The 876,342-nt window shown below is 67.2% G+C and carries 875 protein-coding genes, 13 tRNA genes, 3 rRNA genes and 13 pseudogenes (2 of these 904 cut by a window edge); 440 read left to right on the top strand and 464 right to left on the bottom strand.

Going from position 1 to position 876,342, the window contains the following annotated elements; genetic code table 11:
• Positions 1 to 139, top strand: partial view of a molybdopterin adenylyltransferase gene (mog, locus tag ACSQ9A_RS09715; protein WP_436290640.1) — the final stretch only. 458 nt of this gene lie to the left of the window's left edge; the window shows 139 of its 597 coding nt (coding positions 459-597); its start codon lies off the left edge, out of view; its stop codon occupies positions 137 to 139.
• Positions 140 to 250: 111 nt separating this feature from the next.
• Here the strand turns inward: mog and cysE are convergent, their stop codons facing one another.
• The gene (gene cysE, locus ACSQ9A_RS09710; RefSeq protein WP_093102382.1) at positions 251 to 1,024 is read right to left on the bottom strand and encodes a serine O-acetyltransferase; all 774 of its coding nucleotides are present in this window, start codon (positions 1,022 to 1,024) and stop codon (positions 251 to 253) included.
• Positions 1,025 to 1,059: 35 nt separating this feature from the next.
• Entirely contained in the window at positions 1,060 to 1,812 is a 753-nt protein-coding gene (locus ACSQ9A_RS09705) for an RNA methyltransferase (RefSeq protein WP_093102380.1), read from the bottom strand.
• A gap of 88 nt (positions 1,813 to 1,900) precedes the next feature.
• Between ACSQ9A_RS09705 and ACSQ9A_RS09700 the strand changes: the two genes are divergently transcribed.
• From ACSQ9A_RS09700 to ACSQ9A_RS09690, 3 genes are read left to right on the top strand one after another with little or no spacing between them, the layout of a single operon-like run.
• A complete protein-coding gene (locus ACSQ9A_RS09700) occupies positions 1,901 to 2,926 on the top strand; it encodes an inositol monophosphatase family protein (protein ID WP_093102379.1) in 1,026 nt (341 codons plus the stop codon).
• Positions 2,926 to 5,160 (top strand): FUSC family membrane protein, encoded by a 2,235-nt coding sequence (locus tag ACSQ9A_RS09695; RefSeq protein ID WP_436303503.1) that lies wholly within the window; start codon positions 2,926 to 2,928, stop codon positions 5,158 to 5,160. The genes ACSQ9A_RS09700 and ACSQ9A_RS09695 overlap by 1 nt, the downstream gene beginning before the upstream one ends.
• Positions 5,160 to 6,224, top strand: a complete 1,065-nt coding sequence (locus ACSQ9A_RS09690) for a mechanosensitive ion channel family protein (protein ID WP_093102376.1) — start codon at positions 5,160 to 5,162, stop codon at positions 6,222 to 6,224. The genes ACSQ9A_RS09695 and ACSQ9A_RS09690 overlap by 1 nt, the downstream gene beginning before the upstream one ends.
• Here the strand turns inward: ACSQ9A_RS09690 and ACSQ9A_RS09685 are convergent.
• Positions 6,221 to 6,712, bottom strand: a complete 492-nt coding sequence (locus ACSQ9A_RS09685; protein WP_093102374.1) for a MarR family winged helix-turn-helix transcriptional regulator — start codon at positions 6,710 to 6,712, stop codon at positions 6,221 to 6,223. The genes ACSQ9A_RS09690 and ACSQ9A_RS09685 overlap by 4 nt on opposite strands.
• Positions 6,713 to 6,803: 91 nt before the next feature.
• Between ACSQ9A_RS09685 and ACSQ9A_RS09680 the strand changes: the two genes are divergently transcribed.
• From ACSQ9A_RS09680 to ACSQ9A_RS09670, 3 genes are read left to right on the top strand one after another with little or no spacing between them, the layout of a single operon-like run.
• Positions 6,804 to 7,790, top strand: a complete 987-nt coding sequence (locus tag ACSQ9A_RS09680) for a Bug family tripartite tricarboxylate transporter substrate binding protein (RefSeq protein WP_436303502.1) — start codon at positions 6,804 to 6,806, stop codon at positions 7,788 to 7,790.
• Between the two features lie 15 nt (positions 7,791 to 7,805).
• Positions 7,806 to 8,771 (top strand): Bug family tripartite tricarboxylate transporter substrate binding protein, encoded by a 966-nt coding sequence (locus ACSQ9A_RS09675; protein ID WP_093102371.1) that lies wholly within the window; start codon positions 7,806 to 7,808, stop codon positions 8,769 to 8,771.
• A gap of 8 nt (positions 8,772 to 8,779) precedes the next feature.
• Positions 8,780 to 10,099 carry a sulfatase family protein gene (locus tag ACSQ9A_RS09670; RefSeq protein WP_436303501.1) on the top strand — a complete coding sequence of 440 codons (1,320 nt, stop codon included), beginning with the start codon at positions 8,780 to 8,782 and terminating at the stop codon, positions 10,097 to 10,099.
• On the opposite strand, the gene ACSQ9A_RS09665 is transcribed toward ACSQ9A_RS09670, so the two are convergent.
• Positions 10,100 to 11,059 (bottom strand): AraC family transcriptional regulator, encoded by a 960-nt coding sequence (locus ACSQ9A_RS09665; RefSeq protein ID WP_436303500.1) that lies wholly within the window; start codon positions 11,057 to 11,059, stop codon positions 10,100 to 10,102.
• 75 nt (positions 11,060 to 11,134) lie between these two features.
• Here ACSQ9A_RS09665 and ACSQ9A_RS09660 point away from each other — a divergent pair, with 75 nt between their 5' ends.
• From ACSQ9A_RS09660 to ACSQ9A_RS09620, 9 genes are all read left to right on the top strand, one after another.
• Entirely contained in the window at positions 11,135 to 11,689 is a 555-nt protein-coding gene (locus ACSQ9A_RS09660) for a PadR family transcriptional regulator (RefSeq protein WP_093102367.1), read from the top strand.
• A gap of 140 nt (positions 11,690 to 11,829) precedes the next feature.
• The gene (locus ACSQ9A_RS09655) at positions 11,830 to 12,669 is read left to right on the top strand and encodes a siderophore-interacting protein (RefSeq protein WP_436303499.1); all 840 of its coding nucleotides are present in this window, start codon (positions 11,830 to 11,832) and stop codon (positions 12,667 to 12,669) included.
• 113 nt (positions 12,670 to 12,782) lie between these two features.
• On the top strand, positions 12,783 to 13,298 hold the full coding sequence (locus ACSQ9A_RS09650; RefSeq protein ID WP_436303498.1) for a hypothetical protein: 516 nt from the start codon (positions 12,783 to 12,785) through the stop codon (positions 13,296 to 13,298).
• Between the two features lie 118 nt (positions 13,299 to 13,416).
• Entirely contained in the window at positions 13,417 to 13,629 is a 213-nt protein-coding gene (locus ACSQ9A_RS09645; protein WP_093102362.1) for an AbrB/MazE/SpoVT family DNA-binding domain-containing protein, read from the top strand.
• 17 nt (positions 13,630 to 13,646) lie between these two features.
• On the top strand, positions 13,647 to 14,024 hold the full coding sequence (locus ACSQ9A_RS09640) for a type II toxin-antitoxin system VapC family toxin (RefSeq protein WP_436303497.1): 378 nt from the start codon (positions 13,647 to 13,649) through the stop codon (positions 14,022 to 14,024).
• Positions 14,021 to 16,654 (top strand): DNA mismatch repair protein MutS, encoded by a 2,634-nt coding sequence (gene mutS / locus ACSQ9A_RS09635; protein WP_436303495.1) that lies wholly within the window; start codon positions 14,021 to 14,023, stop codon positions 16,652 to 16,654. The genes ACSQ9A_RS09640 and mutS overlap by 4 nt, the downstream gene beginning before the upstream one ends.
• 24 nt (positions 16,655 to 16,678) lie before the next feature.
• Positions 16,679 to 17,506 carry a proteasome-type protease gene (locus ACSQ9A_RS09630; protein WP_093102358.1) on the top strand — a complete coding sequence of 276 codons (828 nt, stop codon included), beginning with the start codon at positions 16,679 to 16,681 and terminating at the stop codon, positions 17,504 to 17,506.
• A gap of 5 nt (positions 17,507 to 17,511) precedes the next feature.
• Positions 17,512 to 18,315, top strand: a complete 804-nt coding sequence (locus tag ACSQ9A_RS09625; protein WP_093102356.1) for an alpha/beta fold hydrolase — start codon at positions 17,512 to 17,514, stop codon at positions 18,313 to 18,315.
• 156 nt (positions 18,316 to 18,471) lie between these two features.
• Positions 18,472 to 18,903, top strand: a complete 432-nt coding sequence (locus tag ACSQ9A_RS09620) for a hypothetical protein (RefSeq protein WP_436303494.1) — start codon at positions 18,472 to 18,474, stop codon at positions 18,901 to 18,903.
• A 16-nt stretch (positions 18,904 to 18,919) separates the two neighbouring features.
• Here ACSQ9A_RS09620 and ACSQ9A_RS09615 read toward each other — a convergent pair whose 3' ends face one another.
• The 4 genes from ACSQ9A_RS09615 to ACSQ9A_RS09600 are packed head-to-tail and all read right to left on the bottom strand — an operon-like array spanning position 18,920 to position 22,712.
• Positions 18,920 to 19,744 carry an undecaprenyl-diphosphate phosphatase gene (locus tag ACSQ9A_RS09615; protein ID WP_436303493.1) on the bottom strand — a complete coding sequence of 275 codons (825 nt, stop codon included), beginning with the start codon at positions 19,742 to 19,744 and terminating at the stop codon, positions 18,920 to 18,922.
• Between the two features lie 53 nt (positions 19,745 to 19,797).
• The gene (locus ACSQ9A_RS09610) at positions 19,798 to 20,439 is read right to left on the bottom strand and encodes an aspartate/glutamate racemase family protein (RefSeq protein WP_436303492.1); all 642 of its coding nucleotides are present in this window, start codon (positions 20,437 to 20,439) and stop codon (positions 19,798 to 19,800) included.
• A gap of 9 nt (positions 20,440 to 20,448) precedes the next feature.
• Entirely contained in the window at positions 20,449 to 21,354 is a 906-nt protein-coding gene (locus ACSQ9A_RS09605) for a transporter substrate-binding domain-containing protein (RefSeq protein WP_436303491.1), read from the bottom strand.
• A gap of 29 nt (positions 21,355 to 21,383) precedes the next feature.
• Positions 21,384 to 22,712 carry an aspartate aminotransferase family protein gene (locus ACSQ9A_RS09600; RefSeq protein WP_436303490.1) on the bottom strand — a complete coding sequence of 443 codons (1,329 nt, stop codon included), beginning with the start codon at positions 22,710 to 22,712 and terminating at the stop codon, positions 21,384 to 21,386.
• A 124-nt stretch (positions 22,713 to 22,836) separates the two neighbouring features.
• On the opposite strand from ACSQ9A_RS09600, the gene ACSQ9A_RS09595 reads away from it, so the two are divergent.
• The gene (locus ACSQ9A_RS09595; RefSeq protein WP_436303489.1) at positions 22,837 to 23,706 is read left to right on the top strand and encodes a MurR/RpiR family transcriptional regulator; all 870 of its coding nucleotides are present in this window, start codon (positions 22,837 to 22,839) and stop codon (positions 23,704 to 23,706) included.
• A 23-nt stretch (positions 23,707 to 23,729) separates the two neighbouring features.
• On the opposite strand, the gene ACSQ9A_RS09590 is transcribed toward ACSQ9A_RS09595, so the two are convergent.
• From ACSQ9A_RS09590 to ACSQ9A_RS09565, 6 genes are all read right to left on the bottom strand, one after another.
• Positions 23,730 to 24,923 carry a hypothetical protein gene (locus ACSQ9A_RS09590; RefSeq protein ID WP_436303488.1) on the bottom strand — a complete coding sequence of 398 codons (1,194 nt, stop codon included), beginning with the start codon at positions 24,921 to 24,923 and terminating at the stop codon, positions 23,730 to 23,732.
• Between the two features lie 8 nt (positions 24,924 to 24,931).
• Entirely contained in the window at positions 24,932 to 25,405 is a 474-nt protein-coding gene (locus ACSQ9A_RS09585) for a hypothetical protein (RefSeq protein ID WP_436303487.1), read from the bottom strand.
• A 236-nt stretch (positions 25,406 to 25,641) separates the two neighbouring features.
• Positions 25,642 to 27,072 carry an efflux transporter outer membrane subunit gene (locus ACSQ9A_RS09580; protein WP_436303486.1) on the bottom strand — a complete coding sequence of 477 codons (1,431 nt, stop codon included), beginning with the start codon at positions 27,070 to 27,072 and terminating at the stop codon, positions 25,642 to 25,644.
• 7 nt (positions 27,073 to 27,079) lie between these two features.
• A complete protein-coding gene (locus ACSQ9A_RS09575) occupies positions 27,080 to 30,337 on the bottom strand; it encodes an efflux RND transporter permease subunit (protein WP_436303485.1) in 3,258 nt (1,085 codons plus the stop codon).
• Between the two features lie 49 nt (positions 30,338 to 30,386).
• Positions 30,387 to 33,512, bottom strand: a complete 3,126-nt coding sequence (locus tag ACSQ9A_RS09570; protein WP_436303483.1) for an efflux RND transporter permease subunit — start codon at positions 33,510 to 33,512, stop codon at positions 30,387 to 30,389.
• Positions 33,513 to 33,526: 14 nt separating this feature from the next.
• Entirely contained in the window at positions 33,527 to 34,810 is a 1,284-nt protein-coding gene (locus tag ACSQ9A_RS09565; RefSeq protein ID WP_436303482.1) for an efflux RND transporter periplasmic adaptor subunit, read from the bottom strand.
• A 243-nt stretch (positions 34,811 to 35,053) separates the two neighbouring features.
• Between ACSQ9A_RS09565 and ACSQ9A_RS09560 the strand changes: the two genes are divergently transcribed.
• The 4 genes from ACSQ9A_RS09560 to ACSQ9A_RS09545 are packed head-to-tail and all read left to right on the top strand — an operon-like array spanning position 35,054 to position 37,803.
• Positions 35,054 to 35,581, top strand: coding sequence for a DUF6622 family protein (locus tag ACSQ9A_RS09560; protein WP_093102678.1), 528 nt, complete (start codon positions 35,054 to 35,056; stop codon positions 35,579 to 35,581).
• A 40-nt stretch (positions 35,582 to 35,621) separates the two neighbouring features.
• Entirely contained in the window at positions 35,622 to 35,912 is a 291-nt protein-coding gene (locus tag ACSQ9A_RS09555; RefSeq protein WP_093102335.1) for a 2TM domain-containing protein, read from the top strand.
• Positions 35,912 to 36,973, top strand: coding sequence for a sensor histidine kinase (locus tag ACSQ9A_RS09550; protein WP_436306277.1), 1,062 nt, complete (start codon positions 35,912 to 35,914; stop codon positions 36,971 to 36,973). Before ACSQ9A_RS09555 ends, ACSQ9A_RS09550 begins: the two co-directional genes overlap by 1 nt.
• The gene (locus tag ACSQ9A_RS09545) at positions 36,970 to 37,803 is read left to right on the top strand and encodes a LytR/AlgR family response regulator transcription factor (RefSeq protein WP_093102334.1); all 834 of its coding nucleotides are present in this window, start codon (positions 36,970 to 36,972) and stop codon (positions 37,801 to 37,803) included. Before ACSQ9A_RS09550 ends, ACSQ9A_RS09545 begins: the two co-directional genes overlap by 4 nt.
• A 77-nt stretch (positions 37,804 to 37,880) precedes the next feature.
• On the opposite strand, the gene ACSQ9A_RS09540 is transcribed toward ACSQ9A_RS09545, so the two are convergent.
• Positions 37,881 to 38,243 carry a hypothetical protein gene (locus ACSQ9A_RS09540; RefSeq protein ID WP_436303481.1) on the bottom strand — a complete coding sequence of 121 codons (363 nt, stop codon included), beginning with the start codon at positions 38,241 to 38,243 and terminating at the stop codon, positions 37,881 to 37,883.
• Positions 38,244 to 38,380: 137 nt separating this feature from the next.
• Between ACSQ9A_RS09540 and ACSQ9A_RS09535 the strand changes: the two genes are divergently transcribed.
• Positions 38,381 to 40,174 carry a glutamine--tRNA ligase/YqeY domain fusion protein gene (locus ACSQ9A_RS09535; protein WP_436303480.1) on the top strand — a complete coding sequence of 598 codons (1,794 nt, stop codon included), beginning with the start codon at positions 38,381 to 38,383 and terminating at the stop codon, positions 40,172 to 40,174.
• Between the two features lie 14 nt (positions 40,175 to 40,188).
• Here the strand turns inward: ACSQ9A_RS09535 and ACSQ9A_RS09530 are convergent, their stop codons facing one another.
• A complete protein-coding gene (locus ACSQ9A_RS09530; protein ID WP_093102329.1) occupies positions 40,189 to 41,127 on the bottom strand; it encodes a succinylglutamate desuccinylase/aspartoacylase domain-containing protein in 939 nt (312 codons plus the stop codon).
• Between the two features lie 130 nt (positions 41,128 to 41,257).
• On the opposite strand from ACSQ9A_RS09530, the gene ACSQ9A_RS09525 reads away from it, so the two are divergent.
• Both ACSQ9A_RS09525 and ACSQ9A_RS09520 read left to right on the top strand, forming a co-directional pair.
• On the top strand, positions 41,258 to 42,925 hold the full coding sequence (locus tag ACSQ9A_RS09525) for an HsdM family class I SAM-dependent methyltransferase (RefSeq protein ID WP_436303479.1): 1,668 nt from the start codon (positions 41,258 to 41,260) through the stop codon (positions 42,923 to 42,925).
• Complete coding sequence (locus tag ACSQ9A_RS09520; protein WP_436303477.1) at positions 42,922 to 44,130, top strand: restriction endonuclease subunit S; 1,209 nt, start codon at positions 42,922 to 42,924, stop codon at positions 44,128 to 44,130. Before ACSQ9A_RS09525 ends, ACSQ9A_RS09520 begins: the two co-directional genes overlap by 4 nt.
• On the opposite strand, the gene ACSQ9A_RS09515 is transcribed toward ACSQ9A_RS09520, so the two are convergent.
• Positions 44,127 to 44,414: a putative quinol monooxygenase gene (locus ACSQ9A_RS09515; RefSeq protein WP_093102325.1), complete on the bottom strand. Its 288-nt coding sequence runs from the start codon at positions 44,412 to 44,414 to the stop codon at positions 44,127 to 44,129. The genes ACSQ9A_RS09520 and ACSQ9A_RS09515 overlap by 4 nt on opposite strands.
• Before the next feature lie 123 nt (positions 44,415 to 44,537).
• A complete protein-coding gene (locus ACSQ9A_RS09510; protein ID WP_436303476.1) occupies positions 44,538 to 45,698 on the bottom strand; it encodes a DUF4172 domain-containing protein in 1,161 nt (386 codons plus the stop codon).
• Positions 45,699 to 45,791: 93 nt separating this feature from the next.
• Between ACSQ9A_RS09510 and ACSQ9A_RS09505 the strand changes: the two genes are divergently transcribed.
• The 3 genes from ACSQ9A_RS09505 to ACSQ9A_RS09495 are packed head-to-tail and all read left to right on the top strand — an operon-like array spanning position 45,792 to position 48,413.
• Positions 45,792 to 47,210: an MFS transporter gene (locus tag ACSQ9A_RS09505; protein WP_436303475.1), complete on the top strand. Its 1,419-nt coding sequence runs from the start codon at positions 45,792 to 45,794 to the stop codon at positions 47,208 to 47,210.
• Positions 47,207 to 47,512 (top strand): hypothetical protein, encoded by a 306-nt coding sequence (locus ACSQ9A_RS09500; RefSeq protein ID WP_139191611.1) that lies wholly within the window; start codon positions 47,207 to 47,209, stop codon positions 47,510 to 47,512. Before ACSQ9A_RS09505 ends, ACSQ9A_RS09500 begins: the two co-directional genes overlap by 4 nt.
• Positions 47,493 to 48,413, top strand: a complete 921-nt coding sequence (locus tag ACSQ9A_RS09495) for an RNA polymerase sigma factor (protein ID WP_436303474.1) — start codon at positions 47,493 to 47,495, stop codon at positions 48,411 to 48,413. Before ACSQ9A_RS09500 ends, ACSQ9A_RS09495 begins: the two co-directional genes overlap by 20 nt.
• On the opposite strand, the gene ylqF is transcribed toward ACSQ9A_RS09495, so the two are convergent.
• Both ylqF and ACSQ9A_RS09485 read right to left on the bottom strand, forming a co-directional pair.
• Positions 48,410 to 49,360, bottom strand: a complete 951-nt coding sequence (gene ylqF / locus ACSQ9A_RS09490) for a ribosome biogenesis GTPase YlqF (protein ID WP_093102317.1) — start codon at positions 49,358 to 49,360, stop codon at positions 48,410 to 48,412. The two genes, ACSQ9A_RS09495 and ylqF, sit on opposite strands and share 4 nt — an antisense overlap.
• Before the next feature lie 59 nt (positions 49,361 to 49,419).
• A complete protein-coding gene (locus ACSQ9A_RS09485) occupies positions 49,420 to 50,289 on the bottom strand; it encodes a LytTR family DNA-binding domain-containing protein (protein WP_436303473.1) in 870 nt (289 codons plus the stop codon).
• Positions 50,290 to 50,442: 153 nt separating this feature from the next.
• On the opposite strand from ACSQ9A_RS09485, the gene ACSQ9A_RS09480 reads away from it, so the two are divergent.
• Both ACSQ9A_RS09480 and bamE read left to right on the top strand, forming a co-directional pair.
• A complete protein-coding gene (locus ACSQ9A_RS09480; protein ID WP_436303472.1) occupies positions 50,443 to 51,618 on the top strand; it encodes an acyltransferase family protein in 1,176 nt (391 codons plus the stop codon).
• 83 nt (positions 51,619 to 51,701) lie between these two features.
• Entirely contained in the window at positions 51,702 to 52,292 is a 591-nt protein-coding gene (bamE, locus tag ACSQ9A_RS09475) for an outer membrane protein assembly factor BamE domain-containing protein (RefSeq protein ID WP_436303471.1), read from the top strand.
• A 1-nt stretch (position 52,293) separates the two neighbouring features.
• Here the strand turns inward: bamE and ACSQ9A_RS09470 are convergent, their stop codons facing one another.
• A complete protein-coding gene (locus ACSQ9A_RS09470; RefSeq protein ID WP_436303470.1) occupies positions 52,294 to 53,202 on the bottom strand; it encodes an aminotransferase class IV in 909 nt (302 codons plus the stop codon).
• A 108-nt stretch (positions 53,203 to 53,310) separates the two neighbouring features.
• Here ACSQ9A_RS09470 and ACSQ9A_RS09465 point away from each other — a divergent pair, with 108 nt between their 5' ends.
• Complete coding sequence (locus ACSQ9A_RS09465) at positions 53,311 to 53,667, top strand: HPF/RaiA family ribosome-associated protein (protein WP_093102310.1); 357 nt, start codon at positions 53,311 to 53,313, stop codon at positions 53,665 to 53,667.
• 9 nt (positions 53,668 to 53,676) lie between these two features.
• Here ACSQ9A_RS09465 and ACSQ9A_RS09460 read toward each other — a convergent pair whose 3' ends face one another.
• The 3 genes from ACSQ9A_RS09460 to ACSQ9A_RS09450 form a co-directional block, all read right to left on the bottom strand.
• Positions 53,677 to 54,132, bottom strand: a complete 456-nt coding sequence (locus ACSQ9A_RS09460) for a MerR family transcriptional regulator (protein ID WP_093102308.1) — start codon at positions 54,130 to 54,132, stop codon at positions 53,677 to 53,679.
• Positions 54,122 to 54,535: a nuclear transport factor 2 family protein gene (locus ACSQ9A_RS09455; RefSeq protein WP_436303469.1), complete on the bottom strand. Its 414-nt coding sequence runs from the start codon at positions 54,533 to 54,535 to the stop codon at positions 54,122 to 54,124. Before ACSQ9A_RS09455 ends, ACSQ9A_RS09460 begins: the two co-directional genes overlap by 11 nt.
• 103 nt (positions 54,536 to 54,638) lie before the next feature.
• The gene (locus ACSQ9A_RS09450; protein ID WP_093102305.1) at positions 54,639 to 55,019 is read right to left on the bottom strand and encodes a response regulator; all 381 of its coding nucleotides are present in this window, start codon (positions 55,017 to 55,019) and stop codon (positions 54,639 to 54,641) included.
• A gap of 128 nt (positions 55,020 to 55,147) precedes the next feature.
• Between ACSQ9A_RS09450 and ACSQ9A_RS09445 the strand changes: the two genes are divergently transcribed.
• A complete protein-coding gene (locus ACSQ9A_RS09445) occupies positions 55,148 to 56,179 on the top strand; it encodes an ornithine cyclodeaminase (RefSeq protein ID WP_093102304.1) in 1,032 nt (343 codons plus the stop codon).
• Here the strand turns inward: ACSQ9A_RS09445 and gshA are convergent.
• Positions 56,157 to 57,737, bottom strand: a complete 1,581-nt coding sequence (gshA, locus tag ACSQ9A_RS09440) for a glutamate--cysteine ligase (RefSeq protein ID WP_436303468.1) — start codon at positions 57,735 to 57,737, stop codon at positions 56,157 to 56,159. The two genes, ACSQ9A_RS09445 and gshA, sit on opposite strands and share 23 nt — an antisense overlap.
• 144 nt (positions 57,738 to 57,881) lie before the next feature.
• Here gshA and ACSQ9A_RS09435 point away from each other — a divergent pair, with 144 nt between their 5' ends.
• On the top strand, positions 57,882 to 59,102 hold the full coding sequence (locus ACSQ9A_RS09435; RefSeq protein WP_436303467.1) for a DUF2252 domain-containing protein: 1,221 nt from the start codon (positions 57,882 to 57,884) through the stop codon (positions 59,100 to 59,102).
• Positions 59,103 to 59,105: 3 nt separating this feature from the next.
• On the opposite strand, the gene ACSQ9A_RS09430 is transcribed toward ACSQ9A_RS09435, so the two are convergent.
• Positions 59,106 to 59,768, bottom strand: a complete 663-nt coding sequence (locus ACSQ9A_RS09430; protein WP_093102299.1) for an alpha/beta hydrolase — start codon at positions 59,766 to 59,768, stop codon at positions 59,106 to 59,108.
• Between the two features lie 111 nt (positions 59,769 to 59,879).
• On the opposite strand from ACSQ9A_RS09430, the gene ACSQ9A_RS09425 reads away from it, so the two are divergent.
• Entirely contained in the window at positions 59,880 to 61,220 is a 1,341-nt protein-coding gene (locus ACSQ9A_RS09425) for an MFS transporter (protein WP_244503702.1), read from the top strand.
• Complete coding sequence (locus tag ACSQ9A_RS09420) at positions 61,186 to 62,304, top strand: M14 family metallopeptidase (protein ID WP_436303466.1); 1,119 nt, start codon at positions 61,186 to 61,188, stop codon at positions 62,302 to 62,304. Before ACSQ9A_RS09425 ends, ACSQ9A_RS09420 begins: the two co-directional genes overlap by 35 nt.
• Here ACSQ9A_RS09420 and ACSQ9A_RS09415 read toward each other — a convergent pair.
• The 3 genes from ACSQ9A_RS09415 to ACSQ9A_RS09405 form a co-directional block, all read right to left on the bottom strand.
• The gene (locus ACSQ9A_RS09415; protein ID WP_436303465.1) at positions 62,301 to 63,098 is read right to left on the bottom strand and encodes an enoyl-CoA hydratase/isomerase family protein; all 798 of its coding nucleotides are present in this window, start codon (positions 63,096 to 63,098) and stop codon (positions 62,301 to 62,303) included. The two genes, ACSQ9A_RS09420 and ACSQ9A_RS09415, sit on opposite strands and share 4 nt — an antisense overlap.
• 15 nt (positions 63,099 to 63,113) lie before the next feature.
• Positions 63,114 to 63,533, bottom strand: coding sequence for a hypothetical protein (locus ACSQ9A_RS09410; RefSeq protein WP_093102295.1), 420 nt, complete (start codon positions 63,531 to 63,533; stop codon positions 63,114 to 63,116).
• 81 nt (positions 63,534 to 63,614) lie between these two features.
• Entirely contained in the window at positions 63,615 to 66,563 is a 2,949-nt protein-coding gene (locus ACSQ9A_RS09405) for an autotransporter outer membrane beta-barrel domain-containing protein (RefSeq protein WP_436303464.1), read from the bottom strand.
• 130 nt (positions 66,564 to 66,693) lie between these two features.
• Here ACSQ9A_RS09405 and ACSQ9A_RS09400 point away from each other — a divergent pair, with 130 nt between their 5' ends.
• Together ACSQ9A_RS09400 and mnmH are read left to right on the top strand one after the other, a co-directional pair.
• The gene (locus ACSQ9A_RS09400) at positions 66,694 to 66,915 is read left to right on the top strand and encodes a hypothetical protein (RefSeq protein WP_093102292.1); all 222 of its coding nucleotides are present in this window, start codon (positions 66,694 to 66,696) and stop codon (positions 66,913 to 66,915) included.
• Complete coding sequence (gene mnmH / locus ACSQ9A_RS09395; protein WP_436303463.1) at positions 66,915 to 67,976, top strand: tRNA 2-selenouridine(34) synthase MnmH; 1,062 nt, start codon at positions 66,915 to 66,917, stop codon at positions 67,974 to 67,976. Before ACSQ9A_RS09400 ends, mnmH begins: the two co-directional genes overlap by 1 nt.
• Here the strand turns inward: mnmH and ACSQ9A_RS09390 are convergent.
• Entirely contained in the window at positions 67,963 to 68,868 is a 906-nt protein-coding gene (locus ACSQ9A_RS09390; RefSeq protein ID WP_436303462.1) for a DUF808 domain-containing protein, read from the bottom strand. The genes mnmH and ACSQ9A_RS09390 overlap by 14 nt on opposite strands.
• A gap of 12 nt (positions 68,869 to 68,880) precedes the next feature.
• Positions 68,881 to 69,396, bottom strand: coding sequence for a GNAT family N-acetyltransferase (locus ACSQ9A_RS09385; protein ID WP_093102287.1), 516 nt, complete (start codon positions 69,394 to 69,396; stop codon positions 68,881 to 68,883).
• Positions 69,397 to 69,490: 94 nt separating this feature from the next.
• On the opposite strand from ACSQ9A_RS09385, the gene ACSQ9A_RS09380 reads away from it, so the two are divergent.
• The 3 genes from ACSQ9A_RS09380 to ACSQ9A_RS09370 are packed head-to-tail and all read left to right on the top strand — an operon-like array spanning position 69,491 to position 70,172.
• Complete coding sequence (locus ACSQ9A_RS09380) at positions 69,491 to 69,637, top strand: hypothetical protein (protein WP_170855465.1); 147 nt, start codon at positions 69,491 to 69,493, stop codon at positions 69,635 to 69,637.
• Positions 69,634 to 69,894 carry a VF530 family DNA-binding protein gene (locus tag ACSQ9A_RS09375; RefSeq protein ID WP_093102286.1) on the top strand — a complete coding sequence of 87 codons (261 nt, stop codon included), beginning with the start codon at positions 69,634 to 69,636 and terminating at the stop codon, positions 69,892 to 69,894. Before ACSQ9A_RS09380 ends, ACSQ9A_RS09375 begins: the two co-directional genes overlap by 4 nt.
• Entirely contained in the window at positions 69,891 to 70,172 is a 282-nt protein-coding gene (locus ACSQ9A_RS09370) for a 2Fe-2S iron-sulfur cluster-binding protein (protein WP_436290680.1), read from the top strand. Before ACSQ9A_RS09375 ends, ACSQ9A_RS09370 begins: the two co-directional genes overlap by 4 nt.
• Here ACSQ9A_RS09370 and ACSQ9A_RS09365 read toward each other — a convergent pair.
• Positions 70,161 to 71,399, bottom strand: a complete 1,239-nt coding sequence (locus ACSQ9A_RS09365; RefSeq protein ID WP_436290681.1) for an MFS transporter — start codon at positions 71,397 to 71,399, stop codon at positions 70,161 to 70,163. The genes ACSQ9A_RS09370 and ACSQ9A_RS09365 overlap by 12 nt on opposite strands.
• 48 nt (positions 71,400 to 71,447) lie before the next feature.
• On the opposite strand from ACSQ9A_RS09365, the gene ACSQ9A_RS09360 reads away from it, so the two are divergent.
• Positions 71,448 to 72,089 carry an RluA family pseudouridine synthase gene (locus ACSQ9A_RS09360; RefSeq protein ID WP_436290682.1) on the top strand — a complete coding sequence of 214 codons (642 nt, stop codon included), beginning with the start codon at positions 71,448 to 71,450 and terminating at the stop codon, positions 72,087 to 72,089.
• A 22-nt stretch (positions 72,090 to 72,111) separates the two neighbouring features.
• Here the strand turns inward: ACSQ9A_RS09360 and ACSQ9A_RS09355 are convergent, their stop codons facing one another.
• The 5 genes from ACSQ9A_RS09355 to egtB all read right to left on the bottom strand — a co-directional run bounded on the left by ACSQ9A_RS09355 (position 72,112) and on the right by egtB (position 75,949).
• On the bottom strand, positions 72,112 to 72,549 hold the full coding sequence (locus ACSQ9A_RS09355) for a universal stress protein (protein ID WP_093102281.1): 438 nt from the start codon (positions 72,547 to 72,549) through the stop codon (positions 72,112 to 72,114).
• Positions 72,550 to 72,653: 104 nt separating this feature from the next.
• Entirely contained in the window at positions 72,654 to 73,397 is a 744-nt protein-coding gene (locus ACSQ9A_RS09350) for a 2OG-Fe dioxygenase family protein (protein ID WP_436303461.1), read from the bottom strand.
• The gene (locus tag ACSQ9A_RS09345; RefSeq protein ID WP_093102278.1) at positions 73,394 to 73,675 is read right to left on the bottom strand and encodes a DUF427 domain-containing protein; all 282 of its coding nucleotides are present in this window, start codon (positions 73,673 to 73,675) and stop codon (positions 73,394 to 73,396) included. The genes ACSQ9A_RS09350 and ACSQ9A_RS09345 overlap by 4 nt, the downstream gene beginning before the upstream one ends.
• Before the next feature lie 37 nt (positions 73,676 to 73,712).
• On the bottom strand, positions 73,713 to 74,699 hold the full coding sequence (egtD, locus tag ACSQ9A_RS09340; protein ID WP_436303460.1) for an L-histidine N(alpha)-methyltransferase: 987 nt from the start codon (positions 74,697 to 74,699) through the stop codon (positions 73,713 to 73,715).
• Entirely contained in the window at positions 74,699 to 75,949 is a 1,251-nt protein-coding gene (egtB, locus tag ACSQ9A_RS09335) for an ergothioneine biosynthesis protein EgtB (RefSeq protein ID WP_436303459.1), read from the bottom strand. Before egtB ends, egtD begins: the two co-directional genes overlap by 1 nt.
• Before the next feature lie 137 nt (positions 75,950 to 76,086).
• On the opposite strand from egtB, the gene ACSQ9A_RS09330 reads away from it, so the two are divergent.
• Genes ACSQ9A_RS09330 through ACSQ9A_RS09295 form a run of 8 tightly spaced genes read left to right on the top strand, consistent with a single transcriptional unit; the run spans position 76,087 to position 80,811 of the window.
• Positions 76,087 to 77,433, top strand: coding sequence for an NAD(P)/FAD-dependent oxidoreductase (locus ACSQ9A_RS09330; protein ID WP_436303458.1), 1,347 nt, complete (start codon positions 76,087 to 76,089; stop codon positions 77,431 to 77,433).
• Between the two features lie 22 nt (positions 77,434 to 77,455).
• Positions 77,456 to 77,938: an NUDIX hydrolase gene (locus ACSQ9A_RS09325; RefSeq protein ID WP_436290687.1), complete on the top strand. Its 483-nt coding sequence runs from the start codon at positions 77,456 to 77,458 to the stop codon at positions 77,936 to 77,938.
• The gene (locus ACSQ9A_RS09320; protein WP_436303457.1) at positions 77,919 to 78,428 is read left to right on the top strand and encodes a GNAT family N-acetyltransferase; all 510 of its coding nucleotides are present in this window, start codon (positions 77,919 to 77,921) and stop codon (positions 78,426 to 78,428) included. The genes ACSQ9A_RS09325 and ACSQ9A_RS09320 overlap by 20 nt, the downstream gene beginning before the upstream one ends.
• Before the next feature lie 46 nt (positions 78,429 to 78,474).
• Complete coding sequence (locus ACSQ9A_RS09315) at positions 78,475 to 78,882, top strand: VOC family protein (protein WP_093102268.1); 408 nt, start codon at positions 78,475 to 78,477, stop codon at positions 78,880 to 78,882.
• Positions 78,883 to 78,909: 27 nt separating this feature from the next.
• Positions 78,910 to 79,329, top strand: a complete 420-nt coding sequence (locus ACSQ9A_RS09310) for a PaaI family thioesterase (RefSeq protein WP_436290689.1) — start codon at positions 78,910 to 78,912, stop codon at positions 79,327 to 79,329.
• Positions 79,290 to 79,910, top strand: a complete 621-nt coding sequence (locus tag ACSQ9A_RS09305) for a GNAT family N-acetyltransferase (protein ID WP_436303456.1) — start codon at positions 79,290 to 79,292, stop codon at positions 79,908 to 79,910. The genes ACSQ9A_RS09310 and ACSQ9A_RS09305 overlap by 40 nt, the downstream gene beginning before the upstream one ends.
• The gene (locus ACSQ9A_RS09300; RefSeq protein ID WP_436303455.1) at positions 79,907 to 80,329 is read left to right on the top strand and encodes a GNAT family acetyltransferase; all 423 of its coding nucleotides are present in this window, start codon (positions 79,907 to 79,909) and stop codon (positions 80,327 to 80,329) included. Before ACSQ9A_RS09305 ends, ACSQ9A_RS09300 begins: the two co-directional genes overlap by 4 nt.
• Positions 80,326 to 80,811 carry a RidA family protein gene (locus ACSQ9A_RS09295; RefSeq protein ID WP_436303454.1) on the top strand — a complete coding sequence of 162 codons (486 nt, stop codon included), beginning with the start codon at positions 80,326 to 80,328 and terminating at the stop codon, positions 80,809 to 80,811. Before ACSQ9A_RS09300 ends, ACSQ9A_RS09295 begins: the two co-directional genes overlap by 4 nt.
• Here the strand turns inward: ACSQ9A_RS09295 and ACSQ9A_RS09290 are convergent.
• Positions 80,808 to 82,508 (bottom strand): long-chain fatty acid--CoA ligase, encoded by a 1,701-nt coding sequence (locus ACSQ9A_RS09290; RefSeq protein WP_436303453.1) that lies wholly within the window; start codon positions 82,506 to 82,508, stop codon positions 80,808 to 80,810. The genes ACSQ9A_RS09295 and ACSQ9A_RS09290 overlap by 4 nt on opposite strands.
• A 150-nt stretch (positions 82,509 to 82,658) precedes the next feature.
• Here ACSQ9A_RS09290 and ACSQ9A_RS09285 point away from each other — a divergent pair, with 150 nt between their 5' ends.
• From ACSQ9A_RS09285 to ACSQ9A_RS09260, 6 genes are all read left to right on the top strand, one after another.
• Positions 82,659 to 83,099 carry an OsmC family protein gene (locus tag ACSQ9A_RS09285; RefSeq protein ID WP_436303452.1) on the top strand — a complete coding sequence of 147 codons (441 nt, stop codon included), beginning with the start codon at positions 82,659 to 82,661 and terminating at the stop codon, positions 83,097 to 83,099.
• A 55-nt stretch (positions 83,100 to 83,154) separates the two neighbouring features.
• On the top strand, positions 83,155 to 84,120 hold the full coding sequence (locus ACSQ9A_RS09280; protein WP_436303451.1) for a Bug family tripartite tricarboxylate transporter substrate binding protein: 966 nt from the start codon (positions 83,155 to 83,157) through the stop codon (positions 84,118 to 84,120).
• Between the two features lie 212 nt (positions 84,121 to 84,332).
• Entirely contained in the window at positions 84,333 to 84,728 is a 396-nt protein-coding gene (locus ACSQ9A_RS09275; protein ID WP_436303450.1) for a response regulator transcription factor, read from the top strand.
• Positions 84,725 to 85,483 (top strand): YaiO family outer membrane beta-barrel protein, encoded by a 759-nt coding sequence (locus ACSQ9A_RS09270; RefSeq protein ID WP_436303449.1) that lies wholly within the window; start codon positions 84,725 to 84,727, stop codon positions 85,481 to 85,483. Before ACSQ9A_RS09275 ends, ACSQ9A_RS09270 begins: the two co-directional genes overlap by 4 nt.
• Complete coding sequence (locus ACSQ9A_RS09265; protein WP_436303448.1) at positions 85,464 to 86,528, top strand: HEAT repeat domain-containing protein; 1,065 nt, start codon at positions 85,464 to 85,466, stop codon at positions 86,526 to 86,528. The genes ACSQ9A_RS09270 and ACSQ9A_RS09265 overlap by 20 nt, the downstream gene beginning before the upstream one ends.
• 125 nt (positions 86,529 to 86,653) lie before the next feature.
• Complete coding sequence (locus ACSQ9A_RS09260; RefSeq protein ID WP_436303447.1) at positions 86,654 to 87,919, top strand: glycosyltransferase family 2 protein; 1,266 nt, start codon at positions 86,654 to 86,656, stop codon at positions 87,917 to 87,919.
• 10 nt (positions 87,920 to 87,929) lie between these two features.
• Here the strand turns inward: ACSQ9A_RS09260 and ACSQ9A_RS09255 are convergent, their stop codons facing one another.
• Entirely contained in the window at positions 87,930 to 90,431 is a 2,502-nt protein-coding gene (locus ACSQ9A_RS09255; RefSeq protein ID WP_436303446.1) for a CHASE domain-containing protein, read from the bottom strand.
• Positions 90,432 to 90,585: 154 nt separating this feature from the next.
• Between ACSQ9A_RS09255 and ACSQ9A_RS09250 the strand changes: the two genes are divergently transcribed.
• The 7 genes from ACSQ9A_RS09250 (at position 90,586) to ACSQ9A_RS09220 (ending at position 95,846) form a co-directional block, all read left to right on the top strand.
• Positions 90,586 to 91,335 carry a GntR family transcriptional regulator gene (locus ACSQ9A_RS09250; protein ID WP_436303445.1) on the top strand — a complete coding sequence of 250 codons (750 nt, stop codon included), beginning with the start codon at positions 90,586 to 90,588 and terminating at the stop codon, positions 91,333 to 91,335.
• Positions 91,332 to 92,123, top strand: a complete 792-nt coding sequence (locus ACSQ9A_RS09245; RefSeq protein ID WP_436290698.1) for a transporter substrate-binding domain-containing protein — start codon at positions 91,332 to 91,334, stop codon at positions 92,121 to 92,123. The genes ACSQ9A_RS09250 and ACSQ9A_RS09245 overlap by 4 nt, the downstream gene beginning before the upstream one ends.
• Before the next feature lie 12 nt (positions 92,124 to 92,135).
• On the top strand, positions 92,136 to 92,798 hold the full coding sequence (locus ACSQ9A_RS09240; RefSeq protein ID WP_093102243.1) for an amino acid ABC transporter permease: 663 nt from the start codon (positions 92,136 to 92,138) through the stop codon (positions 92,796 to 92,798).
• Positions 92,799 to 92,800: 2 nt separating this feature from the next.
• Complete coding sequence (locus ACSQ9A_RS09235; protein ID WP_093102241.1) at positions 92,801 to 93,454, top strand: amino acid ABC transporter permease; 654 nt, start codon at positions 92,801 to 92,803, stop codon at positions 93,452 to 93,454.
• Positions 93,438 to 94,205 carry an amino acid ABC transporter ATP-binding protein gene (locus ACSQ9A_RS09230; protein ID WP_436303444.1) on the top strand — a complete coding sequence of 256 codons (768 nt, stop codon included), beginning with the start codon at positions 93,438 to 93,440 and terminating at the stop codon, positions 94,203 to 94,205. Before ACSQ9A_RS09235 ends, ACSQ9A_RS09230 begins: the two co-directional genes overlap by 17 nt.
• A gap of 106 nt (positions 94,206 to 94,311) precedes the next feature.
• Positions 94,312 to 94,851: a DUF1439 domain-containing protein gene (locus ACSQ9A_RS09225; RefSeq protein WP_436303442.1), complete on the top strand. Its 540-nt coding sequence runs from the start codon at positions 94,312 to 94,314 to the stop codon at positions 94,849 to 94,851.
• Positions 94,848 to 95,846 (top strand): glycerophosphodiester phosphodiesterase, encoded by a 999-nt coding sequence (locus ACSQ9A_RS09220; RefSeq protein ID WP_436303441.1) that lies wholly within the window; start codon positions 94,848 to 94,850, stop codon positions 95,844 to 95,846. Before ACSQ9A_RS09225 ends, ACSQ9A_RS09220 begins: the two co-directional genes overlap by 4 nt.
• A gap of 54 nt (positions 95,847 to 95,900) precedes the next feature.
• Here ACSQ9A_RS09220 and ACSQ9A_RS09215 read toward each other — a convergent pair whose 3' ends face one another.
• Positions 95,901 to 96,374: a Cd(II)/Pb(II)-responsive transcriptional regulator gene (locus ACSQ9A_RS09215; protein WP_436303440.1), complete on the bottom strand. Its 474-nt coding sequence runs from the start codon at positions 96,372 to 96,374 to the stop codon at positions 95,901 to 95,903.
• 55 nt (positions 96,375 to 96,429) lie between these two features.
• Here ACSQ9A_RS09215 and ACSQ9A_RS09210 point away from each other — a divergent pair, with 55 nt between their 5' ends.
• From ACSQ9A_RS09210 to ACSQ9A_RS09200, 3 genes are all read left to right on the top strand, one after another.
• Entirely contained in the window at positions 96,430 to 97,077 is a 648-nt protein-coding gene (locus tag ACSQ9A_RS09210) for a cation transporter (protein WP_093102232.1), read from the top strand.
• The gene (locus tag ACSQ9A_RS09205; RefSeq protein WP_093102231.1) at positions 97,070 to 98,089 is read left to right on the top strand and encodes a P1 family peptidase; all 1,020 of its coding nucleotides are present in this window, start codon (positions 97,070 to 97,072) and stop codon (positions 98,087 to 98,089) included. The genes ACSQ9A_RS09210 and ACSQ9A_RS09205 overlap by 8 nt, the downstream gene beginning before the upstream one ends.
• A gap of 104 nt (positions 98,090 to 98,193) precedes the next feature.
• Positions 98,194 to 99,555: a TAXI family TRAP transporter solute-binding subunit gene (locus tag ACSQ9A_RS09200; RefSeq protein ID WP_436303439.1), complete on the top strand. Its 1,362-nt coding sequence runs from the start codon at positions 98,194 to 98,196 to the stop codon at positions 99,553 to 99,555.
• Here the strand turns inward: ACSQ9A_RS09200 and ACSQ9A_RS09195 are convergent.
• Positions 99,552 to 100,826 (bottom strand): PQQ-dependent sugar dehydrogenase, encoded by a 1,275-nt coding sequence (locus tag ACSQ9A_RS09195; protein ID WP_436303438.1) that lies wholly within the window; start codon positions 100,824 to 100,826, stop codon positions 99,552 to 99,554. The genes ACSQ9A_RS09200 and ACSQ9A_RS09195 overlap by 4 nt on opposite strands.
• Positions 100,827 to 100,901: 75 nt before the next feature.
• Positions 100,902 to 102,563 (bottom strand): energy-dependent translational throttle protein EttA, encoded by a 1,662-nt coding sequence (gene ettA, locus ACSQ9A_RS09190; protein ID WP_093102226.1) that lies wholly within the window; start codon positions 102,561 to 102,563, stop codon positions 100,902 to 100,904.
• Positions 102,564 to 102,776: 213 nt separating this feature from the next.
• On the opposite strand from ettA, the gene ACSQ9A_RS09185 reads away from it, so the two are divergent.
• The 3 genes and pseudogenes from ACSQ9A_RS09185 to ACSQ9A_RS09175 form a co-directional block, all read left to right on the top strand.
• Complete coding sequence (locus ACSQ9A_RS09185) at positions 102,777 to 104,027, top strand: methyltransferase domain-containing protein (protein ID WP_436303437.1); 1,251 nt, start codon at positions 102,777 to 102,779, stop codon at positions 104,025 to 104,027.
• A 178-nt stretch (positions 104,028 to 104,205) separates the two neighbouring features.
• The gene (locus ACSQ9A_RS09180) at positions 104,206 to 106,002 is read left to right on the top strand and encodes a DEAD/DEAH box helicase (protein WP_436303436.1); all 1,797 of its coding nucleotides are present in this window, start codon (positions 104,206 to 104,208) and stop codon (positions 106,000 to 106,002) included.
• 50 nt (positions 106,003 to 106,052) lie between these two features.
• Positions 106,053 to 106,223 (top strand): annotated as a pseudogene (locus ACSQ9A_RS09175) (5'-nucleotidase C-terminal domain-containing protein); the annotation flags it as partial.
• A gap of 176 nt (positions 106,224 to 106,399) precedes the next feature.
• On the opposite strand, the pseudogene ACSQ9A_RS09170 reads toward ACSQ9A_RS09175, so the two are convergent.
• From ACSQ9A_RS09170 to ACSQ9A_RS09140, 7 genes and pseudogenes are all read right to left on the bottom strand, one after another.
• Positions 106,400 to 106,977, bottom strand: a pseudogene (locus ACSQ9A_RS09170) (DUF3501 family protein).
• Between the two features lie 39 nt (positions 106,978 to 107,016).
• A complete protein-coding gene (locus ACSQ9A_RS09165) occupies positions 107,017 to 108,087 on the bottom strand; it encodes an ABC transporter ATP-binding protein (RefSeq protein ID WP_436303435.1) in 1,071 nt (356 codons plus the stop codon).
• Between the two features lie 12 nt (positions 108,088 to 108,099).
• A complete protein-coding gene (locus tag ACSQ9A_RS09160; protein ID WP_093102220.1) occupies positions 108,100 to 108,951 on the bottom strand; it encodes a carbohydrate ABC transporter permease in 852 nt (283 codons plus the stop codon).
• Complete coding sequence (locus ACSQ9A_RS09155) at positions 108,948 to 109,817, bottom strand: carbohydrate ABC transporter permease (protein ID WP_436290709.1); 870 nt, start codon at positions 109,815 to 109,817, stop codon at positions 108,948 to 108,950. The genes ACSQ9A_RS09160 and ACSQ9A_RS09155 overlap by 4 nt, the downstream gene beginning before the upstream one ends.
• A gap of 92 nt (positions 109,818 to 109,909) precedes the next feature.
• Positions 109,910 to 111,286 (bottom strand): ABC transporter substrate-binding protein, encoded by a 1,377-nt coding sequence (locus ACSQ9A_RS09150; protein WP_436303434.1) that lies wholly within the window; start codon positions 111,284 to 111,286, stop codon positions 109,910 to 109,912.
• Positions 111,287 to 111,357: 71 nt separating this feature from the next.
• Positions 111,358 to 112,101, bottom strand: coding sequence for a FadR/GntR family transcriptional regulator (locus ACSQ9A_RS09145; protein ID WP_436303433.1), 744 nt, complete (start codon positions 112,099 to 112,101; stop codon positions 111,358 to 111,360).
• Between the two features lie 17 nt (positions 112,102 to 112,118).
• Complete coding sequence (locus ACSQ9A_RS09140) at positions 112,119 to 113,066, bottom strand: 2-hydroxyacid dehydrogenase (RefSeq protein ID WP_436303432.1); 948 nt, start codon at positions 113,064 to 113,066, stop codon at positions 112,119 to 112,121.
• A gap of 259 nt (positions 113,067 to 113,325) precedes the next feature.
• On the opposite strand from ACSQ9A_RS09140, the gene ACSQ9A_RS09135 reads away from it, so the two are divergent.
• Genes ACSQ9A_RS09135 through ACSQ9A_RS09120 form a run of 4 tightly spaced genes read left to right on the top strand, consistent with a single transcriptional unit; the run spans position 113,326 to position 117,370 of the window.
• A complete protein-coding gene (locus tag ACSQ9A_RS09135; RefSeq protein WP_436303431.1) occupies positions 113,326 to 115,062 on the top strand; it encodes an IlvD/Edd family dehydratase in 1,737 nt (578 codons plus the stop codon).
• Entirely contained in the window at positions 115,063 to 115,959 is an 897-nt protein-coding gene (locus tag ACSQ9A_RS09130; RefSeq protein WP_093102212.1) for a 2-dehydro-3-deoxygalactonokinase, read from the top strand.
• Entirely contained in the window at positions 115,956 to 116,597 is a 642-nt protein-coding gene (locus ACSQ9A_RS09125) for a 2-dehydro-3-deoxy-6-phosphogalactonate aldolase (RefSeq protein WP_093102211.1), read from the top strand. The genes ACSQ9A_RS09130 and ACSQ9A_RS09125 overlap by 4 nt, the downstream gene beginning before the upstream one ends.
• Before the next feature lie 8 nt (positions 116,598 to 116,605).
• Positions 116,606 to 117,370 carry an aldolase gene (locus ACSQ9A_RS09120; RefSeq protein ID WP_436303430.1) on the top strand — a complete coding sequence of 255 codons (765 nt, stop codon included), beginning with the start codon at positions 116,606 to 116,608 and terminating at the stop codon, positions 117,368 to 117,370.
• On the opposite strand, the gene ACSQ9A_RS09115 is transcribed toward ACSQ9A_RS09120, so the two are convergent.
• The 4 genes from ACSQ9A_RS09115 to ACSQ9A_RS09100 are packed head-to-tail and all read right to left on the bottom strand — an operon-like array spanning position 117,352 to position 121,195.
• Complete coding sequence (locus ACSQ9A_RS09115) at positions 117,352 to 118,053, bottom strand: SDR family oxidoreductase (protein WP_436303429.1); 702 nt, start codon at positions 118,051 to 118,053, stop codon at positions 117,352 to 117,354. The two genes, ACSQ9A_RS09120 and ACSQ9A_RS09115, sit on opposite strands and share 19 nt — an antisense overlap.
• Positions 118,054 to 118,081: 28 nt before the next feature.
• Positions 118,082 to 119,485, bottom strand: a complete 1,404-nt coding sequence (locus ACSQ9A_RS09110) for an MATE family efflux transporter (protein ID WP_436303427.1) — start codon at positions 119,483 to 119,485, stop codon at positions 118,082 to 118,084.
• Complete coding sequence (locus tag ACSQ9A_RS09105) at positions 119,482 to 120,738, bottom strand: MFS transporter (RefSeq protein ID WP_436303426.1); 1,257 nt, start codon at positions 120,736 to 120,738, stop codon at positions 119,482 to 119,484. The genes ACSQ9A_RS09110 and ACSQ9A_RS09105 overlap by 4 nt, the downstream gene beginning before the upstream one ends.
• Positions 120,731 to 121,195 carry a MarR family winged helix-turn-helix transcriptional regulator gene (locus ACSQ9A_RS09100; RefSeq protein WP_436303425.1) on the bottom strand — a complete coding sequence of 155 codons (465 nt, stop codon included), beginning with the start codon at positions 121,193 to 121,195 and terminating at the stop codon, positions 120,731 to 120,733. The genes ACSQ9A_RS09105 and ACSQ9A_RS09100 overlap by 8 nt, the downstream gene beginning before the upstream one ends.
• A gap of 52 nt (positions 121,196 to 121,247) precedes the next feature.
• Here ACSQ9A_RS09100 and ACSQ9A_RS09095 point away from each other — a divergent pair, with 52 nt between their 5' ends.
• The 6 genes from ACSQ9A_RS09095 (at position 121,248) to gloA (ending at position 126,575) form a co-directional block, all read left to right on the top strand.
• On the top strand, positions 121,248 to 121,796 hold the full coding sequence (locus tag ACSQ9A_RS09095) for a PaaI family thioesterase (protein ID WP_436303424.1): 549 nt from the start codon (positions 121,248 to 121,250) through the stop codon (positions 121,794 to 121,796).
• Positions 121,797 to 121,917: 121 nt separating this feature from the next.
• Positions 121,918 to 122,952: a Fe(3+) ABC transporter substrate-binding protein gene (locus tag ACSQ9A_RS09090; protein WP_436303423.1), complete on the top strand. Its 1,035-nt coding sequence runs from the start codon at positions 121,918 to 121,920 to the stop codon at positions 122,950 to 122,952.
• Between the two features lie 76 nt (positions 122,953 to 123,028).
• A complete protein-coding gene (locus ACSQ9A_RS09085; RefSeq protein WP_436303422.1) occupies positions 123,029 to 124,669 on the top strand; it encodes an ABC transporter permease in 1,641 nt (546 codons plus the stop codon).
• Complete coding sequence (locus ACSQ9A_RS09080; protein ID WP_436303421.1) at positions 124,666 to 125,352, top strand: ABC transporter ATP-binding protein; 687 nt, start codon at positions 124,666 to 124,668, stop codon at positions 125,350 to 125,352. The genes ACSQ9A_RS09085 and ACSQ9A_RS09080 overlap by 4 nt, the downstream gene beginning before the upstream one ends.
• A gap of 82 nt (positions 125,353 to 125,434) precedes the next feature.
• Entirely contained in the window at positions 125,435 to 126,121 is a 687-nt protein-coding gene (locus ACSQ9A_RS09075; protein WP_436303420.1) for a glutathione S-transferase family protein, read from the top strand.
• 43 nt (positions 126,122 to 126,164) lie between these two features.
• On the top strand, positions 126,165 to 126,575 hold the full coding sequence (gene gloA / locus ACSQ9A_RS09070; protein WP_436303419.1) for a lactoylglutathione lyase: 411 nt from the start codon (positions 126,165 to 126,167) through the stop codon (positions 126,573 to 126,575).
• Here the strand turns inward: gloA and ACSQ9A_RS09065 are convergent.
• From ACSQ9A_RS09065 to ACSQ9A_RS09050, 4 genes are all read right to left on the bottom strand, one after another.
• Positions 126,572 to 127,297 carry a haloacid dehalogenase type II gene (locus ACSQ9A_RS09065; RefSeq protein WP_093102193.1) on the bottom strand — a complete coding sequence of 242 codons (726 nt, stop codon included), beginning with the start codon at positions 127,295 to 127,297 and terminating at the stop codon, positions 126,572 to 126,574. The two genes, gloA and ACSQ9A_RS09065, sit on opposite strands and share 4 nt — an antisense overlap.
• Entirely contained in the window at positions 127,294 to 127,935 is a 642-nt protein-coding gene (gene eda / locus ACSQ9A_RS09060) for a bifunctional 4-hydroxy-2-oxoglutarate aldolase/2-dehydro-3-deoxy-phosphogluconate aldolase (RefSeq protein ID WP_093102191.1), read from the bottom strand. The genes ACSQ9A_RS09065 and eda overlap by 4 nt, the downstream gene beginning before the upstream one ends.
• Complete coding sequence (gene edd / locus ACSQ9A_RS09055) at positions 127,926 to 129,764, bottom strand: phosphogluconate dehydratase (RefSeq protein WP_436303417.1); 1,839 nt, start codon at positions 129,762 to 129,764, stop codon at positions 127,926 to 127,928. The genes eda and edd overlap by 10 nt, the downstream gene beginning before the upstream one ends.
• A gap of 86 nt (positions 129,765 to 129,850) precedes the next feature.
• Complete coding sequence (locus tag ACSQ9A_RS09050; protein WP_436290724.1) at positions 129,851 to 130,732, bottom strand: LysR substrate-binding domain-containing protein; 882 nt, start codon at positions 130,730 to 130,732, stop codon at positions 129,851 to 129,853.
• A 116-nt stretch (positions 130,733 to 130,848) separates the two neighbouring features.
• Here ACSQ9A_RS09050 and ACSQ9A_RS09045 point away from each other — a divergent pair, with 116 nt between their 5' ends.
• Positions 130,849 to 131,235 carry a cupin domain-containing protein gene (locus ACSQ9A_RS09045; protein WP_093102187.1) on the top strand — a complete coding sequence of 129 codons (387 nt, stop codon included), beginning with the start codon at positions 130,849 to 130,851 and terminating at the stop codon, positions 131,233 to 131,235.
• Positions 131,236 to 131,245: 10 nt separating this feature from the next.
• Here ACSQ9A_RS09045 and ACSQ9A_RS09040 read toward each other — a convergent pair whose 3' ends face one another.
• Positions 131,246 to 131,755, bottom strand: a complete 510-nt coding sequence (locus ACSQ9A_RS09040; RefSeq protein WP_436290827.1) for an OmpA family protein — start codon at positions 131,753 to 131,755, stop codon at positions 131,246 to 131,248.
• A gap of 108 nt (positions 131,756 to 131,863) precedes the next feature.
• On the opposite strand from ACSQ9A_RS09040, the gene ACSQ9A_RS09035 reads away from it, so the two are divergent.
• Positions 131,864 to 132,538, top strand: a complete 675-nt coding sequence (locus tag ACSQ9A_RS09035; protein ID WP_170855461.1) for a gamma-glutamylcyclotransferase — start codon at positions 131,864 to 131,866, stop codon at positions 132,536 to 132,538.
• 2 nt (positions 132,539 to 132,540) lie between these two features.
• Positions 132,541 to 133,080, top strand: a complete 540-nt coding sequence (locus ACSQ9A_RS09030; protein WP_436303416.1) for a superoxide dismutase family protein — start codon at positions 132,541 to 132,543, stop codon at positions 133,078 to 133,080.
• Here ACSQ9A_RS09030 and ACSQ9A_RS09025 read toward each other — a convergent pair.
• A complete protein-coding gene (locus ACSQ9A_RS09025) occupies positions 133,067 to 133,630 on the bottom strand; it encodes a nucleotidyltransferase family protein (RefSeq protein WP_436303414.1) in 564 nt (187 codons plus the stop codon). The two genes, ACSQ9A_RS09030 and ACSQ9A_RS09025, sit on opposite strands and share 14 nt — an antisense overlap.
• Before the next feature lie 40 nt (positions 133,631 to 133,670).
• Between ACSQ9A_RS09025 and pdxH the strand changes: the two genes are divergently transcribed.
• On the top strand, positions 133,671 to 134,318 hold the full coding sequence (gene pdxH / locus ACSQ9A_RS09020) for a pyridoxamine 5'-phosphate oxidase (protein WP_436303413.1): 648 nt from the start codon (positions 133,671 to 133,673) through the stop codon (positions 134,316 to 134,318).
• A 12-nt stretch (positions 134,319 to 134,330) separates the two neighbouring features.
• On the opposite strand, the gene ACSQ9A_RS09015 is transcribed toward pdxH, so the two are convergent.
• The 4 genes from ACSQ9A_RS09015 to msrA form a co-directional block, all read right to left on the bottom strand.
• Positions 134,331 to 135,278, bottom strand: coding sequence for an AEC family transporter (locus ACSQ9A_RS09015; RefSeq protein ID WP_436303412.1), 948 nt, complete (start codon positions 135,276 to 135,278; stop codon positions 134,331 to 134,333).
• A 22-nt stretch (positions 135,279 to 135,300) separates the two neighbouring features.
• Entirely contained in the window at positions 135,301 to 137,403 is a 2,103-nt protein-coding gene (locus tag ACSQ9A_RS09010; RefSeq protein WP_436303411.1) for a TonB-dependent receptor, read from the bottom strand.
• Between the two features lie 81 nt (positions 137,404 to 137,484).
• Entirely contained in the window at positions 137,485 to 137,862 is a 378-nt protein-coding gene (locus ACSQ9A_RS09005; RefSeq protein ID WP_436303410.1) for a hypothetical protein, read from the bottom strand.
• Between the two features lie 14 nt (positions 137,863 to 137,876).
• Positions 137,877 to 138,431 carry a peptide-methionine (S)-S-oxide reductase MsrA gene (gene msrA / locus ACSQ9A_RS09000; protein ID WP_093102176.1) on the bottom strand — a complete coding sequence of 185 codons (555 nt, stop codon included), beginning with the start codon at positions 138,429 to 138,431 and terminating at the stop codon, positions 137,877 to 137,879.
• Between the two features lie 100 nt (positions 138,432 to 138,531).
• On the opposite strand from msrA, the gene ACSQ9A_RS08995 reads away from it, so the two are divergent.
• The 6 genes from ACSQ9A_RS08995 to ACSQ9A_RS08970 are packed head-to-tail and all read left to right on the top strand — an operon-like array spanning position 138,532 to position 146,215.
• Entirely contained in the window at positions 138,532 to 139,212 is a 681-nt protein-coding gene (locus tag ACSQ9A_RS08995) for a TetR/AcrR family transcriptional regulator (protein WP_436303409.1), read from the top strand.
• Positions 139,209 to 140,369, top strand: a complete 1,161-nt coding sequence (locus ACSQ9A_RS08990) for an efflux RND transporter periplasmic adaptor subunit (protein ID WP_436303407.1) — start codon at positions 139,209 to 139,211, stop codon at positions 140,367 to 140,369. Before ACSQ9A_RS08995 ends, ACSQ9A_RS08990 begins: the two co-directional genes overlap by 4 nt.
• Positions 140,370 to 140,381: 12 nt before the next feature.
• Positions 140,382 to 143,612 (top strand): efflux RND transporter permease subunit, encoded by a 3,231-nt coding sequence (locus ACSQ9A_RS08985; RefSeq protein WP_436303406.1) that lies wholly within the window; start codon positions 140,382 to 140,384, stop codon positions 143,610 to 143,612.
• Between the two features lie 29 nt (positions 143,613 to 143,641).
• Positions 143,642 to 144,325, top strand: a complete 684-nt coding sequence (locus ACSQ9A_RS08980) for a protein-L-isoaspartate O-methyltransferase family protein (RefSeq protein ID WP_436303404.1) — start codon at positions 143,642 to 143,644, stop codon at positions 144,323 to 144,325.
• A gap of 11 nt (positions 144,326 to 144,336) precedes the next feature.
• Entirely contained in the window at positions 144,337 to 144,675 is a 339-nt protein-coding gene (locus ACSQ9A_RS08975) for a rhodanese-like domain-containing protein (RefSeq protein ID WP_436303402.1), read from the top strand.
• Positions 144,676 to 144,697: 22 nt separating this feature from the next.
• Positions 144,698 to 146,215, top strand: a complete 1,518-nt coding sequence (locus ACSQ9A_RS08970; RefSeq protein WP_436303401.1) for a TolC family outer membrane protein — start codon at positions 144,698 to 144,700, stop codon at positions 146,213 to 146,215.
• A gap of 6 nt (positions 146,216 to 146,221) precedes the next feature.
• Here ACSQ9A_RS08970 and ACSQ9A_RS08965 read toward each other — a convergent pair whose 3' ends face one another.
• Together ACSQ9A_RS08965 and ACSQ9A_RS08960 are read right to left on the bottom strand one after the other, a co-directional pair.
• Positions 146,222 to 147,577, bottom strand: a complete 1,356-nt coding sequence (locus tag ACSQ9A_RS08965) for a 3-deoxy-D-manno-octulosonic acid transferase (protein WP_436303400.1) — start codon at positions 147,575 to 147,577, stop codon at positions 146,222 to 146,224.
• Between the two features lie 11 nt (positions 147,578 to 147,588).
• A complete protein-coding gene (locus tag ACSQ9A_RS08960; protein ID WP_436303399.1) occupies positions 147,589 to 148,971 on the bottom strand; it encodes a phosphomannomutase/phosphoglucomutase in 1,383 nt (460 codons plus the stop codon).
• 109 nt (positions 148,972 to 149,080) lie between these two features.
• Here ACSQ9A_RS08960 and ACSQ9A_RS08955 point away from each other — a divergent pair, with 109 nt between their 5' ends.
• The 3 genes from ACSQ9A_RS08955 to ACSQ9A_RS08945 are packed head-to-tail and all read left to right on the top strand — an operon-like array spanning position 149,081 to position 152,063.
• Positions 149,081 to 150,616 (top strand): DNA-3-methyladenine glycosylase 2 family protein, encoded by a 1,536-nt coding sequence (locus tag ACSQ9A_RS08955; protein WP_436303398.1) that lies wholly within the window; start codon positions 149,081 to 149,083, stop codon positions 150,614 to 150,616.
• Positions 150,613 to 151,110, top strand: coding sequence for a methylated-DNA--[protein]-cysteine S-methyltransferase (locus ACSQ9A_RS08950; RefSeq protein ID WP_436303397.1), 498 nt, complete (start codon positions 150,613 to 150,615; stop codon positions 151,108 to 151,110). The genes ACSQ9A_RS08955 and ACSQ9A_RS08950 overlap by 4 nt, the downstream gene beginning before the upstream one ends.
• Entirely contained in the window at positions 151,107 to 152,063 is a 957-nt protein-coding gene (locus ACSQ9A_RS08945) for a DMT family transporter (RefSeq protein ID WP_436303396.1), read from the top strand. The genes ACSQ9A_RS08950 and ACSQ9A_RS08945 overlap by 4 nt, the downstream gene beginning before the upstream one ends.
• Here the strand turns inward: ACSQ9A_RS08945 and ACSQ9A_RS08940 are convergent.
• Positions 152,060 to 152,710 carry a DUF1345 domain-containing protein gene (locus ACSQ9A_RS08940; RefSeq protein WP_093102159.1) on the bottom strand — a complete coding sequence of 217 codons (651 nt, stop codon included), beginning with the start codon at positions 152,708 to 152,710 and terminating at the stop codon, positions 152,060 to 152,062. The genes ACSQ9A_RS08945 and ACSQ9A_RS08940 overlap by 4 nt on opposite strands.
• Positions 152,711 to 152,812: 102 nt before the next feature.
• Here ACSQ9A_RS08940 and ACSQ9A_RS08935 point away from each other — a divergent pair, with 102 nt between their 5' ends.
• Both ACSQ9A_RS08935 and ACSQ9A_RS08930 read left to right on the top strand, forming a co-directional pair.
• The gene (locus ACSQ9A_RS08935; protein ID WP_436303395.1) at positions 152,813 to 153,529 is read left to right on the top strand and encodes a c-type cytochrome; all 717 of its coding nucleotides are present in this window, start codon (positions 152,813 to 152,815) and stop codon (positions 153,527 to 153,529) included.
• Between the two features lie 2 nt (positions 153,530 to 153,531).
• Positions 153,532 to 154,794 (top strand): c-type cytochrome, encoded by a 1,263-nt coding sequence (locus ACSQ9A_RS08930; protein ID WP_436303393.1) that lies wholly within the window; start codon positions 153,532 to 153,534, stop codon positions 154,792 to 154,794.
• Between the two features lie 75 nt (positions 154,795 to 154,869).
• Here ACSQ9A_RS08930 and ACSQ9A_RS08925 read toward each other — a convergent pair whose 3' ends face one another.
• Entirely contained in the window at positions 154,870 to 155,784 is a 915-nt protein-coding gene (locus ACSQ9A_RS08925) for a JmjC domain-containing protein (RefSeq protein WP_436303391.1), read from the bottom strand.
• 254 nt (positions 155,785 to 156,038) lie between these two features.
• Here ACSQ9A_RS08925 and ACSQ9A_RS08920 point away from each other — a divergent pair, with 254 nt between their 5' ends.
• The 8 genes and pseudogenes from ACSQ9A_RS08920 to ACSQ9A_RS08885 all read left to right on the top strand — a co-directional run bounded on the left by ACSQ9A_RS08920 (position 156,039) and on the right by ACSQ9A_RS08885 (position 162,212).
• Positions 156,039 to 158,273: a heavy metal translocating P-type ATPase gene (locus tag ACSQ9A_RS08920; RefSeq protein WP_436303390.1), complete on the top strand. Its 2,235-nt coding sequence runs from the start codon at positions 156,039 to 156,041 to the stop codon at positions 158,271 to 158,273.
• Positions 158,273 to 158,752, top strand: a complete 480-nt coding sequence (gene cueR, locus ACSQ9A_RS08915) for a Cu(I)-responsive transcriptional regulator (protein WP_436303389.1) — start codon at positions 158,273 to 158,275, stop codon at positions 158,750 to 158,752. The genes ACSQ9A_RS08920 and cueR (ACSQ9A_RS08915) overlap by 1 nt, the downstream gene beginning before the upstream one ends.
• Before the next feature lie 88 nt (positions 158,753 to 158,840).
• Positions 158,841 to 159,761, top strand: a complete 921-nt coding sequence (locus ACSQ9A_RS08910) for a F510_1955 family glycosylhydrolase (RefSeq protein ID WP_436303388.1) — start codon at positions 158,841 to 158,843, stop codon at positions 159,759 to 159,761.
• Between the two features lie 232 nt (positions 159,762 to 159,993).
• On the top strand, positions 159,994 to 160,458 hold the full coding sequence (gene cueR / locus ACSQ9A_RS08905; RefSeq protein WP_436303386.1) for a Cu(I)-responsive transcriptional regulator: 465 nt from the start codon (positions 159,994 to 159,996) through the stop codon (positions 160,456 to 160,458).
• 35 nt (positions 160,459 to 160,493) lie between these two features.
• A pseudogene (locus ACSQ9A_RS08900) lies at positions 160,494 to 160,769 on the top strand (heavy metal-binding domain-containing protein); the annotation flags it as partial.
• Positions 160,770 to 160,772: 3 nt separating this feature from the next.
• A pseudogene (locus tag ACSQ9A_RS08895) lies at positions 160,773 to 161,333 on the top strand (HAD-IC family P-type ATPase); the annotation flags it as partial.
• 40 nt (positions 161,334 to 161,373) lie between these two features.
• Complete coding sequence (locus ACSQ9A_RS08890) at positions 161,374 to 161,844, top strand: DUF411 domain-containing protein (protein WP_436303385.1); 471 nt, start codon at positions 161,374 to 161,376, stop codon at positions 161,842 to 161,844.
• Positions 161,841 to 162,212, top strand: coding sequence for a copper-binding protein (locus ACSQ9A_RS08885; protein ID WP_436303384.1), 372 nt, complete (start codon positions 161,841 to 161,843; stop codon positions 162,210 to 162,212). The genes ACSQ9A_RS08890 and ACSQ9A_RS08885 overlap by 4 nt, the downstream gene beginning before the upstream one ends.
• A gap of 52 nt (positions 162,213 to 162,264) precedes the next feature.
• On the opposite strand, the gene ACSQ9A_RS08880 is transcribed toward ACSQ9A_RS08885, so the two are convergent.
• On the bottom strand, positions 162,265 to 162,552 hold the full coding sequence (locus ACSQ9A_RS08880) for a hypothetical protein (protein ID WP_436303383.1): 288 nt from the start codon (positions 162,550 to 162,552) through the stop codon (positions 162,265 to 162,267).
• A 284-nt stretch (positions 162,553 to 162,836) separates the two neighbouring features.
• Here ACSQ9A_RS08880 and ACSQ9A_RS08875 point away from each other — a divergent pair, with 284 nt between their 5' ends.
• The 9 genes from ACSQ9A_RS08875 to ACSQ9A_RS08835 all read left to right on the top strand — a co-directional run bounded on the left by ACSQ9A_RS08875 (position 162,837) and on the right by ACSQ9A_RS08835 (position 169,848).
• Positions 162,837 to 163,121 (top strand): hypothetical protein, encoded by a 285-nt coding sequence (locus ACSQ9A_RS08875; protein WP_436303382.1) that lies wholly within the window; start codon positions 162,837 to 162,839, stop codon positions 163,119 to 163,121.
• Complete coding sequence (locus ACSQ9A_RS08870) at positions 163,118 to 164,539, top strand: TolC family protein (protein ID WP_436303381.1); 1,422 nt, start codon at positions 163,118 to 163,120, stop codon at positions 164,537 to 164,539. The genes ACSQ9A_RS08875 and ACSQ9A_RS08870 overlap by 4 nt, the downstream gene beginning before the upstream one ends.
• A gap of 24 nt (positions 164,540 to 164,563) precedes the next feature.
• Positions 164,564 to 165,976, top strand: a complete 1,413-nt coding sequence (locus tag ACSQ9A_RS08865; protein ID WP_093102142.1) for a multicopper oxidase family protein — start codon at positions 164,564 to 164,566, stop codon at positions 165,974 to 165,976.
• Between the two features lie 33 nt (positions 165,977 to 166,009).
• Positions 166,010 to 166,495, top strand: a complete 486-nt coding sequence (locus ACSQ9A_RS08860; RefSeq protein WP_436303380.1) for a cupredoxin domain-containing protein — start codon at positions 166,010 to 166,012, stop codon at positions 166,493 to 166,495.
• Between the two features lie 35 nt (positions 166,496 to 166,530).
• Positions 166,531 to 166,881: a copper-binding protein gene (locus ACSQ9A_RS08855; protein WP_436303379.1), complete on the top strand. Its 351-nt coding sequence runs from the start codon at positions 166,531 to 166,533 to the stop codon at positions 166,879 to 166,881.
• 51 nt (positions 166,882 to 166,932) lie between these two features.
• Complete coding sequence (locus ACSQ9A_RS08850; protein ID WP_093102137.1) at positions 166,933 to 167,757, top strand: methyltransferase, TIGR04325 family; 825 nt, start codon at positions 166,933 to 166,935, stop codon at positions 167,755 to 167,757.
• 130 nt (positions 167,758 to 167,887) lie between these two features.
• Positions 167,888 to 169,033, top strand: a complete 1,146-nt coding sequence (locus ACSQ9A_RS08845; RefSeq protein WP_170855460.1) for a glycosyltransferase family 4 protein — start codon at positions 167,888 to 167,890, stop codon at positions 169,031 to 169,033.
• Positions 169,034 to 169,109: 76 nt separating this feature from the next.
• Positions 169,110 to 169,400, top strand: coding sequence for a hypothetical protein (locus ACSQ9A_RS08840; protein ID WP_436303378.1), 291 nt, complete (start codon positions 169,110 to 169,112; stop codon positions 169,398 to 169,400).
• A complete protein-coding gene (locus ACSQ9A_RS08835) occupies positions 169,387 to 169,848 on the top strand; it encodes a methyltransferase family protein (RefSeq protein ID WP_436303377.1) in 462 nt (153 codons plus the stop codon). The genes ACSQ9A_RS08840 and ACSQ9A_RS08835 overlap by 14 nt, the downstream gene beginning before the upstream one ends.
• Before the next feature lie 41 nt (positions 169,849 to 169,889).
• On the opposite strand, the gene ACSQ9A_RS08830 is transcribed toward ACSQ9A_RS08835, so the two are convergent.
• A complete protein-coding gene (locus tag ACSQ9A_RS08830) occupies positions 169,890 to 170,165 on the bottom strand; it encodes a GDCCVxC domain-containing (seleno)protein (protein WP_436303376.1) in 276 nt (91 codons plus the stop codon).
• Positions 170,162 to 170,584 carry an organomercurial transporter MerC gene (merC, locus tag ACSQ9A_RS08825; protein ID WP_093102129.1) on the bottom strand — a complete coding sequence of 141 codons (423 nt, stop codon included), beginning with the start codon at positions 170,582 to 170,584 and terminating at the stop codon, positions 170,162 to 170,164. Before merC ends, ACSQ9A_RS08830 begins: the two co-directional genes overlap by 4 nt.
• A 66-nt stretch (positions 170,585 to 170,650) precedes the next feature.
• On the opposite strand from merC, the gene merR reads away from it, so the two are divergent.
• A complete protein-coding gene (gene merR, locus ACSQ9A_RS08820) occupies positions 170,651 to 171,055 on the top strand; it encodes an Hg(II)-responsive transcriptional regulator (RefSeq protein WP_436303375.1) in 405 nt (134 codons plus the stop codon).
• 8 nt (positions 171,056 to 171,063) lie between these two features.
• On the opposite strand, the gene ACSQ9A_RS08815 is transcribed toward merR, so the two are convergent.
• The 5 genes from ACSQ9A_RS08815 to ACSQ9A_RS08795 all read right to left on the bottom strand — a co-directional run bounded on the left by ACSQ9A_RS08815 (position 171,064) and on the right by ACSQ9A_RS08795 (position 175,645).
• The gene (locus ACSQ9A_RS08815; protein WP_436303374.1) at positions 171,064 to 171,735 is read right to left on the bottom strand and encodes an IS630 family transposase; all 672 of its coding nucleotides are present in this window, start codon (positions 171,733 to 171,735) and stop codon (positions 171,064 to 171,066) included.
• Positions 171,735 to 172,178: a helix-turn-helix domain-containing protein gene (locus tag ACSQ9A_RS08810; RefSeq protein WP_436303373.1), complete on the bottom strand. Its 444-nt coding sequence runs from the start codon at positions 172,176 to 172,178 to the stop codon at positions 171,735 to 171,737. The genes ACSQ9A_RS08815 and ACSQ9A_RS08810 overlap by 1 nt, the downstream gene beginning before the upstream one ends.
• 101 nt (positions 172,179 to 172,279) lie before the next feature.
• Positions 172,280 to 173,914, bottom strand: coding sequence for a hypothetical protein (locus ACSQ9A_RS08805; RefSeq protein WP_436303372.1), 1,635 nt, complete (start codon positions 173,912 to 173,914; stop codon positions 172,280 to 172,282).
• 163 nt (positions 173,915 to 174,077) lie between these two features.
• The gene (locus ACSQ9A_RS08800; protein WP_436303371.1) at positions 174,078 to 174,866 is read right to left on the bottom strand and encodes a CHAP domain-containing protein; all 789 of its coding nucleotides are present in this window, start codon (positions 174,864 to 174,866) and stop codon (positions 174,078 to 174,080) included.
• 218 nt (positions 174,867 to 175,084) lie between these two features.
• Entirely contained in the window at positions 175,085 to 175,645 is a 561-nt protein-coding gene (locus ACSQ9A_RS08795) for a hypothetical protein (protein ID WP_436303370.1), read from the bottom strand.
• 184 nt (positions 175,646 to 175,829) lie between these two features.
• Between ACSQ9A_RS08795 and ACSQ9A_RS08790 the strand changes: the two genes are divergently transcribed.
• The 4 genes from ACSQ9A_RS08790 to ACSQ9A_RS08775 all read left to right on the top strand — a co-directional run bounded on the left by ACSQ9A_RS08790 (position 175,830) and on the right by ACSQ9A_RS08775 (position 178,026).
• Positions 175,830 to 176,447 (top strand): DUF1294 domain-containing protein, encoded by a 618-nt coding sequence (locus ACSQ9A_RS08790; RefSeq protein WP_436303369.1) that lies wholly within the window; start codon positions 175,830 to 175,832, stop codon positions 176,445 to 176,447.
• A 63-nt stretch (positions 176,448 to 176,510) separates the two neighbouring features.
• The gene (locus ACSQ9A_RS08785; protein ID WP_436303368.1) at positions 176,511 to 176,960 is read left to right on the top strand and encodes a hypothetical protein; all 450 of its coding nucleotides are present in this window, start codon (positions 176,511 to 176,513) and stop codon (positions 176,958 to 176,960) included.
• Complete coding sequence (locus ACSQ9A_RS08780) at positions 176,957 to 177,550, top strand: DUF4272 domain-containing protein (protein ID WP_436303367.1); 594 nt, start codon at positions 176,957 to 176,959, stop codon at positions 177,548 to 177,550. The genes ACSQ9A_RS08785 and ACSQ9A_RS08780 overlap by 4 nt, the downstream gene beginning before the upstream one ends.
• A gap of 26 nt (positions 177,551 to 177,576) precedes the next feature.
• Entirely contained in the window at positions 177,577 to 178,026 is a 450-nt protein-coding gene (locus ACSQ9A_RS08775; protein ID WP_436303366.1) for a hypothetical protein, read from the top strand.
• A gap of 70 nt (positions 178,027 to 178,096) precedes the next feature.
• On the opposite strand, the gene ACSQ9A_RS08770 is transcribed toward ACSQ9A_RS08775, so the two are convergent.
• The 9 genes from ACSQ9A_RS08770 to folC all read right to left on the bottom strand — a co-directional run bounded on the left by ACSQ9A_RS08770 (position 178,097) and on the right by folC (position 185,330).
• Positions 178,097 to 178,173 (bottom strand) — tRNA-Asp (locus ACSQ9A_RS08770).
• A 71-nt stretch (positions 178,174 to 178,244) separates the two neighbouring features.
• Positions 178,245 to 178,320 (bottom strand) — tRNA-Glu (locus ACSQ9A_RS08765).
• 50 nt (positions 178,321 to 178,370) lie between these two features.
• A tRNA-Ala gene (locus ACSQ9A_RS08760) sits at positions 178,371 to 178,446 on the bottom strand.
• A 34-nt stretch (positions 178,447 to 178,480) separates the two neighbouring features.
• Positions 178,481 to 179,869 (bottom strand): glutamate--tRNA ligase, encoded by a 1,389-nt coding sequence (gene gltX / locus ACSQ9A_RS08755; RefSeq protein ID WP_436303365.1) that lies wholly within the window; start codon positions 179,867 to 179,869, stop codon positions 178,481 to 178,483.
• Positions 179,866 to 181,080: an O-succinylhomoserine sulfhydrylase gene (locus tag ACSQ9A_RS08750; protein WP_436303364.1), complete on the bottom strand. Its 1,215-nt coding sequence runs from the start codon at positions 181,078 to 181,080 to the stop codon at positions 179,866 to 179,868. The genes gltX and ACSQ9A_RS08750 overlap by 4 nt, the downstream gene beginning before the upstream one ends.
• A gap of 15 nt (positions 181,081 to 181,095) precedes the next feature.
• Positions 181,096 to 182,616: an amidophosphoribosyltransferase gene (purF, locus tag ACSQ9A_RS08745; RefSeq protein WP_093102112.1), complete on the bottom strand. Its 1,521-nt coding sequence runs from the start codon at positions 182,614 to 182,616 to the stop codon at positions 181,096 to 181,098.
• Between the two features lie 12 nt (positions 182,617 to 182,628).
• On the bottom strand, positions 182,629 to 183,114 hold the full coding sequence (locus ACSQ9A_RS08740; protein ID WP_093102111.1) for a CvpA family protein: 486 nt from the start codon (positions 183,112 to 183,114) through the stop codon (positions 182,629 to 182,631).
• Positions 183,115 to 183,121: 7 nt separating this feature from the next.
• Positions 183,122 to 183,973, bottom strand: a complete 852-nt coding sequence (locus ACSQ9A_RS08735) for an SPOR domain-containing protein (protein WP_436303363.1) — start codon at positions 183,971 to 183,973, stop codon at positions 183,122 to 183,124.
• Between the two features lie 61 nt (positions 183,974 to 184,034).
• Positions 184,035 to 185,330, bottom strand: coding sequence for a bifunctional tetrahydrofolate synthase/dihydrofolate synthase (gene folC, locus ACSQ9A_RS08730; RefSeq protein WP_436303362.1), 1,296 nt, complete (start codon positions 185,328 to 185,330; stop codon positions 184,035 to 184,037).
• A gap of 46 nt (positions 185,331 to 185,376) precedes the next feature.
• Here folC and ACSQ9A_RS08725 point away from each other — a divergent pair, with 46 nt between their 5' ends.
• The 4 genes from ACSQ9A_RS08725 (at position 185,377) to argG (ending at position 188,125) form a co-directional block, all read left to right on the top strand.
• On the top strand, positions 185,377 to 185,733 hold the full coding sequence (locus ACSQ9A_RS08725; RefSeq protein WP_093102662.1) for an ArsC family reductase: 357 nt from the start codon (positions 185,377 to 185,379) through the stop codon (positions 185,731 to 185,733).
• A gap of 77 nt (positions 185,734 to 185,810) precedes the next feature.
• Positions 185,811 to 186,377, top strand: a complete 567-nt coding sequence (locus tag ACSQ9A_RS08720) for a hypothetical protein (protein ID WP_093102106.1) — start codon at positions 185,811 to 185,813, stop codon at positions 186,375 to 186,377.
• A 72-nt stretch (positions 186,378 to 186,449) separates the two neighbouring features.
• Positions 186,450 to 186,773, top strand: coding sequence for a pyrimidine/purine nucleoside phosphorylase (locus ACSQ9A_RS08715; RefSeq protein WP_436290760.1), 324 nt, complete (start codon positions 186,450 to 186,452; stop codon positions 186,771 to 186,773).
• Positions 186,774 to 186,787: 14 nt separating this feature from the next.
• Positions 186,788 to 188,125 carry an argininosuccinate synthase gene (gene argG / locus ACSQ9A_RS08710; RefSeq protein WP_436290761.1) on the top strand — a complete coding sequence of 446 codons (1,338 nt, stop codon included), beginning with the start codon at positions 186,788 to 186,790 and terminating at the stop codon, positions 188,123 to 188,125.
• A 19-nt stretch (positions 188,126 to 188,144) separates the two neighbouring features.
• Here argG and ACSQ9A_RS08705 read toward each other — a convergent pair whose 3' ends face one another.
• Together ACSQ9A_RS08705 and murB are read right to left on the bottom strand one after the other, a co-directional pair.
• The gene (locus tag ACSQ9A_RS08705) at positions 188,145 to 188,945 is read right to left on the bottom strand and encodes a glycine-rich domain-containing protein (RefSeq protein ID WP_436303361.1); all 801 of its coding nucleotides are present in this window, start codon (positions 188,943 to 188,945) and stop codon (positions 188,145 to 188,147) included.
• Positions 188,942 to 189,994, bottom strand: coding sequence for a UDP-N-acetylmuramate dehydrogenase (murB, locus tag ACSQ9A_RS08700; RefSeq protein WP_436303360.1), 1,053 nt, complete (start codon positions 189,992 to 189,994; stop codon positions 188,942 to 188,944). The genes ACSQ9A_RS08705 and murB overlap by 4 nt, the downstream gene beginning before the upstream one ends.
• Positions 189,995 to 190,038: 44 nt before the next feature.
• Between murB and ACSQ9A_RS08695 the strand changes: the two genes are divergently transcribed.
• Positions 190,039 to 190,524 (top strand): YajQ family cyclic di-GMP-binding protein, encoded by a 486-nt coding sequence (locus ACSQ9A_RS08695; RefSeq protein WP_436303359.1) that lies wholly within the window; start codon positions 190,039 to 190,041, stop codon positions 190,522 to 190,524.
• 7 nt (positions 190,525 to 190,531) lie between these two features.
• Positions 190,532 to 191,173 carry a retropepsin-like aspartic protease family protein gene (locus ACSQ9A_RS08690; protein WP_093102097.1) on the top strand — a complete coding sequence of 214 codons (642 nt, stop codon included), beginning with the start codon at positions 190,532 to 190,534 and terminating at the stop codon, positions 191,171 to 191,173.
• Here ACSQ9A_RS08690 and ACSQ9A_RS08685 read toward each other — a convergent pair.
• The 4 genes and pseudogenes from ACSQ9A_RS08685 to ACSQ9A_RS08670 form a co-directional block, all read right to left on the bottom strand.
• Positions 191,167 to 191,520, bottom strand: a complete 354-nt coding sequence (locus ACSQ9A_RS08685) for a RidA family protein (RefSeq protein ID WP_093102096.1) — start codon at positions 191,518 to 191,520, stop codon at positions 191,167 to 191,169. The genes ACSQ9A_RS08690 and ACSQ9A_RS08685 overlap by 7 nt on opposite strands.
• Positions 191,521 to 191,526: 6 nt before the next feature.
• Positions 191,527 to 192,168 carry a glycerol-3-phosphate 1-O-acyltransferase PlsY gene (gene plsY / locus ACSQ9A_RS08680; protein ID WP_093102094.1) on the bottom strand — a complete coding sequence of 214 codons (642 nt, stop codon included), beginning with the start codon at positions 192,166 to 192,168 and terminating at the stop codon, positions 191,527 to 191,529.
• 19 nt (positions 192,169 to 192,187) lie between these two features.
• Positions 192,188 to 192,319 (bottom strand): annotated as a pseudogene (locus ACSQ9A_RS08675) (Cys-tRNA(Pro) deacylase); the annotation flags it as partial.
• Positions 192,320 to 192,352: 33 nt separating this feature from the next.
• Complete coding sequence (locus tag ACSQ9A_RS08670) at positions 192,353 to 193,414, bottom strand: aldo/keto reductase (RefSeq protein ID WP_436303357.1); 1,062 nt, start codon at positions 193,412 to 193,414, stop codon at positions 192,353 to 192,355.
• 74 nt (positions 193,415 to 193,488) lie between these two features.
• On the opposite strand from ACSQ9A_RS08670, the gene ACSQ9A_RS08665 reads away from it, so the two are divergent.
• The 6 genes from ACSQ9A_RS08665 (at position 193,489) to ACSQ9A_RS08640 (ending at position 200,068) form a co-directional block, all read left to right on the top strand.
• Positions 193,489 to 194,403: an alpha/beta fold hydrolase gene (locus ACSQ9A_RS08665; RefSeq protein WP_436303356.1), complete on the top strand. Its 915-nt coding sequence runs from the start codon at positions 193,489 to 193,491 to the stop codon at positions 194,401 to 194,403.
• Between the two features lie 63 nt (positions 194,404 to 194,466).
• Positions 194,467 to 195,571, top strand: a protein-coding gene (prfB, locus tag ACSQ9A_RS08660; RefSeq protein WP_139191607.1) for a peptide chain release factor 2 whose coding sequence is annotated in 2 segments (ribosomal slippage) — positions 194,467 to 194,547 and positions 194,549 to 195,571 — 1,104 coding nt in all. Because the reading frame shifts where the segments join, the coding sequence is not laid out codon by codon here.
• The gene (locus ACSQ9A_RS08655) at positions 195,571 to 196,257 is read left to right on the top strand and encodes an HAD family hydrolase (protein ID WP_436303355.1); all 687 of its coding nucleotides are present in this window, start codon (positions 195,571 to 195,573) and stop codon (positions 196,255 to 196,257) included. Before prfB ends, ACSQ9A_RS08655 begins: the two co-directional genes overlap by 1 nt.
• Positions 196,244 to 198,937, top strand: coding sequence for an aminopeptidase N (gene pepN / locus ACSQ9A_RS08650; protein WP_436303354.1), 2,694 nt, complete (start codon positions 196,244 to 196,246; stop codon positions 198,935 to 198,937). The genes ACSQ9A_RS08655 and pepN overlap by 14 nt, the downstream gene beginning before the upstream one ends.
• A 30-nt stretch (positions 198,938 to 198,967) precedes the next feature.
• Entirely contained in the window at positions 198,968 to 199,981 is a 1,014-nt protein-coding gene (locus ACSQ9A_RS08645) for a class 1 fructose-bisphosphatase (RefSeq protein ID WP_436303353.1), read from the top strand.
• 11 nt (positions 199,982 to 199,992) lie between these two features.
• Positions 199,993 to 200,068: transfer RNA gene (locus tag ACSQ9A_RS08640), tRNA-Thr, on the top strand.
• A 112-nt stretch (positions 200,069 to 200,180) separates the two neighbouring features.
• Here the strand turns inward: ACSQ9A_RS08640 and ACSQ9A_RS08635 are convergent.
• Positions 200,181 to 201,287, bottom strand: coding sequence for a hypothetical protein (locus ACSQ9A_RS08635; RefSeq protein WP_436303352.1), 1,107 nt, complete (start codon positions 201,285 to 201,287; stop codon positions 200,181 to 200,183).
• 558 nt (positions 201,288 to 201,845) lie between these two features.
• Between ACSQ9A_RS08635 and ACSQ9A_RS08630 the strand changes: the two genes are divergently transcribed.
• The 4 genes and pseudogenes from ACSQ9A_RS08630 (at position 201,846) to ACSQ9A_RS08615 (ending at position 204,027) form a co-directional block, all read left to right on the top strand.
• Positions 201,846 to 202,703 (top strand): SIR2 family NAD-dependent protein deacylase, encoded by an 858-nt coding sequence (locus ACSQ9A_RS08630; RefSeq protein ID WP_436303350.1) that lies wholly within the window; start codon positions 201,846 to 201,848, stop codon positions 202,701 to 202,703.
• A gap of 107 nt (positions 202,704 to 202,810) precedes the next feature.
• Positions 202,811 to 203,266, top strand: a pseudogene (locus tag ACSQ9A_RS08625) (NYN domain-containing protein); the annotation flags it as partial.
• An 84-nt stretch (positions 203,267 to 203,350) separates the two neighbouring features.
• A complete protein-coding gene (locus ACSQ9A_RS08620; protein ID WP_436306276.1) occupies positions 203,351 to 203,578 on the top strand; it encodes an OST-HTH/LOTUS domain-containing protein in 228 nt (75 codons plus the stop codon).
• 137 nt (positions 203,579 to 203,715) lie between these two features.
• A complete protein-coding gene (locus ACSQ9A_RS08615) occupies positions 203,716 to 204,027 on the top strand; it encodes a hypothetical protein (RefSeq protein ID WP_093102082.1) in 312 nt (103 codons plus the stop codon).
• A gap of 40 nt (positions 204,028 to 204,067) precedes the next feature.
• Here the strand turns inward: ACSQ9A_RS08615 and ACSQ9A_RS08610 are convergent, their stop codons facing one another.
• Complete coding sequence (locus ACSQ9A_RS08610; RefSeq protein ID WP_093102081.1) at positions 204,068 to 204,487, bottom strand: nuclear transport factor 2 family protein; 420 nt, start codon at positions 204,485 to 204,487, stop codon at positions 204,068 to 204,070.
• Positions 204,488 to 204,578: 91 nt separating this feature from the next.
• On the opposite strand from ACSQ9A_RS08610, the gene ACSQ9A_RS08605 reads away from it, so the two are divergent.
• The 3 genes from ACSQ9A_RS08605 to ACSQ9A_RS08595 are packed head-to-tail and all read left to right on the top strand — an operon-like array spanning position 204,579 to position 206,055.
• Positions 204,579 to 205,517, top strand: coding sequence for a LysR family transcriptional regulator (locus ACSQ9A_RS08605; protein ID WP_436303349.1), 939 nt, complete (start codon positions 204,579 to 204,581; stop codon positions 205,515 to 205,517).
• The gene (locus ACSQ9A_RS08600) at positions 205,514 to 205,768 is read left to right on the top strand and encodes a hypothetical protein (protein ID WP_436303348.1); all 255 of its coding nucleotides are present in this window, start codon (positions 205,514 to 205,516) and stop codon (positions 205,766 to 205,768) included. Before ACSQ9A_RS08605 ends, ACSQ9A_RS08600 begins: the two co-directional genes overlap by 4 nt.
• Positions 205,769 to 205,788: 20 nt before the next feature.
• On the top strand, positions 205,789 to 206,055 hold the full coding sequence (locus ACSQ9A_RS08595; RefSeq protein WP_436303347.1) for a glycine zipper domain-containing protein: 267 nt from the start codon (positions 205,789 to 205,791) through the stop codon (positions 206,053 to 206,055).
• A gap of 63 nt (positions 206,056 to 206,118) precedes the next feature.
• Here ACSQ9A_RS08595 and ACSQ9A_RS08590 read toward each other — a convergent pair whose 3' ends face one another.
• The 3 genes from ACSQ9A_RS08590 to ACSQ9A_RS08580 all read right to left on the bottom strand — a co-directional run bounded on the left by ACSQ9A_RS08590 (position 206,119) and on the right by ACSQ9A_RS08580 (position 208,251).
• A complete protein-coding gene (locus ACSQ9A_RS08590; protein WP_093102076.1) occupies positions 206,119 to 206,277 on the bottom strand; it encodes a DUF3309 family protein in 159 nt (52 codons plus the stop codon).
• A complete protein-coding gene (locus ACSQ9A_RS08585) occupies positions 206,274 to 207,473 on the bottom strand; it encodes a DesA family fatty acid desaturase (RefSeq protein ID WP_436303346.1) in 1,200 nt (399 codons plus the stop codon). Before ACSQ9A_RS08585 ends, ACSQ9A_RS08590 begins: the two co-directional genes overlap by 4 nt.
• A gap of 103 nt (positions 207,474 to 207,576) precedes the next feature.
• Positions 207,577 to 208,251, bottom strand: a complete 675-nt coding sequence (locus tag ACSQ9A_RS08580) for a Crp/Fnr family transcriptional regulator (RefSeq protein WP_436290774.1) — start codon at positions 208,249 to 208,251, stop codon at positions 207,577 to 207,579.
• Between the two features lie 216 nt (positions 208,252 to 208,467).
• Here ACSQ9A_RS08580 and ACSQ9A_RS08575 point away from each other — a divergent pair, with 216 nt between their 5' ends.
• The gene (locus tag ACSQ9A_RS08575; RefSeq protein ID WP_436303345.1) at positions 208,468 to 209,139 is read left to right on the top strand and encodes a protein-L-isoaspartate(D-aspartate) O-methyltransferase; all 672 of its coding nucleotides are present in this window, start codon (positions 208,468 to 208,470) and stop codon (positions 209,137 to 209,139) included.
• 5 nt (positions 209,140 to 209,144) lie between these two features.
• Here the strand turns inward: ACSQ9A_RS08575 and ACSQ9A_RS08570 are convergent, their stop codons facing one another.
• Positions 209,145 to 209,879, bottom strand: coding sequence for a DnaJ domain-containing protein (locus tag ACSQ9A_RS08570; RefSeq protein WP_436303344.1), 735 nt, complete (start codon positions 209,877 to 209,879; stop codon positions 209,145 to 209,147).
• Positions 209,880 to 210,055: 176 nt separating this feature from the next.
• Between ACSQ9A_RS08570 and ACSQ9A_RS08565 the strand changes: the two genes are divergently transcribed.
• The 5 genes from ACSQ9A_RS08565 to ACSQ9A_RS08545 all read left to right on the top strand — a co-directional run bounded on the left by ACSQ9A_RS08565 (position 210,056) and on the right by ACSQ9A_RS08545 (position 214,468).
• Positions 210,056 to 210,517, top strand: a complete 462-nt coding sequence (locus tag ACSQ9A_RS08565) for a (2Fe-2S)-binding protein (protein ID WP_436303343.1) — start codon at positions 210,056 to 210,058, stop codon at positions 210,515 to 210,517.
• Positions 210,518 to 210,520: 3 nt separating this feature from the next.
• On the top strand, positions 210,521 to 212,716 hold the full coding sequence (locus tag ACSQ9A_RS08560) for a molybdopterin cofactor-binding domain-containing protein (protein ID WP_436303342.1): 2,196 nt from the start codon (positions 210,521 to 210,523) through the stop codon (positions 212,714 to 212,716).
• Entirely contained in the window at positions 212,716 to 213,321 is a 606-nt protein-coding gene (locus ACSQ9A_RS08555; RefSeq protein WP_212733603.1) for an Isoquinoline 1-oxidoreductase subunit, read from the top strand. Before ACSQ9A_RS08560 ends, ACSQ9A_RS08555 begins: the two co-directional genes overlap by 1 nt.
• A gap of 201 nt (positions 213,322 to 213,522) precedes the next feature.
• The gene (locus ACSQ9A_RS08550) at positions 213,523 to 214,065 is read left to right on the top strand and encodes a hypothetical protein (protein WP_139191606.1); all 543 of its coding nucleotides are present in this window, start codon (positions 213,523 to 213,525) and stop codon (positions 214,063 to 214,065) included.
• A 31-nt stretch (positions 214,066 to 214,096) separates the two neighbouring features.
• Entirely contained in the window at positions 214,097 to 214,468 is a 372-nt protein-coding gene (locus ACSQ9A_RS08545) for a hypothetical protein (RefSeq protein WP_436303341.1), read from the top strand.
• A 33-nt stretch (positions 214,469 to 214,501) separates the two neighbouring features.
• Here the strand turns inward: ACSQ9A_RS08545 and ACSQ9A_RS08540 are convergent, their stop codons facing one another.
• Positions 214,502 to 216,175 (bottom strand): winged helix-turn-helix domain-containing protein, encoded by a 1,674-nt coding sequence (locus ACSQ9A_RS08540; protein ID WP_436303340.1) that lies wholly within the window; start codon positions 216,173 to 216,175, stop codon positions 214,502 to 214,504.
• A gap of 136 nt (positions 216,176 to 216,311) precedes the next feature.
• Between ACSQ9A_RS08540 and ACSQ9A_RS08535 the strand changes: the two genes are divergently transcribed.
• Complete coding sequence (locus ACSQ9A_RS08535; protein ID WP_436303339.1) at positions 216,312 to 216,698, top strand: hypothetical protein; 387 nt, start codon at positions 216,312 to 216,314, stop codon at positions 216,696 to 216,698.
• Between the two features lie 140 nt (positions 216,699 to 216,838).
• Positions 216,839 to 217,342, top strand: a complete 504-nt coding sequence (locus ACSQ9A_RS08530; protein ID WP_093102063.1) for a CDGSH iron-sulfur domain-containing protein — start codon at positions 216,839 to 216,841, stop codon at positions 217,340 to 217,342.
• Between the two features lie 39 nt (positions 217,343 to 217,381).
• On the opposite strand, the gene ACSQ9A_RS08525 is transcribed toward ACSQ9A_RS08530, so the two are convergent.
• From ACSQ9A_RS08525 to ACSQ9A_RS08510, 4 genes are all read right to left on the bottom strand, one after another.
• Positions 217,382 to 217,771 (bottom strand): hypothetical protein, encoded by a 390-nt coding sequence (locus tag ACSQ9A_RS08525; protein ID WP_436303338.1) that lies wholly within the window; start codon positions 217,769 to 217,771, stop codon positions 217,382 to 217,384.
• A gap of 161 nt (positions 217,772 to 217,932) precedes the next feature.
• Positions 217,933 to 218,361, bottom strand: coding sequence for an FHA domain-containing protein (locus tag ACSQ9A_RS08520; RefSeq protein WP_436303337.1), 429 nt, complete (start codon positions 218,359 to 218,361; stop codon positions 217,933 to 217,935).
• A gap of 119 nt (positions 218,362 to 218,480) precedes the next feature.
• Positions 218,481 to 219,275, bottom strand: coding sequence for an alpha/beta hydrolase family protein (locus ACSQ9A_RS08515; RefSeq protein ID WP_436303336.1), 795 nt, complete (start codon positions 219,273 to 219,275; stop codon positions 218,481 to 218,483).
• Positions 219,275 to 220,447 carry a DUF3182 family protein gene (locus tag ACSQ9A_RS08510; protein ID WP_436303334.1) on the bottom strand — a complete coding sequence of 391 codons (1,173 nt, stop codon included), beginning with the start codon at positions 220,445 to 220,447 and terminating at the stop codon, positions 219,275 to 219,277. Before ACSQ9A_RS08510 ends, ACSQ9A_RS08515 begins: the two co-directional genes overlap by 1 nt.
• A gap of 152 nt (positions 220,448 to 220,599) precedes the next feature.
• Between ACSQ9A_RS08510 and ACSQ9A_RS08505 the strand changes: the two genes are divergently transcribed.
• Positions 220,600 to 220,779, top strand: coding sequence for a hypothetical protein (locus ACSQ9A_RS08505; protein WP_093102057.1), 180 nt, complete (start codon positions 220,600 to 220,602; stop codon positions 220,777 to 220,779).
• Positions 220,780 to 220,782: 3 nt separating this feature from the next.
• On the opposite strand, the gene ACSQ9A_RS08500 is transcribed toward ACSQ9A_RS08505, so the two are convergent.
• From ACSQ9A_RS08500 to fliE, 24 genes are all read right to left on the bottom strand, one after another.
• Entirely contained in the window at positions 220,783 to 221,517 is a 735-nt protein-coding gene (locus ACSQ9A_RS08500; RefSeq protein ID WP_436303333.1) for an RNA polymerase sigma factor FliA, read from the bottom strand.
• Between the two features lie 34 nt (positions 221,518 to 221,551).
• Positions 221,552 to 222,379: a MinD/ParA family ATP-binding protein gene (locus ACSQ9A_RS08495; RefSeq protein WP_436303332.1), complete on the bottom strand. Its 828-nt coding sequence runs from the start codon at positions 222,377 to 222,379 to the stop codon at positions 221,552 to 221,554.
• Between the two features lie 8 nt (positions 222,380 to 222,387).
• A complete protein-coding gene (gene flhF, locus ACSQ9A_RS08490; RefSeq protein WP_436303331.1) occupies positions 222,388 to 224,790 on the bottom strand; it encodes a flagellar biosynthesis protein FlhF in 2,403 nt (800 codons plus the stop codon).
• Positions 224,787 to 226,883, bottom strand: a complete 2,097-nt coding sequence (flhA, locus tag ACSQ9A_RS08485; protein WP_436303330.1) for a flagellar biosynthesis protein FlhA — start codon at positions 226,881 to 226,883, stop codon at positions 224,787 to 224,789. The genes flhF and flhA overlap by 4 nt, the downstream gene beginning before the upstream one ends.
• Positions 226,880 to 228,022 (bottom strand): flagellar biosynthesis protein FlhB, encoded by a 1,143-nt coding sequence (gene flhB, locus ACSQ9A_RS08480; RefSeq protein WP_093102050.1) that lies wholly within the window; start codon positions 228,020 to 228,022, stop codon positions 226,880 to 226,882. Before flhB ends, flhA begins: the two co-directional genes overlap by 4 nt.
• Positions 228,023 to 228,133: 111 nt before the next feature.
• Positions 228,134 to 228,787 (bottom strand): protein phosphatase CheZ, encoded by a 654-nt coding sequence (cheZ, locus tag ACSQ9A_RS08475; protein ID WP_093102048.1) that lies wholly within the window; start codon positions 228,785 to 228,787, stop codon positions 228,134 to 228,136.
• Position 228,788: 1 nt separating this feature from the next.
• Entirely contained in the window at positions 228,789 to 229,184 is a 396-nt protein-coding gene (cheY, locus tag ACSQ9A_RS08470; RefSeq protein WP_170855469.1) for a chemotaxis response regulator CheY, read from the bottom strand.
• 31 nt (positions 229,185 to 229,215) lie between these two features.
• Positions 229,216 to 230,301: a protein-glutamate methylesterase/protein-glutamine glutaminase gene (locus ACSQ9A_RS08465; RefSeq protein ID WP_436303329.1), complete on the bottom strand. Its 1,086-nt coding sequence runs from the start codon at positions 230,299 to 230,301 to the stop codon at positions 229,216 to 229,218.
• Positions 230,298 to 230,906, bottom strand: coding sequence for a chemoreceptor glutamine deamidase CheD (gene cheD / locus ACSQ9A_RS08460; protein WP_436303328.1), 609 nt, complete (start codon positions 230,904 to 230,906; stop codon positions 230,298 to 230,300). The genes ACSQ9A_RS08465 and cheD overlap by 4 nt, the downstream gene beginning before the upstream one ends.
• Positions 230,903 to 231,724 (bottom strand): CheR family methyltransferase, encoded by an 822-nt coding sequence (locus ACSQ9A_RS08455; protein WP_093102041.1) that lies wholly within the window; start codon positions 231,722 to 231,724, stop codon positions 230,903 to 230,905. The genes cheD and ACSQ9A_RS08455 overlap by 4 nt, the downstream gene beginning before the upstream one ends.
• Before the next feature lie 99 nt (positions 231,725 to 231,823).
• Positions 231,824 to 233,152 (bottom strand): EAL and HDOD domain-containing protein, encoded by a 1,329-nt coding sequence (locus ACSQ9A_RS08450; protein ID WP_436303327.1) that lies wholly within the window; start codon positions 233,150 to 233,152, stop codon positions 231,824 to 231,826.
• Between the two features lie 25 nt (positions 233,153 to 233,177).
• On the bottom strand, positions 233,178 to 235,223 hold the full coding sequence (gene cheA / locus ACSQ9A_RS08445; protein ID WP_436303326.1) for a chemotaxis protein CheA: 2,046 nt from the start codon (positions 235,221 to 235,223) through the stop codon (positions 233,178 to 233,180).
• A 30-nt stretch (positions 235,224 to 235,253) separates the two neighbouring features.
• Positions 235,254 to 236,192 (bottom strand): flagellar motor protein MotB, encoded by a 939-nt coding sequence (gene motB, locus ACSQ9A_RS08440; protein ID WP_436303325.1) that lies wholly within the window; start codon positions 236,190 to 236,192, stop codon positions 235,254 to 235,256.
• Between the two features lie 19 nt (positions 236,193 to 236,211).
• Positions 236,212 to 237,072: a flagellar motor stator protein MotA gene (gene motA, locus ACSQ9A_RS08435; protein WP_093102034.1), complete on the bottom strand. Its 861-nt coding sequence runs from the start codon at positions 237,070 to 237,072 to the stop codon at positions 236,212 to 236,214.
• Between the two features lie 81 nt (positions 237,073 to 237,153).
• On the bottom strand, positions 237,154 to 237,744 hold the full coding sequence (gene flhC, locus ACSQ9A_RS08430; RefSeq protein ID WP_436306275.1) for a flagellar transcriptional regulator FlhC: 591 nt from the start codon (positions 237,742 to 237,744) through the stop codon (positions 237,154 to 237,156).
• 115 nt (positions 237,745 to 237,859) lie between these two features.
• The gene (flhD, locus tag ACSQ9A_RS08425; protein ID WP_093102030.1) at positions 237,860 to 238,213 is read right to left on the bottom strand and encodes a flagellar transcriptional regulator FlhD; all 354 of its coding nucleotides are present in this window, start codon (positions 238,211 to 238,213) and stop codon (positions 237,860 to 237,862) included.
• Positions 238,214 to 238,470: 257 nt separating this feature from the next.
• Positions 238,471 to 238,764: an EscU/YscU/HrcU family type III secretion system export apparatus switch protein gene (locus ACSQ9A_RS08420; RefSeq protein ID WP_436303324.1), complete on the bottom strand. Its 294-nt coding sequence runs from the start codon at positions 238,762 to 238,764 to the stop codon at positions 238,471 to 238,473.
• 58 nt (positions 238,765 to 238,822) lie between these two features.
• Positions 238,823 to 240,082: a flagellar hook-length control protein FliK gene (gene fliK / locus ACSQ9A_RS08415; RefSeq protein WP_436303323.1), complete on the bottom strand. Its 1,260-nt coding sequence runs from the start codon at positions 240,080 to 240,082 to the stop codon at positions 238,823 to 238,825.
• A 16-nt stretch (positions 240,083 to 240,098) separates the two neighbouring features.
• Positions 240,099 to 240,431, bottom strand: a complete 333-nt coding sequence (locus ACSQ9A_RS08410) for a flagellar protein FliT (RefSeq protein WP_436303322.1) — start codon at positions 240,429 to 240,431, stop codon at positions 240,099 to 240,101.
• Between the two features lie 24 nt (positions 240,432 to 240,455).
• On the bottom strand, positions 240,456 to 240,878 hold the full coding sequence (gene fliS / locus ACSQ9A_RS08405) for a flagellar export chaperone FliS (RefSeq protein WP_093102023.1): 423 nt from the start codon (positions 240,876 to 240,878) through the stop codon (positions 240,456 to 240,458).
• Between the two features lie 19 nt (positions 240,879 to 240,897).
• Positions 240,898 to 242,343 (bottom strand): flagellar filament capping protein FliD, encoded by a 1,446-nt coding sequence (fliD, locus tag ACSQ9A_RS08400; RefSeq protein WP_436303321.1) that lies wholly within the window; start codon positions 242,341 to 242,343, stop codon positions 240,898 to 240,900.
• Positions 242,344 to 242,531: 188 nt separating this feature from the next.
• A complete protein-coding gene (locus ACSQ9A_RS08395) occupies positions 242,532 to 242,891 on the bottom strand; it encodes a flagellar protein FlaG (protein WP_436303320.1) in 360 nt (119 codons plus the stop codon).
• Positions 242,892 to 243,012: 121 nt separating this feature from the next.
• Positions 243,013 to 244,302: a FliC/FljB family flagellin gene (locus ACSQ9A_RS08390; RefSeq protein WP_093102020.1), complete on the bottom strand. Its 1,290-nt coding sequence runs from the start codon at positions 244,300 to 244,302 to the stop codon at positions 243,013 to 243,015.
• Positions 244,303 to 244,474: 172 nt separating this feature from the next.
• Positions 244,475 to 244,792, bottom strand: coding sequence for a flagellar hook-basal body complex protein FliE (gene fliE / locus ACSQ9A_RS08385; RefSeq protein WP_436303319.1), 318 nt, complete (start codon positions 244,790 to 244,792; stop codon positions 244,475 to 244,477).
• A 284-nt stretch (positions 244,793 to 245,076) separates the two neighbouring features.
• Here fliE and fliF point away from each other — a divergent pair, with 284 nt between their 5' ends.
• The 13 genes from fliF to fliR all read left to right on the top strand — a co-directional run bounded on the left by fliF (position 245,077) and on the right by fliR (position 256,068).
• Positions 245,077 to 246,774, top strand: coding sequence for a flagellar basal-body MS-ring/collar protein FliF (gene fliF / locus ACSQ9A_RS08380; protein WP_436303318.1), 1,698 nt, complete (start codon positions 245,077 to 245,079; stop codon positions 246,772 to 246,774).
• On the top strand, positions 246,771 to 247,772 hold the full coding sequence (fliG, locus tag ACSQ9A_RS08375; protein WP_436303317.1) for a flagellar motor switch protein FliG: 1,002 nt from the start codon (positions 246,771 to 246,773) through the stop codon (positions 247,770 to 247,772). The genes fliF and fliG overlap by 4 nt, the downstream gene beginning before the upstream one ends.
• Positions 247,759 to 248,520, top strand: a complete 762-nt coding sequence (fliH, locus tag ACSQ9A_RS08370; protein WP_436303316.1) for a flagellar assembly protein FliH — start codon at positions 247,759 to 247,761, stop codon at positions 248,518 to 248,520. Before fliG ends, fliH begins: the two co-directional genes overlap by 14 nt.
• Positions 248,520 to 249,929, top strand: coding sequence for a flagellar protein export ATPase FliI (gene fliI / locus ACSQ9A_RS08365; RefSeq protein ID WP_093102013.1), 1,410 nt, complete (start codon positions 248,520 to 248,522; stop codon positions 249,927 to 249,929). Before fliH ends, fliI begins: the two co-directional genes overlap by 1 nt.
• Before the next feature lie 8 nt (positions 249,930 to 249,937).
• Entirely contained in the window at positions 249,938 to 250,393 is a 456-nt protein-coding gene (fliJ, locus tag ACSQ9A_RS08360; RefSeq protein WP_093102012.1) for a flagellar export protein FliJ, read from the top strand.
• A 21-nt stretch (positions 250,394 to 250,414) separates the two neighbouring features.
• Positions 250,415 to 251,722: a flagellar hook-length control protein FliK gene (locus tag ACSQ9A_RS08355; RefSeq protein ID WP_436303315.1), complete on the top strand. Its 1,308-nt coding sequence runs from the start codon at positions 250,415 to 250,417 to the stop codon at positions 251,720 to 251,722.
• Between the two features lie 99 nt (positions 251,723 to 251,821).
• A complete protein-coding gene (locus tag ACSQ9A_RS08350; RefSeq protein WP_436303314.1) occupies positions 251,822 to 252,304 on the top strand; it encodes a flagellar basal body-associated FliL family protein in 483 nt (160 codons plus the stop codon).
• A 12-nt stretch (positions 252,305 to 252,316) separates the two neighbouring features.
• Positions 252,317 to 253,318: a flagellar motor switch protein FliM gene (gene fliM, locus ACSQ9A_RS08345; RefSeq protein ID WP_093102008.1), complete on the top strand. Its 1,002-nt coding sequence runs from the start codon at positions 252,317 to 252,319 to the stop codon at positions 253,316 to 253,318.
• Entirely contained in the window at positions 253,311 to 253,754 is a 444-nt protein-coding gene (gene fliN, locus ACSQ9A_RS08340) for a flagellar motor switch protein FliN (RefSeq protein ID WP_093102006.1), read from the top strand. Before fliM ends, fliN begins: the two co-directional genes overlap by 8 nt.
• A complete protein-coding gene (fliO, locus tag ACSQ9A_RS08335) occupies positions 253,751 to 254,236 on the top strand; it encodes a flagellar biosynthetic protein FliO (RefSeq protein ID WP_436303313.1) in 486 nt (161 codons plus the stop codon). The genes fliN and fliO overlap by 4 nt, the downstream gene beginning before the upstream one ends.
• Positions 254,233 to 255,000, top strand: a complete 768-nt coding sequence (gene fliP / locus ACSQ9A_RS08330; RefSeq protein ID WP_436303312.1) for a flagellar type III secretion system pore protein FliP — start codon at positions 254,233 to 254,235, stop codon at positions 254,998 to 255,000. The genes fliO and fliP overlap by 4 nt, the downstream gene beginning before the upstream one ends.
• The gene (gene fliQ / locus ACSQ9A_RS08325) at positions 254,997 to 255,266 is read left to right on the top strand and encodes a flagellar biosynthesis protein FliQ (protein ID WP_093102001.1); all 270 of its coding nucleotides are present in this window, start codon (positions 254,997 to 254,999) and stop codon (positions 255,264 to 255,266) included. Before fliP ends, fliQ begins: the two co-directional genes overlap by 4 nt.
• Positions 255,267 to 255,273: 7 nt before the next feature.
• Positions 255,274 to 256,068 (top strand): flagellar biosynthetic protein FliR, encoded by a 795-nt coding sequence (fliR, locus tag ACSQ9A_RS08320; protein WP_093102000.1) that lies wholly within the window; start codon positions 255,274 to 255,276, stop codon positions 256,066 to 256,068.
• Between the two features lie 18 nt (positions 256,069 to 256,086).
• Here fliR and deoA read toward each other — a convergent pair whose 3' ends face one another.
• The 9 genes from deoA to ACSQ9A_RS08275 all read right to left on the bottom strand — a co-directional run bounded on the left by deoA (position 256,087) and on the right by ACSQ9A_RS08275 (position 265,893).
• On the bottom strand, positions 256,087 to 257,427 hold the full coding sequence (deoA, locus tag ACSQ9A_RS08315) for a thymidine phosphorylase (protein ID WP_436303311.1): 1,341 nt from the start codon (positions 257,425 to 257,427) through the stop codon (positions 256,087 to 256,089).
• On the bottom strand, positions 257,427 to 258,188 hold the full coding sequence (gene deoC / locus ACSQ9A_RS08310) for a deoxyribose-phosphate aldolase (RefSeq protein WP_436306274.1): 762 nt from the start codon (positions 258,186 to 258,188) through the stop codon (positions 257,427 to 257,429). Before deoC ends, deoA begins: the two co-directional genes overlap by 1 nt.
• Positions 258,189 to 258,201: 13 nt before the next feature.
• A complete protein-coding gene (ushA, locus tag ACSQ9A_RS08305; protein WP_436303309.1) occupies positions 258,202 to 259,812 on the bottom strand; it encodes a bifunctional UDP-sugar hydrolase/5'-nucleotidase UshA in 1,611 nt (536 codons plus the stop codon).
• 22 nt (positions 259,813 to 259,834) lie between these two features.
• The gene (locus ACSQ9A_RS08300) at positions 259,835 to 260,632 is read right to left on the bottom strand and encodes a purine-nucleoside phosphorylase (protein WP_436303308.1); all 798 of its coding nucleotides are present in this window, start codon (positions 260,630 to 260,632) and stop codon (positions 259,835 to 259,837) included.
• 82 nt (positions 260,633 to 260,714) lie between these two features.
• Complete coding sequence (locus tag ACSQ9A_RS08295; RefSeq protein ID WP_436303307.1) at positions 260,715 to 261,131, bottom strand: cytidine deaminase; 417 nt, start codon at positions 261,129 to 261,131, stop codon at positions 260,715 to 260,717.
• A complete protein-coding gene (locus tag ACSQ9A_RS08290; protein WP_436303306.1) occupies positions 261,131 to 262,099 on the bottom strand; it encodes an ABC transporter permease in 969 nt (322 codons plus the stop codon). Before ACSQ9A_RS08290 ends, ACSQ9A_RS08295 begins: the two co-directional genes overlap by 1 nt.
• A complete protein-coding gene (locus ACSQ9A_RS08285) occupies positions 262,092 to 263,231 on the bottom strand; it encodes an ABC transporter permease (RefSeq protein ID WP_436303305.1) in 1,140 nt (379 codons plus the stop codon). Before ACSQ9A_RS08285 ends, ACSQ9A_RS08290 begins: the two co-directional genes overlap by 8 nt.
• Positions 263,228 to 264,778 (bottom strand): ABC transporter ATP-binding protein, encoded by a 1,551-nt coding sequence (locus ACSQ9A_RS08280; RefSeq protein WP_436303304.1) that lies wholly within the window; start codon positions 264,776 to 264,778, stop codon positions 263,228 to 263,230. Before ACSQ9A_RS08280 ends, ACSQ9A_RS08285 begins: the two co-directional genes overlap by 4 nt.
• Before the next feature lie 143 nt (positions 264,779 to 264,921).
• Positions 264,922 to 265,893, bottom strand: a complete 972-nt coding sequence (locus ACSQ9A_RS08275; protein ID WP_093102651.1) for a BMP family lipoprotein — start codon at positions 265,891 to 265,893, stop codon at positions 264,922 to 264,924.
• Positions 265,894 to 266,030: 137 nt separating this feature from the next.
• Here ACSQ9A_RS08275 and ACSQ9A_RS08270 point away from each other — a divergent pair, with 137 nt between their 5' ends.
• The 4 genes from ACSQ9A_RS08270 to ACSQ9A_RS08255 are packed head-to-tail and all read left to right on the top strand — an operon-like array spanning position 266,031 to position 268,495.
• Positions 266,031 to 267,089: an adenosine deaminase family protein gene (locus tag ACSQ9A_RS08270; protein ID WP_436303303.1), complete on the top strand. Its 1,059-nt coding sequence runs from the start codon at positions 266,031 to 266,033 to the stop codon at positions 267,087 to 267,089.
• Between the two features lie 56 nt (positions 267,090 to 267,145).
• Complete coding sequence (locus ACSQ9A_RS08265) at positions 267,146 to 267,784, top strand: LysE family translocator (protein ID WP_436290810.1); 639 nt, start codon at positions 267,146 to 267,148, stop codon at positions 267,782 to 267,784.
• Between the two features lie 7 nt (positions 267,785 to 267,791).
• Positions 267,792 to 268,256, top strand: a complete 465-nt coding sequence (locus tag ACSQ9A_RS08260; protein WP_436303302.1) for an EVE domain-containing protein — start codon at positions 267,792 to 267,794, stop codon at positions 268,254 to 268,256.
• Between the two features lie 38 nt (positions 268,257 to 268,294).
• The gene (locus ACSQ9A_RS08255; protein WP_093101984.1) at positions 268,295 to 268,495 is read left to right on the top strand and encodes a hypothetical protein; all 201 of its coding nucleotides are present in this window, start codon (positions 268,295 to 268,297) and stop codon (positions 268,493 to 268,495) included.
• Positions 268,496 to 268,526: 31 nt separating this feature from the next.
• On the opposite strand, the gene ACSQ9A_RS08250 is transcribed toward ACSQ9A_RS08255, so the two are convergent.
• Positions 268,527 to 268,661 carry a hypothetical protein gene (locus tag ACSQ9A_RS08250; protein ID WP_436303301.1) on the bottom strand — a complete coding sequence of 45 codons (135 nt, stop codon included), beginning with the start codon at positions 268,659 to 268,661 and terminating at the stop codon, positions 268,527 to 268,529.
• Between the two features lie 56 nt (positions 268,662 to 268,717).
• Here ACSQ9A_RS08250 and ACSQ9A_RS08245 point away from each other — a divergent pair, with 56 nt between their 5' ends.
• A complete protein-coding gene (locus ACSQ9A_RS08245; protein WP_436303300.1) occupies positions 268,718 to 269,833 on the top strand; it encodes a cupin-like domain-containing protein in 1,116 nt (371 codons plus the stop codon).
• A gap of 92 nt (positions 269,834 to 269,925) precedes the next feature.
• Here ACSQ9A_RS08245 and ACSQ9A_RS08240 read toward each other — a convergent pair whose 3' ends face one another.
• A complete protein-coding gene (locus tag ACSQ9A_RS08240) occupies positions 269,926 to 273,237 on the bottom strand; it encodes a galactose oxidase-like domain-containing protein (protein ID WP_436303299.1) in 3,312 nt (1,103 codons plus the stop codon).
• 203 nt (positions 273,238 to 273,440) lie between these two features.
• On the opposite strand from ACSQ9A_RS08240, the gene ACSQ9A_RS08235 reads away from it, so the two are divergent.
• The 7 genes from ACSQ9A_RS08235 to ACSQ9A_RS08205 all read left to right on the top strand — a co-directional run bounded on the left by ACSQ9A_RS08235 (position 273,441) and on the right by ACSQ9A_RS08205 (position 280,263).
• Positions 273,441 to 274,184 (top strand): protein-L-isoaspartate(D-aspartate) O-methyltransferase, encoded by a 744-nt coding sequence (locus ACSQ9A_RS08235; protein ID WP_170855455.1) that lies wholly within the window; start codon positions 273,441 to 273,443, stop codon positions 274,182 to 274,184.
• Between the two features lie 7 nt (positions 274,185 to 274,191).
• The gene (locus ACSQ9A_RS08230) at positions 274,192 to 276,591 is read left to right on the top strand and encodes a spermidine synthase (protein WP_436303298.1); all 2,400 of its coding nucleotides are present in this window, start codon (positions 274,192 to 274,194) and stop codon (positions 276,589 to 276,591) included.
• Positions 276,592 to 276,603: 12 nt separating this feature from the next.
• Positions 276,604 to 277,545 carry an aldo/keto reductase gene (locus ACSQ9A_RS08225; protein WP_436303297.1) on the top strand — a complete coding sequence of 314 codons (942 nt, stop codon included), beginning with the start codon at positions 276,604 to 276,606 and terminating at the stop codon, positions 277,543 to 277,545.
• Between the two features lie 4 nt (positions 277,546 to 277,549).
• Complete coding sequence (locus ACSQ9A_RS08220; protein ID WP_436303296.1) at positions 277,550 to 278,197, top strand: DUF6064 family protein; 648 nt, start codon at positions 277,550 to 277,552, stop codon at positions 278,195 to 278,197.
• A 30-nt stretch (positions 278,198 to 278,227) separates the two neighbouring features.
• Positions 278,228 to 279,142, top strand: a complete 915-nt coding sequence (locus tag ACSQ9A_RS08215; protein WP_436303295.1) for a protein NO VEIN domain-containing protein — start codon at positions 278,228 to 278,230, stop codon at positions 279,140 to 279,142.
• 377 nt (positions 279,143 to 279,519) lie between these two features.
• A complete protein-coding gene (locus ACSQ9A_RS08210) occupies positions 279,520 to 279,729 on the top strand; it encodes a hypothetical protein (protein ID WP_139191603.1) in 210 nt (69 codons plus the stop codon).
• A 51-nt stretch (positions 279,730 to 279,780) separates the two neighbouring features.
• A complete protein-coding gene (locus ACSQ9A_RS08205) occupies positions 279,781 to 280,263 on the top strand; it encodes an adenosine-specific kinase (RefSeq protein WP_093101974.1) in 483 nt (160 codons plus the stop codon).
• Between the two features lie 23 nt (positions 280,264 to 280,286).
• Here the strand turns inward: ACSQ9A_RS08205 and ACSQ9A_RS08200 are convergent, their stop codons facing one another.
• Positions 280,287 to 281,075, bottom strand: a complete 789-nt coding sequence (locus tag ACSQ9A_RS08200; RefSeq protein WP_436303294.1) for a DUF899 domain-containing protein — start codon at positions 281,073 to 281,075, stop codon at positions 280,287 to 280,289.
• Between the two features lie 231 nt (positions 281,076 to 281,306).
• On the opposite strand from ACSQ9A_RS08200, the gene gcvA reads away from it, so the two are divergent.
• Positions 281,307 to 282,206, top strand: coding sequence for a transcriptional regulator GcvA (gcvA, locus tag ACSQ9A_RS08195; protein WP_436303293.1), 900 nt, complete (start codon positions 281,307 to 281,309; stop codon positions 282,204 to 282,206).
• Here the strand turns inward: gcvA and ACSQ9A_RS08190 are convergent.
• From ACSQ9A_RS08190 to ACSQ9A_RS08155, 8 genes are all read right to left on the bottom strand, one after another.
• Complete coding sequence (locus tag ACSQ9A_RS08190) at positions 282,203 to 283,405, bottom strand: CaiB/BaiF CoA transferase family protein (protein WP_436303292.1); 1,203 nt, start codon at positions 283,403 to 283,405, stop codon at positions 282,203 to 282,205. The genes gcvA and ACSQ9A_RS08190 overlap by 4 nt on opposite strands.
• A 20-nt stretch (positions 283,406 to 283,425) precedes the next feature.
• The gene (locus ACSQ9A_RS08185) at positions 283,426 to 283,827 is read right to left on the bottom strand and encodes a PaaI family thioesterase (protein ID WP_436303291.1); all 402 of its coding nucleotides are present in this window, start codon (positions 283,825 to 283,827) and stop codon (positions 283,426 to 283,428) included.
• Positions 283,824 to 284,819 carry a tripartite tricarboxylate transporter substrate binding protein gene (locus ACSQ9A_RS08180; protein WP_093101967.1) on the bottom strand — a complete coding sequence of 332 codons (996 nt, stop codon included), beginning with the start codon at positions 284,817 to 284,819 and terminating at the stop codon, positions 283,824 to 283,826. The genes ACSQ9A_RS08185 and ACSQ9A_RS08180 overlap by 4 nt, the downstream gene beginning before the upstream one ends.
• Positions 284,820 to 284,842: 23 nt before the next feature.
• Positions 284,843 to 285,649, bottom strand: a complete 807-nt coding sequence (locus tag ACSQ9A_RS08175) for an enoyl-CoA hydratase/isomerase family protein (protein WP_436303290.1) — start codon at positions 285,647 to 285,649, stop codon at positions 284,843 to 284,845.
• Positions 285,650 to 285,658: 9 nt separating this feature from the next.
• On the bottom strand, positions 285,659 to 286,423 hold the full coding sequence (locus tag ACSQ9A_RS08170; protein WP_436303289.1) for an SDR family NAD(P)-dependent oxidoreductase: 765 nt from the start codon (positions 286,421 to 286,423) through the stop codon (positions 285,659 to 285,661).
• A gap of 1 nt (position 286,424) precedes the next feature.
• Entirely contained in the window at positions 286,425 to 287,570 is a 1,146-nt protein-coding gene (locus ACSQ9A_RS08165; protein ID WP_436303288.1) for a thiolase family protein, read from the bottom strand.
• On the bottom strand, positions 287,567 to 287,929 hold the full coding sequence (locus ACSQ9A_RS08160) for a Zn-ribbon domain-containing OB-fold protein (RefSeq protein ID WP_436303287.1): 363 nt from the start codon (positions 287,927 to 287,929) through the stop codon (positions 287,567 to 287,569). The genes ACSQ9A_RS08165 and ACSQ9A_RS08160 overlap by 4 nt, the downstream gene beginning before the upstream one ends.
• A 140-nt stretch (positions 287,930 to 288,069) precedes the next feature.
• On the bottom strand, positions 288,070 to 288,870 hold the full coding sequence (locus ACSQ9A_RS08155) for an alpha/beta hydrolase (protein WP_436303286.1): 801 nt from the start codon (positions 288,868 to 288,870) through the stop codon (positions 288,070 to 288,072).
• Positions 288,871 to 289,034: 164 nt separating this feature from the next.
• On the opposite strand from ACSQ9A_RS08155, the gene ACSQ9A_RS08150 reads away from it, so the two are divergent.
• Both ACSQ9A_RS08150 and ACSQ9A_RS08145 read left to right on the top strand, forming a co-directional pair.
• A complete protein-coding gene (locus tag ACSQ9A_RS08150; protein WP_436303285.1) occupies positions 289,035 to 289,232 on the top strand; it encodes a hypothetical protein in 198 nt (65 codons plus the stop codon).
• 31 nt (positions 289,233 to 289,263) lie between these two features.
• Positions 289,264 to 291,465, top strand: coding sequence for a phosphocholine-specific phospholipase C (locus tag ACSQ9A_RS08145; protein ID WP_436303284.1), 2,202 nt, complete (start codon positions 289,264 to 289,266; stop codon positions 291,463 to 291,465).
• Positions 291,466 to 291,517: 52 nt separating this feature from the next.
• Here the strand turns inward: ACSQ9A_RS08145 and ACSQ9A_RS08140 are convergent, their stop codons facing one another.
• A complete protein-coding gene (locus ACSQ9A_RS08140; RefSeq protein WP_436303283.1) occupies positions 291,518 to 292,990 on the bottom strand; it encodes an MFS transporter in 1,473 nt (490 codons plus the stop codon).
• A 321-nt stretch (positions 292,991 to 293,311) separates the two neighbouring features.
• Here ACSQ9A_RS08140 and ACSQ9A_RS08135 point away from each other — a divergent pair, with 321 nt between their 5' ends.
• Both ACSQ9A_RS08135 and ACSQ9A_RS08130 read left to right on the top strand, forming a co-directional pair.
• Positions 293,312 to 293,698 carry a hypothetical protein gene (locus tag ACSQ9A_RS08135; RefSeq protein WP_436303282.1) on the top strand — a complete coding sequence of 129 codons (387 nt, stop codon included), beginning with the start codon at positions 293,312 to 293,314 and terminating at the stop codon, positions 293,696 to 293,698.
• A gap of 48 nt (positions 293,699 to 293,746) precedes the next feature.
• Complete coding sequence (locus tag ACSQ9A_RS08130; RefSeq protein WP_436303281.1) at positions 293,747 to 294,103, top strand: DUF1161 domain-containing protein; 357 nt, start codon at positions 293,747 to 293,749, stop codon at positions 294,101 to 294,103.
• 25 nt (positions 294,104 to 294,128) lie between these two features.
• Here ACSQ9A_RS08130 and ACSQ9A_RS08125 read toward each other — a convergent pair whose 3' ends face one another.
• Complete coding sequence (locus ACSQ9A_RS08125) at positions 294,129 to 295,538, bottom strand: serine hydrolase domain-containing protein (RefSeq protein WP_436303280.1); 1,410 nt, start codon at positions 295,536 to 295,538, stop codon at positions 294,129 to 294,131.
• A 204-nt stretch (positions 295,539 to 295,742) separates the two neighbouring features.
• Here ACSQ9A_RS08125 and ACSQ9A_RS08120 point away from each other — a divergent pair, with 204 nt between their 5' ends.
• The 3 genes from ACSQ9A_RS08120 (at position 295,743) to ACSQ9A_RS08110 (ending at position 297,477) form a co-directional block, all read left to right on the top strand.
• Positions 295,743 to 296,702, top strand: coding sequence for a LysR family transcriptional regulator (locus ACSQ9A_RS08120; protein ID WP_436303279.1), 960 nt, complete (start codon positions 295,743 to 295,745; stop codon positions 296,700 to 296,702).
• A 154-nt stretch (positions 296,703 to 296,856) separates the two neighbouring features.
• On the top strand, positions 296,857 to 296,982 hold the full coding sequence (locus ACSQ9A_RS08115; protein WP_436295798.1) for a hypothetical protein: 126 nt from the start codon (positions 296,857 to 296,859) through the stop codon (positions 296,980 to 296,982).
• 78 nt (positions 296,983 to 297,060) lie between these two features.
• Positions 297,061 to 297,477, top strand: a complete 417-nt coding sequence (locus ACSQ9A_RS08110) for a DUF6006 family protein (RefSeq protein ID WP_436303278.1) — start codon at positions 297,061 to 297,063, stop codon at positions 297,475 to 297,477.
• A gap of 36 nt (positions 297,478 to 297,513) precedes the next feature.
• Here the strand turns inward: ACSQ9A_RS08110 and flgL are convergent, their stop codons facing one another.
• The 17 genes from flgL to flgB all read right to left on the bottom strand — a co-directional run bounded on the left by flgL (position 297,514) and on the right by flgB (position 316,050).
• Positions 297,514 to 298,725 carry a flagellar hook-associated protein FlgL gene (flgL, locus tag ACSQ9A_RS08105; RefSeq protein ID WP_436303277.1) on the bottom strand — a complete coding sequence of 404 codons (1,212 nt, stop codon included), beginning with the start codon at positions 298,723 to 298,725 and terminating at the stop codon, positions 297,514 to 297,516.
• A gap of 17 nt (positions 298,726 to 298,742) precedes the next feature.
• Entirely contained in the window at positions 298,743 to 300,701 is a 1,959-nt protein-coding gene (gene flgK, locus ACSQ9A_RS08100; protein WP_436303276.1) for a flagellar hook-associated protein FlgK, read from the bottom strand.
• Between the two features lie 58 nt (positions 300,702 to 300,759).
• Entirely contained in the window at positions 300,760 to 302,337 is a 1,578-nt protein-coding gene (locus ACSQ9A_RS08095) for a methyl-accepting chemotaxis protein (RefSeq protein ID WP_436303275.1), read from the bottom strand.
• Positions 302,338 to 302,427: 90 nt separating this feature from the next.
• The gene (locus ACSQ9A_RS08090) at positions 302,428 to 304,164 is read right to left on the bottom strand and encodes a methyl-accepting chemotaxis protein (protein ID WP_436303274.1); all 1,737 of its coding nucleotides are present in this window, start codon (positions 304,162 to 304,164) and stop codon (positions 302,428 to 302,430) included.
• 3 nt (positions 304,165 to 304,167) lie between these two features.
• Positions 304,168 to 304,653: a chemotaxis protein CheW gene (locus ACSQ9A_RS08085; protein ID WP_436303273.1), complete on the bottom strand. Its 486-nt coding sequence runs from the start codon at positions 304,651 to 304,653 to the stop codon at positions 304,168 to 304,170.
• Between the two features lie 10 nt (positions 304,654 to 304,663).
• Entirely contained in the window at positions 304,664 to 306,268 is a 1,605-nt protein-coding gene (locus tag ACSQ9A_RS08080; RefSeq protein WP_436303272.1) for a methyl-accepting chemotaxis protein, read from the bottom strand.
• Positions 306,269 to 306,305: 37 nt separating this feature from the next.
• The gene (locus tag ACSQ9A_RS08075; protein ID WP_436303271.1) at positions 306,306 to 308,342 is read right to left on the bottom strand and encodes a methyl-accepting chemotaxis protein; all 2,037 of its coding nucleotides are present in this window, start codon (positions 308,340 to 308,342) and stop codon (positions 306,306 to 306,308) included.
• A gap of 15 nt (positions 308,343 to 308,357) precedes the next feature.
• Positions 308,358 to 308,867: a chemotaxis protein CheW gene (locus ACSQ9A_RS08070; protein WP_436303270.1), complete on the bottom strand. Its 510-nt coding sequence runs from the start codon at positions 308,865 to 308,867 to the stop codon at positions 308,358 to 308,360.
• Positions 308,868 to 308,878: 11 nt separating this feature from the next.
• A complete protein-coding gene (gene flgJ, locus ACSQ9A_RS08065; protein WP_436303268.1) occupies positions 308,879 to 309,847 on the bottom strand; it encodes a flagellar assembly peptidoglycan hydrolase FlgJ in 969 nt (322 codons plus the stop codon).
• Between the two features lies 1 nt (position 309,848).
• Complete coding sequence (locus ACSQ9A_RS08060) at positions 309,849 to 310,958, bottom strand: flagellar basal body P-ring protein FlgI (protein ID WP_436303267.1); 1,110 nt, start codon at positions 310,956 to 310,958, stop codon at positions 309,849 to 309,851.
• Between the two features lie 2 nt (positions 310,959 to 310,960).
• Positions 310,961 to 311,644: a flagellar basal body L-ring protein FlgH gene (locus tag ACSQ9A_RS08055; protein WP_436303266.1), complete on the bottom strand. Its 684-nt coding sequence runs from the start codon at positions 311,642 to 311,644 to the stop codon at positions 310,961 to 310,963.
• A complete protein-coding gene (flgG, locus tag ACSQ9A_RS08050; RefSeq protein WP_093106198.1) occupies positions 311,644 to 312,426 on the bottom strand; it encodes a flagellar basal-body rod protein FlgG in 783 nt (260 codons plus the stop codon). Before flgG ends, ACSQ9A_RS08055 begins: the two co-directional genes overlap by 1 nt.
• Positions 312,427 to 312,454: 28 nt before the next feature.
• Positions 312,455 to 313,198 (bottom strand): flagellar basal body rod protein FlgF, encoded by a 744-nt coding sequence (locus ACSQ9A_RS08045; protein WP_436303265.1) that lies wholly within the window; start codon positions 313,196 to 313,198, stop codon positions 312,455 to 312,457.
• 16 nt (positions 313,199 to 313,214) lie between these two features.
• Positions 313,215 to 314,429: a flagellar hook protein FlgE gene (gene flgE / locus ACSQ9A_RS08040; RefSeq protein ID WP_093106203.1), complete on the bottom strand. Its 1,215-nt coding sequence runs from the start codon at positions 314,427 to 314,429 to the stop codon at positions 313,215 to 313,217.
• 80 nt (positions 314,430 to 314,509) lie between these two features.
• Positions 314,510 to 315,196 (bottom strand): flagellar hook assembly protein FlgD, encoded by a 687-nt coding sequence (locus ACSQ9A_RS08035; protein WP_436303264.1) that lies wholly within the window; start codon positions 315,194 to 315,196, stop codon positions 314,510 to 314,512.
• A gap of 24 nt (positions 315,197 to 315,220) precedes the next feature.
• Positions 315,221 to 315,637: a flagellar basal body rod protein FlgC gene (flgC, locus tag ACSQ9A_RS08030; RefSeq protein WP_436303263.1), complete on the bottom strand. Its 417-nt coding sequence runs from the start codon at positions 315,635 to 315,637 to the stop codon at positions 315,221 to 315,223.
• An 8-nt stretch (positions 315,638 to 315,645) separates the two neighbouring features.
• On the bottom strand, positions 315,646 to 316,050 hold the full coding sequence (gene flgB, locus ACSQ9A_RS08025; RefSeq protein WP_436303262.1) for a flagellar basal body rod protein FlgB: 405 nt from the start codon (positions 316,048 to 316,050) through the stop codon (positions 315,646 to 315,648).
• A 162-nt stretch (positions 316,051 to 316,212) separates the two neighbouring features.
• Here flgB and flgA point away from each other — a divergent pair, with 162 nt between their 5' ends.
• The 5 genes from flgA to ACSQ9A_RS08000 are packed head-to-tail and all read left to right on the top strand — an operon-like array spanning position 316,213 to position 318,353.
• On the top strand, positions 316,213 to 316,905 hold the full coding sequence (gene flgA / locus ACSQ9A_RS08020) for a flagellar basal body P-ring formation chaperone FlgA (RefSeq protein ID WP_436303261.1): 693 nt from the start codon (positions 316,213 to 316,215) through the stop codon (positions 316,903 to 316,905).
• Between the two features lie 59 nt (positions 316,906 to 316,964).
• On the top strand, positions 316,965 to 317,261 hold the full coding sequence (gene flgM / locus ACSQ9A_RS08015) for a flagellar biosynthesis anti-sigma factor FlgM (protein WP_436295941.1): 297 nt from the start codon (positions 316,965 to 316,967) through the stop codon (positions 317,259 to 317,261).
• The gene (locus ACSQ9A_RS08010; protein ID WP_436303260.1) at positions 317,258 to 317,716 is read left to right on the top strand and encodes a flagella synthesis protein FlgN; all 459 of its coding nucleotides are present in this window, start codon (positions 317,258 to 317,260) and stop codon (positions 317,714 to 317,716) included. The genes flgM and ACSQ9A_RS08010 overlap by 4 nt, the downstream gene beginning before the upstream one ends.
• 59 nt (positions 317,717 to 317,775) lie before the next feature.
• Positions 317,776 to 318,027 carry a type II toxin-antitoxin system ParD family antitoxin gene (locus ACSQ9A_RS08005; RefSeq protein WP_436303259.1) on the top strand — a complete coding sequence of 84 codons (252 nt, stop codon included), beginning with the start codon at positions 317,776 to 317,778 and terminating at the stop codon, positions 318,025 to 318,027.
• Positions 318,024 to 318,353, top strand: coding sequence for a type II toxin-antitoxin system RelE/ParE family toxin (locus ACSQ9A_RS08000; protein ID WP_436303258.1), 330 nt, complete (start codon positions 318,024 to 318,026; stop codon positions 318,351 to 318,353). Before ACSQ9A_RS08005 ends, ACSQ9A_RS08000 begins: the two co-directional genes overlap by 4 nt.
• Before the next feature lie 68 nt (positions 318,354 to 318,421).
• Here ACSQ9A_RS08000 and ACSQ9A_RS07995 read toward each other — a convergent pair whose 3' ends face one another.
• Positions 318,422 to 319,564 carry a zinc-binding dehydrogenase gene (locus tag ACSQ9A_RS07995; RefSeq protein WP_436303257.1) on the bottom strand — a complete coding sequence of 381 codons (1,143 nt, stop codon included), beginning with the start codon at positions 319,562 to 319,564 and terminating at the stop codon, positions 318,422 to 318,424.
• A 226-nt stretch (positions 319,565 to 319,790) separates the two neighbouring features.
• Between ACSQ9A_RS07995 and ACSQ9A_RS07990 the strand changes: the two genes are divergently transcribed.
• On the top strand, positions 319,791 to 321,476 hold the full coding sequence (locus tag ACSQ9A_RS07990; protein WP_436303256.1) for a sensor histidine kinase: 1,686 nt from the start codon (positions 319,791 to 319,793) through the stop codon (positions 321,474 to 321,476).
• Positions 321,477 to 321,486: 10 nt separating this feature from the next.
• A complete protein-coding gene (locus ACSQ9A_RS07985) occupies positions 321,487 to 322,173 on the top strand; it encodes a response regulator (RefSeq protein WP_436303255.1) in 687 nt (228 codons plus the stop codon).
• A 16-nt stretch (positions 322,174 to 322,189) separates the two neighbouring features.
• Here the strand turns inward: ACSQ9A_RS07985 and ACSQ9A_RS07980 are convergent, their stop codons facing one another.
• The 20 genes from ACSQ9A_RS07980 to ACSQ9A_RS07885 all read right to left on the bottom strand — a co-directional run bounded on the left by ACSQ9A_RS07980 (position 322,190) and on the right by ACSQ9A_RS07885 (position 339,038).
• Complete coding sequence (locus ACSQ9A_RS07980) at positions 322,190 to 323,098, bottom strand: type II secretion system F family protein (protein WP_436303254.1); 909 nt, start codon at positions 323,096 to 323,098, stop codon at positions 322,190 to 322,192.
• A gap of 11 nt (positions 323,099 to 323,109) precedes the next feature.
• A complete protein-coding gene (locus ACSQ9A_RS07975) occupies positions 323,110 to 324,102 on the bottom strand; it encodes a type II secretion system F family protein (RefSeq protein WP_436303253.1) in 993 nt (330 codons plus the stop codon).
• Positions 324,103 to 324,113: 11 nt separating this feature from the next.
• Positions 324,114 to 325,487, bottom strand: coding sequence for a CpaF family protein (locus ACSQ9A_RS07970; RefSeq protein ID WP_436303252.1), 1,374 nt, complete (start codon positions 325,485 to 325,487; stop codon positions 324,114 to 324,116).
• A gap of 36 nt (positions 325,488 to 325,523) precedes the next feature.
• Positions 325,524 to 326,675 carry an AAA family ATPase gene (locus ACSQ9A_RS07965; RefSeq protein WP_436303251.1) on the bottom strand — a complete coding sequence of 384 codons (1,152 nt, stop codon included), beginning with the start codon at positions 326,673 to 326,675 and terminating at the stop codon, positions 325,524 to 325,526.
• A gap of 17 nt (positions 326,676 to 326,692) precedes the next feature.
• Entirely contained in the window at positions 326,693 to 327,127 is a 435-nt protein-coding gene (locus ACSQ9A_RS07960; protein ID WP_436303250.1) for a TadE/TadG family type IV pilus assembly protein, read from the bottom strand.
• Positions 327,124 to 327,573 carry a TadE/TadG family type IV pilus assembly protein gene (locus ACSQ9A_RS07955; protein WP_436303249.1) on the bottom strand — a complete coding sequence of 150 codons (450 nt, stop codon included), beginning with the start codon at positions 327,571 to 327,573 and terminating at the stop codon, positions 327,124 to 327,126. The genes ACSQ9A_RS07960 and ACSQ9A_RS07955 overlap by 4 nt, the downstream gene beginning before the upstream one ends.
• 9 nt (positions 327,574 to 327,582) lie before the next feature.
• Complete coding sequence (locus ACSQ9A_RS07950) at positions 327,583 to 328,878, bottom strand: pilus assembly protein TadG-related protein (protein WP_436303248.1); 1,296 nt, start codon at positions 328,876 to 328,878, stop codon at positions 327,583 to 327,585.
• A 36-nt stretch (positions 328,879 to 328,914) separates the two neighbouring features.
• The gene (locus tag ACSQ9A_RS07945; protein WP_436303247.1) at positions 328,915 to 329,091 is read right to left on the bottom strand and encodes a Flp family type IVb pilin; all 177 of its coding nucleotides are present in this window, start codon (positions 329,089 to 329,091) and stop codon (positions 328,915 to 328,917) included.
• Positions 329,092 to 329,238: 147 nt separating this feature from the next.
• Positions 329,239 to 329,442, bottom strand: a complete 204-nt coding sequence (locus ACSQ9A_RS07940; protein ID WP_436303246.1) for a Flp family type IVb pilin — start codon at positions 329,440 to 329,442, stop codon at positions 329,239 to 329,241.
• A 119-nt stretch (positions 329,443 to 329,561) separates the two neighbouring features.
• Positions 329,562 to 329,837 carry a hypothetical protein gene (locus ACSQ9A_RS07935; protein ID WP_436303245.1) on the bottom strand — a complete coding sequence of 92 codons (276 nt, stop codon included), beginning with the start codon at positions 329,835 to 329,837 and terminating at the stop codon, positions 329,562 to 329,564.
• 10 nt (positions 329,838 to 329,847) lie between these two features.
• Complete coding sequence (locus ACSQ9A_RS07930) at positions 329,848 to 331,347, bottom strand: type II and III secretion system protein family protein (protein ID WP_436306273.1); 1,500 nt, start codon at positions 331,345 to 331,347, stop codon at positions 329,848 to 329,850.
• 47 nt (positions 331,348 to 331,394) lie between these two features.
• Positions 331,395 to 332,246, bottom strand: coding sequence for a Flp pilus assembly protein CpaB (cpaB, locus tag ACSQ9A_RS07925; protein WP_436303244.1), 852 nt, complete (start codon positions 332,244 to 332,246; stop codon positions 331,395 to 331,397).
• Positions 332,247 to 332,284: 38 nt separating this feature from the next.
• Positions 332,285 to 332,869 carry an A24 family peptidase gene (locus ACSQ9A_RS07920; RefSeq protein ID WP_436303243.1) on the bottom strand — a complete coding sequence of 195 codons (585 nt, stop codon included), beginning with the start codon at positions 332,867 to 332,869 and terminating at the stop codon, positions 332,285 to 332,287.
• A 480-nt stretch (positions 332,870 to 333,349) separates the two neighbouring features.
• Positions 333,350 to 333,574: a hypothetical protein gene (locus ACSQ9A_RS07915; RefSeq protein ID WP_436303242.1), complete on the bottom strand. Its 225-nt coding sequence runs from the start codon at positions 333,572 to 333,574 to the stop codon at positions 333,350 to 333,352.
• Positions 333,575 to 333,759: 185 nt separating this feature from the next.
• The gene (locus ACSQ9A_RS07910; protein ID WP_436303241.1) at positions 333,760 to 335,445 is read right to left on the bottom strand and encodes an FxLYD domain-containing protein; all 1,686 of its coding nucleotides are present in this window, start codon (positions 335,443 to 335,445) and stop codon (positions 333,760 to 333,762) included.
• 197 nt (positions 335,446 to 335,642) lie between these two features.
• Positions 335,643 to 336,257, bottom strand: coding sequence for a PIN domain-containing protein (locus ACSQ9A_RS07905; RefSeq protein WP_436303240.1), 615 nt, complete (start codon positions 336,255 to 336,257; stop codon positions 335,643 to 335,645).
• Positions 336,254 to 336,787, bottom strand: coding sequence for an excisionase family DNA-binding protein (locus ACSQ9A_RS07900; RefSeq protein ID WP_436303239.1), 534 nt, complete (start codon positions 336,785 to 336,787; stop codon positions 336,254 to 336,256). The genes ACSQ9A_RS07905 and ACSQ9A_RS07900 overlap by 4 nt, the downstream gene beginning before the upstream one ends.
• A gap of 282 nt (positions 336,788 to 337,069) precedes the next feature.
• The gene (locus ACSQ9A_RS07895) at positions 337,070 to 337,273 is read right to left on the bottom strand and encodes a 4-oxalocrotonate tautomerase (RefSeq protein WP_436303238.1); all 204 of its coding nucleotides are present in this window, start codon (positions 337,271 to 337,273) and stop codon (positions 337,070 to 337,072) included.
• 30 nt (positions 337,274 to 337,303) lie between these two features.
• Positions 337,304 to 337,624: a class II aldolase/adducin family protein gene (locus tag ACSQ9A_RS07890; RefSeq protein WP_436303237.1), complete on the bottom strand. Its 321-nt coding sequence runs from the start codon at positions 337,622 to 337,624 to the stop codon at positions 337,304 to 337,306.
• 64 nt (positions 337,625 to 337,688) lie between these two features.
• Positions 337,689 to 339,038, bottom strand: coding sequence for a lanthionine synthetase C family protein (locus tag ACSQ9A_RS07885; protein ID WP_436303236.1), 1,350 nt, complete (start codon positions 339,036 to 339,038; stop codon positions 337,689 to 337,691).
• On the opposite strand from ACSQ9A_RS07885, the gene ACSQ9A_RS07880 reads away from it, so the two are divergent.
• The 3 genes from ACSQ9A_RS07880 (at position 338,949) to ACSQ9A_RS07870 (ending at position 341,360) form a co-directional block, all read left to right on the top strand.
• A complete protein-coding gene (locus ACSQ9A_RS07880) occupies positions 338,949 to 339,716 on the top strand; it encodes a class I SAM-dependent methyltransferase (RefSeq protein ID WP_436303235.1) in 768 nt (255 codons plus the stop codon). The two genes, ACSQ9A_RS07885 and ACSQ9A_RS07880, sit on opposite strands and share 90 nt — an antisense overlap.
• A gap of 19 nt (positions 339,717 to 339,735) precedes the next feature.
• Entirely contained in the window at positions 339,736 to 340,590 is an 855-nt protein-coding gene (locus ACSQ9A_RS07875) for a methylglyoxal synthase (RefSeq protein WP_436303234.1), read from the top strand.
• A gap of 65 nt (positions 340,591 to 340,655) precedes the next feature.
• Positions 340,656 to 341,360 (top strand): glutathione S-transferase N-terminal domain-containing protein, encoded by a 705-nt coding sequence (locus tag ACSQ9A_RS07870; protein ID WP_436303233.1) that lies wholly within the window; start codon positions 340,656 to 340,658, stop codon positions 341,358 to 341,360.
• Between the two features lie 6 nt (positions 341,361 to 341,366).
• Here ACSQ9A_RS07870 and ACSQ9A_RS07865 read toward each other — a convergent pair whose 3' ends face one another.
• Entirely contained in the window at positions 341,367 to 344,264 is a 2,898-nt protein-coding gene (locus ACSQ9A_RS07865) for an adenosylcobalamin-dependent ribonucleoside-diphosphate reductase (protein ID WP_436303232.1), read from the bottom strand.
• Between the two features lie 50 nt (positions 344,265 to 344,314).
• Positions 344,315 to 345,286: a DHHA1 domain-containing protein gene (locus tag ACSQ9A_RS07860; RefSeq protein ID WP_436303231.1), complete on the bottom strand. Its 972-nt coding sequence runs from the start codon at positions 345,284 to 345,286 to the stop codon at positions 344,315 to 344,317.
• A 132-nt stretch (positions 345,287 to 345,418) separates the two neighbouring features.
• On the opposite strand from ACSQ9A_RS07860, the gene ACSQ9A_RS07855 reads away from it, so the two are divergent.
• Complete coding sequence (locus ACSQ9A_RS07855; RefSeq protein ID WP_436303230.1) at positions 345,419 to 345,841, top strand: Hsp20/alpha crystallin family protein; 423 nt, start codon at positions 345,419 to 345,421, stop codon at positions 345,839 to 345,841.
• 36 nt (positions 345,842 to 345,877) lie between these two features.
• Here ACSQ9A_RS07855 and ACSQ9A_RS07850 read toward each other — a convergent pair whose 3' ends face one another.
• Positions 345,878 to 346,540, bottom strand: a complete 663-nt coding sequence (locus ACSQ9A_RS07850; protein WP_139191675.1) for a hypothetical protein — start codon at positions 346,538 to 346,540, stop codon at positions 345,878 to 345,880.
• A gap of 270 nt (positions 346,541 to 346,810) precedes the next feature.
• Between ACSQ9A_RS07850 and ACSQ9A_RS07845 the strand changes: the two genes are divergently transcribed.
• Positions 346,811 to 347,299: a thermonuclease family protein gene (locus tag ACSQ9A_RS07845; protein ID WP_436303229.1), complete on the top strand. Its 489-nt coding sequence runs from the start codon at positions 346,811 to 346,813 to the stop codon at positions 347,297 to 347,299.
• Between the two features lie 44 nt (positions 347,300 to 347,343).
• On the opposite strand, the gene ACSQ9A_RS07840 is transcribed toward ACSQ9A_RS07845, so the two are convergent.
• The gene (locus ACSQ9A_RS07840; RefSeq protein WP_436303228.1) at positions 347,344 to 348,657 is read right to left on the bottom strand and encodes a hemolysin family protein; all 1,314 of its coding nucleotides are present in this window, start codon (positions 348,655 to 348,657) and stop codon (positions 347,344 to 347,346) included.
• Positions 348,658 to 348,679: 22 nt separating this feature from the next.
• Between ACSQ9A_RS07840 and ACSQ9A_RS07835 the strand changes: the two genes are divergently transcribed.
• A complete protein-coding gene (locus ACSQ9A_RS07835) occupies positions 348,680 to 349,522 on the top strand; it encodes a symmetrical bis(5'-nucleosyl)-tetraphosphatase (protein WP_093106288.1) in 843 nt (280 codons plus the stop codon).
• Positions 349,523 to 349,526: 4 nt separating this feature from the next.
• Here the strand turns inward: ACSQ9A_RS07835 and ACSQ9A_RS07830 are convergent, their stop codons facing one another.
• The 5 genes from ACSQ9A_RS07830 to ACSQ9A_RS07810 all read right to left on the bottom strand — a co-directional run bounded on the left by ACSQ9A_RS07830 (position 349,527) and on the right by ACSQ9A_RS07810 (position 354,555).
• Positions 349,527 to 350,987 carry a DEAD/DEAH box helicase gene (locus ACSQ9A_RS07830; RefSeq protein ID WP_436303227.1) on the bottom strand — a complete coding sequence of 487 codons (1,461 nt, stop codon included), beginning with the start codon at positions 350,985 to 350,987 and terminating at the stop codon, positions 349,527 to 349,529.
• 119 nt (positions 350,988 to 351,106) lie between these two features.
• Positions 351,107 to 351,988 carry a KPN_02809 family neutral zinc metallopeptidase gene (gene ypfJ, locus ACSQ9A_RS07825; RefSeq protein WP_436303226.1) on the bottom strand — a complete coding sequence of 294 codons (882 nt, stop codon included), beginning with the start codon at positions 351,986 to 351,988 and terminating at the stop codon, positions 351,107 to 351,109.
• A gap of 13 nt (positions 351,989 to 352,001) precedes the next feature.
• Positions 352,002 to 352,568 carry a dCTP deaminase gene (gene dcd, locus ACSQ9A_RS07820; protein ID WP_093106295.1) on the bottom strand — a complete coding sequence of 189 codons (567 nt, stop codon included), beginning with the start codon at positions 352,566 to 352,568 and terminating at the stop codon, positions 352,002 to 352,004.
• A 7-nt stretch (positions 352,569 to 352,575) separates the two neighbouring features.
• Complete coding sequence (locus ACSQ9A_RS07815) at positions 352,576 to 353,232, bottom strand: TetR/AcrR family transcriptional regulator (RefSeq protein WP_093106297.1); 657 nt, start codon at positions 353,230 to 353,232, stop codon at positions 352,576 to 352,578.
• Positions 353,233 to 353,262: 30 nt separating this feature from the next.
• The gene (locus ACSQ9A_RS07810; protein ID WP_436303225.1) at positions 353,263 to 354,555 is read right to left on the bottom strand and encodes an SUMF1/EgtB/PvdO family nonheme iron enzyme; all 1,293 of its coding nucleotides are present in this window, start codon (positions 354,553 to 354,555) and stop codon (positions 353,263 to 353,265) included.
• A gap of 168 nt (positions 354,556 to 354,723) precedes the next feature.
• Between ACSQ9A_RS07810 and ACSQ9A_RS07805 the strand changes: the two genes are divergently transcribed.
• From ACSQ9A_RS07805 to ACSQ9A_RS07795, 3 genes are read left to right on the top strand one after another with little or no spacing between them, the layout of a single operon-like run.
• Positions 354,724 to 355,263, top strand: coding sequence for a TRAP transporter small permease subunit (locus tag ACSQ9A_RS07805; RefSeq protein WP_093106303.1), 540 nt, complete (start codon positions 354,724 to 354,726; stop codon positions 355,261 to 355,263).
• Positions 355,264 to 355,316: 53 nt separating this feature from the next.
• On the top strand, positions 355,317 to 356,858 hold the full coding sequence (locus tag ACSQ9A_RS07800) for a TRAP transporter large permease (RefSeq protein WP_436303224.1): 1,542 nt from the start codon (positions 355,317 to 355,319) through the stop codon (positions 356,856 to 356,858).
• Positions 356,855 to 357,316 (top strand): hypothetical protein, encoded by a 462-nt coding sequence (locus tag ACSQ9A_RS07795; RefSeq protein WP_436303223.1) that lies wholly within the window; start codon positions 356,855 to 356,857, stop codon positions 357,314 to 357,316. Before ACSQ9A_RS07800 ends, ACSQ9A_RS07795 begins: the two co-directional genes overlap by 4 nt.
• A 34-nt stretch (positions 357,317 to 357,350) precedes the next feature.
• On the opposite strand, the gene ACSQ9A_RS07790 is transcribed toward ACSQ9A_RS07795, so the two are convergent.
• The 4 genes from ACSQ9A_RS07790 to xseB form a co-directional block, all read right to left on the bottom strand.
• Positions 357,351 to 358,430 (bottom strand): TRAP transporter substrate-binding protein, encoded by a 1,080-nt coding sequence (locus ACSQ9A_RS07790; RefSeq protein WP_436292656.1) that lies wholly within the window; start codon positions 358,428 to 358,430, stop codon positions 357,351 to 357,353.
• Positions 358,431 to 358,519: 89 nt separating this feature from the next.
• A complete protein-coding gene (gene dxs, locus ACSQ9A_RS07785; RefSeq protein WP_436303222.1) occupies positions 358,520 to 360,403 on the bottom strand; it encodes a 1-deoxy-D-xylulose-5-phosphate synthase in 1,884 nt (627 codons plus the stop codon).
• A 15-nt stretch (positions 360,404 to 360,418) separates the two neighbouring features.
• The gene (locus tag ACSQ9A_RS07780) at positions 360,419 to 361,336 is read right to left on the bottom strand and encodes a polyprenyl synthetase family protein (RefSeq protein WP_093106315.1); all 918 of its coding nucleotides are present in this window, start codon (positions 361,334 to 361,336) and stop codon (positions 360,419 to 360,421) included.
• Entirely contained in the window at positions 361,333 to 361,599 is a 267-nt protein-coding gene (gene xseB, locus ACSQ9A_RS07775) for an exodeoxyribonuclease VII small subunit (protein ID WP_093106838.1), read from the bottom strand. The genes ACSQ9A_RS07780 and xseB overlap by 4 nt, the downstream gene beginning before the upstream one ends.
• A gap of 182 nt (positions 361,600 to 361,781) precedes the next feature.
• Between xseB and ACSQ9A_RS07770 the strand changes: the two genes are divergently transcribed.
• The 9 genes from ACSQ9A_RS07770 to ACSQ9A_RS07730 all read left to right on the top strand — a co-directional run bounded on the left by ACSQ9A_RS07770 (position 361,782) and on the right by ACSQ9A_RS07730 (position 368,826).
• Positions 361,782 to 362,918 carry an aromatic ring-hydroxylating oxygenase subunit alpha gene (locus ACSQ9A_RS07770; RefSeq protein WP_436292654.1) on the top strand — a complete coding sequence of 379 codons (1,137 nt, stop codon included), beginning with the start codon at positions 361,782 to 361,784 and terminating at the stop codon, positions 362,916 to 362,918.
• 9 nt (positions 362,919 to 362,927) lie between these two features.
• Positions 362,928 to 363,860, top strand: coding sequence for a DMT family transporter (locus ACSQ9A_RS07765; RefSeq protein ID WP_436303221.1), 933 nt, complete (start codon positions 362,928 to 362,930; stop codon positions 363,858 to 363,860).
• Between the two features lie 10 nt (positions 363,861 to 363,870).
• Entirely contained in the window at positions 363,871 to 364,782 is a 912-nt protein-coding gene (locus tag ACSQ9A_RS07760; RefSeq protein WP_436303220.1) for a sulfurtransferase, read from the top strand.
• A complete protein-coding gene (locus ACSQ9A_RS07755; RefSeq protein WP_436303219.1) occupies positions 364,779 to 365,333 on the top strand; it encodes a DUF2796 domain-containing protein in 555 nt (184 codons plus the stop codon). The genes ACSQ9A_RS07760 and ACSQ9A_RS07755 overlap by 4 nt, the downstream gene beginning before the upstream one ends.
• Positions 365,330 to 366,037, top strand: a complete 708-nt coding sequence (locus ACSQ9A_RS07750) for an ABC transporter ATP-binding protein (RefSeq protein WP_436303218.1) — start codon at positions 365,330 to 365,332, stop codon at positions 366,035 to 366,037. Before ACSQ9A_RS07755 ends, ACSQ9A_RS07750 begins: the two co-directional genes overlap by 4 nt.
• Complete coding sequence (locus ACSQ9A_RS07745; protein ID WP_436303217.1) at positions 366,034 to 367,296, top strand: ABC transporter permease; 1,263 nt, start codon at positions 366,034 to 366,036, stop codon at positions 367,294 to 367,296. Before ACSQ9A_RS07750 ends, ACSQ9A_RS07745 begins: the two co-directional genes overlap by 4 nt.
• Before the next feature lie 2 nt (positions 367,297 to 367,298).
• A complete protein-coding gene (locus ACSQ9A_RS07740) occupies positions 367,299 to 367,904 on the top strand; it encodes a DUF3299 domain-containing protein (protein ID WP_436292649.1) in 606 nt (201 codons plus the stop codon).
• A gap of 163 nt (positions 367,905 to 368,067) precedes the next feature.
• Positions 368,068 to 368,550, top strand: coding sequence for a hemerythrin domain-containing protein (locus tag ACSQ9A_RS07735; protein WP_093106333.1), 483 nt, complete (start codon positions 368,068 to 368,070; stop codon positions 368,548 to 368,550).
• A gap of 66 nt (positions 368,551 to 368,616) precedes the next feature.
• Positions 368,617 to 368,826, top strand: a complete 210-nt coding sequence (locus ACSQ9A_RS07730) for a dodecin (RefSeq protein ID WP_093106336.1) — start codon at positions 368,617 to 368,619, stop codon at positions 368,824 to 368,826.
• A 15-nt stretch (positions 368,827 to 368,841) separates the two neighbouring features.
• On the opposite strand, the gene ACSQ9A_RS07725 is transcribed toward ACSQ9A_RS07730, so the two are convergent.
• The 5 genes from ACSQ9A_RS07725 to ACSQ9A_RS07705 form a co-directional block, all read right to left on the bottom strand.
• On the bottom strand, positions 368,842 to 369,390 hold the full coding sequence (locus ACSQ9A_RS07725; protein WP_436303216.1) for a DUF421 domain-containing protein: 549 nt from the start codon (positions 369,388 to 369,390) through the stop codon (positions 368,842 to 368,844).
• Between the two features lie 22 nt (positions 369,391 to 369,412).
• Complete coding sequence (locus ACSQ9A_RS07720) at positions 369,413 to 369,649, bottom strand: hypothetical protein (protein ID WP_093106340.1); 237 nt, start codon at positions 369,647 to 369,649, stop codon at positions 369,413 to 369,415.
• A gap of 129 nt (positions 369,650 to 369,778) precedes the next feature.
• A complete protein-coding gene (locus tag ACSQ9A_RS07715; RefSeq protein WP_436303215.1) occupies positions 369,779 to 370,669 on the bottom strand; it encodes a ZIP family metal transporter in 891 nt (296 codons plus the stop codon).
• Between the two features lie 72 nt (positions 370,670 to 370,741).
• On the bottom strand, positions 370,742 to 371,650 hold the full coding sequence (locus tag ACSQ9A_RS07710; protein WP_436303214.1) for a dienelactone hydrolase family protein: 909 nt from the start codon (positions 371,648 to 371,650) through the stop codon (positions 370,742 to 370,744).
• A gap of 128 nt (positions 371,651 to 371,778) precedes the next feature.
• Positions 371,779 to 372,663, bottom strand: a complete 885-nt coding sequence (locus ACSQ9A_RS07705; RefSeq protein ID WP_436303213.1) for a transporter substrate-binding domain-containing protein — start codon at positions 372,661 to 372,663, stop codon at positions 371,779 to 371,781.
• 224 nt (positions 372,664 to 372,887) lie between these two features.
• On the opposite strand from ACSQ9A_RS07705, the gene ACSQ9A_RS07700 reads away from it, so the two are divergent.
• Positions 372,888 to 374,096, top strand: a complete 1,209-nt coding sequence (locus ACSQ9A_RS07700; RefSeq protein ID WP_436303212.1) for a D-amino acid dehydrogenase — start codon at positions 372,888 to 372,890, stop codon at positions 374,094 to 374,096.
• A gap of 5 nt (positions 374,097 to 374,101) precedes the next feature.
• Here the strand turns inward: ACSQ9A_RS07700 and ACSQ9A_RS07695 are convergent, their stop codons facing one another.
• From ACSQ9A_RS07695 to polA, 3 genes are read right to left on the bottom strand one after another with little or no spacing between them, the layout of a single operon-like run.
• On the bottom strand, positions 374,102 to 375,004 hold the full coding sequence (locus ACSQ9A_RS07695; RefSeq protein ID WP_093106353.1) for a LysR family transcriptional regulator: 903 nt from the start codon (positions 375,002 to 375,004) through the stop codon (positions 374,102 to 374,104).
• A gap of 23 nt (positions 375,005 to 375,027) precedes the next feature.
• The gene (locus tag ACSQ9A_RS07690; protein ID WP_436303211.1) at positions 375,028 to 376,314 is read right to left on the bottom strand and encodes a M20/M25/M40 family metallo-hydrolase; all 1,287 of its coding nucleotides are present in this window, start codon (positions 376,312 to 376,314) and stop codon (positions 375,028 to 375,030) included.
• A 25-nt stretch (positions 376,315 to 376,339) separates the two neighbouring features.
• Positions 376,340 to 379,132 carry a DNA polymerase I gene (gene polA, locus ACSQ9A_RS07685; protein ID WP_436303210.1) on the bottom strand — a complete coding sequence of 931 codons (2,793 nt, stop codon included), beginning with the start codon at positions 379,130 to 379,132 and terminating at the stop codon, positions 376,340 to 376,342.
• A gap of 97 nt (positions 379,133 to 379,229) precedes the next feature.
• Here polA and ACSQ9A_RS07680 point away from each other — a divergent pair, with 97 nt between their 5' ends.
• From ACSQ9A_RS07680 to ACSQ9A_RS07670, 3 genes are read left to right on the top strand one after another with little or no spacing between them, the layout of a single operon-like run.
• Positions 379,230 to 379,589 carry a hypothetical protein gene (locus tag ACSQ9A_RS07680; protein ID WP_093106361.1) on the top strand — a complete coding sequence of 120 codons (360 nt, stop codon included), beginning with the start codon at positions 379,230 to 379,232 and terminating at the stop codon, positions 379,587 to 379,589.
• A 9-nt stretch (positions 379,590 to 379,598) separates the two neighbouring features.
• Entirely contained in the window at positions 379,599 to 380,657 is a 1,059-nt protein-coding gene (locus tag ACSQ9A_RS07675) for a homoserine kinase (protein WP_436303209.1), read from the top strand.
• A 26-nt stretch (positions 380,658 to 380,683) separates the two neighbouring features.
• Entirely contained in the window at positions 380,684 to 381,487 is an 804-nt protein-coding gene (locus tag ACSQ9A_RS07670; protein ID WP_093106366.1) for a BPSS1780 family membrane protein, read from the top strand.
• 6 nt (positions 381,488 to 381,493) lie between these two features.
• Here ACSQ9A_RS07670 and ACSQ9A_RS07665 read toward each other — a convergent pair whose 3' ends face one another.
• Positions 381,494 to 383,863 (bottom strand): UvrD-helicase domain-containing protein, encoded by a 2,370-nt coding sequence (locus ACSQ9A_RS07665; protein WP_436303208.1) that lies wholly within the window; start codon positions 383,861 to 383,863, stop codon positions 381,494 to 381,496.
• Positions 383,864 to 384,121: 258 nt separating this feature from the next.
• Here ACSQ9A_RS07665 and ACSQ9A_RS07660 point away from each other — a divergent pair, with 258 nt between their 5' ends.
• Positions 384,122 to 385,099 carry a GMP reductase gene (locus ACSQ9A_RS07660; RefSeq protein WP_093106371.1) on the top strand — a complete coding sequence of 326 codons (978 nt, stop codon included), beginning with the start codon at positions 384,122 to 384,124 and terminating at the stop codon, positions 385,097 to 385,099.
• A 21-nt stretch (positions 385,100 to 385,120) separates the two neighbouring features.
• On the opposite strand, the gene ACSQ9A_RS07655 is transcribed toward ACSQ9A_RS07660, so the two are convergent.
• Positions 385,121 to 385,987 carry an alpha/beta hydrolase gene (locus ACSQ9A_RS07655; protein ID WP_436303206.1) on the bottom strand — a complete coding sequence of 289 codons (867 nt, stop codon included), beginning with the start codon at positions 385,985 to 385,987 and terminating at the stop codon, positions 385,121 to 385,123.
• A 58-nt stretch (positions 385,988 to 386,045) separates the two neighbouring features.
• On the opposite strand from ACSQ9A_RS07655, the gene ACSQ9A_RS07650 reads away from it, so the two are divergent.
• A tRNA-Ala gene (locus ACSQ9A_RS07650) sits at positions 386,046 to 386,121 on the top strand.
• A 44-nt stretch (positions 386,122 to 386,165) separates the two neighbouring features.
• Here ACSQ9A_RS07650 and ACSQ9A_RS07645 read toward each other — a convergent pair.
• A complete protein-coding gene (locus ACSQ9A_RS07645) occupies positions 386,166 to 386,873 on the bottom strand; it encodes an SDR family NAD(P)-dependent oxidoreductase (protein WP_436303204.1) in 708 nt (235 codons plus the stop codon).
• Positions 386,874 to 386,974: 101 nt separating this feature from the next.
• On the opposite strand from ACSQ9A_RS07645, the gene bktB reads away from it, so the two are divergent.
• The 3 genes from bktB (at position 386,975) to ACSQ9A_RS07630 (ending at position 389,510) form a co-directional block, all read left to right on the top strand.
• On the top strand, positions 386,975 to 388,156 hold the full coding sequence (gene bktB, locus ACSQ9A_RS07640) for a beta-ketothiolase BktB (protein WP_436303203.1): 1,182 nt from the start codon (positions 386,975 to 386,977) through the stop codon (positions 388,154 to 388,156).
• Positions 388,157 to 388,220: 64 nt separating this feature from the next.
• Positions 388,221 to 388,296 (top strand) — tRNA-Lys (locus tag ACSQ9A_RS07635).
• 164 nt (positions 388,297 to 388,460) lie between these two features.
• Entirely contained in the window at positions 388,461 to 389,510 is a 1,050-nt protein-coding gene (locus ACSQ9A_RS07630; protein ID WP_436303202.1) for an aldo/keto reductase, read from the top strand.
• A gap of 6 nt (positions 389,511 to 389,516) precedes the next feature.
• Here ACSQ9A_RS07630 and ACSQ9A_RS07625 read toward each other — a convergent pair whose 3' ends face one another.
• On the bottom strand, positions 389,517 to 390,962 hold the full coding sequence (locus tag ACSQ9A_RS07625) for an NAD-dependent succinate-semialdehyde dehydrogenase (RefSeq protein WP_093106382.1): 1,446 nt from the start codon (positions 390,960 to 390,962) through the stop codon (positions 389,517 to 389,519).
• Positions 390,963 to 391,062: 100 nt separating this feature from the next.
• Complete coding sequence (gene ilvB / locus ACSQ9A_RS07620) at positions 391,063 to 392,814, bottom strand: biosynthetic-type acetolactate synthase large subunit (RefSeq protein WP_436303200.1); 1,752 nt, start codon at positions 392,812 to 392,814, stop codon at positions 391,063 to 391,065.
• 64 nt (positions 392,815 to 392,878) lie between these two features.
• On the opposite strand from ilvB, the gene ACSQ9A_RS07615 reads away from it, so the two are divergent.
• Positions 392,879 to 393,373, top strand: coding sequence for an Lrp/AsnC family transcriptional regulator (locus tag ACSQ9A_RS07615; RefSeq protein WP_212733656.1), 495 nt, complete (start codon positions 392,879 to 392,881; stop codon positions 393,371 to 393,373).
• A gap of 58 nt (positions 393,374 to 393,431) precedes the next feature.
• On the opposite strand, the gene ACSQ9A_RS07610 is transcribed toward ACSQ9A_RS07615, so the two are convergent.
• Entirely contained in the window at positions 393,432 to 395,222 is a 1,791-nt protein-coding gene (locus ACSQ9A_RS07610) for a DEAD/DEAH box helicase (RefSeq protein WP_093106387.1), read from the bottom strand.
• Positions 395,223 to 395,434: 212 nt separating this feature from the next.
• Complete coding sequence (gene orn, locus ACSQ9A_RS07605) at positions 395,435 to 396,031, bottom strand: oligoribonuclease (RefSeq protein WP_436303199.1); 597 nt, start codon at positions 396,029 to 396,031, stop codon at positions 395,435 to 395,437.
• A 64-nt stretch (positions 396,032 to 396,095) separates the two neighbouring features.
• On the opposite strand from orn, the gene ACSQ9A_RS07600 reads away from it, so the two are divergent.
• Genes ACSQ9A_RS07600 through ACSQ9A_RS07585 form a run of 4 tightly spaced genes read left to right on the top strand, consistent with a single transcriptional unit; the run spans position 396,096 to position 399,792 of the window.
• Positions 396,096 to 397,355: a M48 family metallopeptidase gene (locus tag ACSQ9A_RS07600; protein ID WP_436292637.1), complete on the top strand. Its 1,260-nt coding sequence runs from the start codon at positions 396,096 to 396,098 to the stop codon at positions 397,353 to 397,355.
• Positions 397,356 to 397,372: 17 nt separating this feature from the next.
• Entirely contained in the window at positions 397,373 to 397,714 is a 342-nt protein-coding gene (locus ACSQ9A_RS07595; RefSeq protein WP_436303198.1) for a 4a-hydroxytetrahydrobiopterin dehydratase, read from the top strand.
• 18 nt (positions 397,715 to 397,732) lie between these two features.
• Positions 397,733 to 398,674 (top strand): ribosome small subunit-dependent GTPase A, encoded by a 942-nt coding sequence (gene rsgA, locus ACSQ9A_RS07590; protein ID WP_436292636.1) that lies wholly within the window; start codon positions 397,733 to 397,735, stop codon positions 398,672 to 398,674.
• Entirely contained in the window at positions 398,671 to 399,792 is a 1,122-nt protein-coding gene (locus ACSQ9A_RS07585; RefSeq protein WP_436303197.1) for a glycosyltransferase family 4 protein, read from the top strand. Before rsgA ends, ACSQ9A_RS07585 begins: the two co-directional genes overlap by 4 nt.
• A gap of 6 nt (positions 399,793 to 399,798) precedes the next feature.
• Here the strand turns inward: ACSQ9A_RS07585 and hisC are convergent, their stop codons facing one another.
• The 7 genes from hisC to rpsP all read right to left on the bottom strand — a co-directional run bounded on the left by hisC (position 399,799) and on the right by rpsP (position 404,916).
• The gene (gene hisC, locus ACSQ9A_RS07580; protein WP_436303196.1) at positions 399,799 to 400,878 is read right to left on the bottom strand and encodes a histidinol-phosphate transaminase; all 1,080 of its coding nucleotides are present in this window, start codon (positions 400,876 to 400,878) and stop codon (positions 399,799 to 399,801) included.
• 16 nt (positions 400,879 to 400,894) lie between these two features.
• Positions 400,895 to 401,896, bottom strand: coding sequence for a CobD/CbiB family protein (locus ACSQ9A_RS07575; protein ID WP_436303195.1), 1,002 nt, complete (start codon positions 401,894 to 401,896; stop codon positions 400,895 to 400,897).
• A gap of 52 nt (positions 401,897 to 401,948) precedes the next feature.
• A complete protein-coding gene (locus ACSQ9A_RS07570; RefSeq protein ID WP_436303194.1) occupies positions 401,949 to 402,665 on the bottom strand; it encodes a CoA pyrophosphatase in 717 nt (238 codons plus the stop codon).
• 168 nt (positions 402,666 to 402,833) lie between these two features.
• Positions 402,834 to 403,214, bottom strand: coding sequence for a 50S ribosomal protein L19 (gene rplS / locus ACSQ9A_RS07565; protein ID WP_093106411.1), 381 nt, complete (start codon positions 403,212 to 403,214; stop codon positions 402,834 to 402,836).
• A 99-nt stretch (positions 403,215 to 403,313) separates the two neighbouring features.
• Positions 403,314 to 404,060, bottom strand: a complete 747-nt coding sequence (trmD, locus tag ACSQ9A_RS07560; protein ID WP_436303193.1) for a tRNA (guanosine(37)-N1)-methyltransferase TrmD — start codon at positions 404,058 to 404,060, stop codon at positions 403,314 to 403,316.
• Between the two features lie 22 nt (positions 404,061 to 404,082).
• Positions 404,083 to 404,637, bottom strand: a complete 555-nt coding sequence (gene rimM / locus ACSQ9A_RS07555; protein ID WP_093106416.1) for a ribosome maturation factor RimM — start codon at positions 404,635 to 404,637, stop codon at positions 404,083 to 404,085.
• A 15-nt stretch (positions 404,638 to 404,652) separates the two neighbouring features.
• Positions 404,653 to 404,916, bottom strand: coding sequence for a 30S ribosomal protein S16 (rpsP, locus tag ACSQ9A_RS07550; protein ID WP_093106418.1), 264 nt, complete (start codon positions 404,914 to 404,916; stop codon positions 404,653 to 404,655).
• Positions 404,917 to 405,082: 166 nt separating this feature from the next.
• Between rpsP and ACSQ9A_RS07545 the strand changes: the two genes are divergently transcribed.
• Together ACSQ9A_RS07545 and ACSQ9A_RS07540 are read left to right on the top strand one after the other, a co-directional pair.
• Complete coding sequence (locus ACSQ9A_RS07545; RefSeq protein ID WP_093106421.1) at positions 405,083 to 405,604, top strand: GNAT family N-acetyltransferase; 522 nt, start codon at positions 405,083 to 405,085, stop codon at positions 405,602 to 405,604.
• Entirely contained in the window at positions 405,601 to 406,047 is a 447-nt protein-coding gene (locus ACSQ9A_RS07540; RefSeq protein ID WP_093106423.1) for a hypothetical protein, read from the top strand. The genes ACSQ9A_RS07545 and ACSQ9A_RS07540 overlap by 4 nt, the downstream gene beginning before the upstream one ends.
• 157 nt (positions 406,048 to 406,204) lie before the next feature.
• Here the strand turns inward: ACSQ9A_RS07540 and ACSQ9A_RS07535 are convergent, their stop codons facing one another.
• The 5 genes from ACSQ9A_RS07535 to hda all read right to left on the bottom strand — a co-directional run bounded on the left by ACSQ9A_RS07535 (position 406,205) and on the right by hda (position 410,690).
• Complete coding sequence (locus tag ACSQ9A_RS07535) at positions 406,205 to 407,215, bottom strand: anion permease (RefSeq protein ID WP_436303192.1); 1,011 nt, start codon at positions 407,213 to 407,215, stop codon at positions 406,205 to 406,207.
• A 13-nt stretch (positions 407,216 to 407,228) separates the two neighbouring features.
• Complete coding sequence (locus tag ACSQ9A_RS07530; RefSeq protein ID WP_093106846.1) at positions 407,229 to 407,873, bottom strand: DUF47 domain-containing protein; 645 nt, start codon at positions 407,871 to 407,873, stop codon at positions 407,229 to 407,231.
• Positions 407,874 to 407,961: 88 nt separating this feature from the next.
• Positions 407,962 to 408,423 carry a 2-amino-4-hydroxy-6-hydroxymethyldihydropteridine diphosphokinase gene (gene folK / locus ACSQ9A_RS07525; protein WP_436292631.1) on the bottom strand — a complete coding sequence of 154 codons (462 nt, stop codon included), beginning with the start codon at positions 408,421 to 408,423 and terminating at the stop codon, positions 407,962 to 407,964.
• Entirely contained in the window at positions 408,420 to 409,976 is a 1,557-nt protein-coding gene (pcnB, locus tag ACSQ9A_RS07520; protein WP_436303191.1) for a polynucleotide adenylyltransferase PcnB, read from the bottom strand. The genes folK and pcnB overlap by 4 nt, the downstream gene beginning before the upstream one ends.
• Before the next feature lie 27 nt (positions 409,977 to 410,003).
• Positions 410,004 to 410,690 carry a DnaA regulatory inactivator Hda gene (hda, locus tag ACSQ9A_RS07515; RefSeq protein WP_093106434.1) on the bottom strand — a complete coding sequence of 229 codons (687 nt, stop codon included), beginning with the start codon at positions 410,688 to 410,690 and terminating at the stop codon, positions 410,004 to 410,006.
• Between the two features lie 174 nt (positions 410,691 to 410,864).
• Here hda and purM point away from each other — a divergent pair, with 174 nt between their 5' ends.
• The 4 genes from purM to ACSQ9A_RS07495 all read left to right on the top strand — a co-directional run bounded on the left by purM (position 410,865) and on the right by ACSQ9A_RS07495 (position 414,686).
• Entirely contained in the window at positions 410,865 to 411,929 is a 1,065-nt protein-coding gene (purM, locus tag ACSQ9A_RS07510; RefSeq protein WP_093106437.1) for a phosphoribosylformylglycinamidine cyclo-ligase, read from the top strand.
• Between the two features lie 98 nt (positions 411,930 to 412,027).
• Positions 412,028 to 413,002, top strand: a complete 975-nt coding sequence (locus ACSQ9A_RS07505; RefSeq protein ID WP_436306272.1) for an AI-2E family transporter — start codon at positions 412,028 to 412,030, stop codon at positions 413,000 to 413,002.
• 108 nt (positions 413,003 to 413,110) lie between these two features.
• Positions 413,111 to 413,683: an isochorismatase family protein gene (locus ACSQ9A_RS07500; RefSeq protein ID WP_436303190.1), complete on the top strand. Its 573-nt coding sequence runs from the start codon at positions 413,111 to 413,113 to the stop codon at positions 413,681 to 413,683.
• A gap of 13 nt (positions 413,684 to 413,696) precedes the next feature.
• Positions 413,697 to 414,686 carry a GlxA family transcriptional regulator gene (locus ACSQ9A_RS07495; RefSeq protein ID WP_436303189.1) on the top strand — a complete coding sequence of 330 codons (990 nt, stop codon included), beginning with the start codon at positions 413,697 to 413,699 and terminating at the stop codon, positions 414,684 to 414,686.
• Here the strand turns inward: ACSQ9A_RS07495 and yccS are convergent.
• The 4 genes from yccS to murJ are packed head-to-tail and all read right to left on the bottom strand — an operon-like array spanning position 414,675 to position 419,861.
• Positions 414,675 to 416,927 carry a YccS family putative transporter gene (gene yccS, locus ACSQ9A_RS07490; RefSeq protein WP_436303188.1) on the bottom strand — a complete coding sequence of 751 codons (2,253 nt, stop codon included), beginning with the start codon at positions 416,925 to 416,927 and terminating at the stop codon, positions 414,675 to 414,677. The genes ACSQ9A_RS07495 and yccS overlap by 12 nt on opposite strands.
• Positions 416,928 to 416,966: 39 nt before the next feature.
• Entirely contained in the window at positions 416,967 to 417,389 is a 423-nt protein-coding gene (locus ACSQ9A_RS07485; RefSeq protein ID WP_093106447.1) for a bleomycin resistance protein, read from the bottom strand.
• Positions 417,389 to 418,240: a SirB1 family protein gene (locus tag ACSQ9A_RS07480; protein ID WP_093106450.1), complete on the bottom strand. Its 852-nt coding sequence runs from the start codon at positions 418,238 to 418,240 to the stop codon at positions 417,389 to 417,391. Before ACSQ9A_RS07480 ends, ACSQ9A_RS07485 begins: the two co-directional genes overlap by 1 nt.
• 55 nt (positions 418,241 to 418,295) lie before the next feature.
• Entirely contained in the window at positions 418,296 to 419,861 is a 1,566-nt protein-coding gene (gene murJ / locus ACSQ9A_RS07475; RefSeq protein ID WP_436303187.1) for a murein biosynthesis integral membrane protein MurJ, read from the bottom strand.
• 116 nt (positions 419,862 to 419,977) lie between these two features.
• On the opposite strand from murJ, the gene rpsT reads away from it, so the two are divergent.
• Positions 419,978 to 420,292 carry a 30S ribosomal protein S20 gene (rpsT, locus tag ACSQ9A_RS07470; RefSeq protein WP_093106455.1) on the top strand — a complete coding sequence of 105 codons (315 nt, stop codon included), beginning with the start codon at positions 419,978 to 419,980 and terminating at the stop codon, positions 420,290 to 420,292.
• A gap of 126 nt (positions 420,293 to 420,418) precedes the next feature.
• Here the strand turns inward: rpsT and ACSQ9A_RS07465 are convergent, their stop codons facing one another.
• Positions 420,419 to 420,742, bottom strand: a complete 324-nt coding sequence (locus tag ACSQ9A_RS07465) for a DUF3579 domain-containing protein (protein ID WP_093106458.1) — start codon at positions 420,740 to 420,742, stop codon at positions 420,419 to 420,421.
• 161 nt (positions 420,743 to 420,903) lie between these two features.
• Here ACSQ9A_RS07465 and ACSQ9A_RS07460 point away from each other — a divergent pair, with 161 nt between their 5' ends.
• From ACSQ9A_RS07460 to ACSQ9A_RS07435, 6 genes are all read left to right on the top strand, one after another.
• Positions 420,904 to 422,109, top strand: coding sequence for an aspartate aminotransferase family protein (locus ACSQ9A_RS07460; RefSeq protein ID WP_093106459.1), 1,206 nt, complete (start codon positions 420,904 to 420,906; stop codon positions 422,107 to 422,109).
• The gene (gene argF, locus ACSQ9A_RS07455; RefSeq protein ID WP_436303186.1) at positions 422,106 to 423,041 is read left to right on the top strand and encodes an ornithine carbamoyltransferase; all 936 of its coding nucleotides are present in this window, start codon (positions 422,106 to 422,108) and stop codon (positions 423,039 to 423,041) included. The genes ACSQ9A_RS07460 and argF overlap by 4 nt, the downstream gene beginning before the upstream one ends.
• Before the next feature lie 73 nt (positions 423,042 to 423,114).
• On the top strand, positions 423,115 to 423,759 hold the full coding sequence (gene kynB, locus ACSQ9A_RS07450) for an arylformamidase (protein WP_093106463.1): 645 nt from the start codon (positions 423,115 to 423,117) through the stop codon (positions 423,757 to 423,759).
• A complete protein-coding gene (gene kynU / locus ACSQ9A_RS07445) occupies positions 423,756 to 425,054 on the top strand; it encodes a kynureninase (protein WP_436292626.1) in 1,299 nt (432 codons plus the stop codon). The genes kynB and kynU overlap by 4 nt, the downstream gene beginning before the upstream one ends.
• Before the next feature lie 12 nt (positions 425,055 to 425,066).
• Positions 425,067 to 425,903, top strand: coding sequence for a tryptophan 2,3-dioxygenase (gene kynA, locus ACSQ9A_RS07440; protein ID WP_093106468.1), 837 nt, complete (start codon positions 425,067 to 425,069; stop codon positions 425,901 to 425,903).
• A gap of 38 nt (positions 425,904 to 425,941) precedes the next feature.
• Positions 425,942 to 427,192, top strand: a complete 1,251-nt coding sequence (locus tag ACSQ9A_RS07435; RefSeq protein WP_436303185.1) for an SMI1/KNR4 family protein — start codon at positions 425,942 to 425,944, stop codon at positions 427,190 to 427,192.
• Between the two features lies 1 nt (position 427,193).
• Here ACSQ9A_RS07435 and ACSQ9A_RS07430 read toward each other — a convergent pair whose 3' ends face one another.
• From ACSQ9A_RS07430 to ACSQ9A_RS07415, 4 genes are read right to left on the bottom strand one after another with little or no spacing between them, the layout of a single operon-like run.
• Complete coding sequence (locus ACSQ9A_RS07430) at positions 427,194 to 428,375, bottom strand: FAD-dependent monooxygenase (protein ID WP_436303184.1); 1,182 nt, start codon at positions 428,373 to 428,375, stop codon at positions 427,194 to 427,196.
• A 7-nt stretch (positions 428,376 to 428,382) separates the two neighbouring features.
• Positions 428,383 to 428,664 carry a DUF6587 family protein gene (locus tag ACSQ9A_RS07425; RefSeq protein WP_436303183.1) on the bottom strand — a complete coding sequence of 94 codons (282 nt, stop codon included), beginning with the start codon at positions 428,662 to 428,664 and terminating at the stop codon, positions 428,383 to 428,385.
• Position 428,665: 1 nt separating this feature from the next.
• Entirely contained in the window at positions 428,666 to 430,561 is a 1,896-nt protein-coding gene (gene feoB / locus ACSQ9A_RS07420) for a ferrous iron transporter B (protein WP_436303182.1), read from the bottom strand.
• Positions 430,554 to 430,844: a FeoA family protein gene (locus ACSQ9A_RS07415; protein ID WP_436292622.1), complete on the bottom strand. Its 291-nt coding sequence runs from the start codon at positions 430,842 to 430,844 to the stop codon at positions 430,554 to 430,556. The genes feoB and ACSQ9A_RS07415 overlap by 8 nt, the downstream gene beginning before the upstream one ends.
• Before the next feature lie 99 nt (positions 430,845 to 430,943).
• On the opposite strand from ACSQ9A_RS07415, the gene ACSQ9A_RS07410 reads away from it, so the two are divergent.
• Complete coding sequence (locus ACSQ9A_RS07410) at positions 430,944 to 432,347, top strand: C13 family peptidase (RefSeq protein WP_436303181.1); 1,404 nt, start codon at positions 430,944 to 430,946, stop codon at positions 432,345 to 432,347.
• A gap of 2 nt (positions 432,348 to 432,349) precedes the next feature.
• Here ACSQ9A_RS07410 and ACSQ9A_RS07405 read toward each other — a convergent pair whose 3' ends face one another.
• Both ACSQ9A_RS07405 and ACSQ9A_RS07400 read right to left on the bottom strand, forming a co-directional pair.
• Positions 432,350 to 435,217 carry an aconitate hydratase gene (locus tag ACSQ9A_RS07405; RefSeq protein WP_436303180.1) on the bottom strand — a complete coding sequence of 956 codons (2,868 nt, stop codon included), beginning with the start codon at positions 435,215 to 435,217 and terminating at the stop codon, positions 432,350 to 432,352.
• A gap of 94 nt (positions 435,218 to 435,311) precedes the next feature.
• A complete protein-coding gene (locus ACSQ9A_RS07400; protein WP_436303178.1) occupies positions 435,312 to 435,728 on the bottom strand; it encodes a hypothetical protein in 417 nt (138 codons plus the stop codon).
• A gap of 131 nt (positions 435,729 to 435,859) precedes the next feature.
• On the opposite strand from ACSQ9A_RS07400, the gene ACSQ9A_RS07395 reads away from it, so the two are divergent.
• Positions 435,860 to 436,693: a helix-turn-helix domain-containing protein gene (locus ACSQ9A_RS07395; protein ID WP_436292619.1), complete on the top strand. Its 834-nt coding sequence runs from the start codon at positions 435,860 to 435,862 to the stop codon at positions 436,691 to 436,693.
• 40 nt (positions 436,694 to 436,733) lie between these two features.
• Here ACSQ9A_RS07395 and ACSQ9A_RS07390 read toward each other — a convergent pair whose 3' ends face one another.
• From ACSQ9A_RS07390 to ACSQ9A_RS07370, 5 genes are all read right to left on the bottom strand, one after another.
• A complete protein-coding gene (locus ACSQ9A_RS07390) occupies positions 436,734 to 439,319 on the bottom strand; it encodes a bifunctional aconitate hydratase 2/2-methylisocitrate dehydratase (RefSeq protein ID WP_436292618.1) in 2,586 nt (861 codons plus the stop codon).
• Positions 439,320 to 439,382: 63 nt separating this feature from the next.
• Entirely contained in the window at positions 439,383 to 439,946 is a 564-nt protein-coding gene (locus ACSQ9A_RS07385) for a hypothetical protein (RefSeq protein WP_436303177.1), read from the bottom strand.
• A gap of 31 nt (positions 439,947 to 439,977) precedes the next feature.
• Complete coding sequence (locus ACSQ9A_RS07380) at positions 439,978 to 440,979, bottom strand: HpcH/HpaI aldolase/citrate lyase family protein (protein WP_436303176.1); 1,002 nt, start codon at positions 440,977 to 440,979, stop codon at positions 439,978 to 439,980.
• Positions 440,980 to 441,034: 55 nt separating this feature from the next.
• Positions 441,035 to 441,811, bottom strand: coding sequence for a trans-aconitate 2-methyltransferase (gene tam / locus ACSQ9A_RS07375; RefSeq protein WP_436303175.1), 777 nt, complete (start codon positions 441,809 to 441,811; stop codon positions 441,035 to 441,037).
• An 18-nt stretch (positions 441,812 to 441,829) separates the two neighbouring features.
• Positions 441,830 to 442,816: a malate dehydrogenase gene (locus ACSQ9A_RS07370; protein ID WP_436303174.1), complete on the bottom strand. Its 987-nt coding sequence runs from the start codon at positions 442,814 to 442,816 to the stop codon at positions 441,830 to 441,832.
• Positions 442,817 to 442,976: 160 nt separating this feature from the next.
• On the opposite strand from ACSQ9A_RS07370, the gene ACSQ9A_RS07365 reads away from it, so the two are divergent.
• The 19 genes from ACSQ9A_RS07365 (at position 442,977) to accD (ending at position 462,190) form a co-directional block, all read left to right on the top strand.
• Positions 442,977 to 443,735 (top strand): GntR family transcriptional regulator, encoded by a 759-nt coding sequence (locus ACSQ9A_RS07365; RefSeq protein WP_436292614.1) that lies wholly within the window; start codon positions 442,977 to 442,979, stop codon positions 443,733 to 443,735.
• Positions 443,736 to 443,895: 160 nt separating this feature from the next.
• Complete coding sequence (sdhC, locus tag ACSQ9A_RS07360) at positions 443,896 to 444,342, top strand: succinate dehydrogenase, cytochrome b556 subunit (RefSeq protein WP_436303173.1); 447 nt, start codon at positions 443,896 to 443,898, stop codon at positions 444,340 to 444,342.
• A gap of 13 nt (positions 444,343 to 444,355) precedes the next feature.
• A complete protein-coding gene (gene sdhD / locus ACSQ9A_RS07355) occupies positions 444,356 to 444,721 on the top strand; it encodes a succinate dehydrogenase, hydrophobic membrane anchor protein (RefSeq protein ID WP_436292613.1) in 366 nt (121 codons plus the stop codon).
• Positions 444,722 to 444,725: 4 nt separating this feature from the next.
• Positions 444,726 to 446,534 carry a succinate dehydrogenase flavoprotein subunit gene (sdhA, locus tag ACSQ9A_RS07350; RefSeq protein WP_093106506.1) on the top strand — a complete coding sequence of 603 codons (1,809 nt, stop codon included), beginning with the start codon at positions 444,726 to 444,728 and terminating at the stop codon, positions 446,532 to 446,534.
• 23 nt (positions 446,535 to 446,557) lie between these two features.
• Positions 446,558 to 447,259: a succinate dehydrogenase iron-sulfur subunit gene (locus ACSQ9A_RS07345; RefSeq protein ID WP_093106509.1), complete on the top strand. Its 702-nt coding sequence runs from the start codon at positions 446,558 to 446,560 to the stop codon at positions 447,257 to 447,259.
• 13 nt (positions 447,260 to 447,272) lie between these two features.
• On the top strand, positions 447,273 to 447,575 hold the full coding sequence (locus ACSQ9A_RS07340) for a succinate dehydrogenase assembly factor 2 (RefSeq protein WP_093106511.1): 303 nt from the start codon (positions 447,273 to 447,275) through the stop codon (positions 447,573 to 447,575).
• Positions 447,576 to 447,598: 23 nt separating this feature from the next.
• A complete protein-coding gene (gene gltA / locus ACSQ9A_RS07335) occupies positions 447,599 to 448,909 on the top strand; it encodes a citrate synthase (RefSeq protein ID WP_436303172.1) in 1,311 nt (436 codons plus the stop codon).
• A 121-nt stretch (positions 448,910 to 449,030) separates the two neighbouring features.
• A complete protein-coding gene (locus tag ACSQ9A_RS07330; RefSeq protein WP_093106516.1) occupies positions 449,031 to 449,171 on the top strand; it encodes an entericidin A/B family lipoprotein in 141 nt (46 codons plus the stop codon).
• 116 nt (positions 449,172 to 449,287) lie between these two features.
• Positions 449,288 to 450,232 carry a LysR substrate-binding domain-containing protein gene (locus ACSQ9A_RS07325; RefSeq protein ID WP_436303171.1) on the top strand — a complete coding sequence of 315 codons (945 nt, stop codon included), beginning with the start codon at positions 449,288 to 449,290 and terminating at the stop codon, positions 450,230 to 450,232.
• Positions 450,233 to 450,266: 34 nt separating this feature from the next.
• Positions 450,267 to 451,688 carry a 3-isopropylmalate dehydratase large subunit gene (gene leuC, locus ACSQ9A_RS07320; RefSeq protein WP_093106522.1) on the top strand — a complete coding sequence of 474 codons (1,422 nt, stop codon included), beginning with the start codon at positions 450,267 to 450,269 and terminating at the stop codon, positions 451,686 to 451,688.
• Between the two features lie 13 nt (positions 451,689 to 451,701).
• Positions 451,702 to 452,352, top strand: a complete 651-nt coding sequence (gene leuD / locus ACSQ9A_RS07315) for a 3-isopropylmalate dehydratase small subunit (RefSeq protein ID WP_436303170.1) — start codon at positions 451,702 to 451,704, stop codon at positions 452,350 to 452,352.
• A 27-nt stretch (positions 452,353 to 452,379) separates the two neighbouring features.
• Positions 452,380 to 453,468 carry a 3-isopropylmalate dehydrogenase gene (leuB, locus tag ACSQ9A_RS07310; RefSeq protein WP_436303169.1) on the top strand — a complete coding sequence of 363 codons (1,089 nt, stop codon included), beginning with the start codon at positions 452,380 to 452,382 and terminating at the stop codon, positions 453,466 to 453,468.
• 92 nt (positions 453,469 to 453,560) lie between these two features.
• Positions 453,561 to 454,703 (top strand): aspartate-semialdehyde dehydrogenase, encoded by a 1,143-nt coding sequence (gene asd, locus ACSQ9A_RS07305; protein ID WP_436292610.1) that lies wholly within the window; start codon positions 453,561 to 453,563, stop codon positions 454,701 to 454,703.
• 267 nt (positions 454,704 to 454,970) lie between these two features.
• A complete protein-coding gene (locus tag ACSQ9A_RS07300; RefSeq protein WP_436303168.1) occupies positions 454,971 to 457,601 on the top strand; it encodes a FimV/HubP family polar landmark protein in 2,631 nt (876 codons plus the stop codon).
• A gap of 26 nt (positions 457,602 to 457,627) precedes the next feature.
• Complete coding sequence (truA, locus tag ACSQ9A_RS07295; RefSeq protein WP_093106535.1) at positions 457,628 to 458,440, top strand: tRNA pseudouridine(38-40) synthase TruA; 813 nt, start codon at positions 457,628 to 457,630, stop codon at positions 458,438 to 458,440.
• Complete coding sequence (locus ACSQ9A_RS07290; RefSeq protein WP_093106538.1) at positions 458,437 to 459,123, top strand: phosphoribosylanthranilate isomerase; 687 nt, start codon at positions 458,437 to 458,439, stop codon at positions 459,121 to 459,123. Before truA ends, ACSQ9A_RS07290 begins: the two co-directional genes overlap by 4 nt.
• Positions 459,124 to 459,174: 51 nt before the next feature.
• Entirely contained in the window at positions 459,175 to 460,452 is a 1,278-nt protein-coding gene (gene trpB / locus ACSQ9A_RS07285; protein WP_093106540.1) for a tryptophan synthase subunit beta, read from the top strand.
• Entirely contained in the window at positions 460,449 to 461,294 is an 846-nt protein-coding gene (gene trpA / locus ACSQ9A_RS07280; RefSeq protein ID WP_093106543.1) for a tryptophan synthase subunit alpha, read from the top strand. The genes trpB and trpA overlap by 4 nt, the downstream gene beginning before the upstream one ends.
• Positions 461,295 to 461,317: 23 nt before the next feature.
• The gene (gene accD / locus ACSQ9A_RS07275) at positions 461,318 to 462,190 is read left to right on the top strand and encodes an acetyl-CoA carboxylase, carboxyltransferase subunit beta (protein ID WP_093106545.1); all 873 of its coding nucleotides are present in this window, start codon (positions 461,318 to 461,320) and stop codon (positions 462,188 to 462,190) included.
• Positions 462,191 to 462,201: 11 nt separating this feature from the next.
• Here accD and ACSQ9A_RS07270 read toward each other — a convergent pair whose 3' ends face one another.
• Positions 462,202 to 462,762: a YggT family protein gene (locus ACSQ9A_RS07270; RefSeq protein ID WP_436303166.1), complete on the bottom strand. Its 561-nt coding sequence runs from the start codon at positions 462,760 to 462,762 to the stop codon at positions 462,202 to 462,204.
• A gap of 49 nt (positions 462,763 to 462,811) precedes the next feature.
• On the opposite strand from ACSQ9A_RS07270, the gene ACSQ9A_RS07265 reads away from it, so the two are divergent.
• From ACSQ9A_RS07265 to ACSQ9A_RS07250, 4 genes are all read left to right on the top strand, one after another.
• A complete protein-coding gene (locus ACSQ9A_RS07265; protein WP_244503855.1) occupies positions 462,812 to 463,459 on the top strand; it encodes an LON peptidase substrate-binding domain-containing protein in 648 nt (215 codons plus the stop codon).
• A 91-nt stretch (positions 463,460 to 463,550) separates the two neighbouring features.
• Entirely contained in the window at positions 463,551 to 465,089 is a 1,539-nt protein-coding gene (gene lysS, locus ACSQ9A_RS07260) for a lysine--tRNA ligase (RefSeq protein ID WP_436303165.1), read from the top strand.
• Positions 465,083 to 466,339: an Hsp70 family protein gene (locus ACSQ9A_RS07255; RefSeq protein ID WP_436306271.1), complete on the top strand. Its 1,257-nt coding sequence runs from the start codon at positions 465,083 to 465,085 to the stop codon at positions 466,337 to 466,339. The genes lysS and ACSQ9A_RS07255 overlap by 7 nt, the downstream gene beginning before the upstream one ends.
• Positions 466,336 to 466,845, top strand: coding sequence for a M48 metallopeptidase family protein (locus ACSQ9A_RS07250; RefSeq protein WP_093106559.1), 510 nt, complete (start codon positions 466,336 to 466,338; stop codon positions 466,843 to 466,845). Before ACSQ9A_RS07255 ends, ACSQ9A_RS07250 begins: the two co-directional genes overlap by 4 nt.
• Here the strand turns inward: ACSQ9A_RS07250 and nagZ are convergent.
• The 22 genes from nagZ to ACSQ9A_RS07140 all read right to left on the bottom strand — a co-directional run bounded on the left by nagZ (position 466,842) and on the right by ACSQ9A_RS07140 (position 486,261).
• Positions 466,842 to 467,918, bottom strand: coding sequence for a beta-N-acetylhexosaminidase (nagZ, locus tag ACSQ9A_RS07245; protein ID WP_436303164.1), 1,077 nt, complete (start codon positions 467,916 to 467,918; stop codon positions 466,842 to 466,844). The genes ACSQ9A_RS07250 and nagZ overlap by 4 nt on opposite strands.
• Positions 467,915 to 468,310, bottom strand: a complete 396-nt coding sequence (acpS, locus tag ACSQ9A_RS07240; protein ID WP_436303163.1) for a holo-ACP synthase — start codon at positions 468,308 to 468,310, stop codon at positions 467,915 to 467,917. Before acpS ends, nagZ begins: the two co-directional genes overlap by 4 nt.
• Positions 468,311 to 468,396: 86 nt before the next feature.
• Positions 468,397 to 469,140: a pyridoxine 5'-phosphate synthase gene (locus ACSQ9A_RS07235; protein WP_093106566.1), complete on the bottom strand. Its 744-nt coding sequence runs from the start codon at positions 469,138 to 469,140 to the stop codon at positions 468,397 to 468,399.
• Positions 469,137 to 469,910: a DNA repair protein RecO gene (gene recO, locus ACSQ9A_RS07230; RefSeq protein WP_093106569.1), complete on the bottom strand. Its 774-nt coding sequence runs from the start codon at positions 469,908 to 469,910 to the stop codon at positions 469,137 to 469,139. Before recO ends, ACSQ9A_RS07235 begins: the two co-directional genes overlap by 4 nt.
• A 30-nt stretch (positions 469,911 to 469,940) precedes the next feature.
• Positions 469,941 to 470,912, bottom strand: coding sequence for a GTPase Era (gene era, locus ACSQ9A_RS07225; RefSeq protein WP_436303162.1), 972 nt, complete (start codon positions 470,910 to 470,912; stop codon positions 469,941 to 469,943).
• Entirely contained in the window at positions 470,909 to 471,610 is a 702-nt protein-coding gene (rnc, locus tag ACSQ9A_RS07220) for a ribonuclease III (protein ID WP_214701601.1), read from the bottom strand. The genes era and rnc overlap by 4 nt, the downstream gene beginning before the upstream one ends.
• Before the next feature lie 51 nt (positions 471,611 to 471,661).
• Positions 471,662 to 472,021: a DUF4845 domain-containing protein gene (locus ACSQ9A_RS07215; RefSeq protein WP_093106579.1), complete on the bottom strand. Its 360-nt coding sequence runs from the start codon at positions 472,019 to 472,021 to the stop codon at positions 471,662 to 471,664.
• A gap of 29 nt (positions 472,022 to 472,050) precedes the next feature.
• A complete protein-coding gene (gene lepB, locus ACSQ9A_RS07210) occupies positions 472,051 to 473,022 on the bottom strand; it encodes a signal peptidase I (RefSeq protein ID WP_093106582.1) in 972 nt (323 codons plus the stop codon).
• A 5-nt stretch (positions 473,023 to 473,027) separates the two neighbouring features.
• Positions 473,028 to 474,839: a translation elongation factor 4 gene (gene lepA / locus ACSQ9A_RS07205; protein WP_093106585.1), complete on the bottom strand. Its 1,812-nt coding sequence runs from the start codon at positions 474,837 to 474,839 to the stop codon at positions 473,028 to 473,030.
• Positions 474,840 to 475,361: 522 nt separating this feature from the next.
• Positions 475,362 to 476,843 (bottom strand): DegQ family serine endoprotease, encoded by a 1,482-nt coding sequence (locus ACSQ9A_RS07200; protein ID WP_436303161.1) that lies wholly within the window; start codon positions 476,841 to 476,843, stop codon positions 475,362 to 475,364.
• A gap of 51 nt (positions 476,844 to 476,894) precedes the next feature.
• Entirely contained in the window at positions 476,895 to 477,962 is a 1,068-nt protein-coding gene (locus ACSQ9A_RS07195) for a MucB/RseB C-terminal domain-containing protein (protein ID WP_436303160.1), read from the bottom strand.
• Between the two features lie 22 nt (positions 477,963 to 477,984).
• Complete coding sequence (locus ACSQ9A_RS07190) at positions 477,985 to 478,620, bottom strand: sigma-E factor negative regulatory protein (protein ID WP_093106592.1); 636 nt, start codon at positions 478,618 to 478,620, stop codon at positions 477,985 to 477,987.
• A 13-nt stretch (positions 478,621 to 478,633) separates the two neighbouring features.
• Positions 478,634 to 479,308 (bottom strand): RNA polymerase sigma factor RpoE, encoded by a 675-nt coding sequence (gene rpoE, locus ACSQ9A_RS07185; protein ID WP_093106594.1) that lies wholly within the window; start codon positions 479,306 to 479,308, stop codon positions 478,634 to 478,636.
• Positions 479,305 to 479,787 carry a hypothetical protein gene (locus tag ACSQ9A_RS07180; RefSeq protein WP_436303159.1) on the bottom strand — a complete coding sequence of 161 codons (483 nt, stop codon included), beginning with the start codon at positions 479,785 to 479,787 and terminating at the stop codon, positions 479,305 to 479,307. Before ACSQ9A_RS07180 ends, rpoE begins: the two co-directional genes overlap by 4 nt.
• A 13-nt stretch (positions 479,788 to 479,800) precedes the next feature.
• Positions 479,801 to 481,045, bottom strand: a complete 1,245-nt coding sequence (fabF, locus tag ACSQ9A_RS07175) for a beta-ketoacyl-ACP synthase II (protein ID WP_093106598.1) — start codon at positions 481,043 to 481,045, stop codon at positions 479,801 to 479,803.
• A 90-nt stretch (positions 481,046 to 481,135) separates the two neighbouring features.
• Positions 481,136 to 481,375, bottom strand: coding sequence for an acyl carrier protein (gene acpP / locus ACSQ9A_RS07170; protein ID WP_007830471.1), 240 nt, complete (start codon positions 481,373 to 481,375; stop codon positions 481,136 to 481,138).
• 100 nt (positions 481,376 to 481,475) lie between these two features.
• A complete protein-coding gene (gene fabG, locus ACSQ9A_RS07165; protein ID WP_093106600.1) occupies positions 481,476 to 482,219 on the bottom strand; it encodes a 3-oxoacyl-ACP reductase FabG in 744 nt (247 codons plus the stop codon).
• A 26-nt stretch (positions 482,220 to 482,245) separates the two neighbouring features.
• Positions 482,246 to 483,199 carry an ACP S-malonyltransferase gene (fabD, locus tag ACSQ9A_RS07160; protein WP_436303158.1) on the bottom strand — a complete coding sequence of 318 codons (954 nt, stop codon included), beginning with the start codon at positions 483,197 to 483,199 and terminating at the stop codon, positions 482,246 to 482,248.
• Positions 483,200 to 483,253: 54 nt separating this feature from the next.
• The gene (locus tag ACSQ9A_RS07155) at positions 483,254 to 484,231 is read right to left on the bottom strand and encodes a beta-ketoacyl-ACP synthase III (RefSeq protein WP_436303157.1); all 978 of its coding nucleotides are present in this window, start codon (positions 484,229 to 484,231) and stop codon (positions 483,254 to 483,256) included.
• Positions 484,231 to 485,319: a phosphate acyltransferase PlsX gene (plsX, locus tag ACSQ9A_RS07150; protein WP_436303156.1), complete on the bottom strand. Its 1,089-nt coding sequence runs from the start codon at positions 485,317 to 485,319 to the stop codon at positions 484,231 to 484,233. Before plsX ends, ACSQ9A_RS07155 begins: the two co-directional genes overlap by 1 nt.
• A gap of 61 nt (positions 485,320 to 485,380) precedes the next feature.
• The gene (rpmF, locus tag ACSQ9A_RS07145) at positions 485,381 to 485,563 is read right to left on the bottom strand and encodes a 50S ribosomal protein L32 (protein WP_028248601.1); all 183 of its coding nucleotides are present in this window, start codon (positions 485,561 to 485,563) and stop codon (positions 485,381 to 485,383) included.
• Positions 485,564 to 485,712: 149 nt separating this feature from the next.
• Positions 485,713 to 486,261: a YceD family protein gene (locus ACSQ9A_RS07140; protein ID WP_436306270.1), complete on the bottom strand. Its 549-nt coding sequence runs from the start codon at positions 486,259 to 486,261 to the stop codon at positions 485,713 to 485,715.
• 38 nt (positions 486,262 to 486,299) lie between these two features.
• Between ACSQ9A_RS07140 and ACSQ9A_RS07135 the strand changes: the two genes are divergently transcribed.
• The 3 genes from ACSQ9A_RS07135 to ACSQ9A_RS07125 are packed head-to-tail and all read left to right on the top strand — an operon-like array spanning position 486,300 to position 488,781.
• A complete protein-coding gene (locus ACSQ9A_RS07135; RefSeq protein ID WP_436303155.1) occupies positions 486,300 to 486,881 on the top strand; it encodes a Maf family protein in 582 nt (193 codons plus the stop codon).
• Positions 486,878 to 487,636, top strand: coding sequence for an SAM-dependent methyltransferase (locus ACSQ9A_RS07130; protein ID WP_093106615.1), 759 nt, complete (start codon positions 486,878 to 486,880; stop codon positions 487,634 to 487,636). Before ACSQ9A_RS07135 ends, ACSQ9A_RS07130 begins: the two co-directional genes overlap by 4 nt.
• A gap of 2 nt (positions 487,637 to 487,638) precedes the next feature.
• Positions 487,639 to 488,781 carry an MFS transporter gene (locus ACSQ9A_RS07125; RefSeq protein WP_436303154.1) on the top strand — a complete coding sequence of 381 codons (1,143 nt, stop codon included), beginning with the start codon at positions 487,639 to 487,641 and terminating at the stop codon, positions 488,779 to 488,781.
• 1 nt (position 488,782) lies between these two features.
• Here ACSQ9A_RS07125 and ACSQ9A_RS07120 read toward each other — a convergent pair whose 3' ends face one another.
• Genes ACSQ9A_RS07120 through ACSQ9A_RS07105 form a run of 4 tightly spaced genes read right to left on the bottom strand, consistent with a single transcriptional unit; the run spans position 488,783 to position 491,900 of the window.
• Entirely contained in the window at positions 488,783 to 489,805 is a 1,023-nt protein-coding gene (locus ACSQ9A_RS07120; protein WP_436303152.1) for a S49 family peptidase, read from the bottom strand.
• A gap of 1 nt (position 489,806) precedes the next feature.
• Positions 489,807 to 490,172 carry a Rieske (2Fe-2S) protein gene (locus tag ACSQ9A_RS07115; protein ID WP_436303151.1) on the bottom strand — a complete coding sequence of 122 codons (366 nt, stop codon included), beginning with the start codon at positions 490,170 to 490,172 and terminating at the stop codon, positions 489,807 to 489,809.
• A gap of 10 nt (positions 490,173 to 490,182) precedes the next feature.
• The gene (locus ACSQ9A_RS07110) at positions 490,183 to 490,851 is read right to left on the bottom strand and encodes an HAD-IA family hydrolase (protein WP_436303150.1); all 669 of its coding nucleotides are present in this window, start codon (positions 490,849 to 490,851) and stop codon (positions 490,183 to 490,185) included.
• Positions 490,848 to 491,900: an RluA family pseudouridine synthase gene (locus ACSQ9A_RS07105; RefSeq protein ID WP_093106629.1), complete on the bottom strand. Its 1,053-nt coding sequence runs from the start codon at positions 491,898 to 491,900 to the stop codon at positions 490,848 to 490,850. The genes ACSQ9A_RS07110 and ACSQ9A_RS07105 overlap by 4 nt, the downstream gene beginning before the upstream one ends.
• Positions 491,901 to 492,440: 540 nt before the next feature.
• Between ACSQ9A_RS07105 and ACSQ9A_RS07100 the strand changes: the two genes are divergently transcribed.
• The 8 genes from ACSQ9A_RS07100 to ACSQ9A_RS07065 all read left to right on the top strand — a co-directional run bounded on the left by ACSQ9A_RS07100 (position 492,441) and on the right by ACSQ9A_RS07065 (position 503,999).
• Positions 492,441 to 495,461, top strand: coding sequence for an Rne/Rng family ribonuclease (locus ACSQ9A_RS07100; protein WP_436303149.1), 3,021 nt, complete (start codon positions 492,441 to 492,443; stop codon positions 495,459 to 495,461).
• Positions 495,462 to 496,019: 558 nt separating this feature from the next.
• Positions 496,020 to 496,742: a sugar transferase gene (locus tag ACSQ9A_RS07095; protein WP_436303148.1), complete on the top strand. Its 723-nt coding sequence runs from the start codon at positions 496,020 to 496,022 to the stop codon at positions 496,740 to 496,742.
• Complete coding sequence (locus tag ACSQ9A_RS07090) at positions 496,739 to 498,175, top strand: mannose-1-phosphate guanylyltransferase/mannose-6-phosphate isomerase (RefSeq protein ID WP_436303147.1); 1,437 nt, start codon at positions 496,739 to 496,741, stop codon at positions 498,173 to 498,175. Before ACSQ9A_RS07095 ends, ACSQ9A_RS07090 begins: the two co-directional genes overlap by 4 nt.
• Before the next feature lie 58 nt (positions 498,176 to 498,233).
• Positions 498,234 to 499,202, top strand: coding sequence for a GDP-L-fucose synthase (gene fcl, locus ACSQ9A_RS07085; protein WP_093106640.1), 969 nt, complete (start codon positions 498,234 to 498,236; stop codon positions 499,200 to 499,202).
• Positions 499,203 to 499,232: 30 nt separating this feature from the next.
• Entirely contained in the window at positions 499,233 to 500,207 is a 975-nt protein-coding gene (locus ACSQ9A_RS07080; RefSeq protein WP_436292589.1) for a hypothetical protein, read from the top strand.
• A gap of 37 nt (positions 500,208 to 500,244) precedes the next feature.
• On the top strand, positions 500,245 to 501,591 hold the full coding sequence (locus ACSQ9A_RS07075) for a hypothetical protein (protein WP_093106646.1): 1,347 nt from the start codon (positions 500,245 to 500,247) through the stop codon (positions 501,589 to 501,591).
• Positions 501,588 to 502,751 (top strand): glycosyltransferase, encoded by a 1,164-nt coding sequence (locus ACSQ9A_RS07070; RefSeq protein ID WP_436303146.1) that lies wholly within the window; start codon positions 501,588 to 501,590, stop codon positions 502,749 to 502,751. The genes ACSQ9A_RS07075 and ACSQ9A_RS07070 overlap by 4 nt, the downstream gene beginning before the upstream one ends.
• A gap of 3 nt (positions 502,752 to 502,754) precedes the next feature.
• Entirely contained in the window at positions 502,755 to 503,999 is a 1,245-nt protein-coding gene (locus tag ACSQ9A_RS07065; protein WP_436303145.1) for a glycosyltransferase WbuB, read from the top strand.
• Positions 504,000 to 504,041: 42 nt separating this feature from the next.
• Here ACSQ9A_RS07065 and ACSQ9A_RS07060 read toward each other — a convergent pair whose 3' ends face one another.
• The 7 genes from ACSQ9A_RS07060 to hemC form a co-directional block, all read right to left on the bottom strand.
• Positions 504,042 to 506,297, bottom strand: a complete 2,256-nt coding sequence (locus ACSQ9A_RS07060) for a polysaccharide biosynthesis tyrosine autokinase (protein WP_436303144.1) — start codon at positions 506,295 to 506,297, stop codon at positions 504,042 to 504,044.
• Complete coding sequence (locus ACSQ9A_RS07055) at positions 506,297 to 506,740, bottom strand: low molecular weight protein-tyrosine-phosphatase (RefSeq protein WP_436303143.1); 444 nt, start codon at positions 506,738 to 506,740, stop codon at positions 506,297 to 506,299. The genes ACSQ9A_RS07060 and ACSQ9A_RS07055 overlap by 1 nt, the downstream gene beginning before the upstream one ends.
• A gap of 7 nt (positions 506,741 to 506,747) precedes the next feature.
• Positions 506,748 to 507,881 carry a polysaccharide biosynthesis/export family protein gene (locus tag ACSQ9A_RS07050; RefSeq protein ID WP_244503857.1) on the bottom strand — a complete coding sequence of 378 codons (1,134 nt, stop codon included), beginning with the start codon at positions 507,879 to 507,881 and terminating at the stop codon, positions 506,748 to 506,750.
• 253 nt (positions 507,882 to 508,134) lie between these two features.
• Positions 508,135 to 509,418 (bottom strand): heme biosynthesis protein HemY, encoded by a 1,284-nt coding sequence (locus tag ACSQ9A_RS07045; protein WP_436303142.1) that lies wholly within the window; start codon positions 509,416 to 509,418, stop codon positions 508,135 to 508,137.
• Positions 509,419 to 509,436: 18 nt separating this feature from the next.
• Positions 509,437 to 510,516 carry a uroporphyrinogen-III C-methyltransferase gene (locus ACSQ9A_RS07040; protein WP_436292584.1) on the bottom strand — a complete coding sequence of 360 codons (1,080 nt, stop codon included), beginning with the start codon at positions 510,514 to 510,516 and terminating at the stop codon, positions 509,437 to 509,439.
• Positions 510,513 to 511,286, bottom strand: a complete 774-nt coding sequence (locus ACSQ9A_RS07035; RefSeq protein ID WP_436303141.1) for a uroporphyrinogen-III synthase — start codon at positions 511,284 to 511,286, stop codon at positions 510,513 to 510,515. Before ACSQ9A_RS07035 ends, ACSQ9A_RS07040 begins: the two co-directional genes overlap by 4 nt.
• A gap of 4 nt (positions 511,287 to 511,290) precedes the next feature.
• The gene (gene hemC / locus ACSQ9A_RS07030; RefSeq protein ID WP_436303140.1) at positions 511,291 to 512,202 is read right to left on the bottom strand and encodes a hydroxymethylbilane synthase; all 912 of its coding nucleotides are present in this window, start codon (positions 512,200 to 512,202) and stop codon (positions 511,291 to 511,293) included.
• Between the two features lie 89 nt (positions 512,203 to 512,291).
• On the opposite strand from hemC, the gene ppc reads away from it, so the two are divergent.
• The 4 genes from ppc to ACSQ9A_RS07010 all read left to right on the top strand — a co-directional run bounded on the left by ppc (position 512,292) and on the right by ACSQ9A_RS07010 (position 524,623).
• A complete protein-coding gene (gene ppc / locus ACSQ9A_RS07025) occupies positions 512,292 to 515,126 on the top strand; it encodes a phosphoenolpyruvate carboxylase (RefSeq protein WP_436303139.1) in 2,835 nt (944 codons plus the stop codon).
• 171 nt (positions 515,127 to 515,297) lie between these two features.
• Positions 515,298 to 515,516, top strand: coding sequence for a hypothetical protein (locus ACSQ9A_RS07020; RefSeq protein ID WP_093106673.1), 219 nt, complete (start codon positions 515,298 to 515,300; stop codon positions 515,514 to 515,516).
• A complete protein-coding gene (locus ACSQ9A_RS07015) occupies positions 515,513 to 523,684 on the top strand; it encodes a GH36-type glycosyl hydrolase domain-containing protein (protein WP_436303138.1) in 8,172 nt (2,723 codons plus the stop codon). Before ACSQ9A_RS07020 ends, ACSQ9A_RS07015 begins: the two co-directional genes overlap by 4 nt.
• A 33-nt stretch (positions 523,685 to 523,717) precedes the next feature.
• Positions 523,718 to 524,623 carry a LysR family transcriptional regulator gene (locus ACSQ9A_RS07010; protein ID WP_436303137.1) on the top strand — a complete coding sequence of 302 codons (906 nt, stop codon included), beginning with the start codon at positions 523,718 to 523,720 and terminating at the stop codon, positions 524,621 to 524,623.
• Here the strand turns inward: ACSQ9A_RS07010 and ACSQ9A_RS07005 are convergent.
• From ACSQ9A_RS07005 to ACSQ9A_RS06995, 3 genes are read right to left on the bottom strand one after another with little or no spacing between them, the layout of a single operon-like run.
• Complete coding sequence (locus ACSQ9A_RS07005) at positions 524,620 to 525,810, bottom strand: AI-2E family transporter (protein WP_436292579.1); 1,191 nt, start codon at positions 525,808 to 525,810, stop codon at positions 524,620 to 524,622. The genes ACSQ9A_RS07010 and ACSQ9A_RS07005 overlap by 4 nt on opposite strands.
• On the bottom strand, positions 525,807 to 526,556 hold the full coding sequence (locus ACSQ9A_RS07000) for a LytR/AlgR family response regulator transcription factor (protein WP_436303136.1): 750 nt from the start codon (positions 526,554 to 526,556) through the stop codon (positions 525,807 to 525,809). Before ACSQ9A_RS07000 ends, ACSQ9A_RS07005 begins: the two co-directional genes overlap by 4 nt.
• 4 nt (positions 526,557 to 526,560) lie before the next feature.
• A complete protein-coding gene (locus tag ACSQ9A_RS06995; RefSeq protein ID WP_244503858.1) occupies positions 526,561 to 527,625 on the bottom strand; it encodes a sensor histidine kinase in 1,065 nt (354 codons plus the stop codon).
• A 57-nt stretch (positions 527,626 to 527,682) separates the two neighbouring features.
• On the opposite strand from ACSQ9A_RS06995, the gene argH reads away from it, so the two are divergent.
• From argH to ACSQ9A_RS06970, 5 genes are all read left to right on the top strand, one after another.
• Positions 527,683 to 529,080 (top strand): argininosuccinate lyase, encoded by a 1,398-nt coding sequence (gene argH, locus ACSQ9A_RS06990; protein WP_093106691.1) that lies wholly within the window; start codon positions 527,683 to 527,685, stop codon positions 529,078 to 529,080.
• Between the two features lie 147 nt (positions 529,081 to 529,227).
• Entirely contained in the window at positions 529,228 to 530,079 is an 852-nt protein-coding gene (locus ACSQ9A_RS06985) for a glycosyltransferase family 2 protein (protein ID WP_436303135.1), read from the top strand.
• Between the two features lie 26 nt (positions 530,080 to 530,105).
• A complete protein-coding gene (locus tag ACSQ9A_RS06980) occupies positions 530,106 to 531,077 on the top strand; it encodes a UDP-glucuronic acid decarboxylase family protein (RefSeq protein ID WP_093106697.1) in 972 nt (323 codons plus the stop codon).
• A 4-nt stretch (positions 531,078 to 531,081) separates the two neighbouring features.
• Entirely contained in the window at positions 531,082 to 532,455 is a 1,374-nt protein-coding gene (locus ACSQ9A_RS06975) for a UDP-glucose dehydrogenase family protein (RefSeq protein ID WP_093106700.1), read from the top strand.
• Positions 532,456 to 532,459: 4 nt separating this feature from the next.
• A complete protein-coding gene (locus tag ACSQ9A_RS06970; protein WP_436292577.1) occupies positions 532,460 to 533,926 on the top strand; it encodes a rhomboid family intramembrane serine protease in 1,467 nt (488 codons plus the stop codon).
• Positions 533,927 to 533,966: 40 nt separating this feature from the next.
• Here the strand turns inward: ACSQ9A_RS06970 and ACSQ9A_RS06965 are convergent, their stop codons facing one another.
• The gene (locus ACSQ9A_RS06965) at positions 533,967 to 535,265 is read right to left on the bottom strand and encodes a hypothetical protein (protein WP_436303134.1); all 1,299 of its coding nucleotides are present in this window, start codon (positions 535,263 to 535,265) and stop codon (positions 533,967 to 533,969) included.
• A gap of 53 nt (positions 535,266 to 535,318) precedes the next feature.
• Positions 535,319 to 535,867, bottom strand: a complete 549-nt coding sequence (locus tag ACSQ9A_RS06960; protein ID WP_436303133.1) for a DUF3455 domain-containing protein — start codon at positions 535,865 to 535,867, stop codon at positions 535,319 to 535,321.
• 150 nt (positions 535,868 to 536,017) lie between these two features.
• Between ACSQ9A_RS06960 and ACSQ9A_RS06955 the strand changes: the two genes are divergently transcribed.
• The 3 genes from ACSQ9A_RS06955 to ACSQ9A_RS06945 are packed head-to-tail and all read left to right on the top strand — an operon-like array spanning position 536,018 to position 538,123.
• The gene (locus ACSQ9A_RS06955) at positions 536,018 to 536,593 is read left to right on the top strand and encodes an RNA polymerase sigma factor (protein WP_436303132.1); all 576 of its coding nucleotides are present in this window, start codon (positions 536,018 to 536,020) and stop codon (positions 536,591 to 536,593) included.
• Positions 536,594 to 536,612: 19 nt separating this feature from the next.
• Positions 536,613 to 537,371, top strand: a complete 759-nt coding sequence (locus ACSQ9A_RS06950) for an anti-sigma factor (RefSeq protein WP_436303131.1) — start codon at positions 536,613 to 536,615, stop codon at positions 537,369 to 537,371.
• 2 nt (positions 537,372 to 537,373) lie between these two features.
• Positions 537,374 to 538,123, top strand: coding sequence for an SGNH/GDSL hydrolase family protein (locus tag ACSQ9A_RS06945; protein WP_436303130.1), 750 nt, complete (start codon positions 537,374 to 537,376; stop codon positions 538,121 to 538,123).
• Positions 538,124 to 538,357: 234 nt separating this feature from the next.
• On the opposite strand, the gene ACSQ9A_RS06940 is transcribed toward ACSQ9A_RS06945, so the two are convergent.
• From ACSQ9A_RS06940 to ACSQ9A_RS06920, 5 genes and pseudogenes are all read right to left on the bottom strand, one after another.
• Positions 538,358 to 538,819, bottom strand: coding sequence for a two-partner secretion domain-containing protein (locus ACSQ9A_RS06940; RefSeq protein ID WP_436303128.1), 462 nt, complete (start codon positions 538,817 to 538,819; stop codon positions 538,358 to 538,360).
• Positions 538,820 to 538,947: 128 nt separating this feature from the next.
• Positions 538,948 to 539,812 (bottom strand): annotated as a pseudogene (locus ACSQ9A_RS06935) (IS5 family transposase).
• A gap of 99 nt (positions 539,813 to 539,911) precedes the next feature.
• Complete coding sequence (locus ACSQ9A_RS06930; protein ID WP_093106725.1) at positions 539,912 to 540,421, bottom strand: nuclear transport factor 2 family protein; 510 nt, start codon at positions 540,419 to 540,421, stop codon at positions 539,912 to 539,914.
• 95 nt (positions 540,422 to 540,516) lie between these two features.
• Positions 540,517 to 541,668, bottom strand: coding sequence for an OpgC domain-containing protein (gene opgC / locus ACSQ9A_RS06925; protein ID WP_436303127.1), 1,152 nt, complete (start codon positions 541,666 to 541,668; stop codon positions 540,517 to 540,519).
• Positions 541,669 to 541,716: 48 nt separating this feature from the next.
• Positions 541,717 to 542,961 carry a glycosyltransferase family 4 protein gene (locus ACSQ9A_RS06920; RefSeq protein WP_436303126.1) on the bottom strand — a complete coding sequence of 415 codons (1,245 nt, stop codon included), beginning with the start codon at positions 542,959 to 542,961 and terminating at the stop codon, positions 541,717 to 541,719.
• Positions 542,962 to 543,047: 86 nt separating this feature from the next.
• Between ACSQ9A_RS06920 and ACSQ9A_RS06915 the strand changes: the two genes are divergently transcribed.
• The 24 genes from ACSQ9A_RS06915 (at position 543,048) to ACSQ9A_RS06800 (ending at position 559,667) form a co-directional block, all read left to right on the top strand.
• On the top strand, positions 543,048 to 549,014 hold the full coding sequence (locus ACSQ9A_RS06915) for an alpha-2-macroglobulin family protein (RefSeq protein WP_436303125.1): 5,967 nt from the start codon (positions 543,048 to 543,050) through the stop codon (positions 549,012 to 549,014).
• 229 nt (positions 549,015 to 549,243) lie between these two features.
• Positions 549,244 to 549,636, top strand: a complete 393-nt coding sequence (locus ACSQ9A_RS06910; RefSeq protein WP_436303124.1) for a GNAT family N-acetyltransferase — start codon at positions 549,244 to 549,246, stop codon at positions 549,634 to 549,636.
• Positions 549,637 to 549,729: 93 nt separating this feature from the next.
• Complete coding sequence (locus ACSQ9A_RS06905) at positions 549,730 to 550,035, top strand: DUF1330 domain-containing protein (RefSeq protein WP_093106734.1); 306 nt, start codon at positions 549,730 to 549,732, stop codon at positions 550,033 to 550,035.
• Positions 550,035 to 550,775: a phytanoyl-CoA dioxygenase family protein gene (locus ACSQ9A_RS06900; protein ID WP_436303123.1), complete on the top strand. Its 741-nt coding sequence runs from the start codon at positions 550,035 to 550,037 to the stop codon at positions 550,773 to 550,775. The genes ACSQ9A_RS06905 and ACSQ9A_RS06900 overlap by 1 nt, the downstream gene beginning before the upstream one ends.
• Before the next feature lie 72 nt (positions 550,776 to 550,847).
• Positions 550,848 to 551,243, top strand: coding sequence for a hypothetical protein (locus ACSQ9A_RS06895; protein WP_436303122.1), 396 nt, complete (start codon positions 550,848 to 550,850; stop codon positions 551,241 to 551,243).
• A gap of 69 nt (positions 551,244 to 551,312) precedes the next feature.
• Positions 551,313 to 551,747 carry a GFA family protein gene (locus tag ACSQ9A_RS06890; RefSeq protein WP_436303121.1) on the top strand — a complete coding sequence of 145 codons (435 nt, stop codon included), beginning with the start codon at positions 551,313 to 551,315 and terminating at the stop codon, positions 551,745 to 551,747.
• 63 nt (positions 551,748 to 551,810) lie between these two features.
• A complete protein-coding gene (locus ACSQ9A_RS06885; RefSeq protein ID WP_436303119.1) occupies positions 551,811 to 552,200 on the top strand; it encodes a RidA family protein in 390 nt (129 codons plus the stop codon).
• 29 nt (positions 552,201 to 552,229) lie between these two features.
• Positions 552,230 to 552,733 carry a DinB family protein gene (locus ACSQ9A_RS06880; RefSeq protein ID WP_436303118.1) on the top strand — a complete coding sequence of 168 codons (504 nt, stop codon included), beginning with the start codon at positions 552,230 to 552,232 and terminating at the stop codon, positions 552,731 to 552,733.
• 23 nt (positions 552,734 to 552,756) lie between these two features.
• The gene (locus ACSQ9A_RS06875; protein ID WP_436303117.1) at positions 552,757 to 553,128 is read left to right on the top strand and encodes a cupin domain-containing protein; all 372 of its coding nucleotides are present in this window, start codon (positions 552,757 to 552,759) and stop codon (positions 553,126 to 553,128) included.
• 10 nt (positions 553,129 to 553,138) lie between these two features.
• Complete coding sequence (locus ACSQ9A_RS06870) at positions 553,139 to 553,690, top strand: DUF2867 domain-containing protein (RefSeq protein WP_436303115.1); 552 nt, start codon at positions 553,139 to 553,141, stop codon at positions 553,688 to 553,690.
• 14 nt (positions 553,691 to 553,704) lie between these two features.
• Positions 553,705 to 554,487 (top strand): class I SAM-dependent methyltransferase, encoded by a 783-nt coding sequence (locus ACSQ9A_RS06865; RefSeq protein ID WP_436303114.1) that lies wholly within the window; start codon positions 553,705 to 553,707, stop codon positions 554,485 to 554,487.
• Positions 554,484 to 554,858, top strand: coding sequence for a DUF4406 domain-containing protein (locus tag ACSQ9A_RS06860; RefSeq protein WP_436303113.1), 375 nt, complete (start codon positions 554,484 to 554,486; stop codon positions 554,856 to 554,858). The genes ACSQ9A_RS06865 and ACSQ9A_RS06860 overlap by 4 nt, the downstream gene beginning before the upstream one ends.
• Positions 554,839 to 555,324, top strand: coding sequence for a DUF3592 domain-containing protein (locus ACSQ9A_RS06855; RefSeq protein ID WP_436303112.1), 486 nt, complete (start codon positions 554,839 to 554,841; stop codon positions 555,322 to 555,324). Before ACSQ9A_RS06860 ends, ACSQ9A_RS06855 begins: the two co-directional genes overlap by 20 nt.
• Positions 555,325 to 555,337: 13 nt before the next feature.
• Positions 555,338 to 555,751, top strand: coding sequence for a DUF3574 domain-containing protein (locus tag ACSQ9A_RS06850; protein WP_436303111.1), 414 nt, complete (start codon positions 555,338 to 555,340; stop codon positions 555,749 to 555,751).
• Positions 555,752 to 555,779: 28 nt separating this feature from the next.
• On the top strand, positions 555,780 to 556,079 hold the full coding sequence (locus tag ACSQ9A_RS06845) for a DUF2277 domain-containing protein (RefSeq protein WP_436303110.1): 300 nt from the start codon (positions 555,780 to 555,782) through the stop codon (positions 556,077 to 556,079).
• Positions 556,076 to 556,714 (top strand): DJ-1/PfpI family protein, encoded by a 639-nt coding sequence (locus ACSQ9A_RS06840; RefSeq protein ID WP_436303109.1) that lies wholly within the window; start codon positions 556,076 to 556,078, stop codon positions 556,712 to 556,714. Before ACSQ9A_RS06845 ends, ACSQ9A_RS06840 begins: the two co-directional genes overlap by 4 nt.
• Complete coding sequence (locus ACSQ9A_RS06835) at positions 556,711 to 557,130, top strand: PaaI family thioesterase (protein WP_436303108.1); 420 nt, start codon at positions 556,711 to 556,713, stop codon at positions 557,128 to 557,130. The genes ACSQ9A_RS06840 and ACSQ9A_RS06835 overlap by 4 nt, the downstream gene beginning before the upstream one ends.
• Before the next feature lie 12 nt (positions 557,131 to 557,142).
• Positions 557,143 to 557,592, top strand: coding sequence for a GNAT family N-acetyltransferase (locus tag ACSQ9A_RS06830; RefSeq protein WP_093106772.1), 450 nt, complete (start codon positions 557,143 to 557,145; stop codon positions 557,590 to 557,592).
• Positions 557,592 to 557,858 (top strand): hypothetical protein, encoded by a 267-nt coding sequence (locus tag ACSQ9A_RS06825; protein ID WP_436303107.1) that lies wholly within the window; start codon positions 557,592 to 557,594, stop codon positions 557,856 to 557,858. Before ACSQ9A_RS06830 ends, ACSQ9A_RS06825 begins: the two co-directional genes overlap by 1 nt.
• A 7-nt stretch (positions 557,859 to 557,865) precedes the next feature.
• On the top strand, positions 557,866 to 558,324 hold the full coding sequence (locus ACSQ9A_RS06820; protein ID WP_436303105.1) for a hypothetical protein: 459 nt from the start codon (positions 557,866 to 557,868) through the stop codon (positions 558,322 to 558,324).
• Between the two features lie 24 nt (positions 558,325 to 558,348).
• Positions 558,349 to 558,648, top strand: a complete 300-nt coding sequence (locus ACSQ9A_RS06815; protein ID WP_093106780.1) for an antibiotic biosynthesis monooxygenase family protein — start codon at positions 558,349 to 558,351, stop codon at positions 558,646 to 558,648.
• A gap of 10 nt (positions 558,649 to 558,658) precedes the next feature.
• Positions 558,659 to 558,928 carry a hypothetical protein gene (locus ACSQ9A_RS06810; RefSeq protein WP_436303104.1) on the top strand — a complete coding sequence of 90 codons (270 nt, stop codon included), beginning with the start codon at positions 558,659 to 558,661 and terminating at the stop codon, positions 558,926 to 558,928.
• A gap of 23 nt (positions 558,929 to 558,951) precedes the next feature.
• Positions 558,952 to 559,365, top strand: coding sequence for a GFA family protein (locus ACSQ9A_RS06805; RefSeq protein ID WP_436303103.1), 414 nt, complete (start codon positions 558,952 to 558,954; stop codon positions 559,363 to 559,365).
• 32 nt (positions 559,366 to 559,397) lie between these two features.
• Positions 559,398 to 559,667 carry a hypothetical protein gene (locus ACSQ9A_RS06800; protein WP_093106785.1) on the top strand — a complete coding sequence of 90 codons (270 nt, stop codon included), beginning with the start codon at positions 559,398 to 559,400 and terminating at the stop codon, positions 559,665 to 559,667.
• Positions 559,668 to 559,678: 11 nt separating this feature from the next.
• Here the strand turns inward: ACSQ9A_RS06800 and ACSQ9A_RS06795 are convergent, their stop codons facing one another.
• Positions 559,679 to 559,903, bottom strand: coding sequence for a hypothetical protein (locus ACSQ9A_RS06795; protein WP_436292566.1), 225 nt, complete (start codon positions 559,901 to 559,903; stop codon positions 559,679 to 559,681).
• A gap of 245 nt (positions 559,904 to 560,148) precedes the next feature.
• On the opposite strand from ACSQ9A_RS06795, the gene ACSQ9A_RS06790 reads away from it, so the two are divergent.
• From ACSQ9A_RS06790 to ACSQ9A_RS06780, 3 genes are all read left to right on the top strand, one after another.
• On the top strand, positions 560,149 to 561,054 hold the full coding sequence (locus ACSQ9A_RS06790) for a polysaccharide deacetylase family protein (RefSeq protein WP_436303102.1): 906 nt from the start codon (positions 560,149 to 560,151) through the stop codon (positions 561,052 to 561,054).
• A 35-nt stretch (positions 561,055 to 561,089) separates the two neighbouring features.
• Positions 561,090 to 563,273: a penicillin-binding protein 1C gene (gene pbpC / locus ACSQ9A_RS06785; protein ID WP_436303101.1), complete on the top strand. Its 2,184-nt coding sequence runs from the start codon at positions 561,090 to 561,092 to the stop codon at positions 563,271 to 563,273.
• Positions 563,274 to 563,347: 74 nt separating this feature from the next.
• The gene (locus ACSQ9A_RS06780) at positions 563,348 to 564,181 is read left to right on the top strand and encodes a MurR/RpiR family transcriptional regulator (protein WP_436306269.1); all 834 of its coding nucleotides are present in this window, start codon (positions 563,348 to 563,350) and stop codon (positions 564,179 to 564,181) included.
• Here ACSQ9A_RS06780 and ACSQ9A_RS06775 read toward each other — a convergent pair.
• On the bottom strand, positions 564,113 to 564,973 hold the full coding sequence (locus ACSQ9A_RS06775) for an HAD-IIA family hydrolase (protein ID WP_436303100.1): 861 nt from the start codon (positions 564,971 to 564,973) through the stop codon (positions 564,113 to 564,115). The genes ACSQ9A_RS06780 and ACSQ9A_RS06775 overlap by 69 nt on opposite strands.
• Positions 564,974 to 565,144: 171 nt before the next feature.
• Here ACSQ9A_RS06775 and ACSQ9A_RS06770 point away from each other — a divergent pair, with 171 nt between their 5' ends.
• The 4 genes and pseudogenes from ACSQ9A_RS06770 (at position 565,145) to ACSQ9A_RS06755 (ending at position 569,928) form a co-directional block, all read left to right on the top strand.
• A complete protein-coding gene (locus tag ACSQ9A_RS06770) occupies positions 565,145 to 565,345 on the top strand; it encodes a hypothetical protein (RefSeq protein WP_436303099.1) in 201 nt (66 codons plus the stop codon).
• A gap of 47 nt (positions 565,346 to 565,392) precedes the next feature.
• Positions 565,393 to 567,549 (top strand): phosphocholine-specific phospholipase C, encoded by a 2,157-nt coding sequence (locus ACSQ9A_RS06765; RefSeq protein WP_436306268.1) that lies wholly within the window; start codon positions 565,393 to 565,395, stop codon positions 567,547 to 567,549.
• Between the two features lie 130 nt (positions 567,550 to 567,679).
• Positions 567,680 to 567,745: pseudogene (locus tag ACSQ9A_RS06760) on the top strand (hypothetical protein); the annotation flags it as partial.
• Between the two features lie 248 nt (positions 567,746 to 567,993).
• Positions 567,994 to 569,928, top strand: coding sequence for a hybrid sensor histidine kinase/response regulator (locus ACSQ9A_RS06755; protein ID WP_436303098.1), 1,935 nt, complete (start codon positions 567,994 to 567,996; stop codon positions 569,926 to 569,928).
• 24 nt (positions 569,929 to 569,952) lie between these two features.
• On the opposite strand, the gene cynS is transcribed toward ACSQ9A_RS06755, so the two are convergent.
• From cynS to ACSQ9A_RS06725, 6 genes are all read right to left on the bottom strand, one after another.
• The gene (cynS, locus tag ACSQ9A_RS06750) at positions 569,953 to 570,396 is read right to left on the bottom strand and encodes a cyanase (protein WP_436303096.1); all 444 of its coding nucleotides are present in this window, start codon (positions 570,394 to 570,396) and stop codon (positions 569,953 to 569,955) included.
• Between the two features lie 32 nt (positions 570,397 to 570,428).
• A complete protein-coding gene (locus ACSQ9A_RS06745) occupies positions 570,429 to 571,253 on the bottom strand; it encodes an ABC transporter ATP-binding protein (RefSeq protein WP_436303095.1) in 825 nt (274 codons plus the stop codon).
• A 22-nt stretch (positions 571,254 to 571,275) separates the two neighbouring features.
• Complete coding sequence (gene ntrB, locus ACSQ9A_RS06740; protein WP_436303093.1) at positions 571,276 to 572,136, bottom strand: nitrate ABC transporter permease; 861 nt, start codon at positions 572,134 to 572,136, stop codon at positions 571,276 to 571,278.
• Between the two features lie 4 nt (positions 572,137 to 572,140).
• Positions 572,141 to 573,502, bottom strand: a complete 1,362-nt coding sequence (locus tag ACSQ9A_RS06735) for a CmpA/NrtA family ABC transporter substrate-binding protein (RefSeq protein WP_436303092.1) — start codon at positions 573,500 to 573,502, stop codon at positions 572,141 to 572,143.
• 125 nt (positions 573,503 to 573,627) lie between these two features.
• Positions 573,628 to 574,302: a response regulator gene (locus ACSQ9A_RS06730; protein ID WP_093106809.1), complete on the bottom strand. Its 675-nt coding sequence runs from the start codon at positions 574,300 to 574,302 to the stop codon at positions 573,628 to 573,630.
• On the bottom strand, positions 574,299 to 575,474 hold the full coding sequence (locus ACSQ9A_RS06725; RefSeq protein ID WP_436303091.1) for a PAS domain S-box protein: 1,176 nt from the start codon (positions 575,472 to 575,474) through the stop codon (positions 574,299 to 574,301). The genes ACSQ9A_RS06730 and ACSQ9A_RS06725 overlap by 4 nt, the downstream gene beginning before the upstream one ends.
• An 85-nt stretch (positions 575,475 to 575,559) precedes the next feature.
• On the opposite strand from ACSQ9A_RS06725, the gene ACSQ9A_RS06720 reads away from it, so the two are divergent.
• The gene (locus ACSQ9A_RS06720; RefSeq protein ID WP_436303090.1) at positions 575,560 to 576,717 is read left to right on the top strand and encodes an alpha-hydroxy acid oxidase; all 1,158 of its coding nucleotides are present in this window, start codon (positions 575,560 to 575,562) and stop codon (positions 576,715 to 576,717) included.
• A gap of 16 nt (positions 576,718 to 576,733) precedes the next feature.
• On the opposite strand, the gene ACSQ9A_RS06715 is transcribed toward ACSQ9A_RS06720, so the two are convergent.
• Positions 576,734 to 578,065, bottom strand: a complete 1,332-nt coding sequence (locus tag ACSQ9A_RS06715; RefSeq protein ID WP_436303089.1) for a hypothetical protein — start codon at positions 578,063 to 578,065, stop codon at positions 576,734 to 576,736.
• Complete coding sequence (locus ACSQ9A_RS06710) at positions 578,065 to 580,773, bottom strand: tannase/feruloyl esterase family alpha/beta hydrolase (RefSeq protein WP_436303088.1); 2,709 nt, start codon at positions 580,771 to 580,773, stop codon at positions 578,065 to 578,067. The genes ACSQ9A_RS06715 and ACSQ9A_RS06710 overlap by 1 nt, the downstream gene beginning before the upstream one ends.
• A 115-nt stretch (positions 580,774 to 580,888) precedes the next feature.
• Between ACSQ9A_RS06710 and ACSQ9A_RS06705 the strand changes: the two genes are divergently transcribed.
• Both ACSQ9A_RS06705 and ACSQ9A_RS06700 read left to right on the top strand, forming a co-directional pair.
• The gene (locus ACSQ9A_RS06705) at positions 580,889 to 581,794 is read left to right on the top strand and encodes a LysR family transcriptional regulator (protein WP_436303087.1); all 906 of its coding nucleotides are present in this window, start codon (positions 580,889 to 580,891) and stop codon (positions 581,792 to 581,794) included.
• Positions 581,791 to 582,774, top strand: coding sequence for a tripartite tricarboxylate transporter substrate binding protein (locus tag ACSQ9A_RS06700; RefSeq protein ID WP_093106825.1), 984 nt, complete (start codon positions 581,791 to 581,793; stop codon positions 582,772 to 582,774). The genes ACSQ9A_RS06705 and ACSQ9A_RS06700 overlap by 4 nt, the downstream gene beginning before the upstream one ends.
• A gap of 4 nt (positions 582,775 to 582,778) precedes the next feature.
• Here ACSQ9A_RS06700 and ACSQ9A_RS06695 read toward each other — a convergent pair whose 3' ends face one another.
• Entirely contained in the window at positions 582,779 to 583,345 is a 567-nt protein-coding gene (locus ACSQ9A_RS06695) for a putative glycolipid-binding domain-containing protein (RefSeq protein WP_436292556.1), read from the bottom strand.
• 101 nt (positions 583,346 to 583,446) lie between these two features.
• Between ACSQ9A_RS06695 and ACSQ9A_RS06690 the strand changes: the two genes are divergently transcribed.
• From ACSQ9A_RS06690 to ACSQ9A_RS06675, 4 genes and pseudogenes are all read left to right on the top strand, one after another.
• Positions 583,447 to 584,652, top strand: a complete 1,206-nt coding sequence (locus tag ACSQ9A_RS06690; RefSeq protein WP_093106828.1) for a Y-family DNA polymerase — start codon at positions 583,447 to 583,449, stop codon at positions 584,650 to 584,652.
• A gap of 58 nt (positions 584,653 to 584,710) precedes the next feature.
• Positions 584,711 to 585,049: a hypothetical protein gene (locus tag ACSQ9A_RS06685; RefSeq protein ID WP_436303086.1), complete on the top strand. Its 339-nt coding sequence runs from the start codon at positions 584,711 to 584,713 to the stop codon at positions 585,047 to 585,049.
• A pseudogene (locus ACSQ9A_RS06680) lies at positions 585,049 to 585,111 on the top strand (hypothetical protein); the annotation flags it as partial. The gene ACSQ9A_RS06685 and the pseudogene ACSQ9A_RS06680, both read left to right, overlap by 1 nt.
• Positions 585,110 to 585,625, top strand: a complete 516-nt coding sequence (locus ACSQ9A_RS06675; RefSeq protein WP_436306267.1) for a hypothetical protein — start codon at positions 585,110 to 585,112, stop codon at positions 585,623 to 585,625. The pseudogene ACSQ9A_RS06680 and the gene ACSQ9A_RS06675, both read left to right, overlap by 2 nt.
• A 185-nt stretch (positions 585,626 to 585,810) precedes the next feature.
• On the opposite strand, the gene rrf is transcribed toward ACSQ9A_RS06675, so the two are convergent.
• The 9 genes from rrf to yaaA form a co-directional block, all read right to left on the bottom strand.
• A 5S ribosomal RNA gene (gene rrf, locus ACSQ9A_RS06670) occupies positions 585,811 to 585,923 on the bottom strand.
• Positions 585,924 to 586,041: 118 nt separating this feature from the next.
• Positions 586,042 to 588,914: ribosomal RNA gene (locus ACSQ9A_RS06665) — 23S ribosomal RNA — on the bottom strand.
• Between the two features lie 321 nt (positions 588,915 to 589,235).
• Positions 589,236 to 589,311: transfer RNA gene (locus ACSQ9A_RS06660), tRNA-Ala, on the bottom strand.
• Positions 589,312 to 589,338: 27 nt separating this feature from the next.
• Positions 589,339 to 589,415 (bottom strand) — tRNA-Ile (locus ACSQ9A_RS06655).
• A gap of 69 nt (positions 589,416 to 589,484) precedes the next feature.
• Positions 589,485 to 591,019 (bottom strand): 16S ribosomal RNA (locus tag ACSQ9A_RS06650).
• The 16S, 23S and 5S rRNA genes sit together here with 2 tRNA genes alongside, the layout of an rRNA operon.
• 434 nt (positions 591,020 to 591,453) lie before the next feature.
• Complete coding sequence (gene queF, locus ACSQ9A_RS06645; RefSeq protein ID WP_436303085.1) at positions 591,454 to 592,311, bottom strand: NADPH-dependent 7-cyano-7-deazaguanine reductase QueF; 858 nt, start codon at positions 592,309 to 592,311, stop codon at positions 591,454 to 591,456.
• A complete protein-coding gene (locus ACSQ9A_RS06640; RefSeq protein WP_093108905.1) occupies positions 592,308 to 593,201 on the bottom strand; it encodes an alpha/beta fold hydrolase in 894 nt (297 codons plus the stop codon). The genes queF and ACSQ9A_RS06640 overlap by 4 nt, the downstream gene beginning before the upstream one ends.
• A gap of 43 nt (positions 593,202 to 593,244) precedes the next feature.
• On the bottom strand, positions 593,245 to 594,090 hold the full coding sequence (locus ACSQ9A_RS06635) for a 2OG-Fe(II) oxygenase (RefSeq protein WP_093108906.1): 846 nt from the start codon (positions 594,088 to 594,090) through the stop codon (positions 593,245 to 593,247).
• On the bottom strand, positions 594,087 to 594,872 hold the full coding sequence (yaaA, locus tag ACSQ9A_RS06630; RefSeq protein WP_436303084.1) for a peroxide stress protein YaaA: 786 nt from the start codon (positions 594,870 to 594,872) through the stop codon (positions 594,087 to 594,089). The genes ACSQ9A_RS06635 and yaaA overlap by 4 nt, the downstream gene beginning before the upstream one ends.
• Positions 594,873 to 594,958: 86 nt before the next feature.
• Between yaaA and ACSQ9A_RS06625 the strand changes: the two genes are divergently transcribed.
• The 3 genes from ACSQ9A_RS06625 (at position 594,959) to galU (ending at position 599,881) form a co-directional block, all read left to right on the top strand.
• Positions 594,959 to 595,936, top strand: a complete 978-nt coding sequence (locus ACSQ9A_RS06625; RefSeq protein WP_436303083.1) for an MBL fold metallo-hydrolase — start codon at positions 594,959 to 594,961, stop codon at positions 595,934 to 595,936.
• A gap of 90 nt (positions 595,937 to 596,026) precedes the next feature.
• The gene (locus tag ACSQ9A_RS06620) at positions 596,027 to 598,897 is read left to right on the top strand and encodes a valine--tRNA ligase (protein WP_436303082.1); all 2,871 of its coding nucleotides are present in this window, start codon (positions 596,027 to 596,029) and stop codon (positions 598,895 to 598,897) included.
• A 93-nt stretch (positions 598,898 to 598,990) separates the two neighbouring features.
• Positions 598,991 to 599,881, top strand: a complete 891-nt coding sequence (gene galU / locus ACSQ9A_RS06615) for a UTP--glucose-1-phosphate uridylyltransferase GalU (RefSeq protein WP_093108910.1) — start codon at positions 598,991 to 598,993, stop codon at positions 599,879 to 599,881.
• On the opposite strand, the gene ACSQ9A_RS06610 is transcribed toward galU, so the two are convergent.
• The 4 genes from ACSQ9A_RS06610 to cysM are packed head-to-tail and all read right to left on the bottom strand — an operon-like array spanning position 599,862 to position 602,709.
• Entirely contained in the window at positions 599,862 to 600,977 is a 1,116-nt protein-coding gene (locus ACSQ9A_RS06610) for an SGNH/GDSL hydrolase family protein (protein WP_436303081.1), read from the bottom strand. The genes galU and ACSQ9A_RS06610 overlap by 20 nt on opposite strands.
• Before the next feature lie 10 nt (positions 600,978 to 600,987).
• Positions 600,988 to 601,215: a sulfurtransferase TusA family protein gene (locus tag ACSQ9A_RS06605; protein ID WP_093108912.1), complete on the bottom strand. Its 228-nt coding sequence runs from the start codon at positions 601,213 to 601,215 to the stop codon at positions 600,988 to 600,990.
• A gap of 41 nt (positions 601,216 to 601,256) precedes the next feature.
• Positions 601,257 to 601,799, bottom strand: a complete 543-nt coding sequence (locus ACSQ9A_RS06600; RefSeq protein WP_436303080.1) for an NUDIX domain-containing protein — start codon at positions 601,797 to 601,799, stop codon at positions 601,257 to 601,259.
• A 7-nt stretch (positions 601,800 to 601,806) separates the two neighbouring features.
• Positions 601,807 to 602,709: a cysteine synthase CysM gene (gene cysM, locus ACSQ9A_RS06595; protein WP_093108914.1), complete on the bottom strand. Its 903-nt coding sequence runs from the start codon at positions 602,707 to 602,709 to the stop codon at positions 601,807 to 601,809.
• A 41-nt stretch (positions 602,710 to 602,750) separates the two neighbouring features.
• On the opposite strand from cysM, the gene ACSQ9A_RS06590 reads away from it, so the two are divergent.
• A tRNA-Leu gene (locus ACSQ9A_RS06590) sits at positions 602,751 to 602,835 on the top strand.
• A gap of 12 nt (positions 602,836 to 602,847) precedes the next feature.
• Complete coding sequence (locus tag ACSQ9A_RS06585) at positions 602,848 to 603,183, top strand: hypothetical protein (RefSeq protein ID WP_436303079.1); 336 nt, start codon at positions 602,848 to 602,850, stop codon at positions 603,181 to 603,183.
• A gap of 173 nt (positions 603,184 to 603,356) precedes the next feature.
• Here the strand turns inward: ACSQ9A_RS06585 and ACSQ9A_RS06580 are convergent, their stop codons facing one another.
• The 6 genes from ACSQ9A_RS06580 to ACSQ9A_RS06555 all read right to left on the bottom strand — a co-directional run bounded on the left by ACSQ9A_RS06580 (position 603,357) and on the right by ACSQ9A_RS06555 (position 607,870).
• Positions 603,357 to 603,722 carry a hypothetical protein gene (locus tag ACSQ9A_RS06580; protein ID WP_436293833.1) on the bottom strand — a complete coding sequence of 122 codons (366 nt, stop codon included), beginning with the start codon at positions 603,720 to 603,722 and terminating at the stop codon, positions 603,357 to 603,359.
• 122 nt (positions 603,723 to 603,844) lie between these two features.
• On the bottom strand, positions 603,845 to 604,315 hold the full coding sequence (locus ACSQ9A_RS06575; protein ID WP_436303078.1) for a group II truncated hemoglobin: 471 nt from the start codon (positions 604,313 to 604,315) through the stop codon (positions 603,845 to 603,847).
• Positions 604,316 to 604,334: 19 nt separating this feature from the next.
• Positions 604,335 to 604,700 (bottom strand): response regulator transcription factor, encoded by a 366-nt coding sequence (locus ACSQ9A_RS06570; protein ID WP_093108917.1) that lies wholly within the window; start codon positions 604,698 to 604,700, stop codon positions 604,335 to 604,337.
• Positions 604,701 to 604,714: 14 nt separating this feature from the next.
• Positions 604,715 to 605,599 (bottom strand): S1C family serine protease, encoded by an 885-nt coding sequence (locus tag ACSQ9A_RS06565; RefSeq protein WP_436303077.1) that lies wholly within the window; start codon positions 605,597 to 605,599, stop codon positions 604,715 to 604,717.
• A 74-nt stretch (positions 605,600 to 605,673) separates the two neighbouring features.
• Positions 605,674 to 606,927, bottom strand: coding sequence for a cation:proton antiporter (locus tag ACSQ9A_RS06560; RefSeq protein ID WP_093108918.1), 1,254 nt, complete (start codon positions 606,925 to 606,927; stop codon positions 605,674 to 605,676).
• A 19-nt stretch (positions 606,928 to 606,946) separates the two neighbouring features.
• A complete protein-coding gene (locus ACSQ9A_RS06555; RefSeq protein WP_436293836.1) occupies positions 606,947 to 607,870 on the bottom strand; it encodes an SDR family oxidoreductase in 924 nt (307 codons plus the stop codon).
• 39 nt (positions 607,871 to 607,909) lie between these two features.
• On the opposite strand from ACSQ9A_RS06555, the gene ACSQ9A_RS06550 reads away from it, so the two are divergent.
• Entirely contained in the window at positions 607,910 to 608,974 is a 1,065-nt protein-coding gene (locus tag ACSQ9A_RS06550; protein ID WP_093108920.1) for a CDP-6-deoxy-delta-3,4-glucoseen reductase, read from the top strand.
• An 11-nt stretch (positions 608,975 to 608,985) separates the two neighbouring features.
• Here ACSQ9A_RS06550 and ACSQ9A_RS06545 read toward each other — a convergent pair whose 3' ends face one another.
• The 7 genes from ACSQ9A_RS06545 to ACSQ9A_RS06515 all read right to left on the bottom strand — a co-directional run bounded on the left by ACSQ9A_RS06545 (position 608,986) and on the right by ACSQ9A_RS06515 (position 616,820).
• Complete coding sequence (locus tag ACSQ9A_RS06545) at positions 608,986 to 610,557, bottom strand: gamma-glutamyltransferase family protein (RefSeq protein WP_436306266.1); 1,572 nt, start codon at positions 610,555 to 610,557, stop codon at positions 608,986 to 608,988.
• 61 nt (positions 610,558 to 610,618) lie between these two features.
• Positions 610,619 to 611,590: an ABC transporter ATP-binding protein gene (locus tag ACSQ9A_RS06540; RefSeq protein ID WP_436303076.1), complete on the bottom strand. Its 972-nt coding sequence runs from the start codon at positions 611,588 to 611,590 to the stop codon at positions 610,619 to 610,621.
• Between the two features lie 14 nt (positions 611,591 to 611,604).
• Positions 611,605 to 612,546, bottom strand: a complete 942-nt coding sequence (locus ACSQ9A_RS06535) for an ABC transporter ATP-binding protein (protein ID WP_436303075.1) — start codon at positions 612,544 to 612,546, stop codon at positions 611,605 to 611,607.
• Positions 612,547 to 612,572: 26 nt separating this feature from the next.
• Positions 612,573 to 613,475 (bottom strand): ABC transporter permease, encoded by a 903-nt coding sequence (locus tag ACSQ9A_RS06530; protein ID WP_436303074.1) that lies wholly within the window; start codon positions 613,473 to 613,475, stop codon positions 612,573 to 612,575.
• On the bottom strand, positions 613,465 to 614,457 hold the full coding sequence (locus tag ACSQ9A_RS06525) for an ABC transporter permease (RefSeq protein WP_436293840.1): 993 nt from the start codon (positions 614,455 to 614,457) through the stop codon (positions 613,465 to 613,467). The genes ACSQ9A_RS06530 and ACSQ9A_RS06525 overlap by 11 nt, the downstream gene beginning before the upstream one ends.
• A gap of 7 nt (positions 614,458 to 614,464) precedes the next feature.
• Complete coding sequence (locus ACSQ9A_RS06520) at positions 614,465 to 616,090, bottom strand: ABC transporter substrate-binding protein (RefSeq protein ID WP_436303073.1); 1,626 nt, start codon at positions 616,088 to 616,090, stop codon at positions 614,465 to 614,467.
• Between the two features lie 55 nt (positions 616,091 to 616,145).
• Positions 616,146 to 616,820 (bottom strand): GntR family transcriptional regulator, encoded by a 675-nt coding sequence (locus tag ACSQ9A_RS06515; RefSeq protein ID WP_093109078.1) that lies wholly within the window; start codon positions 616,818 to 616,820, stop codon positions 616,146 to 616,148.
• A 188-nt stretch (positions 616,821 to 617,008) separates the two neighbouring features.
• On the opposite strand from ACSQ9A_RS06515, the gene ACSQ9A_RS06510 reads away from it, so the two are divergent.
• Positions 617,009 to 617,983 carry a Bug family tripartite tricarboxylate transporter substrate binding protein gene (locus ACSQ9A_RS06510; protein WP_436306265.1) on the top strand — a complete coding sequence of 325 codons (975 nt, stop codon included), beginning with the start codon at positions 617,009 to 617,011 and terminating at the stop codon, positions 617,981 to 617,983.
• A 2-nt stretch (positions 617,984 to 617,985) separates the two neighbouring features.
• On the opposite strand, the gene ACSQ9A_RS06505 is transcribed toward ACSQ9A_RS06510, so the two are convergent.
• The 8 genes from ACSQ9A_RS06505 to ACSQ9A_RS06470 all read right to left on the bottom strand — a co-directional run bounded on the left by ACSQ9A_RS06505 (position 617,986) and on the right by ACSQ9A_RS06470 (position 627,026).
• Positions 617,986 to 618,702, bottom strand: coding sequence for an ABC transporter ATP-binding protein (locus ACSQ9A_RS06505; protein WP_093108925.1), 717 nt, complete (start codon positions 618,700 to 618,702; stop codon positions 617,986 to 617,988).
• 1 nt (position 618,703) lies between these two features.
• Complete coding sequence (locus ACSQ9A_RS06500; protein ID WP_093108926.1) at positions 618,704 to 619,474, bottom strand: ABC transporter ATP-binding protein; 771 nt, start codon at positions 619,472 to 619,474, stop codon at positions 618,704 to 618,706.
• Positions 619,475 to 619,491: 17 nt separating this feature from the next.
• Positions 619,492 to 620,679 carry a branched-chain amino acid ABC transporter permease gene (locus ACSQ9A_RS06495; protein WP_436293842.1) on the bottom strand — a complete coding sequence of 396 codons (1,188 nt, stop codon included), beginning with the start codon at positions 620,677 to 620,679 and terminating at the stop codon, positions 619,492 to 619,494.
• 13 nt (positions 620,680 to 620,692) lie between these two features.
• Positions 620,693 to 621,622, bottom strand: a complete 930-nt coding sequence (locus ACSQ9A_RS06490) for a branched-chain amino acid ABC transporter permease (protein ID WP_093108928.1) — start codon at positions 621,620 to 621,622, stop codon at positions 620,693 to 620,695.
• Between the two features lie 246 nt (positions 621,623 to 621,868).
• Entirely contained in the window at positions 621,869 to 623,161 is a 1,293-nt protein-coding gene (locus ACSQ9A_RS06485) for a replication-associated recombination protein A (protein WP_436293843.1), read from the bottom strand.
• Positions 623,162 to 623,180: 19 nt separating this feature from the next.
• Positions 623,181 to 623,813 (bottom strand): outer membrane lipoprotein chaperone LolA, encoded by a 633-nt coding sequence (gene lolA / locus ACSQ9A_RS06480; protein ID WP_436303072.1) that lies wholly within the window; start codon positions 623,811 to 623,813, stop codon positions 623,181 to 623,183.
• Positions 623,814 to 623,833: 20 nt separating this feature from the next.
• Positions 623,834 to 626,221 carry a DNA translocase FtsK gene (locus tag ACSQ9A_RS06475; RefSeq protein WP_436303071.1) on the bottom strand — a complete coding sequence of 796 codons (2,388 nt, stop codon included), beginning with the start codon at positions 626,219 to 626,221 and terminating at the stop codon, positions 623,834 to 623,836.
• Positions 626,222 to 626,351: 130 nt separating this feature from the next.
• Positions 626,352 to 627,026 carry a Crp/Fnr family transcriptional regulator gene (locus ACSQ9A_RS06470; protein ID WP_093108931.1) on the bottom strand — a complete coding sequence of 225 codons (675 nt, stop codon included), beginning with the start codon at positions 627,024 to 627,026 and terminating at the stop codon, positions 626,352 to 626,354.
• Positions 627,027 to 627,190: 164 nt separating this feature from the next.
• Between ACSQ9A_RS06470 and trxB the strand changes: the two genes are divergently transcribed.
• From trxB to rpmG, 3 genes are all read left to right on the top strand, one after another.
• Complete coding sequence (gene trxB / locus ACSQ9A_RS06465; RefSeq protein WP_436303070.1) at positions 627,191 to 628,153, top strand: thioredoxin-disulfide reductase; 963 nt, start codon at positions 627,191 to 627,193, stop codon at positions 628,151 to 628,153.
• A gap of 180 nt (positions 628,154 to 628,333) precedes the next feature.
• Positions 628,334 to 628,567: a 50S ribosomal protein L28 gene (gene rpmB, locus ACSQ9A_RS06460; RefSeq protein ID WP_007830293.1), complete on the top strand. Its 234-nt coding sequence runs from the start codon at positions 628,334 to 628,336 to the stop codon at positions 628,565 to 628,567.
• Between the two features lie 11 nt (positions 628,568 to 628,578).
• Complete coding sequence (gene rpmG / locus ACSQ9A_RS06455) at positions 628,579 to 628,752, top strand: 50S ribosomal protein L33 (RefSeq protein WP_007830291.1); 174 nt, start codon at positions 628,579 to 628,581, stop codon at positions 628,750 to 628,752.
• Between the two features lie 107 nt (positions 628,753 to 628,859).
• On the opposite strand, the gene ACSQ9A_RS06450 is transcribed toward rpmG, so the two are convergent.
• The 3 genes from ACSQ9A_RS06450 to ACSQ9A_RS06440 all read right to left on the bottom strand — a co-directional run bounded on the left by ACSQ9A_RS06450 (position 628,860) and on the right by ACSQ9A_RS06440 (position 633,345).
• On the bottom strand, positions 628,860 to 630,074 hold the full coding sequence (locus tag ACSQ9A_RS06450; protein ID WP_093108933.1) for a DesA family fatty acid desaturase: 1,215 nt from the start codon (positions 630,072 to 630,074) through the stop codon (positions 628,860 to 628,862).
• A 131-nt stretch (positions 630,075 to 630,205) separates the two neighbouring features.
• Positions 630,206 to 631,477 (bottom strand): RsmB/NOP family class I SAM-dependent RNA methyltransferase, encoded by a 1,272-nt coding sequence (locus ACSQ9A_RS06445; protein ID WP_093108934.1) that lies wholly within the window; start codon positions 631,475 to 631,477, stop codon positions 630,206 to 630,208.
• 11 nt (positions 631,478 to 631,488) lie between these two features.
• On the bottom strand, positions 631,489 to 633,345 hold the full coding sequence (locus ACSQ9A_RS06440; RefSeq protein WP_436303069.1) for a M48 family metalloprotease: 1,857 nt from the start codon (positions 633,343 to 633,345) through the stop codon (positions 631,489 to 631,491).
• 35 nt (positions 633,346 to 633,380) lie between these two features.
• Here ACSQ9A_RS06440 and ACSQ9A_RS06435 point away from each other — a divergent pair, with 35 nt between their 5' ends.
• A complete protein-coding gene (locus tag ACSQ9A_RS06435; RefSeq protein ID WP_436303068.1) occupies positions 633,381 to 633,617 on the top strand; it encodes a DUF1653 domain-containing protein in 237 nt (78 codons plus the stop codon).
• 19 nt (positions 633,618 to 633,636) lie between these two features.
• Here ACSQ9A_RS06435 and ACSQ9A_RS06430 read toward each other — a convergent pair whose 3' ends face one another.
• Together ACSQ9A_RS06430 and purN are read right to left on the bottom strand one after the other, a co-directional pair.
• Positions 633,637 to 633,975, bottom strand: coding sequence for an I78 family peptidase inhibitor (locus ACSQ9A_RS06430; RefSeq protein WP_436303067.1), 339 nt, complete (start codon positions 633,973 to 633,975; stop codon positions 633,637 to 633,639).
• 34 nt (positions 633,976 to 634,009) lie between these two features.
• Positions 634,010 to 634,594, bottom strand: coding sequence for a phosphoribosylglycinamide formyltransferase (gene purN, locus ACSQ9A_RS06425; protein WP_436303066.1), 585 nt, complete (start codon positions 634,592 to 634,594; stop codon positions 634,010 to 634,012).
• A gap of 143 nt (positions 634,595 to 634,737) precedes the next feature.
• Between purN and ACSQ9A_RS06420 the strand changes: the two genes are divergently transcribed.
• From ACSQ9A_RS06420 to ACSQ9A_RS06410, 3 genes are all read left to right on the top strand, one after another.
• Positions 634,738 to 635,919 (top strand): acyl-CoA dehydrogenase family protein, encoded by a 1,182-nt coding sequence (locus ACSQ9A_RS06420; RefSeq protein WP_093108938.1) that lies wholly within the window; start codon positions 634,738 to 634,740, stop codon positions 635,917 to 635,919.
• 24 nt (positions 635,920 to 635,943) lie between these two features.
• Positions 635,944 to 637,059, top strand: a complete 1,116-nt coding sequence (locus ACSQ9A_RS06415; RefSeq protein ID WP_436303065.1) for an acyl-CoA dehydrogenase family protein — start codon at positions 635,944 to 635,946, stop codon at positions 637,057 to 637,059.
• A gap of 84 nt (positions 637,060 to 637,143) precedes the next feature.
• Positions 637,144 to 638,523 (top strand): alpha/beta fold hydrolase, encoded by a 1,380-nt coding sequence (locus ACSQ9A_RS06410; protein ID WP_436303064.1) that lies wholly within the window; start codon positions 637,144 to 637,146, stop codon positions 638,521 to 638,523.
• Between the two features lie 21 nt (positions 638,524 to 638,544).
• Here ACSQ9A_RS06410 and ACSQ9A_RS06405 read toward each other — a convergent pair whose 3' ends face one another.
• Positions 638,545 to 639,102: an HNH endonuclease gene (locus ACSQ9A_RS06405; RefSeq protein ID WP_436303063.1), complete on the bottom strand. Its 558-nt coding sequence runs from the start codon at positions 639,100 to 639,102 to the stop codon at positions 638,545 to 638,547.
• 165 nt (positions 639,103 to 639,267) lie between these two features.
• Here ACSQ9A_RS06405 and ACSQ9A_RS06400 point away from each other — a divergent pair, with 165 nt between their 5' ends.
• The 10 genes from ACSQ9A_RS06400 (at position 639,268) to ACSQ9A_RS06355 (ending at position 651,073) form a co-directional block, all read left to right on the top strand.
• On the top strand, positions 639,268 to 640,305 hold the full coding sequence (locus tag ACSQ9A_RS06400) for a bifunctional riboflavin kinase/FAD synthetase (protein ID WP_436303062.1): 1,038 nt from the start codon (positions 639,268 to 639,270) through the stop codon (positions 640,303 to 640,305).
• Between the two features lie 115 nt (positions 640,306 to 640,420).
• The gene (gene ileS, locus ACSQ9A_RS06395; RefSeq protein WP_436303060.1) at positions 640,421 to 643,258 is read left to right on the top strand and encodes an isoleucine--tRNA ligase; all 2,838 of its coding nucleotides are present in this window, start codon (positions 640,421 to 640,423) and stop codon (positions 643,256 to 643,258) included.
• A complete protein-coding gene (gene lspA / locus ACSQ9A_RS06390) occupies positions 643,258 to 643,758 on the top strand; it encodes a signal peptidase II (protein WP_170855667.1) in 501 nt (166 codons plus the stop codon). Before ileS ends, lspA begins: the two co-directional genes overlap by 1 nt.
• 106 nt (positions 643,759 to 643,864) lie before the next feature.
• The gene (locus tag ACSQ9A_RS06385; protein WP_093108945.1) at positions 643,865 to 644,860 is read left to right on the top strand and encodes a LacI family DNA-binding transcriptional regulator; all 996 of its coding nucleotides are present in this window, start codon (positions 643,865 to 643,867) and stop codon (positions 644,858 to 644,860) included.
• 32 nt (positions 644,861 to 644,892) lie between these two features.
• Complete coding sequence (locus ACSQ9A_RS06380) at positions 644,893 to 645,903, top strand: ABC transporter substrate-binding protein (protein WP_436303059.1); 1,011 nt, start codon at positions 644,893 to 644,895, stop codon at positions 645,901 to 645,903.
• Positions 645,900 to 646,706, top strand: coding sequence for an ABC transporter permease (locus tag ACSQ9A_RS06375; RefSeq protein WP_436306264.1), 807 nt, complete (start codon positions 645,900 to 645,902; stop codon positions 646,704 to 646,706). The genes ACSQ9A_RS06380 and ACSQ9A_RS06375 overlap by 4 nt, the downstream gene beginning before the upstream one ends.
• Positions 646,707 to 646,713: 7 nt before the next feature.
• Positions 646,714 to 647,511, top strand: coding sequence for an ABC transporter permease (locus ACSQ9A_RS06370; protein ID WP_093108947.1), 798 nt, complete (start codon positions 646,714 to 646,716; stop codon positions 647,509 to 647,511).
• Entirely contained in the window at positions 647,501 to 648,559 is a 1,059-nt protein-coding gene (locus tag ACSQ9A_RS06365) for an ABC transporter ATP-binding protein (protein ID WP_436303058.1), read from the top strand. The genes ACSQ9A_RS06370 and ACSQ9A_RS06365 overlap by 11 nt, the downstream gene beginning before the upstream one ends.
• Entirely contained in the window at positions 648,556 to 649,377 is an 822-nt protein-coding gene (locus tag ACSQ9A_RS06360; protein WP_436303057.1) for a phosphodiesterase, read from the top strand. Before ACSQ9A_RS06365 ends, ACSQ9A_RS06360 begins: the two co-directional genes overlap by 4 nt.
• Before the next feature lie 37 nt (positions 649,378 to 649,414).
• The gene (locus ACSQ9A_RS06355) at positions 649,415 to 651,073 is read left to right on the top strand and encodes a Na/Pi cotransporter family protein (RefSeq protein WP_436303056.1); all 1,659 of its coding nucleotides are present in this window, start codon (positions 649,415 to 649,417) and stop codon (positions 651,071 to 651,073) included.
• A 3-nt stretch (positions 651,074 to 651,076) separates the two neighbouring features.
• Here ACSQ9A_RS06355 and ACSQ9A_RS06350 read toward each other — a convergent pair whose 3' ends face one another.
• On the bottom strand, positions 651,077 to 652,060 hold the full coding sequence (locus ACSQ9A_RS06350; protein WP_436303055.1) for a quinone oxidoreductase family protein: 984 nt from the start codon (positions 652,058 to 652,060) through the stop codon (positions 651,077 to 651,079).
• 96 nt (positions 652,061 to 652,156) lie between these two features.
• On the opposite strand from ACSQ9A_RS06350, the gene lplT reads away from it, so the two are divergent.
• Positions 652,157 to 653,416, top strand: a complete 1,260-nt coding sequence (gene lplT / locus ACSQ9A_RS06345; protein WP_436303054.1) for a lysophospholipid transporter LplT — start codon at positions 652,157 to 652,159, stop codon at positions 653,414 to 653,416.
• A gap of 1 nt (position 653,417) precedes the next feature.
• On the opposite strand, the gene ACSQ9A_RS06340 is transcribed toward lplT, so the two are convergent.
• Entirely contained in the window at positions 653,418 to 654,689 is a 1,272-nt protein-coding gene (locus ACSQ9A_RS06340) for a glycosyltransferase family 4 protein (RefSeq protein WP_436303053.1), read from the bottom strand.
• A gap of 96 nt (positions 654,690 to 654,785) precedes the next feature.
• On the opposite strand from ACSQ9A_RS06340, the gene ACSQ9A_RS06335 reads away from it, so the two are divergent.
• Positions 654,786 to 655,379, top strand: coding sequence for a hypothetical protein (locus ACSQ9A_RS06335; protein ID WP_436293862.1), 594 nt, complete (start codon positions 654,786 to 654,788; stop codon positions 655,377 to 655,379).
• 23 nt (positions 655,380 to 655,402) lie between these two features.
• Here ACSQ9A_RS06335 and ACSQ9A_RS06330 read toward each other — a convergent pair whose 3' ends face one another.
• Positions 655,403 to 657,061, bottom strand: a complete 1,659-nt coding sequence (locus ACSQ9A_RS06330; protein WP_436303052.1) for an aminotransferase class III-fold pyridoxal phosphate-dependent enzyme — start codon at positions 657,059 to 657,061, stop codon at positions 655,403 to 655,405.
• 53 nt (positions 657,062 to 657,114) lie between these two features.
• On the opposite strand from ACSQ9A_RS06330, the gene asd (ACSQ9A_RS06325) reads away from it, so the two are divergent.
• Positions 657,115 to 657,981 (top strand): archaetidylserine decarboxylase, encoded by an 867-nt coding sequence (asd, locus tag ACSQ9A_RS06325; protein ID WP_436303051.1) that lies wholly within the window; start codon positions 657,115 to 657,117, stop codon positions 657,979 to 657,981.
• On the opposite strand, the gene ACSQ9A_RS06320 is transcribed toward asd (ACSQ9A_RS06325), so the two are convergent.
• Positions 657,973 to 658,917 carry a LysR family transcriptional regulator gene (locus ACSQ9A_RS06320; protein WP_436303050.1) on the bottom strand — a complete coding sequence of 315 codons (945 nt, stop codon included), beginning with the start codon at positions 658,915 to 658,917 and terminating at the stop codon, positions 657,973 to 657,975. The genes asd (ACSQ9A_RS06325) and ACSQ9A_RS06320 overlap by 9 nt on opposite strands.
• Positions 658,918 to 658,973: 56 nt before the next feature.
• Between ACSQ9A_RS06320 and ACSQ9A_RS06315 the strand changes: the two genes are divergently transcribed.
• The 3 genes from ACSQ9A_RS06315 to ACSQ9A_RS06305 are packed head-to-tail and all read left to right on the top strand — an operon-like array spanning position 658,974 to position 662,894.
• The gene (locus ACSQ9A_RS06315) at positions 658,974 to 660,386 is read left to right on the top strand and encodes an amidase (RefSeq protein ID WP_436303049.1); all 1,413 of its coding nucleotides are present in this window, start codon (positions 658,974 to 658,976) and stop codon (positions 660,384 to 660,386) included.
• A 59-nt stretch (positions 660,387 to 660,445) separates the two neighbouring features.
• Complete coding sequence (locus ACSQ9A_RS06310) at positions 660,446 to 661,429, top strand: tripartite tricarboxylate transporter substrate-binding protein (RefSeq protein WP_436303048.1); 984 nt, start codon at positions 660,446 to 660,448, stop codon at positions 661,427 to 661,429.
• Position 661,430: 1 nt separating this feature from the next.
• Positions 661,431 to 662,894 carry a DHA2 family efflux MFS transporter permease subunit gene (locus ACSQ9A_RS06305; RefSeq protein ID WP_436303047.1) on the top strand — a complete coding sequence of 488 codons (1,464 nt, stop codon included), beginning with the start codon at positions 661,431 to 661,433 and terminating at the stop codon, positions 662,892 to 662,894.
• Positions 662,895 to 662,916: 22 nt separating this feature from the next.
• Here the strand turns inward: ACSQ9A_RS06305 and ACSQ9A_RS06300 are convergent, their stop codons facing one another.
• From ACSQ9A_RS06300 to ACSQ9A_RS06250, 11 genes are all read right to left on the bottom strand, one after another.
• Positions 662,917 to 663,705, bottom strand: a complete 789-nt coding sequence (locus ACSQ9A_RS06300) for an SDR family oxidoreductase (protein WP_436303046.1) — start codon at positions 663,703 to 663,705, stop codon at positions 662,917 to 662,919.
• Positions 663,706 to 663,724: 19 nt separating this feature from the next.
• Complete coding sequence (locus ACSQ9A_RS06295) at positions 663,725 to 664,648, bottom strand: DMT family transporter (protein WP_436303045.1); 924 nt, start codon at positions 664,646 to 664,648, stop codon at positions 663,725 to 663,727.
• Positions 664,649 to 664,653: 5 nt separating this feature from the next.
• The gene (locus ACSQ9A_RS06290) at positions 664,654 to 666,267 is read right to left on the bottom strand and encodes a gamma-glutamyltransferase family protein (protein ID WP_436303044.1); all 1,614 of its coding nucleotides are present in this window, start codon (positions 666,265 to 666,267) and stop codon (positions 664,654 to 664,656) included.
• Between the two features lie 3 nt (positions 666,268 to 666,270).
• The gene (locus tag ACSQ9A_RS06285) at positions 666,271 to 667,242 is read right to left on the bottom strand and encodes a Bug family tripartite tricarboxylate transporter substrate binding protein (RefSeq protein ID WP_436303043.1); all 972 of its coding nucleotides are present in this window, start codon (positions 667,240 to 667,242) and stop codon (positions 666,271 to 666,273) included.
• 85 nt (positions 667,243 to 667,327) lie between these two features.
• Positions 667,328 to 668,842, bottom strand: coding sequence for a tripartite tricarboxylate transporter permease (locus tag ACSQ9A_RS06280; protein ID WP_436303042.1), 1,515 nt, complete (start codon positions 668,840 to 668,842; stop codon positions 667,328 to 667,330).
• A gap of 13 nt (positions 668,843 to 668,855) precedes the next feature.
• Entirely contained in the window at positions 668,856 to 669,344 is a 489-nt protein-coding gene (locus ACSQ9A_RS06275) for a tripartite tricarboxylate transporter TctB family protein (protein WP_436293871.1), read from the bottom strand.
• Positions 669,345 to 669,462: 118 nt separating this feature from the next.
• Positions 669,463 to 671,250 (bottom strand): GspE/PulE family protein, encoded by a 1,788-nt coding sequence (locus ACSQ9A_RS06270; RefSeq protein ID WP_093108963.1) that lies wholly within the window; start codon positions 671,248 to 671,250, stop codon positions 669,463 to 669,465.
• 2 nt (positions 671,251 to 671,252) lie between these two features.
• Positions 671,253 to 672,014: a spermidine synthase gene (locus ACSQ9A_RS06265; protein ID WP_093108964.1), complete on the bottom strand. Its 762-nt coding sequence runs from the start codon at positions 672,012 to 672,014 to the stop codon at positions 671,253 to 671,255.
• Positions 672,014 to 672,535, bottom strand: a complete 522-nt coding sequence (locus tag ACSQ9A_RS06260) for a DNA-deoxyinosine glycosylase (protein WP_436303041.1) — start codon at positions 672,533 to 672,535, stop codon at positions 672,014 to 672,016. The genes ACSQ9A_RS06265 and ACSQ9A_RS06260 overlap by 1 nt, the downstream gene beginning before the upstream one ends.
• Before the next feature lie 64 nt (positions 672,536 to 672,599).
• Positions 672,600 to 672,974, bottom strand: a complete 375-nt coding sequence (locus ACSQ9A_RS06255) for a hypothetical protein (RefSeq protein WP_093108966.1) — start codon at positions 672,972 to 672,974, stop codon at positions 672,600 to 672,602.
• A gap of 124 nt (positions 672,975 to 673,098) precedes the next feature.
• Positions 673,099 to 673,959, bottom strand: a complete 861-nt coding sequence (locus ACSQ9A_RS06250) for a TatD family hydrolase (protein WP_436303040.1) — start codon at positions 673,957 to 673,959, stop codon at positions 673,099 to 673,101.
• A 90-nt stretch (positions 673,960 to 674,049) separates the two neighbouring features.
• Here ACSQ9A_RS06250 and ACSQ9A_RS06245 point away from each other — a divergent pair, with 90 nt between their 5' ends.
• The 5 genes from ACSQ9A_RS06245 to ACSQ9A_RS06225 are packed head-to-tail and all read left to right on the top strand — an operon-like array spanning position 674,050 to position 678,868.
• On the top strand, positions 674,050 to 675,030 hold the full coding sequence (locus ACSQ9A_RS06245) for a S1C family serine protease (protein WP_436303039.1): 981 nt from the start codon (positions 674,050 to 674,052) through the stop codon (positions 675,028 to 675,030).
• Positions 675,031 to 675,064: 34 nt separating this feature from the next.
• The gene (locus ACSQ9A_RS06240) at positions 675,065 to 676,081 is read left to right on the top strand and encodes an AAA family ATPase (protein WP_093108969.1); all 1,017 of its coding nucleotides are present in this window, start codon (positions 675,065 to 675,067) and stop codon (positions 676,079 to 676,081) included.
• Entirely contained in the window at positions 676,062 to 677,057 is a 996-nt protein-coding gene (locus tag ACSQ9A_RS06235) for a DUF58 domain-containing protein (protein WP_093108970.1), read from the top strand. The genes ACSQ9A_RS06240 and ACSQ9A_RS06235 overlap by 20 nt, the downstream gene beginning before the upstream one ends.
• Positions 677,054 to 678,097 (top strand): VWA domain-containing protein, encoded by a 1,044-nt coding sequence (locus ACSQ9A_RS06230; protein ID WP_436303038.1) that lies wholly within the window; start codon positions 677,054 to 677,056, stop codon positions 678,095 to 678,097. Before ACSQ9A_RS06235 ends, ACSQ9A_RS06230 begins: the two co-directional genes overlap by 4 nt.
• Before the next feature lie 12 nt (positions 678,098 to 678,109).
• A complete protein-coding gene (locus ACSQ9A_RS06225) occupies positions 678,110 to 678,868 on the top strand; it encodes an SDR family NAD(P)-dependent oxidoreductase (RefSeq protein WP_436303037.1) in 759 nt (252 codons plus the stop codon).
• A gap of 27 nt (positions 678,869 to 678,895) precedes the next feature.
• Here ACSQ9A_RS06225 and ACSQ9A_RS06220 read toward each other — a convergent pair whose 3' ends face one another.
• Positions 678,896 to 679,864 (bottom strand): LysR family transcriptional regulator, encoded by a 969-nt coding sequence (locus ACSQ9A_RS06220; RefSeq protein WP_436303036.1) that lies wholly within the window; start codon positions 679,862 to 679,864, stop codon positions 678,896 to 678,898.
• A gap of 201 nt (positions 679,865 to 680,065) precedes the next feature.
• Between ACSQ9A_RS06220 and ACSQ9A_RS06215 the strand changes: the two genes are divergently transcribed.
• The 3 genes from ACSQ9A_RS06215 to ACSQ9A_RS06205 all read left to right on the top strand — a co-directional run bounded on the left by ACSQ9A_RS06215 (position 680,066) and on the right by ACSQ9A_RS06205 (position 682,545).
• Positions 680,066 to 680,896, top strand: a complete 831-nt coding sequence (locus ACSQ9A_RS06215; protein WP_436303035.1) for an alpha/beta fold hydrolase — start codon at positions 680,066 to 680,068, stop codon at positions 680,894 to 680,896.
• Between the two features lie 35 nt (positions 680,897 to 680,931).
• Positions 680,932 to 681,291 carry a hypothetical protein gene (locus tag ACSQ9A_RS06210; RefSeq protein ID WP_436293878.1) on the top strand — a complete coding sequence of 120 codons (360 nt, stop codon included), beginning with the start codon at positions 680,932 to 680,934 and terminating at the stop codon, positions 681,289 to 681,291.
• Between the two features lie 201 nt (positions 681,292 to 681,492).
• Complete coding sequence (locus tag ACSQ9A_RS06205) at positions 681,493 to 682,545, top strand: ABC transporter substrate-binding protein (RefSeq protein WP_244503940.1); 1,053 nt, start codon at positions 681,493 to 681,495, stop codon at positions 682,543 to 682,545.
• A gap of 25 nt (positions 682,546 to 682,570) precedes the next feature.
• Here the strand turns inward: ACSQ9A_RS06205 and ACSQ9A_RS06200 are convergent, their stop codons facing one another.
• The 8 genes from ACSQ9A_RS06200 to ACSQ9A_RS06165 all read right to left on the bottom strand — a co-directional run bounded on the left by ACSQ9A_RS06200 (position 682,571) and on the right by ACSQ9A_RS06165 (position 691,649).
• Positions 682,571 to 684,040: an N-acyl-D-amino-acid deacylase family protein gene (locus ACSQ9A_RS06200; protein WP_436303034.1), complete on the bottom strand. Its 1,470-nt coding sequence runs from the start codon at positions 684,038 to 684,040 to the stop codon at positions 682,571 to 682,573.
• Complete coding sequence (locus ACSQ9A_RS06195) at positions 684,033 to 684,932, bottom strand: MurR/RpiR family transcriptional regulator (RefSeq protein WP_093109083.1); 900 nt, start codon at positions 684,930 to 684,932, stop codon at positions 684,033 to 684,035. The genes ACSQ9A_RS06200 and ACSQ9A_RS06195 overlap by 8 nt, the downstream gene beginning before the upstream one ends.
• Positions 684,933 to 684,943: 11 nt before the next feature.
• Positions 684,944 to 686,242 (bottom strand): amino acid deaminase, encoded by a 1,299-nt coding sequence (locus ACSQ9A_RS06190; RefSeq protein WP_436303033.1) that lies wholly within the window; start codon positions 686,240 to 686,242, stop codon positions 684,944 to 684,946.
• Positions 686,239 to 687,201 (bottom strand): ABC transporter ATP-binding protein, encoded by a 963-nt coding sequence (locus ACSQ9A_RS06185; RefSeq protein WP_436303032.1) that lies wholly within the window; start codon positions 687,199 to 687,201, stop codon positions 686,239 to 686,241. Before ACSQ9A_RS06185 ends, ACSQ9A_RS06190 begins: the two co-directional genes overlap by 4 nt.
• Positions 687,198 to 688,232, bottom strand: a complete 1,035-nt coding sequence (locus ACSQ9A_RS06180) for an ABC transporter ATP-binding protein (protein ID WP_436303031.1) — start codon at positions 688,230 to 688,232, stop codon at positions 687,198 to 687,200. Before ACSQ9A_RS06180 ends, ACSQ9A_RS06185 begins: the two co-directional genes overlap by 4 nt.
• On the bottom strand, positions 688,232 to 689,071 hold the full coding sequence (locus ACSQ9A_RS06175; RefSeq protein ID WP_436303030.1) for an ABC transporter permease: 840 nt from the start codon (positions 689,069 to 689,071) through the stop codon (positions 688,232 to 688,234). Before ACSQ9A_RS06175 ends, ACSQ9A_RS06180 begins: the two co-directional genes overlap by 1 nt.
• A 3-nt stretch (positions 689,072 to 689,074) precedes the next feature.
• Positions 689,075 to 690,016 carry an ABC transporter permease gene (locus tag ACSQ9A_RS06170; RefSeq protein WP_093108981.1) on the bottom strand — a complete coding sequence of 314 codons (942 nt, stop codon included), beginning with the start codon at positions 690,014 to 690,016 and terminating at the stop codon, positions 689,075 to 689,077.
• Between the two features lie 88 nt (positions 690,017 to 690,104).
• Entirely contained in the window at positions 690,105 to 691,649 is a 1,545-nt protein-coding gene (locus ACSQ9A_RS06165) for an ABC transporter substrate-binding protein (protein WP_436303029.1), read from the bottom strand.
• A 154-nt stretch (positions 691,650 to 691,803) separates the two neighbouring features.
• Here ACSQ9A_RS06165 and ACSQ9A_RS06160 point away from each other — a divergent pair, with 154 nt between their 5' ends.
• Complete coding sequence (locus tag ACSQ9A_RS06160) at positions 691,804 to 692,190, top strand: RidA family protein (protein WP_093108983.1); 387 nt, start codon at positions 691,804 to 691,806, stop codon at positions 692,188 to 692,190.
• A gap of 16 nt (positions 692,191 to 692,206) precedes the next feature.
• Here the strand turns inward: ACSQ9A_RS06160 and ACSQ9A_RS06155 are convergent, their stop codons facing one another.
• From ACSQ9A_RS06155 to ACSQ9A_RS06145, 3 genes are all read right to left on the bottom strand, one after another.
• Positions 692,207 to 692,797: an ATP-dependent Clp protease proteolytic subunit gene (locus tag ACSQ9A_RS06155; protein WP_436303028.1), complete on the bottom strand. Its 591-nt coding sequence runs from the start codon at positions 692,795 to 692,797 to the stop codon at positions 692,207 to 692,209.
• A gap of 70 nt (positions 692,798 to 692,867) precedes the next feature.
• Entirely contained in the window at positions 692,868 to 693,629 is a 762-nt protein-coding gene (lolD, locus tag ACSQ9A_RS06150) for a lipoprotein-releasing ABC transporter ATP-binding protein LolD (RefSeq protein WP_436303027.1), read from the bottom strand.
• Positions 693,622 to 694,878, bottom strand: coding sequence for a lipoprotein-releasing ABC transporter permease subunit (locus ACSQ9A_RS06145; RefSeq protein WP_093108986.1), 1,257 nt, complete (start codon positions 694,876 to 694,878; stop codon positions 693,622 to 693,624). The genes lolD and ACSQ9A_RS06145 overlap by 8 nt, the downstream gene beginning before the upstream one ends.
• 122 nt (positions 694,879 to 695,000) lie before the next feature.
• On the opposite strand from ACSQ9A_RS06145, the gene ACSQ9A_RS06140 reads away from it, so the two are divergent.
• From ACSQ9A_RS06140 to ACSQ9A_RS06125, 4 genes are read left to right on the top strand one after another with little or no spacing between them, the layout of a single operon-like run.
• On the top strand, positions 695,001 to 695,963 hold the full coding sequence (locus tag ACSQ9A_RS06140) for a hypothetical protein (protein WP_436303026.1): 963 nt from the start codon (positions 695,001 to 695,003) through the stop codon (positions 695,961 to 695,963).
• Positions 695,963 to 697,672 (top strand): single-stranded-DNA-specific exonuclease RecJ, encoded by a 1,710-nt coding sequence (gene recJ / locus ACSQ9A_RS06135; protein ID WP_436303025.1) that lies wholly within the window; start codon positions 695,963 to 695,965, stop codon positions 697,670 to 697,672. The genes ACSQ9A_RS06140 and recJ overlap by 1 nt, the downstream gene beginning before the upstream one ends.
• A 2-nt stretch (positions 697,673 to 697,674) precedes the next feature.
• A complete protein-coding gene (locus ACSQ9A_RS06130; RefSeq protein ID WP_436303024.1) occupies positions 697,675 to 698,556 on the top strand; it encodes an NUDIX hydrolase in 882 nt (293 codons plus the stop codon).
• A gap of 10 nt (positions 698,557 to 698,566) precedes the next feature.
• Entirely contained in the window at positions 698,567 to 699,172 is a 606-nt protein-coding gene (locus ACSQ9A_RS06125; RefSeq protein WP_436303023.1) for a hypothetical protein, read from the top strand.
• Here ACSQ9A_RS06125 and ACSQ9A_RS06120 read toward each other — a convergent pair.
• The 4 genes from ACSQ9A_RS06120 to ACSQ9A_RS06105 all read right to left on the bottom strand — a co-directional run bounded on the left by ACSQ9A_RS06120 (position 699,148) and on the right by ACSQ9A_RS06105 (position 705,566).
• Entirely contained in the window at positions 699,148 to 700,179 is a 1,032-nt protein-coding gene (locus tag ACSQ9A_RS06120; protein ID WP_436303022.1) for a GSU2403 family nucleotidyltransferase fold protein, read from the bottom strand. The two genes, ACSQ9A_RS06125 and ACSQ9A_RS06120, sit on opposite strands and share 25 nt — an antisense overlap.
• Before the next feature lie 134 nt (positions 700,180 to 700,313).
• Entirely contained in the window at positions 700,314 to 700,982 is a 669-nt protein-coding gene (locus ACSQ9A_RS06115) for a hypothetical protein (protein ID WP_436303021.1), read from the bottom strand.
• Between the two features lie 40 nt (positions 700,983 to 701,022).
• Positions 701,023 to 702,036: a response regulator transcription factor gene (locus ACSQ9A_RS06110; RefSeq protein WP_093108992.1), complete on the bottom strand. Its 1,014-nt coding sequence runs from the start codon at positions 702,034 to 702,036 to the stop codon at positions 701,023 to 701,025.
• Entirely contained in the window at positions 702,033 to 705,566 is a 3,534-nt protein-coding gene (locus tag ACSQ9A_RS06105) for a hybrid sensor histidine kinase/response regulator (protein ID WP_436303020.1), read from the bottom strand. Before ACSQ9A_RS06105 ends, ACSQ9A_RS06110 begins: the two co-directional genes overlap by 4 nt.
• A 54-nt stretch (positions 705,567 to 705,620) precedes the next feature.
• Between ACSQ9A_RS06105 and ACSQ9A_RS06100 the strand changes: the two genes are divergently transcribed.
• The 4 genes from ACSQ9A_RS06100 to ureC all read left to right on the top strand — a co-directional run bounded on the left by ACSQ9A_RS06100 (position 705,621) and on the right by ureC (position 708,654).
• Positions 705,621 to 705,923 carry an urease subunit gamma gene (locus ACSQ9A_RS06100; protein ID WP_093108993.1) on the top strand — a complete coding sequence of 101 codons (303 nt, stop codon included), beginning with the start codon at positions 705,621 to 705,623 and terminating at the stop codon, positions 705,921 to 705,923.
• 19 nt (positions 705,924 to 705,942) lie between these two features.
• A complete protein-coding gene (locus ACSQ9A_RS06095; protein ID WP_436303019.1) occupies positions 705,943 to 706,539 on the top strand; it encodes a HupE/UreJ family protein in 597 nt (198 codons plus the stop codon).
• A gap of 88 nt (positions 706,540 to 706,627) precedes the next feature.
• Positions 706,628 to 706,933, top strand: coding sequence for an urease subunit beta (locus ACSQ9A_RS06090; protein WP_436303018.1), 306 nt, complete (start codon positions 706,628 to 706,630; stop codon positions 706,931 to 706,933).
• 2 nt (positions 706,934 to 706,935) lie between these two features.
• The gene (gene ureC, locus ACSQ9A_RS06085) at positions 706,936 to 708,654 is read left to right on the top strand and encodes an urease subunit alpha (protein WP_436303017.1); all 1,719 of its coding nucleotides are present in this window, start codon (positions 706,936 to 706,938) and stop codon (positions 708,652 to 708,654) included.
• A 6-nt stretch (positions 708,655 to 708,660) separates the two neighbouring features.
• Here the strand turns inward: ureC and ACSQ9A_RS06080 are convergent, their stop codons facing one another.
• Both ACSQ9A_RS06080 and ACSQ9A_RS06075 read right to left on the bottom strand, forming a co-directional pair.
• Complete coding sequence (locus tag ACSQ9A_RS06080; RefSeq protein WP_436303016.1) at positions 708,661 to 709,053, bottom strand: type II toxin-antitoxin system death-on-curing family toxin; 393 nt, start codon at positions 709,051 to 709,053, stop codon at positions 708,661 to 708,663.
• Entirely contained in the window at positions 709,050 to 709,274 is a 225-nt protein-coding gene (locus ACSQ9A_RS06075) for an AbrB/MazE/SpoVT family DNA-binding domain-containing protein (RefSeq protein ID WP_093108998.1), read from the bottom strand. The genes ACSQ9A_RS06080 and ACSQ9A_RS06075 overlap by 4 nt, the downstream gene beginning before the upstream one ends.
• Positions 709,275 to 709,349: 75 nt before the next feature.
• On the opposite strand from ACSQ9A_RS06075, the gene ureE reads away from it, so the two are divergent.
• From ureE to ACSQ9A_RS06050, 5 genes are all read left to right on the top strand, one after another.
• Complete coding sequence (gene ureE / locus ACSQ9A_RS06070; protein WP_093108999.1) at positions 709,350 to 709,928, top strand: urease accessory protein UreE; 579 nt, start codon at positions 709,350 to 709,352, stop codon at positions 709,926 to 709,928.
• The gene (locus ACSQ9A_RS06065) at positions 709,928 to 710,617 is read left to right on the top strand and encodes an urease accessory protein UreF (RefSeq protein ID WP_093109000.1); all 690 of its coding nucleotides are present in this window, start codon (positions 709,928 to 709,930) and stop codon (positions 710,615 to 710,617) included. The genes ureE and ACSQ9A_RS06065 overlap by 1 nt, the downstream gene beginning before the upstream one ends.
• A 6-nt stretch (positions 710,618 to 710,623) precedes the next feature.
• On the top strand, positions 710,624 to 711,274 hold the full coding sequence (gene ureG, locus ACSQ9A_RS06060) for an urease accessory protein UreG (protein ID WP_093109001.1): 651 nt from the start codon (positions 710,624 to 710,626) through the stop codon (positions 711,272 to 711,274).
• 151 nt (positions 711,275 to 711,425) lie between these two features.
• Positions 711,426 to 711,695 (top strand): hypothetical protein, encoded by a 270-nt coding sequence (locus tag ACSQ9A_RS06055; RefSeq protein ID WP_436303015.1) that lies wholly within the window; start codon positions 711,426 to 711,428, stop codon positions 711,693 to 711,695.
• A 41-nt stretch (positions 711,696 to 711,736) separates the two neighbouring features.
• Positions 711,737 to 712,429 carry an aspartate/glutamate racemase family protein gene (locus ACSQ9A_RS06050; RefSeq protein WP_436303014.1) on the top strand — a complete coding sequence of 231 codons (693 nt, stop codon included), beginning with the start codon at positions 711,737 to 711,739 and terminating at the stop codon, positions 712,427 to 712,429.
• Between the two features lies 1 nt (position 712,430).
• On the opposite strand, the gene ACSQ9A_RS06045 is transcribed toward ACSQ9A_RS06050, so the two are convergent.
• From ACSQ9A_RS06045 to ACSQ9A_RS06035, 3 genes are read right to left on the bottom strand one after another with little or no spacing between them, the layout of a single operon-like run.
• Complete coding sequence (locus tag ACSQ9A_RS06045) at positions 712,431 to 714,401, bottom strand: acetyl-CoA carboxylase biotin carboxylase subunit (protein ID WP_436303013.1); 1,971 nt, start codon at positions 714,399 to 714,401, stop codon at positions 712,431 to 712,433.
• 3 nt (positions 714,402 to 714,404) lie between these two features.
• Positions 714,405 to 716,024 (bottom strand): acyl-CoA carboxylase subunit beta, encoded by a 1,620-nt coding sequence (locus tag ACSQ9A_RS06040; RefSeq protein WP_436303012.1) that lies wholly within the window; start codon positions 716,022 to 716,024, stop codon positions 714,405 to 714,407.
• A 19-nt stretch (positions 716,025 to 716,043) separates the two neighbouring features.
• Positions 716,044 to 717,219, bottom strand: coding sequence for an acyl-CoA dehydrogenase family protein (locus ACSQ9A_RS06035; protein WP_436303011.1), 1,176 nt, complete (start codon positions 717,217 to 717,219; stop codon positions 716,044 to 716,046).
• A 130-nt stretch (positions 717,220 to 717,349) separates the two neighbouring features.
• Here ACSQ9A_RS06035 and ACSQ9A_RS06030 point away from each other — a divergent pair, with 130 nt between their 5' ends.
• The 3 genes from ACSQ9A_RS06030 to ACSQ9A_RS06020 are packed head-to-tail and all read left to right on the top strand — an operon-like array spanning position 717,350 to position 720,793.
• Positions 717,350 to 719,140, top strand: a complete 1,791-nt coding sequence (locus ACSQ9A_RS06030) for an acyclic terpene utilization AtuA family protein (protein WP_436303010.1) — start codon at positions 717,350 to 717,352, stop codon at positions 719,138 to 719,140.
• The gene (locus ACSQ9A_RS06025) at positions 719,141 to 719,980 is read left to right on the top strand and encodes a GNAT family N-acetyltransferase (protein WP_436303009.1); all 840 of its coding nucleotides are present in this window, start codon (positions 719,141 to 719,143) and stop codon (positions 719,978 to 719,980) included.
• Between the two features lie 33 nt (positions 719,981 to 720,013).
• Positions 720,014 to 720,793: a plasmid replication/partition related protein gene (locus ACSQ9A_RS06020; protein WP_436303008.1), complete on the top strand. Its 780-nt coding sequence runs from the start codon at positions 720,014 to 720,016 to the stop codon at positions 720,791 to 720,793.
• A gap of 65 nt (positions 720,794 to 720,858) precedes the next feature.
• Here ACSQ9A_RS06020 and ACSQ9A_RS06015 read toward each other — a convergent pair whose 3' ends face one another.
• Positions 720,859 to 722,688: a pectate lyase gene (locus ACSQ9A_RS06015; RefSeq protein ID WP_436303007.1), complete on the bottom strand. Its 1,830-nt coding sequence runs from the start codon at positions 722,686 to 722,688 to the stop codon at positions 720,859 to 720,861.
• 545 nt (positions 722,689 to 723,233) lie between these two features.
• Between ACSQ9A_RS06015 and ACSQ9A_RS06010 the strand changes: the two are divergent.
• Positions 723,234 to 724,148: pseudogene (locus tag ACSQ9A_RS06010) on the top strand (tannase/feruloyl esterase family alpha/beta hydrolase); the annotation flags it as partial.
• Between the two features lie 22 nt (positions 724,149 to 724,170).
• Here ACSQ9A_RS06010 and ACSQ9A_RS06005 read toward each other — a convergent pair.
• From ACSQ9A_RS06005 to ACSQ9A_RS05975, 7 genes are all read right to left on the bottom strand, one after another.
• A tRNA-Ser gene (locus ACSQ9A_RS06005) sits at positions 724,171 to 724,255 on the bottom strand.
• A gap of 39 nt (positions 724,256 to 724,294) precedes the next feature.
• Positions 724,295 to 724,855 carry a TetR/AcrR family transcriptional regulator gene (locus ACSQ9A_RS06000; protein WP_436303006.1) on the bottom strand — a complete coding sequence of 187 codons (561 nt, stop codon included), beginning with the start codon at positions 724,853 to 724,855 and terminating at the stop codon, positions 724,295 to 724,297.
• A gap of 112 nt (positions 724,856 to 724,967) precedes the next feature.
• Positions 724,968 to 726,146, bottom strand: coding sequence for a radical SAM family heme chaperone HemW (gene hemW / locus ACSQ9A_RS05995; RefSeq protein ID WP_436306263.1), 1,179 nt, complete (start codon positions 726,144 to 726,146; stop codon positions 724,968 to 724,970).
• Between the two features lie 77 nt (positions 726,147 to 726,223).
• Entirely contained in the window at positions 726,224 to 726,823 is a 600-nt protein-coding gene (gene rdgB / locus ACSQ9A_RS05990; protein ID WP_436303004.1) for an RdgB/HAM1 family non-canonical purine NTP pyrophosphatase, read from the bottom strand.
• Positions 726,820 to 727,551: a ribonuclease PH gene (gene rph, locus ACSQ9A_RS05985; protein WP_436303003.1), complete on the bottom strand. Its 732-nt coding sequence runs from the start codon at positions 727,549 to 727,551 to the stop codon at positions 726,820 to 726,822. The genes rdgB and rph overlap by 4 nt, the downstream gene beginning before the upstream one ends.
• 27 nt (positions 727,552 to 727,578) lie before the next feature.
• Positions 727,579 to 728,484, bottom strand: a complete 906-nt coding sequence (locus ACSQ9A_RS05980; RefSeq protein WP_093109013.1) for a PP2C family protein-serine/threonine phosphatase — start codon at positions 728,482 to 728,484, stop codon at positions 727,579 to 727,581.
• Positions 728,481 to 729,488 (bottom strand): serine/threonine protein kinase, encoded by a 1,008-nt coding sequence (locus ACSQ9A_RS05975; RefSeq protein WP_093109014.1) that lies wholly within the window; start codon positions 729,486 to 729,488, stop codon positions 728,481 to 728,483. The genes ACSQ9A_RS05980 and ACSQ9A_RS05975 overlap by 4 nt, the downstream gene beginning before the upstream one ends.
• Positions 729,489 to 729,579: 91 nt before the next feature.
• Here ACSQ9A_RS05975 and ACSQ9A_RS05970 point away from each other — a divergent pair, with 91 nt between their 5' ends.
• The 4 genes from ACSQ9A_RS05970 (at position 729,580) to ACSQ9A_RS05955 (ending at position 733,715) form a co-directional block, all read left to right on the top strand.
• Entirely contained in the window at positions 729,580 to 730,497 is a 918-nt protein-coding gene (locus ACSQ9A_RS05970) for a YicC/YloC family endoribonuclease (RefSeq protein WP_093109015.1), read from the top strand.
• Positions 730,498 to 730,512: 15 nt separating this feature from the next.
• Positions 730,513 to 731,133 carry a guanylate kinase gene (gmk, locus tag ACSQ9A_RS05965; RefSeq protein WP_093109016.1) on the top strand — a complete coding sequence of 207 codons (621 nt, stop codon included), beginning with the start codon at positions 730,513 to 730,515 and terminating at the stop codon, positions 731,131 to 731,133.
• Between the two features lie 30 nt (positions 731,134 to 731,163).
• Complete coding sequence (gene rpoZ / locus ACSQ9A_RS05960) at positions 731,164 to 731,367, top strand: DNA-directed RNA polymerase subunit omega (protein ID WP_093109017.1); 204 nt, start codon at positions 731,164 to 731,166, stop codon at positions 731,365 to 731,367.
• Between the two features lie 92 nt (positions 731,368 to 731,459).
• Positions 731,460 to 733,715: a RelA/SpoT family protein gene (locus tag ACSQ9A_RS05955; protein ID WP_436293905.1), complete on the top strand. Its 2,256-nt coding sequence runs from the start codon at positions 731,460 to 731,462 to the stop codon at positions 733,713 to 733,715.
• Here the strand turns inward: ACSQ9A_RS05955 and greB are convergent.
• Both greB and ACSQ9A_RS05945 read right to left on the bottom strand, forming a co-directional pair.
• Positions 733,712 to 734,281 carry a transcription elongation factor GreB gene (greB, locus tag ACSQ9A_RS05950; protein WP_436303002.1) on the bottom strand — a complete coding sequence of 190 codons (570 nt, stop codon included), beginning with the start codon at positions 734,279 to 734,281 and terminating at the stop codon, positions 733,712 to 733,714. The two genes, ACSQ9A_RS05955 and greB, sit on opposite strands and share 4 nt — an antisense overlap.
• Before the next feature lie 56 nt (positions 734,282 to 734,337).
• A tRNA-Arg gene (locus ACSQ9A_RS05945) sits at positions 734,338 to 734,414 on the bottom strand.
• 253 nt (positions 734,415 to 734,667) lie between these two features.
• Here ACSQ9A_RS05945 and ACSQ9A_RS05940 point away from each other — a divergent pair.
• Positions 734,668 to 734,946, top strand: coding sequence for a hypothetical protein (locus ACSQ9A_RS05940; protein WP_093109020.1), 279 nt, complete (start codon positions 734,668 to 734,670; stop codon positions 734,944 to 734,946).
• A 35-nt stretch (positions 734,947 to 734,981) separates the two neighbouring features.
• Here ACSQ9A_RS05940 and ACSQ9A_RS05935 read toward each other — a convergent pair.
• Both ACSQ9A_RS05935 and hrcA read right to left on the bottom strand, forming a co-directional pair.
• Positions 734,982 to 735,058, bottom strand: a tRNA-Ile gene (locus tag ACSQ9A_RS05935).
• Positions 735,059 to 735,092: 34 nt separating this feature from the next.
• Positions 735,093 to 736,097 carry a heat-inducible transcriptional repressor HrcA gene (hrcA, locus tag ACSQ9A_RS05930; RefSeq protein ID WP_093109021.1) on the bottom strand — a complete coding sequence of 335 codons (1,005 nt, stop codon included), beginning with the start codon at positions 736,095 to 736,097 and terminating at the stop codon, positions 735,093 to 735,095.
• A gap of 28 nt (positions 736,098 to 736,125) precedes the next feature.
• Between hrcA and ACSQ9A_RS05925 the strand changes: the two genes are divergently transcribed.
• Genes ACSQ9A_RS05925 through rapZ form a run of 3 tightly spaced genes read left to right on the top strand, consistent with a single transcriptional unit; the run spans position 736,126 to position 739,578 of the window.
• Positions 736,126 to 737,022, top strand: a complete 897-nt coding sequence (locus ACSQ9A_RS05925) for an NAD kinase (protein WP_093109022.1) — start codon at positions 736,126 to 736,128, stop codon at positions 737,020 to 737,022.
• A 1-nt stretch (position 737,023) separates the two neighbouring features.
• Positions 737,024 to 738,706 carry a DNA repair protein RecN gene (gene recN, locus ACSQ9A_RS05920; protein ID WP_093109023.1) on the top strand — a complete coding sequence of 561 codons (1,683 nt, stop codon included), beginning with the start codon at positions 737,024 to 737,026 and terminating at the stop codon, positions 738,704 to 738,706.
• Positions 738,703 to 739,578, top strand: a complete 876-nt coding sequence (rapZ, locus tag ACSQ9A_RS05915; protein WP_436303001.1) for an RNase adapter RapZ — start codon at positions 738,703 to 738,705, stop codon at positions 739,576 to 739,578. The genes recN and rapZ overlap by 4 nt, the downstream gene beginning before the upstream one ends.
• Before the next feature lie 14 nt (positions 739,579 to 739,592).
• Here the strand turns inward: rapZ and mutY are convergent, their stop codons facing one another.
• The 3 genes from mutY to mutM all read right to left on the bottom strand — a co-directional run bounded on the left by mutY (position 739,593) and on the right by mutM (position 743,498).
• On the bottom strand, positions 739,593 to 740,624 hold the full coding sequence (gene mutY / locus ACSQ9A_RS05910) for an A/G-specific adenine glycosylase (RefSeq protein WP_436306262.1): 1,032 nt from the start codon (positions 740,622 to 740,624) through the stop codon (positions 739,593 to 739,595).
• Between the two features lie 25 nt (positions 740,625 to 740,649).
• Complete coding sequence (locus tag ACSQ9A_RS05905) at positions 740,650 to 742,611, bottom strand: dynamin family protein (protein WP_436303000.1); 1,962 nt, start codon at positions 742,609 to 742,611, stop codon at positions 740,650 to 740,652.
• 71 nt (positions 742,612 to 742,682) lie between these two features.
• Positions 742,683 to 743,498, bottom strand: coding sequence for a bifunctional DNA-formamidopyrimidine glycosylase/DNA-(apurinic or apyrimidinic site) lyase (mutM, locus tag ACSQ9A_RS05900; RefSeq protein ID WP_093109027.1), 816 nt, complete (start codon positions 743,496 to 743,498; stop codon positions 742,683 to 742,685).
• A gap of 81 nt (positions 743,499 to 743,579) precedes the next feature.
• Between mutM and ACSQ9A_RS05895 the strand changes: the two genes are divergently transcribed.
• From ACSQ9A_RS05895 to ACSQ9A_RS05860, 8 genes are all read left to right on the top strand, one after another.
• The gene (locus ACSQ9A_RS05895; RefSeq protein WP_436302999.1) at positions 743,580 to 745,403 is read left to right on the top strand and encodes a tetratricopeptide repeat protein; all 1,824 of its coding nucleotides are present in this window, start codon (positions 743,580 to 743,582) and stop codon (positions 745,401 to 745,403) included.
• Positions 745,400 to 745,891, top strand: a complete 492-nt coding sequence (locus tag ACSQ9A_RS05890) for a lipoprotein insertase outer membrane protein LolB (RefSeq protein WP_436302998.1) — start codon at positions 745,400 to 745,402, stop codon at positions 745,889 to 745,891. The genes ACSQ9A_RS05895 and ACSQ9A_RS05890 overlap by 4 nt, the downstream gene beginning before the upstream one ends.
• Entirely contained in the window at positions 745,888 to 746,748 is an 861-nt protein-coding gene (gene ispE, locus ACSQ9A_RS05885) for a 4-(cytidine 5'-diphospho)-2-C-methyl-D-erythritol kinase (protein WP_436302997.1), read from the top strand. Before ACSQ9A_RS05890 ends, ispE begins: the two co-directional genes overlap by 4 nt.
• A 68-nt stretch (positions 746,749 to 746,816) precedes the next feature.
• Positions 746,817 to 746,893: transfer RNA gene (locus tag ACSQ9A_RS05880), tRNA-Gln, on the top strand.
• Positions 746,894 to 746,971: 78 nt separating this feature from the next.
• Positions 746,972 to 747,946, top strand: coding sequence for a ribose-phosphate pyrophosphokinase (locus ACSQ9A_RS05875; RefSeq protein WP_126838506.1), 975 nt, complete (start codon positions 746,972 to 746,974; stop codon positions 747,944 to 747,946).
• A 96-nt stretch (positions 747,947 to 748,042) separates the two neighbouring features.
• On the top strand, positions 748,043 to 748,705 hold the full coding sequence (locus ACSQ9A_RS05870; RefSeq protein WP_436302996.1) for a 50S ribosomal protein L25/general stress protein Ctc: 663 nt from the start codon (positions 748,043 to 748,045) through the stop codon (positions 748,703 to 748,705).
• Positions 748,706 to 748,783: 78 nt separating this feature from the next.
• Positions 748,784 to 749,416 carry an aminoacyl-tRNA hydrolase gene (gene pth / locus ACSQ9A_RS05865; RefSeq protein ID WP_436293910.1) on the top strand — a complete coding sequence of 211 codons (633 nt, stop codon included), beginning with the start codon at positions 748,784 to 748,786 and terminating at the stop codon, positions 749,414 to 749,416.
• Positions 749,417 to 749,447: 31 nt separating this feature from the next.
• A complete protein-coding gene (locus ACSQ9A_RS05860; RefSeq protein WP_093109033.1) occupies positions 749,448 to 749,708 on the top strand; it encodes a hypothetical protein in 261 nt (86 codons plus the stop codon).
• Positions 749,709 to 749,896: 188 nt separating this feature from the next.
• On the opposite strand, the gene ACSQ9A_RS05855 is transcribed toward ACSQ9A_RS05860, so the two are convergent.
• A complete protein-coding gene (locus tag ACSQ9A_RS05855; RefSeq protein WP_093109034.1) occupies positions 749,897 to 750,157 on the bottom strand; it encodes a YfhL family 4Fe-4S dicluster ferredoxin in 261 nt (86 codons plus the stop codon).
• 144 nt (positions 750,158 to 750,301) lie between these two features.
• Between ACSQ9A_RS05855 and ACSQ9A_RS05850 the strand changes: the two genes are divergently transcribed.
• The 6 genes from ACSQ9A_RS05850 (at position 750,302) to ACSQ9A_RS05825 (ending at position 756,973) form a co-directional block, all read left to right on the top strand.
• A complete protein-coding gene (locus ACSQ9A_RS05850; RefSeq protein ID WP_093109035.1) occupies positions 750,302 to 751,252 on the top strand; it encodes an ABC transporter permease in 951 nt (316 codons plus the stop codon).
• On the top strand, positions 751,249 to 752,130 hold the full coding sequence (locus ACSQ9A_RS05845; protein ID WP_093109036.1) for an ABC transporter permease: 882 nt from the start codon (positions 751,249 to 751,251) through the stop codon (positions 752,128 to 752,130). Before ACSQ9A_RS05850 ends, ACSQ9A_RS05845 begins: the two co-directional genes overlap by 4 nt.
• Positions 752,131 to 752,140: 10 nt before the next feature.
• Complete coding sequence (locus ACSQ9A_RS05840) at positions 752,141 to 753,127, top strand: ABC transporter ATP-binding protein (protein ID WP_436302994.1); 987 nt, start codon at positions 752,141 to 752,143, stop codon at positions 753,125 to 753,127.
• The gene (locus tag ACSQ9A_RS05835) at positions 753,124 to 753,936 is read left to right on the top strand and encodes an ATP-binding cassette domain-containing protein (protein WP_436302993.1); all 813 of its coding nucleotides are present in this window, start codon (positions 753,124 to 753,126) and stop codon (positions 753,934 to 753,936) included. The genes ACSQ9A_RS05840 and ACSQ9A_RS05835 overlap by 4 nt, the downstream gene beginning before the upstream one ends.
• Before the next feature lie 84 nt (positions 753,937 to 754,020).
• The gene (locus tag ACSQ9A_RS05830; RefSeq protein WP_436302991.1) at positions 754,021 to 755,511 is read left to right on the top strand and encodes an ABC transporter substrate-binding protein; all 1,491 of its coding nucleotides are present in this window, start codon (positions 754,021 to 754,023) and stop codon (positions 755,509 to 755,511) included.
• A 55-nt stretch (positions 755,512 to 755,566) separates the two neighbouring features.
• A complete protein-coding gene (locus tag ACSQ9A_RS05825) occupies positions 755,567 to 756,973 on the top strand; it encodes an amidase (RefSeq protein ID WP_436302990.1) in 1,407 nt (468 codons plus the stop codon).
• Between the two features lie 24 nt (positions 756,974 to 756,997).
• Here ACSQ9A_RS05825 and ACSQ9A_RS05820 read toward each other — a convergent pair whose 3' ends face one another.
• The gene (locus tag ACSQ9A_RS05820; RefSeq protein ID WP_436293916.1) at positions 756,998 to 757,864 is read right to left on the bottom strand and encodes a LysR family transcriptional regulator; all 867 of its coding nucleotides are present in this window, start codon (positions 757,862 to 757,864) and stop codon (positions 756,998 to 757,000) included.
• Between the two features lie 108 nt (positions 757,865 to 757,972).
• Between ACSQ9A_RS05820 and ACSQ9A_RS05815 the strand changes: the two genes are divergently transcribed.
• Both ACSQ9A_RS05815 and ACSQ9A_RS05810 read left to right on the top strand, forming a co-directional pair.
• The gene (locus ACSQ9A_RS05815) at positions 757,973 to 758,371 is read left to right on the top strand and encodes a tautomerase family protein (protein WP_436302989.1); all 399 of its coding nucleotides are present in this window, start codon (positions 757,973 to 757,975) and stop codon (positions 758,369 to 758,371) included.
• 104 nt (positions 758,372 to 758,475) lie between these two features.
• The gene (locus ACSQ9A_RS05810; protein WP_436302988.1) at positions 758,476 to 759,834 is read left to right on the top strand and encodes a tetratricopeptide repeat protein; all 1,359 of its coding nucleotides are present in this window, start codon (positions 758,476 to 758,478) and stop codon (positions 759,832 to 759,834) included.
• Positions 759,835 to 759,861: 27 nt separating this feature from the next.
• Here ACSQ9A_RS05810 and ACSQ9A_RS05805 read toward each other — a convergent pair whose 3' ends face one another.
• Positions 759,862 to 760,227 (bottom strand): SPW repeat protein, encoded by a 366-nt coding sequence (locus ACSQ9A_RS05805; protein WP_093109043.1) that lies wholly within the window; start codon positions 760,225 to 760,227, stop codon positions 759,862 to 759,864.
• A gap of 112 nt (positions 760,228 to 760,339) precedes the next feature.
• Between ACSQ9A_RS05805 and ACSQ9A_RS05800 the strand changes: the two genes are divergently transcribed.
• Positions 760,340 to 763,390 carry a transglycosylase domain-containing protein gene (locus tag ACSQ9A_RS05800; protein WP_436302987.1) on the top strand — a complete coding sequence of 1,017 codons (3,051 nt, stop codon included), beginning with the start codon at positions 760,340 to 760,342 and terminating at the stop codon, positions 763,388 to 763,390.
• On the opposite strand, the gene ACSQ9A_RS05795 is transcribed toward ACSQ9A_RS05800, so the two are convergent.
• Complete coding sequence (locus ACSQ9A_RS05795; RefSeq protein ID WP_436302986.1) at positions 763,385 to 764,056, bottom strand: histidine phosphatase family protein; 672 nt, start codon at positions 764,054 to 764,056, stop codon at positions 763,385 to 763,387. The two genes, ACSQ9A_RS05800 and ACSQ9A_RS05795, sit on opposite strands and share 6 nt — an antisense overlap.
• A 71-nt stretch (positions 764,057 to 764,127) precedes the next feature.
• Between ACSQ9A_RS05795 and ACSQ9A_RS05790 the strand changes: the two genes are divergently transcribed.
• Positions 764,128 to 764,841 (top strand): alpha/beta fold hydrolase, encoded by a 714-nt coding sequence (locus ACSQ9A_RS05790; RefSeq protein WP_436302985.1) that lies wholly within the window; start codon positions 764,128 to 764,130, stop codon positions 764,839 to 764,841.
• Here the strand turns inward: ACSQ9A_RS05790 and pcp are convergent.
• From pcp to ACSQ9A_RS05750, 8 genes are read right to left on the bottom strand one after another with little or no spacing between them, the layout of a single operon-like run.
• Positions 764,838 to 765,479, bottom strand: a complete 642-nt coding sequence (gene pcp, locus ACSQ9A_RS05785) for a pyroglutamyl-peptidase I (RefSeq protein ID WP_093109091.1) — start codon at positions 765,477 to 765,479, stop codon at positions 764,838 to 764,840. The two genes, ACSQ9A_RS05790 and pcp, sit on opposite strands and share 4 nt — an antisense overlap.
• 20 nt (positions 765,480 to 765,499) lie before the next feature.
• Complete coding sequence (gene pxpA / locus ACSQ9A_RS05780; protein ID WP_093109092.1) at positions 765,500 to 766,240, bottom strand: 5-oxoprolinase subunit PxpA; 741 nt, start codon at positions 766,238 to 766,240, stop codon at positions 765,500 to 765,502.
• Between the two features lie 24 nt (positions 766,241 to 766,264).
• Positions 766,265 to 767,332 carry a biotin-dependent carboxyltransferase family protein gene (locus ACSQ9A_RS05775; protein WP_436302984.1) on the bottom strand — a complete coding sequence of 356 codons (1,068 nt, stop codon included), beginning with the start codon at positions 767,330 to 767,332 and terminating at the stop codon, positions 766,265 to 766,267.
• Complete coding sequence (gene pxpB / locus ACSQ9A_RS05770) at positions 767,332 to 767,985, bottom strand: 5-oxoprolinase subunit PxpB (RefSeq protein ID WP_436302983.1); 654 nt, start codon at positions 767,983 to 767,985, stop codon at positions 767,332 to 767,334. The genes ACSQ9A_RS05775 and pxpB overlap by 1 nt, the downstream gene beginning before the upstream one ends.
• Entirely contained in the window at positions 767,982 to 768,485 is a 504-nt protein-coding gene (coaD, locus tag ACSQ9A_RS05765) for a pantetheine-phosphate adenylyltransferase (protein ID WP_093109048.1), read from the bottom strand. The genes pxpB and coaD overlap by 4 nt, the downstream gene beginning before the upstream one ends.
• Before the next feature lie 44 nt (positions 768,486 to 768,529).
• A complete protein-coding gene (locus tag ACSQ9A_RS05760) occupies positions 768,530 to 769,171 on the bottom strand; it encodes an RsmD family RNA methyltransferase (protein ID WP_436302982.1) in 642 nt (213 codons plus the stop codon).
• 40 nt (positions 769,172 to 769,211) lie between these two features.
• Positions 769,212 to 770,648: a M16 family metallopeptidase gene (locus tag ACSQ9A_RS05755; protein ID WP_436302981.1), complete on the bottom strand. Its 1,437-nt coding sequence runs from the start codon at positions 770,646 to 770,648 to the stop codon at positions 769,212 to 769,214.
• A 14-nt stretch (positions 770,649 to 770,662) separates the two neighbouring features.
• Positions 770,663 to 772,102, bottom strand: coding sequence for a M16 family metallopeptidase (locus ACSQ9A_RS05750; protein ID WP_436302980.1), 1,440 nt, complete (start codon positions 772,100 to 772,102; stop codon positions 770,663 to 770,665).
• 29 nt (positions 772,103 to 772,131) lie between these two features.
• Here ACSQ9A_RS05750 and ftsY point away from each other — a divergent pair, with 29 nt between their 5' ends.
• The 3 genes from ftsY to rpoH all read left to right on the top strand — a co-directional run bounded on the left by ftsY (position 772,132) and on the right by rpoH (position 774,883).
• Positions 772,132 to 773,250: a signal recognition particle-docking protein FtsY gene (gene ftsY, locus ACSQ9A_RS05745; protein WP_436302979.1), complete on the top strand. Its 1,119-nt coding sequence runs from the start codon at positions 772,132 to 772,134 to the stop codon at positions 773,248 to 773,250.
• Between the two features lie 61 nt (positions 773,251 to 773,311).
• Positions 773,312 to 773,773: a DUF962 domain-containing protein gene (locus tag ACSQ9A_RS05740; protein WP_436302978.1), complete on the top strand. Its 462-nt coding sequence runs from the start codon at positions 773,312 to 773,314 to the stop codon at positions 773,771 to 773,773.
• Between the two features lie 168 nt (positions 773,774 to 773,941).
• Positions 773,942 to 774,883: an RNA polymerase sigma factor RpoH gene (rpoH, locus tag ACSQ9A_RS05735; protein ID WP_436302977.1), complete on the top strand. Its 942-nt coding sequence runs from the start codon at positions 773,942 to 773,944 to the stop codon at positions 774,881 to 774,883.
• A gap of 66 nt (positions 774,884 to 774,949) precedes the next feature.
• Here the strand turns inward: rpoH and ACSQ9A_RS05730 are convergent, their stop codons facing one another.
• Genes ACSQ9A_RS05730 through ACSQ9A_RS05710 form a run of 5 tightly spaced genes read right to left on the bottom strand, consistent with a single transcriptional unit; the run spans position 774,950 to position 779,061 of the window.
• Positions 774,950 to 775,555 carry an SCO family protein gene (locus ACSQ9A_RS05730; RefSeq protein ID WP_436306261.1) on the bottom strand — a complete coding sequence of 202 codons (606 nt, stop codon included), beginning with the start codon at positions 775,553 to 775,555 and terminating at the stop codon, positions 774,950 to 774,952.
• Between the two features lie 8 nt (positions 775,556 to 775,563).
• The gene (gene cyoE / locus ACSQ9A_RS05725) at positions 775,564 to 776,469 is read right to left on the bottom strand and encodes a heme o synthase (protein WP_436302976.1); all 906 of its coding nucleotides are present in this window, start codon (positions 776,467 to 776,469) and stop codon (positions 775,564 to 775,566) included.
• Positions 776,466 to 777,656, bottom strand: coding sequence for a COX15/CtaA family protein (locus ACSQ9A_RS05720; RefSeq protein WP_436306260.1), 1,191 nt, complete (start codon positions 777,654 to 777,656; stop codon positions 776,466 to 776,468). The genes cyoE and ACSQ9A_RS05720 overlap by 4 nt, the downstream gene beginning before the upstream one ends.
• A gap of 6 nt (positions 777,657 to 777,662) precedes the next feature.
• Complete coding sequence (locus ACSQ9A_RS05715; RefSeq protein ID WP_436302975.1) at positions 777,663 to 778,388, bottom strand: SCO family protein; 726 nt, start codon at positions 778,386 to 778,388, stop codon at positions 777,663 to 777,665.
• On the bottom strand, positions 778,330 to 779,061 hold the full coding sequence (locus ACSQ9A_RS05710) for an SURF1 family protein (RefSeq protein WP_436302974.1): 732 nt from the start codon (positions 779,059 to 779,061) through the stop codon (positions 778,330 to 778,332). The genes ACSQ9A_RS05715 and ACSQ9A_RS05710 overlap by 59 nt, the downstream gene beginning before the upstream one ends.
• Positions 779,062 to 779,151: 90 nt before the next feature.
• On the opposite strand from ACSQ9A_RS05710, the gene ACSQ9A_RS05705 reads away from it, so the two are divergent.
• Positions 779,152 to 779,382: a twin transmembrane helix small protein gene (locus ACSQ9A_RS05705; protein ID WP_093109057.1), complete on the top strand. Its 231-nt coding sequence runs from the start codon at positions 779,152 to 779,154 to the stop codon at positions 779,380 to 779,382.
• 71 nt (positions 779,383 to 779,453) lie between these two features.
• Here the strand turns inward: ACSQ9A_RS05705 and ACSQ9A_RS05700 are convergent, their stop codons facing one another.
• The 8 genes from ACSQ9A_RS05700 to ACSQ9A_RS05665 all read right to left on the bottom strand — a co-directional run bounded on the left by ACSQ9A_RS05700 (position 779,454) and on the right by ACSQ9A_RS05665 (position 785,787).
• A complete protein-coding gene (locus ACSQ9A_RS05700) occupies positions 779,454 to 780,335 on the bottom strand; it encodes a cytochrome c oxidase subunit 3 (protein WP_093109058.1) in 882 nt (293 codons plus the stop codon).
• Between the two features lie 55 nt (positions 780,336 to 780,390).
• Complete coding sequence (locus ACSQ9A_RS05695) at positions 780,391 to 780,600, bottom strand: DUF2970 domain-containing protein (RefSeq protein ID WP_093109059.1); 210 nt, start codon at positions 780,598 to 780,600, stop codon at positions 780,391 to 780,393.
• Positions 780,597 to 781,223 carry a cytochrome c oxidase assembly protein gene (locus ACSQ9A_RS05690; protein ID WP_436302973.1) on the bottom strand — a complete coding sequence of 209 codons (627 nt, stop codon included), beginning with the start codon at positions 781,221 to 781,223 and terminating at the stop codon, positions 780,597 to 780,599. The genes ACSQ9A_RS05695 and ACSQ9A_RS05690 overlap by 4 nt, the downstream gene beginning before the upstream one ends.
• A 2-nt stretch (positions 781,224 to 781,225) precedes the next feature.
• On the bottom strand, positions 781,226 to 781,336 hold the full coding sequence (locus ACSQ9A_RS05685; RefSeq protein ID WP_212733682.1) for a cytochrome oxidase small assembly protein: 111 nt from the start codon (positions 781,334 to 781,336) through the stop codon (positions 781,226 to 781,228).
• Between the two features lie 13 nt (positions 781,337 to 781,349).
• Positions 781,350 to 782,981, bottom strand: a complete 1,632-nt coding sequence (ctaD, locus tag ACSQ9A_RS05680) for a cytochrome c oxidase subunit I (RefSeq protein ID WP_436302972.1) — start codon at positions 782,979 to 782,981, stop codon at positions 781,350 to 781,352.
• A gap of 49 nt (positions 782,982 to 783,030) precedes the next feature.
• Positions 783,031 to 784,209: a cytochrome c oxidase subunit II gene (gene coxB / locus ACSQ9A_RS05675; protein WP_436293930.1), complete on the bottom strand. Its 1,179-nt coding sequence runs from the start codon at positions 784,207 to 784,209 to the stop codon at positions 783,031 to 783,033.
• 63 nt (positions 784,210 to 784,272) lie between these two features.
• Entirely contained in the window at positions 784,273 to 784,749 is a 477-nt protein-coding gene (locus ACSQ9A_RS05670) for a DUF2244 domain-containing protein (protein ID WP_214698851.1), read from the bottom strand.
• Positions 784,750 to 784,872: 123 nt separating this feature from the next.
• Positions 784,873 to 785,787, bottom strand: coding sequence for a biotin synthase (locus ACSQ9A_RS05665; protein WP_093109063.1), 915 nt, complete (start codon positions 785,785 to 785,787; stop codon positions 784,873 to 784,875).
• 22 nt (positions 785,788 to 785,809) lie between these two features.
• On the opposite strand from ACSQ9A_RS05665, the pseudogene ACSQ9A_RS05660 reads away from it, so the two are divergent.
• Both ACSQ9A_RS05660 and trmL read left to right on the top strand, forming a co-directional pair.
• Positions 785,810 to 786,528 (top strand): annotated as a pseudogene (locus ACSQ9A_RS05660) (ComF family protein).
• 96 nt (positions 786,529 to 786,624) lie between these two features.
• Entirely contained in the window at positions 786,625 to 787,086 is a 462-nt protein-coding gene (gene trmL, locus ACSQ9A_RS05655; RefSeq protein ID WP_436302971.1) for a tRNA (uridine(34)/cytosine(34)/5-carboxymethylaminomethyluridine(34)-2'-O)-methyltransferase TrmL, read from the top strand.
• A 20-nt stretch (positions 787,087 to 787,106) separates the two neighbouring features.
• On the opposite strand, the gene ACSQ9A_RS05650 is transcribed toward trmL, so the two are convergent.
• The 3 genes from ACSQ9A_RS05650 to ACSQ9A_RS05640 form a co-directional block, all read right to left on the bottom strand.
• On the bottom strand, positions 787,107 to 788,003 hold the full coding sequence (locus tag ACSQ9A_RS05650; RefSeq protein ID WP_436302970.1) for a LysR family transcriptional regulator: 897 nt from the start codon (positions 788,001 to 788,003) through the stop codon (positions 787,107 to 787,109).
• Between the two features lie 58 nt (positions 788,004 to 788,061).
• On the bottom strand, positions 788,062 to 788,520 hold the full coding sequence (locus ACSQ9A_RS05645; protein WP_436302969.1) for a MaoC family dehydratase: 459 nt from the start codon (positions 788,518 to 788,520) through the stop codon (positions 788,062 to 788,064).
• A 159-nt stretch (positions 788,521 to 788,679) separates the two neighbouring features.
• Positions 788,680 to 789,300, bottom strand: coding sequence for a ParA family protein (locus ACSQ9A_RS05640; protein ID WP_436302968.1), 621 nt, complete (start codon positions 789,298 to 789,300; stop codon positions 788,680 to 788,682).
• A gap of 70 nt (positions 789,301 to 789,370) precedes the next feature.
• On the opposite strand from ACSQ9A_RS05640, the gene ACSQ9A_RS05635 reads away from it, so the two are divergent.
• Positions 789,371 to 790,012, top strand: a complete 642-nt coding sequence (locus ACSQ9A_RS05635) for an NAD(P)H-dependent oxidoreductase (RefSeq protein ID WP_436302967.1) — start codon at positions 789,371 to 789,373, stop codon at positions 790,010 to 790,012.
• Positions 790,013 to 790,014: 2 nt separating this feature from the next.
• Entirely contained in the window at positions 790,015 to 791,865 is a 1,851-nt protein-coding gene (gene kefC, locus ACSQ9A_RS05630) for a glutathione-regulated potassium-efflux system protein KefC (protein ID WP_436302966.1), read from the top strand.
• Positions 791,866 to 791,871: 6 nt separating this feature from the next.
• Here the strand turns inward: kefC and ACSQ9A_RS05625 are convergent, their stop codons facing one another.
• Positions 791,872 to 792,738 (bottom strand): amidohydrolase family protein, encoded by an 867-nt coding sequence (locus ACSQ9A_RS05625; protein ID WP_436293935.1) that lies wholly within the window; start codon positions 792,736 to 792,738, stop codon positions 791,872 to 791,874.
• A 103-nt stretch (positions 792,739 to 792,841) separates the two neighbouring features.
• On the opposite strand from ACSQ9A_RS05625, the gene ACSQ9A_RS05620 reads away from it, so the two are divergent.
• Genes ACSQ9A_RS05620 through ACSQ9A_RS05590 form a run of 7 tightly spaced genes read left to right on the top strand, consistent with a single transcriptional unit; the run spans position 792,842 to position 801,216 of the window.
• Complete coding sequence (locus ACSQ9A_RS05620; protein ID WP_093109071.1) at positions 792,842 to 793,618, top strand: crotonase/enoyl-CoA hydratase family protein; 777 nt, start codon at positions 792,842 to 792,844, stop codon at positions 793,616 to 793,618.
• The gene (locus ACSQ9A_RS05615; protein WP_436302965.1) at positions 793,615 to 795,480 is read left to right on the top strand and encodes a feruloyl-CoA synthase; all 1,866 of its coding nucleotides are present in this window, start codon (positions 793,615 to 793,617) and stop codon (positions 795,478 to 795,480) included. Before ACSQ9A_RS05620 ends, ACSQ9A_RS05615 begins: the two co-directional genes overlap by 4 nt.
• Positions 795,477 to 796,241: an SDR family NAD(P)-dependent oxidoreductase gene (locus tag ACSQ9A_RS05610; protein WP_436302964.1), complete on the top strand. Its 765-nt coding sequence runs from the start codon at positions 795,477 to 795,479 to the stop codon at positions 796,239 to 796,241. The genes ACSQ9A_RS05615 and ACSQ9A_RS05610 overlap by 4 nt, the downstream gene beginning before the upstream one ends.
• Positions 796,242 to 796,267: 26 nt before the next feature.
• Complete coding sequence (locus tag ACSQ9A_RS05605; RefSeq protein ID WP_436302963.1) at positions 796,268 to 797,260, top strand: Bug family tripartite tricarboxylate transporter substrate binding protein; 993 nt, start codon at positions 796,268 to 796,270, stop codon at positions 797,258 to 797,260.
• Between the two features lie 2 nt (positions 797,261 to 797,262).
• On the top strand, positions 797,263 to 798,963 hold the full coding sequence (locus ACSQ9A_RS05600) for a tannase/feruloyl esterase family alpha/beta hydrolase (RefSeq protein ID WP_436302962.1): 1,701 nt from the start codon (positions 797,263 to 797,265) through the stop codon (positions 798,961 to 798,963).
• Positions 798,963 to 800,684, top strand: coding sequence for an acyl-CoA dehydrogenase family protein (locus ACSQ9A_RS05595; RefSeq protein ID WP_436306259.1), 1,722 nt, complete (start codon positions 798,963 to 798,965; stop codon positions 800,682 to 800,684). Before ACSQ9A_RS05600 ends, ACSQ9A_RS05595 begins: the two co-directional genes overlap by 1 nt.
• Positions 800,685 to 800,733: 49 nt before the next feature.
• Complete coding sequence (locus ACSQ9A_RS05590) at positions 800,734 to 801,216, top strand: MarR family winged helix-turn-helix transcriptional regulator (protein WP_093111524.1); 483 nt, start codon at positions 800,734 to 800,736, stop codon at positions 801,214 to 801,216.
• Here the strand turns inward: ACSQ9A_RS05590 and ACSQ9A_RS05585 are convergent.
• The 3 genes from ACSQ9A_RS05585 to ACSQ9A_RS05575 form a co-directional block, all read right to left on the bottom strand.
• Positions 801,213 to 801,581: a hypothetical protein gene (locus tag ACSQ9A_RS05585; RefSeq protein WP_436302961.1), complete on the bottom strand. Its 369-nt coding sequence runs from the start codon at positions 801,579 to 801,581 to the stop codon at positions 801,213 to 801,215. The two genes, ACSQ9A_RS05590 and ACSQ9A_RS05585, sit on opposite strands and share 4 nt — an antisense overlap.
• Positions 801,582 to 801,608: 27 nt before the next feature.
• Positions 801,609 to 801,827: a hypothetical protein gene (locus ACSQ9A_RS05580; RefSeq protein ID WP_093111630.1), complete on the bottom strand. Its 219-nt coding sequence runs from the start codon at positions 801,825 to 801,827 to the stop codon at positions 801,609 to 801,611.
• 84 nt (positions 801,828 to 801,911) lie between these two features.
• Positions 801,912 to 802,670 (bottom strand): sulfite exporter TauE/SafE family protein, encoded by a 759-nt coding sequence (locus ACSQ9A_RS05575; RefSeq protein ID WP_093111528.1) that lies wholly within the window; start codon positions 802,668 to 802,670, stop codon positions 801,912 to 801,914.
• 164 nt (positions 802,671 to 802,834) lie between these two features.
• On the opposite strand from ACSQ9A_RS05575, the gene ACSQ9A_RS05570 reads away from it, so the two are divergent.
• Positions 802,835 to 803,281, top strand: a complete 447-nt coding sequence (locus ACSQ9A_RS05570) for a DoxX family protein (protein ID WP_436302960.1) — start codon at positions 802,835 to 802,837, stop codon at positions 803,279 to 803,281.
• Between the two features lie 9 nt (positions 803,282 to 803,290).
• Here the strand turns inward: ACSQ9A_RS05570 and ACSQ9A_RS05565 are convergent, their stop codons facing one another.
• A complete protein-coding gene (locus ACSQ9A_RS05565; protein ID WP_436302959.1) occupies positions 803,291 to 804,004 on the bottom strand; it encodes a Crp/Fnr family transcriptional regulator in 714 nt (237 codons plus the stop codon).
• 52 nt (positions 804,005 to 804,056) lie between these two features.
• Here ACSQ9A_RS05565 and ACSQ9A_RS05560 point away from each other — a divergent pair, with 52 nt between their 5' ends.
• Together ACSQ9A_RS05560 and ACSQ9A_RS05555 are read left to right on the top strand one after the other, a co-directional pair.
• Positions 804,057 to 805,697: an adenylate/guanylate cyclase domain-containing protein gene (locus ACSQ9A_RS05560; protein WP_436302958.1), complete on the top strand. Its 1,641-nt coding sequence runs from the start codon at positions 804,057 to 804,059 to the stop codon at positions 805,695 to 805,697.
• Between the two features lie 109 nt (positions 805,698 to 805,806).
• The gene (locus tag ACSQ9A_RS05555; protein WP_436302957.1) at positions 805,807 to 806,268 is read left to right on the top strand and encodes a hypothetical protein; all 462 of its coding nucleotides are present in this window, start codon (positions 805,807 to 805,809) and stop codon (positions 806,266 to 806,268) included.
• 7 nt (positions 806,269 to 806,275) lie between these two features.
• On the opposite strand, the gene ACSQ9A_RS05550 is transcribed toward ACSQ9A_RS05555, so the two are convergent.
• From ACSQ9A_RS05550 to ACSQ9A_RS05535, 4 genes and pseudogenes are all read right to left on the bottom strand, one after another.
• The gene (locus tag ACSQ9A_RS05550; protein ID WP_436302956.1) at positions 806,276 to 806,548 is read right to left on the bottom strand and encodes a hypothetical protein; all 273 of its coding nucleotides are present in this window, start codon (positions 806,546 to 806,548) and stop codon (positions 806,276 to 806,278) included.
• Between the two features lie 92 nt (positions 806,549 to 806,640).
• Positions 806,641 to 807,482: pseudogene (locus ACSQ9A_RS05545) on the bottom strand (FAD-dependent monooxygenase); the annotation flags it as partial.
• On the bottom strand, positions 807,479 to 808,450 hold the full coding sequence (locus tag ACSQ9A_RS05540) for an amidohydrolase family protein (RefSeq protein WP_436302955.1): 972 nt from the start codon (positions 808,448 to 808,450) through the stop codon (positions 807,479 to 807,481). The pseudogene ACSQ9A_RS05545 and the gene ACSQ9A_RS05540, both read right to left, overlap by 4 nt.
• A gap of 7 nt (positions 808,451 to 808,457) precedes the next feature.
• Positions 808,458 to 809,447, bottom strand: coding sequence for a Bug family tripartite tricarboxylate transporter substrate binding protein (locus tag ACSQ9A_RS05535; RefSeq protein ID WP_436302954.1), 990 nt, complete (start codon positions 809,445 to 809,447; stop codon positions 808,458 to 808,460).
• A 73-nt stretch (positions 809,448 to 809,520) separates the two neighbouring features.
• Between ACSQ9A_RS05535 and ACSQ9A_RS05530 the strand changes: the two genes are divergently transcribed.
• Positions 809,521 to 809,970: a MarR family winged helix-turn-helix transcriptional regulator gene (locus ACSQ9A_RS05530; RefSeq protein ID WP_436295691.1), complete on the top strand. Its 450-nt coding sequence runs from the start codon at positions 809,521 to 809,523 to the stop codon at positions 809,968 to 809,970.
• 10 nt (positions 809,971 to 809,980) lie between these two features.
• On the opposite strand, the gene rtcA is transcribed toward ACSQ9A_RS05530, so the two are convergent.
• Genes rtcA through ACSQ9A_RS05515 form a run of 3 tightly spaced genes read right to left on the bottom strand, consistent with a single transcriptional unit; the run spans position 809,981 to position 812,945 of the window.
• Positions 809,981 to 811,018 (bottom strand): RNA 3'-terminal phosphate cyclase, encoded by a 1,038-nt coding sequence (gene rtcA / locus ACSQ9A_RS05525; protein WP_436302953.1) that lies wholly within the window; start codon positions 811,016 to 811,018, stop codon positions 809,981 to 809,983.
• A gap of 42 nt (positions 811,019 to 811,060) precedes the next feature.
• Positions 811,061 to 811,702, bottom strand: a complete 642-nt coding sequence (locus ACSQ9A_RS05520; protein ID WP_436302952.1) for a zinc-ribbon domain containing protein — start codon at positions 811,700 to 811,702, stop codon at positions 811,061 to 811,063.
• A 19-nt stretch (positions 811,703 to 811,721) separates the two neighbouring features.
• Positions 811,722 to 812,945, bottom strand: coding sequence for an RtcB family protein (locus ACSQ9A_RS05515; RefSeq protein ID WP_436302951.1), 1,224 nt, complete (start codon positions 812,943 to 812,945; stop codon positions 811,722 to 811,724).
• Positions 812,946 to 813,161: 216 nt separating this feature from the next.
• Between ACSQ9A_RS05515 and rtcR the strand changes: the two genes are divergently transcribed.
• Positions 813,162 to 814,763: an RNA repair transcriptional activator RtcR gene (rtcR, locus tag ACSQ9A_RS05510; protein ID WP_436302950.1), complete on the top strand. Its 1,602-nt coding sequence runs from the start codon at positions 813,162 to 813,164 to the stop codon at positions 814,761 to 814,763.
• Positions 814,764 to 814,776: 13 nt separating this feature from the next.
• The gene (locus tag ACSQ9A_RS05505; RefSeq protein ID WP_436302949.1) at positions 814,777 to 815,718 is read left to right on the top strand and encodes an ornithine cyclodeaminase family protein; all 942 of its coding nucleotides are present in this window, start codon (positions 814,777 to 814,779) and stop codon (positions 815,716 to 815,718) included.
• Here ACSQ9A_RS05505 and ACSQ9A_RS05500 read toward each other — a convergent pair.
• From ACSQ9A_RS05500 to ACSQ9A_RS05485, 4 genes are all read right to left on the bottom strand, one after another.
• Positions 815,715 to 816,692, bottom strand: a complete 978-nt coding sequence (locus tag ACSQ9A_RS05500; protein WP_436302948.1) for a Bug family tripartite tricarboxylate transporter substrate binding protein — start codon at positions 816,690 to 816,692, stop codon at positions 815,715 to 815,717. The genes ACSQ9A_RS05505 and ACSQ9A_RS05500 overlap by 4 nt on opposite strands.
• A gap of 121 nt (positions 816,693 to 816,813) precedes the next feature.
• Positions 816,814 to 818,019, bottom strand: a complete 1,206-nt coding sequence (gene pcaF / locus ACSQ9A_RS05495; protein WP_436302947.1) for a 3-oxoadipyl-CoA thiolase — start codon at positions 818,017 to 818,019, stop codon at positions 816,814 to 816,816.
• 25 nt (positions 818,020 to 818,044) lie between these two features.
• Positions 818,045 to 818,689, bottom strand: a complete 645-nt coding sequence (locus ACSQ9A_RS05490; protein ID WP_093111553.1) for a 3-oxoacid CoA-transferase subunit B — start codon at positions 818,687 to 818,689, stop codon at positions 818,045 to 818,047.
• 2 nt (positions 818,690 to 818,691) lie between these two features.
• Entirely contained in the window at positions 818,692 to 819,393 is a 702-nt protein-coding gene (locus ACSQ9A_RS05485) for a 3-oxoacid CoA-transferase subunit A (protein WP_436302946.1), read from the bottom strand.
• 105 nt (positions 819,394 to 819,498) lie between these two features.
• On the opposite strand from ACSQ9A_RS05485, the gene ACSQ9A_RS05480 reads away from it, so the two are divergent.
• Together ACSQ9A_RS05480 and ACSQ9A_RS05475 are read left to right on the top strand one after the other, a co-directional pair.
• A complete protein-coding gene (locus ACSQ9A_RS05480; protein ID WP_436302945.1) occupies positions 819,499 to 820,284 on the top strand; it encodes an IclR family transcriptional regulator domain-containing protein in 786 nt (261 codons plus the stop codon).
• A gap of 174 nt (positions 820,285 to 820,458) precedes the next feature.
• Positions 820,459 to 821,508 carry a glycosyltransferase family 2 protein gene (locus ACSQ9A_RS05475; protein ID WP_436302944.1) on the top strand — a complete coding sequence of 350 codons (1,050 nt, stop codon included), beginning with the start codon at positions 820,459 to 820,461 and terminating at the stop codon, positions 821,506 to 821,508.
• Here ACSQ9A_RS05475 and ACSQ9A_RS05470 read toward each other — a convergent pair whose 3' ends face one another.
• Entirely contained in the window at positions 821,509 to 822,318 is an 810-nt protein-coding gene (locus ACSQ9A_RS05470) for a class I SAM-dependent methyltransferase (protein WP_436302943.1), read from the bottom strand.
• Between the two features lie 124 nt (positions 822,319 to 822,442).
• Here ACSQ9A_RS05470 and ACSQ9A_RS05465 point away from each other — a divergent pair, with 124 nt between their 5' ends.
• Positions 822,443 to 823,147: an RNA polymerase sigma factor gene (locus tag ACSQ9A_RS05465; RefSeq protein ID WP_436302942.1), complete on the top strand. Its 705-nt coding sequence runs from the start codon at positions 822,443 to 822,445 to the stop codon at positions 823,145 to 823,147.
• Positions 823,148 to 823,248: 101 nt separating this feature from the next.
• Positions 823,249 to 824,466, top strand: a complete 1,218-nt coding sequence (locus ACSQ9A_RS05460) for a c-type cytochrome (protein WP_436302941.1) — start codon at positions 823,249 to 823,251, stop codon at positions 824,464 to 824,466.
• A gap of 22 nt (positions 824,467 to 824,488) precedes the next feature.
• Here ACSQ9A_RS05460 and ACSQ9A_RS05455 read toward each other — a convergent pair whose 3' ends face one another.
• Complete coding sequence (locus ACSQ9A_RS05455; protein ID WP_436302940.1) at positions 824,489 to 825,505, bottom strand: LacI family DNA-binding transcriptional regulator; 1,017 nt, start codon at positions 825,503 to 825,505, stop codon at positions 824,489 to 824,491.
• A 297-nt stretch (positions 825,506 to 825,802) separates the two neighbouring features.
• Between ACSQ9A_RS05455 and ACSQ9A_RS05450 the strand changes: the two genes are divergently transcribed.
• The 14 genes from ACSQ9A_RS05450 to ACSQ9A_RS05385 all read left to right on the top strand — a co-directional run bounded on the left by ACSQ9A_RS05450 (position 825,803) and on the right by ACSQ9A_RS05385 (position 841,733).
• On the top strand, positions 825,803 to 827,113 hold the full coding sequence (locus ACSQ9A_RS05450; RefSeq protein WP_436293719.1) for an MFS transporter: 1,311 nt from the start codon (positions 825,803 to 825,805) through the stop codon (positions 827,111 to 827,113).
• Between the two features lie 10 nt (positions 827,114 to 827,123).
• Positions 827,124 to 828,014, top strand: coding sequence for an L-threonate dehydrogenase (ltnD, locus tag ACSQ9A_RS05445; RefSeq protein WP_436302939.1), 891 nt, complete (start codon positions 827,124 to 827,126; stop codon positions 828,012 to 828,014).
• Positions 828,011 to 829,324 (top strand): 3-oxo-tetronate kinase, encoded by a 1,314-nt coding sequence (otnK, locus tag ACSQ9A_RS05440; RefSeq protein ID WP_436302938.1) that lies wholly within the window; start codon positions 828,011 to 828,013, stop codon positions 829,322 to 829,324. Before ltnD ends, otnK begins: the two co-directional genes overlap by 4 nt.
• A complete protein-coding gene (locus tag ACSQ9A_RS05435) occupies positions 829,321 to 829,968 on the top strand; it encodes a class II aldolase/adducin family protein (RefSeq protein ID WP_436302937.1) in 648 nt (215 codons plus the stop codon). Before otnK ends, ACSQ9A_RS05435 begins: the two co-directional genes overlap by 4 nt.
• 20 nt (positions 829,969 to 829,988) lie before the next feature.
• On the top strand, positions 829,989 to 830,771 hold the full coding sequence (gene otnI / locus ACSQ9A_RS05430) for a 2-oxo-tetronate isomerase (RefSeq protein WP_436302936.1): 783 nt from the start codon (positions 829,989 to 829,991) through the stop codon (positions 830,769 to 830,771).
• A 47-nt stretch (positions 830,772 to 830,818) separates the two neighbouring features.
• Entirely contained in the window at positions 830,819 to 832,234 is a 1,416-nt protein-coding gene (gene pyk, locus ACSQ9A_RS05425; protein WP_436302935.1) for a pyruvate kinase, read from the top strand.
• A gap of 424 nt (positions 832,235 to 832,658) precedes the next feature.
• A complete protein-coding gene (locus ACSQ9A_RS05420) occupies positions 832,659 to 833,615 on the top strand; it encodes a MurR/RpiR family transcriptional regulator (protein WP_436293723.1) in 957 nt (318 codons plus the stop codon).
• Entirely contained in the window at positions 833,612 to 834,580 is a 969-nt protein-coding gene (locus ACSQ9A_RS05415) for an isoaspartyl peptidase/L-asparaginase family protein (RefSeq protein ID WP_436302934.1), read from the top strand. The genes ACSQ9A_RS05420 and ACSQ9A_RS05415 overlap by 4 nt, the downstream gene beginning before the upstream one ends.
• Positions 834,581 to 834,591: 11 nt before the next feature.
• Positions 834,592 to 836,487: a dipeptide ABC transporter ATP-binding protein gene (locus ACSQ9A_RS05410; RefSeq protein ID WP_436302933.1), complete on the top strand. Its 1,896-nt coding sequence runs from the start codon at positions 834,592 to 834,594 to the stop codon at positions 836,485 to 836,487.
• A 37-nt stretch (positions 836,488 to 836,524) separates the two neighbouring features.
• Positions 836,525 to 838,072, top strand: a complete 1,548-nt coding sequence (gsiB, locus tag ACSQ9A_RS05405) for a glutathione ABC transporter substrate-binding protein GsiB (RefSeq protein ID WP_093111584.1) — start codon at positions 836,525 to 836,527, stop codon at positions 838,070 to 838,072.
• Between the two features lie 19 nt (positions 838,073 to 838,091).
• Positions 838,092 to 839,012 carry a glutathione ABC transporter permease GsiC gene (gene gsiC / locus ACSQ9A_RS05400; protein WP_436302932.1) on the top strand — a complete coding sequence of 307 codons (921 nt, stop codon included), beginning with the start codon at positions 838,092 to 838,094 and terminating at the stop codon, positions 839,010 to 839,012.
• 13 nt (positions 839,013 to 839,025) lie between these two features.
• Positions 839,026 to 839,895, top strand: coding sequence for a glutathione ABC transporter permease GsiD (gene gsiD / locus ACSQ9A_RS05395; RefSeq protein ID WP_244504109.1), 870 nt, complete (start codon positions 839,026 to 839,028; stop codon positions 839,893 to 839,895).
• 3 nt (positions 839,896 to 839,898) lie between these two features.
• Complete coding sequence (locus ACSQ9A_RS05390) at positions 839,899 to 840,918, top strand: P1 family peptidase (protein WP_436302931.1); 1,020 nt, start codon at positions 839,899 to 839,901, stop codon at positions 840,916 to 840,918.
• Positions 840,915 to 841,733, top strand: a complete 819-nt coding sequence (locus tag ACSQ9A_RS05385; protein WP_436302930.1) for a M55 family metallopeptidase — start codon at positions 840,915 to 840,917, stop codon at positions 841,731 to 841,733. The genes ACSQ9A_RS05390 and ACSQ9A_RS05385 overlap by 4 nt, the downstream gene beginning before the upstream one ends.
• Here ACSQ9A_RS05385 and ACSQ9A_RS05380 read toward each other — a convergent pair.
• The 3 genes from ACSQ9A_RS05380 to ACSQ9A_RS05370 all read right to left on the bottom strand — a co-directional run bounded on the left by ACSQ9A_RS05380 (position 841,696) and on the right by ACSQ9A_RS05370 (position 842,545).
• Positions 841,696 to 841,968 carry a hypothetical protein gene (locus ACSQ9A_RS05380; protein ID WP_093111594.1) on the bottom strand — a complete coding sequence of 91 codons (273 nt, stop codon included), beginning with the start codon at positions 841,966 to 841,968 and terminating at the stop codon, positions 841,696 to 841,698. The two genes, ACSQ9A_RS05385 and ACSQ9A_RS05380, sit on opposite strands and share 38 nt — an antisense overlap.
• Positions 841,969 to 841,980: 12 nt before the next feature.
• Entirely contained in the window at positions 841,981 to 842,253 is a 273-nt protein-coding gene (locus tag ACSQ9A_RS05375; protein ID WP_139191794.1) for a hypothetical protein, read from the bottom strand.
• A gap of 70 nt (positions 842,254 to 842,323) precedes the next feature.
• On the bottom strand, positions 842,324 to 842,545 hold the full coding sequence (locus ACSQ9A_RS05370) for a hypothetical protein (RefSeq protein ID WP_436302928.1): 222 nt from the start codon (positions 842,543 to 842,545) through the stop codon (positions 842,324 to 842,326).
• A gap of 32 nt (positions 842,546 to 842,577) precedes the next feature.
• On the opposite strand from ACSQ9A_RS05370, the gene ACSQ9A_RS05365 reads away from it, so the two are divergent.
• The 3 genes and pseudogenes from ACSQ9A_RS05365 (at position 842,578) to ACSQ9A_RS05355 (ending at position 844,707) form a co-directional block, all read left to right on the top strand.
• Positions 842,578 to 842,997 carry a nuclear transport factor 2 family protein gene (locus tag ACSQ9A_RS05365; protein WP_436302927.1) on the top strand — a complete coding sequence of 140 codons (420 nt, stop codon included), beginning with the start codon at positions 842,578 to 842,580 and terminating at the stop codon, positions 842,995 to 842,997.
• 202 nt (positions 842,998 to 843,199) lie between these two features.
• Positions 843,200 to 843,418, top strand: a pseudogene (locus ACSQ9A_RS05360) (alpha/beta fold hydrolase); the annotation flags it as partial.
• A 101-nt stretch (positions 843,419 to 843,519) separates the two neighbouring features.
• Positions 843,520 to 844,707 (top strand): YncE family protein, encoded by a 1,188-nt coding sequence (locus ACSQ9A_RS05355; protein ID WP_436302926.1) that lies wholly within the window; start codon positions 843,520 to 843,522, stop codon positions 844,705 to 844,707.
• A 7-nt stretch (positions 844,708 to 844,714) separates the two neighbouring features.
• Here the strand turns inward: ACSQ9A_RS05355 and ACSQ9A_RS05350 are convergent, their stop codons facing one another.
• The 26 genes from ACSQ9A_RS05350 to ACSQ9A_RS05225 all read right to left on the bottom strand — a co-directional run bounded on the left by ACSQ9A_RS05350 (position 844,715) and on the right by ACSQ9A_RS05225 (position 872,965).
• The gene (locus ACSQ9A_RS05350) at positions 844,715 to 845,629 is read right to left on the bottom strand and encodes a LysR family transcriptional regulator (protein ID WP_093111602.1); all 915 of its coding nucleotides are present in this window, start codon (positions 845,627 to 845,629) and stop codon (positions 844,715 to 844,717) included.
• Between the two features lie 27 nt (positions 845,630 to 845,656).
• Positions 845,657 to 845,983 carry a ferredoxin gene (gene fdxA, locus ACSQ9A_RS05345; RefSeq protein WP_093111604.1) on the bottom strand — a complete coding sequence of 109 codons (327 nt, stop codon included), beginning with the start codon at positions 845,981 to 845,983 and terminating at the stop codon, positions 845,657 to 845,659.
• Between the two features lie 12 nt (positions 845,984 to 845,995).
• Positions 845,996 to 846,772: an enoyl-CoA hydratase-related protein gene (locus tag ACSQ9A_RS05340; protein ID WP_093111606.1), complete on the bottom strand. Its 777-nt coding sequence runs from the start codon at positions 846,770 to 846,772 to the stop codon at positions 845,996 to 845,998.
• Positions 846,769 to 847,932, bottom strand: coding sequence for a CaiB/BaiF CoA transferase family protein (locus ACSQ9A_RS05335; protein WP_093111608.1), 1,164 nt, complete (start codon positions 847,930 to 847,932; stop codon positions 846,769 to 846,771). The genes ACSQ9A_RS05340 and ACSQ9A_RS05335 overlap by 4 nt, the downstream gene beginning before the upstream one ends.
• On the bottom strand, positions 847,932 to 849,311 hold the full coding sequence (locus ACSQ9A_RS05330; RefSeq protein WP_093111610.1) for an FAD-dependent oxidoreductase: 1,380 nt from the start codon (positions 849,309 to 849,311) through the stop codon (positions 847,932 to 847,934). Before ACSQ9A_RS05330 ends, ACSQ9A_RS05335 begins: the two co-directional genes overlap by 1 nt.
• A 215-nt stretch (positions 849,312 to 849,526) precedes the next feature.
• Positions 849,527 to 850,375, bottom strand: coding sequence for an ABC transporter permease (locus tag ACSQ9A_RS05325; RefSeq protein ID WP_093111612.1), 849 nt, complete (start codon positions 850,373 to 850,375; stop codon positions 849,527 to 849,529).
• Between the two features lie 12 nt (positions 850,376 to 850,387).
• Positions 850,388 to 851,173 carry an ABC transporter ATP-binding protein gene (locus ACSQ9A_RS05320; RefSeq protein WP_436302925.1) on the bottom strand — a complete coding sequence of 262 codons (786 nt, stop codon included), beginning with the start codon at positions 851,171 to 851,173 and terminating at the stop codon, positions 850,388 to 850,390.
• A 4-nt stretch (positions 851,174 to 851,177) separates the two neighbouring features.
• Entirely contained in the window at positions 851,178 to 852,206 is a 1,029-nt protein-coding gene (locus ACSQ9A_RS05315; RefSeq protein WP_436302924.1) for an ABC transporter substrate-binding protein, read from the bottom strand.
• Positions 852,207 to 852,385: 179 nt separating this feature from the next.
• On the bottom strand, positions 852,386 to 853,759 hold the full coding sequence (gene yjjJ / locus ACSQ9A_RS05310) for a type II toxin-antitoxin system HipA family toxin YjjJ (RefSeq protein ID WP_436302923.1): 1,374 nt from the start codon (positions 853,757 to 853,759) through the stop codon (positions 852,386 to 852,388).
• 65 nt (positions 853,760 to 853,824) lie between these two features.
• Complete coding sequence (locus ACSQ9A_RS05305) at positions 853,825 to 854,856, bottom strand: branched-chain amino acid ABC transporter permease (protein ID WP_436302922.1); 1,032 nt, start codon at positions 854,854 to 854,856, stop codon at positions 853,825 to 853,827.
• Positions 854,857 to 854,878: 22 nt separating this feature from the next.
• Positions 854,879 to 855,739 (bottom strand): branched-chain amino acid ABC transporter permease, encoded by an 861-nt coding sequence (locus ACSQ9A_RS05300; protein WP_436302921.1) that lies wholly within the window; start codon positions 855,737 to 855,739, stop codon positions 854,879 to 854,881.
• Between the two features lie 3 nt (positions 855,740 to 855,742).
• Positions 855,743 to 856,444 (bottom strand): ABC transporter ATP-binding protein, encoded by a 702-nt coding sequence (locus ACSQ9A_RS05295; RefSeq protein ID WP_436302920.1) that lies wholly within the window; start codon positions 856,442 to 856,444, stop codon positions 855,743 to 855,745.
• Positions 856,441 to 857,160 carry an ABC transporter ATP-binding protein gene (locus tag ACSQ9A_RS05290; protein WP_093111624.1) on the bottom strand — a complete coding sequence of 240 codons (720 nt, stop codon included), beginning with the start codon at positions 857,158 to 857,160 and terminating at the stop codon, positions 856,441 to 856,443. The genes ACSQ9A_RS05295 and ACSQ9A_RS05290 overlap by 4 nt, the downstream gene beginning before the upstream one ends.
• Positions 857,157 to 858,410 carry an ABC transporter substrate-binding protein gene (locus ACSQ9A_RS05285; RefSeq protein WP_093111626.1) on the bottom strand — a complete coding sequence of 418 codons (1,254 nt, stop codon included), beginning with the start codon at positions 858,408 to 858,410 and terminating at the stop codon, positions 857,157 to 857,159. The genes ACSQ9A_RS05290 and ACSQ9A_RS05285 overlap by 4 nt, the downstream gene beginning before the upstream one ends.
• Before the next feature lie 40 nt (positions 858,411 to 858,450).
• Complete coding sequence (locus ACSQ9A_RS05280) at positions 858,451 to 859,506, bottom strand: maleylacetate reductase (protein ID WP_436306258.1); 1,056 nt, start codon at positions 859,504 to 859,506, stop codon at positions 858,451 to 858,453.
• A gap of 10 nt (positions 859,507 to 859,516) precedes the next feature.
• Positions 859,517 to 860,980 (bottom strand): aldehyde dehydrogenase family protein, encoded by a 1,464-nt coding sequence (locus tag ACSQ9A_RS05275; protein ID WP_436306257.1) that lies wholly within the window; start codon positions 860,978 to 860,980, stop codon positions 859,517 to 859,519.
• 41 nt (positions 860,981 to 861,021) lie between these two features.
• A complete protein-coding gene (locus ACSQ9A_RS05270; RefSeq protein ID WP_093109598.1) occupies positions 861,022 to 861,483 on the bottom strand; it encodes a nuclear transport factor 2 family protein in 462 nt (153 codons plus the stop codon).
• A 16-nt stretch (positions 861,484 to 861,499) separates the two neighbouring features.
• Positions 861,500 to 861,862, bottom strand: a complete 363-nt coding sequence (locus tag ACSQ9A_RS05265) for a c-type cytochrome (RefSeq protein WP_436302919.1) — start codon at positions 861,860 to 861,862, stop codon at positions 861,500 to 861,502.
• Entirely contained in the window at positions 861,859 to 863,601 is a 1,743-nt protein-coding gene (locus tag ACSQ9A_RS05260) for an FAD-dependent oxidoreductase (protein ID WP_436302918.1), read from the bottom strand. Before ACSQ9A_RS05260 ends, ACSQ9A_RS05265 begins: the two co-directional genes overlap by 4 nt.
• Before the next feature lie 51 nt (positions 863,602 to 863,652).
• Entirely contained in the window at positions 863,653 to 864,660 is a 1,008-nt protein-coding gene (locus ACSQ9A_RS05255) for a hydroxyquinol 1,2-dioxygenase (protein WP_093109595.1), read from the bottom strand.
• A 139-nt stretch (positions 864,661 to 864,799) separates the two neighbouring features.
• Positions 864,800 to 865,312, bottom strand: coding sequence for a hydroxyquinol 1,2-dioxygenase (locus tag ACSQ9A_RS05250; RefSeq protein ID WP_093109594.1), 513 nt, complete (start codon positions 865,310 to 865,312; stop codon positions 864,800 to 864,802).
• 192 nt (positions 865,313 to 865,504) lie between these two features.
• A complete protein-coding gene (locus tag ACSQ9A_RS05245; protein WP_436302917.1) occupies positions 865,505 to 866,494 on the bottom strand; it encodes a UbiA family prenyltransferase in 990 nt (329 codons plus the stop codon).
• 38 nt (positions 866,495 to 866,532) lie between these two features.
• Complete coding sequence (locus tag ACSQ9A_RS05240) at positions 866,533 to 868,143, bottom strand: hypothetical protein (RefSeq protein WP_436302916.1); 1,611 nt, start codon at positions 868,141 to 868,143, stop codon at positions 866,533 to 866,535.
• Positions 868,144 to 868,257: 114 nt separating this feature from the next.
• Complete coding sequence (locus ACSQ9A_RS05235) at positions 868,258 to 869,208, bottom strand: LysR family transcriptional regulator (protein WP_436302915.1); 951 nt, start codon at positions 869,206 to 869,208, stop codon at positions 868,258 to 868,260.
• A 48-nt stretch (positions 869,209 to 869,256) separates the two neighbouring features.
• A complete protein-coding gene (locus ACSQ9A_RS05230) occupies positions 869,257 to 869,907 on the bottom strand; it encodes a peroxiredoxin family protein (RefSeq protein ID WP_436302914.1) in 651 nt (216 codons plus the stop codon).
• 22 nt (positions 869,908 to 869,929) lie between these two features.
• A complete protein-coding gene (locus tag ACSQ9A_RS05225) occupies positions 869,930 to 872,965 on the bottom strand; it encodes an adenylate/guanylate cyclase domain-containing protein (protein WP_436302913.1) in 3,036 nt (1,011 codons plus the stop codon).
• A gap of 205 nt (positions 872,966 to 873,170) precedes the next feature.
• On the opposite strand from ACSQ9A_RS05225, the gene ACSQ9A_RS05220 reads away from it, so the two are divergent.
• Entirely contained in the window at positions 873,171 to 873,605 is a 435-nt protein-coding gene (locus tag ACSQ9A_RS05220; RefSeq protein ID WP_436302912.1) for a DUF1841 family protein, read from the top strand.
• Here ACSQ9A_RS05220 and ACSQ9A_RS05215 read toward each other — a convergent pair.
• Positions 873,581 to 874,540: a LysR substrate-binding domain-containing protein gene (locus ACSQ9A_RS05215; RefSeq protein ID WP_436302911.1), complete on the bottom strand. Its 960-nt coding sequence runs from the start codon at positions 874,538 to 874,540 to the stop codon at positions 873,581 to 873,583. The genes ACSQ9A_RS05220 and ACSQ9A_RS05215 overlap by 25 nt on opposite strands.
• Positions 874,541 to 874,641: 101 nt before the next feature.
• Between ACSQ9A_RS05215 and pcaH the strand changes: the two genes are divergently transcribed.
• Positions 874,642 to 875,343 carry a protocatechuate 3,4-dioxygenase subunit beta gene (gene pcaH, locus ACSQ9A_RS05210; protein WP_093109586.1) on the top strand — a complete coding sequence of 234 codons (702 nt, stop codon included), beginning with the start codon at positions 874,642 to 874,644 and terminating at the stop codon, positions 875,341 to 875,343.
• Between the two features lie 17 nt (positions 875,344 to 875,360).
• Positions 875,361 to 875,966 (top strand): protocatechuate 3,4-dioxygenase subunit alpha, encoded by a 606-nt coding sequence (pcaG, locus tag ACSQ9A_RS05205; protein ID WP_436302910.1) that lies wholly within the window; start codon positions 875,361 to 875,363, stop codon positions 875,964 to 875,966.
• Between the two features lie 89 nt (positions 875,967 to 876,055).
• Here pcaG and ACSQ9A_RS05200 read toward each other — a convergent pair whose 3' ends face one another.
• A protein-coding gene (locus ACSQ9A_RS05200; protein WP_436302909.1) for a c-type cytochrome crosses the window boundary here: on the bottom strand, positions 876,056 to 876,342 show its end. It continues 397 nt past the right edge of the window; only the last 287 of its 684 coding nucleotides appear in the window; the start codon falls outside the window, past its right edge; its stop codon occupies positions 876,056 to 876,058.

Raw genomic sequence — 876,342 nt, 5'->3', positions numbered from 1 at the left:
CGCCCAGGGCGCGCAGGTGGTGCCGGGCATCTTCGCCGCGGTGCCCTACTGCATCGACCTGATCGGCGGGCCTTATCTGGAAACCGACGAATCGGTGTGCAAGGCGTTCCGGCCGAAGTCGGCGATCCGGTCGCGTTGAATCACCTTTCGCCGGGGCGAACTCCCGGCTCCGGCCTCAACAAAGCATGCAACCGAAGGCCCAACGCCCCGCCCTCACCCCAACCCTCTCCCAGAGGGAGAGGGAGCAAGTTCACTTCCCCACCAGCTGCGTCAGGCGCTCCGCCTCGAAGCACTCTTCCCGCGCCGCATCGCCCGGCACGCAATCCTTCTTTCCGGGCTGCGCGGACAAGGCCTCGATCGCCTGCCACAGCAGCGCGATCTGGTGATCCTGGCCCGACGCGTTGTCGATCAGCCCCTTCATGGCCTGCGACAACGGGTCGTCTTCCATCGTGATCCCGTAGGCCGTGAACTTCCTGTCGGCGGTCGTGACGTCGGCACTGGTGCCCGCCTTCGACGGAATGATGCGCGCCGGAATGCCCACTGCCGTGGCGCCCGCAGGCACCGGCTTGATCACGACGGCGTTGCTTCCGATCTTGGCGCCGTCGCCGACCACGAAGCCGCCGAGCACCTTGGCCCCTGCACTGACCACCACGTCCTTGCCCAGCGTCGGATGCCGCTTGGCGCCCTTGTAGAGCGAGGTGCCGCCGAGCGTCACGCCCTGGTAGATCGTGCAGCCGTCGCCGATCTCGGCGGTCTCGCCGACCACCACGCCCATCGCATGATCGAAGAACACGCGGTCGCCGACGATCGCGCCCGGATGGATCTCGATGCCGGTGAACCATCGCGAGCATTGCGAGATGAAGCGCCCGATCCACTTCAGGCCATGGCCCCAGCACCAGTGCGCAAGGCGGTGCAGCACCACGGCATGCAGGCCCGGATAGAGGGTCAACACTTCCCAGCGCGTCCGGGCGGCCGGATCGCGGTCGAGGATGCACTGGATGTCGGAGCGCAGGCGCGAGAACATGGATGTTCTTGTTATGGCTATATGGGCCGCGCAGTCTAAGGGCTCGGGTCATCGCGCACGCGCGATGGGGTTTTCTGCGACGCATCCGCCATCGCCTTGGCGATGCCGCGCAGGATGTGAATCTCCTCCGGCGTCGGCTGCGCGCGGTTGAAGAGCTGCTGCAGCCGCGGCATCAGCTTCTTGGGCGCCTCGGGGTCCAGAAAGCCGATCTGCACCAGCGAGCGCTCCCAGTGTTCGAGCATGCCAGCCACGGCCTGAGCATCGGCCGCCTGGACCGGTGCGGTGGCATCCCGCACCGCGTAGCCGCCCAGCGCGAGCCGCCATTCGTAGGCAATCACCTGGATCGCCGCGCCGAGGTTCAGCGAGCCGAAGCTCGGATCGGTCGGAATGCTGAGCGCGACATGGCAGCGGTAGACATCCTCGTTGCGCATGCCGAAACGCTCCGAGCCGAACAGGAAGGCCACGTGCTGCCCCTCATCCTTGGCGAGCGGCTCCAGGTGCTCGCGCGGCGTGCGCGTGGGTGGGCCGAAGTCGCGCGGCACCATCGCGGTCGCGCACAGGTGGGTGACGCCGTCGAGCGCCTCGTCCAGCGTCTCGACGATGCGCGCATTGGCCAGCACGTCCAGCGCCCCGCTCGCGCGCTGGATGGTCTCCTCGCGCCGCAGCACATTGGCCCAGCGCGGCGCGACCAGCACGAGATCGCCGAAGCCCATGGTCTTCATGGCGCGCGCGGCAGCACCGACGTTGCCGGCGTGGCTGGTCTGGATCAGGATGAATCGGGTGCGCATGTAAAATCCCCCGATTCTCGCCGCCCGCATCGCCGGGCCGCATTCCAGGGCGCGTTCCGGCGCCGCCCGCCGTTCTTCCCACAATCCAATGTCGTCCCCCAACCTGCACCCCATGCTCAACGTGGCCGTCAAGGCCGCCCGCGCCGCCGGCGCCATCATCAACCGCGCCGCGCTCGATGTCGAAGCGGTGCGCATTTCGCAGAAGCAGGTCAACGACTTCGTCACCGAAGTCGACCACGCGAGCGAGCGAGCGATCATCGAGACGCTGCTCGGCGCCTACCCGGGGCACGGCATCCTGGCCGAGGAATCGGGCACCGAGCACGGCGCCAAGGATTCCGACTACGTCTGGATCATCGATCCGCTGGACGGCACCACGAACTTCATTCACGGCTTCCCGGTCTACTGCGTCTCGATCGCGCTCGCGATCAAGGGCAAGGTCGAGCAGGCCGTCATCTACGACCCCAGCCGCAACGACCTCTTCACGGCCACCAGGGGCCGCGGCGCCTTCATGAACGACCGCCGCCTGCGCGTGAGCAAGCGCACGCGGCTCAACGAGTGCCTGATCTCGACCGGCTTCCCCTTCCGCACCGGCGACAACTTCAAGCAGTACCTGGCCATCATGGCCGACCTGATGCCGCGCGCCGCCGGCCTGCGCCGCCCCGGCGCGGCCGCGCTCGACCTGGCCTACGTGGCGGCCGGCTTCACCGATGCCTTCTTCGAAACCGGCCTCAACATCTGGGACGTGGCGGCCGGCTCGCTGATCGTCACCGAAGCGGGCGGCCTGATCGGCAATTTCACCGGCGAGCCCGACTTCCTCGAGCAGCGCGAGTGCCTTGCCGGCGCCCCGCGGATCTATGGCCAGCTGGTGCCGATCCTGGGCAAGTACTCGAAGTTCGCCAGCGTCGACGACAAGCTGCGCGCCAGCGACCGCGTGCGCGCCGTCGATCCCTCGGCCCACCCGGGCGACGTCTACGCGCGCAGCACCGTCGTCGGTGCGCAGACCGATGCCGAGGCACCGGCCGACACGGCAGCCGCGCCGGCGCCGCGCAAGCTCACGCGCCTGCGCCGCGAGTCGCCTGTCGGGCCCGCCCTGGACGACGACGACGCCAAGTGATGCGGGCGCAGCGCGCCACCGCGGACCGGGGCCGCGCCGCGCTGCGCGTGGCGCTCTCGCATTACGTCGCGAACGGCCTGTCGGTCGCCTTCGGGCTGATGCTGATCTCCGGCGGCGTGCATCTGCTGCTGGGCGCCCTGGCCGCCTCGGCGGCCGCCGTCGGCGTGATCGTCACCGCCCCGCCCGACCTGCCCGGCCCGCGCCGCGGCAAGTTCTGGCAGATGCTGCCGTCGCCGCTGATCGGGCTGCCGCTGTTCTTTTTCGTGCAGCTGCTGCACTCGGCGCCGCTGCGCCTCGGCCTGCTGCTGGTGCCGGCGACCTTCCTGGCCTTCGTCGCCATGGCCTGGGGCAAGCGCGGCATTCCGATCGCGATTGCGGTCATGTTCTCGATGATCTTCTCGATGGCCACGCCCGCACCCACGGGCATGACCGAAGCGCTCGAACGCACGCTGCACTTCGGCATCGGGGCCGGCCTCTACGTGATCTACGCGGTGCTCGCCAACCATGCGCTCAACGGCCGCTACCGCGTGCAGGCGATGGCCGACGTGCTGCTTTCGCTGGCCGCGCTGATGCGCACCGAGGCCCGGCAGTTCACGCCCAGGGACGATTCCGGCGACGTGCGCGAAGTGCCGGCCTCGCTGCTCGGCCAGCTGCTGCGCGAGCAGGCCGCGCTGGCCGACCAACTGCAGGCGACGCGCGACATCGTGCTCGAATCGCCGCGCACGCCGCGCCGGCAGCGGCTGGCCGGCATGCTGGTGCTGGTGCTCGAGCTGCGCGACCTGCTGCTGGCCAGCGAACTTGACCTCGACGCGCTCAAGGCGCATCCCGGCCATGCCGCGGCGCTCTGCGAGATGCAGCGCGTGCTCGACGAGCTGGCCGACGAGACTGAAGCGCTGGCCGATACGCTGCTGCTGGGCCGCGAGCCTGCCCCGGTGCCCGATCGCCGTCCCGAGCTGGCGGCCATCCACCTCGACGACGAAGACGCGCCGCCGCCCGCCGGCCAGATCGGGCCGACGCCCGCGATGCTTGCGCGCGGCCTGGCCAGCCGCATCGGCCACATCAACGACGAAGTGCTGCGCCTGGTGGCCATGGCGCGCGGCGATGTCGAGCCCGACCTCACGGTGGTGCGGGCCAACTGGCAGATGTTCGTGAGTCCCACCGAGTGGTCGCTGCGCCCCTTTCTCACGCTGTGGCGCTGGGATGCGCCGCCGCTGCGCCATGCGATCCGCGCCGCGCTCGCCATTGCCACCGGCTACGCGATCGCGGTGATGCTGCCCTGGGGTTCGCACGACTACTGGATCCTCTTGACCATCGTGGTGGTGTTGCGCGGCAGCCTGTCGCAAACGCTGGAGCGGCGCAACAGCCGCGTGGCCGGCACGTTGCTGGGCTGCGTGCTCGCGGTGGCCTTGCTGTCCGCGCATCCCTCGCCGCTGGGCATGCTGGCCGCGGTGACGGTGGCGCAGGCGATTGCGCACGGCTTTGCGGTGCGGCGCTACCTGGTCACCTCCGTGGCCGCCACCGTGCTCGGCCTGCTCCAGGCCCACATGCTGAACGTCGGCATGAGCCCGACCTTCGCGCTCTTCGAGCGCGTGGCCGACACGCTGATCGGCGCCGCGCTGGCCTGGGCCTTCTGCTACGTGCTGCCCTCGTGGGAGCGCAGCCAGATTCCGGCGCTGGTGGCGCGAACGCTCACGGCGCAGGCGCGCCATGCCCGGCTGGCGCTGGGCCTCGGCCAGCTGCGCTCGGTGGTCACCAGCCCCGAACTCGAATGGCGGCTCGCGCGCCGCGAGGCCTACGACAGCCTCTCGGCGCTGGTGCAGGCCACGCAGCGCTCGCTGTCGGAACCGCGCGCGGTGCAGCCGCCGCTCGAGCCGCTCGAGCACCTGCAGGCGCACAGCTACCAGTTGCTGGCGCAGCTGAGTGCGGTCAAGTCGATGCTGGTGCTCAGGCGCGACCGGCTCACGCCAGCCGAGATCGAAGGGCCGCTCGCGCGCACCGCCGAGCGCATCGAGGCCGCCATCGGCAGCGCGCCCACGACCGGACCGGTGATGCCGGAGAGCGCCTCCGCCACCACGCTGGCCGGGCCGATCCCGCTGCCCGATCCCTTCGACAACGACGTCAGCCCCTGGCTGCTGCGCCGGCTCGACCTGGCGACTGGCATCGCCGCGCAGTTGCGCGACGATGCGGCACGCATCCTGCAACCCCTGGACGAGAACCTCCCCAAGGCTGCCTGATGAACAAGGAAATGCTGCTCGCCCATGCGTGGTTCGGCCCCTGCCTGGCCGCCCTGATCGTCGTGCCGCTCGCGCTGCTGGTCCACCGCCTCGGCGGCATCGTGCTCAAGCGCGTGACCCGTTCCACGCCCGCGCTGTTCGCGATGCTGATCGGCATCGAGAATGCCGCGCGCGTCGTGCTGCCGCTGGCGGCGCTCCAGATGGTGTGGCAGGCTGCGCCCGACGACCTGCGCTTCATCGGAAGCGTCCGGCACCTGAACGGGCTGCTGCTGATTGCCGCGGTCACCTGGCTCACCGTCAGGGCCGTCAACAGCTTCGCCGAGGGCGTGCTGGCCCAGCATCCCCATGACGTGACCGACAACCTGCAGGCGCGCCGCGTGCTCACGCAGACGCGCGTGCTCGCGCGCACCGCCAATTCGGTGCTGCTGGTGGCCGGCGGCGCGATGATGCTGATGACCATTCCGGGCGCACGCCAGGTCGGCGCCAGCCTGCTGGCCTCGGCGGGCGTGATCGGCATCGTGGCGGGCCTGGCCGCCAAGCCCGTGTTCAGCAACCTCATCGCGGGCCTGCAGATCGCGCTGGCGCAGCCGATCCGCATGGACGACGTGCTGGTGGTCGAAGGCGAATGGGGCCGCGTCGAGGAGATCACCGGCACCTTCGTCGTGCTCAGGATCTGGGACGACCGGCGCATGATCCTGCCGCTCAGCTACTTCATCGAGAAGCCGTTCCAGAACTGGACCCGCCACGACGCGCAGCTGCTCGGCTCGGTCTTCATCCATGCCGATTACGGCATGCCGCTCGCGCCGCTGCGCGAGGAGGCGGAGCGCATCGTGAAGGCAGCGCCCGAATGGGACGGCCGCTTCTTCAACCTGCGCGTGACCGATGCCACCGAGCGCAGCATGCAGATCCGCGTGCTCTGCACCGCGGCGTCTTCGTCGCTGGCCTTCGACTTGCGCTGCACGGTGCGCGAAGGGCTAATCGACTTCATGCAGCGCGAGTACCCGCAGTTCCTGCCCAGGCTGCGCATCGAGGACACGGCCCCGCCGCAAGCCGCGCCCGCCTAGGGACCGCGCCGCCCGCGGTCGGCCTTGGGCAGCACCGCGTCGGCGGCCATCGCTTCGGCCTGCGCCTGCAGACGCGACAGCGACGCGTCGAGCTGCGCGGCGGCGCGCTCGTCGAGCACCGACATGAGCTGCGCATTGATCGCCGACACGAGCGGAAAGAGTTCGGCATAGAGCACGCTGCCCTTGTCCGTGAGGCGCAGCAGCACATGACGCCGGTCGCCGCCCGGCTGGGTGCGCAAGACCAGCCCCTTCGCCACCAGCGAGCCCACTGCCTTCGAGGTGCGCGCACGGTCCAGCTGCGCATGCTCTGCGAGCTGCGAGGAGCCCAGCGCGCCGCGGCTGGCCAGCGTCGCGATCAGGCGCCACTCGCGCCGCGTGATGCCGAAGCGGCCTTCGCACAGGCGGATGACCATGCCGCCGGCCACCGACAGCAGGCGGCTGAGCCGGTACAGCAGCAGGTCGTCCAGCGGTCTGAGCGCTTCGGCCATCGGGTTTTTCCGCAGAACAGTTGATTTGATCAATCGATTGTCGAGCCTCTAGAGTCGTGCGGCGCCACGGCACACCCAGGAGACGATAACCATGCCCTTTGCTTCGATCGACCGCCGCCAGGCCCTTGCCGCGCTCGGCGGCCTCGCGCTCGCGCCGCTGGCCGGCGCCCAAGCTGCCTTCAGCCCCGGCCAGCCGATCAAGGTGCTGATCGGCGTGCCCGCCGGCGGCACGCAGGACGTGCTGACGCGGGCGATCGCGCACGAGGTGCGCGACTCGCTCGGGTCGCTGGTGGTCGACAACCGCTCCGGCGCGGCCGGCCGCATCGCGGTCGAGGCCGTGAAGACCGCGCCACCCGACGGCCGCACCCTGCTGCTCGGCACCGCCAGCATGATGACCATGTTCCCGAGCGCCTACCGCAATCTCTCCTACGACCCGATCAAGGACTTCGTGCCGATCATCAATGCAGCGCGCTTCGAGTTGGCGCTGGTGGTCCACAAGGAGGTGCCCGCCAACACGCTGCCGGAGTTCATCGCCTGGGCCAAGAGCCAGGGCGACAACCTGAGCTTCGCCTCCTACGGCGCCGGCACACCCTCGCACTTTCTCGGCGAGATGCTCAACCGCGCGGCCGGCCTGAAGATGGTCCACGTCGCCTACCGCGGCTCGACGCCGGCGCGTCAGGACGTGATGGGCGGCACCGTGCCGGTTTACTTCGACACCGTGGGCGGCGCGCTCCAGCTGCAGACCACCGGCCGCGTGAAGGTGCTGGCCACCAGCGGCGACAAGCGCTCGCCGCTGATGCCCAGCCTGCCGACCTTCGCCGAGGCCGGCTACAAGGACGTGGTCGCAGCTGCCTGGTTCGCCTACTACGCGCCGCGCAACACGCCGCAGCCCATCGTCGACAAGCTGCGGGCCGAATTCACCCGCGCCGTCAATGCGCGCGAAGTGCGCCAGCAGCTGCTGCAGAACGGCATGTACCCCGTGGGCGACGATGCCGTGGCCTTGCTGAAGACCATGCGCGAGGACACGGCGCGCTGGGGCGGCATCATGCGAGCCGTGAACTTCCAAGCCAACGACTGAACGGGAACCCTCTCCATGCTGAAACACATTCTTCGCCGGCTCACCGGCACCCTCGCCCTGGCCGCCATCGCCTGCGCCGCCGCGGCCCAGCCGCTGGACAGCCCGCTGCGCATCGTGGTGGGCTACGCGCCCGGCGGCGCGACCGACCGCGTGGCGCGCATCGTCGGTGACAAGCTGCAGGCCAAGCTCGGCGTGCCGGTCGTGGTCGACAACAAGCCCGGCGCGGGCGGCCGCCTCGCGGCCCAGCAGGTCAAGGCCACGCCCGCCGCGCAGAACGTGCTGATGCTGGCCAACCCGGCCGTGATGGTCGTGGCGCCGCTGGTCTTCAAGGACAACGGCTATGACGCCGAACGCGACTTCGTGCCGGTCTCGCACGTCAACGACTACGAATTCGCGCTGTCGGTGGCGACTGCCGTGCCGGTGCGCGAGTTGCCGCACCTGCTGGCCTGGATGCGGGCCAATCCCGAGAAGGCCAACGTCGGTGTGCCCGCCACCGGCAGCCTGCCGCACTTCTTCGGGCTCATGGTGGGCGAGAAGGCCAAGGTGCCGACGCAAGTGATCGGCTACCGCGGCTCCAGCCCGCTCTTGACCGACCTGATCGGCGGGCAGGTGCCGATCGCCGTCGACACGCTGGACGTGGTCATCCCGCAGCACCAGGCCGGCAAGATCCGCATCCTCGCGATGTCGGGCGCGAAGCGCTCGCCCTTCGCGCCCGAGGTGCCCACCTTCAAGGAGGCCGGGCTCGACCTGGTCGCCACCGGCTGGAACACCTTCTTCGCGCCCGCGACCATGCCGCGCGAGAAGGTCGCACGCCTGTCGCAGGCCATCCGCGAGGTCATGCAGGACCCGGACACCGTGCGCCGCTTCAAGGATTCGCTGATGACGCCGGTGGCCAGCACGCAGGAGCAGACGGCGGCCATGCTCAAGGCCTACCGCGCCCAGTGGGCGCCCGTGGTCCAGAAGTCCGGCTACCAACCCTGAACTTTTTCATGCAACGTCCCAACATCATCTTCATCGTCGCCGACGACCTCGGTTTTGCCGACCTCGGCTGCTACGGCGGCCGCGATGCCGACTTCGGGCCCGTGTCGCCGGTGCTCGACCGGCTGGCCGCGAACGGCATCCGCTTCACGCAGGGCTACGCGAACTCGCCGGTGTGCTCGCCCACGCGCTTCGCGCTGATGACGGCGCGCTACCAGTACCGCCTTCGCGGCGCGGCCGAGGAGCCGATCAACAGCAAGAGCCGCGGCAGCGCCACGCTGGGCCTGCCGCCGGAGCATCCCACCCTGCCCTCGCTGCTGCGCGAAGCGGGCTACCGCACGGCCCTCATCGGCAAATGGCACCTGGGCTTTGCGCCGGCCTTCGGTCCGCTGCGTTCGGGTTATGAAGAATTCTTCGGCTCGATGTCGGGCGGCGTCGACTACTTCACGCATTGCGATTCGAGCGGCCGGCACGACCTCTGGTCGGGCGAGGAAGATCAAAAGGAAGACGGCTACCTCACCGACCTGCTCTCGCGGCGCGCGGTCGACTACGTTGCGCGCATGGCGAACAAGGATGCACCCTTCTTCCTGAGCCTGCATTACACCGCGCCGCACTGGCCTTGGGAAACGCGCGAGGACGCGGCCAAGGCGCCCACAGTGAAGAACAACCTGTTCGACCTGGCCGGCGGCAACATCCACACCTACCGCCGCATGATCCACCACATGGACGAAGGCATCGGCTGGATCTTGGCGGCGCTCGAGAAACACGGCATCGCCAGCGACACGCTGGTCGTGTTCACCAGCGACAACGGCGGCGAACGCTTCTCCGACAACTGGCCGCTGGTCGGCGGCAAGATGGACCTGACCGAAGGCGGCATCCGGGTGCCGTGGATCGCGCATTGGCCCGCGCTCATACCTGCCGGCGGCGCCGAGAGCGCCCAGCATTGCATGACGATGGACTGGTCCACCACGATGCTCGACGCGGCAGGCGCCAAGGCCGACCCGAGCTACCCGCTCGACGGCGTGTCGCTCCTGCCCGTGCTGCGCAACGCGACGACGAGCTTCCGCCGCCCGCTGCACTGGCGCATGAACCACCGCAATCAGCGCGCCCTGCGCGACGGCGACTGGAAGTACCTGCAGGTCGACGGCAACGAGTACCTGTTCAACATCCCGGCCGACGAACGCGAACGCGCCAACCAGGCGCCGCGCGAGCCCGAACGGCTGGCCGCGATGCGCGAAGCCTGGCAGGCCTGGAACGCCGGCATGCCCCCCATCCCTCATGACGCGACCGTGAGCCTCGGCTACTCGGTCAAGGACATGCCGCAGCGCTAGTCAGAGCGGCCGCACCGGCATGCACAGCGTGCAGTTGAACGCCCCCGTCTTCTCGTCCATCTCGAAGTCGCGGCCGTAGATTTCGATCGGCGCGCCGTCGGCGGGCTGGTAACCGCTGTCCGGCAGCCAGTCGCACAGATTCATCCAGGCCGTATGGATCTCGGTCGACGGACCGGTGAATTCGGTGCAGGCATAGCGCCCGCCACCAACCGTCTGCACGCCGATCTCGCCCTCCGGCCGGAACCCCTCGCCGACCTCGATGCAGGCGTCGTAGCGGCACTTCGCCGGCGGCGTGACGTCGGGGTTGTCGTGGCTGACGCCGTACATCGTGCGCCGCGGTTCCATCAGGCCGTGCTCGCCGCACCAGGCGGCGAAGCGCTGCCAGGTGCGCGTGATCCCCGAGTCGCCGTACGGGCCGACGTGCCGCATGTAGGCCACGCGGACCTCCGGCAGGGTCTTGAGTTCGATCTTCATTTCGCTGTCTCCTGAACGAGGAACAGGCCCCTTGGGCCAGGAACGTTCATCGTGTCGGAAAGCCTCGGCCACGGCTTGATGCGCCTTGCGGTCGGCTTGATGAATCTTGCCGAGTTCGATGCGGCGGCGTTCGGCCCACGAACGGTAGGCGCCGCGCCGCCAGTCCGTGGGGGTGACGCCGAAGTGCGCATTGAAGGCCCGCGTGAACACCGCCGCCGAGCCGAAGCCGACGTCGAGCGCAATCGCCAGCACCGGCTCGGGCGGCAGGCCCAGCAGCCGGGCCGCCGCCACCTCCAGCCGGCGCCGCCGCACGCAATCGGCCAGCGTCTCGCCGGCCATGGCCTGGAATACGCGATGGAAATGCCAGGAAGAAAAGTGCGCGACGCCAGCCAGCGTCGCGAGATCGAGCGGGTCGGCCAGGTGCGCGTCGATGTGGTCGATCACGCGGTTGATGCGTGCGACATAGGTGTGGCGCGGGCTGGTCATCGGTCTCAAGCCTTGACTAAGATAATATTTAGATATATCTTTATTAAATCAGATAACGACATCGAGCCCATTCCAATGCGATCTTTCAAGCACTTTCTGCACGGCCATCCCCGCGGCGACCATGGCGACGGCTTGGCCGGCGGGCGTGGCGGCGGTGGCAGTGGCCGCATCTTCGGCCACGGCGGCCTGCGTTTCGTTCTGCTGCAGCTCATCGCCGACAAGCCCAGCCACGGCTACGAGTTGATCAAGTCCATCGAGGACCGCCTGGGCGGCCGCTACAGCCCCAGCCCCGGCATCGTCTACCCCACGCTCACCCTCCTCGAGGAAACGGGCTGCGTGAGCGTCGACCTCGCCGACGCCGGCGGCCGCAAGCGCTACAGCATCACCGAGGCCGGCCGCGAATTCCTTGCCGCCAACCGCGAGATCACCGACGAGATGATGGCGCGCATGAAAGGCGGCGTCGACGGCGCAGGCCCGCGCCACGGCCGGCCGCCGCAGGTGGTGCGCGCCATCGAGAACCTCAAGCTCGCGATGCGCATGCGCCTCGCGCGCGAACCCCTCACCGAACAACAAGCCCACGAATTCGCCGCGGTGCTCGACAGCGCCGCTCAACAACTTGAAAGGATTTGAGTTCACCCCCAGGCTTCGCGCACTTCGTGTCGCTACGCCAACCCCCTCGCCGGGCGCAACACCAGCGGCCCGGCGAAGCCGGTTCCGCGGTGTTCCCCGAACGGGCCTGGCTTCACCGGCCAACAACTGAAATCGACGACATGACTTATCTTTCCTCTCCCCCTTCTTCTCCTGGCCCCGACCGCCTGCCGCGCCGCGTGCGCCATGAACTTCGCTTTCGCAAGCTCGAGGTGCGCGCGGTGCAGCGCGTGGCGCCGCACTTGATCCGCATCACGCTCGGCGGTGAGGACCTGGCCGGCTTCACCAGCCTCGGCTTCGACGATCACGCCAAGATCTTTTTCCCCGATGCCGGGACCGGCGCGCTCACCGTGCCGACCGTCGGCCCCGACGGACCGGTCTGGCCCGAGGGCCCGAAGCCGACCATGCGCGACTACACGCCGCGCCGCCACGATGCCGCGGCCGGCACCCTCGAAGTCGACTTCGCGCTGCACGAGGCCGGTCCGGCCACGCAGTGGGCCGAACAGGCCAAGGTCGGCGACCTGCTGGGCGTGGGCGGGCCGCGCGGCTCCTTCATCGTTCCGACCAACTTCGACTGGCACCTTCTGATCGGCGACGACACCGCCCTGCCCGCCATCTGGCGCCGGCTGGCCGAGCTGCCGGCCGGCGCGCGCGCGGTGGTGCTGGCAGAGGTCGACAGCGAGGCCGACGAAATCCCCTTCGAGACCCGGGCCAGCCTGGACTTGCAATGGGTGCACCGCCGCGGCGCCGAACCGGGCACCGGCAGCGGCCTGCTCGATGCGCTGCGCAAGCTCACGTTGCCGGCCGGCGACTTCCATGCCTGGGTGGCCTGCGAATCGTCCGCCGCCAAGGCGCTGCGCACCCATCTGGTCGGTGAACGCGGCGCCCATCCCAAGTGGATGCGGGCCTCGGGTTACTGGCGCCGCGGCGCCGTGGCCACCCACGACACCCACGAGGACTGAGCCCGCGCGGCCGGCCGAACGCCCTATGCCTTGAAGGCGTTTGACACCCCATGCCCGCGCGTCCAGAATTTCCAGGTTGAATACTTAATGGCTATATCCCTGGGAGCCGACAGATGGACATCGGACTTGCGCAATGGCAGTTCCTGGTGGCGCTGTTGACGGGAGCGCTGCTCCTGTTCGTCATCATGTGGATCGCGTGGCACCGCGTCGCCGAGCGGCGCGAAACCGAACGCCGCATCGCGGCGGCCAGGGTGCGATCGGGTCACATACCGCTCGAGATCCCGACCGTGCGCGGCGGCCTGAGCGTGAGCGGCGATTCGCCGCCCGACACCCTGCCCGAGTGGTTCATCCAGGGCAAGGGCGAACATGCCATCGTCGACGAACAGCCGCGCATCCACGTGCGTTATTTAGACCCCCGCGGCCAGAAGGCGGAGTGCACGATGCAGGTCGATCACCTCGACGTGCAGAAGAGGATCCTCCACGGCCACAGCGAACTGCCGGGCGACCTGCGCCGCATTCCGCTGCACCAGATCACCGGCGCGCGGATCGCGGAGTCGGGCCAGCGCTTCAACATCGACACCTGGGTCGACGCCGTGCGCGTCGCGCGCCGGCGCCGCGGGCAGCTGTAGCCATCTCCTCGTTCTCCTTGTGACGGGCGCCCGCCGCGAGCGGGCGCCCGTTCGTCGGCGTGCCTCGGGAAGCGGGTATATTCTTACCGAATCCCCATCGATCAATTCGAGGTACGAAATGACCGCCACCGCGACGCTGTCCAGCAAGTTCCAGATCTCCATTCCCAAGGCTGTTCGTGAAGAACAGCACTGGGAGGCAGGCCAGGAGTTCGTTTTCGTTCCCAAGGGCAAAGGTGTGCTGGTCATGCCGGTGCCGGAACTGGACCAGTTGTCCGGCATCGCCAAGGGCGCAAGAAAAGACGGCTACCGCGACCGCAAGGACCGCTATTGATGGCCGCGTCAACGCGCGTGGTCGATACCTCGGCCTGGATCGAATGGCTCACCGGCAGCGCGCTCGGCAAGAAACTCGGCAAGGAATTCCCCGACAAAGCGCGCTGCATCGTTCCAACCATCGTCCAGCTCGAACTGTCGAAATGGCTGATGCGCGAGGTCGGCGAAGAACAAGCGGACCAGGTTATCGCCTATACGCAAAAATGCGTGGTCGTGCCGCTGGACACCTCCATCACACTGCTCGCGGCCGAATTGCACCGCGAGCACAAGCTGGCGACGGCGGATGCCATCGTCTACGCAACGGCGCGACACCAGGGCGCTGATCTGCTGACCTGCGATGCCCATTTCGAAGGCTTGCGCAACACGATGTACTTTCAGAAAACGGAGCGCTCATGAGCCGAGGCGACACACCCGAACTCGCCTCGCACACCCCGATGATGACCCAGTACCTCGGGCTCAAGGCGGACCATCCCGACACGCTGCTGTTCTACCGGATGGGCGATTTCTACGAACTGTTCTACGCCGATGCCGAGAAGGCCGCGCGCCTGCTCGACATCACGCTCACGCAGCGCGGGCAGTCGGCCGGCCAGCCGGTGGTGATGTGCGGCGTGCCCTTCCACTCGGTCGATACCTACCTCGCGCGGCTCATCAAGCTCGGCGAATCGGTGGCCATCTGCGAACAGGTGGGCGAGGTCGGCGCGGCCAAGGGCCCGGTGGAACGCAAGGTGGTGCGCGTGGTCACGCCGGGCACGCTGACCGACACCGAACTCCTCAACGACAAGAGCGATTCGCTGCTGCTCGCGGTGCACGCCGGCACGCGCAACTTCTGCGGCCTGGCCTGGCTCAGCGTCACCGGCGCCGAGCTGCGGCTGGCCGAATGCCCCGCCGATGCGCTGGAAGCCTGGATCGCGCGCATCGCGCCGAGCGAGCTGCTCTACAGCGCCGAGGTGACGCCCGGCTTCGAGCAGCGCCTGAAGGCCGCGCGCAACGGCGCGCCCTTCACGCTCTCGGTGCGGCCCGCCTGGCAGTTCGACGGCGGCCTCGGCGAGCGCAAGCTGTGCGAGCAGATGGGCAGCAACAGCCTGGCCGCCTGGAGCGCCGAATCGCTGGCCAGCGCGCATGCGGCCGCCGCGGCGCTGCTGGGCTATGCGGAGCACACGCAGGGCAGAACGCTTTCGCATGTGCAACGGCTTTCGGTCGATCGCGACGGTGAGCTGATCGAGCTGCCGCCGACCACGCGGCGCAATCTCGAACTGGTGCAGACGCTGCGCGGCGAAGACTCGCCCACGCTGTTCTCGCTGCTCGACACCTGCATGACGGGCATGGGCAGCCGCCTGCTCAAGCGCTGGCTGCTGGCGCCGCGGCGCGAGCGCGGCGATGCAGAGGCGCGGCTCGAAGCCATCGACGCGCTGCAGTCGACAGCGCCCGGCGCCACCGCGACGCCGTGGCGCACGCTGCGCGATCGGCTCAAGAACACCAGCGACGTGGAACGCATCGCCGCGCGCATTGCGCTTCGGCAGGTGCGTCCGCGCGAGCTGGTCGCGCTGCACATGGCACTCGCCAAGGCCGAAGAGCTGGCGCCCGCCCTGCCCGGCTCGGCCGCGCTGCTCGCGCGCATCGCCGAGCAGTTGGCGCCGCCGTCCGGTTGCGTCGAACTGCTGGTGGCCGCCATCGGCCCCGAGCCTTCCGCGCTGGTGCGCGACGGCGGCGTGATCGCCGACGGCCACGACGCCGAGCTCGACGAGCTGCGCGCCATCAGCGAGAACAGCGACGCCTACCTGCTGCAGCTCGAAGCGAGCGAACGCGAGCGCACCGGCATCTCGAACCTGCGCGTGCAGTTCAACCGCGTGCACGGCTTCTACATCGAAGTCACGCAGAGTGCGCTCACCAAGGTGCCGGACAACTACCGCCGCCGCCAGACGCTGAAGAACGCCGAACGCTTCATCACGCCCGAGCTCAAGGCCTTCGAGGACAAGGCGCTGTCGGCGCAGGACCGTGCCCTGGCGCGCGAGAAGTGGCTCTACGAGCAGCTGCTCGATGCGCTGCAGCCCTCGGTCGCGGCGCTCGGCCGGCTCGCCAACGCACTGGCCACGCTCGACGCGCTCTGCGCGCTGGCCGAGCGCTCGCACACGCTGCACTGGCGCGCACCGAGCTTTGTCGCCCACCCCTGCATCGAAATCGCAAAGGGCCGCCATCCGGTGGTGGAGGCCCGCCTCGCAGAAAAATCATCGGGCGCATTCATTGCAAACGACACCCGCATGGGTCCTCAACAACGCATGCAGGTGATCACCGGCCCCAACATGGGCGGTAAATCGACTTACATGCGGCAGGTCGCGATCATCGTGCTACTGGCTTCGATCGGCTCGCACGTGCCGGCCGAGGCCTGCCGGCTCGGGCCCATCGATGCCATCCACACGCGCATCGGCGCGGCCGACGATCTCGCCAATGCGCAGTCGACCTTCATGCTCGAGATGACCGAGGCGGCGCAGATCCTGCACGGCGCCACCGCCCATTCGCTGGTGCTGATGGACGAGATCGGCCGCGGAACGAGTACTTTCGATGGCCTCGCGCTCGCCGCCGGCATCGCGGCGCAGCTGCACGACCGCACGCGCGCCTTCACGCTCTTCGCCACCCACTACTTCGAGCTCACCGAGTTCCCGGCCACGCACCACGGCGCCGTCAACATGCACGTGAGCGCCACCGAGGCCGGCCGCGACATCGTGTTCCTGCACGAGATGCAGCCGGGCCCGGCCAGCAAGAGCTACGGCATCCAGGTCGCGCGGCTCGCCGGCATGCCGGCTGCCGTGGTCAATCATGCGCGCCAGGCCCTCGAAGCGCTGGAGGCCCAGCAGATCCAGACGCGCGCCCAGGTCGACCTGTTCGCGCCACCGCCGGCGGTGGAAGCACCGCCTGTGAGCGCCGTAGAATCCGCGCTGACTGTGCTCGACCCCGACACGATGAGCCCGCGCGAAGCGCTCGAAGCGCTCTACGCACTCAAGACACTCCACGCGCGCGAACAGGGCTAGGCCCGATTCGTGCGAGAAGACCTCATGACCTACTGCGTCGGCATCAAACTCAACGCCGGACTGGTGTTCCTCTCCGACTCCCGCACCAATGCGGGCGTCGACCACATCAGCACCTTCCGCAAGATGATCGTCTACGAGCAGCCGGGCGATCGCGTCATGGTGCTGCTGTCGGCCGGCAACCTGAGCATCTCGCAGTCGGTGCGCGAGATCCTGCAGATCGAGGAGCTGCGCGAGACCGAAGACAGCCCGCCGATCACGATCTGGAATGCCAAGAGCATGTTCGATGCCGTGCGCGTGCTCGGCTCGGCGGTGCGCCACGTGTACGACCGCGACGCCGAGGCGCTCAAGCACGCCGGGCTCGACTTCAACGTCTCCTTCATCTTCGGCGGCCAGGTCAAGGGCGAAGGCATGCGCCTGTTCCTGGTCTACGCGGCCGGCAACTTCATCGAAGCGACCAACGAGACGCCCTACTTCCAGGTTGGTGAATCCAAGTACGGCAAGCCGGTGCTCGACCGCGTGCTGACGCCCGACACCCCGCTGGACGAGGCCGCCAAGTGCGCGCTGGTCTCGATGGATTCGACGATGAAGTCGAACCTCTCCGTCGGCCTGCCGCTCGACCTCGTGGTCTATGAAGCCAACCGGCTCGAAACCGACAAGGTGGTCTGCATCGACGCCGACAACCCCTACTACCGGATGATGCACAACAGCTGGGGCCAGAAGCTGCGCGAAGTCTTCGACAGCATCGAGGACCCGGTCTGGGACGACGCTTACACCGAGCATCCGCTCAAGATGCCGGCGACCCGCCACAGCCCGCTGCGCAAGATCTCGACACCTGAAGAAAAGCTGATCTGAAGGGCATGCCTTCGATCGTCTTCTCGCACGGGAACAGCTTCCCGGCGAGCACGTACCGCGTGATGCTCGACAGCCTGCGCAACCGCGGCTTCGAGATCGACGCGATCGAGAAATTCGGCCACGATCCGAAGTACCCCGTCACCGACAACTGGCCGCACCTGGTGCAGCAGCTGGCCGACTTCGCGCGCACGCGGGCCGACGCGGCCGGCGGCCCGGTGTTCCTGGTCGGCCATTCGCTGGGTGGCTTTCTGAGCCTGATGTGCGCAGCGCTGCATCCCGCGCTCGCGCGCGGCGTGGTGCTGCTCGACTCGCCGCTCATCGGCGGCTGGCGGGCCAACACCTTGAGCCTCATGAAGCGCACGCCGTGGATGAAGAGCGTCTCGCCCGGCATGGTGAGCCGCAAGCGCCGCAACAGCTGGGAGCACCGCGAGGCGGTGTTCGAACACTTCCGCAGCAAGAAGGCTTTTGCGAAGTGGGACGAACGCGTGCTGCGCGACTACATCGAGCACGGCACCTTCGACATGGAGGACGCCCGCACCTTGAGCTTCGACCGCGACATCGAGACCGCGATCTACGACACCGTGCCCCACAACCTCGGCGCGCTGCTGCGCGCCCATCCGCTCAAGTGCAACGCGGCCTTCATCGGCGGGCGTCAATCGGTCGAGATGCGGCGCGTGGGCATGACGATGACGCAGCAGGTCACCAAGGGGCGGATCATGATGCTCGACGGCACGCATCTTTTTCCGATGGAGAAGCCGATCGCTACCGCCGCGGCAACGGAAGCATCGCTGCGCAACCTGATGGCCTGAACGGCCATTCGAGACGCCCGCGCGCTTGGCCCTCCGGTTGGCTCTTCAGGCCCTGTGCGCCGCCCCGAGAAAGAGCAACACTGCAAGCGGATTCCACGAGGTTCACAAGGGTTCAGCAGGTTCGCCATGGCACCCACGCCGATCGAAAACGAGCTCATGCATCGCACGCTGCAGGCCATCGAGCAGATGCTGTCCGAGGTCGAAGGTTCTGCGCGGCAGGCGCCGTGCTTTCCGTCCGGCGAGTTCGATCCGATGTTCTTCGACGCTCCGAACCATCGCAGTCAGACCGCGCAATCGGCCGTCTATTTCTGCCTGAACTCCGCCAGCGCGCTGCTGGAGGTGACGCGTTCGCTGCTGGTCCGCCTTGAAGAGCCTTCCGCTCCCTGCGGCCATCTACCAGGCTGGAGCGAACTGAGCGAGCTGTCCAAGGCCGCCGGGCAGTCGGCCTACCTGGCCGCGGTGATGCTGGCCGATCCCAGAAACCGGAACCTCGCACCTCTGCGCCGCGAGCATGCCCAGACCCGCACGCCGGTCGGCGCCCGCGTCAAGGCGAAACTGAAGACCTTGATCGGCGCGAAGCCGGCCTAGGGCCTGTTAACAGGCCCTAGTCAGCCCAGACCACCGCCCCGCTCCACGCCGTCGCCAGCACCACGATGCCGAAGGCGATGCGGTACCACGCAAAGGGAATGAAGTCGTGCGTGCTGATGTACTTCAGCAGCCAGCGCACGCAAAGCCAGGCGCTCGCGAACGAAAAAACCAGCCCGACGGCGAACAGCGGAATGTCGGCCGCAGACATCAGCGCCCGTTCCTTGTAGAGGCTGTAGGCGCCGGCGCCGATCAGCGTTGGAATCGCGAGGAAGAAGGAGAAATCGGTCGCCGCCTTGCGCGACAGGCCCAGGAGCATGCCGCCGATGATGGTGGCGCCGCTGCGGCTGGTGCCCGGGATCATCGCAAAGCACTGCACCAGCCCGACCTTGAGTGCGTCCCACGGCGTCATGTCGTCGACGTTCTCGATGTGCACCGAGCCCGGCGGCCGCTTCTCCGCCCACAGAATGATGAAGCCGCCGATGATGAAAGTGCTGGCCACGACCACCGGCGTGAACAGGTGCGCCTTGATCAGCTTGCCAAACAGGAGCCCCAGCACCACGGCGGGCAGGAAGCCGATCAGCACGTTGAGCGCGAAGCGCCGCGCTTTCGGCTGGCGCGGCAGCGCGACGACAGTCGAATGGATCTTCTGCCAGTAGACCAGGATGACCGCGAAGATCGCGCCGGTCTGGATCGCGATCTCGAAGACCTTGAACTTGTCGCCGTTCAATCCCAGCAGTGAACCGGCGAGGATCAGATGGCCGGTCGACGAGATCGGCAGGAACTCGGTCAGGCCTTCGACGATGCCCATGATCGCGGCCTTGACCAGCAAAACGATATCCACGCGCGCTCCTTGTAAGAGCGCCGATTATCGCGAGGCCGGGAGTCAGTTGGCGTTCAGCTCAGCCGCGCACGCAGCGCGCGCACTGCGCTGTCGACCGTGGTCAGCACCGGCAGCCCCGCTGCGCTTTCGCAGGCAACACGGGCACGCGCCATGCTGAACTGCGCCAGCGCGATGCGCGTGCAGCCCATGTCGCGCAGCGCGCTGGCCTGCTTCGCGATGAGCGCATCGTGTCGCGCCGCATCGCCCCCGTTCAGCGCATCGAGTGCGCCTTCGGCCAGCGCGAGCTCGAGTTCCACGCCGGCCGGAAACTCCGGCGGCATGGAGTCGAGCGTCGGCTGGAAGGTCGCGATGAGCCCCAGCTTGCCTGTGCCCGCCGCGGCCTCCGCGACCATCGCTTCGTTCGGCTTCAACACCGGCATGCCCGCTTGCCGCCGTGCGACCGCCTCGATGCACGGGCCGAAGGCCGAGCAGGTAAAGAGAATGCCCTTCGCACCCGTATCGACCGCGTACTGCGCGAGAAGCTGGAAGCGTTCATGCATCGCCTCATCGAGCCCTCGGCCGCCGCGCGCGAGATCGGCCGAGAGGCTGTCATCGAGCAGGTTCATCAATTGCGCTTCAGGCCAGTCGCGCGCGAAAGCGGCGTTGATCGGCGCCACCGAGTGGCTCAATGCATGGATCAGGGCGATGCGCGTCATGAACGAGGTTCAGATGCCCTTCGACGACGGGTTGGCAAAAGCCTCCTTCGTCTCGGCATTCATCGGATAGTTGATGTTGATGTTCTTGGGCGGGATCGGCGACATGAACCACTTGGCGTAGAGCTTCTCCATCTCGCCCGACTTCATCATGCCACCCACCACGCGGTCGACCAGCGCCTTGAATTCCGGGTCGTCCTTGCGAAACATCAGCGACTGGTTCTCGGTGCGCAGACTCTCGCCGGTGATGATGAAGTCCTTGGGATTGCGCGCGTTCGCGATCTGGCCGGCGAGCAGGATGTCGTCGAGCACGAAGGCCTGGGCGCGGCCGCTCTCCACCAGCAGGAAGGAGTCGGTGTGGTCCTTGCCGGCCAGGTTGGTCACCTCGAGGTTCTTGCCCTTGTCGGCTTCGCGCAGCAGGCGGAAGGAGGTGGTGCCGGTGGTGGTGACCACCGTCTTGCCCTGCAGGTCGGCAAGGCTCTTGACGCCCGAATCGGCCTTCACCAGCATGCGCACGTTGTAGCGGAAGATGTCGGGCGAAAAAGCCACCTGCTTCTGGCGCTCGACCAGGTTGGTGGTGCTGCCGCACTCGATGTCGACCGTGCCGTTGACCACCAGCGGAATGCGGTTGGCCGAGGTCACGGCCTGGTAGCGGATCTCGACGCTGGGCATCTTGAGCTCGGCCTTCATCGCCTCGACGATGCGGTTGCAGATCTCGATGCTGTAGCCCACCGGCTTCAGATTGCCGTCGAGGTACGAAAAGCCGAAGGAGGATTCGCGGTAGCCGAAGGTGATGGTGCCGCTCGCCTTGACCTTGGCGAGCGTGCCGCCGTCCTGCGCATGCACGGCGGCCAGGGGCATCAGGGTGAAGACGGCCACGAGCGCGGCGCCCAGGGTCGACAGGCGTGGGAAGGTCATGGGAAAGCTCCTCGGAAGGGTGGAAGAAATCAGATGGCGCGTACGACGGCGTCGATGGACGCCGCGAGCCGCGTCGCGATCTCGCGCAGGTCCTGCCGCGTCGCGATGAAAGGCGGTGCCAGCAGCACGTGGTCGCCGAGCTTGCCGTCGACCGTGCCGCCGAAGGGATAGCACAGGAGGCCCTGCGCCATGGCCTCCTTCTTGATGCGCACATGCAGGTTCAGCGCCGGCGCGAAAGGCGCCTTGCTCGCGCGCTCGGCCACCAGCTCCATGCCCCAGAAGAAGCCGCGGCCGCGGATGTCGCCCACGTTCGGATGGGCGCCCAGCGTCTCGCGCAGCATGGCGCCGAAGGCCTCGCCGTCCGCGCGCACCTTGGCGAGAAGCCCGTCGCGATGGATCACCTGCTGCACCGCCAGCGCCGCGGCGCAGGCCACCGGATGCCCGAGGTAGGTGTGGCCATGCTGGAAGAAGCCGCTGCCCTGCGACATCGCCTCCACGATCTTCCGCTGCGCCAGCACCGCACCGACCGGCTGGTAGCCGCCGCCCAGGCCCTTGGCAATGGTCACGAGGTCGGGCACCACGCCCTCCTGCTCGCTCGCGTAGAGCGTGCCGGTGCGGCCCATGCCGCACATCACTTCGTCGAGGATCAGCAGCACGCCGTAGCGGTCGCAGACCTCGCGCACCGCCTTGAAGTAGCCGGGCACCGGCGTCAGCACGCCGGCGGTCGCGCCGCCCACCGTTTCGGCGACGAAGGCGATCACGCTGTCGGGCCCCTGCCCGAGGATTGCCGCTTCGAGTTCATGAGCCAGGCGCTGCCCGTACTGCTCGGGCGTTTCGTCGGCGCGCTGCTCGCGGTAGGGATAGCAGGGCGAAACGTGGGTGGCCGGCACCAGGATCGGCGCGAAGGGCGCGCGCCGCCACGCATTGCCACCGACCGCGAGCGCGCCCAGCGTATTGCCGTGGTAGCTCTGGCGGCGCGCGATGAAATGCGTGCGCTGCGGCTGGCCGATCTCGACGAAGTACTGGCGGGCCATCTTGAGCGCCGACTCCACGGCCTCCGAGCCGCCGCTCACCAGGTAGACGTGGCTCATGCCCTCGGGCGCGGTGCGAATCAGCTCGTCGGCGAGCTGCTCGGCGACCTCGCTGGTGAAGAAGCTGGTGTGGGCGTAGGCGAGCTTGTCGATCTGCGCATGCATCGCGGCGATCACGTCCGGATGGCCGTGGCCCAGCGAGGAGACCGCCGCGCCGCCCGAGGCATCGAGGTACTCCCGGCCCTCGGCGTCGCGGATCGTCATGCCCTGGGCGGCGACGGCGACCTGCGGCGTGTGGCGCAGGTGGCGGTGGAAGACGTGCGTCATGCGGTTCGAGGCCTGGAACTAATGTATTGACTGAATTATTGTTTGGAACATTTGTTCCGTCAAGAAGTCCATGAAACACCGCTGTTCCATCCGGTACATTCGTTCCAACGACGAAAGACAAACCATGGGTGTCAAGGACGATCTCCGCCAGCGCTACGAGAGCCTGAGCCCTGCCCTGCAGCAGGTCGCCAAGTACGTGCTCGACCATCCGAACGACGTGGTGACAAGCTCGATGCGCAGCGTCGGCACGCGCGCCGGCAGCACGCCGGCCACGCTGGTGCGCTTTGCGCAGCTCCTGGGCTACGCGGGCTGGCCGCAGTTCAAGGACGCGGTGGCCGCCGAGATGGGCCTGGGCTCGTCCGACGCCTACGGCGCGCGCGCCAAGACCCTGATCGGCCGCGCCAAGGACCAGGGCCTGGCCGGCGAGATGTTCGAGGTGCAGCGGCGCAACCTGGAGAACACGCATCGCCAGAGCGAGGCGGCGCTGCAGAAGGCCTGCGCGGTGCTGGAGAAGGCCAACGCCGTGCACGCGGCGGGCTTTCGCGCCTGCTTTCCGATCGCCTTCTCCTTCGTCTACGTCTACCGGATGTTCCGTTCGAGCGTGCATCTGGTCGACGGCCAGGGCGGCTCGCTCGAGATGCAGCAGCGCGCCTTCGCCAAGGGCGACGCGCTGGTGGTCGCCAGCTTCGTGCCCTACTCGCGCGAAGCGCTGCAGGTCGCGCAGGCCGCCAAGGCGGTGGGCTGCCGCATCGTGGCCATCACGGACAGCATCGCCTCGCCGTTGTCGCTGCTGGCGGACGAGACTTTGCTGTTCGCGATCGACAGCCCGTCCTTCTTTCCCTCGGTCGCGGCGGGCGTGGCCGTCACCGAGGCGCTGGTGGAGATGCTGGCCAGCCGCGCCGGCAAGCCGGTGATCCGGAGCATCGACGAGGCCGAATCGCAGCTCTTCGAATCGGGTGCCTACCTGCAGGCGCCGCGGCCGCGTGGCGGGTGACTGGCGCCTCTCGCGGCGGCCTCCTATTTCTTCTTCGGCTTCTTGTCGACCTTTTTCTTCGGCAGCAGCGCGCTGCCGACGGCCGCGTGCAGCCTCTTGCCCATCATCGCCAGGTCCTTCTCGGCGTAGGCCAACCCTTCGCGCAGCCCGTTGTCGATGATTTTTTCCGCCGACTTGATCACGGCGTCGCCATCGCGGTAGTCGCTCTCGCGCGCCGCCAGCGCGAGTGACGCCATCGCGCCGCCCAGGGCCGTCATCGCGACGCGATCCAGCACCAGGGACTCCCATGGATCGGGCAGCTCGCCCGGGACAGGCGGCTCGATGCGCCTGCGCAGGAGAGGCAGATGGGGCGCAAGCAGCTCGAAGAGCCAGATGTCCACTTGGCACTGCGGCGCGATTCGACCGAGCGCATCGCGGGCCTCGATGCCGATCGGATAGAACATCTCCGGCCGCAAGTCACGAACCGTCAGCGTCCGCTCGATCATGTACGGCGTGAAGAGGCCGATGACATGGCCAGTCAGGCGCATGCGCTCCTGCCGCTCCCGCGGCGCCAGCCAGACGGCAACATTGCGGAAAAAGGCCAGGATGTCCTTGTAGGCCGTGGTGTGCGGCACGTTGTCGAGGCCGATCAGGTTGATGTTGAACCAGTGATGCCAGGTGGAGTCGACCAGCACCCGGCCCACGCCGGCTGCGGGCCGATGGCCGTCGTAAGCGCCCAGCAGCCCGAACTGTCGCGGGTCGGTGATCGTGTAGCCGCCCTTCGTTCTGCCAACGACGTTGCGGCCGCGAGCGATGACCTCCGGCGCCACGCCGCCCGGATAGTGAGCGGGATCGAGCGCCGCCGGCGCGATGCAATCGCCCTCGTGAGGATGATCGGGAAATACGGTGATCGCGCCACGCGGCCCGCACAGCACGGGGTGCGGATAGCGATAGCGCCGCCAGGGACGCCACCAGTTGTGGCCGTACCTGTAGCTGGGATAAATCGGCTGCGGCGTGGAATCGCTCTGGCCTCCGAAGCCCGGGTCGATGCCGGCGATCAATTGCACGGTGTCGTTGCGCGTGAGATCGGTCGAGTCGGGCGCCTTGAGTTCGCCCGGCGGCAGCGGCGCGTCGAACCACCACTTGCGCATGCTCTTGACGCGCGGCACGTTGCCGCACAGCCCGAGGCCCAGGTCTTCGTGGTCACCCATGGCGAGCACGCCGCCGCCGTTGTCCATGAATTTCGTCAGCGCGGCGAGCTCGGCCCCCTGCAGGTACGGCGCGGAGGCGCTGATCCCGAACAGCCAGACCTCGTGGAACGGCGCTTCGCGTCGCTGAAAGTGAAGGAATCGAAACCGGGCGTGGTGCCCGCGCCGTTCGAACGGTGCGCCAGCGTGAAGGCGAAGCGCGCGTACGCCGGGTGATCAGCCGGCAACGGCGTTCCACCGGGCATGCCGACATTGAAAGCGTCCCGCAGCATGACGCCAAGCCCGAAATCGGTCGCAACGTCGTATGCGCCGCCGCTGTCGATCACCACCAGGATGTTGACCTGCGCCGGGCCGTACTTGATCGGCCAGCGAATCTGTTCGAGTTCGCGCGGCGGGAAGAAGCGGTCGGGCGGCCAACGGGGCCCCGGTTCCGGAAACGGCGGCGGAAAGGGGAACGGATCCGGCGGCGCGAACGGAAACAGGCCTTCGGAACCCTCGAGATCGAACTGCATGGGCTGACTCCTCTCGTAGTGCGTTCGGCGAATGCTCGGAGGCAGTGTCGAGAGTCTCCTGGGGTGCGCCTATCGTGCACAAGGCCGGTCCGCTGCAGGCATTGGATGTAGCCGCGCGCCACCGCGCTGCCCCATTGACGCATGGGCGCATGGGCGCATGGGCGCAGGCATAGCCCTGCAGCCAATGGCCTACCCACGTCGAGGGGGACTCCCGGCGCGCGCCGGGCCGGGCAAGCTCAGCCGCCAGCCGGCGTCCGAGGCTGCGAATCGGCCCATTCCACCTGCCATCCCCCGCCCAGCGCCTGGATCAGGGCCACCGCCGCGCTCTGCCGATTGACCTGCAGTTGCAGCAACGTGCGCCGCGCGTTGAGCGCCGAGACCTGCGCCGTCACCACGTCGGTGTAGCTCACCTGGCCCTGTCGGTAGCGGTTGAGGAATTGCTGCTCGGTGAGGTCGGCCGCGGCCGAGGCCTCGCGGCGCAAGCCCTCCTGCTGCGCGAGGCTGGCGCCTGCGGTGAGCTGGTCTTCGACGTTCTGGAATGCAGTGAGCACGGTCTGGCGGTAGCTCGCCACGGCCGCCTGGTGCGCCGCCTTGGCCGCATCGACGCGCGCGCCGATGGCGCCGGCATCGAACACCGTCTGCGCGACCGACAGGCCCAGCGACCAGAGCATGTTCGAGGCATTGAACAGGTCGCCGACCCGGCTCGCGCTGCTGCTGAGCGCGGCGTTCAGGGTCAGGCTCGGAAAGTAGGCCGAGCGGGCGATGCCGATCTGCGCGTTGGCGGCCGCCACCGCGCGTTCGGCCGCGGCGATGTCGGGCCGGCGCTGCAGCAGGGTCGAGGGCACGCCGACGGGGATGCCGGGCACGACGGGCGTCCAGTCGGCCGGGCGCAGGACGAACTCGGCCGGCGCGGCGCCGACCAGCACCGCGATCGCATGCTCCAGCGTGTCGCGGGTGCGCTGCAGGGCGACACGCTCGGCCTGGGTGTTGACGTAGAGCGTCTGCGCCTGCAGCACGTCGGTCTGGGCCGCGATGCCGGCGTTGTAGCGGTTGCGCGCGATCCCCAGGCTGCGCTCGTAGCCTTCGAGCGTCCCGGCCAGCAGCTGCAGCTCGGCATCGGCTTCGCGCAGCGCGAAGTAGTTGGTCGCGAGTTCGCCCACGGCCGAAAGGCGTGCCGAGGCCAGGTCGGCCTCGCTGGCCTGGGCGCTGGCCTGCGCACCGCTGACCGCCTGGCGCAGCCGGCCCCAGACGTCGGGCGCCCAGTCGGCCTGCAGCGAGGCGCTGGTCGCGGTCGTGGGCGAGGTGTTGCGCGCGCCGGAGCGGCGGGCGCTGCCGTCCGCGGTGACGGTCGGGAACAGCGCCGCGCGCTGCTCGCGCACCAGCGCCTGAGCCTGCGCATAGTTGGCCACGGCGGCGGCGATGTTCTGGTTCGAAACCTGCACGCGCGCCGCGAGCTCGTCGAGGCCCGCGTCGCCGAACAGCTTCCACCACTCGCCGCGGTCCAGCGCGTCGGCCGGGGCGGCGGGCAGCCAGCCTTCGGCGGCGGCCGCCTCCTTCCATGCGGGGGGCTGGGACGTGGAGGGCTGCTCGTAGGCGGGGCCGATGGCGCAGCCCGAGAGCAGGGCCGCAAGCGCCAGGGCCAGATGGGTTCTTCTGTTCTTCGTCATCAGGTCTTCATGCCGAGCTCGCGGCACGGCTCAGGTATTTTTCGTTGGCCGGGCGCCGGCGCAGCTTGTCGAGCAGCACGTAGACGACTGGCGTGGTCAGAAGCGTCAGCAGCTGGCTCGCAATCAGGCCGCCGATGATCGCGACGCCCAACGGCTGGCGCAGCTCCGCGCCCTGGCCGAAGCCGATCGCGAGCGGCAGCGCGCCGAGCGCAGCCGCCAGCGTGGTCATCAGGATCGGGCGGAAGCGCAACAGGCAGGCCTCGCGCACCGCCTCGAGCGCGCTCAGGCCGCGCGCGCGCTCGGCCTCGAGCGCGAAGTCGATGATCAGGATCGCGTTCTTCTTGACGATGCCGATCAGGAGGAAGACGCCGATCAGCGCGATGATCGAGAACTCCATGCGGAACAGCAGCAGCGCCAGCACCGCGCCGACGCCGGCCGAAGGCAGCGTGGTCAGCACCGTGACCGGATGCACCAGGCTCTCATAGAGCACGCCGAGCACGATGTAGATCACGATCAGCGCCGCGAGGATCAGGAAGAGCTGCTGCGCCTGCGACTGCTGCGCCGCCAGCGCCGTGCCCTGGAAGCTGCCGCGCACGTTGACCGGCATCGCGATGTCGGCCTCGGCCTGGGCGACGATGCGCTTGGCCTGCGCCAGGCTCACGCCTTCGGCCAGGCTGAACGAGACGGTGCTCGCGAGCTCGGTGTCCTGGTGGTCGATCGAGGTCGGCACCGCCCGCTCGCTGAGCTTGGCGAAGGCCGAGAGCGGAACCATGTTGGTGGTGCTGGTCGCGATCTGCTGGCCGGCCGACGAGGTCCGCGACGCCGGGTTGGCCGAGGTGGAGGTCGATGTGCCGGTGGTCGCGTCGGTGGTGGCCTGCAGCGAACTGGTGCTGGTCGCGCCGCTCGCTGTGGTGGTGGTGTTCAGCGTCGAAGGCACGTACAGGTCCTTGAGCGCGATCGGCGCGCGCTGGAAGCGCGGCGCCCATTCCATGATCACCGAGTACTGGTTGAGCTCGTCGTAGATGGTGGCCACCGAGCGCTGGCCATAGGCGTTGTAGAGCGCGCTGTCGACCGCGCTCGAGGTCACGCCGAGCCGCGCCGCGGCATCGCGATCGACCTCGACGTAGGTCTCGACGCCGTTGTCGGCATCATCGCTGTCGATGTCGGTCAGCGTGGTCTCCTGGCGCAGGCGCTCGGCCAGCTTGGTCGACCAGGCGCGCAGGTCGTTCAGGTTGTCGCTCTTGAGCGTGTACTGGTAGCTCGAGTTGCTGGAGCGCCCGCCCATGCGCAGGTCCTGCACCGGGTTCAGGAACACGCGCAGGCCGGTGAGCTGGTTGAGCTGCGGGCGCAGGCGGTCGATCACCGCGGCCGTCTTCTCGGTGCGCTCGGACACCGGCTTGAGGTTCACGAACATAAAGCCGCCGCCCGCGCGGCCGCCGCCCGAGAAGCCCACCACGGTGTCGACCGCCGGGTCCTTGCGGATGATGTCCACGGCCTGGCGCAACTTGTCGGCGACCGCCGCGGACGAGATGCTCTGGTCGGCCCGCAAGCCCGCGTTGAGCTGCCCGTTGTCCTGCTGCGGGAAGTAGCCCTTGGGGATGGCGTTGAAGAGATAGACGTTGAGTGCGATCACCGCCAGCAGCACCACCATCACGACGCCTTTGCTCGCGAGCGCCCAGTCCAGGCTGTGGGCGTAGGTGCGCAGGGTCCACTGCCAGGCACGCTCGGCGCGGCTGCCGAGCCAGGCGCGCACGCGCCCGGGCTTCTTGGCCGGCCCCTCTTCCGCCTCGCTGCGCAGCAGCATGGCGCACATCATCGGCGTGGTGGTCAGCGAGATCACGAGCGAGATCAGTACCGACGCCGACAGCGTAACCGCGAACTCGCGAAACAGCCGGCCGACCTGGTCGCCCATGAACAGCAGCGGAATGAACACCGCCACCAGCGAGAGGCTGATCGACAGCACCGTGAAGCCGACTTCGCGCGCCCCGCGCAGCGCCGCCTCCATGCGGTTCATGCCGGCCTCGACGTGGCGCGCTGTGTTCTCCAGCACCACGATGGCATCGTCCACCACGAAGCCGGTGGCCACCGTGAGCGCCATCAGGCTCAGGTTGTTGAGGCTGTAGCCCAAGAGGTGCATCACGCCGAAAGTGCCCAGCAGCGAGACCACGGTCGCCACCGCCGGGATGATGGTGGCGCGCGCCTTGCGCAGGAACAGGCCCACCACCAGCACCACCAGCACGATCGAGACCATCAGCGTGAACTCGATCTCGCGCAGCGAGGCGCGGATCGAGTTGGTGCGGTCGGACGCGACCTGGATATCGATGTCCTGCGGCAGTTGCGTGCGCAGTTCGGGCAGCAGCTTGCGCACGCCATCCACGGTTTCGATGATGTTGGCGCCGGGCTCCTGCGTCAGCAGCACGACCACGGCAGGTGCACCGTTGAACAGGCCCAGCGTGCGCGTGTTCTCGACGCTGTCGATCACGCGCGCCACGTCGCCCAGGCGCACCGCGGCGTTGTTGCGCCAGGCGATCACCAGGTCGCGGTAATCGTCGGCGCGTCGCCCCGCCGCGGGCGTGTAGACCTGCAGCCGGCGGTCGCCGCTCTCGATCGCGCCCTTGGGCCGGTTCGCGTTGTTGGCCTGGATCGCGGCACGCACGTCCTCGGTGCTGATGCCCATGCGGTTGAGCGCGAAGGGCTCGAGCTCGACCCGCACCGCAGGCAGCGAACCGCCGCCGATCTCGACCTCCCCCACGCCCTCGACCTGCGACAGGCGCTGGCTCACGATGTTCGACACCGCCTCGTAGATCTGCCCCGGCGTGCGCGTCTTGGAAGTCAGCGCAAGGATCATGACCGGCGCCGCCGTCGGGTTGCGCTTGCGGTAGGTCGGGTTGCTGCGCAGCGTGGCCGGCAGATCGACGCGCGCCGCGTTGATGGCCGCCTGCACCTCGCGCGCGGCGCTGTCGATGTTGCGCTTGAGGTCGAACTGCAGCGTGATGCGCGCCGATCCGTTGGAGCTGGTCGAGGTCAGTTCATTGACGCCGGGAATGATGCCTAGCCGGCGCTCCAGCGGCGTGGCAACGCTCGATGCCATCGTGCTCGGGCTGGCACCGGCGAGGCTGGCTTGGACCGAGATGGTGGGGAAGTCGACCTGGGGCAGCGGCGAGACCGGCAGCACAAAGAAGGCCACCATGCCGGCCAGGGCGACGCCGATCGTCAGCAGGACCGTGGCGATCGGGCGTTCGACGAAGGGCTTGGAGAGGTTCATGCCTTACTCCCTCTCCCTCTGGGAGAGGGCGGGGGTGAGGGCACGGGGCTCAAGCGGAATGCGTTGCTTCACGCTTTCCTCCGAATCTCCGCCCCATCCGATCAAAGGCAAGATAGATCACCGGCGTCGTGAACAGCGTCAACACCTGGCTCACCACCAGCCCGCCGAAGATCGCCAAACCCAGAGGACGCCGCAATTCAGCCCCCTCACCCCACCCGAACATCAAGGGCAAGGCGGCAAACAAGGCCGCCAGCGTGGTCATCAGAATGGGCCGGAAGCGCAGCAGCGCCGCCTGGTGAATCGCCTCCTGCGGCGACTTGCCCTGATGGCGCTCCGCATCGATCGCGAAGTCGATCATCATGATCGCGTTCTTCTTCACGATGCCGATCAGCAGAATGATCCCGATGATGCCGATCACGCCGAGGTCGTTGCCGGTCACCATCAGCGCCAGCAACGCCCCGACACCGGCAGAAGGCAGCGTCGACAAAATCGTCAGCGGATGGATGTAGCTCTCGTAGAGCACGCCCAGCACGATGTACACGCACACCACGGCCGCGAGGATCAGCCACAGCTGGTTGGTCAGCGATTTCTCGTAGGCCCCTGCCGCGCCGAGGAAGGTCATGCCCACGCTGGCGGGCAACGCGATGTCCTTGGCCGCGGCGCGGATCGCCGCGACCGACTTGCCGAGCGACACGCCCGAGGCGGTGTCGAAGCCCACGGTCGCGGCCGGGTACTGCGCGATCCGCGTGACTTGCAGCGGCGCGAGCTGCTCGCGCACGGTCGCCAGCGAGGACAGCGGCGTCGGCGTGCCCGCGCCGGTGCGCAGTTGCAGGTTGCCCAGGCCCTGCGGCGAAGACAGCGCCTCGCGCTGGGCCTCGAGGATCACGCGGTACTGGTTGGTCTCGGTGAAGATGGTCGACACGATGCGCTGGCCGAAGGCGCTGTAGAGCGCATCGTCGACCGAGCTGGCGGTGACCGACAGCCGCGAAGCGGTGTTGCGGTCGATGTCCACGTAGGCGGCCATCCCCTGCGCGCCCGCATCGGTGGTCGGGTTGCGCACCTGCGGCACTGTGCGCAGGCGCTCCACCAGCTTCCTCGCCCATTCGTTCACGGTCGTGGTGTCCACGCCTTCGAGCGAGACGCGGAACTCGGTCGGGCCGGTCTCGGCATCGATGGTCAGGTCCTGCGTCGGCTGCAGGTAGAGCGCCACACCGGCCACCGCGCGCACGCGCTCGCGCAGGCGCTGCATGGTCTCTTCCTGGTTGCCGCGGTCGGCGCGCAGGTTCACCAGCATGCGGCCGGTGTTGAGCGCCGTGTTGTTGGCCGCGTCCACGCCCACCACCGAGCTCAGGCTGCGCACCTCCGGGTCGGCCAGGATCGCGTTGGCCGCGGCCTGCTGCAGCTCGGCCATGCGCACGAACGAAACGTCCTGCGCCGCCTCGATGCGCGCCTGCAGCTGCCCCGTGTCCTGGGTCGGGAACAGGCCCTTGGGAATGGCGATGTAGAGCAGCACGGTGAGCACCAGCGTGAGCAGCGCCACCACCAGCGTCAGCGGCTGATGGCGCAGCACCCATTGCAGCCAGCCGTCGTAGCGCGCGATCACGCGATCGATGAACTGCTGCACCCGCGCGCCGAAGCGCCCGCCCTCTTCCGCCTGCGGTTTGAGCCAACGCGCCGACATCATCGGCACCAGCGTCAGCGAAACCACGGCCGAGATGAGGATGGTGATCGCCAGCGTGACCGCGAACTCGCGGAACAGCCGGCCCACCACGTCGCCCATGAAGAGCAGCGGAATCAGCACCGCCACCAGCGACACCGTCAGTGAAATGATGGTGAAGCCGATCTGCGTCGCACCCTTGAGCGCAGCCTTGAAGGGCGGATCGCCCTCCTCCAGGTAGCGCGCGATGTTCTCGATCATGACGATCGCGTCGTCCACCACGAAGCCGGTCGCGATGGTCAGCGCCATCAGGCTCAGGTTGTTGAGGCTGTAGCCCAGCAGGTACATGAGCCCCAGCGTGCCGATGAGCGAGATCGGCACCGCGACGCTTGCGATCACGGTGGCGCGCAGGCTGTGCAGGAAGAAGAAAATCACCAGCACCACCAGCACCACCGCCAGCGCCAGCTCGAGCTGCACGTGGTGCACCGAGGCGCGGATGCCGGTGGTGCGGTCGCTCAGCACCTCGACCTTGAGCGAACCGGGCAGCGAGGCTTCGAGATCGGGCAGCTGCTTCTTGATCGCGTCGACCGTGCCGATCACGTTGGCGCCCGGCTGGCGCTGCACGTTGAGGATGATGGCGGGGTACAGCGCCGCCGTGCTGTTGTCGTCCTTCGCTTTCTCGCTGCGCTGCGCGGCCCACGCGCCGAGCTGCGTGTTCTCGGCGCCGTCGACCACGCGCGCGACGTCGCTCATGCGCACCGGCGCGCCGTTCTTCCAGGCGACGATCAGGTTCTTGTAATCGGCCGCCGCCACCAGCTGGTCGTTGGCGTTGATGGTGTAGGCGCGCTTCGGGCCGTCGAAGCTGCCCTTGGCACTGTTGGCATTGGCCGCCGCGATCGCGGTGCGCAGCGTGTCCAGCCCGATGCCGACCGAGGCCAGCGCATTGGTGTCGGCCTGGATGCGCACCGCGGGCCGCTGCCCGCCCGAGAGCGAGACCAGCCCGACGCCGCTCGCCTGGCTGATCTTCTGCGCCAGCCGCGTGTTCACGAGGTTCTGCACCTCGGTCAGCGGCATGGTTTCGGAGCTCACGGCCAGCGTGAGGATCGGCGCGTCGGCCGGGTTGACCTTGGCGTAGACCGGCGGCGCCGGCAGATCTGCCGGCAGCAGCGAGCCACCGGCGTTGATGGCGGCCTGCACCTGCTGCTCGGCGACGTCGAGCGTCTGGTCGAGCGCGAACTGCAGCGTGACGATGGACACGCCGGCCGAGCTGGTGGAGCTCATGCGATCGAGCCCCGCCATCTGGCCGAACTGGCGCTCCAGCGGCGCGGTGACGGTGCGGCTCATCACCTCGGAGCTGGCGCCCGGGTAGAGCGTCTGCACCTGGATGGTCGGGTAGTCGACCTGCGGCAGGGCTGCCAGCGGCAGGAAGCGGAAGCCCACCAGGCCCGCGAGCACGATCGCGACCATGAGGAGCGCGGTCGCCACCGGCCGCTCGATGAAAGGACGTGAAGGGCTCATTCAGAGCACCTCGTTCAGGGCGACGCGGGCCGCTGGCGCCTGCCTTCGCCGCGCGGGCCTCTAGGGCCGGAAGCGCCGGGGCGCGGGCCGGTCACCGGCTTGTCGCCCTGGAGCTGCACGCGGGCGCCGTCCTTGATGCGGTCGCCACCTTCGGTCACGACGTTCTCGCCGGCCTCGAGGCCTTCGGTGATCGCCACCACGTCGACCGTGGACTCGCCGCGCTTGACGGCGCGCATCGAAACCGTGCGGTCTTCGTTGATCACGTACACGTAGTTGCCGTTGGGCCCCGTGCGCACCGCCGTCACCGGCACCACGATCGCGTTCACGGTGCGCAGCGTCATCTGGATATTGACGAACTGGCTCGGGAACAGCGTGACGGCGGCATTGCCGAAGCGCGCCTTGCCCTTCACGGTGCCGGTGCTGGTGTCGACCACGTTGTCGAGCGTGGAGAAGGTGCCGGTGTCGAGCGTCGCGCTGCGCGTGCGGTCCAGCGCCTTGACCGTGAGCGGCACACCCTTGGCGAGCTGGGCCTGGATGTCTGGCAGGCGGTCCTGCGGCACCGCGAACTGCACGTCGATCGGGTTCATCTGCGTGATCACCGCGATGCCGGTGCTCGCATTGGCCGTGACCGTGTTGCCGAGGTCGACCGTGCGCAGGCCGATGCGCCCGGCCACCGGCGCGGTGATGCGCGTGTAGTCGAGGTTGAGCCTGGCGGCAGCCTCGGACGCGCGGTCGGTGGTCACGGTGCCTTCGAGTTGCTTGACCAGCGCGGCCTGGGTGTCGACGTCCTGCCGCGCGATCGAATCCTGGGTGAGCAGCGTGCGGTAGCGCGCCAGCGTCACGCGCGCGGCCTCGAGCTGCGCCTCGTCGCGCACGCGCGTGCCCTGGGCCTGCATCAGCGCCTGCTCGTAGGGGCGCGGATCGATGCGCGCCAGCAGCTGGCCCTTGGTGACGGTCTGGCCCTCGGTGTAGAGCACCTCGGTGAGCACGCCGCCGACTTGCGGCTTGAGGGTGATGGTCGCCAGCGGCGTCACCGTGCCCAGCGCCTCGATGGTCACCGGCAGTTCGGCCCGGCGCGCAGCCGCGTGGCCGACGGTAGAGCTCGCGCCGCCGAAGCCGCCACGGCCGGCGGCCGGTTCGTTCGAGCGCTTGATCAGATACCAGGCACCGCCGCCCAGGGCCAGGACCAGCACCAGTGCGGCCAGGCTGCCCAGCCAGAGCCGGCGGCGCGATGGCGGCCGGGGAACGGGTTGGCCGGCGGGGATGGCGTCAGGAGGCTCGGGGGTGGGGGAAGACATCGGACGAAAAAGGGGCAGTACGGAGGCAGCCCTGAGTGGAGCGCCGAATCGTAGCGCTCCGTCCTTACGAACCGTAAAGCCGCGGTAAAGCCGGCGTTGACCTATGCATCCGGCGACGACGGATTGCAACTCGCGCCGTCCGGATGCGCTTCGTCGCAAGGGCGTGGCGGGCGCCGCGGCCGGCCGGCACAGTCCGCTCCATCGACGACTTCCGACCCCACTTCCCGGAGAAACGACATGCTGATGCTCGCCCAGATCCTGGCCCATACCCCCCGCTGGGTGTTCGCGCTTTTCGCCATGCTCGTGTGGCTCGGCGCCAAGCAATTGTTCGCCGGTGGCGTGAGCCTGACCCGCATCGCCCTCATGCCGATCGCCATGACCGCTTTGTCGGTCTACGGCGTTCTTTCCGGCTTCGGCGATTCGCCGATGGCGCTCATGGCCTGGGCCGGGGCGGCGGCGCTGATGCTCTGGACCGTGCTGCAGAGGCCGCTGCCCGCCGGCACGCGCTACGACGCCGCGGCGCGCCGGTTCCAGGTCGCCGGCAGCGCGGTGCCGCTGGCGCTCATGATGGGCATCTTCTTCACCAAGTACGCGGTCGGCGTGCTGCTCGCGATGCATCCCGAACTCAAGCAGCAGGCGGCTTTCGCGCTCGGCATCAGCGCGCTCTATGGCGGCGGGAGCGGCATCTTCGCAGCCCGTGCGCTGCGGATGTGGACCCTGGCGCTTCGCAACGACCGCGCGCAGGCCGAACTGCCGGCGGCAGGCGCCTAGGATCGGCCAGAATCTTCTTGTCTTTCAAAGAGGCGACACCATGAACGACGACTCCTCCAACCATGATCCGCAGGAACGGCTCGCCCGCCGCCGTGCTGGCGCCAAGATGGGCTGGTACATCCATGCCACCGTCTACCTGCTGGTCAACCTGTTCCTCGTGCTCCTGGCCACCTCGCGCGGGCAGGACTGGGCCATGTACCCGCTGCTCGGCTGGGGCCTGGGCCTCCTGATCCACGGCGCGGTGGTGTTCTTCGTCGCCCCGGGCGGCAATCTCTACGACCGTTTGCTCGAACGCGAACGCAAGGCGCTGCGCGGCGGAGACCGCCGGTGATCGACGCGCTGACGCGCAGCTTCACACCGGGGAATCTCAAGGACCTGCTGCGGCACGGCGTAACCACCGCGGTGTTCTCCTGCGTCATCGCGGTGGTGCTGGCCATTTCGGGCCGCGGCGGATGGGTGTCGCAGCTCATCTATTCGTTCTCGATCGGGATGATCAGCTGGCTGGTGATCGACATCGGCCGCCTGCTGCTGGCCGGGCGCAGCGACAAGCCTTGGCCGCTCGGCCTGCCGGGCATCCTGCTGGTCCTCACGGGCGTCGTGATCGGCTTTCTGGGCGGCAACGCGATCGGCGATGCCTGGACCGGCAAGCCGATGCTGGAGTTCCGGACCTTCTCGCCGGACAGGCTGGTCTCGACGCTGATGATCACGCTGGTCGCGACCATCGCGATCTGCTACTACTACTACAGCCGCGGCAAGGCCAAGTACCTCCAGGGGCAGATCGCCCTCGCCGAACGCGACGCCACCGATGCGCGGCTCAAGCTGATCGAAACGCAGCTCGAGCCGCACATGCTCTTCAACACCTTGGCCAACCTGCGCGTGCTGATCACCACCGATCCGCCGCGCGCCGTGGCCATGCTCGACAGCCTCAACAGCTACCTGCGCGTGACGCTCAGCGGCTCGCGCGCGCTCGCGCATCCGCTGGCGGCCGAGTTCCAGCGCCTGCGCGACTACCTCGAACTGATGTCGGTGCGCATGGGCGCACGGCTCGCCTACAGGCTCGATCTGCCCGAGGACCTGCGCGAGGTGCCGGTGCCGCCGCTCTTGCTGCAGCCGCTGGTCGAGAACGCCATCCGGCACGGCCTCGAGCCCAAAGTGGGAGGCGGCGAGATCGCGGTCGGCGCGCGGCGCGAAGGCCGGAATCTCCTCATCGACGTGTGTGATACCGGCGTGGGCATCGACAACACCCGGCCGCCCTCCGAAGATGGCGGCTTCGGCCTCGCGCAGGTGCGCGAGCGGCTCGCCACCGTGTACGGCCCGCAAAGCTCGCTGGACCTGAGCGCGGGTCCAGCCGGCGGCAGCCGCGCCACCATCACCCTTCCCTTGCCTGCATGAAACCCACCGCCCTCATCGCCGAAGACGAACCGCTGCTGGCCCAGGCCCTGCGTGCCGAACTCGCCGCCGCCTGGCCCGAACTGCAGGTGCTCGCCACCGTGGGCGACGGCCAGAGCGCGGTACGTGAGGCGCTGCGCCTGCTGCCGCAGGTGCTGTTCTTCGACATCCGCATGCCGGGCCAGGACGGCCTGGCCGCCGCCGCCGAACTGGCCGATGCCTGGCCCGCCGACGAGGCACCGATGCCGCAGCTGGTGTTCGTGACCGCCTACGACGAGTACGCGGCCCGCGCCTTCGACGCCCAGGCCATCGACTACGTGCTGAAGCCGGTGCAGACCGAACGCCTGCAGCGCACCGTCGCGCGCCTGAAGGACGCGCTGGAACTTCGCAATTCCCCCGCGGTACCGGCCGACGACGCGCTGGCCAGCACCCTCTCGCAATGGCGCAAGCTGCTGGCGACGGCCGGCGGCGCGGCCGCGGTTCCGGCGGGCGCGATGCCCCTCAAGCTGATCGCCGCCAGCGAGGCTGGCACCTCCGGGAACACGGTGCGCATGGTCCCGATCGACGAGGTGCAGTACTTCGAGGCGGCCGACAAGTACGTGCGCGTGCTGACCGCCAGCCACGAATACCTGATCCGCACGCCGCTCAAGCAGTTGCTGCCGCAGCTCGACGCCGGCGCCTTCTGGCAGGTGCACCGCGCCATGGTGGTGCGCAGCGAAGCCATCGAATCGGTGCACCGCGACGAGGCCGGCAAACTGCATCTGGCCCTGCGTGGCCGCCGGGAAAAAATCCCGGTCAGCCGCCTCTATGCCCACCTGTTTCGCGCCATGTGAAAAGAAGGCACCCATGAAAAAACCGGCCCTGAGGCCGGTTTTTTCATGTGACAGCAGGCAATCGTATCTGTCTGCGCTCAGCGCCAGTGGCCGTGACCATGGCCATGGCCGTGGCCGTGGCCGCGATAGTAGTGATGACGGTAGTAGCCATACGGCTGACGGTAGTAAACCGGGGCCGGCGGGCCGTAGTACACGGGGGCCGGACGGTAGTAGACCGGCGGCGGCGGCGCGTAGTACACGGGAGCCGGACGGTAGTAGACCGGCGGCGGCGCGTAGTACACCGGCGGAGCCGCCACGCCGACTGCCACACCGGGTGCGCTGATGCCGACCGACCAGCTCACGTCGCCGCGAGCATTGGCCGAGGCCGCCATGAACAATGCGCCCGCTGCGACCGCACCGGCGGCAGCCCATTTGAAGAAAGTGGAACGAGTGAGGCTCATTTTGTGGGACTCCTTGTTGGGAGGGCGCAAATCGCCCATGCCTGTATTGAACGCGCCAACTGTGAACTCGGTTCACATTGCTGGGTGAAGAAAGTTGCAAAAGGTAACACCGCGAGGGGCCCACCTAGAATGAACGGATGACTTCCCCTGCCGACCACGATACCGCCAAACCGAGCAATTTCCTGCGTCACGTCATCGAAAACGACCTCGAACAGGGCCACTATGCCGGCCGCCAATGGGGCGGTTCTCCCGGCGATGCGGCGCACCATGCCCAGGGCATGCAGGACCCGGCCCGGGTGCGCCTGCGCTTCCCGCCCGAGCCCAACGGCTATCTGCACATCGGCCACGCCAAGAGCATCTGGCTCAACTTCGAGCTGGCCAGGGAATACGGCGGCGTGTGCCATCTGCGCTTCGACGACACCAACCCCGAGAAGGAAGAGCAGGAGTACGTCGACGCCATCCGCGACGCCGTGAAGTGGCTCGGATACGACACTGTGCTGGCCGACGATCCGGCCCGGCTCGGCGCGCCCAACGAGCACGTCTACTTCGCGAGCAACTACTTCGACTTCATGTACCGCGCGGCCGAGTACCTGATCGGCGCCGGCCTGGCCTACGTCGACGAGCAGAGCGCCGAGGAAATCCGCGCCACCCGCGGCGACTTCAACACCCCGGGCACCGACAGCCCCTTCCGCAGCCGCACGCCCGAGCAGAACCTCGAGCGCTTCCGCGGCATGCGCGACGGCCAGCTCGCCGACGGCGCCGCCGTGCTGCGCGCCAAGATCGACATGGGAAGCCCCAACATCAACATGCGCGACCCGGCGCTCTACCGCATCCGCCGCGCGACGCACCACAACACCGGCGACACCTGGTGCATCTACCCGATGTACACCTTCGCGCACCCGATCGAGGACGCGCTGGAGCAGATCACGCACAGCATCTGCACGCTGGAATTCGAAGATCAGCGCCCCTTCTACGACTGGCTGCTCGACCGCCTGGCCGAAGGCGGCCTGATCGCCACGCCGCACCCGCGCCAGTACGAGTTCGCGCGCCTCAACGTGACCCACGTGATCACCAGCAAGCGCAAGCTGCGCCAATTGGTGGAAGAAGGCCATGTCGACGGCTGGGACGACCCCCGCATGCCGACCCTGGCCGGCCTGCGCCGCCGCGGCTACACGCCCGAGGCACTCAAGCTTTTCTGCGAACGCTCGGGCGTCACCAAGTCCGGCGGCTGGATAGACTACGCCAGCCTCGAAGCCGCGCTGCGCGACACCCTCGACCCGATCGCCCCGCGCGCCATGGCCGTGCTCGACCCGGTCAAGCTGGTCATCACCAACTGGGACGAGCTGATGGGCGCCGGCTTTTTGGACGAATGCACGGCCCCCGTGCATCCGCACCACCCCGAGATGGGCAAGCGCAGCTTCAAGCTGGGCCGCGAGGTCTGGATCGAGCGCACCGACTACGAGGACGTGCAGCCCAAGGGCTTTTTCCGCCTGTTCCCGGGCAACAAGGTGCGGCTCAAGTACGGCCACGTCATCGAATGCACCGGCGGCACGCGGGACGCGGACGGCAAGCTCGTCGAAGTGCAGGCCAGGCTGGTGCCGGACACCAAGAGCGGAACGCCCGGCGCGGATGCGATCAAGGTGAAGGGAAACATCACCTGGGTGGCGGCGGCCGATGCGGTGCCGGCCGAGGTGCGGCTCTACGAACGCCTTTTCGCTGCGCCCCAGCCGGGCGGCGGCGAACTGGAGGAAGACCTCAACGCCACGAGCCTGATCACGGCCAGCGCTTATGTCGAGCCCGCGCTGGCCAAGCCCGCCGGCGGCGCTGCCTTCCAGTTCGAACGGCACGGCTACTTCGTGCTGGACACGCACCAGGGCAACGGGCTCGTGTTCAATCGCGCGGCCGGCATGAAGGACAGCTGGGGCAAGTAGCCGGTCGCCGGGGTCTAGAGCGGCCGCGTCAGGTACACCGCCTCCCGCCCCACGATCGGCACCCGCGCCGGCATGAGCACGGTGCAGTCCTCGCAGAGCGCCCGAATCTCCTCCGCCCCATCGGTCGCGATCAGCTCGCCCTTGGCGAACACCTCGAAGCCGAGCAGCGGGCGCACGAAGCGGAACTCCTCGGTCTTGACCATCCGCGTTTCCAGCAGCTCAAAGCGCTGCTGCGGTCCGGGCGCCGGCGTGGCCGGGTCGCGCTCGATCAGGCCGAAATGGGCCAGAAAATCCAGGCTCACTGCGGTGGCCAAGTCGGCCGTGGCCTGCAGGAAGTGCTGGCCGCACTCGACCACCATGGCTGCGCCGGCCGGGCTCTCCTCCTCGCCGTGGCGGCCATGCTGGATCAGCGGCGTGCCCGAGCCCAGGCCCTTGGGCATGAGCAGGTGGATCGCGGGGCGTCCGATCGCCAGCGCCACCGCGGTGTTGCGCGCGAAGGCCGGGTAGACCCAGAAGGGCGCCACGGGCTGGCTGGTCGAGTGGATGTCGAGGATGTGGTCGGCCGCGGCCACGACGGGCCGCAGTTCGCGGGCGCGGCGCAGCTCGGGGCTGTCCTCGGGGCCGTCCAGCCACTCGTCGGACCAGATGCGGTTCAGGTTGTGGACGAGCTGGCGGTTTTCGAAGGGCTGGTCCGGGTCGAAGGCGTTGTAGGCCTCCACGTGGGCGAAGCTCACCGTGAGCGTGCCGGTCTTCGGGCGCACGCCGCTGTCGAGCAGATGGGTGGCGGCCGCCATGCCGCAGATCTCGTTGCCGTGGGTCAGCGCGTTGATCAGCACATGCGGCCCGGGCTTGCCGGATTCGAAGCGGTGGACATAGTCGACGCCGGTGTTGCCTTGGCGGTAGGCGGAAAGATCGGGCTGGGTGACTTCGAGCTGGGGCGGGATGGGAGGCATGGCGGGGTGTTCTTGAGAGGTCCCTGAGTTTGCTACAGCCGCGCCGCCACGGTGGAGGCCGTCAACCCCCTCCCAATTGCCTCGTAGACTCGTGACCCACAAACACAAATTCTTCGAGCGCCTTGCCCTCATGCCCCTGACTGCCGACATGCGACGGTCCATCGACCAGATTCGCGATTACCTTTTTGGCGGTGGCTACCCGGACCCGGTCAACAACGCCGAGCAGCTGTCCTTCCTGTTCTTCTTCTATCTCGTCGAGGGCATCGACGCCGAGGCCAAGGCACGCGCCCGCATGCTGAAGACGCGCCCCATCAGCCTGTTTGATGGCGAGTGGGAGCTCCGAAATCCCTTGAATGCCTTCGTGCCGGCCGCGCGCGAAGGCAACCTGCCCGCCACCGTGCTGCACACCGGCGAGCCGACCGTTCCGCGCAACCGCTTTCGCTGGTCGCTCTGGTCGCGCGAGCTGTCGGGCGAGGCGCTGGTGCGCTTCGTGCGCGACGAGGTGTTTCCCTTCTTCGCCGAGATCGGCGAAGCCTCGGCCTACGATTTCATGCGCGGCGCGCGCCTGGGCATCGACGATCCCACGGTGCTGACGCAGGTCATCCGCCTGGTGGACGGCCTGCGGCTCGACCAGGCCGATGCCGACACCAAGGGCGATCTGTTCGAGCACGTGCTGCGCCAGATGAAGCAGGCCGGTGAGCTGGGCCAGTTCCGTACGCCGCGCCACATCATCCGAACCATCGTCGAGATGGTCGATCCGCAGGTCGGCGAGACGGTCTACGACCCCGCCGCCGGCACCGCGGGCTTTCTGGTGGTGGCCTACAACCAGATCCGGCTCGCGAACTCCTCGCCCGGCGGCATCGCGGAGGCCGAGCTCGACGGCAAGACGCACCTGCGCGGCCTGGGCGACAAGCTCTCGGCCGACCAGCTTTCCACGCTGCAGACCGCCACCTTCTTCGGCAACGACGTCGACCCGAAGATGGTGCGGCTGTCGACCATGAACCTCACGCTGCGCGGCCTGGCCCATGTGCACATCCTGCAGCGCAACGTGCTGACCACCTCGCTCGACGCCGGCTACAAGGCCGCACTGGGCCTGCCGGCCGAAGGCTTCCACGTGGTGCTGGCGAACCCGCCCTTCTCGGGCCGGGTCGACAAGGACCGCATCGTCGACGAGGTGAAGATCGGCAGCACCAGCGCCACCGAGCTGCTGTTCCTCAAGTACATGCTCGACAGCCTGCGCCCCGACGGCCGGGCCGCGGTGGTGGTGCCGGAGGGCGTGCTCTTCGGCTCCACGCTCGCACACCGCGAGCTGCGCCGCCAGCTGATCGAGCAGCATCGTGTCGAGGCCGTGCTGAGCCTGCCCAGCGGCGTGTTCCAGCCCTACTCGGGCGTCAAGACCTCGGTGCTGTTCTTCCGCCGCGGCGGGCGCACCGGGCGCGTGCAGTTCCTGCATGCCGACGACGACGGCTACCGGCTCGACGCCAACCACGACACGCCCATCGAAGCCGACGACCTGCCCGCGCTATCGCAGGCCTACGCGCGTCGCGATGCAGCCTGGGCGCGCTGGCAGGCGCGCGATGCGGACGCCGAGTGGACCGAGAAATGGTGGTTCGCCGATGCGGCCGCGCTGCGCGCCAACGACTTCAACCTGTCGGCCAGCCGCTACCGGCCGATGAGCCGGGCGCAGGTCGAGCACCAGGATCCGCGCGAGCTGCTCGGCGAACTGGCGGCGATCGAGGCCGAGATCGTGGAAGAGATCGAGGCGCTGCGCGCCGCGCTGGCGGAGCGCATTCCATGATGCCGGCGGCTCGCATCGCGCTGCTCGGCGAGGTCTGCGACATCAACCCGAGGTTGCCGAAGTCGCACGGCCTGCAGGAAGACAGTGAAGTCGGCTTCGTCCCGATGGCCGCGGTGAACGAGACTTCCGGCACCATCGAGCAGCGCCTGATGCGCCGCTTCGCCGAAGTGAAGAAGGGCTATACCCCCTTCGCCGAGGACGATGTGCTGTTCGCCAAGATCACGCCGTGCATGGAGAACGGCAAGGCCGCCATCGCGCGCGGCCTGGCCGGTGGACGCGGCTTCGGTTCCACCGAGTTCCACGTGCTGCGCGCGAAAGAATCCGTTCTGCCCGAGTGGCTCTACTACTTCGTGCGCCAGCAGCGCTTTCGGCACGAGGCGCGCAGAAGCTTCACCGGCACCGCCGGCCAGCAGCGCGTGCCCGCGGCCTTCATGGCGGGCGCTGCCATTCCGGTGCCCGCGCTGGCCGAGCAGCGCCGCATGGTCGACGTGCTGTCCTGCGCGGAAAGCATCGTCCGGCTTCGGCGCGAAGCGCGCAAGAAGACCGAGCAGCTGATCCTCGCCATCCACGCCGACATGTTCGGCGACGCCGCCGCCAATCCCAAGAGTTGGCCGGTGGCGACGCTGGGCGATGTGCTCGAGCGCATCGACAGCGGCAAGAGCCCGCGCTGCCACGACCGGCCGAAGGCGCCCGACGAATGGGGCGTGCTGCGCCTGAGCGCGCTGAAGCATGCCGCCTACAACGAGTCGGACCACAAGACCCTGCCCGACAAGGAAGTGCCCGATGCGCGCTGCGAGGTCCGGCGCGGCGATCTCCTGCTCAGCCGCAAGAACACGCTGGAGCTCGTGGGCACGCCGGCCTATGTCTGGGACACCCAGGGCCGCATCCTCCTGCCCGACCTGATCTTCCGCCTCTGCCTGCGGCCCGAATCGGGCGTGCATCCGCTCTACCTGTGGGCGCTGCTGACGGCGCCGGCCATCCGAAGACGGCTTCGATTGATGGCCAGCGGAACGGCCGCGTCGATGCTCAACATCTCGAAGGAAAGGCTCCGTACGCTGCCGATCATGGTTGCGCCGCTCGCGCATCAGCAGGCATTTGCCGAACATGCGACGGCCCTGCACTCGATCTCGCTCCAGCAGCAGGCCGCGCTGGCCAATGCCGAGGCAACCTTCGAGGCCCTGCTCGCCAGGACCTTCAGACCCTAGACCAACCTGCTGTAGGCCACGATCTCCGGCGCCGCCGCAAACAGCGGCCCCGCGGCCGCGATCGCCGCGCCCACGTGCACGGTCGCCATGTGCGCATCGGCATGCGCCTTGGCCTGCCACTGCTCGACAGTCTGGAACACGTGCGGCGCCTCGGCCTGCTGGTAGAGCTCATAGCCCATGCAACCCGGTTCCTGTCGCGACTTGGTCGCCAGGTCGACGAGGATGCCCTTGGCGAGTTCGACGACCTCAGGTTTGACGGTGATGCGCGCGAGGACGTAGTGCATGGGTAGGCTCCGGCTGGAGTGAAGGATGAGTTTGCATCTTGACTTGGCGGCATGGCGCCGCGCCCGGGATTTTCCCGCTGGCGACCGCCCTGTGCGCATGTTCCGAGGCCTGTGGACGTGAGACTAGGCGTCGCCGGGCACCAGTGCGTAGCGCGTGCCTCGCCCCTGCCCTGTTCGCGCAAGCAGCCCCCATTCGGCAAGCCGCGTGAGTTCGCGGTAGGCGGTGGCACGCGATACGCCGGTGATCGCGACGTACTTCTCCGTGCTCATGCCGCCCGCAAAGCCTGCGGGCTGGGTGTCGAAGAGCTTGTTCAGCACCTTGCGCTGGCTGGGCGTAAGTTCAGGGTGAGCCGCCTGGATGCCGAGCCGGAACGCGCTCTTGTCGGCTGCGATCTGCATCTGGCTCAGCGTGGCAAGACATGCCTGTTCGACGCGCCCCACGAACCACAGTACCCAGGATGTGACGTCCATCTGCGTTTGGCAGGACGCACTGTGAAGATGCGCGTAGTAGCCCTGGCGGTCGAGCCAGATCTGCTGGGAGAGGCTGAACAGGCGCTGGCTGCTGCGCGTGTCCTGCGCCAACGCCAGATCGCTCAGCGCCCGGCCGATGCGGCCGTTGCCGTCCTCGAAGGGATGGATGGTTTCGAACCAGAGATGCGCCAGCGCGGCACGCACGATGCCGTCCATGCCGGCGCGAAGCTCCGCATTGTTGAACCAGTCCACCAGCAGGCGCATCTGCGACGGCACATCGCGCGAGGCCGGCGCCTCGTAGTGCACCGTGTCCGGCTTGCCCAGCCTCGGCGTGACGATCTGCATGGGCTCGGGGTGCGTGCGGTAAGCACCCGTCACGATGCGCGTGATGCCGCTACGGCCGTTGGGGAACAGCGCAGCATGCCAATCGAAAAGGCTGGCCTCGGTCAGTGGCTGCTGCCATTGCGCGACCGCGGCCTCGATCGCATCCAGCGTGGCTTCGGCACGGGGTTCGCGCTGGGTCAGCCGCGCGCGACTGCTCTGCGTCAAGCCCAGACGGCGCGCGGCCGACGCGCGCACCGAATTGATCTGCAGCATTTCGCCCTCGATCTGCGCGGTGGCGACGGCTTCCTGCGCCCATTCGGTGAGCTGCAGTTCGCCCAGATCGACCAGTTGAAGGCCGCTCGCTACGCCGAGCATCCGTCCTTGCGCAACGCGAGCCGCGGCCAGCGCCGGCTGCAGCGCCTGCGCGTCGAACTTGAAATGAGGCCAATCGGCGGCCTGCCAGATCCACATGAAGCGCATCTTATCCATTTTCGCTTCAAATTTGAAGCGTAAAGAACGGCTTTGCGCTTCATTGGATTCCTCGCACCGCATCCTTTCCCGCGCCCCGTTCGTCCTCGTCGTATGACCTACGACCCGACATTTCACGTGGCCCCCTCCCCGCGCTGGGTTCTCGCGCTGGCCTCGCTGACCTCTTTCATGATCGCGCTCGACGCGCTGGTGGTCACGACCGCCCTGAACGCGATCGGCAAGGATTTCGGCGCACCGATCGAAGCGCTGGAATGGACCGTCAATGCCTACAACCTGAGCTTCGCCGTGCTGCTCATGAGCGGCGCGGCGCTCGGCGATCGCTTCGGGCGCCGGCGCATGCTGGTCGCGGGCCTCGCGATCTTCGTCCTCGCCTCGGTCGGCTGTGCGATGGCGGGCAGCGTCGCCTGGCTGATCGCCGCGCGCGCCCTGCAAGGGGTCGGCGCGGCACTGGCGATGCCGCTGGCGATGGCGCTCTTGAGCGCGGCCGTTCCCAAGGAGACGCGGGCCCGGGCGCTCGGCATCTTCAGCGGCGTCACCGGGCTGGCCCTGATCGTCGGGCCGGCCGCGGGCGGCGCGGTGGCCGAAGGCCTTGACTGGCGATGGATCTTCTGGATCAACGTTCCGATCGGGCTGGTCGTCGCTCCGCTCATGCTGCGCCGCATCCCGGAGAGCCGCGGGCCGGCCGCCGCGCTCGACCTTCCGGGCGTGCTGCTCGCCACCGGCGCGATCCTGGGCGCGGTGTGGGGACTGACGCGCGGGCACGAGGCCGCCTGGGCCAGCGTCGAAGTGGCCGGGGCGCTGGCGGCCGGCCTGCTGCTGGCGATCGGCTTCCTGGCCTGGGAGCGGCGCGCAGTTGCGCCGATGCTGCCGCTCTCGCTGTTCCGCTCGCGCGGCTTCTCATCCGCCATTGCGGCCAGCTTTCTTTTCTACGCGCCGATGTACGGCACGGTGTTCTTCCTGCCGCAGTTTCTGCAGTCGCAGGGCGCGGGCCCGCTCGGCGCGGGGCTGCGGCTCTTGCCATGGACGGCCACGCTGTTCGTGGTCGCGCCCCTGGCGGGCAGCCTGGTCAACCGCTTCGGCGAGCGGCCGCTGGTCGTCTGCGGCGTGCTGCTGCAGGCCATCGGCAGCGCCTGGATCGCGCTGATCGCGGCGCCCGATCTTCCCTATGCCCAGCTCGTCCTGCCGCTGATCGTCGGCGGTGCCGGCGTCTCGATGGCCATGCCCGCGGCCCAGAACGCAGTGCTGAGCGCGGTGGCGCCCGTGGAGATCGGCAAGGCCTCCGGCACCTTCAACATGTTTCGCTACCTGGGCGGAATGTTCGGCATCGCGCTCCTGGTCGAGGTGTTTGCGCGCGCCGGCAACCTGGCCTCGCCGCCGGCCTTCAGCCTGGGCTTCACGCAGGCGATGGGCGTTGCTGCCGCGCTTTCGCTGCTGGCCGCCTTCGCGGCCTGGCGGCTCCCGACAGAAAACAAGCTGTTCCGGCCCCTGCCGGAGAAAGGACTCCGATCATGAAACGCATGGTGCAATACAAGGTGAAGGCCGACCGGGTGGCCGAGAATGAAAGCTACGTCCGCGCGGTGTACGAAGCGCTCCATCAGGCCCGACCGCCTGGCCTGCACTACGCCACCTTCAAGCTGGCGGATGGCGTGAGCTTCGTCCACCTCGTTTCGCATGAGGCCGCGGACGGTGCCAATGCCTTGACGGCGCTTCCCGCCTTCAAGGCCTTCACGGCGGAGATCCGCGAGCGCTGCGAGACGCCGCCGGTCACGACGGAACTGGAGGAGATCGGGTCCTATGGCTTCTTCGGCAAGTGACACGCGCGACGCGATCCTCGGCACGCTGGAAGAGGCGCGCCGGCAGTTCCTGGCGCTCGTCGACGAGGTGCGGCCCGAGCTGCATCGCTACTGCACGCGCATGACCGGCTCGGTCGCCGACGGCGAAGACGTGGTCCAGGACACGCTGGCACGCGCCTACTACCAGCTGTCGGAACTGAAGGAGCTGCCACCGCTGCGCCCCTGGCTTTTTCGCATCGCCCACAACCGGGCGGTCGACCGCTGGCGGCACGATGCGTACCTGAAGACCGAGCCCCTCGACGCAGCATCCGAGATCGCGGACGACGAGGCGCGCGAGCCCGACCAGGCGCTGGCGCGGCATCAGGCCGTGCATGCCGCCCTCTCTCTCTTTCTTCAGCTCGCGCCGGCGCAGCGCGGCTGCGTGATCCTCAAGGACGTGCTGGACCATTCGTTGGAGGAGGTCGCGAGCGAGCTCGAACTGAGCGTTCCGGCCGTCAAGGCCGCGTTGCACCGCGGGCGCGTGCTGCTGCGCGAGCTGTCCGAAGTCGCGCCGCCGCCAACGCCGGCGCGCGCCTTCCAGCCGGCGCTGGTGCGCTATGCAAGCCTGTTCAACGCCCATGACTGGGACGGCGTGCGCGCCATGCTCGCCGACGAAGTGCGGCTCGACCTGGTGTCGCGGCGCAAGGCGGCAGGCCGGCGCGACGTGGCGCCCTACTTCGGCAACTACGCCAAGCTCCCCGACTGGCACCTGGTGCCGGGCTGGCTCGATGGCCGCGAGGTGCTGGCGGTTTTCTCCCCGCCGGGCGCGGCGCGGCCGAACTACTTCATCGAATTGAGCTGGCAGGACGATCGGGTGAGCGCAATCCGCGATTTCTACTACGTGCGCTACATCGCACAGGAAGCGCAGATCGAATTCGACTAGGGCCTCTCGGGCGGGCTGTCTTCCTGCTCGGGAGGGCGCTTCTTGCGCGAGCGCGCTTCCTTCTTCGCCCGGCGCTCCGCATCCAGCAACTGCCCCGCCGCGAGCCACCCGGCAAACTCCTGCGGCGTCTCCAGCGTGATGCGGCCCATGTTGCCGCTGCGGAATTCGTGCATCACGACCTCGGCCGCCTTCTGCAGGTTCACGCGGCCCCGGCCGAGCAGCGCGCCGCGCTTGCGGCCGATGGCTTCGAGCACCTGCTCGTCGCGGAAGCCCTCGATCGATTCGAGCTTGAAGCGCGCCTCGACCAGGCCCGCGTAGTCGCGCTTCAGGTAGTCGAGCAGTTCCAGCGCCACCTCTTCCTCGTCGAAGGCATTGCGGCCGATGGCGCCGCTGGCGGCCAGGTTGTAGCCGCTCTTGGCCACGATGATGCGCGGCCACAGCATGCCGGGCGTGTCCCAAAGATAGAAGTCGTCGGCCAGCACGATGCGCTGCTCGAGCTTGGTGATGCCGGCCTCGTCGCCGGTCTTGGCCTTGCGGCTGCCGGTCAGCGTGTTGATCAGCGTGGATTTGCCGACGTTGGGAATGCCGCAGATCAGCACGCGCATCGGCTTGGCCATGCCGCCGCGGTTCGGCGCGAGTTCGTGGCAGGCGTCGATCAGTTGCCGCGCCGGCGCGGTCTGGCTGGCATCGAGGCCGATCGCGCGCGTGGCCGGCTGCGCGTTGTAGTGGGCCAGCCAGAGCGCGGTGCGTTCGGGATCGGCCAGGTCCTGCTTGTTGAGCACCTTGAGGCCCGGCTTGTGGCCGGTGAGTTCGGCCAGCATCGGGTTGGCGCTGGAGCCCGGCAGGCGCGCATCGAGCAGCTCGATGACGACGTCGATGTCCTTGATCCGTTCGGCGATGGCCTTCTGGGTCAAGTGCATGTGACCGGGGAACCACTGGATGGCCATCGGGAATGTTCTTTCTCTTGCTGCGGGAAGGCCTGCGATTGTCGCCGCGGGCCCGAAGCTCAGGCCCGCAGCGCGTCGCGGTAGCGCCGGCTGCAGGGGATCTGCGTGCCGTCGCGCATGTGCAGCCGGGCGTCGCCGCCGTCGAGCGGCTCGATCTCGGCCACCCGGTCCAGGTTGGCCGCGTAGCTGCGGTGCACGCGCGCATAGCGGGCCGGATCGAGCTGGGCCAGGAAGTCGGTCAGCGTGGCGCGCAGCAGGTAGTCATGCCCGTTGACGCGCAGGCCGACGTAGTTGCCCTGGGCCTGCAGCCAGTCGATGTCGCTGGCCGCGATCAGGAACTCGCGCCTGAGCTTGCGCACCAAAAAGCGCTCGGGCCGCTGCGGCGCCGCCTCCGGCGCGGGCGGCGCGGGCTCGGCCGCACCCTCCGGCGCATCGAGCACGCGCGCCTCGCCCTGCAGCCGCAGCATGAAAAGCCGGTAGCCCAGCAAGGTCACGAGGAAGAGCGCGTAGGTGCGCACGTCCTTGAGGTACTCATAGAACCACTTCTCGGCCCAGGGGCCGAAGTCGTACTGGCTGCCGGCCAGCGCATAGACCGCATGGCGCAGCGCCACCATGCCGGCCACATGCACCAGGCTGAAGACCACGCTGCCGGCCAAGTGCCAGGCCCAGTTGCGGCCGAGCGTGGCCAGGTTGAGCGGGAAGCGGCGCTCGAAGGCGAACACCGCCGGCACCAGCGCGAGCAGCACAAGATGACTGGAAAGCTCCCAGGCCACCGGCTGCCACAGGGGCACCTCGCGTGCCAACTTGCCCGCGTCGACCACGGCGACGGCGGTGTTGAAGACCGCCTGCAGCACCATCACGATCACCCAGAAGGCGATCTCGGCCCGCCGCCGATAGGGCTGGTAGCGTTCGAACAGGTTCTTCGGCATGGCGGGATTCTCGTGAATCCGGATCGGGACGGCCGAATTTCGTCCCTCCGGAGCCGCCGCTCGTCACAAAGCGCCGGCGGATCGTCCCCTGGCCGCCCCTGCGCACCGAACCGCGCGCCACCATGGCCGCCTTGCCATCCAAGGAGCCGGACCATGAGCACCGACCGACGACACGACATCGATGCGCTGCGCGCGCTGGCCTTCCTGCTGCTGATCCTCTACCACGTGGCGATGTACTACGTGGCCGACTGGCCGTGGCACCTCAAGAGCCCGCATGCCGCCCACTGGCTGCAATGGCCGATGCAGGCCGTCAACATCTGGCGCATGGACTTGGTGTTCCTGGTGTCGGGCGTGGCGCTGGGTTTTCTGTTGCGCGGCCAGGAGCCGCTGCGCCTGGTCGGACAGCGTGCGCTGCGGCTGCTGCTGCCGCTGGCGATCGGCATGACGGTGGTGGTGCCCTACCAGGCCTACGCCGAAGCCGTGGCCAAGGGGCTGGTGGCGCCGGGATTCGGCGCCTTCATGGCACGCTACCTCGCGATGGGGCCCTGGCCCAAGGGCGCCTTCGCCGGCTCCGATTTCGGCATGACCTGGAACCACCTGTGGTACCTGCCCTACCTCTTCGCCTACACGGCGCTGGTGGCGCTGCTGCTGCCGGTGCTGCGATCAGCCGCTGGACAGAGGCTGCGCGTCGCCTTCACCGGTCTGCGGCGCTGGCGGCTGCTGGTGCTGCCGGCCCTGCCGCTCGTGCTCTTCACGCTGGTGCTCGGGCCGCGCTTCCCGGCCACCCACGACCTGATCCACGACTGGTACCTGCATGCCCTCTACTTCACGGTCTTTCTCTACGGCTACTGGATGGGCATCGATGCCGGCCTCTGGCGCGACCTGGCGCGGGTGCGCGGCTGGGCGCTGGCGCTGGCGGCGGCCCTCCTCGTCGCCTACTTCGCGCTGAAGCTGGCCGGCGCCGATATTCGGCTGTTGCGCGTGCTGCGCGCGCTCTACCTGTGGAGCGCGCTCGCGGCCATCCTGGGCTTCGCCCATCGTTACCTCGACCGCCCCTGGCCCTGGCTGGGCTGGGCCAACGAGTCGGTCTACCCCTGGTACATGCTGCACCAGACGCTGATCGTCGCCGGCGCCGTCGCGCTCGCGTCATGGCGGCTCGGCCCGGTGCTGGAGCCGGTCTTGCTGGTGGCACTGACGGTGCTCGGCTGCTGGGCGCTGAGCGACGGGCTGATCCGCCGCGTCGGCTGGCTGCGGCCGCTGTTCGGGCTCAAGCAGCGCGCCCCTGCGGCCGGCGATCGGCCACGATTTCGAGACTTTGTAGCACGCTGAGTTGTAACAACGCCTCTAGAATCCCTCGCGCTGCGCGCCACCCCGGCTCGCAGCGCCCAACAACATCCAACGAGGGAGTTCCGATGTTCCAGCGCTTCGCCCTGGCCGCCGTCCTGGCGGCCACCCTTCCCCTGTCCGCCGCTCACGCCCAGCGTCCTGCGCCGCCGCAGGGTCCGATGATCCAGGGCTACCTGTGCTGCAACATGCGCAGCTACGGCAAGCAGATCAGCGACATCAACTACGACGAGCAGGGCATGAGCATCGTGGCCGCGGGCACGCCCGCGCGCATCACCGGCTACGACTTCCGCTGGGTCGACCTGGACATCGGCGGCCGCCCGCAACGGCTCAAGAACGACTACAGCCGCGACATCCCGACCACCGCGTTCGGGCAGCGCTATGTCGTGACCGAGGACCCGAAGATCAAGCTGGTCGGCTACCCGGAGAAGACGCGCGCAGCCATCGCGGCGATGAAGGTGACGCCCGGCATGACGCGCGAGCAGGTGCTGATGGCGCTGGGCTACCCCGTCAGCAGCGAGAACCCGAAGCTGGACGCCCCCGTGTGGCGCTACTGGCTCGATACCTGGGCCGAATACCAGGTGATGTTCGAGTCGGGCGGCACGGTGAAGAGCATCGTGGGCGATCCGGCGACGCTGAACCGGGTCTCGCTGCCATGATTCACCGGCCGTAGTCGATGGGCCGGCTGTAGGCCGGGTCGCGGTGCCAGTCCCAGTAGATCTGGAGCAGGCGCTGCGTCACCGGGCCGGGCACGCCGTCGCCCAGCACCTGGTCGTCCACCCGCGTCACTGGCAGCACGCCACCACCGGAGGTGCTCAGAAAAGCTTCGTCGGCGCTGCGCAACTCCTCGGCCGGCAGGTCACGCAGCTCGACCCGCATGCCGAGCGTCTCTGCGATCTCGATCACGGTGCGCCGCGAGATGCCTTCGAGCACGCCGTCCTTCGGCGTGACGACGGTACTGCCGCGCACGCAGAAGACGTTGAAGCCCGGACCTTCGACCACGTTGCCGGCCGCATCGGTCAGCACCACGGTGTCGGCGCCCGCATCGAGCGCGCCCAGGAGGCCCATGGTGAGGTCGTTCCAGTGGTAGTTCTTGGCCTTTGGATCGACCGAGCTCGCCGGGATGCGCTGCACCTCGCTCACTTTCAGGTGCAGGCCGCGCTCGCGCTGCACCTCGTTGGCGATCCACACGAAGGGCACGGCGAAGGCGTAGAAGCGATTGACCGCCTGGCGCGGATCGCGCGAGCCCCAGGGCGGCTGGCCGCGCGTGACGATCATTTCGACATAGGAATTCCGCAGGCCGCTTCTGCGCACGCATTCGGTCAGCACCTCGGTGATCTGCGCCGTCGTGAGGCCGGGGTCGAGCCGGAAGCGCTCGCAGCTGCACATGAAGCGCTCCAGATGCGCATCGAGCCGGAAGAAGGCGCCTTCCCACACGGTGACCACGTCGTAGGTGGCGTCGGAGCGCAGAAAGCCCCAGTCGGTGATGGGGATGGCGGCCTCGGCGATGGGCACGTAGTTGCCGCGTACGAAGGCAACACCGCCGGAAAGGTCGGGCACGGAGGGCATGACTTGGAAACTCCTTCGGTCGCATGCTCCAAATGCTTACGCACGGAGTCTGGGTTGGGCGCAAAGTCGGTCTTGTTCATCAGCAGATGAGCGCGAAAGGTACCTGACATGCAGATACAAGTGAACACCAGCAACGGCGTCGAGAACAAGGATGCCCTGGAACGCTGGGCCAATGAGGAGATCAGGCATGCATTGAGCCGTTTCGCGGCCGACGTGACGCGGGTCGAAGTGCACCTGAGCGACCAGAACCATGATGCCAGCGGCGGCGGCGACAAGCGCTGCGCGATGGAGGCGCGCCTCGCGCGCCATCAGCCGGTGGCCGTGACGCAGCACGCGCCGAATCTCGACGAGGCTTTCCGCGGCGCGGCCGACAAGCTCAAGCGCGCACTGGACAGCGCGCTGGGCCGCCTCAGCAAGCACGGGCGCGAATCGATCCGCAAGGACGGCGGCGCGGTCGTCGAATGAGCGCCAGCTTCATCGCTTCCTGATCGCGGGCGCGGGCAGCGCCTTCTTGCGCACGGCGCGCGGCGTGTCGGCCGGGATCAGCGGCGGCCGCTGGCCGGTCTGCATCCAGGCATCGTAGAAGTCGATCTTCTTGTCGACCAGCGTCAGCGCGCGCCGCCATTCGGCGATGGTGGCGTTCACGCGCTCGCGGTGGCCGGCCAGCATGTCGCGGCGCTGGCGCAGCGTACGGCTGCCCTGCATCACCAGCGCGGTGTACTCGCGCATCTCGGCGATCGACATGCCGGTCGCGCGCAGCCGCTCCATCAGGTCGAGCCAACTCACGTGCAGCTCGCCGTAGACGCGCCGCCCGCCTTCGTCGCGCGCCACGCCGGGCACCAGGCCCTGCGCCTCGTACCAGCGGATGGCATGCACGCTGCGGCCGGTGCGCGTGGCCAGCTCGCCGATGCGAAAGGCGCTACCCGGCACGCGCCGGCGCCTCCAGCGCTTCGTCGACGAGCGCAGTGTCGAGGTACTCCGTGAGCTCGATCACCTTGCCGCCGGCCAGCCGGTAGATGAAGCAGTACTGGTTGTCGTAGCGCTTGCCGAGCTTGGTGGCGACCTCGCCGTTGCACTGCACGACCACGAAGTCGTCTTCGGCGATGAAGCGCTCGGCCGTGTTGAGGTAGCGGCCTTCGAATTGCGCGTACAGGGGCTTGAGCAGTTCGTTCTGCACGACCTGCTTGCCCTTGTAGGTGCGTGACCAGGACGTGCGCCCCTTCATGATCCAGCTGAAGTCCTCGGCGAGGCTGTCGACGAAAGGCTTGCCGTTGCCCTTGGCGAGCTCGGCGTGGATGCCCTGGATGAATCCCTTGTTCTCGATGGCGTTCATGGCGTATTTCCCGTGTTCACCGGACGACCCGGCGAAACCATTGGAAATGCTCCAGCGCACTCTAGGTCAAGAGCGATTTTTCCGCCAGGGCGGAAGCCGGGCCTCAGTCGTTGCGGCGACTCAGCTTCTCGCAGTAGTCGAGCAGCAGTTCGATTTCTGCCGACTTGTCGAAGAAGGCGTCGGCGCCCAGCGCCTTGGTGCGCGCCCGCATGTCGGGCGTCGCGTAGTTGCTCAGGACCACCACCTTCTGATGCCTGGCCCTCTCGCGGCAGGCACTGACGACACCAAGGCCGTTGCCCTGGTCCAGGAACAGGTCGACGATGGCCACGTCCCAGCTGTCGCGATGATTGCGCAGCCAGTCCACCGCCTCGGCCTCCCCGCTCGCATGGGCGACGACGGTGGCATCGGCAATGTCTTCGAGGAATCCGACGAGGTTCTCGCGAATCACGGCGTTGTCTTCGACCAGATAGGTCTTCGTTGTCATTGGGGGCACATGTGAATATGGATGCTTGATGTCATGATGAGCTGCGATTTCAGCGCCGCGGTGAGCCATCTCGGCCAATGCAGGTAGGCATAGACCTACCCGATTAGCACGGAAGTTCTTCAATAAGCATGGCAACAACACGCTTCGTAGATGTCCAGGCGCTTTCCGGCCTGGTTCAGGCACTCGGAACATCCCGCTTCCTGGAGGCGCTGGCCGACACCATCAGGGAAGATTTCCTGCGCTGGCCCGAGTTCGACAAGTCGGCCCGGCTGGCCAGCCATTCGGCGCTCGGCGTGATCGAGCTGATGCCGGTGTCGAACGGACAGCGCTACGCCTTCAAGTACGTCAACGGCCACCCCGGCAACACGGCCCATGGCCTGCCGACGGTGATGGCCTTCGGCGTGCTGGCCGAGGTGCAGACCGGCCTGCCTGTGCTGCTGTCGGAGCTCACGCTGACCACCGCGCTGCGCACCGCCGCCATGTCGGCCCTGGCCGCGCAGGCCGTGGCGCGGCCGGGATCGCGCCGCATGGCCCTCATCGGCAACGGCGCCCAGAGCGAGTTCCAGGCCCTGGCCTTCCACGCGCTGCTGGGCATCGACGAACTGCGGATCTACGACATCGACGCCCAGGCGATGGACAAGCTGGAGCGCAACCTGGCGGCCTGGCCGGCCCTGCGCGTGCGGCGTGCCGCGAGCGTCGCCGAAGCGGTGCGCGGCGCCGACATCGTCAGCACGCTGACGGCGCGCAAGGCGCGCGCCACCATCGTCACGCCCGAGATGCTCGAACCCGGCATGCACCTCAACGCGATCGGCGGCGACTGCCCGGGCAAGACCGAGCTGCATGCGGAAGTGCTGCGCGCCGCGCGCGTGTTCGTCGAGTACGAGCCGCAGACCCGGATCGAGGGCGAGATCCAGCAGATGGCGGCCGATTTTCCGGTGGTCGAGCTGTGGCGCGTGCTGGCCGGCGCCGAGGCCGGCCGGCAGAGCGAGGACCAGGTGACGGTGTTCGACTCGGTGGGCTTCGCGCTGGAGGACTACTCCGCGCTGCGCCTGATCCACGCGCTCGCGCTGCAGCATGGCGCAGGACAGGACATCGCGCTCGTGCCGTCCGCGGGCGACCCCAAGAACCTGTTCCGCCTCACCAGGCCGCGGGCTGGCTGACGGCGAGCGGCGGCATTTCCGCCCAGTGGTTCTTGAAGCCCAGGCGCGCCGGCGAGACGTACTGCTCGCGGTAGATCTCGAAGGGCATGCTGTCGTTCGCCTCGATCTCCTTCTGGGCATCGATCGAACTCTGCGTCATGCGTTCGAAGTTCGCGCGTTCTTCGGCGGAAAAGGGCAAGGCCAGCAGCTCGGTGCGCGTGCGTTCGGACTGCGCCCGCACGAAGCTGATGAAGGAGTTGTCGTGCGCGCGCGCCATCGCCTCGAGCACGCGCGCAGAAGGCAGGGTGGCCGGGTCGGCCAGGCCTTTCTCTGCCGCGCGCACCGCTTCGGCATGCCGGGTGCCACCGTGCGCGGCGTCGAGCGCGGCGGCGATCGGGCCGAACTGCTCCAGCAGCTCGGCGCCCCATTCGGTGAGCGCAACGTCGCGCCCGCCGCGCTGCAGCTTGAGGCCGGGCTCGCGGCCGCGTGCAGCCGTGAGGTGCTGGTTGTGGGCCAACTCGGCAATCTCCTCGCGCGTGTCGGGCGGGCTGTCGGCCAGCAGGCAATGCAGCAGGAACACGTCGAGAAAGCGCATGGTGGGCGCGGCGATGCCGATCGGCTCGAAGGGATCGAGGTCCATCAGGCGGACTTCCACATACTCGACACCGCGCTCGCGCAGCGCATGCAGCGGCCGCTCGCCGGGGTAGATCACGCGCTTGGGACGGATGGTGCCGTAGAACTCGTTCTCGATCTGCAGCAGGCTGGTGGCGAGCTGGTTGTAGTCGCCGCCGGGATTGCGGATGCCGATCGCCTCGTAGGCCGGCCAGGGCCGCGTGAGCGCGTCCTGCAGCGAGGCGCCGTAGCCGTCGAGGCTGTTGTAGCTCACCGCCAGCGAGGCCTGTGCCTCGCTCTGGTAGCCCAGCCGCCCCATGCGCAGCGAGGTGCCGTGCGGCATGTGCATGCTGCCTTCGCCCAGCGGCTGTAGCTCGTGCGGCCGCCCGGCCACGAAGCTCGAGCACAGCGCCGGCGAGGCGCCGAACAGGTAGAGCAGCAAAAAGGCGTGGCGGCGGAAGTTGCGGATCAGTGCGAAGTACTGCTCGCTCGACACCTCGGGCAGCGACCAGTTGTAGTGGATGCCCGAGATGGTCTGCATGCGCCGGCCGTAGCGGTGGCCCAGGCCCATGCGGTAGACGCTCTTGGCGCGCCCCACGTTGGAGGCGCCGTAGCGCCCGATCGGAATGGTCTCGTCGGCCGGCAGGCCGCAGGGCATGCTCGAGACCCAGAGCCGTTCGTCGCCGGCTTCATGAAGCACGCGGTAGGTGTACTGGTGCACCTGCGTGAGCTCGGCCAGGCAGGCCTCCACGTCGGTGTGCACGCCGGTGATGAGCTCGAGCTGCGACTCGCTGAAATCGGTGGTGATGTGCGGGTGGGTGAGCGCCGAACCGAGCGCCGCCGGATGCGGCGTCAGCGCCAGCGTGCCGTCGGGCTGGGCACGCAGGCTCTCCTTCTCGATGCCTCTACGGACTCCCTTCAGTCGCGCGGGTGTGAGCGCTCCCAGGCGCTCGTGCAGTTTGCTCATGTCGTTATGACCCGTGAATCTTTGTGGGGCGGAAGGTAGCACGGCCGCGAACGGCTTGCTGGCCTCGGTATTTGAAGCGAAAACGCCGTTTCTGCTATACCCCGCGACGGTGCCGGCCATCCCTCCGGCGACTCAGGGGAAACCATGATCGACGTCGTGCGCAGCGTACAGGCATTCAATGCGGGCCGCGATCCCGAGCGCCTGCAGATGAAGTACGAGGCCATGCGCAAGAGCCCCTTCGTGTTCCTGCGCGGCAGCTGCCACCGCTTCTACGAACGCCTCGCGCCCGGCGCCCTACCCGCCTCGCCGCTCGGCTGGGTGTGCGGCGATCTGCACCTCGAGAACTTCGGCAGCTTCAAGGGAGACAACGGCCTGGTGTATTTCGACATCAACGACTTCGACGAGTCCGCCCTCGCCCCGACCGCCTGGGACCTGGTGCGCTTCCTGGCCAGCGTGCGCGTCGGCGCCGCCACCCTCTCGCTGCGTCGCCAGGAAGCGCAGCAGCTGTGCCGCGCTTTCCTCGACGCCTACGCCGAGACGCTGGCGCAGGGCGAGGTGCGCTGGGTCGAGCGGGACACGGCCGACGGGCTGGTGGGTGCGCTGCTGCGCGGCCTGCGCGAGCGCAAGCGCGTGCCCTTCCTCGACGAACGCACCAAGCTCAAACGCACAGGAGGCAAGCGCAGCCGGTTCCGGCGCAAGCTGCGCACCGACGGCAAGAAAGCGCTGCCCGCGAGCCGCGAGCAGCGCGAGCGCGTCACCGAAGCCATCCGCAGCTTCGCCGAGAAGCAGCCGAACCCGGACTACTACCGGGTGCTCGATGTGGCGCGACGCATCGCCGGCACCGGCAGCCTGGGCGTGGAGCGCTATGTGATCCTCGTCAACGGCAAGGGCTCGCCCGGCGGCAACGGCCTGCTCGACCTGAAGCAGGTCAACGCCTCTTCGCTGCTGCCGCACCTGAAGACAACCCAGCCGGCATGGAAGAACGAAGCCCAGCGCGCGGTGGCGCTGCAGCAGCGCGTGCAGGCGGTGTCGGCCGGCCTGCTGCAGCCGCTGCACATGGGCCGCGCGCCCTTCGTGCTGCGCCACCTGCAGCCTTCGGAAGACCGCGTGACACTGGATCGCTCGGCGCAGAAGCTGAAGACGCTGGAGCAGGTGCTGCGCACCATGGGCCGTATGGTCGCGTGGGGCCAGCTGCGCAGCGCTGGGCGGCAAGGCTCGGCCATCGCCGACGAACTCGTCGCCCATGGCCACAGCCGCAAGTGGCGCCAGCCGCTGCTCGATGCGTCGCGGGACTGCGCCGCCGATGTCGCCGCCGACTGGAAGGCCTACGGCGAAGCCTTCGACGACGGCGCATTCACGCGCTGATCTTCAGCCCAGCACGCGCAGCAGGAAGCGGTTGAGATCGGCGATCTCTTCCATGCACACCGAGTGCTCCATCGGGTACTCGTGCCACTCGACCGCATGGCCGAGCGCGGCCAGCGCATCGCGCGAGGCCCGGGCGCGTTCGATCTGCACCACGCCGTCGCGCGTGCCGTGGCCCAGGAAGACCGGCGTGTCGTGGTTGGCCGCATGGCGCTCGGCGGCCGTGGTCGCGGCCAGCGGCAGGTAGCCCGACAGGCCGACGATGCCGGCCAGCCGCTCGGCATGGCGCAGCCCGGTCAGGAGCGCCATCGCGCAGCCCTGCGAAAAGCCGGCGACCACGATCCGGCCGGCCGCGATGCCGCGGGCCTTCTCGTTCGCGATCAGCGCCTCGATCGCGGCCTGCGAGCGGCGCAGTCCGGCTTCGTCCTCGCGCTTCACGAGATCGGCTGCAGCGATGTCGTACCAGGCCGGCATACGGTAGCCGCCGTTGATGGTGACCGGAATCACCGGCGCATTGGGGAACACGAAGCGCACCGGCCCGACGGCCGACAGGTCGAGCTCGTTGGCGATCGGCACGAAGTCGTTGCCGTCGGCGCCGAGGCCGTGCATGAGGAGCACGGTGGCGGTGGGGTGGGGGCCGGTTTCGATTTCGATGGGGGCAAGGGACATGATGAAGGGTCTGGCTTGGGATTGGATGACGCGAGTGTGCCTTGCCTGCGGCGCTTGTCGCCATCGGCTGCTAGCATCCGGCGCGACGCGCCAACAAGAACAGGAATTCTCGTGACCTCTCCCATCACGCCGATCAGCCGGCGCAGGACCATCGTCGCCACCACCATCGGCAACGCCCTCGAGTTCTTCGATTTCACCGTCTACGGCTTCCTGGCCCTGGTGATCGGCAAGCTCTTCTTCCCGACCTTCGACAGCTACGGCCAGCTGCTGCTGACGGTGGCGAGCTTCGGCGTCGGCTTCATCATGCGGCCGCTGGGCGGCATCGTGATCGGCGCCTATGCCGATCGCGCCGGGCGCAAGAAGGCGATGACGCTGACCATCTTCCTGATGGCGCTGGGCTGCGCAATGATCGCGGTGGCGCCCACCTATGCGCAGATCGGCGTCGCGGCGCCCGTGCTCATCGTGCTGGCGCGGCTGATCCAGGGCTTCTCGGCCGGCGGCGAGGTGGGCGCGTCCACCACCCTGCTGGTCGAGCACGCCACGCCGGCCAACCGCGGCTACCTGGCGAGCTGGCAGTTCGCGAGCCAGGGCCTGGGCATCCTGCTCGGCGCCGCGGTGGTGGGCGGGCTCTCGTTCGCGCTCGGGCCGCAGGGCATGGAGAGCTGGGGCTGGCGCGTGCCCTTCGTCATCGGCATGCTGATCGCGCCGGTGGGCATGTACATCCGCCGCCATCTCGAGGAATCGCTCGACGTCAAGGCCGAGCCGGCGGCCGGTGCGGCGCCGCGCAGGAGCAGCCTCGCTGAAGTGTGCGGCGAGCACGGGAAGACCGTGCTGTCGGCCATCCTCGCCATCACCGGCGGCACCGCGGCCGCCTATGTCGTGACCTTCTACATGCCCACCTATGCGGTGCGCCAACTGGGCCTGCCGCCGACGGTGGCGCTGTTCGGCGCCGCGCTCACGGGGCTCCTGTCCTTCGGGCTCGCGCCGCTGGTGGGCCTCCTGTCCGATCGCGCCGGCCGCAAGCGACTGATCGTCTGGGGCCGCATCGCGATGATGGTGCTGATCTATCCGGGCTTTCTGTGGCTCAACCTCTCGCCCACGCCGGCCGTGCTGTTCACCGTGGTGGGCTTGCTGAGCATCGCGCTGGTGGTGCAGACCGTGCCCGCCATCACGATGCTGCCCGAGATGTTTCCCAAGCACGTGCGCGCGAGCGGCATGTCGCTGGTCTACAGCGTGGGCGTTTCGATATTCGGCGGCTTCTCGCCCTTCGTCAGCACTTGGCTGGTCAACGCCACCGGCAGCAAGCTGGCGCCGGCCTGGTATCTGCTGGGAATGACGCTGGTGTCGTTCCTCGGCCTGCTCTGGCTCAAGGACTTCACCGGCAAGGACATCGACGACGCCTCGGCCCACCGGCCGGATGCCGAGCCCTCTTCAAGGACTGCCCGTGCATAGCAGCCCTGCCGCTCGATACTTCTCCGGCACCTACGCCGAAGCCCGCCGCAAGTTCCTCGATGCCGCCGCGGCGCGCGGCGCGGCCCTCGAATCCTTCGTGCTCGAAACCCATCGCGGCGCCCTGGGCGAAACGCTGGCGACCGACACGGCCTACCTCGGCACGCCCGGCGCGGCCAGGCTCTTGATCGTCAGCTCCGGGACACACGGACCCGAGGGCTTCTGCGGCTCGGGCTGCCAGATCGCGACGCTGCACGACGACGACCTGCTCTCGCGCCTCGAGCAGGCGGGCATCGGCCTGCTGCTGGTGCACGCGGTCAATCCGCACGGCTTCTCGCACCTGCACCGCACCAATGAAGACAACATCGACCTGAACCGCAACCACATCGACTTCGATGCGCCGCTGCCGGTCAATGCGGCCTATGCGGAGGTCGAGCCCTTCGTGCTGCCGGCGACCTGGCCGCCCAGCGCCGACGACGAGGCGGCGATGGCCGCCTACATCGACAAGCACGGCATGCGCGCCTGGCGCGCCGCCGTCACGACCGGCCAGTACGTCGCGCCCGACGGCGTGTTCTATGGCGGCAAGGCGCCGTCATGGAGCAACCGCACCATGCGCGGCATCCTGCGCAAGTTCGGCGCCGCCGCGACGCACATCGGCTGGATCGACATCCACACCGGGCTCGGTCCCTACGGCCACGGCGAGAAGATCTACCCGGGCCGCCCGGACGGCCTCGCCCAGGCGCGCGCCTGGTGGGGCGCCGACGTGTTCGCGCCCTTCGACGGCCAGTCGGCCTCGGCCGACGTGTCGGGGCCGGTGGTTTCGGCCGTCTACGACGAATGCCCGCAGGCCAGCGTGGCGCCGATGGGCCTGGAGTTCGGCACCCTGCCCGACCTCGAAGTGCTGAATCGCCTGCGTGCCGACACCTGGCTGCGCAGTCACGCGCAAGCGCCGGCCGAACAGCAGCGCGCCATTCGCCAGCAGCTGCGCGACGCCTTCTATTGCGACAACGACGAGTGGAAGGGCATGGTGCTGGGCCAGGCGCGCACGGCCTTGCTGCAGACGGTGCAGGGTCTCAAGACGGCCTAGGAAAAGCGCGGCGCCCTGCGCTCGCGCAGGGAAGCGATGCCCTCGCGCACGTCGGGCCCCGCAAAGCCCATGAACTCGAGCGCCAGCGAGGCGTCGAAGCTCGGGCCGGCCAGGCGCAGCCAGTTGTTGAGCGCGTACTTGGTGAAGCGGATCGCGCTCTGGCTGCCGGCGGCCAGCTTGTCGGCGACCTCGTAGGCGCGCGGCAGCAGCTCGGCCTCTTCCACCGCGAGCGAGACCAGGCCGATGCGCTCGGCCTCCTCGCCGCTCACCGGTTCGCACAGCAGCAGGTAGTACTTGGCCTTCGCCATGCCGCACAAGAGGGGCCAGACGATCGCCGCATGGTCGCCGGCCGCGACGCCCAGCCGCGTGTGGCCGTCGACGATCTTCGCGCTCTTGCTCGCGATCGAGATGTCGGCCAGCAGGCCCGCCACCAGGCCGGCGCCCACGGCCGGCCCGTGCATCGCGCTGACGATCGGCTTGTCGCAGTTGACGAGGTTGTAGACCAGGTCGCGCGCTTCCTTCCAGACGCGCACGCGCGTGGCGTCGTCGGTGCTCATCTGCTCGACCATCGCCAGGTCGCCGCCGCCCGAGAAGCCCATGCCCTCGCCGCGCAGCACGGCGCAGCGCACCGTGTCGTCGGCCGACACGTCGCGCCAGATCTCGGCCAGCTCGCGGTGGCCGTCATGGCCCGCAGTGGGCAGCTTGCCGTTCTGCGCGCGCATCTGGATGTCGAGCACCGCGCCGCCTTCGCCGCGGCGCGTGATCGCGAGGGTCTGGTAGCGGGCGTAGTCCATGGCGCAGCCTTTTCTTCAGTTGCGCGCGGCCAGCTCGCGGCAGCGCTGCAGGTTGGTGTTGAAGTTCGTGGTGAGCGTCGGCTGGCAGGTGTCGGCCGAGAGCTTGAAGCGGCACAGGCCCACGACGAGGAAATCCGTCACCGCCTCGGTGCACATCGGATAGCGCGCCAGCGCCGGGTTGGCGCGCGTCTTGAAGCCCCAGCTGTCGGAGAAGTCGAGCATGCGGCCCATCGCATCCTCGAAGTAGTCGCGGTCCTTGTTGGCGATGGCCGCATCCATCGCGGGAAGCTCGGTGCCGAGGAAGCCCATGGCGGCCGCGGGGAAGCGGTCCGCATCCTGCTGCTGAGCGGCTGCGCCCGTCGCGGCGACGGTCAGCAGAAAAGGGGCGATGGTTCGTGCGGAAGCGGCGAGGAGGCGATGGCGGATGGATCCCATGGTCGGCGGTATGGCGAGTGGTCGCGGAAGCGATATTTGAACCCAAACACCGCCACGCGCCGCCGGCGCGCGAAAACCCGCCTACCAGCGCAGCTTGACACCCACCGAACCCTGCACCGAGGACTTCACCCGGGCCTCGCCGCCGATGGCGAAGACGCGCCCCACTTCGCCGTAGACGCTGGTGGCCGGCGTCACGGCCAGCGTGAAGCCGCCCGCCACTTCGCCCGAGCTGTAGCCGACGCCGCTGGCGATGCGCGTCGTGGCCGCCGGGCCGATGAACTCGGCGACATCCGTGCCGCCGCTCGCGCGGTACAGGTTCGCGCGCGCATAGGGCTGCAGCCGCCCGGCGCCGGTGGCGAGTTCGCCCTTGATGCGCACGCCCAGGCGGCCGATCCAGCCGCCGTCGGCGTCCTGCCGCACAGTCGCGCCGCCGATCAGCACATCGTCGAAGCGGGCGCGCTGATAGATCAGCTGCGCCTGCGGCTCGATGCGCCAGCTTTCGGAAAGGGCGAAGGACTGGCCGGCTTCGATCGAGGCCGTCAGGCTCTCGGCCCTGCCCGATGCGTTCGGGTTGCCGTCGGGGCGCACGGTGGTTCGGTGGCGGCCGGCCTGCAGCACGGCGTCGGCATAGAGGCCGCTTGCGTCCATCCAGGTGGCGTAGCCGCCCAGGTAGCGCGATTGCAAGTCGGTGCTGCCGACGCGCCCGAGGGTGCCCCGCGCATTGCCGCTCACATCGGCGCCGCCGTCCAAGAAGCCGACGTAGAGGCCGGCGCGCCAGTTGCCGGCGGCGAGCAGATCGGTGCCGGCCTGCAGGCCGCTCACGTGGCCGCGGCTGTGCGCGCGACCGACGCTGTCCTGGCCGATATCGAGGTCGCCGTAGACGGCACGGGCCCAGGCGCGGCGCGGCGCGTCGCCGGCCGCCGGGGCCGCCTCGTCGCCGATACGGCGGTGCAGGTTGCCCAGCATGCCGAGGTCGGCCTGGCGCAGTTGCGCCGGCAGTGCCGCGAAGAGCGGGACTTCGGCGCGGTAGGTCGGCACGGTCACCAGCGGCAGGGCCAGCTTGACGGTCGTGTCCGCGGTCGTGGTGGTGGGCGCGTCCGGATTGACAGGCGCCACCGGGGACGCAAGGGTCGTCTCGGAACGCAGGTACCAGTTCTCGCCGGCGCCCTGGACATCGGCCGCGTACAGGCGGTACTCGAAGGCGCCGGCATCGACGTGGCCATTGGCCAGCGCGAAGGCGTCGCGCGTGCGCTGAGCGGTGGTGGTGGCGCCGTTGCGCGCGCTCACCACCTCGATGCCGTTGCCGGTGGTCTGCGCGCCGAGACCGCCGAGGTTGGTGATGCGAACCGTGGTCTTGCCGCTCGCACTGGCGCCCGGGCCGCTCAGCACCAGGCGATCGCTCAGGCTGTTGCTGCCGCCGAGCACCGTGCCGAGCTTCAGCACGCCGCCGTTGCCGATGTAGGCGCCGGTCACGGTGAGCGTGCTGCCGGCGGCGGCGCTCAGCAGGTTGACGGTGCCCGAATTGCTCAGCGAGGCGATGCGCTGGTTGAAGCCTGCGGTATCGAGCGTCGCGCCGGAGGCCACGGTGTGCGCGGAAGCAGCGCTGAAGGTGTTGGCCGCGGCCGCCTTCAAGGTGCCCGCCGCGACCGTGGTCGCGCCGCTGTAGCTGCTGGCGCCCGAGAGCACCGTGGTGCCGCTGCCCACTTGGCGCAGCGCGCCGCTGCCGCTGATGGCGCCGGCGAGGTTCAGCGTGTTCGAGCGGTTCGCGATCAGCGTCGCGTTGTTGACGATGTCGCCCACCACGCTGCCGCTCGTGCCACCGTTGCCCAATTCCAGCGTGCCGGCGCTGATGGTGGTGGTGCCCGTGATCGCCTGGTCGAGTGTGAGCGTGAGCCTGCCGGCACCGGTCTTCTCGATGCCGCCCGTGCCGGACAGCAGCCCGGTGTAGCTCGCATCATCGGGCTGCGCGAAGCGCACCAGGCCGTTGTCGGTGATGGCCAGCGGCGCGAACTGCGCGCTGGTCTGCAGGATCCCGGCCGCATCCACCGTCATGCTGCCGGTGTAGCTGCTGGCGTTGGCGCCGAGGATCAGCGTGCCGCCGGCGACCCGCGTGCTGGTGATGCCCGAACCGGGCAGCGCGTTGTTGAAGGTCCAGGTGCCGCTGTCGTTCTTCACCAGCGTCTGGAAGTTCGACAGCGTCTGGGCGAAGGTGTCGGTGCCGCTGCCGTTCAGGGTCAGCAGGTTGCTGCCGCCGCCGCCGTTGATGCTGCCGGTGATCGACGAGCCGGTGTAGACGTTCAACGTGTCGTTCGCATTGGCAAAGTTCAGCGATCCGACGAGCCGCCCCTGATTGGTGAAAGCGATCGCCATCGTGCCGGCGACGCCCATGATGTTGCCCGCGCCGCCCTGGTATTCGATGACGCCGGTTTCGCCATTGATCACCGTGTTCGCGCCGTTCGACGATTCGAACCAGATGGCGGCGCCGCCGGCCTGCGAACGGATTTCGCCGTGGTTGACGATCAGGTTGCCGCTGCCGTGCGCGTTGACGGCTTCCGCGTTGTAGGCGGTGCCGTTGGACAGCAGCTTGGCGCCCTGCTCGATCGTGAGCGTGTTGCCCGAACGGAACTCGATGGTGTTGGCGCCGGTGCCGTAGTGGCCGTTGGCGCTGCCCGCCGCGTGGTTCTGCACCGTGGCATTGCGCTGGATCATGATCGTGCCGTTGTCGCCCATGCTGATGGCGGGCAGGTCGACGGTACTGATCACCGCGTTCTGCTGCACGTCCACCGAGCCGCCGGGCGTGGCGTCGTAGCCGCCGATGACGACGAAGGTCTGCGGGGTGCCGGCGGTGCAGGTGATGGTGTTGCTGCCGCTGCTGGCGCAATCGGCGGCGGCAGTGCCGGCCAGGCCCAACAGAACCATGGCCAAGGCGGGCGCCTTCGTGCTCGACTTGCCAACGCCGCGCGCCAGTTCGGAGGCCACGGCCCAGATCCCTTGCGAGGGGCTCCAGACCACCCGGAAAACGCGGTTCATGCGCTTCTTTCTTATGAAAATGAATACTTAAGAATGTAGTTCTTAGGTTTACATGTCCTAAGGAAATAATTCACGGAATCAGCGTGGATCGCCCGAAGTTGGTGCGCAGTGCCGCCCCGTAAACTCGGGCATGGCTTCCAGATCCCCCAGAGCGCCGCGCATGCTCGAGCGCGGCCTCATGTGCATCCTCATCGGCGCGGCGGTGCTGCTCGCGCCGCACTTCCTGCAGTCGCCCGCCTGGCGCGAGACGATAGGCGGGGCTTACGTGGTCGGCTGGTTCGCGCTGGTGCTCGGCGTGGCGCTGGTCGCGGTTGACCTGTTCCAGCGCGCGAAAAAGTCTGGAGGCCGCTGATGCGCGACCCGGTGCGCGTGGGCGACCGCCAACGCTTCGACACGCTCATCGATGCGCGCTCGCCGGCCGAGTTCGCGATCGACCACATCCCCGGCGCGATCAACTGCCCGGTGCTGGACGACGAAGAGCGCCGCATAGTCGGCACGCTCTACAAGCAACAGGGCGCCTTCGAAGCGCGCCGGGTCGGCGGCGCCATGGTGGCCGCGAACATCGCCCGGCACCTGAAGGCGCAGTTCGCCGACCGGCCAGCCGACTGGAAGCCGCTCATCTATTGCTGGCGCGGCGGCCTGCGCAGCGGCTCGATGACGACCTGGCTGCGCCTCGTCGGCTGGGACGCGCAGCAGCTCGCCGGCGGCTACAAGAGCTGGCGCCGCCACGTGATCACGCAGATCGAAACCCTCTGCCCGCGGCTCGAGCTGCGCGTGCTGTGCGGCGCCACCGGCAGCGCCAAGACGCGTGTGCTGCAGGCCATGGCGGCGCAGGGCGAGCAGGTGCTCGACCTCGAAGGCTTCGCCGCCCACAAGGGCTCGCTGCTCGGCGCCCTGCCCGGCGTGCCGCAACCTTCGCAGACCGCCTTCGAGACGCGCGTCGCCGAGCTGCTGGACCGCATCGATCCGCAAAAGCCGCTCTACGTCGAGGGCGAGAGCCGCCGCATCGGCCGCCTCAACGTACCCACGGCGCTGGTGGAGCGCATGCGCGCGAGCCGCGTGATCGAGATCGACGCCAAGCCCGAAGCACGCCTGGCCTACCTGCTGCGCGACTACGCCTACCTCGGCGACGACCCGGAGGCGCTTTCGCGCCAGCTCGCCATGCTGAAGGAATTGCACGGCAAGGTCGTGATCGCGCGCTGGCAGCAATGGGCCGCCGAGCGCAACCTGCCCTCGCTGTTCGCGGAGCTGACCGCGTTGCATTACGACCCGGCCTACAAGCGATCGCAGGCCAGCCATTTCGCGCGCTGGGACGAACGGCAGGTCTTGCGCGTCGACGACCTTTCGGACGAAGGCGTCGAGGCGATCGCGCGCCGCGTGGCCGCGGCCGGCCAGGAACTCAGCGCTTCTTGAGCGCTTTTTTCACGAGCTCGACCACGCCCAGCACGATCGCGCCGGCCACGATGCCGACGCCCGCATTGGCGCCCATCGAACCGAGGCCGCCGACCAGGCTGCCTGCGTTCAGCGCCCAGGCCTCGACCGCATGGCCCAGGGCCGGCACGCCGTGCACCAGGATGCCGCCGCCGACCAGGAACATGGCGGCGGTGCCGGCGATGGAGAGCGCCTTCATGAGCCAGGGCGCCGTCGCGAGGATGCCGCGGCCGAGCGCTCGCGAGCCCGCGCCTTCGCGCTGGCTCAGATAGAGCCCGGCGTCGTCGAGCTTCACGATGCCCGCCACCAGGCCGTAGACACCGACGGTCATGACCAGCGCGATGCCGACCAGCACGCTCAACTGCGTCACGAAGGGCTGGCCCTGCACCGTCCCCAGCGTGATCGCGATGATCTCCGCCGACAGGATGAAGTCGGTGCGCACCGCGCCCTTGATCTTGTCCTTCTCGGCCGCGACCACGTCAACGCCGGGGTCGGCAACCGCATGCTCGTGGCGCGCCGTGTCGGCTGCGTGTTCGTCCTTGTGCAGGAACTTGTGCGCGAGCTTTTCGCAGCCCTCGAAACACAGGAAGGCGCCGCCGATCATCAGGAGCGGCGTCACCAGCCAGGGCAGCCAGGTGCCGATGGCCAGCGCCGCCGGCACCAGGATCGCCTTGTTGATGAAGGAGCCCTTGCACACCGCCCACACCACCGGCAGCTCGCGCTCGGCCTTGACGCCCGAGACCTGCTGCGCGTTGAGCGCCAGGTCGTCGCCCAGCACGCCGGCGGTCTTCTTGGCGGCAAGCTTGGTGAGGATGGAAACGTCGTCGAGAACGGTCGCAATGTCGTCGAGCAGAAGCAGCAGACTGGTCGCCATCGTGATTTATTTTTAGACGTTGCGTTTGAGGCGGATCTCTTCGATCTTGATACCACCGATCGAGGTGGTCTTGGCGGTCTTCATCTCGCGCTTGAAGCCGGCCAGTTCGTGGAAGCGCATCGCACGGTCGTTGCGCAGCGGCACCCAGATGGTGACCAGCGTGCAGCCCTCTTCCTCGAGGCCGTCGCGCGCGGCATCCCACAGCGCGACGCCGACGCCCTTGCCCCAGTGCTCCGGCTTGACGTAGATGGCCCAGATTTCGCCGGTGGTCGAAGGTGTCTTGGCATCGCGCGAACGGTCGAAGCCGACGAAGCCCACCACCTCCTCGCCCAGCACCGCCACATGCACCTGCGGCTCGCTGAACTCGATCGCCTCGCGCCATTTCGCTTCGCGCGTGGACGGCGCCAGCGCGCGCAGCTGGTCTTCGGGCAGGATGCCCGTGTAGGCGGCCCGGGCGGCGGCGGCGTGAACTTCGGCGATGGCTTTGGCATCGCGCATGGTGGCGGGGCGAACTTCGTAGTCGGACATGGATGCGGGGGAACAAGCGGTAAAGGGCCGTATTGTCGCCGCGCCGGCAGGCCCTAAACTTCCTGCTGCATTCGCATCTATCCGGAGAATCACCATGGCCAAGAGTCAACAGCGCAGCAACAAGGAAGCCAAGAAACCCAAGAAGGACAGCTCCCCGCCGAAACCGCCAGGCGCAGGCATCGAACCGGTGCGCACCATCACCACCGCGGTCATCCCGCGCGGCAAGCTCAAGAACAAGTGACGACGGCGCCGCAGCAGCCCCGCAACCCCTTGCACGGGCTCACGCTCGAGGCCATCGTGACGGCGCTGGCGGCGCACTATGGCTGGCAGGGCCTGGGCGAGCGCATCCCGCTGCGCTGCTTCACCAGCGACCCGAGCGTGGCCTCCAGCCTCAAGTTCCTGCGCAAGACGCCGTGGGCGCGCGAGAAGGTCGAAAGCCTCTACCTCTTCATGCTGCGCGAAGAGCGGCGACAGGCCTCGCGCGGCACGCCGCCATGAAGGCGCGCATCGAGCCCGGCGGGTTCGACTTCGACACCGAGCCCGGGCTCACGCTGCTGCAGTCCGCCGCTGCGGCCGGCATCGAGCTGCCGAGTTCCTGCCGCAACGGCACCTGCCGGACCTGCATCAGCAAGCTGAGGGCCGGCGAGGTGCGCTACCGCATCGAGTGGCCGGGCGTGAGCGCCGACGAGAAGGCCGAGGGCTGGATCCTGCCCTGCGTGGCCGAGCCGCTGGGCGATGTCACGCTCGACGTGCCATACGCGTTTTCACACTTCTGACCGAACGATCCGGTCGCGCTGCGCGAGCGAGGGAAAGAGCCGGAACCAGGCGAGCGCCACCAGCACCGTGCCGACGCCGCCCGTCACCACGGAGCCCACCGGCCCCAGCAGTGCCGCGGTGGCGCCCGACTCGAACTCGCCGAGCTGGTTGCTGGCGCCGATGAAGATCGAGTTGACGGCGCTCACGCGGCCGCGCATCGCGTCCGGCGTTTCGAGCTGCACCAGCGTCTGCCGGATCACGACGTTGACCATGTCGGCGCCGCCCGAGACCGCAAGCGCGATCAGCGAGACGAGGAAGCTGCGCGAGAGGCCGAACACCACCATGCAGACGCCGAAGGCACCCACCGCCATCAGCAGCGTGCGCCCCACGTGCCGCTCGATGGGCCGGCGCGTCAGCATGATCGACATCGCCAGCGCACCGACCGCCGGCGCGCTGCGCAACAGGCCCAGGCCCCAGGGCCCCGTGTGAAGGATGTCCTTGGCGAAGATCGGCAGCAGCGCGACCGCGCCGCCGAGCAGCACCGCGAACAGGTCGAGCGAGACGGCGCCGAGCACGGGCTTGCGCTTCCAGATGAAGTCCACGCCTGCCAGCACCGTCGCCAGCGTGACCGGCTCGCGCGGCGCCGGCATGTGGTCGTAGCGCAGCTGCATCAGCAGCAGGCTGCCGACGGCGAAGAACAGCAGGCTCGCGCCGTACACCACGCCCGTGCCCGCCGCGAACAGCAGACCGCCCAGCGCCGGCCCGCCGATGATCGCGCCCTGCATGCCGGCCGAGCTGAAGGCCATCGCGCGCGGCAGCATCAGCGGTGGCACGAGCAGCGGCGTCAGCGCCTGCTGCGCCGGCATCTGGAAGGCGCGCACCGCGCCCAGCACCAGCGACAGGCCGAGCAGCAATCCGCGCGAGTCCTGATGCGTGTAGACGGCGCCGAGGAGCAGCAGCGCGACCGCGCCCTGCACCGCGAGGCAGGCGGCGACGATGCGGCCGCGATGGTGGCGATCGACGATGTGGCCCGCCAGCAACGCCAGCAGCAGCGCCGGCACGAACTGGTAGAGCCCGACCAGGCCGAGATCCCAGGCGCTGCCGGTGAGCTCGTACATGTGCCAACCGATCGCGACCAGCAGCATCTGGGCGGCGGCCGAGCCGAAGAGCCGCGCGGTCCACAGCCGCATGAAGGGCCGCTCGCGCGTGAGATCGGAAAAATTCGGCGAGGCGGCGCGGGCGGACATTGCATCGAGGATAGCTGAGCATCAAAGGCTTCTAGACTTGCTAGGCCCATGACTTCGCTGCGCGTGATCCACGAAGACCCCCATCTGCTGGTGCTCGACAAGCCCGCCGGCCTGCTGTGCGTGCCCGGGCGCGGCGAGGACAAGCAGGACTGCCTCAGTGCGCGGGCGCTGCAGCGCTGGCCCGATGCGCTGGTGGTGCACCGGCTCGACATGGCCACCAGCGGCCTGGTGCTGATGGCACGCAGCCCCGCGATGCAGCGCGCGCTCGGCGATGCCTTCGCGCAGCGGCGAATGCGCAAGCGCTATGAAGCGATCGTCGACGGGCTGCTGCCGCTCACCGACGAATGGGCGCTGATCGATGCGCCGCTGGCAGCCGATTGGCCGCGAAGGCCGCTGCAGAAGATCGATCCCGAATCAGGCAAGCCGAGCCAGACGCGATGGCGCGTGAAGCGCCAGCTGCCCGAGCGCCATGCGAGCCACCTGTGGCTGGAGCCGCTGACCGGCCGCAGCCATCAGTTGCGGGTTCATCTGCTGTCGATCGGCCACCCGATCCTCGGCGATGCGCTCTATGGCAGCGAGGAAGTGCGGCAACGCGCGCCGAGGCTGCTGCTGCACGCGAGCGCGCTCGAGTTCATGCACCCTGCCGACGGGCGAGTACGGCGTTTCGAGAGTCCGCCGCCGTTTGCCTGAAAAAAGCCTTTGCCTCCGGCCCTCAGCCCTTGACCACCAGCACGGGGACTTTCGAATCCTGCAGCACCCGCTGCGTCACGCTGCCGAGCAGCAGTTTCTCGATGCCGGAGCGCCCGTGCGAGCCCATCACGATCAGGTCGGCCGCGATCGCCTCGGCGGTATCGACGATGCCTTCGTGCACCACGTGGCCGTCGATCACGCGCTGGTCGCTGTGCAGCCCTTCCGCCGCCAGCGCCGCGACACCGCGCGCCAGCGCCGCGTTGGCGCTGCTGGTGGCGGCTGCGAGGTATTCGTTCTGGCCGAGCGCATAGTCGGCGCCCACGCCGATGAAAGGATAGTTGTCCACCACGTGGATCAGGGTGATGCGGCTGCCGAATGCCAGCGCCAGTCCGCTGGCCTTGCTGACCGCAAGCATCGACGTTTCGGATCCATCGATCGGGACCAGGATGTGATTGAACATGGCAGACCTCTTTCGTTCGCAGGGCTCGCAGGGCGAGCCGGACCCCGAATTTACATCCAGGGAGAGGGCCGGACTGTAGGACGGCTACGGTCCGGCAAGTGGCGTCAATCGCCTTGAAATGCGTCGGCTCGGCAGGTCACGACCAGCGTGTCGCGCCAGCCCGGCTGGCCTTCGACCAGCGGCTGGATCGGCGTCGACTCGTGGATCATGCGCGCGTCGTCGAGCAGGAGCAGCGTCCAGGGCTCGGTCATCGTGAAGCGTTCGCCGCGACGGCCCGCGGCCTCGAACACGCGCGTTTCGCCGCCCTTGATGTTGTGGCGCCCGATCAGCGCGACCGCCACCAGGTCGACGCCGTCGCGGTGCGCGCCCTCCGGCGTCGGCCGGCCGATGCCATCGGCGGTGTCGATGCGGAACTGGTGCGCCTCCACGTACCAGCGCTGCGTGCCGCGCAGGCCGCTCGCCACGCCGCCCAGGCCGCGCAGCAGCCGCTGCCATGCGGGCTGCGCCAACGTTCCCGCTTCCATCGGCGCGAACCAGCGCTGCATGCCGCCATGCAGCGCGTTGTATTCCACCGGCTGCCAGTGTGCGCGGTGCGGCACCTGTTCGAGCGCCGCATCCTCGACCGTGAAGCAGGCATGGCGCCGCGTGCGATAGCGGCCGCCGTCCTTCAGGTATTCGTCGGGCGGCAGTTGGTCCCAGTCGCCGTGCAACGCGTCGAATTCGGTCAGCGAGGTACCCAGCCACTCGACCACGCCTTGCGGACTCAGGACGACGTAGCCGTCCTGGCGCAATGCGGCGACGAGTCGATCGGGCGGCGTGAACGGCGGATTGAAGAGGCCGCTGCTCACTCCGTCACCTTCACGTCCTTCCAGAAGGCGACGCGGTCCCGGACCATCTCCGCTTCGGGCTTGGGGTCGGCGTAATACCAGGCGGCATCGGTGTGGAGCTCGCCGTTGACCAGCAGCGAGTAGTAGCTTGCGCTGCCCTTCCAGGGGCAGGTGGTCTTGTGGTTGCTGAAGGTCACGTGCTCGCGCTTGAGCGAGCTCATGGGGAAGTAGTGGTTGCCTTCGACGAGCACGGTGTCGTCGCTCTCGGCGATGGTGACGCCGTTCCAGGTTGCTTTCATGACAAGGTCTCCATGCCCGCAGAACGCGGGCAGCACCTTATTGTGCCGCGGGCGATTGCAGCCAGTGGACGCTGAACAGGCGCTCGGGATCGGTCCACACCGCGGCCGGCCTGAAGCCCGCCTTCACCGCGAGCGCACGCAGGCCTTCGGCGGTGAACTTGTGCGAGTTTTCGGTGTGGATGGTTTCGCCCTCGTCGAAAGCGAAACGCTGGCCGTCGAGCGTGACGGTCTGCGCGCGGCGGCTCACCAGGTGCATCTCGATGCGCCGCAGCGGCGCGTTGTAGAAGGCCGCATGCGTGAAGCCGTCGAGGTCGAAATCGGTGTCGAGCTCGGCGTTGGCGCGGCGCAGCAGGTTGAGGTTGAAGGCCGCGGTCACGCCCTGCGCATCGTTGTAGGCCGCATGCAGCAGCGCCGGGTCCTTGACCAGGTCGACGCCGAGCAGCAAGCCGCCGCCGCGCAGCAGGCGCTGGGCCAGTTGCAGGAAGGCGAGCGCTTCATCGGGACTGAAGTTGCCCAGGGTCGAGCCGGGAAAGAAGCCAACGCGCTGGCCCATGCCCTCGCCGCGCGCGGGCAGCACCAGCGGCATGGTGTAGTCGGCCACCAGGGGCTGCACCACCAGCCGCGGATAGTCGTCGCGCAGGCGTTGTGCCGCCGCTTCGAGGTGCTCGCCGGAAATATCGATCGGCACATAGCGCTTCGGCGCATCGAGTGCGTCGAGCAAGAGCCGCACCTTGGTGAGCGAACCGGCGCCGAATTCGATGATCTCGGCCTTCGGGCCGATCTGGGCCGCGATCTCGGAGGCGCACTCGGTGAGGATGCGCAGCTCGGTGCGCGTCGGGTAGTACTCGGGCAGCTCGCAGATGCGGTCGAACAGCGCCGATCCCGCGACGTCGTAGAAGAACTTCGGCGGGATGCTGCGCGCGCCGCGGCTCAGGCCCGCGAACAGCTCGCGGCCGAAATTGGAAAGCGGCGCGGCCCGCTGCGCGGTGCGAAACGCGTGAAGGTTGAATGCAGGATTGCCCATCAGAGCTCCTTCGCGAGCCGCAGCCCCGAGAACTGCCAGCGCGCGGCCGGCGGGAAGAAGTTGCGGTAGCTGGGGCGCGTGTGCCCTTCGGGCGTGGCGACGCTGCCGCCGCGCAGCACCAGCTGGCCGACCATGAACTTGCCGTTGTATTCCGCCGCGATGCCCGCGAGCGGGCGAAAGCCCGGGTATGGGTCGTAGGAAGAACGCGTCCACTGCCACACATGGCCGCTCATCTGCATGATGCCGGGCGCGTCGTGTGCGGCCTCCCATTCGAACTCGGTCGGCAGCCGCGCGCCGGCCCATTCGGCGAACGCGGCCGCTTCGTAGAAGCTCAGCTGGGCCACCGGCGCCTCGGGCTCCAGCGGCCGCACGCCGTGCAGGCCGAAGACATGCCAGCCCGCCGTCGCACCTTGGTGGGCGAGCCGCGGATCGTCGGGCGCGAGCCAGTAGGCCGGGCAGCGCCAGCCCTGGGCCTGTACCGCGGCCCAGCCGTCGGACAGCCAGAGTTCGGGCCGCTGGTAGGCGCCGTCGGCAATGAACTGCGCATAGTCGCCGCAGTTCACGAGCCGATCGGCGATGGCATAGGGCCGCAGCAGCGCCGCGTGGCGCGGCGTCTCGTTGTCGAAGGCGAAGCCTGCGCCGCCATGGCCGACCTCGACCAGGCCGCCGGACTGCGGCAGCCATTGCATCGGCGGCGGTACCGAGGCCAGCCGAAGCGCCGGCCCTGCCGCGGCCCGGTACGCGGGCAGCAGCGGGTTGCAGGACAGGGCATGCAGGATGTCGGTGACGATGAGCTCGTGGTGCTGCTGTTCGTGATGCAGCCCGAGCGTGACGATCGCCGCGATCGCATCCCAGTCCCGGCCCTCGCCCGCCGTCTCGAGCAGCGCCTCCACCGCTTCGTCGACGTGGCGGCGGTAGGCATGCACCTCATCGAGCGAAGGCCGCGTCAGGAGCCCGCGCTGCGGCCGCGGATGGCGCGGGCCCAACGCCTCGTAGTAGGAGTTGAAGAGATAGTGAAAACGCGGATCGAAGACGCGGTAGCCCGTGGCATGCGGCTGCAGCAGCACGGTCTCGAAGAACCAGGTGGTATGGGCCAGGTGCCATTTGGTCGGGCTGGCATCGGGCATCGACTGGATGCACTGGTCTTCGGCCGAGAGGGGCGCCGCGAGAGCGAGGCTTTGCGCACGCACCGCCTGGAAACGATCGCGCAACTCGTCTGCAGCAGGCGCGGCCGGCCGGATGAGATTCATGGGGTCTCCAATTTTTGGATCGAAAGGTTTTAGCCCATGGAGACAGGCGGGTGCCGTAGGACAAGCCCGCGCAGTCGAACGCGACACTTTGGCACAAGACGCTGGTGCGTGCCAGAGCCCTGCGTATCATCCGGCGGATGAGTACGACTACCCCCTCCCAGCGCCCCCGTATCGTCATCGTCGGCTGCGGATTCGGGGGCCTGGAGGCGGCGCGAAAGCTGCAAGGCGCCGATGTGGACGTCACCATCGTCGACAAGACCAACCACCACCTGTTCCAGCCGCTGCTCTACCAGGTGGCGACTGCCGGGCTGGCGGCGCCCTCGATCGCAGCGCCGGTGCGCCTCCTGTTCCGCCGCCAGCCCAACATCACCACCCTGCTCGGCGAAGTCACGCAGATCGATCCGGTTGCGCGCGAGGTGCAGCTGGCCAGCGGCACCCGCCTCGGCTGGGATCACCTGATCGTGGCCGCCGGCGCCACCCACAGCTATTTCGGCAACGACGGCTGGGCGCGAATGGCACCGGGCCTGAAGACGCTGGCCGATGCCTTCGAGATCCGCCGCCGCGTGCTGATGAGCTTCGAGGCCGCCGAGATCGAGCCCGACCCGGCGCGGCGCCGCGCGTTGCTGACCTTCGCGGTGATCGGCGCCGGCCCCACCGGCGTCGAGATGGCCGGCACGCTGGCCGAGATCGCGCGCCACACGCTGGAAGGCGAGTTCCGTCGCATCGACCCGGGCAGCGCCGAGGTGCTGCTGATCGAGGGCGGCCCGCGCGTGCTGCAGGCCATGCCCGAAAGCCTGAGCCAGCGCGCGCTGGAGCAGTTGCAGAAACTCGGCGTGCAGGTGCGCCTCAACGCCAAGGTCACGGCCATCGACGAGACCGGGCTCACGGTCGAATCGCCCTTCAGCGACGGCGGCGCCGGCACCGGCAGCCACCGCATCGACTGCCACTGCGTGATCTGGGCTGCCGGAGTGGCCGCCTCGCCGCTGGGCCGCCTGCTGGCCGCCGCGACCGGGGCCGAGACCGACCGCGCCGGCCGCGTCAAGGTGCTGCCCGACCTCAACGTGCCGGGCCATCCGGACATCAGCGTGGTCGGCGACCTCGCGGCCGCCATGAGCCACCGGCCGGGCAAGGAGCCGAAGCCGGTGCCCGGCGTCTCGCCCGGCGCCAAGCAGATGGGCCGCGCCGCGGCGGTGAACATCCTGCGCCGCATCGCGGGCAAGGAAACGGTGCCCTTCCGCTACCGCGACTACGGCAACCTCGCGACCATCGGCCGCAACTCGGCCGTGGTCGACCTCGGCACGCCCTTCGGGCCGCTGCGCTTCTCGGGCCGGCTGGCCTGGCTGTTCTGGCTGTTCGCCCACGCTTATTTCCTGATCGGCTTCCGCAATCGCATCGTGGTGCTGATGGACTGGGCCAGCGCGTACTGGAGCTTCCAGCGGCATGCGCGGGTGGTGGCGGAGGTCAGGGGCAGGGGAGAGTCCTGAGCGGACGGTTCCGCCGGCGGCCATGATCTCTTTCGACGCCGACACGCATCGCTTCAACCTGCGAGCCGCAGCGGTCGTGCTGCACGAGGGCGCTGTGCTGCTGCACCGCATCGAGGGCGATCCGTTCTGGTCGGTGCCCGGCGGACGGGTCGAGCCCGGCGAAACCGCTGCCGCCGCAGTCGTGCGCGAGCTGCAGGAAGAACTGGCGGAGACCGTGCATTGCGAACGCATGCTGTGGGTGGTGGAGAACTTCTTCAACTACCGCGGGCGGGAGCACCACGAAATCGGCCTGTACTTCCTGGCGGAGCTCTCCCCGGGTTCGCGCCTGCTCGCAGGACCCGGGCCCTTCATGGGCAGCGAGGGCGAACTCGCGTTGACCTTCGAGTGGTTCGACTGCGCAAGGCTCGGCAAACTCGATATCCGGCCGTCGTTCCTGGCGCGCGCGCTGGCGTCGCCTGCGCTTCCGTTCGAACATGTGGTCCACCATGAGCGAGAAACCGCCTGAATCCCTGTCGTTCCGGCCGCTCGAGATGACGGACCTTCCGATGCTTCACGAATGGCTGTGCCGTCCGCACGTCAGCGAATGGTGGCAGCCCTCCCCCACGCGAGCCGAGGTCGAAGAGGAGTTCGCGCCGTTGACCGACGCCGGCCGCGACACGACGCACGGCTATATCGCCCTGCTCGGAGCTCGCCCCATCGGCTTCATCCAGTGCTGCGTAGTCATGGGTTCCGGCGACGGCTGGTGGGAGGAAGAAACCGACCCCTGTGCGCGCGGCATCGACCAGTTCCTTGCCAACGCGGAAGAGCTCGGAGCGGGCCTCGGCAGCGCGATGGTGCGCGCATTCGTCGACCGCCTGTTTCTGGACCCCGAGGTCAGCAAAGTGCAAACCGATCCTTCGCCGGACAACGGGCGCGCCATCCGTAGCTACGCGAAGGCCGGCTTCGTTGCGCACGGAGAAGTCATGACGCCCGACGGCCCTGCCCTGCCCTGCTGATGCTGCGCACGCGATCGACCGGCGACCCATCCACCTGGAGCACACAATGATCCACATCCGCGACATCGACCACCTCGTCCTGCGCGTCATCGATCTCGACCGGATGCTTCGCTTCTACTGCGAGGTGCTCGGCTGCACGATCGAGCGGCGGCAGGATGCCATCGGCCTCGTTCAGCTCCGCGCCGGGCGCTCGCTCGTCGACCTCGTTCCGGTGGACGGCGAACTCGGCCGCGCCGGCGGTGCTGCGCCGGGCAAGGAGGGGCGCAACCTCGATCACTTCTGCTTTCGCGTCGAGCCCTTCGACGAGGCCGCCATTCGCCGCCACCTCGAAGCCCACAAGGTCGAAGCCGGCCCGCTGGCGACCCGAAACGGCGCCGAGGGCGAGGGGCCTTCCATCTATATCACCGATCCGGAGGGCAACGTGATCGAACTCAAGGGACCGCCCGACAATTGATCCTTTCCATCGAATCGCGTTCATCCCATGTTGACTCCCGAACAACTCAACCAGCGCGGCGCAGAAAACCTGCCCGGCCATCTCGGCATCGTCATCACGCACGCGAGCCTCTCGGAAGTGCGTTCCGAACTGGCCGTGAAGACATCGCTCATGGCGCCCAACGGCTACCTCCATGCGGGGAGCGTGGTCACCTTGGCCGACACCTCCTGCGGCTACGGCTGCGTCGCCAACCTGCCCGAAGGCGCGACGGGCTTCACGACCCTCGAGCTCAAGTCCAACCATCTCGGCACCGCGCGCGACGGCACCATCGAATGCACGGCAACCGCGGCCCATCTCGGCAAGACGACGCAGGTATGGGATGCCGTGGTGAAGCACCGGGAGACGGGCAAGACCATCGCCCTCTTCCGTTGTACGCAGATGGTTCTGTACGCCAAGCAGAGCGGCTGAGCGCCGAAAGCCCCGTGGAAAAGCCGCTCGCCTTCCACGAGGTCTCCGCCGAGCGCTGGCCGGACTTCGAGCGCCTGTTCGAAGCCAAGGGAAGCCCCAAGTATTGCTGGTGCATGGCCTGGCGCGCATCGTCCGCGGAAGCCAAGGAAGCGGACGACGCCAGCCGCAAGGCGGCGATGAAAGAGCGCGTCTGCTCGGGCACACCGGTGGGCCTGCTGGCCTATGCCGGCGAGGAGCCCGTGGCGTGGTGTTCCATTGCGCCGCGCTCGACCTACCGGCGCCTGGTCGGCGACCAGAGCGCCGACGACGGCATCTGGTCGATCGCCTGCTTCTTCGTCGTCCGAAGACTGCGCGGCACGGGGATTTCGCGACAGCTCATCGCCGCCGCGGTGCGCCACGCGCGGTCGCATGGCGCGAAGATGATCGAGGCCTATCCCGTGGACGCCGACTCGCCAAGCTACCGTTTCATGGGCTTCGTGCCTGTGTTCGCGGAGGCAGGCTTCGCCGAGGTGGGGCGCGAAGGCAAACGCCGCCACGTGATGCGCCTCAAACTTTCATCACCACGCCGTTCGAATAAATGAAGATTCGCCCTTTCCAGCCCTCCGATGAAGGCAGCGTCGTCGCACTCTGGCACGCATGCGGCCTCACGCGCCCGTGGAACGATCCGCACCGCGACATCCAGCGCAAGCTGGGCGAACAGCCCGAGCTCTTTCTGGTCGCCACCGAGAACGACGCGCTGCTCGGCTCCGCGATGGTCGGCTTCGACGGCCACCGCGGCTGGGTCTACTACCTTGCGGTATCGCCGCAGCATCGCAGGCTGTCGATCGGCCGGGCGCTGATGCAGGAAGCGGAACAGTTGCTCATCGAACGCGGTTGCCCCAAGATCAACCTGCTGATCCGCTCGTCCAATGCCGAGGTCATCGCGTTCTACCGCAAGCTCGGGTACACGCGGGACGACGTGGTCAGCCTCGGACGACGGCTCATTCACGACACCCCATGACGCACATCGAAAACAAACTCAAATCCCTGGGCCTGGTTCTCCCGCCGCCGATTGCAATGCCCGCCGGCGCGGTGCTGCCCTTTCCCTGGGTGCGCATCGTCGGACAGCGGGCGCTGATCTCGGGCCACGGACCGCAGCATGCCGACGGCTCGCTCGCCGAGCCGCTCGGCAAGGTCGGGCGCGAGCTCACGCTCGAAGATGGTTACGAGGCGGCGCGCCTGACCGCGCTGGGCATGCTCGGCAGCCTGAAGCGCGCGCTCGGCGACCTGGACCGCATCACGGCCTGGGTCCGCGTGTTCGGCATGGTCAACGCGGCACCGGGCTTCGACCGCATGCCGTCCGTGATCAACGGCTTCTCCGACCTGATCCTCGAGCTCTACGGGCGCGAGGTCGGCGCGCACGCACGCAGCGCAGTCGGCATGGCCGAGCTGCCCTTCGACATTCCGGTGGAGATCGAAGCCGAGGTCGAAATCCGCGACTAGGACCCCGTTCCCCTGCTCTGCGCCTCCTGTAGCAGCCGCCACATCACCTTGCCGCTGCCGCTCTTGGGCAGCGCATCGACGAACTGCACCGCGCGCGGAATCTTGTAGACCGCCATGTTCTCGCGGCACCAGTCGATGATGTCCTTTTCGGTGGTGTTCTTGTGCGTGGCGCGCAGCACCACCACGGCCTTGACCGACTCGCCGCGGTAGTCGTCCTTCATGGAGATCACGCAGGCTTCCTGGATCGCCGGGTGGCGGAACATCAGCAGTTCGACCTCGGCCGGCCAGACCTTGAAGCCACTGGCGTTGATCATCCGCTTGAGTCGGTCGGTCATGAAGAAGTAGCCGTCCTCGTCCATGCGGCCCATGTCGCCGGAGCGGAAGAAGCGCTTGCCCTCAAAATCGACGAAGGCCGCGGCCGTGGCGTCGGGCCGCTTCCAGTAGCCCTTGAACACCTCGGGGCCGTGGATGATGATCTCGCCCGATTCGCCGATCGGCATCTCCTTCAAGGTGTCGGGGTCGACCACGCGCGCATCGGTGCTCAGGTAGGGGATGCCCAGGCACTGCTGCTTGGGGTTCTCGAAAGGGTTGGTGTGCGAGGGCGCCGCGGTCTCGGTGAGGCCGTAGCCCTCCTGGTACTTCAGCCCGTACTGCTCCAGCAGCCGCTGCGCCACCGCCTGCGGCATCGCCGCGCCGCCGCCGCCGATGTAGGTGAGGCTGCTGAGGTCGAAGTTCGCGAAGTTGGGGCTGGCCATCAGGTCGATGACCATGGTCGGGATGTTGGTCCAGCTCGTGACCTTGCGGCGCGAGATCAGGCGCCCCGCCACCTCGCGGTCCCAGCGCGGCATGATGACCAGCGTGCCTCCGACCAGGATCGTGGTGTGCATCATGCTCACCACGCCGGTGATGTGGAACATCGGCACCACAGCCAGCACCACCGCCTCGCACGAGCCCAGGCCCCAGAGCTGGCCCGCGAAGGCGTTGTGCATCGGGCTCGAATGGTTGTGGATGCAGCCCTTGGGCAGGCCCGTGGTGCCGCTGGTGTAGGGCAGGAGCGCCATGTCGTTGGCGCCGACCACGTGCTCGGGCGGCGCATGCCCGGAGTTCAGCGCATCGGTCCACGCCATGACGGCGCCGTCCGCCAGCGCGGGCAGCGGATGGCGCGCCAGCAGCCAGTCGCGCCACACCGGCGGCGGCGCCTCGTCGCCGCCGGTGTCGGCATCGAAGGCGTCGGTGAACTGGGTGACGATCATGTGCGCCAGCCGGTCCTTGGGCGCGAGCGCGTCGCTCGCCTTGGCGAGCTCGGGCGCCAGGTCACCGGTGGTGATGGCGACCCTGGCATCCGGATCGGTGATGTAGTGCTTCAGCTCCTCGGCGCGGTTCATCGGATTGACCGGCACCACCACCGCATTGGCGCGGAGGATCGCGAAATGCGCGATCACCAGCTGCGGGCAGTTCTGCATGTCGAGGATCACGCGGTCGCCGCGCTTCACGCCCAGCGCATGCAGCGTGCCGGCCAGGCGCTCGACCTGGTCGGCGAGCTCGCGGTAGCGGGTCTCGCGGCCGAAGAAGACCATGGCCGCCTTGTCCGGAAAGCGCGCCGCGGAAGTGGCGAGGTTGTGCCACAGCGAGGTGGCGGGAACGGTGATCGAACGAGGCAGGCGCTCTGGCCAGAACTTGTAGTGCGGGCGGTCCATACGGTGATCAGTCTCCAATCAGCGCCGAGCCTACGATGCCGGGCGCGCGCCTCGCATCGGGGAAGCCCCGACGGCGTCACCTGGGTGACTCCCGGCGCGTTCTGCCGTACAACGGCAGGTCGTTCCACCCCACCCACCAAAGGAGCTCACATGGCAGCAGACAAGCACGCAAGCGTTCACTGGGAAGGCGCCGGCAAGGCCGGCAAGGGCCAGATCAGCACCGAAACCGGCGCGCTGAAGGACTACCCCTACGGCTATACCAGCCGCTTCGAGGACGACAAGCGCGGCACCAACCCCGAAGAGATCCTGGCAGCGGCACACGCCGGCTGCCTCACGATGGCGCTGGCCTTCGCGCTCGAAGGCGCGGGCTTCACGGCCGACGCGATCGACACCAAGGCCGCGGTGCGCCTGGCCCGCGACGGCGCGGGCTTCAAGATCGACCGCATCCAGCTCGAGCTCGAAGCCACCATTCCCGGTATCGACGACGCCAAGTTCCAGGAACTGGCGGCCGGCGCCAAGGCCGGCTGCCCGCTCTCCAAGGCGCTCGCCAGCGTGCCCGAGATCACCCTGAAGGCGAAGCTGCGCAGCTGAAGCCTGCGGCGGCGGGCCGCTGTTTATGATCGTCCGCCACAACGAGGGGACGAACATGAACAGCAGCACCAGGACGCTCATCGCGGCCTTGTGGATGGCGGCGTCGGCCCACGCCACCGCCGCCTTTCCGGAAAAACCCATCAAGGTCGTGATCGGCTTTCCGGCCGGAGGTCCGCTGGACCAGCACGCGCGCCTGCTCACCGACAAGCTGCAGGCCGTGCTCGGCCAGCCGGTGCTGGTCGACTACAAGCCCGGCGCGGGCGGATCGGTGGGCGCCGACGCGGTGGCCAAGAGTCCGGCCGACGGCTACACGCTGATGCTGGCGAACACGGGCGTGGCGGTGATCAACGGGGCGCTCTACAGCAAGCTGCCCTACAACACGCTGAAGGACTTCACGCCGATCGCGCGCACCGCGATGCAGCCGCTGGCGCTGCTCGTCACGCCCAAGCTGCCGGTCAACAGCCTGCAGGAGTTCGTGCGCTATGCCAAGGCACGCCCGGGGCAGATCAACTACGGCTCGGCCGGCAACGGCGGCATCAGCCACCTGGTGCCGGAGATGTTCAAGACCGCCACCGGCCTCTTCATGGTCCACATCCCCTACCGCGGCAGCGCGCCGGCCTTCACCGACCTCATGGGCGGCCAGGTCCAGTTCATGGCCGAGTCGATCCCGCAGGCAGCCAACTATCACAAGCAGGGCAAGGTGCGCGCGCTCGCGGTCACCAGCGCCGCGCGCAATCCCGCCCTGCCCGATATCCCGACCGTGATCGAGAGCGGCATCAAGGGCTTCGAGGTGGTCGGCTTCTACGGTTTTCTTGCGCCGGCCGGCACGCCGAAGGACGTGGTGGCCAAGCTCAGCGACGCCTTCAAGCAGGTGCTAACCAGCCCCGAGGTGCGCGATCGCATGGTGAGTCAGGGCGCCGACCCAGCTTTCCTCGATAGCGAGGACTTCGCAAGGTTCCTCGCGGCTGAAACCCCGCGCTGGGAAAAGGCAGTCAAGGCCTCCGGTGCAAAGATGGACTAGGTGTTGAGTCGCAGATAGCGCATTAGTTTTCATTTGGACGTTACCCTGGAACTCGGTGTTCCACGTCGGCGGACTCGCAATGCGAGCCGCGACTCGCGCGCGCTTCGGACAGCGCGCGAGGGCGCTATTTGGCCGCACAATCTGCGGAGAATTTCCATCGCTGGAAGATCGACGTCCACTGCAAGCGCTGATCCAAACATCCGCCATCTCTTATGAACCTTCCGACTACGAAGCAGGCCTCGGTTCTCGTTGTTGAGGACGATGAGAATATTGCGTACCTGTTGAAGTTCATGCTGGAGCGGGAGCAGTACAAGGTTGCCCTGGCGCGGGACGGCCGCAAGGCCAAGGAGTTCATCGAAGCTCAATCGCCGCCGCACATCGCCTTGCTCGACGTCATGCTGCCCTTCGTGGACGGCTTCGAACTCATCCGGCTGATCCGCGGCAGCATCACCTGGCGGTCCGTCCCCATTTTGATGCTGAGTGCCAAGACGCAAGAGCAGGACGTGGTGCGGGCGCTGGATGCAGGTGCCAACGACTACGTCCAGAAGCCATTCGCTCCCAACGAACTGCTGGCGCGCGTTCGCCGGTACGCAAAGGCACCCTCGTGAGGCGTGGTGCGGTCGCCGGCATCCTGTTTGCCGGGCCACTCGTCGCCGCCTGGGCCGGACCCGTCGATCACGGGGATTCGATCGAAGTCGCGGCCGAGCACCAATCATTGAGCAAGGGATTCGCGGACTGGCGGGAAACGTCGCTGCGGCTCGCCCGCGCGTACGGCCCGCGCGAACTCCTCTCCATGAATGTCAGGCGGACAGACCGGTTCGGCCTTGACGACACCTCGGCCGGTCTGGCCTACACAGTGCCGCTCGACCCGCGCTTCGTCGCCTCGATGGAAGCAAGCTTCAGTCCCTCGCATCGCGTCTTGCCCAGGCATGAGCTGGGGGCGGCGATCCAGTACGAGTTCGCACCCGCGTGGCTGCTGCACGGGGGCTTCAAGACCACCGCGTATGACAACACCACGGTCCGCCAGGGCCTCGTGCGGCTGGAGCGCTACGTGTCGTCGTTCAGCTGGTCCGTCGCATGGCGGCCAACTCAAGCGCTGGGCACCTACGCGCAGGGGGTCGAGTTGCGGGGCAGCTACTACTACGGAGACAAGAATGTCGTGGGACTGATCCTCGCGGCCGGTCGGGAGGCGACTGCGATCGGCGAGCAGCGCGTGGTATTGGCGGACGTCCGCACCGTGGCTTTGACCGGTCGGCACTGGTTCGATCCAGCCTGGGCCCTGACGTACTCGCTGGAGCGAATTCGCCAGGGCACCTTCTACTCCCGAAGCGGAATTCGACTCGGTGTTCAATACAGCTTTTGAGCCGCTGGTGGCCTTCGGTCTCATCGCCGGAGTTGCCGTGTTGGGTCTTAACCTGGTGCTGGCCGGGCTGATCATTGCTCTGCGCGAACGACTGAAGCGGCAAGAGAGGGAGCAGAAGGAGTTCAAGGCGATTTGGCAGCCCGCGCTTTTGGGTGCCTTGTCAGGCCCTGCGCAGTACTTGCTGCCGCCGCTTAGATTGCAAGATCAGATGGCCTTTCTCAAATTGTGGAACTACATGCAGGAGTCCTTGCGTGGCGATGCCACAGTCCGTTTGAACGAGATCGCTCTTCAACTGCGCTGCGATGAGCTGGCCCGCCGCCTGCTCCGGGACGGGAATCCAACCGAGCGCCTGCTCGCCATGTTGACGCTGGGCCATCTGCGCGATAGCAGGGCCTGGGCCGCGCTGCAGATCGTTGTCCAAACTAAAGAAACCATTGCATCGCTGACCGCGGCCAGGGCGATGATTCAAATCGATCCCATCGCCGGAGCACACCACCTCATGCCGTCGGTGCTGAATCGCCCGGATTGGGAAATTCCCCGGCTGGCGCGGATGCTGGGCGAAGCGCGCGTCACATTCGAGTCGCTTCTTGTTCCAAGGGTCGCCGCGCTGCCGTCCGCCCAGAAGCTGCGCGGCCTCCAGTTGCTCGAAGTGCTGCGCACCCAACTGCCCGACGCTGCGCTGCTGGGCCTGCTCAACTCGGAGAAAGAGCCCACCATCATTGCGGCCGCGCTGCGCCTGGCGAATACCTTCGCTGTCCGGCCCGCCGTGCTCTCGCATCTGGCGCACACCGACTGGCGTGTCAGGGTGCGGGCTGTCCATGCCCTGGCTCACGTGGCCGTCCCGTCAGACGTTCCACAACTCGCTGCGATGCTCGGCGACAGCGAATGGTGGGTCCGCTACCGAGCAGCCCATGCGCTGGTGAGCCTGCCGTTCCTCGCACACGAAAGTCTCGACGGGCTCAAGCGCCTCAGCGACGATCGGTTGGGCCGACTGGCGCTCGATCATGTCTTTGCCGAACGAGGTCTCCTATCACACAGCAGCTGATCGTTGAACTCGCGACGTGGTTCATCTTTGGCTACTTCGTTCTGCTGAACGGCTCCTATCTCGCGCTCAATTTCCTGAGCCTCGTCAGGCTCCACCGGGACAACCAGGCCAAGCTGCTCGATGACTTGCCGCAAATCTACTCCGGACTGGAGCCGGCCATCAGCATCCTGATGCCGGCCTTCAACGAGCAGGCCAGCATCGCGGCGTCGGTGCGCTCCATGCTTCAGCTGACCTACTCGGAGTTCGAGGTGATCGTCATCAATGACGGTTCGAGCGATGCGACCCTGGAAATGCTGGTGCAGGAGTTTTCGCTCGTCCCGTTCCCCGAAAGTTATCGACTGCGCCTCCAGACCGCACCGATACGTACGGTCTATCGTTCCCCGCGCTTTCGCAACCTGCGCGTGGTAGACAAGGAAAACGGCGGAAAGGCGGATGCGCTCAACGCAGGCATCAACGCCGCACGCTATCCGTTGTTCTGCGGCGTCGATGCCGACTCCGTGCTCGAGCGAGACAGCCTGCAGCGGGTGGTCAAACCATTCCTGCGTGATCCCCGGATGGTGGCGAGCGGGGGAACGGTGCGGATATTGAACGGTTGCGAAGTGCAAGACGGCGTCTTGACACGCGTCGCGTTGCCGCGCAACTTCCTGGCACTCTGCCAAGTGGTCGAATACCTGCGCGCGTTCCTGTTCGGACGGCTCGGGTGGTCACAGTTGAACGCCATGCTGATCATCTCCGGCGCATTCGGGCTGTTTCGCACGAACACCGTGGTTGAAGTGGGTGGCTACCGAACGCGGACCATCGGCGAAGACATGGAACTGGTGGTGCGCATGCACCGCATCCTGCGCCAGCGCGGCCAGCCCTACCGGATGGAATTCGTCCCGGAGCCCGTTTGCTGGACCGAGGCCCCGGAAGACTTGGCCACCTTGCGAAACCAACGCATCCGATGGCAGCATGGCCTCTGCGAAAGCCTCACCAGCAACTGGGGCCTGATGTTCAGCTCGCGCGGCGGGGCACCCGGATGGCTTGCTTTTCCATTCATGGTCCTGTTTGAATGGCTGGGACCTTTGATCGAAGTCGCCGGCTGCGTCCTCCTGCTTTTTGCAGCCCTGCAGGGGCTGGTTTCTTGGGCCGCGTTCGGCGCATTCATGTTCCTGGCGCTGGGATTGGGCGTCCTGCTTTCAGCATCAGGCCTCTTGCTCGAGGAGATGTCTTTCCATCTGTACCCGAAGCTTCGGCAAGTGGCGCTGCTGGGCCTGGTCGCTCTTCTGGAAAACTTCGGCTATCGTCAGCTCAACACGACCTGGAGATTCATTGGGCTGGTTCGATGGGCCGTGCGGCACAAGGCCCGCTGGGGAACGATGAAGCGCAAGGCCCACTGGAAGGATCAATGAGACCGGCCGCTCAGGGGCCGGAAACCCCAGGCAGGTCGAAGAAGAACTCCGTGCCGACACCCACGGTGCTGATGTAGTCGATACGCCCGCCGTGGGCCTCGACGATGCTCTTGCAGATGTTCAGGCCAAGACCGGTTCCCCCTTGTGCTCGACGGTCCGACCCGTCGGCTTGAGCAAATCGATCGAAGATTCGCGGGCGGAACTCCGCCGGGATCCCGATACCCTGATCCGACACGCAGACACGGATTTGCCCGTCGACCATGGACATCCGAACGGATACCGGATGGTTGGGCTTGGAGAACTTGACCGCGTTGGAAATGAGGTTCACCAGGACTTGAACGATGCGGTCCGGGTCCACTTCGACGTACAGATTGTCGAGACGGCTTTCAAATTCGAGCGATACGTGGAACTGATCGGCATAGGCCCGCATGGCCCCAACGGCCTGGTCGACGAGCGGCGCCAGCGCTTGCCTTGATTTCGCGTAGTGCATAAGCCCCGCCTGGATACGCTCGACATCGAGGACATCACTGATCAGGCGCATCAATCGCTCACAGCTCTTGTGTGCGACGGCGACAAGCTCTTGGACATCGGGCGGCAGCGGACCCGCCGTTTCCGAACCCAGCAGGCTGAGCGAACCGTAGATCGCCGTCAGCGGCGTACGCAGTTCATGCGAGACGGTCGAGATGAACTCATGCTGCATCCGCTCGATCTTCTTTCGCTCCGAGATGTCCATGTAGGTCGTGACGAACCCGCCTCCAGGCATCGGTGCACTGCGCACTTCGAGCGGTTTGCCGTCGTGCCGCTCTCGCTCGAACACCATGCGCGTCGGATACTGCGCACGTTCGAGCATTCCAGCCACGATGTCCTCGACGGGTCCGGGGCCGTACTCGCCGCGCGCGGCGTTGTTGCGAACCACGTCCTCGAAGCGAACCGATCGCCCTGAAAAGAGTTCGTCCGGCAGATCGAGCAGCTCGCGAAACTGCTGATTGCTGGCGGCGAGATGCAGTTGGCCGTCAAACACACTCAGGCCACAAGGCAGGTTCTCCATGATGCTTTTCAGCATCGCGTGATTGCGGCGCAGCTGCTCTTCGGCGTGTTTTCGGGTGGTGACGTCAAGGCCGATTTCCATGAATCCCGTCAAGCGACCCTGGGCGTCGTGGCGGGGCTGCACCTCCAGTTCGATGGCGTGGTGCGTCCCGTCCTTCGATCGATTGACGACTTCGACGCGACAGCTCGTCTGCGCCTCGGCAGCGCGATTCATGACGGCGTAAGTCTCGGGATCGGTCCTGCCGCTGCCCAGAAGCTGAAGCGGTGTTTGACCGCGCGCATCTTCGAACGTATAGCCATAGAAGCTCGCGAACGCGTCATTGAACCACTGGATCTTGCAATCCCGATCGGTGATCACCACCAAATTGGAGGTGTGCCGCACGACAGCCGCCAGTCGCTCCAGATCGGTCGTCATAGCTTGTGCCAGTGCGTAGGCACGTGCGCGTCCTGTGGCAAGCAACCACATGGTGAGCGCCAACAAAAGGCTCACGAGCACGCCGCCCACGCGCAATGACGTCGGAATCCAGCGATCCAGGTCGTGCTCGAAGGCGGGCGTGGTGTTCACGCGAAGGGTCAGCTGCCTGCCACCGATCGGCAGCCGCGCAGTCATTTCTTGCACGGCCTTGCGCGAAGTGCTTTCGTCGGCGTGCAGGGTGCTCCCCCCGGGAGTGCCAGCAAGAGATTTGCTGGCGAAGAGAAGATTGCCAGGCTCCGCATCTCCGTCGTACAACGAAAAGTCGATCTGCCGATCCGAGCCGCCCGCGCTGCCAGCGAGCAGGTCTTCGGCCACGATGGGGGAAAACAGCAACCCGAGCAATTCGGCCTGACGCTGTTGCATGACGCCAGGATCCTTCCCGCTTCGATACACCGGCGTCATGTAGAGGAAGCCAGGGCGCTGTCTTTCGGATTGCAGGAAGATGCGACCGCTGAGCGTGGGGCTCCCTGTCGACACGGCACGCTCGATCGCTTGTCTGCGCGTGCTTTCGGACCCGATGTCGTACCCCAGAGCCGGTTGGCTGATCGCGACGGGTTCAAGGAATTTGATCACGTACAGATCGGGCGCATTGCCGACGGTCCGCACGGTGAAATGGGGAGCTTCGTCGCGTCGCTCGGCGGCGACGAAATCGGGCAAGTCGTCCCGGCTCACACGCTGAGCAAAGCCGAATCCACGGACACCAGGAAACTCCTCCTGCAGGTTGCGGGAGTTCACGTAGGCGCGAAAAGCGTTTCTGCTGACTGCCGGATTGACGGCAAAGATCCCGCGCGCTCCATTGAGTCCATGCACCGGCTGCCGGAACCGCCGCTCGATTTCTGCTTCAACGAGTTCCACCTGGCGCTCAAACTTTGCCCTGGTGGCTGCGTCGATGTTCTGCTGTTGCAAACGCGCCGCGGCAAAGGTCAAGAACAGCCCAAGCGCGAGCACCGCCCCGGTCAACAGCACTCGCACACGAAAAGGCCTGTTCACTCTGGACTCCACGACATCGACCGCATTCTGCCGGAGCGATGCACCCAAAACGGCCGTTTCCGACGGCCAGCCTGACCAAACCGGGGGCCAAGCACCCGATTTGGTGCACAAATCTTGCATACCAGTTGGCATGAAAACTGCTGATATGCAAGCCATGGCCATTTCCGCTCCCGAGATCAGTGCGCGCATCGTTGAAGCGGTGATGGCGCAGAAGCTCGCCCCCGGCTCGCGCCTGGGCGAGCAGCAACTCGCGATGCTGTTCGATTGCAGCCGCACCATCGTGCGGGAGGCGCTCACGCGGCTGGCGGCGCGCGGCATCGTGACCGTGAGCGCACGCCGCGGCTGGTTCGTGATCGAGCCCTCGCAGGCCGAGGCGCGCGAAGCCTTCGAGGCGCGCCGCGTGATCGAGTCGGGCCTGATCCGCAGCGCCGGCCCGATCGACAAGGAGGCCCTGCGCGCGCTCAAGGCACATCTGAAGCGCGAGAAGGCCGCCCTCAAGGACAGCGACATCGGCAACCGCAGCTACCTGCTGGGCGACTTCCACGTCTGCCTGGCCGAGTGTCTGGGCAATTCGCTTCTGGCCGACACGCTGCGCGACTTCACCGCGCGCACCACCTTGATCGCGATGCTCTACCAGTCCTCGCACGACGCGGCGCAGTCCTGCGAGGACCACGTGCGCATCGTCGCGGCGCTGGAGCGCGGCGACACCGCTGGCGCCGAGGCGCTGATGACCGAGCACATCGGCACGGTGCAGTCCGCGCTGCGCGTGCAGCACCCCACCGACCCGCTGGCCCAGTTGCGCGACGCGCTCGCACCGCTGCGCCACGCGCCTGCCGACGACAGGACCAAGGCACAGCTTTTGCGTGATCCCGATTCATCGACCTACCTAGGAGCCCTGTTATGAAATTTTCCAAACGCCAATTCGCGCTGGCCCTGGCATCGGCCGCGCTGCTCGCCTCCGGTGCCGCCCAGGCCCAGAGCGCGCTCGACAACGTGCTCAAGTCCAAGACCCTCAAGGTCGCGGTTCCCACCGACTACCCGCCCTACGGCTTCGTCGGCCCCGACATGGCGCCGCAGGGCCTGGATGTGGAGATGGCCAAGCTGATCGCCGCCAAGCTGGGCGTCAAGGTCGAGCTGGTGCCGGTCACCAGCGCCAACCGCATTCCCTATCTGCAGACCAAGAAGGCCGACCTCGTGATTTCCACGCTGGGCAAGAACGCCGAGCGCGAAAAGGTGATCGACTTCAGCGCCGCCTACGCGCCCTTCTTCCAGGCCGTGTACGCCGCCAAGAGCCTGAGCATCAAGAGCTTCGCCGACATGGGCGGCAAGTCGGTGGCCGTGACGCGCGGCGCCATGGAAGACCAGGAGCTCGCCAAGGTGGCGCCGGCCAACGTCGACTACAAGCGCTTCGAGGACAACAACGCGACCATCGCGGCCTTCGTCGCGGGCCAGACGCAAACCATCGCCACCAGCGCTGCGGTGGCCGGCAACATGATGCAGAAGAACCCGCAGCTCGGCGCCGAGTACAAGCTGCTGCTGAAAGACAGCCCCTGCTTCGTCGGCATCGCCAAGGGCGAGGACGCGCTGAAGGCCAAGGTCAACGAGATCATCGCGGCCGCCAAGAAAGACGGCACGCTCGACGCCCTGTCGAAGAAGTACCTCGGCAAAGAAGCCGGCGATCTGCCGCTCTGACACGGCACTGCCATGGGCATCGAGTTCGACTTCGGGGCCGTGCTCGGCCAATGGCCGCTGCTCGTCAAGGGCATCGTGTGGACGCTGGGCCTCACGCTCGTCGCCACGCTCATCGGCATGGTGGTCGGCATCGCCTGCGCCTGGGCCCGCGCGAGCGGGCCGGCCTGGCTGCGCTGGATCGTGGGCAGCTACGTCGAGCTGATCCGCAACACGCCCTTCATCGTGCAGCTGTTCTTCATCTTCTTCGGCCTGCCGGCGGCGGGATTCAAGCTCTCGCCCGAAGTCGCCTCGGTCATCGCAATGGTGATGAACCTCGGCGCCTATGCGACCGAGATCATTCGCGCCGGCATCGAGGCCACGCCGCGCGGGCAGATCGAAGCGGCGGTCAGCCTGGCGCTCAACAAGGTGCAGGTGTTCACCCGCGTGGTGCTCCCGCCCGCGCTGAAGAAGGTATGGCCCGCGATGGTGAGCCAGATCATCATCGTGATGCTGGGCTCGGCCGTATGCAGCCAGATTTCCACCGAAGAGCTGAGCTATGCGGCCAATCTGATCCAGAGCCGCAACTTCCGCGCTTTCGAGGCCTTCATCATCGCGACGGCGATCTACCTGGCGCTCTCGGTGGGCGCGCGTCGGCTGCTCAACTGGGCGGGGCCGAAGTTCTTCTTCGGAAAGTAGCCATGGTCGAGTTCTCCCTCTGGGACATCCTGCGCAACCTGCTCTTGGCCTTGCGCTGGACCGTGGTGCTGTCGCTGATCGCCTTCGTCGGCGGTGGCTTCGTGGGCGCCGTGCTGCTCTTCGTACGCTTGTCGGGCGGGCGCCTCGCCGAGCGGCTGATCGGTCTCTACGTGCAGCTGTTCCAGGGCACGCCGCTGCTGATGCAATTGTTCCTGGCCTACTTCGGCATCGCGCTCTTCGGCATCGAGGTGTCGGCCTGGACCGCCGCTGCGGTGGCGCTCACGCTCTACACCAGCGCCTTCCTCACCGAGATCTGGCGCGGCTGCGTGGCCTCCATTCCCAAGGGCCAATGGGAAGCCTCGGGCAGCCTCGCGCTGAGCTTCGGCGAGCAGATGCGCCACGTGATCCTGCCGCAGGCCACGCGCATCGCGGTCGCGCCTACGGTGGGCTTCCTGGTGCAGGTGATCAAGGGCACCGCCCTGGCCTCGGTGATCGGCTTCGTCGAACTCACCAAGGCCGGGAGCATGATCTCGAACGCAACCTTCAAGCCCTTCGTGGTGTTCAGCTGCGTCGCCCTGCTCTACTTCGTGCTGTGCTTCCCGGTGAGCCTGTACGCCAAGAACCTCGAAAGGAAGATCCATGGCGCTCGTCGCTGAAGCTCCTGCCCTCGCGGCGCCCATCGTGCGCATCACCGCGCTGCGCAAGTCCTACGGCAGCAACGAGGTGCTGAAAGGCATCGACCTCGACGTCAAGCGCGGCGAGGTGATCGCCATCATCGGCAAGAGCGGCTCGGGCAAGAGCACGCTGCTGCGCTGCATCAACGGCCTTGAGGTGTTCCAGGACGGCTCACTCACGGTGGACGGCAAGCCGCTGCTGCACGAGAGCGCGATGGCGATGCGCGAGCTGCGCCAGCACGTGGGCATGATCTTCCAGAGCTTCAACCTCTTTCCGCACCTGACGGTCGGCAAGAACGTGATGCTCGCGCCCACGCTGGTCAAGAAGCGCAGCGGCATGGAAGCCGCATCGCAGGCGCGCAAGCTGCTCGCGCGCGTCGGCCTGGCCGAGAAGTTCGACGCCATGCCCGACCAGCTCTCCGGCGGCCAGCAGCAGCGCGTGGCGATCGCGCGCGCGCTCGCGATGGAGCCGGCCGTGCTGCTGTGCGACGAGATCACTTCGGCGCTCGACCCCGAACTGGTGGGCGAGGTGCTGCGCGTGGTCGAATCGCTGGCCGACGAGGGCATGACCCTGCTCATGGTGACGCACGAGATGAGCTTCGCGCGCAAGGTCAGCGACCGCGTGATCTTCATGCACCAGGGGCGCGTGCACGAGATGGGGCCGCCGGCCGATCTGTTCGGCAATCCGCAGACGGCGGAATTGAAACAGTTCCTTTCCTCGCTGCACGACTAGGGCCTGTTAACAGGCCCTAGGCCGGGCGCGGAGGGAACCCTCCCGCCTGTGGCAAGCTCCGAGCGGTATGCGCAACCGCTCTTCACTCATTTCCCGCCGCCTTCTCTTGCGCGCCCTGCTGGGTGCCGCCGCAGTGCCGGCGCCTTTCGCGGTGCTCGCCGGCTTCAACTTCTTCACCAGCGAGTACACCGCGAGCCGCGAGGAGTTGCAGGCCCAGATCGCAAAGCGCTTTCCGGTGCAGCAGCGCTATGCCGAGATCTTCACCGTCGGCCTGCGCGACCCGCAGCTGGGCCTCGATGCGAGTGCCAATCGCGCGGCGATCACTGCCGTGCTCTCCATTGCAAGCCCGCTGTTGCGCCCGTCCACCGTCGAAGGCGTGGTTTCGGTCAGCAGTGCGCTCAAGTACGACGCACCGACGCGTGCGCTGCGGCTCGACCGGCCCAAGGCCGAACGGCTCGAACTGCAGGGCGTGACCGGGCGCGACGCCGAACGCCTGCAGCAGATCGGCGCGCTGGTCGCGCAGGAGCTGCTGCATGGCCAGCCACTGCGCACCTTCACCGCCGAGGAGCTGACCGTGGGCCGCAAGACCTACGAGATCGGTGACATCACCGTGCAACAGGACGGCATCAAGGTAGAACTCAAATGAAGTTCACCCCTCGCCTCGCGCCTTGGCTGATCGCGGCCTCGCTGCTCACGGCCTGCGTTTCGCCAGGCCCCGGCGCGAAGCGCGCCTTCGACCTGCAAGCCCATCGCGGCGGCCGCGCCCTCGCACCCGAGAACACGCTGGCCGCCTTCTCGAACGCGATGGACCTGGGCGTCGACACGCTCGAACTCGATATCGGGCTCACGGCCGACGGCGTGGTGGTGATCTCGCACGACACCGTGCTCAATCCGGACCACACGCGCGACGCGAGCGGCGCCTTTCTCACGGCCAAGGGGCCCGCGATCCGTTCGCTGACGCTGTCGCAACTGCAGGCCTACGACGTCGGCCGCATCGATCCCGCGAGCAGCTACGGCAAGCAGTTTGCGAAGCAGCTGGCGAGCGACGGCGAACGCATCCCGACGCTGGCTGCGCTGTTCGAGCGCGTGCGCGAGCGCGAGCGCGGCGCGACGCAGCTCCGCTTCAACATCGAGACCAAGCTGGACCCGACCCGCCCGGACGAAACCGCGCCGCCCGACGAGATGGTGCGCGCCCTGCTCGCCGAGATCGACAAATACGGCCTGGCGCCGCGCGTGACCGTGCAGAGCTTCGACTGGCGCACGCTCGCGCTGGTCGGCCAGTGGGCGCCGCAGATGCGGCGCGCCTACCTCACGAGCGGCCGCACGTTGAAGGACAGCCGCTGGACCTCGAGCCTGCGGCTCGAGGACTTCGGCTCGGCGCCGCGCCTGGTGAAGGCCGCCGCGGGCGAGAGCAAGGGCGCAGTGATCTGGTCGCCGTCCTTCAACGATCTCACGGCCGCGCAGGTGAAGGAAGCGCAATCGCTGGGCTTCCAGGTCGTGCCCTGGACCGTCAACCAGCGCGCCGACATGGCGAAGCTGATGGACTGGCAAGTCGATGGCCTCATCACCGACGATCCCGCGGTGCTGCGCGATGTGATGCGCGAACGCGGTCTGGCGCTGCCGCGCGGGCTCGCCCGCTGAGCCAGGGCCTGTTAGCGCTATTTGTGGGGTCGCGCAAATAGCGCTAACAGGCCCTCACACGTGGCGCGCAGCCCGCGTGCGCTGCGCGCCCGCCAGCGGCTGCCGATCGGCCCGCGCATGCAGCGCTTCGATGATGTGGCATTGCGCATCGGTGCCGTCGCAGCAGTCGCGCAGCGCGATCAGGTCCTTCTCGAGCGAACGCAGTTCGCGCAGGCGCTCGCGCACATGGCCCAGATGCGCATCGAGCGCGACGCAGGCGGCGGCGCAGTCGGCCTTGCTGCGCAGGTCGAGCCCGAGCAGGGTGCGCACCTCGTCGAGCGACATGTCCATGGCGCGGCACAGGCGGATGAAGCGCAGCCGGTGCACGTCGGCATCGGTGTAGAGCCGGTAGCTGTTGTCGCCGCGGGCCTGCGGCGCGATCAGCCCTTCCTTCTCGTAATAGCGGATGTTGGTGGCGCTCACGCCGCTCTGCGCGGCGGCATCGCCGATGCGGTAACCCTGCACGGTGGGCGGGTTTACGACTGCCATGGCTTGACCTTCCAGTGACTTCAACCTTTCCAATGGTGCCATCACTGGAGAAACCATGTCTGCGAACTGCTGCGATCACGATCACGACCACGAACATCTTTCGGCCTCCGACACGCCGCGCTACCGGCGCGTGCTGTGGGTGGCGCTGGCACTCAACGTGCTCATGTTCGCCGTGGAGATCGGTGCCGGCTTTCGTTCGGGCTCGGTCTCTCTGCTGGCCGATGCGATCGACTTCTTCGGCGATGCCGCCAACTACGGCGTGACCCTGGCCGTGCTGTCGGCGGGCCTCACGTGGCGCGCGCGCGCCGCAGTGCTCAAGGGCCTCAGCATGCTGGGCTTCGGCGTCTTCGTGGCCGCCAAGGCGCTGTGGTCGGCCACGCAGGGCGTGCCGCCCGAGGCGCTGACCATGGGCCTGGTCGGCGCGCTGGCGCTGGGCGTCAACGTGCTGGTCGCGCTGCTGCTCTACGCCTTCCGCGAAGGCGACGCCAACATGCGCAGCGTGTGGCTGTGCTCGCGCAACGACGCGATCGGCAATGTGGCCGTGATGCTCGCGGCGCTGGGCGTGTTCGGCACCGGCAGCGCCTGGCCCGACCTCGCGGTGGCCGCCGCGATGGCGGCGCTCGCGATCAGCGGCGGCTGGTCGGTGCTGCGGCAGGCACGCGGCGAACTGCGCCGCGGTCCCATAATCGCCGGCGATGTCTGATGAACATGCCTCCTCCCCGGCCCCGCATGCGGGCGCCATCACCGATGTCTCCGGCATCGAAGTCGGCCACTTCAGCGATACGCGCCGCCCCACCGGCTGCACCGTGATCCTCGCGCGCGAAGGCGCGGTCGCCGGCGTGGACGTGCGCGGCGCCGCGCCCGGCACGCGCGAGACCGACCTGCTCGCGCCGGGCAACTTCGTCCAGCAGGTGCATGCCGTGATGCTCGCGGGCGGCAGCGCCTGGGGCTTGGCGGCGGCCGATGGCGCGATGCAGTGGCTGGAAGAGCATGGCATCGGTTTCGACGTCCGCTTCGGCAGGTTGCCGATCGTGCCGGCCGCCGTGCTCTTCGACCTGCCGGTCGGCGATGCGCGCATCCGGCCCGATGCCGCCGCCGGCTATGCGGCCTGCGCGGCCGCATCGACAGCCGCTCCGGCCGAAGGCAATGTGGGCGCCGGCAGCGGCGCGCTGGTGGGCAAGCTGTTCGGCGTGCACCGCGCGATGAAGGGCGGCATCGGCACAGCCTCGATCACCGTCAACGGCGTGACAGTCGGCGCGCTGATCGCCTGCAATGCGCTCGGCGACGTGCTGGATCCCGACACGGCCCAGGTCGTGGCCGGCGCACGCACCGAAGATGGCCGCGCACTGCTGGACACGCGCCGCGCACTGCTGCGCGGCGACCTGCCCCAGCCGCTCTTGGCCGGAACCAACACCACGCTGGGCGTGATCGCGACCGACGCCGTGCTCAGCAAGGTGCAGGCCAACCGGCTCGCGGCCGTCGCCCACGACGGCCTGGCGCGCGCGATCAACCCGGTTCACACCATGAGCGACGGCGACACCCTGTTCGCGCTCGCCACCGGCCGCGTGCCGCTCGAAGGCGATGCGCCCGGAATGACGGTGCTGGGCACCATGGCCGCAGAGGTCGTGGCGCGGGCCACGCTGCAGGCGGTGCGGGCGGCGCGCACGGTGCGGATCGGGGAGAGCTACTTTCCTTGCGCTGCGGACCTGGGGTGAAGGGGCCGCTCGCACGCGCTTTGTAACCGCAGCGCTGTCCAAAGCCACTCAAAATGCCCGCTGCCGCGCCCGCGGCGACCCCGAGCACCGTTTCATCCCACCGCATGCCTCGCACCATCCGCCTCGTCCTGCTCTCCATCCGCGACCTCATCGCCTCGGCCGGCCCCGTGGTCTTCCTCGTCATCGGGCTGCTGATCGCCGCCTATTGGTGGCTGGAGCCGCAGCCGCCCAAGCACGTGAGGCTCGCGACCGGCCCGGCCGGCAGCGCATACGCCGAGTTCGGCAAGCGCTACGCCACGGCGCTCAAGGCCAACGGCATCGAGGTCGAGCTCAAGCCGACCGACGGCTCGCAGGACAACCTGCAGCTGCTGCGCAGCGGCGGCGCCGACGTGGGCTTCGTGCGCGGCGGCAGCGCCGACCCGGTGGCCGACGAGGAAGCGGGGCTCAGCTCGCTCGGCAGCCTGTTCTACGAGCCGCTGTGGTTCTTCTACCGCAGCGACGCGGCGCGCGCGGTCGACCGCAAGACCGGCCGGCTGACTTCGATCGCGCAGTTCCAGAAGCTGCGAGTCAACGTCGACAAGCCAGGCAGCGGCGTGCCGGAGATCATGGAGCGGATGTTCCGTGCCAATCACATGGATCCGGAGAAGCTGCAGCTGTCGAACCTTGAGCAGTCGCCCGCCACCGAAGCGCTGCAGGCCGGCCTGCTCGACGTGATCGTGCTGGCCTCGGCGCCGCAGTCGCCGCTGGTGCAGCGGCTGCTGCGCGCTCCGGACATCCAGTTGATGGAGTTCGGCCAGAGCGATGCCTATTCGCGGCGCTTCGCCTTCCTGCAGGACGTGACGCTGCCGCGCGGCGTTGTCGATCTCGCGGTCGACCTGCCGCCACAGGACCTGTCGATGCTGGCTGCCACCACTTCGCTGTTGGCACGCGAGAAAACCCATCCCGCCCTGCGCCAGCTGTTCGCGCAGAGCGCGCAAACGCTGCACAGCGGCGCCGGCTGGTTCAACCGCGCGCGCGATTTCCCGAACACCCGCACCAGCGAGCTGCCGGTCAGCCCCGAGGGCGACCGCGCCATCAACGGCACGCCGCCCTTCTGGCAGCGTTATCTGCCCTTCTGGGCCAGCAACCTGGTGGAGCGCATGTGGCTGGTACTCGGCGGCCTGCTGGTGCTGATGCTGCCGCTCAGCCGCGTGGTGCCGCCCCTCTATCAGTTCCGCGTGCGCCGGCGCGTGTTCCGCTGGTATGCGCGCCTGCGCGAGGTCGAGAACAAGCTCGAAGCCGGAACCGGCGAGCGCGAGGCGCTCATCAAGGAATTGGACGACCTCGATCGCGTGGTCAACAAGGTGGCCGTGCCGCTCTCCTACGCCGAAGAGCTCTACGCGCTGCGCAACAACATCTATGCGGTGCGCAAGCGGGTGCTGGCGCGCATGCCGGCCGTTGTTGTGCCCCAGACTGCAAAAGCCTAGCGCTGCAGCCGCAGCAGCTTGCCGTTGGCGCTGTCGGTCAGCAGGTAGATCCAGCCGTCCGGCCCCTGCCGGACATCGCGAATGCGCTCGCCGCGATCGGCCAGAAGACGTTCACGCCCGGTCACGGTGTTGCCGTTGAGCGTGAGCCGCCACAGCGCCGTGCCCGCCAGCGCGCCGACGAACAGGCTGCCCTTCCAGTCGGGCAGCGCATCGCCGGTGTAGAAGGCCATGCCGCTGGGCGCGATCGAGGACTTCGCCGTGCCCGGCGTCCACGCCGAGCCGTCGATCTTCTCCCAATAGGTCAGCGGCTGCTCCATGCCGGCCTTGGCCGTGCCGTCGCCGACCTGCGTGAGGGTGCCGTATTCCTGCCCGTAGCTGATGACGGGCCAGCCGTAGTTCCTGCCGGGCAGCGAGAGATTGACTTCATCGCCGCCCTGCGGCCCGTGCTCGTTGACCCACAGATCGCCGGTCGCCGGATGCAGCGCCGCACCCTGCACATTGCGATGGCCGTAGCTCCAGATATGGGGCTGCGCGCCGACCACGCCGAAGTCGGGATTGCCCGGCGCCGGCACGCCATCGGTGGTGATGCGCACCACCTTGCCGTGCCCGCGCGTCAGGTCCTGGGCAAAGCCGCGCTGGTCGGTGTTCATGCGCTCGCCCAGGGTCACGAAGAGATAGCCGTTGCGATCGAACACCAGGCGCGAGCCGAAGTGCGCATTGCTCTGCGCTCTGGGCAGCTGCCGATAGATGACGACGAAATTGCTCAGGCTGCGGCCGGCGACGTCGAGTTCGGCGCGCGCCACCGCGGTGCTGTTGAGGCTGGCGTTGCCCGTATCGCGTTCCGAGTAGCTGAAGTAGATGCGGCGGTTGCTCGCGAAAGCCGGATCGACCACCACATCGAGCAAGCCGCCCTGCCCGACCGCCTCCACCACCGGAACGCCGCTGACCTGATCGGCCCCGCCATTGACCGGCGTGCCGTCGCCATTGCGCAGCCGCATCTGCCCGCCGCGCTGCGTCACGAGCAGCTTGCCGTCGGGCAGGAAGGCCAGGCCCCAGGGGCTGTTGAGGCCGGAGGCCAGCTCCGTCACCTTGACCACCATCGGCGAGGCCGGCGGTGCCGGCGGCGGCGGATTGGCCGCCGGGGGCGGTGCGGGTGCCGCCGTCCCATTCACCCCGAAGGCGCTGATGGAGACGCTGCCCCCGCCACCCCCGCCCCCGCATCCCGCGAGAAGCACCATCGACGCCGCCACACACCGAATCGCCGCAGCCATGTCCGCTCCTAACGGCGCCCCGGGCGCCCATCTGGAAGCGGAAGTTTGCCTCGCTTGCGGCGGTTCAGCGCATTGTTACTTCAGCGCCTTGAAGCGCATCCGGTGCGGCTTGGCACCCTCTTCGCCCAGGCGCTTCTTCTTGTCGGCCTCGTACTCCTGGTAGTTGCCGTTGAAGAAGGTCCACTGGCTGTCGCCTTCGGCCGCGAGGATGTGGGTCGCGATGCGGTCGAGGAACCAGCGGTCGTGACTGATCACGAGCACCGAGCCCGCGAACTCGAGCAAGGCGTCTTCCAGCGCGCGCAGCGTTTCGACGTCCAGGTCGTTCGAGGGTTCGTCCAGCATCAGCACGTTGCCGCCGGCGATCAGGGTCTTGGCCAGGTGCAGGCGGCCGCGTTCACCGCCGGACAGCGTGCCGACCTTCTTCTGCTGGTCGGCGCCGTTGAAGTTGAAGCGCCCGGCATAGGCCCGGCTCGCCATCTGGAACTTGCCGACGTTGATGATGTCGAGGCCGTCCGAGATGTCCTGCCACACCGTCTTCTCGTTGGCGAGCGCATCGCGGTGCTGGTCGACGAAAGCCATCTTGACCGTCTGGCCGACCACCACCTCACCGCTGTCCGGCTTCTCCTTGCCGGCGATCAGCTTGAAGAGCGTGGACTTGCCGGCGCCGTTGGGGCCGATGATGCCGACGATGGCGCCGGCCGGGATCTCGAAGCTCAGGTTGTCGATCAGCAGGCGATCGCCGAAGGACTTGCTGACGTTCTTGAACTCGAACACCTGGTTGCCCAGGCGCTCCGCCACGGGGATGAAGATTTCCTGCGTTTCGTTGCGCTTCTGGTATTCGAAATCGCTCAGCTCCTCGAAGCGGGCCAGGCGCGACTTGCTCTTGGCCTGGCGCGCCTTCGGGTTCTGGCGCGACCATTCGAGTTCCTTCTTCAGCGCCTTGGCGTGGGCTTCTTCGCCCTTCTGCTCCTGCGCCAGGCGCTCGCCCTTCTGCTCGAGCCAGGTGCTGTAGTTGCCCTTCCACGGAATGCCGCGGCCGCGGTCGAGTTCGAGAATCCACTCGGCCGCGTTGTCGAGGAAGTAGCGATCGTGGGTGATGGCCACCACGGTGCCCGGAAAGCGCTGCAGGAACACTTCGAGCCACTCGACCGATTCGGCGTCCAGGTGGTTGGTCGGTTCGTCGAGCAGCAGCATGTCGGGCTTGCTGAGCAACAGGCGGCACAGCGCCACGCGGCGCTTCTCGCCGCCCGACAGCACGCCGATGTTGGCTTCCCACGGCGGCAGGCGCAGCGCGTCGGCCGCGATCTCGAGCTGGTGCTCGGAATCGGTGCCGGCGGTCGCGATGATGGCTTCGAGCTGGGCCTGCTCGGCCGCCAGCGCGTCGAAGTCGGCGTCTTCCGCGCCATAGGCCACGTAAACCTCTTCGAGGCGCGCCTTGGCCGCGTAGACCGCGCCCATCGCTTCCTCGACCGACTCGCGCACCGTGTGCGCGGCGTTCAGCTTGGGCTCTTGCTCGAGGTAGCCGATCGTGAGGCCGGGCATCGGCAGCGCCTCGCCTTCGATCTCCTTGTCGATGCCGGCCATGATCTTGAGCAGCGACGATTTGCCCGAGCCGTTCAGGCCGAGCACGCCGATCTTGGCGCCGGGGAAGAAGGAAAGCGAAATGTCCTTCAAGATCTGCCGCTTTGGCGGCACGGTCTTGCTGACCTTGTTCATGGTGTAGACGTACTGGGCCATGTCTATCTCTGTTCGGTGATGGGGACTGCTCGGGGTGGTCGGGAAACCCGGCAACGATCTTGTGCGAGGATCGATGGCGAATCTGCCTTGCATGGCAGGCGCTTGCTGCTGCAGCGCGTTTTCCGACCGGGGGTTTGCTGCCAAGTCTAACGCAGGGGCCTCGATTCCTTGAACGGGGGCCTGAAGCGCTGCTATTCTCAGGCGCACCCGCCTATGTGTGCCGCACCCGCCCACGATGCCTTCGACCAGGCCAAGCAGCTCTTCTTCGACGGGCTGAAGGCCTTCGAAACAGCCCGCTTCGACGCCGCCGAGCAGCTCTTCCTGGCTTCGCTCGCGCTGCTCCCGGGACGCGTCTCGACCCTGATCAATCTTGCCGCCACGCAGCTGAAACTGTCGCGCCCGCAAGAGGCCCTGGCGGTGGCCGAGCAGGTGCTCGCGGTGGAGGCCGACAACGCCGATGCCTGGTTTCACAAGGCCACTGCGCTCGGCCAGTTGAATCGCCACCGGGAAGCATTGGCCGGCTACGAGAAGGTGCTGCAGCTCGGCATCCTTCCCCCCGCCGAGCCATGGTTTCGCCACGGCCAGACCCTGCAGGCGCTGGATCGGCCCGAACAGGCGCTCGCCTCCTACGACCGCGCGCTGGGCGCGGACCCCGGCCTGGCCGAGGCCTGGAGCAATCGCGGCGGCATCCTGCGGGAGATGAAGCGCAACGAGGAAGCGGCCGACGCCTTCATGCAAGCCATGGCACACGGTGCCGATCCGGAACTGCATCGCTACTACCTGGCATCCGTCTCCGCGCAGGCTGTTCCGGCGACGGCGCCGGCCCACTACGTCGAGACCCTTTTCGACGACTACGCCGATCAGTTCGATGCGCATCTGGTGGGCCTGCTCGGCTATCGCGCGCACAGCACGCTGGCCAGGCATCTGGCCGCATTGGGCCGCGGCCCTTTCCGCTCGGCGCTCGACCTCGGCTGCGGAACAGGGCTCTGCGCGCCGTTGCTGAAACCGATGACCCAAAGACTCGTGGGCGTCGACCTGTCCAGCCAGATGATGGACAAGGCACAGGCCCTCGGCCTCTACGACCGCCTGGTGCATGCGGACATCGTGGACTACCTGCGAGGCACGGACGAACGCTACGACCTGATCACGGCCGCCGACGTCTTCATTTACGTCGGCGATCTGGAACCAGTGTTCGCGGCGCTGGAAAAAGCCATGGCGCCGAACGGAATCTTCTGCTTTTCGGCCGAATGCGCTGCCCATGAAGGCGTCGACTTCGAACTGCTGCCGAGCCTGCGCTACGCCCATTCGGGACGCTATCTTCGCGCTCTGGCCATGCAACACGGCTTCAATGTTGTCCAGCTGATTCGCGCACCGATACGCGAAGACCAGCGCGAGCCAATCCAGGGCATGTTCGTTTATCTGAGCCGCGCCGAGGGCGGCGAAACCCGACTCATGCGACAATAGCGCCTGTTGCCGGGTCCAGTTGCCCGCAACGCCGGCCCTCCGCCGGGGACGACGAAGGCCCATCTCAAGGCTTTCAGGCTCCCACCCCTGACCCTCATTCGCCTTTACTGGCTCGACGTCGCCAAGACGCCGTAGCGGGCGAATACCACTGCGCCGTGTAAGGCGCTTGTTGAACTCAATGAACTTTGATGAACTGAAGCTGGCCCCGGCCATCTTGAAAGCCGTGCACGAGCAGGGCTACGAAACCCCCACCCCGATCCAGGCCCAGGCCATTCCTGCGGTGCTCGAGGGGCATGACCTGCTCGGCGGCGCCCAGACCGGCACCGGCAAGACGGCCGCTTTCACGCTGCCGATGCTGCACAAGCTCACGATGAGCCGCAGCGCCACCAACAAGTTCGGCGGCACCGGCGTGCGCGCCCTGGTGCTGACCCCCACGCGCGAACTCGCGGCCCAGGTCGAAGAGTCGATCCGCACCTACGGCAAGTACCTCCAGCTGAGCTCGACCGTGATCTTCGGCGGCGTCGGCATGAACCCGCAGATCAGCAAGCTCAAGAGCGGCGTCGACATCCTGGTCGCCACGCCCGGCCGCCTGCTCGACCTGCAGCAGCAAGGCATGCTCGATCTGGCCCAGGTGCAGATGCTGGTGCTCGACGAAGCCGACCGCATGCTCGACATGGGCTTCATCCACGACGTGAAGAAGATCCTCGCGCTGGTGCCGAAGGAAAAGCAGAGCCTGCTCTTCTCCGCGACCTTCAGCGACGAAATCCGCGACCTCGCCGCCACGCTGCTGAAGAACCCGCAGAGCATCCAGGTCACGCCGCGCAACACCACGGTGCAGCGCATCACGCAGGTGGTCCACCCGGTGGGCCGCGGCAAGAAGAAGGCGCTGCTTGCGCACATCATCAACGAGCACAACTGGAGCCAGGTGCTGGTGTTCACCCGCACCAAGTTCGGCGCCAACAACGTGGCCGAATTCCTGACCAAGAACGGCATCGAAGCGATGGCGCTGCACGGCAACAAGAGCCAGAGCGCGCGCACCCAGGCGCTGGCCGGCTTCAAGAGCGGCGAGATCCGCGCGCTGGTGGCAACCGACATCGCCGCCCGCGGCATCGACATCGACGAGCTGCCGCACGTCGTGAACTACGAGATTCCCAACGTCAGCGAAGACTACGTGCACCGCATCGGCCGCACCGGCCGCGCGGGCGCGAGCGGAGAGGCGGTGAGCCTGGTCTGCCTCGACGAAGAAGGCTTCATGCAGGAGATCGAGCGCTTCACCAAGCAGCAGATCCCGGTCAAGCTGATCGACGGCTTCGGCCCCGAGGAAGGCGAGCGCGCCGAACCCATCGCGATGGGCCGCCAGACCATCTGGGGCGGCGCCGGCCGCCCGCCGAGCCGCGAAGTGATGCAAGCGGCGGCCAAGGCCGCGCGGCAGGAAATGATGCAGCGCATCCGCGACAACAAAGCGGGCCAGGGCGAGCAGCGCAGCAGCGGTGGCGGCAATGGCGGCGGCCAGCGTCGCGGCGGCGGTGCTGGCCAGGGCGCACCGGCCGGCCGCAACGGCGGCGGCCAGGGCCAGCGCGGCCAGGGCGGCGGGCGTGGACAAGGCCCGGCGCGCGGACCGCAGGGTCCGGCACGCACGCCGCACCATGCACCGCACCACGCGGTGCAAGGCCACCTGCCGCACGAGGAGCGCCAGCCGCGCCATCACGGCAACAGCCACAGCCCGACGCAGGCCGATGCGGTCGCGCACCTGCGCGCCGAAGCGGTGGCCGGCGCGGCGGGCCAGCCCGATCCCTTGCGCACCAGCGTCGACAGCCTGGGCGGCCGCGGCCGTCGCGGCGGCGGTGGCTACGGCGGCAACCGGTCCGGCGGCGGTGGCCGTTCGGGCGGTGGCGGCGGTCGTTCAGGCGGTGGCTACGGCGGTGGCGGTGGCGGCGGCGGCTACGGCGGCGGTGGCCGCTCCTTCGGTCGCTGAGAACACGACCACTGCACAAAGGGCGCTTCGGCGCCCTTTTTCATGGGCCTCCGGCCGTCAACGGCGACGTCAGCTACGGCCAGATCTTCAGCGTGCAGCCCTTCGGCAACAGCCTGGTCGTGAAGACGATGACGGGCGCGCAGATCAAGGCGATGCTCGAACAGCAGTTCAACAGCGGCACCAACACCGTGGCCGCATCGCGCGTGCTGCTGCCCTCGAGATTGAGGCACTGCCGAGCAACGCAGCGGCAGGCGGATCAGGGCTCGCGACTGCCTGAGCGAAGCGAGTTTGAGCGAGACCCCGCCTGACGCGAGCAGCGCAGGGAAGCCCGAAGGGCCAGTGACGTCGGCCGGCACAGGGCACACCGCCCGCCGCCGCGCCCCCAACGCTCTTGCGCCTAGCTCAAGTCGCCGGCCAGGCTCGCCAGCGTCTCCGGCGCGATGCTCGCGAGCGCCGGGTAGTTGCTGTGGTCGCAGCCCAGCCTGCCGTTCGCGCCCGCGCGCACGGCAGCGCGCGCGGCATCGCCGAACTCGAAACGCACGAAGTGGACTGCCGAGGTCTTCTCGTCGTTCTCGCGCTCCATGTCTTCGTCGGCGATCGCGTAGATGCGCCCGTGGCCTTCGACCTCGACGAACATGCGGTCCTCCACACCGATGAGCCGGGCCAGTTCGCGCTTGCGCTCGTGCGCGTCGGGGAACTCGATCAGAATGGTCGCCTTCCAGTTGCTGCCGTCGGGCACCAGGGCTGCGTAGGCATCGATCTCGCTCTGGATGCCCTCTTCGTCGAAGATCTTCTCGATGTGAGCATCTCCTGGATCTGGCGGCGGATCGTCGTCTCGTCTTCGAACTGGATGCTGACGTGCTCGCCCAGGCGCACCGTGCGCAGCCGGCGGTGCGCGATGAACTCCGGCGCGCTGCTCTTGCGGATCTTCGCGTACGCCTCCAGCGTCAACAGGTTGTCTCGGGTGATGCTCAATAGGGGCCATTGACGCAAGCAATGAGCAAGGCGCAGCGCTCAGTTCAGCCGGCGACTGCTCTGCCTGTCGAACAGGTGCGCGCTGTCGGCGCCGATCACGAGGCCGATGATGTCGTCCGGCGCGGCATCGACGCGACCGTGCATCACCACGATGAGCTTCGCCTCGCCCACCTGCACCAGCAACTCGGTCTCGTTGCCGGTCGGCTCGACGACGATCACCTTCGCGGCCACGCCGCTGCCCGCGTTCGCGAGTCTGATGTCGCCGGGACGGATGCCGTAGTGCACCGCCTGCCCGTCCGCCGCCGCGGTCGCGCCCGGCGCCGGCCAGCGCGCGCCGTGCGCCTCCACGCTGCAGCCCTCGCCGTCGCGCCGGAACACGCCTTCGATCACGTTCATCGCCGGCGAGCCGATGAACTGCGCGACGAACAGGTTGTCAGGCCGGTCGTAGAGTTCCAGCGGCGTGCCGATCTGCTCGACGAGACCGTCGTGCATGACCACGATGCGGTCGGCCATCGTCATGGCCTCGATCTGGTCGTGCGTGACGTACACCGTGGTGGTCTTGAGCCGCTGGTGCAGGGCCTTGATCTCGGCGCGCATCGCCACCCGCAGCTTGGCGTCGAGATTGGACAGCGGCTCGTCGAACAGGAAGACCTTGGGATCGCGCACGATGGCACGCCCCATCGCCACGCGCTGGCGCTGCCCGCCCGAAAGCTCGCGCGGATAGCGCCCGAGCAACGCATCGAGATTGAGGATCTTCGCGGCGTCGGCCACGCGCTGGTCGGTGACCGACTTGTCGGCATTGCGCAGGCGCAGGCTGAAACCCATGTTCTCGCCCACCGTCATGTGCGGATAGAGCGCGTAGCTCTGGAACACCATCGCAATGTCACGGTCCTTGGACTCGAGCTCGTTCACGACCCGGCCGTCGATCATGATCTCGCCGCCGGTGATGTCTTCCAGCCCGGCCAGCATGCGCAGCAGCGTGGACTTGCCGCAGCCCGAAGGGCCGACCAGCACGACGAATTCGCCGTCGGCGATGTCGAAGCCCAGTCCGTGCAGGATGTCGACCTTGCCGTAGGACTTCTTGACGTTGTTGAAGGAAACGGATGCCATGTTCTTGATCCCTTAGCTCTTGACGGCGCCGGCCGTCAGGCCGCCGACCATGTAGCGCTTGAACGCGTAGTAGATCGCCGCCGGCGGCAGCGCATAGATGAAACCGGTGGCCATCAGCAATTCCCATGGCGAATCGTCGGCCGCCAGGAAGTTGCCCAGCGCCACCCCGAGCGTGATGTCGGTTTCGTTGGACAGCAGCAGGAAGGCATAGAGGTATTCGTTCCAGGCCAGCAGCAGTGCATAGGTGCCCACTGCCACCATCGAGGGCACCATCAGCGGCAGATACACCAGACGAAACAGCTGCACCGGCGTGGCGCCGTCCATGCGCGCGGCCTCGTCGAGTTCGTAGGGCAGCTTGTCCGAGGCCTGCTTGAGCACCCAGATGCAGTAGGGCGAAGCGATGGTGACCATCGCAAAGATCAGCGACCACTGGTTGTTGAGCAGCCCGTAGTTGGCCATCGTCTTGTACATCGGCACCGCCAGGAATGCAGCAGGGATGAAGTAGGTGAACAGGGCCATGTTGAGCACCGTGCGCCCGCCCCGCACCCGCAGCCGGCTGATGGCGAAGGCGGCGGTGGTGGCCACCATCAAGGTGATCAGCCCGACCGCGATCGCAATGACAAGCGAGTTGCCGAGCTGCTGCCAGAAGTGCGACAGGTAGAAATGCTTCTGCTGGAACACGGTCTCGAAGTTCTGCAGCGTCGGGTTCTTGGGCCATAGCCGGCCCGAGGTAGCCGATTCGCGCTCTGATATCGCAAACAGGAACATGTGGTAGACCGGGATGATGGTCCACAGGAACACCGGGATGCCGATCAGCAACAGCTTGGCTTCGGCGGTGACGGAGCGCAGGGTCCATCGCTTCATTTGGACAGCCTCTTCATCATGAAATACACCAGCGGCAGTACCAGCGGCAGCGCCACCACGATCGAGGACATCGCCACATCCATCTGGTCCAGCCGCAGGTAGCGGATGCCCAGGGTGGCCAGCACGTGCGTCAGGTCGGCCGGCCCGCCGCCCGTGAGCAGGTAGACGCTGTTGAAATCGCCCAGCGTCCAGATCGCCGACAGGATGGTCGACGTGATGTAGAGCGTGCGCATCGCCGGCCAGGTGATGAAGCGGAACTTCTGCCAGTTGCTGGCGCCGTCGACCGAAGCGGCTTCGTACTGTTCGGCCGGAATCGACAGGCGCCCGGCCACCAGGATCAGCGTCCAGAACGGCAGCGACTTCCAGATATGCATCAGCATCGACAGAGACAGCGCCAGCGTCGGGTCATTGAGCCAGTTCGGTCCGTCGAGCCCCGTGAGGCGGAAGATCACCGAGTTGATGACGCCCCACTCCGGATTGAGCATGAAGCGCACCGACAGGATGGTCGGAATCGAGGGCACCGCCCAGGGCAGGATGAAGAGCACCGAGAGCGCCTTGATCCACCAGCGCGTCTTGATGAAGAAGCCCGACAGCACCAGCGCGGCGATCATCTTGAGATTGATCGCCACCACCAGGAACACGATGGTGTTGATGGCGCTGCGGAAGAAGATCGGATCGTCGAACAGCTTCGTGTAGCTGGACGGGTGCCGGGCCAGCCAGAGGCCGTAGCCCACCGGGTACAACACGAACACCGCGAACACGAGCAGGTAGGGAACGACGAACAGGCGCCCCCAGAATTCCCAGCGGGTCAGGCTACGGGACGCCGGCGCCGCGACGTGCGGCAATGTGCTAACAGCTTGAGTCATGGTTCAGTTCACCCCGATGTCGTTCAAGCGGAGAAGATGATGGACAGGCGGACGGCCGCGGCGCCGAGCCGCGGCCGGACCGATTCAGAGGGTCAGCCCGCAACCGCCTTGATGCGCGCGATCATCTCGTCCACGGCCTTGTCCACCGGCACCTTCTCGTTGAGGATCCGGTTCGCCGCCTTGGCCCACACGTTCTCGTTGTTGAGCACCGTGAACTTGTAGTTCTTGGTGAATTCGAATGGCGAGGTGCCGGCCATGAACTGGTTGTAGACGGCCGTACGGTGCGGGTCCTGCTTCCAGAAAGCACTTTGCTGCGCCGCCTTGGTCACCGGGAACCAGCGCCCGAGCGAGCCTTCGACGTAGGGCGTGAGATTGGCGTCGTCGAGCAGGAAGGCGACGAACTTCTTCGCGGCATCCTTGTTCTTGGCGTCCTTGAAGATCACGCCGGTCTTCACGGCCGCGCGGTACACCATCTTGGAGCCGTCGGGCTTGTTCGGGAAGCCTGCTGTCGCGATCTTCTCGGTGTAGTTCAACTTGGCGGCGTCGCGCTGCGCTTGCGTAAGCGATTGGTTGTTCGAGGCGTCGAGTTGCGTGGCGGCGATCGAGATCGTCGCGTTATGCGTCAGGACGGTCGTCTTGTTGGCAAAGGCGACGTTGTTGTCCGGATCCTTCCAGTTGGTAGCAGACGGCGGCGCGCAACCCTTCGAATACACCTGTGTGTAATCGGTCAGCGCGTTGATCAGGCCCTGGCGAACCGCCGGATCATCGACCAGCAGCTTGCCCGCGTCGTTGACCAGCTTGACGTTGTAGGCGTCCATGAAAGTCAGGAACGAGAAGAACGAGTCGCTCGAGTCCACGCCCAGCGGCTGGCCGATGCCGAAGCTGCGGGTACCGGACTTTTGACGATGGGCTGGTTGCACCTTGTCGCACCAGAAGCTCCAGTAGCTTTTCCAGTCGGTCGGGATGTCGCTCTCCTTGAAGCCCGCCTCGGCCAGCATGTCCTTCCAGTACTGGATGTGCATGGTCTGCTGCTTGATCGGGTAGGCGTAGTAGGCGCGGCTCTTGGTGGTGTCGTTGTAGAGGAAGGTGGTGGCCAGCGCCGCAGGCTCGAACTTGGCGCGCATCGGGTCGAGGATGCTGGTCACGTCTTCGAGCTTGCCGTCGTAGGCCCACTTGGCCGTGACCTGGAAGTCGTAGACGTCGCCATAGGCCACGTCGGGCGGATTGCCGGCGTCGAGCGCAGCCACCGACTTCGGAACCATTTCCTGCGGCGCATAGAGCGACAGCTCGACCTTGATCTTCGGGTTCTTGGCCTCGAATTTCTTGATGGCTGCGTACAGCGCGTCGTCCTCCGCCTTGTAGAAGCCCTTGCCCCACCAGACGGTGAGCTTCTCCTGCGCCGCGGCCTGGCCGGCGGCAGCGAGCCCCAGCGCGACCAGCGCGGGAATCATGAGTGCCTTGAATTTCATGCTGTGTCTCCTTTTTTTGACGATGGGTGCTCGATCCATGAGCGTTGCTGGGAAAGGGATGCGGGCGCGCCTCAAGCGGCCTTGAGCCGCGGCGGTGACCGACCGAGGCGCGGCAGGCGGCGGCGCGAGCCGACCACCTCTTCGATGTCCTCGCGCGCACCGTCGATGAGCTTGATGATCGCGCGCTCGGCGCGCGCCGGGTTGTGGGCGATGACCGCATCTAGCACCGCCCGATGCAGAGGCAGCGACAAGGTCGGTCCGTCCTTCTTGGCGGTCGAGAGCTCGAAGCTGGTGCGCAGCAGCGCGTTCAGCGCCTTGCTCATCTGGGCCAACATGCGGTTGCCGGCAGCGACCAGCAGTCCGTGGTGAAAGCGCAGGTCGCTGGTGACGTAGTCGCCGCCGTATTCCACTGCCTGCTTCATGCCGGCGTAGGCCTCTTCGATCTCCTCGATGTCGGCCGGGGTGGCGCGTTCGGCCGCTAGCCGAACGGCTGCCGGCTCGACCACGCGCCGCAGGTCCAGCAGGTCGCGCAGGAACTCGGGCGTGAGGCCGGCGCGAGCCTGCCAGGTGATCACATCGGGATCGAACCAGTTCCACCGGTCCTCCGGCAGCACGCGCGTGCCGACCTTCGGCCCCGTGACGATCAGGCCCTTGGCGACCAGCGATTTCACCGCTTCGCGCACCACCGTGCGGCTGACGCCGAACTCCTCGCACAAGAGCGGCTCCGCGGGCATCGGCGCGCCGATGGCATAGCGGCGCGACACGATCGCCTCGCCGAGCAGCTCGAGCGTGCGGCCGTGGGTGTTCTTGGTCATGGTGCCGCGTCGCGCCTTCAGGCATCCACCGGCGTCAGCAAGGGCGCCCCTGCGAAATGCGCGCGCAGGTTGTCGAAAGTCAGTTGCGCCATGGCCTCGCGCGTCTGCTTCGTGCCGCTGGCCATGTGCGGCGTGAGCACCACGTTCGGCATGGCGCGCAATTCGGCCGGCACCTGCGGCTCGTTGGCGTAGACGTCGAGCGCGGCACCGGCAATGACGCCCTTCGAGAGCGCGGCGATCAGCGCCGCTTCGTCGACCACGCTGCCGCGTGCCACATTGACCAGGTAGCCCTGCGGTCCGAGCGCCTCGAGCACGCGCGCATCGATCAGGCCGCGCGTCGCCGCGCCGCCCGGCGTGATGACGACCAGGAAGTCGACGGCAGCAGCGAGCGAGACCGCATCCGGGTGGTAGGCGTAGTCGACCTCTGAGCGCGGCGAACGCGCGGTGTACGCGATCTGCATGTCGAAGCCCCGCGCCCGGTGCGCAATGGCCTGTCCGATGCGGCCCATGCCGACCACGCCCAGGCGGGCGCCCGTGACCTTGCGGTTCAGCGGGAACGGGCCCTTCGGCCACTCGCCTTCGCGCACGAAGCGGTCGGCCTGGGGAATGCGCCGCGCGATCGAGAGCAAGAGGCCGATCGCCAGATCGGCCACGTCGTCGTTCAGCACCTGCGGCGTGTTGGTGACCGGCACGCCGCGCTCGTGCGCTGCGGCCACGTCGACACCGTCGTAGCCGACACCGAATACGGAGATCACTTCCAGCGCCGGCAGGCGGGCCATCAGCTCGCGCGGCACCTTGGCTTCGCCGTTCGCAACGACTGCGCGGATGCGCGGGGCAGCGGCCGAGAAGGCCTCGGGGTCGTTGACGTGCGTCCGATCGTGCACCGTGTACTCGCGGTGCAGCGCGTCCATCAGGAAGGGCATCAACGGCGCGACGACCAGCACCTCGGGGCGGGTGGCGCTCATTGAGCAACCTCCGCGCTGCGCGCTGCGGTATTCGCCTTGGGAGCGGCCCGGCGGCTCATGCTTCGATGCGTCATTTGCATCGGTTGCTTGCGCGTTGCGTTCAATGAATGGGGCATGTCTTGTCTCCTGCGAGGACCGAGATTTCCCTAGACCTCGATCCAATGTCGGCGCTTATCATATGATGATTGAAATACCGGTCCGGCAGGACAAACCCTGATTCGCCGAGGCCGCAGATTGGCCCACCGCGGAGACAAGACAGATGAGCGCCCCACCCCGGAAACCCGCGCACGAACTGCGCAGCCAGCAATGGTTCGGCCGCCACGACCGCGATGGCTTCATCTACCGCAGCTGGCTCAAGGGCAAGGGCGTTCCGCACGACCAGTTCGACGGCCGGCCGGTGATCGGCATCTGCAACACCTTCAGCGAGCTCACTCCCTGCAACTCGCACTTCCGCACGCTCGCCGAGCAGGTGAAGATCGGCGTCTACGAGGCCGGCGGCTTCCCGCTCGAGTTCCCGGTGATGTCGCTGGGCGAGACGCTGATGCGGCCGACCGCCATGCTCTATCGCAACCTCGCGAGCATGGACGTCGAAGAGAGCATCCGCGCCAACCCGCTGGATGGCGTGGTGCTGCTCATGGGCTGCGACAAGACCACGCCGGCGCTCATGATGGGCGCATCCAGCGTCGACCTGCCGACCATCGGCGTCTCGGGCGGCCCGATGCTCTCGGGCAAGTGGCGCGGGCAGGAGCTCGGCTCCGGCACCGGCGTCTGGCAGATGAGCGAGCAGGTGCGCGCCGGCACGCTGAAGCTGCAGGACTTCTTCGAGGCCGAGAGCTGCATGCACCGCAGCCACGGCCATTGCATGACCATGGGCACCGCCAGCACCATGGCCAGCATGGTCGAATCGCTCGGCATCGGCCTGCCCGGCAATGCGGCCTATCCGGCGGTCGACGGGCGGCGCAACGTGCTCGCGCGCGCGGCGGGCCGACGCATCGTCGAGATGGTGCACGAGGACCTCGTGATGTCGAAGATTCTCACCCGCCAGGCGATCGAGAACGCGATCAAGGTCAATGCCGCGATCGGCGGCTCCACCAACCTCGTGATCCACCTGCTCGCGATCGCGGGGCGCATCGGCGTCGAACTTACGCTCGACGACTTCGACGGCCTGGCCTCCGACCTGCCCTGCCTGGTCAACCTGCAGCCCTCGGGCCAGTACCTGATGGAGGACTTCTGCTACGCGGGCGGCCTGCCGGTGGTGATGAAGGAGATCGCGCAGCACCTGAACTTGGGACTCATCACCGCCAGCGGCCGGAGCGTCTGGGACAACATCAAGGACGCCGAGAACTACAACCCGCAGGTGATCCAGCCGCTCGCCAAGCCCTTCAAGGACAAGGCCGGCATCTGCGTGCTGCGAGGCAACCTCGCGCCCAACGGCGCGATCATCAAGCCGAGCGCGGCCACGCCCGAGCTGCTGGTGCACAAGGGCCGCGCGGTGGTGTTCGAAAGCGCCGACGACCTGCACAAGCGCATCGACGACGAGTCGCTCGACATCGACGAGCACTGCATCATGGTGCTCAAGAACTGCGGCCCCAAGGGCTACCCCGGCATGGCCGAGTCCGGCAACATGCCGCTGCCGCCCAAGGTACTCCGGAAGGGCATCACCGACATGGTCCGCATCAGCGATGCGCGCATGAGCGGCACCGCCTACGGCACGGTGGTGCTGCACATGGCGCCCGAGGCCGCGGCCGGCGGGCCGCTGGCGCTGGTGCAGGACGGCGACATCGTCGAACTCGACGTGCCGAATCGCAGGCTGCATCTGCACGTGAGTGACGAGGAGCTGGCGCGCCGGCGCGAGAAATGGACTGCCCCGAAGCCGCCCTTGGACTCCGGCTACTGGAAGCTCTACGTCGACAACGTGCTGCAGGCCGACCAGGGCGCCGACCTCGGATTCCTGCGCGGCAAGCGAGGCTCTTTCGTTCCAAGAGACAATCACTGAATGCACTTAATCGCCGTTGATTGGGGTACCAGCTCATTACGCGGCGCGCGGCTCGACGGCAAGGGCCACGTGCTCGAGGAGCGCGAGCATCCGCGCGGCATCCTCACGGTCCCGCCGGGTGGCTTCCCGGCCGTGTTCGAAGAATTGTTCGGCGACTGGATGCGCCCGACCGGCAGCTTCTGCCTGATCTCGGGCATGGCCGGCAGCAAGCAGGGCTGGGTCGAGGCGCCCTACTGCGCCTGCCCCTCAGGCCGGGTCGAAGTGGGCAACGCGATCGTCGAGATCGAGCCCGGCCGCATCGCGATCGTGCCCGGCCTCAGCGACCTGCACGACGGCGTGCCCGATGTGATGCGCGGCGAAGAAGTGCAGATCTTCGGCGCCATGGCGCTGACGGGCCTTGCCGACGGCGTTTTCGTGCTGCCCGGCACGCACAACAAGTGGGCCACGGTGAAGCGGGGCCGCGTGACGGGCTTCCGCACCTTCATGACCGGCGAGTTCTATGCGCTCCTGAGCCGGCACTCGATCCTGGCACGCACGCTCGATGCAGAGGCGCCGCTGGACGAAGTCGCCTTTCTCGAAGGCGTGACGCAGGCCGACAACGGCCAGGGCCTGCTGCACAACGCCTTCGGCGCGCGCACGCTGGCGCTATTCGAGCGCATGTCGGCCGGCGATCTCTCGAGCTACCTGTCGGGGCTTCTGATCGGCGAGGAGCTGCGCACCCAATCGATCCACGCCGCCGGCGACCTGGTGCTGATCGGCACGCCGGCGCTGACGCAGCGCTACCTGCTGGCGCTGCAGGCCTCGGGCAATACCGCGCGGACGCTGGGCGCCGAGGCTACCTGGGCCGGCCTGCACGCGCTGTCGGCATTCCTCAACGCAAACAGAACAAGGCCATGACTTCGCCTCTGGACAAATTCTCCGCCGCCATGCAGCAGTTGCCGCTGGTGGCGATCCTGCGCGGTCTGACGCCGGCCGAGGCGCCGGAGGTCGGCGATGCGATCGTCGAAGCCGGCTTCCGGCTGCTCGAAGTGCCGCTCAATTCGCCGCAGCCGCTCGAAAGCATCGCACTCCTGCGCCGGCGCTTTCCGGATGCGCTGGTCGGCGCCGGCACGGTGCTCGATGCGCAGCAGGTGCGCGAGGTGCATGCGGCCGGCGGCGAGTTGATCGTGGCGCCCAACTTCAACGCCGAGGTGCTGGCCGAAGCGGCGCGCCTCGGGCTCGTGAGCCTGCCCGGCGTGATGACGCCGACAGAGGCCTTCGGCGCGCTCGCGGCCGGCGCCAGCGGGCTCAAACTCTTCCCCGCCGAACTGGCCTCGCCCGCGGTGGTGAAGGCCTTGCTCGCGGTGCTGCCCAAGGGCACGCCGCTGATGCCCGTGGGCGGCATCACGCCCGGCAACATGGCTGCCTGGCGCGAAGCCGGCGCGGCCGGTTTCGGCATCGGCTCGGCGCTCTACAAGCCCGGCAAGAGCGCCGCCGCCGTACGCGAGGCCGCGCTGGATTTCGTCGCTGCCTTCAACGGCAGCCGGCGCACCTGAGGATCGCCATGTCTGCCGAATCCGACTACGCCAGCCCCGCCGTCCGCATCCTGCGCGACAACCTCGCGCTGGCGCTGCGCGCCGCCTCGCACCATGGCCTCTCCGAGGGCGTGTGCAACCATTTCAGCGTCGCGCTGCCCGGTGCGCAGGACCGCTACCTGATCAACCCGCGCGGCCTGCACTGGAGCGAGATCGGCCCCGATGACATCGTGCTGATCGACATGCACGGCGAGGTGCTGGCCGGCCGCCATCGCGTCGAGCCCACCGCCCTCTTCATCCACGGCGCGGTGCATCGCATTACCGGCCACGCGGTGGTCCTGCATTGCCACATGCCCTATGCGACCGCCCTGACGCTCACCGCCGATCGCGCGCTCGACCCGACGCTGAGCCAGAACGCGATGCGCTTCATGAACCGCATCGCCATCGATGCGCAGTACAACGGGCTGGCGCTCGACGACCGCGAGGGCGAACGCATCGCCCATGCGATGGCCGGCAAGGACGTAGCCTTCCTCGCCAACCACGGCGTGATCGTGGCCGGCGCGCACATCGCCCATGCCTACGACGACCTCTACTACCTCGAGCGCGCCTGCCTGCACCAGGTGATCGCGCAATCCACCGGCCGGCCGCTGGTGCCGGTCGACGCGGCGCTGGCCGCGCACGTGGCGGCGCAGATCCAGGGCGAGCGCGAGCAGTCCGACCTGTTCTTCGAGGCGCTTCGCCGGCTGCTGCCAGCGCCGCGTCCCGAACGCCCGCTTCAGCGCGCGGCCGCGTAGGCAGGCGGGTCCGCCACCAAGCCCTGCTTGACCTGGCGCGTCACCGCGTCGGCCAGCACTTCGGGCAGGCCGGCCTCGACGGCGGCGAAAGTCTGCTTCGCCACATCGTCGGGCGATGTCTTGTCGCCCGGCACATGGCTCGCCATGTCCGTATCCATGAACGCCACGTGCACGCTGACGACCTGCGTGCCCTGCTCGCGCAATTCGTTGCGCAGGCCGTTGCTGAGCGACCATGTGGCCGACTTCGAGGTGCTGTAGGTGGCCGCGCCCGGCAGGCTGATCCAGCTCAGCGCCGACAGCACGTTGACGATGGCGCCGCCGCCGTTCTTCGCCAGCACCGGCGCGAAGGCACGGCTCAAGGCCCAGGGGCCGAAGAAGTTGGTCTCGAACTCGGCCCGCGCGGTGTCCATGGCTTCCGGCGACAGCAGGCCCGAGCCGCGCGAGATGCCGGCGTTGTTGACGAGCAGGGTCACGTCGCCGCAGGCGCGAGCGGCCGCTTCGACCTGTTCGGGCTTGGTCACGTCGAGCGCGACGGCGTGCACGCCTTCGAGCGTGATGAATTTCGGGTCGCGCGCGGCCGCGTAGACCTTCTTCGCGCCGGCCGCGAGCGCTGCACGTGCGTAGGCGAGCCCGAGGCCGCGATTGGCGCCGGTGATGAAAACGACGGAGTCCTTGATCTTCATGGAAAGCTTTCGGCAATGGGTGGAGGATTCAGGTCTGCTGAACGCGCCGCAGCAGCCCGGCCGTGGTGCGCGGCCAGCCGACACGGCCGAACCAGGCGCCGCCGGCGATCGACGATGCGATGACGATGCCGTACACCACCAGCGCGGCGCCCTGCGCGACGAATACGTGACTCAGCTGGCCGCCCCAGCGCAACGCGAGCCAGCCGCCGATCCCGGCCACCGCCAGCCGCGCGATGTTGCCGAGCACCGGCCACAGAAGGCGGCCCGCGCCCTGCGAAGCGAAGTACAGCACCAGCCCGACGCCGAAGAAGCCGTAGAAGGGCCCGACCGCACGCAGGTACTGCGAGCCCGCTTCGAGCATCGCCGGATCGCTGCCGAAGAGCATCAGCCAGGGCCTCGGGAACAGCGCGGCCGCGAGGCCGATGGTCTCGGTGAGCACGAAGGCCATCGCCGCGCCCGCCCAGGTGGCGCGCAGGGCGCGTTCGCGCTGCCCCGCGCCGATGGCGGTGCCGACCATCGCGACCAGCGGCGCGCCGAGGCCGAACACCAGCGGGACCAGCAGGTATTCGAGCCGCGAGGCCGTGCCGTAGCCGGCGATCGCACCGGGGCCGAACTGGCCTGCCAGCGCGGTCGCGATGCCGATCGACAGGTTGGTGGCCACGGTCGAGACCGCGCCCACGAGGCCGACGCGCAGGATGTCGGCGAACAGCGGCCACCGGAAGCGCGCCTTCGCCCATGAGGGCTTGAGCAGGCTGCGGCTCCCGCGCAGGTAGGCCCACAGCGCGAGCGTGCCGGCCAGGTAGTAGAGCAAGAGCGCGATCGCGCCGCCGGCGATGCCCATGCCGGGAATCGGACCCCAGCCGAAGATCAGCAAGGGCGACAGCGGCACCAGCACCACCACGCCGGCGACCGTCACGTTGGCCGGCACCGACATGTTGCCTGTGCCGCGGATCACCGCCGCCAGCGAATTGAAGAGCCACACCAGCACCGCGCCGGCGAACACCCAGTTCGAATAGGTCAAGGCCGCGTCGAGCGAAGCGCCGGTGCCGCCCATCAGCGCATAGAGCCAGCGCCCGCCGAAGAGGAGCGCCAGCGTGAACACGAGGCCGAAGCCGAGCGCGATCAGGATCGCATGCAGCACCAGCGAATCGGCATCGTCGCGGCGCCGCGCACCGAGCGCGCGTGCAATCGCCGAGGCAATGCCGCCGCCCATCGCGCCGGCCGAGGTCATCTGCATCAGCATCACGATCGGGAACACCAGCGCCATGCCGGCCAGCGCATCGGTGCCGAGCTTGCCGACGAAGTAGGTCTCGATCAGGCCGACAGCGGCCTGCGCGACCATCACCAGGACGTTGGGCGCGGCCAGGCGCAGCAGCGTGGGGATGATCGGCGCCTCGAGCAGAAGGCGCGTGCGCGGGTCGACACTGCTCATGCTGCCGCCTTCGCCATCAGCGCCGGCCGAGGCTCGCGGATTGGCAGGTTGATCAGCGCTGCGCCGGCAGCCAACGCGATGTCGATGTACCAGACGATGTCGTAGCTGCCCGTCACCTGGAACACGTAGCCGCCGAGGAAGGCGCCCAGGAAGCCGCCGACCTGGTGCGCCAGCATCACGACGCCGAACAGCATCGCCATGTTGGCCGGGCCGAACATCTTGGCGACCAGGCCCGCGGTCGGCGGCACGGTCGAGAGGAAGGTGATGCCCATCACCGCCGCGAACACCATCATCACGGCCGGCGTTTTGGGCGCTAGCAGGAAGATCAGCACCGCGATGCCGCGCGTCGCATAGAGCAGCGCCAGCAGCGACTTCATGCGCCAGCGCCCGACAGCCCAGCCCATCGCCAGGCTGCCGACGATGTTGAAGAGGCCGATGACGCCCAACGCCCAGCCTCCGATCTCCGGCGGCAGGCCGCATGCCGCCACCACGCCCGGCAGGTGGGTGGCCAGGAAGGCGACGTGGAAGCCGCAGACCAGAAAGCCCAGGCTCAGGTAGCGGTAGCTCGGCGTGGCGAGCGCCTGGCCGATCGCCTGCCGTGCCGTGAGCGGTTTCGTGCCGCTCGCTGCTGCCGACTGGGCCGCGAGCAGATTGGAATTACCCTTCAGCACGAAGACCGCGGGCAAGGCCAGCAGGATCAGCACGCCGAGCCATTGCATCGCACTGGCCCAGCCGACGCCGGCCATCAGCGCGATCGCGATCGGCGCCATCGCGAACTGGCCGAAGGAACCGCCGGCATTCACCACGCCGGTGGCCAAGCCGCGCTTGGCCGGCGGCACCATGCGCGTGACGGCGGCCATCAGCACCGAAGGCCCGGCCATGCCGGCGCCGCCGGCGGCCAGCACGCCGATCGCGAAGATCAGGCCGGCCGTCGTCGTCATCAGCGGCGTGATGATGGTGCCCAGCGCCACCAGCAGCACGCCGATGAAGATTACGCGGCCGGTGCCGATCCGGTCGGCCACCGCGCCCGCGAAGGGCTGCGTGAGGCCCCACCAGAGCTGGCCGAAGGCGAAGGCCAAGCTGATGCTGCCGATGCCCAGGCCGGTGGACGTGTTGAGCGAGGAGAGGAAGAGCCCCATCGTCTGACGCACGCCCATGGTGAGCGCGAAGGTGCCGGCGGCGGCCAGCAGCACCAGCCACAGGGCGTAGCGCGCCACAGGCGTGGTGGGCGCGGCGGTCGTCTTGTCATTCATCCACATCTCCCTCTTCGGCAGCGCCCGCGAGTTGCAGCAGCGCGATGCTCTCGTCGATCAGCGCGTGCAGCGCGATGACCCGCTCGATGCCGAGCAGGGCGTTGAGTTTTTCCTGTGCCGTGCGCCAGTGGCGCTGCGCTTCGCTGCGCTTCTTGCGGCCGGCCTCGGTGATCGCGATCAGCCGGCTGCGTGCATCGGGCCCGTCGCCCTGCGTCAGCCAGCCCGCCGCGACCAGCGGCTTGAGATTGCGCGTCAGCGTCGACGCGTCGATGTTCATCGCATGCGCGAGATCGCTCGGGCGCAGCGGCCCGAGGTGCAAGACATGCGACAGCAGCGAGTACTGCGTGGTCTTGAGGCCGCTCTTCGTGACCTCGGTGTCGTAGTGGCGGGCGACCTGGCGCAGGAGGCGCCGCAGCCGGAAATTGGTACAGCCTTGCGGCTTTGCGATAGCATCCATGCCATCCATTGTAGCTACAATAATTGCATATGCAACCTTTAAAGGAATTCGAATGAACGCGACGGAGCAACTGGCGGCCTGGATCGCCGAGGAAGAAACGATTGCGGAGCGGCTGAATGCGGGCCCTGGCCCCGGCCTGGCGCGGCCCGAACAGCTCGCAGGCAAGACCGGCCTGGAGATGATGGAAGCCATGCTGCGCGCCGAAATCCCCTACGCCGCCATCGCGAAGACGCTGGATTTCTCGCTCATCTCGGTAGCCCCCGGCCGGGCGGTGTTCCAGGGCACGCCGCTCCCGCGGCACCTGAATCCGCTGGGCACCATCCATGGCGGCTGGTTCGCCACCCTGCTCGACTCGGCGCTGGGCTGCGCGGTCCACACCATGATGCCGGCCGGCCGCGCCTACACCACGGCCGAGCTCGGCGTGAACCTCGTGAAGGCGCTGACGCCCAAGGTCCCGCGCGTGCGCGCCGAGGGCAAGGTGATCCACTGCGGGCGCCAGCTCGCCACCGCCGAGGCGCGGCTGGTCGGCGCCGACGGCACGCTCTACGCGCATGCCACCACCACCTGCCTGGTTTTCGACATCCCGCCACGGCGCGAGTAGGCCCTGCGCCGGTAAGCACAAAGGCCGAAACCCGGCCCTCCAAGAGTGATAATGATTCGTATCGGCGTTCGCAAACGAACGGACGCCGGTGCTTTTTACAAATCGACTCTGGAGAAGCCCCATGACCGCACGCCTTTGCGCGCTGACCTGCATCGCCGCCGCCTGCCTGGCCGGCGCCTTGCCCGCCCACGCGGCCGAGGAACTCACGCTCTACACCACGCGCGAGCCCGGCCTCATCCAGCCCCTGATCACCGCCTTCAGCACGCAAAGCGGCGTCAAGGTCAACACGGTGTTCGTGAAGGACGGGCTGCTCGAGCGCGTCAAGGCCGAAGGCGCCCGCTCGCCGGCCGACGTGCTCATGACTGTGGACATCGGCAACCTGATGGACCTGGTCGACGGCGGTGTCACTCAGCCGGTGAAATCGGCGGCGCTGGAATCGGCCATTCCGGCCAACCTGCGCGGCGCCGACGGCCAATGGTTCTCGCTGTCGATGCGCGCGCGCGTGCTGTACGCCGACAAGAGCCTGCCGCTCACGTCCTTCCGCTATGAAGATCTCGCGAATCCCAAGTACAAGGGCAAGGTCTGCATCCGCGCCGGCCAACATCCCTACAACACGGCGCTGGTCGCATCGCTGATCGCGCACGACGGCGAGGCCAAGGCCGAACAGTGGCTGCGCGGCGTCAAGGCCAATCTGGCGCGCAAGGCCACCGGCGGCGACCGCGACGTGGCGCGCGATATCCTGGGCGGCATCTGCGACATCGGTCTCGCCAACTCCTACTACGTGGGCCAGATGAAGGGCTCGAAGGAAGGCAGCGACGCGCGCAAGTGGGGCGATGCCATCAAGGTGATCCGGCCGACCTTCGCCAATGCCAAGAGCGGCGGCACGCACGTCAACATCAGCGGCGCCGCGGTCGCGAAGAACGCGCCGAACCGCGCGAATGCGGTCAAGCTGCTCGAGTTCCTGGTGTCGGAGCCGGCGCAGGCCTTCTACGCCGAGACCAACTACGAATACCCGGTGCGCAAGGGCGTGGTGCTCGATTCGATCATCGCCTCCAGCATCGGTGAACTGAAGGTCGACCCGCTGCCCATCACCGAGATCGCCAAGTACCGCAAGCAGGCCAGCGCACTGGTGGACAAGGTCGGTTTCGATCAGTGACGCGCCGCCGGGCCGCCCCAAGGCGCGTCAGCCCCCTCGGGGGGCAGCGAGGACACGAAGTGCCGAGCGTGGGGGTATGAAAGCGGTTGGGCCCGTCTGGCGGGCCGCGTCGATCCTCATCGCGCTCGGCGTGCTCGCGCCGGTTCTCAGCCTGGCTTGGCTCGCGCTGGGTTCGGGCCTGCAGCATTGGGCACACCTCGCAGAGCACGTGCTGCCGCAGGCCGCGCTCAACACCGCGATGCTGCTGGCCGGCGTGGGCGTGCTGGTGCTGGTGATCGGCACCGGCTGCGCCTGGCTGGTCACGGCCTGCGACTTCCCGGGGCGACGCGTGCTGCACTGGGCCCTGCTGCTGCCGCTGGCCATGCCGACCTACATCGTCGCCTTCGCCTACCTCGACCTGCTGCACCCGATCGGACCGGTGCAGGGGGCTCTCCGCTGGGCGCTGGGCTTCGACAGCCCGCGCCAGTTCCGCCTGCCCGACTTGCGCTCGATGCCGGGCGCGATCTTCGTGCTCGGCTTCGTGCTCTACCCCTACGTCTACATGACCGCGCGCGCCATGTTCATGACCCAGCCTGCCCACCTGATGGAAGCGGCCCGCACGCTGGGCGAAAGCCGCGGCGGCGCCTTCTTCCGCGTCGCGCTGCCGCTCGCCCGGCCCGCGTTGGCCGTCGGCCTGAGCCTGGCGCTGCTCGAGGCGCTCAACGACATCGGCGCTTCGGAATTCCTCGGCATCCAGACGCTCACGGTCGCGGTCTACACGACCTGGATCACGCGCTCCGACCTGGCCGGGGCGGCACAGATCGCCTGCGCCATGCTCATCGTGGTGGTGGCGCTGGTGCTGCTCGAACGCAATGGCCGGCGCCATCAGCGTTTCGGCTCGGCGCAGCGCATGCGCGCGATCCAGCCGCGCCGCCTGCACGGCGCAGCGGCCTGGGCGGCGAGCGCCGCCGCCGCGCTGCCGGTCGCGATCGGTTTCGTCGTGCCGGCGCTCTACCTGGTCTGGGAAACGGCCAAGCGGCTGCGCCAGGGCGGCGGCATCTCCGACGGCTTGCTCGCGAGCCTGGGCAACACCCTCGCGCTGGCCGCCGGCGTGACGCTGGCCGCGGTCGCGGCCGGCCTGGTGGTGGCCTGGGCGGTGCGCAGCCAGGGCTCCACAGTCAACCGCGCGCGCTGGCAGGCGCGGGTCGCCACGCTCGGCTACGCGGTGCCGGGCACGGTGCTGGCCATCGGCCTGCTCACGCCGGCGCTGGCTTTCGACGCCGCGCTCGGCGCGCTCATGGGCCGCGAAGGACTGCCGCTGATGAGCGCCGGCATCGTGCTCGTCATCGCCTGCGCGATCCGCTTTCTGGCCATGCCCGTTGGCGGCATCGAGGCCGGGCTGGCGCGCATCCCGCCGGCGCTCGAACAGGCCTCGCGCCTGCTCGGCGAAACGGCCGGCGGCACGCTGCGACGCGTGCATCTGCCGCTTTTGCAGCCGGCCATCGCCGCGGGCGCGCTGCTGGTGTTCGTCGATGCCATGAAGGAGCTGCCGGCCACCCTGCTGCTGCGGCCCGCGAACTTCGACACGCTGGCGACCTGGCTCTACGCGGAGGCCGCGCGCGGCACCTACGAAGAAGGCGCCATCGCCGCGCTAGCGATCGTGCTCGCCGGGCTCTTGCCCGTGATCCTGCTGGCGCGCAACCAGTTGGGCACGCATCCGGAGACCCTGCGAGCATGAGCGCAACCCTCCAACTCGACGGCGTGCGCCTCGCCTATGACGGCGCACGCGGGCGGCACACCGTGGTCGACGGCTTCTCGCTCGCGCTCGACGCCGGCCGCATCGGCTGCCTGCTCGGCCCGTCCGGCTGCGGCAAGACCACGGTGCTGCGCGCGATCGCGGGCTTCGAACCGGTGCGCGCCGGGCAGATCCTGCTCGGCGACAAGCTGCTGTCCTCGCCCACCACCCACCTCCCGCCCGAACAGCGCCGCGTCGGCATGATGTTCCAGGAGTACGCGCTGTTCCCGCATCTCACGGCGGCGCAGAACGTGGGCTTCGGCCTGCGGCGGCTGGCGCGTGCGGAGCGCGATGCACGCGTGGCGGCGATGCTCTCGCTGGTGGGCCTGGCAGAGGCCGGCGAACGCTATCCGCACGAACTCTCGGGCGGACAGCAGCAGCGCATCGCATTGGCCCGCGCGCTCGCACCGGCACCCGCGCTGCTGCTGCTCGACGAGCCTTTCTCCAACCTCGATGCCGGCACGCGCGAGCGCCTGACGGCCGAGGTGCGCGAGATCCTCAAAACCGCCGGCCAGACCGCGATGCTGGTCACGCACAACGAGGCCGAGGCGCAGGCCATGGCCGACCATGTCGGCGTCATGCACAACGGCCGGCTGACGCGCTGGACCGGCGGAACTGCGGAATGACGCACATGGGCTTTTTCAGAAAAGGTCTTTGAGCCTCGCAAGAATCGCGCTTTCGATTCACTTGAACAACACGAAAGCACGCATGACCGCCCAACTCACTCTCGTCAGCCACCTGCTGTGCCCCTACGTCCAGCGCGCCGCGATCGCGCTGCTCGAAAAGGACGTAGCCTTCGAACGCGTCGTGATCGACCTCGCGCAGAAGCCGGACTGGTTCGTCAAAATCTCGCCGCTCGGCAAGGTGCCGCTGCTGCGGGTGCCGCAGGCCGACGGCAAGGAAGCCGTTCTGTTCGAAAGCAACGTGATCTGCGAATACCTCGAAGAAACCCAGCCCGGCCCGCGCCTGCATCCTGAAGACCCGCTCGCGCGCGCCGAGCACCGGGCATGGATGGAATTCGGCTCCGCGATCCTCGCGGACCTGTGGGGCTACGAGACCACGCGCGATGCCGAAGTGTTCGAGCAGAAGCGGCAGGCGCTCGTTGCCAAGTTCGCACGCGTCGAGGCCGCGCTGGGCGATGGGCCCTACTTCGCCGGCACGCGCTTCAGCCTGGTCGATGCGGTCTTCGCGCCGATCTTTCGCTACTTCGATGTCTTCGACCAGATCAGCGATTCGCACATCTTCGACGCGACGCCGAAAGTGCGCGCCTGGCGTAAGGCGCTCGCGGAACGCCCCAGCGTGCGCCATGCCGTGGTGCCCGAGTATCCGCAGCACCTGCGCGCCTTCCTGCAGAAGCACGAAGCGCATTTGCTGACACTCGCCGGCCGCGTCTGAACCGACAATCCCCGGCGACAACCACTCTGCACCACCCCACGAGATGCGACTTCTCCACACCATGCTGCGCGTTGGCAATCTCCAGCGCTCGATCGACTTCTATACGCAAGTGCTCGGCATGCAACTGCTGCGCACCTCGGAGAACCCCGAGTACAAGTACAGCCTGGCCTTCGTCGGCTACGAGGGCAACCCGGCCCAGGCCGAGATCGAGCTGACCTACAACTGGGGCACCGAAAGCTACGAACTCGGCACGGCCTACGGCCACATCGCACTCGGCGTGCCCGATGCCTATGCGGCCTGCGAGAAGATCAAGGCCGTGGGCGGCAACGTCACGCGCGAGGCCGGCCCCGTCAAGGGCGGCACCACGGTGATCGCCTTCGTGACGGATCCGGACGGCTACAAGATCGAGCTGATCCAGCGCCCGGAAGGCGCCGCCGGCGGCGGGCTTCGCTAGCAACCGAGCAGATCCGCCAGCGCGCCGATGTCGCGCGCATGCAGCGTGTTGTCCGCGCGCGGCGAAACATCCTTCGGGCGGTCGGGTCCGAACTCCTTCGGCCGCTCGATGTAGCCGGTGCGCAGGCCGCAGGTGCGCGCGGCGGCCAGGTCGTCGTGGTGCGCGGCCGCGAGCATCACCTGGCTGGGCGTGACGTCGAACACCGCGGCCACGCCGAGGTAGGTGCGCGGATCGGGCTTGTAGGCCTTGAAGACCTCGGCCGACAGTACGCAGTCCCAGGGCAGCCCGGCATTCTTGGCCATCTCGGTCAAGAGGCCGATATTGCCGTTGGACAGCGTGCAGATGATGTACTTGCGCTTGAGCCGCGCCAGACCCTCGAGCGCATCGGGCCAGGCCGGCAGCCGGTGCCAGGCCTTGTTGAGTTCGCGCTTGCGCGCCGAATCCAGATCGCCCAGGCCGAAGTCGCGCAGCACGCCTTCGAGAATGCCCATGTGCAGTTCGTCGAGCAGCGTGAAGCCGCCCTCGCCGGCCGCGAGGCGTTCCATCACGCTCTTCATCGCGGGCTGGTAGCCCGCGCGCCAGGCCAGCGCGAAGGCGCCGCCGTCGACGCCCGGCACGATGCGCTCGGCCTCGGCGGCGATGCCGCTGTACCAGTCGACGACCGTGCCGAAGACGTCGAAGGCGATGACCTTCAGATCGCCGGCATCGAAGTCTTCGCTCATCGCACCAGCTGGCTGGCTTCGCGCGCCAGCGCTTCGATGCGCGCCCAGTCGCCGGCCGCGATCGCCTCGGTCGGCACGATCCACGAACCGCCCACACAGGCCACGTTGGCGAGCGAGAGGAACTCGTGCGCATTGGCCGCCGTGACGCCGCCCGTGGGACAGAACTTCACTTCGCCGAAAGGTCCCTGCCAGGCCTTGAGCATGGCGACGCCGCCGGCCTGCACGGCCGGGAAGAACTTGAGTTCGGTAAAGCCGTCCTCCTGCGCCAGCATGATTTCGCTGCCGGTCGCCACGCCGGGCAGGAGCGGCAGGCCGAGGTCGTGGCAGGCCTTGCCCACGGCGCGCGTGTAGCCCGGGCTGACGCCGAACTTCGCGCCGGCCAGCGCCGAGGCCTGGGCATCGGCCGCGCTGCGGATGGTGCCGGCGCCGGGCACGGCCTCGGGCACCTCCTTGGCGATGATCTCGATGCATTCGAGCGCCTCGCGCGTGCGCAGCGTCACTTCGAGCATGCGGATGCCGCCGGCGACCAGCGCGCGCGCGAGCGGTACCGCGTCCTTGACGTCGTGCAGCACGATCACCGGGATCACGGGGGCGTCGCGCATCACGTCGATGGCGGACAGCGTGGGGTTCACAGCCATGTGCAGGCTCCTTCTTCGGCAGTCAATGCATTGCGGCGCATGCCGGCGAACAGGTCGCGGCCCAGGCCGTGACCGTTGGCGATGCGCAGTTCGTCGGGCAGGGTCGCGCTTTCTCTCTCGGCCCATTCGTCGGCCGGCAGCAGCACGGCCAGCGTGCCGGCCACCGCATCGAGCCGGATCAGGTCGCCATCGCGCACCTTGGCCAGCGGGCCGCCGGCGGCGGCTTCGGGCGAGACGTGGATCGCGGCCGGCACCTTGCCCGAGGCGCCGCTCATGCGGCCGTCGGTCACCAGTGCCACACGGAAGCCCTTGCCCTGCAGCACCGACAGCGGCGGCGTGAGCTTGTGTAGCTCGGGCATGCCGTTGGCCTGTGGACCCTGCCAGCGCACCACGCAGACCACATCGCGTTCGAGTTCGCCGGCGGTGAAGGCGTGCTGCAGCTCGGCCTGCGAATCGAAGACACGGGCCGGCGCCTCGATCACGTGCCGGTCGTCCGGCACCGAGGACACCTTGATCACACTGCGTCCGAGGTTGCCGCTCAAGAGTTTCAGGCCGCCGGTGGCGCTGAACGGCGCCGAGACCGGGCGCGCGACGGCTTCATTCTTCGAGGGTGCGGCGGCGCGCCACTTCAGCACGTGCTCGTCCGACGGCGCGCCGGCCAGCGTCGGGATGCCGGCGTATTCGCGCAGGCCGCCGGCGCGCACGGTCAGCACGTCGGCATGCATCAGGCCGGCGTCGAGCAGTTCACCGATCACGAAGCCCGGGCCGCCCGCGGCCTGGAATTCGTTGACGTCGGCGCTGCCGTTGGGATAGACCCGCGTGAGCAGCGGCACCACCTCCGAGAGCTCGGAGAAATCGTTCCAGTCGATCAGGATGCCGGCAGCGCGCGCCACCGCGACCCAGTGGATCAGGTGGTTGGTCGAGCCGCCGGTGGCGAGCAGCGCTGCCATGGCGTTGACGATGCTTCGCTCGTCGACCATCTCGCCGATCGGCGGCGTGGCATAAGGCTTTTTGGCGGCCACCCCCAGCACCGTGCGCACCGCCTCGCGCGTGAGCGCCTCGCGCATCGCATCGCCGGGCTGGATGAAAGCGGTGCCCGGCACGTGCAGGCCCATCGCCTCCAGCAGCATCTGGTTGCTGTTGGCGGTGCCGTAGAAGGTGCAGGTGCCCGGCGCGTGATAGGCGGCCATCTCGGCATCGAGCAGGCCCTGGCGGCCGACCAGCCCCTGGGCCGCCTGCTCGCGCACCTTGGACTTGGCGCTGTTCGACAGGCCCGAGGGCATCGGCCCGGCGGGCACGAAGACGGTGGGCAGGTGGCCGAAGTGCAGCGCGCCGATCAGGAGGCCCGGCACGATCTTGTCGCACACGCCCAGGAGCAGCGCGGCGTCGAACATGTCGTGCGTGAGCGCCACGGCGGTACCCATCGCGATCACGTCGCGACTGAACAGGCTCAGCTCCATGCCGGGCGTGCCCTGCGTGACGCCGTCGCACATCGCCGGCACGCCGCCTGCCACCTGCGCGGTGGCGCCGAGGCGGCGCGCCTCGTGCTTGACGATGTCGGGATAGCCCTGGTACGGCGCGTGGGCCGAGAGCATGTCGTTGTAGGCGCTGACGACGCCGATGTTGGGTGCGCGCTCGGTCACCACCTTGAACTTGTCGCTGGCCGGAATGCCGGCCACGGCGTGCGCCACGTTGGCGCAACCCATGCGGTCGGAGCCGCGGTCGCGGTTGCGGGTCTCGGTCAGCCGCTGGAGATAGGCGCTTCGAAGGTCCCGGCTGCGCGCACGAATGCGCTCGGTGACATCGCGTACGGTGGGATGTGTAGTCATGAGTGCTTCACTGTGCAGTGGGGCTGCGCGCGGCCCCTGCCACGCGCAGGTTGCGTGGCCCTGCATCCTACCAAGCCCGCAAGACCCTAGGGTGCCGTCAAGGCATCGAGCACGACCCGCACCCGCGGCGGCAACAGGCGCTGGGAAGGGTACACGGCGCTGATCGGCATGGCCGGCGGCCGCAGCGAAGGCAGGATCTCGACCAGGCGCCCATCGCCGAGCTCGTCTTCGACCATGTAGTCGGGCAGTTGCGCCAGGCCCTGGCCGAGCATCGCGGCCTGCACCATGGCTTCGCCGTCATTCAGGCGCAGCTGGCTCTGCGGATGCAGGGTGACGGCGTGGCCGCGCTGGAGGAACTGCCAGGGGCGGTCGCGACCGCTCGTCGGCATGCGGAAGACGATCGCGCGATGCTGTGCCAGCGCCCGCAGCGAGGCCGGATGGCCATGCTGCGCCAGGTAGGCAGGGCTGGCCACCAGCAGCAAGGTCTGGCTCGCAAAGCGGCGTGCCACCAGCGACGATTCCTGCAGTGCGCCGACCCGGATGGCGAGGTCGATGCCGTCCTTGACCAGATCGACGTAGCCGTCCTGCAAGCGCACGTCCATTTCAAGTCGCGGGTGCTGTTGCTGGAGCCGCGCGAGCAGCGGCAGGATCACGCGCCGGCCGAAGACGATCGGCATGTCGATGCGCAGCAGGCCCGTGGCCGTGGCCCGCGTGCCGGCAGCGTCGGCATGCAGGTCCTCGATCTCGGCGAGGACGCGCTGGCAGCGGTGGTACAGGCGCTCGCCGTCCGGCGTCAGGGTGACCTGCCGCGTGGTCCGATGGAACAGCTTGACGCCAAGCGAATCCTCCAGCCTCAGCACCGCCTTGGCCAGCGTGGAAGGCGCGGTGCCCGCTTCGCGCGCGGCGGCGGCGAAGCTGCCGTGCTTGACGGTCTCGGTGAAGGCGAGGAACTGCTGCAGGCCTTGCATGGCGCCCCCGATTGAGGAACGAATGTCCTCAATGTTAGGTCATTGCGCTGTCTTCACTCGCGCTTCTGGGTCCAGGACACTGCCTTCACCTTCACTCGATTGCACGGAGCCGCCTCATGACCGCCATTGCCCGCAACGTTATCTCCCACGCCACGCTGCCCCTGGCAGAGCTGCCCGGAATCACCCACCGCACCCTGGCGGGCCACGAGCATGGATTGACCCAGTTGTCGATCTGGAAGCAGACGCTGGCACCCGGCGCTTCCACGCCGCCGCACAGCCATGACACCGAGGAAGTCGTGTTGTGCCACGCGGGCCGCGGCGAGGTCCACCTCGACGGACAGGTGCACCGCTTCGGCCCCGCGAGCAGCGTGCTGCTGCCGCGCGACGTGCCGCATCAGATCTTCAATGTGGGCGACGAGCCGATGGAGATCACCGGCGTGTTTCCGGCTGCCCCGGTCGGGGTGTTCGACCTCGAAGCGAAGCCGATGCAGCTGCCGTGGTGAGCGCAGCGCGCTAGTCGACCAGCCGGACCTCGACGCGGCGCGCCTCGGCGTCGTTCCCCGAACCGGTGGTCACGGCGGGCTTCTTCAGTTCGATCTTGTCGGCCGGCACGCCCAGCCCGGTCAGCACGTTGCGCACCATCTCGGCACGCCTCTGCGCGAGCTGTTCGTTGAGGCCCCCATCGCCGGTGGTGTCATGGAAGCCCGAGACCACTGCCTTGCGCCCACCTTCCACGCCTTTGATCACCGTGGCCAGGGCCCCTGCCGCGCCGGGAGCCAGATCGGCGCTGCCGGTGGCGAAATAGAAGTTCACGACCCCGCCCTGCACTCGGATGCTCGCGCCGTCGGGGATCACGACTGCCACGGTTTCGGTCAGGATCTCCACCATGGACGCCGCGGGCTTCGCGCCCGCCTTGTGGCTCTGCGTGTAGAGCACGATCCCGATCACGAAGAAGATCACCAGTGCGATCAGCCCGAGCAGAAAGGCCAGAATGAAGTTCTGTTGGCTGTCGTCGTCGGCTATGCCTGCCATGGGTCGATCTCCGTAGGAAAGCGGTCGGTAAATAATGGTGCGGTGAACCATGACCGTGAAATTGTAGGTGGCGACCCCGGCCCGCCCGGTTTGGACCCCATGCTCAAACCGCTGCGCGACCCGAAGCCCATGCTCGACCGCGTGATCGCCGAATGGGGCGGCCACCAGGATCTCTGGGTGTTCGGCTACGGCTCGCTGATCTGGCGCCCCGAGTTCGGCTTCATCGAGCGGCACCCCGCGCGGGTGCACGGCTGGCATCGGGCGCTGAAGATGTGGAGCCGCATCAATCGCGGCACGGTCGAGAATCCGGGCCTGGTGTTCGGCCTGCTCTCGGGCGGCAGCTGCCGCGGCATGGTGTTCCGCGTGGCCGCGGCCGACGGGCTCGAAACCCTGGGCCGGCTCTGGCTGCGCGAGATGCCGACCGGCGTCTACGACCCCCGATGGCTCGATTGCGAGACCCCGCACGGATCGGTGCGCGCCCTGGCCTTCACCTTGTCGCGGCGCAGTCCCAACTTCACCGGCAACCTGGACGACGAGCGCTACCGCCACATCTTCGCCAGCGCGGTCGGCCGCTATGGCAGTTCGCTCGACTATGCGCATCAGACCCTGCTCGAACTGCAGCGCCATGCGATCCACGATGCAGCGCTGGCGCGCCTGATCAGGTTGGCCGAGGCCAAGCTGTCGGCGCAAGCCGATTGCGGCGAAGCGCCCGCTCCGGTATACCCTGCGGCCTCTTCTCTCGATTCTTCTTCCCGTTCTTCATCCAAGGAGTAGCCATGTCCTCTCGTCTGATCGTCCCCGCCCTTGCCGTCGTTGCGGCCAGCCTGCTTGCCGGCTGCGGCACCATGATGGGGTCCAAGGCGAGCGCCAGCGCCGCGCTGGCGCCGACCGCGGCGATCACGCCGAATCCGACCACGGGCAACGTGAGCTTCACGGCGCTCGACCATGGCGTGCGCGTGGCCGGCGAAGTGCGCGGCTTCGTGCCGGGCACGGAACATGGCTTCCACATCCACGAGAAGGGCGACTGCGGCGACAACGGCAATGCCTCGGGCGGCCACTTCAATCCGGCCGGCGGCACGCACGGCAAGTTCGGCGCGCCCGGCAGCCATGCGGGCGAGCTGCCGAGTCTGGTGGCCGATGCGAGCGGCGTGGCGCGCTTCAGTGTCGACCTGCATTCCATCTCGCTCACCGACGGCGCGGCCAACAACGTGGTCGGCCGGGCGCTGATCGTTCACCGCGATCGCGACGACTTCACCTCGCAGCCGGCCGGCAACTCCGGCCCGCGCATCGCCTGCGCGCTGATCACGAGGCGCTGAGCCGCGCCGCCAGCAGCGCCTCGGCGCGCGCGAGTTCGGCGGGCGTGTCGATGTCGGTCAGGATGCCGATGTCGTCCACTTCGATCTCCGCCACCGCATGGGCCTCCCGCAGCGCGCGCAGCACCGGCGCCGCGCCCAGATTGCCTGACAGCGCAGCGAGCTGCGGCCCGCAGACCGCGGCAAAGCCGACCGGATGGCCGCGCTCGCCGCGATGCCGCGGCTGAGCCGCCTGCACGGCGCCGGCCAGCGCCCGCGCCACCGCCTGCAGGGTTGAAGGCTGCACCAGCGGCAGGTCGCCAGGCAGGATCAGCCAGCCCGCGGCATCGGCCGTAGCCCGCACCGCAGCCGCGATCGAGTCGCCCATGCCGGGATGGCCCGCGTCCTCCAGATGCCATGGCAGGCCGCTGGCGTGCACGGCGGCGAGCGTGTGCTCGAGCACCGTCTTGCCCGCGAGCGGCGCCTCAAGCTTGGCGCCGTTGCCGCCGGCGGCGCGAAAGCGCTCACCGCGGCCCGAGGCGAGCACGATGACGGTGGGCGGTCGAGGATTCATGCGCCCAGTATCCCCTCTTCGCATGCGCAACAATGCGGCCATGAATTCCCCCAAAGAAGCGCTGGCCGCGCTGCGCAAGAGCTACGAGCGCGCCGAACTCGACGAAGCCCGCAGTGCGCAGGATCCCCTGCTCCAGTTCGAGCGCTGGCTCGCCGAGGCGATCGATGCGCAGCTGCCCGAGCCCAACGCGATGACGCTAGCCACCGTCGGCGGCGACCTGCGGCCATCGACGCGCATCGTGCTGATCAAGGGCTACGACGCGCGCGGCATCGTCTGGTACACCAACTACAAGAGCCGCAAGGGCCAGGAGCTCGCCAGCAATCCCTGGGCCGCGCTGCAGTTCCACTGGGTCGAGCTCGAGCGCGTGGTGCGCATCGAGGGCCGGGTCGAGAAGGTCGATGCGGCAGAGAGCGATGCCTACTTCGCGAGCCGCCCGCTCGACTCGCGCATCGGCGCCTGGGCCAGCCCGCAGAGCGAGGTGATCAGCGGCCGCGAGGTGCTGGTGAAGAACGCCGCCATCGAGGCCGCCCGGCACCTGCTCTCGCCGCCACGGCCGCCGCACTGGGGCGGCTACCGCCTGGTGCCCGACCGCTGGGAGTTCTGGCAAGGCCGCAAGAGCCGGCTGCACGATCGGCTGCGCTACCGGCGCGAGGACGGCGCGTGGGTGCGCGAGCGGCTGGCGCCCTGAGCCGATCCTCGCTCAGAGCCTGCCAGCCAACTGCATCACGATCGAAAGCGTGACGAGCGCCAGCGCGGTCGACACTGCCATGCTGGCGGTCACGAGATCTTCGGCCGTCTTGTAGCGCTGCGAAAACAGAAACACGTTGGCGCCGATCGGCAGCGCCGCGGCCACCACCATCACCTGCAGCGGCAGCCCGCGCAGGCCCAGCAGCCAGCCGAGCCCCGCCACCAGCAGCGGGTGCGCCACGTTCTTGACCAGCGCCTGCACCAGCGCGCCGCGCCAGTGGGTGCCGATGGGCGTGAACGCGAGCGTGATGCCGACCATGACCAGCGCGATCGGTCCGAAGGCCTGCCCGAGCAGCGCGATCGGCTTGTCGATCACTTCGGGCATCACCCAACCGGTCTGCGCGAACAGCAGGCCCGCGATGATCGGCAGCGGCACCGGATGGACGATCGCGTTGTAGAACGCGCGGCCCAGTGTGTGCAGGATCGGCTGGCGCAGCGTGCCGCTCAGACTGGCGTTCTCGTGGGCCACCGCAAGTTCGAGCACCAGCGTCGCGCTGGTCAGCAGCACCAGCGAATGCAGCGAGATCAGCGTCAGCAGCACAACCATGCCCTCGGGGCCGTAGGCCAGGCCGATCAGCGCGATGCCGATCATCACGGTGTTGCTGAAGGTGTTGGCAAGCGCGAGCACGGCCGCCGTGCGGTTGAAGCCGCGCCACAGCAAGGTGGCTGCGAAGATCAGGCCGGCCGCGAGAAAGTAGGCCGCGACAGGCTTGAGGCTCAGCTGCTCCAGGTGCACCGTGCTCATGGCACGGAACAGGAGCGCCGGCACGAGCAGCAGGAAGATCAGGTTCGACAGGTCCCGCACCGCGCCGCCGCCGACCCAGCCCCGCCGCCCTGCCACGAAGCCCGCAGCGATGAGCAGGACGACGGGCAGCAGCGACGAGAGGACCGATGAATTCATCGGCGGCGAGCATACAGGGGCGCTAGAACGTCGCGCGCAGGCCCACCTTCAAGGTCCGCCCCGGCAAGGGCGCATCCGGGAAGGCGGTCGTGGTCAGGATCGAGGTCGCGCTGTAGGCCAGCTTGTTCGTCAGGTTGTCGATGCGCGCATACCAGGTGAGGTTGGCGCGCTGCACCTTCATGCGGTAGGTGAGCGCCGCATTCCACAGCGTGAAGGCATCGGTCTCGCGGGCGCCGATGCTCGGCACCCTTCGCTGGGCAGCGTAGTGGTCGAAGCCCAGGCGCGCCGTCCATGGCCCGTTGCCGTAGGCCAGCGTGGTACCCACGCGCGCCGGCGAGATGCGCGGCAGCGGCTCGCCGGTATCGGTGTTCTTCGCGCGCACCAGGTCGGCACGCCATTCGAGGTCCAGCGTGGAGCCGTCGGCCGCGCGCGAGAAGCCGTCGGTGCCCAGGAGCCGCAGGTTGCCGTTGGCCTCGATGCCGGTGAAGCGGGCGCGCACGCCGCGATAGACGAACTCGTCCACCACGTCGGGGAACAGCAGGCCTTCGTCGGTTTCCACCGGGCCCGGGTTGATCTCGCCGTCCTCGCCGCGCACGTTGCCCGAGGCCGCGAGCCCGATGTAGTTGCGGAAGCGCGTGACGTAGGCATTCACGCGCGCGCTGTTGGCGCCGGACTTCCATTGGGCGCCGAGGTCGAAGCCGACCGACTTTTCCTTCTGCAGGTTCGGATCGCCGACCTCCCAGGCCGCGGTCGCGACGTGCGGGCCGTTGGCGAAGAGTTCGTAGTCCTTGGGCGCGCGCTCGGTGTAGGCGAGGTTCGAGGTCAGCTGCCATTGGGGCGCCAGGTTGACCAGCGCACCGAAGGCCGCGCTGTGCGGATTGAAGCTGCGCTCGCCGACGGCGAAGCGCGTGACCGACGGATCTTCCGGATAGCCGAAGGAACGCACCTTCACCTGCTCGGTGCGCGCGCCGAAGCTCAGGCGGCCCCACGACGTACCGAGCTCTTCGTGCAGGAACAAGGCGCGCGAGCGCGTGCGGCTGTGCGGCGCGAAGGCCTCGTCGCCGACGGCCGAGAAGTCGTTGCTTTCGTTGGTGAAGCCGATCAAGCCCTCCACGCCGCCGATCTTCTGATGGCGCGCCTCAATGCGCAGATCGTTGCTCTTGTTGGCAAACACCGTGCCGGTCTCCGAGCCCTCGAACTCGGTGTGGCGATAGTCGGTGCGGCTCAGCTTGCCGTGGATGCTGGTGAAGAAGCCGCCCGGCCGCCATTCGCCTTCGAGCGCATAGCGGTCGGATTTCATCTTGATGGTGACGTCGTCCTCCGCCACCGTGCCGTAGTCGCTGCGGTAGGTGCTGGCCGAAGCGCCGATCCAGCCCTGGTCGAAGAACAGGCTGCCGCCGATCGCGCCGCCGTGCGCCTGGTTGGCCGAGTTGCAGATCTTGCGCGCCAGGCCGGGCCGGCGCGGGTTCTCGCAGCCGAGTTTGATCGGCACCGAGGTATCGTCCGCGTCGCGGTTGAAGGCATCCACGTGCAGCGCATAGCGGTTGTTGCCGCCCTCCAGCACCACGCCGCCGCTCTTCTCGCGGTTGCCGGTCGCGTAGCCGAGGTCGGCGCGGCCGCCGAAACCGTCGATCGGCTCGCTCGGAATGCGGTTGTCGATCACGTTGACCACGCCGCCGACCGCGCTGCCGCCGTACTGCAGCGCCGAGGGCCCGCGCAGCACCTCGATGCGTTCGGTGACGAGGGCATCGACCGGCACCGCGTGGTCGTAGCTCAGCGAGGAGGCGTCCGGTGCCGCGCCGCCGTTCTGCAGGATGCGGATGCGGTCCCCGTCCTGGCCGCGGATCGAAGGCCGGCTCGCGTTGGGCCCGAAGTAGCTGCTGCTGACGCCCGGCAGGCCGTTGAGGGTCTCGCCGAGCGTGGATTGGGAACGCAAGAGCAGCCTGTCGCCGGAGAGGGTGGTGGTCGGTGCGATCAGGTCGGTGGCGCCCAACGGGTTGCCGGTGACGGTGACCTCGGGCAGCGAAGGCGCGGGCGCGCTCGCGTCGGCTTGCGCCCAGGCAGCGCAGGACAAAAGGGAAAGAACGGCAACGCCGATGGCGTTGTGCCGGAAATGGGATGACATGTTGGAACACTCGTTGAATCGATGAAAGACCGGCCGCAGCCCGCGAAAAGGCGGGTGCAGCTGTCGGTCGGCAAGGCGGATTCAGCGAGCGGAAGGCGGGCCGCGCGCGTCGAACAGCGCGACCCATCGGGCGATTGCTTCGCCCTGGAGATAGGCAAAGGTGGCCGCCGGCAGCATGACCGGCAGCAGGAGGGCCGGCACGCAGAGCGCGGCCGGGCCGTGGGACAACTGGTCATAGAGCCGGCAATCGGCATCGCTGTGCTCGCCGAAGAGCGCGACCAGGCCATGGGACCCATGGTCCGCCTCTCCCGCATGGGCGGACGCAGCCGCATGCGCATGCGCCGCAAGCGGGCTGTGGATCGTGCGGTGCACGAGCCCGAGCGTCGTCGCAAACCACAAGGCGAGCGCCAACACGCACAGCATGGCGCGGGCTCGGAGCGGGTGGCGTGCGAGGCGCATGAAAGAAGAAAGGCTCAGGCCTTCTTGAGCCGCGCCGCGAAGGTCTTCTGGAACTTCTCGACCTTGGGCCCGACCACGAAGGCGCAATAGCCCTGGTTCGGGTTGTTCAGGAAGTAGTCCTGGTGGTAGGCCTCGGCGGTCGAGTAGTTGGCCAGCGGCTTCACCTCGGTCACGATCGGCGAGCGGTAGGTCTTGCTGGCCTCGATCTCGCGGATCACCTCTTCGGCGACCTGCTTCTGCGCGTCGTTGGCGTAATAGATGCCGCTGCGGTACTGGGTCCCCGCGTCGTTGCCCTGCCGGTTGAGGGTCGTGGGATCGTGCACGACGAAGAAGATCTCCAGGATCTCACGCAGCGTGATCTGCTGCGGATCGAATTCCACCCGGACCACCTCGACATGGCCGGTGCGGCCGGTACAAACCTGTTCGTAGCTCGGATTGATCGTCTCGCCGTTGCTGTAGCCCGATTCGACATCCACCACGCCCTGCACGCGGTCGAAAACCGCCTCGGTGCACCAGAAGCAGCCGCCGCCCAGCGCGATGATCTCGGTTTGCGGTGATGGCGTGGACATGAAAACTCCAGGGTGGAAATTGGCGAACCTTGCATTGTCGCGGCTTGACGGGTCCAGGCACGCTCACTACATTACTAACCCGTGAGTCATTAATAAATCCATGCCCGCTCCCCGTTTCCTCAGCGACAAATTCTGCAGCACAGCGCGCGCCAAGCGCGAGCGCCGCAAGGAGGCGCGTCCCGGGGAACTGCTCGAGGCCGCACTGGACCTGTTCGTCGACAAGGGCTTCGCGGCCACCCGTGCCGAAGAGGTGGCGGCGCGCGCCGGCGTGTCCAAGGGCACCCTGTTCCTTTATTTTCCGAGCAAGGAAGAACTGTTCAAGGCGGTGGTGGTCGAGAACCTGTCCGGCCGCTTCACCGAGTGGAACAAGGAGTTCGAGGAGTTCGAGGGCAGCACCTCCGACATGCTGCGCTATTGCATGCGCATCTGGTGGGAGCGCGTGGGCTCGACCAAGGCCTCGGGCCTCACCAAGCTGATGCTGAGCGAGGGCCGCAATTTCCCGGAGCTGGCCGAGTTCTACCGCGAAGAGGTGGTGCGGCCCGGGCACACGCTGATGCGGCGCATCGTGCAGCGCGGCATCGACAGCGGGGAGTTCGCGCCGGTCGACGTCGGCCACGCGATCTACGCCATCATCGCGCCGATGCTCTTCCTGATGCTGTGGAAGCACTCGGCCGTCATCTGCGTCGACGCCGATTCGGATCTCGATCCCGAGAAGTACCTTGCGACCCAGGCCGAGACCGTGCTCCACGGGCTCAGCATGCCGCCGAAGGCGGGCGTATGAAGCGGTCGCTCGTCATCAAATGGGCGGTCGCGGCAGTGGTCGTCGCGCTGCTGGCCGGCGGCGTGCTGCGCGCCATCGAGGCGCGCCGCGCGCAGCAAGCCGCGGTCGCCGCCGCCGCGAAGCCGGCCGAAACGGTGGTGCAGCTCTCGCCGTCCGACGTGGTGCGCGCCACGCGGCGCGAACTCGCGCAGACGCTGGCGGTCTCGGGCACGCTCAAGGCGGTCGATTCGGCGCTGGTCAAGGCCCGCGTGGCCGGCGAGCTGATCGGCCTCACGCTGCGCGAGGGCGATGCGGTCACGGCCGGCCAGGTGGTCGCGCGCATCGACCCGGTCGAGTACCAGTCGCGCGTGCGCCAGGCTCAGGAGCAGGCGGACTCGGCCCGCGCGCAGGCCGAGGTGGCGCAACGCACTTACGACAACAACAAGGCGCTGGTCGACCAGGGCTTCATCTCCCGCACCGCGCTCGACACCTCGCAGTCGAATCTCAACGCCGCGCTCTCGACCCACCGCGCCGCGCTCGCCGCGGTGGAGATGGCGCACAAGTCGCTCGCCGACACCGTGCTCAAGAGCCCGCTCACCGGTCAGGTCGCACAGCGGCTGGCGCAGCCGGGCGAGCGCGTCGCTGTCGATGCGCGCGTGATCGAGGTGGTCGACCTGAGCCGCATCGAGGTCGAGGCCACGCTCGCAGCAGCCGACTCGGTCGCGGTGCGCGTGGGCCAGCGCGCGACGCTGCAGATCGAAGGCAGCAGCGCTGTAGACCCGGCGAGCACCAACCGCAAGGTGGGCGCCAGCGTGGTGCGCGTCAACCCGAGCGCACAGGCCGGCAGCCGCAGCGTGCTGGTCTACCTGCGGCTGGACCGCAGCGCCGGCTTCCGCCAGGGCCTGTTCGCGCAGGGCAGCATCGACGTGGGCCGCGTCGACGCGCTCGCCCTGCCCTTGTCCGCGGTGCGCATCGACAAGCCGGCGCCTTACGTGCAGATGGTGATCGAAGGACGCATCGCCCACCGCGCGGTCCAGACCGGCCAGCGCGGCCAGGTCGACGGCCAGACGCTGGTCGCGGTGCGCGGCGTCGAGGATGGCGCGGTGGTGGTGGCGGGCAGCGTCGGCTCGCTGCGCGAAGGCACGGCAGTGCGCCTCTCGCCGGTCGCCGCGCACTGAGCGCGCAATACCATGTGGTTCACGCGCGTCAGCCTGAAGAACCCGGTCTTCGCGACCATGCTGATGCTCGCGCTGGTGGTGCTCGGCATCTTCTCCTACCAGCGGCTGCAGGTCGACCAGTTCCCGAACATCGACTTCCCGGTGGTGGTGGTGATCACCGAGTACCCGGGCGCCTCGCCCGAGATCGTCGAGAGCGAGGTGACCAAGAAGGTCGAGGAAGGCGTCAACTCGATCGCCGGCATCAACGCCCTCACCTCGCGCAGCTACGAGGGCCAGTCGGTCGTCATCATCGAATTCCAGCTCTACGTCGACGGCCGCAAGGCGGCCGACGACGTGCGCGAAAAGGTCGCAGCGGTGCGGCCCCTGTTCCGCGACGAGGTGAAAGATCCGCGCGTGCTGCGCTTCGACCCGGCCTCGCGGCCCGTGTGGTCGGTGGCCGTGCTGCCCGATGGGCAGGAAGACAAACAACCGAGCGCGGTCGAGTTGACCAACTGGGCCGATCAGGTGCTGAAGAAGCGGCTGGAGAACGTGCGCGGCGTCGGCTCGGTGACGCTGGTGGGCGGCACCAAGCGCGAGATCAACATCTATCTCAATCCGCAGGCGATGGAAGCCTTCGGCGTCAGTGCGTCGCAGGTGGTCGAGGCGGTGCGCAACGAGAACCAGGCGCTGCCGGTGGGCGCCGTGCGCTCGCTCGAGCAGGAACGCGTGGTGCAGGTCGATGCGCGCATGGAGCGGCCGGAGGACTTCGGCAAGATCATCCTGATGCGCAGGGGCGGCGCGCCGATCCGCATCGACCAGGTGGCGACCGTGCGCGATGGCGCGCAGGAACTCGAGAGCCTCGCGCTCTACAACGGCCAGCGCACGCTGCTCCTGTCGGTGCAGAAGGCGCAGGACGAGAACACCATCGCGGTAGTCGACGGGCTCACGAAGGCCATCGCCGACATCCGGCCGCAGTTGCCGCCCGGCGTCAAGCTCGAACCCATCGCCGACGCTGCGCGGCCGATCCGCGTCGCGGTCAACAACGTGCGGGAGACACTGATCGAAGGCGCGCTGCTCACCGTGCTGATCGTGTTCCTGTTCCTGAATTCGTGGCGCTCGACCGTGATCACCGGGCTCACGCTGCCGATCGCGCTGATCGGCACCTTCTGGTTCATGGCCATGTTCGGCTTCACCATCAACATGGTGACGCTGATGGCGCTGTCGCTGTGCGTAGGCTTGCTGATCGACGACGCGATCGTGGTGCGCGAGAACATCGTGCGCCACGTGCAGATGGGCAAGGCGCCTTACAGCGCGGCGCTCGACGGCACGCAGGAGATCGGGCTCGCGGTGCTGGCGACCACGCTCTCGATCGTCGCGGTGTTCCTGCCGATCGGCTTCATGGAAGGCATCATCGGCAAGTTCTTCCACGAGTTCGGCATCACCATCGTGGCGGCAGTGCTGATCTCGATGTTCGTGAGCTTCACGCTGGATCCGATGCTCTCGAGCATCTGGCACGACCCTGCAATCGATACGCACGGCAAGCGCGGCCCGCCCGTGACCTTCTACGACAAGACCATCGGCCGCGTCACCGGCTGGTTCGACCGCGCGACCGACCGGCTCGCTGAAGCCTACCAGGCCATCCTGCGCTGGTCCCTCGTGCACAAGCTCGCCACGCTGGCCGCGGCGCTCGGCATCTTCGCCGCCAGCGTGGTGATGGTGCCGCTGCTGGGCACCGAGTTCGTGCCCAAGGCCGACTTCTCGGAAACCGCGATCAACTTCTACACGCCGGTCGGCTCCTCGCTCGAAGTGACCGAGGCCAAGGCCCGCCAGGTCGAGGGCATCCTGCGCGAAATGCCCGAGGTGCGCTACACGCTCAGCACCATCAACACCGGCGACGCGCAGGGCAAGATCTACGCAAGCATCTACGTGCGCCTGGTCGAGCGCAAGCTGCGCGAGCGCAGCGTCGACCAGATGTCGGGCGTGCTGCGCGAGAAGCTGCGCGCGATCCCGGGCATCACGGTCACGCACGTGGGCTTGCGCGACTCGGTGGGCGGCAACAAGGTCATCGAGTTCTCGCTGCAGGGCCCCGACCTGCAGGAGCTCGAACGGCTCACGCAGCGCGTGATGGAGGCGATCCGCCCGATTCCCGGGCTGGTCGATCTCGATTCGAGCCAGAAGCCCAACAAGCCGACCGTGAGCGTGGTGATGCGCCGCGATGCCGCCTCCGACCTCGGCCTCGGCGTGGCGCCGGTCGCGAACGCGCTGCGCACGCTGGTGGCCGGCACCACGGTGGGCAACTGGCGCGCGCCCGACGACCAGACCTACGACGTCAACGTGCGGTTGGCGCCCGAGGTGCGCAACTCGCCGGCCGACCTGGCGCGCCTGCCCTTCGTCAGCACCGCCATGGGCGCCAATGCCGACGGCTCCAGCCGCATCGTTCGCCTGCAGCAGGTGGCCGATGTGCGCGAAGCCACCGGGCCAAACCAGATCAACCGCCGCGCACTGGCGCGCGAGGTCAGCATCAATGCCAACGTGGCCAACCGCTCGGCCGGCGAAGTGTCGGCCGACATCCGCACGGCGCTGGCCGGCATCGCCTTCCCGCCGGGCTACGGCTGGCAGTTCAGCGGCTCGACCAAGAACATGCAGGAGTCCTTCGGCTATGCGGTGTCGGCGCTGGCGCTGGCGATCATCTTCATCTACATGATCCTGGCCAGCCAGTTCAAGAGCTTCCTGCAGCCGCTGGCGCTGATGACGGCGCTGCCGCTCACGCTGATCGGCGTGGTGCTGGCCTTGCTGATGTTCCGATCCACGCTCTCGATGTTCTCGATCATCGGCATCGTGATGCTGATGGGCCTGGTGACCAAGAACGCCATCCTGCTGGTCGATTTCGCGATCCGTTCGCGCGAGAGCGGCGTCGCGCCCGACGGCACGCCGGTGCCGGGCCTGCCGCGCGCCGAGGCCCTGCTGCTCGCGGCGCGCGTGCGGCTGCGCCCGATCCTGATGACCACGCTGGCGATGATCTTCGGCATGGTGCCGCTGGCCTTCGCGATCAGCGAAGGCTCGGAGCAGCGCGCGCCCATGGGCCAGGCCGTGATCGGCGGCGTGATCACCTCCTCGCTGCTGACGCTGGTGGTGGTGCCGGTGGTCTATTGCTACATGGACGACCTGGCGAACTGGGCCCGGCGCCGCTGGCACCGCCAGCAAGCGGTCACGCGCACGGCCGACACTGTGGAGCCGCCGCCTAAAATTGAAGGTTTGTCCTGATTGACCCGACCCGCACGAGGAAAAAGCACATGAACCCCATTCCCACCCTGGAGCGCTTGCGCTTCAACATGATCGAGCAGCAGATCCGTCCCTGGGACGTGCTCGATCTCGAAATCCTGGACCTGCTGGCCCACATCCGGCGCGAGGACTACGTGCCCAAGGCCCATCGCGGCCTGGCCTTCTTCGACATGGATATCCCGCTGGAGGGCGCCAAGACGAAGGAGCCCGGCCAGTGCATGCTCTCGCCCAAAGTCGAGGCGCGGATGCTGCAAGACCTGCATGTGCAGAAGCACGAATCCGTGCTCGAGATCGGCTCCGGCTCCGGCTTCATGGCCGCGCTGCTGGCGCACCGCGCGGCGCAAGTACTGACGCTCGAGATCGATCCTGGCCTGGCGGCCGTCGCCACCGAGAACCTGCGCCGCAACGGCGTGAACAACGTGGAAGTGCGCAACGCCGACGGCGCCGTGCCGCTGCCCAGCGGACCGACTTTCGACGTGATCGTGCTCAGCGGCTCGGTCGCGCGCCTGCCGCAGAGCCTGATGGGCTCGCTCAAGATGGGCGGCCGGCTGGCGGCGATCGTGGGCGACGAACCGATGATGCGCGCCCACTTCGTCACGCGCGTCGGCGAAGGCAAGTGGGACATCGTGCAGCCGTGGGACACGGTGGCGCCGCGCCTCTTGAACTTCCCTGCGCCTTCGCGCTTCAACTTCTGAGCGGAGCTCTCATGATCGACCAGGTCCGCCCGCCCGAACTCGCCGACTGGTTCGGCCGCGACGCGAGTGCGCAGCCGGTGCTGCTGGACGTGCGCGAGCCGTGGGAAGTGCAAACCGCGAGCGTGGTGCCGCAGGGCTTCACGCTGGTGGCGATCCCGATGAACGAGATTCCGGCCCGCATCTCGGAGCTCGACCCGGCGCAGCGCATCGCCTGCCTCTGCCACCACGGCGCGCGCAGCCAGCGCGTGGCCGCCTTCCTGATCCAGAACGGCTTTGCCGAGGTGGCGAACGTCGCCGGCGGCATCGATGCCTGGTCGACGCAGCACGACCCCTCTGTGCCGCGCTACTGATTTCTTTTCCCAAGGACGCTCAATGCCCGTGCTCCGGCTTCTTCCCCTCTCGGTGGCGCTCGCCGCCGCGTTCGCACTGCCGGCCCACGGCCAGAGCCTGATCGATCTCTACGAATCGGCGCGCAGCTACGACGCGACCTACCAGGCCGCGCGTTCGCAGTACGACGCCAGCCTGGCGCGCGCGGCCCAGGCCAAGGCCGGCATCCTGCCGGCGGTCGGGCTGTCGGCCGGTGCCTCGCACACCGAGCTCGACGTCGACACGCCCGTCGGCAACACCTCGCGCGGCTTCAACACGCAGAACGTCGGCGTCAACGCCACCCAGCCCCTCTACCGGCCCGCGAACTGGGCCACCTACGAACAGGGCAAGCGCCAGGTCGACATCGCGCAGGCGGTGCTGACCATCGCCGACCAGGACCTGGTGGTGCGCGTGAGCCAGGCCTACTTCGACGTGCTCTCGGCCCAGGACAGCCTGGCGCTGGTGCGGGCGCAGAAGATCGCGGTGGCCGAGCAGCTGGCATCGGCCAAGCGCAATTTCGAGGTCGGCACCTCGACCATCACCGACACGCGCGAAGCCCAGGCGCGCTACGACCTCGTGATCTCGCAGGAGATCGCGGCCGAGAACGACCTCCAGGTCAAGAAGATCGCGCTCGACCAGCTGGTCGGCCGCCCCGGCAGCGTGCCGGTTCCGCTGGCCGCGCCGGTGGTGCTGCCCGAGGTGATGCCGGCCGATATCAACGCCTGGGTCGCGCAGGCCGAGGACGTGCATCCCTCGATCCGGCAGGCGCGGCTCGGCCTTGACGTGGCCACGCTCGAAGTCCGGAAGGCCGAAGCCGGCCACAAGCCCACCCTTGACGCGAACCTGGGCTACAACGTCACCAACAACCCGCAGGGCACCAGCACCACCATGGGCCGCTCGCGCATCAATGCGGCGACCGTGGGCGTGGTGTTCAACCTGCCCTTGTTCGCGGGCTATGCGACCGAGAACCGCGTCAAGGAAACGCTGGCGCTCGAAGAGCAGTCGCGCTCGGTGCTCGAATCGACGCGCCGCAGCGTGACGCAAGCCACGCGCGCGGCCTACCTCGGACTGGTCTCGGGGGCCGGGCAGGTGAAGGCACTCGAAGCCGCCGAGGCCTCCAGCCAGGTCGCGCTCGATGCCAACCGGCTCGGCTACCAGGTGGGCGTGCGCATCAACATCGACGTGCTCAATTCGCAGAGCCAGCTGTTCCAGACCAAGCGCGACCTCGCGGTGTCGCGCTACAACGTGCTGCTGGGCAATCTCAAGCTGCGGCAGGCCAACGGCACGCTGACGGCCGACGACCTGCGCGCGATCAACAGCACCTTGGCCACCGACGGCCGCCCTGCCGTGGACAGCACCGCCACGCCGGCACAGCCGCCGGCCTCGCAGCAGGCCCCGGCGCCCGGCCGGCCCGCCACGCCGATCCCGGTCGTGCCGCCGGTGCCGGTGCCGCCTTTCAGCCCGCCGCCGCCGGTCATGCCTTCGCCGCCACCGCCGCCGGTGATCCTGCCGCCGACGCGCTAGAGCGTCCTACTCGAGACTGGGCTCGGCCCGCTCTTCGGTCTCGGCCGTCGCCGCCTCCGCAACCGCCAGCACCGCCGCCGCCGTGCGCTGCGCCGCGCCGCGGTTCGAGTTGGCGAAAGCCAGGGCGGCCTCGGCCATCGCTTCGCGCCGCTCAGGCTTCTCGACCAGCTTGAGCGCCGCCGTGACCGCCTGCTCCATGTTGTCCACGCGCTGCGAGGCGCCGGCCGCGAGCGAGAGTTCGGCCGCCTCGGCGAAGTTGAAGGTCGACGGCCCCATGATCACCGGGCAGCCGCAGGCCGCGGCCTCGATCAGGTTCTGGCCGCCCAGCGGTTCGAAGCTGCCGCCCAGCAGCGCCGCGTCGGCCAGGCCGTAGTAGAGCGCCATCTCGCCGAGCGAATCGCCGAGCCAGATCTCGCATTCGGCCGGCGCGCCGGCCGCGCTGCGCCGCGCCACCGCGAAGCCATGGGATTCGACCAGCGCCGCGACGTCGTCGAAACGCTGGGGATGACGCGGCACTATCATCCATTGCACCTCGTGCACCCGCTTGGCAATCGACTGCACCGCGTCCTGCGCCGGCGGCACGGGCGCCAGTGCGCCGAAGCGCTTGAGCACTTCGAGCAGCTGCACCTCCTCACCGTCGCGCGAGCTCGCAAACACCACCACCGGCCGCGGCAGCTGCTCGCGCAAGCGGGTCGCCGCCGCGAGCTGGCGCGCATCGGGCGTGGCGTCGAACTTGAGGTTGCCGAACACGCCCGCCACCTTGGCGCCGAGCGAAACCAGCCGGTGCGAATCGGCCTCGGTCTGCGCCCACACGGCGGCCAATGCCGAATAGGCGGGCCGCGCGAGCCAGCCCAGGCGCTCGGCCGAGGCCAGCGAGTTCTCGTTCAGCCGCGCGTTGGCCAGCACCAGCGGAATGCCGCGTTCAGCGCAGGCCGCCGACATCTCGGGCCAGACCTCGGTTTCCATCAGCACGCCGATGCGCGGCTGGAAGCGATCGAGAAAGCGCGCCACCGGCTCGGGCGCATCCCAGGGCTGCCAGACCTGCAGATCGCCGTCTTCCAGCAGCTTGGCGCCCTCTTCGCGCCCGGTGGCCGTGCCGTTGGTCAGCAGGATGGGGATGCCCGGGTACTGCCGCCGCAGCTCGGCGATCAGGATGCCGGCGGCGCGCGCCTCGCCGAGCGAGACCGCATGGATCCAGCACCAGCCGGTGCCGCTCGCAGCTTCGTCATAGTGGCCGAAGCGTTCTTCTACCGCATGCGCGTAGCCGGGCTCGGCCACGGCCCGGCGCCGCAGCTTGCGCCGCACCAGGGGTTCGGCCAGAGAAGTGAAGACGCCGTAGAGGCGCAGCAGCAACGAACGCACGCTTCGAAAATTCAGTGCGCGGCTTCCGCGAGGGTGGCGTCGGGCTTCGCGCTCTTCAGGAGCGCGAGCATCTCCTTCTGGATGCGGTCCAGCGCCGCCTGCGTCTGCCCTTCGAAGCGCAACACCAGCACCGGTGTGGTGTTGGAGGCGCGGATGAGCCCGAAGCCATCGGGCCAGTCGACGCGCACGCCGTCGATGGTCGAGACCTTGGCCGGGGCATCGAACTTCGCGGTCTTCACGAGCTGATCGACCACCGCGTGCGGTTCGCCTTCGGCGCACTTCACGTTGAGCTCGGGCGTCGAGAAGCTGGTCGGCAGTGCGTTGAGCGTGTCGCTCGAATTCGGCGTCTTGCTCAGGATCTCGAGCAGGCGGCAGCCCGCATAGGTGCCGTCGTCGAAACCGAACCAGCGCTCCTTGAAGAAGATGTGGCCGCTCATCTCGCCGCCCAGCGGCGATGCGATCTCCTTCATCTTGGCCTTGATCAGCGAGTGGCCGGTCTTGTAGATCAGCGGCTTGCCGCCGGCGGCCTCGATCGCGGGGCCCAGGCGCTGCGAGCACTTGACGTCGTAGATGATGGTCGCGCCCGGCACGCGCGAGAGCACGTCCTGCGCGAACAGCATCATCTGGCGGTCGGGATAGATGTTCTGCCCGTCCTTGGTGACGATGCCGAGGCGGTCGCCGTCGCCGTCGAAGGCCAGGCCCAGTTCGGCATCGCCGGCTTGCAGCGCGGCGATCAGGTCCTTGAGGTTCTCGGGCTTGCTCGGGTCCGGGTGGTGATTGGGAAAGTCGCCGTCGACCTCGCTGAAGAGCTCGGTCACCTCGCAGCCGATGGCGCGCAGGATGGCCGGGGCCGACGCGCCGGCGATGCCGTTGCCCGAATCGACCACGATCTTGAGCGGACGCGCCAGCTTGATGTCGCCGACGATGCGCTGCGTGTAGGCCTCGGTCACGTCGACCTTGCGCACGCTGCCGCCCGGGGCGAGCTTGGCGCTGCCGGCTTCCATCACCTTGTACAGGCCCTGGATCTCGTCGCCGTAGATCGCACGGCCGGCCAGTACCATTTTGAAACCGTTGTAATCCTTTGGGTTGTGGCTTCCTGTGACCTGAATGCCGCTGTTGGCCAGCGTGTTGGCCGCGAAATAGAGCATCGGGGTCGTGACGGCCCCGACATCGATCACTTCGATGCCGGTGGCCACCAGACCACGGATCAGGGCCTCGACCAGTGCGGGGCCCGACAGGCGCCCGTCTCGCCCCACCGCCACCGATTTCTCGCCGGCCGCGCGCGCCGCGCTGCCGAAGGCCTTGCCGAGCGCCTCGGCGACCTCGGCGTCGAGCGTGGTCGGCACGACGCCGCGAATGTCATAGGCCTTGAAGATCGATGCGCTGAGCTGCATGGGCTTCCTTTGAAAGTTCACAAACTGAGGACCATTGTAGGCATGGCCCTCGTGAGCCAAATGTCCGGAAATGGCTACTTCTGCGCGCACGGACACCTATCATTCCCCCATGTCTCCCGCCATCGCACCCACCGCCGGACTCGAGAGCGACGCCTGCTACCTGGCCATGAAGGCCCACGATGCACGCTTCGACGGCTCCTTCTTCACCGGCGTGACCTCCACCGGCGTCTACTGCCGCCCGGTCTGCCGCGTGAAGCTGCCGCGGCGCGAGAACTGCCGTTTCTTCCGCCATGCGGCACAGGCCGAGGCCGCGGGCTTCCGGCCCTGCCTGCGCTGCCGGCCCGAACTCGCGCCGCGGGCCGCGAGCTGGTCGACCGAGGACGCATCGCGCATCCTTGCCTTGCAAGCCGCGCGCCTGATCGACGAACCCGATGCCTGGGACGAAGACGGCCCCGGCGCCGCCCGCATCGCCGCGCGGCTGGGCGTGAGCGACCGCCACCTGCGCCGCATCTTCGAGACCCAGTTCGGCGTGTCGCCGCTGCAGTACCTGCAGACGCGCCGCCTGCTGGCCGCCAAGCAGCTGATCGCCGACACGCGGCTGCCGATGACGCAGGTCGCACTGGCCAGCGGCTTCGCGAGCGTGCGCCGCTTCAACGCGGCCTTCGTGACACACTACGGCCTCAATCCGAGCGCGCTGCGGCGCGCCGGCCCTGCGGGCGACGGTCGCGAAGGCGAGGCCATCGACGTGCGGCTGGGCTTTCGACCGCCCTATGACGGTGCGGCGATGCTGGGCTTCTTCGCGCGCCGGGCCCTCGGCGGCGTCGAGTCGATCACCGATGCCGGCGGCACGCCGCAGCTGGCGCGCACGCTGCGCGTCGTGCAGGGCGAACACGTGCATGCGGGCTGGCTCCAGCTTCGCTTCGACGCGCAGCGCGAGCAGTTGCTGCTGCGCGTCGGCGATTCGCTGGCCGCGGTGCTGCCGATCGTGATCAGCCGCGTGCGCGCCATGCTCGACCTGGATGCCGAGCCGATGGCGATCAACAGTGCGCTGCATGCGAGCTTTCCGCATGGCGACGGGCTGCGCGTGCCGGGCACGGTCGACGGTTTCGAGCTCGCGGCGCGCGCCGTGCTCGGCCAGCAGATCACGGTGGCCGCGGCGCGCACCATGGGCACGCGACTGGTGCAGGCCTTCGGCGAAGCGATCGCGACGCCGATCGCCGGGCTGGACCGCCTGTTCCCCACGCCCGCGGCCATCGCCGGCGCGAGCGGCGATGCGCTGGGCCAGCTCGGCATCGTGCGGCAACGACAGGCCGCGTTGAGCGCGCTCGCCCGCGAGGTGCAAGCCGGCCGGCTGGCCTTGCATGCCGGCGCCGACGTGCCCGCCACGCTCGCCGCCCTGCAGGCCCTGCCCGGCATCGGCGACTGGACCGCGCAGTACATCGCGATGCGCGCGCTGCGCTGGCCCGATGCCTTCCCGGCCGGCGACGTCGCGCTGCAGAAGGCGCTCGGCGTCTCCTCTGCACGCGCCGCAACCGAAGCCTCGCAAGCCTGGCGCCCCTGGCGCAGCTACGCGGTGCTGCGCGCCTGGCACAGTCCTCTACCCGCTGCCGATGCCACGGCAGCACTTCCTTCCGATCAGCCATGAAATTCAAGAACACCACCATCTACAGCACCCACATCGAGAGCCCGCTCGGCGGCATCACGCTGGCCGCCACCGACGAAGGCATGGCCGGCGTCTGGTTCGACCGGCAACGCCACTGGCCTGACACGAGCGGCTGGCAGCCAGATGCGGAGCACCCGGTGCTGCGCGAGGCGGCCGCGCAGCTCGCCGACTACTTCGCCGGCAAGCGCCAGCACTTCGACCTGCCGCTCGACCTCTCGCACGGCACCGGCTTCCAGCAGGCGGTGTGGCAAGCCCTGCTCGCCATTCCGGCGGGCCGCACCATCAGCTACGGCGCCTTGAGCGCCGGCATCGGCAAGCCGGCCGCCGTGCGCGCGGTGGGCGCCGCCGTGGGCCGCAATCCGATCAGCGTGATCGTCCCTTGCCACCGCGTGCTGGGCACCAACGGCTCGCTGACCGGCTATGCGGGCGGGCTCGAACGCAAGAGCGCGCTGCTCGAACTGGAAGGTGCGCTGTGAGCGAAGGCGAGTGCACGACGGCCGCTGCTCCGCTGCCAACCGCCGCACGCCCGGCCAACCGCCGCTGGCTGGTCGATCTGGTGCTCTTGGGCATGCTCTGGGGCGCTTCCTTCCTGTTCATGCGTGTAGGCGCCGCCGAATTCGGCGCGCTGCCGACGGCCGCGGTGCGCGTCGCGATCGCGATGTTGTTTCTGCTGCCGCTCCTGTTCATGCGCGGCCAATGGTCCAGCTTCAGGCAATACTGGAAGCCCGCGCTGGGCATCGGCGTGCTCAACTCCGGCCTGCCCTTCGCCTTCTTCTGCTTCGCGCTGCTCACCATCAACAGCGGCCTGGCCGCGGTGATCAATGCGACGGTGCCCATGTTCGGCGCGCTGGTGGCCTGGCGCTTCTTCGGCGAACGGCCCGATCGCTCGCGCAGCATCGGCCTCGTGATCGGCTTCGCCGGCGTCGCGATGCTGGCCGGCCGCAGCGCGGGCCTGCAATCGGGGGCCGATGAGGCCGCCGCACGCTGGGCCATCGGCGCCTGCCTCGCGGCCTGCATCTGCTATGCCTTCGCGGCCAGCCTGACGCGCAAGCACCTGAGCGGCGTGCCGGCGCTTGCAACGGCAACCGGAAGCCAGATCGGCGCCACGCTGGCGCTCGCGCTGCCGGCCCTCTGGCTCTGGCCGGCGACGATGCCAAGCCTGCAGGCCTGGCTCGCGCTCATCGTGCTGGGCACCGCCTGCACCGGGCTGGCCTACATCCTGTTCTTCCGCCTGATCGAGACCGCCGGGCCGGCGCGCGCGCTGACCGTGACTTTCCTGGTGCCGGTGTTCGCGCTGTTCTACGGCGCCGTGTTCCTCGGCGAGGAGATCACGCAGTGGATGCTGATCTGCGCGGTGGTGATCGTCTGCGGCGTGGCCTTGTCGACCGGGCTGGTCAAGCTGGGACGCCGGCAGCGCGCCCCCGCCTAGATCACGCCGGCCACCACGTTGATCGACAGCGCCAGCACCAGCATGTTGAAGGCGAAGGACAGCACGCTGTGTACGAGCGTGATGCGCCGCATCTCGCGCGAGCTGACCTGCACGTCGGACACCTGCGAGCACATGCCGACCACGAAGGCGTAGTAGAGGAAGTCGAAGTAGTCGGGGTCCAGCTTGCCGGGGAAATCCAGCCCCGGGTGTTTGCGCCCGCGTTCCACCTGGTAGTAGCGGTGCGCGTAATGAAAGCCGTAGATCGTGTGGATCATGAGCCAGGATCCCGCCAGCGCGACCAGCCCGAGCGCGATATGGCCGGCGCGCTCCACGCCGCCCATCTGCTTGACCTGCTGCAGCAGCATCGCGATCGCCACCACGCTGGCGCCGACCACGCTCAACATGCTCGCCAGGATCAGCGCGCTGGGCTGGTCCAGCGACTGCGCGCGCAGCCGCGTGCTCTCGGCATCCGAGATTTCGGCCAGCCACCAGGCCGACAGCAGGTACAAGGCAGCGCCGAAGCACCAGCCCAGCAGGCCGCGCGCAATGCCGTCCAGCGGCCAGGGCAGCAGGGCCGCCGCCAGGCCGATGACCGCGCAGCACAGCAGGCGCTGCCAGCCGACCATCCGCGAAAAAAGGATGCGCATGCAGGCACTGTAGCGCCCTGCGACTGCAAACTGATCCGGTCGCCGGAGCGCGCACTGAGCCTGTTCTCCCGGTGGCCATGCGGGGAGAATCGCGCGCAACCCATGAACATCCCACGCTACTGGCGCGCCTTGCTGTTCGCCGCCTGCAGTCTCGCGCCGCTGCCGCCTGCCGCCGCCGCGACACCCACCCGCGTCCCCGACACCATCGAGCAGCGCGTGGCAGCCTGCATTGCCTGCCACGGCCGCGAAGGCGCCAGCACCAACGCGGGCTACTTCCCGCGCCTGGCCGGCAAGCCCGAGGGCTACCTCTACAACCAGCTGCTGAGCTTTCGCGACGGCCGGCGCTTCAACAGCGACATGGTCCACATGGTGCGTCACCTCTCGGATGCCTACCTGCGCGAGATCGCAGGCTACTTCGCCGGGCTCGACCTGCCCTATCCACCCGTGCCGACCCGCTCCGACGCGTCGGAGCAAAGCCTGCAGCACGGCAAGACCCTCGCCCTCCAGGGCGATGCGCGGCGCGGCATTCCGGCCTGCGCGCAATGCCATGGCGAAGCGCTCACCGGTGTGGCGCCCGCCATTCCCTCGCTGCTCGGCCTGCCTCGCCTTTACCTCGCGTCGCAGCTCGGCGACTGGCTCAACAACGGCCGCCATGCGCTGCCGCCCGATTGCATGGCCAAGGTGGGACGCAAGCTGAACCCGGCCGACATCAACGCGGTGGCGAGCTGGCTGGCCCTGCAGCCGGTGCCGGCGAATCCCAAGCCCGCATCCGCGCTGCCGGGACCCCTGCCGATCCCTTGCAGCGCGATGGGGCCCTAGCCATGCGACGCCTCCTCTACGCGCTGCTTGGGGTACTCGCGCTGCTGGTGCTGGCCGCGCTTGCGATCGTCGCGTTCAACCTGCGCGGCGAAGACAAGCTGCCCGACGTCCCTGCAGCCTTCAGTGCCACGCCGGCCCAGGTCGAACGCGGCCGCTATCTCGCGCTGGCCGGGAACTGCGCCGGCTGCCACACGACGCGCGGCGGCGCGCCCTATGCCGGCGGGCTCGGCATCGACACGCCCTTCGGCACCGTGTACGCAAGCAACCTCACGCCCGACGAAAGCGCCGGCATCGGCAGCTGGAGCGCGGCGCATTTCTGGCGCGCCATGCACAACGGACGTTCGAAGGACGGACGCCTGCTGTACCCGGCCTTCCCCTATCCGAACTTCACGCGCGTGTCGCGCGAGGATTCGGACGCGATCTACGCCTACCTGCGGACCGTGCCGCCCGCGCCGGCGCCGAACACGCCGCACAAGCTGCGCTTTCCCTACGACACGCAAGCGGCACTCGCGGTGTGGCGCGCGCTCTTCTTCTCGCCCGGCGGCTTCGTTCCCGATCCGGCGAAGCCGGCCAAATGGAACCGCGGCGCCTACCTGGTCGACGGCCTCGGCCACTGCATCGCCTGCCACGGCACGCGCAACGTGCTGGGCGCCACCGAGGAGAAGCTGGGCCTCGCGGGCGGCCCGGTCGAGAACTGGTATGCGCCTTCGCTGAACTCGAAGCGCGAGGCCGGCGTGGCCGACTGGGACACGCAGCACGTGGTCGCCCTGCTCAAGAACGGCACTTCGCCGCGCGGCTCGGTCATGGGGCCGATGGCCGACGTGGTGTACCGCAGCACCCAGCACCTGAGCGAGGCCGATCTGCAGGCGATGGCGGTGTTCCTGAAGCAGTTGCCCGAACGCGCGCCGACTGCTGCAGCGACAGCACCCGCGCGCCGCGATGCCGGCGTGATGGCGCGCGGCGCCAAGATCTACGACCAGCAATGCGCCTACTGCCATGGCGACGCGGGCCAAGGCGCCGAGGGTGCCTACCCGGCTCTGGCGGGCAGCCGCACGGTCAAGATGGATTCAACGGTCAACCTGGTGCAGGCACTGCGCCACGGCGGTTTCCTGCCCTCCACCGCCGGCAATCCACGGCCCTACGGCATGCCGCCCTTCGGCCATGTGCTCGACGACGACGGCATCGCCGCCGTGCTGACCTACATCCGCGGCTCGTGGGGCAACAACGCGCCGCCGGTCACGCGGCGGGAAACGATGCGCCGCTGAGGCTTCGCGCTCAGTAGTTGTTCATCGGGCAGGCCCGACCCTGGCGCATGAAGCATGGGGGGCGGGTAGTGCTTCTTAGTAGGAGCCCGGCGGCGGCGCCGTCGACAGCTTGAAGCGCGCGGCCGGCCCGATCCTCTTGACGATCGAAGATCGCGCCGCACCGATCAGCCGGCCCACGGGCGCCTTGAGTGCGTCCGCCGCGGGCGACTCGCCGGGGTAGGCGGGCGAGAGGCCGCACCTGCGCAAGACCCGGTTCACTTGGTGGACGCGAGCGGTCATGCGCGTGACCGAGGTGTAGAAGGTCACGCCGACCGAGATCGACACGCGGTCACCCGGGGAGGTCCAGGCGGTATCGGAACTCGTCATGTGCGGCGAGGTGCTCGGGAAATAGACGCCGTCTCCCGGACGGGCGTTGAACTCGTGGCTGAGAGGCCTGAACTCCTCCTTGAAGCGCACCTTCCTGAGCGAATGGGTGACGATGAAATCCTCCACCGCCTCGGCCGGCACGATGCTGCGATCCGCATGGTCCCAGACGTACAGCGTCTTGCGCCCATGCAACTGCAGCCAGAAGTTGTTCTCGCGATCGATGTGGAAGGGCGTCACCGAGGGCGGCACCGTGATGAAGACGAAACCGTTCACCCGAAAGATGCCCGGCTGCTCGCGTTCGACATCCGCGCGCATGGTGCCGACGATGTCGAACAGCAAGGCCTGGTAGCGCGGAATGGCTTCGATGTTGTAGAGGGCGAGCCACGAATTCAGCTCTTCGATGCGCTCGAAACACTCGTCGATGCTGCGCCCGTCCGGATGCAGGCTGTCGTGCGCGATCTTGGAAGCCGGGGTGATGTCCGGCCGCATGAACCGGCACTGGCCGAACGGGACGAGCTCCTTGGCGAGCTTCGCGAGTTCGCGCATCTGAAACAGAGGATGCTCGTGCAGGTTGTGATGCAACGTAGCAATCCTGTAGGTCGAAAAACTTGCAGGGTCATCCATCCACAGCCTATGGGTTGCAGAGGACGGCATGGCAATCGCGGTGCAATCTCCCATCGCATCTCCCCGGCGCGCTTCGTCGCGTCTAATACTTTCGTTTACCTTTCCACAGCCAGATTAAACGGCAGCCGGCGAGAACGGACCACCCGTAGACCGCGCACGGAACAAGGTTGTCCCGTGAGATCATTTGACTCTCCCATCATGGGAAGGTTGAAGCTCCTTGCCAGCTGCAACACCGTCTGGAAATAGGAGAGTTCATGAACGACAGCCTGGCGCTACGGCCGCCCGCATCGAGCCACGACGCCGGCGAGCAGACGCTGAGTCTGCAGATCGAGGGCATGACCTGCGCATCCTGCGTCTCGCGCGTCGAGAAGGCGCTGGCCAAAGTGCCGGGCGTGGCTTCCGCGACGGTGAACCTGGCCACAGAGAAGGCAGAGGTCGCGTTCGCCGACCGCTCGCTCGACGTGCACAGCCTGATCGCCGCCGTTCAGAAGGCGGGCTATGCCGCGCACGAGGTCGAGGAGGAGGCGCCCGTTGCGCCGGCCACGGTCGCTCGCCGCTGGCCCGACTGGTGGCCGGTCGCGGTGGCGGCCCTGCTCGCGGCGCCGCTGATGCTGCCGATGTTGGGCCTCCTGTTCGGCAGCGCGTGGATGCTCGACGGCTGGCTGCAGCTCGCGCTGGCGACACCGGTGCAGTTCTGGCTCGGAGCGCGCTTCTACCGCGCCGGATGGAAAGCCCTGAAGGCTGGCGCCGGCAACATGGATCTGCTGGTGGCCCTCGGCACCACGGCCGGCTACGGGCTGAGCGTCTACCTGCTCTATACCCATGCGGGCCACGGCATGCCGCCGCATCTGTACTTCGAGGCCTCGGCGGTGGTGATCACGCTGGTGCTTCTGGGCAAGTGGCTGGAGACGCGGGCCAAGCGCCAGACCACCGAGGCGATCCGCGCCTTGAATGCATTGCGTCCGGAGCGCGCCCGCGTGCGCCGCAACGGCGTGGACCGGGACGTCGCGCTCGGGCAGGTCCAGGTCGGCGACCTGGTGGTCGTGCGGCCCGGCGAGCGCGTGCCGGTGGACGGCCTCGTGGCCGAGGGCGCGAGCGAGGTCGACGAGTCGCTGATCACCGGCGAAAGCCTGCCGGTCGCCAAACAGGTGGACGACGCGGTGACCGGCGGTGCCGTCAACGGCCAGGGCCTGCTCGTCGTCCGGACCACCGCGGTGGGCGCGGAATCGACGCTCGCGCGCATCGTGCGGCTGGTCGAATCCGCGCAAGCGAAGAAGGCGCCGATCCAGCGCCTGGTCGACCGGGTCAGCAGCGTCTTCGTGCCGATCGTCATCGGCATCGCGCTCGTGACCGTGCTCGGCTGGGGCTTGGGCACGGGCGACTGGGAAGCCGCGATCCTCAATGCGGTGGCCGTGCTCGTGATCGCCTGCCCCTGCGCGCTGGGTCTGGCGACGCCGACCGCGATCATGGCCGGCACCGGCGTGGCCGCGCGCCACGGGGTGCTGATCAAGGACGCCGAGGCGCTCGAAGTGGCGCACAGCGTGAAGATCGTTGCCTTCGACAAGACGGGCACGCTGACCGAAGGTCGGCCGGAACTGGCGGCCTTCGAAGCGGTGGACGGCGATGCAACCGCCCTGCTGCGCGCAAGCGCAGCCATCCAGGCGGGCAGCGAGCATCCGCTGGCGCGCGCGGTGCTCGCGCGAGCGCAGCAGATGGGCCTCGCGATCCCGCGCGCCGGCGAAGTGCGCGCCGCGGCCGGGCGCGGCATGGCGGCCACGGTCGAGGGCCGCGCGCTGCGTCTGGGCAGCACGCGTTTCATGCGCGAGCTCTCGGTGCCGCTGGGCAAGCTCGACGCGCGCGCCTCGCAGCTGCAGGCCGAAGGCCGCACCGTGTCCTGGCTGGCCGACGTCAGCGAAGGTCCGAAGCTGATCGGCCTCCTTGCCTTCGGCGATGCGCCGAAGGCGAATGCCGCGGCCGCCATCGAACAACTGCACGCGCAGGGCATCCGCACGGCGCTGGTCACCGGCGACAACCGCGGCAGCGCCGAGGCGGTGGCGAAGCTGCTGAAGATCGACACCGTGCGCGCCGAGGTGCTGCCCGAAGACAAGGCCGCCGTGGTCGCGCAGCTCAAGGCCGAGGGCCAGCGCGTTGCGATGGTGGGCGACGGCATCAACGATGCGCCGGCGCTGGCCGCGGCCGACGTCGGCATCGCGATGTCCACCGGCACCGACGTCGCGATGCATGCGGCCGGCATCACGCTGATGCGCGGCGACCCGGCGCTGGTGAGCGACGCGATCGACATCTCGCGCCGCACCTACGCCAAGATCCGGCAGAACCTGTTCTGGGCCTTCGTCTACAACGTGGTCGGCATCCCGCTCGCGGCCTTCGGCCTGCTGAGCCCGGTGATCGCCGGCGCGGCGATGGCCTTCAGCAGCGTGAGCGTGGTGAGCAATGCGCTGCTCCTGCGGCGCTGGAAAGGAGGTGCGTGATGAGCAGTACTTTTGCGGGGCCGTTCAACATCGGCGATGCAGCCACCCGCTCGGGGGTCAACGCCAAGATGATCCGGCACTACGAATCTCTCGGCCTGTTGCCCAAGATCAGCCGGACGGACTCGGGCTACCGCCAGTACACCGGGAACGATGTGCACACGCTGCGCTTCATCCGGCGAGGGCGCACGCTCGGCTTCAGCATGGCCGAGATTGCCGAGCTGCTGAAGCTGTGGCAGAACAAGCGCCGTGCAAGCGCTGACGTCAAGCGCATCGCGCTCGCACATGCGGAAGATCTCGGCCGGCGCATCGAAGAGATGGAAAGCATGAAGCGCACGCTGGAGCGGCTGGCGGATTGCTGTCAGGGAAACGAGCGGCCAGACTGTCCGATCATTGACGAGCTCGCCGCCCTCACCGGATTTGCGGGCCGCCATCCTGTTGCTGCCAAGCGCCAAATCTTGCAGGCGGACTCGACAGTCTAGGTGCCGGATCAAGAAGCTGGTTTGCGTGGCGAGGAACTGTTCTACCTGCCGATACACAAATCATCATGACGAGGACCGGAGGCCTCAGATGATTCGTGCGAGCCTCGCCCAACGACAGACTCTCCACGCCTGGATGCTCGCATGCGCACTTGGCGTCCTCGCGGCGCCGCCGGTTCGCGCCGGCCAACCGGTGACCCTGACTCACGTCCACGGGCTGTCCTATAGCGCTGACGGAAAGCAGCTCCTGATCCCCAGCCACCATGGCCTTGCCGTGTACGCGGACGGGCATTGGTCCAAGGCGGAGGGGCCGGCGCACGACTACATGGGCTTCTCCGCCACGCGCGATGCGCTGTACAGCAGCGGGCACCCGGCGCCGGGTTCCGAGCTGACCGATCCCTTTGGCCTGATCAAGAGCAGCGACGGCGGCAAAACCTGGCAGCAGCTCGGGCTCACGGGCGAGTCGGACTTCCACATACTGGCAACCAGCTTCGCGACCAACGCCGTGTACGTGGCCAACAAAGAGGCAAACACCCGCATGAGCCAAGTCGGCATCTACCACACGCGGACCGACGGCCTCAGGTGGCGACGCGCCGCGGCCAAGGGACTGGGGCGCTGGCTCCATAGCCTGGCCGTGCATCCCACCAACGCTGCCGTCGTCGCCGCGGGCACGGACGAGGGACTCTATCTGTCCCGGAATTCGGCGGAGAGCTTCGAGCGGCTGGTCGGCGGCATGGTGACTGCCGAAAGCTTCGATCTGGATGGGCAGCACTTGTGGTTCAGTACCTATGCCGACAAGGCGGTGCTGGCGAGGATCGTATTGAAGGCCAGGGCCAAGGCCGAAGAGGTGCCGATCCCAGCGCCGACAGACGATGCTGTGGCGTACATCGCGCAGAACCCTGTTCGGCGCGAAGAGATCGCGATCGCCACCTTCAAGCGAAGCATGTTTCTCAGCAAGGACCAGGGTCGGACCTGGACGCAGATCGCGAAGGGCGGAACGACCCATGAGTGACTCACATGTGTCGGGGCATGTTGATGCATCTGCGGCAGCAAGCGGAAGCATCCTGAAATTGCCGCTCAAGTAGTCCCCAAGGCCTGCTTAACCCTGAAAAAAGGTGGGGTTCGTACATGTCGGATTGACCTTCCCATGATGGGAGAGTTGATATTTCCTGAATCGGAAATCTAAAGACAGGAGATGTCGATGAGCAACAGCATGCGTCGCGGCGCTGGAAAGGAGGTGCGTGATGTGCAGCACCTTTGATGGGCCGTTCAATATCAGTCAGGCATCCGCCCGTTGCGGGGTCAATGCCAAGATGATCCGTCACTACGAATCGCTTGGACTGTTGTCCAAGGTCGGCAGCACGGACTCGGGCTATCGCCAGTACACCGAGAAGGATGTGCACACGCTGCGGTTCATTCGGCGCGGACGCTCTTTCGACTTCAGCATGGCCGAGATTTCTGAGCTGTTGAAGCTGTGGCGGAACAAGCGCCGCGCAAGCTCCGACGTCAAACGCATTGCTCTGACGCATGCCGACGACCTCAGCCGGCGTATCGAAGAGATGGAAAGCATGAAGCGCACGCTGGAGCGGCTGGCGGACTGCTGCCAGGGAGACCAGCGGCCGGACTGCCCCATCATCGACGAACTCGCCGAGCTCAGCGGGTTCGCAGACTGCCATCACAGGTCCAAGGCTCAAGTCCTAGCGACCTAGCCTGCGGCCGATACCAGAAGCCTGTTGACCTTCCTATGGTTGGAGGGTCGAGACTGACAATACAAGAGGTCTCAATGAATCCACATTCCCGCCATCCGACCGCGCCCATCGCGACTCCCGAGGAAGCTTCGCACGGACAACACGATCATCGAGACCACGGTGCTGATGGCCGGGATGCCGGAGGTGGGTCTGGTGGTCACCGCGGCGCTGCGATAAAGACGGGCGGCGGTGCGAACGTCGAGTACACCTGCCCCATGCACCCACAGGTTCGTCAGATGGGGCCTGGAAGCTGCCCTATCTGTGGAATGGCGCTCGAGCCGGTCGTCGCGACCGAGGCGACCGCCATTGCGGCGCTGCGTGCGGAAGGCATACGGGTAGTCATGCTCACGGGTGACGGGCGAATCACTGCGCAAGCCGTCGCGCGCCAGCTCGGCATCGACGAGGTGATCGCAGACGTTCTCCCGCAGGACAAGTCGTCGGTCGTCCAGCGCTTGAAGACCGAAGGCCGCACCGTGGCCATGGCTGGCGATGGCGTCAACGACGCCCCTGCACTGGCCGCGGCGGACGTCGGCATCGCGATGGGAACCGGCACCGACGTGGCGATGGAGAGCTCAGGCGTGACGCTGCTACACGGCGACCTCATGGGCATCGCGCGGGCCCGTCGCCTGTCGCAGGCGACGATGAAGAACATCCGAACCAATCTCTTCTTCGCCTTCGTCTACAACGCGGCCGGCATACCGCTCGCGGCGGGCGTGCTCTACCCGTTCTTCGGCATACTCCTGTCGCCGGTGATTGCGGCGGCTGCGATGGCGCTGTCTTCTGTCAGCGTCATTGCCAACTCGCTGCGTCTGCGCACAAGCAGAGTGATCGACTAAACCGCTGGCGCCACCGAGCAAGCGCACTCGAAGGACTCACATGAAAAGACGTTCATTCCTCTTCACAATCGGAGCGACCCCCTTCCTGCAGCCAGGCCAGTCCCTTGCAGCTGCTCCGATCCAGGTCTACAAGAACCCGGAGTGCGGTTGCTGCAGCGCTTGGGTCGACCATTTGAAGGCCGCCGGTTTTTCCGTGCGGGTGACGGAAACTCCGGACATGTCCAGCATCCGCAGGCGCTTCGGAATGCCGGAGCGCTTGGCAGGTTGCCATACCGCGACGCTGGAGGGCTATGTCCTGGAAGGTCATGTGCCCGCGGCCGATATCAAGCGCCTGATGGCGACGAAGCCGCAAGCCGTCGGCCTCGCTGTACCTGGCATGCCCGTTGGTTCGCCTGGCATGGAGTACGGCAACCGCCGCGAGCCCTACAAGGTGCTGCTCATTGATCGCCGAGGCCGGGATAGCGTCTTTGCCAGTTACCCGGGCAGTTCAACCGTTGGAGGCGCAGGATGAGATTCGCTTCTTTCCTGGCTCTCGGCCTGGTGCTCACGGCCGCCGGCGCCCAGACGCAGACATCCCCGAATGCGATGTCAGTGACCAAGCAATCGGCCAAGCCCGGTCAGACTGCCTCGCTCCCGCTGACGGACGCCATTGTCGAACGCGTCCTTCGTGAATCCGGTGAAATCGTCTTGGAGCATGAGGATTTGCCCAATCTCGCGATGCCTGCGATGACCATGGCTTTCGACGTCGGAAACAAGAAGATGCTCGATGCGGTAAAGCCCGGCGACAAGGTGCGCTTTCAGGCGGAAATCGTGAAAGGTAGGCCAACCATCACACACATGGAACTTGCTAACAAACCCGCGCGTGCACGCGGTCGGTAGCCAGTATCTGGCTTAGGTGAATAGCCAAACCCCTGACAAGCCCACTACAATTTCAGCGATGGTCAGCTTTCGCGCAATCCTGCTGTGGCTCATGATGCTCGCAGTGCCCTTTCAGGGCTACGCGGCTGCGGCCATGGCGTTTTGCGCATCTGAGCCGGCGCAGATGAGTGCCGGCGTGGTGCACGATCACAGCCAGCGCGACCATGCCTCGCCGCAAGGCGTCGAGCATCATCACGTGAATGTGAGCGGCGACGATGGCGAGGACCATCACGTCGCTCAGAGCGCGCAGGACGACCAGTCCGATGCGTTCCACAAATGTGGCAACTGCGCGGCGTGTCATTCGGTCGCGATGATGCCGACGCTCGGGACATCCCTTCTTCACGGTCTCCCGCAGGCCGACCTTGCAGAGCCTTTTCACGCGATGGCGACTGTCTCGCCCAGCGTTCCTCACAAACCTCCTCGCGCGTAACCGCGTCCAGCGTCCGGCAGCTCGGCTGCCGGCGCGCGGACGCGCATGCATCGCTCGTGTCGTCACGCCCTTCGCGGGCTCGCTGACGACATGCCGTTCATGAACATCGCGAGGATCCCATGTTCACTTTCTTGCCGGCCCGATGGCTGGCTGCCTTGCCCGCCCTGGCTGCTCTTGCAGCGGGCGCTCAGACCAGCCCTGCGCCAAACACCGCGGCCGCCACCGAAGCCGCGGCACCGCTTTCTTTCCGCTCGGCCATGGAGGGCTACAAGCCTTTCGCCGAAGAAAAGCCCATTCCCTGGAAGGAGGCCAACGAGACCGTTTATCAACGCGGAGGCTGGCGCGCCTACGCCAAGGAGGGTGCCGGCGAAACCGATGACCCGCACGCCGGGCATTCGATGTCCACGCCGATGGCAGCACCCCCGAAGGAAAAGCCGTGAGGCGAACGCTGCAGATTGCCTCGATCGCACTCGCCGCTGCATTCCTCGCCGGCTGTGCTTCCGTTGGAATCGACGATGCGCTGAAGGAGACGAATTCCTCCGCCTCGCAGTTCACCGGGGGGAAACTCGAACTGAGTCGAACCAGGGAGCAGCGGGAGGCCCGCACGGCGCTTTCCGAGGAGTTGCTCGGCAAGCCGCTTTCTCAGGATGATGCAGTCCGCCTGGCACTTGCGAACAGTCCTGCAGTCCAGGCGCTCATCGCGCAAAGCTGGGCCGACATTGCTGCGGCCAACCAGACGAGCCGGCTGACCAACCCCGTGTTCAGCTTCGAGCGCATGCGCCTCGGCGACGAGCTCGAGATCGGGCGCTTGCTGTCTTTCGGACTGGTCGATCTCATCCTGCTGCCCCAGCGGCTTTCGATTTCCCGAAGCCAGGCCGCGCAAGCGCAAGTGCAGTTGAGCGGCACGGTGGTGGACCAGGTCACGCAGGTGCGGCAAGCCTGGGTGCGTGCCGTGGCGGCCCAGCAGTCGCTGCAGTATGCAGAGCAGGTCAAGGAGTCGGCCGAGGCCAGCGCCGAACTCGCACGGCGCATGCAGCTCGTCGGCAATTTCAGCAAGCTGCAGCGCGCACGCCAGCAGGTGTTCTATGCAGACGCCACGACGCAGCTTGCATCGGCGCGACACGCGGCTACGGCCGCGCGTGAAGAGCTGGTCCGCGCCCTTGGCCTGGACGATGCCCAGGCGGCCAAGCTGAAGCTGCCTGAGCGCCTGCCGGATCTGCCCAAGGCACCTCGCGAAGCACGCGACGTGGCTGCGACCGCCAGCGAGCAACGCCTGGATGTGCAGCAAGCCCGAGCGCAACTCGACGTCGCCGGGAAGTCGCAGGGCATCAACCTGCTGTCGACCTTCATCGACGTGGAGGCCGGCATCCGGCGGGACACGGTGTTCGACAACGCGGCGGGCACCCGAGGGACGCGGCGCGGTTTCGAGCTCGACATCCGGCTGCCGCTCTTCGACTGGGGATCCGCCCAGCGCAACGCGCTGAACGCCCAGGCGCTCGCTGCGGCCAACCGCTACGACGCCACCGTGCGCGGCGCGACCTCGCAGCTGCGCGAAGGCTATTCCGCCTATCGCACGGCCTACGACATCGCGCGCCACTACCGCGACGAGATCGTGCCGCTGCGCCAGGCCATGGCCGACGAGAACGTGCTTCGCTACAACGGGATGCTGATCGGCGTCTTCGAGCTGCTGGCCGAGGCCCGCGACCAGATCGCGAGCGTGAACAACGCCATCAACGCGCAGCAGCAGTTCTGGCTGGCGGACGCAGCGCTTGCGGCGTCCGTGATCGGCAAGCCCTCGGCCATGACGGCACCGACGGCCAGCGCAGGCGCACCGCCTGCGGCCGCTGCCGCTCACTGAGCGGCGCTCCTTCTACGGATCAACATGACAAACAGACGCAACTTTCTCAGCGGTGCAGGCGCCATCACGGGCGCCATCGCCGCCGCTTCGGTCGGCAAGGTGGCGATGGCTGCCTTGCCCGAGCCCGTGCTCCAGACGAAACCCGACACGATGCCGCCGCTGGCGCCATCCACCGGGCGGTCATACAACCCCGTCGTCACGCTCAATGGCTGGACGCTGCCCTGGCGCATGAACAGCGGCGTCAAGGAGTTCCACCTGGTGGCCGAGCCCGTGGTGCGCGAGATGGCGCCCGGCTTCAAGGCCCACCTGTGGGGCTACAACGGCCAGTCGCCGGGGCCCACCATCGAAGTGGTCGAGGGCGACCGCGTGCGCATCTTCGTCACCAACAAACTGCCCGAGCACACCAGCATCCACTGGCACGGCCAGCGCATTCCCAACGGCATGGATGGTGTGACCGGCCTGACGCAGCCGGCCATCCAGCCCGGCAAGACCTTCGTCTACGAGTTCGTCGCGCGCCGCCCTGGCACCTTCATGTACCACCCGCATGCGGACGAGATGACGCAGATGGCGATGGGGATGATGGGCTTCTGGGTCACGCATCCCAAGGCCAGGCACCCGCTGATCGACGAGGTCGACCGCGACTTCGTCTTCTTGCTCAATGCCTACGACATCGAGCCCGGCAGCGCGACGCCCAAGATCATGACCATGCTGGACTTCAACCTGTGGTCCTGGAACAGCCGCATTTTTCCGGGCATCGATTCGCTCAACGTGCGGCTGAACGACAAGGTGCGCATCCGCTTCGGCAACCTGACGATGACGAACCACCCGATGCATCTGCACGGCCACGAGTTCGTGGTCACGGGGACCGATGGCGGCCCGACACCGAAGAGCAGCCGCTGGCACGAAGTGACGACCGATGTGGCGGTCGGCCAGATGCGCCAGATCGAGTTCCTTGCGGACGAAGAGGGCGATTGGGCCTTCCATTGCCACAAGAGCCACCACACGATGAACGCGATGGGCCATGACGTGCCGACCATGATCGGCGTGGACCACCGTGACGTGGTCAAGAAGATCACCAAGCTGGTCCCGGACTACATGGTGATGGGCGAGCGCGGCATGGCCGACATGGGCGAGATGGAGATGCCGCTGCCCGACAACACCGCGCGAATGATGAGCGGCGAAGGCCCGTTCGGCTCCGTCGAGATGGGCGGCATGTTCAGCGTCGTCAAGGTGCGCAGGGGACAGAGGCCCGGCGACTACTCGAACCCAGGTTGGTTCAAGCATCCCAAAGGCCAGGTCGCGTACGAATTCAACGCGACGATGCCCGAGGCACCGCGCGCCAAGGGCGCCGGTTCAGCTGCCATGCCCGCGCAAAACATGCCCGCCAAAAACATCGAGGTCCAGGTCCGCAAGCCCAGCGGTCACTCGGGCCATTGATTTCTTCTTTAACCACCCTCTGAAAGGACTTTCATGAAAACCCTCCGCTACACCGCTTTGGCTGCGTTGAGCGCTTTGGCTACAACAGGCGTCCATGCCGCCGGCACGCATGCCGGCGGCCACCACTCCGAAGAGCGCATCGGCAAGCCCGGCGTCGTCGCCAAGGCGACCCGCACGGTCAAGGTCGACATGACCGACGGCATGCGCTTCAGCCCGGCCAGCATCGATGTGAAGCAAGGAGAGACCGTGCGCTTCGTGGTCACCAACTCCGGCAAGCTCAAGCACGAGCTGGTGCTTGGCACCGAGAAGGAGCTGAAGGAGCACTACGAAGTCATGAAGAAGAATCCGGAGATGGAACACGCCGATCCGAACATGGTGACGCTCGCCGCCGGCAAGGCGGGCGAGATCATCTGGCAGTTCACCAAGGCCGGGAAAGTCGACTTCGCGTGCCTGCAGCCGGGTCACTACGACGCCGGAATGAAAGGCGCCGTCAACGTAACCAAGGCCGCTCGCAAGTAGCGCCACCCTCGCCCCACTCCATCGAAGGAACTCACATGATCGACATTCGTACCGCTCTCGCCGCCACCATTACTGCGCTCGCCCTCCCAGGTTTGGCCTCCGCACAGACTGGCAGTGGCACCGCCGCACCGACTGCAGGTGCTGCGCCATCGTCCGCTGCCAGCGACCTCGCCGAGGGCGAGGTCCGCAAGGTGGACAAGGAAAGCAAGAAGCTCACGCTCAAGCATGGTCCTCTGAAGAGTCTCGACATGCCTGGCATGACGATGGTCTTCCAAGTGAAGGACGACGCTATGCTGGACAAGGTCCAGGCCGGGGACAAGATCCGTTTCCAGGCCGAGAAGATCGACGGCAAATTCACCATCACCAAGCTCGAAGCGGCGCGCTAGGCCTCAGAGTGCGCCGCTCGCAACGGCGCAACTTCCGGAAAGGAGGTTCCCATGACACACGCGAGTGCTGCGCAGATCATGCGCGAGCTACTGGAAGGACCGGTCGCTCGACCCGCGTTGCTGCGGTGGCGGCGGCAGCAATTCCTCGCCAAGGAAGGATTCGGCTTCTATTTTGGGGTGTTCGAGAGCTTTGCGGCCGCGCGCGAATGGCTGCCGCCGAATCCGGGATTCAATCACGACACATTGGCCACCGAGTATGTCGAGGTCCGGACCCGGCAGGTATTTACCTATGACTATCCGATGATGTGGTGGCTTGACCGAGCGTTTCGTCACGGCGCCGCGAGCGTGCTCGATATCGGCGGCTCGGTCGGCGTTCACTACCACGCGTATCGGTCATACATCGATATGCCATCGGCGCTGACATGGCGCATCGTCGAAGTTCCGGCAATGGTCGCCATCGGCCGCAGGCTGGCTGCAGAACGCGGGGCGATGGCACTGAGCTTCACCGACGATCTGGAAGAGGGCCTGACCAGCGCCGGCGCTGACATCTGGATCTCATCAGGTGCTCTTCATTACATGGAAGATGCGCGGCCGAGCGATCTGCTCAAGCGATGCCTTGAGGCGCCCATGCACATCCTTCTCAACAAGCTGCCGCTCTACGAAGGCGATGACTTCGTCACCACGCAGAACATCAGCGAAGGCTGTTTTGCACCCATGCATGTTTTCAACCGCGATCGATTGATACGCAGCATCGAAGCACTGGGCTACCACCTTCGGGATCGATGGGCAGTCCACGAGCGGTCGCTGTACCTGCCGGGCTACCCGGAACGCTCATTTCCGTCCTTCACAGGTCTGTATTTCGCGGCCGAGTCGTAATCAGCCGCCCCGCTCGCCGGAGTTTCGGCACATCCCAAGGAGATCGAGATGCCACATGAAAGATGCACCGAATGCATCGAGGCCTGCAGCGACTGCGCGGTCCGGTGGCATCGATGAGGGCCGCCAACCCATGAAGATCCTGCTGATAGGCAACTATGTGCCTGACAATCAGACCAGCATGCGAGCTTTCATGCGAGTCCTTGAGCGTGAGTTGTCGAACCAGGGTTGCGAGCTGCGCATCCTCACGCCTAAGCGGTGGCTGCAGCGCGTGCCACAAACGTCCCTCTTGTGGAAGTGGCTTGGCTACTTGGACAAGTTCGTCCTTTTCATCCCTACGCTTGCTACGCAGTCGCGTTGGGCGGACGTCGTTCACATTTGCGATCACTCCAACAGTATGTACGTGCGCTGGGTGAAAAGCAGCCCGACGGTCATCACCTGCCACGATGTCATCGCCGTGCAGGCCGCCAGAGGCATGGTGCAAGGGTGGAACGTCGGTTGGAGCGGACGCGTGTTCCAGCGGCTCATCGCGTCGGGACTTGCGAAGGCCGACCTGATCGCCTGCGTCTCGCACATGACGCGACGTGAGCTGCTGGGCTTGAAGTTCGCGGATGAGCGTAGGGTGACAACGGTGCTCAACGGCCTCAACGACAGCTTCTATCTTGTCCAGCCAGAGGAAGCCGACGCACTGATCGAGCGTTTCGGGTTGTGCGCAAACGACAAGTACCTGATCCATGTCGGCTCGGACTTGCCGCGCAAGAATCGCAAGGCGGTCGTCGAGACGTTCATTGCGCTGCAGCAGCGTGCTGCTGCATGCGGCGGCCCTCCTATCGTGCAGCACCTGGTTTTCGTGGGGCCGAGTTTGGAGACAGACCTGATCGACTTGGCATCCCACCATGGCGTTGCGGATCGGATAAGGACCTTGCAACACGTCTCCCATGAGGAACTGCGCGCGCTCTACGCCAGGGCCACGGCCTTGTTGTTCCCTTCCCTGCAGGAAGGGTTCGGCTGGCCGTTGATCGAGGCGCAGGCCTGCGGCTGCCCGGTCTTCACGTCCGACCTGGCGCCGATGAATGAGATCGGAGGCCCTGGCGTGTGCTACGTGGATCCACATAATCCCGAAGCCATGGCCCAGGCCATCGAGCAGGCGGCTGGGCGATTTGAGGAGATGCGCGCCTTGGGATTGGAGAACGCTCTGCAGTACTCGGCGGCACAGATGATGGCGAACTACCTCGCTGCATATCGCCGCGTGCTGGGAGCACGGCAGCGCCGCCAATAGGGCCGCGCGGGTCGCGACGGTGCGCTTCGATCGTCTCGTTCCACAGCTTCGGCATCACCCCAATATACGTGACGACATGACACCCCGCCTCCGCAAGTTCGCGCTCATCGTACATGTCGTCTCCTCGGTCGGCTTGCTCGGCGCGATCGCCAGCTTCCTGGCGCTCGCCATTGCCGGTGTGACCAGTCAAAACGCTCAAATGGCGCGCGCCGCCTATCTCGCGATGGAGTTGATCGCCGCCGTCGGCCTGCTGGTGTTGCTCGTGCCCGCCGTGCTGTCGGTGTACAAGCCGCGGGGCAGGACCCCGTACGGAGTGCGTAAAGAGCACGAGCAGCGTGCGTTGTTGCAGCCCCATGAACTCGCTTGAGCTGAAGGTCCCGCCTCCTGCAGTGGCGCTGCTTTTCGGCGTCCTCATGTGGCTCGTGTCCTCACTGGTCGCGCCGCTTGAAGTGCCGTCTGGCCCTCGCGTATCGGTTGCCCTTGTTCTTGCTTCAGTTGGCCTGGTTTTCGGCGTCTCGGGCATGGTCTCCTTCTGGCGAGCAAGAACCACGATGAATCCAATCAAGCCTATGGCTACATCGTCTCTGGTCACCAACGCTGCCTTTCGCTTCACACGCAATCCCATGTACCTCAGCCTTCTGCTCTACCTGCTTGCGTGGGCCGTGTACTTGTCAAACGTGTGGACCTTGCTCTTTGTGCCCGTGTTCGTGCTCTACATCAACGAATTCCAGATCAAGCCTGAGGAGCGCGCGTTGTCCTCGCTGTTTGGTCCAGAGTACGCCGCATACAAGGAAAGGGTTCGCCGGTGGCTGTGAGGCACAAACCCCTCCATCCAATGGCTACGTCGTGGCGGCGGTCAAGTAATCTGGGCACGATCTGCGGGGATGGCGCCCAGGCCCTCCCCGCAGCATTGCCTCCGCGCCTGGACCGGCGGGCACTTCACCGAGCCGAACGAGCAGAACACGCAGCAATCGCCGGGCTGCGGTCGCAGCAGGGTCTTGCAGCTCTCGCATTCATAGAAAAACTGGCAGGCGTCGACGGGCATGTCCTCGCGTTTCGAGTGGCCGCAGTGCGGGCATGTCAGCACCGAGTCGAGAACCAAGGCGCTGCGCGAGTTCTGTCCTCCCGTCATGGGCGCGCCTGCCCGGTCCCGCAGCCATCTGTGCTGCAGTGCTTGTTCGCGGGCGACAAAAGATCCCACAGCGAGACGCCGACCATGAAGGCCAGCCCCGTGTACAGCAGCCTGGCGGTCCACCACTGGCCGAAGAACAGCAGCATGGCCGCGAGCACGATCGCCGGGCCGATCATGCCCAGCAGGCTGCGATGCCACTGACGATGGCTGAACCAGCCGACGGCGTTGGCGACCAGCGCGACGGCCGCGAACAGTGGGAGCAGGGTGTTGAGGAACAGGCCCTCGTACGCGCTGAAGATGCCCAGGCCTGCGGCGGCGCCGAGGCCCGCCAGGGCCGGAAAGCAGGCCGGGCACGACGCTGCAGAGACAACGCTGCCCAAGGCACCGGCCTTGTCGGCCACACGCGTGATCCATTCCATTGATCGGGTCCTTGGCTGTTCGATAAGTTCACAATACTCCCGTACCCAAGTACGGAGTCAAGCGGCATGGAACAGGAGATTGACACCCTGAGGATCGGCGCCTTCGCTGAGAGGGCCGGCGTCAATGTGGAGACTATTCGGTTCTACCAGCGCAAGGGACTGCTGCCGGAACCGGGGAAGCCATACGGCAGCATCCGGCGCTACGGCAAGGCCGATGTGGCGCGGGTCCGATTCGTCAAGTCTGCCCAGCGCCTGGGCTTCAGCCTCGACGAGGTCGCCGGTTTGCTCACCCTGGACGATGGCGCGCATTGCGACGAGGCGCGCCAACTCGCGGAGCAAAAACTCGCCGATGTGCGTGCCAAGCTGGCGGACCTGCATCGCATCGAGTCGGTCCTGGCCAAGTTGGTGGACGACTGCTGCGCGAGCCGCGGCAGGGTGTCTTGCCCATTGATCGCCGCGCTGCAGGGCTAGCTAGTACATCAACACGCAAGTTTCGAAACGTAATGACGCCCGAGCTTGTGATCTGCATCCTGTCGAGTGAACTTCCACTCGATGGTTCGGCGCAGCGCGTTTCGATCTGTTTGCCAAGCATCGACTTCGCGTCGCAGAAGTTGCTGACTTGGGAGGCGGCGGTTCAGGCATTGGCGCGTGAGGATGCCGATCTCGATCTCTGCCATGTTGAGCCAACTTGCGTGCTTGGGCGTGTAGTGAAAGCACACCCGGCGCAGCAGCGTGCTGGCCGCGCGCGTTCCCAACACATCGTCGAAGCATTTCCTGAAGTGAATGTTCAGGTTGTCCAGCACGAGGTGAACGCGGCGCGCCGTCGCATAAGTGTCGGTGAGAAGTGCCTGGACGAAGCCGACGAAGTCCGTCTTGCCCCGGTGATCGGTGACCGAGACGACGCGCTGTCCCGCCTTGGGCTCGACCGCCACGAACAGATTGGTCGTGCCCTTGCGCACGTACTCGTAGTCCAGCTTGGCCGCTTCGCCCGGCGCCATGGGCAACGGTTCGCGGCTATGAGCAACGAGTTGCAGACTCTTCTCGTCGATGCAAATTACGGGCTCGTCGCCGCGCATCGGTTTGGCATACAGCTTGAGCAGGTTGTACATGCGGCAGCGGTACTCTTCGGTGAGCGTGCCGATGCACCACATCAGCCGTCGCCAGGGCTTGAGCTCGTTTTTTTGAGCATGCGCCGGACGGTTTCCCGACTGACGTTGCCAAGGCCCAATTCCTGGCGCGCGGCACGTTCGAGTTCGACGATCGTCCAGCGCTGGCGACCCTCGGGCGGAGCCGAGCATGCCAGTGCCGTCACTCGCGCCTCGGCATCGGTGTCGTACTGTCGCGGCCGACCCGAGCGTGCAACGTCGAACACGGCGAGATCGACGCCTCCTTGCAGGTATGCCGACCGGGTGCGCCACAGCGCGGTGCGTCCGATCCCCAGAACGTCCATGATCTGCGCCTCGGGAATCCCGCGATCCAGGCACGACAGCGCATGCGCCCGGTTCACTTCGCGCGAATGATGAATTCCCTTGCTTCGAATCTCCTCGATGACCGACCGATCCTTCTCGGTCAAATGCAGTTCGGTCTGGCGCATGAGAACTCCTTCGTAACCCCAACGGGGATAGACGGAGTGTATTCATGTTCCGTTATTTACGTGTCACTGTACTAGTGCGTTGAGAGGAGTATCTGCCGCAACTACCAGTTGACTGGCTTCAGGTCGGGCCCAACGATGTGATCAGGGTGGGCCGGGCCGGCATGGTTCACGTCATGCGTGAAATGCGCGCCATACCAGACCACGACATCGTGGTTCGATATGGCCTCGCCATTGACCCATCGATCGATGTCGGCCTCGTACGGCGGGCCAATCGCGACGGAACCGTCATCGATCTCGCTACCCCGGTAGCGCAGTATCCAGACGTCTCCGCGACCAAAGGGCGCATCTGGCTCGGCGCCGGCGACCCCGTCGCTCGCGTTCGGGATGATGTCGTAGCCCTCCCGGCTGACGGTGTTCTCCACGCGCCACTTGCGCTTGCGCGCAAAGTCGCGCGCCCTGCGGATCTCGAATGACTTGGTGTGCCACTTGCTCGATCCGACCAAGGGCGGATCATTGAACTCTCGCACTTGATTGTTGCCCGCGGTCCGAATATCGAAGTCCAGGCGCCAGTAGACATGGTGATGGTGCACGTTGCACACGCACTGGCTCTCGACGGCGGCAAAACCAAAGCGCGGTCGAATGGTGCCGTTGGTGCCAAGGCGCCACTCACTGACGTAGCGGTACCAGCCCGCTTCCATTTCACTCACGAGGACCACCTCGTTGCCGCGCACGTAGATGCCGACCCCGAGAAAATTCCCGGTGTCGGAGGCCGTGTCCATGATGGTCGAGGCGGGCGCCGAACAGAGACGGAAGCCCGGTGCCACGTCGATGCCTTGTGCCTGGATCATTCCTTCCTGGTATTGCCAGTCGCGATAGGGACCACAGGCGTCCGCGTCGTATTTGACGTTCAGGATCGGCACATGGGCTCGGTACAGAACGCGCTTGCCCTTGTAGTCGACGAAGCGCAGTTCGATGCCCGAGCCGTTAGTGCCACTTGACGCGGCCGGGCGTACGGCGAGGAAGCGCCACAGGGTCTGGCCGCCTTGAGTCACTGTCACCCAGACTTGGCCGGCCGTGCCCTTGGCGGCCGTGGCCTGATTGGCATCATGCGGCACGCCGCACAACCCGCCTCCGTGAGGACGCGCGTTGCCAGGCGCACGCCCCTCGAATCGAGTCACTGCGCGCGCCGCTAGATCGACAGCGACGATCTCGTGCTCCGCGTTGGGGCCCCGGGGGAGCAAGCCGACGGCGATACGGCGTTCGATGCTTCCGTCGGGCAACTCGGTCAGCGAAAGAGCCGGGATCGGCTGGTATGGCTCTGACTGGCCGCCAGCGAGAGCAGCACCCAAGGCTGCATCACGGCGCACGATCTTGACGGCAGCGGCGAATTCCGCATCCGACGGCGGCGGGGGAAGGGCCGATTCGGTCAGCGACAGTTTGCGCGGCGCGCTGAGCAGCCCTTCGGCCAAGATTGTGCGATGACGTTTGTCGTCATACAGGGTGGCACGGAACGCGCTCGGCGGTTTGGGCCTGCCGCCTTTGGCCGGATCGGCTTCCTCCAGCGCCTCGACGTACAGGAGCCGTGCCCTGGAATGCCCGACGTAGTCGAGCAGCGCGGGATTGAGCGACAAGCGCTCGCCGATCGACGCCAGTTCTTCGCTGGTGGGCCCGAAGGACTTGATGGCGATCTTGATCCCGTGGGCAGACGAATTCCCCGTTGCGCTGGGCTTGACCATGACATCCTCACTCTTCTTTGGTGGACATAAGCACACAGTGCTCTTCTTCGACCGGCCACTGATGGCAAAGGCGATCGAGAAATCCTACGCACGACAATCGGCGCGCGCATCCACCATTCGATGGGCGCCGAATGGCTAGCAAACATGCGACAACGGCCTCCTCTCAGCCGACCAGCGTGTAGTCGATGAAGCCCTTGTTGATCTCCCCTACCTTGCGGGTCAGCCGGTAGACGCCGCCGCCTTCGCGCGTCTTGCTCGCATCGGTATTGCCCTCGATGGTGTTCAGCATGCCGGCTTCGACCGCATCGACCAGGCCGGTGTGGCCGCGGCCCTTTCCGTGGTCCATGATGAAGATCATTCCGGGCTTCACCAACGTCGGGTCGTCCGTGGCCTCGGCCGCGCGGATGCGTGCCGCGCCTCTGGAAGGCGCCTTGTTCCAGTGATCGAGACAACCGGCGGTGCGCACCATGGGATTCTTCGGCCGGCCCAGCTTCTTCGACGCCTCGTCGAAGCAGTAGTAGACGAAGGCGCAGCACCACGGCAAGCCGGGTGACGCCCCTGTCCGCGCGAGGTACTTTTCGACGTCGGGGCCGCGATTCGAGTTCATCGGGATCTCGCGCACTTCCTTCGCCTCTTCGCCTGCCGCGACCGCCAGCACTTGCGCCAGCAGATCACTGCCCGCAACGTTGTCGGATGCGATGGTGTCCAGGCCGAACAGGGCGCCCCAGGTCAGCGAGCCGATCTCGCCGTCCTGCTTCAACGGACGGCCTGCCGGATCGACATGGCGGGCCTGGAAGAGCTTGACCACGCGCTTCATGTCGGCGTCGAATGCGGTGCCCTGCGGATCGAGATTGCTTTCGCCCGCCATCATTCGATCGAGCTGGCCGCGCACGGCCTGAACGACCGAGGCATCCACCTCCCCGAGCTTGACGACGCGTCCGGGATATTCCATGGGCTTCTCCTTGCTGGTGCGGACTCAGCTTAGGTTTGCCCTCACGGAAATTCATCTGGCAAACGGCGTATCCCGGAATGCCGCACCGATCTGCTCGCCGAGCGCCAGCAGCGGCGCACTCAGCTCGGGCGCCATTTCGGCATCGCCTTCGACCACATCAACCAGTTCGCCGAAGGAAGGTTGAAAGAAGCGCTCAATCCCTCGGTATTGCCGGCGGCCTAGGGCTTGTCTTCGGGGACCTGGCCGAAACGCTGAAACATGGCGGACCCGAGCCGTTTGATCTCCATCATCGCATCGGTCTTCGGGGCTTCTTCCCCGGCAAGAACGGCCGCCGCATGCGATGCGGAGGCGCTTGCCCTTCGCGCGCGGTTCGCGCACTTGGCGAGCTCCTGCTTGCGCTCGCTCAGCGTGAAGTAGGCGGCGTCCCTCAGCAAGGTCTCGGCAACCCGCAGCGCGGCCTCTGCGGCACTCAGGCTCATGTGGATGCCGGCACGTACGCGATTGCCGTAATCGTTCTCTTCCTTGAGCCGAAGTTCCGCCTCCTGCTGGGATGAAGGGAGGACGCCCAGATCGGTGGGAGCAAAGTAGGGCACGGCCTGCACCCCAAGACTTCGACCCGCAATCACCTCTTCGATGGCGGTTCTTGCTTTCTCGATCGTTTCCAGATCCAGATTTTCCATGGCAGCCTCTTTTTGCGACAGGCTCAAGTGTGGGGCGAGCAGCGCTGATGCGCACGTCTTCTGCACGGGAAACTCGGGCAACTCGTCAATTTTTGGCAACAGAGGATTCGCGCAGCCGCGACCGAAAAATGCTCGGCCGCACAAAGGTAGAACTTAACTACTGATTCGAGGATCTCTTCGAGCTGGACGCCAAGTTATCCTGTCATCCCGCCCGTCTCGCACGAGTACTTCCACGTCGCCCGCTCCTCACGCCAAGCGCTAGGCCCTCATCACGACTCCCGACATGCGCTTTGAAGGAACTCTCAAGACATGGAACGACGAACGCGGCTTCGGATTCATCGAGTCCAGTCAAGGCGGACAAGAGATCTTCGTCCACGTCAAGGCGTTCAAGGCCCGAACTGGCCGGCCGCAGATCAATCAGGTGTTCTCGTTCGAGATTGAACTCGGGCCTCAGGGCAAGAAGCGTGCAAAGAACGTTGCGCCCGTGCAGCCCGTCCGCAGGCGCCCCAATGCGCGTGGCGAACCTCCGGCACAGTGGGGAACCGCCTCGCTGTTCGCCATTCCTGTCTTCTTGATCCTGTTCGTCGCAGTCAGCTTGCTCTGGAGACCGCCTCTCTGGTTTGCCGCTGTCTACGTCGTGGGCAGTGCGCTGACGTTCCTGGCATACGCAGTCGACAAGTCGGCTGCACGCCGCCAAGCTTGGCGCACGTCGGAAAGCACTCTTCACCTTCTGGCCCTTGCTGGCGGATGGCCAGGCGCGCTCCTCGCGCAACAGCTCTTGCGTCACAAGTCCACCAAGGCTGAGTTCCGCAGCGTATTCTGGGCAACGGTCGTTCTCAATGCGCTTGGCTTCGTGGCTTTGTGCTCTCCGCTGGGTAGTTCATTGTGGGCGCGAGCCTGAGGTCGAATCCTGAACGTCGCCTATGCTCGGCCAGCCGCGCATGTCAAACATTGGGTTTCTCGCATGCCATCAACAAGTCTGGTGCTGTATATCTTTCTCATTTGGTCTGGCGTTCGCGCCGTGCTGCTTGCGGCTTCGCTGCTAGGAGGCAAACCCCTGCCCGCCCTACTCTTGGCCGTGGAGAAGGTCGAGCCATCGGTGCAAGGGGAAGAGAAGAGCGAAATGGCAAAGGGGTTCCTGTGGATCAGCGTGGTTTGGTTCGTTGCCGTCACAGCCGTCGCGGCATTTGCCTACAACTCAGCCTCAAGCGGCAGCACGTGGGGCCTGGCCATCTTCGTTGCCATAGGAGGTTGGTCGCTCTATGAAGCCGCATCGAGTCCCATTGTTCTCGGTCGCATGTACCCAGGCTCCATCGGATGGAAGGACTGGCTGGCCGCCGTCATGGGGTCGGCGATCTGGGTCCTTCTCTTCGTCGTACTGGTCGCTCGGCGGTTTGGCCCTTTGGTGTCATGACACAGCGGTCGATTGAGATCGGGGGTGAAGAAGGCGACGTACCGCGCTCGCTTGGCGAGGTGCTGGACCGCACACTTGCCTTGGGTGCTGCCGTAGCCGCGAGCTTTGGAGCACCGGCAGCCGAGCTTGTTGCATGGTTGCACGAGTCGAATCTCGAAACGGCGCTCACGCCGGAAGAGCGTTCCTTGCTTGGAATGGATGCCCGCAACGCCAAGCAAGTTGCCAACATGTCGTGGCAAAGCGAGCGGCTCCTCGTTCTCCTGTGGGCTCTCTGCAAGATTGAGGAGATACCGTCTCCTGCGGAGCAGTGCCGCCTCGGAACGCTGGAGGAACTGCTGCCGCCGTACGGAGATCAGTCGCTTGCCGTGTTTCGCGAATCCGCTCGCCTTCGATCGGAGGACGAACTGTTCGACGCAGCGGTCGACCTTCAAACGCTCCACGCACTCGCAAGGCAGAGGACGAAAGAGCCAAGCCACCGTGCAAGTGAGCCGGCGGTGGACATCGAGGTCGTACAGGAACGTCACCACGCGATCAATTGGCTCGTCGGGTACGAAGCTCAGTCCTGGAATGAGATCACAACTGACACCTGACAGACCTCTCCCTTGGAACGCAACGCATGCAAGCCACCATCGCCACACGCAAGCCGGTCGACGAACTCACGGCCTCGGACCTCGAGGCGTTCCCCGTGTGGGAGTTCGCCATGGACGAAGAGGAAGTCGACGAACAGGACGAAACCTGGGTGAAGCCCGTGCCAACCTCCGAAGTGCCGGCCGACGGCTTCTCACTCAGTGTGGCCGCTGTCCTCAAGCTGGCCAACGGGCGTGTCTATCCTGGCGTGATGTTCTGCGACACACATGCCGGCCTCGACATAGCGGCGGTTGCGCTTCTGACCACGGGAGGTCGCGTCCTGTTTTCGAAGAATGATTCGCCATCCGAAATCCGGCGCAGCCTGAAGCGGCTTGGGCTCGGCCGTCAGCATGTCTTCCCGCTGGACTTTTGCACTCGTGTGCCCTTGGCGCGCACAGGCATCCTGGAGCGCGGCACCTTCAACTCGTCGCATGCATAGTGCCAAGATTCCAAAAACAAAAATGGGTCACAGCGATGAAGCTGCAACCCATTGATCTCTTTGAGGAATCTGGCGGAGTGGACGGGACTCGAACCCGCGACCCCCGGCGTGACAGGCCGGTATTCTAACCAACTGAACTACCACTCCTGGTAGACAACGTTCGCTCCATATGGAGCCAAGTGCTGCGACTTGTGCCCGCTTCACCGAGCGGTGAAAACTGGCGACCCTACGGGGATTCGAACCCCGGTAGCCACCGTGAAAGGGTGGTGTCCTAGGCCTCTAGACGATAGGGTCAAAACCTTCGGAACCGCGCTGCGATCAGCGCTTGTTTCTCGACGCCCTGATGGTGGAGGTAAGCGGGATCGAACCGCTGACCTCTTGCATGCCATGCAAGCGCTCTCCCAGCTGAGCTATACCCCCTTGGGTGTCGAGCCTCAAATTATAGCCTGAAAAATCAGGCTGCTTTCAATCTCGTGACGACTGTTTCACGAGAAAAGAGCGAGAGCACCGCGTCGAGCGACGGCGTCTGTGGCGTTCCCATCACGAGCACGCGCACCGGCATCGCGAGCGCGGGCATCTTGAGGCCATGCGCGGCCAGCACTTCCTTGATGGCGGCTGCGATCGCGGCCTTGTCCCACGCGACGCTTGCGAGCTTGTCGGCCAGCGTGGCGATCGCGGGGCGCACGGCCTCGGTCACATGCTGCGCGCGATCGGCTTCGCTCGGCGCGACGTCGGCGTAGAAGGCCGCGGCCCAGTTCGCGAGCGCGACCGTGGTGTCGCAGCGGTCCTTGAAGAGGCCGCAGATCGCAGGCAGCCGATCGTCGGCAGCGATGCCGCGCTTCTGCAGTTGCGACGCGACCAGCGGCGCCAGCGCGTCGTCGGCCATCGCCTTCAGATGCTGCGCATTGACCCAGCGCAGCTTGGCCTCGTCGAACTGCGCCGCGCTGCGGCCCAGGTGGTCGAGGTTGAACCACTCGATGAACTGCGCGCGCGTGAAGATCTCGTCGTCGCCATGGCTCCAGCCGAGGCGCGCGAGGTAGTTGACCATCGCATCGGGCAGGAAGCCTTCGTCGCGGAACTGCGTGACGGGCTTGGCGCCGTTGCGCTTGCTCATCTTCTCGCCCTGCTCGTTGAGCACGGTCGGCAGGTGGGCATAGACCGGCGGCTCCTTGCCGAGCGCACGGAAGATGTTGATCTGGCGCGGCGTGTTGTTGACGTGGTCGTCGCCGCGGATCACGTGCGTGATGGCCATGTCGATGTCGTCGACCACCACGCAGAAGTTGTAGGTGGGCGTTCCGTCGGGGCGCGCGATCACGAGGTCGTCGAGCTCGTCGTTGCCGATCTCGATGCGGCCCTTGACCTTGTCGTCCCAGGCCACCACGCCGCCCTGCGGATTGCGAAAGCGCAGCACCGGCTGCACGCCTTCGGGCACTGGGGGCAGCGTCTTGCCGGGCTCGGGGCGCCAGGTGCCGTCGTAGCGCGGCTTCTGCTTGGCGGCCATCTGCTTCTCCCGCAGCGCGTCGAGCTCGGCCACGCTCATGTAGCAGGGATAGAGCTGGCCCGCGGCCTGCAGCTCGGCCAGCACCGCCTTGTAGCGGTCCATGCGCTGCATCTGGTAGTAGGGGCCCTCGTCATGATCGAGGCCCAGCCATTGCATGCCTTCGAGGATCACGTCGACGGCCGCCTGCGACGAACGCTCGACGTCGGTGTCCTCGATGCGCAGGACGAAGTCGCCGCCCGTGGAGCGCGCGAAGGCCCATGGGTAGAGGGCGGAGCGGATGTTGCCGAGGTGGATGAAGCCGGTCGGCGAGGGAGCGAAGCGGGTGCGGGTCTTTTGCGTCATGCGAGGGTGCTCAAGCCGCGCAGCAGGTCGGCCTTGATGTCGTCGATATGGTCCAGCCCGACCGCCACGCGGACCAGGCCCTGGCCGATGCCGGCCGCCTGGCGCTGCGCCTCGGTGAGGCGGCCGTGCGAGGTGGTGGCCGGATGGGTGATGGTGGTCTTGGTGTCGCCCAGGTTGGCGGTGATGCTCAGCACGCGCGTGCTGTCGATCACGTGAAAAGCGTTGGCGCGCGCCGCTGTGGGATCGCCGCCCTGCACGTCGAAGGACACCACCGCCCCGCCCTGCCCCGACTGCTGGCGCATCGCGAGCTCGTGCTGCGGATGCGAGGCCAGGCCCGGGTAGTAGACGCGCGTGATGCCCGGCTGCGTTTCGAGCCATTGCGCGAGCGCGAGCGCAGCGGCGCAATGCGCCTGCATGCGGATGCCCAGCGTTTCGAGCCCCTTGAGAACGACCCAGGCGTTGAAGGGCGACAGCGCCATGCCCGCGGTGCGCACCACCGGGCCGAATACGTCGTTGACGAGCTTCGCGGGGCCGCAGATGGCCCCGGCCAGCACGCGGCCCTGCCCTTCGAGGTACTTGGTGCCCGAATGGATCACGAGGTCGGCCCCGAGCTCGGTCGGCCGCTGCAGCGCCGGCGAGCAGAAGCAGTTGTCGACCGCGAGCAGCGCACCTGCATCGTGCGCGAGATCGGCCAGCGCGCGGATGTCGCACACGTCGGTCAGCGGGTTGGTCGGCGTCTCGGCGAAGAGCAGCTTGGTGCTCGGCCGCATGGCCGCCTTCCATTCGGCGACATCGGTCTGCGAGACGAAGGTGGTCTCGACGCCAAACTTGCCGAACTCGCGCCCGATCAGGTTGAGCGTGGAGCCGAACACCGAGCGCGAGCACACCACGTGGTCGCCGGCCTTGAGCAGCCCCATGCACATCATGAGGATCGCAGCCATGCCGCTGGACGCGCCGATCGCGGCTTCGGTGCCTTCGAGCGCGGCCAGGCGCTGCTCGAAACTCGCCACCGTCGGGTTCGAGGTGCGCGTATAGGTGAAGCCCTCCTCGGTGCCAGCGAAGCGGCGCGCCGAGGTCTCGGCATCGGGCTGCACGAAGCTGCTCGTGAGGAAGAGCGCCTCCGAGTTCTCGCCGTACTGGCTTCGTTCCAGCGCCGTGCGCACCGCGAGCGTGTCGCGGTGCAGGCCGGGGGGCAGGGATCGATCGGTCACGTCGTGGTTCTTCTTCTATTCGCTCAGATTGGGCAGCGCGAGGCGCGAGGAGTCTTCCTCGGTTTCCTCGATGCGGGGACGGTTGCCGTTCATGCGCGTGATGGCCTCGGTGTCGATGTCGCCGGTCACGTAGACGCCATCGAAGCACGAGGCATCGAAGCCGTCGAGCTTCAGCGTCCCCGCCGTGCCCGGCATGGCCTTCAGGATGGCGCGCTTCATGCCTTCGACGTCCTGGTAGATCAGCGCGTCGCAGCCGATCAGCTCGCGGATCTCTTCGATGGTGCGGTCGTGCGCAACCAGCTCGTCCTTGGTCGGCATGTCGATGCCGTAGACGTTGGGGTAGCGCACCGGCGGCGCCGCGCTGGCGAGATAGACCTTGCGTGCGCCGGCCTCGCGCGCCATCTGCACGATCTCGCGGCTGGTGGTGCCGCGCACGATCGAGTCGTCGACCAGAAGCACGTTGCGGCCCTTGAACTCGCTCGCGATCACGTTGAGCTTCTGGCGCACCGACTTCTTGCGCACGCCCTGCCCCGGCATGATGAAGGTACGGCCCACGTAGCGGTTCTTCACGAAGCCTTCGCGGTACGGAACGCCCAGCAGGTGCGCCAGCTGCGTCGCGCTCGGGCGGCTCGATTCGGGGATCGGGATGATCACGTCGATCTCGTTCGGCGGCACCGTCGAGACCACGCGCTTGGCCAGCGTTTCGCCCAGGTTCAGCCGCGCCTGGTAGACCGAGATGCCATCGAGCACCGAGTCGGGCCGCGCGAGGTAGACGAATTCGAAGATGCACGGGTTCAGAGTCGGCGCCTCGGCGCACTGCTCGGCGTGCACCTGGCCCTGCAGGTCGACGAACACGGCCTCGCCAGGCGCGATGTTGCGTTCGAACACATGGCCCGAGCCTTCGAGCGCCACCGACTCGCTGGCCACCATCACGGTGCCGTCGGCGTTGCGGCCCATCGCCAGCGGCCGGATGCCGTAAGGGTCGCGGAACGCGAGCAGACCGTGGCCTGAAATCAGCGCCACCACGGCATAGGAGCCGCGCAGCCGCCGGTGCACGTTGCGCACGGCGGCGAACAGCGTCTCGGAAGTGAGCATGCCGTCGCGCGTCGCGCGGTCGAGCTCGTGCGCCAGCACGTTGAGCAGCACTTCGGAATCGCTCTCGGTATTGGTGTGGCGATGGTCGGTCGAGAACAGCTCTGCGCGCAGCGCATGCGCATTGGTGAGGTTGCCGTTGTGCACCAGCACGATGCCGAAGGGGGCGTTCACGTAGAAGGGCTGCGCCTCTTCCTCGCTGTAGGCATTGCCGGCAGTCGGATAGCGCACCTGCCCCAGCCCGACGCTGCCCGGCAGCGCCCGCATGTTGCGCGTGCGGAACACGTCGCGCACCATGCCCTTGGCCTTGTGCATGAAGAACTTGCGTTCCAGCAGGGTGACGATGCCGGCCGCGTCCTGGCCGCGGTGCTGCAGCAGCAACAGCGCGTCATAGAGCAGCTGGTTGACGGGTGCGTTGCTGACAACGCCGACGATTCCACACATGAAGCGATCCTCTCAGGGCAGGTAGCTTGCCAACTTTTCAGGCAGCGCGGGTTTCAGGCCCTGCAATGCCGCATCGAGAACAATGGCGCTGCGCGATTCGTGCCACCAGACACTGTCGCCCAACGCCAGCAAATGAACCACGACTGCCATGGCCAGCAGGGCGACCGCCCCGCGCGCCACGCCGAAGGCCGCGCCCAGCACGCGATCCACCGGCCGCAGCCCCACGGCCGCGATGAGCTTGCGCGTGATCGCTGCGACCAGCCCCACGCCGAAAGCCACCGCCACGAACACCAGCACGAATCCGGCCGCATAGCGCCAGGTGGCCGCCGGGTCTCCGAAGGGCAGCCAGGCCCCCGCATCGTCCGCCAGCCACTGCGCGCAGAAGAAGGCCGCCACCCAGCCCGCCAGCGAAATCACCTCGAACACCAGGCCGCGCACCAGGCCGAACAGCATCGACACCACCAGCAACACGATGGCGATCCAGTCGAAGAGCGCCACGCCAGTTCTACAAGCTGAGGACGGAGGCCGACAAAGACAAGCCCTTGACGCGGCTCGCCGCCTTGTCCGCCTCGGCGCGTGTGCCGAAGGGGCCGACGCGCACACGCGTACGCTGCTCGCCATCGGCCGTCTTCGCGACGTTGGTGTAAGTCTTGAGCCCGGCCTTTTCCAGCTTCTGCCGCACCTCGCGCGCCTTGTCGGCATCGGCGAAGGCGCCGACCTGGACGACGAAGCGGCCGCTTTCGTCGGCTGCGACGGCGGGCTTGGCTGCTGCTGCTGCGGCGGCGGCTTTGCCTTCGAGCAAGGCACGGGCGCGATTGCCGTCGTCGGCCGGCTTGGCGGGCGGCTTGTCGGGCTTGGCCTCGGCCTTCGCTTCGGGTTTGGCCTCCGGCTTCGGCCTGGGCTCCGGCTTGGGTTCCGGTTTCGCTTCGGCAACCGGTGCGGCCGGCTTGGTGTCGGCGGGCGGCGCCGCGGGTGCCGGCCTGGACGGCGGGATCTCGGCGCCGTCCGCCGATTCGGTGATCATGCCGCCGCCGGAGGGCGCGGTGGCACCGGTGCTCGCGCCGGTCGACGGCGCGGTGGTCGATGTGGGCGCGGGCGTCGAAGGCGGGGCGAGCGGCTTGGTCTTGCTGCGATCCGGAATCTCGATCGGGATGTCGACCGACACGGGGCGAGGCTGGGTGTCGAACAACAAGGGGAAGCCGATCACGCCGACCAGCACCAGCACCGCGGCGCCCAGAAGCCGGTGCCGCGCGCGGCGGCGCATCGCCTCGATACTTTCCGCCGGCGCCGCTGCGACGCTGGCGTTTCGCCCTTCGTTGGCCTGCGGACCGCGGCTGCGGAACTTGAAGAACGCCATGTAATTCGTTTCCCTGATGGAGTGCAGCGTGAGTTGGAAAAGGCGCCGGAGATCAGGCCAATCAGGAGCCCGGCGACAAGTGCCTGGCCCCGAGACGAGGTGTTCCGTGCTCGAGCACACCACCCACTGTGAAGAACGATCCGAAGACGACGATTCTATCAGCGGGGCCCGCGCGATCGATGGCCGCCTGCAGTGCCTCCATCGGTGCGGCGTGCACGCTGGCGGAGGCATCGGCGCGCGTGTTCTGCGCCTGCCACCGGGCCAGCAGATCGGCCGCCTTGGCCGCGCGCGCGGTGGGCAGATCGGTGAAGTACCAGCGGTCGATCAAGGGCCCGATGCGGGCGAACATGGGCGCCAGGTCCTTGTCCGCCATCACGCCGAACACGCCATGGGTGGTCGGATAGAAGCCCATCGCGTCGAGGTTCTCCGTCAGCGCCGCGACCGCGTGCGGGTTGTGCGCCACGTCGAGCACCAGCGCCGGCTCGCCCGGAACGATCTGGAAGCGCCCCGGCAGCTCGACCATCGCGAGGCCGGTGCGCACGGCCTGTGCGGTGACAGGCAGCCGCTGCCGCAGCGATTCCAGCGCGGCCAGCACGCCGGCCGCGTTGACCAGCTGGTTGGCGCCGCGCAGTGCCGGGTAGGCCAGCCCGCTGTAGCGCCGGCCGCGCCCGCTCCAGCCCCACTGCTGCTTGTCGCCCGAGACGTTGAAGTCGCGGCCCACGCGCCAGAGGTCGGCGCCGATGGCTTCTGCATGATCGATCACGCTTTGCGGCGGCATCGGGTCGCTGACGATCGCAGGGCGGCCGGCGCGCATGATGCCGGCCTTCTCGAAGCCGATGCTTTCGCGATCCGGCCCGAGAAAATCCATGTGGTCCAGGTCGATGCTGGTGATCACGGCGCAGTCGGCGTCGACGATGTTGACCGCATCCAGCCGGCCGCCCAGGCCGACTTCGAGGATCGCGACGTCGGGCTTGCTCGCCGCCGTGCACAGCAGGATGGCCAGCGTCGTGAACTCGAAATACGTCAGCGCGACCTCGCCGCGGGCCTGCTCCACCGCCTCGAAATGCGCCGACAGCGCATTGCCGTCGACCGCCTCGCCCGAGAGCCGCAGCCGCTCCTCGAAGCGCACCAGGTGCGGCGAAGTGAACACCGCCGTGCGGTAGCCCGCATGGGTGAGGATCGACTCCAGCATCGCGCAGGTCGAGCCCTTGCCGTTGGTGCCGGCCACGGTGATCACCGGGCAGTCGAATGCGAGGCCGAGCTTCAGGGCGACCGCGCGCACGCGGTCGAGCCCGAGCTCGATGTTCTTGGGATGCAGGCGCTCGGCGTGCGGGAGCCAGTCGGCAAGGCTTTTCATGGAGCCCGGAATTGTCGCCGACCCGCCGCGCGGGCATCATCGCGGGATGACAACGCTCTATGGCATCACGAACTGCGACACCGTCAAACGCGCCCGCGCCTGGCTCGACGAGCACGGCGTGGCCTACCGATTCCACGATTTCAAGAAAGAAGGCGTGCCCGAGGACGAGCTCGACCAGTGGTTGCGCGCGCCCGGCTGGGAGGCCCTGGTCAACCGCCGCGGCACCACCTGGCGGCGGCTCGACGACGAAACGCGCGCGTCGGTGGTCGATGCCGCCTCGGCGCGTGCGGCGCTGCTCGCCAACCCCAGCCTGATCAAGCGCCCGGTGGTCAACTGGGGCCCGCAACACGGCGTTAGCACAGGGTTCGACGCCGCCCAATGGAAGAAAGACCACGCCGTGTAAACGGTTGAACCCTGGCCAGCGGCTTGCGTCCAACCGGCTTCAGCGGGGCCTGCGCCCCAACCCTCAGGAGTTCCGACATGCGCACGCAAAAAACCATTCGCAACCTCACGGCCCTTTCGCTCCTGGCAGCGCTGGCCGGCACCGCCAGCCTGGCCCAGGCGGAGCAGGTCTGGGCCCGCGTGATCTCGGCCACGCCCTCGCACGAAGCGACCGGCACCACCCGCTACAACGTCACCTACGAGTACGGCGGCCGGCACTACACCACGGTCACTGACACCCGCCCCGGCGCCAGCATCCCGATCGAGGTCGGCGGCTACGGCGTCGCCACCACCTCGCCCGTGGCGCCTCAGCCCCAGCTGGCGCCGAGCCCCGTCGACGGCGGCCAGCCCGACTGGAACAACGTGGTGCCTGAGCCGGGCGTGGTGGTCTCGGGCGGCGGCGCTCCGGCGCCGGTCTACAGCCAGCCGGTTCCGGTCTACACGCAGCCGGCGCCCGTCTACTATGCCCCAGCCCCGGTGTATGTGGCGCCCGCCTACTATCCGCAGCCCTACATCTATCCGCCGGTGGGCATTTCGCTCAACCTCGGCTACTCGCGCGGATGGGGCGGCGGCTATCGCGGCGGCTACCACGGCCGCTGGCGCTGAGCCCCGGGCCGGAGGGCCTGCCGGCACAGCCTAAAATCACGGGCTTTCCACCGGCGCCAGGCCTTCCTTCCCATGACGACAACCGAATCCCTTCACAGCGCCGCGGTAGCGACCAAGGCGAACGTGTATTTCGACGGCAAGTGCGTGAGCCATAGCCTCACGCTCGCCGACGGCAGCAAGAAATCGGTGGGCGTGATCCTTCCGTCCACCCTCACCTTCAACACCGGCGCGCCCGAAGTCATGGAAGGCACCGGCGGCCGCTGCGAATACCTGCTCTCCGGCAGCAGCGAATGGGCAAGCTCGGGCCCGGGCGAAAAATTCAGCGTGCCGGGCAACTCGAGCTTCCAGATCCGCGTGAGCGGCGAGCCCTACAGCTACATCTGCCATTTCGGCTGAACCGGGATTCCTGCATGTCGACCATTCTTCAGAACGTTCCCGCCGGCCAGAAGGTCGGCATTGCCTTTTCCGGCGGCCTCGACACCAGCGCGGCCCTGCACTGGATGCGCAACAAGGGCGCCATTCCCTACGCCTACACCGCCAACCTGGGCCAGCCGGACGAGCCCGACTACGACGAGATTCCGCGCAAGGCCATGCTCTACGGCGCCGAGAAGGCGCGGCTGGTCGACTGCCGCACGCAGCTCGCCGCCGAAGGCCTTGCCGCGCTGCAGGCCGGCGCCTTCCACGTGACCACCGCCGGCGTCACCTACTTCAACACCACGCCGCTGGGCCGCGCGGTCACCGGCACCATGCTGGTGTCGGCCATGAAGGAAGACGACGTCCACATCTGGGGCGACGGCAGCACCTACAAGGGCAACGACATCGAGCGCTTCTACCGCTACGGCCTGCTCACCAACCCGGCGCTGAAGATCTACAAGCCCTGGCTGGACCAGGTCTTCATCGACGAATTGGGCGGCCGCGCCGAGATGTCCGAATTCATGCAGAAGGCCGGCTTCGCCTACAAGATGTCGGCCGAGAAGGCCTACTCGACCGACTCCAACATGCTCGGCGCCACGCACGAGGCGAAAGACCTGGAACACCTGAACAGCGGCATGAAGATCGTGCAGCCGATCATGGGCGTGGCCTTCTGGAAGGACGAGGTCGAAGTCAAGCGCGAGGAGGTCACGGTGCGCTTCGTCGAAGGCCGCCCGGTGGCGATCAACGGCGTCGAATACCCGAGCCTGGTCGAGCTGCTGCTGGAAGCCAACCGCGTCGGCGGCCGCCATGGTCTGGGCATGAGCGACCAGATCGAGAACCGCATCATCGAGGCCAAGAGCCGCGGCATCTACGAGGCTCCGGGCCTGGCGCTGCTGTTCATCGCCTACGAGCGCCTGGTCACCGGCATCCACAACGAAGACACCATCGAGCAGTACCGCGACCACGGCCGCCGCCTGGGCCGCCTGCTCTACCAGGGCCGCTGGTTCGACCCGCAAGCCATCATGCTGCGCGAGACGGCGCAGCGCTGGGTGGCGCGCGCGGTCACGGGCGAAGTCACGGTCGAGCTGCGCCGCGGCAACGACTACTCGATCCTCAATACCGAGTCGCCCAACCTCACCTACAAGCCCGAGCGGCTGACGATGGAAAAAGGCGAATCGAGCTTCTCGCCGGCCGACCGCATCGGCCAGCTCACGATGCGCAACCTCGATATCGTCGACACGCGCGACAAGCTGGCGATCTATACGCAGGCCGGGCTGCTGTCTTCGGGCCAGGGCGCTTCGCTGCCCCAGCTGAAGAACGACGAACGCGAGTGAGCCTGAGCGGGGGCCGCGGTCAGTCGCCGCCTCCGCCGCAACCGCCGCCGCAGCCCGAACCGGAGTCGCCGCTGCCGCCATCCCCGCCGCTCGACGATTCGCTGCCGCCGAAGCCTCCCGCATCGCCGGAGCCGCCACCCGAATCGCTGAAGCTGGTGCCGCAATGGGCGTCGGAGCCCGCCTGCTGGTCTATCACCTTGCAGTTCGGCACATACTGGAATCCGCCTTCCACGCCGAACTTGGCATCGAGCGCGAAGAGCAGCGGCAGCCGCGTCGGCGTGCGTGGGTCGATGCTTTCCTCCTTGCAGGCCCAGAACCAGGTGCGGCGCAGGCCGTCGTTGCGGCGCGCATCCCGGCCCAGCACCTCGGCCGGCGTGTGATGCAGCAGCCCGCCGAAGGCGGCGGCGCACCAGCGCTGGTAGCCCTGGGTGTGCAGGATGAACTCGTGCCAGGCGGCATCGACCACCTTGGACGGCATCGCCACGAACTTGCGGTCGCTGCGCAGGTGGGCCATGAAGAACTGGCGCAAACCGCGCAGCACCAGATCGGTGTCGCGCTCCTGCAGCTGCGGGTAGGCGGCACGCAGCTTGGCGCCGAGAAAGCGCGGAAACGTCGCCTCGCGCACGAACTGGCGTCGCGCGCTCATTTCCCAGGCCTTGAGCGCACCGCCGAGCACCAGCCCGACCATGACGGAGGCGATCAGCGATGCGCCCGTGCGCCAATACACCACGACCACGATGCCCACCAGCCACAAGAGCCGGCGCCCCCACAGCAGCGCCTGGATGCGGCGCCGGAAGTTGAGCTGCAGCAGCTCCGTCACACGACCACCGGCTCCGGCTCCAGCCGGATGCCGAAGCGCTCGTAGACGCTGGTCTGGATCGCCTTGGCCAGCGTCATGACCTCGCCGCCGGTCACCGGGTGCGCCGCTCCACCGCGGTTGACCAGCACCAGCGCCTGCTTCTCGTAGACGCCGGCATTGCCGACCGACTTGCCCTTCCAGCCGCAGGCATCGATCAACCAGCCGGCCGCCAGCTTGATGCTGCCGTCGGCCATCGGGTAGTGCACGATCTTCGGGTCGCGCGCGATGATGTCGGCGCACTGTTCGGGCGTGACGGTCGGGTTCTTGAAGAAGCTGCCGGCATTGCCCAGCACGCGCCAGTCGGGCAGCTTGACCGTGCGGATGGCGCAGACCCAGTCGAAGATCTCGGTCGCGCTGGGCGTGAAGTTGCCGGTTTCAGCCATCTTGCGCTCCAGATCGAGATAGCCGAGCACCGGCTTCCATGGCTTGGGCAGCCGAAAGCGCACGCGCGTGATCAGCGCCCGCCCGGCCAAGCCGAAATCGTTCTCACCGCTGGCCGTGTGCTTGAACACCGAGTCGCGGTAGCCGAAGGCGCATTGCGCGGCGTCGAGGGTGAAGCTTCGGCCGGTTTCCAGGTCGATGGCATCGAGCGAATCGAAGCGGTCCTGCAGCTCGACGCCGTAGGCGCCGATGTTCTGCACCGGCGCGCCGCCCACCGTGCCGGGGATCAGCGCCAGGTTTTCGAGGCCGGGATGGCCCTGCTCCAGCGTCCAGCGCACGACCTCATGCCAGGTCTCGCCGGCGCCGGCCTCCACGATCCAGGCGCGCGGCGTCTCTTCCACGAGCCGGCGGCCCTTGATCTCGACCTTGAGCACCAGCGGCTTGACGTCGCCGGTCAGCACGATGTTGCTGCCGCCGCCGAGCACGAACTTGGGCGCGCCGCGCCACTCTGCATCCGCCAGGACCGCCGCCACGTCGGCCTCGCCCGCGACGCGCACCAGGTGCTGGGCGCGCGCGACGATGCCGAAGCTGTTGTGCTGCTGCAGCGGTACGTTGTGCTCCACGATCATGGGAGAATTGTCGCATTCACAAAGCGCGAGTCCGAGGAGAGTCCATGCCGTCTTTCGATACCGTCTGCGAGCCCAACCTGCCCGAGGTCAAGAATGCCGTCGAGAACACGGCCAAGGAAATCGCCACGCGTTTCGACTTCAAGGGCACTGCGGCCGCTGTCGAGCTCAAGGACAAGGAAATCACCCTGATCGGCGATGCCGAGTTCCAGCTGGTCCAGGTCGAGGACATCCTGCGCAGCAAGCTCACCAAACGCAGCGTCGACGTGCGCTTCCTCGACAAGGGCGACGTGCAGAAGATCGGCGGCGACAAGGTCAAGCAGGTGATCAAGGTCAAGAGCGGCATCGAAAGCGAAACCGCCAAGAAGATCCAGCGCCTCATCAAGGACAGCAAGCTCAAGGTGCAGGCCGCGATCCAGGGCGACGCGGTGCGCGTCACCGGCGCCAAGCGCGACGACCTGCAAGCCGCGATGGCGCTGATCAAGAAGGACGTGCCGGACATGCCGCTGTCCTTCAACAATTTCCGCGACTGAGCCGCCCATGAAGCCCATCCTTCCGGTGCTGCTGCTGGCCGCGGCATGCACCTTCGCGCACGCCCAGTCGGTGATGCTCACCGGCACCATCGGCAGCCGCGCCATCCTGATCGTGGACGGCGGCGCGCCGAAGACGGTGGCCGTGGGCGAGACCTTCCAAGGCGTCAAGCTGCTCTCGCTGGCGGGCGAGCAGGCCACCGTCGAGGCCGGCGGCAAGCGCGTGGCGCTGCGCATGGACACGCCGGTCAGCATCGGCGGTGCCGGTCCGGGCGGTGGCGGCGGCACCCGCATCGTGCTGCCGGTATCGAGCGGCGGGCACTTCATGACGCAGGGCGCCATCAACGGCCGTTCGGTCAACTTCATGCTCGACACCGGCGCCACCAGCATCGCCATGTCGGCCGCCGACGCGCAGCGCATCGGGCTCGATTTCAGCAAGGGGCAGCCGATCCGCATGGGCACGGCCAATGGCATTGCGCTGGGCTATCGCGTGCGCCTCAACTCCGTGCGCGTCGGCGACGTCGAGGTCTACGACGTCGAGGCGGTGGTCTCGCAGCAGCCGATGCCTTATGTGCTGCTGGGCAACAGCTTCATCAGCCGCTTTTCGATGCGGCGCGACGCCGACCAGATGGTTCTCGAAAAACGCTACTGAGCCGCTGCGGTCACGACAATCTCGATCTTGTAGGCCGCCTTGGCCATCGCCGCCTGTACCGTCGCGCGCGGCGGCGTGTGGCCGGCGGGGATCCATGCGTCCCACACCTCGTTCATCGCCGTGATGTCGGTGATGTCGGCCAGAAAGATCTGCGTCATCAGGATGCGCGACTTGTCGCCGCCGGCCTCGGCCAGCAGGCGGTCGACCATCGCGAGCACCTGCGAGGTCTGGCCGCGGATGTCCTGCGTGGTGTCGTCGGGCACCTGGCCCGCGAGGTAGATGGTGCCGTTGTGGACCGCCGTCTCGCTGAGGCGCGGGCCGACGTGAAAGCGCTGAATGGTGCCCATGGCCGTTTACTCCTGTGTCTTTGGTTTCGATCCGAGCCGGGACTCGGTGCCGGCCACGAGCCGGCGGATGTTTTCGCGATGCCGCCAGATCAGCAGCAGGCTGATCGCCACCAGCGCCAGCAGCACCGTGGGATGCAACGGCCAGGCGATGCCGCCGCCGATCAGGTAGTAGGCCGGCGCGAAGAAGGCCGCCACCAGCGAAGCCAGCGACGAATAGCGAAAGAAGACGGCGATGATCAGCCAGGTGGTGCCGGTCGCCAGCCCCAGCAGCCATTCGATGCCGACCAGCGCACCGGCGGCCGTCGCGACGCCTTTCCCGCCCTGGAAACCGAAGAACACCGGGTAGAGATGCCCCAGAAAGGCCGCCAGCCCGGCCAGCGCCGCCGTGCCAGGCCCCATGCCGAAATCGGCGCCGAGCCGATGGACCAGGAACACCGGCACCCAGCCCTTGAGCGCATCGAGCAGCAGCGTCGCGAGCGCGGCGCCCTTGTTGCCCGAGCGCAGCACGTTGGTGGCCCCCGGGTTCTTGCTGCCGTAGCTGCGGGGGTCGGCCATGCCGAGCGACTTGCTGACGATCACCGCGAAGGACAGCGATCCGAGCAGGTAGGACAGAACGATCGCGATGAGCGAGGGAAGATAAGAACTCACGGTGTCTCCAGGCGGCCGGCTATTCTGCCAGCGCGCACTGCACCGGTTTTGCGCCGAGCAGCCGGACGCAAACCTGCGGGTCGATGCCGACCAGGTAGCCCCGCCGTCCGCCATTGATCGCGATCTTCGGCAGATCGAGGATCGTCGCCTCCCACGGGTGTTTCGCTGACGTGGGTCTTCTTGCTCAAATGGCGGGGTCCCGCATTTCCCAGCGCAGCTTGTCGACTTCGCCCACCACCTCCGGCGTCAGCGTCGTGCCCCAGGCATCGATGTCCTCGTCCAGTTGCGCCACCGAAGTCACGCCGATGATGGTGCTCGCCACCAGCCACTTGGTGTAGCAGAAAGCCAGCGCAAACTGCGTCGGCGTCATGTCGAGCTCGCGCGCCAGCGCGTTGTAGCGGCGCGCCGCGTTCAGCGACTCGGGCCGGCCCCAGCGCTGCTTGCGCACCGATTCGTAGCGCGCGATGCGCGCCTCCTGGGGCGCATCAGGGCCGACGATGCCGCTCTTGTCGTACTTGCCGGTCAGGAGCCCGAAGGCGAGCGGCGAATACGCCAGGAAAGCAACGCCGAGCCGGTGCACGGTCTCGTCCAGCCCGTTCTCTGCCGCGCGGCTCACCAGGTTGTAGACGTTCTGCACCGAGGCCACGCGCGGCAAGCCATGCTCTTCGGCCAGCCGCACGAACTCGTGCACGCCGTAGGGCGTTTCGTTCGAAAGGCCGATGGAGCGCACCTTGCCGGCCTTCACCAGCCCCGCCAGCGCATCGAGCTGTTCGCGGATGGAGGTTTGCGAGCTCTCCTTGGCCGGGTCGTAGTAGATGTTGCCGAAGGCCGGCACATGCCGTTCGGGCCAGTGGATCTGGTAGAGGTCGATCACGTCGGTCTGCAGGCGCCGGAGGCTGCCCTCGCAGGAGGCGACGATGTCGGCCGCCGTCATGCCGCCGCCCTCGCGCACCCAGGGCATGCCGCGCGAGGGGCCGGCGACCTTGGTGGCGAGCACGGTTTTGGCGCGCGTGCCGGGATTCTTCGCAAACCAGTTGCCGATGATGGTTTCGGTCGCGCCGTAGGTTTCCTTGCGGGCCGGCACCGCGTACATCTCGGCGGTGTCGATGAAGTCGACGCCGCGTTCAAGCGAGCGGTGGAGGATGGCGTGGGCGGTGGGCTCGTCCACCTGTTCGCCGAAAGTCATGGTGCCGAGGCAGATCGGCGTGACGCGGAGGTCGCTCTGACCGAGTTGGATTTTTTGCATGCGCGAAATGCTACAGCGGGTGCGTGTCCTGCGCTGGACTGCGCGGCTTGCGTTGCCTCCCTATCATCGACCGGATGTACCAAGCCCTCCGCCCCTTCGTCAGCGAATTCATCCCCGTCCGCAACCTCCGCTACCACGTGCGCGTCTGGGGCCAGCCTTCAACCGAGCGCCCGCCGCTGGTCCTGCTCCACGGCTGGATGGACGTGGCCGCCTCCTGGCAGTTCGTGGTCGATGCGCTGGCCGAGGAACGCCACGTGATCGCACCCGACTGGCGCGGCTTCGGCCTCACCGAAGGCGGCGGGGTCGACAACTACTGGATGCCCGACTACCTGGCCGACCTGGACTGGTTGCTCGACCACTACGCGGGCGACGCGCCGGTCGACCTCGTCGGCCACAGCATGGGCGGCAACATCGCCATGCAGTACGGCGGCGTTCGGCCGCAGCGGGTGCGCCGCCTGGTCAACCTCGAGGGCTTCGGCATGCCGCTGCTGCAGCCGGACGAAGCGCCCCAGCGCTACGGCAAGTGGATCGACGAACTGAAGCGCCTACACCGCGGCGAGATGGCCCTGGCCAGCTACCCGGCGCCGGAGGGCGTCGCACGGCGCCTCATGAAGACCAACCCGCGCCTCACGCAGGACAAGGCCGACTGGCTGGCCGGCCAATGGTCCGCCGCCCGGCACCTGCCCGAGGGCGGCGAGCGCTGGGAGATCCTCGGCGACCCGGCGCACAAGATCATCAACGCCAACATCTTCCGCGTCGACGAGGCGCTGGCGCTCTATGCCGGCATCGCCGCGCCGGTGCTGGCGGTGGTGGCCTCCGACGACAGCCTCGGCAAGTGGTGGAAGGGCCGATACACCCTGGCCGACTTCCAGGAACGGCTGAAATCCGTGCCCGACGTGCGCCTGGCCCGCGTCGAGGATGCCGGCCACATGCTGCACCACGACCAGCCCGCGCGGGTGGCCGCGTTGATCCAAGACTTCCTGGCCTGACACCGGGGCTTGACGGGCATGAGAAAATGCCCGGTTTCCCCCCGAACACCGTCAGGACACCCCATGGATGCAGAGCAAATCAACCAAATCGGCGCAACCCTCGCGGACCTGAGCGCCCGGACGGTCGATCTACGGAGGTATCTTTGACTACGATGCCAAAGCCGAACGTCTGAGGACGGTCAACGCATCGCTCGAAGATCCCAACGTCTGGAACGACCCGAAGAAGGCCCAGGAGCTGGGCCGCGAGAAGAAGTCGCTCGACGACGTGGTCGTCACGCTCGACCGGCTCACCAGCGGCCTCTCGGACAACACCGAGCTCTTCGAAATGTCGAAGGAAGAAGGCGACATGGACGGCCTGCAGTCCATCGCCGATGACGCAGCCAAGCTCGAAGCCGACATCAAGCAGCTCGAGTTCCGCCGGATGTTCAACAACCCGGCCGACCCGCTGAACGCCTTCGTCGACATCCAGGCCGGCGCCGGCGGCACCGAGGCCTGCGACTGGGCCAGCATGCTGCTGCGCCAGTACCTGAAGTACGCCGAGCGCAAGGGCTTCAAGACCCAGATCGAGGACGAGACTCCCGGCGACACGGCCGGCATCAAGGGCGCCACCATCAAGGTCGAGGGCGACTACGCCTTCGGCTTGCTGCGCACCGAGACCGGCGTGCACCGCCTGGTGCGCAAGTCGCCCTTCGATTCCTCGGGCGGGCGCCACACCAGCTTTGCCAGCATCTTCGTCTACCCCGAGATCGACGACTCGATCGAGATCGAGATCAACCCGGCGGACGTGCGCACCGACACCTTCCGCGCCAGCGGCGCCGGCGGCCAGCACATCAACAAGACCGACTCGGCCGTGCGGCTCACGCACATCCCGACCGGCATCGTGGTGCAGTGCCAGGACGGCCGCAGCCAGCACAGCAACCGCGACGTGGCCTGGAAGCGCCTGCGCTCGCGCCTGTACGACCACGAGATGCGCAAGCGCCAGGAAGAGCAGCAGAAGCTGGAAGACAGCAAGACCGACGTCGGCTGGGGCCACCAGATCCGCAGCTATGTGCTGGACAACAGCCGCATCAAGGACCTGCGCACCAACGTCGAGATCAGCAACACGCAGAAGGTGCTGGACGGCGACCTGGATCCCTTCATCGAAGCCTCGTTGAAGCAAGGCGTCTGATGCAGGGCGCTTCGCACAAGGCGGAAGCCCTGATCTTCGACATGGACGGCACCATGGTCGACTCCATGCCCTGGCACGCCAAGGCATGGGTCGAGTACGGCCGCCGCAAGGGCCTGGCGATCGACATCCCGGACTTCATGCGCCGCACCACCGGCCGCACGGCCTTCGAATGCGCCTGCGAGCTCATGGGCCGCGAAGTGACCGAAGCCGAGAGCATCGAGATCACGCACGCCAAGGAGTCGATCTACCGCGAGCTCTTCGGGGCGGCATTTCGCGAAGTGACTGGCTTCAGCGACTTTGCCAAGGCTGCGGTAGCACGCGGCTTCAAGATCGCGGTCGGCACGGCGGGCGACAAGCACAACATCGCCTTCACCATGTCGCAGCTCAAGCTGGACCCGGCGCCGCTCGCCATCGTGGGCGGCGACGAGGGCCTGCCCGGCAAGCCGCAACCCGCGATCTTTCTCGAAGCCGCGCGCCGCATCGGCGTGCCGCCGGCGCGCTGCGTCGTGTTCGAGGACGCGCCCTTCGGCATCGAGGCCGCGCGTCGCGGCGGCATGCGCGCGGTGGCGGTCTGCAGCACCCACTCTGCCTCCGAACTCGCAGGGCCGCATGTGATTGCGGCCGTGCGCGACTACAACGAACTCGCAAAATCAAACTTTCTGGAGACGCTCGATGCACTTGCGTGATGCCCAAGGCGAACCCGTCGCGATCCGCCGCGAGGACTACCGCGCCCCCGCCTACTGGATCGACACCGTCGACCTGACCTTCGACCTCGACCCGGCCAAGACGCGCGTGCTCAACCGCATGCGCCTGCGCCGCAATCCCGACGTGCCGGCCGAGCCGCTGCGCCTGGACGGCGACGAGCTCAACCTGGCGCGCGTGCTGGTCGACGGCCAGGGCGCGTCCTTCCGCATGGAGGCCGAGCAGCTCGTCATCGACAACCTGCCCGATGCCTTCGAGCTCGAGCTCTTCACCACCTGCGCGCCCGCGAAGAACACCAAGCTCATGGGCCTGTTCGTGAGCGAGGACACCTTCTTCACGCAGTGCGAGGCCGAAGGCTTCCGCCGCATCACCTACTTCCTCGACCGCCCCGACGTGATGGCGAGCTACACGGTGACGATCCGCGCCGCCAAGGCCGCCTACCCGGTGCTGCTGTCGAACGGCAACCTGGTCGAACAGGGCGAGCTGCCCGAAGGCCGCCACTTCGCGAAGTGGGTCGACCCCTTCCGCAAGCCCTGCTATCTGTTCGCGCTGGTGGCCGGCAAGCTGGTGGCGCGCGAGCAGCGCATCAAGGCACGCAACGGCAAGGAACACCTGCTGCAGGTCTACGTGCGCGCCGGCGACCTCGACAAGACCGAGCACGCGATGAACTCGCTCATCAACTCGGTGACGTGGGACGAAGCCCGCTTCGGCCTGCCGCTGGACCTCGACCGCTTCATGATCGTCGCCACCAGCGACTTCAACATGGGCGCAATGGAGAACAAGGGCCTGAACATCTTCAACACGAAGTACGTTCTGGCCAACCAGGCCACCGCCACCGACGCCGACTACAGCAACATCGAGAGCGTGGTCGGCCACGAGTACTTCCACAACTGGAGCGGCGACCGCGTGACCTGCCGCGACTGGTTCCAGCTCTCGCTGAAGGAAGGCCTCACGGTGTTCCGCGACCAGGAGTTCAGCCAGGACCTGTGCGCCGACGCCTCGGCACGCGCCGTCAAGCGCATCGAGGACGTGCGCGTGCTGCGCACCGCCCAGTTCCCCGAGGACGCGGGTCCGATGGCGCACCCGGTGCGGCCCGACAGCTACATCGAGATCAGCAACTTCTACACCGTCACCATCTACGAGAAGGGTGCCGAGGTGGTGCGCATGATGCAGACGCTGGTCGGCCGCAAGGGCTTCGAGCGCGGCATCACGCTGTACTTCGAGCGCCACGACGGCCAGGCCGTGACCTGCGACGACTTCGCGCAGGCCATTGCCGACGCCAACCCCGACTCCGACCTCGCGCGCCTCTTGCCGCAGTTCAAGCGCTGGTACAGCCAGGCCGGCACGCCGCGCCTCGCGGCCCACGGCGTGTACGACGCCGCGACGCGCAGCTACACACTGAGCTTCTTGCAGAGCTGCGCGCCGACGCCGGGCCAGCCGGTCAAGGACCCCTTCGTGATCCCGGTGAACCTCGGCCTCCTCGGCGCCGACGGCCGCGAGCTGCCGCTGCAGCTGGCGGGCGAAGAGAACGCCACGCAGGGCACGCGCACCCTGGTGCTCACGCACCCGGGCGAGCAGTTCACCTTCATCAACATCGACGCCGAACCGGTGCCCTCGATCCTGCGCGGCTTCAGCGCGCCGGTGATCCTCGACCACGAGTACAGCGATGCCCAGTTGCTCACGCTGCTGGCCAACGACCCGGACCCCTTCAACCGCTGGGAAGCCGGCCAGCGCCTGGCGCTGCGCGCCGCGATCCACGCGATCGGCACGCCCGCCGTCAGTGCCAGCGAAGCGCCGCTGAACGAGGCGTATCTCGAAGCCATGCGCCGCGTGCTGCGCGACCCCAAGCTCGACGCCGCCTTCAAGGAACTGGTGCTCACCCTGCCCTCGGAAACCTACATCGCCGAGCAGCTGGAAGTGGTCGATCCGCAGCGCGTGCATGCCGTGCGCGAAGCCATGCGCACGCAGCTCGCCGCCGGCCTCTTCGCCGACTGGGAACAGGCCTACGAGCAGAACCGCGACACCGGCGGCTACCAGCCGGACCCCGTGTCCTCGGGCCGCCGCGCGCTGGCGGGCCTCGCCCTCACCTACCTGTGCCTCGCCACACGCGCCTCCGGCGACACCGTCTGGCCCGGCAAGACGCTGCAGCGCTTCAAGGACGCGGGCAACATGACCGACCGCTTCAACGCCCTCAACGCCCTGGTCTCCTCGGGCCATGCGCTGGCGGCGCCGGCGCTGGCGCGCTTCCACGCGATCTTCAAGGACGAGGCGCTGGTCATCGACAAGTGGTTCTCGCTGCAGGCCGGCGCGCCCGACCGCGGCGGCGACATCCTGCCGCTGGTCAAGCAGCTCATGAAGCACCCCGACTTCTCGCTCAAGAACCCGAACCGCGCGCGCAGCGTGATCTTCAGCTACTGCAGCGGCAACCCCGGCGCGCTGCACCGCCCCGATGCAGCCGGCTACGTGTTCTGGAGCGATCGCGTGATCGAGCTCGACGCCATCAACCCGCAGGTCGCGGCCCGCCTCGCGCGCGCGCTCGACCGCTGGAGCAAGCTGGCCGAGCCGTACCGCAGCGCGGCGCGCGAGGCCATCGTGCGCGTGGCCGCCAAGCCCGATCTCAGCAAGGACACGCATGAGGTCGTGACCCGTGCCCTCGCGAGCTAGCCAGCTAGTCAAGAAGAAAACACCGGAACCATGGCTCATCAACACAAGATCTCCCTCACCCGCTACCTGGTCGAACAACAGCGCGCCGATGGCCTGATCCCCGGCCAGCTGCGCCTCTTGCTCGAAGTGGTGGCGCGCGCCTGCAAGACCATCAGCCAGGCCGTCAACAAAGGCGCGCTCGGCGGCGTGCTCGGCACGGCCGAGAGCGAGAACGTGCAGGGCGAGATCCAGAAGAAGCTGGACATCATCGCCAACGAGGTGCTGATCGAGGCCAACGAATGGGGCGGCCACCTCGCCGCCATGGCCAGCGAGGAGATGGACAGCATCCACGTGGTGCCCAACCGCTATCCCCAGGGCGAGTACCTGCTGTTGTTCGACCCCCTCGACGGCTCGAGCAATATCGACGTCAACGTGAGCATCGGCACCATCTTCAGCGTGCTAAAGAAGCCCGACGACACCCCCGGCGTGCAGGAGGCTGACTTCCTGCAGGCCGGCAGCAGGCAGGTGGCCGCCGGCTACTGCATCTACGGCCCGCAGACCACGCTGGTGCTGACCGTGGGCAACGGCGTCGCGATATTCACGCTCGATCGCGAACAGGGCTCCTTCATGCTCACGCAGGAGGACATCCAGATCCCGGCCGACACCAAGGAATTTGCCGTCAACATGAGCAACATGCGCCACTGGGACGCCCCGGTGAAGCGCTACATCGACGAATGCCTCGCCGGCAAGGAAGGCCCGCGCGGCAAGGACTTCAACATGCGCTGGATTGCCAGCATGGTGGCCGACGTGCACCGCATCCTGATGCGCGGCGGCGTCTTCATGTACCCCTGGGACAAGCGCGAGCCCGAGAAGGCCGGCAAGCTGCGCCTCATGTACGAGGCCAACCCGATGAGCTGGCTGGTCGAACAGGCCGGCGGCGCCGCCACCAACGGCAAGAAGCGCATCCTCGACCTGGAGCCCACCAAGCTGCACGAGCGCGTGGCTGTTGTGTTGGGGTCAAAGAACGAGGTCGAGCGCCTGACCGGGTATCACGAACCGCTATAATCGCGGGCTTAGCCGGTGTAGCTCAGTCGGTAGAGCAGCTCATTCGTAATGAGAAGGTCGGGTGTTCGATTCATCTCTCCGGCACCAATACAGATAAGGCCTCGTTGCTATCAGCTCGATAGCAACGAGGCCTTTTCCGTGGGCGGCCGACCTAAGAGGATTTCGAGCGGCGGGGCTTGTACAAACCCTGGCTCGTAGATCAGTTGGAAAGCATCGCTTGGTACGCCGCCCAGGCCTTGAACCCCACAGGATTGGCGTCCTCCCATTCCTTCTTGTATCGAACGCGTGATTCGAACTTTTTCTGCAGGCTCACAAAGCCATGCGTGAGGCGCTCTACCTCGCCGACAAGACGCCTGAAGTCCTCCAAGGCGACCTTGACCGCAGGTTTCATCTTGGCGGGATCGCTCTCCCAAGACAGCTCCACGAACTCGATCTCGTCGGTGTTGATGCGCATGTAGCCCCATCGTCCATGCGCGTACTTGTTCCTTTGTCCCTGAACGCGCTCAACCTCTTTGAACCACGCCTTGAACTCGTCGACCACCTTGGGATCGCTGTGCCCCCAAGTCTGTATCGCAAGTTGTCGCAGGCACTTGAGCCGTCGAGCAAAGGCAACGTTCTTTCGGAGGAGCTTCGCCACCGGCTGGCCTCTGTACTCGCCGAGCCAATTAAGTTGGAGGCCGATGAAGTGATCGAGTCGGGCATAGGCGTGGATAAGCCTCCCCAACAGAAAGAAGGTGCATCGCATCCCTGGCGTCGTCATCACCCAGCTCGCGCCCAACTCCTGGTGCGTCATGGCGGGCGCCGACAGCGGGAAGCGCACCCATGCCCAGACAATTCCAGCTTCGTCGATGACAGGGCCCGAGTGCGTGGACTGCTCCTTGCCGATCACCCATACGCGCGCCGGGCGAAGGTCGGCCAGCACGCGCGCCAGCCGAACTTTCGCGACTTCGTATATCGCCTCGGTCGGCCGGTTCGAGCGGGTCGGTCCAACACTCGCGATGACGAAATTCGTAAAGGCGACGCCATGCCAAAACTCGGCACGCGACGGGCCGACCGCACCCGATAGCCGGGGATAGAGGACTTCCCGGATGCCCTTCGGTAGCGCCCCGGCCAGCCACGCGCGTATATAGCCGTCGTCGGTGGCGATGGTCTCCGGGAAGCTGCCGTACCAGGACTCGCCCAGCACGAGGGTTCGGTGCCCGTCCTCGTACCGCTCGCCGACCCACGGGCAGTCGGCGACAGGGGTGCCGGCTGAGTCGGTAGGCAAAGGCATGGCGGTGTAGGCGAGTGCAGAAGTGCCCAGCATTGTGCAGGCGACTTAGGGTGGCAGCTAAGTGCAACTGCTGATGCTCTGCTGGTATTCAGCACCCACCGTAGTTCTTCCGCCCACTCGCCGTGATCGTGTAAGTACCCCCGCGCGGACCGACGTAGCAGGTCGGTCCTTCGCTTGAGCGCGTCGTCGCACTGGTCGCGGGCGCATAGCGACTGGGGGCTGCGGGAGGCGGCACCGCATATGCCGGTTGCGACTTGTTGGACACACCGCCGTACGACCCGCCCGAGTCCGAGCGCACCCCGTTCGCCGCGCGCAAACATTCCAGGCGTTTGCTTGCCGGCTCCATCGCATTGCAGGCCTCGAGCAAGATGGCCGGCGTCTGAGCAATCGCAGGCCAGCAGAAGGCTGACAGCAACGCCGCCAGCAGCAGAAGTCTCTTCATGTCCCCGCTCCGATCGACCGCGAGCGTCAACGCTCATCTGTTGGTCTCCCCGTGGGATTGTGGAAGCTCAGGGTTGATAGGCCTCGTGACCATTTCACGCGCAGACCCGCTATCGTGTGCTGACCGCGGACATTCGCGTCATAACACCGATGACCCAGCCCTTCCCCAGCGAAACGCCAGCCGACCGCGCCGCCGCCTTGCTCGATCGAGCCGGCGCCCTCGTCATCGCAGCAGGCGCCGGCATGGGCGTCGACTCCGGCCTTCCCGACTTCCGCGGCACGGCCGGTTTCTGGAACGCCTACCCTGCGCTCGCCCGCGCACAGATCGACTTCCACCGCATTGCCTCACCCTCCGCGTTCGAGGCCCAGTCGACGCTGGCCTGGGGCTTCTACGGCCATCGCCTGAACCTGTACCGCCGCACCACGCCGCACGCCGGCTTCGCGCTGCTCAAGCATTGGGGCGAGAAGATGGCTCACGGCTACGCCGTCTTCACCAGCAATGTCGACGGGCAGTTCCAGAAGGCGGGCTTCGATGCGGCGCTGATCCACGAATGCCATGGGTCCATCCACCACCTGCAGTGCCTGGCTCCGTGCAGCGATGACATCTGGAGCGCGGACGGCTTCACGCCGGACGTGGACGAATACGCATGTCGGCTGCGCAATGCGCCGCCCGTGTGTCCTCGTTGCGGCGGCCTTGCGCGGCCGAACGTGCTGATGTTCGGCGACTACGGGTGGATCGAAGCGCGCGAGCAGGCGCAGGCTGAGCGCCTCGAACGGTGGCTCTCGTCGGTGAGCCGGCCGGTGGTGATCGAGATCGGCGCGGGCACGGCGATCCCTTCGGTGCGCTACTTCAGCCAGCGCGTCGTCCAGCAGTTCGGCGGTCGGCTGATTCGCATCAACCCCCGCGAGCCCGAAGTGCGGAGCTCGCACGACGTGGGGCTGGCCATCGGAGCCGTCGAAGGCTTGAACGCAATCGCCGACGTGCTTGGCGCCGACTGGCTGTTGTAGTCCAACGCCCGAAGTAGCATCCGCCTCGTACACACGACGCGGACGAACCAACCTCCAGGAGTTGCCGATGAAACGACAATGAAGAAAACAGCTCGGTCGCCCTCTATTGGGACTTCGAGAATCTGCACGCGAGCCTCTGCGAAGCGAAGTTCGGCGAGGGCAGCTACAGCAAACCGGACGCTCGCTTCAAGGTGCAGGAGCCGCTGATCGATGTCCAGGCCATCGTCGAACTGGCATCGTCGTTCGGCCCCATCGCGATCAACCGCGCGTACTGCAACTGGCAGTACTACGGCCGCTATCGTGATGCGCTGCTACAGAGTGCGGTCGAGTTGATCCAGCTCTTCCCGCCGGGCGCATCCGCCAAGAACGGCGCAGACATCAAGCTGTGCCTGGACGCCACGGAAGACATCGCCCGCTTCTCGCACCTCGGCACGATCATCATCGTCGGCGGCGACAGCGATTTCATGCCGGTCGCGCAGAAGATCAAGGCCGCGGGCCGGACGCTCATCGGCTTGGGCACGCGCAAGTCGACCAATCGCCACTGGGCCAAGAGCTGCCACGAGTTCCGCTACTACGAGAACCTGGCCGAAGAGCCTGCGTTACCTGAAGATCAACCCGATGAAGCGGCGCCGATCGAGGCACCGCCTGTGAATCCTGCCGCCGATGTCCTCAAACGCGCCATCAAACTCCTTGCCGAAACCAAGGGCGACCCGTGGGTCAACAAAGGCTCGATCTGGCACATGATCAAGCGGCTCGACCCGACCTTCGACACCAAGGAATACGGCCACCCCAACTTCCCCGCGATGGTGAAGGCGCTGGACGACTTCGTCGAGGTCAGGAAGGGTGATTCGGACCAGGTGGTGCGCCTGCGTTGAAGGGGCCCCTGCCCTCACCCTGGCCCTCTCCCGGAGGGAGAGGGGACAAGACCGGGCCCGTACCCACGGCCGCGGTAGGCAGACTGACAAGAGCAGCCGCCGCAGCCATACTGGGCTCTCCACAAACGGAGGTCACCATGGCCCAGCACGCAATCACCGCTGTTCACTACGGGGGCGGGAAGATCGATCTCGTCGCGCTTCACCCGGTTGTGGACAAGGAATTCGGTTCGACAGAACTGGCGCTCGGCGCGGCACGGCGCGTCAAGGTCGGCGAATGCGTCGATCTGCTTGCCGCCGGCGAGGAGGTCTGCATCGCGCGGCGCACCGAAGACCATGCCTGGGAGATCGTTTGCGACGTCAAGGCGCTGCCGGGCGGCAACGGCATCACCGGCGTCGACATCGTCGACCAGCCCAACGACGCTTTGCAGAACCTTCCAAAGTGGGACTAGTGCGGGGCGCTCATGCTGACCTTGCTGTCCGCCGCCCCGCTCAGCCGTTCAACACAGGGTTTGGCGCGTACTTGTCACCCACGCCCTCGCGCAGCGGATGCGTGTCGTAGACGATGTGCATGCTATCGATGCGGTCGCTGTCCGGGCGGAAGCCGAACACGTCCACGCAGGTGAAGTCGACCAGCCTTCCGTCGCTCAGCGTCCAGTCATAGCGGAAGTAGGCCGCCACGCGTACCGTGGCGTCTACAGGCTGTACGGACGCGAACAGATCGATCAGCGTGATCACACTCTGGCGCGATGCCTGCGCCAACCTGGGGAAGAAGTCGCGCGCCTTCATGGTGCCGAGAAACGGGGAATGCACGACGCCGTTGTTCTCGAAAGTGGAAATCAACCCCGCCGTATCGCTTGCGTGCAGGTATTGCAGGTAGCTGCGCACCGTATCCAGTTGGCTTTGACTCATGTGTGGGCTCCTTGTCGGTTAACGGCTGAATCGTTCCAGACACGGCGCTCGCCGACAAGTCAGAATGGCCGTCAATCCATAAGAGTCGTTTATGAATTTGCGCTACCTGCAGTACCTCAGGCTGGTGATCGAACATGGCAGCTTCGCTGCTGCGGCGCGGGCCGGTGGTGTGTCGCAGCCGGCGATCAGTTACGGCATGAGGCAGCTGCAGCGACAGTTCGACACACCGCTTTTCGTTGCGTCCGGGCGCAGGCTGCTGCCCACCGAGTCAGCGTTGCAAGCGGCGTTGAAGAGCACGGATCTCGCAGCGCGGATCGAAGCACTTGGAATGGCGAGTGCCACTCCGGCCCATCGCGACACGCTGCGCGTTGGGGTGACGCCATCCGCCGCGCTGGTCTGCGGCCCGGCCTTGCACTTCGGTTGGTGTCATGGCCACCCTCGCCGTCGCCTCGACATGTCGAGCGCCGACGAAGGCCACATGCTTGCGAAGTTGCAGGGCGGCGAACTTGACCTCGTGATTTCACCGCTGCCTCGTGGGTACCCTGCCGCCGGCCTGGCCTGTCAGCCGCTGTACCAGCTCACGCCGCTGGCCTACGCCTGCCGCGCGCACCCCTTGGCCAAGGCGCAATCACTGGAGGAACTGCAGGGGGCGTCATGGGCGATCGTCGGGCCCAGCGTGAGCGGGCCCGTAGACGTGCTGCATGAGGCATTTGCCGTCCGCCGGATGCGGGCGCCACGTGTGGTGGCGTCGTGCCCCGACTACGCCAGCCTTCTGCATCTGATGGCCGACAGCGACTTGCTGGGCGTGCTCCCTCACCCGGCGCTGCTGGAGAGTGCAGCGAAGGGCCAGGTTGTGCCGCTGCGTCTGCGTGAGGCCCTTCCGCGCTACGAGATGCATCTGTTCACGCCGACGCGATCGCGCCGACTGCTGGGGCCTGTCATCGCGAGTTTGCGGCAGCGTGCACACACACCACCTATGCGCGACGCCGTACAGACGGAGTACGCGCATCCGGTCACAGTGACCGGATGACCCCCTCCGAATTCACTGCCGACGCCATGGTTCGTGTCTACCTGCGTGGACGCACCTTGCCAGAAGTCTTGCACGCTGCGGTTGTGTGGGTGGCCGAAGCACGGCTGAGCAGCGGCAGGATGCCGGTGCTCGACCAGACCCTGCGCACAGACATCGACAACCAGGCCATCGCGCCGCCGACAGGCATCGGAGTCGCCGCGGCGGCTGAGCGGCCGGCCGTGTGTGCCTTGCTCCAACCAGCTCCTGCATAACTCACTGAAAGGTGGACATCATGAAAACAACATCCTGGATGACGGCAGCGGCCATCGGTTCGCTCCTGACTTTGGCCGGATGCGCGACCGGTCCCAACCAGCAGCTCGGTATCGCCGGTGGCGCCGTCGGCGGAGCGGTGCTTGGCAACGCGATCGGCGGCAACGCGGCTTCTACAGTGGGAGGGGCCGCCATCGGCGGCCTGATCGGCAACGAAGTGGGGCGGAACGCGGACCAGCGCAACTACAACAACCGTGGCTACTACCCCTACAACGGCCCCCGCTACTGAGCGCTCCCGCTTTCACAGACGTGCCATGAGGCACGTTTTTTTTGCCCCGTTCGAGGCAGCTCGCTATATCTTGCCGGCCAACAGCAGAACCACCAGGATCACCAGCACCAGCCCGATGCCACCGCTGGGACCGTAGCCCCATCCCCGACTGTGGGGCCAGCTTGGAATCGCGCCGATGAGCAGCAGGACCACGATGATCAACAGAATTGTTCCCAATGTCATGGCATGTCTCCTATCAGTGAGTCGTAGCGGCGCAGCGCTCGAGAAAACTCGCGCAGCGCACCAATCCCGCTTTCCTCGGCGCGCCGGCACCAGTCTTCCAGCTGTTTCACCAGCTGCTCCTTCGAGGCTGCGGATCGGCTCCATACGGCAGTGAGATCCTGCCGCATCGAGTAAATGGTGCTCAGCACCGTGCTGGAGTGCAGAGCCTGTTGCAGGACTGCGCGCTCCTTCTCCGGCAATTCCCTCGCATCCCTTTGCAGCAGGTAGTTGACCGGGTCCAGCGCCTTGGAGTCCCTCGAGCCCGGGATCGCGCCGGCCCGCAGGCTGAGGATCTCCGCCACGGCAGTCGGGCGCACGGACCTGGCGAACTTGGCCAGCACGTCGTAGCGGTGAGTGATGACAGCCTGCAGGGTCCCCACGTCGCAACGGGTCTTGGATGTGTTGTAGCGAATCCTGGGCGCAACCTTGCGCACCTTCGCCAGGTGAATCATTTCCAGGATGCGGATGTACATCCAGCCGATGTCGAATTCCCACCACTTGCTGGACAGCCTGGCAGAGGTGACATAGGCGTGATGGTTGTTGTGCAGCTCTTCGCCGCCGATCAGGATGCCCCACGGCACGACATTGCTGGAGCTGTCGTTCGGCGCGAAATTGCGGTAGCCCCAATAGTGGCCGACGCCGTTGATGACGCCCGCGGCGAAGAACGGAATCCACAGCATCTGAACCGCCCACATGCTGAGTCCGATCGGGCCGAACAGGACGATGTCGATGCCCAGCACGAGGCCGATGCCGAGTCGGGTGTGCCTCGCGTACAGCTTGCGCTCGATCCAGTCGTCAGGGGTGCCGTGGCCGTATTTTTTGAGCGTTGCGGCGTTTCTGGCTTCCATGCGATAGAGCTCGGTGCCTTCGAACAGCACTTTCCTGATGCCATGGATCTGCGGGCTGTGGGGGTCTTCGGAGCTTTCGCAGTTGGCGTGGTGCTTGCGGTGGATCGCCGTCCATTCCCTGGTCACCATTCCGGTGGTGAGCCACAACCAGAAACGGAATAAGTGGCTGGCGACGGGATGCAGTTCCAGCGCGCGATGCGCCTGATGCCGATGCAGAAAAATGGTGACCGCGGCGATGGTGACGTGGGTCGAGCCCAGCGTGACCAGCACAAGACCCCACCAGGGCAGATCGAGCAGGTTAAGTTGCATCACAAGGTCCGTTGCGGGGCTGCGCAATGCCCCCACTTGCAATGCTAGTCAAACGAAGGCGATCGTCTGTACGCTACCGCACGGTGAAACCGATGTCGCCGGATCAGGTCGCTGTTTCATGGGGCAGCAAACGATCGGTCTCGCGCTTCACCACTTCGTAGCATTCGCACACGTGCCGTTCGAGACCTGGACGGTCCAGCACCGTGATGTGACCCCGGGCATACTGGATCAGGTTCAGGCGCTGCAGCTTGCCGGCCGCCTCCGTCACGCCTTCGCGCCGCACGCCGAGCATGTTGGCGATCAGCTCCTGCGTCATCACCAGGTCGCTGCCCGGCAGCCTGTCGAGGCTCAGCAGGAGCCAGCGACACAGCTGTTGCTCGAGCGAATGGTGTCGATTGCATACGGCCGTCTGCGACATCTGCGTGATGAGCGCCTGGGTATAGCGCAGCAGGAGATGGAGCAACGGCCCTCCCTGCTCGACCAGTTGTTTGATATGGCTGGCGCCCAGCCGAAACGCATGCCCTGCGCTTTGCACCACCGCGCGGTTCGGCGTGCTGCCTCCGCCCATCAGGAGCGAGACGCCGACCATGCCCTCGAACCCGACGACCGCGATCTCGGCGGATTGCCCGTTCTCGAGCACATACAGCAGCGAAACGATGCAGTCGGTCGGGAAGTACACGTGCTCCTGAACTACCCCCGACTCGTAAAGAACATCGCCCAAGTTGAGCGTAACCAGTTCGAGAAGCGGCTCCAAGCCGACCCGCACATCCAGGGGCATCACCTCCAGGAGGTCGTTGTGCGCTGAAGCAGAGCGCGGTGAAGTCGCAGTCGATGCCATGACGAGCCGAAGTCCCGAAATTGAACACCACGTGCGGGGAATGTAGCGCCGTTTTTGCGCTGTTGCAGCGGTTTGTCAGCGGCTGATTCGGCTCCTGCTTTCATCCGGAAAGCGTAGGATGGTTGGCGTCTCAGTCCCCGCCTTCGAGCAGCCACCATGAGCGACCCGGACTTCACGGCCCTGCAGCAGCACATGCTCGCGGAAATCGCCGCGAAGACGATTTTCTCGACCTCGTACCTGGGCAAAGCTGCGCTCGATCCGCGGGTCATGGATGCCATGGCCAAGGTGCCGCGCCATGAGTTCGTGCCGCTCGAGCTGCGGCCGTTTGCCTACGTCGACACGCCCTTGCCCATCGGCTACGGCAAGACGATCTCACAGCCTTTCATCGTCGCCGTGATGACCGATCTGCTCGACGTGCAGCCGACCGACACGGTGCTGGAAATCGGCACCGGGCTGGGCTACCAGTCGGCGATCCTGGCGGAGCTCGCGCTGCGGGTCTTCAGCATCGAGCTGATCGAAGAGCTGGCCACGCGGGCGATGCACCGGCTGGCGCGGCAGGGCCATCTCAACGTCGACATCAAGATCGGCAACGGCTGCCATGGCTGGCCCGAATACGCGCCCTTCGACAAGGTGATCGTGACGGCGGCGCCGGAGCTGATTCCGCCGGCGCTCATCTACCAGTTGAAACCCGGCGGCAAGATGGTGATTCCCGCCGGCCTGCCCGAGTCGCAGCAGCTCATGCTGGCCGAGAAGGATCTCGACGGTTCGGTATCGACGAAGGACATCTTTCCGGTGCTGTTCTCTTCGCTCGAGGACGAGGAGTCCTAGCTAAGCTAGCAGTCATAGCGCCGATAGTTGATATAGCAAAGCTCGCGAATCCGCTGCCGATCCGCAGCCACCCGCCGCTGCCCTTCATTGGCGCGGCGCTGCTCATCCGCTCGACGCTCGTATTCCTTGCGTTGCTCTTCCCGCAGCGCCGCGGACTGTTGCTGGGCATCGAGTGCATTCTGGCGCGCCTGGTTGCTCTGCGCACGCGCGATCGCCGCGTCGCTTTCGCGGCGGAACGCGCGGTCCCGCGCTTGCTCCGCGGCTTCTCGGCGGGCGCTTTCGCGGACTTCCAATGCCAGCGTCTTTTGATTCTCGGCTTCGGCAATCGCCTGCTGGCGCGCCGTTTCCAGTGCCTTGGCCGCAAGCTCGGCCTGGGCGGCCTGGCGCTGGTGCTGAACGTAGAAACCGCCCGCAAACAACGCAGCCACCAACGCGCCGATGAACATCAGCACCTTGGGCATGCTCGACTCGCGCTCCATGACAGGTTGCGGGTCGATCCTGCTCCGCTGCACCTGTTGCACCCGGACTTGGCTCGCGAGCTTTCTGTCGTGCGCGGCGCGGGCTTCGGGATCGCGCAGCACCTTGTACGCGTCCATCACATCGGTCAACTGCTGCGCGACGCGCGAATCCTCGGCCATCCGTTCTGGCGTGTAGGTCGTGCGCGCCCGCTGAAAGGCATCCTCGATGTCGGCCGCCGTGGCGTTGCCCGGTATGCCCAGGATCACATACGCTGAATTCATACCGAAGAACCTTCTCCGCCGATTGTTAAATATTGTTGCGCGAGCGTAGCAGAAGGACTTACTGCCGACTGGCGGCAGGAAAGGAATGCCAGCCGCGTCCTCTATCTTCGTGAAGTAGTTCGCGCTAAATTGCCTGCGCACTCCGAGAGTCCATCCAGCCACCCCGAGGGGAAGCCATGATTTACCTCATCAAAGTGAACGGCAGGGAGCGACGCGTCGACGCTGACGAAGACACGCCTTTGCTGTGGGCGCTGCGCGATCAACTCAAGCTCACGGGCACCAAGTTCGGCTGCGGCATCGCGCAGTGCGGGGCCTGCACCGTCTACATGGAAGGCCAGCCACTGCGCTCCTGTTCGATCCCGATCGCCGCGGTCGGCAAGCGAGCCATCACGACCATCGAGGGCCTCACGGGCCGCGAGGCCAAGGCGGTGCAGGCGGCATGGGTGGCGCGCGACGTGCCGCAGTGCGGCTACTGCCAGTCGGGCCAGGTGATGAGCGCGGTGGCGCTGCTCAGGCAGAACAAGAAGCCGACCGACCGCGACATCGACCTCGCGATGAACGGCAACATCTGCCGCTGCGCGACCTACGACCGCATCCGCGCCGCCATCCACGACGCGGCGCGCACGCTGGGAGCCTGAGCCATGGCCCCCACAGACAGCACCACCCTGAAGCTCTCGCGCCGCACGGTGCTGAAGTGCACGTCCGGCCTTGTGGTCGCCGCCTACCTCGCCCCCTTCGCCGGCAGCGCGCTGGCGGCCACCAAGGCTAAGGCGGCCCAGAGCGTCTTCGCGCCCAACGCCTTCATTCGCGTGGGCACCGACAGCACGGTCACGGTGCTGGTCAAGCACATCGAGTTCGGCCAGGGGCCCTTCACCGGTCTCGCGACGATCGTGGCCGAGGAGATGGATGCCGACTGGGCGCAGATGCGCGCCGAGCACGCGCCGGCCGATGCCAAGCTCTACAACAACCTCGCTTTCGGTCCGGTGCAGGGCACGGGCGGCTCGACGGCGATTGCCAATTCCTACGACCAGCTGCGCCAGGCTGGCGCCACCGCGCGGGCGCTGCTGGTGCAGGCGGCGGCCAACAGCTGGCGCGTTCCGGCAAAGGACATCACGGTCGAACGCGGCGTGTTGCGGCATGCGGCGTCGGGCAAGCAGGGCCGCTTCGGCGAATTCGCGCTCGCCGCATCGCGATTGCCCGCACCCGCGCCCACCGAGGTGCGGCTGAAAGACCCCTCGGAGTTCCGCCTGATCGGGCGCGAAGGCGCGGTGCGCAAGCTCGACGTGCCGGCCAAGACCAACGGCACGGCGCAGTTCACCATCGACATCCACGAGCCGAACATGCTCACCGTGGTGGTCGCGCATCCGCCGCTCTTCGGCGCCAAGGTCGCTTCTTTCGACGCGATCGAGGCGCTGGCGGTCAAGGGCGTGGTGGAGGTGAAGCAGGTGCCGACCGGCGTGGCCGTCTACGCGGAGAGCACCTGGCCGGCCATCAAGGGGCGCGAGAAGCTGCGCATCACCTGGGACGAGTCGGCGGCCGAGAAGCGCGGCAGCGAACAGATCCTCGCCGAATACCGCGCCGCCGCCCGCTCGCCGGGTGCCGTTGCGGAGGCGCACGGCAATGTCGACACGAGCCTGGCCTCGGCCGAGCGGGTGATCGAAACCGAGTACGCCTTCCCCTACCTGGCCCATTCGCCGATGGAGCCGCTGGACGGCTTCCTGCGCTGGAACGACAAGGGCGCCACGGCGCGCTTCGGCTCGCAGATCCAGACCCTCGACCAAGCCGTCATCGCCGGCGTGCTGGGGCTCAAGCCCGAGCAGGTGGCGGTCGAGACCATGCTGGCCGGCGGCAGCTTCGGCCGCCGCGGCGAGATGGGCTCTGACTTCGCTGCCGAGCTGGCCCAGGTCGCCAAGGCCATTGGCTCCGCGCGCCCCGTCAAGCTGATGTGGACGCGCGACGACGACGTGCAGGGCGGGCGCTACCGGCCGCTCTTCGTGCACCGCATGCGCGGGGGCTTGCGCGGCGGCAAGGTCGTGGCCTGGTCCGACACCATCGTGGGCCAGTCCTTCATCCAGGGCACGATGTTCGAATCCATGCTGTTCAAGAACGGCATCGACGCCACCATGGTCGAAGGCGCGAACGAGATCCCCTACAAGATCGAGAACTTCCGCTGCGATCTGCACATCCAGAAGGTCGGCGTGCCCACGCTGTCGTGGCGCTCGGTGGGCTCCACGCACACCGGCTACGCGGTGGAGTGCTTCGTCGACCAGCTGCTGCAGACCGCGGGGCAGGACCCGGTCGAAGGCCGCATGGCCCTCTTCGGCGACGACCCGCGCTTCAAGACCACGCTGCGCGCCGTGGCCGATCTCGCGAAGTGGTCGGGGCCGGCCGCGGGCAGCGGGCGCGCACGCGGCGTCTCGATCGTCAAGGCCTTCGGCACCTATGTCGCGCACATCGCCGAGGTGTCGATGGGCGAGAACGGCGAGCCGCGCGTGCACAAGGTGTGGTGCGCGGTGGACTGCGGCCGCGTGGTCAACCCCGACATCGTGCGCGCGCAGATGGAAGGCGGCATCGGCTTCGGCCTGGGCCACATCCTCTACGGCGAGATCCGGCTCGAAGGCGGGCGCCGCGTGCAGCGCAACTTCGACACCTACCGTTCGCTGCGCATCCACGAGATGCCGGCGATCGAAGTGAAGATCGTCGACTCGACCGAGAAGCCCACGGGCGTCGGCGAACCGGGCGTGCCGCCGATCGGGCCGGCGGTGGCCAATGCGCTCGCGCGGCTCGCGGGCGGCGAACGGCCGCGGCAGTTGCCCATGGTCAGGGAGGCCGCGTGATGATGATGAATAAGAAGCTCTTTCTTGCCGCCCTGCTCGCCCTCGGTGGCATCGCGGCCGCGCAGCAGCAGGGCAGCAACAACACGCTCAAGCCCGTGTCCGAGTTCGACAAGATCGCCGACAAGCAGGAGCGCGCCATCGCCCTCTTCACCGAGGCCGGCAAGGTCATCAACAGCCCGCGCTGCCTCAACTGCCATCCGTCGGGCGACCGGCCGACGCAGAGCAATGCGCTGAATCCGCACCAGCCCTGGGTGGTGCGCGGCGCCGACGGCTTCGGCGCGGCGGCGATGCGCTGCGCCACCTGCCACCAGGCCGCCAACTACGACAACGCGCGCATGCCGGGCCATCCCAAGTGGCACCTGGCGCCGGCCTCGATGGCCTGGCAGGGCCGCACGCTGGGCCAGATCTGCGAGCAGATCAAGGACAAGTCGCGCAACGACAACATGGACATGGCCAAGCTGGTGCACCACATGGCCGAAGACTCGCTGGTCGGCTGGGCCTGGAACCCGGGCGCGTGGCGCACGCCGGCGCCGGGAACGCAGAAGGAGTTCGGCGCGCTGATCAAGGCCTGGGCCGAGGCTGGGGCTTTCTGCCCGCGCTCCTGAGTTGTTCGGCTGGGCTCTGGGTAGCCGACGGCGCGACGCGGCTCTCGCTCAGCAACGATAGGCCATTCGTTGTATGGAGAAAGGTCTCTTTGGGGCGTACAACAATTGCGCCCGATGGGCCTGTGCGTCCGTTTGTTCAACGTCCTGAAGTGAATGCTTTGGCCCTGGTATCACCGCCCGTGGCGGGGCAAAGGGAAGATCATGAACAGACCTTGCGGTAAAGCCGTGCTCTGCGGTGCCGCGGCAGCGGCGGCGATGATGGTTGGCTCGGCTTGGGCTCATGAACCCGGCCGGATGACCGGTGGCGGAAGCTTTTTCTGCAGCGAACTCGCTACCGGACAGCAGAGGGTGACGCACGGGTTCGAGTTGCACTGCGGACAGGGCACTCAATTCGAAGGATCCGACCCCGCGGAGCCGAACAATCTGGAAATCAATTTTTCCGGTGGCGACAATTTCCATCTGACCACTTTGTCAAAGGGCCTGTGCACCAACGACCCGAATATCGAACCACAACCTCCGACTGCGCCCTTCGACACCTTCGAGGGAGCGGGCACCGGCACCTTCAATGGTCAGCCTGCGTCGATAACATTCACGTTCACCGACGGCGGAGAGCCTGGCACCAAAGACACTGCCCTGGTCATCATCACCCTGGCGGGGTCGGCGACTCCCGCGCTCAAGTGCGATACGGCCACGCCGCTGACCTTCGGCAATCATCAGGCGCACAAGGCGACTGGCAGCAACTAGTAACGGCGGTTTCGGCAAACCGAAGTGCACCGTGTCGACAAAAAAACGTGGAATGTGCCGGGCGCTGGCAGGCTTTTGCCTGGCAGCGCTGTCGGCGCTCCCAGGTGAACTGCTGTTGGCAGCCGAAGCTGAAAAGGCCTCCTCCATCAAAGCTGGCGTAATCGAGCAATCAGCGGGTGTTGATGTTCAAGACGATGGATCTGGCCCGGAAAGCCTCGGCGGGGCGCTCTATAGCCCGTTCAGCACCGCTTTCGACACGGCTGCGGCGAAACCCTACGCCTACGCCACGCCGGCGCAGCAAAAAGAGGACGACGGAACGTCTGGCCTGGTGACGACGACCGTCGCAGCGTTCATCGCTGCGGGGTTCCTCGTCGTTCTTGTCCGCGTTCTCATTGCGGGTTAGAGGGGCCCACGAGCCGCCCCTAGGCGTGCAATGTCACGACTCGGGCAACCCGGCTTTCCTCAACCCCTCGTCGAACCGTTCCCTGCCAGCCTGAAGCCGGGGATGCACCGGCGCGGTCCCGATTCGCCACAAGTGGATGGTCCAGTACGGCCGCAGGCGAAGTACCTGTGCGGCATGTTGCCGAGCCTCTTGCCCCCGCCCGTGCAGCGCATCGAGCGAGGCCAGCCAGAGGAACGCGGCGTATTGCGCCGGATGCGGGCCGACCGCGGCTGACTGGCGCATGCGCTCGTAGGCCGCGTCCTCGCGGCCGAGGTAGTACTCGGCGGCGCCGGCATGGAAGTGGCTATAGCCGACCAGCGAAGTCTCGAACGGGCTCAGCCGCATCGCTGCGTCGGTATGGGCCGCAACCTCCTCGGCTCGGCCGAGGCGCAGCTTCATCGCGCCGATGCGTGCATGGCTCCATGCCTCGCTGGGATTGGCGGCCACGACTTTCTGGTACACCCGCAGCGCGCCTTCCGGGTCGCCTCGCTCGCGCAGCACGTGACCCGTGAGGCATTGCGCCGGCAAATAGTCCGGAGCCGCCGCCAGCGCCCGGGCGATCGCCTGTTCGGCGAGTGCGACCGACTGGACGCCGAGGCCCAGCCCGGCTTCCATTTCGCTCAGGTACGACTGCGCCAATCCGGTCAGTGCAATGGCGGAGTCGGGCTCGATGGCCAACGCATTCTCGAAATGCGCGCGGGCCCGCAGCAGATCGGCGCGGCCGACAAAATTGCGCAAAGCGTGCTGTCCCTGGAGCGTCGCATCGATCGCGTCGAGCCGCTTGCCGCTGTGCGCTGCCGACTGGCCTGCGGCTGCCGCCGTCATCCGCACGTCGAGCACGCGCGCGATGCGAGTGCCGATGTCGCGTTGCCATGCCCAGTCAGCGAGATCGGGATATTCGAAGCGCTCGGACCATAGCACTGCACCGTTGTCGCTCGAGGCGAACTGCACGTTGATCTGCACCGCGGCACCGTCGCGCCGCACGCTGCCATTGAGCACATGGCGCACGCGGAGCTCGCGCCCGATCCTCACGATGTCGGTCTCGCGCACAGCAACCGCGGCGGCGGAAGCCCGTGCCACCACCAGCGTGTCGGGCAGCTTGGCGAGGTCGGTGGTCAGATCTTCGGTGATCGCTTCGGCGAAATAGCCGCGGCCGTCGGCGCCGAGCTCGCTGAATGGCATCACCGCGATCGAGCGGCGCGCCTTGAGCGCCTGGTCGACGCCAACCGGAGGATCGGTCCGTTGCACGGCGAGCGTCAATCCGGCGAGCAGCACCGCGCCGGCAATCGCCCATCCTGCCCGGTGGCGGTCGTGCTGCGGCGAGGCGGCGTCTGCCACCGGTGGCGCTGGCGCCTCGACGGCCGTGTCGAACAGATAGCCGCGACGCGCGACGGTCCTGATCAGCTGCTGCCCCTCGTCGCCCAGCGCGGCGCGCAATTCGCGCACGCACTGCGACAGCGACTCTTCATTGACGACGACGCCGGGCCAGACCGCTGCCAGCAACTCGTCCTTGCCGACCACGCGGCCGGGATGTGCGGCCAAGTACGACAGCAGCGCAAAGGTCTTCGGACGCAAGGCCACGCGTGCGCCGCCACGGGTCAGCGCCGCTCGGCCCGCGTCCAGCGCGAACGGCCCAAACAGTGACACCGAACCGGGCTCGATGCCCACAGAGCTCGTCAACATCGCCTGCCCTCCTGCTCGGTGGGCTCTTGCGGCGAAGCTTCGACGAAGGTTCGGCCGAGTTTCGACGCGAGGCGCAGCGGGTCGCCTAGATTACTCCGGAACCCCTCACGGAGTCATCCCCATGAAATCGGAACATCGACGCAGTTCGACCGCCATGGCCTGCGCGCTGCTGTCCGCGGCGGCGCTTGGCCAGAACCTGCCCGGAGCGCCCGCGCCGGGTGATCGCGAACGCCTACTGGCGCATTTCGAGCGCGTCGCCGAGGCCGATCTCAAGGCGCTGTATCTGCTCTGCGCCCGCGTATCAAGCCGCCGCATGCTCGCTTTTGATGAAGCCGCCCATTGCTCGATCGCGGCCGACGTTCTGAAAGCGCGCAGTTTCGCCGGCGACTTTGACGCCCTGCTCGCATGGTGGCGGCTGCACCGCGATGACCGGCTCACCGATTCGAGGGATAGCTCGGTCCAGCGGGATCTCTTGCCTGCCGGTCGTGAGTCGTCGTCGCCTCGCTGACCAAGGCCCGCGCGCGGCGGCCGCCAGGCAGGCGAGCTTCGTCTTCAAGGGGCCGAAGCTTTTTCATCGCTCATCAGGTGTACGCTCGGCTGGCGTTCGCTCATATTTGCCGCAAGCGTTGGGCTCGAAGGAGTTGCAAGATGAAGCAGGAACCAGTCGCGCCGTTCTCGCATGCAGTCGTGGGTCAATCCCCTCCAGACAAGCAAAGACCTCGCATCAGGCTGTCGCGCAATGGCCCCTATCTGGTCACCGTCGATGATCTGACAAACTCAAAGGGCGAGCGGCTCCAGGGGTGGAACGGCGTCGCGTTGTGTCGCTGCGGCGCGTCGCACAGGAAGCCGTTTTGTGACAGCTCCCATATTCGAATCGGGTTTTCGGACGATCCGCGCCCGGACCGCACGCCTTGCGGGGTCGTGGACGATCGGGGCGCCGCCCAACCCGGATCCAGCGACCTGACTGCTCCGAGCATTCGCATCGCACGAAACGGCCCCTATGAGGTTCAGGGCTTCGATCTCGACACCGACAACTGGAGCGAAGGCGCCTCGCGCGAGCGCTATTCCCTCTGTCGGTGCGGCGGATCGAAGAACAAGCCGTTTTGCGATGGCACGCACCGGAGCATCAACTTTCAGGACGACAACAACTGAATCACAGGACGGGCGACACGCACGCGCGCAACACGTCCTTCAGTTGCAGTCGAAAAGTACTGGATCTCCCAGCGCCCTACTCATGCGCTGAACAATGTCTTTGGCGTCTTGCAGGCTCCTATCGCTCGTGGCAATGAACACGGCAGTCGCGCCGTCGGCATTGCAAGGTCCCGCACGCGGCAATCGCACGCATCGAATGGTGCCGCGGACCGAAGCCGTCGTCCCGCCGGCACCCTCCGCATCCTTGTTGGCCTCGCGCAATCCGACCTTCTTGACAGCCTCGAACGCCGCACCAGCACAATGCCCCATCGGGATGCGCAACTGCTTTCTGTCCAACCAAAGCGCCGGAAAGGCATTGGCGGTTTCAAACGGAACGGTCATGCCCGTTGCAATTCCTGCAACGGCGAGGACGATTGCCAGCTTGCTCATCGAATTGCTCCTTCGAGGTATTGCGTCATCGGTTTCTGCCGACCGAACAACTGTGTCCCCTTCGAGCAGGTAGCGCATCCTCAAACCCGACGAGATGCTGGAGGGTCATGGTCAACAGCCATGACTCCTCGCATCCCGTCGCGCACCCGCGAGTTCCACCCTCAGCGCAGCCTGGCCGACACGCTGCTTCCGCTGCGGCGGAAGAAGGCGGCCCAGTCGCTCTTCGCGCGCGCGGCGTCGATGTCGATCGGTTCGTCGGACTGCGTCACCAGGCGCAGCGCGTCTTCGCTCGGCAGCGCCTTCGAGGTGTAGAGAAAGCGCAGCTGGCACGCCCCTATCGTGATCGCGTCGCCGTTCTTCAGCGCATGTTCGAAGATGCGGTGCCGGTTGACGAAGGTGCCGTTGAAGCTCGCCATGTCGGTCAGCACGAAGCGGTCGCCCGTCCAGTGGATGGTGGCATGGCGCCGGCTGACGCCGATGCTGTCGATCTGCACCTCGCAAGCCTGGTCGCGGCCGATGGTCGTGATCGGCCCGGTGATGTTGAACTGCCTGACGCTGCCATGTCGGGCGAGAACGATGAGTCTGGACATTTTCTTTCTGCTCGCTGTTTGAATTGCACCTGCATGACATTTCGGCGTCCGGGTGCAATTTCTGAAGTCGCAAGCACTACACGTGCGGTAATTTTTTGCACTTCCGTCTACTAAGGTGACTAAGGTTCGACCCAAGACTCATAGCGCTTTGGATGCTGCGGTGGTAGGGCTTTTTCTTCGGTCTTCGCAGACCGCCTCACGTCGTTCATCCAGGCCAGGAGGATCTGCGTGTACTCCTGCCGCCAAGCCTTCTTCGAGAGCGCGTGGTCGGCGCCCATCTGCACGCGGTAGGTCATCGAGCGCACGTGCTTGAAGGCGGCCAGGTAGTTCTCGATGACCGGGTGCGGCACGATGGTGTCGTGCTCGGACTCGACGACCAGCACGTCGCCGATGAAGTCCTCGCAGGCGGCCAGCGCACGGTTCTTCTCGGGCTCGATCGCGGTCTGGCGGTAGAGCGTGAGGTCGTCGCCGTTGAGGCGCCGCTTCGGGTGCTCCCAGTTCTCGTCGCGGTAGATGGCCGGCACGCGCAGGGCCAGCCATCGCACGGGGCGCAGCGAGCTCAGCACCGCCGCCAGGTAGCCGCCGTAGCTGGCACCGACGACGGCGACCGCGCTCGGGTCCACGGCCGGATGGCCCACCAGCACGTCGTAGGCGGCCAGCACGTCGCGCAGGTTGTCTTCGCGCGTGACGGCCTCGCGCTGCGCCAGGTGCCGCGCATGGCCGCGCAGGTCGAAGGTCAGGCAGATGCAGCCCAGCGCCGCGAGCTCGTGGGCGCGCGCGATGTCCTGCTGCTGGCTGCCGTCCCAGCCGTGCACCAGCAGCACGCCCGGCACCACGGTCGATGGTGCGATGAGCGTTCCGGCGATGTGCACGCCGTCGACCGGGATGTCGATGAGGGCATGACGGGTGGGCATCAGGGCTCGGCCACGGTGTACTTCGTGAGCGGGCCGGCGATTGCATCGGCGCCGCTGAAATACACGGTGGCGTTCGGCGGCGGCACCACGTCCTCGCCGTAGACCTCGAAGCACGACGCATTGACCACGGCGCGCTCGGGCTGCTCTTCGAAGATTTCGAGCGCGGCGATCTCGGCGCCGCTCGCCCCGCCGACGCGCCACGACTGCTCGAGCACGCCCGAGCACCACCGGCCGGCGCTGTTGGGCCCCTGCGCCACGTCGTAGTTGATGCGCGAGGCGAAGAAGCCGGGGAACGAAGCCTCGACGGCGCGATGGAAAACACGCGCCTGCTCGACGGCCAGCCTGATCTCGGCGGGAAAGCTCAAGGCCAGCAGCGCATCGAAGCCGCCCTGCGCTACCGTGAGGTCCGAGCCGCCGTAGACCTGGTGGCCATGGTTGTCGGACGTGAGCCGCTGCCAGCCGTAGTAGCTGGCGATCATCCGGCCCACGTGCACCTGGCCGACGCTGATGGTGACCGGCTGCTGGAGGTTCTCCTCCAGCACCAGGCCATGGGCCGCGATCTCGGCGGCATCCATGTCGTCCAGGCAGCGCGCCAATGCGCGCTTGTCGCGCACGACCTGCTGGCCGCGGCCGCCGGTCGCACGCACCGGTTTGATGCGCACCGCGCCGTGCTCCAGCAGGCGCAGGCCGGCGCGATCGGCGTCGTCGCGCCGGAAGACCGAGAAGCCCTCCAGCACCGCACTGGCCACCCGACGGGCGAAACCGGGCTTCCAGCCCTCGGGCGCGGCGGCGCCGGTGTCGATCAGCGGATGGGTGATCACCTTGGTCAGCACGAAGGGATGCGACACAACCCCGCCGAACAGGCCGTGGTGGCTGGCGATGCCCAAGGCGCCGATCAGCTCGTCGCCGACCAGCGTGTCGCTCGGGACGAAATAGACCGGCGCGGCATAGCTGCGGGACTTGTCGTACTCGCCCTGGAAGCTGGACTTCTTGAGCCGCGCAAGCCGCCATGCGATCTGCGTGCGGGTCGCGCGCTCATGCTCGCTGCAGTAGGCGTGATGGTCCGCGGTCAGCGCGACCACGGTGCCCTCCAGCCCCGGCTCGACGAGCACGGCCTGGTCGCCGGGAAGCATCTCGGAAGTGCCTGGCAGCGCGCTGATGACCATGTCCATGGCTGGCAATGTGGGCGATTGCGCAGCGGAGATCAACCATTGCCACGATGCTCGCGACGTTTTCCTACACGCGGGGCCGGCACCGGTCCGGTGCAAGCGGAAATCGCCTGGGGCTACATGGGCTCATGTCCATGCAGAAGCAAGGAGCTGTCATGTCGAATTCGCAGAACGATCGCAAGGGCCACACCGAACACAACAAGGGCGGCCACCAGCCCGTGACGCAGAGGAACGAACCGAAGCGCACGCCCGAAAGCCGGCACGACCGCGAGAGCCAGGTCGGCGGCAGCAACCAGACACAGGTACGCAAGGGCGCGACACCCACGGGGCATTGAACGCTACAGAATCTCTTTCAGCGCCACCCGCAGCCGCGTGATCGCCTGGCTGTGGAGCTGGCACACGCGCGACTGGCTCACTTCGAGGATGGCGCCGATCTCGCGCAGGTTGAGTTCTTCCTCGTAATAGAGGTTGAGCAGCAGCTGGTCGCGCTCGGGCAGCGTGCCGATGGCATCCACCAGCTGGTGGCGAAAACCGCTCTCGAGCAGTTGCTCCAGCGGGTCGTCGCTGCCGCCGCGCTCGCTGCGCGCACCGCGCGCGTTCTGGTCGAGAAAGGGGCTGTCGCTTTCGCCCTGCGTGAAGTCCTCGACGTACAGCAGCTGGCAACCCTGGATCTCCTGCAGCTGGGCCTGGTAGGCGTCCAGGCTCATCTTCAGTTCCTTGGCGATCTCGCCTTCGGAAGGCGCGCGGCCCAGCCGGTGCTCGAGCGCCTGGATGGCCGCCTCCACCTTGCGCGCCGACTGGCGCAGCCCGCGCGAGCCCCAGTCGTTGGCGCGCAGCTCGTCGAGCATGGCGCCGCGGATGCGCTGGCTGGCAAAGGTCTCGAACTGCGCGCCGCGGTTGTCCTCGTAGCGGCTCGACGCGTCCAGGAGGCCGATCATGCCGGCCTGGATCAGGTCGTCGAGCTCGACGCTGGCGGGCAGCTTGGCGATCATCTGCAGCGCCATGCGGCGCACCATCGGCTGGTGCTGCTTCAGCAGATGGGACTTCTCGATGGTTCCCTGTGCGGTGTACACGGCCGTTCTTTTCCTTCTCCAAGTTACCGCGGCCTCAGGAGGCCGCGGCGATGTTCGAGCCCAGTGTCTCGCGCGCGGGCGGCACGGCGAGGCTGGCGCCCGGGCGCCAGGGCCACTGCCCCATGTCGGCCGCGATGCGCCGGAAATCCACCGCCGCCGGGCTGGCCGGAAAGGCCTCGACCACGGTGCGGCAGAGGCGCCTGGCGTCGCGCAGGTGCGGATCGGCACGCACCCATCCGGCCGGCTGCAGCGACACGGCCAGGTAGCGGCTGCCGGTCTGGACCAGGTTGGCCATGATCTGCTGCGCCGCCTCGGGATCGGCGACGCCGTTGACCAGCAAACGCAGCTGCTTCAGCGCATGCGCGTAGTGCAGCCGCTTGATGCCCGAGTAGGTGGAGGTGATGGACGCCGCATGGGGCTGCAGCACCAGCACCAGTTCGTCGGCCATCTGCGCCAGCTCCGACAGCCGGCCCTCCCCGTCGAACACGGCGTCGATCAGGATCACGTCGCCCTGCCACAGCCGGCGCGGGTCCGCGCTCGGGTCCTGCGCGCCGGGCAGTGCCGGCAGCACGCTGACGCCGCAGCTCGCGCGCGCAGCGGCGCCTTCGCAGGTCAGCCGCCGCAAGGCCACGTCGGCCAGCGTGCCGAGCGGATCGAGCGACCAGAGGGCGCAGGCGGAGTCCACCGCCATCCCGTGCTCGTCGAGCAGCAGCACGTCCTTGCCCTGCAGCACCAGGGCCGCCCCCAGGTTCATCGCCGTCGTGGTGGCGCCCAGTTCGCGCGCCATGCCGGCCACGGCGACGACGCGCGTCGGCGTGTGCGCCAGCAGGCGCCGCAGGCCGTCAGCTTGATCGGCAACCATCTTGTTGCTCACGTGCCCAGGGCTTCCAGCAGCAGGAACAGCTTGCCCACGCCGACGTAGAGCGCATTGCCCGAGGGCGCGCGGTCGGGCCGTGCCGGGCGGCCGGTCAATTGGTTCAGCAGCGCGCGCGTGCGCTCGGTCCAGTCGCCGCGCGCATGCAGCAGGCGCCAGACGGTGGTGGTCACCTGGCCTGCGACGAGGAGCCGCTTCATCATGTGCGGATCGCCGAGCTCGCCCATGCCGCCGACCAGCTGCAAACCCTGGCGGATCAGCCGGAAGCAGGGCTCGGCCTCGGCGGCCCAGGCCTGCCACTGCGCGAGCTGGCGCACCGTGACTTCGCTGCCGACGTTCGACAACGCATAGCTCTGCGCGAGGATCTTGCGCGTCTTCGCGTCGGTCACGCGCGTCGCGACGCAGCGCAGCGGCGGCAGTTCGGCGTCGCCGCGCAGCAGCACGTCGGCATGCGCCTCGGATTGCAGCGCCGCCTTGCCCTTGAAGCGCACGGGCCGCGTTTCGCCGAACACGAGCGCCAGTCGCGCCAGGGTGCCGGCCTTGCCGGAGCGTGGATCGCTCACCGCCGTGGAGCCCGGCGCGCGCGCCAGCCAGAGCTGGCCCTGCGCCATGAATTCGCTGCCGGGCAGGCGGGGCAGCACGTGCACCACCGTCTTGCCGAAATCCTGCTGGCGCAGCCACTGGGCCTGGCGCATGCCGGGCTTGCGCGCGGCATCGCCGGCGCCGCCAGCGCCTCGCAATGCCGCGGTCGAGAGCCACTGGTTCGGCGCCGCCAGCGGCAGGCCGCTCCTGTCGGACAAGAGCAGGCTGCCCTGGCATTCGTAAGCGTCGCCGCCTTCGTTCGACTTGAGGCCGACCTGGCCGCTGAGCGCGAGCACGTGGGTGTCGCAGCCGGCGGCGATCTCGCTCTTCGCATGCGTCATGAGCGACTGCAGCACCGCCTTGTGGAGCACGTCCTCGTCGGCGGCCTGGCGCCAGAGCTCGCGCGCATGTTCGAAGCCCAGCTCGGCGCCGGTGAGCGCCGTGGCGGCCGCAGCGACTTCCTGCGCATCGTGGGCCATGGCCTGGATCAGCCGCTGGTACTGCATGCGCAGCCGGTCGGTCTCGGCCTGCGCCTGCTCGACTTCCGCTCCGGCGGGCTTATGCTGCAGATCGCTTTCGCCGGGCACGAAGAGCGCGCTGTGGCTCCTGGCCTGGAACACGCTGTCCACCAGCTGGGCGCGCTCGGCCGGCATCAGGTTCTCCGGCACCTTCTGGCCGCTGGAGATGTAGTGCACCGGCAGCCGATGGCGGATCACGGTGTCGATCAGCGCGCCCGGATGGGTGGCCTCGTCGACCTTGGTGAAGATGCAGCCGGCCAGCTCGTTGCCGGCGCCGCCGTGGCGGTAGGCATGCACCACTTCGTTGAGGGTGTCGCCATGGCTGGCGGCGTTGAGCAGCAGCAGCCGCTTCACCGGCCGGTGGCTGTTGCACAGCATCGCGATCTGGTCGGACACCGCGCGGTCGCGCTGGCTCATGCCGACGGTGTCGATCAGCACCATGTGCTTGTCGCGCAGGTCTTCCAGCACCAGGTGCAGATCGGCCGCGTCCTTCACCGCATAGACCGGCACATTGAGGATCTGGCCGTAGATGCGCAGCTGCTCGTAGGCGCCGATCCGGTAGCTGTCGGTGGTCACCAGCGCCAGCTTGTCGGCGCCGAAGCGCATCACGCAGCGCGCCGCGAGCTTGGCGGTGGTGGTGGTCTTGCCGACGCCGGTCGGCCCCATCAGCGCATAGACGCCGCCCTGGGCCAAGAGCGCGTCTTCGTTCTCGAGAATGGGCAGCGTGCGCATCAGCTCGGAGCGCACGAAGGCCATGCCCTGCGCGTAGCTCTGGTTCGCGGGGAGATGCTCCAGCATCGCCTTCGAAAGCCGCGCGCTGAAGCCGGCGCCGAGCAGGGTGCGCAGGAGGCGGCCGCGCATCGGATCGCGGCGCTGCTTGTCGTTCCAGACCACGCTGGCGAGCTGCTCTTCGATCATGCCGCGCATCGAATGCAATTCGCTGAGCACGCTGTCGGTGGGGGCCGCTGGCGCGGGTGCCGGCTGGGGCGCGGGGGTGGGCACAGGCGCGGCGATCGGGGCCGCGGGCTGCTCGCGCATCGCGGGCATTTCAGGCGCGGGAGGCAAGGCCGGTGCAACCGGCGCAAGCGATGCGACAGGCGCCTCGGGCGCGGCCTGCTCCAGCACCTGCTCCACTTCGTCCGGCGCCATGGCGACGATCTCGACGCCGTCGGCCAGCACGCGGTTGGTCAGCACCATCGCCTCGCCGCCGAGGGCTTCGCGCGCCAGGCGCAGCGCTTCGCGGCTGGTGGTGGCAATGAACCTGCGTGCGGTGGTCCGCACGTCCGTGATGATGTTCAAACTCTTCCTCCAATGGTGGCGGTGATCTTGATGTGGCGGGAATCAGGAATCTCGGCGTGCGAGAGAACCTTGAGCTGCGGCAGGCTGCGCCGCAGGAAGCGCGAGAGCAGCACGCGCAATGCGTGCTGCACGACCAGTACCGGCGCCAGGCCCATCTGCTCCTGGCGCGCGATGGCGGCCTGGGCCTGCGTCAGCAGGCTGTCGGCCAGGCCCGGCTCGATGCCGCTGTTGCTGGTGAGGGCCTGCTGCAGCACGCCGTCGAGCGTGCCGTCGAGGCCGATCACCTGCATCTCCGTGTCCCCCGGGAACAGCTGCTGCACGATCGCGCGGCCCAGGGCCAGGCGCGTCAGCGTGGTCAGCTCGGTCGCGTCCTTGATGGTCGGCGCATGCTCGGCCATCACGTCGAGGATGGTGCGCATATCACGGATCGGCACCTCTTCCTCCAGCAGGTTCTGCAGCACCTTGTGCAGCGTGCTCAGCGTCAGCACCTTGGGCACCAGGCCCTCGGTCAGCTTGGGCGCGGTCTTGCCGACCTGGTCGAGCAGCTGCTGCACTTCCTGGCGGCCCAGCAGCTCGGCGGCGTGGGTCTGGATCAGGTGGTTGAGATGGGTGGCCATCACCGTGCAGGCATCGACCACCGTGTAGCCGAAGACCTGCGCCTGCTGGCGCTGGCTGGCGTCGATCCAGACCGCGGGCAGGCCGAAGGCCGGGTCCTGCGTCGGCGTGCCGGGCAGCGTCCCCGTCACCTGCCCCGGGTTGATCGCCATCCACTGGTTGGGGAAGGCTTCGCCGCGGCCGATCTCGACGCCCTTGAGGCTGATGATGTAGGTGTTGGGCTGGATCTCGAGGTTGTCGCGGATGTGCACCACCGGCACCAGGAAGCCGAGCTCCTGCGCGATCTTCTTGCGGATGCTCTTGATACGGCCCAAGAGCTCGCCGTTCTGCGACTGGTCCACCAGCGGAATCAGGCGGTAGCCCACTTCCATGCCCAGCGGGTCAACCAGCGCCACGTCGTCCCAGGTCGCTTCGGCCGATTCGGCCGCCGGCATCGCCGTCGCCTGCGCCGCCGCGGCGGCCTGTTCGGCGGCCTTCTGCGGTGCGCGCAGCAGCAGGCGCCGGCCGAGCCAGACCAGGCCGCCCGCGATCAGCAGGAAGGCCACGTTCGGCATGCCGGGGATCATCCCCATCAGGCCGATGATGGCCGCCGTCAGGAACAGCACCTGCGGGTTCGAGAACAGCTGGCCGGTCAGCTGGCGGCCGACGTCTTCCTCGGTGGTCACGCGCGAGACGATCACGCCGGCTGCGGTCGAGATCACGAGCGCCGGGATCTGCGCCACCAGGCCGTCGCCGATGGCCAGCAGCGTGTAGGTCTTGCCGGCGGTGGAGAAGTCCAGCCCGTGCTGCACCATGCCGACCACCAGGCCGCCGATGATGTTGATGACCATGATGAGCAGGCCGGCCACGGCGTCGCCGCGCACGAACTTGCTGGCGCCGTCCATCGAGCCGTAGAAGTCGGCTTCCTGCGCCACCTCGGTACGGCGCTTGCGCGCCACGTCCTCGCCGATCAGCCCGGCGTTGAGATCGGCGTCGATCGCCATCTGCTTGCCGGGCATGGCGTCGAGCATGAAGCGCGCGCCGACCTCGGCGATGCGGCCCGCGCCCTTGGTGATGACCATGAAGTTGATCAGCACCAGGATGATGAACACCATCACGCCGACCGCGAAGTTGCCGCCGACCAGGAAGTGACCGAAGGCCTCGATCACCTTGCCCGCCGCATCGGTCCCGGTGTGGCCCTGCATCAGCACCACACGCGTCGAGGCCACGTTGAGCGACAGGCGCAGCAGCGTGGAGAACAGCAGCACCGCCGGGAAGGCCGCGAAGTCCAGCGCCTTCATGGTGTACATGCTCACCAGCAGCACCATCACCGACATCGCGATGTTGAAGGTGAACAGCAGGTCCAGCAGGAAGGGCGGCAGCGGCAGCACCATCATGCTCAAAATCATGATGATGAGGATCGGGCCGGCCAGTCCCTTGAACTGGCTGCCGGAAAAGAGCTGCGCCGGTTGACGCATCAGGCTTGCGAGGGCGTTCATGCAGCTTTCACGTTGTATGCGAGGGCCTCGGGAACCGGCAGGTCGGCCGGCGTGCGCGGCGCTTCGCCGCCTTCGCTTTGCCAGCGCTTCAGCTGATAGACCCAGGCCAGCACCTCGGCCACGGCGGTGTAGAGGCCGGTGGGAATCTCGTCCCCCAGCCTGGTGTGCTTGTAGAGCGCGCGCGTGAGCGGCGGCGCCTCGAGGATCGCAACCTTGTTCTCGCGCGCGATCTCGCGGATGCGCTCGGCCACGGCGTCCACGCCCTTGGCCACCACGCGCGGCGCGCGCATGTCGTTGTCGACGTACTTGAGCGCGACGGCGAAGTGCGTCGGGTTGGTGACCACGATGTCGGCCTTGGGCACCTCGGACATCATGCGGCGGCGCGCCATCTGCTGCTGCTGCCGGCGGATCTGCGCCTTGATGTGCGGATCGCCTTCGCTTTCCTTGTGCTCCTGGCGCAGGTCCTCGCGCGACATGCGCAGCTTGCGGTAGTAGCTCCAGAGCTGGAAGGGCACGTCGACCAGCGCGATGAGCAGCAGCGCGGCCGTGATCAGCGCGCAGTTGCGCCCCACCAGCCGAATCGTCTGCGGCAGCGCGGCGCGCTCCGACTGCGCCATCAGCGCCGTGACCTCGTCCATGTTGTCCATGATCACCAGCCAGGCGACGCCGCCGATCAGGAGCGACTTGGCCAGCGCCTTCAGCAGCTCGGCCAGCGACTGCGCGGAGAACAGGCGCTTCACGCCGGCGATCGGATCGAGCTTGTCGAACTTGGGGCCGATGGCCTTGGCAGAGAACAGCCAGCCGCCGAGCATCAGCGGCGCGACCAGCGCGGCGAGCACGATCATGCCGGCGAGCGGCGCCAGCGCGATCAGCGACTGCATCGCCATCAGCCCGGTCTGGGCCAGCATGTAGGAGGGATCGAAGGCGGCCGTGCGATCGAAGTGCAGGCCGTGGCGCAGCGCGCCGCGCATGGTGTTGCCGACCGATTCCGCCGTGAGCCACAGGCCGGCGACGGCGGTGGCGAGCAGAACGAAAGTGACCAGTTCGCGCGAACGGGCCACATTGCCTTCTTCGCGCGCCTTCTCCAGGCGCCGCGGCGAGGCAGGTTCCGTTTTCTCGAGATCGCTTTCTTCAGCCATTCATGCTCCGAAAGAGCATCGGCGAAGACCTCAGCTCATGGCTGAATTATTGGATTCGGTGCCTTGGAACAATCGTTCGATCAAGGCCCGGATTGCCCTCCAACTCGGGCCTTAGAACCCCAGGCTTTCCAGCAAATCGTCGACTTGTGCCTGGTCGGTCACCGCCTCGGGATTGGCGGTGTTGATCTGCGGGCCGTTGAGCAGGTTGTTCTGCGCGCTCGGTGCCGGCTCGTGGCGCTTCTCCATCGGCGTGTTGTCGATCAGCACCTGCAACAGCTGCGTCTCGACGTCGTTGACCACTTCCATCATCTTCTTGATGACCTGGCCGGTCAGGTCCTGGAAATCCTGCGCCATCATGATTTCCATCAACTGCGTGTTGATGGCGCTCGCCTGCTGCGGCACGTGCTGCAGGTAGCCGCGCGTGTCCATCACGAGCTCGCGCGCATGGTCCAGTTCGATCGGGTTCTCGAACCACTGGTCCCAGCGCTTCGTGAGGCCCTTGGCCCGGTCGGCCAGTTCTTCCTGCAGCGGCTGCGCGAGCTCGATCGCGTTGAGCGCCCGGTGCGCCGCCCGCTCGGTCATGCTGGCGACGTAGTTGAGGCGGTCGCGCGCGTCGGGAATGGCTTGCGCGGCGCGGGCGACCTGCTTGTCCAGGCCCAGCTCGCGCAGGCCCTCGCGCAGCTGTCGCGTCAACTGCCCGATGCGTCCCAGCAGTTCCTCGTGAGTGTTGGTCTGCCCTCCGGCATCGGGCACGTTGTGCGTCATGTCATGCCCCTTCTTTCTGGAGCTTCTCGAAAATCTTGACGATCTTTTCCTCGAGCGTCGCGGCCGTGAAGGGCTTGACCACGTAGCCGTTGGCGCCGGCCTGTGCGGCGGCGATGATGTTTTCCTTCTTGGCTTCGGCGGTGACCATCAGCACCGGCAGCTTGGCCAGTTCCGGGTCGGCGCGGATGGTCTGCAGCATGGTCAGGCCGTCCATGTTGGGCATGTTCCAGTCCGAGACCACGAAGCCGAAGTTGCCGCCGCGCAGCTTCTCGATGCCGGCCGCGCCGTCCTCGGCCTCGTCGACGTTGAGGAACTCCAGCTCCTTCAACAGATTGCGCACGATGCGGCGCATGGTCGGGAAGTCGTCCACGACCAAAATTTTGATGCTCTTATCGATCACGATTTCTCCACTGACAGTTCAAAAAGGTTCAAACCCGGTTCGCGCGCTCGCCGAAGGTGCGCAGGTGCGCCAGCACGCGGCGGCTGATCTCGTTCAACGGCGACACCTCGTCCACCGCGCCCAGCGCGACCGCCTCGCGCGGCATGCCGTAGACCACGCAGCTCGCCTCGTCCTGCGCCAGGGTGTGGGCGCCGGCCCGCTTCATGCGCAGCAGGCCTTCGGCGCCGTCCTTGCCCATGCCGGTGAGGATCATTCCGATCGCGTTCTTGCCGGCGTGCTTGGCCGCCGAATCGAACAGCACGTCGATCGAGGGCCGATGCCGGTTCACCGGCGGCTCCTGGTCAAGATGCGCGACGTAGTTGGCACCGCTGCGGGCGAGCGACAGGTGGTAGCCGCCGGGCGCGATGTAGGCATAGCCCGGCAGCACGCGCTCGCCGTGCTCGGCCTCCTTCACGTGGATGCGGCACAGGCCGTCCAGCCGCTGGGCGAAGGAGCGCGTGAAGCCGGGCGGCATGTGCTGGGCGATCAGCACCGCCGGCGCGTCGGGCGGCAGCGGCTGCAGCACCTCGCGGATCGCTTCAGTCCCGCCGGTCGAGGCGCCGATGATGATGAGCTTCTCGGTGGAGAGCAGCGGGCTGCGCAGCAGCGGCTCCTGCGCATGATCCGCCGCGGGCCGCTGCGCGCTCGCATGCCGGCTCGGCAGCAGGCGCGCGCTGGCGGCGACGCGGATCTTGCCGGCGATGAGCTCGGTGTAGTTGAGCAGGCCGTCGCGCACGCCGAGCCGCGGCTTGGTGACGAAATCGATCGCGCCGAGCTCCAGCGCGCGCAGCGCGATCTCGGAGCCGCGCTCGGTCAGCGAGGACACCATGACCACCGGCATGGGCCGCAGGCGCATGAGCTTCTCGAGGAACTCCAGCCCGTCCATGCGCGGCATCTCGACGTCGAGCGTGAGCACGTCGGGGTTGGTCTGCTTGATGAGGTCGCGCGCCACCAGAGGGTCCGCCGCCGTGCCGACCACGCTCATGTCGCTCTGGCTGTTGATGATCTCGGTCATTACGCTGCGGATCAGCGCCGAATCGTCGACGCAGAGCACCTTGATCTTGTTGCCGCTCATGCCACCCAACTCCCTTTGTCATTGGCGACGGAGAGCCGGCGCAGCAGCTCGCCCTCCTCGCGCTGAATCGACTGGACGTCGATCCGCGTGCGCAGCTTGCGCACCACGGCCTTGCCGCTGCGCGGCAGCAGGCACACGCGGCGCGCATGCTGGCCGCGCAGGTCCTGCGCCGCGACGGCGATGCGCTCGGCCTTCAGGTAGCGCAGCACGAAGTCGGCATTGCGGTCGCCGATGTTGAGCGTGGTCATGTTGGCGAGCACCGCGGCGCCGCCGAAGACCTTGGCCTGCAGCCGATCGCGGCGCGCGCCGGCGCGCAGCATCTCGCCGATCAGCACCTCCATCGCATAGGCGCCGTAGCGCATCGACTCGACCTGGCCGCGCGTTCCGGGCTCGCCGTCTTCCGGCAGCATGAAGTGGTTCATGCCCGCGACGCCGGCGTCCAGGTCCACGATGCAGGCCGCCACGCAGGAGCCCAGCACCGTGGTCAGCGCGATGTCGGTGGTGGTGACGTAGTACTCGGAAGGCAGCAGCTTGACCGCCATGCAGTCGAGGTCGCGGTCGAAGTAGTGATGGCTGGCCACCGAGCCCGGCACCGCTGCGCTCATGACTTGCCCTTGCTGAGCTCGTACACGGTCTGACCCACGGCCTTGAAGCTCGGGCTGACCAGCGAGGCGTTCTCCGAATGGCCGGCGAACAGCAGGCCCTCGGGCTTGAGCAGCGGCGCGAAGCGGTCGAGCACCTTCTTCTGCGTCGGCTTGTCGAAATAGATCATCACGTTGCGGCAGAAGATCGCGTCCACCGGCTCCTTCACAGGCCAGGTCGGATCGAGCAGGTTGAGCCGCCCGAACTTGACCATTGCTGCGACTTCGGGACGCACGCGCACCTTGCCGGCGTTGCTGCCGGTGCCCTTGCTGAAGAAGCGCCGCAGCCGCTCGGTGGACAGCCGGTTGACCTGCTCCAGCGTGAAGACGCCGGCCGAGGCCTTGGCCAGCACCGCGGTGTCGATGTCGGTGGCGATCACGCGGGCCGTGCTCGCGCGCTCGCCGAGCGCCTCGATCAGGGTGATGGCGATCGAATAGGGTTCCTCGCCGGTGGATGCGGCCGCGCACCAGATCGTGACCGGCTGCTTGCTCTTGCGCACGTGCGCGGCGAGCACCGGGAAATGATGGGCCTCGCGGAAGAAGGACGTGAGGTTGGTGGTCAGCGAGTTGATGAAGGCCTGCCACTCCTCGCCGTCGCGGCTGGCTTCGAGCAGCTCCAGGTAGGTCGAGAACTCGGGCAGGCGCAGCTCGCGCAGGCGGCGCGAAAGCCGGCTGTAGACCATCTGGCGCTTCTGCTCGCCCAGGGCGATGCCGGCGCGGTGATGGATCAGCGTCCGGATCCTGGAAAAGTCGCTATCGGTAAAGAGGAATTCGGAGTTCAAAGTCAGCGCCGGTACATGACTTTCAATGTACACAGCGCTCACCTTTTCCAATGGCCCGATCAGGGGTGCAAAAGTCCTGCATCTCGGGCCACGCCTTCATCAGTACGTCGCTTCGGCGGGGCTCACGTCCTGCGCCCAGACGAGCGCGGAGAGATGCGCTGCATTGACTTGTTCGGTGCTCATGAACAGCGCCTCCGACAGCTGCGCGGCCCGGACACCGTCCTCGTCGCAGCTCTCCGCGAGCGCGAGGAAGGGGCCGTACATGCCCTCGCGCGCGAGGATGGCCTGCTGCACCGATTCGCTGAGCTGCACCTTGCCCAGCACCTCCTGCATGGTGACGCCCAGCAGCTGGTCGATCATCGAGAACATGCCGACCACGAACAAGTTGTCGGCCTCGCCGGACGGCAGCATCCCCTCGCCCATCAACTCGACGAAGCGGCCGCGGATGATCGCCTTCTTCATCAGGAATGGCGGGCTGGCCTTGGCGTTGCTGGTCGCCAGCAGCAGCGACAGCCAGCGGAACAGGGGCGAGTAGCCGAGCATCGTCACCGCGTGACGCAGCGAATGGATCTCCACCCCCACGCCGATGGCGGGCGAATTCATGTGGCGCAGGAGCCTGTAGGTCAGCGCGGCGTCGTGTTTGAGGGCCGCCTCGATCTCGCGCAGGTCCTCGTTGCGCTGGATCATCTGCATCAGCCGCACGATCAGCATCGACTCGGGCTGCAGGGTGCGGCCGGCCTCCTCCTTCTCCGGCTGCATGCCGGTCCCGTCGAGGAACACATCGACGCGGCGCGCCGCGCAGGCGTCGAAATCCTTCCAGGTGGCGATGCGCGTGGCGATGAGGTGCAGCGGCTCGCCCGGCGGCTCCTCGCGCCGCAGCTTGGCCACCAGGTCGAGATGGCCGGTGCCGACATCGAAGTGGGTGACGAGGCCGCGCAGCTCGGGATCTTCCGGCAGCGCCTCGGCGCCGCACAGCATGAAGCGAAAGCCCTGCTCGCGCAGGAACAGCAGGATGGGCCGCACGTCCGCATCCATGAGCGCATCCGGCCCCAGGCACAGCACCACGTTGTCCGGCGGCAGCCCCTGCAGCTCGCTGGCCGCCAGCGTCTCGGCCGTCACGTCGAAGAAGAGCACGGTATGGCCGAGCCGCCATCCGGTCTTGGGCGGATTGAGGTGCCTGGCCACGCAGCTCACGAAGGCCTTGAACAGCTCGGCCGCGCCCGCGGCGTTGTATTGCGCCGCCGGCTGCCATGCGAGCCTGTAGCCCGCAACGCGCTTCTGCGTGTCCAGCAGCAAGGCATAGGTCAGATAGCCGTCGGTGCTGCGCTCCTGCGCAGCCGGCAGTTGCGCGGCAGAGGCCTCTTCCGTCGCTGCGTCACCGACCGAAGCGTTGTCGGAATCGTGACGCCGGAAAAAATCGAAGCGCATGTTCTTGTCTCCGTCTGTGTCTCGCTCAGTGGGCGGTGGCGGCGGCGTCGATCCTGGAGGCACCGGCCAGCGCGGCGGCGCTTGCCGCCTGCGCACGCTGGATGCGCGGCATGGCGCCGACGTCGATGATGAAGGCCACGCTGCCGTCGCCCAGGATGGTCGCGGCCGAGATGCCTGGCACCTTGCGGTAGTTGGTCTCGAGGTTCTTGACCACGACCTGGTGCTGTCCGAGCAGCTCGTCGACCAGCAGCGCGAAGCGCGCATCGTCGGCCTGCACGATCACCAGGATGCCCTGCGTCGGTTGCGTCTGCGCACCGGCCACGTCGAAGACGCGGTGCAGTTCGATCAGCGGCAGGTACTCGCCGCGCACCTTGATGACGTGGCCGTCGGCGGTGATCGAATGCAGATGCTCCGGCAGCGGCTGCAGCGACTCGATCACATAGCTGAGCGGCAGGATGTAGGCCTCCTCGCCGACCTTGACCGACATGCCGTTCAGGATGGCCAGCGTCAGCGGCAGCACGATGCGCGTGGTGGTGCCGCGGCCTTCGCGCGAGCTGATCTCCACATGGCCGCCCATCTCCTGGATGTTGCGCTTGACCACGTCCATGCCCACGCCGCGCCCGGAGATGTCGGTGACCTGTTCCGCCGTCGAGAAGCCGGGCGCGAAGATCAGCTGCCACACCTCCTCGTCGGGCATCGCGTCGCTCACGGCCAGCCCTTGCTGCTGGGCCTTTGCGAGGATCTTCTCGCGGTTGAGACCGGCGCCGTCGTCGCTGACCTCGATCACGATGTTGCCGCCATGGTGCTGGGCCGACAGCAGCAGCTGGCCAGTGGCCTCCTTGCCCTTGGCGAGGCGCTGCTCGGGCGTCTCGATGCCGTGGTCCAGGCTGTTGCGCACCAGGTGCGTGAGCGGATCCACGATGCGTTCGATGAGCCCCTTGTCGAGCTCGGTTTCCTTGCCGTAGGTGTCGAGGCGAACCTGCTTGCCGAGCTTGGCGCTGACATCGCGGATCACGCGCGGGAAGCGGCTGAACACGTAGTCCATCGGCATCATGCGGATCGACATCACGGACTCCTGCAGATCGCGCGCATTGCGTTCGAGGTGGCCGAGGCCGCTCAGGAAGCGCTCGTAGGCCACCGGGTCGAGCATCGTCGCCGCCTGCGTCAGCATCGACTGCGTGATCACCAGCTCGCCCACCAGGTTGATGAGCTGGTCGACCTTCTCCACGTCGACGCGGATCGAGCTGGACTCCTTGGCGTTCGCGGCTGCAGCCACCGGTGCGGCGGATGCGCTCGCCGGCTTCGGCGCAGCGACGGCCGGGCTCGCTGCCGCCGGCGCCGCTTCCGGCGCGATCGCTGCTGCCGCCTCCTCGGGCTGCGCCGCCTCGCGCGTGATCTCGATCTGCGATTCGTCGATGACAAAGCAGCACACGGCGACGATGTCGTCGGGCGCGCAGGTGGTCTCGAGCATCACGGTCAACTGGTCATTGCTGCGCGTGCGCGAGAGCACGCGGCCGAGGTTGCCCAGTTCGTCGGCGAGCAGATCGCACTCGCTGTCGGAGAGACGCGCGAAGCGGATGCGCAGCGCGCCCTCCGCTGCTGGGGCGGCCGCCGCAACCGGCGCGGCAACCACCGGGGCGGGCGCGGGCGCAGCCGGCAGTGACGCCGGAGCGGCCTCGGCGGCGCCGTTTTCGCGCGCCAGCTGCTGCAGCACCGCACAGATGTGCGCGACCGTTTCGGTTTCAGGCTCTTTGCCCGCCTGATAGGCAGTGAGTTGTTCTTGCAAGGCGTCCTTCGTTTCCAAAAAGGCGTCGATCATCGGACCGCTCAGGCTCAGCTGGCCATGGCGTGCCCGGTCCAAAAGGGTCTCCAGCAGGTGCGTCGTATCCGTCAGCGCCGTGAAGCCGAAAGTGGCCGCGCCGCCCTTGATCGAATGCGCGGCGCGGAAGATGGCGTTGAGCTGCTCGCTGTCCGGCGACTCGACGTCGAGTTCGAGAAGCAGCTGCTCCATCTCCGCCAGAAGCTCGATGGCTTCGACGAAAAAGGCCTGGGTAAACTGACTGAGGTCCATCGTTGCTCCGAAACCGGATTTCTTTTTTCGCTAGGGGTGTGCAGGTGTTGGCGGCCTGTAGGCCGTCACCTTGACGTTGTCGACCGGGAGAATGCGCACCGGCGGCTTGCCGGCCCGCGTGGGCGCGGCACCGTCGCCGCTGTTCTCGCGCTCGATCTGCTGCTGCGTGCGGTGATTGAGCAGGATGATGCTGATGCGGCGGTTGATCGGGTTGCGCGGTTCGGCCTTGTCCAGGTGCATGCTGTCGGCCAGGCCGACGACGCGCAGCACCTTGTCTTCGGCCATGCCGCCCATCACCAGCTCGCGCCGCGAGGCGTTGGCCCGGTCGGCCGACAGCTCCCAGTTGCCGTAGGACTTGTCGCCGTTGGTGTAGACGATCGCATCGGTGTGGCCCGAGAGCGTGATCTTGTTCGGCAGCTCGTTGAGCGCCGGTCCGATCTCGCGCAGGATGGCGCGCATGTGCGGCACCAGCCGCGCGCTGGCCAGGTCGAACATGGGACGGTTCTCGTTGTCCACGATCTGCAGGCGCAGCCCCTCGGTCGTGATGTCGATCAGGATCTGCGAGCGGAACTGCTTGAAGACCGGGCTGTTCTCGATCAGCGCGTCGAGCCGCTTCTTCATGCTCTCCAGGCGGTTCGCATCGGCTTCGTCGTCGGCATCGGCGTTGACGCGCCGCATTTCGCCGTCGACGTTCGACGTCGGGTCGGTGCCGCCGCCCGGAATCACGCTGTCGCTGGTGCTGCTCTTCTCGCCGCCGTTGATGGCCACCTTCAGCGGCATGCGGAAGTGTTCCGCGATGCCTTCGCGCTGCTTCGGGCTCGCATTGGAGAGCAGCCACATCACGAGGAAGAAGGCCATCATGGCCGTCATGAAGTCGGCATAGGCGATCTTCCACCCGCCGCCGCCGTGCCCGCCGCCACCGGCCGCGGCAACGCGTCTGACGACGATCCGGCCCTTTTCTGCGCTCATGGTGCTGCTCTCGTCCGGATCACCGGGCCTTGACTTCGCGGACGTGGCTGTCCAGCTCGGTGAAGGAGGGCCGCTCCGTGGAGAACAAAACCTTGCGGCCGAACTCCACCGCCAGCTGCGGCGCATAGCCGTTGAGGCTGGCGAGCAGGGTCACCTTGGCGCACTGGTACAGTTTCATGCCGTCCGACACCTTCTGCTCGATCAGCGAGGCCAGCGGCGAGACGAAGCCGTAGGCCAGCAGCACGCCGAGGAAGGTGCCGACCATGGCGTGCGCGATCAGCGCCCCCATCTCGGAGGGCGGCAGGTCGGCCGAGCCGAGCGCATGGACCACGCCCATCACGGCCGCGACGATGCCCAGCGCGGGCAGCGCATCGCTGACCCGCGTCAGGCTGTGCACCGGCATCTCGGCCTCGTGCTTGATGGTCTCGATCTCGTGGTCCATCAGCGCCTCGATCTCGAAGGCGTCGGTGTTGCCGCTGATCACCAGCCGCAGGTAGTCGCAGAGGAACTCCATGACGCTGGCGTCGGCCAGGATGGTGGGATAGCGCGTGAAGATCTGGCTCTGGGCCGGGTCCTCGACGTCGGTCTCCAGCTTCATCATCCCTTCCTTGCGCGCCTTGGCCAGCAGCTCGTAGAGCAGCGCCAGCAGGTCCATGTAGAGCTGGCGGTTGTGCTTGGACGAGCGCAGCAGGAGCGGCAGCTCCTTGAGCGTGGCCTTGATGGTCTTGCCGTTGTTGCCCGCCACGAAGGCGCCCACCGCGGCGCCGCCGATCATCAACAGCTCCACCGGCTGGAACAGGACGCCGAAGTGCCCGCCCATCAGGGCGTAGCCGCCGAACACGGCCCCCAGGACCACCAGATAACCAACCAGAACGAGCACGCGCTTCCCCTAATGCCGCTTCCGGCGTCGAATCAAAAAACCTCGCCTCCCAAACCGAACGCCGGGGAATCAAGGACCCTTTCAGTGCAATCCGCCGGCCTCCAGCGTCGATTCCACGGCAAACCCAGCGTGTCCCACTGCGAGCGCCGCGCGCTTCGCGCCGCGCACCTTGCCCGCGCGCGAAGGCGGCCGGCACAGAACGCACACGTAGCCGTTCTTGCTGTCGTGCGCGTGCGCCACGAACTTGCCGCCGCACCGGCAACACGCACTCAACTGCAGCATGTCGCTGTCGAAAAATCGCACCATCGTGTAGGCGCGTGTGAAATCCAGCACAATTTCGCCGCCCTGCGATTCAATTTGCTCCAGATATAGCCGGTAGCTTTTGATCAGTGCCTGCAAACCGTTCTCGTTTGCGTGCGTCAACATGAATTGATACATGTTGTAAAACATCGACGAATGGATATTGGCCAGCCAGGTCATGTACCAGTCCGTCGAAAAGGGCAGCAAACCCTTGGGCGGCGAAACGCCCTTGAGCTCCTTGTAGAGACGGATCAGGCGCTCGCGGCTCAAGCTCACCTCGGCCTCGAGGAACTGGAGGCGTGCGCCGAGCCCAATCAGCTCGATCGCGAGCTGGACCTCGCGCACTTCTCCGAGGACGCTTTTAGTCGTCATTCGGCAACCTCCGCGCTGCGCGCTGCGGTATTCGCCTTGGGAACTGCCCTGCGGCAAATTGAGCAACCTCCGCGCTTGCGCGCTGCGGTATTCGCCTTGGGAACTGCCCTGCGGCTCATGCAGCCACGCCTTCAAGCATCGACAGCCGTCGCGCCGACATCAGGATCGACATGTGCGCCTGCTGCAGGGTCGTGTCCTTCCCCTCGCCGACCACGGCCGACATCGACGGATGGTCGTCGAGGCGGAAGCTGCACAGCAGGAAGTTCGATGCCGCCAGTTTGAGGATCTGGGCCAGCGACATGTTGGCGAGCATGTCCGCCAGTTCGCGGCTCACCCCGAGCCTGAACATGGCGGCCGCGCGGTCCTGTTTGACGAGCTTCTGGGCCAGCAGCATGTAGGCGAGGTTGAGGTCGCCGATTTCCTTGGAAATCTCGCCGCTCGCGGCGTTCTTCACGTTATCCGGTTCCACTTTTGCACTCCGTTCAATCAAGGCTTCAGTCTATCCAGAGTTATTTACAAATGTAACTTCTTCAGATTTATGTATCTGAAAGTGAGAAATAAATTACGCCTTGTCTCCGCCCTCCGTGCGATACCCGGTTTTGTGTGATTTATTTCGTAGACCAAATTCATTCACTTTAATAACGATCGACCTCGCTTAATTCGGAAGAAAAAAGTTCTAATTCACCAAGACAAAAATATGTCAATGAATATGAATAATAAAAAGTATTAATTTCCATGCCCTGAACCTCCGGACTCGGCCTCCTCCAGCCGGTGGATCCAGGCCATGACTTCGGCCACCGCCAGGTACAGCTGCGGCGGGATCTGCTGGTCGAGATCGACCTGCATCAGCAGCTTGTTCAGGGCCGGCGAGGCATGGACGTAGAGGCCGTTCACGCGCGCCTCGCGCATGATCGATTCCGCCGTCACGCCGTAGCCCTTGGCCACGACCACGGGGGCCCGGGTCTCGTCCAGATAGGACAGGGCCACCGCGCTCTGGCGTTCGTCGGTGCCGGGAGTCATTGAGCAACCTCCGCGCGATGCGCTGCGGTGCTATTCGACTTGGGAGCGGCCCGGCGTCTCATGACTTGTCCTTCGCGGCAATCTGCAGTTCCTGCAGCCGCAGGCCCGCGGCCTCGAAACGCTGCACCAGCCGGTTGCTGTCGGCGCGCAGGCGCGCTGCGGTGCTCGCCTCGCTGGCCGCCAACTGCGCCTGGACCTGGGAGCCGGTGAGGCTCAGGCGCAAGTCCACGGCGCCCAGCCGGGGCAAGCCCAGCGAGACCGTGGTGGTCCAGCTTCGCGCAGCGGGTTCATGAGGCGCATCGCCCTGCGGCTTTGCATCCTCTTCCTGGATCGACCACGTCATCGGGACCTCCGGCCACGCCTGACCGCTCCAGCGGAACACCGCCGTGGCCAGCAGGTCGAGCTGCTGGTGCACCACGGTCGCGGCTTGCGGGTGGATCACTTCGCCGGCAGGCAGCGCCTGAACCGGTGCCGCGGCGGCATGGCGCAGCGTCGCCTCTTCCGCACGCGGCACAGGCGGCGCCTCCGGTGGTGCGGCGGACGGTGCCGCCTCGCCCCGGCGATAGGCCGCCTGCACGCGCGCGGCATCGGCCGCAGGCGCGACGGTCTCGGCGTGAACCTGAGGCGCCGGTGCGCGCGGCGGCAGCGCACCATCGCTCGCGCCGGCCTCGGCGGGCGAGCGCGGCGCACCGGGCGCACCGGGCGCACCGGGCGCGCCGGCCGCCGGCAGCACCGGCTTCAGCGTCTCGGCCGCGATGGCTGTGGCGGTAGCAAGGGGTTGGGCGGCGGTCTCGGGCCCCGCGCTCCTTACAGGCGCCCAGCGCGCTTGCGGCTCCTGCGCCAGCTGCGCCAGCGTGCGGGTGCCGGCTGCGAACTCGCGCAAATGCGATTCGTAGAACAGGCCGCTCGCGTTCACGGTCTGCGCCAGCGTGCCGGCGAGCGCGGCGGCCGAAGGCTGCTGCTGCGAGGACGGCCACATCGGCGATGCCCCCCGCAGCGGGCCGGCGTCGGGAAACTCCGCCAGCAAGGCGCCGATGACGCGCGCCGCCACCGACAACCGCGCGGCGGCCGGCCCGGCCGCATCGGGCTGGCCTGGAGCGGACTGGCCTGGCGCTGCCGCTGCGCCCGCGGTCGGCGCGTGCCGGCCCAGGGCCATCTCGGGCGGCAGGCGAATGTCGTTGACGACCTCCCGCACCCCCACCACGGGCCCCGTGGCCGCATCCGTCCCGACCTGGCTCTGCTGCAGCGCGAGCAGTTCCAGCCGCGGCGCGAGCTTTGCGCTCAGCAGCGTATCGACCAGGCCGGAAAGTCTGTTCATGGCAGCGATATACCGTTCAGCGCGGCAGCCCGTAGGCCTTGTCAAGCTCGCCCTGCTTCTGCAGCCGGGCCATCGTGGCGACGAGGCGTTCGAGCTGCGGCTTGACCAGCCGACGCACTTCATCCTGGTCGGCGCGGATGTGCTCCATCAGGCGCTGCGCCTGGTCGAGCTGCGCGGGTTCCAGCGCTTCCGTGGGGCCGATCTGCTTCAATCGCTCGACCACCGTCGCGCACTGCTCTTCCAGGGCCGGAAGGCGGTCCCACTCCTTGGCCCGCGCCAGCGCCGCCATCAGCGACGTGGTCGAGGCGAGTTGCACGTAGCAATGGACGATTTCACTGCGGGCGGCCATGTCTCTTCTTTCTTCGATTCGTATTCAGTGGCCGGCGGCAACGCCATCGATCTCGCGCCATGCGGAGGCGATGTTCTCGAGCAGCGCCTCGGCTTCGTCGAGCGCTTGCGCATCGTTGTGCAGGTTGGCCTGCAGCAGGCGCCGGATGACGTAGTCGTAGAGCGCCGACAGATTGGCGACCAGGCCCTCGCCGGCCGCCCCGGCCGCCTTGGCGTCGAGGCTGGCCTTGAGGCCGTTGTCGACGATGCCGACCGCCTTGGAGATCGCGTTGCCCTTGGCCGCGACATCGCCGCTCGCCATGTGGTGCCGCGCCATGCCGATGGCCGTGACGGCGCCGTCGAACAGCATGCAGATGAGCTGGTGCGGCGACGCGCTCATCGCTTGCGTTTCCACGCCGAGGCGTGCATAGGCGTTGGCGCCGGTTCTGAAGGTGTGGGGTGTGTACATGCGCTGCTCCGCGTGGGGCTTAGTTGTCGCTGCTCATGCTCGCGAACTGCTGCGTGAGGTAGCTGCTGGTGCTGTTCATCTTGCTGACCAGCAGATCCAGTTGGGTGAACTGCGCGCGGTAGTACTCGACCTTGGCATCCACGCGCGCCTGCATGTCGGTGTACTGCTCGTCGAGCTGCTTGAGCGAGGTGTTGATGCCGTCGGTCGCCACCTTGAGCACGCCGCCGGTGGAAGTGGCCTTGGTCACCAGCGCGTCGAGCTGCTTGCCGTAGCCGGTGGTGCTGCCGGTCGCGCTCGAGAAGAGCTTGGAGACGCCGTCCAGGTTGGTGGCGAGCGCGCTCTTGAGCTTGTCCGAGTCGACGCTCATGGTGCCGTCCTTCTGGAAGCTCACGCCGATCTGCGACAGCATCGTCAGGTCGCCCGTACCGCCGGCCTGCGGCGAGGTGAGCGTGTTGCGGATGCTGGTCTGGAGATTGCGCAAGGTCGAATCGCCGACCAGCGCCGCGGCCGTCTTCTTGTCGGTGTCGAAGGTGGTCAGCGTGCTGGCCGTGCTCTGCAGGGCGTTGTAGGCCTTGACGAAATCGTTGATCGCCGTCTCGACCGAGGCCGTGTCGCGCGCCACGCTCAGCGTGCTGGTGCCGGTCTTCAGCACCGTCAGCGTCGTGCCCTGGATCGATTCCTTCACGGTGTTGCTCGCGCTCGTGACGGCGATGCCGTTGACCGTGAGCTCGGCGTTCTGCGCCTGCACCGTCTGCTGCAGGTTCTGCGTGCCTGCCGGATCATGGTTCAGCAGGTTCGCCAGCGCCGCGTCGCCGGCCACGGAGACGCGCATGCTCGAGGCCTTGCCGGTCTCGGTCGATGTCAGCACCAGCCGGTTGGGCGTGCCGCTGCCGTCGTTCACGATGCTCGCCGTCACGCCGGCCTTGGCCGCGTTGACCGCGTCGCGGATGCCCTCGAGCGTGTTGTGCGCCGCATCGATGGTGATCGGCACTGCCGTGCGGCTCGCGTCCGGCGTGAAGCCCGCGCCCGTGTACTTGCCGCTCACCGCGTCGTAGCTGCCGCCGGCGATGGTGCCGAAGTCGATCGTGATGGTGCCGGTGCCGATGGCCGTCTTGGCGCTCGCCTGCCCGGCCGCCACCACCGACTGCGCCTGCGCGAGCTGGGTGACGTTGATGTTGTAGATGCCGGCCGCTGCCGTGTTGCCGGCACTCGCGGACATCACGTCAGTGGCGCTGGAGGTGGCTTTCACGCCCAGGAAGAAGGCCGGGTCCGACAGCTTCTTGGCCGCCGTCTGCAGCGTGCCGAGCGCGCTCTGCAGCTGGCCGTAGGCCGACAGCTTGCTCGTGTAGCTGACCTGGCGCTGCTGCAGCAGCACCAGCGGCTGGCTCTCCGCCGTTTCGAGGTTGGTGAGCAGGCTGCTCAGGTCGAGGTTGGAGCCGATGCCGAGACTGCTGATCGATGCCATGAATGAATTCCTGTTTCTAATGAGTGCGACAAACGCATGCCTGTGGCCCACGATGGCCGAACCCGCGGCCAGCGAAGCCAGGCCCCTTCGGGGAACACCGCGGAACCGGCTTTGCCGGGCCGCTGGTGTTGCCCCCGGCGAGGGGGTTGGAGGCCACACGAAGTGGGCAAGCCTGGGGGTGGTTCATATCAAGCCGACTGGCTCACCAGCAGGCCGGGCGCCTTGCCCAGCACCTTGGCGATGCGCACCACTTCCTCGGTCGGGATCTGGCGAATGATTTCGCCGCTCGCCCGGTCGACCACCTTGACGATGACCTTGTCGGTATCCTGGTCCACCTCGAACTGCAGGCCGACCGAGCGGCTCTGCAGCGAGGCATTGACCTCGCGCACCGCCTGTTCGACCTGCGTCGGCGTCGCCGCCTCCACGGCATCGGCCGCGGTGGTCGCGCCCTCCGGCGATGCCGCTGCGCCCGCGCCGATCGGCCGGCCCGAGAGCATCTGCACCCACCACTGGCCGTTGTCTGCTGCCGGAGCTACGGGGATCGACATGGTCTTCACCTTTGGTTGCTTGCTTCGCTGTCGTCTGCGGCCTGGCCAGGACCAGGCCGCAGAGAACAGCGCAGGCGCTGTCGGGCTTTCGCCCGGACGCCTGCGATGGTTCCTTCTTCGATTAACGCAGGAGGGACAGCACGTTTTGCGTGGTCTGGTTGGCCTGGGCCAGCACCGAGGTACCGGCTTGCTGGAGGATCTGCGCGCGGGTCATGTTCGACACTTCGGTCGCGTAGTCGGCGTCTTCGATGCGCGAACGCGAAGAAGACAGGTTGGTCACCGTGGTGCCGAGGTTGGCAATCGTCGAGTCGAAACGGTTCTGCACCGCACCCAGCGAGCTGCGCAGGTCGTCGACCATCTTGAGCGCTGCGTCGAGCTTCTTCATCGGGTCGACCGAAGCCGCACCCGTGAATTCGGCCGTGGCGCCGGCGCCGCTCAGCACGATGTCGGTGGCGGTGTTGTCGAAGTCGGTCCCGCCTGCACCGCCGTTGGCCAGCGCGCCTGCGCCGACGCTGAAGTTCTTGCCTTGCACGGCCACGTAGGCGGTGGTGGCGCCGGTGGAATCGACACCGACCTTGACTAGCTGGTCGGCCAGCGTCACGGCAGCGGTCACGCCGTTGGACGGATCGGTGAAGTCGATGTCGGCGACGTTCAGCGTCACGGCACCGGTGGCGTCGGCGACCGAGGCGGCATAGAAGCTGTCACCCGACTTGACCACGAAGTTGGCCGTGGCGGCGCCGGTGGCGTCCTTCACGTTGTGCAGGCTCAACGAGCTCGCAGCGACGCCCAGGGACGTGGCAGCAGCGCTCAGATCGACAGCGGCAGGCGTGGCAGCCAGGTTGGTCTGCGTGATGGCCTCGCTCACGGGGAGAGCGTTGTTGCTCACCGAGAAGCCGCCGAGGCCGAGCGTCGTCGAGTCGATCTGCTTGAGGTCGATCTTGATGGTTTCGCCGTCGTTGGCACCGACTTGCACGGTCAGCGGCTTCGCGCCGGCCGACAGAACCTTCACGCCGTTGAAATCGGTCTGTGCCGAGACACGGTCGATTTCGCTCATGCGCTGGGTGATTTCGTCCTGGATCGACTTCAGGTCGCTGGCCGAGTTGCTGCCGTTGGCGGCTTGCACGGCGAGTTCGCGAACGCGCTGCAGGTTGTTGTTCACTTCCTTCAGTGCGCCTTCCGTCGTTTGCGCCAGCGAGATGCCGTCGTTGGCATTGCGCTGGGCTTGCGACAGGCCCTTGATGTTCGCCGTGAAGCGGTTGGCGATCGCCTGGCCGGCCGCGTCGTCCTTGGCACCGTTGATCCGCAGGCCCGAAGACAGGCGCTGGATCGCGGTGTTCAACGACGACTGCGACGCGTTGAGGTTGTTCTGCGTGAGCAGCGAGAGACTATTGGTGTTGATGACTTGCGCCATGTTCGACTCCTGTAGACAAAGGTTGTGGACTTCGGCCAATGGCCGCAACGCTGGACCCGCTTCCCACCGTGAGACTCAAGCCATCGTTGGATTAGTTATCGGCAGGGCTTTCCAAACATTTAGGCCGGTGCGCCAAAAAGATGCGCGCGGCCCTTTCCACAACCTTCAGGGCTCAAGCGGGCAGGTTCATCACTTCCTGATAGGCGGCCACAAGCCGGTTGCGCACCTGCAGCCCGGTCTGGAAAGCCACGTTGGCCTTCTGCAGGTCGACCATGACATCGTTGAGCGCCACGCCCGGACGCCCCAGCTCGAAGGCCTCGGCCTGGCCGTAAGCCTTGGTCTGCGCCGTGCTGATGTTGTCGAGCGAGCGCCGGAGTTCGGCTGCGAAGCCGCCCGGCTGGGCCGCCTCGGCGGCGGGCGGCGTGAAGCCGGACCGGAGCGCGGTGACCCGCATCTGCTGCAGGACGGACTCGATGGCGGCAATCGACATGAGCAAACCTTTTCTCTTCTAGAACTTCCGTATTGACAAAGGAAGCGCCAAGGCACTCCCGCGTGTTTTCAGCGTATCAGCCAAGGCTGCCGGCAGATGCGCCCAACTGACGGCAAAACCCGCGGTTGTTCGACCAATCGAATCCGCACCGGCTGCCGAGAATCGACTGCGAACAAGAAAGCCTGCTGACGACATCAACGGCCCTGCGGCATGACTCCTCCACATCGACGACTCTCTTTCCTCTCCATGAATCCGGCGCGGCCGGCCGCGCCGGAGGCGCGCACATGAGTGCGACGGCGCCCGCGGGCGCCGCGCCGACGGCGCCGGCCCTCCCGCCTCTCATGGAACGGATGCGCGCGCAGCCGAAGCTGCCGCTGATCGTCGGCGCCGCCGCGGTGGTCGCGGCCGCCGCGGCCTTCATGCTCTGGAGCCGCGCACCCGACTACAAGGTGCTCTACACCAACGTCTCGGACCGCGACGGCGGCGCGATCATCGCGTCGCTCACGCAGATGAACGTGCCCTACAAGTTCGCCGAAGGCGGCGGCGCGATCCTGATCGCCGGCGACAAGGTGCCCGAAGTGCGCCTGAAGCTCGCGGCCCAGGGCCTGCCCAAGGGCGGCGGGGTCGGCTTCGAGCTGATGGACAACCAGAAGTTCGGCACCAGCCAGTTCGCCGAACAGGTCAACTACCAGCGCGGGCTCGAAGGCGAGCTCGCGCGGTCCATCGAGTCGATAGCCACGGTCGAGTCGGCGCGCGTGCACCTGGCGCTGCCCAAGCCCTCGCTCTTCGTGCGCGACCAAAAGAAGCCTTCCGCCTCGGTGGTGCTGAGCCTGCACCGCGGCCGCAGCATCGACGAAGGCCAGGTCAGCGCCATCGTCCACATGATCTCCAGCAGCGTGCCCGAGCTCGACGCCAAGAGCGTGACGGTGGTCGACCAGCGCGGCAACCTGCTGTCGGCGGCCAATGCCGGCGCGCGCGGCCTGGACGTGAGCCAGCTCAAGTACGCGCAGGAGATCGAGCAGGGCTACATCCGCCGCATCGAGGCCATCCTGCAGCCCATCGTCGGCGCGAGCAATGTGCGGGCGCAGGTCGCGGCCGACATCGACTTCTCGGTGGTCGAACGCACCGACGAGAAATACAGCCCCAACCAGGATCCGCGCAATGCCGCGGTCCGCAGCCAGCAATCGAGCGAATCGAGCCAGCACGGCGCGACGCCCCCGGGCGGCGTGCCGGGCGCGCTGTCGAACCAGCCGCCGACCACGCCGAACGCGCCGATCACAGCGCCGCGGCCCGGCACCGCCGCGACGCCGCCCGCGGCCGCATCGACGACCACGACGGCCACCAGCACGGCGCCCGGCGCGCCCTCCAGCCTGCGCAAGGACACGACGACCAACTACGAGCTCGACCGCTCGATCCGCCATGTGCAGCAGGGCGCCGGTGCGGTCAAGCGCCTGTCGGTAGCGGTGGTGGTGAACAACCGCGAGGGCGCGGACGGCAAGGCCGGCGCGCGCGCGCTCGCGCCGGCAGAGATCGAGCAGATCCGCAACCTGGTCAAGGAAGCCATGGGCTACAGCCAGGAGCGCGGCGACTCGCTCAACGTGGTCAACAGCGCCTTCGCCCGCGAGGGCCACGATGAAGTGGCACGGGACGTGCCGAACTGGCGCGACCCCGACAACATCGAGCTTGCCAAGACCATCGGCCAGTACCTGCTGCTCGCCGCCCTCGCCCTCTTCGCCTGGTTCGCCGTGCTGCGGCCGCTGCTGCGCAAGCACCTGGCACCGCCGGCAGCGCCCGCTTCCGCCGAACCGGCACAGAAGGCCATGGCCCCCGGCGGCGATCCCGACGACGCCGGCTCCGCGCAGGAAAGCGCACGCCAGCGCGAAGCCGAGCGCCAGAAGGCCGACCTCGACTACGCCCACCAGACCGCCGACAGCGATCCGCGGCTGGTGGCCACGCTGATCAAGCATTGGATGAACCCATGAGCAATATCAACTTGGGAACCCGCAAGGCCGCGATCCTGCTGATGTCGCTGGGCGAGGACCGTGCCGCCGCCACGCTGCACCACCTGCCCACCACCGAGGTACAGGCGCTGGGCGTCGCGATGGCCAAGCTGAGCCAGGTGTCCAAGGAGGAGCTGGCGGCCGTGCTGTCCGAGTTCCGCATGGAGACCGAGCAGCTCTCGGCCCTGCACCTGGGTTCGGGCAGCTACATCCGCGCGGTGCTGCGCAAGGCGCTGGGCGACGACCGCGCCAGCAACCTGCTCGAAGACATCCTGCAGCCCGACGAGCCGCACGGCGGCATCGAGCGGCTCAACGATCTCGAGGCCGGCGAAGTGGTGGAACTGATCCGCGACGAGCATCCGCAGATCCTCGCCACGCTCTTGGTGCACCTGGACCGCAAGAAGGCTTCGGAAGTGCTGGAGAAGCTGCCCGTGCGCCTGCGCCACGACGTGATCATGCGCGTGGCCACCTTCGGTGGCGTGCAGCCGGCGGCGCTGGCCGAGCTGACCGACGTGCTGACCGAGATGCTCTCCGGCGAAGGCCTGAAGCGCAGCCGCCTGGGCGGTGTGCGGACCGCCGCCGAGATCGTCAACCTCATGAACAGCGCGCAGGAAGACGAGGCCATCGCCCACGTGCGCGAGCACGACGAGGCCCTCGCGCAGCGCATCCTCGAAGAGATGTTCGTGTTCGAGAACCTGCTCGATCTCGAGGACCGCTTCATCCAGCGCCTGCTCAAGGACATCGAATCCGATTCGCTCATCGTCGCGCTCAAGGGCTCGCCGCAGGAGCTGCGCGACAAGTTCCTGCGGAACATGTCGCAGCGCGCCGCCGAGACGCTGCGCGAGGACATCGAGCTGCGCGGCCCGGTGCGGGTCTCGCAGGTCGAAGCCGAGCAGAAGGCCATCCTGCAGGTGGTGCGCCGCCTTGCCGATTCGGGCGAGATCACAGTCGCTGCGCCGGGAACCGATGACTTCGTCTAGCCACTCCTCCTTCGGCGCCCGTGCACGGCTGTCCGCAGCCTATGCGCCAACGCGGCCGGCCACGCCGCCCAAGCCGGTGCTCTCCGCCTGGCAGCGCTGGGAAATGGGCACGCTGGATGAAGACATCGCGCCGCCGCAGCACGTTTTCGAAGCCGCCAACGCGCAGCGCATCGATCCCGCGGCGCTGGCGCGCGACGCCGAACTCGAACGCCTGCGCCTCGAAGCGCGCGCCGCGGGCGAAGCCGAAGGCCGCCGCGAAGGCTGGGCACAGGGCCATGCCGAGGGCCGCACCGCCGGCCTGGCCTCGGGCCTGGCCGCCGCCAGCGCGCATGCCGAGCAGCTGCGCGCGCTGGCCGCCACGCTGCCGGACGCACTGCGCCGCGCCGAGAGCGAACTGGCCGATGCCATTCTCACGCTCGCGCTCGACGTGGCCCGCCAGGTGGTGCACCGCACCTTGCGCGCCGAGCCCGAATGGGTGCTGCCGCTGGTGCAGGACCTGCTGCATGCCGAGCCTGCGCTGCAGGGCGAGCCGCGCCTGCTGCTGCATCCCGAGGACGTGGCGCTGGTCAAGAACAGCCTGGGCAACGAACTGCAGATCGCCGGCTGGCAGGTGCGCGCCGACGACACGCTGGCGCGCGGCGGCTGCCGCGTCCAGTCCGCCAGCGGCGAGATGGATGCCAGCCTCGAAACCCGCTGGAAGAGCGTGACTGCCGCATTGCACCGCGATGTGGATGCGCTGGACATCTGATGTCGACGCTCGCACCCAACCCCCATCTGCAATCCTGGCGCGGCATGCTCGCCCAGGCGCGCAGCGAGGTCAGCCACTGCACGACCACCACCCACTCGGGCCGACTGACCCGCGCGGTGGGCCTGGTGCTCGAAGCCGTGGGCCTGCAGCTGCCCGTGGGCAGCGACTGCCTGATCGAGCTGCCGCCCGGCTATCCGCAGCGCCATGCCGAAGCCGAGGTGGTGGGCTTCGCCGGCGATCGCCTGTTCCTGATGCCGCAGAGCGAAGTGGCGGGTCTCTTGCCCGGTGCGCGCGTCTTCGCGCGGCCCGGCACGGGCGGGCCCGGCGCCGGCGGCGATTCGCACACCAAGCGGCTGCCGGTCGGCGAAGGCATGCTCGGCCGCGTGGTCGATGCGGCCGGCCGCCCGCTCGACGGGCTCGGCCCGCTCGACATCGCCCGCAAGGTGCCGCTCTCCTCGCCGCCGGTCAATCCGCTCTCGCGCGCGCCCATCGACTCGGTGCTCGATGTCGGCGTGCGCGCCATCAACGCCATGCTCACCGTCGGCCGCGGCCAGCGCATGGGCCTGTTCGCGGGCTCCGGTGTGGGCAAGAGCGTGCTGCTCGGGATGATGGCGCGCTACACCAGCGCCGAGGTGATCGTGGTCGGCCTGATCGGCGAACGCGGCCGCGAGGTGAAGGACTTCATCGAGAACACGCTGGGCGAGGAAGGCCTGGCCCGCGCGGTGGTGGTCGCCGCGCCGGCCGACAACTCGCCGCTCTTGCGCCTGCAGGGCGCGGCCTATGCGACCTGCCTGGCCGAGTACTTCCGCGACCAGGGCAAGGACGTGCTCTTGATCATGGATTCGCTCACCCGCTACGCGATGGCGCAGCGCGAGATCGCGCTGGCCGTGGGCGAGCCGCCGGCCACCAAGGGCTACCCGCCTTCGGTGTTCGCGAAGCTGCCTGCGCTGGTGGAGCGTGCCGGCAACGGCGCGCGCGATGCACAAGGCCGCGGCGGATCCATCACCGCCTTCTACACCGTGCTGTCCGAAGGCGACGACCAGCAGGACCCGATCGCCGATTCGGCGCGCGCCATCCTCGACGGCCACGTGGTGCTCTCGCGCACGCTGGCCGAGGCCGGCCACTACCCGGCCATCGACATCGAGGCTTCCATCAGCCGCGCGATGACCGCGCTGATTCCGCCCTCGCAGTTCGAGACCGTGCGCCGCTTCAAGCAGATGCTCTCGCGCTACCAGCGCAACCGCGACCTGATCAGCGTCGGCGCCTATGCGGCCGGCCACGACCTGCAGCTGGACCAAGCGATCGCGATGTATCCCAAGATCGAAGCCTTCCTGCAGCAGGCGATGCACGAGCGCGCCGACTACGCGGGCTCGATCGCGCACATCACCGGTTTGTTCGAAAGCAAATAGGACCTGTTATGTCCAAGAAGCTCCCCCTCGACACCCTGACCGAACTGGCCCGCACGCAGAAGGAAGAGGCCGCGCGGCGCCTGGGTGCCTTGCAGAGCGCGCAGGTCAGCGCGCACCAGAAGCTGGACCTGCTGCTGCAATACCGCCAGGACTACAGCCACCAGCTTCAGCTGCTGATGGAGAGCGGCCTGCCCGCCTCGCAGTGGCGCAACTACCGCAACTTCCTCAGCACGCTCGACGGCGCCATCGAGCAGCAACGCGCCATCGCCGTCCAGACGAATGTCCGGCTCGACCATGGCCGTGGCGACTGGCAGCACCATGCGCGCCGCCTCAACTCCTTCGACACCCTGGCCGACCGCCTGCGTCGCCAGGAAGCGATGGTGCAGGCCAAGCGCGAACAGCGCGACAGCGACGAGCGCGCGGCGCGCAAGTTCATCGACCGCGCGGCGCATTCGAGCCCCTGATCTCATCTACCTGGAACCGCCATGTCCACCTTCATCGCTCCTTCTGCCGGCCCGGCCGCGCCCAGCCAGCCGCTCACATCCTCCGGCCCGCGCGGCCGCCCGGCCGACGAGCCGCAGGGACAGCGCTTCGGCGAGGTGCTCGAGCGCTCGCGCGCCGCCGGTGCGCGGAAGTCCGAGGCATCGCCGGACGCAGCGCCTGCCGAGGCCGCTGCGCTTCCGAAGCCGGAGCGCGGCGCGGACAAGAAGGACGAGGTCGTCTCCGATCTGCTGGCCTTCGCGCTGTTCGCGCCCGCGCCGGTCGCGGCTCAACCGACGGCCGTGGCGACGCCCGCCGCCGGCCTGCCGAGCGAAGCCAAGGCAGAGGTGTCGATGGCAACGGATGTTGCCCAAGACCCCTTGCTTGCGCAGACGCCGCCGGCGACCGCCCTGACCGAAGCCGGCACCGAAGCAGCAGCCAAGACCCTCCCCGCAACGCAAGACGCAGGCCCGGAGGCGAAAACGCTTCCTGCACAAGCAGCTGCGGCACAGGCCAACACCGCCAAGTCGGTGCCCGTGGCAGCGGATGCGAGCGTTGCCGACGCCGCCGCGCCGACAGCCGTCGCTGCAACACCGCCGCCGCCGGCCGCGAGCGCCCTCCCCTCGGCGAAAGCCCCGGCCGCCGGCACGGCCGCGCAACAGCAGGCCAAGGCATCGCCCGCGCTGCCCTCCGTCGACGAGACGAAGACGGTGCCGGCTGCCGCGACGAGCACCGAGCGTGCCGATGCAGCCGCAGCGCAGAGCCCGGCATCCCCGACTCTGGTCCCCACATCGACGTCTTTCATGCCGCAGGCGGTGGAGCGCGCCAGCGCACCCGCCAGCCCCACACCCGTGTTGACCGTCGCACCGCCGGTCGGCAGCGACGAATGGGGCCCGGCCATCGGCCAGCAGATGCTGCGCATGAGCACTGGCGGCCATCAGGTGGCCGAGCTCAACCTCAACCCGGCCGGCCTCGGCCCGCTCAAGGTCACGCTCAGTCTCGGCGACAACCAGGCGCAGGCCATGTTCGTGTCGGCCCATGAATCCGTTCGCAAGGCCGTCGAGGCCGCGCTGCCGCAATTGCGCAGCACGCTCGCCGAGCAGGGCATCAGCCTGGGCCAGACCTCGGTCGGAGCCGAGTCGCGGCCCTGGGCCGGACAAGGCGACGGCTTCGGCCAGCCGCAGCAGCAGCCCTCGTCCTCGCGGCAGGCGGCGTATCCCGGGCGCGCGGACACGGGCACCGATGCCGTTGCGCCTCGCATGCCTGTGGCCGCGCGCAGTACCGGCAGCGCCGGACTCGATACCTTCGCCTGAAACGCGAGATCTGAGGCCCTTTCCCCCGCTTGATCGGCGCTTCGCTTGCGCGTGCGCCGGCCAAGAATAGACCGAATCGTTTTGCAGCAGCTCCCACCCATGGCCACCAGTCCCTCACTCACCCAAGTCGCTCCCTCCGCGCCGCGCTCGTCGAAGCTGCTGATCGGGCTGCTGATCGCCGTCGGCCTGTGCGCCCTCGGCGGCGGCGGTTATGCCTTGAGCCGCAGCAACCTCTTCGCGCGCGAAGCCGCCGCGCCGGTGCCGCAGAAGCCCATCTTCGTCACGCTCGAACCGCTGACCGTCAACGTGCAGTCCGAAGGCCGCGGCCGCTTCCTGCACATCGGCATGGCGCTCAAGGTGCGCGACGAGCTGGCCAAGACGCAGATCGTCGAATCCATGCCCGAGCTGCGCAGCCGGCTGCTGCTGCTGCTGTCGAACCGCCAGCCCGAGTCGCTGCTGTCCACGCAGGACAAGGCCCGGCTGGCCGAGGAGATCCGCGCCGAGCTCAACAAGCCGCTCGGTCCCAACCTGCCCGCGCAGGACATCTCCAGCGTTTCCTTCAACACCTTCGTGGTGCAGTAAGGGTCTCCTGGCATGGCCTATGAACAGGTGCTCTCGCAGGACGAGGTCGATGCGCTGCTGCAAGGCGTCACCGGCGGAGCCGTCGACCAGACCCGCGCGCCCACGCCGGCCACCGACGGCCTGCCGGCCTACGACCTCGGTGCGCCCGACCGCGTGGTGCGCAGCCGCATGCACACGCTGGAGGTCATCAACGAGCGTTTCGCGCGCCATCTGCGCAGCTCCTTGCTGAACTTCATGCGGCGCAGCGCCGACATCTCGGTCGGGCCGGTGCAGATCCAGCAGTACGGCGAGTTCGTGCGCCACCTGCCGGTGCCGACCAACATCAACATGCTGCACTTCAAGCCGCTGCGCGGCACCGCCCTGATCGTGTTCGATCCGAAGCTGGTGTTCCTGGTGGTGGACAACCTGTTCGGCAGCGACGGCCGCTACCACGTGCGCGTGGAAGGGCGCGACTTCACGCGCACCGAGCAGCGCATCATCAAGCGCCTGCTGAACCTCACGCTGCAGTGCTACGGCGACGCCTGGCAGCCGGTGTTTCCGCTCGCCTTCGACTACGTGCGCGCCGAGATGCACGGCAAGCTGGCCAACATCGTCGCGCCCAACGAGGTGGTGATCACCACCACGCTGCAGGTCGAGTTCGGCCCGGTCGGCGGCTTCGTGCACGTGTGCATCCCCTACTCGATGATCGAGCCGATCCGCGACCTGCTGTCCAACCCGGTGCAGGACGAGATCGAGGTCGACAAGCGCTGGGTCAAGCAGATGTCGCAGCAGATGCAGAGCGCCGACGTCGAGCTCAGCGCCGACTTCGTGACCATCCCCTCGACCATCGGCGAGCTGATGAAGCTGCAGGTCGGCGACGTGCTGCCGATCGAGCTGCCGAGCTCCGTCGTCGCGCGCGTCGACGGCATTCCGGTGATGGAGTGCGGCTTCGGCGTCTCGAACGAACGCTATGCGCTGCGCGTGCAACAGATGATCTCCCACCAAGACAGCGATCTGAAGAACGACCATGACTGACAACACTCCTTCCAGCAGCGATGCGGACGACTGGGCCAGCGCGCTGGCCGAGCAGACCGCGGCCTCCGCGCCTGCGCCCCTGCAGGCCGCCGCACCCGCACCCGTGGCGGCGCCGGCCGGCGCACAGGTCTTCCAGCCGATCCAGAACGCGCCGACGGCCCACAGCTCGCCGGTGGACATCGAACGCATCCTCGATGTGCCGGTGCAGCTCACGGCCGAGATCGGCCGCACGCGCATCACCATCAAGAACCTGCTGCAGCTCTCGCAGGGTTCGGTGGTCGAGCTCGACGGCCTGGCCGGCCAGCCGCTGGACGTGCTGATCAACGGCTACCTGATCGCACAGGGCGAGGTGGTGGTGGTGAACGAGAAGTACGGCATCCGCCTGACCGACATCGTCACGCCCTCCGAGCGCATGCAGAAGCTCAGCCGCTCATGATTCCTTGCAGGCGACCGCTGCGGGCCGCGGCCTCTCTTCTTGCGTGGGCATGCACGCTGCCGGCGCGCGCGGCGCTGCCCACCGTGCCGACACCCGCCGCCGAGGCCGCGCCTGCAGTCGGCGCCTCCGGCCTGCTGCAGGCCGGCTTCGGCATGCTGGTGGTGCTCGCGCTGATTTTTGCGTGCGCATGGATGGCACGCCGCTTCGGCCTGCAGCGCTTCGGCGGCGGCAATCTCGTGAAGGTGGTGTCGAGCTCCATGGTCGGCCAGCGCGAGCGTGTGGTGGTGGTGGAAGTGGGTGCGACCTGGCTGGTGCTGGGCGTCACGGCCAGCCAGATCAACACCCTGCACACGCTGCCGGCGCAAGCCGTGGCCTCGGCGCCGGCGGCCACGCCGCTGGATGCGAGAACCTCCCAGGCGCTCGGCCTGTTCGCGCAGAAGCTGCGCGAATCGCTCGGCGTCAGGCCGCGGCCGGGCGAATGATGCAGGGCCACCGTCGTCGTTGCCTGCGTCGCGCGAGCCTGCTGCTGGCGCTCGTGCTGCCTGCACTGCCGATCGCCGCCTGGGCGCAGGGCCTGCCCGGCCTCGTGAGCACGCCCGGCCCGGGCGGCAGCCAGACCTGGTCGCTGAGCGTGCAGACGCTGGTGCTGCTGACCTCGCTGTCCTTCCTGCCGGCGCTCTTGCTGTGCATGACCAGCTTCACGCGCATCCTCATCGTGCTGGGCTTGCTGCGCACCGCCATCGGCACGCAATCGTCGCCGCCCAACCAGATCCTGGTGGGCCTGTCGCTCTTCCTGACCTTCTTCGTGATGTCGCCGGTCTTCGACAAGGTCTACAACGAGGCCTACAAGCCCTTCTCCGAAAACAAGATCAGCGCCGAGCGCGCGCTCGAACGCGGCATCGGCCCCTTCAAGACCTTCATGCTGAAGCAGACCCGCGAGAACGACCTCGCGCTCTTCGCGCGGCTGGCCAAGGTGCCGGCGATGGAAGGGCCTGAGGAAGTGCCGCTGCGCATCCTCTTGCCCTCCTTCGTGATCAGCGAGCTGAAGACCGCGTTCCAGATCGGCTTCACCATCTTCATCCCCTTCCTCATCATCGACCTCGTGGTGGCCAGCGTGCTGATGTCGATGGGCATGATGATGGTGCCACCCGCCTCCATCGCGCTGCCCTTCAAGCTGATGCTCTTCGTCATGGCCGACGGCTGGCAGTTGCTGATCGGTGCGCTGGCCGAGAGTTTCTATCTATGACGCCCGAATCCGTCATGGCCATCGGCAGCCAGGCGATCCATGTGTCGCTGCTGCTCGGCGCGCCCCTGCTGCTGGTGGCGCTGGTGGTCGGCCTGGTCATCAGCATCTTCCAGGCCGCCACGCAGATCAACGAAGCCACGCTGTCCTTCATCCCGAAGCTGCTGGCGGTGTTCGCTGTGCTGGTGATCGCCGGGCCCTGGATGCTGGGCCAGATCGTGGACTACATGCGGACGCTGTTCTCGAGCATTCCGCAGCTCGTGACCTAGAGGCGCAATGCCGCCGGTCTTTTCGGTCACCTCGGGGGAACTCAACGCCTGGATGGTGGCCTTCCTCTGGCCCTTCGTGCGCATGCTGGCGCTGGTCAGCACCGCGCCGATCTTCGGGGAGCCGGGCGTGCCGCGGCAGATCAAGGTCGCGATCGCGGCCCTGCTCGCGGTGGCCGTCGCGCCCACCATCGGGCCGATGCCGCCGGTGCCGGTGGTGTCCGCGGGCGGCGTCTGGATCCTGGTGCAGCAGGTGCTCATCGGCGGCGCCATCGGCTTCGCGATGCGGCTGGTGTTCGCCGCCGTGCTGGCGGCGGGCGAGTACATCGGCCTGCAGATGGGCCTGTCCTTCGCGTCCTTCTTCGATCCGATGAGCGGCGGCGCCACCATGGTGGTCGCGCGCCTGCTGCACATGCTGGCGATGCTGATCTTCCTCGCGCTCGACGGCCACCTGCTGCTGATCGCCGCGCTCGCCGAGAGCTTCCAGACCCTGCCGATCGCCGACGCGCCGCTGGCCGCGCGCGGCTGGATGTTCCTCGTCGCGGGCGCCGGCCAGATCTTCGCCAACGGCCTGATGCTGGCGCTGCCGCTGGTCACGGCGCTGCTCACGCTCAACCTGGCGATGGGCATCCTGAACCGCGCCTCGCCGCAGTTCAGCATCTTCGCGGTGGGCTTTCCGCTGACGCTGCTCGCGGGCATCGGCATGCTGCAACTGCTGATACCGCAGATGGGCGCCTTCCTCGCGCCGCGCATCGCGGCGGGCTTGTCGTCGGTGATGGAGTTGACGCAGGCTTTGCGGCCTTGAGTCCAGGCATGGGGCGCGCTACGGCGCCCGCGTGATCTCCGCGCAGATCACCGGGGCCGGCACATCAGGCGCTGCCGACCCTTGCGTGCCGTCTTCTTCGATGCGCATGGCCGCCTGCAGCGCCGCGATCGCCGCTTCGGCATCGGCCTGGCTGGCCGCATGCACGCGCGCCAGCGGCTCGCCCTTGCGTACCTTGCTGCCCAGCGGCAGCACCTGCGTGAGCCCGACGCGCGGATCGATGCGGTCTTCGGCGCGGCGCCGGCCGCCGCCCAGGGCAACGATGGCCAGGCCGATGGCGCGCACGTCCGCCGCCACCAGTACGCCGTCTTGCGGTGCCGGCAGATCGCATTGCACCGGCGCCTCCGGCAGTTGGCGCACTGCTTGCCCGAGGTCGCTCGCACCACCCAGGCCCGACACCATGCGCGCGAAACGCTCGGCGGCCGCGCCGCTGTCGAGCGCGCGCATGGCGTGGGCCCTGGCCTCGGGCAGGTCGGCCGCGAGGCCGCCCAGGCGCAGCAGCCGCGCCGCGAGCGCCAGGGTCACTTCGAGCAGCCGCGGCTCGCGTTCAGCGCCCATCAGGAAATCGATCGCTTCGCGCACTTCGAGCGCATTGCCCGCGCTGCGGCCCAGCACCTGGTTCATGTCGGTGATCAGCGCCTCCGCGCGCAAGCCGGCGCCGGCCGCCACGTCGACCAGGCTCTTGGCCAGCGCCCGCGCGCCGTCCAGGCGCGGCATGAAGGCGCCGTTGCCCACCTTCACGTCGAGCACCAGTCCCTCGAGCCCGGCCGCGAGCTTCTTGGAGAGGATGCTGGCGGTGATCAAGGGCAGCGATTCGACCGTGGCCGTCACGTCGCGAATCGCGTAGAGCCGCTTGTCGGCAGGTGCCAGCGTGGGGCCGGCGCCGACGATGGCGCAGCCGGCATCGCGCAGAACGGCGAGCAGCGCATCAAGCGACGGCTCGACGCGGTAGCCCGCCAGCGATTCGAGCTTGTCCAGCGTGCCGCCGGTGTGGCCCAGGCCGCGGCCGGAGATCATCGGCACCACGCCGCCGCAGGCCGCGACGATCGGCGCCAGCATGAGGCTCACCTTGTCGCCCACGCCGCCGGTGGAATGCTTGTCGAGCACCGGGCCCGGCACATCGGGCCATTGCAGCACTTCGCCGGAATGCGTCATGCCGCGGGTCAGTGCCACGCATTCGCCATCGTCCATGCCATTGAGCAGGATCGCCATCGCCAGCGCGGCGATCTGGCCTTCGCTCCAGCTGCCGTCGGTGAGGCCGCGCACGAAGGCTTCGATCTGCGCCGGCGAGAGCGCATGGCGATCGCGCTTGGCGCGGATGACCTCGGCCGGCAGCAGCATCAATAGTCTCCGGGAACGGATGGCTTGCCGGCGCCTTTCTGCAGCAACACCGACTCGATGTCGGCCAGCAGGCCGCTGGCGCCGAAGCGCAGCCGCTTCGGTCCGATGGCCGACTCGCCCAGCATCTCGCGCGCCAGCGCGATGTAGATCGCCGCATCGGCCACCGTGCGCACGCCGCCCGAGGCCTTGAAGCCGACCTCATCTTTTCGCGCGTGGCCGGCGATGGTCTCGAGCATCGCGCGCGCGGCATCGGGCGTCGCGCCCGTGGCCGTCTTGCCGGTGCTGGTCTTGAGGAAGTCAACGCCGGCATCGAGCCCGATGCGGCAGGCCTGGCGGATCAGTTCGGGCGTCTGAAGTTCGCCGGATTCGATGATGAGCTTGAGCGTCTTGCCCGCGCAGGCCGCGCGCACCTGCGCGACCAGGGCCGCCGCGCCGTCCGCATTGCCCGCGGCGAGAGCGCGCCAGGGCAGGACCAGGTCCACTTCGTCGCCGCCGGCCGCGAGGATGGCCTGCGTCTCGCGCAAGGCGCGTTCGCTGTCGAGCGCGCCGTCGGGGAAGTTAACCACGGCCGCGACGCGGATCGATGCCGGCAGCGCGGCCCTGGCCTGCGCCACGAAGCGCGGCCACACGCACAGCGCCGCCGGCGGGCCGGCCGGCCCTTGCGCCTTGGCGCACAAGGCATCGATGGCGGCCGCGTCGTCGCCGTCGTTGAGGCTGGTCAGGTCCAGGCAGGCCAGCGCAATGCGCGCGTCGCGTGTCATGTCGGTTTCCACATCATCTCCTTAGCACCTCGTCGCCCGGTGCGTAGTCGGCGGCCTTGAGCGGGCTGCGGCCGGCGATGTAGGCGCGCAGCACCTCGGCATCGACGAAGCCGGTGTTGAGGTAGCCCGGATGCGTCGCCAGCTTGGGATAGCCGTCGCCGCCGGTGGCAGTGAAGTTGTTGATCGCCAGCCGGTACGCGCGCCGCGGGTCGATGGGCTGGCCGTTGACCTTGGCATCCTTCAGCTGTCCGCCTTCGATCAGCATCTGCACGCCCGCCGTCTGCGGGAAGCCGCCCGAGCCCGGTGTCATCCTGGCCGCGGCTTCGAGGTAGCCGAGCAGCTCGGCGCCCGTGAGCTGTACCACGGTCACCTGATTGCCGAAAGGCTGGACCTTGAGCACGTCGCGGTAGGTGATGCGGCCGTCGGGCAGCGAATCGCGCACCCCGCCCGAATTCATGAGCGCGACATCGGCGCCCGTCTTGTCGCGCATGGCCTGGGCGATCAGCCGGCCGAGATTGGTGGCTTGCCTGCGCACCCGTTCGCGATCACCGTCGAACACGCCGGCCGCTTCGCCCACCGGCACCGTCAGCTGCGCCTGCCCGTTGTCCTGGAAGGGCTGTAGGAAGGCGCGCACGCCGGCGTCCTCGGGAATGGTCTCTTCATACGCGACCTTCTTGCCGTCCACAGTGCGCTTGAGGTTGACCGGAATCAGCTGGTACTTGATCAACTCGATCCGGCCCGGGCGCACCTCGAAGTCGGCCCGGCCCACGTATTTGCCCCATTCGTGCGCCTGCACGATCCAGGTGCCGTTCTGACGGTCGGGCGCGCAGGGCGTGCCGGGCACGTAGGCGTCGTTGCGCAGGTTTTCCTGCAGCATGCAGACCGGGTTCTGGCTGTGGCCACCGACGATCAGGTCGAGCCCGCGGGTGGCGCGCGCCATCTCCACATCGCCCGGCGCGTTGACGCCGCGCCGGCCGTCGGTGTAGTGGCCCATGTGGGTGGCGGCGATCACCATGTCGGCCTTGGCGCGCAGCTCGGGCAGCAGTTGGGCCGCCTCGTCGATGGGCTTGCGGAATTCGATGCCCGCGATGTTGGCGGGCATCACCATCCTGGCCGTGTCGTCGGTGGTCAGGCCCAGCACCGCGATCCGCAAGCCGCCGCGCTCGAACACGCGGTAGGGCTCGAACATGCGCTGGCCGTTCTTGTAGATGTTGGCCGAGAGCAGCGGAAAGCCGGCCCACTGGCGCTGCTTGTCCAGCACCGCGGGCGGCTTGTCGAACTCGTGGTTGCCGACCGCCGAGGCGTCGTAGCCGAGCAGCTTCATTCCCTTGAAGTCGGGCTCGGCGTCCTGCAGGTCGGACTCGGGCACGCCGGTGTTGATGTCGCCGCCGTCGAGCAGCAGCGTGTAGCCGCCGCTTGCCTGCACCTCGGCGCGCAGGCGGTCGATGAGCGTCTTGCGCGCGGCCATGCCGTATTCGCCGTCGGCATTGGTCCAGAAGCGGCCGTGGTGGTCGTTGGTGTGCAGCACGGTCAGCTTGATCGGCGCGCGCTCGCCCGGCGCCGTGGCGCAGCCGGCCAGCAGGGCCAGCGCGGCGGCGGCGGCGGCGATGAATGGCATGCGCATGGGTCGAATCCTCCAGAGCAGATCAGATCGCTGCAATGACCGCTGTGAGCAGGCGCGATGCGTCCTGGTCGGCGGCGCGCGCGTTGCGCAGGGTGTGGGCGTGGCTCAGGCTTTCATCGGAGAGCCCCGCAGCCATGTTGGTGAGCATCGAGAAGGCCAGCACCTTCAGGCCCGCATGCCGCGCCAGGATGACCTCGGGCACGGTGCTCATGCCCACGGCCTGCGCGCCCAGCAGGCGCAGCATGCGGATCTCGGCCGGGGTCTCGAACTGCGGGCCCAGCACCCAGGCATAGACGCCTTCGTGCAGCGCGATGCCCGCCTGCGCGGCCGCGGCGCGGGCCTGCGCGCGCAAGGCCGGATCGTAGGCATCGCTCATGTCGACGAAGCGGTCCGAGCCGGGCTCGTCGTGCAGCGGCGTGCGCTGGGCCATGTTGAGGTGATCGGCGATCAGCATCAGCGAGCCCGGGCCCATGTTCGCGTCCAGGCTGCCGGCGGCATTGGTCAGCACGAGGATGCGGCAGCCGGCGGCGGCCAGGCTGCGGATTGGGCCCTTCATGGCCGCCGCGTCGCCGCTTTCGTAGGCGTGCTTGCGGCCGCGCAAGAGCGCGACCGCGCGGCCGCCGATGCGGCCCAGCCGCAGGATGCCAGCATGGCCGTCGACGTTCAGCGCCGGGAAGGCGGGCAGCTCGGGATAAGGGATGTCCGTGGGCGCCTCGACCAGCTCGGCGGCGCGGTCCCAGCCGGAGCCGAGCACCACCGCCAGCTCGGGCACGGGACCGGCGACACGGATGCGCGCGGCGCTTGCTTCGATGGCGTTCATGGCGACCCCCACGCTCGGCACTTCGTGTCCTCGCTGCCCCCCGAGGGGGCGCGGGCTTGCTTGGGGCGGCCCGGCGCTGCGCTCATGGCGACGGCAGATGCGCCGGACCAAAGCTCGCCGGCAGCAGCTCGCCCATCGTGTAGCGGCCGCGCACCTCGCGCAGGTCGGCACACCACACCGGCGTGTCGTCGTCGGCGAACTCGCGCAGCTTCTGGCGACAGCCGCCGCACGGCGTGACGGGCGCCTTGGCCACGCCGACCACCACCGCCGCCAGCACCCGCGTGCCGCCGGCCAGCACCAGGTGCGCGAGCGCCGAGGCCTCGGCGCACTGGCCCTGCGGATAGGCGGCGTTCTCGATGTTGCAACCCGCATGGACCTGGCCGCGTTCGTCGAGCAGCGCGGCGCCGACTGCGAACTTCGAATAGGGTGCATAGGCGCGCTCGCGGGCGGCGCGGGCGGCATCGATCAACTGCGTCATCTGGGTCTGCGAAACGGCCATCATCGCTCCTTCACGTACGGGATGCCGAGCGCCTTGGGCGCACGCGCCTTGCCCACGAAGCCGGCCAACAGCACCACCGTCATCAGGTAGGGCAAGGCCTGGACCGCCTGCACCGGCACGGCGCCGATCAAGGGCAGCACCGTGCCCTGCAAGCGGATCGACACCGCGTCGAGAAAGCCGAACAACAGGCAGGCGAAAAAGGCGCCGACCGGATGCCACTTGCCGAAGATCATGGCGGCCAGGGCCATGTAGCCGCGGCCGGCCGTCATGTTCGGCATGAACGACGGATTCTGCGCCAGCACCAGGTAGCTGCCGGCCAGGGAGCACAGCACGCCGTTGAGCATGAGCGCCCGGTAGCGCAGCGCGGTGATGGAAACGCCCGCCGCATCCACCATGGCCGGGTTCTCGCCGGTGGCGCGCAGGCGCAGGCCAAAGCGGGTGCGAAACAGCAGCCACCAGACGGCCGGCACCAGCGCGATGGCGAGATACACCAGCGCGTTGTGGCCGAACAGGCCCAGCCCCAGCACCGTGCCTACCCAGGGCAGCGCGCGCAGCGCCTCGCCGGCGCCCGCCCCCCACGGCGCGAGGCGCACCGTGTCGGGCAGCGGGGGCGTCTGGCCGCCCTGCTGGAACCACGCGATGCCCAGCACCACCGTCAGCCCGGCGGCCGTCATGGTGATGGCCATGCCCATCACCACCTGGTCGCCGCGATGGGTCACGCAGCCGAAGCCCTGCAGCAGCGAGAGCGCGACGCCGACGATGAGCGACACCGCCAGGGCCAGGGCCAAGGAGCCGCTCAGCGCAGCGACGCTGCCGGCGGCGAAAGCGCAGGACAGCATCTTGCCTTCGAGGCCCAGATCGATCACGCCCGAGCGCTCGGCCAGCGCACCGGCCAGCGCGCACAGGATCAGCGGCGTCGCCACGCGCAGGGTCGAGGCCAGCAAGGTGCCGAGCGCGACTTCATCCATCGATCGCGCTCCCTGCCGCCACGGTGCGCGGCGCACGGCGCGTCGCGCGCCACAGCCGTGCCAGCGTCGGCGCCGCCACATGCGCCAGCGCGCCGGAGAACAGCACGATCAGGCCCTGCAGCGTGTACACCATGTCGCGGCTGAAACCGGGAATCTCGAAGGCCAGTTCGGAGCCGCCCTGGTACAGCGCGCCGAAAAGCAGCGCTGCCAGCACGATGCCCACCGGGTGGTTGCGCCCGATCAGCGAGACCGCGATGCCGGCGAAGCCGGCGCCCACCACATACTCGAGCAGCAAGCGCCCGTGCACGCCCGCGATCTCGTTGATGCCCACCAGCCCGGCCAGCGCGCCGGACAACGCCATCGACACCATGATCTGCACGCGCGGCCGCATGCCGCCGTAGTGCGCCGCCTCCGGCGCATGGCCGACCGCGCGGATGGCGTAGCCCGGCTGCGAGCGCCAAAGCAGCAGGTACACGGCCACGGCCGCGGCCAGCGCCAGCAGCACGCTCAGGTTGAGCGGCGAGGCCGGCCATTCGATGCCGAGGCCGGCGAGCGCTTCGTGCACGCCGGGCAGGTGCGCCGACGGCGCGAAGGCGCGGCTCTCCACCGTCATGTTGCCGGGCTCCTTGAGCACGTCGACCAGCAGATAGGCCAGGAGCGCCGAGGCGATGAAGTTGAACATGATGGTGGTGATCACCACATGGCTGCCGCGCCAGGCCTGCAGCGCCGCCGGCACCGCGGCCCAGCACATGCCGAACAGCATGGCGGCGCCGATCATCAGCGGCAGCATGGCCCAGCGCGGCAGGTGTTCGCCCAGCGCCAGGGCCGCCAGCGCGGTGCCCAGCCCGCCCATCATGGCCTGGCCTTCGCCGCCGATGTTGAACAGGCCCGCATGGAAAGCGACCGCCACCGCCAGGCCGGTGAAGACGAAGGTGGTGGCGTAGTACAGCGTGTAGCTCACGCCCATGCGGCTGCCGAAGGCACCCTGGATCAGCAGCGTGAGCACCTGCCAGGGGTTGTGGCCGACCACGGCGACGACGATGCCGCAGGCCAGGAGGGCCATCGCGAGGTTGACGAGCGGCAGGACCAAGAGGTCGATCCATCGCGGCAGATCGGTGCCTTGAGGATTCACGACTTCGCGACCTCGTCGCCCGCGCCGCACATCAGGCGGCCCAGCGTGGTCTCGTCGCACTGGGCGACCGGGCGCTCGCCGACGATGCGTCCGCCGGCCATCACGAGCACGCGGTCGGCCAGCGCCAGGATCTCGTCGAGCTCGGACGAGACGACGAGCACCGCACCGCCGCCGGCCGCCATCGCGCGCAGGCGACCGTGGATGAACTCGATGGCGCCGATATCGACCCCGCGCGTCGGCTGGCCCACCAGCAGCACCCGCGGCTTCGGCGCGGCTTCGCGCGCCAGCACCAGCTTCTGCTGGTTGCCGCCGGAGAACTTGGCGCTCGTCAGGCGCACATTGCGCGGCCTCACGTCGTACTCGTCCATCATCCGCGCGGTGTCGGCCTGCATGGCCGACTGCCTCATCCAGCCGTGCCGGCTGTAGCGCGGGCGCCGCTGATAGCCGAGCAGGGCCGATTCCCAGGCCGCGAAGGGCAGCACCAGGCCGCGCCGGTGCCGATCTTCCGGCACATGGGCGAGCCCTGCTTCGCGCGCGGCTTCAGGGTCGAGCCAATGCTCGCGCGTGAAGGAGCGCGAGCCCAGCGTGAGCGTGCCGGCCTGCGGCGCGAGCATGCCCGAGAGCACCTCCAGCAGCTCGCTCTGGCCGTTGCCCGAGACGCCCGCGATGCCGACGATCTCGCCCGCACGCAACTGCAGCGACACGTCGACCAGGCGCGGCGTGCCCTGCGCGTCGCACCAGTTCAGGCCGCGCGCTTCGAGCAGCGACGCGGCGCTCGCGGCGCGCGCGGCGCTGTCCACGCGCCCCATCTGCACGCGGCGTCCGACCATGGCCTGCGCGAGCGCGTCGACGCTGGTGTCGGCCGTGGCGCAGGCCAGCACCACGGCGCCCGCGCGCATCACCGTCACCGCGTCGCACAGCGCCATGATTTCCTTGAGCTTGTGCGTGATCAGCAGCACCGTGGTGCCGCGCGCGCGCAAGGCCCGCAGCGTGTCGAACAGCTGCTCGGTCTCCTGCGGCGTGAGCACCGCCGTCGGCTCGTCGAGGATCAGGATGCGCGCGCCGCGAAACAGCGCCTTGAGGATCTCCAAGCGCTGGCGTTCGCCAACCGGCAGCTGTTCGACCGGCAGGTCCAGCCGCACTTGCAGGCCGCTGTCGCGCATCAGCGCCTCGAGGCGCGTGCGCACCTGCGCGCGCGCGTTCGGCAGCCGCCAGTGCGGCTCGGCGCCGAGCAGGATGTTGTCGAGCGCGGAAAACGTCTCGACCAGCATGAAGTGCTGGTGCACCATGCCGATGCCCAGGGCAATGGCTTCGTGCGCGCCGCGAATCTGCGCAGCCTTGCCTTCGATCTCGATCTCGCCGCTGTCGGCCTGGTAGAAGCCGTACAGGATCGACATCAGCGTGCTCTTGCCGGCGCCGTTCTCGCCCACCACGCCATGCACCGTGCCGGCCGGCACCGTGAGCGTGACTTCGCGATTCGCGTGGACGGCGCCGAAGTGCTTGTCAATGCGCGTCATGCGCACCGCGGGCGCGGGGCTCTCGTTCATGGAATTTCAGCGCGCCCCACGCAAGGCGAATGCCCCCACGCGATACCAGGAACACCGCGGAACCGGCTTTGCCGGGCCGCTGGTGTTGCCCCCGGTGAGGGGGTTGGCGTAGCGACACGAAGTGCGCGAAGCCTGGGGGAGAGTCACAGTTTGCAGGCGTTGTCGGCCATGTAGTCGGCCACCTTGATCTTGCCCGCAATGATGTCGGCCTTGGCCGCGTCGACCTTCGCCTTCATGTCGGCGCTCACCAGCTTGGCGTTGTGCTCGTCCAGCGCGTAGTCGACCCCGCCTTCCTTCAGGCCCAGCGAGGTGACGCCGGGGGTCGGCTTCTTCGCGGCGTTGAGCACCGCCACGTCGACGCGCTTGACCATCGAGGTCAGCATGGTGCCCGGCTGCAGGTGGTTCTGGTTGCTGTCGACGCCGATGGCAAGCTTGCCCGCATCCTTGGCGGCCTGGTAGACGCCCGAGCCGGTGCCGCCGGCGGCGGCGAACACCACGTCGACACCCTTGGCGAACTGCGCCTTGGCGAGTTCGCTGCCGCGCGTCGGGTCGCTCCAGGCGGCGGGCGTGGTGCCGGTCATGACCGAGCTCACCTCGACCTTCGGGTTGGCGTACTTGGCGCCCTGCTCGTAGCCGCACTGGAACTTGCGGATCAACGGAATGTCCATGCCGCCGACGAAGCCGACCTTGCCGCTCTTGCTGGCCAGCGCCGCCATCATGCCGACCAGGAAGCTTCCCTCCTGCTCCTTGAACACGATCGATTCGACATTGGGCAGCTTGACCACCGAGTCGATGATCGCGAAGTTGAGCTTGGGGAATTCCTTGGCCACCTTCTCGATGCTGCTGCCCTGCGAGAAGCCGATGCCGATCACCGGGTTGGCGCCGCGCGCGGCCATGCGGCGCATGGCCTGCTCGCGCTGCGCCTCGTTGGCGATCTCGAAGTCGAGGTAGGGCTTGCCGCTTTCCTTCTTCCACATCTCTGCGCCGCGGTAGGCCGCTTCGTTGAAGGACTTGTCGAACTTGCCGCCCATGTCGTAGACGATGGCCGGCTCGGCACCTGCCACCAGCGTGGCGCCGGCGGCGAAAGCGAGGACGAGGGCCTTGTTGAGTTTCATGTGCGCATCCTTGGTATTGGCGATCCGGCTGTAAGACTTCTTGCTGCGTTGCAGGGCTCGCGAGAGCCTCGGGTCAGGATAGCAAGACTTGCGCCGCATCAACCCCGGGGCACCACTAGCTCCACTACCATGCCGCGATGGCCGCTCCGCTCTCTCCCGCGCTCGCGCGCCACCTGCAGGCGTTGCCGAAGGTGTTGCTGCACGAGCATCTCGACGGCGGCCTGCGACCGGCCACCCTGCTCGAACTGCTGCGCGCACGCGGCCTGGCCGCGCCGGCGCCGGACGCCGCAGCGCTGGCGGCCTGGTTCGACGCGCGCGCCCATGCCGGCAGCCTCGCCGAGTACCTGCGCGGCTTCGCCCTCACGGTCGCGGCCATGGCCAGCCCCGCCGCGCTCGCGCGTGTGGCCTTCGAGGCGGCCGAAGACGCGCGGCTCGACGGCTGCGTGCTGGCCGAGTTCCGCATCGCGCCGCTGCTGTTCGAGCCGATGGGCGTGCCGCCCGAGGCCGCGGTCGAGGCGCTCTTGGCCGGCTTGCGCCAGAGCCCGCTCCCGAGCGGGCTGATCCTGTGCGCCATGCGCGAGCAGCCCAGCGCGCACAGCGAGCGCGTGATGCGCCTGGCGCTGCGCTACCGCGCCGAGGGCGTGATCGGCTTCGACCTGGCGGGCGCCGAACGGGGCCATCCGCCGTCGCGCCATGCCGCCGCCTTCGCCATGGCGCGCGAGGCCGGCCTGCCGATCACCTGCCATGCCGGCGAGGCCGACGCGGCCGAGCGCGTGCTGGAAGCGGCGCGCCTGGGTGCGCGCCGCATCGGGCACGGCGTGCGGCTGGCCGATGCGCTGGACGCGGAGGCCGGCAGCGCGGCCCGCGCGATGCTCGACGAAGTGCGCGCCAGCGGCGTGCACCTGGAGCTGTGCCCCACCAGCAACGTCCACACCGGCGCTGCCGCATCGCTGGCGGCCCACCCGATCCGGCGACTCTGGCAGGCCGGCCTGAGCCTGTCCTTCCATACCGACAACCGGCTGATCTCGATGGTCAGCATGAGCGAAGAAGCGATGGGCCTGGTGCGCGACAACGGCCTGGGCCTGCGCGACCTCGCGGCGATGGGCCTGCAAGCGGCCGAGCATTCCTTCCTTCCCGCGCCAGCGCGCCTGCAGGCGCAGGCTGCGCTGCAAGCCTGGCAGGACCGCACCGGGTGAGTTGCAATCAGCGATGGTGCGGGGATACTTGCCGGTCTGAGAATTCTGGAGTTCACATGCTTCCCGACACGCCCCTCCTACTGGCTTTCGTGGCCGCAAGCCTGGTGCTTGCCCTCACGCCCGGCCCCGCCGTCGTCTACATCGTCGCCCGCACTCTGGCGCAGGGCCGCGCCTGCGGCCTGGCTTCCGTGCTGGGCGTGGCACTCGGCAACCTCGCCAACGCCGTGGGCGCCGCGCTCGGCCTGGCCGCCTTGTTCGCCGTGTCGTCGACCGCTTTCACCGTGGTCAAATGGGCCGGCGCCGCCTACCTCGTGTATCTCGGCATCCGGATGTGGCGGACGGCGCCGGCCATCGCAATCACCACGCCGCAGGCGCCGCGCAAGCCCTTGCGGCGCGTCTTCCGCGACGGCTTCGTGGTGGCGCTGCTGAACCCGAAGACCACCCTGTTCTTCGCCGCCTTCCTGCCGCAGTTCATGGACGCGCACGCCAGCCCGCTGATGCAGACCCTGGCGCTGGGCGGCGTCTTCATAGCCGTCGCCGGCTGCACCGACCTGGTCTATGTGCTGACGGCCAGTCTCGTCGCACCGCGCCTCGGCCGCGCGGCGCGGCATGCGGTCTGGGGCAACCGGCTCGCAGGCACCTCCTTCATCGGCCTGGGCGTGCTCACGGCCATGGGCACGCGGCCCACGCGCTGAGCCTGCGATGTCTCGCCACTGGCTGATGAAATCCGAGCCCGACGAGTGCTCGATCGACGACGCGTTGGCCGCGCCCGATGCGACCGTGCCATGGACCGGCGTGCGCGGTTGGCAGGCGCGCAACCTCATGCGCAGCGAGATGCAGATCGGCGACGGCGTGCTGTTCTACCACTCGAGCTGCCCCCAACCGGGCATCGTCGGCATCGCTCGCGTGGCTTCCGGCACACGGCCCGATCCGACGCAGTTCGATCCGAAGTCGCCCTACTACGACCCGGCCTCCAAGCCGGAACACCCGCGCTGGCTGCTGCTGGACGTGCAGGCGCTGCGCAAGACCCGGCTGCTGGGCCTGCCCGAGATGCGTGCGACGCCCGCGCTGGCCGACATGGTGGTGCTGCGCAAGGGCAATCGCCTGTCGATCACACCCGTCGATGCCACGCACTGGCACCTCATCGTCGACAAGATGCTGGCTTGAAAAAAACCGGTCCCTACAAGACCTCACACAAGAATCGAATGAACTTGCGCACCCTGCTCCCGCTCGTCCTGGCCATCGCCGGCTGCTCCACGCCCAACGAGGTCGTCCGCGTTCGCGAAGGCGTGCTGCGCGCCCCCACATCCGCCGACGCATCGAACTACTGCCGAGAAAAAGCCTCGACCGCGCGGATGCTCGGCAAGGCCCAGGCCGAAGCCGGCATTCTGTTTCGTTGCGAGTGACGGCTCAGGCCACCCTGCACGACTTCACCACCTACGGCGCCGGGTCGGTGCCGAAGTAGGCGTTGGTGCATTGGGCCGTGTCGGTGACGGTCTTTTCCACCCAGCGCGTATCGGCACCGTCCTTCACCAGGGTCGGGCTCGAGACGGTGAAGCTCTGTGCGGCCACTATCTCGGCCGGGTTCGGCACACAATGGACAGGCAGAGAACGCAGGAGATCGCCGCATGAATCCAGCTATGCCGCCTGCTCCGCCGCGGCCGCCTGAGAGTCAGGCCGAGAGCCAGGCCGAGAAGGCATCCCCGGCGCCAGCGGGCGGACCGCTGACCCCCGAGTGGGTGCGCTGGGTCACCGAGCAGTTGCTGCGCGGCTGCACGCCGGAATCGATGCTGGCGGTCATGACCGCTGCCGGCGTCGACGCGCGAGCCAGCGCGGAGCTGATCGAGCTGGTGTCCGTCAACGCGGTCTACATCGCGGCCGAGGGTCGGGCCCAGCAACTTCGCAAGCTCGAGTCGACGCTGGCCAACCTGCAGCTGCTCTGGGAGATCGACCCGATGTACGGCATCGTGGACAAGCGCGTGTCGGTCAGCGAGGACGAATTCATCGATCGCTACGTGCGGGGCTGCCGGCCCCTGGTGCTCACGGGCCATACGCGGGACTGGCCGGCGATGCGGCGGTGGTCGCCGGCCGACCTGAAGATGCGGTTCGGCCATGTCGATGTCGAGGTCCAGGCCGAACGCCAGGCGAATCCACGCTACGAAGAAGACAAGGCCTCGCATCGGCGGACTCTCCGCCTGGGCGATTTCGTCGACCAGGTGCTCGCCGGCGGCGAAAGCAACGACTACTACCTCACCGCCAACAACGAAGCGTTGCGGCGGCCCGACTTCGCGCCGTTGCTGGATGACATCGGCAGCCTGCCGCCGTGCTGCGATCGCGCGGAACTGGCCGGGCGTTCCTCGTTCTGGTTCGGGCCGGGAGGCACCGTCACCCCCTTGCACCACGACACGCTGATGCTGTTCCACACGCAGGTCGTCGGGCGCAAGCGCTGGCGCCTCGTCTCGCCGCTGCAGGGGCCGCGCCTGTACAACACGAACGGCGTCTTCAGCCCCATCGACCTGGATGCGGTCGACCTGAGACAGTTTCCCTTGTTCGAGGGCGTGCGCGTGCTCGAAGTCGTGGTCTGGCCGGGCGAGACCATGTTCCTGCCGCTGGGCTGGTGGCACCAGGTGCGCGCGCTGGACGTCAGCGTGTCTTTCTCGTACTCGAATCTGGCCTTGCCGATCCCGAACCAGTTCACCTACTTCGACCCGGTGCCGCGTGCCGTCCCGTCCGCGGATGTTTGATGAAGCACGCGCCCTGCCGTGTGCTCGGCGCTGTTCCGCCGCGCGCCCTGCGGCTGGCGCAGGGCGTGCGCTTCGACGTCTGAAGCCTCGGCTCAGGCGACGCGGCAGGACTTGACGACGAAGGGCGCCGGGTCGGTGCCGAAGAACGCGTTGGTGCAGGGCACCGTGCCGTTGACCGTCTTCTCCACCCAGCGCGTATCGGCGCCATACCTCACCACGGTCGGCGCCGACACGGTGAAGCTTTGTCCCTCGTTGGCCAGGAATGCGCCCGAGGGTGGCGGCGCTGGCGCTGGCGCTGGCGCTGGCGCTGGGGCTGGGGCTGGGGCTGGGGCTGGGGCCGGTGCAGGCGCAGGCGCAGGCGCAGGTGCAGGTGCAGGTGCAGGTGCAGGCGCAGGCGCAGGCGCAGGTGCAGGTGCAGGTGCAGGTGCAGGTGCAGGTGCAGGTGCAGGTGCAGGTGCAGGTGCAGGTGCAGGTGCGGGTGCGGGCGGTGGCGGCGGCGGCGGGGACGCGGTCACCAGCCTGCAGGACTTCACCACGAAGGGCGCCGGGTCGGTGCCGAAGAACTGGTTGGTGCAAGGCACCGTGCCGCTGACGGTCTTCTGCACCCAGCGCGTGTCGGCGCCATAGGCCACCAGCGTCGGGCTCGACACCGTGAAGGTGCCGCCCTCCATGGCCAGCGTCGCCCCGGACGGCGGCGGCGCAGGCGCAGGCGCAGGTGCAGGCGCGGGTGCAGGTGCAGGCGCAGGCGCAGGCGCAGGTGCAGGCGCAGGCGCGGGTGCAGGCGCAGGTGCAGGTGCAGGTGCAGGTGCAGGTGCAGGCGCAGGCGCAGGCGCAGGCGCAGGTGCAGGCGCAGGCGCAGGCGCAGGTGCAGGCGCAGGCGCAGGCGCAGGCGCAGGCGCAGGCGCAGGTGCAGGTGCAGGTGCAGGTGCAGGTGCAGGTGCAGGTGCGGGTGCGGGTGCAGGCGCAGGTGCGGGTGCGGGTGCGGGTGCAGGTGCAGGTGCAGGTGCAGGCGGCGGCGGGGCCGTGGCCGTCACGCAGGACTTCACCACGAAGGGCGCCGGGTCAGTGCCGAAGAACTCGTTGGTGCAGGGCACCGTGCCGTTGACCGTCTTCTCCACCCAACGCGTGTCGGCGCCATAGCGCACCAGGGTCGGGCTCGACACGGTGAAGGTGCCGCCTTCGGTGGCCAGCGTCGTCCCCGATGGCGGCGGCGCTGGTGGCGGCGGCGGCGGTGGCGGCGGCGGCGGTGGCGGCGGCGGCGGCGGGGGCGATCCCGTGACGCCCGAATCCGCCACGCAGGACTTCGCCACCGACGGCGCCGGGTCGCTGCCGAAGAAGGAGACTGTGCAGGTGGCGGCGCCGGTCACGACCTTGTGCACCCAGCGGTTGTCGGCGCCGTAGCTCACCAGCGTCGCGCTCGACATGTTGAAGCTGCCGCCTTGCGCGGCGACGGTGCGGTCGGTGGTCGTCTGCGTGCTGCCCAGGGTCACGCCGGAGGCCTTGGTCGTGAGCACGTGGCAGCTCTTCGTGACGGTGGGGGAAGGATTGATGCCGAAGAAATCGCTCTTGCAGCTGACGTTGCCGGTGACGGTCTTCGGGGTCCAGTTCCCGCCCACGCCGAACTGCACGACGGTGGGCGCAGGCAGGGTGAAGGTCTGGCCCTGGTCGGCGACCTTCGTCACGCTGCCATCCACCTTGAGGATCTTCCCGATCGAGGGCACGCCCGCGTCGTCGATCACGTACAGCAGGTAGTGCCCGATGGGCACGACGTTCGGGCTCTCGTTGAAGGTGATATCGACGTTCGCGCTTCCCGTGGCCTGGGTGAAGGGCAGCTCGAGGAAGCGCTGCCCGAAATCGGTGGAATGCGTGACCGCGCCGGTGCGAATCAGCGTGACGCGCCCGATCGGCCGCGAGGACGCGACGGTGACGCGGAAGTCGGTGCCGAGCGTCAGCTGGGCCGGTGTCTGGTCGATGATGGGGCGCGGCCGGCGCTGGCCGTTGCTGTCGAACAGGTAGGGCGGCGAGTAGATCTCGGCATTGAGGTTCACCACCGGCCCGGGCGAGCCGCCGCCGGCCGACAGCACCGTGCCGTCCGGCAGCAGCATCGCCGTCGAGTGGTAGAGGCGGGCCTTCGTCGCCGCCGCACCGGTGGTCCACTGCCCGTTCGCCGGGTTCCAGATCATCGCGGTGAAGGCGGTGTCGACCAGCTCGTTGTAGCTCGCCGAGCCGCCGGTGACCAGCACCTTGCCGTCCGCCATCACGGTCGCCGTGGCCCAGATGCGGTCGGCCCCGGGCCCCGGGATGGAGGTCACGCCGGGGGTGGCGCCATTGAAATCCACCACCATCGCGCTGCCGTCCTCGGCGATCAGCAGGACCTTGCCGCGGTCGAACATGGTCCAGGGCATGGCCCAGTTCGCCGTCTTGGGCAGCGTCCCGATCTGCATGATGAACGGGGCCTCGGTGTTCATGCTGAACAGGCGGTTGCCGCTGGTCACCAGCACGCGCCCGTTGGGCGCTAGCACGGCGCGTGGGTAGAACCAGTCGGCCGGCCAGTCCTGCATGTTGAGGGTCTGCCAGCCGAGCGTGGGCCGGTAGATCTCGGGCACCCCGGAGCCCGCACCCCCGCCGTCGATGCCGGCCAGGACGAGCTGGCGTCCGTCGGCCAGCGGCACCAGCGTGCCGTACCAGCGCGCATAGGCCATCGGCGGCCCCGGCGAGATGGTGGCCGCGGCCGGGTCGTACAGGTTGACGTCGCGCACGCCCCCGTTGACCTGATTCGGCGTCACCCCGCGCGTGTCGCCGCCGGCCAGCAGCACGAGCCCGGAGGGCAGCGTGGACTGGGCGGTGCAGAAGAGATCAGTGCGCGTGGTGTGCTGCAGCAGGCTGTGGGCGTTGGTGGCGGGCGTCCACACGTCGTAGTAGAGCTGGGCGCCCTGGGCGCCGCTCGGGTCGGTGCCGTAGCTCATGACCTTGCCGTCGGGCGTCAGCACGGCGTGGATGGCATTGATCGGCCAGGTGATCGGGGCGGCCCATTGACCGCCCGTGCTGGGCGCCACCGGGGCTGCTGCCGGTGCCGCAGCGGCGGCGGCGATGGTCTGGTCAGGCGCGCCCGGGCCACGGTCGATGGGCGCGGTGCGATCCCGCTCCAGCTGCCGCAGCCGGGCGATGTCGTCCAGCGATCTGACGGCCTTGCTGATGGGCGAGGGTGGAGACGGCGGCTTGGGCATCGCTCCAGCGGCCGGCGCTGGCGCTGGTGCCGGTGCATCGCCGGCACCGGTGGGCATGCCGGCGATGCCGGTGCCTGCACTGTCCCCGCCGCCACCGCAAGCGGTGATCACGAACGGGGCGCACAAGGCGATCCATGCGAAGCCCGAAGCACGCGGATCCGGCGAGGCAGTTGCCATATCCCCCCTCAGAAGTGAGAACTTTGCGGTTATACATCGGCCGTGCTCGGACCGCGTCCTCCAATCTGGGTAGAGCCAAAGACCTAAGGCAAAGCCCTAGGCCGGCACCGAAGAGGCGCCATGCAAGCCCAGCGGCAGGGCACGGGGCAGCACGGCCTGGAGGGGTGGACCGCGCTCCCGCGCGGGGCCATGATCGGCAAACGATGGCCGCACTCACCGTCCGCCTCGTTGTCGTTGCCGCCGCGCTCCTGTTGGCCGTGACAGGGGGCCGGTCCGCCGCGGCCGACGCGTTCGCGGCCGAGCGCCAGCGCATGGCGCAACAGATCGCGGCACACGCGCGCGAGACCCACGCCGACACCGGCAAGCGCGCCTTCGACGCGCGCGTGATGGAGGTCATGGCGAAGGTGCCGCGGCATGCCTTCGTTCCCGCCGACCAGCTTCCCTACGCCTACCTGAACCGGCCGCTGCCGATCGGCCACGGACAGACCATCTCGCAGCCCTACATCGTCGCCTTGATGACCGACCTGGCCCGCGCGGAGCCCGGCCACAAGGTGCTCGAGGTCGGCACCGGCTCCGGCTACCAGGCCGCGGTGATGGCGCAGCTGGCCGGCGCGGTCTACAGCATCGAGATCGTCGAGCCGCTCGGTCTGGCGGCCAGGGAGCGGCTGCAGGCGCTGGGCTATCGCAATGTCGAGGTGCGCCTGGGCGACGGCTACCACGGGTGGGAAGAGCATGCGCCCTACGACGCCATCCTCGTCACCGCCGCGGCCAGCCACATCCCGCCGCCGCTCATCCGCCAGCTCAGGGCCGGCGGCCGGATGGTGATTCCGGTGGGCGCGGCCTTCATGGTCCAGCAACTGATGCTGGTCGAGAAGAACGCGGACGGGACGGTCTCGACGCGGCAGATCCTGCCGGTGGCCTTCGTGCCGCTGACCGGCAAGCGTTGAGCCGGCGATGGCCGCGACACGCGCGCCGCTGATCGCCGTGGCGCTGATCTCGGCCGCCGCGCTGGCCTACGAGATCGTGCTGATGCGGCTGTTCTCGATCATGCTGTGGCATCACTTCGCCTACATGATCATCAGCCTCGCGCTGCTGGGCTGGGGCGCCAGCGGCGCCGTGCTGACGCTGGCGCAGCATGCGGTACAGCGGCACTTCGCGCCGCTGTTCTGCGCATCCGCCGCGGCTTTCGGGGCCGGCGCCGTCGGCTGCTTCCTGCTCGCGCAGCGCGTGCCCTTCAATCCGCTGGAACTGCTCTGGGATCCGCGCCAGCCCGCGAACCTGCTGGCGATCTACCTGCTGCTCCTGCTGCCCTTCCTGTGCGCCGGCGCCTGCGTGTGCATGGCCCTGTCGCGCTTTCGCGGCAAGCTGGCGCGCATCTACAGTTTCGACATCCTGGGTGCGGGGGCGGGCAGCCTGGGCATCGTGGCCTTGCTGTTCGTGCTCTCGCCGGCCGAGGCCTTGAAGCTGATCGGCGCGCTGGGATTCGCTGCCGCGGCGGTGGCATGGCTCGAATGCGGCCGTCCCAGGCGTTGGCCGGCGCTGCTGCCGATGCTGCCGGCTGCCTTGCTCCTGCTGCTGCCCGCAGTCTGGATCGCGCCCGCCATGTCGCCGTACAAGGAGCTGTCGCAGACCTTGCGCATTCCCGAAGCCCGCGTGATCGAGGAGCGATCGAGCCCCCTCGGGCTGGTCAGCGTGCTCGAGAGCCCGCGCATTCCGCTGCGGCACGCGCCGGGCTTGAGCCTCAACGCGACGGCGGAACCGCCGCCGCAGCTCGCGGTCTTCGTCGACGGCGAGGGACTCAACGCGCTGACCCGCTTCGACGGGCGGCGCGAGAGCCTGGCCCATCTGGACCAGATCAGCTCGGCACTGCCCTACCACCTGCTGCGCCGTCCGCACGTGCTGGTGCTGGGGGCCGGCGCCGGGGCCGACGTGCTGCAGGCCCACTACCACGGCGCGAGCCGGATCGACGCGGTGGAGCTCAATCCGCAAGTGGTCGAGCTGGTGCGGGACCGCTTCGCGGAGCATGCGGGCGGCCTCTACGGGCACATCGCGCGCGTGCATGTGGCCGAAGCGCGTGCCTTCGTCGCGGCCAGCGACGAACGCTACGACCTGATCCAGGTGGCGCTGCTCGATTCCTTCAGCGCTTCGTCGGCCGGCCTCTACGCGCTGGCCGAGAACCATCTCTACACGGTCGAAGCGCTGCAGGACCAGTTGCGGCACCTGCAGCCCGGCGGCCTGCTCGCGATCACGCGCTGGGTCACGCTGCCGCCGCGCGATGCGTTGAAGCTCTTCGCCGCCGCCGTGGCGGCGCTGGAGCGCTCGGGCGCCACCGATCCCGGATCGCAACTCGCGCTGGTGCGCAGCTGGAAGACCAGCACGCTGCTGGTGAAGAACGGCGTGTTCGGCAGCGAGGACATCGCGGCGATCAAGGCCTTCTGCGCCGCCCGCTCCTTCGACCTCGGCTTCTATCCCGGCATGCGCCCGGAGGAGGCGAACCGCTACAACGTGGTCGAAGGTCCCGACCTGTTCGATGGCGCGACGGCGCTGCTCGGTCCGGGCCGGGACGCGTTTCTCGAGGACTACAAGTTCCACATCGCGCCGGCAACCGACGACAGGCCGCACTTCTTCCACTTCTTCAAGTGGCGCTCGCTGCCCGAACTGCTGTCGCTCAAGGAGCAAGGCGGCCTGCCACTTCTGGAATGGGGCTACCCGGTGCTCGTGGCGACGCTCGCTCAAGCGGCGATCGCGAGCCTGCTTCTCATCGGCCTGCCGCTGGCCTGGGTCGGCATCCGGCAGAGCGCCAGGCGCATGCCGCCGCTCGCCGGATCGCGCGGCCGCGTGTTGGTCTACTTCATGGCGATCGGCTTCGGCTTCATGTTCATCGAGATCGCGTTCATCCAGAAGTTCGTTCTGTTCCTCGGCCATCCGCTCTATGCGGTGGCGGTGGTGCTGTTCGCCTTCCTGTTGTTCGCGGGCATCGGCAGCCGCGTCGCCGCGCGTGCCGTGCCGGTGGCGGCGGTGGCCGGCGCCATCGCGCTCGCGGCAGTGCTGTGCCTGCTGCTGCTTCCCTTGCTCTTCCGCCACGCGATGGGGTGGCCGGAGGCGGCGCGCATCCTGCTCTCTGTCGCGCTCATCGCGCCGCTGGCTTTCTTCATGGGCATGCCCTTCCCGCTCGGCCTGGCGCGCGTGGAGGCCGCGGATGTCCGGCTCGTTCCCTGGGCCTGGGGCATCAACGGCTGCGCGTCGGTCACCGGCGCGGTGCTGGCCACGCTGCTCGCGATCCATCTCGGGTTCACGGCCGTGGTGCTGGCCGCGCTGCTGCTCTACGGGCTTGCGGCTGCGGCGCGTCCTTGACACCATGCACGCATGCCCACCGGTCATTGCCACGCTTCAATGCGCCGCGAGCTCCTGAAGAAGGGGCTCGCGGTACTGGCGCCGGCCCTGCTGTGGCCGGCGCGCGGCCGCGCCCAGCCGACGGCCGCCCCCGCGACCCGGCCGATCCCTTCGACCGGCGAGCAGTTGCCCGTGGTGGGCCTGGGCAGTTGGATCACCTTCAACGTCGGCAACGACCGCGTCGCGCGCGATGCCTGCACCGAGGTCATGCGCGCCTTCTTCGAAGCCGGCGGACGCATGATCGATTCGTCGCCGATGTACGGCTCCTCGCAGGCCGTCATCGGCGAAGGCCTGGGCCGCATCGGCAGCGCGGCGCGCGTGTTCGCGGCCGACAAGGTCTGGATCGGCTCGCGCGCGCGCGGGCCGGGCCAGATCGAGGAATCGCGCCGCCTGTGGAGGCTTTCGCGCTTCGACCTGCTGCAGGTGCACAACCTGCTCGCCTGGGAAGAGCACCTGACTACGCTGTTCGCGATGAAGGCGGCCGGCCGGCTGCGCTACGTCGGCATCACCACCTCGGAAGGCCGGCGCCATCGCGAGATCGAATCGATCATGCGCAGCCAGGCTATCGACTTCGTGCAGATCAGCTACAACCTGCTCGACCGCGAGGTCGAGGAGCGCATCCTGCCGCTGGCGCGCGAGCGCGGCATCGCGGTGATCGCCAACCGGCCTTTCCGCGAAGGTGCGCTGCTGCGCGGGTTGCAGCGCCATCCGCTGCCGCCCTGGGCGGCCGAGATCGGCTGCGACGGCTGGGCGCAGTTCGCGCTCAAGTTCATCGTCTCGCATCCGGCCGTGACCTGCGCCATTCCCGCCACCAGCAGCGTGGCGCACGTGCGGCAGAACATGGGCGCGGCCCTCGGCCGCATGCCCGATGCCGCGATGCGCCGGCGCATGGTTGCGCACGTCGAGGCGTTGTAGCCGCATGTGGGAGTGGTGGAGCTACCGGCCGTCGGATTTCCTGCTGTTCTCGGCGCGCACCTACCATCGGCTCTTCGAGCTCTACAACGCCGAGCTCTGGCCGGCGCACCTCCTCGCCCTGGTGATCGGGTTGGCGGTGCTGTACACAGCGCTGCAAGGCGGGGTGCAGGCGGCGCGGGTGGCCTGCCTGCTGCTCGCGGCCTGCTGGCTGTGGGTGGCCTGGGCCTTCCATCTGCAGCGCTACGCCGCCATCAACTGGGCGGCGACGGGGTTCGCCGCGGCCTTCGCGATCGAGGGCCTGCTGCTGCTCCTGTTCGGCGTGTTCGGCGCACGCATTCACATCCGGACGCAGCGCGGCTGGAGCGGCAATCTCGGCCTCGGCCTGCTCGTCTTTGCGCTCGTCATCCAGCCCTGGCTCGGCATGCTGCTCTTCGGCAGGCCGTGGCGCGAGGCCGAGCTGTTCGGCATGGCGCCGGACCCGACCGCGCTCGCGACACTGGGCCTGCTGCTCCTCTTGCGGCCGCTCGCACCGTTGGCATGGATGCTGTGGCCGATCCCGCTGCTGTGGTGCCTGATCGGCGCGACGACCCAGTGCACGCTTGCGGGAGTCATGGCTATTTCCAGCATCGACTACGGTCCGCGGCATACTTGAACCGGTCACAACTCGCCTGAATCCTACCGAATGGACAAAGAAGTCGACCCCGCAGTGCTTGCGGTCATCAATGAAAAGCGCCTGTTAGGCGAGAAGCGCACCCCCGTCGACATCATCGCCAAGATGGGTGTGTTCGAAGCGAGGCAGAAAGCGTCCGACTACGCCTGGCTGGCGACGGGCGACAACGTCATCGCAACCATTTGGGCCGAGTTCGTGAGCATCGGAGCCGGCGGGCGGTGGTTCTATCTCGAGTCTCTGGATACGCAGCATCGGATTGGCGGCGGAGAGCGCACCGCTCTGCAAATTCAGCGCGCCGAAGACAGACTCAAATTGCTCAAGCGCTCGCTGGACGCAGCTCAGGGGTTCCGGGCCGTACTGCAGACGAACCGGGTACCCATCCTCGATCTGGAAAACGACAAAGCCGCCAAGGTTTCGATGCGGGTGGCGGATGACGAAGAATGGCACGTCGCCGCGTGGGATGCCGATCAAAGAGTTGCACTGCTGGTTCGCGGCCGACGTGGGTGGCTACCGACCGAGGAAGACTTGCAAGCTGCCCGGGCGCGGGGTGGCGTGCCGGCTGTGGCGCCGGAGGGCCCATCGGGCCAGGCATCTCGAGAAGAGGTCCAGGCAGCCGCGATTGCCTACCTGACGCGTCACTTCGCAGGCTACGGGTACAAGACCGAGAACGTGGCAGGCCAGAACCTTGGCTACGACATCGAGGTGTCGGACAAGAAGGGCGTCACTTTGCTCAAGCTCGCGGTGAAGGGCACCTCGGCTGGGATGGCCGGCTTCCAGCTCACGGGTGAGGAGCGCGCGTGCGCAAAGCGGGGGGATCCCTGGCGGCTTGCGGTGGTCACGGACGCGCTCGGCCCCACGGCGCAGCACAAACTCTACAAGCCCTCCGAGGTTGACAAAGCACCCGGCCTCGAACCGCTGCTTGAATAGCAAGCGTTGACGTCGCCCACGGAAGGCGTCGACGTGAGTGGAATCGCTCCGGACTTCAACCGCATGTTGGCGACTTACGAAGAAACCCGCCATCGGGGCGGGTTTCAGGGCGATGCGGGAGGAAGGGGCGAACCCCTTGGAGCAAAGCTCCCGTGGCGGGATGAGCCACTGAGTCCACCGTTGCATCACCAAGGTCTGATCGGCCCGTGCACAGGAAGTTCCGCGCCATTTCGCCGTCGGAGCGGCGTCGCGGGGAAACGCGCTGCGCAGGCGTACAGTCGCGTGTCGGCATGTCGTTTCTGTGCGCGTCTCGGCTACTGATGGAGACCTTACCCGCCTGTCGGGTATGTCACCAACCCTTTCATCGGAGGGTGCCCATGAGCGAAAGATCCCAAATCGACGAAGCACGCTTTGCGCAAGCCGTGCATCTCGTTGCCGCAGCCGTGTCCGCCAGTTCGCTGAGCAGCGATCGGAGCTTTGATGCGCAAACTCACCAAGACGTCCTTCGAGTGGCGCTGATTCGCGCCTACCAGACGCTTGGGGATGCGCGTGACGAGATTGAGGGTCATTTGCGAGGTCCGGATTGACCTGGTGGACCAGACCCTCCCGACAGGGGTCGCAATGCAAAGGAGACTGCCATGGAACTGACAACCGTCCCGATCGACAAGCCGACGGACCTCAACTTCATCCTCGGCCAGTCGCACTTCATCAAGACGATCGAGGACCTGCATGAGGCGATCGTGCAGACAGCGCCCCAGATGAAGTTCGGCATCGCGTTTTGCGAGTCAAGCGGGCCCGCCCTGGTGCGTCGGAGCGGGAATGACGCGGAACTCATCGAGTTGGCGCAAAAAAATGCCCTGGCGCTGAGTTGCGGACATTGCTTCATCGTCTTCATGACCGGCGGATTTCCGATCAATATCCTCAACACGATCAAAGCGGTACCGGAGGTTTGCGCCATCTACTGCGCGACGGCCAATCCGGTGGAGGTCATCGTGGCCGACACCGGGAACGGGCGAGGAATTCTCGGTGTTGTCGATGGCGCCACGAGCAAGGGAATCGAAACCGAGGCCGACGTCGAAGCGCGCAAGAAGATGCTGCGCCAGTTCGGCTACAAGCTCTGAGCGGCGAGCAGGCGCGGTCCAGCTCAGCTCGGGTGTTGGTTCCGGAACGCCGCCTCTCCGGCATCCGACACCTCGACCCACTTCTTGTCGGGCGCCGCGTCTGCGACGTAGTTGTCGTGCCAGTTCCACCACTTGTAGGTCGGAGTCTGAGGATAGCCCTCGGGGGGCGAGTCTTCCCAGACCTCCTGCCGGCCCAGCGGCGTGATGTCGAGGTAGTTCCAGGTGCTCCCCATCTGCTCGTCGCCGCGGTTGTTGATGAAGTAGGTGCGGAACACGCGGTCGCCGTCGCGGTAGAACACGTTCGTACCGTGCCACTCGTCCACGCCGAAGTCGGCGTCGAAGCTGTCGGTGAGGGTGAACCACGGCATCTCCCAGCCCATCCGCGCCTTCAGCCGCGCGATGTCCGGCTGAGGCGCGCGCGAGACGAAGACGAGGGTGGTGTCACGGGCGTTTAGGTGGGCGACGTGGGCGACCTGGTCGGCCACCATGGAGCAGCCCCGGCACGCGTGGTCGGGCCAGCCGAACACTCCCGGCTCGAAGAAGGCGCGGTAGACGATCAACTGGCGCCGACCCTCGAACAGGTCGAGCAGGCTGGCCTTGCCCGCAGGCCCCTCGAATGCATACGCCGTCTCCACGGCCATCCACGGCATTCGCCGGCGCTCGGCGGCCAGGGCGTCACGCGCGCGGGTCTGGGCCTTTTCCTTCAAGAGCAGCTGCTCGCGGGCCGCCTCCCACGCCTGCGGCGACACGACCGGTGGTGTGTGCATGGCAGGCTGGTCGCCTTTCCGTCCGTTCTCGGTTGGCGTAGTCATGGCAGAAATCTCCTGATTGGGCGAATTCCCGCGCCTCGTGGCTGAAGCGCGATTGCATTCGCTGCTCATCGCTCGTTGGTCGTGAGACAGTTTGGCACCGGAAATCGAACGCTGGGAGTAACAAGTGTGGCGGGATTCCGATGGAGTAGTTGGATGGCTCGGCGACCCACTCCGGTCTTCGACAGCCTGCTTCGTATTTGAGATTTTCGCAATCGAGGCTAGGCTGGCGGCATGGACCGCCTGCCCCCGCTGAATGCCTTGCGCGCCTTCGAGGCCGCGGCGCGGCACCTGAGCATCACCGTCGCTGCGGGCGAACTGCACGTCACGCCCGGCGCGGTGAGCCGCCAGATCAAGCTGCTGGAGGACACGCTGGGCCTGCAGCTGTTGCACCGCGGGCACCGGCAGATCTCGCTGACGCGGGCCGGCGCGGACTACTTCCGTGCCGTGACCAAGGCCGTCGATGCGTTGCGCGAGGCCACCCGGCGGCTCACGCGACGCACGCAGCGCAAGCAGCTCAAGGTGCGCTCGTACACGACCTTCGCGATGCGCTGGCTCATTCCGCGGCTTTCCGGATTCCACCAGGCCCATCCGGACATCGAGGTGCTCCTGACCGCCTCGCTGGACGAAGTCGACTTCCGCAAGGAGGATCTCGACGCGGCGATCCGCCTGGGCGACGGCAAGTGGCCCGGCGCGAACAGCCACATGCTGGTTGCCAACATCCTCGCGCCGGTGTGCAGCCCCGAACTCCTCAAAGGCCGCACCAAGCTGCGCAAGCCAGCAGATTTGCGCCACTTCACCTTGCTGCACTCGATCGCCCGGCCCGACGACTGGGGCTACTGGCTGGACGCCAACGGCGTGGCGCCGCAGGTCGACAGCGCTGCGGGCATGACCTACCAAAGCTCCGCGATGGCCTATGCTGCCGCCATCGAAGGACAAGGACTGGCCATGGCACAGCTTTTCCTGGTCGAGGACGACCTGCGCGAGGGCAAGCTGGTCATGCCCCTCAAGAAGACGCTCGACATGGGCAGCTATACCTACTATCTGCTGACGCCGGCCGGGCGGCCGGAGAGCGCATCCATGAAGCAGTTCCGGACCTGGATGCTCGCGCAGTTCGCGCTGGCAGAGGCCTAGGACGCCGGGCAGGACACGACGCGATGCGCGAGCAGTCGCTCGATGTGCATCGCGTCGTAACCCGCCGCCGCCAGGATCTCGCGCGTGTGCTGCCCTCGGCGCGGCGCCGGCGCGTGCGGCAGGCGGTTGGTCTCGGCGCTGTTGATCGGGAAACCCGGCGTCCGGACCGCGCCTGCGGCCGGATCGTCGAGCGTGGCGATCATCTGGTTGGCGGCCACCTGCGGATGCCGCTCGACATCGCCGTAGTTCGCGACGCGCGCACACAGGATGTCGGCGGCGTTGAGTTCGGCCAGCCAATGGTCGGTCGAGCGGGCGCGGAATGCCTCGGCCAGGGCGGCACGCATCACGCCGCGGTGGGCCACGCGCAGGGGCGAGCTGGCGAAGCGTTCGTCGCCGATCAGTTGCGGAAGTGCCAGCGCTTCGCACAGCCGGTCCCAGCGCCCGCCGTTGTACGCGGCCACCATGATCCAGCCGTCGGCGGTTTCGAAAGCCTCGTTGGGAGCCGAGTACGGCGCCGCGCTGCCCATGCGCTGCGGGAGCTCGCCATCCGAGAGATAGCTGGTGAACGAAGACTGCTGCAATGCAAGGGCCGCGTTCATCAGGTTCACGTCGAGATAGCCGCCCTGCCCGCTTTCCGTGCGCTGCTGCAGCTGGGCCAGCACGCCCACGCAGGCCACATAGCCCGTGACGACGTCGACCACCGGCGCCTGCACCTTGCCCGGCTCGGCGCCCGGCGATCCGATCAGGCTCATCAGGCCGCTGTCGGCCTGCAGGATGCCGTCGACGCCGGCGCGGTCGGCATACGGTCCGCTCTGTCCGTAGGCGGAGATGGAGCAGTACACCAGGCGCGGATGGTCGGCCGCGAGCTGCGTGTAGCCGAGGCCGAGCCGCTCCATGACGCCGGGCCGCATGCTTTCGATCACGACGTCGGCTTGCGCGATCAGCGTGCGAGCGACGGCCATGCCTTCGGGGGCCTTGAGGTCCAGGCACAGCCCGAGCTTGTTGCGGTTGAAGGCGTGGAACAGCGCGCTGTCGTCGCCGATCCACGGCGGGCCGAGCGTGCGTCCGAGTTCGCCCTCGGGCGCCTCGACCTTGATCACGCGGGCGCCCATGTCGGCCAGCAGCATCGAGCAGGTGGGCCCGGCGCCGATCTGCGTGAAGTCGATGACCTTCAGGCTCTCGAGTGCAGTGCGCAGCATGGCGATGTCTCCTTCATGGTTCAGTTCGGCTGGCGCCTGAAAGCCCCTTGGGCCGTGGCGATGACGGTGCCGTCGTCGGCGACCAGCTCGGCACTCGCGAAGTAGACGCGTCTGCCGCCGCCTGTCACGCGCCCGCGCGCCTGGACTTCGCCCCGGTTCGCACGGGCGAGATAGCTGATCGACAGCGTCAAGGTCAGCGCATTGACCGGCGCCGCTTCGCCGTGCGCCATGAGTCCGGCGTAGCCGCAGGCCGCATCGAGCAGCGTGGCGGTCACGCCGCCCTGAAGACTGGCCTGGCGGTTGAGATGCCGGTCCTCGAGCGCGAGCGCCAGGCTGCATCGGCCGGAACTCCATTCGACGAGCCGGATGCCCAGGTGCTCGAGCAGCGGGTTGTCGAGCTGCAACGCAGGACCGGCGCTCATTGCTCGATCTTCAGCTTGAGTTCGCTGACCAGGCGTGCCCAGCGAAGCAGGTCCTTGTCGAGCAGCTGCCTGGCCTCTGCGGGACTGGAAGAGCGGGTCTCGAAACCCTGCTTGGCCAGGCGCGCCTGGACCTCGGGGGTCTTGAGCGCTTCCACCACCGCGGCATTGAGCTTGTCGATGACCGGCTTCGGGGTCTGCGCCGGAGCGAGCAGGCTGTACCAGAGCGAGGCCTCGTAGTTCTTGAAACCGACCTCGCCGAAGGTCGGAAGCTGCGGCAACGCGGCCGATTTGGCCTGTCCCGCGATGCCGAGCGCGCGCAGCTTGCCGCTCTCGATGAAGGGGAGCACCGAGGCCATGGTGCCGAAAGCCAGCTGCACCTGCCCACCGATCACGTCGGCGATGGCAGGCGCGGTGCCGCGGTAAGGCACGTGAACCAGTTGCGTCTTCGCCATGTTGGCGAACACCTCGCCCGCCAGGTGCTGCGGCGTGCCGTTGCCGGGGCTGCTGTACGCCAGCTTGCCGCTGTGGGCCTTGGCGTACTGCACGAATTCGGCAAGCGTCCGGTAGGGCTCGGCCGGGTTGGCCACGAGCACGATCGGCACCGAGGCCAGCAGGCTGACCGGCGCGAAGTCTTTCTCCAGCTTGAACGGCGTCTTGACACCGATGGCGGGGTTGATGGTCACCTGGTTGGAAGCCAGCAGCAAGGTATACCCATCGGCCGGCGCACGCGCCACGATGTCGGTGCCGAGGTTGCCGCCCGCCCCCGGCCGGTTGTCGACCACCACGGCCTGACCGAGGATTTCCGTGAGGCGCGGAGCGATGGCGCGCGCCAGGATGTCGTTGCCGCCGCCGGGCGCGAACGGCACCACGAGCGTGATCGCCTTCGCCGGATACGGTGGCTGCTGCGCATGGCCGAGCGGCCAGGTGCAGAGCGCGGCGGCCGCGGCCGCGAGCGCCAGCAACGAACGGCGGTGTGTGGGATGGGTGTTCATGCGTGTCTCCTTGGAATCGATGTTCAGCGGCCCACATAGCGGGGCGGGCGTTTCTCGGTGAAGGCCCTGCGGCCCTCGATGCGGTCTTGCGTATCTCGCAGCACGCCCCAGTACAGCTCAGTGAGCTGCTGCGCGTCGGCTTCGCCGAGGTGTGCCGTCTGGCGCGACAGCTTCTTCACGGCCTGCACCGCCAGCGGCGCGTTGCCGGCGATGCGCCGCGCCAGCGCGAAGGCGCGGTCGAGCAGCGCGGCGGGCTCTTCCACCAGCTCCGACACCAGCCCGATGCGCTGCGCGGTGCTCGCATCGATGCGCTCCGCCGTCAGCACCATCTGCATCGCATGCGCCGACGGCACGGCCTTGAGCAGGCGGTGCAGGCCGGACACCGCCGGAATCGAGCCGACGGCCGTCTCCGGCAAGCCGAAGCTCGCGCGGGCCGAGGCAATGCGCAGGTCGCACTGGAGCGCCAGCTCCAGCCCGGCACCGAGGCAATGGCCGTTGACGGCCGCGATGATCGGCTTGAACACGCAGAGGTCGCTCAGGTCCATGAGCCGGATGTACAGGCCCATGTCGGCTGCCGGCGCGGACGCGCGGAACAATGCTTCGGCATACGGTGCAGGCGATATCTGCGTGCCCTTGAGATCGGCGCCGGCGCAGAAGGCCTTGCTCCCTGCGCCGGTGAGGATCGCGACGCGCAGATCGTCGCGATCGCGGACCTCGACCAGGCACCGGCGCAGGTCTCTCAGCGCAGCCAGGTCCAGCGCATTCAACGCTTCGGGCCGGTCCAGCGTGATCAGCGCGACCTGGTCTTTGACATCCAGACGAACGGTCATGAGGAGCTCCTAGACGCTGGGCGATGACAGGCTGCGGCCGCCGCAGACATAGAGGGTCTGCCCGGTCACGTAGGACGCCGCCGGATCGAGGAAGAACTCGACCGCCAGCGCGATGTCGTCCGCCGTGCCGATGCGGCGCACCGGCACCGAGTCCTTGAGCCGTGCCTGCACATCCGGGGCGAAGTTGCGAAACAGCGGGGTGTCGACGATGCCGGGCGCCACCGCGTTGACGGTCACGCCCTTGGCGGCGAACTCGATGGCCAGGCTCCGCGTCAGGCTCACCACGCCGCCCTTGGCCGCCGAATAGTTGGCCTGGCCGAAGCCGCCGAGCCAGGCGCGCGAGGAGAGGTTGACGATGCGGCCGAAGCCGCGCTCCACCATGCCCGGCAGCGCCGCGCGGCAGCAAACGAACTGCGACCGCAGGTTGGAGTCGATGACGATGTCCCAGTCCTCGTCGGTCATCTTCAGGAAGCGCGTATCGCGCACCGCACCCGCGTTGTTGACGAGAAAGTCGACGCGGCCTGCACTTGCAAGAACGCTGGCGAAGGCCGCATCGACGGCCTTGGAGTCGGTCAGGTCCACGGCAACGCCCATGGCCTTGTGCCCGTCTTGTTGCAAGGCGGCCACAGCAGCGTCGAGCGCCGCGCCATCGCGGTCGAGCAAGGCGACGGTAAGGTCCTGCGCAGCGAGCCGGCTCGCGATGCCGAGGCCAATGCCTCGGGCGGCGCCGGTGACCACCGCCACGTGTTCGGGGTTGAATCTACTTTCGCTCATCTCACACTCCCAGCAGGTGAACGGATGACGCGGCATGGTCGACGCCGGCAATGCCGCCGCCGGTGCATTGGGTCAGGCCGACCTTCGCGCCCTCGACCTGGCGTGCGCCGGCCCGGCCTTGCAGCTGCCACATCAGCTCGACCATCTGCGCGACGCCGGTGGCGCCGAGCGGATGCCCCTTGGCGAGCAAGCCGCCGCTGGGGTTCACCGGCACGCGGCCGCCCAATCGCGTGGCGCCGGATTGCAGCAAGGCAACAGCCTCTCCGCGCGGCGCGAGACCCAAGGCCTCGTAGTACAGCAGTTCGGCGATGGTGAAGGCGTCGTGCAGCTCCACCACGTCGAGGTCCTGCGGGCCGAGGCCGGCTTGTTCGTAGGCCTGGCGTGCCGCCCGTGCGGTGATCTCGGCATCCAGGATGTCGTCGTCGGCCTGTTCGCGAATGCCCGACACCACCACGGAAGACAGCAGCTTCACAGGCGTGCGCCCTGCCGGGCGGCGCGTGCGCAGCACCACGGCGGCCGCGCCATCGACCTGCGAAGGGCAGCACTGCAGCAGCGTCAGCGGATCGGCGATCATGCGCGAGGCCAGCACCTCCTCGACCGTGGTCTCGGCGCGCTGCTGGGCGTATTCGTTTAGAGAACCGTGGTGACGGTTCTTCACCGCGACGGCCGCCAGGTCGGCCGGCGTGGCAGATCGCTCATGCAGGAAGCGCGTGCCGCGCATCGCGTACACGGCCGGCAGCACCATGCCCGCCTTTGCATAGAGCTCGGTCTTGTGGTCGTTGCGCTGCAGCGGGATGGTGCCGCCGCCGAGCGCGGTGAGCTGCTCGATGCCGAACACCAGCGCCGTGTCGTACTGCTCGGCCAGCATCGCGTGCCGTGCCAAGTGGACCGCCGTGGCGCCGCTGGCGCAGGCGTTCTCGACGTTGTAGACCGGAATTCCGCCGAAGCCGAGATCGCGGACGATGAGCTGGCCCAGGATCATGCCGCCGAGCACGTTGGCGCAGTAGATGGCCTGGATGTCGCGCGCCTCGACGCCCGCGTCGTCCATTGCCTTCAGGATGGCGTGCTGCGCGAGCTCGGGAGCGAGCACGCCGCTGTGGCGGCCGAAGGGCGTCATGGCGCCGCCGGTGATGAAGATGTCCTTCATGCCGATGCTCCTTCGACCGCCTCGAACACGTAGCCGAACTGCTCGTCTGGCACTGCGCGATAGCGCTCGCCGATGGCCGGGCGCGCCTTGCCTTGCAGCCGGCCGAAGATGCGCACTGGGCCGGGCAGGTCCACATAGCCGAGCGCGTAAGGCGCCAGCCCGCTCTTGGCCGCCGGATGGATGACCGTGAAGCTGTAGACCTCGCCGATCGAGGGCAGTGCGACCGGCGCGTGCCGCGCGGCCAGCGGCGAAGCATCGGGAAAGGCGGGAAAAATCAGCTCGCCGGTATCGGCGGCGCGCGAGGCGAGCAGGCCGGCGTCGGGCTCAGGGCTCCACAGCGGGTAGGGTGCGACGTACATAGATCTCCTTGTGGCCGACACCGCGAAGATGGCATCGGATAGAGCTATGGTTGTCCTTCCGGCGCTCGCCGACAAACGACTTCTGTGGCTCTGTCGCTTGAGGAAATCTCAACTGAGCAAGCGCAAACACCGCTGCGCGCTCAGCGCGCAGTGGCGGCGTCGAGCACGAAGGACGTGGCCTTGCGCCACCATGCATCGTCGACGCGCCCCGGCCAGTCGTTGTGGCCGGCCGCCTCGATCACCACCAGCCGCCTGGGCTCGGGAAGCGCGTCGTAAAGCGCGCGGCCGAAGCGCGCCGGCACGATGTTGTCGCGCTCGGCGATGGCGACCAGAACCGGGCGGCCGAAGGAGGCGAGATGCGCGGCGCTGTCGTAGCGATCGCGCAGCAGCCAGCTCACTGGCAGCCATGGGTAGTGATGGCCCGCGACGTTCTCGAGCCGGTCCCACGGCGTGATCAGCAGCAGGCCCGCCACCTTGTCCCGCTGCCGTGCGGCCGCCGCGGCCGCGACGCCGGCGCCCAGCGATTCGCCGACCACGAGCAGCGGCGCGCCATGCGCTCGATGCGCCTGCACGATGCTTTGTTCGGCATCGTCGACCAGATGGCGTTCCCCCATCTCTCCGCCGCGCGGGCCGTAGCCAGGGTACTCGGCCAGGATCACGCGCAGCCCCAGGCCCGTGAGCGCACGGGCGTAGTACGCGCGATGCCCGGCATGCCCCGCGTTGCCGTGAAAGACGATGGCTGTGCCGCGCGCCACGCCCGCCGGCTCCGCGACCAGGCCGCGGAAGTCCTCCGCCGAAGGCCAGGCCTTCAGTCCGCCGGACACCATGTCCGCGACCGTGGCCTTGGCCGGGAAGTAGAGCAGGCGGTCCTGGAACATGGCGACTCCTGCCAGCCCGATCAGGCAGGCGATGGCGAGCTTCAAGAGCAGTTTCATCGGCATCGCGTTCACTCCGCGCCGCGCGCGAATGGCACAGGGTACCAGGGCGTCATGCGCACGTCGCACAAGCGTCATGGCCGGTTCATGGCGATGACACGGCCGCTGCCTAGTCTTGGCCGCGCCGCTTGCGAACCCGATCCCCGACAACGCCAAAAAAGGAACTCCCCATGCACACAGATGTTTACCTGGCGCGCCTCGCGTGCGCCCTGACCCTGGCCTGCGCGCTGGCCGCCTGCGGCGGCGGCAGCAGCGGCGGCGGCTTCAGCGGCACCGCCGCGGGCAGCACGGCCACCGGTAGCGAAAAGACCGAGACCCCGGTGCAGCCCGCGGCGAGCGACAACGCCGACGTGCGCTACGCGCCCTGAGCCACCTACAACAACATCCAGAGGACCCCACATGAACTCGCGCCGCAAGTTCCTCCAGGGCACCGCCACCACCGGCATCGCCGCCGCCACCCTCGCCGCCTTTCCGCCCAGCATCCGCAAAGCACTCGCGATTCCCGCGCACAACGAAACCGGCACGATCAAGGACGTCAAGCACGTCGTGATCCTGATGCAGGAGAACCGCTCCTTCGACCAGTACTTCGGCACGCTGCGCGGCGTGCGCGGCTTCGGCGACCGCTTCACCATTCCGCTGCCGCAAGGCCGCAACGTCTGGCAGCAGAACAACGCCGCCGGCCAGCCGGTGCTGCCCTACCACCTCGACTTCACCAAGGGCAATGCACAGCGCGTGAGCGGGACGCCGCACAGCTGGGTCGACGGCCAGGACGCCTGGGACGGCGGCCGCATCGAGCAATGGGTGCGCTACAAGACGCCCGCTTCGATGGGCTACTACAAGGAAGCCGAGTTGCCCTTCCAGTTCGCGCTGGCCAATGCCTTCACGCTGTGCGACGCCTACCACTGCTCGATGCACACCGGCACCAACTCGAACCGCATGTTCATGTGGACCGGCACCAACGGCCCCACCGCCGCCGGCGTGGCCTCGCTGAACAACGAGTGGGACTCCATCGACTCCTCCGCCCTCGGCTACGAATGGAAGACCTACCCCGAGCGGCTGCAGGAAGCCAAGGTGAGCTGGATGGTCTACCAGAACATGCCCGACAACTTCGGCGACAACCCGCTGGCGGGCTTCAAGCAGTACCGCAAGGCCAACGAGGCCTCGGGCAAGCCGGTGAGCAACGACGCCCTCTCGCCCGCCTACGACCCGGCCAGCGACGATGCCGGCAACCCGCTGTATAAGGGCATCGCCAACACCATGCCGGGCCCGCTCGGCGACGTGAACGCGTATTTCGAGACCTTCCGCCAGGACATCAAGAACGGCAAGCTGCCGCAGGTGTCTTTCGTCATCGCGCCGGCCACCTACTCCGAGCACCCCGGCCCATCGAGCCCGGTGCAGGGCGCCTGGTACATCCAGGAGACGTTGGACGCGCTCACCGCCGTGCCCGATGTGTGGAGCAAGACCGTGCTGCTGGTCAACTTCGACGAGAACGACGGCTACTTCGACCATGTGCCGTCGCCCTCGGCGCCCTCGCTCAACCCCGACGGCACGCCGGCCGGCAAGACCACGCTGCGCGAGTCCGAGGTCGCCTTCGAGCGCTTCACGCACCCGAACCCGCCCGGCACCACCAGCCAGCCGCAGCCCGACGGCCGGGTCTACGGCCCGGGCGTGCGCGTGCCCCTGTACGTGATCTCGCCCTGGAGCCGCGGCGGCTGGGTCAACTCGCAGGTGTTCGACCACACCTCGATCATCCGTTTCCTCGAGCAGCGCTTCGGCGTCAAGGAACCCAACATCAGCCGCTACCGCCGCGCCGTGTGCGGCGACCTGACGAGCGCCTTCAACTTCAAGAATCCCAACAACGAGCCGCTGCCCACGCTCACGGGTCGCAAGACGCTGGCCCAGGCCGATGCGCTGCGCGCCGCGCAGCAGCAACTGCCCCAGATCGCGCCGCCGGCCAACCCGCTGCTGCCGGTGCAGGCCACCGGCACGCGGCCCTCGCGCGCCCTGCCCTACGAGCTGCACGCGAGCGCACGCAGCAACGCGCTGCACGGCAAGGTCAAGCTCGTCTTCGCGAACAGCGGCGAGGCCGCGGCCGTGTTCCACGTCTACGACAAGCTGAACCTCGACCGGCTGCCGCGCCGCTACATGGTGGAGCCCAACGAGCGCCTCGACGACGAGTGGGCCGCGGCGACCGACAACGCCGGCCTCTACGACCTGTGGGTGCTCGGGCCCAACGGCTTCCACCGCCACTTCAAGGGCGACCTGAACCGCCTGCGCTCGCGCGGCGCACCCGACCCCGAGATCCGCGTGGGCTACAACGTGCGCCGCGGCGACCTACACCTGAAGCTGCGCAACGAGGGCGAGCGGGACTGCGTCTTCACCATCAAGGCCCTGGCCTACCGCAACGACGGCCCGTGGACCGTGCGCGTCAGGGGCGGCGACGATGTCGAGAAGCAGTGGGACCTCGAGGACAGCGGCAACTGGTACGACTTCGAAGTGAGCTGCGACGCCGACCCGGCCTACTTGCGCCGCATCGCCGGCCGCGTCGAGACCGGGCGGCATTCGGTGAGCGATCCGGCGATGGGCAAGCCCACGCTCTGAGGACGAGACGACAAGCGCGCTGCGCCGTGCCTTGCACGGTGCAGCGCGCCGATCAGTCGTCGTATTTGAGATCGCGGTCCTTGGTTTCCCTGAGGAAGATGGTGCCCACCACGAGCGAGATCACCGCAACGACGATCGGATACCAGAGCCCATAGTAAATATCCCCCGATGCCGCGACCATTGCCGTGGCCAGCAGCGGGAGCATGCCGCCGAACCACCCGTTGCCGATGTGATAAGGCAGCGACATCGAGGTGTAGCGGATGCGGGTGGGGAACAGCTCGACCAGGAAAGCGGCAATAGGTCCGTACACCATCGTGACGTAGATCAACATGATGAACAGGATCAGCAGCGTCATCGGGTAGTTGATCTTGCTCTTGTCGGCCGCGCCGGGATAGCCGGTCTTCTGCAACGCCTCCTTGTACTTGGCCTCGTCCCATCCGACCACTTCGACATCACCGATCTTCGTCACGACCTGGGCATCGGCCGCGGCCGGGACCGACTTGAACGAGAGCCCTTGCTTGGTGAGGAAGTCCTTCGCCTTGTCGCAGTCGGAGAACTTGCTCCAGGGGCCGACAAACATGTGGAAGTTGCAGTTGGCGGCGGAGACGGTGATCGGCGTCTTCTCCGAGTAGGCCTCCAGGGCCGGATTGACATAGTGGGTCAGGCCCTTGAACAGCGGGAAATAGGTCACTGCGGCAATCAGGCAGCCGAACAGGATGATCTTCAGCCGGCCGATCTTGTCGGAAAGCGCACCGAAGACAATGAAGAACGGCGTGCCCAGCAGCAAGGACGCGCCGATCAGCATGTAGGCCGTCAGATAGTCGAGCTTGAGCGTGATCGTCAGGAAGAACAGGGCATAGAACTGGCCCGTGTACCACACCACGCCCTGCCCGACGGTGGCGCCCAGCAGGGCCAGCAGCACGTACTTGTTGTTCGGGTACTTCCGGAAACTGTCTCTGAGCGGCGCCTTCGACCCTTTTCCTTCCTCCTTCATCTTCTTGAAGATCGGCGACTCGTTCAGGCGCAGCCGGATATAGATCGAGAACACCAGCAGGATCAGCGACACGAGGAAGGGAATTCTCCAACCCCATTCGGCAAACACCGCAGCATCCATCCACACGCGGCAAGCACCGACGACCGCGAGCGCCATGAAGAAGCCCAGCGTCGCGGCGGTCTGGATCCAGCTCGTGTCGTTGCCTCGCTTGCCCTGCGGCGCATGCTCGGCCACGTAGGTGGCAGCGCCGCCATATTCACCGCCGAGCGCCAGGCCTTGCAGCAATCGAAGGGTAACCAGCAGGATGGGCGCGAGCCAGCCGATGGCCGCGAATGTCGGCAACAGTCCCACTGCAAAGGTCGCGCTCCCCATCACGACGATGGTGACCAGGAAGGTGTATTTGCGCCCGACCAGATCGCCGATGCGACCGAACACGAGTGCCCCGAAGGGCCGTACCAGAAACCCCGCGGCATAGGTGGCGAATGCCGACAACAACGCCGCGGTGTCATTGCCCTTGTCAAGCAGAACCAAACGTCGGCATCCGGGGCAGGTCTCGCGCGCGAGGAAACCGGCGGGATGGATCGCGAGATACAAAACTTACGCGAAGCTGATGACGAGCATCGGTGACCGGCTGACGCCAACGTGAACTTTTGCTCGACTTGCCGTGTAGGACTACACCTACTAATCTTCGGCCATGGTTTCTCCCGGGTGGGCATCAAGGACCAACCCCTTCAGGCCCGCCTCGTGCGGGCCTTCTTTTGCGGACTGCGTCCGACAGGCATCGGGCATCCGTCCCACAGTCCGGCCGCCATCCTGCGGTCACATTGCAGGCTCCGTTCAAAGAGGAGCCCCATGAACACGAAACCAGCTCTGGTCAGTCTTTGGCTGATCGCACTGCTCGGCGCCAGCGCCGCGCTCGCCCAGTCGGCGCCGCCCGGCTCCGATGCCCGCACGGCGAGCGAACGCGCGGCCTGCGATGGCGTGCAGCAGGACAAGGCGGCGTGCCTTCGCGAAGCCGGTGCCGCGCGACAGGAGGCCCGGCGCAACGGCCTCACCGGCTCGAGCGCCACCGGCTACGACGCCAATGCGATGGCCCGATGCAAGCTGCAGCCCGCTGCCGACCAGGCGGACTGCGAGGCGCGCGTGCAAGGCGGCGCGGGCAGTTCTTCCGGAGGCAGCGTCATGGGCGGCGGCGTGATTCGCGAGACGGTGACTCCGGTGCCGGCGCCTTCGCGCTGATCGCTGGACGGGTCCGCCCGGGAAGACTCTCGTTGGAGGCAAGCACCGATGCCAAGACTATCTCTGGCTTTCATCGCACTGGTCTTCGCCGGTTCTGCGAGCGGCGCCAGCAACTGCGATGCCATCCTGTCCCAGATCGATACGAAGATCAGAGCCTCCGGCGTCTCTCGCTTCACGCTCACCACGGTAGACGCCGACGCAATCGTTACCGACAAGGTCGTGGGCACCTGCGATCTTGGAACGAAGAAGATCGTGTACGCGCAGGGCGATTTGCCGGCTTCGCCGCCGAATAGTGACGGATCGGCCTCCGGCGCGCGTCCCTCGCCGCCGCAGCCTCGCAGCGAGCCCATCCTGACCGAATGCAAGGACGGCTCCGTATCGGTCGGCGGGGACTGCAAGAAGTAAGCGGGACCCGGATCAACGCCCGACGCTATGCAGCCGCGGCATCGCCGGTGCGCCGACTCTTGCGGTAGCGCGGAGTGACTTCGGCCAGCATCGCCTCCTTGGACAGCAGTCTTGAGCCTCCAACCCAAAGCTCGGTCGGCGCGCCATTGGGATCGCGCACCCGGCGAATCGTCTCTCCGGGACTGTTGTAGGAAGAAGCTTTGCGGATCACCCCATGATCGTTGCCAGCGATCGCGAACTCGGTGTTCGTGCCATCGAAAGGTAGATTCATCGCCGGCGCGACTTGGCACACCACCTTGCCCATGGGGACAAGATCACTGGCACCCCACATGCTCCACCAGCGTCCCTTCCAGGCCGCCTCCCGTTTGGCTGGCGCACCATGGTGTTGAAACGCCGAAAGGATGCTCGCAATCCCATCGACCCACTGGTAGGACGGGCCATCCTGTGCGTTGCAAAGAACGGTGACCGTGAAACCCGAGGCGGTAAAACGCGCCGTTCTCGAAACGAAGCCTTGCAGGCTGCCGGTGTGGCCATACCACTCCTTGGGCCCGGGCCCGCTCATCATGGTGCCGTAGCCGTAGTACGACTCCTGGGTGCTGCAGTTGTCGCGCCAGCGGCGCTGCATCATGTGGCGGCGACTCGCTGCCGACAGGATGCTCCCTTTGCTTTCCGGCGCGAGTTGCGCAAAGAACCGAGCCACATCCGAAGCCGTCGAGACGAATCCGCCTGCCGGCGCGATCGCATGGCAGACGTTGTCGCCCGGTACGATCAGGCGCTGCCCGAAGGGGAACTCGGCACTGTGCCCATTGGCCATGGGTGCTTTCTTGCGCAGCTGCGGCATGTCGGGGACGGTCTCGTGCAATCCCGCGGCGTCGATCACGTGGCGGGTGATCCAGGCCGGATATTCGCTGCCGCTGACTTCCTCGATCATCAGCCCCAACAGGCCATAGCCATGGTTGGAATACTTGAGCTGAACGCCGGGTGCGAGCGGCTGCTTTCTGGACAACTCCGCCAGCAGCTCGGCGCGGGAAAGAAATGGGCGGCGGTCCGAGAACTGTCCGCTGTCGGCGCCATCGCGAACCACACCGGCACCATGTGACAACAATTCTCCGATCCGGGCGCCCGCGAGGCCCTTGTGCAGGCCGGTTACATAGCGGCCGATCGGATCGTCAAGGCCGATTTTTCCTTGTTCCCGCAGCAGCATGACACCACTCGCAGTGAAACTCTTGGAGTGCGACGCGACGCGAAAGCGATGCCTCGGGGTGAGGGATTCGCCGGTTTCCAGATCAGCGGCACCGAAGGCGAACTCCGCCACGATGTGAGGCCCCTGCGCTATGGCGACAGAGCACCCGGGCTGCCGATAGCGCTCGAGTTGAAAACTCAGCCAATCGGGCACGTAGTCCAGCGCGGCCTTGAGCCAGGCGTTCTTTCTCATGGGTGTCGCCGCTTCGTTGAAAAATGGGGCTGCGGAGTGTAGTCGCAATCCGCAATCGCATCGGAGAACGGTGACCCAATCCACGAATCGCCCGGCGAGTGCGCCCTCGGCATTTCCTGCGGCGATAGTCGCACTTGCCCTAATCTTCGGCGCTTGAAGGTGGTTCACCATCCTCTTCTCGATCTCGTGCGAGCGAGGGCGGCTATGCGCTTCAACAAGCTTGACCTGAATCTGCTGGTGGCACTGGACGCGCTTCTCACCGAGTGCAGCATCAGCCGGGCGGCCGCGCGCGTGCATCTGAGCCAGTCCGCCATGAGTAACGCGCTGGCTCGGCTGCGGGCCTATTTCGGCGACGAGTTGCTGGTGCAGGTGGGCCGCACGCTGGAACTCACGCCCCGGGCCCAGACGATGAAGGAACCCGTGCGCGACGTGCTGATGCGCGTCGACACCGCGATCGCCGCGCAGCCGCAGTTCGATCCCTCACGCTCGGACCGCACCTTCCAGCTGCTGGTCTCCGACTACACCACGGTCACCCTGATGCCGCACCTGCTTGCGCTGGCACGCCGGCAGTCGAGCACGGTGCGCTTCCTGCTCTCGCCGCTGCCGCAACTGGACCAGCCGCAGCGCGCGCTGGGGCGCGGCGAAGCGGACCTGCTGGTGATCCCGCGCAACTATTGCTCGCCCGACCATCCGATCGAAACGCTGTTCGAGGAAGAGTACGTGTGCATGGTGTGGAACAGCAGCCGCTTCGCGCGCGCCGGCACCCTCAGCTACGAGGAGTACGTGGCGGCAGACCACGTCGAGGTGCAGCCCGCCAGCATCGGCCAGCCCACGCTCGAGAGCTGGTTCATGCAGCGTCGCGGCATCGAGCGGCGCATCGAGGTCTGCACCTTCAGCTTCGTCGCGGCGCCCTTCCTGGTTCTGGGCACCGACCGGGTCGCCACAGTGCAGCGTCGCTTGGCGCGCATGGCGCAGCAATTCCTGCCGCTGACAGTGCTGCCGGTGCCCTTGCCGCTGCCTCTGATGGAGCAGTCCATGCAATGGCACAAGTACCGCACCCACGACCCGGCGCTGGTCTGGCTTCGCGGCCTTCTGCATGAGGCCGTCGTGCAGATGGAGGCGCAGCCGCAGGCGGCGGCGCCTGCTGGCGAGGCGCCTGAGTAGCCGTGCGGCCGCACCGGAGCCCGCAATCACTTCGGAGAATGGTGAACCAATCCACGAATCGCGCGGCGAGTATGGTCCATCGTTGCCAATTGGCCATGTGCAGCGCCGGCGCTCGCCCCTAGGATGACAGCGAGTCGTCCGAAAGGAGTTCGCCATGGATACAACGCACGCCAAGCTGCAACCCCGAGACCCGGTGGCAGCCCGGTTGGGGGTCTACATGACCCGGGTCGGCATCGTGATGGTCGCGGTCGTCATCGCGGTCTCGTTCCTGCGCGGGTAGCGCCTTCACGGGATTTCTCGTTCGACAGCGGCTCGGTACGCTGCCTCCAGCCTCATCGAGGCGACAAGGAGCAGCAGCATGACTTCGAACACGACGCGGCGGTCGCTCACGACCTTCTCCCGCGGCCTTGCCCTGTGCTTCGCCCTCTCCGGTCCGGCCCTCGCCAGCACGGTCGGTGGCTGGTGGGGTGGCGCCTGGAACTGCAGCATCGACGGCCGGCCGGCACGCATGACCTGGGTCCCGGTCAACGACACTCAAACCAGTTGCGACGGCGACACCTGCAGCAGCAGCGCGGGCGCGCGCTGGAAGGGAAAGTTCTCGGACAACAACTCGCGCTGGGTGGCGCTGACGCACCCCGAAAGCGACGGGCGCGGCCTGCGCTTCCGCCACGCCGACGGGAACCAGTGGTACCTGGCCAAGCCCTCGGGCAACAGGACCACAGGCTGGACGACCTGGAACCACCAGCGCTACCCGCTCTCGTGCTGGCGCAGCTGATCGGGCGCCGGCGCGAAGCCCGGCCGGCCGGCCGGCCTACAGGTAGTTGAACAGCGCGATGCTGTGCAGCCGCGCGAAAGTCTCCTGCGAGGCCTTCAGCGCGGTTTCGCGCTGCAGGTATTCGGAGATCGCGCTCGCCATGTCCAGGTCTTCCAGCTCCGACAGGTAACTCTTGTCGATCAGGCTGCGCGAGGAACCCGACGCGTTGAGCGCATCGAGTTCGTTCATGCGCGAGCCGACCGAGGAGCGGATGGTCAGCACGTTGTCGTGCGCGTTCGTGATCTTGACGTTGGCCGTGGAGAGCGCGTTCAGCAGTTCGGCCTGCGCGGCCGCACCGCCACCGGCGAGCGGCTTCTTCAGCGATGCCACGAGGTCGCCGATGGCGGCGAACACGTCGGTGCCGGCGTTTTTGGCGGTAAAGACCTGGAAGCTGTCGCCGTCGGCCGGCGTGCCGCTCATGCTGATCTGCACGCCGCCGAAGGAAATCGGCGTGTCCGCCACGAAGGGGCCGATGGCCGCGACCACCGGCGGCGTGTCGTTGGTGGTCACCGTGTAGTTGCCGCCCGCGAAGCTGATCGTGAAGTCGCGGCCGTAGTTGGGCGACGTGGCGTCGGTCACGCCGACCGCGCCGAACACGCCCGAGCCGGTGTTGGCGACATTCGCCGTGGTCACGTAGCCCGCGCCGCCCTGCACCGACTGGAACACGCTGCGTCCGTCGTCGGTGGCCGACATCTGGCGCGACACGTCGATCTGCATCAGACGCTGGCCCTGGTCGCCCATGTACTGCACGCCGCCCCCGGCCTGCGCCACGAAGGGCGGGTTGGCGCTCTTGAAGCCGGCGAACAGGAACTGGCCGTTGCCGTCGTCGGCGTTGGCCACGTTCACCAGCTGGTCGAGATTGCTCTGGATGGTGGTGGCGAGCGATTCGCGGTCGGCGTCCGACAGCGTGCCGTTGCCGGCCTGCACCGTGAGCGTCTTGATGTTCTGCAGGATGGTGGTGGCCGATTGCAGCGCGGCCTCTTCGTGCGAGAGCGAGAGCACCGCGCGGCTGCGGCTGGCGGCGTACTGCGAGCTCTCCGCGATCGACTGGGAGACGACCAGCGAACGCGCCGCGCCCACCGGATCGTCCGCCGGCGTCAGAAACTTGGATTCCGAAGACAGTTGCTGCTGGATCCGGAACAGCTGCTGCTGCTGCGAGCCGATGCCTTTCAGGCTCTGTGCGTAGAAGGTCTGGGTGCTGATGCGCATGACGATTCCCGATGTTCTTAGTTGCTGATGCCGAGGATCGAGTCGAACATCGTCGACGCGGTCTCGATCACCTTGGCGTTGGCCTGGTACATCTGCTGGAACATCAGCAGGTTGGCGGTTTCCTCGTCCTGGTTCACGCCGGAAATCGAATCCCGGGTGGCGCGGATCTGGTCCGTCACGCTGGTCTGCGTGGTCTCGGCCACACGAATCTCCATCGTGCGGTTGCCCACCGAGCTCACCAGCTGCGCGTAGGCGCTGTTGAAGGTCGAGCTGCCGCCGCCCATGGTGTTCTTCTTCTGCAGCGCCGTCAGCAGCAGCGCATTGCTGCCGTCCGACACGCCGCCCACGTTCTTCTTGATCGTGAAGGTATCGCCCTGGGCCGGCGCGCCGGTCATGCTGAGCTTGATGCCGTCGAAGCTGATCGAGGCACCTGCCGTGTAGGGCACGGGCGTGCCGGCCGCGTAGCTGGTCGAGGTGCCGTCGGCGAGCGTCACGGTGACGGCCGAGGTCGCCGGAAAGCCCGACAGCGTGTTGGTCCCGGCGTCGTAGGCGAGCGTGACCGTTGCCGCCAGCGGCGTGGCCAGGTAGCCGGCATCGACGGTGGCGGCGCTCAACGCGCCGCTGCCCTGGTTGCCGCTGGTGTTGCCGGTGACCAGCGGCGAGGCCGCGGCCACCTTGGCCGGGTCGAGCACCAGCACCTCGAGATCGCGCGCGCCGGTGCGCGTCGGCTGGACCAGGAAGGTGTCGCCCGCCTGGGCCGTGCCGCTGGCAGCGGTCAAGCTCACGCCGTCGAAGTCGATCGGGAAGGTGGTGAAGTCGCCGATGGGCTGCTTGTCCGAAAGGCGCACCACCGAATAGGTGAGCGTGCCCGCCACGTCCTTCACTTCCACCGAATAGTCGCTGGTCGTGAGCTGCGAGGTGTCGGTCACGCTGGCGTCGAGCACCATGGTGCCGGTGTTGCGCGCATTCGAGAACACGCCGGCCTGGGCCTCGGAGAAGAAGTCGGTGCCCAGCACGCCGTTCAGGTCGACGCCCAGCTTGTGCTGGTCGTTGAAGCTGCTGCCGAGCGCCATGGCGAGGCGGCCGATCGCGTTCTGCGTGGTGCTCAGCGTCTCGGCGCGGAAGGCCATCAGCCCGCCCAGCGTGCCGCCGGTGAAGATGTTGTCCTTGAGCTCGGACGCGGTGCCGTTCAGCCCGACCAGCGCCATCGCCTTGCGCGTGGGATCGGCCGCCGAGTCGACGGCCTTCATCGTTGCGGCCCGGTCGCCCAGCACCAGCGTCTGGCCGTTGCCGATGAAGACGTTGTACTTGCCGCCGTCCTGCTCCAGCACCTTCACGTCCACGATCTTGCCGAGCTCGGCCACCAGATGGTCACGCTGGTCCATCAGGTCGTTCGGCGGCTGGCCGCCGGCCATCGCCTGGAGCTGGCCGATCTGCTGGTTGAGGCTCGCGATCTGCGTCGCGTAGGTGTTGATCTGCTCGGCGCTGCCCACGATCTGGTCGTTGACGGAGGTGTTGAGGTCGGTGAGGTACTGGTCGGTGGCGCGGAACTTGTTGGCCAGGGCCTGCGCCGCGCTGATGAGCTGCTGGCGCGCGGCCGGGTCGGCCGGCGTGTTGGCCACGCCCTGCATGCCGGCGAAGAAGCTCTGCATCAGGGGCGTGAGGCCCGAGGTCTTGTCGGCGAGCAGCGAGTCGATGCGGCTGATCTGCGAGTTGTAGCTCGCGAGCGCCGCGCCCGTGGCCTCGGCGCCGTTGAGCTGGGCGGTGAGGTAGCGGTCGTAGCTGCGCGCCACGGTCGTGACGCGGGCGCCGGTGCCCATGAAGCCGGCGCCGGTCGAGATCGCGCCGTTGGTGGCGACGATCGAGGTCTGGCGGCTGTAGCCGGCGGTGTACACGTTGGCCGTGTTGTGCGCCGTGGTCATGAGCGCGCTGCGCGCCACGGCCAGGCCGCTCAGGCCCGTATGGAACATCGACATTTGGGATTACCTGTAGGTACGTTTGCTTGTTTGTTTATCGGCAGCGCGGGCGAAACATTCAGTCCGCGAGTCTGAACACGCTGACTGCTTCCACGAGGTTGCCGGCCTGCTCCTGCATCGATTGCGCCGCAGCCGCAGCCTCTTCCACCAGCGCCGCGTTCTGCTGCGTCACCTGGTCCATCTGCGTGATCGCCTGGTTGATCTGCTCGATGCCCTGCGTCTGCTCGTGGCTCGCTGCCGTGATCTCGCCGATGATGTCGGTCACCCGCTTCACGCTGCCCACGATCTCTTCCATGGTCCTGCCGGCTTCGCCGACCAGTTGGCTGCCGGCATCGACCTTGCCGACTGAATCGTCGATCAGGCCCTTGATTTCCTTGGCGGCGGCGGCCGAGCGCTGCGCGAGGTTGCGCACTTCGGCAGCCACGACTGCGAAGCCTCGGCCCTGCTCGCCGGCTCGCGCGGCTTCCACCGCTGCGTTCAACGCGAGGATGTTGGTCTGGAAGGCAATGCCGTCGATCACGCCGATGATGTCGACGATCTTCTTGGACGAGGCATTGATCGAGGCCATGGTGTGGACCACCTGGCTGACCACGTCGCCGCCCTTGACCGCCACTTCGGAGGCAGAGAGCGCCAGCTGATTCGCTTGACGCGCGTTGTCGGCGTTCTGCTTGACGGTGGAGGTCAGTTCCTCCATCGAGGCCGCGGTCTGCTCCAGCGAGCTGGCTTGCTCCTCGGTGCGCGACGACAAGTCCTGGTTGCCCGAAGCGATCTGGCCCGAAGCCGTGGCGATGGCGTCGGTCGACAGCTTGATCCTGCCGACCACATGGGTCAGCTGGTCCTGCATCTGCTTGATCGAATGCAGCACGCTACCGTCGTCGGCCGAGCGCGCCTCGACGCCCACCGTCAGGTCGCCGCCGGCGATGCGGCCGACCACGTCCGCCGCGTAGCCGGGTTCGCCACCCAGCTGGCGCGCCAGCAGGCGGGCCACCACCACGCCCAACCCCACGCTCGCGAGGATGCCGATCAGGGCCATCGCAAGCATCAGCAAGCGCGAGGTCTTGTAGGTCTGGCCGGCATGGTCCATGCTCGCCTTGGCCTGCATGTCGCTGTGCGCCACCATCTTCTCGAGCACTTCCTCGAGCGCACGCGATTCCTTCAGCAGCTGCGCGCTGTCCTCAGCCACGCGGCCGTCGAACTGCGAGCTGTCCAGCGATTGCGCGGAAAGCAGCGTGACGAAATCGCCCATGCGCTTCTTCAGCGTCGGCAGCAGGGCCTCGTACTGCTCGTTGAGCTTGCGCCCCTCTTCGCTTTCGAGCAGCACGGGCTTGATCTCGGTCATCCGCGCTTCGAGTCCGCTGCCGGCCTTCTTGAGCTCCGCGATACCGGAATTGCGCTCGCCCTTCGTGGAGGCCGACAGCAGGCCCATCTGGGCCCGGCTCGCATAGAGCAGGTGGATATTGGCGGCCTGCACCGCCTTCAGCGTCTGCAGCTCGTGGTTGTAGAGCCTCTCGGTCGAGGCGCTGATGCGCCCCATTTGAAAGATGCCGAGCGCACTGACGACGGCGCCGATGGCGGCGACGATCAGAAAGCTGAGGATCAGCTTGACGGTGACACGAAGCTCCTGGAACCACTGCATTCTTTTCTTCCTGCGAAGGCCGTCGATAGAGGCCCGGTTATGAGAGATATCGGCAGTTCGGCCCGAAACTTGAGAGCCGGGACTTCCTCTTCAGAACTCCGTCCACTCGCCCGAGGCCGTGTGGCCCACGGCAAGCTGCGGCGCGCGCCGGTGCGCCACCGCCTTGCGCGGGGCGGCGGTCGGCTTGGCCGGCGCCTTCAGCGCCGGCGCCACGCGCTTCGGCGGCAATGTCGGCCGGCTGCGGGCCTGGACCTGCGCGAGCACCACGGCCGCTTCTTCCTGGCTCAGCTTGAAGATACTGACGGTCTGCGAGAGGCTGCCGGCCTGCTCCTGCAGCGATTGCGCTGCAGCCGAAGCCTCTTCCACCAGCGCCGCGTTCTGCTGCGTCACCTGGTCCATCTGCGTGATCGCCTGGTTGATCTGCTCGATGCCCTGGGTCTGCTCGTGGCTCGCCGCCGTGATCTCGCCCATGATGTCGGTCACCCGCTTCACGCTGTCGACGATCTCGTCCATCGTGCGGCCCGCTTCGGCCACCTGCTTGCTGCCCTCCTCGACCTTCTCCACCGAGTCTCCGATCAGCGTCTTGATTTCCTTGGCGGCGGCGGCCGAGCGCTGCGCGAGGTTGCGCACTTCGGAAGCCACCACCGCAAAGCCACGGCCTTGCTCGCCGGCACGCGCGGCTTCGACCGCTGCGTTCAAGGCCAGGATGTTGGTCTGGAAGGCAATGCCGTCGATCACGCCGATGATGTCGACGATCTTCCTGGACGAGGCGTTGATCGAGCCCATGGTGTCGACCACCTGGCTGACGACGCTGCCGCCCTTCACGGCCACCGCGGAGGCCGAGACGGCCAGTTGATTTGCCTGCCGCGCGTTGTCCGCGTTCTGCTTCACCGTGCTGGTGAGCTCTTCCATCGAGGCGGCCGTCTGCTCCAGGGAGCTCGCCTGCTCCTCGGTGCGTGAGGACAAGTCGTGATTGCCCGCCGCGATCTGGCCCGAGGCCGTGGCAATGGTGTCGGTGCCGGAACGCACTTCGCCCACCACCTTGGCCAGGCTTTCGTTCATGTTCTTCAGCGCATGCATCAGCTGGCCCGTCTCGTCACGCGAGTCGACTTCGATGCGCGATGTGAGGTCGCCGCTGGCCACGGTCTCCGCCACCTGGACGGCACGGTCGATGGGCCGGGTGATGCTGCGGGCGATCAGGAAGGCGCAGACCCCGCCCAGCAACAGCGTGAGCGCAGTGAGCGCGATGCGGAGATTGAAGCTCTGCGCGTTCGCCTCGTCGATCGCGCGGCTCATGTCGTCGATCGCCTTGCGCTCCAGCGCCAGTAGTTCGAGCACGCGGCTTTCATAAGCCTTGGCGGCCGGCTGGAAGGTGTCCTTGAAGACGGTCTCCGTCTCCGCCGCGTTGCCGCCCGCCTTCGCCTTCTGCACCGCCTCCTTGGCCGCCTGGTACTTGGCTCGCAACTCGACAATGGACTTGAAGGTCGACTTCTCGAGATCGGTCACCAGCAGGGCCTCGACCTTGGTCATGGTTTCCCCGCCCTTCTTGACGCTGTCGGAGATGACATCGGCAAAAGTGACGGGAAGCGTTTCGTCGGTAGTCCTGGCGATCATCGCCGTGCGCGCGATGGCCGAGTAGGTCAGCACGTACCAATCCGAGATGAGCCGTTCCTTCGCGAGCGGACTCTGCATCATCTGGCGGGTGGCCTCGGCGTTGCTGCTGGCGCTCATCAGGGCAAAGACGGCCGAGGCCAGGGTCAGGGCCAGGACCAGGCCGAAGCCGATGGCCAGGCGCGTTCCGATGCGTACGTTGGAGAGGAAGTTCATGGTTCAGGCCGCCATCTTTTCAATGAGGCCCATCTCTTCGCTCGACATCAGCCGGTCGATGTCCACCAGGATCAGCATCCGCTCCTCCAGCGTCCCCAGCCCGATCAGGTAGTCCGTGTCCAGCACCGAGCCCATCTCCGGCGCAGGCTTGATCTGCTCTGGCGACAGCGTGATCACGTCCGACACGCTGTCCACCACCATCCCCACCACGCGCCCGCTGATGTTCAGCACGATCACCACCGTGAACTGGTCGTAGCTCGGCGTGCCCAGCTTGAACTTGATGCGCATGTCGATGATCGGAACGATGATCCCGCGCAGGTTCACCACCCCCTTGATGTACTCCGGTGCGTTCGCAATGCGCGTCACCGCGTCGTAGCCGCGCAGCTCCTGCACCTTCTGGATGTCGATGCCGTATTCCTCCTCGCCCAGCGTGAAGGAAAGGAATTCCAGCGGCTTCGCGGCCTGCTTCGATGTGTCTGTTGCGTTCATCTGCGTCTCTTCATGAGGTTTGAAACTTGGGGAGAGCGGGCCGGGTGCCGGCATCCAGCCTGAACACGCTGACTGCTTCCACGAGGTTGCCGGCCTGCTCCTGCATCGATTGCGCCGCAGCCGCAGCCTCTTCCACCAGCGCCGCGTTCTGCTGCGTCACCTGGTCCATCTGCGTGATCGCCTGGTTGATCTGCTCGATGCCCTGGGTCTGCTCATGGCTGGCCGCCGTGATCTCGCCGATGATGTCGGTCACCCGCTTCACGCTGCCCACGATCTCTTCCATGGTCCTGCCGGCTTCGCCGACCAGTTGGCTGCCCGCATCGACCTTGCCGACCGAATCGTCGATCAGGCCCTTGATTTCCTTGGCGGCGGCGGCCGAGCGTTGCGCGAGGCTGCGCACTTCGGCAGCCACGACTGCGAAGCCTCGGCCCTGCTCGCCGGCTCGCGCGGCTTCCACCGCTGCGTTCAACGCGAGGATGTTGGTCTGGAAGGCAATGCCGTCGATGACGCCGATGATGTCGACGATCTTCTTGGACGAAGCATTGATCGAGGCCATGGTGTTCACCACTTGAGACACCACGTCGCCGCCCTTGACCGCCACTTCGGAGGCCGAGAGCGCCAGCTGATTGGCCTGGCGCGCGTTGTCGGCGTTCTGCTTCACCGTGCTGGTGAGTTCTTCCATCGACGCCGCGGTCTGCTCCAGCGAACTCGCCTGCTCCTCGGTGCGCGACGAAAGATCCTGGTTGCCCGCCGCGATCTGGCCCGAGGCCGTGGCCATGGTGTCGGTGCCGGCACGCACTTCGCCCACCACGCGGGCCAGGCTGTCGCGCATGCCCTTGATCGAGTGAAGCAGGCTCGCGCTGTCGCCCTTCCTGAGATCGATCGGCACCGTCAGATCGCCCTGCGCGATGCGCAGCGTGATGCCGGCCGTCTGCGCCGGCTCGCCGCCCAGCTGCTTCAGCAGCCCACGCGAGATCACCCAGCCGATCGCCAGCAGGATGGCCGCCAGGACCAATGCGCAGATCGAGAAGCCGATCAGCCGGCTCATGATGGTCGTGTGGACCGTGTCCACGTACACGCCCGAACCGATGATCCAGCCCCAGGGCTTGAAGCCCTTGACGTAGGACACCTTAGGCACCGGCTTGTCGCTGCCCGGCTTGGCCCACTGGTAGGCAACGAATCCGGCTTCATGGGCCTTGACGGTGTTCACGAACTCGACGAAGAGCAGCTTGCCGGTCGGATCCTTGTTGGCCGACAGGTCCTTGTTGTCCAGCGCCGGGTTGATCGGATGCATGAGCATGCGCGGCTGCATGTCGTTGATCCAGAAATACTCGCTGCCGCTGTAGCGCAGGCTGCGGATCGCCTGCATGGCCTGCTGCTTCGCCTGCTCTTCGCTCAGCGTGCCGTTGGCCGCCAGCGCGTGGTAGTGCACCAGCAGGCCGTGCGCGCTTTCCACCACCTGGCGCACGCCGCTCTGCCGCTCGTCCATGATGAGCTTGCGCTCGGAAGCCAGGAACAAGGCCGTCAGCACGACCACGCCCGCAATGGCGCTGAAGGTGAGCAGGCCAAGCTTCTTGGCGATGCTCAGGGAGCGGAGGTTCAGGAAGTCGGGCATGGGCGTGTCTCCAAGGTCTGTGCTTGCGCGGTACTGCCTATGGCTTATCGGCAGCTTCCCGCCAGTCTTGAAGGCGCGACTCGAAATCGGATGAATGCAGCCTGCGGGCATCGGTGTCGAGCCTGAACACGTTGACCGCTTCCACGAGGTTGCCGGCCTGCTCCTGCATCGATTGCGCCGCAGCCGCGGCCTCTTCCACCAGCGCCGCATTCTGCTGCGTCACCTGGTCCATCTGCGTGATCGCCTGGTTGATCTGCTCGATGCCCTGCGTCTGCTCGTGGCTCGCTGCCGTGATCTCGCCGATGATGTCGGTCACCCGCTTCACGCTGCCCACGATCTCTTCCATGGTCCTGCCGGCTTCGCCGACCAGTTGGCTGCCGGCATCGACCTTGCCGACTGAATCGTCGATCAGGCCCTTGATTTCCTTGGCGGCGGCGGCCGAGCGTTGCGCGAGGCTGCGCACTTCGGCAGCCACGACTGCGAAGCCTCGGCCCTGCTCGCCGGCTCGCGCGGCTTCCACCGCTGCGTTCAACGCGAGGATGTTGGTCTGGAAGGCAATGCCGTCGATCACGCCGATGATGTCGACGATCTTCTTGGACGAGGCATTGATCGAGGCCATGGTGTGGACCACCTGGCTGACCACGTCGCCGCCCTTGACCGCCACCTCGGAGGCCGAGAGCGCCAGTTGATTGGCCTGGCGCGCGTTGTCCGCGTTCTGCTTGACGGTGGAGGTCAGTTCTTCCATCGAGGCCGCGGTCTGCTCCAGCGAGCTCGCCTGCTCTTCGGTGCGAGACGAGAGATTCTGATTGCCGGCAGAGATCTGGCTGGATGCCGTCGCGATCGCATCGGTGCCCTCGCGCACGCCGCTCACCACGCGCGCCAGGCCGTCCCGCATGGATTCGACGGACCGGGTGATGACGCCCATCTCGTCGCGGCGATCCGATGCCAGCTGCCGCGACAGGTCGCCTCCGCCGATGGCTTGCACATGTTCGCTCAGCAGGCTCAGGGGACGCACCGTGCGGCGAATGAAGACGACCAGGGTGATGCCCAGCAGCACGGCGGCCAGGGCAATGGCCCCGACGAGCCAGGCCATCTGGCGGTACAGCTCGGCCATCACCTCCGAGGCGGGAACCTCGGCCACCGCCAGCCAGCCGTTCGCTTCGCTCTTGGCCGCGGAGGCATAGCGCCGTCCTTCGATCGCCTGCCCCAGCACGGCAGGCGCGTTGTCGATCCATGTGCCGTCGCCGCTGCCCAGGCGCGCGAGCCAGTCCGCCGCGTCGCCGCCCGGAGGAAGAACTTCGGCCAGCTTCTTGCCGGCAGTCGTCGGGTGGAACACCAGCGTCGCCGCCGCGGGGCCGCCGCTCGGATTGACGACGTAGAGCCCGCCGCTTTCGAAGATGCGGGTCTTGTTCACCGCTTCGCCGAAGGACGCCTGCTGCCGCGAAATGTCCAGGCCGATGTAGAGCACGGCGACGACCTGGCCGGCAGCATCGCGCACCGGTTCATAGACCGTCATGTAGGGACGGCCGAACAGGATGACGCGCCCGACGAACTTCTTGCCGGCGCGCAGCACCGGATAGGCGCCGCTCTTGCGGTCGAGCAGGGTCCCGATGGCCCGCTCGCCGTTCTCCTTCTTGACCGAGGTGGTGATCCGCCGGAAGTCCTCGCCCTGCACCACGAACACGGTGGCGTTGGCGCCGGGAAAGTCGCGCGCGAAGGCATCCACTTCGGCGGTGGAGCTGCCGTCGAGCGCAACGCCGTGGTTCGTCAACCTGCCCTGCGCGGCGTCCTCGAGGACGAAGGTGGCCGCGAACTGGCGCCGGAACACGCCGTAGGCGTTCTCCGCGTTCAGCTGCATGGTCTGGTCGAAGATGTCCAGTGACCGGGCAATGGCTTCGGCCTTCGCATTCGCGTACTGCGCGGCGCTGCGCTGCTGCTGCGCAGAGGCCAGCGCATAGAAGACCGCCAGGATGAGCACCGTGAGTGCCAGCATGGCCACGCCGGCCCGGATGGTCAGGATGCGCGCCAGCGAAACAAAGGAAGGCGCTCGCCTCGACGGATTCGTTGCTTTCATGTGGGGGCCCTTGGCTCAAGCGGCCATTTTTTCGATCAAGCCCATCTCTTCGCTCGACATCAGCCGGTCGATGTCCACCAGGATCAGCATCCGCTCCTCCAGCGTCCCCAGCCCGATCAGGTAGTCCGTGTCCAGCACCGAGCCCATCTCCGGCGCAGGCTTGATCTGCTCTGGCGACAGCGTGATCACGTCCGACACGCTGTCCACCACCATCCCCACCACGCGCCCGCTGATGTTCAGCACGATCACCACCGTGAACTGGTCGTAGCTCGGCGTGCCCAGCTTGAACTTGATGCGCATGTCGATGATCGGAACGATGATCCCGCGCAGGTTCACCACCCCCTTGATGTACTCCGGTGCGTTCGCAATGCGCGTCACCGCGTCGTAGCCGCGCAGCTCCTGCACCTTCTGGATGTCGATGCCGTATTCCTCCTCGCCCAGCGTGAAGGTGACCACCTCGAGGCGTTTGGCGTTGGCGAGAACGGGGGCGCTCGCGTGCTGATGAAGGCTGGTGATCTCTGCCATGGTCGTGGGTCCTATGTGAATTTCTGCATGATCCGAACGAGCTTCTGCCCGTACTGCGGATCGGTCGCGTAGCCCGCCTTCTGCAGGCCGTGCGCGGCCTCGGCCGGGTCGTCGGTGGCCAGCACGTTGGCGTAGCGCGGATTGCGGGTGATGAACTTCGCGTAGTCGGTGAAGGCTTCGTCGTAGGAACCGTAGGCCCTGAACCTGGCGCGCACTTTCTGCGGCTCGCCGTCGACGTATTCGGTGGTGGTGGTTTCCACCACCGGGCCCTTCCAGCCACGGTCGGCCTTGATGCCGAACAGGTTGAAGCTCTGCGTGCCGTCGTCGGCGCGGATCTCGCGCTTGCCCCAGCCCGATTCGAGCGCGGCCTGCGCCAGGATCAGGGGCGCGGGCACGCCGCTGGCCTCGCTCGCGGCCTGGGCGGAGCCGCCCATGCTCTTCACGAAGCTGTCGACGTGGCCTTGCAGCGAAGCCACCGCGGCCGGCGAAGGACGCTCGCCGTTGTTCTGGTAGACGCTCAAGTCCACCGGCATCGAGCGCCGGGTGGCCGGTGCGCCCTCCGGCGGCGAGGAGCCGAGCGGAATGCCGGCCTGCGGCTTCAACGGGAAGCCCAACGGCCCGTCGAGCGACATGGCCCCGGCTTCGCCGTCGGCCGCGCCCGAGGCCGCGCTGCGGCTCAGCTGCGCGAGCATCGCTTCGGCCAGCCCCACGCCGCGCCCCGAGAGGTTCTGCGAGAGCTGCTGGTCGAGCATGGACATGTAGACCTTCTCGTTCCGGCTCTCGAGCAGGCCGCTGGACGGCGTGGCCTCGCGCATGCTCTTCAGCACCATGTTCATGAACAGGGCCTCGAACTGCCGCGATACCTGCTTCAAGCCCTCTTCGGGCGAGGTACGCACGGTGCGCCGCAGCGCATCGACGCCCTGCACGTCCAACGCAAAGCGCTGGTCCAGCGCGCCACTTCGGTTTTCCAGGATCGCCATGTCAGATGATCTCGAGCTCGGCGCGCAAGGCGCCGGCGGTCTTCATGGCCTGCAGGATTGACACCAGGTCCTGCGGATTCGCGCCCAGGCTGTTGAGTCCCTTGATCACATCCGAGAGCGATGCCCCGCTGCGCACCATCTGCAGCGCGCCGCCGCCCTGGGCGATCGAGATCTGCGAGGTCTGCGTGGCCACCGTGCTGCCGCCCGAGAAGGGACCGGGCTGGCTGATCACCGGCTCCGTGTTGATGACCACCGAGAGATTGCCGTGCGCCACCGCGCAGTCGTTGACGCGCACCGCCTGGTTCATGACCACCGAGCCGGTGCGCGCATTGATCACCACGCGCGCCACCGCCTGGGTGGGCGTGACTTCGAGCCCTTCGAGGCGCGCGAGGAAGCCGACGCGCTCCTGCGGCTCGGGGGCGCGCACGCGGATCACGCGCGCGTCCATCGCGTCGGCGGTGCCGGGGCCGAACTGGCGATTGATGGCCTCGACCGCACGCTGCGCGGTGCCGAAGTCGGAGCGGTTGAGCTCCAGCGTGAACATGCCTTCGCCGCCGACCGGCGCCTCGACGCTGCGCTCGACCAACGCGCCGCCGGGAATGCGGCCCGAGCCGAGCTGGTTGATCTGCACCTTGCTGCCGCTGGCCGAGGCGCCCGCGCCGCCCACCACCATGTTGCCCTGCGCGATGGCGTAGGTCGCGCCGTCGACGCCCTTGAGCGGCGTCATCAGCAAGGTGCCGCCGCGCAAGCTCTTGGCATTGCCCATCGAGGACACCGTCACGTCGATGTTCTGGCCGGGCCGCGCGAACGAAGGCAGCATGGCCGTGACCATCACGGCCGCCACGTTCTTGAGCTGCATGTTGACGCCGGCCGGAATGGTGATGCCGAGCTGCTGCAGCATGTTGTTCAGGCTCTGCGTGGTGAACGGCGTCTGCATGGTCTGGTCGCCGGTGCCGTCGAGGCCCACCATCAGGCCGTAGCCGATCAGCGGGTTGTCGCGCACGCCCTGGATGCTGGACAGTTCCTTGAGCCGCTCGGCCTGTGCCGGAGACGACAACGCGACGGCGCACAAGGCCGAGAAGATGCAGCGCCGGAGAAATTTGAAGTTCATGATCAGAACGGCATCACATTGAGGAAGAAGCGCTGCATCCAGCCCATGTGCTGGGCTTCGTCGATGTAGCCCTTGGCCGTGTATTCGATGCGCGCATCGGCCACCAGGGTCGAGGGCACGGTGTTGCTGCCGGAGACGGTGCGCGGGTTCACCACGCCCGAGAAGCGGATGTATTCGGTGCCCTGATTGATGCCCATCTGCTTCTCGCCGGAAACCAGCAGGTTGCCGTTGGGCATGACGTCGACCACGGTCACGGTGATCACGCCGTTGAAGGTGTTGTTGGCGTTGGCGCCGCCCTTGGCATTGAGGATGTTGTTGCCGGAGAGCTTCGCGTCCTGCTCGTCCAGCAGACCGCCCAGCAGCTTCGGGATGGTCGGGAAGGCAGCCGTCAGGCTGCCGCTGCGGCTGGCGTTGGCGCCCGAGTTCTTGCTGGCGTTGACCTTCTCGCTGATCACGATGGTCAGGATGTCGCCGACATTGCGCGGACGGCGGTCCTCGAACAGCGCATTGGCGCCGGGCCCGTCGCGGAAGATCGCGCCGTTGGCGCGCGGCGCCGGCAGCGCCGCGTAGGTGTTGGCGCGCGCCGTCATCGGCTGGTGCACCAGCGGCTCGCGCGGGATCTGCGCGCAGCCGGTGGCGAGCACCAGCGTGCAGACGGCAAGACGATGAAGACGCGCGCTCTGCATCACAGTTGCGCGAGGCGCTGCAGCATCTGGTCGGAGGTTTGCACGGCCTTGCTGTTGATTTCGTAAGCGCGCTGGGTCGCGATCATGTTGACCAACTCCTCCACCACGTTGACGTTCGATGCCTCGACGTAGCCCTGGCTCAGGATGCCGGCACCTTCGAGGCCCGGGTTCAGCTGGTTGGGCGCGCCCGAGGAATCGGTCTCCGCATAGAGGTTCTCGCCCATGCTCTGCAAGCCGGCCGGATTCAGGAAGGTGGCCAGCTGCAGTTGGCCGACCTGCACCGTGGCGGTGCTGCCGGCCTGCGTGACCGAGACCATGCCGTCGCGGCCGATGGTCATGCTGGTGGCGTTCTGCGGAATGGTGATGGCCGGCTGCACCGGGAAGCCGCTGGCCGTGACGAGCTGGCCGTCGCGGTCGGTCTGGAAGGAGCCGTCGCGCGTGTACGAGGTGGTGCCGTCGGGCATCAGCACCTGGAAGAAGCCGGCGCCGTTGATCGCGACATCCTTCGGGTTGTCGGTCTTGGTCATGTTGCCCTGCGCATGGATGCGCTCGGTGGCGACCACGTGCACGCCGGTGCCGACCTGCAGGCCCGAAGGCAGCCGCGTCTGGTCCGAGGTCTGGCCGCCGACCTGGCGCAGGTTCTGGTACATCAGGTCCTCGAACACGGCGCGACTGCGCTTGAAGCCGGTGGTGCCAACGTTGGCGAGGTTGTTCGACACCACGTCGAGCTGGGTTTGCTGGGCGTCGAGGCCGGTCTTGGCGATGTAGAGCGAGCGCATCATGGGAGAAATTCCTTCAGGGGTTGGTGGGCTAGCCGTACGCCAGCAACTTGTTGGCCGACTGCGCGTTGGTGTCCACGGTCTGCATCGACTTCATCTGCATCTCGAAGCTGCGGGCCTGGGCAATCATCGAAACCATGGCTTCGACCGCGTTGACGTTGCTGCCCTCGACCACGCCGCTGGCGACGGTCACGGCCGCGTCGGCCTCGGCCGGCGGCAGACCCTCGCGCATGCGAAAGAGCCCGTCGTCGCCGCGCACCAGGTCGGCGGTCGGCGGATTGACCAGCTTCAGGCGCCCCACTTCGGCCACGCCGACCAGCGCATCGCCGGCTCCGCGGGCCGTGACGGCGCCGTTGGGCGCGATATGCACCGTGGAGCCCGGCGGCACCACCAGCGCGCCGCCCTCGCCGACCACCGGGCGCGCGCCCATGGTCAGCAGCTGGCCGTCGGCGCCGACCTGCAGGTTGCCCACACGCGTGTAGGCCTCGCCGCCGTCGGGCGTCTGCACCACGAGCCAGCCATCGCCGTGCACCGCGACATCGAGGGCGCGGCCGGTCTCGGTCAGCGGACCGTGGCTGAAGTCGGCGCCCGGCGTGATGGCGGCGACGAAGGCGCGCGTTTGCGCTTCTTCGCCGACCACCGGCACCGCGCGAAAGCTGTTGACCTGCGCGCGAAAGCCCGGCGTCGAGACGTTCGCCATGTTGTTGGCGACCGAGGCCTGCTGCTCCATGGCCTGCTTGGCGCCGCTCATGGCGACATACAGCATGCGGTCCACTGGGTGCTCCTGCCGCTCAGCGGATGTTGATCAGCGTCTGGACGACCTGATCCTGCGTCTTCACCGTCTGCGCGTTGGCCTGGTAGCTGCGCTGGGCCACGATCAGGTTGACGAGCTCGGAAGTGAGGTCGACGTTGGAAGCCTCGAGCGCGCCCGAGGCGAGCGAGCCCTGCTTGGTGCCTGCGCCCGGCGTGCCGGTGAGCGCCTGACCCGAAGCCTGGGTCTCGGCCCAGACGTTGTTGCCCTTGGGCTCCAGGCCGTTGGGGTTGGCGAAGCTCGACAGCACCACCTGGCCCAGCAGCTGGGTCTGCTCGTTGGAGAACTTGCCGGTGATGGTGCCGTCGGGGTTGATCGAGTAGGCGGTCAGCGAGCCGGAGGTGTAGCCGTCCTGGTTGAGCTTGTTGATCGCGTTGGCATTGCCGAACTGCGTGGTGCCCGAGAGGTCGACCGTGACGTTCATCGCCGCCGAACCGTTGGGGAAGGTCATCGCCGGCAGCGTGATGGTGCCGCCGGCGGGCGTCAGCAGCTTGCCGTTGGCGTCGAAGGTCATGGTGGAGATCGGCGCGCCGGCGTTGAGCGCGGCACCGTCGGCCGCGCCGTAGACGCTCCAGGCATTGGCGCCGGTCTTCACGAAGAAGACGCCCAGCTCGTGCGGATTGCCCAGCGAGTCGTAGACCGGCCCGAGCGCGTTGGAGTAGTTGTAGGTGTCCGAGTCGGCCACGTTGAAGGGCGTCTTGGTGGGCGTCACGCTGCGCGAGTCGAGGTTGAACTCGGCCTGCACGCCGGTGGTGGCCTTCGGGTCCATGGCGGTGGTCGGGATGCGAATCGCCGAGGGCGTGCCGCCTTCGATGCCGCCGGTGGCCGACACGCCGAAGCCGGTCAGCCGCAGGCCGGCGGCGTTGACGATGTAGCCGTCCTGGTCCTTGGTGAACTGGCCGTTGCGCGAGTACATGATCTCGCCGCTCGGGCTGGAGAGGCGGAAGAAGCCGTCGCCGTTGAGGATGGCCACGTCCAGCGGGCGGCTGCTGGTCTGGGTCACGCCCTGTGTGAAGTTCTGCGTCACGCCGGCCACCGAGGCGCCGAGGCCGATGCGCGATCCGGCATACACGTCCTGGAAGGTCGCGGCGGCCGACTTGAAGCCCACGGTGCCCGAGTTGGCGATGTTGTTGCCGATGACGTCGAGGTTGGCGGCGGCGACAGACAGGCCGCTGATGCCCTGGGAAAAACTCATGATCGATCCTTGTTTCGAGGCGATGAAAAAACGGCTTGCAGCCGGGCGGCGGCCGCCGAGGGGAAAGGCATGCGAAGGACTCAGAGGAACATGCGAACGTCGGACAGGCCGATGCTGCGGCCCGAGGCCAGCTCGAGCGTGACGCCGCTCGTGCCCTGCTTGACGGCGGCCACCTGCGAGAAGGTGAGCGCGGTCGCCTCGACCGTGGTGCCGTTGTTGTCGGCGGCCACCGTGAAGGTGTAGCTGCCGGCCGGCGCGACGGTGCCGTCGTCGGCCTTGCCGTCCCAAGTGACGGCGTTGACGCCTTCGGGCAGCGAGCCGAGGTTGAGCGTGCGCACCGTGTTGCCCGCGGCGTCGCGGATCTTCACCTCGACGTCGCCGGCCGAGCCCGGCAGCTGCACCGCGAAGGGCACGACAGCCGGGTCCTTGCCCGCTTCCGGCGCCTTGGTGGCGATCTCGTTGCCGGGCGACAGCACGTTGTAGCCGATCAGCGATGCCGCCTGCAGCACCTGGTTGGCGCCGGTCTGGTTCACCAGGCCGGAGAGCGTGCCGTTGAGCTTCTCGATGCCGCTCACGGTGCTCATCTGCGCGAGCTGCGAGGTGAGCTCGGCGTTCTGCATCGGGTTGAGCGGATCCTGGTTGTTGAGCTGCGTCACCAGCAGCTTGAGAAAGCGCTGCTCGCTGTCGGCGCCGCTCACGCTGTTGTTGCTCTGCGCCGAGCTGGTGGTGTTCGTGCCGGTGATGGCGAGGGAGTCGTCGATGGCCATGGGTTCGCTTCTTGTGGTTGGGATTTACTGGCCGATCGTCAGCGTCTTGACCATCAGCGTCTTGGCGGTGTTGAGCACCTCGACGTTGGCCTGGTAGCTGCGTGAGGCGGAAATCATGTTGGTCATCTCTTCGACCACGTTGACGTTGGACATGGTCACGTAGCCCGCGGAATTGGCATGCGAGTTCTTCGGGTCGTAGACCATCTTCATGGGCGAGGGGTCTTCCACCACGCGCGCGACCTGGACGCCGCCGATGTCCTGCTGCCCCGAGGCCGCGACCTCGAAGACGACCTGCTTGGCGCGGTAAGGCTGGCCGTCCGGACCGGCCACGCTCTCGGCATTGGCCAGGTTGCTCGCGGTCACATTCATGCGCTGCGACTGCGCAGCCATGGCGGAGCCCGCCACATTGAAGATGTTCATGGAAGCGCTGGGCAAGGGCATGGTTGTTCCTACTGCACTGCCGACAGCAGCGACTTGATCTTGGCGCTGAGCACCGTGAGGTTGGCCTCGTAGCGCAGCGCGTTGTCGGCGAAGTTGATGCGCTCGGCATCCATCTCGACGGTGTTGCCGTCGATGCTGGATTGGCTTGGCACGCGGTAGAGCAGATCGGCATCGGGCATTGCCGATGCTTCGGCCTGCAGATGGCGCGCCGAGGTAGTGGAAAGCGTCACCGACTGCGCGGCGCGGCCCTGCTCCACGGCCTGCGAGAGCCGGCTCGCGAAATCGAAGTCACGCGCCTTGTAGTTGGGCGTGTCGGCATGGGCGATGTTGGCCGCCAGCACCTCCTGGCGCTGCGCCCGGAGATTGAGTGCTTCGCGGTTGAAGCGAAGCGCCGCATCCAGCTTGTCGATCATGTTGTTCCATCAGTTGGAGGTGTCGCGTCCCAGGTGGGCATGGCGACTGATGGAAAGCGAGTCTATGCACGGGTCGTGTTTGCAATGGGCCGAACAAAGGGGCATTTGGGGTGCACTTCGCACCTTCAGGCGGAGCCACGCATTCCTAGAATCGCTGGACCGATGATGGAAACAACCCGCTCCTTTCGCCGTCTCCTCCTGCTGCTGCTCGCGGCGCTGGCCGCAGCGCCGGCCGCGGCCGCGCCAGGGGATGCGCGCGCCGTCATCGAACAGTTTCTGCAAGCGCAGACCGCCGGCCTCCCGGGCAAGGTGCGCATCGACGTGAGCATGCCGGCCTCGGGCGCGCTGCCTCCCTGCGAATCGCTCCAGGCTTTCCTGCCCAGGGGCGCCGCGCCCTCGGGCCGGGTATCGGTGGGCCTGCGCTGCGCCGGCGACAAGCCCTGGACGCGTTTCGTGCAGGCGCGCGTCGCCATCGAGGGCCGCTATGTCGTGGCCGCGCGCGTCATCGAGGCCGGCCAGGCCCTGGGCGCCGGCGACCTGGCCGAACGCACCGGCGATCTCAGCGCGCTGCCGCGCTCGGTCGTGACCGATGCCGCCGAACTCAAGGGCGTGGTGGCCGTCAACCGCATCGCCGCCGGCGCGCTCGTGCGGCGCGAACTGGTGCGCGGCGTGGTCGTGATCCAGCAGGGCCAGACGGTGCAGGTGGTGGCCGTGGGGCCGGGCTTCACCGTCAGCACCGAGGCGCGGGCCATGACCCGCGCCGAGATCGGCGCGACCGTGCAGGCCAAGACGCGCAACGGCCGCCTGGTCAGCGGCGTGGCGGACGAAGGCGGCCAGATCCGACTCTCGCAATAGGTGACCCTAAAGTTCCGCCCTAAACTGCCGATAAACGGGTCAGCCCCTGAGGAACCATCTTGAAAATCGATCAATCCGCCCCGTCGGCCACACCGCTCTCCCGCACCGCCAAGGGCGGCAAGGCCCTGCCGGCCACCGGCGCCGATGCCGCCGAAGGCGCCAAGGAGTCGGTGCAGGTTTCAACGGGCCAGGTTCATTCGCTGCCCAGTTCGCCCAGCACCGACTTCGATGCCGCGCGCGTCGCCTCGATCCGCGAGGACATCCGCGCCGGCCGCTACGAAATCCATCCCGAGCGGATCGCCAAGGGCCTCCTGGCCAGCGTGCGCGACCTGCTCGGCGCCAAGAAAGACCTGTGAACGTGATCCTGCTGCCCCATTTGCTGGCCGAGAAGTCCTGCGTCGAAGAATTCCTTGCGGTTCTGGACCTGGAGGCGCAGGCCATGAAGAACAATCTCTTCGCCGACCTCGGCCCACTCACCGAACAGAAGGCCGCCCTGCTCGACCGCCTGGCCGCGCTCGACCAGGCGCGCGAATCGGCCCAGGTGGCGCTGGGCTTCGAACCCGGCCGTGCCGGTGCCGATGAAGCGGCCGCCGCCGCCGGCGAAGCATCGCAAGAGGCCTGGACGGCGCTGCTGGAACTTGCGGACCGCGCCAAGGCCGACAACCGCCAGATCGGATCGATGGTCTACGGCCATCTGGACTTCACCCAGAACGCGCTCGACTATCTGCAGGCGAGCAAGCAGCCCTTCTACGGGCCGGACGGGATCCGCAAGGCGGCGGGCGCTTCGGGGACGCGGCTGGCGCTGGGGTAGGTTCTGCCGCAAGGGGCCTGAACCTTGCCAAATTTTGCCATTCGATTTAGCCTTGGGCCATGAGCACGATGAACATCTCTCTGCCCGACACCCTCAAGGCATTCGTCGACAAGCAGGTCGATCAACGCGGCTACGGCACCAGCAGCGAATACGTACGAGAACTGATCCGCAAAGACCAGGAGCGTTTGCATCTGCGGGAGCTGTTAATGGCAGGCGCTGAGTCCGCACCCGGGGCGCCGGCTGATGCCGGCTATTTCGAGAGCCTGCGTAACCGGACGCGAAAGGCAGCCAGGACGGGTGCTCGCAGGTGAAGCTTAGGCGCGTTGTTCCGCGCGAACAGGCGAACCGGGACGTCGAAGATGCAATCTCGCATTGCCTGGCGGAAGACGCCGAACACGCCGCACTCGGATTCGTTGATGCCTTGGAGCAGGCCTATGCCCACATTGGCCGTCATCCGTCCACCGGTTCGCCACGCCACGCCCATGAGCTGAACCTGCCGGGCCTTCGTTCCTGGCCGCTGACGCGCTATCCCTATCTCGTGTTCTACATCGAGCATACCGATCACATCGATGTCTGGCGCGTGCTGCATGGCCAACGCGATATCCCGGCGTGGATGCAGGCGTCGGATTCAACCTGACGGACCTCTCAAGCCTCCCGGGTTGTTGCGCGCCAGCTTGCTTTTCTCTATCCAGTGGGTGCCGGCGCTCAACCCTTGCTTGGATTGAGCAAATACTTCTCCCCGGTCGCGTGCTTCGCATAGACCGCGATCTCTTCGGGCCTCAGTGCCTCTGACATCGACACCTCCTTGGTGTAGCGGCTCGCAAAGGTGGTCTTCAGTTCGGCCGCCACGCGCTCCTTGAGCTTCTTCGCGCCCTCCGGGCCGATCTTCTGCAGGAAGGGAAAGAGCAGCCAGCCGCCCATGCCCCAGGCCATGCCGAAATTGCGCACGAACTCGGTGGGGCCACGGTCGAGGCCGCCGTAGATGTAGACCTGCTTGTGGGTGGTGGAGCCGTAGCGGCTGTATTCGGTGGCGGTCTTGTTCAAGGCCGCTTCCATGCAGCTCAGGATCTGACCGGCCAGCATGCCGCCGCCGATGGCGTCGAAGGCCAGCGTGGCGCCGGTGGCGACCAGCGCGTCGGTCAGGTCCTGCATGAAGGTGGGCGCGCTCGCATTGCACACGTACCGGGCGCCGATCGCGCGCAGGATCTCTTCCTGCTCCTTCTTGCGCACGATGTTCACCAGGCCGATGCCGTCCTGGATGCAGATGCGGTTGAGCATCTGGCCGAGGTTGGAGGCCGCGGCCGTGTGCACCAGCGCCTTGTGGCCCTCGCGCCGCATGGTCTCGACCATGCCGAGCGCGGTGAGCGGATTGACGAAGGACGATGCGCCCTCGGCCGGCGTCGTGCCCTCGGGCAGCAGCATGCACTGGGCGACCGGGATGCAGCGGTACTGGGTGTACATCGCGCCGCCGATCAGCGCGACCGTCTTGCCCAGAAGCGCCTGCGCCGCGGGCGAGGAACCCGCCGCCACGACCACGCCCGCGCCTTCGTTGCCCACGGGCATCGACGCATCCAGGCGCGCGGCCATGCTCTTCATCGCGACCTCGGCGACGCTGGCCGTCACCACCGGTCGCGCCGGCGTGCCCGAGGCCTTGGCCGTGGCCATGTCGGCAGCGCCGAACAGGAGGCCGAGGTCCGAAGGGTTCATGGGCGCGGCCTCGACGCGCACGATGACTTCGTCGGGCTTGGGCTCGGGAACCGGTTCTTCGGCCAGCGAGAGTTCGAGCTCGCCGCTGCGCTTGATCAGGGAGCGGAGTTGCAGGGTGGTGCGGGGTATCTCGGCGGGCATGGCGTGTCTCCAGGCTGGGGCCGGCCAGTATAGGAAGGCTCGGCGCCGGTGCGCCTCCCCGGTGGCGCGTGACTTCTTGCGCAGAACGACTGACAAATCCTTTCAAAAGTCTTACTTCTGTTTACCTAAGTAGTAATATGTGACTTCTTCACATACGCATCTCTTGCGCGGAAATTGGCTAAACAAACCCACCGATGACCCCGTCCGTGGGAGGAGGAGACGCCCGATGCTGGTGCACAGGCTGGACAGGAAAAACGAGTTCGATGCGAGTCTTGCTGCCGACGCCGCCGATGCGCGGATGGTGGCCAGGATGCGGCTCGTGCTGTCCGTCTCCGCCCTGCTCGCGATTTTTGTCGATCCTGCGGGCTTGAGGGGCATCGGGGGCTTCACCTGGCTGCTGTTCTTCGGCTACATCCTGCACAGTTTGGCCGTTTACCTCTATACGCAGCTCGATGCGCCGTTCTCGCAGAGCAAGCTGATTCACTGGCTGGATGTCTTCTGGTATGGGCTGATCGTTCTTTTCACGGACGGCATCCACAGCTTCTTCTTCCTGTTCTTCTTCTTCGCCATCCTCACCTCGTCCTTCCGATGGGGCTTCAACGAGGGCGCGCGCGTCACCCTCGCTTCGGTCGGATTGTTCGCCGCCTGCGGACTGGGAACGACGACCGAGCAGGACCTCCCCCGCCTGCTGCTGCGCGCCACCTTCCTGCTTGCGTTCGGCTACATGAGCATCCATTGGGGCGGCTCGAAGGTCGAACTGAAACGGCGGCTCGCGCTGCTGCGCGACGTCAGCCGCGTATCAAATCCGCGCTTCGGCGTCGATCACACCGTCACCAGCATTCTGGAGAAGACACAGGTGTTCTTCCAGGGAAGCTGCTGCTTGCTGATCGTCCGGGACAAGGAGTCGGGCGCCTACTTCCTGCGCACCATCAGGGAGGGCGACGCGAAGCATTCGGTCAATGCCGAATGGATCGACGCCCAAGCGGCCGCGCCGCTCGTCGCGCTCCCGCAGAACCGCATCGTTGTCCATAACCGCGCGATCTGGCCGAAGCTGTCCCCGTTCGCCGGAGCCGCGGTGTACGACAGCACCGAGGGAAGATGGAACAAGCACGAGGAAGCGGCCTGCGAGAGCCTGGCCGAGCTTCTGGATGCCCGTTCGTTCATCAGCGCGCCGGTGTCGCTCCGAAGAAGCGAAGGCCGCATCTATGTGTTCTCGCACCAGGCCGGGTTCAGAAAGGCCGACGCGCTCTTCCTGAGCCATATCGCTGCCCAGGCCTTCCCCGTGATCGAGAACATCGAACTGCTGGACCGGATGGCCTCGGATGCGGCTTCGCAGGAACGCCAGAAGATCGCGCTGGATCTTCACGACACGGCCATCCAGCCCTACATCGGATTGAAGATGGGCCTCAGTGCTCTGCGCAACAAGGCGGCCGCCGACAACCCGCTGATCGAGGATCTCGACAAGCTGGCGGACATGGCCGCCAAGGTGATCGGCGATCTGCGCCGCTATGCCGGCACGGTCAAGAATGGCCTTGGCAAGACGGAACAAGTCTTCCTCATGGTCCTGCGCCAGCAGGCAGCGCAGGCCAGGGATTTCTACGGGATCGACATCTCGGTCTGCGTGCAGGGCGAGCTCAACGTGAGCGACCGCCTGACCGCGGAGATATTGCAGATCGTGCGCGAGGGCTTGAGCAACATCTGCAAGCACACCTTCGCGCACCACGGCGCCGTCAAGCTGGAATGCGTGGACGGCTTGCTCAGGATCCAGATCGAGAACGAATGCGACGGAACACAGTCGGTCGCATTCCAGCCGAGGTCGATCACGGAACGCGCGACCGCGCTCGGCGGCAACGCGCAAGTGGTGCGGGGAACGAGCGGCGGCACTTCCGTGCACGTCGAGATACCCATCTAGGAGGTGGAACATGCAGCCAGTTGAAAAACCCATCGGTGTCATGCTTGTCGATGATCACCAGACGATGCTTTGGGGATTGTCCAGATTGATCGATGGCGAGAAGCCGCGAATGCAGGTGGTCGGGACGGCGAGAAACTGCGAAGAAGCGCTCGAGCAGGTCGACCAGGTGATTCCCGACGTCATCCTGCTGGATCTCGACCTGGGAGGAAAAAGCGCCCTGGACATTCTTCCCGGCCTGCTGTCCAACTCGGTCTCCCGCGTAATGATCCTGACCGGCGAGCGTCAACAAAAAACCCTCGACCTGGCGGTCCTCGGCGGCGCCCGGGGTGTGTTGCGCAAGGACGCAGCCGCGGACCAGGTGCTCCAGGCAATCGAAAGAATGCACAAGGGCGAGCTGTGCGTGGACAACGAAACGATGGGCCGCGTGTTCGCGGAGTTCGTGGACTCGAAGCGGGTGCACAAGGTCGACCCCGAGGCGGAGAAGCAGGCGGCACTGACCTGCAAGGAACGCAAGATCATCCACACCGTGGTCGACGGAAACGGCGCGTCAAACAAGGCGCTGGCCGAACGGCTCTTCATCACCGAGCACACCCTGCGCAACCACCTGACTTCGATCTACCAGAAGCTGGGGGTGAGCAATCGGCTGGAGCTGTATGTCTACGCCGTGAAGCACCACCTGGACAAGCTGCCGTCCTGACGGCAGCGCCTTTCTGTCACCGTCCGCCGAACATGGGGACGAGGGTTCGGATGATCTGAATGGCGGCCGGGCCCAGGATCACCATTAGGATCGACGGAAATATGCACAGGACCAGCGGAATGAGCATCTTGGTCGGAATTTTGGCGGCCAGCTCCTCCGCACGCACTTGCCGTTTGTGCCGCAGATCATCGGAAAAAACCCGAAGAGACTCGCCGATGCTCGTTCCGAACTTGTCGGCCTGGGTCAGCATGGTGGCAAAGATGCCGATTTCCTCGACGCCCGTGCGCATTGCCAGATTGCGCAGCGATTTCTCTCGCGTCCCGCCTGCCCGCATCTCGAGATTCGTCCAGTGGAGTTCTTCCGCCAGGGCGACGCTTTTTATCCTGATTTCATCGGTGACCTTCACCAGCCCGGCATCGAGCCCCAGGCCTGCCTCCACGCAAACCAGCATCAAGTCGGCAGCATCAGGGAAGTTCTCGAAGATCTCCCGCTTTCTGTTCCTGGTCACGCAGAACAGGACGAAATTCGGCAGATAGCATCCGACCAATGCCGCCATGGCAAGGTACATCACCAGCGTCAAGCCTGTCGTTTGATTCGACGCTCTCAGGGCAACAAAGGCCAATCCTGCAAGAGCAAGAGGCAGCAGTGTCTTGGATCCGAAGAAGATCAGATGCGCGTCGGGGTGCCGGATACCTGCATTGAGAAACTTGACGCGCAGCGGCGATGCCTCACCATCGATCGGCGGCGCCGAAAGCTGAGCGAAGGGGCCGACGATCTTCACCACGGATTCCGTCCACTGCGACTTGCCTGTCGGATTGGACATGGCCTGCAGCCGCTGTTCTGTCTTGCTGGGGGTCAGCCAGAGGAAGACCCCGCCGAGTGTCAAGATCACGACGAAGAAGATGAGCACGGGAAATAACAGCATTTTCTTCTCCTCTATACCCGGATCTTGATTATTTTTCTGAGAATCAAGACGCCGAAAGCCATCAGGATGAGCATGTATTTGATGATGGAGATGCCCATCGGATCTTTCCACAAGGGAGACATGAAGGACGGATTCACCAGGTTCATCACGCCCGCCAGCGCAAATGGCATCGAACCCACAATCCAGGCCGACAGCCGCCCCTCCGACGACAAGACCCTGACCTTTCCATACAGCTTCAGGCGCTCGCGAACCAAACGGCTCAGATTGCCCAGCACCTCGGTGAGGTTGCCGCCAGAGTCACGCTGGACCAGTACCGCCACGACGAAATAGCGCAAGTCAGTGAGCGGGACTCTTTCGCTCAGGTTGGTCAGCGCCTGCTGCAGCGACACCCCGAAGTTGACTTCGTCGCTGACGATGCGGAATTCATTGGCAATGGGCTCCGCCATTTCTTCGCCGATCATTTGCAAACCGGACGAGAACGAATGTCCGGACCGCAGTGCCCGGGTCACCAGGTCGAGCGCGTCGGGCAGTTGCCGCTCCAGTTTGGCCAGCCGGCTGCTTCGCTTGTGCTGCAAGTACAGCAGCGGCACCGCCGCCAGCACTGCCCCCCCGGCGGCGCCCATCAGAAGGGGCTGATGAGCCACGCCGGTCATCAAGACGAGGCCGATCACCCCGAACCCTGCGCCCGAGAGCAGCAGCTTCGAGACCGTCCAGTCCAGACCAGCCTGGAGGATGAATTTGTCGAGGCTGTGCGCTCTCGGAAGACTGAACAAGAGCCGCTGGAAGGCCGGCACCTCGCTCAGCATGCGCTGCTTCAGCAACTGTGCCTGAGCGGTCGCGTCATGGGAGGCCGACAGCGCCTGCAGTCGCTTTTCGAGCTTCTTGGCCTCGGGCCCTTTGTACGACTTCCAGATCAGATACAAGGCTTCCAGAAGAAGAAGCACGGCCACGAATACCAGTACTGCAACCACCAGGAAGGCATTGCTGCCGACGTCTTTCCACATGATCGACTCCTTTACTCGTAGCGCTTGCTCGGATCGAACATGGCATCCGGCAGCAGGACGCCAAACGATCGCAGGCGCTCGGCGAATTTCGGCCGGACGCCGGTCGCGTGGAAGTACCCCTGCACCTCGCCCTCGGCTCCCACGCCGGTTTGCTTGAAAGCGAAGATCTCCTGCATGGTGACGACGTCGCCTTCCATGCCCGTGATCTCCTGAATGCTGGTGATCTTTCGCTTTCCGTCGATCAGTCTCAGCCCCTGGATCACGACGGTGATGGCCGAAGCGATCTGCTGGCGCGCCGCGTGGTGCGGCAGATTGAGATTGGCCATCCCGATCATGTTTTCCAGCCTGGACAAAGCGTCCCGCGGCGTATTGGCGTGGATCGTCGTCAGCGAGCCTTCATGGCCGGTGTTCATGGCCTGCAGCATGTCGACCGCCTCGGCGCCGCGCACCTCGCCGATCACGATGCGGTCGGGTCGCATGCGCAGCGCGTTGCGTACCAGGGCACGCTGCGTGATCTCACCCTTGCCCTCGATGTTCATGGGGCGCGTTTCCATGCGCACCACATGCGGCTGCTGCATCTGCAGCTCGGCCGCGTCCTCGATGGTGACGATGCGCTCCGATTCCGGGATATAGCCGGACAGGATGTTCAACAGCGTGGTCTTGCCCGCACCTGTTCCGCCGGAAATGATCATGTTGACCTTGGCCTTGCTCAAGCCTTCCAGCATGAAGGCCATTTGCGGCGTCAGGCTCTTCAGGTCGTTGACCAGGTTCTCCATCTTGAGAGGAATGTGAGCAAAGCGGCGAATGGACATCATCGGCCCGTCGAGCGCCACGGGTGGAATGACTGCGTTGACGCGGGAACCGTCGGGCAGCCGGGCGTCGACCATGGGGCTCGACTCGTCGATGCGCCGCCCCACCAGCGACACGATCTTGTCGATGATCCGCAGCAAGTGCTTTTCGTCGGTAAAGGTGACGTTGGTGAGTTCCAGCTTCCCCTTGCGCTCGACGTAGATCTGCTCGTGGGAGTTGACCAGGATGTCGGACACAGTGGGGTCGGCCATCAGCAATTCGATCGGACCGAAGCCCAGCATTTCATGCTGGATGTCTCGAATGAGGGTGCGTCGTTCGATCTCATTGAGGGCTTCCTGCTCTTCCAGCAGCAAGCGTCCGACCATGGCGGAAATCTCTTGCCGCAAGACCTCGGGCGCCAGAGTCTCCAGCGCCGCCAAGTCGAACTTCTCGAGCAGCTTCAGGTGCATCCTGCCCTTCAGCGATTTGTAGGAATCGGTGGCGACCGGATTTCTGAGGACATCGACAGTGGGCTGAACCTGCGGGCGCACGATGGGCTCCATCGCGACAGCGTCAAGTTTTTCTCGAAATGACATGGGGTACCTGCCTTGTGAATTACAGGGAGAAGACGGTTAGGCTTTCCGAAAGAGACGGGCGAAGAAACTGCTGTTCTGGTCTTGCCGCGGAGCCAACGACAGCGCCAGATCCGCCAGACTCTTGGCGACAGGATTGGTGCGGGAGATTTCCACCAGGGGGACACCGCGGTTGATCGAGTTGTTGACTTCCTTATAGGAGTCCGGGATCGTGAGCAGCGCGACGGAGCCCAGCGAACGCCGCATGTCGCTGACGCCGATCTCGCCCGTCTTCTCGAAGCGATTGACGATCAGCTCGGTCTTGGTTGCCGGATAGCCCAGCGACTTGAATACCGCCAACAACTTGCCTGCATTTCGAATGGATGGCAGCCCCGCCTGCAGCACGGGGTAGATCCGCTGGGCACGATCCAGCGCCCTGATTGCCAGCGTGTTCAGATTTCGATCGAGATCCAGCAGGACGAAGTCGTACAGAGTCACGGCCAGAGCGAGGATGGCGTCGACATGTTCCGCCTTGACCTCCATGGCTTTGGACATGTCCTCCGGGGCGGCCAGGATGCTGAAGTTGGGCGCGACCTTGACCGTGCTTGCCACCAGGAAGGAGGCGTCCAACCTGCTGATGTCGCGCGCGACATCTGCCACCGTGGAAGCGGGCTTGCCATCGCTGACGAAAGACAGGGCATCGCCGAACTGCAGATTCAGATCGATCAGCAGCACCGAACTGGTTTCGGCCAGCTGGTAGCCGAGATTGGTTGCCAGGAAAGTCGCGCCGCTGCCGCCTTTGCAGGGCATGAATGCCAGCACCTTGCCGGCCGTGGCGCCGTGAAGCCCCAGGAGCTTGGCCGCCATGCGGTTCACCGCGGCCTCCAGCGCAGCCGGCGTGGCCGGCGAAGGGAGCACCTCCCGCACACCGGCGCGCATGGAATTGATCAGGAATTCCGGCGTCTGGGTGGCACAAAGCAGAATCACGGCCACCTTCGGGTGGTGCGTGGTGACGTATTCGACCAGCGCCAGTTCATTGGGATCGCAGCACATGCCATCCACCACCATGAGGTCCGGTTGCTCCTGCTCGGCAACCTGGCGCATTTTGCTTTTTCCGCCGTCGAACAGGACCACGGTGTGCGAATGAGCCTCGAGCACCCGGCTCATTTCCTGGAGATGACTCTTGCTGGGAGAAATAAGGGCGATTTTCATTTTTCATCCATCCATGTTCATGATGCGCAGATCGCATCGCTATTCAGGTCTTGGTGCATGACTTCCCGGGGCAGGAAGGTGGAAAAGGTCGGCATCGGAATAGGCGCAAGCCGAGCTGCACCGGCAATAGGAGAAATCCATTGGTAGTTGAGACTGGTGATCGTCACCGTGACGCCTTCGCAGGTCGCTGCGTTACATCCCGATGGGTTCCATGCCACATCGATGGCGTTGATCTGCGGCAGCAGTGTTTGCATCTTTGCCAACACCTGCGCCTGTTGGAATGTGTCATCGCAAACCACCGCATACCGCGCTCCGGCCCTGGTCGCCTCGTTCGCGGCGCTCCAGGTGAAAAGCATGCGGGCGAAGTCCGTGATTCCGAACAGGAACATGAAAAATATGATCAGACCCAGCGCGAATTCCACGATGGTCGCACCGGTTTGCTTTCTTTTCATGTCGCACCTCTCATCGTTGCCGTGATGTCGCTAAAGACAATATCGCCATTGGCATCGCCGAAAACGACGCCGAAGACGCTGATAAAAAGCGAATGAAACGTGAAGCCACTGATCCGGACAGTCACGGTATTTATCACCGGATTGGTGCCCGCCGTCTGCCAAGTGCAGCAGCTTGCCGCCGGCACGTTGGCAAGGCTGAGTCCGCGCACCAACGGCGTTCCTGTGCCCGCAAGATTGCCGTAGACCATCAGATTCTGAGCTTCTGTAATGTGGGTGCCCGGCGTTTGAAATGAGAGATAGCGCACGGCGTCCCGCGTCGATTTCGTAACGGCGTTGTACTCATACATTGCGCGTCCGAACTCCGTGGTGATAAAGGTCAGCAGCAACAAAAGGGGAATGATCAAGGCCAGCTCGACCAATGCCACTCCGGATTGTTTGGCTTTCATATCGACTCCTCACCTCACCAGAACCGGTACAAGCGGTCCGATAACACCACCTGGAAGGCCGCTGGTCGTGCAGGGGCCGCCGTCCGCCGAGGCATTGCCCCTGAATTCCAATTGCACGTTCGTCATCGGGATCGACAGAGGCTGCAGCATGAGCATGCATGCGTAGTCGACGACTTGGCCGGCGCCATTGATCACCGGTACCGTGACGATGCGTCGACTGCGTCCATATTGCTTATGCCCACCCGGCGTGTTGCCTGGCGCAGCCAGCTTCTGGAAGCTGTTCAGCGACAAATGGGGGGCTGAGATCGACTCGCAGCTGTTGGCGCCCTTGACCTTGGTCCCGGTGTCGGCGCAGGAGGCGAATGCCTGGCGCTTGGTCAGGAAATTCTCCGCGGTCGGCGCGACGGCGCCAGGCGCTGGACCATCGTAGGCGCTCTGCTGGGCCGGCCAGTTGGTCGCGGTGTAGGCGTAGCCAGTGAAGTCCGGGTTGCTCACAGTCGCGGCCGGATCGGCGGTGTTCTTGTAGATCCCAAAACGGTAGTTCCAAGCATCGGCGACGGAAGCCTGCACACCGGGAGTTCCCAATGTGTCGCCCACTTTCGTTCCGCAATGACCGTTCAACTCGGCTTCCGTTTCGGCTGCGTTGTTGGACCCGTCCAGATTGGCCCAGCCGATCTCGCCGCCCTGAGCCGCGCCCTGCTCGTTGATCAGGGTGACCCATTCGCCCACAGCGAACCCGTAGTTCGGTGCGGTGCCGCCTGGCTTGGGTTTGAGCCCCACCGGAACGGGGCAGCTGGTCTGCGCGCTGGCCCGGGTGGCGACCGCCGTCGCCGCCACGTTGTGAGTTGCCGGGTTGCCAGCCCTGTCGCCCGAAAAGGCGCCCATGGCCGCCAACAGCCACATCTTCACGTTCGGCTGCGTATGCTGGCACTGTGCGTACTTGGCGACCGCGAAATCGCCGGTCGTCACATATGCGGAATCCTTGAAGGTGATGTCGGCGTCGACGATCTGGCCCTGGCCGCTCCAGTCGACAGACTGCATATTGACGCGGTTCAGGTTTCCGGCCGTCTTGCCGGCGCTTCTGGCGCGTTCGAGTGCAGAACTCTGCCCGTCCAATTCCCCCGCCGCCGCCAACGCGCAGCTGTCCATTGCGGTTTGCAACTCTGTTTTGACAACAAATAGCCGGCCAAAGTCCAGTGCAATTCCCATGAAGCCGAGCAGAAACAGCAAGGCGAGCGCTGTGGTAATGATCACTGCCCCGCGCTGACGGTGGCGAGGGCAACGGTGAATGGCAACGCTTGGCATGAGAGCTCCTCTGTTAATCGAAACTTCGCCAATGGATTACGGGCACGAAGCCGTGGTCAGACAGTTGGTAAGTTTTTGGAGCACGCCACCAATGCCGGCACCGAGGGTCAGAGGCTGGAGTGCGACGACCAATGCGAGTGATATCACCGCGATGATCAACGCGTATTCCACGATCTGAGCGCCTTCCTCGTCCTTGAAAAATGCAGTCGACATGAGAATTTCCTTTGTCTGATTCAAGGTCAAGCTGAAGCCGGGATGGCGAGCGAATGATGAATTAGCCATCGCTCTCGCGCCAGGCCAGCAGCAACGCCACCAGGAAAGGCGCGTCGCCACTGCCTGACTGCCATGCCGTTGCAGTTACTAGCAGGTTGCCCCGTCGGTCAGGCAAGTTCCGACCTTGGCGATGAAGGCAGCGAAGTCGCCACCATTCAAGTCCCTCAGCGCCACGATCAGCACGAGCGAAATGACGGCGATGATCAGTGCGTACTCGACGATCTGAGCGCCTTCTTCGTCTTGCACAAAAGAGCCGATGGAATTGCGAGCCGCGTTAAAAAATTTGTTCATTTGGATACCTTTGAATTGACAAAAAAATGATGAATTAATTTGGTTGGTAGAGGATTCTGATACTCGGTTGTTCCAACTCCTTTCCATGAAATTTTTAAGACTTGGGACATTTTTTTGAGTTACTTGCCACTGCCGGCAATGTTCCCACCAATATTGATTACATTAACCACCGGTGGCGGCGTCTTGTAGGTTCCTTGATAAAGAATGATCGTCTCCCGCGCCGCTTTTCCGTCCATTCCAACCACCGGATCGGGATTCTTGCCGGCGTCCGGATTGATGATCATTTTTTTCTTGGCATCCCGAACGGCGTCGCCGAAGCGCGCGTCGTAATGGGGAGTCACCGATGAACAGCCCGCTACCAGGCCGATAAGCAGTGCAATGGCAAGCTTGGTCATGACGTCCTCTTTATTTGGTTTCGGAAGCGGGAGGGAAAGGAGCCGGCTGGGAGCTCTCCAGGGCACCGTTCAAATAGACCTCGGCGCGGCTGGGTACGACGTGGTTGTCCGTGGGCAGCCTGGGCGTTTCGGACAGCGGCCTGACCAGGCGCGGCGTGATCACGAAGAGCAATTCCGTCTGATCGTTCTGGAATTCGGTGCTACGAGCGAGCGCACCCACTACCGGCACCTCACCAAGTCCCGGAAAGCGCTTGATCGTTTCGGTGACGTTGTTCTTGATCAGGCCGGCAATGACGAAGCTTTGTCCGTCGTTGAGCTGCACGGTGGTGTCGGCCCGGCGTACCGTGAGCGATGGCAGTACCGCAGTCACGCCGCCCACGGTGGTGAAGGGCGAGCCGGTCTGCGACAGATCCGAGACCTCGGACACCATCTTCAAATTGATCCGGCCGCCGTTCAGCACCGTGGGCGTGAATTTCACGCCGATGCCGAATTCCTTTTCTTCCAGCGTGATGGTGGGGATGCCGCCGCTCTGGGTCTGAGAGACCGGGATGTAAATCTTGCCGCCCGACAAGAAGCTGGCCTGCTGTCCGCTGATGGCCATGATGTTGGGCTCGGCCAGGACGCGCACCAGGCCATCGTCTTTCTGGCCGTCGAGCGAGATCGCCGTCTTGCCGACCCGCAGCGCCTCCGCAAATGCACCGCCTCCACTCAGAAAGCTGGAGATCAGCGTATAGGTGTTGGTGCCGCCGTTGGTGAATCTGCGCGCGGCGATGCTCGACCCCAGCCTGTCAAGCAAGGTCTTGCTGACTTCGGCAATCTTGACTTCGAGCATGACCTGCTGCGGCGACGTGATGCGAAGCAGGTTCACCACCTTCTTGCCGTCGCCGTAGGAGGTGGCCAGGCTCATCACGTCGTCGAGCTTCAGCGCATCGCTGATCTCGCCGGTAAGCACGATCGCTCTTTCGGCGCCGCGTACCTTGATGCGGTTTTCCTCAGGCATCAGTTCGGTCAGCTTCGCCTGCAGCGCGCCCGAATCGATCGTGACGATGATGTCCTTGATGAAGCAAGCGCCCTGCGCGTTTTGCAGGATCACGTTCATGGATCCCGCGACTTTTCCCCTGAAGAACAGGTCGGTCGGGCTGAGCAGCATGACTTCCATGTCGGCCACGCCGTCGTTTGCATTCGCTTGGGAGGCGGGGGCGGGGCGCGCAGGCGCCGGTGCGGGTGCCGCTCCAGGCGCGGCCGTCGCGGCGGCACTCGGTGCAGGGGCTCTGCTCGGCGGTTGGCCGCTCACGATGATGCGGGCGACCCGCACATCGAGCGGTATGACAGTCGATTTCCCGAGGGTCACGTAGGTCGGGCGGTCGTCGTGGACCACGGACGTGCAGCGCTTGGTGCCGCCGGAACTTGCGGGACTGGCAGGAGCTGCACTGGGGGCCGCCGAAGTGACGGGGGGGTCGTCGGCCGCAAAAGATGGGCCAGTCAACGCCAGCGCCGCGAGCAGCACCAGGGACTTGTGGTTGTTGTGCACTTGAACTTCTCCTCTATGTTCTTAGATCAGAAGCAATTGAGGGCTCGACCGGAGCTCTGAATGACTTCCACGCATTCCATGGGGGGCGCCATCACGGGCTTGCTGATGAAGGCCTTGGGCTTGGCCGTGGCAGGGGCCGGGGCAGCTGCCACCACCGATACGGGCAAGATTTCCTTGTCGCCAAAGAGCTGGCGCTTGGTGATTCCGTTGGTCGCGACCGTTGTCTTGTCCACCTGGTTGCGCAGCACCAGGGACAGCGTTCCGACGCTGCGGGCGAGATCGAGCTTTTCGGAATCCTCCGGCGACAACTCGAGCGTCACGGCGTTGACCACCTTGGGCTTGGTGTCGTCGCGGCTCGCTTCCTGTGCGATGGCCAGGACCAGCACGTGCTCCAGGACGGTCTTGCTGATCTGCTTTGCTTCTTCGCCCTTGGCCCTTTCCTGCTGCGCGTTCACCATGACGTCGACGTAGTTGCCGGGGAGCGCGAAGCCGGCGACGCCGACCACGTCGTTGACGCGCACCGTCATGGCCCGCTTGCCGGGGGCGATGACCGCGGAGAGGCCGCCTTTGGTTCCCACCGGTGCCAGCTTTCCTTCGAGGATCGCCTCGCCGCGCAGCACGCTGACTTTGGCGACGCGGTCCTGCACGTCCTTGAGGTCGTTGAAGGCCCCGACCGGGACAGACCCGCTCGGCCAATCGGTAGTCGACAGCATTTGCGCATTGATCTTGCTGCCGAGTTCGATATCGACCACGGCAACCACCACTTTGTTGGAAGCAATGTTTCCTTGCCGTGATACCCAGCCTGATGCATAGACAGCGGCAGCTAGGCCGATCATCAATGCCAGAATTAGAAGACCCATTGCCTTGATATTTCTCATTTAGTGCTCCACTAATTGATGTTTTCGATCTGCGCCGGCTATGCGTAGCCCAATTGCCGACCTAGTACGTAACCCATCGTCCCGATGCTGATGCAGATGCCATATGGGAGTTTTCCGATTGATTGGTTCGCCTCTATTCGGGCGTCGGGCCTGAAGCCTGCAAACGTCGATGCCACCATGCCAAAAACTGCGGCTTTTGCGTTGTGCAGCATGCGGCCCAGTTTTCCCTTGAGAAGTGCAAATCCGAGCGCGGCTATTCCGCCCACGATGAATGCGAATAGAACGGCCTGGAGCGTTTCGTGGACTCCAAGGAACGCACCGACCATCGCCATCAGCTTCACATCACCTGCACCCATGACACCTAGCGCATAGGCCGGCAGCATGATCAGAAAGCCGAGGAAGAGTCCCCCGAACGCCTGCAAAAAAGCCGTTGGCGGCGACACGGCAATGACGGTCTTGTAGACCAGCGCAAAAGCAGCGCCGCCGAATGTCAGCCAATTGGGAATTCTGTAGGTGCGGTAATCGCTGATGGAGGCGACGACGAGCAGCACGAACAACACCACGATGCGCGGGTCGGTTGCCAGCATGGCCAGAAGTTCGAGCAACGCGTGAAATTCTTGCATGTTCAATTTCCTTCAATTCTGTTTGTGCCAAGCGAGCAATAAAAGCATGCAAACGACCAGAATCAGCGAACCCACGAGTGCATATTCCATGAGCGAGGCGCCCGCTTCTTCTTTCAATAGATCGGCGAACGTATGCGACAGATGCCTCGCAAATCGCATGCATTTCTCCGCGTTGCTCTTTCGTTGGAGGACTTGATCGGAATTACCCGCCAAGCGTTTGGCTTGGATCTAATGTAGAGATGCAAACAAATGGATACATGAGCGTTGCGCCCCTATTTGGGCGGGACAGATCGCCTCTTTCGATCCGGGTCGGCGCATGACAAAACGCCTACCAAAGTACTCATCTCTGAGGCCGCCGGCAGGCCTCCAGGCGTGACTGCGCCGACCGGCGTCCGCTCAGGAATCCAGAGCGGCCGCGATCGGCGAGTTGCGGGGGTTTGTCGGAGAGGGTGAGAGGCGTCGCGCGGGGGAGCGCCTCTCTCAGCGAATGCTCGTCGGGCAGCAGCGCGATGCCGGCAACCGGCGCGACGAACGACCCGCGTGATCGCACTCCAGCGCCGCCAGCAGCGTCGTGGTTTCCCTGACCCGGTCGGTCATCCTCTTGTTCAACGGTTTCCAGCCGCGGTACATCGGCACCACCACCAGCCAGCCGATGCCGATCACGCCGCCCAAGGCGCCTATGTATTCCCAGTGCATCGGTTCCATCGCGTTCCCTCTATCGATTTGGAGTGGCTGTCCGAGAGACAAGGGCGCGAGTGTGCCGAGTGCCGCGTCGAAGCGGCTACGACTTTGGTCGAAGTCTGGGCCTTTCTACCTACAAAGCCGCGCATTTCGAGAAGCTTTGCACAGTGGGGCCTGACGGCGGCGAACCTGCCTCGACCCCGCCCCAGCTACTCGCTCTGGTACAGCGTCTCCACGCTCGCGAAGTCGCGGCCGAACTGATTCACCTTGGCCTGGAAGGGCACGCTCTCGCCGGGGGCGATGGCCGGCAGGTTGTCGAGCAGCGTGAAGCCGGCTAGCCTGCCTTCGCCGTCGCGCAGGCTCACCCACAGCCGCGACTTGCGAACGATGGCATGGCCCGGATTGGTCACCGTGCCGCTGACGTCGACGTACTTGTAGGTGTAGCGCCGGCTGAAGTTGACCAGCACGCTGCTCGTCGCCGCGCGGGTGTCTTCGACGCGCACCTGCAGTGGCATGCGAGGCCCCGGCATGGCGGCGCGGCGCATCGGCTTCCATTCCACGCGGGTGGCCGAGATGCGGTCGGTGTCGCGCGGCTCCAGCAGGACGGGAAAGCGCTCGCCCGGGTAGAGGTAGGCCGGGCCGGCGACGGCCGTGGTGCCGTCGAGCCGGTTGCCGTCGTAGCGCGAGATCACCGCGCCCGGCGCCAGGGCGATGGCCTCGCTGCTGCGGTTGACCACCTCGGCCAGGTAGACCGGCCGCTGCGTGATGTTGTGCGCGGGCACCAGCGGCAGCAACTCGATCTGCGCGAGATCGAAGCGCTCGGCCTCGTCGGCCAGCAGGTCCTCGCTGCCGAGGCGCAGCGATGGATGGAAGGCCGCCGGCGCCCCGGCCGTGCGGATCACGCGGTTGCTGCTCAGCACGCGCGTGCGGCCCTGCTGCTCCCCTTCGCTCAGGTTGTAGTCGATGCGGTAGTCCCATGCCGCGATCGGCACCTGGCGGCTGCCGAAGCGCTCGATGCGCAGCTCCGCCGCGCTGCGCTCGCCCGGCTTGATCTCGTTGGCCTGCGAGAAGCCGCGGCCGAAGCCGATAACCGCGCCGGCGTCGTCGTAGAGCGTGACCAGCACTTCCACGGCGGTCAGCGCCGCGGCATCCTTGCGCGCGTTGACGATGCGGCCGACCAGTCGCACCTCGCCCTCCTGCTGCACCAGGCGCACGCGCGTGAACTGCAGCCGCGGCCCCTCCACGGTCCGGTACGGTGCCGACAGCGAGGCCACCTGAAGCTCCTGGCGCGTGACGGTCTTGTCGCTCGGCAGGTCGATCAGGAGCGGCGCCGATTCGCCCGGCATCAGCGTGCCGATCGGCACCGATTCGCTGCGCTCGCCGATCCGGCTTTCGCCGTCGTAGAAGATGGCCTTGACGCTTGGCCGCTCGAGCGGCGTGCCGGTTTCATTGCGCGCCATCACCAGCAGCCTGGGCCGAGCCGAGGTGCCGGCGCCCACCAGCACCTGACGCGGCGAATCGAGCTTGAGCCCGTCGATCGGGATCGTGCGCGGCGCCATCGAGGCCACCACCGGCCTGCCCGCTCCGGACGGCTCCTTGCGGCCCACGATGAAGGCCGTGACCACGAAGACGCCGGTGATCAGCACCACGCCGGCCGCCGCGGCGATGGCCAACGACCGGCCGACCTGCCGGCCGCGCGCCGTTTGTTCCGCCGCCAGCCGGCGCGCGGCTTCGTCCTTGACCTGGTCGAGCACCCGGCTCAGCCGCTCGGACACGTCGTCTTCGACGATCGAGACCGAGCCGCAATGCGCGCAGGTGTACTGGTTGAGCCCGGAGCGCTCGAGCACGCCGCTGCCGCATTCCCCGCACTTGAGCGTTTGCAGGTTGATGGTCACTGGGGTTCCTTGTTGGGAGTGGCGGCGACGGTACGGCGCGATCTTAGCGAGGGACCGATCCGGAGCAGATGATTGCGCGGTTCGAGGCGGGGGAGGCGTTGGGGGAGATCACGAAGCGGCGTGGGTTGCGCGAGAACGAGACGCCGTGGAGCATGTTTGTGCCCTGACCACGCCGCGCACGCAGGCGGCCGTGCCTTTTAAAGTTTCACCACGCCAGCCCGGTGTGCCGCGAGTAGCGCCCGGGCTGTCTCCTCCTGACCATCCAGGCGCAATTTCTCGAGCAAGACCTCCGGCTGCGGCTTCGACACGAGGTCTCTCCGGAAGTGATTGAACGCGAAAGCAAAGTCCTGCGCTTGCATCGCAAAGAGCCTCTGGAGAAACGCATCCGGCTTACGCAACTCGATGCCGAGCCCTGCCAGAGCTCCTTTCTTGAAATCCTTCGTGTTGCGCGTCGTCAGCACAACAGCCTCAGAGGCTGGATAGGCATTCGCAGCTATCAGTGAGCGGGCGCATGCCGCAACATGGATGTCCTTGGGCGAATTGACGGCATGCGCTACATCCTTGAAGAGAGACTGGACGACCGCAGCGGCCACCGTTGCATTCGGAAGTGCGTCGCACATGCGTTTCTCATGCGCCTTCGCATCGGCCAATGAATGTTTGCGTCCGGCATCCACCAGCGCGCGACTCATTTCGTCGAGTATGAGCGGCGACCAGTGAAGTTTGATGACGCCGCGGTAGTCCAGGTAGATCAACAAGCCGCGCGTGGTGGCCGGAAACAGCGTGTCGGCATCGGCGACGACCGGAATGATCACGAGGAGAAGATTTCCCCGTCGAAATCCTCGGACACGCGCTTCAAGGCCTTGAGCTGACGCGAGCGCTCGTCGGCACGCCAGCGCAACACGGCGCTACGCAGAAGCCTGCGCTGATTGCCCACCCTCTGATGCAACTCCACCGCCCCGGAATCAATCAGCTTGACCATGAAGGGTCTGCTGACGCCGGCCAGTTGAGCCGCTTGCTCCGTCGTCAGAACCGGATCGGCCACGGCAGCCTCTGCAGCAGCCTGCTCGGCCGGGGTGACGCTCGAAGCGGTCAACACCACACCGCCATGGCCAAGGGCTTCGGTCAAGTCGATCTCGATCGCCTGTCGGGCTTTGTCATTGATCTTGACGTGTCGGCCGACGATGTCGATGAACGGCTCGACAGCGAACGACAGCCTGAACACCGGCTCAACGCGCGATGAACGCGGCGAAGCCTTCGCCTTCTGGGGGGCAGATCCGGCTTTGGCGGCACCCCTGGCGGTCGATGTCCTTCTGGAACGGGCGGGCGATTGCTTCGTGCTCATGGTGTGGTCGAGGCTATCACGAAATCGAAATATTCGAAATACTCGAAACAACAAGCAGCGCTCGGCGAATACGTGCCTGCTCGCCTCCAGACCGCGACCGCGGCTAGCGAGTTGAAGGCGAGCGCATCGCCTTGTTTCGCAAGACCAACATACCACGCAAGTGCAGCTTGCGCAGGCCCTGGGCGAGGGATCTGTTCGGCGCCGACATGGGAACCCGGGCATGAAGGGCGAGTGGGACACCTACGCGCCGCTACGGACGTGCCCCGCAGCAGCCGCTCGCGTTCACCCGGCCGGCGGCGGCGTGGGCTCGCTCCAGAGCTTGCCGCCGGTGGCCCAGTCGTGCTTCGCAATGTCGTAGAACAGGATGTCGACGGCGTCGGGGGAGCCGCCCAGTGTGCGCACGGTGGCTTCGGTCAGGGCCTGCGCGAGTGCGCGCTTCTGCTCGACGGTACGGCCATCGAACATCTCGACGCGGATGGTTGGCATGCTTGTTCTCCAGATGAATGGTTCAGTCAATCAATCACGATAGCCGGGCGAGGCGCGGTCGAGCCGCCGCAGCAGGGCCGGCCATTCCACGTCGCCGTCCCACCCGCTGCCGTCGCCGACCCATTCGCCGTGGGTGCGTGCAGCGAGTTCGTCGCTGACCACGCGCACCGCGCCGCCGGTGGCCGCCATGGCACGCAACTGCGCCTGCGCAGCGCGCTCGAGCAAGTGCATCAGCATCCAGGCCTCGGCCACGGTGCGACCCACGACCAGCGTGCCGTGGTTGTCGAGGATCAGGCCGTCGAGCGCACCGAGGTCCGAGACGAGCCGTTGCTGCTCATCGACACCCAGCATCGACCACCTCGCCGCGCACATTCACCTTGACCAGGCTCGATGCGGTGATCTCGGATGCGGCCACTCACGCGCCCGCGAAGAACACGTCCAAGGTGGGGAAGCGATCGGTCCCGTGGATGCAATCCCACAGGTAGATCGCGAAGCCCAAGTCTCCGGTCCAGAGCGAGTAGCGCAGGTCGCCGAACTTTGCGAGGTCGTCGTCGGTCTGCCGGATGCCGTGCATGGCGAATGCGCGTGCCCGCTCCAGCCACCGCGCATCGCCGAAGCGGCGATGGAGCTTGAGAAAGGCATAGCCGTTGCCGCCTGTTCCATGGCAAAGATTGGAGCCCTTGCGGAGCGGACCGGCGGCCCATGTCGTTTCGCCGCCGGCCAGGAGCAGGTCGTCCAACGAGGCATCGGGGAAGTCCGCGAGACAGATGACGAAGCCGGGCGCGCCGTGGCAGAACTGCACGAGCTTCGTGGCCAAGTCGCTGACCGGCGCAGAGTCCAGTTTCGGCCGCCAGTTGACATGCTGGCCGTCCCATTCCGCGGTCTGCCGAACGGTGTCGGCGATGCACTGCTGCCACGCGGCCCATTCGGCGCCGTCCAGCAGATGCCGCCCCCGGATGAGTACCGCCGCGGTCGCCACGAAGCCATGCACCGCATCCAGGAAGGTGTGTGTGTTCCCGTACAGGTCCTGAGTCCAGTAGCTGCAGGCAAACGCCGACGACCATTCGAGCTGCGACCAGAGCTTGCGTGCGGTCGCCTGATAAAGCCGGGCCCACCGCGGGTCGCCCGTCCGCTCCTGAAGAAAAAGAGCGGCGAGCAGCGTGCCCGGCGAACCCCACATGAGTTCGCGCGCGGGATGGTCCATCGTCGCCTCGATGAGCACGGCCAACTCGGCCGCCGTTTCTTCCGAAGGATCGTTCCAATGGCGCAGGAGCTGAATGCCGCTGTCGCCCATCAGGTAGCTGCCGAAGGCCGATGGGCCGCGGTGCCCCATCGCCTTCCGGTTCGGCTTCAGCAGTGAATGAACGAAGGGGGCGTAGTCGCCCCGCAGCCGGCACGCACCGCGCGCCTCCAGGTAGCAAAGCGCCCAGAACACGCCGCAGGCGCCCCAATAGAGCATGCAGGAAGGCGCGGGATCGGCGCTGTCGTTGGGATGCGTCGGCCACAGCAGCTCGGGAGAGAAGCGCGCTTCCGTCTGCCGCACGATCCGCTCGATCGTCTCGCGGGCAAGCGCTTCGTCCCAGGCGATCGGGCTCAGTGGTTCATGGCGGTCCGTCGAAAAGAGCATGGCGGTGTCGGCGAGGATGACGAGGTGGGGCTCACGATAATGGCTTCGATGCAGAAACCAAGCCCGTCCATCGCTCCCATCGAGGTTTTGCCGCCGCACGCACCGCTGCCGGCCTACTACGGCGACGAGGTCGAGCACGACCGGTTCCTGCGCCGCATCTTCGACGACACCGCGCCCGACTACGAGCGCATCGAGCGGCTGCTCGCGCTCGGCTCGGGGCCGCGCTACCGGCGCGCCGCGCTGCTGCGAGCGGGGCTCGCAGCCGGCGCGCAGGTGCTCGACGTCGGCATCGGCACCGGCTTGGTCGCGCGCGAGGCGCTCGCGCTGATCGGCCCGCACGGCCGGCTGGTGGGCATCGATCCCAGTCCGGGCATGATGCGCGAGGTGGCACTGCCTGGGGTCGAGCTGATCCGCGGCCGGGCCGAAGCGCTGCCGCTGCCGGAGGCCGGCAGCGACTTCCTCAGCATGGGCTATGCGCTGCGCCACATCGCCGACGTGAATGCGGCCTTTGCCGAATTCTTCCGGGTGCTGCGCCCGGGCGGCCGGCTGCTCGTGCTCGAGATCACCAAGCCTGCGGGACCGATCGGCACGGCCTTGCTGAAGACCTACATGCGCACTGTCGTGCCGGTGATCGCGCGGATCGTGGCGCGCCGGCGCGACACCGCCGAGCTTTGGCGCTACTACTGGGACACGATCGAGGCCTGCATTCCCCCGGAATCGGTGCTGGCCGCGCTGCGCGCCGCCGGCTTCGAGGACGCGCATCGCCATGTCGAACTCGGCATCTTCTCCGAGTACACGGCCGTCAAACCGGCTTGATCAAACAGGAGTGACGGCCATGCGTTTCGGACTGATCGCCAGCAGGCTGCATCGCCAGGACGCGAGCGGTGGGCTGGCCCACTGGGCCGCTGTTTGCGACGACGGCATCCGCGCGCTGCAACTCGAGCTTCACGCGGTCGGCGGCACCTACGATGCGCTGATGCGGCAAGGCCTGCTCGCGGGCTACGACCGCCTGGTGCGCTATCCCGACGGCCGGGACGGCGGCGTGATGCGGCTGGTGTCGCATATTGCCGGCGGCCTCGCCACCGCCAGCGAACTCGATGGCGTGATCTACCTGATTGATCCTGTGGATCCGTCCTCGCTGTATCCGGAAGCGCTGGCGCTCAAGCGCCAGTGCGTGGTCCACGGCAAGCCCTTCGTCTCCACGGTCGCAGGTGCCGCCGAATGGGTGGCGGTGGAACTCGCGCATGCGGGCCTGGCTTCGGAAGAGAAAACCCGGCTCTCGGCGATCGACTCGCAGACGGTCGCCCTGATCGCGCACGACGCCTTGAAGGACCGCATGGTCGAGTTCGCGGCGACCCACTTCGACCTGCTGTCGAGGTTCAAGGCGCGTGTCGGGACGGGCACGACGGGCGGCCGGCTCAACGACATGGCCTGGTCGCGCGGCTGGCCCAAGGACCAGCCCTGGGTCCAGCGCTATCTCAGCGGTCCGCTGGGCGGCGATGCGCAGATCGCCGAGCTGGTGCTCGACCGCCGCTGCCAGAAAGCCATCTTCTTCGAGGACCCGCATGTCGCGCGCCAGCACGAGGCCGACATCCAGCTGCTCGAACGCGCCGTATGCAGCACGACGCGGGACACCACCTGCTTCAACTCCCCGGCGATGGCCGAGCGCTGGGCTTCAACCTTCTCCTGAACCGCCGGCCGAAGGCAGAATCCCCGCCTTCAGCCGTTTCCGCGGCATCAAGGACACGCAACACCATGAACGACCTATCGGCTTTTCCGATCACCAAGAAATGGCCCGCCCGGCATCCCGATCGGCTGCAGCTCTATTCCCTGCCGACGCCCAACGGTGTCAAGGTCTCGATCATGCTCGAAGAGACCGGCCTGCCCTACGAGCCGCATCTGGTCAGCTTCTCGACGAACGACCAGATGTCGCCCGAGTTCCTCTCGCTCAATCCCAACAACAAGATCCCTGCCATCCTCGATCCCGACGGTCCGGGCGGCAAGCCGCTGGCCTTGTTCGAATCGGGCGCGATCCTTCTCTACCTCGCGGACAAAACTGGCCAGCTCATGCCGAAGGACGCGGCCGGCCGCTGGGAAACCATCCAGTGGCTGATGTTCCAGATGGGCGGCATCGGTCCGATGTTCGGCCAGCTCGGCTTCTTCAACAAGTTCGCCGGCAAGGACTACGAAGACAAGCGCCCGCGCGACCGCTACGTCGAGGAGGCCAAGCGCCTGCTCGGCGTGCTCGAAGGGCGGCTCGCGGGCCGCAGCTGGATCATGGGCGATGCCTACAGCATCGCCGACATCGCCACCTTTCCCTGGGTGCGCAATTTGATCGGTTTCTACGAAGCGGCGGACCTGGTCGAGATCCGGAACTTCCCGCAGGTCACGCGGGCGCTGGAGATGTTTCTCGCACGGCCGGCCGTCGCGCGAGGCCTGGGCATTCCCCAGCGGGACTGAACCCCGCTAGCCGCAACTGCCGATGTGTCCGCAGGCGGTGCAGAAGTCGCAGCCGTCCTTCTGGATCATCGTCGCGTTGCCGCACTCCGGGCAGCGCGCGCCGGCCATCGGCTCCGCCTGCATGGGCGTGGATGCCGGCAGCTGCAGGATGCCCATCTCCTGCAGCGGGTAGCCCTCTTCGTCCAGCACGCCGAGCATCGCGTAGCGGTGGATGATCAGGCGCGCCAGGTACGCCACCGTCGAGGGCCAGGTCTGCTGCCGCTGCTGGCCGTGCGGCAAGCCCGGCACGAAAGCCATGAAGTGACCGAGCGGCTCGGCGTAGTTCAAGAGCTTGCGCAGCTTCATGCCGATCCATGCCGGGTCGAGCACGCGCATGTCGAGCGAGAGCACGCGCGCGAGCCCGTCCATCGCGCGCGGGCAGTTGCCCGAAAGCCCCAGCGCGCAAGGCCGGGTGACCGTGCCGCCCTGCCCGTCCGGCACCAGCACCTCCTTGAGCGTCAGCGCGAAGGCCTCGTCGCTGGCCGGGTTGTGCACGTCCACCGACCAGGCGAGCGTTCCGTTCGGGCCGGTCTGCGGCTCCTCGCGGCTGAACATCGCGTCGATCACCGGCGTGGGCGCGGATTCGCCCTCCGCCCACAGCCCCAACTGCTCGCAGCGCCAGCGGATCACGGCGGCCGTGGCGGCCACCACACCGGGAAAACGGCGCATCTCCCCATGGGGCGGAAAGGGCATCTCGAACGCGCGCTCTTCCTGCACGGTGGCCAACGCATCGAGCTTCAGGCGCACCCAGGCCGCGTCCTTGGCGCGCAGGTCCATCGACAAGGTCTTGGCCAGCGCGCCGAGCCCGCGCGGCTGTTCGGCACCGTTGATCCAAACCTCGAAGGGCGCGGGCTTGCCGTCCTCGGGCAGCTCGCCGATGAAGAGCGCGAATTCGCCGAAGGGATGCCGCACCATGTAGGTCCAGGCCGCGTTGCCGCCGGGCAGCTCCGGGCGCCCGGGCCAGCGCAGCGAGGCCAGCACCGGCCGCGGCATGCGTTCGAGCGCGAGGCGCTGGTTCAGGTGCGGGGCGTCGAGCGTTGCCGGCGCCTGCGCCTTCGCCGCGGCGGCTGCATCGACGCTGAGCACCGCGCCGAGCACCGTGTTGGGCCGGTAGGTCGCGAGTCCCTTCAGGCCGGACTTCCATGCCCGCAGGTACAGATCCTGGAAATCCGCATACGGGTAGTCGGCCGGCACGTTGACGGTCTTCGAGATGCCGGTATCGACGTAAGGCGCCACCGCCGCGACCATCTCCTCGTGCGCCTGCGCGCTCATCTGCAGCGCGGTGACGAAGGCCTCGGTGAGCGGCGCCTGCTCGCCCTTCAGATGCCGGTACAGCCGCCAGGCATGGTCTTCGACCACGTGTTCTTCGAAAGTGCCCTCGGCGCTGCGCTTGCGGCGCGTGTAGGTCCACGAGAACGCCGGCTCGACGCCGTTGCTCGCGTTGTCGGCAAAGGCCAGGCTGATGGTGCCGGTCGGCGCGATGGAAAGCAGGTGCGAATTGCGCAGGCCTGCAGCGCGGATGCGCTCCTTCAACGGCGCTGGCAGGCGCGAGGCGAAGGTACCGCGGCGCAAGTAGAGGTCGGCGTTGAAGAGCGGGAAGGCGCCGCGCTCGGCCGCCAGGTCCGCGGACGCACCGTAGGCCGCATCGCGCAGCACTTCGGCAATACGGCGCGCCGCGGCGCGCGCGGCGGCGCTGTCGTAGCGCAGGTTCAGCATGACGAGCGCATCGCCCAGGCCGGTGAAGCCGAGGCCGATGCGGCGCTTGTTGCGCGCGTCTTCGCGCTGGCGCTCCAGCGGCCAGACGCTGATGTCGAGCACGTTGTCGAGCATGCGCACGGCCATGCGGGCCAGGCGCGCGAAGGCCTCCTCGTCGAAGCGCGCGGCCGGCTCGAAGGGATCGCGCACGAAGCGCGTCAGGTCGATCGAGCCGAGGCAGCAGCAACCGTAGGGCGGCAAAGGCTGCTCGCCGCAGGGGTTGGTGGCGGCGATGGTCTCGCAGTACGAGAGGTTGTTGTCGGCGTTGATGCGGTCGAGGAACAGCACGCCGGGCTCGGCATGGTCGTAGGTCGAACGCATGATCTGCTCCCACAGCGCGCGCGCCGGCAGCGTGCGATAGACCCACAGGCCGTCGTCGCGCTGGTAGGCGCCGCCGGCCTTCTGCCGCGGGCCCGGCGCCGCGCGGTGCACCAGATCGACCGGCCGGTCCTCCTGCACGGCCTGCATGAAGGCGTCGGTCAGTCCCACCGAGATGTTGAAGTTGGCCAGGTCGCCCCGGTCCTTGGCATGCACGAACTCGTCGATGTCCGGATGATCGCAGCGCAGCACGCCCATCTGCGCGCCGCGGCGCGCGCCGGCCGATTCGACCGTCTCGCAGGAGCGGTCGAACACCCGCATGTACGACACCGGCCCCGAGGCGCTCGACTGCGTGCTGCCGACCCAGGCGCCGCGCGGCCGGATGCGCGAGAAGTCGTAGCCCACGCCACCGCCGCGGCGCATGGTCTCGGCGGCCTCGGTGAGCGCGGTGTAGATGCCCGGATGGCCTTCTTCCTCCTGCGCGATCGAGTCGCCGACCGGCTGCACGAAGCAGTTGATCAGCGTGGCGGACAACGCCGTGCCGGCCGCCGAATTGATGCGCCCCGCGGGCAGGAAGCCGTCCTGCAAGGCCTGCAGGAAGCGCGCTTCCCACTGCGCACGTGCCTCGGGCGGCTCGGCCTGCGCCAATGCCCGCGCGACACGGCGGCGAACGTCGTCGATGCTGCGTTCATTGCCCTTGGCGTACTTCTCGAGCAGCACTTCCTCGCTGATCGGCTGCAGCGGCAGCGCGGGCGCACTGATCGAACTCGTCGAGTTGGCCTGAGGATCCATGGTTTCGCTCCTGATGCGTCCTGCATCTTCGTCGAGGCGACCGATGTGCGTCAGGGGCCGGGCGGCTCGCCCCAGCGTGCGTTCGCGAAGGCGCAGATAAAGCGCTCCAGCTCATCCTGCGCAAGCCCGTCGATGCCGGCGGCCCGAGCCCGCCCGCCGCCGCCGAAGCGGCTGCACAGCGCGTGGGCGCCCGACGGCGACGCCAGCGGCGCGCGCACGCTGACGGAATAGCCCTTGCCCTGCTGCTTGAGCACCGCATGGGCGCGCTGCGGCTCGGCGTTCGCGAGCTCGTTGGCGATGCAACCGAGCACGCGGCGGCTCCATGGCGCATCCGGCAGCACGCGCACGCTGGCGCCCGCATCCTGCCAGAGCGGGGCAACGGCAAGCGCCTGCTGCAGATCGCTGTGGCGCTGCGCATCGATCTCGTCGACCACGGGCTCGTAGGCCAGCATGTCGCGCGGGTCGCGGTAGCGCAGCATGATGGCGTGCAAGTCGCGCGGCGCGATGTGCACGTCGCGCTCCTCGTCGCCGTAGGCGTTGTAGTTGATCGCTTCCCCGAGCCGCCGCAGCAGCGCGCAGTCGCCGGCGTCGACGTTCGAATCGAGCGCCAGCCGGTCGGCGACCGCGGCCAGGTTGTCGCCGTAGATGCCCACCAGCGCCCAGGCGCGAAAGGTGCCGCCGAGATGGCGGTCGACGAGCAGGCTGGTGCAGACGTCAGTGGCGGTGTCGACGTGCGACTCGAGCAGCGGGTGCGCGGGCATGTCCTCCACCACGTGATGGTCGAAATAGCGCACGCGCACGCCGGCGTCGAGCAGGCGCTGCAAGGCCCCCCGGTTGGGCCGCATCGACAGGTCAAAGACATTGAGCTCGTCGCCGGCCTTCGCGGGCACGCGCCCGACGAGCGCGATCTCGCGCTTCAGGCCGGTCAGCAGCGCCGCGGGCGCGGGCTCGTGCAGCCGCCATTGCACGGCAGCGCACAGGCCGTCGGCATCGCCGTTGCAGACATCGAATCGTTGGGCCATCTCTCTTCCGCTAGCCGAATTCCGCGGGCACGCCAGGGGCTTGGCAAGGGTCGACCATATTCCTTGGGTGTCGCCGTTCATGAATCATGGAACGGAGCGACGTGTTGTTCAACCTACCTGGAGCCATTCACCATGAATGCCTTTACCCGTCTCGAGCGCATCGACAACCTGTTCCCCGAAATGATGCGCCGCTGGGCGCGGCCGCTGCAGATGCTGGATGAGGTGGACGTGCCGTCCGACATTCGCGTCGACATCAGCGAGAACGACAAGGAATACCTGGTCAGCGCGGAGATCCCGGGCGCGAAGAAGGAGGACATCCGCGTCTCGATCGACGGCAACTACGTCTCCATCGCCGCCGAGATCAAGAAGGAGCTGGAAGAAAAGCACGGCCGCACGCTGACGAAAGAAACCTATCACGGCAGCGTGTCGCGCGGCTTCACGCTCGGCAGCGACGTGGACGAAAAGACCGCCGTCGCCAAGCTGGAGGACGGCGTGCTGCGCCTCACGCTGCCCAAGCGGCAGGGGAGCTCCAGCCGTGTGCTGAAGATCGACTAGGGGGCCCGCTCTACAGGCGGTATTGGCTGCTGGCGACTAGCTGCGCAGCGCCGTCATCTGGCTCACCCGGCATTGACCGAACTCGCAGCGCACCGCCATGACCTGGCCGTTGGTGCAGGCCACGGTGTGGCGCTCGAAGCCCGGCCCCTTCTCCACCAGCGTCGCCTGCGGCGTGGCGTTGCAACGCTGCGCCTTGGCGAGCTGCTCCACGTTGTAGGTGTCCCGGCCCGTGGGCCGGATGCTTTCCACCGCCCGCAGTGCAGGCGGCACCCAGGTGACGCGCACGCTTGGGTCGGTGTTGATGTAGCCCTTTTGCGCCATGCAGTTGGCCATCACGGTTTCCTGCTTGGTCTTCCAGGCGCGCCGCTCGGGCGTGTAGACCCAGTGGTTGAAGCCGACCAGCCCGCCGATCACCACGCCGCCGACGAGCGTCGGCCATCCTTGCAGGATGCCGACGCCGATCACGCCCCCGTCGACCACGACCAGCGCGTCGTCGTGCTGGCTGGCGTTGAAAGGCACGTTCTTCGCGTTCGCGCGGCACTTGGCCACGTCCTGCTCGTAGACCGAGCTTTCGACCGCCGACGGCGCCACCATGGGCACGTAGTCCGCGCCGGAACCCGAACCGGGGCCCTCCTGGGGCCGGGTTGCGCATCCACAGACCAAGGCTGTCGCGCACACGATGCTCAGCAGTTTCTTCATGAAATCCCTCGACTGGTCCTCACTCCGGGGGTCGATTGAATCACACAAATAGTTACTTTCCAAAGCGACTTTTGAGGAATTCGCATGCAAACCTCGCCATTCGGGGCTTTGAAGCCACAGGCCGACCGGGGTGCAAGACTGATTCTCACAACCGGGACAAGCGCTTCGCCATTTCATCGATGCCCCGCCGAACTCCAGCGCGCATGCGAGGGCTGATCAGGGGGCTCTGGCGCCGGGAAGTCGCGCGTTAGCATCGCCCGGTTTGCCTCCATGCTTTCTGCTGCCCTCCTCTGCCTCGTCGTCGCCGTCAGCGACGGCGACACCCTCAAGCTTCGTTGCGGCGAGCCCGGCGCCTACCGCCGGCTCACCGTGCGGCTGCATGCCATCGATGCGCCCGAGTTCGGCCAACCCTACGGCCGCCGCGCCAAGCGCGCGCTTTCGGACATCGCCTACCGCAAGACCGCGCGGCTGGACTGCGGCCAGACCGACCGCTACGACCGTCGCGTCTGCGAAGTGTGGGTGGCGCCCGCGTCCTGCACCGACGCCCGCTGCCCGAAGACGCTCGATGTCGGTCTCGCCATGCTCACCGTCGGCATGGCCTGGTGGTCGCGCGCCCATGCCTCGGAGCAGAGCCCGACCGAGCGCGGCCAGTACGGCTTCGCCGAACGCGAGGCCAGGGCCAGGCGCGTGGGCTTGTGGGCCGAACGCGACCCCGTACCGCCCTGGAAATGGCGGCCGGCGCATCCGTACCCCCGGTGAAAATGAGGCTCGGCGGATAGGCTTTTGCTCGACGCCGCCGGCGATCAGCTCGCGGCGTGCGCGGCCACGCTGAGCGGACGCGCCAGCACGCGGTCGATGCGCCTGCCGTCGATCGCAGTGATCTCGAAGTTCCAGTCCTCGCAATCGATGCGCTCGCCGAGCTCGGGCAGATGGCCGGAGACGAAGATCAGCAAACCCGCCACGGTGTTGTAGCGCCCGCGCTCCTCCTCGGGCAGCTCGCGGATGCCGAGCCGCGCGCGCAGTTCGGACACCGGCATCAGGCCGTCGAGCTCCCACACGCCGTCGGGCCGTTCGTGGGCCCAGGCATCGCCCTGGGTGGCGGTCTGCAGCTCGCCGGTGATCGCTTCCAGCAAGTCGCGCGGCGTCATGAGGCCCTGCACCACGCCGTATTCGTCGACCACGAACACCAGCCGGCCGGCGCGCGTGCGGAACTGCTCCAGCAGCTCCATGCCGGTGAGCGTCTCGGGCACGAACACCGCGGGCTGCGCCACCGACTCGATGGTGCCCTCGTGCGTCGGGCTCAACGTCAACAGGTGCGCCACGCTGATCACGCCCACCACATCGTCCAGCGAGGTGCGGCACACCGGGTACCAGGAGTGGACCAGGTTGAGCGCGCTCGCAGCAGACACCTTCTGCAGGCTCTGCGCGACGGTGAAAGAGGCCTCCAGCCATTCGATATCGGCACGCGGCACCATCAGCGAGCTCAGCCGGCGATCATCGAGATGGAACACATTGCGCACCATCTGGTGCTCGTGCATTTCGATCACGCCGGCATCGACGCCTTCCTCGAGGCTGGCGGAAATCTCCTCCTCGGTCATCATGCGGGCCGCGCTCGAATCGATGCGCAGCAACTTGAGCATGGCGGCCGTGGCACCCGACAGCAAGAGCACGAAGGGCTTGGCGGCGGTGGCCAGCGCGCGCATCGGCCGCGCCACGTAGCGCGCCACCGGCTCGGGGTAGAGCTGGCCGATGCGCTTGGGCACCAGCTCGCCGAAGACGATCGTGAAGAAGGTGATGCAGGTCACCACGATGGCCGTCGACACGAAGCTCGCACCGCCCGCACCCAGACCCAGCCCTTCCATCCAGTACGCGAGCGGCGCCGCGAAGGCCGCCTCGCCGACGATGCCGCTCAACATGCCGATCGAGGTGATGCCGATCTGCACGCTGGAGAGAAACTGCGTCGGATCCTCCATCAGCTTGAGCGCAGCCTCCGCCCCCGTATCCCCCGCTTCGGCCAGCGCCGCGAGCCGCGCTCGACGACTGGTGGAAAGGGCCATTTCGGACATTGCGAACAACGCGTTGAGCGTGGTCAGCAAGGCCAGCAGAAAAACATCCATGTATGCGGGAGAGAATGGGGAGATGGCACTCTACCTGATCGGCGATGTGCAGGGCTGCGACGAGCCCCTGCAGCGCCTGCTCGACGACATCGCTTTCTCTCCCAGCCGCGACACCCTGGTGCTCCTGGGCGACCTGGTCAACCGCGGCCCCGCGTCGGCCGAGGTGCTGCGGCGCGTGCAGCGCTACGGCGGCGCGGCGAAGACCGTGCTCGGCAACCACGACTTGCACCTGCTCGGCGTCGCACAGGGCGCGCGCAAGCTCGGGCGCAAGGACACGCTGCACGGCGTGCTCGAAGCGCCCGACCGCGAGGCCCTGCTCGACTGGCTGCGCCAGCAGCCCATGGCGCTGCACCGCTCGGTGGGCGGCGGCGACCTGCTGATGGTGCATGCGGGCGTGCTGCCGCAGTGGAGCGTGGCCGATACGCTGGTCTACGCGGCCGAGGTCGAGTCGGTGCTGCGCGGTTCCGCATCCGGCGAATTCCTGCACGAGATGTACGGCAACGAGCCCGCGCAGTGGAGCGACACGCTCAGTGGCCATGCGCGGCTGCGCGCGATCGTCAATGCGCTCACGCGGCTGCGTTTCTGTACGACGGATGGCCTGATGGAATTCGAAACCAAGGACGGGACCGCGTCCGCGCCCGCGGGTTTCATGCCGTGGTTCGACGTGCCTGGCCGCAGGACGCAAGCCGCCACCATCGCCTGCGGGCACTGGTCGACGCTGGGCTGGCTCTCTCGGCCCGACCTGTTGTCCACCGATACCGGTTGCGTCTGGGGCGGCTGCCTGAGCGCGGTGCGCATGGGCGCGACGCTCGAGGAGCGCGAACTGATCCAGGCCCGCTGCCCGGCAGCGCAGAAGCCGGGCTGAGCCCCTAATTCGGCTGTGCTGCGGTCTTGAACAGCGCCGCGACCTTGCGCTTGCTCTTGATGTTGCTCGAGATGCCGCGCGAGGGCGTGGTCTTGGCGGCCGCTTCCCAGGCCGGCGCGGCTTCGCGCTCCGGCGTTTCGTAGGGCTGCTCGAAGAAGGGATCGCGCGGTGCCGCGGGTGCGCGGTGCGGCCGGCCACTGCGCACAGGACGGGCTTCGCTGCGTTCGCGCGGCTGGTCGAGCACGTCGCGCGCATCGCCGGCCTCGCCTTCGTCGCGCCAGTGGCGGCGGCCGTCGTTGATGCGGCCGCGCGGGCGGTCTTCCTCGAACTCGATCGGTTCCAGCTCGATCTTCTTCTTGATCAGCTTCTCGATGTCGGCCACCAGGCGCACGTCGTTGCCGCCGCTCGCGAAGCTCACCGCCAGGCCGGAGGCGCCGGCGCGGCCGGTGCGGCCGATGCGGTGCACGTAGTCTTCGGCGTTGAACGGAATGTCGAAGTTGAAGACCGCCGGCACGTCCTTGATGTCGAGGCCGCGCGCCGCGACGTCGGTGGCCACCAGCAGGTCGACCTCGCCGGCCTTGAAGGCCGCGAGCGCCTTCAGGCGCTCGTCCTGGCTCTTGTCGCCGTGCAGGGCGGTGGTATTCAAACCTTCGCGTTCGAGCGAACGCGCAAGCCGCGCGCAGCCCAGCTTGCTGTTGACAAAGACGAAGGCTTGCTTGAGGCCGCGCTGCTTCAGGATCTGCTTGAGCGCGCGGCGCTTGTCGTCGTCGCTCACGCTGTAGAAATGCTGTTCGACGGTGGAAGCGGTTTCGTTCGGTCGCGCCACCTCGATGGTGACCGGGTTCTGCAGGTAGCTGCCCGCGAGACGCTTGATCTCGGGCGAGAAGGTGGCCGAGAACAGCAAAGTGGTGCGCTGCTTGGGCAGGAACGAGAGGATGCGCTGCAGGTCGGGCAGGAAGCCGATGTCGAGCATGCGGTCGGCCTCGTCGAGCACCACGTATTCGACCTGGTTGAGCACCGCGTTCTTGGCTTCGATATGGTCCAGCAGCCGGCCCGGCGTGGCGACCAGCACCTCGACGCCCTTCTTGAGTTCCAGCGTCTGCGGCTTCATGTCGATGCCGCCGAACACCACCGCGCTGCGCAACTGGGTGTGCTTGGCGTAGAGCTTGACCTGCTGCGCCACCTGGTCCGCCAGCTCGCGCGTGGGCAGGAGCACCAGGGCACGCACCGGATGGCGCGCCGGCGAGGTCGAGCTGTTCTCGTGCTTGAGCATGCGCTGCAAAAGCGGCAGCGAGAAGGCAGCGGTTTTCCCGGTGCCGGTCTGCGCCGCGCCCATCACGTCCTGGCCCGCGAGGACCACCGGAATGGCCTGCTCCTGGATCGGCGTCATGGTTTCGTAGCCCATTTCGGCCACGGCGCGCGCCAGCGGTTCGGCCAGGGAAAGATTGGAGAAGGAGCTTGTCATGAAGCCGGGTATTGTCGCACTGCGGCAAAAGACGGCGATGACAGTGCGGTGACTTCGCGGCCAGCTATCTTTTCGATAGCAGGCATCGCAGTAAAAACGGGCCATCGAGCCCCTGCGCCTCAAAGATTGCGGGTATTGAAAGTGTCGCAGGCCTTCATCGAACCACTCTTCAGCCCGTTCGTGAACCAGCGCTGGCGCTGGGCGCTGGTGCCGTGGGTGAAGCTGTCGGGCACCACCGCCCGGCCGGCCGAACGCTGCAGCGCGTCGTCGCCGATCTTCGCGGCGGCGTTCATCGCCGACTCCACGTCGCCCTGCTCGAGGATCTGGCGCGCGTTCTGCGCCTTGTTGGCCCAGACGCCGGCGAAACAGTCGGCTTGCAGTTCGACGCGCACGCTCAGTGCATTGCTGTCGGCCTGGCTGATGCGGCCGCGCATCGAATCGACCTTGCCCGTGATGCCGAGCTGGTTCTGCACATGGTGGCCGACCTCATGCGCGATCACGTAGGCCTGCGCGAACTCGCCCGGGGCGCCGAGTTCGCGCTTCAGGGTGTCGAAGAAGCCGAGATCGATGTAGACCTTCTGGTCGCCCGGACAGTAGAAGGGACCCATGGCGCTCTGGCCGGTGCCGCAGGCCGTGGGCGTGGCGCCGCGGAACAACACCAGCCTGGGCTGGCGGTAGGTCGAACCGGCCTGCTGGAAGATCGGGGTCCAGACGTCCTCGGTGTCGGCCAGCACGACCGAGACGAAGCGTGCCGCCTCGTCGTTGGCCGGCGGCGCCGGAGCCCGCTGCTGCTGCTGGACGATCGGCGCTTCGCCGCCGCCGGCGAACATGCTGAGCAGCGTGAGCGGATTGATGCCGAAGATCCAGCCCGCAAGCAGTGCCACGACGATGGTGCCGATGCCGACACTCCGCCCGCCGATCGGCAAGCCGCCGAAGCCGCCGCCGCCTTCGTCCCGGCGGTCTTCCACGTTGTCGGATTCGCGGTTGCCTTCCCACTTCATGACGCTCTCCTGCTCAGGCCTTCGGCAGTGTCACACCCCGCTGGCCCTGGTACTTGCCGCCGCGGTCTTTGTAGCTCGTTTCGCAGACCTCGTCACTCTCGAAGAACAGCACCTGCGCGCAACCCTCGCCGGCATAGATCTTGGCCGGCAGCGGCGTGGTGTTGCTGAATTCCAGCGTCACGTAGCCTTCCCATTCGGGCTCGAAGGGCGTGACGTTGACGATGATGCCGCAGCGCGCATAGGTGCTCTTGCCCAGGCAGATGGTCAGCACGTTGCGCGGGATGCGGAAGTACTCCATCGTGCGTGCCAGCGCGAAGCTGTTGGGCGGGATGATGCAGCTGTCGCCATGGAAATCGACGAAGCTCTTCTCGTCGAAGTTCTTCGGATCGACCACCGTGCTGTGGATGTTGGTGAAGACCTTGAACTCGGGCGCGCAGCGGATGTCGTAGCCGTAGCTCGAGGTGCCGTAGCTGATGATGCGATGGCCGTCCTGCTCGCGGATCTGGCCTGGTTCGAAGGGCTCGATCATGCCGTTCTTCTCGGCCATGCGCCGGATCCATTTGTCGCTCTTGATGCTCATGTGAGGTCTACGCTGCGGGGGTGCCGCGGATTGTGGCATGCCGCTGATCGGCCGCGAGCGCCTCCGGAAGCGTCACGGCCCGAACGCCGCCGAAGAAGAGTTCGGACACCATCGCGCCGATCGCGTCGTGATCGAGTTCGCGCCCCGGCTTGAGCCAGGTGAACATCCAGTTGATCATGCCGAACAGCAGCATCGCCATCGGCTTGCCGAGCTTGCTTTGCGGATCCTCGCCGCGCACCTCGGCGATGGTGCGCGCGAAGGCCGCGACCACGCGCCGCTCCACGTTCAAGATGCGCTCCTGGTCCTCTTCGCGCAGGAAGCGCACGTCTTCGGTCAGCACGCGCTGGGCGTTCTGGGCAATCGCGTACTCCGCCACGAAGCGCCGGATGAGTTCGGCGAGCCGGGCCTCGGGCGCCTGGTGCTCGCGCAGCACCTCCTGCACCACCGACTCGAGCCTCTGCACGTGCTCCTCGGCGATGCGCACCGCCAGGTCGTGCTTGTCGCGCACGTAGTGATAGAGCGTGGCCTTCGACACGCCGCAGGCTGCGGCCACCTCGTTCATCGAAGTACCCGCAAAGCCGCGCTGCGCGAACAGCTGCGCCGCATTGGAAAGAATCATTTCTCGCTGGCCGTCGTAGCCGGCCGGGTCACGCACGCGAGCCATTCGGCAGCGCCCTTTCCGTTGATGTTGTTGTCAATATGCGCAAGTGCGGAACCCGAAGAAACCGTCGTCGCGCTGCGGCATCGCAAAGCCGCGGCGCTTCGGCGAGCGCAGGCGCGCGCGCGTGGCGAGCGATGCGCCGCGCAGCACGTGGGCCTGGCCGAAGACCGGCTGCGGATCGAACTCGGTGCCGCCGCTCCAGGGATCGGCACGGAAGCCCGGCCAGGGCTTCAGCGTGCCCGCGGTCCATTCATGGACGTCGGCCCAGCGGAAGCCGCGGCGCGCGGCGGTGTGGGCCGCGATTTCCCACTCCACCTCGGTCGCAAGACGGCGCCCGGCCCAGCGCGCCCAGGCATCGGCCTCCCACCAGGCCACGTGCACCGCGCTCTGGTTGCCCGCCGCGCGCACCGTCCGGCCGAAACGCTGCTGCAGCACGGAACCGCCGGCACCATGGCGCGCGGCGCCGATCTGGGCCACATGGCGCGGGCCGCGCCGCCCTTCGGCCTGCCGCTCGAGCCACAGGAGTCCTTCGGGATGCCACAAGTCCTCGCGGTCGTAGCCGCCGTCGTCGACGAATTCCACGTACTGGCTCCAGGTGACGGGCTGGGCGTCGATCTCGAACTCCGGCACTTCGACCTGGAGCACGCCTCGCTCCTGCGCGAACGCGAAGCCGGCGTCGGCCACGCCCAGCTCCCAGGCGGTGGCCGGCATGAGGAGCGGCTCGCGCTCGACCGCGGCCGGCTCCTGCTCGATGCCCAGCGGCAAACCCAGCGTCTGGGCCATCACCACCAGTTGCTCACCGCGCAAGTCTTCGTGGAACAGCGCGAGCCGGTAGAAGTAAAGACCGGTATCGGTCTCGACTGCATGTTCGAGCAGTTCGAGCGTGCTTTCCAGCGTGTCGAGCAGATAGGCCTTGGTCTGCGCGAGATCGGGCAGCTGGGGCGACCAGCGGTCCACCCAGGCGATCTGCGCCGGATTCCAGCACGCGTCGGCCTGCGGTTCGATCGCAGCCAGCCGCGTCGGACGCACCGGGCAGTCGACCCCGAAGGCGCGCTGGGTATTGCGCCCGATCCACCATTCCGCGAACCAGCCGATGTGGCCGGCCAACCACACCGGCGGCTCGACCCCGTCCTGGCGGGGAACGGCCAACGCAGCAGAACCCAGCGCCTGTTCGTAAAGCGAAAGCAGATGCAGCGTGTAATTGCGCGCATCGATCAGCGCCAGCGAGAGCAGTTCGCGGCCCGCACGACGCATGTCGGGCGAATCGATCGAAAAAGGCAGGCTGGGGGTGCCGAAGGGCGTGCTGGACGGCGGGCTCGAAGGCATGGGCCATTATGGCCACCTGCCTTGCGGCTCGCTACGGCCATGGAACTCCACGGGTAAACCCGTCGCTCGCGCCCTGTCGAGGCCTTGCAGCACGGCGTTACCATTGCGGGCTTTGCGCCGACCCCCCCCCCGACTGGCGCCAGAACTTTTCCCGCAGGGAGACAAGCCTTGTCCGCATTCCTCAAATTCGCGCTGGCCATGGACTGGATCAGTGCCCAGTTCGGCAAGGTGGCGGCGTGGGCCGTCCTCGCCGCCTCGGTGATCTCCGCCGGCAACGCCTTCGTGCGCTACGGCCTGGACTTCAGCTCCAATGCGTGGCTCGAGATCCAGTGGTACCTGTTCGCCGCCACCGTGATGCTCGGCGCGCCGCTCGTGCTCAAGCTCAACGAACACGTGCGCGTGGACATCATCTACGGCAAGCTCAGGCGCAATGGCCCGGTGTACGTCGACCTCTTCGGCCTGGTCTTCTTCCTGCTGCCGGTGATGGGCCTGCTCTTCTGGCTGACCCTCCCCTTCTTCCTCGGCATGCTCAGGAGCGGTGAGATGTCGGGCAACATCGGCGGCCTCATCCGCTGGCCCGCGGCCTTGATGATGCCGCTGGGCTTCGGCGCCATGTTCCTGCAGGGCGTGGCGGAAATCATCAAGCGCGTCGCCTACCTGCGCGGCCTGATCGAGATGGACACGCACTACGAGAAGCCGGTGCAGTGAGCACCGCCGCCACGAGTCCCCGCTGTCCCACGCACCGCTTCGCAGGATAAGAAATGCAGATGGAAAATTTCGCCCCGATCATGTTCGCGGGGCTGATCGTGATTATGCTGATCGGTTTTCCGGTCGCGTTTTCGCTCTCGGCGCTGGGCCTGCTCAGCGGCTTCATCGCGATCGAGATGGGCTGGTTCCCGGCCGGCTTCATGGCCAACCTGCCGCTCAACGTGTTCGGCATCCTGTCCAACGAGACGTTGCTGGCAATCCCCTTCTTCACGCTGATGGGCTCCGTGCTCGAGAAGTGCGGCCTGGCCGAGGACATGCTCGACTCGATGGGCCAGCTCTTCGGCCCGGTGCGCGGCGGCCTCGGCTACTCGGTGATCATCGTCGGCTTCATCCTCGGCGCCATCACCGGCACCGTGGCCGGCCAGGTGATCGCGATGGCGATGATCTCGCTGCCGGTGATGATGCGCTACGGCTACAACATGCGCTACTCCACCGGCGTGCTGGCGGCCTCGGGCACCATCACGCAGCTGGTGCCGCCTTCCCTCGTGCTGATCGTCATGGCCGACCAGCTCGGCACCGACGTCGGCCAGATGTACAAGGGCGCGTGGGGGCCCTCGATCCTGCAGGTGCTGATCTTCGCGCTCTACACCTTCCTGGTTTCGCGCATCCGCCCGAGCTACGTGCCCGGCGTGCCGGTCACCGCACGCACGCTCGTCGGCTGGGCGCTGTGGGGCAAGTGCCTGCGCGGCATCATCCCCTCGGCCATCCTGATCTTCGCCGTGCTCGGCTCGATGGGCGGCCTGCCCTTCATGGAGCATGCGATCGCGACGCCGACCGAGGCCGGCGCGATGGGCGCCGTCGGCTCGCTGCTGCTGGCCGCGCTCCACCGGCGGCTCAACTGGCCGATGCTCAAGGAAGCGATGAACGGCACCATGCGCCTCACCGCCATGGTGGTCTTCATCCTGATCGGCTCGCGCGTGTTCTCGCTCGTGTTCCAGGGCGTGGACGGCGCGAAGTGGATCGAGCACATGCTCTCGGGCCTGCCCGGCGGACAGATCGGCTTCCTGATCGTCGTCAACATCTTCGTCTTCTTCCTGGCCTTCTTCCTCGACTTCTTCGAGATCGCCTTCATCATCCTGCCGATGCTCGGGCCGGTCGCGGCCAAGCTCGGCATCGACATGGTGTGGTTCGGCGTGCTCTTGTGCGTGAACATGCAGACCTCCTTCATGCATCCGCCCTTCGGCTTCGCGCTGTTCTACCTGCGCGGCATCGCCGACACGCTGTTCAAGAACAACGCGCTGCCGCGCAAGATCGATTCGCGCGACATCTACCTGGGCGCGATCCCGTGGGTCGGGCTGCAGCTGCTGCTGGTGGCGATCGTGATCTTCTTCCCGCAGACCGTTACCGTGTTCCTCGACAAGAAGATCGAGGTCGACGTCGACAAGGTGCAGCTCGAGATGCCGGCCGACTCGCAGGGGCCGGGCAGCAGCATCAACATGGAAGATCCGTTCGGCACCCAGAAGCCGGCCGAGCCCGACGCCCTGCCGATGCCGGAGCCCGAGCCCCCGAGCCCTGGCGCCGACAAGAAGCAGTGAGCGACGCAGTCGACGCCCCTGTCGCGCTGGAGAGCCCGGCCTACCCGCCTTTCGTGCGAACGCTGGCGGTCGTTCTGGTGATCGACCTGATCGGCTTCGGCCTCTGGAGCCTGCCGTCGCTGCGGAGCGTCGACTGGTCCACGCCCAGCCTCCTGGTTTTTGGAGTGGCGGCCCTGTGCATCCTCTGGGTCGGCTACTGGATCGTCTACAGCCGCACGCGCCTCGAAGGCGATGTGCTCACGCAGACCTGGCTCTGGACCAAGCGCGAGCATGCGGCCGACGTGGCGCAACTCAAGCTCGTGCACTGGCGCTGGCTCGAGCGTGTCATTGCGCCGCGCCTGCTGGTGCGCCGCCGCAATGGCGCCGTCACCTGGTTCCATTCGGCCGACGCGCGGCTGCTCACGGGCTTTGCCGAACGCGTCGCCGAGCGCATCGCCATGAAAAAAGCCCCGCCGTAACCGGCGGGGCTTTTTGTCTTGAAGCGAAGCGCGCTCAGAGCTTCTGCTGCTGCATGAAGCGATCGTAGGTGCCTTCGGTGAAGCGGAACCAGGCATTCTGGTCGGCCAGGAACTTGGCGTAGTCGGTGTAGACCTTCTTCCACTCCGGGTTGCTGTTGTTCAGGTCCGCGTAGATCTGCTGGGCCGACTTGAAGGCCGCGTTCATCACGTCCTGCGTGAAGGGGCGCAGCTTGGTGCCGGAACCGACCAGCTGCTTGAGCGCGATCGGGTTCTTGGCATCGTACTTGGCCGTCATCGTGACGTGGGCATGCGCAGCGGCCACCTCGACCACCGCCTTGTATTCGGCCGGCAGGCCTTCCCATGCCTTGCTATTGATATAGAAGTCCAGCTGCGGGCCGCCTTCCCACCAGCCGGGGTAGTAGTAGAACGGCGCGACCTTGTTGAAGCCGAGCTTCTGATCGTCGTACGGGCCGACCCACTCGAGCGCGTCGATCGTGCCCTTCTCGAGCGCGGGATACAGGTCGGCGCCCGGGATCGATTGCGGGATCATGCCGAAGGGCTCGAGCACCTTGCCCGCGATCGGGTTGGTGCGGAACTTCAGGCCCTTCAGGTCGGCGACCGACTTGATTTCCTTGCGGAACCAGCCGCCCATCTGCGCGCCCGTATTGCCGCCCGGCAGACTGAAAACGTTGTACTTGGCGTAGAACTCGCGCATCAGCTTCAGGCCGTTGCCTTCGTACATCCATGCGTTCATCTGGCGCGTGTTCATGCCGAAGGGCACCGCACAGCCCAACGCGAAGGTCGGGTCCTTGCCGTAGAAGTAGTACGGCGCGGTGTGCGCCATCTCGACCGAAGCGTTCTGCACGCCGTCGAGCACACCCAAGGCCGGCATCAGCTCACCACTGGCATGCACCGAGATCTGGAACTTGCCGCCCGTAATGTCGCTCACCTTTTTCGAGAACGTCTCGGCCGTTCCGAAGATGGTGTCCAGCGACTTCGGGAAGCTGGATGCCAGACGCCAGCGAACCGCGGCCTGCGCATGGACTGCCGGCGCGATGCCGGCAGCGAGGACGCCGGCGATGCCTGCGTTTTTGATGAGGGAACGACGATCCATTGAATTCACTCCGAGTGCATTGAAAAACGAGAACGCGGCTTGTGGCCGCGTTGCTGACTTGTTGAGTCGAGCGCGATTGTAAAAAGTGCTTACACCGTGCCGGGGGGGGTTTTCCCTGCGGCAGACGCATCGCCGAAGCGCTGCCGGATCGATTGCTCGATGCCCGCCGCATCGAGGCCGATGCTGGCCAACAGCTTGCCCGGGTCGCCATGCTCGATGAAGCGATCGGGCAGGCCGAGTTGCAGCACGGGCTTGTCCACCTGCGCGGCCTGCAAGGCTTCCAGCACGGCACTGCCCGCGCCGCCCATGACGGCACCCTCCTCGATCGTCACGATGGCATCGTGCGTGCCGGCCACCTGCAGCAGCAGCTCGACGTCGAGCGGCTTGGCCCAGCGCATGTTGAGCACCGTGGCATCGAGCGCCTCTGCGGCCTTCAGCGCCGGATAGAGCAAGGTGCCGAAAGCGAGGATGGCGATGCGCTTGCCTTCGCGGCGGACTTCGCCCTTGCCGAAGGGCAGCGCGTCGAGCGTGAGACCGGGCGTGACGCCGGCGCCAGCGCCGCGCGGATAGCGCACCGCCACCGGATGGTTCTGCGCGAAGGCGCTGGAGAGCAGCTGCCGGCACTCGGCCTCGTCCGCCGGGCAGGCCAGGCTCATGTTGGGAATGCAGCGGATGAAGGCGATGTCGTAGGCGCCCGCATGCGTGGCGCCGTCGGCACCCACCAGGCCGGCGCGGTCGAGCGCGAACACCACCGGCAGGTTCTGGATCGCAACGTCGTGGATCAGCTGGTCGTAGGCGCGCTGCAGGAAGGTCGAATAGATCGCGACCACCGGCTTGAGCCCTTCGCAGGCCAGGCCGGCCGCGAAGGTGACCGCATGCTGCTCGGCGATGCCGACGTCGTAGTAGCGCTCGGGAAAGCGCTGCTCGAACTCGACCAGCCCCGAGCCCTCGCGCATCGCGGGCGTGATGCCGACCAGCCGGCCGTCCTGCGCGGCCATGTCGCACAGCCAGCTGCCGAAGACCTGCGTGAAGGTCTGCTTGGGCGCCGTGGCGGGCTTGACGAGGCCGACCGCCGGATCGAACTTGGAAGGCCCGTGGTAGGCCACCGGATCGGCCTCGGCCAGCTTGTAGCCCTGGCCCTTCTTGGTGACCACGTGCAGGAACTGCGGGCCTTCGAGATGCTTGAGATTCTCGAGCGTCGGCACCAGCGAATCGATGTCGTGGCCGTCGATCGGGCCGACGTAGTTGAAGCCGAATTGCTCGAACAGCGTGGCCGGCACCACCATGCCCTTGGCATGCTGCTCGAAGCGCTTGGCCAGCTCGAACAGCGGCGGCGCGGCGCGCAGCACGGTCTTGCCGACGTTCTTGGCCGCGGCGTAGAAGTTGCCGCTCATGAGCTGCGCGAGGTAGCGGTTGAGCGCGCCGACCGGCGGGCTGATCGACATGTCGTTGTCGTTCAGGATCACCAGCAGCTTGCAGTGGCAGACCCCCGCGTTGTTGAGCGCCTCGAAGGCCATGCCGGCGGTCAGCGCGCCGTCGCCGATGATCGCGACCGCGTGGCGGTCCTCGCCCTTCTGCTTGGCCGCCATCGCCATGCCGAGCGCGGCCGAGATGCTGGTCGACGAATGCGCGGTGCCGAAGGTGTCGTACTCGCTCTCGGTGCGTTGCGGAAAGCCGGAGATGCCGCCGATCTGGCGCAGCGTGGGCATGCGCTCGCGCCGGCCGGTCAGGATCTTGTGCGGATAGGTCTGGTGGCCCACGTCCCACACCAGCCGGTCGTGCGGCGTGTTGAACACATGGTGCAGCGCGACCGTGAGCTCGACCGTGCCGAGGTTGGAGCTCAGGTGCCCGCCGGTGCGCGACACGTTGTCGAGCACGCAGCTGCGCACTTCGTCGGCCAGCTGCTTGAGCTGCGCGCGGTCGAACTGCCGCAGGACGGAAGGATCGTGGATCGTGGGGAGCAACGGAGCCATGGGGAGACTTTTTTGTTATCGGTCGCGGTCCACGACCATGTGGGCCAGCGCGCGCAGCGCGCCGGTATCGGCCAGCGTGCTGCGATCGAGCGCGGCCAGCGCCTGGGCCAGCAGTTCGCGGGCCTGGGCCCGCGCGCCGTCGAGGCCGAGCAGGGACACGTAGGTGGGCTTGTCGCTCGCGGCGTCCTTGCCGGCGGTCTTGCCCAGGGTCTGCGAATCGGCGACGACGTCGAGGATGTCGTCCACCACCTGGAAGGCGAGGCCGATGGCCGCACCGTAGTCGCGCAGCGCCGCGAGCGCATCGGCCGCGATGGTGCCGCCGCAAGCCGCGCCCATCTCGACGCTGCCCTGCAGCAGGGCGCCGGTCTTGAGCCGATGCATCTCGCGCAGCTGCGCCTCGTCGAGCGCCACGCCGACGCTCGCGAGATCGATGGCTTGGCCGCCGGCCATGCCCTGGCTGCCGGCCGCACGGGCCAACAGGCGGCACAGGGTCGCCTGCACCACGGGCGCGATGCCGTCGCCATCGGGCGTGAGCAATTCGAAGGCCAGCGCCTGCAAGGCATCGCCGGCCAGGAGTGCATCGGCTTCGCCGAACTTCACGTGCACGGTCGGCTTGCCGCGGCGCAGCACGTCGTTGTCCATGCACGGCAGGTCGTCGTGCACCAGCGAATAGGCATGGATCAGCTCGACCGCGCAGGCAGCGCGCAGCGCGGCCTCGGCCTGGCCGCCGACGGCCTCGCTGGCCGCGAACACCAGCAAGGGACGCAGCCGCTTGCCGCCGTCGAGCACGGCATAGCGCATCGCGTCGCCGAGCAGCACCGGCGCGTCGATGCCGACCCATTGCGACAGCGCGGCCTCGACGCGCGCCAGCTGCGGATCGCTCCACGCGGCAAGGCGTCGGGCATCCCAGCGCAAGGCATCGGCGACCGTCATTCGCCGGTCCAGACCTTGAGGCCGCCCGCGTCGAGCACCTTGATCTGGTCTTCGACCGCCTGCAGCTTGTCGCGGCAGAACGCGAGCAGCACCGCGCCGCGCTGGTAGCTGCCGAGCAGCTGGTCGAGCGGCAACTGGCCCGATTCGAGTTCGGTCACCAGCTGTTCGAGTTCCTGGAGCCCGGCTTCGTAGCTTGCGGGCAGTGCACCGGTGTCGGGCGAGGCAGGCGGGGCCGGCGGAGAAATGGGAGGCACCTTGGGCATGCGGCGATCGGGGATGAAACCGGGCATTTTAGGGCGGGGGGCGTGAACCTATGCCCACGGGTACAATCCCCGGTCTCCCAAGCCGGCACCCGCCGGCATTTTTCACCGAGCCGTCGCACCCGTCTTCGACGGCAGCCTTCCGTTCTCTTTCTCTCCCTGTGGGGAGCTTGGTCAGGTCACCCATGTCTGATTTAAGTCTTCAACTGCAGCAGGCTTCGAGCCAACTCCCGGTTTCCGCGTACTTCGACGAGGCGCTCTATGCCCGCGAGCTGCAAACGCTTTTCGCCGCCGGCCCGCGCTACGTCGGCCACCGGCTCGCCGTGCCCGAGCCGGGCAACTACCACACCCTGCCGCAGGAGCAGCAGGGCCGCGCGCTGGTGCACACGCCCAAGGGCGTGGAGCTGGTTTCCAACGTGTGCCGCCACCGCCAGGCGCTGATTCTGCAGGGCCGCGGCGAGCTCGATGCCCAGACCGGCGGCAACATCGTCTGTCCGCTGCACCGCTGGACCTATGCGGCGGCCGACCCGCGCACCACCGGCCAGCTGATTGGCGCACCGCATTTCGAGCAGGACCCCTGCCTCAACCTGCACAACTACCCGCTGACCGAGTGGAACGGCCTCCTGTTCGAGAAGAACGCCACGGGCAGGAAGCGCGACATCGCGGCCGAACTCGCGAGCCTCGGCCCGCGCGCCGACCTCGACTTCGAGGGCTATGCGCTCGACCGCGTCGAGCTGCACGAGTGCAACTACAACTGGAAGACCTTCATCGAGGTCTACCTCGAGGACTACCATGTCGGCCCCTTTCATCCGGGCCTCGGCAGCTTTGTCACCTGCGACGACCTGCGCTGGGAATTCAATCGCTACTACTCGGTGCAGACGGTCGGCGTCGCCAACCGGCTCGGCCGCGCCGGCAGCCCGGTCTATCAGAAGTGGCAGGAGCAGCTGCTCAAGTACCGCGAGGGCAAGCCGCCCAAGTACGGCGCGATCTGGCTCACCTACTACCCGCACGTGATGATCGAGTGGTACCCGCACGTGCTCACGGTCTCGACCCTGCATCCGGTGGGCCCGCAGAAGACGCTCAACATGGTCGAGTTCTTCTATCCCGAGGAGATCGTCGCCTTCGAGCGCGAGTTCGTCGAGGCGCAGCAGGCCGCCTACATGGAGACCTGCGTGGAAGACGACGAGATCGCGGAGCGCATGGACGCCGGCCGCCGCGCGCTGATGCAGCGCGGCGACGACGAGAGCGGTCCCTACCAGAGCCCGATGGAAGACGGCATGCTGCAGTTCCATGAGTGGTACCGCCACGAGATGAAGGCTTAAGACCCCGCGATGCAGGCGCTCTGGATGGTGCTGGGCGCACTGATCTTCGCCACCATGGGCGTGTGCGTGAAGATCGCCTCGGCCTGGTTCACGAGCGCCGAGCTGGTGCTCTACCGCGGGCTGATCGGCATCGTCTTCCTCTGGGTGCTGGCGAGAAGCCGCGGCGTCACGCTGGCCACGCGCTACCCCGGCATGCACGCCTGGCGCAGTTTGATCGGCGTGTTCTCGCTCGGCGCCTGGTTCTACGCGATCGCGCACATGCCGCTCGCCACCGCGATGACGCTCAACTACATGAGCAGCGTGTGGATCGCCGCCTTCCTGGTCGGGGGCGCCCTGCTCGCCTGGGTGCCGGTGCCGGGCCGCGACGGACGCATACCGCGGCCGCCGCTGCAGGGCCCGCTGGTGCTCACCGTGCTCGCGGGCTTCGGCGGCGTGGTGCTGATGCTCAAGCCCGCGGTGGGCGACAACCAGGGTTTTGCGGGGCTCATAGGGCTCTTGTCCGGGCTGACCGCCGCCTTCGCCTACATGCAGGTGGTGGCGCTCTCGCGGGCCGGCGAGCCCGAGGCGCGCACGGTGTTCTACTTCGCGCTCGGCTCCGCGGTGGCGGGCGGGCTGGCCACCCTGCTGGGCGGCTTCACGCCCTGGGTCGAATGGACCTGGCGCCATGCGCTGTGGCTGGTGCCGGTGGGCGTGTTGGCGGCGCTGGGACAGCTTTGCATGACGCGCGCCTATTCCAGTGCCAAGACCGAAAGCGGTACGCTGGTGGTCGCGAACCTGCAGTATTCGGGCATCGTCTTCGCGGCGATCTACAGCGTGCTGCTGTTCGGCGACCGCATCGACGCGGCCGGCTGGGCCGGCATGGCATTGATTGTCGTGAGCGGCATCGCCGCCACCGTGTTGCGCCAGCGCTCGCTGCCCAAGGCGCCTGCGGAAGAGCATTGAAGGAGCTCATATGTACACGACCCTGATTTCCGTCGACCAGCTCATGGCGCTGCAGGACAGCGGCGCTCCGCTGATGGTGTTCGACTGCAGCTTCGACCTGATGAAGCCCGAAGCCGGCGGCGAGCAGTACCGCGCGACCCACATTCCCGGCGCGGTCTACGTCAATCTCGACACCGACCTGAGCGCGAAGCACGGCCTGCCCGGCGCGCGCGGCGAGGTGGTAATCGTGACGACGGACGAGGGCCCGCCGGCCTCGGGCGGGCGCCACCCGCTGCCCAGCCGCGAGAAGTTCGCGGCCTGGCTGTCCAGCGTCGGCTTTGGCAACAACATGCAGGCCGTGGTCTACGACCGCAACGGCGCCAACTACTGCGGCCGGCTCTGGTGGATGCTCAAGTGGATGGGGCACGAGGCCGTGGCCGTGCTCGACGGCGGGCTGCAGGCCTGGCAGGCGGCGGGCGGCGCAGTGACCGCCCGCGAAGAGCCCGCGCGCTTCCAGTCGAACTTCGTCGCCGGCACGCCCTTGCTCGCGCTCGCTGACACGCAGACCGTCGCCTCGCGGCTCGAGAAAGCTGACCAGACGCTGATCGATGCGCGCGCCGCAGCACGTTATCGCGGCGAGGTGGAACCTCTGGACCCGATCGCGGGTCACATCCCCGGGGCCCTGAACCGGCCCTTCACCGAAAACCTCGGTCCCGACGGCAAGTTCAAGCCGGCCGCCCAGTTGCGCGCCGAGTTCGAAGCGCTGCTGGCGGGCCGGGATCCCGCAACGGTCGTCCATCACTGCGGCAGCGGCGTGAGCGCCGTGCCCAACCTGCTCGCGATGCAGATCGCCGGGCTGGGGCCGACCGCGCTCTATGCCGGCAGCTGGAGCGAGTGGAGCAACACGCCGGGGCTGCCGACCCGGCAAGGTGCGAAAGCATGAATTTCCAACGCGCTTTTTCCGGTCTCGCGCTGGCGTCCCTGCTCGCGGCGGCGCCCTGGGCCACCATGGCGCAGGCACAGCAACGCGCGCATGTGCACGGCCAGGTCAAGCTCGACGTCGCGATAGACGGGCCGGCGATCGTGATTGCGATGGAGTCGCCGCTCGAGAATTTCGTCGGCTTCGAGCATGCGCCGAAGACCGATGCCGAGAAGAAGACCGCGGAGGCTGCGGTCGCCCAGTTGCGCGCGGCCGACCAACTGTTCAAGATCGATCCGGCAGCCAACTGCAAGCTCGGCCCGATCGCACTGCAATCGACGGCGCTGGGCCTGGGCAAGGCCGAGGCCGGCACCGGCGCCGCCGAAGGCCATGCCGACTTGGACGGCACCTTTGCCTTCAACTGCACCAATGCGGCAGCGGCGAAATTCATCGACATCGGCCTGTTCACCGCCTTCAAGGGCATGCGCCAGATCGATGCCCAGATCGTTTCGCGCGAAGGCCAGTTCAAGCGCACGCTGAAACGACCGAATTCACGGCTGGCCTGGGGCAAGTGACTCCGGTTCTCTGCGTCGAGTCGCTGCGCTTCGCCTGGCCCGGCGCCGGCGCACCCTGCATCGACATCGAGCGGCTCGAGATCGCGGCCGGCGAGGCCGTGTTCCTGCACGGTCCCAGCGGCTGCGGCAAGAGCACGTTGCTGTCGTTGCTGGCCGGCGTGCTGGTGGCCGGTGCAGGCCGCGTCACGCTGCTGGGCCACGACTGGGCCGCGCTCTCGGGCAGCGCGCGCGACCGCAACCGGGTTGCGCATGTGGGCTACATCTTCCAGCAGTTCAACCTGCTGCCCTACCTCAGCGTGCTCGACAACGTGCTCCTGCCTTGCCGCTTCTCGGCCCGCCGCATGGCGCAGGCCTCGCGCGCGGGTTCGGCGCGGGTGCAGGCACAGCAGCTTCTGGAACGGATGGGTCTGGACGCCAGCCTGTGGCAGCGCCAGGCCATGCTGCTCTCGGTGGGCCAGCAGCAGCGCGTGGCGGCGGCACGCGCGCTGATCGGCCAGCCGGAGGTCGTGATCGCCGACGAGCCGACCTCGGCGCTCGACGAAGACCGGCGCGAGGCTTTTCTCGACGTGCTGGTCGCGGCCTGCCAGGCCAGTCACAGCGCATTGGTGTTCGTGAGCCATGACCAGCGCATCGCGGCGCGCTTCGGCCGCCACATCCTCCTGCCCGATATCAATCGCGCCGCGGCCGTGGGAGCCGCTGCATGAAGGCCTTGTTCGGCATCGCCTGGAAGAGCGCCTGGAACCGCCGCTTCACGCTCGCGCTCACGGTGCTGTCGATCGCGCTGTCGACCTTCCTGCTGCTCGGCGTCGAACGCATCCGCACCGAGCTGCGCGAGAACTTCTCGTCCTCCGTCTCGGGCACCGACCTGATCGTGGGCGCGCGCACGGGCTCTTCGCAGCTCCTGCTCTACTCGGTGTTCCGCATCGGCGCCGCCACCAACAACATGCAGTGGAAGAGCGTGCAGGCGCTGGCCCAGCACCCGGGCGTGGACTGGGTCCTGCCGCTCTCACTCGGCGATTCGCACCGCGGCTTTGCGGTGCTCGCGACCACGCCCGAGTACTTCCAGCACTTCCGCTACGGCGAGCGCCAGCCGCTGCGGCTGCGCGAAGGCACGGCCCTAGCCGAGCTCTTCGATGCGGTCGTCGGCGCCGAGGTGGCCGACCGGCTGGGCTACCACGTGGGCCAGAAGATCACGCTCGCGCACGGCAGCGGCGAGCTCAACGTGGCCGAGCACGCGGACAAGCCCTTCACGGTGGTGGGCGTGCTGGCGCGCACCGGCACGCCGGTCGACCGCACGGTGCACATCGGCCTGCCGGCGATGGAAGCCATCCATCTCGAATGGGCCGGCGGCGCGCCGCTGCCGGGCGTTCGGATTCCGGCCGAGCAGGTGCGCAAGTTCGATCTCACGCCCAAGAACGTGACCGCAGTGCTGGTCGGCCTCAAGAACCGCGCGGCGGTGTTCGGCGTGCAGCGCTGGGTCTCGACCTACCCCGCCGAAGCGCTGATGGCCATCCTGCCGGGCGTGGCGCTCGACGAGCTCTGGAGCGTGGTCGGCATCGGCGAGAACGCACTCCTGCTGATGTCGGCGCTGGTCGCGCTGGTCAGCCTCGCCGGCCTGGTGTCGGTGGTGATGGCCGGCCTCAACGAACGCCGCCGCGAGCTCGCGGTGCTGCGCGCGGTAGGTGCCAGCCTGCGCCACGTGCTGGCGCTGCTGGCGCTCGAAGGCGCACTGGTCACGCTGCTGGGCGTGGCGATCGGCGTGGTCTTGGCGGTGCTCGGCATCGCCCTGCTCGCGCCATGGCTGCAGGCCCAGTTCGGCCTCGCGCTTCGCCTCAGCGAACCTACACTGAACGAATGGATACTGCTCGCCAGCCTGCTCGCAGCCGGTTGGCTGGCCAGCCTGCTGCCGGGCGTGCGCGCCTACAGACTCTCGCTGGCCGATGGACTCTCACCGAGGATTTGAAGATGAAGAAGACGATGCTGCGCCCCCTGCTCATGGCCCTGTGCACCGCCGCTGCAACCGCGGCCTTCGCGGCCGACCCCGCGCCGCAGGCGACCTCGCCGACCAATCCGATCGGCGGCAAGGCCGCTGCCGCCAAGCCCGCGGCGGGCCAGCCCCGGCTCATCTCGTGGGAAGAGCTGGTGCCCAAGGACTGGGACCCGATGAAGGAATTCAAGGGCATGGACCTGAGCAAGCTCGAAGACGGCGATCCGCGCGCCAACGACTTGCTGCTGAAGATGCAGGAGGTCTCGAACAACGCGCCGACCAATCCGGCGATGAACGGCGTCGAGGTGAAGATCCCGGGCTTCATCGTGCCGCTCGAGGAGAACAAGGGTGAGGTCACCGAGTTCCTGCTGGTGCCCTACTTCGGCGCCTGCATCCACACGCCGCCGCCGCCGGCCAATCAGATCCTGCACGTGCGCCCGCGCCAGGGTGCGAAGTTCCGCGCCATGGACACGGTTTGGGTCACCGGCAAGCTGCAGACCCTGCGCAACGACTCGATGATGGGCGTGAGCGGCTATCACGTCACGGCCGAGAGCGTGACCAAGTACACGGGCGGCGCCAAGTAGCTGCCAGCGCTGTCGCGCGGGGATCGCGTTCGTCCTACGCGCATGTCATGCAGACCCTCACAGGGTCGGCACGGTGCGATTTCTAGTGTGGCCCCTGGCGCAGGCACGCGGCTGCGCCGCCCACGAAATCCACCCACGACATCCCACCAAAGGAATCAGCATCATGAGCAAAGCACCTCCCAAGAAGAACGACGCCGTCGATCTACTGGACGCGGACCACATCGCCGTGAAAAAACTGTTCCAGGAATTCAGCAAGCTGGCCGAAGCCAAGGCGCCCGCCGATCAGCGCGAGGCCTTGGCCGACCAGATCTGCCGCGAGCTGAGCGTGCATGCGCAGATCGAGGAAGAGATCTTCTATCCGGCGGCGCGCGCCGCCATCCACGACGATGCGCTGCTCGACGAAGCCACCGTGGAGCATTCGACGGCCAAGGAACTGATCGCGCAGATCGAATCCATGGGCCCCGAGGAGGCGCTGTTCGATGCCAAGGTGATCGTGCTCGGCGAATACATCGATCACCATGTGAAGGAAGAGCGCGAACAGATCTTCGACAAGGCGCGCAAGTCCAAGATGGATCTGGTCGCGCTGAAGGAGCAGCTCGCGGCGCGCAAGGAGGAGCTGATGCAGCACCAGGAAGCGATGGCCTGAAGCCTATGATGGACAGGCCGGTGCCATCCGCGGCATCGCCCCTGTTCCATCGTCAAGGAGCGCTCCATGTCCAACCACGTCTACAAACTCCTCGAACTCACCGGCTCCTCGCCCACGAGCAGCGACGACGCCGTGCTGCGCGCGATCTCGAAGGCCAGCGAGTCGGTGCGCAACATCCAGTGGTTCGAGGTCACCGAGACCCGCGGCCATGTGCAGGACGGCAAGGTGGCGCACTGGCAGGTGACGCTGAAGGTGGGCTTCACGCTCGAAGACTGAAAGCCCGCGCGCGGCTCAGCCTGCGCCCGGACGCCGCGGCGCAGGCTGGTCGTGCTGCTTGCCAGCGCCGCTCTGAGGCCCGGCGCGCTCGAGCACGCTGATCTGGCCGTCGCTTTCGAGGTAGGCGAGCCGGATGGCGTCCATCGCTTCGATCCCCTTCTCGCGCAGCTTGGACTTCAGTTCGTCCTCGGTGATCAGGTTGCGCTTGAGCGCCTTGCAGACCATCTTGCCGTCGCGGACCAGCGGTTCGGGCGGCGGCTCCATCAGGCGCTTGATCGCTTTGCTGCGGAAGCTGGCCCAGTCGAGCATGTAGTTCCAGGCCGCCAGCGTGGCGAGCAGCACGAAGCCCTCGGCGATCGAGCGGTATTCGCCCTGCATCGCGTTGCTCGATGCGTCGGCGATGAGCACGACGAACAGCAGATCGGCGATGCCCAGCGATCCGGCATCGCGCCGCAGGATGAAGCGGAACAGCAGCAGCAGGAACCAGTAGATCGCGCTGCCGCGCAGGATGATCTCCCACACCGGTATGTGGAAGGCGAACAGCTCGGCCAATTCACCGTCCATGCGCCGACCTCGACCTGGAGTTTCAATCCGGCGCTTGCATCACGCGGTCGAACTCCTCGTCGGCCGGCACGTTGTCGGCATCGAGTTCGCTGGCGTCGGTCAGATCGATGCCGGTCTCCTCCGACAACTCGTCAGCAGCTTCGGCCTCTTCTTCTTCCTCGGCCTCGGCCTCGTCTTCGGGCAGCTCGTCGTCGAGTTCGTCGTCCGTCGGGTTGTCGCTTGTAACAGCGGAACGCAGCGGGGGATCGGCGCTGGTCATGATCGGCTCCTTGACTGATGGATCGCGTTGGGCAGCCCCCAAGTGTGAGCCTCCTCGGTCGCGTTGAACAGCCCCGAGTGTGGACCTACGGCGCAGGCCGGCGTGTCGGAGAGCGCCCCATCTGCGCCTTCAGTGCTTGTGGCCGTGCTCTTCGTGCGCGTGCGCCGGATCGGTGTGTTCGTGGTCGCCGTGGGCCAGCCGGCTCACCCCCATGACCAGCAGGATGCCGACCGCGAGCCAGGCGATCTGCAAGGCGGTCTGGCGCGCGGCCAGGCGCTTCTGCAGTTGCGGGATCAGGTCGGCCAGCGCGACGTAGACGAAGCTGCTGGAGGCCAGCACCAGGAAGTACGGCAGCCAGCCGTGCAGCCGATCGACCAGCCACCAGCCGGCCAGCCCGCCCAGCGCGGTCATAGTGCCGGCGAGCGAGACCTTGATCAGCGCGGCGCGCGGATTGGGCGAACTCTGGCGCAGCACGACCAAATCGCCGATGTGGTGCGGCACCTCGTGCGCCAGCACCGCGAGCGCCGCCACCAGGCCCAGGCGCAGGTCGGCGATGAAGGCCGACGCGATCAGGATGCCGTCACCGAAGCAGTGCACGCTGTCGCCGGTGAGCACGGCCCAGCCGCCACCCTTGGAAGTGTGGCCATGAGGATCCGAATGGGCGTGCGCATGGTCGTGCCGATCGTGGTGGTCATGCCCGTGCGCTTCGCGGGCCTCGCCATCGTGGTGATGCTCGTGGCCGTGGTGCCACAGCTCGGCCTTGTCGAGCAGGAAGAAGAAGACCAGGCCGAACAGCAGCACGCCGAACAGCAGGCCGGGCTCGATGCGGCTCTCGAAAGCCTCGGGCAGGAGATGCATGAAAGCGGTGGCCAGCAGCGCGCCGGCGGCCAGGCTCAGCAGATGCTGCGGATTCACGCCGCCGCCGCCGCTCTTCACGCCCACGCGCAGCAGCAGCGCGGCGATCCAGACACTTCCGATGCCGGCGACCAGGGTCGCGGCGATGATGGCTAACAGGTTCATGACTGCTTCATAAAAAATAAAAGCCGCCCATCGGACGGCTTTCGGTGGAAAGCGGCTGGCGAATGCCGCTCTCTAGGCGACACCGTTGGCTTGGAACCAGGCCAGGGTGCGCTTCCAGCCGTCTTCGGCAGGGCCGGCAACGTAGCTCGGCCGGTAGTCGGCATGGAAGGCATGGCCCGCTTCGGGGTACACGACGAACTGGGAGGCCTTGGCCGCCGGAGTGCCGGTTGCCAGAGCCGCTTTCATCTTATCAACCGTGTCAAGGGGGATGCCCTGGTCCTTGCCGCCATAGAGGCCGAGCACCGGCGCCTTGAGGGTGGCGGCGATGTCGATCGGATGCCTGGGCGTGAGTTCGCTGGGCTGGCCGACCAGGCGGCCGTACCAGGCCACGCCGGCCTTGACCTTGCCGGTGGCTGCATAGAGCCAGACGATGCGGCCGCCCCAGCAGAAGCCGGTGATCGCGGCCTCGTCCACGTCGCCGCCGTTGGCGGCCGCGTATTTCAGCGCGCCGTCGAGGTCGGCCATGACCTGGGCATCGGGCACCTTGCTGACCACCTCGGCCTGCAACTTCGGAATGTCGGTGTAGGTCCTCGGGTCGCCCTGCCGCGCATAAAGCTCGGGCGCGATCGCCAGGTAGCCGGCCTTGGCGAAGCGCCGGCAGGTGCCGGCGATGTACTCGTGCACGCCGAAGATCTCCTGGATCACGAGCACCACCGGCAGACCGGTCTTGCCGGCCGGTGCAGCCGCATAGCCCGGTACGTCGAAGCCGTTGACGTTGTACTTGATGGGGCCGGCCTTGAGGCCGTCGGCCGGAGTCTTGATCGCGGTCTGCGCAGCGATGGGCAGCGTGGCGGCCGCGTAGCCGACGCCGATCGCAGCTTTCAGCGCGGTGCGGCGCGTGGCGCCCTGTTCCGTGCTTTCGCCGGGGCGAAGCGAATCGAATTCGGCTTTCAGCTCGGAACCCGTATCGAATTGAGGCATGTCGTATTACTCCAGTTGATCGACGGACAAAGAAGGCGCAGCTGCGAAGCGCACGCCGCAATGTAGGCGATCAGAGCGGAGAATGCGCCGCGAGGTTGCGTGCTCCGCCGGAGGCGCGCGTCGACCCGTCAGGTCGCTGGCTTGTCGCTCGGAGTTTTGATGTTGTCGCGCAGCTGCGGGCTCATCGGCAGGTTGAGCGGCGCGTTCTTCGGCGCGATCGGCGACATGAACCACTTGTTGTACATCTTCTCGAACTCGCCGCTCTTCATGAGGCCGACGATGGTGTCGTCCACCACCTTCTTGAAGGCCGCGTCGTCCTTGGGCAGCATGCAGGCGTAGGGCTCGACCTGCAGCGCATCGCCGACCACTTCGAATTCGGCCGGGTTCTTGGCGTTGGCGATCAGGCCGAAGAGCAGGATGTCGTCCATCGCGAAAGCCACCGCCCGGTCGCTCTCGACCAGCAGGAAAGCGTCGGCATGGTCCTTGCCGAGCACGATGTCCATGTCGAGATTCTTCTCGGTGTTGTACTTGCGCATGACCAGCGCGTTGGTGGTGCCGGTGGTGCTGGCCACCGTCTTCTTCGCGAGGTCGGCGTAGTTCTTGATCTTGGACGACTTCTTCGTCAGCAGGCGCGTGCCGGTGTAGAAGTGGTTGATGGCGAAGGACACGTCCTTGCCGCGCGCGCTGTTGTTGGTGGTCGAGCCGCACTCCAGGTCGATGGTGCCGTTCTGGATCAGCGGGATCCGGTTCTGCGAGGTCACCGGCATCAGCGCCACCTGCAGGTTCGGCTTGTTGAGCTTCTTCTTCACCGCCTCGACCACCGCGTTGGACAGCTCGACCGAGAAGCCGATCGGCTTGTTCGGGCCGTCGAGATAGCTGAAGGGCACCGAAGACTCGCGGTAGGCCAGCGTGATCTTGCCGGACTCGGCGATCTTGGCCAGGGTGTCGGCGGCTTGCGCGCCCGTCGCGGCAACGGTGAGCAGAACGGCGGCCATCAATGCGGAAAGTTTCATGCGAGCCCTTTCGGTGGATATGGAATGTGTTGCGGAGTGTAGGAACGATTCATGCGCCGGTCACAATTCCTTTTGCGCCCATGGCCATGACCAAAAGTTATGGGCAGCCACCGGAGGGCATGAGCTTTGGCTATGGCCCGCGGCGGTTTTGGCATTTCACGCTCGAACGATGCGGCCCTAGAGTCGCTCGCATCCAACAACAAGCAGCGACAGGAAGGAGCGTCATGCATGTGTGCGTGCTGGGTGCCGGCATCGTGGGCCTGGCCACGGCCTGGCAATTGAACCGGCAGGGCTTCGAGGTGAGCGTGATCGATCGCGCCGCGCCGGGCGCCGGTGCGAGCGGCGGCAACGGCGCCCAGCTGAGCTATTCGTATGTGCAGCCGCTGGCCGATCCCTCGATCTGGAAGCAGCTGCCCAAGCTCCTGCTCTCGCCCTCCTCCCCGCTCAAGCTGCGGCCGCAGCTCGACCCGCTGCAGTGGCGCTGGGGCCTGGCCTTCCTGGCGGCCTGCAACGCCCGGACCTCGCGCGACACGACGATGCGCCTGCTCGCGCTCGCCGCGGAGAGCCGCTGCGCCTTCGAGCAGATGCTGGCCGATGTGGCGCCCGACTGCGACTTCTCCGCCACCGGCAAGCTGGTGCTCTACGCGAGCGCCGGCGCGCTCGAAGGCGCGCGCCGGCAACTCGAACTGCAGCAGGCGATGGGCAGCGAACAGCGCCTCGTCACGCCCGAGGAGTGCATCGCGATCGAGCCCGCGCTGGCCGGCTACCGCGCCCGGATGGCCGGCGCCATCCACACGCCGAGCGAGTGCGCCGCGGACTGCCTCAAGGTCTGCATCGCACTCGAGCGCGCGCTGCGCGCGCGCGGCGTGGGCTTCGTGCTCGATTGCGAAGTGCGCGGCTTCGATGTCCGCAACGACCGCGTGACCGCGGTGCAGACCGGCGCCGGCGACGTGGAAGCCGATGCCTTCGTCATGGCACTTGGCGCGGCATCGCACCGGCTTGGACTCCAGTTGGGCGCCTACCTGCCGGTCTATCCGCTCAAGGGCTACAGCATCACGGTCGACGTCGATCCGGCGCCCGGCGCCGCGCCGCAGGTGAGCGTGACCGACAGCGCACGCAAGGTGGTGTTCGCGCGCATCGGGTCGCGCTTGCGGGTGGCTGGCATGGCCGAGCTCGTGGGGCACGATGCGAGCATCCCCGCCACGCGCATCGAGACGCTGGCCGAGGCGACGCGCGCCGTGTTCCCGCAGGCGAGCCGCTTCGAGGTACTGCATCCCTGGACCGGCATGCGCCCGGCCACGCCGACCGGCGTGCCGATCATCGGCCGCCTGGCGGGCGCCCCGTCCAACATGCTGTTCAACACCGGGCACGGGGCGCTGGGCTTCACGCTGGCTTTCGGTTCGGCGCAGCGCGTCGCGCAAAGCCTCGTCTAAGCCGTCTAAGCCATTCCTTCGATCGCCTCGCGCATGCAGCGCGTGATGCCGCGAACCGCCACCGAGTCGGGCTTGCCGGCAAAGCGCAGCGCGCGAATCGGCACCGGGATGTGCGGCTCCAGCGTCAGCACGTCGACCTTGGTGCGATCGGCCGAGTTCGCCGTGCAGCCGTCGACCAGCGCGACCCCGAGCCCGTGGTGCGCCATCGCCAGCGCCGCGTGGTAGGTCTGCACCGTGACCACCGCCTGCTGGAAGCCCACGCCGGCCTGCCGGCAGGCCTGGCTCAGGCTGGTCCCGACGGGATCGCGGCTGTCCAGGCCGACCACCGGCAGGTTCACCAGGTCGTGCAGCGCCGCCGAGCCGTTGCGCACCAGCGCGCGCGGCAGCATGCCCTTGGGCGCGATGCACACCATGCGGCTGTCCGCCAGCGTCTCCTGCGTGAGCGAGGGATGGACCGCGGGACTGAAGGCGAAGCCCACGTCGGCCTCCTGCAGCAGCAGGGCCGACATGATCTGCGGCGAATGCAGCGACTCCACCGTGACGGCGATGCCCGGGTGCTTCTGGCGGAAGCTCTTGAGCGCGCGCGGCAGCACCTCGTAGCTGAGCGCGAGCACGGTGAGGATGCGCAGCTCGCCCACGTCGCTGGCGCTGCGCAGGTTGGCGGCCAGCCGCTGTACCTCGTCGAGCTGCGCGAACAGGCGCTCGATGTGCGGATAGAGCGCCAGCGCCTCGGTGGTCGGCGTGAGCCGCCCCTTGGCGCGCTGGAAGAGCGAGAAGCCGAGCTGGATCTCGGCATGCTGCAGTGTGCGGCTGACCGCCGGCTGCGTGATGTTGATGAGCCGCGCCGCCGCGCTCACGCTGCCGGTGAGCATGATGGCGTTGAAGACTTCGATATGGCGCAGGCGCATCGCGGGACGCAAATAGCCGGCCGTTAGTGGTCGACCTTGCCGCGCGAGATGTCCATGATCATGCGTGCCGCGAGGTAGAGCCGCGGCTCGATCGAATCGATCAGCACGTATTCGGCATCGGCCGAGTGCGCGCCGAAGCCCTGCAGGCCGAAGCGCTCGACCACCGGCGCCTTCGTCTTCAGCGCGGCGAAGGCGGCATCGGTGCCGCCGCCGGCCACCTTGTCGTCGGCGCCCAGCTCGCGGCCGAACTCCTTGTAGACCTGCTGCGCATGGCTGGCCAGCGCACGCGAGGCGTCGGTGGCCTCCAGCGGGGGACGGCGGCGCTCGAACTTCATCTCGACCTTGGCTTCGGGAATGAGCTGCTTCTTCACGCGCTCCTGCACCTGCTTTTCGATGCGGTCGTAGTCGCCGACCTTCAGCACGCGCACGTCGGCGCCGGCGCTGGCCGCGGCCGGGATCACGTTGCGGTTGCTGCCCGACTTGGAGATGGTCCAATTCATCTTGAGGCCGGTGGCCGGGTCGGACAGGTCACGCATCTGCAGGATCTGGTGCGAGAGCTCGTAGAGCGCGTTCACGCCGAGCTCGGGCGCCGAGCCCGCGTGCGAGGCCTTGCCCGTGACGTTGAGCGAGACCGAGGCGATGCCCGCGGTGGCGAGCGAGAGCTTGTCTTCCTTGACGGAGGCGCCTTCGTAGGACATCACCACGTCGTGCTCGCCGCCCAATCGGGTGATGAGGTTGCGCGAACCGGGCGAGCTGATCTCCTCGTCGCCGTTGATCAGCACGGTGAGCGTGCCGTACTCCTTGAAGTCCAGCGCCTTGAGCAGGGCGACGGTGTGCGTGATGACTGCCACGCCCTGCTTGTCGTCGGCAATGCCGAGGCCGTAGGCCTTGTCGCCTTCGATGCGGAAGGGCTGCTTGGCGAGCATGCCGATCTGGTAGACCGTGTCCATGTGCGCGATCAGCATGATCTTCTTGCTGCCGGTGCCTTTCCAGGTGGCGCGCACGACCTTGCCGATCTTCTCGGGCGTGTCTTCCATGCGGTAGGCATCGGCCGTCGGGTCGATCAGCTCGACCTGGCCGCCGAGCGCCTTGAACTTATCGGCGATCAGGTTGGCGATCTTGTCCAGGCCTTCGAGGTCGCGGCTGCCGGACTCGATCGCGACCAGCTGCTTCAGCGTTTCGAGCAGAGCGGGTTTTTCCTTGGCCGCCAGCGCGGCGATGCGCTCGTCGGGTGCGGCCGAGGCGACACCGAACCAAGCGGCACAGACGGTGCCGATGACGAAGGCATGCAGATGACGCGGGAGTTTCATTCTTCTTTCCTTGGGTTGTCGTTCGTCAATGCGCCTTGTCCCAGTTGGGACCAAAGCCGATTTCGGCCAGCAACGGGACCTTGAGCTCCGCCACGCCGGCCATGAGTCGCGGGATCTCGGTGCGGACCCACTCGACTTCGTCTTCGGGCACTTCGAACACCAGTTCGTCGTGCACCTGCATGATCATCTTCGTGCGGCGCTTTTCGGCATCGAGCACCTCCTGCACCTTCACCATGCTGAGCTTGATCAGGTCGGCCGCGGTGCCCTGCATCGGCGCGTTGATCGCCGCGCGCTCCGCCCCGCCGCGCCGCGGGCCGTTGGGCGAATTGATCTCGGGCAGATAAAGGCGGCGGCCGAACACAGTCTCGACATAGCCCTTCTGCTTGGCCAGCGCCTTGGTCTCGTCCATGTAGATCTTCACGCCGGGATAACGCGCGAAATAGCGGTCGATGTAGGAGGCCGCGGCCTTGGTCTCGATGCCCAGATTGCGCGCGAGGCCGAAGCTGCTCATGCCGTAGATCAGCCCGAAGTTGATGACCTTCGCATAGCGGCGCTGCTCGCTCGAAACCTGCTCCACCGCCACGCCGAAGACTTCGGCCGCGGTCGCGCGGTGCACGTCGATGCCTTCGGTGAAGGCGCGCAAGAGCGACTCGTCGCCACTGATGTGAGCCATGATGCGCAGCTCGATCTGCGAATAGTCGGAGCTCGCGATCACGCTGCCGGCAGGCGCCACGAAGGCCTCGCGCACGCGGCGGCCCTCGGCGGTGCGGATCGGGATGTTCTGCAGGTTGGGGTCGTTGCTCGACAGCCGCCCGGTCACCGCGACCGCCTGCGCATAGTGCGTGTGGACGCGGCCCGAGCGCGGGTTCGCCAGTTGCCCGAGCTTGTCGGTGTAGGTGCCCTTGAGCTTCGAGAGGCCGCGGTGCTCCAGGATCTTGGCCGGCAGCGGGAAGTCTTCGGCCAGTTTTTCGAGCACCTCTTCGTCGGTGCTCGGTGCGCCGCTCGGCGTCTTCTTGACCACCGGCAGACCCAGCTTGGTGAAGAAGACCTCGCCGATCTGCTTGGGCGAACCGAGGTTGAAGGGCTGGCCCGCAAGCTCATAGGCCTCCTGCTCCAGCGCCATGATCCGCTTGCCGAGCTCGTTGCTCTGGGCGGCCAGCGTGGGTGCGTCGATCAGCACGCCGTTGCGCTCGACGCGGTAGAGCGCTTCGCTGGACGCCATCTCCAGCTCGTAGATGTAGCGCAGCTTCTCGTCGGCCTCGAGCTTGGGCCACAGCGCGAGGTGCACGTCCAGCGTCTGGTCGGAGTCTTCGCACGAGTACTCGGCGGCCTTCTCGATCGAAACCTGGCTGAACGGGATCTGGTGCGCGCCCTTGCCGCAGAGGTCTTCGTAGTCGATGCCAGTGCGGCCCAGGTGCCGCTCGGCCAGGCTGGCCAGGCCGTGCGGCTTGTGCACTTCGAGCACGTAGCTCTGCAGCATGGTGTCGTGCGCGTAGCCCTGCACCTCGATGCCGTGGTTGGCGAACACGTGGCGGTCGTACTTGACGTGCTGCCCGAGCTTCTTCTTCGTGCCGTCCTCGAGCCAGAGCTTGAGCTTCGCGAGCACCTCGTCGCGCGGCAGCTGGGCCGGCGCATCGGGGTAGTTGTGGGCCACCGGAATATAGGCCGCCTCGCCGGGCTTCACGCTGAAGCTGATGCCGACGATCTCGGCGCGCATCTCGTCGAGCGAGTTGGTTTCAGTGTCGATCGCGACCAACTCGGCCGCCTGGAGCTTCGCGAGCCAGGCGTCGAAGGCCTCCCAGTTCATGACCGTGTCGTAGGCCAGGTTGGTGGCCTTCGCCGCGGCCTCGAAGCCCGGTTCGTCGAACAGGCCGGTGCCGCCTTCGGGGCCTTTTTTCTTCTTGTTCTCCTCGATCAGCTCGGGCGAGACCTCGTGCGCTTCCAGCGTCCGCACCAGGCTCTTGAAACCGTACTTCTCGTAGAAGCCCTTCAGCTCGTCGATCTGCTGGGGGCCGATGGCGATGCCGGCCAGCGAAGGCAGGCCGCTCACGTGGCCATCGAGCTCGCAGTCGGTACGGATGGTCACGAGGCGCTTGCCTTGCGGAAGCCAGTCGAGCGCCTTGCGCAGGTTCTCGCCGGCCTGGCCCTTCACCTCGCCGGCGCGGGCGATCAGCGCATCGAGCGAGCCGTATTCGAGCAGCCATTTGGCGGCAGTCTTCGGGCCGACCTTCTCCACGCCGGGCACGTTGTCGACGCTGTCGCCCACCAGGGTCTGGTAGTCGATCATCAGGGTCGGCGGCACGCCGAATTCGGCCGTCACGCCCGCCACGTCGCGCTTCTTGCCGTTCATGGTGTCGATGATGGTGACGTGCTCGTCGACCAGCTGGCTCAGGTCCTTGTCGCCGCTGGAGACGATCACCTCGATGCCCTGGTTGGCCGCGGTGCGGGCCAGGGTGCCGATCACGTCGTCGGCCTCGATGTCGGGCACGCACAGCACCGGCCAGCCGAGCAGCTTGACCACCTGGTGGATCGGCTCGACCTGACTGCGCAGGTCGTCGGGCATCGGCGAGCGGTTCGCCTTGTATTGCGGATACCAGTCGTCGCGAAAGGTCTTTCCCGGCGCGTCGAACACGCACGCTGCGTAGTCGGCCCGCACCTCGCGGCGCAGCGCCTGCATCATGTTGATCATTCCGCGGATGGCGCCCGTGGCCGGGCTGCCGGCATCGCCCGGCACGGCGCGCAGATCGGGCATCGCGTGGAAGGCGCGGTAGAGGTAGCTCGAACCATCGACGAGCAGCAACGTTTTCTTGTCGGTCATCGGAGCATTTTGCCGTGCCGCGCTCGGGCTTCCGCACGACGGCGAAGATCGCCGCCGGCTGACACCTGCCGCGAGGCCGGCGCCTACAATCCTCATCATGTCCTCCCCAACCCTTCTGCTCGTTCGCGGCGCCCTGACGGCCGCCCTGGCTTGCGCCGCACCGCTGGCCGCCGTTCACGCCCAAAGCGCGCCGCCGCCCGGCGCCCCGCAGGGCCAGGAACAGGCAGCATCGCCGCGCCAGAACCAGAAGATCGAGCACATCCACGTCGAAGACAGCGGCGCCGCGGTCGACGAAGTGCGCTACGGCGGACAGACCCAGAGCATCACGGTGACGCCGAAGGCCAACGTGCCCTCCTACGAGGTGTTGCCGAACTACGGCGGGCGCGACCGCCAGGGCCAGTCCGAAACCGGCACCGGCGGCAACGGCCCGCGGGTCTGGAACGTGCTCAAGTTCTGAGCCCGGGCGGTGGCGGTCTTCACTGAAGTCGGGTTCGACGAAGCCGATGCGCTGGTGCAGCGCCTCGGCCTGGGCCCGCTCGCCTCGCTCAGAGGCATCGAGGGCGGCATCGAGAACACCAATTACTTCGCGAGCACCGCGTCGGGCGAGTTCGTCCTGACGCTGTTCGAGCGCCTGGGCGCCGAACAACTGCCTTACTACCTCTGCCTGATGAAGCATCTGGCGGCGCGCGGCATTCCGGTGCCGGAGCCGGTGGCCGACCCGGCCGTGGCGCCGCCCGACGGCCACGCGCTTTCCATCCCCGCCAATGCGCCCTGCGAGTTCCTGCACAAAGTGGCCGGCAAGCCGGCGGCTCTGGTGCAGCGGCTGCAGGGAAAGAGCGAGCTGGCACCGACGGCCGCGCATTGCGCCGAGCTGGGCCGCCTGCTGGCGCGCATGCATTTTGCGGGTCGCGACTTTCCGCGCATGCAGCCCAACCTGCGCGGCCTAACCTGGTGGAACGACACCGAGCCGGTGGTCCTGCCCTACCTTGACGCTCCGCAAGCCGCGTTGCTGCAAAGCGAGCTCGCGTACCAGAACCACGTCGCCCAATCCTCGGCCTACGCGGCCCTGCCGCGCGGGCCGGTGCATGCCGACCTGTTCCGCGACAACGCGATGTTCGACACCGAAAGCGAGACGCCGCGCCTGACCGGCGTGTTCGACTTCTATTTCGCCGGCACCGACAGCTGGCTGTTCGACCTCGCCGTGTGCCTGAACGACTGGGCCATCGACCTGCAGAGCGGCCGCCACGATGCGGCCCATGCCGACGCCCTGCTGGCTGCCTACGGCAGCGTGCGGCCGCTGACCGGAGCCGAGCGCGCCCTGCTGCCCGCCATGCTGCGCGCCGCGGCGCTGCGCTTCTGGATTTCGCGGCTGTGGGACTTCCACCTGCCACGGGAAGCGAGCATGCTCAAGGCCCATGACCCGACCCATTTCGAGCGTGTGCTGCGCGAACGCGTCCGTGCGCCGGCGGCACTGTTCTCCTCTTTCGAAGGCACGCGTCCGACTGCCGAGCCGCTGGCCGCCTGAGGGGCCTGTGTACGGGCCCTAATCCCATGAAACTGAATCTCGTGCCGGCGCGCACCGGCGCCGAATGGGTCCGCCTCGGACTCAAGACCTTCTGGCGGCAGCCGCTCGCCTTCATCTCGCTGTTCTTCCTGTTCATGGCGGCGATCTCGATCGCTTCGCAACTGCCCTTCCTCGGCAGCGTGCTGGCACCGATCCTGCTGCCCTTCATGACGCTCGGACTGATGGTCGCCACCTCGGTCGCGTATGCCAACGACACCCAGAAGCCGGCCGCCCCGGCCATGTTCATCGCCGCAGTGGGCGCCGTGCGTGCCGAATGGCGGCGAATGGTCGTGCTGGGCATCATTTCGGCGGTCTATTTCGTCGCCGCCGTGGGGGTTTCGGCCCTGATCGACGGCGGCCAGCTGGCGCGCGCCTACCTGCTGGACGAAACGCTCACGCCCGAGGTGATCGCAAGCAGTGACTTCCAGACCGCGCGCCTGTTCGTCATGGTCCTCAATCTGCCACTGTCGCTCGCGATGTGGCACGCGCCGGCACTCGTGCATTGGCACCAGGTCGAGCCGGTGAAGAGTCTGTTCTTCAGCCTGGTCGCGCTGTTTCGCAACTTCGGCGCCTATGCGATGTTCTGCCTGTCGTGGTTCGGCGTGTTCCTCGCTGCGGGCATCGGCATCGGCCTCGTGGCCACGGTGCTGGTGGGCGTCGGCGCGATCGGCATGGGCGACGGCGCCTCGGCCATCGGCGGCGCGCTGATGATCGGCAGCGCGCTGGTTCTGGCGGCGATGTCGCTGAGCTCGACCTGGTTCACCTTCCGGGACAGCTTCCGGGCTGATTAGCAGTCTTTATACGGGCGTCAACTTGGCGACCGACAGCGCCAGCCACTTGACCCCGTGGCGGGGAAAGTTGATCTGCGCACGCGCATCGTCGCCGCTGCCTTCCAGTGCCAGCACCGTGCCTTCGCCGAACTTGTTGTGGAACACCTGCATTCCGGAGCGCAGGCCGTGCGAAGGCGCGCTCTTCTGCGGCGGCACCGGCGGGCTGGCGAATGTGTCCTTGCCGTATCCGCCGGCCCCGCCGCGCGTGGTCGCGTAACCGCCGCCGTAGCCGAAGGCCGAGGGTGCAAAGCCCTGGTTCTTGGGCGTCAGCCACTTGAGTGCGCCTTCGGGCAGCTCGTCGAAGAAGCGGCTCTTCACGTTGTAGCGCGTCTGGCCGTGCAGCATGCGCGTCTGCGAATGGCTGAGATACAGGCGCCGGCGCGCGCGGGTGATGGCCACGTACATCAGCCGGCGCTCCTCTTCGAGGCTCTCGTAGTCGCTCATCGAGTTCTCGTGCGGGAACAGGCCCTCTTCCATGCCGGTGATGAACACGCAGTCGAATTCGAGGCCCTTGGCCGCATGCACGGTCATCAGCTGCACCGCATCCTGGCCGGCTTGCGCCTGATTGTCGCCCGACTCCAGCGCGGCATGGGTCAGGAAAGCCGCCAGCGGGCTCATGGTTTCGCCAGTTTCGGCATCCGGCGCCAGCGGCTCGTCGATGACGGGGCGGTTCGGGTCGAGGCCCTGGCTGGCCGGCGACTGTCGCAGCTCGTCGACCGGCATCGCCACCGCGTCGCGGCCGAAGCCTTCCTGCGTGACGAAGCTCTCGGCCGCATTGACCAGTTCTTCCAGGTTTTCGATGCGGTCGGCGCCTTCGCGGTCGGCCTTGTAGTGCTCGATCAGGCCGCTGTGGTCGAGCACCAGCTCGATGATCTCGCGCAACGACATGCCTTGCGTCTGCTCGCGCAGCACGTCGATCCTGGCGACGAAAGCCGACAGGTTGGAGCCGGCCTTGCCGCCCACCGCGTTGACCGCGTCGTGCAGCGAGCGGCCGGCCGCGCGGGCCGCGTCCTGCAGCTGCTCGATGCTGCGCGCGCCGATGCCGCGCGGCGGGAAGTTGACGATGCGCAGGAAACTGGTGTCGTCGTCCTTGTTCTCAAGCAGGCGCAGGTAGGCCAGCGCATGCTTGATCTCGGCGCGTTCGAAGAAGCGCAGGCCGCCGTAGACGCGGTACGGCACGGCCGCGTTGAAGAGCGCCGTTTCGATCACCCGGCTTTGCGCATTGCTGCGGTAGAGCACCGCCATTTCCTTGCGTTCGATGCCGTCGCGCACCAGCTGGCGCATCTCCTCGACCATCCATTGCGCCTCGGCGAAGTCGCTGGTCGATTCGTAGACGCGCACCGGCTCGCCCGGGCCTTGGTCGGTGCGCAGGTTCTTGCCCAGCCGCTTCTTGTTGTGGCTGATCAGCTCGTTGGCCGAATCGAGGATGTTGCTGAAGCTGCGGTAGTTCTGTTCGAGCTTGATCTGCTGCGAGACGTCGAACTCGCGCACGAAATCGGCCATGTTGCCCACCCGCGCGCCGCGGAAGGCGTAGATGCTCTGGTCGTCGTCGCCGACCGCGATCACGCTGTTGTCGCCGGGCACGAAACGGCCTTCGACGGTGCTGCCCGAAAGCATCTTGATCCATGCGTACTGCAGACGATTGGTGTCCTGGAATTCGTCGATCAGGATGTGGCGGAAGCGCCGCTGGTAGTGCTCGCGCACCGGGTCGTTGTCGCGCAGCAGTTCGTAGCTGCGCAGCATGAGCTCGCCGAAATCGACCACGCCTTCGCGCTGGCACTGCTCTTCGTAGAGCTGGTAGAGCTCGACCTTCTTGCGGTCGTCCTCGCTGCGGATCTCCACATCGCGCGGGCGCAGGCCGTCTTCCTTGGCGCCGGCGATGAACCACTGGGTCTGCTTGGCCGGGAAGCGCTCGTCGTCGACGTTGTACTGCTTCATCAGCCGCTTGATGGCCGAGAGCTGGTCCTGCGTGTCGAGGATCTGGAAGGTGGACGGCAGGTCGGCGAGCTTCCAGTGCGCGCGCAGGAATCGGTTGCAAAGGCCGTGGAAGGTGCCGATCCACATGCCGCGCACGTTGACCGGCAGCATCGCGGTCAGCCGCGTCATCATTTCCTTCGCCGCCTTGTTGGTGAAGGTCACGGCCAGGATGCCGCCGGGCGACACCTGGCCGGTCTGCAGCAGCCAGGCGATGCGGGTGGTGAGCACCCGCGTCTTGCCCGAGCCGGCGCCGGCGAGGATCAGCGCGTTGCCGGCCGGCAAGGCGACCGCGGCCCGCTGCTCGGCGTTGAGGTTGTGCAGCAGGGGCGAATCTGCGGTGGCCGCGAGGTCGGTGAACATCCGTCGATTGTAGAAAGCACGGCGTATGCGGGTTATACGAAGTGCCTGAGCACGCGTTTCCGATCGGGCGCGTAAAATCAGTTACCGGGCCCAAGTTTCTTGCGCCCGGTTTTTCGTTTGCGAAAGCCGGCCGGACCAAGCGCTCAATTCCCGGACGCCGCAGGGCCGCCCCAAGGCGGCCGAGCCTCCCCCTCGGGGGGTGGCGAAGCACACGAAGTGGCGAGCCGGGGGGCAGTCATTTCATAGGAGCTTGGTTTTATGCAGATTTTCGACTACGACAACATCCTCTTGCTGCCCCGCAAATGCGTGGTCGAGAGCAGATCCGAATGCGACGCCAGCGTCACCCTCGGCGGCCGCAGCTTCCGCATCCCGACGGTGCCCGCCAACATGAAGACGGTGGTCGACGAGACCATCTGCACCTGGCTGGCGCAGAACGGCTACTTCTACGTGATGCACCGCTTCGACCTCGACAACCTGCAGTTCGTGAAGGACATGCATGCCAAGGGCGTGTTCGCATCCATCTCGCTGGGCGTCAAGAAGCCGGACTACCAGACGGTGGACCAGCTGGCCGCCGCCGGCCTCACACCCGAATACATCACGATCGACATCGCGCACGGCCATGCCGACAGCGTGAAGAACATGATCGCGTACCTCAAGAAGAAGCTGCCGAAGGCCTTCGTGATCGCAGGCAACGTCGGCACGCCCGAGGCCGTGATCGACCTAGAGAACTGGGGTGCGGATGCAACCAAGGTCGGCGTCGGTCCGGGCAAGGTGTGCATCACCAAGCTCAAGACCGGTTTCGGCACCGGCGGCTGGCAACTGTCGGCGCTCAAGTGGTGCGCACGCGTCGCCACCAAGCCGATCATTGCCGACGGGGGCATCCGCGACCATGGCGACATCGCCAAGAGCATCCGCTTCGGCGCCTCGATGGTGATGATCGGCTCGCTCTTCGCCGGCCACGAGGACTCGCCGGGCCAGACGGTGGAAGTCGACGGCGTGCTCTTCAAGGAGTACTACGGCTCGGCCAGCGACTTCAACAAGGGCGAGTACAAGCACGTCGAGGGCAAGCGCATCCTCGAGCCGATCAAGGGCAAGCTGGCCGACACGCTGGTCGAAATGGAGCAGGACATCCAGAGCTCCATCAGCTATGCGGGCGGGCGCAAGCTCATGGACATCCGCAAGGTCAACTACGTCATGCTCGGCGGCGACAACGCGGGCGAACACCTGCTGATGTAGGCCGCCCTTCGGGGCCTGCGATCAGGCCTCGAGCAGCTGCGCCGCATGCCGGTGCAGCCTGTGCGCCGGATCGGCGAAGGCATCGACGATGCTGAAGTGGTGCAGGCCTGGCAGCACCTCGCAAACGGGCACCGTGTTGCGGCCCCAGGCCGCGCGAATCGCCGCGTTGTGGCGGATGAACTCCTCGCTCTCGTCGCCGCCCGCGACCGCATAGAGCTGGCCGCGCGTGGGTGCCGGCCACAGCACGGGGCTGGCGCGCAGCGCATCCGCATCGCTCAAGCGCAGCACGTGTTCCAGGAAGGGCGTGCGCTGCAGCGGCCGCAGGTCGTAGAGGCCCGAGATCGAGAGCGCGTTGCGCACCAGCTGCGCCGGCAGGTCGGGCGCGACCGCCTTCCAGTCGCAGGCCAGCAGCGCCGCCGCCATGTGGCCGCCTGCCGAATGGCCGGCGACGGTGATGCGCTCAGGGTCGCCGCCGTAGGCCGCGATGTGGCGCCAGGTCCATTCGAGCGCGCGCACCATCTGCAGCAGGATATCCGGCACGGTCACGGGCCGATTGGCCGGCCCGGGGCACAGCGCATAGTTCGGCACGACCACGCACACGCCGCGGTCGTTGAACGCGGGCGCGACGAAGGAATGGTCGCTCTTGTCGAGCGCGCGCCAGTAGCCGCCGTGGATGAACACCAGCACGGGCGCATCGGGCACCGGAGCGGGAAAAACGTCGAGCATTTCGTTGGGCCCCTGGCCATAGGACAAGTCGAGCCGGCCGGGCAAGGCGTCGCGCGCGGCGGCGGAATCGCGGGCCCAGCGCTCGAGGTACGCGGGATGGTCCTTCACCCGCGCCAGGTTGTTGTACATGCCCTCCAGCCAGGCGGGGTCGTCGAAGGCCATGCGATTCGTGCTCCTTGTGCGTTGGGGCATCGGTTCTGGTTAAAATTCGCCTTGCGTTGGGGGGGTAGCTCAGCTGGGAGAGCGCCGCGTTCGCAATGCGGAGGTCGGGAGTTCGATCCTCCTCCTCTCCACCAACATCTCTCGAAGGCCTCGGCGCATCGCCGGGGCCTTTTTGTTTTCAGGCGTCCAATGTCAGGTGCTGGCCGTGCAGCGCGGCGGCCGCCGGCGAGGCCAGGAAGCCGATGGTCTGCGCGGCCACCGCGGTCGACACCCAGTTGTCGGGCTTGGCGTCGGGCATGGCCTGGCGATTGGCCGGCGTGTCGAGCACGCTGGGCGCGATGCTGTTGACCTGGATACCGTGCGGCGCCAGCTCGGCCGCCGCCGCCTCGACCAAGCGTTGCAGCGCACTCTTCGACGCGATGTAGGCCGCCATCCCGGCCGCGCCGCGCGCCGCGGTCTTGGCGCTGACGGCGATCACGCTGCCGGCCTTGCGCTCGATCATCGAGGGCACCAGCGCCTGCGAGACGGCCACGAAGGACCAAGCGTTCAGGTTCATCATCCGGTCCCAGGCCGCGCGGCTCAGCGCATGCACCGGCTCGCCCATCTCGAAGCCGCCGGCGATGTGGACCAGCGCGTCGACCCGCTTGAAGGCCGCGAGGATCTGCGTCGCGGCGTCGGCCATGGCCGACGCCGAAGTCACGTCAGCCTGCAGCAACAGGTGTTGCGAGTTGTCGAGCCCCGGAAACGCGTCGGTCAGATGCTCCATGCGGTGGTCGAGCAGCGCCACGCGGGCGCCCTGGTCGAGAAAATGCTGCACGACGGCGCGGCCGAGCGCGCCGGCGGCGCCGGTCACCACGATGTGGCGGATGGTGTTGGCTTCGATCATTTGGCGGCTCCTTGTTCGGGCAGGCATGGTAACGCCGGCGTCAGTACGGGAAGCGCTCGGCTGGCATCATTGACCCTTCCTTTTTGCACCGGAGAATCGTCATGAAAGAAGTGGTTGTCGTGAGCGGTGTACGCACCGCAATCGGTACTTTCGGCGGAAGCCTCAAGGATGTGCCGCCCACGCGGCTGGCGGCGCTGGTGACCAGGGAGGCGCTCGCGCGCGCCAAGGTCGACGGCAAGGACGTGGAGCACGTGGTGTTCGGCCACGTGGTCAACACTGAGCCGCGCGACATGTACATGGCGCGCGTGGCCGCCATCGAGGGCGGCTGCGCCCAGGAGACCCCTGCCCTCACCGTGAACCGGCTGTGCGGATCGGGCCTGCAGGCGATCGTGAGCGCGGCGCAAAGCATCCAGCTCGGCGACGCCAAGGTGGCCGTCGGTGGCGGCGCGGAAAGCATGAGCCGCGCCCCGCTCTCTTCGCTCACCGCGCGCTGGGGCGTGCGCATGGGCGATGCCAAGCTGGTCGACATGATGATCGGCGCGCTGCACGACCCGTTCGAGAACATCCACATGGGCGTGACGGCGGAGAACGTCGCGAAGAAGTGGGGCATCAGCCGCGAAACGCAGGACCAGACCGCGCTCGCCAGCCACCAGCGCGCGCAGAAGGCCATCGAGAACGGCTACTTCAAGACGCAGATCGTCCCGGTGCCGCTGGAGAGCCGCAAAGGCACGACGCTGTTCGATACCGACGAGCACGTGCGCTTCGACGCCACGATCGAGGACATGGCGAAGCTCAAGCCCGCCTTCCTGAAGGAAAGCGGCACGGTGACCGCCGGCAATGCCTCGGGCATCAACGACGCGGCAGCGGCGGTGGTGCTGATGGAGAAAGAAGAGGCGGCGCGCCGCGGCCTCAAGCCGATGGCGCGCGTCGTGGCCTATGCCTTCGCCGGCGTCGACCCGGCCTACATGGGCATCGGCCCGGTGCCGGCCTCGCGCAAGGCACTGGAGAAAGCGGGCCTCAAGGCATCGGACATGGATGTGGTCGAGGCCAACGAAGCCTTCGCGGCGCAGGCCTGCGCGGTGAGCAAGGATCTCGGGCTGGATGCCGCCAAGGTGAACCCGAACGGCTCGGGCATCTCGCTTGGCCACCCGATCGGCGCCACCGGCGCACTGATCACCGTGAAGGCGCTGTACGAGCTCGAACGCATCCAGGGCCGCTACGCATTGGTGACGATGTGCATCGGCGGCGGCCAGGGCATCGCGTGCATTTTCGAGCGCGCTTGAGCGAGGCCGCCTCGCGATATGGCTATAATCGTGGGATTGCCTGAATGACAGCAATGTCAATCAGGGGCTCTTAGCTCAGTTGGTAGAGCAGCGGACTCTTAATCCGTAGGTCGAGTGTTCGAGTCACTCAGGGCCCACCAAACCATGTAAAAGCCCGCCATCAGATCGATGGCGGGCTTTTTTCATGCCTGCACCAGCAGGATCGGGCAAGAGAGAAACAGGATTGGGCTATCGCGAACCTTCCTGCCGGAAGGACACTCGCAAAACTGCACGCTCGCAGCACGCAACCCAAGGAGTTCCTCATATGCGCTACAGAAGATTCGGCCGTACCGGCTTGTTCATTTCCGAGCTCTGTCTCGGCACGATGACTTTCGGCGGCGGAGGCGGCATCTGGGGGCAGATCGGCGACCTGCAGCAGGCCGAGGCCGAGCGCCTGATCGGCCGCTCGCTCGATGCCGGGATCAACTTCATCGACACGGCCGACGTCTACTCCGACGGCCGCTCGGAAATCATCACCGGGCAGGCGCTGCGAAACCTGCAGGTGCCGCGCGAGAACGTGGTTGTCACCACCAAGGTGTTCGGCGAGGCCGGCACGAAAAGCATCAATTCGCGCGGCATGTCGCGCCATCACATCATGGACGGTGTGAAGGCGAGCCTGAAGCGCCTGCAGCTGGACCACATCGACCTGTACCAGATCCATGGCTTCGATCCGGCAACGCCGATCGAGGAGACCGTGCGCGCACTCGACAACCTCGTTCAGCACGGCCACGTGCGCTATGTCGGCGTGTCGAACTGGGCCGCCTGGCAGATCATGAAGGCACTCGGCATCTCCGAACGGCTGGGGCTGGCGCGCTTCGAATCGCTGCAGGCGTACTACACGATCGCCGGCCGCGATCTCGAGCGCGAACTGGTTCCGCTGCTCAAGAGCGAAAGCGTCGGGCTGATGGTCTGGAGCCCGCTCGCCGGCGGCCTGCTGAGCGGCAAGTACGGCCGCGACGTCAAGGCGGAGGCAGGCAGCCGACGCACCACCTTCGACTTTCCGCCGGTGAACGTCGAGCGCGCCTACGACTGCATCGACGTGATGCGTGGCATCGCGCAGGCGAAGGACGTTTCCGTGGCGCAGATCGCCCTGGCCTGGCTGCTGCACCAGGCGGCGGTGACGAGCGTGATCATCGGCGCCAAGCGCGCAGAGCAGCTCGACGACAACATCGCGGCGACCGCCATCGCCTTGAGCGGCGAGGAACTCGCCGCGCTCGACAAGGTCAGCGCGCTGCCGGCCGAATATCCGGGCTGGATGCTCGAGCGCCAGGGCGGACCCCGGCTCCAGCAGCTCGCGGAATCCGCCGGCGCCTGAGAATGGCTACACCGCCATGATCGACACGGCCTTGGTGTTCAAGTACGCCTCCATCGCCTCCGGACCACCCTCGGAGCCGTAGCCCGAGTCCTTGATGCCGCCGAAGGGCATCTCCGGCGTGGGCGCGGCCGGCTGGTTGATCCACAGCATGCCGACTTCCATCTGCTGCGACAGCAGGTGCGCGTTCTTGATCGACTTCGTGAACGCGTAGCCCGCAAGGCCGAAAGGCAGGCGGTTGGCTTCGGCGATCGCTTCTTCGAGCGTGTCGAAGCCGCGGATGGCGGCGATCGGGCCGAAAGGTTCGTTGTTGAACACGTCGGCTTCGAGCGAGACGTCCGTCAGCACGGTGGGCGCGAAGAAGTTGCCGGAGGAGCCCACGCGTTCGCCGCCGGTGGCGACCTTGGCGCCCGTGGCGCGCGCGTCGTCGAGCACCTTCGCCATCGCAGTGAGCCGGCGCGCGTTCGCGAGCGGGCCGAGGGTTGTACCTTCGGCCAGGCCGTCGCCGAGCTTGAGGCTCTCGGCATGCTTCACCATCGCTTCGGCGAAGGCTTGCTTGATGCTGTTGTGCACGAGGAAGCGCGTTGGCGAGATGCACACCTGGCCCGCGTTGCGGAACTTGGCACCGCCCGAGGCCTTCACGGCCAGCGCGACGTCGGCGTCCTCGGCCACGATCACCGGCGCGTGACCGCCCAGCTCCATGGTGGCGCGCTTCATGTGCGCGCCGGCCAGGGCCGCGAGCTGCTTGCCCACCGGCGTCGAGCCGGTGAAAGTGACCTTGCGGATGATGGGGTGCGGAATCAGGTAGCTCGAGATCTCGGCCGGATCGCCGAACACCAGGCCGACCGTGCCCGCGGGCACGCCCGCATCCACGAAGGCCTGCAGCAGGGCCGCCGGAGAGGCCGGCGTTTCTTCCGGCGCCTTGACGAGGAAGGAGCAACCGCTCGCGAGCGCAGCGCCGAGCTTGCGCACGATCTGGTTGATCGGGAAGTTCCACGGCGTGAACGCGGCCACGGGGCCGAGCGGCTCCTTGATCACCAGCTGCTGCGCCGCGAGGTTGCGCGAGGGCACGATGCGGCCATAGACGCGCCGGCCTTCGTCGGCGAACCATTCGATGATGTCGGCGCCGGCGAGTACCTCGCCACGCGCTTCGACGAAGGGCTTGCCCTGCTCCTGCGTGAGCAGGCGGGCGATGTCGGCGGCGCGTTCGCGCACCAGGCCTGCGGCCTTGCGCATCGTCGCTGCGCGTTCGTTGGCCGGGATCTTGCGCCAGGCTTCGAAGCCGCGCTGCGCGGCGGCCAGTGCCCGGTCCAGGTCGGGAATGCCGGCGTGGGCGACCTTGCCGATGGGCTTGCCCGTGGCAGGGTTGATCACGTCCAGGGTCTTGCCGCTCGCGGCGTCGCACCATTCATTCTCGATCAGCAGTCGGGTGTCGGTGTAGCTTGCTGTGCTCATGTCGGTCCTTGGGGTTCTTTCCGAGTATTGATGCTGGTGCGCGATCCGATCGCGCGGCCAGCCGCCATTGTCACCCGTGACGGTTTTCCGGCCCGCGCAGTCAGTCTTCCACGTACCACCGGTCCTTGGTGAGCATCACGCGATGGTGGCCCTGGCCGGCCGGCATCATCGGAAAGCAGTTCTCCTGCGGGGCCACTTGTGCGTCGAGGAAGAAGGGGCCCTCGTACCCTATGCACTCGGCCAGCGCGGCCTGCAGTTCGGCGGGGTCCGACACGCGCCGCGCACCCCAGCCGAAAGCCCTGGCCAGCGCCACGAAATCGGGCAGCGCCTCGTTCCAGCTGTGGCTCAGCCGGTTGCCGTGGTTCAGTTCCTGCCACTGGCGCACCATGCCCATGTAGCCGTTGTTGCACAACACGAGCTTCACGGGCGTTCGGTGCTGCATGGCCGTGGAAAGCTCCTGGATATTCATGAGTACCGAGGCGTCGCCGCTCACGCAGACGACGAGCTCCTCGGGGTGCGCGATCTGCGCGCCGATGGCCGCCGGCAGGCCATAGCCCATGGTGCCGGCCCCGCCCGATGTCAGCCAGCAGCGCGGGCGCTCGAAGCGCAGGTACTGTGCGGCCCACATCTGGTGCTGGCCGACATCGGTGGAGACGATGGCGTCGCGGCCTTCGATGGCCTGCTGCAGCGAGCGCATCAGCTGCTGCGGCAGGATGGCGTCGCTGCGCGCAGCGAAGTCCAGGCAGCGTTGCGCGCGCCAACGCTCGATGCGCTGCCACCAGGGCGCGAGCCGCTCCGGCGCGAGGCCGTCGAGCGCGGGCAACGCAAGCAGTGCATCCAGCACCACGCCGCAATCGCCGACCAATGGAGCGTCAACCCGCACCACCTTGTTAATGCTGCTGGGATCGATGTCGATGTGAATCTTGCGCGCATGCGGACAGAACTCGTCGAGCTTGCCGGTCACTCGGTCATCGAAACGCGCGCCGACGCAGACCACGAGATCGGCCTCGTGCATCGCAAGGTTGGCCTCCAGCGTGCCGTGCATGCCCAGCATGCCGAGAAAGCGCGGGTCGGAGGCCGGGAAGGCGCCGAGTCCCATCAAGGTCAGCGTGCAGGGTGCGTCGAGGCGATGCACGAGGCGCGTGAAGGCTTCGCATGCGCCGGGACCGGCGTTGACGAGCCCACCGCCACCGTAGAGGACGGGCCGGCGGGCGGTCGAGAGAAGATCCGCCGCGCGCTGCAGGCTGGCGTGCGGCGGCGGTCGTGCATCGGGGCCGGGCCGCCGCGGCGTCGAGGCCGGCTGGCCGGTCAGCGGCGCGAGCTGAACATCCTTCGGCACGTCGAGCAGCACCGGCCCCGGGCGCCCGGAGGCGGCGATGCGCAGCGCGCGCCGCACCACGGCCGGGATCTCGTCGGCGATGCGGGTCTGGTGATTCCACTTCGTCACCGGCCGCGACATGCCGAGTGCATCGCTTTCCTGAAACGCGTTGGTGCCGATCACGCCGGTTGCAACCTGGCCGCTGATGCACAGCACGGGCACCGAGTCGCTGATCGCATCGAGCAGGCCGGTGATGGTGTTGCCGACACCCGGCCCCGAGGTCACGAGCACCACGCCCACGCGGCCGGTGCTGCGCGCGTAGCCTTCGGCCGCATGGACCGCCGCCTGCTCGTGCCGCACCAGCACATGCCGCAGCCGAGGCTCGCCGTGCAGTGCGTCGTAGAGCGGCAGCGCGGCGCCGCCGGGATAGCCGAAGATGGTGTCGATGCCGCATTCGATCAGGGTGTCGAGCAGGGCTTCGGCGCCGTTGCGCAGCGAGACAGTCGGGACGGCGGAGGCGATGGTGGCGTGCATGCACCGATTCTTCCGGTTTCGATGCAGAATTTGCTTCATTCTTTCAAGCAATTCTGCTGATTTCATGAAGATCAATCGCCAAAACAAGAAAACAAACGAAGAATCATTCGACAGATTCGATATGGCGATCCTGCGTGCGCTTCTGCACGACTCGCGCAAGACGCTGCAGGAAATCGGCGCCGAGGTCGGGCTGTCGCCGACGAGCTGCTGGAGCCGCATCAAGAAGCTCGAAGCGCAGGAAGTGATCAAGCGCTACACGGTCGACCTCGATGCCGCCAAGCTCGGCTACCACGACTCCGTGATCGTGCAACTCACGCTGGAAAGCCACAGCGACGAGACGCTCTACGAGTTCGGCCGCGTGCTCGCCACCATTCCCGAAGTCCAGGAGGCCTACCTGGTCTCAGGCGACTACGACTACTACATCCGCATCGCGGTGCGCGACACGCGCGACTACGAGCGGCTGCTGCGCGAGAAGCTCTACAAGATTCCGGGCATCCGCCACAGCCAGTCGCACTTCGTGCTGCGCGTGCTCAAGGAAGCGAGCGTGCCGCTCGCCTGATCGCGCCCCAAAGGAAAAGCCCGCCGAAGGCGGGCTTTGTCATGTGCGCAGCAGGCGCTCAGCGCGTGGGCTTGAAGGCGCGCCGTTGGGCGTCGCGAGGCACGAACACCTTGCCGCCGCCGTTGTTGCCGCGCGGTGCGAAACCATCGCCGCGGCCTGCGCCGGCTGCGCCGCCGCGGGGTGCGCTATCGCCCCAGCCGGGCTTGCGGCCATAGCCGGCAGCGTCGTCGCGACCGCCGCCGAAGCCCGCATTGCCCTTGTGCTGGAAGCCACGCGGTGCCGGTGCACCCGGGCCGCGTGCAGGACCGCGATCATTGAAACCGCTGGCGCCCGCATAGCCGCCTGCGGGGCCGCCACGATGACCGCCGCCGCCGCCGAACTTGCGATCGCGCGAGTGGTTGTCACGGCTGTCGCGGCCACGGCCACCGAAGTCGCCTCCCGGGCGCGACTGCGGCGAGCGCTGCTGCGGCTCGAGACCGGGGACCACCTCGGCCTTGAACTGCTGGCGGCTGTACGACTCGATGTCGAAGATCTTGCGGCGATCGCGGAACTCGGCGAAGGTCACGGCCAGGCCGTCGCGCCCTGCCCGGCCGGTGCGGCCGATGCGGTGGGTGTAGTCCTCGGCCTTCATCGGCAGGCCGAAGTTGAAGACGTGCGTGATGGTCGGCACGTCGATGCCGCGGGCGGCCACGTCGGTGGCCACGAGGATCTGCACCTGGCCCTGGCGCAGCGCCATCAGCCGGCGATTGCGCAGGCCTTGGCTCAGCGCGCCGTGCAGCGCCACGGCACTGAAGCCGTCCTGCTGCAGGTCGTTGGCGAGGCCGTCGCATTCGACCTGCGTGCTCGCGAAGACGATGGCTTGGTTGATGGTGGTGTCGCGCAGCCAGTGGTCGAGCAGCTTGCGCTTGTGCTGGGAGTGGTCGGCCCAGAACAGCACCTGCTTGATGTTGGCGTGCTTCTCCTGCGGGCTGTCGATGGTCACGCGCTGCGGCTCGCGCATCACGCGCTGCGCCAGCTGCTGGATGCGCGGCGCGAAGGTGGCGCTGAACATCATGGTCTGCTGGCGCTCGATGGTCAGCTGGTTGACTTCGGCGAGGTCGTCCGCAAAGCCGAGGTCGAGCATGCGATCGGCCTCGTCGACGACCAGGAACTTGACCTGGTCGAGCTTGATCTGCATCGAGCGCTGCAGGTCGAGCAGACGGCCGGGCGTGGCGACCACGAGGTCTGCGTTCTGCAGCCGGGCGATCTGCAACTGGTAGGGCATGCCGCCCACCACGTTGGCGATGCGCAGGCCGCGGCAATGGCGGACCAGGTCGATCGCGTCATGCGCCACCTGTTGGGCGAGTTCGCGCGTGGGGCACAGGATCAGAGCGCCGGGCGTGGCCGCCTTGAAATGGCGCGCGTTGGTCGGGTCCTTGCGCTTGGGCTTCTTCGGCAGAGCTTCGCCGCGCGCGGCGGCTTCGGCGGCCAGGCGCTGGAATTCGGCCTTGGCCGCAGCCTCGGCTTCGGCCTGGCGCTGCAGCAGGGTGTGCAGCACGGGCAGCAGGAAGGCAGCGGTCTTGCCGCTACCGGTCTGGCTCGACACCATCAGGTCGACGAAGCGCGTGGCGCCGTCGGCCTGGCCGCTGGCGGTCATGGCGCGCGGAATCACTTGTTCCTGCACGGTGGTCGGCTGGGTGAAGCCCAGGTCTTCGACCGCGGCGATCAGCTCGGGCGCGAGGCCGAGCTTGATGAAGCCGTTGGGCAGCTTCGGCTCGGTGGCTTCGACGGCGTCGAGCGCCTCGAAGGAAGTCGTTTCATCGGATTGCACAGGCGCAAAGTCGCCCTGCGCTTCAAAAGCGTCGGTCATTCAGAAATCTCATACGCGAGCGCTGCCGTGGGCGGCGCTCCGTTGGGTGGTGAAAAACATCAACCATCCAACGACATTCAGCAAGGACTTTCGTCTTTGCTGCGGCCCATTCAACGGGGCGCGGTGTGCAAGATAGGGAGATGCAAGAAAACGCTGCCTGAAGGGTCCCCGGCAGCGAAGCCGACGATTATCGCATAGCTTCGGGTTTTTACCTAATCCGCAATGCGCAAGAAGGTATCGCGGTAGTGCGCGAGTTCCTCGATCGACTCGTGGACATCGGCCAGCGCGGTATGCGCCTGCTGCTTCTTGAAGGCGTTGTAGGCGGCCGGCTTCCAGCGCTTGGCCAGTTCCTTGAGCGTGCTGACGTCGAGGTTGCGGTAATGGAAATAGGCTTCCAGCTTCGGCATGTACTTGACCAGGAAGCGCCGGTCCTGGCCGATGGTGTTGCCGCACATCGGCGAGCCGTTCTTCGGGATGTAGCGCGCGACGAACTCGAGCAGTTGCTGCTCGGCCGCGGCCTCGTCCAACGCGGAGGCCTTGACCTTGTCGATCAGCCCGCTGCGGCCATGCGTTCCCTTGTTCCAGGAATCCATGCCGTCGAGCACCTCGTCGCTCTGGTGGATGACGAGCACGGGGCCGTCGATGCGCGGCACCAGATCGGGGCCGGTCACGACGACGGCGATCTCGAGCAGGCGCTCTTTTTCGGGGTCGAGGCCGCTCATCTCGCAGTCCAGCCAGACGAGGTTCTGGTCGCTCTTCTTGAGGGTGGTGGCGGGCACGGGCGCGGTCGGGGCGGTGGATTCTGACATCGGGTGATTGTCGTCGATGACCCTGTGCGCGAGCGGCTGGCGTGCGGGCTAAACTCGCCTCGCCATGTCCGCCGCCCTCCTCTTCACTTTTGCGTTCGCCCTCGCGCTGGCTGCAGGCCTCGTCGTCAAACTCTGGCTCGCCACGCGGCAGGTGCGTCATGTGGCGCGCCATCGCGATGCAGTGCCTGCGGCCTTCGCGCAGGCCATCGCGCTCGCAGCGCACCAGAAGGCCGCCGACTACACGGTGGCCAAGACCCGATTCGGCCTGCTCGAAATGGCATGGGGCACGGCGCTGCTTTTGGGCTGGACCCTGCTGGGCGGGCTCGACCTCCTCAACAAATTGCTGATGGACTGGATGGGCGGCGGCATGCTGCAGCAGCTCGCGCTGCTCTCTGCCTTCGCGCTGATCAGCGGCCTGCTCGACCTCCCATTCACGCTCTGGCAGACCTTCAGGCTCGAGGAACGCTTCGGCTTCAACAAGATGACCTGGCGGCTGTGGCTCCTCGACGGCGCCAAGTCGCTGCTGCTGGGCGCGCTCATCGGCCTGCCCATCGCGGCGTTGATGCTCTGGCTCATGGGCGCGGCCGGCAACCTGTGGTGGCTGTGGGCCTGGGGCGCCTGGATGGCATTCAATCTGCTGCTGATGCTGGTCTATCCGACCTTCATTGCGCCGCTCTTCAACAAGTTCCAGCCGCTGGACGACGCTACGCTCAAGGCGCGCGTCAACGCCCTGATGAAGCGCTGCGGCTTTGCCGCCAAGGGCCTGTTCGTGATGGACGGCAGCAAGCGCAGCGCGCATGCCAACGCCTATTTCACCGGCTTCGGCGCCAGCAAGCGCGTCGTCTTCTACGACACGCTGCTGCGCCAGCTCAGCGCCGGCGAAGTGGAGGCCGTGCTCGCGCACGAACTGGGCCACTTCAAGCACCGGCACGTCGTGAAGCGCATGGCCGCGATGTTCGCGCTGAGCCTGGCCGGCTTCGCGCTGCTGGGCTGGCTGTCGGTCCATTCGTGGTTCTATGTCGGCCTCGGCGTACAGCCCAACATGGCAGCGCCCAACGATGCACTCGCCATCCTGCTCTTCATGCTCGCGGTGCCGGTCTTCGGCTTCTTCGTCGCGCCGCTGCCGGTGCGCATTTCCCGCAAGCACGAGTTCGAGGCCGACGCCTATGCGATCGCGCAAACCAGCGGCGCCGACCTCTCGGCGGCGCTGCTCAAGCTCTACCAGGACAACGCCTCGACGCTGACACCCGACCCGGTGTTCGTCAAGTTCTACTACTCGCACCCGCCCGCATCCGAGCGCCTTGCGCGCATGGTCGCGGGTTGAACCTGAGAAAGCCGACCATGAGCAGCATGTTCAAACCCAAGGACTGGAAGCAGCACGCACGCCGCGCACTGAGCGCCACCGAGATCGTCGCCGGCCTGGCGCGGCTCGACGGCTGGAAGCTGACCGGCGACGGCGCCAATGTCGCGATCGAGAAGACTTTCAGCTTCGCGAACTACTTCGAGACCATCGCCTTCGTGAACGCACTGGCCTTCATTGCGCACACGCAAGACCACCACCCCGACCTTTCGGTGCACTACAACCGCTGCGTCGTACGCTTCAACACGCACGACGTGGGCGGCATCTCGGCCACGGATTTCGAGTGCGCGACGCAGGCGGATGCCCTGCTGGCAACGGCCTGAGCCCGATGGAACGCGCCCTTGGCTAAGCAACGCAGCGGCGCCGAGGGTGCCGCATTGCGCGACGGACTCGTCATTGCCAGCCATGGCCGCCACTGCCTCGTCGAAACACCCGAGGGCGAACGACTGATTTGCCATCCGCGCGGCAAGAAGAGCCAGGCCGTGGTGGGCGACCGGGTACGCTGGCAGGCCAGCGAGGACGAGGGCACCATCGAGCAGGTACAGCAGAGGAAGAACCTGTTCTACCGGCAGGACGAGATTCGCACCAAGTCCTTCGCGGCCAATCTCGACCAGGTACTCATCCTGATCGCGGCCGAGCCCGAGTTCTCCGAAACCCAGTTGGCGCGTGCGCTGATCGCGGCCGCGGCCGAACGCATCGCGCCGATCATCGCGCTCAACAAGAGCGATGTCGTCGCCCCCTTCGAACGGGCCTGGGCCAGGCTGGCGCCCTACCGCCGGATGCATCATGGCGTGCTGCCGCTGTCGCTCAAGGCCTCGCCGGAGGCCGATCGCGCAACCTTGATGAAGCTGCTGGCGGGCAAGACCACCCTGGTGCTCGGTCCGTCGGGCGCCGGCAAGAGCACGCTCACCAACCTGCTGGTGCCGGCCGCGCTGGCCTCGACGGCAGAGATTTCGCAGGCGCTCAATTCGGGCAAGCACACCACGACCAGCACCACCTGGTACTGGGTGGACGACGCGCGGACCACGGCGCTGATCGATTCGCCGGGCTTCCAGGAATTCGGACTGAATCACATCGAAGCGATGCAACTCGCGCACCTGATGCCCGACATCGCCGAACACGCCGCGGCATGCAAGTTCTACAACTGCACGCATCTGCACGAGCCGGGCTGCGGTGTGATCGCGCAGGTGGAGTCGCCCGGCCATCCGGGTGCGATCAGCCCCTCGCGCTATCGGATCTATGGCGAGCTGTTCGCCGAACTGAGCCAATCCCGCTACAAATGAAGGTGCTGCTGTATTCCCATGTGTTCCATCCGTCGGTGGGCGGCGTCGAGACCGTATCGCGCGCACTCGTCGAGGGCTTCGTGGCGAAAGGCATCGACTGCAAGGTGGTGACCCAGACGCCCGAGGGGGACGGCGCGCAGTTCCCCTTCGAGGTGATCCGCCAACCGGCTAGCGCGCGCGTGCGCGAGCTTCTGCGCTGGGCGGACGTGGTCCTCTTCAATGGCGCGAGCCTGGCGCTTCAGCCCTGGGTTCTGGCCTATCGCAAGCCCTTCGTCTGGGTGCATGTGGGCTACCAGGCCTCGTGCATCGACGGCGCCGGCTGGGTCGACAACGCCCCGGCGCCGCTCGAGCCCGTGGCGTCTTTTCTCTTTCATGCGCGCAGAAGCGGCTACGTACGCGGCTTGAAGGATGGCGTGAAACTGCTGCTGCGGCGCGGTATCGCCAAGTTCGCCGTTACCCGGAATGTCGCCATCACCCAGTGGATGAACAAGACGCTGCCGCTGCCGCGGCAGGTGCAGATCTACAACCCCTTTCCGATCGAGCGCTTCCAGGCAGCGGACCACGGCGAGCCCGAGTACGAGTTCTTCTACATGGGAAGGATCGTGCAGGAGAAGGGCGTCGACACCTTGATCCGCGCCTTCGCGAAGGTCGTCCAACGCAGCCGGGAAGCGCCGCGGCTGCTGCTCATCGGGGATGGGAGCGCACGGCCGGAGATCGAGCGGCTGGTGGCCGCATCCGGCCTCTCGGCTTCCGTCGTCTTCGCCGGCTCGCAATCGGGCCCTGCGCTCGTCGAATGGGTCTCGAAGGGCATGATCGGGGTGATCCCGTCGGCGTGGTACGAGCCGATGGGCGGGGTCGCGGTCGAGCTCCTGGCAGCAGGCAAGAGCCTCATCGTCTCGGCCAAGGGCGGACTTTCGGAGTGCGTCGGCGATGCCGGTCTCGTCTTCCCGAACGGCGACGATGAAGCGCTGGCCGCGCAGATGCAGCGGGTGCTGGGCGATCCGGTCCTCCGGGCCGCGCAGACGGCAAAGGCCCGCGAACGCGCGCAAGCCTTCATGCCCGCGCGCTTCGTCGATCAGTACATCGGCCTGCTCAAGGAAGTGACGGGCCGCGCCTGAGGCGATTCAATCGAGGACCTGCGCCAGCGCATCGACCAGCGCACTGCACTGCTCCCGCGTGCCAATGCTGATGCGCAGGTACTGCGCGATGCGCGGCTGTCCGAAGTGCCGCACCAGCACCGCGCGCGCCCGCAGCGCCGCCGCCAGTGCGGCGGCATCGTGCGCGGGATGGCGCACGAATACGAAGTTGGCCTGCGAGGGCAACACCTCGAAGCCCAGATCCTCCAACTGCAGCGTCAGTCCCTCGCGGGTGTCGACGACGGCGTCGCGCGTCTTCGAGAACCAGGCCTCGTCAGCGAGCGCGGCAATGGCGCCCGCCGTCGCCAAGCGGTCGAGCGGATAGGAGTTGAAGCTGTTCTTGACCCGTTGCAGCGCATCGATCAGCTGCGCCTGCCCGCAGGCAAAGCCCACGCGCAAGCCGGCGAGCGAACGCGATTTCGACAGCGTCTGCACGACCAGCAGGTTCGGATAGCGCGCGATCAGGGGCAGCGCGCTTTCGCCGCCGAAATCCACATAGGCCTCGTCCACCAGCACCACGCGCTGCGGGCAGGCCTGGAGCAGGCGCTCGATGCATGCGAGCGGCATCCCGATACCGGTCGGCGCATTGGGATTCGCGATCACGATGCCGCCGCAGCCGGCCGCGGCACGCGCCGCCAGCGCATCGGCATCGATGCGAAGTCCCTCGTCCACCGGCTGCAGCTCGCATGCGATCGCATAGAGCTGCGCGTAGACGCGGTAGAAGCTGTAGGTGACGTCCGGAATCAGCAAAGGCTCGGCTTGCTGGAAAAAGGCGAAGAAGGCGTGGGCCAGCACTTCGTCGGAGCCATTGCCCGCAAACACCTGCGCGCTGTGCAGGCCGTGGCGCACAGCGATCGCTTCGCGCAGCGCGATCGATTCGGGATCGGGGTAGCGTTCGAGTCCCTTCTCTGCCGCCTCCTGAATGGCATCGAGCACTCGCGGCGAGGGCGGATAGGGGTTCTCGTTGGTATTGAGCTTGACCAGATTCGCGACGCGCGGCTGCTCGCCCGGCACATAGGGCTCCAGCGCCGCAATGCGCGGACTCCAGAAGCTTGGAGCGGTGCTCAAGGCCGACACACCCGGCTCAGCCCAGCAGGCGCGCCAGCGTGAGCAGCGCGAGCAGCACCATCCACATCACGACCGAACGCCAGACCAGGCCGACGACGCTGCGCAGGTGCGCTGGTTCAGGTTCGCGCCCCGGGGTGCTGCCGCTGTCGGGGCCACGCCCGCCGGCGAGCGGATCGCCCGCCTGCGCGCTCGACAACGGATCGGTCAGCGGGACCGGACTCAGGGTGCCGCCACCGAGCCGCACGTTGACGGCACCCGAGGTCGCGGCCAGGATCACGCCGTCGTTCTCGTTGGGAAAGCGCCGGGCGTCGTTGCGCCAGCAGTCGATCGCTTCTTCGAAACTGCCGACCACCGCGAAACCGAGCGCCGTGATGCGCGCCGGCAGCCAGTCGATCAGGCCCCAGGCCCGATCGGCCGCATGCTGGACCCACGTGCTGGACGGCTGGATCGAAGCGCCGTTCTTGTGCGCCCAATAGCGCGAGACGAATTCGCTCATCCGATAGAACACCGCGCCGGCAGGCCCCAATCCGGCGGCGGCGAGGATGGAGAACCAGGCGAGCACACCGAACACGTGCCGATGCGCCGCGATCACCGAGTGCTCGATCACGTGCCGCACGATCTCGCTGCGCGGTAGGTCGGCCGCATCGACGCGCTGCCAATGCGCGAGCAGCGAGCGCGCGAGCGCTTCGTCGCCCTCGTCGAGCGCATCGCGGATGCCGGTGAAATGGTGGCTGAACTGCCGAAAGCCCAGCGTGACGTAGAGCACCGCGACGCTCCACAGCACCGCGAAGGGCAGCCCGAGCGTGAGCACCAGCAGCCAGTGCACGCCCAATGCGAGCACCGTCGGCACGAGCACCGCAAGCCCCCAGGCCACCCAGCCATGGTGCGGCTTGCCGGCGTCGAAATTGCGGCTGGTCCAACGCGTCCATGCGAGCACGCTGCCGTACACGGGGTTGTGGTACGCAAGCGGCCGCACCTGCTCGATCAGCAACGCGCACAGGATCGCAAAGAAGCTCATCCGTCGATGATAGCGAGTGCCTCCATGGCACCCGGACGGGACGCGGCGTGGTTCAGGCCGAGAGGAAGCGGTAGAGGTTGCGCAGCATGCCCGCCGTCGCACCCCATACGTAACGCTCGTCAGGACCGTCCTGGTAGGGCATCGAAAACCACTCGCGCGACTTGAGGTCTTCGCCGACGAGCGCGTGCCGCCGGTGGTTCGCCGGATTCATCAGGTAAGCGAGCGGCACTTCGAAAGCCGCCGCCACCTCATAAGGATTGATGTTCAGCTCGAAGTCCGGGCGCACGAGCGCGACCACCGGCGTCACGATGAAGGACGTGACGGTGGTGTAGGTCGGCAGGCAGCCCAGCACCTCGATGTACGCCGCCGACAAGCCGACCTCTTCCCACGCTTCGCGCAGGGCGGCCGCTGCAATATTGGCGTCTTCGGGGTCGACCCGGCCGCCCGGAAAGGCGACCTGGCCCGAGTGGGTCGACAGATGCGTCGTCCGCTCGGTCAGCAGCACCGTGGGTTCGTCCCTCATCACGATCGGCACCAGCACCGCCGCCTGGGCGGGTACGCGATCCGTCAGCCGCGGCTCGCGCCGCAACTCGGGCACCCAGGCCGGCGGCGTGGCGAAGCGTGCGCGCAAGGCGCGCGCATCGAAGCGGGAGGGCGCCACCGCGGGCAACCCGACGTCGATACCGACCACCGGCACCTGGCGCGGGTCGAAGGACCGCAGCGCCGACGGCAGGACGGCGTTGACGGATTCGACGGAAGCAGCGCGCATGGTAGACGGTGGTGGTGTGGTCAAGAAAGGACTTGCTGAGTAAAACGCAAAAACTGAGCCAGCGTGACACGCGGCACAACAACAAAAATCACGAACGCTGGATGCATCGAAGCACAAATGCAAAAAGCCGCCTTGATCGGCGGCTTTTTGCACGACGGGAGGCTCTCTTTATTGAGCAGCCGCTGCCGACGACTTGCCCGGCAGCTTTTCCTTGATGCGTGCCGAACGGCCGCTGCGTTCGCGCAGATAGTAGAGCTTGGCGCGGCGCACATCGCCGCGACGCTTGACTTCGATGCCGGCGATCAACGGGCTGTAGGTCTGGAACGTACGTTCCACGCCTTCGCCGCTGGAGATCTTGCGCACCGTGAAGCCGCTGTTGAGGCCGCGATTGCGCTTGGCGATCACGACGCCTTCGTAGGCCTGCACGCGCTTGCGGTTGCCTTCGACGACGTTCACGCTGACGATGACCGTGTCACCGGGCATGAAATCGGGGATCTTCTTGCCGAGCCGGGCGATTTCTTCCTGCTCGAGGGTCTGGATGAGGTTCATTTGTTTCCTGGATTCGATCGTGCTCGCGCTACACAAAAGGCGTCTTGAGGCCTTGAAGGCCAAGGCGACGCGGCCGGCAGAGGATCGGGGAACCCAAGATTATAGCTTTTTTTGGAGCACTTTCTCGTCCGTCGGGCTGAGCCGTCCGGCTGCGCGTGCCGCCTCGATCAGCTCCGGCCGTTTTTGCAGGGTGATCGCGAGCCGCTGATCGCGTCGCCAGCGCTCGATCTGCACGTGATGCCCCGAGAGCAGGACGGGAGGCACGCCCTCGCCCTTCCATTGCTCCGGCCGGGTGTAGTGGGGGCAGTCGAGCAGGCCGTCGAGCGCCGGATTGAAGCTGTCCTGCACATGGCTGTCCTCATCGCCCAGCACGCCGGGCTGGAGCCGCGCGACGGCGTCGAGCAAGGCCATGGCGGGAATCTCGCCGCCCGAAAGCACGAAATCGCCGATGCTCAGCTGGTGCGTGACCCTCGCATCGATGAAGCGCTGGTCGATGCCTTCATAGCGCCCGCACACCAGCACTGCGCCTTCGGTGGCGGACCATTGCTCCACCACCGCGTGCCTCAAGGTCTCGCCGATCGGCGAGAAGAGAAGCACCGGCGCCGCAGCGCCCCGGGCCGCCAGCGCCGCATCGAGGCAGGCCGACAACGGCTCGGCCATCATGACCATGCCTGGGCCGCCGCCGAAAGGCCGGTCGTCGACGCGCCGGTAGTTGCCGTCGGCGAAATCGCGCGGGTTCCACAGCACGACCTCGACCTGCTTCGACTCGTAGGCACGGCGCGTCACGCCGCTCGCGAGAAAGGGCGCGAACAGCTCGGGAAAGAGGGTGATGACGTCGAAGCGCATGGCGGCGCCGGAGCCGGGCGGCTCAGTAATCAGGCTGCCAGTCGACCGTGATCAGCCGGCCCGGCAGATCCACTTTGTCGACGAAGGCCGAGACGAAGGGAACCATGCGCTCGATCGGCTTGCCGCCCTCCTGGGCGTCCAGCACCAGCGTGGTCTGCGGCCCGCTGGCGAGAAGTTCGCGCACCGTGCCGAGCGCGACGCCTTCGCGGTTCACGACGGCAAGCCCGATCAGATCGACCCAGTAGTACTCGTCGTCGCCGGCGGTCGGAAAGCTCGAACGCGGCACGAACACACGCGCACCGCGCAAGGCTTCGGCCGCGTTGCGGTCAGGCACGTCCTCGGACGAGGCGACGATGCAGTCGGAGTGTTCCTTGGCTTCGCGGATCGCGAGCCGGAAAGCGCCGGCGGTCTTTGCGCCGGGCGGCTGCAGAAACCAGCGCTTGGATGAAAAAAGCGCCTCGGGCTGGGCGCTGTGGGGCAGGACCTTGAACCAGCCCTTGATGCCCCAGGCGTCGGCGATGCGCGCCACCTCGATCGCGTCCGCCGGCAGTTCGGCGGCTTCGAGTGTGGGCAGCATCGCCTTGCCGGCCGCTTAAGCAGCGGCCTTCGGAGCCGCTGCGGCGGCTTGCTTGATCAGGCGATGGACCGTGGGCGAGGCTTGCGCGCCGACGCTCTTCCAGTAGGCCAGGCGATCCTGCGCGATGCGGATGCTTTCTTCGTTTTCCTTGGCGGTCGGGTTATAGAAACCCAGGCGCTCGATGAAACGGCCATCGCGGCGAACGCGCTTGTCCGACACGACGATGTTGAAAAACGGACGGCCTTTGGCGCCGCCGCGGGAGAGTCGAATGACGACCATGATTTATCCTTCGGGTGGTGCAGCAAACCCGAATAGGTTCGCCCACGGTGTTCTTCCAGCGTCGAGACACGCGACATGGCCACCCGGCCAGCGACACGCTGAAAAGCCCACGATTATAGCCCGAGCGACTTTTTTCAACACCCTTGGCATTGCCAGGCGTCTCAGAATGACCACCATCCGCCCCAGCCGCGACGAGGACATCGCGGCAATCACCGCCATTTATGCCCATCACGTGCTGCACGGCACAGGCACCTTCGAGACCGAGCCGCCCTCATCCGCCGACATGGCTGCCCGACGCGCCGACGTGCTGTCGAAGAACCTGCCCTATCTGGTGGCCGAGCAGGACGGCGAACTGCTCGGCTTTGCGTACTGCAGCTGGTTCAAGCCCCGTCCCGCCTACCGCTTTTCGGCCGAGGATTCCATCTACCTGGCCGACGCCGCGCGGGGCCAGGGCCTGGGTGCACGACTGCTGGCCGCGCTGACGCAGGCCGCCGAATCCGTCGGCGTGCGAAAGCTGATCGCGGTGATCGGTGACTCGGCCAACGCCGGATCGATCGGCGTGCACCGCGGCCAGGGCTTCGCCCATGTGGGCGTGCTCAAGGACTGCGGCTGGAAGTTCGGCCAGTGGCGCGACGTGGTCTTGATGGAAAAGGTGCTGGGCGAAGGCAGCTCGACGAGCCCCGAATGAAGAACAAGACCGTGGCCGCCTGGCTCGCCTTCCTCGGCGGGCCTCTGGGGCTGCACTGCTTCTATCTGCGCGGCTTCGGCAGCACGCTGGGCTGGCTGCTGCCGATCCCGACGGCGCTCGGCCTGTACGGCATCGAACGCCTGCGCCTCTATGGCGTGGACGACGGCTGGAGCTGGCTGCTGCTCCCGCTGCTCGGCTTCACGATTGCGGGCTGCGCGCTCACCGCTATCGTCTATGGCCTGATGACGCCGGAGAAATGGAACGCCCGCTACAACGCCGGCGCCGCGCCCGAGGCTCCCGCCGGGCGCACCAACTGGCTCACCATCGGCGCTGTCGTGCTGGCCCTGTTCTTCGGCAGCACGATCCTCATGGCCAGCATCGCCTTCAGCTTCCAGCGCTTCTTCGAGCACCAGATCGAAGAAGGCCGGAAGATTTCTCAGTAATCGCCGCTGCGCAAGGCTTCGACAAGCTCAGCCCGAGCGGACAGGGGCGAGGCCTGCCATTTCAGAGGGCCGCCGCGCCCGGCCGCCCGAAGCGGCCGGCCCGCCCCCGGTAGGGGGTTGGCGAAGCGACACGAAGTGCGCGCAGCCTGGGGGCGAGCTAAAACACCTGGAGGCCGATCCAGTAGGCGATCGCGGCCACGAAGGCCGAGGCCGGGATCGTGAAGATCCAGGCCCACACGATGTTGCCGGCCACGCCCCAGCGCACGGCGCTCGCGCGCTGTGCCGAACCCACGCCGACGATCGCACCCGTGATGGTGTGCGTGGTCGAGACCGGAATGCCCAGCGCCGTGGCGAGGAACAGGGTCAGCGCCCCGCCCGTCTCGGCGCAGAAGCCGCCGACCGGTTTGAGCTTGGTGATCTTCTGGCCCATGGTCTTGACGATGCGCCAGCCGCCGAACATGGTGCCGAGCGCGATCGCCGCATAGCAGCTGCCGACGGTCCAGGCCGGCGGCGCCTCCGCGTTGCCAGCCGAATAGCCGGTCGCGATCAACAGCATCCAGATGATGCCGATGGTCTTCTGCGCATCATTGCCGCCGTGGCCCAGGCTGTAGGCGCCGGCCGAAACCAGCTGCAGCGTGCGGAACCACCGGTCCACGCGCGACGGCGTCGAACGCCGGAACGCCCAGGCGACCACGATCATCATCAGCGAGCCGAGCAGAAAACCCAGGAGCGGCGAAACGAAGATGAAGGCCACGGTCTTCCAGATCCCGGCGGCGATCAAGGCGCCCGAGCCGGCCTTGGCAATCACCGCGCCCACGATGCCGCCGATCAACGCGTGCGATGAGCTGCTGGGAATGCCGTAGTACCAGGTGAGGAAGTTCCAGCTGATGGCGCCGACGAGGGCGCCGAACACCACGTGCACATCGACGATGCCCGGCTGCACGATGCCCTTGCCGACGGTCGCCGCCACGCTCAGGTGGAAGACGAAGATCGCGACCAGGTTGAAGAAGGCCGCGAACACCACGGCGTGGCCGGGCTTGAGCACACCGGTCGATACGACCGTGGCGATCGAATTCGCCGCATCGTGAAAGCCGTTCATGAAGTCGAATGCGATGGCCAGCGCGACCAGCACCACCACCACCCAGAGGGCGACCTGCACCGTTGTCATTCGGAGCCCGCGCTCAGGAGTTCTCGAGGACGATGCCCTCGATCACGTTGGCGACGTCTTCGCACTTGTCGGTGATCGTCTCCAGCAGCTCGTAGATGGCCTTGAGCTTGATGACCTCGCGCACGTCCGGCTCTTCGCGGAACAGCTTGCTCATCGCGCTGCGCATCACGCGGTCGGCGTCGGACTCGAGCCGGTCGATTTCCTCGCAGGTCTTGAGCGTGGCCTCGGCGGTGGCCGGGTCGGTGATCTTGCCGAGGAACTTGACCGCGTCCTTCACTCGCTCGCAGCACTTCACGCTGAGCGTGGTCAGGCGCGTGATCTCCTCCGTCATGTGGCGCACGTCGTAGAGCGCCATGGTCTCGGCCGAGTCCTGGATCAGGTCGGCCACGTCGTCCATCGTGTTGATCAGCTTGTGGATCTGCTCGCGGTCGATCGGCGTGATGAAGGTCTTGTGGATCAACCGGTTGACGTCATGCGTCACGCGGTCGGCAGCGCGCTCGGCATTGTCGACATCGCGGTTGTACTGCTCGCGCAGATGCAGGTCGTTGTAGTTGGCGACGAGTTGCTCGAAGGCGCGCGCGGCTTCGACGATGCGGTCGGCGTGCTGATTGAACATCTCGAAAAAATTCCCCTCGCGGGGCAGCAGCTTGCCGAACATGGCGCTCTCCTGGATCTCGGCCACCACACTCATGTGACGCCATCGTGAAAAACCGCGCAAGTGTACTGGTCGGGCGCGCAGACGAGGGTCAGAGGCGCTCGATGCGCTGGTCGGCCACCTGGGCGAGCTGGGCCGGCGTAACCTGCTCCGGCGCGATCTCCGCCAGCGGCACGAGCACGAAGGCGCGCTCGCCCATGCGCGGATGCGGCAGCGTCAGCACCGCCGTGTCCATCACCACCTCGCCATGGCGCAGCAGATCGAGATCAAGGGTGCGCGGCGCATTGCGGTAGGGACGCTCGCGGCCCGCGCCGCTCTCGAGGCGCTGGAGCTCGGCCAGCAGCGCCGTCGGATCGAGTTCGGTCTCGAGTTCGACCACCGCATTGATGAAATCGGGCCCCAGGGCATCGACAGGCGCGCTGCGATAGAGCGAAGAGCGCGCCCCGACGCGTGTGCCGGGCAGCGCCGCCAGATCGTCCATCGCCTGCCTCACCGTCGCGCGCGCGTCGCCCAGGTTGGCGCCGATTGCGACGTAGGCCCGGCTCGCCGTCATTCGGCCGCGACGCTGCTGCCGGCTTCGCCGCCGCTGCGCGGCTTGCGCCTGCGGCGGCGCTTGCGCGGCGCGGCGGCAGCGACTTCACCGTCGGGCGGAAGCTGCGCCTCGTCGGCGGCGGGCGCCGGCGCACGCGCGGCAGGCACGCGCTGGCGGGGTCTCTTGTGCTGCTCGTCGCGCACCTGGTCCAAGAGGTCTTGGCGGCGCACCTCGTCGGCCGTGCTGAACTCCTGCCACCACTCGGCGATCGCTTCGCTGACCTCGCCGACGTCGGCGCGCAAGCGCATGAAGTCGAAGGCCGCACGAAAGCGCGCCTGCTCGACCAGGCTGTAGGGCGTGGCGCCCGTGCGCTTGTCGAAGCGCGGCTGCATCATCCAGATTTCGCGCATGTCGGCCGCCAGCTTGCCGCGGCCCGAGACGTCGCCGATGCGCGCATTGAACACGTCGTCGATCGCATCCTGCAGCGCCGGGAACGCGGCTTGCGCGCGCTGGCCGTGGCGGCCCTCGACGCGCTGGGCCCAGCCGTCGCGCACATCGGCCCACAGCACGCAGGCCAGGAGGAAGCTCGGCGCCACCGGCTTGCCTTCGCCGACGCGGCGGTCAGTGTCCTGCAGGGCGGCCTTCACGAAGGGCAGATCGGCACGCTCGACCACGACGTCGAGCAAGGGGTAGATGCCGGTCGTCAGCTCGAGCTTGCGCAACTGCGCGACGGTGGCGACGGCATGGCCGGTCTGCAGCAGCTTGAGCATCTCGTCGAACAGGCGGCTTTGCGGCACGTCGGCCAGGAGCTTGCTGGATTCGACCAGCGGCGCTGCCGTCTTGGGCTCGAGCTTGAAGCCGAGCGCTGCCAGCTTGGCCGAGAAGCGGATCGCGCGAATGATGCGCACCGGATCTTCGCGGTAGCGCGTGATCGGGTCGCCGATCATGCGCAGCGTGAGCTTCTTCGAGTCCTTGATGCCGTTGTGATAGTCGACCACGATCTCGCTCGCCGGGTCGTAGTACATCGCATTGACCGTGAAGTCGCGCCGCGCGGCGTCTTCTTCCTGCGGGCCCCAGACGTTGTCGCGCAGCACGCGGCCGCTGGCATCGACCGCGTGCTTCATGCCCGCGAGCTCGCCCTTGCTGGTGCGTTCGTTGCCAGCCACCTGCTCGGCACCGTTGCTGTCCATGTAGGCACGAAAGGTCGAGACCTCGATCACCTCGTGCTCGCGCCCGCGGCCGTACACCACGTGCACGATGCGAAAGCGCCGGCCGATGATGAAGGCGCGGCGAAACAGGCTTTTCACCTGCTCGGGCGTCGCGTTGGTCGCGACGTCGAAGTCCTTGGGGCGCAGGCCGAGCAGCAGGTCGCGCACCGCGCCGCCGACGACGTAGGCCTCATAGCCGGCATCCTGCAGCGTGGTGACGACGTTCTTGGCGCGCTCGTCGACCAGCGCCGGGTCGATGCCGTGCACCGAGGCGGGCACCTCCTGGCGCTTGCCGAAACGGGCCTTGCCGCCCTGTGCGGCATCGCCGGATTTGCCGAGGAGTTTGTCGATGAATTTCTTGATCATTGGAAAGCTTCGGCGCCTCTGGCGCCCTCATTCATTTTCGAGCATCGACCGGATCAGCGGGATCGTGATCGCGCGCTGGGTCTGCAAGGCATAGCCGTCGAGCTGCGCGAGCAGTTCCATCAGGCTGCCGAGATCGCGGCTGAAACGATGCAGCATGTAGTCGAGCACTTCGTCCGACAGCATCACGCCGCGGCTGTCCGCGGCCTGGCGCAGCACGGCGCGCCGCTCCGACTCGCCGAGCACCTGCAAGTGGAACACATGGCCCCAACCCAGGCGCGTGCGGAGGTCCTCGCGCAGCGGCAGATCGGCCGGCGGCACGGTGCCCGCCGCCACCACGCCCCGCTGCAGGCTCTGCGCATTGACGAACCAGTTGAAGGCGGCGTGCTGCTGGACCGCGGTGTAGAGATGCACGTCGTCGAACAGCACGGCACCCCAGCGTTCGTCGAACTCGGGCGGGTCCAGCAGCCCCGGATGCAGCCAGCCCACGCTCGCACCCTGCTCGCGCAAGGCGCCGCGCACGGCTTCGAGCAGATGCGTCTTGCCGCAGCCGCCCTCGCCCCACAGGTAGGTCGGCACCGGAGAATGCAGCGTGGTCGAGCGCGCGTCGCCGACCCACAGCGCCAGGTGCCGCAGCGCCGGCTCGTTCGGCCCGGCGAAGAAGCCCGCGAGCGTCGGACCGGTCGCAATGCCGATGTCGAGCGCGAGCTGCTTCATGCCATGGCCGCCGAGAGCGGCTGGGGTGGCGCGGATGACGCGAAAGAAGGGTTCATGGGACAGGGCATGGCGGCCCTTAAAATCGTGGCGAATTCTATCGGCCCGACTGCTTCGGTTGCCGGCGTCATTGTCCTCCTTCCTTTCGCCCCCTCCCTTCCTTCGTCCGGCCAGCCCATGAACTCCACCCCGCCCACCCCGCTCAGTTACAAGGATGCCGGCGTCGACATCGATGCCGGCGACGCGCTGGTCGACCGCATCAAGCCGCTGGCCAAAAAGACGATGCGCGAGGGCGTGCTGGCCGGCATCGGCGGTTTCGGCGCGCTGTTCGAAGTGCCCAAGCGCTACAAGGAGCCGGTGCTGGTGAGCGGCACCGACGGCGTGGGCACCAAGCTCAAGCTCGCCTTCGAATGGAACATGCACGACACCGTCGGCATCGACCTGGTGGCCATGAGCGTCAATGACGTGCTCGTCCAGGGTGCCGAGCCGCTCTTCTTCCTCGACTACTTCGCCTGCGGCAAGCTCGACGTCGACACCGCGGCCGCCGTGGTGGGCGGCATCGCCCGCGGATGCGAACTGAGCGGCTGTGCGCTGATCGGCGGCGAGACCGCCGAGATGCCCGGCATGTACCCGGCCGGCGAATACGATCTCGCAGGCTTCGCGGTCGGGGCGGTCGAGAAATCGTTGATCCTCACCGGCCAGAACGTGAAACCCGGCGACGTGGTGCTGGGCCTGGCGTCGGCAGGCGTGCACTCCAACGGCTTCAGCCTGGTGCGCAAGGTGATCGAGCGCGCAGGCACCGATCTGCCCGCAACGCTCGACGGCCAGCCCTTCCGCGAAGCCGTGATGGCGCCGACGCGGCTGTACGTGAAGCCGGTGCTGGCGGCACTGGCCAAGCATCCCGCTTCGACAGGCTCAGCACAGGGCATCAAAGCGCTGGCCCATATCACCGGCGGCGGCCTGCTCGAGAACATCCCGCGCGTGCTGCCCGATGGCACGGCGGCCCACCTCAGGAAAGGCAGCTGGCCGCAGACCGAGCTCTTCGCCTGGCTGCAGAAGGTGGCCGGCATCGACGACATCGAGATGAACCGCACCTTCAACAACGGCATCGGCATGGTGGTCGTGATCGATGCGGCCGAGGCCTCCGCCTGCGCGGCGACGCTGCGCGCCGCGGGCGAGACGGTGCACGAGATCGGCGTCATTGCCGAGCGTGGTACCGGCGCGGCCGTGGTCGTGGCCTGAGCGGCCTGCACCGCGTGAGCGATATTCCCTCCACGCCGTCATCGCGCGCGCTGCTGACGGCGAGCTACCTGCTGATCGCGGGCGCATTGCTGCTGATCATGTGGCAGGGCCTGCTGCCCGGCCTGCTGTGCGTGTGCATCGGTTTTCTGGGCACGCGCCGGATCGCTCGCGTGCTGGATGCCGGCCTGCGACGCTTCGTGCCCCTGCGGCCGCAGGGCCTGGCATCCGCCGTTCCCTCGTGGTCGCGCGTCATCGCCGCCACGCTGGTGATGCTGGCGCCGATCGGCCTGCTGAGCGTGGCTTTCTCCGAGGCGCGCGACTTTGTCCTCAACGCGCCGGAGCAGTACCAGGAACTGCTCGACTACATCGCGCGCACGGTGCTGGAGCTGCGCCTCAAGCTGCCGCCCGACATCGGCGCCTACCTGCCGGAAGGCGCGGCGGAGGTGCAGCGCGTCGTCGCCGGCTACCTGCGCGCGCAGGCCGGCGCGCTCGCGCTGACCGGCCGCGCCTGGCTGGGCGGGCTGCTCTTCGCCTACGTCGGCCTGATCGTCGGCGCGCTGGCTGCCGTTGCCGCCCATCCGCCCACGCGGCGCCCGCTGGCCGAGCAGTTGAGGCAGCGCATCACTCTTTTCGGCGAGGCCTTCGGCCAGATCGTGGCCGCGCAGTTCTGGATCGCGGCCTTCAACACCTTCCTGACCGCCCTCTTCCTCCTGTTCGTGCTGCCGACATGGGACCTGCGCCTGCCGTACACGCCGGCCTTGATCACGCTGACCTTCGTCGCCGGCCTGGTGCCGATCGTGGGCAACCTGCTGTGCAACGCGGTGATCACCGTGGTCGGTCTGTCGGTATCGCCGATCACCGCGCTGGCCTGCCTGGCCTTCCTGATCCTGATCCACAAGGCCGAGTACTTCATCAATGCCAAGGTGGTGGGCGCCCGCACGCAGATGGGCGTGTGGGAACTGCTGGCCGTGATGTTCGCGGCCGAGGCGGTGTTCGGCCCGGCGGGGCTGGTGGCGGCGCCGCTGTTCTATGCCTACCTCAAGAAGGAATTGCAGGCCGCCCGGCTCGTCTGAGTCGCATGTCCTGATTTGATCGATTCTTGTCCGGCGCAGCGCGGACGGAATGTCGGCAGCGGAGAAGAATAAGGCGCATCATCCACCCGTCTCCAGGAGATTGCCGCCATGAAAAGCTGTCTGATAGTGATCGATGCCCAGGAATCGTTTCGCCATCGCCCTTACTTCGCGCAACGCGACTATGTCCCCTACGTCGCGGCGCAGAACGCGTTGATCGAAGGCTGCACGGCGGCCGGCATCCCGATCGTTCGCATCTTCCACGTCGACGGCCCGGCCAGCGCAGGCAACCCCTTCGCGGTCGAATCGGGCCATGTGCGGCCGCTCACGGAACTGGCCGGCTTCGATGCCGCCGCGACCTTCACCAAGCACCGCCACAGCGCCCTGGTCAACAGCGGGCTCGACGTCTGGCTCACCGAGAAAGGCATAGGCCGGCTGATCGTGAGCGGCATCCGCACCGAACAATGCTGCGAGACCACGACGCGCCACGCCTCCGACCTGGGCTGGTCGGTCGACTACGTGCTCGATGCCACGCTGACTTTCGACATGACCCAGCCCGACGGCCGTCCGCTGTCCGCAGCCGACATCAAGGCACGCACGGCGACCGTGCTCGAAGGCCGTTTTGCCAAGATCTGCAGCGTCGAACAGGCGCTGGAGCGCGCGGGCGCCCTGGCCGTGGCCTGAGGCCGCGCGCACGATGAGCTTGCCCTCGATCCGGGTTGTCTTCGTGCTGTTGCCCCACAGCCTCGTGCTGGACTGGGCCGGCCCGGCCGAGGCCTTGCGCATCGCCAACCAGCAATTGCGCGCCAGCGGCCAGCCGGAGCGCTTCAAGATCGAATTCGCCTCTCCGGACCCGGCGGCGATCGGCTCGGTCGGCGTGACCCTCGCCGGCCTGTCGCCGCTGCCGGCGCAGTGGGACGGCCCGGCGTGGATCGTGCTCGTGGGACTGCCGGGCAACACGATCTCGACGGCGGGCCCGCAGGCGCAGGCCTTGCTGCAGTGGTTGCGCGGCCTGCGCTTCGAGCGCGGCCGGCTCGAGCTCGTCACGATCTGCGCCGGTGCCCTGCTCGCGGCCCACGCGGGTGCGCTCGCGGGCCGGCGCGCCACCACCCACCATCACCATCTGGACGAATTGCGCCAGGTGGAGCCGCGCTGCGAGGTGGTTGCCAACCGCGTGTTCGTGATCGACCCGCCGCTCTACAGCAGCGCCGGCGTGACGACCGGCATCGACCTGACGCTGCACCGGATCGCCGAAAGCTGCGGCGAAGCGCTCGCGGCGCAGGTCGCGCAGACCATGGTGGTGGCGCTGCGGCGCGGCCCGCACGATCCCGAGCTCTCGCCCTTCCTGGCCTACCGCAACCATCTGCATCCCGCGCTGCATCGCGTGCAGGATGCGGTGAGCGAGGAGCCGCAGGCAGATTGGAGCGTGCCGCGCATGGCCGACGTGGCCCACACCTCGGCGCGCCATCTCACGCGCCTGTTCGTGGAGCACGCGGGCGTGGCGCCGCTGGCCTATCTGCGCCGCCTGCGACTCGCGACGGCGCAGCTCGCGCTGCAGTCGGGCGCCAACGTCACGCGCGCGGCCGAACTCTCGGGCTTCGGCTCCGACACGCAACTGCGCCGGGCCTGGCGCCAGTTCGGTCTGGTGGGCTCGCCGTCGGAAGCACATCTGCTATCAAGACGATAGCGGCGTGCACTCATCCTGCGGGGTTTCGGCCGCCCTTGACGCTTCTGCCGGCACCTTGCCCTCAGGCTGCAGCCATTCGCGCGCATGGTCGCGCAACGCGTCGATCTGCAGCCAGATCAGCGTGAGCTCCGTGCGAACGAGGCGGGCGGCCTGGTCTGCCCCGTCGCTGGGGTCGATCGCCGTCGCGAGCGCCGCACGGACGGAGGACTCCGGGCCTGCGCCCGCCGCATCGGGCTCCCCCCTCTCCAGCCCGGCGGCCAAGGCATCAAGCGCCGCCGCTGCATCTTCGGCCGCTTCCCGCAGCACCGCTGCACGTTCCGCATCGGGCAGCGCAACGCGGTGCGCGCCGAGCGCCGAGAGATAGCTCAACAGCGTGTGCGACCGGATCAGGAATCGCAACGCCACGCCTGCGCGCGGCCGCACGTAGCCGGGCTCGCGGAACATGTCGGCCACCGCAGTCGAGAGCGCCGCGTCGGCGTTGTGGGCGTTGCGCCGCGCGAGCCGGTAGGCCAGGTCGTCGCGCGCGCCCGAGCGGTACTGCTGGACGATCTGTCGCAGGTAGCCGGCATGGTTGCGCATCGCAGTCGCGGCCAGCTCGTCGATGCGCCGCGCCTGCCAGTGCGGCAGCACCAGCAGCACGGCGAGCCCCGCAATGGCGCTGCCGATGGCCGTGTCGACCAGCCGCGGCGCGATCAGTCCATCGCCATCGCCCACCTGGTTGAAGCACATCAGCACCAGCAGCGTGATGGCCGCCGTGGCCAGCAGATAGCGGGTGGTGCGCGTGGCAAAAAACAGCACGCCGGCCACCACGGCCAGCAGCGACTGCAGCAGCGGCTGGGGAAACAGCTGCAGCAGCGCCCAGCCGACCACCACCCCGAGCGCGGTGCCTGCGATGCGCTGGCCCATGCGCGCCACGGTCTCGCTGTAGGTCTGCTGGCAGACGAACAGCGTGGTCAGGAGGATCCAGTAGCCCTGCGCCGGATGAATCAGCTGCATCACGCCGTAGCCGGCGGCAAGCGCGATCGCCAGCCGCAACGCGTGACGGAACAGCGCCGAGCGCGGCGTGAGTTGGCGCCGCACGCGCTCCATCACCTCGCGCCAAGAGCGCGGCGAGCGGTCGAACAAGCCCATGTCGGTGCGCCCCGCCTGGGCGGCCGGCTGACTCGCACCCGCAAGCTGCCCGTCGAGCTGCAAGAGGTTCCGTGCAAGCGCCTCGATCGAGGCCAGCAGCGCCAGTCGTTCCGGCGTGGTCGCGCGCTCGCGCTCTTGCTCGATCGCACTGCGCAGCTCCGCCAGCGCCTGCACCGTCCCGGCGTCGGCGACGAAGGGCTCGCGCCGGGTGATCGAACGGGCGAGGCGCTGGCAAGCCTGTCCCTGCAGGCCGAGCACGCGCTGGCAGCGGTACAGCAGGTCACTGTGGAAGAAGGCGTCGGCCAGCGCGTTGTAGTCGTCGTGCGACGAGCTCGCGCGCTCATGCACGTCCTGCGCGATCAGGTAGAGCCCGCGATAACGCGCGATGCGGCCGGTCGGTGCGCGGGCGCCGATCCGCCTGAAGATGCTTTCCTTGGCGGCATTCAGCTCGGCCACCACCTCGGCGTTGAGCTGCGCGAGCGAGAGCCGCTTGCGCTCGATGTCGATCCCGCGCAGCGGCTCGAACAGCGAGGCCTTGAAGCGCACGTAGTCGCCGAGCACCGAGAACAGTCTGATCAGGCGCTCCTGCACCGGCTGGGCCGGAAAGGCCGCGCACCAGAGCACCGAAAACACCCCGTACCAGGCCGCGCCGGCCAACAGCAGCACCGCCTCGGCCCAGTCTGCGGCGTCGCTCGCGGGCCGGTTGTCGATGCCGAGCATGGCGTACACCGCCAGGATGAGCGTCGCGAAGCCGATCGCCTTGTAGCGCGCCTCGACCGCGCCCAGCATCGTCAGGCAGAACGCCGCCAGCGCCAGAGCGGTGATGAACAGCAGGGGCTCGCCAATCAAGGCCTCGATCGCGAACGCCGCCGCTGCAAAGCAAACCAGCGTCACGACCTGGGCGCGAAATCGGCCGCGCCAGCTGTCATCGGTTTCGGCCAGCGCGCTCGCGATGGCGCCCAGGAACAGCGGGATCAACGCCTCGGGATGCCCGGTGAACTCGCACAGCGCCACCAGGCTGCCCAACGTGAGCAGCACCCGCAGCGGCTGCGCCCGGCCTGCGAATGCGCGAAGCCGCTGGCGAAAGGTGTAGCCTGCAAGTGAAATCATTGCCGTGGTCACGCATGATGCGTGCCACGGCACGGGCAGCTAAGGCAGGTAGCCGCAGAAGCGCAGCACGTGCCCGTCGGGCTCGCGGATCGCGAACTCCCGCAGGCCCCAGGGCTGCGACGCCACCGGTTCGATCACGTTGACGCCGCGCTTCAGGTAGGCGGCATGCAGTCCGTCGACATCCTGGCCGACATGGATCACGATCTCGCCGCGCCAGGGATCGGCTTCGCGCCGGCCGCATTGCCAAAGGCGGATGTAGACCGGGTCGCCGTAGCTGCGATCGCCTTTCTTCACGCGCGCATAGCTCGGCGGCTCGCCGGCGATGAAGTCGAGCTCGAAGCCCAGCACGTCGCAGAAGTAGCGCGCGGCGCGTGACGCATCGGCCACCGGCAGCACCGGCTGGATGCCGTGGAACTCGTGCCGCGTGCCGAGGTCGACCCCCGTGGCCTTGGCCTGGTCCATCAGTTCTCCGTCCGGCGCAGCGCAGCGACGCGCTCGGCGATCGCATCGATGTCGAGCGCGTCTTCGGCGTGCATCAAATAGGTTTCGAGGTCGCGCACCGCCAGTGCACTGTTGCCCTGCTCCGCATGCGCCAGGCCGCGGTCGCGGTACTCGCCCCAGGCTTCGGGAAACAGCGCCACCAGCCGGTCCTGCACTGCGATCGCACGCTGCCAGTCTTCCTGCGCGCGATGGATTTCTTTCAGGTTGCGCAGCATCCGGCCGATGATTTCGCGCGGCGAGGCCGGCTGCAGGTACAGGCCCAGCGGCACGTCGAAGTCGCCGACCAGGCCGTTGCTGCGCTTGTAGGGCTCGAGCCGCTCGCTGAGCTCTTCGCGCGAGAGCGACTTGCCGGTGAAGGGGTCGATCACCACCTGTCCCTTCGGCAGCGTGACCTTGAGCATGAAGTGGCCCGGAAAACCCACGCCCCGCGCCTGCAGGCCCAGGCCCTGCGCAAGCTCCATCCACAGCACGGCCAGCGAGATCGGGATGCCGCGGCGCGTGCGCAGCACGGCATTGAGGTAGCTGTTGTCGGGATCGTAGTAGTCGTTGACGTTGCCGCCGAAGCTCAGGTCATGAAAGAAGAACTGGTTGAGCGCCCGCAGGCGCTGCAGCGGCGCCGCGTCGGCGGGCAGGCGGCGCCTGAGCCGCGCGAGCAGCTGGTCGACGTCGCCCAGCACCTGTTGCACGTCGAGTTCGGGATATTCGTCCTGCGCCAGGCTGGCGGCCGCTTCGAGCAGGGGAAAGTGATCGTCGCTCTTGACAAGCGAGTCGAAGTACTCCAGAGCAGTCGGTGCCGAGAAGCTGAACGTCATGTGTCTTTGTAGAGGAGCGCGCGGAGAGCGTCAAGGCGGCTGCATGCGTCGCGTTTCAACGGCGCACAAAACTGCGCAACTTGACACCGACGAGCGCAAGCACCGCGAAATAGAGGAGCGCGGCACCCACGATCAGCGCCGCCAGCAGGCCGATGCGGCGCAGGCGCTCGGCCTGCAAACCGATCCAGTCGAAGTGCTGGGCGCCCCAGACCAGCAGCGCACCCAGCACCAGGGCGCCGGCCATCACCTGCAGCACGAACTTGCCCCAGCCCGGCTCGGGCTGGTAGTTGCCGCGCCGGATCAGGCCGACCAGCAGCCAGCTCGCGTTGATCAGCGCCCCGATGCCGATCGTCAGTGTCAGCGCCGCATGCTGCAGCACCGGCACGAGGACGATGTTGAGCAGTTGCGTGAGCACCAGCACCACCACGGCGATCAGCATCGGCGTGCGCGTGTCGTGCTTGGCGTAGTAGCCCGGCGCCAGCACCTTGATCGCCACCAGGCCGACCAGGCCGACCCCGTAGCCCATGAGCGCCATGCTGGTTCGCTGCACGTGCAACTCGTTGAAGGCGCCGTTGTGGAACAGCACAGCGACCAGAGGCTTGGAGAAAACAAGCAGGGCCAACGCGCAGGGCACCGAGAGCAGTACCACGAGGCGCAGGCCCCAGTCGAGCATAGACGAATAGCGCACGTCATCCTTGGCGGCACGCGCGCCTGCGAGCTGCGGCATCAGCACCACGCCCAGCGCCACGCCCAGCATGGCGGTCGGGAATTCCATCAGGCGATCGGCGTTGGTGACCCAGCTGACACTGCCGGTCGCCAGATGAGACGCGATCTGTGTGTTGATGAGCAGCGAGATCTGCGCCACGCTGACGCCGACCAGCGCCGGCAGCATCAGCTTGGTGATCTTGCGCGTCGTCGGATCGGCCCAGGCCGCACGGATCGCCGTCATGCTGGCACCGATGCGCGGCATCATGCCGAGCCCGCGCAGGGCCGGTATCTGCAGCGCCAGTTGCAGCACCCCGCCCACCATCACGCCCACGCACTGGGCATAGATCGGCTCGATACCGAGCCGCCGGAACCACGGCGCGCCGAGCACGATCGACAGGATCAGCGCCACGTTCAGCAACACCGGCGACGCCGCCGGCACCACGAACTTGCGCCAGGTGTTGAGAATGCCGCCGGCCAGCGCGACCAGCGACATGAAACCGATGTAGGGAAACATCCACCGCGTCATGACGACCGCGGCATCGAAGCCCTGCGGATTCTGTTTGAGGCCGCTGGCCATGGCCCAGACCATCAGCGGCGCCGCAATCACCCCGGCCGCGCAGACGACGACCAAAGTCCAGGTCAGGAGCGTCGCCACGTGATCCACCAGTTCCTTGGCGCCCTCTTCGCCGCGCTCCGTCTTGCTGGCGGCCAGCACCGGCACGAAAGCCTGGCTGAAGGCGCCTTCGCCGAACACGCGCCGGAACAGGTTGGGGATGCGAAAGGCGACGTAGAAGGCGTCGGTCATCGCGCTGACGCCGAACACCGAGGTCATGAGCACGTCGCGGACGAGCCCCGTGACCCGGGAGGCGAGCGTCAGCAGGGAGACGGTGGAGGCGGATTTGAACAGGGACACGGGCGGAAGTGTATGTGGCCGCGCGTGCTCTTCCGGGCCTGCAGGACGGCCTCGGGCTCCTCGCCTATAATGGAGGGCTTTGCTGCATCATCCTCAGACACCTAAGGAACACATCCATGGCATCCGCCAAGCCCAAGAAAAAGAACCCGCGCCTCGCGTCGGGCCGTAAACGCGTCCGCCAGGACGTCAAGCTCAACGCCGCGAACACCTCGCTGCGCTCCAAATACCGTACCGCCGTGAAGAATGTCGAAAAGGCGGTGCTCGCCGGCGACAAGACCAAGGCGGCAGAACTCTTCGCGAAGGCCCAGAGCATCGTCGACACCGTCGCCGACAAGGGCATCTTCCACAAGAACAAGGCCGCTCGCGACAAGAGCCGCCTCGCGGCCAAGGTCAAGACCCTGGCCCTCGCCCCTGAAAAGGCCGCCGCCTGACGTCATCAGGCATTAAGCCCGGACCGGTTTTCAGCCAGTCCGCCGTTTGATCGGGGTGCGCTGCAGCAAAGTGACAAAACCGCCTTCGGGCGGTTTTTTCATGTCCGGCCGCCTTCGGGCGGTTCTTCATGGGCGACCGGTTTTGGCATCCGGCACCAGGCAAGCCTCCACCACTTGCAGCCCGTTGTCCCTGGCGAAATTCATCACGAAGTCCCAGGCCATCACCTCGGCCTCGCGCAGTTCGCTGCTGACCACCACGCACTTGATGCCATTGATGACCGTCGGCACGCACCAGGGCGAGTAGTTCAGATGACTCCCGGGCTGGGGCCCGCCCGGGCGGAACGAACACATCACGCCCGCCAGTCGCTCCGCCCAGTCGCTCGGGCGAAATGTCCGGCCATCTTGGGTGATGCCCTGGATGAAAACTTCTTTGGCGGAGGGGGAAACCATCGGTCGGCGAGCGGGAAACGCGCACTTGTGCTGCGCTGCACAACGATTCTATCCGGCGGTCCCGCGAGCGACACCTGCGAGGGCATTGCTGTGATGCTCAATCCTCAACGATGCTGTCAAAGGGCACGCCTAGAATCCGCGTTCCCTTTTCCGGAGATCGTATGAGCGCCACTGCCGCCCCCTCGTCGCCCCACGTCATGAACACCTACGGCCGCCTGCCGATCGCGCTGTCGCACGGCCAGGGCTGCCGAGTGTGGGACACCGAAGGCCGCGCCTACCTCGACGGCCTGGGCGGGATTGCCGTCAACACGCTGGGCCACAACCACCCCGAGCTGGTGCCCGCGCTGCAGGACCAGATCGCCAAGCTGATCCACAGCTCCAACTACTACCACGTGCCCGGCCAGGAACAGCTGGCGACCAAGCTGACCGAGCTCTCGGGCCTCACCAACGCCTTCTTCTGCTCCACCGGGCTGGAGGCCAACGAGGCCGCGCTCAAGCTGGCGCGCAAGTTCGGCCATGACAAGGGGATCGAGCGCCCCGAGATCGTGGTCTACGAGGCCGCCTTCCACGGCCGCAGCATCGCCACGCTGTCGGCCACCGGCAATCCCAAGGTGCAGAAGGGCTTCGGCCCGCTGGTCGAAGGTTTCATCCGCGTGCCGCTCAACGACATCGAAGCGCTCAAGAAGGCGACCGAAGGCAATCCGAACGTGGTGGCCGTGTTCTTCGAAACCATCCAGGGCGAAGGCGGCATCCACCCGATGCGCTGGGAGTACCTGCGCCAGGTGCGCGCGCTCTGCGACGAGCGCGACTGGCTCATGATGATCGACGAGGTTCAGTGCGGCATGGGCCGCACCGGCAAGTGGTTCGCGCACCAGTGGGCGGACATCTTGCCGGACGTGATGCCGCTGGCCAAGGGCCTCGGCTCGGGCGTGCCGATCGGCGCCGTCGTCGCAGGTCCGCGCGCCGCCAACCTGTTCGGCCCGGGCAACCATGGCACGACCTTCGGCGGCAATCCGCTCGCGATGCGCGCCGGCATCGAGACCATCCGGATCATGGAAGAGCACAAGCTGCTCGAGAACGCAGCCAATGTCGGTGCGCATCTCAAGGCCGCGCTGGAGCGCGAGCTGGGCGGCCTGGCGGGCGTGACGGAAATCCGCGGCCAGGGCCTGATGCTCGGCATCGAGCTCGACCGGCCCTGCGGCGTGATCCTCAACCGCGCCTGCGATGCCGGCCTGCTGCTCAGCGTGACGGCCGACAGCGTGATCCGCCTGGTGCCGCCGCTGATCCTCAGCATCGCCGAAGCGGACGAGATCGTCGCGATCCTGGCGCCGATCGTGAAAGCCTTCCTCGCGGAGCCTCGGCCATGAGCGACAAGACACCCGCCATCCGGCACTACCTGCAGTTTTCCGACTTCACGGCCGACGAGTACGCGCACGTCTTCGCGCGTGCCGCGCTGATCAAGAAGAAGTTCAAGGCCTACGAGAAGCACCAGCCGCTGGTCGATCGCACGCTGGCCATGATCTTCGAGAAGGCCTCGACCCGCACCCGCGTGAGCTTCGAGGCCGGCATGTACCAGTTGGGCGGCAGCGTGGTGCACCTGACCACCGGCGACAGCCAGCTCGGCCGCGCCGAGCCGATCGAGGACAGCGCCAAGGTCATCAGCCGCATGGTCGACCTGGTGATGATCCGCACCTACGAGCAGACCAAGATCGAGGCCTTCGCGGCGCATTCGCGCGTGCCGGTGATCAACGGCCTCACCAACGAATTCCACCCCTGCCAGATCCTGGCCGACATCTTCACCTTCATCGAGCACCGTGGCTCGATCGCCGGCAAGACGGTGGCCTGGGTCGGCGACGGCAACAACATGGCCAACACCTGGCTGCAAGCCAGCGAGATTCTCGGCTTCAAGGTGCATGTGAGCACGCCCAGCGGCTACGAGGTCGACCAGTCGATCGCCGGCATCCGCTCGGCCGACAGCTACAAGGTGTTCAAGGACCCGATGGAAGCCTGCCGCGGTGCCGACCTGGTGACCACCGACGTCTGGACCAGCATGGGGTACGAGGCCGAGAACGAAGCGCGCCGCGCGGCCTTTGCCGAATGGTGCGTCGACGAAGAGATGATGCGCGTCGCCCATCCCGACGCCCTCTTCATGCACTGCCTGCCAGCGCACCGCGGCGAGGAAGTCCAGGCCGAAGTGATCGACGGCCCGCAATCGGTGGTGTGGGACGAAGCCGAGAACCGGCTGCATGCGCAGAAGGCGCTGATGGAGTTCCTGCTGCTCGGCCGGCAGACGGGCTGAGCTCGCGCCGGTGTTTTCATTCTGTTGGAAATAACCGACACCACGACCCCGTTCGCGGCGCTAACTTTGCGCCATGAACCAACGCATCTGGGATATCTCGCCACCGGTGCATGAAGGCGCGCCGGTGTTTCCCGGCGACACGCCTTACCGCCAGCGCTGGGCGGCCACCATCGGGCCGGGCTGTCCGGTCAACGTCAGCGAAATCACGCTCTCGCCGCATGTCGGCGCGCATGCCGATGCGCCGCTGCACTACGACCCGGCGGGCGCGACCATCGGCGACGTCGATCTCTCCCCTTACCTCGGCCCCTGCCGCGTGATCCATGCGATCGAGTGCGGGCCCCTGATCGAGTGGGAGCACCTCGCTCACGCCGCCGACAACCTGCCGCCGCGCGTGCTGGTGCGCACCTACCGGCACGCACCCATCGACCGCTGGGACGGCGCGCTCGCCGCCTACGCGCCCGCCACCATCGAGCGCCTGGCCGCGCTGGGCGTGAAGCTGATCGGCATCGACACCGCCAGCATCGATCCGGCCGAGAGCAAGACGCTAGCCAGCCACCAGGTCATCCGCCGCCTCGGCCTGCGCGTGCTCGAAAACCTCGTGCTCGACGCCGTGCCCGAAGGCGACTACGAACTCATCGCGCTGCCGCTCAAGCTTGTGACGGCCGATGCCTCCCCTGTCCGCGCCGTGCTGCGCGAACTCACACCTACCCAACCATGACCCTCGACGATTGCCAGCGCCTCGACGCGCAAGACCCCCTCGCCGCCCTGCGCGACCTGTTCATCCTGCCCGAGGACGTGATCTACCTCGACGGCAACTCACTGGGCGTGCTGCCCAAGGCCGCGCCGGCGCGCGTCGCCGAGGTCGTCGCCAAGGAATGGGGCGAAGGCCTGATCCGCTCCTGGAACAGCGCCAGCTGGATCGACCTGCCGCAGCGCCTCGGCGACAAGCTGGCGCGCCTGATCGGCGCGGCGCCCGGCGAGGTGGTGTGCACCGATGGCACCTCGGTCAATCTCTACAAGGTGCTGTTCGCGGCGCTGTCGCAGATGAAGGCGAGCGGCCGCCAGGTCGTGATCAGCGAACGCAGCAATTTCCCGACCGACCTCTACATCGCCGAGTCGCTGTGCCGCGAGCGCGGCTTCACCTTGAAGCTGATCGAGGCCGGCGAGCTGCCCGCGGCACTGACCGCCGAAGTGGCGGTGCTGATGCTCACGCACGTGAACTACCGAACCGGCGCGATGCACGACATGAAGGCGCTCACGGCCGCGGCCCACGCGGCCGGCGCGCTCACGGTGTGGGACCTCGCGCACAGCGCGGGCGCGGTGCCGGTGGCGCTCAACGACAGCGAGGCCGATTTCGCGATCGGCTGCGGCTACAAGTACTTGAACGGCGGCCCGGGCGCACCGGCCTTCGTCTGGGTGCATGCACGGCATGCGAGCCGCTTCGAGCAGCCTCTGTCGGGCTGGTTCGGCCATGCGGCGCCCTTCGAATTCACGCCGCACTACCGGCCGGCGCCAGGCGTGACGCGCTATCTGTGCGGTACCCAGCCCATCATCGCCCTGTCCGCACTCGAATGCGGGCTCGACACGGTACTGGCCGCCGAGCCTTTCGACGGCGATCAGGGCAGCATGGCGGCGCTGCGCACCAAGTCGCTGGCGTTGACCGACGCCTTCATCGCCCTGGTGGAAGAACGCTGCCCAGGCCGCTTCACGCTGGTCACGCCGCGCGCGCATGCGCAGCGCGGTTCGCAGGTGTGCCTCGCACTCAGCGACAACGAGCCCGGTGCCTACGCCATCGTGCAGGCGCTGATCGCGCGCGGCGTGATCGGCGACTTCCGCGCCGCCCATTCGACGAGCTCAGGGCAATCGGAGGACAGGGACATCCTGCGCTTTGGCTTCACGCCCCTGTACCTCGGCTTCGAAGACGTGTGGAATGCCGTCGAGCACCTGGTGCAGGTCCTGGAGCGCGAGGAATGGAAGCGCCCTGAGTTCAACCAGAAACTCGCGGTGACCTAGAGAGGGACGCACATGAGCACCGAAAAGATCGTCCACGACGAAAAGGCGCAGCTGGACTTCAGCGCCTCGATGAGCTACAGCGACTACCTGAGCCTCGACAGCATCCTCAACGCCCAGCATCCGCGCTCGCCGGCGCACGACGAGCTGCTCTTCATCGTGCAGCACCAGACCAGCGAGCTGTGGATGAAGCTCATGCTGCACGAGCTGCGCGCCGCGATCCGCTGCGTCGCAGAGGACGACCTGTCCAGCGCCTTCAAGATGCTGGCGCGCGTCTCGCGCATCATGGAGCAGCTGGTGCACGCCTGGGACGTGCTGGCCACCATGACGCCGCCCGAGTACAGCGCGATGCGGCCCTACCTGGGCAGCTCCAGCGGCTTCCAGAGCTGGCAGTACCGCTGCATCGAGTTCGCGCTCGGTAACAAGAACGCCGCCATGCTCAAGCCCCATGCGCACCGCCCCGAGCTGCTGGCCGAGGTCGAGGCGGCGTGGCGCGCACCCTCGCTCTACGACGAGGCGCTGCGCTTGCTGGCACGCCGCGGGCTGGACATTCCGGCCGACCACCTCGAGCGCGACTGGACCAAGCCTTATGAACTCAGCGACGGCGTCGAGCAAGCCTGGCTCGTGGCCTACCGCAACCCGAAGGCTCACTGGGACATTTACCAGCTCGGTGAGGAACTGACCGACCTCGAAGACGCCTTCCGCCTCTGGCGCTTCCGCCACGTGACCACGGTCGAGCGCGTGATCGGCTTCAAACGTGGCACGGGCGGCACCGGCGGGGTAAGCTACCTGCGCAAGATGCTCGATGTGGTGCTGTTCCCGGAGATCTGGAAATTGCGTACCGACCTGTAGCGCCGCCGCCGAGCTCGACAACGATCAAGGAGACGACGATGAGCAGCGATTTCTTTGCCGACGACGAGTTGAGCCAGCTGCGCGAGCACGGCATCGTGCTCTTTGCCGAGCGCGTGATCTTCGATGCCCGGCCGCCGATTCCCTTCGAGCAGATCGCCACGGTACAGGCCCTGTGCGCCGGGCCGATCCCGCCCGAACTCGTCGCGCTCTGGCAGCAAACGGCGGGCGGGCGCATCGACTACGACCTCCACCTGCGCATGAACGGCAACGAAGAGGCCGTCAGCTGGAGCGAGCTGTTCTGGAACGGCAGCGACGGCTACCACGACCTGCAGGGCTGGATCGATCACGAACGGCAAGTGGCGGAGGAAGCCGCCAAGGCGGGCGACCAAGCCTGGGACGGCAAGCTCACCGCCCTGCCCTTCGGCGGCTTCGAATACAGCGACCGCATCTACGCCGTGGTCGAGCCCGGCGCGGACTACGGCCATATCTTGGCGTGGAAGCAGGGCCTCCCCGAGGCCTGGGCGCACGCGCTGCACGAGGATGGATTGACGACCGTCGGGCACGATCTGTACGCAGCCTTTGCCGTGCTGCACCTGGACGAAGACCCGCTCGAACCGGCCGGCGACTACTTCACCGGGCAAGCACTGCTCGAATACCTCGACGAGCGTCACGAAGCGCACGGCCTGTCCCTGGAGCTGATGGACAAGCTGGTCGCGTTCTACCGCCGCGCCACGGTCGACTGGAAGACACCGCTGGCCGATGGCACGCTGGGCCAGGACGGCCCGCTCTCGCGCATCGCATTGCGTCATGCGGTCGCCACCGACGATGCCGCGCTGGTCGAACGGCTGGCGGCGGCCGGCGTGGCGCTCGACGGCCCGCTGCAGGGCAGCGCGATCGCCACCGACCTGGCGCTGAGCCACGGTGCCCATGCTGCAGCGGCCGCGCTGGTGCGCGCCGGTGCGCCGGTGGCGCTGGACGCGCTCGACTACATCGACAGCGCGGTCTCGCCCGAACTCGTCACCCTGCTGCTCGATCACGGCGCCCAACCGAGCGCCACCGCGATCGCAGAGTGCGTGGCTTGCGGCGCGCCGGCCGCCGCACGACTCATCGCCGCTGCCTACGGCCAGGCCCACGATGACCTGCCCGCGGCTTTCGAATCGGTCAGGAACGGGATGCTCGCCGAGCTCGAGACCTCGCTGGCCGAGGTGCGCACCGGCAAGGTCAGCCACTATCTGGGCGCGCACGGTCTGGCCGAGCGTGTCGACCATTTACAAAGCTTCGCGCTCTGATTCAAGCCCGGTAGAGCCAGGGCACGTCGAGCAGCCGCGCGCCGAGCAGTCGCAGGGCCGCATCGCGCCCCACGCGCACCAGGCCGGTGGCATGAAAGATCTCGCCGTTGCGCCGCGCCCGCGCCTGAACCTGGGCGTTGCGCTCCCAGCGCGCGGCCGCGTAGCGCGCCAGCGCGGCCGGCACTGCCGCCGAATCGCCTCCATCGAGTGCACCAGCCAGCGCCACCGCGTCCTCGATCGCCATGCCGGCGCCCTGCGCCAGGTAGGGCAGCATCGGATGCGCCGCATCGCCGGCCAGGGCCACGCGTTCGCCGGCCATCTGCTCGGGCCCGGTGAGCGGCGGCCGGTCGCTGAGCGTCCATGCGCCCCATGAAGGCATCGCTTCCAGCAGCGCCTGGAGGCCGGCGCAGGTTCGGCCGGTCGCCGCCTGCAGCGCAGCCAGGCTGCTCGCCTGGTCCCAATCGCGCGCATCGCCGGCCGGCGCGGCCTCGGCCAGCACCACGACATTGAGCGCATCGCCGCGGCGCACCGGGTAAGCCACCGCATGCAGCCGCGGCCCGAGCCAGACGCCGATCTGCGTGCTGCGCAGCGCCGCAGGCAGCGCCGATTGCTCGACCAACGCACGCCAGGCCGTGTGGCCGGTCGCGCGCGGCGGCGGCGAATCCTCCACCACGCGCGAACGCACCGCGCTCCAGAGGCCGTCGGCGCCGATCAGCGCATCGCCCTCCCAGGCCCGCGCATCCGCACTCGACACGCAGACCGCACCGGCACGCGCCACCGCCTGGTCGACGCGCGTGCCGGTGTTGAGCGTGACGGCGCCGCTCCCGCGCACGGCAGCCAGCAGCAGCGCATGCAGGTCGGCGCGGTGCACGCAAAGATAAGGGGAGTCATAGCTTCGCAGCATCGCATTGCCGAGCGGCAGGCGGGCGATCTCCAGGCCGCTGGTCGCGCTGCGCACCACCAGCGCCTCGGGCCGCGCCGCGATGCGCACGAGCGGCTCCCACACGCCCAGCGACTGCAGCCGGCGCGTGACGTTGGGGCCGAGCTGGATGCCGGCACCGACCTCGCCGAAAGCCACGGCCTGTTCGAACAGGTCGATGCGGTGGCTGCGGCGAGCCAGCGCGAGCGCGCTCGCCAGACCCGCAATGCCCCCGCCTGCGATCAGGATGTGAGCGGCCGGCATGCCCCGCTCAATGCGCGCGCGTCGCTGGCTTTGCGCGATCCGGCGCTGCCGAAGGACTGCTCTTGGTGGTGCCGCAACTGCCGCAGCTGTCGCACGAGCCGCAGCCCGAGCTCTTGGCCAGCGACTCGGCCAACTGCCGTGCCTGCTCCCCATCGACCAGGCCCGCGCGCTGCGTGCCCGACGCGAGCCTCGCCGCCGCGGCGTGGCGCCAGCCGGCGGGCATCCAACGCCAGACCGCATAGATCGCGGCCAGCGCGACGATCAGCCCGACGATGATTTCTTGTGTCATCTCATCCTCCTAGAGCGAGGGCCACACGGTAGGTGATCCAGCACGCAATGTAGGCGAGCGCGAACAAATAGCCGGCCATGATCCACACGTAGCGCCACGAACCGGTCTCGCGCTTGACCGCGGCCAGCGTCGAGATGCACTGCGGCGCGAACACGTACCAGACCAGGAGCGACAGCGCCGTGGCGAGCGACCAGCTGCCGGCGATCAGCGGCTCCAGCTGGCCCGCGACGTCGTCGCCGGTGGCCGACAGCGCATACACCGTGCCGAGCGCACCCACCGCCACCTCGCGCGCCGCCATGCCCGGCACCAGCGCGATCGAGATCTGCCAGTTGAAGCCGATGGGCGCGAAGATGTGCTCCAGCCCGCGGCCGATCATGCCCGCGAGGCTGTACTGGATCGCCGGCCCGGTCGCGCCCTCGGTCGGCGACGGGAAGGTCGAGAGGAACCACAGCAGGATCGTGAGCGTGAGGATGATCGTGCCCACGCGCTGGATGAAGATCCACGCCCGTTCATAAAGGCCCAGCGCCAGGTTGCGCAGGTTGGGCCAGCGGTAGGCCGGCAGTTCCATCATCAGCGGCGAATGCTGCCGGCTGTCGCGGAAGCGTTTCATCACCCAGGCCACGGCCATCGCCGAGGCGATGCCGAACACGTAAAGCGCGAACAGCACCACGCCTTGCAGGTTGAACACGCCGCCCACGGTGCGCGCCGGGATGAAGGCCGCGATCAGCAGCGCATAGACCGGCAGCCGCGCCGAGCAGGTCATCAGCGGCGCGATCATGATCGTGGTGAGCCGGTCGCGCCAGTTGCTGATGGTGCGCGTGGCCATCACCCCCGGAATGGCGCAGGCGAAGCTCGACAGCAGCGGAATGAAGGAGCGGCCCGACAGGCCCACAGTGCCCATCACGCGGTCGAGCAGGAAGGCCGCGCGCGGCAGGTAGCCGGAGTCTTCCAGGGCGAGGATGAACAGGAACAGGATCAGGATCTGCGGCAGGAATACGATCACGCCGCCCACGCCGGCGATGATGCCGTCGACCAGCAGGCTCTGCAGCATGCCCTCGGGCACGAAGCGCTTGATGAGCTCGCCGAAGGCGGCGGTTGCATCCTTGATCGCGTCCATCGGCACGTTGGCCCAGCTGAACACGGCCTGGAACATCAGGAACAGCGTGACGGCGAGCACCAGCATGCCCCACACCGGATGCATCACCACGCGGTCGATGCGGTCGCTGGCGGCCAGGCTGCCGACCGGCTCGCGCACCGCCACGCCGAGGATGCGGCGCACCTCGCGCTGCGTGGCGAGCACGTCGTCGAGCCCCGGCGCCTGCCAGGGCTGGGGCGCCGCGACCGCCACCGGCGAATCGAGCGCCTCGAGCAGGCCCTTGGCGCCGCCGGCATGCACGCCGACGGTCTCGATCACCGGCACGCCGAGCTCGCGCGAAAGCAGCGCGACATCGACCACGATGCCCTGCTTCTTCGCCATGTCGGTCATGTTCAGCGCCACCACCATCGGCAGGCCCAGGCGCTTGGCCTCGAGCACCAGCCGCAGGTTGAGCCGCAGGTTGGTGGCGTCGGTCACGCACACCAGCAGATCGGGCAGCGCCTCCTGGCTCCTGCCGGTGACCACGTCGCGCGTCACGGCCTCGTCGGCCGACAGCGCATTGAGGCTGTAGGCGCCCGGCAGGTCGAGCACGAACACGCGCCGGCCGGCGGCGGTGCGCAGCAGGCCTTCCTTGCGCTCGACCGTCACGCCGGCGTAATTGGCCACTTTCTGGCGGCTGCCCGTCAGCAGATTGAACAGCGCCGTCTTGCCGCAGTTGGGATTGCCCAGGAGCGCGATGCGGCCCGGCGGCGCCGACGAGACAGCGGCGCCGGGCTGGAAGTTCAGCGTCGCTTCAACCATGCTGCGCGGCTCCCGGCATCACGCGGATGAACGAGGCCTCGTGGCGGCGCAGCGCGAAGGTGGTGTGGCCCAGGCGCACGGCCAGCGGCTCGCGGCCCGGCACGCCATTGGCAACGATGCGCACCGCCTCGCCGGGCACGAAGCCGATCTCGGTCAGGCGCAGCACCAGCTCCCGGCCTTCCGCTTCATCGGGCCGAAGCACATCGAGCACGGTCGCCCACTGGTTGCTGGGAAGCTGATCGAGGCTGATGGCGGCCAAGGCCGCGCCGTTCGTGGTGGTCACCCGCGGAATCCAATTGTCAAAATGAGAATTATTCTCGAAAACGCCGGCGTTTGGCGAACCGGGGCCGAAGAATCCCTGCGTGCAAGGCATCATCCGGGCATGACAGACGAGCATCCCGACCTGCCCGCACACGACGTGCAACGCCGTCCCAGTTTCTGGCATTGGATCGTCGAAGGCCTGCGCGCCTCGGTGCTGCTGGCCCCTCGCATCGCGGCCTCGCCCAGCCCCTGGCAGTTGATGCTCATCGTGCTGATCCCGCTCCTGCTGGTGCTGGGCATCGAACGGCTCCAGATCGACGGCCCGGCCACCTTTCACCCGGCCGCGGAGCTCAATGCCTGGTGGGCCATCGCCCTCACGCTGTGGGTCGGCTGGGCGGCGCTGTCGCCCGCCGCGAGCGTGAGCCGCTGGTTCGCGCTCTTCACCTGGGCCGCCGTGCCCTGGAACCTGCTCATGGCGGGCTTCGCCCTCGCCTACTTCCGGGGCTGGTTGCCTCAACCGCTCACCACCACCTCGGGCTTCTGGGCGGTCTACGGCAGCCTGATCGCGTGCTGGCTGCTGAGCTCGATATGCCTCATGGCACGCTGCACGCCTTCGCGCATGCGCCTTGCCTTCTTCGTCCCCGGCATGCTGGCCATCACTGCCATAGGCATCTGGCAGAGCACGCAGGACCGCGAGCAGGTCTGGCAGCCGGCCTACAGCGCCTCGGCGGCGCCGGAGCGGCCCCGGCTGCAGCTGACGCAGGAGACCTTCGAGGAACAGCAGGCCGTGTGGCAGCGCGCCGTCGCCGGACTGGCGCCGCGGCCGGACGGCGAATCCCATGTCTACGGCCTGGTGTTCGCGCCCAATGCCTCCGAAGACGTCTTCCTGCGCGAAAGCGCCATGGTGGCCACCCTGCTCGAAGAGCGATTCGATGCCAAGGGGCGCGTGCTGCGCCTGGTCAACCACGCGACCACCACGCAGGAGCTCCCCTGGGCGACGCCGCTGAACCTGCGGCGTGCCGTGGAGGCGCTGGCCGCGCGCATGGACCGCGAGCGCGACGTGCTGGTGCTCTACATGACCTCGCACGGCGCGCGGGATTTCAAGCTCGCCGCCACGCACTGGCCGCTGACCGTGCCGTGGCTGACGCCGCAGGAAGTGCGCGAAGCGCTCGACGCGGCCGGCATCCGGCACCGCGTGATCGCAATCTCGGCCTGCTATTCGGGCGGCTGGATCGAACCCCTCGCCACCGAGGACAGCCTCATCATGACCGCCGCCGATGCCGAGCACACCTCTTACGGCTGCGGCAGGCTGTCCGAACTCACCTTCTTCGGCCGCGCGGTATTCAACGAGGAACTGCGCAAGAGCCACTCCTTCGAAGCAGCCTTCGCGGCGGCCGTGCCGGTGATTCGCCAGCGCGAAATCGACGCCGGCAAGGACGACGGCTTCTCGAACCCGCAGATCCAGGTGGGCGAAGGTATCCGCCCGGTGCTCGAGCGCCTGGCGAAGCGGCTCGACAGCAACTGAGCTCAGGCAGCGAGCAGCTGCCTGAGCACAAAAGGCAGGATCCCGCCGTGTTTGTAGTAGTCGACCTCGATCGGCGTGTCGATGCGCAGGCGCACCGTCACTTCCTGGTGGCTACCGTCGGGGCGGTGCACCACGATCTTGACGTCCATCTGCGGCTTGAGTTCGCCGCCGATCACGACATCGATCTTCTCGCCGCCGGTGAGCTCCAGGCTTTCCCACGAATCGGCACCGCGGAACTGCAGCGGCAGCACGCCCATGCCGACCAGGTTGGCGCGGTGGATGCGCTCGAAACTGCGCGCCACCACCGCCTTGATGCCCAAGAGCTGCGTGCCCTTGGCCGCCCAGTCGCGCGACGACCCGGTGCCGTACTCCTCGCCGCCGAAGATGACGGTGGGCACGCCCTGCTCGATGTACTTCATCGCCGCGTCGTAGATGAACATCTTCTCGTTGCCCGGCTGGAACAGCGTGACCCCGCCTTCCTCGCGCGAACCATCCGGGCCCGGCGGGATCATGAGGTTCTTGATGCGCACGTTGGCGAAGGTGCCGCGCATCATCACGTCATGGTTGCCGCGGCGCGAGCCGTAGCTGTTGAAGTCGGCCTTCTGCACGCCATGCGCCTTGAGCCAGATGCCCGCAGGCGAGCTTTCCTTGATCGAGCCGGCCGGCGAGATGTGGTCGGTGGTGATCGAGTCGCCGAACAGCGCCATGATGCGCGCCCCGGTGAAGCCGGCGTCCGATGCGTGCGGCTCCATCTTGAAGCCCTCGAAGAAGGGCGGCTCGGCGATGTAGGTGGACTTGGGCCAGTCGTAGACCTGCCCGGTCGTGCCCTTGATGCTGCTCCACAGCTTGCCGGGGTTGTCCTTGATCTGCTCGTAGTTCTTGCGGAAGGCCTTCGCATTCATCGCATAGTGCAGGTTCTCGTCGATCTCCTTCATGCTGGGCCAGATGTCGCCGAGGTAGACGTCCTTGCCCTTCTTGCCCTTGCCCACCGGCTGGGTCATGAGATCGACCATCACGTTGCCCGCGATGGCATAGGCCACCACCAGCGGCGGCGAGGCCAGGAAGTTGGCCTTGATGTTCGGATGGATGCGCGCTTCGAAGTTGCGGTTGCCCGAAAGCACGGCCGCGCCCACGAGGTTGTTCTTGGTGATCGCCTCGTTGATCTCGGGCGCCAGGTCGCCGGCATTGCCGATGCAGGTGGTGCAGCCGTAGCCCGCGAGATAGAAGCCGAGCTTTTCGAGGTACTGCAGGAGGCCCGCCTTCTCGAGGTACTCGGTCACGATGCGCGAGCCCGGCGCCAGCGAGGTCTTGATGTGCGGCTTGACCGTGAGCCCCGCCTCCACCGCCTTCTTGGCCAGCAGGCCGGCAGCCAGCAGCACGCTGGGATTCGAGGTGTTGGTGCAGGAGGTGATGGCGGCGATCAGCACGTCGCCGTTGCCGATGGTCACGCCGCTGGCTTTCACATGGGCTGCCGTGTCGCCGACGTGCGCTGATTCCGACGTCGGCTTGTTATCGGCCATTTCGACCACCGGGCGCGGCGCGCCCGGCTTCGGGTCGTCCGGCTCCTGCTCCGCCGACTCGCCGTTGTGCGGCAGCGGATAGCGCAGCTTGAGCTTGTCGGCCGGCTGGTTGAAGCCGTTGGCCTCGTTGGGCTTGCTGTAGAGCTCGGAGAATTTGGTCGCGAGATGGCCGAGATCGATGCGGTCCTGCGGGCGCTTGGGGCCCGCGAGGCTCGGCGTCACGGTGCCGAGGTCGAGCTTGACGACCTTGGTGTAGTTCAGCTCGCCGGGCGCCGGCATGCCGAACAGCCCCTGCGCCTTGTAATAGGCCTCGAAGCGCTCAATTTCCTTGTCGGTGCGGCCGGTGCCCTTGAAGTAGGCCACCGTCATCTCGTCGACCGGGAAGAAGCCCATGGTCGCGCCGTACTCGGGCGCCATGTTGCCGATGGTCGCGCGGTCGGGCACCGCGATCGAGGCCGCGCCGGGGCCGAAGAACTCGACGAACTTGCCCACCACCTTCTCGCCGCGCAGGATGGCCGTGACATAGAGCACCAGGTCGGTGGCCGTGACGCCTTCGCGCAGCTTGCCGCTGAGCTCGAAGCCCACCACGTCGGGCGTGAGCATGTAGACCGGCTGGCCCAGCATCGCGGCCTCGGCCTCGATGCCGCCCACGCCCCAGCCCACCACGCCGATGCCGTTGATCATGGTGGTGTGGCTGTCGGTGCCGACCAGCGAGTCGGGGTAGTAGACCGGCGGGTCGCCGTCGTCGTTCGGGCTCTTGTAGACGCCGCGCGCGAAGTATTCGAGGTTGACCTGGTGCACGATGCCGAAGCCGGGCGGCACCACGCCGAAGGTGTCAAAGGCCTGCATGCCCCACTTCATGAACTGGTAGCGCTCGTTGTTGCGCTGGAACTCGAGCTTCATGTTGAGGTCGAGTGCCTTGGGCGTGCCGTAGTGGTCCACCATCACCGAGTGGTCGACCACCAGGTCCACCGGCACCAGCGGCTCGATGGTCTTGGGCGACTTGCCCAGCGACTTCGCGACACTGCGCATGGCGGCAAGGTCTGCGAGCAGCGGCACGCCGGTGAAGTCCTGCAGCACCACGCGGGTCACGACGAAGGGGATCTCGTCGGTGCGCTCCGCATTGGGCGCCCAGTTGGCGAGCTGCTCGACATGCTCGGCCGTGACCTTCTGGCCGTCGCAGTTGCGCAGCACCGATTCGAGCACGATGCGGATCGACACCGGCAGCTTGTCGACGTTGGGGTATTGCTTCGCGAGTTCCTTGAGTGACCAGTATTTGCCGGCTTTGCCCGATGCGGTCTTGAAGGTCTTGAGCATGGGGGCAAAAGCGTGTGCCGGTTCTTTGGCCATGAGGAACTCCTGTGATTCGTGGAAGCTCCTTAAAGATAGCAGGGATCGATGACAACGGCTGTAGTCGGGGAGCGCACCCCAGCGCTCTGTAGGCTCATGCCGCGATCGCGCCGCGGGCCGCCGGCCGGCTGTGGCGCAGGCCCATCCATTGCAGTTCGGCCAACACGACCACGGTCAGGGCTTGCGCAATCACCCAGGCCCACCCGAGCGGCGCGATCGCGGCCCCGCCGATGGCCAGCAGGGCAACGCAGGCCGCGGCCCAGCCGAAGTTGCCGACGACCACCAGCCCGATCAGCCGGCGCGGCGGGACGCCGCGGCCGGCCATCCATGCCGCGGCGGCGGCATAGGCCAGCAGGAAGACGCCGGTGCCCAGGAGCAAGGGCGCGGGCAGACCGGTCAGGCGGGCCAGCACGCCGGTGAAGGCCACCTGCAGCAGGCCGGTCGCGGCGCACGAAGCGGCATCGGCCCACATCACGCGGGGCAGAAAGCGGGAAGAAGCGAAGACGGACATGACGGACTCCTTGTGTGGCACGCCGCAGGCCCTTCCTGCCGCGTTGGGGTCCATCATTCCGGCGACACGGCGGACGGTCGATGACCTGGGAGGTCATGGCCGCGGCGCGCCGCTTCACTAGGATGGCGGCCATGAGCTCCCACAGCACACCTCCTACCGCGGCCGACCCCTTCGGCATCCACTTGCGCCACTGGCGCCAGCACCGCCGCCTGAGCCAGCTCGACCTGGCGCACGAGGCCCAGGTCTCGACGCGCCACCTGAGCTATGTCGAAACCGGCCGCGCCGAGCCCAGCCGCGAGATGGTGCTGCGCCTTGCCGAGCGGCTCGAAGTGCCGCTGCGCGAACGCAACACGCTGCTGGTGGCGGCCGGCTACGCGCCGATGTACCGGCAGCGCTCGCTGGACGATCCCGCCCTCGCCTCGGCGCGCCGGGCGGTCGACCTGGTGCTCAAGGGGCACGAGCCCTTTCCGGCGCTGGCGGTCGATCGCCACTGGAACCTGGTGGCGTACAACGCGCTCGTGCCGCTGCTGATGGCGGGCGCGGCGCCAGAGCTGCTGAAGCCGCCGGTCAACGTGCTGCGGCTCAGCCTGCACCCCGATGGCCTGGCCTCGCGCATCGCGAACCTGGCCCAGTGGCGCGCGCATCTGCTCGAACGGCTGCAGCAACAGATCGCAGCCACGGGCGACGCGGCGCTCTCTGCACTGCACGACGAACTGGCGGCCTATCCGGCGCCGAACGTCAGCCACGACACGCCCGCCGCGGGCGGCGAGCTCAACGGCGTGGTGGTGCCCTTCCAGTTCGTGACGCCGCAGGGCGTGCTGAGCTTCATCAGCACCACCACCATCTTCGGCACGCCGGTGGATGTGACGCTGCAGGAACTGGCGGTGGAGTCCTTCTTTCCGGCGGATGCGCAGACGGCCGCAGCACTGGCAGCGCTCCACGAAGGAGAAAAAAAGCCCGCTTAGAGGCGGGCTTTTTACTGAGGCGCCTGGCGGCGAGCAACGGTCAGGCCGCGACCGAATCCGCCACGCCCTTGTAATCCTCGATCTTGTCGAAGTTCAGGTACTGGTAGATCTGCGCGCTCGACGCATCGAGCACGCCGACGCTGGCCATGTACTCTTCCTTGGTCGGAATGCGGCCCAGGCGCGAGCAGATCGCGGCCAGCTCGGCGCTGCCCAGGTACACGTTGGTGTTCTTGCCCAGGCGGTTGGGGAAGTTGCGCGTGCTGGTCGACATCACGGTCGCGCCTTCGCGCACCTGCGCCTGGTTGCCCATGCACAGCGAGCAGCCCGGCATCTCGGTGCGCGCACCCGCGTTGCCGAACACGCCGTAGTGGCCTTCTTCGGTGAGCTGCTGCGCATCCATCTTGGTCGGCGGCGCGATCCACAGCTTGACCGGGATGTCGCGCTTGCCTTCGAGCAGCTTGGACGCCGCGCGGAAGTGGCCGATGTTGGTCATGCACGAACCGATGAACACTTCGTCGATCTTGGCGCCGGCCACGTCCGACAGTGTCTTCACGTCGTCGGGGTCGTTCGGGCAGGCCACGATGGGCTCGTGGATGTCGGCCAGGTCGATCTCGATCACGGCGGCGTATTCGGCATCGGCGTCGCCCTTGAGCAGCTGCGGATCCTTGAGCCAGGCTTCCTGCGCGGCGATACGGCGCTGCAGGGTGCGCGCATCGGCATAGCCTTCGGCGATCATCCACTTCATCAGCGTGATGTTGCTGTTGATGTACTCGATGATCGGTTCCTTGTTCAGGTGCACCGTGCAGCCCGCGGCCGAACGCTCGGCCGAGGCGTCGCTCAGTTCGAAGGCCTGTTCGACCTTGAGCTCCGGCAGGCCTTCGATCTCGAGGATGCGGCCCGAGAAGATGTTCTTCTTGCCCTTCTTCTCGACCGTGAGCAGGCCCGACTTGATCGCATAGAGCGGAATCGCATTGACCAGGTCGCGCAGCGTGACGCCTGGCTGCATCGTCCCCTTGAAGCGCACCAGCACCGACTCGGGCATGTCCAGCGGCATCACGCCGGTCGCAGCCGCGAAGGCCACCAGGCCCGAACCGGCCGGGAAGCTGATGCCGATCGGGAAGCGCGTGTGGCTGTCGCCGCCGGTGCCGACGGTGTCGGGCGTCAAGAGGCGGTTCAGCCACGAGTGGATCACGCCGTCGCCCGGGCGCAGCGAGACGCCGCCGCGGTTGCTCATGAAGTCGGGCAACTCGTGGTGCATCTTGACGTCGACCTTCTTCGGGTAGGCCGCCGTGTGGCAGAAGGACTGCATCACCAGGTCGGCGCTGAAGCCCAGGCAGGCCAGGTCCTTCAGCTCGTCGCGCGTCATCGGGCCGGTGGTGTCCTGCGAACCGACGCTGGTCATCTTCGGCTCGCAGTAGGTGCCCGGGCGCACGCCCATGCCTTCCGGCAGGCCACAGGCGCGGCCGACCATCTTCTGGGCCAGCGAATAGCCCTTCTTCGAATCGGCCGGGCTGACCGGCAGGCGAAACAGCGTCGAAGCCGGCAGGCCCAGCGCCTCGCGTGCCTTGGCCGTGAGGCCGCGGCCGATGATCAGCGGGATGCGGCCGCCGGCACGCACTTCGTCGAACAGCACATCGCTCTTGAGCTTGAACTCGGCGATGAGCTTGCCGTCCTTCAGCGCCTTGCCTTCATAGGGGCGCAGCTCGACCACGTCGCCCATCTCCATCTGGCTCACGTCGAGCTCGATCGGCAGCGCGCCCGCGTCTTCCATCGTGTTGTAGAAGATCGGCGCGATTTTGTTGCCCAGGCACACGCCGCCGAAGCGCTTGTTGGGGATGAAGGGAATGTCCTGGCCGGTGAACCAGAGCACCGAATTGGTGGCGCTCTTGCGCGACGAACCGGTGCCGACCACATCGCCCACGTAGGCGACCAGGTGGCCCTTGTCCTTCAGCGACTCGATGAACTTGACCGGGCCGCGCTTGCCGTCTTCTTCCGGCGTGATGCCGGGGCGCGCGTTCTTCAGCATGGCCAGCGCATGCATCGGGATGTCGGGGCGCGTGGTGGCGTCGGGCGCGGGCGACAGGTCGTCGGTGTTGGTCTCGCCGCTCACCTTGAGCACGGTGATCGTGAGGCTTTGCGGCACTTCGGGCCGGCTGGTGAACCACTCGGCATCGGCCCAGCTCTGCAGCACCGCCTTGGCATTGGCGTTGCCCTTGTCGGCCTTTTCCTTGACGTCGTGGAACTGGTCGAACATCAGCAGGGTCTTCTTCAGACCCTCGGCTGCGACGGCACCCACTTCGGCGTCGTCGAGCAGGTCGATCAGCGGGCTGATGTTGTAGCCGCCGAGCATGGTGCCCAGCAGTTCCGTGGCATGGGCGCGCGAGATGAGCGTGCTCTTCTCGCTGCCGTGGGCCACGGCCGCCAGGTAGCTCGCCTTGACCTTGGCCGCGTCGTCCACGCCGGCAGGCACACGGTGCGTGAGCAGGTTCAGCAGGAATTCGCCGTCCTTGGCGGTGGCGTTCTTCAGCAGCTCGATGAGCTCGCTGGTCTGCTGGGCCGACAGCGGCAGCGGCGGGATGCCGAGCGCGGCGCGCTCGGCGACATGGTCAACGTAGGCTTGCAACATCTTTTTCTCCGGGATCTGAAACCAGTGGCGGCCTAGCAAAAGGCGGGCCGCCGGCGCCTTGATTTACCTCTTGGGTGCGTCCGCGCCCTCGAACAGGCTCTTGGGCGGGTTCTTCTTCATGTCTTCGGCCATCAGCGCCTGCTCGGTCGCCTGGCATTCGTCGGCCAGGCGCAGGCCCTGCTTCTGGCTCATCAGCATCGACTTGTTGCCCAGCTGAAGCCACATGGCTTCGGCACGCGGGTCTTCGAGGCGGATCGCGCCGGTGCGGCTGTTGACCGGGTGCATGAAATAGCGCGTGGTGCCGTGCGTGACGATGAAGAAGCCTTGCTTCTTCTCGCTGGCATCGATCTTCACGCTGGCGCCCAGTTCGCACTTGATGGTGCCGGTGAGCACGCGCTGCGCGACGGCCAGGTCTTCGGGCGTGAGCACGACGTCGGTCTCTTCGCTGATGGGCTTGGTTTCCTCGACCTTCTTGATGACGCGCTTGGGCACGACCTTCTGCGTCACGCTCTTGGCCGTACTCTTGGCCCGTTCCTTGAGGGGCGGCTTGGCGGCGGAATCCGCTGCGTTCTGGGCAAGGGCCGGCAGCGCGAGGGCGACGGCGGCGATCAGTGCGATCTTCTTCATGGGTGTCTTTCCTTTGGAGGAGGTTCGGTTTTCAGGAGGACGCCGGTGCAGCAAACCAAGCTTGCGCCTCGGACGGCAGCGCACGGCCGGTGGCGTGCGCACGCGAAAGTACCTGCCAGAAATGACGGTAGCTTGCGCGGTCGTGCAATGTGCCATCAAAACTGACCGGCGCCCAATCGGCGGCAGTGGCAGCCGCTATGATTTTTGTAGCCATTTGAATCTGCCGCTCATCGGGCGCGAAGGCCTCGAGGATGGGGCGGATCTGGTTCGGGTGGATGCTCCACATGCGCGTGTAGCCGAACTCACCCGCTGCTTTTTTCGCCGCGGCGCGCATCGCATCGATGTCGTTGAATTCTGTAACCACGCAATGCGACGGCACCTTGCCGTGCGCGTGCGCGGCCGAAGCGATTTCGAGCTTGGCGCGCACCACCAGCGGATGCGTGAACTGCCCGGCCGCGCCCATGCCCTCGGCCGGGATCGCGCCGCCGTGCGCCGAGACGAAATCCATCAGGCCGAAGCTCAGCGACTGGACGCGCGGATGGGCGGCGATGTCGAAGGCATGGTGCACGGCCAACGGCGATTCAATCAGCACGTGCAACGGCACCGCTTCGGCGCCGGCCGCGTTGAGGGCCTCGACGGCCTCGCGCACGTCCTCGGCCGATTCGACCTTGGGCACCATCAGGTGGCTCAGGCGATGGCCGGCACGCCCCGCGATGGTGATCACGTCGCCGGCAAAGGCCGGGTGGTCGACCGGATGCACCCGTGCGCCCACGCGCATGCCGGGTGCGGCAGCCAGCGCCAACTCGGTGACCAGCGCGGCATGCTCGGCTTCGCCGCCCACGGGGGCGCCGTCTTCGCAGTCGAGCGTGACGTCGAACACGCAGGCGCCGAACTCCTGGGCCATCTCGGCCTGCAGCGCCAGGCTCTTGCGCATGCGCGATTCGACGCCGCTGTAGTGGTCGCACACGGGCAACACGACGGCACCGGCTTGCGCGCCGAGCAGCACGTCCCGTGGATGCGCGGGAGTGCTCATTGCGTAACCTCCGCGCTGCGCGCTGCGGTATCCGCCTTGGGAACGGCCGGGCGGCTCATGCCTTGCGCTGCGCCACGATGAACATGCGCGGGAAGGCCAGCAGGCGCTTGCCGTCGGTGCGCACGCGATAAGCGCCGTCGACACGGCGCTGGTACTCGGCCAGGTAGCTGGCCTGCAGATCGGCCGGCAGCCGGTCGACGAAGGGCTTGAGCCCGGTGCCGCGCACCCACTCGACGATCGCGGCGGCAGAAACCATCGGATGCTGGTAGGCGGTGCGCCAGACGTCGACCTGTGCCGCATCGGCCGCCAGCAGGTCGTAGTAGCCGTCGATCGGCAGCAGTTGCGTGCGCAGCTTGTCCGCATCGCCGATCGCTTGAGTCCACGGCGCCTCGGCCGCGACTTCACGCATCAGCCGGTGCGTGGGCTCCTCGCGGTTGTCCGGCATCTGGATGGCGAGCACGCCGCCGGGCGCCAATGCAGCGAACAGGCGCGGGATCAGCGTCTCGTGATCGGGCACCCACTGCAAGGAGGCGTTGGCGTAGATCAGATCGGGCGGCAGCTCGGGCTGCCAGCGCGCGATGTCGCTGAGTTCGAAGCGGGCCTGGGGCAGGCGCTCGCGCGCGCTGACCAGCATGGCTTCGGAGTTGTCGGTGCCGAGCACCTCGGCAGCGGGAAATCGCTGCACCAGCAGCTCGGTGGAATTGCCCGGCCCGCAGCCGAGGTCGACCACGCGGGCCGCCCCGGTCAAGGGCACGCGCGCCAGCAGCTCCTGTGCCGGGCGCGTGCGCTCGTCCTCGTAGCGACGGTAGAGCGCGGGATTCCAGTCGAGCATGCCGGTGACTGACTGCGCTTAGAGCAGGTGAGCCACGCCGGCCTGTTCGTCCAGCAGTTCCTTCAGCGTCTTGTCGATGCGCTCCTGGCTGAAGGCGTCGATCTCGAGGCCTTCGACCAGCTTGTACTCGCCGTTCTCGGTGGTGACCGGGAAGCCGAAGATCACATCCTTCGGAATGCCGTACTGGCCGTCCGACGGGATGCCCATGGTGACCCACTTGCCCTTGGAGCCCAGGGCCCAGTCGCGCATGTGGTCGATGGCGGCGTTGGCGGCCGAAGCGGCCGAGGACAGGCCGCGCGCTTCGATGATCGCGGCGCCGCGCTTGCCCACGGTGGGCAGGAAGACGTCGGCATTCCAGACCTGGTCGTTGATCAGGTCCTTGACGCTCTTGCCGCCGACCGTGGCGAAGCGGTAGTCGGCGTACATCGTGGGCGAGTGGTTGCCCCAGACGGTGAGCTTTTCGATGTCGCCGACGGCGGTGCTGGTCTTGGCGGCGATCTGGCTGGCGGCACGGTTGTGGTCCAGGCGCAGCATGGCGGTGAAGTTCTTGCGCGGCAGGCTGGGCGCGCTCTTCATCGCGATGTAGGCATTGGTGTTGGCGGGGTTGCCGACCACCAGCACCTTGACGTTGCGGCTCGCGACCTGGTCGAGGGCCTTGCCCTGAGCCGTGAAGATCTGAGCGTTGGCGGCCAGCAGGTCGGCGCGCTCCATGCCGGGGCCGCGCGGGCGGGCGCCGACCAGCAGCGCGTAGTCGGCATCCTTGAAGGCGACCAGCGGATCGCCGGTGGGGATCACGCCGGCGAGCAGCGGGAAGGCGCAGTCTTCGAGCTCCATGATCACGCCCTTGAGCGCCTTCTGGGCTTTCTCGTCCGGGATCTCGAGCAGTTGCAGGATGACCGGCTGGTCCTTGCCGAGCATTTCGCCGGAGGCGATGCGGAACAACAGGGCATAACCGATCTGACCGGCGGCACCAGTGACGGCAACGCGAACAGGCTTTTTGCTCATGGGGAAACTCCAGGATGTGATGAAACGGTGCGCGGTCGCGGGTGCGGCCGCGGAGGTCGGGCCGGGCGATCCGCCCGGGCGCAAAGGCCGTCGAAGATTTTATGCCGATTTGCGCTTTCGATGGCGCCAGTCTTGTGTCTTATATAAGATGTCGGCCGACATGAGCACCTCCCCCACCGCGCTTGCCGAGCTGACGCCCTCGTTCAGCCCGCTCTACCAGCAGATCAAGTCCTTGATCCTGCAGAGCCTGCATGCCGGCGAATGGAAGCCGGGCGAGCCGATCCCGAGCGAGATCGAACTCGCGGCGCGCTTTCGCGTGAGCCAGGGCACGGTGCGCAAGGCCATCGACGAGCTTGCGGCCGAGAACCTGGTCGTGCGCCGCCAGGGCAAGGGCACCTTCGTCGCCACGCACGCCGAGCAGCACGTCCAGTACCGCTTCCTGAAGCTGGTGCCGGACAGCGGCGACGTCGACAGCGAGGGCCCCGCCGAGCGCGAGATCGTCGACTGCAAACGGCTGCGCGCGAGCGCCGACATCGCGCGCCTGCTGGCGCTTCGCACCGGCGATGCCGTCTTGCAGGTCCGGCGCGTGCTGGCGTACCGCGGAACGCCGACCATCCTCGAAGACCTCTGGCTGCCGGGCGCGCCCTTCAAGGGTTTGACGGCGGAGCGGCTGAACGCCTGGCACGGCCCGATGTACGCGATGTTCGAAACCGAGTTCGGCGTGCGCATGGTGCGCGCCGAAGAAAAGATTCGCGCCGTGCTGCCGGACGCAGCGCAGGCCGCGCTGCTTGCCGTGTCCACCGCCACGCCGCTTCTGAGCGTCGAGCGCGTGGCCCACACCTATCACGACACGCCGATGGAACTGCGCCGCGGCCTCTATCGCACCGACACGCACCACTATCGCAATGAACTTGGCTGAGCCTTCCGCACCACCGCTATCGAATCAATAGCAACCGAGCGAAGCAATGCGATGACTTCGCAACGCAGGCAGCGCGATGGTGCGTTGCAATAGAATTTTGCGTTGTTTGCATTTCCGCCAAAGACCAAGCCGCCCCTCGAAAAATATACCGAAAGCCCCCATGACAGAGCTGGCCACACCACCCCGCCCCCCGCGACGCGAGTTCCGCAACATCAATGTCTTCACCGATGTGACCACCTACCGGCTTCCGCCGGCCGCCGTCGTGTCGATTCTTCACCGCGTGAGCGGTGCGCTGCTATTCCTGCTGCTTCCCTTCATCCTCTGGATGTTCGACACCTCCGTGTCTTCCGAGTACTCCTACGCCCGCTTCAAGGCCGCCTTCAACAGCGGCCTTGGTTTCGTTCCGGGATGGTTTCTGAAGCTGGTGGTGCTGGCGCTGATCTGGGCCTACCTGCACCACTTCGTCGCCGGCCTGCGCCATCTGTGGATGGACGTGAGCCATGCCGCGGCGAGCAAGGAATTCGGCCACAGCTCGGCCATCGCCACGCTGGCGATCAGCATCCTCTTGACCCTGGTCCTCGGCGCCAAGCTGTTCGGCCTCTACTAAGAAGGAGCACGAGATGTCTGTGAACTACGGCTCCAAGCGCATCGTCGTCGGCGCGCATTACGGTTTGCGCGACTGGCTCAGCCAACGCATCACGGGTGCCCTGATGGCACTCTTCACCATCATCCTGCTCGTGCAGGTGATCTTCACGCGCGGGCCGATCGGCTACGACGCGTGGGCCGGCATCTTCGCTTCGCAGTGGATGAAGGTTCTGACCTTCGTCGTGATCGCTTCGTTGCTCTATCACGTCTGGGTCGGCATGCGCGACATCTGGATGGACTACGTCCAGCCGGTCGGCATCCGTCTCGTTTTGCAGGTTTTCACGATCGTCTGGCTTGTAGCGTGCGCGGGTTGGGCCATTCAAGTGCTCTGGAGAGTCTGACCCCATGTCCTATACCAAAGAACAAATCACCAAGCGCAAGTTCGACGTCGTCATCGTCGGCGCCGGCGGCTCCGGCATGCGCGCCTCGCTGCAACTGGCGCGCGCCGGCCTCAACGTGGCCGTGCTGTCCAAGGTGTTCCCGACCCGTTCGCACACCGTCGCGGCGCAAGGCGGCGTCGGTGCCTCGCTCGGCAACATGAGCGAGGACAACTGGCATTACCACTTCTACGACACGATCAAGGGCTCGGACTGGCTCGGCGACCAGGACGCGATCGAGTTCATGTGCCGCGAAGCGCCGAAGGTGGTGTACGAGCTCGAGCATTTCGGCATGCCCTTCGACCGCAATCCGGACGGCACCATCTACCAGCGCCCCTTCGGCGGCCACACCGCCAACTACGGCGAGAAGCCCGTGCAGCGCGCCTGCGCGGCGGCCGACCGCACCGGCCACGCGATGCTGCACACGCTCTATCAGAAGAACGTCGAGGCACGCACGCAATTCTTCGTCGAGTGGATGGCGCTCGACCTGATCCGCGACGCCGAGGGCGATGTGGTCGGCGTGACCGCGCTCGAGATGGAAACCGGAGATCTGCACATCCTGCAGGCCAAGACCGTGCTGCTGGCCACCGGCGGCGCGGGCCGCATCTTCGCGGCCTCGACCAACGCCTTCATCAACACCGGCGACGGCCTCGGCATGGCGGCGCGCTCGGGCATTCCGCTGCAGGACATGGAGTTCTGGCAGTTCCACCCGACCGGCGTGGCCGGCGCCGGCGTCTTGCTGACCGAAGGCTGCCGCGGCGAAGGCGCGATCCTGCTCAACAGCAACGGCGAACGATTCATGGAGCGCTACGCGCCCACGCTCAAGGACCTGGCGCCGCGCGATTTCGTCTCGCGCTCGATGGACCAGGAAATCAAGGAAGGCCGCGGCTGCGGCCCGAACAAGGACTACGTGCTGTTGAAGCTCGACCACCTCGGTGCCGAGACCATCCACAAGCGCCTGCCTTCGGTGTACGAGATCGGCGTCAACTTCGCCAACGTCGATATCACGAAGGAGCCGATCCCGGTGGTGCCGACCATCCACTACCAGATGGGCGGCATTCCGACCAATATCAACGGCCAGGTCGTGATCCAGAAGGGCGAGGAAAACAGCGCCGTGGTCAACGGCCTGTACGCGGTGGGCGAATGCTCCTGCGTGAGCGTGCACGGCGCCAACCGCCTGGGCACCAATTCGCTGCTCGACCTGCTGGTGTTCGGCCGCGCGGCCGGAAACCACATCGTCGAATTCAACGACAAGCTGAAGGAACACAAGCCGCTGCCCGCCGATGCCGCCGATCGCACGCTGGAACGCCTGAACCAGCTCGAGTCGTCGACTTCGGGCGAGTATGCGCAAGACGTGGCCGGCGAGATCCGCTCCGTGATGCAGCAGCACGCCGCCGTGTTCCGCAAGCAGGCTTCCATGGACGAGGGCGTCAAGAAGATCGCCGCCGTGCGCGAGCGCGTGGCCAAGGTCACGCTGAAAGACAAGTCGCGCGTCTTCAACACCGCGCGCATCGAGGCGCTGGAAGTCGACAACCTGATCGAGGTGGCGCAGGCCACCATGGTCTCGGCCGCCGCGCGCAAGGAGTGCCGCGGCGCCCACACGGTCGAAGACTACGAGCGCCCGTCCGACGATCCCGTTGCGCCGCTGGGCCGCGACGACGCCAACTGGATGAAGCACACGCTCTGGTACAGCCAGGACAACCGCCTGTCCTACAAGCCCGTCAAGCTGAAACCGCTGACGGTCGAGTCCGTGCCTCCCAAGGTCCGTACCTTCTAAGAACATATCTCAAGGTTTTCACGATGAAGCGCACATTCCAGATCTACCGCTACGACCCGGACAAGGACGCCAAGCCCTACATGCAGACCGTCGAGATCGAGCTCGACGGCCACGAACGCATGCTGCTCGACGCCCTGATGAAGCTGAAGGCGCAGGATCCGACGCTGTCGTTCCGCCGCTCCTGCCGCGAAGGCGTCTGCGGCTCGGACGCGATGAACATCAACGGCAAGAACGGCCTCGCCTGCCTGACCAACATGCTCACGCTCAAGGGCACGATCGTGCTGAAGCCGCTGCCCGGGCTGCCGGTGATCCGCGACCTGATCGTGGACATGACGCAGTTCTTCAAACAGTACAACTCGATCAAGCCCTACCTGCAGAACGACAGCGTGCCGCCCGAAAAGGAGCGCCTGCAGTCGCCCGAAGAGCGCGATGAGCTGAACGGCCTGTACGAATGCATCCTGTGCGCGAGCTGTTCGACCAGCTGCCCGAGCTTCTGGTGGAACCCCGACAAGTTCGTCGGCCCGGCCGGCCTGCTGCAGGCCTACCGCTTCATCGCCGACAGCCGCGACGAGGCCACCGCCGAACGCCTGGACAACCTCGAAGACCCGTACCGCCTGTTCCGCTGCCACACGATCATGAACTGCGTCGACGTGTGCCCGAAGAACCTGAACCCGACCAAGGCGATCGGCAAGATCAAGGAACTGATGGTGCGCCGCGCCATCTGAACTTTTCAAGACCATGCAATCCGCCACCGACCTCCGGCAGCCGATCAGCGAACGTGCGCTGAGCAAGCTGCGATGGCGCTGCCGGCGCGGCTTGCTCGAAAACGACCTCTTCATCGCGCGCTTCTTCGAGCGGCATGAAGAAGGTCTGACCTGCGGGCAGGCGCAGGCATTGGAGACATTGATGGACCTGTCGGACAACGATCTGCTCGACCTGCTGCTTCGAAGAAAGGAACCCGAGCCCGAATGGGCCGGGGCCGACGTGATCGAACTCCTGCAGTTGATGCGCACCGACGGCGCGCAATCCCAACCCTCCTGAACATTCTTTGAAAGACACTCGCAATGAAAGCATCCGAGACCAAGGCCACCCTGTCGTTCAGCAACGGCGGACAGAACGTCGAGCTGCCGATCTACAAGGGCACCATGGGCCCTGACGTGATCGACATCCGCAAGCTCTATGCCCAGACAGGGATGTTCACCTACGACCCGGGCTTCATGTCGACGGCCTCGTGCGAGTCGGCCATCACCTACATCGACGGCGACAAGGGCGAGCTGCTGTACCGCGGCTACCCGATCGAGCAGCTCGCCACCAACTGCGACTTCCTTGAGACTTGTCATCTGCTGCTGTACGGCGAGCTGCCGAACGCGACGCAGAAGGCCGGCTTCACCAAGCTCGTGACCAACCACACGATGGTCAACGAGCAGATGCAGTTCTTCCTGCGCGGTTTCCGCCGCGATGCGCACCCGATGGCCATCATGACCGGCCTGGTCGGCGCGCTGTCGGCCTTCTATCACGACAGCACCGACATCACCAATCCGAAGCACCGCGAGATCGCCGCGATCCGCCTGATCGCGAAGATGCCGACGCTCGTGGCCATGGCCTACAAGTACACGATCGGCCAGCCCTACATGTACCCGAAGAACGACCTCAGCTATGCGGGCAACTTCCTGCACATGATGTTCGCGACGCCCTGCGAGGAATACAAGGTGAGCCCGGTGCTCGAGCGCGCGCTCGACCGGATCTTCATCCTGCATGCCGACCACGAGCAGAACGCCTCGACCTCGACCGTGCGCCTGTGCGGCTCTTCGGGCACCAACCCCTTCGCGGCGATCGCGGCGGGCGTGGCCTGCCTCTGGGGCCCGGCCCACGGCGGCGCCAACGAGGCGGCGCTCAACATGCTCCACGACATCCAGAAGGCCGGCGGCGTCGACAAGATCGGCGAGTTCATCAAGCAGGTCAAGGACAAGAACTCGAACGTCAAGCTGATGGGCTTCGGGCACCGCGTCTACAAGAACTACGATCCGCGCGCCAAGCTGATGCAGGAAACCTGCAGGGAAGTGCTGAGCGAATTGGGCCTCGAGAGCGACCCGCTGTTCAAGCTCGCGATGGCGCTCGAGAAGATCGCGCTCGAAGACGAATACTTCGTCTCGCGCAAGCTCTACCCGAACGTCGACTTCTACTCGGGCATCGTGCAGCGCGCGATCGGCATTCCGGTGCCGCTCTTCACCGCCATCTTCGCGCTCGCGCGCACCGTCGGCTGGATCGCCCAGCTCAACGAGATGATCGGCGACCCGGAGTACAAGATCGGCCGTCCGCGCCAGCTCTTCGAAGGCTCGCCCAAGCGCGACGTGCAACCCATCGCCCAGCGCTGAGCCTCGCGTTCGCGCTCACCTCGGAAAGCTGCCCTCGGGCAGCTTTTTTGCGTCTTGGCTGACACGCAGCGCCGGCAAGGGGGGAATAGGCTGCAAGGCACCTCAACGAAGGAGTTCCGCCATGAAGAAACTTGCCGCATTGGTCGCCATTGCATTCACTCTCTCCGTGCCGCTGGCTGGCTGCAACACCTGGAGAGGTGCCGGCCAAGACGTGCAGAAGGCCGGGGAAAAGATGGAGGACGCGGGCAAGAAGAAGCAATGACGACGCACTCGCCCATCGCACGCCGAGAGTAATGTCATCGCGCATCGCGATGGCTCCCCCTTAGAAACCGAAGGAAAATACGGGACTCCATCTCCATACGAGATGCCAAGCCCCGTATGACCTCCTCGGAACGCAGCTTCGCCCGCCGCATCGACCTTACGTCGCTGCAGTTGTTCGTGGCCGTCTGCGAGCTCGGCAGCATCGGACGCGCGGCGGAGCGCGAATTCATCGCGGCTTCGGCCATCAGCAAGCGGCTCTCGGATCTCGAAGCCACCCTCGGCACCCCCCTGCTCTATCGCCATGCGCGCGGCGTCGACCTGACGCCCGCTGGTGAGAGCCTTCTTCACCACGCGCGCTCGGTGCTCTACAGCCTCGAGAAGATGCAGGGCGAACTGAGCGAATACGCCGACGGCGTGCGCGGCCATGTGCGCGTGCACGCCAACATCTCGGCCATCGTGCAGTTCCTGCCCGAGGACCTCGGCGCTTTCACGCGCGAGCACGACGCGATCAAGATCGACCTGGAAGAGCACCTCAGCAGCGAGGTGGTGCGTGCGGTCCACGAGGGTGCTGCAGACCTCGGCATCTGCCACGTGCCCGAAGGCACGAGCGAACTGCAGAGCCTGCTGTACCGCCACGATTCGCTGGTGCTGATCGTGCCCGCCGGCCATCCGCTGGCGGCGCAGCGCGCGATCGATTTCGCGGACTCGCTCGATGTCGACCACGTCGGCCTGCACACCAACAGCTCAATCTACGTCGCGATGCACCAGGCCGCACTGGCCGCCAATCGCACGATCAAGCTGCGCATTCACGTGACTGGCCTCGACGCCATGTGCCGAATGATCGAGAACGGCCTCGGCATCGGCGTGATGCCGCTGCGCGCCTTCGAGCTGATGCAAGGCGGCATCGGCCGCGGCTTGACGTGCGTGGCGCTGAACGACACCTGGGCGGCGCGCGAGATCCGCCTGGTCGCACGCGATTTCTCGACGCTGCCGGTCGCGGCGCGCATGCTCGTCAAGCACCTGCAGGCGCCGGCTGCGGCGCCCGACCAGCTGACCGCATAAGACAATCACCCTCCCCACGAAAGAGACCATCACCATGGCACGCACGCTCTACGACAAGCTCTGGGACGAACACGTCGTCCACACCGAGGAAGACGGCACTTCGATCCTCTACATCGACCGCCACCTGGTCCACGAAGTGACCAGCCCGCAGGCCTTCGAGGGGCTGCGCGAAGCCGGCCGCAAGCTGTGGCGCATCAGCTCGGTGGTGGCCACGGCCGACCACAACACGCCGACCACGCACTGGGAGCGCGGCTACGACGGCATCGCCGATCCCGTCAGCCGCGAGCAGATCACCACGCTGGACAGCAACATCTCGGAGTTCGGCGCCGCCGCATTCTTCCCCTTCCTGAGCAAGCGCCAGGGCATCGTGCACGTGATCGGCCCCGAGTCGGGCGCGACGCTGCCGGGCATGACGGTGGTGTGCGGCGATTCGCACACCTCCACGCACGGCGCCTTCGGCGCGCTCGCGCACGGCATCGGCACCAGCGAGGTCGAGCACGTGATGGCCACCCAGACGCTGCTGGCCAAGAAGGCGAAGAACCTGCTCGTCAAGGTGGATGGCAAGCTGGCGCTGGGCTGCACCGCCAAGGACATCGTGCTGGCCATCATCGGCAAAATCGGCACCGCCGGCGGTACCGGCTACACGATCGAATTCGCCGGCTCGGCGATCCGCGATCTGAGCATGGAAGGCCGCATGACGGTGTGCAACATGGCGATCGAGGCCGGTGCGCGCGCCGGGCTGGTGGCGGTGGACGAGAAGACCATCGCCTACGTCAAGGGTCGCCCGCTCGCGCCCACGGGCGTCGAATGGGACCAGGCCGTCGCCTACTGGAAGACGCTGCAATCTGACGCCGATGCGCACTTCGATGCCGTGGTCGAACTCGACGCCGCGCAGATCAAGCCGCAAGTCACCTGGGGCACCTCACCCGAGATGGTGGTGCCGGTGGACGGCCGCGTGCCCGATCCGGACAAGGAAAAGGACGCCAACAAGCGCGGCGCCATCGAGCGCGCGCTGACCTATATGGGTCTGGAGCCGAACAAGCCGATGAACGACATCCTCATCGACAAGGTGTTCATCGGCTCCTGCACCAACAGCCGCATCGAGGACATGCGCGAAGCCGCGGCGATGGTCAAGAAGTTGGGCCAGAAGGTCGCCAAGAACGTCAAGCTCGCGATGGTCGTTCCGGGCTCCGGCCTCGTGAAGGAACAGGCCGAGCGCGAAGGGTTGGACCAGATCTTCAAGGCCGCGGGCTTCGAATGGCGCGAGCCGGGCTGCTCGATGTGCCTGGCGATGAACGCCGACCGACTGGAGCCCGGCGAGCGCTGCGCCTCCACCAGCAACCGCAACTTCGAAGGCCGGCAGGGTGCCGGCGGCCGCACCCACCTGGTGAGCCCGGCCATGGCCGCCGCCGCCGCGGTGCACGGCCATTTCGTCGACGTTCGCCAATTCGCCTGAGGAGCCAGACACCATGCAGAAATTCACCGTGCACAAGGGCCTCGTGGCGCCGATGGACCGCGAGAACGTCGACACCGACGCGATCATTCCCAAGCAGTTCCTGAAGTCGATCAGGAAGACCGGTTTCGGCCCCAACCTGTTCGACGCCTGGCGCTACCTCGATCCGGGCGAGCCCGGCCAGGATCCGAAGTCGCGCAAGCCGAACCCCGACTTCGTGCTGAACCAGCCGCGCTATGCGGGCGCCTCGATCCTGCTCGCACGCCAGAACTTCGGCTGCGGCTCGTCGCGCGAGCATGCACCGTGGGCGCTCGACCAGTACGGCTTTCGCGCCATCATCGCGCCGAGCTATGCGGACATCTTCTTCAACAACAGCTTCAAGAACGGCCTGCTGCCGATCGTGCTGAGCGAGTCGCAGGTCGCCCAGCTCTTCGACGAGACCTTCGCCTTCCCGGGCTACAGCCTCGCCATCGATCTCGAGCGGCAGGTGATCGTAAAGCCCGACGGCAGCGAACTGGCCTTCGAGGTCCAGGCCTTCCGCAAGTACTGCCTGATCAACGGCCTGGACGACATCGGCCTGACGCTGCGCCACAAAGACAAGATCAAGGCCTTCGAGGCCGAGCGCCTGGCGCAGAAGCCCTGGCTCAGCCACCAGCTGATCGCCTGACCCCTTCCACTTCTTCAGAACAACTTCATGAAAATCGCAGTTCTTCCCGGTGACGGCATCGGCACCGAAATCGTCGCCGAGGCCATCCGCGTGCTCGACACGCTCGACCTCTCCTTCGAAATGGAATCGGCCCTGGTCGGCGGCGCGGCCTACGAGGCCCACGGCCACCCGCTGCCCGAGGCCACGCTCAAGCTGGCCAAGGAAGCGGATGCCGTGCTGTTCGGCGCCGTCGGCGACTGGAAGTACGACAAGCTGGAGCGCTCGCTGCGCCCCGAGCAGGCCATCCTGGGCCTGCGCAAGAACCTCGGCCTGTTCGCCAACTTCCGTCCGGCGATCTGCTACGAGCAGCTGGTCGGCGCCTCGAGCCTGAAGCCCGAGCTGATCGCGGGTCTCGACATCCTGATCATCCGCGAGCTCACCGGCGACATCTATTTCGGCCAGCCGCGCGGCCGCCGCACCGCTGTCGACGGCCACTTCCCCGGCGCCGAGGAGGCCTTCGACACCATGCGCTATTCGCGCCCCGAGGTCGAGCGCATCGCCCACGTCGCCTTCCAGGCCGCGCGCAAGCGCAGCAAGCGCGTGACCAGCGTCGACAAGGCCAACGTGCTCGAAACCTTCCAGTTCTGGAAGGACATCGTGACCGAGGTGGGCAAGGAATACCCCGACGTCGAACTCGACCACATGTACGTCGACAACGCCGCGATGCAGCTGGTCAAGGCACCCAAGAAATTCGACGTGGTGGTCACCGGCAACATGTTCGGCGACATCCTGTCCGACGAGGCCGCCATGCTGACGGGCTCGATCGGCATGCTGCCCTCGGCCTCGCTCAACGCCAGCAACCAGGGCCTCTACGAACCCAGCCACGGCAGCGCGCCCGACATTGCCGGCAAAGGGGTTGCCAATCCTTTGGCTACAATCCTGTCCGCTGCCATGATGCTCCGCTTTTCCCTGAACCAGCCCGAGGCTGCCGACCGTATCGAGTCGGCGGTCAAGCACGTGCTGGCCCAGGGTTTGCGTACGGCAGACATCTGGTCCGCGGGCACGACCAAGGTGGGCACCCGCGAGATGGGCGACGCCGTGGTGGCAGCCATCACCAAAAAGACGATTACCGGCTAACCGCAGCCCGCTTCGTCATGCCCTCCCCCCGGCTCTGACGAGCCGGGCGCAAAGAAAAGACAACTTTCTTTTTTCACAAGGGCAAACTGAAAATGGCGAACGCAACTCAACCTCTGGTCGGTCTCGTAGGCTGGCGCGGCATGGTCGGCTCGGTCCTCATGGACCGCATGCAGGCCGAAGGCGACTTCGGACTGATCGAGCCGCTTTTCTTCTCGACCTCCAATGCCGGCGGCAAGGCCCCGGCGATGGCCAAGAACGAGACCACGCTGAAGGACGCGCACGACATCGAGGCGCTCCGGAAGTGCGACATCGTCATCACCGCCCAGGGCGGCGACTACACCAGCGCGGTCTTTCCCAAGCTGCGCGCCGCGGGCTGGAACGGCCACTGGATCGACGCCGCCTCCACTCTGCGCATGAACGATGACGCGATCATCGTGCTCGATCCGGTCAACCTGCCGGTGATCCAGAAGGCGCTCGCCAAGGGCGGCAAGAACTGGATCGGCGGCAACTGCACCGTGAGCTGCATGCTGATGGGCGTGGGTGCTCTCTACAAGGCCGGCCTGGTCGAGTGGATGACCAGCATGACCTACCAGGCCGCTTCCGGCGGCGGCGCGCAGCACATGCGCGAGCTGCTCACGCAGTTCGGCTCGATCAACGGCGAAGTGCGCGCGCTCCTGGACGATCCGAAGTCGGCCATCCTCGAGATCGACCGCAAGGTGCTGGCCAAGCAGCAGTCGCTGAGCGCGGCCGAGACGGCCAACTTCGGCGCACCACTCGGCGGCAGCCTGATTCCGTGGATCGACAAGGATCTCGGCGACGGCATCAGCAAGGAAGAGTGGAAGGCCGGCGCCGAAACCAACAAGATCCTCGGTCAGGGCGCAGGCTTCGGAACGGCTGCGACGCCGGTCGACGGCTTCTGCGTGCGCATCGGCGCGATGCGCTGCCACAGCCAGGCGCTGACATTCAAGCTCAAGAAGGATGTGCCGGTCGCCGACATCGAAGCGCTGATCGCGGCCGACAACGACTGGGTCAAGGTGGTGCCGAACAACCGCGAAGCCACGCTCAAGGACCTGACGCCGGTCGCAGTGACTGGCACCATGAGCATCCCGGTCGGCCGGGTGCGCAAGCTCGCGATGGGCCCCGAATACGTCGGCGCATTTACCATCGGCGACCAGTTGCTGTGGGGTGCGGCGGAGCCGCTGCGCCGCATGCTGCGCATCCTGCTCGAGGCCTGAAGCGATGTCGGGCGCCCTTCCGGACGCCCGACGTTGCGGTGCCGCAACGCAGAAAGCGCTCCGAAGTTGGTGCGCACTGGGTAGATAAGGCCTGTCGCCTTGTCAGTGCGGGGTGATGATGTTAACGTCCTCTTACACTTTTGGGCCGAGCTGCCCCCTACCAGCATGACACGACACCCGTTGCCTGCGGCCCGCCTCCCGGCCACTTGCCCGACTCCGACGATTTCAGGTCGGTGCCAGCTCTCACTTCTCAGCGCCGCGGTCGCCTTGGCCCTAGGCGCGATCAGTACCGACGCGGCCGCCCTGGCGCTCGGGCGGCTCAATGTGCAATCGGCCTTGGGTGAACCGCTCAGGGCCGAAATCGAGGTCACCGAAATCACGGCGGCCGAGGCTGACGGCCTGAAAGTCCGCATTGCCCCGGCGGACGCATTCAACGCCGCCGGCGTCCCCTACAACCCAGCCTTGGCGGATGTGCGGACCAACCTGCAGCGCCGCGCCGACGGCCGTTATGTGGTGCGGCTGAGCAGCAATCGCATGCTCAGCGAGCCCTTCATCGACTTGCTGCTCGAAGCGACCTGGAACTCCGGCCGCGTCGTGCGCGACTACACGGTGCTGCTCGACCCGCCCAAGAGCCGAACCGCAACGGCCGCCGCGCCGATCGCCCCAACTGCACCGCAGATCACCGCGCCTTCGCAGCGCACGGCTCCCGCCGTCGTGCAAGCCCCGGCCCGCCGCGAACGCCCCGCGCCCGCCGCTGCGGCCCCGGCAGCCCCGACGCAAGCCGAAGGCGCGGTGCGTACCGGCAGCGGCGACCAGCAGGTGACCGTGCAGCCCGGCGATACCGCCAGCAAGATCGCTGGCGCTTACAAATCAGCCGACGTGTCGCTCGACCAGATGCTGGTGGCGCTGCTGCGCGCCAATCCCGACGCTTTCATCGGCCGCAATGTCAACCGCATCAAGGCCGGTGCCGTGCTCGATGTGCCGAGCGCAGCGCAAGCCAGCAGCGTGCCGGCCCCCGAAGCCCGGAGCACCGTGACCGCGCAAAGCCGCGATTTCGGCGAGTACCGCCGGCGCCTGGCCGAGAACGCACCGGCTTCGCGCGTCGCCGAGGCAGACCGCCAGGCTTCGGGCAAGCTGCAGGCCAACGTCGAGGATCGCAACGCCGCAAGTGCAGCCGCTGACAAGCTCAAGATCACCCAAGGCGGCGCAGTCGCCGGCCGGCAGACCGAAGAACAGCTGGCCAAGGCCCGCCAAGCCCAGGACAGCAGCACGCGCGTTGCCGAGCTGTCCAAGAACATCAGCGAACTGAACAAGCTGCAGGCCGCGAGCGGATCGCCCACCACGGCCGGCAGCACCGCGCCAGCCGCAGCGCCAGCACCGGTTGCACCTGCACCTTCGGCGGCTGCGCCGGCCGCGACCCCGCCCACGACGGGCTCGACCCCCGCTCCCACTGCTGCCGCGCCTGCAGCCAGCCCGGCCATCCCCGCCCTGCCGGCCGCTGTCGCACCCGCCGCAACGGCCGCGGCGGAAGCCCCGGCAACGCCGCCGGCTGCTACGACGACGCCCCCCGAAGCCGCGGCTTCCGCAGCCGCGCCCGCAGCGGTGCCTGCCCCAGCGGCCGCCGCCAAGCCCAAGCCGCCCGCGCCTTCACCCGCGCCGGTGGAACGCAGCTTCTTCGACGAATTGCTCGACAACCCCATCATGCTGGGCGCGGCTGCGCTGATCGCGCTCCTGGTCGGCTTCCTGCTCTACCGCGTGCTCGGCCGCAAGCGCCGCGACGCCAACGACAGCGTGTTCCTCGAGAGCCGCATTCCCAAGGACTCCTTCTTCGGCGCCAGCGGCGGCGAATCGGTGGACACCAAGAACCGCGGCAACTCGGTCGTGTCCTCGCTGTCGTACTCGCCGAGCCAGCTCGACGCCGGTGATGTCGATCCGGTGGCCGAAGCCGACGTTTACCTGGCCTATGGACGCGATCTGCAGGCCGAGGAAATCCTGCGCGAAGCGCTGCGCGTCAACCCGGAGCGCACTGCCATCCATCTGAAGCTGCTCGAAATCCACGCCAAGCGGCGCGACCTGCGCGCCTACGAAGCGCTGGCCTCCGACGTGCACAAGCTGACCGGCGGCACCGGTGCCGACTGGAACCGCGTGGTCGAACTGGGCAAGGACCTGGATCCGGGCAACCCGCTGTACGAATCGGGTGGTCGCGGCGTCTCGGCCGCAGAGACCGCCGCCTTCGCCGGCACGCTGGCCGCGGCAACCGCGACCCCGCCTGCTCCCGCACCGGCAACGAGCCCCGTGGCAAAACCCGTTGTCGCGGCCGCGCCGCCGCCGGCCTTCGTGCCGTCCGTCGCGCCGCTCGATTTCGACCTCGACTTGAGCAAGCCGCCGGCACCGGCACCTGCGTCGGCTGCTGCGGCGCCGGTCAACGCCACCCTTCCGGCGGCGCGCAACGGGGCTGAAAATGCCGCAGCGCCATCGCTGGTCAAGTACAGCGCACCACTCGCTTCGAGCGCCAAGATCGATCTCAACAACGACTTCGACACCGCGCCCGGCGCGCTGCAGCCGAACACGGCACGCGCGCCGCTGAACACGGAGGAGGAGTTCACGCAGCCCGCGACCCTGCGCGCCGGTCTCCCCGGCGACTCCGGCTTCATCGAATTCGACATGAGTTCGATGGCCGGCCTGTCGGGCCGCAGCCCTGCCGACACCGAGCGCGGCCGCCTGGAGCCGGTCGAGGACAGCGGCGAAAGCCCGCATGCCATCAAGCTTTCGCTGGCGCGCGAACTGAAGGCGCTGGGCGACGTCGAAGGTGCGCGCTCGCTGGTCGAGGAAGTGGCTTCCGAGGGCTCGGGCGAGGTCAAGGCCGAAGCCAAGCAACTGCTCGGCCAGTTGCGCTGAACGGCCGTGCGGCCGCCGATCCCGCGGTGAGGCTGGCCCTCGGCATCCGCTACAACGGTCAAGCCTACGACGGCTGGCAGAGCCAGCCATCGCGCCGTACCGTTCAGGACAAGCTGGAAGATGCGCTCGGCCACTTCGCCGCTCAGCCCATCTCCACGCTCTGCGCGGGGCGCACCGATGCCGGTGTCCATGCCCTGATGCAAGTGGTACACTTCGATACCTCCGTCGAGCGCGCACCCTTCTCCTGGGTGCGGGGCACCAACCGTTTTCTTCCCGACGACATCGCGGTGCAATGGGCGCAGCCGGTGCCCGACCAGTTCCACTGCCGCGCCAGCGCGCTCGCCCGGCGCTACCTGTACGTGCTGTCGCAGTCCCCGGTGCGCCCGAGCCTGGATGCGGGCCGCGTGGGCTGGTCCATGTACGAACTCGACGGCGACGCGATGCGTGCCGCGGCTGCGATGCTGGTGGGCCGGCACGATTTCAGCTCCTTTCGCGCCTCGGCCTGCCAGGCGCGTTCGCCGGTCAAGGATTTGCGGCGCATCGAGATCACGCGGCACGGCGACGCCGATCGCTGCCGCTGGCACTTCGAGTTCGAGGCTGACGCCTTCCTGCATCACATGATCCGCAACATCATGGGCAGCCTGGTGCGCATCGGCCGGGGCGACGCGCCTCCGGAATGGATGCGCGACGTGCTGGAGGCGCGCAGCCGCGTAGTGGCCGCTCCGACTTTTTCGCCGAACGGCCTCTACTTCCTGGGGCCGCTCTATGCTGCCGGATGGGGGCTTCCGCCGGAGGCGACGATGCAGAACACCGGCGCTGCGTATGATGGTCCGCCATGAGTTCCGCCCCGTCCGCCACGCGCACGCGAATCAAGATCTGCGGGCTGACGCGCGAGCAGGACGTGGATGCCGCGGTCGATGCCGGTGCCGATGCCGTGGGTTTCGTGCTCTATCCGGCCAGCCCCCGCGCGGTGACGGCGGAACGCGCCAGCCGGCTGGCCTCGCGGCTGCCGCCCTTCATGACGCCGGTGCTGCTTTTCGTCAACGAGCTTGTGGCCCAAGCCGCGGCCTCGCTGGCCGGCGTCCCGGGTTCCATGGCCCAGTTCCATGGCGACGAGACGCCCGATCAATGCTGGGAAGCCAGCGGCCGCGGCGCTCACCGCTTCATGCGCGCGGCCCGTATTCCGCTGGGCGCGGCCGGAGCGGGCTTCGACCTCGTAAAATACGCGTCCGATTACTCCCGCGCCCACGCCATCCTGCTCGACGCCCATGTCGAAGCCTATGGCGGTGGCGGCAAGGCATTCGATTGGTCACATCTTCCACCCGCCGTCGACGCTCACCTCGTCTTGAGTGGTGGGCTCACACCTGCAAACGTGGGCGATGGCATTCGCCAGTTGCGCACGGCAGCCAAGTCGCTGTCCGTTGACGTGAGCTCCGGCGTCGAGGCCTCCAAAGGCATCAAGGACGCCGTGAAGATCCGCGAATTCGTGGCCGCCGTGCGTGCGGCCGATGCCCTCAGTTAGCTGGCTGCCGACCTCGATCGAAGGGGGCAGCCGGCCCCACCGATCGAGACCATGAACACCTACCAGCAACCCGACGCCAGCGGCCATTTCGGCATCTACGGCGGCACCTTCGCCAGCGAAACGCTGACCCACGCGATCAACGAATTGCGCGACGCCTACGCGAAGTACAAGGACGACCCGCAGTTCCAGGCCGAGTTCCATCACGAACTCGCGCACTTCGTGGGCCGGCCCTCGCCGATCTACCACGCCGCGCGCACCAGCCGCGAAATGGGCGGCGCGCAGATCTACCTGAAGCGCGAAGACCTGAACCACACCGGCGCGCACAAGGTCAACAACACCATTGGCCAGGCCATGCTCGCCAAGCGCATGGGCAAGCCGCGTGTGATCGCCGAAACCGGCGCCGGCCAGCACGGCGTGGCCACCGCCACCATCTGCGCGCGCTACGGGCTCGAATGCGTGGTCTACATGGGAAGCCAGGACGTCAAGCGCCAGAGCCCCAACGTCTACCGCATGAACCTGCTCGGGGCGACCGTGGTCCCCGTGGAATCGGGCAGCAAGACACTGAAGGACGCGCTCAACGAAGCGATGCGCGACTGGGTCACCAACGTCGAGAACACCTTCTACATCATCGGCACCGTCGCCGGCCCGCATCCCTACCCCACCATGGTGCGCGACTTCCAGAGCGTCATCGGCACCGAGTGCATCGAACAGATGCCCGCCATGCTGGCGGCCCAGGGCATCACCGGCGAGGCCGAAGGCCGGCAACCCGACGTGGTGGTCGCCTGTGTGGGTGGCGGCAGCAACGCCATCGGCATCTTCCATCCCTACATTCCCTTCGCGGACACGCGCCTCATCGGGGTGGAAGCGGCGGGCGAAGGCCTGGACAGCGGCAAGCACGCGGCCTCGATCCTGCGCGGCAGCCCGGGCGTGCTGCACGGCAACCGCACCTACCTGCTGCAGAACGAGGACGGGCAGGTCACCGAAACCCACAGCATCAGCGCGGGACTCGACTATCCCGGTGTCGGTCCCGAGCATGCCTACCTGGCCGACATCGGCCGCGCCGAATACGTGGGCATCACCGATGCCGAAGCCCTCGAAGCCTTCCACTACCTGTGCCGCACCGAAGGCATCATTCCCGCGCTCGAATCGAGCCACGCGTTCGCCTACGCGATGAAGCTCGCGAAGACCATGCGCCCCGACCAGTCGATCCTGGTCAACCTCTCGGGCCGCGGCGACAAGGACATCGGCACGGTGGCCGACCTCTCGGGCGTCGACTTCTACGACCGGCCATCGATGCGCGGTTTGAGCGTGAAGGGAGGCCGGGCATGAGCCGCATCGCCGCCACCTTCGAAGGCCTTCAAAAAGACGGCCGCAGAGCACTGATTCCCTACGTCACGGCCGGTTTTCCCTTTGCCGACATTACGCCCGAACTCATGCACGGCATGGTCGAAGCGGGCGCGGACGTGATCGAGCTCGGCGTACCCTTCTCCGACCCGATGGCCGACGGGCCGGTGATCCAGGCGGCCGGCGAAGCCGCGCTGGCGCTGGGCATCGGCATGAAGCAGGTGCTGGCCATGGTGGCCGCTTTCCGGCAGAAAAACGACGCCACGCCGGTGGTGCTGATGGGCTACGCCAATCCGGTCGAGCGCTACGACGGCGTGCACGGCAAGGGCAGCTTCATCCGCGACGCGGCAGCCGCCGGCGTGGACGGCCTGCTGGTGGTCGATTACCCGCCCGAGGAATGCGAAGACTTCGCCGCCGAGCTCCAGGCGCACGGCATCGACCTCATCTTCCTGCTGGCCCCGACCAGCACCAGCGAGCGCATGGAACAGGTCGGCCGCATCGCCACCGGCTATGTCTACTACGTCTCGCTCAAGGGCGTGACCGGTGCCGGCCACCTCGACACCGAGGCGGTCGGACGGATGATTCCGCGCATCCGCGAGCACGTGAAGCTGCCGGTGGGCGTGGGCTTCGGCATCCGCGATGCGCGCAGCGCGCAGGCGGTCGGCTCCACGGCCGATGCGGTCGTGATCGGCACCCGCATCATCCAGCTGATCGAGGGCCAGCCGCGCGACCAGGTGGTGCCGCGGGTACGCAGATTCCTCGCCGAAATCCGCGAGGCGCTCGACGCCTTGCCGGCCGCCACGCCCAAGAACGCGGCTGGCCGATAATCCCGCCAACACAAGGAGCCCCCATGAGCTGGCTTGAAAAACTGCTTCCCCCCAAGATTGCCCCCACCGACCCGAGCGAGCGCCGCCAGATGCCCGAAGGGCTCTGGATCAAATGCCCGAGTTGCGAGACCGTTCTCTACAAGACGGACCTCGAGCACAACCAGAACGTGTGCCCGAGCTGCGGCCACCATCACCGCATCGGCGCGCGCGCGCGGCTCGATGCCTTTCTGGACTCCGAAGGCCGCTACGAGGTCGGCCAGGAAGTGCTGCCGGTCGACGCCCTCAAGTTCAAGGACAGCCGCAAGTACCCCGAGCGGCTCAAGGAAGCGCTGGAGAACACCGGCGAGACCGACGCGCTGGTGGTCATGGGCGGCTCGGTGCACAGCATCAACGTCGTGGTCGCCTGCTTCGAGTTCGACTTCATGGGCGGCAGCATGGGCAGCGTGGTCGGGGAGCGCTTCGTGCGCGGCGTCGAGACCGCGATCGAGCAGAAGGTTCCCTTCATCTGCTTCACCGCGACCGGCGGTGCGCGCATGCAGGAGGGCCTGCTCTCGCTGATGCAGATGGCCAAGACCAACGCCGCGCTCACGCGCCTGGCCAAGAAAGGCCTGCCCTACATCAGCGTGCTGACCGATCCGACGATGGGCGGCGTGAGCGCCGGCTTCGCCTTCGTGGGCGACGTCGTGATCGCCGAGCCCAAGGCGCTGATCGGCTTTGCCGGACCGCGCGTGATCGAGTCGACGGTTCGGGTGACCTTGCCTGAAGGCTTCCAGCGCGCCGAGTTCCTGCAGACCAAGGGCGCGATCGACTTCATTTGCGACCGCCGCGAGCTGCGCAAGACCGTCGCAAGCACGCTTGCGATGCTGCTGCGCCAGCCCGCCGACGCAGTGATCTGAGCGCGGCCGGCCTATCGGCCGAGGCCGAAGGCCGTGGCCATCAGGCTGCCGAGAACGATCGCGCCGACCTGCAGCAGGACGATGGCGGCGAGCGGCGACAGGTCGACGCCACCCACCAGCGGAATGAAGCGCCGCAGCGGCCGCACCAGCGGTTCGGCCAGCCGCGCGATCAGATCCTGCAGCATCGACGATGCATTCGGCACCCAGGACAGCACGGCATAGACGATCAGCAAGGCAGTCAGACCCGACACTGCCAGTTGCAGCAGGCCGATGAGCGACACCAGCGGCAGGATCGCCCAACGGCCCAGGCTGCCCATCAGCACCCAGAGCAGCAGGAACTTGGCCATCACCAGCAGCCAGGCGGCCACGGCGCTGGCCAGGTCCCAGCGCTTGACCGAAGGCACGATGCGCCTCAGCGGCAACACGATCCAGTCGGTGACGGCGAACACGAAGCGCCCCAGCGGATTGCCGAAGGGCACCCGGTGGTACTGCATGTAGAGACGCAGCAGGCAGGCGCCGCCGAGGAGGCCGACGATCACGTCGAGCAGGAACGAGGGGATCTGGTAGAGCATGGCGCGCGGTCGTGGACGGAATGCGATGATAGCCACGCAAGGTTCATCGATGACGACTCAACCCCTTCTGCATTCGCTTCCCCTCTTTCCCCTCGCTACGGTGCTGTTCCCCGGCGGCCTCTTGCCGTTGCGCATCTTCGAGGTGCGCTACCTCGACATGATCGGCAAGTGCCACAAGGCAGGCGCCCCCTTCGGCGTGGTCAGCCTCACGCAGGGCTCGGAGGTTCGCAGGGCGGGCGCAGAAGCCGAAAGCTTCGCCACGCTCGGCACGCTCGCCGTCATCCGGGAATTCGACGCGCCCCAGGCCGGCCTGATGCAGATCGAATGCGTGGGCACGCACCGCTTTCGCGTGCTTTCCAGCGAGCTCCACAAGCACGGGCTGTGGACGGCCGATGTCGAGGCGGTGTCCGATGACGTTGCGCTCGCTGTCCCCGAGGACTTGCAGCCGACGGCCGAAGCGCTGCGCCGCCTGGTCCAGACGCTGGAGGAGCGGCGCCGCATGGAGGGCAACGAGAACGTCCGGCTGCCGATCACGCCGCCCTACCGCTTCGACGATTGCGGCTGGGTGGCCAACCGCTGGTGCGAGCTGCTGCCGGTACAGCCGGAACTCAAGCAGCGCCTGATGGAGCTCGACAGCCCGCTCATGCGGTTGGAACTGGTCAGCGACCTGCTCGCGCGCACCGGCATCACCAAGTAGTCCGCTCTTCATTCCATAGCGCGAGGGCGAGGGTCGGCCGGCTAAAATGGCGGGTTGCGCGCGCAGCCGCCCGCGCCTCTATTCCTCTTCCATGTCCGACGCTCCGACCTCCCCCGTTCCCGCCCCTGCCACCGACGACAACCAGCTCATCGCCGAACGGCGCGAAAAGCTGAAGGCGCTGCGCGCCGCGCAGGCCGAAGGCAAGGGGGTCGCGTTCCCGAACGACTTCAAGCCCGCCGATCGCGCAGCCGCGCTCGTTGCAACGCATGGCGAAACGGCCGCCGAAGTGCTCGAAGCCACGCCGGTCGCTGTCAGCGTGGCGGGCCGCATGATGCTCAAGCGGGTGATGGGCAAGGCCAGCTTCGCGACCGTGCAGGACGCGACCGGCCGCATCCAGCTCTACATCACGCGCGACGCCGTCGGCGAGGAGGCCTACGCCGAATTCAAGCACTGGGACCTGGGCGACATCGTCGGCGCCGAAGGCTCGGCCTTCAAGACTCGCACCGGCGAGCTCTCGGTCAAGGTCACGAAGCTGCGCCTGCTGACCAAGAGCCTGCGGCCGCTGCCCGACAAGTTCCACGGCATGGCCGACCAGGAGCAGAAGTACCGCCAGCGCTACGTCGACCTGATCACCGACGAGACGGCACGCGAGCGCTTCGCGGCGCGCAGCCGCGCTGTGAGCGCGCTGCGCGAATTCATGGTGGCCAACGACTTCCTCGAGGTCGAGACGCCGATGCTGCACCCGATCCCGGGCGGCGCCAACGCCAAGCCCTTCAAGACGCACCACAACGCGCTCGATCAGGAGATGTTCCTGCGCATCGCGCCCGAGCTCTACCTGAAGCGGCTGATCGTCGGCGGCTTCGAGCGCGTGTTCGAGATCAACCGGAGCTACCGCAACGAAGGCATCTCGGTGCGGCACAACCCCGAGTTCACGATGATGGAGTTCTACGCGGCCTACTGGAACTACCGCGACCTGATGGACTTCACCGAAACGCTGATCCGCACGATCGCGCAGAAGACCGTGGGCAAGCTCGAGCTCGAGTACCAGGGCAAGCCGGTCTACCTGAGCCAACCCTTCGAGCGGCTCACGATCCGCGAGGCGATCCTGAAGCACACGGAGGCGGGCGCGAACGTCGACGACGCCGCCTGGCTGGTCAACGCGCTGCGCAAGCTCGGCCTGACCGAAGAGAAGGGCAAGCTCTCGCAGCGCAGCCTGGCGAGCCTGCAGGTGATGTACTTCGAGGAGACCGTGGAAGAAAAGCTCTGGCAGCCGACCTTCATCATGGAGCACCCGACAGAGATCTCGCCACTGGCGCGCGCCAACGACGAGCGCCCCGAGGTGACGGAGCGCTTTGAGCTCTACATCACGGGCCGCGAATTCGGCAACGGCTTCAGCGAGCTCAACGACGCAGAAGACCAGGCCGCGCGCTTCAATGCGCAGGTCACGGCCAAGGACAGCGGCGACGACGAGGCGATGTTCTACGACCACGACTTCGTGCGCGCGCTGGAATACGGCATGCCGCCCACCGGCGGCTGCGGCATCGGCATCGACCGCCTGATGATGCTCCTGACCGACTCGCCGAGCATCCGCGACGTCATCCTGTTTCCTGCCTTGCGCCGGGAATCTTGAAGACGCCTGCGCCCGTCATCGGCATCGACTTCGGCACATCCAATTCCGCGGTCGCCTGCGTGGCGGGAAGCGGACTTGCCCGCATGCTGCCGGTGGAAGGGTCGGCGACGACGATCCCGACGGCCGTCTTCTTCAATACCGAAGACCGCAGCACGCATTTCGGGCGCGAAGCGATTTCGCTCTACCTCGCCGGCACCGAAGGCCGCTTGATGCGCTCGCTGAAGAGCCTGCTCGGCAGCTCCCTGATGCAGGATCAGACCGAGATCGACAACCAGCGGGTCAGCTTCGAGGAAATCATCGCGCTCTTCCTGTCGGAACTTGCGACGCGCGCCCAGCGGCAGCTCGGCGTCGAGCCTGCACGGGTCGTGATCGGTCGGCCGGTGCATTTCGTCGACGACGATGCCGCGCGCGACCGCGAGGCGGAGGCCACGCTGCGCCGAGCCGCGCAAAGCGCCGGTCTGGGCGAAGTCGGATTTCAGTACGAACCGATCGCGGCCGCTTTCGATTACGAGCGGCGCGTCACCCGTGAATCGCTGGTGCTGATCGTCGACATCGGCGGCGGCACCTCCGACTTCACGGTGGTGCGTCTCGGTCCCGAACGCATGGCGAAGGCAGATCGCTCCAGCGACGTGCTGGCCACCACGGGCGTGCACATCGGCGGCACCGATTTCGACCAGCGGCTCAGCGTCGAATGCGTGATGCCGCATTTCGGTTTCCGGCACATCGGCCCCCAAGGCCGCGAAGTGCCGAGCAGGACCTTCTTCGACTTGTCTTCCTGGCACCTGATCAACTGGCTCTATGCGCCGAAGGCGATCCGGCAGGTCCAGGAGTTGCGCATCAACTACCTCGACACGCAGCTGCACGACCGGCTCATGAGCGTGCTGGTGGACCGGCAAGGGCATCGCATCGCCAGCGAGGTGGAAGAAGCCAAGATTCGAACGTCCACGACGAACGACGACGTGGCCATCGATCTGTCCTTCGCGGAGGTGGATCTGGGCGCTGCCCTCACGGCGAACGGCATGGCCGGGCACCTGGCAGCGCTGCTCGACAACGTGGTTTCCTGCGCGCGCGAATGCGTGAAGCAAGGCGGCGCGACGGGCGACACGCTCGACGCCATCTATCTGACGGGCGGGTCATCGGCGCTGAGCCCGTTCCAGAGCGCGCTGCGACACGCGTTCCCGGGCACGAAGATCATCGAAGGCGATCTGTTCGGTGGCGTGGCCGCCGGCCTGGCCTACGCCGCTGCATGAAATACCTTTCCGCCTACCCCGCAGACCTGCGCGCCCAGGTCGAGCATCTCATCGCACAGGGCAGGCTCGGCGACTTGCTGCTGAAGCGCTACGGCGGCGTGCACGATATCCGCACCGACCGCGCGCTCTACGACTACGTGAGCGGCCTCAAGAACGAGTTTCTGCGCAATGCCGAACCGCTGTCCAAGGTGGCTTTCGACAACAAGCTGCACGTGATCCGCAACGCGCTCGGCACCCACACGACCATCTCGCGCGTGCAGGGCAGCAAGCTCAAGGCAAAGCGCGAGATCCGGGTTGCGAGCCTGTTCAAGGAGGTGCCGATCGAATGGCTGCGCATGATCGTCGTGCACGAGCTGGCGCACCTGAAGGAGCGCGAGCATGACAAGGCCTTCTATCAGCTCTGCGCCCACATGGAGCCGGACTATCACCAACTTGAGTTCGACCTGCGCCTCTATCTGACGCACCTCGAAAGCGGTGGCCAGCGGCTCTGGTCGCCCGAAGTCTAGGGACGCGGAAGCATCGCCGCGGCGCGCCGGTAGGCCGGCGACTGCATGAGCGCGCCCCAATCGAGCGCCGGTGCACGTGGCAGGAGGCTGCGCCGGCGCGCCTCGCTGGCCGCATCCGGCTGCCAGCGGCCGCTGCGTCGGGCAGCGGCGAAGCCATCGAGCACTTCGTCGAGCACCGTGCTCTCGCTCACGCTCTGATTGCACAGCAGCGCGAGGTCGCAGCCGGCCTCAAGCGCAGCGAGCGCCGCTTCGGTGTAGCTCAGCAGCTCGCCCTCGATATGACGTGCGGCCTCCATGCTGAGGTCGTCGCTGAACACGGCGCCATCGAACCCCAGCTTGGCGCGCAGGATCTGCTGCAGCCATTTCGACGAAAAACCTGCGGGCCGGGCATCGACCTTGGGGTAGATCACGTGCGCCGGCATCACCGCCCCGAGCGTGCCGTTCAACCAGTCATAGGGGCGTGCGTCGTCGGCCAGGATGGCCTTGAGGCTGCGCCGGTCTATTGGAATCGCGACATGCGAGTCGGCCTTGACGAAACCATGGCCGGGGAAATGCTTGCCGCAATTGGCCATGCCCACTTGCAAAAGTCCATGCGCCAGGCTTCTCGCGAGCAGCGCGACGACGCGCGGATCGCGATGGAAGCTGCGATCGCCGATCACGCTGCTTTCGCCGTAATCCAGATCGAGCACGGGCGTGAAACTGAAGTCGACGCCGCAGGCGCGGAGCTCGCCCGCAAGCACATGGCCGCAGGCGACTGCAACCTGGGCGGCGCGCAAGGGTTCGCTCATCCAAAGTTCCCCCAGCACGCGCATGGACGGCAGCCGCGTGAAGCCGTCGCTGCGAAAGCGCTGCACGCGGCCGCCCTCGTGATCGACGCAAATGAGGATGTCGGGCCGGAGTGCCTTGATCTCGGCATTGAGGGCGCTCATCTGTGCGCGGTCCTGCCAGTTGCGTGCGAAATGGATCACGCCGCCCACCAGCGGATGCGCAAGACGGCGGCGATCGGCCGCGTTCAGTTCGGTGCCCGCGACGTCGATGATCAGCGGGGCATGCAGTACGTTGTTGGCCGTCATTTCTTGCGTTCGACCACGACGAAGCTCGCCGCGTAGTCGGTCTCGTCGGTCACGGTCACGTGCGCCATCAGATGCTCGGCCTCGAACCACTCCTTCAGCACGCCGTGGAGCACGATCACGGGCTTGCCGCTGCGCTGGTTCGCGATCTCGCACAGCCGCCAGCTCATCGGCATGCGCATGCCCTTGCCGATGGCCTTGCTGAAAGCCTCCTTGGCGGAAAAGCGTGTGGCCAGGTAGCGCAATCCGCGCTTCGGCCAGCGGGCGCTGCGCGCGCGCCAGACTTCGAGCTCGGCGTCGCTCAGCACACGCTGCGCGAAACGCTCGCCCTGGCGATCGAAGGTCGCCTCGATGCGGCGGATGTCGCAGATGTCGGTGCCGATGCCGTAAATCATTTCAGCACCCGCCCGGCCGCCCGAAGGGTGCTGAGCGCCCCCTCGGGGGGCAGCGAGTACACGAAGTGACGAGCGTGGGGGCCCATTTACGTAGCCTCTTGGATGCAGCGCAGATAGTCCTTGGTGGCCGCGGCGTAGCCGAGCTCTAAGGCGTCCGAAACGAAGGCATGGCCAATCGAGACCTCGCGCACGTTGGGCACGGCCCGCAGGAATTCCGTGAGGTTGTCCCGGCTCAGGTCGTGACCGGCGTTGACTTCGAGACCGGCGGCCTGCGCGGCGCGCGCCGCCTGCACGTAGAGCTGCAGCACGGCATCCGCCCTGGAAGTGCCGCGCGAGGAGGCATAGCCTTCGGTGTAGAGCTCGATGCGATCGGCGCCGGCCGCCTTGGCCGCCGCCATCATGTCGGGCTCCGGATCCATGAACAGGCTCACGCGAACGCCCAGCGCCTTGGTTTCGGCGATCAGTGGGCGCAGTCGCTCGGCGTCGTAAGGAAAATTCCAGCCGTGGTCGCTGGTCGACTGGGTTTCGCTGTCGGGCACGAAAGTGGCCTGGTGCGGGCGCAGCTCGCGCACGAAATCCATCAGGTTGTGGAAAGGGTTGCCCTCGATGTTGAACTCGGCCTGCGGCCAGTCCTTGGCCAGCAGCCCCGAGAGGTCATGCACGTCCCGCGGGCGGATGTGGCGTTCGTCCGGCCTGGGGTGCACGGTGATGCCGTGCGCGCCGGCGTCCAGGCACAGCGCAGCGGCGAAGAGCACGCTCGGGATCCCGAGATGCCGGGTGTTGCGCACCAGCGCAACCTTGTTGAGATTGATCGACAGGGAAGTGCTCATAGGGCTTGCAAATCTCTCATCATCTGGCGCGTGCGCAGCATGCTCACGCCGCAATGGTAGTTGAGCAGCGTGCGCAGCTGGTTGCGCAAGGCACTGTTGGTGCCGGCGTTCATCAGGGCGACCAGGCGCAGCGTGGCGGGGAACGGCGCTCGGTCCCCGAGCGCGCGCTCCAAGGCCTGCCATTCGGCGCCGCTCAACGCGGCTTCGTCGTCGGCAGCCTGGCGCAGGCCCGCTTCGGGCACCAGGGTGTAGCGCATCTCGGCCTGCAGCGGCGCCAGCGTGAGGGTCTGGGCATCGAGCGCCGGCAGCAGTCCGACCTCGCGCAGCAGCAGAAGCTCGAAGGCGCGCAGCGCCGCCGCCTGGGTGGCGGCCTGGGCGTCCGCATGGTCGCCCGCCAGCACCTGCACCGCACCGGCATAGGCGTCGAACAGCGCCTCGTGCGCGTCGTCCCGGGCCAGCAAGCGCAGCAGGAGCTCGTTGAGGTAGTAGCCCGACAGCAGGGCCTCGCCGGTCGGCATCACGTGGCCGCCCATCCATTCGGCGGCCTTGAGCGTGCGGATCTCGGCGTCGCCGCCGTAGGAAAGCTGCAGAGGCTGCAGCGGCAGCAGCACCGGGCGAAAGTTGGAACTGGGCCGCTTGGCGCCTTTCGCCACCAGCGCGATGCGGCCGTGATGGCGGGTGAAGACCTCGAGGATCAGGCTGGACTCGCTCCAGTCGTAGCGGTGGAGCACGTAGGCCGGCTCGTGCGAAATGCGGTGCGCGGCGGCCATCTCAGCCTCCCACGCTGGCCAACGGATGACTCACTCGTAGCCGAAGGAGCGGACGCGAGCCTCGTCGTCCGCCCACCCGGAACGCACCTTGACCCAGAGTTCCAGGAACACCTTGGCATCCGCCAGCTTCTCGAGCTCCTGCCGCGTCTCGGTGCCGATGCGCTTGATGCGTTCGCCCTTGTCGCCGATCACCATCGCCTTGTGGCCGTCGCGCTCGACGACGATCGTGGCGGCGATCCGCAGCAGGCGCTTCTGGCCCTTGCGCGCAGGCGGCTCTTCCTCGAACTTGTCGATCACGACGGTCGAGGTGTAGGGCAGCTCGTCGCCGGTGAGGCGGAACAGCTTTTCGCGCACCAGCTCGCTCGCGAGGAAGCGTTCGCTGCGATCGGTGAGTTCGTCTTCGGCATACCACCAAGCCTGCTCGGGCAGGTACTTTTCGCAAATGCCGAACAGGCGCTCGATGTCCTTCGGGTTCTTGGCCGACATGGGGACGAACTCGGCGAAGGCGTGTTTCTGCTGCATCGTCTGCAACCAAGGCGCGATGTCGCCCCGGCGATGCACGTTGTCGAGCTTGTTGGCGATCAGCACCGTCGGAATGCCGGCGCCGAGCAGTTTGAGCACGCGTTCGTCGGCCGGCGTGAAGCTGCCGGCTTCCACCACGAACAGGATCAGGTCCACGTCCGACACCGCGCCCACCACCGTCTTGTTGAGGGACCGATTGAGCGCGTTGGCATGCAGCGTCTGGAATCCCGGGGTATCGACGAAGACGAACTGCGTCGACCCCAGCGTGCGCATGCCGGTGATGCGGTGGCGCGTGGTCTGCGCCTTGCGCGAGGTGATGCTGATCTTCTGGCCGACCAGCGCGTTCAGCAAGGTCGACTTGCCGACGTTGGGCTTGCCGACGATTGCCACCAGGCCGCAGCGCTGCGAAGGATTCGGCCCCGCGGCGTCCTCGCCTTCTGCGGGAGGGATGGTGACGGAATCGATGGGGTCGTCGTTCATGAGGGTGCCTTTGCCGCGCTGCGCGCCTTGAGCCGGATCAACATGGCCGCCGCGGCGGCCTGCTCACCGGCGCGGCGCGAGCCGCCGATGCCGCGTTCGCTGAGGCCCAGATCGGGCACCGCGCATTCGACATCGAAAGTCTGCTTGTGCGCCGCGCCCAGCGTGCCGACCACGCGATAGACCGGCAGCTTCATTTTGTGACCCTGCAGCCATTCCTGCAATTCGGTCTTCGGGTCCTTGGCCACCGCCTCCATGCGCGGCGTGATCGCCACCGATTCGTAGAGCCGGCGCACCAGCGCCTGCGCCGGGCCATAGCCGGCGTCGAGGTAGACGGCGCCGATCAGGGCCTCGAGCGCGTCGGCCAGGATCGAGGGCCGGTTCGGGCCACCCGAGCGCGCCTCGCCCTCGCCGAGCCGCAGCAGAGGGGACAGCGCGAGCTTGAGCGCCAGTTGGTGCAGCGTCTCCTGCTTGACCAGGTTGGCCCGCACGCGGGAGAGATCGCCTTCGGGCAATTCCGACAGGCGCTCGTAGAGAAGGTGGGCGACGGCCAGGTTCAGCACCGAATCGCCCAGGAACTCGAGCCGCTCGTTGTGGTCGGCCGAAAAGCTGCGATGCGTCAGCGCAAGCTGGAGCAGCCGCGCGTCCGAGAACGAATGCTGGAGGCGCGCCTGCAACGCGGCAAGACCACCTTCGTTCACAGTGCGGTCGACGCCGGGCCGGCGTGGGCGTGGGCGTGGGGGCGTTTCATCCTAGCGGGACTGGCCCTTGTATTTCAGCAGCAGGAAAGCCGGGCCAAACAGATGAATTTCGCGCTCGTAGGAATAAGACACCACGACCTTGTCGCCGACCTTCTGCACGTCGAGGTCCTTGCCGGTGACCGATTTGAAGTCGTCGATGGCCTGCGCACGATCGAAGATGGCACGGACTTCGGGCACCGTCGTGCCTTCCTTGGCCTTGTTGGCGGCCTTGTCGATCGCCTGGTATTCGATCAGGGTCGGGATCACCTGCGCGGCAACCACGCCCAGGCAGGCCAGCACGCCCGCGACGAACAGCAGCCCGATGAACGAGATGCCGCGCTGACCCCGTTTGGATTGACTTCTTGCTCTCATGCCCTCTGTCCCTCGAATGAAAAGCTCGATTATTGGAATCCGCCGATGCGCTTGAGATTGCCGAAATTCATCCAGACGAAGAAGGCCTTGCCCACGATGTTCTTGTCCGGAACGAAACCCCAATAGCGCGAGTCGAGCGAATTGTCGCGGTTGTCGCCCATCATGAAATACTGGCCCGCGGGCACCTTGCACACCACGCCCTCGACACTGTAGCGGCAATTTTCCTGATTCGGGAACGCCATGATCTCGACCTCCGAGAGTCCCGCGCGTCGAGTGTCGTCGTTGAGCAGCCTGTGCTCCTTGCCGCCCAGGTTCTCGGAATACTGCTTGAGGTAGCGCATCGCCTCCTCGTCGAAATAGTCGGGCACCGGCTGCTTGTTGACCGGCTGGCCATTGATGGTGAGCTTCTTGTTGAGGTAGGCCACCTCGTCGCCGGGCACGCCGATCACGCGCTTGATGTAGTCCATGCTCGGCTTGGGCGGGTAGCGGAACACCATCACGTCACCGCGCGCCGGCGGCGTGCCGTCGGTCATCTTGGTGTTGATGACCGGCAGCCGCAGGCCGTAGGTGAACTTGTTCACCAGGATCAGGTCGCCGGTGAGCAGGGTCGGCATCATCGAGCCCGAAGGAATCTTGAAGGGTTCGAACAGGAAGGAACGCAGCAGGAACACGGCCAGGATCACCGGGAACAGGCCCGCGGTCCAGTCGAGCCACCACGGCTGCATGACCAGACGCTCGCGCGCCTTGGTGTCCACGGTGTCGACCTGCGTGATGCCCTGGCGAGCCAGCTCTTCGCGGCGCTGGGCCAGCGATGCATCCAGGGCATCGGCTGCCTGCCGGCGCTTCGGCAGGAAATAGAAGCGCTCCGCCAGCCAGTAGAGGCCGGTGACGACGGTGGCCAGGAACAGCAGCAGCGCAAAGTTGCCTTCGACCGCGCCGAAGTACCAGGCACCGATATAGCCGACGAAAGCCGCGAGGATCAGGGAGGTGAGGAATGCCATTCTTCTTAGTCTTCGACTTGCAGGATGGCGAGGAAGGCCTCTTGCGGGACCTCGACCGAGCCGATCTGCTTCATTCTTTTTTTGCCCGCTTTCTGCTTCTCGAGCAGCTTCTTCTTGCGGGTGATATCGCCGCCGTAGCACTTGGCAAGCACGTTCTTGCGCAGCGCCTTGATTGTCTCACGCGCGATGATGTTGGCCCCGATGGCGGCCTGGATCGCGACGTCGAACATCTGGCGGCTGATGATCTCGCGCATCTTGGAAACGACCGCCCGGCCGCGGTACTGGCTCTGGCTGCGGTGCACGATGATCGACAGCGCATCGACCTTCTCGCCGTTGAGCAGGATGTCGACCTTCACGACATCCGAGGCGCGGTATTCCTTGAACTCGTAGTCCATCGACGCGTAGCCCCGGCTGACCGACTTCAGCTTGTCGAAGAAGTCCAGCACGATCTCGCCGAGCGGCATCTCGTAGGTCAACATGACCTGCCGGCCGTGGTAGGCCATGTTCATCTGGACGCCGCGCTTCTGGTTGGCCAGCGTCATCACGGCGCCGACGTACTCCTGTGGCATGTACAGATGCACGGTGACGATCGGCTCGCGGATCTCCGACATCTTGCCGACGTCGGGCATCTTGGACGGGTTCTCGACCATGATCACTTCGCCGTCGTTCTTCATGACCTGGTAGACCACGCTGGGCGCGGTCGTGATGAGGTCCTGGTCGAACTCGCGCTCGAGCCGCTCCTGCACGATCTCCATGTGCAGCAGGCCGAGAAAGCCGCAACGGAAGCCGAAGCCCAGCGCCTGCGATACCTCCGGCTCGTAGTGCAGCGAGGAATCGTTGAGCTTGAGCTTCTCGAGCGCGTCGCGCAGCGAGTCGTACTCGCTGGCTTCCGTCGGGTAGAGGCCGGCGAACACCTGCGGCTGGATTTCCTTGAAGCCGGGCAAGGCCTCGGTGGCCGTGGCGGCCGCGCCGCCCGTCCCGGCCTTGATCAGCGTGACCGTGTCGCCCACCTTCGCCGCCTGCAACTCCTTGATGCCGGCGATGATGAAGCCCACCTCGCCCGCTTCGAGCGATTGGCGAACTTCGGTCGCCGGAGTGAACACGCCGAGGTTGTCGGCGTTGTAGGTCGCACCCGACGCCATCATCTTGATGCGTTCGCCTTTCGCGAGGCGACCGTCGACCACGCGCACGAGCATCACGACGCCCACATACGCGTCGAACCAACTGTCGACGATCATCGCCCGCAATGCTGCGTCGGGGTTGCCTCGCGGCGCCGGCACCTTGGCCACGATGGCTTCGAGAATCTCGTCGATGCCCATGCCGGTCTTCGCCGAGCACGGGATCGCATCGGTCGCATCGATGCCGATCACGTCTTCGATTTCGGATTTCGCGTTGTCGGGATCAGCCTGCGGCAGATCCATCTTGTTGAGCACCGGCACCACCTCGACGCCGAGATCGAGCGCGGTGTAGCAGTTGGCAACGGTCTGCGCTTCGACGCCCTGGCTCGCGTCGACGACGAGCAGTGCGCCTTCGCATGCCGACAGCGAGCGGCTCACTTCATAAGAGAAGTCGACATGGCCCGGCGTGTCGATCAGATTGAGGTTGTAGACCTGCCCATCGCGCGCCTTGTAGTGCAATGCGGCGGTCTGTGCCTTGATGGTTATCCCACGCTCCTTCTCGATGTCCATCGAGTCGAGCACTTGCGCCTCCATCTCGCGTTCGGCGAGCCCGCCGCAGCGCTGGATCAAGCGGTCTGCAAGCGTTGACTTGCCATGATCGATGTGCGCAATGATCGAAAAGTTTCTGATGTGATTCATCAACGGGAACGCTTAAGTACTTGAATTGGCTCGTGCGCAGAAGGCGACAGGCAAGAAAAAAGGGCGCGTCCGCAAGAGACGCGCCCTGAACCAACAAGCAATGGCAACTGCAGTAGTTGGAACTTCATTGTAGGCAAAAAGGGGGGCGCGTACAGACAGGCCAAGGCCCCGGAACGGTCGTTGCAGGTCAGCAACATGGAACTTATAAACAACTTATCCACAGAATCGGTGGATCGATTTCTTAACAACTTGTGGGCGATCTGTGGAGCATCGGTGGACGGCCGAGAGGAATCTCGCATCGTGAAGAAGCCTGTCCGGCTTATGCGTCGACCTCTGGCCGATGAGGCCGTATTCTACTGAAAATCATCATTAGCCTCCCAACAAGTTAGTAAACGCAAACTAATTTAAGGGCCTCGAGGTGCCAAAAAAATTTTGTTTCGGCGGTTGCCAGAATGCGAAAGCGGCCGAAAAAAAGCCCCAAACCCGAGTGCCGGGTGGGGCCACTTGACGCCAAGCGCCAGATCAGCGTGAAGGTCGGATCAAGGCATATTGCGCCCAGTCGCCGCGGCGGAACAGCACGCTGACCGGCTTGGTCTTGTCTGCCTTCACCAGTGCGGCTTCGAACTCCTTGGCGTTGGCCACCTCGGTGTTGTTGATGGCCAGCACGATATCTCCCTCGCGCAGACCAGCCCGCGTGGCCGCGTCGGTGGCGGTGTCGATCTTCACGCCGCCTTTGAGTTTGAGCTCCTTCTTCTGCGCCTCGGTGAGGTCGCTGACCGCGAGCCCCATGGACTTGGCGGCGGCAGATGCCTGCGGCTTGGCTGCGGGCTCCTCTTTTTCGGCCGCCCGCTTGACGGGCTTGTCGGGCTCGATCTCCGCGATCGTCACGGCAAGATCGCGCGAATTGCCGCGACGGAACACGGTGAGCGAACTCTTGGTGCCGGGCTTGGTATTGCCCACGAGGCGCGGCAGATCGCTGGGCTTCTCGATGGCCTTGCCGTCGAACTTGGTGATGATGTCGCCCGGCTCGATGCCGGCCTTCTCGCCCGGCGAGCCGGCCTCGACCCCGCGCACCAAGGCACCCTGCGCCTTCCCAAGGCCGATGGATTCGGCCACGTCCTTCGTGACCTGGTCGATCTGCACGCCGATGCGTCCGCGCGAAACGCGGCCGTTCGCGCGCAGCTGGTCGCTTACGCGGATCGCTTCGTCGATCGGGATCGAGAACGAGATGCCCATGAAGCCGCCCGAGCGCGAGTAGATCTGGCTGTTGATCCCGACCACTTCACCGCGCATGTTGATCAACGGGCCGCCCGAGTTGCCGGGGTTGATGGCGACGTCCGTCTGGATGAAAGGCAAATAGTCGCCGGTGTCGCGCTGCTTGGCGCTCACGATGCCCGCAGTCACGGTGTTCTCGAGACCGAAGGGCGAACCGATGGCCATCACCCATTCGCCGACGCGCAGCCTGGAGATGTCGCCGACCTTGACCGCCGGCAGACCGGTTGCCTCGATCTTCACGACCGCAACGTCGGTGCGCTTGTCCGCGCCGATCAGCCTGGCCTTGAATTCGCGCTTGTCGACAAGCGTCACCAGCACCTCGGATGCGCCATCAACGACGTGCGCGTTGGTCATGACGAAACCGTCGGTCGTCAGGATGAAGCCGGAACCCACGCCGCGCGGGCGCTCTTCTTCCTGAGGCTGCTGGGGCCGGTTCGGACGCGGCCCCTGGCGCGGAATGTTCGGCATCGGCTGGCCGAAGAAGCGGCGGAAGAATTCCTGCATCTCCTCGTCCATCTCGGCGTTGCCGCTGCGCTGCGCCACCTTTTCGACGGTCCGGATATTGACCACCGAAGGTCCGACCTGATCGACCAGATCGGTGAAATCCGGGAGAACACGGGCTTGCGCATGCGCGGGCGCGACGGGCAGCAGCGCAGCGCCGGAGGCCAGCGCGAGCACGCCGGCCATCAGGAATGAACGGATTTTGTTCTTCTCGAACTTGAACATCATCGGTTTCCTTCGTTTGAGAGACCTGTAAACAACAACGATCAATATGGCGACTCAACGCGCGCGAACAAGACTTTGCGCAAACGCATCGAGCGTTTGCGGCGGCACTTCTCCGACGGCAGTCAGCCACCAGTCGCCATCCTTGCCCGGCAGCCGGCGCGTCAGCGTGTAGGTGGCACCGAGCGCCAGCAGGACTTCCCGCGGCTGGCGCTGCGCGTCGTAGGGCTCGACGAACAGCGAGACCGACGCAAGGCCATCGGAAAAAGTCCACTGCATCGTGTGCCCCTGCGCAGCGCTTCCTGCAACCCCCGCGGGACGCCGATAGCAGCTGACCGGCTTGAAGCCGGCGATGGGCGCGCGCAGCGACCACCCCTCTTTCGTGGCCGTGGTGCGCTCGAGCTCGGATTTCTCTACGCGATAACCCGCGGTGCTGCCCATCATCTGTGCAAGGGCTTGCGCTTTGACCGGCGGGTCGAGCTGAAGTTCGGAAAATGCGGACTGTTCGATCACGCGGTTCTCACCGTCGATGGTCTGCAGCTTCACCACCAAGCCCGATCGGCGCTCGCTCCAGACGCGGTAGCCGAAACGCAGCCCGTCGCGCGGCTCCAACTGCACCACGTCGGCATCGAAGCCCGCGACGCGGTCCTTGCCCAGCACGCGTGCACCGTAGAGGTCGCCGATGGAGGAGTCGGGGGTACCGAGCAGGTTCGGGAACAGCTCGAGGTTTTCGCGCTTCTCGCTCTTCACGACCTTCGTCTCAGGCAGAAAGGTCATCACGTGGTCGTTGCGCCTGAAGGTTGAGCGCGGCGGCCCAGACAAGGCCTCAATGCGCTCCATCTGGAGGGCACCCTCGCACACATGCCAGATGCGGGCACTCGACAGACTGCCGGCGGGTGCCGATACAACGAAAGTTCCGACGTAAGAACGCTGCCGCGAAGCGGCATGCATACGCTGCAACCACTCGACCACGCCCAAGGTCGGCGTCTCGCCGCCGGCCGGGCTGACCGAACTCTTCACTGACGGCGAGGGCGTCCGGTTCTGAGCCATCACGGCCTGTGCCACGCAAAGCGCGGCAACGAGAACCACAGCACCACGCGCGGAAATCGGCATCGCAACGGTCATTGCAAGGGCTGCGGACGCGTGATCAACGCGATGGCCCATCGAAGGTGGCGTTGCGCAGGAAGCCGGAAGGCATCTGCGAGGCACCGCCCGCTTGCTGGTGCGCTTCGAGCAACTGATCCAGCCGCGGATCACGCAGCATGACCTGCGGATTGCCATTTCCGACGATGACCCGCATCGGCGCGAGGTTGGAGGGCGTCTGCTGCGAAGAATTCGACGCAGCGAGCACCGAACTCGAGCCTTGCTGTTGCGCCAGTTGCGCAGCGGCCGGCTGCGGGCCGGTGCTCCCAATCCAGTTCCAACCGATGGCCGCTGCAGCCGCCAGCGATGCCGCACCGGCCACGAGCTTCCATCGGAACACCGGTTCGTTGGCGGCCTCGACATGGTGCACGACGGGCTTTACCACCTCGGGCGCCAGCATCGGGGCGGACGGCTCGGCCGCCAGCCGCTGCTGGAGCCGCGACAGGAACACCGAGGTATCGCTGCAGGCGGAGTGCACGCCGGAACGCAACACTTCCCCGACCAGATGATAGGTATGCCAGGTCGCGCGCAGATCGTCGTCCGTGCAGACCTTCTCGATCACCTGTGCGAACTCGTCGTCCCGCAGATGGCCGTCGGCCAGCGCGGAAATCTGTTCATGGACTGTGCTTGTGTGCTTCATTTCATTCACCTGCTTACCAACGCTTGCCGGACTGGTTGTCCAGCAGCGGCTTGACCCTTGCCGAAATAGCTTCGCGGGCCCGGAAAATCCGCGAGCGTACGGTACCGATCGGACAATTCATCACCTCGGCGATCTCTTCGTAGCTCATGCCTTCGATCTCGCGCAGGGTCACCGCCTGCCGCAGCTCGGCCGGCAGTGCTTCCATTGCAGCTTCGACGGCGGCCGCGATTTCGTTGGCGGCCATGACGGATTCGGGCGTCTCGTCGCTGATTGGTTCGTTTCCGGGCCGGTAAGTTTCATCCTCGTCCTCAGAAGACGAACGCAATGCGCTCTCAGAAACGGTCGGATCGCGTTTCATGTCCACCAGGGCCTTCTTGGCGGTATTGACGGCGATGCGGTAGAGCCAGGTGTAAAACTGCGCCTCGCCCCTGAACTGGTGCAGGGCGCGGTAGGCGCGGATGAAGGTCTCCTGCGCGATGTCCTCTACCAGGTTCACGTCGCGCACCATGCGGCCGATGAGCCGTTCGATCCGGCGCTGGTACTTGATGACGAGCAGTTCGAAAGCCTTCTGATCGCCTGCGATCGTGCGCTGGACCAGTTGAAAGTCGACCTCCCCGGGCCTCACCTCTGCAGGGGGCGCATCGGTCAAGCCGGTGTCGGGCGGCACGGGCGGTGGAGAGGCTGTCATGAAAGAGGATGGTGCGAGCCGGATGCCGCTGGCTGCCGGGACTCGGCAACCGGGCCGGCCAGCGGGGCGCGCGAATATACCGCACGGCGCAGATCCTGCCAGCGCTTCGGCAGAGTGCTCCGGTCGAGCCAGGCCCAGCGTCGCACACGACGCGCTTCGGTCAGGCACAGGAGCAGCGAAGATTGGAAATCCAGGGCGACTTTCACCCCCGCTCGCAACCCCGCAGAGTCCGCAAGCGACCAATGCCGGCCGTCGAAGCTCAGTTCCGTGAACGCGGTGCATCGCAGCGTGCTCCGCCATGCCGCAGCGCCGGCCCCGACGACGCTGAGCGCCAGCAGCCCGATCCGCCAATCCGGGTCGTCGAGCCGATAGCACGCTGCGGCCGCGCAGCACGCGCCGCAGGCCCAGATGATCGAGAGCAACCGATCAGCGTTGCGCGAACGGCCCACCGGATAACTCACCGATGGGGCGTCGTGCATGGGTCAAGGAAAATCAAGCGCGCTTGAACACCAGCGTGCCGTTGGTGCCGCCGAAGCCGAAGTTGTTCTTGACCGCGACGTCGATCTTGAGATCGCGCGCCTCATTGGCGCAGTAATCGAGATCGCACTCCGGATCTTGATTGAAGATGTTGATCGTCGGCGGACTTTTCTGGTGATGCACAGCCAGCACGGTAAACACCGACTCGATGCCGCCGGCACCGCCGAGCAAGTGGCCGGTCATCGACTTGGTCGAGTTCACCACCAGCTTCTTGGCATGGTCGCCAAAAGCATTCTTGATCGCATTGGTTTCGTTGATGTCGCCGATCTGCGTCGAGGTGCCATGCGCGTTCAGGTATTGGACCTGATCGGCGTTGACGCCCGCATTCTTCAAGGCCATGTCCATCGAGCGGCGGGGTCCGTCGACATCGGGCGCGGTCATGTGGAAGGCGTCGGCGCTCATGCCGAAGCCGGACACTTCGGCGTAGATCTTGGCGCCGCGCGCCTTGGCGTGCTCGTACTCCTCGAGCACCAGTACGCCGGCACCCTCACCGAGCACGAAACCGTCGCGGTCGCGATCCCAGGGGCGCGACGCCGTGGCCGGATCTTCGTTGCGGGTGGACAGTGCGCGCGCCGCGGCAAAGCCCCCGATACCGAGCGGCGACACCGTGGATTCCGAGCCGCCTGCAATCATCACATCGGCATCGCCGTACTCGATCATCCGAGCAGACGTACCAATCGCATGCAAACCGGTCGTGCAGGCAGTGACGATCGCGATGTTCGGGCCCTTGAAGCCATATTTGATGGACACGTGGCCGGAGATCATGTTGATGATCGATGCCGGCACGAAGAACGGCGACACGCGGCGCGGGCCGCGGTTGGTCAGTTCGCCGTGCGTGGCCTCGATCATGGGGAGTCCCCCGATCCCCGAGCCGATGTTGCAGCCGATGCGAACGGCTTCTTCATAGCTCAGGGCCTCGCCGGTCGGCAAGCCGCTGTCCTGCACCGCCTGGATCGCAGCAGCGAGCCCGAGATGGATGAAGCGATCCATGTGGCGCGCTTCCTTCTCGGGAATGTATTGCGTGATGTCGAAGCCCTTGACCTCGCCCGCGAACTTGCAGGCAAAGGCGCTCACATCGAACTTGGTGATGGTGTCGACGCCCGACTTCCCGGCCAGCAGATTGGCCCAGGACTCGGCGACAGTGTTTCCGACAGGGGCAATGCAACCAAGCCCAGTGACGACGACGCGGCGTTTGGTCATGCCGGCAAACCTTTCTGGAAGCACTGAGGCCGTTGTGCGGCGCGTGCCTTGGAAGCCGCGGGCCGGAACGGAAACTCAGCGTGGCCGATATCAGGCCTTTTGATTCTTGGTGGCGTAATCGACGGCGTTCTGGACAGTCGTGATCTTCTCGGCGTCTTCATCCGGGATCTCGATGCCAAATTCGTCTTCGAGTGCCATCACCAGTTCGACCGTGTCGAGCGAGTCAGCACCGAGGTCCGCCACGAAAGCCTTTTCATTGGTGACCTGGGACTCTTCAACGCCGAGTTGTTCGGCAATGATTTTCTTGACACGTGCTTCGATATCGCTCATTTGGTTCCCTCTGAGGGTTGTAGGTAATCGGTGGATTTTAGCCGGCCGCATTGTGGCATCCGCCCCAAGGCCGTACGGTAAAAGAATTGCGCTACTGCGCTTACATGTGCATGCCGCCGTTGACGTGCAGTTCCTGGCCCGTCACATAGGAGGCTTGGGGCGAAGCCAGGTAGGCAACGGCATGCGCGATGTCAGCCGGCTTGCCCAGGTGGCCGAGCGGGATCTGCGACAGCAGCGCTTGCTGCTGCGCCTCGGGCAGGCTGGCGGTCATGTCGGTCTCGATAAAGCCCGGCGCCACGCAGTTGACCGTGATGCTGCGGCTTCCGAGTTCGCGTGCCAACGCGCGCGTCATGCCCGCCACGCCAGCCTTGGCGGCCGCATAGTTGGCCTGGCCGGCGTTGCCGGAAGCGCCGACGACGCTGGTGATGCTGACGATCCGGCCGTAGCGCTGCTTCATCATGGGGCGGATCACCGCACGGGAAAGACGGAAAACGGCCTTGAGATTGGTGTCGAGCACCGCATCCCAATCCTCATCCTTGAGGCGCATGGCGAGCATGTCGCGGGTGATGCCGGCGTTGTTGACCAGCACATGGATCGCGCCATAGGTCTTGACGATCTCGTCGACCAGCGCTTCGACCGCCGGCCCATCATTGACGTCGAGCGCACACCCCCGCCCGCCATGGGCGGCGAGCGCGGCCGAGATCCTGTTCGCGCCTTCTTCGGTGGTGCCGGTCCCGATGACCATGAGACCGCGCTGGGCCAGTTCGAGCGCGATCGCCGCACCGATACCGCGCGAAGCGCCGGTGACCAATGCGACCTGGCCTTCGAATTTTGGAGTGCTCATAAAAGAATAATGTTGGAGCCCGGCGTTCAGCCGCCGAGCAGTTGTCTTGTTTCTGCGAGCGTTGCCGGGTCATACACCGAGGCCGCGGCGAGCTCGGGCGCAATGCGTTTGATCATGCCGGCAAGCACTCTGCCGGGGCCGCATTCAACGACGACCTCCACGCCACGCGCCTGCAAGGCCTGCACGCTTTCGACCCAGCGCACAGGACCCGCCGCTTGGCGCACCAACGCGTCGCGAATCCGGGCCGGGTCGGTTTCGACCGCCACGTCGATGTTGTTGAGGACGGGGATCTGGGGCGCGGCCAGGCTGAGCGATGCCAGCCGCTCTTCCAGCGCTTCGGCGGCCGGCTTCATCAGGCTCGAATGGAAAGGCGCCGACACCGGCAACGGCAGTGCCCGCTTGGCGCCCTGGGCCTTGAGCACTTCGCAGGCCTTTTCGACCGCGGCCTTGCTGCCCGCGATCACGGTTTGCATCGGATCGTTGAAGTTCACCGCTTCGACGATTTCGGCGCTGCCGGTGCCGAACGAGGCTGTCACTTCGGCACAACCTGCTTTCACCTTGCCGGCATCCATGCCGAGGACCGCCGCCATGGCACCCGCCCCCACGGGCACGGCCTGCTGCATGGCGCGGGCGCGGAAACGCACCAGTGGCGCCGCCTGCGCGAGCGTCAAGACGCCGGATGCCACCAAGGCGGAATATTCGCCCAGCGAATGACCGGCAACGATCGAGGGCTTGGCGCCGCCTTCCGCCAACCAGGCCCGCCAGGACGCGATGCCGGCGACCAGCATCACGGGCTGCGTATTCGTAGTGAGCGCCAGCGCCTCCTTGGGGCCCTCGTGGATCAAGCGCGAAACATCTTCATCCAAGGCATCGGATGCTTCCTGCAGGGTCTCGGTCACGGCCGGATGGTCGCCCCATGCGTCGAGCATGCCGACCGCCTGCGAGCCCTGGCCGGGAAATACGAAAGCGAAGGATTTCATTGTTTTGCGTCTCCAATCGCGCGCGACTGCCCTCTTCGGGGGCAACGCGCTGCATTACATGGTCAACAGGACTGCGCCCCAAGTGAAGCCGCCGCCAACGCCTTCCAGCATCACCGTATCGCCCTTCTTCACCTTGCCTGCGCGCACCGCCTCGTCCAATGCCAAGGGGATAGAGGCTGCAGAGGTGTTGCCATGCTCGTTGACCGTCACGATCAGCTTCTCGAGCGGCAGCTTCAGCTTCCGCGCGGTGCCTTCCATGATGCGGATGTTGGCCTGATGGGGAATCAGCCAGTCGATGTCGGCATCGGTCTTGCCCGCCTTCTGCAAGGTGGCGCGTGCGGCCTCTTCCAGCACGCGTACGGCCAGCTTGAAAACAGCCTGCCCGTCCATGTGAAGCAGCGGCGTGCCGAGCACGTTGCCGCCCGAGACGTGGCCCGGCACGCAGAGGATGCCCACGTGCTTGCCATCGGCATGCAGGTCGCTGGCAAGAATCCCGGGCTCGTCGCTGGCCTCGAGCACCACGGCGCCGGCACCGTCACCGAACAGGACGCAGGTGGTGCGGTCGTTGAAGTCGAGGATGCGCGAAAAAACCTCAGCGCCGACGACCAGCGCGCACTTGGCGCTTCCGGTGCGGATCATGGCGTCGGCCACCGTCATCGCATAGACGAAGCCGCTGCACACCGCCTGTACGTCGAATGCAGGACAGCCCGCGATGCCCAACTTGTTTTGAAGAATGGCTGCCGACGACGGGAACACCATGTCAGGGGTCGAGGTCGCGACGATGATCAGGTCGACCTCGCCAGCACTGCGACCAGCCGCTTCCAGCGCATTCTTTGCGGCTTCCAGCCCCAGTTCGCTGCTCGTGACTTCGGGTGCGGCGAAGTGCCGAGCGCGAATGCCCGTGCGCTCGATGATCCATTGATCAGAGGTCTCGATGCCACGCGTGGCCAATTCGCGGGCGAGGTCGTCGTTGGTCACTCGGCGCGGGGGCAGGTAGCTGCCGGTGCCGGTGATGCGGGAAAAAGGAGTCATCAAACGTGGAGCGCCGCCGTGTCGACCGGCGTCGCCGGTTCTTGTCGCGCGAGGAGTGGCGCGGCGTGGGCGATGCGGGCCCGCACGCGATCGAGCAGGTTGTTGCGAGCGGCATCATAAGCGCGATCGAGCGCATGACCGAAGGCCACTTCGTCAGCCGAGCCATGGCTCTTGAAAACGAGTCCGCGCAGGCCGAGCAAGGCCGCGCCGTTGTACCGCCGATGGTCGAGGCGGCGTTTGAGGGCCTTTAGAACCGGATACGAGACGATCGCAGCAAATTTGCTGAAAATACCGCTGGAATACTCGATGCGAAGGAAGTCGACGATCATCGAAGCCACGCCCTCGGTGGCCTTCAATGTGACATTGCCAACAAAACCGTCACAGACGACGATGTCGGTCGTCCCTTTGAAAATGTCGTTACCCTCGACGTTGCCGTAGAAGTTCAAATCCTGGGAATTGGCCGCTTTCCGAAGCAATTGACTTGCTTTTTTGATCGTTTCGCTGCCCTTGATCGCCTCTTCGCCGACATTGAGAAGTCCAACGGACGGCGACTCGTTGCCCGTCAGGGCGGACACCAGCGCAGAACCCAACACGGCGAACTGCAACAGATCTTCAGCATCACAATCCACATTGGCGCCGAGATCGAGCACCGTTGTCGCCCCGCCCTTGCTGTTCGGAAGCTGAGGAGCGATGGCCGGTCTGTCGATACCATCCAAGGTCTTGAGCAAGTAACGAGCGATCGCCATCAAGGCGCCGGTGTTGCCAGCAGAAATCGCGGCCTGCGCGGCGCCGTCCTTCACTTGCTGAATCGCGACGCGCATCGAAGAATCTTTTTTCTTGCGCAGCGCGATCTCAATCGGGTCGTCCATTCCGACCACTTCGCTGGCGGGAATGACTCGGGCACGCGGATGCGAGAAGCCGGCCAGCGCTGCCGGGGCACCAACCAGCAGCAACGACGCTTCGGCGTGGCGATCGAGAAATGCGCGGCAGGCCGCAAGCGTGACGCGCGGACCGTGGTCTCCCCCCATGCAATCGACGGCAAGCGTGATTGCGGAGGGGGCAGGAGCGAATTCGGAAGGCGTGGCCATCAAAACAAAGGCCCGACGCTACAACAAAAGTAGCTTCGGGCCTTTGGCCTTGAAACTGGGATCAGGCTTCAGACTTGGTCTTGAGCACCTTGCGGCCGCGATAGAAGCCGTTCGGGCTAATGTGGTGGCGCAGATGCGTTTCGCCGGTGGTCGGCTCGACGGCAATGCCGGGCACGCCCAAAGCATTGTGGGAACGGTGCATGCCGCGCTTGGACGGCGACTTCTTGTTTTGCTGGACGGCCATGCTGGCTCCTGAAAGTATTCGGGTGAGTGGGTAAGCACGCGGGGCGGCCGTGAGGCCCTGTAGAACGCTCTAACGTCGACGGCGGCGCGCGTGAAGCCCATGATTATAGCCCAAGCTGAATAAGGAGCGCCAGCTCGATGTTTCGAGGCCTACTCCGGCTTGCGCGAACGCAACGCGCCGAGCACTGCGAAGGGATTCGGACGCGCGGCCTCGGCCGCCTCGAAATCGGGATCCGCAGCCGACAGCCGCACCGGCTCGGGACAACGTTCGTGCCGCGGTGTGGCCGGGATTTCCATGAGGAGCTCATCCTCGATCAAGGCATGGAGGTCGAAATCGCGGCTCGCGACCAGAACGTCCTCCTCGGAATCCTCGTCTTCGGCCGCTGCAATGGCTTCGTCTGCCGCGAAACGAAACCAGCGATCGACTTTCAGTTCGACTTCGACCGGGGTGAGGCAGCGCTGGCAGACCAGGGCCACCGTGGTCTGCGCCTCCAGGTGCAGCCAGGGGACTGGCGCTCCATCGGGACCATCGCGGCGGGCGCCTTCGGCCTGCCAGCGCACGCTCGCGTCGGTGGCCGGGGCGGCCACTTCAGCGCTCAAGCGCTGATAAGTCTGAAGGGGCTCGTTTCCCGAAACGGTAGCGGCCGCCTCGGCAAAGCCGTTCACGTCGAGCCGGCCTGGGGCAAATTCTCTGGTCATCGGCACCAGTCTAAACCGCTCGCGCACAATCGTGGCCCATGCAACGCACTGTGATTCTTGCCTCGACCTCGCGCTATCGCCGCGAGCTTCTTGCACGCCTGCACCTGGCCTTCGATGTCCAAGCACCCGACGTCGACGAAACACCGATAGCAGGCGAGGCGCCGCGCGCGTTGGCGGAACGGCTGGCGCTCGAAAAAGCGATGTCGGTGGCCCGCCAATTCCCTGAAGCCGTGGTGATCGGCTCCGATCAGGTGGCCGACCTGGCTGGCGAGCCATTGGGCAAGCCCGGAGATCACGCCCGCGCCACGGCCCAATTGCGGCGCATGCGCGGCCAGACGCTGATATTCCAGACGGCCGTCGCCGTGGTGTGCCAGGCGACGAGCTTCGTGCAGCGCGATCTGGCGCCCGTGCGCGTCGTGTTTCGTGAGCTCAGCGATGCGGCGATCGATACCTATCTGCGCGCGGAACAGCCCTACGACTGCGCGGGAAGCGCAAAGAGCGAGGGCCTTGGCATTGCTCTGCTCGAAGCCATCGACAGCGACGATCCGACGGCCCTGGTGGGCCTGCCGCTGATTCGTACAGCCAACATGCTGCGCGCCGCCGGCGTCGACCTCTTGTGAGCAAAGGCAAGCTCTATCTGGTGCCTGCACCGCTGGATTTCGGCTGTGAGGCTGAGGTGCCGCTGCAGGACGTGCTTCCGCTCGGCACGCTGCAGATCGCGGCTGGGATCACGCACTGGATCTGCGAGAACGCGAAATCGGCCCGCGCCTATCTCAAGCGCATCGACGCGGTGGCGCCGCTTGCTGCGCCGCTGCAGGCCCAGCAGATCCAGGAACTGCCGCGCGAGGTTCACAAGAAGGGAGACCACGCCGGCCAGTTCGATGCCCGACCACTCCTTTCCGCCGCGCTCGAAGGCAAGAACATTGGCCTGCTCAGCGAGGCCGGCATGCCTGCCGTCGCCGACCCGGGATCCTCCGTGGCACGGGCCGCGCACGAACTGGGCATCACCGTGGTGCCGCTCACCGGCCCGGTGTCGCTGCTGCTCGCACTTGCGGCGAGTGGTCTCAATGGCCAGAACTTCGCTTTCGTCGGCTACCTGCCGCAGGACGCCGAGGCACGCGCGCAACGCATCCGCGAGCTCGAGGCACTCGCACTGAGGACCGGCCAGACGCAGCTTTTCATCGAAACGCCCTACCGCAATACAGCCCTGCTGCAGGCGCTCGTGCAGACGCTGCAGCACAACACGCGGCTCGCGGTGGCGCGCGGACTCACGCTCGCGGCCGCGAACGTGCGCAGCGATACGGTGAAGAGCTGGCGCGCCAAACCATTGCCGGCCGACGAGCGCACGCCCGCGGTGTTCGCGATCGGGCGCTGATCTTGTCAGGCCCTCCCTCCGCCCGCATGCGCTGGGCTTCGCGCGCGCAATTCTTCGGCTCGGGTTTCATCTTCGCGACCTGGGGTGTTCATATCCCGACTGTGAAGATCCACTACGGCGTCGATGAAGCGGCGCTCGGCCTGGCCATGCTCGCCGCCGGCGTCGGCGCCTTGCTGGGCCTCACACAGGCGAGCCGCTGGATCGGCCGCCATGGCGTCCGCGGCATCGCCGGCCTGTGCGGCGCGATCTATGCGCTGCTGCTGGCCGGCTTGCTGGTGATGCCCAGCTATGGCGCGCTGCTGGGCTTGCTCGCCGTGTTCGGCATCCTCACCGGCGTCTTCGACGTGGCGATCAATACCGAGGCCGCGCAGCTCGAGCTGCGAGACGGCCATCCGCTGATGAGCGGCATGCACGGCATGTTCAGCCTGGGCGGCATGGCGGGTGCCGTGACCGGCGGCGCAGCGCTCGCCGCTGGGATGGCGCCTCAATCGCACTTGACGCTCGTCGCCGCGGCGATGGCGCTATCGATCGCCCTCTCCTCCAGATGGATGTTGCCGAAGGAGGCGACCACGTTCACCAGCACGGGCGACGGCTTTCGCCTGCCGCGCGGCGCGCTGGCCATCCTCGGCGTGCTGGCCGCGCTGGGGCTGATTGCCGAGGGCGCGATCTACGACTGGAGCGTGCTCTATCTGAAGCAGGAACTGGGCAGCCCCCAGCAGCAAGCCGCGCTGGCCTACGCCAGCTTTTCGGCGGCGATGGCCGCCACGCGCTTCGCCGGCGACGCGATGCGTGCGCGTTTCTCGCCGGCGCTGCTGCTGCGCGGCAGCGCCTGGCTGGCGGCCGCCTCCATGACGCTGGTCCTGCTGGCCGACGCACCCTGGCTGGCCTTGATCGGATTTGCAGGCGTGGGCATCGGTTTCGCCAACGTGGTGCCGATCCTCTTCGCCGCGTCGGCGCGCGTCCCGGGCGTCGAGCCGGCACGTGGCATCGCCGCGGTATCGGCAGCGGCCTACCTGGGCTTCATGGCCGGACCGCCGGTAATCGGCTTTCTGGCCCAGCTCAGCTCGTTGACTGCTGCGCTCTATGTCGTGGTGGCCTTTGCCGCAGCGCTCGCGGCATCGGCGCGCTACGCGAATCCGGCCTGATTCAGCGCAGCGCCGGCGCGGTTCGCAGCGCCCGAACCGAAGCGTCGCCGAGGGCAGCGCCGAATTTCTTGGCGAGCTTCTCGGCCACGTTCTCCCGGCGCGTGTAGTCGATCACTTCCTCGGCCTTGATCACTTCGCGCGCAACGAAATCGACGTTGCCGAGCTGATCGGCCAAGCCGAGCTCCACGGCCTGCTGGCCGCTCCAGAACAGGCCGCTGAACAGGCCGGGCGTATCGACCTTCAACCGGTCGCCGCGGCCCTTCTTGACCACATCGATGAACTGCGCGTGGATCTGGTCGAGCATCTTCTGCGCGTGCACCCGCTGCGCATCGCTCATCGGACTGAACGGATCCAGGAAGCCCTTGTTTTCGCCGGCCGTCAAGAGCCTGCGCTCCACGCCGACCTTGTCCATGAGGCCGGTGAATCCGAAACCGTCCATCAGCACGCCGATGCTTCCGACGATGCTTGCCTTGTCGACGAAGACCTTGTCGGTCGCCGCCGCGATGTAGTACGCCGCCGACGCGCAGGTCTCCTCGACCACCGCGTAGACCGGCTTTTTGTGCTTGGCCCGCAGGCGCTTGATCTCGTCGTTGATGATGCCGGCCTGCACGGGGCTTCCGCCCGGCGAATTGATCAGCAGAACGACACCCTTGGCGCCGTCGTCCTCGAAGGCGCTCTTCATCGCCGCGATCACGAACTCCGCACTCGCGTCGCCGCCATTGGCGATTTCGCCCTTGATTTCGACTACCGCCGTGTGGGCCGTGGTCTTGGCAGTCGTCGGCGTGCCGCGGGACATGGCCAGCCACACCAGAAAAATGAAGAAGACGAGCCAGCTCAGACGAATGAAGGTCTTCCAACGACGCGTGGCCCTTTGTTCGCGCAGCGAGGCGAAGGCCAGTTTTTCGAGTGTGGCGCGCTCCCAGTTGGGTTGCTGCGTCGGATCGTTCTTCGACATGCTTCGGGGAGGCGCGGCGCGCTCGAAAGGCTCGAAACCCTCAGGTTCCGTGCGGTTGGAATCGGTCATTTCAGAAAACCAGAGGTTGGAGGTTCCAGGCAGTATGCCAGTGCACCACTCCGTCCCGTTCGCTCAAGGCGATCTTCACCAGGCCGCCGCGACAAGGACCGCCGGCGCACTCGCCGGTGTCCGGCTTGTAGACGGCGCCGTGCGTCGCGCACAGCAGCCATTGACCGCTGTCGTCGAAGAAGCGATCCGGCTGGAAATCCAGCTCCATCGCGACGTGGCTGCAGCGGTTGAGGTACGCGTGCGGCTGGCCTTCGTAGCGAATGGCAAAGGCCCGGCATGTCTGGCCGCCGTGCACCACGTCGAAGGGAACGGCGCGGCCGCCCTCGACCAGGTCGGCCGCATTGCACAGCGGGATGCATTCGCTCATGCGCGGATTTTCATGCGTTCTCGAGAAGCCATTGCGTCAGGCCGGACACCGAGTGCGCCACATGCAGCGGCTTCAGCACGTCGAAGCTGTCCGGCTCGTGCGCGCCATAGCTCACGCCCACGCTCGCGCAGCCGGCGTTGAGCGCGAGCTGGAGGTCATGCGTGGTGTCGCCGATCATCAAGGTGCGATCGGCCGGCACGTCCAGCTCTTCCATCAATTCGAGCAGCATGCGCGGATGCGGCTTGCCGAAGGTTTCGTCGGCCGTTCGAGAGGCGTCGAAGCGGTCCCGCAGCGCGACGGTGGCGAGCGCCTCGTTCAACCCCCGCCGCGATTTGCCCGTGGCCACGGCCAGCTTGTGGCCGCGCGCGTGGAGCGCATCGAGCATCGGCAGGACGCCGTCGAAGAGCACCAGGTCGTCTTGATGCTGCAGGTAGTGATAGCGGTAGCGCGCGCCGAGCTCGGCGTACTTCTCCTTCGGTACATCGGGTGCGGCGCGGGCCAGCGCTTCGGCAAGGCCCAGGCCGATCACCCATGCGGCGTCGTTCTCGTTCGGCTTGGCGCCGCCGACGTCGACCACCGCGGCCTGGATGCAGCGCACGATGAGTCGCGTCGAGTCATAGAGCGTGCCATCCCAATCGAAAGCGATCAGGTCGAAACGGCGGGGACGAATGTCAGTCATGAGTGAGAGGCTGTCGAGGGGTGGGCAGCGAGCGCATCGAGCGCAGCCTGCGGCATCAGCGCATGCAGTTCCGGCGGCAGGTCAGCCTGCAGCGCCATGCGCTCTCCGCTCGCGGGGTGGGTGAACTGCAGTCGCCAGGCGTGCAGGAACATGCGTTTGAGTCCGAGCTTCTGCAATGCGCGATTGCGCTCGAAGTCGCCGTACTTGTCGTCGCCCGCGATCGCATGGCCGCCGGAGGCGAGGTGGACGCGAATCTGATGCGTGCGACCGGTCTTGATCGTAACGGCGAGCAGCGAAAAGGAAGCAGCGTCCGCCGGGAGGGCGACGCGAGCCAGGACTTTCACCAGCGTCACGGCGCGCATCGCGTCGGGATGGTCCTTGGCCACCACGCGCACGCGCCGCTCACCCGGCTCAGCCGAGCCGGCCTGACCCGGCAAAAGGTACTTGGCGAGCGGCGCATCGAGCACCTTCTTGTTCGCGGGCCAGCTGCCTTCGACCAGCGCCAGGTAGGTCTTGCCGGTCTCGCGCTCGCGAAACTGGTCTTGCAGCGCCGTCAGCGCGCTTCGCTTCTTGGCAACCAGCAGGATGCCCGAGGTCTCGCGGTCCAGCCGGTGCACGAGCTCGAGAAAGCGCGCCGCAGGGCGCGCGGTGCGCAGCTGCTCGATCACGCCGAAGCTCACGCCGCTGCCGCCGTGAACCGCGACGCCGGCCGGCTTGTCGATCGCCAGCAAGGCATCGTCCTCATACAGCAAAGGGAATTCGCGCGCGGGTGCGGGCGGCAGGCCGCCCTCTGCCCCCCGTGCCGACACCCGTACCGGCGGCAGCCGCAACACGTCGCCTTCCGCCAGGCGGGTTTCGGCCTGCACGCGTCCTTTGTTGATGCGCACCTCGCCCGACCGGATGATCCGGTAAACATGGGTTTTGGGCACCCCCTTGAGCTGCCGGAACAGGAAATTGTCGAGTCTTTGGCCCGCAGATTCCCCATCGACCGTCAGAAAGCGAACTTCTGCTGCCGCGGGGCTTGGCTTCGCACCTATAATGTTTTTCACCAGCGCGGTCTTGTAAGTGCTTGATTAATCAGAAGTTTAGAGCACTGCCGGAGGCGCTGTGAGGTCGATGCCGCTTAGGCGTTGAGCCCGCAAGCCACGCGCCAACGCGCAAGGCGGCGGGCGCTACATCAAAGTCAAGCCGACGCCCACGAAACACCGATACGGAATACCCAGCCGGCAGACCAAAAGCTGCCGGCGGATCGAAGCGAGTACCTTGTGTTGATACTGCTGATTCAACTTTGCCTGCGCTGGCTGATGCCAGCGGCCTCGGGCATTGAATCGTCGGCAGAGCGCGCCACCATTGCGCCAATTGCTATAGAAAATATAGCGCGTCAACACCATATCGGGCTCGCGCCCATCCATGCGCCCCCACCCCGGCTGTCATTGAGCTGACGCTCGATACGGTTGCTCGCGTCCGCGCGGCAACCAGCAGCAGCCGGGGCACAGCGGCAATTCCTTCGTTTCGCGACGCGTCGTCCGTGCATCGTTAGGTCCGTCATGGACCGGTTAGAACGATAGAACAGACAAAGGAAACGCATCATGAAGCGGATGCTGATCAACGCCACGCAGGCAGAAGAACGCCGCCTGGCCATCGTCGACGGGCAAAAGCTCCTCGACTACGAAATCGAAATCGAAGGGCGCGAGCAGCGCAAGGGCAACATCTACAAGGCCGTTGTGACGCGCGTCGAGCCGTCGCTGGAGGCCTGCTTCGTCGACTACGGCGAAGACCGCCACGGCTTCCTGCCGTTCAAGGAAATCTCCAAGCAGTATTTCGCCGAAGGCGTCTCGGCCAGCCAGGCCCGGATCCAGGACGCGATCCGCGAAGGCCAGGAACTGGTGGTCCAGGTCGAGAAGGAAGAGCGCGGCAACAAAGGCGCGGCCCTGACCACCTTCATCTCGCTGGCCGGCCGCTACGTCGTGCTGATGCCCAACAACCCGCGCGGCGGCGGCGTCAGCCGGCGCATCGAGGGAGACGACCGCGCCGAGCTCAAGGAGGCGATGGACCAGCTCGAGTACCCCAAGGGCATGAGCATCATCGCGCGCACCGCCGGCATCGGCCGCTCCGCGCCCGAACTGCAGTGGGACCTGAACTACCTGCTCAAGCTGTGGGCCGCCATCGACGGCGCCGCCAAGGGCGGCAAGGGCGCTTTCCTGATCTACCAGGAGTCCTCGCTGGTGATCCGCGCGATCCGCGATTACTTCAATCACGACATCGGCGACATCCTGATCGACACCGACGACATCTACGACCAGGCGCAGCAGTTCATGGCCCACGTGATGCCGGAACACGCCGCGCGCGTGAAGCGCTACCGCGACGACGCCGCGTTGTTCAGCCGCTTCCAGATCGAGCATCAAATTGAATCGGCCTATGCGCGCACGGTGCAGTTGCCCAGCGGGGGCGCGATCGTGATCGACCACACCGAAGCGCTGGTCTCGGTCGACGTGAACTCGGCGCGTGCCATCAAGGGCGGCGACATCGAGGAAACGGCCACCCGCACCAACCTCGAAGCCGCCGACGAAGTGGCCCGCCAGATGCGCCTGCGCGACCTGGGCGGCCTGATCGTCATCGACTTCATCGACATGGACGAGTCGAAGAACCGCCGCGAGGTCGAAAGCCGCCTGCGCGACGCACTGCGCCAGGACCGTGCACGCGTCCAGTTCGGCTCGATCAGCAAGTTCGGCCTGATGGAAATGAGCCGCCAGCGCCTGAAGCCGGCGCTCTCCGAAGGTTCGTCGATCCCCTGCCCCCGTTGCGGCGGCTCGGGCCACATCCGCGACACCGAATCGAGCGCGCTGCAGATCCTGCGCATCATTCAGGAAGAGTCCATGAAGGACAACACGGCCGCCGTGCACGTGCAGGTGCCGGTCGAAGTTGCATCCTTCCTGCTCAACGAGAAGCGCCCCGAGATCGCCAAGATCGAACTCAAGCAGCGCGTGACCGTGCTGATGGTGCCCAACAAGACGCTGGAAACACCCAACTACAAGCTGGAGCGCCTGAAGCACGACGACCCGCGCCTCGACCACATCGAAGCCAGCTACAAGATGGCCGACGAGATCGAGGACCCGACCTCGGTCACGCGACGCTCGCAGGAGCCCACCAACAAGCAGACGCCGGTGATCAAGGGCGTGCTGCCCGATGCACCGGCACCGGCGGCAATGCCGAAGCCCGAAGCGGTGCGTCCGCCGGCAGTCGCCCCGGCGCCCGCGCCTGCTGCGGCCACCCCCGTCGCACGCGCCCCCGCCGAGTCGGGCCTGTTCGGCTGGATCAAGAGCCTGTTCGGCGCCGCGCCGGTCCCGGCACCCGTCCCGCCCACGATTCCTGTGGAAGCGCCCAAGCCGCGCCGCGATGCTCGCGGCGGACGCGACGGCGAGGCGCGCACCACGCGCGATGGCGAGCAGCGCCGCGGCGGACGCGGTGAAGGCCGCGGTGGACGCGACGGCGAACGCCGCGGCGGCCGCTCCGGCGAACGCCGCGAAGGCGAACGCCGCGAAGGACGCGAAGTCCGCGGCGAGGCGCGCAACGAGAGCCAGGTCCGCGAACCGCGCGAGCCCCGCGAAGCGCGTGCGCCGCGCGATGGTGAGCGCCGCGGCCGCGGCGAGCGTCGCGACAGCGACCAGCGCCAACTGCCGACCGAAGCAAGCGACGTCCAGCTCGACGCACAGGCGATCGCACCGAATGCGTTCGCAGGCGACGAAGGTGCTCCCCCCGCGGAACGCGCACCGCGCGGACGCGGCGAACGTCGGGAACGCGGTGAGCGCAGTGCAGACGCAGCGCGTGAACGCACGGGCGACGCCGCCCGCGCTGCGAACGCCGACAGCTCGCAACAACAAGATGGCGCTTCAGCCGATCGCGGTGCGCGCGGCGGCCGCGAGGAGCGCGCAGCCCGCGGCGAGCGCAACGAGGGCCGCCGCGAGCGGCGCAATGAGGGTGCCCCGCGCCCCGTCGAAACGCCTTCCGCCGCAGAAGTTCAGTCGCTTGCGGCCGAACCCACCGAGATGGGTAGCGCTGATGAAGCAGCAGCTAGCGGGGATTCCGCGCCGCGCCGTGACGGCGACGAGCGCCGGGGCCGCTCGCGCGATCGCTATGGCCGAGACCGCCGCGAGCGCAGCCCGCGCGAAGAGGGCGAAGCGATTGCGGCCGCATCTGCGCTCTCTCCAGCACCCGCCGGCGCCTACGACGGCATCGAGATCGATACGGCGCCGTCGGCGCCTCGCACCGAACGGCCCGCTGTCGCACCCTCCATGCCCATCGTGGTCGAGGCCAAGCCCGCGACTTCGCGCGCTCTGCCGAAGGTTCAGCCCTTCGAGCTGCCGCTGGACGAACTCGCCCAAGTGGCGGAAGGCTCCGGATTGCATTGGGTGAATTCGGATGCCGAACGTGTGGCGCAGGTTCGCGCGGCGATCGCGGCAGAACCCAAGCCCATCCATGTGCCCCGCGAGCGTCCGCCCGCCATCGTGATCGACGAAGGCCCCTTGGTGCTGGTGGAAACCCGTCGCGACCTCGGCAATATGGTGCTGCCATTCGAAGAAGCCGGGCGCGAGGCCGGCGTGCGCCAGTAAGCACAGTGCGGAGGGAGGCAGCCCGCCTCCCTCTCGTTCGACATCGGCAGTTCCTGCCAAACCATTTTGGGGGCTGCGCCAGCGTCAGCGCCGCCCACTGCGCATCGCTATCGCTTGCCATGCCGCTTACCCAGCGCGCCATTGCAACTTCTTTACAGCCCCGAATACCCCACCAAGCTGCTGCGGTAGCTTTTTGTAATCCTTTTGGATTCTGGCGGCACGCCATATGCTTGCTGCGCTGCAGCAACTCTGGAAGCAAGATCTAAGTCACGAAATCGACGAACGGCGCTTGCAAACAACACTCACTCGTCAATAAGCGTTAACATGTTGTCATACAAAAGACCTACACTTCAGGCGAATATGCTGCACTGCACCAAATCAATGTAGAGGCTTGTTCACAGAGTGCGCAACTTACATCGCTCAACGAAGGGTGTACGTCTTTTGTTCACAAGACAACGAAGGAATCTTGTGTTCAAATTCTTGCGAATAGTAGTAAAGCGTTACACTGCCACGCTCTGACTCTGAAGTTGAGGCAGCACCCGTCTGGGGGATATTTAAATGTTTCGTTCCGACTCGACCGCACACGGCAACGTGGTCCGACGCTTCACCCCTGATGGCGGCGGATCGTCCGCGCCTCCAGCGTATGTACAACCACGCAGACTCACTCGTCTCGAACGCGCGACGAAGCGCGCCATCGACATCGTGGGCGCGCTGACCTTCTTCGTTCTCTTCGGGCCCCTCTATCTGCTCGTTGCACTCGGCGTGCGCATCAGCATGGGCCGTCCGGTCCACTTCTGGCAGAACCGCCTTGGAGAAAGCGGCCAGAGGTTTCGCTTCTACAAGTTCCGCTCGATGGTGCACAACTCCGAAGTGGTGCTGGACGAATTCCTGAGCCGCAACGACATGGCCCGCACCGAGTGGGACACTTTTCAGAAGCTCGAGAAGGATCCGCGCATCACGCCCATCGGCCAGTTCATCCGCAAGCTGAGCCTCGACGAACTGCCCCAGTTCTGGAACGTGCTCAAGGGCGACATGAGCCTGGTCGGTCCGCGCCCCTGCATGGAGCGTCAGCGCAGCCTCTACGGCAAGGGCTGGGAACACTATTGCGCCATGCGCCCCGGGATCACGGGCCTGTGGCAGGTCAGCGGCCGCAACCGCCTGTCCTACGCAAGACGGGTCGAACTCGACATGGAGTACGTCAGCAACTGGTCGTTGTGGCTCGACATCAAGATTCTGTTGAAGACCGTGCGTGCAGTCATCACCGGAGAGGGTTCGAGGTGAGCGTCATTCAGCCGATCGTCCTGTGCGGCGGCAGCGGCACCCGCCTGTGGCCGCTGTCGCGCAAGACCCTGCCCAAGCAATTCGTCCCGCTGATCGACAACAAGAACCTGCTGGTGCTCACGCTCGAACGTCTCCGTCGGTTGAATACCGAGGTGACTTGCGTTGCGGCAGAGGAGCACCGCTTCCTGGTTCAGGAAAGCATCGAAGCAGCGGATGTTTGCGGCAAGCAACTGCTCGAGCCGATGGCACGCAACACGGCGGCCGCCATGTCGGCGATTGCCCTTCTGGCCGACCCGGAACAGCTGCTGCTGTTCGCACCCGCCGATCACCACATCCCGGATGCAGACCGCTTCGTCGCCACGATTCAGAAGGGGATTCCTGCCGCGCTGGCCGGATACCTCGTGACTTTCGGTGTGGAGCCGACTTTTCCCAGTACCGCCTACGGCTACATCCGCCAGGGCGACAAGCTCGATGAGGCATTGGGCGAAGAGGCGGGTCATGCCGTGGCCGCATTCGTCGAGAAGCCGGCCGCCTCGCACGCGGAGCAGCTGCTGCTCGCGGGCGGCCACCTCTGGAACGCCGGTATCCTGCTGGTCCAGGCCAAGGTGCTGATCGCCGCAGTCGAGCAGCACGCGCCCGACATCCTCGAAAGCTGCAGGCTGGCCACCGCGGCCATCGAAACGGACGGCGATTTCCTGCGCATGGACAGCGCCGCATTCGGCCGCTGCCGCAGCCAGAGCATCGACTACGCGGTGCTCGAAAAATGCGACCGGGTTGCCGTCATTCCCTTCCAGGGTCGCTGGAGCGATGTCGGCAGCTGGAACGCTGTCGCCGAGTTGCACGACGTGGACGGCGACGGCAACCGGATCAGCGGCCAGGGTTTTGCCATGGGTGCGCGCAACACCTTCATCTATGCGCCCAATCGTCCCGTCGTGGCCCTGGGCACCAAGGATCTGCTGGTGGTCGACACGCCGGATGCGCTTCTGGTTGCGCACAGCGACTGTGCCGAACAGGTCAAGGACGTGGTCGCCTTGCTCACGACGCAGGGCCACAGCCAGGCCACCCGGCATCGCCGCATTCCGCGACCATGGGGCGCCTACGACAGCATCGACGACGGCGAGCGCTTCGCCGTCAAGCGCCTGACGGTCAAGCCGGGTGCGCACCTTGCGCTGCGAATGCACCACCATCGTGCCGAACACTGGGTCGTGGTCAAGGGAACGGCCAGAGTGGTGTGCGACGACAAGGTGCTCCTGGTCAAGGAAAACGAATCGATCTACATTCCCGTTGGCGCCCGATACAAGCTGGAAAATGCCGGCAAGACCATCCTCGAAGTGATCGAAGTCCAGACGGGCGGCTACCTCGGCGAGGACGACATCGTGCGCTTCGACGATCTGCCCGAGCGTGCCGACGGTCAACGCAGACGACTCGCCTGATCGCTCCGGCCGGGGGAGCACCGGGCCCAACCTTCACCCCGTACCAAGGTCTATTTCCATGAGCGAGTTTCAGAAGCGGATTTTCGTCGCGGGGCACCGCGGCATGGTGGGCAGCGCCATCGTGCGATGCCTGGTCGAGAAGGGCTATACCAACCTCGTCACCCGAAGTCGTGCCGAACTCGACCTGACGGACCAGGCGCAGGTCCGGGCCTTCTTCGCCGAGGAAAGGCCGCAGGAGGTCTATGTAGCGGCGGCCAAGGTCGGCGGCATCCACGCCAACAACAGCTATCCGGCGGAGTTCATCTATTCGAACCTGATGGTCGAAGCCAACCTGATCCACGAGGCCTGGCGCACCGGCGTGAGCAAGCTGCTCTTTCTCGGCTCGAGCTGCATCTATCCGCGGCTCGCGGCACAGCCGATGGCAGAGGACGCACTCCTGACCGGCAAGCTGGAGCCGACCAACGAGCCCTACGCCGTCGCCAAGATCGCCGGCATCAAGCTCTGCGAAAGCTACAACCGCCAGTACGGCTGCGACTTCCGCAGCGTGATGCCGACCAACCTCTATGGCCCGGGCGACAACTACCATCCCGAGAACAGCCACGTGCTGCCCGCGATGATCCGCCGCTTCCACGAAGCCAAGCTCGCGGATGCGCCCTCGGTCGTGATCTGGGGCACGGGGACTCCGAAGCGGGAGTTTCTCTACGTCGACGACATGGCAAGCGCCTGCGTCCACGTGATGGACCTTCCGCGCGAGATCTACGCGGCCCATACGGAGCCCACGGCCAGCCACATCAATGTCGGCAGCGGCGAAGACCAGTCGATCGCGGAACTCGCGCAGCTGGTGAGCGAGGTGGTGGGCTACCGCGGCACCATCCGCTGCGACACGAGCAAGCCCGATGGCGCGCCGCGCAAGCTGCTCGACATTTCGCGGATTCGTCAACTCGGCTGGAAGCCCAGGATGACGCTGCGCGCCGGCGTGGAGCGCGCTTACGAGGATTTCTGCAGCGAAGAACTCATCCCTTCCTGAGGACCTGAATTCCCTGCGTCGATGCCCAGCATGAATGCCACCTCCATCTCCCTGATTCCGCCCGGCACGGGCGGCGTGCGGGACTATGCGACGGTGCTGGGCAATCCGCTCCACGCGCCGCTGATGGAGCTGACACGCAACACCGACACCGCGTCGCTGAAGGGAGAGTTCCTGCTCCTGCATTTCAGCGGCTACGGTTTCCAGAAGCGCGGCATTCCGCTGTGGCTGGTCAAGAAGATCGACGGCTTGCGCACCCAGTTCAAGGCCTTCGGCATCGTCTTCCATGAACTCTTCGCGACCGGCCCGCCGTGGGGCTCGGCGTTCTGGCTCAGCGGCTGCCAGCAGCGGATCGCGCGCGACCTGCTGCTCCTGTCCGATTTCTGGCTGACGAACCGGGAGGAATCCGCGCGCTGGCTGCTGGAGCGTTCCCAGGCCACGCCGCACCGGGTGCTGCCGGTGTTCTCGAATGTGGGCGAGCCCGCCTCGATCGAGACCGAACGGCAGCGCAAGCTGGTGGTTTTCGGCAGCGCCGGCATCCGCGCCCAGTCCTACGAATGGTCGGACGGCGAACTCTTCCGCTGCGCCAAGCGCAACGGCCTCGAGATCCATGACATCGGTCCGGCGATGCCGGGAGGCCCGCTCTCCCAGCGACTGGTGCAGGAGGGCGTGATCGCGCACGGCAAGCTGTCGGCCGAACAGGTGAGCCTGGCGCTGTCCAGCGCGGACTACGGCGCCCTCGCCTACCCGCCGGACTACGTGTCCAAGAGCAGCATCTTCGCAGCCTACAGTTCACACGCCGTCTGTCCCATTCTGCTGTCGGACGAGTATGGCGTGCACGACGGCCTGACGCCCAATGTGCACTATGCTCGTGGCTTTGACGCGGTCGACCGGTCGGCCGTCGATCCGCGCGTCATCGGACACGAAGCGCACAAGTGGTATGAACCGCATCGCATCGATGCGCATGTCGCTGCGCTTCGGACAATGACCACCGAGGTGCAAAGGTGAGCAACAGCAACGGCATGCAATCCGGAAGGACGCGACCATGAGCGCGATCGCCGCAAGCGTCCCTCGCGCGACGAACCAGGCCGCGTCGCTCAGCCGCGCCGGCCAGCTTTTTCTTGCCGTATTCCTGATCGTCATTTTCGAAGGCGCGGTGCGCAAGTGGGTGTCCTCCGCGTCCACGCTTCCCTTGATCCTTCTGCGCGACCTGCTGGCCCTCGCGCTGGTCGTCTACGCCTTGAGGCACGGCTACCTGAGGCGCCACAAGAAGATCACGGCCGTCATGCTCGCATGGTCCTGCCTGGTGCTCGGCTGGGGACTGCTGCAGCTCGTCGGCGGCGAAAGCTCGCCGGTCGTGTTTGTGATCGGCCTGCGTTTCTGGCTCCTGTACACGTGGTTCGCCGTCGCGGCGGCCGCCGCCATGAACGAAACGGACTACCGGGCTGCGATCCTTGCGGCAGCCCTCGTGATGCTGCTGCTGGCACCGCTGGCCGTGCTGCAGCACTACTCGCCTCCCGGCGCGCGTATCAACACCCAGTTGGACGGCGACGAGGAAAGCGTCTTCGTCGCGGTGGTGGGCGTGGTCCGCACCACCGGGACCTTCAGCTTCACCTCCGGCTATGCCACCTACTTGACGATGGTGGCGCCGCTGGTGTTCGGCATTCTGGGCGCCAGGAAGCGAAACACCAGGCAGTTCCTGTTTGCGATGGCCGTCTTCGTGGCCTTCGTCACCGGCGCGCTGGTGAGCGGCTCCAGAACGGCGGCGATCACCTCGGGCATGATGCTCATGGCCTACCTGCTCGGCAGGCTGCTGTTCTCGAAAGCGCGCAACAAGGTGGGCGCAGCGGTCGCGGTCGTCGTCGTGCTCGCGATGACGGCGCTCTTCGCCTACGTTTTCCGCGATGCCATCGGCGTCACGCAGACACGCTTCGAGCAGGCGGCGCAGGCAGAAGACTTCGGCGAACGGGTTCTTACCGTTCTGTTCGGCGAACCCTGGGTCTACGACCTCATGAGCTGGCTGGGCTACGGCGTGGGCTTCGGATCCAACCTCGCGACCTACGTTCGCACAGGCGCGGCGGATGTCTTCGCGCTCGCGGAAGCCGAAGGCGGCCGCATCCTGATGGAGGGCGGCCTGCTGGGAGTCGCCTACATCGCACTCAAGTACCTGGCGCTGGCCGTCGGCCTGCTGTCGAGCCTGCGGGCCTCGATCAAGACGAATTCCCCCTATGCGGTGCTGGTATGGCTCACCACCGCGCTCGCCGTGGTCAGCTGGCCTGCGCTCGGCCAACTGACGGCCAATGCCCTGCTCGGCATCATGCTGGCCTACGCCCTCCTGGTTCTCCGCTATCCGAGGCTCGAAATCTTCCCAAGCCGCGCCTCGCGATCGTGAGACTGCTTCATCTCATTCCATCCGTCGATCCCCGGGGCGGAGGCCCCATCGAGGGAGTCCGGCGGATCCATGATGCGCTGGCGGGCATGGGGCACGAAGGCGACCTCGTGAGCCTGGACAGCCCCGACGCCGGCTTCGTTGCCGACTATCCGGGCAAGGTGATCGCGACCGGCCCCTCGATCTCGAGCTATGGCTACAACGAGCGCCTGGTGCCGTGGCTCAAGGCGCACGCCGGCGACTATGACGCCGTCATCGTCAACGGGCTCTGGCAGTACGTCGGCTTCGCCGCGTGGCGCGCCCTGCACGGCTCGTCCACGCCCTATTTCGTCTACAGCCACGGCATGCTCGATCCGTGGTTCAAGCACCGCTACCCGCTCAAGCACCTCAAGAAGTGGCTCTACTGGCCCTGGGGCGAATACCGCGTGCTGCGCGATGCGTCCGCCGTGCTCTTCACCTGCGAGGAAGAACGCCTGCTCGCACGGCAGTCGTTCTGGCTCTATCGCTGCCGAGAGGTGGTCGGCTCCTATGGCACCACCGTGCCGCCGCAGGACGCCAAGGCCTTGTCCGAGGCATTTCTTTCGTCCTTTCCCGAGCTGAGGCAGAAGCGCCTGCTGCTGTTCCTGGGCCGCATCCACGAGAAGAAAGGCTGCGACCTGCTGATCGACGCCTTTGCGCGCACGGCGGCCGATGCACCGGATGTCCATCTGGTGATGGCGGGCCCCGGCGACGAAGGCTTGACCCGTCAATTGCAAAGCCGGGCGGCCAGCCTCGGCATCGCCTCGCGCGTCAGCTGGACCGGCATGCTGTCGGGCGACTTGAAATGGGGCGCGTTCCATGCGTGCGAAGTGTTCTGCCTGCCCTCGCACCAAGAGAACTTCGGCATCGCGGTGGCGGAGGCGCTGGCCTGCAGCCGGCCGGTGCTGATCAGCGACAAGGTCAACATCTGGCGCGAGATCGCGGCCGACCACGCGGGCTTCGTCGAGTCCGACACGCTGGATGGCACGATCGCGTTGCTGCGACGCTGGCTGGACTCGACACCCGCCGAACTCGCGGCGATGCGCGTCGCCGCGCTGCGCTGCTTCGACAGCCGGTTCCAGATGGAGCAGGTGGCGCAAATGCTGGTGCGCACCATTCGCGAACACTCGCCGCAACCCGCCTGATCCATGAAGCTGCTCGTCTACGGAATCAATTTCGCGCCGGAACTGACCGGCATCGGCAAATACACTGGAGAAATGGTCGCGTGGCTGGCCGCGCGAGGACACGAGGTGCGCGTGGTGACCGCGCCGCCCTACTACCCCGACTGGGCGGTTTGGCCGGGCTACCGCGCCTCGCGCTACACGCAAGAGACCTGGCGCGGCGCCACGGTGCTGCGCACGCCGCTGTGGGTGCCGCGCAAGGTCAGCGGCGCGAAGCGTCTTCTGCACCTGGCGAGCTTCGCGCTCGCCAGCGTGCCGGCCCTGTTCGCGCAATGGCGCTGGAAGCCCGACCTCGTGTGGGTGACGGAGCCACCGCTCTTCTGCACGCCGGCGGCGCTGGTCTTCGCGCGGCTGCGCTCGGCCAAGACCTGGCTGCACATCCAGGATTACGAAGTCGACGCCGCCTTCGAGCTCGGGCTGCTCAAGGGCGCGCGCCTGCGCGCCTTCGTTGCCGCGGTCGAGCGCGGCCTGATGCGCCGCTTCGACCGCATCTCCACCATTTCACAGCGCATGATCGAGCGCGCGAGCAGCAAGGGCATCGAGGACGCGCGACTGATTTCCCTGCCCAACTGGGCCGACGTCTCGGCCATCCAGCCGTTGCAAGCGGACAGCCCCTACCGCGCCGAACTGGGCATCCCGTCCGATGCCGTGGTCGCCCTCTATTCGGGGAACATGGGTGCCAAGCAGGGGCTGGAACTGCTGGCCGAGATGGCCCTTATGCTGAAGGACCAGCCCAACCTCCACTTTGTGTTCTGCGGCAACGGCGCCGGCCGCGCCGAACTGATGAAGCGCTGCGAGCAGCTCGCCAACGTCCGCTTTCTCGATCTGCAGCCGGTCGATCGGCTCGGCGACCTGCTGGGCCTGGCGGACATCCATCTGCTGCCCCAGCGCGCGGATGCGGCGGACCTGGTGATGCCCTCCAAGCTCACCGGCATGCTGAGCAGCGGCAGGCCCGTGGTGGCCGGCGCACGTGCCGAGACCGAGCTCGGCAAGGTCGCATCCGAATGCGGCGTCGCCGTGCCGCCCGATGATGCAAAAGCTTTTGCTGCAGCAGTGGTCTCGCTGGCTTCGCAGCCCGGGCTTCGGAGCGAACTGGGGCTGCGTGCCCGCGCCTATGCCGAAGCGCGATTCGATCGCGATGCCGTGCTGGAACAGTTCGAACGCGATCTGCAGGCGTGCGTGGCGCGCATGGCGCACCGTCCGGCCACCTGACGCCACCCCCTGCTGCGCCGGGCAGCCGCCCGGCGCCTTCCGTCACTGCTCTTCGGGCAGGATGCTCTCGTAGTTGTAGTTGGTGTAGCGGTAGCGGCCGTACTTGTACGGGGCATAGGCGCGACGGCCCACATCCATCGCGTTGAGCAGCACGCCGGTGGCAGCCTTGCCGCCCATCGCCAGACGGCGCGTGCTTTCCTTGAGTTCGCCCATGGTGGACTGGTCGGCGCGCGCCACAAGCAACACCGTGCCTGCATGCGTCGCGACCGTGGAGGTGTCGGCGGCGACCAGCACCGGCGGCGTGTCGATGACGACCAGGTCGTACTGCTCGGACAGGCGCTCGAGCGCCGTCTTGAACGAGTCCGACACCAGCAGTTCCGACGGGTTAGGAGGCAGTTGGCCCGTGGCCAGGAAGTCCAGGTTGGGAACCACCTGGCGGTGCACGGTCTGCTGCACCGTCAAGCTGCCTGCGATCAGCTCCGAGAGCCCGCCGTGGCGCTGCAAGCCGAAGTACTGGTGCGTGTGGCCGCGCCGCAGGTCGGCGTCGATCAAGAGCGTGCGCTTGCCGGCAGCGGCCATGAGGGCGGCGAAGTTCGCCGTCACGAAGCTCTTGCCGACGCCTGGGGTGGGCCCGGTGATCAGCACGCGGTTGTTCGGCGACTCCAGCATCGCGAACTGCATGGCCGTTCGCAGGCTGCGCAGGCTTTCCACGGCCGGATCGTCCGGACTCTCGATCGCCAGCAAGCGGACGCCGGTGGCGCCGCTCAAGCGTCGCTTCGCGATCGCACTTTGCACAGGACTGAGCGGAATGGTCGAGAAGACCGGCAGGCCGGTATCGGCTTCCACCTCGTGCGGGTCTCGCAGGCGCTGCTCGATGAAGGAGCTGCGCACGAACGCGGCGACGATGCCGAGGAACAAGCCCAGGGCCAGCGCGGCCGCGACGATGACCTTGCGGTTCGGCTTGACCGGAACCTGTGGCACCACCGCCTCGTCGAGCACGCGGACGTTGCCGATCTTGCCTTCCTTCACCAGGCGCAGCTGCAGCGCGTTGTTGAGCAGCTGCTGGTACAGCTCGGTGTTGACCTTGACGTCGCGCTCCATGCGCACCGCCTCCTGCTGGATGGCAGGCAGGCCCTTGATGCGAGCCTGGATCTCGCCCATGTCGGTCTTCAACGCCGCGATCTGGCTGTCGAGCGTCTGCACGGCCGGATGCGCGGAGGTGAAGCGGGCCTCGAGCTCGCGCCGGCGCTGCTGGGCATCCAGCAACTTGGTCTGGCGATCGACCGCCTGGCCCAGGACCAGCGCCGCTTCCTCGCTGAAGGCCACCGTGCCCTTCTGGTTGCGATAGCGGTTGTAGACCTCTTCCGACGCCTCCAGCTGCTTCTTGAACTGCGGCAGCTGGACATCGAGGAAGGCCAGCGTCTTCTGCGCCTCGGCGGCCTTGCGCTCGATGTTCTGCTTGACGTACTGGTCGCCCACGGCATTTAGCACGCGCGTCAGCTTGAAGGGGTCCGTGTCCTGCAGGGCCACGTTGATGATGCCGGAGGTTTTGCCCCGCTCGGTCAGTATCAGGCTGGACTGCAACGCAATGGTGGTCGGCAGCATCGCGTAGCGGTAAAGATTGAACAACGCGCCCGGCTTGCCGGCGAGTTCGGTCACCGTCAACTCGATCGGCCCGCTGCCGGTGTCGGCCTTCAGCGGCGTGCCGACGGTGCCGGTGAGCTGCTGCATGCCGGGATAGTCGAGCGTGTACTGCTTGTCGGCTTTCGCCGTCACCGTGAACAGCCCGCCTTCCATGTGGGTCGGCACGTCGAACTTCGACACCAGGATGCGTTCCGTTCCCGACACATAGCCATCGAGACCCAGGAAACCGGGCTCGGAAAGGCCCGTGGCTCGCCGCGCCAGCCAGCCGCCGACGTAGGGCACATAGCGCGGGCTCGCCGCAATGTAGAGCTTGGTCGCTTCCACCGCCTGGCCGGCGATCATGCGCGAGCGGATGATCTCGATCTCGGCATTGGCCGGCGTCTTCACGTCGATCAGGCCGCCGGCCTCGCTGAGAATGCCCTTGCCGCCGGTGCCCGTGTCCTCGACCTGAACCACCATGTTGGACTCGTAGATCGGCCGCTCCAGGAACGCGTAGGTGGCACCGATCAGGAACACGACGAGGGTGATCGCCGCGATCAGCCACTTGTTCGAGAGCAGCACGTCGATGTAACGCCCGATGTCCAGGTCGTCCTCGTCCGCGCTGCTCATGATCTGCGAGGTGGGGCTTGTTTTGGGAGTGAGAGTGGAATTCATCAACTGGATACTCTTGAAATGCGTTTGACCCACTGCTGCGCACCGCCTTCAATGAGCGCAAGCGACCGTTCGAAAGCGCTGCGACCCGCGCGGTACGGATCGGGCACGTCCTGGTCGCCGAACTCGCAGAGGCGAAACACCTTGCCGGCGGCGAAGAGGTAGCGTTCCTGGACCGTGCGGCGCTGCTCGCGATCCATCACGAGGATCAGATCGGCGCGCTGGCACATGTCGAGATTGAGCTGCCGCGCCCGATGTTTTTCGAGGCTGATGCCGCGCGCGTCCATCAGTTCGCAGGCGATCGGATCCGCGCGCTGGCCGGCCATGGCCTGGAGGCCCGCCGAAGTGATCTGCACGCCGGGCAAGGCCGCGGCCACCAGGCCTTCGGCCATCGGGCTGCGGCAGATGTTTCCGATGCACACGACGAGGACGTTCCGGATGGTCACGGTCTGCCTATCGCCCAGTCGTGCCGCCGCGCGAGCCCAGATCGCGATAAGAAGTCGCGGTCGTGGCCGTCGGAAGGATCAGGCTCAGGACGCGGTTCCACTGCACGAGCGGGACCGGATCGACATAGACCACGTCCTTGGGACGCAGCGCAAAGCCGTCTGCAAGCGCAATCGCCGTCGGCGTGCGCGCATCGAGGTGGAAGATCGCCTGGCCTTCGGTCTCGTTGCGGATCACGTAGATCTGGCGCGGATTCGCAGTCCCCAGGTTGACGCCGCCGACCTCGGTCAGCGCATCGTTCAGGCTGAGCCTGCCGTTGCGCATCATCACGCCGGTCTGGATGCCCACCTCACCCATCACCGTGACCTTGCGCTCGTCGCGGCCGCGCACCATCACCATGTCGCCCGACTTCAGCGGGATGCGGCTCGGGTCGATCCCTGCCTCTGCCAACGCCATCAGGTCGAGGGGAATGGTCCTGCCGTCGCGCGTGAGGTTGATGGCGGAACGGTCACCCGTCGGGGCCAGGCCGCCGGCACGGTTGAGCGCCTCGGCGAGCGTCATCGGGATGTCGGTGAACACCATCAGGCCGGGAAGCCTGACCTCACCTTCGATGTAGGCGCGCTTGCTGCGAAAGGCCTGGACGCGAACGCTGAGCTGGGGATTCTTGAAGACCCGCGACAGCCGCTGCACGAGCGTGTTCTCCAGTTCCTGGACGGTCATGCCGTCGACCTTCAGCGCACCGACGTAGGGGAAGCTCAGCTGCCCGGTGTTCGACACGATGAAGCCGGGCGCCGGCGACACGCTGGCCGGATCGGCCACCGTGGTGGCGGGGATCGCGCTAAACACGATCTCCGGGTGGTCGTAGACCACGATGCCGACCACGTCGCCCGGCCCGATCTTGTAGACCTCGGGGGTGCCGACCAGCGCCTTGACCTCCGGCGGAACCGAATTCCCGACCGCAGCGCGCTGCGCCCGTATCAGCTGGGGCGTGATCGAGGTGATCGCACCGGGCGGCGGCGGATCGATCTCGGAGGTCGAAAAGCCCGACGGCGAGACGGCCTGGGCGGCGTCGTTGCTGGCGGAACGGAACCCCGGTGCCAATGGCGCGCACGCCTGCAGCAGCAGGCCGGCCGAGGCAAACAAAGCGGTGTGTAATAGAAAACGTTTCAAACCCAACTCCGCGTTCGTGACCAGAATGAATACTTTTGCAATCAGTTACGACTGTACATCAGTCAGCGCTGAGGTCAAATTCTTTCTCGGCGTAGATCATTAGGCAGAGAAAAAATGCGCGTGTAGGCAGAGACGCCGAGACAGCGAAAGTTTCCGTATTGGCCGTGGATATTTGATAGTTAGCTATCAATAAGATAGCTAACCGAGCCTCGGAATAGGCCCAATTTCAGGGGTTCTCGGTCTGCGCCGCGCGCTTCCAGGCGGCGGAAGCCTGATCGGCGTCGTCCCGCGCCTCGGCCAGCTGGGCCAGAGCCTGCCAGGCTCGCCGATGCAGGTTCGGGTCCTGTAACGCCAAGCCAGCTTGCGTGAGCAATTGTTGCGCCTTGCCCCAGAGCTGACGCTTCATGCAGGCCATGCCGGCCAGGTACTGCAGATTGGCGTCGCGCGGGTTGTTCCGCTGCGCCGACTCGATGCGCGCCAGCCATTCGGCATCGACCGAGTCCAGACCCGCTTCGAGCGCCCGCACCAGCTTCACGCGCAAGGACTCGCCGAGGCTCTGGGGCTGCGCCACCATGCGCTCCCAGACCGGCAGCAGCCATGCGCGCGCCAGCGTGAGATCGCCACGCAGCGCAACCATGCGCTGGGCCGCGTGGATCGCGACCTCAGGCATCTCGCGCTCCCAGGCCTCGAACTCACCCCAGGCGCGCAGCAGCTGGGCCGGATCGTGCGCGCCCGAGAGCAATTCGGCCGCCAGCCCACGCACGATGCTCTGCGCGGCCGAATCCGAGAAGGCGCGATGCTTGGCCAGCAGCCGCGCGGTCTCGAGTGCCTCCAGCGTACGCCGGTCCTGCCGCGCCGCCTTCAGCCGCAGCCGCAAGGCCAGCGTGCGCCGCTGCGCGCCCTGCGGCAGTTCCGCAAGCCGCGCCAGCGCCGCAGGCGCATCGCGGTCGTCGAGCGCCCAGCGGGCGGCGCGCAGCTGCACGCCTTCGCGCGTTTCGAGACTCGCGAGAACTGCGCGATCGGCGCTCTCGTTGAGCGCCTGCTGCAGATGCGCATCGCGCGCCGCGCGATCCTGCAGCGCCTGCGCGCTCTCGGCCGCGAGCAGGTGCGACAGCACCCGCACCTGCTGGGCCTGCGGCAGCCGCGCGTCGAGCGCGGCCAGCGTTCTTTCCTGCGTGAGCGCCGCCTGCGCCGCCTTGCGCGCGCGCGAGAAGCGGCCGGCCAGCAATTGCGCCAGCGCGTCGAGCAGGGCCGCGTACAGGGCGCGCTCCTTTTGCTGCAGGCGCCACTGGCGCGCCTGCCTGGGCAGCGAGAACAGGGCCGACAGGCCGCGCAGCGCCACATGCAGCAGGCCGAAGGCCGCCAGCAGGAGCAGCAGCACGAGATTCAGGGAGAGGTCGACCCGCCACGGCGGCCAGAAGACGGTGACCGTGCCCTGGTTGTTGCCGGCGAACAGTGCCACTGCGGCCGCGATGCCGAACAGGGCGAGAAACCAGAGTGCCGCGCGCATTTAGGGCCTGCCCTAATCCTAGCGCCCGGCAGCAGCCGTCGCGAGCGCGGTCAGCGTTTCGTCGATGCGCGGCGGCTCGCTGGTTCTGACCTGCGCCTGCAGCTGCTGCACCAGCGTGGCGGCGGCCTGGACGCGGCGCGAGGCCGGATCGAAATAGCGGTTGAGCGAAGCCGACACGGTGGCCAACTCGTTGCGCGCCGTATCGACCTGCCGCGACAGCAGGGCCAGACGCGCATTGAGGAGCTGGAGCTTCAGGTTCTCGCGCAGGAAGAAGGTCTGGTCCGGCGAGAGCAGCACGGCTTCGGGCCGCTCGATGCGCCCCACGCGCAGCAGCGAGCGTGCCTCGCCGCGCACGATCAGCAGGAAGCGCTGCCACCAGGGCGCGTCGGCCGGCACCGGCTCGGCCTGCCACGAATTGAGGCCCGCACCGCGCACGGCGACCGCATTCAGCGGCGGCAGATCGTCGACGCTGCGCATCAGTTCGTCGAGCTTCTGCAGCGCTTCGCCGCTGTCCGCGCTGGCGCTGGTGCGCAGGCGGTCGGCATCGCGCTGCATCGCGCGCTGAAGAGGCGCGAGCCGCGGCTGCGCGGCACGCGCGATGCGCAGGTCGCCGGCCTTGAGCGCCGCCAGCAGCGGCTGCACGTTGCCCGTGACCTGCGCCTGCTGCAGCGCCAGGCGCACGGCCGACTCGATGTCGACCACCAGGTTCTCGTCACGCGAACGCGACAGGCTCTGCATCAGCTCCTCGAGCTGCGAACGCTGCAGTGCGACTTCGGCGACACGGGTTTCGGTCAGGGCGAGCCGCCCGGCCGTGTCGCGCACCACCTCCTGTGCTTGCCGCGCCAGGGTGCGGGCCTCCATGGATTGCGCCAAGGCATCGGCGCTCTGGCGCGCGAGCTGCTCCTGCATGCCGCTGACCTTCTGCCAAAGCGCCACAGCGATCACCAGCGCCACCACCGCGACGACGGCCAGCAAGCCCACCACGACCCTGGAGAGGACGGCCGATGCCGCCGCGGGCGTGACCTGCAGCGTGGCCGGCAGGGGCGCACGCGCTGCGGGTTCCTGCAGGCTTTCGTTCAACACGGAGGCATCGCTCATGCGAAGGATTCTATCGACGCGACCAGCGCCGCCAGGCCGGGGGAAGAGACACGCACCGTGCCGAAACCCGCATTCCGCGCGGCCTCGGCGATGCGGGCATGGGTGGCGATCGCGCGTGCCGAGCGCCAGCTCGTTGCCGGTAGCGCGCGGCACAGGTTGGCGATGGCTTCGGAGCTGCTGAAGAGCCAGATGGCACGGCCGCCGGCACCCTCGGCGGCCACTTGCCGCTCGGCAGCACCCCAGGACGGAACCAGCCGCCTATAGGCCACCACCGTATCGCAGACACCGCCGGCAGCGGCGATCTCGCGCGCCAGCCAGTCGCGCCCCGCCGGCTGTCCCGACGCATCGCCGCCGCGCACGATCAGCACGCGCGCACCCGGACGCACCTGCGGCTGCACGTGCGCCCACAGGGCTTCGGAATCGAACTGTTCGGCATCGGCGGGCGGCGCATCGATCGACGAAGCAGGCACGCCGGCCGCCTGCAGGGCGCCGCAGGTGCCGGGCCCGGTGGCCCAGAAGCGCTGGCGCAGCACGGAGGGGAGCGCGGCGCCGGCGCGAAAAAAGTGCTCGGCAGCCGCGGCGCTCACGAACATCAGCGCGTCGTAGTCGGGCAAGCGTTGGCGTGCCGCCTGCAGTTCCGCCGGATCGTCGAGCGGCTCGATCACGATCAACGGCAGCGAAACGGCATCCAATCCCGCGGCGCGCAATTCGCCCACCCAGCGCGCCGCCTCGCGCGCGGGGCGCGTGACGATCACTGGAGCGGACGGCATCTCATCAGTGAGCGCCGGCGTCGCGCAGCAGCTTCGCGGCACCCACGCCCAGCGCATCGGCCTGCGCGAAGTCTGAGGCTTCGGCCAGCGCGTGAATCTTCACCAAAGGCGCCGCCGCGTCGGGGTCGCCCCAGGCCGCGTCGATGCGCAGGCTGCCGTCGGGCTGCCAGCGTGCATGGGCCGCAAGCGGCATCGAGCAACTCCCGCCCATGGCGCGGCTGACGGCGCGCTCGGCCGTGGTGGCGAGCCAGTCGCTCTGCTTCGACAGCGGCGCCAGCAGCGCGATCAAGTCGGCGCGATCGGAGCGCACCTCGATGCCGAGCGCGCCCTGCCCGGCCGCGGGCAGCATCGCATCGGGCTCGAAGACGGCGCGGATGCGGCCCTCGAGGCCGAGCCGCTTGAGTCCGGCCGCGGCGAGCACGATGGCGTCGTATTGACCTTCGTCGAGCTTGCGCAGGCGCGTGTCAAGATTGCCGCGCAGCGGCTCGATGCGCAGGTCGGGCCGCAGCGCGTGCAGCAACACCACGCGGCGCAGGCTGGAAGTGCCGACGACCGCGCCCTGGGGCAGCGCATCGAGCGAGGCATAACGCGGCGACACCAGCGCATCGCGCGGATCTTCGCGCGGCAGCACGCAGGCCAGCGCGAAGCCCTCGGGCAGATCCATCGGCACGTCCTTGAGGGAGTGCACCGCGATGTCGGCGCGCCCTTCCTCGAGCGCAAGCTCGAGCTCCTTCACGAACAGGCCCTTGCCGCCGACCTTGGCGAGCGAGCGGTCGAGGATCTGGTCGCCGCGGGTGGTCATGCCGAGCAGGCTGACCGTATGGCCTCGGGCCTGGAGCAGGGACTGCACGTGCTCGGCTTGCCAAAGGGCCAGCCGGCTCTCGCGCGTGGCGATCACGATGTTGCTCAAGGCCATTTCCATTGCTGTGGGGGATCGGTGGAATGCTAGCATGTTGCATCGCAACAACGCATGCGCCAATCGGGTCCGACGAGGAGAAATTTCGAATGAAAACAGCCCCCACCACCGCTTCCGCACCCAGGCGCCGCAACAGCGACGAACAGCCGCTGATCGACGACATCCGCCTGCTCGGCCGCATCCTCGGCGACGTGATCCGCGAGCAGGAGGGCGAAGACAGCTACGCGCTGGTCGAGAAGATCCGCACGCTCTCGGTGTCCTTCCGCCGCGATGCCGACCATGCGGCCGACCGGGCGCTCAAGAACCTGCTCAAGGCCCTGAGCGCGGCCGAGACGGTGCGCGTGATCCGCGCCTTCACCTACTTCAGCCACTTGGCGAACCTGGCCGAGGACCGCCACCAGATCCGGCGCCGCACCGAGGCCGAGCGCGCCGGCGAGAACGCCGAGGGCAGCCTCGAGGTCGCGCTGGCACGCATCCGCAAGGCGGGCATCGCGCCGAAGGCCGTGGTCGAGTCGCTCGCCCACAGCTACGTGTCGCCGGTGCTCACCGCCCATCCGACCGAGGTGCAGCGCAAGAGCATCCTCGACGCCGAGCGCGCCATCGCGCAGCTGCTCACGGCACGCGACGAGATCAAGCTGCACCAGCATGCCTTCGCGGGAAAGAAGGACACGCTGACGCCGCGCGAGTACGCCGAGAACGAAAGCCAGATGCGCACGCGCGTCACCCAGCTCTGGCAGACGCGGCTGCTGCGCTTCTCCAAGCTCACCGTGGCCGACGAGATCGAGAACGCGCTGAGCTACTACGAAGCCACCTTTCTGCGCGAGATCCCACGCGTCTATGCCGAGCTCGAAGCGGCGCTGGGCCAGGGCGCCATCGCGCCCTTTCTGCGCATGGGCCAGTGGATCGGCGGCGACCGCGACGGCAATCCCAACGTCACGGCCGAAACCCTCGAGTACGCGCTGCGCCGCCAGGCCGAATTGGCGCTGCGCCACTACCTGACCGAGGTGCACTTCCTCGGCGGCGAGCTGTCGCTGTCGGCCACGCTGGTCGATGTGTCGGTCGAGATGCAGGCGCTGGCCGAGCGCTCGCCCGACAAGAGCGAGCACCGCGTCGACGAGCCCTACCGCCGCGCGCTGACCGGCGTCTATTCGCGGCTGGCGGCCACGCTGCGCGAACTCACCGGCGGCGAGGCCGCGCGCCATGCGGTCGCGCCGCAGAACCCCTACACGCAGGCCGAAGAATTCCTGGCCGACCTGCGCACCATCGAAGACTCGCTCACCGACAAGCACGGCTCCGTGCTGGTCGCGCAGCGCCTGCGCCCGCTGATCCGCGCGGTCGAGGTGTTCGGTTTCCATCTCGCGACGGTCGACCTCAGGCAGAGCTCCGACAAGCACGAGGCCGTGGTGGCCGAACTGCTCGCCACCGCGCGCATCGAGCCCGGCTACGCCGCGCTGGCCGAGGAGGCCAAGCAGACGCTGCTGCTGCGCCTGCTCGACGACGCCCGCCCGCTGCGCGTGCCCGATGCCGAGTACTCGCCGCTGGCGCAAAGCGAGATCGCGATCTTCGCCGCCGCCCGCAAGGCCCGCGCGCGCTACGGCGCGGCCGCCATCCGCCACTACATCATCAGCCACACCGAGACCGTCAGCGACCTGCTGGAGGCGCTGCTGCTGCAGAAGGAAGTGGGCCTGCTGCGCGGCACGCTGGAAGAGAACGCCACCTGCGACCTGATCGTGGTGCCCTTGTTCGAAACCATCGAAGACCTGCGCAACGCGGCGCCGATCGTGCGCGCCTTCTACGCCCTGCCTGGCATCCAGGCGCTGGTGCAGCGCTCGGGCGCCGAGCAGGACGTGATGCTCGGCTACAGCGACAGCAACAAGGACGGCGGCATCTTCACCAGCAACTGGGAGCTTTATCGCGCGGGCACCGCGCTTGTGGCGTTGTTCGACGAGCTCAACAAGAAATCGAAGACCTCCATCCGCCTGCGCATGTTCCACGGCCGCGGCGGCACGGTGGGACGCGGCGGCGGACCGAGCTACCAGGCCATCCTCGCGCAGCCGCCCGGCACGGTGCGCGGCCAGATCCGCCTGACCGAACAGGGCGAGGTGATCGGCTCCAAGTACGCCAACCGCGAGATCGGCCGGCGCAACCTCGAAACCCTGGTCGCCGCCACGCTGGAAGCCACCCTGCTGCCCTCCGCCAAGGCCGCGCCCGCAAGCTTTCTGGCGGCTGCCGGCGAGCTCTCGGCGGCCAGCATGGCGGCGTATCGCGAACTGGTCTACGAGACACCCGGCTTCGGCGACTACTTCTTCAGCGCCACGCCGATCCGCGAGATCTCCGAGCTCAACATCGGCTCGCGCCCCGCTTCGCGCAACCCCAGCCGAAAAATCGAAGACCTGCGCGCCGTGCCCTGGAGCTTCAGCTGGGGCCAGTGCCGGCTCACGCTGCCGGGCTGGTACGGCTTCGGTTCGGCGATCGAGCAGTTCCTCGCGGCCGCGGGCAGCGCCGCGGCGCGCAAGGAGCGGCAGGCGCTCCTGCAGCGCATGGTCGCGCAGTGGCCCTTCTTCAGCACGCTGCTGTCGAACATGGACATGGTGCTCGCCAAGAGCGACCTGGCCCTGGCCTCGCGTTATTCGGAACTGGTGGCCGACCGCAAGCTGCGCCAGAAGGTGTTCTCGATGATCGATGCCGAATGGCACCGCACTTCCGACGCACTGACGCTGATCACCGGCGCGAAGCAGCGGCTCGAAGGCAACGTCGACATGCAGCGTTCGATTCGCCACCGCTTCCCCTACATCGATCCGCTGCACCACCTGCAGGTCGAGCTGATGCGCCGCTGGCGCGCGGGACAGGACGACGAGCGGCTGCAACGTGGCATCCACATGTCGATCAACGGGGTGGCGGCGGGGCTGCGAAATACCGGCTAGACCGGCTAGACCGGTTAGGAGACGGCGAAAACGCGCCATGTGCGCCGCCTCCTACGTGAACATCCGGCGAAGCAGAAATTAGGGGCTTTGAAGGAAGAGTACCCTGTCCCCTACGTTCAAAGTTCTCGCAATCGCGCGGCAGCTCAAGGCTCGTTCACAGGAATCTTCGCCATGTCTTCCCCGCACTCCCTCACCCATGCCAAGGTCGACTTTGTGAGCGGCGACTTCGACGCGCTGGCATCGCACATGCGACATTGCGCGCGCGCACAGGGGCGATGGTTCACGGTGAAGAGCAGATTGCAGCGCATGCGCTCGGCCGCCGCCGGCCGCATCGTGACGATGGCCTGCCTGGCCGTGGTTCTCCTCATCGGGCTGTACGCGGTCGCTTGAGCGCTGCGGTGGTCGTCGACCGGCTCGACTCCCTCAGCCAGTACGCGCGCAATCTTCTTCTCGGGCCCTACGAAGCGGTCGAGCCGCCGATCCGCGCGGAGTTGTTCGGCGCGCAGCGCTTCGAGCAGCACGGCCACAGCCTGGCCCGGGCGCAGGTCGTGCGCAGCGAGGACTCCCGCGGTGACGCCACGCCTTTTTTCCCGCGCGTCGATCGCAACCTCGAATCGCTGCGCAGCGCCTTCGACTACATCGCCCTGATCTCGCAGAGCGGACGCTACGTCACGCCGGCGGCCGAATGGCTGCTCGACAACTTCCACCTGGTCGAGGCGCAGCTGCAGCAGATTCGCGAGGGCGTGCCGCGCAGCTACTACGCGCGCCTGCCCAAGCTCGCGGCGCCGCCGCTCGCGGGCTTGCCGCGCGTCTACGGCATCGCCTGGGCCTACGTGGCGCATACCGACAGCGTGTTGAACCAGGAGCTGTTCACCGCCTTCCTCAATGCCTACCAGGACATCGACGAGCTCACGCTCGGCGAACTGTGGGCGCTGCCGACCACGCTGCGCGTGGTGCTGCTCGAGAACCTGCGGCGTGTGGCCGAGGGCATTGCCGAAAGCAAGGTGGCGCGCGAGGTCGCGCATGCGGCCTGGGACGCCGCCGACAGGCTCTCCGCGCAGGACCTGGACGTGCTCTACCGCGCGCTGCAAAGCCGCGGCATGCAGGAACGCTTTCTCACCCAGCTGTGGCTGCAGTTGCCGGTCGAGCATGGCGAGGATGCGCCCGCGCTCCTGAAGTGGACCGAGCAGCATTGCCCGAACGGCCCGGCATTGGTCAGCGAGGCGCAGACGATGCAGGCCGCCGCCAACCTCACGGTCGGCAACATCATCACCACGCTGCGCATGATCGGCCAGGTCGAGTGGGCCGACCTGATCGAGCCCGTGAGCCGTTCGCTGCGCGTGCTGCGCGAGCTGCCCAGCTTCACGCGCGAAAGCGAGCTCACGCGCCAGCAGATCACCCATGCGATGGAGCAGGTGGCACGCACCAGCCGCCGGCCTGAGCGCGAGGTCGCGCAGGCCGTGGTGCGCCTGGCCTTCGACGCGGCCTGTGATCCGCCCGAGGATGGGGATGCCGAGACCCGCTGGTCGCAGGCCGAATGCACCGCCGGCTATTACCTGTTCGGGCAAGGGCTTCCGGCCCTGAGCTTTGCGCTGGCGCCGGCGGACGGCACCGGCGCAGCGCGCATCGCGCCGCGCCTGAGCGCGCTGCGCGCCTGGCGCCCGACGCTCTACGTGCTGGCCGTGCTGGCCGGCACGGCGCTGCTGCTGGCGGCGGCGGTCCAGGGCCTGAACCGCAGCGGCTGGCCCGATGCGCCCTGGCAGGCGCTGGTCGCGCTCGTGCTGCTCGCCTGGCCCCTGTCCGAAGCGGTCATCGCGCTGGTGCACCGCATCATGGCCGAATCGACCCGCGTCCAGCCGCTGCCGCGGCTCGATTTCGCGCACGGCATTCCCGAGGTGCACCGGGTGCTGGTTGCCATTCCGGCGCTGCTGAGTTCGGAAGCGGCCAATGTCCAGCTCGCGCACCGGCTCGAATTGCATTGGCTCGCCAACCGCGAAGCGCAGGCGCAGTTCGCGCTGCTGACGGACTGGGCCGATGCCGTCGAACCCTCGCTGCCCGGTGATGCCACCCTGCTCGACGACGCGCTGCGGCGCATTGCCGCGCTCAACGACCGCTATCCCGCGCCGCCAGGGACGGTGCCGCGCTTCCTGCTGCTGCACCGCCCGCGCAGCTGGTGCGAGACCGAGCAGCGCTGGATGGGCTGGGAGCGCAAGCGCGGCAAGCTCGAGATGCTGCTGCGCCTCCTGGCCGCGGGCGAGGACAGCGGCTTCCTGCCGCTGGCGCCCGGCCTGCAGCTGGCCGAGCGCATCCCCTACGTGCTGACGCTCGACAGCGACACCGGCCTGCCGCCCGGCGCGCTGCGCGAGCTGGTCGCGGTGGCAGCCCATCCGCTCAATGCGCCGCAGCTAGACCTGGCCAGCCGCCGTGTGGTGAGGGGCTTCGGCATCTTCCAGCCGCGCATCGTCACGCCCTTCCCGGAGCGCAACGAACGTTCCTTCTTCCACTGGCTGTCCGCCGGCCAGTGCGGGCTCGACCCGTACAGCAGCAGCGCCTCCGACCTCTACCAGGACGTGTTCGGCAGCGGCTCCTTCACCGGCAAGGGTCTGCTCAACGTGCGCGCCGTCCATGCGACGCTGGACCGGCGCCTGCCGGACGGCGCGGTACTGAGCCACGACCTGCTCGAAGGCGCGGTGGCGCGCTGCGGCGTGGTGAGCGACCTGGTGCTGATCGAAGACCATCCGCATCACACCGGTGTGGCGGCCTCGCGCGTGCACCGCTGGGCGCGCGGCGACTGGCAACTGCTGCCTCTGATGCTGCGCGCGCCGCGCTTCGGCATCGATGCGCTGGGCCTCTGGAAGATGAGCGACAACCTGCGCCGTGCGCTGGTGGTGCCGGCATCGACCGCGCTGCTCGCGTGGGTCGTCTTCACCGATGCGTTCCCGCTGCCCTGGGCGCTCGCGGCCGTCGCGGCGGCGCTGATGCTCGGCCCCATGCTCGGCGCACTGGCGGGCCTGGTGCCGACGCGGCGCTCGATCGAGCTGCGCCACTTCTTCGACGTCGGTTCCACCGAGCTGCTGCGCGCCATAGCCGGCGCGGCCTGGCAGTTCGTCCAGCTGGCCGCGCAGAGCCGCCTCTTGCTCGATGCCATGGTGCGCGCCGCATGGCGCCTGGCGGTGAGCCGCCGGCGCCTGCTCGAATGGACCACTGCGGCCCAGGCGCAGGCGCAGGCCAGCTACCAGCTGGCGCCCTTTCTGCGCAACGGGGCGATCGCGAGCCTGGTCTGCATCGCACTCGCCGCGGCCGCGTTCTGGAGCCCGCATCCGTGGCTGGGCATGCTGCTGTTCGGGCTGTGGGCGCTGGCCCCGGTCGCGGCCTGGTGGGGCAGCCGCGTACCGGCGGGCAACGAAGACACGCTGGCCGCCGAGCACCGCAACTACCTCGAAACGCTGGCGCGCGACACCTGGCGCTTCTTCGAGCAGGTGGTCGGGCCCGAGGACAACCACCTGCCGCCCGACAACCTGCAGTTCGAACCCGAGCCCACCATCGCGCACCGCACCTCGCCGACCAACATCGGCATGTACCTGCTGGCCAGCTGCTGCGCACGCGAGTTCGGCTGGCTCGACACCACGGCGCTCGTCGCCCGGCTGCAGGCGACCTTCGACACCATCGACCGCATGGACAAGCACCAGGGCCATCTCTACAACTGGTACGACACGCGCTCGCTCGAGCTGCTGCTGCCGTCCTACGTGTCCAGCGTCGACAGCGGCAACCTTGCAGGCCACCTGCTGGCCGTGGCCCAGGCCTGCCGCAGCTTCGCGGCCGACGGCAGCGGCGCCGGCGCGCAACTCGAAGCCCTCGCCCTGCGCTGCGAGGCCTTGTGCGCGGGCATGGATTTCCGCGGGCTCTACGACGCCAAGCGCCACCTGTTCCACATCGGCCTCAGGGTCGAGGAGAACGAGCTCGATGCGAGCTACTACGACCTGCTCGCCTCCGAAGCGCGGCTGCTGAGCTTCCTCGCCATCGCCAAGGGCGACGTGCCGCGACGCCACTGGATGGCGCTCGGGCGGCCTTTTCTCTCGGTCGGCGTACGGCCCGGGCTCAAGTCCTGGTCGGGCTCGATGTTCGAGTACCTGATGCCCACGCTGGTGATGGCAGAGCCGGTGGGCGGCCTGCTGCAGGTGGCCAACCTCGCGGCGGTCAGCGAGCAGCAGGCCTTCGGCAACATGCAGAACCTGCCATGGGGCGTCTCGGAGTCGGCCTACTTCGCGCAGGACCATTCGCTCGCCTTCCAGTACTCGCCCTTCGGCGTGCCGCGGCTGGCGCTGCGCCGCACGCCGCCCACCGACCGCGTGGTCGCGCCCTACGCCACCATGATGGCCGCCGTGCTCGCGCCGGCCGATGCGGTGGTCAACCTGCGGCTGCTCGAATCGCTCGGTGGGCGCGGCGAGTTCGGCTTCTTCGACGCGATCGACTTCACCGCCTCACGCCAGCCCGCGGGCCAGCCTTTCACCGTGGTGCACAACGTCATGGCCCACCACCACGGCATGGCGCTGGTGGCACTGTGCAACGTCGTGTGCGACGGCGCGCCGCGCCGCTGGTTCGGCAGCGCGCCGCTGGTGCGGGCGCACGAGTCGCTGCTGCACGAGCGCACGCCGCGGCAGATCATCGGCAGCGCCGATCCGCGCATGCCGCCCGAGCCGAGCACCGGCGAGGCGCCGCCGATCTTCCAGCCGCGCGTGGTCGATCCTCACGAGCCCGGCTTCCAGCCCACCCACCTGCTGTCGAACGGCCACTACACCGTGGCGCTGCGCGCCAACGGCGCGGGCGTGAGCCGCTGGCGTTCGTTCAACGTGAGCCGCTGGCGCGACGATCCGCTGCGCGACGGCTACGGCACGTTCTTCTATGTGCGGGACATCGGCAGCCCGACGCTCACCTCGCTGACCGCCCTGCCCGCGCCCGGCGAAGAGTGGCGCTACCGCGCGCGCTTCCTGGCCGACCAGGTGCAGTTCGATGCCAGCGGGCCCGGCCTGCAGGCGCGCACCACGGTGCTGATCAGCCCCGAAGACGACACGGAGCTGCGCACGGTCGCGCTGCACAACACCGGCAGCGAGACGCGCACGCTGGAGCTCGTCTCGTACTTCGAACCGGTGCTCTCCGACCCCAAGGCCGACGAGGCGCACCCGTCCTTCGCCAACCTCTTCGTCGAGAGCCGCTGGGAGCCCGGCTGGCGCGCGCTGCTGCTGACGCGCAAGCCGCGCCTGCACGGCGACCCGGTGGTGGCCGCTGCGCACTTCGTGGCCTCGGTCGATGCGCAGGTGCTGTCGGTCGACTGCATGACCGACCGGCGCGCCTTCATCGGGCGCAACCGCACGCTCGCGACGCCGACCCTCGATCCGCAATCGGCAGCGCCCGACGGTACGCCGGTCAGCGGGCTGGATCCCATCGCCTGCCTGCGCGTGCGCCTCGAGATCCCGCCGGGCGGTACGGCACGCGTAACCTTCGCCACCGCGGCCGACGAGGACGTGGAAGCCCTGATGCCCAGCATCGACCGCTACCTGCAGCCGATGCACGTCGAGCGCGCGACGCGCATGGCCGCCACGCTGGCGCAGGTGCGCCTGCGCGACCTCAGCATCGACCCGGCGAAGAACCAGGCGCTGCAGGACCTCACGACCATCCTGACCTACACCACGCCGCGCCCGATGCGCGACCGCGGCCTCATCGACCTGCGCCAGATCTGGCGCTTCGGCATCTCGGGCGACAAGCCGATCGTGCTGGTCTACATCCACTCGATCGCCGGCAAGGGCTTGGTCGACACGCTGCTGCGCGCCCAGCCCTGGTGGGGCTTCGGCGGCGTGGCCTGCGACCTGGTGGTGCTCAACGGCGAGCCCAATTCCTACCTGATGCCGCTGCAGCGGGAGATCGAGGTGCTGCGCAGCCGCGTCGCGCAGCAGACGCAGAACAGCTTTCCGCGCAACGACGCGGCCGGCTTCTACCTGCTGCGCGACCACGAAGTGGCGCCCTCGGAAAAAGCGGCGCTGTCGAGCCTGGCGCGCGCGGTCTTCACCGCCGACGGCCGCTCGCTCGAGATGCAGGTGGCGGCGCTGCGCGAAGCGACCTCGGCCGGCCCGGCGGCGGAAGATCTCGGCCCGCGCGTCCAGCTCTCGCTGCTGCCGCCCGCGGCCGAGCTCGCCGATGCGGTGACGGCGCCGCGGGGCGGCTTCGATGCCGAAAGCGGCGAGTTCCGTTTCGAGGTCGATCCCAACCGGCGCACGGCGCGGCCCTGGATCAACGTGATCGCCAACCCCTCCTTCGGCTTCCAGATTTCCGAATCGGGCACCGGCTACACCTGGGCTGTCAACAGCCGCCTGCACCAGCTCACGCCCTGGTCGAACGACCCGGTGCAGGACCCGGCCTTCGAGCACTACCTGCTGCAGGACCTCGATTCGCGCGAGCTGTTGCCGCTCACGCCGGCCAGCCGCGGCGGCGCTGCCGCCAAGCACCGCGTGCGCCACGGCCAGGGCTACACGGTGTTCGAATGCCTGCACCGCAACGTCGCGCTGGAGACCACCTTCTTCGCCGACCGCGACGAACGCATGAAGCTGGTGCTCGTCAAGGTGCGCAACGAGGGCACCCGCCCGCGCCGCCTGCGCGCGCTTGCGATGGTCGAGTGGCAGCAAGGCGCGGCGCGCGGCGAGCGCCGCACCGTCCACACCTGGAAGCCCGAGGACCTGCCCGCGGTGTTCGGCCAGCAGCGCGAGTCGAGCAGCGGCTTCGGCGGCAGCACCGGCTTCGTGGCGCTCGCCGGCTTGAACGGCGCGACCCAGTGGACCTGCGAGCGCAGCGAATTCTTCGCCGGGCACGGTGCGGTCGAAGTGCCCGACACGCTGGCCCAGCGTGCCGGCAGCGGCCTCGATGCCTGCGCCGCGGTGGCCGGCGACTTCCCGCTCGCCGCCGGCGCGAGTGCGAGCTTCACCTTCATGCTGGGCCAGGCCGACAACCCCGAGGCTGCGATGCAGATGGCGCGCCGCTGGCAACAGCGCGACGTCCCCGAGGCGCTGGCCGCGGCACGCGGCTTCTGGGACGAGCTGCTCGGCCGCCTGCAGGTGCGCACGCCCGATCCGCTGTTCGATGCGCTGGTCAACCGCTGGCTCATCTACCAGACGCTGGTGTGCCGACTCTGGTCGAAGGCCGGCTTCTACCAGGCCGGCGGCGCCTTCGGCTTCCGCGACCAGCTGCAGGACGCGATGGCTTTCGCGCTGACCGATCCGGCGCGCCTGCGCGAGCAGATCCTGGTCAACGCGGCGCGCCAGTTTCCCGAGGGCGACGTGCAGCACTGGTGGCACATGCCCGGCGGCGCCGGCGTGCGCACGCATTTCTCCGACGACCTGCTGTGGCTGCCTTATGCCGCCTCGCATTACGTCGAAGTCACGGCCGACCGCTCGGTGCTCGACGAAGTCGTGCCTTTCATCGACGGCCCCGGAATCCCCGACGGCGCCGAGGACGCCTACTACGCACCGCAGACCAGCAGCCACACGGCCACCGTCTACGAACACGGCGCGCGCGCGATCGACCGCAGCCTCGCGACCGGCGTCCACGGCCTGCCGCTGATGGGCACCGGCGACTGGAACGACGGCATGAACCGCGTCGGCCACGAAGGCCGCGGCGAATCGGTCTGGCTCGCCTGGTTCCTGTGCAGCGTGGTCGAGCGCTACGCGCCTTTTGCCGAGGCGCGCGGCGAGAAGGCACGCGGGGAGCGTTGGCAGGCCGCGCGCAAAGGCTGGATCGCCGCCCTGCACGGCGCCGGCTGGGACGGCGCCTGGTTCCGGCGCGCCTTCTTCGACAACGGCGCGCCGCTCGGCTCGGCGCTTAACGAGGAGTGCCGCATCGACCTGATCGCGCAGGCCTGGTCGGTGCTCTCGGGCGCCTCGGACACGAACCACGCCACGCAGGCCCTCGCATCGATGAAGGCCCATCTGCACGACGAGCCCGCCGGCCTGCTGCAGCTGCTGCATCCGCCGCTGGCGCATTCGCCCAACAACCCGGGCTACATCCAGGCCTACCCACCGGGCGTGCGCGAGAACGGCGGCCAGTATTCGCATGCCGCGGTGTGGGCGCTGATGGCACAGGCGCTCACCGGCGACACCGAAGCCGCATGGCACAGTTTCGAGGGCCTGAGCCCGGCGCACCGCGCGCGCCATCCCGAGCGCGGCCCCGCCTACGAGCTCGAGCCCTACGTGATGGCCGGCGACATCTACGGCGCCGCGCCCTACGTCGGCCGCGGCGGCTGGAGCTGGTACACCGGCTCGGCCGCATGGCTGCACCGCGCCGCCGTCGAAACCCTGCTGGGCCTGGCGGTGCACGGCGACCGGCTCTCGCTCACGCCGCGCGTGCCGGCGCACTGGCCGGGCTTCGAGATCACGCTGCGGCTCAAGGGCCGGGAACTGATCGTGCAGTACGGCGACGCCACCACGGCGGCGGTGCCCACGCACCACATCGCCCGAGGCGAATGGACCATCTGGCGCACGCTGCCCGACAAGGCCGTGCTGCGCGTCGGCTGAAAAAACCAAGGCGCAGCACAATTGGCGCCTGACATGGACAGCCTCGATCTCATCAAGACCTTTCGCGAAGTCGCCGCCCACGGCAGCTTCTCCCGAGCCGCCAGCAAGCTCGACATGTCCAAGGCGACGGTCAGCAAATACGTGGCCGAACTCGAAACCCGCTTCGGCGTGCGCCTGCTCAACCGTTCGACCCGCTCGGTGAGCCTGACCGATGCCGGTGCGCTGCTGCTCGAGCGCAGCAAGCCGGTGATGGAGATGGTGGAGCTCACGCAGGCCGAGCTGCAGGAGCATGCGAGCCGGCCCACGGGCCGCTTGCGCATCTCGGCGCCGCACGGCATGGGACAGGGCGACCTGCCCAAGCTGCTGGCCCAGTTCATGGGCTACTACCCCGAGGTGAGCCTCAGCCTGCACCTGAGCAATCGCACGGTCGACATGGCCGAGGAGGCGATCGACCTGGCGCTGCGCTTCGGACCGATCGCGGACGACAACCTCATCGTGCGCAAGCTCACGCCCGTGAAGCTGGTGGTGTGCGCCTCGCCGCGCTACTGGAAGAACCACGGCATGCCGACCCGGCCGGCCGATCTGTCGCAGCACGAGGCGCTGACCCACTCGAAGCTCGGCCCGCATCCGCGGTGGCGCTTCGAGGTCGACGGCCGGCCGCTGGACGTGCCGGTCAAGAGCCGCATGGATTCGACCGAGGGCGGGCCGCTGGTCCAGGTCGCGCTGCTGGGTTTCGGCGTGCTCTACCTGCCTGCCCTGCTGGTGCAGCCGCACATCGACCACGGCGAACTGGTGCCGGTGCTGCAGGACTTCGTGCGCAACGACATGTGGCTCTCGGCCGCCTACCTGCAGCGGCGCCACAACAGCGCGGCGCTGCGCGCGCTGCTGGACTTCCTGCAGACGCGCATCGGCGCAAAAAGCGCACCCGGCCGCGCCTAATCCCCGAGCAGCTCGCCGATCGGCTGCAGGTCTTCCACCCGGTCGCAGATGGCCTTCACGACCATCATGATCGGGATGCCGAGCAGTAGGCCCCAGATGCCCCAGAGCCAGCCCCAGAAGATCACGCCGACGAACACAGCCACCGGGTTCATGCGGCTGGTGCGGCTGGTGAGCCAGGGCACCAGCAGGTTGCCCACCAGCGTGTGCATCAGGAGCGAGACGCCGCCGACCACGAGCGCCATCTGGATGCTGTTGAACTGGAGAAAGGCCACCAGGCCCGCCGCCGCCATCACGATGACCGAGCCGAGGTAGGGGATGAGATTGGTCACTCCCGCGACGATGCCCCACACCGCGGCGTTGTCGACGCCGAGGGCCCAGAACGCGAGGCCGGTGGCGACGCCGACCACGGCGCTGGTGAGGATCTGCACCAGCAGGTAGCGCTCGATGTGCTGCGTGATGTCGTCGAGCACGTTCACCGTGATTCTTTTCTTCTGCAGGCTGGGCCCGGTGATCTTCACCAGCTTGCGGCGGAAGGTGTCGCCCGAGCCGAGCGCGAAGAAGGTCAGGAAGGCGACCAGCGTGAGCTGCCCGACGGCGGCGATCAGCCCCACCGTGCCGCTCCAGAGGTAGTCGCGCACGTTGAAGGTCGGCCGCTCGATGACCACGCGCGCCACGCCCTTGCGCGCTGCGACCTTGGCCGAGTTCTCCTCGGCGGCCTGTTCGAGCTGCGCCGCGGCCTTCTGCACCGTGTCGAGCGCGCTGGGGTCGGTGCTTCTGCCGCTGCGCACGGCCAGGCGCAGCTTCTGGGCGGCGACCGGCAGCGTATCGAGCAACTCGGAGGCGCTGCCGGAGAGCGAATAGCCGGTCCAGCCCACCCCGCCGCCGAGCCCGAGCAGGATCAGGGCCGCGCCGATCCAGCGCGAGATCTTCCAGCGTTCGAGCCAGCCGACCAGCGGCGCCAGCGCGTAGGTCAGCAGCAGGCTCAGCATCAGCGGAACGAACACGGCCTTGGCCCAGTGCAGCGTGAACACGCCGGCCAGCACCGCGAGCACCACCAGCGCGGCGCTGCGCACGTCGACCGGCATGTGCAGCAGCACGCGCTCCGGTTCGGGGGCGGGGGGCTCTGCCGGCGGCTCGGCCTCCTTCTTCTGTTCGGCTTCCTTCTTCTGCTCGGCTTCGTCGTTCATCGTGGATCCTTGAGTGCCTCGCGCACCGCCGACAGCTGGCGCCGCGACACCACCACCGGCTCCGGAATGCCGTCGAGCCGGAGCGCCCAGCCCTCCGCATCTTCACCGTCGTCGTATTTCTCGAGCGCCCGGATCGCCGCGCGCGCCACCAGCGCATTGCGGTGCACGCGCACGAAGCGCGCCGGATAGCGCTCCTCGAATTCGGCCAGCGAGCCGTCATAGATGTGGCTGCGCGTCGGCGTGCGCACCGTGAGGTACTTGAACTCGGACTTGAGGTAGAGCACCTCAGACATCGGCACGCGCTCGGTGCGCCCGCGGTCCTGGATCAGCAGCACCTCCTGCGGTGCCTCGGTGGCCGCGCCGCGCCGCTCCTTCAGGTAGCGCTCGGCCTTCTGCAGCGCCTGCTGCAGCCGTTCAGCGCGCACCGGCTTGGTCAGGTAGTCGACCGCTTCCAGCTCGAAGGCGGTGACCGCATGCGCCGCATGGGCCGTGACGAACACCACCGCCGGCGCACCGGCGCGCTGTCTCAGGCTGCGTGCGAGCTCGAGGCCGTCGATGCCGGGCATGTGGATGTCGAGCAGCACGAGATCGAATCGGGTGTCCGCCAGTCGTTCCAGCGCGCCGGCGCCGTGCGCGGCCTCTGCCACAACCTCCGCCGCCGGCGACTTGCAGTCGGCCAGCAGCGTGCGCAGCCGCGACCGGGCGAGGGTTTCATCATCGACGATCAAGGTGCGAAGAGCGCTCATGACTTCAGGCTTCGGCAGGAATGGCAATGCGCACACGGTAGCTCTTCTGGTCCATCCCGGCGCTGAACTGCGCCTGCATATCGTGTAGGAGGCGCAGCCGGTCGCGCACGTTGGCCAGCGCGATGCCGTGCCCGCGCGGCAGGGGTTCGTCGGCCCAGCGCAGCGGCGGCAGGCTGTTGACCACTTCGATCACCGCCATGCCGCCACGACGCTCGGTGCGGATGCGGATCTTGGCACCGGCCGGACTCGGCTCGACGCCGTGCTTGACCGCGTTCTCGACCAGCGGCTGCAGCAGGAGCGGCGGCAGGCGCGCGGTGTTGGCTGCCGGGTCGATGTCCCAGCGGATGCGCAGCCGCTCGCCGAAGCGCACCTGCTCGATCGCGAGGTAGCGTTCGGCCAGCGCGATCTCGTCGGCCAGCGTGACCGACTCGCCCGGATCGGCCAGCGCCTGGCGGAACAGCTCGCTCAGGTCTTCCAGCATGGTCTCGGCCTTGGCCGGCTCCTCGCGCACCAGCGCGATGGCGCTGTTGAGGGTGTTGAAAAGAAAATGCGGCCGGATGCGCGACTGCAGTTCTTCGAGCCGCGCCGTCATGGCCGCCGGCGTCTGGCCGCGCGCGCGCAACACCAGCGCGGCCATCACCAGCGCGGCGAACATCGCGCCGGCCAGGGCGCTCGCGAGCCAGGGCGCGCTGCCGAGCACGCCCGTCAGCCGCAGCAGGCCACAGCCGTAGAGCGCGGAGAGCGCACCCAGCAAGGCGCCGGCGACGTACTGTGCCGCGCGCGGCAGGCGGCCGAGCAGCTTCTTGAGCCAACAGGCCGCGAGCAGCCACAAGAGCGTGGCCGGCAAGGCGCCGCCGGTCACCGTGGCCATCAGCACCAGCCACTCGGCGGGCGCCGGCGAGACGAACAAGGTCGCGACGGCGACCACGGCTTCGACGAACATCACGGTGCGCAGCACCACCCCGATCTGGCAGGCGTCGAACAGCGCAACCCTCGCACGCGCAGGCCCGCGAGCGCGGGCAGGAGCCGGCGTCGAAGGGGTGGCCGATAAAATCGTCGGGTTGCGCATCAGAGCTGAAACATTCGGGTGCAAACCCATTATTGCCTCCCACCCCGATTCACCCCCATGACCTCCAACCAACTCGACAAGAAATCCGAAGCCTGGTCCGCCCTGTTCTCCGAACCGATGAGCGACCTGGTGAAGCGCTACACCGCCAGCGTCTTCTTCGACAAACGGCTGTGGCAGGCCGACATCGAGGGCTCGCTGGCGCATGCGGGCATGCTGGCCAAGCAGGGCATCATCGGCGCCGAGGACCACGCGGCCATCCAGGACGGGATGGCGCAGATCCGCGCCGAGATCGAATCCGGCACCTTCGACTGGAAGCTCGACCTCGAGGACGTGCACCTCAACATCGAGGCGCGGCTCACGCAGCTGGTGGGCGATGCCGGCAAGCGCCTGCACACCGGCCGCAGCCGCAACGACCAGGTCGCCACCGACGTGCGGCTCTGGCTGCGCGGCGAGATCGACCTGATTGCGGAGCTCTTGACCGCGTTGCAGAAATCGCTGGTCGCCATCGCGGAGAAAAATGCCGACGTGATCCTGCCCGGCTTCACCCACCTGCAGGTGGCGCAGCCGGTGAGCTTCGGCCACCACATGCTGGCCTATGTGGAAATGTTCGCGCGCGATGCCGAGCGCATGGCCGACGTGCGCCGCCGCGTCAACCGCCTGCCGCTGGGCGCCGCCGCGCTGGCCGGCACCAGCTACCCGCTCGACCGCGAGGCCGTGGCCCGCGCGCTCGGCATGGACGAGGTCTGCCAGAACAGCCTGGACGCGGTGAGCGACCGCGACTTCGCGATCGAATTCACCGCCGCCGCCTCGCTCGCGATGGTGCACATCAGCCGCCTGAGCGAAGAGCTGGTGCTCTGGATGAGCCAGGCCTTCGGCTTCATCGACATCGCCGACCGCTTCTGCACCGGCAGTTCGATCATGCCGCAGAAGAAGAATCCGGACGTGCCCGAGCTCGCGCGCGGCAAGACCGGCCGCGTGGTCGGCCACCTGATGGGGCTGATCACGCTCATGAAGGGCCAGCCCCTGGCCTACAACAAGGACAACCAGGAAGACAAGGAGCCGCTGTTCGACACCGTCGACACGCTCAAGGACACGCTGCGCATCTTCGCGGAGATGGTGGGCGGCATCACGGTGAAGCCCGAGACCATGGAGAACGCGGCCTTGCGCGGCTATGCGACCGCGACCGACCTGGCCGACTACCTGGTGAAGAAGGGCCTGCCCTTCCGCGACGCGCACGAAACCGTGGCCCATGCGGTCAAGGCGGCGATCTCGCACAAGGTCGACCTGTCGGAGCTGCCGCTGGCGGTGCTGCAGACCTTTAATCCGCAGATCGAGAAGGACGTCTACGACGTGCTGAGCCTGCGCGGTTCGCTGCATGCGCGCAACATCCTCGGCGGCACCGCACCCGCCCAGGTGCGCAAGCAGATCGCCCGGCATCGCGCCCGGCTCGGCTGAAGCCGTCCATGGGAAGCAGGCACGAATGCTGCAGTGCGGTATTTGTGCCCAGTTGTAAAAATGTAGTGCTAAAGTTGCATTGCATCCCGCCTGGGCCGCCTGCAATCTAGCGGGCCCCCGAATCGCACGAGAGCGTCTCCGAATCCCATGGAAAAACCCAACTGCGTCGTCGTCATCCTGACTTTCAATTCCGCCTCGATCATTCGGGAGACCGTGTCGCAGGCGAAGAAGCTGAGCCCGCACGTCTACGTGGTCGATTCGCACTCGTCGGACAACACCGTCGCGATCCTCGAGGAGCTGGGCTGCACCGTGGTGCAGAGGCCTTTTTCCAACTACAGCGACCAGCGCAACTGGGCGATCTCGCAGGTCGAGGCCTCCTACGGCTGGCAACTGCACCTTGACGCCGACGAGGTGCTGGACGCGCAGGCGGTCGACGAGATCAAGGCCCTGCTCTCGGGCACGCCGCGCTTCGACGCCTACCTGCTGCGCCGGCGCGACTACTTCATGGGCAAGATGCTGCGCTTCTCGGGCGTCAATCCCTGGCACCTGCGGCTGTTCCGCTCGGGCACCGGGCGCTGCGAGTCGCGGCTCTACGACCAGCACTTCATCAGCTCGGCGACGCCCGGCCGCATCAGCGGCTTCATGCACGACAAGAATTCGGCCCGGCTCAGCGACTGGATCGCGAGCCACAACCGCTGGAGCGATGCCGAGGCCAAGGAAAAGCTCGGCCCCCGCTTGGGCGGCGACAACGTGCTGCAGCCGCGGCTCATGGGCGACGCCCGGGAACGCACGCGCTTCATCAAGGAGCTCTACTACAAGCTGCCGACCGGCCTGCGCTCGCTGAGCTATTTCGTCTACCGCTACATCTTCCGGCTTGGCTTTCTGGACGGCACCACCGGCTTCTATTTCGCTTTTTTTCAGGCATTGTGGTTCCGCATGCTGGTCGACGCGAAGATGTACGAGCAGCGCACGACCCAGATACCCCAGCGGCTCAACTGATTTTTCTTACGGAGTGATTTCGCAGCATGCGCCAATACAACGCTTCCAAGAAGATGCTCGTCACCGGCGGCGCCGGTTTCCTGGGCAGCCATTTGTGCGACCGGCTCATCGAGCAGGGTCACGACGTCCTGTGCGTCGACAACTTCTTCACCGGCACCAAGCGCAACATCGAGCATCTGCTCGACCATCCGCGCTTCGAGCTGATGCGGCATGACGTGACCTTTCCGCTCTACGTGGAAGTGGACGAGATCTTCAACCTCGCCTGCCCGGCCTCGCCGATCCACTACCAGCACGATCCGGTGCAGACCACCAAGACCAGCGTGCACGGCGCGATCAACATGCTGGGCCTGGCCAAGCGCGTGCGGGCCAAGATCCTGCAAGCCTCCACCAGCGAGGTCTACGGCGATCCCGAGATCCATCCGCAGGTCGAGGCCTACTGGGGCCGCGTGAACCCGATCGGCATCCGCAGCTGCTACGACGAAGGCAAGCGCTGCGCCGAAACCCTGTTCTTCGACTACCACCGCCAGCACAAGCTGCGCATCAAGGTCGTGCGCATCTTCAACACCTACGGCCCGCGCATGCACATGAACGATGGCCGCGTGGTGTCCAACTTCATCGTGCAGGCGTTGAAGGGCGAGGACATCACGATCTACGGCGACGGCCAGCAGACGCGCAGCTTCTGCTACGTCGACGACCTGGTCGAGGCGATGCTCAGGATGATGGTCACCGGCGACGAGGTGCCCGGCCCGATCAACATCGGCAACCCCGGCGAGTTCTCGATGCTGGAGCTGGCCAACAAGGTGATCGAGCTCACCGGCTCCAAGAGCAAGCTGGTGCGCATGCCGCTGCCGGCCGACGACCCGAAGCAGCGCCGCCCCGACATCTCGCTGGCGCAGAAGGAGCTCGGCGGCTGGGAGCCCAAGACCCAGCTCGAAGAGGGCTTGAAGAAGACCATCGCCTACTTCGACCAGATCCTCTCGGAATCCACAGCAGCTTGACCCCATGAACATCACCATCATCGGCACCGGCTACGTCGGTCTCGTCACCGGCGCCTGTTTGGCGGACATCGGCAACAACGTGTTCTGCCTCGACGTCGATCCGCGCAAGATCGCGACGCTCAACGAAGGCGGCATTCCGATCTACGAGCCGGGCCTCGGCGAGCTCGTCGAGTCGAACGTTGCGGCGAAGCGGCTCGCCTTCTCGACCGACATCGAGGCCTCGGTGGCGCATGGCGACATCCAGTTCATTGCCGTCGGCACGCCGCCCGACGAGGACGGCAGCGCCGACCTGCAGTACGTGCTGGCCGCGGCGCGCAACATCGGCAAGTACATGAACGGCTTCAAGGTCGTGGTCGACAAGTCGACGGTGCCGGTGGGTACGGCCGACAAGGTCACGGCCGTGATCCAGGAGGAGCTCGACAAGCGCGGCCGCTCCGACCTGCGTTTCTCGGTGGTGAGCAACCCCGAGTTCCTCAAGGAAGGCGCGGCGGTCGAGGACTTCATGCGGCCCGACCGCATCGTCATCGGCTACAGCGACGACGAGACCGGCCGCGAAGCGCTGGCCGAGATGCGCAAGCTCTACGCGCCCTTCAACCGCAACCACGAGCGCACGCGCGTGATGGACGTGAAGTCCGCCGAGTTCGCCAAGTACGCTGCCAACGCGATGCTCGCCACGCGCATCAGCTTCATGAACGAGCTGGCCAACCTGGCCGACCGCGTGGGCGCCGACATCGAGGCGGTGCGCCAGGGCATCGGCTCCGACCCGCGCATCGGCTACAGCTTTCTGTACGCGGGCACGGGTTACGGCGGCAGCTGCTTCCCCAAGGACATCCAGGCGCTGACGCGCATCGCGCGCGATAACGGCCAGGCGCTGCGCGTGCTCGAGTCGGTCGAGGCCGTCAACGACGAGCAGAAGCGCGTGCTGACCCGCAAGGTCCTGGAGCGCTTCGGCCCCGACCTCAGCGACCGGACCTTTGCGCTGTGGGGCCTGGCCTTCAAGCCCAACACCGACGACATGCGCGAGGCGCCGAGCCGCGTGGTGATCGACGCGCTGCTGCGCGCCGGCGCGCGCGTGGTGGCGCACGACCCGATCGCGGTCGACGAGACGCGGCGCGTGCTGAAGCTCGACTTCGCCGATGCGCCGGCGCTGCTCGAACGCATCAGCTTCTCGTCGGCCAAGGATCCGATGGAGGCCCTGGCCGGCACGGATGCGCTGATCATCGTCACCGAGTGGAAGGCTTATCGCAGTCCGAATCTCGAGCGGCTCAAGGCGCTGATGAAGTCGCCGGTGATCTTCGACGGCCGCAATCTCTACGAGCCCGGCACGATGAAGGAAGCAGGCGTCGTCTACCAGGGCATCGGGCGCAACAGCCTCTAGCGCCTTGTTCTACGCCATCCCGCTCGAGAGCCGGCCGACCTGGCGCAACCCGCCATGGATGACCGTGCTGCTGATCCTCGTGAACATGCTCGTGTTCTGGGGGCCGCAGCGCGCCGAAGACAAGGCGGAGCAACGCGCCGCGCAGTTCTACGTACAAAGCGTGCTGCCCAAGCTGGAGCTGCCGCCCTTCGTCGCCTGGCTGCAGGAAACCCGCTCGGCGAACGCGCCGGCGGCGCGGCGGCTGCTGGCCCGCGGCGAATTCGAGCCCCTGCTCGAAGGCCTGCAGCAGGAGAAAGTCTTCCTGAAGAAGCTGCACGGCGACGCGGTGATCACGCCCGCCCATCCACAGTACGCCCAGTGGAAGCGCGACCGGCAGCAGTACGAGGCCGAGCTGCCCGCTCCCTTCACCACGCGCTGGTCGCAGGACCACAACAAGGATGCCGCCTTCGAGCCCTGGACCTGGATCACCTCGGCCTTCCTGCACGGCAGCACCGGCCACCTGCTGGGCAACATGCTCTTTCTGTTCCTGTTCGGCTTCTCGGTCGAACTCGCACTGGGCCGCGGCCTCTACCTGAGCTTCTATCTGCTCGGTGCGGTCGGCGCGTCGGCGCTGGCGGCCTGGGCCTATGCGGGCAAGGGCAGCTATGGCCTCGGCGCATCGGGCGCGGTGTCGGCGCTGATGGGCATGTACGCGGTGATGTACCGGCTGCGGCGCATCCGCTTCTTCTACCAGCTCTTCTTCTACTTCAACTACGTCACCGCGCCGGCGCTGATCCTGCTACCCGCATGGATCGCCAACGAGCTGCTGCAGCACTTCGTCGGCGGCCAGGGCATCGCCTACATGGCGCACCTGGGCGGTCTGCTGACGGGTGCCCTGCTGATGGCCGCGGCGATGCGCTGGCGCCGGCTTCAACTGCCCGAGGCGCCGGCTTCGAAAACACCGGACGCCTTTGCACAGCACGTCGCGTCGGCACGCCGTCTCGCAGGCGAGATGAAATTCGAAGCGGCCTGTGCCGAATGGCGCGCGGCCGCGCAACTCCAGCCCGACGACGCCGACACCCTGCGCGCCTGGTTCAACACCGCGAAGCTCTGGCCCGCCGGCGACGACTTCCATCGCGCGGCGCACCGCATCTTCCGGCTCAAGCCGCAGGACCCTGCCACGCTGGAACTGCAGCATGCGAGCTACAAGACCTACCTCGACCACGCCAAACCCGGCGCGCGCCTCAAGCCCGACGACATGGCGCGGCTCGCGCGGCGCTTCACGCGCGCTCAGCAGTTCACCGATGCCGAGCGGCTGTGCCAGGCGCTGCTGAAGACTGCGCCCGAGCATCCGGACCTGGCCGACACGCTTTCGCTCTGCGCCAACGGGCTGATGCAGGCCGGGCGGCGCGAGCAGGCGCTCGGCTGGCTGCCGCACCTGCTGCGGCTGGCGCCCGAGGACATGGTGACGCGGATGCTGCAGAAGGGCTGACTTTTTTCCCCTCTCCCTCTGGGAGAGGCAGCAAGACCTCTCAACCCTGCGGCACCTCCCGCAGCAGCCAGCGCACCTCCTGCGTCTGCTCGCTCTCGGGATAGCGCGCTTCCAGCGTCGTCAGGATCGGCTGCGCCATGTCGCGCCGGTTGAGCCCCTGCACCAGCACGCGCGCGGCCAGCTCGTAGGCCTGCGGAATCGCGGTATGCCCGCGAAAGCGCTTGTCGAAGCCGGACAGCAGCGCCAGCGACGCCTTCGCCTCGCCGTTGCGCCACTCGGCGCGCGCCAGCGCCATCGTGCCCAGCGGGTCCTCGAGCACGAAGGCAGGATCCTTCTCGCGGCAGGCCTTGTAGACCTTGAGCGCCTCCGAGGCGAGATCGCGCGCCAGCAGCATCGCGATCAGCCGCCGCCCATGGTCCAGCAGCGTGGCCGTCTTGTCCGGCGCCAGCAGCAGGATGCGGTGGTAGCGGCGCTGCGCGACCAGGTCCTCCGGCTGCGTGCGCTGCTCTTCGTAGGCCAGCGCCAGCGCGCCGACGATGTCGCCGTCGGTCACCATCTGCGCCACCAGCGAGTCGGTGATCTGCTGGGCGACCTGCGCCGGCGTGCGCGTGTCGAGCGCATGGTCGTCGGCGCCGGCTCCCGGCAGCAGGTCGATGCCGAGCGCCGCATGGTTCTGGTACATCACATAGCCCAGCAGGCTGGCCATGACCCAGCTGAAATAGATCATCACGAAGTTGATGGCCGGCAGCGCGAACCAGCCGCTCATCACCGGCAGCAGCATGACGATCGCGATCTGCGCGCCGGAGTTCAGCAGGAACAGGAACACGCACAGCAGCGCGTAAGGCCAGCCGACCGCGCGCATCGTCTCCCACACATAACCCGGATTCAGCGCCTGCCAGAAGCTGCCCGACTGCACCAGCACCATCGTGGTCGCAGGCAGCGTGAACGAGAGCACGAACAGCGCGACGTAGCCCAGCACCTGGCTCCAGGCGCCGACGAAGCCGGCCACGACGCCCTGCAGCACCAGCAACGCGAACAGCTTCCAGGGCAGGTTCGTCCACTCGTCCTCGAGGTTGCGCGGGAAATCGCTGGCGCGCACGATGCCGCGCGCGCCGAGCGCCATCACCTTGAAGCCGTAGCGGCTGGCCGCCAGCACGATGCCGAGCTCCACCAGCAGCAGGACCAGCGCCTGCGGCAGGAAGAACACCACGTGAAACAGCAGGCTGCTGAGCGCCAGCAGCGCCGCATAGCCGAGCGGCTGGAGCTGGAAGGGAAAGGCGAAGAAAGTGTTCAGGCGGTGCCAGAACGGGCGAGGCGCAGGGCTTGTTTGCTCTTGCATGGGCGCTCCAACAAGGGAGCGCCCAGTATATGTTTCGTGTTGTTGCCAACCGCCTACATCGCACGATAGAAGATGTAGTCGGCCTGGTACTTGACCACCTGCTTCTGGCCCAACGACGACGCGCCACAGGCCATGGCCGGCGCCACGCCGCCCTGCGTGGCGACACGCTGGATGTAGCTCACGCCCTGCATCGCGCCGCTGCCCATCGCCGGGTTGGCCTTCACGAGCTGGAAGGGAATGTTGCCGGTGCCGTTGGGCGCGACGGCGACTTGCGTGCCTGTGAGCCTGGAGCCGTCCATGCTCTCCCAGGTGGCCGGCGGGCCGTAGTACTTGCCGACCTGCTTGCCGCCGCGGTCCATCAGCTTGGCGTCGGGGCCGACGAAGACCCATTCGTGCTGGCCGGGGGCGTTGGCCTTGACGCGGCATTCGTAGCTGATGTCGCCGGCGCCGACCGTTTCCATCGCGACCTGGTGCCCGGTCGGCACCTTGACGCTATCGGGCAGGCTGGCTTGCGAGAACATCATGGGCCTGTTCATGCCCATGCCGGAACAAGCGGCGAGGCTGGCGGCGGCCGCGAGGGCGCAGAGGCTGCGGATGGTCATGGTCGATTCCTTTGGTCTGAGGGTGATGAGGGAGGGGAAGCTCATCCGCTCATACGCGGCATCGGCGCTGCTGGATTCAGCCCGCCTTGAATCCGTCGGGTTGCCGCGGCCGTATCGTCCCTATGACAACCGATGCTCCACAATCCGCGCATGAGTGCACCCAGCCCCGACGCCGAACTGATGGCACTGATCGACCGCATCGGCCGGCGCGACGAAGCGGCGCTGCGCCTGCTCTACGACCGCACCGCGCCCAAGCTCTTCGGCCTGGCGATGCGCGTCGTGCGGCAGCGCGAGTGGGCCGAGGACGTGCTGCAGGAATCCTTCCTGACCATCTGGCGCGTGGCCGGCGACTACCGCAGCTCGCTGAGCCCGCCGCTGGCCTGGCTGGGCCTGATCGTGCGCAGCCGCTCGCTCGACCTGCTGCGCCGCCGCACCGCCGACCGTGCCCAGCTGACCCAGGAATTCGACGAGCTGATGGCCGACACCCTCGAGTCCGATGCGCCGAACCCGATGGACGCCGCGGACGCCAGCGAGCAGGCCTGGGCGCTGCACCAGTGCCTGAGCCAACTCGAAGGCCGGCAGCGCGAGGTGCTGAGCCTGGCCTATCTGCGCGACCTCAGCCACGGCGAACTGGCCGAGCAATTGAAGCTGCCGTTGGGCACCGTCAAGACCTGGATCCGGCGCGGCCTGGAGAAACTTCGCACCTGCATGCACCGGTTCGCATGAAGAAGACAGCCGCAGCACCATGAACCTGCCCGCCAACCCTCAACTGCTCGACCTGCTGGCCGCGAGCCATGCGCTCGGCACCCTGCGCGGCGGCGCCCGCCGGCGCTTCGAAGCCATCGCGCGCGAACAGGCGCTGGTGCGCGCCGCCGCGCTGGTCTGGCAAGGCCGGCTCGCCAGCATGGCCGAGCTGCAAAAGCCGGTGGTGCCCGATGCCGCCGTCTGGACCCGCATCCGCAACCTGATCGACGCCGAGCAAGAGCAGCAGGCCATCGCACGCCAGCGCGCCGTGCCGGCCACGCCCGAAGCGGCGCCGCCCAAGGCCGGCTGGCTGCGCAGCCTGGCGCTCTGGCGCGGCGCGGCGGCGGCCGGCGCACTCGCCACCGTGATGGCCGTCCTGGTCGGCGTGAACCTCAGCGAACAGCTGCGCAACGCGCCGGCCGTGCAGTACGTCGCCGTGCTGTCGGACGACCAGGCGGCGCCCTCCATGCTGGTGACCTTCGACCCCAAGAACCGCCAGCTGGTCTTGCAACGCGTCGGCGCCTACCGCGAAGGCGAAGACAAGTCGCTGCAACTGTGGGCCCTGCCCCCCGGCGGCGCGCCGCGATCGCTCGGCGTGCTCGGCCGCGACGCGGCGCTCAAGCTGACGGCGCAGGAAGCCGACGTGCGCTCCGTACCGGCGCTGGCCATCAGCCTCGAACCCAAAGGCGGCGTGCCCAGCGAGCGCGGGCCGACGGGGCCGGTGCTCTTCAAGGGGCCGCTGATCGAGAAGACGCTTTGACGATGACTCTTGTTGTTGCCGCAACCCGCTTCGCCCTTCTTCTTCCGCTCGCACTGCTGTTGCTGCTGACGGCGCTCCCATCGCAGGCGCAGCCCACCGCCACGGACACGGCGCCCTCGCAGGCCTACCTTGCCGCCCAAAGCCGCTGGCAGAGCGAGCTCGCCGCTTTCGCCCGTGCCGACAAGCAGAACCCGCCCGGCGAAGGCGGCGTGCTCTTCGTCGGCAGCTCCACCATCCGTTTCTGGACCCGGCTCGCGCAGGACTTCCCGCAATTGCCGGTGGTCATCAACCGCGGCTTCGGCGGCTCGACCATGGCCGACTGCAGCTACTTCGCCCGCGAACTCGTGGTGCGCTACAAGCCCCGCCACGTATTGGTCTACGCCGGCGACAACGACCTGGCCGAGGGCCACTCGCCGCTGCAGATACTGGAGAGCTTTGCCCGCTTCGCCAACGCCGTGCGCGCCGAACTGCCGGACACGCGCATCAGCTACATCTCGATCAAGCCCAGCCCCTCGCGCGAGAAGCTACTGCCGCAGATGCGCGAGACCAACGACATCATCGGGGCGTATTTGAATCGGCTGCCGAACAGCGAATCCATCGATATCTATACGCCGATGCTCGGTGCTGACGGAAGGCCGCGCGCGGAGTTGTTCCGCGGGGACATGCTGCATCTCAATGACGAGGGGTACAGGTTGTGGCGGTCGGTGATTGCGGGGCACCTGCCCGCGGCGGCCTCTGCTGTTGTGCCCTAGTCCGATTGCTCCAGCAGGAAAGTGGCGCTCACCCTGGTGCGAGACAGTCCTCGATCACTTCCGCAGGCAGCACAGGAACCGGCGCATCCGGCCCCGTGGCATCCGTCACGGCCAGACCGCATGCAGCATTGCCGCTCCAGATGAATTCCAGGGTGACGGTGTTGCCGGCAGCAATGGTGCCGCCGCTGGTGATGGTGGTGTTGACGTCGGCGCAGATGGCGCCCGAGGTGTTGGTCAGCGTACCGGTGCTGATGGCGATGTTCTGGCCCTCGATGCCCTGCTCGGTGCCCTGCGTATGCCGCTGACGACTTCGTTGAGGATGATGTGCGCGGGCCCGGTCGCCAGGTAGGGATTCCCTTGGACGAAGCCGCCCAATTGCGTCTGCACATCGGTGCGGCTGTTGTTGAGGATCGTGCCGCCGCGCTGGACGTCGAACTGGTTGAAGAGATTGCGCGAGACGCCGGCCGCGGAGGGGGTCTGGATGTTAATCAGGGGTACGCCGTTGGGCGCGACCAGCACCGTGGGCCGCAGGTGGCCTGGTACGTTGGGTGCTCCAACGATCTGGGCCGATGCAGGCGCCGCCGCGAGCAGCGCCACCACGATCGGCGCCCCACCCGCCCTGCGTGCAGTCTCCTGCACGACCACCCTCAGCCCGCGCGCGGCATTGAAGACCACGCGATGGAATCGCTTGTTCATTGTTGTTCCGTCCCTGAAAGAGCGCAGCCGGATCCGGCTGCGCTTCCTTCACGCGCCGGAACAGGCGCGATTCTGGGTTGGGACTGCCCGAGGGAATCTGATCAATTGTCGCGGCGCCACCTTAGAAGTTATCCGTAAATAATATTCACCGCCAGCGGCACCTTTCGGTAGGCAATGATTGCGGCGGCAAGATGATTCAGTGCGAGGAAGCTGCGTTCGAGCTTCTCGTAGCGCACCAACAGCTTGCGGAAGCGGTTGAACCAACTGTGGCATACCTCGACCACCCAACGGCGAGCCTTCTTCCACGGCTGGCGCCGTTTGGCCTCAGTCTCTTGCCTACGGTCCACGACATGAGGGATATAGCCGTGCGACTCAATGATGTGAAGGGCCTCCGCGCTTCGGTAGCCGGCATCTGCGCACAGGTGTTTGCTGCGTCGAATTGGCGTCCGCTCGCGCTCGACCACGATGGCGCTGAGGACCTCATCGATTCGCTTGCCGTCATTCACGTTGGCCCCGGTCACGATGAACGACAACGGGACGCCACGGCCGTCCACCAGCAGGTGGCGCTTGCTCCCCTTTTTTCCCCCGGTCCGTCGGGTTCGGTCCGACAGATTCTTGCGCCAAGGGAGCCTTGAACATCGCCCCGTCAACGCTCTGCCATCGCCAGGCGATGCCTTGCATCTGGTCATACTCCGCCAGCCCTGCCTTCCACAGTGCCTCGAAGAAGCCTGCCCTCTCCCACTCGAGAAAGCGCTTGTGGATGGCGCTGGCGCTGCCGAAGCGTTCCTTGGGCAATGCTTTCCACTGGCACCCCGTGCGCAGCACGTACACGATGGCCTCGAACACCTGCCGCGCAGGCTTCGGCGGTCGTCCTGCGCCAGGACTTCGAACGTACGCCTTCTTCGGCAATGCGGCGCGCGCCGGAATCAGCGGTTCGACCCGCTGCCAGAACTCATCCGTCACCACCCAGGACTCGACTCGCTTTGCCGTCATCGTCTCGCTCCGACACCGCGCTCAATGCGGCTCGGAGGCGTAGTTTACTATTTACGGATAAGCTCTTAGCGCCGAAGTGCCGAGCCGCGATGGCTCAGCTCACTGCCCGCCTGTGATACGCGCACTCACCTCCGCGTACTTGGCCTGCCCCGCCACCAGCACCACGGTAGCGCTCTGCTGGCTGGTCATGCGCAGGCCGCGCCCGCCCAGGTTGATTTCTTCTATGACATCCGCCTCCAGGCTTGCGCTCTTGCCGTCGGCTGCGATGGCGATGGAGCGCAGGTTCACGCTGGTGCTCACCTCCACGTTGGCAGGCATGGCCGCGTAGCCTAGCTTCAGGTGCTCGCACCACTGCGGCTTATCGAAGCGCTTGATGTCCGAACCCGTGAAGCGCACCTCCACGAGGCGGATCTTTGCGTCGTCGGTGAGCTGGCTGCACAAGGCAGTGGCATCACGCTGCGCGGCCGCGCGTGCACCCGCACTGGTGAGGCTTTGGATCATGGGCTCGTCGAGCTTGCTGGGCACGCGCGGCGAACAGGCCACGAGCGCGAGCATGGCCAACAGGTAGCCGCCGGCCCGCAGCGGTCTTGCGTTCAGTTCGATGGTCATATTTCTCCTCCCCGCGATGTTGTCGCGAACCGGCGCACGGCTCGGCCCGTCCCACGCGCGTGCCGAAATTTCCATCGACTTGCGTGAACTAATGCTCAGTCCGGCCAGACGGTGGGAGCGTCGTCGTTCTTGTCCCGGGCCCGGGCCCGGCGCCCCAGCCAGAGCGCGGTGCGTGCAACTGCGTAGAGCCAGCCGAACACCGCCACCAGCAGCAGCACATCGCCCCACCAAGGCCGCGCCGTCTGACTGTCGCCATAGAAGGCCAGCACCAGCAGCACCGCCACCAGGTGCGCGCAGAACACCGGCAGCGATGCCGAGCCCATGGCTTCGAGCCGGCGCATTCGCGGGATGCGCCGCATGAACGCCGGCCCGAAGCGCACTGCGAGGATGCCGAGCACCACGAGGTTGACGATGCGCAGCGGCCCGAGCTGCCACTTGTCGAACAGCAGGTTCATCTGCTCGTCGCCGCCGAAGGGCGCCTGGCCATTGATACCGTGGTGCCGCCACCAGAAGCCGTACAACGCTGCCGCCGCGGCCAGCGCCACCAGCCAATTCGGGAACCGGAACGGCTTCGCATCGGGCGCGTTGCGGCTCGCCCCCATCCACAGCCCCGCGAACCACAGGAACTGCCAGGCGAAGGCATTGAAGGCGCCCATCTCGTGGAAGGGCACGGGCAGGCCGAGATAGCGCACCGCCAGCTCATAGAGCCGCTCGCTCAGCCCGAACTGCGCCAGCGCCCACAGCGTCGCGCTGGCGACCACCACGCCGGTCCAGCCGTGGCGCAGCGCGAAGGCCAGCACCCACGGGCTCATCAGCATGAAGAAGATGTACATCGGCAGGATGTCGAGCAAGGCCGGCTCGTACACCAGCAGCAGCGAGAAGACGAAGGCTTCGGACGGATCCGCGAGGTAGTAGGAGAGCAGGTTCTTCACAGCCGGCTGGTCGATGCGCGTGCCGACCGTGCCGATGATGGTGAAGAGGAACAACAGCGTCGCCGCCTGCGCCATGTAGACCTTGAGCGCGCGCCGCCAGAAGGCGCGGCGCATCGAATCGACGCCCTGCCGCTGCCCGATGCGCGTGTAGACCAGCCCGGCGACGAAGGCCGACAGCAGGACGAAGCCCTCGGCCGCCGAGACGAAGCCGAAGGGCTGCCCCAGCGGATCGGTGAAGCGCGTCGGCAGGTGGGTGACCGTCATCAGCACGAGCATCAAGCCGCGCAGCGCATCGATTTCCCAGTAGCGATTCATCGGAGGGGTGCCGGGCGTCATTGCTCGGCGGTCAGGCAGGTGGATTCGCTACGGCGCCAGCTTGCGGATCGCGTCGATCACGACCTGGCTGTAGTTCTGCCATGTGTAGCTGGCCGCATGCTGCATCGCCGCCTCTTTCATCGCGGGAAGCTCTTGCCGGTTCTGGTTGAACCAGGCGAGCTTCTCGGCGATCTTCTCGGGCGAGCGGATGGGCACCAGGAAGCCGGTCTTGCCCTCGATCACGAGATCCTCGCCGCCGGTGTTGGGCGTGATGACGACCGGCAGGCCCTGGCTCATCGCCTCCTGCATCACCAGCGCGCGCCCTTCGTAGAGCGAGGGCAGGCAGAAGACGTCGCAGCTGCGCATCAGCTTCAGCACCTCGGCATGCGGGCGGCCCTTCTCGTGCGTGAAGCCCGGGTACTGGCTGCGGTAGAAGGCCAGGTCGTTGAGCAGGGAGCCCATGACGACGAGCTCGATGTTCTCGCCCTTGAGCAGCTGCATGGCCTGGAACAGGTCGGCCAGGCCCTTGCGCTGGCCCATGGAGCCCACGAAGAGCACGCGCAGCGGCCGCGACGGATCGGGCGCCTCTCGCGAGGGCGTGCCGGTCGTTGCCGGCGAGCCGAAGGGCGACAGCACCTTGGCCTTCTGCGCGGCCCAGGAGGGCAGCGAGTCGGCCACGAAGCGGCTGGGCACCACTACCAGGTCGGCCAACGCCAGCTCCTGCGCCTTGCGCTCCAGCTTGGCCGGCGAGTCGGACATGCCGCCGCCCATGGCGCCGGCCCAGGCCGGCAGGCGCTGCAGTTCATCCTCCATCAGCCGGCGACCTACTTCCCAGAAGGAAATGGGCAGGTCGTAGACGCATTTCAGGTCCAGCGCTTTCGCAGCCTTGAAAGTGTCGAGGGCGGAGTCCTCGTAGGTGTAGACGGCGCCCAGGCCGTGCTGCCGGTGTACCCCCGGCAAGACCCCGGCGGTGAAGCGATCGAAATCCTGCAGCACGCCGTCGATCGAGGCAAAGCCATTTTCGTGGCGCAGCGGATAGCTCCAGCCGACCTTGTTGCACAGGGCCCGCGCTACCTCGCGCCAGGGGTGCTGGAGGATTTTCTCGCGCGGCACCTTGAAGCGCCGCCGCAGCAGGTCGCGGCTCAGCCCCTCGGGCACCAGCTTCAGTGCAAAGCTGTCCGGCGATACGGCGAGCGTGGTCGAGAAGCGGGCCAGCATGCCGGCTGTTTCCAAGCCATCGAGCATTGCGCGCACATTCTGGTTGCCTGCAGGGTGGCTCAACAACAGTTTCATATCGATCGATCATAGTGGAGGCCTATGGCGTGCCAGGGGCGAACGCGCCGAGTTGCGCTACGCTCGCGCCCCGAAGGAGAAGTCTGTTGAAAACGAGAACGACAACGCGTGCCCTCGCGGCCGCCGCACTGGCCTTTATCTCTCTCGGCGCCCATGCGCTGCAGATCACCAGCCTCACGCCGCAGGGCGAGGTGGCGCGCATCCGGCAGGTGGTGGCCAAGTTCGACCAGGCGGCCGTCAACTTCGGCGACCCCAAGGCACCCGCCCCGCTGGCCGTGAGCTGCACCGACGCGCAGGCGGCCAAGGGCACCGGTCGCTGGGCCGGCGAGAAGCAGTGGGTGTACGACTTCGAGAACGACCTGCCGCCCGGCGTGCGCTGCACGGTGACACGGGTGAGTTCGTTCAAGTCGGCTTCCGGCGCCGACCTCACCGGCCCGGAGCGCTACCAGTTCAACAGCGGCGGCCCCTTCGTGCGCAACCACCAGCCGAGCTACGGCAAGATCGACGAAGAGCAGCAGTTCATGCTCGAACTCAACGGGCCGGCCACGCTCGAGAGCGTGCGCGAGAACGTCTGGTGCCAGGCCGACGGCGTCGGCGAGCGCATTCCGGTCAAGCTCGTCGAGGGCGAGCAGCGCACTGCCCTGCTCAAGGCCTTCAGCCGCGACAAGGAAGCCGAGAAGACGCCGCTGCACTTCGTCACGCTGCAGTGCAATCGCACGCTGACGCCGGGCGGCCGCGTGCAACTGGTCTACGGCAAGGGCGTCGCCACGCCCTCGGGCGTGCTCAACAACATCGAGCGGCGGCTCAGCTTCCAGGTGCGCGAGCCCTTCGCCGTGTCCTTCAGCTGCGAGCGCGAGAGCGCGCAGTCGGCCTGCCTGCCGCTCAAGCCGATGGTGCTGCAGTTCAATGCGCCGGTGTCGCGCAAGCTGGCGGCGCAGATCACGCTCAAAGGCGGCGGCAAGACGATCAAGCCGAAGTTCGACGACGAGAACGCCGCCGAGGATGCGGTGGTCGACTCGGTGAGCTTCCCACCGCCTTTCGCCGAGCAGACGCCCTTCACGATCGAGCTGCCGGCGAAGTTCGTGGATGCCTCGGGCCGCGCGCTGGCCTCGCCCGACAGCTTTCCGCTCAAGGTCGCGACCGGCGCCATGCCGCCGCTGGCCAAGTTCGCCGCCTCGCCTTTCGGCGTGGTCGAGCGCCTGGCCGAGCCCGGCGGCGCGGCGCTGATGCCGGTGACGGTGCGGCGCGTCGAGCCCGCGCTGCAGGTGCAGGCGCTCACCCCGGGCAAGGTCAGCGACATGAACCCGAAGACCGACGCCGAGATCATCGCGTGGTTCCGCAAGGTCCGGCGCTATGACAGCAATTACACGATCGACCGCAAGGAGGCCGCGCGCGACGTGAAGGGTGCGCTGCCCAAGGTGATCGACAAGGACGAGCGCGAGCGCATCCAGACCCGCATGGTCTCGTTGCTCGGCGGCCAGGCCAACGTGAAGACGCTGGACATGCCCAAGGCCGAGGGCGGCGATCCGCGGCCCTTCGAGGTGATCGGCATCCCGCTCACGCCCGGCTTCCACGTGCTCGAGATCGCATCGCAAAAACTCGGCGACGCGCTGCTCGACGAGCGCTACGGCACCGGCCGCACGATGTACGTGCGCACCACGGCGCTGGCCACCAACCTCGCGGTGCACTTCAAGCTGGGGCGCGAGAACGCGGTGGCCTGGGTCACGACGCTGGACAAGGGCAAGGTGGTGGCCAACGCCGCCGTGCGCGTCTCGGACTGCACCGGCCGCGAGGTGGCCGCGGGCAGCACCGATGCGCGCGGGCTGGTGCAGCTCGCCGGCATCGCGCCGAACGCGCCGAGCTGCTCCACCGAAGACGACTACAGCGGCGACGCCTACTTCGTGAGCGCCCGCGCCAAGGACGACAAGGGCGTGGAAGACCTCGCCTTCACCTGGAGCGACTGGCAGCGCGGCATCGAGCCCTGGCGTTTCAACGTGCCGACCAGCCTGGAGCCGCAGCCCGACCGCGTCGCCCACACGGTGTTCGACCGCACGCTGCTGCGCGCCGGCGAAACCGTGTCGATGAAGCACCTGATCCGCACCCAGACCAGCAAAGGCTTCGGGCTGCCGCAGACCCTGCCGGACACGCTGGTCGTGACGCATGTGGGCAGCGGCCAGCAGTACACCCAGCCGCTCAAGTGGCGCAAGACCGCGACCGGCGGGCAGAGCGGCGAGAACACTTTCGCGATTCCGTCCGCGGCCAAGCTCGGCGTCTACCAGGTCGAGCTCAAGAGCGGCAAGGAAGGCACGGACGGCGACCAAGGCGGCATGCGCAGCTCCAGCACCGGCCAGTTCCGCGTCGAGGAGTTCCGCCTGCCAGTGCTCGAAGGCCGCATCGCGCCCAGCGAGAAGAAACCGCTGGTGGCCGCGACTTCGCTGCCCACCGAGGTGCAGATCAACTACGTGGCCGGCGGCGCCGCGGCCAACCTGCCGGTGCGCGTGTCGGCGGCGGTGCGAGCCAAAAGCCTCTCGTTCGCCGACTTCGACGCCTTCAGCTTCTCGCCGCCGCGCAAGGATGGCCTCATCGCGGTCGACGCCGACGAATCCGATTCGGCCGCACAGGACCTGCGGGTGATCGCCGACAAGCTGCCGCTCACGCTCAGCAAGGACGGCGCCGGCAAGCTCACGATCGAGAAGATTCCCGTTGCCAAGGCCACGCCGCGCGAGCTGCTGCTCGAAGCCACCTACTCCGACCCCAACGGCGAGGTGCAGACCTTGCGCAGCGTGCAGACGCTGTGGCCCGCGGCCGTGATCGCCGGCATCAAGACCGAGGGCTGGGTCTCGACCAGCCAGAAGCTCAAGTTCCAGGCGCTGGCGCTTGGACTGAGCGGAAAGCCGCAGGAAGGCGTGACGCTCAACGTGCGTGCCATCGCGCGCATCACCACCACCAGCCGCAAGCGCATGGTGGGCGGCTTCTACACCTATGACAACAAGACCGAGGTCAAGGAGATCGGCACCGTGTGCAGCGGCAAGAGCGATGCGCGCGGCCTGTTGCTGTGCGAGGCCGAGCTCAAGGAAGCCGGCCAGGTCGAACTGATCGCCAGCGCCACCGACAAAGACGGCCGCGACAGCCGCGCCGCGAGCTCGGTCTACGTCACGAAGCAGGGCGAGCTCTGGTTCGGCGGCGAGGACCACGACCGCATCGACGTGCTGCCCGAGAAGAAGAGCTACCAGCCCGGCGAGACGGCCAAGTTCCAGGTGCGCAGCCCCTTCCGCTTTGCGACTGCGCTGGTGTCGGTGGAGCGCGAGGGCGTGATCGAGACGCAGGTGGTGCAGCTCAACGGCCAGGATCCGACGGTGAGCCTGCGGGTCAAGCCCGAGTGGGGGCCCAACGCCTACGTGAGCGTGCTCGCGCTGCGCGGCCGGCTGCGCGAAGTGCCGTGGTACAGCTTCTTCACCTGGGGCTTCAAGGCGCCGCGCGAATGGTGGACCGCCTTCTGGTACGAGGGCAAGGAGTACGTGGCGCCGACCGCGCTGGTCGACCTGAGCAAGCCGGCCTACCGGCTGGGCCTGGCCGAGATCCGCGTCGGCACGCAGGCGCATCAGATCGAGGTCAAGGTGTCGAGCGACAAGCCCAGCTATCCGGTGCGCGGCAAGGCGCTGGTCACCATCTCGGCCAAGCTGCCCGACGGCAAGCCAGCCGCCGGCGCCGAGGTGGCGCTGGCCGCGGTCGACCAGGCGCTGCTGGAACTGATGCCCAACGACAGCTGGAAGCTGCTCGAAGCCATGCTGCAGCGGCGCAGCTGGGGCGTGAGCACCTCGACGGCGCAGATGGAAATCGTCGGCCGTCGGCACTACGGCCGCAAGGCCGTGCCCGCGGGCGGCGGCGGCGGCAAGGGCCAGACGCGCGAGCTGCTCGACACCCTGCTCTTGTGGAACCCGGCGGTGGTGCTCGACGCCAACGGACAGGCCACGGTGACGGTGCCGCTCAACGACGCGCTGACCACCTTCAAGATCGTCGCGGTGGCCGACGCGGGCACCGGCCTGTTCGGCACCGGCCAGACCTCGATCCAGGCCACGCAGGACCTGCAGATCGTCAGCGGCCTGCCGCCGCTGGTGCGCGAGGACGACCAGTTCCGCGCCCAGATCACGCTGCGCAATACGACGCAGAAGGCGATGAAGGTCGAAGCCACGCCGCGTGCCACGCTCCTCAAGCTGGAGGCGCAGACGGTCGATATCCCGCCCGGCGAGGCGCGCGAGCTCGCATGGAGCGTGACCGCGCCCGCGCAGCTCGCGCAGACGCGCGCCGAGGCGCTGCTGTGGGAGATCGAGGCCAAGGACACGATCGGCGGCGCGCGCGATGCGCTCAAGCTGCGCCAGCGCATCGTGCCGGGCGTGCCGCTGACGGTGCAGCAGGCCACGCTGGTGCAGCTCGACGGGCCCTTCACGCTCGACGTGGCGCCGCCCGCCGACGCCCTGCCCGGCCGCGGCGGCTTGAAGCTTTCCCTGCAGCCCCGGCTGGCCGAAGGCCTGACGGGCGTGCGCGACTGGTTCGCCGCCTACCCCTATGCCTGCCTGGAGCAGAAGGCCAGCAAGTCCATCGGCCTGCGCGACGGCAAGGCCTGGCAGACGGTGGTGGCGCAGCTGCCGAGCTACCTCGACAGCGACGGCCTGGCCAACTACTTCCCGCCGCGCGACGGTGAAGCCAACCGCGGCAGCGACATCCTGACGGCCTACCTGCTCGCGGCCACGCATGAAGCGGCGGCGCTCGATCCGGCCTTCGCGCTGCCCGATACGGCGCGCGCGCCCATGGAGCAGGGCCTGATCGCCTTCGTCGAAGGCAGGATCCAGCGCGAGTTCTGGAGCCCGCAGAAGGACCTCGACGTGCGCAAGCTCGCCGCACTGGAAGCGCTCTCGCGCTACGGCAAGGCGCAGGGCCGCATGGCCGGCAGCATCACCATCGCGCCCAACCAGTGGCCGACCAGCGCCGTCATCGACTGGCTCAACATCCTCAAGCGCGTGCAAGACGTGCCGCAGCGCCAGCAGCGCATGGCCGAGGCGGACAACGTGCTCAAGGCGCGCCTGTCTTATCAAGGGACCAAGCTGGTCTTCAGCACCGAGCGCGAGGACTACTGGTGGTGGCTGATGACCAACGGCGACGTCAACACCGCACGCCTGCTGCTCACCGTGCTGGACGATCCGGCCTGGAAGGACGACATCGGCAAGCTGGCCACCGGCTTCATCGGCCGCCAGCAGAACGGCGCGTGGCACACCACCACCGCCAACCTGTGGGGCGGGCTGGCGCTGGAAAAATTCTCGAAGCAGTTCGAAAGCGCGCCGGTCGCGGGCATCACCGCGGCCAACCTCGGCGCCATCAAGGCCCAGGTGGACTGGCGCAAGGTCGAGCGCATCAAGACCAGCGACGCCGGCGGCGCGCCGAACCAGACCACGGCCTTCGGCGCCCCCGCCTCGCCGGGCAACCTGCGCAACAACGCCATGTTCCTGCCCTGGCCGGCATCGAACGCGGCGCGCGACACTTTGCTGGTCACGCAGTCCGGCAGCGGCAAGCCCTGGCTCACGCTGCAGTCCATCGCTGCCGTGCAGCTCAAGGCGCCTTTCGCGGCCGGCTATGCGATCAAGAAGACCATCACCCCGGTCGAGCAGGCCGTGCAGGGCATCTACACGCGCGGCGACGTGCTGCGCGTGAGCCTGGAAGTCAACGCCAGCGCCGACATGACCTGGGTCGCGATCACCGACCCGATCCCCGGCGGCGCCACCATCCTCGGCGGCGGCCTGGGCCGCGATTCGCAGATCGCGACGCAGGGCGAGAAGCGCTCCGGCGCCGGCTGGCCGGCTTTCGAGGAACGCAGCTTCGAGGCCTTCCGCAGCTACTACCAGCACCTGCCGAAGGGGGTGGTGAAGATGGAGTACACGGTTCGCCTGAACAACGTCGGGGACTTTGCGCTGCCGCCGAGCCGGGTCGAGGCCTTGTATGCGCCGGAGATGTTCGGGGAGGTGCCGAATGGGCGGGTGAAGGTGGAGGCGGCGAAGTGAAGAGTGGCCCGCGCATGCCGACATGGCGCCCTGAGCAAGCCCCATGAAGCTCACAGTCCTGCCCCTCACGCCCGAGCGCTGGCCTGACCTCGAAGCGCTGTTCAATGCCAAGGGGTGCTCGGTGGCTCGTGGGTGCTGGTGCATGCACTACCGCCGAAGCGGCGCTCACGGAGCCTTGCCCTCAGGGACAACGCGTGCTCACGCCGATCGCGCGGACCTGAAAGAACTCGTGGACGCCGGCACGCCACCAGGCCTCATCGGCTATCGCGGCAAAGTCCCGGTCGGCTGGGTATCGCTCGGCCCACGCGAGGAATATGCCAGGCTCAAGCGCTCACCCGTGATGAAGGCGGTCGACGACCGGCCCGTCTGGTCGATCATCTGTTTCGTTGTGCCATCCGAGCGTCGCGGCCAGGGCGTGGCGCAGGCGCTCCTCGACGGAGCCATTGCCTACGCCAGGAAACAGGGCGCCAAGCTGCTCGAGGCCTACCCCGTGGACAAACCCGGCCGGGCCAATGACGATCAGATGTGGTTCGGTGCCAAGTCGATGTACGACCGCGTGGGCTTCAAGGAAGTTGCGCGCCGCAAGCCGCAGCGGCCCGTCGTGCGCCTCAAGCCCACTTGAGCCGTCAACGTCTCAGGTGCCTCAAGTTTCCGCGTTGAGTTGCCGGCCTCCCGGCAATTGAGCAAGAATTCCTGCGATCGAAGGGGAACGCAAATGCCAAAGGGATACTGGATCGCCCGGGTCGACGTCGCCGACACGGAGGCCTACAAGGCTTACGTCGAAGCCAATGCAAAGCCTTTCAAGATGTTCGGGGCGCACTTCCTCGTGCGCGCCGGCCGCTTCGAGAATCCCGAGGGCACCAGCCGCACGCGCAACGTCGTGATCGAGTTCCCGTCGTACCAGGCTGCCCTCGACTGCTGGAAGTCGGCCGAGTATCAGGAAGCGCTCAAGTTGCGTGTGCCTGTTTCCACCATCGACCTGGTCATCATCGAGGGCTACGACGGTCCGCAACCGTCTTGATGCCAGGGCCGCATGTGACCCGGCCAACCTGTCGTTTCAGCGAATCACCTTGTCCGATCGGTTTCCGTTCGCAGGCCGATTCGTTCGCGGCCGAAGGCTTCTCGCTCGTCCCGGACGTGATACGGGCAGAAGAATGCGAATCCATCTCTGCCCACTTGCAACTCAGCACGCCCTCAGGCGGCACGCGTTGCCTGCTGCCGCAGTCGTGGTGCGCCTCGCTGGCGCGGCGCCTTCGCCAGCACATGGCTCCATCCTTGCTGGTTCCGACAGAGCATGTTGCCGTCCAATGCACGTACTTCGAGAAGTCCCTCGCACACAACTGGCTGGTGCCCATACACCAGGATCTCAGCATTCCCGTCGCTGATCGGGTCGACGAACCAAGCCTTCGCGGCTGGTCGGAAAAGGAGGGATCGCTCTTCGTTCAAGCGCCTGTCGACCTCCTGGAGCAATTGGTCGCCGTGCGCGTCCATCTTGACGCCTGTACAGCGGATGACGGCCCTCTTCGTGTTGTCCCTGGTTCGCATCTTCACGGCCGCATTGAGCCCAACGTTGCCGTTCTCACCCGCAACGCAGCCACAGAGATGAGGTGCCAAGCCGAGCAAGGAGCGGCCCTCGTCATGCGCCCCCTGCTGTTGCACGCGTCGTCCAAGGCCGCAGGCAAGAGCCGCCGTCGCGTCCTACACTTCGTCTTCGGCCCGCGTTCACTCCCGCATGGTCTGCGGTGGCAGTATGCGGTCTAACCTTTCCAACAGGCGGACCTGTCTCGGCGATCCGGGTCGGGCCGCTCTCCTCGATCGCTAGGTGCATCAATCGTGGCAACGCCTGAATCCATTCATCGTCTGTTGTCGGTGGCTGCCACCTTGCTCGATCATGCGGCGAGCGAGATTCGCGACGCAAAACTCGCACCGGTGCGAGAGAACATCGAACGGGTTGGCGAGACCTTGGCGGAGATCAGCGAGCTACGACAACGGGTCTACGAAGTCGCGCCGGAGCTCATGCCGGAGTACCTCAAACAACCCAGCGAACACTCTGAGTCGAACCGCCTGCTGACGCGGTACATGTTCCAGGCATCAGAGTATGAGCTCGCCGGAGATCTCGAGAGCGCTGTCGAAACCTTCCAGGAGTACATCACCCTCGAGGAGTCAGCATTTCACCGAGACATCGCTGTGGGGGAAATCGAACGGCTGCGGAATGCAACAGGCACCTAACCCGTCAATCAAGCAGACGCCCAGCGGCGCCGCTTGCGTCAACCCTCAGGCGCTTTCTTCACACCCCTCATGAAAGCACCCGCACCCATCGTCGCAACCGGCGGCTGCTTCTGCGGAGCAGTCCGGTTCCGCTGTGGGGGCACACCACGAAGCGTCGTCCAATGCCATTGTGGGCAGTGCCGTCGTTTGAGCGGCGCCGCGTTCACCACCTGGGTGAGTTTCGCCAAGGAAGCACTCAGCCTCTCAGGGCAGGCTTCTCTTTCAGTCTTCCAGGCCACCGAGAATGTCACGCGCCACTTTTGCAAGGTCTGCGGCTCGCACGTCTACACCAGCGACGCTCGCTTCTCCAATGTAGTTGGCGTTCCCGCGGGCGCTATCGAGGGCGAGCTACCGGCCAAACCCTCCGCTCACTACTTCGTCAGCCACAAGGCAGCATGGCACACCATCAACGATGCCTTGCCTCAGTTCGGAGGAGAGTCAGGTGTCGAGCCACAAGATGCCTGAACTTCTTTCGATAAGAACGCCTGCCTTCGATCTTTTCCTCCACTTCACCTCGATGGATACTCCATGACCCGAAAACTCATCAGCTCCGGTTCCACCTTCGAAGAACAGATCGGCTACTCGCGCGCCGTCGTCGATGGCGACTGGGTGTTTGTTTCAGGCACCACGGGCTTCGACTACGCAACGATGACCATCTCGGACAGCGTGGTCGAGCAGGCCGAGCAGTGCCTGAAGAACATCGAGTCCGCGCTGCAGCGGGCCGATGCGAACATGAAGGACGTGGTGCGTGTCACCTACGTGCTGCCGAACGGCGCCGAGTTCGAATCATGCTGGCCGGTGCTGCGCAAGTACTTCGGCGAGGTGCGCCCGGCGGCGATGATGATCTCTGCCGGGCTGGCGGACCCGCGCATGAAGATCGAGATCGAAGTCACGGCCCGGAAGCGTTCACAAGCCTGAGGCCGGCAGTCGCAGCTCACGCAATTCTCATGAACCCCATCACGCTCCACGCACTCGAAAGCTTCCCACAACAGCTGGAGGCGCACTACGCCGCCATTCCGGCGGCGTTCAAGCACTGGGCACCGCCGTCCTGGGATGGCGTGCCCAGCGAAGCATTCACCGCCATCGAGCAGGTCTGCCATGTGCGCGACATCGAGATCGAGGGCTATCACGTGCGCTTCCAGCGCACGCTGAATGAGTCCAACCCCTTGCTCGCATCCATCGAAAGCGAGGAGCTTGCCAAGTCGCGCTCCTACGCCACGGCCGACACGGCCGCCGTCTTTGCCTCTTTCAGGGAGGCACGCACGAAGACCCTCGCGCTCATCACCGGCTTGAGCGACGAACAGTTCGATCGCACCGCGGAGTTCGAAGGCTACGGCCCGTTGTCGCTGCGCAGCCTGGTGCACTATCTTTGCAGCCATGACCAGCAGCACCTGGCGGGGCTGCAATGGCTGCTCGGGAAGATCGAAGCCTCGTGTGTTCTCTCCAGTTGACGCTCACCCCACAGAAAGAATCCATGCCGAATGTCGCCTCCCCCAAGCAGGTCGCTGCTTCGCTCACCGAGTTCTGGTCGCCGCGCGTCGTCGCGGAGGTCGACGACGCCTACATCAAGGTCGCCAAGGTTCGCGGCTCGCTGGCCTGGCACAGCCATGAGAACGAGGACGAGCTCTTCCTCGTGCTCAAGGGTCACTTGCGCATCGAAATGGAAAGCGGCCCGGTCGAGCTCCGCGAAGGCGAGATGTTCGTCGTTCCCAAGGGCGTACGCCACAACCCGGTGGCCGAAGAGGAATGCCATCTCATGCTGATCGAGCGCAAGTCGACGCTGCACACGGGCGATGTCGTTACCGAGAAGACCCGCTCGCTGAGCGAGCAGTTGCGTCCCGTGTGAGCGCCTCCCCATGCATGACAACGATTGGTCCGTCGCCTCCGTGGCGCTTCCCAGCGAATCACGCGTCGCTCGCGCGTACGCGACGACGGACCTGGCCGACGCCTACGCGGTCCGCCTGCCGAAGGATGCGATCACCGATCCCGAGCTGCTTGCGCGTTTTCTCTTCTCCCAGCAAGCGCCGTGGGTAGCAGGCCTGATGCGAATCCGTGACACGCTCGTTGCCGGGTTCGGCCTCAAGACCTCGGGGCACCTGAAAAGCCCTTCTTCCAGGTCGCGCAACGACCGCATCTCCATCTTCAAGATCTATGAGAAGGGCACGCACGAAATCCTGCTGGGCGAAGACGACAAGCACCTGGACTTCCGGGTGTCGGTGTTGCACCAGACGCGGACCGTCGCCACGGAAAGCGCGCCCTACCTGGTCGTGTCCACCGTCGTGCATTGCCACAACCTCCTGGGGCGCACGTACATCCGGCTCATCGCACCCTTCCATCGATTGGTAGTTCAGTCCATCATGCGCAGAGCCGCTCGTGCCGGGTGGCCGGCTCTTTCGCGAACCGAGTGAGGGGTAGCCCGCACATGACGGACTTCTACGACGAACTCGCTCCCTTCTATCACCTGATCTACCAGGACTGGGATGCCAGCGTTCGTCGACAAGGCGATCAGCTCTCCAGGCTCATCGAGTCCGAATGGCCGGGCTGCGGAAGCGTGCTGGACGTGTCCTGCGGGATCGGGACCCAAGCCATCGCGCTCGCAGAGCGGGGCTATTCGGTGACCGGCTCGGACCTGTCCGCCAAGGAGATCGAGCGAGCAAGACATGAAGCGCGCGCCAGGAAGATCGATATCGATTTCTCGGTGGGCGACATGCGCGAGGCGCACGCTCTTCACGGCTCGCGCTTCGACCTGGTCATCTCGTGCGACAACTCCGTGCCGCACCTGCTCACCGACGATGATCTTCTGCTTGCGTTCCGGCAGATGATCGCTTGCCTGCGCACGGGTGGTGGATGCATCATTTCCGTCAGAGACTATGCGCTGGAAGCGCGAGGCAAGAATCTCGTCAAGCCCTATGGCGTTCGCGCCGAGAACGGCAAGCGCTATCTGCTGTTCCAAGTCTGGGACTTCGTGGGCGAGCACTACGACCTGAGCTTCTTCTTCATCGAGGAAGATCTCTCCACTCTGGAAGTCGAGACATACGCCATGCGGTCGAAGTACTACGCCGTTTCCATCGACAAGCTCTGCGAGCTGATGCACAAAGCCGGCTTTCAGGACGTCAAGCGTGTCGATGGGGCTTTCTATCAGCCCCTCGTGATCGGAACCAAAGCCACCGAGCAGAACCGCCTGCCCAACAGGAGTGAAGAGTGAACCCCCAGATGATCCTGGTCGCCGGCCCCTACCGTTCCGGCACGAACGACGACCCTTTGCTCATCGCCCGGAACGTCGCGGCGATGACCGAAGCCTCGCTCCAGTTGTTCCGCGCCGGCCACCTGCCCGTCATGGGCGAGTGGTTCGCGCTTCCGCTCATCGAGCACGCGGGCTCCAAGCGCATTGGAGATGCCGTGTTCAACGAGATCTTCCACCCCATCTCGCGCAGGCTGGTCGCCCAGTGCGATGGCTGCCTGCGCATCGGCGGTGCGTCTGCGGGCGCCGACGAGATGGTGGCCTTCGCCAAGCAGCACGGAAAGGCCGTGTACTACGCGCTCGAGGAAATACCCGGTGCCCACACGCCGCTATGACATCGCCGTGGGTGGTCTCGTCATCCTGATCGCGGCCTTCTATTTCATCTACGCCGCGCTCGGTTCCTACGTGCGGCAGTCGCAAGCGCATTCCTCCTTCATCCCCGTCGGCGCAACGGTCGTCGAGGCCTCGGTTCGATCCAGCGGCAGCACGGCGGCCACGCATGGCGAATCCTTCTCGCCGCGCATCGTCTACCGCTACAACGTGGGCGGTAAGGCGTACCAGAGCGATCGCTACTTCTTTGCCGGCGACGGATGGCGCGATGCCGCTTCGGTGGAGGCGGTCGTGGCGCGCTTCCCGGTGGGAAGCTCGGTGCATGTGTATGTGGACAAAGCCGATCCCACGCAGGCCGTGATCGACAGAAGCAAACCCCGGCTCGGCGTGCTGCTGTACCTGCTTCCCATCGCAGCTCTGGGGCTTGGCTTTTTGGCCTACGGCTTGCGCAAACGAAAAGAGACGCGCTAAAACGCGGGGCGTGATGTCCCTCGACCGCTTCGCGCTTATCACTGTACTGGCGGCCATGCTCACCGCATGTGCGCCGATGCACGGCACCGGCTGCGCAAGCGGAGAGCAGGCGCTCGTCCACGATTCGCTGTTCTTCGGTACCGGCAAACCCCGCGGCGGCGTGGTGACGCCCGCGGAATGGGCCGAGTTCCTGAAAGGCACCGTCACGCCGCGCTTTCCGCAGGGCCTGACCGTGTCGCCCGCGTCAGGGCAGTGGCGCGGCGCCGATGGCGCGATCGTTCAAGAGGCGTCGCAGGTGCTCCAGCTCATTCATCCCGACGACACGGCCAACGAGAGCGCCGTGCAGGAACTCGTCGCGGCGTACAAGGCGCAGTTCCAGCAGGAGGCCGTGCTGCGCGTCAAAGCAATGGCCTGCGTATCCTTCTAGACTTGAAGACCGAACTCATGGAGCGACCATGTGCAGAAACATCAAGACGCTGTTCAACTTCGAACCTCCCGCGACGGAAGATGAAATACGGGCTGCGTCCCTGCAGTTCGTGCGCAAGCTCAGCGGCTTCAACAGCCCGTCCAGGCTCAATCAGGAGGCTTTCGACCGCGCGGTGGAAGACGTCGCGACCGCGGCCCGCGTTCTGATCGAGTCGCTGGTCACCACCGCCGACCCGCGCGACCGCGAGATCGAGGCCGAACGAGCGCGCGCCAGGTCGGCGAACCGATTCGGGGCGCAGCCATACCGGCCCTCGAAGGAAGCTTCATGAACTTCGGCATCCTGGTCTTCGAGCAAGTCGAGGAGCTCGACTTCGTGGGTCCGTGGGAAATGCTCACCATGTGGAGCCGGCATGCCGACGGCCCGCAGAACTGCCTCATCGTGAGCCAATCGCCCGGGCCCGTCACTTGCGCGAAGGGCCTGTCGATCAACCCGCATGTGTCCTTCGCCGATTGCCCCGCGCTGGACTACCTGCTCGTTCCAGGGGGTCAGGGCACGCGCCGGGAAGTCAACAACCCCGTGTTCGTCGACTTCGTCGCCCACCAGGCAAAGAACTGCAGAGCGGTGATGTCGGTCTGCACCGGCGCCTTCGTGCTGCACGCGGCCGGCCTGCTCTCGGGCAGGAAGGCAACGACGCACTGGGGCTCGCTGGAGCGCCTGCGCGCGCTCGGCGATGTCGAGGTGCTTGAGCAGCGCTACGTGCAGGACGGCAAGGTCTGGACGTCGGCGGGCGTTTCCGCCGGTACCGATCTGATGCTCGCCTTCATTGCCAGCGAAGCCGGTGAAGAGGCTGCCGGCAAGGTGCAGTTCGGCGCGGAGTATTACCCCTCTTCCACCAGGTACGGCGGCTACGAGAATCATGCGCAGGCACCGGCCTACATCAAGAACACGAGAGCCGACCCATGACAGCCCAGCCGCTCCCCTCCGTCGAAGCCGTCCAGCAGATCCTGAACCCGCTGTTCCCTGGCCTGATGGGCGTGCGCATCGTCGCGCTCGAAGCGGAGCGCGTGGTGGCCGAGCTCGCCGTGCGGCCCGATCTCTGCACCACCGGCGGCATCCTGCATGGCGGGGCCTACATGGCCTTCGCCGACACGCTCGGTGCGGTCGGTACCTTCATCAACATGCCGCAGGGCAAGCGAACGACGACCACGGACTCCAGCACCAAGTTCATCGGCGGCGCGCGCGCGAACACGACGATCACGGGCGAATGCCTCGCCCTCCACCGCGGGCGGACCACCATGGTGTGGCAGACGACGATCCGCTCCGCCGAAGGCAAGCTGTGCGCCGTTGTCACGCAGACGCAGCTGGTCATGGATGCCTAGCGGCAGAGCTTCATGAAAGGCGCATCCGTCGTCGTGAGATTGCTGGGTCCCGAAGAGGCCGAGGTGCTTGCGAACGTTGCGCCGGACGTGTTCGACTTCGATGTGCAGTCGAAGCTCGCCGAGGAGTTTCTGAACGATCCGCGGCACCATCTGGCGGTCGCGCTGGATGGCGAGCAGGTCGTGGGCATGGCTTCCGGCGTCCACTACATCCACCCCGACCAGCGTGCGCAGCTCTTCATCAACGAGGTCGGCGTCGCGCCCAGCCACCAACGCCGGGGCATCGGCCGCCGGCTGGTCGCGGCATTGCTTTCGCGCGCCAGGGCGCTGGGCTGCACCGAAGCCTGGGTTGCCACGGAGCCGGACAACGAGGCGGCTCGCGGCCTGTACGCGGCGGCGGGCGCCATCGAAGATCCGGAGCCGTTCGTCCTTTACGCTTTTCCGTTGAACCAGAAAGGACCTTGATGCGCACGCTGATCTTCATCGTCGGAGGGTTCGTGCTTCTTGCGGCATGCCTGGGAGCGGCAAAGCTCCTGTCCAACGGCCTCGCGGATGCCATGCGCACGGCGACCATTGCCTTCGTGGCGCTCTGGTTCGTGATCGCCGCGGTCAACATGTGGATCGGGGTGGCGAAGGCCGGCTATTCGGTGGCCGAGGAGCTGCCGATCTTTCTGCTGATCTTCGGCCTGCCGGCGGTCGCCGCCGTGCTCCTCAAGTGGAAAGTCCTTTGAGACTGCCATGAGCCAGGAACTCTCACGACTCGCGGCCGAACTCGGCATCGATGCGCAGCAGCACGAGCCGCTTCGCCTCGCCTTCGGTCTTGCCTGTGTTCGCCGCGTACAGCACCTGCTCGAAGACCCCAGAGCGATCGGCGGCGTCTCGGTTCTGGCGGCCTTTGTCGAAGGCCGGTCGGATCGGGCCGCGCTGCTCCAGGCCGCGCAGGAGACCGCGGCCGTGGCCAACAGCCATCGCGGCTCCAACTCGATCGACGGCTCGGCCCATGCGGCAGTCTCCGCGACCTACGCCGTGGCCAAGGCACTTGCCGGGCAGGCTCTCGAAGCGGCGGGCTATGCTGCCTATGCCTCGGTCTATGCCTATGGCGGCTATGCGGTCAACGACCCGACGGCCTTCGAAGCCGAGCACACTTGGCAGGTTCAAACACTCAGGGAGCTGGCTCACTCGTGCACCTCAGGTTGAGGCGCGCACCATGGAGGTCCACTCATGATTTCGCGTCACTGGCGAGGCTTGGCGAAGCCGGCCCAGGCAGATGCCTATGTCGAGCATCTGCGCATCGAGACCTTTCCGGCGCTGAACACGATGCCCGGATTCATCAGCGCATCGATATTGCGTCGCTCCCAGGCGCTGGGTGTGGAGTTCCTGGTCGTCACCCAGTGGGCATCTCTCGAGGCGATCCACGGTTTCGCGGGCGAGGATGCGGAGACGGCTGTCGTTCCCCGGAAAGTACAGGACATGATGGTGGAGTACGACCGAAGCGCTCGCCACTACGAAGTGGTGTTGTGAAGGAGGCGGCATGGACACCGATCTGGACAACATGTCGCGCGACCAGCTGGTCGCCGAAGTGAAGAAGTTGCGCCATGGCATCCGCGAACATCGCGACAGCACGGGCCACGAGCTGTGCTGGCATCACCCGGCCTTGTGGGCGCTGCTGCCCGAGCGCTCGGATCCGGTCCCTGTCGTGCCCGACTGGCCACAGTTCCTCCGGGGCTGCCTGCGCTACCGCGAATCGCTGGACAAACAGCTTCCGCAAGCGCCCCGTAGCAGCGAACCCTGCCGAGACTGACATCTGCAAGAAAAGGAGACTTCGTGCCAAACCCCTCTGTTCTCGAAGGCGGCTGCCAATGCGGCTCGGTTCGCTACCGCATCACGGGCGATCCGGTGATGGCGGCGCTGTGCCATTGCTCGATGTGCCGGCGCGCGAACGCGGCGCCGGCCGTGGCCTGGGCGATGTACCAGGAATCGCAGGTGGTTTTTCCCGACAACGGGCCGGCCCTCTACGAGTCCTCGCCGGGTGCGCGCCGCGGTTTCTGCGCGCGCTGCGGCACGCAGATCAGCTTCACCGCGGACTACATTCCGGGGCTCATCGACATCACGATCGGGAGCCTGGACGACCCCGGCCGGGTGCCGCCCACGCTCCACTACTGGGAGTCGAAGCGCCTGCCCTGGGTGCACTTCGCCGACCCCCTGCCCCGCTATCCGGCGTTTCCGCCCACGGAGTAGGCAGTATCCCTGCGTCAAGAAGGAGAGCAATCATGACAGTCCTGGTTACCGCAGAAGTCCAAGGCCAAACCCGGCAGGGTTACGAAGGCATGTTCAGCGCACTCTCCGACGGTCTCAAGCAGGCGCCGGGGTTCGTGCTTCACACAGCGCATCCCATCGAAGGGGGCTGGCGAATCATTGAAGTGTGGCAATCGAAAGCGGAGGCGGATCAGTTCTTCGCGAAGCAAGTCGCCCCTCACCTGCCGCCTGGAATTCACCCCAAGCGTTCAATCCAGGAGCTTCACAGCCTGCTGAGGTCTTGATCGACGATCGATCAATAGCGGTACGGATTCCCCGGCCGGCTGTCGTAGCGATTCGGCACACCGTCTCCATCGCGATCGCGGTCGTAGCGGTTGGGTATGCCGTCGCGGTCCCTGTCGCCGTAGCCCTGTCCCGGCGCGCCGTGATAGCGCGGCGGCGGGCGGCCGCTGTCGTAGGGGACGGCCACGCAGCCGGCCAGGGTGGCGGATGCAACGAGCAGTGCGAGCAGTGTTTTCATTTGGTTCTCCTTGAGTTTCGGTCGATCGGGTAGACCCGACGAAGCCATCATCGGCTGCGCCGGTGTCCGGCCGGTATCCGCCCTTCGCCTTTGCGTGAAGCTGGTTACCGGATGTGCCCATCCAAGATGCTCAGTACGCCGCGCTGCCGCAACCGGCGCGGGCACCTGTTCGCGAGTAGGCCCAGACCGCTTTCATGCATCGGCATGCAACTTGCGGCGCTTCGAAAAGCAACCCGGAGGCATCGATGACCACCCGCTACCCCGGCCCGCTGCCCGCGCACGGCCGCTTCGACTACCTGCCCATCACGCGCCGTGTCGACCATGCGTGGCCGAATGGCGCGCGGCTCGCGGTCTATATCGGCTTCAACCTCGAGCACTTCGCCTTCGGCGAAGGCATGGGGGCCTGCATCGGTCCTGCGGCGCCGCATCCCGACGTGCTCAACTACGCGTGGCGCGAATACGGCAACCGCGTGGGCGCGTGGCGCTGCCTCGAACTCTTCGACAGCCTGGGCCTCGCATCGAGCACGCTGCTGAACACCGCTCTCTATGACCACTGTCCCGAACTCGTGGCGGCCTCGGTCGCGCGCGGCGACGAGCTCATCGGCCACGGTCATACCAATTCCGAGCGCCAGGCCGACATGGATGAAAGCGCCGAAGCCGCCCTGCTCGCGCAGTGCCGCGCACGCATGCGCGAGGAAAGCGGCCGGGCGCCGGTGGGCTGGCTTTCGCCGTGGATTTCGGAAAGCCGACTCACGCCCGACCTGCTGGTCGAAGCCGGCTACGGCTACACGCTCAACTGGTGCCACGACGACCAGCCGGTGCCCATGCGCACGCGCAGCGACCGCACGCTGTGGTCGGTGCCCTACCCGCAGGAGCTCAACGACATCCCGATGATCGTCGCGCGCCAGATGGACGCCAAGGACTTCGCGCAGATGATCATCGACAACGCCGACGAGATGCTCGAACAGTCGCGCCGGCAGCCGCTGGTGATGGGCGTCGCGCTGCACCCCTACATCGTCGGGCAGCCCTACCGGCTGCGGCACCTGCGCCGCGCGCTGTCGCACCTGGCGCGCATGCGCGACCGGGGCGAGGTCTGGTTCACCACGCCGGGCGCGATCTGCACGCACGTGCAGCAGGTGGCCGCCGGCTAGGCCGAGGTGGCTGGCTGTGGCAAGCTAGCGGCCCCATGCCACGCACCCGAGCCGCCCTGCTGGCGCTGACACTGCTTGCCACCCTCGCCGGCGAGGCGCAGGCACTTGCCAGCTTCGACGAAGTGCGGCGCGAGTTCCGCCCCTCGGACACGCGGGTGCTCGACCGCAACGGCGAGCTGCTGCAGCGCGTGCGCACCGACCCGCAGGTGCGCCGCGGCCAGTGGATCGCGCTGGCCGAGGTGTCGCCGGCCCTGCGCACGGCCATGGTGCTGAGCGAGGACAAGCGCTTCTACGCGCACAGCGGCGTCGACTGGCGCGCGGTCTCGGCCGCGGCCTGGGGCAATGCGTGGAACACGCGCACGCGCGGCGCATCGACCATCACGATGCAGCTCGCGGGCCTGCTCGACGACGATCTGCGGCGCGGCAGCGGCGGGCGCAATCTCACGCAGAAGCTCGGGCAGACCGTGGCGGCGCAGCAGTTGGAGCGCAACTGGCGCAAGGACCAGATCCTGGAGGCCTACCTCAACACCGTGCCCTTCCGCGGCGAGATCGTCGGCATCGACGCGCTCTCGCGCACGTTGTTCGGCAAGGCGCCGCACGGGCTCGACGCGCGCGAGGCGGCGATGGCGGCGGCGCTGGTGCGCGCACCCAATGCGAAGCCGGCGCTGGTGGCGCAGCGCGCCTGCGAGGTGTTGCGGGCGATGGAAGCGGGCACCAAGGTGGATTGCGAGGCGCTGGATATGTTTGCGAGCGCGGCTTTGCAGCGCAAGGCATTCGAGGCGAGCGAAGGAATCGCACCGCATCTGGCGCGCCGCGCCCTCACCCCAACCCTCTCCCAGAGGGAGAGGGAGCAAGACGGGATCCGCACGACGCTGCGCGCGCCCTTGCAGCGCTTTGCACTTACCACGCTGCAACGCCACCTGCGCGAGCTGCGCGGCCGCAATGTCGAGGACGGCGCGCTGGTGGTGCTCGACAACGCGAGCGGCGAGGTGCTGGCCTGGGTCGGCTCCTCGGGCGAGCTGAGCCGCGCGGCCGAAGTCGACGGCGTGCTCGCGCAGCGCCAGCCGGGCTCCACGCTCAAGCCGCTGCTCTATGCGCAGGCCATTGCCGAACGGCGGCTCACGGCGGCCTCGCTGCTCGACGACTCCTCGGCGCAGATCAGCACCGCGAGCGGCCTCTACATCCCGCAGAACTACGACCGCCAGTTCAAGGGCCATGTGTCGGTGCGCACCGCGCTGGCGGCCTCGCTCAACGTGCCGGCCGTGCGCACGCTGGTGATGGTGTCGCCGGCCTCCTTTGCGCGCCAGCTGCGCGCGGTGGGCTTGCCGCTGGCGCAGAACGGGGACTACTACGGCTACAGCCTGGCGCTGGGGAGTGCGGAGGTGTCGCTGCTGGGGTTGACGAATGCGTATCGGACGCTGGCGAATGGGGGGAGGGTTGGGGAGACGCGGTTCTTGCTTCAGGCACCACCCTCACCCCGGCCCTCTCCCGCCAGCGGGAGAGGGAGTGACCGGCGCGCGCTCGATGAGCGCGCGTGCTTCATCATCGGCGACATCCTCAGCGATGCCAACGCGCGTGCGCGCACCTTCGGCCTCGACAGCGTGCTCGGCACGCGCTTCTGGAGCGCGGTGAAGACCGGCACCAGCAAGGACATGCGCGACAACTGGGCCATCGGCTGGTCCGAGCGCTACACGGTCGGCGTGTGGGTCGGCAATGCGAGCGGCGCGCCGATGTGGGATGTGAGCGGCACCAGCGGCGCGGCGCCCGTGTGGGCCGAGCTGATGGGCTTTCTGCATCGCAACGAAGCCAGCCGCGCGCCCGCGCCGCCGCCCGGCCTGGTGCGCTCGCGCGTGCGCTTCGGCGACGAGCTCGAAGCAGCGCGCGACGAATGGTTCATCGCGGGCACCGAGCAGCCGCTGTTCGCCATCCCTGGCGCCGCGGCCGAGTCGGCGCCGCGCATCACCGCGCCTTCGGACGGCACCATCATCGCGCTCGACCCCGACATCCCGCCGCGTCACCAGCGCGTGCGCTTCGAAGCCGAGGGCCGTGGCCTGCAGTGGCGCATCGACGGCAAGCTCTTCGCGCGCGGCAGCAGCGCACAGTGGCTGCCCTGGCCGGGCCGGCACGTGGTGGAGTTGCTCGATGCGCGCGGCCAGGTGCTCGACCAGGTCAAGCTCGAAGTGCGCGGCGCCGGCGTGAAGCGGCTGGCGGCCAAGTAAGCTCGGCGCCCATGAAGCAGCAGTCCCCCCGAAAGCCGGCCAAGGCCGCGGCCCCGAACGGCCAGATCTCGGCCGTGCTGGCACGCATCGAGACGCTCTGGCCCTCGCTCGGGCCGGTCGGGCAGCGCATCGCCGACTTCATCGTCAAGAACCCGCAGGAAGTGGTCCACATGTCGGTCAGCGAGGTGGCCGAGCGCACCGGCTCCAGCGAGGGCAGCATCGTGGGCTTCTGCAAGAACCTCGGGGCCACCGGCTTCCAGCAGATCAAGATCGCGCTGGCGCAGGAGATCGTGCGGCCGGTACAGTTCATCCACGAAGACCTGGAGCCCAGCGACAAGGTCGACACCACCATCCGCAAGATCTTCCAGAGCAACGTGCAGACCCTGCACGACACCCAGGCCGCACTGGACGTCAAGTCGATGGAGAAGGCGGTCAAGCTGATCAAGAAGGCCAGGCGCATCGAGATCTACGGCATCGGCAGCGCGGCCACTATCGCCGAAGACGCGCACTACCGGATGCTGCGCATCGGCCTCGACGTCAAGGTGGTGGTCGACTCGCACGTGCAGGCCATCAGCGCCTCGCTCACCGGGCCCGAGGTCGCGGTGGTCACGATCTCGCATTCGGGCAGCACGCACGAGACGGTGACGGCCACGCGCCTGGCCAAGGAGGCCGGCGCCTCCACCATCTGCATCACCAACTTCGGCAAGTCGCCGATCCAGGCCTTCTGCGACGTGCTGCTCTTCACCATGGCGCGCGAGACCAGCTTTCGCACCGAGGCCATGACCAGCCGGTTGGCGCAGCTGGCGATCATCGACGCGCTGATCGCCTGCCTCGCGCTCTCAGACTACGACCGCTCGGTGAAGACCTTGCGCCAGACCTTCGACGTGCTTTCGCTCAAGCGCTACTGAGGCTGCCCGCGCGCGCAGCAGCGCGGCCAGCGTGGGTGCATCGGCGCCGGGCGCGGCGCCGACCAGCAGGCAGTCCAAGCCCAGCCGCGCGGCTCCGAGCGCATCGGTAGCCGGGTTGTCGCCGATCACGAGCGTCGTGGCCGGCGCCGCACCGAGCCGGCGCAGGCCCTCCTCGAACAGCAGCGGACCGGGCTTGCCGATCACGCGCCAGGGCTGCACGCCGCTGGCCGCGACCACGGCAGCCAGCAGCGCGCCGGTCTCGGGCACCAGGCTGCCGCCGGGCCCGGGATGGTTGTCGTCGCCGTTGGTCACCACCAGCCGCGCACCGCGGTGCAGCTGGTTGGCGACGAGGTCGAGGCGCGCGCTGTTGAAGTGCGGATCGAGGCCGAGCAGCACGAACTCGGCATCGGTCCTGACGAGCATGCATCCGCTTGAGAGTGCATGACGCTGCAGCGCGGCGCTCGCCATCGGAAGAATGCGCGCGTGCGGATGCTCCCTGTTCATGAACGCGACCGTCTCTTCGCCGGCCAGCACGATACGCTTGGGCGCGACCTTGAGCCCCATGCGCGCGAGCCGGCGCGCGACGCCACCGGCCGTGTGGGTGGAGTTGTTGGAGACGATGACGTAACGGTCGCGGAACTGCGCCAGCAGCTCCGCAGCACCGGGGACCGGCTCGTCTTCGCGGATCAGCGTGCCGTCGAGGTCGGCGATGAGGTGGCGGGCCTGCGCGAGGCGCTCGGCTGCGGTCTCGATGTGCGTGTGGTTGCCACTGCTCGTGCTTTCAAAGCTCATGTTCTCGGGTTTCCAGGCGTACCGGCCATGCGGTGCACGGCTTGCGGATTGTATTGAATGGAGCTCAGTAACTTATCAAAAGTTCATTGAGCTAAATTCATTTTCCTGTCACGTCCGCTTCCTAAGCTCCTCGAGGACAAGCCACCTCAATACACAGCAAGGAATCCCGCAATGAAACCTGTCTTCTTCACCCGCGGCCTCTGCACCGCCGCTCTTCTGCTCAGCCTCGCCGCGTGCGGCGGCGGTGGCTCCGGCTCCGATGGCGGCGCTTTGGGCGCGACGGCGGCAAGCAAACCGGCACCGACCACGGAGAAGTCCGATGACTCGACGGCGGACAACGTCCCCTCGCCATCCCTGAGCTGGGCGCCTTGACCCATCCCCCTCCTCGTCCTTCACATCTTCGAGTTGCAACCATGACCATGAACAATCCCCAACGACGCGACTTCCTTCGCAAGACGGCCGGCACCCTGGGTGCCGCGTCCGCCCTCACCATGCTGCCGCCCTCCATCCGCCGCGCACTGGCGGTCGAAGCGGCCGTCGAGACCCGCACCATCCAGGACGTCAAGCACATCGTCATCCTGATGCAGGAGAACCGCTCCTTCAGCCACTACTTCGGCACGATGCGCGGCGTGCGCGGCTTCGGCGACCGCTTCCCGATCCCGCTGGAAAGCGGCAAGCCGGTCTGGTTCCAGTCCAACGGCACCAAGGAGATCCCGCCCTACCACCTCGACAAGGAAAAGACCAACGCGCTCCTGGTGCCCAGCACGCCGCACAGCTTCTCGGATTCGCAGGCGGCCTGGAACCAGGGCAAGTTCGGCCAGTGGCCGAAGTACAAGAACCAGTACTCGATGGGCTACTACAAGCGCGAGGACATTCCCTTCCAGTTCGCGCTGGCCGAGGCCTTCACCATCTGCGACGCCTATCACTGCTCCATCACCACCGGCACCGACCCCAACCGCATCGTCTTCTGGTCGGGCTCGAACTTCAACCCCGAGCTCGGCCGCCGCGGCATCAACAGCACCGACACCGACGCGGAACCCAACAACCTGCGCTGCTGGATCAAGGGCACCATGCCGACCCCCGGCTACACCTACGCCGGTTCCTCCTTCCAGTGGCCGACGCTGCCCGACCTGCTGGAAAAGGCCGGCATCAGCTGGCGCATCTACCAGGACCCGAACGACAACTGGACCGGCGCCATGCACGGCGGCCTCGCGTTCGAGAGCTTCCGCAACGCGACGGCCACCTCCGGCTCGCCGCTTTACGAGAAGGGCATGAAGAAGTGGACCCTGGCCGATCTGCGCAACGACGTGATCAACGGCACGCTGCCCGCGGTGTCGTGGGTGCTGCCGGCCGCCTGGCAGTCGGAGCATCCGGGCGCGGGCTCCAGCCCCGCCAAGGCCGGCGACTTCACCTCGCAGGTGCTGGACGCCATCACCGCCAGCACCGAAAGCTGGAGCAAGACCGTGTTCTTCCTGACCTTCGACGAAAACGACGGCCTGTTCGATCACCTGCCGCCGCCCGCCGTGCCCTCGTACAACGCCGACGGCACGCTCGCGGGCAAGTCGACGGTGCCGCTGGACGGCGAGTATTTCTCCGACCCGGCGCGCCGCTACCTCAAGCCCGAAGACACCATCAGCGGCAACGTGCGGCCCTGGGGATTGAGCGCGCGCGTGCCCATGTACGTGGTCTCGCCATGGAGCAAGGGCGGCTGGGTCGACTCGCAGGTCTTCGACCACACCTCGGTGGGCATGTTCCTCGAGAAGCGCTTCGGCATCACAGTCGACAGCATCAGCCCCTGGCACCGTGCGGTGTGCGGCGACCTGAGCTCCGCCTTCGACTTCAAGACGCCCAACGATCCGAAGTGGCCCCAGCTGCCCGACATGAGCAACTACGCCGCGATCGAAGCCGGGCAGAAGCTGCTGCCTGCACCGGTGGCGCCGGCCATGCCGCAGCCGCTGTTCCAGGAAACGGGCACGCGCTTTTCGCGCGCCCTGCCCTACGAGCTGCACACCAGCGCGCGGGTCGAGCCGCGCGGCATGCTGTCGCTGGTGTTCGCCAACAGCGGCAAGCAAGGCGCCGTCTTCCACGTCTACGACAAGCTGCACCTGGACCGCATTCCGCGCCGCTACACCGTGGAGGCCGGCAAGACGCTGACCGACACCTGGAACACGGGCCTCTCCGACAGCGGCAAGTACGAGCTCTGGGTCTATGGCCCCAACGGCTATGTGCGCAGCTTCAAGGGCGACGCGCTGTTCCACGACACCGCGGCATTCAAGCCCGAAGTCCAGATAGGCTATCAGGCCCACAGCGGCCATCTCTATCTGAGGGTGCACAACAGCGGCAAGGAAGCCGGCCGCGTGACGGTCACACCCAACGCCTACCTCAGCGAAGGCCCCTGGACGATGAAGGTTGGGGTCGGCACGACCGAAACGCAGCACTGGAACCTTCAGAAGAGCGGCGACTGGTACGACTTCACGGTCACGTCGGACAACTTCGAACGCCGCTTCGCCGGCCGTGTCGAAACCGGCAAGCCGGGCGTGAGCGATCCGGCCATGGCGCTGCACCTGAAGAGCTGAAGCCAGGGCGCCCCGGGCCATTGCCGCTTGTCGGACAATCCGGCGCTTGAGTTGGCTCAAGCGCCGGGGACATCGGCCCGACGGCTACACGCTGCTGCTCGGCGACAGCTCGACGCTGATCGCGCAGTACATGCAGGCCAAGCTCACGTTCGATCCGATCAAGAGCTTCGTGCCGGTGGCCGGCCTCTTCAAGTCGCCGCTCCTGATCGTGGCGGCCAACGACTTCCCGGCCAGGACGCCGCGCGAGCTGGTGGCGAGGACCTTCGCGTCCTCGCGCAGAAGCGCGTGCCGCGCATGTTCTACATACCGATGTCGAGAAGATCGACGCCGGTGTGGTGCGGGTGTAGGCCTCCTACGCCGGCTTGGGACATTTGCGCACCCTGGCGTCGGACGATCCATACGAAAGTCGCGCCGACACGACTTTCTCCCGCCGAAAACGGCCATATGCCTGCCTTGTCGCCTTCAATCGAGACCAGAACAATGGCTGACGTCAGCAGACCCCTCGACCTGGGCGTCGTCACGGACGCTGACTACCGCCTCATGGTGGATACGATCGCGGACTACGCGATCTTCTTTCTCGACCCCGGCGGCATCGTTCTCAGCTGGAACACCGGGGCGAAAAAGCTCAAGGGCTACCAGGCCGAAGAGGTGATCGGGCGCCATTTCTCGCTGTTCTATCCCCCGGAGCTGCTGGAGAAGGAGTGGCCCCAGCACGAGCTCAAGGTCGCGGCCGAGGTGGGGGCGTTCGAGGACGAGGGCTGGCGGCTTCGCAAGGACGGGACGCGCTTCTGGGCCAGCATCGTCATCACCCGGCTGACCGGACCGGACGGGTCGCTGCGCGGTTTTTCGAAGATCACCCGGGATCTGACGGAACGCCAAAGACAGCAAGACCTGCTTCGCACCAGTGAAGAGCGCTTCCGGCTGATGGTGGACGGCGTCAAGGACTACGCGATCTTCATGCTCGATCCAGGCGGCTACGTCGTCAGCTGGAACACCGGGGCGAAGGCCAACAAGGGATACGAAGCCGGGGAAATCATCGGCCGGCATTTCTCGGTCTTCTATCCGCCCGAGGTGGCCGCGACGGGCTTCCCCGACAAGGAGCTCGAAATAGCGCGCGAGGTCGGACGATACGAGGACGAGGGTTGGCGCGTGAGAAAGGACGGCAGCCGGTTCTGGGCCAGCGTCGTGATCACCGCGCTCTTCGACGCGACCGGTCGCCACCGGGGATTCGCCAAGGTCACGCGCGACTTGACCGAGCGCCGGCGTGCGTCCATTCTCGAGGACGAAGGACGGCGGATCACGACCTTCCTGGCGATGCTGGGGCATGAACTGCGCAACCCGCTCGCACCGATCGCCAACGCGCTGGCGATCGTCGAACATCCGAACGCGGAGGGCGGGACGCTGAAGAGAATGTCCGGCATCATCTCGCGTCAACTCAAGCAGATCACGCGGCTCGTCGACGACCTGCTCGATGTCGGCCGGATCACGAGTGGCAAGATTCACCTCGAAGCCAAGCCGGTGAAGCTCTCCGAGGTGATCGCGGAAGCCGTCGAGACCGTGAAGCCGATGGCCGACACCAAACGGCATACGCTTGCGCTCGACACGCCCGCCAAGGACCTATGGATCAGCGGCGACCGTGCCCGCATGATCCAGGTGGTCTGCAATCTGCTGAACAACGCCGTCAAGTTCACGCCGGGCGGCGGGCACATCAAGGTCCGCCTGCAAGCGGCGGGCAGCGATGCGGAGATCAGCGTGAGCGACGACGGGCCCGGCATTCCGCCCCAGCATCTGCCTCGAATCTTCATGATGTTCGCCCAGGGCGATCAGGACGTTTCCCGCTCGCAGGGAGGGCTGGGCCTGGGGCTCACGCTCGTGCAGCAACTGGTGACGCTCCATGGCGGCGAGATCAGCGCTTTCAGCAAGGGCGTGCCGGGCCAGGGAAGCGAATTCGTCATCCATCTGCCGACCATCGCGGTGCCTCTGGAGATGCGCAGGGCCGATGGGCCGGAAGCCGGCAAGCGGGTTCTCATCGTCGACGACAACATGGATGCGGCGGAGACGATGTCCGTCCTGGTCGACAACCTGGGCTACGTCACCAGCACCGCCTTCGACGGGTATGCGGCGCTGGAGGCGATCAAGAACGAGCAACCCGACCTGGTGCTGATGGACATCGGCTTGCCGGGCCTCAGCGGCGTGGAGGTGGCCCAAAGGGTTCGCCGCGAGGTCGCCAATCCTCCGGCCTTGATCGCGGTCACCGGGTATGGACAAGCGTCGGACCGGGATACCAGTTTCGACGCCGGCTTCTATGCCCACCTCACCAAACCCATAGACGTTCGGCAACTGGAAAGTCTGCTCGGACGCCTGCTCGACAAGCCCTGACGCCTTGCGCCTCGACGCCGATCGTCAGTAGGTCTTGTACGGCAGGAACTTCCCCGACAACACCACATTCACCCGATCCCCCTTCGGATCGGCCTGACGCTGGATGTCCATGCTGAAGTCGATCGCGCTCATGATGCCGTCGCCGAACTCTTCGTGGATCAGTTCCTTGATCGTGCTGCCGTACACGCTCACGACTTCGTACCAGCGGTAGATCAGCGGATCGGTGGGCACCGGCGTCGGCAGCGAGCCCTTGTAGGGCACCACCTGCAGCCACTTCTGCTCCTCGGGCGTGAGGCCGAAGATCTTGCCGACGATCTTGGCCTGCTTGTCGTCGAGCGTCATCTGGCCCAGGCAGGCGGCCGTCGTCCACTCCTTCGAGAGGCCGACCTTCTTGGCCACGTCGGCCCACTGGATGCCTTTGGCCACCTTGACGGTGATGATCTTTTCGGTGATGTCGTTGCGGTTCATGCGGATGCTCCTGATTGAAATGGGTAAAGGGCTCACGAGGCCTTGGCCCGCGTGACGAGAAAGTCGACGATGTGGTTGCGCAGCGCGTAGTAGCCGTCAAGGTGATGCAGCCCCGCGCGCGTGCGCTCGCGCGGCAGCGGGTTGACCACGGTCTCGGCGATGTTGCCGGGTCTATAGCCGCCGGCCGTTTCCGTGCCGTTGCTCATCAGCAGGATGCGGTCGGCGAGAAGAATGGCCTCGTCGACGTCGTGCGTGATCATGAAGACGGTCTGCTGCGTCTGCCGCACGATGCTCATCAGTTCGTCCTGGATCGTGCCGCGCGTCAACGCGTCGAGCGCGCCGAAGGGTTCGTCGAGCAGCAGCATCTTGGGCTGGATCGAGAAGGCGCGTGCGATGCCCACGCGCTGCTTCATGCCGCCCGAGAGCTGCGAGGGTTTCTTGTCGATCGCGCCGTCGAGGCCGACCAGCGCGACGAACTTGCGCACCTGCTCGTCGACCTGCGCGGCCGACCAGTCGGGCCAGCGCGACTGCACTGCGAAGGCGATGTTCTTGCGCACCGTGAGCCAGGGCATCAGCGCATGGCTCTGGAACACCACGCCGCGCTCCAGGCTCGGCCCGGCCACCTCGCGGCCGTCCATGAACACGTGGCCGCCCGACGCAGTGTCGAGGCCCGCGAGCACGTTGAGGACGGTGGTCTTGCCGCAGCCCGAGTGGCCGATGATGCAGACGAACTCGCCGCGGTCGAGCGTGAAGGACACGTCGGCGAACACCGGCTTGCCGGGCACGAAGGACTTCGAAAGCGATTCGATGCGCAGAAAGCCGGCGCCGGGGCGAGCCGCAGCAGCGTTGGTTGTCATGGCGAGGGCCTGGAAAGAGCGATCACTCCACATAAGTGACTTTCTTCTGCAGGCCGGCGAACGCCAGGTCCAGCAGCATGCCGACGACACCGATCACCAGGATCGCGAAGATCACGTTGGTGAGCGAGAGGTTGTTCCACTCGTTCCACACGAAGTAGCCGATGCCGGTGCCGCCGACCAGCATCTCGGCCGCCACGATCACCAGCCAGGCGATGCCCATGCTGATGCGCATGCCGGTGAGGATGGTCGGCGCAGCCGCGGGCAGGATCACGCGGAAGGCGCGGCGCAGCGGCTTCACTTCCAGCGTGCTCGCGACGTTGATCCACTCGCGCTTGACCGAGGCCACGCCGAAGGCGGTGTTGAGCAGCATCGGCCAGACCGAGCAGATGAAGATCACGAAGATGCCGCTCACCGACGAGTCCTTGATGGTGTAGAGCGCGAGCGGCATCCATGCGAGCGGCGAGATCGGCTTCAGCACCTGGATGAAGGGATCGAAGGCCTTCTGCAGCAAGGGCGACATGCCGATCACGAAGCCCAGCGGCACCGCGACCAGGCAAGCCAGCAGAAAGCCCAGCCCCACGCGGCCCAGCGACCAGGCGAGCTGGATCGCGATGCCCTTGTCGTTGGGGCCGTTGTCGTAGAAGGGATTCGACAGGTGCTTCCACGCGGTGGCACCCATCTCGCCCGGCGTCGGGAAGCCCGCCGACTTCACCTGGCCCGGATCCTTGCCGAGCATCTTCTGGTACTCGATCTGCTCGGCCGACATGCCGGCCTGCGAGGCAGCGCCGCCTGCGGACATCGTCGCCACCTGCCATACCGCGAGGAACACGGCGAAGAGCAAGACCGAGAGCAGCGCCGCCTTGAGGTTCATGACCTTGTGCATGGCGTCAGGCCATCTTGCTGATCGCGAAGCTCTTGACGTAGTCCTCCGGCTTCGCGGGGTCGAACACCTTGCCCATGATCGTGAACTTGGGATAAGCGCCTTCGGGCGGCGTCTGGCCCAGTTCCTTCATGTGCTTCTTGGCATCCGTCAGCAGGAACACCTTCTCGGCGATCTGCCTGTAGTTGACCTCGCCCTTCACATAGCCCCAGCGCTTCATCTGCGTGAGCATCCACACCGCCATCGACTGCCACGGGATCGGATCGAAGTCAGCGCGATCGGGCACTGTCCTGATGTTGCCCAGGCCGTCGGCGAAGCGGCCGGTGAGCACCTGCGTGAGCACGGTCTCGGGCTGGTTGAGGTACTGCGCCGGCGCGATCACCTTGGCGATGAGTTCGCGGTTCTTCGGATCGCGCGCCATCGCCGAAGCCGTGAGCACCGAGCGGTAGAGCGCGGCGAAGGTGTTGGGGTTCTTCTGGATGAACTCGGTCGAGCTGCCGAAGGCGCAGCAAGGATGGCCGCCCCACAGGTCCTTGGTGAGGATGTGCAGGAAGCCGATTTCCTCGAACACGGCGCGCTGGTTGAAGGGGTCGGGGCCGAGATAGCCGTCGATGTTGCCGGCGCGCAGGTTGGCTACCATCTCGGGCGGCGGCACCACGCGGATCTGGATGTCGGTGTCGGGGTTCAGGCCCGCTTCCGCCACGTAGTAGCGCAGCAGGAAGTTGTGCATGCTGTACTCGAAGGGCACCGCGAACTTGAAGCCCTTCCACATCTTCGGGTCGCGCTTGTCCTTGTGCTTATTGGCCAGCGTGATGGCTTGGCCGTTGGTGTTCTGGATCGTCGCCACGTTCATCGGCACCGCGTTGGAGCCGGCGCCCATCGAGATCGCGAGCGGCATCGGCGACAGGAAGTGCGTGGCGTCGTATTCCTTGTTGAGCATCTTGTCGCGGATCAGCGCCCAGCCCGCCGTCTTGACCACTTCGACGTTGAGGCCCTGCTTCTGATAGAAGCCCAGCGGGTGCGCCATGATCAGGGGCGTGGCACAGGTGATCGGGATGAAGCCGATCTTCAGATCCTTCTTCTCGAGCGGGCCTTTCTCCTGCGCCATGGCCTGCAGCGCGCCCAGCGGCAGCACCGACATGATCGCGGCGCGCGCGGTGCTGGCGCCCACCGCGCGCAGGAAGTTGCGGCGCACGCTGTCGACCGGGAACAGCGCCTTCATGAGGCTGGCCTCGAGCTTGGCGTTCGAGTCTTCGATGGCGCCCACATGCTCGCCGGGCGCATGGTCGCGCCCGCACGCGCAGCGCATCACCAAAGGCCGGTCGGCGTCGTAGGGGTCGCAGGCTTTGGCGTCAGGCAGTAGGGACATGGTGCACCTCGTTGAAAAGATGCAGCAGCGATGCAAGGGCCGGGCCGGTTGCGCACCTGCGCGGCCTCTTCACGCCTCTTCACGCGAAATCGCGGGAGGCCGGTCGACGCCGTGTAGGGCCAGCACTACATGGATGTCGGCTTGGCGTGCCGTTCGGCATACAAGGCGAGCTCGACGTCGTTCTTGGTACCGGTCTTTTCGAGGATGCGCGCACGGTAGGTGCTGACCGTGTTGGGCGCCAGGCCGAGCTGCGCACCGATTTCGCTCACGGTCTGCCCGGCCGTGAGCAGGCGGAACACCTGGTGCTCGCGGTGCGAGAGCGCCTCGGCGCCCAGCGCCGATGCATTGCCGACGGCGGCCGCCAGCGCCTCGGCCGTGGCGGCCGACACATACCTGCCGCCGGCCGCCACCTTGCGCACCGCACCGACCATGTCGTCCGGATCGGCGCTCTTGTTGAGGTAGCCGGCCGCGCCCAGCTTGATGCAGCGCACGGCGTACTGCTTCTCGGGGTAGGTGCTGAGCATCAGCACCGGCAGCGCGGGCCACTGTTTGCGCAGCGCCTGCAGCACGTCGAGGCCGTCGCGCGCCGGCAGCGCGATGTCGAGCAGCACCACGTCCAGGCCCTGCGTGCCGCCGAGCGCGGCCACGCTCTCCAGCACCTCGGGGCCGGTCTGCGCCTCGGCCACGACCAGCATCTCGGGCACGCCGTTCGACAGGTCGCCCAGCACCTGCTTCAGGCCTTCGCGCACGATGCGGTGGTCGTCGCCGATCAGCACGCGGATGTCTTTGGGCTTCGTCACAGCGGCATCTCCAGCTGGAACACGCTGCCGGCGCCGGGCTCGCTCTCGATCTCGATGCGCCCGCCGAAGTGGCGTGCGCGCTCGCGCATGCCGAGCACGCCGTAGGCGGTGGCAGCTTCGAAGACATGGGCCGGAGCGCCGATGCCGTTGTCGCGCACGGCGATGCGCAGCAACGACGCATCGGCCTCGATGCGGATGTCGAGCCGCGAGGCTTTCGCATGGCGGCCGACGTTGCTGAGCATCTCCTGGAAGATGCGGAACACCGCGATCGCCGCCGGTTCGGGCAGCTCGATGCCGGGCTGCACCTCCATGTGCCAGGCCAATTCGAGCTCGGCCGACTGCACGAACTCGTGCGCCTGCCATTCGAGCGCGGCCCACAGGCCTTGGTGATCGAGGATGCTGGGCCTCAAGTCGGTGATGATGCGGCCGACGTTGTCGACCGCGCGCTCGATCAGCCCGCTCATGTTCTGGCACTTGCCGCGCATGAGCGTGCGCATGTCTTCGGCGGCTGCCGGGCTGCGCTCCTGCTGTTCGCCGAGACGCTTGCCGATCCAGTTGACGTCCATCTTGAGCGCCACCAGCAGGCTGCCGAGTTCGTCGTGCACCTCGCGCGCGATGCGCGTGCGCTCGTCCTCGCGCACCTTGTCGAGCCAGGCCGAGAGCTCGCGCAGCTTGGCCAGCGCGTCGCTCAGCTCGCGCGTGCGCTCGTCGACGCGCAGGCCCAGCTCGTCCTTGGCCTGCTGCAGCGCGCGGGCCGCGCGGCGGCGCTCGGTGATGTCGACGAAGGTGATGACGGCGCCGCGCACCTGGGCGCCGTCCACGATGGGGTGGCTCGAATACTCGACCGCGAAAGCGCTGCCGTCGGCGCGCCAGAACACCTCGGTGTCGATGCGGCAGGGCAGGCCGCGGCGGAAGGCGTTGAAGATCGGGCAGTCGGTGTCGGCGTAATGCGAGCCGTCCGGGTGCGAGTGGTGAGTGAGCTCGTGCATGTTGCGGCCCAGCACCTCGGCCTGCGGGTGACCGAGCATCTGCGCGCCGGCACGGTTGATGAACATGCAGTGGCCGTCGAGGTCGATGCCGAAGATGCCCTCGCCGGTGGACTCCAGCAGGAGCCCGAGCTGGTGCTGCCAGAGCGGGTGGCTGGCCGGTGTCGGCAGGACGGGTGTCTCCATGCACCAGATGCAAGCAACAGGCGTGCCGGGTTGGTGCACCCCGATAATCGACACCCAACGCCATTCACGACCAAGGAGACCTCGCGTGCCCGACCTTTCCCGGATCACCTGCATCGAAGACCTGCGAGTGATCGCCAAAGAGCGCGTGCCGCGCATGTTCTACGACTATGCCGACTCCGGCTCCTGGACCGAGGGCACCTACCGCGCGAACGAAAGCGACTTCCAGAAGATCAAGCTGCGCCAGCGCGTGGCCGTCAACATGGAGGGCCGCTCGACCGCCAGCACCATGATCGGCCAGGAGGTCGCGATGCCGGTGGCCATCGCGCCCACGGGGCTGACCGGCATGCAGCACGCGGACGGCGAGATCCTCGGCGCGCGCGCGGCCAAGGCCTTCGGCATTCCGTTCACGCTCTCGACCATGAGCATCTGCTCGCTGGAAGACATCGCCGAGCACACCGACCGGCATCCCTTCTGGTTCCAGCTCTACGTGATGCGCGACCGCGACTTCATCGAGCGGCTGATCGAGCGCGCGCGCGCCGCCAACGTCTCGGCGCTGCAGCTCACGCTGGACCTGCAGATCCTCGGCCAGCGGCACAAGGACATCAAGAACGGCCTCACTGCGCCGCCCAAGCCCACGCTCGCCAACCTGATGGACCTGGCGACCAAGCCGCGCTGGTGCATGGGCATGCTGGGCACCAAGCGCCGCACCTTCGGCAACATCGCGGGCCATGCGAAGGGTGTGAAGGATCTGTCGTCGCTCTCGTCCTGGACGGCCGAGCAGTTCGACCCGACGCTGAGCTGGGCCGACGTCGAGTGGATCAAGAAGCTCTGGGGCGGCAAGCTGATCCTGAAGGGCGTCATGGATGTGGAAGATGCGCGCCTCGCGGCCTCCAGCGGCGCCGATGCGCTGATCGTCTCGAACCACGGCGGGCGCCAGCTCGACGGCGCGCCCTCCTCCATCGAGGCGCTGCCGGCGATCGCCGAGGCGGTGGGCACCGAGATCGAGGTCTGGATGGACGGCGGCATCCGCAGCGGCCAGGACGTGCTGAAGGCGCGCGCGCTGGGCGCCCGTGGCACGCTGATCGGGCGCAGCTTCCTCTACGGCCTGGGTGCCTTCGGCCAGCCCGGCGTGACGCGCGCGCTGCAAATCATCCAGCGCGAGCTCGATCTCACGATGGCGTTTTGCGGCCGCACGCAAATCGACGAGGTGGATTCGAGCATCCTGCTGCCGGGCACGTTCTAGGGCCTGTTAACAGGCCCTAGCGCACCGGCACGCGCGATTCGAGCGGCGGCGGGCTGCGGTAGTCGGGCTTGAAGCGGCAGCGGTCCTTGCCGCCGTCGTTGAAGGTGGGCTCGAAGGCGGCGCAACGCGTCGCCAGCGAAGCCGGCGTGGGCTTGTCGCCCTTGTCGATCCAGTCCACGAGCGCCGCGAACAGCGCAGGGTATTCGGGCTCGCTCAGATAGCTGTGCTCGGATTCATCGCTGAAGCTTTGAACCAGGCGGTCGTCGGTGCCGGCGCTTTCGCGGATCGCGCGGTAGGCACTCTCCAGTTCGACGAAAGCGGTCGGGTCGTGGATCGCGTGCAGCGTGAGCGTGGGGAGGGTGGTGCGGCCGGTGGGCCGGCTGTCGCTCGCGAGCGCGCCCTGCGCCTGCGGATCGGCCGCATAGCGCAGCACGCCGGCATTGAGCGCCGCATCGTCGGCCGAGCCCTGGTAGATGACGCCGACATTGCCGAAGGGATTGCGGCCGCCCAGGCGATCTTGCGCCAGGTCCTGGAACAGCCAGGTCGCCCAGTTGAGATGGCCGACCAGCGTGCGCTCGGGAATCTTCACCACCGAGAGGATGGTCTTCAGCCGCGCCGCCTGCTCGGGCGAGCGCTGCGCGGCCGGCATGCCCACGCCGGTGCAGGCCTTCACGCGCTCCGCGAGTTCGGCGCGCGTGAGCTTCGAATCCTTCGGCAGGCCCATCCACAGCGGGTACTGCGGCTCCTCGGGTTTCGGATGGTTGCGGCAGACGTACTGGTAGACCACGCGCAGGTCGAGCCGGAACTCATAGGCGCTGTTGCCGCCGCCGAGCACGCCGTTGGTCAGCAGCACGCCGTCGTAGGGACCCGGCTTGCCGTCGACCTGCGCATAGAGCTCGGCCGCCTTCGAAGCCACGGCGCCGCCGTAGCTCTGGCCGTGCAGCAGCGTGCGGCGCGGTGCGCCGAAGTGCGCAACGAAGAGCCCGCGCAGGCGCTCGGTGTCCTCGGCCGCCATCGTCACGCCGTAGCCGCCGCGCCGGTAGGTCGAGCCGGCCCAGGCATAGCCGGTATTCACCGTGACGGCCCAGCGCTCCAGGTCCTTCCGGCTGCGCTCGAGCGCCGGCGGGCCGGTCTCAGGGCCGCCGTGCGCATGCATGACCAGCACCTTGTTCCAGTCGCGCGGGATCGCGATCCAGTAGAAGGCGCCGGCGCCGTCCTGGCCGGTGTAGCAGCGCGCGGTGCTCGGCACCGGGGCCGGGCAGCTCGCCGGCGCCGGCGATGCCGCGTGGGTGGCCCATGCAGCCGCGAGGCCGACGAGCAGGACGAGGATCGCTTCCTTTTTCTTCATCAATGCCGCACTCCGAGTTCCAGCGCCGCGTTCGAACCCGAGGTGGACACGAAGCCGAGGACGCCCTGGTTGAAGATGAAATTGCCGGGGCGTCCGGCATCGGCCTGCACGACGCCGACCACGGGCGTGTCGTAGCCGAGCGCGGCGGCCGCGCCGCCCAGGTTGAAGCTGCTGCCTGCGACGGTGGCCTCGCGCGTTTCGCCCTGCACGCTGGCAACGGCGTAGACGCCGTCGGCCGCACCGGGGGCCAGGCTCTGCTGGATCGCCAGCAGGCGCATGCCCTGGTTGGCCGTCGACTCGCGCACCAGGTGCAGCGGCACCGCAGCGCCGTTGACCAGGCCGATCACCATCGAGCCGCTGAGCGTGCCGCCGGTGGTGGTGGCGCCGCCGGTCGGCGAGGTGGTGTGGACGTCGAAGGCGCCGCGCGCGGCGGTCCAGCTGATGTAGCCCTTCTCGGTCTGGGTGCAGTTGGGGTCGTAGGTCATGAAGCGGCCGGTCACCGGGTCGCGGCAGTACTGGAAGGTACCCGCATTGCGCAGCCGCACGGCCGCGGCATGGGCCGAGGTGCCGCCCGTGCCCTGCTGCACGCCGACCGCGTTGAAGATGTTCGCGACCGGGTTGAACACGGTCGGCGTGGCGGCGTTCTCGAAGGTGTTGCGGAAAGCGACGAGCGGCAGGAAGCTGCTGCCCGCGGGCGCCGCCACGCCCCCCTGCAGGACGCCGCCGGCGGCGAAGCTGAAGACCGCGCCGTTCTCGGTGCTGCCGTAGCTGCAGTTGCCCTGCGCGATCAGTGTGCCGCTGCGCTGCGTGCCGGCCGCGCGCTGCAGGCTGGCATCGATGGTGACCGTGTAGGCCATCATCGACGGATCGACGAGCACGTCGAGCTCCTCGCCCGAACTGTTGCCGCCCTTGTAGTGCGTGGCCGCGGCCGGCAGATTCGGACAGGCGAGCGGGTCGCCCGCTTCCTGCACGCAGCTGTAGTTAATCGCCGCATCGAGGCTGCCGCTGCCGCGGTACTTGGGCCAGGCCGGGAACTGGCACAGCGGCCGCGTGCGGCCGAAGCTGCCGGCCACGCTGTCCATCGCCACGCCGGTGGCCGGCGCCAGGCCGCCTTCGACCCAGCCTTCGAGCGCCGCGAGCGAGTCCCAGGCCGGGATGAAGACGCCGGTGCCGTGACCCATGCCGGGCACTGTGTAGAAGCGCACGCCGCGGTCCACCGCGTCCTGGCCGACGGTGGCGATCAGCTGCTGGTAGTAGTCGATGGTGGAATTGGGACTGATCACTTCGTCGGCCAGCCCGTGCAGCAGGATCAGCCGTCCGCCGCGCGAGAGGAAGGGTCCGAGCTGCGGGTTGGTGGCGTCGGTGATCGCCGACACCTCGGTCACGCGCGCCGCATAGGGGCCGGGGTCGAACGGATCGAAGCCGAGCGAGTCGAAAGCCTCGATGCGCGTGACGAAGAACTTCACCCACTGGTCGCCGGTGACGTACATGTTGGCGTCGGCCGAGGTCGCGGGGTTGGCAGGCACGGGCCGCGATCCGAGGTCGCGCGTGGTGTAGGGCCCGGCCACGAGCGCGCCTTCGAGGATGTTGTAGCCGCCGGCGCGGCGCACGCCGTTGGCGAGCGCATAGCTGGTGAAGACCAGCGGCGACTCGATCGCGCGGATGCTCGCGAGCTGCGGGTCGGAGAGGCAGCCATCGCCGTTGTCGGTGCCGCCGCTGCAGCGCAGCGAGGCCAGGATCTGCGTGTTGAGCTGGCGGCAGCTCTCGACGTTGCTCACGATGCCGTCGATCGCGCCGTCGAGCCGGTCGCAGGCCTGCAGCACGGTGCGCTGCACCAGCAGGGTCTTGGCGACGTTGACCCAGCCCGCGCCGCCATTGGCATAGAGCGCGCGGCCCACCGCCACGTTCGACAGGCGCGTGCCGCTGTAGTTGAGCGCCGGCTCGTTGGCGATCACACCGTCATAGTCGCCGGGCCAGCGCTGGATGTAAGCCAGCGCGTCGCGCCCGCCGGTGGAGGTGCCGAGGAAGTAGGCCTTCTTCGGCTCGCTGCCGTAGTGCGCGCGCACCAGCAGCAGCGCGGCGTCATGCGTCTTCTTGAGCGACTGGCCGCCGTAGTTGGCCAGCGCCTCGTCGTTGGCGGCGAAGCGGCCGTCGGTGATGCTGCTGCTCTGGTGGCCGGAGTCGTCGCCGAAGGTCGCGTAACCGAGCGCCAGCGGCGCGGGCTTGCCCGGCGGGCCGAAGCGGATGGTTTCGGTGCCGTCGATCAGGCGGCCGTTGAAGCCGCCGCCGCCGAAGTGAATCACCTTCTGGTTCCACTGCTGCGGCAGGTTGACGGCGAAGTTGATCGCCGGCGCGCTCGGGTCGACTGGCTGGATGCTGCCGCGCACGCGGCAGTGCGCGCCGAGCACATTGCCGGGTTCGTTGGCCGCCACCTCGACGGCGGAATTCACGGTCGCACCGCCTGTCGCCAGGCCGATCTGCGCCGCGGCCAGGCTCATGCCGGCCAGCGAGGCGCAGGCCACGCGCGGCGTGATCGGGCCGGGCGGCGTGACGGGCGGATCGGTGTCGGTGTCCGAGCTGCCGGGCGAGCTGGCCGGCGGATTCGAGAAGCCGGCGAAACCGGCGTTGCCGCCGCCGCCTCCGCCGCAGGCGGAAAGAAGCAAGGCGAGGCCGAAAGCGATGAAGGTGCGAAAGCGCGAGAGGCGCATGGGTATGTCTCCGGAATGAGGCCTCATGGGGGCCTCTTGGCTGGGGCACCGAAGATGCGCGACGCCTGACCTAGCGTCAAATAAAATAACAAGCCTTGTTCAATACGAAAAAAATATGGAGATAAGAGCACTTCGCTACTTCGCGGCCGTGGCCGAGACCGGCCACATGACGCGCGCGGCCGAGCAGTTGGGCATCCAGCAGCCACCGCTCAGCCAGCAGATCAGGGGGCTCGAGCGCGAGCTCGGCGTGGCGCTGTTCCGGCGCCATCCGCGCGGCATGGCGCTGACCGATGCGGGCCGCCAGTTCCAGGCCGAAGCCCTGCGCATGCTGCAGGACATGGAGACGGTGAAGCAGCGCATGGCACGCGTCGCGAAGGGGCAGGAAGGCGTGCTCTCGTTCGGCTTCACCAGCTCGGCGGCGGCGCACCGCTTCATGCCCGATGCGCTGCGCGCCTTTCGCCGCAGCCACCCCGGCGTGGAGCTTCGGCTGCGCGAGAACAATGCCGCCGAACTGACCGAGGCGCTGGCCGCCGGCCGATTGCATTGCGGCCTGCTGCGCGTGCCGGTGGCGCGGCCCAAGGGGCTCCGGTTCGAGATGCTGCTGCGCGAGCCGGTGCTGGTGGCGATGCCGCGCGACCATCGCTTCGCCGGTGCCGGCGAGGCGGGCGCGCCCCTGTCGCTCGCGCAGCTGTGCGAGGAAGACATGATCCTCGTGCGGCGCCCCGGTGCGCCGGGGCTGTACGCGGACCTGCTGGCGCTTTGCAACGCGCAGGGTATCAGCCCGCGCGTGGTGGCCGAGGTGGACCGCATGATGACCAACCTGAACCTGGTCGCCGCCGGGGTCGGGCTGTCGGTGGTGCCGGCGTCGATGGGCGGCGTGCATCCGCACGCGATCCGCTACGGCCCGTTGGCCGGCAGCGAGCGGCTCGATGCGCCGCTCACGCTGGTGTCGCGCGAGGACGAGGACAACCTGCCGGCCCTGCATTTCGCCGCGCTGTTGCGCGAGCTGGCGGCGGCATGACGCACCTGCAGCGCCGCACGCTGGGACGGTGGGGGCTCGCCACGCTGGCAGCGCCCTTCGCTGCACGGGCGGCAACCGCATCCTGGCCGGATCGGCCGGTTCGCCTGCTGGTCGTCTACCCGCCCGGCGGGGTCAGCGACAGCATGGCGCGCGCACTGGCCGAGCCGCTCGCGCAGTCGCTGGGCGTGCCGGTGCTGGTCGAGCATCGCGCGGGCGCGGGCGGCAGCGTCGGCATGGATGCATTGACGCGCGCGGCGCCGGACGGCCACACGCTCGCCTTCTCGGCCATCAGCCCGCTGACCCTGCAGCCGCTGCTCGCGCGCGTGCGCTACGACCCGCTGCGCGCGTTCACGCCGGTGGCCAGCGTGATGCGCACGCCGGTGCTGGTGGTGGGCACGCCGGCCTTCGGCGGCCGCGACTTCGACGAGATGATCGCGCTCGCGCGAGCGCGGCCGGGGGCCGTGCGCTGGGCCAGCTCGGGCGTGGCGACCATCGGCCACATGGTGCTGGTGCAGGTGCGCATCAGGAGCGGCGCCACGATCACGCACATCCCCTACCAGGGCGGCGGGCCTCAGCTCAACGACGCGCTGAGCGGACAGTTCGAGGTGCTTTCGACCAACGTGGCCGCGCAGCAATTGCAGTACATCCAGGCCGGCCGCCTGCAGGCGCTGGCGGTCGGCGCGCCGGCGCGGCTCGATGCGCTGCCGCAGGTGCCGACGCTGGCGGAGCTCGGCTTCGCACAGGCCAACCTGGCGTCGCTGTTCGGCATCTTTGCGCCGGCACGCACGCCGGACGCGGTGGTGCGGCGGCTCAATGCCGAGATCAATCGTGCGCTGGAGGGCAGCGTGCTGCGCGAGCGGCTTCGAGAAGCGCACAACCTGCCGGCCATCGGCAGCGTCGACGCCTTCGCGCGCGAGATCGCGCTCGACCGGCAACGCAACCAGGCACTGGTGGCCGGCCACGCGGCCTTGTTCGAATAGGGCTTCAGTCCTCGGCGGCCCAGAGCGTCGGGTATTGCGAAACGAAGCCCTCCGGCGTGACCACCAGCATGCTCTCGTAGTCGAAGCGCGGCGCCTGGTACCAGTACTCGCTGTCCGCGCGCCGCTCGTAGGTCTGCATCAGCGGGCCGAGGCTGTCGTCATCGAGGTCGAGCCAGGCCGCCGGCGCCTGGGCGCTCTCGCCGAGCTTGAGGTTGAGGCGTCGCAACTGCACGAGATTGGTGGCAGGCGTGAAGCCGAAATCCAGGTCCGTGCAATGGGCCAGACCAGGCACCACCTGGTCGTTGAAAGACCATTCGCCGTTGCTGCCACGCGCGATCGCGAAGTCGACGGCCGCAGAACCGATCCAGCCGCGCACGCGGCCCCATTGCGCATGCCACGCGTTGTCGCAATGCACGCGATAGTCCAGCCGCACGGGCCGGCCGTCCTCGTTGCGGAACACCGCGGCGCCGTCGAGCTGCCACCCGTTGCCGTGCTTTTCGAGACGGCAGGCGTCATGGCCGGGCAGGTCGAGCCGGCGCCAGAACATGGTGGCAACGATTTGCATGGCCATGATGATGTCATCGATGCCCCTCGCGCACCAGCACCCGCGCCGAAGCGTTCAAAATCGGTACCGTGACAGCCGCCCCGATCCGCCGCATTGCCCACCTCGACATGGATGCGTTCTACGCCTCGGTGGAATTGCTGCGCTATCCGCAACTCAAGGGATTGCCGGTGGTGATCGGCGGCGGGCGGCGCAAGGTCGACGAAGCGATCCGCAATCTGCCCGAGGGCGGCACGCTGGCCGACATTCCGGTCGAGGCCTTTCCGCTGCTCAAGGACTATGCCGGCCGCGGCGTGATCACGACCGCGACCTACCCGGCGCGCCAGTTCGGCGTCGGCTCGGCAATGGGACTCATGAAGGCGGCGAAGCTGTGTCCGCAGGCACTGATCCTGCCGGTCGACTTCGACGAGTACCGCAAGTATTCGCGCAGGTTCAAGCAGGTGATCGCCGAGATCGCGCCGGTCATGGAGGACCGCGGCGTCGACGAGGTCTACATCGACTTCACGGAGGTGCCGGGCGGCCAGCGCGAGGGCGGCCGCGTGCTGGCGCGGCTGATCCAGCGCTCGATCTTCGATGCCACCGGCCTCACCTGCTCGATCGGCATCGCGCCGAACAAGCTCCTGGCCAAGATGGCGAGCGAATTCGACAAGCCCAACGGCATCTCCGTCGTGTTCGAGAGCGATCTGCAGACGCGCATCTGGCCGCTGCCTTGCCGCAAGGTCAACGGCATCGGGCCCAAGGCCGACGAGAAACTCCAGCGCTTCGGCATCCTTACCATCGGCGAACTCGCGGCTCGGGAGCGCGACTGGCTCGTCGAGAACTTCGGCAAGGCCACCGGCGCTTGGATGCACGAGGTGGCCTGGGGCCGCGACGAGCGGCCCGTGGTGACCGAGAGCGAGCCGGTGTCGATGAGCCGCGAGACCACCTTCGACCGCGACCTGCAGGCGGTGCGCGACCGCGCCGAACTGGGCGCGATCTTCACGCACCTGTGCGAGAAGGTCGCGGAGGACCTGCAGCGCAAGGGCTACGTCGGCAAGACCATCGGCATCAAGCTGCGCTACGACGACTTCAAGATCGCCACGCGCGACCAGACCATCGACCACTTCACCGCCGACGCGAAGACCATCCGGCGGACCGCCGGACTGTGCCTCAAGCGCGTGCCGCTCGATCGGCCGCTGCGGCTCCTGGGTGTGCGCGTGGGCGCGCTGGTGAAGGCGAACAGTCCCGAGGCTTCTGCGGCCGACGCGCTTCCAAGGGCGGCGAACCGGTCGCGCGGCCTGGCCGATGCGGCGGCGGCTACCGCCTCGCTGTTCTAGGCTTCTTCAACGCACTGGCACGCCGCCCTGCCACTGAGGTCAGTTCGCGAGGCTGCGCTTGATCGCGAGCGTGATCGCGGTGGCGGGCGCGCATCGCACCCCCGGCACCTGCGGCGTCCTACAGTCGCGCACGGCGCGCGCCAACGGTCTGGTCTACATCAACCCGGAGATGCTCGGTCTGAGCCGGGTGAAGCGCGGCAACAGCTTTCGCTACCGCAACGCCAAGGGCCAGTGGCTGCGCGACGTCGACGAGCTCTCGCGCATCCGGCAGCTGTCCATTCCGCCCGCATACACGGATGTCTGGATCTGCCCGCTGCCGAACGGGCACCTGCAAGCGCCCGCGTCGCGCGCGACCTGCAGCCAGGCAGCAAAAGGACGACGCTGGACCGCGAGCTGATGCTGGCCACGCTGGTGCGGCTGCTCGACACCACCTTCCTGCGCGTGGGCAACGAGGAATATGCGAGCAGCAACAGCTCCTACGGCCTCACCACCTTGCGCAACAAGCACGCCGAAATCCGCGGCGCCTCGCTCAAGCTGCTTCCGGGGAAAAAGCGGCGTGCTGCACGAGGCGAGGCTCGACGATCCGCGGGTGGCCCGGGTGGTCCGTCGCTGCCCGCAGCTGCCGGGGCAGGAGCTGTTCCAGCACCAGGACGAGGACGGCATGCCGCGCATCCTTTCGTCGACCGACGTCAACGACTACTTGCGCGAGGCCGCCGGCGACAATTTCACAGCGAAGGATTTCCGGACCTGGCACGGCACCGTGCAGGCGCTCGAACTGACACGGCTGGCTTGTTCAGACGTCGATCCGGCGGACGCGTCGACGCGTCACCCGCCATGCGCTACAGCGCCAAGGAGATCCTGGGCGTCGTGGCCAAGCAGCTCGGTAATACGCCGGCAGTCTGCAAGAAAGCCTATGTGCATCCGGCCGTTCTGGCACTCGGCTCGGAACTGGCAGGCGATGCGGGCGCCATGAACGACATCTGGCAGGAGATCGCCGGCAGAACTAAAAGTGTGCGCCGGCTTCACTCCGCTGAGGCGCGGCTGCTGGCTTTCCTGCATCGGCACTGGTTGGAGTCCAGGCGCGCGCAGAAGGCCGTGCGAGGCGCCCAAAAGCAAAAAGCCCAACCATTTCTGGTTGGGCTTTTTGGGGCTGTAAGAGCCTGACGATGACCTACTTTCACACGGGAACCCGCACTATCATCGGCGCTGAGGCGTTTCACTGTCCTGTTCGGGATGGGAAGGAGTGGGACCACCTCGCTATGGTCATCAGGCATAAAGGGTTGTTGCATTGACTGGGTCAATACAACGAATTCATAGAGTTTGGAATCAGCTTTGAGTGTTTTGAATGCGTCAACTTGGCATAACACCTTGATCGTAGATCAAAGTTATAGGGTCAAGCCGCACGAGCAATTAGTATCGGTTAGCTTAACGCATTACTGCGCTTCCACACCCGACCTATCAACGTCCTGGTCTTGAACGACTCTTCAGGGGGCTCGAGGCCCCGGCAGATCTCATCTTGAAACGAGTTTCCCGCTTAGATGCTTTCAGCGGTTATCTCTTCCACACTTAGCTACTCGGCAATGCCACTGGCGTGACAACCGATACACCAGAGGTGTGTCCACTCCGGTCCTCTCGTACTAGGAGCAGGCTTCCTCAAATCTGCAGCGCCCACGGAAGATAGGGACCAAACTGTCTCACGACGTTTTAAACCCAGCTCACGTACCTCTTTAAATGGCGAACAGCCATACCCTTGGGACCGGCTACAGCCCCAGGATGAGATGAGCCGACATCGAGGTGCCAAACACCGCCGTCGATATGAACTCTTGGGCGGTATCAGCCTGTTATCCCCAGAGTACCTTTTATCCGTTGAGCGATGGCCCTTCCATACAGAACCACCGGATCACTATGTCCTGCTTTCGCATCTGCTCGACTTGTCAGTCTCGCAGTTAAGCACGCTTATGCCATTGCACTATCGTCACGATGTCCGACCGTAACTAGCGTACCTTCGAACTCCTCCGTTACGCTTTGGGAGGAGACCGCCCCAGTCAAACTGCCTACCATGCACTGTCCCCGATCCAGATAATGGACCTAGGTTAGAACCTCAAACACACCAGGGTGGTATTTCAACGTTGGCTCCACAAGATCTAGCGACCCTGCTTCAAAGCCTCCCACCTATCCTACACAGATCTGTTCAAAGTCCAATACAAAGCTACAGTAAAGGTTCATGGGGTCTTTCCGTCTTTCCGCGGGGAGATTGCATCATCACAAACATTTCAACTTCGCTGAGTCTCAGGAGGAGACAGTGTGGCCATCGTTACGCCATTCGTGCAGGTCGGAACTTACCCGACAAGGAATTTCGCTACCTTAGGACCGTTATAGTTACGGCCGCCGTTTACTGGGACTTCAATCAAGAGCTTGCACCCCATCATTTAATCTTCCAGCACCGGGCAGGCGTCACACCCTATACGTCCACTTTCGTGTTTGCAGAGTGCTGTGTTTTTAATAAACAGTCGCAGCCACCGATTTTTTGCAACCCATTCATGCTCCGTTGTTCACTTCACACTAATAGGGCACACCTTCTTCCGAAGTTACGGTGTCAATTTGCCGAGTTCCTTCTCCTGAGTTCTCTCAAGCGCCTTAGAATACTCATCTCGCGCACCAGTGTCGGTTTGCGGTACGGTCGTGTGTAGCTGAAGCTTAGTGGCTTTTCCTGGAACCTCGTTCAGTCACTTCACCAGCAAGCTGGCTCGATCGTTGGCCTCGGTATATGACGGGCGGATTTGCCTACCCATCGCCTACTTCCAACTAAACCGGGATATCCAACACCCGGATGACCTATTAAGATCCGTCCCCACATCGCACTACACATCGGTACAGGAATATTGACCTGTTTCCCATCAGCTACGCATCTCTGCCTCGCCTTAGGGGCCGACTCACTCTACGCCGATGAACGTTGCGTAGAAAACCTTGCGCTTACGGCGAGGGGGCTTTTCACCCCCTTTAACGCTACTCATGTCAGCATTCGCACTTCTGATACCTCCAGCACGCTTTACAACGCACCTTCACAGGCTTACAGAACGCTCTCCTACCACTTGCAATAAATTGCAAATCCGCAGCTTCGGTAACTGGCTTAGCCCCGTTACATCTTCCGCGCAGGACGACTCGATCAGTGAGCTATTACGCTTTCTTTAAATGATGGCTGCTTCTAAGCCAACATCCTGACTGTTTTAGCCTTCCCACTTCGTTTCCCACTTAGCCAATTTTAGGGACCTTAGCTGGCGGTCTGGGTTGTTTCCCTCTTGAGTCCGGACGTTAGCACCCGGTGCTCTGTCTCCCAAGCTGTACTCGTCGGTATTCGGAGTTTGCCTTGGTTTGGTAAGTCGCCATGACCCCCTAGCCAAAACAGTGCTCTACCCCCGACGGTAATACTTGAGGCACTACCTAAATAGTTTTCGGAGAGAACCAGCTATTTCCAAGTTTGTTTAGCCTTTCACCCCTATCCACAGCTCATCCGCTAGTTTTGCAACACTAGTCGGTTCGGACCTCCAGTACCTGTTACGGCACCTTCATCCTGGCCATGGATAGATCACTTGGTTTCGGGTCTACACCCAGCGACTGGACGCCCTATTCGGACTCGATTTCTCTACGGCTTCCCTATTCGGTTAACCTTGCCACTGAATGTAAGTCGCTGACCCATTATACAAAAGGTACGCCGTCACCCCTTACGAGGCTCCGACTTTTTGTAAGCACGCGGTTTCAGGATCTATTTCACTCCCCTCCCGGGGTTCTTTTCGCCTTTCCCTCACGGTACTAGTTCACTATCGGTCGATGATGAGTATTTAGCCTTGGAGGATGGTCCCCCCATATTCAGACAGGATTTCTCGTGTCCCGCCCTACTTGTCGTTAGCTCAGTACCACACAGGTCTTTTCACGTACGGGGCTATCACCCGCTATGGCCAGCCTTTCCAAGCTGTTCCGTTAAGTCTTGTGCTATCACTAACAGGCTCTTCCGATTTCGCTCGCCACTACTTTCGGAATCTCGGTTGATGTCTTTTCCTCGAGCTACTGAGATGTTTCAGTTCACCCGGTTCGCCTCGCATGACTATGTATTCATCATGCGATACCTTTCGGTGGGTTTCCCCATTCGGAAATCTCCGGATCAAAGCTAATTTGCCAGCTCCCCGAAGCTTATCGCAGGCTATCACGTCCTTCGTCGCCTATCATCGCCAAGGCATCCACCACGTGCTCTTATTCACTTGACCCTATAACTTTGACGTTTCTTCACAGAAACCAAAATCATTTCAAGGAATATGTCAGGTCTTTCACCTGACGCGTTATGCCGTCTTCATACTTTCGATTTGACTCGAAATTGAAGTTCATTTGACGCAATCAAAAATTCATGTCGCTGATGGCACGGTCTGCACTAAACCTTTACGAATGTGCAGTTTCCATCAGCAACGCTGATTCGACTCTATGAATTTTTAAAGAACAGCCGATTGATCAAGAGATCTCGATCAACAACAAAGAAGCCTCATGCTCGCGCACAAAGCCTCTTTGGTGTTGAATTTCAAACTACCGGTGTATGGTGGAGGATGACGGGATCGAACCGACGACCCCCTGCTTGCAAAGCAGGTGCTCTCCCAGCTGAGCTAATCCCCCGGGTCCTCACGAGACTATCGGAAGGAATGGTGGGTCTAGTTGGGCTCGAACCAACGACCCCCGCCTTATCAAGACGGTGCTCTAACCAGCTGAGCTACAGACCCATGTCGAAGACTCGACATCTTCCAACAACCGATAAGTGTGGGCGTTCAATTTAAGTGGCTTGTTTCCAGAAAGGAGGTGATCCAGCCGCACCTTCCGATACGGCTACCTTGTTACGACTTCACCCCAGTCACGAACCCTGCCGTGGTAATCGCCCTCCTTGCGGTTAGGCTAACTACTTCTGGCAGAACCCGCTCCCATGGTGTGACGGGCGGTGTGTACAAGACCCGGGAACGTATTCACCGTGACATTCTGATCCACGATTACTAGCGATTCCGACTTCACGCAGTCGAGTTGCAGACTGCGATCCGGACTACGACTGGTTTTATGGGATTAGCTCCCCCTCGCGGGTTGGCAACCCTTTGTACCAGCCATTGTATGACGTGTGTAGCCCCACCTATAAGGGCCATGAGGACTTGACGTCATCCCCACCTTCCTCCGGTTTGTCACCGGCAGTCTCACTAGAGTGCCCAACTAAATGTAGCAACTAATGACAAGGGTTGCGCTCGTTGCGGGACTTAACCCAACATCTCACGACACGAGCTGACGACAGCCATGCAGCACCTGTGTTACGGTTCTCTTTCGAGCACTAAGCCATCTCTGGCAAATTCCGTACATGTCAAAGGTGGGTAAGGTTTTTCGCGTTGCATCGAATTAAACCACATCATCCACCGCTTGTGCGGGTCCCCGTCAATTCCTTTGAGTTTCAACCTTGCGGCCGTACTCCCCAGGCGGTCAACTTCACGCGTTAGCTTCGTTACTGAGTCAGTGAAGACCCAACAACCAGTTGACATCGTTTAGGGCGTGGACTACCAGGGTATCTAATCCTGTTTGCTCCCCACGCTTTCGTGCATGAGCGTCAGTACAGGTCCAGGGGATTGCCTTCGCCATCGGTGTTCCTCCGCATATCTACGCATTTCACTGCTACACGCGGAATTCCATCCCCCTCTACCGTACTCCAGCGATGCAGTCACAGATGCAGTTCCCAGGTTGAGCCCGGGGATTTCACAACTGTCTTACATCACCGCCTGCGCACGCTTTACGCCCAGTAATTCCGATTAACGCTTGCACCCTACGTATTACCGCGGCTGCTGGCACGTAGTTAGCCGGTGCTTATTCTTACGGTACCGTCATGAGCTCTCTTTATTAGAAAGAACCTTTTCGTTCCGTACAAAAGCAGTTTACAACCCGAAGGCCTTCATCCTGCACGCGGCATGGCTGGATCAGGCTTGCGCCCATTGTCCAAAATTCCCCACTGCTGCCTCCCGTAGGAGTCTGGGCCGTGTCTCAGTCCCAGTGTGGCTGGTCGTCCTCTCAGACCAGCTACAGATCGAAGGCTTGGTGAGCCTTTACCTCACCAACTACCTAATCTGCCATCGGCCGCTCCATTCGCGCAAGGCCTTGCGGTCCCCTGCTTTCATCCGTAGATCTTATGCGGTATTAGCACAGCTTTCGCTGCGTTATCCCCCACGATTGGGCACGTTCCGATGTATTACTCACCCGTTCGCCACTCGCCACCAGGATTGCTCCCGTGCTGCCGTTCGACTTGCATGTGTAAGGCATGCCGCCAGCGTTCAATCTGAGCCAGGATCAAACTCTATAGTTCGATCTTGAATTTTTTCGCCTCTCTCGAGGCAAACTCATAAAAACGGAATTGAAGTGAACTTCACTTCTATTCTCATGAGCGTTTAAAGTCTTGCGACTTCGTTCCGAAGAACTTGGCCACTCGCCTCAAACGCCCACGCTTATCGGCTGTATGTTTTTAACGATCCCAGTGCAAAACATCTTCTATCTTGCACTCACTTCGCTGCGATCAGCGAAGCCTTAGATTATCACACGATTTTTAAAGAACCGCCAAACTTTTTGGAAGAATTTTTGACCTTCTCTTCTTCCTTCCCCACCCCACTCACCCCAGCCTCGCCACCTCGGATCCCTTCAGGACCCCAAGCTGCTCGCCGTCTTGAGCGGAGCCTTCGATTATGACACGGTTTTTGAGCGCTGATCAACTGCCCGCCCAACTTTTTGCGTGCGGCCCAGCATCTATTGCCGCGCCATGCGGGTGTTGGCCGGCAGCGCCTGCGGCCAACTGGTGCGGAACGGGTTGATGTCGAGCCCGCCGCGCCGGGTGTAGCGCGCATAGACGGCCAGCTTCGTCGGCTGGCAACGGCGCCAGATGTCCCAGAACATGCGTTCCGCGCAAGGCTCGTGGAACTCGTTGTGATTGCGAAAGCTCACGATGTAGCCCAGCAGACCCGCCTGATCGATCGGCGGCCCGCTATAGCGGATCTGCACGCTGCCCCAATCGGGCTGGCCGGTTACGAGGCAGTTGCTCTTCAGCAGGCGGCTGGTGAGCGTCTCGGTCACGGGGACCTGCGTCGCGTCGCTCGCGAGCAGTTCAGGCGCCGGCTGGTAGTGCGTGCACTCGATGTCGAGCCGATCGAGATCGAGGCCGTCGAGTTCATGTACCTGCTCGCGGTCGAACAAGTCTGGGGCCACCAGTTTCACGCCGACGCCTGCAGCACGGTCGCTGCCGCGCCACAGCGCTTCGCTCAAGTCCACGCGCAGGCGTTCGCGCACCGCTTCCGCATCGGCGAACACCGTGCTGTTGAAGCTGTTGAGGTAGAGCTTGAAGGATTTGCTCTCGATGATGTTGGGCGTCTCGCAGGGCACCGTGAAATGCGCAATAGCCAGTTGCGGCTTGCCGCGAAGGTTGAGCCAGCTCAGCTCGAAAGCTGTCCAGAGATCGGCGCCAAAAAAGGGAAGCGCGTTGGCCGCAATGCCCATGGCTTCGCGCTGCGTTGCACGCGAAATCGGAAACAGCAGGCCGGCGTCGTAGCGATCGACGTAGGCCGAGGCGCGGCCCAGTTGGGATTGTTCGGGAGTGTTGTCGAGGCTCATGCGCGTTTCTCGGCTGTCTGCAAGAAGGGGACGATGTGCTGCAGAAGGATGTCGACCACCTGCGGCGGCAAGTCATGTCCCATGCCGGGCACGGACACGAAGTGCGCGCCCGGGATGCGCCGCGCAGTATCCTGGCCGCAGGCGATGGGCACCAGTGGATCGGCATCGCCATGCAGGACGAGTGTGGGGCTGGCAATGCGCGCCAGCAGGGCTTCGCGGCCGCTGTCAGCACCGATTGCCAGCATCTGCCGCACGATGCCCGCCGGCCGGTACGCCCGTCTCAGCCCGCGGGTGATTCGATCGGTCAGCACCCGCTCTTCCTGCGGATAGGCAGGGCTGGCGATCAGGCGAACAAAACCCAGGCTGTGCGCCACCAGTGCGGCCTCGGTTCGGCTGGCCGGACGCCGCATGAGTGCAGCCGCCACATCGGGCCGCGGACCCGGCAGATTTCGTGCGCCGCTCGAACTCATGATGCTGACCAGGCTGGTCATGCGCTGCGGCGCGGAGGCGGCCAGCCGCTGGGCAATCATCCCGCCCATCGACGCCCCCACCACGTGGGCGCGGCGGATGCCCAGCGCATCGAGCACGCCCAGCCCATCGTTCGCCATGTCCTGCAAGGTGTAGGCAGAGTGCACCGGCAGGCCGATGCGCTGCCGCACGCTCTGCCAGACCAGGTTGCCGGTGCCGGCCTCATCGAAGGTCTGGCTCAGGCCGATGTCTCGGTTGTCGTAGCGCACGACCCGGAAGCCGGCATCGGCCAGCGCCTGCACGAAGGCGTCCGGCCAGGCGATGAGCTGCATGCCCAAGCCCATGATCAGAAGAATCACCGGGCGTCCAGCGCCGCCGCTGTCTTCGACCTCGATCTGGATGCCGTTGGCTGTCAGTTTCATAACGTCGTCGACAACCCGCAGGAGCGCCGCGGGCTCTGGTGAGCTAGATGAATTCGCGCTCTCGCAACCATTTGGTCGCGACCCACTTCTCGCCCGCGAGCACCGGGGCCCCGCCATGCAGCGTACGCGTCGCAGGATCGGGGCGCTCGTAGCTGAAGAAGACGCCGGTGCCGCGCTTGGGCGCGACTTCGAGCCCGACGTCCGGAAAGGTGGTGGCGCCGCCCAGTTCAGGCTCCTGCAGGTACATCACGAGCGTCGCGACGCGCTGGCCACCACGCCGCAGGATGGTCGGCGTGCCGGGCTCCGCGGGATCGAAGTAGTCGTAGTGCGGCCGGTATTGCGCGCCGGGGCTGTAGCGCAGGATCTGCAAGCCCTCGCCGAACTCGAGCGGCCAGTTGAGCAACTTCGCGATGCGCTGCTCGAGCCGAGCGACGAAAACGTTCTCGCCGCGCTCGAAGAACATGCCGTCGCTGGTGCGATCGACGTTGAGCGCCTCGCCGCCGGTCTGGGTCTCGACGGTGAGGGAACGCGCGAGCCGCAGCCGCGCGGCCGCGATGAGGCCCTCGCATTCCTCGTCGGAGACCAGGTCACCGAACACCACCACGCGCGGATGGAGCATGGTCTGGAGCACCTGGACACGGCGATCGCCGGTGTCGATATACAGCGGCGAGGTCGACAGGTCCGGCCCCGGCATCGCGGTGCGCGGCGGCGCGACGGCCGCCGCGCCTGCAGCCTGCGCCTCGACCTCGGCCAGCGCGGCGTCCGCCACCTCGCTATGCCAGCCGGCATCGCGCATCGAAGCCCGCAGGCTGGGTACCGAATGCCCCGCGGCGAGCTGCGCGACGACCCACTCGCGCAGCTCGGGACTGATCGCCTGCCCAAGACTCATGCCGCTTTCCTCCTGAATACGAAGCGCTCGGGCAGCGATACCCCGGCGTCGAAGGCATAGCCCTCGAAATCGAACTTCTCCAGCACCTTGGGCGTGGCCGCCCTGTGCAGCACGGCCCAGCGCGCCATCAGGCCGCGGGCGCGCTTGGCGAAGAAGCTGATGACCTTGTACTTGCCGTTCTTCCACTCCTCGAACACGCACTCGATCACCCGAGCCCTCAGCACCTTCTGGTCGACCGACCTGAAGTACTCCTGCGAAGCCAGGTTGATCACGACCGGCGTGCGGTCCGCCTGGAGGCGCTCGTTCAAGTAGCCGGCGATGCGCGAGTTCCAGAAGGCATAGAGGTCCTTGCCATGGCCATTGGCCAGTTGCGTGCCCATCTCGAGCCGGTAGGGCTGCAGCCGATCCAGAGGCCGGAGCACGCCGTAGAGGCCGCTCAGGATGCACACATGATCCTGCGCCCAGGCGAGCTGCTCTGTGCTGAGGGTCTTGGCGTCGAGCCCGCCATAGACATCGCCGTCGAAAGCCAGCGCGGCCTGCTTCGCGTTCTTCTCCGTCCCCTTGGAAGCCCAGGCCGCATAGCGAGCCACGTTGAGCGCAGACAGCTTGTCCGACAGGTGCATGAGTTCGGCGATCTGCTGCGGCGACTTCTGCCGCAGGAGCTTGATCAGCTCGGCGGCCGGGCCGCGCGGCCCTTCGAAACGAGGCTGAGTGGCGGGCAGCGCATCGGGTACCGGGGTGTCGTAGTCGAGCGACTTGGCAGGCGAGATCAAAAACAGCATCTCCGAATTATCTTCGGGCCCGGACGGACTGCTCTCGAAGCGGTAGAGTCCGCCCTGCTTCCAACCCCACTCCCAGGAGATCTGCGATGAAGGCTGCCTCCCTTCTGCGAACCAGCGCTTTCGTTCTTGTCGCCGCCTGCGCGGCCACCGCACTGTGGACACCCACCGCGACGCATGCGGCGGCACCCCTTGCCAAGGAAACCGCGCCAGCCTTCTACCGGCTGATGGTCGGCGACTTCGAGGTCACGGCCCTGTCCGACGGAACGGTGGCGTTGCCGGTGGACCAGCTGCTGACGCGCACCACGCCCGAGCAGGTGAAGAAGACGCTGGCCAGGTCTTATCTCCAGAGCCCGCTCGAAACCTCGGTGAACGGCTATCTGATCAACACCGGCGAGAAGCTGGTGCTGATCGACACCGGCGCCGGCGGCCTGTTCGGTCCGACGCTGGGCCGCCTCGCGGCCAACCTCAAGGCGGCGGGCTACCAGCCCGAGCAGGTGGACGAGATCTACATCACCCACCTGCATCCGGACCATGTGGGCGGCCTGGCAGCAGGCGACAAGCCAGCCTTTCCCAATGCCACGGTGCGAGCCGACCAGCGCGACGCCGATTTCTGGCTCAGCCAGGCGAACATGGACAAGGCGCCGGCCGACTCGAAGGGCTTCTTCCAGGGCGCGGTGGCTTCGCTCAATCCCTACATCGCAGCCGGCAAGTTCAAGCCCTTCGACGGCGACACCGATCTGGTGCCCGGCATCAAGGCCAAGGCGGCACGTGGACACACGCCGGGCCACAGCATCTTCGTCGCCGAAAGCAAGGGCCAGAAGATGGTGTTCTGGGGCGACCTGATGCACGTGGCCGCCGTCCAGTTCGAGAATCCATCCATCACCATCCAGTTCGACACCGACTCCCGGCCGGCGGCCGTGCAGCGCAGAAGGGCCTATGCAGAAGCTGCCATGCAGGGGTACCTGGTGGGAGGCGCGCACATCTCCTTCCCCGGCGTCGGCCGGCTGCGCTCGCAGGGCAGCGGCTACGTCTGGCTGCCGGTGAACTACGTGCCCACGCGTTGAACACGGCGCGCGCCGCAGTCGAATAAAATCCTTCGCTCATCCACCCCCACCAGCGGCATCCTGCGGGATGCCGCTCGTCTTTGCACCGCCATGAGCGACACCTTGTCCCAACCCGGCCTCGAGAGCCTTTCCAAATCCTTCGAACCTGCCGCCCTCGAGGCGCACTGGGGTCCCGAGTGGGAGCGGCGCGACTACGCGGTCGCGGGCTTTCGCGGCACCGGGCAACCAAAGGACGACGTGCCCTCCTTTGCGATCCAGCTGCCGCCGCCGAACGTGACCGGCACGCTGCACATGGGCCATGCGTTCAACCAGACGATCATGGACAGCCTCGCGCGCTACCACCGCATGAAGGGCGACAACACGCTGTGGGTGCCAGGCACCGACCACGCGGGCATCGCGACCCAGATCGTGGTCGAGCGCCAGCTGCAGGAACAGAAGACCAGTCGCCACGACCTGGGCCGCAAGAACTTCGTCGCCCGCGTGTGGGAGTGGAAAGAGCAGTCGGGCAACACCATCACCAACCAGATGCGCCGCATGGGCGACACGGTCGATTGGAGCCGCGAATACTTCACGATGGACGAGAAGCTCTCGAAGGTCGTCACGCAAACCTTCGTGCAGCTCTATGAAGAAGGCCTGATCTATCGCGGCAAGCGGCTGGTGAACTGGGACCCTGTGCTCAAGACCGCGGTGAGCGACCTCGAGGTCGAGAGCGAAGAGGAAGACGGCTTCCTCTGGCACATCGCCTATCCGCTCGAAGACGGCTCGGGCTCACTCACCGTGGCGACCACGCGGCCCGAGACCATGCTCGGCGACGTCGCCGTGATGGTCCATCCCGAGGACGAACGCTACAAGCAACTGATCGGCCGGCGCGTCAAGCTGCCGCTGGTGGACCGCCTGATCCCGGTGATCGCCGACGACTACGTCGACAAGGAATTCGGCACCGGCGTGGTCAAGGTCACCCCCGCGCACGACCACAACGACTACGCCGTAGGCCAGCGCCACGGCCTGCCGACCATCGGCGTGCTGACGCTGGACGCCACGATCAACGACAACGCGCCCGAAAAGTACTGCGGGCTCGATCGCTTCGTGGCGCGCAAGGCGGTGGTGGCCGACCTCGAGGCGCTCGGCCTCCTGATCGAAACCAAGAAGCACAAGCTCATGGTGCCGCGCTGTGCACGCACGGGTGCCGTGGTCGAGCCGATGCTGACCGACCAGTGGTTTGTCGCGATGACCAAGCCCGACGCCGGCGGTCAGTCGATCGCGCAGAAAGCCATCGACGCGGTGCGCTCGGGCGAAGTGAGCTTCGTGCCCGAGAACTGGGTCAACACCTACAACCACTGGATGGAGAATATCCAGGACTGGACCATCTCGCGCCAGCTCTGGTGGGGACACCAGATCCCGGCCTGGTACGACGAAGAGGGCCGGGTCTACGTGGCCCACGACGAGGCCGAGGCGCAAGCCAAGGCGCCGGGCAAGAAGCTCGTGCGCGACGAAGACGTGCTCGACACCTGGTATTCGTCGGCCCTGGTGCCCTTCTCCTCGCTCGGCTGGCCCGAAAAAACGCAGGACTACGACCTCTACCTGCCTTCGACCGTGCTGGTCACGGGCTACGACATCATCTTCTTCTGGGTCGCCCGGATGATCATGATGACCAAGCACTTCACCGGCCGGGTGCCTTTCAAGCACGTCTACATCCACGGCCTGGTGCGCGACTCGCACGGCCACAAGATGAGCAAGTCCGAGGGCAACGTGCTCGACCCGGTCGACCTGATCGACGGCATCGCGCTGCCCGAACTGCTGGACAAGCGCACACAGGGCCTGCGCCGGCCCGAGACCGCACCCGCTGTGCGCAAGAACACGCAAAAGGAATTCCCGGACGGCATCCCGGCCTTCGGCGCCGATGCGCTGCGCTTCACCTTCGCGTCGCTCGCCTCGTTGGGCCGCAACATCAATTTCGACCCCAAGCGCTGCGAGGGCTACCGCAACTTCTGCAACAAGCTCTGGAACGCGACGCGCTTCGTGCTGATGAATTGCGAAGGCCAGGACTGCGGCCTGCGCGAGCACACCAAGGAAGAATGCGACGTCGGCGGCCCGGCCCACGGCTACCTCCGATTCAGCCAGGCCGACCGCTGGATCAGCTCGCAGCTGCAGCGTGTCGAGGCCGAGGTGGCCAAGGGCTTCGAAGACTATCGGCTCGACAACGTCGCCAACGCGATCTACCAGTTCGCATGGGACGAGTTCTGCGACTGGTACCTCGAGATCGCCAAGGTGCAGATCCAGCAGGGCGACGATGCGCAGAAGCGCGCCACGCGCCGCACGCTGATCCGCACGCTCGAAACGCTGCTGCGCCTGGCGCACCCGGTCATTCCCTTCATCACCGAGGAGCTCTGGCAGAAGGTGGCCCCAGTGGCCGGCCGCGAAGGCGAATCGGTCATGATCGCGGCCTATCCGAAGAGCCAGCCCGAGAAGATCGACGAAGCGGCCGAGGCCCACGTCGCGCGGCTCAAGTCGCTGGTCGATGCATGCCGCACGCTGCGCGGCGAGATGAACGTGTCGCCCGCCACCCGGCTGCCGCTCTACGCCGTGGCCGACGATGCGACAAGCAGCGCCTTCCTGCGCGATGCCGCACCGGTGCTGCAGGCGCTGGCCAAGCTCAAGGAAGTGAAGGTCTTCGACGACGCGGCCGACTGGGCAGCGGCCGCCGAAGCGGCGCCGGTGGCGGTGGTCGGCGGCGTACGCATCTGCCTGCACATGGAAATCGACAAGGCCGCGGAGAAGGCGCGCATCGGCAAGGAGATCGCGCGCATCGAAGGCGAGATCGCCAAGGTCAACACGAAGCTCAGCAACGAAGCCTTCGTCGCCAAGGCGCCGCCCGCGGTGATCGAGCAGGAGCGCAAGCGGCTCGCGGACTTCAGCGCCACGCTCGAACGGCTGCGCGACCAGCTTGTGCGCCTCGGCTGACAGACGCTCGACATCGGAGAGCTTTAGTATTCGGGTTCGGCGCCGAGGCGCCGCCCTCCTCCGATCCATCTTCCCCGATCAGACGCAAAGCCCATGTCCACCTCACCAGCGCGCATTCGCAAGGCCGTGTTTCCCGTTGCAGGCTTCGGCACCCGTTTTCTGCCAGCCACCAAGGCGCAGCCCAAGGAAATGCTGCCGGTGGTGGACAAGCCGCTGATCCAGTACGCGGTGGAAGAAGCCTACGCTGCCGGCATTCGCGACATGATCTTCGTCACCGGGCGCAACAAGCGCGCGATCGAGGATCACTACGACACCGCCTACGAGCTCGAAAGCCAACTCGAGGCCAGCAACAAGCTCGCGCTGCTCAAGATTGCACGTTCGGTGATGCCGGACGACATGACCTGCTCCTATGTGCGCCAGCCCCGCATGCTGGGTCTGGGGCACGCCGTGCTGTGCGCCGAACACCTGGTCGGCGACGAACCCTTCGCAGTGCTGCTGGCCGATGACCTGATGGTCGGCCCCGAGAACGGCGAGCCCGTGCTGGCGCAGATGACGCGCGCCTTCGGCAGGCTCGGCGGCTCGTTGCTGGCGGTGCAGGAAGTGCCGCTCGAACACGTCAAGCGCTACGGTATCGTGGCCGGCGACACGGTCGAGGAAGGCTTGGTCAAGGTCAACCGCATGGTCGAGAAACCGCAGCCGGAGGACGCGCCCTCGCGCCTCGGCGTGGCGGGCCGCTACATCCTGACGCCGGGCGTGTTCGAGGAGATCCGCAACCAGCCCAAGGGCGCCGGCGGCGAGATCCAACTGACCGACGGCATCGCCGCGCTCATGAAGAAGGAATCGGTCTACGCCTATGCCTACCAGGGTGTGCGCTACGACTGCGGCAGCAAGGAAGGCTTCCTGCAGGCCACCGTCGAGCTCGCGCTCGCGCACCCGGAAGTCGGTGGCGAATTCCGCGCCTACCTCAAGAGCCTGGAGCTCTAGGCGGATTCGTCAGCACCAGCGGCTCGAGGAAGCTGGCCAGCTCCTCGTCGGCTATCGGCGTCAGCGGCAGACCGAAAACGTCCTGCAGGCGCGCCACGAGGGCTTGCGCCCACAAGGCGTTCCACACCAGCCCCGAATGGCGATCTGCCAGCAGGGCGTTGCGGGGATCATCGCCAATCGTGTTCGTCACGTGCAGCGTCGAACCGATCGCCACCGTCTTGTAGTCCGGCTTGCCATCGGCGCTGCGTGATCCCCAGTGGGCCTGGAACCACGCGAGATCGTCGAAATAAGCCAGGCGCGGGTCGCTGTCGGCCAGCCGGCGGATGGCGGCATTGAAGCCGTCGAGCGCAGTCCCGATGTTCGTGGTTTCGGCTGCCGACTGCCATCGATCGAAGTTGGCGGGATCGTCCGCTTCGTTGCCGATGCCCACCAGCAGGATGCGCGTCGAAGGGTGCGAAGCATGGATCAACGCGACCGCCGCGCCGATCTCGCCGGCGCAATAGGCCGTGGCGGCACGCAGTTCGGGCGCGGAAGGGTCGCGCGCCTGGAGATCCAGCAGGCCGCCCCAGTTGTTGAGGCCGATGCGGATCACCACCACGCCGCGCATCCAGCGCTCGGGCTCCTCGTCCATCAGTGCGACGAGGCGTGGCGCCTGGCGAAACCGGCCGCCCATGAGGTTCTTGCAGGCCGCCCCGGAGTTCGCGAAGTTGTAGAAATAGTCCTCCTTCTTCGGCGCCCGGCCGCCGCGCAGGCCCAGCCACTCGCGCGCCTGGGCCACGACGCCGGGCCGGCCCCAGAGAACCCACGGCCCGAGGTCCAGCTGCTGCCCGCGCAGGCGCGCGAGCACCTCGGTCCACTGGAAGGTGCGCGAACGCCATGCGCCGCCGCGCTCGGTCGTATCAGCGGCAAACCAGGCATTGTCCTGGTAGGAGTGGCTGTTCGAATCGCCCAGCACCGCGATCGGGATCGCCTCGGAAGACAGGGGACGATGCGGGGGATCGGGCGGCATGCCGTCGCTCCAGAGGGTCAACGTGAGCAGCGCGGCCGCGACGAGCAGCGCAAGCGCCAGGACGGCAATGCGGGCGCTGCGCTTCACGGCGGCACCGTCAGCGGCGGCGCAGCACGTGGATGAAATCGGTGCCGACGGTCTGCTGCTCGACCAGGTCGTTGCCGGTCTGGCGCGCAAAAGCCTGGAAATCGCGCACCGAGCCCGGATCCGTGGACACCACCTTCAGCAACTGGCCGCTCTGCATCTCGTTGAGCGATTTCTTGGCCTTCAGGATGGGCAGCGGACAGTTGAGTCCGCGGGTGTCGATTTCTTTGTGGATGTCCATCGCCTTGTCCTGTCCTTGAAGCTGCGTCGATTCTAGGCAGCTCATTCGGCCACGAGGGTTGCCGGCCGCGGCCAGTCCATGAACTGGGGTTCGTGTCCGCGCGTGCGCAGCCAGTCGGCCAGCGCGTAGCCGGTGCCGGCCGGCCAGCACTTGAGGGCGCCGAGTTCGTAGAGCCGGTAATCGACCAGTTCCGGCGACAGGCGCACCACGCCATCGGCCACCGCGTGGTAGGCAATGATCACCTGATTCATGCGCTGGAAGTCGTACACGCCGACCAGGTTCAGCGCGCTGGCGTCGAGGTTCGTCTCTTCCTTGATCTCGCGCGCGATGCCCTCCTGCGGCGTCTCGCCGGCCTCCATGAAGCCTGTGATCAGCGCATACATCTTGTGCGGCCACGCGGCATTGCGCGCCAGCAGCACCTGGCCGCGGTACTCGATGATCGCGGCCAGCACCGGCGTCGGGTTGTTCCAGTGGGTCCAGCCGCAGGACGGGCAGCGCAGGCGCGACTTCGGCCCGCCGTCCTCGGCCAGTTCGATGTGCGCCAGCGGCGTGGCGCAGGCCGGGCAGAACTTGTGCTCGGACATGGCGCGTTCAGGCGGGAAACACGCCGGTGGAGAGGTAGCGGTCGCCGCGGTCGCAGACCACGAAGACGATGGTCGCGTTCTCGACCGTCCTGGCGATCTCCAGCGCCACCCACAGCGCCCCGGCGGACGAAATGCCCGCGAAGATGCCCTCCTCGCGCGCGAGCCGGCGGCACATCTCCTCGGCATTGTCCTGGCTCACGTGGACCAGCTGGTCGACGCGACTGGGCTCGTAGATCTTGGGCAGGTACTCCTCCGGCCACTTGCGGATGCCCGGGATGCGCGAGCCTTCCTCGGGCTGCGCGCCGATGATGCGTACTTCGCGGTTCTTCTCCTTCAGGAAGTGCGAGACGCCGGTGATGGTGCCGGTAGTCCCCATCGCGCTCACGAAGTGCGTGATGCGTCCGCCCGTGTCGGCCCAGACCTCGGGGCCTGTGGTCTCGTAGTGGATGCGCGGGTTGTCGGGGTTGGCGAACTGGTCGAGCACGCGGCCCTTGCCCTGCGCCACCATCTGCTCAGCCAGGTCGCGCGCGTATTCCATGCCGCCGCTCTTCGGCGTCAGCACGAGTTCGGCGCCGAAGGCCTTCATGGTCTGCGCGCGTTCGACCGACAGGTCCTCCGGCATGATCAGCACCATGCGGTAGCCCTTGATGGCCGCCGCCATCGCGAGCGCGATGCCGGTGTTGCCCGAGGTCGCCTCGATCAGCGTGTCGCCGGGCTTGATCTCGCCGCGCTCCTCGGCCCGCTTGATCATCGAAAGCGCCGGCCGGTCCTTGACCGAGCCGGCCGGGTTGTTGCCTTCGAGCTTGGCCAGGATCACGTTGCCGCGCTTCGCGTTGGCGGCCGCGTCGATGCGCTGCAGCGCGACCAGCGGCGTCTTGCCGATCGCGTCTTCAATCGTCGGATATTGCATGGAAGGCACTGTGCCATAATTTTGAGCTGCCTTCCTTCCGTGCCCGGGTGGTGAAATTGGTAGACGCAGGGGACTCAAAATCCCCCACCGAAAGGTGTGCCGGTTCGATTCCGGCCCCGGGCACCATGGCTTCTCGCCATGCATCTCATTCGTGGACCCGGCAGAGACATTCGCGCACGCGTGTCAGCCGCAGCCGACGCCCACAGACCGGATGAATCCGGACAAGACATCCGCACCGGGGCCGACGAGGCGGTCAGCCGCGGGCTGCTGGCTTCCAGGGCCGTGAACGCCTATACCTTCAAGCATTGGAGGCGCGCCATGGACAAGATCATTCTGGATTCGGCAGGAGTGGGTTGGGGCTACGAATGCCTCGGGCTGAATGGCTCGAGGATCTTCACCAACAGCCAGGCCGAAGCCCACTTCTGGCATTCGCTCGGTTATGTGGTGCTTCACTATTCGCATTGGGCGACGTGAGCCATCGCATCGGGAATGCATAAAGAGAAAGCCATGCTCATCGTCATGACAAGAATCCCTTCCGTGCAGGATCCTCGCATCGTGATTGCGTGCATCCGCGCATGCGTCTGGGCCGGCGTCGAAGGCCGGCCGTTCTGCATGCTGCGGTGAATCGGCGCTTGCCTCTTCCGACTTCAATCGTCCCGATCGTCCCAATCCCGACGGTGGTGATGACGGTACCCGTGGCGGTAGCCGGGGCCGTAGTACACCGGCGCGGGCGGCCCGTAATACACGGGTGCGGGACGGTAGTACGCAGGCGGGGGCGGACGGTAATACACAGGCGGCGCGGGCTGGTAGTAGACCGGTGCGGGGCGCGAATAGACGGGGGCGGGTTCGTAGTAAACCGGACCAGGTTCGGCCACGCCGATGGCCAGGCCTGGTGCATTGACACCCACGGACCAGCTCACACCCGCATTGGCCGAAGCTGCGGCGAAGAGCGCCGCGGCTGCCACGGCACCGGCCGCGGCGTACTTGAAGAAGACAGAACGGTTGAGGTTCACAAGGACTCCTGAGGAAGGGCGAATACCGCCCATGTCCGCCATCCAACGCGCCAACCGCAGCGGAAGTGGACTGTCCCGACGGTGAAGATCGTTGCCAAACGTCACAGCAGGGATTGCGGCGCTCAGCCCGTGTACGGGCCTTTGACTTCGCCCCAGCCCCATTTCGGCATCGGCGCATGCGCATCGACCGTGGCGCCCGGTTGCGAATTGATGACGGCCAGGCGCGAGCCCCATTCCAGGTAGCCGACCAGCGCGGATCGGAATTCGGGGTCGTCGGGCATGCCCAGTTCGTCGGCCGTTTCCAACAGCAGGCTCACCCAGCGGCGCCGCTGGGCCTGCGTGAGATGGCGGCCCAAGTGCTGCCGGATCATGTGCGGATGGCCTCCGTGCCGTTCGGAATACGAGGCCGGCCCGCCGAGCACCTCCGCCAGGAAGGCCGCGACATGCGAAGGATGGTCCGCCCCCATGTGCGCGAACACAGGTCCGAGCAGTTCGTCGCCACGCACCTGCTCGTAGAAGCGCGTCGTCAGGCGGTTCAGGGCATCGATGCCGCCGAGCCATTCGTAGAGGCTTGGAATTCTTTGATCCGGCATGTCCGTGTCCCGAAAAAATTCAAAGATGAATGACGCCGAGCCGGGCCGCCTGCGTGACGGCGTCGGTGCGGCCCGTGGCATCGAGCTTGTCGATCAGCGAACCGACATGGAATTTTGCCGTGTGCACCGAGATGCCCAGACGCCGCGCGATGGCCTTGTTGGAGGCGCCTTCAGCCACCAGGGCCAGCACCTCGAGTTCGCGCGGGGTCAACACCGAATCCACTGCCTCGCCGTGCTCCACCGCCTCGGAAGGATGGACCAGTACGACATCGGCGGCCTCTCCGCGCTCGGCCAGGCGCAGGTCCGGCGCGGCTGCCAGGGCGGCAGCGAGCCGTTGCGCCAACTCGGCGTCGTCGATCTCGATCGCGACCACGATCGGTTTCATCGCGCGGCTTTCGTTCAATCGGCTGGCCTTTCGCCCACGGTGAGTTGGACTTCGACCGGCTCGCCCGCGCGCTGGAGCGACAGCGTGAGGACCGAGCCTACGCTCGCTGGACCGAGTGCGCGCAGCAGCAGTTGCACGCTGCGGATAGGCTCGCCGTTCACGGCCACGATGATGTCGCCCTGATGGATGCCGGCCGCCGCACCGGGCCCCTGCTCCGCCACGCCCATGACCATCGCGCCGACGCTGGCGTGACTCACCTTCACCGGCTGCAGGCTCAGGCCAAGATAGCCGCGCGGCATGCGGCCATGGGCCGCGAGCTGCGCAGCCACGCGCTCGATGGTCGGCGCTGGAATGACCAGCACGCGCCGCCGCGGGCCGAACACCGCCATGCCGATGACGCCGCCCTTCGCATTGAGCACCACGCCGCCTTCGGCGCTGGGCCGCAAGCGCAGGTCGAGCTCGGTCCTGGCGTCGATCTCGCCGCCACGCAGGCTGCGCCAGCCCGGGCCGGCCAGCGAGACGATGCCGCTCGCGCAAAGCGGCACGCCTTCACGCGAACCGACTGCGAGCACGAACTCGCCGGCGCGCGTCGTTGAATTGTCGAGCGTCAACTGCGGAGCTTCCGCACCTTCGAAGCGAAGCAGCGCGATGTCGGTGGTGGGGTCGCGGCCGGCCACCTTGGCGGCGACGGTCGTGCCGCCGGGCAGCGTGATCTCAACCTCCTCGTCTTCGGGCAGCGCTTCTTCCGAGGAGACGATGCACCCGGGTCGCCAGACGAAACCGCTGGCGCGCGTGCGCCGCGTGTGCACGGCGACCACGCTGCGCGCTGCGTCGGCGACCATGTCGGCCATCGCCGCAGACAGTTGTTCGAGGGGCGGCAAGGAAACAGTGTTCGACATGAAGATCTCCAAAGACGCTTGCATTGTCGAAATCCCTGCAGCGCGCGCCTACTGCCCGGTTGGGCAGGCAGCGGCTAGATCGTTGCTTCGACAGCCGAGGCGCGCCGCTCCCGCGTCACCCAATTGAACAGCGGTGTCGCCATCAGCGTGGTGATGATCGCCATCAGCACCAGGATCGAGAACAGCCCCGGCAGGATCACGCCGGCATGCAGCCCGATGTTGATGATGATGAGTTCCATCAGCCCGCGCGCGTTCATCAGCGAACCGATCGCGAGCGCATCGCGCTGGCTTTCGCCCGACATGCGCGCCGCGGCCCAGCAGGCGATGCCCTTGCCGCAGAACGATGCGGCGAGGATCGCGATCGCGCCGAGCATGATGCCGGGCTCGAACAGCACCGCCAGCCGCGTGTTGAGCCCCGAGTAGGTGAAGAACATCGGCAACAGGAAGATCACGACGAAGGGCTGCAATTGCGCGCGCAGCTTTTCGGTGAGCGCGCCGCGCGGCAGCACCGCGCCCAGCAGGAAGCCGCCGAAAACCGCGTGGATGCCGATGGCGTCCATCGCGAACGCGCTCAGGCAGAAGAGCACCAGCACGATGGCCAGCAGCGACGAACTCAGCGGCGCATCGGGCCGCACATGCGCAGCCAGGCGCTTGAGCAGGCGCGAGCCGATGAACACCATGAAGAGCGCATAGGCCACGCCGCCGCCGATCGCCGCATAGGCGCCGCCCCAGGAACCGCCGAAGCTCGCCAGCACCACGGCCAGGATGCACCAGGCCGCCGCATCGTCGACCGCGCCGGCGGTAAGTGCGAGCGTACCCAGCGAGGTGCCGGCCAGGCCGCGCTCGTGGATGATGCGCGCCAGCATCGGAAAGGCCGTGATCGCGATCGCGGCGCCGAGGAACAGCGAGGCCTCGAGCGGCTTGGCGCGCGCCGAGAACAACCCGGGGATGTCGTGCAGCCACGGCACCAGCGCAAAAGCCAGCACGAAGGGCACGAGGATGCCGGCCGCCGACACCGAGGCGGCGCTCCTGAAGCGGCTCTTGAAGTGATCGGCGCGGAACTCGGTACCGACCAGGAACATGTACATGCCCACGCCCAGCTGGCCGCCCACGTAGAGCATGCTCAGTGTTTCCTTGGGAAACAGCGCGCGCTGCGCCTCGGGGAAGAAGAGCCCGAACAGCGAGGGGCCGAGCATCACGCCCGCGATCATCTCGCCCACCACCTGCGGCTGGCCGATCTTCTGCGCCAGGCGGCCCACGAGCTGGCAGACTGTGATGATGACGGCGACCTGCAGGAAGAAGTAGACGGAGAGCTGGGTGGTCGGCATGGAATCCCTCGGAAACGGGTCAGGAGGCGAGCCCCGTGGCCACGGTCGGATGACGAAGCCGCACGCGCAACTCGCGCTTCAGCCGCGTATTGTCCATCCGCCGAGACTCGCCCATGAAACTGAGCAGCGACGACGGCAATTGCGCCTGGGCCTCGTCGCGCGCGATGCGCGGCGGGCGCGGCATGCCGTACAGGTCGGCGGCCAGGTCGATGTAGTCGCCCATCTTGATCTCGCTGTCGTCGCTCACGTGGAACACACGCTGCGGCCCGCCGCGCCACAGTGCCGCCACGCAGGCACGCGCCAGGTCGTCGGCATGGATGTGATTGGTGTAGACGTCGTCCTCGGCACGCAGCACCGGCGTGCCTTTTTGCAGCCGCTCGCGCGGCGTGCCGCCTTCGCGATCGGGCGCATAGATGCCGGGTATGCGCAGGATGCGCACGGCGACACCCGCGCGGCCGAGCCAGCGCACGCTGCGCTCGGCATCGACGCGGCGATGCGCGCGCGGCGTGTCGGGCTTCACGGTTTGCGTCTCGCCGATGCGTGCGCCGCCGCAGTCGCCGTAGACGCCGCTGGTCGAGCCGTAGACCAGTGCGGCCGGCAGCGAGCGCAGCCGCAACGCTTGCACGAGCGCGGTGGTGCGCGCGTCGCGCCACCATTGCGCCCCCTCCACGCGCGCCGGCGGCGCGAGATGCAGCACGCGCGTGGCCAGGCCCGAGAGCCGGCGCAGCGTTGCGGGTGCATCGAGATCGGCCACGATTGGTCTGATGCCGGCCTCGCGCAACAGCGCCACGCGCCCGGGCGAAGAGGTCAGCGCGATCAGCTGCACGCGGCCGCGCAACGCGCGTGCCGCCCTGAGCCCGACATCGCCGCATCCGATCACGAGCACACGCTCGCGCCGGAAGCGCGAGGGCGCGGCGCCAAGAGGGCTGTTGATTGAGGGCAAAATCCAGTTCCTTTTTTGAATCAGAGTCGAAGAATACCCATGACCAGTGCAGCGCCGAACGAGGCGGGTTTTCACATCACGGTGGAGCCGAGTGGGCGTCATTTCACCGCGCATGCCGATGAAACCATCCTTGCGGCCGGCATTCGCCAGGGCATCGGGCTGCCCTACGGCTGCAAGGACGGCGCCTGCGGCTCGTGCAAGTGCAGGAAGCTCTCGGGCAAGGTCAGCGTGGGCCCGCACCAGAGCAAGGCGCTCAGCGCCGAGGAAGAGCTGGCCGGCTTCGTGCTGACCTGCTGCGCGCATGCGCAGAGCGACGTGGTGCTCGAATCGCGCCAGGTCACCGATGCCAATGCCTTCCCGATCCGCAAGATGCCGGCGCGCGTGCTCGCGCTTTCGAAGAAATCGCACGACGTGGTGATGCTGCGCCTGCAACTGCCGGCCGGCGAGCCCCTGCAGTTCCACGCCGGGCAGTACATCGAATTCATCCTGCGCGACGGCACGCGGCGCAGCTACTCGATGGCCAATGCGCCGCACACCCTGGGCGAGCCGGGCACCGGCATCGAGCTGCATATCCGGCATCTGCCGGGCGGCAAGTTCACCGATCATGTGTTCGGTGCGATGAAGGAAAAAGAAATTCTTCGCATCGAGGGGCCGTACGGCAGCTTCTTCCTGCGCGAAGACTCGGACAAGCCGATGGTGCTGCTCGCCTCGGGGACCGGCTTCGCCCCGATCAAGGCACTGCTCGAGCACATGAAGTTCAAGGCCATCGACCGGCCCGCGACGCTGTACTGGGGCGGGCGGCGGCCGGAAGACCTTTACATGGACGACTGGGTGCGCTCGCATCTGGAGCAGATGCCGAACCTGCGTTACGTGCCGGTGATCTCGAATGCGGTGCCGGAAGACAACTGGCGCGGGCGGACCGGTTTTGTGCACCGGGCGGTGATGGAGGATTTCGCCGATCTTTCGGGGTACCAGGTGTACGCCTGCGGAGCGCCGATCGTGGTCGACTCGGCCAAGCGGGACTATGTGGCCGAGCGCGGCTTGCCCGAGGACGAGTTCTTTGCGGATGCGTTCACGACGGAGGCGGACAAGGCGGTGCCTTGAGTGCGCCGGCTCTACCAGCCTGACGCGGCACCGTCGCTGCGCGGATCGGTGCCGCCTTCGTAGCTGCCGTCGGCATGCAGTACGACAGCGCCCGCATGTCCCATGATTTCGTCATAGGCCGGCACGATGTCCACCTCGTGCCCCAGAGCGCGCAGGCCCTCCACCGTGGCCGGCGGAAAGCGCGATTCCAGCTTGAGCGAATCGCTGGCCTGTCCCCACGTGCGGCCCAGGAGCCAGCGCGGCGCGTCGATGGCCTGCTGCGGGTTCATGCCGAAGTGCACGATGCGGCTGAAGACCGCACTTTGCGACTGCGGCTGGCCATCGCCGCCCATGTTGCCGTAAACGATGGTGCGGCCGTCATCGAGCTTCGCCAGCGCCGGGTTGAGCGTATGGAAGGGCTTGCGCCCCGGCATCAGCGGGTTGAGCGCCTGCGGCTCCAGCGAGAAGCTGCAGCCGCGGTTCTGCCAGTTCACGCCCGATTCCGAGAGCACCACGCCACTGCCGAACTCATGGTAGATGCTCTGGATGAAGCTCACCGCCACGCCCGCACGATCGACCACCCCCATCCAGACCGTATCGCCCGGGCCCTGTCCGCCGTCCCACGAAGCGACATGGTCGAGGGAGATTCGCGCTGCCATGGCGTCGAGCGCATCCGGCCGAAGCCATTGCCGCGGATCGTCCCGCATCCAGGCAGGATCGGTGATGCGCTTGTCGCGGATGGCAAAGGCCTGCTTGGTCGCTTCCACGCAGGCGTGCACATAGGAGGCGCAGAGCGGATCCATGCGCCCCGCGTCGAAGATGCGATCGAGCTGTCCCAGGATCAGCAGCGACACGAGCCCCTGCGTGGGCGGCGGCATGTTGTAGAGGGTGCCGGACGAATGCGCCATGGTCAGCGGCGTCTTCCAGACAGCGTGGTGACGCTCCAGGTCGCCCAGTGCCACCGGGCTTCCTATGGCGGCCAGGTCGCGCGCCATGATTCGCGCGAGGTCGCCGCGATAGAAATCCGACAGGCCGGCACGCGCGAGCTGCTCCAGCGCGGCGGCAAGCCGCGGTTGCACGAAGCGCGTACCCGCAAGTGGCGCTGCGCCGCCGGGCAGAAAGGTTTCGGCAAAACCGGGGATGCCGCGCAGTTCGTCCTGCCGGCTCTCGGTGCAGAGAGACTGGCTGCGCGTGACGGGGATGCCGTCGCGCGCGTGGAAGATGGCGTCGGCCAGCAGCCGCGCGAGCGGCATGCGGCCTCCCAGGACCTCGCGCGACCACGCATGCGCCGCCTCCCAGCCGGAAACGGTACCAGCCACCGTATTGGCCGCCATGCCGCCTCGAAACGGAATGCTCGCGAATCCCTGCACTCGGTAAGCCTCCGGCGTTGCCGCGCCGGCCGCCGCACCGCAGGCCTCCAGCCCGAGCGGCACCTCGCCAGGACGGGCGATTAGCCAGAAGCCGTCGCCGCCGATGCTGTTCATGTGCGGATAGACCACCGCGATCGTGGCTGCTGCGGCGATCATCGCCTCGACCGCATTGCCGCCTTCGCGCAGCACGGCCACCGCGCTTTGAGCGGCCAGCGCGTTGGGTGCAGTCACCATGCCGCGCATGCCGCGCGCCGGATTCGGGATGTGCGTCAACTTCTTTCTCCTTTGCCCTCGTTCATGCGGCGAGCGGATGCAGGCAGGCCACGTGGCGCCGGCCGTCCAGCAGCGTCTGCGCCGGATCGATGCGCGAACAGTCGTCGCGAACATGCAGGCAGCGCGTGCGGAAGCGGCAGCCCGAAGGCAGATCGGCAGCGCTCGGAATCTCGCCCTGCAAGCTGGCGGCCAGCGGGGCGCCGAAGCGCGGAAAGGCCTGCATCAGCGCTTGCGTGTAGGGGTGCCGGGGCGACTGCAGGATCTCGCGCGTCGGTCCCATTTCGACGATGCGGCCGAGATACATCACCGCCACCTTTTCGCAGAGATAGGAGGCCACGCCGAGGTCATGCGTGACGAAGAGCAGGGCAAGCCCGTTCTCGCGCTGCAGATCCCGCAGCAGATTGAGCAACTGCGCCTGGACCGAGACATCGAGGCCCGCCACCGATTCGTCCGCAACGATCACCCTCGGCTCGCCGGCCAGTGCGCGAGCCACTGCCACGCGCCGCACCTGGCCTCCGGAAAGCTCCGAGGGATAGCGATGGCGTGTCGCGTGCGGCAGGCCGACCTGGTCGAGCAGTTCGTCGACGCGCCCCGGGATCTCGCGCTCGTCGCGCAAGCGGTGCAGGCGCACAGGCTCGGCCAGCAGCGCCGCCACGGTCGCACGCGGGTTCAGCGAACCGCGCGCGTCCTGATAGATGTAGGCCACGTCGCGCGCAAAGCGCCGCCGCTGCGACGCGTCGAGGGCCGACAGCTCCGTCGCACCGGCCAGCACGCGGCCGTTGGTGGCTGCCTCCAAGCCGAGCATGACGCGAACGAGGGTCGATTTTCCCGAACCACTCTCGCCCACCAGGGCTACCGATTCGCCGGGACGCAGGATCAGGCGGATGCCGTCGAGCGCCTTGAGCTGCCGGCGGCCGCCGTCGATGGGAAAGGACTTCTCGACATCGAGCAGCGAGAAAAGTGGCAAGTCCTGGGTCTTGGAAGCTTGTTGCATGCGTCTGTGTTCCCTCAGGCGTGCCAGCATGCGATGGAGGACGCGCCGCGCTCGACGCGCGGAGGTCGCCCAACACCGCACTCGGTCGTGGCGAGCTTGCAGCGCGGTGCGAAGCGGCATCCGCCCGGCATGGCCGACAGCGGAGGAACCACGCCCGGGATCGGCTCCAGCCGCTCGGCGCCGAACTCGATGGCGCTGGCGCGTAGGCCGCGCGTGTAGGGATGCTGCGGGTGATTCAGCACCTCGGCAGCCGGCCCCTCTTCCACGATCTGTCCGGCATACATGACGGCCACGCGATCGGCCACCTGGGCGGCGAGCGCCAGGTCGTGCAGCACGAAGATCGCCGAGGCGCCGAGCGCGCGCACGCGCTCGAGGATGAGCACCATGATCTGGGCCTGGATGGTCACGTCCAGCGCGCTGGTGGGCTCGTCGGCAATCAGCAGTTCGGGCTCGCAGGCCAGCGCAATGGCGATCATCACGCGCTGCTGCATTCCTCCCGAGAGCTCGTGCGGGAAAGCCGCGAGCCGCGCCTGCGGATCGGCGATGCCCACGCTCTCCAGCAACTCGATGGCGCGCGCTCGGCAAGCAGCGCGCGAGAGGCGGCGGTGCCGGCGCAGCGGCTCCGAGAGATGGGCCAGCACGGTGAAGCAGGGGTTGAGCGCAGCCGACGCGTCCTGAAAGATCAGGCCGATGCGCCTGCCGCGCAGCGCGCGCAGTTCGCCCTCGGGCACGCTCGCCACATCGATGTCGCCCACCATCAGGCGGCCTTCGAGGCCGACCTCGGGCGGCCGCAGCAGTCCCAGTGCAGCAAAGGCCAGCGTCGACTTGCCGGCGCCGGATTCGCCGATCAGCGCCAGCGTCTGGCCGGCCGGCAGTTGGATCGTCACGTCGTCGAGCACCGCCACGCCGCGGCGACGCAGCGTGAAGTGCTCGACCGAGAGCAGGTTCGCGGTCATGGGGCCTTGTTCTTGCAGCGTGCGCGTCAGTGCTGACCGCGCGTGCCGGGATCGAGCGCGTCGCGCACGCCCTCTGCCAGCAGATTCAGTCCCACCAGCAGGATGGCCAGCGCGATGCCGGGCATGCCCGACATCCACGGCGCCATGCTGATGAAGCCGCGCCCCTCGGCGATCATCAGGCCCCAGTCGGGCGTCGGCGGCACCACGCCCAGCCCGAGAAAGGACAGACCGGATCCCAGCAGGATCGCGATGGACACGCGCATGCCCGCCTGGATCAGGATCGGCGACACGATGTTGGGCAGGACATGGCGCAGCACGACCTCTCTTTCCGGCACGCCCATCAATCGCGCGGCTTCCACATAGGGGCGCGATTTCACCTGCAGCACGTCGGCACGCACCATGCGCGCGAACGGTCCGACGAAGGACAGCGCGAGCGCGTAGATCACATTGACCATCCCCAAGCCGAGAACCGCCATGAAGGCCATGGCCATGATGAGTTCCGGGAAGGCGAGCAGGCCATCCACCAGCCGCATGATGGCCCACTCGGAGCGCCCACCGCGCAGGCCCGCGAGCACACCCAGCGGCACGCCGACCAGCAGCCCGAGCACGACCGAGGCGAATCCGATCCACAGCGCCGAGCGCGCTCCGTAAAACACGCGCGACAGGATGTCCTGGCCGAACGAGTCGGTCCCCATCCAATGCGCCGCGGAAGGACCTTGCATGGCATCCATGACGTTCTGCTCCGTCGGGGCATAGGGCGCCAGCAGGGGCGCCCATACCGCCACGAGCACGAAGGCCAGGACGATCGCCCCGCCGGCCATCGCCTTGCGCTGCGCGCGCACGAGCCGCCATGTGCGCAGAAGCCCGCCGGCGGGCAGCTCGGCAGAAGATGGGGCGGCCAGGCCGACGGATGCGGGATCAGCGGCCATGTCTGCGCAGCCTCGGGTCGAGAATCGAATAGGTCCGGTCGACGATGAGATTGACCAGGATGAAGAGCAGCGCGGTGATCATGATCCCGGCCTGCACCACGATGTATTCGCGCGTCTGCACGGCATTGGTGATCATCATTCCCAGTCCGGGCAGCGTGAACACCACCTCGGTCATCACGGCGCCGCGCAGCATGCCGCCGAGCTGCAGGCCGATCACGGTGACCAGCGGCATCAGCACGTTGCGCATGCCGTGCACCCAGATCACCCGCCACTCCGGTTCGCCGCGCGCACGCGCCGCGGCCATGTAGGGCTGTTCCAGCACTTCGAGCAGACTCGAACGCGTGACGGCCGCGATCAGCCCAACATACCACGCGCCCAAGGTCAGCGATGGCAGCGCCAGGTGCCAGAGGCCCTGGCCGAAGTCCTCCCATGGCGCGACAAAGCCCATGGTCGGGAACCAGCCGAGCGACACGCCGAAGATCCAGATCAGCACGACGCCGAGGTAGAAGCTCGGGAACGCGTTGCCTCCGATGGCCACGGCGCTCGCCGCGAGATCGATCCAACTGTTGCGGCGCACCGCGGCCAGGACGCCGAGCGGAATGCCCACGGCCAGCGCGATCAGCAGAGAGAAGCCTGCCAGCGTCAGCGTCACGGGCAGCGCCTGCAGCACCGCCTGTTCGAAGATGTCCTGCCGGCTCACGTAGGAAACGCCCCAGTCGCCCTGAACGAAGCGGCCGAGCCACTGCAGGTACTGCACGACGAGCGGCTGATCCAGCCCCAGGTCGCGGTAGAGCTTGTCGTAGGACTCGCGCGAGAAGTCCGAGCCCAGCATCACGGTGACCGGATCTCCGGGCGAGAACTTCAGGAACAGGAAGCTCACGATGGAGACGACCCACAGCACCAGTGCTGTCTGCGCGGTGCTGCCCAGCGCGCGGCCGACAGCGGCCGCGCCGGAGGGCCGCGCCTGCATTGCGGCGGCCATTGCCGCCTCAGGCCAGCGAGACCGTGTGCAGATTGAGCAGGTCGGCTGGGATGTACTCGAAGCCCTGCACCTTCTTGCTCATGATCTTGAACACCTTCATGTGCGCCAGCACCGCCAGCGGCGCATCGGCCATCAGCACGTCCTCGGCTTCGATGTAGAGCTTGCGGCGGGCTGCCGTGTCCGTGATCTCGGAGGCCGCGGCGGCCGCCTTGTCGAAGGCGGGATTGCTGTAGCCGACGAAGTTCCAGGGCTTGCCGGTCGACCATTCGGGCGTGATGGTTTCGTCCGGATCCAGGTCGGCGATCCAGGCTTCGTCATACATGTCGAAGTCGCCGGCGTTGCGCCGCTGCGCCCAGACGGCCCGGTCGACCAGTTCGATCTTGGGCTTGATGCCGATCTGCGCCAGCATCGGCGTCACCAGCTGCGCGTTGCGGGTTCCCATGCCGCCCGAGCCGGTGAAGCCTTCGGTGACGATGAACACCGGGTTGACCTCCCCTTGGTTCCTGGCCTTGGCGCGGAAGGCCTTGGCCTTTGCCAGATCAAAGTACTGGCCACGCCCGCCCTTGCCGATGTTCGGGTCGTAGAAGCCCGTCATCGGCGGCGAAATGCAGGTGGCGGCCGGGATGGCTTCGCCGAAGTAGCTCTGCTGCACGATCACCTTGCGGTCGATCGCAAAGGCCACCGCCTGGCGCAGCGCGATGTCGTCGAAGGGCGCGCGCTTGTTGTTCATGCCGATGAAGGCGTAGTTGCCTTCCACCTGTCCGTAGACCGAGAGGTTGGGGTTCTTGCGCAGTTGCGGAATGAACTGGAATGGACACACCGACAGCCCATCCACCTGGCCCGACATCATCGCGGCAACGCCTGCGCTGGGCTCCTTGATCAGGCGAAGCACCACCTTGTCGAGATGCGGCAGGCCCGCTTCGAAGTACTCCGGATTGCGCACCAGTTCGATCGTGTCGTTCTCCTTCCAGCTGGCGAACTTGAATGGCCCGGTGCCCACGGGATTGCGGCCGAAGGCCTTGCCGTGCTGCTCCACCGCCCGCTTGCTGACGATGGTGCCGGCGCGTCCGGTGCTGCCGGTCAGCGCCACCGGCAAGAACGCGAAGGGCTTCGTGAAGCGCAGGCGCAGCGTCAGGGGGTCGATCACGTCGATGCCGGCGAGCTGGGCAAACTTCCATGCGTGGGGCGACTTCACCTCCGGATCGGCCACGCGCTCCAGGCTCCACTTGACGGCCGCCGCATCGCAGACGTCGCCATTGTGGAACTTGACGCCGGCACGCAGCTTGAAGACGTGGGTCTTCTCGTCGACCATGTCCCACTTCTGCGCCAGGTCGGGCGCGAAGCTGACGTTCTTGCCGTCGTAGGCCACCTTGAGGATGCCGTTGTAGACGTTGTTGATCACCTTGATCGATCCGCCCGACATCGTGAAGTGCGGGTCGAGCGTGTCGATGGCATCCAGCCAGGCCAGCGTGATCGTGCCGCCCTTCTTCGGTGCGGCCTGGGCCGCTCCCATGCCCGCGGCAGAAGCGGCAAGCAACCCCACGCCGGCACCGGCGGACTTCAGAAGGTTGCGGCGGCTGAAGCCGGCGGCGAGGGTGGCGGCGAGCGCGGCCTTGTGATCGATTTCAGACATGTTCATGCTCCGGAGGAAAGTAGATTGAAAAGGGACGGACTCAGGTCTCCGGTCGTTATGTGTCGCGTGCCTGCGGCACGAACTTCATGAGGTCCGGCACGGTGGCCAGCACGTGTTCGCGCATCGTCGTTTCGCAGACCTGCGGGTCACCGCTGTGCAGCGCATCGATCAGGTCCTGATGGTCGGCTCGCGCACTCAGCGGGCGATCCACCTGCAATGCCCACAGCCGCATGTGCGGCTCGACCAGCGAATGGAGCCCGGCGATCTGCCGTATCAGCCGTGGCAGTCCGCTCCTGGCGCACAGCGTTTCGTGGAATGCCCGATGTGCGCTCGTCCAATCGGGCTGGACGCCGCTTTGGTCGTCGATGCGGTCCAGCATGTTTTCCAGTTCGCGGATGGTCGTCGCAGTGATGTTCGGCAAGGCGATGCGCATCGCCAGCCCTTCCAGCACGGCCCGCATCTCGAAGATCTCCTTCATGTCGGCGATGTCCAGCTTGTTAACCGTCACGCCGCGGTTGGGCCGGATCGTCACCAGCCCTTCCGTCGCCAGCCGCCGGAAAGCCTCGCGCACCGGCATGCGGCTGGTGCCGATCTCCGCCGCGATGGCTTCGGGCGCCAGGCGGTCGCCGGCGCGATAGCGGCCCATGCGAATGGCGGCGTGAATGTGCCGGTACGCCTCTTCCTCGGCCGTCACCGCCTGCAAGCCGGTGTAGATGGCGGAGGGTTCCATGAGGAGGCCGCTCATGGCCCGGCGTGCACGCACCCCGGATGCGCGCATGGCAAACTGGATAAGTGGATACAGTGATTCATTGATCCGGTCCTACGCAATTTGCGGGCCAACGTCGATGGGCTTTCGGACCGGCCCTCGCGCCCACTTTGGGGCGAACGATGAAGCGCCCCATGAAACAATCCAGCCCCATGAACAAGCGCCACATCCTGTGCCTGCTGGCCGCCACGACGCTGGCCGCCGGAGCACCCATCGCCAACGCCCAGAGCGGCAAGACGATCCGCCTCGTCGTCCCCTACGCCGCCGGCGGCCCGATCGACGTCACGGCCCGCGTGCTGGCCGAAAGAGTCAAGGACTCTCTGGGCACCGTCATCATCGACAACAAGCCCGGCGCCGGCGGCAACATCGGCGCCGACGCGGTGGCCAAGGCTGCGCCCGATGGGCTCACGATCGGCATCGCCGCGACCGCGACCCACGCGGTCAATCCGTGGCTCTACAGCAAGATGCCCTTCAACGCGGCCGCCGACTTCGCGCCGATCACGCAGATGGTTCGCGTGCCCAACGTGCTGGTGATGAATGCCGAGACCGCGCAGCGCCTGAAGATCAATACGCTGGCCGACCTGATCGCCTATGCCAAGGCCAACCCGGCCAAGCTCAACTACGGCAGCGGCGGCAACGGCAGCGCGGGCCACCTGGCGGGTGAGATGTTCAAGAAGGAAGCCGGCATCTTCGCCTTGCACATCCCCTACAACGGCGGCAACCCGGCGCAGCTCGCGCTGTTGTCGGGACAGGTCGATTTCAACTTCGACAACCTCGCGACCGCGGCGCCGAATATCCGATCAGGCAAGCTCAAGGCGATCGCGGTGACGACGGCCGAGCGCAGCAGCGCGCTGCCCGAGGTGCCGACGGTGGCCGCCACGCTCAAGGGCTTCGCCATCGACACCTGGTGGGGCCTGGTGGCGCCGGCCGGCACGCCGGCCGACGTGGTCACCAGGCTCAATCAGGCCTTCGTCGCTGCGCTCAACACGCCGGAGACGAAGACCCGCTTCGCGTCGCTGCTGGCCGAGCCGGTCGCCAACACGCCGGAGCAGTTCGGCGCCTTCATGAAGAGCGAGCTCGCGAAATACGAGCGCGTCGTCAAGGCCACCGGCGCGAAGGTCGACTAGCGCTATTCGCCTAGATAAGCAGCGCGCACCTTGGGGTCGCTCAGCATCACCTTGGCATCGCCGCTCATCGTGATGAGACCCGACTCCATGACATAGCCGCGATCGGCCAGCCCGAGCGCGCGGCTCGCGTTCTGCTCGACCAGGAGCACGGTGACACCCTGGTCGTAGACCTGCTTCACCACCTCGAAGATCTTGTCGACCATGATCGGCGACAGGCCCATCGACGGCTCGTCGAGCAGGAGCACCTTGGGACGCGCCATCAGCGCGCGGCCCATCGCGAGCATCTGCTGCTCGCCGCCGGACATGGTGCCGGCCAGCTGCATCGCGCGCTCCTTCAGCCGCGGGAAGGTCGCGAAGACGCGGTCCATGTCCTTCGCGATCTCGGCCTTGTCCTTGCGGATGTAGGCGCCGATCTGCAGGTTCTCGGTGATGGTCATGCGCGTGAACACGCCGCGCCCCTCGGGCACCATGACCAACCCCTCGCCCACCAGGTCCCAGGCGCCGCGGCCCTTGATGCTCTTGCCCAGGAATTCGATGTCGCCGCCACCATACGGCAGCGTGCCGGTGATGGCCTTCATGGTGGTGGTCTTGCCGGCGCCGTTGGAGCCGATCAGCGAGACCAGCTCGCCTTCGCGCACCTCGAAGTCGATGCCCTTCACGGCCTGGATGCCGCCGTACGCGACCTTGAGGCCGCTCACTTTCAGAAGTGTCTGTGCCATTTCAGTGTCCTCCCGTGCCGAGGTAGGCCTCGATCACTTTTTCGTTTCGCTGCACGTCCGCAGGCGTGCCCTCGGCGATCTGCTTGCCGTAGTCGAGCACCGTCACGCGGTCGCACAAGCCCATCACGAGCTTGACGTCGTGCTCGATCAGGAGGATGGTGCGGTCGTCCTTGCGGATGCGGTCGATCAGTTCGCGCAGCAGCACTTTCTCGGTGGCGTTCATGCCGGCAGCGGGCTCGTCGAGCGCGATCAGCTGCGGGTCGGTCGCCAGCGCACGGGCGATTTCGAGCCGGCGCTGGTCGCCGTAGCTCAACGTGCGCGCCTTGTAGTCGGCGAACTTGCCGATGCCCACGTAGTCGAGCAGCTGGTGAGCGCGCTCGGCGATCGCCGCTTCCTCGGCCTTGAAGCCGCCTGTTCGGAAGATGGCACCCATCACGCCCGAATGGGTGCGGATGTGGCGGCCCACCATCACGTTCTCGAGCGCGGTCATTTCCGCGAAGAGCCGGATGTTCTGGAAGGTACGCGCGATGCCGGCCTTGGCAACCTCGTGCACCGCCGTCGGCCGATAAGGCTTGCCGGCCAGTTCGAAAGTCCCGCTGTCGGGCGAGTACAGGCCCGTGATGACGTTGAAGAAGGTGGTCTTGCCGGCGCCGTTGGGGCCGATCAGTCCATAGACCTGGCCGCGCATGATCTTGATGCCGACATCGGACAGGGCCTGCAGGCCGCCGAAACGCTTGGAGATGCCCTGAACATTGAGGACGGTGTCAGTCATTGTTGTGCTCCCCTCGTTCACGGATTGATCGACATGGGACGCGAGGCGGCACCGGGGACCTCATCGGCCGGGGTGTCGATGCCCGGTGCGGCAGCCGGCATGCCGGATGCGGGTGCGGGCGTCGCGCCCTTGCGCGTCAGCGACTTCCCGTGCTCCGGCGAGGGCCACAGACCGCGCGGGCGCACCAGCATGATGATGATCATCGCCAGCGCGATGAACAGCTGGCGCAGGATCGAGGCGTCGAGACGCCCGTCGGTCATGGCCTGCAGCGGCCCGGCCACGTAGCGCAGCACTTCGGGCAGCGCGGCCAAGAGCACCGCGCCGAGGATCACGCCCGGCAGGTGGCCGATGCCGCCCAGCACCACCATCGCGACGATCATCACCGACTCGTTCAAGGCGAAGGACTCGGGGGACACGAAGCCCTGGAAGGCCGCGAACATCGAGCCCGATACGCCGCCGAAGCTCGCGCCCATGCCGAAGGCCAGCAGCTTCATGTTGCGGGTGTTGATGCCCATGGCCTTGGCAGCAATCTCGTCCTCGCGGATGGCCATCCAGGCCCGGCCGATGCGCGAGATCTGCAGCCGATGCGAAATGATGATCGTGAAGATCACGAGCGCCAGGAACAGGTAGTAATACAGCGTGACCGACGCGATCGAGTAGTCGCCGATCTTGAGCGGCCGGCCCAGGTTGAGGCCCCAGAAGTGGACCGGGTCGATCGCGGTGATGCCCTTCGGACCGTTCGTGATGTTGATCGGATGATCCAGGTTGTTGAGGAACACGCGGATGATTTCGCCGAAGCCGAGCGTCACGATCGCCAGGTAGTCGCCGCGCAGCTTCAGCGTGGGCGCGCCGAGCAGCACGCCGAAGAAGGCGGCCAGCCCGAGCGCCAGGGGTATCACGAGCAGCAGCGAACTGTGCAGCCCGTTGGGGAACATGGCCTTGATCGCCGGGAAGGTGTCGGTCAGGTGCGGCGATCCCAGGAGCGCGAACATGTAGGCACCGATCGCGAAGAACGCGACGTAGCCCAGGTCGAGCAGGCCGGCGTAGCCGACCACGATGTTGAGGCCGAGGGCCAGCAGCACGTAGAGCAATGCGATGTCGGCGATGCGCACCCACGCGTTGCCCTGGCTTTGCAGCAGCAGCGGCAGCACCAGCAGGGCGACGGCCGCGATCAGGAAGTAGACGATGTTCTTGCCGTTTTTCATGGCTGTCCCTCCTTCAGGCCCGGTCCGCCACCCGCTCGCCGAGGAGGCCCGAGGGCCGCAAGGTGAGCATGATGATCAGCACGATGAACGCAAAGATGTCGCTGTAGTGGCTGCCGAGCACGTCGCCGGTGAGCGCACCGATGTAGCCCGAGCCGATGGCTTCGATGAGCCCCAGCAGGATGCCGCCGACCACCGCGCCCGCGAGGTTGCCGATGCCGCCGAACACCGCCGCCGTGAAGGCCTTGAGGCCGGGAATGAAGCCCATCGCATGCTGCGCGATGCCGTAGTTGGAGGCGTACATCACGCCGGCCACCGCGGCGAGCACCGCGCCGATGATGAAGGTGGCCGAGATCACCATGTCGGGCCGGATGCCCATCAGCGCCGCAACCCGCGGGTTCTCGGCCGTGGCACGCATCGCGCGGCCGAGCTTGGTGTAGTTGACCAGCCACATCAGCACCACCAGGCAGAAGGCGGTGACGCTCAGGATCATGACCTGCGTGGGCGAGATCACGGCGCCGCCTACATGGATCGGCGTGGTGGACAGCAGGTTGGGATAAGCCTTGTTGGTCGGCTTCCAGATGATCATCGCCAGCGTCTGCAGCAGGATCGACATCCCGATGGCGGTGATCAGCGGTGCGAGCTTCGGGCTGTTGCGCAGCGGCCGGTAAGCCACTTTCTCGATGACGAAGTTGAGCGTGGCGGCGACCACGCAGGCAATGATCAACGCAATGATGAGGATGATCCATCCCGGCGTGCCGGGCATCGATTCCTGCATGAGTCCGATGATGGTCCAACTGGTCAGCGCGCCGACCATCAGCACTTCACCGTGCGCGAAATTGATGAGGTTGATGATGCCGTACACCATGGTGTAGCCCAAGGCTATCAAGGCGTACATGCTGCCGAGTACCAGACCGTTGATGATCTGTTGCAGCAAGATGTCCATAAGGAGGTTCCCTTTTTCTAATGGTGACGCCCTTGGGGGGCGCCCGACTGACCAGGCACGCCGTTTGGGCACCCTGGTTTCCCTTAGCAAAAAACCCGCCAGCATGTGTCGACGGCGGGTTTGTGGCCGGGATTGTAGTCATGCCGGATCGCCATTTCGGTGCGTACCCGACGGGGGTTTTCCCGCTGGCGCGGACCGAATGAGCTTGGGCGGCGCAAGGGAGTACCGGCGCGAAGGCGCCGCGTATCAACCGGCGGCCTCGTCGTTTCGCCTTCGCAGTTCGCGCAGTTTCTCCGCGATGCGAATCTCGAGCCCGCGCTCGACGGGTCGGTAGAAAGGCGGCGGATCGAGGCCATCGGGCAGATAGCGCTCGCCGGCCGCGAAGCCTCCCTCCTCGTCGTGCGCGTAGCGATAGCCCTTGCCGTAGTCGAGTTCTTTCATGAGCCGCGTCGGCGCATTGCGCAGGTGCATCGGCACCGGGCGCGTGCCGTCGGTCTTGATGAGGGCCCGGACCTCGTTGTAGGCCTGGTAGACCGCATTCGACTTCGGTGCGATCGCGAGGTAAACCACGCATTCGGCCAGCGCCAGCTCGCCCTCGGGCGAGCCGAGCCGCTCATAGACCTCGGCTGCATCGAGCGCCAGCCGCAATGCGCGCGGGTCGGCCAGGCCGATGTCTTCGCTGGCCATGCGTACCAGCCGGCGCGCCATGTAGCGCGGATCGGCGCCGCCGTCGAGCATGCGCACGAACCAGTAGAGCGAGGCATCGGGGTCGCTGCCGCGCACCGACTTGTGCAGCGCGGAGATGGTGTCGTAGAACTGCTCGCCGCCCTTGTCGTAGCGGCGCATGCGCTCGCCCAGCACGCGCAACAGCCATTCGTCGGTAATGTCGTCGAGCTTCTCGGCGCCGGCCGCGACCGAGAGCGTTTCGAGGGTGTTGAGCAGGCGCCTCGCATCGCCGTCGGCATAGGCGACGAGCCGGTCGATGGCCTTCGCTTCGATGGCGGGTACGGCCTGGATATCCTGCGCCCGGGTCACGATCTGACGCAGATCGTCTTCGCCCAGGGGCTGCAGCACGTACACGGCGGCCCGCGACAAGAGCGCAGAGTTCACCTCGAAGGACGGGTTCTCGGTGGTCGCGCCGATGAAGGTGAACAGGCCCGACTCCACATGCGGCAGGAAGGCATCCTGCTGGCTCTTGTTGAAGCGGTGGACTTCGTCGACGAAGACGATGGTGCGGCGCTGCTCGAGCCCGTCACGCACCAGCGTCGCGCGTTCGACCGCATCGCGGATGTCCTTCACGCCGCCGAGCACGGCGCTGATGCTGAGAAACTGCGCATCGAAGGCATCGGCCATGAGCCGCGCAATGGTCGTCTTGCCGGTGCCCGGCGGCCCCCAGAGGATGCAGGAGTGCGGCTGGCCCGACTCGAAGGCGATGCGCAGCGGCATGCCGGGGCCGAGCAGATGCTGCTGGCCGATGACCTCGCCCAGGGTCTTGGGTCGCAGGCGTTCGGCCAGGGGCTGGTGGGTGGAGGTGGCCATGGAAGCCCGCCGCCCGGCGCTATTGCCTGATCACGTCGGCGCCGGCCGGGGCCTTGAACTGGAAGGTGGCTGCGGGCAACGCAGGATTCACCTCGACCTTGTTGAACTTCAACACAGAGCGCTGGCCGAAGCTGTCGAGGATCTCGAGCGCTGCCAGCGCATCGCCCTGAAAGCCCACCTGGACGTTCTGCAATTGCCCCTCCTTGTTCTTGGGGCTGGCCTTGACCCATTGCAGTCCGTCGCGCTCGGGGGCCGCCTCGAGCGCGAAATCGGCTTGCAGCGCGCGCAGATCGGGCGCGGCGGCAATCAGCGCGGCCGGCGTCGAGCCGAGCGCCTGCGACTGCTTGCGCTGCGTGACCTGGTTCAGATCGGCGTCGTAGAGCCAGAGCGTCTCGCCATCGGCCACGATGCTTTGCGCGAAGGGCTTCTTGTAGTCGAACTTGAACTTCCCGGGACGCTGGAATTCGAAGGTGCCGCTCGACACCTTGGCGCGCACGGCCTGGCCGTCCTTGGCTGGCGCGGTCACGGTCTGCGTGAATTCGGCGCGGCCCGACTTGACGTTCTTCACGAAGGCTTCGAGGCTTTCCATACCGCCGGCCCAGACGCCGGCTGCGGCGACGGCCAACCCGAATCCAACGAGCAACTTCTTCATCGACATCCCTGATCCCATCATCATTCGGTGCGTGCGGGCACCAGAATTTCGCGCTGGCCGCTGCCGCTCATGGCGCTCACCAGCCCGGCGTTTTCCATGTCCTCGACCAGCCGCGCGGCGCGGTTGTAGCCGATCTTCAGGTGGCGCTGCACCAGCGAAATGCTGGCCTTGCGGTTCTTGAGCACGACTTCGACCGCCTGGTCGTACATCGGGTCCTTCTCGCCGTCGCCACTGCCGCCACCTTCACCCAGTAGATCGCCTTCGCCGTCGACGGTTCCGCCCTCGAGCACCCCTTCGATGTAGTCCGGCTCCCCTTGTGACTTGAGGTAAGCGACGACACGATGCACTTCCTCGTCGCTTACGAAGGCGCCGTGCACACGCACCGGCAGGCCGGTGCCGCTCGGCATGTAGAGCATGTCGCCCATGCCGAGCAGCGCCTCGGCGCCCATCTGGTCGAGGATGGTGCGCGAGTCGATCTTGCTCGACACCTGGAACGCGATGCGCGTCGGGATGTTGGCCTTGATGAGCCCGGTGATCACGTCGACGCTGGGCCGCTGCGTGGCAAGGATCAGGTGGATGCCGGCGGCGCGCGCCTTCTGCGCCAGGCGGGCGATCAGCTCTTCGATCTTCTTGCCGACCACCATCATCAGGTCGGCCAGTTCGTCGATCACGACCACGATGTGCGGCTCGCGCGCGAGCGGTTCGGGGCTGTCGGGCGTGAGGCTGAAGGGGTTGTAGATGAACTCCTCGCGCGCTTTGGCCTCGTCGATCTTGGTGTTGTAGCCCGCCAGGTTGCGCACGCCCAGCTTGCTCATGAGCTTGTAGCGGCGCTCCATCTCGGCCACGCACCAGTTGAGGCCGTGAGCCGCTTGCCGCATGTCGGTGACCACGGGCGCCAGCAGGTGCGGGATGCCTTCGTAGACCGACATTTCGAGCATCTTCGGGTCGATCATGAGCAGGCGCACATCGCGCGCCTCGGCCTTGTAGAGCAGGCTCAGGATCATCGCGTTGATGCCGACCGACTTGCCGGAGCCGGTGGTGCCGGCCACCAGCACGTGCGGCATCTTCGCGAGATCGGCCACCACCGGGTTGCCGACGATGTCCTTGCCGAGGCCCATGGTGAGCATCGACTTGCCTTCGTTGTAGACCTGCGAGCCGAGGATCTCGCTGAGCTTGATCGACTGCCGCTTGGCGTTGGGCAGTTCGAGCGCCATGAAGTTCTTGCCCGGAATGGTCTCGACCACACGGATCGACACCAGCGACAGCGAGCGCGCCAGGTCCTTCGCGAGGTTGACGATCTGCGAGCCCTTGACGCCGGTGGCCGGCTCGATTTCGTAGCGCGTGATCACCGGGCCCGGCGAGGCCAGCACCACGCGCACCTCGACGCCGAAGTCCTTGAGCTTTTTCTCGATCAGGCGCGAGGTCATTTCGAGCGTGTCGGCCGAAACGGTTTCCTGGCGCCCCTGCGCCGCGTCGAGCAGATCGACCTGCGGCAGCTTGCTGTCGGGCAACTCGCGGAACAGCGGCTTCTGGCGCTCCTTGGCCACGCGATCGCTGCGCGGCACCTCGGTCATCGCGGGTTCGATCTGCACCGGCGGCGAAGGCGCGCGGCGCTTGGGGCGGGGAACGATGCGCAACTCTTCGTCAGCCGATTCGAGCTCGCCGCCCTGCTCGCTGGACGCCAGCTCTTCGCGCTCGCGCACCGCCTTCTTGCCCATCGCGATGTCTTCGGCGATCTCGCGCTTCTCCCGGCGCGACTCGAACAAGGAGTAGAGACGAGAGCCGATGCGCTCGGCAATATGGCTCCACGAGAAGCGGAACACGAGCGCCGAGCCGATGACGCCGGCGGCGATGGCGATCAGCGCCGAGCCGGTGAAGCCCATCCACTGCACGCTGAGCGGGCCGACCAGGTAGCCGAGCACACCGCCGCCGTGCCCGGGCAGACGGAATTCCAGCCTGTAAAGGCGCGACCATTCGAGCACTGCACTGGCGCACAGCAGCAGCAACAGGCCGAACCAGAAGGCCAGGCGGCTGCGGTTGAAGCGCCCCCGCGGCGCCTGATCGGCCGGCGCCGAATCGCCGCCGCGGAGCCAACCGGCCAGCGAGGACAGCCACACGCGCAAGCCGGCCGCCAGGCACCACCAGACCGAATAGCCGGCCAGAAAGTAACTGGCGTCGGCCAGCCAGGCGCCGATGCGGCCGCCCCAGTTCTTGATCTCGCCGCCGGTGCCTGAGGTGGACCAGGCGGCATCCGAGGGCGTGAAGCTCAGCATCGCGAGCAGCCAGTACAGCAGCACGACGAAGCCGGCGATCAGCGTGATCTCGTGCGCGAAGCGCATGGCACGCAAGCGCACCGGCTGCGACTCGGCCGATGAGGACGATTGAAGGGTATTGAGCGAATAGGTCATGGCAGACACGGCCGCCGGCCCGCGGGAACGGGCAGACGACTTGCAGAAACTACAACGAAAACGATCGCGGCCGCGTTGTCAGGGCCGGCGATGCAGGGGCCGGCGCGCTCTGGCGCTGCCGGCCGGATGGTCAGGCGAGCGATGAGAGCCGTTCCTTGACGATCATCGAGCCGTCGGGCTGCGTCTGGACGAAGCCGCGCTCCTCGAGGTCCTTCATGACCCGGCTCACCATCTCGCGCGAAGCGCCGACCATCTTGGCCAGATCCTGGCGCGAGATCTTGTCGCGCACCTTGAGATTGCCGGCCCCGTCGTCGACCGCGAACTCGAGCAGCGAGCGGGCCACGCGGCCATAGACGTCCATCAGCGCCAACGATTCGATCTTGCGATCCGCGTGGCGCAGCCGCGCAACGAGGCCCCGCATGATGTTGTAGGACATCGATGAGTTCTCGGGCAGGCAACGCGCAAAGGCTTCGCGCCCGAGCATCAGCACGTCGGTCTGGACCTCGGTGCGCACGGTGGCGGAGTGCGGCTCGTCGTCGATCATGCTCATCTCGCCGATGTAGTCGCCGGGATGCAGCGTCGCGAGGATGACTTCGCGGCCGCGGCTGTCCGTGCTCATGACCCGGGCCCGGCCGGTCAGGATGATGTAGAGCGCGTCCGACTTCTTCCCTTGTTCGACCACCGCCTCGGCGCGCTTGAAGCGCTTCTTGATGATCGCATCGGCGATGCTCGCAGACTGTGTTGGCGTCAACGCAGCGAACAGTGGCACGCGGCGGAGCAATTCAAGATTGGACAGCATCGACATTCATCAATCCCCGGATTACCGCGCGATCGACAAGCCCATGCATTAATACAATCGCACGCATTGAAAACACCCCACGCCCGGTCTTGAACCGAACGGTGATACTCCATATCTATCACCCTGAAAATGTACACGCTGATGCAGCGTCAATCCTAGGTTTTCTACTCATGTCGTCCTCCCCACGCCACGCGAAGGTTCTTATCCTGGGCTCCGGCCCGGCCGGTTATACCGCCGCCGTCTATGCGGCCCGCGCCAACCTCCAACCCATGTTGATCACCGGCATCGCCCAGGGCGGCCAGCTCATGACGACCACCGACGTCGACAACTGGCCGGCCGATGTGCATGGCGTACAGGGCCCCGACCTCATGCAGCGCTTCCTGGAGCACGCCGAACGCTTCAAGACGGAGATCGTGTTCGATCACATCAACAAGGTCGACCTGAGCAAGCGCCCCTTCACCCTGAGCGGCGACAGCGGCACCTACACCTGCGATGCGCTCGTGATCGCCACCGGCGCTTCGGCCAAGTACCTCGGGCTCGACTCCGAACAGCACTTCATGGGCCGCGGCGTCTCGGGCTGCGCGACCTGCGACGGCTTCTTCTACCGCGACCAGGAAGTCTGCGTGGTCGGCGGCGGCAATACCGCGGTCGAAGAGGCGCTCTATCTCTCGAACATCGCCAAGAAGGTGACGCTGGTGCATCGCCGCGACAAGTTCCGCGCCGAGCCGATCCTGATCGACAAGCTCCACGAAAAGGCCGCCGAAGGGAAGATCGAGCTCAGGGTGCACAACACGCTGGACGAGGTGCTGGGCGACGACACGGGCGTGACCGGCATCCGCCTCAAGAACACCCAGACCGGCGCGACCGAGCAGATCGATCTCAAGGGCTGCTTCATCGCCATCGGCCACCACCCGAACACCGACATCTTTCAGGGCCAGGTCGAGATGAAGGACGGCTACATCCTCACCCGCTCGGGCCTTCAGGGCTTTGCGACCATGACCAGCGTTCCGGGCGTTTTCGCGGCCGGCGACGTGCAGGACCACGTCTACCGCCAGGCCATCACCAGTGCGGGCACCGGCTGCATGGCGGCGCTCGATGCCCAGCGTTTCCTGGAGCAGGACGGCACGCTTTGAACCCCTCATAGAGCGGATGAGGCTATAATCTCAGGCTTTGCCGAATTCGGCCCTTGTTCTCGAGGGCCCGGAACTCACGGCAAGCCGGGGTACCGCCACCCGTTTCTGGCGAGGTCAAGCTGCAACCCACCCCGCAATCACCTTGCGCCCGGTGCCAGCTGTTCAAGAAAGAGTGTCCACATGGCACGCGTATGCGATGTAACGGGCAAAGGCCCGATGGTCGGAAACAACGTTTCCCACGCCAACAACAAAACCAAGCGCCGGTTCCTGCCGAACCTGCAATACCGCCGTTTCTGGGTCGAGACCGAAAATCGCTGGGTGCGCCTGCGTGTTTCGAGCGCCGCTTTGCGCCTGATCGACAAGAACGGCATCGACGCCGTGCTCGCAGACCTGCGTGCACGCGGCCAAGCTTAAGGAGCTGAACCATGGCAACGAGCAAAGGCGGACGCGAAAAGATCAAGCTGGAATCCACCGCGGGTACCGGCCATTTCTACACGACCAGCAAGAACAAGAAGACGATGCCCGAAAAGATGTCGATCATGAAGTTCGACCCGAAGGCGCGCAAGCACGTCGAGTACAAGGAAATCAAGCTGAAGTAATTCGGCTGGCTTCAAACAAAAAACCCGCTGCGATCCAGCGGGTTTTTTGTTGCCCAAGAAAAAGCCGGCCCGCAGGCCGGCTTTGGATCGAGGCAAAAGGTTGCCCGTCAGGCGCGCGCCGCGCGCAGGCGGGTGGAGAACTCACGCAACCCTGCGATGCCGCTGGCTTCGGCACGGTGGCACCAGGCAGCCAGATCGGCGGCCAGTTGTTCGCGCGACTGCGAGGTGTTGAGCCACAGCTGACGAAGTTCTTCGCGCATCGTCACCATCTTGTCGAGCACCGGGTGCGCAGCACGTGCCTGCACCAGGTTCGAACGGGCTGCAGCGGGCACCTTGTCGTCGTCGCGGTGCAACCAACGCTTGGCGGCCTTCAGCACCGACAGATCGGCACCCTTGGCCTTCAGCGACGCCAGCTCTGCCTTGGTGGCACGGCGCATTTCGCGCGCATAGCCGGCCATCACTTCGTAACGATTGGCGATGACGGCCTCGAGGGTCTTCTGGTCGGCCACCGGCTGGATGTCGCCCAGCTGCATCTTCGGCGGCACCTTCTTGACCTTGGCCCAGCCGAGCTTCTGCATCAAGCGGATGTAGACCCAGCCGATGTCGAACTCGTACTTCTTGACGGAGAACTTCGCCGAGGTCGGGTACGTGTGATGGTTGTTGTGCAATTCCTCGCCACCAATGATCAGGCCCCAGGGCATGATGTTGCGGCTGGCGTCGGGCGCCTCGAAGTTGCGGTAGCCCCAGTAGTGGCCGATGCCGTTGATCACGCCGGCCGCCGTGATCGGGATCCAGAGCATCTGGACCGCCCACACAGCCATCCCGAGCGTGCCGAAGAGCGCCAGGTTGAGCACCAGCATCAGGCCCACGCCCTGCCAGCTGTAGCGCGAATAGAGGTTGCGCTCGAGCCAGTCGTCCGGCGTGCCATGGCCGTAGCGCTCCATCGTTTCCTTGTTCTTCGACTCGGCGCGATAGAGCTCGGCGCCGCGCCACAGCACTTCGTCGATGCCCCGGACCTGCGGACTGTGCGGGTCTTCTTCGGTTTCGCACTTGGCGTGGTGCTTGCGGTGGATCGCCACCCACTCCTTGGTCACCATGCCGGTGCCCAGCCAAAGCCAGAAACGGAAGAAATGCGAAGGAATCGGGCCCAGATCCATGGCCCGGTGCGTCTGCGTGCGGTGCAGGAAGATCGTGACCGCGGCGATCGTGATGTGCGTGGTGAACAGCGTGTACAGCACGACTTGCCACCACGCGAGATCCCACAAGCCGTGTCCGAGCCATTCGATGGCCGCGCTCAGAACGGCAGAGTCAGGAAGCAACATTGAGTTCGGTACTCCATGGCCGCACGAAGGTGCAGCCTTCAGGTAACCTGTGATTTTAAGGCTTCGGCCCCGAAAAGGGGGCTAAATCCTCGATCGAGCGCAAGTTATCCCTCTTCTTTGGGTCTTCTTGCCTACTTCCGGCTCCAGACCGCGGCAAAGAAACCATCGGTGGCATGACGGTGCGGCCAGAGGCGCAGATAGCGCTTGCCGCCTTCGCCGCCGGCACCGAGGCCTTCGGCGCCCGCGACCTTCAGGCCACTCAGTACTTCCACGGCGTCCTGCGGCTCGAAATCCGGGTTGGCGGCGCCAAAGGCCTCGGCGATGGCCTCGTTTTCCTCCGGCAGCACGCTGCAGGTGGCGTAGACAAGGCGGCCGCCCGATTTCACGAGCCGCGCGGCGCTCTGAAGAATCGCCGTCTGCTTCGCTGTCAATTCCTCGACCGACTTCGGCGACTGCCGCCACTTGAGGTCCGGATTGCGCCGCAGCGTGCCCAGGCCCGAGCATGGCGCATCGACCAGCACCCGGTCGATCTTGCCGGCCAGGCGCTTGATGCGCTCGTCGCGCTCGTGGGCGATGGCGGCGGGATGCACGTTCGAGAGCTTGCTGCGCGCCAGGCGCGGCTTGAGCGCATCGAGCCGGTGCGCCGAGGTGTCGAAGGCGTAGAGCCGGCCGGTGTTGCGCATCGTGGCCCCGATGGCAAGCGTCTTGCCGCCTGCGCCGGCGCAGAAGTCCACCACCATTTCGCCGCGCTTGGCATCGAGCAGCAGCGCCAGCAACTGCGAGCCCTCGTCCTGCACCTCGACCGCGCCGCGCGCGAAAGCATCGAGCTTCGCGAGCGCGGGCTTGCCGTCGATGCGCAGGCCCCAGGGCGAGAACGGCGTCGCGACCGCCTTGATGGCGGCCAGCGCAAGCTCTTTCTGCACATCGGGCCGCTTGTCGGTGAGCGCATTGACCCGCAGGTCGAGCGGCGCGGGCTGCTGCAGGCTTTCCACCAACGGCCAGAATCCGTCGCCCAGCTGTGCCTTGAGTGGCGCCACCAGCCATTCGGGCAGGTTGTGGCGATGGCGCTCCAGCAGGTCGTCGGGTTTGACGGCGTCGCAGTTGTCGAGCCAGCGCTTTTCGACATCGCTGAGCGCGCTCTTCAGGAAATCGCGCGGACCGTGAAATCCGAGGATGGCCATGCGCCGTTCCTTCGGCCCGCTGCCGGAGGGCGACAGATGATCGAAGAGGAGCTTCTTGCGCAACACGGTGTAGACCGTCTCGGCCAGCGTGGCGCGCTCGCGCGGTCCGAACTCGCGGTGCTCACGGAAGAAGCGGGAAACGACCTGGTCGGCAGGGTGATCGAATTTCAGGACGAGGCCGACCAGATCGGCGCAGGCCTCGAGAAGGGCTTTGGGGTGCATGCCCCATTGTCTCAGCCGGCCGTGCGCGTCCAGACCGGCCCGAAGGCCTGACGCTCGATTTCCGCGAGGGTGGGCGAATGCCCGGCCCACAGCACCAGCGCGGCGCCGGGCAGGCTCAAGGTCTGCTCGAGCTGGCGGCACAGGTTCCAGCGCTCCTCGTCGGGCAGCCCCGGCAGTTCGACGAATACGACGTAGGCGCGGCGCCATGGGAATTCGCGCAAGTTTTTGCGTACCAGCCAGGCCCGCGAGATCGGGCTGCAACGGACCAGGTCGGCTCTCAACTCGCCGAGCTCGAACTCGCTCAGGTCATGGCGCGCGATCTGGCTGAAGAAGGGCGTACTGGTGATCTCCTCCCAGGCGCGCTGCTCGGCCGCCTCGGCCGCCTTGGCCCGCTCGCGCCACAGTTTGAGCGCAGGCTCGTCGTGCGGCCCGGCATCGGGATCCTCGAGCAGCGCGACGGCGGTCTTGGCGGCCCACCAGCGGCTCGCGGTGCTCGACGCGTGGAGCCGCTCCAGCACGGCAAGGCGCGCAGCGCGATCCTTGGGCGGGAGCGTCTGCGCCAGGCCGCGCAGCGCGCCCGGGTGGTCCGCAGTGATCTGCAACGCGCGTTCGTAGCGGCCGCGCACATCGGCGACTGCATTGATACGGCGCTCGCAATCGGCCCACTCGACCATCTCGTCGGCGTTGTTGCGTCCGGCGCTGCCGGCCAGCGCGGCGACGCGTTCCCGCACGCGTGCGAGGTAGGCGTGATGCTGCTTCCAGTCGCTCGCATGCGTGCGGCGCCATTCCCCGTCGAAGTACGCGATCCATTTCGCCTTGTCGGCCAGCAATTCGAGCGCCGACTTCGCCGACCAGACCGGCAGCGCGGCCTTCTCATCGAGCGCTTCGAGCCGGTCGCGCAGCACCGGATGGGTGTCGTCGACATCGCTCACGCGCCGCAGCGCGCTGCGCAGCGCCTCGCGCGCCAGATCGGGAGCGACGGGCGCGCAGAGCTGGGCTTCCATCGCGTAGAAGGGCCCGGCCGGCAACGGCTCCTGGGCAGCGCGCGCCCAGTGCCCGGCCCAGAAGGCATCCGCATACCAGGTGCTCTTGACGGCGATCTCGGTCAATGCCGCACCGGCCACGCCGGGCCCGAGCAGGCGGGCCGAGACACGGTCGGCTTCGTACTCGTCCTGCCGCGCCAGCGCAAAGGTCTTGGCAGCGAAGCGCGGGAAGTACCAGCGAAAAAAGGCCTGCGAGGCCAGCGCCATCACGCCCTCGTCGTTCTGCAGGCTGGCATCGAGCTTGAGCCAGGACAAGCGCGTGCGGTAGATCCAGGCGCTCAGCTTGCCGTGGTTCCCGCGCAGGTGGCCGTACTCGTGCGCCAGCACCGACAGCAGGCGCCGCTTGTCCAGCGCCATCAGGAGCGGCAATCCGACGCTCAGGTAGTTGACGGCACCCCCGAAGAGACCGAAGCGCGGCAGCTGGCGGATGCTGGCGTTGAACTCGCTGTCGAGGTAGACCTGATGGACCGGCGGGCCATCGATCTTCTGTCGGATGCGGTCGAGTGCCTCGAAAAGCGCCGGCGCATCCTCGCGCGCAAGCTGCACGCCCTCGGGCTCGTCGAAGCGCACCCACAGCGCACGCAGCGTGGCCCACAGCAGGCCCAGCGCGAAGAGCAGAAGCCAGCCGCGCGTGAAATTGAAGCGCCCCTGCCCCATCGACGCAACGACCCAGGCGATGATGCCGACCGCGAGCGCCAGGCATGCAATCACCCACAGATAGCCCAGTGCGGCGAAAGCAGCGACGCCGCGCCGGTAGCCGTTGCTGTCGTCCGCGCTGGCATGCTCGCTCAATCGGACCAGATGAACAAAATCGGCTCGATCCATCTCGACCTTTCAATCCCTTGAGGACAATGCCCAGCGTGACCGACGACGACCTTCCGCCCCTGATCGAAACACCGCCCGGCCGCTACCGGCATTACAAGGGCGGCGAATACGAAGTGCTCGGCACCGTGCGCCACAGCGAGACGCTGGAGCCGATGACGCTGTATCGAGCGCTCTACGGCGCGCGCGGGCTGTGGGTACGCCCGGCGGCGATGTTCGGCGAGACCGTGGAGATCGACGGCTTGCCACAGTTGCGTTTCGTCCAGCTCGGCTAGAGGAAGGCCAGAACGACCTTCAGCCGCAGCGCACCGCCGTCACGCGGTTGCGCGCATCGACGACGAGGTTGAGCCGGACCGCGTTGAATTCCATCGTGACCGCCTGGTTGGGCGTGAGGATGCGCACACTCTCAGCGCCGGCGCGGACGCGGGCCGCGGCCTCGAGCTGCGCCGAGGCGGGTTGGCCGATCGCGAACTTGGCGCCGTCGGCGTTGCATTGCGCTTGCGGCGCGGGCGCCGGGGTGGCAGCCACCGGTGCGGGCGCTGGCGCCGGAGCGGGCGCAGGTGCAGGAGTGGCGCAGCCGGACAACAGCGCGGCGGCAGCCAGCGCGGACAGCAACAGGTGACGGCTTCTCACAAACGATTCTCCGAGCGGGGAAAACCAGATTGTGTCATTTTGTTTCATAGAGCCAGTCCGCAATGGCCTGCGGGTAAACCCTATGTTCCTGCGCCAGCACACGGACTGAAAGCGTCTCGGGCGTGTCGTCCGGCAGGACCGGTACCACCGCCTGCGCGAGGATCGGCCCATGGTCGAGCTCGACCGTCACCTGGTGCACCGTCACGCCTGCCACCCGGCAGCCCGCCTCGATCGCGCGGCGGTGAGTATGCAGCCCCGGAAAGGCCGGCAGCAGCGAAGGATGGATGTTGATCAGCCGCCCTTCATAGCGGGCCACGAAGCCCGGCGTGAGGATGCGCATGAATCCCGCAAGCACCACCAGCGCCGGCGCATGCGCATCGACGGCATCGGCCAACGCCGCATCGAAGGCCTCGCGAGTGGCGAAGTCCTGGTGCGGGATCACCGCGGTCGCGATGCCTTGCGCCTGCGCCAAAGCGAGACCCGGCGCCCCCGCCTTGTTGCTGATGACCGCTGCGACGCGCGCACCGAAGCGCTGCGCCCAGCGCTCACGCGCGGCGGCATGCACGATGGCCGCCATGTTGGAGCCGCTGCCGGAGATCAGGATCACGATGTTCTTCATGGGAGGCGGGATTATCTGTGCTCGTTTCCACCGATCCCATTTGTCGCGGCGCGGACACCGCGAACTAGCACGACCGTGCTAAAACCAATCGGTCCGACGGACGCGCCGCCTCCGCGGCGCTCGATCAACACAGCGAGGCAAGCATGGATTTGAGCTTCACGCCCGAAGAACAGAAGTTCCGCGAAGAGATTCGCGCCTGGGTCAAAGACAACCTTCCCCAAGACATCTCCCACAAGGTGCACAACGCACTGGAACTCACGCGCGAAGACTTGCAGCGCTGGGCCAAGATCCTCGGCAAGAAGGGCTGGCTGGGCTACGGCTGGCCGACCGAATTCGGCGGCCCCGGCTGGAGCGCGATCCAGAAGCACCTGTTCGAGGAAGAAACCGCGCTGGCCGGCGCGCCGCGCATCGTCCCCTTCGGTCCGGTCATGGTGGCACCGGTGATCCAGGCCTTCGGCAATGCCGAGCAGCAGAAGCGCTTCCTGCCCGGCATCGCGAGCGGCGAGGTCTGGTGGAGCCAGGGCTACAGCGAACCCGGCTCGGGTTCGGACCTCGCTTCGGTGAAGACCAAGGCCGAACGAAAGGGTGACAAGTACATCGTCAATGGCCAGAAGACCTGGACCACGCTCGGCCAGTACGGCGAATGGATCTTCTGCCTGGTGCGCACCAGCAACGAGGGCAAGCCGCAGACCGGCATCAGCTTCCTCCTCATCGACATGAAGTCACCCGGCGTCACGGTGCGACCGATCAAGCTGCTCGACGGCAGCCATGAGGTCAACGAAGTCTGGTTCGACAACGTCGAAGTGCCGGCCGAGAACCTGATCGGCGAAGAAAACAAGGGCTGGACCTACGCCAAGCATCTGCTCTCGCACGAACGCACCAACATCGCCGATGCGAACCGCGCCAAGCGCGAGCTGGAGCGCCTGAAGCGCATTGCCAAACGCGAGGGCGTTTGGGAAGACCAGCGCTTCCGCGACGAGATCGCCAAGCTCGAGGTCGACGTGATCGCTTTGGAGATGCTGGTGCTGCGCGTGCTCTCGGCCGCCACCTCGGGCAAGAACTCGCTCGACATCGCGGGCCTGCTCAAGATCAAGGGCAGCGAGATCCAGCAGCGCTATTCCGAACTCATGATGCTGGCGGCGGGCCCCTTCGCGCTACCGCTGATCCGCGAAGCCATGGCAGCCGGCTGGCAAGGCGACTTCCCCGGCGGCCACGCCGAAGTGGCGCCGCTCGCGACGACCTACTTCAACATGCGCAAGACCACCATCTACGGCGGCAGCAACGAGGTGCAACGCAACATCGTCGCCCAGACCGTTCTGGGCTGAACGCAGGCATCAAGGATCAAGACAATGGACTTCAATTTCAGCGATGACCAGCAACAGCTTCGCGACGCCGTCGCCAAGTGGGTCGAAAAAGGCTACGGCTTCGAGCGCCGCCGCGGCATCGAGGCCGCCGGCGGCTTCTCGCGCGAAGCCTGGGACGAGCTGGCCGAACTGGGCCTGGGCGGTCTCTACATTCCCGAAGACGAGGGCGGCCTCGGCATGGGGCCGGTCGAAGGCATGGTCGTGATGGAGGAGCTGGGCCGCGGCATCGTGCTGGAGCCGCTCGCCCAGTCCTTCATCGCCGGTGCCGTGCTCGCAGCGCATGCCGACGAGGACACCAAGGACAGCTGGCTGCCGCGCATCGCAGGCGGACAGGCCCTGGTCGTGCTCGCACACCAGGAACGCAAGGCGCGCTATCGGCTCGACGTCTGCGAGGCCAGCGCGGTCAAGGACGGCGATGGCTATCGCCTGAACGGCAGCAAGAGCGTGGTGCCGGCCGGCGACGAGGCCGATGCCTTCATCGTCCCCGCGCAGTTGGACGGCAGGATCGCGCTCTTTCTCGTCCCGCGTTCCGAAGACGGCGTGGCCGCACGCGGCTACGGCACGCAGGACGGCAGCCGCGCCGCCGAAGTCGTGTTCGACAAGGCCGCCGCTACCCTCATCACGAAGGATGGCCTGCCCGCACTCGAACACGCGGTCGACATCGGCATCGCCGCGGCCTGCGCCGAAGCCGTGGGCGTAATGGACAAGACGCTCGCCCTCACGGTCGAGTACATGAACACGCGCAAGCAATTCGGCGTGGCGATCGCGAGCTTCCAGGCCCTGCGCCACCGCGTGGCCGACATGAAGATGCAGCTCGAACTCGCGCGCTCCATGAGCTACTACGCAACCCTGAAACTCAATGCCCCGGCCGCCGAGCGCCGCCAGGGCGCCGCGCGCGCCAAGTACCAGCTGGGCGTGTCGATGCGCTTCATCAGCCAGCAGTCGGTGCAACTGCACGGCGGCATCGGCGTGACCGACGAGTACATCGGGAGCCACTACTTCAGGAAGCTGACGCAGCTGGAGATGAGCTTCGGCGATGCGCTGCACCACCTGGGCGAGGTATCGTCGCGCATGCAGGACACAGCCGGCGTCTTCGCCTGACACACGGAACTGCTATCTTTTTCCGATAGCACCACGCCCGCCAGCCCTGCGCTCGCGGGCGCTTTTTTGTATTGGAGCCTGCCCATGCACACTCGCCGTCATCTGATCGCCCTCTGCCTCGCCACGACCATGCTCGCCGCCTGCAACACCGCGCCTCTTTCCAGCGAGCGGCCGCCGATCGTGTTCATGCACGGCAACGGCGACTCCGCCGCACTGTGGCAGACGACGCTGTGGCGCTTCGAATCGAACGGCTGGCCGCGCGAACGGCTCTTCACGGTCGACCAGCCCTTTCCGCTGGCGCGCGACGACGATGCGGTGGCGCAGCCGGGGCGCAGTTCGACCGCCGAGTCGATGGCCTTCCTGAAAGCGGAGGTCGAGCGCGTGCTGAAGACCACGGGCGCCAGCAAGGTCGTCCTGATCGGCAACTCGCGCGGCGGCAACACGATCCGCAACTACGTGCAGAACGGTGGCGGCGACCAGGTCGTGAGCCACGTGGTACTGGGCGGCAACCCGGCGCACGGCATCTGGGCCGTCAAGGGGCTGCGCGAGGGCAACGAGTTCTCCGGCCTGAGCCCCTTCATGCAGCGGCTCAACGCACCGAAGAACGGGGCCGGCGACGAGGTCACGCCGGGCGTGAAGTGGCTGACCGTGCGCTCCGACAACAACGACAAGTACGCACAGCCCGACGGCGTGTGGATCGGCGCCAAGGGCACGCCCACGAACATCGGCTTCGACGGTCCGGCGCTCAAAGGCGCGACCAACGTGGCGCTTCCGCGCGTCGACCATCGCGAAACTTCGTTCTCGCCGGCCGCCTTCGATGCGGGCTGGCGCTTCCTGACCGGCGAGGCCCCGCGCACGCTCCAGCCGGTGGCCGAATCGACGATCACGCTGTCGGGCAAGGTCACGGGCCTGGGGCTCGATCCGCTCCATCCCGCGAGCGGCACCTTCGTCAACAACCTGCCGCTCGCCGGCGCCCGGCTCGCGGTCTTCGCGGTCGATACCGCGACCGGCGCACGCCGCGGCGCAGCCGCGTGGGAGCAGACCATCGCGCAGGACGGCCGCTGGGGCCCCTTCAACGCGCAATCGGCCACGGCCTACGAATTCGTACTGAGCGCGCCGGGCTATGCCACCACGCACATCTACCGCAGTCCCTTCCCGCGTTCGAGCGCCGTGGTGCAGTTGCGGCCCGAGCGCATCGCCGAAGCCGATCGCGACGCCAAGGCGCTGGTCGTCTTCACGCGGCCGCGCGGCTATTTCGATGCCCAGCGCGACGCCATGCGCTTCGACGGCCAAGCCACGCTGCCCGGGGTGCCGCCGCAGGGCGCGGGCGTGTCGAGCTCGAAGCTCAAGCTTTCAAGTGATGCGCTGCGCAGCGTCGTGGCCGAGTTCAATGGCGAACGCGTGGCCGGCCAGAACTGGCCGGCGGCACAGGGCGATGTCAGCGTGCTCGAGCTGACCTACTAGCGGATCGAGATCGGCCCGGCGCTAGCCGTGCAGCCGCGAGCTGTGCGGCAAGTGCGCCATCAGGAACTCCATCTGGTCGGCCAGGATGCGGCGGTTGCGCAGGATGAAGTCTTCCCACAGGCTGGGCACGTAAGGCGCGTAGAGCAGCGGCATGTTGGCCTGCTCGGGCGTGCGGCTGCTCTTGCGGTGGTTGCAGGGCTTGCAGGCCGTGACCACGTTCATCCAGGTGTCGATGCCGCTCTGCGCGAACGGGATGATGTGCTCGCGCGTGAGTTCTTCCTCGTGGAAGTGGCCGCCGCAATAGGCGCAGACGTTGCGGTCGCGTGCGAACAGCTTGCTGTTGGTGAGGCCGGGGCGCTGCGTGAAGGGGTTGATGCGCGGCACGCCCTTGGTGCCGATGATGCTGTTGACCGCGATCTGCGACTGCTCGCCCGTGATCGCGTTGTGGCCCCCGCGGAACAGCGCGACCTGCGCGCCGACTTCCCAGCGCACTTCGTCCGCCGCGTAGTGGATCACCGCCTGTTCGAGCGAAATCCACGATTGGGGCAGCCCTTGGGCCGACAACTTCAAGACCTTCACCACACGCCTCCTCGACAAAAGAAGAACCACGGAAAGACCAGGCCATCACGCCTGCCGGAGGGCTTGCGGATGACGCACTGCGTCACAATATACCGGCTTTGTGACAAAAAGCCCCGAATGGGCCCATTCGGCGGGCGCAAAGCGCTATCAAAAAGATATCAACCGATGCAGGTTTTCCGGGGTTTCAGGCATCCGGGTGTGGCTCCGGCCTGCGCCCTGACCATTGGCAATTTCGACGGCGTGCACCGTGGCCACCAGGCCATGCTGGGGCTGCTCAACACCGAGGCGCGCCTGCGCGGGCTGCCCAGCTGCGTGCTGACCTTCGAGCCGCATCCGCGCGACTACTTCGCCGCCGTCAACAAGCGCCCCGAACTGGCGCCGGCGCGCATCGGCACGCTGCGCGACAAGCTCAGCGAGCTGGCAGCCAGCGGCGTGGCACAGACCATCGTGCTGCCTTTCGACGCCCGCCTCGCCTCGCAGACCCCCGACGAATTCATCCAGCACGTGCTGATCGAGGGCCTGGGCGTGCGCTACGTGCTGGTCGGCGACGACTTCCGTTTCGGCGCCAAGCGCGCCGGCGACTACGCGATGCTCGACCAGGCCGGCGACCGGCATGGCTTCGACGTGGCGCGGATGATGAGCTACGAAGTGCACGGCCTGCGCGTCTCGAGTTCTGCCGTGCGCGAGGCGCTGGCCGAAGGCCGGATGAGTGACGTGCAGGCCCTGCTCGGCCGGCCCTATGCGATCTCCGGCCATGTGGTGCACGGCCGCAAGCTCGGCCGCGCGCTGGGCGCCTCGGAGCCCGGCCGCGACGACGGCTTCCGCACCCTCAACCTGCGCTTCAAGCACTGGAAGCCGGCCGCCAGCGGCATCTTCGCGGTGCTGGTGCACGGTCTCGGCGATGCACCACTGCATGGCGTCGCCAACCTCGGCGTGCGTCCCTCGCTCGACGCCAACGATGTCAACGCCGGCCGGGTGCTCTTGGAGACCCATTGCCTCGATTGGCCGGCCCACCTCGGCGCGGAAGGGGCCTACGGTAAAATCGTGCGCGTGGAACTGCTGCACAAATTGCACGACGAATTGCGCTACACCAGCCTCGAGGCGCTCACGGCGGGCATCGCGAAGGATGGCCGCGACGCACGTGCGTTCTTTGCTTCCACCCACGCCGAAACCCATCGCCAGACCACGCGCGACCGAATTTAGCCCTGCACGCACCGTGCTGCCGCCCTTCGACAAGCTCAGGGCGAACGGCTTTTTATTCGCGCCGACGCCTAACCGTTCGGGCTGAGCCTGTCGAAGCCCTGTTTCGAACTCCATCATGTCTGACGTTGCACCCTCCATCGACTACCGCGCCACGCTGAACCTGCCCGACACCCCCTTCCCGATGCGCGGCGACCTGCCCAAGCGCGAACCGGGCTGGGTGAAAGAGTGGAACGACGAAGGCCGCTACCACCGCCTGCGCGACGCGCGCCACGGCGCGCCCAAGTTCATCCTGCACGACGGCCCGCCGTACGCCAACGGCCAGATCCACATGGGCCACGCCGTCAACAAGATCCTGAAGGACATGATCACCAAGGCGCGCCAGCTCGAGGGCTACGACGCGCTCTACGTGCCCGGCTGGGACTGCCACGGCCTGCCGATCGAGAACGCGATCGAAAAGAAGTACGGCCGCAACCTGAGCCGCGACGAGATGCAGGCCAAGAGCCGCGCCTACGCGACCGAGCAGATCGCGCAGCAGATGGGCGACTTCCAGCGCCTGGGCGTGCTGGGCGAATGGGACCATCCCTACAAGACCATGGACTTCGCCAACGAGGCCGGCGAGCTGCGCGCCTTCAAGCGCGTGATCGAGCGCGGCTTCGTCTACCGCGGGCTCAAGCCGGTCTATTGGTGCTTCGACTGCGGCTCTTCGCTGGCCGAGTTCGAGATCGAATACGCCGACAAGAAGAGCCAGACGCTCGACGTCGCCTTCAAGGCGCACGAGCCGGCCAGGCTCGCAGCCGCCTTCGGCCTGCCGGCGCTCGCCAAGGACGCCTTCGTCGTCATCTGGACCACCACTGCCTGGACCATCCCCGCCAACCAGGCCCTCAACCTGAACCCCGAGCTCGACTACGCGCTGGTCGATACCGAGCGCGGCCTGCTGGTGCTGGCCGCTTCGCTGGTCGAGATGTGCATGAACCGCTATGCGCTCGACGGCAAGGTGCTGGCCACCGCCAAGGGCGAGAAGCTCGGCGGCCTCGAGTTCGAGCATCCGCTCTACGACGTCGATGCCGGCTACCGCCGCCTGTCGCCGGTCTACCTGGCCGACTACGCGACGGCCGACGACGGCACCGGCATCGTCCACTCCTCGCCGGCCTACGGCGTGGACGACTTCAACTCCTGCATCGCGCACGGCGTCGCCTACGACGACATCCTGAACCCGGTGCAGGGCAACGGCAGCTACGCGCCCGACTTCCCGCTCTTCGGCGGCCAGAACATCTGGAAGGCCGTGCCGCACATCATCCAGACGCTGCGCGATGCCAACCGCCTGCTCACGACCGAGACCATCACCCACAGCTACCCGCACTGCTGGCGCCACAAGACGCCAGTGATCTACCGCGCGGCGGCCCAGTGGTTCGTCCGCATGGACGAAGGCGAAGGCGTGTTCACCAAGGACAAGGCGCCCAAGACCCTGCGCCAGATGGCACTGGATGCGATCGAAGAGACCAGCTTCTATCCGGAGAACGGCAAGGCCCGCCTGCACGACATGATCGCCAACCGGCCCGACTGGTGCATCAGCCGCCAGCGCAGCTGGGGCGTGCCGATCCCCTTCTTCCTGCACAAGGACTCGGGCGAGCTGCATCCGCGCACGATGGAGATCCTCGATCAGGCGGCCGACATCGTCGAGAAAGGCGGCATCGAGGCCTGGAGCCGCGTGACGGTCGAAGAGATCCTTGGCGCCGCCGACGCGCCCCACTACACCAAGAGCACCGACATCCTCGAGGTCTGGTTCGACTCGGGTTCGACCTTCTTCCACGTGCTGCGCGGCACGCACCCGAACGTCCACCACCAGACCGGCCCGGAAGCCGACCTCTACCTCGAAGGCCACGACCAGCACCGCGGCTGGTTCCATTCGTCGCTCTTGATCGCCTGCGCACTCGAAGGTCGCGCGCCCTACAAGGGCCTGCTGACGCACGGCTTCACCATCGACAGCCAGGGCCGCAAGATGAGCAAGTCGCTCGGCAACGGCCTCGACCCGCAGGAAGTCAACAAGAAGCTCGGCGCCGAGATCATCCGGCTCTGGGTCGCGGCCAGCGACTATTCGGGCGACATCGCGGGCGACGACAAGATCCTTGCGCGCGTGGTCGACGCCTACCGGCGCATCCGCAACACGCTGCGCTTCCTGCTCGCCAACACCAGCGACTTCGACATCGCGAAGGACGCGGTGCCGCGGGGCGAGCTGCTCGAGATCGACCGCTATGCCTTGAGCCGCGCCGCGCAGTTCCAGGCCGAGGTGCTCGCGCACTACAAGGTCTACGAGTTCCACCCGGTGGTGGCCAAGCTGCAGGTGTATTGCTCGGAAGACCTTGGCGCCTTCTACCTCGACATCCTGAAGGACCGCCTCTACACCACCGCGCCCGGCTCGCACGCGCGGCGCAGCGCGCAGACGGCGCTGTGGCACATCACGCAGGCGATGCTGCGCTGGATGGCGCCCTTCCTGAGCTTCACTGCCGAAGAGGCGTGGAAGTTCGTCGGCAACGGCGAGTCGATCTTCACCCAGGTCTTCAGCGACCTGGGCACGCCCGACGAGGCGCTGCTCGCCAAGTGGAGCCGCATCCGCGAGATCCGCGACAGCGTCAACAAGGAAATCGAAACCGTGCGCGCGGCCGGCCAGGTCGGCTCCTCGCTGCAGGCCAACGTGAAGCTCGTCGCGCCGGCCGAGGACCACGCGCTGCTGGCCTCGCTCGGCGACGACCTCAAGTTCGTCTTCATCACCTCCGCCGTCGAGCTGGCGGCCGGCGACAACCTGTCGGCGCAGGTGACGGCGAGTTCGGCCACCAAATGCGAACGCTGCTGGCACTGGCGCGATGACGTCGGGCACGACCCAGCGCATCCGGCCATCTGCGGCCGCTGCACCAGCAACCTCTACGGTGCCGGCGAAGCCAGGAGCATCGCCTGATGGCCACCCGCTCCCTCGCCGCGCCGCGCACCGGCATCTGGCCCTGGCTCGGCTTGGCCCTGGTGATCCTGATCCTCGACCAGTTCACCAAGACGCTGATCCTCGGCTACTACAAGCTCGGCGATGCCACCTACATCACGAGCTTCTTCAACATCGTGCGCGCCCACAACACCGGCGCCGCCTTCTCCTTCCTCGCGGATGCGGCAGGCTGGCAGCGCTGGTTCTTCACGGCCGTCGGCGTGGCTGCGGCCATCTTCATCGTCTGGATGCTCAAGTCGCATGCCGGGCAGAAACTGTTCTCCTTCGCCATGGCCGCGATCCTCGGCGGTGCGATCGGCAACGTGATCGACCGCCTGATGCACGGCTACGTGGTCGACTTCCTCGACTTCCATCTCGCGGGCCGGCATTTCCCGGCCTTCAACGTGGCGGACAGCGCGATCACCATCGGGGCGATCTGTTTGATCCTCGACGAACTGCGGCGCGTCCGGCGCGGGCGCTGAACCACCTTTCCTGAGTCGCCAAGGGTTTGCCCTTGGCCACCCGTTGTCATGACGGGGTCACACTGCGGCGCTGAAATGTAATCGATTACATACCAGCAACGCCGCCATGAGCATCCAGTCCGTCGCCGAGAAAGCCGGGGTCTCCGTGGCCACGGTCTCGCGCGTCTTCAACTTCCCGGACAAGGTGACGCCGGCCACGCGCGAGCACGTCGAACGCGTCGCCGGCGAGCTCGGCTATCTGCCCAATTCGAGCGCCCGCACGCTGCGCACCCAGCGCAGCCGGGTGCTCGGCGTGGTGCTGCCCACGCTGCTGAATCCGGTCTTCGCCGAATGCCTGCAGGGCATCGCCCGAGCCGCCGCCGCGGGCGGCTACGCGATCATTCCGGTCACCACCGGCTACCAGCTCGACGAGGAACAGCGCGCGGTCAATCTGCTCCTGGCCGGCAATGTCGACGGCCTGATCCTGGTGGTCTCCAACCCGGCCACCTCGGCGGCGCTCGAGCGGCTGCGCGGCGCCGGCCTTCCCTATGTGCTGGTCTACAACCGGCACCCCGAGCACCCCTGCATCTCGGTGGACAGCGAGAGCGCGGTGGCGGGCGCCGTCGCGCGCCTGGTCGAGCTCGGGCACCGCCGCATCGCCATGGTCAGCGGCACGCTGGCCGCATCGGACCGCGCACAACAACGCTGGCGCGGCTTTCTCCAGGGCATGGCGACTGCCGGGCTCGAGCCGCCGGCACTGGTCGAAGTGCCGTTCATCGAAACCGCCGTCGACGAACTGACGCGCTTTCTCGAAGCCGCGCCGCGGCCCACCGCCCTCGTCTGCTCCAACGACCTGCTGGCCATCCGCAGCATCCGCGCGGCCCATCTGAGCGGGCTGCAAGTGCCGCGCGACCTGAGCGTGATCGGCTTCGACGGCATCGCGCTCGGCGAGGACCTGACGCCGGCGCTCAGCACCGTGACCCAGCCGAACGGCGACATCGGCCGCCACAGCGTCGAGCTGCTCGTGCAGGCGCTGGCCGGCGGCACGGTCCCGAACGCCGGCGCGAGCCTCGTGCTGCCCCATGCGTTTCGCGCCGGTGAATCCTGCGCACCAGTCCCCTGACCCACCCGTCCCTCCTCAATCAAGGAACTCCCATGTCACTGCCTCTCCATCGCATCGCCCGCGCCGCGCTGCTGGCCCTCGGCCTCGCCGCCGGCTCGGCCATGGCGCAGACCGCCATTTGCTACAACTGCCCGACCGAATGGGCCGACTGGGGCACGCAGCTGCGCGCCATCAAGGCCAAGACCGGCATCACCGTGCCGCCGGACAACAAGAATTCCGGCCAGTCGCTCGCGCAGCTGGTGGCCGAGAAGGCCAGCCCGGTCGCCGACGTCACCTACCTAGGCGTCACCTTCGCGATCCAGGCGCAGAAGGACGGCGTGGTCCAGGCCTACAAGCCCGCCGCATGGCAAGACATTCCCGACGGCCTCAAGGACCCGGCGGGTCAGTGGTTCACCATCCACTCGGGCACGCTCGGCTTCATGGTCAACGTCGACGCGCTGCGCGGCAAGCCGGTGCCCAAGTCCTGGGCCGATTTGCTCAAGCCCGAGTACAAGGGCTTGATCGGTTATCTCGATCCGGCCTCGGCCTTCGTCGGCTATGTGGGCGCGGTCGCGGTCAACGAGGCGCGCGGCGGCTCGCTCGACAACTTCGCGCCGGCGATGGACTACTTCAAGGCGCTGCAGAAGAACGAGCCCATCGTGCCCAAGCAGACCTCCTATGCGCGCGTGCTGTCCGGCGAGATCGCGATCCTGCTCGACTACGACTTCAATGCCTACCGCGCCAAGTACAAGGACAAGGCCAACGTCGCCTTCGTCATCCCGAGCGAAGGCACGGTGGTGGTGCCCTACGTGATGAGCCTGGTCGCCAACGCGCCGCATGCCGCCGAAGGCAAGAAGGTGCTGGACTTCGTGCTCTCCGACGAAGGCCAGGCGCTCTGGGCCAAGGCCTACCTGCGGCCGGTGCGCGCCGGTGCGATGCCCAAGGAGGTCGAGGCGCAGTTCCTGCCGGCCGCCGAGTACGCACGCGCCAAGTCCGTCGACTACGGCCGCATGGCGCAGGCCCAGCGCGCGTTCTCCGACCGCTATCTGAAGGAAGTGCGCTGAACATTCATCAGCGTTGGCTGCTGCCGGCCTGCCTGGCGCCGGCGGCCGTGTTCTTCCTCGCCTTCTGGCTGCTGCCGGTGGCGCGCCTGCTCGCGTTGCCGGCGGCCAAAGGCTGGGAGACCTACTTCGCCGTGCTGACCGACGGCCGCTACCTGGCGAGCATGCTCAACACGGTCGCACTGTCGCTGGCGGTGACGGTGGCGACGCTGGTGCTCGGCAGCGCGGTCGGCATCTACCTGGCGCGCCGCGCCTTTCCGGGCCGGCGCCTGCTGCTGTCGCTGCTGACGCTGCCCTTGTCCTTTCCGGGCGTGATCATCGGCTTCTTCGTGATTCTGCTCGGCGGCCGCCAAGGGCTGGTCGCCGACCTGGGCGCGGCCATCGGCCTGGAGCGCATCACCTTCGCCTACGGCCTGCTCGGTCTCTTCCTCGCCTATCTCTACTTCTCGCTGCCGCGCGCCATTGCCACCTACGCGGCGGCCGCCGAGGCCATGAACCTGCAGTTGGAAGAAGCCGCGCGCTCGCTCGGCGCCTCGCGGCTGCGCGTGGTGCGCGACGTCTGGCTGCCGGAACTCGCGCCGACCACGGTGGCCTGCGGCGCGATCCTGTTCGCCACCTCGATGGGCGCCTTCGGCACCGCGTTCACGCTCGCGAGCAAGTTCGAGGTGATCCCGATCACGATCTACAACGAGTTCACCAACTACGCCAACTTCGCGCTCGCGGCCTCGCTGTCGATCGCGCTGGGCCTGGTGACCTGGGCCGTTCTCTTCGTGGCCCGGCATTTCGGCGCGGACCCCACACGCTAGGCAGGCGATGCGCACCACCACGACACCCGCTCCGTTCCTGCTGACCGTCACCGTGCTCGTGAGCCTCTTCATGATCGCGCCGATGCTGCTGTCGATCATGGCCGGCCTGGTCAACAACTACAGCGCCGGCATCAAGAGCGGGCTGACCCTGCGCTGGCTCGGCGAAGTCTGGGAGGTCTACGGCAACACCGTCGGCTGGTCGATCGCGCTCGCCCTGGGCTGCGTGATCGGCACGCTGCTGCTGGGCGTGCCCTGCGCTTACGCGCTGGCGCGCAGCCGCACGCGCGCCGCCCGCGCCTTCGAGGAACTGATCACGCTGCCGGTGGCGGTGCCCGGCCTCGCCACGGCACTGGCGCTGATCCTGGCCTACGGCCAGCTCACCGCCTTCCGCCAGAGCTTCGCCTTCATTCTGGTGGGCCACATCGTGTTCACGCTGCCCTTCATGGTGCGCACCGTGTCCTCGGCCTTCCAGCGCGACGAACTGCTTGCGCTGGAAGAAGCCGCGCGCTCGCTGGGCGCGAACTTCAGGCAGCGCTTTCTCGGCGTGCTGGTGCCCGCGGTGTTCCCGGCCATCGTGGCCGGCAGCCTGATGGTGTTCACCCTGTCGGTCGGCGAGTTCAACCTCACCTGGATGCTGCACACGCCGCTGACTCGCACCCTGCCCGTCGGCCTGGCCGACAGCTATGCATCGATGCGACTGGAAATCGGCTCGGCCTACACGCTGGTCTTCTTCATCGTCATCCTGCCGGTCCTGTGGGGCCTCCAATACTTGGCCCATCAAGTGCAAAGACGCTATGGAACTTGAGCGCATCCCCGTCGATATTTCCAACTGCGCGAAGACCTATGCCGACGGCACGCGCGGCCTGCTGCCGACCACGCTGCATGTCGAGCCCGGCGAGGTGCTGGCGCTGCTCGGCCCCTCGGGCTGCGGCAAGACCACGCTGCTGCGCCTGATCGCCGGCCTCGAGTCGCCCGACGAAGGCAGCCGCATCGTCTTCGGCGAGCAGGACGTCACCGCGCGGCCGGTGGAGCAGCGCGGCGTCGGCATGGTGTTCCAGAGCTACGCGCTCTTCCCCCAGATGACGGTGGAAGCCAACATCGGCTATGGCCTGCGCATCCGCGGCGTGGCGCCGGCCGAAGAGCGGCGCCTGGTCGGCGAGCTGGTCGATCTCACGCGGCTCGGTGGCCTGGAGAAGAAGCGGCCCGCCGAGCTGTCCGGCGGCCAGCGCCAGCGCGTGGCGCTGGCCCGCGCGGTGGCTGTGCGCCCGCGCGTGCTGCTGCTCGACGAGCCGCTGGCGGCGCTCGATGCCAAGCTCAAGGAATCGTTGCGCGACGAACTGGCCGAGCTGCTGCGCAGGCTGCACATCACCGCCATCCACGTCACGCACGACCAGCAGGAAGCGATGGCGATCGCCGACCGGCTGGCCGTGATGAGCGCCGGCCGCATCGTGCAAATCGGCCGCGGCGAGGAGCTCTACCGCGCGCCGCAGCATCCCTTCGTGGCCGAGTTCCTGGGCCGCGTGAACCGGCTGGAGCGCGCGCCCGACGCGGTCGCCGAGGGTGTGCTGCGCCTGGGCGGCGCGGCCTTTGCTTGCCCGAGCGCATGGACGACGCACACGACGCTGCTCATCCGGCCCGAAGACCTGGAGGTCGGCGTGCCCCAAATCGGCTGGGGTGCAGCCCGGGTCGAGCAACGCACCTTTCTCGGCGACCGCGTACAACTCAAGCTGCGCGCGGAGGGACAGCCGCTGCTCGTCGCCGATGTCGGCCGCGACATCGCTTTCCGCCCGGGCGACAGCGTCGGCATCCGAATCGATCCCGCCCGCCTCATGACCTCCCAGGAGCTCGCATGACCACCTTTCTCGTTCAACTGAGCGACCTGCACATCCGCGAACCAGGCCGCCTCGCCTACGGCCGGCTCGACACTGCCCCCTATCTGCAGCGCGCGGTGCAATCCATCCTGCGCTTGAAGCAGCAGCCCGACGCGGTGGTGATCACCGGCGACCTGAGCGACTTCGGCCGCGCGGCCGAATACGCCCATCTCGAAGAATTGCTGGCGCCGCTTTCGATGCCGGTCTACCTGATGCCCGGCAACCACGACGACCGCGAACAGTTGCGCCGCAGCTTTCCCGGCCACGCCTACTTGGGCACCGAGGGCTTTGTCCAGTTCGCGGTGAAGATCGGCGACCTGCGCCTGCTCGCGCTCGACACCTGCGTGCCGGGCCAGAGCCATGGCACCCTCTGCGAACAGCGGCTGTCCTGGCTCGAAACGCAGCTCGATCTCTACCGCGGCGAGCCCGTGGTGGTCGCGATGCACCATCCACCCTTCGAGACGCTGATCGGCCACATGGACGAGATCGGCCTGCTGGAGGGCGCCGAAGCGCTCGAAGCCCTGATCGCGAGGCATCCCAAGGTCGAACGCGTCATCTGCGGCCACCTGCACCGCGCCATCGACGTGCGCTTCGGCGGCAGCATCGCCTCCACGGCGCCGTCCCCGGCGCACCAGGTCGCGCTCGACCTGGCGCCGGATGCGTCTTCGGCCTGGATGCTGGAGCCGCCCGGCTTTCGCGTCCATGCCTGGGCCGGCGAGCGTCTGGTGACCCATCTCGTGCCGAGCGGCACCTTCGAAGGCCCGTATCCCTTTCACGACAACGGCGCGCTGATCGACTGAGGCGGGCCGGATGTGCGGCGTATAGTCCTCCGCTTCCATGAAGCATCTGTTGAATCTGCTGGCAGCGGTCGCGCTGCTGGTATGGGGTACCCATCTCGTTCGCACCGGGGTGCTGCGCGTCTTCGGCGCCAATCTGCGCAAGATCCTGGTGCACAGCATGCGCAACCGCTTCACGGCGGCGCTCTCGGGCATCGGCGTGACGGCGCTGGTGCAGTCGAGCACCGCCACCTCGCTGATGACTTCCTCCTTCGTCGGGCAGGGCCTGGTCACGCTGCCGGCCGCGCTCGCGGTGATGCGCGGCGCCGATGTCGGCACGGCTCTGATGTCGGTGCTGTTCTCGGCCGATCTTTCGTGGCTGTCGCCGCTTTTCATCTTCGTCGGCGTGGTGCTCTTCATCACGCGCGCATCGACCGCAGCGGGCCGCATCGGGCGGGTGCTGATCGGCCTCGGCCTCATGCTGCTGGCCCTGCAGCTGGTGGTGGAGGCCACCGGGCCGCTGTTCTCTTCGCCGCCGGTGCTGGCGCTGCTGGCCTCGCTCAGCAGCGACGTGCTGCTCGAGATCACAATCGGCGCTGCGCTCGCGATCGCCGCCTATTCCAGCCTGGCGGTGGTGCTGCTGGTCGCGGCCATGGCCAGCTCGAACGTGGTGCCGCTCGATGTCGCGCTGGGCCTGGTGCTCGGCGCCAACCTCGGCAGCGGCTTGCTCGCGGTGCTGACCACCGCGAAGTCGGCGATCCCGGTGCGGCAGGTCACGGTCGGCAACCTGGTCTTCAAGCTACTGGGCGTGGCGATCGCGACGCCCTTCGTGGGCCTGTACCTGCGCGAGGTCAGGCCCTACATCAGCGATGCGACGCAGCTGGTGGTGCTCTTCCACCTGGCTTTCAATGTGGTCGTCAGCATCGGCTTCATCGGGCTCACGGACGGGGTCGCGAAGCTGGTGACGCGGCTGCTTCCCGCATTGGCGGAACCCGCGGCCATGCAGCGGCCGCACCACCTCGACCCCTCGGCGCTGTCCACGCCCTCGCTCGCGATCTCCAATGCCGCGCGCGAGGCGCTGCACCAGGCCGACATCGTCGAGACCATGCTGATCGGCATGCTCAAGGTGATCCGCGACAACGACCTGCGCCTGGCCGCCGAGCTGCGCAAGCTCGACGACACCGTCGACCAGCTGTACTCGGCCATCAAGTACTACATGACCAAGATCTCGCGCGAGGCGCTGGGCGAAGAGGAGAGCCGGCGCTGGACCGACATCATCAGCTTCACCATCAACATGGAGCAGATCGGCGACATCATCGAGCGCGTGATCATCGACATCGAGGACAAGAAGATCAAGAAGCAGCGCAACTTCTCGGACGCCGGCATGCGCGAGATCGTGGAACTGCACGAACGCCTGGTCGCGAACCTGCGGCTCAGCATGAGCGTGTTCCTGAACGGCAGCGTGCGCGACGCCCAGAAGCTGCTCGAAGAGAAGGCGCGCTTCCGCGACCTGGAGCGCGCCTACGCCACCACGCACCTCGGCCGCCTCTCGGAGCAGACCGCGTCGAGCATCGAGACCAGCTCGCTGCACATCGACCTGATCAGCGACCTGAAGCGCATCAACTCCCACATCTGCTCGATCGCCTACCCGATCCTCGATTCGGCTGGCGCGCTGGCGCCGAGCCGGCTGCGCGAATCGCGCCTCAGCGCATTGGAATAAGGCTCAGAGCGTCAGGATGGTGCAGCCCGTGGTCTTGCGCGCCTCGAGATCACGATGCGCCTGCTGCACGTCGGCCAACGCATAGCGCTGGTCGATCGGAATCTTCACCGCACCACTGACCACCGCCGCGAACAGGTCGTCGGCCATCGCCTGCGTGCTCTCGCGCGTCGCGATGTGCGTGAACAGCGTCGGCCGCGTCAGGTAGAGCGAGCCCTTGGACGCGAGCGTGCCGATGTTGACCGGCGGCACCGGCCCCGAGCCGTTGCCGAAGATGGCGAGCAGGCCGAAGGGGCGCAGGCAGTTGAGCGAGCCCTCGAAGGTGTCCTTGCCGACCGAGTCGTAGACCACCTTCACGCCCTTGCCGCCGGTGATCTGCTTGACGCGCTCGGCGAAGTTCTCGGTGCTGTAGTTGATCGCGTGCGCGGCGCCGTTCGCCAGCGCCAGCTGGCACTTGGCATCGGTGCCGGCGGTGCCGATGAGCTGCAGGCCGAGCGCTTTGGCCCATTGGCAGGCGATCAGGCCGACACCGCCCGCAGCCGCATGGAACACGATGAAGTCGCCCGGCTGCAACCCCTCGACCGGCAGCGTCTTCTTGAGCAGGTACTGCGCCGTCAGGCCCTTGAGCATCATCGCGGCGCCGGTCTCGAAGGAGATCGCATCCGGCAGCTTGCACACGCACTTGGCCGGCATCACGCGCAGCTCGCTGTAGGCGCCGGGCGGCTGGCTCGCGTAGGCGGCGCGGTCGCCGGGCTTCAGGTGCGTGACGCCCTCGCCCACCGCCTCGACCACGCCCGCGGCTTCCATGCCGAGCTGCAGCGGCATCGCGAAGGGGTAGAGGCCGCTGCGCTGGTAGGTGTCGATGAAGTTGAGGCCCACGGCATGGTGGCGGATACGGATCTCTCCCGGGCCGGGCTCACCGACCTCGACGTCGACGATCTTCAGTTCCTCGGGACCGCCGGGGCGGTCGATGCGGACGGCTTTGCTCATATGTTTCCTGAATCGGCTGTGGCGAAAGTGACATATGTTAGACAGCTTGGGGCCGGTTCACACCGGCGTCACACAGCCTCGTGACCATCGGCGTCGATGTCGCCTAGATTCCACCTGCTGATCGCCGCGCAAGCGGTTTCGGCGCTGGCGGACAACGCCGTACTGATCGTGACGATCTCGCTGCTGGAAGCGCGCGGCCTGCCCGGCTGGTGGTCGCCGCTGCTCAAGTTCGCCTTCACCCTGTCATATGTCTTTCTCGCGCCGCTGATCGGGCCGCTGGCCGATGCGATGCCGAAGGCCCGGCTCATGAGCCTGATGAATGCGGTCAAGATGATCGGCGTCGCGATGTTGTTCGCCGGCTTGCACCCTTTCGCGGCCTTCGCGGTGATCGGCTTCGGCGCGGCGGCGTACGCGCCGGCCAAGTACGGCCTCGTCACCGAGATCGTCGGCCCGCGCCAGCTGGTCGCGGCCAACGGATGGATCGAGGTCTCCGTCATCTGCGCGGCGCTGCTGGGAACCATGTTCGGAGGGCTGCTGGTGGCCGACCTGGTTCGTTCGTCGGGCGCCAGCCTGACGCTTCAGGCCTGGCTGGCTGCCAGCGTGCCGGGGTCTTCCGCGACGACGCTGACGCTCTCGATCGTTGCGATTTTCTTCATCTACGTGCTGTCCGGACTGCTGAACCTGGGCGTGCCGGACAGCGGCGCGCGCTACCCTGCCAGCCGCATCCACGCGGTCGCACTGGTGCGCGACTTCGAGCGCGGCAACCGCACGCTGTGGCGCGACCGCGACGGTGGCTTGTCGCTCGCGGTCACGACGATTTTCTGGGGCGCAGGTGCAACCTTGCAGTTCGTGGTGCTGCGCTGGGCCGCGGACGTCATGCAGCTGAGCCTGGAGCACGCTGCCTATCTTCAGGCCGCAGTGGCGATCGGCGTCATCGCGGGCGCCACCCTCGCGGGGCGGTACGTAAGCCTCGATCAGGCCAAGCGCGTGCTGCCGGCGGGCGTGGTGCTCGGCCTCCTGATGCCGGCGATCGCTTCCGCCTCGTCGCTGGCGGTCGCGGTGCCTTTGCTGGTGCTCGCCGGCGCGGTGGGCGGCGTGCTGGTCGTGCCGTTGAACGCGCTGTTGCAGCACCGCGGCCATGTGCTGCTGAGCGCCGGCCGGTCGATCGCTGTGCAGGGCTTCAACGAGAACTTGAGCATCCTGCTGATGCTGGCCGGCTACGCCGCGCTGCTCGCGATCGATGTTCCCATCGTGCCGCTGATGTGGGGCTTCGGCCTGATGATCGCCGCGGCGATCGCACTGCTGATGCGGATGGAGAGCAGCAGGCCGCCGCCGGTCGCCGTGCCCGAAACCTGAGCTACATCGCGCCCGCCACGGCGCGGCCCGCCGCACCGGCTGCGCGCGGCTCGGAGCCGGCAGCCAGCGTCGCGGCGAACACTGACTCGACCTGCGTGACGATGCGTTCCCAGCCCAGCTCGTTCGCGGTCTGGCGGGCGTTCAGCGCCATGCGCAGCGCGTGCTCGCGTTCGGCGGCAAGCCGCACGGCCTGGCGAATGAACTCGGGCTCGTCGCCGAGCCGCGCCAGCAAGCCGTTCTCGTCGCTTCGAATCAGCTGCCCCGCCGCGGCATAGTCGTAAGCCAGCACGGGCAGCCCGCTGGCCAAGGCCTCGAGCGTCACGTTGCCGAAGGTCTCGGTCATGCTGGGAAAGAGAAAGGCATCGGCCGACGCATAGTGCGCGGCGAGATCCTCACCGTAGCGCGTTCCCGCGAAGATCGCATCGGGGATCGCCGAAACGAGCGTGTGCCTGGCAGGCCCGTCGCCGACGACGACGAGCCGCGTCGCCGGATGCACCCGGCGCATCGCGAAAAAGGCGGAGGCCAGCGCACCGAGGTTCTTCTCCGGCGCCAGACGCCCCACGTAGAGGACCACGACGGTGCCGGGCTCGACGCCCCATGCGCGACGCAATTCCTCGCTGCGTCGCGCCGGATCGAAAAGCGCCGTGTCGACGCCGCGCGACACCAGCACCAGCCGCTGAAAGCCGTTCGTCACCAGCTCCACGCGCAGCCGCTCGCTCGGCACCATGGTGAAGGCGGTGCGGTTATGGAACTTGCGCAGATAGCCCATGATGGGCCGTTGCAGCCAGCCGATGCCGTAGTGCCGGCTGTAGGCGTGGAAGTTGGTCCGGAAATCGGAGCACACCGGCAGCTTCAATACGGCGGCGGCCTGCAGCGCCGACCAGCCCAGCGGCCCTTCGGTGGCGATGTAGACCAGGTCGGGCCGCCGCCGGCTCCACAACGCAACCAGTGCCTTCTTCGAGGGCACGCCCATCTTCATCTCCGGATAGCGCGGAATCGGGAAGCCGCGCATCAGCACCTCGTGGAAGCGATCGGCGCGCAAAGCCATGTCCTCCACGGTCTGGCGCGGTCGCACCAGCTGGATGTCGTGGTGATGCGCATGCAGCCCCTCGACGATGCGCTGCAGGGTCAGCGCCACGCCGTTCACTTCCGGCGGATAGGTCTCGGTGACGAGCGCGATGCGCAGCGACCGTTGCGCTGCCGGCATGTCGTCGACCACAATGGGTGAGAGCGAAGAGGCCATGCGCGGCATGCTGCCGATCGATTGCAACATTGCCGTGACAGCAGCGTCACCGAAATTTCACGCACGCTCGTCACCATTCCGTCACGCGCCGCGCTTATCCGCCATCGGCGCTCCACAGGAGAAAACTTGAAAGACTTCTTCCGCGCCCTCGAGATCCAGCGTTGGGACGACCACCGCTACTACCACCACAGCCGCATCAACCAGTCGCTGCACCTGGTGAGCGCAGTCAGTTTCGTGATCGCCTACGCGCTGCTCTTCGTCGATCCGGTGGCCGCGGCGCTCATCGGCTGGCTGGTGTCGATGACCAGCCGCCAGGCCGGCCATTTCTTCTTCGAGCCCAAGGGCTACGACCACGTCAACCAGGCGACCCACGAGCACAAGGAAGAGATCAAGGTCGGCTACAACCTGCGGCGCAAGGTGGTGCTGATGGGGCTGTGGGCGGCGGCGCCGGTGCTGCTGTGGCTCGACCCCACGGTGTTCGAGCTGATGGCGCCGGGCAGCGGTTTCGAGGGCTATGTGCGGCAGCTCGGCATGGTGTGGCTGGCGCTCGGTGCCGGCGGCCTGCTGTTCCGGACCTTCCACCTCTTCTGGCTCAAGGATGTCCGCACCGGCCTGGTGTGGATGACCAAGATCCTGACCGACCCCTTCCACGACATCAAGCTCTACCATCGCGCGCCGCTGCATCTGCTGCGCGGCGAGCTGATCGAACAGAAGGCGTGAGGCGCGCGCCCGCGCCCTCGCGACTACTGCCCCTGCCAGCGATGCGCGAGCATCTCGCGCAAGATTTCGCGCTTGATCGACTTGTTGGTCAGGCCGGCATCGTCCCACCACCAGCCGTCGGCCTGCATCGCGCGCGCGGCCGCCACGAAGCGCTGCACGACCGCATCGAAGTCGGCGTCCAAGTAGTTGAGGCTGAAGATCAGCCGGCCGGTGCCGACCCAGCTCAGCGCCAGCCCCTCGGCGCGCAGGTAGTACTGCAACATCCAGTTGTAGCGCGAAGGACGGGTATAGAAGACCGTCCAGATCGACGACAGGTTCGCCACCTGCACCGGCACGCCCGCCTCCTGCAGGCGCGCGTTGAGCAACTGGGCGCGCCCGTTCCAGCGCTCGTCGATTCCATCGTAGAGCGCGCGCACCTCGGGCCGTTCGAGCCGGTCCAGGAAGGCATGCATCGCGCCCATCACATAAGGATGCGAGTTGAAGGTGCCGCGCGCGAAGCAGATGTCGGCCGGACGGTCTTCACGGAAGCGCTTCATCAGATCGCCGCGGCCGCAGACCGCGCCGACCGGCAGCCCGCCGCCGAGCGTCTTGCCGTAGGTCACCATGTCGGCGCGCACGCCGAAGTATTCCTGCGCGCCGCCGCGCGCGAGGCGGAAGCCGACGAAGACCTCGTCGAAGATCAGCACGATGCCGCGCTCGGTGCATACCTTGCGCAAGGCCTTGAGCCAGTCGGCGTAAGCGGCCCGGTCGAAGCCGGCGCGCCGGCCGCTGTCCACCAGCGACGAATCGCCCGGCGCGCCGGCGTTCGGGTGCAGCGCCTGCAGCGGATTGACGAGCACGCAGGCGATGTCGCTGCGCTTGCGCAGCACGCGCAGCGCGCGATCGTCCATCTCGCGCAGCGTGTAGGTCTCGCGCGGCGGCATCGGGTTGCCGAGGCCGGGCTGCACATCGTCCCACCAGCCGTGGTAGGCGCCGCAGAAGCGAACCAGGTGGGTGCGGCGGGTGTGGTAGCGGGCCAGCCGGACCGCCTGCATCACCGCCTCGGTGCCCGACATGTGGAAGGACACCGCGTCGAGGCCGGAGATTTCGCGCAGGCGCTGCACGTTCGAACTCACGCAAGGGTGGTAGGCGCCGAGCACGGGCCCGAGCGCCTGCACGAGCGAGGCGCCTTCGGCGATGCACTCCTTGTAGAAGTCGTAGCCGAAGACGTTGACGCCGTAGGACCCGGTGAGGTCGTAGAAGACGTTGCCGTCCAGGTCTTCCATCGTGACGCCGTGCGAGGCCTGGAGGAAGGCGCCGACCTGCAGGTGCTCGCGCAGATAGGGGCTGTACTGGAAGGGCACGCGGTAGGCGCCGGTGAACTGCAGGTCCGGCAATCCGGGCCGCGCCTCGGCCGTGGCCGCGAGCGAGCGTGCATAGCGCGTGCGGTACAGGGCCGCCAGCGCCGCCAGGCCGGCGCGCCGCCGTTCGATCACTTCCGCGGGTGCGCCGTCCGAGACGAAAAAGCGGTCGGCATCGTAGGCATAGCCCGGCAGCAGCCCCGCGATGCGCTTGGCCATGCGCGAGTGGCCGGTGAGCGAAGGATGCTTGGCGCGGGAGAGTTCGAGGCGGCGCAGGCCGAGCGGCAGCATGGCGGCGCCCGCAGCCAGCGCCACGGCGGACAAAAGGAATGTTTCGTTCATGGATTCGAAGTCGGACAGGACCTCCCTGTCTACAACAGCTTCTTGACGGCCCGATGAAAATCCGAAGACTCCGCGATGCCCTGCTGCAGCAGGAAGACCTGAACTTCCTGCTCACCAACCGCGTGCCACGCATCCTGCTGACGCGCTTCATGGGCTGGTTCAGCAAGCTGCGCCATCCATGGGTGCGCGACGCCTCGATCGCGGTCTGGCGCCTGTTCGCCGACCTCGACCTGAGCGACGCGAAGAAAACCCGCTTCGACAGCCTGCACGACTGCTTCATCCGCGAGCTCAAGCCGGGGTCCCGTGCCGTCGATCCCGACCCCTCGGTGCTGGCGAGCCCTTGCGACGCCATCGTCGGCGCCTGCGGTGCGGTGAACGGCATCGAGGTGTTCCAGGCCAAGGGCTTTCCGTACTCGGTCGCGGAACTGTTCGGCGATGCGCGCGCGGTCGAACCGTTTCGCGACGGCTGCTATGCGACGCTCAGGCTGACCTCGAGCATGTACCACCGCTTCCACGCGCCGCACGACAGCCGGGTCGAGCGCGTCACCTATCTGTCGGGTGACACCTGGAACGTCAACCCGATCGCGCTCAAGCGCATCGAGCGCTTGTTCTGCCGCAACGAGCGCGCACTGATCGAGGCGCGCCTGCATGCCGGCGGCCATCGCATCGCGATGGTGCCGGTGGCGGCGATCCTGGTGGCCAGCCTGCGCCTGCACTGCCTGGACGTGCTGCTGAACCTGCGCTACCGCGGGCCGAAGCGCACCGACTGCGAGGCCGACTATCGCAAGGGCGAGGAGATGGGCTGGTTCGAGCACGGCTCGACCATCATCGTCTTCGCCCCCAAGGGCTTCACGCTGGCCAAGGGCATCGAGACCGACACACCGATCCGGATGGGGCAGGCGTTGATGAAATCAGCCTAGCGCAGCACGAGCACACGCGAGGAAGGGCTCGATCAGCGGATTGTCGAGATCTCGCCGCCAGCAAACGGCAACCTCCAGGGCGTCCCGAACGTTGCGGAAGCGCCTGAACACAACACCAGGTGGTCGGCCAATTTGCGCGCAGGCCGGGAGTATTGCGCATCCCTCACCGGCCATCACCAGCGCGAGCGCCGAGTTCACTGTCTCTACCCGATGCGCGATGTGCATCGTGACATTGTTTCTGCGCAGCATGGACGCCACCACGGATTTGTCGACACCTTCCTCCAGTGTTGGCAAGCCGATCAATGGCAGGCCTGCCAGGCGCTCGATGGGGACTGTCGACATGCGCGCCAAGGCCGACCGCGCGCTGACTGCCAGCAACAGCGGTTGTGTGCCGATCCGCTCCGACGCAATACCTTCGCGAGCGATGGATGGCATGCACAGCGCGACCGTCGCCTCGAGGTTGGTGATGGCTGATGTGCTTGTCGTTGCGCTCAACTCCATGTAGCGGACCTCGACATCGGGGAGCCGTCGTTTGAGTTCGGGAGCGAGCCTGGGAAGCACGAGATAGGACAGGGCAAACATGGTGCCGATCGTCAGGCGCCCTCGATGGCCGGAACCGACGGCGCGTGCCGCTTCGAAACCCTCGTGCGCCAGCAGCAGGGCCTCCCGGGCCCGCGACAGAAGTGCGCTTCCGGCATCGGTGATCTCCATGCCGCGCGACGCGCGCCTGAACAACGGCGTACCCAGCGCCTGCTCCAGATTTCGAATGTGGACCGAAAGCGGAGGCTGCGCCATGTTCAGACGCCGCGCCGCCTTTCCCACGCTCTTCTCTTCTGCGACGGCAACGAAATAGCGCAAGCTTCTCAGGTCCATGACCCATACTAGATTCATATGCATTTCTTGTAAAACAGTATTGGACCCGCGGGAACTGGTCATGAAAAGATTTGCGAATGCAGTCTTCAGGCAAGCCCCCCTTTCAAGAGTTGTGCGAGATGTCGGCCACCGAGGTGCGCGCCCGGGTGGCGCGACGCGAGCTGTCGCCGGTCGAGATCACCGAGGCCGTCCTCGCGCGAGCCGATGCGCTCCAGCCACGGCTCAACTGCTTCATCACCATCTGTCACGACGAAGCGCTGCGCGCGGCGAAGGCGGCAGAGGCGGCCGTGATGCGTGGCGAGGCGCTCGGCGCACTGCACGGCGTGCCCTTGACGGTGAAGGACCTGGTCAACACGCGAGGCGTCCGTACCACCTTCGGCTCTGTGCTGTACCAGGATCATGTGCCCGACCACGATGCGGAAGCAGTGGCACGCTTGCGCCGGCAGGGCGCGATCCTGATCGGCAAGACGACCACTTCCGAATTCGGCGCCAAGTGCCTGACGGACGCCCCGCTGTTCGGGCGGACCTGCAACGCGTGGGATGCCACGCGCACCAGCGGCGGATCGAGCGGGGGTGCGGCGGTGGCCATGGCAGCGGGTATTGCGCCGTTGGCCGTAGCCACCGACGGCGGCGGATCGACGCGCATTCCGGCCGCTTGCAACGGTGTCGTGGGTCTGAAGCAGAGCCAGGGTGTTGTTCCGCACAGCCAGGTTCAAGACGCCTTCGCCAACTACACCTATGTGACTCCAACCACCCGCAACGTGGCCGACACGGCACTCATGCTGCAGGCCATGGCCGGCGAACATGGATCCGATCCCTGGTCGATCGGGATGCCCGTCACCCCCTACCACGATGTGCTGCGCCACGATGGAGACCTGAAAGGTCTTCGCCTCCTGTTCTGTGCAGCGCCGAAGGGGCGTCCGATTGCCCGCGACGTCAGCAGCGCATTCGAACGGGCGCTGGGCAGCCTGCGTGACTTGGGCGCCGAGCTGGAGGAAATGTCCGGCCAGGGCTTCGATATCGAGCCGCTGTGGCGGGTGATCAACCACACCAGCTGGCGGGGCCGCTTTGCACCGCTGGCCGCGGCGCACGGCGACAAGCTCAGCCCTTCGCTCTTGCAGCAACTCGCCTTGGCGAAGGATGTCGATGGGGTCGAATACCAGCACGCGATGTTCGCCCGCACCGAGCTTTTTCGGCACGTGCAGGAATTGCTGGCGCGCAGCGATTTCCTGGTCATGCCCACGCTTTCCTGTACGGCACTGCCGATCGATCAGGACCTCTTCGGCTCCATGAACATCGACGGGAATGTTGTTCCGGAGGTGCGGGCGAACTGGTTTCCCTGGACCATGCCCTTCAACCTGACCGGGCATCCGGCCATCAGTCTGCCGTGCGGTGTCGATTCCGCTGGACTGCCGATCGGCTTGCAGATCGTGGGCCGCTTTCGTCAGGACGCGGCCTTGCTGCGCGTGGCGGCTCTCTTCGAAGCATCGCAGGCGCACGAGACGTTCACGCCCGAGTTGGCTTTTTGCTGATGTGCAGGTGCTTGCCTGCGCCTTGCCGGTCGTCTTTCCCTCCCTCCCGAAAGCCTCCAATGACCAAGCTTTTGAACTCTTTCCTGTTCAGCGCGACGCTCGCCCTGATTTCCACTGCGACGGCCGCCGAGACCAGCACCGCGCCCGCAGCGCCGATGCGGCTGATCGTGGGCTTCCCGCCAGGCGGCGCGCTGGACACGCTGGCCCGTGCCGTGGCTGAACAGATGAGGGTGTCCCTGCAGGAACCGGTGCTGGTGGAGAACCGCCCCGGAGCCTCCACGCGCATTTCGATCGAGGCGGTGAAGAATTCGCGGCCGGACGGCAGAACCATCCTGCTCGGATCGACGCCGCCGTTTGTCATCTTTCCAATGACGTACAGCCGCTTGAACTACAACGTGGACAAGGACTTCATTCCGGTGGCCCACCTCGCGTATGCACCGACGGTGGTGTCGGCCGGCGCGCAACAACCCTACCGCACCGTCAAGGAATATGTTGCGTGGGTCAAGCAGAACCCCACGCAGACTGGATTCGGCCTGACATCCCTCGGCGGCGCGCTGCATTTCAGCATCTTGATGCTGGCCAAGGCCGTCGATGCGCCCCTTGCTGCGGTCAGCTACAAAGGCGGGGCGCCCTTGGCCGCCGACATCGTCGGCGGACACGTTCCGATCGGCACGGACGCGCTCGCCAGCCAATTGGAGCTGCACCGCGCCGGCAAGCTGCGCATTCTTGCCGTGTCGGGCAAGACCCGCCTGAAATGGCTGCCTGACGTTCCCACGCTGAACGAATCGGGTATCACAGCATTCGATCACGCGAATGCTTCCTATGGGGCCTACGCGCCAGCCGGCACACCCAAGGAAGTCGTCGCGCGGCTTGAGCAGGCCATGATCGCCGCCATGAAGGTGCCGCAAGTGCGAGAACAGCTGGATCGCCTCGGACTGGAGGCCAGCGGATTGCCGGGCGCGGAACTGCAGAACACGATGCGCACGGAGCGGGCGTTCTGGCGTCCGGTGGTCGCAGCATCCGGCTTCAAGAGCGAGGACTGAGGTGTCGCAAGCAACGGCCCGCCCGCCCTTGCTGTCATCGCCCCGCAAGCTTGCAGGGTGGCCGGTGCTCCTGAGCGCATGCCTGGGCGCGGCGCTTTGTTTCGTCAATGCCAGTGCGTTGAGCGTGGCTCTGCCACTGGTGGCCGGGAGCCTGGAGGCCACGCCAGCGCAGGCGAGTTGGATCTTGTTGTCTTACATGCTGGTCAGCACGATCTGCATCTTGAGTTTCGGGCGCCTGGCAGACATCTGGGGGCGGCGTCGGCTCTACCTTGCAGGATTGGCGATTTTTGTGCTTGCCAGCGCAGGCTGCGCGTGGTCGGCCACGGCGCCGGTCTTGCTCATGTTCAGGGTATTGCAGGCGGTTTGCGCAGCGGCGGTGTTTGCCAACACCAGCGCCCTCGTGAGTGACGCGTTTGGCGGCGGCAGGCTGGGCTTGGCATTGGGGATCCTGGCGATGGTCGCGGCGCTCGCACAGGTTCTGGGACCCCTCATCGGAGGCGCAGTAGCAGCCGTATGGGGTTGGCGCGCGATATTCCTGCTCAATGTCCCACTGGGCGTTGGAGCGCTCGTATGGTCATGGTGCGCACTGCCATTCATGTCGGCACCCAGCGTCGAACGGTTCGATGGCATCGGCGCGCTGCTGTCCTTCGCGGGACTGGGTGGCGTGGTGTATGCGCTGTCGATGGGCGGCCCTCAAGGCTGGCTGAGTCCTGGGGTATGCATTGGCGCGGTGGTGGGGGCCGTTGCACTCGCGGCCTTTGTTGTGACGCAGATGACCCGGACACAGCCCCTGGTCGATCCTGGCCTCTTTGCAGATCCTTCGCGCGCGGTGGCTTATGTTTGCGTGCTCTTGCTGTCCGTGGCCCAAGCGGCACCCGTGGTGCTCGTTGCATTGTTCATGCAGGTAGCCGGCGGTTTGGATTCGCTGGGCGCGGGAATCCGCATTGCGCCGGTCGCTTTGGGAATGTTGTTGGCCGCACCCGTTGCCGGCGCGCTCACCCGTCGCATTGCCGCCGAACATCTGTGCACGGCGGGGATGTTGCTCGCCGCTTGCGGTCTTGTCGGGCTGACTTTTTTCCTGAGCCCCGATGTCGACGGAGCGAAGCTCGGTGCGAGTCTGCTTCTGTTCGGTGTCGGCATTGGAATCTTCGTCACGCCCAACAACACTGCCATCCTGCGCAGTGTGGGCACGGAGCGCCGCGGCATCGCCAACGGCGTGCGTTCCACTCTGCAAAACGCGGGGTTTGTGATCGGCACGGCCTTGACGCTGAGCATCGCGACTGCACCGTTGCCCCCACTGGCGCAGCGCGCTGCATATGGCGGCTCCCTGGGTCATTTGAGCGACGCCGATCTTGCCAGCTTTACGCAGGGATGCCATTGGGCGCTTGGAACCCTGAGCGCGTGTTGTGCGCTTGGCGTCCTGCTTTCTCTCGCGATACAGCGTAGAAACAGAGCTGTGCGCTGACGCCGACGACCGTGCCTGCGGCTCAGTAGGTCCCCGGATAGGCCCCGCCGTCGGCCAGCACGTTCTGCCCCGTCAGGTAGCCCGCCTGCACGCTGCAGAGGAAGGCGCAGATGGCGCCGAACTCCTCCGGCGTGCCGAAGCGCCGCGCCGGGATGTTCTTCTTGCGGCTTTCCATGACGGTGTCCAGGTCCTGGCCGGACTTCTTCGCCGCGCCGGCCATGGTGCCCTTGAGCCGGTCGGTGTCGAAGGAGCCCGGCAGCAGGTTGTTGATGGTCACGCCCTTCGCCGCTACGGCCGTGCGCGCGACGCCGGCGACGAAGCCGGTGAGGCCGCTGCGTGCGCCGTTGGAGAGGCCGAGGATGTCGATCGGCGCCTTCACCGAGCTCGAGGTGATGTTGACGATGCGCCCGAAACCGCGCGCGGCCATGCCGTCGACCGTGGCCTTGATCAGCTCGATCGGCGTCAGCATGTTGGCGTCGACCGCCTTGATCCAGGCCTCGCGGTCCCAGTCGCGGAAATCGCCGGGCGGGGGGCCGCCGGCGTTGGTGACCACGATGTCGAAATCCTTGTGTAGCGCGAACACCGCGGCGCGGCCTTCGGCGCTCGTGATGTCGGCCGCGACATGCTTGACGAAAGGCTTGGGCCCCGCGAGCGCCGACAGCTTCTTCGCCGCGACCTCCAGCGCCTCGGCGCCGCGCGCGACGATCACCACGTTCACGCCCTCGCGCACCAGCGCTTCCGCGCAGCCGTAGCCGAGGCCCTTGCTCGCACCGCACACCAGCGCGGTCATGCCTGCAATTCCAAAATCCATGGTCGTTTCCTTCGGGCCTTCAGCGCCCGGTTCGAGTGAAGACAAAAATGCCGGCGATCACCAGGACGGTCCCGGCCGCGATCCACGCGGTGAAGGGCTCGCCGAGGATCAGCACGCCCATCAGGATGGTCGACATGGGCCCGACCATACCCGTTTGCGCTGCCATCGCGGGGCCGATGCGCTCGATGGCCATCATCACCGCCAGCACCGGCAATGCGGTGCACAGCGTGGCATTGAGCACCGACAACCAGATCACCTCGGGCGCCACCTGCAGGGCCGCGCTGATCGGCCGCAGCAGGACGAACTGCGCGATGCACAGCACGCAGGCCACGCTGGTCGCGAGCCCCACCAGCCGCAGCGACCCGAGGCGCTTGACGAACTCGCCGCTGGCGACGAGGTAGACCGCATAGCTCACCGCGCTCAGGAACACCAGCAGCGTGCCCCACGCTGCGGCCGCGCTCTGGCCCAGTTGCACCTCGTGGCCGAACACCAGCAGCACGCCGGCGTAGCTGACGGCCATGCCCGCCACCTGCCAGCGCGTGATGCGCCGGCGGTAGACGATCCAGCCGAACAGCAGCACCAGCGTGGGGTTGAGGTACAGGATCAGCCGCTCCAGGCTGGCCGTGATGTAGGCCAGGCCCGCGAAGTCCAGGAAGCTCGAGAGGTAGTAGCCCGAAAAGCCGAGACCGAACACGCCCAGCCAGTCGCGCCGCGTCAGCGCCGCCTTGCCGCGCCCGGCCCACCAGGCCATGAGCGCGAACAGCGGCAGCGCGAACAGCATGCGCAGCATGATCAGCGTGACCGCATCGACGCCGTAGCGGTACGCGAGCTTGACGATGATCGCCTTGCCGCTGAACGCGATCGCGCCAGCGGTGGCGAGAGCCAGGCCGGGTCCGATGCTCCTGTGCGCGAGCTGCCCGGGCGTGGCCTGAACCGCAGACATCGATCTCAGAACCCCGCCGCCAGGCCGTCGCGGCGCGGATCGCTCGCGGCCACGTAGCCTTCGACCGCCGGATCGCCCGCGCGGCAGATGAACTGGCCGGCGCCGAAGTCCTGGTAGGAGTCGTTGATCACGTCGACCTTGTGGCCGAGCTCCGCGAGGCCGCGCACCGTCGCCGGATTCATGGCGGCCTCGACGTTGATCTCGAGCCCGCTGTTGAAGCGCCAGCGCGGCGCATCGCAGGCAGCCTGCGGGTTCTGGCCGTAGTCCAGCATGCGCACCAGTGTCTGCATGTGGCCCTGCGGCTGCATGTTGCCGCCCATCACGCCGAAGCTCATCACGGGCTGCCCGTCCTTCGTGAGGAAGGCCGGAATGATGGTTTGGAAAGGCCGCTTGCCAGGCGCCACCACGTTGGGGCTCTTGGCATCGAGGCTGAAACCGTGGCCGCGGTTCTGCAGGCTGATGCCGAATTCAGGCTCCACGCAGCCGGAGCCGAAGCCCATGTAGTTGCTCTGGATGAAGCTCACCATCATTCCGCGCTCGTCGGCGGCGGTGAGGTAGATGGTGCCGCCCTTGACCGGGTTGCCCGCCTTGAAGTCCTGCGCCTTGTTCACGTCGATGAGTTTGGCACGCGAGGCGAGGTAGGTGCCATCGAGCATTTGCAAGGGCGTCACCTCCATCGACGATGGGTCCGAGACGTAGCGGTAGGTGTCCGCAAAGGCCAGCTTCATGGCCTCGATCTGCAGGTGCTGCGAAGCGACCGAATCGACCGGAATCGATGCCATGTCGAAGTGCTCGAGGATGCCGAGCGCAATCAGCGCCGCGATGCCTTGCCCATTGGGCGGGATCTCGTGCAGCGTGTGCTTGCGGTAGTTCTGCGAGATCGGCTCGACCCACTCGGGCTTCCAGTTGGCGAGATCGCGCACCTTGAGGCTGCCGCCGTTGGCGTTCGAGAATTTCCCCAACGCCTCGGCGATCTCGCCGCTGTAGAAGGCATCGCCCCTGGTCGCGGCGATGGCCTTCAGGGCGCGCGCCGCGGCTGGAAAGCGGAACAGCTCGCCGACCTCGGGCGCACGGCCCCATGGCAGGAAGGCCTGCGCGAAACCCGGCTGCGATTGCAGGATCGGCGTGGCCGCGGCCCACTTCTGCTGCACCACCGGCGGCATCAGGTAGCCGCGCTCGGCGATCTCGATGGCCGGCGCCATCAGGTCTTCGAAGGGCAGCTTGCCGAAGCGTTCGGACAACGCGACCCAGCCGCCGACCGCGCCCGGCACCGTCACCGAGTCGATGCCGCGCTGCGGTGGCGTCGCGGCATCGGCACCGTACTTGCGGCGGAAGTACTCGGGCGTCCAGGCCTGCGGCGCCGAGCCGGAGGCATTGAGCCCATGCAGCTTCTCGCCGTCCCACAGGATGCAGAAGGCATCGCTGCCCAGGCCGTTGCTGACCGGTTCGACCAGGGTCATCACCGCAGCCGTCGCGATGGCTGCGTCGGCTGCATTGCCGCCCTGCTGGAGGATGCGAAGGCCCGCTTGCGCGGCCAATGGATGCGAAGTCGAGACGACGTTGCGTGCGAAGACGGGGATGCGGATCGAGGGATAGGGATTGGCGTAGTCGAATTTCATTGCTCAGTCGCCTGTGATTTTTCGTTCAGTGATGATCTTTTTCCACTTGGCGGCGTCCTGCGCCGCCATGCTCGCGAATTGCGTGGGCGTGCCGATCGTCGGTGCGATGCCTAGCTTCGACAACTTGTCGCGCACTTCCGGATCGGCGAGCGTCTCGTTGGCCGCCTTGTTGATGCGCGCCGTCATGTCCGCCGGCAGGCCCTTGGGACCGTAGAGCCCGAACCAGGTGTTCGATTCGAAGCCCGGCAGCACCTCGGCGATGGCCGGCAACTCGGGCGCGAGCGGGCTGGGCTTCAGCGTCGTCACGCCCAGCGCGCGCAGCCGGCCGTCGCGCACATGCGGCATGCCGGTGGGCAGCGAATCGAAGAGCACGTCGATCTTGCCGCTGATCAGGTCGGGAATCGCGAGCGCGGTGCCCTTGTACGGGATGTGCGTGACGAACACGCCGGCCTGCGACTTGAACAGCTCGGTGGTGAGCTGCACGATGGTGCCGTTGCCGCTCGATGCGTAGTTGAGCTTGCCGGGATTCTTCTGTGCGTACGCTATCCATTCGCGCACCGTCTTCGCCGGCGAGCTGTTGGGCACCAGCATGACGCTCGGCGCATCGCCCACGTGGGCAATCGGCGTGAAGTCGCGCACCGTGTCGTAGGGCAGCCTGGCGTTGATCGCGGGTCCGATGGCGTGCGTGCTGGTGGTGGCCAGCAGCAGCGTGTAGCCGTCGGCCGGCGCCTTGGCCGCGAGATCGGATCCGATCGCGCCGCCGGCGCCCGGCTTGTTGTCGATGACCAGCGTGGTGCCGAGCTTCTCGCCCATCTTCTGCGACAGGGTGCGTGCAAAAAGATCGGTGGCGCCACCGGCAGGGAAGGGCACGATGAGACGTATGGACTTGCTGGGATAGGCCTGCGCGAAGGCGGTCGGCATGGCTGCCGTACACAGCACGATCGCAGCCGCGCGAAGGAAGTTGATTCTTTTCATGGGCATCGATTCTGACGAGGAGGCAAAGCCTAGTTGAAAAACAAAAAGGCCGCCCTCAGGCGGCCTTTTTGTTCGGCGAGCCCAGTCAATCAGGCTCGACGAAGGCTTCTTCGCGCTTGGACTTCACCGCGGGCAGCAAGACGATCACGACCATCAGCGCGGCCGCCACGAGTAGGCCGGCCGAGATCGGGCGCGTGACGAACACGGCCCACGATCCGCGCGAGAGCAAGAGCGCGCGCCGCAGGTTCTCTTCCATCATCGGGCCGAGGATCAGCCCCAGCAGCAGCGGCGCCGGCTCGCATCCGAGCTTGATGAAGGCGTAGCCGATGACGCCGAAGATCGCGACCATCCAAACGTCGAAGGTGTTGTTGTTGGTCGAGTACACGCCGATCGCGCAGAACAGCACGATGGCCGGGAACAGCCAGCGATAGGGAATCGACAGCAGCTTGATCCAGATGCCGATCAGCGGCAGGTTCAGGATGATCAGCATCAGGTTGCCGATCCACATGGAGGCGATCAGGCCCCAGAACAGCTCGGGGTTGCTGGTCATCACCTGCGGGCCAGGCTGGATGTTGTGGATGGTCATCGCGCCGACCATCAGCGCCATCACCGGATTCGGCGGGATGCCGAGTGTGAGCAGCGGGATGAAGGAGGTCTGCGCCCCGGCGTTGTTGGCCGCTTCGGGGCCTGCGACGCCGCGGATGTTGCCCTTGCCGAAGGGAATCTCGCCCGGCTTGAGCTTCATCTTCTTCTCGAGCGTGTAGGCCGCGAAGGCCGACAGCAGCGCACCGCCGCCCGGCAGGATGCCGAGGCAGGAACCCAGCGTGGTGCCGCGCAGCACCGCCGGCGTCATGTGCTTGAAGTCTTCCTTGGTGGGCCACAGGTGGTGCACCTCGGAGGTGAAGACCTGGCGCTCTTCCTCGGGCCGCGAGAGGTTGGAGATGATTTCGCCGTAGCCGAAGACGCCCATGGCGATCACGATGAAGCCGACGCCATCGGTCAGTTCGGGGATGTCGAAGCTGTAGCGCGCCACGCCCGAATTCACGTCGGTGCCGATCAGGCCGATCAGCAGGCCCAGCACGATCATGCAGATCGCCTTGAGCAGCGAGCCCGAGGCCAGCACCACCGCGCCGATCAGGCCCAGAATCATCAGCGAGAAGTATTCGGCCGGGCCGAACTTGAAGGCCAGCTCGGTCAAGGGCGGCGCGAAGGCGGCCAGGATCAGCGTGCCCACGCAGCCGGCGAAGAAGGAGCCCAGGCCGGCGGCCGCAAGTGCCGCTCCCCCTCGGCCCTGCTTGGCCATCTGGTGCCCGTCGATCACCGTGACGACGGAGGACGATTCGCCCGGCAGGTTGACCAGGATCGCGGTGGTCGAGCCGCCGTACTGCGAGCCGTAGTAGATGCCCGCGAGCATGATCAGTGCGGCCACCGGCGGCAGCGCGTAGGTGGCCGGCAACAGCATCGCGATGGTGGCGACCGGGCCGATGCCGGGCAAGACGCCGATCAGCGTGCCCAGCAGGCAGCCGACGAAGGCGTAGATGAGGTTCTGCAGCGTGAAGGCCGCGGCGAACCCGATGGAGAGGTTGTTGATGAGTTCCATGGCGACGTTGCTCTCAGCCGGTGATGAAGGTGGGCCACACCTGGAACTGCAGCTTCAGCAGGACCACGAAGGCCAGGTAGCTGCCGACGGCCAGGATCGTGGCGAGGATCAGGCTCGACTTGAGGCTGTAGTGCTCGCCCGCGAGGCCGGCGATCAGCACCAGTGCGTAGATCGCGGCGATCAGGCCCATGGCCGGCAACCCGATGCTGGGCAGGCCGCCGAGCAGAATGCCGAACATGAGGTTGGAACCGATGATGTAGCCGAGCGGCCGCCATGCGATCTTTCCGATCGGCTCGCCGTCCACCGTCTCGATGGTGAGGGCCGTGAAGATCACGATGATCCCCAGGATGCCCAGCAGGATGCCCAGCATCAGCGGAAAGTAGCCCGGGCCCATGCGCGCGCCGCTGCCCACGCTGTAGGTCGTCGCGCCCCATGCGAAGGCGATGCCGACGATGGTGAACATCAGCCCCGCAAAGAAGTCCTTCTGACTCTTGATTTTCACGAACAGTCCCCTCGAAAAATTCGAACAGCGGATTGTGTGGTCAGGCAGTGGTCAGCTTGATGTGGATTCCACCTAGCAAGAGCCTAGGGTTATCCCGGGTCGCGAGGCCGCGCCGAAGCTACTCGAGCGGCGGGGTCGCGCTCAAGACTTCGTCGATGGTCGTCAGGCCCTCGGCCACGCGCAGCGCACCCGCCAGCCGCAGCGGCCGCATGCCGTCGACCACGGCCTGGCGGCGCAGGCCAGCGAGGTTGGGCTCCTTGTTGACCAGCGCCTTGAAGCCCTCGCCCACGGTGAGCAGTTCGTACAGACCCATGCGGCCGCGGTAGCCCGTCATGCGGCAGTCGACGCAGCCGACCGGCTTGTAGGCCCGCACCGAGCCCGTGATCTGCCAGGGCTTGACGAACTCGCCGAGCTGTTCGCGCGTGACGCTGTCGTCCGGCGCCTTGCAATGCGGGCACAGGGTGCGCACCAGGCGCTGGGCCAGCACGCCGAGCATGGTGGCGTTGACGAGGTAGTTGGGCACGCCGAGCTCCATCAGCCGCGTGATCGCGCTCGGTGCATCGTTGGTGTGCAGCGTGCTGAAGACCAGGTGGCCGGTGAGCGCGGCCTGCACCGCCATCTCGGCCGTCGCGATGTCGCGGATCTCGCCCACCATGATGATGTCCGGGTCCTGCCGCATCAGCGCGCGCAGGCCCTCGGTGAAGCCGAAGTCCAGCTGCGGCTGCACCTGCGTCTGGTTGAAGGAGGGCTCGATCATTTCGATCGGATCCTCGATCGTGCTCACGTTGACCTCCTCGGTCGCGACACGCTTGAGCGTCGAGTAGAGCGTGGTGGTCTTGCCGGAGCCGGTCGGTCCGGTCACCAGGATGATGCCGTGCGGGCGCGTCACGAGCTGCTCCCAGCGCTGCGCATCGTGCTGCGCGAAGCCGAGCGCATCGAGGTCCTTGACCGCGGTGTCGGGGTCGAAGATCCGCATCACCATCTTCTCGCCGAAGGCGGTCGGCAGCGTGGAGAGCCGCATCTCGACCTCTTCGCCGCGCATGTTGCGGGTCTTGATGCGGCCATCGAGCGGCCGCCGCTTCTCGACCACGTCCATGCGGCCGAGCAGCTTGATGCGCGACACCATCGCGTTCATCACGCCCATCGGCATCTGGTAGGCGGGGTGCAGCACGCCGTCGATGCGGAAGCGGATCACGCCCTGCTCGCGCCGCGGCTCCAGGTGGATGTCGCTGGCACGCTGGTCGAAGGCGTACTGCCAGAGCCAGTCGACCACCTGCACCACGCTCTGGTCGTTGGCATCGAGCTGCTTGTTGCTCTTGCCGAGCTCGACCAGCTGCTCGAAGCTGGCGCCGCCCGCATTGCCGCCGGCCTTCTGCGCCGCGCGCACCGACTTGGCCAGCGAGAAGAACTCCGCCGTATAGCGCTGGATGTCGACCGGGTTCGCGACCACGCGCCGCACCGCGCGGCGCGCCTGGCGCTCGACCTCGGCGATCCAGTCGGTGAGAAAAGGTTCGGCCGTCGCCACCACCACCTCGGCGGGCGTGACCTGCACCGGCAGCACCTTGTGCCGCTCCGCATAGGCCGCGCTCATGGTGTCGGCCACCTTGCCCACGTCGACCCTGAGCGGGTCGATGCGCAGATAGGCCAGGCCGGCGCGGCCGGCGAGCCACTGGCTCAGCATCTCCAGGTCGAGCGGCTTGCCGTCGCTCTCGCGCGTCATCGCGACATTCGCGAGCCGCACCAGCGGATGCTGGCGGCTCTCGGCCTGCGCGCAGCGCGCCAGCGTGCGCTTGGCCTCCACCGGCGAGATCACGCCATCCTTGGCGAGCCATTCGATCAGATGCCGCAGATCGAGCGGCCCTTCGTGGCGGGAGGCGGCGGACTTGGGTGGAGAGACAGCGCTCATGGTCAGGTCAATGGTTTGAATACCCGCAGCCACTTCGGCGCCGGCAGGCCCCACCGAGTCTGGATGCTTTGGGCGCGATCGGCAAGCGCGGGGCGCTTCGGCTGGCTGGGCGTGCGCTGGGCCAGCACCACGGTGTTGCCTTCACGCGTGGGCTTGAAGGCCCAGAGCGCATCTTCGCCGAAGGCGGTGGCGATCTTCTCGAGGCTGCGCTCGTAGCTCGAGGAGCGGCCGAACAGGTTGACCGTCATGCAACCGTCCTCGGTCAGGAGGGCGCGGCAGTCGGCGTAGAAAGCTTCGCTGTCGAGCACCGGCGCGGCGGCCTCGTGGTCGTACAGGTCGACCTGCAGCGCATCCACCGCGCCCTGCCATTGCGGCTTGCGGATCTCCGTCGCCGCGTCGGCCACCACCACCTGCAGCCTGGTGTCGTCGGCCGGCAGCTTGAACCAGCCACGGCAGGCCGCCACCACCTGCGGATTGAGCTCGACCGCCGTGGTGCGCATGCCCAGCGTCTTGCGACAGAACTTGGTGAGGCTGGCCGCGCCCAGACCCAGCTGCATCGCATGGCGGCTGCGCACGCTCGCGGCTTCGACGAAGAGCAGCCAGGCCATCATGCGCTGCACGTACTCGAGCTCGATCTCGAAGGGCGCATCGAGCTTCATCGAGCCCTGCACCCACTCGGTGCCGAGGTGCAGGTAGCGCACATCGCCCCAGTCGGAGAAATTGACTTCCGGAAGTTCAGGCGCCGCGGCTTTCTTCGCCGCCATCAGAGCAGTCCGTGCTTCAGGAACACGTCGCGCCACGCATCGTGCTTGCGCTCGAAGGTCCACGATGCGTTCGCCGCGCTCGAAGACGGCAGCCGGTAGACCGGCACGCCGAGGCCCTGGGTGTGTCGCGCATGCTTGAAGCTTTCACCGCCGTTGTGCGCGATCGCGGCAAGCCTGGGCAGCGCAAGGCCCGCGATGTCGTTCGCCTCGCCGTTGCGGATCGCCGAATCGAGGCTGCCTTCGCGTTCGCAGGCGGCGTACACGTCCCAGAGGCCGAGGCCGCGCTCGAGCAGCCAGGCGCGGCGGGCGGGATAACTGTCTGCGCCCGCCGGGAGCGGGTGGTCGGGCCAAATCGCTTGCAAGATCTTCCAGAAGTGGTTTTGCGGGTGCGCATAGTACTGCCGCTCGGAGAGCGAGCGGCCGCCCGGGAAACTGCCGAGGACCAGAACGACGGTGCGGTCCGAGACGATCGGATCGAGGCCGGTGAGCCGCAGCGGCGGCGCAGGCGATGCTTTCTTCATGCGCGCAGTAGACACAAAAAAACCCGCCGAAGCGGGTTTTTTGGCAAGAGCCCGATTCCCAGACTCAGGGCTTCTTGGCAGCGTCATGCTCTGCCGTGCCGGGCACCTTCTCGCCGACCTTCTTGCCTGCGGTGCGCATGCCGTCGGCCGTCTTGTGGCCAGCGGTCGCCACCGCATTGCCGGTCTTCTTGGCGACCTTCTTGGTGGCGGTGCCCGCCTTCTTGACCCCGCGCTCGGTGGCGCCGACCACCTTCTTCGTCGTGCGCTTGGTGGCGTCGACGGCGTCCTTGCCGGTTTCCTTGGCCTTCTCGGTCATGGTCGGCTCCTGAGCCGCCGGTGCCGCCGGTGCGGGCTGGGTTTGCGCCGCGGCCGACAGGCCGATGGATGCCAGGGCCAGGGCCAGCACGGCGGGCAAGGTGCGAATGGACGATTTGTTCATGGGAAAGCTCCTTTGATGAGTTGGAGTGACGAACTTGCCACTGGCATGCAACGAACACTCGAAGCCCAAGGATGACACCCGGACGACGTCGTGAACGCGCTTGTGCGAAAGTCGGGCACTTGGCCTACGCGTGCTGCGGGATGCCGGCCGACGCATCGATCAGCGAGGACAGACGCGGCAGTGCCGAAACGGCATTTCGCGTGGTCGCCTGGGCCAGCGCGTCGAGCGTGATGCCGCGCAGCCCGGCCACGACTTCGGCGATGCGCGGCAGCTCGCCCGGCTCGTTGCGACCCTGCGCCTCGCCCGCCGCACGCTGCGCTTCGGTGCGGTAGAGCCAATGCGGCTGGATGTCGGGCGCGTCGGTTTCCATCACGATCGACGCGAGCGGGAGCGTCGCGGCAAGACGCCGCAGCTGCAATGCGCGCTCGAAGGTCACGGCGCCGCCGAAGCCCAGCTTGAGCCCGCAATCGATACAGGCCTGCGCCTGCTGCGCGCTGCCGTTGAACGCATGCGCGATGCCCTGCCAGGTCTGGCCGGGCGCGACCTGCCGCAGGTGTTTCAAGACCTTGTCCACCGACCGGCGCACGTGAACGATCACCGGCAGCCCGTGCTTGCGCGCGAGTTGCAACTGAGTGTGAAAGAAGCGCTCCTGCTTGTCGGGGTCCAGGCCGGGCACGAAAAAATCGAGCCCGATCTCACCCACCGCCACCAGGCGCGGATCGTCGCGGCGCGCGGCAAGTTCCGCGTCGAGCAGCGCCAGGTGCTCGTCCTGCGCCTCGGTGGTGCACATCGGGTGGATGCCCAGCGCGTAGGCATCGTTCTGGGCATGCGCGAGTTCGCGCACTGTTGCGAAGTTGGCGGCCGCCACTGCCGGAATCACGCACAGGGCCACGTTCCGGGCTGCCGCGCGATCCCGTATCGCGGCCATTTCGGTGCCGAATTCCGGCGCATCGAGGTGACAGTGGGTATCGATGAAGACGGCCATCGGCCAATGATGCCCGAACGCATGCACAGCCGGAGAAAGCGTGCTACCGTGCCTCTCTCACGCGTCGATTTTTTTGCCGGAGGTGCCCCGATGCGCAGGCCTGCTTTCTACAGCCGCTCACCCCGCGCGCCGCAGGACGCGGCCGAGCCTGGCACGCCCCAGGCGTCCGATGACTCGGAGGTGCCCGCAGCGGCGCCAGCCGCCGCTGCGCCGCGCTGGCAGCCCGGGCGGCGCAGCTTCGCGCTGCTGCTCGCGCTCTGCGTCGGCTCATCGGCCACCGGCATCGCGCTGTGGCCGCGCCAGAACGTCCGCCCGTACACGCAGAAGGACATCGACGCCGCCGTGTTGCGCACGCTGCAGACCGCCACCCTGCCCTCGCCGGCCGCCAAGGCGGCCGAGATCATTCGTCCCTCGGTGGTGCGGGTGGTCGGCTACGGGCCCGAAAAGAAGACGCCGGAAGCCCAGACGCAGAAGCGCGGAAACAACGTCGCCAAGGGCAAGCCGCCCGAGGCCGACGAGCCGCCGGGCGAGGTGGAGCGCGGCGTCGGCACCGGCGTGGTGATCGTCGACAAGGGCATCATCCTGACCAACCTGCACGTGGTCGCCGGCGCCGAGAAGATCAGGGTCACTTTTGCCGACGGCCTCGAGGCGCCCGCCGTGATCACCGGCGTGCAGCCCGAGAACGACCTCGCCGTGCTGCAGGCGCAGAAGCTGCCCGACGACCTGATCCCGGCCACGATGCGCTCGACCGCCGACCTCCAGCCCGGCGACGAAGTGGTCGCGGTCGGCTTTCCCTTCGGCATCGGCCCCTCGGTCTCGGCCGGCGTGGTCTCGGGCCTCAAGCGCTCGTTCCGCTCGCCCGAGGGCAAGCAGGAGCTCGGCAACCTGATCCAGTTCGACGCCGCCGCCAACCCCGGCAATTCGGGCGGGCCGCTCATCAACATGAACGGCGAGGTGCTCGGCATCGTGACCGCGATCCTCAACCCGACCCAGCAGCGCACCTTCATTGGCATCGGTTTTGCAGTGCCGATCGAGAACGCGGCCTCGGCCGCCGGCTCTCCGCCTTTCTGATGGTCTTTCCGATTCCTCACCGAAAGCAGCAAGCATGAGCACAGAGAACGAACCGACCTCCGCCTCCGCTTCCACCGCCGAGCTGATGGAGCAGATCCTCTACCAGGTGAAGCGCGTCGTCGTCGGCCAGGACCGTTTTCTCGAGCGCGTGATGGTCGCTGTGCTGGCGGGTGGTCACCTGCTGGTCGAAGGCGTTCCCGGGCTGGCCAAGACCCTGACCGTCAAGACGCTGGCCGAAGCGGTGCGCGGCCAGTTCAAGCGCATCCAGTTCACGCCCGACCTGGTGCCGGCCGACCTGATCGGCACGCGCATCTACAACCAGAAGACCGGCGAGTTCAGCACCTCGCTGGGGCCCGTGTTCGCCAATCTGCTTCTGGCCGACGAAATCAACCGCGCCCCGGCCAAGGTGCAGAGCGCGCTGCTCGAAGTGATGCAGGAGCGCCAGGTCACCATCGCCGGCGAGTCGCACAAGGTGCCGCGCCCCTTCCTCGTGATGGCGACGCAGAACCCGATCGAGACCGAGGGCACCTACCCGCTGCCCGAGGCGCAGGTGGACCGCTTCATGATGAAGGTGCTGGTCGACTACCCGACCGACGAGGAAGAGTTCGTGATCGTCGAGCGCGTGATCGGCGCCCCGGTCGAGGCCAGCCCGGTCGCGACCACCGACCAGCTCGCGGCGCTGCAGGCCGAAGCGCGGCGCGTCTATGTCGACCCTTCGCTGATCCAGTACGCGGTCAGGCTGGTGTCGGCCACGCGCACGCCCGAGAGGCACGGCCTCAAGGACATGCGGCGCTTCATCACCTTCGGCGCCAGCCCGCGCGCCAGCATCAACCTGACCGAAGGCGCGCGCGCCCTGGCGCTGCTGCGCGGCCGTAGCTACGCGCTGCCCGAGGACATGACGGCGCTGGTGCCCGACGTGCTGCGGCACCGCGTGACGCTGTCGTACGAAGGCCTCTCCGAAGGGCTCACGCCCGACGGCCTGATCGACAAGATCATGCGGGCCGTGCCCGCGCCAGCCAAGCCGCTCGAACATGAAAAGCTGGTGGCCTAGCCGGCGCGCGCGCGCCGCCAACGACGAACGACTCGCGGGCGAGGCCGCGGCGGGCTCCGCCGAACGCACGCTGCGCCGGCTCGAATGGACGGTGATCCGCCGGCTCGACGGCCTGCTGCAGGGCGACTACCGCACGCTGATGCGCGGCACCGGCCTCGACCTGGCCGACCTGCGCGAGTACCAGCACCACGACGACGTGCGCCACATCGACTGGAACGTCACCGCGCGCCTGCAGACGCCGCACGTGCGCGTGTTCACTGAAGACCGCGAGATGGCCGCCTGGTTCATCCTCGACCTGAGCCGCTCGGTTGACTTCGGCTCCGGCCGCAAGGCCAAGCGCGAGATCTCGGCCGGCTTCGTCGGCGTCATCGCACGCCTGCTCACGCGGCACGGCAACCGCGTTGGCGCGCTGGTCTACGGCAACGACGTCGAGGCGGTGATCCCGCCGCGCAGCGGCCGGCGGCACGTGCTGCATCTGCTGCATTCGATGGAACGCCGCGCGGAAAAGAAGAACGCGCCGGCCCAGAAGGGCATGACCCGGCTGGCCGATCTGCTCAAGTCGGCAGCGGTGCTGATGCCGCGCCGCTCGACCGTGTTCGTGGTGTCCGATTTCCTGAGCGAGCCCGGCTGGGAGCTCCCGCTCGCGCAGCTGGTCCGGCGTCACGAGGTGGTGGCGGTGCGCCTCTTCGACCCGCTCGAGCTCGAGCTGCCCGACCTCGGCCTGGTGCCGCTCACCGATGCCGAGACCGGCGAGCAGCTCTGGGTCGACACGCACGACGCGAGCTTCCGCAAGCGCTTCGCCCGCGTCGCCGCGGAGCGCGAAACAACCCTGCGCGAGACGCTGGCCAAGGTCGGCGTCGACGCGCTCGAACTCTCGACCAACGACGATCTGGTGGAAGCCATCGTGCGCTTTGCCGACATGCGCAAGCGCCGCGTGCGCGCCGGGTCGTCCAACCCGAAGGCGGTGGCAGCATGAACTTCCTCTGGCCTCAATTCCTCTGGCTGTTGCTGGCGGCGCCGCTCCTGGTGCTGCTGTATGCCTGGCTCATGCGGCGCAAGAAGAAGCTGGCGCTGCGCTATGCCAGCCTGTCCATCGTGCGCGAGGCGATGGGCGTGCGACAGAGCGTGCGGCGCCACATCCCGCCCTTCCTGTTCCTGCTCGCGATGGTCGCGATGCTGATCGCCGCCTCGCGGCCGATGGCGGTGGTGGTGCTGCCCTCGAACCAGCAGACCATCATCCTGGCGATGGACGTGTCCGGCAGCATGCGCGCGGCCGACGTGCTGCCCAACCGGCTGGTGGCCGCGCAGGAAGCGGCCAAGAGCTTTCTGAAGGAGCTGCCGCGGCACGTGAAGGTCGGCATCGTCGCCTTCGCGGGCAGCGCCAATGTCGCGCAGCTGCCCACCACCAACCGCGAAGACCTGGTCACGGCCATCGACTCCTTCCAGCTGCAGCGCGCGACGGCCACCGGCAATGCCATCGTCGTTTCGCTGGCCACGCTGTTCCCGGATGCGGGCATCGACGTCTCGAACTTCGGTCCCCAGAGCAGCCGCCAGCGCGGCGTGCCGCTCGAGCAGGCCGGCAAGGCGCCGCAGAAGGAATTCACGCCGGTGGCGCCCGGCTCCTACACCTCGGCCGCCATCATCATGTTGACCGACGGCCAGCGCACTACCGGCGTCGACCCGCTCGACGCGGCCAAGGTCGCGGCCGAGCGCGGCGTGCGCGTCTACACGGTGGGCATCGGCACGGTCGACGGCGAGACCATCGGCTTCGAAGGCTGGTCGATGCGCGTGCGCCTCGACGAGGAAACGCTCAAGGCGATCGCCAACAAGACGCAGGCCGAGTACTACTACGCAGGCACCGCGGCAGACCTCACCAAGGTCTACAACACGCTGAGCTCCAGGCTCACGGTCGAGAAGAAGGAGACCGAAATCTCGGCGCTGTTCGCGCTCGGCGCGGCCGTGCTGGCCTTGCTGTCAGCCGGACTCTCTTTGCTGTGGTTCAACAGAATCCTGTAGCCGCCTTCACTGATGTTTGATTTGACAGGAAAGACCGCGCTCGTCACCGGCGGCAACGGCGGCATCGGACTCGGCATGGCCGAGGGATTGGCGAAGGCCGGGGCGCGCGTGATCGTTGCAGCGCGCAATCCGCAGAAATCGGCCGCCGCGGTCGAGACCCTGAAGGCCCTCGGCAGCGACAGCTTCGCGCTTTCGGCCGACGTGACCGACGAGGCTTCGGTGCAGCGGCTCTTCGACCAGGTGGCCGAGCGCTGCGGCCGGCTCGACATCCTGGTCAACAACGCCGGTACCACGGTGCGCAAGCCGGCCGACCAGCTCGCGCTGGCCGAATGGCACATGGTGATGGACACCAACCTCACCAGCGCCTTCCTGTGCTGCCGCGCGGCCCACGCCCACCTCAAGGCGGCCGGCGGCGGCAAGATCATCAACATCGGTTCGATGCTGTCGATCTTCGGCGCGCCCTACGCGCCGGTCTACGGCGCGAGCAAGGGAGGCATCGTGCAGCTGAGCCGCGCGCTGGCCGCGTCATGGGCACCGGACAAGATCCAGGTCAATGCCGTGCTGCCGGGCTGGATCCGCACCGAGCTGACCGACGGCGCGCGTGCGCAGGTGCAGGGCCTCGAAGAGCGCGTCAACGCGCGCACGCCCGCCGGGCGCTGGGGCCGGCCGGAGGACCTGGCCGGCATCGCGGTCTTTCTCGCGAGCAAGGCCTCCGACTTCGTGACGGGCACGGCAATCCCCGTCGACGGCGGCTACTCGATCGCAGCCTGAGGTGGCGCGAGGCGCCCGCGCCCGCAGTCATTCCATGCGAACCGTTTCGGCCACACCGTCCGCGTAGGCAGGTTCCAGTTCCGCATCCATCCTCGCCACGGCCTGGTGCAACAGGCCGCGCAACCAGACCAGGCCCGGGTCCTGCGTGCGGTACGTGTGCCACTGCATCGTCTGCTTCATCGCCGGCATCGGCACCGGCGCCGGCAGCAGCCGCAGCGGCAGGGACTTCTGGGCCAGTCGGGCGAGCCGTGCGTGCAGCATGGCAATGCGATCGGTGCCCACGATCAGATAGGGAACCGCGGCGAAGCTGTAGCTGGTGACTTCGATGCGCCGCACCCCCGGGTAGCGTCGCTTCAGCCATCCCGCGAGTGTGGGCTCGTCCATGCCGGAGGGCTGCATCACGACGTGGCCGGCCGTCGCGTACTGATCGGCCGTCAATTTGTCGGCGTGCCCGAAGCGGCCGCCGCTCCAGACCGCGCAGACGAACTGCTCCTCGAACAGGATGTCGAAGGGATGAGGCTCGGGCGTGCGATATTCCAGCGGCAGGATGAGCAGGTCGGCCTCGCCGCTCTCCAGCTCACGATGGGGCGGCTGCAGCAGCGGCAGCAGATCGAAGCGCACGGTGCGCGACTGCTGGCTCACCAGCGTGAGCAGCTGCGGCATCAGGACTATCGAGCTGTAATCGGAGACGATCAGGCGAAAGCAGCGCTCCGCCTGGGCGGGATCGAAGCGCGGCTGGGCAAGGATCGCGGAATCCACCCGCACGAGCACGTCGCGCACGGCATCCTTCAGCGTCTCGGCCCGCGGCGTGAGCTCCATCTTGCGGCCGACCTGCACCAGCAGGTCGTCGTTGAAATAGGCCCGCAGCCGCGCCAGCGCATTGCTCGTGGCGGACTGGCTCAGGTGCAGGCGCTCCCCGGCCCGGCTGATGCTGCGCTCGGTGAGGAGCGCATCCAGGGCCACCAGCAGGTTCAAGTCGAGCTTGTTGAACCGCATGAGCTGACCTCGTCCCTTTGAAAACCCCGGTCCGCCTTGCAAGGTATCCACGCGATCGATCCACGGCATGGATGCAAACCATTTTACTGACGGCTCCTGCGTCCCTAACCTCTGTCAAACCCTCGAATGGGGGCCCCACATAAATGGAGACGGAACCCGTGAACACGCGCCCCGCCAACGCTCTGCCTGCGCCGGAATCCCGTGGCTATTGAGCTCGCATTCGAGGCCGTGGGCGACGGCCCTCCCCTGGTGATCCTGCACGGGCTGTTCGGTGCCGGACGCAACTGGACGCGGATCGCCCGAGCGCTCGGCGACAGGCATCGGGTCTACCTGCCGGATGCGCGCAACCACGGCGCGTCGCCCCGGGGCCAGACCATGTCGTACACCGAGATGGCGCAGGACGTGCTGGCGCTCATCGAGCGCGAGCAGTTGCAGCAGCCGCTGCTGATCGGCCACAGCATGGGCGGCAAGACCGCCATGACCCTGGCCCTCGAGCATCCGCAGGCGATCTCCGGCGTGGCGGTGATCGACATCGCACCCGAGCGCTACAGCGACCAGTTCTCGCCCTACATGATGGCCATGCGCGGCTTCGACGCGGCCGCCGCGACCGGCCGCAACGAGGCCCGGCAGGCGCTGGCGCAGGGCCAGGAAGGCGACACGCCGGTCCTCGACTTCCTGATGCAGAACCTGCGGCGCCACGACGAGCGCTTCGACTGGCGGCTCAACCTGCTGGCGGTGGCCATGTGCATGCAGGAGCTGTGCGGATTTCCGCAGAGGCTCCTGCACCGGCACTACGAAGGGCCGGCGCTGTTCCTCGCCGGCACCGATTCGGCCTATGTGCAAGCCGAGTCGCATGCCGGCATCGCGCGCCTGTTTCCGCGCGCGCACCTGGAACACATCGACGACGCCGGCCATTGGGTGCATGCCGACCAGCCGGGGGCGCTGCTGCGGATCTTGCGCCGCTGGCTGCATGGGCATGAAGCTGTCACGCCGCGCGCAGCAGTTCCGCAGGCAGCGCTGGCGGCGCGCTGATTCGACTCCAAAGAAAGCAACCCGGTCTTCTCACCATGTTCGACACTCCGCGCGATGCCGCGCTCGATGGCCCCAGCCCGCCCCTGACGATTCAAGCAGGAGCGACACAGCGCGACCTCGCGCAGGCTTGCCTCGACAATGCGCTCGCCTTGATCGAGTCCGTTCTCAATGACCGCGAAGGCGAGAACACCCCGGCCGGCGAGCGTGCGGCCGTCCGCGTCTGCGTCACTTCGGCGCACGTCCTGCTCGGCGCGGCCCGGCAATTGATGGCCGAACCGCTCCATCTCCTGGCGCCGAAGGAGCGCGGGCAGCGGCTGAAGGCGCTGGTCGAAGAAGCCAAGACGGCCGGCCGTGCGGCCTACAGAGCAGCGCTGATGCTGACGGGACACGAGTGATTGCAAGAGCGTGACGAATGCCGCGACCGCGTGGGTAAACCCTGACTCGGCGGCACCGACGGCTCATTTCCAATAGTTATTCAACTTAACTAAATTCATTGGAAAAGGGCCTTGCTCATGCAGCGCAGAAGTTTTGTCGCCTCCACTGCCGTATTTGCCACTGGCTTGGCACATTTGTCGTCCGCGCAGGCAGAAACAGGGGTGAGCGACAGCGAGATCCTGCTCGGCAGCAGCGCCGTGCTGAGCGGCCCGCTCGGCTCGCAGATCAAGGTCGTGCACAACGGCGCCGGACTGGCCTTCGATGCGGTCAACGAACAAGGCGGCGTGGGCGGACGCAAGATCAAGCTGGTGTCGCTGGACGACGAGCTGAAGCCCGAGAAGGCGGTGGAGAACTACGGCAAGCTGCTGAACGACCATCGCGTGTTCGCGTTCTTCGGCTGCGTCGGCTCGGGCACCACGGCCGCCGCGGCCAAGCTGCTGCAGCAAAGCGGCGCACCCAGCGTGGGCGGCTACGGCGTGGGCGACACGGCGCGCGAACGCGTTGCCGGCTCCGCCTACTTCGTGCGCGCCAGCAATGCGCGCGAAGCACAGGCCCTGGTCGAGCACCTCACGACCGTCGGCGTGAACAAGATGGCGATCGCCCATCTCGACAACCCGGGCGGCGCCGAAGCGGTCAAGCTGATCGAGGCCGCCATGGCCACCCACAAGCTCACGCCGACGGCGGTGGTCTCGGTGAAGGGAGACGGCTCGACCTCCGCCGCCGCCGGCAAGACATTGGCCGACAGCCAGCCGCAGGCCGTCCTGATGTATCTGGCCGGCACGGTGGCCGGCGAGGTCATCAAGGCGACTTACGGCGCCGGCAGCAAGCCGATGTTCTATGGCATGTCGGTCGTCCCGGGCGAGGTCACGGCCAAGGTGGTGAACCTGCAGGCGGGCGGACTGGCCATCTCGCAGGTCATGCCTTATCCCTGGGGCGAGGTGGAGACCGTCACGCGCGACTACCGACGCCTGGCGGAACGCGCGCAGGTGCCGGTGGGCTACGGCAGCTTCGAGGGCTACCTGAACGGGCTGGTGATGATCGAGGGGCTCAAGCGTGCCGGCCGCGACCTGACACGTGCGCGCCTGCATGCGGCGCTGCGCGCATTCAAGATGCGGCTGGCCGGCATGGACATCGATTTCACGTCAGGCAGCAGCACCGGGTCGAAGTTCATCGAAATGGTTCGCGTCACGCCCGAGGGCCGCTTCGTGCGTTGACCCGGGCGCTCTTCTCAACCGGTTCTCAGACCGCCCGCGTTAGCATCCGCCCCGCCCGCGCCCGCACCTCGGGCTCTTCTTCGCCGCCTCGGAAGGCGCAGGCGCCGTTGACGAACACGCGCTCGATCCCCACGCTGGCGCTCTGCGGCCGGTCGTAGGTGGCGGTGTCGGCGATGGTGCGCGGATCGAACACCACCACGTCGGCCATCGCGCCCACGCGCAGCAGGCCGCGGTCGGCGATGCGCAGGTTGCGCGCGGTCATGCCGGTCATCTTGTGGACTGCCTGTTCGAGCGTGAACAGCTGGCGCTCGCGCCAGTAGCGCGCGAACACGCGCGGGAAGGCGCCCCACAGGCGCGGATGCGGATGGCGGTCGTGCGGCAGGCCGTCGCTGCCGATCATGGTGCGCGGATGGGCGATCACGCGCTCCACGTCCTCTTCCTTCATCTGGAAGTAGCAGGCGCCGCCGGGCTGCAGGCGGCGGCAGGCTTCCTTCTGGTCCACGCCCCATTCGCGCGCGACGTCGGCGAGCATGCGGCCCGTCACCTCGGGATGCGGATCGGACCAGGTCAGCAGGATGTCGATCACGCCGTCCACCAGATCCTCGCGCAACACGGTAGAGCCGGCGACGTAGGGGTAGGCGTCGAGCGCGATGTCCTGCCGCTTCGCGAGCGCGTCGACCAGCGGCAGGGTTTCGAGCGTGCGGCCCCAATTGGCGGGGCCGGCGCATTTGTGGTGCGAGATCACGAGCGGCGCGCCGGCGCTGAAGGCAGTGTCGCCGGCCTCGTGCATTGCCTCGATGATGGTTTCCATCTCGCTGCGCAGGTGCGTGGCATAGACGCCGCCGTGGCGCGCGACGATGCGCGCGAGCGCCGTCACCTCGTCGGCCGGCGCGGCGAAGGCTTGCTCGTAGAACAGGCCCGAGGAGAGGCCGTGGGCGCCGTCCAGCATGCAGGCCTCGAGCAGCTGGCCCATGCGCGCGCGCTCGTCCTCGGTGGCCGCGCGGTCGAGCGCGTCCATGGTCGCGAAGCGCAAAGTGGTGTGGCCGATCAGCGCCGCGACATTGAGCGCCGGCTGCGCCGCCTCGACCGCGGCGCGGTACTCGGCCATCGTGGCGTGGCGGAAGGAATCGATGCCCAGCAACGTGAGCGGCGGCTGGGCTTGCGGCGTGCGGTAGGGCGCGAGCGAGATGCCGCAGTTGCCGGTGACCACCGTCGTGATGCCTTGCGAGACCTTCGGCAGGCACAGCGGATCGCGCAGCACGATCGCGTCGTCGTGCGTGTGGACATCGATGAAGCCGGGGGCGATCACCTTGCCGCGGCAGTCGACGGTTTCGAGATCGGCCGCTGCGATGCCTTCGGGCAGGCGCTCGCGCAGGCCTTCGCCCAGCGCTGCGATACGGTCGCCGGCCAGCAGCACGTCGCCGGGCCAGCTCGGGCCGCCGGAGCCGTCGACCACGAGGCCGCCTTCGAGCAAGAAGATCGCTTGTTCAGCCATGCTTCACTCCTCCGCCATCCCAGCTCTGCAGCGGATGCGTGCTCGCATCGATGCCGTGGCGCTGGAAGGCTTCGCGCGCGCGCTGCAGGCGCTGCACCGCGGGTTCGCCGCGGCGCTGCGCGACCAGCACGGTCAGGATCTCGATCACCGTCAGGTGCGTGAGGTAGGCGTCGATGCCCACGTGCATCACCGCGTCGTCGGGCACCGAGAGGCCCAGCAGGAAATCGGCCTTCGCCGCGAGCGCCGTGCCGGGCCGCGTGAGTGCGACCACCTTGGCGCCCTGCCCGCGCGCGATGTCGACAGCATCGAGCAGCGAGGGCATGCCGCCCACGTGCGAGATCGCGATCACCACGCCACCCGGGCGCTGGGCCGCGCCGGCCACCTGCTGCAGGTGGTAGTCGGCCCAGGCGTTGGCCGAGAGGCCGAGGCGGAACAGCCGCGCCTGCAGGTCGTTGGCCATGAACCACGAGGTGGCGCCGGCGCCATAGAGATCGACGTGCGGCGCCGCCGCGATGGCGGCCACGGCGCCGTCGAGCACTTCCATGTCGAGCTGGTTGCGCACGCCCGAGACCGAGGCCGCGGCGCTGCGCGCGATCTTGCCGACCACCTCGTCGGCCGCGTCCTCGATGTTCACGCGCCGGTGCAGCGGCGAGCCGCCGAGCGCCAGTTCCTGCGCCAGCGCAAGCTTGAATTCGCGCAGGCCGGCGAAGCCGAGATCGCGGCAGGTGCGCATGATGGTGGGCACCGAGCTGCGCGAGCGCTCGGCCAGCGTCTCGAAGCTTTCCTCGAGCGCGCGGTCGGGGTCTTCGAGGATCAGGTCGAGGATGGCGCGCCGCGTGGCCGAGGCGCCGTCGCGGATCTCGGCCATCTTCTGAAGCAGGGAGGATGTCATCACGGGCGCCATCAGAAGTGCATGGCCACCGCATCGCTGATGCGGTAGTCCTCTTCGACCACCGGCATCCAGTGCCACTTGTCGAAGGTGGTGCAGGGGTGCGAGATGCCGAGGCCGACGCGCTCGCCGACCGCGGGCGCCTGCGGCTCCTCGGCATCGTCCCAGCGCAGGTAGGCATGCTGGTCGTTCAGCGCCGTGATCTTCCAGCCCGGCGGCACCGCGGCGGGCACCAGGCTGCCGCGCGCGGCGCGCGCGATCGGCACCGGCAGCGAAAGGTCGAAGGAGATGTCGCGCTTGCCGACCGCGAGGATCGCGAGCTTCGGTTCGGGGCGCGACTGCACCGTGGCCCACACCTCCATCGCAGGGCGCAGGCTCTCGCCGCAGTCGCAGCCCAACCGTTCGTCCACGGCACTCAGCATGCGCTGGTAGAAGCCGTGGTCGTGTGTCACGTAGCAGCCCGAGCGCAGCAGGCCGCGCACGCGGGCCTGGAGCGCCGGCTTCAGTCGGCCGGCCACCAGGTCGAAGATCGCGGAGCCGCCGGCCGAGACCAGCACTTCCTCGGTGTCGAACAGGCCGTTGACGTCGCAATGGCGGGCCACGGCCTCGACGCGGTCCATCAGCGTGTTCGCATAGGTCGTGTCGGGCCCGCTCTCGCCGGTGGCGCCCTGCCCTTCGTAGCATTCGATGCCGGCGAGCTTGACGGCGTCGCTCTCGTGCAGGCGGGTGGCGAGCGTGACCGCTTCCTCGTGCGTGCGGCAGCCGGTGCGCGCGCCGTCGACGCCGATTTCGAGCATCACCTCGAAAGGCAGGTGCTCCGGGTGGCGCACTGTCCAGTCCTCGATCAGCGCAAGCTGCGCCGGCGAATCGACCAGAAACACGACGCGCAGGTCGATGTGCGCATGCAGCAGCAGCTGGATGCCGGCCAGGTCTTCGTCGTTCACCACCTGGTTGGCGATCAGCGTGCGCCGCGCGCCGGCGGCCACGCCGACGGCGAGCTGCGTCACCGTCGCGAAAGTGAGGCCCCAGGCGCCGGCGTCGAGCTGGCGCTTGAAGAGCTGCGGCGACATGGTGGTCTTGCCGTGCGGCGCGAGGTCGATGCCCCACTGGCGCACGCGCGCCTGCATCCACTGGAGGTTGTGTTCCAGCGCCTCGCGCTTGAGCACGGCCAGCGGCAGCGGCAGGTCGCCGGCCAGCACATGCCAGCCGGCCTTGCCGATCTCGCTGCGGCGCTTCGGCGGCTGGGTGCGCGGGTAGCCCTTGAAGCCGGTGTTGAGCAGCGGATCGATGAAGTCGTCGTGTTCGGTGGTCATAGGGAAATCAGCTCTTTGCGGATGCAGGCGGAAAAATGGCCCGGTGCGAGTTCGTCCAGCGGCGGCACGGTCTGGGCGCAGGCCTCGACGGCATGCGGACAGCGCGTGCGGAACACGCAGCCGGACGGCGGCGCGACCGGGCTCGGGATGTCGCCCTTCAGCGCGACGTGTTCGTTGGGCAGCAGCGGATCGGGCTTCGGGCTCGCGGCCAACAGGGCTCGCGTGTAGGGATGCTGCGGGCGCTCGAAGAGTTCGCTGGTGGTCGCCACTTCCATCACCTTGCCGAGGTAAAGCACGACCACGCGGTCGCACAGGTATTCCACCACGTCCAGGTCGTGCGAGATGAATAGCATCGTCAGCGACAGGCGTTCGCGCAGATCGGCCAGCAGGTTGATCACCTGCGACTGGATCGACACGTCCAGCGCCGACAGCGGCTCGTCGGCGACGATGAACTCGGGCTCGACGGCGAGCGCGCGCGCCACGCCGATGCGCTGCCGCTGGCCGCCCGAGAACTCGTGCGGAAAGCGGCTTGCATGCTCGGGGCGCAGGCCCACGGTTTCGAGCAGTTCGGCGATGCGCTTGTCGCGTGCAGCGGCGCCCTTGTGCAGCCCGTGCGTGGCCAGCGCCTCGCCGAGGATGGCGCTGATGCGCATCTTCGGGTTGAGGCTCGCGTACGGGTCCTGGAAGATGATCTGCAGCTTGCTGCGCAGCTTTCGCAGCGGCCCGGAAGAGAGCTTGCCGATGTCGTCGCCGCGGTAGAGCACCTCGCCCTCCGTTCGCTCGACCAGGCGCAGCAGCGTGCGGCCGATGGTGCTCTTGCCGGAGCCCGATTCGCCGACCAGGCCCAGCGTTTCGCCGGCGCGGATCGCGAAGGAAACGTCGTCGACCGCGCGCACCGGGCGCTCGCCGCTGCCGAAGTATTTCTTGAGGCCTCGGACCTCGATCAATGGAGCGTTCATGCAGCCCTCGCCAGGCTTTGCATCGCCGGCACGCGAATGCACCGTGCCTGGCGATCTTCATGGGTATCGATCAGCGGGGGCATCACCTGCCGGCAGGCCTCCACCGCATAGTCGCAGCGCGGCTCGAAGGCGCAGCCCGGCGGCGGCGCCAGCGGGCTCGACACCTGGCCGCGAATCGCGAATAGCCGCTTGGGCTTGGCCCCTCCGCGCAGGTGCGCCTTGCCGGGCAGACAGGCCAGCAGGCCCTGCGTGTAGGGATGCTCGGGCGTGGCGAACAGCGGCCGCACCGGTGCGCTCTCGACCACGCGACCCGCATACATCACGACCACGTCGTCGGCATGGTGCGCCACCACGCCGAGGTTGTGGGTGATGAACAGGATGCTCATGCCGGTCTCGGCCTGCAGCCGGCGCATCAGCTCGAGGATCTGCGCCTGGATCGTGACGTCGAGCGCGGTGGTGGGCTCGTCGGCGATCAAGAGCGTCGGGTCGCAAGCCATGGCCAGCGCGATCATCACGCGCTGGCGCATGCCGCCCGAGAGCTGGTGCGGGTATTCATGCAGGCGCCGCGCCGCGGCCGGGATCTCGACCAGCTCCAGCATGCGCAGCGCATGCGCGAGCGCGGCCTTGCGGTCCAGCCCCTTGTGCAGGCGCACGCTCTCGGCGATCTGCTCGCCGATGGTGAAGACCGGGTTCAGGCTGGTCATCGGCTCCTGGAAGATCATCGCGAGCTCGTTGCCGCGCAGGCGCCGCATGTCGCGGTCCCCGATCGTGAGCAGGTCGACCATGCGGCCGTCGCGCGTGGCGAAGACGGTCTCGCCGCTCACCTGTGCGTTGGCGGTCTTGGGCAAGAGACGCATCAGCGTCAAGCTGGTGACCGACTTGCCCGAGCCCGACTCGCCGACCAGCGCGGTGGTCTTACCGGGCTGGATCGAGAAGCTCACCTCGGCCACCGAACGCACGAGACCGTCTTCGGTGGGGAAGGAGGTGCCGAGATTGCGTACCGCGAGACGTGGAGTTGCGTGCATCGTCATCACGTTGCCTTCTTGAGCTTGGGGTCCAGCAGGTCGCGCACGCCGTCGCCCAGCAACTGCAGCGAGAGCGCGGTGAAGATGATCGCCAACCCCGGAAACAGCACGACCCAGAAGGCCCGGTCCGCATACTGCTGGCTGCCCGCGACCATGGTGCCCCAGGTCGGGATCTCGGGCGGCACGCCGACGCCGAGGAAGGACAGGCCCGCCTCCGCCAGGATGGCGTAGGCGAAGATGAAGGACACCTGCACCAGGATCGGCGACATCAGGTTGGGCAGGATGTGGCGCCACAGGATGCGCGAGGTGCGCACGCCCAAGGCGCGCACGGCTTCGACGAAGAGCAGCTCGCGCACCACCAGCGTGGAGGCGCGCACCACGCGCGCGACGCGCGGCGTGTAGACCAGCACCAGCGCCAGCACCACGTTGCCCAGCGAGGCGCCGAGGATGGCGACCAGCGCGATCGCGAGCAGGATGTCGGGGAAGGACATCATCGCGTCGACCACGCGCATCAGCGGCGCATCGAGCCGGCGGAAGAAGCCGGCCACCAGGCCCAGGAGGGTGCCCGCGATCACCGAGCCCAGCGCCGTCAGCGCCGCGATCGCGAGCGAATAGCGCGCGCCGTGGACGATGCGCGAGTACATGTCGCGCCCCAGCTCGTCGGTACCCATCAGGTGCGCGGCGCTCGGCGGCTTGAGGCGGTCGAGCACGGCCGTGTCGTTGGGGTCGACCGAGGCGAACCATGGCGCGCCGAGCGCGAGCACCGCGATCACCAGCAGCACCAGGGCCGAGACCATCACGATGCGGCGGTGCATCAGCTGGCGGAGCATTCGAGGCATTTGCATGATTCAGATCTTCACGCGCGGGTCGACCACGGCGTACAACAAGTCGATCGAGAAGTTGATGAGCACGTAGATCGCAGCGATCACGAGCAAGGCTCCCTGGATCACCGGATAGTCGCGCCGCAGCACCGCGTTCACCACCAGGTTGCCGACGCCGGGCAGGCCGAACACCGTCTCGGTGACGACGGCGCCGCCGATCATCAGCGCGATGGTGAGCCCCAGCACGGTGACGATCGGCACCAGCGCGTTGCGCAGCGCATGCTTGAGCACCACCGTGCTTTCCGCCAGGCCCTTGGAACGCGCCGTGCGCACATAGTCCTCGCCCAGCACGTCGAGCATCGAGGCGCGCGTGAAGCGGATGATCAACGCCGAGTTCAAGAGCCCCAGCACCGCGGCCGGCAGGATCAGCGCATGCAGGCGCTCGGCCAGCGGCGCGTCGGGCGCGCCGTAGCCCGAAACCGGGAACCAGCCGAGCGAGACCGCGAAGAGCTGGATCAGCACGATGCCGAGCCAGAAGCTCGGGATGCTGGCGCCGAGCATCGCGATGCCGGTGAACACCTGGTCGACCACGCGCCCGCGGAACACCGCCGAGACGATGCCGCAGGGCAGCCCGATCAGCGCCGCGATCGCCACCGCCATCAGCGCCAGCAGCGTGGTCGGCTCCGCGCGCTCCATGAGCGCCTGCGTGACCGGCCGCTGCAGAAAGATCGACTGGCCCAGGTTGCCCTGCAGCACTTCGCGCAGCCAGTAGCCGAACTGCACCGGCAGCGGCTTGTCGAGGCCGTATTCCTTCTGCACGCGCGCGATGTCGGCGGCGGTGGCCTGGTCACCGAGCAGCACCGAGACCGGATCGCCCGAGGCGGCGCGCGTGAGGATGAAGACCAGCACCGCCACGATGGCGAGCACGACCAGCATGCCCGCGAGGCGGGACGAGAGATAGCGGACCATTCAGTTCTCCGACCGTTCGCCCTGAGCTTGTCGAAGGGCTTGCACGTGCGACGACGGCTTCGACAAGCTCAGCCCGAACGGGGTGGGGTTACTTGATGCGCGTATTCCAGAAATACGGCCAGGTGGCCGGCTGGTAGTTGTCCAGCGCCGGGCTCTTGGCCGACAGCCCGTTGAACTTGCCGACGTTCACGTAAGGCACCTCGTCGTAGACCACCTGCTGCACCTTGCCCCACAGCGCGCCGCGCTTGGCGGGATCGCTCTCGACATTGAAGGCGGACAGCGCGGCCTTCTTGGCTGGCGAATCCCACCAGCCCGGCGCGCCGTCGCCGAGCTGCGGCGGCGAGAGCATCGGCTCGGGGAACTGGCCCGAATGCGTGACGTAGACGTCCCACAGCTTCGGGTCGTTGCGGCGCTGCACCAGAGTGGCCCAGTCGACCACGTTGAGATCGACCTTGAAGCCGGCGCGCTTGAGCTGCTCGGCCATCAAGAGCGCCATGTTGTAGTGGAAGTCGTACTGGCGGCTGGTCAGCACGCGGATCGGCTCGCCCTTGTAGCCGGCCTTGGCAGCGGCCTCCTTCGCCTTGGGCGCATTGCGCTGGTTGTAGAGATCGATGCCGCCCGTGGCATAGAAGGGCGAGCCCTTGGGGAAGTGATTGCCTTCGGCGACGAAGAAGCGCGTGTCGCCGAAGCCGGCCGCGAGCATCTCGCCCTCGCCGAGCGCGACCTGGATCGCCTGGCGCAGCGGCTGGCTGGCGGCCACGCCTTCCTTGGTGTTGAAGACGAGGTAGGGGAAGCCGAAGGACGGCGTCATGATCGGCAGCGTCTTGCCGCTGGCCTTCTCGAGGCGCGCCAGGGCTTCCACCGGCAGCAGGTCGGCAAAGTCGTACTGGCCGGCCAGCGCGCCTTCGACGCGCGTGTTGGCATTGGGCACCGGCACGAAGCGAAGTTCCTCGATCGCCGCCTCGCGCTTGCCGCCGTAGCCACTCGCGGGCTCCTTGCGAGCGCTGTACTTGTCGAAGCGCGTGAGCAGCACGTACTGGTCGGGCCGGCGCTCCTTGAACTTGTAGGGACCGGTGCCGACAAAATCCTTCAGCGGCTGCGCGATCGAGTCCTTGGCCATGATCGCGGCCATGCCGCTGGGCAGCGCCAGCTGGGCGAGCAGCGGCGCGTAGGGCGCCTTGAGCACCAGCTCGACGCCCAGCGGGCCCTTGGCCTTGAGGCTCTCGAGCTCCTTGCCCACCGCCTTGCCGCGCGGTGACTGCTCGATCCAGCGCTGCAGGCTCGCGACCACATCGTCGGCGTTCAGTTCGCGGCCGTTGTGCAGCATTACGCCCTTGCGCAGGGTGATGGCGTAGGCCTTGCCGTCGGCCGAGATCTTCGGCATCGATTCGGCCAGCATCGGCACCACGTTCCACTTCGCATCGAAGGTGTAGAGCGGCTCGTAGACGTGCTGCATGATCGTGCCGACCAGGTCGGCGGTGGAGGCCATCGGGTCCAGCGTCTGCGGCTCGGCCACCATGGCAAGGGTCGCGAAATTGCGCGGTCCCTGGGCCTGGGCCGGCGCCACGGCGAACAGCAAACTGACGAGGAACGCGCCGAGCAGGCTGCGCTTCGAGAGGCCGGGGGTCTGCATGTGAAACTCCTTCGTGGGTCGGATGATGTGAAAAATATTTTCTCTTCGGCCGGACTTTGAAGCATCAAACATGCCAAATCACGGGTGTAAACCCTATGTTTCAGGATTTTTACTGAAATAGAATTTCAATCCACACTCAACCCAGGAGCTTTTCATGCCGCTCGAATACCTCGGTGCATCCCCCAAGGCCTCGGACAACCAGGTCCGCCCCTTCTCCCCGGCCGTGCGCGCGGGCGACTTCATCTATGTGTCGGGACAGGTGCCCGCCGATGCGAACGGCGAGATCGTGGTCGGCGGCATCGAGGCTCAGACCCGGCAGGTCATGGAGAACATCAAGTCGGTGCTCGCGCTGGCCGGCGCGACGCTCGACGACGTCTGCAAGACCACCGTGTGGCTGCAGGACGCGCGCGATTTCGGTGCCTTCAATCGCGTCTACATGGGCTATTTCGGTGCCGGCCGGCCCGCGCGCTCGACCACCGAGGCGCGCCTGATGGTCGACGCCAAGGTCGAGATCGACGTGGTGGCCTACAAGCCGAAGTAAGCCGGCAGCTGCGCGCCTAGGGGCGCAGCTCGCTCTTGCGCTGGATGATGCGCGACACCAGCCCGTAGTCGATCGCCTCCTCCGCCGACAGCCATCGGTCGCGCTCGATGTCGGCGAGCACGGCGTCCAGCGGCTTGCCGGTCTCGCGCGCAATCGCCTGGGCGACGCGCGTGCGAGCTCGCAGGATCTCGCGTGCGTGGATGGCAATGTCGCTGGCCGGCCCGCCCGCGCCGCCGCTCGGCTGGTGAATGAGGAAGCGCGTATTGGGCAGGCAGAAACGCCGCTCGCGCGGCACCGCCAGGTAGAGGTGCGTGGCGGCGCTGCCGACCCAGCCGGTGCCGATCATGTTCACCGGCGCGCTGATGAAGCGCACGAGGTCGTGGATGGTATCGCCCGACTCCAGGTGCCCACCCGGCGAGCTGACCAGGATGTCGATGGGTTCCTGGCTGTCGGCGTCGAGGGCGATGAGCCGGCGCGCCACGTCGGCGGCCGACTGGTCCGTGATGGCGCCGAAGATCAGTAGCGTGCGCGATTTGAAGGCCTTCTCTTCCAGGTACGAGCTGCGCTGCTCGAGCGTGGTGGAAGGCGGGAGGTCCGGGGTTTCCATGGGGCTCCTTGCGCTGTCGAACGAAGCCCCAGTGTGGTGACCGCGCCCGGCTTTGGCAAGCGGCCGCAGCTCAGCCTGCGAGACGGCCCGCGGTGAGTCGCAGCACCCGGTCGCAGCGCTTGGCCAGACTCTCGTCGTGCGTGACCACGACGAAGGCCGTGCGGCGCTCGTGCGCGAGCTGCAGCATCAGCGCGAACACGCTGTCGGCCGTGTTGCGGTCGAGGTTGCCGGTGGGCTCGTCGGCCAGCACGCAGTCGGGCTGGGTCACGAGCGCGCGCGCAATGGCAACACGCTGTCGCTCGCCGCCCGAAAGCTCGGCCGGCCGGTGGTGGGTGCGTTCGGCCAGTCCCACGGCGGCCAGCATCAGGTTCGCGGCCCGTGCCGCGGCCTGCGGCTCGGTACGGCGGATCTTCAGCGGCATCGCGACGTTGTCGAGCGCGCTGAACTCCGGCAGCAGGTGGTGGAACTGGTAGACGAAACCCAGGTGCGCATTGCGCAGCCGGCCCTGCTCGGCCGCATCGACATGCGCGATGTTCTTGCCGTGCAATTCCACGCTGCCGGCCGTGGGCGCATCGAGCCCGCCCATCAGGTGCAGCAGCGTGCTCTTGCCCGAACCCGAGGCGCCGACGATGGCGAGCGTCTCGCCAGCGCGCACGTCGAGGTCGACGCCGTGCAGCACGGTGAGATCGATGCGGCCTTCGTGGAAGCGCTTGGTGAGGCCTCTGATTTGCAGGACGACCCCATCGGCGCCGGGCCGCCCCAAGCCGATGGCAGCCCCCTCGGGGGGCAGCGAAGACACGTCAGTGCCGAGCGTGGGGGCCCGCTTATTCATAGCGCAAGGCCTCCGCAGGGTTGACGCGGCTGGCGCGCCAGCTCGGGTAGAGCGTGGCCACGAAGGACAGCGCAAGCGAGATCAGCGCGATCGGCATGATGTCGCCGCGCTGCGGATCGCTCGGCATCTTGCTGATGAGGTAGATGTCCTGCGGCAGGAAGCGCGCGTTGAAGAGCCGCTCCAGCGCCGGCACGATGACGTCGATGTTGTAGGCGATGCCCAGGCCCAGCAGCAGCCCGCCGAGCGTGCCGATCACGCCCACCATCGCGCCCTGCACGACGAAGATGCCCATGATGCTGCGCGGGCTCGAGCCCAGCGTGCGCAGGATCGCGATGTCGGCACGCTTGTCGGTCACCGTCATCACCAAGGTCGAGACCAGGTTGAAGGCCGCGACCGCGACGATCAGCGTGAGGATGATGAACATCATGCGTTTCTCGACCTGCACGGCCGCGAACCAGGTCTTGTTCTGGCGCGTCCAGTCGCGGATCAGGAATTCGCCGGGCAGCGTGACGGCCAGCTGATCGGCCACCTCGCGCGCCTGGTGCAGGTCCTTGAGCTTGAGGCGCAGGCCGCTCGGCCCTTCGAGCCGGAACACGCGGGCCGCGTCCTGCTCGTGGATCATCGCGAGCGCCGAGTCGTATTCGTAGTGGCCCGAATCGAAGGTGCCGACCACGGTGAACTGCTTCAGGCGCGGCACCACGCCGGCCGGCGTGACCTGGCCGCCGGGCGCGATCAGCGTGACCTGGTCGCCCACGCGCACGAAGAGCGAGCGCGCCAGCTCGACGCCGAGCACGATGCCGAATTCGCCCGGCACCAGCTTCGCCAGTGCACCGTGTTGCGCGGTGGTGGAGATGTCGGTCACCTGCGGCTCCAGCGAAGGCTCGATGCCGCGCACCAGCGTGCCTTTCATGTCCTCGCCGCGCGCGATCAGCGCCTGCGCGGCGATGAAAGGCGCGACGCCGACGACGTTGGGGTTCTTGCGTGCCGCCGCGGCGATCGCATCGATGTCGGCCAGTGCCTGGCCGTCGCGCGAAAAGATCTCGATGTGCGAGATCACGCCGAGCATGCGGTCGGTCACTTCCTTCTGGAAGCCGTTCATCACGGAGAGCACGATGATCAACGCCGCCACGCCCAGCGCGATGCCGAACATCGAGACGCCGGAGATGAAGGAGATGAAGCCGTTGCGCCGCGTCGCCCGGCCCGCGCGCGTGTAGCGCCAGCCGAGCTGCAGTTCGTAGGGGAGTCGCATCAGGTATCTCGCCGGGCCGCCCCAAGAGAGACCTGCGCCCCCTCGGGGGGCAGCGATGACACGGCGTGCAGAGCGTGGGGGTCGTTCATCGCTCGGATTGTGGCATCCCGGACAATAGGCCCATGCCTCCATCGCCTACTTCGCGCCATTTGCTGATTCCCTTTGCCGGCCGCAGCTCGCCGGCCTGCCGCGAAGCACTGACGGGCCTGCGTCTGCCGAAGCTGGAATCGCTGCTCTCGCGCTTGGCGCTGGTGCACGAAGACACGCAGGACGACAGCACGCTCTCGCCACCCCACGAACGTGCGCTGGCCGCGGCGCTCGGCATCGAAGCCGCCGATGGGCAGATCCCGTGGGCGGCGCTGGAAGCGAAACAGGCCGGGCTCTCGCCTACCAGTGACGGCGACAGCTGGGGCATCGCAACCCTGTGTCACTGGCAGGTGGGCATCGACGACGTGGTGCTGGGTGATCCAGCCGCGATCCGGATCGACGCGGCCGAATCCGACGCCCTGCTCGCGGCCGCGCGCCCCTTCTTCGAGGAAGACGGCATCGCGCTGCACGCCACGCCCACGCCGGGCCGCTGGCTTGCGCAAGGCCAGGTGTTCGACGGCCTGGCCACCGCCTCGATCGACCGCGCGATCGGCTACCCCATTTCGCAGTGGTCACCGCTCGCCGACGGTGCCCGGTCGCTGCGCCGGCTGCAGAACGAGATGCAGATGCTGCTCTACACCGAGCGCGTGAACGACGAGCGCACTGCGCGCGGCGTGCCGCCGATCAATTCCTTCTGGCTCAGCGGCACCGGCCGCCTCCCCCCTTCCTTCGGCGACGCGCGGCCCACTGTCGCCGACGCGCTGCGTGCTCCCGCGTTGCGCGACGATGCCGCCGCCTGGACCGCGGCCTGGGGCGAGGTGGACGCCGGCCCGGTGGCCGAGCTGCTGGCCGTGTACACCGAAGGCGCCGACGTGGCGATCACGCTGTGCGGCGACCGCGGCGCGCGGCGCTTCGGCGTGCAGCAGCGCGGCCTGGCGCGCTGGGCCAAGTCCTTGTTCCAGCGAGAGAGCGCACCGGCCGTGCTGGAAGCGCTGTGATGAAGATCGTCGCCCGAGACATCCCCCCGCGCAGCGCCTGGGCGCTCGAACAGGCCGGCGTGCATCCCTTGCTGGCACGGCTCTATGCCGCGCGCGGCGTGCAGGGCAAGGACGAGCTCGACGACGGCCTCGTGCGCCTGCTCGCACCCGCCACCCTGCGCGGCGCGCGCGAGGCCGCGGTGCTCCTGGCCGATGCGATCCGCGACGACAAGCGCCTGTGCATCGTGGCCGACTACGACTGCGACGGCGCCACGGCCTGCGCGGTGGCCGTGCGTGGCCTGCGCCTGCTCGGCGCGAAGCAGGTGAGCTACCTGGTGCCCGACCGCGTGATCGACGGCTACGGCCTCACGCCGCCGATCGCCGAGCGCGTGGCCGCGAGCGGCGCCGACGTGCTGATCACAGTCGACAACGGCATCGCGAGCGTCGAGGGCGTGGCCGCCGCCAAGGCGCGCGGGCTCGCGGTGCTGGTGACCGACCACCACCTGCCCGGCCCGGCGCTGCCCGCGGCCGACGTGCTGGTGAATCCCAACCAGCCCGGCTGCGAGTTCGAAAGCAAGAGCATCGCGGGCGTCGGCGTGATGTTCTATGTGCTGCTGGCCTTGCGCTCCGAGCTGCGTGCGCGCGGCGTGTTCGATGTCGCGACGCAACCCAAGCTCGATGCGCTTTTGCCGCTGGTTGCGCTCGGCACCGTGGCCGACGTGGTCAGGCTCGACGCCAACAACCGCCGCCTGGTCGCGCAAGGCCTGCGCCGCATCCGCGCTGGTTCCATGCCGGCAGGAATTGCCGCGCTCTTCAAGGCCGCCGGCCGCAATGCGCAGGCGGCCACCACCTTCGACTTCGGCTTCGCACTCGGGCCGCGCATCAACGCGGCCGGACGCCTGGCCGACATGACGCTGGGCATCGAGTGCCTGCTGACCGAGGACGCGGCGCGCGCCGACGAACTGGCGCGCATGCTCGACGGCATCAACCGCGAGCGACGCGACATCGAGGGCGGCATGCGCGAGCAGGCGCTGATGCTGGCCGAGACGCTGTTCGACGACAGCCAGGCCCCGCCCGCCGCCATCAGCGTGTTCGGCGCGGACTTTCATGAAGGCGTGGTCGGCATCGTCGCCTCGCGGCTCAAGGACCGCTTCCACCGGCCCGCCTTCGTCTTCGCGGCCAGCGCCGCCGACGGCAAGTCGCACGAGCTCAAGGGTTCGGGTCGTTCGATCCCGGGCTTCCATCTGCGCGATGCGCTGGACCTGGTGGCCAAGCGCCATCCGGGCGTGCTGCTACGCTTCGGCGGCCATGCGATGGCGGCGGGCTGCACCGTGGCCGAGGCACATTTCGAGACCTTCGAGCGCGCGCTGGCGCAGGTGGCGATGGAATGGCTCGATGCCGCAGCGCTGACGCGGCGGCTCGACACCGACGGGCCGCTAGCGCCCGAATACCTGCGCGTCGATCTGGTCGACACCTTGCACCGCGAAGTGTGGGGACAAGGCTTTGCGCCGCCGACCTTCAGCGAAGAGGTCGAGGTCATCTCGCAGCGGCTGGTGGGCGAGAAGCATCTGGCGCTGAAACTCAAGCACCAGGGCAAGCCGGTGGACGGCATCTGGTTCGGCCACACCGAACCGCTGCCGCCGCGCGTGGTGATTGCGTTCCGGCTCGATGCCGACGAGTGGCAGGGCGTGCGGCGGGTGCGCTTCCTGGTGGAAGGCGCCGAGGGCTGAAGATGCAAGCCGAGCGACCCGATGCGCCGCCGGCGCCCATCCGGCCCGCCGCCACCGCGCTCATCTGCCGCGACAGCGCGGCCGGGCCCGAAGTCCTCATGATCCAGCGCCATGCGCTGTCGGACGTGCATGGCGGTTCCTACGTCTTTCCCGGCGGCAAGGTGGATCCGGCGGATGCCCGGCTCGACATCGACGCGCACCTTGATCAGCCGCCAGAGCGCCTGCACGCGTTGCTGTGTGAGGAGGACATCGACACCGCGACCGCCACAGCGATCCATGTGGCGGCGGTGCGCGAAATCTTCGAGGAATGCGGCCTGCTGTTCGCGCGAGGACTCGACGCCGAAACCTTGCGGCAGGCGTCCGCGCTGGCGGCGGACGGCGTTTCGTTCAACGGCATGCTCGGCCGGCTCGGCCTGCGGCTGGACACGCGCACGCTGCGGCCGTGGTCGCGCTGGGTCACGCCACTGCTGTCGCTGTCGTCGCCCGGCAAGCGCTTCGACACACGCTTCTTCATCGCCAAGGCGCCGGCCGGGCAAGAGGCGCAACATGACGCGCACGAAGCGGTGCACAGCGCCTGGCTGCGGCCGCGCGCCGCACTCGAAAGCTACTGGCGCGGCGAGATCGTGCTGGCCGCGCCGCAGATCATGAGCCTCGCGCACCTGGGCCGCTTCAACAGCGTCGATGCGATGCTGGCCGACGCCGACAGCCGCCCGCCCTGCCTCGTGCGGCCGCACACCTTCGAGATCGAGGGCATGCGCGCCACCGCCTACCCCGGCGACGAACGCCATCCGGAGCGCATTCGCGTCATGCCCGGGCCGCTGCGCCTGGTGATGCGCGGCAAGCGGCTCGAGCCGCCCGACGGCTTCGAGGGACTCTGGCGTTGAGAATCGGGCGATGGAAATTCTCACCCTGACGGCCCTGATCCTCTTCGGTGCCTACCTGATCAAGTCCCGCGAACAGAAACGGCGCGTCGCCCTCCTGGCCAGCCATCTCGGCAACTACCAGATCGAACATCTGATGGAGCAGCTCACCGATGGCTACCTGCGCTGCCTCGGCGAGGACGACCCGGCGCGCCGCGATCAGATCTGGAGCCTGCTGGCCACCAGCGAGCAGACGCTTGCCGGCCAGTTCACGCGCTTCGCCGCAGAGTTCTCGAAGGTCGGCGCGGCCGACGCGCGCGTGAGCAAGTTCCCGATCGCCCTGCCCTTCGCGCAGACGCTGTTTCCCGGCAGCAGCTTCGACATGCGCGAGGCGCTGGCGATCCACGCGCGGGGCATCGCCGATGCGGTAGCGAACAGCGCTCAGCGCACGCCCAAGAGCAAGGCCTTCACCCTGTCGGCCGAGCTCTTCCTCATGCAGCACACCTGCCACTGGTTCTGCAGGTCGAAGGCGGTCGCCTCGGCACGACTGCTGGCGCGCCACAAGACCTCCTACGCGCAGGTGCTCGATGCGGTGGCGCCGGCGACGCGGCGCGCCTACGGTGCCTTGGTAGGCGGTTGACGCCGCGGCGCTCGCGGCCGACTGGCGCCGGCAAGCTCTAGCACCATGGTCAGCTGCCCCGCGATCGACGGGTGGTGCTGCGCCAGCAGACGCGTGCCTTCGGCAATGCGGCTGCGCCATCCTTTGCCGCGGCCCATGATGTCCTCGGCTGCCTCGTCGAGCGCATACGGGGAGCGCTCGAGTGCATGCGAAACAATGGCGGCGACCTGCCCCGCATCCTTCTGGATCTTGGTGCGGAACGCCTCTTCGCGCTCGGCCATGACGACCAGCTTGTGCAGCGCGTAGCGCACCGGCGACGGTATGTTCACCATCAGCGCGTGTTCCCCCGAGATCACGGCTGTCTGGGCGATCTTCTCCAGGGAGAATTCCATGAACTTCAGAGGCTGGAGATTCACCTTGAGCGGCTCGTGCCGGTAAACCGCATCGCTCCTACCGGCGGTCGTCAGCAGATCGATCCGCATTTCGCCACCCTTGGAATTCAGGTAGGTGGCGCCAGCCCCGCTCGCGATCGACTTCACCGGAAGCAAGCCCATCTGAAGCGAAGTGATCGCGTCGTGCACGTCGGACTCGGTGTTCGTCGGCAAGGCAAGCGACACATTCTTGCCCGCGTGCGCGAAGTCGATGTCGTTCGTCTTCCAGCCCCCCGTCCACCGCACGCCGAGCATGTTCCCCATCGCGATGAACGCATGTGTGCCGATCAGCACGCCGCCGGCATTGAAAAAGCCATGCTCCGAGAGCCTGTTGATCACCTTGAAGTGCTGGGGCGTCACGTTCAGGCAGCCAAGCGAAGTGCATGCGCTGGCGAGCCTGGCCAGGCCATCGTGGCCATGCGACTTGCCTTCGGAGCGCAGCCCGATGAGCTCACGCAGGCGCTCATCGTCGGGCCCGAGATAGACCTGGTGGTTCCTGCCGGCCAAATCGCGGAACTGCCAATACCAATAGATGACGCCCTTGACCTCCTTCTTGTTGAAGGAACCGCTCAGATCTGCGATCGAGCGATCGAGCATGCGCGCCTGCGCCTGCTCGACCAGTTCGGCGAAGTTGGTCTGCGCCGAGAGCGACAGATCCTCGAAGAGCGAGGGTTCGGAGACAGTGGCCACGGTTATACTGCGGAGTCCTTCCTGCGCAGTATAGCCACGCTTCAGCGTCCGAACTCGTGATTCAGGCCGATCGCCACGCCGCGCACGCCCCCGGGCCCGGTGCGCGCCGCGCTCACGTCGATGCTGATCAGGGGCGTCAGGCTGAAGCGCGCGCCGACGCGCGAAGTCCAGAGCCCGAATGCACGGTTGCGCTCGGCGATCAGGGACACGGTGTCGTTCAGCGCCCATTCGCCGGCCAGTCCGCCGCGGCCGCTGCGCGCGCCGGTGCCGGGGGCCCAGTCGGCACCCAGGTTGGCGTGGGCCTGCAGGCTGTCGGTCGCGCGCCAGGTCACGGGAACGACGAACTGGCCGCCGGTGCGGCCGCCGTGGCGCGGCAGCTCGAAGGTTGCGCCCATCGAGACGGCCGCGCTCCACGGCGCATCGGGCGCCTGCCCGAGAAAGGTCCACTTGAGCTGCGGGCCCACCGTGTGCAGGCGATCCCCGGCCACCGCGATGCGATCGATGTTGAGACCCAGCTCGACCGGGCCGACGCGGCAGGCCGGCCCGAGGTGCCAGAGCGTGGTCTGCTGGCTGCGGGTGCGCGTACCCCACAACTCGTACTGGCACTGGCCCCGATCGAGCGTGCCCGCATCGTCGACGTCGAAATGGCCGCCGGCCTGCGCGGAGGCTGCAGCGAACCACAGCGGGGCCATCAGATAGCGTCGAATCATGGCCGCGCATTCTAGGAGCGGCCGGCGTCAATTCATCGGCTCATATTTCGAACTGCGGCTGCAGCTCGCGAATGCGTTTCATTGCCACGCCGGCGGCCGCGGTACGGGTCTCGACGCCAAGCTTCACGTACACGCGCTCCAGATGCTTCTTGGCGGTGGCCGGGCTGCTGCCCAGGATCTCGCCGATGTCCTTGTTGGTCTTGCCCTTGACCACCCAGTACAGAACCTCGGCCTCGCGTGCGGTGAGCTTCAGGCTCAGGCTCATGGCCTCGATCACCGCGGTGCCGGAGACCTCGCGCATGATGATCAGCCAGTCGTCGCCCTCCTCGTCGTGCCCGGTCTGCTGATGCAGCCGCAGGCTGAGGCTGGCGGCGCCCTGCGCGATCGAGAGCACGGGCGGCTCGACCTGGCGCTGCTGCGCGTCGGGCAGGTGCTGGCGCAGCCATTCGAGCACCACCGGCGGCGTGGCCGGCGCGGCCGTGGCGCAGTAGCGCTGCAGCAGGTCGCGCGCCAGCGCGGTCTGCCAGATCAGCCTGCCCTCGGGCATGCGCACGGTGAAGCTCGCGTAGCCGAAGGCATCGAGCGCATTGCGTGCCTGCCCGGCCTGCTGCACCGCCTGCCGCGCGGCGCGCGCGCCCTGCAGGTGCACATTCATGCGCGCCAGCACTTCCTTGGGCTTGATCGGCTTGGTGACGTAGTCGACGCCGCCGGCCTCCAGCGCCGCGACCAGGTGCTCGGTCTCGGTGAGACCGGTCATGAAGACGATCGGGATGTGGGCCGTCGCGGCATCGGCCTTGAGGCGGCGCGCGACTTCGAAGCCGTCGATGCCCGGCATCATCGCGTCGAGCAGCACGATGTCGGGGCGCGCCTGGGCCGCGCGCTGCAGGGCCTGCTCGCCGCTGGTCGCGACCAGCACCGCATAGCCCGATTCGTCGAGTGCATCGTGCAGGACCGCGAGGTTGTCGGGCACGTCGTCGACGATCAGCACCAGGTCGCCAGTGCCGGCGTGCTCGCGCAAGCTGTGCACCAGGGGTGGTGGGGGCTCGCTGCTCATGAGGTGCCCGCCGCCGAATTCAAGGCACGGCTCATGGCCTCGAACTGGAACTGCCGCGCCAGCGTACGCTGCGCCGCCGTCCAGCCCGCGCATTCGGGCTGGGCCGCATCGATGGCGTCGAGCTGGTTCATGATGCCGCGGAAGTAGCCGAGGCCGACGGCCTCTTCGAGCGCTCGCAGGCTGGCCGCATCGGGCAGCACGGCCGCCGGCAGCGAGGGCGCCGGCGGCGGTGCCACGGCGCTGTCGGTCCAGCGCAGCGCGAGCCGGCGCTCGAGCCAGTCGAGCAGCTCGCTGTGGCGCACCGGCTTGACGAAGAAATCCTCTGGCGCGATGCCGACGTCGTTGTCCAGCCGCTTGTCGAAGGCATTGGCCGAGACGATTGCGACGGACGCCTGCGCGAGCCCGAGCGCGCGCGAGCGGCGGATGGTTTCCCAGCCGTCGATGCCGGGCATCGCGAGATCGACGAACATCGCGTCGGGATGCCAGCCGGCGGCGATCAGGTCCAGCGCATCATGGCCGCTGGCCGCCGTGCGCAGCTCGAAGCCCAGCGGCGCGAGCAGGTGCACGAGCAGTTCGCGGTCGGCCTCTTCGTTGTCGACCACCAGCAGGCGACGGCGCGGGCCTTCGTAGCCGCGCCGCAGCCGTGGCGCGGCCGCGATCTTGCGCCGCCCGCCGGCGACGGGCGCCTCGTGCACGCGCGGCAGGAACAGCCGCACCCGAAACACCGAGCCGGCGCCGGGCGCGCTCTGCACGCTCATCTCGCCGCCCATCAGGTCGATCAGCATCTTCGCGATCGTGAGGCCCAGGCCCGCGCCGGGCGCGGACGGGCCGGCGCTCGTGCCGCGCGCGAAGGGCTCGAAGATGCGGCTCAGTTCCTCGGCCGACATGCCGGGCCCGGTGTCCTCGACCTCGATGGCCGCGAACTCTCGCGCATAGCGCAGGCGCAGCGTGACCTGCCCGCTGGCGGTGAACTTGATCGCATTGCCCAGCAGGTTGATGAGGATCTGCCGCACGCGCCGCTCGTCAGCGCGCACCAGCTCGGGCAGTTCGCCGGCGGGTTCGAAGCGGAAGGCCAGGCCCTTCTCGGCCGCCTGCAGCTCGAACATGTCGGCCAGCTCGCTCATGAGCTCGGCGAACTCCATCGGCCTGGCATGCAGCGTGAGCTTGCCGGCCTCGATGTGCGCGATGTCGAGCGTGCCTTCGATCAGCGACAGCAGGTGCTCGCCGCCGCGCTTGATGACCGCCACCGCCTGCTGCCGGTGCGGCGGCACGGCCGCGTCTTCCCCCATCAGCTGCGCATAGCCCAGGATGCTGTTGAGCGGCGTGCGCAGCTCGTGGCTGATGGCGCTGATGTAGCGGCTCTTGGCCTGGTTCGCCTGGTCCGCCTGCTCGCGCGCCTGCTCGGCCGTCTGCTTGGCGGCCTGCAAGGCGCGGTCGGTCTCGCGGTGAAGCTCGATCTCGCGCACCAGCAGGTGGGTCTGGCGGTTCGATTCTTCCTGCGCCACCTTGCGGCTCTGGTGCGCGAGCACCAGCCACCAGGCGACGATGCCGGCGATCAGCAGCAGCGCCATGTAGGCCTTGAGAAAGCCCGAGCGCAGGTGCGCGGGGTTCGCCGCTTCGGCCAGCACCCCTTCGCCCAGGCCGCGCAGTTCCTGCTGGTAGAGCACGCCGAAGACCGCAGCGAGGAGCGGCACCACGATCAGCATCAGCAGCAGGAAGTGGCCGAGCCCGGTATCGAGGTAGGGCCAGACGCGACGCGGCAGCAGCCAGCGCAGCGCGCCCGACCATTGCGCCGAGAGGCTCGCCTGCGGCTTGCAGAGATCACCGCAGCGCGCGTCGAGCGTGCAGCACAGCGAGCAGATCGCGCCCTGGTAGGCGGGGCAGTGCGCCATGTCGGGGCCTTCGTACTCGCGCTCGCAGATCACGCAGCGCTGCGTGCTGAGGCGCCGGTAGCTGCCGGCCTCCGATTCGACGCGCGCCCAGCGCACCGCCGCGCGGCCGGTGTCCGGTGCGAAAGGCGCCGAGCCGCAGTCGTCGGACACCCGCGCGATGTAGTACTTGCCGCGCGTGGCCCAGGCGATCAGCGGCGCCGCGACGAAGGCGGTGCCCAGCGCGATCAGCGCCGAGAAGGCCTGCGCCATCGGCCCGAACACACCCAGGTGCGCCGTGATCGACAGGGCCGAGGCCAGCGCCATCGCGCCGACGCCGACCGGGTTGATGTCCCACAGGTGCGCGCGCTTGAACTCGATGCCCGGCGGCGAGAGGCCCAGCGGCTTGTTGACGACGAGATCCGCCACCACCGCCATCATCCAGGCGATCGCGATGTTGGCGTAGAGGCCGAGCACGTCGCCCAGCGCCTCGAACACGTTCATCTCCATCAGCATGAAGGCGATCAGCGCATTGAACACCACCCACACCACGCGGCCCGGATGACTGTGCGTGACGCGCGAGAAGAAATTGCTCCAGGCGAGCGAGCCCGCATAGGCGTTGGTGACGTTGATCTTGAGCTGCGAGATCACGACGAACAGCGCCGTCGCGGCCACCGCCCAGCCGTATTGGGGGAACACGTACTCGTAGGCGGCCAGGTACATCTGATTGGGGTCGACCGCACGCTCGGGCGGCACCATGTGGCCGATGGCGAGGTAGGCGAGCAGCGCGCCGCCCAGCATCTTGAGCACGCCCAGCACCACCCAGCCCGGCCCGCCGACGAGCACGCCGGCCCACCAGCGCCCGCGGTTGGCAGCGGTGCGGACCGGCATGAAACGCAGGTAGTCGGCCTGCTCACCCATCTGCGTGATCAGCGCGATGCCGACGGTGAGGGCGGCACCGAACAGGTGCAGATCGAATCCGATGGCGCCGGGCTTGACGCCGTTGTAGTGCACGATGCCGTCGAACGCACCAGGATCGCGCATCAGCACATAGCCGAAGGGCACCACCAGCATCACGAGCCAGATCGGCTGGGTCCACACCTGCAGCCGGCTGATGGCCGAGATGCCGTGCGTGACCAGCGGAATCACCACCAGCGCGCAGACCAGGTAGCCCCACACCACGGGGATGCCCAGCGCCAGCTCGAGCGCATAGGCCATCACCGCCGCCTCGAGCGCGAAGAAGATGAAGGTGAAGGAGGCGTAGATCAGCGAGGTCAGCGTGGAGCCGATGTAGCCGAAGCCGGCGCCGCGCGTGAGCAGGTCCATGTCGACGCCGTAGCGTGCCGCATAGACGCTGATCGGCAGGCCGGCCAGGAAGATGATGAGCCCGGTGACCAGGATCGCCCAGGCCGCATTGATGAAGCCGTACTGCACCAGCAGCGTGGCGCCGACCGCTTCGAGGATCAGGAAGGAGGCCGCGCCGCCGAAGGCCGTGCTCGCCACGCGCCATTCCGACATGCGCCGAAAGCGCTGGGGGGTGTAGCGCAGGGCATAGTCCTCGAGCGTTTCGCGCGCCACCCAGCTGTTGTAGTCGCGCCGGACCTTGACGATGCGCTGCGGGGCTTCGTCGCTCGGGAGCGGGGGAACGGCGGTAGAGTCCACCGGTTCAAAGTGCAGCTTTCGTGCCACGGCACGAGTGTTGCAACATTGCCGCTCATGGAACTCACACCGCGAGAAAAAGACAAATTGTTGATCTTCACGGCCGCCCTGCTGGCCGAACGGCGCCGCGCACGCGGGCTGAAGCTCAACTACCCCGAAGCCGTGGCGCTGATCTCGGCTGCCGTGATGGAAGGTGCGCGCGACGGCAAGAGCGTGGCCGCCCTGATGAGCGAGGGCCGCAGCGTCCTGTCGCGCGCCGACGTGATGGACGGGGTGGCCGAGATGATTCCGGACATCCAGGTCGAGGCCACCTTTCCGGACGGCACCAAGCTCGTGACCGTGCACCAACCCATCGTTTGAAAAACCACCCGCCACCACCATGCGCCTTCTTCGCCAAGCCCCTCTGCTCTTGATTGCGGCGCTGCCGTTGGCCGCGGCCGCCCACACCGGCGCCGATGCCGGCCTGCACCACGGATTCATGTCCGGCTTCCTGCACCCGCTGACGGGGTTTGACCACCTGGCTGCGATGGTGGCGGTCGGCCTGTGGAGCGCGCTCACCGCGCGCCGTGCCTGGCCCGACCTGCTGTGGGCGCCGCTGGGCTTCGCGCTGATGCTGCTGGCCGGCGCGTTGCTCGGGTTGGCGGGCGTGCAACTCCCGGTCGTCGAGCCCATGATCGCTGCGTCGCTGCTGGTGCTGGGCCTGCTGGTCGTCACGCAGCGCCGCCTGCCGGCGCTGGCCGCCGCCGCGCTGGTCGGCCTGTTCGCCGTGTTCCATGGCGTCGCGCATGGTCAAGCGCTGGCAGGCGAATCCGGTGCCGCGCTCACCCTGGCCGGCATGCTCGCTGCGACGGTGCTGCTGCATGCGGCCGGCATCGCGATCGGCTGGTCGCTGCGCCACGCGAACCGTTGGGTGCCGCGCGTTGCGGGCGCAGCGGTGGCGATCTTCGGCGTTGCACTGCTCGGCGGCGTTGCATGACCGCCCCCCGGCTTGCCACTTCGTGTGCTTCGCCACCCCCCGAGGGGGAGGCGCCTCCGCCTTGGGGCGGCCCGGCGGCGGAGGCATCATGATTCCCGGCGAACTCATCACCGAAGAGGGCGATCACGTCCTCAATCCCGGCCGCCGCGCGATCACGCTGGTGGTGCAGAACACCGCCGACCGTCCGATCCAGGTCGGCTCGCACTACCACTTCGCCGAGACCAACGGCGCGCTGGGCTTCGACCGCGAGGCTGCGCGCGGCATGCGCCTGAACATCGCCTCGGGCACCGCGGTGCGCTTCGAGCCGGGGCAGCAGCGCACGGTCGAACTGGTGGATTTCGCCGGCGACCGCATCGTCTACGGTTTCCGCGGACTGGTTCAAGGAAAGCTCTAAACATGGCAACGATCGGCCGGCGTGCCTACGCCGAAATCTTCGGCCCCACCGTGGGCGACCGCGTGCGCCTGGCGGACACCGATCTCGTGATCGAGGTGGAAGAGGACTACACCCTGCGCGCCGGCGGCTACGGCGAGGAGGTCAAGTTCGGCGGCGGCAAGACCATCCGCGACGGCATGGCGCAGTCGCAGCGCACAAGGGCCGAGGGCACGGTCGACACGGTGATGACCAACGCGCTGATCCTCGACCACTGGGGCATCGTCAAGGCCGACATCGGCCTTCGGGGCGGTCGCATCGTCGCGATCGGCAAGGCCGGCAACCCGGACGTGCAGCCTGGCGTGGACATCGTCATCGGCCCGGGCACCGAGGTCATCAGCTGCGAGGGCAACATCGTCACCGCCGGCGGCATCGACAGCCACATCCACTTCATCTGCCCGCAGCAGATCGAAGAGGCCCTCGCGTCCGGCGTCACCACCATGCTCGGCGGCGGCACCGGCCCCGCAACCGGCACCTTCGCGACCACTGCGACGCCGGGGCCCTGGCACATCGAGCGCATGCTGCAGGCGGCCGACGCCTTTCCGATGAACCTCGGCTTCCTCGGCAAGGGCAACGCGAGCCTGCCGGCTGCGCTGCACGAGCAGATCGATGCCGGCGTCATGGGCCTCAAGCTGCATGAAGACTGGGGCACCACGCCGGCGGCGATCAGCAACTGCCTCGACGTGGCCGACGCCACCGACACGCAGGTCGCGATCCACAGCGACACGCTGAACGAATCCGGCTTCGTCGAGAACACCATCGCGGCCGTGAAGGGCCGCGCGATCTGCGCCTTCCACACCGAAGGCGCGGGCGGCGGCCATGCGCCCGACATCCTGCGCGTGGTGGGCGAGCCGAACTTCCTGCCCTCCTCCACCAACCCCACCATGCCCTACACCGTGAACACGCTCGACGAACACGTCGACATGTTGATGGTGTGCCATCACCTCGATGCCGGCATCCCCGAAGACCTGGCCTTCGCCGAAAGCCGCATCCGCAAGGAAACGATCGCGGCCGAAGACATCCTGCACGACCTTGGCGCGATCAGCATGTTCAGCTCCGACAGCCAGGCCATGGGCCGGGTCGGCGAGGTCGTCATCCGCTGCTGGCAGACCGCCCACAAGATGAAGGGCCAGCGCGGCAAGCTGCCGGAAGACGGCGCGCGCAACGACAACTTCCGCGCCAAGCGCTACGTCGCCAAGTACACGATCAACCCCGCCATCGCGCACGGCATCTCGCACGAGGTGGGCAGCATCGAGGTCGGCAAGTGGGCCGACCTGGTGGTGTGGAAGCCGGCCTTCTTCGGCGTCAAGCCCTTCGCGATCCTGAAGGGCGGCACGATCGCGATGGCCGCGATGGGCGATCCCAACGCATCCATTCCGACACCGCAGCCGGTGCACTACCGCCCGATGTTCGGCGCCTTCGGCGGCTCGCTGGCGAAGAGCTCGCTGACCTTCGTCTCGCAGGCCGGCCTGGCCGCCGGCATCGGCGAGCGCTACGGGCTTGCCAAGACCCTGAGTGCGGTGAAGAACATCCGCGGCATCCGCAAGCAGCACATGGTGCACAACGCCTACACGCCGAAGATGGAGATCGATGCGCAGACCTATGCGGTGCGCGCCGACGGGCAGCTGCTCGTCTGCGATCCGGCGGTTTCGCTGCCGATGGCGCAGCGGTACTTTTTGTTCTGAAGCAGCTCAGCCGGTTCGCGCCTGCAAGTGCTCTCGAATCCAGGCGGCGAAGCCTTGCTCGTCGATCGCGCTGGCGGCGACGTCGAACATCACCAAGGTCGCTTCAGCTTGAGCAGCAACCAATCGCTGACGATTCAGTGCAAGAAACAAACCCACAGCAAGGAACGCAGCGCGCTTGTTGCCATCGACAAATGGATGATTCTTGGCAAGCCCGGCGCCGTAGGCTGCAGCCAGATCGGCGAGATCAGGCTTGCCGCAGGCAACCAGATTGCGGGGCCGCGCCAATGCAGACTGGAACAACCCTTCGTCACGCAAGCCCGGGGCACCGCCATGCTCCGCCAGGCTCTCGTCGTGCAACAGCATCAGAGACCGCTGGTCGATCCAGCGCCACTCCCTCATTTGGCGAGCTGATGGAACGTGTCCCGAAACTCACGCATGAACTCGCGCCCCAGTTTCAGTTGCTCCTCCACGTCGGGGTCGTACGGTGTCAGCGTCACACCGTTTGCAGCCTCGGTCATGAACAGCGTGTCCCCCTTCTCGACCTTCAAGCGGGCCAGCACTTCCTTGGGCAGGATCACGCCCACGGAGTTACCAATTTGCGTTAGTTTGAGCGCCGACATCGCGATTCCCTGAAGTTATAACTGTTGTTATATTATCGAGGATCAACCGCGGCATCAAGCCCTTCTACATTGCCCATGCTCACAGCCAACAAACTCATGCCCCAAGGCGGCGGCCTCGCGCCGGTGCTGCTCAAGCGCGCCGCCACCGTCGAACTCGACTGGGACGTGCGCCAGAAGAGCCGCTTCGATGCCACCGATTCGCAAGGCCGGCAGATCGGCGTGTTCCTGCCGCGCGGCACCGCGGTGCGCGGCGGCGACGTGCTGGTGGCCGAAGACGGCTCGCTGATCAAGGTGATCGCAGCCAAACAGCCGGTGCTGGTGATCACGCATTGCAGCGAGCACGGCACGCCCTTCGACCTGACGCGCGCGGCCTACCACCTGGGCAACCGGCACGTGCCGATCGAGCTCAAGCCCGACCACCTGAAGATCGAACCCGACCACGTGCTGGCCGGCATGCTGCGCTCGATGCACCTGATCGTGCGCGAAGCCGAGGAGGCTTTCGAACCCGAAGGCGGTGCGTATGGCGCGCATGGCGGCGGCCATGGGCATTCGCATGGCGCCGCGCCGGTGGGGCCGGTGCTGCATCCGGACGCCTACGCGGCGCCGCATGCGCACGATCACGGCCACGATCATTCCCACGGCCACTCGCACTGATGGACGACGCGCCGGGCGCCCTGTCCGCTGCCAGCTTGCTGCAGCTGATCTGGCTGGCCTCGCCGGCGCTGCCCGTCGGCGGCTTCTCCTATTCGGAGGGGCTGGAAGCAGGCATCGAATGGGCCGGCCTCGCCACCGAAGCGGCGGCCTCCGACTGGCTGGCCGACCAGCTCCATCTGAGCCTGGCGCGCGCCGACCTCGCGGTCGTGGCGCAGGCGGTTCCCGCCTGGCGCAGCGGCGACACGGCACGCATCCGCGCGCTCAACGACTGGGTGTTCCAGACCCGCGAATCCGCCGAGTTCCTGCTGCAGACCGAGCAGATGGGCCGTTCCTTCGTCGAATGGCTCAAGCTGCACCATGCCGACGCCGCGAGCGTCTTCGACAGCCTGCCCGCAAGCTATCCCGTAGCCTTCGCTTTCGCCGCCAGCCGCACCGGGGCACCGGTGCGCGACGCCTGCCTGGCCTTCGCCTTCGGCTGGGCCGAGAACATGGTGGCGGCGGCGGTCAAGGCCGTGCCGCTGGGGCAAAGCGCCGGCCAGCGCATGCTGGGCCGGCTGGCCGCGGAAATTCCCACAGCAGTCGAGAGTGCGCTCACACTGGCGGATGATGAACGCCAGGCCTTTTCCCCCATGCTCGCCGTGCTGTCGGCGCGCCACGAAACCCAGTATTCGCGCCTCTTTAGAAGCTGAACCATCATGTCCTCCGCCCTGCACCACATCCCCCACCGCACCAAGAGACTGCCGCCGCTGCGCGTGGGCATCGGCGGGCCGGTCGGCTCCGGCAAGACCACGCTGCTCGAGATGCTCTGCAAGGCGATGCGCGACAAGTACGACCTGATCGCCATCACCAACGACATCTACACCAAGGAAGACCAGCGCCTGCTGACGGTGGCTGGCGCATTGCCGGCCGAGCGCATCATGGGCGTGGAGACCGGCGGCTGCCCGCACACCGCGATCCGCGAGGACGCCTCGATCAATCTCGAAGCCATCGATCGCATGCTGGGCGAGTTCCCCGACGCCGACGTGGTCTTCGTCGAGAGCGGCGGCGACAACCTGGCCGCCACCTTCAGCCCCGAACTCAGCGACCTCACGATCTACGTGATCGACGTCGCGGCCGGCGAGAAGATCCCGCGCAAGGGTGGCCCCGGCATCACCAAGAGCGACCTGTTCGTGATCAACAAGACCGACCTCGCGCCCTACGTGGGCGCCGACCTCGGGGTGATGGAGGCCGACACCCGACGCATGCGCAAGCAGCGGCCCTTCGTGATGACCAACCTCAAGACCCACACCGGTCTGGCCGAGGTCGTGGCCTTCATCGAAGAGCGCGGCATGCTCGTCGGCGACTGAGCGGGCGCACGCATAGACGAGAGCGCTTCAGCCCCCATTTGTCGCGGCGATTCGAGAAATGCATCACATCTTCGAGACGTCATAGAGCTTCGGGCTTATTTCTTGCTGCGCCCGGAAATCCGATACTTCCGTAACGAATACGAAAGTTCCTATGGCCTCCGAAGCAACCTTCCATTCCGCGACCAGCAGCGTCCAGTTCGCGATCTACCCCGACGGGTACGACGGCGCACGCATCATTGCCCGGATCGACGAAGAGGCGCTGCACGCCCGCTTCCATGCACCTGAGGGCGACACCGAACTGGTGCGCGCCTATGCGGAGAACGCCGACTCCATCGACGCGCTGGCGACCGCCCGCTACCGCGAGAACCCGATGGCCGCCATCTGCCTGCACAGCACGGACTTCCAGGCCAGCGGTTTCTAGCGGGAAGGCGGCCTGCGCCTTCGCCGGTGGAGAATCCGGCCATGCCCCAGCACATCGGAATCGTCGGCTGCTCCGCCGAAGGCGCGGCCCTTTGCTACAAGACCATTTGCGCCGACGGCGCGCAGCTTCTGGGCCCGCATGCCCATCCCGAGGTCTCGATGCACACGCCCTCGCTCGCCGGGTACGTCGAGTGCCTGGACCGCGGCGACCTGCAGGGCGTGGGCGAACTGATGCTCGCCTCGGCCCACAAGCTCGCGAAGACCGGCGCCGACTTCCTGGTCTGCCCTGACAACACCATCCACCAGGCGCTGCCGCTCATCGAAGCGCGCTCGCCGCTGCCCTGGCTGCACATCGCCGAAGTGGTTGCGGCCGAGGCCGTCGAACGCGGCTATCGCCGGCTCGGCCTGACCGGCACGCGCTGGCTGGTCGACAGCGAGGTCTATCCCGAAAAGCTGGCGGCGCGCCGGCTGGCCTGCATGCGGCCGAGCGATGCCGAACGCGACGACATCCAGCGCATCATCATGGACGAGCTGGTCTACGGCGTGTTCAAGCCCGAGGCGGTGGCCCGCTTCCAGCAGCTCATCGGGCGCATGAAGGACGAGGGCTGCGATGCCGTCATCCTCGGCTGCACCGAGATTCCGTTGATCGTCAACGATACCAATTCACCGCTGCCGCTGCTCGACTCCACGCGCCTTCTGGCGCGGGCAGCGCTGCGCCGGGCGGTGCAGGCCTAGTTCAGGGCGCCTCGATCGCCAGTTCGGCCACCACGCGGCTGGCCGCGACCTGGTCGCCGGTCTTCACATGCAATGCTGTCACCCGGCCCGACGACGGCGCCGCATGCACGTGCTCCATCTTCATGGCTTCCAGGGTCACCATGGGCTGGCCGGCCTCGACGCTGTCGCCGACAGCCACCATCACCGCGACCACGCGGCCGTTCATCGATGCGCGCAGCTTGCCGTCGCCGGCTGCGTCACCGGACTTGAGCGCGGCCGCGCGCGTGTGGTCTTCCACGCGCAATTGGCGGCCCCGGTAGTGCAGGAGCAGCAGGGGGCCGTCGCGATGGCAGACCGCGCGCTCGGCCAGGCCGTTGCAGACGAAGCGCACCGAAGTCTGCACCCGTTCGACTCGATCGATCTCGAAGACGCTTTCGTCGATGCCCACGCTGAACCGATCGGGATGCGCGCGCACGACGCCGGCGCCGAGCATCCGGCCGTCGAGCGTGAAGCGCAGCGAGATCGGCAGCGTGTGCGTCAGGGGGCGCCCTTGGGACGGCCGCTCTCCGGCAACGTCGCAGAGCAGCACGGCCGCGAGCGCGGCGGCACGGTCCTGCGTGGCGCTGTCCGATGCGAGCAGCTCTTCCTGCTGCTGGTCGATGAAGGCGGTGCTCGCACCGCCGGCCGCGAACACCGGGTGCGCAAGGCAGCGCTGCAGGAAGAGCTGATTGGTCGTCACGCCCAGCGCCACCGCATCCTCGAGGCCGGCCATCAGCTTGCGCCGCGCCTCCTCGCGCGTGCGGCCGTGCGCGATGAGCTTGGCGATCATCGAGTCGTAGAAGGGCGGAATCTCGGCGCCCGAGCGCAGCGCATCTTCCACGCGCAACTGCGGCGGCATCTGCCACAGCGCCATGGTGCCGCTCTGGGGCATGAAGCCTTGCGCAACATCTTCTGCACAGAGGCGGACCTCGATCGCGTGGCCGTCGAAGCGCACCTCCTGCTGCGCGAGCGGCAAGGGCTCGCCGGCCGCCACGCGCAGCTGCAGCTCCACCAGGTCGAGTCCGGTGATGGCCTCGGTGACCGGATGCTCCACCTGCAGCCGCGTGTTCATCTCCATGAAGTAGTAGTTGCCCTCGCCGTCGAGCAGGAACTCGAGCGTGCCCGCGCCCTCGTAGCCGATGGCCTTCACTGCCGCTACGGCCATCGCACCCATGCGCTCGCGCAGCACCGCATCCACCGCCGGCGAGGGCGCCTCCTCGATGATCTTCTGGTGGCGGCGCTGCACCGAGCAGTCGCGCTCGCCGAGATGGATGGCATGGCCGTGGCGGTCGGCGAAGACCTGGATCTCGATGTGGCGCGGCGCGACGATCGCGCGCTCGAGGATGAGCTCCGGGTTGCCGAAGGCGGCTTCCGCTTCGGAGCGCGCGCTCTGCAGCAGCGCGGGAAACGCCTTCGCCGAGGGCGCCAGCCGCATGCCGCGCCCGCCGCCGCCGGCGGCGGCCTTGATCATCACCGGGAAGCTGATGCGCTCGGCTTCCGCGGCGAAGCATGCATCGCTCTGGTCGTCGCCCTGGTAGCCCGGAATGCAGGGCACGCCGGCGGCCTGCATCAATGTCTTGGCACCGGCCTTGTGGCCCATCGCGGCGATCGCCTCGGGCGAAGGGCCGATGAACACCAGGCCGGCCTTCTTGCAGGCACGGGCGAAGGCTTCGTTCTCGGCCAGAAAACCGTAGCCCGGATGCACCGCGTCCGCGCCCGCCAATGCGGCCGCTTCGAGAATCGCCGGGATGCACAGGTACGACTGCGACGGCAAGGGCTCGCCGATGCAGACCGACTGGTCGGCCTCCTGCACGTGGCGCGCATCGGCATCGGCGGTGGAATACACGGCCACGGTGCGAAAGCCGAGGGCACGCGCGCTGCGGATGATGCGCAGCGCGATCTCGCCGCGGTTGGCGATGAGGATCTTGCGGAAGGGCGTGGATGGCATGGCCATGACTCAGGGACGCGCCACGGAGAACTGCATCGCCTGCGGCCGGCGCAGCTCGGCATCGCGGCAGATCGAGAGCACTTGGGCGATCACGGCGCGCGTGTCGCGCGGATCGATCACGCCGTCGTCGAGCAGGCGCGCGCTGGTGGTGAACACGCTGGTCTGGCTCTCGAAGCGCTCGATGATGCGGCGCTCCAGCTCGTCGAGCTTGGCCTGGTCCACCGCGCCCTTGCGCTTCATCGCGGCCTCGGTGACCATGACCATGGTGCCGGCCGCCTGCTCGGCGCCCATCACCGCCGTCCTGGCGTTGGGCCACGAGAAGCAGAAGCGCGGATGGAAGCCGCGCCCGCACATGCCGTAGTTGCCGGCGCCGTAGGAGGCGCCGCAATAGAGCGTGATCTGCGGCACGGTGGCGTTGGTCACGGCCTGGATCATCTTGGAGCCGTGCTTGATCATGCCGGCCTCCTCATGCGCCTTGCCGACCATGTAGCCGGTCGTGTTGTTGAGGTAGAGGATCGGCGTCCGTGCCTGGCAGCAGGCCTGGATGAAGTGGGTTGCCTTGTTGGCGCCGGCGCTGTCGATGGGGCCGTTGTTGGTGACGACGCCGAGCGGCAGCCCCTCGATCTTGATGTGGCCGACCACGGTGGCGCTGCCGTAGTTCTCGCCGAAGGCCAGGAACTCGGAGTCGTCGGCGATGCGCGCGATCACCTGCCGCATGTCGACCGGGCGCTTGGGATCCATGGGCATGATGCCCAGCAGCTCCTCGGCGTCGTGGCGCGGCGGCTTGAAGCGGCGCGGCGCCTCGGCCGGCAGCTCGCGGTTCCAGTCGATGTGGGCGAGGATCTCGCGCGCGATGCGGATCGCGTCGCGGTCGTCTTCGGCCAGGTAGTCACCGAGGCCCGAGATCGAGGTGTGCATGAGGGCGCCGCCCAGCTCCTCCTCGGTCGCGATCTCGCCGGTCGCGGCCTTCAGCAGCGGCGGCCCGGCGAGAAAGGCGCGCGAGCGGCCCCGCACCATCACGATGTAGTCCGACAGGCCCGTCTGGTAGGCGCCGCCAGCGGTGGAGGAGCCGTGCGTCACCGTGATCACCGGCAGGCCGGCCGCCGACATGCGCGCGATGTTGCGGAACAGGCTGCCGCCCTTGATGAACTCCTCGACCTTGTAGGTGAGCAGGTTGGCGCCTGCGCTCTCGACCAGCTGGACGTAAGGCAGCTTGTTCTCGAGCGCGAGCTCCTGCATGCGTAGCGCCTTGTCGAGGCCCATGGGCTGCAGCGCGCCGGCATCGATGCCTGAGTCGGAGGCATTGACCATTACGCGCACGCCCGAGACCCAGCCGATGCCGCCGATGATGCCGCCGCCCGGCACGCTCTGGTCGAGCTCGGGCTTGTCCAGGCCGAGACCGGCCAGCGATGCGATTTCGAGAAAAGGCGAGCCCGGATCGAGCAGCAGCGAAACCCGATCGCGCGGCAGCAGCTGGCCGCGTTGCTCGAAGCGCTCGCGCGATCGGGCCGAGCTCGCCGCGCTGCGCTGCTCGCAGGCGCGCACGCGTTCGAGCAGGGCCAGCATGCCCTCGCGGTTGGCCTGGAAGGATTCGCTGTCGGGATAGATGGTCGACTCGATGCTTGCCATGTTCTTTTTTCCTTGCGCCTCAAAGGCCCAGCTGCCGCGCGGCCAGGTCCTTCATGACCTCTTCCGATCCGCCGCCGATCATCATCACCTTGACCTCACGGTAGATGCGCTCGCTCTTCGTGCCGCGCATGTAGCCCATGCCGCCCAGCAGCTGCACCGCCTGGTCGGCACAGAACTGCATGGCCTGCGTCGCCTGCACCTTGGCCAGGCAGATGCGCGCCACCAGTTGCGCCGGGTCGGCGAGCTGGTGCTCGATGCGGTAGGCCAGGTCGTAGACGAGCGCGCGCGCAGCGTCGATGCGCAGGGTCATGTCCATCAGCTTGTGGCGCACCACCTGCCGCTCGGACAGCGCCGTGCCGCCGATCGTGCGCTGGCGCGCCCAGTCCACAGCCTCCTCCAGACAGACCTCGGCATAGCCGCAGGCCAGCGACGCCATCAGCAGGCGCTCGGTGTTGAAGTTGCGCATGAAGAGCTTGAAGCCGCGGTTCTCCTCGCCCACGAGGTTGGCCACCGGCACCCGGCAGTCGTCGAAGCGAAGGTGCGCGGTGTCGGAACTCCACCAGCCCATCTTCTTGAGCGGCGTGCGGGTGAGCCCCGGCGTGCCACCCTCGATCACCAGCGCGGAGATGCCGCCGGCGCCCAAGACCTTCGGGGCGGTGCGCACCGCAGTCGTGATGAAGTCGGCGCGCACGCCCGAGGTGATGAAGGTCTTCTCGCCGTTCACGATGTAGTGATCGCCGTCGCGGATCGCGGTGGTCTTCAGGTTGGCCACGTCGGAGCCGCCCGAGGGCTCGGTGACGGCCAGCGCAGCAATCTTGCGGCCCGCGAGCACCGGCGGGATGACGCGGCGTTTCAACTCTTCGCTGCCCGCGGCAAGAATCGGCGGCAGCGCGATGCCGTGCGAGTTCATCGAGGCCTGCACGCCGCCAGAACCGCAGCGCGCGAACTCCTCGGCCACCACGAGCTGGTAGAACACGTCGGCCGGCGTGCCGCCGTATTCCTCCGGATAGCCCAGCCCCAGGATGCCGAGTTCGGCCGAGCGCGCATAGAGCGAGCGCGGAAAGGTCTCGGCCTCGTCCCACGCGTTCACGTTGGGCGTGATCTCGCGCGAGATGAAGTCGCGGACGCTGGCGCGGAACTGCTCGTGATCGGGACTGAAATAGAAGGGCAGCGGCGGCGCATCGAGAAAGTCCATTGACGACTCCTTGTCGCGACCAAGGCTAGCGGCCCGGCGCGCCCAGGTCTTGCGCGTAGTGGCTGCGGCCCTGGTCCACTAGCGAGTTGACGCAAGCGCAGCGCGCGGCGGATCGCTAAGCTGCATCTCCATGACAAGCAGCAGCAAGATCGTCCGCATCGGCGGCGCCTCCGGCTTCTGGGGCGACAGCATGGTGGCCGCGCCGCAACTGGTGAAGGGAGGGCGGCTCGACTACCTGGTGTTCGACTACCTGGCCGAGACCACGATGGCCATCCTGGCGGCGGCGCGCGCCAAGCAGCCCGAGCTGGGCTGGGCCACCGACTTCGTCGACATCGCGATGAAGCCGGTGCTCGGCGAGGTGAAGCGGCAAGGGATCAAGGTGATCAGCAACGCGGGCGGCATCAATCCGCACGGCTGCGCGGCTGCGCTGCAGGCCATGGCCGAAGCCGAAGGCATCGCGCTGCGCATCGCCGTGGTCGAAGGCGACGACATCGGCGCGCAGATGCCGGCCGTGCGCGAGCGCGGCATCCAGGACATGTTCAGCGGCGACGCCTTGCCCGAGAAGGTGCTGAGCGCCAACGCCTACCTCGGCGCCGCGCCGATCGCCGCCGCGCTGGCGGCCGGTGCCGAGGTGGTGATCACCGGACGCTGCGTCGACAGCGCCGTGACGCTGGGGCCGCTGATGCACGAATTCGGCTGGACCCACGACGACTTCGACCTGCTGGCCTCCGGCAGCCTCGCCGGCCACATCATCGAGTGCGGCTGCCAGGCGACCGGCGGCCTGCACACCGACTGGGAAGAGATCCCGGACTGGGCAAACATCGGCTACCCGATCGTCGAGTGCCATGCCGACGGCAGCTTCGTCCTGACCAAGCCCGAGGGCACCGGCGGCAAGGTGGTCCGCGCGGCGGTGGCCGAGCAACTGCTCTACGAGATCGGCGACCCCGGCGCCTATCTGCTACCGGACGTGAGCTGCGACTTCCGCGAGGTCGTGATCGAGCAGCAGGGAGAGAACCGCGTGCGCGTGAGTCCTGCCAAAGGACGCCCGCCGACGCCGAGCTACAAGGTTTCGGCGACCCAGCAGGGTGGCTACCGCTGCGCGGGCAGCCTGGTGATCGTCGGCATCGATGCCGAGAAGAAGGCCCGACGCACGGCCGAGGCGATCATCGAGCGCACCGGCCGCATCCTGCGCGAGAGCGGGCAGCCGCCCTTCACCTCCACCTACATCGAAGTGATCGGCGCCGAGTCGCTCTACGGCCCGCATGCGTGCACGCGGGCGTCGCGCGAGGTCATGATGCGGGTGGTGGCCAATCATCCGCAGAAGGCCGCGCTCGCGATGTTCGCGCGCGAGATCGCGCCGGCGGGCACCTCGTGGGCGCCCGGCACCACTGGCCCGGGCGGCGGGCGGCCTTCGGTGTCGCCTCTGATCGAGCCCTTCTCTTTTCTGCTGGAGAAAGAGGCAGTGCCGGTCGCCTTCGTGCTCGACGGCGAGCGGCATGCGGTGCCCGTTCCGGCGGGAACGGGCGACGGTGTCGCGCCCGATGTGCCAACGCCCTCTCCATGGATCGATCCCGATGAGCCGATGGAGAAAGTGCGCCTCATCCAGCTCGCCTGGGCGCGCAGCGGCGACAAGGGCAACCTCTCGAACATCGGCCTGGTCGCACGCCGCCCCGAATGGCTGCCGCTGCTGTGGGAACGCGTGACGCCCGATGCCGTGGGCGCCTATTTCGCGCACCTGGTTCACGGCAAGGTGGAACGCTTCTACCTGCCCGGCATCGCCGCGATGAACCTGCTGCTGCACGATGCGCTCGACGGCGGCGGGCCTTCATCGATGCGCATGGATCCGCTCGGCAAGGGCATGGGGCAGATGCTGCTGGACATGCGGATCAAGGTTCCGCGTTCGCTGGCCGCGGGGCTTTGAATGCAGAGCAGGCCCGACACCCGCTTCGCCCCCGCCGCCGAATTCGGCCGCAGCGAACTCACCGCGCTCTGGAATCGCGCCTACGAAAACTACTTCGTTCCGATCGCCTTCACCGAACCGCTCTTCGAGAGACATCTGCGGCGCGCGAGCGCCGACCTGGACCTTTCCAGGCTGCTCCTGATCGGCGACGCGCTCCATGGCATTTCGCTCGTGGGCCGCAGGCAGGAGCGTGCCTACTTGGCCGGCTTCGGCATCGCCGGCGCGCAGCGGGGCCGAGGGCTGGCAAGGGCGCTGCTCGAGGCACAGATCTCGGCCTTGTCGGACGCGGGGATGCGCGAAATCGTCCTCGAGGTCATCGAACAGAACCCGGCCCGGATGCTCTACCGCAAGGCGGGCTTCGCGGAGATTCGGCCCTTGGTGGTTCTGGAGGGAACACTTGCGCAAGGCCGCGCATCTGCCGGTATGGCGCTCGACGCTGCCGCCCTCGCATCCGCGCATGCGCTGTGCAATGCGGACACACGTCCGACCTGGCGCCGCGAAATCCCCACGGTGCTGGGCGCCGTCGCGACCGAGGGGGCAGTAGCCCTCGGCGTGCAGCGGGACGCCGCCATCGTCGGCTACGCCGTCTATCTCGAAGGCAGCGAGAACAGCGCGCTGCTCGATGCCGGCGCGCTCGACGAGGCCGCGGCTTCCGATCTGCTGGACGCCCTCGCCTGCGCGCGCGTCGGCACGACATGGCGGCTGGTCGACGAGCCGCCGGACAGCGCCCTGTTTCGCGCGGTGACCGCGCGCGGGCTGGCAACCGGCATCCGTCAGGTGGAGATGCAACTCGCGCTCTGAGAGAATGCCGCCCCTATCCCTGATCCCGCATCCATGAATATCGTCGTCAACGAAGAACTAAGAACCTATATCGACCCGTTGACCCCCGAGGAACACGAAGCGCTGGAGCGAAGCATCCTGGCCGAAGGCTGTCGCGATGCACTGGTGCTGTGGGGCGATGTCCTGGTAGATGGCCACAACCGCTACGGCATCTGCCAGAAGCACGGGCTGCCGTTCCAGACTGTGCAGAACACGCGCTTCCAATCCATCGAGGACGTGCACCTGTGGATGATCGACCAGCACCTGGGCCGACGCAGCGTCTCGGACTTCCTGCGAGGCGTGCTGGCGCTCAGAAAGAAGGAGATCGTGGCCGAACGGCAGGCCCGCACGCCGGCAGCGACCGCGCCGGCAGAGGTTCAGACCTCGGCAGACTCGTCCGCGCCGTTGAACAGCCGTGAAGCCGTCGCCAAGGCCGCTCGCATCAGCAGCAGCCAGGTGGTGATGATCGAGAAGATCCGCAAGCAGGCCGCGCCCGAGCTGGTGGCGGCCGTCAAGTCCGGCACGATCTCGATCAATGCCGCGGCGGCCGTGGCGAGCTTGCCGGCCGAAGAACAGGTGGCTGCCGCAATCGCCGGCAAGGATGAACTGAAGCAGGTCGCCAAGCGCGTCCGCGAGGCCAGGCGCAAGCCGCGCGAGGAATCGGCGCCATCCGACGACTCGGCAAAGCCCGATCTCGTGCAACGGCTGGAACAGCGCGTGGCCGACCTGACGGCCGAGAACGAAGACTTGCGCAGGCAAGTGGCCGATCTGCTGCAGGCGCAGCGGACGGGCTAGCCGAAAGGCTGGTGCCCCTCTGCTGCACCAGCCTTTCTGTTACAGCGGATTCACCCGCTGCGCTCTCACACCACCGGAGCGAGGAACGCGACCAGCTTGCCCGTGTTGGCGACGAAGTCGCTGGTCGAGATGCCCAGCGGCCGCTCGCGCGGCTGGTAGGGCTCGATCTCGGGCGGGGTGAGCGGGTCGTACGGCGAGGTGTCGTAGACGTCGCCCACGTGCTTGCTGCGGTAGGCGTCGCCCGTATACGGCGTGGTGGGGCCGTTGCCGCGGAACGGGTTGGTGACGAACGCGATCGGCGAGAGCCAATAGTCCTTGTCGCCGAGCGCGTCGACCACCGCCTGTGCCTGCGCCTCGGTGACCGTCGGGCTGGTCATCGTCGCGCCCGCGAACAGGTCGGGGAAGTCGACTTCGCGCAGCGAGAAGTACTTCGGCAGGTCTCTCGGCCTGCTGACCTTCAGCGGCGACCCCGCAGTCATCTCGGCAATCGCGGCATCGCTCATCGACGCGAGCAGGTCGTAGGTTGCCTGAAGACTGCCGATGTTGACGCTGCGGCCCGCCGAGTAGTGGCTGAGCGTGGCGCGATGGTCGTCATCGAAGTAGTACGCACCGTTCCAGATGTTCGAGCCGTAGCGGTGGACAAAACGCGGCTGGTTCGTCCCCAGCTCGATGAAGGTGGGATGCGTGCGTCCGGCGAGCTGCGGGTTGTCGGCAATCATCTCGGGCGTCAGCTTGCAGCTGTTGAGCCACGCGATCGCTTCCGGCACCCGCGCCAGGAACGTCCTGTCGCCGGTCAGCCGGAAGTAGTGGAACAGCTGCAGCACGTTGGTCTGCGTCGTGTGCGTCGCGAGCGAGCGCGGCTCGTAGGTGCGCGCGCCGGCCGGCGCCCCGGCCGGGCGGCCGTCGCGGTCCTCGGTCAGGTGCTGCAGCGCCCAGCCGGCCTGCGGCCCCGGCTGCTGCAGGCGCCGCAGGCATTGCATCGCGCGCTGCACCGGTTCGATCAAGCGGGTCTCGCCGAGTCCCACCACGCACATCAGCATGAACTTGATGTTCTCGCCGGCCACGTCGTCGTTGAACGTGATCTGGCGCGTGTAGTCGCCGTCTTCCATTCCCTGGGTCGCGCCCGGCGGCAGCTGCTGCGGGTTGGGCAGCGGCATCGACGAGACCGAGCCCGGGAACGGCGGATAACGTTGCGGCCAGCCGCCGTCGGCGATGCCGCTGCTGAACTGCGCGCCGGTCACGAAGTCGATCGCCTTGTACAGCGGGCCGCGGAAGCGCCGATCGCGCTTCTCGAGGTACATGCGCAGCAGGAACTGCGACGCCACCGCGGTGCCCGCGTCGTCGAAGGTCGCGTTGCCGTAGTAGTGCTGGAACTCCTCGAGCCGCCAGCCGTTGGCGCCGATCGTCTCGTACCAATGCTTGAGCGAGGCCTCGCCGGCGAAGTCATGGATGTAGTTCCAGCCGCCGGCCGGATGCTGCGCCGCAATCAGCGCAAGCGCGGTGCGCTCGGCGGCCTTGTAGAAGAGCTCGTCGCCGGTCGCGTGGTAGGCGTCTAGGAAGGCGTGGCCGGCCGAAGGCGTGCCGGGCGGCTGGATCCAGCACATGGTGCGCTTGGCCTCCATCTCGCCCCAGCTGACCGACAGGTCGGGCAGGTAGGCCCAGACGTAGCCGCCTCGGTAAGACACTTCTTCGTCCATGAAGCGGACCGCTTGCCGCAGCGCCGAGCGGACGCGCTTGCGGAACTTGTCTGCGGCATCAGGTTTCTCGTCCGCGACAGCGTCGGGTTTCGAGCTCCCGGCGCTGGCAAGGGCTGGGGCCCCGCCATCGCCGCCGCCACCGCAGGCGGCCAGGGCCAGCGGGCTGAGTCCGGACATCACGAATCTTCTGCGTTTCATCGCTGCTCCTCAAAAGGTGGATTCGCCCACCTCCGGTAACACCGGGGGAATCTCATGCCCTGGTGACCGGGGATCGGGCCGTGGACGAGACCCGGCCGGGCGGCGAGCGCACGGCACGGTTTCGACGGCATGTGCGCCGGAACGCCTGGTTGTCATGATTCTTGGCGCCACGGTGCAGCATGTCGTCGGTCATCGTATGACTTGAGCTTCCAGTCAGGACTGGTGGAAACCATGACTGGCACAGTACAACCGCCACTGAAGTGCAATCAACGGCTGCGGATCAGGTCCGTCTGCACACTTATGACATCAGACGACATAGACGTGTGATACGCCATCGCGCTGCCGCCGTGTCGACCGGGGTCCTGCGGGTTTTCCCTATTATTTAGTTATCTCTGAAAACTATATTGATTATTTGAAATAACGTTATGACTACCCGGGTCCACCCCGGGCCAGGAGTCCAAGATGCTCGCCCCGTCGGCATTGAAGACGAGCCCCGTTTTCCCGGTCACATCGATGGCCCACGAACCGCCTCACCTCAGAGGGCCGTGCGGTCCGCCTTCACGCAAGCGGAGATGAACACGGTGGCCAACGCGGTGCTCGCGCGTTGCGACGCACTGGACGGAGCGGCGGACGGGATGGTCGCGGACGTCCAGATGTGCAAACAGGCATTCGATCTGGCCACCGCCGTACCCACATGCGGCGGCGCGCGCGACGGCAGCTGCCTCACGGCCGCGCAAAAGAGCGTGCTCGACAACGTCTTCTCCGGCGCGAGGAACAGCGCGGGCACGGCGATCTACAGCAGCTTTCCCTACGATGCCGGCATCAACCGTGCCGATTGGCGCCAGTGGGAGTTCTCCAATTCGCAAAGCCTGGATACCGCTGCGGTCGGCTTCGTTTTCAGCACCCCGCCGCTGGGACCGAGCCGCCTGTCCGGCATCGATTTCGCGCTCGGATTCAGCATGGACATCGATGCGCCGAGCATCTTCGCGAGCACTGCGCTCTACACCGAGTCATCGATGTCCTTCATGACGCCGCCGAACCCGAGCAACCTTTCCGCGCTTCGCGACCGCGGCAGCAAGCTCTTCGTCTATCACGGCACCAGCGATGCGGTGTTCTCGTCGGACGACACGACAAGTTGGTACGAGCAATTGCGCGCGGCGAACGGCGGCGATGCATCCGGCTTTGCTCGCTTCTTTCCGGTGCCCGGCATGAATCATTGCGGGCGCGGCCCAGCCACCGACCAGTTCGACATGCTGACGCCGCTCGTCGCGTGGGTGGAACAGGGCAAGGCGCCTACGGCGATCATTGCCGCGGCTCGCGGGGCGGGCGCCAATGTGGTCAACACCGAATTGCCTGCCGACTGGTCGGCCGATCGCACGCGGCCGCTGTGCCCGTATCCAAAAACGGCGGCCTACGTAGGCGACAGCATCGAATCGGCCTCCAGCTTCGCGTGCCGATAGCAGCCGGTGCGCACCTGGCCGGCGGAGAGTGTGAGATTCGAACTCACGGACGGTTGCCCGTCGGCAGTTTTCAAGACTGCTGGTTTAAACCACTCACCCAACTCTCCGGGACTGTCTTCGCTTTGCGCGAAGGCGTGCGGGCGATTTTAGTCGCCGGGCGGAGTCGGGGCCCACCCGCGCATCACCAGGTCCACAATGCCCGTGGCCCAGGCGCGGCGCTCTTCGGGGCCTGCGAGCGGCTTCGAGATGAAGAAACGCACGCCGCCAAAGGCCAGCGTCGAAAGCTGCACCGCCGCCAGTTCCGGAGAAGGCACGTGCAGCTTTCCGGTGCGGTGCGCCTCGGCCAGGTACTCGACCACCGGTGCGAGCACGTAGCTGTTCTCGGCATAGAGCGACTTCGCGAGTTCAGGAAAGCGCACGGCCTCCGCGATCACCAGGCGCAGCAGGGCCAGCGTCTTCGGCTCGGTGGCGCCGAGGTACATGCGTTCGACCAGGTCGAGCAGGATCTCCCTTTCGTCAGCACCGTGCCGCACGAGAGTGGCCTGCATGGTGTCGCGGGCACTGCTGACCGCACGGTGCACGACCTCCCGAAACAAGGCCTCCTTGTTCTCGAACTGGCGGTAGATGGTGATCTTGGCGACGCCCGCATCGCGCGCGATGGCCTCGATGCTGGTCGCCGCGTAGCCGTTCTCGAGAAAAGACTTCAATGCAGCAGCGAGGAAGGACTCGCGCAGGGCCGCCGCCTGCTCTGGACTGGGTCGTCCACGCGACCTGCGCTGGGTTTCATCCGGGAGCGTTCGGTTCGGCATGGTTTTGCGCTCACGCATCCGGCAGGAAGATGGCCTGCAGATCGCTCAGGAAGTCGAAGCCGCGCGCCGTCGGCCAGACGCGCGCGAGGTCACGCTCGATCAGGCCTTTGCGCTCGGCTTCCTCGAGCCCGCACTGAATGGCGGTGATGGCCAGCCCGGTGCGTTCGCCGAACTGCGCCAGCGTGAAGCCCTCCTTGAGGCGCAGGGCGTTGAGCATGAATTCGAAGGGCAGCTCGGCAAGGCCGACCTCGTCGCTCTGCGCGATCGCCTGGCCGGCGAGCGCATTGTCCATGTAGAGACGCGGCTCCCGGAAGCGCACCTGCCGTACCACGCGGTGCGCAAAACTCAGCTTGCTGTGCGCGCCGGCGCCGATGCCGAGGTAGTCGCCGAACTGCCAGTAATTGAGGTTGTGCGCACAGGCATGGCCCGCACGCGCATAGGCCGAGATCTCGTAGCGGTTGAGACCATTCTGCGCGGTGCGCTCGGTGATGCGGTCGAGCATCGCGTAGGCGGCGTCGTCTTCCGGCACCACCGGCGGAAACTTGGCGAAGTAGGTGTTGGGCTCGATGGTCAGGTGATAGACCGACAGATGCGGCGGCGCCAGCGCCAGCGCCTGATCGAGGTCCGCGTCGAGGCCCTCCAGGGTCTGGCCCGGCAGCGCGTACATCAGGTCGAGATTGAAGGTGTCGAAGGCGAGCGCTGCCTCCTCGACCGCCGCGATGGCCTGCGCGCGGTCGTGCACGCGGCCGAGCGCCTTCAGGTGCTCGTCGTTGAAGCTCTGCACGCCGACCGACAGCCGCGTGACGCCGGCCGCCCGGTAGGCGCGGAAGCGATCGCGCTCGAAGGTGCCGGGGTTGGCCTCCAGCGTGATCTCGCAGTCGGGCGCGAGCTTGAGCCGGGCACGCAGGTCGCCGAGCAGGCGGTCGATGGCGGCCGGCGAGAACAAGCTGGGCGTGCCGCCGCCGATGAAGATGGTGTGCACGCCGCGGCCCCAGATCAGGGGCAGAGCGGCGTCGAGGTCCGCGATCAGCGCATCGAGATAGCGTTGCTCCGGCAATGCGTCGCCATCGCCGCCGCGCCACTCGTGCGAGTTGAAGTCGCAGTAAGGGCACTTGCGCAGGCACCAGGGCAGGTGGACGTAGAGCGACAGCGGCGGCAGCGCCGACAGCTGCAGCGGCCCCGGCCGCATCAGGTGCAGCACGTCGTTGGCATGAGCCGCGCCACCGGCGCGCTCCTGCGCGTTGCTGGTGATCGGGACGACGAGGCTCACAGCCAGCGCTCCCGCATCAAGGCCAGCATCGCGCGCGCTGCCTGGCCGCGATGGCTGTTGGCGTTCTTCACTTCGGTCGCCAGCTGGGCGAAGGTCTTGCCGAACTGCGGCAGCCACATGACTGGATCGAAACCGAAGCCGTTGTCGCCGAAGGGCTCGCGCGTGATCTCGCCCGCGGCGCGGCCCACCGCGATCAAGGGCTCGGGATCGTCGGCGCGGCGCAGCGCAACCAGCGTGCTGACGAGCGCGGCGCGGCGGTCGGCGACGCCGGCCATCTGCTCGAGCAGCGCGCGCACGTTGTTCGCGTCGCCCTTCTCGTAGCCGAACTGGGTGGCGTAGTAGGCGGTGGCCACGCCGGGCAGCCCGCCGAATGCCTCGACGCAAAGGCCCGCATCGTCCGCGATGGCCGGCAGGCCGGTCGCCGCCGAGGCGTGGCGCGCCTTGGCCAGCGCGTTCTCGACGAAGGTGAGAAAGGGTTCCTCGGCCTCGCCGACCTGGAGTTCAGACTGCCGCACCAGCTCGACGCCGAGCGGCGCAAACAAGGCCTGCAGCTCGGCGAGCTTGCCGGCGTTGTTGGAGGCCAGAACCAGCTTCATCCGTTCGACAATGCCTGCGCCTGCAGCGCAGTCAATTCGGCGATACCCTTTTCGGCCAGCACCAGCAGCGCATTCATCTCTTCGCGCGAGAAGGCCGCTCCTTCGGCCGTGCCCTGCACTTCGACGAAATGGCCGGCGCCGGTCATCACCACGTTCATGTCGGTGTCGCAGGCCGAGTCTTCGATGTATTCGAGATCCAGCAAGGGCGTGCCCTGCACGATGCCGACGGAGACCGCGGCCACGTGACCGCGAATGGGCGAGGCCGCGATCTTGCCCGCGGCCAGCAGCTTGTCGACTGCATCCTGCGCCGCCACGAAGGCGCCGGTGATCGCGGCCGTGCGCGTACCGCCGTCGGCCTGCAGCACATCGCAGTCGAGATGGATCGTGCGCTCCCCCAGCGCGGCCAGATTGAACACGGCGCGCATGGAGCGGCCGATGAGGCGCTGGATTTCCTGCGTGCGGCCGCTCTGCTTGCCGCGCGCCGCTTCTCGATCGCTGCGCGTATGCGTGGCGCGCGGCAGCATGCCGTACTCGGCCGTGACCCAGCCCTCGCCGCTGCCGCGCTTGTGCGGCGGCACCTTTTCCTCGACCGAGGCGGTGCACAACACGCGCGTCTGGCCGAACTCGATCAGCACCGAGCCCTCGGCGTGAATCGTGAAACCGCGCGTGACGCGCACGGGGCGCAACTGGTCGGCGGCACGGCCGCCGCTTCGTACGAAAACTGTCATGTGGAGCGAAAAAAGAAGGAAGAAAAATCAGGCTTTGCGCGCAGCGGAGCGTCGTATCGCCTCGTTGATTTCGGCAATCGAGCGTTCGATCGCGTCCTCGTCGAGGTCGTCGAGTTCGCTGTCGGAGGGCATGCCGGCCTGGATGGTCGAGGCGAACACGCCGTCGCTGATGCTGTCGGTCGACACGCCGCGTGCCTGGCCCGTCGCCTCGGGCATCTCCCACTCGAGCGCGATCAGCGTCACGTTGTCGCTGTGGGTGCCGCCGTTGCGCAGTGCCATCTCGGCCAGGTCGGGCGCCGCATCGGAGACGGGCTTGCCGGAGGAGAGCGTGTGCACGATCAGGGCTTCGTCCAGCACGCCCCAGAGGCCGTCGGAGCACAGCATGATGCGGTCGCCGCGCTGGAGCTGCAGCGGCGCCGAGATGTCGAACAGCGGCGTGGTCGGGGAACCCAGGCAGGTCAGCAGCAGGTTGCGGTTGACGATCTCGGCCCCGGCGTTGGCGCGCGGCCGCTCGGCGTGGGAGTGGTCGCGCGTGCGGGTCAGCAGCTCGCCGTCGCGCACCACGTAGAGCCGCGAGTCGCCGCAATGGATCCAGGTGGCGGTGGTCCCCTGCAGAACGGCGGCAACCACCGTCGTGCGCGGGGTGTCGAGCATGCCCTTGTTGCCTGCGTAGCGCATGATCTGCTGGTGCGCGGCCATCACCGACGCAGTCAGGAATGCCTTGACGTCCTTGACGATCGGTCGCGCCTCGCGCTGGTACAGCGCCGCGATGGTCTGCAGCGCCAGCTGGGCCGCCACCTCGCCTTCGGGATGCCCGCCCATGCCGTCCGCCAGCACGAAGAGGCCCGATTCGCGCGTGTAGCAGTAGCCCATGCGGTCTTCGTTCTTGAGACGGCCACCCTTGCGGCTGACCTGGAAGACGGAGAATTTCATGCCGGACGTGTCGTCGGCGCTGCCGCCTTCGGCAACCCCTTCTTTTCGAAGGACCGCATGTTGTCGATCGACAGCCGGACCTTCTCGCTCACCGTGAGCTTGGTGTAGCGGCGCTCGCCTTCGCGGCTCAGCTCCTTCTGCAGCGCGAAGACCGACTGCGGACGCGAGAGCGGGTCGAGCGACATGCACCACTCGACCACTTCGATCAGGTTGTCGGAGTAGATGCCGCGCAGGCGCGAGAGCGACAGGCCGAGCCGGTCTTTCTCGATGCGCTGCGGGGCGTCGTTCGGGGGATAGCCCTGCATGCAGGCATAGATGCAGGCGCCGATGGCGTAGATGTCGGTCCAGGGGCCCATCGACGAATCGCGGCGGTACATCTCTGGCGCCGCGAAGCCGGGCGTGTACATCGGGCGGATGAAGTTGCCTTCCTTGGAGAGCACTTCGCGCGCGGCGCCGAAATCGATCATCACCGCGCGATCGTCGTCGGTCACGAAGATGTTGGCCGGCTTGATGTCCAGGTGAAGCATCTTGTGCTGGTGCACGATGCGCAGGCCGCGCAGGATCTCGTCGAACAGCGAACGGATGGTGGACTCACGGAAGACCTTCTGTTTCTTGAGGTCCCGCGCGGTCACGATGAAATCCTGCAGGGTGGCGCCCTCCAGGTAGTTCATGACCATGTAGACGGTTTCGTTCTCGCGGAAGAAGTTGAGCACGCTGACCACCGAGGCATGCGAGATCTGCGCGAGCGAACGCCCTTCCTCGAAAAAGCTCTTCAGCCCCAGCCGGTAGAGCGACAGCTTTTCGGGCGGCACCTGGGGCGCAAGCTCGCCGGTGCCCCGGGTTGCCAGGGAGGAAGGAAGGTATTCCTTGATGGCCACCTGCTGGCCACTTTGGTCGACGGAGAGGTAGACGACGCCGAAACCACCGGCAGAAAGCCGACGCACGACGCGATAACCGCCGATGACCGTGTCAGGCAACAGGGGCGAAGGTTTGACCTTTGACATAATCCGGGAGTTTCGCCCGAAGGCGATGGTGCGGCAAGCGAACGCCGTGCCGTCGTCTCGGTGCGTACACACAATTTCACAGCGAGGCGCAATGCCAGTTTACAGCATGACCGGCTATGCCAGCGGCCAGAACGGCCCCGCGGGCAGCCACGCCGACACCGAGCCGCGGCCCCATGGCGCGGGCCGGCTCGGGGTCGAGATTCGCTCGGTCAACAGCCGTTTTCTCGACCTCACTTTCAAATTGCCCGAGGAGTTGCGCCAGCACGAGCCGGCCTTGCGCGAACTGCTGACGGGGCAGCTCAAGCGCGGCAAGGTCGAGCTGCGCGCCTCGATCGAAGGCGGCGGTACCGCGGGCATCGGCGAACCCTCGCCCAAGTTGCTCCAGCGGCTCAACGGCGTACAGGACAACATCAAGTCCTGGCTGCCGGCTGCCCGGGAACTCAGCGTGGCGGACGTGCTGCGCCTGGCGGCCGGCGACACACAGGCGAAGGGTGACTTGGGGCCTGAGCTGTCCGAGGTGGCGGAGAAGACGCTCAAGGCGCTTGTTTCGGCGCGCGAGCGCGAAGGCGCCCGGCTTGCGCGGATGCTGCAGGATCACCTTGCCCAGCTGCGCAAGCTGGTCGAGCAGGCGCTGCCGCTGGTGCCCCAGCTCGTCGAGCAGCAGCGCACCCGCTTTCTCGAGCGCTGGCAGGAGGCCATGGGCCTCGCCGCCGGCGGCACGCCACCGGAAGCGGCGCAGGATCGCGCCATGACCGAAGCCACGGCCTTTGCGATCCGCATTGATGTCGCCGAGGAGCTGACGCGCCTTAACTCGCACCTCGAAGAGATCGAGCGGCTGGTCAAGAAGGGCGGCGAGATCGGCAAGCGCCTCGATTTCCTGATCCAGGAACTGCATCGCGAGGCCAACACCCTGGGCTCCAAATCGGCGACGCTCGAACTCACCCGGATCGGCGTCGACATGAAGGTGCTGATCGAGCAGATGCGCGAGCAGGTCCAGAACATCGAATAAGCAGAGAACGAGCGAATGGATTACCCCGGCAACATTTTCGTGGTCGCAGCGCCGAGCGGCGCCGGCAAATCAAGCCTGGTCAAGGCCCTGATGGAGCTCGATTCCGCCGTGCAGCCATCGGTGTCGCACACCACCCGCCCCCCGCGCGGCCAGGAAAAGCATGGTCGCGAGTACTTTTTCGCTTCGCACTCGGAGTTCGACGCGATGGTCGCCTCCGATGCCTTCGTCGAATGGGCGCACGTTCACGGCCAGCGCTACGGCACCTCGAAGAAGGCAATCGAAGAGCGGATCGCCCAAGGCGCGGACGTCATCCTCGAAATCGACTTCCAGGGCGCGCTCCAGATCCGAAAAACCTTTGCCAACGCGGTGACGATCTTCATCCTGCCGCCGAGTTGGGAGGAACTGCGGTCCCGGCTCGAACGGCGCGGGGAGGACAGCGCCGCGGTCATCGAGCTGAGGCTGCAGAACGCCGCCGAGGAGATGGCACGCGCAAACGAATTCGACTTCGTTATAATCAACGAGTTATTTGAGCGCGCACTTTTTGACCTCAAGGCGATTGTCCACGCTCAGCGGCTCCGGTATTCGGCACAGCGCCGCGCGCGTGCCGACACTTTTGCCGCGCTGAACATTCCCTGATCCCGATCACCTGTACGTCGAAAGATCCTCATGGCCCGCATCACCGTCGAAGACTGCCTGCAACACATTCCGAACCGCTTCCAGCTGGTGCTGGCAGCCACCTACCGTGCGCGCATGCTGAGCCAGGGCCACGCGCCGAAGATCGAGAGCAAGAACAAGCCCGGTGTCACTGCCCTGCGCGAGATCGCAGAGGGCAAGATCGGGATCGAGATGCTCAAGAAAGTGCCCGGCTGAGTTGACGCACGCTTGCAACAAAGAGCACCGCCTTGCGGTGCTTTTTTTATGCCTGGACGCGTCGAATCGACTGCCACGCTAAAGTGGAAGCCATGAGCGTGGTTGTCAAGTCCCAGTCCGATGCCCCCCGAGGCACGCCACGGCCGAGTCCGGCGGCGTTGAACGCGGCTGCCGCCAGCTTCGCTGCGCTGACCGACCGGCTCGACTACCTGAGCGTCGAAGACGTCGAACAGGTGCGCCGCGCCTACCGCTTCGCCGATGAGGCGCACTTGGGACAGCTGCGCAACAGCGGCGAACCCTACATCACGCATCCTATCGCGGTGGCGGCGCAATGCGCCGAATGGAAGCTCGATGCGCAGGCCCTGATGGCCGCCCTGCTGCACGATGCCATCGAGGATTGTGGCGTGACCAAGTCGGAGCTGATCGAGCGCTTCGGTGCACCGGTCGCAGAGCTCGTCGACGGCCTCACCAAGCTGGACAAGCTCCGCTTCAACACGCGCGAGGAGAACCAGGCCGAGTCCTTCCGCAAGATGCTGCTCGCCATGGCGCGCGATGTGCGGGTGATTCTCGTCAAGCTGGCGGACCGGACGCACAACATGCGCACGCTCGACGATGCGCCGCGCGAGAAATGGGCCCGGATCTCGCGTGAGACGATCGAAATCTACGCGCCCATCGCGCACCGGCTCGGGCTCAACCAGACCTACAGGGAACTGCAGGATCTGTCGTTCCGCCATCTCAGGCCCTGGCGCTATGCGATCCTCGCAAAAGCGGTCACCAAGGCCCGCGGCCGACGCCGCGACCTGATTCAGAAGGTGCAGCAGGAACTCGAAACTGCCTTCGCGGCAGCTGGCATGAGCGTGCGGATGGCCGGCCGCGAGAAGACGCTCTATTCCATCTACCGCAAGATGGAAGAAAAGCATTTGAGCTTTGCCCAGGTGACCGACATCTACGGCTTCCGCCTGATCGTGCCGACGGTGATCGCTTGCTACACCGGGCTCGGCATCCTGCACCAGATGTACAAGCCCCTGCCCGGCAAGTTCAAGGACCACATCGCGATCGCCAAGCTCAACGGCTACCAGTCGCTGCACACCACGCTGGTCGGCCCGGCCGGCGTCAACGTCGAATTCCAGCTGCGCACCGAGGCCATGCACGTGGTGGCCGAGTCCGGCGTGGCAGCTCACTGGCTCTACAAGGCGGCCGAGCCCAGCGCGGCGACCAGCGATCGTCTGGGCGCCAAGTGGCTCCAGTCGCTGCTCGACATCCAGGATGAAACGCGCGATGCGGCCGAATTCTGGGATCACGTCAAGGTCGACCTGTTTCCCGACGCGGTCTACGTGTTCACGCCCAAGAGCCAGATCCTGGCGCTGCCCCGTGGCGCGACGGTGGTCGATTTCGCCTATGCGATCCACAGCAACATCGGCGACCACACTTCAGCCGCGCGCATCAACGGCGACCAGGTTCCGCTGCGCACCGAGCTAAAGAATGGCGACGTGGTCGAGGTGATCACGGCGCCCGTGTCGACGCCAAATCCCGCGTGGCTCGGCTTCGTGCGAACCGGACGGGCCCGCTCCAAGATCCGCCACTACCTCAAGACTCTGGCGCATGCCGAATCCGAAGGCCTGGGCGAAAAGCTCCTGGCCCAGGCGTTGCGCGCCGAGGGCCTCGGCAACCTGCCCGACGATGACGAGGAGCACCAGCAGATCTGGGAAAAGCTGCTGCGATTCACCGGCAACCGCACGCGTTCGGAGTTGCTGACCGACATCGGTCTCGGCAAGCGCATCGCCAGCATCGTTGCGAAGCGGCTCATGGCGCTCCTGGCAGAACGCGGCGAGAAGCCCGATGCGCTGATGCTGAGCCGCGAGCGCTTCACCGCGCACGAAGCCGTCTCGCAAGGGGCTGTCACGCTGGACGGCAGCGAGAACTCCTCGGTCCGCTTCGCGCTCTGCTGCCGCCCCATTCCGGACGACCCGATCATGGGCTACCTCGGCCATGGCGAAGGCTTGGTCGTGCACACCGAAGCGTGCGGGGTTGGCCAACGTTTGCGCCACAAGGACAGCGAACGTTTCTTTGCCGTGGAATGGGCCGACGACCCGGTCCGGACCTTCGAGACAGGCGTCGTCATCACGGTGCGCAACGACAAAGGTGTGCTCGCACGCGTCGCCGCAACGCTGGCGGACGCGGAGGCCGACATCACCCACGTGGAGATGGCCGACGAAACTCCGCAGGACTCCACCGATCTGCGTTTCGTGATCGCAGTGCGCGACCGCACGCATCTCGAGGCCGTGCTGCGGGCCGCGCGGCGTACGCCATCCGTGCTCGCGGCCGCACGGACAGTGCCGGCCCCTTAAGCTGCAGCGGGCGGCGGATAGCTCACCGCCAATATCTCGATCTCGTGCACGCCGCCCGGTGTCGCAAGCTTGACCACATCCCCCTCCCGCGACTTCAGCAGTGCCCTGGCAATCGGAGAAATCCAGCTGACCTGCGCTTGCGCGCTTTCGGCTTCATCGATGCCCAAGATGGTCACGACGCGCTCCTCGCCGGTCTCGTCGGCGTAGCGCACGGTGGCGCCGAAGAAGACCTGGTCGCGGCCATGATGGACCGAAGGGTCCGTCACCTCCGCCACCTCGAGCCGCTTGGTGAGAAAGCGGATCCGCCGGTCGATCTCGCGCAGCCGCTTCTTTCCGTAGAGGTAGTCGCCGTTCTCCGAGCGATCGCCGTTCTTGGCCGCCCAGTGCACGGCCTCCACGACCTTGGGCCGCTCGACATCCATCAGTTCGAGCAGCTCGGCACGCAGGCGCGCGTAGCCCTGCGGGGTGATGTAGTTCTTGCTCCCGGCGGGGAGAGGCGGCGCGGCGCCGGCCGTACCGTCGTCATCATCGCCTGCATCGTTTTCTTTGGTGAATGCCTTGCTCATCGCAGAAAGCTCCAATGAAAAAAGCCCGCAACTTTCGTTGCGGGCTTTCCTGATGATGGTGCGGCTGGCAGGAATTGAACCCACGACCCCTTGGTTCGTAGCCAAGTACTCTATCCAACTGAGCTACAGCCGCACAGCTTGCGATTATAGCATCCTCGCAACACCCCATCGCTGGGCAGCGAAAGAAAGAGAGCAGTAGATCGTGTTTGACTTGAGCCGTCGATCAACCGCCTGTGAGTCTACGTCGAGTCAGTTGTGCATCAAAGTCTTGGCAGAAATGTGAACTAAATCATGACATTTCGACCACATGGGCACTGCACCTACAGCGCCACTTGGCCGACTGGCGCTAAAAACGGCTTCCATTGGTTTATTGGATGGAGGTCCCGATGTTCAGCTTTTTCCAGCCCAATCGAAACGGCCACCTCAGGCGAGTCATGGCGCTTCTCGAAGAAGCCCATCTCGCGCGTATCGAGCATCAGGCTGCTGCCGAACATCACGGGGCCTTGGCCCGGATGTATTCCGAACGCGCCAAAAGACTGGAGCGCGAGCTCTACGGCTCGGCACAAATGCCGCTCGGGGACGCATCCACCAAGGGCCAGGACGAGAAAGCGGTCCTCTATGCCCTGGATCCAGGTCGCCGGATCGAGACACAGGCAAAGGCCTGAGGAGTTGGCCCGCGACTGAGGGCGACAAGGCGTGGTGGTAGGCCGTGATGGGCTTGAACCATCGACCAACGGATTATGAGTCCGCTGCTCTAACCAGCTGAGCTAACGGCCCGCACATCAGGGATTCTAGTGGGCGCCGGGCGCCGCTATTTGCGGTGGCTCAGCGCATTGGTGACCAGCCGCGACGTGATGTCGACGATCTGGATCATGCGCTCATAGGGCATGCGCGTCGGACCGATGACGCCAAGCGTACCCACCACCTCGCCGTCGACCTCGTAGTTCGCGCTCACGATCGACAGATCGTCGAAGGGCACCACCTGGCTTTCCCCGCCGATGAAGATGCGCACGCCGTCCGCCTTGCTCGACACGTCGAGCAGGCGCATCAGTTGGGCCTTCTGCTCGAACAGCTCGAACGCACGACGCAGGTGGCTCATGTCGCTGGAGAAATCGGTGACGGCCAGCAGATTCCGCTCGCCCGCGATCACGACTTCGTCCTGGGCTTCCGTCAGCACCTCGGAACTCACCTGGACAGCGGCCTGCATCAACGCAGCGATCTCGCCGCGCAATTGCTCCATCTCGGACTGAAGCCGATCGCGCACCTGCTCGATCGACAGACCCGCAAAGTGCGTGTTGATGTAGTTCGATGCCTCAACCAGTTGCGACTGCGAATAGTCGACCTCGGGGAAGATCACCCGGTTCTGCACATCGCCGTCGGGCGACACGATGATCACGAGCAGGCGGCGGTCGGAAAGGCGAAGGAACTCGATCTGACGAAAAACGGATGCGCGGCGCGGCGCCATCACCACGCCAACGAACTGCGACAGGTTCGACAGCAGGTTCGCCGCGTTCGCGATCACCTTTTGCGGCTGGTCGGGCGCGAGGCTCGGCGGCGTGAACTGCTCGCGCTGGGCAGTCAGCATGGTGTCGACGAAAAGCCGATAGCCGCGCGCAGTCGGAATGCGGCCTGCTGAGGTGTGCGGACTGGCGATCAGCCCGAGCCCTTCGAGGTCGGACATCACGTTGCGGATGGTCGCAGGCGAAAGCTCCAGCCCCGAAGCCCGAGAAAGCGTGCGCGAGCCCACCGGCTGGCCCTCGGCGATATAGCGCTCGACCAGCGTCTTGAGAAGCAACTTGGCGCGATCGTCCAGCATCGACTGATTTTAATGTTGTAATTTGTACATGACATCCAGCTTTCGGCGCGTCGCCCTGATAGGTAAATACCAGGCTTCGGGCGCGCGGGCGCAGGCCGGCGCGCTGGACGAGGTCATGGAGGGCATCGGCGCCTTCCTGGAAGCGCAAGGCTGCGAGGTCTTTGTCGAACAGCCGCGCGACGGCGAGTGCGGCCAGACCCGCTACCCCGCGCTGACTGTCGAAGAGATCGGCCAGCGATGCGATCTGGGCCTGGTGGTCGGCGGCGACGGAACCATGCTCGGCATCGGGCGCCAGCTGGCGTGCTACGGCGTTCCGCTGATCGGCATCAACCGCGGCCGGCTCGGCTTCATCACCGACATTTCCCTCGACAACTACCAGGCGACCCTGATCCCGATGCTGGCCGGCGAATACGAGGAAGACCACCGCAGCCTCATGCACGCCCAGGTGATGCGCGACGGCGTGTCGGTGTTCGATGCGCTCGCCATGAACGACGTGGTGGTCAATCGCGGCGCCACCTCGGGCATGGTGGAACTGCGTGTTTCGGTCGGCCGCCATTTCGTTGCCAACCAGCGCGCCGACGGAATGATCATCGCCTCGCCCACCGGCTCCACCGCCTACGCGCTGTCGGCCGGCGGCCCGCTGCTGCATCCCGCGGTCCCGGGATGGGTGCTGGTGCCCATCGCGCCGCACACGCTCTCGAACCGCCCGATCCTGCTGCCGGATGCCGACGAGGTCCTGATCGAGCTGGTGGGCGGGCGCGACGCGAGCGCCAATTTCGACATGCAATCACTGGCTTCTCTTGCCATCGGCGACCAGGTCGTGGTGCGCCGCTCCGACTACCGCGTGCGTTTTCTGCATCCGAAAGGCTGGAGCTACTTCGACACATTGCGCAAGAAGCTGCACTGGAACGAAGGAGGTTCCTGACATGGCATTGCGCCGCATCGCCCTGCGCGACTTCGTGATCGTGCGCGCGCTCGAACTCGATCTCTCCACGGGCTTCACCGTCCTCACCGGCGAAACCGGCGCGGGCAAGTCGATTCTGATCGACGCGCTCCAGCTGGCGCTCGGCAACCGTGCCGATGCCGGCGCCGTGCGCGAAGGCGCCGAGCGCCTGGACGTGAGCGCGGAGTTCGACACCGATCCTGCCCTGGCCGCCTGGCTGGACGAAGGTGGCTTCGAAGCGGGCGATGTCCTGCTTCTGCGCCGCACCGTCGACCTCCAGGGGCGCAGCCGCGGCTGGATCAACGGCAGCCCCGCCACCGCGACCCAGCTGCGCGAGCTCGGCGACCAGTTGCTGGACATCCACGGCCAGCACGCCTGGCAGAGCCTCACCCGGCCCGAAGCCGTGCGCGGCCTGCTCGATGCCTATGCCGGTGTCGGCACTGCCGCGCTCGACAGCGCCTGGCAGAACTGGCGGCAGGCGATCGCTGCGCTCGACAAGGCGCGCTCGGCGCAAGACTCGCTGCAGCGCGAGCGAGAACGACTGCAGTGGCAGGTTGGCGAGGTGATGAAGCTCGCGCCCGGCGCCGACGAGTGGGAGGAACTCTCGGCCAGCCACACCCGCATCTCCAACGCGCAGGCGCTCATCGATGCCGCCGAGGGCGCATGCAGCGCCCTGGAAGACGATGACAGCGGCGCGCTCGCCGCATTGAGCCGCGCCGTCACGCTGCTGCAGAATTGCGAGCACATCGAGCCGGAGTTCAAGGCGCTGGGCGAGGTTCTGGCATCGAGCGTGGCGCAAGCCTCAGACGCTGCGCATTCGCTGCATGGCTACCTGCGCCAGGCCGACACCGACCCCGAGCGCCTTGCCGAACTGGACGAGCGCATGGGACTCTGGATGTCGCTCGCCCGCCGCTACAAGCGCACGCCGGCCGAGCTGCCCGCCTTGCTGGCCGGGTGGCAGGCCGAGCTGCAAGCCCTGGACGCGCAAAGCGACCTCGAAGCCCTCGAGCGTGCCGAACAGACGGCACAGCAGGCCTACATGAAAGAAGCCAAGACGCTGGGCAAGGCGCGCAAGCAGGCGGCACCGCGGCTGGCGCAGGCGGTGACGCAGGCCATGCAGGGCCTCGGCATGCAGGGCGGGCGTTTCGAAGTCGCACTGGAGCCGCTCGCCGAACCGGGCCGAGCCGGGCTCGAAGACATCGCCTTTCTCGTGAGCGGCCACACCGGCAGCACGCCGCGCCCCATCGGCAAGGTGGCTTCAGGCGGTGAACTCTCGCGCATCGCCCTGGCGATCGCGGTCACGACCAGCCAGCTCGGCGCGGCACAGACGCTGATCTTCGACGAAGTCGACGCGGGCGTCGGCGGCGCCGTGGCCGAAACCGTCGGCCGCCTCATGAAGCAACTGGGCCGCGACCGCCAGGTGCTGGCGGTCACCCACCTGCCCCAAGTCGCCGCCTGTGCGGACCACCATCTGCTGGTCGCCAAGCATCAGACCAGCGCCAAGAGCCAGGACGGCATTCGCACGGAAAGCGGTGTCTCGGTGCTCGACGAGGACACCCGGCCGCGCGAGATCGCACGCATGCTGGGCGGCGAGCGCGTTTCGCAGACCTCGCTCGCGCACGCGCGCGAGATGCTCGGCAAGAAGACGCCGGAGACCTCGTCGTGAGCCTGGAACTCGTGCTGATCACCGGCATGTCCGGCTCAGGAAAGTCCGTCGCGCTGCATGCCCTCGAAGACGCGGGCTACTACTGCGTCGACAACCTGCCACCCGAGTTGCTTGCGCCCTTCATCGCGCTGCAGCGGCAACAGCAGACGCCGCGGGTCGCGATCGCGATGGACGTGCGCAGCGGGGTTTCGTTGCCGCTCGTTCCGCAGCAGCTCGACGGCCTGCGGCGCGACGGCATATCGCTGCGCTCGCTCTTCCTCGATTCGACCACCGATGCGCTGGTGCGCCGCTATTCGGAGACCCGGCGCCGCCATCCCTTGTCGCGCCAGGAAGGTCGGACCGATTCCCCCGAGCAGCAGCGAGCGCTGATCCAGGCCATCGAGCTCGAGCGCGAGTTGCTGGCCGATCTGCGCGACGGGGCCGACGTGATCGACACCAGCATCATCCGCCCGGCCCAATTGCAGAGCTACATCAAGGCGCTGATCGCGGCGCCGGAGAGCACGCTCACGCTGGTGTTCGAATCCTTTGCGTTCAAGCGCGGCGTGCCGCTCGATGCCGACTACGTGTTCGACGTGCGCATGCTTCCCAATCCGCACTACGTGCCCGCGCTGCGACCGCTGACCGGGCGCGACGCGGCCGTGATCGACTGGCTGCGCGAACACGATGATGTCGCCCGCATGTATGGCGATATCGAACAGTTCCTCGATCGCTGGCTCGACGCGCTGGCCCGCGACCATCGCAGCTACGTCACAGTAGCCATCGGCTGCACCGGCGGCCAGCACCGCTCGGTCTTTCTCGTCGAGCAGCTGGCGCGCGGCTTCGGCGCACGCTGGGCGGCGCTCAAGCGGCATCGCGAGCTCGACAGCGTGTAGGGCCTGTTCAGGCCCTAAGCCGTCAGCAGTTTGCGCACGGGCGCGGGCAGGCCGAGCGTCGACCACCGGCCGGCCTCGAACCATGCGCCGGCGTCGCTGAGGGGCTGCGCAGCAACGCACTCGACCGACACAGGATGCAGGTGCAGATCCTTGTGCGTGAGCACGTGCACGAAAGCCGCATCGTCGCGTGCGGTCCTGCGGTCGTCGGGCGCCAGCTCGTCCAGCAGCGAGGCCCGGCTCTCGTAGACCGGCAGGCAATAAAGCCCCGCCCAGATGCCGCGCGAGGGACGCTTCTCGAGCCACACGCGGCCGTGCACATCGCGCGCCTGCAGCATCCACAGCGACTGGGCGCTGCGCCGGAGCTTGCGCGTCTTGACCGGAAAGCGCTCGGGCTCGCCCTCGCGCCGCGCCGCGCACAGCTCGTTGACCGGACAGATCATGCAGCTCGGCTTGCGCGGCAGGCAGACGGTGGCGCCCAGATCCATCAATCCCTGCGTATAGCGTGCGATGGCACGCCGCTGTGTCGCCAGCGGCAGCAGCTCGGCCGCCATGGTCCACAGAGCGCGCTCCTGCATGGCGGACGACAGATCGCCCTCGAAAGCCAGCACCCGCGCAAGCACCCGCTTCACGTTGCCGTCCAGGATGGCGACCCGCTCGCCAAAGCAGAAGGCAGCAATCGCGGCGGCTGTCGAACGGCCGATACCGGGCAGAGTCTGGAGTTCGGCAGCGGTGCGCGGAAATGCGCCGCCGAAGCGCTCGACCACCTCCTGCGCGCAGCGGTGCATGTTGCGCGCCCGGCTGTAGTAACCCAGGCCGCTCCACAAGCCGAAGACCTCGTCCTCGGTGCCGGCAGCAAGAGCCTGCACCGTCGGAAATCGTTCGAGAAAGCGCGCGAAGTAGCCCAGCACGGTCGACACCTGGGTCTGCTGGAGCATGACCTCGGAAAGCCAGACGCGATAGGGATCGTGCGTGTTCTGCCATGGCAGCTCGCTGCGCCCATGTCTGCGTTGCCAGCCGACGATGTGCGTGGCGAAGCAGGGCGCCAGCTCCTGCACCGCTGGTTCCGGATCTTTAGGCGGCACTGAGTTCGTTGCGCGCCGCAGCGGCAGTGGGCGCTTCATTGCTCGTGAGCAGGCCGGTGAATTCGCGCAGTCGCACGTGCAGTTCCGTAAGACCGCTTTCCTGGGCAGCGAGCTCGGCGAGGCGCTCATCGAGATTGCCCGCCGCGCCCTGAATGCGCTCGACCGCCTCGATGCGCTTGGTGAAATTGCGGCGGCGCTCCTTGAGCTGCGCATCGAGCTGGGCGCCGGCGCCCTTGCTCCAGCGCTCCACCTCGGTCATGGCCGCTTCGTTGACCACGCGCAGCCGGCTTGCCAGCGCGCGCACGAGCTTGTCGCAGAAATCCGGCTGCGCGAGCTTGAGCAGGTTGCCGACGCCGAGGTAGTGGATGTGGCTGCGCTCGATCTGGCTCAGTTGCTGTTCGAAGCCCAGCAGGTCGGGCTCCGCCGGCGCCTGCAGCGCAAAGCCGTGCTCGGCATTGAGCTGGCGGAACGTGGCGTGCAGCATCGACTGGATCTCGGCCGTGGTCGCCTGCACCTCGCGCAGATTGTTGCGTAACGAGTCGAAGGTTTCTCCGTACACCTTGCGCACGTTGAACTTGATGCCCGGGCGCTTGAGCGCAGAGGCCAAGCGGCCCATGTCGGCCTTGAGCGCGGTGCTGCCGAGCACCGCGTACACCTCGCGCAACAGCTTGCCCTGCACCGAGCGCAGCGCCAGGATGCGCGCGTTGCTGCCTTCGAACTCGGTTTGCTCTTGCTCGATGCGGCTTCGCATGTGGCGGATGACCGACACGTTCTTGCCGCGCAGGCCCTGCAGTTCCAGCGCCTGCTCCGAGAGATCGCGCTGGCGAACCTTGAGGATGCGCGCCGCTTCGGCCTGCAGGGCCGCGATGCCCGCATCGACGGCGAGCCGCAGCATCTTTTCGCGCTTGCCGAGCAGGCCCTCGCCCAGCACGGCTTCGAGCGCGGGAAGCCGGCTTGCCTGCAGCAGCGGCACATCGCGGCGGATCTTGGCCTGCAGTCCTTTTTGCGCCGACACCGGCAGCACCTGCGGCAGCGGCACGCCGAGCAGTTCGGCAGCGCCCTTGCGCTGGCGCTGGATCTGCGCGTCGATCTGCGCCGGCGTGCTGAGGGTGTCCCACATGGTGTCGATCTTGTTGAGCACCACGATGCGGGTTTCGCCCGCCTCGCTTTCGGTGATCAGGTGCTCGCGCCAGATGGCGAGATCGGAGCGCGTCACGCCGGTGTCCGCGCCCAAGATGAAGACCACGGCGTGGGCCTGCGGGATCAGGCTCACGGTCAGTTCGGGCTCGGCGCCGATCGCGTTGAGTCCTGGCGTATCCAGAATCACGAGGCCCTGCTCGAGCAGCGGATGCGGCATGTTCAGCACCGCATGGCGCCAGCGCGGGATTTCGACGCGCCCCTCGGCGTCGGGCACCGGGTTGTCCTCGGGGGAACCGTCGTTCCAGAAGCCCAGCGAGCGCGCCTCGGCCTTGGGCACCCATCGGACTTCAGCCACCTTGTTCATCGTCTGCGACAACTGCTCGGCATCCTCGACGTCGATCGAGATCTCGGTCCAGTGCTCGGGCTTGTCACGCCAATGAGAGAGCGAATACGGCTCGAGCCGGGTTTCGATCGGCAACAGACGCAGGCAGGGAAGATGGGCAGCGTCGTAACCGAGTTCGGTCGGGCACATCGTCGTGCGGCCCGCGCTGGCCGGCATGATGCGGCGCCCGTAAGCGGCAAAGAAGATCGCATTGATCAGCTCGGACTTGCCGCGCGAGAACTCGGCGACGAAGGCCACCATGACCTTGCTGGTGCGCATCTGCGATTCCAGATCGCGCAACCGCTCGGCCACGCTCTGATCGAGCAGCTCGTTCTCATCCAGCCAGCGCGACAGCCATTTGAGGCGATGCGCGAAGTTGCGTCGCCAGGCGCCATGCTGGTCGAATTGCTGATTGAAAGAACGTGTCAAGGGCGATGTAAAAGTTGCTTACAAAATATAGCACCCACCGGGGCTTGGCGCCGCATCTGTCTGTAGGGCTTTCAGTGCTTTTGGCATTTTGGACAGAAATAAGTGGATCGCTGGCCTTGGCGCATCTGCCGGACAGGTGTCGCGCACACGCGGCATGGTTCCCCGGTACGTCCGTAAACGGTTGCTTCCAGCTGGAAGTATCCACTCTGGCCGTCGACATTGGAGAAGTCGCGCAAGGTGCTGCCGCCACGTTCGACGGCCCGCGCCAGAATTTCCCGCACCGCGGCATGCAAGCGCACGGCGCGCGGCCGGCTGATTCGCGAAGCAGACATCGTCGGGCGGATGCCGGCAAGAAAGAGCGCCTCGGAGGCATAGATGTTGCCGACGCCCACCACCACGTCGCCGGCCAGCAACACCTGCTTGATCGGCGCCCGGCGCCGCCGCAGCCCGGCGTAAAAGCGGTCGATATCGAAAGCCTCGCCCAGGGGTTCCATTCCCAGGCCGCCCAACAGCTTGATCGCCAGCGGCGCGGCTTCGTCCTGCACATAGACCACTGCGCCGAAGCGCCTCGGGTCGTTGAGGCGCAGCGTGCCGCGACTGGTCACCAAGTCGAAATGGTCGTGTGTACCGGGTGCAGGCAGGCCCGCATCGAAACGCAGGCTGCCCGACATGCCCAGGTGCATCAGCAAGAGGCCGGCATCCAGGTCGATCAGCAGGTACTTGCCGCGCCTGCGCACGGCGCGCACGGTGCGTCCCACCAGTTCAGCCGGCTCCACGGCCAGCGCCCAGCGCAGCGGCTTGCCCACGCGCACGGCATCGATGCGCGCGCCGGCAATGCGATCGGCGAAGCCGAGCCGCGTCACTTCGACTTCAGGTAATTCCGGCATGGACGAAGGCTGACATGAAAAGAAGCCGAGGCCGAAGCCCCCGCGTGACCATCGTTCAAAAGCCTGGATTATTATGGTTCGATGACCCCATCGCTCCGCCGATCCCGCCTTGCGGCGGCCGCGCTTCTGACTCTTGCCGCGCTCGCCGTCCAGGCGCAGCCCGGAACGCCAGTCCCTGCAGCGCCGACCAGCCCGGCTCCCATCATCGAACCGGCCGCGCCTGCGGTAACGACACCGGCCGCCGCGGTCCAACGCGCCGAAAAGGCCCAGGCCTCGGCGCTCACGGCGGAGCTGTTCTACGAAGTGCTGATGGGCGAGCTGACCGCACGCACCGGCGATCCGGGCTCAGGCTACGCGCTGGTCCTCGATGCTGCGCGCAGGTCGCGCGACGGCAAGGTGTTCCAGCGGGCGGTCGAGATCGCATTGCAGGCGCGCTCCGGCGATGCCGCACTGGCAGCTGCTCGCGCCTGGAAGGAAACGCTGCCCGAGTCGCGCGAGGCACGGCGTTTCGAGCTGCAAATCCTGATCGCGCTGAACCGCATCGGCGAAACCGCCGAACCGCTGCGGGCTGAACTGGCCGCCACGCCGCAGGTGGAACGTCCGTTCCTCATGGCCGTGATCGCGCGCAACTATGCGCGAGCCACCGACAAGAAGCTCGCCGCTTCGGTGGTCGAACAGGCGTTGGCCGACGAACTCAAAAGCCCCGCGACGGGCGGTGCGGCCTGGAGCACGGTCGGCCGCCTGCGGTTGGCAGCGGGCGACACCTCGGGCGCACTCGAGGCGGCGCGAAGAGGCCAGGAAGCCGATCCTTCCTCGGACGGCCCCGCCATGCTGGCTCTGGAACTGATGGACCCCGGCCAGCCGCTGGCCGAACCGCTGGTGAAGCGCTACCTCGCGGGCCCCAAGGCACTCCCGGAACTGCGCGTCGCCTACGCACGGGTGCTGGTGGAAGGGCGCCGCTATGAGGATGCCAGCGCGGAACTCGCCGCGCTCACCGTGGCCCGTCCCGAATTGCCCGAACCCTGGCTGCTGCTCGGCAGCCTGCAGACACAGGCGCGCCAGGACGCGGCGGCCGAAAGCTCGCTCAAGCGCTACATCGGCCTGGCCGACACGCAGCGCGATGCCGAGGCGCGCAGCCGCGGCCAGACCCAGGCCTTCTTGCTGCTGGCGCAACTGGCGGAGCGCCGCAAAGACTTCACGGGTGCCGAGCACTGGCTGGGCCGCATCGACAGCACCGAAGACCTGGTAGGCGCGCAGACACGCCGCGCGGCACTGCTGGTGCGCCAGGGCAAGCTGCCCCAGGCCCGCGAGCTGGTCCGCGGCTTGCCGGAACGCACTGCGGACGAAAAGAAGCAGAAGTTTCTGGCCGAGGTCCAGCTGCTGCGCGATGCCAAGCAGTACCAGGCCGCCTACGACATGTTGACCGAGGCCAGCACCTCCTCACCTCAGGACACCGACCTGATCTATGACCGGGCCATGGTGGCCGAGAAGCTGAACCGTCTCGACGAAATGGAACGCCTGCTGCGCCGCCTGATCGAGCTCAAGCCCGACAACCAGAACGCCTACAACGCGCTCGGCTACTCGCTGGCCGATCGCAAGGTCCGGCTGGAAGAGGCGCGCACGTTGATCCGGAAGGCCGTGCAGCTGGCTCCGGAAGATCCGTTCATCGCGGACAGCCTCGGATGGGTCGAGTTCAGGCTCGGCAACATAGACGAAGCCATGCGCATCCTCGAAGCGGCCTACAAGCGCCGGCCCGACCCGGAGATCGGCGCGCATCTCGGCGAAGTTCTCTGGGCCAAGGGCCAGCGCGATCGTGCGCTTTCCATCTGGAAGGAAGCTCACCTGGTCGATGCCGACAACGAGACGCTGCAGGAAACGCTCAAGCGCCTGCGCGTGAAGCTTTGAACCGTCGCCTGGCATTGAGCGCCGGCTGCGCCGGCGTGTTGCTGCTGGCAGGCTGCGCCAGTCCGGTCGGCCCGACCAGCGCAACCGGCGCGGAAGCCTGGAGCGGCCGGCTGTCGCTGCGCATCGATAGCGAGCCGGTACAAACCTTCTCGGCCCTGTTCGAGCTGCGCGGCGCGCCACGGGCCGGCGAACTTACGCTGACCAGCCCGATCGGCAGCACCCTGGCTCAGCTTCATTGGGCACCCGGCGAAGCGCTGTTGAAGGACGGCAGCAAGACTCGGCGTTTCGACTCGCTCGACGCGCTCATCGAGGCGGCGACGGGTGCCGCCATTCCGGTGGCTGCGCTGTTCGGCTGGCTGGCCGGCCGCGAAGAGCGCGTGCCGGGCTGGCGGCCAGACCTGTCCCAGATCAGCACCGGACGATTGCAGGCCACCCGCGACGCGCCTCAGCCGCGGGCCGATCTGCGCATCGTCTTCGAACGCGCATGAAGGCGCTCTACGACCTTCCGGCGCCGGCCAAGCTCAACCTCTTTCTGCACATCACCGGCCGGCGTGCGGACGGCTACCACCTGCTGCAGTCGGTGTTCATGCTGATCGACTGGTGCGACACCCTGCATGTCGAAGCGCGCAGCGACGGTGCCATCACCCGCGAAGACCTCACCACCGCACTGCCGGCTGACGACCTGGTGCTGCGTGCCGCGAAGGCGCTCCAGGCCTTTGCGCAAACCCCGCAGGGCGCACATATCGGGATTGCCAAGCAGGTGCCGGCCCAGGCCGGCATGGGCGGCGGCTCCTCGGATGCCGCTACCTGTCTCCTGGCGCTCAATCGCCTGTGGGACCTGAAGCTGCCGCTATCGAAACTGGAGCAGATCGGCCTCACGCTGGGCGCTGATGTGCCCTTCTTCCTGCGCGGACGGAACGCCTGGGTCGAGGGAATCGGCGAAGAGATCACCCCCATCGAGCTGCCGCCAGGCTGTTTTGCCGTTGCCAAGCCGCCCGAGGGACTGGACACCCGTCTGATTTTTGCAGCGCCGGATCTTCAACGCGCCACACCCGCTGCTATAATCTCGGGCTTTGCTGCACACAGCGGGGCTGGAGCCACAAGTTTCAGCTTTGACTTCGGTCATAACGATCTGCAGCCGGTTGCCGAGCGGCTTTGTCCCGCGGTCACCGAGGCCATCGAATGGCTCGGTCGCCAAGGACTCCAGGCCCGGATGACCGGTTCGGGGAGTTCGGTGTTCGCAGCGATGCCGCATGAAGCGGAACTCGCCGCGGCGCCCTCGGGCTGGCAGGTTCGCAAGTGCAGCAATCTGGCCGTTCATCCCCTGGTGGGCTGGGCGGGCTAGAAGATCAGAGCGCTTTTGTGATCTGATGCGACATATATCGGTTGACGACCTTGGTCGTCGACCCGTGTAGGGGAGTCGCCAAGCTGGTTAAGGCACTGGATTTTGATTCCAGCATGCAAAGGTTCGAATCCTTTCTCCCCTGCCAAATCTTCATTGACACGTAGATTGGCGGCCCTCCAAAAGGGCCATTTCGCATTGCCGGATGCATTTTGCCGGGACGCTCATGCAGGTTCACCACCCTGATTTCATGGTTTTCACCGGCAACGCCAACCCTGGCCTTGCCGCAGAGATCGCGCAGCATCTGGGCACCTCGCTGGGCGCCGCCCGCGTCGGTCGCTTCTCCGACGGCGAAGTCACCGTCGAGATCAACCAGAACGTGCGGGCGCGCGACGTGTTCGTCGTCCAGTCGACCTGCGCGCCGACCAACGAGAACCTGATGGAGCTGCTCATCATGGTCGACGCGCTCAAGCGCGCTTCGGCCGAGCGCATCAGTGCGGTGATCCCCTACTACGGCTATGCGCGCCAGGACCGTCGCCCGCGCTCGAGCCGGGTGCCGATCTCGGCCAAGGTGGTGGCCAACCTGCTCGAAACGGTGGGCGTCGCCCGCGTGCTGACCATGGACCTGCACGCCGACCAGATCCAGGGCTTCTTCGACATTCCGGTCGACAACATCTATGCGTCGCCGGTGCTCTTGGGCGATCTGCGCCAGCAGAACTACGAAGACCTGATCGTGGTCTCGCCCGACGTCGGCGGCGTGGTTCGTGCGCGCGCCTTGGCGAAGCAGCTGAATTGCGACCTGGCGATCATCGACAAGCGCCGTCCACGCGCCAACGTGAGCGAGGTCATGCACGTGATCGGCGAGATCGACGGCCGCAACTGCGTGATCATGGACGACATGATCGACACGGCCGGCACCCTGGTGAAGGCGGCCGAGGTCCTGAAGGAACGCGGCGCCAAGAAGGTGTACGCCTATTGCACGCACCCGATCTTCTCGGGCCCCGCCATCGAGCGGATCGCCCAGGGCAGCGCGCTCGACGAAGTGGTCGTGACCAACACGATCCCGCTGTCCAGCGTCGCGACGGGCTGCACCAAGATCCGCCAGCTCTCCGTGGCGCCGCTGATCGCCGAGACGATCCAGCGCATTGCCAAGGGCGAGTCGGTGATGAGTTTGTTTTCGGACCAGGAAAATCTCTTTTAGAAGAGCCTGGTCTGAGCAAGAAGCCGGGCTCTCTTCGAGGAGCCCATGTTGAAACCGGAGTCGCACTGGTCGCGGTCGACTTCCACAGGAGTAGTTATGAAATTCGTCGCTTATGAGCGCGCAAAGCAGGGCACGGGTGCGAGCCGCCGTCTCCGCATCACGGGCAAGACGCCCGGTATCGTCTACGGTGGCGAAGGCCAGCCGCAGCTGATCGAGCTCGATCACAACGCGCTGTGGCATGCCCTCAAGAAGGAAGCCTTCCACTCGTCCATCCTCGAGATGGAACTCGCCGGCGCCACGACCAAGGTCCTGCTGCGCGACGTGCAATACCACCCGTTCCGTCCGCTCGTGCAGCACGTCGACTTCCAGCGCGTCGATGCCCGCACCCGCATGACCGTCAAGGTGCCCCTGCACTACAAGGGCGAGGAAGAGTCCACGGCCGTCAAGCTGGACCACAACCTCGTGAACCACGTGATGACCGAAATCGAAGTCAGCTGCCTGCCGGCCGACCTGCCCGAGTTCATCGAGGTCGACCTCACCGGCCTGACGAAGAACGCCACGCTCCACGTCAACGACATCACCCTGCCCAAGGGTGTGAAGTTCGTGAGCCACGGCAAGGTCAACCCGGTGCTCGTGTCGGCCGTGCCGCCGCTGGTCGCTGAAGAAGCCGCGCCGGCCGCCGAAGGCGCCGCCCCGGCAGAAGGCGCCCCGGCCGCCGCCAAGACGGACGCCAAGGCTGCGCCTGCCAAGAAGAAGTAATTCTTCCCGCGCCCTCCAGCCAACGGCCCGCCTCGCGCGGGCCGTTTTCTTTGGGCCAGCCACCGATAATCCGGCTCCATGATCAAGTTGTTCGTCGGCCTGGGCAACCCCGGCCCGGAGTACGAAGCCACGCGGCACAACGCGGGCTTCTGGTGGATCGATGCGCTCGCGCGCGACCGCAAGCTCACGCTCTCGCCCGAGCGCGCCTACCACGGCCTGGTCGCGCGCATGCAGGTGGGCGGGCAGCCCGTATGGCTGCTCGAGCCGCAGACCTTCATGAACCTCTCGGGCAAGTCGGTTGCCGCGCTGGCCCGCTTCTTCAAGATCGAGCCGAACGAAATCCTGGTTGTGCACGACGAACTCGACGTGGTGCCCGGCCAGGCCAAGCTGAAGCTCGGGGGCAGCCATGCCGGCCACAACGGCCTGCGCGACATCCACGCGCAGCTCGGCACCGGCGACTACTGGCGTCTGCGCCTCGGCATCGGCCATCCGGGCGTGAAGTCCGAGGTGGTCGGGTGGGTGTTGAAGAAGCCGCTCAAGGAGCAACGCGAAGCGATCGACGACGCGATCGCCCGCACCCTGCATGCCTTCCCGGCTCTGGTGGCCGGCGAGATGGACAAGGCGACCCTGCTCATTCACACGAGCAAGCCGCCGCGCCCCAAACCGCCGCGGCGCGAGCCGGGCGACGGGGGTACACCCGCCGCGGGCTAGCGGAACGTGAACCAAGGGAGAGAGACAAAAAATGAAACTGTCACCAGCACCGATCGCCGCCCTCCTGGCGGCGGCCTGCGCTCAACTGGCGCCGCTTGCAGCCCACGCAGGCACGGAGACCTGGCGCTGCGGCAACACCTACACCGACCAGCCCTGCAAGGATGGCAAGGCAATCGATCTCGACGACGCGCGCGACGCGACGCAAAAACGCGAAGCCGATGGCGCGACGCGCGAGGCCCGGGCTGCCGCCGACCGGCTGGAGCGGGAGCGTGTCCGCCAGGAGGCCGCGTAGGCACGCCGCGCAGCCACGCTGATCGACAACAAGCCGCTCAACGCGAAGCCGGATTCATCGCAAGGCCCGGGCGTCGCGCAGAAAAAGAGGAAGAGCAAGAAGGAATCCGACTACTTCAGCGCGCACGACCCGGTCGCAACGGCGAAGAAAAAGGCCGCGAAGGCCGGCAGCAAGAGCCCGGCGAAAAGCTAGGAAGCCGCCTTGGCGGCAGTCAGCCGCTGGAACTTCTGCCACAAGGTCTCGCGCGTCTCCAGATGCGCGGGATTCTTCGGGATGCAGGCCACCGGGCACACCTGCACGCACTGCGGCTCGTCGAAGTGGCCGACGCACTCGGTGCACTTGTGCGGGTCGATCTCGTAGATCTCCACGCCCATGTAGATCGCGTCGTTGGGGCACTCCGGTTCGCACACATCGCAGTTGATGCATTCGTCGGTGATCATGAGGGCCATGGCGCGAATTATCCGCCGGCCGCCGCTGGGCCGCCCCAAGGCGGCCGAAGCCCCCACGAGGGGCATTGAGGACGCGAAGCGCCGAATGTGGGGGCAAACAGTTCAAGCATGGTCGTTGCGTCGGGTTATGCTGCCCCCCGCCCTATGAGCCTGTTCCTGTTCAAGCGCTTCGTGACGCTGATCGCCACCCTGATCGGCGCTTCCGTCATCGTCTTCCTCGTGCTCGAGATCCTGCCCGGCAATGCCGCGCAGATGCTCATGGGCCCGGACGCCTCGCCCGACGCGGTGGCGGCGCTGGCCGCCAAGCTCGGGCTCGACCAGCCGGCCTGGACCCGCTACTGGCACTGGATCGGCGGCCTGCTGACCGGCGAGCTCGGCGACAGCTACGCCTACAGCTCGCCGGTGCTCGACCTGATCCTCGAGCGCCTCGCGCTGACCGTGCCGCTGGCGCTGCTCGCGATGACCCTCACCACCGTGCTGGCGCTCATCGTGGGCGTGACGGCGGCGGCGCGCCACAACAAGCTTGGCGACGTCGGCCTGATGGGCCTGACACAGGTGGGCATCGCCATCCCCAACTTCTGGTTCGCGATCCTGCTGATCCTCGTCTTCTCGGTGCAGCTGCAATGGTTCTCGGCCGGCGGCTTCGAAGGCTGGGAGGAAGGCGTGTTCGCGGGGCTCAAGGCGCTGCTCTTGCCGGCCCTCTCGCTCGCGGTGGTGCAGGCGGCGATCCTGGCGCGCATCACGCGCTCGGCCGTGCTCGAAGTGATGCGCGAAGACTTCGTGCGCACCGCGCGCGCCAAGGGCGTTTCGCAGCGGGCCGTGCTGTGGACCCATGTGCTGCGCAACGCGCTGATCCCGGTGATCACCGTGATGGGCATGCAGTTCTCCGAGCTGCTGGCCGGCACCATCGTGGTGGAGAACGTGTTCTACCTGCCAGGCCTCGGGCGGCTGATCTTCCAAGCCATCAGTAACCGCGACCTGATCGTGGTGCGCAACTGCGTGATGCTGCTGGCCGCGATGGTCGTCATCGTCAACTTCGTGGTCGACGTGCTCTACGCCGTCATCGACCCACGCATCAAGGCCAGCGACATATGAGCGCAGTTCCCAGCGCCGTACCGAGTGCGGCCGCCTTCAAGGTGCCCGGCTTCTGGCGCCGCGCACTGCACCATCGCAGCTTCACCATCGGCGCCGTGCTCACGCTGCTGCTGCTGCTCGCGGCCGCCGTCTCGCTGGTCTGGACGCCGTGGTCCCCCTACGAGATGGACATCGCCAACAAACTCAAGCCGCCGAACGGCGCGCACTGGCTGGGCACCGACACCTTCGGCCGCGACGTGGCTTCGCTGCTGCTGGTGGGGGCGCGCGCGTCCATCCTGGTCGGCGTGATCGCGGTCGGCATCGGCCTGGTGGTGGGCACCGCGCTCGGCCTGCTCGCCGCGGCGCGGCGCGGCTGGGTGGAGGAAGCGATCATGCGCTTCACCGACTTCTCGATGGCCTTTCCCGCCATCCTGTCGGCCATCATGATGACGGCGGTGTTCGGCGCCGGCATCGTCAACGCGATCATCGCCATCGGCATCTACAACATTCCGACCTTCGCGCGCATCACGCGCGCATCGGCCAACGCGATCTGGTCGCGCGAGTACGTGGCGGCCGCGCGCGCCTGCGGCAAGGGCGCGTTCGCGATCACCATGCAGCACGTGCTGCCCAACATCTCGGCCGTGCTGATCGTGCAGATCACGATCCGCTTCGCGATCGCAATCCTGGCCGAGGCCGCCCTCTCCTACCTTGGCCTCGGCACGCAGCCGCCGCAGCCCTCCTGGGGCCGCATGCTCAGCGAGGCACAGACCATGATGTTCCAGGCACCGCTGCTGGCGGTCTTTCCGGGTATGGCGATCGCGTTCGCAGTGCTCGGCCTCAACCTGCTCGGTGACGGTCTGCGCGACCTGCTGGACCCGCGCCTGGCCCGTGCCCGCTAGATCCCGCACCATGCCTCTGCTCGAAGTCGACAACCTTCACGTCCAGCTGCAGACACAGCGCGGTCCCGCCGAGGCGGTGCGCGGCATCGGCTTCACGCTGGAGCGCGGCGAGACGATGGGCATCGTCGGCGAATCGGGCTGCGGCAAGTCGATCACGGTGCAGTCGCTGATGGGGCTCCTGCCGGCCAGCGCCAAGGTCACGGGCAGCATCCGCTTCGACGGCAGCGAGCTCGTCGGCCTGCCCGAGCGTGCGATGTGCGAGATCCGCGGCAACCGCATCGGCATGATCTTCCAGGAGCCGATGACGGCACTGAACCCGGTCCACACCATCGCGCGCCAGGTCGGCGAGCCGCTCAGGCTGCACCGCGGGCTGTCGAACGCCGACGCGCGCAAGGAAGCGCTGGCGCTGCTCGAACGCGTCGGCATCCCCGATGCCGCATCGCGGCTCGATGCCTATCCGCACCAGTTCTCGGGCGGCCAGCGCCAGCGCATCGGCATCGCGATGGCGTTGGCCTGCGGCCCCGACCTGCTGATCGCCGACGAGCCGACGACCGCGCTCGACGTCACGATCCAGAAGCAGATCCTCGAGCTGATCCAGAGCCTGGTGGCCGAGCGCGGCATGGCGCTGATCCTGATCTCGCACGACCTGGGCGTGATCGCGCAGAACGTCTCGAAGATGCTCGTGATGTATGGCGGCAGCGTGGTCGAGAGCGGGCCGACCGCGGCCGTTTTTGCCGAACGTGCGCATCCCTACACGCAGGGCCTGTTCGCCGCGCGCCCCGCGCTCGGCGCACCGCGCGGCCTGAAGCTCGCGACCATCAAAGGCAGCGTGCCCGAGCTGGTCGACCTGCCGCCGGGCTGCCCCTTCGCGGGCCGTTGCCGCTTCACGATCGACGACTGCCATACGACGCGGCCGCCGGCCACGCAGATGCCGCACAACCACCAGGTGCGCTGCATTCGGCTCGAAGAGGTCGCTGCGCAAGAGGCCGGCGCATGACTACAGGCTTGCCACTCCTCGAAGTCAGCGACCTCGTTCGCCACTACGCGCTGCCGCGCGAAAAATTGCTCGGCCCGCGACCAACGGTCAAGGCCCTCAACGGCGTGAGCTTCAGCCTGCGCCCGGGACGGAGCCTGGGCATCGTCGGCGAATCGGGCTCGGGCAAATCGACCATCGCGCGTCTGGTGATGGCGCTCGACAAGCCCACTTCGGGCACCGTCAAGCTGCTCGGGCGCGACCTCCATGCGCTGCCCAAGGAAGAACTGCGCGCGGCGCGGCGCGACGTGCAGATGGTGTTCCAGGACCCCTACGGTTCGCTCGACCCGCGCCAGACCGTGGCCCGCATCGTCGCCGAGCCGCTCGAGGCGCTGGCCGAAACCAGTCGCGCCGAGCAGCGCGAGCGCGCCGCCGAATCGCTCGCCGCCGTCGGCCTGCGGGCCAGCGACCTCGGCAAATACCCGCACGAGTTCTCCGGCGGCCAGCGCCAGCGCATCGCGATCGCGCGGGCGCTGATCACGCGGCCCAAGCTGATCGTGGCCGACGAGCCGGTGAGCGCGCTGGACGTCTCGGTCCAGGCGCAGGTGCTGAACCTCATGCAGGACCTGCAGCAGCAGTTCGGCATCAGCTACCTGCTGATCAGCCACGACCTCGCGGTGGTCAACCACCTGTGCGACGAGGTCTGCGTGCTGCACCGCGGATTGGTGGTCGAGCGCGGCACGCCGCAGCGACTGTTCGCGCATGCGGAACACCCCTATACCCAAGCCTTGCTCGCTGCGGTACCACGCGCTGAGCCTGCGGCCAGGCCATAAGCAAATGCTTGCCGCCGGCGAGGCCGCTCGCGCATGATGTAACGATTGCTTTCTTCTTCTCAGTTTTTTCCTGGAGCCCTGACCATGTTGAAACGCCGCACCCTTCTGACCACCGCCGCACTGGCCACCGTGCCGCTCGCGCTGCCGCAAGCGGCGCTGGCGCAGGGCCGCAAGGATTCGATCGTGCTCGGCATGGCGCTGGAACCGCCGGGCCTGGACCCGACCGCGGGCGCCGCTGCCGCGATCGCCGAGATCGTGCAATACAACGTGCTGGAAACGCTGACCAAGATCAACGCCGACGGCAGCGTCACACCGCTCTTGGCCGAGAGCTGGGAGGTGTCGCCGGATCTGCGCACCTACACCTTCAAGCTGCGCCAGGGCGTCAAGTTCCAGAACGGCGAGCCTTTCAATGCGCAGACGGTCAAGTTCTCCTTCGACCGCGCCGGCGGCGAGAAGAGCACCAACAAGGACAAGCGCACCTTCGCCAACATGACGACGCAGGCGGTCGATGCCAACACCGTGGTGATCATCAACAAGGAGATCGACCCCGACCTCCTGTTCGTGCTGGGCCAGGCAACCGCCGTCATCGTCGAGCCCAAGAGCGCGGACACCAACGCCACCAAGCCGGTCGGCACGGGCCCCTACAAGCTCGACAGCTGGAGCAAGGGCTCTTCGCTGGCGCTGAGCAAGTGGGAGGGCTTCCGCAACCCCGGCACGGCGAAGATTCGCAAGGTCACCTTCCGCTTCATTTCCGATCCGGCCGCGCAGGCCGCATCGCTCCTGGCCGGCGACGTCGACGCCTTTCCGCGCGCGGCGACGCGCATCGTTCCGCAGTTCAAGAACAACCCGCAGTTCCAGGTGATCCTCGGCGGCTCGCGCGCCAAGACCATCCTGGCCTTCAACAACAAGAAGAAGCCGCTGGACGACGTGCGCGTGCGCCGCGCGATCTCGGCGGCCATCGACCGCAAGGCCGTCGTCGAAGGCGCCGCCGACGGCTTCGGCGTGCCGATCGGCAGCCACTACGTGCCGGGCGCCACCGGCTTCGTGGACACCACCGCCGTCAATCCCTTCAACATCGAGAAGGCCAAGGCCCTGCTCGCCGAAGCCGGCGTCAAGACGCCGCTCGAACTCACGATGACGCTGCCGCCCCCGCCCTATGCGCGCCAGGGTGGCGAGGTGATCGTCGCGCAGCTGGCCAAGATCGGCATCACCGTGAAGGTGCAGAACGTCGAATGGGCGCAGTGGTTGAGCGGCACCTACGGCAACAAGGACTACGACCTGACGATCATCTCGCACGTGGAGCCCTTCGATCTCGGCAACTACGCCAAGTCGGACTACTACTGGGGCTACCAGTCGAAGGAATTCAACGCGCTGTTCGACAAGATCAAGACCACGCCCAATCCGGCCGAGCGCGTCAAGCTGCTCGGCGACGCGCAGAAGCTGCTCGCCGCCGACGCGGCCAACGGCTTCCTGTTCCAGCCCCAGTTCCCGACCATCGCGAAGAAGGGCGTGAAAGGACTCTGGAAGGACATGCCGATCTTCGCCAACGATCTGTCGGCGCTGTCGTGGTCGTGAGGCGCCGGGCCGCCCCCAAGGCGAACGCCGCAGCGCGCAGCGCGGAGGCTGCCGAGTGAGCACCCGCCTGTACGACCTGTCCGCACAGGAACTCGCCACCGCCTACCGCGACGCCAGCCTCTCGCCGGTCGAAGTCACGCAAGCCGTGCTCGATCACATCGCGCGCTGGGAGCCCCATCTGCAGGCCACTTGGCTGCTGCGCCCCGAAGCCGCGCTCGAACAGGCGCGCGCTTCGGAAGCGCGCTGGCGGCGCGGCGAGCCGCTCGGCCCGCTCGACGGCGTACCGACGACGATCAAGGAGAACATCGCGACGCGCGGCGATCCGATGCCGGCCGGCACGGCTGCCGTCGAACTGCGTCCCGCCGCGGCCGATGCGCCGCCGGCCGCTCGCCTCAAGGAAGCCGGCGTGGTGATCGTGAGCAAGACCACCATGCCCGACTATGGGATGCTGTCCTCCGGCCTCTCGAGCTTCCACACGCTAGCACGCAACCCCTGGGACCTGCGCAAGACCCCGGGCGGATCGAGCGCCGGCGCAGGTGCCGCAGCGGCCGCAGGCTACGGCCCACTGCACATCGGCACCGACATCGGCGGCTCGCTCAGGCTGCCGGCCGGCTGGTGCGGCATCTTCACGCTCAAGCCCAGCCTGGGCCGGATCCCGATCGATCCGCCCTACATGGGCCGTGCGGCCGGCCCGATGACGCGCAGCGTTGCCGATGCCGCACTGATGATGCAAGCCCTGGCCCGGCCCGACGTGCGCGACAGCATGAGCCTGCCGGCGCAGGACATCGCGTGGTCCGAGTTCGATGTCGCTGCGGATCACCTGCGCGGCCTGCGCATCGGCCTTTTGCTCGATGCCGGCTGCGGCCTCGCGGTCGAGCCCGAGATCCGCGCGGCGGTCGAGCATGCGGCGCGCCTCTTCGAGCAGGCCGGCGCCATCGTCGAGCCGATGCAGCCCTTCATGTCGCAGGCCATGCTCGACGGCATGGACCACCTGTGGCGCATGCGCTCGCTGGTGGACATGAACGCGCTCCCGCCCGCGCAGCGCACGAAGGTCCTGCCCTACATCCGCGAATGGGCCGAGAGCGCAGCGGCCTTCAGCGGCGAACACGTGTTCCGCGCCTTCAGCCAGTTCCATGCGACGCGCGTCGCGGCGGTGGCGGCCTGCGCAAGCTTCGACTACGTGATCTCGCCCACCGCGCCGAACTCCCCGGCAGCCGCCGAACTGCCCTCGCCCACCAACGACCCGCTGCGGCCGCTCGAGCACATCGGCTTCACCGTGCCTTTCAACATGTCGGAGCAGCCGGCCGCGTCGATCAATTGCGGCTACACCAGCGAAGGCTTGCCGATCGGGTTGCAGATCGCGGGGCAGCGCTTCGACGATCTCGGCGTACTCAAGATCTCGCGTGCCTTCGAACTGATCCGCGAGCCGCAGCGGCCCTGGCCGGAACCGCCCGGCGCCTGAGCTTGGCGCTGCCGGCCCCGCACCTCAGACGAGGTGCGAAGCCAGCAGTTCACGCGCACGCGCGACGAAATCGGATTCGCCGCGCCGGGCCGGCAGGAAATGGAAGGCCACCCGCGGCAGCGCCGGCAGGCCATGCGGTGGCGGCAGGCGCGCCACGCCCTCGCACAGCGCCGATTCGTTGAGGCAGGCCACGCCCAATCCGGCCGCCAGTGCCGACTGCAGGCCGGCCACGCCCGAAGCCACGTGGGCCACCGCATAGGGCACGCGCCGCTTCTGCAGCAGTTGCACCGTGAACTGGTGCAGCGAGCAGGTGTCGGGCAAGACCAGCAGGCGCAGCGGCTCGCCGCGTGCGATGCGCAGGCCGGCCGCGCCCATCCACGCCAGCGACTCGCGGCACAGCACCGGCGCATCCGACCTGGCCGCGGCGCCCGGCGTGCCGGTGATGCGCATCGACAGGCCGACGTCGAAGTCGCCCTTCGCATACCCGGCCTCGATCGCGCCGCTCTTGAGGATGCTCACGTGCAAACGCACCTGCGGATAGCTCTCGCCGAGGCGGCTCAACAGCCGGGTCAGATCGCCCGGCCTGAAATAGTCGGTGACCGCAAGCCGCAGTTCGCCCTGCAGCGTCTCGCCGCGCATGTCCCTGAAGGCTTCGTCGGAGAGCGCCAGAAGCCGATGCGCATGCGCCAGCAAACGGATGCCCGCTGCCGTGGGCGCCACGCCGGCCTTGCTGCGCGTCAGCAGCGACTGGCCGGCGCGCTCCTCGAGCTTGCGCATCTGCTCGCTGACGGCGGACTGCGAGAGGAAGATCTGCGGCGCCGCTGCCGTGAGGCTGCCCGCTTCGGTGACAGCGACGAAGGTTCTCAGCTGCTCGAGGTCGAAGGTCTGCATTGGCTCTATCCATTCGTAAAACAGATGACAAGCATCATATCTTCCCGCTTTTCCGATGTCATCGATCTTTCCACAATGGCGGCACCAACCACCGAAAAGGAAAGAACCATGCCTCACATCGTCATTCATCTCTCCGGCCAGCCCGACGCCCAGCTCACCCGCCGCACCGTCGACACGGTGACCGAACTGACCCAGACCGTGCTCGGCAAGAAGCTGCCGGTGATCGCCGTCGCGGTGCAGTACATCGCAGATGACGCCTGGTTCGTAGGCGGCCGATCGCTGGCCGAGCTCGGCAAGTCGGCCTTCCACCTGGACATCAGCATCACGGACGAGACCAACACCAAGGCGGAGAAGGCCCGCTATTTGCGCGAGATCCACGCCGCGATGGCGGCGCGGCGCAAGAACCTGCACGAGGTGTCGTATGTGCACCTGATCGACGCGCGCGCCGCGGCCTACGGCTACGGTGGCCTCACACAGGAGTACAGGCACCAGCAGGCCGGGGTGTGAGAAGCCCCCCGGCTTGCCACTCCGTGTGCTTCGCCACCCCCCGAGGGGGAGGCGCGGCCCGCCTTGGGGCGGCCCGGCGGCGCCCGCGCGGCAAAATAGGCTTCATGCAAGACAGCCTCGGCAACCCGGTCAGCCTGACAGACGCCGCCAGCCTGCGCGCGGTCAACGACTTCGTCGAAGGCTTCATCGCCTGCGAGGCGCGCGCAGTCGACGTGCTGGCCGCCGCGCAGGACGAGAGCCCGATCGTGCAGGCCTATTGCGCAACGCTGCACCTGTTTGCCGAATCGCGGGACGCCGCCTCCAACGCGCGCCCCTTTCTCGAACGCGCGCGAGCCGGCGCAGCGCGCGCCAGCTCGCGCGAGCAGCGCTACATCGCGGCCGTCGCGGCGTGGGCGGATGGCGACATCGCCCGCGCGATCGCGCTGCACCAGGAGCAGGCGCGCGAACATCCGCGCGACCTGGCCTCGCTCAAGCTCGGCCAGTACCACTGCTTCAACACCGGCGACTGCCCCGGCATGCTGCGGCTCGCGCTGGCGGCGCTCCCCGCGGCCGCCGATGTGCCCTATCTGCACGGCATGGCTGCCTTCGGCTACGAGCAGTGCCACCTGATGCGCGAGGCCGAAGCCAGCGCGCGCCGCGCGATCGCGATGGAACGCAAGGAGCCCTGGGCGCACCATGCGCTCGGCCACGTCATGCTGACCGAGGGCCGGCTCGCCGAGGGCCTGGCCTTCATGCAGGAGGTGAGCGGCACCTGGGTCGGGCTCAACTCCTTCATGGTCACGCACAACTGGTGGCACGTGGCGCTGTTCCTGATCGACCTGGGCAGGGACGACGAGGCACTCGCCGTCTACGACCGGGAGGTGTGGGGTGTGGTCAAGGACTATTCGCAGGACCAGATCGGCGCGGTGTCGCTGCTCGCGCGCTTCGAGCTCGCGGGCATCGATGTGGGCGAACGCTGGCAGGACCTGGCCGCCTACCTCGCGCAGCGGCTCAACGACCACGTGCTGCCCTTCCTCGATCTGCAGTACCTCTACGGCCTGGCTCGCGCCGGACGGCCCGAGGCCGAGGCCTTGCTGCGCAACATCGAGGCCTACGCACCGCGTGCGCCGGCCTCGACGCGTGCCGCCTGGCAGCGCGTCTGCGTGCCCGCGGCGCATGGACTTCTTGCCCATGCGCGTGGCGACTTCGGGGCAACGATCGAATCGATGGGGCAGGCGCTCCCGCGCCTGATGGAGATCGGCGGCAGCCATGCGCAGCGCGACCTGTTCGAGCAGGTCTTCCTCGACGCGCTGATCCGCAGCGGCATCGAGGCCGCGATGGCCGGTGCCCAAGGCATCCTGCAGCAGCAGGTCAACGGGCAGCCGGAATCGCTGCGCCTGCGCCGGCAGGCCGATGCGGTCTACACCGCGCTGGGCTTGCGGGCGGCGGGCAGGTGGGCGCCGGCGGCGAAAGATCCCGCCTGAGCGCTATCCGCACGCGGGGTCACCCCGTCAGTGCGCGGTCCGGTCGTGCCACCAGCGGCTGTAGTCCTTGTCGGTCAGGAGCGTCCACAACGCCAGCACCAGGACCACGAGGCCGGTAATGACCGCCGTGAGCATGGCGTCGCCATGGGCGTTGAAGCCGAGCACCCAGGGGGACGCCATCAGCCAGAGCCCCAATGCCGCTTCGACCCACTCTTCCCAGGCCTGGGGGAGCAGCATGGCGCCGAAGGCTGCGGCGATGAGCGCCACGCCGACGATCACTGCGTTCGGCATGGCAGCAGCCTCGCCGGTGTAGCCCAGGATCCAGGGCGAAAGAGCCAACCAGACACCCAGCGCACCGTTGACCGGGTCTTGCCAATGCTTGAGTTGCATCATGGTCTGTACCTCCAGCCGGCAATAAGGCGCCGGCATCCGTTGGAGCCGCGCTTGGCAGCCGAGTTTCCGGCCTAGGGAGCTATGCCAAATAGCGCCGAAAGGAGCATCATTCATGCTGACGAACCCACGGTACGGGCTCATTGCGAGGCAGAGCGTGGCAAGGTTCAGAACGGTCTTCTGGCTCGGCGCGGCGCTCGCCGGGGTGGCTGCGCTCGTCGCATTCGCCGTGGACGAGCTCAAGACCTCGCGGCTGCAATCGGCGCTGTGGCACGACTACGCGCGCGACGCGCGCTTCAGCGTCGATGCCGGCGCCAGCGCCGCCATCCGTTTTCCCCATAGCGGACCCTACGACGAGCGCCTGGGCTACCGCCAGCTGCCCAACTACATCGAGCGCCTGCAGGCCCAGGGCTATGTGCTGACCCGCCAGGCACGCATGTCGCCGCGGCTGATCGAGCTGCACGAACGCGGGCTTTTCGGGCCTTACCGCGAGAAGAACCAGGCCGGCCTGACGGTGAGCGACTGCCGCGCCCAGACGCTGCTGCGCACGCGCGTGCCGCAGCGCGTGTACGAACGCTTCGAGGAGGTGCCGCCGCTCCTGGTCAATGCCCTGCTCTTCGTCGAGGATCGCCATCTGCTGGATGCCCAGCCGCCGCAGCGCAACCCCGCGATCGATCCGGAGCGCTTCGCGAAAGCCGCGCTCGAACAGATGCACCGGGCGCTCGACGTCACGCGCCCGGCCTCCGGCGGCAGCACGCTGGCCACGCAGATCGAGAAGTACCGCCATTCGCCTGGGGGTCGCACGGCCTCGGTCGGCGACAAGCTGCGCCAGATGGCATCGGCCTCGCTGCGTGCCTACCAGGACGGCGACGACACGCTGGCACGGCGCCGCCAGATCGTCGTCGACTACCTCGACACCGTGCCCCTGGCGGCACGCCCGGGATTCGGCGAAGTGCATGGCCTGGGCGATGGCCTGTGGACCTGGTACGGGCGCGAGTTCGGCGAAGTCAATCGTCTGCTGGCCGACACCGGCGGAGAGACGGCGCCATCGGACGAGGCGCTGCGCCGCCAGGCCGTGGCGTTCAAGCAGGCGCTGTCGCTGATGATCGCGCAGCGTCGTCCCTCGCAGCATCTGCTCGGCAACGGCGAGGGCCTGACAGGGCTCACCGACAGCTACCTGCGGCTGATGGGCGATGCGGGCATCATCGCGCCCGCGCTGCGCGATGCCGCGCTGGCAGTCCCGCTGCAGCAGCAGGCCGAGTTGCCGGCGGCGCCGCGCCCGGACTTCGTGCAACGCAAGGCGGTGAACGCGTTGCGCAACCATGTGTCCACGCTGCTGGATGTGCCGCGCGCCTACGACCTCGAACGCCTCGACCTCGAAGCGGAAACCAGCCTCGACAACGAGGCCCAGGCGCTTGCCATCCACGCGCTGACCAGGCTGCGCACGCCCGCCGCGGCGAAGTCAGCAGGGCTCATCGGCGATCACCGGCTGGATCCGGGCGCGAATCTCAGCCCGCTGATCTACAGCTTCACGCTGTATGAGCGCGGCGCGCACGCGAACCTGCTGCGCGTTCAGGCCGACAACATCGATCAGCCCTTCGATGTGAACCAGGGCGCCCGGCTGGATCTCGGCTCGACGGCCAAGCTGCGCACGCTGGTCAGCTACCTCGAACTGGTCGCCGAGCTGCACGAACGCTGGGTCGGGCTCGACGCGCCCGCGCTCTCCGCGCTGAAGCCCAGCGATCGCGATCCGCTCGGCACGTGGGCACGGCAGTACCTTCTGCACGCCAAGGACCGCAGCCTTGCACCGATGCTGGAGGCTGCAATGCAGCGCCGCTACTCGGCGAGCGAAGGCGAGGCCTTCTTCACCGGCGGCGGCCTGCATCACTTCGAGAACTTCGATCGCACGCACGCCGCCGCTTCGATGACCGTGCAGGAAGCCTTCAATCATTCGGTCAACCTGGTATTCATCCGGTTAATGCGCGACATCGTCTACCACCGGATGTTCGGCGAAGCCACCGACGGCCAGCGCCTGCTGCAGGATCCGGCCGACCCGCGCCGCCGCGAGATGCTTGCGCGCTTCGCCGACAACGAGGGCTCGGCCTACCTCGCGCGCTTCCATCGCAAGTACAAGGGCAAGTCGGCGGCCGAGGCCGAAGCGCTGCTGCTGCGCGGCGTGCGGCCATCGGCGCCGCGCCTCGCGAGCGTGCTGTTCACGATCGAACCCGAAGCCGGCGATGCGCAGCTCGACGAACTGCTCGCGCGCAAGCTCGGCCGCGGTGCCGGCTCGCCGCGCGCGCTGCGTGCGCTGCGCAACACCTATGCCGGTTTGTCGCTCGCCGACCGCGGCTACGTGGCCCGCGTGCATCCGCTCGAGCTCTGGCTGGTCGGCTTCCTGCGGCAGCAGCCGGACGCGACGCTGGCCCAGGCGTTGGACGCCAGCGCGCGCGAGCGCCAGGAGGTCTATGCCTGGCTCTTCAAGACGCGCCACAAGAGCGCGCAGGACCGGCGCATCCGCGAGCTGCTCGAGCGCGACGCCTTCGCGCAGGTCCATCGCTCATGGCAGCGCCTGGGCTACCCCTTCGCGTCGTTGACGCCCTCGTACGCGAGCGCGATCGGCGCATCGGGCGACCGGCCCGCGGCGCTGGCGGAACTGATGGGCATCCTGGTCAACGACGGCGCGCGGCGGCCGGTGCAGCGCGTTGGCGCACTGCACTTCGCACGCGACACGCCCTACGAGAGCCGGCTCGAACAGCGTGGCCCGGCCGCCCTGCAGGTGCTGCCGCCCGAGGTGGCCGCGACGGCGCGGCGGGCGCTGTTCTCGGTGGTGCGCGAAGGCACGGCACGGCGCCTGAAGGGTGCGCTCGTGGGCGCAGACGGCCGCGCGATCGAGATCGGCGGCAAGACCGGCACCGGCGACCATCGCTACGAACTCAGGGGGCGCGGCGGCCAGGTGATCGCCGAGCGCAAGATCGGCCGCTCGGCCACCTTCGTCTTCATGATCGGCGATCGCTACTACGGCACGATCTTGGCGTACGTGCGCGAGCCCCACGCCGCGCGCTACCGCTTCACGAGCGCGCTGCCGGTCCAGTTGCTGAAGTCGTTCGGGCCGCAGTTGCTGCCGGTGCTCCAGCGCAATGGGTGCGGCGACAACGGGCGCTCATGACTTCTTGAGATGGCGGCTCTGGTCGTAGGTGGGCTGCGGCGGCAGATCGGCCAGGTGTCGCGTGTCGGCCCAGTCGACGATCTCGATCTGTTCCGGCGCCGCGGCGTCGGCCATGCGGATGCGGTTGAAGCCCGCATTGGGAATCTCGCTCTGGCGCGGCCCGTTCAAGCCCAGCCCGCGCGCGGTGCGCCAGACCATGTCGAGCACGCCGCCGTGCGTCACCACCAGCACCTTCTGTCCCGCATGGGCGCCGGCGATGCGGCTCAGCGCCTCGATGATGCGCGCGTGGAACTGGCGCGCCGACTCGCCTTCGGGCATGGCATGGTCTTCGCGGAACTGGAGCCAGTCTTCCCAGGCGCGCGGATGCAGGCTCTGGATCTCGTCGGCGCGCATGCCTTCGACGATGCCGAAGTGCTGCTCGCGCAACGCGGCCGAGGTGAGGATCTCGAGTTCGAGCTGGCGCGCGGCCGGCGCCGCCGTCTGCTGCGCGCGCATCAGGTCGCTGCTGATCAGGTGCTGCACCGGCTCGCCTGCGAGCCGCAGTCCGAGCCGGCGTGCCTGCTCATGGCCAAGGTCGTTGAGGGGGACGTCGATGTGGCCTTGAAAGCGGAGTTCGCGATTCCAGTCGGTTTCGCCGTGGCGGATCAGGATGATTTCGGTGGACATGGTCTGGCCTCTATTCTCCTCGCAGCAGATGTCAGCATGTAGGCAGCCGCTTCTTCGCGGAGAATCCACCGATGTCCCGTCTTGTCCTGTTGCCCGGCCTCGCCTGCGACGAGCGCCTCTGGGAGGCGCAGCTGCCTGCCCTGCCCGCCACGCTCGACGTGCATGTGAGCGACGCCCACATGCGCCACGAGCGCATCGAAACCATGGCCGAAGCCGTGCTGCGCGAGCATGCCGGCCCGCTGATCCTCTGTGGTGCCTCGATGGGCGGCATGATCGCGCTGGAGGCCGCGCGCCAGGCGCCCGAGCGCATCGCGGGGCTCGCGCTGCTCGGCACCAATGCGCGGCCGGAAACGCCGGACATGTACAAGCTGCGCGAATCGGCGATCGAGCTCTTCGAGCGTGGTGAGGCGCGCGACGTGATCGAATTCAACGCGGGCTTCGCCTTTCACCCGACGCAGGCCGGCGACAAGGCGCTGGTGCAGCGCTATGTCGAGCTCGTGCTCGATGCCGGCGCGCAGCAGTTGATTCGCCAGAACCGCGCGCTGATGCAGCGCCCCGATGCGCGCCCGCATCTGCCCTCCTTGCGCTGCCCCGTGCTCGTGGTCTGCGGCGACGGCGATCGCTTGACGCCGCCCGAATGCTCGCAGGAAATCGCGCAGACCGTGCCGCGGGCCGAACTCGTGTGGGTGGAGGAATGCGGGCACATGCTGACCATGGAAAAGCCCGCCTTCGTCAATGCCGCGCTGATTCCGTGGCTCGAGCGCCTGCTGTTGGCAAGAGCCTAGTTCAACTGCCCGCCCGTTTCGCGCACATCCTCGCGCACCGCGAGCGATGTGGCAACCGCGATGCGCAGCGCCGCGATCACGGTGTCGAGCGCCATGCTCGGTGCGCCCGGAAAACGCGCCGCCTGCTCCGGCAGATAGGGGGTGTGGATGAAGCCACCGCGCATGCCCGGCACCGGCCGCGTCGCGATGCGATGCATGAGGCCGAAGAACAGGTGGTTGCAGACGAAGGTACCGGCCGTGTTCGAGACCGCGGCCGGGATGCCTACAGCGCGCAGATCGCGCACCATGGCCTTGATCGGCAGGCTCGAGAAATAGGCGACCGGCGCACCCGCCACCACGGGCTCGTCGATCGGCTGACAGCCCGCGTTGTCGCAGATGCGGCCATCGTCGATGTTGATCGCGACGCGCTCGGGCGTGATCTCGCTGCGGCCACCGGCCTGGCCGATGGCGAGCACCAGTTGCGGCCGCAGTTCGTCGATGGCGGCATCGAGCTCGGTGAGCGCCGCGCCGAACACGCAGGAGATGCGGCGCGCATGCACCACGGCGCTTTCGCAGCACCAACCGTCGAGCGCGCGCACCGCCTCCCACGAAGGATTGAGAGCTTCCTTGTCGAATGGCTCGAAGCCGGTCAGCAGCACGTTCACGGCGCGCGACGAAATCAGACCGTGGCAGCGACCGCAATGCCCTCGGTCGCGAGGCGCTCGCGGATGCGCTTCGCAAACTCCAGCGCATGCGCGCCGTCGCCATGCAGGCAAACCGTCTGCGCATTGACGTCGACCACCGTGCCGTCGATGGCGGTCACCTTGTGATCGCGCACCAGGGAGAGCGTCTGCGCCAGCGATTGCTCTTCGTCCTCGATCAGGGCGCCGGGCCGGCTGCGCGGCACCAGGCTGCCGTCGGGCATGTAGCCGCGGTCGGCGAACACTTCCTCCACCGGCTTCAGGCCGGCGCGCTCGGCGGCGCTGATCATGCCGCTGCCCGCGAGTCCGAAGAAGCGCAGGCCGGGGTCGAAGCGCCGCACCGCTTCGCAGATCGCCTCGGCCAGCACCGGGTCCTTCACCGCCTGGTTGTAGAGCGCACCATGCGGCTTGACGTGCGCCAGCGTGCCGCCTTCGGCCTTGACGATCGCCGCCAGCGCGCCGACCTGGTAGAGCACGCCGGCAACGATTTCTTCGGGCGGCAGCTGCATTTCGCTGCGGCCGAAGTTCTCGCGGTCGGGGAAGCTGGGGTGCGCGCCGATGGCCACGCCGTTGGCGATGGCCCAGCGCACGCACTGGCGCATGGTCTTGGCATCGCCCGCATGCCAGCCGCAGGCGATGTTGGCCGAGCTCACGAGGCGAAGCAGCGCTTCGTCGTTGTCGCAGCCTTCGCCGAGGTCGGCGTTGAGGTCAATCTGCATGGTCATGCCTCCCGCAGAGCCGCCTCAGGGGGCAGCGAATACACGAAGTGATGAGCCTGGGGGTTCATAGGCTTCCTTGGGGGAATTTTGCGCTGTCGTGCGCCAGCCTGCAGACGCCAGGGCTTGCGCCACCTGCGCCAGGTAGCGCTGCTGATCGGCCCAGGCTTCCAGCGCCGCTGCAGCATCGACCGGCGCGAGCCGCAGCCGGCCGTTGAGCGGCGCCCGCGCGAGCTTCCAGAGGTCGGCCCGGATGACGACGCCGATGCGCGGATAGCCACCGGTGGTCTGCGCATCGCCCATCAGGATGATCGGCTGCCCCGAGGGCGGCACCTGGATCGTGCCGGGGATCACCGCCGAGGACAGCATGTCGGCGCTGCGCTTACGCTTGAGCTCGGGGCCTTCGAGCCGGTTGCCCATGCGGTTGCTCTGCGACGTGGTGCGCCAGGGCTCACGCCACAGCAGTTCGCGCGAGGCCACGGTGAACTGCTCGAACTCGGGGCCGGGCATGACGCGCAGCACCAGCGCGCCGTCGTCGTCGTGCTCCCACTCGGGCGCGCGCAAACCGAAGGCGCGGCGCGCCATCTGTGGCGCATCCAGGGCCGGCACGCCCAGGGGCAACCGGTCGTTCTTCTTCAGCGCCCGGCCCAGATGGCCGCCGAAGCCGGCCTTCAAGTCGGTGCTGCGCGAGCCGAGGACCGGCTGCACATCGATGCCGCCCGCCACCGCCAGCCAGCTGCGCAGCCCTTCCTTGGAACTCCACTGGTTGGCACCGCCCAGCTTGAGCACCTGGCCCGCCGCCACCGGAACGCTCCAGCAGGGCCACAGCGGCGCACCGTCGAGCCGGGCGCCGAAGTCATCGCCGGCCAGGGCGATGCGGGTGGGCGATTCGAACCGGATTTCGCAGCCGCCCATCGTGAGCTCCAGGCCGGCCGCGCCGTCGGCATTGCCGACCAGCCGGTTGGCCAGCGTGAGGGCCAGCGCATCGAGCGCGCCGCCCGGACAGATGCCCTGCTGGCGATGGCCGTAGCGGCCCAGGTCCTGCACCGAGGCCAGCATGCCGGGGCGCAGGATCGTCAGGAAGGCGCTCGACATCACGCGTCGAGGCTTTCCACGAGGAAGCGCACGCGGTCGCCAGGGCGCAGCAGGGTCGGCTCCTCCGCGCGCGGGTCGAAGAGCTCGAGCGAGGTCCGCCCGATCAGTTGCCAGCCGCCCGGCGACACCAGCGGATAGATGCCGGTCTGCTCGCCGCCGATGCCGACCGAGCGGGCCGGCACCGCGACGCGGGGTTCGGCACGCCGCGGCGTCGCCAGTTCGGGCGGCAGCCCGCCCAGGAACGCGAAGCCCGGCAGGAAGCCGAGCAGGTAGACGATGTATTCGCCGGCACTGTGGCGCCGCACGACCTCGGCCGGCGTCAGACCGGTGTGCGCAGCCACGTCGGCGAGGTCAGGGCCGGCCTCGCCGCCATAGGCGACCGGAATCTCGATCTCGCGCCCCTGGATCGAGGTCGCGGCCAGTTGCGGCCACGCGGAAAGCACCTGCATCTCGAGCTCGGCAGCATCGATCTGCTCCGGGTCGAACAGCAGGCTCAGGTTGTTCATGCCGGGCAGGACTTCGTGGACGCCGCGCCACTGCAGCGCTTCGGTCGCCAATGCCCAGATCAGTTGCTGCTGTGCCAGCGTCGCCGGTGCGGGGAGTTCGCACAGCAGTGCGGCGTCACCCAGCGCATGGAGACGGGGCGGCGTCATTCGCGGCCGAGGCTCCGCACCTTGGCCATCAGGCTGTCCTGGACGTTGGGCGAAACGAACTTGTCGACCTCGCCGCCAAGCATCGCGATCTCGCGCACGAAGGTGCTCGAAATGAACTGGTACTTGTCGCTGGGCGTCAGGAACACTGTTTCCACATCCGGCATCAGCGAACGGTTCATGCCGGCGAGCTGGAACTCATAGTCGAAGTCGGTCACCGCGCGCAGGCCGCGCACCATGGCCTTGCCGCCCCGCGCGACGACGAAATCGCGCAGGAGTCCCGAAAAGCTTTCCACGGTGACCTGGTCGCTGTACGGCTGAACCGCCGTGCGCGCCATGTCCATGCGTTCCTGCAGCGTGAACAAGGCCTTCTTGTGATGGCCGGCCGCCACCGCGACGATGACCTTGGAAAACAGCTGGGTCGCTCGGCGCACCACGTCTTCATGACCGAGCGTCATGGGGTCGAAGGTGCCGGGGTATACCGCGATCACGTTGCTGGACATGGTGGCTTCCTCCTCATGCAGTTGATGCGGCCTGATCCGGCGGATTATGCAGTGCTGTCAGTCGCAAGTATCAGGAGATGCGCATGCACCGCGCCGGCCTTGAGATAGCGATAGGCCGCGAGCCCCAGCGCGGCCAGTTCCTCGTCGCTCCAGCGACGAGCGGCTTCGAGATAGATCACGCCCCCTGGCTGCAGGGCACGCGCGGCGGCGCGCAGCGCGGGCTCGTACAGCGCCGCGTTCTCGAAGGGCGGATCGAGGAAGACCGCATGTGCGCTGCCGGCCGGCGCGCGTTCCAGCGCGGTGACACCGTTGCCGCGCTCGATGCGCACCGCTTCGGCCGCCAGCTTGGTCTTCAATGTCTGCAATTGCGCCACCAGCGTCGCGTCCTGCTCGCACAGCAGCACCGAAGCGGCGCCGCGCGATGCGGCTTCGAGGCCCAGTGCGCCGGTGCCGGCGAAGGCGTCGATGCAATGCCAGCCCGGCAGCTCGCCGCCGCCGGCGCCCGCCAGGCTCGCAAGCCAGTTGAACAGCGTCTCGCGCACGCGATCGGGCGTTGGGCGAAGGCCGGGCTTGTCGGCCACGGCAAGGCGCGTGCGCCGCCATTGGCCGCCGATGATGCGGATGGCGCGGGGCGCCTTCGCGAGCTTGGGCGATGCAGGGGGTGTGGTTCGGGCTATGGCTTTCACGCGCACAGCTTAACGTCAGCCACGCATGAGCTCTTGCCCCTCAAGGCTTGCCGCCTACCACCACCGTCACCATCCGCTCGGGCTGCAGCTTGCGCGCGAATGCGGCCTTGATGTCGGCCGCGGTGACCGCGTTCATGCGCGCGGTCCAGGTGTCGAGATAGTCGAGCGGCAGATCGTTCCACGCGATGTTGGACACGTTGCCGAGCAGCTTGCGGTTGCTGTCGAGCAGCAGCGGGAAACCGCCGATCAGGTTGTCCTTGGCAGCCTTGAGTTCGACCGCGGTCGGTCCCTCGGCAACGAACTTCGCGAGCACCTCGCGCGCGACCTTCACCGCTTCCGCGGCCTGGTCGGGGCGGGTCTGGAAGCCGATGCGGAAGGCGCCCGCGTGCAGCCCCGGCGAGAAGCTGCTGTAGACGCTGTAGGCCAGGCCGCGCTTCTCGCGCACCTCCTCGGTCAGGCGCGAAACGAAGCCGCCGCCGCCGAGGACGTAGTTGCCGAGCGTGAGCGCGAAATGGTCCGGGTCGCTGCGCGGGTAGCCGGGCTGGCCGATCCACACGTGCGCCTGCGCCGAATCGAAAGGCAGGCGTTCGTCCTTCGCCGCAGCGAGCGCGGCAACCTGCGGCACGGGCGGCAACGCGGTGCAGGCGCCGGGCTCGGTCGCCATGGGCAGGCGCGACAACAGCGTGGTTGCGATAGCCTCCGCCTGCGCGCGCGTGACCGCGCCCACGATGCTGAGCTTGGCGCGGCAAGGCAGGATGAGCTGCTCGTAGCGCTGGCGCATCGTGGCGACGTCGATCTGCGCCAACGTGGCCTCGGTCGTGTCCTGGCCATAGGGATGCGTGCCGTAGACCGCCTGCGAGAAGGCGCGGCCGGCGATGGTCGCGGGTTTGGTGTTGGCTTCGCGGATCGACGCGTTGAGCCGTTCGCGCTCGCGCTTCCACACGTCTTCGGGAAAGGCCGGTTCGCCGATTTCGCGCGAGGCCAATCGCACCGCCTTGTCGAGCAATGCTGGCTGGGACAGCGTGCGCAGCGAGAAGCTCATGCGGTCGGAGCCTGCGCTGGCATCGAAGTTCGCGCCCAGATCGGCCCAGGCTTCGCCGAGCGCGTTCTCGTCCATCGCCGCGTCATAGGCCCCCAAGCTCGGCACTGACGTGTCCTCGCTGCCCCCCGAGGGGGCTGTCCCGCTTTGGGGCGGCCCGGCAGCGGGACGCCCGCTCGCGCGAATGCCCTTCTCGACCATGCCGGCCGTCACGCCCGCCAGGCCGGCCTGCGCGGGCGGATCGCGCCGGCTGCCGGCGTCGAAATCGATCTGCACATCGACGATCGGCAAGGCGTTGGTGGCGGCGAGATAAATCTTCGCGCCGTTGGGCAGCGCCCAATGCTCGATCGGGATGGCGGCCTGGGCGGAGGCGCCGAAGAGGACCGATGCGCCCGCCAGCACGGCGCTCAGCAGAGTCTTGTTCTTGAGAGACAGCATGAAGCGGAACCCTTTCAGCGCAGCTCGCCGGCCGGCGCTGCAAAGCCGCGCGGGCGGCGATTCGTCTCGGGCGGCAGCGGCCGCAATGCGGCGGCGGTCAGCTGTTCGTCGCCGAAGTACTTGGCAGCCACCGCCTGCACCTGCTCGGCAGTGACGGCCTGCAGCCGCGCGATGATGCGTGCGCTGGCGTCGAGCGGCAGGCCCTGAATCCAGTTGCTGCCGAGTTCGCGCGCCTGCGACATCACCGAATCGAGCTTGTAGGTTTCGCTCGCTACCCACTGGGTCTTGACGCGCGCCAGCTCGGCCGCGCCGATGCCCTCGCGCGCGATCAGCGCCACCTGCGCGCGCAGCGCGGCCTCGACCGCTTCCGCGCTCTTGCCCGCGGCCGGCACGCCGTCGAGCACGAAAAGTTGCGGGCCGCGGCCGACGAAGCCCGCGTACGCGCCGGCCGAATCGGCCACGCGGTCCGGACCTTGCGTCAGCGCGCGGTCGAGCCGCGCACCGGGGTAGCCGTCGAGCACCGCGGACAGCACCACCAGCGCATAGGAATCGCTCGCACCGTCGAACTGGTCGGTGGCCGGTATCTGCGGCACGCGGAAGGCGAGCGAGACGTAGGCCTGCTCGGCCGGCGCCTTGAACTCGATGCGGCGGATACCGCGTTGCGCGGGTTCGATGCGGGGCTTGCGCTCGGGCACCGCGCGGCTCGGAATGCGGCCGTAGTACTTCTCGGCCATGGCGCGCACTTTCTCGACGTCGACATCGCCCGCCACCACCACGGCCGCGTTGGCCGGCACGTACCAGCGCTGGAAGAAGGCGCGCGCATCGGCCGGCGTCATCGCATCGAGATCGCTCATCCAGCCGACGATGGGCCGGTGGTAGGGCGAGGCGATGAAGACGGCGGCGTTCTGCTGCTCGCCGAGCAGGGCGCGCGGCTGGTCGTCGGTGCGCAAGCGGCGCTCTTCCTTGACGACCTCGATCTCGCGCTTGAACTCGTCGTCCGGCCACTGGCTGTTCGCGAAGCGGTCGGACTCCAGCTTCATCACCTGCTCCAGCCTGTCGGCCGGGATCTGCTGGTAGTAGCCGGTGTAGTCGCGCGTGGTGAAGGCGTTCTCGCGCCCGCCGAGCGCGGCGACGCGGCGCGAGAACTCGCCGGCCTTCAGTTCTTTGGTGCCCTTGAACATCATGTGTTCGAGCACGTGCGCCACGCCCGAGGTGCCGTCGACCTCGTCGATCGAGCCGACACGCACCCAGAGCATCTGCACCGCGGTCGGCGCGCGCCGGTCGGGCTTGACGATCAGGGTCATGCCGTTGGCGAGGGTGAACTGTCGGGCTTGGGCAGGGACGGAGGCGGCCGGCAGGGTTTGCTGCGCAAGTGCAGGCAGGATCGGCAGAGCGAACAGCACCGAGGCCAGCACCGCACCAGACGCAGCGCGGCGTGGCGAGGGGTGTTTCATAGAATGGCTCGGATTGTAAAAACCCCCCAATGTTCAGTTTCTTCAAGAAAAAAACGCCGGCCGAGAGCCCTGCCCTGGCACCTGCGGCTTCGCCGGCCCCACCGCCTGCCGAGCCGCCGCCGCCCGCCAAGTCGGTCTTTTCGCCCTCGAGCTGGTTTGGCGGCAAGCCGTCTGCCGACGAGCCGCCGCCAGCCCCTGCTGCCGCGCCCGCACCACCGCCCATCGAAACGCCCCCAGCCGAGGCCGAGCAGCGCAGCGGCTGGCTCGGCAAGCTCAAGACCGGCCTGCGCAAGACCGGCAACAGCATCACCGCGGCCTTCGTCAATGCGCAGATCGACGACGCGCTCTACGAGGAGCTCGAAGCCGCGCTGCTGATGGCCGACACCGGCGTCAAGGCCACCGAGCACCTGCTCGAGGATCTGCGCCGCCGCGTCAAGAGCAGCATGGCGACCGAGGCCTCGCAGGTCAAGCTGCTCCTGGCCGACGCCATCGCGGACCTGCTGCGCCCGCTGGAAAAATCGCTGGTGATCGGCGAGCACACGCCGACCGTGATCATGGTGGCCGGCGTCAACGGCGCCGGCAAGACCACCTCGATCGGCAAGCTCACCAAGCACCTGGCCAACGAGGGCGCTTCCGTGCTGCTGGCCGCGGCCGACACCTTTCGGGCGGCGGCGCGCGAGCAGCTGCTGGTCTGGGCCGACCGCAACACGGTCGAGATCGTGAGCCAGGAAGGCGGCGACCCGGCGGCCGTGAGCTTCGATGCGGTCAATGCCGGCAAGGCGCGCGGCAAGGATGTGGTGCTGGTCGACACCGCCGGCCGGCTGCCGACGCAGCTGCACCTGATGGACGAGCTGAAGAAGATCAAGCGCGTCGTCAACCGGGCCGACGCGAGCGCGCCGCACGAGGTGCTGCTGGTGATCGACGGCAACACCGGGCAGAACGCGCTGGCCCAGGTCAAGGCTTTCGACGAGACGCTGGGCCTGACGGGCCTCGTCATCACTAAGCTGGACGGCACGGCCAAGGGCGGCGTGCTGTGCGCCATCGCCCGGGAGCGGCCGATTCCGGTCTATTTCATCGGCGTCGGCGAGAAGCTGGAGGACCTGGAGACCTTCAAGGCGCGCGAATTTGCCCAGGCCCTGATGGGCTAGCGTCCGCGGCCCTGCTTCTGGCATTATCTTTCGGGGCCGCAGAGCCCGCCAGGAGACTGCCATGCACATCGCCGACACGCCCTTGGCCGGCACCGACCGCAAGGTCGACCGCCTGCTTGCCCACTACGGCGAAAGCCACCAGAACCCGACCAACGAGGCGATCCACATGGTCGCCATTCCCGCGATCATGTTCAGCATCGTCGGCCTGCTGTTCGCGCTGCACCCCTGGGTGGCCTACGCCTTCGTCGCGGCCAGCCTGGTCTACTACGCGACGCTGCGCTCGCCGGCCTTCCTGGCCACGATGCTGATCGGCACGGTGCTGCTGCTGGCCGTGGTGCATGCGATGGGAGACCTTGTGTTGCCGGTTTCCGCCGTCATCTTCGTCGTGGCGTGGATCTTCCAGTTCATCGGCCACAAGATCGAAGGCAAGAAGCCGTCCTTCTTCGAGGACATCCAGTACCTCTGGGTCGGCCCCTTGTTCGTGCTGTCGCGCCTCTTCTTGCGGCTCGGCCTGCGCTGGTAGACGGGAAACCTTTCCCGGTCACCCGGATCAGACACCGTCCCATCCAAATGAGGACGGCGTTGGAATAGGCTGTGCCTATCAACCCCATTGGAAATGGGTGGGAACCCTAAGCTTAGCACTCCCTCAAACCGAGTGCTAATATGCCCGCCAACGAAGGAGTTCCCCCCAATGACAACACTGTCCGGAGCGTCTGCCAACCAGCTTGCCGTCGCCAATCCGTGGGCGATGGTGCCTCCGCTGGGTAACCTGGACGCTTACATTTCGGCAGCCAACCGCTTGCCCTTGCTCACGCTCGAGGAAGAGCAGGGTTTCGCGCGCCGTTTGCGCGACCACAACGATCTCGAAGCTGCGGGCGCGTTGATCCTCTCGCACCTGCGCCTCGTGGTTTCGATCTCCCGCCAGTACCTGGGCTATGGGCTGCCGCACGGCGACCTGATCCAGGAAGGCAACGTCGGCCTGATGAAGGCCGTGAAGCGTTTCGACCCCGATCAGGGCGTGCGGCTGGTCAGCTACGCAATGCACTGGATCAAGGCCGAGATTCACGAGTACATCCTGAAGAACTGGCGCATGGTCAAGGTCGCGACGACCAAGGCTCAGCGCAAGCTGTTCTTCAACCTGCGCTCGATGAAGCAGAGCTTCAAGGCCGATTCGGCCGCCGGCGACGGCGACACGCACCGCGACACCTTGAGCGCGGACGAAGTCTCGCAAATGGCGACCCGCCTGAACGTGAAGCCCGAAGAAGTGCTGGAGATGGAAACGCGCCTGTCCGGCGGCGACGTGCTGCTCGATCCGAGCCCCTCGGACGACGGTGACGACGGTTTCGGCCCCATCGCCTACCTGGCCGACGCCACGCAGGAGCCCACCGCCCAGCTCGAATCGCGGCAACGCGACCGCCTGTCGACCGACGGCATCTCGACCGCGCTGCAAGCGCTGGACGAGCGCAGCCGCCGCATCGTGGAAGAGCGCTGGCTCAAGGTCAACGACGACGGCTCGGGCGGCATGACGCTGCACGACCTGGCCGCGGTGTACGGCGTGAGCGCCGAGCGCATTCGCCAGATCGAGGTGGCGGCCATGAAGAAGATGAAGAAGGCGCTGGCAGACTTCGCCTGAGGTGCTCTTCGATCCCGATCAAGCCCGGCCGTCGCCGGGCTTTTTCATTGCTTCGACAGCGTCCGGTCAGGACTTGAGCAGCGCCTTCACGTCCGACACCATCGCCGGCACGCCCGCGCCGTAGCGCGCATAGAGTCGCAGCCGGCCCTCGGTGTCGTAGACGAAGCTGGCCGCCGAGTGGTCCATGGAGTAGCTGGTCGGCGTCTTGCCTTCGACCTTCTTGTAGTAGGCCTTGAAGTCCTTCGCCAATGCCGGCAGCTGCTCGGGCGTGGGAATCAGCGCGACGAAGGCCGGATCGAAGGCGCCCATGTAGGCCTTCATCACCGCCGGCGTGTCGCGCTCCGGATCGACCGTGACGAACAGCACCTGCAGCTTGTCGCTGTCGGCGCCCAGCTGCTGCTTGACCTGTGCCATCTCGCTCATGGTCGTCGGACAGACGTCGGGGCATTGCGCATAGCCGAAGAACAGCACCACGACCTTGCCCTTGAAGTCGGCCAGGGTGCGCAGCTTGCCGTCGGCATCGGTCAGCGAGAAGCCCTTGGCGTAGTCGGCGCCCGTGATGTCCACGGCATTGAAGCTGGGCTTTTTCTCCGAGCATGCCGCGAGGTTCAACCCCGCCGCCGCCGCGAGGCCGGTCCAGGCCATCAACCGAAGTGCATGCCGCTTGTTCATGAGTTCGTTCATCGCAGGTAGTGGTCGATCAGCAGCGCTGCGAACAGCACGCTCAGATGGATCAGTGAAAAACGGAAGGTCTTGCGCGCCAGCGCGTCGGAGTAGTTGCGCCACAGCGCGAAGGCGTAGCCGGTAAAGCCGATGCTCACCCCGATGGCGACCGCCAGGTACAGCCATCCGCTCATGCCGTAGATGAAGGGCATCAGGCAGGCGGCGAAGAGGATGAAGGTATAGAGCAGCACCTGCAGCCGCGTGAACTCGTTGCCGTGCGTCACCGGCAGCATCGGCAGGCCGGCCTTGCGATAGTCCTCGACGCGGTACAGCGCGAGCGCCCAGAAGTGCGGCGGCGTCCAAAGGAAGATGATGAGGAAGAGGATCAGCGCCTCGGGCCCGACCTCGCCCGTCATCGCAGCCCAACCCAGCACCGGCGGCATCGCGCCGGAAGCGCCGCCGATCACGATGTTCTGCGGCGTCAGCGGCTTGAGGATCACGGTGTAGACCACGGCATAGCCGACGAAGGTCGCGAAGGTCAGCCACATCGTGAGCGGGTTCACCGCAAACCACAGCACGGCCGAGCCGGCAGCGCACAGCGCGGCCGAGAACACCAGCGCCTGCCGGTCGCTCAGCTGGCCGCGTGCGGTGGGCCGCCAGGCCGTGCGCTTCATCTTCGCATCGATGCCCTTCTCGACCAGGCAGTTGAAGGCCGCCGCCGCGCCGGCCACCAGCCAGATGCCGATGCAGGCCAGCGCGCCGCGCTGCAAATCGGCCAGGCCGGGCACGCCGGGCACTGCGAGCACCATGCCGATGAGTGCGCAGAACACGATCAGCTGCACGACGCGCGGCTTGGTCAGCGCATAGAACTGGCGCAGGACGCTGGCGGTGCTCGGGCTGTGGATCGATGCAGGCGTGGTCATGCGACCTCCATCTTGCCGCGGGGGGCGCGAGTGCCAGTCGGCACGGCTGCGCGCTCGGCCCGGCTTTCGCACAGCGCCCAGGTCAGCACCACCGCGAGCGCAGCGGCGCCACCGGTATGAAGAACGGCCGCCACCAGCGGCCATCCGAGCAGCACGTTGCCGAGGCCGGTCGCGAGCTGCAACAGCGCCAGGCCGGCCAGCCATTTCGCCTGCGCGCGCAGCGGCGCGATGCGACGCAGCTGCCAGACCAGCACGCCGAGCGCGACGAACACCAGGTAGGCCATCAGCCGATGAACGTAGTGAATGGCAGTCAGCGCTGCGAAGTCGATCGGCGTGCCGTTGGCCGACTCGCCAAGCGAGCGCCAGATCTGGAAGCCCTGCGTGAAGTTCATGGGCGGCCACCAGCTGTTCTGGCAGATCGGGAACTGGGTGCAAGCGAGCACCGCGTAGTTGGTGCTGACCCAGCCGCCGAGCGCGATCTGCAGCACGAGCAACGCGGTCACGGCGATCAACAGCTTGCGCAGCATCGGCGGCACGGCCGTGGGCAGCCGTTCCGCCGCCGCCTGCCGGTAGCGCACGGCTTGGATGCACAGCAGCGCCAGCAGCACGACGGCGCCCAGCAGGTGGAGCGTGACGATGGCGGGATAGAGCTTCCAGGTCACGGTCAATGCACCGAAGGCGCCCTGCAGACAAACCCAGACCAGGGTCGCGGCCGGCCACCAGGCACTGAGCGGCCGTTCGCGCGCATGCTGCGCGTCGTGCCGCTGGCGCCAGCGCGCGCGCCAGGTGGCGACGGCCAGCGCGAGGATCAGCACGCCGACGCCGGTGGCCAGGTAGCGATGGACCATTTCCACCCATGCCTTGCTGTGTGTCACCGGGCCGGTCGGCTGCGCGGCCTCGGCCATCGCGATGTCGTGGCTGGCGCCGAATGGGCTGGCATTGCCGTAGCAACCGGGCCAGTCGGGGCAGCCCAGGCCCGAATCGGTGAGCCGCGTGAAGGCACCGAACAGCGTGAGATCGAAGGTCAGGAAGAGCGTGAGCACGGTCAAGGCGTAGAGCCGCCGGGCCGGGCCGGCACCGGTGTTGCGCCGCCAGACCCAGGCGAGCGGACCGAGGGCGAGCAGCACCCCGACGCCCATGAGCCAGGCGATCGGCGTGAGGTCGTAGAGCGAGCTCGTTTCCATGATGATCGGCTAGCGGCCCGGCTCGTCCCACGACGCGGAGGCGCGCAGGAGCCGATCGAGATCGCGCTTGGCCCGGCTGGCGCCGGCCGCATCCATGCGGGCGGGAAAACGCATCATCCAATTGCCGATGGGATCGACCACATACAGGTGCTCCGCCAGCGCGTGGCCGGAGGCTGGCGCCAGCCACTGCGCCAATTGAGCCGCCGGCACGCGCAGCACCGTCGCGCCATGCAAGCCGTTGTTCAGGCGCTCGGGGACGGGCGCGGCGTCGCTCACGAGCCAGACGCGGTCGAGCCGATCCTTTTCGCGGCCCAGGCTTTCCCGCAACTGGCGCTGCAGATAGAGCTGCCGCTCGCACAGCGCATCGCAGCCCGCATCGGCCACCGCGACCAGCAGCCACTGCCCCTTGAGCGTCGACAGGCGCACGGGCGCACCATCGCGCGTGGTCGCGACCAGGTCGGGCAGGCTGCGCTGCGGATCGACGAGTTCGCCGTAGACGCGCCGGCCCTCGGGCCGGATCACGTAGTAGGTGAAGTACGAAGCGATCACCGGCGCCGCGCAGCACAGCATGACCAGGATCATCTTCCAGCGGCCGATCACGGTCCGACGCCCTTCCGCGCCGTCCAGGGCCTGGCGCGGCGACGGCATCGAGTGCACGGTCAGGCCGAGCGGCTCGTCAGCTGCGGCGGAGACGGCGCGCGCGGCGGTAGGGGGCGATGAATTGAAACCAGACATAGAGGAATACCACGAGGGTCGCGAGCCCGAACCACTGGAACGCATAGCCGTAGTGCTTTTCGACACCCAGCGCGGGAGCCGGCCAGTCGCGCTGCAAGCCCTCGGAAGCCGGCCCGGCCTGCTGCAGCGAGACATCGGTCCGCAGGGGCAAACCGGTTTCGGCGCGGAACGCTTCGAGATCGAGATTCTGCCGGATGGGCGAAGACCCCGCGCCGGGCTGCGCCGGCGCCCCCGGTGCGGCCTTGCCCAGTTCAAGCAGGTGCGAGGGGGGTGGCTCGATCCTGCCGGTCACCTCGACCAGGCCGGCTGGCGTGTCGACCGGCGCGAGTTGCGCCCGTTCATTGAAATTGCGCTGCACCCAGCCGCGCTGCACCAGCACGGTCTGCTCGCTGCCCTCGACGGCAAAGGGCGTGAGCACGTAGAAGCCGGGCACGCCATGCATCTGGCGGTTGTCCAGGTAGACCGTGTGCGGCGCCAGCCAGAGCCCGCGCAGGCGCACCGGCCGGTGCAAGGCCGACGTGGCCTTGTCGAGCGCGAGGAAGGCCTGCTGATCGATCGGCGGAAGATTCTTCTGCGCATCGATTTCCGCCTGCAGCGCCTCTTTTTGCGCGGCGCGGGAGAGCTGCCAGCGACCCAGCGAAACGGTCGCGGCGAGGGTGAGCACGGCAGCCACCGTGAGCAGCCAGAAACGCCCTCTGCGCGAGTTGTGCGCAGGGGGCCGAAAGTCATCGTTCAAGTCAGGGGACGGGTCGGGCCGCCGATAATGGGGGTCATGAAATACCTTGTCGCCCTCGCCTTCGTCGGCATCCTGGCGAGCCTCGGATTCGCGCTGTTCTTCATGCTGCGGGACGGCCGCGAGGGGCGCGCCAAGAGCGGCGGCATGGTGCGCGCGCTCACCGTTCGGATCGGCCTCTCGGTGGTTTTGTTCCTCTGCCTGCTGGCGGCCTGGAAGCTCGGCTACATCCAGCCGGGGGGATTGCCGCTCGGCAAGTAGGTTGTGCTCGTTCCACAAGCACCATGAAAAAAGCGCCTTTCGGCGCTTTTTTGTTGTGCCGTCGGGGATGCTCAAAGCCAGTAGACCAGGAAGTACAAGCCGAGCCACACCACGTCGACGAAGTGCCAGTACCAGGCGGCGCCTTCGAAACCGAAGTGGCGCTCCGGCGTGAAATGGCCGCTACGCAGCCGCAGGGTGATGAACAGCAGCATCAGCATGCCGATGAACACGTGCAGGCCGTGGAAGCCGGTCAGCATGAAGAAGGTGGAACCGTAGGCACCCGAGCTGAGCTTGAGGTTCAGGTCGGTGTACAGGTGGTGGTACTCGTAACCCTGCACGCCGAGGAAGGTCGCGCCGAGCACCACGGTGAGCCACATGAAGCGCACGGCCTGGGCGCGGTGGTTCGCACGCAGCGCGTGGTGGGCGATCGTGAGCGTGACGCCCGAGCTCAGCAGCAGCGCCGTGTTGATGGTCGGCAGCCAGAAGGGGCCGACCGTCTGGAACGGCTCGACGATGTCGGCCGGCGAACCCGTTGCACCGGCGGCCACGGTGGGCCACACGGCCTTGAAGTCGGGCCACAGCAGGGCGTTGTCGAGGCTGCCGAGCGAGGGCAGCGCATGCGTGCGGGCCCACCACAGCGCAGTGAAGAAGGCACCGAAGAACATCACTTCGGAGAAGATGAACCAGCTCATGCTCCAGCGGAACGAGAGGTCGACCTTGTGACCGTACTGGCCGCCTTCACTTTCGCTGATCGACCGGCGGAACCAGACGAACAGCGTGCCGAGCCACAGCAGCATGCCCGCGGCCAGCGACCATGCGCCCCACTGATGGCCGTTGATCCACTGGGCGGCACCGAAGATGACGAAGAGCAAGCCGGTCGCGGCCAGGACCGGGTAGGCCGATGGCGGGGGCACGAAGTAGTAGGGCGTGGTGCCGTGGGCGGTTGAACTCATATCAGGTCCTGGCTTTCTTCTCTCAATTCAAATCTGTGGGGCAGGCATCTTCTTGTCAGGGCGCGACGACGAACTTCACCAGGAGGATCAGCCCGACGACGAACACCACCACCGCGACAAAGCCGACGGCAATGATGTGCAGCGGCGTGAGCTTGGTGATGTCTTCCTGGTAGTCGCTGTTCTTGCGCACGCCGAAGAAGCCCCAGGCCACTGCCTTGACGGTGCGCCAAAGGGAGCCTTTGCGGGGCGTTTCGGTCGCGGTCATGAGCGTGGCTCCGCAACCGATGCCGCCGCATTGGCCGCCACAGGGGCGGCCGGCGTCTTGCCGCCGACCTCGAAGAAGGTGTACGACAGCGTGATCGTCTTGACGTCCTTGGAGATCCTCGGGTCGATCACGAAGGCGACCGGCCACTGCTTCTTCTCGCCCGCATCGAGCGTGTACTGGTTGAAGCAGAAGCACTCGAGCTTGTTGAAGTAGGGCGCGGCCTGCTGCGGCGCGTAGCTCGGGATGGCCTGAGCGGCCATGCGGCGGTTCTGCACGTTCTGGAACTCGTACATCACCGTGTTGAGCTGACCCGGATGCACCTGCATCGAGCTTTGCGCCGGCTTGAAATCCCAGAGGCCGCGCACGTTGGCGTCGAACTCGACCGTGATGGTGCGGCTGGTGTCGACCTGCGTGTTGTCGGGCAGCCGCGCGTTCTTGCCGCCGCTGGCGCCGCCCGGCACCGCGAGTTCGGACAGCGACAGGATGTTGATGCCGGTCATCTCGCAGATCGCGCGGTACATCGGCACCAGCGCATAGCCGAACGCGAACATGCCGGCCGCCACCACGGCCAGCTTGCCGACCATGCGGACGTTCTCGCGGCGGATGCGCTGGCCGATGCCCATCTTCAGTGTCCGATCCAGACCATGCGAACGATGAACCCGATGAAGAACAGCACCGCGATGGAGGCCAGCGTGAGCCCCATGCGTCGGTTGTTCCTCTTTTGTTCAGGCGTCATGACGCGATTCCTCTCAGCCGATCACCTTGGTGGCGGTGGGATCCAGCTTCGGCGGGTTCTCGAAGGTGTGGAAAGGTGCGGGCGAAGGCACCTCCCACTCGAGGCCTTCGGCGGCTTCCCAGGGCTTCTGCGACGCCTTCTCGCCCTTGCCCTGCATGGTGGGCAGCACGATGAAGAGGAAGAAGTAGACCTGTGCCAAGCCGAACGCGAAGGCACCCACGGAGGCCACCGCATTGAAGTCGGCGAACTGCATCGGGTAGTCGGCATAGCGACGCGGCATGCCGGCCAGACCCAGGAAATGCATCGGGAAGAAGGTGATGTTGAAGGAGATCAGCGACCACCAGAAGTGGACCTTGCCGCGCCACTCGTTGTACATGACGCCGGTCCACTTGGGCACCCAATAGTAGAAGCCGGAGAACATGCCGAAGAGCGAGCCGGCCACCAGCACGTAGTGGAAGTGCGCCACCACGTAGTAGGTGTCCTGCAGCTGGGTGTCGATGGGCGCGACCGCGAGGATCAGGCCCGTGAAGCCGCCCATGGTGAACACGAAGATGAAGCCCACGGCGAACAGCATCGGGGTCTCGAAGGTCATCGAGCCCTGCCACATCGTCGCGATCCAGTTGAAGATCTTCACTGCCGTCGGCACCGCGATCAGCATGGTCGCGTACATGAAGAACAGCTGGCCGGTGAGCGGCATGCCGGTCGTGAACATGTGGTGCGCCCAGACGATGAACGACAGGATCGCGATCGACGAAGTGGCGTAAACCATCGAGGCGTAGCCGAACAGGCGCTTGCGCGAGAAGGCCGGCACGACCTGGCTGATGATGCCGAAGGCCGGCAAGATCATGATGTAGACCTCGGGGTGGCCGAAGAACCAGAAGATGTGCTGGTACATCACCGGGTCGCCGCCGCCGGCGGGATTGAAGAAGCTGGTGCCGAAGTGGCGGTCGGTCAGCGTCATGGTGATGGCGCCGGCGAGCACGGGCATCACGGCGATCAGCAGGTAGGCGGTGATGAGCCAGGTCCAGCAGAACATCGGCATCTTCATCAGCGTCATGCCGGGGGCGCGCATGTTGAGGATGGTCACGATGATGTTGATCGAGCCCATGATCGAGCTGGCACCCATGATGTGCATCGCGAAGATGCCGGCGTCCATCGAGGCGCCCATCTGCAGCGTGAGCGGCGCGTAGAGCGTCCAGCCCGCGGCGGGCGCGCCGCCGGGCATGAAGAAGGAACCCACCAGCATGATGGCCGCCGGGATCAGCAGCCAGAAGCTGAAGTTGTTCATCCGCGCGAAGGCCATGTCGGAGGCGCCGATCTGCAGCGGCACCATCCAGTTCGCGAAGCCCACGAAGGCCGGCATGATCGCGCCGAACACCATGATCAGGCCGTGCATGGTGGTGAACTGGTTGAACAGCTCGGGGTTGACCACTTGCAGGCCGGGCTGGAACAGCTCGGCGCGGATCAGGAGCGCGAGCACGCCGCCCACCATCAGCATGGTGAAGGAGAACAGCAGGTACAGCGTACCGATGTCCTTGTGGTTGGTCGCGAACACCCAGCGGCGCCAGCCGACCGGCGCGCCATGGTGATCGTCGTGGGCATGGTCGCCGTGGGCGTGACCGTGGGGGTCGAGGACTGCGCTCATCTTGATATTCCTTGCAAACTCTTCGTCGTGGCGTCGCGGTGGCGGGGGCTTACTTGCCGCGCTGCGCGAGCACTTCGGCCGGCTGCACGATCTGACCGGTCTTGTTCGACCAGCTGTTCTTGGTGAAGCTCGCCACGGCCGCGAGGTCGGTGTCGCTCAGCTGCTTCCAGGAGGGCATGGCGCCGTTGTTCTGGCCTTTGAGCAGCACCTGGACCTGCTTGCTGTGATCGGTATCCAGCACGACCGCTGCGCCGTCGAGCGGCTTGATCGGGCCGGCGCCCTTGCCGTTGGCCTGGTGGCAGGCGGCGCAGTTGGCCGCATAGACCTTCTCGCCGCGGGCCAGGATTTCCGGCAGCGTCCAGACTTTGCTCGGGTCGTCCTGCTTGGCGGCCGCCTCCTTGCGCTTGGCATCCACCCAGGCGGTGTAGTCGCCAGCCGAGACCACCTTGACGTGGATCGGCATGTAGGCGTGTTCCTTGCCGCAGAGTTCCTGGCACTGGCCGTAGTAGTCGCCCACCTTCTCGGCGCGGAACCAGGTGTCGCGAACGAAGCCCGGAATCGCATCCTGCTTGAGGCCGAGCTGCGGCACGGCGAAGGCATGGATCACGTCGTTGGCGGTGGTGATGATGCGCACCTTGGTGTTGACCGGCACGACCATCGGGTTGTCGACCTTGAACAGGTAGTCGTCCGGCACGTCGCCCTTGGCGCCGGCATCGGACAGCGCGCGGTGCGAGCTGTCGAGCGTCGAGATGAAGGCCAGGCCTTCGCCTTCGCCCTTGATGTAGTCGTAGCCCCACTTCCACTGGTAGCCGGTGGTCTTGATGGTGAGGTCGGCGTTGGTGGTGTCCTTCTGGGCCACCAGCACCTTGGTGGCCGGCAGCGCCATCAGGATCACGATGATGAAGGGCACGATGGTCCAGATGACTTCGACTACCACCGATTCGTGGAAGTTGGCGGCCTTGTGGCCGACCGACTTGCGGTGCTTCCAGATCGAATAGAACATGACCGCGAACACGGCGATGAAGATCACGGTGCACAGGATCATCATCGCGTTGTGCAGGAAATGCTGCTCCGCGGCGATCTTGGTGACACCGGTCGGCAGATTCAACTGACGCACCGACGGGCCGCCGGCCAGGTCGTTGACCGCGTGCGCCGCGCCGCTGAATGCCGCGCCGGTCGCCAGCAGCAGATTCGCCGGCCAGTGCTTGTTGCGCCAAATGCTCTTCATCGTGTTCACTTCTTCATTTCCAGTTAACCCACCGGTCCCCACGGTGCCGCACTGCGCCGAGCCTCAGGCGCCGCGCAATGCCATGCGAATCTCGCGCGCCAGCGCCGCACGCAACTCCGGGCGCACGTAGCGCCCCACCCTGACCGAACGACCCTGACCTGAAACCTCGATCAGCGAGCGATCGCTGGCCTCCGGCTCGACCCGCACCTGGTGCGGCAAGAATTCCGTGCGCTCGTAGTGCCCGCCGTTTTCGAGCTCGACCACCAGCCGGCCGCCCTGCAGCGCGATCTTTTCGCCGTCGGTCGCATGCCGCGCATACAGCAGGAACGCGAAGCCCACGGCGGCCAGTTCGAGCCACGCGAACGGCAGCACGAGCGGCGCGCCATGCAGCCAGAAGACGGTTCCGATGCCGAGCGACACCACGCACAGCGACGCATAAAGCCAGCCGAGCTGGCTCGGCGTGACCGAGCAGTTGCGCTTCAGGAACCAGTGGATGCTCTGGCCTGAGACAGTGGCAAAACGAAACACGGAATTCGACACGGGCGAGTTCAGCAAATCGGTGCGTCGAAACGATGTCAAACCCATGTCCGACAGGCCTCGATCACGGGACAATACCCGGGAGTTCACGCAGCGCCGGATTGTAGCGGGTCGAGCAAGCGCGGCTCAGCCGCCCGGACGGCCGCGCTGGAGCATGGAGCGCATCTCGCGCAGCGAGACCGCGCTTTCGGCCGCCAGCGCCACCCGCGGCGCGGGTTTGAAGGCATGGCCGTAGATGATCTCGAAAGTCAGCGCGATCCGGCCGGCGCCTTCCGCGGAGAGCGCGAAATCGGGCAGCGCCCGGCACAGCGTCCGATGCCAGGCCTTGCCGCGCAGCCCGGGGAAACGCGCCGGATGAAGGTTGCGCCCGAGCGTGCGCAGCTCGGCGAGCGCCGCCTCGGCGGTGGGCCAGGTGAGCATGATGCGCTCCATGTCCATCACGGGCTCGGCGAAGCCGGCGCCCACGAGCATGTCGCCCCAGTCGTGCATGTCGGTGAACTCGTGGCTGGGCGGGGGCCAGCCGAAGCGCTCATGCAGCACGCGCAATTCGCGCAGGGTGTCTGGCCCGAAGCAGGAGAACATCAGGAAGCCGTCGGTCGCCACCAGGCGGTGCCAGCGCGCGATCAGGGCCTGCGGATCGGCCGCCATGTGCAGCGCCATGTTGGCCCACAGCAGGTCGACGCCCTCTTCGGGCGGCGGATCAAAGCTCGGCCGCGCGCCCTGCCAGCGCCGCGCGCTCCACCAGGGTGCCGCCAGCGCCTGGCCGGTGGCAGGTACGAGCGCCGCTTCCGGCTCGATCACGAAGGACTTGGCATCGCGATAGCGGCGCACGACCTGCGAGTGCACCTCCAGGCCGCCGTGCAACGGCGCCCAGTCGGCCCAGCTGCGCGGCCTTGCCTTGATCCATTGCAGCCGGTCTTCCATGCGGCGGCCGATTTCTTCGTGCAGCCACGGCGAACCCGAGGCCGGCGCGAGCCGGCTCCAGCGTGCGGCCGCCGTGGCGTCGATGGTCGGCGGGCGCTGCGCGGGGTCGGTGTCCATGGGGCGCTCAGTATATTGAGCCATGTTCAAGCCGTGGATCGAACGTCCTTTCTCCGCGTTGCTCGAGCGCCTGCCGAGCCAGTGCGCTGTGTGCCGCGCCTGGCCCTCGCGGCCGGTGTGCGACGGCTGCGTGACGCGCTTCGCTCCACCCGTTTCGCGCTGCGCCACCTGTGCGCTGCCGATGCCGGCCGGCGTCGCGCAGTGCGGCGACTGCGTCTTGCACCCGCCGCCGCTCGACGCCTGCCTGACGGCTTGCGCCTATCACTGGCCGTGGCCGGAATGCATCGCGCAGTTCAAGTTCCGCGGCGACGCAGGCTGGGCCGCACCGTTCTCGACGCTGCTGCGCAGCGCACCCTGGGTCGAGCCGGCGATCGAGCAGGCCGACCTGGTGCTCCCGATTCCGCTGGCGCCGGCACGGCTGCGCGAGCGCGGATTCACCAGGCGCACGAGCCGGCACGCCGGCTGGCGCCGCGCAAGGTCGACGCGACCTTGCTGCTGCGCACCCGGGAGACGACCGCGCAAAGCGGCCTGACGCGGGCGGAGCGGCTGCGCAACCTGCGCGGCGCTTTCGCGCTCGAACCGCTGCGCGCAGTGGCCGTGCAGGGGCGGCGCATCGTGCTGGTGGACGACGTGATGACGAGCGGCGCGTCGCTGTTCGCGGCCTCGGAGGTGCTGCGAACGGCGGGCGCCGCGCACATCACCGCCGTCGTATTGGCACGAACGGATCCCCCCGCAGGATAGGCCCCCACGCTCGGCACTGCGTGTCCTCGCTGCCCCCCCGAGGAGGCCGCAGGTCGTCTTGGGGCGGCCCGGCGTCGACCTGAGCACAATCGCCCCATGTTCCACATCGTCCTGGTCGAGCCCGAAATCCCGCCCAACACCGGCAACGTGATCCGGCTCGCCGCCAATACCGGCTGCACCCTGCACCTGGTCGAGCCGCTCGGCTTCTCGATGGACGACCGGCTGCTGCGGCGCGCCGGGCTCGACTATCACGAATACGCCGAAGTCCGGCACCACGCGAGCTGGCAGATGCTGCTCGATGCCGAGCGGCCGGCGCCCGATCGCCTGTTCGCGCTCACGACGCGGGGCACGCGCGCGGTCCACGACGTCGCCTTCCGCCCCGGCGACTGGCTGGTTTTCGGATCGGAGACGCGCGGCCTGGCGCCCGAACTGCGCGAAAGCTTTGCGCCGCCGCAGCTCCTGCGCCTGCCGATGCGCGAGGGCCAGCGCAGCCTGAACCTGTCGAACGCGGTGGCGGTGACGGTCTTCGAGGCTTGGCGGCAGAACGGATTTGCCTGAGCGGTGCGGCCGGCTTCTACTCAGGCCGGCAGACACCGGGCCGAAAGCGGCTCGCCCAGAAAGTCGAGGAAGGCCCGGGTGCGCGCCGGCATCAACTTGCGGCTGGGCAGCGCCGCGCAGATCGTGAAGCGGCCGGCGGTCCACTCGGGCAGCACCGGCACCAGCGCGCCGCTGGCCAGCTGCGACGCCACCAACACCTTCGCCAGCGCCGCAATGCCCGCGCCTGCCATCGCGGCCTGACAGAGCAGTTCGAGGCTGGCCGATTGCAGCGCGACGGGCATGTCGACTTCGACCGGCACTGCCGATCCCTCGCGCGCCTGCAGACGAAGCCGCGCCCCCGGAAAGCGAAGGTAGGCATGGCCCTCCAGGTCTTCCGGCCGCGCCGGCGTCCCTGCGCGCTGCAAGTAGGCGGGCGCCGCGCACAGGATCATGTCGGTGCGGGCCAGCGGCCTCACGACCAGATTCGGATCGGCACCATCCTCCAGCAACAGCAGGCTCAGGTCGGCGGATTCGACCCGTTGTCGCGGAAAAGGGTCGACGGCGATGTCCAGCGTCAGCTTCGGATGCAGCGCACGCCACGAGGCAATGCGCGGCGCCAGCAGATGGGTGGCGAGCGCCGGCGTCGAGAGGATGTGCAGCGTGCCCCGCAGCTCGCGCGTGCTGCCCGCCGCGGCGGCCTCGGCGTCGTCGATGCCGCGCAGGATCGTGCGCAAGCTTTCCAAATAGCCCGCGCCCGCCTCGGTGAGGTGGATGCTGCGTGTGCTGCGCTGCATCAGGCGCGCGCCCAGATGCGCCTCGAGATCGCCGATCAGCCGGGTGACCGCCGCCGGCGAGAGCTCCAATGCCCGCGCGGCCGCCGCAAAACCACCTTCGTCGATCACGCGCTGGAAGACGCGCATGGAAAGCAATCGGTCCATGCGAACCCTACGTGCCGGCCGGGCCGGCGGATTCGCTTCGCCGAGAAAAAGCCGCCGCTCAGCGGAAGCGGCGCACCACCGATTCGGCGACGCAGGCGGGCTTGGGCGCACCTTCGAGCTCGATCGTGGCCTCCCAGACCATCTGTAGACCATCATCCGGAATCGGCTCGGCACTCAGCAGCTTCATGCGCCCGCGCAGGCGCCCGCCGACGGGCACCGGCGTCATGAAGCGCACCCGGTTGAGCCCGTAGTTCACGCCCATGCGCGACTCGACCACCTCGAAGGCCGTTTCATAGAAACGCGGCAGCATCGACAGGGTCAGGAAGCCGTGCGCGATCGGCCCGCCGAAGGGGCCGGCCTTGGCCCGCTCGACATCCACATGGATCCACTGGTGGTCGCCGGTCGCCTCCGCGAACTGGTTGACCTGCTCCTGCGTGACGGTGATCCAGTCGCTCACGGCGACTTCCTGGCCAACGCAGGCGGCAAGATCCTGAAGGGTCTGGAACGTTTTTTTCATGCGCTTCACTCTATCCGGCCGGCGCCGCAACCGCTGTAGCTGGCGTGACAACGGCGCCCCATTCGGGAAACACCGCGGAACCGGCTTTGCCGGGCCGTTGGTGTTGCCCCCGGTGAGGGGGTTGGCGACCACACGAAGTGGGCAAGCCTGGGGGAGAGCTTATGAATCGAGCCACTGGCGGATCGGCCCCCACTGCTCGAGGTCGCGCTGCACGCGCCCCGGCGCGATGTCGAACAGCGTGAGCCCGCGCGCCGCCAGCTGCACGTAGTTCTGCGTGTCGCGCAGCTCGCCCAGCACCGGCACGCCGAGCCCGGCGACGAATTCGCGCAGGCGATCGGCCGCCAGCGTGCGCGCGTCGACGCGCATGCCGACGAGGCCGATCTTTGTCTTGTCGGCATGGCGGTGCGCCAGCAGCTTGTCGAGGAAGTCGCGCGTCGCGTAGATGTCGAAGATGCTCGGCTGCAGCGGCACCAGCACCTTGTCGGCCACCGCCACCACGTCCTTGAAGCGCGCACCGTGCAGACCGGCGGGCGTGTCGATCACGGCATGCGTGGTGCCGCGCGGGGGCCGTACCACGTTGCCGTCGTCCGACGCCTCCCAGGTCCTGATCTCGCGCGCCTGCGGCGTGCGCAGGCCGAGCCAGAGCCTGGACGACTGCTGGCGGTCGATGTCGCCCAGCATCACCGCATGGCCGCGGCTCGCGAAATAGCCCGCAATATTGGTTGCGAGCGTGGATTTGCCGACCCCGCCCTTGGGATTGGCGACCAGGACCACCGGCATGACAGGCTCCTAGGATGCGAAAGACAGGCGCCATGGTAGCCGCGCGCGGAGTGCGCTATGTTCGGCGCCTATGATGACAACAACAGGCCCGGGAAGCCCCCCACCCAGCATCTATCTGCTCGCCGCCCATCCGCACTGGCGCGATTCGCGCGCTAACCTCGCCTTGCTCAAGGCGGCCCGCGAGGTGCCCGGCGTCGACGCCAACGACCTCTATGCCAGCTATCCCGACTACGCGATCGACGTCGAGGCCGAGCAGGCCCGCCTGGCCCGCGCCGACCTGCTGGTGTTGCTGCATCCGATCCAGTGGTACTCGATGCCGCCGCTGCAGAAGCTCTGGTTCGACGAGGTGCTGAGCTACGGCTGGGCCTACGGCGGCGGCGGGTCGGCGCTGGAAGGCAAGGACTGCTGGCTGGTCGCGACCACCGGCGGGCCGGAGCACAGCTACCACCCGCAGAGCTACAACCGCTACTTCTTCGACGCCTTCCTGCCGCCCTACGAGCAGACCGCCGCGCTGTGCGGCATGCGATTCCTGCCGCCGTTGCTGTTCCACGGCGCGCGCAGGGCCACCCAGGAAGAGCTGCTGGCGCACGTCGAAGTCTTTACGGAGCGACTCTCGTCCTATCCGAACTGGCCCGAGCTGGAAGACATGGAGGGATGCCCCAGCTGCGTGGTGCCTGCCACCGACAGGCCGCACGAACACGAAGAGGCCTGAGCATGGAACATGCACCGGCCTGGCTCGTCAATTCCCTGATCTATCTGGGCGCCGCGGTACTCGTGGTGCCGCTGTCGAAAGCGCTCGGCCTCGGCGCGATCATCGGCTACCTGGCGGCCGGCATCTTCATCGGCCCCTGGGGGCTGGGCCTGGTCAGCAACGTGGTGGACATCCTGCACTTCGCCGAGTTCGGCGTGGTGCTGATGCTGTTCCTGGTCGGTCTGGAACTGGAGCCCAAGCGTCTGTGGAGCCTGCGCCGGCCGATCTTCGGCTGGGGCTCGGCCCAGGTGCTGGCCTGCGCTGTCGTGCTGTTCCTGGTTGGCTGGGCGGCCGGCGCGAGCTGGCGCGTGGCGCTGGTCGCGGCGCTAGGGCTCGCGCTGTCCTCGACCGCGATCGCGCTCCAGGTGCTGGGCGAGCGCAACCTGCTGCCGACCGCGAGCGGGCAGGCCGGCTTCTCGATCCTGCTGTTCCAGGACGTGGCCGCGATCCCGATCCTCGCGCTGCTCCCCCTGCTGGCGGTCGGCTCCGACACCGGCCCGGCCATCACCGGCGCCGACCGTGCGCTCGAGGGCCTGAAGATCGTCGCGGTCGTCGGGGGCATCGTGCTCGGCGGCAGGCTCGCGGTGCGGCCGATCCTGCGCTGGATCGCGCGCAGCAACACGCCCGAGATCTTCACCGCCGCCTCGCTGCTGCTGGTGGTGGCGATCGCGGCGCTGATGCAGTTCGTCGGCCTGTCGATGGCCCTGGGCGCCTTCCTCGCCGGCGTGCTGCTGGCGGAAAGCGAATACCGGCGCGAGCTCGAGACCGACATCGAACCCTTCAAGGGCCTCCTGCTCGGCCTGTTCTTCATCGCGGTCGGCATGAGCATCGACTTCGGCGTGCTGATCGCCCAGCCGGGGCTGATGGCGCTGGTGGTGGCCGGCTTCATGCTGTTCAAGTTCGTCGTGATCTACACGCTGGCCAAGCTGATGGGCGTGCCCTACCAGGAACGACCGGTGTTCACGCTGCTGCTCGCGCAGGGCGGCGAGTTCGCCTTCGTCGTGTTCCAGGCGGCCGGGCCCAACGTGCTGCCGCCGGGCGTCGCCTCCTTCCTGATCGGCGCGGTCGCGCTCTCGATGCTGATCTCGCCGCTCCTGCTGGTGGCGCTCGACAAGTGGGTGCTGCCGCGCTACAGCGCGCAAGGCCCGGTTTCGATGGACGAAATCTCCGAGCAGCAGGACGCCAAGGTGCTGATCTGCGGCTTCGGCCGCTATGGCCAGATTCTCGGGCGCATGCTGAGCGCGCAAGGCCTGACGCTCACCGTGCTCGACCACGACCCCGACACCATCGAGAGCCTGCGCGAGCTCGGCTTCCGCGTCTTCTACGGCGATGCGACCCGGCTCGACCTGCTGCGCACCGCCGGCGCCGGCACCGCCCGCGTGCTGGTGGTGGCGGTCGACGACATCGAGCAGTCGCTGACCATCGTCGACCTCGCGCGCGAGCATTTCCCGAACGCGCGCATCGTGGCGCGGGCACGCAACGTCGGCCACCTGTTCCAGCTGCTCGACCGCGGCGTGGAGTCGATCGAGCGCGAGCTGTTCGAGTCTTCGCTGCGCAGCGCGCGCTCGGTGCTCGAAGGGCTGGGCTGGCCGGCGCACGAGGCGCGCGAGGCCGCGATGCGCTTTCGCCGCCGCAACATCCAGCTGATGTACGAGATCTACCCGCACTACAAGGACCGCGCCAAGCTGATCGCGGTCTCCAAGGAGGGCCGCCAGCAGTTCCAGGAGCAGCTGGCACGCGAGCGCGAGGAGCGCAAGAAGCGTTCGGGCCGCGACTGGGACCTGGCCGCTGAAGAGGAAGAACAGGTCCCTTGAGACCTGCTACTGGTCGAGCTTCAGCAGCCGCACCGCGTTGCCCTTGAGGATGCCGGGCATCACTTCGGGCTTGAAGCCGGCCTCCTCGAAATCCTTCATCCAGCGATCCGGCGTGATCAGCGGATAGTCGCTGCCGAACAGGATGCGGTCCTTCAGCAGCGTGTTGGCGTACTGCACCAGCTGCTTCGGAAAGTACTTGGGGCTCCAGCCCGAGAGATCGATCCAGACGTTGGGCTTGTGTGTCGCCACGCTGAGCGCCTCGTCCTGCCAGGGGAAGCTGGGGTGGGCCATCACGATCTGCATGTCGGGGAAGTCGATCGCGACGTCGTCCAGGTGCATCGGGTTGCTGTATTCCAGGCGCAGCCCGCCGCCGCAGCGCATGCCCGAGCCGATGCCGCTGTGGCCGGTGTGGAACACGGCCGGCAGGCCGTACTCGTTGATCACCTCGTAGATCGGCCAGGCCATCTTGTCGTAGGGGTGGTAGCCCTGCACCGTCGGATGGAACTTGAAGCCCTTGACGCCGTGCTCCTCGACCAGCCGCCGCGCCTCGCGCGCGCCCATCTTTCCCTTGTGCGGATCGATGCTGGCGAAGGCGATCATGATGTCGCTGTTCTTCTGCGCCGCCTCGGCGATCTCCTCGTTCGGGATGCGGCGCCGGCCCAGGTTCGACTCCGCGTCGACCATGAACATCACCAAACCGATCTTTCTTTCACGGTAGTAGTCGATGCTTTCCTGGATGGTCGGGCGCCGGCTCGACCGGAAGTACTTGTCGGCCGCGCGGTCGTATTCCTCGCCGTAATTGTCGAAGGGGTTCCAGCAGCTCACTTCGGCATGCGTGTGGGTGTCGATGGCGATCAGGTTCTGATGGTCCATGGTCTTGTCTCCGATGCGGGTAAATACCAGTGCCCAAAGGCGAAGTGCAGCTTGAATTAGTTATTTTCCATAACCATAATCGATCATGCTCCGGAGCGCAACCATGACCTATCCTGCCGACCTTCAACTCGAAATCCGCGACGACATCGCGATCATCCGCCTGACACGCGCAACCAAGCGCAATGCGCTCTCCGACGCGCTGATCCTCGCGCTGCGCGACACCTTCCAGAACCTGCCTTCCACCGTGCGCGCCGCGGTGATCGACGGCGACGGCCCGCACTTCTGTGCCGGCCTCGACCTCGCCGAGCTGAAGGAGCGCGACGCCGGCCAGGGCCTGCACCATTCGCGGCTGTGGCACGCGGCGCTCGACCTCGTGCAGTACGGCCCGGTGCCGGTGATCGCGGCGCTGCACGGCGCGGTGGTCGGCGGCGGGCTCGAGCTCGCGAGCGCCTGCCACATCCGCGTGGCCGACACCACCACCTTCTATGCGCTGCCCGAAGGCTCGCGCGGCATCTTCGTCGGCGGCGGCGGCTCGGTGCGGATCCCGAAGCTGATCGGCGCCGCCCGCATGACCGACATGATGATGACCGGCCGTGTCTACAACGCCGAGGACGGCGAGCGCGCCGGCTTCGCGCAGTACCTGGTCGCCGAAGGCCGGGCCCTGGAAAAAGCGATCGAGCTGGCGACGCGCGTCGCCACCAATGCGCCGCTGACCAACTATGCGCTGATGCACGCGCTGCCGCGCATCGCCGAGCAGCCGGCCGACCACGGCTTCTTCACCGAAGCGCTGATGGCCGGCATCGCCCAGAGCGCGCCCGAGGCCAAGGAACGCGTGCGCGACTTCCTCGAAGGCCGTGCGAACAAGGTGAGCAAGGAATGAGCGCTGTCCGCTACCGCCCGCTTGCCTTCGGCGTGACGCGCGCCGTGGTGCGCGAGGGCGCGCCGGGCACCCGCTACCTGCAGGCCGAGACGCCGCTGGCGCCCTACTGCGAGCGCATGACCGACCGCCTGCTGCACTGGGCCGAGGCGGCACCGGAACGCACCTTCATCGCGCGCCGCGAACGCCTGCCCGACGGCAGCACCGGCGACTGGATCCGCGTGAGCTACGCCGAGGCACTCCGGAAGGCACGCAGCATCGCGCAAGCCCTGCTCGACCGCGGCCTCGGCCCCGAGCGCCCGGTCGCGATCCTGAGCGAGAACGGCATCGAGCACGCGCTGATGGCGCTCGGCTGCCTTCATGCCGGCGTGCCGCACTGCTCGGTGTCGCCGCCCTATTCGCTCGTGAGCCAGGACTTCGAGAAGCTGCGCCACGTGCTGGGCACGCTGACGCCCGGCCTGGTGTTCGCGGCCGACGCCGCGCGCTTCGGCAAGGCGATCGCTGCCGCGGTGCCGGCCGATGTCGAGGTCGTGCTCGACGAGGGCACGCTGGAGGGGCGCAAGACCACCTCCTTCGAACAGCTGGCCGCGACGTCCGCGACGCCCGCCGTCGATGCCGCGCTGCGGGCCACCGGCCCCGACACCATCACCAAGTTCCTCTTCACCTCGGGCTCGACCAAGCTGCCCAAGGCCGTGATCAACACGCACCGCATGTGGTGCGCCAACCAGCAGCAGCTGCGGCAGTCGATCCCCGCGCTCGGCGAAGAGCCGCCCGTGCTCATCGACTGGCTGCCCTGGAACCACACCTTCGGCGGCAACCACAACGTCGGCATCGTGCTCGACAACGGCGGCTCGCTCTACATCGACGACGGCAAGCCCACGCCCGCCGGCATGGCCGAGACCCTGCGCAACCTGCGCGAGATCGCGCCCACCATCTACTTCAACGTGCCGACCGGCTTCGAGGCCATCGCGCAGGCGATGGAGACCGACGCGGTGCTGCGCCGCAACCTGCTGTCGCGCGTGAAGATGTTCTTCTACTCGGGCGCCGCGCTCTCGCAGCCCATCTGGGACAGCCTGCACAAGACGCAGGAGGCCGAGGTCGGCGAACGCATCGTGATGGGCACCGGCCTGGGCATGACCGAATCCGGCCCCTTCGCGCTCTATGTCACCGGCCCCGAGGTGAAGTCGGGCGACCTGGGCCTGCCGGCGCCGGGCATCGAGATCAAGCTGATCGAGGTCGACGGCAAGACTGAGGTCCGCTACCGCGGCCCCAACATCACGCCGGGCTACTGGCGTTCGCCCGCGGCCACGACCGAGGCCTTCGACGAAGAGGGCTTCTTCTGCACCGGCGACGCGGTGAAGTGGATCGACGACAACAACATCCACCGCGGCCTGCGCTTCGACGGCCGCATCGCGGAGGACTTCAAGCTCGCGACCGGCACCTTCGTGAGCGTCGGCCCGCTGCGCGCGAAAATCATCGCGGCCGGCGCGCCGTACGTGCAGGATGCGGTGCTGACCGGACTCAACCTCAAGGAGGTTGGCGCCTTGATCTTCTCGACGCCGAAGGTGCGCCAGCTCGCCGGCCTCGGCCCCGATGCGCCGATGCGCGAGGTGGTCCAGAGCGCGTCGGTGCAGGCGCATTTCCAGCGCGTCGTCGACGAGCTCGCGAAAAGCGCCACCGGCAGCGCCAACCGCATCGCGCGCCTCGCCCTGGTTTTCGAGCCGCCCTCGATCGACAAGGGCGAGGTCACCGACAAGGGTTCGATCAACCAGCGCTCCGTGCTCAAGCACCGCGCCGACACGGTGGATGCGCTGCACGCCGGCACCTTGCCCTTCACGTTGAAACCCCAAGGAGACAAAGCATGAACATCCAAGGACAAGCCGCGCTCGTTACCGGCGGCGCATCGGGCCTGGGCGAGGCCACCGCGCGCGAACTCGCGCGCCTGGGCGCAAGGGTCGCCGTGCTGGACGTCAACACCGCGCTGGCCGAAAAGGTCGCGGCCGAGATCGGCGGCATCGCCTGCGCCTGCGACATCACCAACACCGACAGCGTCAACGCCGCACTCGACAAGGCCGCGGCCGCGCACGGCCCCGCGCGCATCCTCATGAACGTGGCCGGCATCGGCAGCGCCAAGCGCATCGTCGGCAAGGACGGCAACGCGGCGCCGCTCGAAGACTTCGTGCGCGTGGTCAACGTCAACCTGGTCGGCACCTACAACATCAGCCGCCTCTATGCGGCGCAGTGCGCAAAGCTCGATCCGCTCGAAGGCGGCGAACGCGGCGTGATGCTCTTCACCGCCTCGGTCGCGGCCTTCGACGGCCAGGTCGGCCAGCAGGCCTACAGCGCCTCGAAGAGTGGCCTGGTGGGCATGACGCTGCCGATGGCGCGCGACCTCGCGCAGCACGGCATCCGCGTGTGCACCATCGCGCCGGGCCTGTTCGCGACGCCGCTGTTGAAGGAACTGCCCGAAGCGATCCAGCAATCGCTGGCCGCATCGATCCCCTTCCCGCCGCGCCTGGGCAAGCCCTCGGAGTTCGCCGAGCTGGCCTGCCATATCGTCGCCAACGGCCACCTCAACGGCGAAGTCATTCGCCTGGACGGCGCGCTGCGCATGGCGCCGCGCTGAATTTCGCGAAGACAAGGAGACATGCCATGAGCACCCGACGCCATCTCATCAAGACCCTGGGCGGCGCAGCCGCACTCGCTGCCCTGCACCCACTGGCCGCGCTGGCCCAGACCATCGAGCAGGTCAAGATCCTCTACGGCTTCCCGGCCGGCAGCGCCGGCGACAGCGTGGCGCGCCGCGTCGGCGAGAAGCTGGCCGGCTCTTCCTACACCCGCAACGCGGCCGTGGTCGAGAACAAGCCCGGCGCGGGCGGACGCATCGCGCTGGAGCTGCTCAAGGCGGCGCCGGCCGACGGCAGCGTGCTGGCGCTCACGCCCTTCTCCTGCACCTCGATCTACCCGCACATCTACAAGAAGCTGAGCTACGACCCGGTCAAGGACCTCGCGCCGGTGTCGATCGCCGCGGTGATGCACCACGGCCTGGCGGTCGGCCCGCTGGTGCCGGCCAACGTCAAGACGGTGAAGGATTTCCTGGCCTGGGCCAAGGCCAACCCCAATGACGCGAGCTATGGCTCGCCGGCGGCCGGCTCGACGCCGCACTTCATCGGCGCGCTCTTGGGCATCAACAACGGCGTCGAGCTCAAGCACGTGCCCTACCGCGGCTCCATCCCCGGCGTGACCGACGTGGTGGGCGGCCAGATCGCTTCGATGATCACGCCCAGCGGCGACTTCATCGCCAACCACAAGGCCGGCAAGCTGCGCCTGATCGCCACCTCCGGCAAGGCGCGCTCGCCGTTCTCGCCCGAGGTCCCGACCCTGGCCGAACAGGGCTTTCCGGAACTGACCACCGAAGAGTGGTTCGGCTTCTACGCGCCGGCCAAGACGCCGGCCTCGGTGATCGCCGCCGCCAACGCGTCCATCAACGCCGCGATCAAGGACAAGTCCGTCATCGACAGCCTGGCGGTGGTCGGCCTGATCGCCCAGGGCTCCACCGTCGAGGAGATGGCCCGCTCGCAGAACATCGAGTTCGAGCGCTGGGGCCCATTGGTCAAGAAGGTCGGCTTCACCGCAGAGTCCTGACGATGAAAACGGCCTGCTGGACCGCGCTGGGCGCGGTCGCGGTGCTCGTCGCCTGCACCTCGGCAGGCCCCGGTGCCCACGCCCCCAGGCTCGGCGCCGCCCGCCCGGGGCCGCTGCTGTCGTGCACCGACCTCGCGGCGAAGGCCGCGCGCCCGGATACGGTCTACACGAGCGCCGTCGAAGTACCCGCCGGCACCGTCGCCGTCGGCAATGCGCGCCTTGCAGCGCCGGCCCATTGCCTGGTGCAAGGCCGCATGAACGAACGCGTGAGCACAGTCGACGGCAACAGCTACGCCATCGGCTTCGAGATGCGGCTGCCGCTGGCGTGGAACGGCCGCTTCTTCTACCAGGCCAACGGCGGGCTCGACGGCGCGGTGGTACCGGCCGTGGGCGGCATCGGCGGCGGTGGGCCGGTCGGCAGCGCCTTGCAGATGGGCTTCGCCGTCATCAGTTCCGATGCCGGCCACGCGGGTTCGCTGGGGCCGCGCTTCGGCATCGATCCGCAGGCGCGCCTGGACTACGGCTACAACGCGGTCGCGCAACTCACGCCGATGGCCAAGTACCTGATCGCGCAGGCCTACGGCCGCGGCCCGGACCGTTCGTACATCGGCGGCTGCTCCAACGGCGGCCGGCATGCGATGGTGGCGGCGGCCCGGTCGCCCGGCCAGTACGACGGCATCCTGGCCGGCAACCCCGGTTTCAACCTGCCGAAGGCGGCCGTGGCGCAGCTCTACGGCGCCCAGCAATACGCCAAGGCGGCGGGCGCCTCCACGCCGGCCGGACAGCCCGATCTCCAGAGCGCCTTCACGCCCGCGGAGATGCAGCTGGTGGCCCGGCGCGTGCTGGCGCGCTGCGATGCCCTCGACGGGCTGGCGGACGGCATCGTCTCGGACGTGAAGGCCTGCCAGGCGCGCTTCCGGCTCGACGCCGACGTGCCCACCTGCACCGGCGCGCGCGACGGCAGCTGCCTCGCCCCGGCCCAGAAGAGCGCGCTCGCCAACGTCTTCGCCGGCGCACGCAACAGCAGCGGCCGGACGATCTACAGCAGCTTCCCCTTCGACGCCGGCATCGCCGGCAGCAACTGGCGCGAGTGGAAATTCGCGAGCCCGCCGACGCGCGATGCCGGCGCGGTGGCCTTGATCTTCAGCACGCCGCCGCTGGCCGACCGGCCGGGCGGCCTGCCCTTCGCGCTGGGCTTCGACATGGACCGCGACGCGCCGCTGATCGAGGCCACCAGTGGCATCTACCGCGACTCGGCCATGGCCTTCATGGCGCCGCCGGATGCCGCGAACCTGAGCGCGCTGCGCGACCGCGGCGCCAGGATGGTCGTCTACCACGGCACCAGCGATCCGGTGTTCTCGTCGGACGACACCGCCGCCTGGTACGAGCGCCTGCAGGCCGCCAACCGGGGCGATGCCTCGTCCTTCGCGCGCTACTTTCCGGTGCCGGGCATGAACCATTGCTCTGGCGGCCCGGCCACCGACCAGTTCGACATGCTGAGCGCGCTCGTGGGCTGGGTCGAGCAGGGCCAGGCGCCGCAATCGGTGATCGCCGCTGCGCGCGGCCCGGGCGCCAACGCGGTCAACGCCGAGCTGCCTGCCGACTGGTCGGCCCGCCGAACCCGGCCGCTGTGCCCCTATCCGCGTGTCGCGGCCTACACCGGCGGCGATCCCGAAAGCGCGGCCAGCTTCGCCTGCCGATGATGACCTACCAGCCCCGCCCCGATGAAGTCCGCTTCCTGCTGGAAGCCGTGCTCGACGCGACCCCGCGCCTGCGCGCACTCGCGCCCTTTGCCGAGTTCGACGACGCATTGCAGGCGCAGGTGCTCGACGAAGCCGGCAAGTTCGTCGCCGAGGTCATCGCGCCGGTCAACCGCACGGGCGACGAAGCGGGCTGCCATTTCGTCGACGGCGAGGTGCGCACGCCACCCGGTTTTCGCGAGGCCTACCGAAGCTTGAGCCAGGGCGGTTGGCTCGCGCTCTCGGCGGCAACCGAAGACGGCGGCCAGGGCTTGCCCGCCGTGCTCGAAGCGATCCTGTTCGAATGGCTCAGCGCGGCCAACCACGGCCTCACGATGGCGCCCGGCCTGCTGCATGGCGCCTACGAATGCCTCAAGCACCACGGCAGCGAAGAACTGAAACAGCGCTACCTCTCGAAGATCGCGAGCGGCGAATGGCTCGCAACCATGTGCCTGACCGAGGCCCATGCCGGCAGCGATCTGGGCCAGGTGCGCACGCGCGCGGTGGCGCAGCCCGACGGCAGCCATCGCGTGGCCGGCGGCAAGATCTTCATCTCGGGCGGCGAGCACGATCTCACGGAGAACATCGTCCACCTGGTGCTGTGCCGGCTGCCGGATGCGCCGGCCGGGCCCAAGGGCTTGTCGCTGGTGCTGGTGCCCAAGGTGCTGCCCGACGGCACGCGCAACGCGGTGCACTGCGAGCGCATCGAGGAAAAGATGGGGCTGCACGGCAGTCCGACCTGCGTCATGCGCTTCGACGACGCCACCGGCTGGCTGATCGGCGAGCCGAACCGCGGGCTGGCCGCGATGTTCGTGATGATGAACGCGGCGCGGCTGCATGTGGCGCTGCAGGGCATCGGCCTGCTCGACGCGGCCTGGCAGAAGGCCGAGGCCTACGCGCACGAGCGGCGCCAGATGCGCGCACCCGGGCCGGCACCTGCGAGCCGCGGCTCTGGGCCGGCCGACCTGATCGCCGAGCATCCGGCGATGCGCCGCATCCTCGACACGCAGCGCGCCTGGATCGATGGCGCGCGGCTCCTCGCCTACCGCACCGCGCTGCAGCTCGACATCGCCCGGCACGACGCCGATGCCAAGGCGCAGGAACGGGCGCAACGCTGGTGCGCGCTGGTCACGCCGGTGCTCAAGGCAGCCTGCACGCAGCAGGCTTTTCAGGGCGCCAGCGAATGCCTGCAGGTCTTCGGCGGCCATGGCTATGTGCGCGAGTGGGGCATCGAGCAGGTGCTGCGCGATGCGCGCGTGACCATGATCTACGAGGGCACCAACGAGATCCAGGCCATCGACCTGCTGGTGCGCAAAGTGCTGCCCGACGACGGCGCCGGCATGTCGGCGCTCCTGATCGAACTGCGCGACGAGCTCGATGCCTCGCGCGAGATCGAGGCCGAGGTGCAGCGCCGGCTCGCGCAGCTGCGCTACCTCGGCACCACGGTCGTCATGGCAGCCGGCACCGATGCCGCGCTGCCCTATGAAGTGGCCGACGACTACCTGCGGGTCGTGATGCTGGCCATGCTGGCCTGGGCCTGGGCGCGCGTCGAGCGGGCAGCGCCGGGCGAGCTACGCTGGTCGAAACCCGCCGCGGCGTTCCGCCGCTGGGTGCTGCCCGAATTCGAGATGCGCCTGGGCATCGTCAAGCGCGCCTGCGAGGCCGTCACGCAAGCTGGCACCTGAGCGACGCTCGCCAGATGCGCGACCCGCCCAAGCCAGTTACCCTCCGACCATGGCAGTCTCCCGCAAGAAATCCGCTTCCGCCGTCGCCGTTGCGCCACCGCGCGCCGACCAACTCGATACCCGCGTGCTCGAAGCCCTGGTCGGCTACAACGCGCGGCGCGCCTGGCTGGCCGTGAGCACGGTGTTCGCGGAGCGCATGGCGGCCTACGGTCTCAAGCAGGTGGACTTCTCGGTGCTCTCGCTGCTCGCGCACAACCCGGGCGCCACCTCGCGCCAGCTGTGCGCCACGCTCGACATCCTGCCGCCGAACCTGGTGAGCCTGATCTCGGCGATGGACAGCCGCGGCCTGATCGAGCGGCGCCCCCATCCGCACGATGGCCGCGCGATCGGCCTGCATCTGACGCCGGCGGGCGTTTCCCTGGTGCGCGACGCGGAGCGGACGGTGGTCGAACTGGAGGCGGATGCCAGCGCGCGCCTCACGACGCGCGAGCGCGAGACGCTGATCCGCCTATTGCAGAAGATCTACCACTAGAAGCGTTCCGTGAGCACCAGCACCTGGTGCGCCGCACCGGCGACCACAGCGGGATTCGGGTAGTAGAGCTCGCCGTCGATGTCGTTGCGGGAAAAAGCGTTGCGCGCCTCGAAGTAGCGCGCCCGCGCCGCCTCGAACACCTGCCGCCGCCATGAAGGTTGCGTGGCTTCGATACGCGCCCAGTGTTCGGGCGAGAGCGTGGGGCACAGCGGAACGGGCGCGGCGCGTTCCCGCAGCAGCAGTTCGCGCGCCTCGCTCGTCAAGGGATCGAACTCCAGGGCTTTTTCGCGCCGGCGCGCCAGAACGTTGGAAAGAAGGGTCGCGCCAAAGAGGCTGAGCAAGGCGAGGACGATCGCAAAGTCCATGGCGAGTCAAAAAAACGTTGGCGTCGATTACCAGAACTTCCACCACGGCGCGGCGGCGGAAGAACGGGCCGGCGGCAGCGGCTGCAGGCCGGTGTCGCGAATGCGGCGACGCTGCTCGGCTTCGAGCGCCTGGGCCATGCGATGCGCAAGCTGGTCTCCTTGCATGGCGCGGATGCGCCACTCGGCAGCAAGGCTTTGCAGCTCGGAATCTTCGAGCTTGGCGGGCGTCGTCATCTGTTCGGACATCCCGAAATTCTGCACACGCCAAGGGACCGCGGCAATCGTAGAGCTTTGCATTACACGGCCGCGCGGGCATATGTCAAATACGTGTCACGAGAGGAATCCGTCCCAGCTCAATTTGAGTCCGGTCAGCAGCATGCCGAGGTAGACGAAACGGTAAAACCAGACGGCATCGATGCGGCGTGCGATCCGGACGCCGAGCCACACGCCAAACGGCGCGAGCGGCAGCAGCACCAGCGAAGTCGCCATGTTGCGCCAGTCGAGCAGGCCGAGCCACGCGTAGGGAATCCACTTGCTCAGATTCACCACGAAGAAGAAATAGGCCAGCGTCGCGGTATAGGCCACCGGCGTGAGCCGCAATGGAAGCACATAGGCATTGACCGGCGGTCCGCCCGCATGAGCGATGAAGCTGGTGAAGCCGCCGATGGCCGTCAGCACTGCCCCGGCCGTCTTCGACGGCGGCGGATCGTCCGAGCGCGGCGGGAACAGCAGGCGCTGCGCCAGGAAGAGCAGCGTGAAGATGCCGACGATGCCGGCCACCGTGTGCGCCGGCAGCACGCGGAACAGCAAGGTGCCGACCACCGTGCCCACGAGGCCGAAGGGAATCAGGAAGCGCAGCAGCGAGCGGTCGAAGTCGCGGCGGAAGGCGGCGAGCCCCAGCAGGTCCATCAGCAGCAGCACCGGCATCAGGATCGCTGCCGCCTGCGGCACCGTGACGGCCAGGGCCAGGAGGGGCACCGCCAGCGAACCGAAGCCGGCGCCGAAGCCGCTCTTGCTGACGCCGAGCATCAGCACGGCAGGAACGGCGACCGCATAGAAATGCGGGTCGGTGATGATGGGGAGAGCCATGGGAAAGAGAAAGGCGAGCGGCCGCGCCGTGCAGGCGGGTGCGCCGAGCGTAGCAGGATGCGGCGGCCGCCGCCTTCCTCCAAAAAATGTGCGTAAACGCACCGACTCGCGCTGCCGGCATCCGCAGACTCGACGGTCTTTACGTCTCATCAAAGGATCGCTGAATGAATACCCAGGCCCTGATGGCCGCGCCAACCTCCATCGGCGCGCTGCGCGAGGACGCGGGCAAGTTCCTGCTGCGCGCATCGATCGCGCTGCTCGTGCTGCTGCACGGCATCAACAAGCTCACGAGCGGACCGGGCTTCGTCATCGGCGCGCTGGAACGCGCCGGCCTGCCCGGCGGCATCGGCTACGGAGTCTATGTGGGCGAGGTGCTGGCGCCGCTCCTGATGCTCGCCGGCTTCTGGACGCGCGCCGCGGCCGGCATCGTCGCTTTCAACATGGTGGTCGCGATCGGCCTGGTGCACATGAGCGGCCTGTTCGCGCTGGCCAAACAGGGCGGCGGCTGGGCGCTCGAACTGCAGGGCCTCTACCTGGCCGGCGCCCTGGCCGTCGCGCTGCTGGGCGCGGGCCGCTTGAGCGTGGGCGGCGCAACCGGTCGCTTCAACTGAGACGGTCGATCAGCCTGGCTCGCCGCGCACCTCGGCCACCATGCGGGCCAGGCGCTCGGCATCGGTCACGATCAGGGCCCGGCCTTCTTTCGCCAGCAGGCCCTCGCGCACCAGCACATTGAGCTCGCGCGTGACCTGTTCGCGGTTGGTGCTGATCTGGCTGGCCAGCTCGGCGTGGCGCGGCGCCGGTTCCAGGCGCGCCCGGTTGCCGGCGATGCCGGCCGCGCGCGCCATGCGCAGCAGCTCGGCATGCAGGCGGTTCTGCACGCCGAGCGTGCTGAGGTCGATGACGCGCTCGGACAGCTGCCGCACCAGCTGAGTCAGTCGGCGCATCACACGCTCGGCTACCAGCGGCTCCTCGCGCAGCAGCCTCATGAAGGCTGTCCGGTCGAGGCTGGCGACGACACAGGGCTCCAGCGTCAGCACATCGGCCGAGCGCGGTCCGCCGTCGATAGCGGCGATATCGCCGAAGTGCTCGCCTTCGCCGCAGTCGCGGAAAGTGACCTGCCGCCCATTGGCCGAGTAGGTCGTGATGCGGGCACGCCCCGACACCAGGAAGTAGACCTCGCCATCGTCCTGCGTGCGCAACAGGAGCGGCTTGCGCGCCGCCACGCTGTGCCAGCGGCAGGCCTGGGCGAGCAGCTCGAGGCGGCGGTCGGACAGGCCTTCGAACAGCGGGATCTTCCGCAGCGCGAGGCTGGAGCGGTGAGGGGAAGGGGTCATGCAGGGTCGGCCGGGGCGGGCATTATGCTCGGGTGCCGCTTGGAGCCCGACCATGGACAGCCGTTCCCCGACCCGCTTGCGCTTTCCCTCGCGGCGCAATCTCCGATGGGCGAGCGGCGTGGTCCTGATGGGCTACGTGGCGGCGCACCTGAGCAACCATGCGCTGGGCCTCGTTTCGCTGGCGACCGCCGAAGCTGCGCTGCAGGCCATCTCTACCTTCTGGCACGGCGTCGCGGGCAGCGTGCTGCTGTACGGTGCGGCGGCGGTGCACGTGGTGCTGGCCGCGGTGGCACTGTGGGAACGGCGCAGCCTGCGCATGCCGCCCATGGAGGCCGTGCGGCTGCTGCTCGGTTTCGCGCTGCCGCTGCTGCTGGCCGCACATCTGACGGCGATGCGCTGGGCCTACGAGGCCTTCGCGATCGACGCTTCCTACGCCCGCGTGATCCGCGGCCTCTGGAGTCCGGGCGCTGCGAGCTTCCAGCTGGCCATGATGCTGGCCGCGTGGACGCACGGCTGCCTCGGGCTGCACTTGGCGCTGCGCGTCCGCCCGGCCTACCGGCGGCATTTCCATCTGCTCTTTGCCGCGGCCGTGCTGCTGCCGGTGCTCGCTGCCCTCGGCTTCTTCGCGATGGGCCGCGAACTGCAATGGACCGGCACGCTGCCGACCCAGATGCCGACGGCAGTGCAGAGAGCAGCGCTCGACGCGACGGAGCAGGACGTCAAGTGGTTCTATGCGCTGGCGCTGCTGGCCCTGCTCGCTGCGCGCCAGCTGCGCGCCTGGTACGAACGGCGGCCGCGCAAGGCATCGATCGAGCTGCGCTACCCGGACCGCACGGTCCGCGTCCCGCTTGGCTGGAGCGTGCTCGAAGCCAGCCGCGCGCACGGCATCGCCCACCTGTCGGTCTGCGGCGGACGCGCGCGCTGCTCCACCTGCCGCGTGCGCGTGCTCGGGCCGGCCGCGCATGCCGAAGCGCCGGGCCACGACGAGCGCCGCACGCTGGAGCGGGTGCGCGCGCCGGATGACGTGCGGCTGGCATGCCAGCTTCGCCCGCACGGCGATCTGGCGGTGACGCCCCTGTTCGCGCCCCGCGCCGGCGCCGGCGCCCAGCCCGGCCGCCTGGGCCGGGAGCACGACGTCGCCATCCTCTTCGTCGATCTGCGCCGCTGGTCGGGCCTGTCGGAGCGGCAATGGCCCTTCGACCTGGTGTATGTGCTCGACCGCTATTTCGCGATCGTCGGCGCCGCGGTGCGCGAGAGCGGCGGCGTGCCGAACCAGTTCATCGGCGACAGCGTGATGGCGATCTTCGGACTGGATGTCGACCTGCCGACCGCATGCCGCCAGGCCATGCGCGCGGCCGAGCTGATCGGCGAACGCATGGACGCATGGAGCGCCGGCTTCGAATCGCAGTTCGGCCAGCGCCTCGATTTCGGCATGGGCCTGCACGCGGGCCGCGCGGCCGTGGGCGAGGTGGGCTATCTGGAAACCACCACCTTCACCGCGGTCGGCGAAGTGGTCAACACGGCGAGCCGATTGCAGGACCAGTCCAAGGTGGCCGAGACCCGGCTCGTGATCTCCGTCTTCGCGGCCGAGCAGGCCGGCATCGCCGACACGCTGGGCGAGCCGGAGATGGTGACGGTGCGCGGCCGCTCGGAGCCGCTCGCGGTGCTGCACGTGCCACGACCCGCACCTTGAATAAAGCGTGCGCAAACGCACAGCCCGAAACGCAGCCGGAATCCACACTGCATTCCATGGTGGCAGCGATCCCCGCAGCCCACCTGCAGCAGTGAAAGGACTCTCGATCATGCAAGCCAAGCAACTCCTGGGCATCTCCGCCCTTCTTCTCGCCGGCGTCGCGTCGGCCCAGACCGTGCCGGCCGAAGCCTGGGTCGGCGCGCCGATCGCGACCACCGGCAGCACGATGAGCCGCAGCGAGGTCACGGCCGAGCTGCAGCGCTCGATGAGCGTGGCGCGGACGCCGCAGGAACAGTGGGTCGGCACGCCAGCCACCGCCGCCGTCGCCGTCGGCGCGATGAGCCGCGCCGAAGTGCTGGCCGACCTGAGCCTCTACAACAAGGCCGGCCTGGGCGACTATGCACGCATCGACAGCCCCGACGCGGCCGGCCCCGAGTACGCGCGCCGCATGGCCGCCTACCGGCAGGCGCGCAACAGCGATGCCTACATGGCCGAGGTGCAGCGCATCGAAGGCATTCGCGGCAGCGCGGTGGCGAGCGCGCGTCGGAAGAACGGCCCAGCGGCCGAGTGAGCGAGCGTCAATCGTCCGCCAGGCAGGTGCCGGCCGTCCAGCCGTAGAGCCACTCGAGCGCGTCGTAGAAGCGCTCCTGCGGCCGGCCCTTCCACTTCTCTTTGCGCACCAGACGCTCGACGCCCTTGGCGTGGTAGATGCGGCCCATCTCGCGCGCCGACAGCACCACGCGTGCCGTGCGCGCGACGCGCGAGCGCTCGTAGAGCACCAGCGCGCGGCCCCAGTCGCCGCCTTCGCGCCGCAGCGCGAGCGCCAGCGTGACGGCATCCTCGCAGGCCATGCAGGCGCCCTGCGCCAGGTCCTGATATGAACCATCGGATGCGCGGCATCGCCGAGCAGGGTCGCGCGGCCGAAGGTCCAGCGCTCGATCGGATCGCGGTCGGCTGCGGAGTAGCGCTTCCAGGCTTTCGGAATGCGCAGGGTCTGCTGCACCGCTTCGCAGGTGGGGCGGAAGTAGCGCTGCACTTCGGACGGGTCGCCGTCCATCGAGCCCCACTCCTCGGGCCGGTCGCTGTGGAAGGTGACCGCCAGGTTGAACTTGTCGCCGCCCTTGAGCGGGTAGTGCACCAGGTGGCAGTTGGGCCCGACCCAGATGCAGGGCGCTGTGTAGCGCAGCGCCTCGGGGAACTCGGCCGTGTCGATCACCGCGCGGAACACCACGTGGCCCGAGACGTGGATGCCGTCGTCCACGTACTGCTGGCGCACCGCCGAACGCACGCCGTCGCAGCCGATCACGGCCTGGCCTGGCGGCCGCCCTGCGCGTCGATCAGCGTGACGCCGTCGTCGCTCTGCTCGATGTGCACCACCTTGGTCGACGTGAGGAACTCGATGCCTTCGGTGGTGGCCTGCACCCCTTCGAGCAGCGCGCCGTGGATGTCGGTGCGATGGATCACCGTGTACGGGTTGCCGAAGCGCTCCCTGAAGCGCGCATCGAGCGCGATGCCGATCACGCGCTTCGCATCGATGGCATCGAACATCACCATCTCGTCGGTGTAGACGGCCCGGGCGCGCAGGTTCGCTCCGACGCCCAGCGCATCGCAGGCCGCAAAGGCATTGGGGCTGAGCTGGATGCCGGCGCCGATCTCGCCGATGTGGGCGGACTGCTCGATCACCTTCACGTTGTAGCCCTCGCGCACCAGCGCGAGCGCCGCCGCCAGGCCGCCGATGCCGCCGCCGGCGATCAGCACGGGTCGGCTGTCGAGTGCTGTTTTCATGGCAGTTTGAAAAGCTTGCGCGCGTTGTCCCGGCCGATCTTCAGCCGGTCGTTGTCGCTGATCTCGCAATGGTCAAACCAGCTCGCCGCATCCTCGTGCTTCTCGAAGGGGTAGTCCACCGAGTACATGATGCGGTCGCTGCCCACTTCCAGCATCGTCGAGAGCAAGGTGGGCGTGCGGAAGTTGCCGCTGGTCGTGATGTGCACATTGCTGCGCAGGTAGTCGCCAATCTGCTTCTCGCACGGCATGCCGCGCCGTCCCTTGCGCAAGATGTGGTCGACGCGCCAGATGTTGAAGGGGATGCCTTCGCCGAAGTGGCCGAGGATCATCTGCAACGCGGGATGCCGGTCGAAGAGGCCGCTCGACAACAGCCGCAGCGCGTGGATGCTGGTCTCCACGGCAAAGGCCCAGGTCGGCCCCGTGAGCCAGTGCGCGCCGTCGTAGATCGGCTCGCGTGCCGGCAGCGGGTCGCGCGGGTGCATGTAGAAGGGCTTGCCGAGCGCCGCGGCCGCGGCCCAGAAGTCGGCGAACCGAGGCGCGTCGTAGTAGACGACGGTGCGTTCGTCGCCGACCTGCGAGAAGCCGTTGACCAGGAAGCCGTGGAAGCCGAACTCCTTCACGCAGCGTTCGAGCTCGCGCGCCGCCGCTTCAGGGTCCTGCATCGGCAGCGCCGCGAAGCCGCCGAAGCGTGTCGGCCGGCGCGCCGCCTGCTCGGCCAGCACCTCGTTCGCGCGCCGCGCCACTTCGACGGCACGGCGTGGATCGGGAATGGCCTGCACCGCCGGCGAGTTGAGCGAGAGGATTGCGTATTCGGTACCCCAGGCATCCATCTGCTCGATGCGCTGCTGCTCGAAGTCGAGCAGATTGCTCTTCAGGCCGGCCCAGACCTCCGGCCGCGCATAGACCTCCGAGTCGCCGATGGTGAGCTCGATGGCGAAATGCTCCTCGAGCGCGATCTTGTTCTTCATCCGCTGTTCACTCCGGCTTGATGTTGAGCTTGTCGAGCACGCCCTGCCAGGTCTTGCGGTCATCGGCGATGTACTGGGCCAGCTGCTCGGGCGTGCCCGGGCGCGGGTAGGTGCCGAGCTCGCGCGACTTGGCCACCACGTCGGGCAGGAGCAGCGCCTCGCCCATGTCCTTGTTGAGCCTGGCGAGGACGGCCGGGTCCACGCCCTTCTTCGCGATGACCGCGAACCAGCCGTGCGCCACCGCGCCGGGCACCGTTCTGCTGGCCAGCGGAAACTGTTCGAGCCCGGGCTCGGCGCGGTCGCCCATGCTCGCGAGGATGCGCATCTTGCCAGCCTGCACGTTGCCCGCCACCACGTTGTAGGTCTCGACCATCATCTTGGTCTGGCCGCCCAGCATGGCCTGCATCGCCTGCGCGCCGCCGGGGTAGTGCACCTCGAGGAACTGCGCGCCCGACTGCAGCCCGAGCAGCGCTGATGCAAGATGCGGCAACGTGCCACGGCCGTTGTCGGCCACCTCGATGCTCTGCGGCTTCGCCTTGGCAGCAGCGATGAAATCGGCCAGCGTCTTGTAGGGCGAATCGCCCGGCACCGCCAGCATGAAAGGCGCGACCGCGGCCAGCGTGACCGGCACGAAGTCGCGGTTGAAGTCGTAGTTCACGCCCTTGATGGTGCTCGGCGCGACCGAGATCGCCGAGCCCTGCACGAAGCCGAAGGTGGCGCCGTCCGCGGGCGCGGCGAGGATGGCGTTCATGCCGATCACGCCGCTGCCGCCCGGCTTGTTGTCGACGATCACGCCCTGCCCCCACTTCTCGCCGAGCTTGACGCTCACATGCCGGATCAGCACGTCGGGCGCCGAGCCCGCCGGGAAGGGAACGACGAAGCGCACCGGCTGGGCCGGCCACTTGGCCGCAGCGCCCTGCGCATGGGCAAGCGGCGCGGCGGCGCCGGCCGAAAGCGCGAGCAGAAGAGCCGTGCAGCGGGAGCGGAAAAGGTTCATGATTGCCTCTTTCGTTACTTGAATATTCAAGCAATTGGGCGCACTCTATACTTGAATCAGCAAGTATTTGTTCATGAAAACCCTAGTCCAGGATCACGATCTCGAGAAGGCGATTCCCTTCCTGTTGGCACGCGCCGGCGCGCGCATGGGCAATGCCTTCTCCAAGGCGCTCAAGCCCTACGGCCTGAGCCTCGTCGAATGGCGCGTGTGCGCCTCGCTGCAGCACACGCCGGACCAGACGCTTTCCGAGCTCGCGCTGCATTCCTCGAACGACCTGTCGGCGCTCTCGCGCATCGTCGACCGGCTGGCGACGCTGGAACTCGTGCGGCGCGAGAAGTGCGGTACGGACGGCCGCGCGATACGCCTCGCGCTCACGCCGCTCGGCCTCGAGCTCACGCACGAGATCATTCCGCTCGCCAAGCACTACGAAGCCATCGCGCTCTCGGACTTCAGCGCGAGCGAGGTGAAGCTGCTGCGCGAGATGCTGCTGCGCATCTACGCCAACGCGACGCCGCTGGCATAGCGCAGGACGATCAGGCCGGCGCCACCTGCACCATGGCAGCTTCGGCGCCCTGCGAGATCGCGAAGCGCACAGGCAGGAAGCGCTCGATCACCGCGCAGTTGGTGCGCGTGTGCTGCGTCACTTCGCTGCAGCTGAAGGCCGCGGCTTCCTTGCGCTGCCACACCGCGAGCGCAAGAAGCAGCGCGAGCTGGTCCGCCAGGTGCGACCCGACTGCAGCCCCGCTTTTCTGAAAGGCGCGCACCTCCTTCACGAGCCGATGCGCCACCTGCTCGGCGGAAAGCGTCTTCTCGCCGAAGGCCGTGAAGACCTCGGTGACGTGCTCGTAGGCGAAGACGGCCATGAGCGCATTGCCCGGCCCTTCGTTCTGCCGCACCACACCGTGGCGCAGCTGCTCGACGGACCAGCCCATCGCGCTGCCGAGCGTGCCGAGCTCGCGCACCGCGACATGGCGCGCAAGCCCCGGCGCCAGGCACTCGCCATGTGCCGCCTGCAGCGCACCGCGCGCCAGCAGATCGAAGGGCCTGAGCGGTCCGGCGCAGGGCACGATGGTCGCTTCGACCGCACCGCCCCCGGCCGGATAGAAGCCGCAGCGATGCAGCACCAGCTGCAGGTCCGCGCCAAGGCGGCGCACCAGCGGTGCAAAGGCCAGATCCAGAAAATGGAAGGGCGGCGCCATCGGGTTGTGCGTGCCGCCGGCGAGCGAGACGCGGCTCGGCGCATCGGCCAGCAGCAGCGCGGGCAGCACCGTCTGGAGCACCAGCATGCAACTGCCCGCGCTGGCGACCGCAAAGCGGTAGTCGCCGGCGCGCACGGGGCCGGGCACGAAGCGCAGCCGCTGCGAACCGAGCTCGGCGCCCTCGATCTGCGCGCCGCTCAGTTCCACGGCCGCCAGCACGCAGGCCAGGTGCTGGCGCATTAGCCCCGGCTTGGGCCGCCTGGCGCGAATGCGATCGATCGCCAGCGGCTGGCCCGTGACCATCGCGAGCGCGAGGCCGGTGCGCAGGATCTGGCCGCCGCCCTCGCCTTCGGAGCCGTCGAGTTCGATCACTTCTTCTGTCCTCATCATCCTGTTGTTCGAACGCGCATCACGTCACTGCTTTCCGCGCACCAGGGCCTTGGCAGCGGCATCGCCCGCAACACGCTCCCAGCTCCAATACCCATGGCCCGCGCGGCCCGCCACAAGCGCCTCGAGCCGCTCGACCCGTAGTGCCCCGCCCCAGCGTCCCATGGTCTCGATGGCGACAACCCGCAGACTCCACCATTTGCTTTCAAGGGCCGCGTCGATCTCGGCCAGCGCCTCGGCATTCGGGTTCGCCGCACCCAGCGTGCGCAGCCGCTGCGTCCGTTCGCGCAGCAGGTTGGCGCCCTCGCCGGCGTTCGCGGGCTGTCGCTGCTCGCGATACGCGCGGCGGCACGCACGGCAACGCACCGCGGTGCTGTCGATATGGCCGTGGATCACTTCGTACCACCACTTCTGCTGCTTGGCGGTCCAGACCTCCTCGATGCCGCAGTCGCGGCAGGTGAAGGCCAGGTCGACATAGAAGGTGGGCAACAGCCCATAGGTGTTGTTGTAGCGCGCCAGCACGTCCTGGTCGGCCAGCTCCATGCCGGCAAGCCGCGCACCGGCGACCAGATGCCGCGCGTCCTGCCCGCTCAGCAGCGCAGCGAGTTTCCCAGCACGTTCGAGGCGCCGCCCCTTGATCTCGGCGCGGCGCTGCTTGTTGCTTTTCATTCGTCGATCCCGTCTTGGGCTACCCCTTCACACACACCACCTGCTTGAGCGTGTACACCACCTCCACCAGGTCCTTCTGCGCCTCCATCACCGCCTCGATGTCCTTGTAGGCCATCGGGATCTCGTCGATCACGTCGGCGTCCTTGCGGCATTCCACGCCGACGGTGGCAGCGATCTGGTCGGCCACGGTGTAGAGCTTCTTCGCCTTGGTGCGGCTCATCTTGCGGCCGGCGCCGTGGCTGCAGCTCATGAAGCTCTCGGGGTTGCCCTTGCCACGCACGATGTAGCTCTTGGCGCCCATGCTTCCCGGGATGATGCCGAGTTCGCCCGCCTTCGCGCTCACGGCGCCCTTGCGGGTCACGAGCACGTCCTGGCCGAAGTGCGTTTCGCGGCTCACGTAGTTGTGGTGGCAGTTCACCGCTTCCACATGCGCCTCGAAAGGCTTGGCGACGACCTTGCGCGCGGCCGCGACCACGCGCTGCATCATCACTTCGCGATTGGCACGCGCGAACTTCTGGGCCCAGCCCACCGCGCGCACGTAGTCCCCGAAGTACTTGGCGCCTTCCTCGAAGTACGCCAGATCCTGGTCGGGCAGGTTGCGCTGGTGCTGCTCGGCATCCTTCTTCGCGAGCTCGATGAAGTGCGTGCCGATCGCATTGCCCACGCCGCGCGAACCCGAGTGCAGCATGAACCACACGGCGCCCGCCTGGTCGAGGCAGACCTCGATGAAGTGGTTGCCGGTGCCCAGCGTTCCCAGGTGCTTGTGGTTGTTGGTGTTCTTCAGGCGCGGGTAGTCCTCGCAGATCGCGTCGAACTCATGAACGAGCCTCGCCCACGCGGCGTCGGTCTCGTCGGGCGGGGTTTCCCACGCGCCCTTGTCCCGCCCCTGGCGCTTCGGGTTGGACCCATGCGGCACGGCCTTCTCGATCGCGGCACGCAGCGGCCCCAGGTTGTCGGGCAGGTCGTTCGCCTGCAGCGTGGTCTTGCACGCCATCATTCCGCAGCCGATGTCCACGCCGACCGCGGCCGGGATGATGGCCCTGAAGGTCGGGATCACCGAGCCCACGGTCGCGCCGATGCCGTAGTGCACGTCGGGCATGGCCGCGATGTGCTTGAACACAATGGGCAGGCGCGCCGCGTTCTCCAGCTGTTTCTGCGCTTCGTCTTCGACGGGCACGCCGCGGGTCCACATCTTCACCGGGACGCCGTTCTCGACTTCGTGCAGCTCGTAGTTCTGTTCCATGTCTTTTCTCTCGCTCGGGAGGGTGCCGATTGCACCCTCCCTGACTCACGCCACAACGGCGCTTGCCGTCTTGTCTGCGAAGAGTGTGCCAATGCGGAGCAGGCAATGCCAGCAAAGACCAAGTCGTTGATGGAAAAGGATTTTTCTTTGGCGTCCTAAGGACACCGTCGAAGGCAGGCTGCCAGAGACTAGAATACTCGCTAGTTTTTTATCTCCATGAAACCCATCGTCGTCATCGGCTTCCTCGGCACCCAGCTCGACGCCGGACAGGGCGCCGGGCGCTGGGAGAAATGGCGCCCCACCGTCTCGCTGACGCAGCACGAGGACATGGTGATCGCGCGCATGGAGCTGATCCATACGCTGCGGCACAAGGCGCTCGCAGAAAGAGTCCAGGCCGACATCGCAATCGTCTCGCCCGAGACCGAAGTGAGATTGGTCGAGCTCGACATCGCCGATCCCTGGGATTTCGGCGAGGTCTACACCTGCCTCTACGACTGGGCGCGCGCCTATCCCTTCGACGCCGAGCGCGAGCAGTACTGGACGCACATCACGACCGGCACGCACGTGGCGCAGATCTGCATGTTCCTGCTGGCGGAGTCGCGCGCCATCCCGGGCGTGCTCGCGCAGACCGCGCCGCCCAAGCGGCAGCGCGCCGGCGACCCGGGCGACTGCACGCTGATCGACCTCGACCTCTCGCGCTACGACGCGATCGCGCGGCGCTTCGAAGCCGAGCAGCGCGATGCGGTCGCCTTCCTCAAGAGCGGCATCGCGACGCTCAACCCGCGCTTCAATGCACTGATCGACGAGATCGAGCGCGTCGCCGTGCGCTCGCGCGCGCCGATCCTGCTCGTCGGTCCCACGGGCGCGGGCAAGTCCTTCCTCGCGCGTCGCATGTTCGAGCTCAAGAAGACGCGCCATCAGGCAACCGGCGCCTTCGTCGAGGTGAACTGCGCCACCCTGCGCGGCGACGGCGCGGCATCCACGCTGTTCGGCCACAAGAAAGGCGCCTTCACCGGCGCGGCGGCGGAGCGCGCCGGCCTGCTGCGAAGCGCGCACCAGGGCGTTCTCTTTCTCGACGAGATCGGCGAACTCGGCGCAGATGAACAGGCGATGCTGCTGAAGGCGATCGAGGAGAAGCGCTTCTTCCCGATGGGCTCGGACCGCGAAGTGGAAAGCGACTTCCAGCTGATCGCCGGCACCAACCGCGATCTGCGCGCCGACGTGGCCGGCGGGCGCTTTCGCGAAGATCTGTTCGCGCGCATCAACCTCTGGACCTACGACCTGCCGGGCCTCGCCCGACGGCCGGAGGACATCGAGCCCAACATCGACCATCTGCTCGCGCTCTACGCCGCCGAGAACCACCGCGTGGCACGCTTCAATGCCGAGGCGCGCGCCGCCTACCTGCGCTTCGCGCGCAGCGACGAGGCGCTCTGGAGCGGGAACTTCCGCGATCTCTCGGCCAGCGTGACGCGGCTCGCAACGCTGGCCGACGGCGGGCGCATCACCGGCGAGCTGGTGCAGGCCGAGATCGCACGCCTGCGCTGGCTCTGGAAGCGCGCCGCGCCCTCGGGTGGGCAGGATGCGATCGCCCTCGGCGCCCTGCTCGGCGCCGAGCGCGAGGCGGAGCTGGACCTGTTCGATCGGCTTCAGCTCGAAGCGGTGGTGCGCGTCTGCCGCGACGCGCGTACGCTCTCGGATGCCGGGCGCCAGCTGTTCCAGGCTTCGCGCGGCCAGCGCACGGTGGTCAACGACGCCGACCGCCTGCGCAAGTACCTCGCCAAATACGGACTCCAATGGAGCCAGCTGGTTTCTGCCTGAGGCCGACCACGCCATGAAACATTTCGACGAGCACAGCACCCGCAGCGCACTGCAGTTGGCCCGCCTGGTGCCCGCCTTGCGCGACGCCTTCGCCGGCGAGGCCAAGGTGCCGCCGCGCCATGTGCATCCCATCGAAGCCGGCGCCGACCGCGGCACGGTGCTGATCATGCCGGCCTGGAGCGATGCGGGCTTCCTCGGCATCAAGACCATCAACATCTTTCCCGGCAACAGTGCGCACGGCCTGCCCGGCCTGCACGCGACCTACGTGCTCTACGACGCACACACCGGCGTGCCGCTCGCGCTGATGGACGGAAACGAGATCACCGCCCACCGCACAGCGGCGGCTTCGGCGCTCGGCGCTTCCTTCCTCGCGCGTTCGGATGCGCGGCGCCTGCTCGTGCTCGGCACCGGCCGCGTCGCGCGCCTGCTGCCGGCCGCGCTTGCCACCGTGCGGGCGATCGACGAAGTGCGGGTGTGGAACCACCGGCCCGAGGGCGCGCAGGCGCTGGCGGCGCAATGGCGCAGCGAAGGCTGGAACGCGCAAGCCGTGACCGATCTCGAGGCCGCCGCGCGCAACGCCGACATCGTGAGCTGCGCGACGCTCGCCACCACGCCGCTCGTTCAAGGCGGGTGGCTGGCGCCGGGCTCGCACCTGGACCTGATCGGCAGCTTCGCGCCGCAGATGCGCGAGGCCGACCCAGCCTGCTTCGCCGGTGCGCGGACCTTCGTCGACACCGACGAAGCGTTGCAGAAGGCCGGCGACCTGCTCGATGCGATCGCGGCCGGCACGCTTTCGCGCGATGACGTGCAGGCCACGCTCGCCGAGCTGTGCCGCGGCACGCACTGCGGACGCGCCGACGACAGCGAGCGCACCGTCTTCAAGGCCGTCGGCAGCGCGCTCGAAGACCTCGCGGCCGCCACGCTGGTGTGGCAGGCCGCTCAGCGAGAGCCTTAGTCCAGCGAGACGTTCGCCTTCTTGATCACGTCGCCGAAGCGCCTGGTCTCGCTCTGCACGAACTGGTTGAACTGCTCGCGCGTGGTCGGGAAGGGTTCGTAGCCGAAGCTCTTGAACTTCTCCTGCACGTCGGCCTCGGCCAGCCCCTTCTCGATGTCGCGCTTGATCTTGTCGGTCACGGCAGCCGGCAGGCCCTGCGGCACCGCGATCGCGTTCCAGCCGGTGACCTCGAAGCCCTGCGGGCCGCCAGACTCACCGACCGTCGGCACCTCGGGGAAGGCTGCGACGCGCTTGGGCGCCGCCGCCGCCAGGAGGCGCAGCTTGCCGGCACGATGCAGCGGACCGGCGGTGGCGCTGGTGCCGAGCGCGAAGGCCAGCTCGCCGGTCGAGACCGAGGTGTAGAGCTGCGTGGTCTCCTTGTAGATCACGTGCTCCATCTGCGTGCCGGTGGCCGATTCGAAGAGTTCCGAGCCCAGATGCACCGGGTTGCCCACCGACCAGGAGCCGTAGTTGAGCTTGCCCGGGTTGGCCTTGGCGTCGGCGATCAGGTCGCCCACCGTCTTGTATTTGCTGTCGGCCGGCACGGTGAAGAAGAAGTAGGCCTTGAACAGCGGCAGCAGGGCGTCGAAGTCCTTGTTCGGGTCGTAGGGCAGCTTCTTGAACAGCGCCGGATAGGCCGCGAGGTGCACGTTGTCGAGCACCAGCAGGTCGTGCCCGTCCTTAGCGCCGCGCTTCCAGGCATCGATGGCGATGAAGCCATTGCCGCCGGGCCGGTTCTCGACCACCACCGGCTGGCCCCAGGCGCGCGAGAGCTTGTCGGCCACCAGGCGCGCCACGCCGTCCGGTCCGCCGCCCACCGGGAAGGGCGTGATGATGCGCACCGGCTTGGTGGGGAACTGCTGCGCGCTGGCGGTTGCGGGCATCAGGCTGGCGGCAGCCAGGGCCGCGACCGCCATCAAGGATCTGAAAAACATGGGAAGTCTCCGGACTTGTAGAAAGAAATTCAGGCGCGGATTCAAGCGGCGGGACCAGCGCGCGCACCGGTCGCCCGCTGCCGCAGTAGGCCCGGCAGCTGGTCGCTTCGGGCGAGTCCGATCAGACGCGTTCGAGGATCACGGCGATGCCCTGCCCCACGCCGATGCACATGGTGCACAGCGCATAGCGGCCGCCCTGCTTGTGGAGCTGATTCACCGCGGTGGTCGCGAGGCGCGCGCCGCTGGCGCCCAGCGGATGGCCGAGCGCGATCGCGCCGCCGTTGATGTTGACGCGCGCGTCGTCGTCCTTCAGGCCCAAGAGGCGCAGCACCGCCAAGCCTTGCGCGGCGAAGGCTTCGTTGAGTTCGATCACGTCGATCTGGTCGAGCGTGAGGCCGGTGAGCTTCAGCACCTTCTCGGTGGCGGGCGCCGGGCCGATGCCCATCACGCGCGGCGGCACGCCGGCCGTGGCCATGCCGACCACGCGGGCGCGCGGCGTGAGGCCGTACTTGGCCGCATGCGCCTCGTCGGCCAGGAGCAAGGCCGCGGCGCCGTCGTTCACGCCGCTGGCATTGCCGGCGGTCACGGTGCCGTCCGGCCGCACCACGCCCTTCAGCTTGGCCAGCGCCTCGAGGCTGGTGTCGCGCGGATGCTCGTCCTTGCCGACCACGATCGCGTCGCCCTTCTTCTGCGGCACGCTGACCGGCACGATCTCGGCATCGAAGAAGCCCGACTTCTGCGCCGCCACGGCGCGCTGCTGCGAGGCCAGCGCCATGCGGTCCTGCGCCTCGCGCTCGATCTTGTAGTCGGTCGCCACGTTCTCGGCCGTCTCCGGCATCGAGTCGATGCCGTACTGCGCCTTCATGAGCTTGTTGACGAAGCGCCAGCCGATGGTGGTGTCGTAGACCGCGTTGGCGCGGCTGAAGGCGCTTTCGGCCTTCGGCATCACGAAGGGCGCGCGGCTCATGCTCTCGACGCCGCCCGCGATCATCAGGCCGGTCTCGCCGGCCTTGATGGCGCGCGCCGCGGTGCCGACCGCATCCAGGCCCGAGCCGCACAGGCGGTTGATGGTGCCGCCGCCGACTTGCTGCGGCAGGCCCGCGAGCAGCGCCGACATGCGCGCGACGTTGCGGTTGTCTTCGCCGGCCTGGTTGGCGCAGCCGTAGAGCACGTCGCTGACGGCCTGCCAGTCGACGTCCTTGTTGCGTTCCATTAGCGCCCTGAGCGGCACCGCACCGAGGTCGTCGGCGCGCACGCTCGACAAGGCGCCGCCGTAGCGGCCGAAGGGGGTGCGAACGGCGTCGCAGATGAAGGCTTGATTCGTCATGGTGTGTCTCTCGTCGAAGTTGTCGTCAGATGGTGATCGGCAGGCCGACCAGCTTTTCGAGCTCGGCATGCTCGAGGCCTTCGACCTTGTCGATCAGCTTCAAGCCCGAGGGCGTGCATTCGAGGGTGGCAAGGTCGGAATACACGCGCTTCACGCAGCCGATGCCGGTCAGCGGATAGGTGCATTGGGCGACGACCTTGCTCTCGCCCTTCTTGGTCAGCAAATCCATCATCACCCAGGTCTGCTTGGCGCCGATGGCCAGGTCCATCGCGCCGCCGACCGCGGGGATGGCGCCTTCCTCGCCGGTGCTCCAGTTCGCGAGGTCGCCGGTGGCCGAGACTTGGAAGGCGCCCAGCACGCAGATGTCGAGGTGGCCGCCGCGCATCATCGCGAAACTGTCGGCATGGTGGAAATACGCGCCGCCGGACAGCAGCGTGACCGGCTGCTTGCCGGCGTTGATCAGGTCATAGTCCTCCTGGCCTTCGGCCGGCGCCGGGCCCATGCCGAGGATGCCGTTCTCGCTGTGCAGGATGACCTCGCGGCCGGCCGGCAGGTGGTTAGCGACCAGGGTCGGCTGGCCGATGCCGAGGTTGACGACGGCGCCGTCGAAGATGTCCTGCGCGACGCGGGCGGCGAGCTGGTCCTTGGTGCGGCGTTGGTAGTTGCTCATGGTCAGGCTGCCTTCTTGAAGCCGCCGGCTTGCGTGGCGACGCGCTCGATCTTGACGATCTGGTGGACGAATATGCCCGGCGTGACGATGGCCTCGGGGTCCATCTCGCCGAGTTCGACGATCTCGTGCACGGTGGCGATGGTGCGGTCGGACGCCATGGCCATCACCGGCCCGAAGTTGCGCGCGGCCTTGCGGTAAGTGAGGTTGCCCCAGCGGTCGCCCTGCTCGGCCTTGATCAGCGCGACATCGCCGCGGATCGGGTACTCCAGCACGTATTGCTTGCCGTCGATCTCGCGGGTCTCTCGATCGCCGGACAGCTGGGTGCCGAAGCCGGTCGGGCAGAAGAAGGCGCCGATGCCGGCACCGGCCGCACGGATGCGCTCGGCCAGGTTGCCCTGCGGCACCAGTTCCAGTTCGAGCTTGCCGGAGCGGTAGAGCTCGTCGAAGACGTAACTGTCGGCCTGCCGCGGAAAGCTGCAGATGATCTTGCGCACGCGCCCGGCCTTCAGCAGCGCGGCCAGGCCGGTATCGCCGTTGCCGGCGTTGTTGTTGACGACGGTGAGGTCCGTGGCGCCCTGCTCGATCAGGCCGTCGATGAGCTCGCCGGGAATGCCGGCGGTGCCGAAGCCGCCGATGAGCACCGTGGCGCCGTCGGGGATGCCGGCCATGGCATCGGCGACCGAGCGCGCGATCTTGTTGATCATGGAATCTGTCTCCGGGGGTGGGAAAAAGCGAAACACCCAGGTTGCGATTTTGTTCGCATACCGAACAAGTGTTCGTATAATGAATTTTAAAGAAGATCCACCGCCATGGCAACCCACAAGCAGCAGCCCACCGCACCCACACCGGGCGACAGCTACGTGCAGTCCTTCGCGCGCGGATTGCAGGTGATCCGCTCCTTCAGCGCGAGCGCACCGCGCCAGACCTTGAGCGAGGTGGCGGCCGCGGCCGGCCTCACGCGCGCCGGTGCGCGCCGCATCCTGCTCACGCTGCAGACGCTGGGCTACGTCGATTCCGACGGCAAGCTCTTCGCGCTGACGCCGCGCATCCTCGACCTGGGCTTCGCCTACCTCTCGTCGATGCCGATCTGGAACCGTGCCGAGCCGGTGATGGAGGCGCTGGTGCAGCAGGTACAGGAGTCGTGCTCGGCGGCCGTGCTCGACGCCACCGACATCGTCTACGTGATGCGCGTGCCGACGCACAAGATCATGCGAATCAGCCTCGGCGTGGGCTCGCGCCTGCCCGCGTACTGCACCTCGATGGGCCGCCTGCTGCTCGCGGACCTGGACGATGAAGAGGTGCGCGCGCGGCTCGAAGCCTCGACGCTCGAAGCCTTGACGCGCCACACCCTGACCGACATCGACGCCCTCTTTGCCAAGGTCGTGCAGGCGCGGCGCCAGCGCTGGTGCCTGGTCAACCAGGAACTGGAAGAAGGCCTGATCTCGATCGCCGCGCCGATCGTCGACCGCGCCGGCCGCATGGTGGCCGCGCTCAACATCAGCGGCCAGGCCAACCGCACCAGCGCGAAGGTGATGCAGGAGACCATGCTGCCCGCGCTGCTGGCCGCGGCGGCGGAGGTTTCGCGGCTGCTTTGAGGCCGGCGGCTCGATGCATGAAAAGCTATGGCGCGCATCTTGCCTCACTGGCAAAATTCGGCGCACGCCTACAGCAGGAGGGGTGCGCCTCGTCGCCATCCCGACACATGTCCATGGAAAGCTGGCAAGACCATGTCCGCAGCACCGGTCCAAATTGCGCTCGAGCCGCTGGCGATGCCCGAGCTGCCGCCCGTGCCGAAGGTGAGCATTGCCATCATCTGCTTCAACTACGGCCGCTTCCTGGCCGAGTGCCTGGAGAGCTGTCTCGCCCAGACCATCCCCGCTGACGAAATCGTGGTGGTGAACGACGGCTCGACCGACGACACCGCGGAGGTGCTGAACGGCTATGCGGCGCGCCTGCCCCAGATCCGGGCGATCCATCAGCCAAACGGTGGAATTTGCTCGGCAACGAATGCCGCGCTCGCCGCATGCTCCGGGGACGTGGTGCTCCTGCTCGATGCCGACGACGCCATCGTGCCGGAGCGCATCGAAAAGGTGCTCGCCGCCTTGCGCGGGCGCGTGAACGGACATCGCCCCGGCTGGGTCCACCACAGCATGATGCGCTTCTCCGAGGTGCAGCCCCGTCTGGGCCTCGCGCCCTACTATCCCGGCGGCAAAGGGCCCGAGGGCTGGCTCGCTTCCGAGGCATTGAAGGCCGCCTCGACCCCGGTGCTCGCGTTGACCTCGGCGCTGGCCTTCAGGCGCGAGGTCCTGGCCGCCATCGGCCCGCTGGACTCCAATCGGCTGATGTACCAGGACCTGCAGCTTTGCACTGCCGCCACGCTGCTCAGCCCGACCGCCTGGATTCCCGAACCGCTGACACGCTATCGCATCCACCTCACGTCCATTTCGTCGGGGTCGATGGTCTCGCTGGAGCAGATCAGGAAGACGCTGCAACGTGCCCGCCGTTTCGATGCCTGGCTGCGCAGCCAGCTCGAGAAGATCAGGCCCGGCTCGGCTTCTTTGTGGCGGCCGCTGGACGACCAAGGGGGCTATCTCTGGCTCACCTTCCTCGAACGCTGGCTGTCCGGGGCCGGCAAGGACCTCGGGCTGCTGTGGAAGGTGCTGCGCCACCCGGACACCCGCCGGGGGCCACGCCAGTACCGCATCTATTACTACGGCAGCGTGCTGCTTCCCAAGGACCTGTTCGTCTCGTATTCGCGGCTGATCTTCGGCAGCAGCCCCGCCAAACTGATGTTGAGAAAATTCCTGCGCCGCGCTTGATTAGGGCCTGCGAACAGCGGCGAACCCGCGCACGGCCCAGGCGCGCGCGCTCAGCGCGATCGCGCCATCGGGCCGGCGCGGCAATGCGGCGCGAATGCGTTCGCGCAGCCTCGACCGATCCGCCTCGTTCAAGGACATCGCATAACCGGGCGCAGGTCCTTGTCCGCCCAGAAAAGGCGTCCAGTAGTCGTCGAAGTCGCGAAACGGCGTCGCGACGTCGAGGGGACGCACTTCGACGGCACGCAATCCCGCCTGGACGAACAGCGCCTCGAGCGGCGCCGGCTGGCAGAGCGGAAATCGCCGCCCTTCGTCGAGTTCAGCGGCCGCCGGATTCAGCTCGACGGCGGCGTCCCAGAAGTGGCACATGAGTTCCATCCGGCCGGCGTAGTCCCACACGTACGCGGCCACCGTCCCTCCGGGCTTGACCGCACGTGCCATCCCGGCGACCGCGCGCCCGGGCTCCGGAACGAAGTTAAGCACCAGCGCGGCGACGGCCGCATCGAAACGCCCCGCCTCGACCGGCAGCTTCTGCGCATCGCCGACCTCGAAGGACGCGCGCGGATCCGGAATATGGCTGCGCGCATGGTCGACGAAGCCTTCAGAGGCATCGGTGCCGAGCACCGAGGCCGGCTGCGCGTGGTCCAGGATGGTCTGCGTGAGGGCCCCGGTGCCGCAGCCGACGTCCAGCCATGCCGACTGCGGCGGCACCCGAAGCCAGGCCAGCAGTTCGGCCGCGACCTTTCGGCTCCAGCGCCCCACGTAGGGCTCGTAGAGATCGCCGGCTGCCCACGTGTCCTTTCTATCCGCCATAGGTGTGCTCCTCCAGGAGATGTCCCAAGAAAGGGATTGTCCGCCTCGCTGGACCTGTTCCGGCAAAGGCGGCATGCGGGAACAGCACGATCCCCTGCCCCATCCAATGGGCACAGGGTCCGACATGCCACCACTTCCATTCAGCACCGCTGCACCGACCTCCGCCTCCGATGCCGAACTGGCCGCTCGCGCTGCGCGTGGCGACATCGATGCCTTCCAGCAGATCATGCGCAGGCACAACCGCCTGCTGTTTCGCACCGGCCGCAGCATCCTGAAGAACGACGAAGAGACGCAGGATGCGCTGCAGGAGGCCTATTTGCGTGCCTGGCGTTCACTCTCCGGCTTCCGTGCCGAGGCGCGCCTGTCCACCTGGCTGGTGCGCATCGTGGTGAACGAGGCGCTCGGGAGGCTGCGCCGCGGCGCCGGTGCCCAGGTGGTCCCGCTCGACGCCGCCACGGATCTGTGCGAAGCGCAAGGAGAAACGTGGATGCACGCGGACGCCGACGAACAGCCTGAGCGCGTGGCCATGCGCGGGGAGATGCGCCACCTGATCGAGTCCGGCATCGATGGCTTGCCCGAAGCGTTTCGCACCGTGTTCGTGCTGCGTGCCGTGGAAGACATGAGCATCGAGGAAGTGGCGGCTGCGCTGGCGATTCCGGAAGCGACTGTGCGCAGCCGCTTCTTTCGCGCCCGCGGGCTGCTGCGCGAGTCGCTGTCGCGCGAAGTCGATGTCGCGCTGAGCGATGCGTTCGCTTTCGATGGCATTCGCTGCGACGCCATCATCGCGCGCGTCATGGCTGGCATCGGCCAAGCCGGCGTTGCGCGCTGAATCCCCCACACGGGTGCTGCGAAAAGGAGCTCCACATGACCACGTCACGTCGTGAATGGCTGGAAGCGAGCGGCGTTGGAACCCAGGTCGGCGCACGAACCGTGCTGATCGCGACCACGACTGCGGTCGCAGCCGCGCTGACTGTCGCGTGCGGCGGTGGCGGGGGTGGAGGCGGCGTCGGTACGGGTGGCGCCGGAGGTCCGGCAGCCGAGCAAGCCGCTCTCGTCGCACAGGGCAAGCAGATCTTCCGCTTCGACACTTTCGGCGACGAAGCCCATTGGACCGGCACGCTGCGGATGCATGAGGTCATCAGTACCGCAGTCAGCCCCGTGACCGCGCTGGCGGTCGGGCTGAAGGTCGACGCCGAGGCGCTGCCGCCGGCCGTGGCGAAGGGCATCCAGGATGGAAGTGTCGATCTCAAGAGTCCCGCCACGACCGTCGCCTTGCTGAAGCTGGACGCTGTGGTCGGCCTCAAGGGCACTGTGGAGACGGTCGGCGGCAAGGATGCGCTGACCCGCGTCGGCGTCACCTGCGCCCTCTGCCACTCGACCGTCGACAATTCTTTCGCGCCGGGCATCGGCAAGCGGCTCGATGGCTGGCCCAATGGGGACCTGAATCCCGGCGCCATCATCGCGCTTTCCCCGGCGGTGGACGCGGCCAAGAAAGCCGTCTATCTCTCCTGGGGCAAAGGCAAGTACGACCCGCGGTTCAACATCGATGGCCTCAACAAGCCGGTGGTCATCCCGCCGGCCTATGGGCTGGAGGGCATTCACAGCGTGACTTTCACCGGCGACGGCGCCGAAATCGCCTACTGGAACCGGTATGTGGCCGTGACCCAGATGGGCGGCCAGGGAAGTTTCTCCGAGCCGCGCCTGAACCTGAACATCACCAACGGCACCGCAGACCTGGTGACGAACAAGTTGCCCGCGTTGCAGGCGTATCAGTTGTCGTTGAAGGCCCCCGCTGCGCCGGCGGGCAGTTTCGACGCCGCTGCAGCCGCGCGGGGCAAGGTGGTCTTCGACGGCGCAGGAAAGTGTGTGAACTGCCACAGCGGCGCCCTCTTCACGGATGCCAACTCGACGCTGCATCCCCCCAGCGACTCGATGGCGGAACCGGAAACGCCGAGCTACGCTTCCCGTTCGGCGACCAGGATGTACCGCACCTCGCCTCTGCGAGGCGTCTGGCAGCATGCGCCCTACTTCCATGACGGGTCCGCCGCCACGCTCGAGGAGGTCGCAGCCACCTACAACACCAGGCGATCGCTGGGCCTCACCCCGCAGGAGATTGCAGATCTCGCCCAGTACCTGAAGTCGCAGTGAGGCGCAGCGGGAGGTGATGTCTCTACGCTGTCTGCCCGGCAATGAACTCGAGGCCAATATCCTCCCGCAGCGGGGGCGTTTGGCCGGCAAGCCTGGCGAGGATGTGGTCGGCGGCGAGCTGACCGATGCGGTAGCGCGGCGATTTGATCGTCGTCAAGCGTAGCGGCACCGCTTCACCGATTTCCAGTCCGTTGAATCCCGCCAGGGCCAGTTGGTCGGGCACCGATATACCGGCAGCCATGCAATGCATGAGGCCGCCCACGGCCATGTCGTCGTTGGAAAAATAGACGGCATCGAGATCCGGGTGCCGGGCAAGCAGTTGCGCCAGACCGGAGCGGCCCAGCAGCAAGGACGACGGCTGGTCGGCGGTGAACCGACCCTGCAACGCGATGCCGCGCTCGGACAGGGCCTGCACGAAGCCTTCCAGGCGCTTGCCAGCACGAAGGTCGCGCTCAAGATTGCCGCCAACGTACCCGATGCGGCGTCGGCCGCTGTCGGTCAGAAACTTGCCGATGTCCCGCCCTGCCGCGACGTTCGAGAATCCCACCGCCATGTCGATCGGCTCGCCATCGATGTCCATCACCTCGACCACGGGACTGCGGACCTCGCGCAACATCTGACGGGCGCGCGGCGTGTGTTCGAGCCCGGCGAGGATCCAGCCCGACGGCCGCCATGACTGCATTGCGGCGATGAGCTGCTCTTCCTTCGCGAGGTCGTAGTCCGACACGCCGATCACGGCCTGGTAGCCGGCCGCCTCGAAGCGCTCGTTCGCTCCGCGCAGGACCTCCGGAAACACGATGTTGCCCAGCGACGGAATGATCACCACCATCAATCGCGTCCTTGCGGTGGCGAGGGCGCCAGCGAGGCGATTCGGCACGTAGCCGAGTGCCGCCACCGCCGCCTGCACCTTGGCGCGGGTCTCCTCGGAGACGTTCACATGGTCGTGCAGCACCCGTGACACGGTCATGCCGCTCACCCCGGCCAGGCGCGCGACCTCGGACAACGTCACGTCGCCAGAAGATTCCTGTCGTTCATCCATCGGGTATTGAATCCCCTCTCATTTGCTCAGGCCCGGACCCGGCGGCGTCAACGTTCGCCGCGAAGCCCGCCGAGTAGCCAAGCATAGCGGCCACTCTCGATGCCTGGGACTGCAGGCCGCATCGCCGTGGGTCCCGCAATGGGCAGGGTAAATACTGAATTGTTTGCGCTAACAGTCGAGCAAAAATGCAATTGTTAGCGCGAACAACCGGAATGGCCCAGCCTCGAGGTTTCCCGCATTCGCTGCGCTGGACCGCTGCCCGTGGACACCGATTCACCACACCACCAGGAGACACCCGTGACCACCATCGCCACATCGCCCCATGAGGGGCCCGTCGTCGCCGAAGCCGATCGAACCTATGCGAAGGTGTTCTGGCGCATCGTTCCGTTGCTCATGCTGTGCTACGTGGTCGCCTATCTCGACCGCGTCAACGTCGGCTTCGCCAAACTGCAGATGTCGCAAGACCTGGGCTTCAGCGAGACCGTCTTCGGCCTCGGCGCGGGCGTCTTCTTCGTCGGCTACTTCCTCTTCGAAGTGCCCAGCAACATCCTGCTGCACCGCGTAGGCGCCCGCGTATGGATCGCCCGGATCATGATCACCTGGGGCCTGCTGTCGGCCGCGTTCATCTGGGTCCAGACGCCGACGACGTTCTACGTCATGCGCTTCCTGCTGGGGCTTGCCGAAGCAGGTTTCTACCCCGGGGTGATCCTGTACATGACGTACTGGTACCCGGCCCATCGCCGGGCCAAGATCATCGCCATGTTCATGTCGGCGATTCCGGTCGCGGGCATTTTCGGCAATCCGCTGTCGGGCTGGATCATGGACCTCTTCCAGGGCACCGGCGGAATGCAGGGCTGGCAATGGATGTTCATCATCGAGGCCCTGCCCGCGCTGGTGATGGGCCTGGTCGTGCTGATGTTCCTCGACAACAACATCCGCCAGGCGAAATGGCTCACCGAGCAGGAAAAGCAACTGCTCGAACGCGAAATCGTCGCCGACCAGAAGGGCACGCAAAGCAAGCATTCGATCGGCGCGATCTTCGGTGACCGGCGCGTCTGGCTGATGTGCTTGATCTACTTCTGCTTCGTGATGGGGCAGTACGGCCTGACATTCTGGATGCCGACCCTGATCAAGGCGACCGGCGTGACCGGCAACCTCAACATCGGCCTCTTCAGCGCCATTCCGTTCGGCTGCGCCATCGTGGCCATGAACCTCATCGGACGCAGCGCCGACGCGCATCGCGAGCGCCGCTGGCACCTGGTTGTTCCCGCGATCTTCGGTGCGGTCGGCTTCATCGTTGCGGCTTCGTTCGTCCACAACACCGTCGTCTCCGTTGCGGCCCTCTCCCTGGCCGCTGCCGGAGTGCTGACGTGCGCGCCGCTTTTCTGGTCGCTGCCGACTTCGTTCCTGTCGGGAGCCGCCGCCGCGGTCGGTATCGCGGCGATCAACTCGGTGGGCAACCTGGCCGGGTTCGTCAGTCCCTACCTGGTCGGCTACTTGAAGGATGCGACGCAAAGCACGCAAAGCGGGATGTACGTCCTGGCCGGCACGCTGGTGGTCGGCGCCATCGCGGTGCTGAGAACGCCTGCGCGCCTGGTCAATCGCTGAGGAGAGCCTCATGAGCAACATTGGAGTCATCGGCCTCGGCGCCATGGGTTCCGGAATGGCAAAGTCGCTGCGCCGCGCGGGCCACGCCGTGCACGTGTGTGATGCGCGCCCCGGCGCGGCAGAAGCCTTCGCGAAGGACGGCGGCGTCGCCTGCGCCTCACCCGCCGAGGTAGGCAAGTCCTGCCATGTGGTCATATCGGTGGTCGTCAATGCGCAGCAAACCGAGGAGATCCTCTTCGGCCCGAACGGCGCCGCTTCCGAGTTGGCCGGCGGCAGCGTGTTCGTGATGTGCTCCACCGTCGACCCCAATTGGTCGATCGCACTGGAATCGCGGCTTGAAGCGCTCGGCATCCTGTACCTGGATGCGCCGATCTCGGGCGGGGCGGCCAAGGCCGCTTCGGGCGACATGACGATGATGACGGCCGGCAAGCCCGCCGCGTTCGAGCGCTGCGAGGGACTGCTGGAAGCGATGGCGGCCAAGGTCTACAGGCTCGGCGACCGCGCCGGCAACGGCAGCAAGGTGAAGATCATCAACCAACTGCTCGCCGGCGTGCACATCGCAGCCGCCGCCGAAGCCATGGCGCTCGGCTTGCGCGAAGGGGTCGACGCCGCCTCGCTGTACGAGGTCATCACGAACAGTGCCGGCAACAGCTGGATGTTCGAGAACCGCATGGCCCACGTGCTGAAGGCCGACTACACACCCCTCTCGGCGGTGGACATCTTCGTCAAGGATCTCGGGCTGGTGCTCGACACCGCACGGGCCAGCAAGTTCCCCTTGCCGCTGGCGAGCACCGCCCACCAGATGTTCATGCAGGCCTCGACCGCCGGTTTCGCGAAGGAAGACGACTCGGCGGTCATCAAGATCTTCCCCGGCATCGAACTGCCGAAGGCTGGACGATGAGCGCCATGGTCGCGAAGCCTCTGCTCGGTTGCATCGCTGACGACTTCACGGGCGCGACCGACCTCGCCAACAACCTCGTGCGCAGCGGCATGCGCACCGTGCAGACCATCGGGATACCCGAGGACGAATCTGCCGCGATCGATGCCGATGCCATCGTGGTGGCGCTCAAATCGCGCACCATCGCGCCGGCCGACGCCGTGGCCCAGTCGCTCGATGCGCTGCGCTGGCTGCGCGCCCAGGGCGTGCAGCAGGTGTACTTCAAGTACTGCTCGACGTTCGACTCGACGCCCGAGGGCAACATCGGTCCCGTCACCGATGCGCTGCTCGACGCGCTGTCCGATCTGCCGGACGGCGAATTCACCATCGCCTGCCCGGCGTTTCCGGAGAACCAGCGCACGATCTTCAACGGCCACCTGTTCGTCGGCGAGCAGTTGCTCAGCGACAGCGGCATGCGCAACCATCCGCTGACGCCGATGACGGACGCCAATCTCGTGCGCGTGCTTCAGCTTCAGACGAAGCACAAGGTCGGGCTGGTGACCTATGACGTGGTCGCGCAGGGTGCGCGTGCCATTCGCGAGCGCTTTGCGGCGCTGAAGGCCGAAGGTGTCCGGATCGCCGTGGTCGACGCGGTCTCCAACCAGGACCTGATACAGATCGGCGCGGCGGTGCAAGACATGCCCCTGGTGACCGCCGGATCCGGCCTGGCGATCGGCCTGCCGCAGAACTGGCAGTTCAACGAACCCGGTGCGGCAGCCGCGAGGGCCGACAGGCTGCCGCCCGCTTCGGGCCTTCGGGCGATCGTGTCGGGGAGTTGCTCGCAGGCGACGAACGTGCAGGTCCTGCACTTCAAGCGCAGCGGGCGGGCAAGCTTTGCGGTCGACCCGCTGGCGATCGCTGCCGGCGACGACGTGGTGGGCGAGGCCTTGGCCTGGGCCGGCGAGCACGTACTCGATGGGCCGGTGCTGGTGTACGCCACCGCCGAGTCGGCTTCAGTCAAGGACGTCCAGGCGCAACTCGGCGTCGCACGTGCCGGCGAATTGGTCGAGGAGGCACTGTCAAGCATCGCGCTCGGACTGGTCGAGCGCGGCGTGCGGCAACTGATCGTGGCCGGCGGCGAGACCTCGGGTGCGGTGGTGCGCGAGCTCAATGTGCGTCAGATGGGCATCGGCCCCCAGATCGACCCGGGCGTGCCGTGGACGGCCGTGCACTCCCCGGCGTGTGCCGGCGAGACGCTGCATATGACACTGAAGTCCGGCAACTTCGGAACGACCGACTTCTTCACGAAGGCTTTCGATCAGCTGGCGGCATGACAAGCGACGTGCGAGAGGAAATCTGCCGGGTTGGCGCGTCGCTGTTCGACCGCCGCTATGTGCATGGCACGGCCGGCAACATCAGCGTGCGCACCGACAATGGCTTTCTGATCACGCCCACCGATGCATGCCTCGGGCAGCTCGAACCGGTGCACCTGGCCGAGGTGGACATCGACGGCGTTCAAACCGGCGGCGGCCCCGCATCCAAGACGCTCGCCCTGCACCGACGCATCTATGCGGCCGACCCGCACGCGCGCTGCGTGATCCACACGCATTCCACCCACCTGGTCGCGCTCTCGCTCGCTGGCGTGTGGAACGCGCACGACATCGTTCCTCCGATCACACCGTACTACGTGATGAAGGTCGGTCACGTTCCGCTGATCCCATACCACCGGCCCGGCGATCCCGCCGCAGGCGACGAAGTGGCACGCCGCATCGTGACGATGCGAGAAGCGGGCACGCCCATCCGCGCCGTGATGCTCGACCGGCTCGGTCCCAACGTATGGCACGGCTCGCCCGCGCAAGCCTGCGCTGTGCTCGAAGAGCTGGAGGAGACCGCGCGGCTTTGGCTGACGGCAAGGCCTCAGCCGCTCTCACCTGAACGTATCGACGAGTTGCGTACCCACTTCGGCGCGCGCTGGTAACACCCCACGAAGGAAGCTCTATGCCCCGCTTTGCCGCCAATCTGACCATGCTCTACCCTGAGCATGACTTTCTCGACCGCTTCGCCGCCTCGGCCGATGACGGCTTCAAGGCCGTCGAATACCTGTTTCCATTCGCCTACGACAGCGCCGTTCTCGCGCAGCGTCTGAGCGACCATGGCCTGCAACAAGTACTGTTCAACGCTCCACCCGGCGATTGGGATGCGGGCGAACGCGGCATTGCGTGTCTGCCCGGGCGCGAACAGGAATTCCGTCGCGGTGTCCTGACAGCGCTGGACTACGCCGAGGCATTGAAATGCCCGCGCGTGCATGCGATGGCAGGGCTTGCGGCGGCGGACGCGGATCGCACCACGCTGCGCCGCACCTACACCGCCAACCTGGCCTGGGCCGCAGAACAGGCGGCTGCTCGCGGCGTCGACATACTGATCGAGCCGATCAACACGCGCGACATTCCCGGATTCTTCCTCAATCGGCAGGATGAGGCGCACGCGGTCGTGGCCGAGGTCGGCGCACGGAATCTGAAAGTCCAGATGGACCTCTACCACTGCCAGATCGTCGAGGGCGATGTGTCGATGAAGCTGCGCAAGTATCTGCCTTCCGGCCATGTGGGCCACCTGCAGATCGCTGGAGTACCGCTTCGGAATGAACCCGACGTCGGTGAACTCAATCACGACTACCTATTCAACTTGATCGATGAATTGGGCTTTGATGGCTGGATAGGCTGCGAGTACCGCCCGAAAGGAGCGACATCCTCCGGCCTGGAGTGGTTCAGACGGCGGACGTGAGTCGAAGTTCGTCAGCACTGATTTCATTCTTTGATCCGGAACCTGTCATGAAGCGTTCACGCCACGCCAAGATCGTCGCCACCCTCGGGCCTGCAAGTGCCGACATTGTCACCATCCGAGCGCTGTTCGACGCCGGTGCCGATGTTTTTCGGCTCAACTTCAGTCACGGAACCCACGCGCAGCATGCCGAGCGCGTCAAGATGATCCGCGAGGTCGAGCACGACGCCGGGCGCCCTATCTCGATCCTGCTCGATTTGCAGGGACCAAAGCTGCGCATCGGGACGTTCGCAGACGGCCCGATCGAGCTGAAGACAGGAGGGGCTTTCCGCCTCGACCTCGATCCGACTCCAGGCAACGCCTCACGGGCACCCATGCCGCACCCAGAGATTTTTGCCGCCCTCAAGCCGGGCACGGACCTGCTGCTCGACGACGGGAAGATATGTCTGATCGTCGAAGCTTGCGGTCACGATTTCGCACAGACCCGTGTGGTCAACGGTGGACGCTTGTCGGAACGCAAAGGCGTCAACGTTCCATCGGTCCTGCTGCCGATCTCAGCCCTCACGGCCAAGGACCGTACCGACCTGACCTTCGGCCTGACGCTGGGAGTGGACTGGGTCGCGTTGTCGTTCGTCCAGCGACCGGAGGATCTCGAGGAAGTGCATGCGATCGTCAAAGGTCGAACCGGTGTCCTTTCGAAACTGGAAAAGCCCGCCGCCATCGAATGCCTCGACGCGATCATCGCCCTGACTGACGCGGTGATGGTCGCCCGCGGCGACATGGGCGTCGAACTGCCCGCCGAGCAGGTACCGCGGATCCAGAAGCGGATCGTGCGTGCCTGCCGCGACGCGGGCAAGCCGGTGATCGTCGCCACCCAGATGCTCGAATCGATGATCGCCGCACCGGTTCCCACCAGGGCCGAGGCCTCCGACGTTGCGACCGCGGTGTACGACGGCGCGGACGCCGTGATGCTCTCCGCGGAGTCCGCTTCCGGCGCCTATCCACGGGAGGCGGTTGCGATGATGGACCGGATCATTGCCGAGGTCGAATCCGATCCCTACTACCGCTCGGGCATGGATGCGTCGCGGAAAGAGCCACTTACGTCAGTGGCAGACGCCGTGTGCCTGTCGCTGCGCGTTACTGCAAGTTTGCTCCCGTTGTCCACCATCGTGACTTACACGCGATCCGGAGCGACAAGCCTGCGCGCAGCACGCGAGCGGCCCGTCGCGCCCGTGCTGAGCATCACACCTGACCTGGGCATCGCTCGGCGGCTCGCGTTGACCTGGGGGGTGCACTCGGTGCATTCCGATGCAGTCATCCAGGACGTGCCCGACATGATCGACAGCGCCTGTGGGCTGGCGCGCCGGGAAGGCTACGCCGTCTCGGGCGACTACGTCGCGATCGCAGCCGGCATGCCATTCGGCGTCGTCGGAACCACCAACTTCCTGCACATCGCGAAGGCTTGAAATCCATGGCCAGATTCAAGGACATCAAGGCCTCGACCGTCGAGTAGAAGCGCACGCGCTTGCCGTGCTGCGTGATGCCCGCCACGCATCACGTCAACTGGCACTGCGCTTGATCTCGCCGCCGCGGGGCGCGGAGCCATACGTACGAGAGTACGGAGAGTACGCGCGTGAGAACGCAGCAGCGCTACCGAAGCCCGCGCGGCGGGCCACCGCCTTGACGGTGTCGCCGGAGCACTCGCTGCTCACGCGCACGACTCGGATTGCCACGCCCGCCTCGAATGACAGGCGCGACAGGTCCCTTGGTGAAAACCCACTGGCCCACGACTTGCTAAACATCGGCCGATGATCGAAAATTTTCTTTTCTCGCACCACTTTGTAATTTTCTTTTCATATTTCGCACCTTGAAGGGGCGAGCCCGAACCGAATGCTTGCCTCTTCCGCGACTTCCGCAACCACCGTGGCGCAGCGCATCGCGCAGGCCCTGCCGCAGCTGACGCGCTCGCACCGGCAGGTGGCCGACTACGTGCTGGAGCGCCCCTTGCAGGTCGCGACGCTGCCGATCGACGAACTGGCGACGGCCGCCGGCGTGTCGGTGGCCACCGCCAACCGCTTCGCGCGCGCCCTGGGCTTCGACGGCTATGCGAACTTCCGCGCCGAACTGGTCCGCGGCTTCGAGCCCCTGCTGGCGCCGGTGGAACGGCTGCGCGGCAGCCTGGCGCAGCCCTCGACGGTGGCCGAGGTCTTTGCCGCCGCGCTGGAAGAGAGCCGGGGCAACATCGAGGCCACCCGCCAGGCGCTGGACCCGGCCTCCTGCGAGGCGGCGGTGGCGCGCATCCTCGACGCGCGCACCATCTACGTCGTCGGCTTCGGCGCCAGCGCCTGGCTGTCCGGGCTGCTGCAGCATGGCCTGGACACCTACTGCGCCGACGTGCGCCTGCTGCCCTCGGTGAGCGGCGTCACGCACGGCGCGCGCGCCCTGTCGCGCGGGGGGCCGCGCGACCTGCTGGTGGCGCTGAGCTTCCCGCGCTACCTGACCGACACCATGGCGCTGACTGGCATCGCCCGCGCCCAGGGCGTGGGCGTGCTGGCCCTGACCGACCGGCCCAGCTCGCCGCTGGCGCCGCTGGCCGACGTGGTGCTCTATGCGCAGACCGAGACCCGCTACCGCCCCAACTGCGAGACCAGCGTGCTGGCGCTGATCGAGGCGCTGACCAGCGCGGTGGCCTTGCGCGCGCCGGGCGCGTTCCAGGCCGCCGGCAAGATCGTCCACTCGGTCATGCCCTGGCTGCATGGCGCGCAGGACTTGCGGGCCGCCAACGCCGAAAAGAACCAACAGGCGCCGGCGCCGCGCGCGCCGAACAGAAAGAAGAAGGCACGATGAGAACCACACCGGTCATTGCCATCCACGGCGGCGCGGGCACCATCAGCGCGGCGGCGCTGGACGCGAGCGCGGCCGCGGCCTACCACGACGCGCTGCGCACCATCGTGCTCGCCGGCCAGGCGCTGCTGCTGCGCGGCGCCAGCGCGCTGGACGCGGTGTGCCTGGCGGTCGAGATGCTGGAGGACTGCCCGCTGTTCAACGCCGGCCACGGTGCGGTCTTCACCAGCGCCGAGACGCACGAGCTCGACGCGGCCGTGATGGACGGCGCCGAGCTGCGCGCCGGCGCCGTCGCCGGCGTCAGCCGCGTCCGCCACCCGGTGCACGCCGCGCGCGCGGTGATGGACGACGGCGCCCACGTGCTGCTGGCCGGTGCCGGCGCCGAGGCCTTCGCGCGCGGGCGCGGGCTGGAAATGGTCGAACCGGAGTACTTCTCCACCGAGGCGCGCCGCGAGCAGCTGCGGCGCGCGCGCGCCGAAGGCCGCGTCGCGCTCGACCACGACGGCGCGGCACGCGCAGCGGCGCTGTCCACCGCGCCACTGGACGAAACGAACAAGTTCGGCACCGTTGGCGCCGTCGCGCTCGACCGGCGCAGCCATCTGGCGGCTGCCACCTCCACCGGCGGCATGACCAACAAGCGCGTCGGCCGCGTCGGCGACTCGCCGCTGATCGGCGCCGGCACCTATGCCGACGACAAGCGCGCCGCCGTGTCCTGCACCGGCAGCGGCGAGATGTTCATCCGCACGGCCGCGGCCTACGACGTCTGCGCGCGCATGCGCTACGCCGGCCAGTCGCTGGCGCAGGCCGCGCACGCCGTGATCATGCAGGCCGTACCTGCCATCGGCGGCAGCGGCGGCCTGATCGCCATCGACCGCGCCGGCAACGTCTGCCTGCCCTTCAACACCGAGGGCATGTACCGGGGCCATGCGCGCGGCGCCGAGCCGCCGCACACTGCCATCCATCGATGAACGCTGCCACCATGTCCGCCGTCCTCTCCGCGCCAACCGCGACATCCGCCGCACTGGAGCTGCCCGGCCAGCGCGTGCTCGCCGTCGACGCGCTCACCGTGCGCTTCGCGAGTTCCGAGCGCACCGTGGACGCGGTGCGCGAGTTGTCCTTCCACGTCGACCGCGGCGAGACGCTGGCCATCGTCGGCGAGTCGGGCTCGGGCAAGTCCGTCACCTCGCTGTCGCTGATGCGTCTGGTGGAATACGGCGGCGGCCGCATTGCACAAGGCCGCATGGCCTTCCGGCGCCGCGACGGCCGGGTGCTCGACCTGGCGCGGGCCTCCGACGCGACGATGCGCGGCATCCGCGGCGCCGACATCGCGATGATCTTCCAGGAGCCGATGACCTCGCTGAACCCGGTGTTCACCGCCGGCGACCAGATCGCCGAGGCCATCGCCATCCACCAGGGCAAGGACCGCGCCGCAGCAGCCGCCGAGGCGCTGCGCATGCTGGAGCTGGTGCGCATTCCCGAAGCACGCAGCGTGCTCGCGCGCTACCCGCACCAGCTCTCGGGCGGCATGCGACAGCGCGTGATGATCGCGATGGCGCTGTCGTGCCGGCCCTCGCTCCTGATCGCCGACGAGCCGACCACCGCGCTCGACGTGACGATCCAGGCGCAGATCCTCCAGCTCATCCGCGAGCTGCAGACCGAGATGCAGATGGGCGTGGTGTTCATCACGCACGACATGGGCGTGGTCGCCGAGGTGGCCGATCGCGTGCTGGTGATGTACCAGGGCGACAAGGTCGAGGCCGGGCCCTCCGAGCAGTTGTTCGCGGCGCCGCAGCATGCCTACACGCGTGCGCTGCTCTCGGCCGTGCCGCACCTGGGCGCGATGCGCGGCACCGACCTGCCCCGGCGCTTCGAGCTGCTGCAGGTCGACGCCGTGGGCGCCCGCGTGAGCGTGAGCGATGCGAGCCCGCAGGACACCGTGCAGGGCGACCAGCCACCGATCCTGCGCGTGAAAGACCTGGTGACCCGCTTCGAGTTGAAAAGCGGCCTCTTCAGCCGCGTGACGCGCGTGGTGCATGCCGTGGAACAGATCAGCTTCGATCTGCGTGCCGGCGAGACCCTGGCGCTGGTCGGCGAATCGGGCTGCGGCAAGTCCACCACCGGCCGTTCGCTGCTGCGCCTGGTCGAGAGCCAGGGCGGAGCGATCGAGTTCGACGGCCGCAACGTCCTCACGCTGCCCACCGGCGAGCTGCAGGCGCTCAGGCGCAACATCCAGTTCATCTTCCAGGACCCCTTCGCCTCGCTCGACCCACGCCTGACGGTGGGCTTCTCGATCATGGAGCCGCTCCTGGTGCACAAGATCGCGAGCGGCGCCAAGGCGCAGCAGCGCGTGCGCTGGCTGCTCGAGAAGGTCGGCCTGCCGGCCGACTACGCGCAGCGCTACCCACACGAGTTCTCCGGCGGCCAGCGCCAGCGCATCGCCATTGCGCGCGCGCTCGCGCTCAACCCCAAGGTGGTGGTGGCCGACGAGTCAGTGTCGGCGCTGGACGTGTCGATCCAGGCGCAGATCGTCAACCTGATGCTGGACCTGCAGCGCGAGCTGGGCATCGCCTTTCTGTTCATCTCGCACGACATGGCCGTGGTCGAGCGCATCAGCCACCGCGTGGCCGTGATGTACCTGGGCCAGATCGTCGAGATCGGCCCCAGGCGCGCGATCTTCGAGAATCCGCAGCACGCCTACACGCGCAAGCTGATGGCGGCCGTGCCGGTCGCCGATCCGGCGCGCCGCAACCGCGACCGGCCGCTGCTGCAGGGCGAGATTCCCAGCCCCATGCACCCCGTGGGCTACGAGCCCGGCGTCAAGCCGCTCGTCGAGGTAGGCGCCGGCCATTTCGTCGCGCAGCACCCGATCAACTGATTTTCAACGTCACCGACTTCAAAGAAGGAGTTCCACCATGAACAAGCAACGCCTCTCCCGCATCGCCGCCGCGCTGACCATCGCCGGCCTGGCCGGCTTCGCGCTGTCGGCGCACGCCGCCAAGGACATCGTCGTCGCGGTGCAGTCCGGCTTCACGACCACCGACCCCTACGACGCCAACGACACGCTGTCGCAAGCCGTCGCGAAGTCCTTCTACCAGGGCCTCTACGGCTTCGACAAGGACATGAAGATGGGGCCGGTGCTGGCCACGGGCCACACCGTCAGCAAGGACGGCCTGGTCTACACCGTCAAGCTGCGCACGGGCGTGCAGTTCCACGACGGCACGCCCTTCAATGCCGAAGCCGTGAAGGCCACCTTCGACCGCGTGACCAACCCGGACAACAAGCTCAAGCGCTACAACCTCTACAAGAACATCGCCAAGACCGAGGCGGTCGACGCGACCACGGTGCGCTTCACGCTCAGCGAGCCCTTCTCGCCCTTCATCAACACGCTCGCGCACCCCTCGGGCGTGATCATCTCGCCGGCCGCGCTGGCCAAGTACGGCAACAAGGGCATCGCGCAGAACCCGGTCGGCACCGGCCCCTTCAAGTTCGTCGAATGGAAGGCCACCGACTACCTGAAGGTCGCCAAGTTCGACGGCTACTGGAAGAAGGGCTACCCGAAGGTCGACAGCATCACCTTCCGCCCGGTGGTCGACAACAACACGCGCGCCGCGATGATGCAGACCAACGAAGCGCACTTCGCTTTCCCGATGCCGCCCGAAGCGGCCGCGACGCTGAAGGAAAAGCCCAGCCTCGAGGTGAGCAGCTCGCCCTCGATCATCCATCGCTACATCTCGATGAACACGCAGCAGAAACCCTTCGACAACCCGAAGGTGCGCGAGGCCGTCAACTACGCGATCAACAAGGAAGCGCTGGTCAAGGTGGCGTTCTCGGGCTATGCGATTCCGGCCGAAGGCGTGCTGCCCAAGGGCATCGAGGGCGCGGCCAAGCTCGGCCCCTGGCCCTACAACCCGGCCAAGGCGCGCGAGCTGCTGAAGGAAGCCGGCTACCCGAACGGCTTCGAGAGCACGCTCTGGTCGGCCTACAACTACACGACGGCACAGAAGGTCATCCAGTTCGTACAGCAGCAGCTGGCGCAGGTCGGCATCAAGGTGCAGGTGCTGGCGCTCGAGGCCGGCCAGCGCGTCGAACGCGTCGAGAGCGCGCAGGACCCGGCCACCGCGCCGGTGCGCATGTACTACGTGGGCTGGTCCTCGTCGACCGGCGAGGCCGACTGGGCGATGCGTCCGCTGCTGGCTTCCGAGTCCTTCCCGCCCAAGCTCTTCAACACCGCCTACTACAAGAACCCCGAGGTCGATGCCGACATCAAGAAGGCGCTGGTGACCACCGACCCTGCCGCCAAGGCCAAGATCTACGCCGACGCGCAGCAGCGCATCTGGAAGGACGCGCCCTGGGCCTTCCTGGTGACCGAGCAGCTGCTGTCGGTGCGCGCGCGCAACCTGGCCGGCTTCTACGTGATCCCGGACGGCAGCTTCAACTTCGACGAAGTCGAGCTGAAGTGATCGCGGCGCGGAATCGCCCATGACCCAGTACGTCCTCAAGCGCCTGCTGGGTCTGCTGCCGACGCTGCTGATCGTCGCAGTGCTGGTGTTCCTGTTCGTGCACATGCTGCCCGGCGATCCGGCGCGGCTGGCGGCCGGGCCGGACGCCAGCCCCGAGACCGTGGCGCTGGTGCGCGCGGACCTCGGCCTCGACAAGCCGCTGCCGCAGCAGTTCCTGAACTTCTTCGGCAACATGCTGCAGGGCGACTTCGGCCATTCGCTGCGTTCCAAGCGGCCGGTGTCGACCGAGATCGCCGAGCGCTTCATGCCGACGCTGCTGCTAACGATCAGCAGCATGGCCTGGGCCGTGGTCTTCGGCATGGCCATCGGCATCACGTCGGCGGTGTTCCGCAACCAGTGGCCCGACCGGCTCGGCATGACGCTGGCGGTCTCAGGCATCTCGTTCCCGGCCTTCGCGCTCGGCATGCTCCTGATGCAGATCTTCTCGGTCCAGCTCGGCTGGCTGCCCACGGTGGGCGCCGAGTCGTGGCGGCACTACATCCTGCCCTCGCTGACGCTGGGCGCCGCCGTGGCCGCGGTGATGGCGCGCTTCACGCGGGCCTCCTTCATCGAGGTGATCCAGGAAGACTTCGTTCGCACCGCGCGCGCCAAGGGCGTGTCGGAGAAGTGGGTCATCCTGAAGCACTGCCTGCGCAACGCGCTGATCCCGGTGGTCACGATGATGGGGCTGCAGTTCGGCTTCCTGCTCGGCGGCTCGATCGTGGTCGAGGCGGTGTTCAACTGGCCCGGCCTCGGGCGCCTGCTGGTCGACGCGGTCGACATGCGCGACTACCCCATCATCCAGACGCTGGTGCTGCTCTTCTCGCTCGAATTCATCCTGATCAATCTCGTGGTCGACGTGCTCTATGGCTATATCAACCCCACCATCCGCTACAAGTGACGCGCCGGTCCCGATGCTCGCCACCGAAGGCAAAGTGCGCACGCCGTGGACCGAGTTCTGGCGCAAGTTCCGCATGCAGCACGTGGCGCTGGCCGCGCTAGTCTTCGTGCTGCTGCTGGTGGCGGTCGCGATCCTCGCGCCGTGGATCGTGCCCTACGACGCCGAGAACTTCTTCGACTACGACAAGATCAATGCGGGCCCTTCGGCGGCGCACTGGTTCGGCGTCGACCCGCTCGGGCGCGACATCTTCAGCCGCATCCTGATGGGGGCGCGCATCTCGCTGGCCGCCGGCTTCCTCTCGGTGGTGCTGGGCGCCATCGTGGGGACCGTGCTGGGCCTGCTGGCCGGCTACTACGGCGGCTGGTGGGACCGCATCGTGATGCGCATCTCCGACGTGCTCTTCGCCTTTCCCGGCATCCTGCTGGCGCTGGGCGTGGTCGCCATCCTGGGCAGCAGCATGACCAACGTGGTGGTCGCGGTGTCGGTGTTCAGCGTGCCGGCCTTCGCGCGGCTGGTGCGCGGCAACACGCTGGTGCTGAAGAACCTGACCTACATCGAGGCCACGCGCAGCATCGGCGCCAACGACCGCACCATCCTGCTGCGCCACATCCTTCCGGGCACGATCTCGTCCATCGTCGTCTACTTCACGATGCGCCTGGGCACCTCGATCATCACGGCCGCGAGCCTCAGCTTCCTCGGCATGGGCGCGCAGCCGCCGATGCCCGAGTGGGGCGCGATGCTCAACGAGGCGCGCGCCGACATGGTCAACGCGCCGCACGTCGCGCTGTTCCCGTCGCTGGCGATCTTCTTCACGGTGCTGGCTTTCAACCTGCTGGGCGATGGTCTGCGCGATGCCCTCGATCCGAAAATCGACCGGCTCTAGAAGATGAGCCCCGCGGTCCCGCGCATCGGCACGCTGCCTTCGGGCCCACGCGACGCCATCACGGACGTCGCCGGCGTCACGGTCGGCCATGCCACGCTGGCCGAGGGCGAGGTGCAGACCGGCGTGACCGTGGTTCGACCCCATGCCGGCGATCCCTACCTGCAGCGCGTGCCCGCGGGTTTCGCGGTGCTCAACGGCTTCGGCAAGAGCGTCGGCCTGCTGCAGGTCGAGGAGCTCGGCGTGCTGGAGACGCCGATCGCGCTGACCAACACTTTCTCGGTGCCGGCCGTGGCGGCGGCGCAGATCCGACAGTGCGTCGCCGCAAATCCCGAATGCGGGCGCAGCCTACCGACGGTGAACCCGCTGGTGTTCGAGTGCAACGATGGCTTCCTCAACGACATCCAGCGCATGGCAGTCAACGAGGGCCATTACCTGCAGGCGTGCGCCTCGGCCGGCGAGGACGTGGCGCAGGGCTCGGTCGGCGCCGGGCGCGGCATGTCCTCTTTCTCGCTCAAGGGCGGCATCGGCAGCGCATCGCGGCGCGCCGGAACGCACACGGTGGGCGCGCTGGTGCTCGCCAACTTCGGCCTGCTGCCCAACCTCCTCATCGCCGGCCAGCCGGTCGGCAGACGGCTCGCAACGGCGCAGCAGGCCGATACGGAGAAGGGCTCGATCATCATGCTGATCGCCACCGACGCACCGCTCGACGCACGCCAGCTGCGCCGGCTGGCGCTGCGCGCCGGCGCCGGCCTCGCGCGCACCGGCTCGGTCTTCGGCCACGGCAGCGGCGACATCGCGCTCGCCTTCTCGACCGCCTACACGCTGCCGCAGCGGCGCGAAGCGCCGATGCCGGCCGTCGCGCTCCTGCACGACGGCCTGCTCGACGACCTGTTCCAGGCCGCGGCCGACAGCACGGAGCAGGCCATCCTGAACGCGCTGTGGCGTGCGGATCCCGTCACCGGACGCGACGGCCATGTGCGGCCGGCGCTCAGCGCGCTGCTGCGCGAACTTGCTCCAACATGAAAATCCTGATCTCCGTCGACATCGAAGGCGTGGCCGGCGTCTTCCATTCCCAGCAGGTGCGTGCCGGCAATCCCGAATACGAGCGCGCCCGCCGGCTCATGACCGAGGAGGCGAACGCGGCCATCGCCGGCGCCTTCGACGGCGGTGCGAGCGAGGTCTGGGTCAACGACTCGCATGGCGACTTCCGCAACATGCTGCCCGAGCTGCTCGACGCGCGCGCCCAGGTGATCCAGGGCAAGCCGCGCTACCTGAGCATGGTGAGCGGCGTCGAACTCGGCATGGACGGCGTGTGCATGGTCGGCTACCACTCGCGCGCCCAGGGCCTGGGCATCCTTGCGCACACCATCAACAGCTTCGCCTTCGCCGGCGTCGAGATCAACGGCCAGGCCGTGGGCGAGGCCGCGCTCTACGGTGCGCTGGCGGGCGAATACGGCGCGCCGGTGCTGATGGCCAGCGGCGACGACGTCTTCATCGCGGAGAACCGGCCGCTGTTCCCGCACGCCACCTTCGTGCAGACCAAGCGTGCGACGGGCCAGACCAGCGGGGTGTCGTTGTCGCCGGCACAGGCGTGTGCGGCGATCCGCATCGGCGTGGAAGCGGCTCTTGCGGCCCGTGACGGCGCACGGACATTCGTCATGCAGAAACCGCTCTCGGTCACGCTGCACACCCAAGCGCCCGCGCTGGCCGACCTGTTCTGCCAGTGGCCCGAGTTCGAGCGCGTCGCCGCGACCGAGCTGCGCTTTTCCGCGCCCTCGGTCGAGGCCGCGGTGCGCATGCTCAACTGCTGCTCGGCGATGTCGGCGATGCTGCGCTGAACGGATCGACGTACACGGTGACGACGGGGCAGGCAGCGCCCTCGCCGCGGCTGTCGGCCCGCCGCTGCAGCGCTTCGATGCCGGCCATCATGGCGGCGCTGTAGCTCGGCATCGGGCCTTGCGCGGATTCGATGGCGATCGGCTTGCCGTCGAGTTCGGCGTGCTTCTGCAGGATCCAGTAGAAGTGGCCGGCGACGGGCTCGTCCACGATCAGTTCGATGGCGTCGGGGTGCATGGCGGTCTCCTCCTACTGCGCGAACATCAGCGCCAGGCGCTGCGCGTCGTGCTCGGCGTCGTTCAGCGCATCGTCGGCGGTGGCCCGCAGCTCGATGCAGACATGCACGACGCGTTCTTCCGAAGCTTCGCGAATCTTGACCACGCCCGACCACCAGCCTTCTTGCCACTGGCAGTCGAGCAGCATGGTCTGGCCGTGCGCCTGCGCCACGACCGCCTGTCGTCGGCGCACGGGCGAAGTCCGGTGCCAGACGCGTCGGGATGAGCTCAACAGCTTGGAGAACATGGCGGCCCTTTTGTTGAAGACCAGGGAGCCCATTGGATGCGCGCGAAGGCATAGGCGGAAGCGATGGATTTCACGCTTCAGCCGATTCGCGCAAGCGATCGGCCGAAGCGTGCAATAAGCCACGGAAAGGCCCCAATGGCCGGCTTGGGGAAGATCCACTTTGCGCGTCGGCTTGCGCGCCACCCGGATGACGAAGGCCGAGAGGCAGAACACACCGCACCAGCAGCATGATCTGGCCGGCGCAGGCAAGCTTGTCCAATGGCAGATTGCCGTCGTCATCGAACTTGTGCAAGATGAGCGTCCGCTGTGGACCAGGAGGCTTTCATGACCGTTTTGGAAGAGAAAAACGTGGCAGTCCTGCGCGACGGATACCTTCGCTGGAACGACTCAAGGGGCGACAGCGCCCAGCACTGGATGGACCTGATGGCCGAGGATGTCCACTGGTGCTCGCTCGGCGCCACCGCCGCAGGCGCGAGCTACACCCAGGGCTGCTGTTCGAAATCTGAAGTGCAGCGCTATTTCCTGGAATTGAGCAGGAGCTGGGAGATGCTCGACTACACGGCCGATGAATTCGTTGCCCAGGGCGACCGCGTCGTGATGCTGGGCAGCTGCGAGTGGAAACATCGCGGAACCGGCAAGACGGTGAAGACGCCCAAGGCGGACGTGATCCGGATGCGCGACGGCAAGATCGTGGATTTCATGGAGTTCTACGACACCGCCGCCGCGCTCGCGGCGACGACGTAAACGGACGCACCCGTCATGCGGCGTGCGATAGACAGCGAACGCTAGCCGCGGCAAGAACCAAACGCGCAACGCCGCGCCGCAACAGCACGCGCATGCATCTCGCGCGCCAGCGATGCGCCGCATGGTAGGCCGCCACCGAATCGTTCACGCGGCAGCTCCCGCCCTCATCTCGCCGGCGAGCGCCGCATAGGTTTCGATCCACGAGTTCCACCAGTACTTCCGCGCGCATCGGCCGCCCCTGCTCGCGGTGTGGGGGCGAAACGATCCCTTCTTCCTGCCGGCGGGCGCCGAGGCCTTTCCGCGCGACAACCCGAACGCGCGGGTGCAGTTCCTGGACACCGGCCACTTCGCGCTCGAAACCCATGGGTACGAGATCGCCGAAGCCATCCGGCGTTTCCTCGACGAGACGGTCGCGGCCTGAAGGCGCGGCGGCGGCTGGTATTCCCTGAGCCTGCGCGGCGCTTCGCCGGCTACGATGGCCGCCCGACGGGCCCCGTCGAAAACAACAACGGAGACAACACCATGCGCCTTCGCTTCCTCGCTCTCGGCACGCTCGCCCTGGCCGCCCTCTCAGGCTGCGCCGGCATGACACCCACGGCAGGACAACGCCAGCTCCTCCTGGTCGCCAACGACGAGAAGCAGTCGTGGAGCGACGCCGGCGCCGTGGTGCTTGCCGCCCATGGCCGCGACAGCGTGCAGGTGATCGACATCGGCACCGATCCGCTCGCGCCGCGCAACGTGGTCACGCTGCCGCTGGACAACACCATCGCCGGGCCGCCGACCAACCTCGCGATCACGGCCGACGAGAAGCTCGCGCTGGTCGCCAACTCGCTCAACGTGGTCGAGGAGAACGGCGTGCGCCGCCAGGTGCCGGACAACCGGCTGTTCGTGATCGACCTCGCCGCCACGCCGCCGAAGCTGATCGACACGCTCGCCATCGGCAGGCAGCCCTCGGGCCTGTCGATCAACCGCGCGGGCACGCTGGCGCTGGTGGCCAACCGCGCCGACAACTCGGTCAGCGTGCTGCGCATCGCAGGCCAGAAGGTGACGCTGATCGACACCGTGGCCATGGGCGAGTCGGTCTCGCACGTGCGCTTCACGCCCGACGGCCGGCGCGCGCTCGCCAGCAAGTTCCCTAACCACAAGGTCGCGATGCTCGAGGTCGAGGGCGAGAAGGTCACGTACAACAAGCTCGATTTCGCGGCCGGCCTCTGGCCCTACAACCTGGACGTGACGCCCGACGGCAAGCTCGCGCTCACGGCCGACAACGGCAATTCCGGCGCTTCCGACGGCCAGATCGACACGGTGAGCGTGATCGACCTCGAAGCCAAACCGCCGCGCGTGATCGACAAGGTGGTGGTCGGCGACGGCCCCGAAGGCCTGGCCGTGAGCCCGACCGGCAAGTTCGCCGTGGCGGTGCTGCTGCGCGGCAGCAACTCGGCGAAGAACGCCTACTTCTACAACCGCAACGGCTCGGTGGTGGGCTTGCGGATCGACGGCCGGAAGGTCACGCGCACCAACGAGGTCGAGGTGCGCGGCCTGCCAGAAGGCGCGGTGTTCAGCGCCGACGGCAAGTACCTCTATGTCGGCAACTTCATCGACCAGGACATCACGATCCTGCGCGTCGACGGCGACACGCTGGTGCCTACGGGCAAATCCTTCGGGCTGGCGGGGCATCCGGCAGCCATGCGGGGCCGCGTCACGCACTGAAGCAGCCCTAGAGCGCGGCGGCGATGCTCTCCAGCTGCGCCAGGCGCCGCGCCATGCGGCCGACGAAGTTCTGCGTGACGTGGGGCAGGATGCGCTGCGACGGCACCACGATGCCCACCTGCATCTGGTTCAGCGCCGGCAGCGCGAAAGGCCGCCAGAGCAGATCCCCGCGCTTGAGCTCCTCGATGAAGGCAATCTTCGAGAAGCAGGATATGCCTTTGCCGCCCATGATCAGCCGCTTGAGCAGGGGCGTCGAATTGCAGGTTGCGGCCGGCTCCATGTCGTCCCAGAAGGCGGTGAACTCGGGCGAGAGCGAAGCGCTGACCACGGGGTGCGAGCTCGAGCGCAAGAACGGAAAGTTCGCGCAATCCTTCAGCGACACGCTGTCGTGCTTCGCCAGCGGATGCCCCGGCGGCATCACGAGCCCGATCGGAAGATTCGCCAGGGCCACCGCCGCGACGCCGCCGGGCAGGCGATTCACGAAAGTGAGACCCACGTCGACCTGGCCCGACATCACCAGCTGAGGCACCTCCATCGGCTGCGTCGCGGTGATGGTGTAGGTGACCGCGGGGAAGATCTGCAGGAACTCCTCGACCGCAGCCGGCAGCAGCTCCTCGAAGAACGAGTCCATCGCGGCGAGCTTCACATGGCCGGTGCGCTCGCCCTTGAGCGCATCGAGCTCGGTGCGCATCACCTGGAACTGGTGCAGCGTTTCCTGCGCATGCTTGAGCAGCCGTTCGCCCGCCGGATTCAGGCGCAGCCCGTTGGGCAGGCGGTCGAACAGCTCGACGCCGAGCTCGTCTTCGAGCTTGTGGATCTGCCGGTTGACGGCGCTGGCCGCCACGTACAGCCGCTCCGAGGCCTTGCGCACCGAGCCGCAGCTCGCCACCTCGATGAAGTACTTCAGGACGATGGCATGCATCAGCCCGCCCTCCTGCAGCCTGGCTGCTCAGGCGCGCGGCGCTTCCTGTGCGATGCGCGGATGGTCGCAAGCCACGCGCCGCGCCTCGGCGCCGCCGGGCGAGCCGAGGCCGCTGACCTCGGCATCGAAGAACTCGCGGTTGATCGCAATGAAATGCCCCAGTTCGGGCGGCAGCCGAAACTCTTCGTAGATCGCCTCCGTCGGGCAGGCGGACACGCAAACGCCGCAGTCGATGCATTCATCCGGGTGAATGTACAGAGTGCGCTCGCCTTCGTAGATGCAATCGACGGGGCAGCACTTCACGCAGGCGCCGTCCTTGACGTCGATGCAGGCGGTGGTGATGACGTGGGCCATGGGACGACTCGCCTAGCGGCCCTGCCATTGGGGCTTGCGCTTCTGCTGGAAGGCCAGCACGCCTTCGTTCGAATCTTCGGACTGCAGCGCCTTCACCAGCGCCGGCAAGCGCATGCCGTGGGCCTGGGCCGGCGACATCGTGCCGGTGTGCCGCACCACTTGCTTGACGGCCCGCAGCGACAGCGGCGCACAGGCGAGCAGCTGCTGCACCCAGCGATCGACCGCCGCGTCGAGCCCGGCGCGCGGCACGACTTCGTTGATGAGCCCGATCTCGAGCGCGCGCTGCGCCTGGATCCGTTGCCCGGTCAGCATCATGGCCATGGCCTGGCGAAACGGGATCTGCCGCTGCAGCAGCAGCATGCCGCCGTCCAGCGGAAGGCGCCCGACCAGGGGCTCGGGCAGGCCGAAGCTGGCTTCCTCGCAGGCCACCACGAGGTCGCAGCCCAGCACCATCTCGAGGCCGCCGCCCAGGGCGAAACCGTTGACGCGCGCGATCACCGGCACGTCGAGCGTCTCGCGCAGCGCGATGCCGCCGAAGCCGCCGGGCCGGGCCGCGGCCCAGTAGTCGACGCCTTTGAGATTCGACGTGTTCTTCAGGTCCGCGCCGGCGCAGAAGGCGCGCTCGCCGGCGCCGGTCAGCACCACGACACGGATGTCGTCGCGGCGCTCGATCTCGGTCCAGATGCGGATCAGCTCGGCTTCGGTGGGCAGGTCCACCGCGTTCATCACCTCGGGCCGGTCGATGGTGACCGTCGCGACATGGTGCGCGACTTCGAACAGGACGCTCATGCGCCGGCCTCTTCGATCAGCGCGCGAGCTTCGGCGAGCACTTCCTCGGTGTGCTGGCCAAGCCGCGGCGGCTCGCGCAGCAGGCCGGTCTGCGCGCCGGACATCTGGATCGGGCTGGCGATGAACTTCAGTTCGCGCTTCGACGAATCCTCGCCCTCCAGGATCATTCTGTTGTGCAGGGTCTGCGGGTCGACCAGCGCCTCGCGCATGTCGCGCACCGGCGCCGAGAGCAGGTCCTCTGCCTCGAGGCGGCCCAGCCAGTGTTCGCGCGTGTTGCTCGCGAAGCGTTCGTGGAAGATCGCGTGCAGCTCGGCCTTGTGCGCGAACTGCGCTGCCAGGTTGGCGAAGCGCGCGTCCTGCGAGAGATCGTCGATCTCCAGCGCGGCGCAGATGTCGCGCAACGGATTCGCCTTGAACGCGCCGACCAGCACCAGCGGACCGGTCTGCGTATCGAAGACGCCCGACAGCGGCATCGCGGCCCAGTTGACCTCCGAGTCCTCCATCATGACCATCGCAGCCTCCTGCATCTGCATCGACAACATCGAGTTGTAGAGGGAGACGGCAATCTTCTGGCCCTCGCCCGTGCGTTCGCGCTGCAGCAGTGCGAACAGGATGCCTTGCACCATGTGCATGCCGGCCGTGTAGTCGGCCAACGCGGTCGGGTAGATCGAGATCGGCACCGAGGCATCGGCGCGGCGCGCCATCACGCCGGTCAAGGCTTGCGCGAGCACGTCCTGCCCTCCCTTGTGCGCATAGGGTCCGGATTCGCCGAAGCCGGTGCCGACCGCATACACGATGCGCGGGTTGAGGCGCTTGCAGTCCTCGTAGCCGAGGCCGAGGCGCTCCATCACGCCGGCGCGGAAGTTGTTGGTGACCACGTCGGCATCGGCGATCAATGCCTTGACCAGGTCCATCTGCGCCGCATCGCGCAGATCGATCTCGACGCTGCGCTTGTTGCGGTTGAGGCTGCAGAAGATCGGGTTGTCGTGCCCCGCGACCGGCGCGAAGGTCGAGCGGCTCAGGTCGCCCGCGCCCTTGCGCTCGATCTTGATCACGTCGGCCCCGTGGTCGGCCAGCATCTGGGTACAGACCGGGCCCATCATCACCTGCGTGAAGTCGATCACGCGGATGCCGGCCAGCGGCAGGTTAGCGGTCGTCATCACGCGGCCTCCGCAAATGAGCGGGCGATCGCCGGCACATCGGTGTTCGGGCCCTTCTGGTCGCCGGGGTCGGCGCCCTGGGCGCGCAGCGTGCGCTGCAGCTTGGCGACGTCCACGTGGCGCACGGACACGCCGGCGTCGAGCGCCAGTGCCGCGGCCACGCCGGTGGCCTCGCCCATCGCCATGCAGGGCGGGATCTCGCGCGAGATCTTCTGCGCCGCCGAGGTCGCGGAGTAGTGGCGGCCGGCCACCAGCAGGTTCTCCACGCTGCGCGGCAGCAGGGTGCGCAAGGGGTAGTAGTAGTCGCGGCCGCGGGCCACGCTGTCTTCGAAGCGGGTGCGCTGGGCCAGGTCTTCCTTGGTCATCACGTACTCGCCTTCGAGCAGCCGGGTCTGGCGGATGCCGGTTTGCGGAGCCATGTCGACCAGGTAGCAGTTCTTGAAGCCGGGCAGCCGGGCGCGAACGAAGTCGATCACCTTGTGGATGGTGTTGCGGCCTTGGACCTCGGCGCGCGTCAGGTCGGCCACCTTCAGGCCGTCGAGTCCGGGCATGTGCGGGCAGTTGCACCAGACGATGCCCGGCAGCGGCGTCTTGAGCCACCAGTTCTCCCAGGCGCCGCCCAGCATGTGCTTGACCTCGCGGTCCAGCGCCTGGAAGGCCTGCGGCTCCTCGCTCTCGAAGCGCTCGGCCTCGTCGGTATCGACGCCGCCGAGCCGGAACACCGTGGTCACGATGTAGGCGCCGCTGATGTGGGGCGCGCCGGCCGATGCCGCGACATCGAGGTCGCCGGTGGTGTCGATCACCACCTTGCCCAGGATCGCTTCGCGCCCGCCCTTGGTCTCGCAGACCACGCCCTTGACCTTGCCGTCCTCCACCAGGGTACGGGAGAACCACGAGTGCAGGCGCAGTTCGATGCCGGCCCGCTGCACCATCTCGAGCGAGGTGCGTTTCCACGCGTCGGGGTCGAAGGCCGCCGCGAAGCAGATCGGGTGCGGCTTCTCCTTGCTGTGGAAGTCGTAGGTGCCCCAGCGCTTCCAGCGCCGCACCGAGTCGGGCAGGCTGCCCCAGTCCTGCTGCTTCGGATATTCGGCCAGGCCGAGCGCGGCCATGCGATCGATCATCTCGAGGCAGATGCCGCGCACCGAGATTTCCTTCTGGTGGTTGTCCCACATGTCATCGAGCACCAGCACCATGCCGCCCGAGGCCAGGCCGCCGAGGTGGTTGTAGCGCTCCAGCAGCGTCACGCTCGCACCGTTGCGCGCAGCGGCAAGGGCCGCGGCCTGGCCGGCCGGCCCGCCGCCCACCACCACCACATCCGATTCGGCTGCCACACGAACGTCGTGCGCAGACTCCTGCATCCAGTCGCCGATACGGCTCATAGCTAATCTCCTGTTTGTCCTGTTTGAAATGTCGAGGTGACGCACTGCGTTAGGGCCTGTAAACACATGAATCACCCCCGGCCCTTCGGGTGGGGCCCCAGAGAGGGCCCACTCGTCGTTGCCAATGCTCACTGGGTGTGCACCAGTTCCGCTTGGCGCCCAGATTGGGCCCTCTCTGGGGCCCCACGCGGGAGTGATTCATGTGTTTACAGGCCCTAGTGCGTGCTCTCCGGATGCCAGCGAATGATCCAGCGCTCGGCCAGGGTCACGAGCAGGAAGAACAGGCCCGAGAGGCTCGCGCTCATGACGATCGCGGCGTACAGCAGCGGAGAGTCGAAGTTGAAAGTGGCCTGAAGAATCATGGCGCCGATGCCGACCGTGGCGCCCACCCATTCGCCGACCACCGCGCCGATCACGCACATCGATGCCGCGATGCGCAGGGCCGAGAACAGATAGGGCAGCGCGTTCAGGAGCCGCAGGCGGAAGAAGATCTCCGTCTTGCTGGCCGACAGCACGCGCATCAGCTCCATGGCCTGCGGGTTCACCGATTCGAGGCCGCGCACCATGTTCACCAGCGTCGGGAAGAAGCACACCAGTGCCGCGATGGTGATCTTCGGCTCCATGCCGTTGCCCATGATCAGCACCAGCACCGGGGCCTTGGCCACCAGCGGCACGGCGTTGAACATCAGCACCACCGGGAAGAAGATGTCCTGCAGCGTCTTGTTGTGCACGAAGACCGTCGCGATCGCGATCGCGGCGAGGTTGCCCAGCAGGAAGCCGCCGGCCGCCTCCATCGCGGTGGGGATCAGGTTGTCGAGCAGCACGGCGCGCTTGGCGTAGAGCGTTTCGAGCACTGCCCATGGCGTGGGCGCGATGAAGGGCTTGACGTCGAAGATCGCGATGACGGCCCACCACAGCACGACGAGGCCGACGATGCCGAGCGCCGGCAGGATGCGGCGGCGCCAGACGCGCCGCTGGCGCGCTGCGGCCCAGGCGAGGTACTCGGGGTCGGCGGGAACTTGAGCCAGGCCGGTCACCGGCGTATCGATGGAACTGGTGGTCATGGGGGCCTCCCGTCAGCAGGTTTCCAGCACGCGCCGCAAGTGCGCGGTGAGGCGCACGAACTCGGGGGTCTCGCGGATGTCCAGCGTCCGGTCTTCGGGCAGCTCGACCGGCACGATCTCGCGCACGCGGCCCGGATTGGCGGCCAGCATCAGCACGCGCTGGCCCAGATAGGCGGCCTCATGGATGCTGTGGGTGACGAACAGGATCGTCACGCCGGTTTCCTTCCAGACGCGCCGGATCTCCTCGTTGAGCCGGTCGCGCGTGATCTCGTCGAGCGCGCCGAAGGGCTCGTCCATCAGCAGGATCTTCGGGTCGCTGGCCAGTGCGCGCGCAATCGACACGCGCTGGCGCTGGCCGCCCGACAGCTCATGGGGCCAGGCCTGCGCCTTGTCCTTCAGGCCGACCAGTTCGAGCAGTTCCTGCGGCGAGCGGCGTCCCTTGCGGCTCGCGCCGCCGCCCACCTGCAGCGGCAGCTCGACGTTCTGCAGCGCCGTGCGCCACGGCAAGAGCGCCGCATCCTGGAACACGAAGCCGATGTCGCGGTTCTTGCGCGCGGCCTGCGGCGTCGCGGAGAGCACCTCGATCTTTCCGCGGCTCGGCTCCAGCAGGTCGGCAACCACGCGCAGGAAGGTGGACTTGCCGCAGCCCGAGGGGCCGAGCAAGGTCAGGAACTCTCCGTGAGCGACGTCGAGGTCCAGGCTCTTGATCGCAGTCACGTCGCGGCGCTCGGTGAAGAAGCGCATGCCGATGTCGCGACAGGAGATCGCGGGCGAGGCGTTCGTCAGAACGGCAGCCATGGCATCACGCCTTCATCCGCGCGGCCGCGCTCGCCTTGAGGCCGTCGAGCCACAGCACGTCTTCCACCTTCGGCGTGCGCGCGGTGAACTGGCCCAGCTCCGCGTACATCGAGATCTGTTCCTGCCAGACCGCCGGGTCCATCGCGCCCCAGCCCTGCGTCTGCGCCAGGCCGCCGAAGCTGTACTCGAGCATCACGTCGACCGCCACGCGTTCGTCCTCGCGCTTGAGGTTGGGGTATTCCTTGACCAGCAGGTCGACCGCCTCGTCGCGGTTGGCCTTCACATGCTGCCAGCCGCGGGCGGTGGCGCGCAGGAAGGCTTCGATGACCTTGGGCTGCGTCTCGAGCGTCTTGATCGACGCGTAGTACGGCAGCGCGTAGAGCTTCACGCCCGAGTCCCACAGCGTCAGGTCGACGCGCTCCGGGCCCAGCACCTTGAGCGCCGTCGTGCTGGTGAGCCAGCCGGTGACCACATCGACCTGGCCCGTCAGCAGCGGCGACATGTCGGCGCCGATGGTGACGACCTTGACCTCCTTCTCCGGAATCTTGTTCTTCGCCAGCAGGGCACGCAGCAGCACGGCCGCCGTCGACGGGAGGCCCACCCGCTTGCCGACCAGGTCGGCCGGCTTGCGCACCGGGTTCTTGGCCAGCGAGAAGAAGGTGAAGGGGTGCTTCTGCGCGCCGACGGCGAAGCACTTGATCGGCAGGCCCTGCGAGACCGCGAGCATGACGGACGGGCTCGAGGAGACTTGCCCCAGCTCGTAGCGTCCCGAGGCGACGATGGCCACGCCATCGATGTTGGGGCCGCCGGGCTGGATCGCGAAATCGATGCCTTCCTGTTCGTAGAAGCCTAGCCGCTTGGCGACCACTTCGCCGATCTGGTTGACACCGACGATCCAGCCGAGCTGCATGTTGATGCGCGCCTTGCCCTGCGCGAACGCGTCGATCGACAGCAGGCCGCCCGCCGAAAGTCCGCCGGCAATGAGCGAGGTCTTGAGCAGGCTTCGGCGGCCGGAGTCGTGGAGATGGGCCATGGCAGGTTCCTTTTGATGCAAGAGGATGAAGGCAGTGGGCGGATGCTAGGAGCGGAGGGCGTTGCCTCCAAGAACCGTTTTTCGCAACGGGCGAGCTAAAAATTAGGGCGGAGTGCCAGGGCAGCGGCTCGCCCGAGGTGGCCGGCCTGTTTCAGGCCACGGACCCGCGTTGCCTTGCGTCAGCTCGGCCGCTCTCGCTGAAAGACCGGCTCGTCCGCGGCGGGCTGCGGCGGATCTTCATGCGCCGCAAGGCTGCGCGCGTGTCGCCCTGCCGCCTCGCGAAACGCGCCGGAGATCCGCTTGTCCCCGGCCGCGCTTTGCCAGAACGCGATGGCCAGTTTCCTGGCTGCGTCCCAAACCCGCAGCGTGTCTGCCGTGGGGACCAGCTTGCCTGGATCGAAGTCGTCCCGCGACACCAGTTCACCGGCCACGGGTGCATAGACCATGGGCAAGGTGTCATAGGCCGGCGCCAGCGCCCAGTTGCCCGATGGATCGATGACCAGCGAAATGTTCCCGTAATGCCGGTCGGTATTGCCGATCAGTTGTCCGTATGCCTCCAGCAATCGAAGCCTGTCGGCATCGCTGGGGCGCATCAGGCCGCGCGTGCTCATGCGCTCCGCGGACGCGGCCCAGTTGTCGATCTGGCCGATGTACTCGTTGTCGAACGCGAGCAGGGAGACCATGCCGATGCGGCCGCGCGTGGTGCGGTCGAAGCGCTCCACTTCGAGCAGGGTGCGGCCGCCTGCAACGAAGATCCGCGTCCTCGCCGCCGGAACGCCAGCCGCGTTCAAGGTGGAGAGGGCCAGGTGCTCGCACACCAGGAGGTCGGCCCACCGTTGCTCGGGCGCAGAGTCCCCTGCGGGCGAGAACTTCACGATCACCGGCTGGCCGTCCTCGCGAACGGTGCAGAACTTGGGCTGTTCGCCACCCGCGGAGGAACCGGGCAGGGCGCCGTGCATCGCGGCCTCGGCCAACTCGGGGTACAGATCCGGCGACGCCCGATCGGCCGGGCCTGCGTGCATGAAGCGCTCGAACGACCCGGCTCCAAGGATCAGGTTGCCGGGCAAGTCCTCACCGGCTTGGCTCAGGGCTCTCAGGACGTCGTCATCCGTCCAGTGATCGGGGTTGTCGGCAAGGTGGAGTTCCTTCCGGGCATGCGCGAATGCGCGTCCGAGGAAACCTTGCGGCCGCATGTCGGCCAGGAACCACGGAAGGCCATCGTGAAGCTGCGCACGAGTGGGCTCGAACTCCTCGACCCAGCATCGACCTCTGACCGCAGGAATCAAGGTGCCGAACTCGGCGGCCTTTCCGGTGCCCTCCACCTTCATGATCGGGATGGTGCCGGTGGTGCTTATGCTCTCCACGCGGCGCGGCATGACATAGGCCTGATTCCGTGCGCGGCCGACCTTGAGCACCTCGCCCGCCGAAAGAAGCGGCGCGAGCGCACGCGAAATGGAGGCTTGGCTTGCACCGCAGACCTGCTGCAGCTCAGCGCTGCGCGCGGCGCCAGCGGTACGCAGCGCCTGTCGAACGCGCTCGGTAAGTTCGCTCATGTGAATAGATCGAACCTGCGGACACACCTCTTGCAAGTCGACTTCGGAATATAAAAAAGAATAGATTAATGAATAGATTCTAATACCTTATCTGATGGGGCGCTGCCCACCAGCACCCGCTGCGTCGGAAACAGCGACCACCCCCAGCGCTGCTGCGCGTAGCCCCAGAGCCCCTGCTTGAAGAAGATGGTGACCACGATCGCCAGCAGGCCGAGGCCCAGCAAGTACCAGGTGCCGTAGTCGCTGAAGAACTTGTTGAGCGCCCAGAAGATGAGCGCACCCACCAGCGGCCCCTCGATGCGGCCGATGCCGCCGATCACCACCATGAAGATGGCGAAGGCGGTCCAGTTCACGCTGAAGGCGGCGTCGGGGCTGATGCGCAGATTGCCGACGAAATAGAGCGCGCCCGCCAGGCCGGCGCCGAAGGCCGCGACCACGTACACCGCGAGCTTCATGCGCACGACAGGGATGCCCTGCGATTCGGCGGCGACTTCGTTGTCGCGAATGGCGAGCAGCGCCAGCCCGCGCTTGCTGCGCAGGAACAGGTAGACCAGTGCGATCGCCGCCACCACGCAAACCAGCGCCATCCAGTAGGTCACGCTCTCGCGCGTGGCGCGCTCGATGCCGCGCAGGGCGGTGAGCGTGGTGCCCGAGCCGCCGCCCACGACCGAGACGTTGGCGAAGCTCAGGCGGAACACCTCGGCGATGACCCAGGTGCCGATCGCGAAGTAGCCGCCCGAGAGGCGGAAGGCGACGAAGGACACCGGCACCGCGATGGCCCCAGCCGCCAGCGCGCCGAGCGGAATGGCGATGAAGGGGTTGACGCCGGCGAAGTTGCCGAGCATCAGCATCACGTAGCCGCCGAAGCCGAAGAAGGCCTGCTGGCCGATGCTGACCATGCCGCCGTACCCGGCGAGCAGGTTCCACATCATCGCGAAGATGAAGTAGCAGGCGATCTCGACGAACTCGCGCATCCAGCTCGATTCGCCCCAGAAGGGCAGGCTGGCGGCAAGGGCGACCAGCACCGCGGCCACCATCAGCGCGGCGCGGCTCGCGGCTGTACTGCGCACGACGTCGAACGCCGGGTTCGGGGTCAAGACCGGATTCCTGGTCATTGCATCAGCCTCGCGTTTTCGGAAAGAGCCCTTGCGGCCTGAGCACCAGCACCAGCAGGAAGACGATGTGCCCGACCCAGATGCCCCAGCCCGGGTCGAGTCGGAAGCCGATCTGCTGCGTGATGCCGAGGATCATTGCGCCCGCGAGCGTGCCCCAGAAGGAGCCCATGCCGCCGATGATCACGGCCTCGAAGGCGAACAGCAGCAACAGCGGCCCGTCCGAGGGTGACACCGTCGTGCGCATGCCCTGCAGCGCGCCGGCCACCGCGATCAGCACGAAGGCGATGGCGGTCGCGAAGGCGTAGACCTTCTTCGCGTTGAGGCCCATGAGTTCGGCGATCTCGCGGTCGTCCGACACCGCCCGGAACGAGCGGCCGAGCGCCGTGCGCGCGAAGAGCCATTGCAGCGCCGCCGTCGCGGCAACCGCGATGGCGAGCACCACCAGCGGCAGCACGCCCAGCGACAGCGACTCGCCGATGCGAAGCCCCAGCGTGTTGAGGCCGCCGGTCTCGATCGAGCGCGGATCGGCTGAGAACAGTTCCAAGAGCAGGTTCTGGATCACGATCGAGAGGCCGAAGGTCACGACCAGCGAGGGCAGCGGGTCCTTGCCCAGCGTGCCGTTGAGCACGTAGCGCTGCAGCGCATAGCCAAAGCCGAAGGCCAGCGGCAACACCGCCAGCGCGACCAGGAAGGGCGCACCGCCCACGAGCGTGGTGCCGGCGATCACCGCGAAGGCGCCGAGGATGATGAAGTCGCCCTGCGCGGTGTTGGTGAGCCGCATGACGCCGAACATCAGCGACTGGCCGAGCGCGAAGAGGGTGTAGAGACCGCCGAGCAGGATGCCTTGGAGCAGGGTTTCAAGCACGACTCAGACTCCGAAGTACGCCGCCGAGATCTGGTCCCGCGTGAGCGCGTCCGATCGGCCCGCGAGCGACACGCGCCCCTCCTGCAGGCAATAGATGCGCTGCGACACGCGCTGCGCCATGCTCACGTCCTGCTCGACGATCACCACCGTCATGCCTTCGCGGGTGATGGCCGGCATGGCGGCGTAGATCTCGCGGATCACGATCGGCGCCAGGCCCAGCGAGAGCTCGTCGCACAAGAGCACCTCGGGGTTGCTCATCAGCGCACGGCCCAGCGCCACCATCTGCTGCTGGCCGCCCGAGAGCGAGGTGCCGGGTTCGTGCCGTTTCTCGGCGAGGATGGGGAACAGCGCGTAGAGGCGCTGCAGGTTCCACGTCCCCTTGCGGCCCGCGTGGCCGCCGATCAGCAGGTTCTCCTCCACGCTGAGGCTGGAGAACAGGCGCCGGCCCTCGGGCACCATCGCCAGCCCGCGCTTCACGATCTCGCCGGGCGCGAGGCCGCCGATGGCCTCGCCCTTGAAGTGCACCGCCTCGCGCGGCGCGCGCACCAGGCCCGTGAGGCACTTGAGCAGCGTGGACTTGCCCGCGCCGTTGGCACCGATGACCGCGACCAGCTCGCCCTGCGCGAGCTCGAAGTCGATGCCGAAGAGCGCCTGGGCATCGCCATAGAAGGCCTTCAGGCCTCGGGCTTCGAGCAGCTTCGTCATGCCTCCATCCCCATATAAACCCGCCGCACCTCCGGATCGCCCATCACCACCCGCGGCTCGCCTTCCGCCAGCTTCTGCCCGAAGTTGATGACGAACAACCGATCCGCCAGCGAGAGCAGTGCATGCACCACGTGCTCGATCCAGATCATGGTCACGCCGCGCGCCTTGATCTGCTTGAGCTCTTCCACCAGTTGCTTCGCCTCGGGCTCGGTCAGCCCGCCCGCGATCTCGTCGAGCAGAAGCAGCCTGGGCCGCGTCGCGAGCGCACGCGCAAGCTCGAGCCGCTTGCGGTCGAGCAGGGTCAGACCGCCGGCCGGCTTGTTGGCATGGGCCATGAGGCCGGTCTCGGCCAGCACCTCCTGCGCCGTCTGCCAGGCCTCGCGCTCGGTCTGGCCGGCGCCGAAGCAGGCGGCCGTGACCAGGTTCTCGAACACGCTCATGTGGCCGAAGGGCTGCGGCACCTGGTAGCTGCGGCCGATGCCGGCATGACAGCGCTGGTGCGGCTTGAGCGTGGTGACGTCGCGCCCTTCGTACTCCACGCGCCCCGCGTCGACGCGCACGTCGCCCGAGATCAGGTTGAACAGCGTGGTCTTGCCCGCGCCGTTCGGCCCGAGGATGCCCAGCGTCTCGCCCTCGGCCACCGCGAGCGTGATGTCGTCGGTGACCTTGAGCGCGCCGTAGGACTTGCAGACGCCGTGCAGCGCGAGAAGCGTCATAGCGGCTTGAGGGTGCCGCCGGCCGGAATGCTCTTGGCCGCATCGTTGTTGACGATGGTCAGCTCGACCTTGTACTTCTGGCCCTTGTTCCACTGGCCCAGCACCAGCGGCGTCTTGCTCACGTTCTTGAACGGGCCCTGCCCGCCCCACTTCACCGGGCCGACCACCGTGTCGAGCGAGGTGGCGGCGACCGCGTCGCGCACGTCGGCCGCCTTGGGCGACTTGGCGCGCGAGAGCGCGTTGGACGCGACTTCGAACAGCGCGTGCGCGAAGCCGATGGGCTGCGTCCATTGCTTCTTCGCGCCCGCCTCGTAGGCCTCGGCCAGCGACTTGGCGCTCTGCTTCGTGAGGCTCGAGGTGAAGGGATGCCACGGGCTCCACCACACCTCGGTCGACAGGCCGTAGCCCAGATCACCCAGCGCCTCGATCGCGCCCGGGAACAGGAGCGCCTTGCCCAGAGTGATGACCTTGGGCCTGAAGCCCTGCTGCCGCGCCTGCGTGAGGAAGGTCTTGGCATCGGGCGGGATCACCACGCCGGTCACGATCTCGACGTTGTCGCGCTTGAAGGCCGCGATCTGCGCGCTGAAGTCCTGCGTACCGTTCTGGAAGCGGCCCGGGTCGGTGAGCGTGAAGCCCATCTGCGCCAGCGGCTTCGGGAAGCCGAGCTCCTTGTCGCCCCAGGCATTGCCGTCGCCGTCGTTGGGGAACAGGCCGCCGACCTTCTTGTTGGTCTCGACGGTTTTCCAGCCGTTGGTGAAGTTGGCGATGACGTCCTCCAACCCCCAGAACAGGTGATAGGTCCAGTTGAAACCCTTGGCCGGATCGCCCTTGCGGCCGAAGAACCAGGGCTGCCACGGCACCACGCTGGAGACGCAGGGCACTTCGTTGAGCTCGCAGGCGTCGCTCACCGGATTCGCGGTCTCGGGCGTGCCGGCGGTCAGCACCAGCGCGACCTTGTCCTTGAGGATCAGATCGTTGGCGACCTCGCCCGCGCGGTTGGGATTGGACTGGCTGTCCTTCAGCACGATCTGCACCGCGTACTTCTTGCCGCCGACGCTGAGGCCGTCCTTGAAGGCCGTCTTCATCTGCTCGATGACCCACTTGTCGGCCTCGCCGAAGGGTGCGAGTGGCCCGGTCTGCGGCGACACGTAGCCGATCTTCAGCGTGTCGGCGGCGAACACCAGCGGCGCGGCGCCACTCGCGGCGAGCGCGGCCGCGGCCTGGGTGAACTGTCTGCGATTGAATGTCATGGTTGTCTCCTTCCTTTGCTTCTCTTCTTGCACAAGGGATTCAGGCCGGCTCGCCGTCGAAGGCGCGCTGCAGCAGCGCGCGGATCGCCTCGCGCTCGACCGGGCGCGGATTCCAGTACGGGTTGGCCGCCGCGATGTCCGCCGCGCGGTCGAGGTCGCTGTGCTTCATGCCGATGTCCTTGAGCGCGACCGGCGCGCCGTTGTCGCGCGCCAGCTCGAAGAGCCCTTGCGCCGCGTTCTTTCGGCCCAGCGCTCGCGCAATGCGCTCAATCGCCCGCGGCGCCGCGGCCGCGTTGTAGGCGATCGCATGCGGCAGCACCACCGTGTGCACCTCGGCATGCGGCAGGTTGAAGCTGCCGCCCAGCGTGTGGCACAACTTGTGGTGCAGCGCCATGCCGACGTTGCCCAGCACGCTGCCGCACAGCCACGCGCCGTAGAGCGCATCGGAGCGCGCCTCGATGTCCTCGGGCTGGCGCCGGATCGCCGGCAGCGCACGCGCGATCGCGGCAATGCCTTCCTCGGCCATCAGGTCCATCACCGGGTTGCTGTCCTGCGCATACAAGCCCTCGGCCGCATGCGCGATCGCATTGATGCCGCTGGTGACGCTCAAACCCACGGGCAGGCTGCGCGAGAGCTCGGGGTCGTAGATCACGGTGCGCGGCAGCACACGGGGATCCTTGCCGGTCTTCTTGAGGCCCGCTTCGGTCAGGCCGTAGATGGGCGTCATCTCGCTGCCCGCGTAGGTGGTGGGAATCGCCAGGATGGGCAGACCCGAATCCAATGCAATGGCCTTGCCCAGGCCGGTGGTGGAGCCGCCGCCGATGGCCACGGCGCAGTCGGCATCGAGCTCACGCGCGATCTCGCGAGCCTCGCGCGCGGTCTCGATCGGCACGTGCATCGCGGCGCGGTCGAAGATGCCGGCGGCCTGCGCGCCCAGCAGCTCGGCCACGCGCTCGGCCTGGGCGCGCTGCTCGGGCGTGCACAGCACCAGCGCGCGGCGCGCGCCCAGCGCGTCGATCTCGCGCGCCAGGTGGGCGAGGCTGCCGGCGCCGAAGACCACGCGCTGCGGCTGGCTGGTGTAGACGAAGTCGCGCATGGCCATGGCATCAGCGCTGGAAGTGCGGCGGGATCTGCGCATCGATGTTGACCCAGACGCTCTTGACCTGGGTGTACTCGCGCATCGCATCGAAGCCCATCTCGCGCCCATAGCCGCTCTGGCCGACGCCGCCGAAGGGCGAGCCCGGGTTGACGCGCTTGTAGCTGTTGATCCAGACCATGCCCGCATGCAGGTCGCGCGCGACCCGGTGCGCGCGCTGCAGGTTGCTGGTCCACAGGCCGCTGCCGAGGCCGTAATCGGTGCCGTTGGCGATCTGCATCGCCTCGGCGTCGTCCTTGAAGGTGAGCACGGTGACGAAGGGGCCGAAAACCTCCTCCTGCGCCACGCGGTCGCGCCACGACTTTGCGCGCACCACCGTCGGCTCGACGTAGCAGCCTTTCGCGAGTTCGCCGCCGGGCGAGCTGCCGCCGGCGAGCAATTCTCCGCCCTCGCCTTTCGCCACTTCGACATAGCTCAGCACGCGTTCGCGGTGCTGCGCGCTCGTGAGCGGACCCATCTCGGTCGCATCGTCGAGCGGATTGCCGAGCCGGATGGACTTGGCGAGCGGAATGAACTGGTCGAGAAAGGCGTCGGCGATCTTCTCGTGCAGCATCAGGCGCGAGCCCGCGATGCAGGCCTGCCCCTGGTTGTGGAAGATGGCCCAGGCGCTGCCGTTGACGGCGGCGGGCAGGAAGGCGTCTTCGAACACGATGTTGGGCCCCTTGCCGCCGAGTTCCAACTGCACCTTCTTGAGGTTGCCGGCACTGGCCTGCACGATGCGCCGGCCGGTGGCGGTGCTGCCGGTGAACGCGATCTTCGCGATCTCGGGATGCTCGGCGATGTACTGGCCCGCGACGCTGCCCAGCCCCGGCAGCATGTTGACCACGCCGGCGGGCATGCCGGCCTCGGCCATGAGCTCGACGATCTTGAGCGAGCTGAGCGGCGTGATCTCGGCCGGCTTCATCACGATGCAGTTGCCGGCCGCGAGCGCGGGCGCCATCTTCCAGCTGGTGAACATGAGCGGAAAGTTCCACGGCACCACCTGGCCCACGATGCCGACCGGCTCGCGCAGCGTGTAGTTGAGGAAGCCCTGCTCCACCGGAATGGTCTCGCCCTGGAACTTGTCGGCCATGCCGCCGAAGTAGCGGAAGCAGGCCGCCGTGCGCGGCACGTCGAGCTTGCGCGAGTCGCGCACCGGATGGCCGGTGTCCAGCGATTCGAGGCGCGCGAGCTCTTCGGCGTTGGCCTCGATCAGGTCTGCGAGCTTGAGCAGAATTCGTCCTCGGTCGGCCGCGGCCATGCGGCTCCAGGCCGGGAAGGCGCGCTTCGCCGCGGCCACGGCGCGGTCGACGTCGGCCTTGCCGGCCAGCGCGACTTCCACGATGGTCGAGTTGTCGTGCGGATTGAGCGTGGCCAGCGTCTCGCCCGACTCGGCGTCGACGAATCGGCCGTCGATGAAGAGCTGGTGGCGGATGGGGGTCTTGAGGCCTGCGGCCTGCTGGATGTCTGCGAGCTTCATGTCTTCAACCAGGGGTAGCGGGCCGTGTCCTTGCCGGCGTAGTCAGGATCGAGGTAGATGAAGCAGCGCTGGATCAGCCAGTCGCGCACCTCGAACACGTCGCACCAGCGGCCCGCGCCCCACTCGGGCACGCCCGCGCGCCAGGGCCCGTCGGCATGCTCGCCGTAGCTCGTGCCTTCGCAGGCGAACAGGTCGGTGCCCGAGAAGATCCAGTTGAAGCCGGCGTAGTCGTGGCGGATGGATTTACCGCGGCTGCCGACTTCGCCGAAGAGCTTGCCGATCTCGTCCTTGCCGTTGGCCAGGCCCCATTTCGGAAAGTAGACCTGCGCGTCGCTCGCGAACAGGTCGAGGATCGAGCCGCCGGTGGAAGTGACGCCGCCGTTGTCGTAGGCCTTGAGGTATTCGAGCGCCACCGACTTGCGTTGCTCGTCGGTCATGGTTTGACGTGTGAGGGCCATGGTGTGTCTCCTTCTTTCACTTCTGCGATTGCATGTACTCGATGAGCGCGGCGCGCTTCTTCGGGTCGTCCTGGAAATAGACCATCGTGTTGCCCGGCGCGACCGCCTGGGTGTCGGTGAGCCACTTGTCGAGCAGCGCGCGATCCCAGGTCTTGCCCTTCATCGCGTCGACGTATTGCTTGGAGTAGGTGAAGCCGCCGTTGGCCGCCGCCGGCCTTCCGAGCAGGCCGAACAGGTTGGGCCCGACGCCGTGCGGCTCGCCCTTGCCGAAGCTGTGGCACTGGGTGCACGCGGTCTGCGCGAGGCGTTGGCCGGGCGATTGCGCGTGGGCCAGGTTCGCGGCGAGCGCCAGCACCGGGATGAGGAGCCAGGTCTTCATGCTGCGCTCCTGCCCTCGGCATGCGCCGCGTTCGCCGCGCGGTAGGCGAAGGCGATGATCGGCCCCAGCGTCGCGCCGCCGGCCCAGTAGGCACGGCCCGAGGCCGAGGCGACGCAATTGCCGACGCCGTAGAGGCCGGGGATCGGCCGGTCGCGGCCGTCGAGCACGCGGCCGTGCGTGTCGGTCTTCGGTCCGCCCTTGGTGTCGAGGGTGCCGGCGACGACCAGCGCCGCGTAGAACGGGCCGGCATCGGCCAGCGGCCACATCGTCGGGTTGGCGCGGCCCGGCTCGGCTTTCACGTCGCCGTTGAAGAGCTGCTCGACGATGCGCTCGCCGCGCTGGAAGTCGAGGTCCTTGCCGGTTTTCGCGAACTGGTTGAAGCGCGCGATGGCAGCCTGCAGGTTGGGCAGGAAGTCGGGCGCGAGCTTCGCGCCGCCGGTCGCGCCCGCGTACTTGGCCAGGCGCTCGTCGATGGCACGTGCCAGTTCCGCGAGCGTGGCGCCCTTGATCACATGGCGGTCGTCGGTGCCGGGCGGCACGATCAGCCGGCCGTATTCGGCGCTGGCCGAATGCTGCTGCGAGCGCTGGTCCCAGACCGCGATGCGCACCAGGTTCGGGTACTCGGCCTTGGCGCCGTCCCATTCGAAGAAGGTCTGGGCCAGCTCGTTGTACTGCAGCTTCTCGTTGACGTTGCGCCGGCCGTACTTGTTGACGAAGAGCATCGAGTCGCCGGCCACCGAGAACATGCCCGAGATCGAGCCGTCCTTGGCGATCGCCTTCTCCAGCGGGATCGGGCAGGTCCAGGCGTAGTTCATGTTGCGCAGCTGAGCGCCGAGCGGGCCGGCGATCTGCACGAAGTCGCCCTCGTTGCTGGGCGCCGCGCAGCCGCCGTAGATCGGGCCGTTCAAGAAGTTCTTGCGCAACTCGACGTTGTGCGTGAAGCCGCCGGTGGCGAAGATCACCGCCTTCCTCGCGCGCAGCCGTACCGTGGCATCGAGATCGTCCTTCGCTTCGACGCCGATCACGCGGCCGGACTTGTCCTGCAGCACCTTGGTCACGCGCATGCCGGTGCGGATCGGAATGCCCTCCTGCCGTGCCTTGGCCGACAGCGTGCGCACCGCCACCAGGCCGCCGTCGGACATGCTGGGGATCGCGTCCTTCGGCACCAGCACGCGGCCCTTGGGCGCCTTGTCTTCCGGCAGCTCGGCGAAGTAGTCGGGCACGTCGGCCACGTGGCGATAAGGCAGCGCGCCCTTGGCCGCCAGCAGCTCGGTCGCCGGCGAGGCGCTGTCGTAGAAAGCGGAGCACATGTCGTACTCCCATGGCGTGAGGCCCAGGCGGGGATGCGCCGGATCGTAGGTCTGCGGGCTCGACAGCCGCGCCACGTACTTCAGGAAGTCGGGCTTGGGGTCGGCGATGCCGGCCTTCTTCATCGCCTCGTTGTTCGGCACCCAGTACCAGAACGCGGCCTTGGCTGTGGTGCCGCCGATGCTGCCGGCTTTCTCGAGGATCACCGCGCTGTTGCCCTGCCAGCGCGCGAACAACGCCGAGGCCAGGCCGCCGCAGCCGCTGCCGCAGACCACGACGTCGTAGCTCGCGTCGAAAGCCGGTGCGGCTTCGGCTTCCTGCGTCGAAAGGCCCAGCGTCGCCGCAGCGACGGCCGCCGAGCCTGCGCCGGCCTGCTGGATGAATCGTCGGCGCGAAGCTGCGCCGGCATCGGACCGGATGCGGTCTGCCATCTCTTGTCTCCTAAACACAGAAGGACGCGCCGCTCCGCGGCGCGTTTTCCTCTAGAACGTTACGGGGATCTCGGGGCTCTCGCCCTTCTGGATCTCATAGACCAGGCTCGGCGAGCCGTTCTCCCACACCAGCAGCATCGAGCGCTTCGGGCTGAAGCCCTGGTGGCGGCAGTAGGCGGGCATGGCGGCCATGTCGCCGGCCTTCATGATCACGCGGGCCATGGGCTTGCCGGTGTTCTTGTCGCCGCAGTCCCAGTGGATCTCGTCGGTCATCTGGAAGAACCACTCGACCCGGTCGTTGCCGTGGATGATCGGCAGGATGTGCTCCTCGGTGGTCGGGCACATGAAGCTGTGCTTCACCACCGAGGTGAAGCTCGGGTTCCAGGTGACCTGCGAGCGGCTCAGGAAGCCGAAGAGATTGAAGGCATGCACCTCGTTCTCGAAGCCGGGTTCCGGATGCAGCTCGGGCTCCCCCTGCGGCACGTCGGCGAAGGCGCGGTTGACCGGCGCGCCGGTGTCGTCGCTGCGCAGTCGGAGGTCGTCCTTCAAGCCGACGCAGCGCTTGGCGAGCTCGCGCGCCCGGGTGATCTTGGCAGTGTTGTTGCCTTTCTTGCGACCGTAGGGCGAGCCGGTTTCCTGCGGTGCGCTGAAGGGGTCGAAGCTCTCGTTGGTCCAGTCGTCGAGCATGGCTTCGAAGGTGGCGCGGATCTGCGCGGTCGGGAAGTTCTCCAGCAAGTCGATGCCGGCTTCCTTCATCGTGCCGTTGAAGCTGCCGGCGTAGAGATCCACCGACTGGTAGTGGTTGACGGTGCCGACCACGTCGTCGAAATTGACCCAGCCGTAGAAGAAGCCCCAGGCCACGTCGCGCATCAACGCGCGCAGGTAGTTGCCGGCGTCCATGGTGTGGCTCATGGGCCGGCCGTCCTTGGTCTTCCAGGTGATGTGGACGAAATACTCGTCGCGCCGGAAGCCGAAGCTGCCGAGCGAGAAATCCTTGTAGCCAAGCGCGGCGTCGGGCTGCGACGCGATGACCTTGGCGAGTTCTGCGGGTGCGTTCATGTTGTATGACTCCTTTGTTTCGATGCTGGCTGCTGTCCCCTTCGGGGAACACCGCGGAGCCGGCTTTGCCGGGCCGCTGGTGTTGCCCCCGGTGAGGGGGTTGGCGTAGCGACACGAAGTGCGCGCAGCCTGGGGGTGGTCAATGTGTCTGGCAGATCTCGGCCCACTTCTCGACCGAGAGTTCGCCCTTGCAGGTCTGCAGCACGATCACGCCGGGCTCGCCGGGCGCGCGAAACTGGTAGGCCGTGTTCTTGGGCAACAGGCCCTGGTGGCCGCGCGTGAGCTTCATCCAGCCCATCTTCTGGCCCTTGGGTTCGCCCTTCACGAGCACGGCGCCGTTCTTCTCTTCGTCGGCGACGGTTTGGGAAGCGTCGAGCTTGGCCAGGTGGATCTCGACCTCGCCATCCATCACCAGCGCGAACTCGTCGTGCGCGCACGTGTACCAGGATGAGGCGCCTTCGGCGCGCAGGGTCTCGAGCACGTAGATCTGGTTCTGGCCGAACACGACCTTCTCGTAGGGCTTGCTCTTGCTCGCGATCTCGAAACAATTCGAGAAGGCGTAGTGGCGCACGTCGTCGGCGATCGGCTCGACATGGCCTTTGTCGAAATGCTTGAGGGATCCGAAGCGGGTCTGGTAGCCGGTAGTGGTCATGGGGCTCGTCTCCTGGGTCGTCGAAGCAGCGGTGTGCTGCGATGGCTGAACTCTAGGAAACGAAAGCCCCCTCGGGTAGGGCCTAAATGCGGGCCGCATTGTTCGGCAGATCCGGTCAATCCGCAGGGTTAACCCGGGAGCGGAACGAACGGATAGCGTCCTACTCGCTGGGATGAGGAGGCGGCGGGCCGGTCATGGAAGCCTGATGAAGCGCTGAGCGGTCAAGGGCTCGAGCACGGGAATGTTGACGAAGGTGCTGACCGCGAACGCCAGTCCCAGCAGCAGCACCAGCAACACGAGGCCGCGCTCCTTGAAGAGCTTCTCCGGCTTCTGGGCCGCCGAGCCGGGCTGCATGGAGAGCGCGAGGTACTGCCCGAAAAGCGCCACCACGAGCGGCATCAGGATGAGGTATTCGATGCGGTACTTCAGCAGGAAGACCGCCAGGAAGAAGGCCGACAGCATTGCGTAGACGAAACACGAGACCGTGAGCGAGGTGTCCGTGTAGCCCGCGAAGCTGACGCGATAGCGCACGAGCAGTCCGCGGCCGTGCGAGGCCACGATCTCCCTGTACTCCGACAGCCGCTTCGCCGCCATGAGGAACGCGCCGCCCAGCCAGTAGGAAAGGATGACGGACCCGGGCGGCACGGTCGTCGGATCGATCATGGCCCAGCCGATCGTCAAGCGAAGAGGGTTGTTGACCGATTCCGAGATCACGTCGAGGTAGGCCTTGTCCTTGCTCCGCAGCGGCGGCACGTTGTAGACCAAGCCCTGCAGCGCGAACAGCACGGCGACCAGCAGCATCGTCCCGCTCGCCAGGTATGCGCTGCCGATGCCCAGGGCCAGCCAGCAGAACCACTCCAGCAGCACCCAGCGGCCGAGCAACTGGCGCTGGACGGCCGAGCGCTGCGACTTGGTCGGGTGGTGCCTGTCGGATTCACGGTCCAGCCATTCGTTGATGACGTAGTTGGCGGACGCGATGCCGACGGCCGAGAGCAGGGCGAGCACGACCTGCTGCGCGACGTCGTCGGCATGAACCCCGCGCAGCAGGTACGCCAGGACCATGCCGGGAACGATGAGGATGTGCTTGGTGCTGTGGTCCAGGCGTGCGATGGCGAGGTAGTCGGCGGGCCGTCCGGCTTGCCGGGCGGCGGGGCGCGAATGCGAGGCGGGTGCGGAAGACATGGGCGTTGCTGTGTTCCATTGTTCGATGGGGCCGGGTATCAGCGATCGAGCACGTAGACATCGAAGCTCTCGTCGCTGCAGCAGGCGGGCGCAAAGCGCTCGATGCGACGCGTGGCCGCAAGGAACCGCTCCACCTGTTCGGGGCTGGTGGACAGCGTCCAGCTGTAGCCCTCGGTGATCGTCCGCGCGGGTGCCGAACGATCCAGCCGCTCCGCGAGAAGGATGACGACCGGCTGGCCGGTCGAGTCGCGCACGCGATGCGCATCGGCCAGGATGTCGTCCAGGGTGAGGGACTGGCGGGCGCGCCGCGTGAACACGACAACCTTTCCGAATCGCTGCTCGCGCATCAGGTAGGTGCGATTCGCAACGTAGTACGCGAGCGGCTCGACCAGGTAGTCGGGATCGCCCAGGATCGTCGCGTCGCGCAATTCAGGATGCCGCGCCATCAGCCGCCCGAAGTCACGGCTGCGGCTTTCCGGCGCATTGGCCTGGGCGAGTTGGGCCAGCTTGAAGAGTCCGCCCGGGACCTGGAGCAGAACGATGGCCACGAACAGCGCCGCGCCCATCTCGCCCACGCGCCGCCGCAGGGCGGAGCCACCCGGCGACGGCGCGGCCTCGCGCCACACGATCCAGTACAGCGAAACGAGGAACATCAGCCAAAGCGCCTGATGCCGATAGCTTCCGGGATAAAGAAACGCAAAAAAGACGCAGAAGCCGAAAAGCGCCACCCAGGCGGCGACCAGTGCAGCGGGCCGGCGCACCAGCCCGAGCGCGCTTCCGACCATCAGCACCGAGGTCAGGAAGTAGAGCGCAAGGGTCCGGGGCTGATCCTCGCCGGACAGAGGCTCGAGCAGATCGCTGAAGAGCCGGTATCCGGACACTTCGCCGAACGAGGACGAGGGCAACAGCAAGGCCTTTGCCATCGCGGCAGCGGTGCCACCTTCCGGCCGCGCGATCTGTGCCGCGTCGTTGAATGGCGGATAGATGGTCGCGACGCACAGCGCCGCGCCCAAGGCCGCGAGGGCCGCGTTCAGCGCGAAGTTGCGCCACGCGCGCGCTGGCGCGGGAGGCCGTTGCCAGGCCAGGTCGAGCATCCAGAAAAGCGCGAATGCGCCCGCCAGCAGCACGGCATGCGCGCTGGAGTTCGCGAGCGCCAGCAGGAGCAAACCCAGCACGATGCCGCGGTCCCGATATCGTCTGTAGAGGGTGGCGAACGCGAACATCGCCAGCATGCCGATGCCGTAGTTGCGTGCCACCACCGCGTATTCGTACAGCCCGGCCTGGCCGAGCAGCACGCCGGCGGTCAGCACCCATCCGAACGGCGAGTGCCGTGTCAGCAGGCAGGCCGACGCGAGTGCCACCAGGAAGGACACGGCAGGCAGGACCACCGGCGACGCCACGACGGCGTGCGCTGCGCGCAGCAGCAGGTACCAGATCACAGGATGGCCTTCGCCCTGCAGGCCGCGCAGCATCGCCAGCACGCCCTCGCCTTGCAAGGCCAGCGACAGCGCGCGCACCTCATCGCGCCAGAACACGTGGCGCGACATGAGCGCGAGCACGAGCAAGGTCCAGACCGCCACCGTGGCGACAGTGAAGCCCTTGCTTGATCTCGAGCGTGCCGGCGAGAAGACCCAACCGGAGGTGTTCATTGAGCGCACCACATCGAACCACCAGAGTGCGCGATTGAAGCCCTGCCCTCTGTCAGCGAGATGTCAATGCTCTGTAGGAATTGCGCCAACAGCGGCGTTCAGGCGGCTCCGAATCTAAGCGTCTGCAATCAAATCGGCCGGCAGCAAGCCGCGCTCGATCATCGCGGCATCCCACGGCGGCACGCGCGAGAAGGCCGCGGTGATGTGCTCGATGAAGAGGCGCAGCTTGAAGGCGTTGCGCGAAGTGCCCGCATAGACCGCGCTGAGCGAGAACGAGGACAGCTGGTGTTCGGGCAGCACCACCTGCAGATCGCCGCCCAGGATCGCATCGCCCGCCACCAGCGTCGGCAGGCAGACGATGCCGGCATGTTCGAGCGCGTATTCGCGCAGCAGGTGCACGCTGTTGGTCAAGAGCGCGGCGCTCATGTAGATCGTCACCTGCTCGCCTTCGTGATGGAAGGTCCAGCGGTCACGGGTCGGATAGCCGGAATAGAGGCCGAGCGTGTGCTTGTGCAGGTCGCGCGGACTCTGCGGCGCGCCGTGCGTGCGCAGGTACTCGGGCGTGGCGCAGAACACGCGGCGCACCGGGAAGAGCGGCCGCGAGACGAGTTCGGTGGAAGCGGCCGGAAAGATCTGCAGCGCACAGTCCACGCCGGTCTTGACCGGATCCACCACCGCGTCGCTCACGATCAGTTCGAGGTGGATGTCGGGGTAGCTGGCCTGGAAGGCGCGTAGCAGCGATGCAAAGTGGCCGAGCACGAAGCCGGTGAGCGCGTGGATGCGCAGCGTGCCGGTCGGCCCGGCACGCGCGCCGCGCATCTGGTCCATGATGTCATTGGCCCGCCCGACCAGTTCGGTGCAGTCGCGCAGGAAGGCCTGCCCGACGTCGCTGAGCCGCACGACCCGCGTGCTGCGGTGGAAGAGCGGCGCGCCGACGTGGTCTTCGAGCTGCTTCACGCGGCTGGTGACCACCGACTTGGCCACCCGCATCTGCCTGGCGGCCTCGGCGAAGCTCTGGGTCTGCGCGACGCGGACGAATGTCTCTATGTTTTCGAGGCGGTCCATCGATTCAGCGCGACACCCGTGCCGCCGGCGCGCCCGGCCTCTCTTCGCTCATTGCAGGGCGCGGGCAGCGCCGAGGATCACGTCTTCGGACGGGAGCTTGCCGATGCCGGCCATGCCCTCGGCGGCGCACTCGATGTCCATCCAGCGCACGATGCCGTCGCGATCGATCATGAACATCGCCTTCAGCTGCGGCCATTGCCGATCGATATCGGCCAGGTCGGCCGGCGTGTAGACGTAGCCGTCGAGTTCCTGCAGCACCCTGCCGGCCTCGGGGATCGGCAGCGGCTCGGGCAGTTCGCCGGTGGGGTTGATCCGGGTGGTCTCCATCTCCTGCATCATCGCCGGCGTCGGCTCGGGCTTCGGCACCCTGAACGCGCGGTGCGTCGTCAAATCGGGGTCGGACGCCAGCCGCAGCCGTGTCGGCCTGAACTTGAAATACAGCCGCGCGTTCTCCGGCGCCGTCGCCACCACGGCCAGGCTCTCGACGCCCAGCGCCTTGAGCTTGCCCTCGAGCGCGCCGAGCTGGACGATCTGTCGTCGGCAGAACGGACACCACAGGCCGAGCATCAGCGAGAGGAACAAGGGGCTGCGCCCGCGGTAATCGGCGAGCGAAACGGTCTCGGGCCCGGCCACTGCCGGCAGCGCGAAATCGGGGGCGGGTTCGCCCGGCATCACGGGTTGACTCATCGCGGATGTCATGTCGAGGCTCCTTCCGGCAGGTTCAACAGAGGAACGGAAGCACCATCAGGGCGTCGGGCTCGAGGCCGGCGCGTTCGCAAACCGCCTGCGCCTTCGCGAGATAGGCCTCGGCCTCGGCCGGGCGCCCAGTGTCGAGATACAACGTTGCCAAACCATCGTAGCAGGGAAAGAGCAGTTGAGGCTCGTCGACCTGCTCGGCCAATTGCAACGCCTCCCGGTACCACGCGAAGGCGCGCGCATGATCGCCATGGCACTGGTGGATCTGGGCCAGCACGATCAGCGGCACCGCGAGGTGATCGAGCAGCCCGAGCCGGCGGTCCAGGCTGGCTGCGGCGTGCGCCGCCGCGATGCCCTCGGCGTCGCACCGATTGGTCAGCGCGCAGTAGGCCACCGCCAGGTTGGCATACAGCCGCGACTGGAAGCCGAGGTCACCGACCTTCTTGGCGGTTTCGAGTCCGCGCAGGCAGGTCTCGATGCTGCGCTGCGGATCGAGCGACGCGTACAGCACGCCCAGGTTGGTGTAGCCGCGGCAGGCCGCCTGCAGAAGGTTGTTGGCTTCGGCCTCGGCGACGCTGCTTTCGATATGCCCCACCGCCTCGACCGGCCGCCCCAGGCGCGCCAGCGCGATGCCGAGCGTGTTGCATGCCTCGGCGCGCACGACGTTGGCCTCACGCGTGCGCCCGGCGGCATCGGCGGGCACCTCGGCCAGCGCGCGCTGCGCCAGCGCCAGGGCGGTGGCGTTGTCGCCGGCACGAAAGGCGAGCCGGCCCATCTCCTGGAACAGGTGCGCGCGTTCGATCGCATCGCCGTCTTCGCCCAGGCGAGCCAGGCCGGCGTTGAAGCAGGCACCCGCGCGCTCGCGCTCGCCGGCCTCCCAGTGCAGGCCGCCGATCTTGCGCAGCAGGCGCGCAGCCCGCACCGGATCGCGCTGCCCTTCGACTGCCCGCTGCACGAGCTCGTAGTGCGCCAGCGCCTCGGCGCGCCGGCCCTGCAGGCCGAACAGGTCGCCGAGCCGCTCGCGCGCGTCGAGCTCCGCGGCCTCGACCTCGGCCGCTGCGGCAGCCGTGTCCACCGATGCCTCGGCCAGAGTGCGCAGCGCGCGCTCGTAGTGGCGGATCGCGTCGTCGTTCGCATAGACCGCGCGCGCCCAGTCGCCAGCGGCCAGCAGGTAGTGCGCGCCACGCGCCTTGTCCGGCGACAGGCTCCAGTGGTGGCCCAGCGCCTCCAGCTCGGCCAGGCGGCGCGGGCCGCGGCCTTCGCCATCGGCCGGGGCCTGCGCATCCGCGCCGAGCTCGGCTTCCAGCGCCCGGCCCGCGCGCTGGTGCAGCTCGGTGCGACGCGCCAGCAGCAGGTTTTGATAGGCCACCTCGTGGAGCAAGGCGTGCGTGAAGCGCCAGCGTTGTTCGCTGGACCCGTCGGCGCGAATCAGGTCGGCCACGGCCAGCCGGTGCAGCGCCGCCTCGGTCGACCTCGGCTCGCTCGCGATGCGCTGCAACAGCGCGCGGTCGAACTCGGCCCCCAGCACGGCCGCTTCCTGCAGCGCCCGGCGGTCCTCGGCGGCCAGCCGGTCGATGCGCGACAGCAGCAGGCCATACAGCGTGGGCGGAACATCCGGCGCGTCGCAATCTGCCGCGCACACCCAGCGCCCTTGCTTGCGCACCAGCAGGCCACGGCCGGCCAGGCTGCGCACGACTTCCTCGACGAACAGCGGGTTGCCACCGGCGCGGGCCGCGACGAAATCGCGCATCGGCGCCAGGCCGTCGTCGGCAGCAGGGGCTCCGAGCAGATGGTTCACCAGCGAGCGGGCGTCCTCGTCGCCGAGCGGGCCGAGCTCGACCGTCGAGTGCTCGGCGAGCAGGGTGCGCAGCGCGCGCCCATCGGGGCGCTGCGAGACCAGCAGCATCAGGGGCCGGTCCGCCAGCTGGTCGACGACCTCGCGCAGCAGGTCCACCGAGGCCGCATCGGCCCATTGCAGGTCGTCGATGACGACCATGACCGGCTGCCGCGCCAACCGCCGCTCGAGCAGAGCGCGCGCCGCCAGCGTGATCTGGCGCTGCAGCTGTTCGGGTTCGATGTCGCGGGGGCGGGCCTCTTGAATGCCGAGCAGGTAGTTCAGCACCTGCGCCACCGCATCGGCCTCGTCCGCATCGGCACCCAGGGCCTGCAAACCCTGTTGCAGCTTGCGCCGGGCCGCCTCCAGCGTGTCGGCCTCCTCGACGCGGTAGGCCTCGCGGAACAGCGCGCCGAAGGTGCCGTAGGTCGGCTCTCCGAGCGACGAGCAGGTGGTGCGGCGCACGACCGTCGCGGCGAACCGGCCGTCGCTTTCGAGCCGCGCGAACAGCTCGGCAAGAAGGCGCGACTTGCCCGCGCCGGCCTCCCCGATCACGCTGACGAGCTGGGCCTGGCCGCGCTGCATGCGGTCGAATGCGGCCAGCAGGCACGCGATCGCCGCGTCGCGCCCGACCAGCGGCGCCGCCAGTCCGAGTTCGGCCAGGCCGCGCGCGGAGGCCAGATCCGTGCGCGCGCCGGTCAGGCGGTGAACCCGCATCGGCTGCACCTTGCCGCGCAGCGCCAGCTCGACGGCCGGCTCGAAGGCGAAGCGGTGCCGCACCATGGCCTGCGTCGCCTCCGACACCAGCACCGTGCCCGGCTCGGCGGCCGCGAGCAGCCGCGAGGCGGTGTTCACGGTATCGCCGGTGACCGCGTAGGCGCTGCCGGCGCCCTGCCCCAGGCTGCCGGCCACCACCGCGCCGGTGTGGACGCCGATATGCAGCGTCACGGGTCGCCCGAGGCGCGCCGCCCACTGCCGGCTCAGGCGGTCCACGCGTTGCATCATTTCCTGCGCGGCCTCGAGCGCACGCAGCGGGTCGTCCTCGTGCGCACGCGGCGCGCCGAACACCGCCATCACCGCATCGCCGACGAACTTCTCGACGAAGCCGTCGTAGTGCGCGATGGCCTGCGCCATCGTCTCGAACAGCGCGTTCTGGAAGCTGCGCAGCGTTTCGGGATCGAGCCCTTCGGCCAGCGAGGTGAAGCCCGTCAGATCGGCGAACAGCACGGTGACCTGGCGTCGGTCGCCCTCTTGCTCAGAGTTGTTCTGCGCTGGATGGCGCGCCGCGCCGCAGCGCGGACAGAAGGCGAAATCCGAGTCGCTGACGCAACCGCACGCCGGGCAAAGACAGGTCGTGGCCATTGGAGCCCGATGCTGCGCCACTTCGGGCCCTTGCGCCACTGGCAAGCATGCTTGCTGCTAACCTCGACGCATGTTCAATCCCTCCCAAGAGGAAGTGCGTCGTTTCTTCTGCGACGTCTTCGCCAAGAGCCGCCAGGGCCTGCCGATGGAAGCGCTGGAAATCATCGCCAGCCGCTGGATCGACGAACACCCCGAGTACCACGCCGACCTGGTCGATGCCGATGCCGCGGTGGCGCGGGTCTACGACGGCAAGGACGGGCGCGAGAACCCGTTTCTCCATCTCTCGATGCACCTGTCGATCAGCGAGCAGTGCTCGATCGACCAGCCGCGCGGCATCCGCCAGGCGGTCGAACTGCTGGCCGCGCGCCGCGACTCGCTGCTCGATGCGCACCACGAGGCGATGGAATGCCTGGGCCGGATGATGTGGGAGAGCCAGCGCGCCGGCCGGCCGCCCGACGGCGAGGCCTATGTGGCCTGCGTTCAGCGGCGCGCCACGCGCGACTGAGCCATACCGGCCTCGCGCAGCAGCGCGATCAGCGCCTGCCGCGCGGCCAAGGGCTCGGCATCGCTGCGCAACAGCAGACCGACCGGCTCTTCGGTGCCGGGGGTGTCGATCGCCAGCCGCACCAGCTGACCGCTTGCCAGGTCGTCGCGCGCGGCGCCGATGGGCGTGAACCAGACGGCGTCGGAACGGATCAGCAGCGCGCGCGCCACCGAGAGATCCAGCGTCTGCGTCACATGCGCGGGCAAGCGCAGGCCCAATCCGGAAAGAAAGCTCTCGGTGTGGTGGCGCGGGATGGTGCCTTCTCCGTAAATGACGAGCGGATGGCGCAGCACCTCCTGCACCGAGGGCGCGCCGCTCGCCAGCGGATGGCCGGCGCGCGCCACCAGCGCCAGCGGCTCGGTGTAGAGCAGCTCGAAGGTGAGCCCCGCCATCAGCTGCGGGTCGCTCATGCGGCCGGCCACCAGGTCCAGCTCGCCCGCGCGCAGGGCATCGAGCAACGGGCCGTTGGCGCCGGTCTGCACCTGCACCTGCAGCGTGGGCAGCCGCTCGCGCAGCGCCGCCAGCGCAGCAGGCAGCAAGGACGGGGCGACGCTCGGCAGCGCGCCGATGCGCAGGCGCTGCGGGCGCGTGCCCGACGCCGGCATCACGGCCTCGGCGCTGGCATCGAGCGCTTCCAGCACGCGCAGCGCATGCGCCAGCAATTGCTCCCCGGCCACAGTGAAGCCCTGGATGCCGCGCCGGCCGGCGCTGCCGCGTTCGACCAGCCGGGCGCCGGCCAGGGTTTCGAGCTCGGCCAGGGTCTTCGATACCGCCGGCTGGCTCAGCGCCAGGCGCTCGGCCGCCCGCGCCAGATGGCGCTCCTGCGCCACCGCCACCAGGCAGCGCAGGTGCCGCAGCTGGACGCCACGGACGAAGGCTTCGGAACTGGCCGCCATCGAATTACTGTTGGTTATGAAAAATCGCCAAGACGTCAATTTACATCAGCAATGCGCATGAATAGAGTCGGGTTCATCCCCACGATCCCGGAGACAAGCCCATGACCACACTCACGCCGCGCGACTGGCCCAGCCATCCCTCCTACGTTTATTCCGGCTACAAGTCGACCGCGAAGCGCGGGCCGCTGCAGCCGCTGATTCCGCTGAAAGCTTCGCTCGGTGAACTGCGCCAGCCGGTGTACGGCCACAGCAGCATCGGCGAGCTCGACCACGACCTGACGCGCAACGCGCGCAAGAACGGCGAGCCGCTGGGCGAACGCATGATCCTCACCGGCCAGGTGCTCGACGAGCGCCGCCGCCCGGTGCGCAACACGCTGGTCGAGCTGTGGCAGGCCAACGCGGCCGGCCGCTACGTGCACAAGGTCGACCAGCACGACGCGCCGCTGGACCCGAACTTCCTCGGCGCCGGCCGCTGCCTGACCGACAACGAGGGCCGCTACCGCTTCCTCACCATCAAGCCGGGCGCCTACCCCTGGGGCAACCATCCCAATGCATGGCGGCCGCAGCACATCCACCTGTCGCTGTTCGGCGAGCACTTCGCGAGTCGCCTCGTGACGCAGATGTACTTCCCCGGCGATCCGCTGATGCAATACGACCCCATGATCACCGGCACGCCGGAGAAGGCGCGCAACCGACTGGTCTCGGACTTCAGCCTCGACGTCACGGAGGACGGCTATGCGCTCGGCTACGTGTTCGACATCGTGCTGCGCGGCGCCGACGAAACGCCCTTCGAAACCCGTTGAGCCAGGAGACACGCACCATGATGAGCGCACTCGAAACCAATTTCGGCCAGACCCCTTCGCAGACGGTCGGCCCCTACTTCGCCTACGGCCTCACGGCCACCCAGTACGGCTACGACTTCGACCAGCCTTTCGACGCAGTGCTCGCGCTCGATGGCGCGCGCGGCGAACGCATCCGGATCGAGGGCCGCGTGATCGACGGCGACGGCAAGCCCATCAACGACGCGCTGGTCGAGATCAGCCAGGTCGACGGCACCGGCGCCTATCCGAAGTCGGTCGAGGATGCGCAGGCCATCGGCTTCCGTGCCTTCGGCCGCGCCGGCACGGGCACCGATCCTCAGAACCGCTTCGTCTTCCACACCGTCAAGCCCGGCGCCGAGACGGCGGGCGAAGCGCCGCACATCAACGTGATCGTGCTGATGCGCGGCATGCTGCTGCACGCCTTCACACGCATCTATTTCAGCGATGAGGCGAAGGCCAATGCGGAGGACAAGGTGCTTGCGAGCGTACCGGCCGAGCGCAGGAAGACGCTCGTCGCCGAGCGCAGCGAGACGGGCGGGGCCGTGACCTATCGCTTCGACATCCACATGCAAGGCCCGCAAGAGACCGTCTTCTTCGATGTATGAACGACGGCTGACAACAAAAAAGCCCGAGAGGCTGGACAAAAACAAAGCCCGCTTGAAAGCGGGCTTTGTCCTTCTGTGGTGTGCGCTTCCTATTTGGCCCGGTGGATGCGCGATTCCGGCACCGTCTTCAATTCGCCCGGCAGCGAGCTGATGTAGCTGGCCAGTTCCTTGAGTTCGGCATTGCTGAACTTCTTGGCCTGGCCGCTCATCACGCCGTTGGAGCGGCCGATCTGCAGGTTCTTGTCGACCTTGTAGGACCTCAGCGCCACGTAGAGGTAGTCGGCATGCTGACCCGCCAGCTTGGCCACCGTGCCGTCGTTCGGGGTGTTGAAGTTGACGCCGTGGCACTTGGTGCAGGCGTTGTCCTTGTCGCGCG

Origin of the sequence: Variovorax sp. LjRoot290 (assembly GCF_964253985.1) — a bacterium.
Classification (GTDB): Bacteria; Pseudomonadota; Gammaproteobacteria; order Burkholderiales; family Burkholderiaceae_C; genus Variovorax.
Note: the sequence above shows the minus strand (reverse complement) of the source record. Positions and strands in the feature narration are given on the sequence as shown.

What these genes read in the sequence shown, in the direction of transcription:
- ACSQ9A_RS09465 (WP_093102310.1), top strand. Translation starts at nt 53,311, where the DNA reads ATGCAGATACAAGTGAACACCAGCAACGGCGTCGAGAACAAGGATGCC.
- hda (WP_093106434.1), bottom strand. Translation starts at nt 410,690, where the DNA reads ATGAAGCAGCTCGCGCTCGACATCGGCATTGCGACCGGTCCGACGCTC.
- ACSQ9A_RS07405 (WP_436303180.1), bottom strand. Translation starts at nt 435,217, where the DNA reads ATGGCCAAAGAACCGGCACACGCTTTTGCCCCCATGCTCAAGACCTTC.
- flgE (WP_093106203.1), bottom strand. Translation starts at nt 314,429, where the DNA reads ATGAGTTTTTCCCAGGGCATCAGCGGCCTGTCTGTCGCCGCCGCCAAC.
- ACSQ9A_RS06340 (WP_436303053.1), bottom strand. Translation starts at nt 654,689, where the DNA reads ATGTTGCAATCGATCGGCAGCATGCCGCGCATGGCCTCTTCGCTCTCA.
- ACSQ9A_RS07920 (WP_436303243.1), bottom strand. Translation starts at nt 332,869, where the DNA reads ATGCAAGAATTTCACGCGTTGCTCGAACTTCTGGCCATGCTGGCAACC.
- ACSQ9A_RS05560 (WP_436302958.1), top strand. Translation starts at nt 804,057, where the DNA reads ATGGACAGCCGTTCCCCGACCCGCTTGCGCTTTCCCTCGCGGCGCAAT.
- ACSQ9A_RS09380 (WP_170855465.1), top strand. Translation starts at nt 69,491, where the DNA reads ATGGCCAAGAGTCAACAGCGCAGCAACAAGGAAGCCAAGAAACCCAAG.
- ACSQ9A_RS08390 (WP_093102020.1), bottom strand. Translation starts at nt 244,302, where the DNA reads ATGGCGCAAGTCATCAACACCAATAGTCTCTCGCTGCTCACGCAGAAC.
- ACSQ9A_RS06320 (WP_436303050.1), bottom strand. Translation starts at nt 658,917, where the DNA reads ATGACCAGTTCCCGCGGGTCCAATACTGTTTTACAAGAAATGCATATG.
- ACSQ9A_RS09505 (WP_436303475.1), top strand. Translation starts at nt 45,792, where the DNA reads ATGACCTACGACCCGACATTTCACGTGGCCCCCTCCCCGCGCTGGGTT.
- ACSQ9A_RS08815 (WP_436303374.1), bottom strand. Translation starts at nt 171,735, where the DNA reads ATGTGGTGCATCGGCACGCTCACCGAAGAGTACCGCTGCCGCATGTAC.
- ACSQ9A_RS05640 (WP_436302968.1), bottom strand. Translation starts at nt 789,300, where the DNA reads ATGCCGGTGGTCCTGGTCGCCAATCCCAAGGGCGGGGTCGGCAAATCC.
- ACSQ9A_RS09560 (WP_093102678.1), top strand. Translation starts at nt 35,054, where the DNA reads ATGCTCGCCCAGATCCTGGCCCATACCCCCCGCTGGGTGTTCGCGCTT.
- ACSQ9A_RS08420 (WP_436303324.1), bottom strand. Translation starts at nt 238,764, where the DNA reads ATGACTCCCGGCACCGACGAACGCCAGAGCGCGGTGGCCCTGTCCTAT.
- ACSQ9A_RS06495 (WP_436293842.1), bottom strand. Translation starts at nt 620,679, where the DNA reads ATGAAAAACGGCAAGAACATCGTCTACTTCCTGATCGCGGCCGTCGCC.
- ACSQ9A_RS06525 (WP_436293840.1), bottom strand. Translation starts at nt 614,457, where the DNA reads ATGGCCGCCGCAATGCAGGCGCGGCCCTCCGGCGCGGCCGCTGTCGGC.
- ACSQ9A_RS07615 (WP_212733656.1), top strand. Translation starts at nt 392,879, where the DNA reads ATGAAGATCAATCGCCAAAACAAGAAAACAAACGAAGAATCATTCGAC.
- ACSQ9A_RS06585 (WP_436303079.1), top strand. Translation starts at nt 602,848, where the DNA reads ATGCATCTCATTCGTGGACCCGGCAGAGACATTCGCGCACGCGTGTCA.
- ACSQ9A_RS09670 (WP_436303501.1), top strand. Translation starts at nt 8,780, where the DNA reads ATGCAACGTCCCAACATCATCTTCATCGTCGCCGACGACCTCGGTTTT.
- ACSQ9A_RS06900 (WP_436303123.1), top strand. Translation starts at nt 550,035, where the DNA reads ATGCCAGGGCCGCATGTGACCCGGCCAACCTGTCGTTTCAGCGAATCA.
- ACSQ9A_RS08465 (WP_436303329.1), bottom strand. Translation starts at nt 230,301, where the DNA reads ATGAGCGGCAACAAGATCAAGGTGCTCTGCGTCGACGATTCGGCGCTG.
- ACSQ9A_RS05335 (WP_093111608.1), bottom strand. Translation starts at nt 847,932, where the DNA reads ATGACGACCGCTAACCTGCCGCTGGCCGGCATCCGCGTGATCGACTTC.
- ACSQ9A_RS08775 (WP_436303366.1), top strand. Translation starts at nt 177,577, where the DNA reads ATGCAAGCCACCATCGCCACACGCAAGCCGGTCGACGAACTCACGGCC.
- ACSQ9A_RS05465 (WP_436302942.1), top strand. Translation starts at nt 822,443, where the DNA reads ATGCCACCACTTCCATTCAGCACCGCTGCACCGACCTCCGCCTCCGAT.
- ACSQ9A_RS07380 (WP_436303176.1), bottom strand. Translation starts at nt 440,979, where the DNA reads ATGAGCACTCCCGCGCATCCACGGGACGTGCTGCTCGGCGCGCAAGCC.
- hrcA (WP_093109021.1), bottom strand. Translation starts at nt 736,097, where the DNA reads ATGCTGGACGATCGCGCCAAGTTGCTTCTCAAGACGCTGGTCGAGCGC.
- ACSQ9A_RS08725 (WP_093102662.1), top strand. Translation starts at nt 185,377, where the DNA reads ATGACAACGCTCTATGGCATCACGAACTGCGACACCGTCAAACGCGCC.
- ACSQ9A_RS05830 (WP_436302991.1), top strand. Translation starts at nt 754,021, where the DNA reads ATGTTGAAACGCCGCACCCTTCTGACCACCGCCGCACTGGCCACCGTG.
- ACSQ9A_RS05390 (WP_436302931.1), top strand. Translation starts at nt 839,899, where the DNA reads ATGAGCCCCGCGGTCCCGCGCATCGGCACGCTGCCTTCGGGCCCACGC.
- ACSQ9A_RS09100 (WP_436303425.1), bottom strand. Translation starts at nt 121,195, where the DNA reads ATGGATGCTATCGCAAAGCCGCAAGGCTGTACCAATTTCCGGCTGCGG.
- ACSQ9A_RS06200 (WP_436303034.1), bottom strand. Translation starts at nt 684,040, where the DNA reads ATGGCTGAACAAGCGATCTTCTTGCTCGAAGGCGGCCTCGTGGTCGAC.
- ACSQ9A_RS06800 (WP_093106785.1), top strand. Translation starts at nt 559,398, where the DNA reads ATGACAGTCCTGGTTACCGCAGAAGTCCAAGGCCAAACCCGGCAGGGT.
- ACSQ9A_RS08185 (WP_436303291.1), bottom strand. Translation starts at nt 283,827, where the DNA reads ATGAGCGCCGGTCCTGCGTTGCAGCTCGACAACCCGCTGCTCGAGCAC.
- ACSQ9A_RS06485 (WP_436293843.1), bottom strand. Translation starts at nt 623,161, where the DNA reads ATGGCCACCTCCACCCACCAGCCCCTGGCCGAACGCCTGCGACCCAAG.
- ACSQ9A_RS08125 (WP_436303280.1), bottom strand. Translation starts at nt 295,538, where the DNA reads ATGAGAAAGAACGCCTGGCTCAAGGCCGCGCTGGACTACGTGCCCGAT.
- ACSQ9A_RS07265 (WP_244503855.1), top strand. Translation starts at nt 462,812, where the DNA reads ATGACGACTCAACCCCTTCTGCATTCGCTTCCCCTCTTTCCCCTCGCT.
- ACSQ9A_RS07045 (WP_436303142.1), bottom strand. Translation starts at nt 509,418, where the DNA reads ATGCGCGCGGCACTCTGGTTTCTCGCCCTGTTCGGCATCGCGGCCGCA.
- ACSQ9A_RS09165 (WP_436303435.1), bottom strand. Translation starts at nt 108,087, where the DNA reads ATGGCATCCGTTTCCTTCAACAACGTCAAGAAGTCCTACGGCAAGGTC.
- ACSQ9A_RS06975 (WP_093106700.1), top strand. Translation starts at nt 531,082, where the DNA reads ATGAACATCACCATCATCGGCACCGGCTACGTCGGTCTCGTCACCGGC.
- trmL (WP_436302971.1), top strand. Translation starts at nt 786,625, where the DNA reads ATGTTCCACATCGTCCTGGTCGAGCCCGAAATCCCGCCCAACACCGGC.
- ACSQ9A_RS06870 (WP_436303115.1), top strand. Translation starts at nt 553,139, where the DNA reads ATGCATGACAACGATTGGTCCGTCGCCTCCGTGGCGCTTCCCAGCGAA.
- ACSQ9A_RS07895 (WP_436303238.1), bottom strand. Translation starts at nt 337,273, where the DNA reads ATGCCAACCATCCGCGTCGAGATGTTCGATGGCCGTACCGTCGAGCAG.
- ACSQ9A_RS06120 (WP_436303022.1), bottom strand. Translation starts at nt 700,179, where the DNA reads ATGCTCGATCGCTCGATCGCAGATCTGAGCGGTTCCTTCAACAAGAAG.
- gltA (WP_436303172.1), top strand. Translation starts at nt 447,599, where the DNA reads ATGAAAGCATCCGAGACCAAGGCCACCCTGTCGTTCAGCAACGGCGGA.
- fabF (WP_093106598.1), bottom strand. Translation starts at nt 481,045, where the DNA reads ATGACCAAACGCCGCGTCGTCGTCACTGGGCTTGGTTGCATTGCCCCT.
- ACSQ9A_RS08410 (WP_436303322.1), bottom strand. Translation starts at nt 240,431, where the DNA reads ATGGCCGCCCGCAGTGAAATCGTCCATTGCTACGTGCAACTCGCCTCG.
- ACSQ9A_RS07460 (WP_093106459.1), top strand. Translation starts at nt 420,904, where the DNA reads ATGAGCGCCACTGCCGCCCCCTCGTCGCCCCACGTCATGAACACCTAC.
- ACSQ9A_RS07195 (WP_436303160.1), bottom strand. Translation starts at nt 477,962, where the DNA reads ATGACCGTTGCGATGCCGATTTCCGCGCGTGGTGCTGTGGTTCTCGTT.
- ACSQ9A_RS09575 (WP_436303485.1), bottom strand. Translation starts at nt 30,337, where the DNA reads ATGAACCTCTCCAAGCCCTTCGTCGAACGCCCGATCGCCACGGTCCTG.
- bamE (WP_436303471.1), top strand. Translation starts at nt 51,702, where the DNA reads ATGTTCCAGCGCTTCGCCCTGGCCGCCGTCCTGGCGGCCACCCTTCCC.
- ACSQ9A_RS08880 (WP_436303383.1), bottom strand. Translation starts at nt 162,552, where the DNA reads ATGACACGCCGCGCAGTTGCCACATTTGTGGAACGCATCGGACTGGTC.
- ACSQ9A_RS05750 (WP_436302980.1), bottom strand. Translation starts at nt 772,102, where the DNA reads ATGAAACACCCCTCGCCACGCCGCGCTGCGTCTGGTGCGGTGCTGGCC.
- ACSQ9A_RS08790 (WP_436303369.1), top strand. Translation starts at nt 175,830, where the DNA reads ATGCGCTTTGAAGGAACTCTCAAGACATGGAACGACGAACGCGGCTTC.
- ACSQ9A_RS09565 (WP_436303482.1), bottom strand. Translation starts at nt 34,810, where the DNA reads ATGTCTTCCCCCACCCCCGAGCCTCCTGACGCCATCCCCGCCGGCCAA.
- ACSQ9A_RS08860 (WP_436303380.1), top strand. Translation starts at nt 166,010, where the DNA reads ATGAAAACCCTCCGCTACACCGCTTTGGCTGCGTTGAGCGCTTTGGCT.
- ACSQ9A_RS08590 (WP_093102076.1), bottom strand. Translation starts at nt 206,277, where the DNA reads ATGACATTGGGAACAATTCTGTTGATCATCGTGGTCCTGCTGCTCATC.
- trpB (WP_093106540.1), top strand. Translation starts at nt 459,175, where the DNA reads ATGAACACCTACCAGCAACCCGACGCCAGCGGCCATTTCGGCATCTAC.
- gcvA (WP_436303293.1), top strand. Translation starts at nt 281,307, where the DNA reads ATGGACCGCCTGCCCCCGCTGAATGCCTTGCGCGCCTTCGAGGCCGCG.
- fliS (WP_093102023.1), bottom strand. Translation starts at nt 240,878, where the DNA reads ATGTACACACCCCACACCTTCAGAACCGGCGCCAACGCCTATGCACGC.
- ACSQ9A_RS06125 (WP_436303023.1), top strand. Translation starts at nt 698,567, where the DNA reads ATGGAAATTCTCACCCTGACGGCCCTGATCCTCTTCGGTGCCTACCTG.
- rplS (WP_093106411.1), bottom strand. Translation starts at nt 403,214, where the DNA reads ATGAACCTCATCCAGACCCTCGAGCAGGAAGAAATCGCCCGGCTCGGC.
- ACSQ9A_RS07480 (WP_093106450.1), bottom strand. Translation starts at nt 418,240, where the DNA reads ATGACGTTCAGCTTCTCGGCACCGACTGCTCTGGAGTACTTCGACTCG.
- murB (WP_436303360.1), bottom strand. Translation starts at nt 189,994, where the DNA reads ATGATCGTGGAGCACAACGTACCGCTGCAGCAGCACAACAGCTTCGGC.
- ACSQ9A_RS09650 (WP_436303498.1), top strand. Translation starts at nt 12,783, where the DNA reads ATGGACATCGGACTTGCGCAATGGCAGTTCCTGGTGGCGCTGTTGACG.
- pxpA (WP_093109092.1), bottom strand. Translation starts at nt 766,240, where the DNA reads ATGCAGATTGACCTCAACGCCGACCTCGGCGAAGGCTGCGACAACGAC.
- ACSQ9A_RS05625 (WP_436293935.1), bottom strand. Translation starts at nt 792,738, where the DNA reads ATGGACCATCAGAACCTGATCGCCATCGACACCCACACGCATGCCGAA.
- ACSQ9A_RS06920 (WP_436303126.1), bottom strand. Translation starts at nt 542,961, where the DNA reads ATGAAACTGTTGTTGAGCCACCCTGCAGGCAACCAGAATGTGCGCGCA.
- ileS (WP_436303060.1), top strand. Translation starts at nt 640,421, where the DNA reads ATGTCTGACGTTGCACCCTCCATCGACTACCGCGCCACGCTGAACCTG.
- fdxA (WP_093111604.1), bottom strand. Translation starts at nt 845,983, where the DNA reads ATGGCCCACGTCATCACCACCGCCTGCATCGACGTCAAGGACGGCGCC.
- ACSQ9A_RS07340 (WP_093106511.1), top strand. Translation starts at nt 447,273, where the DNA reads ATGCAATCCGCCACCGACCTCCGGCAGCCGATCAGCGAACGTGCGCTG.
- ACSQ9A_RS07000 (WP_436303136.1), bottom strand. Translation starts at nt 526,556, where the DNA reads ATGAGCGCTCTTCGCACCTTGATCGTCGATGATGAAACCCTCGCCCGG.
- ACSQ9A_RS06185 (WP_436303032.1), bottom strand. Translation starts at nt 687,201, where the DNA reads ATGAACGCTCCATTGATCGAGGTCCGAGGCCTCAAGAAATACTTCGGC.
- ACSQ9A_RS09515 (WP_093102325.1), bottom strand. Translation starts at nt 44,414, where the DNA reads ATGCACTACGTCCTCGCGCGCATCACCGTCAAACCTGAGGTCGTCGAA.
- ACSQ9A_RS05815 (WP_436302989.1), top strand. Translation starts at nt 757,973, where the DNA reads ATGCCTCACATCGTCATTCATCTCTCCGGCCAGCCCGACGCCCAGCTC.
- ACSQ9A_RS08210 (WP_139191603.1), top strand. Translation starts at nt 279,520, where the DNA reads ATGAGCGAAAGATCCCAAATCGACGAAGCACGCTTTGCGCAAGCCGTG.
- ACSQ9A_RS09540 (WP_436303481.1), bottom strand. Translation starts at nt 38,243, where the DNA reads ATGAGCCTCACTCGTTCCACTTTCTTCAAATGGGCTGCCGCCGGTGCG.
- ACSQ9A_RS09355 (WP_093102281.1), bottom strand. Translation starts at nt 72,549, where the DNA reads ATGTTCAATCACATCCTGGTCCCGATCGATGGATCCGAAACGTCGATG.
- ACSQ9A_RS07980 (WP_436303254.1), bottom strand. Translation starts at nt 323,098, where the DNA reads ATGCTGTTATTTCCCGTGCTCATCTTCTTCGTCGTGATCTTGACACTC.
- ACSQ9A_RS06850 (WP_436303111.1), top strand. Translation starts at nt 555,338, where the DNA reads ATGTCCCTCGACCGCTTCGCGCTTATCACTGTACTGGCGGCCATGCTC.
- gsiD (WP_244504109.1), top strand. Translation starts at nt 839,026, where the DNA reads ATGCTCGCCACCGAAGGCAAAGTGCGCACGCCGTGGACCGAGTTCTGG.
- coxB (WP_436293930.1), bottom strand. Translation starts at nt 784,209, where the DNA reads ATGAAGAGCATTTGGCGCAACAAGCACTGGCCGGCGAATCTGCTGCTG.
- ACSQ9A_RS06140 (WP_436303026.1), top strand. Translation starts at nt 695,001, where the DNA reads ATGCCTCCATCGCCTACTTCGCGCCATTTGCTGATTCCCTTTGCCGGC.
- pth (WP_436293910.1), top strand. Translation starts at nt 748,784, where the DNA reads ATGATCAAGTTGTTCGTCGGCCTGGGCAACCCCGGCCCGGAGTACGAA.
- ACSQ9A_RS07865 (WP_436303232.1), bottom strand. Translation starts at nt 344,264, where the DNA reads ATGGATCCTCAGGCCAACTCGACGAGTTCGATCAGTGCGCCCGCGCTG.
- kefC (WP_436302966.1), top strand. Translation starts at nt 790,015, where the DNA reads ATGGAACATGCACCGGCCTGGCTCGTCAATTCCCTGATCTATCTGGGC.
- ACSQ9A_RS06535 (WP_436303075.1), bottom strand. Translation starts at nt 612,546, where the DNA reads ATGACCGCGAACCTGCTCTCGGTCGAGCACTTCACGCTGCGTCGCCGC.
- ACSQ9A_RS08070 (WP_436303270.1), bottom strand. Translation starts at nt 308,867, where the DNA reads ATGGCAGAGATCACCAGCCTTCATCAGCACGCGAGCGCCCCCGTTCTC.
- ACSQ9A_RS08585 (WP_436303346.1), bottom strand. Translation starts at nt 207,473, where the DNA reads ATGCAACTTAACCTGCTCGATCTGCCCTGGTGGGGTCTTGTGCTGGTC.
- ACSQ9A_RS08955 (WP_436303398.1), top strand. Translation starts at nt 149,081, where the DNA reads ATGTCTCCCGCCATCGCACCCACCGCCGGACTCGAGAGCGACGCCTGC.
- ACSQ9A_RS09600 (WP_436303490.1), bottom strand. Translation starts at nt 22,712, where the DNA reads ATGACGCACGTCTTCCACCGCCACCTGCGCCACACGCCGCAGGTCGCC.
- ACSQ9A_RS07730 (WP_093106336.1), top strand. Translation starts at nt 368,617, where the DNA reads ATGTCCAACCACGTCTACAAACTCCTCGAACTCACCGGCTCCTCGCCC.
- ACSQ9A_RS09400 (WP_093102292.1), top strand. Translation starts at nt 66,694, where the DNA reads ATGGCTTCCAGATCCCCCAGAGCGCCGCGCATGCTCGAGCGCGGCCTC.
- rimM (WP_093106416.1), bottom strand. Translation starts at nt 404,637, where the DNA reads ATGCTGCCCACACTCGAAGCCGCCGAACTGCCGGCGGACGCGATCGAG.
- ACSQ9A_RS07765 (WP_436303221.1), top strand. Translation starts at nt 362,928, where the DNA reads ATGCAGGCGCTCTGGATGGTGCTGGGCGCACTGATCTTCGCCACCATG.
- mnmH (WP_436303463.1), top strand. Translation starts at nt 66,915, where the DNA reads ATGCGCGACCCGGTGCGCGTGGGCGACCGCCAACGCTTCGACACGCTC.
- ACSQ9A_RS09130 (WP_093102212.1), top strand. Translation starts at nt 115,063, where the DNA reads ATGCACTTAATCGCCGTTGATTGGGGTACCAGCTCATTACGCGGCGCG.
- ACSQ9A_RS09485 (WP_436303473.1), bottom strand. Translation starts at nt 50,289, where the DNA reads ATGCCGAAGAACCTGTTCGAACGCTACCAGCCCTATCGGCGGCGGGCC.
- ureG (WP_093109001.1), top strand. Translation starts at nt 710,624, where the DNA reads ATGTCCTCCGCCCTGCACCACATCCCCCACCGCACCAAGAGACTGCCG.
- recN (WP_093109023.1), top strand. Translation starts at nt 737,024, where the DNA reads ATGGCATTGCGCCGCATCGCCCTGCGCGACTTCGTGATCGTGCGCGCG.
- ACSQ9A_RS05565 (WP_436302959.1), bottom strand. Translation starts at nt 804,004, where the DNA reads ATGACCCCTTCCCCTCACCGCTCCAGCCTCGCGCTGCGGAAGATCCCG.
- ACSQ9A_RS09450 (WP_093102305.1), bottom strand. Translation starts at nt 55,019, where the DNA reads ATGACAACGAAGACCTATCTGGTCGAAGACAACGCCGTGATTCGCGAG.
- ACSQ9A_RS05540 (WP_436302955.1), bottom strand. Translation starts at nt 808,450, where the DNA reads ATGAAGAACAAGATCGCGCTCGAGGAGCATTTCGCCATCGAGCTCACC.
- ACSQ9A_RS08165 (WP_436303288.1), bottom strand. Translation starts at nt 287,570, where the DNA reads ATGAAGGACATCTTCATCACCGGCGGCGCCATGACGCCCTTCGGCCGC.
- ACSQ9A_RS09065 (WP_093102193.1), bottom strand. Translation starts at nt 127,297, where the DNA reads ATGAGCGAAGACTTCGATGCCGGCGATCTGAAGGTCATCGCCTTCGAC.
- ACSQ9A_RS06110 (WP_093108992.1), bottom strand. Translation starts at nt 702,036, where the DNA reads ATGAGCAGCGAGCCCCCACCACCCCTGGTGCACAGCTTGCGCGAGCAC.
- ACSQ9A_RS08575 (WP_436303345.1), top strand. Translation starts at nt 208,468, where the DNA reads ATGAGCGACCCGGACTTCACGGCCCTGCAGCAGCACATGCTCGCGGAA.
- ACSQ9A_RS07670 (WP_093106366.1), top strand. Translation starts at nt 380,684, where the DNA reads ATGAAACTGAATCTCGTGCCGGCGCGCACCGGCGCCGAATGGGTCCGC.
- flgL (WP_436303277.1), bottom strand. Translation starts at nt 298,725, where the DNA reads ATGCGCATCAGCACCCAGACCTTCTACGCACAGAGCCTGAAAGGCATC.
- ACSQ9A_RS07005 (WP_436292579.1), bottom strand. Translation starts at nt 525,810, where the DNA reads ATGAACGACGAAGCCGAGCAGAAGAAGGAAGCCGAACAGAAGAAGGAG.
- ACSQ9A_RS06965 (WP_436303134.1), bottom strand. Translation starts at nt 535,265, where the DNA reads ATGCAAGAGCAAACAAGCCCTGCGCCTCGCCCGTTCTGGCACCGCCTG.
- ACSQ9A_RS05260 (WP_436302918.1), bottom strand. Translation starts at nt 863,601, where the DNA reads ATGGCAGACCGCATCCGGTCCGATGCCGGCGCAGCTTCGCGCCGACGA.
- ACSQ9A_RS06180 (WP_436303031.1), bottom strand. Translation starts at nt 688,232, where the DNA reads ATGACGATGCACGCAACTCCACGTCTCGCGGTACGCAATCTCGGCACC.
- ACSQ9A_RS09315 (WP_093102268.1), top strand. Translation starts at nt 78,475, where the DNA reads ATGATCCACATCCGCGACATCGACCACCTCGTCCTGCGCGTCATCGAT.
- ACSQ9A_RS06510 (WP_436306265.1), top strand. Translation starts at nt 617,009, where the DNA reads ATGAACAAGCGCCACATCCTGTGCCTGCTGGCCGCCACGACGCTGGCC.
- ACSQ9A_RS05245 (WP_436302917.1), bottom strand. Translation starts at nt 866,494, where the DNA reads ATGTCTTCCGCACCCGCCTCGCATTCGCGCCCCGCCGCCCGGCAAGCC.
- ACSQ9A_RS05810 (WP_436302988.1), top strand. Translation starts at nt 758,476, where the DNA reads ATGCAAGACAGCCTCGGCAACCCGGTCAGCCTGACAGACGCCGCCAGC.
- ACSQ9A_RS05975 (WP_093109014.1), bottom strand. Translation starts at nt 729,488, where the DNA reads ATGTCAAAGGTCAAACCTTCGCCCCTGTTGCCTGACACGGTCATCGGC.
- sdhD (WP_436292613.1), top strand. Translation starts at nt 444,356, where the DNA reads ATGTCTGTGAACTACGGCTCCAAGCGCATCGTCGTCGGCGCGCATTAC.
- ACSQ9A_RS09470 (WP_436303470.1), bottom strand. Translation starts at nt 53,202, where the DNA reads ATGCCCTCCGTGCCCGACCTTTCCGGCGGTGTTGCCTTCGTACGCGGC.
- ACSQ9A_RS07365 (WP_436292614.1), top strand. Translation starts at nt 442,977, where the DNA reads ATGAGCACCTCCCCCACCGCGCTTGCCGAGCTGACGCCCTCGTTCAGC.
- ACSQ9A_RS05820 (WP_436293916.1), bottom strand. Translation starts at nt 757,864, where the DNA reads ATGCAGACCTTCGACCTCGAGCAGCTGAGAACCTTCGTCGCTGTCACC.
- ACSQ9A_RS07080 (WP_436292589.1), top strand. Translation starts at nt 499,233, where the DNA reads ATGAATGCCACCTCCATCTCCCTGATTCCGCCCGGCACGGGCGGCGTG.
- ACSQ9A_RS08840 (WP_436303378.1), top strand. Translation starts at nt 169,110, where the DNA reads ATGACACCCCGCCTCCGCAAGTTCGCGCTCATCGTACATGTCGTCTCC.
- ACSQ9A_RS09695 (WP_436303503.1), top strand. Translation starts at nt 2,926, where the DNA reads ATGCGGGCGCAGCGCGCCACCGCGGACCGGGGCCGCGCCGCGCTGCGC.
- ACSQ9A_RS07695 (WP_093106353.1), bottom strand. Translation starts at nt 375,004, where the DNA reads ATGCGCCTGCGCCATATCGAAGTCTTCAACGCCATCATGCTCACCGGC.
- ACSQ9A_RS08800 (WP_436303371.1), bottom strand. Translation starts at nt 174,866, where the DNA reads ATGGAATATCCCGGACGCGTCGTCAAGCTCGGGGAGGTGGATGCCTCG.
- ACSQ9A_RS08855 (WP_436303379.1), top strand. Translation starts at nt 166,531, where the DNA reads ATGATCGACATTCGTACCGCTCTCGCCGCCACCATTACTGCGCTCGCC.
- ACSQ9A_RS09235 (WP_093102241.1), top strand. Translation starts at nt 92,801, where the DNA reads ATGGTCGAGTTCTCCCTCTGGGACATCCTGCGCAACCTGCTCTTGGCC.
- coaD (WP_093109048.1), bottom strand. Translation starts at nt 768,485, where the DNA reads ATGTCCAGCAACGTGATCGCGGTATACCCCGGCACCTTCGACCCCATG.
- ACSQ9A_RS06195 (WP_093109083.1), bottom strand. Translation starts at nt 684,932, where the DNA reads ATGACATCCTCCCTGCTTCAGAAGATGGCCGAGATCCGCGACGGCGCC.
- ACSQ9A_RS09530 (WP_093102329.1), bottom strand. Translation starts at nt 41,127, where the DNA reads ATGCCTCCCATCCCGCCCCAGCTCGAAGTCACCCAGCCCGATCTTTCC.
- mutM (WP_093109027.1), bottom strand. Translation starts at nt 743,498, where the DNA reads ATGCCGGAATTACCTGAAGTCGAAGTGACGCGGCTCGGCTTCGCCGAT.
- ACSQ9A_RS09410 (WP_093102295.1), bottom strand. Translation starts at nt 63,533, where the DNA reads ATGGGATCCATCCGCCATCGCCTCCTCGCCGCTTCCGCACGAACCATC.
- ACSQ9A_RS07075 (WP_093106646.1), top strand. Translation starts at nt 500,245, where the DNA reads ATGAGCGCGATCGCCGCAAGCGTCCCTCGCGCGACGAACCAGGCCGCG.
- ACSQ9A_RS08565 (WP_436303343.1), top strand. Translation starts at nt 210,056, where the DNA reads ATGATTTACCTCATCAAAGTGAACGGCAGGGAGCGACGCGTCGACGCT.
- ACSQ9A_RS09205 (WP_093102231.1), top strand. Translation starts at nt 97,070, where the DNA reads ATGTCTGATGAACATGCCTCCTCCCCGGCCCCGCATGCGGGCGCCATC.
- ACSQ9A_RS05685 (WP_212733682.1), bottom strand. Translation starts at nt 781,336, where the DNA reads ATGACGCCTGAACAAAAGAGGAACAACCGACGCATGGGGCTCACGCTG.
- feoB (WP_436303182.1), bottom strand. Translation starts at nt 430,561, where the DNA reads ATGGTTGAAGCGACGCTGAACTTCCAGCCCGGCGCCGCTGTCTCGTCG.
- ACSQ9A_RS05695 (WP_093109059.1), bottom strand. Translation starts at nt 780,600, where the DNA reads ATGACCGCGACCGAAACGCCCCGCAAAGGCTCCCTTTGGCGCACCGTC.
- ACSQ9A_RS08830 (WP_436303376.1), bottom strand. Translation starts at nt 170,165, where the DNA reads ATGACGGGAGGACAGAACTCGCGCAGCGCCTTGGTTCTCGACTCGGTG.
- ACSQ9A_RS07535 (WP_436303192.1), bottom strand. Translation starts at nt 407,215, where the DNA reads ATGACAACGGTGCAGGTCGCCCTCTGGGTGGTGGTGGTGCTGGTCGCG.
- ACSQ9A_RS09360 (WP_436290682.1), top strand. Translation starts at nt 71,448, where the DNA reads ATGACTTCGCTGCGCGTGATCCACGAAGACCCCCATCTGCTGGTGCTC.
- otnK (WP_436302938.1), top strand. Translation starts at nt 828,011, where the DNA reads ATGAGCGCCATGGTCGCGAAGCCTCTGCTCGGTTGCATCGCTGACGAC.
- rpsP (WP_093106418.1), bottom strand. Translation starts at nt 404,916, where the DNA reads ATGGTCGTCATTCGACTCTCCCGCGGCGGCGCCAAAGGCCGTCCGTTT.
- fliF (WP_436303318.1), top strand. Translation starts at nt 245,077, where the DNA reads ATGAGTGCGACGGCGCCCGCGGGCGCCGCGCCGACGGCGCCGGCCCTC.
- ACSQ9A_RS09300 (WP_436303455.1), top strand. Translation starts at nt 79,907, where the DNA reads ATGAAGATTCGCCCTTTCCAGCCCTCCGATGAAGGCAGCGTCGTCGCA.
- purN (WP_436303066.1), bottom strand. Translation starts at nt 634,594, where the DNA reads ATGAAGAACATCGTGATCCTGATCTCCGGCAGCGGCTCCAACATGGCG.
- ACSQ9A_RS05775 (WP_436302984.1), bottom strand. Translation starts at nt 767,332, where the DNA reads ATGTCGAGCGCCTTCCTGACGATCCTGCGCCCCGGCATGCTGGCCTCG.
- ACSQ9A_RS05480 (WP_436302945.1), top strand. Translation starts at nt 819,499, where the DNA reads ATGGCAACCCACAAGCAGCAGCCCACCGCACCCACACCGGGCGACAGC.
- ACSQ9A_RS09185 (WP_436303437.1), top strand. Translation starts at nt 102,777, where the DNA reads ATGTGTGCCGCACCCGCCCACGATGCCTTCGACCAGGCCAAGCAGCTC.
- leuB (WP_436303169.1), top strand. Translation starts at nt 452,380, where the DNA reads ATGAAAATCGCAGTTCTTCCCGGTGACGGCATCGGCACCGAAATCGTC.
- ACSQ9A_RS08270 (WP_436303303.1), top strand. Translation starts at nt 266,031, where the DNA reads ATGGCCGCTCCGCTCTCTCCCGCGCTCGCGCGCCACCTGCAGGCGTTG.
- ACSQ9A_RS09675 (WP_093102371.1), top strand. Translation starts at nt 7,806, where the DNA reads ATGCTGAAACACATTCTTCGCCGGCTCACCGGCACCCTCGCCCTGGCC.
- ACSQ9A_RS07505 (WP_436306272.1), top strand. Translation starts at nt 412,028, where the DNA reads ATGTGGCAGGGCCTGCTGCCCGGCCTGCTGTGCGTGTGCATCGGTTTT.
- ACSQ9A_RS07250 (WP_093106559.1), top strand. Translation starts at nt 466,336, where the DNA reads ATGAAATACCTTTCCGCCTACCCCGCAGACCTGCGCGCCCAGGTCGAG.
- merR (WP_436303375.1), top strand. Translation starts at nt 170,651, where the DNA reads ATGGAACAGGAGATTGACACCCTGAGGATCGGCGCCTTCGCTGAGAGG.
- ACSQ9A_RS08525 (WP_436303338.1), bottom strand. Translation starts at nt 217,771, where the DNA reads ATGAGCAAGCTGGCAATCGTCCTCGCCGTTGCAGGAATTGCAACGGGC.
- ACSQ9A_RS07345 (WP_093106509.1), top strand. Translation starts at nt 446,558, where the DNA reads ATGAAGCGCACATTCCAGATCTACCGCTACGACCCGGACAAGGACGCC.
- fabD (WP_436303158.1), bottom strand. Translation starts at nt 483,199, where the DNA reads ATGAAATCCTTCGCTTTCGTATTTCCCGGCCAGGGCTCGCAGGCGGTC.
- ACSQ9A_RS09275 (WP_436303450.1), top strand. Translation starts at nt 84,333, where the DNA reads ATGAACCTTCCGACTACGAAGCAGGCCTCGGTTCTCGTTGTTGAGGAC.
- ACSQ9A_RS06025 (WP_436303009.1), top strand. Translation starts at nt 719,141, where the DNA reads ATGCAGAGCAGGCCCGACACCCGCTTCGCCCCCGCCGCCGAATTCGGC.
- ACSQ9A_RS09665 (WP_436303500.1), bottom strand. Translation starts at nt 11,059, where the DNA reads ATGACCAGCCCGCGCCACACCTATGTCGCACGCATCAACCGCGTGATC.
- ACSQ9A_RS09405 (WP_436303464.1), bottom strand. Translation starts at nt 66,563, where the DNA reads ATGAACCGCGTTTTCCGGGTGGTCTGGAGCCCCTCGCAAGGGATCTGG.
- rpoH (WP_436302977.1), top strand. Translation starts at nt 773,942, where the DNA reads ATGACAACACTGTCCGGAGCGTCTGCCAACCAGCTTGCCGTCGCCAAT.
- ACSQ9A_RS05215 (WP_436302911.1), bottom strand. Translation starts at nt 874,540, where the DNA reads ATGGCGGCCAGTTCCGAAGCCTTCGTCCGTGGCGTCCAGCTGCGGCAC.
- ACSQ9A_RS05650 (WP_436302970.1), bottom strand. Translation starts at nt 788,003, where the DNA reads ATGGACCGATTGCTTTCCATGCGCGTCTTCCAGCGCGTGATCGACGAA.
- ACSQ9A_RS06930 (WP_093106725.1), bottom strand. Translation starts at nt 540,421, where the DNA reads ATGACCATCGAACTGAACGCAAGACCGCTGCGGGCCGGCGGCTACCTG.
- sdhA (WP_093106506.1), top strand. Translation starts at nt 444,726, where the DNA reads ATGTCCTATACCAAAGAACAAATCACCAAGCGCAAGTTCGACGTCGTC.
- ACSQ9A_RS06315 (WP_436303049.1), top strand. Translation starts at nt 658,974, where the DNA reads ATGTCGGCCACCGAGGTGCGCGCCCGGGTGGCGCGACGCGAGCTGTCG.
- ACSQ9A_RS09690 (WP_093102376.1), top strand. Translation starts at nt 5,160, where the DNA reads ATGAACAAGGAAATGCTGCTCGCCCATGCGTGGTTCGGCCCCTGCCTG.
- gsiC (WP_436302932.1), top strand. Translation starts at nt 838,092, where the DNA reads ATGACCCAGTACGTCCTCAAGCGCCTGCTGGGTCTGCTGCCGACGCTG.
- ACSQ9A_RS09180 (WP_436303436.1), top strand. Translation starts at nt 104,206, where the DNA reads ATGAACTTTGATGAACTGAAGCTGGCCCCGGCCATCTTGAAAGCCGTG.
- ACSQ9A_RS06385 (WP_093108945.1), top strand. Translation starts at nt 643,865, where the DNA reads ATGAGCATCCAGTCCGTCGCCGAGAAAGCCGGGGTCTCCGTGGCCACG.
- ACSQ9A_RS06165 (WP_436303029.1), bottom strand. Translation starts at nt 691,649, where the DNA reads ATGCAGACCCCCGGCCTCTCGAAGCGCAGCCTGCTCGGCGCGTTCCTC.
- ACSQ9A_RS05870 (WP_436302996.1), top strand. Translation starts at nt 748,043, where the DNA reads ATGAAATTCGTCGCTTATGAGCGCGCAAAGCAGGGCACGGGTGCGAGC.
- lepB (WP_093106582.1), bottom strand. Translation starts at nt 473,022, where the DNA reads ATGGCATTCCTCACCTCCCTGATCCTCGCGGCTTTCGTCGGCTATATC.
- ctaD (WP_436302972.1), bottom strand. Translation starts at nt 782,981, where the DNA reads ATGAGCGCAGTCCTCGACCCCCACGGTCACGCCCACGGCGACCATGCC.
- ACSQ9A_RS07975 (WP_436303253.1), bottom strand. Translation starts at nt 324,102, where the DNA reads ATGTGGAAAGACGTCGGCAGCAATGCCTTCCTGGTGGTTGCAGTACTG.
- ACSQ9A_RS09325 (WP_436290687.1), top strand. Translation starts at nt 77,456, where the DNA reads ATGATCTCTTTCGACGCCGACACGCATCGCTTCAACCTGCGAGCCGCA.
- ACSQ9A_RS06220 (WP_436303036.1), bottom strand. Translation starts at nt 679,864, where the DNA reads ATGCGGTTCAACAAGCTCGACTTGAACCTGCTGGTGGCCCTGGATGCG.
- ACSQ9A_RS08980 (WP_436303404.1), top strand. Translation starts at nt 143,642, where the DNA reads ATGAACCCCATTCCCACCCTGGAGCGCTTGCGCTTCAACATGATCGAG.
- ureE (WP_093108999.1), top strand. Translation starts at nt 709,350, where the DNA reads ATGCTCACAGCCAACAAACTCATGCCCCAAGGCGGCGGCCTCGCGCCG.
- ACSQ9A_RS08805 (WP_436303372.1), bottom strand. Translation starts at nt 173,914, where the DNA reads ATGGTCAAGCCCAGCGCAACGGGGAATTCGTCTGCCCACGGGATCAAG.
- ACSQ9A_RS06225 (WP_436303037.1), top strand. Translation starts at nt 678,110, where the DNA reads ATGTTTGATTTGACAGGAAAGACCGCGCTCGTCACCGGCGGCAACGGC.
- ACSQ9A_RS07570 (WP_436303194.1), bottom strand. Translation starts at nt 402,665, where the DNA reads ATGCGCGCTGCTTCCGTCGAATCCGTCAACGCCGTCCTGCCGTCGGCG.
- hemW (WP_436306263.1), bottom strand. Translation starts at nt 726,146, where the DNA reads ATGCGGCCGGGGCCGCTGCAGCTGTCGGCGCTGCCGCCGCTGTCGCTC.
- ACSQ9A_RS06280 (WP_436303042.1), bottom strand. Translation starts at nt 668,842, where the DNA reads ATGGAACTCATCAACAACCTCTCCATCGGGTTCGCCGCGGCCTTCACG.
- ACSQ9A_RS05340 (WP_093111606.1), bottom strand. Translation starts at nt 846,772, where the DNA reads ATGAGCGTCCTGTTCGAAGTCGCGCACCATGTCGCGACGGTCACCATC.
- ACSQ9A_RS08630 (WP_436303350.1), top strand. Translation starts at nt 201,846, where the DNA reads ATGACCCAGCCCTTCCCCAGCGAAACGCCAGCCGACCGCGCCGCCGCC.
- fliM (WP_093102008.1), top strand. Translation starts at nt 252,317, where the DNA reads ATGGCCTATGAACAGGTGCTCTCGCAGGACGAGGTCGATGCGCTGCTG.
- ACSQ9A_RS09220 (WP_436303441.1), top strand. Translation starts at nt 94,848, where the DNA reads ATGAAGTTCACCCCTCGCCTCGCGCCTTGGCTGATCGCGGCCTCGCTG.
- cysM (WP_093108914.1), bottom strand. Translation starts at nt 602,709, where the DNA reads ATGCAATATCCGACGATTGAAGACGCGATCGGCAAGACGCCGCTGGTC.
- ACSQ9A_RS07965 (WP_436303251.1), bottom strand. Translation starts at nt 326,675, where the DNA reads ATGAAAATCGCCCTTATTTCTCCCAGCAAGAGTCATCTCCAGGAAATG.
- polA (WP_436303210.1), bottom strand. Translation starts at nt 379,132, where the DNA reads ATGACCGACAAGAAAACGTTGCTGCTCGTCGATGGTTCGAGCTACCTC.
- ACSQ9A_RS09140 (WP_436303432.1), bottom strand. Translation starts at nt 113,066, where the DNA reads ATGAGCGCCACCCGCCCCGAGGTGCTGGTCGTCGCGCCGTTGATGCCC.
- ACSQ9A_RS05485 (WP_436302946.1), bottom strand. Translation starts at nt 819,393, where the DNA reads ATGATCAACAAGATCGCGCGCTCGGTCGCCGATGCCATGGCCGGCATC.
- accD (WP_093106545.1), top strand. Translation starts at nt 461,318, where the DNA reads ATGAGCTGGCTTGAAAAACTGCTTCCCCCCAAGATTGCCCCCACCGAC.
- motB (WP_436303325.1), bottom strand. Translation starts at nt 236,192, where the DNA reads ATGAGCGCAGAAAAGGGCCGGATCGTCGTCAGACGCGTTGCCGCGGCC.
- ACSQ9A_RS09295 (WP_436303454.1), top strand. Translation starts at nt 80,326, where the DNA reads ATGACGCACATCGAAAACAAACTCAAATCCCTGGGCCTGGTTCTCCCG.
- ACSQ9A_RS07465 (WP_093106458.1), bottom strand. Translation starts at nt 420,742, where the DNA reads ATGGTTTCCCCCTCCGCCAAAGAAGTTTTCATCCAGGGCATCACCCAA.
- ACSQ9A_RS08850 (WP_093102137.1), top strand. Translation starts at nt 166,933, where the DNA reads ATGACACACGCGAGTGCTGCGCAGATCATGCGCGAGCTACTGGAAGGA.
- ACSQ9A_RS06420 (WP_093108938.1), top strand. Translation starts at nt 634,738, where the DNA reads ATGGATTTGAGCTTCACGCCCGAAGAACAGAAGTTCCGCGAAGAGATT.
- ACSQ9A_RS07770 (WP_436292654.1), top strand. Translation starts at nt 361,782, where the DNA reads ATGTCTGATTTAAGTCTTCAACTGCAGCAGGCTTCGAGCCAACTCCCG.
- ACSQ9A_RS08175 (WP_436303290.1), bottom strand. Translation starts at nt 285,649, where the DNA reads ATGACCGTTCGTCTGGATGTCAAAGACCAGGTCGCGCTGATCACGCTG.
- ACSQ9A_RS06635 (WP_093108906.1), bottom strand. Translation starts at nt 594,090, where the DNA reads ATGAGTCTTGGGCAGGCGATCAGTCCCGAGCTGCGCGAGTGGGTCGTC.
- ACSQ9A_RS06490 (WP_093108928.1), bottom strand. Translation starts at nt 621,622, where the DNA reads ATGGACATCTTGCTGCAACAGATCATCAACGGTCTGGTACTCGGCAGC.
- ACSQ9A_RS06290 (WP_436303044.1), bottom strand. Translation starts at nt 666,267, where the DNA reads ATGAAATTCGACTACGCCAATCCCTATCCCTCGATCCGCATCCCCGTC.
- ACSQ9A_RS05315 (WP_436302924.1), bottom strand. Translation starts at nt 852,206, where the DNA reads ATGGCCCATCTCCACGACTCCGGCCGCCGAAGCCTGCTCAAGACCTCG.
- lepA (WP_093106585.1), bottom strand. Translation starts at nt 474,839, where the DNA reads ATGAATCACATCAGAAACTTTTCGATCATTGCGCACATCGATCATGGC.
- recJ (WP_436303025.1), top strand. Translation starts at nt 695,963, where the DNA reads ATGAAGATCGTCGCCCGAGACATCCCCCCGCGCAGCGCCTGGGCGCTC.
- ACSQ9A_RS09195 (WP_436303438.1), bottom strand. Translation starts at nt 100,826, where the DNA reads ATGGCTGCGGCGATTCGGTGTGTGGCGGCGTCGATGGTGCTTCTCGCG.
- ACSQ9A_RS07720 (WP_093106340.1), bottom strand. Translation starts at nt 369,649, where the DNA reads ATGACCAGCGCCGATCCCCCGCTGCGTTCCGCTGTTACAAGCGACAAC.
- pbpC (WP_436303101.1), top strand. Translation starts at nt 561,090, where the DNA reads ATGCCACGCACCCGAGCCGCCCTGCTGGCGCTGACACTGCTTGCCACC.
- ACSQ9A_RS05265 (WP_436302919.1), bottom strand. Translation starts at nt 861,862, where the DNA reads ATGAAGACCTGGCTCCTCATCCCGGTGCTGGCGCTCGCCGCGAACCTG.
- fliE (WP_436303319.1), bottom strand. Translation starts at nt 244,792, where the DNA reads ATGTCGATTGCCGCCATCGAGTCCGTCCTGCAGCAGATGCGGGTCACC.
- ACSQ9A_RS06815 (WP_093106780.1), top strand. Translation starts at nt 558,349, where the DNA reads ATGATTTCGCGTCACTGGCGAGGCTTGGCGAAGCCGGCCCAGGCAGAT.
- ACSQ9A_RS07530 (WP_093106846.1), bottom strand. Translation starts at nt 407,873, where the DNA reads ATGTTCGGCAAGCTGCTGCCCCGCGAGGGGAATTTTTTCGAGATGTTC.
- ACSQ9A_RS05435 (WP_436302937.1), top strand. Translation starts at nt 829,321, where the DNA reads ATGACAAGCGACGTGCGAGAGGAAATCTGCCGGGTTGGCGCGTCGCTG.
- ACSQ9A_RS05230 (WP_436302914.1), bottom strand. Translation starts at nt 869,907, where the DNA reads ATGACATCCGCGATGAGTCAACCCGTGATGCCGGGCGAACCCGCCCCC.
- ACSQ9A_RS08845 (WP_170855460.1), top strand. Translation starts at nt 167,888, where the DNA reads ATGAAGATCCTGCTGATAGGCAACTATGTGCCTGACAATCAGACCAGC.
- ACSQ9A_RS09455 (WP_436303469.1), bottom strand. Translation starts at nt 54,535, where the DNA reads ATGAACGCCATCGAGAACAAGGGATTCATCCAGGGCATCCACGCCGAG.
- ACSQ9A_RS09570 (WP_436303483.1), bottom strand. Translation starts at nt 33,512, where the DNA reads ATGAGCCCTTCACGTCCTTTCATCGAGCGGCCGGTGGCGACCGCGCTC.
- ACSQ9A_RS08550 (WP_139191606.1), top strand. Translation starts at nt 213,523, where the DNA reads ATGAACAGACCTTGCGGTAAAGCCGTGCTCTGCGGTGCCGCGGCAGCG.
- pcaF (WP_436302947.1), bottom strand. Translation starts at nt 818,019, where the DNA reads ATGACGAATCAAGCCTTCATCTGCGACGCCGTTCGCACCCCCTTCGGC.
- ACSQ9A_RS08110 (WP_436303278.1), top strand. Translation starts at nt 297,061, where the DNA reads ATGACTTCGAACACGACGCGGCGGTCGCTCACGACCTTCTCCCGCGGC.
- ACSQ9A_RS05705 (WP_093109057.1), top strand. Translation starts at nt 779,152, where the DNA reads ATGGGGGTCATGAAATACCTTGTCGCCCTCGCCTTCGTCGGCATCCTG.
- queF (WP_436303085.1), bottom strand. Translation starts at nt 592,311, where the DNA reads ATGAGCCTCGACAACACTCCCGAACAATCCCAACTGGGCCGCGCCTCG.
- ACSQ9A_RS08615 (WP_093102082.1), top strand. Translation starts at nt 203,716, where the DNA reads ATGGCCCAGCACGCAATCACCGCTGTTCACTACGGGGGCGGGAAGATC.
- ilvB (WP_436303200.1), bottom strand. Translation starts at nt 392,814, where the DNA reads ATGCACGCCACCATCGCCTCCGCCGTCCCGACTGTCTCGCTGCGCAAC.
- ACSQ9A_RS06075 (WP_093108998.1), bottom strand. Translation starts at nt 709,274, where the DNA reads ATGTCGGCGCTCAAACTAACGCAAATTGGTAACTCCGTGGGCGTGATC.
- ACSQ9A_RS07915 (WP_436303242.1), bottom strand. Translation starts at nt 333,574, where the DNA reads ATGGAACCGATGCACTGGGAATACATAGGCGCCTTGGGCGGCGTGATC.
- ACSQ9A_RS09620 (WP_436303494.1), top strand. Translation starts at nt 18,472, where the DNA reads ATGCATCGCACGCTGCAGGCCATCGAGCAGATGCTGTCCGAGGTCGAA.
- dxs (WP_436303222.1), bottom strand. Translation starts at nt 360,403, where the DNA reads ATGGCTCCGTTGCTCCCCACGATCCACGATCCTTCCGTCCTGCGGCAG.
- ypfJ (WP_436303226.1), bottom strand. Translation starts at nt 351,988, where the DNA reads ATGAAGTGGGAAGGCAACCGCGAATCCGACAACGTGGAAGACCGCCGG.
- ACSQ9A_RS06175 (WP_436303030.1), bottom strand. Translation starts at nt 689,071, where the DNA reads ATGCAAATGCCTCGAATGCTCCGCCAGCTGATGCACCGCCGCATCGTG.
- ACSQ9A_RS09085 (WP_436303422.1), top strand. Translation starts at nt 123,029, where the DNA reads ATGAAAGCGGTTGGGCCCGTCTGGCGGGCCGCGTCGATCCTCATCGCG.
- ACSQ9A_RS05415 (WP_436302934.1), top strand. Translation starts at nt 833,612, where the DNA reads ATGAGAACCACACCGGTCATTGCCATCCACGGCGGCGCGGGCACCATC.
- ACSQ9A_RS07990 (WP_436303256.1), top strand. Translation starts at nt 319,791, where the DNA reads ATGCTGGTGCACAGGCTGGACAGGAAAAACGAGTTCGATGCGAGTCTT.
- ACSQ9A_RS08885 (WP_436303384.1), top strand. Translation starts at nt 161,841, where the DNA reads ATGAGATTCGCTTCTTTCCTGGCTCTCGGCCTGGTGCTCACGGCCGCC.
- ACSQ9A_RS09705 (WP_093102380.1), bottom strand. Translation starts at nt 1,812, where the DNA reads ATGCGCACCCGATTCATCCTGATCCAGACCAGCCACGCCGGCAACGTC.
- ACSQ9A_RS08450 (WP_436303327.1), bottom strand. Translation starts at nt 233,152, where the DNA reads ATGCGCTTCGATTTTTTCCGGCGTCACGATTCCGACAACGCTTCGGTC.
- deoA (WP_436303311.1), bottom strand. Translation starts at nt 257,427, where the DNA reads ATGCTGCTGCCGGCCGAGGTCATCCGCGCCAAGCGCGATCGCCATGCG.
- ACSQ9A_RS05605 (WP_436302963.1), top strand. Translation starts at nt 796,268, where the DNA reads ATGAGCACCCGACGCCATCTCATCAAGACCCTGGGCGGCGCAGCCGCA.
- ACSQ9A_RS07890 (WP_436303237.1), bottom strand. Translation starts at nt 337,624, where the DNA reads ATGCTGGGTGTCGATGAGCAGCAACGGCTCGTCTCGGACCTCGGTGCG.
- ACSQ9A_RS06130 (WP_436303024.1), top strand. Translation starts at nt 697,675, where the DNA reads ATGCAAGCCGAGCGACCCGATGCGCCGCCGGCGCCCATCCGGCCCGCC.
- ACSQ9A_RS06820 (WP_436303105.1), top strand. Translation starts at nt 557,866, where the DNA reads ATGAGCCAGGAACTCTCACGACTCGCGGCCGAACTCGGCATCGATGCG.
- ACSQ9A_RS05505 (WP_436302949.1), top strand. Translation starts at nt 814,777, where the DNA reads ATGAAACATTTCGACGAGCACAGCACCCGCAGCGCACTGCAGTTGGCC.
- ACSQ9A_RS05490 (WP_093111553.1), bottom strand. Translation starts at nt 818,689, where the DNA reads ATGAGCAACTACCAACGCCGCACCAAGGACCAGCTCGCCGCCCGCGTC.
- ACSQ9A_RS09500 (WP_139191611.1), top strand. Translation starts at nt 47,207, where the DNA reads ATGAAACGCATGGTGCAATACAAGGTGAAGGCCGACCGGGTGGCCGAG.
- galU (WP_093108910.1), top strand. Translation starts at nt 598,991, where the DNA reads ATGTCCACCTCACCAGCGCGCATTCGCAAGGCCGTGTTTCCCGTTGCA.
- ACSQ9A_RS08935 (WP_436303395.1), top strand. Translation starts at nt 152,813, where the DNA reads ATGAACATCCCACGCTACTGGCGCGCCTTGCTGTTCGCCGCCTGCAGT.
- ACSQ9A_RS07875 (WP_436303234.1), top strand. Translation starts at nt 339,736, where the DNA reads ATGCGTTTCGGACTGATCGCCAGCAGGCTGCATCGCCAGGACGCGAGC.
- ACSQ9A_RS07215 (WP_093106579.1), bottom strand. Translation starts at nt 472,021, where the DNA reads ATGAGAGCAAGAAGTCAATCCAAACGGGGTCAGCGCGGCATCTCGTTC.
- ACSQ9A_RS05470 (WP_436302943.1), bottom strand. Translation starts at nt 822,318, where the DNA reads ATGGCGGATAGAAAGGACACGTGGGCAGCCGGCGATCTCTACGAGCCC.
- rph (WP_436303003.1), bottom strand. Translation starts at nt 727,551, where the DNA reads ATGACAGTTTTCGTACGAAGCGGCGGCCGTGCCGCCGACCAGTTGCGC.
- pcnB (WP_436303191.1), bottom strand. Translation starts at nt 409,976, where the DNA reads ATGATCAAGAAATTCATCGACAAACTCCTCGGCAAATCCGGCGATGCC.
- ACSQ9A_RS07740 (WP_436292649.1), top strand. Translation starts at nt 367,299, where the DNA reads ATGAAGAAGACGATGCTGCGCCCCCTGCTCATGGCCCTGTGCACCGCC.
- ACSQ9A_RS08580 (WP_436290774.1), bottom strand. Translation starts at nt 208,251, where the DNA reads ATGCCCCTGGATGTGCGGGTCGGCTTGGAGCCGCTTCTCGAACTGGTT.
- ACSQ9A_RS07880 (WP_436303235.1), top strand. Translation starts at nt 338,949, where the DNA reads ATGCAGAAACCAAGCCCGTCCATCGCTCCCATCGAGGTTTTGCCGCCG.
- ACSQ9A_RS06020 (WP_436303008.1), top strand. Translation starts at nt 720,014, where the DNA reads ATGAATATCGTCGTCAACGAAGAACTAAGAACCTATATCGACCCGTTG.
- ACSQ9A_RS07815 (WP_093106297.1), bottom strand. Translation starts at nt 353,232, where the DNA reads ATGGCTCGCGTGCGTGACCCGGCCGGCTACGACGGCCAGCGAGAAATG.
- kynU (WP_436292626.1), top strand. Translation starts at nt 423,756, where the DNA reads ATGACCCTCGACGATTGCCAGCGCCTCGACGCGCAAGACCCCCTCGCC.
- ACSQ9A_RS06540 (WP_436303076.1), bottom strand. Translation starts at nt 611,590, where the DNA reads ATGCAACAAGCTTCCAAGACCCAGGACTTGCCACTTTTCTCGCTGCTC.
- ACSQ9A_RS05840 (WP_436302994.1), top strand. Translation starts at nt 752,141, where the DNA reads ATGCCTCTGCTCGAAGTCGACAACCTTCACGTCCAGCTGCAGACACAG.
- ACSQ9A_RS05330 (WP_093111610.1), bottom strand. Translation starts at nt 849,311, where the DNA reads ATGAGCCGTATCGGCGACTGGATGCAGGAGTCTGCGCACGACGTTCGT.
- fliP (WP_436303312.1), top strand. Translation starts at nt 254,233, where the DNA reads ATGATGCAGGGCCACCGTCGTCGTTGCCTGCGTCGCGCGAGCCTGCTG.
- ACSQ9A_RS08890 (WP_436303385.1), top strand. Translation starts at nt 161,374, where the DNA reads ATGAAAAGACGTTCATTCCTCTTCACAATCGGAGCGACCCCCTTCCTG.
- msrA (WP_093102176.1), bottom strand. Translation starts at nt 138,431, where the DNA reads ATGTCCACGCCATCACCGCAAACCGAGATCATCGCGCTGGGCGGCGGC.
- gltX (WP_436303365.1), bottom strand. Translation starts at nt 179,869, where the DNA reads ATGACGCAAAAGACCCGCACCCGCTTCGCTCCCTCGCCGACCGGCTTC.
- ACSQ9A_RS08670 (WP_436303357.1), bottom strand. Translation starts at nt 193,414, where the DNA reads ATGCAAAAAATCCAACTCGGTCAGAGCGACCTCCGCGTCACGCCGATC.
- yccS (WP_436303188.1), bottom strand. Translation starts at nt 416,927, where the DNA reads ATGATTTCACTTGCAGGCTACACCTTTCGCCAGCGGCTTCGCGCATTC.
- ACSQ9A_RS05570 (WP_436302960.1), top strand. Translation starts at nt 802,835, where the DNA reads ATGAATACCCAGGCCCTGATGGCCGCGCCAACCTCCATCGGCGCGCTG.
- fliQ (WP_093102001.1), top strand. Translation starts at nt 254,997, where the DNA reads ATGACGCCCGAATCCGTCATGGCCATCGGCAGCCAGGCGATCCATGTG.
- ACSQ9A_RS06755 (WP_436303098.1), top strand. Translation starts at nt 567,994, where the DNA reads ATGCCTGCCTTGTCGCCTTCAATCGAGACCAGAACAATGGCTGACGTC.
- flgB (WP_436303262.1), bottom strand. Translation starts at nt 316,050, where the DNA reads ATGATCGACAAGCTGGATGCGGCGCTTCGCTTCAACCGCGAAGCACTC.
- ACSQ9A_RS05805 (WP_093109043.1), bottom strand. Translation starts at nt 760,227, where the DNA reads ATGATGCAACTCAAGCATTGGCAAGACCCGGTCAACGGTGCGCTGGGT.
- ACSQ9A_RS05800 (WP_436302987.1), top strand. Translation starts at nt 760,340, where the DNA reads ATGCTGACGAACCCACGGTACGGGCTCATTGCGAGGCAGAGCGTGGCA.
- ACSQ9A_RS07385 (WP_436303177.1), bottom strand. Translation starts at nt 439,946, where the DNA reads ATGAAGAAGATCGCACTGATCGCCGCCGTCGCCCTCGCGCTGCCGGCC.
- lysS (WP_436303165.1), top strand. Translation starts at nt 463,551, where the DNA reads ATGTCCGACGCTCCGACCTCCCCCGTTCCCGCCCCTGCCACCGACGAC.
- xseB (WP_093106838.1), bottom strand. Translation starts at nt 361,599, where the DNA reads ATGCCCAAGGTGCCTCCCATTTCTCCGCCGGCCCCGCCTGCCTCGCCC.
- ACSQ9A_RS07710 (WP_436303214.1), bottom strand. Translation starts at nt 371,650, where the DNA reads ATGCCTCAATTCGATACGGGTTCCGAGCTGAAAGCCGAATTCGATTCG.
- ACSQ9A_RS08655 (WP_436303355.1), top strand. Translation starts at nt 195,571, where the DNA reads ATGCAGGGCGCTTCGCACAAGGCGGAAGCCCTGATCTTCGACATGGAC.
- ACSQ9A_RS06240 (WP_093108969.1), top strand. Translation starts at nt 675,065, where the DNA reads ATGAGCACAGAGAACGAACCGACCTCCGCCTCCGCTTCCACCGCCGAG.
- ACSQ9A_RS06440 (WP_436303069.1), bottom strand. Translation starts at nt 633,345, where the DNA reads ATGGATCGAGCCGATTTTGTTCATCTGGTCCGATTGAGCGAGCATGCC.
- ACSQ9A_RS08245 (WP_436303300.1), top strand. Translation starts at nt 268,718, where the DNA reads ATGAATCCAGCTATGCCGCCTGCTCCGCCGCGGCCGCCTGAGAGTCAG.
- ACSQ9A_RS06015 (WP_436303007.1), bottom strand. Translation starts at nt 722,688, where the DNA reads ATGAAACGCAGAAGATTCGTGATGTCCGGACTCAGCCCGCTGGCCCTG.
- ACSQ9A_RS06830 (WP_093106772.1), top strand. Translation starts at nt 557,143, where the DNA reads ATGAAAGGCGCATCCGTCGTCGTGAGATTGCTGGGTCCCGAAGAGGCC.
- ACSQ9A_RS05420 (WP_436293723.1), top strand. Translation starts at nt 832,659, where the DNA reads ATGCTTGCCTCTTCCGCGACTTCCGCAACCACCGTGGCGCAGCGCATC.
- ACSQ9A_RS05615 (WP_436302965.1), top strand. Translation starts at nt 793,615, where the DNA reads ATGAGCGCTGTCCGCTACCGCCCGCTTGCCTTCGGCGTGACGCGCGCC.
- ACSQ9A_RS08595 (WP_436303347.1), top strand. Translation starts at nt 205,789, where the DNA reads ATGAAAACAACATCCTGGATGACGGCAGCGGCCATCGGTTCGCTCCTG.
- lolD (WP_436303027.1), bottom strand. Translation starts at nt 693,629, where the DNA reads ATGAATAAGCGGGCCCCCACGCTCGGCACTGACGTGTCTTCGCTGCCC.
- ACSQ9A_RS06095 (WP_436303019.1), top strand. Translation starts at nt 705,943, where the DNA reads ATGCGCCTTCTTCGCCAAGCCCCTCTGCTCTTGATTGCGGCGCTGCCG.
- ACSQ9A_RS09385 (WP_093102287.1), bottom strand. Translation starts at nt 69,396, where the DNA reads ATGTCCGACTACGAAGTTCGCCCCGCCACCATGCGCGATGCCAAAGCC.
- ACSQ9A_RS08290 (WP_436303306.1), bottom strand. Translation starts at nt 262,099, where the DNA reads ATGGATGAAGTCGCGCTCGGCACCTTGCTGGCCTCGACCCTGCGCGTG.
- ACSQ9A_RS06725 (WP_436303091.1), bottom strand. Translation starts at nt 575,474, where the DNA reads ATGGAGACACCCGTCCTGCCGACACCGGCCAGCCACCCGCTCTGGCAG.
- ACSQ9A_RS05285 (WP_093111626.1), bottom strand. Translation starts at nt 858,410, where the DNA reads ATGACATTCAATCGCAGACAGTTCACCCAGGCCGCGGCCGCGCTCGCC.
- kynA (WP_093106468.1), top strand. Translation starts at nt 425,067, where the DNA reads ATGAGCACCGAAAAGATCGTCCACGACGAAAAGGCGCAGCTGGACTTC.
- ACSQ9A_RS05925 (WP_093109022.1), top strand. Translation starts at nt 736,126, where the DNA reads ATGACATCCAGCTTTCGGCGCGTCGCCCTGATAGGTAAATACCAGGCT.
- ACSQ9A_RS08810 (WP_436303373.1), bottom strand. Translation starts at nt 172,178, where the DNA reads ATGCGCCAGACCGAACTGCATTTGACCGAGAAGGATCGGTCGGTCATC.
- ACSQ9A_RS05355 (WP_436302926.1), top strand. Translation starts at nt 843,520, where the DNA reads ATGCGCCTTCGCTTCCTCGCTCTCGGCACGCTCGCCCTGGCCGCCCTC.
- lolA (WP_436303072.1), bottom strand. Translation starts at nt 623,813, where the DNA reads ATGAAGAAGTTGCTCGTTGGATTCGGGTTGGCCGTCGCCGCAGCCGGC.
- ACSQ9A_RS09680 (WP_436303502.1), top strand. Translation starts at nt 6,804, where the DNA reads ATGCCCTTTGCTTCGATCGACCGCCGCCAGGCCCTTGCCGCGCTCGGC.
- ACSQ9A_RS06675 (WP_436306267.1), top strand. Translation starts at nt 585,110, where the DNA reads ATGCGAGCAGCAACAGCTCCTACGGCCTCACCACCTTGCGCAACAAGC.
- ACSQ9A_RS06840 (WP_436303109.1), top strand. Translation starts at nt 556,076, where the DNA reads ATGAACTTCGGCATCCTGGTCTTCGAGCAAGTCGAGGAGCTCGACTTC.
- ACSQ9A_RS08060 (WP_436303267.1), bottom strand. Translation starts at nt 310,958, where the DNA reads ATGAACTTCAAATTTCTCCGGCGCTGCATCTTCTCGGCCTTGTGCGCC.
- ACSQ9A_RS09645 (WP_093102362.1), top strand. Translation starts at nt 13,417, where the DNA reads ATGACCGCCACCGCGACGCTGTCCAGCAAGTTCCAGATCTCCATTCCC.
- ACSQ9A_RS06625 (WP_436303083.1), top strand. Translation starts at nt 594,959, where the DNA reads ATGAAGGCTGCCTCCCTTCTGCGAACCAGCGCTTTCGTTCTTGTCGCC.
- ACSQ9A_RS08170 (WP_436303289.1), bottom strand. Translation starts at nt 286,423, where the DNA reads ATGAGCGAAAGTAGATTCAACCCCGAACACGTGGCGGTGGTCACCGGC.
- ACSQ9A_RS08155 (WP_436303286.1), bottom strand. Translation starts at nt 288,870, where the DNA reads ATGCCGATGAAACTGCTCTTGAAGCTCGCCATCGCCTGCCTGATCGGG.
- mutS (WP_436303495.1), top strand. Translation starts at nt 14,021, where the DNA reads ATGAGCCGAGGCGACACACCCGAACTCGCCTCGCACACCCCGATGATG.
- ACSQ9A_RS08975 (WP_436303402.1), top strand. Translation starts at nt 144,337, where the DNA reads ATGATCGACCAGGTCCGCCCGCCCGAACTCGCCGACTGGTTCGGCCGC.
- ACSQ9A_RS07855 (WP_436303230.1), top strand. Translation starts at nt 345,419, where the DNA reads ATGAATGCCTTTACCCGTCTCGAGCGCATCGACAACCTGTTCCCCGAA.
- ACSQ9A_RS06790 (WP_436303102.1), top strand. Translation starts at nt 560,149, where the DNA reads ATGACCACCCGCTACCCCGGCCCGCTGCCCGCGCACGGCCGCTTCGAC.
- ettA (WP_093102226.1), bottom strand. Translation starts at nt 102,563, where the DNA reads ATGGCCCAGTACGTCTACACCATGAACAAGGTCAGCAAGACCGTGCCG.
- ACSQ9A_RS06995 (WP_244503858.1), bottom strand. Translation starts at nt 527,625, where the DNA reads ATGCGCAACCCGACGATTTTATCGGCCACCCCTTCGACGCCGGCTCCT.
- ACSQ9A_RS06950 (WP_436303131.1), top strand. Translation starts at nt 536,613, where the DNA reads ATGAACCTGCCCGCCAACCCTCAACTGCTCGACCTGCTGGCCGCGAGC.
- ACSQ9A_RS06370 (WP_093108947.1), top strand. Translation starts at nt 646,714, where the DNA reads ATGCGCACCACCACGACACCCGCTCCGTTCCTGCTGACCGTCACCGTG.
- ACSQ9A_RS05500 (WP_436302948.1), bottom strand. Translation starts at nt 816,692, where the DNA reads ATGTTTTTCAGATCCTTGATGGCGGTCGCGGCCCTGGCTGCCGCCAGC.
- ACSQ9A_RS07970 (WP_436303252.1), bottom strand. Translation starts at nt 325,487, where the DNA reads ATGTCATTTCGAGAAAAACTTGACGCTGTCGCGATGGAGCCCATCGTG.
- ACSQ9A_RS08985 (WP_436303406.1), top strand. Translation starts at nt 140,382, where the DNA reads ATGTGGTTCACGCGCGTCAGCCTGAAGAACCCGGTCTTCGCGACCATG.
- leuC (WP_093106522.1), top strand. Translation starts at nt 450,267, where the DNA reads ATGGCACGCACGCTCTACGACAAGCTCTGGGACGAACACGTCGTCCAC.
- ACSQ9A_RS07700 (WP_436303212.1), top strand. Translation starts at nt 372,888, where the DNA reads ATGCATGTGTGCGTGCTGGGTGCCGGCATCGTGGGCCTGGCCACGGCC.
- ACSQ9A_RS08135 (WP_436303282.1), top strand. Translation starts at nt 293,312, where the DNA reads ATGAACACGAAACCAGCTCTGGTCAGTCTTTGGCTGATCGCACTGCTC.
- ACSQ9A_RS07065 (WP_436303145.1), top strand. Translation starts at nt 502,755, where the DNA reads ATGAAGCTGCTCGTCTACGGAATCAATTTCGCGCCGGAACTGACCGGC.
- ACSQ9A_RS08555 (WP_212733603.1), top strand. Translation starts at nt 212,716, where the DNA reads ATGATGATGAATAAGAAGCTCTTTCTTGCCGCCCTGCTCGCCCTCGGT.
- ACSQ9A_RS08200 (WP_436303294.1), bottom strand. Translation starts at nt 281,075, where the DNA reads ATGACTACGCCAACCGAGAACGGACGGAAAGGCGACCAGCCTGCCATG.
- ACSQ9A_RS08300 (WP_436303308.1), bottom strand. Translation starts at nt 260,632, where the DNA reads ATGAACGCCATCGAAGCAAGCGCCGCGCGCATCCGTGTCGCCGGTCCC.
- ACSQ9A_RS06565 (WP_436303077.1), bottom strand. Translation starts at nt 605,599, where the DNA reads ATGTCGAACACTGTTTCCTTGCCGCCCCTCGAACAACTGTCTGCGGCG.
- ACSQ9A_RS05385 (WP_436302930.1), top strand. Translation starts at nt 840,915, where the DNA reads ATGAAAATCCTGATCTCCGTCGACATCGAAGGCGTGGCCGGCGTCTTC.
- cysE (WP_093102382.1), bottom strand. Translation starts at nt 1,024, where the DNA reads ATGTTCTCGCGCCTGCGCTCCGACATCCAGTGCATCCTCGACCGCGAT.
- ACSQ9A_RS09115 (WP_436303429.1), bottom strand. Translation starts at nt 118,053, where the DNA reads ATGAAGATCAAGGACTCCGTCGTTTTCATCACCGGCGCCAATCGCGGC.
- rpoZ (WP_093109017.1), top strand. Translation starts at nt 731,164, where the DNA reads ATGGCCCGCATCACCGTCGAAGACTGCCTGCAACACATTCCGAACCGC.
- ACSQ9A_RS08920 (WP_436303390.1), top strand. Translation starts at nt 156,039, where the DNA reads ATGAACGACAGCCTGGCGCTACGGCCGCCCGCATCGAGCCACGACGCC.
- argH (WP_093106691.1), top strand. Translation starts at nt 527,683, where the DNA reads ATGACCTCCAACCAACTCGACAAGAAATCCGAAGCCTGGTCCGCCCTG.
- cheA (WP_436303326.1), bottom strand. Translation starts at nt 235,223, where the DNA reads ATGGACCTCAGTCAGTTTACCCAGGCCTTTTTCGTCGAAGCCATCGAG.
- ACSQ9A_RS05575 (WP_093111528.1), bottom strand. Translation starts at nt 802,670, where the DNA reads ATGGCTCTCCCCATCATCACCGACCCGCATTTCTATGCGGTCGCCGTT.
- ACSQ9A_RS08925 (WP_436303391.1), bottom strand. Translation starts at nt 155,784, where the DNA reads ATGGATGACCCTGCAAGTTTTTCGACCTACAGGATTGCTACGTTGCAT.
- ACSQ9A_RS09310 (WP_436290689.1), top strand. Translation starts at nt 78,910, where the DNA reads ATGTTGACTCCCGAACAACTCAACCAGCGCGGCGCAGAAAACCTGCCC.
- asd (WP_436303051.1), top strand. Translation starts at nt 657,115, where the DNA reads ATGAAAATCCGAAGACTCCGCGATGCCCTGCTGCAGCAGGAAGACCTG.
- ACSQ9A_RS07850 (WP_139191675.1), bottom strand. Translation starts at nt 346,540, where the DNA reads ATGAAGAAACTGCTGAGCATCGTGTGCGCGACAGCCTTGGTCTGTGGA.
- rpmF (WP_028248601.1), bottom strand. Translation starts at nt 485,563, where the DNA reads ATGGCCGTCCAGCAAAACAAGAAGTCGCCGTCCAAGCGCGGCATGCAC.
- flgK (WP_436303276.1), bottom strand. Translation starts at nt 300,701, where the DNA reads ATGTCGATGTTCCATACGGGCCTGAGCGGCCTGGCCGTGGCGCGCAGC.
- ACSQ9A_RS07655 (WP_436303206.1), bottom strand. Translation starts at nt 385,987, where the DNA reads ATGGCCTTCGACGACCCCGCCTGGCTGGAGGGCATGTACAACAACCTG.
- ACSQ9A_RS08605 (WP_436303349.1), top strand. Translation starts at nt 204,579, where the DNA reads ATGAATTTGCGCTACCTGCAGTACCTCAGGCTGGTGATCGAACATGGC.
- ACSQ9A_RS07840 (WP_436303228.1), bottom strand. Translation starts at nt 348,657, where the DNA reads ATGGATGTTTTTCTGCTGGCCTTGCTGACCACGCTCAACGCGTTGTTC.
- ACSQ9A_RS08720 (WP_093102106.1), top strand. Translation starts at nt 185,811, where the DNA reads ATGCGCACGCAAAAAACCATTCGCAACCTCACGGCCCTTTCGCTCCTG.
- ACSQ9A_RS07995 (WP_436303257.1), bottom strand. Translation starts at nt 319,564, where the DNA reads ATGCCCGCCGAGATACCCCGCACCACCCTGCAACTCCGCTCCCTGATC.
- ACSQ9A_RS06500 (WP_093108926.1), bottom strand. Translation starts at nt 619,474, where the DNA reads ATGACTGACACCGTCCTCAATGTTCAGGGCATCTCCAAGCGTTTCGGC.
- ACSQ9A_RS06360 (WP_436303057.1), top strand. Translation starts at nt 648,556, where the DNA reads ATGACCACCTTTCTCGTTCAACTGAGCGACCTGCACATCCGCGAACCA.
- cheD (WP_436303328.1), bottom strand. Translation starts at nt 230,906, where the DNA reads ATGAGCGCAGCGGTGCCGGGCTCGGTGGCCAGCCATCACTACTTCGAC.
- ACSQ9A_RS06350 (WP_436303055.1), bottom strand. Translation starts at nt 652,060, where the DNA reads ATGAGCAAAGCCGTCCGCATCGACCGCCCCGGCGGTCCCGAGGAACTG.
- fliO (WP_436303313.1), top strand. Translation starts at nt 253,751, where the DNA reads ATGATTCCTTGCAGGCGACCGCTGCGGGCCGCGGCCTCTCTTCTTGCG.
- ACSQ9A_RS07665 (WP_436303208.1), bottom strand. Translation starts at nt 383,863, where the DNA reads ATGTTCACCGACCTCGCGGCCACCGCAGATTCGCCCCTGCTGCACAAC.
- ACSQ9A_RS06775 (WP_436303100.1), bottom strand. Translation starts at nt 564,973, where the DNA reads ATGAGCTTTGAAAGCACGAGCAGTGGCAACCACACGCACATCGAGACC.
- ACSQ9A_RS08520 (WP_436303337.1), bottom strand. Translation starts at nt 218,361, where the DNA reads ATGTCCAGACTCATCGTTCTCGCCCGACATGGCAGCGTCAGGCAGTTC.
- gmk (WP_093109016.1), top strand. Translation starts at nt 730,513, where the DNA reads ATGGATTACCCCGGCAACATTTTCGTGGTCGCAGCGCCGAGCGGCGCC.
- pyk (WP_436302935.1), top strand. Translation starts at nt 830,819, where the DNA reads ATGAAGCGTTCACGCCACGCCAAGATCGTCGCCACCCTCGGGCCTGCA.
- ACSQ9A_RS06905 (WP_093106734.1), top strand. Translation starts at nt 549,730, where the DNA reads ATGCCAAAGGGATACTGGATCGCCCGGGTCGACGTCGCCGACACGGAG.
- cheZ (WP_093102048.1), bottom strand. Translation starts at nt 228,787, where the DNA reads ATGACGCACAACGTGCCCGATGCCGGAGGGCAGACCAACACTCACGAG.
- ACSQ9A_RS06300 (WP_436303046.1), bottom strand. Translation starts at nt 663,705, where the DNA reads ATGGATTTTGGAATTGCAGGCATGACCGCGCTGGTGTGCGGTGCGAGC.
- ACSQ9A_RS09080 (WP_436303421.1), top strand. Translation starts at nt 124,666, where the DNA reads ATGAGCGCAACCCTCCAACTCGACGGCGTGCGCCTCGCCTATGACGGC.
- ACSQ9A_RS07040 (WP_436292584.1), bottom strand. Translation starts at nt 510,516, where the DNA reads ATGAGCGATGCCTCCGTGTTGAACGAAAGCCTGCAGGAACCCGCAGCG.
- ACSQ9A_RS09110 (WP_436303427.1), bottom strand. Translation starts at nt 119,485, where the DNA reads ATGAGCAGTGTCGACCCGCGCACGCGCCTTCTGCTCGAGGCGCCGATC.
- ACSQ9A_RS07540 (WP_093106423.1), top strand. Translation starts at nt 405,601, where the DNA reads ATGAAGAACAAGACCGTGGCCGCCTGGCTCGCCTTCCTCGGCGGGCCT.
- folK (WP_436292631.1), bottom strand. Translation starts at nt 408,423, where the DNA reads ATGACGGCGAGCCGGGCCTACGTCGCAATCGGCGCCAACCTGGGCGAC.
- ACSQ9A_RS09580 (WP_436303486.1), bottom strand. Translation starts at nt 27,072, where the DNA reads ATGACGAAGAACAGAAGAACCCATCTGGCCCTGGCGCTTGCGGCCCTG.
- ACSQ9A_RS07400 (WP_436303178.1), bottom strand. Translation starts at nt 435,728, where the DNA reads ATGTCCGTCTTCGCTTCTTCCCGCTTTCTGCCCCGCGTGATGTGGGCC.
- ACSQ9A_RS05790 (WP_436302985.1), top strand. Translation starts at nt 764,128, where the DNA reads ATGTCCCGTCTTGTCCTGTTGCCCGGCCTCGCCTGCGACGAGCGCCTC.
- ppc (WP_436303139.1), top strand. Translation starts at nt 512,292, where the DNA reads ATGAAAACAGCCCCCACCACCGCTTCCGCACCCAGGCGCCGCAACAGC.
- ACSQ9A_RS08280 (WP_436303304.1), bottom strand. Translation starts at nt 264,778, where the DNA reads ATGAACGAGAGCCCCGCGCCCGCGGTGCGCATGACGCGCATTGACAAG.
- ACSQ9A_RS08690 (WP_093102097.1), top strand. Translation starts at nt 190,532, where the DNA reads ATGAAGCCCATCCTTCCGGTGCTGCTGCTGGCCGCGGCATGCACCTTC.
- ACSQ9A_RS06575 (WP_436303078.1), bottom strand. Translation starts at nt 604,315, where the DNA reads ATGCCGGATCAAAGAATTCCAAGCCTCTACGAATGGCTCGGCGGCATC.
- ACSQ9A_RS06865 (WP_436303114.1), top strand. Translation starts at nt 553,705, where the DNA reads ATGACGGACTTCTACGACGAACTCGCTCCCTTCTATCACCTGATCTAC.
- ACSQ9A_RS05320 (WP_436302925.1), bottom strand. Translation starts at nt 851,173, where the DNA reads ATGGCTGCCGTTCTGACGAACGCCTCGCCCGCGATCTCCTGTCGCGAC.
- ACSQ9A_RS05700 (WP_093109058.1), bottom strand. Translation starts at nt 780,335, where the DNA reads ATGAGTTCAACCGCCCACGGCACCACGCCCTACTACTTCGTGCCCCCG.
- ACSQ9A_RS06155 (WP_436303028.1), bottom strand. Translation starts at nt 692,797, where the DNA reads ATGGAAACCCCGGACCTCCCGCCTTCCACCACGCTCGAGCAGCGCAGC.
- ACSQ9A_RS07745 (WP_436303217.1), top strand. Translation starts at nt 366,034, where the DNA reads ATGAAGGCCTTGTTCGGCATCGCCTGGAAGAGCGCCTGGAACCGCCGC.
- ACSQ9A_RS08085 (WP_436303273.1), bottom strand. Translation starts at nt 304,653, where the DNA reads ATGAACGCAACAGACACATCGAAGCAGGCCGCGAAGCCGCTGGAATTC.
- ACSQ9A_RS05475 (WP_436302944.1), top strand. Translation starts at nt 820,459, where the DNA reads ATGCCCGAGCTGCCGCCCGTGCCGAAGGTGAGCATTGCCATCATCTGC.
- ACSQ9A_RS07140 (WP_436306270.1), bottom strand. Translation starts at nt 486,261, where the DNA reads ATGACCAGAGAATTTGCCCCAGGCCGGCTCGACGTGAACGGCTTTGCC.
- ACSQ9A_RS07060 (WP_436303144.1), bottom strand. Translation starts at nt 506,297, where the DNA reads ATGAATTCCACTCTCACTCCCAAAACAAGCCCCACCTCGCAGATCATG.
- ACSQ9A_RS08255 (WP_093101984.1), top strand. Translation starts at nt 268,295, where the DNA reads ATGAACTTGCGCACCCTGCTCCCGCTCGTCCTGGCCATCGCCGGCTGC.
- gloA (WP_436303419.1), top strand. Translation starts at nt 126,165, where the DNA reads ATGCGACTTCTCCACACCATGCTGCGCGTTGGCAATCTCCAGCGCTCG.
- ACSQ9A_RS09150 (WP_436303434.1), bottom strand. Translation starts at nt 111,286, where the DNA reads ATGAAATTCAAGGCACTCATGATTCCCGCGCTGGTCGCGCTGGGGCTC.
- ACSQ9A_RS08940 (WP_093102159.1), bottom strand. Translation starts at nt 152,710, where the DNA reads ATGCGCATCCTTTTTTCGCGGATGGTCGGCTGGCAGCGCCTGCTGTGC.
- ACSQ9A_RS07110 (WP_436303150.1), bottom strand. Translation starts at nt 490,851, where the DNA reads ATGACTGACATTCGTCCCCGCCGTTTCGACCTGATCGCTTTCGATTGG.
- ACSQ9A_RS08950 (WP_436303397.1), top strand. Translation starts at nt 150,613, where the DNA reads ATGAAATTCAAGAACACCACCATCTACAGCACCCACATCGAGAGCCCG.
- ACSQ9A_RS09035 (WP_170855461.1), top strand. Translation starts at nt 131,864, where the DNA reads ATGCTCAAACCGCTGCGCGACCCGAAGCCCATGCTCGACCGCGTGATC.
- pxpB (WP_436302983.1), bottom strand. Translation starts at nt 767,985, where the DNA reads ATGACGCCGCCCCGTCTCCATGCGCTGGGTGACGCCGCACTGCTGTGC.
- ACSQ9A_RS06415 (WP_436303065.1), top strand. Translation starts at nt 635,944, where the DNA reads ATGGACTTCAATTTCAGCGATGACCAGCAACAGCTTCGCGACGCCGTC.
- trmD (WP_436303193.1), bottom strand. Translation starts at nt 404,060, where the DNA reads ATGCGCTTCGACGTCATCACCCTCTTTCCCGAGCTGTTCGCGCCCTTT.
- ACSQ9A_RS06210 (WP_436293878.1), top strand. Translation starts at nt 680,932, where the DNA reads ATGTTCGACACTCCGCGCGATGCCGCGCTCGATGGCCCCAGCCCGCCC.
- ACSQ9A_RS08160 (WP_436303287.1), bottom strand. Translation starts at nt 287,929, where the DNA reads ATGTACGTCGCACCCTACCCGCTGTGGAGCCCTGAGCCCGACGCCGGC.
- ACSQ9A_RS05325 (WP_093111612.1), bottom strand. Translation starts at nt 850,375, where the DNA reads ATGACCACCAGTTCCATCGATACGCCGGTGACCGGCCTGGCTCAAGTT.
- ACSQ9A_RS08115 (WP_436295798.1), top strand. Translation starts at nt 296,857, where the DNA reads ATGGATACAACGCACGCCAAGCTGCAACCCCGAGACCCGGTGGCAGCC.
- ACSQ9A_RS09135 (WP_436303431.1), top strand. Translation starts at nt 113,326, where the DNA reads ATGAGCGCCCCACCCCGGAAACCCGCGCACGAACTGCGCAGCCAGCAA.
- ACSQ9A_RS05515 (WP_436302951.1), bottom strand. Translation starts at nt 812,945, where the DNA reads ATGGAACAGAACTACGAGCTGCACGAAGTCGAGAACGGCGTCCCGGTG.
- ACSQ9A_RS06765 (WP_436306268.1), top strand. Translation starts at nt 565,393, where the DNA reads ATGAACAATCCCCAACGACGCGACTTCCTTCGCAAGACGGCCGGCACC.
- ACSQ9A_RS06285 (WP_436303043.1), bottom strand. Translation starts at nt 667,242, where the DNA reads ATGAAAAGAATCAACTTCCTTCGCGCGGCTGCGATCGTGCTGTGTACG.
- ACSQ9A_RS09230 (WP_436303444.1), top strand. Translation starts at nt 93,438, where the DNA reads ATGGCGCTCGTCGCTGAAGCTCCTGCCCTCGCGGCGCCCATCGTGCGC.
- ACSQ9A_RS07010 (WP_436303137.1), top strand. Translation starts at nt 523,718, where the DNA reads ATGGACAGCCTCGATCTCATCAAGACCTTTCGCGAAGTCGCCGCCCAC.
- ACSQ9A_RS05755 (WP_436302981.1), bottom strand. Translation starts at nt 770,648, where the DNA reads ATGCTGTCTCTCAAGAACAAGACTCTGCTGAGCGCCGTGCTGGCGGGC.
- ACSQ9A_RS06520 (WP_436303073.1), bottom strand. Translation starts at nt 616,090, where the DNA reads ATGTCTGAAATCGATCACAAGGCCGCGCTCGCCGCCACCCTCGCCGCC.
- ACSQ9A_RS07155 (WP_436303157.1), bottom strand. Translation starts at nt 484,231, where the DNA reads ATGACTCCTTTTTCCCGCATCACCGGCACCGGCAGCTACCTGCCCCCG.
- ACSQ9A_RS05645 (WP_436302969.1), bottom strand. Translation starts at nt 788,520, where the DNA reads ATGAAAAAAACGTTCCAGACCCTTCAGGATCTTGCCGCCTGCGTTGGC.
- ACSQ9A_RS08535 (WP_436303339.1), top strand. Translation starts at nt 216,312, where the DNA reads ATGAAATCGGAACATCGACGCAGTTCGACCGCCATGGCCTGCGCGCTG.
- ACSQ9A_RS05860 (WP_093109033.1), top strand. Translation starts at nt 749,448, where the DNA reads ATGAAACTGTCACCAGCACCGATCGCCGCCCTCCTGGCGGCGGCCTGC.
- ACSQ9A_RS07955 (WP_436303249.1), bottom strand. Translation starts at nt 327,573, where the DNA reads ATGAAAGCCAAACAATCCGGAGTGGCATTGGTCGAGCTGGCCTTGATC.
- ACSQ9A_RS09365 (WP_436290681.1), bottom strand. Translation starts at nt 71,399, where the DNA reads ATGTCCGCCCGCGCCGCCTCGCCGAATTTTTCCGATCTCACGCGCGAG.
- ACSQ9A_RS05530 (WP_436295691.1), top strand. Translation starts at nt 809,521, where the DNA reads ATGAAAACCCTAGTCCAGGATCACGATCTCGAGAAGGCGATTCCCTTC.
- ACSQ9A_RS06570 (WP_093108917.1), bottom strand. Translation starts at nt 604,700, where the DNA reads ATGAAACCGATCGTGGTCGCGATCGAGATCGACGACGCCGAGTTGGCG.
- lspA (WP_170855667.1), top strand. Translation starts at nt 643,258, where the DNA reads ATGGCCACCCGCTCCCTCGCCGCGCCGCGCACCGGCATCTGGCCCTGG.
- fliK (WP_436303323.1), bottom strand. Translation starts at nt 240,082, where the DNA reads ATGAACAGACTTTCCGGCCTGGTCGATACGCTGCTGAGCGCAAAGCTC.
- ACSQ9A_RS06835 (WP_436303108.1), top strand. Translation starts at nt 556,711, where the DNA reads ATGACAGCCCAGCCGCTCCCCTCCGTCGAAGCCGTCCAGCAGATCCTG.
- ACSQ9A_RS07115 (WP_436303151.1), bottom strand. Translation starts at nt 490,172, where the DNA reads ATGAGCGAATGCATCCCGCTGTGCAATGCGGCCGACCTGGTCGAGGGC.
- ACSQ9A_RS06940 (WP_436303128.1), bottom strand. Translation starts at nt 538,819, where the DNA reads ATGAACAAGCGATTCCATCGCGTGGTCTTCAATGCCGCGCGCGGGCTG.
- ACSQ9A_RS09330 (WP_436303458.1), top strand. Translation starts at nt 76,087, where the DNA reads ATGAGTACGACTACCCCCTCCCAGCGCCCCCGTATCGTCATCGTCGGC.
- ACSQ9A_RS06065 (WP_093109000.1), top strand. Translation starts at nt 709,928, where the DNA reads ATGGACGACGCGCCGGGCGCCCTGTCCGCTGCCAGCTTGCTGCAGCTG.
- ACSQ9A_RS06620 (WP_436303082.1), top strand. Translation starts at nt 596,027, where the DNA reads ATGAGCGACACCTTGTCCCAACCCGGCCTCGAGAGCCTTTCCAAATCC.
- ACSQ9A_RS07960 (WP_436303250.1), bottom strand. Translation starts at nt 327,127, where the DNA reads ATGAAAAGAAAGCAAACCGGTGCGACCATCGTGGAATTCGCGCTGGGT.
- ACSQ9A_RS06640 (WP_093108905.1), bottom strand. Translation starts at nt 593,201, where the DNA reads ATGAAACTGACAGCCAACGGCATCCAGATCGAGGTCGAAGACAGCGGC.
- ACSQ9A_RS09120 (WP_436303430.1), top strand. Translation starts at nt 116,606, where the DNA reads ATGTCTGCCGAATCCGACTACGCCAGCCCCGCCGTCCGCATCCTGCGC.
- ACSQ9A_RS06735 (WP_436303092.1), bottom strand. Translation starts at nt 573,502, where the DNA reads ATGTCCCTACTGCCTGACGCCAAAGCCTGCGACCCCTACGACGCCGAC.
- ACSQ9A_RS09245 (WP_436290698.1), top strand. Translation starts at nt 91,332, where the DNA reads ATGAAATTTTCCAAACGCCAATTCGCGCTGGCCCTGGCATCGGCCGCG.
- ACSQ9A_RS06255 (WP_093108966.1), bottom strand. Translation starts at nt 672,974, where the DNA reads ATGAACAAATCGTCCATTCGCACCTTGCCCGCCGTGCTGGCCCTGGCC.
- ACSQ9A_RS08240 (WP_436303299.1), bottom strand. Translation starts at nt 273,237, where the DNA reads ATGGCAACTGCCTCGCCGGATCCGCGTGCTTCGGGCTTCGCATGGATC.
- ACSQ9A_RS05940 (WP_093109020.1), top strand. Translation starts at nt 734,668, where the DNA reads ATGTTCAGCTTTTTCCAGCCCAATCGAAACGGCCACCTCAGGCGAGTC.
- cyoE (WP_436302976.1), bottom strand. Translation starts at nt 776,469, where the DNA reads ATGACCACGCCTGCATCGATCCACAGCCCGAGCACCGCCAGCGTCCTG.
- ACSQ9A_RS05635 (WP_436302967.1), top strand. Translation starts at nt 789,371, where the DNA reads ATGATGACAACAACAGGCCCGGGAAGCCCCCCACCCAGCATCTATCTG.
- ACSQ9A_RS06470 (WP_093108931.1), bottom strand. Translation starts at nt 627,026, where the DNA reads ATGTCGATGCTGTCCAATCTTGAATTGCTCCGCCGCGTGCCACTGTTC.
- ACSQ9A_RS06770 (WP_436303099.1), top strand. Translation starts at nt 565,145, where the DNA reads ATGAAACCTGTCTTCTTCACCCGCGGCCTCTGCACCGCCGCTCTTCTG.
- ACSQ9A_RS07200 (WP_436303161.1), bottom strand. Translation starts at nt 476,843, where the DNA reads ATGATGTTCAAGTTCGAGAAGAACAAAATCCGTTCATTCCTGATGGCC.
- ACSQ9A_RS08275 (WP_093102651.1), bottom strand. Translation starts at nt 265,893, where the DNA reads ATGAAACTCAACAAGGCCCTCGTCCTCGCTTTCGCCGCCGGCGCCACG.
- ACSQ9A_RS07845 (WP_436303229.1), top strand. Translation starts at nt 346,811, where the DNA reads ATGCTTTCTGCTGCCCTCCTCTGCCTCGTCGTCGCCGTCAGCGACGGC.
- ACSQ9A_RS05850 (WP_093109035.1), top strand. Translation starts at nt 750,302, where the DNA reads ATGAGCCTGTTCCTGTTCAAGCGCTTCGTGACGCTGATCGCCACCCTG.
- ACSQ9A_RS05235 (WP_436302915.1), bottom strand. Translation starts at nt 869,208, where the DNA reads ATGGACCGCCTCGAAAACATAGAGACATTCGTCCGCGTCGCGCAGACC.
- ACSQ9A_RS08150 (WP_436303285.1), top strand. Translation starts at nt 289,035, where the DNA reads ATGCACACAGATGTTTACCTGGCGCGCCTCGCGTGCGCCCTGACCCTG.
- ACSQ9A_RS07760 (WP_436303220.1), top strand. Translation starts at nt 363,871, where the DNA reads ATGTACACGACCCTGATTTCCGTCGACCAGCTCATGGCGCTGCAGGAC.
- ACSQ9A_RS05240 (WP_436302916.1), bottom strand. Translation starts at nt 868,143, where the DNA reads ATGAACACCTCCGGTTGGGTCTTCTCGCCGGCACGCTCGAGATCAAGC.
- ACSQ9A_RS09535 (WP_436303480.1), top strand. Translation starts at nt 38,381, where the DNA reads ATGACTTCCCCTGCCGACCACGATACCGCCAAACCGAGCAATTTCCTG.
- ACSQ9A_RS07810 (WP_436303225.1), bottom strand. Translation starts at nt 354,555, where the DNA reads ATGCCTTCGAGCCCGCCGTCCAGCACGCCCTTCGGCACCCCCAGCCTG.
- ACSQ9A_RS09630 (WP_093102358.1), top strand. Translation starts at nt 16,679, where the DNA reads ATGACCTACTGCGTCGGCATCAAACTCAACGCCGGACTGGTGTTCCTC.
- ACSQ9A_RS07325 (WP_436303171.1), top strand. Translation starts at nt 449,288, where the DNA reads ATGACCTCCTCGGAACGCAGCTTCGCCCGCCGCATCGACCTTACGTCG.
- ACSQ9A_RS08090 (WP_436303274.1), bottom strand. Translation starts at nt 304,164, where the DNA reads ATGAACTTCCTCTCCAACGTACGCATCGGAACGCGCCTGGCCATCGGC.
- ACSQ9A_RS05690 (WP_436302973.1), bottom strand. Translation starts at nt 781,223, where the DNA reads ATGGGCATCGGCCAGCGCATCCGCCGCGAGAACGTCCGCATGGTCGGC.
- ACSQ9A_RS07545 (WP_093106421.1), top strand. Translation starts at nt 405,083, where the DNA reads ATGACCACCATCCGCCCCAGCCGCGACGAGGACATCGCGGCAATCACC.
- ACSQ9A_RS06235 (WP_093108970.1), top strand. Translation starts at nt 676,062, where the DNA reads ATGAAAAGCTGGTGGCCTAGCCGGCGCGCGCGCGCCGCCAACGACGAA.
- ACSQ9A_RS05350 (WP_093111602.1), bottom strand. Translation starts at nt 845,629, where the DNA reads ATGCATGCCATCGTCCTGAAGTACTTCATCGAGGTGGCGAGCTGCGGC.
- ACSQ9A_RS07935 (WP_436303245.1), bottom strand. Translation starts at nt 329,837, where the DNA reads ATGACCAAGCTTGCCATTGCACTGCTTATCGGCCTGGTAGCGGGCTGT.
- ACSQ9A_RS05550 (WP_436302956.1), bottom strand. Translation starts at nt 806,548, where the DNA reads ATGGCCTGCGAGGATGCCGTCACGCTGGCGCTCGCGCTGCGGCGCGAA.
- ACSQ9A_RS08080 (WP_436303272.1), bottom strand. Translation starts at nt 306,268, where the DNA reads ATGCCCGACTTCCTGAACCTCCGCTCCCTGAGCATCGCCAAGAAGCTT.
- ACSQ9A_RS09285 (WP_436303452.1), top strand. Translation starts at nt 82,659, where the DNA reads ATGGCAGCAGACAAGCACGCAAGCGTTCACTGGGAAGGCGCCGGCAAG.
- ACSQ9A_RS09605 (WP_436303491.1), bottom strand. Translation starts at nt 21,354, where the DNA reads ATGACCTTCCCACGCCTGTCGACCCTGGGCGCCGCGCTCGTGGCCGTC.
- ACSQ9A_RS07735 (WP_093106333.1), top strand. Translation starts at nt 368,068, where the DNA reads ATGAGCAAAGCACCTCCCAAGAAGAACGACGCCGTCGATCTACTGGAC.
- ACSQ9A_RS06450 (WP_093108933.1), bottom strand. Translation starts at nt 630,074, where the DNA reads ATGTTGCTTCCTGACTCTGCCGTTCTGAGCGCGGCCATCGAATGGCTC.
- flhB (WP_093102050.1), bottom strand. Translation starts at nt 228,022, where the DNA reads ATGGCTGAAGAAAGCGATCTCGAGAAAACGGAACCTGCCTCGCCGCGG.
- ACSQ9A_RS06040 (WP_436303012.1), bottom strand. Translation starts at nt 716,024, where the DNA reads ATGGCAAGCATCGAGTCGACCATCTATCCCGACAGCGAATCCTTCCAG.
- ACSQ9A_RS05375 (WP_139191794.1), bottom strand. Translation starts at nt 842,253, where the DNA reads ATGTTCTCCAAGCTGTTGAGCTCATCCCGACGCGTCTGGCACCGGACT.
- lplT (WP_436303054.1), top strand. Translation starts at nt 652,157, where the DNA reads ATGTCGCCTAGATTCCACCTGCTGATCGCCGCGCAAGCGGTTTCGGCG.
- ACSQ9A_RS05955 (WP_436293905.1), top strand. Translation starts at nt 731,460, where the DNA reads ATGAGCGTGGTTGTCAAGTCCCAGTCCGATGCCCCCCGAGGCACGCCA.
- ACSQ9A_RS07610 (WP_093106387.1), bottom strand. Translation starts at nt 395,222, where the DNA reads ATGACCGACGCTTTTGAAGCGCAGGGCGACTTTGCGCCTGTGCAATCC.
- fliD (WP_436303321.1), bottom strand. Translation starts at nt 242,343, where the DNA reads ATGGCATCGATCAGCAGTCTCGGCATCGGCTCCAACCTCGACCTGAGC.
- era (WP_436303162.1), bottom strand. Translation starts at nt 470,912, where the DNA reads ATGAACGACGACCCCATCGATTCCGTCACCATCCCTCCCGCAGAAGGC.
- fliI (WP_093102013.1), top strand. Translation starts at nt 248,520, where the DNA reads ATGTCGACGCTCGCACCCAACCCCCATCTGCAATCCTGGCGCGGCATG.
- ACSQ9A_RS09585 (WP_436303487.1), bottom strand. Translation starts at nt 25,405, where the DNA reads ATGCAGTTCGATCTCGAGGGTTCCGAAGGCCTGTTTCCGTTCGCGCCG.
- egtD (WP_436303460.1), bottom strand. Translation starts at nt 74,699, where the DNA reads ATGGGCAATCCTGCATTCAACCTTCACGCGTTTCGCACCGCGCAGCGG.
- argG (WP_436290761.1), top strand. Translation starts at nt 186,788, where the DNA reads ATGTCGACCATTCTTCAGAACGTTCCCGCCGGCCAGAAGGTCGGCATT.
- ACSQ9A_RS09660 (WP_093102367.1), top strand. Translation starts at nt 11,135, where the DNA reads ATGCGATCTTTCAAGCACTTTCTGCACGGCCATCCCCGCGGCGACCAT.
- ACSQ9A_RS05590 (WP_093111524.1), top strand. Translation starts at nt 800,734, where the DNA reads ATGGCAGTCTCCCGCAAGAAATCCGCTTCCGCCGTCGCCGTTGCGCCA.
- ACSQ9A_RS06170 (WP_093108981.1), bottom strand. Translation starts at nt 690,016, where the DNA reads ATGGTCCGCTATCTCTCGTCCCGCCTCGCGGGCATGCTGGTCGTGCTC.
- ACSQ9A_RS06265 (WP_093108964.1), bottom strand. Translation starts at nt 672,014, where the DNA reads ATGGCGGCGAAGAAAGCCGCGGCGCCTGAACTTCCGGAAGTCAATTTC.
- ACSQ9A_RS08645 (WP_436303353.1), top strand. Translation starts at nt 198,968, where the DNA reads ATGGCTCATCAACACAAGATCTCCCTCACCCGCTACCTGGTCGAACAA.
- ACSQ9A_RS08350 (WP_436303314.1), top strand. Translation starts at nt 251,822, where the DNA reads ATGGCCACCAGTCCCTCACTCACCCAAGTCGCTCCCTCCGCGCCGCGC.
- ACSQ9A_RS09545 (WP_093102334.1), top strand. Translation starts at nt 36,970, where the DNA reads ATGAAACCCACCGCCCTCATCGCCGAAGACGAACCGCTGCTGGCCCAG.
- ACSQ9A_RS08505 (WP_093102057.1), top strand. Translation starts at nt 220,600, where the DNA reads ATGTCGAATTCGCAGAACGATCGCAAGGGCCACACCGAACACAACAAG.
- ACSQ9A_RS06100 (WP_093108993.1), top strand. Translation starts at nt 705,621, where the DNA reads ATGGAACTCACACCGCGAGAAAAAGACAAATTGTTGATCTTCACGGCC.
- ACSQ9A_RS07485 (WP_093106447.1), bottom strand. Translation starts at nt 417,389, where the DNA reads ATGGACCAGGCCAAGGCCACGGGGGTCGACCTCGGCACGCGGCACGAG.
- ACSQ9A_RS07985 (WP_436303255.1), top strand. Translation starts at nt 321,487, where the DNA reads ATGCAGCCAGTTGAAAAACCCATCGGTGTCATGCTTGTCGATGATCAC.
- ACSQ9A_RS09595 (WP_436303489.1), top strand. Translation starts at nt 22,837, where the DNA reads ATGGGTGTCAAGGACGATCTCCGCCAGCGCTACGAGAGCCTGAGCCCT.
- ACSQ9A_RS05600 (WP_436302962.1), top strand. Translation starts at nt 797,263, where the DNA reads ATGAAAACGGCCTGCTGGACCGCGCTGGGCGCGGTCGCGGTGCTCGTC.
- ACSQ9A_RS08695 (WP_436303359.1), top strand. Translation starts at nt 190,039, where the DNA reads ATGCCGTCTTTCGATACCGTCTGCGAGCCCAACCTGCCCGAGGTCAAG.
- ACSQ9A_RS08095 (WP_436303275.1), bottom strand. Translation starts at nt 302,337, where the DNA reads ATGCAGTGGTTCCAGGAGCTTCGTGTCACCGTCAAGCTGATCCTCAGC.
- orn (WP_436303199.1), bottom strand. Translation starts at nt 396,031, where the DNA reads ATGTCAGAATCCACCGCCCCGACCGCGCCCGTGCCCGCCACCACCCTC.
- ACSQ9A_RS06715 (WP_436303089.1), bottom strand. Translation starts at nt 578,065, where the DNA reads ATGAAGAAAAAGGAAGCGATCCTCGTCCTGCTCGTCGGCCTCGCGGCT.
- fliR (WP_093102000.1), top strand. Translation starts at nt 255,274, where the DNA reads ATGCCGCCGGTCTTTTCGGTCACCTCGGGGGAACTCAACGCCTGGATG.
- ACSQ9A_RS07235 (WP_093106566.1), bottom strand. Translation starts at nt 469,140, where the DNA reads ATGAGCACTTCCCTGTCGATCAATCTCAACAAGGTTGCGCTGGTGCGC.
- ACSQ9A_RS05980 (WP_093109013.1), bottom strand. Translation starts at nt 728,484, where the DNA reads ATGAAATTCTCCGTCTTCCAGGTCAGCCGCAAGGGTGGCCGTCTCAAG.
- ACSQ9A_RS08495 (WP_436303332.1), bottom strand. Translation starts at nt 222,379, where the DNA reads ATGGTTGCCGATCAAGCTGACGGCCTGCGGCGCCTGCTGGCGCACACG.
- leuD (WP_436303170.1), top strand. Translation starts at nt 451,702, where the DNA reads ATGCAGAAATTCACCGTGCACAAGGGCCTCGTGGCGCCGATGGACCGC.
- ACSQ9A_RS05795 (WP_436302986.1), bottom strand. Translation starts at nt 764,056, where the DNA reads ATGTCCACCGAAATCATCCTGATCCGCCACGGCGAAACCGACTGGAAT.
- ACSQ9A_RS07575 (WP_436303195.1), bottom strand. Translation starts at nt 401,896, where the DNA reads ATGAGCTTCTTTGCGATCCTGTGCGCGTTGCTGATCGAGCAGGTGCGG.
- ACSQ9A_RS07705 (WP_436303213.1), bottom strand. Translation starts at nt 372,663, where the DNA reads ATGAAACTTTCCGCATTGATGGCCGCCGTTCTGCTCACCGTTGCCGCG.
- ACSQ9A_RS08990 (WP_436303407.1), top strand. Translation starts at nt 139,209, where the DNA reads ATGAAGCGGTCGCTCGTCATCAAATGGGCGGTCGCGGCAGTGGTCGTC.
- ACSQ9A_RS08780 (WP_436303367.1), top strand. Translation starts at nt 176,957, where the DNA reads ATGACACAGCGGTCGATTGAGATCGGGGGTGAAGAAGGCGACGTACCG.
- ACSQ9A_RS06505 (WP_093108925.1), bottom strand. Translation starts at nt 618,702, where the DNA reads ATGGCACAGACACTTCTGAAAGTGAGCGGCCTCAAGGTCGCGTACGGC.
- ACSQ9A_RS08230 (WP_436303298.1), top strand. Translation starts at nt 274,192, where the DNA reads ATGGCCGCGACACGCGCGCCGCTGATCGCCGTGGCGCTGATCTCGGCC.
- pdxH (WP_436303413.1), top strand. Translation starts at nt 133,671, where the DNA reads ATGAATTCCCCCAAAGAAGCGCTGGCCGCGCTGCGCAAGAGCTACGAG.
- ACSQ9A_RS08180 (WP_093101967.1), bottom strand. Translation starts at nt 284,819, where the DNA reads ATGAACACCCATCCCACACACCGCCGTTCGTTGCTGGCGCTCGCGGCC.
- ACSQ9A_RS09210 (WP_093102232.1), top strand. Translation starts at nt 96,430, where the DNA reads ATGTCTGCGAACTGCTGCGATCACGATCACGACCACGAACATCTTTCG.
- ACSQ9A_RS07725 (WP_436303216.1), bottom strand. Translation starts at nt 369,390, where the DNA reads ATGGACGGTGAATTGGCCGAGCTGTTCGCCTTCCACATACCGGTGTGG.
- ACSQ9A_RS05365 (WP_436302927.1), top strand. Translation starts at nt 842,578, where the DNA reads ATGACCGTTTTGGAAGAGAAAAACGTGGCAGTCCTGCGCGACGGATAC.
- ushA (WP_436303309.1), bottom strand. Translation starts at nt 259,812, where the DNA reads ATGCGCATGCCATTCATCGCCGCCGCCGCCGCCGCGCTGGCCCTGCTG.
- hemC (WP_436303140.1), bottom strand. Translation starts at nt 512,202, where the DNA reads ATGGCCTTGAGCAACATCGTGATCGCCACGCGCGAGAGCCGGCTGGCC.
- ACSQ9A_RS09015 (WP_436303412.1), bottom strand. Translation starts at nt 135,278, where the DNA reads ATGAATTCATCGGTCCTCTCGTCGCTGCTGCCCGTCGTCCTGCTCATC.
- ispE (WP_436302997.1), top strand. Translation starts at nt 745,888, where the DNA reads ATGAAGGCGCTCTACGACCTTCCGGCGCCGGCCAAGCTCAACCTCTTT.
- rdgB (WP_436303004.1), bottom strand. Translation starts at nt 726,823, where the DNA reads ATGAAGCTGGTTCTGGCCTCCAACAACGCCGGCAAGCTCGCCGAGCTG.
- ACSQ9A_RS06250 (WP_436303040.1), bottom strand. Translation starts at nt 673,959, where the DNA reads ATGGCCGTCTTCATCGATACCCACTGTCACCTCGATGCGCCGGAATTC.
- ACSQ9A_RS07870 (WP_436303233.1), top strand. Translation starts at nt 340,656, where the DNA reads ATGAACGACCTATCGGCTTTTCCGATCACCAAGAAATGGCCCGCCCGG.
- fabG (WP_093106600.1), bottom strand. Translation starts at nt 482,219, where the DNA reads ATGAGCACTCCAAAATTCGAAGGCCAGGTCGCATTGGTCACCGGCGCT.
- ACSQ9A_RS09010 (WP_436303411.1), bottom strand. Translation starts at nt 137,403, where the DNA reads ATGTCATCCCATTTCCGGCACAACGCCATCGGCGTTGCCGTTCTTTCC.
- ACSQ9A_RS06705 (WP_436303087.1), top strand. Translation starts at nt 580,889, where the DNA reads ATGGAGATAAGAGCACTTCGCTACTTCGCGGCCGTGGCCGAGACCGGC.
- flhA (WP_436303330.1), bottom strand. Translation starts at nt 226,883, where the DNA reads ATGAACGCCCTCGCAAGCCTGATGCGTCAACCGGCGCAGCTCTTTTCC.
- ACSQ9A_RS06380 (WP_436303059.1), top strand. Translation starts at nt 644,893, where the DNA reads ATGTCACTGCCTCTCCATCGCATCGCCCGCGCCGCGCTGCTGGCCCTC.
- ACSQ9A_RS08560 (WP_436303342.1), top strand. Translation starts at nt 210,521, where the DNA reads ATGGCCCCCACAGACAGCACCACCCTGAAGCTCTCGCGCCGCACGGTG.
- ACSQ9A_RS05520 (WP_436302952.1), bottom strand. Translation starts at nt 811,702, where the DNA reads ATGAAAAGCAACAAGCAGCGCCGCGCCGAGATCAAGGGGCGGCGCCTC.
- yaaA (WP_436303084.1), bottom strand. Translation starts at nt 594,872, where the DNA reads ATGCTGTTTTTGATCTCGCCTGCCAAGTCGCTCGACTACGACACCCCG.
- ACSQ9A_RS08220 (WP_436303296.1), top strand. Translation starts at nt 277,550, where the DNA reads ATGTGGGAGTGGTGGAGCTACCGGCCGTCGGATTTCCTGCTGTTCTCG.
- ACSQ9A_RS09030 (WP_436303416.1), top strand. Translation starts at nt 132,541, where the DNA reads ATGTCCTCTCGTCTGATCGTCCCCGCCCTTGCCGTCGTTGCGGCCAGC.
- greB (WP_436303002.1), bottom strand. Translation starts at nt 734,281, where the DNA reads ATGAGCAAGGCATTCACCAAAGAAAACGATGCAGGCGATGATGACGAC.
- kynB (WP_093106463.1), top strand. Translation starts at nt 423,115, where the DNA reads ATGAACCAACGCATCTGGGATATCTCGCCACCGGTGCATGAAGGCGCG.
- ACSQ9A_RS09240 (WP_093102243.1), top strand. Translation starts at nt 92,136, where the DNA reads ATGGGCATCGAGTTCGACTTCGGGGCCGTGCTCGGCCAATGGCCGCTG.
- flgJ (WP_436303268.1), bottom strand. Translation starts at nt 309,847, where the DNA reads ATGGCGATCCTGGAAAACCGAAGTGGCGCGCTGGACCAGCGCTTTGCG.
- ACSQ9A_RS08610 (WP_093102081.1), bottom strand. Translation starts at nt 204,487, where the DNA reads ATGAGTCAAAGCCAACTGGATACGGTGCGCAGCTACCTGCAATACCTG.
- ACSQ9A_RS09025 (WP_436303414.1), bottom strand. Translation starts at nt 133,630, where the DNA reads ATGAATCCTCGACCGCCCACCGTCATCGTGCTCGCCTCGGGCCGCGGT.
- ureC (WP_436303017.1), top strand. Translation starts at nt 706,936, where the DNA reads ATGGCAACGATCGGCCGGCGTGCCTACGCCGAAATCTTCGGCCCCACC.
- ACSQ9A_RS07430 (WP_436303184.1), bottom strand. Translation starts at nt 428,375, where the DNA reads ATGCCGGCCGCTCACATCCTGATCGCAGGCGGGGGCATTGCGGGTCTG.
- ACSQ9A_RS08570 (WP_436303344.1), bottom strand. Translation starts at nt 209,879, where the DNA reads ATGAATTCAGCGTATGTGATCCTGGGCATACCGGGCAACGCCACGGCG.
- ACSQ9A_RS07395 (WP_436292619.1), top strand. Translation starts at nt 435,860, where the DNA reads ATGAGCTCCCACAGCACACCTCCTACCGCGGCCGACCCCTTCGGCATC.
- ACSQ9A_RS07800 (WP_436303224.1), top strand. Translation starts at nt 355,317, where the DNA reads ATGCAGATGGAAAATTTCGCCCCGATCATGTTCGCGGGGCTGATCGTG.
- ACSQ9A_RS09345 (WP_093102278.1), bottom strand. Translation starts at nt 73,675, where the DNA reads ATGAAAGCAACCTGGAACGGCGTCACCATCGCCGAGAGCGACGACACC.
- ACSQ9A_RS07680 (WP_093106361.1), top strand. Translation starts at nt 379,230, where the DNA reads ATGTCCTCCCCAACCCTTCTGCTCGTTCGCGGCGCCCTGACGGCCGCC.
- ACSQ9A_RS06810 (WP_436303104.1), top strand. Translation starts at nt 558,659, where the DNA reads ATGGACACCGATCTGGACAACATGTCGCGCGACCAGCTGGTCGCCGAA.
- ACSQ9A_RS08225 (WP_436303297.1), top strand. Translation starts at nt 276,604, where the DNA reads ATGCCCACCGGTCATTGCCACGCTTCAATGCGCCGCGAGCTCCTGAAG.
- acpS (WP_436303163.1), bottom strand. Translation starts at nt 468,310, where the DNA reads ATGATTTACGGCATCGGCACCGACATCTGCGACATCCGCCGCATCGAG.
- ACSQ9A_RS05970 (WP_093109015.1), top strand. Translation starts at nt 729,580, where the DNA reads ATGCCAGTTTACAGCATGACCGGCTATGCCAGCGGCCAGAACGGCCCC.
- ACSQ9A_RS06545 (WP_436306266.1), bottom strand. Translation starts at nt 610,557, where the DNA reads ATGGTGACTGCACCCAACGCGCTGGCCGCTCAAAGCGCGGTGGCCGTG.
- ACSQ9A_RS06825 (WP_436303107.1), top strand. Translation starts at nt 557,592, where the DNA reads ATGCGCACGCTGATCTTCATCGTCGGAGGGTTCGTGCTTCTTGCGGCA.
- purF (WP_093102112.1), bottom strand. Translation starts at nt 182,616, where the DNA reads ATGTGTGGAATCGTCGGCGTTGTCAGCAACGCACCCGTCAACCAGCTG.
- ACSQ9A_RS06090 (WP_436303018.1), top strand. Translation starts at nt 706,628, where the DNA reads ATGATTCCCGGCGAACTCATCACCGAAGAGGGCGATCACGTCCTCAAT.
- ACSQ9A_RS08190 (WP_436303292.1), bottom strand. Translation starts at nt 283,405, where the DNA reads ATGCTGCGCACTGCACTCGAGAGCCTGAAGGTCATCGACTTCACGCAG.
- rpmB (WP_007830293.1), top strand. Translation starts at nt 628,334, where the DNA reads ATGGCACGCGTATGCGATGTAACGGGCAAAGGCCCGATGGTCGGAAAC.
- ACSQ9A_RS06310 (WP_436303048.1), top strand. Translation starts at nt 660,446, where the DNA reads ATGACCAAGCTTTTGAACTCTTTCCTGTTCAGCGCGACGCTCGCCCTG.
- ACSQ9A_RS08835 (WP_436303377.1), top strand. Translation starts at nt 169,387, where the DNA reads ATGAACTCGCTTGAGCTGAAGGTCCCGCCTCCTGCAGTGGCGCTGCTT.
- ACSQ9A_RS05270 (WP_093109598.1), bottom strand. Translation starts at nt 861,483, where the DNA reads ATGGCCCTCACACGTCAAACCATGACCGACGAGCAACGCAAGTCGGTG.
- ACSQ9A_RS05715 (WP_436302975.1), bottom strand. Translation starts at nt 778,388, where the DNA reads ATGTCTGGTTTCAATTCATCGCCCCCTACCGCCGCGCGCGCCGTCTCC.
- ACSQ9A_RS09700 (WP_093102379.1), top strand. Translation starts at nt 1,901, where the DNA reads ATGTCGTCCCCCAACCTGCACCCCATGCTCAACGTGGCCGTCAAGGCC.
- ACSQ9A_RS06875 (WP_436303117.1), top strand. Translation starts at nt 552,757, where the DNA reads ATGCCGAATGTCGCCTCCCCCAAGCAGGTCGCTGCTTCGCTCACCGAG.
- ACSQ9A_RS08600 (WP_436303348.1), top strand. Translation starts at nt 205,514, where the DNA reads ATGACCCCCTCCGAATTCACTGCCGACGCCATGGTTCGTGTCTACCTG.
- ACSQ9A_RS07135 (WP_436303155.1), top strand. Translation starts at nt 486,300, where the DNA reads ATGCAACGCACTGTGATTCTTGCCTCGACCTCGCGCTATCGCCGCGAG.
- ACSQ9A_RS09685 (WP_093102374.1), bottom strand. Translation starts at nt 6,712, where the DNA reads ATGGCCGAAGCGCTCAGACCGCTGGACGACCTGCTGCTGTACCGGCTC.
- fcl (WP_093106640.1), top strand. Translation starts at nt 498,234, where the DNA reads ATGAGCGAGTTTCAGAAGCGGATTTTCGTCGCGGGGCACCGCGGCATG.
- ACSQ9A_RS05555 (WP_436302957.1), top strand. Translation starts at nt 805,807, where the DNA reads ATGCAAGCCAAGCAACTCCTGGGCATCTCCGCCCTTCTTCTCGCCGGC.
- ACSQ9A_RS09390 (WP_436303462.1), bottom strand. Translation starts at nt 68,868, where the DNA reads ATGGCGACCAGTCTGCTGCTTCTGCTCGACGACATTGCGACCGTTCTC.
- ACSQ9A_RS07645 (WP_436303204.1), bottom strand. Translation starts at nt 386,873, where the DNA reads ATGATCGAAGCCAACACCATCCGCCACATCGTGGTGACCGGCGCCGCC.
- purM (WP_093106437.1), top strand. Translation starts at nt 410,865, where the DNA reads ATGAACTCCACCCCGCCCACCCCGCTCAGTTACAAGGATGCCGGCGTC.
- ylqF (WP_093102317.1), bottom strand. Translation starts at nt 49,360, where the DNA reads ATGGCCATCCAGTGGTTCCCCGGTCACATGCACTTGACCCAGAAGGCC.
- ACSQ9A_RS09155 (WP_436290709.1), bottom strand. Translation starts at nt 109,817, where the DNA reads ATGACTCAAGCTGTTAGCACATTGCCGCACGTCGCGGCGCCGGCGTCC.
- flgA (WP_436303261.1), top strand. Translation starts at nt 316,213, where the DNA reads ATGATGGAAACAACCCGCTCCTTTCGCCGTCTCCTCCTGCTGCTGCTC.
- ACSQ9A_RS08665 (WP_436303356.1), top strand. Translation starts at nt 193,489, where the DNA reads ATGTACCAAGCCCTCCGCCCCTTCGTCAGCGAATTCATCCCCGTCCGC.
- ACSQ9A_RS09480 (WP_436303472.1), top strand. Translation starts at nt 50,443, where the DNA reads ATGAGCACCGACCGACGACACGACATCGATGCGCTGCGCGCGCTGGCC.
- recO (WP_093106569.1), bottom strand. Translation starts at nt 469,910, where the DNA reads ATGGCCGCCGCGCACCGCATTTCGCACGAGCCGGCCTACGTGCTCCAC.
- ACSQ9A_RS08005 (WP_436303259.1), top strand. Translation starts at nt 317,776, where the DNA reads ATGAGCACGATGAACATCTCTCTGCCCGACACCCTCAAGGCATTCGTC.
- ACSQ9A_RS09090 (WP_436303423.1), top strand. Translation starts at nt 121,918, where the DNA reads ATGACCGCACGCCTTTGCGCGCTGACCTGCATCGCCGCCGCCTGCCTG.
- folC (WP_436303362.1), bottom strand. Translation starts at nt 185,330, where the DNA reads ATGAAAAGCCTTGCCGACTGGCTCCCGCACGCCGAGCGCCTGCATCCC.
- ACSQ9A_RS09430 (WP_093102299.1), bottom strand. Translation starts at nt 59,768, where the DNA reads ATGTCCCTTGCCCCCATCGAAATCGAAACCGGCCCCCACCCCACCGCC.
- ACSQ9A_RS07425 (WP_436303183.1), bottom strand. Translation starts at nt 428,664, where the DNA reads ATGACACAAGAAATCATCGTCGGGCTGATCGTCGCGCTGGCCGCGATC.
- ACSQ9A_RS06980 (WP_093106697.1), top strand. Translation starts at nt 530,106, where the DNA reads ATGCGCCAATACAACGCTTCCAAGAAGATGCTCGTCACCGGCGGCGCC.
- ACSQ9A_RS05580 (WP_093111630.1), bottom strand. Translation starts at nt 801,827, where the DNA reads ATGTCCGAACAGATGACGACGCCCGCCAAGCTCGAAGATTCCGAGCTG.
- ACSQ9A_RS06260 (WP_436303041.1), bottom strand. Translation starts at nt 672,535, where the DNA reads ATGAAGAAAGCATCGCCTGCGCCGCCGCTGCGGCTCACCGGCCTCGAT.
- ACSQ9A_RS09005 (WP_436303410.1), bottom strand. Translation starts at nt 137,862, where the DNA reads ATGCGCCTCGCACGCCACCCGCTCCGAGCCCGCGCCATGCTGTGCGTG.
- rpmG (WP_007830291.1), top strand. Translation starts at nt 628,579, where the DNA reads ATGGCAACGAGCAAAGGCGGACGCGAAAAGATCAAGCTGGAATCCACC.
- ACSQ9A_RS09610 (WP_436303492.1), bottom strand. Translation starts at nt 20,439, where the DNA reads ATGACGCGCATCGCCCTGATCCATGCATTGAGCCACTCGGTGGCGCCG.
- fliH (WP_436303316.1), top strand. Translation starts at nt 247,759, where the DNA reads ATGACTTCGTCTAGCCACTCCTCCTTCGGCGCCCGTGCACGGCTGTCC.
- ACSQ9A_RS06515 (WP_093109078.1), bottom strand. Translation starts at nt 616,820, where the DNA reads ATGGAACCCTCCGCCATCTACACCGGCTTGCAGGCGGTGACGGCCGAG.
- ACSQ9A_RS09420 (WP_436303466.1), top strand. Translation starts at nt 61,186, where the DNA reads ATGCCGAGCCCTCTTCAAGGACTGCCCGTGCATAGCAGCCCTGCCGCT.
- ACSQ9A_RS06795 (WP_436292566.1), bottom strand. Translation starts at nt 559,903, where the DNA reads ATGAAAACACTGCTCGCACTGCTCGTTGCATCCGCCACCCTGGCCGGC.
- ACSQ9A_RS07180 (WP_436303159.1), bottom strand. Translation starts at nt 479,787, where the DNA reads ATGCACGACGCCCCATCGGTGAGTTATCCGGTGGGCCGTTCGCGCAAC.
- ACSQ9A_RS05535 (WP_436302954.1), bottom strand. Translation starts at nt 809,447, where the DNA reads ATGAACCTTTTCCGCTCCCGCTGCACGGCTCTTCTGCTCGCGCTTTCG.
- ACSQ9A_RS06160 (WP_093108983.1), top strand. Translation starts at nt 691,804, where the DNA reads ATGCCGCTCGAATACCTCGGTGCATCCCCCAAGGCCTCGGACAACCAG.
- trpA (WP_093106543.1), top strand. Translation starts at nt 460,449, where the DNA reads ATGAGCCGCATCGCCGCCACCTTCGAAGGCCTTCAAAAAGACGGCCGC.
- ACSQ9A_RS06475 (WP_436303071.1), bottom strand. Translation starts at nt 626,221, where the DNA reads ATGACCTATTCGCTCAATACCCTTCAATCGTCCTCATCGGCCGAGTCG.
- ACSQ9A_RS06960 (WP_436303133.1), bottom strand. Translation starts at nt 535,867, where the DNA reads ATGACCATCCGCAGCCTCTGCGCCCTCGCGGCCGCCGCCAGCCTCGCC.
- ACSQ9A_RS05410 (WP_436302933.1), top strand. Translation starts at nt 834,592, where the DNA reads ATGTCCGCCGTCCTCTCCGCGCCAACCGCGACATCCGCCGCACTGGAG.
- ACSQ9A_RS08515 (WP_436303336.1), bottom strand. Translation starts at nt 219,275, where the DNA reads ATGCCCACCCGTCATGCCCTCATCGACATCCCGGTCGACGGCGTGCAC.
- ACSQ9A_RS06845 (WP_436303110.1), top strand. Translation starts at nt 555,780, where the DNA reads ATGTGCAGAAACATCAAGACGCTGTTCAACTTCGAACCTCCCGCGACG.
- ACSQ9A_RS05620 (WP_093109071.1), top strand. Translation starts at nt 792,842, where the DNA reads ATGACCTATCCTGCCGACCTTCAACTCGAAATCCGCGACGACATCGCG.
- ACSQ9A_RS05895 (WP_436302999.1), top strand. Translation starts at nt 743,580, where the DNA reads ATGACCCCATCGCTCCGCCGATCCCGCCTTGCGGCGGCCGCGCTTCTG.
- egtB (WP_436303459.1), bottom strand. Translation starts at nt 75,949, where the DNA reads ATGAATCTCATCCGGCCGGCCGCGCCTGCTGCAGACGAGTTGCGCGAT.
- ACSQ9A_RS06985 (WP_436303135.1), top strand. Translation starts at nt 529,228, where the DNA reads ATGGAAAAACCCAACTGCGTCGTCGTCATCCTGACTTTCAATTCCGCC.
- ACSQ9A_RS06115 (WP_436303021.1), bottom strand. Translation starts at nt 700,982, where the DNA reads ATGATTCGACGCTATCTGATGGCCCCGCTGTGGTTCGCTGCAGCCTCC.
- ACSQ9A_RS07120 (WP_436303152.1), bottom strand. Translation starts at nt 489,805, where the DNA reads ATGACCGATTCCAACCGCACGGAACCTGAGGGTTTCGAGCCTTTCGAG.
- ACSQ9A_RS07715 (WP_436303215.1), bottom strand. Translation starts at nt 370,669, where the DNA reads ATGAACCTGTTAGCCATCATCGCCGCGACCCTGGTCGCCGGCATCGGA.
- ACSQ9A_RS05380 (WP_093111594.1), bottom strand. Translation starts at nt 841,968, where the DNA reads ATGCACCCCGACGCCATCGAACTGATCGTGGACGAGCCCGTCGCCGGC.
- fliG (WP_436303317.1), top strand. Translation starts at nt 246,771, where the DNA reads ATGAGCAATATCAACTTGGGAACCCGCAAGGCCGCGATCCTGCTGATG.
- ACSQ9A_RS05255 (WP_093109595.1), bottom strand. Translation starts at nt 864,660, where the DNA reads ATGAACGCACCCGCAGAACTCGCCAAGGTCATCGCGTCGCAGCCCGAC.
- fliN (WP_093102006.1), top strand. Translation starts at nt 253,311, where the DNA reads ATGACTGACAACACTCCTTCCAGCAGCGATGCGGACGACTGGGCCAGC.
- ACSQ9A_RS05610 (WP_436302964.1), top strand. Translation starts at nt 795,477, where the DNA reads ATGAACATCCAAGGACAAGCCGCGCTCGTTACCGGCGGCGCATCGGGC.
- ACSQ9A_RS08735 (WP_436303363.1), bottom strand. Translation starts at nt 183,973, where the DNA reads ATGGCGTTCTTCAAGTTCCGCAGCCGCGGTCCGCAGGCCAACGAAGGG.
- trxB (WP_436303070.1), top strand. Translation starts at nt 627,191, where the DNA reads ATGTCGTCCTCCCCACGCCACGCGAAGGTTCTTATCCTGGGCTCCGGC.
- ACSQ9A_RS06045 (WP_436303013.1), bottom strand. Translation starts at nt 714,401, where the DNA reads ATGGCCATGCCATCCACGCCCTTCCGCAAGATCCTCATCGCCAACCGC.
- acpP (WP_007830471.1), bottom strand. Translation starts at nt 481,375, where the DNA reads ATGAGCGATATCGAAGCACGTGTCAAGAAAATCATTGCCGAACAACTC.
- ACSQ9A_RS07690 (WP_436303211.1), bottom strand. Translation starts at nt 376,314, where the DNA reads ATGAAACTCCCGCGTCATCTGCATGCCTTCGTCATCGGCACCGTCTGT.
- ACSQ9A_RS06355 (WP_436303056.1), top strand. Translation starts at nt 649,415, where the DNA reads ATGAAGCATCTGTTGAATCTGCTGGCAGCGGTCGCGCTGCTGGTATGG.
- ACSQ9A_RS06945 (WP_436303130.1), top strand. Translation starts at nt 537,374, where the DNA reads ATGACTCTTGTTGTTGCCGCAACCCGCTTCGCCCTTCTTCTTCCGCTC.
- gshA (WP_436303468.1), bottom strand. Translation starts at nt 57,737, where the DNA reads ATGAGCAAACTGCACGAGCGCCTGGGAGCGCTCACACCCGCGCGACTG.
- ACSQ9A_RS07330 (WP_093106516.1), top strand. Translation starts at nt 449,031, where the DNA reads ATGAAGAAACTTGCCGCATTGGTCGCCATTGCATTCACTCTCTCCGTG.
- ACSQ9A_RS06035 (WP_436303011.1), bottom strand. Translation starts at nt 717,219, where the DNA reads ATGGACTTTCTCGATGCGCCGCCGCTGCCCTTCTATTTCAGTCCCGAT.
- cueR (WP_436303386.1), top strand. Translation starts at nt 159,994, where the DNA reads ATGTGCAGCACCTTTGATGGGCCGTTCAATATCAGTCAGGCATCCGCC.
- rpoE (WP_093106594.1), bottom strand. Translation starts at nt 479,308, where the DNA reads ATGACAGCCTCTCCACCGCCCGTGCCGCCCGACACCGGCTTGACCGAT.
- pepN (WP_436303354.1), top strand. Translation starts at nt 196,244, where the DNA reads ATGCACTTGCGTGATGCCCAAGGCGAACCCGTCGCGATCCGCCGCGAG.
- ACSQ9A_RS05855 (WP_093109034.1), bottom strand. Translation starts at nt 750,157, where the DNA reads ATGGCCCTCATGATCACCGACGAATGCATCAACTGCGATGTGTGCGAA.
- ACSQ9A_RS05280 (WP_436306258.1), bottom strand. Translation starts at nt 859,506, where the DNA reads ATGCGCGACTTCGTCTACACCAGCCAGCCGCAGCGCGTGGTCTTCGGC.
- plsX (WP_436303156.1), bottom strand. Translation starts at nt 485,319, where the DNA reads ATGGCCACGCCTTCCGAATTCGCTCCTGCCCCCTCCGCAATCACGCTT.
- ACSQ9A_RS09215 (WP_436303440.1), bottom strand. Translation starts at nt 96,374, where the DNA reads ATGGCAGTCGTAAACCCGCCCACCGTGCAGGGTTACCGCATCGGCGAT.
- ACSQ9A_RS09415 (WP_436303465.1), bottom strand. Translation starts at nt 63,098, where the DNA reads ATGGACTACGCCCGCTACCAGACCCTCGCGATCACGCGCCGCGGCGAA.
- ACSQ9A_RS07660 (WP_093106371.1), top strand. Translation starts at nt 384,122, where the DNA reads ATGCAGATTTTCGACTACGACAACATCCTCTTGCTGCCCCGCAAATGC.
- ACSQ9A_RS06600 (WP_436303080.1), bottom strand. Translation starts at nt 601,799, where the DNA reads ATGTCCGAGCACAAGTTCTGCCCGGCCTGCGCCACGCCGCTGGCGCAC.
- ACSQ9A_RS09045 (WP_093102187.1), top strand. Translation starts at nt 130,849, where the DNA reads ATGACCGCCATTGCCCGCAACGTTATCTCCCACGCCACGCTGCCCCTG.
- ACSQ9A_RS06145 (WP_093108986.1), bottom strand. Translation starts at nt 694,878, where the DNA reads ATGCGACTCCCCTACGAACTGCAGCTCGGCTGGCGCTACACGCGCGCG.
- ACSQ9A_RS06080 (WP_436303016.1), bottom strand. Translation starts at nt 709,053, where the DNA reads ATGAGGGAGTGGCGCTGGATCGACCAGCGGTCTCTGATGCTGTTGCAC.
- rtcR (WP_436302950.1), top strand. Translation starts at nt 813,162, where the DNA reads ATGAAACCCATCGTCGTCATCGGCTTCCTCGGCACCCAGCTCGACGCC.
- ACSQ9A_RS05835 (WP_436302993.1), top strand. Translation starts at nt 753,124, where the DNA reads ATGACTACAGGCTTGCCACTCCTCGAAGTCAGCGACCTCGTTCGCCAC.
- cueR (WP_436303389.1), top strand. Translation starts at nt 158,273, where the DNA reads ATGAGCAGTACTTTTGCGGGGCCGTTCAACATCGGCGATGCAGCCACC.
- ACSQ9A_RS08865 (WP_093102142.1), top strand. Translation starts at nt 164,564, where the DNA reads ATGACAAACAGACGCAACTTTCTCAGCGGTGCAGGCGCCATCACGGGC.
- ACSQ9A_RS08930 (WP_436303393.1), top strand. Translation starts at nt 153,532, where the DNA reads ATGCGACGCCTCCTCTACGCGCTGCTTGGGGTACTCGCGCTGCTGGTG.
- eda (WP_093102191.1), bottom strand. Translation starts at nt 127,935, where the DNA reads ATGGCTGTGAACCCCACGCTGTCCGCCATCGACGTGATGCGCGACGCC.
- ACSQ9A_RS06745 (WP_436303095.1), bottom strand. Translation starts at nt 571,253, where the DNA reads ATGACAACCAACGCTGCTGCGGCTCGCCCCGGCGCCGGCTTTCTGCGC.
- ACSQ9A_RS06230 (WP_436303038.1), top strand. Translation starts at nt 677,054, where the DNA reads ATGAACTTCCTCTGGCCTCAATTCCTCTGGCTGTTGCTGGCGGCGCCG.
- ACSQ9A_RS05220 (WP_436302912.1), top strand. Translation starts at nt 873,171, where the DNA reads ATGTTCAATCCCTCCCAAGAGGAAGTGCGTCGTTTCTTCTGCGACGTC.
- ACSQ9A_RS07500 (WP_436303190.1), top strand. Translation starts at nt 413,111, where the DNA reads ATGAAAAGCTGTCTGATAGTGATCGATGCCCAGGAATCGTTTCGCCAT.
- ACSQ9A_RS09495 (WP_436303474.1), top strand. Translation starts at nt 47,493, where the DNA reads ATGGCTTCTTCGGCAAGTGACACGCGCGACGCGATCCTCGGCACGCTG.
- ACSQ9A_RS05250 (WP_093109594.1), bottom strand. Translation starts at nt 865,312, where the DNA reads ATGACCACTACCGGCTACCAGACCCGCTTCGGATCCCTCAAGCATTTC.
- ACSQ9A_RS05290 (WP_093111624.1), bottom strand. Translation starts at nt 857,160, where the DNA reads ATGACGCTTCTCGCGCTGCACGGCGTCTGCAAGTCCTACGGCGCGCTC.
- ACSQ9A_RS07945 (WP_436303247.1), bottom strand. Translation starts at nt 329,091, where the DNA reads ATGTCGACTGCATTTTTCAAGGACGAGGAAGGCGCTCAGATCGTGGAA.
- ACSQ9A_RS07495 (WP_436303189.1), top strand. Translation starts at nt 413,697, where the DNA reads ATGAGCTTGCCCTCGATCCGGGTTGTCTTCGTGCTGTTGCCCCACAGC.
- ACSQ9A_RS08395 (WP_436303320.1), bottom strand. Translation starts at nt 242,891, where the DNA reads ATGTCGATCCCCGTAGCTCCGGCAGCAGACAACGGCCAGTGGTGGGTG.
- ACSQ9A_RS09050 (WP_436290724.1), bottom strand. Translation starts at nt 130,732, where the DNA reads ATGCAAGGCCTGCAGCAGTTCCTCGCCTTCACCGAGACCGTCAAGCAC.
- ACSQ9A_RS07290 (WP_093106538.1), top strand. Translation starts at nt 458,437, where the DNA reads ATGAGTTCCGCCCCGTCCGCCACGCGCACGCGAATCAAGATCTGCGGG.
- ACSQ9A_RS06245 (WP_436303039.1), top strand. Translation starts at nt 674,050, where the DNA reads ATGCGCAGGCCTGCTTTCTACAGCCGCTCACCCCGCGCGCCGCAGGAC.
- ACSQ9A_RS09095 (WP_436303424.1), top strand. Translation starts at nt 121,248, where the DNA reads ATGAACGCGACGGAGCAACTGGCGGCCTGGATCGCCGAGGAAGAAACG.
- ACSQ9A_RS08055 (WP_436303266.1), bottom strand. Translation starts at nt 311,644, where the DNA reads ATGCAGAGCGCGCGTCTTCATCGTCTTGCCGTCTGCACGCTGGTGCTC.
- ACSQ9A_RS08235 (WP_170855455.1), top strand. Translation starts at nt 273,441, where the DNA reads ATGGCCGCACTCACCGTCCGCCTCGTTGTCGTTGCCGCCGCGCTCCTG.
- ACSQ9A_RS08215 (WP_436303295.1), top strand. Translation starts at nt 278,228, where the DNA reads ATGGACAAAGAAGTCGACCCCGCAGTGCTTGCGGTCATCAATGAAAAG.
- merC (WP_093102129.1), bottom strand. Translation starts at nt 170,584, where the DNA reads ATGGAATGGATCACGCGTGTGGCCGACAAGGCCGGTGCCTTGGGCAGC.
- ACSQ9A_RS09250 (WP_436303445.1), top strand. Translation starts at nt 90,586, where the DNA reads ATGGCCATTTCCGCTCCCGAGATCAGTGCGCGCATCGTTGAAGCGGTG.
- pcaH (WP_093109586.1), top strand. Translation starts at nt 874,642, where the DNA reads ATGACCACACTCACGCCGCGCGACTGGCCCAGCCATCCCTCCTACGTT.
- ACSQ9A_RS05595 (WP_436306259.1), top strand. Translation starts at nt 798,963, where the DNA reads ATGACCTACCAGCCCCGCCCCGATGAAGTCCGCTTCCTGCTGGAAGCC.
- ACSQ9A_RS05730 (WP_436306261.1), bottom strand. Translation starts at nt 775,555, where the DNA reads ATGAACAAGCGGCATGCACTTCGGTTGATGGCCTGGACCGGCCTCGCG.
- fliJ (WP_093102012.1), top strand. Translation starts at nt 249,938, where the DNA reads ATGTCCAAGAAGCTCCCCCTCGACACCCTGACCGAACTGGCCCGCACG.
- ACSQ9A_RS07100 (WP_436303149.1), top strand. Translation starts at nt 492,441, where the DNA reads ATGAAGCGGATGCTGATCAACGCCACGCAGGCAGAAGAACGCCGCCTG.
- ACSQ9A_RS07035 (WP_436303141.1), bottom strand. Translation starts at nt 511,286, where the DNA reads ATGCCGTCCGCTCCAGTGATCGTCACGCGCCCCGCGCGCGAGGCGGCG.
- ACSQ9A_RS08715 (WP_436290760.1), top strand. Translation starts at nt 186,450, where the DNA reads ATGACGACAACCGAATCCCTTCACAGCGCCGCGGTAGCGACCAAGGCG.
- ACSQ9A_RS06890 (WP_436303121.1), top strand. Translation starts at nt 551,313, where the DNA reads ATGAAAGCACCCGCACCCATCGTCGCAACCGGCGGCTGCTTCTGCGGA.
- otnI (WP_436302936.1), top strand. Translation starts at nt 829,989, where the DNA reads ATGCCCCGCTTTGCCGCCAATCTGACCATGCTCTACCCTGAGCATGAC.
- ACSQ9A_RS07790 (WP_436292656.1), bottom strand. Translation starts at nt 358,430, where the DNA reads ATGGATCGTCGTTCCCTCATCAAAAACGCAGGCATCGCCGGCGTCCTC.
- ACSQ9A_RS07600 (WP_436292637.1), top strand. Translation starts at nt 396,096, where the DNA reads ATGTCCGCCGCCCTCCTCTTCACTTTTGCGTTCGCCCTCGCGCTGGCT.
- ACSQ9A_RS06445 (WP_093108934.1), bottom strand. Translation starts at nt 631,477, where the DNA reads ATGCACCCCAAAGCCCTTCTCGAGGCCTGCGCCGATCTGGTCGGCCTC.
- ACSQ9A_RS07370 (WP_436303174.1), bottom strand. Translation starts at nt 442,816, where the DNA reads ATGAGCAAAAAGCCTGTTCGCGTTGCCGTCACTGGTGCCGCCGGTCAG.
- ACSQ9A_RS06700 (WP_093106825.1), top strand. Translation starts at nt 581,791, where the DNA reads ATGACGCACCTGCAGCGCCGCACGCTGGGACGGTGGGGGCTCGCCACG.
- ACSQ9A_RS06410 (WP_436303064.1), top strand. Translation starts at nt 637,144, where the DNA reads ATGCACACTCGCCGTCATCTGATCGCCCTCTGCCTCGCCACGACCATG.
- cpaB (WP_436303244.1), bottom strand. Translation starts at nt 332,246, where the DNA reads ATGAGAAATATCAAGGCAATGGGTCTTCTAATTCTGGCATTGATGATC.
- ACSQ9A_RS08120 (WP_436303279.1), top strand. Translation starts at nt 295,743, where the DNA reads ATGCGCTTCAACAAGCTTGACCTGAATCTGCTGGTGGCACTGGACGCG.
- tam (WP_436303175.1), bottom strand. Translation starts at nt 441,811, where the DNA reads ATGCTCGACTGGAATCCCGCGCTCTACCGTCGCTACGAGGACGAGCGC.
- rpsT (WP_093106455.1), top strand. Translation starts at nt 419,978, where the DNA reads ATGGCATCCGCCAAGCCCAAGAAAAAGAACCCGCGCCTCGCGTCGGGC.
- ACSQ9A_RS07900 (WP_436303239.1), bottom strand. Translation starts at nt 336,787, where the DNA reads ATGAGCACGAAGCAATCGCCCGCCCGTTCCAGAAGGACATCGACCGCC.
- ACSQ9A_RS08260 (WP_436303302.1), top strand. Translation starts at nt 267,792, where the DNA reads ATGTCTCGCCACTGGCTGATGAAATCCGAGCCCGACGAGTGCTCGATC.
- ACSQ9A_RS07595 (WP_436303198.1), top strand. Translation starts at nt 397,373, where the DNA reads ATGAGCAGCATGTTCAAACCCAAGGACTGGAAGCAGCACGCACGCCGC.
- ACSQ9A_RS07835 (WP_093106288.1), top strand. Translation starts at nt 348,680, where the DNA reads ATGGCACTCTACCTGATCGGCGATGTGCAGGGCTGCGACGAGCCCCTG.
- pcaG (WP_436302910.1), top strand. Translation starts at nt 875,361, where the DNA reads ATGATGAGCGCACTCGAAACCAATTTCGGCCAGACCCCTTCGCAGACG.
- ACSQ9A_RS05845 (WP_093109036.1), top strand. Translation starts at nt 751,249, where the DNA reads ATGAGCGCAGTTCCCAGCGCCGTACCGAGTGCGGCCGCCTTCAAGGTG.
- ACSQ9A_RS07950 (WP_436303248.1), bottom strand. Translation starts at nt 328,878, where the DNA reads ATGCCAAGCGTTGCCATTCACCGTTGCCCTCGCCACCGTCAGCGCGGG.
- ACSQ9A_RS06530 (WP_436303074.1), bottom strand. Translation starts at nt 613,475, where the DNA reads ATGGCCGCTGATCCCGCATCCGTCGGCCTGGCCGCCCCATCTTCTGCC.
- ACSQ9A_RS08685 (WP_093102096.1), bottom strand. Translation starts at nt 191,520, where the DNA reads ATGGGCACCATTCAGCGCTTTCACGTCGGCCCGCGCCTCAGCGAGACG.
- ACSQ9A_RS09655 (WP_436303499.1), top strand. Translation starts at nt 11,830, where the DNA reads ATGACTTATCTTTCCTCTCCCCCTTCTTCTCCTGGCCCCGACCGCCTG.
- ACSQ9A_RS08635 (WP_436303352.1), bottom strand. Translation starts at nt 201,287, where the DNA reads ATGCTGGGCACTTCTGCACTCGCCTACACCGCCATGCCTTTGCCTACC.
- ACSQ9A_RS07755 (WP_436303219.1), top strand. Translation starts at nt 364,779, where the DNA reads ATGAATTTCCAACGCGCTTTTTCCGGTCTCGCGCTGGCGTCCCTGCTC.
- bktB (WP_436303203.1), top strand. Translation starts at nt 386,975, where the DNA reads ATGAAAGAAGTGGTTGTCGTGAGCGGTGTACGCACCGCAATCGGTACT.
- ACSQ9A_RS06030 (WP_436303010.1), top strand. Translation starts at nt 717,350, where the DNA reads ATGACAAGCAGCAGCAAGATCGTCCGCATCGGCGGCGCCTCCGGCTTC.
- ACSQ9A_RS09555 (WP_093102335.1), top strand. Translation starts at nt 35,622, where the DNA reads ATGAACGACGACTCCTCCAACCATGATCCGCAGGAACGGCTCGCCCGC.
- ACSQ9A_RS06880 (WP_436303118.1), top strand. Translation starts at nt 552,230, where the DNA reads ATGAACCCCATCACGCTCCACGCACTCGAAAGCTTCCCACAACAGCTG.
- ACSQ9A_RS07095 (WP_436303148.1), top strand. Translation starts at nt 496,020, where the DNA reads ATGTTTCGTTCCGACTCGACCGCACACGGCAACGTGGTCCGACGCTTC.
- ACSQ9A_RS07190 (WP_093106592.1), bottom strand. Translation starts at nt 478,620, where the DNA reads ATGAAGCACACAAGCACAGTCCATGAACAGATTTCCGCGCTGGCCGAC.
- dcd (WP_093106295.1), bottom strand. Translation starts at nt 352,568, where the DNA reads ATGAGCATCAAGAGCGACAAATGGATCCGGCGCATGGCCGAGAAGAAC.
- ACSQ9A_RS06605 (WP_093108912.1), bottom strand. Translation starts at nt 601,215, where the DNA reads ATGGACATCCACAAAGAAATCGACACCCGCGGACTCAACTGTCCGCTG.
- ACSQ9A_RS05295 (WP_436302920.1), bottom strand. Translation starts at nt 856,444, where the DNA reads ATGACGAAGCTGCTCGAAGCCCGAGGCCTGAAGGCCTTCTATGGCGAT.
- ACSQ9A_RS06400 (WP_436303062.1), top strand. Translation starts at nt 639,268, where the DNA reads ATGCAGGTTTTCCGGGGTTTCAGGCATCCGGGTGTGGCTCCGGCCTGC.
- ACSQ9A_RS06190 (WP_436303033.1), bottom strand. Translation starts at nt 686,242, where the DNA reads ATGACCACCGAACACGACGACTTCATCGATCCGCTGCTCAACACCGGC.
- ACSQ9A_RS07630 (WP_436303202.1), top strand. Translation starts at nt 388,461, where the DNA reads ATGCGCTACAGAAGATTCGGCCGTACCGGCTTGTTCATTTCCGAGCTC.
- opgC (WP_436303127.1), bottom strand. Translation starts at nt 541,668, where the DNA reads ATGAATCGCTACTGGGAAATCGATGCGCTGCGCGGCTTGATGCTCGTG.
- ACSQ9A_RS09370 (WP_436290680.1), top strand. Translation starts at nt 69,891, where the DNA reads ATGAAGGCGCGCATCGAGCCCGGCGGGTTCGACTTCGACACCGAGCCC.
- yjjJ (WP_436302923.1), bottom strand. Translation starts at nt 853,759, where the DNA reads ATGAGCGAACTTACCGAGCGCGTTCGACAGGCGCTGCGTACCGCTGGC.
- ACSQ9A_RS09200 (WP_436303439.1), top strand. Translation starts at nt 98,194, where the DNA reads ATGCCTCGCACCATCCGCCTCGTCCTGCTCTCCATCCGCGACCTCATC.
- ACSQ9A_RS05585 (WP_436302961.1), bottom strand. Translation starts at nt 801,581, where the DNA reads ATGGACTTTGCGATCGTCCTCGCCTTGCTCAGCCTCTTTGGCGCGACC.
- ACSQ9A_RS07390 (WP_436292618.1), bottom strand. Translation starts at nt 439,319, where the DNA reads ATGTTGCAAGCCTACGTTGACCATGTCGCCGAGCGCGCCGCGCTCGGC.
- ACSQ9A_RS06050 (WP_436303014.1), top strand. Translation starts at nt 711,737, where the DNA reads ATGCCCCAGCACATCGGAATCGTCGGCTGCTCCGCCGAAGGCGCGGCC.
- ACSQ9A_RS08970 (WP_436303401.1), top strand. Translation starts at nt 144,698, where the DNA reads ATGCCCGTGCTCCGGCTTCTTCCCCTCTCGGTGGCGCTCGCCGCCGCG.
- ACSQ9A_RS08145 (WP_436303284.1), top strand. Translation starts at nt 289,264, where the DNA reads ATGAACTCGCGCCGCAAGTTCCTCCAGGGCACCGCCACCACCGGCATC.
- ACSQ9A_RS09520 (WP_436303477.1), top strand. Translation starts at nt 42,922, where the DNA reads ATGATGCCGGCGGCTCGCATCGCGCTGCTCGGCGAGGTCTGCGACATC.
- ACSQ9A_RS09435 (WP_436303467.1), top strand. Translation starts at nt 57,882, where the DNA reads ATGATCGACGTCGTGCGCAGCGTACAGGCATTCAATGCGGGCCGCGAT.
- sdhC (WP_436303173.1), top strand. Translation starts at nt 443,896, where the DNA reads ATGACAGAGCTGGCCACACCACCCCGCCCCCCGCGACGCGAGTTCCGC.
- ACSQ9A_RS07780 (WP_093106315.1), bottom strand. Translation starts at nt 361,336, where the DNA reads ATGACGGTCGCCGATGCCTTGCGCTGGGATGCCCGACGCCTTGCCGCG.
- ACSQ9A_RS07625 (WP_093106382.1), bottom strand. Translation starts at nt 390,962, where the DNA reads ATGAGCACAGCAAGCTACACCGACACCCGACTGCTGATCGAGAATGAA.
- ACSQ9A_RS06560 (WP_093108918.1), bottom strand. Translation starts at nt 606,927, where the DNA reads ATGCCGACCACCCAGCTCTCCGTCTACTTCTTCCTGCAGGTCGCCGTC.
- ACSQ9A_RS06710 (WP_436303088.1), bottom strand. Translation starts at nt 580,773, where the DNA reads ATGCGCCTCTCGCGCTTTCGCACCTTCATCGCTTTCGGCCTCGCCTTG.
- ACSQ9A_RS07940 (WP_436303246.1), bottom strand. Translation starts at nt 329,442, where the DNA reads ATGAACAAATTTTTTAACGCGGCTCGCAATTCCATCGGCTCTTTTGTG.
- ACSQ9A_RS08785 (WP_436303368.1), top strand. Translation starts at nt 176,511, where the DNA reads ATGCCATCAACAAGTCTGGTGCTGTATATCTTTCTCATTTGGTCTGGC.
- cynS (WP_436303096.1), bottom strand. Translation starts at nt 570,396, where the DNA reads ATGAACCGCAACGACATCACCGAAAAGATCATCACCGTCAAGGTGGCC.
- ACSQ9A_RS08960 (WP_436303399.1), bottom strand. Translation starts at nt 148,971, where the DNA reads ATGCAGCTCAGCGCATCGATCTTCAAGGCCTATGACATTCGCGGCGTC.
- ACSQ9A_RS09590 (WP_436303488.1), bottom strand. Translation starts at nt 24,923, where the DNA reads ATGGACAACGGCGGCGGCGTGCTCGCCATGGGTGACCACGAAGACCTG.
- ACSQ9A_RS07585 (WP_436303197.1), top strand. Translation starts at nt 398,671, where the DNA reads ATGAAGGTGCTGCTGTATTCCCATGTGTTCCATCCGTCGGTGGGCGGC.
- ntrB (WP_436303093.1), bottom strand. Translation starts at nt 572,136, where the DNA reads ATGCACAAGGTCATGAACCTCAAGGCGGCGCTGCTCTCGGTCTTGCTC.
- ACSQ9A_RS08995 (WP_436303409.1), top strand. Translation starts at nt 138,532, where the DNA reads ATGCCCGCTCCCCGTTTCCTCAGCGACAAATTCTGCAGCACAGCGCGC.
- ACSQ9A_RS06690 (WP_093106828.1), top strand. Translation starts at nt 583,447, where the DNA reads ATGGATGCGTTCTACGCCTCGGTGGAATTGCTGCGCTATCCGCAACTC.
- ACSQ9A_RS09280 (WP_436303451.1), top strand. Translation starts at nt 83,155, where the DNA reads ATGAACAGCAGCACCAGGACGCTCATCGCGGCCTTGTGGATGGCGGCG.
- ACSQ9A_RS07860 (WP_436303231.1), bottom strand. Translation starts at nt 345,286, where the DNA reads ATGGCCCAACGATTCGATGTCTGCAACGGCGATGCCGACGGCCTGTGC.
- ACSQ9A_RS05875 (WP_126838506.1), top strand. Translation starts at nt 746,972, where the DNA reads ATGCAGGTTCACCACCCTGATTTCATGGTTTTCACCGGCAACGCCAAC.
- ltnD (WP_436302939.1), top strand. Translation starts at nt 827,124, where the DNA reads ATGAGCAACATTGGAGTCATCGGCCTCGGCGCCATGGGTTCCGGAATG.
- ACSQ9A_RS09075 (WP_436303420.1), top strand. Translation starts at nt 125,435, where the DNA reads ATGACCGCCCAACTCACTCTCGTCAGCCACCTGCTGTGCCCCTACGTC.
- ACSQ9A_RS06330 (WP_436303052.1), bottom strand. Translation starts at nt 657,061, where the DNA reads ATGAACGAAACATTCCTTTTGTCCGCCGTGGCGCTGGCTGCGGGCGCC.
- argF (WP_436303186.1), top strand. Translation starts at nt 422,106, where the DNA reads ATGAGCGACAAGACACCCGCCATCCGGCACTACCTGCAGTTTTCCGAC.
- ACSQ9A_RS08130 (WP_436303281.1), top strand. Translation starts at nt 293,747, where the DNA reads ATGCCAAGACTATCTCTGGCTTTCATCGCACTGGTCTTCGCCGGTTCT.
- ACSQ9A_RS08910 (WP_436303388.1), top strand. Translation starts at nt 158,841, where the DNA reads ATGATTCGTGCGAGCCTCGCCCAACGACAGACTCTCCACGCCTGGATG.
- ACSQ9A_RS09525 (WP_436303479.1), top strand. Translation starts at nt 41,258, where the DNA reads ATGCCCCTGACTGCCGACATGCGACGGTCCATCGACCAGATTCGCGAT.
- ACSQ9A_RS08295 (WP_436303307.1), bottom strand. Translation starts at nt 261,131, where the DNA reads ATGGCCGTTTCGCAGACCCAGATGACGCAGTTGATCGATGCCGCCCGC.
- flgG (WP_093106198.1), bottom strand. Translation starts at nt 312,426, where the DNA reads ATGATGCGCTCGCTCTACATCGCCAAGACCGGCCTCGACGCCCAGCAA.
- ACSQ9A_RS08075 (WP_436303271.1), bottom strand. Translation starts at nt 308,342, where the DNA reads ATGAAAGCAACGAATCCGTCGAGGCGAGCGCCTTCCTTTGTTTCGCTG.
- ACSQ9A_RS09145 (WP_436303433.1), bottom strand. Translation starts at nt 112,101, where the DNA reads ATGACCAAGAACACCCACGGCCGCACGCTCGAGCTGCTCGGCGAGGCG.
- ACSQ9A_RS07020 (WP_093106673.1), top strand. Translation starts at nt 515,298, where the DNA reads ATGTCTTCCCCGCACTCCCTCACCCATGCCAAGGTCGACTTTGTGAGC.
- ACSQ9A_RS08530 (WP_093102063.1), top strand. Translation starts at nt 216,839, where the DNA reads ATGAAGCAGGAACCAGTCGCGCCGTTCTCGCATGCAGTCGTGGGTCAA.
- ACSQ9A_RS08265 (WP_436290810.1), top strand. Translation starts at nt 267,146, where the DNA reads ATGCTTCCCGACACGCCCCTCCTACTGGCTTTCGTGGCCGCAAGCCTG.
- ACSQ9A_RS09290 (WP_436303453.1), bottom strand. Translation starts at nt 82,508, where the DNA reads ATGGACCGCCCGCACTACAAGTTCTGGCCAGAGCGCCTGCCTCGTTCG.
- nagZ (WP_436303164.1), bottom strand. Translation starts at nt 467,918, where the DNA reads ATGACGGCCAACAACGTACTGCATGCCCCGCTGATCATCGACGTCGCG.
- ACSQ9A_RS05665 (WP_093109063.1), bottom strand. Translation starts at nt 785,787, where the DNA reads ATGGACACCGACCCCGCGCAGCGCCCGCCGACCATCGACGCCACGGCG.
- edd (WP_436303417.1), bottom strand. Translation starts at nt 129,764, where the DNA reads ATGACTACACATCCCACCGTACGCGATGTCACCGAGCGCATTCGTGCG.
- ftsY (WP_436302979.1), top strand. Translation starts at nt 772,132, where the DNA reads ATGTTCAGTTTCTTCAAGAAAAAAACGCCGGCCGAGAGCCCTGCCCTG.
- ACSQ9A_RS09125 (WP_093102211.1), top strand. Translation starts at nt 115,956, where the DNA reads ATGACTTCGCCTCTGGACAAATTCTCCGCCGCCATGCAGCAGTTGCCG.
- ACSQ9A_RS06365 (WP_436303058.1), top strand. Translation starts at nt 647,501, where the DNA reads ATGGAACTTGAGCGCATCCCCGTCGATATTTCCAACTGCGCGAAGACC.
- ACSQ9A_RS05740 (WP_436302978.1), top strand. Translation starts at nt 773,312, where the DNA reads ATGCACATCGCCGACACGCCCTTGGCCGGCACCGACCGCAAGGTCGAC.
- ACSQ9A_RS09625 (WP_093102356.1), top strand. Translation starts at nt 17,512, where the DNA reads ATGCCTTCGATCGTCTTCTCGCACGGGAACAGCTTCCCGGCGAGCACG.
- ACSQ9A_RS06885 (WP_436303119.1), top strand. Translation starts at nt 551,811, where the DNA reads ATGACCCGAAAACTCATCAGCTCCGGTTCCACCTTCGAAGAACAGATC.
- ACSQ9A_RS07270 (WP_436303166.1), bottom strand. Translation starts at nt 462,762, where the DNA reads ATGCTCTACCAGATCCCCTCGTTCCTGCTCGACGTGATCGTCGGCCTC.
- ACSQ9A_RS06955 (WP_436303132.1), top strand. Translation starts at nt 536,018, where the DNA reads ATGAGTGCACCCAGCCCCGACGCCGAACTGATGGCACTGATCGACCGC.
- ACSQ9A_RS06270 (WP_093108963.1), bottom strand. Translation starts at nt 671,250, where the DNA reads ATGAGCGCTGTCTCTCCACCCAAGTCCGCCGCCTCCCGCCACGAAGGG.
- ACSQ9A_RS08510 (WP_436303334.1), bottom strand. Translation starts at nt 220,447, where the DNA reads ATGGACATGGTCATCAGCGCGCTGCCAGGCACTTCCGAGATGCTTCCC.
- ACSQ9A_RS07435 (WP_436303185.1), top strand. Translation starts at nt 425,942, where the DNA reads ATGAGCAGCGATTTCTTTGCCGACGACGAGTTGAGCCAGCTGCGCGAG.
- ACSQ9A_RS06295 (WP_436303045.1), bottom strand. Translation starts at nt 664,648, where the DNA reads ATGTCTGCGGTTCAGGCCACGCCCGGGCAGCTCGCGCACAGGAGCATC.
- ACSQ9A_RS07830 (WP_436303227.1), bottom strand. Translation starts at nt 350,987, where the DNA reads ATGACAAGCTCCTTCTCCAATCTTTCCCTGGCCGAACCGCTGGCGCGC.
- ACSQ9A_RS06055 (WP_436303015.1), top strand. Translation starts at nt 711,426, where the DNA reads ATGGCCTCCGAAGCAACCTTCCATTCCGCGACCAGCAGCGTCCAGTTC.
- deoC (WP_436306274.1), bottom strand. Translation starts at nt 258,188, where the DNA reads ATGACACGCGACGCGCGCATTGCGCTGGCCTGCCTGGACCTGACCAGC.
- ACSQ9A_RS07410 (WP_436303181.1), top strand. Translation starts at nt 430,944, where the DNA reads ATGACAGACGAGCATCCCGACCTGCCCGCACACGACGTGCAACGCCGT.
- ACSQ9A_RS05455 (WP_436302940.1), bottom strand. Translation starts at nt 825,505, where the DNA reads ATGGATGAACGACAGGAATCTTCTGGCGACGTGACGTTGTCCGAGGTC.
- ACSQ9A_RS09105 (WP_436303426.1), bottom strand. Translation starts at nt 120,738, where the DNA reads ATGAATGACAAGACGACCGCCGCGCCCACCACGCCTGTGGCGCGCTAC.
- ACSQ9A_RS08035 (WP_436303264.1), bottom strand. Translation starts at nt 315,196, where the DNA reads ATGGCCATCGACGACTCCCTCGCCATCACCGGCACGAACACCACCAGC.
- flgC (WP_436303263.1), bottom strand. Translation starts at nt 315,637, where the DNA reads ATGCCCTTGCCCAGCGCTTCCATGAACATCTTCAATGTGGCGGGCTCC.
- ACSQ9A_RS09510 (WP_436303476.1), bottom strand. Translation starts at nt 45,698, where the DNA reads ATGGATAAGATGCGCTTCATGTGGATCTGGCAGGCCGCCGATTGGCCT.
- ACSQ9A_RS06695 (WP_436292556.1), bottom strand. Translation starts at nt 583,345, where the DNA reads ATGGCCATGCAAATCGTTGCCACCATGTTCTGGCGCCGGCTCGACCTG.
- ACSQ9A_RS06550 (WP_093108920.1), top strand. Translation starts at nt 607,910, where the DNA reads ATGACCAGTGCAGCGCCGAACGAGGCGGGTTTTCACATCACGGTGGAG.
- ACSQ9A_RS08205 (WP_093101974.1), top strand. Translation starts at nt 279,781, where the DNA reads ATGGAACTGACAACCGTCCCGATCGACAAGCCGACGGACCTCAACTTC.
- asd (WP_436292610.1), top strand. Translation starts at nt 453,561, where the DNA reads ATGGCGAACGCAACTCAACCTCTGGTCGGTCTCGTAGGCTGGCGCGGC.
- ACSQ9A_RS09445 (WP_093102304.1), top strand. Translation starts at nt 55,148, where the DNA reads ATGGCAACAACACGCTTCGTAGATGTCCAGGCGCTTTCCGGCCTGGTT.
- ACSQ9A_RS08355 (WP_436303315.1), top strand. Translation starts at nt 250,415, where the DNA reads ATGTCCACCTTCATCGCTCCTTCTGCCGGCCCGGCCGCGCCCAGCCAG.
- flhC (WP_436306275.1), bottom strand. Translation starts at nt 237,744, where the DNA reads ATGACGACTAAAAGCGTCCTCGGAGAAGTGCGCGAGGTCCAGCTCGCG.
- ACSQ9A_RS09320 (WP_436303457.1), top strand. Translation starts at nt 77,919, where the DNA reads ATGAGCGAGAAACCGCCTGAATCCCTGTCGTTCCGGCCGCTCGAGATG.
- ACSQ9A_RS09160 (WP_093102220.1), bottom strand. Translation starts at nt 108,951, where the DNA reads ATGAAGCGATGGACCCTGCGCTCCGTCACCGCCGAAGCCAAGCTGTTG.
- gsiB (WP_093111584.1), top strand. Translation starts at nt 836,525, where the DNA reads ATGAACAAGCAACGCCTCTCCCGCATCGCCGCCGCGCTGACCATCGCC.